Genomic DNA, 922,746 nt, shown 5'->3' on the forward strand with positions numbered 1-922,746 from the left:
CGCAGCGGTAAAACAGCCGAGCCTGTTTTAGGCAAACTGGTTTGTAGTTGTAATAATGTGGGTGCCGATAATATACGTAATAAAGTAGCCGGCGGCTGCACGCAACTGGCCGATGTTTGCAGCCAAACCGGAGCCGGAACTGGCTGCGGATCATGTAGGCCCGAAGTAAAACGCCTCTTGGAAGAAGTACTTGAGCAACAATTATTAAAAGCTTAAACCAATGGATAATAAGCAACTAATTAAGATAAATTTGCCCGGCGGTGTAGCCTCTGCCGGTGATTTTTACGAGATGCTCATCATCGCGCAAAATGCTGGTGCTAAAAAGGTCCGTTTTGGCAACCGGCAGCAATTGTATTTTGAAATTGAAGAAGCACAGTTGGAGGATCTGGAATTTGATATGCTTAGTGCCGGTATTGACCATGAAGTTAACCAGGATACTTATCCCAACATCACCAGTTCGTACATAGCTGATGGTATTTTTAACCAGGAGAACTGGCTCAAAGAAGGTGTTTATAAAGACATTTTCGACCTGTTTGATTATCAGCCCGAACTGAAAATAAACCTGGTTGACAGCAATCAAACTTTTGCTTCGTTTTTTACAGGTAACCTTAATTTTATTTCTTCGCCGGTAAGTAATTACTGGTACTTGTATATCAGGTTTCCTAAAACTAACATCTTGTATTGCTGGCCTGTTTTGGTTTATTCGGATGATATTCCCGCCATTGGCAAAGCAATACAACAGGTTATATTTGCCAACAAAAAGCTGTTTTACGATCAGGTTGAAATCAATCCCGATAAGCTTTATCAATTAGTTACTGCCGGTTACCAATTTGTAATCCAGGAAATTGATCAACCGCTTATTATTCCCGAATTTCAACTACCCTATTATGAAGGTTTTAACAAACAGGGTAATAAATACTGGCTGGGTATTTACAGGCGCCACGAGCTTTTTGATATTGAGTTTTTGAAAGAAATCTGCAACCTGTGTATGCAAACCAGGGTTGGACAATTGTATTTTAGCCCGTGGAAATCCTTACTCATTAAAAATATCGAGGCAAAGCACAGGCCGTTATGGGGTAACCTGTTTAATAAATACCGGGTAAACATCAGGCATGCTTCAAATGAGCTTAACTGGCAGGTTGAAGACCTTTGCAATCCCTGCCTCGAGCTTAAGCAGCAATTGGTAAGCGAATTTGAAGAGGCAGATTTGCGAACATATGGACTTAGCTTTGCCATAAAGCGGTCGCCTAAATCGGGGATTTATGGCTCAATTATGATCCGCGAGCGGATGCCCGATGAATTTGAAATTGTGCATACCCGCGATTTTAACCACAATACCCGCGAATTTGTGATTTACAAACAAGGTGTTGCCAAAGCAGATTTAAGCAGGCACCTGACAGCGCTTTGCGATATGTTTTATGAACAACAAATCAATAACCTATCACCATTGCCGGTAAGCAAAACCAATACTGAAATTAAATCACCCAATCAAAAAACGGTTCATCAATGTAAAAGCTGTTTCACTATTTATGACGAGTTGTATGGAGATATCTTTAATAATATAGAACCCGGAATGCCTTTTGAAAATTTAAGCGACTATGAATGCCCAACCTGCGGCGCCGAAAAGGAGAACTTTGCAGAACTGATGTATCAAGCCGATTAATCGTTTTTAAATAAATTAATTAAAAAAATCAGCCTGTTTGCTTATTGTAAACAGGCTGATTTTTTTAATAATATACCTTCGGTAATTTATTTTGCCGGAGTAATGATAATGTTTCTGTAATCGATAGGTCCGTGATCCCCCTGAATCAGCAGCGGCCCTGGTTCGCCTTCTTTACTGTCGATAGCCCCGCCGGTAATGCCCGGAATCTCCTGCTGGCATATCACCATGGTGCCATTGGCTACGATGGTAACTAAACGCCCTACCAGTGTAATATCATATGATTGCCATTCCCCGGCATTTTTTGCCATCATTTTATTAGGCGGCAGGAAACCGTAAATAGCGCTAAACTGGTTATTGATAGGTTCAGGCTCACCGGTTTTAGTGTCGATAACCTGTACCTCATAGCGCCCTCTCAGGTAAACGCCGCTGTTGCTGCCTTTTTGATAGCGAAATTCGATGTGTAATTTAAAATCGCTGAATTTTTGATCGGTAATAAGGTTTGCGCCGGAGTGCTTGCTTCTCAATATGCCCGATTCTACTACCCATTGGTTTTTGCCGTCAGTATGCCAGCCTTTGGTGTCTTTACCGTTGAACAGTTTAACAGGTTTGCCCCAAACAGGTGCCTTTGCCCTTGTCATTGATGGAGCTCTGACACCTGTAAAATGATAAGTAACCCCATCTGAATATACCATTGTTCCGGTTAATTCTTCGCCCTTAACCTCAAATTCAAAATCCATGTTCCGGTTTCCCTCTTCCCATTGCAGCGGGATAGAAAAGCTGTATTTGCCGTCATGTGGTTTTACTTCTGATATTGGTCGCGCACTTCCGAAAGCATAGGTAAAACGGCCAACCAGGGTATGTGTGCCTGATTTTTGAACTTCCAGCCAGGACGGAAGGCTTTTGCCACCTTTATCAATAGTTATATCCCATCGGCCGATAACGGCAGGATCCTTTGCCTGTTGAGCTTTGGCTCCCGAAATTATTAAAAGCAGCAATCCCGCGATAAGCTGTATGCGGATGAATCTGCTATTTGAGTTCTTTTTAATAGTAGTTTGGTTTCTCATAATTTTTAAATCTACAAACTATCATTCAATATTTTATTACACGGTTATTTTTTTGCAACAACCATGCAGCGATCATTTTCTTAAAGTTTAGTTAACATTAGTAATGTAGGTTTGTGATATCAAATGATAGAAATTGCCGATACTATTTTTGCTTTCACGAATCAGAGAGGACGATCATTCGGCTTTTGATCTGCTGTTTGAGCGTCACCTTTAACAGCATTAAACATAGTAAGGTTTGGGGCTGGATTACCCGCAACAACTACTGCCGACCAGGCATCATTGCGCGCTAAGCGAGTGGTACCTTGCCAAAACAGCGCTTTATGGACACCTTTTACACTCAACAAACGATTGGCAAAGATTAAGAAACCAACTATCCTGAAAAGGTGGTTGGTTTCATGTTTGTGAGATTATGGATTATTCTTTATCCATTTTTTCAAGCAATGCCAGGATCCTGTCAAGCTTGTCTACTTCAATGGCGTTTAAGCGCAGTTGTAATTCTTCAATTTCTTTTTTGCTTCCACATTGGTTCGGAAATCCTCATTGGCCTGGGCGCGGTCACGTTCATTTTGGCGGTTCTGTGCCATCATGATAATCGGGGCTGCGTATGCCGCCTGGGTTGAAAACAACAAGTTTAATAAAATGTATGGGTAGGGGTCCCAATGACCAATAAAGGCCACTACGTTTAGCGCCATCCACAACGCAACAATTAAGGTTTGAATGATGATGAACCGCCATGAACCCATGCCGGCCGCTACAGAGTCGGCCAATCGCTGCCCAAAGTTCATAGAATCGATATGCCTTTGATACCAGTTTTTTTATTGTTTGCCATTTTTTAGGAATTAAGCTTTGGGTAATAAATATATAAATTTAATTGCTGTGGCTGCTTATTGGGCTGAAGTCCTTAGGGTATGAGCAAGAAATTCATTTTGATTCGAATACTGCGTTAATCAAATATTTCTACCCATAGCCTTCAAATCTCTGTAACTTTAAGATACATGTCACTATGTTATATAGCTTTGAACATACCTCAACACCCCAATACTGGCTCAGCCGCTTTGTGATTCTTCGCCTGCTGGGTGCGGTTTACGCGGTGGCGTTCCTTGTGGCTATAACCCAGGTGCTGCCATTAATCGGCTCAAATGGCTTATTACCGGTTGATCATTATTTGCATCAGGTAAGTATAGCACTGGGTTCAAAAGGAGCAGGGTTTATGCGGCTGCCTTCAGTGTTTTGGTTTTGGCATTCAGATCAGGCATTACTGCTTGTTTCATGGACAGGTTTAATTTTATCCCTGATTGTTGTGGCCGGTTATGCCAACGCGTTTTTAATGGGGGTATTGTGGGTATTGTATCTATCATTGGTACATGTTGGGCAGGACTGGTATGGTTATGGCTGGGAAATCCAACTTACAGAAACGGGCTTTCTTGCTATATTTTTATGCCCTTTGCTGGATATGCGGCCTTTTCCCAAACGTCCGCCGCCTTTGCTGGTTATCATCCTGTTTCGCTGGCTCATCTTCCGGATCATGTTTGGTGCTGGAATGATCAAATATCGTGGCGATGCTGTGTGGCGCAATGGAACTGCATTGTATTATTATTTTGAAACCCAGCCAATACCGGGACCGTTTAGCCGCTGGTTTCACTTTCTGCCACATTCGTTATTGCGGCTTGGTGTTTGGTTCAATTGGCTGGCCGAACTATTGGCACCCTGGTTTGTTTTTGGCCCGCGGATATTCAGACACATCGCTGGTAGTGTTATTATTTTGTTTCAATTTGCAATCATCCTGAGCGGGAACCTTTCTTTTTTGAATTGGCTTACCATTGTGCCTGCGCTGGCTTGCCTTGATGATGGTTTTTGGGCTAAGCTTTTGCCGGGTGTACTTGTACGCAAAGCTGCGAAGGCCGAAGAGCAAGCTGAAGTTTCGCAGCCTATGCAGTACACCGCACTGATAGTAACTTGTATAGTAGGATTGCTAAGCTTCCAACCCGCGTTTAACCTCCTGTCGCCCAAACAAATTATGAATACCTCATTTGATCCACTGGAGCTTGTAAATACCTATGGTGCATTCGGCAGCGTGGGACAGGAACGTTTTAATGTAGTTTTTGAAGGAACAAGAGACCTCAATCCCGATAGTGCAAACTGGAAAGTTTATCCTTATAAAGGCTTGCCGGTAGCACCTGACCAGTCTCCCCGGCAGGTGGCGCCGTACCAATTAAGACTGGACTGGCAGATGTGGTTTGCCGCAATGTCCACAGCCGATCAGTACCCCTGGACATATCATCTGGCCTGGAAACTATTGCATAATGACCCGGGGGTAGTTGGTTTATTTGCCAGAAATCCCTTCCCGGGAAAACCACCGCGTTATATTCGTGCTGTTATTTACCGTTACCGTTTTTCCCGTCCCACGCCTGGTAGCGGCCCTTACTGGGAACGGGAAAAGTTAGGATTATGGTTACCCGTGCTTTCCGTGCAAAACCCGCAATTTGTTGCTTATCTGAAAGGTCAGGGCTGGCTATAAACTACGGTTAATCAGGCTCAATTTCAATTGAAATCAACCACCTGCGTCAATAACTGTTTTTAAATTTTATTTTCGCGAAAATATTTTCTTAATGAAAGAGCAATTGTCTGGTTTACTTACCGCCCTAAAAGAGGGTACGGTTACATTTAATGACGTCATTGAATTTATTAATAATTATTACGAGCATCAGCCAACTGCATTTAAAAATGGCAATATTTATAACGAAGCAGCACAGAACCAGGGCAGCGCCAGGGTTTTTGCTTTTGCTCAACTCAATAATCTAAGTGAGCCTGATACGCTTTATTTATTTGCGGAGCACTATAGGACCGTCCTTGCAAATCCAGATGGTACAGATCATCAGAATATCCGTCAGTTTAAGGCCTATGGCTGGCCGGGAATCAGGTTTGAAGGAGATGCACTTGTATTGAAGTCAGGACAGGTCTGAAGCGGACCTTAAGATTCCGTTATCGACATATTTAGCAATAATTTACGATATATCATTTAAGTATTGGTTGACCGGTACAGAGCGTATTATTAATTGTATTCTAAACAATCATTTATTCACTTACTTATTGATTATTTGAATAATAGATTGTTACTTTATGATTCCAATTATAATATTGCCTTGTTCAACAATTTGGGCTCATCCGATACAGGTGACGAAATATCAAATTCGCTGCACCAGCGTCTGTCATCGGGCGATGAGCTTGCTTTTAAGTTATTCTTCCAAAAAAACCAACCCCGGCTTTTCGCCTATATTTATAAAGTTGTCAAGTCTCGCGAAATTGCAGAAGAATTGGTGCTTGATATTTTTGTAAAGATCTGGTCGGCTAAAGAGATCTTAAGTGAAGTAGAAAATGTTGATGCTTTTCTTCACCGGATGGCTGTAAATAAATCACTCGACTTTTTACGTACGGCCGCCCGTGAAAAAAATACAGCAGCTCCTTAACCAACACATGCAGTATGAGCAGGCAACGGCAGCCTCAAATCACGATTTTAAAGAATATAACCAGCATGTGATTCATTGTTTGCAAATGCTTACTCAGCAGCAACAATTGATACTCAATTTAAGCCGGGAAGAAGGGCTTACGCATGAGCAAATTGCTGATAAGCTAAACCTGTCAAAAAACACCGTAAAAAATCACATTGTTACAGCTTTAAAAAAAATGCGCGAGTTTATAAAGCACGGTCAACTATCCATCTTGCTTACAATCTCGCTTTTTTTATTTTTTTCAGATCTGATTAGTCCTCTCTTCTCATTTTATCGTCATGTATATGAATTGGTTTTAACCAGCCAAGTGCAGCATGTCAACAGCCTCGGTTTTTCGCATAAAATACTTATTTCAAAAATACCTGGACAACTCGTGTACTACAGAAGAGTTTAACGAACTTTTTGAACTGATGGCCAAAGAGGAGAATCTGTCAGAAATTGAAGGTTTATTGGAGAAACTATGGGCCGACACTGAAATGAAACCTGATGCTGACGCAGAAGTCGTTCATCAGGAAGTTTTATACAATAAGTTGCTTGAGATTGTAAAAAAGGAAAAAAACGTTTACTCATTTCAAAAAAGAAGCTCCAAAACAATTATCCGTTCGGTTGCCGCTACCGTTGCATTGTTAATATGCGCAGGCCTGTACTTTTTACACACAAGGCCTAAACCAATGCCCATGCAGGCCCGGATAACACCATCAAACCCCGTCCGCCATGTGCACGAGATCAGGCTGGCCGACGGAAGCGTAGTGACATTAAATAAGAACAGTCATTTAGATTACCCGGCAAAATTCAACGGGAAAACCCGCGAAGTATATTTAACCGGCGAAGCCTATTTCGATGTAAGGCATGATCCGCTTCACCCTTTCCTTGTGCATACAGGGCAAATTACAACCCGCGTGTTAGGTACGGCATTTAATATTAAATCGGAAGGCAGTTTGATCCAGGTAACGGTAACCCGTGGAAAAGTTAAAGTATCCACCCCTAAAAAAACTTTAGGCATTGTATTGCCCAATCATCAGATAAGTTATAACGAAATCAATAATCAATCTTCCATAGATATATTGAATGCCAAAACAACGGTACTTTGGAAAGAGACCGATTTGGTGATGGATCATATGACATTGAAAGAAGCCGTGGCCATTTTAACAGAAAGATATGGTGTAAAAGTTATTCTTGATAATGAAAAGATAGGGAGCTGCCGTTTTAGCGCCACCTTCTTAAATACTACGGGGTTGGAACAGGTTGTCAAAGTATTATCGCACCTGAATAATTTGAGCTATAAATGGAGTAAGGAGGGTGATGTTACACTATCTGGTTCCGGCTGTGAATAATAACCAATTTTTTACCTCTTAAATAAAAAACCTATGAAACATTGATACTTTAAACCTTCCAGATAAAAAAAGCCCCGTTGCTTACGACTTCTCACATCATTCGGCGACAGGGCAAGTACTTAACCAATTATTATTAACCGATTAAAACCAATGCAAGTTATGAAAAAAACTCTTGCGTTTAAGCAATGGTGCACATTATCCGGTGCCTCTGCACGCCAATTTTTAAACACATTCCGAAAAGTTATGCGATTCAGTTTTATGATCCTGCTGGTATTACTGGTCTCCGGTCAATTGCTCTTAGCTTCCTCAAGCAAGGGGCAATCGCTTGATAAGATCAATGTCAGGCTGGAAGTGGGTAACGAAACGATAAAATCGGTGATCAAAAAAATTGAAAAGCAAACCAATTTGCGGTTTGCTTACAAAGACAATGTCCTGTCACCAAACACCCGCGTTACCGTTTCTTCCCTCGACAAATCGGTAAAGGATATCCTGGACGAGCTCTTTGCCAACCGGGGAATTGGGTATAGCCAGATAGACAACAATATTATTTTGTTTAATACCGCAACCGGAGGGCCTGCTTCGAGCAACAACAACGGGCAAATCGAAACAATACCTATAAATGGCAAAGTAACCGACGAAAAAGGTGAACCCCTGCCTGGTGTATCGGTAAGGATAAAAGACACTGATATCGGTGTAGCAACTAATGTTTCAGGCGATTTTACCATTACTGTTCCCAATGCCAATACCGTATTGGTATTTACTTTTTTAGGATTCAGACCGTTAGAACAGAGTGTTAATGGCAAAACCTTTTTAAAGGTGGCTTTAGTTCCTTTGAGCAAATCGCTCGAAGAGGTGATTATTGTGGGTTATGGTGCGGTAAAAAAGAGGGATCTTACCGGTTCGGTTGTTTCTGTTAAGGGTGATGAGATCACCAAAGTTGCGGCATCAAATCCTATGGAAGCGCTTCAGGGAAAGGTTTCGGGTGTAGATATCGTGCGTACAAGCGGTGCCGCAGGTGCAAATGTAAGCGTAACTGTTCGTGGTAACCGGTCTCTATCTGCAGGTAACGGCCCGCTTTATATAGTCGACGGGATTCAGTACAGCAATTATGAAGATATCAATCAAAACGACATTGCATCAATGGAGTTTTTAAAGGATGCTTCATCAACCGCTATTTATGGTTCGCGCGGAGCAAACGGTGTAATTATAATTACAACAAAAAGAGGCAACAGCGGGCAACCGAAAGTAGCTGCGGGTTCATATTATGGAATTTCGGATGTTGCAGGCTATCCAGTACCCATGACAGGGCCGCAATATGCAAACCTGAAACGTGAAAGCTTCAGAACTATAGGAACATGGAATTCTCCTGCCGACGATCCGAAAGTCTTTACCAGTGCAGGCGATCTGGCTGCGGTTCAAAGCGGCCTGTCATATTACTGGCCGGGGTTTTTACTGCATAAAGGCTCCCAACAGGATTACAACGCCAGCGTTTCCGGTGGTAGTGAAAAAACAAAAGCTTACTTTTCTTTTGATTATTTTAAGGAAAAAGGGTTATATGCTAATGATTACTCAAACAGGTATACCCTGCGGTTAAATATAGATCACCAGTTATTTAAGGCTTTTAAGGTGGGGCTGCAAAGTCAGCTTGCTTATTATGATCAAAACCTTCGAAACGATGGGGTATTATCCGTAGCCAATAAAATTATTCCCTATTTTAATCCGTATAATGCAGATGGTAGTATAGCTAAATTTCCAGGTAACGGTAACCAGGCCAATCCTCTTTTTGATGACGACGCATCCCAGTTTGTAAATAAGAACAAGATTACCCATTTGCTCTCAACCGCCTATGCAGAATGGAAGCCAATAAATGGCTTAACCATACGGTCAAATTTAGGTGTTACGCTGGCTGATTCACGAAACGGCCATTTTGAAAGTGCCAATACTATAAACCGGGCCTTATCTTCAGGGTCATTATCATCAGTAACCAATTCAAATGAGACTAATTTGCTTTGGGAAAATATTATTACCTGGCAAAAAACAATAGCAAGGCATAGCGTAGTTGTAACGGGTGTTACCAGTTATCAATCAAATGTTATGGACCAATCCGCGGCACAAGGCACCGGACAACTAATACCCGATCAATCCTTCTACGCGCTGCAAAACAATCCGTCTAACTTAAAAATATCGAGTAATTACGTTGGGCAACATTTAACTTCAGGAGCATTACGTTTAAATTATGCATTTAAAGACAGGTATTTACTAACCCTGACTGGGCGTGCTGATGGTTCATCTGTATTGTCGTCGGGAAATAAGTGGGCATTCTTCCCTTCGGCGGCCGCGGCCTGGCGTCTGGTTGATGAGGGATTTATGAAAACCCAAAACGTGTTTTCTGAGTTGAAATTACGTTTAAGCTATGGGGTTGCCGGCAATGCTGCTGTAAGCGCATACCAAACCCAAAGCAAGGCAGTGCTTATTCCATTTTCATGGAACGATATCACCGCATTAGCATATGGTCTTGACCCCAATATCGGAAACCCTCAATTAAAGTGGGAGTTAACAGGAACCTTAAACGCTGGTATAGATTTCGGAATTTATAAAGACAGGGTTTCGGGCACTATAGATTATTATGATTCGCACACAAGGGATTTGTTATTGCCACAGCAATTACCTGCCTCAACAGGAGCGCTAAGAACATTGGCCAATGTTGGCGAAAGTCGTAATACAGGTATTGAGATTGCACTGAAAACCATTAATATCCAGTCAGAAAGCTTTACTTGGACATCCAATATCACCTATACACGCAACAAGGAACGCATCACGTATTTACCAAATGGTGTAAACGACCTTGCCAATGGCTGGTTTATAGGCTACCCGGTTGTATCTTTTTACGATTATCAAAAAACAGGGATCTGGCAAACATCTGAAGCCGCCCAGGCTGCAACTTATGGGTACAAGCCAGGTGATATTAAGGTTGCTGATTTAGATAATGACGGAAAGTTTACCACAACATTTGACCGTAAAATACTTGGCTCAGCTGTCCCAAGGTATAGCTTTGGCTTTAGCAACGATTTTAAATATAAGGGCTTCGATTTAAATGTGCAGGTATTTGGACGTATCGGGCAGATGTTCGTATCTCAATACGCGTTGAAGTATGAGCCTAATGGAATTGAAAATGGCGCCAATGTAGACTATTGGACGCCGGAAAACCCCACAAACGCCTACCCAAGGCCAAGTGCCAATATCACAAAGGCATCCGAGCCATTTGCTTCAACCTTGGGCTACAAAGATGGTTCGTATGTTAAAATAAAGAACGCAACGCTTGGGTTTACCTTTCCTGCAAGTGTAACTAAACCCATTCACTTATCTAATTTGAGGATCTATGTGAGCGCCAAAAACTTTGCGACCTTCTCAAAGATAAAAGATTATGATCCTGAAGGCGGCGGTTCATTTGACAGGCCACTTACTAAATTGTTCCTGGCCGGTTTAAATCTTTCCTTTTAACCAATACTAATATCTAAAAAACATATTATGAAAAATTTACTAAAAAGTTGGGCGCTGCTGCTTATAGCCATTGCCACTTTATTTAGTGCCTGCAGCAAAAAGCTCGAAGAATATAACCCCAGCAATTTAACCGCTACAACAGTTTATACCAAAGCGGTAGGTTTTGAAACATTGGTTAATGCGGCCTATACCTATACCCGGTTTTGGTATGGAAAGGAAGAAGGGTACCTGGCCTCTGAAATGGGAACGGATATCTGGACGAGCGGTACCGGCGACCCATACCCAATGTTTACTCAATATATTAATTTACAAGGCACTGCAGACCCGCTGCCTTTATTGTGGAACAACTTGTATGCCGGTGTAAATTTATGTAATACGGGTATAGCCCAGATTGCTGCCGTTACAGATTATACGGCAGCCCAAAAATTGAACCGCGAAGCCGAGCTGCGTTTTTTAAGAGCATTTTATTACTGGCATATTGTTGAAACCTGGGGTGGTGTAAACTTTACCACCAAACCAACTGCAGGCGCCAATACAGAAGCTAATAAAACACCGGTAGAGACTTTTTACAAGCAGATATTTGAAGATCTTACATTTGCAGTAGCTAACCTGACTCCAACCACCACCGATTACGGACGGGCAACAGTGCCGGTAGCTAAAGCCTTTTTAGCACGGATGTACTTAACCCGGGGTATGAATGCCGACGCATTTAACATGGCCGATGATGTGATTAAAAACTATAGCTATGTATTGCAGCCTAAATATGCTGATCTGTGGAATATGGGGAACCTGAAAAATAAGGAAGTGATTTGGGCCATTGATTATTCAACCAACCTGGCCAATAACGATCTTACCTCGGCAACATATCCAAACGGGCACTATCGCGGTTCAAACAACGGGCACTTACTATACCTGATGGTTTATGACCAGGTAAATTCAAGCCTGCTCGTCCGTGATATTCCAAACGGAAGGCCGTTTAACAGATATATGCCCACTTTGGCTTATCTAAACATGTTTGATCAACAAAATGATTCACGCTATGCCGGCTCTTTTCAGAGTGTTTGGTATGCTAACAAAGCAGGTACTTATAATGGTAATGCTGTTAAAGTTGGCGATACGGTTTGTTATACCCCTAATGCAACTATACCTGCAGCATCGCAGAGCAGTAAATACGTTACTTATGACCTGTCCAAGGTATATAAATCAAATGGGGTACCTATTCAGCGTAAGTTTTATGTTTCTTTATCGAAATTTAAAGATTCAACACGTGCAAGTGTAGCTGAGGCCCAAAGTGCCCGTGATGTCTTTGTGATCAGGCTGGCCGAGATGTACCTGATTGCTGCCGAAGCAAAATTAAACCTCGGTGACCCGGGAACCGCGGCAACTTATATTAACGTACTCAGGACAAGGGCAGCAAAACCTGGTCATATAGCAGAAATGCAGATCACTCCTGCACAGGTTACGCTCGATTTTATTTTGGACGAAAGAGCACGTGAGTTGGGCGGCGAACAGTTACGCTGGTTTGATTTGAAGCGGACGGGTAAATTGGCAAGCCGGATCCAGGCTATGAACCCGGACGCCGCAGCCAATTTCAAGCCATATGAATTGGTACGACCCATACCTCAGGGACAAATTGATGCCGTAACCAATAAAGATGTATTTAAACAAAACCCGGGCTATAATTAATTTGAAACGGTATAAAAGGGATCTGATAAATGATCCCTTTTTATAATTTTTGAGTTTGCTATAAGTATGCAACCGGAGAAAAAAATTTTCTAAAAACAATATATGATGTACAGGAGCGGTAATATTAAAATTAAAGGCTTATCATTTATCTGCCTTTTAATGAGCGCGGTGTTGTTGATGTCTTTTCTGATTACTCCCGGCCATACCACCGTATACCTAGCGGGTGATTCAACAATGGCCAATAAGCAGCCAAAGGCATTTCCCGAGACAGGCTGGGGAATGCCTTTCAGCGCTTTTTTGATAGTACGGTAGTTGTTGACAACCGTGCGCAGAATGGCCGAAGCACTAAAACGTTTATTAGTGAAGGCTTATGGAGTTCTATTATCGGCAGTTTAAAGGAAGGCGATTATGTATTTATACAATTTGGCCATAATGATGAGGTACCCACTAAAAAGAGCTATATCAATGAGCAGGGGTTCCGGGATAACTTAGCAAGGTTCTGTCCGCGAAACCAGGGAAAAAAAGCAAACCCGGTATTGCTGACACCAGCAGCGCGAAGAAAGTTTGATACAACAGGAACCCTAGTTGGCACACATGAAGTGTATTCGGCCATAGTGCGTAAACTGGCAGCAGAACAAAAGGTCCCGCTGATTGACCTGGACAGGGAAAGCCAGGCTTTATTGCAAAAACTCGGGCCCGAGGGATCAAAAAAGTTGTTTAATTACCTTACTCCGGGAGAAAGTATTAATTATCCGGAAGGCCGGGCTGATGATACGCACTTTAATGAGTTGGGAGCCCTGAAAATGGCCGAAATAGTTTTAGCAGGCATCCGGTCGTTAAAGCTTGGACTTACCCCGCATATCGCGCATTCAAATGTTAAACCTTTATATGAAAAATAAATTACTGTTCGTTACGCTATTAATTATAAACGGACAGGTTCTTGCGCAACAAAAAAAGGACTATCCGTAACTGGTGCCAGTTATATCTCTAAAGTATGGGTGGCAGATCAGGGTAATGGCACCTATAAAAATCCGGTGATAAATGCCGATTATTCCGATCCTGACGCTATTCGCGTTGGCGATGATTTCTATCTTGTATCTTCAAGCTTTGAAGCAATTCCAGGTTTGCCTGTTTTGCATTCAAAAGATCTGGTTAACTGGAGCATCTTAGGTTACGCGTTATTGAAGCAGCCACCCTTTGATCATTTTGACGTACCGCGGCACGGCGATGGGGTTTGGGCCCCCGCCATCCGCTATAACCATAACGAATTTTATATTTATTATCCTGACCCTGATTTTGGCATTTACGTGGTAAAAGCTAAAAACCCTGCCGGTCCCTGGAGCAAACCCGTTATGGTAATGGAAGGCAAAGGTATAATAGATCCCTGCCCGCTGCTAGATAGCGACGGCAGCATGTACCTTGTGCACGGCTTTGCAGGCAGCCGGGCAGGTATAAAAAGCGTAATCGCTGTAAACAAATTAAATAATGACGGAACCAGGGTAGTTGACGATGGCGTGATTGTTTATGACGGGCATGAAATGGACCCTACCATAGAAGGCCCGAAGTTTTATAAGCGTAACGGGTTTTACTACATTTTTGCTCCGGCTGGGGGCGTTCCTACAGGCTGGCAACTGGCGCTGCGTTCAAAAAATATCTATGGGCCATATGAGCGGCGGGTAGTAATGGATCAGGGGAAAAGTAGCATCAATGGCCCGCATCAGGGTGCATGGGTGGATACACCAACCGGAGAAGACTGGTTTCTGCATTTTCAGGATAAGGGCGTTTATGGGCGCGTAGTGCATTTACAACCAATGATCTGGAGGGATAACTGGCCTGTTATTGGTGTGGATAAGGATGGTGATGGCAAAGGCGAACCGGTATTAACGTATAAAAAGCCCAATGTTGGTAAAATCTTTCCGGTGAGCACTCCGCAGGAAAGTGACGAATTTAATACCATATCTCCGGGCTTACAATGGCAATGGATGGCTAACGCGAAGTCCGTATGGATGTTTATGAACACCAATAAAGGCGCTTTGAGGCTTTATAGTTATCAACCCCCAAATGATGCCGCTAACCTGTGGTTTACGCCAAATGTGCTATTACAAAAGTTTCCGGCTGATGAATTTATGGCTACCGCCAAGATCACCTTTACGCCTAACTTAAAGCTGGAGGGTGAAAAAACGGGACTTACCATTATGGGTTTCAGCTACGCTAATATAGCCATGCAAAGTAGAAAGGATGGCATATACCTGGTATTTACTACTTGTACAGAAGCAGATAAGGGCAAAAAGGAGCTGGAGGAAGTGATTACGAAGCTATCGTCACCAACTGTTTACCTGCGTGTTAAAGTAACGAAGAACGCTGTATGTAACTTCAGCTACAGCACCGATGGAATAGATTATAAAAATACCGGCAGGCAATTTACGGCCGAGGCAGGCCGTTGGATTGGGGCCAAGATTGGCTTGTTTTGTACGCGTACAAGCCAGATCAATGATTCGGGTTATGCTGATGTAGACTGGTTTAGGGTAACGCCTAATAATTAACACGTTGTGTGGGTTATATTGGAACCGGTATCCATGATTTGTTAATCAGCAATAAATAAAAATAAACGAAGATGATCCGGTTAGTTTATCATCACCAAAATGAATTCGTATGAGAAGTAATCAGCTTATAAAAAGGTGTCTGCTTATTATTGCCATCCTTGCACAGTGTTCATTGATGTTACAGGCTCAAAACAAGCAGCCTTATTCGCAGCGCATGACACAAACGGTTATGACTATCTGGAAAGACAGCCTGACAACCGGCGACAAGTGGACTTATGACCAGGGCGTGATTTTGAAAGGCATAGAGGGCGTGTGGCAACAAACAGGCGACAAAAGATACTTCACCTATATACAGCGATGTATGGACAGATATGTTACGCCCGACGGCAATATCCGCACCTATCGGCAAGCTGATTATAATATAGATAACGTATTGTGCGGCCGTAATTTGTTGACGTTATATAAAGTGCTGGGTGCCCAAAAATACTATAAAGCGGCAACGTTGCTGCGTGAGCAACTGCGGAAACAACCGCGTGTACCTGAAGGAGGCTTTTGGCATAAAAACCGTTATCCAAACCAGATGTGGCTGGACGGTTTATATATGGGCGAGCCTTTTTATGCTGAATATGCTGCCGCTTTTCATGAAGATACGGCATTTAATGATATAGCCAGGCAATTTATCCTGATGGAAGAAAAGGCCCGCGACACAAAAACCGGGCTGTTGTATCATGGCTGGGACCAAAGTAAAAAAGAACGTTGGACTAACCCGAAAACCGGCCAGTCGCCTAATTTTTGGGGCCGGGCAATGGGTTGGTATGGGATGGCATTGGTTGATGTGCTTGATTATTTTCCGGCGCAGCATCCCAAACGCGTGGAGTTACTGGCAATACTTAACCGGTTTGCCGCGGCAATTGTTAAATATCAGGATGAAAATTCTGGCTTGTGGTACCAGGTACTTGACAAAGGTTACGCCAAAGGGAATTATCCGGAAGCATCAGCATCATGCATGTTTGTATACACCATGGCAAAAGCGGTGAGGCAGGGATACTTACAACCAACCTATTTACCCGCCATTCAAAAAGGCTATAACGGAATTATCAAAAAGTTTATTGAAACAGATGCAAATGGACAGTTAAATCTTAACGGCACCGTGAGTGTATCGGGGCTTGGAGGGAAACCATACCGGGATGGGAGTTACGAGTATTATTTAAGCGAAATGGTAATAACTAACGATGCTAAAGGTGTCGGCGCATTTATATTAGCCAGCGTTGAGGTAGAGCGCCTGCCCGATGTGTATAGCGGAATGATAAAACAATAATTCTGGTAGTCTAAAAAATCTTATGTATCATAATTATCACTAATTCCATTGCCGATTATAGGAATGGGGTCGCCACTAATATGCTTTAGATTTTTAACTTTGATCCGCTATGAAATGGATCACGCGTGCCCGTCCTAAAATTGACCGTATTGCCTGCCCGTGGCTCATCAAACGCTTCATTGATCCTGAAGGTGAAATTATCTACGTTCCGTACGAGGAAGTGCTGGTGAGGGCATCAGAGCTGGATGCTATCCCTTTTGATATTCCCAATGTAGAGTATACCCACTACGAAGATCAATGCACCTTTGATTATTTCCTTAAAAAACACCAGTTAAAAGATGCAGCTTTAAACCGGCTTGCCTCGATAATCAGGGGCGCGGATACCGACCGTCACGATTTTGCACCGCAATCAGCCGGGTTGGAAGCGGTATTTTCGGGGTTAAGACATGATATTGCCGATGATCAGCAACTCCTGGCATTAGGCATGGTGATCTACGATGGACTATACAACTGGGCCAAATACCTCCATAAACAAAAGCATACAGATGGACCTGTTGAACAGAGGCTTATAGAGGTTTACCACCAGTACCTCAAGACTAAAGGAGATAAAAAACCGCCGTCCTGGACAAAGGAACTTAAAGAGATGATCCAGGATCAAATCGATACCAATATGAGCCTGAGCCTGCAACAGGCGTCTGAAGAGCTGGAAATCAACCCTGCTTATTTATCCAGGGAGTTTTCCAAATATTTTGAGAATATGAGTTTTGGCGATTATATCCGGAAAATGCGGATTGAAAAAGCCATTAACCTTATGGGGACCACCACCCACAGCTTCACGGAGATTGCTTACCTGACCGGCTTTTCTGATCAGGGCCATTTTTCGAGGATTTTTAAACAGCATACGGGGCAAAGCCCTTCGGAGTATAAAAAAGCCTGGCCAAAAAGTAAAATCTGTCCAAATGGTAAATTTTATTCAAGCTTTTCCAGTAGATTGTTTATAGCGTTGCAACCATAAATTTATATATAGTGTATTCAAAAACCTATTCGAAATTTTATCAGGCTAAAACCTCAAAAATTATACTGTTGATGCTGGCCATCGGGTTATTTTGTCTGCAGCTTCATGCACAGCAATCCGGCAGCATTTACCTTGATTCCCTGCTCAGCACGGCGGCCCGTAATTATCCGCTGATTAAAGCCAAACGTTTGCAGACCCAGGGATTGCAATATGCCGTTAAATTACAGCAAAACGGCATCATTCCTTCTATAAATGCATCTTACCAGGTAGATTACGCTACTTACAACAATATTACGGGTATGATTTACCCGCAATACATTACACCTATCAGCGGCCCGCCAAGCAAATCAAATGATTATAAAGGCACGCCAGGAAGTGCCGCAGCTCTGAACCTGCAATGGGAGCCTTTTACCTTTGGGCAGCGTGGAGCAACCGTTGAATTGGCCAGGGGAAACTCAAAAACGGGCAAGCCGACAGAACGCTTACCATTTTTCAGCATAAGATATTTGTGATTAATGCCTGGCTCAATTACCTGCTTACGGCCGACCTGGTTAAAGTTTATCAAAGTAATATCAGCAGGGATGCTTATCACCTGAAACAATCGCAGGCTGTTGTATCAAGCGGGTTAAGGCCCGGAACGGATTCATCTACTTTTCACGCCGAACTGGCTAAAGCACAGATCCAACTCATAGCTTTTGAACGCCGAAGGGATTCATGCCTGATCGTTTTAAAAGAACTTACCGGTGGTAACTTACCCGGTACCCCGGTGGCAGATTCTGCGATGTTTAAGAGCCTGCCTGTTGTTCCACTCAATGCTGATGATACTGAACATCCCGAGCTTAGCTTGCAAAAAACCAATGTACTGACCAATGAGTTAACCCTTAAAACCTACAAAAGAAGCCTTTTGCCTAAACTAACTATCTGGAGCGTGGGTTATGGCCGCGGATCAGGCGTAGCCGCCGATGGGGCGGTTAATAATGGTGATGGATGGCGTTTTGAGCGGTATAATTATGGTATCGGCGCACAGCTTTCTTTTCCTATCATGGAAGTATTTCGACAGAAACCCTTATTCAAACAGCAGCAACTGAATATTGAGACCAGCCGGGAGCAGCTTAAACAAACCGAACTTCATTTGAATACTGAGCGGGAAATCGCAGATTCCGCTTTAACTAAGGCCATACAATCTGCCCGCCTGGCCCCGGAAGCATTGAAAGCGGCGCAGTACGCCTACCAGGCAATACACTCCCGCTATCAGTCGGGGCTCATCAGTTATTATGATGTGATCCAATCCCTGCAATTGCTCTACCAATCGGAAGCCTCGGTTAAGATCGCTTATTGGGGAGCCTGGAAATCTTTATTAACTAAGGCTGCTTACCAGGGCAATATAGATATCTTTTTAAATCAATACGGAAAATGAATATCATCCAGCTTTTATATGGTTCATTAAGAAAACCGGTAACGATCATTGTCGCGGTTATCGCCATCATTTTCTTTTCCGTAATTTCTATTCGCAATATGCCCGTAGATATTTTTCCAAAACTGGGCACCCCAACCATCTATGTAGCACAAACCTATGGCGGCTTGTCTGCCGAGCAATTGGAAGGTTATATCACTTCTTATTATGAATACCACTTTCTGTATGTTACCGGCATCAAATCGGTTGAAAGCAAGACAATACAAGGCGTAACCCTGCTAAAGCTGAACTTTCATGAGGGTACTGATATGGGCCAGGCCACCGGTGAAGTTGTGGCGATGGTGAACCGGGCCAGGGCATTTATGCCACCGGGTACTATATCTCCCTTTGTTACCCGTTTTGACGGCGGCAGTGTACCGGTAGGGCAACTGGTATTCAGCTCAACGCGCTCCCTGTCTGAAGTGCAGGACCTGGCCTTGTTTAAGGTAAGGCCCATGTTCTCAACCCTGCCGGGTGTTTCCGCTCCGCCGCCGTTTGGGGGTAACCAGAGAACCGTACTCATTAAAGCGGATCCTGATAAATTACGCAGTTATAACGTTACACCCCAGGATCTGGTAACCGCCATTGCCAAGGGGAATGTCATCACCCCCTCGGGTAATATTCGTGTAGGCGACCAAACGTTGATCACGCCGCAAAATACGGTTGTGGAAAATATCCAGGACCTGGCTAATATTCCCATTAAAACTGGCAGCGGCCCGACTGTTTTTGTACATGATGTGGCCGCGGTAGATAATGGGGCGGATATTACATCAGGTTATGCGCTCATTAACGACAAACGCTCAGTATATATTCCTGTAACCAAAAGGGCCGATGCTTCTACCTGGGATGTGGTTCAACGGGTTAAAGCGGCATTGCCGGATATGCAGGCTGCCATACCGCCGGATATCAAAGTGAGCTACGAGTTTGACCAGTCGGGCTATGTCATCAATTCGATAAAGAGTTTAACTACAGAAGGGATATTAGGTGCCGTACTCACTGGCCTCATGGTACTGTTATTTCTGCGCGATTGGAGGGGATCGCTCATTGTGGTACTTACTATTCCGCTGGCTTTGTTATCAGCAATTATTTGTTTGAAATTATTCGGGCAATCCATCAATGTCATGACTTTAGGCGGCCTGGCGCTGGCCGTTGGTATTTTGGTAGATGAAGCTACCGTTACTATAGAAAACATCCATCATCACCAGGAAAAAGGCGAACCCAAAGGCCGGGCGATACTAGAAGCTTCTAAAGAGATAGCATTACCCAAGCTGTTAATATTGCTATGTATCCTTGCGATATTTTTTCCGGCATTTTTTATGTCCGGTATTCCCAAAGCGATGTTTTTGCCTTTATCCTTAGCGGTAGGTCTGGCCATGATCGCGTCATTCCTGCTTTCACAATCCTTTGTCCCGGTCATGGCCAACTGGCTTTTTAAGGATCATTTGAGCGAAAAGGCGAAAGAGGGTGAAAAGACGAGTAAATTTAAAGACCGGCATGGCAAATGGCTGAAAAAAGCCGCCACCGCATCTACATTGATTGTTACGGTATACCTGTTGGTATCTGTGGTTGCCGCGGTTTTATTGTTCAATGTTTTAGGAAAAGAATTATTTCCTAAAGTTGATGCAGGCCAATTCCAGGTCAGGATTCGTTTAGCCGATGGCACCCGTCTCGAGCGAACTGAAACTAAAACCAAAGCATTGCTGGCCCTGATAGATAGTTTATCGGGCGGGCAAAAAATAGCCATTACTTCTGCCTTTATCGGCAACCAGGGTTCGTCATACCCTGTTAATGCCATCCACTTATGGACAAGCGGCCCTCAGGAAGCAGTTCTTAAAGTCAATTTCGTGGAGAATGCAGGCATAAATCTCGAAGATTTTAAGGAAACTTTGAGAAAAGAAGTGGCCCTGAAAATACCCGGCATGCAAATTTCCTTTGAGCCGTCGGACCTGGTAGACCAGGTGATGAGCCAGGGCACCAATACCCCTGTACAGATTAGGATATTGGGTAAAAATTTATTACAGGACAGGGATTTTGCGCAGCGGATCCTGGATCAACTACACAAATTGCCATACCTGCGGGATATTACCTATGGCGCACCTCAAAGTTACCCCGCCATGAAACTGGAGTTTGACCGGGTTAGGTTAGGACAATTAGGCTTAACGGTAGATGACGCAAGTAAATCACTGATCGCGGCCACGTCTTCCAGCAGGTTTACCCAGCCCAATTACTGGCTGGATAAAGCTAATGCCACTGCTTACCAGGTGCAGGTTCAGGTGCCGGAGTTTGTCATGAACGACCCTGGTAAAGTAGATAATATCCTGTTGGGTTCAAATGGCGGCAAACAGGTGTTTATGCGGGATGTGGCCAGTTGGAAGATGGGTAGGATAGAAGGGGAGTACGACCGTTTAAACCAAAAGCGTTTTATCACGCTTACAGCTAACCTGCATGGCAAATCGTTAGGCGCTGCCATCAGCGACATTGATAAGATTATTGCGGGCTTAGGCAAGTTGCCCGATGGTATGAAGATCCAGCAGCAGGGCCAGGCAGAAGTGTTTCAGCAAACATTTGATGAACTGCAAACAGGTGTCCTGCTGGCCATTGTCGTGATATTCCTGTTGCTGGCTGTTAATTTCCAATCATTCAGGATTTCGCTGATCGTGATCGGTATTATACCAGGCGTATTGACCGGGTGTTTTTTATTGCTGTGGCTAACGGGCAAAACCTTAAACATTCAATCTTACATGGGTTGTATTATGGCCATTGGCGTGGCGGTGGCCAATGCTATCCTGTTTATCATACAGGCAGAAAGCTATCGTAAACTAAGAACGGAAAATTCATTTCTGATCGGGATCAGGGATAGGACGCGGCCAATCCTGATGACCGGCCTTGCAATGATCGCAGGTATGGTCCCGATGGCATCGGGAATAGGTGAGGGCGGGGATCAGACCGCGCCTTTAGGCATAGCGGTAATAGGCGGGTTATTATTCGGGTTGCTCTTGAGCCTGTTAATTTTACCACTGATCTATCATGCCTTAGCCGGCGATCGCCCGGTTAAGTTAATCTCACTTGATCCCGACGATAAGGAAAGCAAATACTTTACCATTACAGAACCAAACGCATGAAAGCATTACATACATATTTAGGATTAGGCCTGTCGCTGGTACTTGGAGCTTGCGGCAGCAATGAAAATAAGACACCGGTAGCTACGGTGGCGCCGGCAAAACAACCTGTAGAGCTGATTGAACTTAAAGCCGGTAAAGTGAGCAATAAACTCAGCCTCACCGGGGAAATTATACCAAACGACCGCGCCAATATCTATGCCCGTACAGCCGGTTATGTAAAAGATGTAAAAGTGGACATTGGCAGCAAGGTGAGTAAAGGCCAGGTGCTTTGTATCCTGGACGCGCCGGAACTAAAAGCCGGCGAGGCGCAGAGCCGCAGTAACAGCCAGGGAGCTTATTCTAAGTTCCTGTCCAGTAAAAGCGTTTATTCGCGGTTGTTAAAAGCATCCAAAACACCCGGCGCCATATCAGATAACGAGCTGGATATTGCCCGCAACCAAATGAAAACGGATAGCTCCGCTTACGAAGCTTCTAAAGCTGCTACCCGGGCTAACCATGCATTAGAAGATTACCTGGTTATCCGGTCACCATTTAACGGAGTAGTTACCGCGCGTAATATTTTTAAAGGCGATTATGTGGATAATACCGGTAAAATCCTGCTTTTTACTGTAGAGGATAACTCGTTGTTAAGGATCCAGGTGTCGGTACCGGAGGCTTATAATGCTACTAAAATAGAAGATAACCAGGCCTCGTTTACCGTTTCTGCTTTGCCGGGTGTTGTATTTAAAGCCAATCTTGCCCGAAAATCGGAAGCGATCAGCTCAGATACCCGGAGCGAAACATGGGAGTTTAGTTTCCCCAATCAAAAAAAACAGCTTAAGCCCGGGATGTTTGCCCAGATCACCTTAAACGTTGATCGACCTGATCCTGGCTTTACGGTACCTTACAAGGCTGTTGTAACTACGCAGGAACGCAAGTTTGTCGTGAAACTCGTGGATGGCAGAGCGAAATGGGTAGATGTAAAAACAGGGTTTACAGGCAAAGAAAAAGTAGAAATTACTGGTGACCTGAAAGATGGCGATAAACTGGTTAAACAAGCCAATGAGGAGATGAAAGAGGGTGCAACTCTTCCTGTTAAGCAATAGTTGATCAATGTATCACACAGAGGTTATAAATTAATTCCGGGGTTCCAATCGAAACATTGACAGATACACAGGCAACAGTGCTATCAGGGCACAGGTGAGCTTTTCCATAGATCATTTGCCGCAATATGCAATGGCGATCCGTAAGCCTTGCCTTAGTCATATCAAAAAACGGTTTTAAAATTTCAATTTCATTGCTATCTTAACCTGATTTTTTGATAAGATTTGTACCTGAACCCATGCGTAAAGTAGTTCCCTTATTGCTAATAGCAATTATCCTTTGTACTGAACGTGTAAGCGCACAACGCGACACTATAATGGCTTACATGAAGAATTTTACTGTTGCCCCCTGGCTGGCACCGTCAGCGAAAATAACCAATAGTAAAGATAGTGCTGATTTTATCCGAATGGTAACCACACCAGATTCCAGTACCGATAACCAACTTTTCCCCGTCAATGATTATTATTTAAATGGGAAACCCAAACTTCAAGGTGTTTCGAATACAGGTTTAATAGAGGCACAATTACAAGGTGCCTGTATTGAATATTTTCCTAATGGTAAAAGGAAGCGTATTTGCAATTATGAAAAAGGCAGGCTTTCCGGCGATATAACCGAATACTATCCCAACGGCAAAATTTATTTGTCCGGAATTTACAAAAAGGATACATTAATCGTTGCCCAGTGCGCTGACTCAACAGGACGCGTATTAGCCGAAAACGGCAACGGTACTATAATTCTTTATTCTGATGATTTTAAAAACACAATCGGTACTGGTCCTATAAAAGACGGTTTAAAAGACAATGCCTGGAATGGAACCTTAAACGATACTTTACGCTATGAGGCGACTTATAAAAGCGGCAACCTGATTGCAGGGAACAGCTATGCGAAAAGCGGTAATAAATATTCTTTTAATAAGGAATATACTGCCCCTGAATTTATGGGAGGGCTAAACAAATTCGGAAGCTTCCTTGCGAAAAGTATAGTATACCCGCTTGAAGCACGTAATAATAATATACAGGGGCGGGCAATCTTAACCTTTAACGTTGATCGGCAGGGCATCTTACACGATATTCGCTCCATACAAGGGAACCTAATCCTGGCTCAAGAAGCTTTACGGGTGATGCGTTTATCCCCGCCCTGGAAACCCGCCACCAGTTATGGCATTACTGTTGATGTAATTTATTCTGTACCAATAAGTTTTTCATTGGCTTATGAACAACGCTAAGTTAATTTTAAACCAATCCCAACACTTTGCTCGTCCTTGCCCTGGTTTCATCGCTCAAAGCCTCGTTACTGGCCAATGACACGCCATATGAAGGGATCATTTGCCTGAATTTTTGCTGCCAGGCCTCTGTTTTGACGTGGTTTTTAAAACAACGTTCGATAAGCTGGATCATAATAGGTACCGAAGTAGATGCGCCCGGTGAGGCGCCTAACAAGGCTGAGATACTGCCATCAGCAGAGGTAACCACCTCTGTGCCAAATTCCAGCACACCAGTATGTTTGGCGTCCTTTTTAATAACCTGTACACGCTGGCCGGCTATATCCAGATCCCAGTCTTCGGCTTTGGCCGTTGGCATGTAATCCTTAAGTGCGTTAAGCCTGTCGGCAGGCGATTGCATAACCTGAGATATGAGGTATTTGGTTAAAGGCCAGTTATCGCGTCCCACAGCAAGCAGGGGAAGTATATTGTTTAACTTAATAGAACCAAAAAGATCAAGCAGAGATCCTTTCTTCAGGAAGCGGGTTGAAAAACCTGCATATGGACCGAAAAGTAAAGATCGTTTACCATCGATCATCCGGGTATCCAGGTGAGGAACCGACATTGGCGGCGAACCAACCGATGCCTTACCATAAACTTTGGCTTCATGTTGTTTTACCACATCGGGGTTGTTACATACCAGCCACTGGCCGCTTACCGGGAAGCCGCCAAAGCCCTTACTTTCCGGAATTCCTGATTTTTGCAACAAGGGCAAGGCACCACCACCGGCACCAACAAAAACAAATTTAGCATTCAGTTTTCTTTTATTGCCAGTGTTTTTATCTTTTACCGTAATTTTCCAGGTACCGTCGGCATTGCGTTTAATATCTCTTACATCATGATTAAGGCTTATGTTTACGCCTCCTTTTTGTTTAAGCTCATCTATAAGCGCACTGGTAAGGCTGCCAAAGTTTACGTCGGTGCCGATATCCATAAACGTTGCCGATACTTTTTCATCAGGGTCGCGGCCTTCCATCACCAGCGGGATCCATTTCTTTATCTGAGCTTTATCCTCCGAGTATTCCATCCCTTTAAAAAAATGATGCTTGGTAAGGGCCTGCTGACGTTTTTTTAGATATTCAACATTTTCTTCACCCCAAACAAAGCTCATATGCGGCACTTTACGGATAAAACTTTGCGGGTTATTTAAAAGGCCCTGTTCAATAAGATAAGCCCAAAACTCTTTACTGGTTTCAAACTGCTCGGCAATTTTAATAGCTTTTTTTATTTCAACGGTACCATCGGGAAGCTGAGGGGTGTAGTTTAATTCACAAAATGCTGAGTGACCGGTACCTGCATTGTTCATCGGGGCCGAACTTTCGGCAGCGATAACATCCAGGCGTTCAAAAATTTCAATCGTCAGATCGGGCTGCAGCTCTTTAAGCATTACACCAAGGGTGGCGCTCATAATACCTGCGCCAATTAAAACCACATCAACTGTTAAATTTGAACCTGTACCGCTATTAGTCATTTTATTATGATATCCTGCATATGCCGCAGTGTTATTTATAACAAGGTAAACCTCGTTTTTTTAAAATTGTTATGATGGTTTAAGTCCTGCCGCTAATTAACCGGCCCGGCAAAATAAATCAGGCAATTTTAAGAAATTTTTATAGAAAAACTGTCCTTTACCTGTCCATTAAATGCAATAAAATCTATGTTTAAATTGTTTAAACTCCATTTATAGATTAATACCGCATTTGGTATATCAAAACACGATAACACAAAACGGCTAAAATGATGTATATAAGTTAAGAGCTAATCTATAAACCATGATTCTGTTTAAACCATGTATTTGTTTTTGCGCCTTGGCGATGACCATATTTGCTTGCAAACAAAACAAACCGAAGCCTTTATCAAATGATATTTCAAAAACAATAGTTACCGTTGCAGGTAAAAAAAATAGCGTGATCAATAATCCGCGCAAAAAATATGGAGAGGCAACGGTGGGCGATCCATGCGTAAAATGTTTGCTTACAGTTATTCAGGATAGTAAAAGCTACAAAGAAAACACCAACGGTGTTTCGCCGCAAAACATAAATTATACCATTAACTGGGTAAAAGCGTCGGCCCCGGCATTAACACCAGACACGAGTAACAAAACCAACGGTATAAGAGTTGACGTAAAGAAAGATGAAGATGGTGAAGACGCGCGCTTATGCACATATATTTATAACAATACCAGCGGTACCATGTACCTGCTCAATAGCCAGAATAAATATCAGCATGAAGTGTCAAGCATAACACCCGCAATTCTTAAAAAAATCCGCCATAATTGTTACTGGGGTGTGGCATCAGAATAATTAGCTTTGCCTTCAACAGTTAAACATACTTGCCCTTTACATTCTTCATCATTTTGTAAGCGCCCTTTAAAACATTGATCAATGCTTCGGTTTTCATGGGCTTGGCAATATAATCGTCCATGCCTTCACTTATACACATATCCCGGTCGTCGGGGCCGGCATTAGCGGTCATAGCGATGATAAAAGGCTGCTTAAAAGCATATTGACGAGATATGCCGGGTTGCCTCAAAGCCATCCATCTCAGGCATTTGTACATCCATGAAAATTACATCAAAGGTTGGATTAGCCTTTAATTTATCGAGCGTTTGGTGCCCGTTATGGGCCAGTTCAAAACTATAGCCCAGCTTCTCCAACATGCGGCTAATCAGCTTTTGATTAACCGTGTTATCTTCAGCCACAAGTATGCTGAGGGGGTGATCTTTCGCAAAATTTACATCAAGCAGTTTGTCCGGCTTTGCTTCAGGAGCCGGCGCCTGTGTTTTTCCCTGGAACTCGGCCTGGAGGCTTTTACCTAATTGCGATTGTTTTACAGGTTTGGTTAAAATAGTTGAAAATAAGCCCGGATATTTTTTCTTTGAACCATCGCCTATAGAACTGAGCATAATTATCGGCAATTCTCCATAATTGCTTTTGATTTCCCGCGCCAATCCTACGCCATCCATCTCAGGCATTTCCATATCGGTTATAACCAAGTTAAATCCGTTATTGGCAGTAAGGATGTCAAGCGCCTGCCTGCCCGAGGCCGCCGCCACCGTTTGGATTCCCCATTGTTCGAGCTGCGTTTGCAGGATAAACCGGTTTGTTTTATTATCATCAATAATAAGCACCTTTTTGCCCTCAAGCTCTTCGGCATTAAAAACAATAGGTACATGTTTCGACTGTTTGTTGCTGATAGTGGCTTTTATGGTAAATACAAAAACAGAGCCTTCTCCATAAATACTTTCAGCCCATATTTCGCCCCCCATTAAGTTTACCAGACGCTGGCTGATCACGAGACCAAGGCCGGTGCCTCCATACTTTCGCGTTGTTGATGAATCAACCTGCGAAAACGCATTAAACAAAGTTGTCAATTTATCCTCCGGGATCCCTATACCGGTATCCATTACACTAAAACCGATTTCAATTTCCTTATCGCCAATACTTTTGGATAAAAACACTTTAATAAATACTTCGCCGCGTTCGGTAAACTTAAGTGCATTGCCAGTTAAATTAGTGAGCACCTGTTTTAATCTCAAACTATCACCAATTACCTGCTGGGGCAGGGCGGGGTCAATCTGGTAAACCAGCTCCAGTTCGCGTTTGGCTGCATTTTGCGAAAAGATATCCATTACCTCTTCAATACACTGGCGCAGGTCAAAATCTTCCTGCTCCATTTCCATCTTTCCTGATTCGATTTTGGAGAAATCAAGGATATCATTGATCACATTTACCAAACTATCACCGCAGGAAATAATGGTATCCGTATAATCGCGCTGCTCGGCATTCAGTTCAGTTTCGCCCAGGAGTGAGGCCATGCCAATAACACCGTTCATGGGCGTTCTGATCTCATGGCTCATGGTAGCTAAAAATATGCTTTTGGCCTGGTTAGCTTTATCAGCTTCTTCCCGGGCCTCACGTTCCTGTTCTTTTTGCAGTTGCAGCTCTTCCGATTGGGAAAGCAGTTCTTCGTTCAAAGCCTGTAACTCTTCGGACTGATTTTGGAGTTCAGCATTTAAGGTCTGCAGATTTTCGGATTGTGTTTTCAACTCTTCCGATTGTTGCATTACCTCGGCGGTACGTTCGCTAACCTGCTTTTCAAGCAGGTTTTTTTGTTTCACTATAGCATTTACTTTATAGCGATAAAATGCATAAATGGCCGTAACAATCAGCACGATCAGCAAACTGATAAACCACCAGGTAAGCCAGAAAGGCGGAAGCACAGTAACATTCAGGCTTACCTGCCGGATAGACCATTTGCCATCGGCGCTGCGGCTTTTTACCCTGAATACATAATTTCCGGCCGGCAGATTGGTATACGTGGCCGTGTTTTTATTGCCTACATAATTCCAGGTTTTATCAAAGCCTTCGAGTAAATAAGCATACGTTCCCTTATTGCTTAGGGCAAAGTCCATAGATACATATTCAAACGATATAACCGATTGATCATGCGTTAAGGTTATTGATTTTGTTTCGGAAATATCTTCTTTCAGGGGCGAAGGATCATCGCTGTTTTGAGCTACGCGGATAGATTTGTTATAAATCTGAAAATCGGTAAGTACCAGTGGAGGGTTATATATATTTTCATGGATATTTTCAGGATTAAACATATTAAACCCGTTAACCCCGCCAAAGTACATGGTGCCATCATGACTTTTTACAGCCGAGTGAGGTTTAAACTCGTCGGCCTGTAAACCATCCTCAATGGTAAAATTCCTGAATTGGTTAGTTTTAGGATTGTATTTGGAAATGCCTTTATTGGTACTGATCCATAAATTACCGCTGTTATCTTCTTCAACCGCGTACGCGTAATCATTGGGAAGGCCATCCTTTGCTTTAAAATTTGTAACCTTACCGGTAGCAGGATTTAAGCGATAGATACCGCCGTAAGTGCAGATCCAGATATTACCCAGGTGATCTTCAAAAAGGTCGAGCGCGGTGTTGTTGCCTACCGCACTGTTCAGTTTTTCGTATTGTACCGGTTTAAATGAATCAGTTGCAGCATCATACAGGTTTACGCCTCCATCATTAGTGCCCACCCAAAGGTTACCTTTCGAATCGCCAAGCAGCGAATTGATATTATCACTGCTTATGCTTTTGGGGTTGCCGGGATCGTGACGGTAATGAATAAACCTGTTGGCTTTAGGGTCAAATAAATCAAGCCCTGTCCCAAGCGTGCCAAACCATAGTTTTCCATCAAGTGTTTTAGTGATGGCATAAATGTTATTCCCGCCTATACTTGTACTATCGTCCGGATTATGTTTAAATGTCCTGAACCTGCGGGTTTGCGGGTTCATCATACTTACCCCATCGCCCCAGGTGCCAATCCATAGGTTATTTTTCGCATCTTCCTGTATAGCCAAAACATAGTTTCCGCAAACACTGGCATTGTCGTTTTTGTTGTTTTTATAAACCTTAAACTCACCCTTCTCCGGGTTGAAAAGATTGAGGCCGCCGCCATCTGTGCCTTGCCATATGTTGTTATTTTTGTCTTCGTAAATACTTAATACAAAGTTATTTGACAGACTATTTGGCTGGGCGCCGTGCTTGTAATGTATGAAGTTTTCGCTTGTTTTTTTATAAAAGTTAAGGCCTGATGCAAATGCAGCGATCCATATATTCCCGCTCTTATCTTTCAGGATTACATCTACCGAGTTATTAGCAATGCTGCTGTTATCTACATCATCCTCAAAATGGTTGTTAAATTTTCCTTCGGCATAATTAAAAATACTTAACCCGCCGTTTTCCGTACCTATCCACAAGTTATGATTACTGTCTTCTACCATGCATTGTACCGTGTTGTACGAAAGGGAATTATTATCGTGCGGATCATTCTTATAATGGGTAAAAGTTTGGGTTGCCGGATTAAACAAATTAAGGCCCCCATCACTTAGCCCAACCCATAAACGATGATCGCTATCTTCCAAGATAGCATTGACCTTGTTGGCTGATATAGAAGAAGAGATGCTTTCATCATGAACAAAGCGGGTAAAATCACCGCTTTGAGGCTTATAAAGATTTAGTCCGCCGTAGGTTGTACCCACCCATACCTTATTTTGACTGTCTACATAAACTGTACGGACATTGTTATCACTTAAACCGGTTGCATCGGCTGCATTATACCGGTAATGGGTAAACTTTTTTCGCGATATTAAACTGATCAAGACCTTCTTTTTGATTCGAGACCCACAGGTTGCCGCTTTTATCGAGCGCTATCTTAACTAAAAGATCGCTCGCAATTGAATTGGTATTGTTTCGGTTATGGCGATAATGGATAAAACGATCAAGTTTTCGGTCGTACATGTTTAACCCCCACCGCTGGTCGAGATCCACAGGTTTCCGTTTTTGTCCTCAATTACATCCTGAACAAAGCTGTTGCTGATACTGTTAGTATCGTTAACGATGTTTTTAAAAACTTTGAATTTGTTACCGTCATAACGGTTAAGACCGTCGCGCGTGCCCACCCATATAAAGCCGCGGCTGTCCTGCATAATGCAATTGATGTTTAACTCAGAAAGCCCCTCGCGACTGCCGATATGCTGAAAATGAATAGGACGGTTTTGCGAGAACACGCATAACGAAATAGCTTGCAACAATAAAACAAGATAACACTTATAGCTATTCATTAAAATATTTCTGGGCAAATTGAAGAAGTGGTTTAACCGTGCATGATTGGCTGCATTAAATTTAATAAAATTTACCGTTTATTAAATATCAGCTAATATCATTTACTATTTAAACGAGATGGTAACAAATTTTGTTATACCATTTTAACAAAACAAACATTTACTTTTGCCATATGCAGCAACAGCCCAATAACCCGTTACATGGCAAAACACTTGAGATGATCCTTAATGAATTGGTAGCTCACTTTGGCTGGAAAGAACTGGGCACACGGATCCGGATCAATTGTTTTAACGATGATCCAAGTATAAAATCAAGTCTCAAGTTTTTGAGAAAAACCGATTGGGCAAGGAAAAAGGTAGAAGAGTTGTATTTGGAGATAGTGTGATACTTATAAAAAGAAAGTCATGTTAACTTGTTTTAACACCTCACTCGCTAAGCAACCATGCTGAGCAAATTGGCTATCTGGCTTATGGGGTGCCGAAACAAGTTTTGAATGACATTGGGATATAACTACCCGTGTTTTTTCTTTTTATTCATTTTAGCCTTGGTACCGGCACTTAAATTATAAGTTTTAGCATTTGATGCTTTTTTTCGTGGAAAGCTTCACCAACACCTGCGGGTTTAACATCTTCCTTAGCATCCGCTTTTTTAGGCTTCGACTCGGTTACTATCACCAGGTCATCCGGCAGCTCGGCTACTGGGATTTTATTCCCTATCATCTGCTCAATCTTTTTTACCTGGCTCAACTCGATATCAGTAGCAAAGGTCATGGCCAGCGTTTCTTCCTTATCGTCCGGATTAGGATTTGCCACACGGCTAATAAACAGTTCATTATCTGTAGGCAAATCAAAATGGATCAGGAAGGGGATACCGCTCAGGTTAAGGTTTTCGTCATTTTCGTTAGTCACGATCAGGATTCTTGCACCCGCTTCGGCTTTAAACTCTTGAATGGTTTTGAACCCCTTTGAGTCGAAAAACTTAGGGTTTAAATATGCTACACCGGTACGTAAACGGCTTTTAAGGCTTTGAAAAAGCTTCTCAGCAGTTGTTTGGGTGTTTACGAATACAATGGTTTTAGTAAACAGTTCTTCATCGTACATGAATAAATTGAGCAGGTTTAGCTTGGTGCCAAAGTTTGGTACGTTATATAAAAGCTGCTCATGGGTTTCAATAGCCGTTTCGCCCAGTTCATCAACCTCAATTGTAGCCGGTTGCCTCATGAACGGATCAAGCATTTTTTCGAGTTTGGCGTGCATCACCTCGGTAAACACCAGGTGTTGGCCCTTGTCAATACTGTTAGCCAGTTCAACAACCGGCAATTGCAAATCTTTTTTACAATCTGGTCGGCATCATCTATCACCAGCAAATCAACCTTATTTAAATTTAAGGCCAGTTTAAGATAGATGGCCCTCGCCCTGTCGGGAGTGGCTACAACAATGTCGGCACCGTCGGCAAGCTCATCCATCTGGCTTTCAAAGCCAGGAGTGACGTACAGGCCAACTATGCGGATAGATTTATTTTTGTTAAGCCTGTCAAACTGTTCTATAACAGCAAACACCTGTTCTTTTTCGGGTACAAGCACCAATACACGCGGAACACCTTCGGGAGCATAGTTAAAGCGGTTTAATACACCTAATACATAAGTGGTGGTCTTCCCGCTGCCTTCGGGGCCTATGGCGATAATATCCTGCCCGCCAATTATGCGGTTGATTGTTTTAAGCTGAAGCTCTTTAGGGTTTGCAAAACCGGCTTCATTTACCGAACGCAATAATTGTTTGTTAAGCTTCAATTTATCAGACCACGCCATCAGGATACTTATTAAAAGTTAAAATGAGGGTGCAAAAGTACCAAATTAACGCGTCATATTTTTAAAAATCAGCAGATAAGGCAGGGGAACTGCATCTAAATATTTAGCGGCGACGACTTGTTATAAGATTGCTAACAAAATAAGGTTATGATGTTGGTGAGCAATCAGCATCAAATGATACTTGTTTTATGGCCTGATCGCGGTTAATGTTACTGGTTTCATCTGTACCCGCTTTTGCCGATAACCAGCACAAACATTCGGACATGTTTAAGAGCTCAAGAATATCAGTTTAGTGTAACCCTTGATTTTATTTAAGTATCTGAATATAAGTTATTTGAAAATGTAACTTTTAAAAAGTGTTAACCCTGTTAACCCCCATTTACATACGTTTGTCATGGCAAATAAATGTTATAGGGGGTACCAGTCTGTACTGTTGAGCAGTGAAAATGCCGACCGCGGTTCAAGATCAAGGTAACGATAAGTTACTTTTGAAAGATACAAGCCCTGGGGGTGTGCCGGAATAATGATTTTGGGTGTTTGTTTGTTGGCAATATAAAACTCAAATTCATCTGTGCTCATCTGTCCTTTGCCAATTTCAAGCAGGCGACCAACGGTGATCCTGATCATCTTATATAAAAAACGATTGGCGGTAATGTTAAATCTGAGCTTGCTTCCATTGCCGTCGATATAAAGCCCTGTAGATTTTACGTGGCAAATAGTGTGCTCAATCCTGTTGGGCGTTTTGCACAAGGCGCGGAAGTCGGTGTAATGAGGCAGGATGGAAACAGCCTTTTTCATTGCATCCAAATCAAGATCCTGATCCGGATAAAGTGAACTGAAATTACTAAGAAATGGGTCTTTATAATTATGGATGAAATAATCATAGGTACGGATCACGCCATCAAAACGGGCATGCGGATCGCCCTGCATCGGGATAATATCAAATACAGCAATATCATCCGGCAGCAGTTTGTTAAGGCGAAATAACAGGTCGAAATCTAAACTGTCAGGAATATCTGCGTGAAAAAAATACTGACTTGCATGTACCTTAGCATCTGTACGGCCGCAACCGTTAATGGCAACAGGTTGTTTTAGTATTTTAGAGAGGGCCGTTTCAATTACCTCCTGCACTGTAATTGCTTTAGAAAGTTTTTGCCAGCCCGAATATCTTGCGCCATGATAACCGATATGAAAAAAGTGCCGCTTTGTTGATTTAAGCATAGTTTTCAAAAATGCAGATTATTTTAAAAATCGTGTACAAAACAAAAGCCCAATGTAATTAAACACCGGGCTTTATGTATATTAAAACAATTGTTTACACTTTTTTGGGCGGAAGATCAAAGGCGATAGCGTTATGTTCAAAATGACCTTTGTGCGAACCATCGCAAAATGGTTTGTTTGCCGATAAGCCGCAACGGCAAATAGAAACTACAGTACGGCCCTGTAAACCGTAAGCGTTGCCCTGCATATCAACAATTTCAAAATCGCCTTCTATTTTAACCGAACCGTTATTATTAATGGTAAGTTTAGTTTTCTCCATGTGTTAAATTTTGGCCAAAGTTAAAACTTGACAAGCCGCCAAAATTGTTTATTTGTTATTTAGAAGTGTTCCTGATTGGATGAAACAACGGAGTGCGGATTAATTAGTTGAATGACTGGTTAAACGCTACGAGTACCTGCAAAAACACATCCCTGTCTAAGGCAAAGGAAGCAGGCTGCTCGGGTTTCAGAGGTTTTCCGTCTTTTATTTTAAGCGGGAATAAGGCAATAAAATCGCGAATGCTAATATCATATCTTAGCATAGGATCGCGGCGATGGATTTCTTCCAGCCTCATCTCAAAAATGGAAACGCTTAGCGGGTCTGCAATCATTACCCAAAACTAATATTTGTTTACCGCTCTGCAATGAAACATCAGCCATAAATGACAAAATGAAAGTATCGGCGATGTTTATTTTTCTGAATTAGGGCAGCTAACAGAAATTAACAATTTTCAACCCTTTAACAGCATTGAATTAAATGCGGGGTACCGACAATTTGTAGAGAATGTTCACACGGAAGCAGACCGCATAATGGCTTTTCATATACCTGAAAAATTAAAAGGCTTACTTTAAAAATATCCTATTTAGACGAAGATCGGCAATCACATAGTACCATTGTAAGGGTAGTAAATAATCAGGTAATTAATACAAAAGAGTAATTGCAACAGACTTTTTGAAAAAACGTATTGATTGGAACCAATTTGAGTTGTTTGTTGCTGAATTATATAAAGATAACGATGAAGTAATAGTAGATCATAACGTAGAAGAAATAGGTAAATCGAACGCGTTCCGGCAAATAGATGTACGAGTAATTCATAAGACGAAACTGCGTACCTATAAAACAATCATTGAATATAAAAGCTGGAAGCATAGGGTAGGCCGTGCCCGCATAGATGTGTTGGCTCCATCAATGGAGGATCTGAATGCCTCAAAGGGCGTATTTTTACAACTAAGGGCTTTCAGTAAGGTGCGGTAGAATAAGCGAATTATAAAAATATTGATATTTTAACTGTCCGTGATTTGACTGATAATGAATGGGGACAACTAGGAAGACACTACAGTTGATCAGGATACTTTTAAAAGGGTCAGGCGGACGAATTAGCCTTTGCACTAATCGTTGAAATTATATCACCAAGCCGAGAAATGTTGTACCCCAATCAAAAAAATTTACAACATTTAATATTTCAGAACAACTTAAAGATAATAGCGGTACCGCAAGAACCGATATTTTAGAAAATGGAGCAGTTGTCAAAATTATTTTGGAGCCTTACGTTTCCAATAGCCTTAAACCTGACACCACAATTAAACAAACTGAAAATTTGAAATTAAAGTTGAAATAATAATCACCTGCTTAATTACCTTCTCGACACCAGTTGCTTTTTTTAAGTTGGGTCATCGGACTACGATTTTCGAAAGAAAAGATTAAGACTATGGTCAATGTCATCACCGTATCATCAAAAGAAAAAGGCTGCTCCAAAGAAACAGCCTTATAAAAAAATAAACTCCTTCAGTAATTTAAGGTACTACTGAACTTTTTCTTTTCGCGGAGAGTTAGGGAACAATAACGTATTTAACTTCCGCTGTAAATCAATGCCTTGTGTTTTTTACAATTAGAGGTCACCTAATAGATCACCTTTAAATAATCAAATCGCTTGTGTGCACACATTATTCCATTTTTAATTGACGATTAAGGGATTTAGAACACCCTAAATTTGCCAGTGGTAGCCGAATAACACCTTTTTGCAGTAAAAACGTATTAATACGCGCTAAACTCAGTATAAATACGCTTGCGATTCGGATTATGCAGTGCCATATTTGAATAGGTTGCGATAAAATTATTTATGGATTTAACTATAGTTATATATGCTATGTTTATAAATTATTTAGACAAACCATCTGTTACTATTTATCAGCCAGTGCTTTAACATTACCCGCTATGATTAATCTCTTTATTTCATATTCGCACGAGGATGAAAGGCATCTCAAACAGCTAAGGACTTTTCTTTCAGACAGGAATTGCCCCAACATCAGAATATGGGACGATGGAAAAATAGAGCCTGGAGCAGAATGGGATGCCGAGATAAAAAACAGGCTTGATGAAGCACATATCGTGCTGCTTTTAATCACTCAAACTTTCTTAAACTCCAGGTATATTAATAACGTTGAGCTAAATACCGCATTGGAAAACCTGGATAAGAAAAAAACAAGGGTGGTGCCGATTTTTGTAAAAGATTGTTTTCTTGAGCCCTATCCTCAGATAACCAGGCTCCAGGGACTGCCAGACAATAAACGTTTTCTATCTACATTGGGCGATGCTGCAGACAGGGAATACGTTCAGATCGTAAAAAAATAAATGAAATTGCGGGCGAAATGCTTACAGATCTGCAGATTCGTAAGTCAATCGATCAGCAGGATGAACAAAGCCGGGCGGCAAAAGATATTGCGATGCTGAGCGATAACCGTAAGGTGTTTCTGTCCATTCCCGATTCTTTTAGCGGACGGGAAAAGCGGAAAGAGTTTCTTTATGTAGTTATGGGGCGCAAACAATATGAAAACTGGCCTTATGAAATTGTTCCCGGTATTAAAGATTGGGAAGCGATTGAAAAGTTACCAGAAACCGAAAGAAGCGACCGCATGCTTAAGCTGATAAAGGAATGTGCCTTTGCTATTCATATCATGATGACCGCCGATGAATTGGATGAAGGGTTTGATTTATTGCAATATAACCTTGCTATAACACACGAAAAGCAGGCCGCTTTTTTTAGCAATATCCTTTGGTTGCCCAACCCGCTTGTTAGCCAGGAACTGGATGAAAAGCTGTTGATGCACCCCACCGTACTTGGAAATAATTTTGAAACGATTTTTCGGATGATTGAAGATAAGAATGCCGAGAAGGAGGCCAGGATAAAAGCGATGCGACATGATTTTGCTCCGCACAAAAAGGTATACATGTTTTATGATTTTGAAAAAGACCATAACAGCATGCTGCGTATTAAACTTAAAAACATGATGGAAACCGACAAACGGATCCTCATTAATTTCAGCATACCAGGCATTCCATTTGAAAAAGATCGCGCGGAAGCACAAGAAAGCGAGGGGATTTGTTTGTATTACGGGCAGTCGAACCCGGAGTGGTTTGTTATAAGGCAGTCAATGCTTATAGACGCCAAAGGCAATCAACAGAAAATGCTGTGCATAGATGATCCTGATATTGATTTAAAATATGACCGGGATGTAAGCAAGAATGCTTTTAATCATATTATAAAAGGCAAAGACAGAATAGATTTTGAACTTGAAGGTTTTATCAACGGACTTTTTGCACCGAAGTAATGAACAACCCAAATCAATCACCAAAGGTATCAGCAGTAGATAACGGCGCGGGATTGTCTGGCATGTGTTATCAATTGGATGAATTTTACCTGGACTTGCAGGAAGATGGTAATCATATCCGATTACTGACCCCTGCCGAAATAAAGAAAAATCCTTTTCCCGGCCTGCGGCCTTACCGCACATCTGAATTTCAGCTTTTCAAAGGCAGGGGCGGGCAGGCCGAGGAACTGATCAGGCGGCTTCAAAACAATAAATTCCTTGCGGTTATTGGTAGTTCGGGTACGGGTAAATCATCTTTGGTGCGGGCCGGCCTCATTCCGCAACTCTTCGGTGGTTATCTGCATGGTACAAGCAACAGATGGGACGTAGCTATTTGCCGGCCCGGAGCTGATCCTATAGAAAACCTTGCTATCGCGTTGGCCAGTATACGAAGCAGTTCAAGGAGCAAAGAAGTGATCGAGCACGATTTCAGGGAGATCTACCCACAATTACTTAGATCCATTTATGGATTGTTGGATGTTGCCAGATTGCTTAATGAGGGCAAAAAAGAAGGAAAAAAACGAAACCTGCTTGTAATTATTGATCAATTTGAAGAATTATTTCGTTTTACAGCAAAAAGCGGGCTGATGGACGGGCATCAGACCCAGTTTGTAAACCTGTTGCTGAAAGCTGCCACAACTAAAGATGATCCTGTTTACGTAATTACCACCATGCGGTCGGAATTTCTTGGCGATTGTGTCCGTTTTCAGGGCTTACCTGAGGCTATTAACCGGAGCCAGTATCTTGTGCCGCAACTTGACCGGCCACAATTGAAGGAAGTAATAGAAGGTCCGCTTTTGCTGGCGGAAAAGAGCATAGCATCCGGGCTTATTGAATTACTGATCAACAAGATTGAAGAAAATAAGCTAAAAGATAACCTTGATCAACTGCCAATTTTGCAGCATGCGCTAATGCGAACGTATCGGCAATCATCTGATAGATCAATTAACGGAGAGATTGTATATGACGATTACAAGGCCGTTGGCGGAATGGAGGAATCTTTATCGCGCCATGCAAGCGATAAATTCCGGGAGTTAGGTGATAAAGACAACCAAGCAAAGCTTTCAAAAAAGCAGCAGATTGCTAAACTGATTTTCCAGGCCATTACTGACCAAAGTAAGGGCGGACAAAAAGGGGGCCGTCGGCCGCTTCCACTCGGTAAAATATATGACCTATGCAAACCGCTCCCTGCAAATGAGGAAGAAATAAATGCCGTAATTGCGTATTTCAGGGCAACAGATACTTCTTTTCTGATGCCGCCCCCTCTACGCCATTAAATCCGGAGCTTGTTATCGACATCTCACATGAAAGCCTGATGCGAAACTGGGTTGAACTCCGTACCTGGATCAACGAAGAAACCGCGAACGGAAAACTTTATACCAGGCTTAATGAAAGAAGAGAGCTTTATGAACACGATCCTTCGGATGTTATAAAGGGTGTATTACTACGTGAACTGAAAGAGCTGGTGGAGAAGATAAAAATTACGGCAGCATGGGCTTCACGTTACCATCAAACCCCGCAAGAAGGGGTGCTGAACCTGATCATGAGTTTCTTAAAGAAAAGAATCTTGCCTTCCTGGATTATAGCATAAGAAAGGAGGATCAGGAAACAGAGGAGCAAAAATTAGAGATTGAGGCAGAAGTCAGGAGGCAGGAACGGGAAAGGAACAGGAAGATTTTAATGTTTATACTTTCTTTCGGTTTAGTACTGACATTGATAGTCGCAGCATGGGCTATTCAGCAAAAGGCAGAGGCAAACCGGCAAAAGGCAGAGGCGAACAAAAACCTTGTAGAAGCGCAAAAAAGTGCCCGAATAGCTCAAAACGCAAAGATCAGGGCAGACAAATATTTGGAACAGACCACACTTGTTAACAACGAGCTCATAAAAAGCCAGGCTGGCCTTCAATTGCAACTAAAACATAATGATTCACTTACTAATTCGCTTCGCAAAGTTTCAAAAGAAGTGGCGAGTCAAAAAAAGCGATTGAACTACAACTAACCATCAACGCGCTTCAAAAGGAACATTTTTATAAGGTAAGTGGACTAAGTGACAAGCTCAAGGGCGATATGTTGGGTAATGTGTTAAAAGGAAAGCTGGAACGTTCTGGAACGGTAGATGTAGAAAAATATATTGACAATAATAAACTTCAACTTCTGAACAGGGCTGCGATAGCATTTGATACGATACCAGCCAATGCTATTTTGGGACTGAGAATGGCAGACACTTTGTGGAACATGCATTCAGAAAACATTTACCTGAGTCAAATCATCAGGACTATTTTCGAAACCAATCTTTTTCCCGATAATATCCTGAACGTGGGAGATGACGAAAATCTTAAAATTTCGCCCGCCGGAACCGATGGTTTTTATGCTATCGGCAGCGACTCCCTGTTCTCCCTTCGTTATGATCCGGTTGGCAAAATGATTGAGCTACGTCAGGCTTACCGGATCAAAGGGGGATCCCTTGGATGGAAAGCATACATTTCGATAAACAACAACGGGTTGCTTGCACTTGACCGGGGCAATTTGATTTATTGGGATAAAGGTCGTGAATCTTTATTAGATACTATTCCATCACCTGCATATGCAGTTTTTACTCCAGACGGAAAACAGCTTATTACTTCCCTGCGGGATTCGGTTACGCTCTGGAATCTGGATCAATTAAAAACGGGCCCCGGATTTGGCAGGATGAAGGGAAAATTCCTTACAGCTAAACAGAATATCAAAGGTTTAACAGTATCGCCCGATGGCTTAAAGTTGTTGATTCAAACCTCAGAGTATGACGAGGCATGGGATATTAATAATATGGTAAAGCTTACTTTAAGAAATAATTATTACCTCAAGGGGACAAACTATGTAAGTTTTACTCCGAACAGCGATAATTTATTAGTAGTATGGGGAAATAGCATATACCTGACAAAGTTTGATGGGAGAGTTTTAAATGTCGTTACCTGGCCTTTGCCCGGCAATGGTTTAGACCAGGGCTATAACAGCTCAAAAATTGATAAGATTATGCTTTCTGCCGATTGGAAAAAGGCTATAGTATTATCAAGAAGAGGCACTTTTTTGATTGAGTCGGCTGACGATTCCTTATTACATAATATGTCTGCAAACCAGATGACGCGTAGTTATGCAAGGAAAAAATCTATCCGGATATAAAAATGAAGAGGTTCAGCAATGGGAATACACCAATTAAAGACGCGAAATTTATTGATGATATAACTGCAGTGATGACCGACAACGACGGGCTTGTGAGTCTTTGGAATACACGTAACAATTCGAGGGCTGATATAAACGAAAGTTTTGGCCGATTAAAGGGCTTTCTTAAACAATCAGAGGAAGAAAAGCTTGAAAGTGGCCTGCTTTCTTATGATTACATCATGCATTCTAACAATGTTAGATTGATCAGAAAGTCGGTTATTTATTTTTTTCCGCATACACCGGATTCGTACAATGAGATGCCGATGGATACCCTTATCAAGGTCAAAGCTTTGTTAACGCATGCGTTACAAATAAACCACACCAGCCAACGGCGATATGAGCTATGGCAACTCGCCATGGTTAATAATCAAATGATTGCCGAGATGCCAGAAGTTGACCTTTCTGTTTACAGCGAAAAAGCTAAACTTTCAGCGGAGAATATAAAACTTTATAACGAATACCTGGCTCTCACTCCCAATGATGCAGAAGCGCAACGATTATTGTCTGTTTCATATGGTTCGCTTTCTTTCTACAAAATTTTTGAACGGGATTACACTGCTGCAATTGCTGCAGCAAAAAAGGGACTGGAGCTCGGTCCCGGTGAAACTTGGATCTACACTAACCTTGCGCTTGGCAATCTGCTACAGGGAAATTATACAGAGGCAGAACTATTATACCGGAATTATAAGGATGTTTTGTACCGGAGTCAGACAATTAAGGTGAGTTTCCTGGATGATTTTGAGAAAATGCAACAAACGAAAGTTATTACCGGAAAAGAACCCGCCGTATTGAAGATTAAAGAAATTTTAAACGCCAACCCATAGGCATAGTGCTTTTAAAAAAGCAAAAGCTTATGCCATTTATCTGCCATTATGGAACAGAATGATTTTCAAAAGTATGTTGAAGACAGGTATCGTCATCAAATGGAGTATTACAAGACAACCTCGGCTAAAAACCATCGTCTCTACAGGAATTTTCAGTGGACTCTGATAATTCTGTCGTTATTGACTCCGGTATTTACGGCGTTAAAATTAGGAGGTAACGCCGCCCCTGGCAGTGGACTGGGCGTTGATTGGACTATCCTGACATTGATTATATCGAGTGCGGTTGCCATTCTCACTACCGCATTAAAAACCTTCAATTATCAGGAACTTTGGGTAACAGCACGTACCACTTACGAACAGCTCAAACCGGAGATCCATTATTACAATTTTAACCTGGGGCCTTACGCCAAGCCCGATCAAAATAAGGAAGGTTTATTTGTTACGCGGGTTGAAGCAATACTAAGTTCAGAGCACGATTTATGGCCACCGGCGAAAATGCAAACCGAAAAAAATAGAATAGCTGCTTCATTGCTTCGCCGCTTACACTCTACTTCCTGGAAAATTCGCTCGAAAAATATGCTTACCGCGTGAGTATTGGCCCAGGGGTATTTATCGCATCCTGGATAGCGGCAATCGTGATCACCCTGTTCACTATCATTTTTCAGGCTATAAAAGCTGCGTTGACCAACCCAGAGAAAAGTTTGCGGAGTGAATGATTTATAGGATCCGCTGAAAACGCTTAAATCCGCAAACTGGGATCTGAGGCTTAATTGAACATTAGTAGGTGCGTTCCGTGGTGAGATACGTAACGCATTCTTAAACGTGTAAATCATGTTACAAAAGTGTTACAGTAACATTTCAGCGAAGGATCCTATTTCGCGTTTAGCGACAAAAAAAGGCCGTTTTTTGATATCAAAACGGCTTTTTTCAGAAATGCACCCTAATGGACTCGAACCTGTAAAAAAATAATAAACAACTATTATTAACTTTTTAGGTGTTCCTAAAATCGCTTATCAAATTGAATAACGTTATTTAATGAATGTGCGGTGGATTAAATCATCTTTTATTTCCTTGTAAAGGAATCCTAGACATTGTAGGCAAGTCTTCTTTGAGTTGGTTCGAACCAACTAAGTCAAGGAGTACAATTTTAGGCAAGTTGCCAATAAAGTTGACAACTTTTTTTATTAAGCGTCTGTTGGATATATAAATCAATATCAATTAAAAAATCTATCATTACAACGGTGCTTTTAGATTAAGGAATAGAGTCGTATCAACAGATAAATGTAAATTTGGATGTAATTAAGCAAAGATTCGCTTGAACCCATATACCTTTAATATCAGCCTTTATGACCTCGCCTCAACCGGAACCATATTTATCGGGTTGAATTTTTCGCTGCTTTTATGGTTTGGCAAGGGGATCAACAGAGTGGCTAACCGTTTGCTCGCCGTGGCCATGATAACCATTGTTTTGTGGATGGTTTGGGCGTTGTGTGCCGATATCGGGTTGGCAACCTATTTTCCCCGCTGGAATTGGTTACCACTGCAGTTTTCATTGGCTTTTGGCCCCTTGATTTATTTTTATGTTTTAAAGATAGTACGGCCGGATCGGGTATTTGGGTGGAAGGATCTGCTGCATTCCGGCCCCGTACTGGCAGAACAATTTATATTGCTGTTAGAAATAAAGGAGAGCTTAAGGACCAGTGAGCCCATTGATGATACTTTAACGTTTCAGCAAATGAGCCCGGTACTACACCTGGCAGCATTTATTTCGGTGATAGTGTACCTGGTCCTCTCTTTCAGATTAATTGAAAACTATTACCGGGGCTTAAAATTCAACAGATGGGGCGACAGGTATAGGTTGAGCTTGCGCTGGTTACACCGGTGGTTGAATATTTTTGGTGTGCTGTGGTTATTGTGGATACCTTTTACAGCAATCAATTACTTTTATTACCACAATGCACGGGGTATATACGCCTGCTACCCTTTATACCTGCTGCTTACAGTTGCAATGATACGGATAACAGCTGTTGCTTTCTTAAAACCGGAAAAAGAGGTGCCGGCCCATGTGCCGGTATTGCCAAAGTCAGGTCCATCTGCTGCGCTCAGGAAAAAGGAGTGTGGCTAAGGAAAGCCATGCTTGATGACCGGTTATATCATGATCCGGAACTAAGCCTGACCACACTGGCAGAAAAACTAAAGATACATCCCCATGAGCTGTCCCGGATTATAAACGGAACGTTCGGCAAAAACTTTAATGACTTTGTTAACGAATACCGTATCCAGGAAGTGACCCTGAAAATGCAGGACACCAATTACGACAGGTTAACGATGCTGGGCATTGCTTTCGATTCGGGTTTTAATTCAAAATCAACCTTTAATCGTACTTTTCGTGAAATCACGGGTAAAAGCCCGGCAGCATACAAAAATGACCTGAAAAAAGGTGGCCCAACTTATCATTTGAGCCCTTATTCCCGTTCGGCGGCAATAATTTCGTACCAGGAAGCCAAACCAAACTGGCCAACTGATAAAGTAAACCGGAATTATATGTTTAAGAATTATTTAAAAATAGGGTGGAGAAACCTGGTACGGCAAAGGCTTTACAGCTTCATTAATATTTCTGGCCTTGCTGTCGGGCTGGCCGTATGTATGCTCATCTCGCTTTATGTTGCCCATGAACATAGCTATGATCGGTTTCACAAAAATGCAGATCGCATATTCAGGCCTTTTGCCGAAACAAAAATAAACGGCAATACCATTAATATGGATCATATGAGTTATGCATCAGGCCCGATCATTAAACAAACGCAGCCTGTTGTGGAAGACTATATGCGTACGCTGCATTATTTTATGCCGTCGGTAGTTATTAACCCTTCAAAACCGGAGCTCAAATTCACTGAAAATAAACTGTTGTTTGCAGATCCTGGTTTTTTCAGTTTCTTTTCCTTTAAGCTATTGTCAGGGCAGGCATCGCAGGTTTTATCCTCACCTTTTTCGGTTGTGATATCACAGGCCATGGCTGCAAAATATTTCGGCAATGAAAACCCTGTAGGCAAACGCCTAACCATTAAAACGGATAGCGCCTATACTTACCAGGTAACCGGAGTGGCCGAAAATTGTCCGTCCAATTCTTCTATTGAGTATAATTTTGTTGCTTCCAACAGCGGTTTAATGAAAACCAGAATTTCTGACATGTTCATCGGTGCACCAGGAATAGGCGGGGGAGCTTTCGATGTTTATCTTCTTCTGAAACACCGTACGGATACAGCAGTGTTGAGGCGTGGCCTCCTGGCATTTGATGCGGGTAAAGAAAGGGATCCAAACATTAAATTCTCACTGTTCCCGTTCTTGGATCAACATTTGAAAAGGTCGCATGACAACTCTAATTTTAAATACCTTACCATATTCCCCCTGGTTGCTATATTGATCCTTTTGCTGGCCTTGTTCAATTATATGAGCCTGTCAACAGCGAGGGCTACGTTGCGGGCAAAAGAGATCGGTGTGCGTAAGGTTTCAGGTGCAAGCCGCAAAGGCATCGCCATGCAGTTTTATGTTGAATCAGCTGTTTTTTCTACTATATCATTTGGCATCGGCTGTTTGTTGTGTTTGTTGTGTTTGTTGTTCAAGCCGGTATTTTTTAATATTCTTCAACTGCAAATCGATTATACATTTCTGCTCAATCCGCTAACTTTATCTATTTTGTTTGGGTTGTTGGTGTTAACGATATTAATAGCCGGCAGTTATCCGTCATTAGTGTTGTCGGGCTTTAAGCCGGCCATTACTCTCAAGGGAAAAATGAGCAAACAATCGGGTGGTATCATCATCCGGAAGATATTTACCACCCTTCAGTTTTCGATATCTGTAGCACTGATTATTTGTGGTATTGTAATAGACCGGCAGCTTTATTTTTTCAGGCACACAGAAACTGGTGTCGACCGTGATAATGTTATCATGATACCGACTGGCAGCGGGCTTAAAAGTTATGCAGCATTTAAGCGGGATGTTATGTCATTGCCGGGCATAAGTAATGTAGCAACTTCCCGTTATGGAATGTTCGGGAGTTATGACATAATCGGTATAGGCGGTAATTCCAAAGAAGAAAGCATGATGCTGCGTGGTTTAAGAGTAGATAAAAACTTCATCTCTATTTTGGGATTGCAATGGAAATATCCCCCGATACAGGATAACCGCTTAGAAGCAGGATCGAAAGTGGTCATTAACGAATTGGCTATAGAGAAATTGCACTTACCCCTTAACCCTATAGGAACTATTATTGATTCGGGGCCCGAGAAACTTGAAGTAGCCGGAGTGGTGAAAAATTTCAATTTTGGCTCGTTAGAAGATGCAGTACAGCCGCTGGGACTTTTCATTACAGCCGATACGGCAAGGGACTGGACACTCGGCTCGGGCGGGCGCTACCTGTTTGCCAAAGTACAACCGCGTACCAACTTGCCTACGCTGATCGGTTCGATACAAAACATTTTCAAAAAATACGATAAGGATACCCTGTTCGATTACACTTTTATGGATGATGCTTTTAATGCCCAGTATAAAGCCGAAGATAAGCTGGCTGCAATTTTCAGTGTTTTTACCGTCATAACTATCATTTTAGCTGCGATGGGCTTGTTTGGACTGGCTGCATTTACCATAGAGCAACGCACCAAAGAAATTGGCATACGGAAAGTTTTGGGCGCGAGCATATCATCAATCAACAGCCTGCTCTCCATAGATTTTTTAAAGCTGATATTGTTGTCAATTTTGCTGTCGTCGCCGGTAGCGTGGTGGGCCATGCATAACTGGCTTCAAGGCTTTGCTAATCGCATTACAATACAATGGTGGATGTTTGGAGCTGCGGGGCTGCTGGCTATCATCGTGGCAGTGTTAACTGTAAGCTATCATGCAATAAGAGCAGCCGTTACCAACCCGGTGCAGAGCTTAAGAAGTGAGTGATCAGCTGAAACGCGTTAAATTAAACCTATTCCATGAATGTAACTCCTCTGGTTAAAAAAATAAAACCGATTTTCTACTCGTTCCTAATCCTTTTTTGTTTGATAGCTTGTAAACAAAGAGTCATAGTAAAACACAACGGCGAAAAAGACAGGATATCTTTTAAGCAGATATTTGGTATCAGTTATACCGAAGTGGCACGCAGGTTAGATAATGGCCTTTCGTTCAGCAAAGATGGTTACCAGTTGGAACCCGATTGGCAAATGGAATTTATTTCAAACGACTCTGTATGTATATATAGTCCTATAAAAAAAGAATACATCAATTTTCCTCTTACCTGTGGGTACGATTCAATCTTTAACACAGCAAGGACCTGGTTTAAGGCGAGGGAAATAACGCGAGACAGTTTATTGTTTCAGCTTATTGAAGCCCATGCAGATTCAATAGATACAAGGGGATCAAATGTATATATGACCTTTTACGCTGATAATTACATAAAAAATGTGATCCACAAAGATACTGCGACTGTAAAGGCACCCGGTAAACAGGATACTTTGTTTGTTAAATCCCTCGTGGATTCTGCAGAAAAAGATTATCATAAAGCATTTTCTGCACGTCAACCTCCAATTGTTGAGAGTAAAAGTAATCTGGTTAAAGTAACACGTCGGTACGCTCTTGGCGACATGTTAAACAACTTCGATACGTCCGATAATTATATGTATCCTACATACGATATTGCTATTAACCAGGCATATGCGAATTTTTATTATTCTTTTTCTGTTTTTGTTGACAACCGCGGAGATATTCATTATGATAAACCGTTGATTCCATTTACTGGAAAAGGATATGAAGAAAGTTATACCGCACTATCAAAAGCAGTAATGGAAAGGTATTTAAAAAATATTTAAGAATCCGGCCCGGTTCTACATTAGGTATGATCCATCCAAGTAGTATCAGTATCCATGTTGAAGGAAAAAAATCGTGCGAAGACGACTAGTTAAATAACATTTTTATTTCGTTAAGTGTCGGATTGAATTAATGGGTACCCGATTTGAGCTTTTTTAATTTCAAATAATAAATTTCTTTTGATAAAATGTGAATTGAGTCAATCCAGTTGGGTGTCCCTTGTTTGAACATTAATGCAGAGCCGGAACCGACGGGGAAAGATTTCTCCGCCCGTTTTTTATGATTATTTTCTCGACCCTTCATTTTGCCTGTTTAGGCTATTTATTTTTCCATATCAAACCTGCCATAAAATATTATTGGCGCAAGCTAACACAATTCGCTTTTTTACCTGATACTAACTTAGTTGGTGTCCGGTATGCATAATAGAATTCCTGTTTAGCTTATTTTTTAAACAGGAATTTTCGATGCGTAACTCCCCAGGCCGAAATAGCGGTAATTACCCCATTTAAAGTCTTACCATGTTCCGTTAAATCGTATTCCACGGTTATCAGTTTCGTGGGCATCACCGTACGGGCTACTATTTGATTTTGCTCCAATTCCTGCAATTCTTTCAAAAAGGGGCCGGAAAAATCAATATCTGCTCGAAGAAGGCGAGGTAAGTGATTTCGTCGCATTAGTCGTTAAGGGCAGTTTCTGTTTATTCCCCCATCGAAGATGACAAGGAGGAACATGTGATGCGGCTCGCCATTGAGAACTGGTGGGTCTCGGACTTCAGCAGCTTAATGTCCGGCCAGACCTCCAAGTGTTTTATAGAAGCATTGGAGGACAGTGAAATCATCCGCTTTTCAAAAGATAAATGGGATGAACTGCTCGCCGCTTCGCCAAGCTTCAGGCGGATCATCGAAGCGCTGACCACCAAAAATTTTGAGGCTGATCAGAACCGGATCTTCATCAACATCAGTGATCCGGCGGAGATACGTTATGCAACGTTCGTGCAGCACCATTCAACACGATACAACCGTATCTCCTTATACATGATGGCGTCTTTTCTGGGTCTTACCCGGGCATACCTCAGCCGTGTAAGGAGGCAGATTGTTAAGAGAGGCCATGCGGCTTCTTCGGCATGACCAGACAACGCACCTGACGATAGATACCATGGTTTCGGCTAAACCAAACATGGATTTGGATAAATCTTTCCCACTGTAACGGCGGTTCTTTGTATTAACAAAAAGAACCAATATGAAAGTATTCGTTACCGGAGCATCAGGCTTCGTAGGTACTGCCGTTGTGCAGGAATTATTAAAAGGCGGTCACCAGGTACTGGGGCTGGCGCGTTCGGAAGCATCAGCAGCCAAATTAAAAGCAGCCGGGGCCGAAGTGTTTTACGGCGATCTGGAAGATCTGGATAGCCTGCGTAAAGGCACCGCCGAAAGCGATGGGGTGATCCATTGCGGCTTTATCCACGACTTTACACGCTTTGCCGAAGTTTGCGCGGTGGATGAGCGGGCCATAGAAACCATAGCCAGTGTACTGGCCGGTTCAGACCGTCCACTGATCGTTACTTCAGGGACCGCCCTGGTAAATCCCGGTAGTCTGGCTGTCGAAGATATGCCATCACCATTCAACCCTGCCTGGCCGCGCGCCTCGGAGCGGGCAGCAGAAACTGCCGCAGCCGCCGGCGTCCGTGCCGCCATTGTGCGTTTGCCGCCTTCAGTGCATGGCGATGGGGACAAACACGGCTTTATCCCTATCCTGGTGAATCTGGCACGAGAAAAAGGGTTCTCTGCCTACATTGGCGAAGGACAGAACCGCTGGAACGCGGGACACCGGCTGGACGCTACGTTATTGTACCGTTTAGCATTGGAGCAGGCAACGCCCGGAGCGCGTTTCCATGCGAATACAGAAGAAGGCATAACCGTTAAAAGCATCGCCGAGGCCATTGGCGCTCAATTGAACCTACCGGTCAGATCGATTACCAGCGAAGAAGCAGCCGGGCATTTCGGCTGGTTTGCCCACATGGCGGCGATCGATTGCCCGACTTCGAGCACGTGGACCCAAGAACACTTAAACTGGCAGCCAACACATCCTTTCCTGTTAACCGATATAGAAAACGGCATTTACACCCAATAAGATGAAGTTAGTTGTAACCGGTTCTTTAGGGAACATTAGCCAACCGCTGACAGAAATATTGGTAACTCTGGAACACGAGGTTACTGTAATCAGCAGTGATGTAAAAAAACAAACAGCCATTGAAGCGCTGGGCGCTTCGGCTGCCATAGGCTCTATTGCCGATGTTGATTTCCTTACAGCAGCCTTTCAGGGGGCAGATGCGGTTTACGCCATGATTCCGCTCAGTTTTACGGAGCCGGACCTGGGCAAGTACCTGCGCCGGATAGCTAAAAACTACGTGCAAGCTTTAAACACAACGAAGGTCAAGCGCGTAGTCGTGATGAGCGGTTGGGTCGCCGACCTGATCAAAAGCGAAAACCTCGAGAACGAGTTTAACAGCCTGGAAGCTTCCGTGACTTTTATGCGCCCCGGATCATTTTATACGAACTTTTATCAGCATGTCGACATGATCAAAGGCAGGGGCCTGATGGGCAAACTACTCACACTGCGTTACTCCGGCTTTTGGGCATTGCTGACGGGGAAGACCGGCCTGTTGATGGGCAATTGTGGCGGTGACGACCGCATTATTTTCGTATCGCCCAAAGATATTGCCGTGGCAGTCGCGGAAGAGCTGGTGCTGATGACTGAGCAAAGCACCATTCGCTATGTAGGCAGTGAGGAGCTGACCTGCAACGAAGCGGCCAGGATCATCGGCACGGCGGTAGGCAAGCCCTGGCTGAAATGGGTGTTGCTGAGCGATAAAGCCATGCTGCAGGGATTGAAAATGGCTAAAGTACCCGAAAAACTCGCGGAAACTTTGGTAGAAATGCAGGCCGCTATGCACAGCGGTAAACCGCTGGAAAACTTTCATCGTAATCACCCGAAAATGGGCAACGTTAAGCTCACAAATTTTGCCCAGGAGTTTGCCCGGGTATACCATCAAAATTAAGTACCTTGTGTGATGAGCAATTCAACGCCTTTCCGTTTCAGCACCATCAGCGACTATCATCGTGCCGTGGGCTTGCCCAAACCAGCTCATCCGCTGATCAGTGTGGTCCGCATGGAAAATATTAACCTGCCGATCGCCGAGGTGCCATTTAGCCTGGTGGGGGACTTTTACTGGATCTCGATGAAGAAAATGCAGCATGTCAAGTTCCGCTATGGCCAGCAAAACAGCGACTTTGACGAGGGTGTGCTCTTCTTTATGTCGCCCGGTCAGTTGTTTGGCGTGGAAAGTGTGGAGCATACAACAAAAAAGCCTGAAGGCTGGATGGTCCTGATCCACCCGGACTTTCTGTGGAACACGGCGCTGGCCAAAAACATCAAACAGTATGAGTTCTTTAGCTATTCGGTGAACGAGGCGCTGTACCTGTCCGAAAAGGAAGAGACAATGCTCACCGCGATCGCGGGCCAGATAGAACAGGAATATAACACCGCTATCGACCGTTTCAGCCAAAGCGTCATCATTGCGCAACTGGAGTTATTGCTCACCTATTCGGAACGTTTTTACCAGCGTCAATTTATTACCCGTAAAAAATCCAGTCATGAACTATTGACTAGGCTGGAAGATCATCTGGACAGTTATTTTAACAGCGGAACCTTAGCGAAGCAGGGTCTGCCGAGCGTAACCCACATCGCCGAAATACTGAATATTTCCCCGGGGTATCTTAGCAGCCTGCTCAAAACACTGACCGGGCAAACCATGCAGCAGCACCTGCATCATAAGCTGATAGAGCTGGCCAAGGAAAAATTGTCCACGACCAACCTTACGGTCAGCGAGATCGCTTATGAACTCGGGTTCGAACACCTGCAGTCGTTCAGTAAACTGTTTAAGACCAAAACCAGCCTCTCGCCACTGGAATTCCGGCAATCTTTTAACTGATCGTTCTGTTAATTGTGGTTGATCCAATCCAACAAAACCGCCTCATGCAGGAAACCTGTTCTGAGCGATGCTTTCTTGTATGCCATTAAAAGAGTTGGTCGATGACCATTAAAGTACTGTTGTGATTTGATAAGGATCGCCTTGTTATGAAAAACTATGCTATCATTTCACTACCGGATCCCAGGTCCCCTGCTGTTCCGGCAGTGCGATCTGATTTCCCCAGTCATACATGGCTTTCAACACCGGAATAAGCGTTTTGCCCAGTTCACTGAGCTCATATTCTACCCGTGGCGGCTTTTCCATATAAGTATGACGGATGATCAGTCCATCCTCTTCCAGCTCCTTCAATTGCTGACTGAGTATTTTGCGTGAAATATCAGCCATTTGCACACAAAGCTTGCCAAACCGAACCTTTCCTCCGTTCAGCAAGCGCACCAGTATGATGGGTTTCCATTTGTTTCCGATATAACCCACCGTTCTTACAACAGCGCAGTTTTCGGGATTTTGCAGCATCTTTCTCATTTGTTAGTTACCAATAGGTTACTGCTATTTTGCTTTAGTTACCAGCTTGTAACCACTAATAGCAGTGTATCATCAAATATAGTTCATCTGCTTTAGTTTCTTTGTGAAACAAAAGTAAATAACATAGAAAAATGGAAATACAGCAGCAACTGATCAGGGATCTTGAAGGAAAAATAGCACTGGTAACAGGCGGCACCAAAGGCATAGGTAAAGCGGTAACCGCGAGATTATCACAGGCCGGCGCAACGGTCATCGTTACGGCACGAAACAAGCCGGATGAGCATAATAAGCCATATCACTTTATTGCCGCCGATCTGGCAAAGCGTGAGGATGTAGAAAAAGTCGCGGCAGAGATTAGCGAAAGGTATGGCGGGGTTGATATTCTGATCAATAATATGGGAGCGAACACCTTTCCCGGTGGCGGTTTCAGTACGCTTGCTGATGAGCATTGGTACCAGGCGCTGGAGATCAACCTGCTATCATCGGTACGTTTAGACCGGGCCTTATTGCCAAAAATGTTGGAAAGGAAAAGCGGCGTAATCATCCACATCTCTTCCACCAGCGGCCAGTACCCGATTTGGGAATCAACCATGGCTTATAGTGCGGCCAAAGCGGCGCTGACCTCTTACAGTAAATCACTCGCTGATGAAGCAGGCCCGTATGGCGTCCGTGTACTTACTGTTTCCCCCGGACTTAATAAAACGGAAGCAATGTCTGATTTTCTGGGTCAGCTGGCAGCCAAAGAAGGCATCACGTTTGATGAGATGACACAAAAGCTCTTTGACCGCGTTGGCGGGGTACCGCTGGGCAGGATGGCAGAACCGGAAGAAACGGCTGAACTTATCTACTTCCTGGCATCGCCAAAAGCATCTTATATCAGCGGAGCGAATTACTTCATTGACGGCGGTAATTTTCCGGTGGTAAAATAGCGGCTTATTGGGCGAAAAGTCAAACTACAGGCACCTGTGAGGTTGTAGATGCAAAAGATAAGATAACCTCTATTCTCCGGAAATCGCATCAGATATAGAACGGATAATGAAGAAAGTTCGATCATTATTGATCCAGTTCCATGTTCGCAGAGTTTATTTATTGAAAAGATTATTACCTGTTTTTGAAACCAGGAACCGAATCCATGTTCCATTCAAGCTACCATGACTTCTATGGATGCTTTTATTTATAGGAGTCTGACAAGCGAATGGAATATGGTTTTAGGTTGATCAATAAAAAACCGTTAAAATTATAGTGCAAACCAGCATTGAGAATAAAATTATTTTTGGAGATGATTAAATTACGTTTTCCGGTTACTTTCCTATTCGTCGCTCATAATTTACTATCATTCGCTCAAAAGTTACCGATTGATCGCAATTCATTAAGGGCATTTACCTCGAATACGCGTAGTGAGACCGGACTATCGGGCAAAGACTATTGGCAATGGCGGTTTTTTCGGGCGTGCTTTTATATTGGGCAACGGCAGGGATCAATGAAAATATTTTACCAAACAGGTAACGTAAAATAGCATTGGTGTCCTCGCCGCCAAGATTGGTCCCGCGGGGTTATTCCCGGCTCCAGCGCATTGACACATTGCCTCGGGTTTTCTCGTGCCAAAGCCATCGCCGCTATCGGGAAGATGAGTTGCCAACGTCTCCGTCAATGCAAAAGGGCCGAGATGATTGGTCGCATAAGTTAAATCCCATCCCTGGGCGCTTTTACGCGCCTTCCGCGACATGATGCCAGCGTTATTGAGCAAGCACATAGCTGGGCACATCATTGTGCAGGTAAGCCTGGGCATAAGGCTACAAGGCAATATCGGCATACCAGTTCGCCGTACTTCTGACGAAATATTCCTTCCTTACTTTCACGGCAAGTTTTCACTCGACTTATAACAATTTATTAATCCGACTATCATGCTGACGTCAGATTAATAAATTAATTTAATTATTTGAACGATGTTCAATAATTTTGACATGTTTAAAAAATATTAACCGGATAATCATGAAAAAAAGTATTGATCACAGGAGCGAGCGGCGGCATAGGGCTGGAAATAGCCAGACGCCTGGCTTCTCAAAATTACCAAGTATCACTGGTAGCCCGTAGCGAGGAAAAGTTAAATAAGGCAATAAAAGATCTGGATGGTACTGGCCATACCATTTTGGTTGCGGACCTAACGGATAAAGACAACCTGCAAAAAGTAGCGGAGCATTTGAAAACCGGGGAATACGATGTTCTGATCAACAATGCAGGTGCTGGTATTTACGGAAAGTTTATTGACATCCCATTGGACGAGCAACTGGCAACCATGCAGCTCAATATGAATGCCCTGGTAACCTTATCTTATGCGTTTTTGCAAAATGCCAGGCAGGGTGATGCTTTGGTAAATATTGGTTCCCTGCTTGCGCATTCTTCCCTTCCGGGCGGATCAGTTTATGCAGCTACCAAAGGTTTTGTCGCCAATTTCTCGGAATCACTATGGTATGAGTTCAAGAAAAAGGAATTTTTGTGATGGGTTTTAATCCCGGTGCTGCAGCCTCAGACTTTCATTCACATGCAGGTGGGCATACCAGTGATTTTCCAAAATTTGTAATGTCTTCTGTTGAGGATGTCGCCGAAGAACTGGTAAGGGCCCTGGAAAACAGGCGGAAGCCGAGAGTTGTACAGGGTTGGAAGAATAGGTTCATGCTATTTGGATTCAAATTATTGAGCCGAAAATCCGCTATAAATATTATGGGACAAATTAGCCCCGGCATGAAAAACTAAACGCCGAATCGTGGTGCGAAATTTCGCCACCTGGCCGGCGCTATTATATTTGTATATTATTATTAATAAAAATGGGCATAGCAGAACGAAAATTGGAAGAGAAACAGGAAATGCATAAACGCATTTTAAACGGAGCACGTAAAGTATTCCTTGAAAAAGGCTATGAACAAGCCAGCATGCGTAGTATTGCCAACGAGATCAACTACAGCCCAGGCTCTATTTATTTTTACTTTAAAGATAAAAGTGAGATTTTCCAGGAACTGCATAAGGAAGGGTTCGCGTTACTGCTCAACCAGTTCAAAGTTTTAGACAAGGTAGGTGATCCTTTTGAGCGTCTGAAAGCGATGGGCCGCATCTTTATCCAATTTGCACAGGAAAACAAGGATTATTATAACCTGATGTTCCTGGTGGAGGAACCGACAAAAATGTCCGAAAATGATGGTGGCTTTAAGATAGCACAGGAAGCAATTGACCGCCTGGCTTCTGTAATTAAGGACTGCCAGCAAAAGGGAAGATTCAAAGATTTGGATACAGAAGATCTAACTTTTATGATCCTTTCCGCAATGCACGGCATTTGTGCCCTCTTCTGCAGAGACCGTACTACAAGTTTTATAGGCAGAACGAATGAGGAACTGATGCAGAGCGGCTATGAGTGCTTTGTCGCGCTCCTTGAAAAAAGTTAACGCTTTTTTTGATATTTTATTGAACAATGTTTAAAATTATAACGGTGGTTTAAAAATGAAATCTAAAACACATATCCGATATGGTTTTGTCCTGGTGGCGGCAACCTTGATAGCCGCTACCTCGGCAAAAGCTCAAAGCCGGCTGGATGAATACATCCGCGAGGGGCTCAGCTCCAATCAGAGCATTAAGCAACAGGACTTTGTACTCGAAAAAAATGTATATGCATTGAAAGAAGCAAAAAGCATGTTCGGGCCCGAGGTTACTTTTTCAACCACCTATACTAAAGCCGACGGCGGACGGACGATAGACTTTCCAACAGGCGACCTGTTTAACGGGGTTTATTCCACGCTGAATAAACTGACCGGCAGCAATGCTTTTCCGCAGCTGCAAAATCAGCACATTCTGCTCAACCCGGATAATTTTTATGACGCCAAGTTTCGCACTTCACTTCCAATTTTGAATGCGGAGCTCATCTATAACAAAAGGATAAAGCAGCAGCAGGTTGATCTGCAAAAAGCCGAAGTACTTCTTTACAAACGCGAACTGGTCAAAGAGATCAAAACGGCTTATTATAATTACTCGAAAGCCATTTATGCTACCGGGATCTATGAATCCTCGCTCCGGCTGGTGGAAGAAAGCCAAAGAATCAATACCAAGCTGTATGACAACAGTAAAGTAAATCGCACAGTTGTGCTCAGAAGTCAGAACGAAGTATCCAGGATCAATGCCTCACTTACCGGCGCAAAGAAAATTGCGGAATCGGCCCGCTACTATTTTAACTTCCTGATCAATCGCTCGCTAACGGACAGCATCCTTTTGGATGATATTACCACGCTACCCGCAAGGGAGCAATTGTTGGGGAATAGCGTTAGCGCCAGGGAAGAATTATCCAAGCTCAGGATCGCTAAAGACATTAACGGCAACCTGAACGGGCTGGCCAAATCTTATATCATCCCCAAGTTGGGCACTTTTATTGACTTGGGCTCACAAGCTTTTGACTGGAAGTTCAACAGTCAGAGCCGATACTACTTATTTGGCGTTTCCCTGGAATGGAACCTGTTCTCCTCCGGGAAAAATAGTTACCGGGTAAAACAAACGATTGCAGACCGAGAGGCCCTGGCATCACAGACCGACTATGTACAGCAGCAACTCCTTACCGAGCTTAAAGTACGCCAGGCCGCCATGCAAAGCGCCATTGCACAATACGAGGCGGCACAATCCCAGTTGAAGACCAGCCAGACCTACTACAACGATATGGTCAAGCTATATAAGCAAGGAATGGCCATTTACATCGAACTGCTGGATGCCCAAAATCAGTGGATAGATGCGCAGCTTAATGCCAACATTGCCCTTTACGACACTTGGATAGCCTATACGGCTATCGAACGAGCTAATGCCAGTTTTACAATTCAACAATAAAAACATACAACAATGAAAAAACTTCAATTACTCAGCATAATAATGGCAGCCATATTCCTGCTAACCTCCTGCAAACAAAAACACCAGGAACAAAATGCAATGGGTGAACCGGATATCATCGCCGTTAAAACAGCATCGGTTCCCATATTAGGAGTTCCCGACCACATTAGTGCAACCGGCCTGGTGAGCACCGAAGATGAAGCCAAATATGCTTTTAAAATAGGTGGTGTGATCAGCCGGATCTTCGTACAGGAAGGGCAGTTCTTTAAAAAAGGCCAATTACTGGCTACGCTCAATTCAACCGAGATTTCAGCCGGTCTGGCTCAATCCAGCCTGGGTGTGGAAAAGGCACAACGTGATTACAGCCGTGCAATGAACCTTTACAAAGACAGCGTTTATACCTTAGAGCAGTTACAAAATACTAAAACTGCCCTTGACGTTGCGCAAAAGGCCCGGGAAGCGGTGGCGTTTAATGACCGCTATTCCAAAATATACGCAGCATCCGATGGTTTTGTGAGCAAGAAGATCGCCAATGAGGGGGAAGTGATTGCCGAAGGAATGCCAGTGTTGCTCATCAATTCCACCGAACAGCACAACAGTTATTCACTAAAGGTTGGGGTGACCGACCGCGAATGGGCCATCGTCAAACCGGGGCAAACAGCCAAAGTCACGCTCGATGGATACGCAGGCAGGCAATTTGATGCGGTGGTATTTCGCAAGTCGCAGGCTGCAGACCAGGCCCTTGGATCGTTCCAGGTAGAGCTGAAGCTGAATTTAAGTGGCATAAAACCTGCGGTTGGCATGTTTGGCAAGGCGGAAATAGCCACCCACCAGGATGAAATTGTGATGGTGATCCCCTATGGATCGCTGGTGGAGGCCGATGGCAATAAAGGTTTTGTGTTTACTACCGTTAGCGCGACCCGTGTAAAAAGAGTGCCGGTTACCATCCTGAAGTTCGATAACGACAATGTATATCTCAAGGATAAATTGGAAGGTATAGACCAGATCGTGGTTTCCAACAGCGCCTACCTCAACGAACAGTCCATTATTAAAATCATCAAGTAAGCTGCAGTTATGAAAATCACAAATTTCGCAGTTAAGAACTACCAGTTCACACTGATCATATTTTTGCTTGTCGCTGTAGTAGGCGTATTAACGTTGTTTACCATGCCACGGTCGGAAGACCCAACCACCCATCCGCCGCAATACCTAATCACTGTGATCTATCCAGGCACGAGTCCGAAAGATATGGAAGAGCAGGTGGTAAAACCCATTGAGAACAAAATTTACAGACTGGAAAACATCGAAAAGATCCTGACCACTGTGGAAGACGGTGTTGCGGTTATCCAGCCAAAGTTTAAATATGGCGTGGACGTAGACAACAAATACCAGGAGATATCGACAGAGATCAACGCTTTAAAAAATAGCGAGCTTCCAAAAGATATTTATCTGATCAAAACAGAAAAAATATCCTCATCTGATGTAAAGGTACTGCAAGTGGCGTTAGTTTCTGATAACGCTTCCGGAAAGTTATTAAGGGATGAAGCGGATATTTTGAAAACGCGCCTGGAGAAGATCACCAACCTGAAGGATGTTAAGTATTTTGGAATGCCAGAGCAGGAGATCCGTATCGACATGCAGCTGGATAAACTGGCACAGTTAAAAATACCGCTCAATGTGGTCATAGGCAGTTTACAAAGCGAGGCAGCGGATATCCCCGGCGGCGGCATCAACCTGGACAGCAAGATATTCAACGTAAAGACCAGCGGCAAGTTCAAGGCCGTTGATGATGTGGCCAATACCGTTATTTATAATGCCAATGGCAAGATCATTTACCTAAAGGATGTAGCCGATGTGAGTTACAAAGATGGCATTGCCGATCATATCACCCGGCTGAACGGGCACCGTTGTGTGCTGGTTACAGCGGGGATGAAAGACAATGTGAATATCGCCAGCGTACAGCAAGAGTTTTTACCGGTACTGGATGAATTCGGCAAAAGCCTGCCCGAGAATGTCCGGCTTGTTAAAAACTTTGACCAGGCTAACATGGTTTCCGAGCGCTTGGGCCACCTGGGTTTTGATTTTGGATTAGCCATCGTTTTAGTGATCATTACCTTGCTGCCATTAGGATTCAGGGCATCGCTTATCGTGATGATCTCTATCCCGCTTTCTTTGGCGCTGGGCCTCATTGCCATGAACTTATTGGGATATTCCTTAAATCAGCTTAGTATCGTAGGGCTTGTGGTGGCATTGGGGCTGCTGGTAGACGATAGTATTGTGGTGGTTGAGAACATCGAGCGCTGGCTTCGCGAGGGCCACTCCCGGAAGGATGCTATCCTGAAAGGTACGCAACAGATCGGGATAGCGGTTATAGGCTGTACGGCTACATTGGTTATCGCCTTTCTGCCACTTGCCTTTTTGCCCGATATGGCCGGTGAGTTTATCCGCAGCCTGCCGATGGCTGTGATGACCAGTGTACTGGCTTCTATGATCGTGGCCTTAACGCTTGTTCCCTTCCTGGGCAGCAGAATGTTAAAGACACATACCCATGGCGAGGGTAACTTCTTTTTAAAGCACCTGCAACGTTTCCTCACCATGTCTTATGCCCGGGTAATGCCGCTTGCCTTAAAGTGGCCCAAAACTACTATCGGGATCTCGTTGGCCTTAAGCGGGCTTGCTTTTTTCTTATTTACACAAACCGGGTTTAAGCTTTTCCCGACCTCTGAAAAGCCGATGTTCCTGATCAATATCAAACTGCCCCTGCAAGCTGATATTCCCGAAAGTGACCGGGTAACCAGGCTGGTAGAAAGTGAACTGAAGAAACACAAAGAGATCGTTTATTACACATCTAACGTGGGCAAAGGCAATCCACAGATCTATTACAACGTGCACCAGCAGGATGTAAAGCCTGACTTCGCCCAGGTATTCGTTCAACTGGACGAAGAGGCAAGTCCAAAATCGAAAACAGATCTGATCAAACAACTGCGAAAAAAATTCAACGATTTTCCTTATGCAAGGATAGAAGTTAAAGATTTTGAACAAGGTACTCCGATTGAAGCCAATATTGTGGTGAGGGTTTTTGGTGAGGATCAGGACACCTTACGGAAGCTTTCCTTTAAAGTGGAGGAGGTCCTGAAAAAAATCCGGGCACTTTTTATATCAACAACGAATTGAATACCTATAAGTCAGACGTTAAAATAAAAATTGACAAAGAGAAGGCCCGTACCTTAGGTGTGCTTACCAGTGACGTGGATAAAGTAGTAAGAATGGCTGTGGCGGGACTAAACGTGGGTGACTATATCGACGACAGGGGCGATTCGCGGAATGTGGTGATCACCCTGCCCAGGAATAAGTTCTCGAACCTGGACGCCCTGAAGAATCTGTACGTAAATAATATACAGGGCACCCCGGTGCTGGTTAACCAGATTGCTACTATCTCGTTTGAAACGTCGCCAACGGCGATCAACCATTTCAATAAATCGCGCTTTGTAAAAGTTACTTCCTTAACCAAAGAGCATGTCTTGGCCAATGATATCCTGAAAGAGGTTGTTCCTGAACTGAATAAATTAAAAATGCCGCCGGGCTATTATTACAAGTTATCCGGAGAAGCGGAATCGGAAGGCGATGCTTTGGGCGGCAACTTCCTGTCTGTGATCATACTGAGCACATTTCTCTTTGTCGGCGTGCTGCTGTTACAATTTAAAACATTTAAAGGGATCATTATCGTTCTGTCGATCATACCTTTAGGCATACTTGGTGGCGTGGTACTGTTACTGCTGACAGGCAACCCAATGTCAATGGTATCCATTATTGGTTTTATAGGTCTGTCAGGCATACAGGTTAAAAACTCACTTTTGTTGGTTGATTTTACCAACCAGCTACGTCTGGAAGGACACAGCATTGATGAGGCCATCAATTTGGCCGGCGAAACCCGTTTTCTTCCGGTGGTATTGACTTCGATCACCGCCATTTTCGGCTTACTTCCGATTGCGCTGAATCCTAATCCTTTGATAGCACCGTTAGCGATTGTATTAATTGGCGGGTTGATCAGTTCTACCATACTTTCAAGGATCGTAACGCCGGTGATGTATAAATTGATTCCGCCATATTTGGAAAGCGACACATCCAAAAACAATTGACTGAAACGAAAAAAACATCAAGATGAGAACTAATTAAACAAGAGGGGCTTTTTAGCATTAACTTTTCCATTAACAGCATTTTCAAATTTTAACAAAATGGCAGATAACAAAAGTTTTGACGTAATCATAGTTGGCGGAAGCTATGCAGGATTTTCAGTAGCAATGTCTTTGGGAAGAGCATTAAGAAATGTTTTAATCATTGACAGCGGTTTGCCTTGTAACCGACAAACGCCTCATTCACACAACTTCATTACGCAAGACGAAGAAAAACCCAGTGCTATTGCGGAAAAAGCAAAAAAACAAGTGTTGAAATACGACACAGTAAAATTCTTAACTGACCTTGCCGTTAGCAGAACAAAAACCGATAAAGGCTTTGAGATTTCAACTCAATCAGGGAAAATATTTTCAGCTAAAAAACTCGTTTTTGCAACAGGCTTAAAAGACATCATGCCAAACATTAAGGGATTTTCCGAATGTTGGGGAATTACAGTACTTCATTGTCCCTATTGCCACGGATATGAAGTAAAGAATCAAAAAACAGAGATTTTGGTAAGTGGATATGCTGCATTTCATTTGGCTCAACTCATTCGTAACTGGAAAAATGATTTAACCATATTTACCAATGGAAAGTCGGAATTGACACAAGAGCAAACCGATGAAATCAAAAGACACAATATTTCAATATTTGAAAAGGAAATTACCTCATTGAAACACAAAGACGGAGTAGTTGAAGAAATAATTTTTTCAGACAATTCCACTTTTCAATTAAAAGTTATCTATTCAAGAACTCCTTTTGAACAACATTGTAAAATTCCCGAATTATTGGGCTGTGAATTGACAGAACAGGGACTTATCAAAGTAGATGCATTTCAGAAAACAACAGTAGATAATATATTCGCTTGTGGAGACAATACCAATCCTCTTCGTGCTGTATCATATGCTATATCAACAGGGAATATAACAGAAGTATTATTAAATAATGCAATGATAGAAGAAGAATTTTTAAGATGGCAATAAAAGTTGCATTTAACATGCGGTTTGGCGTGTCCCAACACGGTAAGGTTAGTTATACGATAGAGGCTTGTGCCAAATCCGTTATTTTCCGGTCGGCGGCTTTGCGGCGAATTTTTTTATAAGATGAATGTTATCAGAACGGTAATTTCAGGAAGGTTATTCGTTAAGAAACTTTTAGCAAGGATAGTCTAAGTGTTTTTTATTTTGGCGCGAAATAGGTACGGATTGGATCAGTCCGTTAGTTGATTGGTTTATTTAAAAACAGAAATCTCCCTAAATGATTCATTTAAAGCGCCTTTTATCCTAATTGAATAATATTTGGCGGGGTGAATGCGGCAAAAGCTTCCAAAAATCCTTTTTTGGAAGCTGAACTAATATGGACAGGCGGTCCAGATCACCCAGAGGTTATAGTGACAAAAATCCGAAAGAGATGGACAATGGCCGGTTGGTTTATGTAATTGGAGTAGGCCAAAAGCCTGTAATTTTGGGGAAATAGGCTGGCGATTTTCATTGGCAATTAAAAATAATTCCAGCCACGTGGCCATAAATGACAAACTTATGATTTGCAAAAATCCCTGCCAGCAACCATTCCGCATAAATTTGTAATACAGGCTACCGCCTGCTACATCATAAAACATTAAACTATGGAATACAGACAATTAGGCGCATCCGGTTTAAGGGTGCCGGTATTAAGTTTCGGCACGGCCACATTTGGCGGTGGTAATGAGTTTTTTAAAGCATGGGGCAATACCCAGGTTGACGAGGCAAAGAAGCTAATAAATATTTGCCTTGATGCAGGTGTTAACTTATTTGATACCGCAAACGTTTATTCGCATGGCATTTCTGAAGAAATATTAGGTAAGGCCCTGGAAGGCATCCGCAATGAAGTGCTGATTTCAACCAAAGCCACGTTTACTATGGGGCAGGGCGTTAATGATTATGGTTCGTCTCGCTATCACCTGATCAAATCGGCCGAAGACAGTCTTCGTCGTTTAAATACCGATAGAATAGATATTTATCATATGCACGGCTTTGATGCGAACACCCCGGTTGAAGAAACATTAAGGGCACTTGATGATTTGGTTACCAGCGGTAAAGTGCGTTATATAGCCTGCTCCAATTTTTCGGGCTGGCATTTAATGAAATCACTGTCGGTGTCTGAAAGATATGGGTGGAGCCGTTATGTAGCCCATCAGGCATATTATTCGTTGCTTAACCGCGAGTTTGAATGGGAACTGATGCCATTAGGTATTGATCAGAAGGTAAGCACTATTGTTTGGAGCCCGCTATCATCCGGCCAGCTAAGCGGCAAATTCAGGAGGGGAGAGCCAATCCCCGAAAACTCGAGGACCGTGCAGGGCGGCGCCCATGGCCCGGCTACAAATTTTGATCATTTATACAATATTGTTGACGCGCTTGACGAAGTTGCTGAAGAAACCGGTAAATCTGTGGCACAGGTAGCATTGAACTGGTTACTGCAAAGGCCTACTATTGCCAACCTGGTAATTGGCGCACGTAACGAAGAGCAACTTAAGCAAAACCTCGGCGCAATAGGATGGAATTTGACAGTTGAGCAGGTAAAAAAATTGGATGCCGCCAGCGAGGTAGACCCAATATATCCATACTGGCACCAGCGCCAGAATTTAAAGCTGGTGCCGTTGCCGATACAATATTAAAAATCACTAACAGGAAAGCTTACGTAAAACTACGTAAGCTTTCCTGTTAAATCCCGTAACAGTACGCTGTTATAGTTGTAATGATTGCTTTAGCTTTGCTTTTGAAGGTAATGAAATATCCATTATTACGATATCTAAACCTTATCACTATTAAACCTTTCCTTTATGATCAAAAAACAATACCTCAAAGAAATAGCTATATCGGCTACCCAACAAAAAGGCGGTGCCTCAAACAATCAAAAAGAAGTAAGTAAAATTCAAAGCTGGCTTAACCTGTATGCGGTTACCAATCCTTCGGCAGGTACAGCAACAGGCATTGACGGTAGCTTTGGCCCGGGCACCGAAACAGCAGTTAAGAATTTCCAAAAAGCAAAAAACCTGCCGCAAACCGGCATTGTTGACAGCAATGTTTTCGGTGAGTTATGCCAACCCATGATAAAAGCATTTAAAAGCCCGGTAGCAGGTACCGGCTTAAGGGAATTGGTTGTGAATACAGCTATTCAACATTTAGGTAACGCACCATTTGAACTTACCATTAAGGGGCAAAGTAATTGCGGTCCCTGGGTGCGGGCCTATATGGATAATAATGAAGGAACAGAGTGGTTTTGGTGTATGGGGTTTGTACAAACCATCATTGACCAGGCCGCAAGCCAGTTAGGAAAAGATTTTCGTACACTTATGCCGCTAACCTATAGTTGCGATACTGTGGGTACTACCGGCATTAATAAAGGTTTGTTAAGCCGTGTTGCAACAGTAAGGGCTAATCCTGCTGTAGTAAGGCCCGGCGATATTTTCCTGGTTCAGAAAACACCCAACGACTGGGTACATACAGGTATTGTTATTGGCGTGCATGGCGATTTATTTGATACCATTGAGGGAAATACCAATACCGACGGAAGCAGCAACGGCAACGGTGTGTACAAACGTGTACGTAATTTTCAAACCTCAAAGCTCGATGTGTTTTCGATACAACCTCTCGTTTAAAGCATGTTTTGCAAATTAATACTCCCGGAGCCCCTGTAAAGGGGCTTTCTGCTTTAAAAGCTAAAGCTTAGGGCTGAAAGCCTAAAGCCAATTTGCTTGTCAAAATTATTTCACGTTAACGATCTTCGCTTTCAGCCTTAAGCTTTCCGTTCAATTAAGTAACAGTTAAATTACAATTGCTTCATAAAAAAATGGCCGGATAGCTTTAGCCCTTTCCAAAACTTAGCTAATTTGCGGGGCGGTCCGCCGGGGCGCGCTTATCAACCCAATTAACCTGTTTTGAATATGATCAATCGTAGAAAGTTTATTCAATCCACTGCCGTAGCTGGTACAAGTTTCCTGCTTGCGCCGCAACTATCAAAAGCCACCGGATTTTTTAAAGGATCGCCTAATGAAAAAGTAGTATTAGGCATGATGGGCACTAACAGCCGGGGCCTATACCTTGCTCAAAGCTTTGCCAAATTACCCAATATAGAGATCGGTTATATCTGCGATGTTGACGCAAACGTAGTTGCTAAAACGATTGATGCTATCTATAAGCAAACAGGCAAAAAGCCGCAGGGATTAACAGATATCCGCAAAATGCTGGAGATAAAGGATCTCGATGCAGTAGTGGTTGCACCGCCCGATCACTGGCATGCTCCAGCAACTATCATGGCCTGCCAGGCCGGCAAACATGTGTATGTAGAAAAGCCTTGCAGTCATAATCCGCACGAGGGAGAGATGGCTGTTGAAGCAGCAAATAAGTATAAACGACTGGTGCAAATGGGCAGCCAGCGTCGCTCATTCTCTAATGTGCAGGCCATGGTGAAGGAACTGCATGACGGGGTAATCGGTCGTGCTTATTATGCAAAGGGCTGGTACACCAATCATCGTGCAAGCATAGGCAAAGGCAAACAGGTGCCGGTGCCAGCCAATTTAAATTATGATTTATGGCAGGGCCCTGCGCCAAGAAGGCCTTACCAGGATAACCTGATCCATTATAACTGGCACTGGTTTTGGAACTGGGGCACGGGTGAGGCGCTGAATAATGGTACCCATGAGTTGGACGTGATCCGCTGGGGCCTTGGTGTTGATTATCCGAGTAAAGTGGTATCAACAGGCGGCCGCTTCCATTTTAATGACGACTGGCAAACACCCGACACACAAAATATCCTTTACAATTTCCCCAATAATACGGCCGCCGAATGGGAATGCCGCAGTTGCAACGGCTTTGATATTGAAAAATTAAGCAGGGGAGTAGTATTTTATGGCGATAAAGGCACGCTGTTTTATGATAGTGGCAACAGCTATCGGGTTTACGATGGTGATAATAAACTGGTAAAAGAGGTTAAAGACGACACCAAAGTCGACGGCACCAACAAAGTAAGCCCGACGGAGGCACTGGATGGCTTCCACATGAAAAACTTTGTCGATTCGGTAAGAGGAACAGATAAACTGAATTGCCCGATTGAGATCGGTTTCAAATCAACCCTATTGCCGCAATTAGGCAATATCTCATATCGCGTTGATCGTGTATTGCATATCGATCCAAATAATGGTCATATTTTAAATGACCCCGAAGCTCAAAAGCTCTGGCGCAGGGAGTATGAAAAGGGTTGGGAAGTGAAAGTGTAAGCCTCACCCAACCCTCTCCAGAGGAGAGGGCTTTAAAAACTTTTAAAATCTCCCCTTCTGGGGGAGATTTAGAGGGAGCTCATTGCTTCGTTCCTCGCAATGACATATTTTTAATCAAACAAGAAAATATCAAATATGAAAAAAATAATCTACCCTGCAATTATGCTTTTGGCGTCAACGGCATATAGCCCAGTAAGCGCGCAAACCAAACTGTTTGATGGTAAAACTCTTAAAGGCTGGAAAAAGCTTGCCGGCAATGCCGATTATAAAGTAGAAGACGGCGCTATAGTAGGCACTACTGTACTCAACTCGGGCAATTCATTTTTAGTTACCGAAAAGGAATACGGTAATTTTATATTAGAGTTGGATGCAAAAATTGAAAGTGAGTTGAGTAATTCGGGCGTGCAAACCCGCAGCCATTACGACCCGGCCGGTAATAAGGGCAAAGGAAAAGTTTATGGCAGGCAATTTGAAATAGACCCGTCCTCACGCAAATGGACTGGTGGTATTTATGACGAAGGCCGTCGCGATTGGCTTTATCCGCTTGATCTGAACCCTAAAGCCAAAGATGCATTTAAAGTAGGCGAATACAATCACATTAAAATTGAATGTATCGGCAACGAAATGAAGACATGGGTAAATGGTGTCCCTGCAAGCGATGTTGTTGATACTATCGATAGCAAAGGCTTTATAGGTTTACAGGTGCATGCGGTAAGTGAGGAAAAACAGGCAGGCAAAAAGGTATACTTTAAGAATATTAATCTAAAGACCAATAATTTAAAAGCCACCCCTTTTCCAAAGGATGTGTATGTTGTTAACCTTACACCAAACAGCTTAACAGCGGCCGAAAAAGCAAATGGCTGGAAGTTATTATATGATGGCAAAACCAATACCGGCTGGCGCGGTGCAACCCTCAAAGGTTTTCCTGAAAAAGGCTGGGAATATGCTAACGGCACTATGCACGTGCTGCCATCTGCAGGACAAGAAGAATCAGGCGGCGGCGATATCGTAACCAATGATAATTATAGCGCTTTTGACCTGTCGTTTGAGTTTAAGCTTACTCCGGGTGCTAATAGCGGTGTCAAATATTTTGTCACCCTGTCTGAAGTTACCAAAGGGTCGGCTATTGGCTTGGAGTACCAGGTACTTGATGATAAACTGCACCCCGATGCCAAACTTGGCCGCGATGGCGACCGTACATTAGCCTCGTTGTATGACCTTATCAAAGCCAATAAACAAGAACGTTTTGTACACCCGATAGGTGCCTGGAATACTGGTCGTGTGGTAGTATATCCAAACAACCATGTTGAGCACTACCTGAACGGTGTTAAAGTACTGGAATACGAACGCGGTTCAAAAACTTTCCGCGACCTGGTAGCAATCAGTAAGTACAAAATCTGGAAAAACTTTGGCGAAGCCGCTGAAGGGCATTTATTACTACAAGATCATGGCAATGAAGTGTTTTTCAGGAGTATTAAGGTTAAGGAGTTGAAGTAAACAGCACATAATATGCTAAAATCCAGACTTGCGAAGTTTTAAAACTTCGCAAGTCTTCAATCATCGTTACTTTTAAACTATCGTTCCCCCTTTAGGGGGTAGGGGGTTACAACGAGCTTCTCAATCGCACTGTAAACGGCACAGCGAAATGCTCGTGGCAGTTATTCAGCGCAAACTCGGCAGTTTTGCTGCCCATCAATTTAAAATCGGTTGAGATGGTAGTGATGCCGTCAAGAATGATCTCTTTAAGCGCCGTTTCGTTATAGGATATCACGCCAACGTCCTTAGCCACTTTTAAATCGGAGGCGATGATCTTTTTAATAAGTTCAACCAGGTCGTCCTCTGTAAGGCTGATATATACGGTATTTTTCTGTATAGTTTCTGTAGATAACGTTTCAACTATACCGTATTCAAAAGCATACTGCCTGCAAAAATTCAGGAAGCCCTTCATAATCTCTTTAGAGTGATAGGTTTTGCCGGGGAAAATCAGCTTGAGCGTATGGTATTTACTGAGGCTATCCAACATGCTCTTCAACGCCTCATAAACGTCGGTCGCAAAATTCTCATATATAGCAGCAAATTTACCGTTTACACCAGGTACAAGGTTGTCCAGTAAAATCAGCTTGTCTTTAGGGATGGTATTGATAATTTCATGAGCCTTGGTTTCATTATCTAAAAAATGTGGGATAATGATGTATTTGGCATAATCGCTCTGGATACTTTCGGCAATGATCTTTTTAAAAAAGTAAAAATCGTTGTTGTAGATATAAAAATCTATAGCAGCCTGCTCGTCGATAGTAGCAACAAAGGCATCATAAATAATTTTCTTGTGCGCGCTGAGTTTGTTGAACAGTAGGAAGATCTTAAGTGGCTTCTGAAAATCGGTATTGGAAATAAAAAAGCCTTTTCCCGGAACCGAGCTTACTATGCCTTTTTCCTTCAGTTCCTTATAAACGCGCTCAATGGTATTGCGGGAAGTATCCAGTGCATAGCTGAGATCATTGATTGAAGGGAGCATATCATCCTTTACAATCTGCCCGCTTTCAATGGCCCTGATAATAGCATTGGAGAGTTGCAGGTACTTAGGCGTAATGGAATATTCGTCGATTGACAGGATCTTTAAATAATTCTTCACAACACAAATGTAATATTTGACAGCACATCTCGTCTTTTAAACAAGACAGATAAAGACGGTTAAGCTTTGCAAATAAATATTATAATCAAATCAACGAAATCAGCGTGATCAAAAAAATCAACGGTCTTTCTTTTTAAACGCATAATACAAATAGCCCAGCGCCGGCAATATAAACAAGCTACCCACCAATAAACCAATCCCCAGGTCATCGATACTATTGCTATTGGCATGTTCGGTAAGTAAAGACATAGAACTGCCATCCTTAAAAATAACGAACCTCGGGAAGCGCGAAAACCCTACCGATATCAATATCATACACACCTGGAAGGCAGCAAGCACCCTGATCCATTGCCTGTTTCTGCGGTGTGATATAATCAGATAAAGCACTACCAATGAAATGGTTGCAGCAATTACCGAAACTAAGCTTACGGGGTTGCCAAAAATCCAGCTGGCCAGGTGAACGTGCTCAAAATGAGAAGCTAAGAACACCAATGCACCACATATCACGGCGGCTATGTTCATAATCTTTGCCTTACGGATGTAGCGTTTAATTTCGTCAACATCTTCCGTTTCACCAACTATATAAATAGCTGCAAGGAAACCGCATAGTGCCACGGTAAAAAAGCCAACAGATACTGAAAACCAGTTAAACCAGCTAAAGATGTAAGCGTGCAGAAAATCAGTGGCTTTAGGATCAATCTGCCCGGATAGGGCACTGCCTGCAATGATACCCAGGAACAATGGTGTAACAAAACTTGAATAAACGAATATATGCGTATAAAATGCCTGTGTTTTTTCGTCTTTAATGGCGTCATAATTACGGAACGAAAATGCGGTGCCCCGGGCTATTACTCCAAGCAGCATTACCAGTAAGGGAATATGCAGGTAAATGCACATTTCACTATAAATAACCGGAAATCCTACAAAAAGTACTACCACTGTAATGATCAGCCACATGTGATTGGCCTCCCAAATTGGGCCGATAGCCTGGTACATGATATTGCGGGTGCGGTGTTTATTGTCAGTTGATGTAAAAAGCTCGATAATGCCAGCACCGAAGTCAGCTCCGCCCAATAAAAAGTAGAGGGTGATAGCCGCAAAAAGAAAAAGAATTACAATATATAACATCATGGCTGGGCAGTTTTACGGTCATACAATTCAGGCACCATCTGGATTTGCCTTTTTAATAAAAATATAACAGCTACACTCAGCGAAAAATAAATAAAGCTGAACAGGTAAAACGAATATTGGATACCTGGCATTGGCGTAACTGCCTCGCTGGTACGCATAACACCTTGTATGATCCATGGCTGGCGGCCAACCTCGGTCACCGTCCATCCGGCTTCAAGGGCTATAAAACCAAGTGGTGTCGCCCAGATAAAAGTTTTCAGGAACCATGGTTTAGAGAGCAGGTCCTTCTTTTTCCAGAGCTCGTAAAAATAAATGCCCCCCATCAGCATCATCAAAACGCCTATACCCACCATAATCTGGAATGCGTAATGAGTAACAGCCACTGGCGGCTGGTTTTTAACAGGGATTTTATCCAACCCGTTTACCTGTGTTTTAAAATTGTCATGCACTAAAAAGCTTAACAGGCCGGGGATCTCTAAACCGTAATTCACTTTTTTGCAGCGGTATCAGGAATACCACCGATAACCAGCGGTGCGTATTCCTGGGTGTGGAAATAAGCTTCCATTGCGGCCAGTTTTGCAGGCTGGCGTTTAGCTGCGTTTTTGGCTGATAAGTCGCCGCTGAAAGGTTGTAAAATAGCTGCGGCTGCCCCAAAGATGATAGCTATTTTAAACGCCTTAGTATGGAAAGCGATATTCTTTTTACGGTAGATCATGAGCGCATGGATCCCGGCCACTGCAAAACCTGTTGCCGAAAAGGCGGCTATAATCATATGCAATGATTCTGAAAACCAGGCTTTATTGAACATTGCTTTTATGGGATCAATATTGATATACTGTCCGTTCACAAAATCGAAACCGGAAGGGCTGTTCATCCAGGAATTGGCTGACACTACGAGGATACCTGATGCAACGCCGCTTATACCGACAATAACCCCGGCTGTCCAATGTACCCAGTTATTTAATTTGTTCCAGCCATAAAGGAATAAGCCAAGTGCTATAGCTTCGATGAAAAAGGCGACGCCTTCTAACGAAAACGGCATCCCGAAGATCGGTCCGGCGTGTTTCATGAAGCCGGGCCAAAGTAAGCCGAGCTCAAAAGAGAGCATGGTGCCGGATACCGCGCCGGTGGCAAAAAATATGGCCACGCCTTTACTCCAGGCTACAGTGATGTTTTTATAAACCGGGTCCTGGGTTTTGATCCATTTATAATGTGATATCGCCATAAAAACCGGCATCACCATGCCGATACAGGAGTATATGATATGAAAACCTAACGATAAGGCCATTTGGGATCTGGCCGCTAAAAAATCATCCATATGTGTTACACTTAAATAATGGTTGAAATTAAAGCTTAATGTAACAAATCTGTAACTAAATGCTTATCGATATTGAATTTAAAATATGTTTTCTATCCGACGAGTGTTGTATTAATGAGGATAATTTAGTAAAAATTTACAAACACAGTGTTCACTGCTAGAGAGAAACGACAATGCTTTTTACTGGCGCAAGTATGGAGGGCCGACTATTAACGAAAACTATTTGTGCTGCTAAGCCGCGGCACAAGTAGCCTTCACTTTATGCTTGCCCTAGTTAGAGGGGTTAGAGCGAGCTGTTCTTTTTCGTCGATCCCCTTATAATCAACTCAGGCTTAATACTGATAATCTTGGGTTTAACCGAAACCTCGACGTTGGCAATCTCCTGGAAAAACAGGTTGCCAATGGTTTTGCCCATATAAACGCTAAACTGATCTATAGTGGTTATCGATGGACTGGTAATCTCTGTAAAAGCTTCATTAGAGTAACCGCAAATACCTAACTCTGAAGGTACCTTGATATTCATAACATTGGCTACCTCCAAAACACCTAAGGCCGAAAAATCAGACGTAGAGGCAAATATTGCATCCGGCGGGTGGGGGAGGTTAAGCAGCTTACGGGTAGCTTCGGCACCAAGCTCCTTTGTCCATGCATTTTCAACCACCAGTTCGTCAATCACTTTCACCTTATGCGTTTCTAATGCCCTTAGGTACCCGTTTTTTCGCTGGCGAAAAATGTTGAGATTTTGGGGGCCTTCAAGTAAAGCGATACGTTTATAGCCGTTTTCTATCAGGTGCGATACCGCTTCAAATGAAGCCTGTTCGTTGTCGTTGATCACTTTAAGCGTTTCCAGTTCTTCAGCAACACGGTCAAACTGGATCAGCTGAATGCCATGGTCGAGCACATTTTGCAGGTGCTGGTAATCATAGCTATCGGCCGATACCGAGATCACTATACAATCCACATGCTGATTAATGAGCGTATTTACACATTGAATTTCCTTATCATGCACCTCGCCCGACTGACATATGATGAGGTTATATCCTTTTTGATAGGTTGTTTCCTCAATGCCGGCTATCACGTTACTGAAAAAGTTCTGGTTTATCCGCGGCACCACTACGCCAATAGTTTTTGAATGTCCTTTGCGCAGGTTGGAGGCAAGGGTGTTGCGTTTATAATTGAGCTCATCGGCGGTTTTGATAATCAGCTCCCTGGTTTTTTCGTTCACCTGGCTACTGTTATTCAGCGCTCTTGATACGGAAGACGCGGTTATGCCGAGCTTTGCGGCAATGTCATAAATGGTGGTGCGTTTAACTTTCTTCATTATAGCGTGCAAATTGGAAAAAATATTTTACGCAATCGATTGCAATTTTTATTTATTTCTTTATTTTCGTTGCGTTAAGTTACCAATTAATAAATACAACCAAAAAATCATACAAAAATCTGAATAGGCTATGCTGTTATTAGGGATCGATATAGGTACTTCGTCGGTAAAAGTAAGTGTTGTTGACGCCGCAACGCAAAATACAATCGCTTCGGCACAATACCCTGACCAGGAGTCGCCAATTAAAGCCTTGCATCCCGGCTGGGCCGAACAATCTCCCTCAATGTGGTGGGAGCAGGCGCACAAAGCATTGGAGCGCTGTCATGCTAAGGGAGGTTACAACTCAAAAGATATAGCTGCCATTGGTATCGCTTACCAAATGCACGGCCTTGTACTTGTTGATAAAAATCAAAACGTACTTCGTGATAGTATTATATGGTGCGATAGCCGCGCCGTTGAAATTGGCGATAAAGCTTTTGCTACAATTGGCGAAGAACATTGCTTATCTCATCTACTCAATTCGCCGGGCAACTTTACGGCCTCAAAACTGGCCTGGGTAAAAGAGAACGAACCGGAGATCTACAGTAAAATAGATAAGATCATGCTGCCTGGTGATTATATCGCCATGAAGCTTACCGGCGAGATCACCACATCTGTATCGGCATTATCTGAAGGGGTGTTTTTTGATTTCAAAACCAATGGCATCTCCAAAGAGATCATCAATTATTTTGGTTTTGACGAAAGCCTGTTTCCGGTTATTAATCCTGTATTTTCATCGCACGGAAGTTTGCAGGCATCAGTCGCCGAAAAACTGAATTTAAAAGCAGGCATTCCTGTTACCTATAAATCAGGAGATCAGCCCAACAATGCCTTATCGTTAAATGTACTAAATCCCGGCGAAGTAGCTGCTACTGCTGGCACATCGGGCGTTATATATGGAGTAAACGATCAATTGGTTTATGATCAACAATCGCGCATTAACACCTTCGCACACGTTAATTATGCCACCGAACAGAAAAGACTTGGTGTGTTGCTTTGTATTAACGGAACCGGAAGCTTATATCGCTGGGTAAAAAACACGTTCGGTACGGGCTATAGCTATAACCAAATGAATGCCGAAGCTGAAAAAGCCCCTTTGGGCAGCGAAGGCCTACAGGTACTGCCTTTTGGCAATGGTGCCGAGCGTATGTTAAATAATAAGCAGGTAGGCGCGCATTTTCAAAATATCGACCTTAACCTGCATACACCGGCACATATTTTCAGGGCTGTGCAGGAGGGGATAGCCTCGTCGTTTCGTTATGGCTTTGACATTATGCGCGGCAATGGTATGAACCCTACTGTGATCCGTGCGGGCAAAAGCAACCTTTTCCTGAGCGATCTGTTTACCCAAACTTTTGTAAATGCCACAGGCGTTCCTGTCGAGCTCTATAATAACGACGGAAGTGTAGGCGCTGCCTTAGGCGCAGGTATAGGCGCAGGCATCTTCAAATCACCGGCCGAGGCATTCAGCAATATCAAAGCCATTAAACTGGTTGAACCAACAACCGACCAGTTTGAGCCCGTTTACCAGGAGTGGAAAGCCCTTTTAGAAGCGAAACTGAGGTGAAAGGGAAAAGGTTAAAGGCGAAAGGTGTTGCCCGTGTATCCAAATAAATAATTAAACAATTGCCCAATAAAAAAATCACTAATTCAATAACTCACTAATTCAATAATTAAAATGATAGTAACAGGCGAAAAAGAATTTTTCAAAGAAATAGGCCAGATAAAATTTGAAGGTCTTGAATCAGACAACCCGCTGGCGTTTCGCTGGTATGACGCGGACAGGGTGGTGGCAGGCAAAACAATGAAAGACCATTTACGTTTTGCAGGTGCTTACTGGCATTCGTTCTGCGGTAACGGTGCCGATCCGTTTGGCGGTGCTACGCACGTTTTCCCATGGGATGAAAAAGCTGACGCTGTTGAGCGCGCTAAAGACAAAATGGATGCAGCGTTTGAGTTCTTGACCAAAATGAACCTGCCTTACTACTGTTTCCACGACGTTGACGTGGTTGACTATGGCAATGATGTTGCCGAAAATGATCGTCGTTTGCAGGCTTTGGTTGATTATGCCAAACAAAAACAGGCTGCCAGCGGGGTAAAACTGCTTTGGGGTACTGCGAACCTGTTCAGCCACAAACGTTATATGAACGGAGCATCAACCAACCCCGATTTTCATGTATTGGCGCATGCCGGTGCGCAGGTTAAGGCTGCTATGGATGCAACTATTGCATTAGGTGGCGAAAACTATGTTTTCTGGGGTGGTCGCGAAGGTTACATGAGTCTGCTCAACACCAATATGAAACGCGAGCAGGAGCATTTAGCTCGGTTTTTACACGCGTCTAAAGATTACGCGCGCAAACAAGGCTTTAAAGGCACTTTCTTCATCGAGCCTAAACCATGTGAGCCAACCAAGCACCAGTATGATTATGATGCAGCAACCGTACTGGGCTTCTTGCAGAAATACGACCTGATCAATGATTTTAAACTGAACCTTGAAGTTAACCACGCTACTTTAGCAGGCCACACTTTCCAACATGAGCTTCAGGTAGCTGCCGATTCGGGTTTATTAGGTTCGATAGATGCTAACCGCGGTGATTCACAGAATGGCTGGGATACAGACCAGTTCCCGAATGATATCAATGAAGTGACAGAATGTATGCTGATTATTCTTGAAGCAGGCGGCTTCCAGGGTGGTGGTATTAACTTTGATGCCAAGATCCGCCGTAACTCTACTGATCCTGCTGATTTGTTTTATGCACACATTGGTGGTATGGACCTTTTTGCAAGGGCATTGGTAACAGCTGATAATATCCTGCAAAAATCAGAATACAAAAAATTACGTACCGACAGGTATGCGTCATTTGATGCCGGCACCGGGAAAGATTTTGAAGAGGGTAAGGTTTCTTTGGAAGATTTGCGTAACTATGCGATAGCTAACGGCGAACCTAAAGTGACAAGCGGTAAACAAGAATACATCGAAAATTTGATAAATCGATATATATAGTTTATAATTGTCAATCATACATATTAAACCCAAAGACAAACCAAAACAATGAACCTCAAAACCCTTTCAAATGGCGATTATGCTGTTTTCTTTATCTACTTTATAATTGTTGCCAGTTACGGCTGGTGGGTGTATAAGCGTAAACACAACGCCGATGCCACCTCAAAAGACTATTTTTTGGCCGAAGGGTCGTTAACCTGGTGGGCTATCGGAGCATCGCTCATCGCCTCAAATATCTCTGCCGAACAATTTATAGGTACAAGTGGGTCTGCGTTTAAAATGGGCTTAGCCATATCTACTTACGAGTGGATGGCCGCTATCACCCTCATCATTGTGGCGGTTTTCTTTATCCCGGTATATCTTAAAAATAAGATCTTTACCATGCCGCAGTTCCTGCATCAGCGGTATAACGGAACAGTAGCCATGATCATGGCCATATTTTGGCTGTTGCTGTACATTGTGGTTAACTTAATGTCAATCCTTTACCTCGGTGCATTAGCTGTCAGCGGTATTTCAGGTCTTGATATTCACTTGTGTATCTGGCTGTTGGCCATATTCTCGGCAGTTATTACACTGGGCGGTATGAAGGTTATCGGCTATACCGACGTAATCCAGGTAGCGGTATTGATATTGGGTGGTTTAATGGCATCTTACCTTGCACTTACTTTGTTAAGCGAAAAAGAAGGTACAACAGGCTTGCTCAATGGTTTCAAGATCCTGCATAGCGAAGCTACGGATCACTTCCATATGATCTTTAAAAAGGATAATCCAAATTACATGGATCTGCCTGGTTTATCTGTTCTGATAGGCGGCATGTGGATCACTAACCTTAACTATTGGGGCTGTAACCAGTATATTACCCAAAGAGCTTTGGGCGCAAACCTTAAAACCGCCCGTGGCGGTATCCTGTTTGCAGCTTTCCTTAAGTTGCTGATGCCTGTTATTGTGGTGCTGCCTGGTATTGCGGCATACCTTTTATATCAAAAAGGTATGTTCCACCAGGAAATGGCGAGTTCATCCGGAGTTTTGGATCCTAACAAAGCGTATCCATCATTATTAAACTTATTGCCAAGCGGCTTAAAAGGCCTTTCATTCGCTGCGTTAACGGCTGCTATTGTAGCGTCGTTAGCGGGTAAAGCAAACAGTATCGCTACCATCTTTACGTTGGATATTTACAAAAAAGCAATCAATCCTGAAGCTACCGATAAGAAACTGGTTAACCTGGGTAAAATCTCGGTGCTTGTTGCCTTATTGTTAGGTATCCTGTTATCTGAGCTTATTGGTAAAGCATTAATGGGCGAAGGTAAGCAGGGCTTCCAGTATATCCAGGAATATACGGGCTTCGTGTCTCCGGGTATCTTTGCCATGTTTATCCTTGGTTTCTTCTGGAAAAAAGCTACTTCAAATGCGGCTTTATTTGCAACTATTGGCGGTTTCATTTTCTCATGTTTCTTTAAACTTTGTCCAAAGTTTATTGACCTGAGCTTCCTGTCGCCGTATGGCTTCTCAAAATTAGCCTTGCAGGATGATAAAGTAACGAAGTTATATGAAATCCCTTTCCTTGACCGTATGGGTTTTGTATTTATCCTGTGCGTTATCGGTATGTACATTATTTCAAAAATTGACCAGGCCAGGGGCGTTACAACAAACGGCCTCGAAATTGATGGCTCAATGTTTAAAACTTCGAGAGGATTTTTAGCAGGCGCCTTAATTGTAACAGGTATTGTGGTTGCATTGTACTCGATTTTCTGGTAGCAGAAATTTCACCAATAGATAAAAAAGGCGATGGGGTGATAACCTCATCGCCTTTTTGCTTCATAGTAGTTGTTTTTACGTCTCAACGAAAACGTTTGCGTGGATTGTTTAGGCTTATTACTTCCAACTTGCCCGTATGATGTGTAATTTGCCGCTTACAAGTATAAACTACTATACCGCTAACTCCGGTATATATCTGTCAATAACCAATGAAGAATTTTTTAGATCAGGATTTTTTACTTCAAACAAAAACGGCGCAGCGCTTATATCATGAGTTCGCCAGCCATCAGCCCATTATTGATTATCATTGCCACCTGCCGCCAGATCAGATTGCTGATGATATCAATTTTAAAAACATAACCCAGATCTGGCTTTATGGCGATCATTACAAATGGCGCGCTATGCGGGCAAATGGTGTTAATGAAGCCTATATCACAGGTAATAAAACCGACGAAGAAAAGTTTATGCAATGGGCTGCTACGGTTCCTTACACTTTGAGAAACCCGCTATACCATTGGACACACCTTGAATTGCAGCGTTATTTTGGCATAAATGAATTGCTTTCGCCAGCGTCGGCACAAAAAATATATGCCCAGTGCAACGAAAAACTGCAATCGCCGGAGTTCAGCATCCGTAATATTTTAAAAAGTAAAAATGTAGAGGTTGTGGGTACTACTGATGATCCGTTGGATAACCTTAGCCATCATCAGAAACTGAAACAGGATGGATACAGCGTGAAAGTATTGCCGGCCTACCGCCCCGATAAAGCTATGAACGCCGATGACATTGCCGGGCTCAACAAATACATTGACCAACTGGAATCAGTGGCAAATGTATCCATATCTAACATTGATGAATATCTTTCGGCCTTAAAAGCAAGACACGATTACTTCGCCGAAAACGGCTGCAAATTATCAGATCACGGACTGGAGCAAATTTATGCCGAAGATTATACCGACGCAGAGATAGCTACCATCTTTACCAAAATAAGGAACAGCGAAGTGTTGTTGCCTTTGGAAATCCTGAAATTTAAATCGGCCATGTTGTATTACTTTGCCATTTGGGATCATGAAAAAGGCTGGGTACAACAATTCCACCTTGGTGCATTGCGTAATAACAATGCGCGTGCTTTAACCAATCTGGGGCCTGATACCGGCTGGGATTCTATAGGCGATTTTGCACAAGGCAGGGCATTATCCAAATTCCTGAACAGATTGGATACCACTAACCAGTTAGCCAAAACCATTATTTATAACCTTAACCCTGCCGATAACGAGTTGTTTGCTACTATGGTGGGCAACTATAACGACGGTTCGGTAGCCGGCAAAATGCAGTTTGGATCGGCCTGGTGGTTTTTGGATCAAAAAGATGGCATGATCAAGCAATTAAACGCTTTATCAAACATGGGCCTGCTGAGCCGTTTGGTTGGGATGCTTACCGATTCGAGGAGCTTTATGTCATTCCCGAGGCATGAGTATTTCCGCAGGTTGCTTTGTAACTTGTTGGGTGACGACATTGAAAACGGCGAATTACCAAACGATATTGAATGGACAGGAAAGATCGTGAGCGATATTTGCTATTTTAACGCCAAAAACTATTTCAATTTTTAAATGAGCAATATAGAAAATACAAAGGGAAGCATCCTGTCGTTCGGCGAATTATTATTACGCATGTGCCCGGACGGCGAAGGGCAATGGTTAAAAAGCAACAAGCTGCCATTTTTTATGGGTGGTGCCGAGCTTAACGTAGCCAATGCTTTAGCCCTTTGGGAGCAGCCAATAAAATATTTTACCGCTTTGCCTGATAATGCCTTATCCGAACAGATTATCAGTTACCTGGAAAGCAAAAGTATCGACACATCAGCAATACATCATAGTGGTAACAGAATAGGTCTTTATTATCTTACCCGTGGTAAGGATGTAAAGAACAATGCCATTGTATATGACCGTGCAGGCTCGTCCTTTGCCGACCTCAAACCGGGTATGGTTAACTGGGATGTTGTTTTGGAAGGTGTAAGCTGGTTTCATTTCAGTGCGATTTGTCCGGCCTTGAATCAGCTTGCAGCCGATGTTTGCGAAGAAGTTTTACAAGCAGCAAGCAAAAAACATATCACCATATCTGTCGATCTTAATTATCGCCCCAAATTATGGCAGTACGGTAAAAAGCCGGTAGAGATCATGCCGAAACTGGTACAATATGCCGATATCATTATGGGTAATGTTTGGGCCGAAGAAACCATGCTTGGTATTCCCGTTACGCCAGATATGCATGAATCGGGCCAGCAAAGTATTTACCTGAAAGAAGGGCTTTATTCGTCTGAAAGGATCATGGATGCCTACCCGCGCTGCCGGGCTGTTGCCAATACCTTCCGCTTTGATGCAGGCAAAGGCGTTGAATATTATACTTCGCTTTATACAGGTAACCGCTTTTATCACTCCCCAACCTATACTACCGAAACCGTGGTTGACAAAGTTGGCAGCGGCGATTGCTTTATGGCCGGGCTTATTTACGGCTTTTATAACAAGCAAGATCCGCAGCAATTGCTGGACTTTGCAACGGCAGCCGCATTCGAGAAGCTATTTATTGAAGGCGATGCGACCACCAAAAGAGTTGATCAAATTTATAACACAATGAAACAATGAGTAAAAAAGATATAGTACTTGACGCGATATTAAAGCAGGGTACATTACCGCTGTTCTTTTATAAAGACCCGGAAGTAAGCCTGCAAATAACCCGCACGCTTTATAAAGCTGGCATTAGGGTATTTGAATATACCAACCGCGGTGCAGCCGCCCTCGAAAACTTCAAGGTTTTAAAACAAGCCCTTGCAAACGGCGAAATGCCGGGCCTGGAATTAGGTATCGGTACCATCAAAAGTGTTCAGGAAGCTGAAGCTTTTATTGCTGCCGGAGCTGATTTTATCGTATCACCGATTGTTAATCCCGAGGTTGGCAAACTGGCAGCGCAGCACAACTTGTTATGGATTCCTGGCTGTATGACACCAACCGAAATTTACACAGCTCAACAAAACGCGGCTGCGCTGATAAAAATATTCCCGGCCAATATACTGGGGCCTGAGTTTGTATCCTCAATCAGGGATTTGTTTGCCGGTCAGTTGTTCATGCCAACAGGTGGGGTTGATTTGAACCATGACAGCATCAGTACCTGGTTTAAAGCAGGGGTATGCGCCGTGGGCATGGGCAGTAAACTAATCAGCAAAAGCGTACTGGAAAACCAGGAGTACGATAAACTGTATAACGATACCCTGAAGCTGCTTGAAATAGTACAAACCATTAAATAGCCAGTTAACCTAAATTATAATGAGAGAAGAAAAAGTTGGAAACTACCGCTGGGTGATCTGCTCGCTGGTGTTTTTCGCAACAACCGTTAATTACCTTGACCGGGCGGTAATCAGTTTGCTTAAATCAGACCTTACCAAGGAGTTTAAGTGGAATGATGGCGATTATGCCAATATTGAGATTGCTTTTAAAATAGCTTATTCAATAGGTTTGCTGGCTGCCGGACGGATCATCGATAAGATAGGCACCAAACTCGGCTATTTCCTTTCAACACTACTATGGAGTATTTCGGCGGTGTGCCACGCTTTTGTTGGCGGCACCTTTGGTTTCGGCGTAGTGCGTTCTGCATTGGGTCTTAGTGAAGCGGGAAATTTTCCTGCAGCCATTAAAACAGTGGCCGAGTGGTTTCCTAAAAAAGAACGTGCATTTGCTACGGGGATATTTAACTCTGGTGCAAATATAGGTGCTATAGTTGCCCCTTTAACGGTTCCGTTTATAGCAGCTGCCTGGGGATGGCGCTGGGCATTTATCATAACCGGCTCAATCGGTTTTATATGGCTTGTATTATGGCAGGTAATTTATCGCGCACCTTCAAAGCATAGCAAGGTATCAAAAGCCGAGCTTGATTACATCAACAGTGATCATGACAGTCAAACTGAAGCTTTACAGCCAGTTGAGCAAAAGAAAATATCTTGGGGCAAGCTGCTTTCGTTTAAGCAAACGTGGGCATTTGTTATAGGTAAATTCCTTACCGACCCTATATGGTGGTTTTACCTGTTCTGGCTCCCCGATTTTTTGGAAAGCCAGTATCATTTAAAGGGCACAGAAATAGCCATTCCCGTTGCGTTGGTTTATACCATGTCTACCTTTGGGAGTGTTGGCGGCGGTTGGTTGCCTATGAACCTTATTAAAAAGGATTGGCCTGTATTTAAAGCCCGTAAAACATCTATGTTTATCTACGCACTGGCGGTAATACCAATCATATTTGCGCAAATTCTGGGTGGTGTTAATATGTGGCTTGCTGTTATAGTGATAGGGATAGCAGCATCGGCGCACCAAGCATGGAGCGCTAATATATTCACCACAGTTTCGGATATGTTCCCAAAACGCACTATTGGTTCGGTAACGGGCTTAGGTGGCATGTTCGGTTCTATCGGTGGTGTATTCCTGTCGCTTGCCGTGCAAAAAAACCTGTTTGTGTATTACCGGTCAATCGGTAAAATTGAGATAGCCTATTATATTATGTTCTTTGTTTGCGGAAGCGCTTACATTTTAGCCTGGCTCATTATGCATTTCCTGGTGCCTAAAATGAAACCAATTGAATTGGATTAATCATATGAAATATAACGAAGGAAGCCGGGGCAAATGATCCGGCTTCCTTTTTTTATAAAGAGTGGCTTACTGCCTGTTCGGCCAGTTCATCAATCCAGCTCGAAAGGTAAGGCTCTGTACCATCAATCCTGATCCATTCGCCATCCTGGTCTTTGACAATTACTAAATGTAGTGTGCCATCTATCGATTTAAACTCATATGCATTGGCATAACCGGCCCAGGTCACCTGTTGCGCTGTACCTTCAATAATGCTATCGGTCCCCGTAAGCGTGGCATCAAATTGTTGTTTCATAGTGTTTATAGTTTACTAACCTAACATAGTTCTGGCAGTTTCTGTTTGCGCTGGTGTTAAGCCGAAGGCCATGTTATTTGTTTTAGACTGATAAAATTGTGTTTAAATTTAAGCAGCTAAAACTTTTAATACAAGAGTTACGTTTTGTTAATAATTATAAACCATGAACAGAAGGCTCAGTACAAAATATTTCCAGGTATCGCAAAGGGTATGGGGAACTAAACTATTATTTGTTAATGTTTACATGATCGCCAACCGTCCCGGTGCTGCCAAAGGCTGGGTTTTGGTTGATACGGGCTTAAAAGGTTCGGCAAAAAAATCATTGCCATGGCCGAAGAGCTTTTTGGCCCGGGAACCAGGCCTGCCGCTATTGTGCTCACACATGGACATGCCGACCACTCGGGAGGATTGGCAGAACTTTTGGAGATTTGGAATGTACCTGTTTATGCCCACGCACTTGAATTGCCTTACCTAACAGGCCTGTCATCATATCCGCCGGCTGATCCATCACTGACCGACGGGCTGATGAGCTTACTGTCGGTATTTTTCCCAACATCCCCCATTAACCTCGGTACTAAAGTAAAAACCATCGATATGGAGGAAGGGATTCCAGAACTGCCCGAATGGAAGATCATTCACACACCGGGACATACGCCGGGCCATATTTCGCTGTTTTTGCCAATAAATTCGACCTTAATAGCCGGGGATGCGTTTTCAACTACCAAGGCCGAATCAGCTTTCTATTCATTTAGTTCGCTTAAAAAGTTAACCGGCCCGCCGAGGTATTTCACTACCGACTGGGAAGCTGCTGCCCAATCAGTACGAAGGCTTGCCGCGCTTGAACCACGCACAGTAGCGGCAGGTCATGGCCCCGTAATGCGCGGCCGTGAGCTGCATGATCAATTACATGAACTGGCCGATAACTTTGAGCAGGTAGCAATACCTGTAAAAGGCCGCTATGTGGGGCATCCGGCTGTTGCCGATGAAATGGGCGTGACCTATATCCCGCCTTATATAAGCAGCAGTATTTTAAAAGCAACAGTTGGCGTCGCAGCTGCACTCGCAACATTTTTTATTATAAAAGGATTGCAGGAATAGGAGCAGAATCCCATCGGTTTGTGCTTACCTTTACCGCGTGGAAAATTTAAAGCCAGATCCAAAGATCCTCATTGATATTGTACAAACCAAAATGCCTTACGGTAAATATAAAGGCACTATTATAGCCGATATCCCGGTATCATACCTGGAATGGATGGCGGGCAAGGGTTTTAGTAAAGATAAAATGGGGATGTTGCTTTCAACCACATTTGAGATCAAAACAAATGGGCTGGGTGAGATCCTGTATATGGTAAAGAAACAAGTTCAAGCCGCCCGGCCCCGTAAAGGGGGTGCTTTGTAAGCTTGTTCAATAACTCCTTTTTTCTCCCCTTTAGGGGGCGGGGAGCTTATAGCCTGTTAAACCAACCCTTTTTCCAAAATACAAACACCTGTATTAAGGCTATCAAAAACATAAACACGATAGCATAAATGTAACCATGGTGCCAGTACAATTCGGGCATGTTATCCGGAAGGATATGGCCTTTATCATCCTGGCGCGAAAAATTCATGCCGTAAATGCCCGCAATAAAAGTAAGCGGAATGAAAATCACCGAAATAATGGTAAGCACCTTCATGATCTCGTTCATGCGGTTACTTACCATGGATAGGTACAGATCGATGATGCTTGATGTTACCTCCTTATAATTTTCAATGAGATCCATAGCCTGGATGCAATGGTCGTAAGCGTCGCGTAAAAACAATTTAACTTCCGACGTTATCAGCGGACTTTCAGACCTGATCATGTCATTGATCTTATCCCGCTCGGGCCAGCTGGCACGGCGTACAACAATGAGCGTACGTTTTAGCTGCTGGGCATTAAACATGATGGTTTTATCGGCGCTCAGGTAAAGCTTATCTTCAAGGGCATCCAAATGATCGCCAATTTCGGCAAGCAGCACAAAGTAGGTATCAATTATAGTGTCAGTAAGCGCATAACACATATATCCGGGTCCCGCGGTACGGATAGCACCCTTTCCTGCTTTCAAACGGGCTTTTACGGCGTCAAAGCGCTCGGTGTGATCCTCCTCAAAACTAATGATGATATTATCTTTTATGATAGCCGAAAACTGGCAGTTAATGATCTCGTTATCCTTGTTAAATTGAACGATGCGGCTGGTACAAAAGGCATAATCCTCGTATTCATCAAATTTGGGGCGCTGGTGCGTATTGGCAATATCCTCCAAAACCAGGGCATTTATACTGCAATGCTCACCAATTTGCTCAATCAGCGAGGCATCGCCTAACCCATTAATCTTGATCCAATGGGTATGATTGTCACATTTATTGAGCTGTTTTAATGCTGTTTTGATATCCTTTCCCTCACAGGTTACCAACTCATCTTTATTATATGAGTAAACGGATATAATGGGTTTCAGTGCATCATCGGCTACCCTGATAGTACCCGGTCTGTCACCTACATTTCCTGCGTGTTTGTGTTTTTTAAGGCGCAGGCGTTTAAAGTTGCCATTCATCTACAAATAGTTTATGGTTTGCGGGCCCTGGTTAAACAGCAGGTCAATAATACTCAGGTTTTTCATAAAGCCCCGTCGGTCTTCAAATACCTGGAAATATGGTTTCTGCTGCATTTCGCTTTCTTTTTAGGATGAATAGAAAACCGAAAATCGTGCAGGTTAGGATATTCGGCCTGGTATTCATCCGTATAATTTAGTTCTGTTTTTATTTTAGTAAGCTTGAGCAGCAGGTTCAAAAGCTCCTGATTATAATCAAACAAATAGGTGATTTGTTTTTCATAAAAAGGCGCTAAATCATCTTCATAAAATTCAAAATAAGCCGAACGGCGATAACAGGCCTGCAAGCTTTGCCAGTGCAGGCGCTGCCACATAAAATCGTAGCTGATTTTTACATCTTTAACTTTAGTATGGTTTTTTGAACCTTTTATTACCGGCACCACCAATGCCAGTACCCCATCGGGCGAGTAGATATTAGCCCGGTTGCGATAAGTTTGTTTGGGGAAATGCTCTTCTCTTTCTATCAGTATATCAGGCTTGTACATATTTAACTGTACAAAATAGTCGACCGGTGGAAGATAAAACATAGGTAACACAGCGCCTTTTTCAATCATATATTTTATGTTTGTGCTCAAAATTGGCTAAAATAATGATAAAAAAGGGCTTTACTAAGTTTGGCATATTAATTTTATACCTGATATCGCTGCTGCCCTTTTGGTTTTTATACATTTTATCTGATATTTCTTTCGTTATTATCTACCACATTGTTCATTATCGCCGCGATGTGGTGCAGCAAAACCTCCGCAATTCGTTTCCCGAAAAAACAGATCAGGAACGTCATGATATTGAACGAAAGTATTATCGCTACCTGGCCGACCTGATAGTGGAAACCATTAAAATGATCACCGTATCAGAAAAACAGATCCAGAAAAGGGTAGTGGCTACCAACTCCGATTTGGTGTTTGAATACTTTGCTAAAGGTAAAAGTATTATTGCAGTTGCCGGCCATTACTGCAACTGGGAAATGGCCGCCCTCAATTTCAACTTTGTTACCGATAAAAGGTTCATGATCATTTACAAAAACTTGTCTAACAAAACGTTTGATGATTTTTTCATCAAGATCCGTTCTAGGTTTGGTGGGCAGCCGGTTGCCATGAAGCAAACATTGCGTAAAATGATTGAATACCGTAAAGAACTTACTGTAAGTGTGCTCGTAGGCGATCAAACTCCCGTGATGCATGAGGTAAACTATTTCACCAATTTTTTAAACCAGCCTACTGCGGTATTTTTGGGTATCGAAAAAATTGCCAAAACAATTGACGCAGCTGTTGTTTTTTACGACATGAAAAGGGTAAAACGCGGATATTATGAATATACGCTAATCCCGCTTACCGAAACACCAAAAGAAACTGCCGAACACGAAATAACAGATATGCATGTTAAATATCTTGAGGGGATGATCAGGAGGGAACCGCAATATTGGCTATGGTCGCACCGGAGATGGAAATTTAAGCCGGAGGATTTACATAGATGACCCATACACCTAAAGTTGCTGTAGTTATTTTAAACTGGAACGGCGCAAAGTACCTTAAACAATTTCTTCCTTCGGTATTATCCTCAACGTATCCTAACCTGGATATCGTTATGGGGGATAACGCTTCTTCGGATGATTCAGTAGCGTTTATGCGCGCAAACTATCCATCGGTAAGGATTATCCAAAATGATAAAAACTACGGCTTTACAGGGGGTATAACCGGGTGCTGGCCCAGGTTGATGCCGATTATTATATCCTGCTTAACTCCGACGTTGAGGTTGTTCCAGGCTGGATTGAACCTGTTATCGAATTAATGGAAAGAGATAGTTTAATCGCTGCTGCTGCTCCCAAGATCCGGTCATACGCACAAAAAGAATATTTTGAACATGCCGGCGCTGCCGGTGGCTTTATTGATAAGCACGGCTATCCCTTTTGCCGCGGTAGAATCTTTTACGAGCTGGAAAAGGATAACGGTCAATATGAGCAATCAGGTGAGGTATTCTGGGCATCGGGAGCTTCTTTGTTTATCAAAAAAAGCATTTGGGATGAAGCCGGCGGCTTTGATGAAAGCTTTTTTGCCCATATGGAAGAGATTGACCTTTGCTGGCGCTTAAAAAACATGGGCTATAAAGTAATGTATTGCGCGCAATCAACCATATATCACGTTGGCGGCGGTACATTAAATGCCGAAAATCCGTTTAAGACTTATCTCAATTTCAGGAATAACCTGCTGCTTATAAAAAAGAACCTTCCATTTTGGCGGACGTTTTGGGTGATCAGCATCCGCTTTATAATGGATCTACTGGCCTTGTTCAGGTTTTTGATGGAAGGTAAACGCAAAGATGCCTGGGCAGTAAGCAGGGCACATCAAAGCTTTGTGTTAAGCCTCTTTAAGAAGGGTAAAGGCGAAAGGCAAAAGGCGAAAGGCAACGCGGTACAAAACACAAAAGGCATATACAGAGGCAGTATAGTTTGGGATTTCTTTGTGAAAAAGAAAACTCATTTTACTGATCTTGATCCTTCGGAGCTTTAGTATCGTTTGTATCCTGTTCTGTTTCTTCAGCTTCCCTTATTCCCGGCGCTTCTACTTTAATAGGTGGCAAACCCTTAGGCCATATCACCCGTACATCCTGCTGGCGGAACGGTATTTCGATACCTTCTTTAGCAAAAGCATCATAGATATCGGCAAGCACGCGGCTTTTCAATGAAAGCCATGTGGAGATATCTGCAGCCCAAAAGAATAGCCTGAAATCAACCGAGCTTTCGTTGAGGTTGTGCAGGAACACAGACGGCGCGGGTTGAGCCATGATATCATCATGGCTCATCAATAAGTTTAATAATATATTCTTAACTTTTTCGATATCAGATCCATATGCTACTCCTACTATTAGCTCTACGCGGCGATTGTTATTACTTAGCGTCCAATTAATTACATGGTGCGAAATCAGGTCACCGTTAGGAACGATTACCTCGGCGCCATCGGAAGTGGCTATTTTACTGGCCCGGATACCGATATCCATTATAGTGCCCGACCGGTTATCAACCTCAATGATATCACCAACCTGGATAGGTTTCTCGAAAGCCAGTATCAAACCCGATACCAGGTTGTTTACGATATTCTGTAAGCCAAAACCAATACCAATACCAAAGGCACTGATGATGATGGTAATCTTATCAATAGGCACACCCGAAGCAGCAACGGCCAGGAAAAAGCCTAAAGCAATTACGCCGATGCGGATAAGCAGGGTAGAGGTGCGGTTCTTTTTCTTGGCTACGTCGATATCGTTGGCGTGTTTGGCAGCAATATCATAAAGGTAACTGATGATCTTTGACGCGATGGATGACAGCCAGATCACGGCCACAAATATGATTACGCTTTGAAACGTGAACTGGGTATTGGTACCCCCGATGCTGCGGTTTTTGGTCAGAAAATCACCCAGGTAATCAAATACGGTATCTTCAACGTTCAGGTTTTGGGTAAGCATTACCAGCCACAACAAGGTAGCCAATATGCTCAGCACACTCCTGAACTTATTTTGCATCAATTTATAATCGATAAAAGAAGTAAGGTTATTGCTCTTTTTACCGGCTTCCAGTTGCAGGAACAAGGCTTCCATAATGATGTGCACCATATAATACAAAGCCAGGGCAAGCCAAAGGTTATACACCACACTTACACCAATGATCTTAGCCAAACTTACCCTGCCGAAAACATTGCATAAAAAAGATGCCCCTTGCAGAAATATGAAAACCTTCAATATAAAGCCGGTATAAGGCAGGTAATCAGCCGTGGCCTTGCGCACTTCTGATAAAAACCTGAAACTTATTACCGATGCAGCGAGGCCTAAAATCAAAATAACTACCCTGTCGATATTGGTAACCTGGATATAAAGATTGCTCAGGCTGTAAATAATAGTGATACAAAATAACTGCAGCATGTAACGGAACATGGTTGCAGGGCATGCCTTTTTTATGAGGTAAAGCAGGGCAATCATCAGCACCAATAAAAACATCTCCAATACAATTACCGGTGGGTGATCATAAACGTTTGGCAGCAACGTAAAAGTTAAAACAATTGAGGATACAAACGGATAATTCACAACGTAATTGGCCTGGCTAAACACACTTTCGGGCGTATCGTTATCACGCATGATCCTGCGGCGACTGGCGCGGACCCAGGCGAAAAATACTAATAACACCACTAAACCCCCGAGATGGATCAGAATATCCCTGCCAATGAAAAAGTTAAAAAGCTTAGCGTTCATATCGGCAGTAGCCTTTGTGGCTGTACCGAAATCATTGCCTTCATCAGCATTCATGTTCCATATGTTGCTATACTCCTGGGACATCGCCCTAATGCTGAAATCCCTGATCTTGGTATCAATCTGGTCTTTGAGGTCAAGTATCGAAATATAAACAGCTGAGGTGCGGTTTTGCAGCAGGCCTACTTTCACCATTACCTTTTTATTGGTAGTATCCAGGCGGTGATATTTGCTGTCGATTGCTATTTTTTGGATGAGATAGGTAGTAGCCAGTGAGCTATCAGCAGGCAGGATTTTTAAAACGCTATCGCGCGATATGGCGTCCAAATCGTTTTGATTTTGAACAAGTTTACTATTGATATCTGCAAGCTGTTCCTGCCAAAGGTCAAGTTGGTCATCACTGCGGGTAAGCACATCCCTGATGGTATAAAGGTACCTTAACGTGCTCGATTTATCATTATCAATAAGCGATTTGATGAGCGTAATCCGCCTTTCAAATGATGGTAGCTTAGTGCTGATCTCTGCCGTATCTAACTTTTTTGACAGGTTGCTTTTGATCTGGTTAAAGGCAGATGTATAATATTCAACCTTTTGCAGCAGGTTGTTTACCGATGTATCCGAGCGTTTGAGCGCGCGCATCATCGAATCGCGCGAAAGGATAGAGGCGCGGAGCGAGTCTCTTACCGATTTTGATCTTTTCTTTTTGGCTTGGGCAAATGCATCAACACTGAATAACAGCGTAACAAAAAGCAAACTTAGCGCGGCAACCCTGAATATTTTAAGCATCTGGAACAATAAGCTGAAAGCAATGTTTTAACGCTTTTACACCAAAAGCGTTTTATCAAAACGAAAAAATATTTTAATATTATTTAAACGACAGATTTTCAATGGCCAGGCGATAGCTATCCATCCCGAAACCTGCAATTACGCCACGACAACTGGCCGCTATCATTGATTTATGCCTGAACTCCTCGCGCTTGTGTACGTTGGAGATATGCACCTCTATAACCGGTGTGTTTATTGCAGCAATAGCATCGGCAATGGCAATAGAAGTGTGGGTATACGCCCCGGCATTCATCACAATACCATCGTAACTAAACCCAATTTCATGCAGTTTATTTATAATTTCGCCCTCAATGTTGCTTTGATAATAATCAATGGTGATGTTTGCATAGCGTTGGCGCAAAGTTTCAAGGTAGGTTTCAAAACTGGCATCGCCATAAATTGATTTTTCGCGAACGCCTAACAGGTTCAAATTGGGACCGTTTATAATTTGTATCTTCATTAGTTCAAACTTAGCTATAAATCATCAAAACTAAAATCAATTGGATTGGCGTTCGGCGATAAAAGGTTTCCAGGCATATTTAAAATTAGAGAAGTCGCTATCCGACAACTCCATCGAAGCTTACAGCAGAGATATAGAAAAGTTATATCAATATTCAGATTCACAGACAGCTAAATTAAAGCCAGAATTAATTACTTTAACTGATTTACGCGGGTTCATTAACTGGATAAATGAACTGGGGGTGATCCCGTCATCTCAAGCCAGGATCCTCTCGGGGATCAAAGCGTTTTTTAAATACCTGCTGATGGAGGATATCATTAAATCAGATCCGTCAGAACTGCTCGAATCGCCCAAGATCAGGCGTAAACTGCCGGATACATTGAGCTATGAAGAGATCAACAAAATTATAGCTGCCTTAGACCTTTCCAAACCTGAAGGCATGCGTAACAAAGCCATCCTGGAAACCCTGTACGGATCAGGCCTGCGTGTATCCGAGCTTACCGAACTGAAACTGTCTAACCTGTACCTTGACATTGAATTTATAAAGGTAACCGGTAAAGGCAACAAAGAGCGATTAGTGCCTATAGGCAGCGAAGCTATAAAAGCGCTGAAGATCTGGATAGAAAATGTAAGGGTACATAACCCAATAAAAAGAGGTGAGGAGGATTATGTTTTCCTGAACAGGCGCGGCACAAGGTTAAGCCGGCAGATTATTTTTTTAACCATCAAAGGGTTGGCTGAAATCATCGGATTGAAGAAAAAGATAAGTCCACATACCTTTCGGCATTCCTTTGCCACACACCTGGTTGAAGGTGGCGCCGATTTACGGGCAGTACAGGAGATGCTGGGACATGAAAGCATCACCACAACAGAGATCTATACCCATTTAGACAGGGAGTATTTAAAAAGCACCATCAGCCAATTCCATCCGCGCAGTTAAGGTCAGATCAGGTACTGATCAATTACATCCTGAGGGATCTTTGCACCGCGTCCGGTAGCCATGTCAATCATCACATAATCAAACCAACCATCGCAGCAGATCTTTTTAGTGGCTTTATTGGTGATGATAAACTTTACACGGCAGCCTTTGTCGTCAATACTTTCAATACCGGTTTTCACAATAAAGTAATCGCCCATGGTTAAAGCACGTTTATAATCCACATGGGCGGTACGTACCACCCAGCCGAAGCCGCGTTCCATAAATTTTTCCATCGCCATTCCATAGCAACGCTCCATCTGTTCGTAACGCGCAGCCAGTACATAATCAAAATATTTGCTGTTATGTACGTGCTGAAACATGTCGATATCATCGGGGCGTACGCGAAACTCAGATTCAAAAGTGGAAAGTTGGAGTGGTGTATCCATGCAGCAAATATAGTAAACCTATTTAAGCGAAAGGAAAGCCTCCAGTTTCTCATTAAAAGTGTTCCCGTGATCGCAATTGGTAAAAAATACATAGCCGGACTGCCGGGCCTTATCCATCATGAAAGCTGATTGAAAATTGCCATTATTGCCTGAGTGTAAGTAAATTGCACCTGATGGAATTTGCGCTATTGCTATGCCCAATCCCCAGGCTGAATAGCCTGCTTTGCGGAAATCTTCGGGAAGGGGCACGGTTAATTGCTGCCGGAACATTTCATGGATACTATTGGTACTTAGTCCTTGGTCATTCATCAGGGCTATGAGGAATGCGGCATAATCTAAAGCGTTGGTGTGCAGGGAAGCTGCAGGATTGAAAGTGTTTGAATCAATGCTGATGGATGGAATTATAGGCCAGTTTAATCCGTTAGCAGGATCTATGTGCCCATCGTGATGTCCTCTGACCTTATGTTTCAAAATATAGGGATTGGCAGTGTATGAACTATGGGGCATGTGTAGTGGGATAGCAACTTCACGTTCAAACAGTGGCTCCATATTTTGCAATGAACAGTTAAGCAAATGCGCTACCACTTTGCCCAGGTAAAGAAACCCCTCGCCCGAATAATTGAATGCTGTACCTGGCTTAAAATTCAAATAAAGGTCACCTTGTTTCACGTGTAAAGAGGAATCGGCAGTGAAGAAACGCCAGTTTGGAAAACCGGATTGGTGAGAAAGCACCATCCGGGCGGTGATTAGCTTATATCTCTCATCCTGTGCAATATCAGGATAGGGAAGATATTTATACAAAGGGGTATCCATATTTAATATGCCCCGGTCAACCAATTTCATAACCCAATAGGTAAATACAGGCTTGGAGAGCGAAGCCGCTTCAAAAATCGACTGTCTCGTCTATTGGGGTTTTTGTTTTAATATCTGTTACTCCTAAAGCACGGTGATAAACGATTTTGCCTTTACTGATAAATGCTATTGATAATCCGGGAAGCTGCAATGAGTCGATCTGTTTTTGCAGAAATGTGTCTATCATGGCATTGCTGATAAGTTTTCCTGCCGGAGTTACTATTTGGGCTTCTGAAATACCGCAGAACCCAAATGAAATTAAGCAGATGAGAATAAATAACTCAGTGTATTTATGGTATAAGTATTGTATGTGATTTTTCACTGTTAGGTAAAGTATGATGTGTGTTTTTATTGAGACGCAAGCATTAACTAGATGGTTACAGATTTTATCATACTTTCGCGGCCACCCAACTACTAGGGGAGTACTTTCGTAGAAGAAGGATAATTTATGAGCAAACACATTGTATTAATAGAAGACGAACCTGATATCCTTGAATCTACCACGCTGCTGCTCGAAAATGAGGGTTTTCGGGTGTCTGGATTTAAGGCTTTCACCACTTTGGAAGAAATGGTGGCCTTACAGCCTGATTGTTTTTTACTTGATGAAAACCTGCCGATTATTAGCGGCCATATAATTTGTATTTTATTTAAATCGAAGCCCGTAACCCGGGAAATTCCTGTTGTGTTGATTTCTGCCAACCCTGCAATTAAACAAAAAGCAGCAATTGGAGAAGCAGATGCCTATATTGGCAAGCCTTTCGAAATTCAGGAACTGGTGGATGTTTTGACAAGGGTTATGGCTTAATAACTTGTTGCAAAACTCCAAATGATTTAATTTACTCATGTAGTCAAAAACAAAAAACGGACGACCAGTAAAAATGATCGTCCGCTTTTAAACAGGCTTGCAGAATTATCTTATGACCACCATTTAAGCGGAAAAACTATTTTATCAACCGAGCTTGCTATCATATCAGGTTTAAAGGCATAATGGCTCAATTGATCTTTGCTGGAAATGCCTGATAGTACAAGGATAGTTTTATAGCCCATTTGTACACCTCCCTGAATATCAGTTTCCATAGTATCGCCAATAACAGTCGTTTCGGCCGTTTCAAGCCCAAGGAATTTTCTTGCCGAGCGCATCATTACCGGGCTTGGTTTGCCGGTTACAAAAGCTTTGCGGCCGGTAGCTTCCTCTATCATGGCTGTTGTAGCTGCGATACCTAAATTGTTCCAGCCCGGTTTTTTAGGAGATGGGTCCCTGTTTGTGGTTATAAACTTGGCGCCTGCCAGGATCATGTCGACCGCACGCTGCACCATTTCCAATGTAAAGTTGCGGCCTTCGCCTAAAACAACAAATTCCGGGTCGGAATCAACAAGTGTGATCCCGTTTTCGTGCAAACTGCTCAACAAACCACCCTCACCCAGCACAAAAGCGGTACCATTGGGGCTTTGATCGCCCAGGAATTTCCCGGTAGCCATGGCGCTTGTATAAATATGTTTTGTTTCTACAGTTATTCCCAATCTTTTAAGTTTCCGTACTACCTCCAGGCTGGTGCGCTGGCTGTTGTTGGTCATAAAAGCAAATGGTATATCATTATCAATAAGGTGTTTGATGAATTTATCAGCGCCCTGTATCAGTTCTTCGCCGCTGTAAATTACACCATCCATATCAATTAAAAGACCTTGTTTCATGCGTATAAATTATAAATGTTTTGTTTTATTAAAGAGGTGATGTTGAATACCCGACGTGTTAAGCTCCCTCAAAAAAGTCGATCAGGCCGCCAAAGTAACTCTCGTTCCAACCGTCAACAATATCATTATAATCATCATCGGGAATGTTAGTGTGCCTTAACTCGGCCGAAGTGCCTTGCTTATCAGCATGTAATTTGATGGTAACGATAGAATTATCGCTTTGTCCTTCAAAATACCATTGCTGAACCACCTTTTATTGGGTTCAAATTCGATGTTTTTACCTACGATACTACCATCCCACATAGAAAATTCCGTACCGGGCTCTGTCGACATTTCGGCGACTTCGCCAGTCCACAATTCAATGGTAACCGGGTTGGTGATGGCCATGTAAATCTCTTCGGGAGTGGCCGGTATGCTGTAATATTTTTTATAATCTTTCACCCGCGCAATTTAGCTCAAATAATTTAAACCTTCACCGGGCCAATCGGCAAAACGGTTTTTCCGTAAATCTCATTCAAAACATTAGCGATACCGGTGTAGATAGCCGATGCCCCACAAATAATACCTTCATAACCAGCCAGGTGTTTAATGCCTGCATTGCCGGTGACATCACCAGCCACTAACAGGAAAAATAATATAGTTAACGATGCAAAAACAAATTGCAGCGCACGGTTAAGCCTCAATGTTCCAAAAAACAACAGCAGGGTAAACACACCCCAGATGCTTAAGTATGCGATCATGGCGCCTTCAGATGGCGCAGCTCCCCAGCCAAACTTGGGCATTACCAACAGGCTCACTAATGAAAGCCAGAAAAATCCGTACGAAGTGAATGCTGTCAGCCCGAAGGTGTTGTTCTTTTTAGCTTCGATAACACCGGCGATAACTTGTGCAAGCCCACCGTAAAATATACCCATGGCTAAAATCATGGTGTTCATTTCAAAAAAGCCGGCGTTGTGGATGTTTAGCAAAACAGTAGTCATTCCGAAAGCACAAAGGCCAAGCGGTGCGGGATTGGCAATGCCATCTTTCACCGGTACTGGTGTAGTAGGGATCATAATAGGTTTTAGTTTATTTGGTTTGTACCGCAAGCTAATTGATTTATAAATATTAAGCAAGTTTTTCACAACCCTTAACCTACTTTTGCGTTAACTAAGTACCTATGCAAAAATTAGTACTAATACGCCACGGTGAGAGTATCTGGAACCAGGAAAACAGATTTACAGGCTGGGAAGATGTCGACCTGTCAGACAAAGGTTACGAACAGGCTCATCGCGCCGGAAAAATCCTTAATAAGAATGGCTATAATTTTGATATTGGCTTTACATCCTATTTAAAGCGATCAATCAAAACATTGCATTACATACTGGAGGAGCTCGACCACCTATGGATCCCCGTTGAAAAATCATGGCGGTTGAACGAACGCTTTTATGGTGCCTTACAAGGGTTAAATAAAGACGAAACCATTGCCCGGTACGGCGAAGAGCAGGTATTAAAATGGCGGCGCGACCCCAATGAACACCCGCCTGCTATAACCAAAGATGATGCGCGCTACCCGGGGCATGATCTTAGGTACAAAGATCTGACCGAGCGTGAGCTCCCGCTGACCGAAAACCTGAGCGAAACTATGGACAGGGTATTGCCTTTCTGGAACGAAAGAATTGTCAGGGCCTTGCGCCGCAATCAAAAGGTCATTGTAGTGGCACATGGTAACAGCCTGCGTTCGCTTATAAAATATATAGATAATTTAAATGATGAGGAAGTGACTGCGTTGGAAATCCCTACCGCCACCCCCTGGGTTTATGAACTTGATGGGGATTTAAACAGGATCAGGCATTATTACCTTGAATAATTTACCCTCCGGATCTTCATTTCTCTTTTTTATGTAGCACAATTGTTTATCTTGTAAGCCATAAACCAATTAATCCCTAATTAAGACGAATGAAAAAATCCGACATTTATGAAGTCGCCATTAAAGTACTGGGCATATACCTGCTGGTGGCCGATATCTCTAAACTTCCCGGCCTGATCACCTTTATCAGTAACCATGCGGGTTCCTCTCTCGAACAGCAGCCTGCCGATCAGGGAAACCTTTTGCTGGTAAATGGTTTAAACTTTATTTTCCTGATCGTATTAGCGGTGTTGTTAATTGCCGGTACAAAAAATCACCCGCTGGATCACCAACGAAAGTGACTATCAGGAAAACGCGAAACTTTTTGCAGAGCGCAAAGTCATCTACGAGATATCCCTGGTAATAATAGGAGGGTTATTGTTGGTTGGCACCATACCCGATTTTTTATACCACTTGTATACGCTTGCCAATGTTAATGAACAAAGCAGTGTAATATCGGCAGGGGCGAAAATATTTATCGGCATACTAACCGTAGCTTTTGCCAAAAGGATAGGAGCTTATTTTGCCAGGTAAAAGTTGAACAAATTTAATGTATTAAAAGAGCGACCTTTTTTGGACGCTTTTTTTATTTTCGAGCCATATGTTAGCCGTTCCACTTCTGAAAATGGAACACTTATATAAATGTAAGAAGCTTCAATAGGTTTACTTAACAATAAGTTAATGAAATAGCAATGATTACGAATTAACCTTTGTACGGTTTTACCGTATAATTTAACATTATTAACTTATACATTAAAACCTGAAAAATCATTATGCTAAAACTTACTAATCTACGTATGTGGGTATTGGCTGCTGCCGCTACAGGCATGTTGGCAAGCTGTCAAAAAAACGGCCAGATGCCTGCATTGAAAGCTGCCGACCAAACTGCAACCAGTACAAAAACAATTAAAACCTTAGCTGTATCCTTAACACAGGGTTTTGAAGTTGGCGCAACCAGTCCCAAAACTGCTTATGATGTATCGCCAACCGGTTCATCGAGCGGCGACAATGTTACCCTGTCTGGCAATTCATGGAATATGTATGATGCCCTGATCGGCAATCTCTCTGCCGACCAAAAAGCGGGCTCATGGAGTGCCCGGATCCGCAACACCGGTAAAATTACTATGCTGTTTGACGTTACCACGGGCATCAGCACGGTTACCATCAAAAGCGCTACCTACGGCGGCGATACTCCAAGCACATGGGGATTGTTTTATTCTGTTAACGGAGGTCTCGTCCTGGACACAATCCGGTTCGGCAATTACTACTACCACAACTCTTACTATATCAACTTTTACTGTTACACAAACCGGTAATGTACGTTTAGAGATCCGTAAATTATCTGGCGGCACCAACCGTATCAATATTGATGATATCACCGTTAATGATAACGGCGGCGGCGGTACAGGCGGGGGTACTGTACTTACAGGCAAAAAATTCCTGTTTGATGCAAGTCACCTTGAAAACGCGGGCAGTGCCGACTGGCAAATAGATGCCGATGGCACTGAACAGGTTGCTATTTACACAGGCGGAACCACTACCGAAACCAAAGCACAACGCGTTCCTACTCCTTCATACACAGGTATCACTTCATCTACTACCGAAACTTATTGGAAAGGCGCTCTTTCAGCATGGGCGGTAGAATTGGTAAAACGCGGCGAACTGGTTGAATCGTTACCTGTAGGTACTGCAATCACTTATGGTGGTGGTGGAGCCCAGGATTTGAGCAATTACGATGTATTTGTTGTTTGCGAACCTAACCGCTTATTTACTGCCGCCGAGAAAACTGCTTTGATGAACTTTGTAGCTAATGGTGGTGGTTTATTCATGATAGCAGACCATACCGCGGCCACAACTGCTGGTACTGATGCTAATGGCTACAATCCTTCAGACCGCGATGGTGATGGTTATGATTCGCCAAGGGTTTGGAATGACTTGATGACCAACAATGGCATCAATAACAACAACCCTTTCGGCTTTTTTGTAAATTATGTTGATATCAACGAAAGCCCGTCAACCAACGTTTATACCGGTTCCAATGCCGATGCGCAAAAAGTGCTGAATGGTGCGGCAGGTACTGCTTCAAAAATGGCTTTCTACGATGGTTCTACAGCAACCTTGTTCCCGGCCAACAACTCAACCGTACAGGGCTTATTCTGGCGTAACAGCGCTACCAATGGTGGCAATGCCAACGCTATGGCATTATTGGCAACCTATGGAAGCGGCCGTGTTGTTTGGATCGGCGACAGCTCGGACGCCGATGACGGCACAGGTGATACAGGCGATAACCTGTTTAATGGTTGGTCGGGTGATGCTCCGTCAGGATATACCTCGCATTCGTCATTTCATTTAAATGCTTCATTCTGGCTGGCCAAAGCTCAGTAAGCATAGAATAACCTTTCCCCGAACGGGAGAATTTTCATTTGTTAGCTTAAGTCCGGTTGCCCGTGGCAGCCGGACTTTTTATTACCCCGCTTCAAACAAGTTAGTTGCTTTTGCAGTTATATATTATATGAAGGTGATCAATGAACTCATCTTCTGTTTTACCTATACAAAAACATCACCATGAAAAATTATGAAACCTTAGTGGATGCCACTAATGACCTCATGAAGAGGGGATATACGGCCAACCTTAGCCTTGATGGCGATACTATTGATGATAAAGAAAAAGATATCAGGATGACTGCCGATGATTTTGAGATTGATGAGTTTTATCGCTTTGAAGGTCCAAGTAATCCATCGGATATGTCGATAGTATACGCTGTATCATCATCAAAATATAACTTAAAAGGAGTGCTGGTAAATGCTTATGGTACTTATGCCGATGATAGCTCATCCGCGTTAGCTGCCAAATTGCATCATGGCCAGGTGAGTCATAACCTGCACGGCGACGACAGGCCAACGGCGTATGTAAGTCGAAAGCCTTGAGTCAAAAATCTTAAGTTAAAAGTCGGTGACAAATATTTCTGTAGGGACAGCGGGATATTTGTTGGCGGCTTTTAGCTTTTAATACAATAGCAGACTTTAGAAGTCTTCCCTTCGGTGATTAGAGAGGCTTAGGTCTCAGTTCCTTCATCATTTTTTTCCTGCCGACTGGATAGCCGCGGTACCATTACGCATTAAAAATTCAAGCTGGGCCGGTAGCTCATCGGCCACCCAGGGGTAACGGTGCCGCAAATTAAACAAAGCCCAACCAGCAAATACTTTCACCGCTATTTTAACTTTTGGATCTATCATCCAGCCAAAAAGCTGCTCAACCGCTGGTTCAAGATCGATGCTGTTCAGTTTTTGTTTTACCGGCGATTGTTCTTTTTCCTCGGTGGCGTACATCAATATTTTAGCATAATGCCTTTGGCAGCCTGGATTGGTAACCTGTGGTAGCCGTTCAATCAAATATTCAAGATTATTGGTAAAAACCTCAGGGTCTTTTAAAAACATGTTTTCCAGGAGCCACGCCGCACGGAACCCGAGGGGTTTATCAGCATGAAAGGTAATCTCTATCAGGTCGCGCAAATCAAACTGTTGTTCAGTCAAAATACGGCTTAATTCAAGCACTTTGAGTTTGCCTATGGTATTCGCTATTTTTTGGGTAAGTTCGTCGCGGGTCATTGGTAGCCTAAAAGTAAAAAAATACCGGTGCCTAACCTAAAACACTTGTTCATTTTTGGCATTCACTTTCAATGTCATCAAAAGTTATACATTTGCTATCCGTATTAAAAATTTAAGAGATACATGGTTAAATTCAACCGATTCACACTTGACAATGGCCTTAGGGTTATTGTGCATGAAGATAATACAACGCCAATGGCGGTGCTTAACATTTTATATGATGTTGGTGCACGCGATGAAGATTCCGAACAAACCGGCTTTGCCCATTTGTTTGAGCACCTCATGTTTGGCGGATCAGTCAATATCCCTGTTTATGACGAACCACTGCAAAGGGTAGGAGGTGAAAATAATGCCTTTACCAGCAACGATATCACCAACTATTATATCACTCTGCCATCGGCTAACCTGGAAACCGCATTTTGGTTGGAGAGTGACCGGATGCTGAGCCTTGCTTTTAGCGAAAAAAGCCTTGAGGTGCAGCGTAACGTAGTTATAGAAGAGTTTAAACAGCGGTACTTAAATCAGCCTTACGGAGATGTTTGGTTAAAGCTTCGTCCGTTGGTTTACAAAAAACACCCTTATCGTTGGGCGACTATCGGCAAAACCATCAAACATATCGAGGATGCACAAATCGAAGACGTAAAAGCGTTCTTCAAAAAACATTATAACCCACAAAACGCCATTATGGTAGTAGGGGGTAACGTAACAACTGAACAGGTAAAAGAGCTCTCCGAAAAATGGTTTGCTCCGATCCCGGCCGGCGAAAGATATCACCGCAGCCTTCCCCAGGAACCTGAACAGCAGGAAGCCCGCCGCGAAACGGTTACCGCCAAAGTACCACTCAATGATGTGTATATCGCTTTTCAGATGGGGGCCCGCACAGATCAAGATTACTATGTGGTAGAGCTGCTTTCGGATATTCTTTCGCGCGGCAATCTCGTCACGGTTATATAAATCGCTGATTAAGGAAAAACAGATTTTTAGCGAGGTGCATGCCTATATTACCGGCAGTTTGGATAAAGGCATGTTTGTGTTAGAAGGCAAACCGCTCGATGGCATCAGCATTGAACAGGCGGAGACTGCATTATGGGAGGAACTGGAAAAAATAAAAGCTGAGGAAATCCCGGCAGATGAACTTACTAAAGTTCAGAACAAAACCGAGTCAACCATGATTTTTTCCGAAATGTCGCTATTGGATAAGGCCATGAACCTGGCCTCATTTGAATTGCTGGGTGATGCTGACCTGATCAACCATGAAACAGCAAAATATCTTGCTGTAAACGCTGCCCAGGTAAAAGCACAAGCCAATAAACTGTTCAGAAAAGATAATTCATCAACACTTATTTATTTGGCTGAGAAATAAAAGAAACCATGATTAAAAGGATTTTAGGATTGCCTTGATGTATGGACACCGTTTGAATCAGGAAATCTTTAAATCACACAAATCAAGGTCAAACAATATACATATGATCAACAGAAAATTAGCCCCCGAATTCAGGGCTATCGATAATATTAATCTGATTAGGCCAGAGCACAAGAAACTAAGCAATGGCTGCAACATTTTTTGCTTTAACTCCGGCGACCAGGAGCTTGTGCGCATTGAGTGGGTCTTTGGTAACCTGAGCTTTGATCCGGCGAAACCATTGCTTAACATGGCCGTAAACTCCATGCTTACTGATGGCACTACAACTTTAACTGCTGCACAGATTGCCGACAAAATTGACTTTTACGGCGCCTTTTTACAGGTTGACTATGGATACGAAAACTCGCAGGTAACACTGTATAGCTTAAATAAACACCTGCACCATACTTTACCGGTTATTGCCGATATCCTGAATAATTCCATTTTTCCGGAGAAGGAACTGGAAACCTTTAAGCGCAACCAACAACAAAAATTGCAGGTTAGTCTGCAAAAAAATGATGTGGTGGCCCGCAGAGCATTTAACAGGGCTGTTTATGGAACTACCATTTTTGGATATGCTGCTGAGATGACCGACTATCAAACCCTGCAGCATGATGATATGCTGGCACATTACAAAAAAATGTACCAGCCTTCCAATTGCACTATCGTTATAGCGGGTAAGATTGAGCCGGAAATGCTAACATTGCTTACCGATACATTTGATAAAGATTGGGAAAACAGCCCAATCCCGGCGGTTACAATTCAGCCCGATATTAAAGCCGCCGCCGACCTGTTTTATTTTACAGAGAAACCGGAAGCTTTGCAATCGGCTATCCGGATAGGTACGCCTATCATCAACCGTTCGCATGAAGACTTCCAGGCGTTACAGGTTTTAAATACAGTATTCGGTGGTTATTTTGGATCGCGGTTAATGGCTAATATCCGCGAGGATAAGGGGTATACCTATGGTATAGGATCGGGGCTGGCGTCATTTAAGCAGGGCGGATCATTCTTTATAGCGACAGAGGTTGGTGCAGATGTTTGTAAGTCGGCGGTTGCCGAGATTGAAAAAGAAATGAACCTGTTGAAAACCGAACTGGTACCGGAAGAGGAACTTTCCCTGGTGCGCAATTACATGTTAGGCTCATTATTAGGAAGTTTGGAAAATGTATTTTCGCATGCTGATAAGTTCAAAACCATCTATTTTGCAGGTTTGGATTACGATTATTATGACAGGTATACGGTGACCGTAAAAAACATAACTTCAGATAAGCTGATCCAACTGGCTAATACTTATTTCAACTTCGATCAGTTTTATAAAGTGATTGTAGGGAAATATTAATTTTTGATTTCGGAATTGGGATGTTCGATTTCGGATTACTTTGATTCGGAAATTCGCTTTTTGATTTGTTTAACGGCGAATCAGAAAGCGAGACTCCCAAATTCTTGAATGGATTTGAGTAGTAAAAATAAAATAAATCCGAAATCGAACATTCAAAATGCCAATCCCGAATTATCATCTTAAGGCAATTTTAAATAAATAGAAAAGCGAAATTCCGAATTCCGAAATATTTTATTACCTTTGCCCGGCAAATAATAACTCCAAAATAATTATTTGCTATGCAGTTAGACCCATCAAAATTTGTTGCCGAAGGATTAACTTACGACGACGTTTTACTACTCCCGGCTTATTCAGAAGTTTTACCACGCGAAGTGAATACCGGCACTTACTTAACTAAAAGCATCCGGTTAAACATTCCTATTATCTCGGCCGCCATGGATACGGTTACCGAGGCTGAGCTGGCTATAGCCATTGCGCAGGCAGGTGGTATAGGTATGTTACACAAAAACATGACCATACAGGCACAGGCCGACGAGGTACGCAAGGTTAAACGCTCAGAAAGCGGTATGATCCAAGACCCGGTAACTTTACTGGAAGACGCCCTGCTTGCAGATGCTTTCCAGATCATGAGGGAATTTAGCATTGGTGGTATCCCGGTTATCGATGCAGATCATAATCTGAAAGGCATTATCACCAATCGTGATCTTCGCTTCCAAAAAGATATGAGCGTTCCCGTGAGCGAAGTAATGACCAAAACCAACCTGATCACCGCACCTGCAGGTACCACCCTTGTGGATGCTGCTAACATACTGCAAAGCAATAAAATTGAGAAACTACCGGTTGTGAATAAAGATGGGAAACTGGTGGGCCTCATTACTTATAAAGATATTCAGAAAGTTAAAAACTTCCCGAACGCTTGTAAAGACAGAATACGGTCGTTTACGTGTTGGTGCAGCCGTTGGTGTAGCCGCCGATAACATTGACCGGGTAACCGCCCTGGTTAATGCCGGTGTTGACGTAATTACGGTTGATACAGCTCATGGCCATTCAAAAGGAGTTATTGATATGGTTAAGGCAGTTAAAAAACTCTATCCTAACCTGCAGGTAATTGCCGGTAACATTGCAACGGGCGATGCTGCTATCGCACTGGCTGATGCCGGGGCTGATGCGGTTAAAGTAGGTATTGGCCCAGGCTCGATTTGTACAACCCGTATCATTGCAGGTGTGGGTGTACCACAGTTATACGCGGTATATGAGTGCGCCAAGGCACTTGAAGGCCGTGGCGTTCCGGTAATTGCCGATGGCGGTATTAAACAAACCGGAGATATCGTTAAAGCTATTGCCGCCGGTGCAAGCTCAATCATGGCAGGTTCATTATTTGCAGGTGTTGAAGAGTCGCCCGGCGAAACTATTATCTATGAAGGCCGTAAATTTAAATCATACCGTGGTATGGGTTCGGTTGAGGCGATGGCCAAAGGCTCAAAAGACCGCTATTTTCAGGATGAAACCGATGTGGTTACAAAACTGGTACCGGAAGGAATTGTTGGTCGGGTGCCGTTTAAAGGCAGCATGGCCGAAGTGATTTTCCAGTACATCGGTGGTTTACGTGCCGGCATGCACTATTGCGGTGCTGCCAATATCGAAGACCTCCAACGTGCCAAATTTGTGAGGATCACCGCTGCTGGTATGCGCGAAAGTCATCCGCATGATATTACTATCACTAAAGAAGCGCCTAACTATACAAGCAGGTAATTCTTAATATAAACTGCATAAAATAAGGCGGCTGAAAGATCCTCTATCTTTCAGCCGCTTTTGTTTTTGATAATAACCTATTGGCCGGTCACTGATGATGATTTTGAAATTAAACCGTTCGCGGTGATGATCTTTAACGCCTGTTCGTAATTGAACCCCACTTTAACAAGTGCATCAAAATAATCTTTATTTAATTTAGCTATTTCGGCTATTTTGCCGGGCTGCTTAAAGTAAGCGAGTTGAGCGTCAAGCACTGATTTTGCCATCGATGCGTACATCGGTCCCATAGAATTCATCGCGTTTTGCATGTCATTAGAGGGGCTTCCATTAAATAGTCCTGTTGAGGCTGTATCCGTGGCTACAGGTGGTGGCGGAAGCAATACAACATCGGTTACCTTGACATGCTTGGTTGCAGCAGCTTGCTCAGTTAAACTAACATTATAAAAATTAAAATAGTTAATTCCCGACCTGCTTAACCCGGCATGCTCTATGATGTCAATGGATTTTGCAGCAGAAGGTATTTTTTAAAATATACCTTAAACTCAAGCTTATCACCAGCCTTTTTTAATACATTTTTATTGGGTACCATGGCTATGTTTTCCGACTTAACATACTCATAATGTGCGTTGCTTAAATCAGTTTGAATAAAGATCTCTTTATTGAGCTGTAGCCACGCATTATCCTGGTAGGCATAGTTTTCAAAGGTCACAATAGTATACTGACTATTGGTTTCTATTTTTTTGATGATTGTTGATTGATCGTCTTTTTGCTCAACATTAGGAGTTGTGATGTTTTGTGCGAATGCCTGCACTGCAACAATAAAAAACGTGATAATGGTTAAGATAGGTTTTTTCATGTGATAATTTTTCTAAATATATAAATATTGGATTACATACAATCAACAGGTAACAAAACCTTAATAGGCCATTGAACAAATTTTGCTATCATTGAGCATGAAATCTATCTGTGTATTCTGCGGTGCCAATTTCAATGGCGATCCTGCATTAAAACAAGCCATCGAATTATTGGCAGAGGTTATGGTAAGCCGTAACATTACACTTGTGTTTGGCGGCGGTAAAGTTGGCGTTATGGGTTTGATGGCCGATGCTGTGTTAAGCAGGGGAGGTAAAGCTATCGGTATAATCCCGCAGTTTTTGATGGATAAAGAAGTAGGACATACAGGTTTAACCGAGTTGCACATTGTAGAAAATATGCATCAGCGTAAACAAATGATGAACGATCTTAGTGAAGGCATCATTACGCTTCCGGGCGGATGGGGCACTCTTGAGGAGTTTTTGAGGTGCTAACCTGGCTGCAGTTGGGTTTGCATAACCATCCTATCGGCTTGCTCAACGTCAACGGCTTTTACGATCTGTTACTTAAACAAATGGATGTAATGGTTGAACAACGTTTTCTGAAGCCAACCAATCGCGAACTGATTCTTACCTCAGGCGATCCGATAGAGCTGGTAAACCTGATGGATAATTTCAACGCCAAACCAGATGATGTATGGTTTAAGGATAGAAACCTTACGTAAGTCTTAAGTCTGGAGTTCTGAGTCAAAGTCTTGATGTGTAGAAAGATTTAGTTGGCTGATTAAACGACCTGATGCGAACTTTTTACGGCAAACTGGTAAGGTTGCACCTCTTTGAAACAAAACCGTTTGCAATTTCCTTTTTTAGATAGGAAATTTTCTAAATTACCTGTCCTATCTAAAACCAATTATGAATATCGAATTCAATAAAAATGAAGATATTAATAAGCAGCTTGTTTATGAGCTAAACACCCGGCTTAACAAAGTACATCAGGGCGGTGGTGAAAAAGCCGCAGCCAAACAAAAAGAAAAAGGAAAAATGCTGGCCCGCGAGCGGGTGGCTTACCTCATTGATAAAGATAAACCATGGCTGGAGATCGGCGCTTTTGTGGCCGACGGCATGTATACTGAACATGGCGGCTGCCCATCCGGAGGAGTTATCTGCGGTATCGGATATATATCCGGTAGGCAATGTGTTGTTGTGGCTAATGACGCCACGGTAAAAGCAGGGGCCTGGTTCCCGATAACAGCAAAAAAGAACCTCCGTGCCCAGGAAATAGCCATCGAAAACAAGTTACCTATCATTTACCTCGTCGATTCGGCAGGAGTTTATCTGCCTTTGCAGGACGAGATCTTTCCGGATAAAGAACACTTTGGCCGCATTTTTCGCAATAATGCTATCATGAGCAGTATGGGAATTATCCAGATCGCCGCCATTATGGGTTCATGCGTGGCAGGAGGTGCATATTTGCCTATCATGAGCGATGAGGCCATGATCGTGGAAGGCACGGGTTCAGTTTTCCTGGCGGGGTCATATCTGGTAAAATCGGCCATTGGCGAGGATGTGGATAATGAAACACTTGGCGGTGCCACTACTCATTGCGAAATTTCAGGCGTTACCGATTATAAACAGCCTAATGATCAAGCCGCTCTTGATTCCATCCGCAATATCATGAGTATGACGGGCGATTATACCAAAGCCGGTTTCGACAGGATCCAGCCCTCAGCTCCAAAACTCAGTGAAAAAGAAATTTATGGAATACTGCCCGATAACCGGGAAAAAGCCTATGATATGAAGGAGATTCTTCTCCGTTTGTTGGATAACTCAGAATTTGAACCCTATAAAGATGGCTACGGACAATCTATCATTTGCAGCTTAGGCCGTATTGACGGATGGGCCGTAGGGATTGTAGCTAATCAGCGCAAGGTGATCAAATCAAAAAAAGGCGAAATGCAGTTTGGTGGGGTAATCTATTCCGATTCGGCAGATAAGGCTACCCGTTTTATCATGAATTGTAATCAAAAGAAAATTCCGCTGGTGTTTTTACAGGATGTTACCGGTTTTATGGTAGGCAGCCGGTCGGAGCAAGGGGAATAATCAAAGACGGAGCAAAAATGGTGAACGCAGTAGCAAATTCCGTTGTACCTAAATTCACCATAGTTGTAGGTAATAGCTACGGAGCAGGAAACTATGCCATGTGTGGCAAAGCCTACGATCCACGATTGATCTACGCCTGGCCGTCGGCCAAAATTGCGGTAATGGGCGGCGGACAAGCAGCCAAAACCTTGTTGCAGATCCAGGAAGCAAGTCTCAAAGCTAAAGGCGAAGAGATAGATGCTGCAAAAGAAGCCGAATTGTTGAAACAGATAACAGATAAATATAATTCTCAAACAACTCCATATTATGCCGCTGCCCGGCTTTGGGTGGACGGGATCATCGATCCGCTTGAAACCCGTAAAGTAATATCAATGGGGATTGAAGCCGCTAATCACGCACCAATAGAAAAGGCTTTTAATGTAGGGGTGATACAGACGTGATTTTAGTGATTAGAGGCTGGAGGTTAGAGATTAGTAAAAAGCGCCATGATGAACTGCTCATCACGGCGCTTTTAATGTTTTGACTTGTTTCGCCTTGCGCTCGTTTGTAACGCAAACTAAATTATCCTCTATGTCTTTTATGTTTTTTCTTAGACGATTTTGAAGAAGAAGATGAGCTTTGTTTATCCGAAGATTTTTTCTCATCAGTTTTAGCAGGCTGATTGTCCGGTTGCTTTACATCTGTCGAATCTTTGCTCAACTGCTTAACGGTAAATTCATTACCCCGTAAACCATACTCCAATTGGCGTTTTGCTCCTGATGGTTTGGCATCTTTGCCGGTTCCGTTAAATATCGAGAACTCCCGCATCAGCTTACCTTCCTTAATATAGAAATTATCATTACCACGGTAACCTTTGCGCTGCGAGCTGGTCAGCTTCGGAAAATCCAGCTTATTGGCCTTACTATTATTGTCGTTAAACTCAAAGGCGTAAATTGACGTGTAATTGGTTGTATCTTTCGATTTAGCCTGTATCAGGATTTCAGGATTGCCATCCACATCCATATCCGAATTGTAAACGTCAATAATAGCCCCATCCAAATCGCCGGTTGTCGTAGTGTATTTTATAGCCGACGAGATCTGAATGTAATATCATGAACGAACCGGCCTCTTCGGCGCCGCGCCCCCAGCTCAAAATGTCATAGCTTTGGCCCGGAGACACCTCTATCAGTTTGTGAAACCTGAAAGGCGCCATCAATTCCGGCTTTTTAGGTGCCGTAGGAGCGGCAGGCTTTTTTGTTTCCTGCCCGCCGCATCCAGCCATTAATGCACTTATCGCAAGCGCAAAAAGGTAAAACCTGTTAGTCATATTTTTTGGGTTCAACTTAGTTGTATAATGTATCTGGTGTTAGCTCGGCTTTTGCTTTACCAGGCGCAGTAATAAACACTTTTAACGATACAGGGCCAACTCCCTGGTCAAAATATTTTACCGTTACCTTATGGTAGCCTTTTAATAACGGCGCAGCTCCCATTTGTTCATTCATGGTGTGTTTTCCATCATTATCAACTACCGGTTGGTCATCAATTAACAAAACCGAACCACCTGCAGATGACGTTGCAAAGCCATAAACGCCATCGGTTTCAATATTAATAAATCCTGTATAAATCACACCATATTTACCTTTATTTTTTCGCAGATCAGTCGTATTAAAGGTTTTGGTTACGCCGCTGTCGGCAGGCATAACGCCAAGTTGGTTTGTACTGCTGTAAAGACCAGGAAAAACCTGATACTTTAGTCCCGATGCTGTACCTGTATAAGTAACGGCTGCCATTGGCGCTTTATTATAAACCAATGTACGGGTAACATTGCTCCGTTTGCCCGAAGGAGTGATCACAATAGTCTGTAGTTCGCGATATTGATCGGCGGGTATATCCAAATTAAGTGGGGTAGTATAAATCAAGTCTGTTTCGCGTGGGGTATAACCGTCAATAGTATAATGAACTTTTGCACCTTCAACAGATGGTTTCAATACAGCATTTAACTTGCTTCCTATCATCACTGTATCTTTTGCACCTATAGCTGTTGGCACGTGGTAATCAAAACCATTTTTATCCAGCCATGCCAAATGACCAGGTAAGCGTGTATCAGCAAAATCAACATAATTTTTATTAGCCAATGGCGACCAGGCAATTTCTGATAATGCAAGCAACCTCGGCAGCAGCATAAATTCCACTTTGGCATCTGTGGCCACATATTCCGTCCACAAATTGGCCTGCACACCTTTAATGTATTTTTGCTCATCAGGCGTTAATACAGCAGGAGTGGGGTTATAGCTGTAGATTTTTGAAAGCGGTTCGTTGCCACCGATGCTTAAAGGTTCCTGGCTTGGCCTACCCTGGCCATGGTCAATGTATAAACCGTTGCTTCCTGGCGTCATGATCACATCGTGTTTTTGCTGCGCTGCTGCTGTTCCGCCTTCCTCGCCGCGCCAGCTCATAACGGTAGCATTAGGAGCAAGGCCGCCTTCTAAGATCTCGTCCCAGCCAATGATGCTGCGACCTTTTGAGTTTAAAAACTTTTCAATGCGTTGTATAAAATAGCTTTGCAGTGCGTGCTCGTCTTTCAGTTTCAATTTTTTAATTAGCTGCTGGCAAAATGGCGAGCTTTTCCATGCATCTTTCGGGGCTTCGTCACCGCCAATGTGGATGTATTTACTCGGGAAAAGCGCCATCACTTCTGTTAAAACGTCCTGTAAAAAGGCAAAGGTATTTTCATTAGGGCAGTAAATATCGTTAAATACGCCCCACGTTTCGGCAGGTTGATACGTTTTTGACGGGTCACAGCTTAACTTGGGATAAGCAGCAAGCGCAGCTTTAGAGTGCCCCGGCATTTCAATTTCAGGCACTATGGTAACAAACCTGTCTGATGCATACTTTACTACCTGGCGTATTTGATCTTGTGTATAAAAGCCGCCGTACGGTGTCCCATCAAATTGTTGTGGCGTACGGTCGTGATAACCACCTATAAGCGTTTGTGCACGCATACTGCTTATTTGGGTAAGCTTAGGGTATTTCTTTATTTCAATCCGCCAGCCCTGATCTTCAGTAAGGTGCCAGTGAAAGGTATTCAGTTTATAAGCGGCCAAGAGGTCGATATATTTCTTAACCATTTCCACCCCAAAAAAGTGGCGACCAACATCAAGCATCGCGCCCCTATAACCAAAGCGTGGGTAATCTTCAATTTGCACGGCAGGCAGCTTTATGGTAGCCGAATGCTCTACGGGCATTAGCTGGAGCAGTGTTTGCACTCCATAAAAAAGCCCGGCTCCTTTACCTGCAACAATCACTTGTTGCGGAGTAATAGTTAAACGGTAACCTTCGGCAGGTAAACCATCAGTACCGGCAGCAGTAAGGGTTATAACGTTGTTGCTTTTGCTGCCTTTTACAACAATTGGTTTGTTGTATGCCTGGTTATTGGCAAGATAATCTTCAAAAAATACTACTGCTTTGTTTGAGGGCGTATCCGCCTGGATCGTGGTTTCCTGGCTCAAAATAAATTGACCGGAAGCTTTTTTCAATGAAACAGGTGCGGGGATAATGCCCAGGTTTGGATCAGCATCCTGCGCATTTGCAGTGGAGGTGTACACTGCAAGCACGGCGAGCAGTACTAAAGAAACCTTTTTATACATAATTTATCTAACAGGTTAGTGTGAGCCCGTAAGATAAAACTTTTTTAAAAAATTTAAAAAGTTTTAATATGTAAAAATCTTAGTTCAGTAAGTATTTGTCTGAACTCGAATTTATGGAATGAAACGAATTAACAGGATGCTAAGCAAATTCAAAAGAATCTTATTGTTTGCTAATTCGGGTTAGACCACGGTGTGCAGTGTAAACCGAAAAATCTCCCCAAACCCCGGTTCAGAAATGAAAAAAGCGATAGGGGATACCTGTCGCTTTTTATGATCGTAAGAAACCATCTAATCTCTTACCTCCAATCTCTAATCGCTTGATTAAGCTGTCACCACATGCTCTTTGGCAGCCAGGTAGCGCTCAGCATCGATAGCGGCCATACAGCCGGTACCGGCTGCTGTTACAGCCTGGCGATAAATATGGTCTTGTGCATCGCCGGCGCAAAATACACCCTCAACGTTGGTTTCAGTTGAACCGGGACGGGTGATGATATAACCGGTTTCATCCATATGTAACCAGCCTTTAAAAATATCGGTATTAGGGTGGTGACCAATTGCTACAAAGAATCCTGTAACATCAAGATCGGTTTCGGCGTTGGTTTGGTTATTGATCACTTTAACACCGGTAACACTTTGACCATCGCCTAAAATTTCTTTGGTTTCGGTATTATACAATATTTCAATGTTTGGTGTGTTCAGCACGCGGTGAACCATCGCTTTTGAAGCACGGAACTCGTCCCTGCGAACGATCATATATACCTTGCGGGCCAATTTGGCTAAGTAGGTAGCTTCTTCGGCTGCAGTATCACCGGCACCAACAATAGCTACGTCCTGGCCTTTAAAAAAGAAACCATCGCAAACGGCACAGGCAGAAACGCCAAAGCCGCTGTATTTTTGTTCAGACTCTAAACCAAGCCATTTGGCCGAAGCTCCGGTTGAAATAATCACGGTATCTGCTGTGATAGTTTTCACATCATCAACTACAACTTTATGTGGCAGGCTTGAAAAATCAACAGAACTAACATATCCGAAACGGATTTCGGTACCCAGGCGCTCAGCCTGTTTGCGGAAATCCTCCATCAGTTCAGGGCCCATAATGCCTTGCGGATAGCCTGGGAAATTTTCAACTTCGGTAGTTTGTGTAAGCTGGCCGCCTGCCAGTAAACCGGTATACATAACTGGCTTAAGATCAGCGCGGGAAGCATATATAGCTGCAGTATAACCTGCAGGACCTGACCCTATGATCAGGCATTTTACGTGTTCAGTTTCTTGAGACATTTTATTATAAATGAGTTGCGAATTTACGATTTTAAGCGCATAAGGCAAAGCGCATATCGTCAACAAAGTGACATCATTTACCTGTATTTGCGGCAAGCACCCGCATTACATTTCCACCTAATATTTTATCAATATCTTTTTGGCTGTAGCCTAATTTCAATAGTTCTCCGGTTATTTTTGGATAATCAGCAACGCTATCCAAACCAAGAGGGTATGATTCGGCTCCATCAAAATCCGACCCGATACCCACATAATCAACACCTATCAGCTTTACTATATAATCAATATGCTTAATTAGCAATTCAAGCGGTGGTCTGAGCTTGTCAGATTCAACTTTATACATGGCATTTATCCTGATATTGGCCAGATCGACGTCATGATAAACTTTGGTCAATGAATCGAGCTCTGTTTTATGCAGCGCCAAAAACTTAAGCACTTTGGGTGTATAGGTACTGTCTACAAAGCCACTATAAAAATTAATGCATACCACACCGCCGTTTTTTGCCAGCGCCTTTAGTTGGTCATCCTTTAAGTTGCGGCGAAATGGATCGATACTATAAGCACAGCTATGTGAAGCGATAACAGGCTTTGTGGTTGTTGCCAGCACATCATAAAAAGTACGCTCACCCACATGCGATACGTCAACCATAACACCAAGCTCATTCAGGTGCTTTACTATTTGTTTGCCATAATCGGTAAGTCCTAAATGCTTCAAACTATCCTTTTTAGTAACCTCGTCACGTGCCGAAGTTGCCCATGAAGTGCTGTTATTCCAGGTGAGGGTAAGATAGCGCATCCCTCGTTTAGCCAGACTGTCAATGTAATCCATCCTGTCTTCGATCATATGCCCGCCTTCAACACCAATCAATGCTGCCAGCTTTTTACCGGCCACAGCTTTTTTAAGTTCTTTGGTATTGCGCACTAAAGCTATTTTATCAGGATTACGTTTGATGAGCGCGTACAACGAATCTATCTCCCGGTTTGCAAAAGCAAAGGCAGCCCCTTTACCGTAACTTTCACCACACCAGATAGAAAAGATCTGTGCGTCAAGTCCGCCTTCTTTAGCGCGGACTAAATCAAAATTCCCTTCGCTCTGACGTTTGCCTAAATCAGCGCCGGTGATCAACTCGTTTGAAATAACATCGTTATGCGTATCAATTAAAATAGCTTTTTGATGGATCTGCTGGGCATTTTGAGCAGATAATCTTAATGCCAACATTAAAGGGAAGAGTAGCAACGATTTTTTCATAATGGAATATAGGAAAATCCTTGATCTTAATCTACAATCACCAAATCACTTAACTGGTTATTGATAAACTCCATTTCTTCTCCATTGATATGAATATTTATTGCTTTTGCATTTTCAACTGATTGTTCGGCATTACGGGCGCCAACCAGCGCTACGGTTATGCCTGGATGATTGATTGTCCAGCGGATAACCAATTGCCCTAAAGTTGCACCTTTTTCTGTCGGCCAATGGTTTTATTTTGGCAAGGAACGCATTGGTACGCTCAATGTTTTGATCTTTAAAATATTTAACGCCTGCACGATGATCGCCTTCGCCGAAATTTTGGCCGGGTTTCATTTTACCGGTCAATAAACCACGCTCAAGGGGACTATAAGCTAATATTGCTTTCCTGTTTTCGATGCAATAAGGGATTAACTCATCTTCAATAGCGCGGTTTACCATGCTAAACGGAACCTGGTTTGCCGCCAGCTTAATGGTTTTGGCAGCGATTTGCATTTGACTCAAATTATAATTACAAACACCTGCTTCGCGAATTTTACCCTGTTCTTGCAGACGTAAAATGGCCTCCATAGTTCTCGTCAATAGGCGTAGTTTTGTCCGACCAATGAATTTGGTACAGGTCGATATAATCGGTACCGAGACGTTTGAGACTATTTTCACACTCGGCTATAATGCTGTCTTTACCGGCATATCGATACACATCAATATCCTTTCCGCTGTTGTCTTTACTTTTGAAAAAGAACTCACCTTTTACAAGGTCCCAGCGCAAGCCATATTTAGTCAGGATCTGTACCTTATCCCGGGGTAGGCCTTTAATGGCCAGGCCCACCAGCTCTTCGCTTTTACCTTGTCCATAAACCGGGGCTGTATCAATTGATGTTATTCCAAGGTCGTAAGCCGCACGCATGGCATCAATAGCTTCCTGATCGTCATTGCCACCCCACATCCAGCCGCCTGCAGCCCATGCTCCAAAAGTTATTGCCGATACGCTTAGTTTACTTTCGCCTAATCTTCTGTATTCCATTTTTTAAGTAGATTGATGTATGCACCAAATATATTTATTTATACATGATTTGAAAGGGAAGACCGATATTAAGATAGTTAAAGAGACAAGGCCATATTGTTTTCTTGCAATTAGCCATTGAAAAGTTTATGGCGCGTTATCTCTTTGCCATTCCTTATCAAAAAAGCATGGTAAATAGTTGGGATGTCGTTTGTCCACTCTTTTATAATAAGTAGCATGCCTATTATTTCTATACGGGTAGCTATTCCCAGATAAAAACAAATATTAAATAGAATTACAGAAGAGCAACTTACTGTAACCTGAATCATAGTTGCGAGCAGTACAAGTGTCCAAAACTTTGAAGATATGGCGTGTGTGGCCACCTCTTTACCAAACCGGATATAGCTTATGGCATAACATCCTGCTTCCATGGCAACCAGCAAGCTTATCTTTAGCAGATTGTCTTTAAAAAACTGTGGACAGGTGATATAACATCCTGCCACAATACTCAACCAAAAAATTGATCGACACCTGAATCAAGCCGTCTGAGCATGGGGCTTGAAACGTTCAGCCGTCGGGCAATGATTCCATCAAAAATATCTGATAGTAAGCCGAGTATCATTAATATTATAATGATGTTTCGGAAATACAGGCATTGTATTAAGCTTAATGCAATAATTATGATACCAAATAAAACTCGCGATAAAATTAATAACAGGGGGATTTTTTTCATGTTCCGGTACTGCAAGATAACAGAAATTCAATTTAATTACCACATTTGTAAATAGCACAACCATCTATATAAAATATGTATTTTTTATATCCTGCTTTTTTATTCGCGTTGTTAAGTCTGGCCATCCCGGTTGTGATCCACCTATTTAATTTTCGTAAATACAAAAAGGTATATTTCAGTAATGTACAGTTTCTGAAAGAGGTGCAGGAACGGCAGGCCTCGCGTCGCAATTTGAAGGAGCGATTGATATTGGCGGCGCGTTTACTCACTTTGTTATTTCTGATACTGGCATTTGCCCGACCTTATATCCCCGGCGCGCAAAATGCTAATGCTGGTAAACAACAGGTGATAAGCGTTTTTGTGGATAATTCTTACTCCATGGAAACCCTTAACCGCGAGGGGTCGTTACTTGATGAAGCTAAACGCCGTGCTAAGGAAATTGCTTCGGCTTATAACATTAACGATCGCTTTCAATTACTTACGCAAGATTTTGAAGGTAAACATCAAAGACTGTTGAGCCGTGATGAATTTAATGATGCAGTTGATGCGGTTAAAGTAAGTTCACAAAGCAGGAGCTTACAACAGGTTATCAGCAGACAGGAAAACCTATTGCAAAATCAACCGGGAGCTGCTAGGTCGGTGTTTATTATTTCTGATTTTCAAAAAAACAGAAATGATAAACCAGTGAAAGTCGATAGTAATATTACCGTTAACCTTGTTCAGCTTAAAGCCGGAAACCTTCCAAATGTTGCTGTTGATTCGGTTTGGTTACTTAGTGCGGTACATCGCCCGGGTGAAAGTGAAAAACTGGTTGTACGCCTACATAATTACGCTACAGAAAAAGAAGAAAAGATTCCCCTCAAAATATTAATTAACGGTGAGCAAAAGGCGCTCGGTAGCTTCAGTATCAATGCCCGCCAGGTTCAAAATGATACCTTATCATTTTCGGGCTTAAAACCTGGATGGCAGAGCGGTGAAATTAAGTTGCAGGACAATCCGGTCACATTTGACAACCAGTTTTATTTTAGTTTTAATGTAAAGCAGCAAATGCCGGTTCTGCTGATAGATGGAGGCGCTCCAAATCCATATCTGAAAGCTGTTTTTGCATCTGACGCTTTCTTTGCTGCATCCCGTGTAACCGATGGTAACGTTGATTACACTGCACTTAATAGCTACCCTATAGTAATTATCAGCGACATTAAAACCATAGCTACCGGACTGGCACAGCAGTTGAGAACGTACGTGACAAAAGGAGGGACGCTGGTTGTATTTCCGTCGGCCGATGCCGATCTGGCTAATTATAAGTCATTTTTATTAGCCTTAAATACCGGATATCCTGAAAAGCTAATAACCCAGGATGTAAAAGTAGCTTCCCTTAACAGGCAGAGCCCTGTTTTTAAGAACGTGTTTGAAAGCTTTCCTCAAAACCCCGATTTACCATCCGTTAAAAAATACTATCAACTGAGTAAAAGCGGTGCTAAGCAGGAAAGCCTGATGAAGCTTGCTACCGGCGAAGCTTTTTGGGGGGTACTGGAGCGGAAGAGGAAATGTTTATGTATGTGCCGTGCCCCTTAACGAGGATTTTAGTAACCTGCAAAGGCATGCACTGTTTGTACCCATACTTTTTAGGATGGCATTATTAAGCGGGCATGACCAACCCTTATTTTACACCCTTGGCACCGACGAAAATTTTGAGGTACCACCTGTACAAACCACTGAAAAGCAATTGCTCAAACTCATCAAAGGCAATCAAAGCATTATCCCGGATGCAAGGCAGCGGGAGGGAAGTGCGTTGTTATATGTTTCTGACCAATTGAATGAACCCGGAATTTATTCGCTCCGGAAACAGGACAGCACGCTGGCGACGCTTGCAGTTAACGACGACCGTGCCGAATCTGACATGAGTTATTTTTCGGCAGCCGACCTGGAAAAATTGATACCAAATGCAAAGCCCTTATTAATAGCGGGAAACGGCTCATTAAAAAGTGTTGTTGCCGAATCAAATTTTGGCACACAATTATGGAAACTTTGTATAATTTTGGCGCTGATCTTCCTGCTTGCAGAAATATTGTTAATCAGATTTTATAAGCCTGATCAACAAGGTGTTATTCAGGCGGGATAGGTCCATACAAATCCACACATAAAGCAGTGCTAATGAATTTGCTTATCAAATCAGCCACTATTCTTGATCCCGGATCATCCTTTCATCAACAAGTTGCCGATATTTTAATTGAAAATGGTGTTATTACCCGCATAGCCGACGATATTGATGCCGATACCGAACTGTTTGATGCCGAAGGCAAATATGTTTCGCCCGGCTTTTTCGATCTTAACTGTAACGTAGGCGAGTTGGGCCTTGAAACCAAGGAAGACCTTCGCTCAGGTACAATGGCCGCGGCGGCAGGAGGTTTTACCGGCATAGCACTAATGCCCAATACCCAGCCGCCGGTGCATTCCAAGTCGGAAGTTGAATACCTGCTAAACCGCTCAAAAGGTAACCTGGTTAATGTTTATCCTCTGGGTACCATATCCCAGAAGCGTGAAGGGAAAGATCTTGCAGAAATGTACGATATGTACCAAAGCGGCGCAAAGGCTTTTACCGATGGCAGTCGCCCGGTACAGGATGCCGGTTTAATGGAAAGAGCTTTACTGTACGCACAGGGCTTTGATGCACTGGTTTTCTCTTATCCGGAAGATATAGCAATAGCAGGTAAAGCAAAAGTTAACGAAGGCGAGATCAGCACGCTGCTGGGTATGAAAGGCATCCCATCACTGGCCGAAGAACTGATGGTTGCCCGCGATCTTTATCTTGCGGAATACACAGTATCACGCATTCATTTTACAACTATATCAACAGCGCGTTCGGTCGAGTTGATCCGTGAAGCTAAGCGTAAAGGTATTGAGGTTACCTGCGATGTTGCTGCACATCATTTAGTTTTAACCGATGAATCCCTTTTGGGCTTCGATAGCTTATATAAAGTTAAACCGCCGTTGCGCACTGCCGATGATGTATCCGCACTGGTAACAGGCTTAAAAGACGGCACTATTGATGCTATTGTATCGCAGCATACCCCACACGAAATTGAATTTAAAGATGTGGAATTTGAAGTTGCCGAGTATGGTATTATCGGTTTACAAACAGCCTTCGCCCTGGCTTTAAAAGCGGGTTTACCGGTTGAACTTATAGTTGAAAAACTTGCTGTTAATCCCCGCGAGATACTTGGTGTTGAACTGCCGGTTATCGCTGAAGATGAAAAGGCAAACCTCGTGGTTTTTGACACCGATGCCGAATGGGAATACACTGCGGCTAACAACAAATCTAAATCTGCAAACTCGCCTTATATCGGGCAACGTTTAAAAGGTAAAGTATTGTTAACTTACAACAATAAACAAATCTTTAAATAACATACCTATGATCGATCCAAAAATAGAAACCGCCTTTATAGCAGCGCTTGAGGCTTTTTCAAAATACAACAGCTTTGATGCAACCCAGTTAACCGACGAGTTTGGCGACGTATTTGCATCTGACGAAGATTTTTTATCTAAAGTAGATGAGCTTGATGCGGTTTTTGATGAAAACCCACAAGTAGAAGAACTTCGTGAAATCTTCTTCGACTTGCTGATGATCAACTTCTTTAGCGCAGACGTTAAAAAACTGGAAGAAGATTATCTTGATACACCGGAGTGGGAAAGCATTGAAGAAGAAACACTCGACCGTGGTACTGAACTTCTTAATCTTTTACTATATCTAAACGAGTGTGAAGACGAAGATATTGAACCGGAACTTGAAGACTACCTGAAGGAGTTTTTATTGGTTGATGAAGATGAGTTCCAAGATGAATATCGCATTTATGAGCCGGTTATTGCCAATCAAATCCTGATTGAAAGCCCGGCATCTGAGATCAGTAAAGTAGCAACAACGCTTCCTGAGGATTCAGAGCTTAAAGAACTGTTTTACCCAATGATGTGCTTTTTCCAAAATATCGATCCATCTGATGAGGAGAAAAAGGAGATTGCCGATAATGCCATCAACAAGGAATTTGATATGGCTGTTTTAGAAATTTTAGTTAGTTTTCAATAACCCTCTTAAATGAGCGCACAATTAGAAAGAACCATAAAAATACGAGGACTTATCAAAGGATTGATTTTAGGTGCAGTATTGGCTGTTGTAAGTATTATTTATTTTTATTTTATGGTAAGTGTAGCATCGGCTGTCGCAATAACAGTTGGTGCAATACTTTTCACGTACATATTTCCGATAGCTATTGCTGCTTTGTTTTGCATAAATCTGAGGAGCAAAGTGGGCGGGTATTGGACAATGAGGCAGGCCGCCACCGGAATTTTCATTATGTTTTTCATTTCAAACCTGACCATATTTATACTACGTGATCAGATATTTGCAAACGCTATAGAACCGCAAATGGCTCAGAAAACTAAAACAGCTATGGTTACCGCTTTGAATAAACTGAAAGAAAGCACTGCTAAACCGGAAGAAAAGAAGGAAGCTGACGCCAAGATTCAGGAGATGGAGAAAAGCTTTCAAACCGGAAAAAGCGTTACCATAGGGCAGCAAATCCAGTCGTTAGGTATAAGCATTATATTTTTGTTTGTTTTATCGATAATTTTCGCAGCCTTCTTTAAACGGGAGCCAGCAGGATCCGTTTAAAGAATAAAACATTAATTGTATAACAAAACAGGCCTTTCAAATTTGAAAGGCCTGTTTTGTTATAGCAAATTTGAGGAGTTAAAACCAGGAAAAACGCATCTAAATGGGGTTAACACGGGTTAACACATTTTAAATATAACGAATGCAAATAATTGATAGTCAATATTTTGAATTTTTAATGAGTTAACACTAATTTATTTTTCGGAGTAATTAAGCACATCCGAATGGTTGTGCCTGTTGTAGGTACCGAGGCGGCTTGGGCGTTAACCTACTTCAGACCATAAAACAAGTATCTAATGGCTCATTTGCATAATAACCTTTTCCTTAAGCATATTTAACAACAAAATATCGGCGATAAATATTTGAAATACGTTTGTCTGGGTAAAAAAATAAACATATACATGATATAGGATAATTAGTTAATTTTAACCAAACACTAAATAACCTATATCATGGAAATAAAAAAGCGAGCCCGTCGCAACCAGCCCTGAAGTGGGCGTTAATTAACCTGGTAACCTCAATAGTTATAACTTACGCATTTCAGTTTCTGGACCTTGACCCCAACTCATCTCTTAAATACCTCAGCTTTTTGCCCTTCATCGCTTTCTTGCTGTTAACACAAAAAGAATACAAAGACCAGCTTGGCGGATATATTACCTATGGAGAAGGTTTCTTATCCGGGTTTTTATATGCGATTTTTACAGGAGTTTTCGTGGCGGTATTCACTTATGTGTATTATGCGATATTAAGTCCGGAAATGGTTAATAAGGCTCTAACTGCTTCGCGCGCACAAATGGAAGCAAAAGGAAACCTGTCGCAGGACCAAATAGACAATGCCTTAAGTATGGTGAGTAAATATTTTGCGGTTATAGCAACCGTAAGTGTGGTATTTATATACGCCATTTTCGGCGCTATAGTAAGTCTGATCTCAGCAGCGGTATTTAAAAATGAAAGATCACCTTTTGACAACATTTCCGATAATTACGAAAATCCGAAACCAACTGATCCTGCGGTATAAAAACAAGCTGAAAGCAGAATGCTCAAAGCTTAAAGCTAATTCTAATTTGTACAGCTATTCAATTGATTGATAAATTCATATAATACAAGAAAGGCCTTTCAGTGGTTGAAAGGCCTTCTTATTTCATATGCTTGGGAGGCAACTAATCTCTAACATCCAATCACTAATCTCTAAATCACTTCTTCATTACCAGCTTCACAATATCGTTACCAAAAACAAATACCATAAGGGTAACTAATATTACAAAGCCTACAATTTGCGCACGTTCAAGGAACTTATCGCTTAACGGTTTGCCTTTAATCATTTCAATGATCAGGAATACCGCGTGGCCTCCGTCAAGAGCTGGAATAGGCAAAAGGTTCATTAATGCCAATACCATCGAAAGGAAGCCTACCAGTGTCCAAAAGTGAACCCAATCAACAGTACCACCAAACAGGTTGGCTATAGCTACCGGTCCGCTTACTGCTTTGCCCGGGTTAACATCACCTCTGAAAATTTTGCCGATTCCTTTGGCATTATCTCTGAAGGTTCCCCATGCTCTTTGCGCCCCTATAGGGAAAGCCTCGAAGAAACCATATTTTATAGTTTTGATATCCGGGAAATCGCTTTTTGCACGGTAAAAGCCCAGCTTTCCTTCTGGTGTAACCTGTGCCTTAAGTGTAACCAATTCATGGTTACGTTTTATACCTAACTCGACCTGTTTGCCTTTGTTGGCCGATAGCTGAGCTTGTAATTCATCCCAAAATACAACCGCATGGTTATTCGCCATCACAATACTGTCACCCTTTTTTAAACCTGCTTTTACAGCGTTACTGCCTGGCTCCAACGAATCAACAATGAACTTAGCACGGGGCAGGCGACTGATAAAACCTTCAATGTCATGATCGTTCAAATCGTTTAGGATGGTACGCGGGATGCTGATCTGCAAAGTTTGGGTGCCGCGTAATACGGTAAATACAGTGTTATCCAATAGCACTTGCGGGCTTGTAAGGTCATCAAAACGCTCGAAAGGCTTACCGTTGATAGCGACAACCTTGTCGCCTATTTGAAGGCCTATTTTTTTACCTACTTCGCCAGGTACAATACCGTATTTTGCTGCCGAATTAGGTATATAACTATCACCAAAACGCATGGTTAACACCCAAAATATCAGGATCCCCAATATAACATTGACAGTAACACCGCCAAGCATCACAACAAGGCGTTGCCAGGCTGGTTTTGAACGAAATTCCCACGGCTGCGGTGGACCAGCCATTTGCTCTGTATCCATCGACTCATCAATCATACCGGCAATTTTAACATAGCCACCAAGCGGTAACCAGCCAATGCCATACTCAACGCCTTTATATGTAAATTTAAACAGGCTCACGTTCCATGCATCAAAAAACAGGTAGAATTTTTCTACCTTGATGCCAAAGGCACGTGCCGCCAGGAAATGCCCCAGTTCATGCAGGATTATCAAAATTGAAAGGCCCAGTATAAGCTGGCCCACCATGATCACTATACTCATTATTTATATTTATGTAATATTAAAACTGTAATGCCTTTGAGGGCAATTGCTGTATATAATTTTGCGCAAAGATGCGTGTTTCTTTGTCAGTATTCAAATAGTCTACTAAGGTAGGGTTTGCAACGAAATTTATTTTCTGCATGCACTCTTCAATGATACTGCTCATGGTTAAAAAGCCAATTTTACGATCAAGAAACCCTGCAACAGCTATTTCATTGGCGGCGTTAATGATGCAAGGCATATTACCGCCCTGCTTTAAAGCAGTATACGCTAAGCTTAGATTACGGAAAGTTTCCATGTCTGGTTTTTCGAAAGTAAGATTAGGGTAATCGCTAAAGCTGAAACGTTTAAAATTCGTTTCGATCCGGTTGGGATAGGTGAGGGCATACTGTATAGGCAGCTTCATATCGGGCAAACCCAATTGTGCCTTGATTGAGCCGTCCCTGAACTGCACCAGTGAGTGAATAATAGATTGCGGGTGAACTACAACTTCAATCTGATCTGCTTCAACATCAAACAGCCATTTAGCTTCAATTACTTCAAGCCCCTTGTTCATTAACGATGCTGAATCGATGGTGATTTTGGCGCCCATTACCCAGTTTGGATGTTTAAGCGCGTCTTCGCGGGTAACGTTAGCTAAGAAATCAAGACCGCGGCCGCGGAAAGGCCCGCCCGATGCGGTAATGATCAGTTTTTCTATCGACTTATACTCCTCACCAACGAGACTTTGGAATATTGCTGAGTGCTCCGAATCAACCGGTAGAATCTGAACTTCATTTTGTTTCGCCAATGCGGTTATGATATCGCCGGCAACAACCAATGTTTCTTTGTTGGCCAGGGCAATGTCTTTACCCGCTTTAATAGCTGCAATAGTTGGTTCAAGCCCTGCAAAGCCTACCATGGCAGTCAGCACAACCGCAATTTCGGGATGCGTTACTGTATCAATGATAGCCTGGTGACCGGCAAGTACCTTTATGGGCAAATGCGCTAAAGCCTCTTTAACTTCCTGGTATTTGCTTTGATTACAGATAATAGCATATTCCGGCACAAACTCAATAGCCTGGCTAATGAGCAAATCGGCATTGGAATGTGCTGTGAGCAAAAACGCCCTGAATAAATTGCTGTTCCACCTTATAACATCAAGTGTTTGTGTACCGATGCTGCCTGTTGAGCCAAGAATGGCAATGTTTTTTACCTGGTTACTCAATTATCTTTATTTTATAAAACTCTTTAATCCTTCGGCAATCTTCCTGTCGTTTGATAGCCTTGGTACTTTGTTTTGCCCGCCAAGCTTGCCTTCCGAACGCATATAATTTATAAAAGCATCTTTTTGCAGGCTTTGGATCACCAAAGGTTGCAAAATGTTACCTTCAATCAGGTCAAAATAGTAAATATTTTTATTCTGCAACGCTTTGTCCACTTTTATGGCGAAAGCCTGAAGATTGTCAGGGGCTGTACCAAACTCAATAAACCATTCATGGTAAGGTAATTGCCCCGCTGCCGGGTTAACCTGGGGTGCAACGGTAAATTCAACTACGTCAATGCCTTCTTCTTTAGCCACACTCATTAATGCATGCTCCACTTCTTCGCCTATAACATGTTCGCCAAAGGCCGATATATAGTGCTTGATACGGCCGGTTACGACAATACGATACGGATCTTTTGAAATAAATTTAATCGTATCGCCAATGCTATATCCCCATAAACCAGCGCTGGTGTTCATGATGAGCGCGTAGTTTCTATTCAACTCTACATCTTTAATATTAATGCGGGTTGGGCTTTCATTAAAATACTCATCGGATGGGATAAACTCGTAGAAGATCCCAGAATCAACTAATAATAAAAGGCCTTTTTCTTTTTGCGAATCCTGGAACGCGATAAAGCCTTCGGATGCCGGGTAGGTTTCTATCGAATCGATCTTGAAACCGATACTTTCCTCAATACGGGCGCGGTAAGGCTCATAGTTAACCCCTCCGTAAACATAAAGCTTAAAGTTTGGGAAAATGTCTTTTATCTTTTTACCACCTGCTTTAGCCGAAAGCCTGTCGAAATACATCTGGCACCAGGGAGGGATCCCGCTGATGAGGCGCATATCTTCATTAAAAGTTCTCGTCTACAATGGCATCAACTTTTTGTTCCCAGTCTTCTATGCAGTTGGTTTCATAGCTCGGCAGGCGATTTTTTTGCAGATAAGCCGGAACATGATGTGCAACTATGCCCGAAAGCCTGCCTGTTGAAATGCCATGCTTTTCGGCTAAAATGGGACTGCCCTGCAAAAATATCAATTTGCCATCAACAAAATCAGCGTTACCGGTTTCGTGGATATAGCTTAGCAAAGCATTACGTGCCGCTTTGATATGCTCTGGCATGCTTTCTTTAGAGATGGGGATATATTTTACACCGGATGTTGTACCGGATGTTTTGGCGAGATAAGCAGGTTTGCCGGGCCATAGCACATCCTCCTCGCCATTAACCACTCGGTCGATATAGGGGCGAAGGTCTTCATAGTCATGTACAGGCACCAATCGCTTAAAATCCTCGTAGTTGTTGATCTTTTCAAACTGATGATCTTTACCAAAACTGGTGTCTTTGGCCACATGCACCAGATCTGTAAATGCCTTTTGCTGAAATGCAACCGCGTTTTTACGGACCTTATTTAATTCCCGATTAACAAAGGCAGCAAATACTTTACTTAATGCAGATTTAAATCCCATTTTTAATTGGTTTCAGATAGGTCATCATCCACATCAAGGTGGCTATAAACCAGTTTGCGATAGGCTGCCATTAAAATTATGTTAGCAAATGGAATAGCTATTATTAACCCTACAACGGTAATTGCTGCAACCAGCATCAATATTTCGATTATAATGAAGATCAAGAAATATTTTAAAAAATTCCCCTTTATCAAATAAAAGCTTTGTTGTACTGATTCTATCGGCCCCGACGCGTCATCAACAATGAAACAGGTGCAAATAGGAAAATAGAACAGAAAAAAACTGAACGACAAGTCCGATAATAAATTTGAAAAAATCCTGGGCGAAACCCTCTTTTAAACCTTCAACCAGGTGGGTTGCAAAAACGGCTAATGTACTCACCAGTACTAGTAACGTAAGATAGCTTACCAGCATCCTGATTTTAGGAATGATCTCGCTAAAATCAAAATCATAGTATTCTTTGTCCATTAATCTGAATACCAGCTTTATAAATGCTAAGAATATGAAAGTTATTTCAACCAGTAACACAACAAAGCCAATAGAACTCACCATTGCATTATCATCAAAATAAAATACGGCAAAGCCTGATATGAACACAAATATCATGGCAACTACCGAATAGACCGAGATTATGGCAAAATTCTTCTTTAAAATATTCCATGCGGTTTTAATGGTCTCCGCTACAGAAAAGGGGTGGTACATATTGCTTATGATCTACTTAAAACTTTCCGCTTCCAAAAATCCTGTATAAATCCTAACCCGTAGGCAATAAGTTGTGTGAAGGCAGCTATAATGCTCAAAAATGCGATTTTTACCGATTTATTTTTCCACCAGGCATGGAAAAAAATTAACAAAGTGAAAATCAACAGTATAAAATTACCTACAGGTGCTAAAACAGAGCCAAATAGGTTTAGAATAATAGTAAGGATAACACCCACTGTAAAAGCAGCCGGAAAAAAATGTACCAGCTTTAACTCTTGAGGAAAAAACTTAGATATGTTGATGCGGGCCCTCCCAAAAAAGTGCAGTTGCTTATAAAACTGGTAAAAGTTAGTACGCCGTTTATGGTAAACAATAGCGTCGGGAATCAACCCAATTTTAAAGCCTAGTGAATGGATCCTGATACTGTATTCAATATCTTCACCAAGACGGGTAATAATAAAACCACCTGCTTTTTCCCAGGCCTGCCTTGAAACACCCATGTTAAAACTACGCGGGTGAAACTGCCCTATACCTTTTTTATTACCACGAATGCCTCCGGTAGTAAAAGGGGAGGTCATAGAATAGCTTATGGCTTTTTGTGTAGGAGTAAAAGATTCATGTGCACCATCGGGTCCGCCGTAGGCATCAAGGTAATTTGCCGCTAACGAATCATTAACAATTTGCAGGTAAGCAGGAGGGATCAGGCAGTCTGAATCAAAAATTACAAAGTAATCGCCTTTGGCACGCTCAAAACCAAAGTTACGTGCAAAACCCTGGCCTTCATTCTGTTTTTTAAAATAACGCAGGTTAAGTTTATCGGTAAAGGTATTTACTATGGCTTCAGCATCATTTACAGAACCATCTTCAATAACCAAAACCTCAAAATTGTGATAGGTTTGCAAGGTGAGGCTTTCCAGCAGTTCTTTTATTTCCTGCGGTCGGTTATATAAAGGAATGATGATGGAAAAAAACATGTTTTTAGAATAGATGTGAGATTTGAGATGTTAGATATGAGACAGGAGGCAAGTATTCAAAAAGTCTCAAATCTCATATCTAACATCTCAAATCTAATTAAATTGTTTCCTCAATTTGGTAATGATTGCGTTCGCTTGCGCTGCGCGATACAAGCTCGGCAACAAAGCCCGTTAAAAACAATTGCGAGCCCAATATAATGGCTACCAGTGCTATATAAAATAACGGGCTCGTGGTTACATCCCTGTATTTTAGATTGTGTGCTATATTGTAAAGCTTTTCCCAAATTATCCAGATGGCCATAACCAAACCCGTAAAAAAGCTTAATGTGCCCAGCGTACCAAAAAAGTGCATCGGACGCTTGCCAAATTTACCTACAAAGAATATCGAAAGCAGATCGAGAAAGCCATTGATAAACCGGCTTAAGCCAAACTTGGTTTTGCCATATTTGCGGGGGCGGTGCTCAACAACCTGTTCGCCAATTTTGGTAAAACCTGCCCACTTCGCCAGCACCGGGATATAACGGTGCATTTCGCCATAAATCTCAATGTTTTTAACTACAACATTACGATAGGCTTTTAAACCGCAATTAAAATCATGCAGGTTATGGATGCCACTCATACGGCGGGTTGCCGCGTTGAATAGTTTAGTAGGTATAGTTTTGCTCAGCGGATCGTGCCTTTTTGCTTTCCAACCCGAAACAAGGTCATATTTCTCTTCAATTATCCGGCGGTAAAGTTCTGGGATCTCATCCGGGCTATCCTGCAAATCGGCGTCCATGGTAATCACCACATTGCCTTTTGCAGCAATAAAACCTGTATTAAGGGCTGCAGATTTACCATAATTACGCCTGAATTTAATGCCTTTGATAAAGGGATTACCGGTTTGCAGTTTCCTGATCATTTCCCATGATCCGTCCTTGCTGCCATCGTCAACCAAAATTATCTCGTAAGTAAAACGGTTTTCGTCCATTACCCGGCTAATCCATGTGGTTAATTCGGGTAACGACTCTACTTCATCGTAAAGAGGTACTACAACTGATATATCCATTTATTAGGGCTGCGATCAACGACTGTATGTGCCGTAAATCATCCGCAAAAATATAAAAAATAGGGATTGATTTGCAACAATGTATCAACGGTCATTTTAGCAAAATAGTTTACTAGTAATTGTTATAAACAAATGAGCCTGATACTACGTAACCAAGCAATTACGTTTCAAGTCAAATATATTTTAATATCTTTCCCTCACAATTAAAACACAGTTAATGAAATTCTACAAAGCCGCGTTGTTATTGGTTTTAGGCATTTATGCCGGTGAAGTAAAAGCACAAAATGCAGATCAGGCAGCACCTAAGTATGATCAGCATAAAGTATTTAACCCTATATTTTACCCTGAAAGGGGCGGTGAGTTCAGGACGGCCAGTGGTGCTCCAGGTCCAAAATACTGGCAAAACCGGGCCGATTATAAGCTTGATGTTACGCTTGATACCGCTAAACACCGGATAGAGGGCAGTACTTTGATTACTTACACTAATAACAGCCCGGATGCGCTTGGCTTTTTATGGCTCCAGGTAGATCAGAATATCTATAAAGAGGATTCACGCGCCGAAGCTACAAGCAATGTTTCGGGTGGAAGGTTCGCAAATAAATCATATACAAAGGGTGCCGAAATAAAATCGGTTTATATCATTAATAAAGGCAAAACGCTGAAAGCCGATTACCTGATCACTGACACCCGTATGCAGATCAAGCTTAAAGATTCGTTACGCGCGGCAGGGAGCAAATTGCAGATCAAAATAGATTATGGTTTTGATATTCCCGAATATGGTACCGACAGAATGGGCCGTCAGCATACTAAAAATGGCTGGATCTATGAAATTGCGCAGTGGTACCCACGCATGGAAGTTTACGACGATGTAACCGGATGGAACACCATACCATATCTTGGTGCAAGCGAGTTTTACCTGGAGTACGGCAATTTTGATTATACTATTACCGCGCCTGCAAGTTTGGTTGTAGCAGGATCGGGCGAACTGCTTAACCCTGCTGAAGTATTATCACCTACCTCGATAAACCGCTTGGCCGAAGCCCGTAAGAGTGATAAAACAGTTATCATCAAAGATTCGACTGATATTTTACGTAATAACGATTACCCGAAAAAGCCGACGCTTACCTGGCATTTTATGTGTAAAAACGCCCGTGATGTGGCCTGGGCTGCGTCAAAAGCATTCATTTGGGATGCTGCGCGGATCAATTTGCCGAGTGGTAAAAAAGCTCTTGCACAATCAGTTTATCCAGTTGAGGCTAAAGGGAATAATTCGTACGGCCGCTCAACCGAATATGTTAAAGCCGCCATTGAATTGTATAGTGATAAATGGTTTGAATATACTTATCCTGTAGCTACTAATGTGGCCGGTATAGTAGGAGGGATGGAGTACCCGGGTATAGTATTTTGTGGCTCAAATAATCAAAACGGAGGTTTGTGGGAAGTTACCAATCATGAGTTTGGTCATAATTGGTTCCCGATGATTGTTGGATCAAATGAGCGTAAATACGCCTGGATGGACGAGGGTTTTAACACCTTTTTAAATAATGTTGATACCAAGGTATTTAACAAGGGTGAATACTATGAAAAGCCCGATCAGCAAAAAAGTGCCGCTTATTTATTTAGCCCAGGTGCTGAGGCTATTATGAACACGCCCGATGTGATACAGGAGGATTTTTTAGCAGTTGCTGCTTATGAAAAACCGGCGTTAGGATTAACTATTTTACGAGAACAGATCTTAGGTGAAGAACGTTTTGATTATGCATTTAAAACCTATATCAAACGATGGGCGTTTAAACACCCAACTCCTTGGGATTTTTTCCATACGATGGATAATGCCGCAGGTGAGGACCTGAGCTGGTTTTGGAACGAATGGTTTTTCACCACCTGGAAAGTTGATCAGGGTATAAAGGATATTTCATATCCTGATAATGATGCCACCAAAGGTGCTATGATCACCATTGTAAACCTGGAAGAAATGGCATTGCCGGTTACCATATCAATTAAAGAAGAGAACGGAAAAACCGGCATTGTAAAACTTCCGGCTGAGATCTGGCAGCGCGGCGATACCTGGACCTTCCCGTACAAATCGACCTCGAAAATTGCTTATGCAACCATCGATCCTGATCATAATTTACCTGATGTTAACCCCGAAAATAATTCATACAGCGGGCTTCCAATTCCACAAGGCACAACTGCAAGTACTGTGATCAAGGCGTATTTAGATGCCATTGGCGGTGCCGACAAACTCAAGAATATTCGCGATCTGCAAACATCGGCAGTTGGCAATATACAAGGCGCTGATGTGCAATTGGTAACCCGGTATAAAATGCCTGATAAGTACTACCAGGAAGCAATAGTACCCTCATATAATAACCTTGTTGTGTCGCATATAACACTTAATGGCGATAGCATAAAAGCAAGGCAGGTTAACAGGGATGTACAGCTTGATGATGCAGCTAAAAAAATGATCAAACTTAAAAGCCGCCCGTTTCCTGAACTTGATTATGAACGGATAAATCAAAACATAACGCTGCAGCCTATTTTAAGAGTGGTAAATAACGAGCTTGCCTACGAGGTTGATATCAATATAGGTACCGAGATTCATATCCATAATTATTACAGCCAAAAAACAGGACTGAAGCTTAAACAAACCATTGAAGGGGCAAATGACCTGACTGTTGAGTTTGGTAACTACGAAGGAATAAACGGAGGTATTAAAATTCCGTTCTCTGTAAAGGCCATCCTGGTTGGGCAACCAATTGAATTTAAGGTTAAAGAAACATCTGTTAATTCAAATCCGTCGAACGAGGCTTTTAAGTAGGCTCAATACATAAACTGATGGGGCATCTTCATTTTCAATTTATATGAAAATGAAGACGCCCCATTTTATTTTCTATGGTGTGAGTCTGAAAATCCCTATCAAACAAAAATTTGAAACTGCTTTGATGTTAAATGCTATTTAAAATTCTATTTTTGTACCCACAAAATGAGGGTCACTTTGTAGGTGACCGTTTAAACGTAATTTTATAAAACTTTAAATCATAGTTGTAGATGATTAACATTACACTTCCCGATGGATCCGTCTCGTCAGTATGACAAAGGGATCTCTTCCATGCAAATCGCCCAGTCGATTTCTGAAGGCTTAGCGCGTAACGTATTAGCAGCCGAAGTTGACGGCCAGGTTTGGGACGCAAGTCGCCCCATTGAGCAGGATGCCCATGTTAAATTATTAACCTGGAATGATGCCGATGGCAAGTCAACTTTCTGGCATTCATCGGCCCACTTAATGGCCGAAGCTTTGGAAGCCCTTTATCCGGGTACTAAATTTGGTATCGGTCCGGCTATTGAAACAGGTTTTTATTACGATGTTGACTTTGGCGACAAGGTTTTATCTTCTGACGAGTTTAAGCAGATAGAGGATAAAATGATTGAACTTGCTAAAACTAAAGAGGAGTACATCCGCAAACCGGTGAGCAAGGCTGATGCTATTGAGTATTTCACAGAAAAAGGCGATGAGTACAAGCTTGACCTGATCAAAGACCTGCCTGATGGCGCTATTACTTTTTATTCGCAAGGTAATTTTACCGACTTGTGCCGCGGGCCTCACATCCCTAACACAGGTTTTATAAAAGCGGTTAAGCTGATGAGCCTTGCCGGTGCATACTGGCGTGGTGATGAAACCCGTAAGCAGTTAACCCGTATTTACGGCGTTACTTTCCCTAAAGCCAGCGAGCTTACCGAATATCTGCACATGATCGAAGAAGCTAAAAAGCGCGATCACCGCAAACTGGGTAAGGAACTGGAGCTGTTCGCCTTTTCTGAAAAAGTAGGCATGGGCTTGCCATTGTGGTTACCTAAAGGAACTGCATTGCGCGAACGCCTTGTGAACTTTTTACAAAAAGCACAGGTAAAGGCAGGTTATGAGCAAGTGATCACTCCGCATATCGGTCATAAAAACCTGTATGTAACATCAGGTCACTACGAAAAATATGGTGCTGATTCATTTCAGCCGATAAAGACCCCGCAGGAAGGAGAGGAGTTTTTCTTAAAGCCGATGAACTGCCCTCACCACTGCGAGATCTATAAAACAAAACCGCGTTCATACAAAGATCTGCCGGTTCGTTTTGCTGAATTTGGTACTGTGTATCGTTATGAGCAAAGTGGTGAGTTGCATGGTTTAACCCGTGTGCGTGGCTTTACACAGGATGATGCCCACTTGTTTTGCCGTCCGGACCAGGTAAAGGATGAGTTTAAAAAAGTAATTGACCTTGTATTGTATGTATTTAAAGCTTTGGGCTTTGAAAACTACACTGCGCAGGTGTCGTTACGTGATCCTGAAAACAGGGCAAAATACATTGGCACAGATGAAAACTGGGCCCTGGCAGAAAGCGCTATCATTGAGGCTGCAGCCGAAAAAGGATTGACTACAGTTGTGGAATTAGGTGAGGCTGCGTTTTATGGCCCTAAGCTTGATTTTATGGTGAAGGATGCCCTTGGCCGTAAATGGCAATTGGGCACTATCCAGGTTGATTATAACCTGCCCGAGCGTTTTGAGCTGGAATACACTGGAAGCGATAACCAAAAACACCGCCCGGTAATGATCCACAGGGCTCCGTTTGGTTCGATGGAACGCTTTATAGCGGTATTAATTGAGCATTGCGCCGGTAATTTCCCGCTGTGGTTATCGCCCGAGCAGTTCATTATACTCCCCATATCAGAAAAATATGAAGAATATGCAAAAAAAGTTTCTGATATATTAAAAGATTCCGATATTTGCGGGCTAATCGACTTCAGGGACGAGAAAATAGGCAGAAAGATACGAGATGCTGAAGTCAAAAAAATCCCTTACATGCTGGTTGTGGGCGAAAAAGAAGCTGCCGAAGGCTTGGTTTCTGTACGTAAACACGGTACCGGTGATTTGGGAAGTATGAGCATAGAAGATTTTAAAGAACAAATAATTAAAGAAATAACAGTATAACTTGGCATTAAACAAACCTTTCAATAGAGGACCAAGGCTTCCTTTTAAGAAAAAAGAAGCCGAACATAACATAAACCAATTCATTAGGGCTCAGGAAGTTCGCCTTGTAGGTGATAACGTTGAGCAGGGAGTTTACTCATTAAGAGATGCCCTTGCAATAGCGCAGGAGCAGGAATTGGATTTGGTTGAAATATCTCCTAATGCCGTACCGCCGGTTTGTAAAGTAACTGATTACAATAAGTTTATTTACGAGCAAAAGAAAAAGCTTAAAGAGATAAAAAGCAATGCCAAGCAAACGGTTATCAAAGAAATCCGTTTCGGACCTAACACTGATGACCATGACTTTGAGTTTAAATTAAAGCATGCCATTAAGTTTTTGGAAGCTGGCGAAAAGGTAAGGGCTTACGTACACTTTAAAGGTCGTGCAATTGTTTACAAAGAACAAGGCGAGATCTTACTACTTCGCTTTGCCCAGGCATTAGAAGAAGTTGGTAAAGTGGAGCAGTTACCAAAGCTTGAAGGAAAAAGGATGTTTTTAACCCTTGCACCAAAGGCAGCTAAAAAGTAATTAAATAACCTCGGTCTCAAGATCGGGGTTTGAAAATAAAACGTTGAGAAACGTTAATATCTAACACAAATAAATAGAGTTATGCCAAAAATGAAAACCAATTCCAGTGCTAAAAAGCGCTTTAAGCTTACTGGAACAGGTAAAATCGCAAGAAAAAACGCATACAAAAGCCACATCTTAACTAAGATGTCGACAAAACGTAAGCGTGCCCTTGGTCAAACCAGCTTAGTATCTGATGCCGACATGGGTAACGTAAAACGTATGCTTTGTATCGGAAAGTAATTCACAAATTTTAAAACCAGGTATTAGAGTTTTAAGTCCGGCACACGAGATGCAGGCACTCACTACCAAAAAACACACAAGATGCCACGTTCAGTTAACGCAGTAGCGTCGAGAAGACGCAGGAAAAGGATCATGAACCTCGCCAAAGGTTATTGGGGTTCACGTAGCAAGGTATACACCATTGCAAAAAACACAGTTGAAAAAGGTTTACAATACGCTTATCGCGACCGTAAAACCAAAAAGAGAGAATTCAGGGCTTTATGGATCCAACGTATTAACGCAGGTGCCCGTCAGCACGGAATTTCTTACTCTCAGTTAATGGGTAAATTAGCCGCTAAAGAAATCGGTTTAAACCGTAAAGTATTGGCCGACTTAGCAATGAACAACCCAGACGCTTTCAAAGCAGTTGTTGATGCAGTAAAATAATATCGCATTGTAATGCATGAGAGAGGCCGCAATTTGCGGCCTTTTTTGTTTTAATTATTTGAGTATCTATTTTTACGGTATGACATCACACAAGGAGGGACAGCCTGTCTTATCCAGCTTATTGCGCAGTAACTATTATTACTCCTTAAATGGATTTCGCGGCATTTCAATTATCCTGGTTGTATTTTACCACCTTCAGTTATCTGATAATCATTTTTATACTACAATATTCAATGGTGGGTTGGGGGTAAACATTTTCTTTGTAATAAGTGGTTTTTTAATTACGAGCCTATGTTTAAAAGAAAAAGAAGTAACAGGTGGCTTATCGCTAAAAAAATTTTATATCAGGCGTTTTTTGCGAATATTTCCTTTAGCCTACTTATATATTGGAGTGGTGTTTTTATTAAACCATTTCTACAGTTTAAACATTTCCTGGATTCAATTTTTTGGCTCTGCATTATATCTAATGAATTTTAGCTATTTCCGCAGCCATGATTTCACTTATTACTTCAGTCACTATTGGTCATTATCGGTTGAAGAACAATTTTATCTCCTTTTTCCTTTTATTTTAAAGATCAACAGAACTGCATTTTATTATATCATTATCAGCATTGTATTCACATTGCCGCTATTGTGTACAGTGCAACAGTTTGTTCCCGTTTTGAATCGTGGCATTATTTACGGTTTTACTCACTATTTTATAAAGTTTCAATCAATTGGTGTCGGCTGTTTTTTTGCGTTGATGGCGTCCAAAGAAACTTTGAAGGTAATTTGGCTCAAACAAACAAAGGTAGCCGGCAATATTTTGGCTATAATATTAATGTTTGGATTACACTTTGACGAATTTTATACCTTAAAATCACTGTACGTAAACCTGGCGATTTCGGTAATTACTGGCTATTTAATTTTAAGCAATATCATACCCGCAAACGATTGGATTTTTAAGGTGTTAAACAATAAATTTCTGTCATTTATTGGTATTCTATCGTATGGCATATACATATGGCAGCAGTTATTTACTGGCCGGGATAGTAAAATGCTATTAAGCATATTTCCTTACAATGTATTGAGTTTGATTACTGTCCCTTTATTATCGTATTATCTTTATGAACGGCGTTTTCTAAAACTCAAATCAAAATTCACCCGTAAATGATGCTATTGTTGTGAGATATAAAGGCGCTCGCATTACCTGAGCGCCCTGGGGTAAAGGTGTTATTTTTTTATTTGACGACAATTACTTCAACAAACTCATCCGGATCGTTATTGATATCCATATACTGTTTAAAGTTCTGAATATCTTTATCAACCATATTTTTGAATACCGGGTTTAGTATTTTGGCTATGCCTGCGCCTACACCGCCTGCCGGGGGCTGATAACTGATCACCACATCAACAATGGTACCTTGTCCGTCAACCGTATCCTGAAAACGAATTTTACCCGCATTATTAATCATCGAATCAGACAGCGAACTCCAGCCGATCACTTCATTAGGTTCGTCATGGACAATTTCGGCATGCCAGCTGATTGTAGCTACATTTTTGGGAAGCTTCAAAACCCAGTGTGAATATTTAGAGTCGATGACCTCCACACTTTCCAGGTGTTTCATAAAAAGGGGCAGGTTATCCAGCTTGCGCCAAAATTCATAAACCTTTTGCCGGGGTTTATTCACAATAAACGACGAACGAATATTTACGTTTATGGGATTGGTGGATAGTTTACCAATACGTTTGTAAAGCTCACAATGCCCTGTGATGCCCCTGTTTAACAGGTAGCCACCTGCGCCTATCTTAACAATGCTTGCAAACGGGTTCTTGAAAATGTTTTTAAAGCCAGAAAAGCCGAGTTTCATGCCTCCCGCTATAGACGTAAAACGCTCGGGCCAATTCAGATTTATACGGTCGTCGCCGTAAAGCACGGGGTAGTTGTCGGTATATTTTACTATTGTAGTTGCCATAGGTTTTTAAATAGTTGTCGTTTTTAAAACACCCTTTGCGCTACTAAGTTTTCCCGAAGTGAATTTTATTGCTTTTGACTATAGTTAAATTTAAATTTAGTTAAATCGGGTAGATGCTTTTTGGGACGTTTTAACTCATATTGATATATTACCTGGCCAAGGTTTTTCAGGAAAGGCAGGCATACAGTGGCGTACTCATATTTATTATCATTCAGTACGCCATCTTCGTTTGACTGTACAACAGCACTGAGTATAAACTCTACCTTATTTTTGAAATCTACGATATAGGCATTATCAATATCATAACCATAACTGTCGCCAACTTTATTGAAAATCCTGATATTGGGGTTAATAGCCGCTGTACTATCCCCGCCATAAAACAAAAACTTACAATAAGCCGGGAAATATTCAGGGCGGTTATAGGTGGGTTTGGTGTTTTCGGTAGGGAAGGTGCTCATGTAACGGTAAATGAAGCGATAATCATCCGCAGTTAAATTGAAGCGTTGTTTTTGAGGAAAAGTTTCCGGAAATAACAATCTTTTAAGTACCATCTGCTGATCGGCGAGGGCATAAACGTTCTTTTCAGAAAAGTCAAGCGGTTTATTCACAAGCCGGTCGCTGCTATCTAAGTAGGCTTTGCCCTGAAGCATGTTTTCCAGGTTCATGGGATAGTTTGAAGCATCATATAGTGTAGGCTTGTGATAAACCAATTTATCGTCGTTGTAAAAATTGATAGGGTTGGTGTGCTGGGTACTTTCTCCCGCATCGCCAATAGCCAGCCTGCCTACAATACGAGTGTTATTAAGGTGATATTTTTTTAGTTTTTGATTGATCTCCGCCCGGCCAACAAATTCGTACAGGCGGTTGTACGCATCGTTATCGCTCACCAGTAAGATTTTTTTAATGTAGTTTTCAATAGATGGGAGACCTGTTGCAGATGATGTGTCCACACGTACCTTGGTTTGGCCGGCAAATGAACTATCTGTAATCATCACCGACTTGGGGTTTAAACCTTGCACCTTCAGCTCATTCAACTTTTCAAGGGCAAATATGGCTGCAGGGAGTTTTACTGTGCTTGCTGGATAAAAATAATGATGCGCATTAACGCGATAACTGTATGAGGTAAAGTGAGGAATATTGTTTCTATCCCTGTCTATCCGGGTGTATAGTATCTGTACTTCATTTTGTGTGGGGTGGTTTAGGATACCTGAAAATAATTCAGGATGTTCATGTAATAAGCCCTTCAGAAAAACGGTATCGGGTTGTTGGGCAAAACCGTTAAGTGTGCTCATGATCAGCAGTAAAATACAGAGATATTTCATCATGATAAATATAGTTATGTAATTTGAGGTTAACGGATACTTATTGTACTTTTGCAGCGCTTTAGGTTTCATTATTTGCTTAATGAATTAAAAGGGAATACGGTGTAAATCCGTAACTGTCCCGCAGCTGTAAGTTCCATAACCGTTGCCAAATCTATAAAGTCACTTTCTGTAAACAGGGGGAAGGCCAGGCAAAAGGGGAGCAAGTCAGAAGACCTGCCAAGGCGTTATATGTTATTCATAGCTTTCGGGGATTGAAGCTTGAATGTGAATGCTCTTCGTTTGGCGTGTTTTCATTTTATTCATTTCCGTGTATGCTATTAAGGCTGCATTATTATTTTACACATATCAATCATACATGGAAAAAAAGTACGCTAAAATTACTTTGGGATTCGGTTTGTTAGCTGTTGGTTTATCTACCTCAGCAGCATATGCACAGGATACCACACGCACACTCAATACGGTAGTAGTAACTGCAAGCCGTTCGCCTAAAAAACTGTCAGACATTGGCCGCGTTGTTACAATAATCTCTGCAGATAAAATCAATAAATCGCAGGGTAAATCATTACCTCAATTATTAAATACGGTTGCCGGTATAACTTTTTCAGGTGCAAATAATGCCCCCGGTATCAGCACATCGGTTTTCCTACGCGGAGCTTCAACTGGCAATACCCTTATCCTGGTTGATGGCTTCCCGGTAAATAACGCATCCGGTATAGACGGCAGCTATGATCTTAATGCCCTTTCGGTGGATTTGATAGATCATATCGAGATTTTGAAAGGAAGTGGTTCAACGCTTTATGGTTCTGATGCTGTAGCAGGCGTTATTAATATCATCACAAAAAAGCTAAACAACAGGGATTGACCGGTGGTTTGCAGTTAACAGGCGGCAGCTATAATACGTTTAAAGAGTCGGCCTCATTAATTGGACAGGTGAAAAATACAGGCATAGCCATTAACCTGTCAAATACCGATTCAAAAGGCTTTGCCGCGGCTACAGATACCACTGGCAAAGGCGATTTTAAGAAAGATGGTTTTCACCAACGTTCGGCCAGTGTGAACCTGAGCCAAAATGTCTCATCTAAATTTATTCTTAATGGAAACCTGCAGGTAAGCCACAACACCGGCGACCTGCCTTATGGTGCTTTTACTAATGATAACGATTACACGTATAAAAACACATTTTTATTTGGTGGCGTAGGTGCAAAACTGATTTTGCCTAAAGGTAACCTCAACGTGAACCTGTCGCAAAATACGGTTCAAAATGATTTCACCAACCTTCCGTCTGACAATGGCGGAACCCACCAGGTTACAAAAAATACAGGACGTATAACCAATGCCGAAGCTGTGTTTAATTATGAATTGAATAAGTATTTTGATATTACCAGCGGCGCGGCCTTTAAATACAGCAACACAAGCCAGTACAGCTTGTATGAGTCGACAGCTTATCCGGGTGTGCCAAGCATTATTAAAGCCGGCGATGCTGCTAATAACATCTTCAGCGCTTATACATCGTTGTTTTTTAAATACGATATCTTTCATATGGAGTTAGGCGGCAGGTACAATAACCATAGCAAATATGGCGATAAGTTTACCTACACCATCAATCCATCTTTATACCTTGCCGATCAGTTTAAAGTTTTCGGTACAATAGCTTCAGCGTTCAGGTCGCCTTCGCTATATCAGTTGTTTTCGCAATATGGCAATCCTAAATTAAATCCCGAGATTACCACATCATACGAAGCAGGTTTTGATTGGGAAATTGTTAAAAATACATTGTCATTCAATACGCAGTTTTTCAAGCGTAATACTAAAGATGTAATTTACTTTTTCTCTGAATCGCAGCCGCCGTACGCTTCTTTCTATAAAAACGGTCAAGAGCAAAAAGATAAAGGCTTTGAAACTGAGTTAAAATATCGCGACAGCAAAATACATGCATCTGCGTATTACGCTTATGTAACAGGTAAACTTACCGATGAAGCCGGAGTTCAAACCAGTAACCTTTACCGCAGGCCTAAGAGCACTTTTGGGGCCAATATCAGCTATGATGTTTTAAGTGATTTCGAGGTAGGCGTTAACTACAAATATACAGGTAGCCGTACCGATCAGGATTTTTCAACTTATCCTTCACGTGTGATCACGTTGAAACATTATAACCTGGTAGATTTGCATCTGGAATACAAGGCAACTAAAAATTTAAATGTTTTTGGTGACTTGAACAACGTTTTGGATACTAAGTACGTAGACTGGTTAGGATATAACACACGCGGTATCAACTTCATGCTTGGCGCCAGGTATCAAATTAAATAGCGTTTGCTTATTATTCGGATTATTAAGTAATTTTACGCCATATATAAAATCATGACCGCAAAAGATAACACCAACCGCAACCTGTTCCTGATCCTGATGATCCTGGTTGCTGCCGCATTCAGGCTTTTAGCATTTAAGTATAAAGAATTGAGTAATTTCAATCCGGTAGGTGCTATTGCATTATTTGGCGGTGCTTATTTTACCTCAAAGTGGAAAGGTTATGCAACAGTGTTGCTTACGCTGTTTTCAACCGATATCATAATCAATTACCTGTATACTTCAAAGTTAACTTTATGGTATGGTGGAGCAGTCTGGGTTTACCTATGCTTTGCATTCATGGTACTTGTTGGTACTATGCTTGAAAGGGTAAATGTTGTTAGTGTGCTTTTAGGCTCAATCGCTACAGTTTTGATTCACTGGTTAATTACTGATCTGCCATGGTTATATGGTACAGCTTATCCGCATACTTTGGCTGGGTATGGCGAGTCATTGGTCAAGGCAATTCCGTTTGAGAAAAATATGGCATTGGGTACATTAGTATTTAGTGCAATACTTTTTGGCGGCTTTGAGTTGGCGAAAAATAAGTACACTTTTTTGCAGGACAAAAAGCAATTGGCTTTATAATATAAAAGCATTTAAATTTAAAGCGGATTGTTGAAAAACGATCCGCTTTTTTTATGGCCTAACCAGCCTTTCTACTTAAATCAAAATGAAAAACATAGTAATATTGACCGGAGCTGGTATCAGTGCTGAAAGTGGCTTAAAAACATTCAGGGACAGCGATGGCCTTTGGGAGGGTTACAATATTGAAGATGTAGCCACACCCGAAGCCTGGGAACATAACCCGGTTAGGGTGCAGCAATTTTATAACGAGCGCCGTAAATCTGTATTGGAAGCAAAACCTAATGCGGCCCACTATGCACTTGCTGCGCTCGAAGAAAAGTATACGGTAACCATCATTACTCAAAATATAGATGACCTGCATGAAAGGGCTGGATCAACTAATGTGGTGCATTTGCACGGTATTATTACCCGTTCGCAATCAAGCGTAAAACCCGAGCTTACTTACCCTATTGACGGCTGGGAAATTAAAATGGGCGAGCTTTGTGAATTAGGCTCGCAATTGCGTGCACATGTAGTGTGGTTTGGCGAGCCTGTGCCAATGATAGAACATGCAGCTGCGATATGTGTAGGGGCTGATGTATTTATGCTTGTCGGTTCGTCCCTTGCTGTTTATCCGGCCGCAGGACTTATCGGCTATGTAGATCGTGAGGTGCCGAAATATATCATCGATCCCAATATCCCTTCGGTAAATGTTAAAGGGCCTGTAATTAAAATCCAGGAAAAAGCTACAGTTGGTGTGCCGGCCCTCGTAAATGAATTGCTGAAAGATTAAAATCATTAATTCATTAATTCTCTAATTCAATAATTAAATAATTAAATAATTAAATATGAAGTGTATCTTCAATTGGAGCGGCGGTAAAGACAGCGCCCTCGCTTTATATCATTGCCTGCAAAATCCGGATCTTGAAATCGCCTATCTTGTAACTACGATCAATGATGCAGCCGACAGGATTTCCATGCATGGTGTAAGGACGGAATTACTGACTAAACAAGCAGAAGCTATCGGCATTCCATTATATCAGATCCGCCTGCCCGAAATGCCGGGCATGCAGGAATATGACGATGTAATGCGATACCATTTAAACCGGTTTAAAAATGAAGGTGTAACCCATTCCGTTTTTGGAGATATATTTTTGCAGGACCTAAAAGATTACCGCGATGCACGGTTAAGCGAGGTTGGGCTCAGAGGTATTTACCCCTTATGGAAAAGGGATACCTCCGAATTGATAAATGAATTTTTGAACCTCGGTTTCGGAACTGTGATAGCCTGTACCCAGCAACGTTTGGAACGCATTGTTGGTAAAGAGATCAGCCGCGAGTTAATTGATGCGTTGCCTGACGATGTTGACGTTTGCGGCGAAAACGGGGAGTTCCACACCTTCACTTTTAAAGGGCCAATATTTAAAAACCCAATTGAATACAAAACAGGTGTGAAAATTTTTAAGGAATACGCCGCGCCGAAAAACGCCAATGATTCCTGCGTTTCTGCTACCGATACCAAACCTTCCGGTTTTTGGTATTGCGACCTGTTATTGGCTTGACCTTTCATTTATTCCATTAAAATCAACGCAGAATAAAATTTTGTTTTATATTATAAAATATTAATTATCAATATATTAAGTTTGTTTTATTAAATATATTATTTATATATGGTGTGAAATAAAGACAAGCATAATTTAAAAAGACTTTATTTTGCCAAATTAAATTCTGTTTAGAATAATACTTGTTTGTAAAAATCTGATTATCAACAGTATTAATGACCTTATTTCAATAGTTGTATCTAAAATAAGCGTCTTTATAATCGTTACGCATGTCGATAAATCGGGCAGCTATCTTTTTTAAAAACTCTTCATCAAGCAACTCAAAAACACTGTTAACCCCCTCGGTTAAATCCATTTCCGGGATCTTGTAACTCTGCTCAAGGGAACCCTGCTCTACCTTTACAATAAACTTATTGTTCATATTCAGGATAGAGATTTTAAAATCGGGATGGGGAAGTTCTGCAATAATTCTCATGTCTGTTTTATTTATTCAATAAACCGTTCAGCGGATCTTTTCCGTAAATGGTGCCAAAGCTCGCGATTGGTTTAAACCGCGCAAAAAGCTCTTCGCTATACCAGCCTTCGCTTCTTGTCTTTTTAATTACTTCGGCATGTTCGGGGCTTTTATATGCAAAAGCTTTGACGTGTTCCAGGCTTTCCCAAACAGAAAATGTAGCTTGTCTGTATACCGGAGCTTCGCCAACGCCAAATGAATTTATATATCCGGGAGCGGATGTCATTATGTTTGCAACGGTATCTACATTAGCCCAGAAATTCTTTAACCTGCTAAGTTTGATTGTTGCGCGTGTGAGTACGGCGACTGGGCCATTAATGTCGCTTGCATCGGGCTTGCCGAATGGCTCTTTTCCATCCCAACTCCCGTGGCTTTGCAGGGGCTGACAAATCATAGTCCAGCTTTCAGTACCTAACAGCTTCCACCAGGATGGGACGAACGACCTGTTATAAAATGCGTCAAAATTTTCCCTGCTATCCCAGCAAGCCAACAAGCCCCATTGTTGCCAGTCGGGTTCAAGGTCAAATGTTCCGTTTTTTCCAGAGCCAAGAAGTTTGTAAAAACTGCATCCTTTTTGCATCAATAGGGGAAGGCGATGAATAGCCATAGCCAACAGGGCAAAAGGAACAAACAGTTTGCGGTAGCGGATTATAGTAAGGCTAACTATCATGTAAATGCTAAATAAAAGATTAAATATGATATTTGCCTTATTTAGTTTCAACGTGGCATCCTTACTTTTACATCATGGCAGAAGATCTAACAATAAATACATCGACCGATAAAGCAGAGCAATACGCAACACTTGTCCCTCAAGTAGAAGCGTTACTTTATGGCGAACCTGACCTCGTTGCTAATATGGCAAACGTAGCGGCAGCCTTAAAAGAGCAGTTTAAATGGTTTTGGGTAGGTTTTTACCTGGTTAAAGAAAACGAATTGGTTTTAGGGCCATTTCAAGGGCCGGTTGCGTGTACCCGTATTGGCTTGGGGAAAGGTGTTTGCGGTACCGCTTGGCAGCAGGCTAAAACTTTGATTGTGCCGGATGTTGATGCATTTCCTGGGCATATTGCCTGTAGCTCACTTTCCCGCTCGGAAATTGTAGTGCCGGTATTTAAAGATAACGAAGTTGTAGCAGTGCTGGATGTGGATAGCGAATTACTTGATCAGTTTAATGAAACCGATGCGCAATATCTTGAACAAATAGTAAAGCTTATTAATTTTTAATGAGCAGGATCTATCTTATTGCCGGTCTCGGTGCTGATACGCGTGTTTACAACAATATTAACCTCAGTGATGAGCATGAGGTAATTACGGTAGACTGGATAGAACCGGCTTTTGTTGATACTTTAACTTCATACTCACAAAAGCTTATTTATCAATACAATATTAAATCAAACTCAGTACTGATCGGCAACTCCTTAGGCGGGATTGTCGCTGTTGAAATAGCGAAGCTCATCCCTGCCGAAAAGGTTATTTTGATTTCCAGTATTAAAACCAGTGATGAGGCGCCATGGTATTTTAAACTCTTTCACGCGCTGCCTGTTTACAAACTTGTCCCGCGAAAAGTATTTAATTTGATGGGTTTTATGATCAAACCTTTGTTTGGTCACATGAGTCAGGAGGATGCCTGGTTATTTAGCAATATGCTCAAAAGATCATCGCCGGTATTTATGAAATGGGCTATGTATGCCATTTTACACTGGAAGAACGAAGTTATCCCGCCAAACCTCTATCACATCACCGGTGATATGGATTTGGTGTTTGATTACAAAAGAATAAAAAACGCCACCATTGTTAAAGGAGGTACACATATCATGATCTTTGACAAGGCAAAAGAGATTAACAAATTATTGAAGGGGATCCTGAAAAAATGAAAATACCTGAAAGTTATTACCTGGGTAACGATGTTGTAAGTATCAGTAAAGATCTGTTAGGTAAGTATTTATTTACTTGCATTGATGGTATAACAACAGGAGGATATATTGTTGAAACAGAAGCTTATAACGGTGTAATAGATAAAGCTTCTCACGCTTTTGGTAATCGACTTACCCCCGGACTAAAACCATGTTCATGCAGGGGGATTGCATATGTTTATCTCTGTTATGGTATTCATGAAATGTTTAATATCGTTACCTCAAGCGATGGGCATCCGCAGGCAATTCTTATCCGGGCTATTCAGCCTACCGAAGGAATTGAAGCAATGCAGGTACGGCGCAACATGCCGGTTCTTAAGCCAACCATAACTGCCGGGCCCGGTTCGGTAGCCAGAGCTTTAGGCATTTCGCGCATTATCAATGCGTTTAGTTTGCAGGGCGATACGATCTGGCTTGAAGACCGAGGCCTTCACTTTCCGGATAATCAGATAAAAACCGGCCCACGAATAGGAGTGGCTTACGCTGCTGAAGATGCCTTGCTGCCTTATCGTTTCTATGTAAAAGGCAATATTTACGTGAGCAAGCCCAACAAATAAGCTTCCTATTTTGTATTATTGGCGAATGAACTATCAAAACGATCTGGCGTTTGCCCGGCGGCAGGATGAGCAGGATTCATTAAAAAATTTCCGAAGTCGTTTTTTAATTCCCCAGCACAATGGTGAAGACGCGGTTTACCTTTGCGGTAACTCGCTTGGCTTGCAACCGGTTTCCGCGCAACAATATTTAGCCGATCAATTAAACACCTGGAAAAACCTTGCTGTTGAAGGTTGGTTTCAGGGAGATGATCCCTGGCTTGATTATCACAAATCTATTACCGGCTCAATTGCCGGCCTTGTAGGCGCGCAGGAAAATGAAGTTACCATAATGAACTCACTTACAGTAAATCTTCATTTATTGATGGTAAGTTTTTATAAACCAGATAATAAGCGTTTTAAAATTCTCATGGAGGGAGGGGCTTTCCCTTCTGATCAATATGCAATGGAAAGCCAGGTGAGATTCCACGGTCTCGATCCTAAGGATACAATAATTGAGATTTTCCCGCGGGACGGGGAAGTTACATTACGTACCGAAGATATCCTCAAAACTATCGATGAAAATAAAGAAGAGCTTGCTTTAGTGTTGTTTGGTGGGATCAATTACTACACCGGGCAGTTTTTTGATCTGAAAGCAATTACGGATGCTACCCACGCCGCAGGCGCCTATGCCGGTTTTGACCTGGCCCATGCTGCGGGGAATGTTCCCTTGCAGTTGCACGATTGGGGCGCTGATTTTGCCTGCTGGTGTTCGTACAAATACATGAACTCCGGACCGGGCGGTATAAGCGGCATTTTTGTGCATGAAAAACATTTTGCCGATAAGGAATTGAACAGATTTGCGGGTTGGTGGGGATATCGTCGTGATAAGCAGTTTTTGATGGCCCCGGGCTTTGACCCGGAAGTTGGGGCAGCCGGCTGGCAGATAAGCACCAGTCCAATTCCGCTCCTCGCTTTATTTAAAGCTTCTATGGCTATTTTTGATGATGCGGGCGGGTTAGATACCCTTCGTCAAAAAAGCATTCATTTAACGGGATATTTGGAGTTTTTGATTCAGGGCATTAATAAAGAGCAGGGTGAAGTGATCTATAAGATCATCACACCCGCCGATCCAGTTGCCCGCGGCTGCCAGCTTTCGGTGGTATGTAAACGAAATGCCAAAGCTATTTTCAACTACCTTGCGCAAAATGGCGTAATAGGAGACTGGCGCGAACCGGACGTGATCCGCCTGAGCCCTGTACCGCTTTACAATACATTTGAGGATGTTTACCAAGCAGCCAGGTTGATGGCTGATGCATTAAAAGCTGTTTAAATTTTCAGAGTTATATGGTTTATTACAATCCCAAAGAGTGGTTTTCATTCATTTTTAAAATAAACAAGGCCGAAACGCTGCGCGAGTTATTTCCACTTATGCTTGCCGTAGGTGCATATGCAGGTGTTGTTACTTATTTCCTGATTGATTTCTGGCAGCTACCCGATACAAGCATACTTAAGAAGGTAATTTTTATTCATCAAACAATAGGTTTTGTATTCTCCTTATTACTGGCATTTCGTATCAACTCTGCTTATGACCGCTGGTGGGAAGGGCGTAAGATCTGGGGAAGCCTGGTTAACAATAGCCGCAATCTCGCTATTAAATTAAAACACCTTATTGGTGAAGATGAACTGGCTTTTTTCAATTACGCTATTCCCCGTTATGCAAGGGCCCTGAGAGATCATTTGCGAGATGAATATATTCCGGAGGAGCAGTCGTTCATCAGTGTCGATGCACAAAAACATGTACCCAACCAGGTAGCTTCTGAAATGATTAAAAACATTTACAGGTTAAATAAAGAAGGCGCTATCAACCCGGAGCAGTTGTTTAGCATAACAGCTGAAATTACTTCTTTTACAGATATTTGCGGTGCATGTGAACGAATTAAGAAAACGCCTATTCCGTTTTCGTATAATGTTTTTATCAAGAAATTTATTTTTACGTATATCATGACCCTGCCGTTTACCTGGGCCTTTGATCTCAAATATTTTATTATTCCGATAATCTGCTTTGTACTTTTTGTTTTTGCGAGTATTGAGTTATTAGCTGAAGAAATTGAGGATCCTTTTGGTCGGGATGCTAATGATTTACCGTTGGATAGCATTTGCGACAATATTCAAAAACATGTTGGAGAGTTGATAGGATAGAAGGTATGCTCAAAATAGCTTACGATCCGATATATGCCCATCCGCTGCCCGAAGGGCATCGCTTTCCTATGCTGAAGTATGAACTGATCCCGGGCCAGTTATTATATGAAGGCGTGATAGGCAGGAATAATCTGTTTTCGCCGGGGCTGCTGGAAGAAAATATCATTACCCGTACCCATGATGAAAATTACTGGCACCAGCTTCGAGACCTCACGCTTTCACCGAAGGAACAACGCCGCACGGGTTTTCCTTTATCGGCGCAATTGGTTGAACGGGAGATCAGGATAGCAAAAGGCACAATTGATGGCTGCCGGTACGCTTTTGACGATGGTGTCGCGTTCAATGTTGCAGGCGGTACACATCATGCAGGCAGTAACTGGGGCGAAGGTTTCTGCTTGTTAAATGACCAAGCTATTGCAGCTAATTATTTATTGGACAATAAATTAGCTACATCTATTTTAATAATTGATTTAGATGTGCATCAAGGCAACGGCACAGCTGAGATCTTTAAAAATGAGTTCAGGGTATTCACTTTCTCAATGCATGGGGCTAACAATTTCCCATACAGAAAGGAGTACTCTGATCTGGATATCCCTTTACAAGACGGCGTAAGTGATGGCGAGTTTCTCGACATACTTAAAACAACGCTGCCGCGATTGGTTGAGCAACATAAGCCCGATTTTATCTTTTACCTTTCCGGTGTTGATATTTTGGCTACTGATAAGCTGGGTAAGCTTGCATTAAGTAAAGACGCATGTAAAGCCCGCGATCAGTTTGTTTTTGAACAATGCATCAAACACAATGTCCCGGTGCAGGTAAGTATGGGAGGAGGGTATTCACCACAAATTAAAGATATTGTAGAAGCGCACTGTAATACGTTCAAGGCGGCTATCGACCTCTATTTTTAATCCTTTGCTATTACTGGTATTACCGGCTTTTGCTTACGGCTTTTGCTAAGCAGGTTAAACCGTGCAAATAAAAGTACCGAGGCAGTCCCGAGGCCCAGCACAAGGCCATACCAAACCCCATAAACCCCAAGGTTTAATTTAATACCAAGCAGGTAACCAACAGGCAAACCAATTATCCAGTACGCCAGAAAAGTAATAACGGTTGGGATATTTACATCGCCCATGCCCCTTAGTACACCAAGCCCAACAACCTGTGCGCCATCAAACAGCTGGAAAAATGCTGCAATTATAAGTAACTGTGATGCAATAGTTATTACTTCTTTATCCGAAGTAATAATCCATGGTAAAAGATGCCTGCCTAAAGCAAATACTACCGCTGTAAACGTCATGAAAAGCAATACAATGTGATAATTGGATATAGCCGCAAGCCTTAAATTACGATGATCGCTTACACCAAAATAGTTACCCGATTTAATTGCTGCAGCCGCACCAATGCCGCTTGCCATCATATAAGTCATGGATGCCATAGTTATAGTAACCTGGTGTGCAGCCTGCGCAACTACGCCGATGGTGCCAACCAATAATGCAGCGCCGCCAAAGGCGCTGATCTCAAATGTGTACTGCATTGCCACAGGCGCACCGATTTTCATGATCTGGATACCTCGAAGCCTATCGATATTCTTAATGGCAAAATCTGTTAAATAAGTTTTAAAATTTTTTGAACGGAAAACATAGATACCCATAACAGTTGCCATTAAGCAACGATCAATCAGTGTACTGTAGCCAACACTTCTGATACCCATTGGTTGGATGCCAAACAGGCCCTTAACAAAAATTATCCCGAACAAAATATTAATAAGGTTACCCCATATAGATATCATCATAGCTTGCTTGGTGAAACCCAACCCTTCTGCAAATTGCTTAAACGTATTAAAAATAAGCAGGGGTATTAGGGACAAGCTAAGCAAAAATAAATATGGCTTAGCCTCTTTTACAACCGCTGGCGACTGGTCAAGATGGCCGATAAGTAACATGGTGCCAAAGTAAATTCCGCAAAACAGGATAATTCCGCTCAGCATATTCAGGAATAAACTATTGGATAATAACAGACCGCATTCTTTATGATTTTTTCGGCCATTATTTTGGGCGATAAGTGGCGTTAAACCATAAGATATCCCCATACCAATCACCAGCGGAACCATGAACAGACTGTTTACGGTTGATACCGCGGCCAAAGAAACAGTGCCCGCAAAATGCCCCACAATGATGGTATCAGACATTTGAACGAGCGTATGCCCTACGTTTGATATAATTACCGGGATAGCCAACTTAAGGCTTTCAAGATAATAAGGTTTGTATTTTTGGTAAACGGCTCTCATAATTACTCAGACAACAGGAGCGTAAAAGTAACCATTCGGGTACACACAAAAGTCAGCAGGCTGTATAATATTCTTCCTTTTCGGTTGTGTTGATTTTGATCAGGCCTGATAATATCAGGTCAACAAGTACATTCTGAGCACGCCGGCGCCCAACTTTAAGCAGTTCACTGCATTCTTTTATGGTAATGCGGCCAGCTTTTTCCAAATGGCCAAGCAAGGTACTTTCGTTTTCAGAATACTCAATTAAAACACCCTGATCATTTGACGAACGTTTTAAAACTTCCAGCACAATTTTACTGGCTAATACGCTTTTATCTTTAACGCGTACGTAAGCCCACCATTTACCATCCTCGGCGAGAGCATAATGAGGCTTTAGCTCGCTTGAGGTTATCTCTACAACGAGTACCAGTTTATCATCAAAATATACCTCTTCAAAAACAGGTTCAAGCGCCGGCCTCGAAAAAAATGAGCTGCCTTTGTTATCATGTACCTTTCCTCATCGTCTGATTTTACACCTTTTATTGTGCCGTCATCAGTAACCCCAATAAGTAATTTACCACCTTTGTTGTTAGCGAATGATACCATTGTCCGGGCTATTTTTTCGCAACTGGTTATCGTTTTTTTAAAATCGACAGTAACGCCTTCACCTTCAAAAATCAGCTTCTTAACGTTTGTTTTGTTCATAGCCTTTCGATTATTATTGGGGCTTAATATATGGTGTAAAAATTTCCATCCAAGTTTCAGGGCGTGAGATGGGTGAAAAGCCAAACTGGCTGTATAAGTTGTGTGCGTCCTTTGTAGCTAAAGACCACCTTCTTAAGCCTTTCAGGTCGGGATGCTTGACAATGGTTTGTACCAGCCATTTGGAAAGGCCTATGCCTCGGTAGCCGGGTAAAATAAATACGTCGCAGATATAGGCAAACGTAGCATTATCAGAAACAACGCGCGCAAAACCCACCTGCTCATTCTTGAGATAGATACCAAAACACATGGAGTTTTCAATTGCCCTGGCTAATTTTTGACGCGGGATGCCTTTTGCCCAGTACGATTCATTATTCAGATAATCATAAATAACATCAACGTTAAGTAGGTTTTTATCGGTTGAGATTTTGAAGCCTTTTTTTCAAACGCTTCGTCATTCATAATTACAGTCATCAGTATAAGTTATATTGTAGTATCAGTAAAGTTTAAGTTTCGAACATATACCTCAATCATGAGGGATACGCATATTTCGCCATCTTTATTGTAAATGTCAATAGGGAACGAGCGAATAAATTTCCCAGCTGTATTTAAAACATGCTCTGCTTCGGCTATATCACTGTCTGATAGCTCGATATCAAAAAATAAATTTGTTGCTGCCGGCCTTGCGTATTTTACCGTTGCCGATTTCGACCAAACAGTAAGTTTATAACCTTTATGGCTAAATATTTGATAAAACAGGATAGGGTAAAAGGGATCTGCGGCCGAGAAAAGCGTGCCGCCAAAAATTGAGTTATTGTAGTTTTTATTAAGAAAACTCTTCCTGACTTTTACCTTTACACCGCGATAGCCTTTGCTGAATTTAACTACCCAGATACGCTGGAAAAGGAGAGGAGGGTAGAAGCGCATTACCCACTTTAATAATCCTTCGGATACCACCATAGCGCTTAAAGATCAGAAAAAATTAAACAATAAGTGGCAAATGTGAATCAAACAGGCGTATGTTTAAAAATAAAAAGATAATAAAATCCAGAATTACCGGTAAACAATACGGTTAAAGCTTCGTTAATAGTATGGTTCATCATAAATTGATCATTTAATCAAAAGCAAATAACTATGAAAAAGCAATTTTTAAGTTTTGCACTTGTCGCGGCAATGATCGGCGCTATTGCAACCAGCTGTAGCTCGGAAAAAAAGCAGGCGATGGCTCTGACAGTACAAAAATGGATTCAACAAGTCAAAGTGCACCTGCACCGGCGGCTACTGACACAGCTAAGACCGACACGAGCAAAAAAGACACTACAAAACATTAGAAATTTAAAACGCATAAAAAATCCCGGTCAGGCGTAATACCTGGCCGGGATTTTTTATGCGTTTTCCCTTAAGTTTTAGAATGCTGTTTTTATAACCCCGCCATCAGCGCGTAAAGTTGCGCCATTAGTTGCTGCCGATAGCGGACTGGCAATATAGGTAACCATGTTTGCAATTTCCTCTGTAGTAATAAAGCGTTTTATTAATGAAGTGCCACGCACATTAGTAAAAAAATCTTTTTCTACCTCAGTATTACTCAAACCCTGATCTTTCGCCAAAGCCTCAATAAAATCGCCCACACCTTCAGATAAAGTTGGCCCGGGCAAAACAGTATTTACAGTGACACCTGTGCTTTTAGTAAGTTCAGCCAAACCACGTGCAACTGCAATTTGAGCAGTTTTGGTTGTACCATAATGGATCATTTCTTCGGGGATCTGATATGCAGATTCACTGGAGATAAATATAATACGGCCCCAATTTTTACTGATCATTTTATCAAAATAGGCTCTTGACAACCTTACCCCGCTTAGTACATTGACCTCAAAAAACTTCAGCCAGTCGGCATCAGTAATTTCGGTAAATGGTTTAGGTTCAAAAATGCCTACGTTGTTTACCAAAATATCAACTTCCGGCAGTTGCGCTGTTAGCGCTCCAACTTGCGCAATATTTGAAAAATCAGCAGCAATGCCTTTAATTTTATGGTTACCGGTTTCGGTAATCAGCTTTTTTACAACTTCGTCAACCTTGGTTTGGTTTCGGCCATTTACATATACCGTGGCGCCCTCGTTGGCTAATGATTTTGCAATAGCATAGCCAATTCCGGCTGTTGATCCGGTTACAAGAGCTGTTTTATCATTAAGTTTAAGATCCATGATTTAAATTTTTGTTTTAATAACACAAGTGTAGCCTTGTTGTTAGTTTAAGGCAGATTTTAAAATCAAAGATTAAATAGCATTGACAATAGATGCCAAATTTTGAATTTAGCCCTGACCGGGCTGGTACATTCTTTTTTCAACAGGCTGATAATATTCGTTTAAGTTTTCCGGCACCCGGGATTTATAACCCAAAACTTGCCTCAGGTCATCACTTAATCCTTCGCCAAATTCATATCCCAAAAATCTTGGATAATCAAGCTGTTGTTTAAAAAAGGGCTTAGTAAAAGCCATGGTTAATGTCCGCCTTGTTGCATCAGTATAATTTTTACCAGCCGCATGCCACAAATTGGAGTCAAACAAGATAATGCTGCCTCTTTTTGTATTGGCACGATCTGCATTTTTGTAAAAGAAATCACTCTCCGGTTTTTCATCGCTTTTATGCGAGCCTGACAAAAAATAAGTTGACCCGTTTTCAAGAGTAAAATCATCTAATATTATCATCATTTGAATCATTACTTTAAAATCGCCGGTAAAACTTCTTATATCCCGATGGATGTTTTGAACATATGGTTTTTCATCTTTTAAATTAATGACCGCGCCCAGCGAATTTATAATGTAATTTCCTTTCAAGAAATGCATTATCTGATCTGCACAATATTTTCGTTCAAGAAACTTTAGTGAAAATCTTTCCCGTTCAACAAGGTGATGTAACGTTCCGTTCATGTTATCGCCTATGCCATTTGCAATTTGAATTTTACGCCTGATATCGTATGCAGGTATCAATGAATCTGTTATTTCATCAACGAATTTATCGTCCAGAGCATTTTCATATATAATCCATCCATATTCATCCATTACCCGGTCGAATACGGCAAGGTCAGCATCGGAATAGTTAAACTTATTTTTCATTTCTGTATTTAATTAAGGTTTTCAATTGTGGTGGTTTCTGGTTCGGAGGTAGTTGACTGTGTTTTTCTGTTAGGATGACGATATAATGGAAAGAATTTAATTTCAGGATTGGGATCCACACCCGATTTTAAAACAAGCTCGTTATATGCAAGCTCATCATTGATATAGCACCAGATCCGGTCTTTTACCTGTAAGTTGGAGAAAAGCTTTTTGAAATTAAAAAGTGAGTCTTCCTTTCCACCTACGCCACCCCCAAGGTGAAAGATCTTTTTTCCTAATCTTCTTCCAATCATGCTTATTTCATCTGTTAATAATTTACTCGGAGAGATACTCAGGTAATCTGGCGACGTGGCCGAAAGATGATTCCGAACAATGTTATCAGACAATAAAATGAGCGCTCCGCACATAAGGTTAGGCCCATTGTATATTAAAATAAGTTTGTTTTTCATGTACTCTTCATTAAGAAGGTTGATGAAATGCTGGACATCAAAATAGTAATTGGATGAAGCTTTCAACCGATCCATGTTTTTATAATACATTTCTGCAAAATGCTCAATTTCCTGAATTGTATCTGCCTCTTTAATAACAAAGCCCATTTTTCGCAGGCTTCTTATCTGCCGACCAAGTCTTTTGTCATAGCCATTCCGTTGTTCTTCTTCAGACATTGAAAGATCAACGTACAGCGTTGTGCCGTTATCTTTAATACCGCCAATATTCTCCAACAAATGATGCTGGTTGAGAAACGGATGTAATCTTGAAAAGATACAAATGGCCAATTCTTCTTTCATAAAACCTGTAAATGCAACCTTAAATTGTGTAGTTATTGCGGTTGGCAAGTTTTCAAGGGATATGTTGGATAAAGGCCCTGAATAGCCATACACACAAGTCATGTCGAAGTATTCGGAACCTTCAATTTTCCTCTTGATCACGGGTAATGCTATAAAAACTGCATCTTCTTCATAAACAAATAAAAGCGGTTCGCCTTCATTATTTAAAGAGTGATAATACCAGGTATGAAATCCCTCGTGCGCATATGACCGGTTTATATATCTCGTCCCAATCTTTTCTATTACGTATGGTGAAACTTCGATAGCTCATAAGTGGTTTTAATTACGTATTTAATTATTGATTATATGCCCGAGGGTAGGCATGGGGGTGCTTGTTAGTCAATAATACGAGGCAGTTTATGCCTCAAAAAAATGAAAATACTTATCCACGTACCTCGGTTGGGTGCAGGTTGATCATAATACAGCAGGAAGGAAAAACTGGAATAAAGTTTAAAGCAGGTATTTTACAGTATCAAAAGCTTTACGTAACCGAAACCGGCCCAATTCAAATGGCATATATCTTTTAAGATACAACAGCAGCAGCATTTTCTTTTGCATTCCGCGATAGCGAAAACGCCTGATGATGAGATTAAAATCACTGATAACCATTTCCATCCGGGCATCATTTCTTATCATGCTCCAAATGCCGCCAACATGATTGCGATAGCAACTCATAACCTCAGGCATTACATATATTTTGCGCCCGGTGTTGAATGTGGCAAAGATTTTAAAGAATTTATCGGCTGCATAGCAACTCGTATACCATGGCTCCTGAAACAATTCATGTACTTCAGGAATGTTATGATAAACAACAGTTGCTGTTTTAGTTTCTGCCTGCCGGCCAACTAATAAATCTTGATAAGTATACTCAAGCGGCACAGGATTTGGCTCGATATTCAGGGTATTATTGTTGATATCAATTACCCTTGTGTAGTGGCAGCAAATAATATAGTCCGGGTTATTTTCCAGGAAATTGACTTGCTTTTGCAACTTTTGAGGACTTGTCCAAAAGTCATCGCCGTCACAAAGAGCAATATATTTTCCTTCACATGCTTTTATGGTATTAATTGTATTTAAATGAGCACCGCGGTTTTTTTCCGGGTAAATTATCTTGATTTTATCCGGGTATTTTTCTTTGTATGATCTCAATATCTCAGTTGTGCCGTCGGTTGAACAATCATCGCCAACAACAATCTCGTACCTAAAATTAGTTTCCTGCATCAGGAAACTTTCGATAGCTTGACTGATAAAATCTTTATGATTATAAGTTGTACAGCAAACGCTAACCATCAAGTTCTGATCTGTTATCATATAAAGAGTAAAATTTATTTTTGGGGGTCGTGCAATGCTTCGCCATATGACTCACATTATTTAATCGAAAAAGTCTATTGTGTTAAATAGCTTTTAATTTTCAATTGAGTTCGATCAAAAAAATGAATAATTCCGAGCCGGCTAATACAGCATTTTTGCTATGTCAAATATATTTATTCCGCATCCAATAGCAACTTGCAGCGTTTTATTGACTCTCAAATTGTAAACTACTTTTCATTTAGTTTACATTCATGTGAATGGCTGTAAATATCAGGTGTGCATCCGTGCAATTCGGCATAAGTTTGGATACTACCGATATTAAAAATCGCTCTATAAATAATTCCTATAATTAACATTATGTTAAATAACAATATAAAAAGGAAAGGTCTTTTTCAAGACCCTTCCTTTTTATATTGTTTTATCTAATTATTGATTGGCTGGTAAAGCATCAATCTGGGCTTTTAATTTTGAGGCATTCGCATCATCTTTAACACCTAAATAATAGGTTCTTAAATTTTGTAATGCGTCAATCGATTTTGGCTGAAGTTCAACAGCTTTTACCAAATATGGTTTCGCTTGTTCAAACTGAGCTTTAGCTTTGGCAATAGCAGCATCGTATTCTTTTTGTTTGTTAGCAGGCAATTTATTAGCAGCATTATAAGCGTCAATGGCTGGGTTAAGTATTACATAGCCGTAGTTTAAATTAGCTTCAAAATAATTAGGATCAATTTCTAAAGCTTTCTTATACATTTCGCCAGCTTTAACATAAGCCTCTGCTTTTGAGGCTTGCAGTTTCGCTTTTGCAGCAGCATCTTTAGTTGCACCCGCTTCTTTTGCGTAATTATCGGCTGTTTGTGAATAAGTTAACCCTGCATAGTAATACAAAGTTTTGTTTTTAGGATCATTGGCTAAAGCTGCCTGGATCTTATCTGTAACTTCTTTTTCTTTTCCTGTTTGCAGGCTAATTTCGATTTCGCGTTTACGCAGGTCGCTGTTTGTAGGATATTTAGTTACACCCTCAGATACTGCTTTGAGAGCTCCTGCAGTATCTTTGCTGGCGAGATATAATGAAGAAAGATCAAGGTAAACCCCGGCATTTTTTGAATATTTTGTAGTTACCAGTTTACTGTAGTTTGAAATCGCCGCCGGATAATTTTTTCCGTTTGCAGCTGCAAGACCGGTGTAATAAATGGCATTGGTATCTTCAGGCAATACGGTACGGTAAAAATCAAATGATTTGTAAGCAAGGTCATATTTACCTGACAGAATATTCTTTTACACCTTTAGTCAATTGATATTGAGCCAGGTTTAAGTATGCCTCATCAATCATTTTTTTATTTTCGCCTTTGGTGTCAGCTTCTTTAGCTTTTTTCAAGGCTTCCTCGGCTGTGGTAAACAATGGTAATGAAGTAGCAGGTACAGTATCCTGAACAGCTAACGCTGAATAAATTGAACCTTTTACAGCGTAAGTAAGCGGCAAAGTAGCGGTTTTTTCATTGGCTGAAGCTTTGTCAATTGATTCTTTTGCGGTAGTGAGGCTTTTGCCTGCCATTGCTGCCATTGCCGGCTGGCCCCTTAAGCCCGAATATTTTTCATATTCTTCTTTTGCGGTATTTAACTCGCCTTTTTGTGCAAAAGCTGTTGCTGAAACCAAGCCTAACAGGCCCGCCATCAAAAGTTTGATTTTCATGATTATTATTGATTGGTTAACTGTTTTAGTTTATTGTTTATTTTGTCTAACTGATCCTGGTTATTGGTTTTTGCGTATGCCAACTGCAAAGCCTGCAGGCTGTTTACATTATTCGGTGATATTTCATTGGCCTTTTCAAGCCATTGAATAGCCCGCCCCAGGTCCTGGATGCTCCTCTCCCCTTTCGAAGTTGTGCTTTGCTTTAAATATAATAACCCCAAGTTAAATACCGGATCAAAATATGTTCCGCTTAGTTCAATGGCGTGTAAGTAAAGAGATTCTGCCTGATCAAATTTATCTAAATGATCGTAGCAATTAGCAGCAACAAATGCAATATCGGCGTTATTTGCATTAATATCAAGCAGAGGGCCAATTAGGGGCTCTAAGGCTTTGTAATTTTTTTTGTTGTTATAGATATTGGCTTCATCAAGTAATAAAAATCTGTCATTAGGTAAGATTTTCCTCCCTTTTTGAAGAATCTGTAAGGCCTTGGCCGTATCCCCCAATGATTTATAGATATTTGATGCTGTTTCAATATATTCAGTACGTGCACTGTCAACCCTTAGCATATTGCTATAATACACAGCGGCATCCTGCAAATTACCGGCTTTATTGTTTGCGAAAGCGATATAGGTATTGATCTGATTCATCGCCGGCGCATACTTTTTCGCGTTTTCAAACGAAGTTTTAGCATTGGTGAAATCTGAATTATTTACCGCATCAAACCCCTTCCGGATATAAACGTTTGCCAGGCAGCGCCTGGTATAATCAAGTTCTGACTGGTATTTGAAAATTTTGTTCATACCCGATAGCCGATCAACCAGTTTGGTTGTTTTGTCAAGCATATCTGCGGGCATCCCGAGTTTGTTTAACGAATCGATATACAGGATGCTTGAATTTACAATAGCCCGATAAAGGTTTTTTTCAATATCAGCCGTGTCCGACTTGGTAATGATCAAACTATCTGCAGATTTTTTGGCCGCGGCCAAATATTTCAGGTCGTTTTTCTGTTTATAAAAAGCCAGGTTATTTACTACAACTTTCAGAGCCTCTTTTTGTGCGAAGGCAAAAGTTGTAGTAAAGCTTGTAATTAAAACCGATAAAATGATCTTGCGGTAGTGCATATTTATTATTCTGTTTTATCGTCAGTCGATGGTTCTGCACCATTTTCAGCTGTATCACCGTCGCCTGTATTTTCGGCTGTGGTATCAGAGCCTTCTGCATTTTCATCACCTTCTTTTACTTCCTCGTCCTCATCATGCTCAATTTTGGCTACTGAAGCTATCTCATCATTGTTTTTAAGCGTTATCAGCCTTACTCCCTGTGTGGCGCGGCCCATCACTCTTAATTCGCTTACAGCTATGCGGATAATAATACCTGACTTGTTAATGATCATCAGGTCTTCCTTATCTGTAACACCTTTTATGGCAACAAGGTTTCCGGTTTTTTCAGTAATATTTAATGTTTTTACACCTTTACCACCACGGTTTGTAACACGATAGTCTTCAATGTCGGTACGTTTACCGTATCCCTTTTCTGATACCACCAATACTGTTGTTTCCGAGTCATCAATTGCAATCATGCCAACTACCTCATCGTTCTCGTCATCAAGCGTAATACCACGAACACCGGTAGCTGTACGTCCCATAGGCCTTACTGTCGACTCGTTGAAACGGATAGCACGGCCAGATTTAAGTGCCATCACAATTTCGCTGCTGCCACTTGTTAAACTTGCCTCAAGTAATGAATCGCCTTCGTTAATGTTGATGGCATTGATACCGTTTGAACGTGGACGTGAATAAGCCTCGAGTGAGGTTTTCTTGATGGTACCCTTCTTGGTACACATAATGATGAAGTTATTTTCAAGGTAGTTCTGATCTTTAAGCGAAATCAGTTTAATGTAGGCCTTGATATTCTCTTCTTTCGGAATATTGATAATATTCTGGATAGCGCGGCCTTTTGAGGTACGTGTGCCTTCCGGTATTTCAAACACCCGGAGCCAGAAACATTGTCCCGATTCGGTAAAGAAGAGCATATAGTTGTGGTTTGAGGCAATAAGCAGGTGCTCAATGAAATCCTCATCACGGCTGTTGCTGCCAATAGCGCCTTTACCTCCCCTGCTTTGCCTGCGGTATTCAGTCAGCGGGGTGCGTTTGATATAGCCTTCGCGCGAGATGGTTATTACTACATCCTCATCTTCGATAAAGTCTTCAGTTTGCATTTCTGCAGATGAATGAACCATCTCGGTACGGCGCTCATCGCCATATTTTTCCTTAACTTCCAATAACTCATCCTTAATGATCTGCATCCTTAAACCTTCGTCGCTCAGGATGTTTTTTAAGTGTTCAATGAGTTTCATTAAAGCAGCATATTCATCTTTGATCTTGTCACGCTCAAGTCCTGTTAACCTCCTTAAGGTCATGTCAAGGATAGCACGTGCCTGGATATCAGTTAAACCAAAGCTGCTCATCAAGCCTTCCCTTGCTTCATCAGGAGTTTGTGAAGCGCGGATCAGACGGATAACTTCATCAAGGTGATCTAAAGCGATCAATAAGCCTTCAAGGATGTGCGCGCGTTTTTCAGCCTCATTAAGCTCAAATTTGGTGCGGCGTACCACAACCTCATGACGGTGCTCAACAAAGTGATGGATCAGGTCTTTTAGGTTAAGCAGCATTGGCCGGCCATTAACCAGCGCGATGTTGTTTACACTAAACGATGTTTGGAGGGCCGTATATTTAAACAGGTTGTTTAATACAATAGCTGCATTGGCGTCACGTTTGATCTCATAAACGATGCGGATCCCTTCACGGCTAGATTCGTCACGAATAGCCGAAATACCTTCCAGTTTCTTTTCGTTAACCAGTTCGGCAGTACGCTCAATCATCAAAGCTTTATTTACCTGGTAAGGTATTTCGCTAACAATGATGCGTTCACGTTCGCCATTATAGGTTTCAATCTCCGCACGTGCGCGGATCACAACCCTGCCGCGGCCTGTTTCAAGCGCTTCGCGAGGGCCGTCGTACCCGTAAATAATACCGCCTGTAGGGAAATCTGGGCCTTTTACATATTTCATTAACTCGGCAACCTCGATCTGGCGGTTATCAATTAAAGCCATAGTTGCATCGATAACTTCCGATAGGTTGTGCGGCGCCATATTGGTAGCCATACCTACGGCAATACCCGAAGCGCCGTTAACCAGCAGATTGGGAAATTTGGATGGCAGTACGGTTGGTTCCTGTAGCGAGTCGTCAAAGTTTAATTGGAAATCAATGGTGTCTTTGTTGATATCAGCAAGCATCTCTTCCGCAAGCTTTTGTAAGCGTGCTTCTGTATAACGCATTGCCGCAGGTCTCGTCACCGTCAACCGAACCGTAGTTACCCTGGCCTTCAACCAGTAAGTAGCGTAAGCTCCACTCCTGAGCCATACGTACCATAGTGTCGTACACCGATTTATCACCGTGCGGGTGATACTTACCCATCACCTCACCCACAATACGGGCAGACTTTTTATAGGGTTTGTTATTGGTTAAACCCAGGTCAAGCATACCGTAAAGTACGCGCCTGTGTACCGGTTTCAGTCCATCGCGGACATCGGGCAGCGCCCTGGAAACAATCACCGACATTGAATAATCAATGTACGCCGATCGCATTTCCTCATCAATATTTATCGAAATTATCCTGTCTTCTGCGTGTGAATTATCGTTTTCTGTTCCTTCAGCCATTTTTAATTATTTGTAGAACCTTCTCTTATAATTGCGTGTTAAAATTGATTTTTCAACGACCTGCGAAGTTAAAAAAATACTTGGGATTGCGCCAACTTAGTAACAATAAACCGGGGGAACATATTGCCCCGGGTTAACAATTTTGTTACTTTAATACAGGTTTATTTTACCTTTACCCAGTAATCTTCAACCTTGTTGCCATTAGGTAAAACCGAAAGCAGTTTAAGTGTATCGTTACTGATTATGTAGTTGTATTTTATGGTTTTATTAAGCAGTTTTGACTCCTGCATACAATAGGTTTGGGTTTCAAAGCAGGTGTCAGCTTTTAACTGGTAATCGCCTTTTTCATATACCTGGGTGTTCTCCCCTTCTTCTATAACCCTCGCTTTGTAATGCTCGTTGTCGTAATCCCGTTGTAGTTTATAAGCTGTTGGGGCTGCATCAAGTTTGCCGTTAATTATACCGCCGCGATACTCCCATACACCTCTCAGTGGACTGTCATCAAAACGGAAAGCACATAACAGTAAAATACCGATTACCGGCACAATAGATCTTTTCATTGGTGATGTTATTAGCTAAAAGCCTATACCCAGTTAATGCCTTTTTTTAATAAAGATAGTGTTTTTTCCTCTTCGCTGCCAGTTACCGGATGATAGTCATAAACCCATTTGGCCGTAGGCGGCAGGCTCATTAATATTGATTCAATCCGGCCATTGGTTTCCAGCCCGAATTTGGTGCCGGCATCATAAACCAGGTTAAATTCTGCATAACGGCTGCGGCGCTGGTATTGGAAAAGCTGTTGCGCTTCGGTAAATGATTTATCGCGATTTCGGTTAACCAACTCAGTATATAAGGGTGCAAAAGAGCGGCCAACAGATTTTGAAAACTCAAAGATATCTTCCCAACTTAACTCATCATTAGCGGTAAGCCTGTCGTAAAATATGCCGCCTATTCCACGGGTTTCATTACGGTGTTTGATGAAAAAGTAATCATCAGCCCATTTTTTAAAACGGGGATAAAAATCGGCATAATATTGATCACACGCAGCTTTTAGTCCGCCATGGAAAAAACGGGCATCATCTTCGATGACGTAGTGAGGGGTTAAATCAATACCTCCGCCAAACCAGCGAACCGGTTTCTGGCTGTCGCCCATGGTTGATGGCATTTCAAAGTACCGGATATTCATGTGGATAATAGGTACCAGCGGGTGATTGGGGTGGATCACGATTGATACACCGGTAGCAAAAAAATCATCCTGCTCAACCTGCAGGGCCCGTTTCATGGTATCGGGCAAATGACCGTGAACCGCCGAAAAGTTAACCCCGCCCTTTTCAAGGATGTTGCCGTTCTGGATAACCCGGGTACGGCCCCCGCCCCCGCCTTCGCGCTCCCAAATCTCCTCCTCAAATTTTGCGGCGCCATCTAATTGCTCAAGTGCGGTGCAGATTTCATCCTGTATTTGTTTATAATCTTCGGCTATTTGTTCTTTGCTGATCATAGGCTGTAAAAGTAATGAATTTTGGGAATTGCAGCGGAACGCCTTTTTTCAATGCGGGCACTCATAGCTACCCGAATTTACAGCCAATAATGGAAAGTGTTCAACTTTTTTAGGTGTAAACGCCCGGTAAAAAGTAAACAACTTATAATCAACAGTTTATATGTTCATTATTTTACTGCTGAAAACATAAATAACTGATAGTCAATACTTGTGTTTTTAGCTTCAGGCTAAACGGAACATTTTTGAACACCCGTTTTTTAAAAATTGAACACCTGGCCGATTTTAGCTTATCTCTACGTAATTCAAATCCTTGCCGAAGGTTTCCTTTAACTGGCTTAAGGATAACAGGGCTACAGCAGTAAGTATCCCCATCATGATATATCCCGATTTGATATACCCATACTTTGCATTGAAAGCATTAAATGCTATAGTTATCGGGATCAGTGAGCCGCGCACAAAGTTGGGTACAGTAGTGGTAACTGTTGAACGGATGTTGGTGCCGAATTGCTCGGACGCAATGGTAACAAACGTTGCCCAATAACCTACTGTACAACCCATAAAAAAGCTTAATACAGCAAATTTTTCTGGAGTAATGTCGTAGCTGCTTAAATAAAAGTGTACACTAATTAATGATATAACCAGAAATACAGCCATCGTTAGTTTGCGCGATTTGGTAACCTGAGCCAATAAGCCGGCCACAATATCACCAATGGCGATGCCAATGTAGCTGTAAAAAATGCCGTCGCCCGGTTTGATCAGGGTTTTAGCCCCTAAAGCAGCACCAAACTTATCCGAAAAACTGATCAATACACCCACTACGTACCAGAGCGGCGCGCCTATCAGGATGCAAAACAGGTATTTTTTTAAACGTTCCCAGTTGGTAAACAACATGAGCATGTTGCCTTTGGATACATCGCTGTTCTCAACATTCTTAAACATGCCCGATTCAAAAGTACCAACACGAAGAAGCAATAATAAAATCCCTAAGCCGCCGCCTACAAAGTAAGCATTACGCCAGCCAAATTTAGCTACGGCATAAGCAGCGGTAGCGCCAAACAAGCCAATAACAGCTACCATCATAGTTCCGTAACCCCGGTTTTCCTTGCTTAATGTTTCGCTAACCAGGGTAATACCGGCACCAAGTTCTCCTGCAAGCCCCAAACCTGCGATAAACCTTACTATGGCATAAGTATTTACATCATGAACAAGGCCATTGGCAAAATTGGCTATCGAGTAAAGTAATATCGAACCAAAAAGCACCTTAATACGGCCCATTTTATCACCGACAATGCCCCATATGATACCGCCAAGCAACAGCCCAAACATCTGGATGCTAATAATGAACTGACCTTTATCAGTTATTTCCTGTGCATTTAAGCCGATATCTTTAAGGCTGGGGATGCGTACTATAGAAAAAACCAAAAGATCATATATATCAACAAAATAGCCCAGGGAAGCAACAAGTACTAAGAAAACAGCGTTCCTTGTGGCTTTGGCGTTGGTAACATCGGTCATAGCGTGTAAAAATTGGTTGGCTAATGTAGGTGATTTATGAAGATAAAAACAAAAAAATCGGCACAAAAAAACCCCTGTCATAACAGAGGTTTTGTAAGTAAGTTTTGCTCAATAATTTTATATATTTTATGCTTTTTTAACGTTTACTGCCTGTAATCCTTTTCTTCCTTCTTCCACATCGTACGTGACGCTGTCATTATCCTTAATTGCATTTACACCGCCTTGCACGTCTTTAAAGTGTACAAAAAGATCCTTACCTTCTTCGGTAATAATAAAGCCGTAGCCTTTTTGTGTGTTAAACCATTTTACTTTTCCAGTTTTCATAATTATAATAATCGTAATAAAAAATTCGTGTTAAGATCAACTAAAACCAAACTGAAAACAAATAGGCTTATTGGTTCAGAAGGAATAGATACCCTGCTTCCCTCAAATATATAAAATTATTAAATAAACCAAATAAAATTATTTATTTGGTTGTGGTGTCAGGCGCAAATAGGGCTTAACCAGGGTAAAACCCTTTGGAAATTTGGCAGAGATATCTTCAGTTTTAATTGCCGGCACTACCACCACGTCCTCCCCTTCTTTCCAGTCGGCAGGCGTTGCCACACTATAATTGGCGGTTAACTGCAATGAGTCAATAACCCTTAAAATTTCCTGGAAATTACGGCCGGTTGATGCGGGGTAAGTGATAATAAGCTTAACAGTTTTATCAGGGCCAATAATAAACAATGAACGCACTGTGGCATTTACTGAGGCATTGGGGTGGATCATGTCATAAGCTTCAGAAATTTTGCGGTCTTCATCGGCAATGATCGGAAAGTTAACTTCAACACCCTGTGTTTCGTTAATGTCCTGGATCCAGCCGTGGTGCGATTCAACCGAGTCAACACTAAGCGCCAATACTTTAACATTGCGTTTAGTGAACTCATCTTTTAACGCGGCAGTTTTGCCAAGTTCAGTGGTACATACAGGTGTATAATCGCCAGGGTGCGAGAATAGCACGCCCCAGCTATCCCCTAAATATTCGTAAAAGTCAATTTCGCCTTCTGATGTTTTTGCTTTGAAGTTTGGCGCTTTATCGCCCAGTCTTAAACTCATGATGATAGATTTTTGATGGTAATTTAATACGACTAAGTTACTATACATTCATAAACAAATGCAAACAAACTTTAAATAATCGCATTATTTACGCCAACATTACAAAGGCTGTGTTGTTGAAGTTTGAAATTAATAACAGCTATCTATGAGTAAACACACCTATGATACCGGTATAATTGGCAATTGCGCCTTTTTAGCCCATATTAATAAAAACACCAATGTCGACTGGCTGTGCTGGCCCCGGTTCGACAGTACCTTTATTTTTGGCGGCCTGCTTGATAAAGATAAGGGCGGCGAATTCTCGATCCGTCCGGAAGGGGAATACACTACCAATCAACATTACCTGGAAAATACCAATATTTTAATTACTGAAATATGCCCTGCAAGCGGCGGTAAATATCGCATAACCGATTTTGCACCAAGGTTTTACCAGCATCAGCGTTATTATAAACCATTAATGCTGATCAGGAAAATTGAGGTTATTGAGGGCTCACCGCGCATCATTGTAAAGTGCGCCCCAGTATCTGTATATGGTGCTGTTAAGTTGAGTGTAAACCGTGGTAGCAATCATATCCAATATCTGGGCGGCGAAGAAAACATCCGCCTTACCACCAATATCCCCATAAGTTATGTTTTTGATGGACAGGCTTTTGTACTCAATGAAGCCAAGTACCTGGCCATGACCTACGGCGAACCGCTTGAAGCGCCGCTCGTCAGCACAGCTGATCGGTTTTTGGCCGAAACCGTGCAATACTGGCGTACATGGATCAAACACTCGTCAATTGCTACTTATTTTCAGCCCTTTGTAATCCGCTCTGCTTTGGCCCTTAAAATACACCAGTATGAGGATACCGGTGCCATTATCGCCGCAAGCACCACAAGCCTGCCCGAATCGCCGGGAAGCGGCCGTAACTGGGATTATCGTTATTGCTGGCTGCGCGATACTTATTACGTAATAACCGCGCTAAACCACATTGGCCATTTTGAGGAGATGGAGAAGTATTTTGGCTATGTTACTGATATCACCTTTTCGGAAATGGAACGTTATCAGCCGCTTTATGGCATTACCGGTAAAAAAGACCTTGTAGAGCATATTTTAACTGATTTAGCAGGCTATATGGGCAACCAGCCGGTACGCATTGGTAACCAGGCATCTGAGCACATTCAGAATGACATCTACGGCCAGGTATTGATCTCCCTGCTCCCATTATACACCGATCACCGCTTTGTTTTTTCGGAACGAAAAGACTCCGTACACTGGGTGGAGTTTTTGTTAAGCAAAATAGAACATACTATCGACGAAAAAGATGCAGGGATCTGGGAGTTCAGGAATATGGCCAACATCCATTGTTACAGTAACCTGTTTCAATGGGCAGGTGCATCTGCTGCCGAAAAAATGGCGCGTACCATCCAAAACCAGGAATTGATAGATAAGGCCATTTCTCTTAAAGAACGTGCAGCCGCGCATATCGAGAGCTGCTATGATCCTGCGCGCAAGGTTTACACCAACTCGGCCGGGAGCAGTAACCTTGACGCCAGCACTTTGCAATTGATTATGATGAACTATCTTGACCCAAATTCGCAGAAAGCGAAGGATCATTTAGTTGCATTAGAAAAAGAGCTAAAGACTCCTAATGGATTATTTTACAGGTATTTATATACCGACGATTTTGGTAAGCCTAAAACTACTTTCCTGATCTGTGCATTTTGGTATGTAGAAGCGCTGGCTGCTGTTGGCCGTTTGGATGATGCCCAGCGCGAGTTTGGCAACCTGCTGCAATACTCCAATCACCTGTTGCTCTTTAGCGAGGATGTCGACGAGCGCGACGGAAGCCAGTGGGGTAATTTCCCCCAGGCATATAGCCATGTGGGTTTGATGAATGCAGCGTACCGGATTGCCATGAAATTGGACAGGCCGATATTTTTGTAGGATTAATCTTCTCTTGCATAAATTGGCAGCAGGTAAGACTTACGAAGTTTTTAGAAACTTCGTAAGTCTGGATTAACCAATTCGCTGTTCACCTAAATAATTACCTGATCTCCACCACCCCATCTACAACTTTTGGGAAAATCTCAAGCTGCTTGCCATCATGCCCGGGAATGATAAATTTAACATCGCTGGCAAGCGTTTTCATCCGTTTCATTGCCTTGACATAGCCCACCGGATCAAGCGTACCACCTTGCGAAGGTGGCACTAAATGCTCAAGGCTATAATAGATCCAGATATTATCAGATGCTAATACCACCCTGTTTTTCCCTTCTTATGCCGTTGTTGGTGTTGTCACCAACAACTTCTTCATCCACTCGCTTTTATAACCACTATTTACAATACAGCAAAAAAATTTGAGCATAAAATTGTTGGTGACAACACCAACAACGGCGAAAACTTCGTAAGTCTGGATTAAGTAATTCGCTATTCACCTAAATAATTACCTGATCTCCACTACCCCATCCGCAACTTTTGGAAAGAACTCTAACTGCCTGCCATCATGCCCCGGGATTATAAATTTAACATCACTGGCGAGCGTTTTCATTCGTTTCATTGCCTTTACATAGCCCTGGGGATCAAGCGTACCACCTTGCGAAGGTGGCACTAAATGCTCAAGGCTATAATAGATCCAGATATTATCAGATGCTAATACTACCCTGTTTTTCCCGGTTTGCACCAGTACATATTGCGAATTGCAGGTATGCTTTGAACCTGTATAAACTTTTATACCTTTAATGATCTCTTTATTGTCGCCGTCTATCAGTTTGAGCCTGCCTGCCAAATTTAAATTAACGGTATTGATAACATCGCGCTTAGCATAACCACCTGCCTCTCCTGCTTTTTGCCATGCTGCGCCTGCAAAAAACTCATAATCCAGCTTTTGCATCCAAACCTTAGCTTTCGGGAAAAGGCTTAAACCATCTATATGATCCCAGTGAGGGTGGCTTAAAATAATATCGGTTATATCCTGGGGCTTTACACCAAGCTTTAAAAGCGCCGAGTCAGGGCGTTGATAGGTTTTAAGTTTAAATTCTTTGGCATCTTCAATATCGCGCAAAAAGCCGGCATCAACCAAAATGTTTTTGCCGTTGCTACCTTTGATAAGCCATACCATAAAATCAATTTTAACGGGCTCATTTTTGGGGCCGTTCAATGCCCAATCGCTCACTTTAAATGGATATCCCGATTCGGCGAACTTTACCGCATAAATTTTGTAAACCGGGGTTTGCGCATAAATAATATGGCAACTAAGCATTAATGCAAAAACAAGCAGGCTGATTTTTTTCATAAAAGGTCACATTATCGCGAACCGAATATAAAAAATGCCCGCAGCTAAACCGCAGACATAATAAATTTTAAATTAAACTATTCAACCCTACTTGTCTGCCGGTTCCTCAACCGGCGTATACTTAGCAAAACTGGTCAGCAATTTCCTAACCTCCGATGGGTTTCGCAGGTAAAACTTAGCTGCCGAAAGATTACTGCCAACTTTAATGGTAATAGCACTTTCGGGCAGTGCTTTAAAGATATCTTCGTCGGTATAATCATCGCCGAAAGCTATAATGAAATCATAATCACGGCCTTCGGTAAGTGTTAAAGCGGCTTTACCCTTATTTATATCCATATTCTTCACTTCCAGCACCTTGTCCCCTGCCAGTAACTGTAACCCTTTATCGCTTGCAAGATATTTAAGATTATTCATCAACTCATTAGCCCTTAGTTCGCCAAGCCCTGCCTGGGCTTTACGGTAATGCCAAACTAATGAGTATGTTTTCTCTTCAATGAACGAGCCTGGTGTACGGTCAACATAGGTTTCCAATATCGGATAAATATCATGCTTCCATTGATCGGTTAGCCCGCTTATTTTATGCCATAAAGTGCCGGGTTGCTTAAACCATGAACCATGTTCGGCAATAAGATAGATGTCGTTTTCCTTAAACCATCCATCAAGGTTTTCATGTTTTCGCCCGCTTATCAAAACCAATTGATTTGCAGGATCTTCTGCGAGTTTATTGATAATATTGTATAACTCCTTATCGGGAGAGGCCTGATCGATATTTGATTTAAAATTCACCAGCGTGCCGTCATAATCCAAAAAGATAATCCGCTTTTTAGTTTTCACATAACGGTTAATAATGCTTTGTTCGGTAGTGTTACTTACGTGTCTGGCCTGCATGGAGCGCTGCATGAGTTTTACTTCTTTCAGCCTGTCCATAAAAATTTTAACCCAATGCGATGTATTGAACTTTGCTACAAGCTGCCTCATCGGGATCATGCGCCGGCGCTGTTCTTCAAGCGGCATATTGATAGCCTGTAAAATGGCCCGGCAAACTTCCCCGGTATTATTGGGGTTAACAATTATAGCGTCTATAAGTTCTTTAGATGATCCTGCCATTTCACTCATAATCAACACACCATCATTATTTATCCGACTGGCGACATACTCTTTACTTACCAGGTTCATGCCGTCGCGCATGGGTGTAACCAAACAAACATCGGCCGAATAATAAAGTGCCGACAAGGTTTCAATGGGGAATGAGCGATAGTAATAGTGCACCGGGCTCCAGTCCATAGTGCGATACAACGCATTGATCTTCCCTACTTTTTTATCTATTTCATCCCGAAGATGAGCGTATTGCGGTACCGTATCCCGGGATGGAACTACAATCATGTAAAGCGTAATGTGCTCAATACACTCCGGGCATTGTTCAAGCAGCAGCTGAAAAGCTTCCAGCCTTTGCAGAATCCCCTTGCTGTAATCAAGCCTGTCTATAGAAAGGATGAGCTTTTTGTTCTGGAAATTCTCTCTAATAAGCTCAATCTGCTGTTTTACATCCTCCTGCAGCGGTAACGACGAGATACCTTTTTTCATCGATACCCATTGGGAACGACTCGATAACAACCGAGCGCTCGCCATTGCTGATGATATTGGCACTGGATGTTACCGGCAGCAGACGTGTAGCCGCACCTAAAAAGTGGCGCACATCATCAAATGTATGTAAACCGATCAGATCGGCGCCAAGCATTCCATCCAGCAGTTCCGAACGCCACGGGATCAACCTGAACATTTCATTTGAAGGGAAAGGAATGTGCAGGAAAAAGCCGATGGAAACATCCGGCAGTTCCTGCCTAACCAAAGCGGGTAACAATAGCAACTGGTAATCGTGGATCCAGATCACGTCGCCGGGCCCGGCAATGCTCAGGATCATATCCCTGAACTTTTTGTTTACCGCTTTATAGTAATCCCAGTTTGATTGTTTGTATGCTGCATACGTTGATGCATAGTAATGAAAAACGGGCCATAAAACCTCGTTGCTGAAACCTTCGTAGTATTGGTTGATCTCTTCCTGATCTAAAAAAACAGGGATAAGGCTTAACTCTTTTAGTTCTTTTGTAACCTGGTCTTTATCTTCCTGCTCCGCAATTTCTATTCCGGGCCAGCCTATCCATACGTTATCGCCCTGTTTATATATTGAACCTAAACCGGTAGCTAATCCTCCCTCGCTTGGTGATGAATGGTATGCACCATCAGTTTTGGAAATTTTAACAGGCAAACGGTTTGATACAATTATTGTTTTCGACATATGAAGTAAATATTAATTAATATTTAAAAGACGAAAACACCCTTTTTGTTTTATGAAAAGACGCTTTATGACATAAAAGTGTGATTTATAATCATAAAAAAAGCCGTCCCGATATTCGGGACGGCTTTCCATTGTTATAATTTTTCGGAGTTATTTTACTTGTTGGAAAAACTCGATGTTAGCTTGTTGAGTAATCCTTACCAAAACTTCGTGTTTGTCGTTTTTCAAGTCAACAAAATATGAAGTTGGCTCGATGGCGTCATTGATTGAAGTGTTAGCCTGGTAAACGATAACTTCGCCTACTTCGTAACCTTTGTAATCGCTGTTGATTTGTTGAAGGGCTTTTGCAGGGATAGCTTTGTTGTCAACACGTTGAGTTGTACCTAAAAATTCACCTTGCAGGTTGTAGAAAGCAGTTTTTTGAACGCCATCAACAGTGAAAGTAGCTTTTTGAACGTTTTTGGTTACAGTCCAGTTAACGTTGGTAGCTTCAGCGAAGTCAGCAGTAAAGCCGTGTAATGCTACGTAAGAAACGTTGGTACCACCATCTGATTTTTTGCCACCATCAGCGAAAGCGTTAACGGTAAATAAGGCTGCAGTTGCTATTGTTAAAAATATCTTTTTCATGTTCGTTTAAATTTTAAATCCTGCAACAAAAATACGCTACACTTGTCAATATTTAAAATTTTCTTGAACTTTTATGAATATTTAATAATTATAGCCTTTTATAGTCATAAAATTTAAATTTTATCAATAACCTTAGTGTATATTTTACAATATCTAAAAGAAAAAACGCCAATTAATGGCGTTTTTTCTTTGCTAAACCGATTTATGTTGTCATGAAAATGTCATTTAGCCATTATCTGCAAAGCCCGGGTACAAAGTCATGCCCCCATCTGCAAAAATTGTGACCCCGGTAATGTAATCCGAATCATCTGAAGCCAGCCAAACTGCCAGTTTTCCGATGTCAGCCGGCTGGCCTATCCGGTTGTAAGGGATGAGCGTCAATAATTTATCCAGCGCTTCCGAGGTTTCCCAGGCTTCCTTATTAATAGGTGTTTGTATAGCACCCGGCCCTATCCCATTCACCCTGATCTTATGCGGAGCGAGTTCCTGTGCTATGCTTTTCATAAACATCATAATACCTCCTTTGCTGGCCGCATAGTTTACATGGCCCGCCCAGGGAATTACTTCGTGCACGCTGCTCATACAGATAATTTTGCCCGCAGCTTTGCTTCCGCCTTCAACAACACCGCGTTTTATAAACTCTTTAGCAGCCTCCCTGGCACAAAGAAACTGACCGGTTAAGTTAATGCTGATCACTTTATTCCAATCGTCGAGCGTCATATCAACAAATCTGGCATCTTTTTGCAAACCGGCATTGTTTACCAAAATGTCAATAGTGCCATATTGCTTAAATATTTCGGCAAACATGGTTTTTACTTCGTCCTCATGGCTTACATCGGCCTGAAATGCAAATGCCTCGCCGCCTGAGGCCTTGATTTGGCTTATAACATCATCAGCGGCTGCTTTATTATGGGCATAATTAATCAGTAATTTGGCTCCGGCAGCGGCCATAGCTAATGCGACACCTTTGCCAATGCCGCTATCGGCGCCGGTTACGAGGGCAGCTTGTCCTTTTAATAGTTGGGGAGTATTGCTCATAGATAAACGTTTTTGTGTTTAAGATAAGCAATGGAATTGAGAAGGGAATTGTTTTTGCCAGAACCGGGATTTATGTGATTATTGGATTACATAACCAAACAATTCTGATCCTGTAATCCTAAAAATCCACCCAAATCCAGGTTCAGAGATTACAACGCCTTTATATAATCATGAAACAGGTACAGGGCCTTCTTTTTATCCGCTGTTAAATCATAATCTATTTTAACCATCAGGTAGTCGACCAGGTCAAAGTCATCACGCATGGGTAGTTGTTTAAACAGATCTTCGCGATGATCAAGACCGTATTTTAGTGACTCATTAAACTCGTCCATAAAATCCTGAGGGATAGGTTTATTAGCTATCCAGGCTGCAAAGGTGAATGGCAGGCCGGTCATTTTTTGCCATTCTTCGGACAGGTCGTAAACATATTTGTATTGCTGCTTTTTACCGAAGGTACGGTCGCCTATTTGTACAAAGGCAGTTTTCTCATCTACAGATTGAGCATAATCCGGCGCATTACTTAACTGTTTGGGGTTTACCAACCAGTGGTTTTTCAGCAGCACGCGGGCAAGATTATTTGAGGAGCGCGACTGCGGATCGAGTTGAATAGTAGTTACGTCCTTAATATCACTATTGCTGAAAATAAAAACGGAGTTTACCGCGCCTACGGCACCAATGCAGTAATCAGAAACAATTTCCCATTGCGGCAAACTCAGTGCTGCAGCAACCGGGATCAGACCGATATCAACCACGTCGTCGATAAGCTTTTGGGCACAATCTGACGGGATATCAAGGCTCAGGTCGATTTTATTAATAATGTCGGTATGTTGAATGCCGTATAAAAAGGGTTTGGTATTAGTGTAGCTTACTGCTGATATTCTAATCTTGTTCACAAATTCGCTATTTCTATTCTTCGGAATGTTTGAGATGTTCGGCATTGTTAAAGTCGATAATTTCGAACCTTTCGCCATTGTAGGTTACCTTATATAATACCAGGTTTTGGTGCGGAAAGTTATCCATTTCGGATAAGGGTTTACCGGTAAGGATACAAAGCAAAAGGCGCAAAGCACGGCCATGCATACATATAAGCACCGTTTTTTCTTCGGGGTGGCTCATAATCACCTCCATGGCCTCACGCTGACGCACCTCAACCTCAAGCGGACTTTCGCCCCCTTCAAATTTACTGTCGAGCTTGCCATCCAGCCAATCACGCATAATCTGCAGGAAAGCGGCCTTATTATCGATAGTTGGCGACTGGCCTTCGTGAATGCCCCAGGCCAGCTCATCCAGTCCCGAAAGCTTTTCATAAGGTATCCCGAGGTCGATAAAAGGCTGAATGCTTTGTTGGGTACGTTTTAACGCCGATATGTAAATTTTATTAAACGGAACGGTTTTATAAGCCTCAAAAAACTGACAGGCCTGTTTACGACCTTCGTCATTTAAATCGGTATCCACACCGCGGCCCTGTATAATACCAAGTTTGTTATACTCAGTTTGGCCGTGGCGTACTATATATAAAGTTTTTTGTACCATTTTCTTGAGCCCAAAGCTGAAAGCCGAAGGCTTAAAGCTTTTTGCTTTTATCTATGCTAAATTTATTGCTTTGCTTTAAGCTTTCGGCTTTTGGCTTTCAGCTTAAAAAGCTTAATTAATTACCGGTAATTTGTAATACTGCGGTTTCGGTTCGTCGCCGAACACAAAGTTGGTATAATCCGTTACTACGTTATATAATGTGTCACGTTCAATAGGCTGGCGGCCCACATGTTTAATTAATTCTACTACTTGTTTGGTGCTCATGCCGGGATGCTGCTCTTCGGCGCCGGCCATTGAGTAGATTTTGGTGGTATCATCTAATGTTCCATCAATATCATCTACGCCAAAATTAAGCGAAAGTTGCGCGGTAGTACGGCTGATCATAGCCCAGTAAGCTTTAATATGATCAAAGTTATCCAGGTAGATGCGGGCTACGGCGTAGTTTCGCAAGTCTTCAATCACTGAAACCTCGGGCACGTGCGACATCTGGTTATCCTTATTACGGAACTTAAGCGGAATGAATGTCTGGAAACCGCCTGTTTTGTCCTGCAACTGGCGTAAACGCTCCATGTGGTCGACACGGTGTTTATATGCTTCAATATGCCCGTAAAGCATGGTAGCGTTTGAACGGCCGCCAAGCTTGTGCCATTCTTCATGAATAGCCAACCACTGATCGGCAGTACATTTATCTTTCGAGATCTGGTCCCTTATTTCGGGATCAAAAATTTCAGCGCCACCGCCGGGGATTGAATCCAGGCCTGCTTCCTGCATCAGGCGCATGCCTGTGGCGTAATCAATTTTGGCTTTTTTAAAGATGTAGTGATATTCAACCGGGGTTAATGCCTTAATATGCAATTCCGGGCGATGCGCGCGGATGCGGGCGAAAAGTTCCTGGTAAAAAGGCACATCATATTGCGGCAGCACACCACCTACAATGTGAACCTCGGTAACCGGTTCGCCATCATATTTGGTAACCATGTTGAACATTTCATCCATGGTGTACTCCCACCCTTCCGCCTTTTGTTTCAGCAGTCGCGAGTATGAACAAAATTTGCAGTCGTAAACGCAAAGGTTGGTGGGCTCAATATGAAAATTACGGTTGAAATAAGTTTTATCGCCGTGGCGTTCCTCGCGGATGTAATTAGCCAAAGTGCCAAGATAGCCAAGTTCGCCCTGCTCATAAAGCAAAACGCCTTCATCAAAAGTGATGCGTTGTTTGTCAAGAACTTTTTGAGCAATATGCTTTAAATCAGCAGATAAATTCGGATCGTTAAGTAAAAACTGTAAATTATCTGAATTATGCATCAATTAAAAATTTGGTCAAAGGTACTAAAAAGCACAAAAGTAATATGCGTTATGACACATATCGGCCAAATTTCACGGTAAATTACATTAAAGTTACAGAGCCTTGATCTCGCTTATGGAGATGCCTATCGCGCAATCATCCTGGCAACCATTAGGTACATAACTGGCTCCTGATATCATGCCATTATTATTGGTTTCAAAATAAATGGTATTCTTTTTCTTATCTGCAGATAGCCATTCGTTCTTTGCTTTCTGGTAAACTTGGTCGAGGGTTATTGATGCAGCACCTGAACTGTGCTGTTTTAACGAAGTTTTATCCTCATGCCATTGTTCCCTGATAGTTTTAACAGGGGGTATATTTGCAGTTTTATATTCCAAAACATACGATAAAAAATCCCTCGCTGTAACAACCCCATTTTGAACAGTAATCTCCGTTTCAGAACCATAACCGAAAACTGAACCGGCGTTAACAGTATAAGTGTATGAATTTTTGCTTTCGGCCTTAAAGTTTTGCCATGCTTTATAGCTTTTGTCATAAGCGGTATCATTAGCATCTTTTTTACAGGCAGATAGCCCAATAATAACAAACAGGAAGATAAGGCACTTTTTCATGCGGTTTGGCTTTTAAACCTATTCGGCAAAAAATATAAAAACGCTACAGCTAATAACAAATATTCTTGTTTATTTTGGGCGATAACACATTATGCCATGAAAATTGAAACTATAGCCATACACGCCGGTAACCATGTTGATGAAGCAACAAGGGCCGTTATACAACCCATTATTATGTCAACCACGTTTGAGCGCGGTGAGGATGGCGGTTTTCCGGCAGGTTATATTTACAGTCGCTCATCGAACCCCAATCGTCACGCATTGGAGCATGTGCTGGCCAAGTTAGAGGGAGGTGTTGAAGCAGCTTCCTTTTCATCAGGTAATGCGGCCGGGATGTCGGTATTTCAATCATTGGAGCCTGGCACGCACATTATCGCTCCTGATGATATGTATCATGGCTTACGTAATCAGCTTAAAACCCTTTTTGCCGGCATCCTTACCTTCGATTTTATTGATGTAAACGATACCGGGGTTTTACAACAGCACATCAAGCCCGAAACAGGTTTGATCTGGATAGAAACACCATCGAACCCCCTGCTTAAAATAACCGATATTAAAAGGGTGGTTGCTATTGCCAAAGCAAAAGGCATTAAAGTTTTGTGCGATAATACATTTGCCACCCCTATGTGCCAGCGACCAATTGAGCTGGGCGCGGATATGGTTATGCACTCAGCCACTAAATATTTTGGCGGACACAGCGACCTGATGGGCGGCGTTTTGATTACTGCAGAGAACAACGATTGGTGGATAAAAATTCGCCAGGTGCAGGAAATGGGCGGCGCTATCCCCTCGCCTATGGATTGTTATTACCTGGTACGCAGCATCAAAACCCTGCCATATCGCGTAAAGGGCCATGTACAAAACGCTCAATTACTTGCCGAATATCTTGAACAGCACCCTCATGTTGAACAGGTAATGTATCCCGGTTTACCATCGCATCCACAGCATGATATAGCTAAAGATCAGATGCTGGCTTTTGGCGGTATGTTATCCTTTACTATTAAAGGCGATGAGAATGACACGCATAACATTATTAATAAGCTTAAATTGTTCATCAAAGCTACCAGCCTTGGTGGTGTTGAAAGCCTAATAGAACACCGCGCTACTGTTGAAGGGCCGGATACCAAAACACCACGAAACCTGCTAAGGGTTTCCGTTGGATTGGAGCATATCGATGATTTAATAGCTGATATGGAGCAGGCCCTTGCTTAGGCCTTTTAAGGTAAATAAGGTAAAAGGATAAAGGTTAAAGGCGAAAGGTAGCTGCATTTGTCTAAGCTTAAAATTGTTCTCGAATGAACCTTTTGCCTTTGGCCTTTTACGTTTAACCTTAAAAAGAAATAAAATTTGGTATATTACCTCACAATCCCTTATATTCGCAACATTATTTGGTAGTGATACCAACGTCGATCAATCCTCCGCACATAGTTCGGGTGTTGATTTATAAAGAAGCGGCGAGAGATCAGGCTCAATGACCCGCTGGCAACCCTTCAATGTTGAAGAAGGTGCCAATTCCTGTCCCGGCAAATAACACCGGGGAATATAAATTTATAACCATGAAAAGTTTAATTAAATTTACGCAACGCAACACTTTTTACACCGCAAACGGTAACATACAACGTATTAGCTCCCCTATTGGCTGTATTTGTATGTGTTGCTGCTGTTGATGCTTAGCAAGCTCCTGTTTTTCATTCTCTGAAAAAAGCGTGTTTTTAAACCGGTTGTTTTTAAACCGGCTTTCCAAATTCATCTAAACATTCAAAATCTAAATTAAACACATTAAAAAATTACAACTATGTCTGCCTTAAAATTCGAAACCTTACAATTGCATGCCGGCCAGGAAGTTGATCCAACAACAGGTTCACGCGCTGTGCCCATTTATCAAACTACTTCATACGTATTCAACAGCGCCGAACATGGCGCAAATTTATTTGCATTAAAGGAGTTTGGTAATATCTATACCCGCATTATGAACCCTACTACCGATGTGTTTGAAAAACGCATCGCGGCGTTAGAGGGCGGTGTAGCTGCGCTGGCAACAGCCTCTGGCCAGGCATCCCAATTCCTTGCCCTTAATAATATTTTACAGGTTGGCGATAACTTTGTTACTTCACCTTTCCTATATGGCGGTACTTACAATCAGTTTAAAGTAGCTTTCAAACGCCTGGGTATCGAAGTACGCTTTGCCAAAGATGATACTGCGGCCAGTATCGAGGCGCTTATTGATGATAAAACAAAGGCCATTTTCCTGGAAACCATTGGTAACCCGGGCTTTACCATTGCCGATTTTGAAAAGGTGAGCGAAGTTGCCAAAAGACATGACCTGCCATTAATTGTTGATAATACTTTCGGTGCCGGTGGTTACCTCTTCCGCCCTATTGAACATGGCGCTGATGTGGTTGTTGAGTCAACAACCAAATGGATTGGCGGACATGGTACCAGTATTGGCGGCGTCATTATTGATGCAGGCAATTACAATTGGGGTAACGGTAAGTTTCCGCAATTCACTGAACCATCTGAGGGGTACCACGGGTTGATATTTAACGATGTATTTGGCATTGGAGGCCCGTTTGGCAATATCCAGTTTATTATCCGCGCCCGTGTTGAGGGATTAAGGGATTTCGGCCCGTCGCAAGCTCCGTTCAATTCATGGTTGAATATCCAGGGACTTGAAACACTTTCTCTGCGTGTGCAACGTCACGTTGATAATGCCCTGCAACTGGCCAAATGGCTGGAGCAGCACCCACAGGTGGCAAGTGTAAATTACCCGGGACTGGAATCATCGCCATATCATGAGCTGGCTAAAAAATATTTAAAGAATGGTTTCGGTGGCGTATTGTCATTCGAGATTAAGGGGAGTAAAGAGCAGGCTAGCAGATTGATCAACAACCTGAAACTGGTTAGTCATTTAGCCAATGTGGGCGATGCAAAAACGCTCATCATACAACCATCAGCAACAACACATCAGCAATTATCTGATGAAGAGCAATTATCGGCCGGTGTTACGCCAGCTTCATTGCGAGTGGCTGTTGGTATTGAGCATATTGACGATATCAAAGCTGATTTTGAGCAGGCTTTTGCAAAAATCAAGCAAGGTGAGGGTGAGTTAGTTTAATAATGTATAGTTTTTTTAAGTGATATAGTAAACGTTATTGCAGGTTGCAGCCGGAAATACCGGTTGCACCTGAAATAACAAAACAACAGAATGAACGCAGAGATATTTAAATACACTAATACTTTTGAATTTGAATCGGGCCGTACAATTGAAGGTTTAGAAATAGGTTTTCACACTTATGGCCGGTTAAATAAGGAGAAAAATAATGTTGTTTGGGTTTGCCATGCGCTTACTGCCAACAGCGATGTATTTGACTGGTGGAAAGGGCTTATTGGCGAGGGTTATTTTTTTAACCCGGAAGAGCATTTTATAGTTTGCGCCAATATTTTGGGTTCTCCTTACGGCACTACAAGTCCGTTGAGCATTAACCCGGTTACCGGCCAGCCATATTATCTTTCATATCCCCAGTTTACTACAAGGGATATGGTTAAAGCGCACCAGTTGCTTGCCCAGCATTTAAACATCAATAATATCAGTGTATTAATTGGAGGTTCGTTAGGTGGCCAACAGGCTATGGAATGGGCTATTATTGAGCCAGAGCGGATCAAAAATCTGATCCTGATAGCTACCAACGCCAAGCACTCGCCATGGGGCATCGCCTTTAACGAGTCGCAGCGTTTAGCTATCACAACCGACCGCACCTTTTACAGCAATACGCCCGAAGGCGGTCAGAAAGGCTTAAAAGCTGCGCGCAGTATCGCGCTTTTAAGTTATCGTACTTATAAAACTTACGGCATTACCCAACAGGAAGAAGCCGACGATGTGCAGGACAATTTCCGTTCTTCATCGTACCAAAATTACCAGGGGCAAAAGCTGGTGAACCGCTTTAACGCCTATAGTTATTGGTACCTGACCAAAGTGATGGACTCACACAATGTGGGCCGGGGCCGTCACGGTGTAGATAAAGCGTTAAGTCTCATCAAGGCAAAAACATTAGTTATTGGCATCTCGTCGGATGTTTTGTTCCCTGTTGAAGAACAGCAATACCTGTTCAGGCATATCCCAAAAGCTGCCTTTTCCGAGCTGGATTCGTTTTATGGGCACGATGGGTTTTTAATTGAAACAGAAGCATTAACAAAAATATTCACATCATTTTTTAAAACCGATGTGAAAGGAAAAATTATAGAACTGCAACGTACAGCGTAATGAGTAAAAAGTTAAATATCGGCCTCTTCGGATTTGGAGTTGTTGGCCAGGGGTTATATGATATCATCAAAACAAAGCATTTAAATATCGAGATAGTAAAATTTGCTATTAAAGACCCTAATAAAAAACGTTCTTTACCGGCACATTTATTTACTACCGACAAAGAAGAACTGCTTAATAACCCGGAGATCAATACCATTGTTGAACTGATCAATGATACCGAAGCTGCTTTTGAAATTGTTTCAAGGGCTTTAAAATCTGGAAAAAACGTAGTATCTGCCAGTAAAAAAATGATCGCCCTGCATCTGGACGAACTAATCGAAATCCAGCATCAATACGGCACATCATTATTATATGAAGGCGCTGTTTGCGGTAGTATCCCTATTATCCGCAATTTGGAAGAGTATTATGATAATGAACTACTGCATTCCATCAGCGGTATTTTCAATGGTTCATCAAACTATATCCTTTCAAAAGGCTTTATTGAAGGGCTCGATTATGATAGCGCATTGAAACAAGCCCAGGACCTGGGTTTTGCCGAAACCGACCCAACCAGTGATGTTGGTGGTTTTGACGCCAAATACAAGCTGGTTATTGCCGCAGCGCATGCTTATGGTGTAGTTGTACAGCCCGATGAGGTATTTAACCTGGGTATTCAGAACCTTGCAGCTGCCGATTTGCAATATGCCCGCGAAAAGAACCTCAAAATTAAACTGGTGCCGGTAGCCAAAGAACTTGACGACCGCAACGTTGCCCTGTTTGTATTACCTAAGTTTGTAAACGACAAAGAGTTTTTATACAACGTTGAGTATGAATATAACGGCGTAACCGTACAAGCCGCCTTTGCCGATCAGCAATTCTTTTTCGGAAAAGGCGCGGGCGGTCACCCTACCGGTTCGGCTGTACTGTCGGATATTGCCGCGTTGCGCTATAACTACCAGTATGAATACAAAAAAGCTAAAGAAAAAACAGACCTTAATTTTACCAATAACATTGAATTAACCATTTACCTGCGTTATGATGACGAGGAACTGGTTGAAGCGCTGAATTTTGAGCACATCAATGAGCGCTACTATTCAGGTAGTTATAAATTTGTGATAGGAAAAATCAATTTGCAAAATCTGATCGCTAATCAACATCGTATATTTGAGAGTAAGGCTTTCGTAGCCTTTGCCGATCAGCTTACGGGGGTCAGCTTAGCATCGGTAACTAAACAAACAGCTGAAGTTTTTTAATAGATTCTCGGTTGTTAATAAAAAAGGCTTCTCAAATTGGGAAGCCTTTTTACATTTAATTATTTTTCTACAGCTTATTTAGCTGGTTCCGTAGCTTCTTTAGCCGAGTTCAGGAACACGAACTGGTTATCAAACATATCTATTTTAATAACGCTGTCTTTATCAACTGTACCCGCCAGGATCTGTTTACTCAACTCGTTCAGGATCTTTTTCTGGATAACGCGTTTTAACGGACGTGCACCAAATTGAGGATCATAACCTAACTGGGCCAACCAATCTAAGGCTTCATCGGATGCTTCGATAGTTACACCCATTTCGGCAAGCGTTTGCTGTACCTGTTTAAACTGTAGCTTAACAATATCATGGATCTCATCACGGTTAAGTGGAGTAAACATAATAATCTCATCTATCCTGTTCAAAAACTCCGGACGGATAGTTGCCCTTAACAAATTGAACAGCTCATTCTTGGTTTTTGCTATCAGTTCATCGCGGTTTTCATCTTCCAGGTTTTGGAAGTTTTCCTGGATGATGTTGGAACCGATGTTGGAGGTCATGATGATGATGGTATTCTTAAAATTCACCACACGGCCTTTATTATCTGTTAAACGGCCATCATCCAGTACCTGCAACAAGATGTTAAATACATCAGGATGGGCTTTTTCAATTTCATCCAACAGTACCACGCTGTAAGGCTTGCGACAGAACGGCCTCGGTTAACTGCCCGCCTTCATCATACCCAACATAGCCCGGAGGCGCTCCTATCAGCCTTGAAACAGCATGGCGTTCCTGGTATTCACTCATATCTATCCTCACAAGCGCGCCTTCGTCATTAAACAGGTATTCGGCCAGGGCCTTAGCCAGCTCGGTTTTACCTACACCGGTTGTACCTAAAAATATGAACGAACCTATTGGCCTGCGTTTATCCTGCAAACCTGCGCGGCTGCGGCGGATGGCGTCACTTATTGCTTCAATAGCTTCTTCTTGTCCTGCCACACGTTTGTGCAATTCATCTTCAAGGTTGAGCAATTTCTCGCGCTCGCTCTGAATCATCTTGCTTACCGGGATTCCTGTCCAGCGGCTTACTACACCGGCAATATCATCGGCGGTAACCTCTTCTTTAAGCATACGGCTGTCGCTTTGATTTTCAAGCAGGGCAGCTTTCAGCTTTTCAACTTCGGCCTGGGCTTCAACTATAGTACCGTAGCGTAATTCGGCTACCTTACCGTAATCGCCCGCACGTTCGGCCTGTTCGGCTTCGAGCTTGTAATTTTCTATCAGCTCAACCTTAGTGTTAATGCCATCAACAAGATCTTTTTCACCTTTCCATTTGGCACGTAATGAATCGCGTTGTTGCGACAGGTTGGCTATTTCTTCACTTAGTTCGGCAACCTTACGGTCGTCCTTTTCTCGTTTGATAGCTTCACGCTCAATTTCAAGCTGCATGATGCGGCGTTCCAGTTCGTCAACCACTTCCGGTACCGAATCCATTTCCAGGCGAAGTTTTGATGCTGCCTCGTCCATCAGGTCGATAGCTTTATCCGGTAAAAACCTGTCGGAAATATAGCGTTGTGACATTTCGACAGAGGCGATGATCGCTTCGTCTTTGATCCTCACTTTGTGGTGGGTTTCATAACGTTCTTTCAGTCCACGTAAAATAGATATAGCATCAGCAGCATCAGGTTCTTCAACCATCACTTTCTGGAAACGGCGTTCCAAAGCTTTATCTTTTTCAAGATACTTCTGATATTCATTAAGGGTAGTAGCACCAATCGAACGAAGCTCGCCACGGGCCAGGGCCGGTTTCAGGATATTGGCCGCATCCATAGCGCCTTCTCCCCCGCCTGCACCTACAAGCGTATGGATCTCATCTATAAAAAGGATGATCTCTCCATCGCTTTGGGTAACCTCTTTTACAACAGCTTTCAACCGTTCTTCAAACTCTCCCTTATATTTGGCGCCCGCAATGAGTGCGCCCATATCCAACGAGTATACCACTTTGGTTTTAAGGCTCTCAGGTACATCACCTTTGATGATCCTGAAAGCGATTCCTTCGGCAATGGCAGTTTTACCAACGCCAGGCTCGCCAACCAAAATCGGGTTGTTTTTGGTACGGCGTGACAGAATCTGGATAACCCGGCGAATTTCATCGTCGCGGCCAATAACCGGATCCAGCTTGCCCGAACCCGCATATTCGTTCAAATTACGGGCATACTTGTTAAGGGCGTTATAGGTAGCTTCGGCGTTTTGATCAGTTACTTTGCTATCGCCGCGGAGTTCAACAATTGCTTTTTTTAGGTCTTTTTCATTAACACCCGAATCTTTTAGGATGCTACTTACCGCACCACCGGCGGCTAAAATGCCTAACAGCACATGCTCAACTGATACAAATTCGTCTTTAAATTCTTTTAAATATCCCGACGCTTTTTGCAAAGCCGAATTTGCTTCAGACGAGAAGGTATACGTTGCTGCCACTTACCTTGGGGAACGATGCAATTTGCGCATCTAACGTATCATTTAACCTGTTCAGGTTAACATTTAGTTTTTTTAGTAAGTAGGTAATTACGTTTTCATCAACCAGCAATAAGCCTTTAAGCAGATGCGCGGTCTCGATTGCTTGCTGTTGGTTACCAACAGCAATTTCAGATGCCTTTTGTACGGCTTCCTGAGCTTTTATGGTAAAGTTGTTAAAATTCATAGTACTCATGGTTAGTCAATTTATCGGCCATAGTATCCATAGTGAAAAATTGTCATTTTAAATTAAATCGCAATGACACTTTGCCATAATTAATAGCAATTTACGAATTACTATTAACAATAGTACGAGGCAATTTGTCGTTTAATACATTAAAACAATAATAAAAGTATGCGTCAAGTGAAGATGTTTAAAGACGCTAAATAAATCAGATGAGCTTAAAAAACACTTCACTAACAGACAGGCGTGGGCTTGCCTGTTAGTGAAATACTGCGTAATGGATAAAGATAATTGCGAGGGTGCAACTCTTGTTGTCTGTAAATGGAGGGCTATAATGTGATGAGTTTTAGTCAGTCAGCCGGTCGCGGGTTTAATTATCCAATTTATCAACTTTAACTAAATTGCAGGTCCAGGCAAGCCCTTTTCCGCCATTTCTTCCGTCAACCACACCACTTGTCTTCATCGTTTTTCTATCGCTGCTTAAAGTGTAATAATTGGCGTACTGCCTTCCTTTGAGATCATATGTGGCGTTGGGCCTCGCGTCTGTAATCGTCAATACATAAATACTGTCGGATAAGACTTTAAAAGTACCGCTGTGTGTAACAATCTGCACATTATTTTCTTTTGCAATGTTATAAAAGCTGCCGTCTGACATGAATACGACTTGAGATCCCGGATTGGTTGTATCCTTCCAGATGCCTACAAACGGTTTAATTTCTTTCTGATTAGCTCTTTCTACAGTTCTGCAGGAAAAAGTTGTTAATACAGTAATGACAATTGCGATAGATTTAAGAGATTTCATTAACATGTGACTTGGTTTTATGATGTGTAAATTATACTTATCCTTTTTTAAAAAACAATCAAGGTTCATCAAAATAGGCTTATATTTTCATTGACCGAATATTTCGTAAAAGGGTTAACTATACCTTGTCACATTTCTGTTACATTATTTGAAAATATTTTTATAATTTTGTTTAACCCATAAAATTTAATTGAACACCCATTTCTTTTTTAACAGTCTCCCGGTAAAATACCGGTCGCAATACCGTTTGCATTATACTTACCAAAACCTGGTGGCCATAAGGGGTGCCAGTATAGTATTTTTATTGCTTAATGTAATTATCCGGATCCTTTATCTTGTATTCCCCATTAGCTTAACGAAAGCTCAAAACTTTCCCGAGTTTAATTTCAGCAACTGGGTTTTCATTATTATAACTCCTGTTTTCCTGATAGCCAGTAACCTTTTTATCGTTAGTTTCAAAAGCCATAAAAAAGCTACAACAGGCATGTCATTGCTTGTATTTTTGTTTGCGCTTTATATTATTGTTTGCGGCATGTATTCCAGCTTTATAGCCACCTCTAATCCGAGTAATGCCCTCACCTTATACCTTGTTGCATTAAGCTTGATCAGCGTGATAATTGTTTTTGAATACTATGAAACCGTATTGCTGCTTATTGCTATTGAGCTTTTTTTACTTCCCTGCTATTTTACAGTGAAACGCCGGCTACGGATATGTTGTATAACCAGTTGATCTCAGCTATCTTACTTTCCGGCTTTTATTTTATATCAAGGTACTTTTTTCCTACAAAGCCAACTATTATTTTCAGCTGATAGAAATCCGCGAAAAAAACTCGGAAATTGAAAAAGCAAGCGAGTTTAAAAACCAGGTTTTGGGTATGGTTGCACATGACCTGCGTAACCCGATAGCTGCTGTTGAATCAATTGCCATGATGATGGAACTTGATGAGGTAGATGAGGAGACACAAGACAACATCAATATGATGAAGGCATCCTGCGTAAAAGCGCGGAGTATTATTGATGACTTACTGGAAGCAGCCCGAAACGAGAACATAGCGGTTATTGAAACTCAAGATATCGAGCTTAACCAATGGCTTAACAACATAGTGGGCGAATGGAAATTACAGCTGGGTAATAAAGTTAATGTACTTTTCAGCAGTTCGGTAAGTGTTGCCCATGCGCTCATAAATCACGAAAAATTTCACCGGGTTATTGATAACCTGATCAGCAATGCGGTGAAATTTTCTAAAGACCGGGATAATGTGGATGTGCGCCTGCTTAAACTAAATGATACGGTAGTTATTGAAGTTCAGGATTACGGCATGGGCATCCCTGCCAATATGCTGCCGGAAATTTTTAACCAATTTTCAAAAGCAGGCCGAGCCGGTTTACGCGGCGAAAAGTCGACCGGGCTTGGGTTGAGTATTGTACGCCAGATCATTGAAAAGCATAAAGGCACTATCAGCGTTACCAGCACCGAGGGACAGGGTTCAACATTCAGGATCACCTTGCCGGCAGTTAATTCGTTTTAGAATATTAAACAAGTCTTTGTTTATCCAAGGTAGTCTTCTCAAATGACCACTAAAAAGGGTGTCATACTGGGCCCGTCGAAGTATGGCGGACAGGGCCTCTGCGCACGAGTCTTCGACGGGCTCAGACTGACAGTCCCTCTTTGTCATCTAACCTTCATAGCCCATGGATTTTAATCACTCAGCATAACGGCGTAGATGCGTCATTTCACCTTCAAGCATTTATAATTTGCTATATTAAATAACCTCAATGGTCACGGTACTTCCCGCCTTAAGGGCCTCAAAAATCTTTGTGTTGAGTTTAGCTGTAGCCATTGTACTATGCAGAACAGCATCAACGCCTTTATCTTCACCAGGGAGAAGGCAGCCGTCGGTGTCCTTGGCAAAATTGCCAACATGGATCTCAATTCCGGCGAAACCGGGTACATTCTCTAATAATGGCAGGTTTTCGTTGTGTTTGGGGCTGAAAAATTTGACTACATTATAAGTTCCTGTAGGGATGGCTGTTTGCGTTTTAATTTTTATTGATGCAATTTGGGCAAGGCTCATACCGCTATTTAGCCCTCTATCTACGTCCTCCAGTATAAAACATTCGAAGGCGCCATTTATTGATAGTTCGCCAATGGTTGATTGTTTGGTTTTGATTTTTCTTTCGAGTTTTAAGTTTAGGTTCATGATACCGGTTTTTAATTGCTAATATTAACAATTAAAATACTAATTATCAATAGTTTGTATTGATAAAAGTAAATTTATCTTTGAAGATTATTCTTCCTTTAATTTATAAAACCTGCTATCAAAATTAACCAAAAATAATTCGGTGGTAGCTCGGGTGAGCGCGGTATAAAACCACCGCAGAAAATCCATATTGATCATTTCATCGGTTACATAGCCCTGATCGACAAAAACAGCATCCCATTGGCCGCCCTGGGCTTTATGGCAGGTAATGGCATAGGCAAATTTTATTTGCAAGGCATTGTAATAAGGATTGAGCTTTAGCTCATTGTGCATGGTCCTTTTATTAGGTAAATGTTCATAATCCTTCATTACTTCCTGGTAAAACCGTTTCTGATCGTCCTGACTTAACGCGGGCGAATCAGCATAAAGCGTATCAAGCAAAACCTTACAATCAAGGGTTGGGTCTTCGGCATAGTCAATAAATTCCAGCTGCACATCGGCAAAACGAAAACCATACATCTCTTCGGTGCGGCGTACTTTTACTATGCGGGCAATATCGCCGTTGGCAATAAACGCGGTACTATTTTCATCTTTATCCTGCAGCCAAAAGTAATTGTTCTTCACTATCATGATCTGATCGCCGCCGGTAAGCTCCTCCTCCCGGTATAAAATGCGGTTTCGAATTTGCCCGTTATACAAATTGGCATTTTTGTTTGAGCGGCAAATGATAAGTGTGCGGTCATAGCCGTATTTACGGTAAGCGTACTCCAACCCTTCGGGTAATCGCTCACCGGTCATCCTGAAAACATCTTTAAATCCCTTGGTTACAATTTTAGGGATCTCTATGATCTCCTCACGGATCAGATCGCGGATATTGGTGGCATTATATAAGATACCCGAATTCTTTTGCTGGCGCAAAACCTCGGTAAGCTCATAACTGAATATCGACAGGCCAAATTTATCGCCCATGAGCTGCACGTCAAGCGCAGGGCTATCGTCGGCTCCTACAGGCGGTAACTGTGCGGTATCACCTACCAGTATCAGCTTGCAGTTTTTATCATTATAAACATATCTTAGTAAATCAAATAATAATGACACGTGATTGCTGCCCATGGCCTCATCCGAGATCATGGAGGCCTCATCAACAATAAAAAGCGTATCGCTGGCCAGGTTATCAGCAAGGGCAAAACCATCATCGATTGTTAAAGCCGATTTTTTACGGTAGATGCGCTTATGAATTGTAAAAGCTTTGCGCCCGGAATAATTGGTAATGACCTTGGCGGCACGTCCGGTTGGGGCAAGCAGCACGGCTTTATAGTTATAATGCCTCAGTGCCTTTACCAGCGCACCTACTATAGTTGTTTTCCCGGTGCCGGCATAGCCTTTCAGAATAAAGCATTCGTCGCCTTCGGTGCTTTTTAAAAAGGCATGCAGCTTGCTAAAAAGTTCTGTTTGCTGACCTGTTGGCTCATGCGGGAATGACTGGCGGATATGATCGGGACTTGACACCCTGCAAAAATGATGATAAGTAATTTAATTCAGTAAGATTAGTTTTACATTTGACCCATGGAATTTGACGAAAACAAAGAGGAAGAAAAATACAGCGAAGACGATTATGTAGATATTTACTCCAAAAGGGCGATATTTTGGTTTTCGTTTTTTAACCTGATATTTGGCGGGGTGCTGCTGGTTATCAATTTATACAATGCAGGTTACAGAAAGGCGGTTCCGGTGGTGCTGGCCTTTGTATTATTTTTTTCCTATCTCTCCTACTTTGTTATCATGCATTCGGGCGTTGACCTGCAACAGGTTGTTGACGCCATGAACGTAACGGCTAAAGGTGGCCAGCCAACGGCCGCACAGGTTACAGCAATGCTTTCGGTAGCAGGCCTTAACATAGGTTTTGGCCTGATTGGTGCTTTAATTCTAAGCCAGTTTTTTTCAGGAGATATTTTCCGGATAATGATTATTATCCTAAGCCTGTAGGATTGCCGATTTTGATCTTTATCATCCTGATGATATTAACCCGCATTTTATAACAGCATACCAATTTGGGCTGCGGTAATTACTGTATCTGCCAAAAAATATTACTTTTGTTAAAACCGGTATGAACGAACACAATTATACTTACCACGATGATAACTTTAGTTTAGATAAAACTGAGGATTATACTTTATTAATACAGGTTGAAGACAAATCGTTTTCGTACGCCATAAGTAATAACGGCAAGCTAATAGCCTGGGCCGAAAATTATCCGTTTGACGAGCTAAGCGATCCGCAGGAATTGCTTGACCTGCTGTCGGCCAAGTACGGGCAAATGATTATCGGTTTACCTGCTCACAGTTTTACGCTGGTGCCGGCAGAATTGTTTAGCGGTGAGCGCCTGCCGAACCTGGCCCGTTTCCTGGATGTGAGAGCCGACAGCAAAGTTATAGCCCAGGTATTAGATAAGGAAAACATCATCATATACAATACCAGCGAAGCCATTGTGAGTACCGCAGAAGAATTTGGCATCCGTAATACCGTTTTTACATCAAAAGGCTGGTTAACTGCCATTGCCCAAAACAATCCCGGCAACGACTGCCTTTACCTCAATATTGAAAAAGAAAAGCTGGAGATAGCTCATTTTGCATCAGGCAAACTGCGTTTCTATAACTCATTTGATTTTAATGGCAATGATGAACTGGTTTACTTTACTGTACTGGTTGCTAATGAACTTAACCTCGAAGCTAAACATACCAGCTTATATGTAAGCGGTAACATTGATGCCGGCAGTAAAGGATTAAGCCGCCTGGCCGAATTTTTTAACGTGGCCGAAGTCAATAATTTACAGGTATTACAATTACCCGCGGAGGTTGTTGCTCACAGGGTGTTATCAATAGCGGCTCTTTCATTATGCGCATTATCGGAGGCAGTTTAAAAGGCTTAAGGCTTAATCCGCCAAAAAATCTTCCTGTTCGTCCTACAACCGATTTGGCAAAAGAAGCTTTATTTAATATCCTGCTTAACCAAATTGAGTTTGAATGCATTAAAGTACTTGACCTGTTTAGCGGAACCGGCAACATATCGCTTGAATTTGCTTCACGCGGCGCTTCGGAAGTTATATCTGTCGACAGGAGTATTCATTGCGTTAATTATCTTAAAGATACCTCGCGGCAGCATAAGCTTGCGCAAATAAAAACTTACCGCGAAGATGTATTCAAATACCTAAATGTTGAAACGGAACAATACGATCTGATATTCGCCGACCCGCCCTATGACCTAAACAGGATCCCCGATTTGCCAAAAGTTATTTTTGAAAAGAACCTGCTTAAACCTGATGGCCTGTTGATTGTTGAACACCAGTCCCTGCAAAATTTGAGCAATCATCCCGCTTTTATTGAACAAAGAAAATACGGGCATTCGTCATTTTCGTTTTTCAGACCGGTTTAGATACCTGCCTTTAAAATAACTACCCCGCTTTCTTTAAAGCCCTTTAACCGCTCAGGATCTGCATCGGTAATGATCGCGTTGATGATATCTAAGCCTGCAAAATTAAGGTAGGTTTCCTTGCTTATTTTGCTGGCATCACACAGAATATAGATAAACGCGCTGTTTGCGGCGAAAGCTGTTGTAATGGATGCTTCATATTCACTATTGGCAAACAATCCTGCTTCCGAAATACCGTCAACGCCCAAAAAAGCTTTGGTTGCCCTATACTTTTGAATATGCTCAATAGCTGTAGTTCCATGTACAGCCTGTCGCTCTTTATCCAGCTCCCCTCCTATTATATTAACACTCACAGCGCTATCCTGCAACTCATATACTACAGGTAATGAATTTGTTATCACCTTTATCTTCTTGTTTTTAATGAACTGGCATAACCTAAAAACAGTACTCCCGCAATCCATAAAAATAACATCCCCGTTATGGATTTGTGATGCGGCCCTGCGGCAAATGGCATCTTTAACAGTTGCGTTTTGAGCGCTTTTATTCACAAAGCTATGTGGCCTTTCGTGAGGATTAACTTTTGTTGCTCCTCCATGAGTACGGTAAAGCAATCCATCGGCTGCTAACTGGTTCAGGTCGCGCCGTGCTGTAATTTCTGAAATATTCAGTTCGGCAGCCAATTGCTTTATATCAACCTCTCCGCTTTGACTGAGCTGCTCAATTATTTTTTGTTTTCTTTTTGGAAAGTTCATTTTATTAATCCTATTTTCGTTCAAAAATAATCATTATCAATCATAAACGATCAAAAAAAATGATTCAGATCAAAATTCTTAATACCGATATTTTATCAGATAACTGGTACATCCTTAAAAAAGTAACTTACGAGGTTACGGAAAAAGACGGTAATACCGCTGTGCAAAGCCGTGAAGCTTATGACCGCGGCAACGGCGCAACCATTTTGCTTTATAATAAAGCACAATCATCTGTAATATTAACCAGGCAATTCAGGCTGCCCACCTATATCAACGGCAACCCCGATGGAATGCTGATTGAATGTTGTGCCGGCTTGCTTGATAAGGATAATCCGGAAGATTGCATCCGTAAGGAAACCGAGGAAGAAACCGGCTATAAAATAACGGATGTTAAAAAGGTTTTTGAAGCTTATATGTCGCCGGGTTCTGTTACCGAAATCCTTTACTTTTTTGTTGCCGAATATGCCAAAGAAATGAAAGTTAGCGATGGCGGTGGGCTCGCCCACGAAAATGAAAATATTGAAGTTTTAGAGCTGCCATTCAGCGAAGCCCTGCAAATGGTAAAAACCGGGGAAATAAAAGATGGCAAAACAATTATGCTTTTGCAGTATGCTCAGTTGGCTTCGCTGGTTTAGGGGGAGTGATCAAATGAATGGTTCAACTTGTCAGATATAAAGTCGCTAATTAAATAATGCCGATAAAAGGCAAAAAACAACTGTTCATTTAAAGAACCCAATCAACTATTCATTAATTTTACTGCATGAAGACAGCCCTTTTTCCAGGTTCATTTGATCCGCTTACTAAAGCTCACGTTGATATTGTGAAACGATCTGTTGAGCTTTTTGACAAGCTTTACATAGGTATCGGCGTAAACAGCAGCAAAAAGGGGTTGCTGAGTGTTGAACAGCGCGAACAAATGATCAGGGCGGTTTTTGAGCATGATGAACGGATCCACGTGATAGCCTATGAAGGCCTTACTGTCGATTTTTGCAAAAGCATAGGCGCCGCTTACATGATCAGGGGAATCCGTACGGTATCAGACTTTGAGTATGAAAAAGCGATTGCCCAGATGAACCATTCGCTGGCACCCGACATCGAAAGCATATTTATTGTAAGCAAACCAGGCTATTCATCCATCAGTTCAACCATTGTGCGCGAAATTATCCGCTATAATGGCGATGTAAGCCAGTTTATTCCGAAAGAGGCATTACCTTATTTGTAACCAGCTTTTCCTTATGCAACACATCCATAATAGATGGAAAGGTGTTTTCAATTATTGGTTCAATATGATGGTGTTCAAACCAGCGCACATCGGTAATACCCTCTTCTTTTTGAGGTTTTAGCTTTTCTTTACCCTTACTTGTCATGGCAAACCAATGCGTTTTCTTAAGCACTACCTCGCCGCGGTTAACATATACATGGTATGTTTTACAAATTTTTTCTCCTAGTTCGCTCACTTTTATACCGCACTCCTCCTCTACCTCACGCACTGCCGCTTCTTTCACTTTTTCCTCTTTTTCTATTTTGCCTTTGGGCAGGTCCCATTTATCATTACGATAAATGAATAAATATTGCCCCTTAGTGTTCATAACCAGGCCGCCTGCCGCTTCAATAAGTGTAATATTCTTTTTAATAGCTTTAAGATACACCTTAGCGTTTGCTGTTTTTATGTAGAACAATTTGTTAGGATTAGCGAGGATCCAGGTATATATAATTTTAAGGTCAAAGGTCTCTGCATCAAGCCTTTCAAAATTATCTGCATGCTTTGGTTCAGATTCTGTGAGCAGGATAACCTTTTCGTTAATATAAATTCTGTATTTTTGAGCCATGTTTACTAATAATGAGATCGAACAACAAGTAGCCGAATTCCTGCTGCAAATTAAAGCAATTAAATTACAACCCAATAATCCTTTTACATGGGCATCGGGCTGGAAATCTCCAATTTACTGCGATAACCGTGTTACACTTTCTCATCCAACTATCCGCACTTACATCAGGCAGCAATTAGTCGCAGCCATACAGGATAAATTCGGGTCGGTTGGCTGCATTGCGGGTGTGGCAACTGCAGGTATACCGCAAGGTGCATTAGTAGCCCAGGAATTAGGCCTTCCATTTATTTATGTACGTTCAAAACCTAAGGAGCATGGCACAGGTAGCATGATTGAGGGCGATGCCGCTACTACTTCAGGCAAGCGGGTTGTGGTTATCGAGGATCTGCTTTCAACCGGTAAAAGCAGTCTGCAGGCCGTTGAAGCGTTGCGTGCCGCAGGTTATGACGTTGCAGGCTTGGCAGCTATATTTACTTATGGCTTTGATATTGCCGACGAAAACTTTAAACAGGCCAACTGCCCATACGTAACCCTGTCAAACTATAACGCGCTTATTAAATACGCGGAAGAACATCAATTCATTAATGAAAAAGATGTAAACCTGCTCAGGCAGTGGCGCGAAAACCCATCAACCTGGGGCGAAATGGCTGCAAGTTAAGACCGTTGATTTTTTTGATTTCGATGATTGCGCTGATTTTTAGATTGTTCGTCAGCGTAATTTGTCTCAAATCTCAAATCTAATATCTCAAATCTATCCATGAATACATTCACCAGTACGATAAGTATTAACAAGCCTTTAACGGAGGTTTACGATTTCCTGGCCGATTTTAATAATCACCGGCAACTGATGCCTGATAATATCCAGGAATGGACATCCACCCGGGATGAAGCCCGTTTCAGTATCCAGAATATGGCCAAGCTTGCTTTGAAAATTGAGGAGCGTGTGCCCAACCAGATGGTAAGGATCATACCTGCTGAGAAACCACCATTTGACCTGGAACTAAAATGGTCGTTATCTTTTAATAACGACCATACTGATATTTTATTCACCATTGGCGCAGAGCTTAGCATGATGATGAAAATGCTGGCATCAGGTCCGCTTCAAAAATTGGCCGATCATGAAACGCAAAGCTTATTTAATATTTTAAACAAAGCTTAAAGCGTTGCCCTAAAGCTTATAATTAATATATTTTTAATATACTTTGCGCTTTTGTGTATTGTTGATGGCTATTACCACATTGATGATAATTAAACCTATAATTAATGCTCCCATGACCATTGTTAAATAATTTAAATAAATTGTTACACTGTATGTTAGTCAAAGGCTGTACCATTATATTATAACTGGTTAGATATAGCGATTAAACGTATTAAATATACTTTTAGTTTACACTACATTATCATTTCTGTGTAATTGTATACCCATGGATTTAATTTATGGGGAAAATTGCTGCTCAAAAAATCCCCATCCATAATATCAGCACCATATATCGTTAAAATGAAGATTTTACCGTACTTTTGCGCCAAATTAGAGGTGCAGCATGATCACGGTATCCAATCTTTCTTTACGTTACGGTAAGCGTACTTTGTTTGAAGACGTAAACCTGAAATTTACACAGGGCAACTGTTATGGTATTATTGGCGCCAATGGCGCGGGTAAGTCAACATTCCTGAAAATTCTTTCGGGCGATATTGACCCAACCAGCGGCTCGGTGAGCTTCACTCCCGGCGAACGCATGGCTGTTTTGAGCCAAAACCATTACGCTTTTGACGAATTCACAGTTATCGAAACGGTGATGATGGGCCATAAGGAAATGTACGCCGTAATGAAGGAGAAAGACGCTATTTATCTTAAAGAAGATTTTAGCGATGCCGATGGCGAACGCGCGGGTGAACTGGAAAACCTTTTTGCCGAAATGGACGGCTGGAATGCCGAAAGCAATGCCGCTACCCTGCTCAGCAACCTTGGCATTAAAGAAGAATTTCATTATCAACTGGTTAAAGACCTTGATAACACCCAAAAAGTACGTGTTTTATTAGCCCAGGCACTTTTTGGCAAGCCAGATATACTGCTGCTTGATGAGCCTACCAACGATTTGGACATCCACACCATTAGCTGGCTGGAAGATTTCCTTGCGTCATATGAAGCTATTGTACTGGTAGTATCGCACGACAGGCACTTCCTGGATACTGTATGTACCCACGTAGTAGATATTGATTTTGGCAAAATGACCATTTATACAGGTAACTATACCTTCTGGTACGAATCGAGCCAATTGGCCCTTAAACAACGTGCCGAACAAAATAAGAAAGCCGAAGATAAAGTTAAAGAGCTTCAGGAGTTTATCCGCAGGTTTAGTGCCAATGCGTCCAAATCAAAACAGGCAACCAGCCGTAAAAAAGCATTGGATAAAATCAACCTGGATGAAATTCAGCCATCAAACCGTAAATATCCGGGTATTATATTCAACAACCTGGGCCGTGAAGCCGGCGATCAGATCCTGACCGTTGAAAACCTGGGCAAAACCCTTAATGGTGAGGTGCTGTTCAATAATATCACCTTCACTGTAAACAAAGGCGATAAAATTTCTATCCTGTCGCAAAACAGTTTGGCAACTACCGCTTTCTATAATATTTTAACAGGCCGCGATAGAGATTTTACAGGCACCTTTAAATGGGGTGTGACAATTAACGCGGCTGATATCCCTAACGACAGCAGCGAATACTTCGATGGCAAAAGCGACAACCTGATTGATTGGCTGCGCGAATATTCGCCTGGCGAAAAAGACGATCAATTTATCCGCGGCTTCTTAGGCCGTATGCTATTTTCGGGTGAGGAAGTTATGAAAAAATGCAGTGTGCTATCGGGTGGCGAAAAAATGCGCTGCATGTTTAGCCGTATGATGCTGCAGCAAGCCAACCTGCTGATGTTTGATGAACCAACCAACCACCTCGACCTGGAATCGATTACAGCGCTTAATAATGGTATGAAAGATTTCCGCGGCACAATCCTGTTCACCTCACGGGATCATGAACTGGTTGAAACGGTAGCCAATCGGATTATTGAGTTAACACCAGGTGGTTACATTGATAAACTCATGACCTATGATGAATATATCAACAGCCCTGTAGTGCAAAAACAACAGGAAGATTTATACGCTGCTGTATAATAACTGGTAAGGGAATATATGAGGCCTGGTAGCATAATACTACCGGGCCTTTATATTTTATAACTTATAATAAGTTAAACCCGGAGGCCTGCGTTTCGAGCTGATTAATAGTAGATTCGTCGCTAAACAGATAAAAATGATCTTTAGTGTACGAATATTGAACATTTAAACCGTTTTGGGCAATAAAATCTTTAACAACGCTTTCATATAGGAGCTTGTTAATTTTAAGTAATTTTCTTTTTTTCATGAGAGATAGATATTAAGTTTTACAATTTAAGTAGCTTTTGTTAAAATTCCAACAAAAAAACTAACATTTTGTTAGGAAGTTGCTATAATTAACTTTTTTGGCCGAGCCGGGAATAAAATGAACACCAGGAAGATGAAAGCGGGTTATTACTCCAACCTTTAATTTTACAATAAGCAGATTAAAATAATTGTTAACTATGAGTAATTCCGCCTGCTGAAAAAGAAAATAATTTGCATATTTGCAACCCGGCAAAAGCTGGTACATATGACTCCGTAGCTCAGCTGGTAGAGCAAATGACTCTTAATCATTGGGTCGAGAGTTCGAATCTCTCCGGGGTCACTTTTTTAGGCAAGTTGTCAATTTTATTGGCAACTTTTTTTATGGCTTCAAATTCAATAAATTTAGTTCACCTGCTAACAAAATTGAATTTTGAAAAGCTTCTCCCCTTGTCTATCAGATTAAAGTAGAAGCTTCAAGGCGAAAGATCATAGTTTTTTATTTATTGTAAAAATGCGATGTTAACCTTGTTCGTTATATCTCTATAAATTCTATCTTTAATTGTCTAAACATTTTCACAATGATTCAAAAAAAGCGTATCGCTTCTTGCTTTTTCTTATTTTACAAAGTTGCACTCAAGCACAAACTTTCAATAAAGCCAAGTTAGACAGCTTTTTTGTAGCGCTGAATAAGAATGACCAAAGCATGGGCAATATCGCCATATCCGCGAATGGAGTGTTGGTTTATCAAAACGCTATCGGTTTTAGCCAAATAAACAAAGGGGCAAAAACACCTGCTACCATTGATACAAAATACCGGGTAGGCTCTATCACTAAGATGTTTACTGCTGTTATGATCTTTCAGTTGATAGATGAAGGTAAGCTTAGCTTTGAAACACCTTTGGCACGTTATTTCCCACAGCTTCCCAATGCAAGTAAGATCAATATAAGGGAAATGCTTGACCACCGTAGCGGGCTTCATAATTTTACGAGCGACTCACTTTATTCCACTTATATGGGCAGCCTAAGTCTGAAGCTGAAATGATTGCCATCTTTAGCAGACAAAAATCCGATTTTGAACCGGATTTAAAGGCCGAATACAGCAATACTAACTTTGTATTACTGGGTTATATTATTGAAAAATTGACAGGTAAAACGTATGGCGAAGAATTAAAGAAACGGGTCACTTCAAAAATAGGCTTGAAACAAACTTATTACGGCACTAAAGCCAATTCAACCAAAAACGAAGCATACTCCTACATTTACCAAGGACAGTGGACACAAATGCCGGAAACAGATATGAGTATTCCGGGCGGTGCCGGTGCTATTGTTTCTACGCCCGCCGATCTGGTTAAATTTATAAATGCACTTTTCGAAGGCAAACTTATTAGTGCCGCCAACTTAGAGCTAATGACAACGATGAGGGACAGTTATGGTATGGCCATGTTTGCTATGCCTTTTTATGATATAAAAGGCTATGGACATTCCGGAGGCATCGACGGGTTTTTAAGTTTGCTTTTATATTTACCGAAAGAGAAGATAGCAATAGCTTACACTTCCAATGGAACACGATACTCATATAATGATGTAGTCATGGGAGCATTGAATATATATTTTAATAAGTCGTTTACTATTCCAGAGTTCAAAACAATTACATTAAACTCAGCTGAACTTGATAAATATGTCGGGGAATATTCCAGTACACAAATACCCTTGAAAATTACTATAACAAAAAAAGACATCACGCTGTTTGCGCAAGCCTCGGGTCAAAGTGCATTTCCCATGGAAGCCAAAGGTGACAATAAATTTGTTTATGCTTCTGCCGACGCCACCTTTCAATTTGAACCGGATAAAAGACGTTTCACTTTAATACAAAAGGGGAATACCTATTTATTTAACAAAACTGACAAATAGAGGCAAATTGAGAATTGGTAGCTGATCTTGCATGACTAGCTTACCTAAATGCTTATAATTAAACTGGGATTTTTTCAATCAAAAAAGTGCTCCGGGTGTCAGCTACAGAGCGCCCTTATAGATAGGCAATCGATTAATCACCTTTTTTATTTGGCAACCCCTTACAACCGTTTTTATGAATATTAATAAAAGGTGTTAATTCTTTTAGTTTTGCGAACGGTACTCTAAAGGTGTCGTGCCAGTCTTCTGTTTGAATAACCTTGTAAAATGTTGCGGGTATCTAAAGCCTAGTTCGTAAGCGATCTCACTGACCGATTTATTTCGATCAAATATTTTTTCTTTTGCAAGGTCAATGACTTTTTCTTGTATAAAGTCGTGCGCGGATTTTCCCGTTTCCTTTTTGATGAGCTCTCCAAAATAGTTACTTGAAAGGTGGAGGCTATCAGCACAATAACCAACTGTCGGCAATCCCATATTCTGTAAATTGTCTGACCTGAAATAGTTGTAGAGTAACGTCTCAAATTTTTCCAGAATGCCTTTATGAATATCTTCCCGCGTAATAAACTGGCGGTCATAGAAGCGAACACAATAGTTCAGAAATAACTCTATGGTGCTGATCACTAACTTTCTACTATGCTTATCAATAGCGTGTTCGAGTTCATAGCGTATCTTACTGAAGCTATCTAATACAATTTGGCGCTCGCGCTGTGACAAATGCAAAGCTTCGTTGACGTTATAGCTAAAAAAGCCATAATCCTGGACATGACGACCGAGCGAAGTGCCGCGGATGAAATCCGGATGGAATACCAGCGCATGGCCGCTCGGTTGAAACAGTTCCTCTTTTCGGACTCCTGCTACCTGTCCCGGAGAAAAGAACACCAGTGTTCCTTCCTGATAGTCATAATTCGCCCTACCGTAAGTAAGATCGCCACAGTCGACATCCTTTAAAATAACTACATAGAGCCCAAAGTACATTTTGTAGCGATTGCGCGGTGACGCTTTTGAAAAGTCGATTACGCTCACCAATGGATGCAGCGTTTCTTCGTTATTGAAGTCATTATAGGACTTAACTGTCTCAAAACGAACTATATCTTCCATGTCTTTTTTCTTTTCTATGAACAAATGTAAAAAGCGAAAATCTTTTTATACCACCGTTAGTGCCCTATCGGTGAAATTGGTAAGCAATACCGTGTTTTGTATAAGTTAAGCTTAAAAAATAGGCTTGACCTTTGTACCATCATCTATTTAAACAAAATTATTTAATTATGGACAAAAGAATATTAGGGAAAGACTTAGAAGTTTCCACACTCGGTTTAGGCTGCATGGGTTTAAGTTACGGTTACGGCCCGGCAACAGAAAGAACAGAAGTGATCGGTTTGATCCGTCATGCGTTTGAAATTGGCGTAACCTTTTTTGATACCGCAGAAGCCTACGGCCCTTACCTTAACGAAGAAGTCGTTGGCGAAGCGCTTGAACCTTTCCGAAATGAGGTGGTAATTGCAACCAAATTTGGCTTTAAGAATGGTAAAACCAGTGATGGTCTTGACAGCCGACCTGAAAATATCCGTGCGCACACTGAAGCGGCATTGAAACGTCTGCGGACTGACCGGATCGATCTGTTGTACCAACACCGTGTTGACCCGAATGTACCTATGGAAGATGTTGCGGGCACTGTTAAAGACCTGATTGCCGAAGGCAAGGTTAAGCATTTCGGTATGTCTGAGGCCGGTGTCGAAAGTATTCGTAAAGCACATGCCGTTCTACCCGTTACGGCGTTGCAAAGCGAATACTCACTTTGGTGGCGTGAGCCTGAAAAAGAGATTTTACCGTTATTGGAAGAATTAAAAATCGGTTTTGTGCCTTTCAGTCCACTTGGTAAAGGGTTTTTGACCGGTGCGATTAATGAGAAGACGACCTTTGATAAGACCGATTTCCGCAATGTTGTACCCCGTTTCTCAGAAGAGAACCGGCAGGCGAACCAAGGCATTGTAGATGCTTTAGCGGAAATTGCAAAACAGAAAGGTGTAACGAATGCACAAGTAGCGATTGCCTGGCTACTTTCACAAAAACCATACATTGTGCCGATTCCTGGTACCACAAAGATCAACCGTTTGGAAGAAAATATGTCTGCTGCCAGTGTGAAATTGAGCCAACAGGACCTGAATGATATACAAATTGCACTTGGTAATATCGAAGTTATTGGTGCCCGTTACCCTCAACATTTGGCAGCAAGGCAAGGACGGTAATATGAAAAATTCAAAAAACGTAATCGTATTGACCGGGGCCGGTCAATTAGGTATGGCCATCGCCCGCAGAATGGGTTACGGTAATAAGATCTTTGTAGCGGACTGGAAAATAGAGAATGCTCAAGCAATTTCTAAAACGCTGACGGAGGCTGGTTTTGACGTAGTACCGTTTAAAGTGGACATCTCATCACGGGAATCTGTTCAGTCACTGATTAAAGCCGCCCGAAAGGAAGGTGAGATTGCTATCTTCATCAACGCAGCAGGAGTTTCACCAAGTCAGGCATCCATTGAGCAAATATTAAAGGTTGATTTATACGGAACCTCACTTTTATTGGAGGAGTTTGGCAAGGTGATCAAATACGGTGGTACGGCCGTTGTGATCTCCAGCCAGTCAGGTTACAGGATGCCCGCGTTAACCGCCGATGAGGACAGGTTGCTTGCAACAACACCTACAGAACAACTTTTGCAACTTGAATTGCTTAAGCCAGAAAATATCAAAGACACGCTTCACGCCTATCAGATGGCAAAACGTGCTAACGGCAAGCGAGTTATGGCGGAAGCTGTAAAATGGGGCGAACGTGGTGCTCGAGTTAATGCAATATCACCTGGCATTATCATTACGCCTCTTGCGCTTGATGAGATCAATGGCCCGAGAGGAGACTTTTATAGGAACATGTTTGCTAAAAGCCCGGCAGGACGTCCCGGAATTGCGGACGAAGTAGCAAATGTTGCGGAACTTTTATTGTCCAATGCTGGCGCTTTTATTACTGGTTCTGACTTTCTGATAGACGGTGGTGCAACGGCATCCTACTTCTACGGTCCACTTCAACCGGAAAATAGATAATAAGAACAGCAACGCGCGCAAGTGCAAAAAACAAGATTATGATAAAAAGAAAATTAGGAAATAGCGGCCTCGAAGTATCTGCGTTAGGTATGGGCTGTATGAATTTAAGTTTTGGTACCGGCCCGGCCGCCGATATCAATGATGGTCTGGCTACTATTCGTGCTGCTGTTGAGCGAGGTATCACTTTCTTTGATACAGCTGAAGGTTATGGGCCTTATACTAATGAGAAACTTGTGGGTGAAGCTTTAGAGCCATTCCGTAAAGATGTGACCATTGCCACAAAGTTCGGCTTCAAACTGGAAAATAACCAAATCACCGGATTAGACAGCCGCCCTGAAAACATCCGCGAGGTAGCCGAGGCATCACTCAAAAGATTAAGAACAGATTATATTGACCTGTTCTATCAGCATCGCGTTGACCCTTCCGTTCCAATTGAAGAAGTCGCCGGTACATTAAAAGACCTGATACAGGAAGGTAAGATCAGTTATTACGGACTTTCTGAAGTAAGCGCCAATACCATTCGCAAGGCTCATGCGATACATCCTGTAGCAGCTGTTCAAAATCAATACTCCATCTGGACGAGAGAACCGGAAGCAGATGTATTGCCTGTGTGCGAAGAATTGGGCATCGGCTTTGTGCCGTGGGGACCATTGGGTACAGGGTTTCTTACCGGCACTATCGATACTAGTTCAAAATTTGACGCCAGTACAGATCTTAGGGCCAATTTCCCCCGCTTCAGCCAAGAAAACATCAAAGCGAATATGCCTGTGGTAGATATGCTACGCAATATTGCAGCTAAGAAAAACTCGAACCCTGTTCAGATCGCTTTAGCCTGGCTTTTGGCGCAGAAGTCCTGGATCGTTCCGATACCTGGTATGGATAAAATCGCCTATATCGATGACAATATTAAATCAGTTGACCTGCTACTTACTACCGAAGATTTGAATGAGATCGACGAACAGCTGTCAAAGATCAATATACAGGGCGACCGCCTGGATGCGGGTTTGCTGTCTATGTCTGAATAAACATGAACCTTAAATTTATGAAACCGTTAATTTTAATCCTGTTAATTATAGTTTCGCTTGATTGTTCTGCTCAAACAGCTCAAGAAAAAACTTACTTTCCTTATCAGATCGCATTTTTGAGTGGGAAGTAGCCGGAAAAATCGATTCCCTTGAGCAAATATTTCACAAGAAATTTCAGGTTGTCGGATCGAGCGGCGAAGCACAATCGAAGGCAGCTTATATCGCCAGATTGCAAAGCGGAAATTTCGTTCACAATGCTATCATAGTAGACGAAAGTGTTGTGGCGATAACAGATAATACCGGAGCAGTGTTCGGCAAAGGCACCTTTACCGTAACCAGCAACGGCCACAAGGTTGTTTTGAAGCTTTCTTACATCGAAGTGTTTACCCGAACAGGTAAAAGCCATCCCTGGAAACTGCTGGCTATGCATGCCAGCAGTTTGCCTGAAAAGCGCTAATTAGCCAAACAATATCAATGAAAAATGTAATTATTTTCGGTGCAAGCGGAAGCCTTGCATCATATGTGATAGATGCGATTGAAGAGCTAGACGACGTGGAACTAACCCTTTTTGTTCGTAACAAAAACAGGTTACAGCAAGGTGCGAGAAACAAACACAGGGTTATCGAAGCCGATGCCACCAACTTTACATTGGTTAAAGACGCGATAGCCGGACAACATATTGTTTATGTGAATCTTGCGGGTGACCTTGAGTTAATGACTCAGAATATTGTGAAAGCAATGATTGAAACCGGTGTCAATCGAATTATCGCTGTAAGTTCAATCGGTATATACAATGTACCGCTTAGTTCAATGCTCGTCCCGTACAGAAAACTTGCCGATATTATAGAAGTGTCAACATTGGACTATACGATCTTACGACCAGATTGGTTTACGAACGGTAGCGAGATCGATTTTACAATTACCCAAAAAGGGGAGCCGGAATCCGGCGGGGCCATTTCCCGCAAGAGTATAGCTGCATTCGTAGCTCACCTCATCGGAAACCCGAATGAATATAATAAAGAGAATGTCGGCATAAGCACGCCTGATTGCCGTGAGTAAACAAAATAATCTATCATAATTTTAAAACCAGGCATCGCGCCGATCTGAAGTGAAGGTAACGGGCGTAGAAATGGCGCCAAATATCGGCTTAAATACCTGGGCCTCGTTTACCGGCACGATGGAGCAGGCACATATCGCAGGTGCTGTGGCGATGCCGGAAACGGAAGTAAATAGCGTGATCCGAACCCTCCGCGCTAACAATATTGAGGTGGTGGCAATACATTATCACATGTCGGGTGATGAGCAGCACATGATCTTTTTACATCACCTGGTTAAAGGCCCAGCTTCGGAGTTAGCGAAGTGCTTTAAAGCAGCGTCAGGGAATTTAGGCAAGAAAAGCGTCAGTAGGGGTAATAAGAAAATGCAATGTATTGTCAATGATATTGAACCGTAAGCCAGCCAATCTGGCTTACGGTTTTTCAGTTTTCCTACAGAATTTATTAGTTAATTTACGCTCATGCTCAAAAGGATCGCGGCTTTTTGGATGATCGGATATTTGCTCTTTGGCAGCATTGCTTTGCCATTGGGGGATTTCTCGCTGCTTAACGAATTGCCGCGCATGTACCAGGCTTATGAAAAGGTGGTCACACCGGATGAAAAAGGCGTGCTGGATTTCATCGGTGATTACCTGCTGAACGGCAAAGATCTGTTAAACCATAACCAGCATGACCAGCCATCAAAACCCGGTGCGCTGCAATTCCAGGGCACGCCATCCTTTGCGGCCATTATTCAACCGGTTAGCCCGTTTTTGGCTGAACCTGTATCATTAGACTCCGTTACCACAGCTTCGTTACATCATAGCTCCGGTGCTTTGAGCTATTACCACCCTTCTTTATTTCGTCCGCCTTTAGCGTAAGAAAACCCTCATTTTCTTAATCATCAATTCTTACGTTTTAAGCTATTTCATGCGCTATTTACTTTTATGCGCCGTGCTGCTGACTTCAGTGGCCACACGTGCACAGCATACTTTATCTATTCTGGTCAAAGATGACCAGACCAAACAGTCCATAGCCGGTGTTACGGCTTATATCAACGAATTAAAAAGAGGCGCTGCTGCGGACAGCAGCGGGCACATTCAGTTCAACCTGCCCACCGGAAAATACGAGATCAAATTCAGTATGGTGGGTTATCTGCCGCAGGAAAAAACTTTCGTGTTACCACTCAAAAATATTGAGCCCGTTATAGAAGTTTACCTGGAGCCGATGGCAGGTGAATTGGCGGAGGTGGTGGTGCAAACCAACCGCACCAATCAGAACCGCAGTGATGTGCCCACCCGTATCGAAGCATTGCCTGCTGAAGAACTGGACGAAAAAAGCACCATGCGCCCCGGCGATATCAAAATGCTGTTGGGGGAGATCACGGGTGTACACGTACAAGCGACTTCGGCGGTAAGCGGCACAGCAAGTTTTCGCATCCAGGGGCTGGATAGTCGTTATACGCAGCTATTGCAGGATGGATTGCCAATGTACGATGGCTTTTCGGGTGGGTTAAGCTTGGTGCAGGTTTCGCCGCTTAACCTGAAGCAGGCCGAGATTATTAAAGGTTCGGCATCAACACTTTACGGTGGTGGGGCTATTGGCGGTTTAGTTAACCTGATCACCAAAACGCCAGCGGCTAAACCCGAATTGACCTTATTGCTTAACCAGAATTCAGCCAAAGGCACCGATGCCAGCGGTTTTTACAGCCAGCAATGGACACTCATTGGAACAACAATTTTTAGTTCTTATAACTATAATGGTGCTTACGATCCGGGTAATACAGGGCTCTCCGCGGTGCCTAAAACCAATCGCTTCACGCTTGCGCCAAAAGTATTCTTAAAGCCAGGCAACCGCGATCAACTTTGGTTTGGTGTTAACTTCATGCACGAAGATCGTTTAGGTGGCGATATGCAGGTCATCAACGGCCATGCGGATAATCAGCACCAATATTTCGAGCGTAACCTAAGCGACCGTCTTTCCACGCAGTTTTCCTACACGCATAAGCTTGACTCTAACAACCAACTGAACTTTAAAAGTACGGTTGGCTATTTTTATAGGACAATCGCTGAGCCGCAGTTTCTATTTAAGGGCGATCAATTATCATCTTATACCGAAGCTAACTATGTCCGTAATGGCAAAATTGCAAGCTGGGTAGCCGGTGCGGATGTTTGGACAGATCATTTGCCGCAACGAGACAGAAGTGTAGATCTGAGCTATAGCCACAACACTTACGGAATTTTTGCTCAAAACACCTTCAAGCCCACAAAATGGTTAGCTGTAGAAAGTGGCATTCGGCTTGACGAAAACTCGCCGTCATCTGCAAGCTCAAACGGGTTATTCCTTTTACCACGCGTTAACACGCTGTTCACGCTCGGTAAACATTGGAGTAGCCGTGTCGGCGGCGGTCTGGGCTATAAGATGCCAGATATTTTTAATGACGATGCCGAAGAACAGGGCTACCGGTATTTGCAGCCATTAAATATTGGCGCAACCAAAGCCGAACGTTCGGCCGGTGCTAACGCAGATGTAAATTATAAGGGCGCAGTAGGCGATGCTTTTTTGCAGGTTAATCACCTATTCTTCCTCACCAAAGTGAATGACCCTTTGATATTACAAAACAATGCCTTTATAAACGCTCCGGGTTACCTGATCAGCAAAGGGGCCGAAACCAATGTTAAGCTGTTGATGGATGAGTTAGGGATTTACCTCGGTTATACCTATACAAATGTACAACGCCATTTTAACGGGTTAAGCAGTGCTCAGGCATTAACACCCAAACACCAGTTAAACGCAGACCTGACCTACGAAGTGGAAAACAGTTTCCGGGCAGGCGTTGAGGGATTTTATACAGGTTCACAATTATTGGATGGTGGCACAACAGGGCGTGATTATTGGACTTTCGGACTGCTTGTGCAAAAGATGTGGAAGCATTTTGTAATTTTCATTAATGCCGAGAATCTTACTGATCAACGACAAAATAAATGGGGAACGATTTATGCTGGCTCGATTTCTAATCCCGTGTTCAAAAATATTTATGCGCCGTTGGACGGTAGAGTTATTAATGCCGGAGTTATAATAAAGCTGCTTAACAATAAATAAAAGAAACGCCCCCTCGGTAAGTTGTCAATTTTATTGGCAACTTTTTTATGATTAAACACCACTACCTTACCTGGCTAATAACTTTACAATACCTGTTACGACAGCCCTAATACCATGCATACACCAGCCCTTTGGCAAATAATACTTGAATCCTCACTCTGTACTCAAACTCTTCACCGGTTTACTTATGGCCGCTTTAATCGCCTGAAAACACACGGTAAGCAATGCCACAACAATGATTGCCATGCAACCTATGCCAAAAAACCACCATTCAATAGTTATCCTGTATGCATAGGCCTGCAACCATTTGTTCATTAAGCACCACGTAATTGGAGTTGAAATGAATAAAGCTAATACAACAAGCCTTAAAAAATCTTTTGAAATAAGGCCGATGATAACTGAAACGGATGCCCCCAGCACTTTGCGGATGCCGATCTCTTTGGTGCGATTGGCAACTGCAAGCGCTGAAAGCCCCAGCAGGCCCAGGCATCCCAGGAAGATAGCGATTCCACCAATCCAGCTAATAATATTTCCCAACCTGGTTTCTGCTTTAAAGAACCGGTTTATATCTTCGTCAAGAAAATTATATTCTAAAGGGTAATCGGGTACAATCTTTTTCCAAGCCGATTGTACTGCTGCCAAAGCCTTCGACGGATTACCCGGCTGCAGGCGAACATAAAACAAATTAAGACCTCCAGAGTTTCTGGCGAACTGATGAAACAAGACCGGTGCTACACGATCTGTAAGAGGCTCATAATTAAAATCACGAACCACGCCTATCACCGTAGGGTTTTTAAAGCCAAGCTTCCCATAGCCTTCCAATTGGCGACCAGTACTGTTTTCAGGCTTCCATCCTAATTCCCTCATCATAGATTCATTAATGATCACTGCGTTCACAGTATCCGAAGTAATTGCCGGGTTAAAATTTCTTCCTGCAACCAGTTGCATTCCCAATGTAGGTATGTAGTTGGCGTCGACGTGAAATTGCTTTGTATTAATAGACTTACCCTGGTAACTAAAATCTGTAAAACCGGTCCCCTCATGTTCACCTAGGCCGTTGTCGGCGCTGGCTAAAACCGAAACACCGGGATGGCCGGAAACTTCCTGTTTAAAAAGCTGGAATAGATGTTTAGTATCCGGAACGCCGAATGTTTGCACAACAAGTACATTCTCTTTACTAAAACCAGGATTTCTTGATTCCATGTAGTGTAACTGCTGCATGATGATTATAGCAGAAACAATCAGCACTGCGGAAAGTACAAACTGAAAAGTGACTAATGCTTTTGTGAAAAAATTCGCGCCGCCTAACTTAATTTTAGCCTTCAACGCGTCCACCGTATTAAAGCCTGACAATATTAACGCCGGGTAGCATCCTGAGAGCAGGGGAACAATCAGTATTAAGCCGGCAATAAGGCCGGTCAACTGTGGAAATTGCTTAAAAGAGAAACTCAGCTCCCTGCCTGACAATTGGTTGAAGTATGGCAAAAGCAGGTATACAAGTGCGAGGCCTATCAGCGTCGAAAAGACAGCAAGCAAAAATGATTCTGTTAAAAACTGAACTACTAAAGCCTTTTTGGTGCCGCCAATAACTTTGCGGACGCCTACCTCTTTTGCGCGGTTTGCTGAACGGCCTATGGAAAGCGTTGTAAAATTAATACAGGCGATTAATAATACACCGGCAGCGATACTTAGTAATATCCAAATCGATTTTGGATCGACAGGCGGGACCTTAATACCCATCAACGCCGGGCTTGTATGCACATCCCTGATTGGCACCAGGTTATACCCGCCTGATCCTGCATCTGGAAAATGCCTGTGCCAGAAATTTGCCAGCAACTTGTTGTTATTCGCCAGTTTGCTTCCGGGCTTTAGCTGAACCACGGTGACAAATATATTCATCCACCAGTCATGTGCGCCCATTTTCCCTGATTTTGTGTTACCAAAACAATCAAAGTTGGCAAGCATGCTGTATTGGAAGGAAGAATTAGATGGCGGATTTGCTGCTATAGCCGTAACTGTAAAAGTTTCAAACACATCGCCAATCTTTACCTGGAATGATTGACCAATGGCATTTGTTTTACCAAATAACCTATTAGCGGTTTCTTCGGTTAAAACCATGCTGTGCAAACCACTGATAGCCGATTTGGCATTCCCGTATTTAAATTTAAACGAAAACACATTGAAGAACGAGGAATCGGCATAAGCAATATTCTCCCGTCTCGCGTCATTTTTTATTTTTATAAATGTTTCATAAGGCTGAATATAACGGACATAATTCTCTACTCCCGGCAGTTCCTGTTTCATGGCAGGCCCCAGGGGCATAGGAGTATAAATGACTCCTGCAAGTGCCTTTACGTTTTCTTTCCCATTTTTGTCTAAAACAAGGTAAGTGTTAGCAGCATTTTTGTGAAACCCATCAAAACTAAATTCATTGATAGCATAAAGCATGAATAGGTTGAAACAGGCTATTCCAACAGACAAGCCAAATATGTTAATGAACGATAATGTCTTTTGCTTGGCCAGCGTGCGAAGCGCTATTTTTAAATAGTTTTTAAACATATAATTGCGGTTTAATATTACAGAAGCCCAATTGGGTGGGCTTCCTGAACGCAATATTACCGGCTGTAAGTGTGAGAGAATGGCCAACTTATCATTTGGCAACTCTTTTTTAGGCTATTTTTATATTCCGCCGGGGTTTTGCCGGTCATCTCTTTGAAAACGCGGTTGAAGGTTCTCTGGGAGTTAAACCCCGACTCGTAGGCTATTCCCAGTAACGTGAGATGGGCGTGTGCGGGGTCCCTCATCTTCCGGGCAGTTTCACGAACCCTGAACTCATTAATAAAGTCGTTGAAGTTCTTGCCCATTCCCACATTAATGATCCGTGATAAATCGTGCGGATGGATATTCAACTTTATGGCCAGGGTGGTTAACGTTAATTCGGCATCCTCGTAAAAACGGTTTGAGGCTACAGCTTCCTTTAGTCTGCGGCTTTTTTCCCTTGCGATATATCTATCGGTTAGCGGCATGGCCATTTCTGTGCCATCATCTAATTTTAGCATCACTTCGGCCGCCACACCAATGAGTACAAAAGCAACGATAAAACTCAAAGCGTCGTTAAACAGCCATAACACGCAAAGCAACCCGAGCAAGTAAATGGTTTTTTCCAATGGGCGGAAGGTAAGCCGCGATCTATCCATTAGTGTTGGCTGCAAGCGTTTATAAAATTGCTGGATCAACCGGTGCGACATGTATAAATAAATAACAACAGATATTAGCACCAGCCATCCCGGTATCCAATATGTAACCAACATGGGGCAAAAATGAAGGAGATCATTTCGGTTAAATTTCAGGTTGGGAGATGTTAGTTGCCGTACATAAAGATACAACAACGGTCCCAGCGCCGGTAAAAAAACGGCGAAAGCCCGCCAGTCTTCAGTACAATTACAGTTAAAGCGACACTTAAAAACAGATTAGCTCTTTGGCCTTGTCTTTTTGCGAAAGCTAAAAGCAATGCAAGCGTAAAACCCGAAAACAGGGTTGCCATGGCAGCCACATGGGATAAGTTAACATGGAATATATCCGGATTCAAATTATTTGATAAGTGTAAGGAGTGTCCCAAATTTACAATATTGCCCCATACAAATCATGGGATCATAAAAATGTTTTCCTGTAAGATAAACGAAAAAAACAAGTTACTTTTGTGGTAGTAGCGTGATTTTGTTTCGTCGTTTATGGTATTATCACGGATGAATGACCTAATAAAAAAATCGCCTTACTTTCTAATGCGGCTTTATACCCCGTAATAGGGGCTGCCCCCTTTGGTAAGGATACCCTAACAAACTTAACTAACCGCATAAGAATTTACAGTGATAATAGAAATACCTTTGTAGTTTTCCATTAGACGGGCTACCCGTTAAAGTTCGGATATATTCCGGGTAATTAAAACGGCACGTAACCGCAATTGCTTAACAGAAACGATGTGGAATTCAGATCCCCTTCCACTCATAGCTTTTACTTTCCAGCCCTATTAAATCAATAACCCGGTTTACTACTGTCATAGCCAGCTCTTCTATAGTTTGGGGCTTGCTGTAATATGATGGAATCGCCGGACATATGATCCCACCTGCTTCCGTAACAGTTGCCATGTTACGGATATGGATCAGATTGAGCGGCGTGTCACGGGCTACCAATACCAGCTTACGGCGCTCTTTAAGGATCACGTCGGCCGCACGGGTGATCAAATCGTCAGAGATCCCTCCTGCTATCCTTCCAAGCGTCCCCATTGAGCATGGAACAATTATCATGGTATCAAACTTTGCCGAACCCGAAGCAAAGGGTGCCATGAAGTCATTTTTGGCGTAAAATTTAAAAGGGAACCGGCTGTATTCTTCGTTGCCGAGTTCAAACTTCCAAACATCTTTGGCATTATCTGACATAACAACGCCCACTTCGGCAATTTGATCCTGCAATTGAGTTAGTTTTTTTAGCAGCAGACTGGCATATATTGAGCCACTGGCGCCCGTAATAGCAACAACTATCTTTTTCTTCATAATTACTCCTTCAACAACCCAAACACACAAAAAGTTAGGGGCACAAAAAAGGGTCGAATAACTTGTACCCGACCCTACATCTACCTATGAAAAACATGCCCTTGAGAGGGCACTACAAATATAATAACACTTTTTAAATTATTAAACAATTTGTTAAAATAATTTTAACCTGTTTATTGAATATTTTTTTCTATTAAAGTTTGGATAATTCCGTCAACCATACCTACCCTGGGCACATATATGTTTTTAATGTTGGCATTTTTCATTACCGTAAGGTAAATTTCACAGGCAGGAATAATTACATCGGCCCTATCCTGGTTTAGGCCAAGTACGTTGATCCTGTCTTTTAATGAAAAAGAGCTCAGGTAGGTATATAGTGATCTTAGTTTAGCAAAAGTTAGCGGCATATCTTCTTTTTCTTCGGATAGCCTGAACAGTTTATTAATGTTGCCGCCGGTACCTATGCCTGATAATTGCTTAAAGTTACGGGTATTGTCGCGCACAAAATCCTTCATTTCGTTCCAGGTTTCTTCGGTGTCCTGGTTATCAAGAATGCGGATGGTGCCAATATTAAACGAACGCGAAACGATCAGCTCCCCTGCCGAAAACAGCGAAAGCTCTGTACTGCCGCCGCCTACGTCAATATAAAGGTAGTTTTTGCTTTTATCGATGTTTTGCTCGGCATGACTGGCATAAATGATACTGGCTTCTTTAGATCCATGTACAATTTCAATATCGATGTTAGCTTCATCCTTAATCAGCTTTACAACATCTTCTCCGTTTTTGGCTTCGCGCATGGCCGATGTTGCACAGGCTAAATAATCGGTAACCTTATATACATCCATCAGGTTACGAAAAGCAACCATTGATTTTACCAGCTCTGTCGTTTTTTCTCAGATATATGCTGCTGGATAAAAGCATCGTCTCCCAAACGCAACGGAACACGGATCAAGGTGTTTTTTTTGAACGACACCGATCCGGTGTTTTGAATTATGTCGGCAATTAACAGCCTCACGGCGTTTGAACCTATATCAATAGCGGCGTATCTCAATGTTATTTCGTTTTATTTTTTAAATAATTATATATTTCAATTTGCGCCCGGTGGCTTTCGGGCGAGTTTGTTTTGTGGTATTTGTTGGTGTTCTGGCTGTTGATTTCACGTGCTTTGGTATTATCTTCAAGCTGGATATCAATAATATCCCTTATCTCCTGTTGTAGTTTTTCATCATATATCGGGAAGCCAACTTCAACACGGTTGTCAATATTTCGGGTCATGAAATCGGCCGATGTAAGGTAGATGAGCTCCTTGCCGCCATTGCAATAAATATGCACCCGGGCGTGTTCAAGATATTTATCTACAATACTAATCACCTCTATATTTTCGCTATAACCCTTCACACCGGCAATTAAGCAGCACATCCCCCTGATGATCATTTTGATCTTTACGCCTGCATTACTGGCCTGGTATAACTTGCTAATGAGATCTTCATCAGCAAGGCTGTTCATCTTCAGGATCATATATGCCTGTTTGCCGGCTTTGGCGTTTTTGATCTCGTTATCTATTAGCCTGTAAATGGCAGGCCGCGAGTCAATTGGCGACACGATGAGGCTTTTGAGCCCCTTAGGCAATAATCCCTTATTAATTGCTTTAAAAACATTTACCAGGTCATCGGTGATTTTTTTATTAGCTGTAAACAAGGTGTGATCGGCATAGATCTGCGCTGTTTTTTCATTAAAATTACCGGTTGAAAGGCAGGCATAATAAGCCAGCTTACCTTTTTCGGTACGGCTAACCAAACATATTTTCGAGTGCACCTTATAACCGGGTACACCGTACAATACTGTTACACCCTCCTCTTCAAGCCTGTTACTCCAGTGAATATTGTTTTGCTCATCAAAGCGGGCCCTTAACTCTACAAGGCAGTTTACCTTTTTGCCGTTTTTAGCGGCATTTATTAAAGCATGGACCACTCTTGAGTTTTCGGCCAAACGATATACTGCAATGCTAATCTCTTTTACCTTAGGGTCTATTGCGGCCTCGCGCAAAAAATGGATCACGTAATCATACGATTGATAAGGTGTACTTACCAGGTAATCCTTTTTGGCGATGAGCCCTATAAGGCTTTTACCGAATGAAAGGTCGGCCACAGGGAGTGCTATATATTTGCTATACTCAAGCTCCGGCCCACCAACGTTGGGGAACGAAATAAAATTTTTGAAATTATGGTACCTGTTACCCGGGATAAGACTTTCGCCATGCAGGCCCATTTTGCCTACCAGGTATTTCAGCATATCCATAGGCATCTCTGAGTCATACAACAAACGCATCGGTTTACCTTTTTTGCGCTTTTGAAGGCTCTTGGCCAATGAATCTACAAATTTTTCGCTCACCTCTTTATCCAGGTCAAGCTCCGCGTCGCGGGTAAGCTGGATGGAGTAAGCCTCTATGCTATCATGTTCAAAAATGAAAAAGATATCCTCCAAACTGTACCTGATAATATCATCAAGCAAAATAATGAATTTCAGGTTATTGGTATCGGGCAGTTTAACAAAACGCGAAAGGTTATCCGGAAACTCAATAAGGGCAAACCTTGTTTTTTTATTGGTGGTAAGCTTTACAAAAAAGTAAACGGCCCTGTCCCTAAGCTCAGGCAGCGGTAAGGTGTCATTAAGCATAATAGGCACCAATGTAGCCAACAGCTTCTCCCTGAAATAATTTTTAACGAAAGTACCTCGGGTTACGTTAAGCTGTTTATCATTCAGGATGAAGATCTTTTCTTCGGCCAGCTGTTTAACAATGATGTTTTCGTACAGGTTGTTGAATTTGCGTTCCTGCCTTACTACAATATTCTTGATCTGGTTAAGTATCTTTTTAGGATTATAACCAAGTATCTCTTTCGATTTTTCATTAAGTGCAGCTAAACGGCTTAGTGTGGCAACCCTCACCCTGTAAAATTCTGTCGAGGTTAGATGAAAATATAGCTAAGAACCTAATCCGGTCTATCAGGGGAACGGTCGGGTCGGCCGCTTCCTGCAAAACCCTATCGTTAAAATATAGCCAGCTTATTTCTCTGTTAATTAAGGGAACCTGTTTATCCATAAAAATTTCTCGCTTTACAGCCAGATGTTACAAATCTGCTTATTTATTTGTTAACTTAATATTAACTCATGAGGAATTAACCTGTTTTCATTCATCATTATTTATTGCAGAAATTAAACAATTTGTTGCAATATTGCGCTGTATGTTTACAATACATTAGTTTTGCAAAACATTTATAACCAACACACTACTTATGCCTACATTTGATATAGTTAGTAAAATAGACGGGCAAACGCTTGATAACGCGATAAATACCGCCAAAAAAGAGATCCTGAACCGTTACGACTTTAACGATTCAAAAAGCACTATTGACCTTGATAAAAAAACAAACCAGGTTACCATAGTTACTGAAAACGATATGCGCCTTAAAGCCATACAAGACAGCATCATAAGCCGGATGGTTAAACAACATCTTGATCCCAAAGCGCTGGATTTTGGCAAAGAGCAATATGCATCGGGCAACATGATTCGCAAGGAAATCAAGATCAGGGAAGGCATAGATAAGGAAGCTGCTAAAAAAATAGTAAAGAAAATTAAAGATAGCGGCCTTAAAGTGCAAGCCTCTATCATGGACGATCAGGTGCGGGTGCAAGGAAAGAAGATTGACGACCTGCAATCTGTTATCAGCCTTTGCCGCGCGGAGGATTTTGGCCAGCCATTGCAATATATTAATATGAGAGACTAATAGAATCTCTGATATTAATGTAAAAGATCCTATTAAAACAAAAGGAGCCATGCATTTTGCTACGGCTCCTTTTGTTTTATCTGAAAGCGCTATTAGCCCGCAACTTCAACTTCTTCTTTATTAACTTCATTAGGCCGGCCATTTTTGAAAGCTTTACGCGGCGATAAACCAAGCAATTCAAACATAGCCATATCGGTATCAAATGATGGGTTTGGCGTGGTAAGCAGCTTTTCGCCGGCAAAAATTGAATTAGCTCCTGCCATAAAACAGAAAGCCTGTTCAACCGTACTCATCTCCGTACGACCGGCAGATAAACGCACTACGGTTTTAGGCATAATGATCCTTGTTGTGGCCACCATCCTAACCATATCCCAAACAGAAACACGGGGCTGATCGGCTAACGGAGTTCCTGCTACCGGCACTAAAGCATTAATAGGCACTGATTCGGGGTGTTTGGGCAGGTTCGACAATGTTTTGAGCATGGATACCCTGTCCTCTACCGTTTCACCCAAGCCAATGATGCCGCCGCTGCATACGGTGATCTTCGCTTTGCGCACATGTTCAAGCGTTTTAAGACGCTCATCATAGGTACGGGTGGTGATGATCCGTTTGTAATCTTCTTCGGATGTATCAAGGTTATGATTGTAGGCATATAAACCGGCATCGGCCAAACGTTGCGCCTGGCTTTCGGTAAGCATGCCAAGGGTACAGCACACTTCCATATCAAGGCTGTTCACCGCTTTAACCATATCAATTACCTTATCAAAATCGCGGTTATCACGAACCTCGCGCCAGGCCGCCCCCATACACAAACGTGATGCACCTCCGGCTTTTGCCTTTTCGGCAGCAGCAATTACTTCATCTTTCGGCATTATGGCATGTACATTTACACCCGTATTATAACGGGCAGCCTGCGGGCAGTAAGCACAATCTTCAGAACATCCGCCTGTTTTTATCGAGATCAAAGAACTGATTTGCACTTCTGCATAATCTTTATTCTCGCGGTGGATTGTAGCGGCCTTGTATACAAGATCAAGCAATGGTGTATGGTATATTTCGGCTATTTCTTCTTTAGTCCAGTTATGTCTAACTTCTGTCATCAGTTTCAGATTAAATTCGTCCCAACAATGTTATTGAGTTATTGTAAACACGCAAATATTCAAAGATTATTTATAAATATAACATTTTGACAGCCCTCAAAAAGAAACTGGCTATATAACAAGGTTTTAAATATTTGGCAGCTTAGTGCTTCCGGGGTTCGAAACTACGCTATCTCCTTATGAGTTGCTGTGGGGACAGGCATAACCGGCGGGATATATTACTTCAACAAAAGCTTGGTAGCCAACCAAAGCGGTAATAAAAACCCAATACAATCGGTAAAAGTAGTGATGATGATGGATGATGCTACTGCGGGGTCAATCCCTACCCTTTTCAATATCAACGGGATGGAAGCGCCTGTTAAGCCTGCTATGATCAGGTTGCCTGTCATGGCTAAGAACAATACCAGGCCAAGCAGCGGATTGGCATCGTAAAAGAACGCTACTATAAACACGATGAGCCCATTGGCGGCGCCGTTGATCAGGCCTACTAAAAACTCTTTTAATACGGTGTTATAGGCTTGTTTGTCGGAAAGATCGCTTAACGAAATACGCCTTACAGTTACCGCCAATGCCTGTGTGGCGGCATTGCCACCCATACCTGCTATAATGGTCATATAAGCCGAGATAATGGAAAGCTTGGCAACTGTCGAATCAAATGTTCGGATAATGGATGCAGCAAGGAATGCTGTGCCCAGGTTGATCACCAGCCATGGCAAACGGCTTTTTACTGCCTCCAGCCAGTTACCGCTCAATTCTTCATCTTCAGATACACCGGAGATCTTCAGGATGTCCTCGGTGTTTTCCTCTTCCATTACGTCTATAATATCATCCACCGTAACGCGTCCGAGCAGTTTCATGTGATCATCAACAACCGGGATACTAGTAAGGTTATATTGCTTGATGAGGCGGGCTACCTCTTCCTGGTCAAGCTCGGCTTTTACATAAACAAAATCGGTAGTTACCAAATCGCTGATGCGGGCATCGGCGCGGGCCTTGATAACTGTTTTAATGGAGAGAATCCCTTTCAGTATATCGTCATTATCAACTACGCAGATGGTATAAAACTCTTCCATCTCTTCCGATTGTCGGATGATCTCATCAAGCGCATCCTTTTTATCCAAGTTGATGTTTACCTTGATAATCTCGGAGTTCATCAAACCACCGGCAGTATCTTCGGCATAGGTCATCAATGCCCGGATGCTGCTGGCATCTTCATGATCGAGGTCTTCTAAGATCTCTTCCTGGTGTTCTTCATCCAACTGGGAAATGATGTCGGTAGCATCATCATAATCAAGCTCTTCAACTATCTCGGTACGTTTTTCAGGATCGAGGTTTACAAGCAATTCGGCAGGGCCATGCTCTTCGTCCATTTCGGATAAAACTTCCGAAGCGACGTCGGCCGGGAGGATATTGATGATCCTTTCTTTTTCTTCCTGCTGAAGTTTTTCAAATAGTATAGCAATCTCCGAGGCGTGATATTCCTTCAGAACATTCTCTAACTCAGCATCATCGGCTTCGAGCGCTGTTTTAATGCGGAGCAGGTCGGTTTTATCTAATTCAAAAGATTGCATACCCGACTAAATTAAAACAATTAGACCACAATTAAGGAATTAAATGGACACAAAAAGAGTGCCTAAAGTGGCTGTTGTAATGGAATAGTTAGATACTGTGGTTGTATTTAACCTGCGAACCGTTCACCTTGCTTAATTTAAAAAGCGCCTGCTCAACCTGCGTTTTTCGGATAGAAAGCTGGATACTGCAATCATTGTCAAATTGCTGATTAAGTACACCAAGGCCCTCTTCCTTAATGATCCGCATCACATCATTCATTTGCAAATAATCAAATGAGATAGTGTATACGTCATTTACCGTTTTTGAAATGATAACCGAGTGGTTTAATGCATCCTCTGTGGCTGCTTTATAAGCATTAATCAAACCCGGAACCCCTAATAAGGTGCCGCCGAAATATCGGACTACCACAACCAGGAGATTGGTAAGGTCTTTTGACAGCAGTGTATTCAGGATTGGTCGACCCGCAGTACCTGAAGGCTCACCGTCATCGTTAACCCTGAACACCGAACGGTCGATGGTTAAGCGCATAGCCCAGCAATGGTGATTGGCTTTGGGATGTTCTGATTTTAGTCGGGCAACTATTGCCTTGATATCATTTTCAGAACCGATGGGATAAGCATAGGCCAGGAACTTGCTGCCGCGGTCGCGAAAAACACCTTCGGCAGGGTTTTCTATGGTTTTATAAGTATCGTCAAAAAGCATTCAAAAATATTACAGGTGCAGGAAGCCCAATGTTTGCGGGAAATAAATAATGATAATAGCAAGCACCGCTATAGCTATGCCGATTTTATTAAGCAGGCTCAGTTTCTCTTTAAATACAAAGATGCCAACCAGCGTACCAACCACAATAACGCCAATATTTACCGACGAAAACACTGCCGAAGGGCTGTTCGCCAGCGCCTGGTGCGCCTTTAAGTAAAACAGGATATTGCCAAAGTTGGCTATCCCTAATACCCAGCCTATGAGGATATGCGGCAATGAAAATTTCATTTTTTTGCGGATACCTGGTAAATCAAACCAGCAAGGGTTAATATAAACGCAATAATAAAGATGACAAAAATGGCTGTGGTAAAAGGCACATTATTTACCTTGGTAAGCTGTTTTAGCAATACATCAATTACGCCAAAACCGAGGAAAACAATTAACAGGTAAATCCATGATCCCTTTTCAACTTTATTACCGGCAGATTTTTGCCAGGGTATAGAGCAAATGATAGCAATGAAGGCCAGTATAATGCCAATTGCTTTAATTGTGCCGGTGGCTTCGCCAAATAAAACAAATGCTGCCAGTATGGGGATAAACAGGGATAAGCGTTGCGCTACGTCTGTACGAACAATACCGGCCTTGCGCACCGAGTTTGCCATGATTACAAATATAGCGGGAAACAGGATGCCCAGGGCCACGTAATTATAAACAGGCCCGTTTTGGATAATGCTCAGCTGTGGTTTAAAAAAGAACCAGGTGAGCAGAACAGCCATAGAGTAATTCCAGGTAATGGCCTGGTAAACGTCCACATGGTAGCGTTTTGCCAGTTTCAGCAAAATGGAAACGATAACACTACAGCAAATACTTAAAAAAACGAACAGCATTTATATAACCGGCTTATTGTATAACAATTGGAGGCGATCGGCGCCTACAGGATATTCATCGGCAAGTATACCTGTTATTTGCGGTGCTTTTATGCCCTTGTTCAAAACTTTATCACCGGTAAATATCCGTGCCTCATCCCAAATGCCAGCCTCAATAAAAGCATCAAGTGTACGCGCGCCGCCTTCAATAATAACCGATTGGATATCCTGCAGGTATAACTGGTATAAAATATATTGAGGCACAAAGCGTTCAAAATCTTCCAGTGCTATATACCTGTTTTTGCCGTCAACATCAAACTTAAGCTCGTTAAATATTAACGTTTCGGCCGACTGATCAAATACATTCAACCCTTTATTTAGTTCCAGCCTTCGATCTATCACCACACGTTTGGGTGATGGGCCATCCCAGTAACGGGTATTTAATTGCGGGTTATCACTTAGTACCGTGTTTTTGCCTACCAGTATAGCATCTTCTTCACTACGCCACTTGTGCACTAGCTTGCGTGATTCGGGGCCGGTGATCCAGAACTGGCTGCCATCAGCCGGAGCAAAAAAGCCATCCTGTGTTTGTGCCCATTTTAATATAATATATGGCCTGTGCTTTTGTACCTTGGTAAAAAAGCGACGATTAAGCCATTGACATTCCTGTTCTAATACGCCGGTTACTACTTGAATGCCGGCAGCCTGCAATTTTTCAATACCTTTTCCGTCGACCTGAGCAAATGGGTCGCGGCAACCAACAATCACTTCAGGGATTTGATGTTTGATGATCAGATCGGCGCAGGGCGGCGTTTTACCATAGTGCGCACAAGGCTCTAATGAAACATATATAATCGAGTTTTTCAGCAGTTGGGCATAGTTATCAAACCTTTGCGTAACCTGTTCAATAGCGTTAACTTCGGCATGGGCCTGGCCGTATTTCTGATGATAGCCCTCTCCTATTATTTTGCCATCATGAACTACTACCGCGCCAACCATAGGGTTCGGACTAACGTATCCTGCACCCAATTGAGCAAGCTCCAAACAACGGCGCATATATTTTTCATGTTCAAGCATGCTGCAAAAGTAGCTTTTATGTTACTTTGTTGCATGATTACGATTAAGGATGTTTTTGAAGATTACAGGCAGCAGATAAATGGCATTTATGATACTAATGAAACCGAAGCTATTACGCTGTTTGTTATTGCCGAAGTTACCGGTTTATCAAGGGCATCTGTTAAGGCATTCCCCGAAAGAGCGTTAACTGCTGAACAGTCGGAACAGGCGAAAAACATCCTTGCCGAACTAAAAACAGGCAGACCCATTCAATACATTTTTGGTATCACCGAGTTTTTTGGCTTGCCATTTAAAGTAAACCCATATGTGCTGATCCCGCGCCCGGAAACTGAGGAACTGGTGGAATGGATTTTAGAAGGCGAAAGGTTAAAGGCAAAAGGTGAAAGGTTTTCTGTGCTGGATATCGGTACCGGTAGCGGGTGTATCGCCATCAGCCTGAAAAAGAATTTGGCAAATGCGGATGTTTCTGCGATAGATATATCCGAAGGAGCTTTGGAAACCGCCAAAGAAAATGCTTTATTAAATGAAGTTGAGGTTAATTTTATTCTGGCTGATATTTTAAATATTGAGCATAATAAAGAAGAGGCTCAATATAATATCATTGTAAGCAACCCTCCTTATGTTACGCTTGATGATAAAAAGCAGATGCATAGTAATGTTACAGATTTTGAGCCACATACTGCTTTGTTTGTACCAGAACATGATCCGCTGATATTTTACCGGGCCATAGCCGATTTTTCACTCAGTAATTTGATTGCCGGCGGCTTGCTTTTCTTCGAGATCAATGAAAATTTAGGCAATGAAACTGTTGAGCTATTAACTGGTAAAGGATTTAAAAACATTGAGTTAAGAAAAGATATGAGCGGCAGGGACAGGATGGTGAAAGCGCAGCTTTAAAAGGTTACAACTTATCGCTTGCCACGCCCTCAAACTTGTAATAGTTACTGTAAAACAGCCAGTAAGCAATACCAAAGTTTAAAGGAACCAGCACCCAAAGTAGCTTGAACATAATGATCCAGAACAATACAATAAATAACCCCAGGATCCATTGCAAGTACTTATCCATATTAAGGCCAAACCAGTAAAGCAGGCAATGAAACAGCATCGCGGTGCTTAAGCCAACAAACAGCAGTTCAATAGCCATTAGCAAGTTAAATCTGCTGAACAGCCAGATACTTTCGGGGATGAGTAGAATGAAATAGACGCCTATAAAATTTAGAAATAGCTGTGGCCTGCTATAAGGCAAATTGCGGGAAAAGCAAAGGCCGTTCTCTTCAAATTTCCTTTCCTCAAATATCAATACAATATGTGCCGTTATAACAGCAAGGATTGCTATACCGGCAACACGGACATCAGTTTTTACATCAGCAAACACGTAAAACACCCCAGTGATGATAAGCCAGGAAAGCGCCTTGGTAATGAGGTATGGAACCTTGCGCTTATCTAACAGGTGGTAAACGTAAAGGCTGAAATAAGGTTTACGCCATTTGCTGCTTAGTTTTAATAATATAGATTGATCATTGCCATCAACAAGTCCGTTAATTTGCTTTGTATAAATAACTGCACTTAAATAAGTTAAGGCGGTTAAATACAGTAAAATGCAAACCGGAAATAAATAATAATGATTGGAAAAACCCACCCCCACAGCGATAACTGCGTACAATATTACCGGCGATAATACAGCGGCCTGTACCCAAAACCAGCTTATTATTTGTTTCCCTTTGCTCAGGGCATTGCTGCTATAAAATAAAAAATGTTGACTGGGGGCAAAGATTTGCCCGGATACGTAATGCCAGCTTTTAACGGCATAAATAAACCAGCTTATAAACACCAGGATCATTACAACCGAACTGCTGTCCATAGCCAGCATCAGTGCTTTGTGATAGCCTATTAAATATTGGGGAGGCACTACGCCAACCATTGCCAAAAATATAAATAGCAAAATCCCGGCATGCACCCGGAAAAAACCGTTTGCAAAAATCTTTAACAATACATTGGTTAGCGATTTCATCAACTGATAAACTTTAACGTTTGATCTTCGACGAGAAGTTCACCTGATACGGGTAATGAGCCATTCTCAAGTATCTGGTGCGATGACAGTAAAAAGCCGGTTCCCTCCTGCTCGTACCTTTCCCTTATCCAACTATTTAATGTTGCTAACGAGGCCGTATCAATAGTGATCAAAGGTTCATCGAGCAGGATCAATTTGGGCTTGCCCAAAAAGGCAAGTAGCAGGGAAAGCTTTTTCATCATACCGCTGCTGTAAGTGCCAACCGGGCGGTCGACAAAACTTTGTATTCCCATACTTTTAATGTACCTATCTTCCTGTCCTGCCGGGGCGTCTTTAGCATCAGCAAACAGCCTGACCATTTCAGTACCTGTTAAAAAATCTGGAAACACCGGCTCGGCTTCAGCAAAATTAACCAGCTTACGGTAAGCCACCGGTTGTTTTTTTATGCTGATATTATCACCAAGCAATATGTCGCCATTAAACGCCAGGATGCCGGCAATGGATTTTAGCAGGGTGCTTTTGCCAGATCCGTTTACTCCTTTTATCCAGTAAATGCCGCCCTCCAATTGCAGGCTCTCAATTTTTAAAGCAGGGTAATTACCGTATGATTTTATAAAGTTTTGAAATTGCAGCATCGTTGCTTTGATAACAAAATGAATTTGTTGTTACACTAAAAGAGACGCATCAAAGGCGCCTCTTAAAATATGAATTCAAAATAAAATCCGAAATCGAAATCCTCAATTCCGAAATTATAACGTGGCTCCCTCAATAAGCGCGCTATAAAATTCGCCAACATCCATACCTGCAGCCCTCACCTGTTGCGGAATCAAACTGGCGGCAGACTGGCCTGGTGTGGTGTTGATCTCAATAAAATAAAAATCATTACTGCCTTCAAGCAAAATAAAGTCGATCCTGGCCATGCCGCGGCAGTTGAGGCGGGTATACACCTCGGTAACTATGCCAGCAATTTCTTTAACCTTTTCAGCCGAAAGGTCGGCCGGAGTTATTTCTTGTGTTACACCAGAAGTATATTTCGCCTCGTAATCAAAAAAATCTTTTGAGGTTATAATTTCTGTAGCAGGTAATACCTTTATTTTACCGTGCAGGCGTGCTATACCAATACTGAACTCGCGGCCTTTAATAAATTCTTCTACTAACACCTGAGCATCTTCCTGAAATGCCCTGTTCAATGCTTCTGGCAGGCCGGCTATGTTTTGAACCTTGCTCATACCCACGCTGCTGCCACCATTATTAGGTTTAACAAACAACGGAAATTTCAAATTAGCTGCTATGGTGGCAACGTCATGCACATCGCGCTCAAATAAACGCATGGAATGTGCGGTATGCAAGCCATGGATCCCGTTCACGATAGCTTTGGTATAAGCCTTGTTCATGGTAATGGCCGATGTTGTGGCATCGCAGGTATTATAAGGGATGCCAAGCATATCAAAATAGCCCTGCAGCTTTCCATCCTCGCCGGGGCTGCCATGAATGGTGATGAAGGCAAAGTCGAACTTTATTTTTTCCTGATTAAGGGTGATGGTAAAATCATTCTTGTCAACATCAACTGTTGCATCATCTGCTTCAAAAAACCATCTGTCGCGGGTAATTAATATAGTATAAACCTTATAGTTGCTGTTTGATGCCAGGTTAGCCGCAATATTTTTTGCACTGTTAAGGGATACTTCATATTCGCCGGTAAAGCCTCCGGCCAAAAGGGCAATATTTTTAAGACTCATTTTATTTCGGATTTCGGATGTTCGATTTCGAATTTATTTCCAGGAGCAACGAAAGCGACCTGATTTCGAAGTCGAAATTAGAATAAATATCATTGCAAATAATACTAAAGTTTAAATTTTGAGTCTAAAACTCCTGAAATTCTATAATAATTAATTCCGAAATCGAACATCCGAAATCCGACATCCTAACACCCATATCCAAAATAATTCCTATGTTTGATACTTAATTAAAAAGGATACCCTTACATATACTGATGAGCAAATTTGGGGCTTACTTAAAATCAAAATCATTCCGGAATAACTTATTAATGGCTATTGTAACCGTGATAGCCGTTGTTTTAATAGCTTTTTTTAGCCTTGGTTATTATACCCGTCATGGTTCGGGCATACCCGTACCAAAGCTTAAAGGTCTTTCCATTGATAAAGCTATGGATATTTTAAAAGAGCAGGGATTTGGCTATAAAATAGATTCTGTGTATGTACAGGACGTGGCCCCTGGTACTATCGTTGAACAAGACCCGGATCCCGGGACCAACGTTAAAGAAAGCCGGGTAATTTACCTTACCATGGTAACCCTGCAGGCACCAAATGTAGCTTTGCCCGATCTTGAACAAAGCAATTATCGCGAAGCTATAGCTACCATATCAAATTATGGCTTAAAACTGGGCGATACAACGTACCGTTCGGATATTGCCCGCGACCGGATCCTGGAGGTACGTTTTGGCGGACAAGTGATAAAACCAGGTACCAAGATCCCCAAAGGCTCAAGAATAGATTTGGTTTTGGGCGATGGTGAGGGTGCAAGCGAAGTGGAAATACCGGAACTTGTAAACCTTGACCTTGATGCCGCCCGATTTGCTATAAAAGGCGCCGGCTTAACCGTTGGGATCATTACTTACCAGGGGACTATTACCGATTCCACCAATGTGGTTGTTGTTTCGCAGTACCCGATGAAGACCGATTCGTTAAGCAAAACAAGTATTGGCACGCGTATAAATCTTACTGTTTCACAAGGCACCAAAACCGATGCAGCTCCACCGGCAAATTAAAGCTTCCGAACTGCTTGAGCGCTTAAGCAAGGGTGAAAGCCTTAACCTGCTCGACGTGCGCGAGGTTATTGAATTCCATACTTATAATATAGGTGGTGATAATATACCACTTTCAAATTTGGAGAATACGCTTAACAGTTTACCCTACAACAAAACAGATGAGATAATCGTTATGTGCAAAGTTGGTTTAAGGAGCGAAACTGCACAAAACATATTGGAGCGGCATGGCTATAACAACGTGCGTAATTTAAGCGGCGGATTAGTTGCCGTTCAAAAATTAAAATAAATACAACAAACACCATCTATTCAATATCATGACCGCGGAAAAACAAGGATCAGGCATGCTGAAAAAAATTATTATAGCGCTGGTAATCATTATCGTTGTGCTTTTAGGCTTTACAGGTTTCAATTATTACCTCAAATACTTTGGCCCCAACGTTACGGATAAACAGGAGTACTTATACATTCACACCGGCGCTACTTTTGGCGATGTTTTTAAAACCATACAAGATGAGGGCACAGTGAAAGATACTGCTTCATTTGGCTGGGCCGCCCGTAATATGAATTATATTACCCGTGTAAAACCAGGTAAATATCGCCTGCATGAAGGTATGGGGAACCGCAAGCTCATCAATATGCTGGCCTCAGGTACACAAGAGCCTGTTAGAGTTGAATTTCACGGATTGCGGCTTAAAGAACAGTTTGCGGGATTTATCTCGAAAAAGATTGAACCGGATTCAATGGCGATTATCCGGCTGCTTGATTCGGCGAGTTTTGTAAGTAAATATGGTTTTACTACCGATAACGTTTATACCGTGATCATGCCCGACTCATACCAGATGTACTGGAATACGAGCCCGGAAAAGTTCTTCAAACGAATGTACGACCACTATCAGGCTTTTTGGACACCTGAACGTAAACAACTGGCTGCTGCAATAAACTTAACCCCACAAGAAGTATCTGTCCTGGCATCAATAGTTGATGCTGAAGCGCTGCATGATGATGAAATGCCCGCCGTAGCAGGTTTATACCTTAATCGTCTTAAAAAAGGAATGAAACTGGAGGCCGACCCTACCGTGATCTTTGCACTGAACGACTTTACTATAAAACGCGTGCTTACCCGCTACCTTTCATATAACTCGCCATATAATACTTACCTGCATACAGGTTTGCCCCCAGGTCCTATCATGATGCCATCGGTTAACGCGGTGAAAGCAGTGTTAAACTATCAAAAGAGCGATTACATTTACATGTGTGCTAAAGCCGATTTTTCAGGCTATCATGCATTTGCAACTAACGTGGCCGACCACCTGGTGAACGCGCATAAATTTCAGCAAGCCCTTAACGAGCGTAACATCCGAAGGTAATGTTTGAGCACACTACTAAAATACGGGTGCGCTATGGCGAAACCGACCAGATGGGCTATATGTATTACGGTAACTATGCCGAATTTTATGAAGTAGGCCGTGTGGAGATGCTTCGCAGTCTTGGCCTTACTTATAAAGGCATGGAAGAATCGGGCATTATGATGCCTGTGCTCGAGCTTCAATGCAAATACCTAAAGCCTGCTTTATATGACGAGGAGATCAGCATCAGGGTGATCATGGATAAGCTGCCAGGCATCCGCATCCATTTCAGGTACGAACTTACAAACCCCAAAGGCGAACTTATTAATACCGGCGAAACGCTGCTCGTATTCATTAACATGAAAACCAATCGCCCATGCCTGCCACCACAGGATTTTACCGATAGATTAATGACCTTTTTTAAGTAAATTTGGTATAAATGAAATGGCTGCACCGCTTTTTAATCCGGTTTACGTTTTACAGGTACATCATCGAGTGGACGAAGTCTGTCATCATTCCGGGTTTCAGGCCGTTGCCACTATACACCGTTATTGATTTTTTTGTAAAGGAAATCACCAATAACTCGCTTATTAACCGGGCCTATGCACTAGCCTATAGTTTTATGCTCGCCGTTTTTCCGGCTACTATTTTTTTGTTCACGCTTATCCCCTACGTGCCCATAAAACATTTTAAAGGCAACCTGATGATGGTGCTGGCCTCTGTAATGCCTACAAATGCCTATATGGCGTTCAGAGAAACCCTTTTTGATATTGTAAGCAATCAAAACGGCAAGCTCCTTTCATTCGGTTTCCTAACAACCTTGTATTTTGCAACTAACGGGGTTATTAATCTTATGAAGGCCTTTAATAAATCCTCATTAATTGAGGATAAGCGGAGCTGGCTCAAAAGGCGCCTGGTAGCAACAGGAATCACCGTAGCTATAAGCTTCGCGTTATTACTAGCCATTTCCATACTCATCCTGGGGCAATCCATTATCCGGTTCATCCAGTCGCATGTGGCCTCCGAAAATCACTTCTGGGTTTACCCGGTGATGCTTTTCAGGTGGATAATTATTGTAGTAATTATTTTTGTGACCATAGGCTGTTTATACCGCTACGCTCCTGCACATAAAAAGAAATGGAATTTTATTAACCCTGGCTCCATACTGGCTACGGCACTGGCAGTTTTAACTTCACTGGGCTTTTCCTATTATATCAACAATTTCTCGTCGTACAATAAAGTTTACGGATCCATTGGTACGCTCATCGTTGTGATGATCTGGATGTATATAAACTCATTAATTTTGATAATCGGGTTCGAATTAAATGCGTCCGTAGAGCTTTCCAAGCGTACAATCCGTATTGTAAAACCCAGATTTAACACTTTTCGGGCAAAAAAGACCGACCAGTCAAAAAATTAACTTATTATTAATCAATAGATTATATAGATTATTTAATTAAATCAAAAAAAGTGAAATTGAAATTTGGCAATTCGCCCCGGATTTGTACTTTTGTCCCCGGAGAGTTGGCAGAGTGGTCGATTGCGGCAGTCTTGAAAACTGTTGAACTGTGAAAGGTTCCTGGGGTTCGAATCCCTAACTCTCCGCTGATTTTAATATCAAAGTATTTAGAAGCCTGCAAATCAAATGATTTGCAGGCTTTTTGTTTTTATATCAAATGCTCAAAATTACCATCGATTCAGGATCAAGCAGAAAAATTGTGGGGGAATAAAAAAATGGTTGCTTTGCAGGCAGAAATAAAAACGTCCACACTTGTCAGCTGCATACGAAACCCTTGTCCGTCTTATCTTGCCCGAAGGGCTTTTGGAATACTTTGAACTTACTGATGTCCTTTCCTCTGAGAACGGCCAATTGGACATTTACCTTGAGGAAAAGAATCTTCCGCCAGCAGGTTATGACAAGCAACAACTTGAGTCGAAAGGATTCTTACCGGAGACAGCTATCCAGGATTTTCCTATCCGGGGCCACAAAGTAGCTCTTTGCATTAAAAGGCGCAGATGGGAAGTTAAAGCAAGTGGTGAGATCATCACAAGGGACTGGAACTTAGTTAGAAAAGGAGCGCGAATGACAACGGAATTCGGCACTTTTTTAAAAGGTATATTTGGATAATAACCCGATCAGCTGTCATTTGTTAGGGCGGCTTTATACAGTTGATGGCAAACAGCTACAGCAGCAATACAAAGACTTTCTGAGCGATTTTCATAGCTGGGATCAAAAAGAACATGCAGATGAATGGATGCTGTTTGAACAAAATATAGGGTCATCGCTAAGCATAGACTAAACAACATTGAGCAATGGTGAACTCTATACCATTATCACCAATAAGGAAGCTAAAGGTGGCAAGAAGGCAATTGTAGCTATGCTAAGGGGCACACAAACGGAGCAGATCATAAAAGTTATCGAACGCATACCGCTGCGTAAAAGGAATAAAGTAAAAGAAGTGACGATGGATATGGCGGCAAACATGATCAAAGCTATCCGCAGGTGTTTTAGCAATGCGAGCCGTGTGATCGACAGGTTCCATGTGCAAAAATTAGCATATGATGCACTACAGGAAGCTCGTATAAAATATCGGTGGGAAGCGCTGGATGCAGAAAGCAGGGCAATTGAACAAGCCAGGCAAAACAAGCAATCTTATCAGCCTGAGCTATTCAGCAATGGCGATACACTAAAACAATTGCTTGCCAGAAGCCGCTACCTGTTGTTTAAGCATGAGTCCAGGTGGACTGCCGCACAAAAAGAAAGAGCCGATCTGCTTTTTCCACGATACCCGGAACTGCTCAAAGCTTATAAACTGGCTATAGGATTGGGTAATATATTCACCATCTGCAAAAGCAAGCAAATCGCCTTTAAAAGATTAGCGCTATGGTATAATCATGTGGAGGATGCCGCAATTGATGCATTTAAGACCGTCGCAAGATCTGTTCATCAACATTATGAATCTATCCTGAATTTCTTTGATAACAGGAGCACAAATGCCTCTGCCGAATCTTTTAATGCGAAAATAAAAGCTTTCAGAGCTACTTCAAGAGGTGTTAGGGATACTACTTTCTTCTTATTCAGATTAGCTAAAATCTATGCTTAACCTTTTAATCCCACAACTTTTCCTCATGACCCAAAAGAAGAGCGATAAGGTGAGGGATGACAAAAACCGATAATTTAAATTTATAGTACTATGTTATAAATAGTACTATAAATATTGTATATTGACCCTAATTATTCAGTAGGACATGAAAATATACTATATCCTTTTATTATCCGGAGTTTTTTTGCTGACAATGGTACGTTGCTCATTAGCCCAGGACAACAATTATCGTCAAAGCCCGGCGAGGGTAAATGATTTGGTCCATACCAAACTAGATGTACGCTTTGACTATAAAAAGCGCTATTTATATGGTAAAGAATGGGTTACTATAAAGCCTCATTTTTATCCAACGGATTCGTTGAGGCTCGATGCGAAAGGGATGGCTATCCACACCATAGGGATCCTGGCAGGTGGCAAGATAAGCCCGCTGAAGTTTACTTACGATAGCCTTAGCTTGGCGATCAGGCTCAACAGGACTTATAATAGTTCTGAGACCTATACCGTTTTTATTAATTACACCGCTAAACCTAATGAACGCAAAGGGCTTCGCAACAATGAGAAAGGATTATATTTTATTAACCCGGATGGTACCGAAAAGAATAAGCCGATTGAGATCTGGACCGAAGGGGAACCAGAAAGCTCCTCCGGCTGGTTTCCCACAATCGATAAGCCTAATCAAAAGACTACTTCCGAGATCAGCATGACCGTACAGGCTAAATATGTCACGCTATCCAACGGCAGGCTCGCCTCGCAAAAGAAAAACAACGACGGTACACGTACCGACACCTGGAAAATGGAATTGCCCAATTCCCCTTATTTGTTTATGATGGCAGTAGGTGATTTTAAAATTTACCATGATCATTGGCACGGTAAAGAAGTGAACTATTATATTGAACCGCAATATGCTTCTTATGCAAGGGATATGTTTGGAGATGTGCCGGAGGCCATAAGTTTCTTCTCAAAAATTACCGGCGTTGACTACCCCTGGAATAAATATGCCGCCATTGTGGTGCGCGATTACGTCAGCGGTGCCATGGAAAACACAACCGCCAATGTTTTCGGCAGTCAAAGCACCCGGCGCGAATTATTGGATCAATATTACAGTTCGGGTGTGGAGCATGAATTATTCCATCAATGGTTTGGTGACTATGTGACTTGCGAAAGCTGGAGCAATATAACTTTAAATGAATCATTTGCCGACCTCGGAGAGATTCTGTGGCTGGAACATAAATATGGGAAAGATGCCGCTGACGAACATTTACAAAACGGATTACAGGGCTATCTTAGCAATCCTGACAACGCTAAAATACCGCTGGTCAACTTTCATTACCAGGCTATACATGATGCCTTTAATGGGGTAACCTATCAAAAAGGTGGACGTATCCTCAACATGCTTCGTAATTACCTTGGCAATGAGGCTTTTTATAGGGGACTGAATATTTACCTGACATCAAACTCTTTTAAAAGTGCCGAAGCACAGCAGTTACGGCTGGCCATGGAACAGGCCTGCGGACTTGACCTGAACTGGTTTTTCAACCAATGGTACTATAATGCCGGGCACCCGGTTTTGGACATCAGCTACCACTGGGATGAATCCGCTAAAACAGAATATGTTTACATCGCTCAGAAACAAGATGGGCAAGTTTTTAAACTGCCAATAGCGATTGATATTTACATTAACGGCAAAACAGAACGCCATAAAATTTGGCTGAATGCAAAGGCTGATACCCTTTCCCTTAAATTGATTGCCAAACCAAACCTGGTCAATGTTGACGCGGATAAAGTACTGGTGGCTCAAAAAACTGATCACAAAACTTTGGAGCAATTTGTTTTCCAGTACTTCAACGCCCCTTTATATCTTGACCGGTACGAAGCCCTTGAAGTCTCTGGAAATAATCAAGGGGATAAAGGCGCTCAAAAAGTAATCTTTGCCGCATTAAACGACAAATTCTCTGGTTTACGCCTCAAAGCCCTGGAAACGTTGGCCAGCGATAAAAAAGACTTTATGACTCTGGATAAAGACCTAAAAGACATCACTCTGCCGCGAGTAATGGAACTGGCAAAAAATGATGACAACACTTTAGTGAAAACTTATGCATTAAGAATACTCGGCAGCTTAAAAAACCTTAAGTATATGGAGATTTTCAAAAAAGCCCTATCGAGTCCTTCCTACCAGGTTGACGCGGCGGGGCTTATTGGAATCAATGAGGTCGATCCCGTTGCCGCTCTGAAATTTGCGGCCAGATTTGAGGATGATAATATAGGCGACTTGACGCAAGCTATTGTCAGGGTGTATGCAGCAAGTGGAGGAGATGCCAAATGGCCTTATGTTTATCAGCGCTATGTTAACGGAACCTTGCAGGAACAAATTCATCTGACCGAAAAATTCTCCAGAATGATAGAAAGTTTGAAGAATCCGGAATATGTTCGACAAGGAATTGCCGAGCTCAAGTATATGGGAATAACCTACAAAAAAGACGGTGCAGCTCCATATATTATCAAATATTTAAAAGCGGTTAAAGAAGCACGGGATAAGACAAATGACATAACGGCTTCAAAGGATATTACAGAAGCAATGAAGCTGATCGAAAATGCTAAATAGGCTTTCAATTTCCTGCTCTGTACGGTTCATCTTCCGAACTAGATTTGGTTATCCGAAAGCAACGGTTCTGAATGAGTTAGCAAGATCTAAAGTAGGCCGAAAGAACCTGCAGCAATGCGAATGGACTCTTGTACGGATAATTAATTACCCTCTTTGCTGTCGTTAATGGCAGTTACTATAAATTGATTTACTGCGACGGCTGGTATCGTAATTGTGCTTGTTCTGCTCAATCTTGCTATATTAATGCCCAAAAACTTTCCGGTGATATCAAATACGGCCCCTCCGCACTCCCACGGTTTTATTCTTGCATCATGAACAAATACATTCCCAAACCCATCTTTTCGAATGCTTTTCCCCCTATGAAGTGGTCGGCCGGATGATTGGTAATTTTTTGGGTTGGATATTTTAGGGCGACTTTTTTTATTAACTTTTCTCCCTTATGATTGATTGTTATTAAAGTAGTATCTCCGGCGCGGAATTTTTGAAGGGCTTTAAACATATCCAGTTCGTCATTTACAGTTTTGTCATCAATTGCTAAAAGCTCATCGCCGGTTATTAGTCCGGCAGCCTCAGCCGCGCTGTTGGGCTGAATAAAAGTAAATAATAACGTCTGTCCCTTTTGCCGGGCAACAGCTCCCAAATAGCCGTAGCTGGTTTTTTTGGCAAGCTTACGCCAACGCTTCCCAAAACACTACTACAATACGGAGAATCAGCGCGAAGAGAAATCAAAAAACTACCCAAATCGTTATTACTAAGTGTATCTGCCAATAACATTCCAAGCCTGATACCTTCCTTCCCTAACTTTGAAACGGGCAATAATATCACAAGGTCATTAATTCTGTCTCGTCTGATAATATTTGCCTTAACAGTCTTGCCGCCCGATAATGTAATAAAAGGTTCCTCGCCAATCATTGAACTTTTAGTCAAAATGATATCTGAATTTTTGAAAGCGGTTTTTACATTGACATCATCTAAAGAAAAAATGGTCCCTGCTATAATCTGTTCCTTACCATCAATAACACTCTTAATATTTACACAAGTTGTTTTAAAACGCTTGTTCACACTTTTAAAATACTTATCTGGATTTTCAGCTGCCGGAAAATTATTGGCCGGCTGATTTTTTGAAACTACATTTGTATCCAAAGGCAGGGAAGTATAATTCTCTAAACGGGTTAGTGCTGTATAATATTTACGATAGGTATCTACGGGGATTTCATAATTAACATCCTCCGACTGCTCGATGCCGCTATGGATTCCGATCAAACGGCCAGACAGATCAAACAGGGGGCCGCCCGAATCTCCCGGCTCCATCACGCAAGTTGATTCCATAAAACCATACTTGTTATTTAAATTAGTGATATGTCCAAACCTTACATCAGGTTTGCGTTGTTCCATGCTTTCCGGGTAAGCAATGCTAATACATGGCTGGTTGATTTTGACATCCGAATACCAGCCCATTTCGACAAACGGCCAATCCCCTTTTTGGATTATTTTGAGCATGGCAGCATCCGGCAGCATAAATGTTGGTGCAATGGTAATACGGCCCAAACCACGGGCCAGGCACATTTTCCCATCGGGAAATATTACCTGATAGGTTTTGCCGGGCATTACCACATGTGCTGCGCTTAAGATCTCTCCTCCGTTGGAGACTACAACACCACTAAACTGCGCACTCATCCGGCTATACTGTAAAGTGTCATATTCCCACATCAATACACTGGCAGCATAACCTTTTTTTATCGCAGTTTTTATATTGTCATGTAGTTGCGTAGCTCCGGGCTTTTGTATCCGCTTATCAACATTTTGCGCGTTAGTAACCTGCAGGTTCCATAAGCACTGCAGGAAAAAAATAATAAAAACCGTTTTGTCATTATACATTATAATTGAACCGTAGCGTTGTCCAAACGCTGCTGTTTAGGGTATCTGCCGATGTAAAAAGAGCCGGTATCAAAACCGGCTCTCCGGAAATTAAACTAAAACTGATGGAAAACGTCCTACCGGGACTGTCTTTATGATAGCCAGTGCTATCCTTATAATTTCTTAATTGTTAAAGATCTTTTTGAGCTGTATATCGATATCAGAGGAAGTGGGATTTATTAAAATCACATTCCCCTCAGCATCAAGCACAATTGCAAAGGGTACCGACTGGATACCCAAAGCATTCATCATCACTGATGTATCTTTGCCATCCTCATATTTATCTATTCCCTGTTGCCAGGGCATTGCTTCTTTAAGCATGGCGTTTTTCCAGGCTTTATTGTTTTGATCAATTGAAATACTAACTATCTCGAATCCTTTAGCGTGGTATTGTTTATATAACTCCTTAAGGTGCGGAATAGCCGCCCTGCACGGCATACACCACGAGGCCCAAAAATCAAGCAGCACCACTTTACCCTTAACCAACGGTGATTTGATGAAGTTGCCATCGGCAGTTTGTAACGTAAAAGCCGGCAAAGGTTTTCCAGCTATTAAATTTTGACTTGCTGTAACAGTATCCTGCTTTTTTAATGATGAAGCATTTCCATCCGCCTTCCATCCGGTGCTTAGGGCAAGCGCTACGGGTGTTACCAACAGCAACCTTTTAAAGTTTATTTTCATTGGGCTTGATTATAAAACCTGTATTTCAATTATTTTTCTTTTAGGCGGAAAACATTTGTTGTTATCACAAACCTGGTAATAAAGCCCGCATTTAATTACAACGCCGGGTTTTAATGAGGCTGCGCTTATTTCCGTTTTAAATGTTGCAATGCCCTCCCAAACAAACATGCCTTCGCCACCGGTAAATGGTACCCCGGCCGATGCTTGCCACTCGCCGCTTGTTACACCTTCGGGCAACTCAATAATAGGTTGTGTAGTAATAAAAGGGCTGTCTTTAGGTACATAGGCGTAAATATGCCAGCCTTGCAAAATCTCAGCCTTAACAACTACCTGCTTTTTTCCGTTTGCTTCATTAATCAATGTTGCGCTCACCGTCACCGGATCGGTACGGGTTGGGATAGTTGCAGCATTGGCAGTTTTAATGTTGCCGGTTGATACGGGCACAATTGCCGCTGTTTCTGTTTTGTAGGTATTCACCATAAACTTAAACCCGCCGGCTTCTGTATAATAAAAGTTGGGCTTGTTTTTGGTTAGCCATTCACGCCATTCTTTGGCAGATGTGAATTTTTCGGTGGTATATCTTTCCAATACCCTTTGGGCCAGGGCAGGCTCCTCTCCTTTCTCAAGCATATTGATACATTTTTCAAGCAGCTCGATTTTGCGGTTAGAGATCCCCAGCTTCTTTGCATCCTCATCCACCTGTAACGAGTAAGCATCAACCGGATAAAAATACTCGAGGTTATCCCGATAGTACTTATGATAGGCCTCTACGTTAGTACCAAAAGCATCATACATGCCGCTGCCGGTCCAGCTTTTAAGATATTCATCAAAACTTTGTACATCATCGGATACGGGCATCTTTAAAAACGCCTCGTTACCTTTACCAATATCCTCGCCTTTGGCTTTACGATCTTTAAGTTCCTGCTGCATTTTTAGCAAGCGGGCGTTACCTTCTTTCCGGGCTATCAGCGTTTTTTGATATAACGCTTTATCGCTACGGTAAATCATTTCATTTACCCACTCACGGTTTTCAATTTGTACTTTTTTCATGATGGGCGCCTGGTGATCAAACTTTTTGATGTAGCAAACTGTGTTCACAAATACATCTTTAGCTTCATCGGTCATATGATTTGGCGAAGCAGAAAAGCCCCACATAAAATAATTACCCTGACGGCCTAACGCTACTGCTTCAGCATTTTTTAAGCAAACACCGCCACTTATAGCTTCGGCATCCGGCGAATCGTTAAATCCCTCGCCATGTGCCACCATGCCGATAATGTATTTATCCTTAGCTGCAGGATCCTCTTTGATCACCTTCCACATAGGCAGTTCCTTCGGGGTAGTTGCTCCCTGAAAGCCGTTAAAAAAAGAACCCGGCGTAGGCCTGTTAACTAAAGTTAACTTCACTTTTACAGGTGTATTAAATATGACATGACTGGTTTTGATGTTCAGCGCATCGTCTTCCAAACACTGACAATACCAATCAAACTTAAGTCCTATCGGCATGCCCACATCGGGAGCCAGCTGATGCATCAAAATAATAGGCCTGTCAAAATTGGCAGGTAATTTTATCGGCCCCGCATCGGCAATTGTTACGTCGACATTGGCAGACATCGAGGCATCGTAATCCCTCACATCCACAACTTCAACTTTGTCAAAGCGCGTTTCTAAAAAGTTTTAAAATCGGCCATACGGGTTTTCCAGGCCTCATCTACCGCGCCCGCGGCTGTGCTGTAGTAAGTAATATGTTCGGGCTTAGGTTTTGCGGGATCATATCCTACATATAAAACATGGAGTGCCATTTTGCCAACTCTATGTTTTATTACATCACCCCAAGAGGCTACGCTAAACATAACACAAAGCAGAAAAGCCAAAATGATCTTTTTCATACCTGCTTAATTAAAAAGTTCGGCAAGTTTCTTATTGAGGTCTTCCCCGCGCAGATTTGTGCTAATAAGTTTGCCGTCGCGGTCTACCAGGAATGTAGCAGGTATAGCCGAAACGCCATAAAGACGGGCAACGCTGTTGTTGTTGCCATTCAAGTCGCTAACCTGCGGCCATGTCATACCCTCCTGTTGCAGAGCTTTCAGCCATTTGTCACGGCTGTTGTCAAGCGATACCGAAAGGATTTCGAACCCTTTATCCTTGTACATTTTATACTGGCTTAACAGATTTGGGATTTCCTGACGACAAGGTGAACACCAACTTGCCCAAAAATCGACCAAAACGATTTTACCTTTATAATCGGCTAACGATAAGCGTTTGCCAGCAGGGTTGACCTGAGTAAAAACCGGCGCCGGGCCACCTATTTTTAAACGGTAATGTGCATCAATAAATTCTTTGATAGTTTTACCATTATCAGTTGCCTGGATTGCCGGACTGAAGGTTTTGAACACCTGTTCGGCTACTGTAACCGTTTTTTCATTAGATGCAGTGCCGAACAGCGCTACCGGTGCAAAGAACGAATCGGGGTGCGTTTTGGCAAAATCGAGATTTTTGCGCTGAAAATCGGCAATCATTTTATAGTGATGGCGGGCAACCGAATTGGTAAATGCGGTATCATTCACCAACTCGGGCGCTGCCGCAATTTCAGCATTAGAAATATGATCGATGTCCCATGGCATCGGTCCTACAGCTTTCACATAAGCCGAATATTCATCATATGTTTTGGATCCGCTCATCTGGGCGTTTGCCAGGGAATCTTTAGAAACTATATTAAGCGTTTCATTAGAAAAATTAAAGTAGAGAATATCGCCGCCATGGGTGGCAATCTCCCGGCCGGCGCCTTTATGATCAAGTGCAAGGCGTACAGAACTGTATGAGTTCATCCTACCTGTGAAATGAAAAGCGCCGTTAACTAATGTGGTCGAATCTTCATGCCCCTTGCCGTCTGTCATAAAGCTTAAATAAACTTTCTGACCGTTGAGATTGCCAATCTGCCCATTAATAGCGAACTGGTTAGTTTGGCCGGCGGCGTTCAACGCAGCCATGCTCAAAATTAAGTTTAGTAGTTTTTTCATTTCTTTATATGTTATACATCGAGTCGACAGGTTACGTTATACTTTTCAAGGATGAAACGCTCTTGTTAATGTCATGACTGCGGCCAAAAACACAAAAATCATTCATGCTGTTGGTTAATCTTTTATGTGGTTTTGATTAGTTAGTTTTTTATCTGCTCACAATGTCAACCGGTTCGCCCGGTATACCGGTTATTGTTTTGGTGATATTACCGGTTTTAGAAACACTTACGTCAAGTGTATAAACTGCCCCGTCTGCGCCAACAGTAAGGGTGTTGTCATCCAAACTGATCTTCATCATGGATACCTTTTTACCGCCAAAGTCTGCGTCGAGCTGTCTTATATCTTCATTAATTGGGTTATAGCGGTAAATTTTCCCTTTTGATGAAAAATAAAACACATTTAAGCTATTCACCACCCATTTGGTATTATCATCAATTAAGGCGCTGCCTTTAAATGTGCGTTTGCCCAGCCCTTTAAATGTCCGGTCATCGCCCATAGGGTAGCTAAAACTTAGTTCGGTTATGGTACCTGTCGCTGTTTTAAAGAAAGCATAGGAAGGGCCACCTTCTGTAGGTTTCATGAACAACAAATTATCGTATCCTACATTTTTAGGGTCAAAGCCAGTGCTTGCGGTATCAATCTGGTAATTGGTGCCAGAGTAAGTACCATCGGCCCCGAAGGTAATAAAGGCTTTTCCTTTAAGATTGTAACCGATAAAAAACGAGCTTCCATGTGTAAAATATTTAGACATGGTGTAATCACCGCCCTGTTCGTTGGCAAATTTGCCGTAGTCATCAGCAAAAGGAGCTGTTGAGGATACACCTACATATAGCTTACCATTGATAACCCCCGTTGGCACTGTTCCCATTTGTACGGGGCCTAAAAATGGTTCCAGATAACCCGCATTGATGACGGCCGGCGGCGAGAAGAACTGCGCTGCAAAATCCGTTCGTTTTAATAAAGTACTGGCATCAAGCACCACCCCGCTTTTATTAGGATCGTTGCTTAGCACCCAATATTCCTCTTTGGTATTGGGTTGATAAGGGAGTGGTTTTGAATAGTACAATTGAACCGGATTGATAGGCAAATCGCCTTTATTAAGTGATTTATAAATATCGCCCAACACCGTTTTATCGGGTTTTACAAATGATAGTTTGGTAACCCCATTATCGTTACTCAACACCAAAATACCTGCCGAAAACTGGGTCGTACCTGTAATTTTGAAAGGGAACGTATAAAATAATCCGTTCCGTTTGTCGGTAATTGTAAGCTTACATGCGCGGTCGCCGGGGCCTAAATTGTAGACCATTTTCAAAGGGTAGCCTTTGTAAACTGCTTCCCGGAGTTCTTCTTGTACGGTGATGTGCCATTCAAAATCAAGATCCTTTAAGGGATCCGCACCGGCCAAAGTAACCTTGGGGTTTATGGTGAGCGTATCGCCCAGCAGGGCTGCAAATGTGGCGTTATTAATGCCGGTAACTACCGGCTCGGAAGGTGGCGAGTATACATAATTGCCCAGGTCTTTTTTACATGAAGTATAAAATACCATTATGAGCGCCAATAGAGCTATCGATTTAAATTTCATGACCTAAGTGTTTAATTGATAATAACCTGCTGACCATTTTCATCAACAAAAAAGTACTTACCTGCCTGCGCATAATACTTGAGGTAAAACTTCTTACCGGGCGAAGAAGAACTATAAAAATCATAATCGTTGCTTCCATCGGCCCTTTTGGTAAGCACATAACCTTTTTCCGGGTATCTTGCTACCCATGCAAACGGATCATTAATAAAGGTCCTCACGTTATCTATATAATACAGTGTACGCGGAATCTGCAGATAAGCGTTCGGTTTTGACATATCAACCAGATCGGTAGTGCCCGAAGAGATCAGGAACAACTGGTGTTTTATCCTGCTATAAGGGCCCAGGTTACCCATCCAGTAAATCCACCATGCCGGCTGCTCCAAACGCGACGAATAGAGGATAGATCGTGTCCTTAATGCCACAGGCAATGACGAATTAAAATCCTGACCACCCGAAACAAGAATGGTAAGCATTACAGACTTATTTGCAAGTTCGGGGTCGCTGTTTTTAATGATCACCGGTACCTTTACAGTACCCGAATCAGCAGGCATAGCGTACGATGGCTTAAGCGCTTCATAATGCAAACCAGATTTGGCCGTGGTAGCCGTGTCAACTACGGTTATCGCAAACTTCCTTTCAGTTTTTGATCTTTGCCCCGAAATAATTATTGGCACCCAAATGGTATCCTGCGCCAGGGTAGGATTATAGGCGAAGGAATAGGTTAATATCGATGTATCCTGGCTGCCGTCTTTATTCTTATAATTCAGATAAATGTTATCCCTGGAGCCATACGTAAGTAATTGGTCTTTTTTGCAGCTAAAAAGAGCCGCTACGACCACTAAAACATAAAATATCTTTCTTTTCATTGTTATAAATGGTATGGGATCAATTATTGTAAGCCGCCTCGTCATCGGGGATCGGGAACACGTAAATGCTGTTTGATGCAGGATAGATCTGGCCGCTGGCCGCCACTATATCAAGATTTAACCGCTTATACATATAAAAGATCTGGCTCTCGCCGTAAAACTCTTTCCGGGCGTCTTTAACCAATTCATTGATAAAAGCTGTTTTGCCTAAAGTAGCGGGCAACAGATCAATAATGCCGCGGTGCGTACGGACGGTATTTAAGTACTCTATTGCCTTGGTCGGATTGCTATCATAAATAGCCTCAGCAGCAATGTAATATGCTTCTGTTAAACGAAAACCCGGGGCCATCAGCGGGTGCAGATTTTTTAACGGCGAACTGTTCACCAAATATTTAACCAGGTAGCTGCGGTTTGGGGTTACATCTGTGGCTGTAAAAAACCATTGCCTGTAGCGCCAGTCTTCGGCACCCACGGTATTCTTTTCATAAATGTTATCTAACTGCAGCGGTGTTGGCTGATATTGAGCAACGTTAGCCGCGCTGAACAGGGTAACCAGCGCATTATTTTCATTAGCCTGAGGCGCATACCAACCAAACACCAGTTCGTTGTAAAACACCCTGTCTTTTTGCTCAACATTGTTGTTAAAGGCATCGTCCTTTTGTGTCCAGGGAAATTTGTTGGCATTTATTACGTCGGTAGCGTTAGAGAGGGCATTTTGATAATCATTTTTATACAGGTAAACCCTTGCAAGTTCACCGCACACTGCATAATAATTAAGCCTGTGCCTACGGTTTTGCAAAAACAAGCTGCTAACCATTGTTTCCGTTTGCTTAGGGCCAACATAGCCGTCGGGATAGGTTTTATTAGGATATCCGACAATGTAAGCGGGTGAAAGAATTGGATCTGTACTACTCAGAAGTGCACGTGCATTACGCAGATCAACTATGGCGTTGTTAATTACCTCACCTACTGATGAAAACGGTGTACTTTTAATGCTTACTGTGGTTACATAAGGTATCCCTTTAGCATTTGGGTTAGATTTATACGAAGCCCCAAACATGCGTAAAAGATCAAAATGCAGGTACGCGCGCAGGGCAAGTGCCTCGCCTTTAATGATGGCATAGTTGTTACCCGAAAATACAGCCTTTTGCTTATCTATTACCTGCAGTATCTCATTGCAGTTGCCAATGGCATTGTATACCGACGACCAGATCTGGCTATTTTTATCCTTTAAAATGTTTTGGCTATACTGAAAAGAAGCGATCTTCTGAAAATCGGTATTGGAGAACGTATAGTTCTGCGCCATGATATCCAGGTTGCTGAACGTAAGGTTTCCTGCATACAGGTCTGCCTTTGTGCACCTGGAATAAACACCATTTAAAGTCTCTTCAAAACCATCTTCGGTATTAAACAACTGCTCTTTATCTACATCAGATTCCGGCTGTACATCCAAAAACTTTTTACATGATGTAAACATCAGCAAGGGGATTATAAAAATTAAATATCTTTTCATGGTTATGTGTTAAAATGAACCCAATAATGAAAATGTTAAGCTGCGGGCGAAGGGATAATAGATACCCCGTTCTGCCTGAATAGTTGAAGCCCTGAAAATATCGTTCGCTGTGGCTGCCAGCCTCAGATTTTGAAGTCCTAAACGGCGAATGGCATTTGGCTTAAAATCATATGACAGGTAAAGCGACTGCAGTTCGATCAGGTTATCTTTTTGTATAAACCGTGATGATACATAGGTATCGGTGAGGTCGGTAATGTTTTTGAAAAACGTGTGGTCGCCAGGTTGTTTCCACCTTTGCTCCAGTACGCGGCTATCTACGTTAAAGCGAGGGTCGGCATTTTCAACCCTGTCAATAAGGGTTTGGTTAAAGGCCTGCCCGCCAAAACGGTAATGGAAGCTAAAGCTTAGCATAAACCTTTTGTATGATACCGTGCTGCCAAAAAATCCTTCGGCTTTTGGCGTAGTATTACCTACATCCTGCACATCCTTAACATCCCATATATAAGTTAGGGTTCCATCTTTTTTCACCAGGATCTCTTTGCCGTTTTCAGGATCAATACCCAATGACTTAACTGCATAAATGGTATTCAATGATTTGCCTTCAACATACCGGGTTAGCGGCGTTGAAAAAGCGTTGTTGTCCTTGTTGGTTTGGAAGTTATCTATATTGCTGTTAAATGCCTTCAAGGCATCAGATATCCTTACTATTTTGTTAACGTTGTGAGCAAGGTTACCCGTCAGGTTTATATTCCAGTCCGATGCGTGAAAAACCTGTGCTACAAGGTAAAGCTCATAACCTTTGTTTGACATATCGCCAAGGTTATCTTTATAAGTGCTGAAGCCCGTTGATGGCGCAAGGTTGATATCGGTGATCAACCCTTTGGTAAGTTTGTAGTAGTATCTTGGCGAGATAACGATCCTGTCTTTAAACAAACCGATGTCCATACCTACATCGGTTGTGCGGGTTTTTTGCCACTCCAGGTTGCTGTTACCATAGCCTAATATAGTAGCGCCAATACCTGTTGAATACCAGTGTTGTGTATCATACAGGTAGATTGAACGCGATTGGTATGCCGGGAAGCTGATAGAACCAAGGGTAGCAATACTTCCTTTAAGGCGCAACTGGCTTATTACATTTGAACCCCGAAAGAAGCTTTCCTTATGAATGTTCCAGCCGATACCTAACGAGCCGAAAGGAGCATAACGCCTGTCGGCGCCAAAAGTCGATGAACCATCAACCCTTACGGATGCATCTAAGAGATATTTGTTTTGAAACGCGTAGTTACCCGAAAAGAAAGCGCCGGCCGTTCTTGACCTGGTTACATCGCCATAAGGGCCTGAGTTTTCTTTATAAATGCGGGCAAAACCTATATTGGTGAACCTGTCGTTTGAAAAACCCTGGGCCGAAAATGTTTTAACATCAGCCTTTGACGCTAAAATATTGGCACCTAACACAAGGTTGAAATAATGATCGCCCAGTTGCTTGTTATAGCCGATGGTTACGTTACCGTCGAGGTTAAGGCTGGCATTGGTACCATAATCGTAGGTTCCTTTGTTATTCGCCTGATCGGCGGCAAAATTGTAAAAAACACTGCTTAACGGTGACACGTATTTATCAGATGTTGTGCCGGTTTTATTTACGCTCATTAATGCCCTCAAACGCAAACTTTTTGATAATTTATAATCGACTGAAAACGACTCCAGGATCTCCGTATATGCCAATTTATCAAAGCTGCTCAGGCTGGCTTCATACAAGGGATTAAATACATTTTCGGTAATGTATTGATCTTTTCCCTCGCGAAAAGTATTTACACGCCAGTTGGCAAGCTCCTGCACCAATCTGCCTGTGCTGTCCCTTATCGGGAAATATGGGTTGGCGTTTACATATGTCGAAAAATCACCATATGGAGAATTGGCCTGATTAACCTGCGTAATGGTCAAATCATTCCTGATGATAAGTTTTGAGCTTGGATTATAGGTAAAATTTACACCGCCGCTGTACCGGGTATTATCCGAGCCTTTCATAACCCCAGGCTGTGTCTGGTAACGCAAATCGATACCATACCTGAATGACTGATCGCCGCCCTGCGCGTATACCGAATGTTTTTGCTGATAGGCATTTCGTAAAGGCTGCGACAACCAATAAGTATTAACACCGCTAGCTACATTTTTTAGCCGCGTGAACAACTGGGCATCAAGCTCGTCCTGTTTGGTATCACCACTGGTAGATGTCTTTGTATCATATAAACCAACAAGCTGCTCGTAAGCTACCTTTTGTTTTGCGTTAAGCACGTGATAGTCGGACAGATCGGGGCCATTGAAAGTAAGCTCATAATTGTATGATAACTGCAGCTTTCCTGCAACAGGCGCTTTGGTAGTGATCACCATTACACCGTTGGCTGCCCTTGAACCATAAACCGCGGTAGCTGCACCATCTTTCAATAAGGTAACCGATTCGATCCGGTTAATATCCAGGTCAACTACTTTTTGAAGCGATACTTCAAAGCCATCAAGGATAAAGGCCGGCAGGTTATAATTGCTTGAAAGATTGTTACGGTCAAGTATTTTATCATTGATGGAAGGGATAGCTGTGGCGCCCCTTACGTTGATCTTTGGCAGCTTGTTTGGATCCGAACCGATAAAGTTATTATCAAGTACTTTAAACGACGGATCAAACGAGGCTATGCTTTTGATCACGTTTTGCGGATTATTACGCTTCAGATCGGCACCACTTACTGTGATAGCATTACCGGTATAATTATCTTTTTTGATAACCTGGTAACCGGTTACCACAATGTCTTTAATGTTATTAATATCAGGCAAAAGCCTCACTACAATCGATTGGCCTGCTACCACCTTAACTTCCGCCGATTTGTAGCCCATAAATGAGAATATTAATGTTTGCCCTGCATCTGCCTGTACATTAAACTCCCCCTTATCATTGGTTTGGCCTATTACTCCCCTACCCCCTTAACGGCAATATTTACGCCCGGTAAGGTGGTTTTACTTACCGAATCCAACACACGGCCACTCACCGAAACCTTGTTGATAGTAACCGGTTCCGTCCTCGGTTCAGGTATTTTATTTTGGATTACGATGGTTTTAGATACAATAGTAAAACTCAGATCGAAGTTTTTAAGACAGGCGCTGAGCACGTCAACAAGCTGCGTGTCATGAAAATCGGCATCCACTGTTTTGCCTTTTATATTCACTTTTTCGCTGTAAAAAAACAAATAACCTGTTTGTTGTTTTATATCCTTAAAAACCGATTCAAGGCTCTTATTTTTACCGGATATGGTTACCGTTTGAGAATAACTTGCTGCGGATAAGTGCAACACGCCAACAAGCAACAGTATAGTGGTGAGTTTCAATACTAATAAGAATTTGCACTTTACCCCCGTATTGCGCATACGGCGTTGTAAAGAAAAGTTAATTTCATATTTTTGAATAAGATTGGGTTAATAAAATGCAGCCCAGGGCTTCGACATCTTGTGCTGCCTGACCTATTTTAAACCGGAAGCGGTGAGAGGCTTCCGGTTAATTTTTGGTCTGTTGATATGAGATTGATCTGAGATTTATCGTAGTTGTTTATCCATTAAGTTTTGTTTTAGTGATTAGCATTTAGTTTGTTTAGTTGTAAGTATAAAGTTTAAGTTAAATATCATTTACTGTAGGATACCTTCACTGTTTTGCCCTCAACCGCAAATTTCATGTTATTAAGCTCCAGTATCCTGAAAACATCGGCGAGGTTGCTGCTCCTTGAAATTTCACCGAAAAATTTCTCTGTTGGCATATCGCCATCATAAACCACATCAATATCATACCAGCGGCTTACCTGGCGCATAACCTCGCGGATATCCTCATCTGCAAATGAGAATATGCCGTTTTTCCAGGCTACTTCTTTGTCAAGGTTCACTTGTTGTTTACTTATCGTACCGTTACCAGTACGGCTTATTACAGCCTGCTCACCGGGAACAATAAGTATTGAGTTTGTTGCCGATGTTACCTTTACCGAACCCTCCAACAGGGTGGTTTTAACCAAAGCTTCATCGCCGTAAGCATTGATATTAAAATGCGTGCCGAGCACCTCAATAGTTTGCAATGCCGATTTTACCCTGAATGGCATTGCTTTATTTTTTGTTACTTCAAAGTAGCCTTCGCCATTGAGCGTTACCTCACGTTCCGCTCCCTTAAACACGGTTGGATAAGTTATTGACGATGCCGCGTTAAGCCACACGTTAGTGCCGTCGGGCAGGATGACCTTGTACTGCCCGCCGTTAGGGGTGGTAACCATATTTTGAACGGCTTGATTCTGTCCGGTCGCTTCGGCCTGGTAAACGATCTGCCCATCGGCCGTTTTGGTGATTTTAACCCCGGCTTGTTTAGCTATTTGTCCGTTGGCAGCATCATCAAGCGATATGGTTGTGCCGTTGGCCAAAGTAAGCGTAGCCTTGTTGGTACCAGGTACTATGCCTTTGTATGAGTTTGCGGCCAAATTATCGGCCTTATACCGGTTACGAATAAAAAAGTAAGCACCAACCGAAATAAACAACAGAATTGAGGCGGCCACGGCATATCTGGTCCAACCCGATCTTAAAGGCATGGTAACCGGCTTTTTTCGTATTGCGCTATCCTCTCATCAACCTTTGCTTTAATAGCATCTTTAAGATACAGGTAGTCGGCCTCATTTTCATCAGTAATGAGGTCATCGTTCAAATCAAACAGGTTATAGTACGATTCCAGGAATTTAATTTCTTCTTGGGTAGCCTCGCCACGTTTGTATTTTGCTAGTATTTGTATAAAATATTGCTTGTTCGCCTCGTCCATTTACATCCTTTATATATACATGAGTCGGCAAAATGAAAATAGCCCATGTTAATTGAAAATATTTTTAATGTTTTATTTAAAAATAATGCGCATTTAAAATCAAAATGATAAAATATCATCAACCAATCATCATAATTGATAAAAATAGCGCATCTTCATTAAAGAAAAAACGTTTTATCAACCTTGTTGATAAAAATAAAGCAATACATGGAGTAAGAAAAGTGATTTACGAAGTGTTGCAAGGGCCTTCCCCATTTGATTACGAACGGTTTTGGGGGATATTTCCAGTTGATCGGCGATTTGCTGGCTTGAGAGGCCTTCATTAAAGCGCAAGTTGAATATAATACGCTGCTGGGGCGGTAAAGTATCTATAAGCTCATTAAAAGCTTTCAAAAATCTCGTCATGAAGCACATTAGCATCGGCGCGACCAAGATGGCTTTCAATTTCATGGACTGTATCAGGCAAGGCTGCATAGCGCGATTCCTTTTCCATATATTTAAAAACGCCGTTGCGAGCGGCAACCAATAAATAAGCCGGAAGGTTCTCAATCGGCGACGTTGACGTGCGCACCCATAACTGCACAAATACGTCTTGAGCAATATCCTGAGCGCGTTCTATATCGTTAACCCGTTTGTATGCTGCATTATAAACCTGCTTCCAATATTTGGTATATAATACATCAAAGGCAGGTTTGCTGCCTTCGCTAATAAGTTTCAGAAGTTTGGCATCGTCGTCTGACAAGTCAAGAGGGGCCATGCGTTATTTTAATTTCCTATATTGATCAGGTTAATTACACAAACATCATGGTGTTTTAATGCTCATTGTATATGTGTCAAATCCAAATATAGAAATTATCTGGCAAAATAAAATCTTATAAACGGGTTTAACCCCGATGGCAGAGAATTATCAGCTTAGCATGGCAAGAATGCTCCGATTAACCTTTATCTGATGGCCGCTTTCTTAATTATTGTAATTTGCACGGTTATTCATTTGTACTTGAATGCCCCCTACAGAATAAGTGTAAGGTTTAAGGCTTAATGGCGTAACAGAATCCCGGTACAATATATCCTATAACATTTACTACATTTATACTTAAGACATCAAAATCTATGGATCTTATTATCAAAGTACTCATCGGCCTGGTAGCCTTTATCCATTGTTATATATTATGGTTGGAAATGTTTGCCTGGACAACCCGCGGCCCCAAGGCATTCAACAAATCATTGCAGGAACTGGAAAACAGCAAAGTTTTAGCGGCTAACCAAGGTTTATACAACGGATTTTTAGCAGCGGGTCTGATCTGGACATTCTTTATCAGCGACGCACAATGGCATAACTATGTGGCCCTGTTTTTCCTGAGTTGTGTTGCCGTAGCTGGTATTTACGGGGCACTTACAGTAACCAAAAAGATCTTCTATATACAGGCCGTACCTGCAATACTGGTCATTGTATTAATCATGATGAGGTGAGCGCATTTATCAACCTTACGCAATCTTTTATCCGGGTCGCAATGGAAAAAACTATGAAGGGATTGGTCTCGCTATAGCCGGTTACAACAAACAATTCACGGTTTCGATTACTGCCTGGATAAATACCAACAACGTGTCGACCTTACGACCAAACGTGGCATCAACCCCCAGGGCTTGTGATCCTATTGCTCAAAAGGTTGTGGGAAGCAGCGAATGGGCCCACATTAACAAATATTAGTACCGTTAGTATAAAGCTGTTTATAATACTCTTTTGCCATCCGGTTACTGTCAAAGTGAGGGAATATATCCTGCATGCTGTGCCTAATTATTTCAATCCATTTATCCGGATGATCGTAATACAGGGGAATGACTGTTCTTTGCAGCAAATTGTACAAGTTATGCGCATCGGTTTCATCCTGTTGAAATTTATGTTCACTAATTTCAGTATTGGGTATAACAAAACCGTTCACGCCATCCACAACAAATTCCGGAAACCAGCCATCAGGAATCGAAACATTAATACATCCGTTCATTGCAGCCGACATCCCGCTCGTACCTGAAGCTTCGTGGGTCAGCCGCGGCGTGTTGAGCCAGACATCTGCCCCTTGTTTAAGCAGTCGTGATAAACGCAATTCATACCCTACTAAAATCGCGCAGTTAGGGTAATACTTACATAAGTTTACGATCTTATCAAAACTGGCTATCGCATCATAATCCATTGGATAAGGCTTTCCTGCCCATATCATTTGGATCGGCATTTTATTGTTAGTTAGCAGTTGGTGAAAAAAGTCCATATCATGCAATAGCAATTCCGGCCTTTTGTACCCGGCAAACCTCTTCGCAAAAACAATGGTGAGCACTTCAGGATCGAGTAGAACGCCGCATTGGTCCGCTACCTCGTCAAAAAGTGCACGCTTACCTGCCTTTTTCTTTTCCACCAGCTTTTGAATCTGATTAGTTTCCAATGCCGCATACATTTCCTTGTCTGCCCAATAAGAATAGCTCTGGGCATTGGTTATAGAAGTAAGTTCACAAATGCCGTTATTTCCATTCCATATTCCCTGTAGTGTGTTTAAATGCATTTTTGACACAGCATTGGCTTTGCCGGAGAACCTAAACGCAGTTAAGGTATGATCCATAACGTCGCCCTGACAACCCGCTATTTCCTTTACCTCATCTATTGGAATATCCCCCCAAAAACCCATTTTATTAAGCAGAAACAAATCAGACCGTTGGTTGCCGCCAGGTTCGGGTGTATGGTTAGTGAAAACCAGTCTTCTTTTTACTTCCTCAACGGATTGATATTTTTTATATAAATAAAATGCGATGGGTAAGGCATGTGATTCGTTCAGGTGATAAATATCCGGTTGGAAATTGATTGCTTCTAATAAGCGTGCCCCACCTTCGCCCAGCAATATCGCAGCAGCAGTCCCCGTTTCAGGATTACTGTCATAAAGCTTATGTGAAATGGTTTTAGCCAGATAGTCATTCTCCGGCAGATCTGTTGTCAGGAAAAACATAGGAGCCGTTTTAAAAATTTCAGGCTTCAGGTAAAATGCTGTAACCCAAACATCATGGCCGGATACCTTGATAGTAAATTTAATGCCGGTATCAATGAGGAAGTGATATATTTTTTCCTGGAAGAGTACCTCCATGGTTTCATCGCCCTTTCTTCCCTGGTTATAATACCCATATTTCCACAAGATTCCGATACCTATAACGTTCTGCCTGAGTTCATAGGCGCTCCTCATTAAAGAGCCTGCAAGATAGCCGAGACCACCTGAGTAGGTTTTAAGGGGCTGATGGACGGCATATTCCATGCAAAGATAAGCGACCGGCGTTTTGTATTCCGGGTTTATTGGGTAAGGATGCTGAAAGGAGAAGTTCATATGATTTAAAAAAAGATCCGTAGCTATTTTAAAACTGACGAGTATATTAGTATTGTAGACTATTTTAATTTCTGTTTTTCACAAGTTCTGATGAATGTTTTTCAAATGTTGGTGTTTCTCTGCTAACCGGGAATGACACGGATCAGGGTATTATATGACAGTACGCACAAAATACTCAAATTCAAACGATGGATTAACAGCCAAATTTGAAACCTGCCCGCAATTGACTTTAATAACTGACCTCACTCCTACATCCTTTAAAACATACAGCCGCTGTTAATATTTCCGTTTACAACAATTCTTTCACAATGATACCCTTCCATGTCAGCACTTTTCGTCATTCCCCCATTTCCCAGTCTTGGGTTTTGGTTTCTTTAGGGTTTAAAATTCGTCAGCAAAGGCAGGAACATCAGGCATAAAAAAATGAAATCAGCTTTATTCAAACTCGATTCACCTCCGCAGCCAATGATTTGCCACCGATGATTTACATCAATCTCATAAATGAGCTAAGTCATTTATTTTGAGTCATTAAACCAGGAAATTTAAAAGCGTAAAAAGTGTAGTAATAAATCCACAAAAAATGAAATACTATTTCAACAAAAAAATAACCGGAAGTTTCGAAGAAGCAATTCAACGGGTTACGAGCGCCTTAAACAAAGAAGGGTTTGGCCTATTAACGGAGATTGACATAACGGCGACATTAAAGAAAAAGCTGGGTGTAGGTTTTTACAACTATAAAATATTGGGTGCATGTAACCCGTCATTTGCTTACAATGCCTTATTAGCCGAAGATAAGATCGGTACCATGCTGCCCTGTAATAATTGTACAGGAAAAAAACCTGGCAAAGTGGAAGTATCCGCCATAAACCCGGCAGCATCCATGAAGCTCATACTAAACAAAGATTTACATAGGATCGCAACTGAAGTAAAAGACAAACTAAAAAAGGTTATCAAGGAACTATGAATTATGCACCTTCAACACAGGGATATATCATTAATACACGTCATCATTAGGCATGCTTCGCAGGCAATCCCAATGACCGCTAAATGAGATATAATTCCCACGAGTGACAAAGAAATCGCCCGGTATGACAGTTATTTTTTTAGCGGGCTTCAGTATATGAAGAAATACAGCCTGGTATCGTATTGGAACCGAAGGCTGAATATGAAAAAAGGACCAAATGCGGCTGCGATGACCTCCGGACCTCATTTTGAGCCGATCGCGCATATTAATAAATGAATAAAACTTAATAATCATATGATCTGCGTCAAAAACGATTGTTTATTAATTGTTACTTTTGTATAGTTTTGAAAAAGTTCACGGCCATATTGCTTTTAACAACCTTCCTGTTCTCAACAACTGAACTCCACCAGTTGCTGAAATTGCCTGTGGTTTTTGAACACTTTGCCGAACACCGGAAGGAAAACAAGAGCATTTCATTCCTGCAATTTCTGGACATGCATTACATGCATGGCAACCCGAAGGATAAAGACTATAGGGAAGACATGAAGCTGCCTTTCAAAACAGCAGATAATTGCACAGCGACGATATCACCGGTGCTGGTTCCTCAATTATTCCAGCCACTCGTCCCTCCCCTGGCATTCTCAACGAAAACGAAATTACATGCCTTCGATCAGTGGTTTAACCACTCAACTTATTTATCCAGCATCTGGCAGCCGCCAAAATCCTAATTAGCGGTCGTTTTTATGTTGTTTGCAGCGCTTAGCCTGGCTATTCCTGCTATGCGCTGCTTTTTGAATTACTAATTTTCAAGATCTTATTTTATGTTAAATCATATTATCGCTTTTTCCGTAAGGAATAAGCTGATCATAGGGCTTTTTATTATCGCTCTTATTAGTTATGGCAGCTACCAGTTTACAAGGCTGCCTATTGACGCCGTACCCGATATTACCAACAACCAGGTACAGGTTATCACCATCGCCCCATCATTCGGAGCTACAGATATCGAACGTTTGGTTACCTATCCAATAGAGCAGGCGAACAGCAATATTTCGGGCTTAAAAGAGATCCGAAGCTTTTCCAGGTTTGGCCTGTCGCTGGTTACCATTGTTTTTGACGACGCTACAGATGTTTACTGGGCGAGGCAGCAGGTTGCCGAACGTTTGCAAAAAGTGCAAAGCCAGATACCTGCCGGTATTGGCACACCCGAGCTTGGCCCGGTAAGCACCGGGCTGGGCGAAATTTACCAATACGTAGTGCGCCCTAAAAAGGGCTATGCCGATAGGTATAACGAAACCGAACTCCGTACTATACAGGACTGGATAGTTCGCCGCCAGTTACTCGGTGTCAAAGGCGTAGCCGAAGTGAGCAGTTTTGGCGGGAAGCTTAAACAGTATTCTATTGAAGTTGATCCTAATAAACTACTTTCCCATAATATTACCATAACCGATGTTTTTAAGGCCCTGGAAAGTAACAACCAGAATACCGGCGGCGCCTATATTGAAAAAGGCCCAACGGTGGTGTATATCCGTAGCCAGGGACTGATTGGCAATATGGAAGATATCAATAATACGGTAATTAAAAATACTGCCGATGGCTCGCCGCTTTTTATTAAAGACGTGGCCGATGTTAAAATAGGCTATGCTACCCGTTATGGTGCGATGTGCTATAACGACGAAGGCGAAGTTGCGGGAGCGGTTGTCATGATGCTGAAAGGAGCCAACAGCAGCGAGGTGATTAAAAACGTAAAGGAACGTATAGCACAAATCCAGAAAACTATGCCAGAAGGCGTTGAGATTGAACCTTTCCTGGACCGTACCAAAATGGTGAACAACGCCATCGGTACTGTGGAGCGCAACCTGCTTGAGGGGGCACTCATTGTGGTATTTGTACTGGTATTATTCCTTGGCAATTTCAGGGCAGGTTTACTCGTTGCCTCTGTGATCCCGTTGTCGATGCTGTTTGCCATTATTATGATGAACCTTTTTGGTGTAAGCGGTAACCTAATGAGCCTTGGTGCGCTTGATTTCGGTTTGATCGTAGATGGGGCCGTAATTATTGTAGAAGCCGTAATGCATACCCTTAGCCATAGCAAACATTTTACATTAACTGACAAGATTGGGCAGAAAGAAATGGATCAGGAGGTGAACAGTTCTGCCAGCAAAATGATGAATAGCGCTGTTTTTGGCCAGATAATTATATTGGTAGTATATCTTCCGATCTTCACCTTGCAGGGAATCGAGGGTAAAATGTTTAAACCTATGGCGCAAACCGTAGCGTTTGCGCTGTTGGGCGCTTTTATTTTATCACTCACTTACATCCCTATGATGAGCGCCGTCTTCCTGAGTAAGAAGATCAAGCACAAGCCCAATTTTTCGGATAGGTTAATGGCGAAGGTTGAAAGAATATATCAAAAAACATTAAGCGGGGTAATTGCATTTCCCAAAGCTGCATTATTAACTATTATCGGTCTGTTTATATTTTCAGCCTATATTTTAACCACACTGGGCGGTGAGTTTATACCTGCACTGGAAGAAGGTGATTTTGCGGTTGATACGCGGGTGCTAACCGGCAGTAGCCTGAATACTACTATTACCAATACCCAAAAGGCCGCCCACATCTTAAAAAGCCAATTCCCCGAAGTTGAAAAGGTGGTGACCAAAATAGGCAGCGGCGAAGTGCCGACCGATCCTATGCCCATGGATGCAAGCGATATGATGGTGATACTAAAACCCAAGAACGAGTGGACATCGGCTAAAACCTTTAATGAATTGTCTGAAAAAATGGGTAAGGCCTTACAAGCGGTTCCGGGTGTTACCGCAGGCTTTCAGTACCCGGTTCAGATGCGTTTTAACGAACTGATGACCGGTGCACGTCAGGACGTGGTTTGTAAAATATTCGGCGAAGACCTGGATACCCTCGCTGCTTATGCGAATAAGCTGGGTAAAATAATCAATACCGTTGACGGCGCTAAAAACCTGTTTGTGGAAGCAGTTGCCGGCATGCCGCAGATTATCATTAATTATAACCGCAATGCCATAGCACAATACAACCTCAATATCGCCGATATTAACAAGGTGGTTAACACCGCACTCGCCGGACAAAGCACCGGAACCCTGTTTGAAGGTGAAAAGCGCTTTGAAGTAGTGGTCAGAATAAGCAGCGAGCAAAAAAAGACTTGAAGGATATTCAAAATTTACTCATCCCGACACCGCGGGGTACACAGATCCCTTTATATCAGCTGGCCGATGTACAAATCAAGGACGGCCCCAACCAAATACAGCGCGAGGATGCCAAACGCCGTATCGTAGTTGGCTTTAATGTGCGCGGCCGGGACGTACAAACAATCGTAAACGAGCTGCAGGCCAAGGTAGATAAACAACTTAAATTCCCGGCGGGGTATTATGTAACCTATGGTGGTGCCTTTGAAAACCTGAATGCTGCCAAACAGCGCCTGATGATAGCCGTGCCGGTTTCGTTACTGCTTATTTTCTTACTACTCTATTTTGCTTTCAACTCCATTAAGCACGGATTATTGATTTACTCCGCAATTCCATTGTCAGCTATCGGGGGCATCCTGTTCCTTGCTTTGCGCGGTATGCCTTTCAGCATCAGCGCAGGTGTTGGCTTTATCGCTCTGTTTGGCGTGGCCGTGCTCAACGGTATTGTATTGATATCGGAATTTAACCGGTTAAAAAAAGAAGGTATGACCAATTTGAAACGTATTGTGTTATCAGGCACCAAGGTAAGGCTAAGGCCGGTACTGATGACAGCATTTGTGGCTTCCCTGGGTTTCTTTCCCATGGCTATCAGTAACGGTGCCGGTGCCGAAGTACAAAGGCCGTTAGCTACGGTAGTAATAGGTGGCTTGCTGATCGCCACTTTCCTCACCTTGTTTGTATTGCCCGTTTTATATATCATGTTTGAAAAAGGCTTTAAAACAGTGCTATCGAAGAAAACGGGCACTGTACTTTCCATCACTTTGCTGACTGTAATAAGCCAAACCTCGGCGGCGCAAACACCCATTACCCTTAAAGCCGCTATAGATACTGCTTTAAAAAACAACTTACAAGTTAAACATGAACAGTTAAAGTCGAAGTATCAGCAGGTACTGATCGGCACATCAGCCAATATTTCGCAGGCTACGCTGTTTGGGGAGGTTGGACAAATCAACAGCAGCTACAACGATACCAAATTCGGTATTTCCCAGTCTTTCAACTTTCCGACTGTCTATAGCAGGCAGAAAGAACTTTTGCAAGAAGACTGGAAAAACAGCATACTGAATATCGCGGTAAATGAGGTGCTGTTAAAAAAGCAGGTTAGCCAGGTTTTTAACACCCTGGTATATCTGGAAAACAAGCGGATGTTACTACAGCATGCCGATAGCCTGTATTTGAGCTTTTATAAAAAAGCCGAGTTGCGGCTGGCCAAAGGCGAAGCCAATATACTGGAGAAAACAAGTGCTGAAACATTATTGGGACAAGTGCAGATGCAGCTAAACCAGTTAAAGGAAGATGTGGCCATCATACAACTGCAATTCCAGTTGTTGCTTAATTCTACAGAGCCCTTAACACCAGATAAATCCGACTATAAATTAGCCGTTACATTGGCCTCAGACACCTTGACCTTGAAAAACCACCCGGTAATAAAACTAATAGCTCAGCAGCAGCAAATTGCAGACGCTGCTATCCGCATGGAAAAGAGCAAGCTTTTGCCTGATCTGGCCATAGGATATAACAATACCAGCATCAAGGGTATTGGTGCCGATAATAAGCTTTATAATGGCTCAAACCGGTTTAATTCAGTGCAATTGGGTATCGGCATACCTATTTTTGCCGGGGCGCAAAAGGCGCGGATCAACAGCGCGAGAGTAAACAAACAGATAGCCGAAAGTAGTTATGCTATGGAACTTCAAAGCATGACAACAGCTTACCAATCTGCCGTTTTTCAATACCACAAATACCTGCAAACGGTTCAGTATTTTGAAAGCAAGCCGTTAAAAAATGCCGCTTTAATAACCGTTACCGCCAACCAGCAAATTGCCGCCGGAAACATCAACTACCTGGAATGGACACAACTGATTAACCAGGCCACTACTATTAAAAATGATTACCTGGATGCTGTTCGCAACCTTAACGAGGCCATCATTCAACTCAACTATTTTTCAAACAACTAAAAATATGATCATGAAACCCATTATATATTTATCAGTCATCATTATTCTGCTATCTGCCTGCGGCGAAAAAAACCGGCAACAGATAATACAGGTAAAGCAGAGAATACTAACATTGTAACCCTGACGGATGCGCAGCTAAAAAATGCATCGATACTTACAGGCAAGCTTGAGCAAAGGGAAATATCATCTGTGTTAAAACTCAATGGAAAAATCGATGTTCCGCCGCAAAATATGGTTTCCATTAGTGTCCCCCTTGGTGGGTATTTAAAATCAACCAAGTTGTTGCCGGGCATGCATGTGAATAAAGGTGAAGCCATAGCGATGATAGAGGACCAGCAATATATCCAGTTACAACAGGATTATCTTACAGCAAAGGCCCGGATAGGATACCTGGAAAATGAATATAACCGCCAAAAAGACCTTAACCAAAGCAAAGCGAGCAGTGACAAGGTTTTTCAGCAGGCCGAGGCCGAATACCGCAGCCAGCAAGTGTTAATTAGTTCATTAGCTGAGAAATTACAACTCATTGGTATCAACGTACGAACTATCAGCGCCTCAAAAATATCCAGGAGCGTCAATATATACTCTCCTATAACCGGCTTTGTATCTAAAGTAAATGTCAATATCGGCAAATATGTGTCCCCGACGGAGGTGCTGTTCGAGTTGGTCAACCCAACAGATATACACCTGGCGCTGAAAGTATATGAGAAGGATCTGGATAAATTATATATCGGTCAAAAACTGGTGGCCTATACCAACAACCAACCCGCAAAAAAACACGAAGCCGAGATATTACTGATTGGCCGGGATCTTTCTGCCGACAGGAACGCAGATGTGCATTGCCATTTTGAAACCTACGATAAAACACTGGTTCCGGGTACTTATATGAATGCAGAAGTACAAGTAAAAAATACTAAGGCATATGCCATAGCTAACGAAGCCATTGTTCAGTTTGAAGGTAAACAGTATATCTATAAAGTTATCGGGAACCGACAGTTTGAGATGGCCGAGGTTAACATAGGCGAAAGTGAAAACGGCTTTACCGAAATACTGTTGCCAACAAAGGATATGACCGCGAACGCTGTTTTTGTAACCAAAGGCGCGTATTCATTATTAATGATGATGAAGAATAAGGCGGAATAAAATTAAATAAAGTTTAAACTAAGGCCTGTCAAATATGAAAACTAATATCACGATGAAATTAGTCATCTCAGTAGTCACCATCACTATATTATCATCATGCGAAAAAGCTATTGTATATAATGGGAATGTTAATGTTATGGTACAATACAACCAACAACCTGTGCCAGATATTCCTGTTTATTACTATGCCGGGATGCCTGAAAAAGACAACTCAGGCAACATTACATATCAAGGAATGCAGCTTTCCGCTATTGATGGAAGTGTAACTTTTAGGCAATTACCCCCGGGCAATATCACTTTACAGCATCTGGTTTTTGAATCCTGCCCATAAAGCAGTGGGAGCGGACACTGATATTACTGTAAGAAAGCGATACCGGGACGAAAGTAACTATCAAATACTACTCCCCCTTCGTTAAATTAAGTCCGGAAACAGAAAATGCCTCTTGGCATTTTCTGTTTCACTCAGGCACGTTGTCGTAATGGGATAAATTGCTAAGCACTGCAGATTGCAGATCGATTTTTGCAGTTTGGCTTTTCTGGTGTAAAGAATTACATTATATCCTGATCTGCTTATTTATTTGATTCAAGGACCGCAGCCATTAACTGGTTATTATAGTGATTAGATTGAGCGCACGTGCACCTTCAACTGCTTCGGTGTACCGGACCAGCGATACAAGGGACATCGGCATGTTGCGTTATCTGAGTGAGAAAAACATCCGAAAGTAGCTTAGTGTCTGGCTTTTGCAAAATTTATGGCATCCAATATCCGTATATGGCTGCCCTTTCTTTCAATTAAGCCTTCTTCTTTAAAATCGCTAAGTGTACGGCTAACGGTTTCTGTGGCCATACCAGCCATAGCTGCTAATTCATCACGCGATATTTTAAAATCATTATGATCCGGAAATTGCGACTGGAGGCGCAATAACACTTGTAACATTCGGTTTCGCACAGAAGAGTATGCAAATTGCAGCAATTGCTCTTCTTTTTCACGAATATTATTACATAAAATTCTCATAAATTGCTGACTAATATCCGGATATTGTGAAATCAGATCCATGATCATATCCTTGGGCAGGAGGCACACCACCGAATCATCTATCGCCTCAGCGGTGTCGACATGTTTGTCTGTGAATAGCTCGTTAATCCCCACATATTCTTCCGCTTTGTAAAGCCCGGTCACTAATTCGCGACCATCTTCAACAAGCTTAAACGTCTTGACAAAACCCTCCAATACCAAATAAATGCCTTCTGGATTATCGCCTTCATAGTACAAAATATGTTTCTTTTTAAGCTGCCTCACTTTTCGTTCGGCAATCAATCTTTTTAACTCATCGCTACCAAGAACATGTTCGGAAGCCAGGCGTTGTAAACTTGTCAGAGAGCGACTATAAAATGTCTTGAGGTTTTCCTGCTTCTGAAGACGGCAGTTGATTGCGTGCAGTAGTTCTTTATCGTCAAACGGTTTGGTCAAATAATCGTCAGCCCCCATAGCCATCCCTTTTCGCAGATCTGGCTTTCCGGTTTTAGCTGTTAAAAATATAAAAGGAATAGTTGCCGTGTAAGGGCTTTTATTCAGAATGTTCAGTACACCATATCCGTCAAGTTCAGGCATCATGATATCGCAGAGTATCAGATCCGGTCGCTGCCTGATGGCTGTCTTAACGCCGCTTTTTCCATTTTCGGCCGTGATTACTTTGTAACCGCTCATCGCGAGAATTTCAGCAGTACTCTCCCGAATATCGCTATTATCTTCAATGACAAGGATTGTCTTCATAATATTATAATCAATTGAACAAATGATTTATTAAATATTCTAATGCTTTTTCCTGGATAAGTAAAGACGCCGTGATGATATTATGTGATCTTCAACTTATTTAAACAATAAACTATTTCCAATAAACAGAGAACATGCAAAGCAGGAAAAAGAAAATTCGTTGTGGCAACGTAATCTGCACCTGTTTTTTAACTGTGTCGATTTACCATTTTTAGCGCGGTACCGTCTATAGTTGCATTATGCTGCCGCTGCCGGCCAGCCCAGGCACCACTATTCCATTTCGTCCCTGATCGGTGCGGAGGCTGCCCGCTTATTCTATACTTGATTAATCTTTTTTCCTCTCAGTTTAATTTCAAATTATCTGCCTACTTTACCACCAATAAAGGCACTGGCATGTGGCCTGCAGATTGTTGGGTCCGACTTCCATGGAAAAGTTGGTCAAAAAAACCATGTTGATGATGAGCCATTGCGAGCAGGTTTATGTGGGCGTGAGCTATGAGCCAATTTAAACCATTGGCGACATGCTTACTGTTGACTGTTCTGACACTGACTTTTTCATAACCGTATTTGGTCATGATTCCGTCTTTTAAAGCATCAATCACCAATCTGTAATCCTGATCATCAACATCCCAATGGATATGCGCTAATATTAATTCTGCGCTTAAGGATCTTGCCAGCAACACCACATTCTTCAACGCGTCCAAATCGTTGTTGATATGTTTGAGGTCGGTGGCAAACCCTATCCTCATGATTGGCTGAAACTTCGCACCTATCGGAACCAGTAATAAGGGGCGTACAGCCGACTCTATCATTTTGCGGCTATGGTTACCAACCATCCAGGTCCCTAAATGGTCGTTACTGTGGGCACCAACGATAATCAGGTCTGCCTTATACCGATCAGCTTCCGTATTTACAACATCAGTAACGAAACCAGGGCCCTGAATACACAATATCTCTGGTTTATAGCTGTCAATGTTTCCTGTTACAATCATATCCTCTTTCATTTTGGAAAGTTGCAGCTTGCTATCGCGGTCTATATCGTCATAAACTGCCTCCGGCCAGGCAACAGTTCCGCTTTGTGGTACTTCTGCAGGTACATTTAAGGTATGGCAAAGTAATAACTTAGCCTCCAGGGCTTGTGCAAGCCGGTAAGCGTAATTTGCAACATGACTGGAATTAGCTGAAAAATCAGTCGCGATCATCAATGTCTTCATAATTGTCAATTTAATAAGGTAAATAGCTCCGTTTTTATTTGCTATGTGCTATAAATAACGGCAGGTCCAAAACTTCCATTAGTTTATTAGCCATACTATTGTTGAACATTCGAGAAACAGCTCCCCGGCTGTAAGCCCCCATAACCACAACAGCTCCCGGATCGGCTTTTTCAACCAGTCAAGCAATACATCTTCCGGATCACCTGTCAACTGCGTTGTTACTAGGTCATCGTAATGACATCGTACATATTCACCAATCAGGTTTCCATCGGGTAGTAAAGCCAAGGGGCGTTGGCTTACGCAAACAACCTCGGCGGGGTATTTTTTTGCCCATGGAAATAAAGAATTGAATGTTTTTAGCGCAAATACAGAGGACGGATGACCGTCGTACAAAATAATTATCCGTTTGACTGAATGGTAAACCGGCGGAACAACCAATACCGGGCTCTGAGCACTGGCCAGGAACTCTTTAATAAAGGGTGCAGGCCTTTCCTGATGATAGTGATTTAAAGTTTCGACAACGTTGATAACTGTAAGGTCGCTGTAAATACTTTCTTTGATCAGCTCGTTGATCGCAAAACTTTTGTCTTTATGCACTACATAACTAACCTGCTTTTCAGCGCATATCTTTTCAAATAGGGCGATAGTCCTATCACAGGTTGTCCGGTCTTTTCTAAGCAACCGGTTCAGCTTATCTCCTGAAACACCCTGACTTCCCACCATGTCAAAAATATCGAAGCTATGATAGAGAAAGTCCTCTAAAAAAACCCCGTTAATTACCATATGGTCGCGGCTTGCCAGTTCAATAGCGTAGTCAAGGGTTGCCTGCGAGAATTTCAGGCCGTCAAATGCTGCACTGATCTTTTTCATATTATTTCTATATGATATGTCAAATGTAATTTATTGAAGAGCAGTGCAATATGATGACAGTCAGCAGTCACAGTGATCTGCGTCATATCCGTTTTAGTTAAAATTCAAGCTGTACCGGCAAGAAAACCGGAGATAGGGATAGCGGGCGGTGATCTTTGGGTGTTTTTGATAATACCCAAGCAAATAAAACTAGCCAGTTCCAAACAGGCCGATACACCATTACACAAGCGAAGACCAACTTCGCCCGTTACAGCTCGCAATACGTAATGCGAGGCATTGCCATTGACGGTACCGATTAGTCCGCCCCGGTAATTGAAGCGAAAAAATAGACGATTAAACATGGTAGCCCCAAATTGCCCGTAAAAGCCTACTCCGGTCCCATAATCATAGTTACGGCCCTTAAAATGGTAAGGATCGGGCACGGCGGCCAGTATCACCGACCAGCCGCCTGCGCTCGCTGTGACTTGCAACTGCTTATTAAGTGTAAAAGCTGAAATCCAATTCAATTTGACACTTTGCGCGCTATTAAAACAGCCCCATTTTGAATATAGTCATAATTTGCGGATAAGGTAAGAAGTTGAGGATTATGCTCAACTTTGTTTAGCCACCATCAGTGCTAATATTTCGCTAAACTGCCGCTTAAAACCGCGCGTATGATTATTAACAATCTGGTTAGATAAACGGTAGGTCATTTCACCGAGGGCGATACCGCCGAAACAGGTATTGATAAAATCGTTCGGTGAAGGGTATTGTTTTTCGGCAGCGGCCTCCCAAATATAACTGCCGATTAGCGTTGGCGGTACCGACTGCCAGAATGTATAACCATTTGCACGGAACGCACTAAAATAAAGACTGCCATGGTAAGGATGCGCGAACTGATTTGTGCCGAAAGCGCCGTTATCCCAGGTCCAGCTCGACGGTTGCAGATTATGAGTCACAGTGCTGAAAGATATATAGGCGAAATCAACATTTCGCACATACCGGTCAACAGACCAGGGAATGAGCTAACCCAGCGCCAATTGAAACGCAGCGCGCTTAAAATGGGTTTGCGTGGCCGTATCTGCTACAGTAGTTCCGTTTCCGTTGGCCGGAAGCAACCGTACTGACAATCATCAGGCATAACAGTAAACAAACCGGGCGGCACATAGTTTAAACAACAAGTTGCGGCTACATGATTACTTGCATATCCTCTCAGATGTGTGACTGCAACATTAATTCAGGCTCTTCAACAATCAACTTACTGTCCAGGCTGGTAACTCCGGGCGCAGCCCACACGATATCTTCCGCCTCTTCCTTTTCGGCAAAAGAGCGCACTTTGCCGGTAAGTGTCGCTTTGTTCCCGCTTACAGAAACTGTAATCCTGGCGGCATCTATTGCGGCCCTGCGAAGAAAAGCTTCACTTATTTTCTTTGCCAAATCATCAGCGCTTACCTTTGGGCGTATGGTAATAGAATTATTTACGGCCTTTACACCGTGGAGGTGCTGTATAGCGGTGCTGGCACTGTTACGCTGAACGTCCCATTCCACCTCTCCTTCTAACATCACAATACCATTTTCCACTTTTACTTTAATACTATCTTCAGGAATCCCTGTATGCCATTTAAGGGCATGCAGCACGGCCTCGGCTATTACCCCATCGTTTGTGTTGTACGCAGGAGATACTCCAATCTGGATATTCTCAGCCAGCGCTTTCACGCCGGCTACCTTTCTGGCAGCGTTTTCAGCAGCTAATTTCCTGCCATATGTATCCACTTGCCCGCAAAGTGTTACTACACCTTTTTTACGCTTACTTTGATTTCTGCATCATGAAGGATAGGATGCCATTTAAGCTCGTCCATCACATCTTTCTGAATTTCAAGATCTGTTTTCATGTTTTTTTGAATAAATAACTTGTAATTGCTGAAGTAAATAAACCGTAAAGTAACGAGAGTTGACATGACCGGAATCACCTGGCGACCTGACCTTGATCAGCTTTGCAAAGTGTCCGCGGCGTAATATTTGATGCCCCTCAGGTAGCGAAATTAAAAGCCTTCCCCGGTTAAAAAACAATGAATAGCCAATCTGTCCTGTAAATACATGGCAAATCAAAATTTATTATTAAACTATTAGATCAGTTTTTTTCCTGACATAAGTTTTTCATTAAATGCCTCTAATAACTTAATGTATCTTCTCATCCAATAATAGATCGGATCATCCGGCTTTTCGCTACCTTCATCTAAACCGCCCAATGTTTGTATGTTGACGGCCCCTAACCTTTCAGGCAGTTCTTGAGGAAACTCTTTTGTAAAATCATAATTTAAGACGTATCCTATTTTGCAAACAATTTCAAAATCCAGATCCTCTGCTTCAAACCAATTGTAAAGCGTCCGGCGACTTACCTGCAGCGCCCTGGCAATATCGCTGATGCTCGCGGAATTCCGGCGTATGACGAGTTCAACAACACGACCACGATGCAGGCACCCCCTATTGTTGCCAGGGCTGTTGTTCCCAAATTCGCCAGACATTGATTTTTTTCACTGTTCATAAAGAATAAATTATCGCCCCGCCAGGCTTCCAAATCAAAAATTAATATTTAATAAAATATACTTATGCCAACTAAAGATTGCTTCAGAATATTGGGCAAGTTGTATCACCATATTTGTTCGGACCAAAAGATCAAGCAAATAACCTTCGTCAATTTAACGTCTCTCATACACACCGCACTTCCATAAATTAGTTCGGCCGCTTTTTCCAAACAAGTCATACTCAAGCTTGATTTATTTTCTATGAACAGTGCGCAGTAAAGGCCATGCATCGCCTTTGCTGCCTGCGACATTCCGGCTGTTATTATCCGCCGAAAGCTTAACAGGCAGCGATATTTGCCCGTTATCTCGCCAAATAACCAGGGTAATGCGATCTCCCGGAGTTCGTTCCGCCAGCATTTCTCTGCATTGGGCGGTATTTTCAAGCGTAATTTTATCGAGCATCAGCAGAATATCGTCTTTCCGAACACCTGCCAGATCCCCCGCTCCTCCCTTTATCACGCCTTTTACCAGCACGCCGTTTACATTCTTCGTCTTTAACCGGCCCGCCTGTCTGGCATCCATATCGCGGAGAACAATATCAAGTGATGCATGGTGAACCTCGCCAAAGGCAACCAAATCCAGCCATGCCTTTTTTACAATCCCCGAGGGAATGGCAAATGAATAGCCAGAGAATGAACCCGTAGGAGAAAGTATTGCAGCATTTATACCAATTAATTTCCCAGACACATCTACAAGTGCGCTACCACTCATGCCTTCATTACTGGCAGCGTCTGTTTGCAGGTATGAATTAACACCCGACGCAGCGCCCAGATCGTCAATTCCGCGGAAACGGGCACTCAAAATGCCGGCTGTAACCGTTGAGTTTAATTCCAGCGGATTTCCAACAGCGAGTACAGGGTCTCCGATGCGAACCAAGTTGGAATTTCCTATTTCCAAAAATGGTAAGCCATCAGCCTGTATTTTTAGTAATGCCAAATCCGCCGCAGCATCTATCCCGAGCACTGTTACGTGGAAAGCCCTGCGATCTTGTAATATAACAACCACGCTATCTCCTGCCGCTATTACATGGGCGTTTGTTATAATGTAGCCGTTAGTACTTAAAAGTACGCCTGAAGCATCACTAACAGGTGTATCATAAGCAGATCTGTCGAATCTTTGACCAATCTGCGCGGGCAATTGCGGGCGCCTGGATAATAAGCTGTCTGAAAGGTAAGAGGTAACCCTTACCACCGCGGGCAACGCTCTTGCGGCTGCCAGGCTTAAGTCGGTCACTGTAGCCTGGGCGCTTCCCCTTGCAGGTAACATCACTAACAAGTAGATAATAAGCCTCTTCATTTTATAGTTAATAAAATTAACAGCTGCACAATTCCGCTTTTGCTTTATCGGCAGCAACTCTGACTGTATTGGCGAATTCATTCTTTGAATTGATACGGGTTTTCATGGATAGCCAAGCGCGGTAATGCACTGTATTGATTATCTCACGAATTTCCGGGTTGGGCGTTGTAGCCATATTTGTCTCTTTCAAGCCCAAATTAAACATAGTTACAAACCGGTAACAATGACCCCCATCATCCAAATAGATAACTTTGCTCACATCATCATTGTGTTACGCTGAATATCATTTTTTTAATGCTGATCATCATTTATAATCAAACTGCGCGTAAATACATTTGATTGACTTAAAAAACCTGTCAACCAGGAGCGACCGCGCAGGTTACCTTTAATAATAACCGCCTGCGGTAAACTGCAGACGAAGCATAAAAAATGCGAAAACACATGTACAATCACAGCACTTAAATTAAGATTCAAATGAAAAAGCTACTGGTTCTCACGGATTTTTCACCGAACGCTGCACATGCGGAGGCTGCAGCATTAAGGTATTCGGCCAAGCTTGGCTGGGGCATTGTTTTGTATCATACCCTGCCGTTCATTCCGTTGATTCCCAGTGACACTGCGGGTCCTTATGTAACAGAAACCACGAGCATGCTGTTTGCCGATGCCAGGGAGAGATTAAGTCGCGAAGCCGATCATCTGAAAAAACTTGCCGGTAGTGTACCGCACTACCACCCGGATATTGAGTTAAAAAACGGCGAAGGTACCCTGAGCGATGTAATAGAAGAAATTTCCGGCCAACGTGAAATTGAAATGGTAATTATGGGCGGAAGGTCCGACAGCGCCCTGGAGCACTTATTGACGGGCAGCGATACAGCAGCGGTTATTCGCAAGGCTGTCAAACCTGTGCTGATTTTACCGACAGGCGCTGAACAGTATATACCTCAATACGTCGTTTTTGCAACCGATTTTAATACCGCTGATTTGCCGGCGATAGATTTTTTAATTGATTTATCTGAAACGCTCGGTTTTCATCTCGATGTTGTGCATGTTGTACAGTCCAATGAAGTGGCTGCCGATATTGTCCCGGAAGTTACCTTCAGTAAGTTTCTTGCCCAACGCGGACTCAGTTGTACCCAAATACCTGGCAAAAACGTACATAAGGGCTTGCATGAATATTGCCGGGCACATCACGCTAATGTATTAGCAATGACTCATGGTCACCATTCTTTAATTTCGAGACTTTTTAGCCAGAGTGAATCCTTAACCGCAATCACCGACAAACAATCGGCGGTTCTGGTTTTTCCGCCTGCTTTTAACAAGTCTGTCTGAAAGCTGTTGCTTCTGGCATCATTAGGTGTTAATTGATGATTAACTTTACTAACATTATTTGTCAGCCCATTGCATGCCCGCAAATCCAAACGATAAAGCCACCGATAAAGCATCTTAATCCACATCTATCTCGATATCTGTAAGATGGTTCAGCGGTCCATTCAAAGTACATTCAAGTTCATCGTTTTATTAAAATGTTTTTTAAAATGATTATGCTCACCCGATTTGATGTTCTAAAGCAGCATATCACGCATTACTTTTTATTATTTTAACCCTGCTATGGATACACTAACACATCTTACGATCGGCGCCTGCGTAGGCGAAGCGTTTGCCGGCCGCCGGCTGGGTAAACGTGCAATGTTATGGGGAGCAACAATCCATAGCTTGCCAGACATTGATTTCCTGACCACGTTCTGGTTCTCCACCCCAAGAGCTCTGTTGGCGCATCGCGGCTTCACCCATTCTTTTTTGTTTTGTGCGATGATCTGTCCCTTGCTGACGATTGCCGCCAACCGTCTGACACCGAGCTCAAATATATCCCGGCGGCAATGGTGTGTCTTCTTCGTGTCGCTTTTATTATTGCACGATGGGTTGGATGCACTCAATAATTACGGAGTTGGCTGGTTCGAACCGTTTAACGAAGCCCGTATAGCGTTCAATCTAATTTACGTCGCTGATCCCTTTTTTACTATTTGGCCACTCGTTGCATGCCTCGCATTGCTTTATTTAAAACAGGATTATAAGAGAAGAAAAATATGGTATACGGCAGGCTTGGGTATAAGTTGCTTTTACTTGTTATACTGTTACAAACACAAATTGGTGATGGACCTCTCGGTTAAGGCGCTGCTAAAAGAGCAAAACATCCGGTACACAAGGTATTTTACCACTCCGGCCCCCCTTCAAAATTGGCTATGGTACATTACCGCGGGGACAGATAGCGGTTATTATACCGGATACCGATCTGTATTTGATCGAAAACAACATTTAGCGTTAACTTATTTCCCACGTAATACGCATTTACTTAATAGCACTAAATATCAAAAAGATATAGGCAGGCTCGTGCAGTTTTCACAACAATTTTATACTGTGGAATTACGGAAGGACACAACTGTGTTCAATGATTTACGTTTTGGTCAAATTACAGGCTGGCAGAACCCTAATGCCGGTTTTGCATTTCATTATTTTATCCAATACCCTGAGCAGAACAAACTCGTTGTACAGCGCGGCAGATTTGCCGGCTGGAACTGGCAGGCTGCCAAATCACTATACAGGCGCATTAAGGGAGACTAAATCATGTAAAATCTATAACCATTATTGTTAGGAGACCTGCGTAGTGTTTTGTCGGGAAAACAAAAATTATTTGTCAACTGAATGTTTAAATTTATTGTGGGATACCTGTTAATTTATTTCATAACGACCGGTCTTGTTGATAATTCTAATTCTATACCATATAGCTTCACGTACAGCAGCAGCCTGTGCATGCTCAATTGCTCCATGAGCAGGCAAACTACGACGTTCTTCGAGGAGTGTCATTATTTTTTCTATTAGCAATTTTATAGCTTTTTCTCTTTCGTCTCCGTGAATCTCCTCAAAACGCCCCCAAATAACCACACTCCACCAAGTTGCAAGGTTTAGTATCTCATCAACCTGAAAGCAAACATCTGGATTTTTATTCATGATCGTCGTCTTCATACCTTCCTTTGAATGCGCATAGATAAATTCGCCATCATAAACATAGGTGACGGGTACAATATAGGTGACGCCATCAGCATGACAACCGATCCTTCCAACGATTTGTTCGCTTAACAATTGTGTTATTCTCTCTTCGTTTAGTTCTTTTGCCATATCATTTATTTTTGCGTTAAGGTTATGGTACAAAACCCGTTACGTGACTTATGGATAAAGACAAAATAATGGTTAACCATACTTGCAAATTTAATTTAAACCAAACATCCATTCAATGATTTCTGTCACGTTTGATATTTTACGTTTAATACCTCATTAATTTTTTTGGAAAAAACCAACTTAATATTTACATTAGTAAACGACCTTAGATCATACCTTAAAGCCCTTTAAACACAATAAGGCCCGATTTCATAAGTTTACATAAAGTGAGAAATCCTAACAACTCCATATATATATAACTATTTTTATAAATAAATCTGACCTCTGTTAAATATTATTTACAATGAATGATGAACAAGCCACCTTCATTCAATATTATGAGCAATTACCGGTAGCGGTTTATTTATGCGATCGAAACGATTTGCTCATAGCATATAATAAAGCTGCTGCGACCCTCTTTGAAATAGAACCGCTTAAAGGTAACGATGACTGGTATCCGACTTTAACCAAATACGACCAGGAAGGGCATCTTATTAATACAAATTATAAACCATTGACTACGGGACTTAGAGCCCGAAAGGATAGCGTCCGGCAAGAGATCCGGTTTCAGTTATCAAGCGGCGCCGACTGCTACATCCTTGTATCATCTATAGCTGTACGCGATAAAGATGGCAATTATGATGGCTCCATCCATACCCTCAGTGACATTACTACCCAGCGCAGGTATGAAAAACAACAGGCCCTGCTTGCCGCAATAGTAGGTTCATCCGAAGATGCTATCATCGCCAAGGACCTGTACGGGCAAATCACCAGTTGGAACCGTGGCGCTGAACGGATTTTTGGCTACAAACCTCATGAAGTAATCGGAAAACATGTCGGACTTATCATTCCAAACGACAAGCTGACTGAGGAAAAGAGAATCATCAGGGCGATAAGAAGCGGTAAGACGGTAGAACATTTTGAGACCTTGCGTAAAACAAATGCCGGTGTCATTATTCCAACTTCACTGACTATTTCTCCAATCCGTGACGCCCGGGACCGAATAATAGGCGCATCAACGATAGCCCGTGACATCAGCAGGCAAAAAAAGCGGAAGAACAGATAAAAAATTACACTTTACACCTCGAAGATATGGTTGCCCGGCGTACCGCAGAGCTTAACCTTTCCCTGCAAAAAGAAAAGGAGTTGGGGCTGTTGAAAAGTCGTTTTGTGTCAATGGCATCCCACGAATTCCGCACCCCCTTAAGCGCCGTAAAACTTTCGGCTTCCCTCATCGGCAAATATGCTGAAACCTATCACGACCTGAATATTATTAAACATACCGACAAGATCAAGAATGCTGTTAACGACCTTTCCGCCATCCTCGGCGATTTCCTTTCTCTGGAAAAACTGGAATCAGGAAAAATCAGCATTTCGGCATCTGAATTTAATCTCGCAGAATTTTGCCGGGAAATCATTTTAGAAATGCAGATGTTGGCCAAACCTGGTCAAAAACTTATTTATACGCATTCCGGAAGATTTGAAATGGTAACGCTCGACCAGCAATTGTTAAAAAACTGCCTCAATAACCTTTTGTCAAATGCAATCAAATATTCCGGTGAAGACACGCTGATCCGCCTTGACACAGAACTTAACTCAAAAGAATGCAGTTTATCAGTTACAGATCAGGGCATCGGAATTCCGGAAGCGGATAAGGCACATTTATTCAGTGCTTTCTTTCGAGCAAGTAACACCGGTACAACCCAGGGAACGGGCCTTGGCCTGAATATCGTAGCGCGGTATGTAGGCCTGATGAATGGAGCCATCAAATTTGAAAGCCAACCCGGATTAGGAACCATTTTCACACTTCGTTTTCCCCGGCTAAGCGTTAGCTAAAGCGGGGATTATGTATAAATGAAGGTACCACACAGATGAATGATATAGGTTAGCGCATTCACCCAATCAATACATGTCGTTGTCAAAAATTGGATCATTGATTATGATATGGTGCTTTTGAAACTTTTCCTATGCACCATCGCATTGCAGTTTTTAGGCTATCTGAACAAAACGGCTATGTCAACAGCTTTCAGGCGGATCCACTTACTGGCATAACCAACTGTTTTTAAAACTGGATCCTATATACTTTCAGATGATTGGACAGGTGTTGCACTTACTTGTTTGCGCTAATTGCAGCCTAGCTTGTAAGCAATAACCAGTAATCTTTACCACTGTTAGCGGGGTGCTTAATGGCTTATCTGCAGCACCCGCAAAGTTGATGAACATCATCGAAATCACTGATTTGAATCATGGCATATCACACTGTTTTACAAGTACTTTGAGGGACAATAAACAATTTCTTAACTTAATCATCAAGTCATGAAAACAGACAGTCAAATTCAAAAAGATGTAATGGATGAATTGAAATGGCAGCCATTTCTAAACTCATCTGCAATTGGTGTGGCCGTTAAAAATGGCATTGTAACCCTTTCGGGTACAGTGGATACATTTTCAAAAAAATAACTGCTGAAAGGGCGGCTAAAAAAGTTATCGGAGTTAAAGCTATAGCAGAAGACATCCAGATCGGCGTTTCGCCGGTATACCGTAAAACCGACACAGAGATAGCTGAAGCAGTGCTAAATGCGCTTAAATGGCATTCAGCTGTGCCTGATGACAAAATCAAAATCAAAGTAGAAGATGGCACCGTAACTATGGAGGGCGAACTGGAATGGGAATATCAGAGGGTTAGCGCGAAGACCGCGATTCAAGATCTCACCGGCGTGCGTTCGGTCATCAATCTTATAACCCTAAGGCCCAGGATATCTCCTGCCGAACTGGAACAAAAGATCAGTGCTGCTTTTCAGCGCAGCGCAAACATTGATGCAACTAAGGTACATGCCGGCATCAGCGGCAACACTGTTACTCTAACCGGTAGGGTACGTTCATTTGCCGAAAGTGAAGATGCGGCAGACGTGGCCTGGGCTGCTCCAGGCGTATTTCATGTGGTCAATAATCTTGACATTGAAGAACCAGAGCTTGCCTTTTAATCCCAGAAAGCGCCGCCTGTTAAGAGCGGCGCTTTACTACCCATAATCTCATAGATATGGAACAATCTCCGATGCTCCTGGTAGCGTATGGCTTTTCAAACATAATCGGACTGCTGATTCTTTGGTCATCTTTCCGAAAACCCTGGATAACGCGGCTGGCCCTTGCATTACTTTTTGCCTGGGCCGCCTGGACAAATTATACGGTTTGCAGGGCACATCCAAATACGTACCTTGGTTTTAGCAGGTATGCATTTAGTTATCTCGGTTTCATAAATGGTTGGTTCAGCTTACATATTATTCAAATGGTTACGGCAATTGCCATTGGCCAGGCCTTGATTGCCATTGGTTTGGCATATAAAGGAATTTGGGTAACGCTCGCCTGCGCCGGAGCTATTATTTTTTTGCTGGCAATTACGCCTTTAGGATTTGGTTCGGCATTTCCTTTTCCACTTTTAGTAGCCTTTGCCACGTGGAAAGTAATTGGCACAGACAAGGGCAAACTTTTATGGACACAACTTAAAGGTGAGTCACCCAAAAAAGAGTTTTAACCGGATATAAAGGTTCAGCTCCTGTGATCAAAGCGCCCTGGCGCCGGCCACTAATGTAACTTAAATAATGCCTTTTGCTTTGACCATAGCCTGCCTTATTTTTATACTGAAATATTTTAACAAAACAGGCCTTAAAACACAACAAGCATTATACTTTACATGCAATCCGCATGCTTAACGGAGCCGGCTTTTGGAAAACTTCATTGCTGTTTATCAATAAAAGTTGTTGCTTGCCGGTGAGCAAAGGCGTACAAAAAACCAAAGAACTATCAGAAGCCCAAACTATTTTTTCGGAAGTAACCACCTTTCAAGCTTTCCACCGCCAATTTTTAATTTCAGGCATATCCTCACCATTCATATTGATGTATTGTTTGTGCTCAACCAATTTGTCCATTAGGTTTTGTTTGAGATATAAGCCTTTACTACCCAAATGCGGCAATCGATCGATTACGTCCATTACGAGATGAAACCTATCCATTTCGTTAAGTACGGTCATGTCAAAAGATGTCGTTATTGTGCCTTCTTCTTTGTAACCTCTTACATGAATGTTGTTATTATTGGTCCGGTTGTAGGTAAGCCTGTGAATAAGCCATGGATAGCCATGAAAAGCGAAGATAACGGGTTTATCGACAGTAAAAAGTGCATCAAAATCATGGTCGTTCAAACCATGCGGGTGGCTGGATTGCCTTTCCAGCTTTAACAGGTCCACAACGTTTACAACCCTTATCTTTAAATCCGGAAAATGTTCACGTAATATAGATACAGCTGCCAATGTTTCTAATGTAGGCACATCACCGCAGCAAGCCATGACAATATCCGGATCGCAGTCCTGATCATTACTTGCCCAATCCCATACCCCAATGCCTCTTGAACAATGAACCACAGCCTCATCCATACTTAACCATTGAGGAGAAGGGTGCTTCCCTGCTACCATAACATTTACATAATGTTTGCTGCCCAGGCAATGAGCCATAACCGACAAAAGGCTGTTAGAATCCGGCGGCAAGTAAACCCTCACAATTTCTGATTTTTTATTGATGACGTGATCAATGAATCCCGGGTCCTGATGGGTAAAACCGTTATGGTCCTGGCGCCAAACAGTTGAAGTAAGCAGGATATTCAGGGATGCTATCTTTCTCCGCCATGGTATCTCCCGCGTCATTTTCAACCACTTGGCGTGTTGGTTAAACATCGAATCAACGATATGTATAAACGCCTCGTAACAATTGAATAGCCCGTGCCTGCCGGTTAGCAAATACCCTTCGAGCCAACCTTCGCACTGATGTTCGCTAAGCATCTCCATTACCCTCCCCTTCGGAGCAAGATATTCATCGTTTATATTAATATCAGCGTTCCACTGGCGGCTGGTAGTTTCAAAAATTGCCTCTAACTTGTTTGAGACAGTCTCGTCGGGGCCGAAAACCCTGAAATTTTGAGGATTAAGTAATGTTACGTCGCGCAAAAAGCGGCCGGTTACATGCACATCTCCTTCACCCATAATACCGGGGCAATTCACGTTAAATGCGTAGCGCTGAAAATCTGGAAGAATTAATTCTCTGAGCAAAAGCCCCCCATTTGTGTGAGCATTTGCTCCCATCCTTCGATTGCCTTTTGGTGCTATTTCCGCAATTTCTTTCTTTAAGCAACCATTAGTATCGAATAACTCTCCGGGCCGGTAACTCTTCATCCAGCTTTCGAGCATTTGCAAATGACTCTCCGGGCTTGACTCAGAAACAGTAAGCGGTATTTGATGAGAGCGAAATGTGCCCTCTATCTGCTTTCCATCAACAACCTTTGGCCCGGTCCATCCTTTTGGTGAATTTAATATGATCATTGGCCATTTTGGTCGCTCCTGCCCTGGATGCTCTATGGCATTATATTTTATTTGCTTTAGAAAGTGTACCGCTTGTTCTAAGGCCGCAGCCATGGCCTGGTGCATAATTGCGGGGTCCGAACCTTCGACAAATAAAGGAAAGTATCCATAACCATGAAATAATTGTTCGAGCTCGATGTGAGGAATACGGGCCAAAACCGTAGGATTTGAAATCTTATAGCCGTTCAAATGCAAAATTGGTAATACAGCGCCATCGGTAAGCGGGTTCAAGAACTTATTAGAATGCCAGGCAGTTGCCAGCGGACCTGTTTCGGCTTCTCCATCGCCTACAACACAAGCGGCAATGAGGTCCGGATTATCCAGCACAGCGCCAAATGCATGGCTTAACGAGTATCCAAGTTCGCCTCCTTCATGCATTGATCCTGGTGTTTGGGGTGAGGCATGACTGGATACACCACCTGGAAATGAAAACCGTTTAAATAAATTTTTCATCCCCGCGCGGTCCTGGCTAACTTCCGGATAAACTTCACTGTAGGTCCCTTCCAGGTATGTACCTGCTGCTACTGCAGGTCCGCCGTGCCCGGGTCCTGAAATATAAAGCATATTTAAATCATATCTGTTAATGATCCGGTTAAGGTGAGTATAAATAAAATTCTGCCCGGGGGTGGTACCCCAGTGGCCTAACTGCATTTTCTTGAGATGTTCTATTTTTAAGGGCTCTTCCAAAAGCGGATTATCGCAAAGATAAAGCTGGCCGACAGACAAATAATTAGCTGCGCGCCAATAAGCATCTAATTTTTCCAAACATTCACCGGTTAACGGCGCGTTATCGATTGATGTGATATCAGTTATCATTGTCATTTTAATTGCTTTAAATAATTTTAAATGTGGATTATTTCATTCACAATCTGCGCCATCATCAGTTCCTCATCAGTTGGTATAATATAGACATTTACCCTTGAATCATTTGCAGATATATTTTTATTTTGGTTAGTGTTTGCTTCAGCGTTAAGTTTAAGTCCCAAGAAATCAAGGCCAGTGCATATCCGCTCCCTTATCACAGGCGCGTTTTCACCTATGCCACCTGTAAAAACCAGGGTGTCAACTCCACCCAAGGCTGCCGTAAATGCGCCAATGGCCTTTTTTATATAATAGCAGAAAAGGTTTATTGCTTCCACAGCTTTAAAATCGGTTGCATCCCGCAAAAGAAGATCCTGCATATCGCCGCTGGAGCCTGAAACACCTAAAAGGCCCGATTCATGATTCATTATTTGAATAAACTGGTCGGCCGAGAGCCCTTCTTTTTTCATCAAATACCATGCTACACCAGGATCTATATCTCCGTACCGTGTGCTCATCGGCAAACCGGAGCCCGGTGTAAACCCCATGGTGGTATCTATGCAATTCCCGCCGTTTACAGCGGCTAAACTTGCACCGTTACCTAAATGCGCTATGATAGTCTTACCGTAACCCTTACCCTCCGAGTTTAACTTTTGCATAATATATTGATAAGAAAGGCCATGAAAACCAAAACGTCTTAATCCTGTAGCCCTAAACCGATCCGGCAACGGAAGTAGTTTCGCTACGGGTGCCATATTCTGGTGAAAGTAAGAGTCGAAACAAACGTATTGCTGTAACTGCGGATGACGATGACGGAATATTTCAATCAGTTTAATTTCATTTGGCAAATGTTCGGGATTGTCACCGGCAGCCTGTTTCAGTTCATTTAGTAAGTTTTCTGTAACCGGCGCGGGGGAACTATCTTCTATTCCGTGTACAACCCGATGTGCGATTATTTTCACCTGCGAAAACATGGGCTGGCATTCGATCCAGTTGGCGAGAAATTTTATGACTGATATAAAGTCAGTTACATCGCCAGGTATTGTTTCGATCTCGGTAAATTGCTGTCTTGTCAATATAAATGATGTTCCTGGCAAACCAATACGTGTTATTCGCCCTTCCCCAACTTTCTGAATGCCGGTTGACAGTCGAAAGAAAGAGAACTTGATGCTTGAAGAGCCGGCGTTGAAGACAAGTAAGGCAGCTGATTTTGAATTGTCAGGATTCATTATTCAGGGATTTAACATTATCAACAAATATCGAATGGCTGGGATCCTCAAAACATGACCGCCATCACTAATTCCGATGAGTAACAGCATTTAGTTAACTTTTGGATTTACCCGAAGAAAGACTGATGATATGCCTAACCTTAAAAGAAATAACCACTCTGAAAATACCTGCTCCCAAGAACGCCATTCCTGTCCATACGATCAGGTTCGCGATACCAAAAGCAGGATAAGCAAGAATGCCAACTGAAAAGAAAATGATAACCAAGCTATTAAACATGATCCAGCCCCAACTCTCGATACCGTAAGCACGCATATCAAGCGCGCTTCCTATACCCATTATGCCTCTTACAAGCAACCAAAATCCAACAATAATCGGAAGCAACATCATAGTTATTGTTGGGTAGGTAAACAAATAACTACCTATAGCTAAATCAATCAGTCCACTTGCCAGCAGCCATCCCCAGCGTTCAATATGCCGGATACTTATCATTGCAAAAACAGTTTCAAAAAGGCCGGTCATCATCATTCCTGCGGCAAACGTAATACTAAGTGAAAGATACGACTGCAGCGGCGATAAAATCACCCAAAAACCAAGAACACAAAGCAGGATACCAGATAACAGCATCAATATCCAATATCTGGACGGGACAATTACCCTGTTATAAACTACAGCTTCCATAGTTTGATATTTTTTGCGGCGTTTGATCAAAGAAGAAGTTGCACCTGTACAATCAAAGTACAGGCGCAACGCGGTTGATCAGTCAATGTTAATTTTCTTTTTCTCTGCAACAGCAGGGGTTGTTTTACGGATATCAATAGTCAGCAACCCGTTCTTGTAATTTGCTTTAATGTGTTCATCGTCCACATCTTCCGGTAAGTTGAAGCTTCGGGTAAAGGAACTGCTTGAAAATTCTTTGCGGGTGTAATTCTCTTTTTCCTCATTATGTTCCTCCCTGGTTTCGGCGCTGATAGTCAGCAAACCATTTTCAATACCAATATTGAAATCATCTTTCTTAAAACCCGGGGCGGCAACTTCAAGTTCATAGTTCTCTTTCTTATCACGGATGTTTACCGCCGGTAATAGCTCCCGATTGAAGAAAGGATGATTAAAGAAATTGTCGTTGTTCCAGAAATCCTCCATCATTGAACGCAATGAGGGAATGTTGTTTGATTTTACTAATGTTGACATAGCGTTGTATATTTAAGTTTATGGATCAAAATTCGGAATGGATTATTCAACCTCACATGACCTTGCTCACAAAGAGCTATGATTTTGAGCATTAAATGCAAGCTGCATTTAACCATTCATGTTTAAAGTCAAGCTCAGTCATGATCATGGTCATTTATAATGAGGAGCGAGATGTGAATATTTGTGTAATCAAATCAGTTACTTAAAAACTCAATTCATTATCATGAAAACTATCCTCGCACTCACCGATTTTTCCGATAATTCATCAAACGCTGTAAATTCGGCTGTACTACTGGCAGGTAAACTGCATGCCAACGTACTTTTGTATCATAACTATGAAACCATAGCGGTAGCGTCTACTTTTTCAGGAGGACCCTACGTAGAAGAAGAGTTTTTTTAGCCACTACCGAAACAAAGAAAAAACTTGATCATCAATTAAATACACTACAATACATTGCAGATGGGATTGATAAAACCGAACGAAAGCCAACGCTCAAAGGCTTAAGCGGTGACGGTAACCTGAAAGATAATCTCAAACAAATAATTGATGAAAACCAAATTATGTTTATAACGATGGGGGCTCCGTCAGGTACCTCTATCGAACACTTGTTTTTCGGCAGCGAAACAAATAAAATAATTCAACATACACAACGCCCGGTATTGGTTGTACCAGCCAATACCAGTGTTAACAATATTAAAAAGACAATATTCGCTACTACCTTCGATGAAGCGGATATCACGCCACTACATTTCTTAATTGGCCTGGGAAAAATCTTCAAGTTCAGTATTGAAGTAGTACATGTAAATCAGCCGGTAAAAGATAAGAAACAGCAAATTGAAAAGGAAGAAGCTTTCCAAAAACATATTGCCAAATTCGGGTATGACCATATTTCGTTCAAGAACCTCGGAGGCCGCGAAGTTGCGGACCGGCTACACCGTCATTGCGCTGAAGAAAAACCTGATCTCCTCGCGGTAGTTCATCACCAACATTCTTTTTTCAGGCGCTATTTTGAACATAGCACTACCAAAGAAGCTCTTAGCGACCTAAAATTGCCGCTGTTCATTTTCCCTACTATTATTTAAACCCGGTTCAGTTTATTAAAAGCGGTCCATTCAAAAATGGGTACAATCCATACTTTGAATGGACCATTGGTATCAATTACATGAAGCGGCTTATTGAGCCGGAAATTTCATTTCGAACACGGTGCCATTTCTCAGACTCGTATTAAAGCTTATTCTTCCGTTCATCAGCTCAACATATCGCTTCACAATGTTAAGCCCCAGGCCGGTCCCATCTATGTCAGTTGTATTACCGGCCCTGAAAAATGGCTGAAATATACTATCACAATCTTCGGTTGGAATTCCCATACCATTATCCTGTATACTAATGGTGCAGGCACCTTTTACAAGCTGGGCATTTATATGGATTATACCGTCCTCCCCGGAATATTTAATAGCATTAGAAATGAGATTAATAAGACAATGCCTGATCAATTGATTGTCAAGCAATACATCGATAGTGTCGATATCGTCATTAACAATAATTTGCTGATTGGCCTTTTTCAGCAATGACATCTCCGCAGCTATTTCTTTTATCAGAGCTCCCAGGTTAAAGATTACACGATGAATATTTACACTTCCGGATTCGATGCGTTCGATTGACAAAAAATCATTCAGGATACCGGTAAGATCTGTCACAGCTCCTTTAATTTTAGCAAGATGCTCGAATATTTTGCCCTTGTCCAGCCTTTCAAAATACCTTTCTATCAGCGATGCAGATAACTGAATGCGGCTAAGAGGGGTCCTGAATTCATGTGAAGCTATCGATACAAAACGGGTTTTCATTTTATTAACCTCTTTCTCTTTATTCAAAGAGGCGTTTACTTCTTCTTTTGCCTGTTCAAGCGTCTGGACGATATTCTTCAGGAAGGTTGTACGCTTTTCGACAATTGTCTCGAGCTCTGAAGTATATTGCCTTTGCTGTTCTTCAATTTCTTTTTCGAGGCTAAGGTCATGAATTACACCGGCGTACACCGCTTGCTGCTTAAATAAAACCTCACTTACTGAAAGTCTTGCAGGGAAGGAACTTCCGTCTTTTCGTAATGCTACAATCTCCCGGCCTTTGTTAATTATCTTCGCATAACCTGTTTCTTTATAAACATCTATACTGCGGTTGTGTGATATGCGTGCCTGTACGGGCATTAAATAGTCAACATTCAAACTGCACAGTTCACCCGACTGATATCCAAACAATCTCGTCAGCAGCTGGATTTGCATAAATGATCTGTCCGGTTTTATCAATTATAATAATACCATCTATCACATGCTGTATAACGGCTTTTAAGAAATTCAGATCATTCATATTGATAGCGATATTGATAATAAAACTATTAAATGTGTTCCAAAAGCCACTTTATAGGAGTGATTGGCTTTGCCGGCTTTAGCCCAAACGTTTTGATGCACTTTTCGGAAATTAAACTAACGGCTTCTGCTATGTCATCAGTTATCAGATACAACTTCATATCACCAGGCCCTATTGTTCCATTAGCCTTCATGAGATCGATATGTTCAACAAGTTTGCAATAGTATTCTTTACCGAAAATAATCACCGGGAAGTCTTTTATCTTGTGTGTTTGGATCAGGGTAAGCGCTTCAAAATATCTCGTCCATAGTACCGTATCCCCCAGGCATAACAACAAAGGCAAAAGAGTATTTGACCAATAACACCTTCCTTACAAAAAAATGTTTCATGTAAACCCATTTATCGAGGTATTGGTTAGGCTTCTGCTCTACAGGAAGCTGGATATTACAGGCAACAGACCGGCCACCAACATCCTTAGCTCCCCTATTAGCCGCTTCCATAAGTCCGGGCCCTCCCCTGTCATAATTGTAAAACCGAGTTTCGCAAATTCGGCAGCAGCTTTCCGGGTCAGTTCATAATAAGGATGGTCTTCCTTAAATCTGGCCGAACCAAATACCGTAATGCAGGGGCCAATAAAATGTAATGCACGGAATCCTTTTATAAATTCCCACATTGTTTCGACCGTAAAACGTAGCTCTTTAAATCGCGAATGGGGTCCCTCCAGGAATGCGATCTCAGATTTATTGCTCTCTTTAGACATCACTAATTATAATTAAAACAAAGCTTTATCTTTATTCCATTTAACCTGCCGCAACATTGAATATATGCCAACGCCCTCTCTCTGATAGCAATTGGCCTTAAACTCTTCAATTTGACCATTAGTGACGTTACATGTTAAATTAATCAGGTCATCAGGTTTATTAACGATTCCATATGTTTCGGTAGGCTTACAAATTGACAGAACAAACAATAGGCTTACCATATATTACCGGCCATTATTAATATGACTTCATATTGCTTTTTTAAGGCTGCAAACGCCTGTTAAGATGGGCGTGAGATTTTATAATATATCCCTGCTGCGTAAAAGTTTTCGATCCTAATTCACGGCCTAAAAACACTAAAAATGTACGGCAGATAATCCCTCAGGCAGCACCAGCAACGGAATCTCTATATGATGTGAAAGTTTTTGGGTATAACTGATGCCAAAAAGCTTTTCAAGCGAATTTACTTTACGGTGCACCGTAACAAGCATATCAACTGTGCCATGTTCGCTTAGCCAGTCGAGGCCATGCATTACATCTACACTTTTTATATGTCTGTAATAAACTTTAGCGTAATTGGCTTTGCAGGTCACCTCCTTCAAAAAATCATCTACTTTACGCTTATCATCTCCCTCTTCAATTTTATCATCGGTAATATGTGCTATTAATAATTCGGCATTAAAATAATAGGCAAGGCTTGCTACCGAATGAATTAGTTCAATGTCGTTATCGTTCAGATCTGTAGCGAAAGCGATTTTAAATATGGGATGAAAATGAGCATTTGCCGGGATCAGCAAAACCGGGAAGGAAGCTTTATTGATCACGTCCTGTGTATTGCTACCCAAGAAAAACCTGCTTATGGCCCCGGCTCCCGACATGCCCATAACCACCATAACGCATTTTTGCTCTTCTACCACGTTTCTGATTACATCCACCACATCACCTGTAGCACTACGCGTGTTTATAAACTCGCGATCGCCGACCGCTTCATCTGAGTGGATGTCATGCAATAATGCAGCCGACAAGCTTTGCAGTTCCTGCGTTGTCTCTTCTTTGAGGGAATTATAATCTTCGAGCGGCCAGGCCACCTGATTTGCCATCGGTGATCTCGTCAGGTACTTTTATAGCATGGCATAATATTACGCCTGCTCTGATAATTTGCGCAATATTTACAGCATAACTTGCCGCATTTTTTGCCTGCGCCGAAAAATCTGTTGGAACTAAAATCGTTTTCATAATTTTTCAAAATCATAATTAAAACCGCTCACTTTGTTTTATTGACGGGTTTAAGGCCATAAAGCTGATTTTCGACCTTACTGTCAAGGTTATATATATCTTCATATTTCACAATCTGGCCATCCACGATAGCAGTAGTGATATAAGTGATCCTGATTGGGACAGGCTTTTTAAGTTGAAAAACTTTAATTTCCCGATCCATCAGGGCTCGGTGCATGGATTTTATGTCAGTTTTATTTCCAGCTGTAGTTAATAACAATTTGGCAAGTTCTTCTCCCCGCTCAATTCTTATCGCCCCGTTACTCGTCGCTCTTTTTTGCTTCTTGAATAAATTCTTGTCAGATAAACCCAACAACTCTATACCGGCCTTATTGCCGGGCATGAAATAGATATAAGTACCATTTTTTTGATTGCCTGTTTTTTGTTTAAAAAACAGATTATACGGAATCATTTTGTCTCTCTGATTAGTTTTGGGATTTACAGCGCCTGTTCCGGTAGCAAAATCTGTAAGCGTACTTACCATTAAGGGTGTTGGTGTAGCAGGAGCCCCTACAACTATTTTGAAATTAAACGTTGTATCCGGCAGGACTAATTTTAATGTATAAGTTGGAATATTAATCTGGATATAAGTACTATCGTTTATTTCGGCCCACCGTAGCCGCTCCATATTCACAGCAATTTTTCTCACATCGGCTTCAGGCGTTTCATAGCAGTCTCCTTCATAAAGCCCTTTAATCAAATGCAACTGATGTTGAAATATTGCATACTCTTTGTTTAAAGGTTGCACTTTTACTACTGCATCCATAAAGGCAGGTAATTTGAGCGCATTAGTTAATATTTCTTCGCTGTTAAAGCCGTTAATGGTTGCCCTATCAATTTTTGCTGGCGGATAATACGGGTTCAGTTTGCCGAAATGCAGGTTATTCATAAAAGCGAGCATAGCGTCGGTGAGGAATATCTCAAACCGGGCCTTTTGCTTGTTGCTTACTTTACCGGGTTGTTCGAGTATAGTGTGCAAGGTGGTATACTGCAGCTCTTTAGGATGATAATCTTCGTGCCTTAAACCAAATTGCAACACACAATCAATCAGGAGCATGGCAGCCCATGTTTTATTTTGATCTTTTTGTTCAACTGTCCATACCGGAGCAAAAGCCCGTTTTTCGTAAAACCGCTTAGCTGAAACAGGAAAATACAAGCCATTATTCAATGCCTTATCATTCAGTTGCCCGGCGATCTGCGCTGTGATCGAAGTATCACTTGTATTGCAAATAATGGTTTTTCCTGGTGCATAGCTTTTTGACATGGCTCCTACCGGCATAAAAAACACACAAAACAAACAGCCAAATAAGGGTTTGTTTACTGGCGGCAAAGCTTATTTCAACTATTTTCATAATATCTTTTTTATGATGTAAAAATGCAATGCCTGGTAGGTTAAATTAGTGACGACGGTCATTTATCCAATTGATCCTGAACACTCAAAACAGTTTCAACTTTGTAAATCAATATGGAAAGACAAGCACCGGGATGCCTACTTGTACAGGAACAGAAGTATCGCTCCCCTCGGTTCTCAACTGCTCACAATGAAATCGGTGATGTACAACCGCCAGCAGATCGGCATGCATATTATGTATCATAACATCAACAGCCCGTGACATATCACGTTCTTTTGTATTACTAAAAAACAGCCTCTCATAGCCTATTTTTTTACTTATCTCGTCGCTAAAGAGTGTTAGCGCATAATTTTGTTCTATATGGGGCAAACCCTTTGCCGAAATATGAGCAAGTAACAGATCTGCCTGAAAGGCCTGGGCCAAAGAAGCAAGATGTTTCAAAACATTTAACCGGCAATATCGTAAATCAGCGGTGTAAACCAAGCGCTCAAAACCACCATCAAACTTCAGGGGAACAAGCATCACCGGGCAAGATATCCGGTTTAAAACCGCCTGCACCTTAACGTCCCGATTAAATGGTGCCGATTCCGGTAACCCTTTTATAACCATCCAAACGCAATTTTTATTGATGTAAGCAATCAATTGCGCTTCCGTATCGCTTGATACTTCAAGTTCTTCAATTAGCGGCATATGTTCACCTTCTTTTACGGAAAAATTGGCCGGTTGGCCCCGTAACGGACCGGGTATGTAACCATCTGCGGCAACGTGCCCCGCCAATTGCAATGCTTTAGAAAACGATGGTTGTTTTACCGGATATATCCGGGCCAAAACTAAATTAGCTCCAATGTGCTTTGCTATGTTGAAGGCAAGATGCGTGGCATTTGTAGCAGACGCAGAACCATCGTCAATTACCAGGATCGTTTTCATAGGCTGTGTTTTCAGGTTAATAATTGAAGTACAATAGCAAAATTAGGCATAGGCACATTTTATCCACTTGATGTAAATCAACGATTTACATGATTTTCCTCATACATTTTGCAGGCCTTATCCTCCACATTTATATCAAAAATGGCAATGAAAACAATAATTTCCCTCACTGATTTTTCTCCCTACGCAACGCATGCAGCGCATTATGCTTTAAAACTGTCACTTGGTTTAAAAGCTGATTTGGTATTATGTAATGCTTGCCTGTTGCCAATTGATATACCGAGCCCTTATACCATCACATGGCCGATTGAAGAATACGACATGTTAAGCAAGGAAAGTACCGATATGCTGGAATTGCTAAAAAGCCAGCTTGCAACCTGGTCAGAAACTTTGAACGTCGATAATAGATTCAATCCACGCATATCCATTAAGAGTTCTTTTGGAGACTTGAATAACATGATAGAGGCCCTATCCTCCACAAATGATATTGTCATGGTGGTTGCCGGCACTCATGACAAAGACGGCTTAAATACGCTTTTACAAGGGAACACGGTAAAAAACATGATGAACAGCTTTGATTTCCCGTTATTACTTGTTCCACCAACTGCAGGGTTTAATGACATAAAACGGATCGCGTTTGCCACCGATTTAACTTGTACCAAGGATGATATAATTGCTCTTGAATCTTTAAACAAATTGATAGAACCACTCACTGCGGAACTAATTTTAACATCAGTAAACAACCACCCGGACCGTACTGGCTTAAACGAACAATTTATAGAGCAAATACTTAATGCTATTGCCAATCAGGAAAAATGCTCTTTCTTGAGTAAAAGAATTATAAGAGCCGACAAAATCGAGACTGGGCTTTCAATGCTTTGCGCAAACGAACGTATAGATATACTGGCAATGGTACATCACCATTTTAACTTTATAAAAAGACTTTTTCATGGCAGCCATACCCTTGAAATGGCTAAAAACATTAATATTCCGTTGCTGATATTAAACGCGAAATAGAATTTAACATGCGCATTACCATACACGGGTACAATATCATCTTAAGATATGATAGCGATTTGCAGACAGCTATTACTATATACGTCGGACAAAGAGGTTACTTAATTTTTTTATAAAACCATCTCTTGGCAAGTTCAGCCGATAGAATATATGCAGTAACGGTTGCAAGCATCAACATATAGTATTTCCAGGACAGTGTTACGAAACCAAATATTGACGCCAATGGCGAATATGGAATCATTAACACCAATAGCAATATTGCGATGGTAGTTATCGATAAATATTTGCCAGGAAGGCTTTTAAAAAATGACAGTCGGGTACGTACTACCAAAACAATTAAAACTGCAGAAACCACCGATTCGGTGAACCACCCTGTTTGAAAAACTCTTTGATTAGCATGCAAAATAAAAATTAGCACGGCAAATGTCAAATAATCAAAAACGGAACTCAATAAACCGAAAACGATCATAAATCGTTTAATAAAACCGAGGTTCCACCGTTGCGGCGTTTTAAGATTGATATCATCAACCTTGTCTGAAGATATGGTCATTTCAGGAAAATCGGTCAACAGGTTGGTAAGCAATATCTGCTTTGGCAACAAAGGCAAAAAGGGCAAAAATAACGATGCACCGGCCATACTAAACATATTACCAAAATTTGCACTGGTGGCCATAAAAATATACTTCATGGTATTTGTAAATGTTTTACGGCCTTCTATAATCCCGTCACATAACACATTTAGGTCCTGATCCAATAAAACGATATCAGCTGCCTCTTTTGCAACGTCAACCGCCGAATTTACTGATATACCCACATCGGCTGTGTGCAGCGCTGGCGCATCGTTAATACCGTCTCCCATAAAACCAACCACGTTCCCTGCTTTTTTTAAAACACTTATGATACGTTCTTTCTGGCTGGGCTCAACCTCCGCAAAAATATGGGTCAGGGGCGCCTTATGACGCAATGCTGCACTACTCATATTACGTATTTCCTGACCGGTAAGGACCTGTGCGGATGAAAGCCCAAGCTGTTTAGCCAGGTTTCTTGCTACCGGTGCGTTATCCCCTGTAATAATCTTAAGTCTGACACCGAGATGTTGCAGCTTTTGAATAGTTTCAGACATACCGGCACGCGGCGGGTCAAACAATGTTATAAACCCAAGGAAAACCATATCATGCTCATTTTCCCTGGTGAAAATTTGATCAGGACCCACTTCCTTATATGACACTCCAAGCGTGCGCAATCCCGAATCACTTAAAAGCTGATATTGAGCTAAAATCGCTTCTTTATGGTCGCCTATATCCGCAAGAATACCTGCCGATGTTTCAATCCGATTGCAAATATCAAGAACCTGACGCACAGCACCTTTCGTGATGGCTATATTAGCTGCCGGGATTTTCACTTGTACTGTAAGCCGTTTACGTACAAAATCATATGGCACTTCTGTAATCGCCGAAAAATCCTTCGCTTCATTTCCCTCATAATGAACAGAACAGATGGCTTTATCGATCGGGTTGACAAACCCTTGCTGGCAGCTGGCATTAAGCCAGGCATATTTAAAAACTTTATCACTATGTACACCTTCAAAATCAAGTGTTTCTTTTAAAGTAACTTTACCTTCTGTAATTGTCCCTGTCTTATCAGAACACAAGATATTCATACTCCCAAAGTTTTCAATGGCGCTCAGCCTTTTTACAATCACCTTTTGGCTGGCCATGCTGCGGGCACCAACTGAAAGATTAACGCTAATGATGGCAGGCAACAATTGAGGTGTAAGCCCGACCGCCAACGCGAGTGAAAACAAAAACGAATCAAGCGCCGGCTTATGCAGCAACACATTAACGGCAAAGATCACCAACACTAACAAAAGCGTGATCTCCATTAACATATATCCAAATTTTCTTATCCCTTTTTCGAAATCAGTTTCAGGAATTCTTAATGACAGCTTATCTGATATTTTCCCAAATTCGGTTTGCTGGCCCGTTGTCACGATGAGTGCCTTTCCAATACCGCTTACCACGCTCGAACCCATAAACAGGCAATTGTTGCGCCTGGCTAAGGGGGCGTCAACACTTTCAACTCCTGGATTTTTTCTACCGGGTAAGATTCGCCGGTAAATGCCGCTTCATCAACAAACAAGGCCTCAGATTCTAAAACAAGGCCATCGGCAGGGATAATATCTCCCGCAGAAAGGCAAATCACATCTCCAGGTACAACGGCAGTTACCTCAAGCTCTGTCTTCCTGTTATCCCGTAGCACGGTGCAGTGTAGCTGAACCATCTTCAACAGTTCACTTACCGCACTTGCAGCACCTTTTTCCTGCCAGAAACCAAGAAGGCTGCTGATCAGGACGATGATCATAATGATTAATGTGTCGGCGGTATCTCCCAGGGCTGCGGAAAGTAAAGCAGCAGCTATAAGCAACAATGTTACCGGGCTTTTAAACTGAGAAAATAATATGATCAGGTTATTAAATTTATTAGCTTTTTTTAACGTATTGGCGCCATATTGCTTAAGCCTTTTAATAGCTTCGGCAGTGCCAATACCTGTTGCCTGAGTTTCAAGGAGTTTAAATGCATCATTAATAGAAAGTTGCCAAAAATTACTCAGTTGATCGTTAGTTTTGCTTTCCATCAGTTTGGGCTAAAAGAGGTTTAGAAAATTCTAAACAAATTGAGCCATTGCAAATTAAAAACCGAATGCTTCTGATCAGTCCGAAAAATGATTCAGGTCACTATTTGTTATCAGAACATTTTAATACACCTAAAATCTTCTGCCAATAATTATTTTGACAATGGCACGGTCCGAATTCGATGTAAATCCATAGCCAATTCCTCCGTTAAACTCCCATTTAGGGTCTGCATTGAGGTCCGTGGCTACAAACAACTGATGATCTTGTTGTTTAATTGGGTCGTAGTGAAAAAATGGCCCGGTACTACCATAATACTCGAGGCCAAGGGCAACCACTTTTGTTACATCGTAACTCCCTTTAACATTTGGTGAAAAGGTAAATCCACGGTTTTGATCGGGCCCCTTGAAACTCTTCTCGAGGGTAGGATTTAAGGAAACATATAACTTATTCCATTTTTTATCTACGATTGGCCTGATTTCCAGCGTGGAGGTATTTGCCGAGAACGCAGCTTTCTGAAAGCCAAATTCTGTAGATATACTTACCCCCACGGGCCAGTTCCAGCTTGAAGGAGCGGCAACCCTGGGCCTGATGTGAGAGCCGACGTAAGCCGTCCTGCCCGCATCTCCAATAGAGTTAAAGATATAAAAACCTGTTTCAAACCAGGTTGTCCAACCATGGGTGATCTCTACCGTTTCGTGTACAACATGATTGGTAGGAAGTTCCCAGGTTGTTACAGTTTTACTACCGTTTAACGTATAATTGCTATGCAATTCAAACATTGTTTTACCCTTTTCAACGGTTTCAGAACCGTAAACCTGAATCTCATAATTATCTTGCGCTTTAAGTTCCAGAGCGTAAAACACTAAGATCAGTAAACATAAATATTTCATCAATAGTCGGTTTTAACTTGTATACAAATAGTATAGCGTTAAAACTATCGGGACAATCTGAAGTAAAATTGGAGTTAAAGCTTATGTATAAGAAACGTGACAAACAGGCTATGAAATTAAAAGGTTATGACAAACGCATGCTTTCCCTCGTCATATTGGTATTGGATGCCATACCCGTAGTGCTGGCAAATATTTTTAACCAGTGTTAATCCCAGTCCGGCACCTTGTGAATCTTTGCTTTTGTGAAAACGTTCAAAAATTTGTTGCCCGTTCAGCGCATTTGCAATACCGGTATTTTTTATCGAAAGTTGGTATGGGTCAAGACCAATAAAAATTTCACCACCCGGCACATTATGGCGGATTGCATTACCAAACAAATTATTTAGTAAAATATCTATCAGGTATTTACTGGCCGATATCTGCTTCGGGTGCAGCTTATAACGGACAGTAAGGTTCTTATTTTGCATAAGTTCCTGAAATTGGAGCATTTTCCTTTCAAGTATTACATCGAGTTCAATCGATTCCTCTTCAACGATCAGCTTATTTTCCAGTTTAGCCAGCAGTAATAATGAGTGATTAAGCCGACTGGACTTGTTTACTGAGCTGTAAATATCTGCGATTTGTGCCAATTGCGCTGCATTCAATGTTTCGTCCTGTATTAGCGTATCCAATTTGGTGGTTACAACAGCCAGTGGTGTCATCATTTCATGTGATGCATTCTCTGTAAATTGTTTCAGGCTAAGATAATCCTGAGTTACCCTTAAAGACATTTCCCGTATGGCTTCATTAAGTTCTGTAAACTCGTCCACCTTACTTGGTTTACCTTTAAACTGATCAACGTCGGCGATATTGAACTGTTTGATCTCTTTTAGGGTGAGTTGAAAAGGCTTCCAAAGGCCATTTAGCAGATATTTATTGGTTATAAAGAGTACCGTCAATAAACCGGCAAGTAATGCAAGCGTGATAATAGAAATGAGTTCGATCAGATTTTTTTGCCCAACCCTCGAAATAGTAATTGTAACCTTGTAGTTGCTGTTTTTTAATTTTACGAGGTCTTCTACGGCCCTACCCGCTTCCCATCGCTGCTCTTTCGGTTTTAAATAAATAGTGTCAAAAAAACGCTTCTGTAACAGTTGCTTGTAAGTTTTAACAAATACAGCGTGATCGCGGTCAAGGTCATATTGCTGCGGATTGCCATTGTTGCTCCTGATATACTCTTCAGCCTCTGTTAATTGTTGTTGAAGCGCCCGATCAAGTTGCTGTGTGCCAATGTAACTTATAGCGAAGTAGTAAATCACTGCTCCTATCACTAACACAGCCAGGGTGATATAGAAACTCGTCCTGGTATAATGCTCTGACAGCCTCATCAATCAGTGAATTTATAGCCAAGTCCGTATATAGATGTTAAATAATCTCTTCCTCCCGCATCCAGAATTTTCCGCCGGAGGTTTTTAATATGGGTATAAATAAAATCGAAACTATCATACATGTCCATCTCGTCACCCCAAAGATGTTCCGCAATTGCATTTTTTGAAATTACTTTACCTTTATTGGCAATAAAGTACAGTAACATTTCATATTCTTTTCTGGTTAATATTATCGTATTTTTATTAACCTCGACAGTGCGCCCCTGTATATCAATTGAAATTTCATTAAAAACCAGCTTGCTGCTGGTATTTAGCGCTTTCCTGCGATAAACAGCCATCAGCCTGGCTTTAAGTTCGGCCAAATGGAAAGGCTTGGTCAAGTAATCGTCTGCGCCTATGTTGAGCCCCTTCAATTTATCATCGAGCGAGTTGCGGGCAGAAATAATCAGAACAGCTTCGCTTTTTTGTTGTGTGCTTAAGTATTCAAGTACACCAAACCCTTCGCCATCGGGTAAGCCAATGTCAAGCAAAACACAGTCATAATCATAATCAGATAGTTTTTGCAGTGCGGGGGTCAATGCATTACAACTTTCACAAATGTTACCATCTACATTCAAATAACTCGTGATGTTTTCGCGTAAACCTTGCTCGTCTTCTATTACCAGTATTTTCAAAGCTTTTTAATCAAATTTAAAAATTGAAACTGAAGAGAACCTGAAGTATTACCAACACTACAGACTTACTTCAAAATTATCAGGTAATTTACAAACATTTTAAATGAGGATACAAATAACCCGATTCCAGTTAAAACAACTATGGCAATAATCCAACCTGATAGTCGGCCTCTCACTCGCCGGGTATACTCAGCTCCCTTGCGTTTTTGGCATTGGGCAAACACAATAGTTATTAGTGGTTCATTAATTACTGTTTTGATCAATTCCACTATTACTGACAGAAGAACTTTAACAAAAATAATTAAAACGCAACTGAAAACCCAGGGCGCCACAATAACCGACGATCAATCTGGCTCGGTTGCTCATGCGCTTGGCGATAGTGTTTGGAGCATACATACCTGGTTTGGTTATGTATTAGCGGGATTATTACTGTTCAGGCTCATCCTTGAACTTTTTCAAGTAACCGATCAAAAATTCATCCGCCGGATAAAGGACCTTTATCGTCAGTTTCATTCCACAAGAAAAGAGCGTGAACTTGCCAAACATGAGCTCATTGTGAAAGCCGTTTATGCAGCATTCTATATCTTACTTATTATAATGGCATTAACGGGTTTATTTCTGGCATTTGAAGATCTGTTAGCGCCATTTAAGGCTATCAGGCATAGTGTTAAAGAAGTTCACGGCTTTTGTATGTACCTGATTATCGCGTTTATACTCGTTCATTTGACCGGCGTATTTTTGGCTGAGCGGAAAGATGACAAGGGTATAGTTTCAGACATGATCAACGGCGGTAATGATAAATAACCATTATTTACCGGTAATCAGCTTTGCCATAATAAACGCGGCCCCTGCGGCAAGAGCTCCAATAAATACCACTTTTAACGCGCCACTTAACGCAGGCTGGCCGGTCATTTTACTTTTGAAATAGCCAAAAATGAACAAGCAAATTATTGTTACCCCGCATGAGTAATAAAGTGCCTCTTGCGCCTCATGAATAATGATATAGGGTGAAAGCGGGATGATACCACCCACAATATAGGAAATGCCAATAGTGATGGCACTTTGGGTAGCGCGGTTTGCATTAGGTTCCTCCAGGCCCAATTCATAACGCATCATAAATTCAACCCATTGTTTCTTGTCTTTTGCCATCTCATCTGCAATCTCGTCCTGTAGATGATTTGAAAGTCCGAAATCTGCAAATACCTTCTTTACTTCTGCCTTTTCCTGCTCAGGTACACGTTCAACCTCATCATATTCCCGCTTCAACTCGGATTGATAGTGGTCAGCTTCTGTTCGACCGGCAAGATATCCGCCCAACCCCATGGCAATAGATCCGGCTACTATTTCGGCGATACCCGCGGTAACCACCAGGGTCGACGAACTTACTGCTCCGCTTAGCCCGGCTGCAAGTGCAAAAGGCACGGTTAAACCATCAGACATACCGATAACGATGAACTTGTTACATGATGTTCCCGATGCATAAGGCTTTATTTAAACTTCATTGCTAAAGTTACAATATTTGAATTTAAGCCCGTCGAGCGCATGTAATGCCCCGCCCTGATCTCCAGCGAATTGAAATGCTGCCATCCAAATACGCCGGTTGGCGGTGATAACCTGATATTGGCACCAACAAAGTTACTATGGAGTGTTGACAAATCGTAATCGCTGGTATAGTACACAGCGGTTGGATCATGTTGCCCATAAGGTGCAAAGTACCTTGTACCCTTCTGATTATTATACCGATAATATGGACTTACCGATACAAAAGAGGTAAGCTTTATGGGTATCTCCAATTCGGCTGTGTGCGCCCGGATCCCCCAATTGTCCATGTAGTACCTGTAAAACGTTCTAATCACAAAATGATCATCCAGAAAATAATTGAACCTTACTGCAATTGGCAATTTATAACGGCTACCCGGCAGGTTTTCAACCCTTTCGGATCCATCGGTAAAATAATCACGTTGATATTTTGTTGCCAGTAACCCATGCTGATAGGACGGTTCGATAATGAACAAAGCCTGTAAACGTGTGGTAAGCACCTGCGAAATTGAAAACGATGTACTAAATGAATTGCGGGGGCTATGGTCTACGTTACCCCGCCCGTCCCTCTCTGACCCTGACCCATATCCAGGGGGCCTTAATTCAACCGGCAATATAACCTTCCACGTATCAAGAAACACCTGTCCCTTAAAATCAAACTGCGTGTTTTTATCTTTTGATACCCTGGTTAGGTTGATACCCCCACCGAAAGACTGGTAATCAAACTCATGTGAATAAGACCCGGTTAAGCCAAATGCATTTCCCGTTTTATCATTAGATACTGTCCAATTTAGCGAGGGGTATACACGGGTGTCCTGTCTTGATGCGGAAGAAATACTATAGGGATCGATCTTATCTGAAGAAGCGGACGTATAATGGTCAACACCCAATTCAAAAGTAAAAGTGTGTTTATTTCCTCCTATTCCATATTTGGATAATTGCAGATCGAAGGTATTAGCAAAATCAGTTAGTTTTTCTGTGCCGATACCACCCGTAACTGCCGAGTTGTTACCATCCTGGTGGTAATAGGCAGATATGATGTTAATTTCATCAATTTTAAGCTTACGTGCCTGGTAATTGCTGCTATCTTTAACGGGCAAGGCTTTAGTTTGCGCATGCGAAGCAACTATTCCTAAATACAGAGCGGCAACGCATAAATATATTTTCCTCATTTCCGGTCGCCGTTTTAATTACATCCGCAGCCACCGCCGCTCTTTCCGCCATTTGCTCCTGAACCACCTTCACGGTACAATTGGAAACTTTGCTCAAACTTTTGCGATTTACGGGCTGATAGCTCCATCTCTGCATCATTAAGGCGATTTTTCTGATATGCTTTTACCGACATGCAAGATGTAAGGCCGAGCGCCGGTAAGCTACTTACCAGCATTAATTTAATCAGGGGTATTTTTTTCATGTACTAATTTTTAATATTAATATTACTGGAGGTGTAAAGGCGGTTATTGTCGTCGATGATCACACAGGCAAGTTGCTGTAGTTGATTTACCAGGTCCAATCCAACGCTGATCCCCATTACTGTTACGGGTGTGGCCATAGCGTCGGCAAACTCCGCGCTCGGACAAATAATGCTTACGCTTTTAATTCCGGTTACCGGCAAACCTGTTTTAGGATCGATGGTATGGGAATATTTTTTTCCATTTATCACAGCATACTTTTCATAGTTACCGGATGTGGCAATAGCCATATCACTGATATTGAGCGTTGAAAACGGCGTCATCTGCTTATTCGGATCTGCTATTGCTATAGTCCATGGCTTACCATTAGGTTGTGTTCCCCAGGTAATCAGGTCGCCGGCTGCATTTACTATCCCGCTGTTTACTCCATTTTGCTGTAAAATGGCTTTCGCCCTATCAGCTGCATACCCCTTTCCTATTCCTCCAAAACCTATACGCATACCTTTTTCTTTAAGCATCACAGTCATGTGATCAGAATCCATGATCACATTTTTATAATTGATCAGTCGTACAGCATTTCGCGCGGTTTCGGCATTAGGCAGACTTTTCATATTTACATCAAAATTCCATAGGCTTTTATCAATTGATCCGTAAGTAATATCAAATGCTCCCTGCGTAAGCTCTGATATCCTTAGCGAACGCTGAATAAGTTGAAAAACCTCATGATCTATTTTTACCGGCTTTATTCCGGCGGCGGCATTGATCTGGTTGGTTTGGCTATCGTCACTGAACGTAGTTAGTAATTTTTCTATGCGGCTTATCTCCGCTACAGCCTGATCAATACATTTTGCGGCCCATTGCCCGTCATCTCCTACAACGCTTATCTCAAAACGGTTACCCATCAGTTTCAGCACACGTTGATGTACGGTTGCCCCGCTGCCAATGGCTGTCATTGGACAAACGCCTTGATCTGGTCAATAAACTGTTCAGTGGACTCATTTGGATAGCCGTCCCACTCTTTTAGTACCTTACCATGTTCGTCAACAAGCAGCGTAAATGGGAACTTACCGTCAGGATTGTATTTATCTGCAAGCGCTTCATTTAATTGTACCTGCTCCTTGCTTAGTTGATTTTTCTTTTGGCGGGGAAAATCAGCCCTTACCAAAACAAGTTTATCTGCAGCGAAATCATTAAATTTTTCGGATTCCAAAATCTCTTTCCGCAGCCGGATGCAAGGGCCACACCAATCAGAGCCGGAAAAATTTATTACTATGAGCTTATGCGACGTTGCCGCTTCCGTCTGCGCTTTCTTAAAATCACCAAGCCATGTAACCGGCTTGCCTGTAAACAACAATAATGAGATGATCAGTAATTTCATTTTATTAACTGGTTAAGAGAATATCCGCAACGAGGTGCCGGTTAAAGTTGTTTGATATACGGTAAGGTTGCGGTTTGCAGGCGAATTTTTAACAACTCCGGCTTCCGTGAAAGCGGAACCATGATTATTGCAAAAAAACTGCTGTCCGCTGCTCTGATAAATAAGAGGATAGCTTTCATGGGTGCAAGATTGCTGAACAGCAATATAGCTGCCGGTTGTTGTTTTAGCCACTATTACACCTTTTGAGGCAAGATAGCCGCCGTTCACGAGTAAAGCCGAGTTTGCCGAAAGGCTGAGGTCAAGTGTAAAATCCACGCCGGTTGGCCCGGTGATACCTGCCGACGCATTGTCGGATTGTTTACTGCAGCCCATACAGTTAATCAGTGCGAATGACGCTGCCGTAATTCCGGCAATTGATAGAAATTCTTTTCTGTCCATAAATTTAAGATCGGGGTATATCAATAAATCTCAACTAACTTAAACAAGCCTCCTGAAGGTAAATCTCTGCGTAAAGCAATTCAGCTTCAGGTGCGTTTATTTAATTATTGCAATAGTATCTTTACATTCTGTAGTTTAGATGAAATCTCGGGTATTTAACAGATTTTAACAGATCGCGAATTTTAAAATATTAAAAAAGGGGCGAGAAAAAGAAAAAGACCTGGCGCTAAAAAAGGTACGCAGAAGATCACGGTAAAAATCAAATTTGCTACTGGAGTTAATTAAAGTCAACTATATTTCAAAACTATGTTGGCTTATTGTAAACACAATTATTGCCATTTAATGTACATAAAACGATCACCATTCAATATCCATTCAGATTGTCGGAATCACATTTCACGAAAAAACAGAGCAAATAATAAACTATAAGCCAACAACTTACAGATGGTATAATAATACTGCGGGGGAGAAAGATAGAGAATCCCTTTGGTTGATAATGAAGCCTGTTGCAATATTTAAAAAAAGCGGAACCGGTTTTTCCGGTTCCGCAACGACGTCGGACAATGGTTCAATCCCTGCCCGCGATCATTTACCGAAACAGGAATAAATTCCATCCATCGGTTGATACAAAGTTAATCCGACGCCCTAAGCCTGGCCAGGATAAAGATCAACTATAATGGTGACCTCATCATTCAAAATGATTTGCCCTTTGCAGACATGTCTAAAGGCCTTCAAGTGCAATACCATTGCAGATAAACCGCCCACATGTTTAATATACAAATAACGAGTCAATTACCTCTCATTTTTAAATAGTGATATATATCATTTATTTACCTGACGACCAGCATCATAAAAAAATAAAACAACAGCAATTTTGTGCTTAACATAAGCAGTTAAAGCAGAAAATATGAAAGCATTAGTTTATCACGGCCCAGGTCAGAAAGCCTGGGAAGAAAAGCCCAAACCGGTACTGCTATCAACAAGCGATGCCATTGTAAAAATCCTGAAAACAACGATTTGCGGTACAGATCTGCACATTATGAAAGGTGATGTTCCTGAAGTTGCCGATGGCAGGATCATAGGGCACGAAGGCGTGGGCGTGATCGAAGAAGTGGGGACCACTGTTAGTAATTTTAAGCCGGGCGACCACGTGATTATATCCTGTATCACATCTTGCGGTAAATGTAACTACTGTAAAAAGGGCATGTATTCTCACTGTACAGATGGCGGTTGGTTATTAGGACACCTGATTGATGGCACGCAGGCAGAATATGTTCGTATCCCCCATGCAGACAACAGCCTTTTTCTGGTACCCAGCGGTTCTGACGAAGAAGCATTGGTGATGTTAAGCGATATATTACCTACAGGCTTTGAATGCGGCGTGTTGAACGGAAAGGTACAACCTGGAGATACAATAGCCATAATAGGTGCCGGCCCTATCGGGATTGCCACTTTACTTACCGCTCAATTTTATACACCTGCGGAAATTATCATGATCGATCAGGATGATAACCGGCTCAATGTGGCCAGAAAATTCGGTGCAACACAGATTATTAATAGCCGCAATGAAAATACAATTGAAGCGGTAATGAAACTCACCAACCAAACCGGCGTTGATGTGGCGATAGAAGCTGTCGGCATTCCCGAGACATTCGAGCTATGTGAGGCGATTATTGCCCCTGGCGGCCGTATCGCCAACATTGGCGTTCATGGAAAAAGTGTCCGTTTACACCTGGAAGACCTGTGGTCGAAAAACATTACTATCACGACCAGGCTCGTGGACACAGTGACTTCACCAATGTTGTTAAAAACGATACAATCAAAGAAAATAGCGCCCGCCAAACTAATCACACATCGTTTCAGATTAGATCAGGTGGCAGAAGCATACGATACATTTGGCAATGCAGCCGAAGAGAAAGCGCTGAAAGTTATTTTAAGTTCTTAAACAACACGCATATACATGCCGAATAAAACAACATCACAACGGTTAAACCTCGAATAAATCATGGAAAAGATATTAGTTACAACAGATCAATCCGTTAATTCCAAAGCGGCTATCCGTTTTGCGATTAAACTGGCCAGTCAGCGTAAAGCGCAATTAACCATCCTTCACGTATACCATCTTTTAAAACCCTTCAAATGGACAGACCACGCTTTTGCGGCGTATACAACTGAATTCAGAAAAAAACGACAGACGAATTGTCATCATTTATTGCAGGCATTTATCATGATATCGATGAACGCGAAATTAACTACGAATTAGTTTTAGTATCCAATATCGATGTAGTTGATGGCATCACAGATTATGCCAGCAGGAACAGTTGTTCTTATATCTGCATCAGTACTCGTGGAGCGGGAACTATTGCAAAAATATTCGGCACGCATACCGCAAAATTGATCAGCTGTTCAACTGTCCCTGTTATATGCATACCAAGCGCATACCATTTAAAAGAACTGAAACACATCCTGTATGCTTCGGATATGACTGATTATGAAAACGAATTAAAAGAGGTTGTCGATTTTGCCAGGCCAATTGGTGCCAGTGTCGAGATGGTACATATCGCCTATCCTAATGAATTTGCTTTTGACAAAGAGTTGGCTGAAGCCACCTTACAGAAAAAAATAGTTATAAAATTAGCCTTTTAAACCTGCAAAGAGATGTCAACAATAATTTACTGGAAGATATAGATCACGCTGTTAAGATCAGCAAACCGTCCCTTTTGGTCTTATTCACCCATCAGTCCAGGCCTATGCTCGAAAAGCTATTTTTCCCTTCTAATGCCACAGAATATTCCTTTTATGGAAAGGTTCCTTTACTAACCTTTAAAAAAAGGATGGCAAATAATTTTGCCAAGGTCCCGTCCCTGAGTAGCGGTAAATAAAACCATTTTCAGCATGACCATGAAATACCCGATAGATCAGCCGTTTTCGTTAACAGTTGAAGAAGTTGCTAAATTGGTTCAAGCCGATACTGCTGAGGGGATTACTTATTATGAAGCAAAAAAACGCAGCCGTGTTTATGGCTTAAATAGCTATAAAACTCAAAAACAAAAAAGTCTCTGGTTAATTCTGCTATATCAATTCAAAAACCCCATCGTTTATCTCCTTATAGCCGGATCACTCGCTTCACTTTACTTTAAAGATATTTTGGAAACCACAGCCATCCTGGCCGTTATCTTAATTAATGCGCTGATCGGCTTTTTTATGGAGTTTCAGGCACGCAACTCTATGAATGCGCTAAAAAAATGGATATAGTAACGGCAAAGGTTATTCGTGGTGGTAAATCCAGATCGATCCCCTCCGAACAATTAGTACCAGGCGACCTGATTCCACTCGAAGCTGGAGATATTATACCTGCAGACGGTCGTTTAGTTGCTGTAAACCGTTTACAATGCGACGAGATCATCGCTCACCGGCGAGTCCCTTCCTACTGATAAAACTGTTGAAACATTAAAAAAAGACACCGTTGTTGGCGACCAGCATAACATGGTTTTTAAGGGTACCTCAGTTATTAATGGTAACGGTAAAATGGTAGTAACCGGTATAGCGGCAAATACACAGTTGGGCACAATAACTTCGCTTGTAGAAACTTCGGTGGATACAATCACCCCGCTGGATAAAAAGCTGAACAGGTTAAGTAGGAAATTGATTTGGGTTACACTGGTCATGACCGCAATATTTTCAATAACCGGATTTATCCAACGCAAAGCCATATTAACCATTATAGAAACATCAATTGCGCTGGCAGTGGCAGCTATACCGGAAGGCTTACCTATCGTTGCTACCGTCGCGTTATCCTATGGTATGCTATTGATGGCCAGGCGTAATGCAATTGTCAAGAAACTATCTGCCGTAGAGACGTTGGGAAGCACCGGGGTTATCCTGACTGATAAAACCGGGACCCTAACCGAAAACAAGATATTTACCGATACTTTGGCGTTTCCGGAAGAAACCGTAAAAGCACAAGTAGAAAACAACCTGCTGAAATTTCCTAACGGAGCAGTTAAAAGCGCCGAAAATCTGGACAAACTACTTTTAACCGGTATTTTATGCAATAATGCTACTATTGAAGAAAAATATCCTGAGCCGGATCAACTTTCCGGTGACCCTGTAGAAGTTGCCTTAATAAAAACGGCCATTGCAGCGGGTTTAGACAACCATTTGTTAAGCAAACAATTTGTACGTATTGCAGAAGTACCCTTTAGTTCGGAGATCATGATGATGGCAACTTTACATAAAACATCGTCAGGATACTTCACTGCTGCCAAAGGCTCGGTTGAAAGATTGCTGGATAAATGCAACTATTTACAGTCGGGTGCACACATCAAAATACTTGATAGCGCATCCCGTAAATCCATCCTGCTACAATCGGAGAAGATGGCGGCTGAAGGGTTGCGGGTGCTTGCATTTGCCTACCGGTCGGGTAACAACCTTGATACGCACAATTATTTAAATGACCTTATTTACATTGGAATGACCGGCTTTCTTGACCCACCCAGGGTAGATATTAAAGGTGCTATGCTTAGTTGCAGAAAAGCAGGCATCAGGGTAGTGATGATCACTGGCGACCACCCGAAAACTGCTTTAAACATTGCCCGGAAGGTAAGCTTAATTGATGAGGACGACAAAGAGGTAATTACCGGCACTGAGTTACCACGGGCCGAGCTATTGACAAATGATTGGCGGCAGCGTATTTTGGCTGCTGCTGTTTTTGCAAGGGTTTCACCCAAACAGAAACTGGAAATCGCTCATGTATTTCAACAAGCCGGATCAATAGTTGCAATGACAGGAGATGGTGTAAACGATGCCCCGGCATTAAAGAATGCAGATGTGGGTATTGCAATGGGTATCAGAGGCACCCAGGTAGCGAAAGAGACGGCGAGTATTGTTTTGAAAGATGACTCTTTTACATCAATCGTTCAGGCAGTGGCGCACGGGAGGGAGATTTTTCAAAATATTCAAAAGTTTGTGGTCTACCTGGTATCTTGCAACTTAAGCGAGATATTCATTGTTACCGTTTTAGGTATAATTATACCTGGTGCCACGTTATTGCCATTACAAATTCTGTTCCTGAATATGGTGACAGACATATTTCCTGCATTGGCGCTGGGCTTGGGCACAGGGGATAAGACTGTGATGTCCAGACCGCCAAGAGCACCAGGAAAGAATATCATCACCAACAAAAAGTGGCTGGCAATAGCACTACATTCGGCTTCAATCACCTCAACTGTGGTCATTGCGGTTGTTTATTGCAAAGTAGCGCTGCATAGTGATGATCAAACCTGCAATAATATCGCGTTTATCACTCTTACCCTTGCTCAACTATTTCACGTATTCAACATGTCTTCGGAAGGCTCCGGATTTATAAATAATGAAATTACCCGGAACAAATGGATATGGATTGCCATTTTGATTTGCAGCGGTCTTCTTTTACTGGTTTTTGCACTGCCCGGCCTGCGTTTAGTATTAGGGTTATCGCAGCTCTCATTTAAGTTGTGGCTGTCCGCTACAACAGCCAGCCTGTTACCATTAGTTATTTTTCAGGGCTACAAGGCTTTCCAGAAAATATATAGCCGAGAGAGTTAAACGTGCATCTGGCTCTTTACAGGCCGCTCATCGCCCAATAATACACCCCATTGCCTATAATTTTCGCTACGGTCAAACACGATCTTTAAAATGGATAGTACCGGCATCGCCAGGAACATGCCCGAAAGCCCCGCCATGCTTCCGCCAATAATAATACCAACGATGGAAACAAGCGGATTAATTTTTACCTGCGACCCTACGATACGCGGCATTAAAATATTGTTATCCAGAAATTGTACTACTGTAATAGCTCCCAATACAATCAGCACATCTGCAATACTATCTGACGAAGCGAGCGTTAACAGCACACCCAGAATATTGCCGATCAGGGCGCCCAGGTACGGGATCAGGTTCAGAAAAGCGAAGATAATACCAATGAGCAGTGCATTCTGAATATCGAAAAACCATAATAGGCCACCTAAAAGAATAATGATATAGGTAATCTGTATCAGCAGGCCCACAAGATAACTTTTAACCATTTTTTCAGTTTGCCTTACTGCTTCTTCTACATTTAGATACTGCTCTTTTTTAAACCACATCAGCAGAAATCTTAAAAAAGGTTTCTATATAGAATGATCAGGTAGATATAGATCGGCAATAACCCAATAAATATAACCATGCCAGACAAAGATCCAGCCGCGCCGCTTAAAACTCCGCCTAAGGAACTGAATAACTTTTTGCTTTGCACATTAATGAATTTCACTTGTTCTGCCGGGGAATATCCAAATGACTTGCTGATCCAGATACTTAGGTCATCCAGGTGTTTGGCCACGGTACGTTGAATCTGCGGAAAATCATCCAACAAAGCACCTATCTGACTGGAAAACAGCCAGATGATCAGCGCTACGACAATCGTCAATAACAATATTGGCAAAAAAACCGCAATAACCTCCGGTACTTTGAGCTTCCTGAAAAAACGAAAGACGGGTAAAAGTACCAGGCTGAAGAAGAACGCCATTAACAAAGGCATAATGATCGTATTACCAGCTATGATAATAGTTCCTAAAACAAACAGGCCAATTAGTTCTATGGCCCGCTTCACGGTCACCGGCATTTCTTTTACCATGGGGTGCAGTTTTACACTTTTGGAAGTGCGCTTTTTTTGATTACCCAATATAAGCCTTTTATATCAGTTTCCCATTTCGGAATAATAAGTACGAGTATTATCTCCTCTAACAAATCAAGAATGGTTAAAGCTGACACAAAGTAAAACAATATGTAAACCGGTTGGGGTAACCAATAGAAGAGCATAAGGAATACAGCCTGAAAAACCGCAACAAATTTGGCCAGGTAGGTATGGAAGCTACTAATCTTACGGTAGCGAAATAATGCTGCCGCGATCTGCGCGAAAAAGAGAAACACTTGAATTACAACTAATACAAGTTCCTGTCTAAGAAACGCAGGGTTCACCAAAACAATACCGATAATCGCTACCGCGATGGTAAGGTCGTCAGAGACAGAATCCAGAATTGAACCAAACGCACTGGTCACCTTGAATTTGCGCGCCAGATGGCCATCCACCGCATCTGTAAGAAAACTTACAATAAGCAACCATTTAAAAATTGAAAGCCGTTCATAAAATAATAATGTCAAAAGTAACGGAGCCGTCAATAACCTATAAAAGGTAATGGCATTTACTATATAATAACTCCGTTTATGCGCAAGGTTGACAAACATAATTCTATTCAATCATTATCCTTATCATTTTTCTCTTTTGATGTAGACATCGTATCAGTTCTGATTTCCGAATGCCTGATTTGCCCACCTAAATAGCCCGTCCTTGCAATCAGTCCAAAGCTTATCAAGGATACAGTGAGCGCTATTAAGGCTACACGCCTAACCTGTGATGTATTTTTCAATGTTGCAAAGAGCCCAATCAGAGAAACCCCACCTGTAAGTATTAAAGCGATCAAAGATACCAGGGCAGACTCCTCATGATCTTCAATGAGATATTTAGATATCCCTTTTAAATGTTCAATGGTTTCTTCAGCACCCTCGCCGGTTGCATAGGCTATACCGGCCCCAATTGCTGAGACAATCAAAACATTATAAGCAGCGATTAGTGTACCTTTGTTTCTTTTCCATATTCCATGGATCAGGACAAATGCACCCAAAGCCGTACCAACGATAGGCAGGTGCGTGATCAGCAGGTGGATGTGTGTTTGGTTCATGACTTTTTTATCAAAGGTGATCAACTAATAGCACTGTTTAAATAATAGTAATCAAGCCAATAAATGATCTTAATCATTTATTGGCGAATAATGAACGGATAGCTTTACAATCTAAAGAATTACACCATGAACATAATTCTAATGCTCACTGACTTTTCGGAAAATGCAAACCACGCCGCAAAAACCGCCGCAAAAGCTCTGAGGAATTTAAATGCAGATATATTGCTTTACAACACTTATTATGACCACCCTATACTTCCTACATATGCTGGTGGCCCCTGGGTGGTAGAAGAATTCGTTTTTCGTAAAGACGAAAGCGAGGTAAGGCTGGGCCAATTGGCTAGTCAACTAAGGCATATTATTGCAGATCTAACTATAGAAGGCGTTGAACCTAAAATTGATTATCAAATTGGTGAAGGTTCACTTGGTCGAAATACAGCGGCGGTTATTCAGGATAATAACATTGATCTTGTTGTAATCGGCAGTAGTACAGATAGCTCTTTAGACCACTTAATCTTCGGCAGAGATACGATGCAGGTGATAGATCATCTCGTCCCGCCCCGTATTGATCATCCCGCCAAAAGCGGATTTAGCCCAGCTTAAAAGAGTAACATTAGCCACGGCTTTCGAACTGGCCGATATCAATGCAATCAATTACTTAACCGGCTTACAAAAACAGTTACACTTTCACCTGGAAATTGTCCACGTATCCGCCATAGAAGAGGAAGGCGATACTGTAAAAGAAAAGGCTTTACTTAACCATATTGATGCAATCAAACAGGATAATATAACCTTTCAGGAAATAAGGGGAAAAGACGTGATTAAACGATTAAATAGGCTATGCAAAGATAACGGATCGGATATACTTACACTTGTTCATCATCAAAACTTTTTTTGTCGGGGCTGTTTGACAAGTCTACAACGGTGGCCGCTTTAGACAACCAGCATTTACCTCTGATGGTCATTCCGTCTGAAATGATCTGATCAGTTCGTAACTAACTATTAGCTGATTAGATAAATGGCAATAAATAATTTCAATATACATGGCCTGAGCGAACAGGAAGTACTTGCGGCGAGATCTAAATACGGAGCGAACAGCCTTTCGTTTAAGAAAGAAAACGGATTTGTTAATGCGTTGATAGGATTGACAAAAGAACCGATGGTAATCTTATTGTTAGTTACCTCATGTATTTATTTTATTAGCGGAAAGGCGGGCGACGGTATTTTTTTGGCTTCAGCAATTGTACTCGTGTCGGGCATATCTTTGTATCAGGACTCCAGAAGCCGGAACGCGCTCGAAAAATTGAAGGACTTTTCGCAACCTAAATGCAAAGTGATCAGGCACGGAGAAGTTTTAGAAGTAAAAAAAGAAGAACTTGTTATTGGCGACAGCCTGATAGTAGAGGAAGGCACTTTTATTACTGCTGATGGTGTTATTGAACATTCCAATGATTTTTCAATCAACGAAAGCATTCTCACAGGCGAATCCCTGGCTGTTTTTAAAGACAGCTCCTCAGCAGACAATCTGATTTTCAGTGGCACAACAGTAGCAAGCGGACTGGCCATTGCAACCGTAACGGCAATAGGTAACCAAACACGATTAGGTAAAATTGGCAGGAGCCTCGAATCTATAGCGGAAGAAAAAACACCCCTGGAAATACAGATCAGCAATTTCGTAAAGAAAATGGTGATCGTGGGGGTAATTGTGTTTCTGACGGTGTGGGGGATAAACTATTTTCATTCGGCAAATATCTTAGACAGTCTCCTTAAAGCGCTTACGCTGGCCATGAGTATCCTGCCCGAGGAAATCCCTGTTGCATTTACCACTTTTATGGCGCTGGGGGCCTGGCGGCTTATGAAAATTGGGGTCGTTGTCAAGCAAATGAAAACGGTGGAGACTTTGGGCAGCGCATCGGTAATATGCACTGATAAAACCGGCACACTAACCGAGAATAAGATGAGCCTGGCGAAAGCGTATGTCCTGAAGGAGGATTGCATTTACAATCTTAATGAAAAGCTATCGACCGGCGCAGCAACAGAGCTAATCGCGCTTGCCATGTGGGCCAGCGAACCGATCCCTTTTGATCCGATGGAAGTTGCCCTGCACAATGCCTACACCCACACAAATCGGGCAGATGAGCGTTCGGATTATAAAATGATCCACGAATATCCGCTGGGCGGCAAGCCGCCTATGATGACCCACCTTTTTGAAAATGGAAAAGGGAATCGCATTATCGCAGCCAAAGGTGCACCTGAAGCATTGATCGGCGTCAGCAACCTAAATCAAATCGAGAAAGAACACGTGACTGCTGCAATAGCGGCTTTGGCTATCGAAGGTTACCGGGTATTGGCCGTAGGCGAAGCAAATTTTGTGGGAAGTGATTTTCCTGCTACACAGCAGGAGTTTCATTTTGTATTCAAAGGGCTGGTTGCATTTTATGATCCGCCCAAGAAAAACATCACTGCTGTATTACAGGGCTTTTACAAAGCTGGCATTAAGGTTAAAATCATCACGGGCGATAATGCAGAAACCACCGGCGCTATCGCGAAGCAAATTGACTTCCATGGAGCAGACCAATGCATCAGCGGAGACATGCTGATGCAATTGTCAGAACAGGAACTTAGGGAGAAAGTGAAGAAAGCGAACATTTTTACACGTATGTTCCCGGATGCCAAGCTAAAGATCATCAATGCTTTAAAAGCCCAAAATGAGATAGTAGCTATGACCGGAGACGGAGTTAACGACGGCCCCGCACTGAAGGCGGCGCATATTGGCATTGCGATGGGAAAAAAGGGCACAGAGATAGCGAAGCAGGCTGCTTCATTAATTTTATTGGAGGATGACCTTTCGAAAATGGTTGATGCTGTAGCCATGGGCCGGCGTATCTACACTAACCTAAAAAAGGCCATACAGTATATTATTTCTATCCACATTCCCATCGTATTAACGGTATTTATACCACTGGCTTTAGGTTGGATTTATCCGAATATTTTTTCACCGGTGCATATTATTTTCCTGGAACTGATTATGGGGCCGACTTGTTCGATCATTTATGAAAACGAGCCCATAGAAAAGAATGCAATGTTGCAAAAGCCACGTCCGTTCAGCACCACGTTCTTTAATTGGAAAGAGTTGGCGACCAGCATAGTACAAGGGGCAGCCATCACAATCGGAACACTAACGGTCTACCAATATGCCATAAGCAAAGCAGCAGATGAACAAGTAACCCGTACCATGGTATTTACCACTCTGATATCGGCTAATATTTTGCTCACTTTAGTCAATCGTTCGTTTTACTACTCGCTGTTTACAACTATCAAATATAAAAATAACCTTGTGCTGCTGGTTATCGGGCTTACAATCTTTATATCATGTTCCCTGATATACATCCGCCCTTTGGCAGTTTTCTTCGGTTTCAACTCGCTAAATATGAGTGACCTGGTGATGAGTATAATTATAGGGTTTACCTCCGTTATTTGGTTCGAGCTTTATAAAGCATGGTTACGTAAGGACTCAGAAGTAAAAACCTCGTGATAGAAAGTACGTTGATAGTACATTAAGATTTTGAAACAAGCATTTTAGATGCATAATTAATCCTGATGACGCCCCTTATCAATTGATTAAGACATGATCTTCTTCGGTTTCATATTACCGGTTTTAGTTAGTATCGGTTAATATTTTTCAGAGGTTCTACAGCTTCATTGTGCCTCTTGTCACCACCTCGGGTTTTTCCGTGCTTAGCAACCTGTATATTCCCTACAATACTTACGCTTAAGAAATTTGGCATACTTCATAAAGAAACATTTGTTAATTCATTTTTTTGTCTAAATTTGAATTAATAAAACTTAGACAAAATGAATTATTCCATTTCTGATCTTGAGCAATTGTCAGGTGTTTCGGCCCATAATATCCGTATTTGGGAAAGGAGGTACCGGGCATTTACCCCTTCAAGAACAGCTGGGAATACGCGCTTTTATGATGATGACCAACTAAAGAAATTATTGAGCATAGCCGGACTTTACCACGCTGGCTACAAAATTTCTAAAGCCTGCGCATTAAGCCGGGAGGAAATGAACAAACTACTCAAGAATGAAATAGATAAAACGCGGCCCGCGCAACATCAGCATGAGTATTTCATTTCTCAGATCATCAGCAATGCATTAATTTTTCATGAGTATGCGGTAAATGAACTTATAACCAAATCGTTCGAGCAGAATGGAGTTTTAGGAACATATAAATTCGTGATATACCCCATGTTAGTCCGTGCCGGTTTAATGTGGCTAAACAATTCGCTTTGTCCATCACAGGAGCATTTTCTTTCGTCCATCATCAGGCAAAAGCTATTTTCAGCAATCAATGATTGTTTGGAGCAACAGCAAAATAGCAAACCGTTATGGCTGCTATTTTTACCGGAAGACGAAGATCATGATATTGGCCTGCTCCTTTCAAGCTATATGTTGCGGACTGCCGGCCATCGGGTGATTTATTTAGGTGCGCAGGTGCCCATATTGGCTTTAAACCATACGGTTGAAAGCACGCAACCTCACAACCTCCTTTTTTTATGACGCGTGTAAGGCCAATTGCTAATGCACAGGCATATATTGACCAGCTCGCGTCTACTTTCAAATCTGTTAAAATATACTTATCTGGCAACAAGCAAGTTATAAATAGCGTTCACTTTCCCAAAAACGTGTATTGGTTGGAAACGCTTCCGGATTTTGAACAAATAATCGCGCCGGTTATATGAGCAAAAAGGAACGAAAAGGGTACGCGATAACAGGCACTGACATTGCCGGATTAAGCGCCGCGGCGTACTTATTTTTGCAGGACACCCGAGCGTACCAGAACAAGGTGTTCCGCCTGCCGGCTTTTATGGCAATGTTTCAATACATCAATTATTAAACTATCTGAAAATCTAATCGATGAAAGAAAAATTTGACCGCCTTTCTGCGGAATGTAGTAAACTGGCAACACGCAGGTACAGTACCAGCTTTTTTCTGGGCATCAATTTTCTTGATAAAGAATTGCATAAGCCTATTTATGCCATCTATGGCTTTGTAAGGCTTACTGACGAAATCGTGGACAGCTTTCATAATTATGACAAGCGTGAATTACTAAATAAATTTAGAAAGGATTGCTTTGAAGCGATAGAACTGGGTATCAGCCTAAATCCCATTCTTAACGCTTTCCAGGAAACAGTCAATAAATACCGTATAGATCATCAATTGATTAACCAATTTCTGCATAGCATGGAAATGGACCTGGACGACCAGCTTTATGATCAACAAAAATTTGAGGAATATATCCTTGGATCTGCTGAAGTGGTTGGCCTGATGTGCTTATACGTGTTCACAAACGGCGATAAGGACAGTTACGAAACTCTTAAGCCGGGAGCCATGCGCTTAGGCGCGGCCTTTCAAAAGATTAATTTCCTGAGGGATATCGGCGCGGACTATCTTCAGCTCAACAGAAGCTACTTTCCGGGGATTGACCTTAAGCATTTTTCCGAAACAGATAAAAGAAATATAGAACAAGAGATTGAACAAGACTTCAATGAAGCGTTGAAGGACATCCGAAAGCTACCAAAATCTTCCCGCCGGGGCGTTTATCTGGCTTACCAGTATTATCGCGAGTTGTTTAAAAAGATTAAGCTTGCGAGCGCCTGCGTGGTTTTTTCGAAAAGGTTCAGAATTTCTAATCGCAGCAAACTTATATTGATATTTGATACTTTGCTTAAACACCAACTCAATTACCTTTAAAAACCGTTTTTCAGATATCCAATTTCTCAGAGATGTGCCTTATAACGTTATCAATATTGTCGCAGCAAATGAAAAGTGAAACCCATATTTGATCATAGGTTTGTTTTTTATAAAACTACGTTTCAAAACCGGAAAATAATCTGGAGTGCCTGCCTTTCTAAAGTATAAATAAATTGTCCCGAACTATCCTATTTATTTAACAGGAAAGATCATCGTAAAACAGGTTTCTTTATAGGGGGTGCTCCAAAATTGGAGTGTACCGTTCATTAACTGAACATACCGCTTCACAATATTAAGCCCTAATCCCGTTCCGGAAATATGCCCGGTATTATTGATTCGGTAAAATTTTGAAAACAGTTGCATTTGATCCTGTTTTGCAATCCCTATACCATTATCTCTCACACTGATTAACAAATTTTCGGCGGTCAAATTGGTAACCAGTTCGATATTTGTTTCATCACCCGCATACTTAATGGCATTGGATAAAAGACTATTGATTGATTTTGAGATCAGCATCCGGTCCAGGCAAACAACGGCATTTTCCTGAACCGGTTTGTAAGTTAATTCCTGGCCGGGCCGGGCCATTTGTTTCATAGCAGCCATAATCTCTTCACAAAGCGGTACCAAATCGAAAGATGAAAATTCGGCTTCAGTCAAACCTTCTTCCAGCCTTTCAACAGATAAAAAATCTTCAAGGATATCTTCAAGATTGTGAACTACCTGTTTGATCTTGGCAACATGTTTGACAATTGATGTTTTTTCATCTTTTTCCAGGTATTTAGCGATTAGGGTAGCTGACAGTAAAATAGAGCTTAACGGTGTACGAAATTCATGTGATGCCAAAGTCACAAACGTGCTTTTTAATTGGTTTAATTCAAACTCTTCCCTATATGCCCTGATACGGGCGTTTAATTCCTTCAGAATTAGATAAACTAAAAAAGATACAATAACCATTATCAAAACAGAACCGGCAACTATAACAACCCTGGTTTGTTTAGAGGATAGTTTATAACCGGCCTCTTGCGAAGACAGGAACATTTCTTCCAGGTGCTTAAAGCGGCGGATGGTTTCGTTAATTTTTTCAATTTGTAACCTGATGCTACCGCTTTCTGAAAAGGTCGTTCTCCGCAGCGTGTCTATTTGATGTTTCAAGTTAATAACCTGCGTTAATTGATTATCATCAATTACCAAAGCTTTTAAGGAATTAACTTTTGTATTAAGCCCGTCATACTGCTGCGCATTTAAGCCGAAACTATCTTTAGGCGCTAACGGCTTTGAATACGTTTGGTACACCATAGCCTGATTAAACAGCATGTTCAGCGAGTCAGTTTTTCTGAGCACCTGGTAGGTACGTTCTATCCGTTTTTCATTTCTTTCTTGTTGGATTAACGTATTATAAGAAACTGCCCCTGTTAATATAACAAGTATAATTGAAGCAGCACAACCGATGTAAAAATCGAACCGAAAGCTTTTGAGCGCGGTTGGGGCCAATTGTCTGGTTATACGTAATCCTCCCCTGATTAAAATATTCCTGCTTTCGCTTCCTTCAGGGATTTTCATTGATTATTTATTTATCAACAAAAATCGCTCCTCAGAATATTAGAACAAATGACCTTGGGCACGCTATTTTAAATAGTTTATCACATATTGATAACAAATATTTAGTTAAACCGACTCCTGCAGCGAATGCCTGATGGCTTGAAAAAGTTCTTCAGGGTCAAATGGCTTGCGGATGTAGCCGCTCGCCCCCATCTCCAGGCCGATCGCTACATCCTTTTTTTCAGCACTGGCCGTTAAAAATATAAATGGAATAGCCCTGGTCGCGGCATTGTCTTGCAAATATTTAAGAACCTCATAACCATTAGCCTCAGGCATCATAATATCGCAAAGTATTAAATCAGGCAGGTGTTCAATAGCTAATATTAATCCTGTTTTTCCATTCAATGCGGGGATGACGTTATAGCCTTCCAATTCCAACAATTCGCAGGTATTTTCGCGAATGTCGTTATTGTCTTCTACCAGTAAGATCGTTTTCATAGCCTTAGATTCATTGGAAATTCAATAATGAAAGTTATTCCGAGGTTAGCGTTGCTGATAAAACTGATGTGACCGTTCAATAACTCTACGTATTGTTTTACAAAAATAATTCTACCAATTGCCCTTCAAGCTCGGATTTATCATAGCCGAACAATTTTTATGCACATGGGTTAGATAACTCGATCCTCCCCCCTTCACTTATCACCAAAACCCCAACTGTAGTGTACTGAAATAAAGCTTTAAACCCCGCTTCATTTTCAAGAGATAAAGTATTTAACTCGTTCATAATACGAGAGATTTGGGTATAAGATATTTTGCGATTGTTTAATAAAGTTAAAAAAATTCCCAAAAGTTTTAAACAAAAACTAATAGTAAATAAGCATTAAAAAATTACGAACTTACAAATTAACAAAAGGTGCCGTTAATTGAATGTGTGCTTCTCATGGCCGATCGGCATTCGCCGATCGTTTTATCAATTTGTCAGGAAAAAAAGAGAAACACAGCCATTCCTATAATGATAAGTAATACAAATGAGAGCAAAAGAATAAGCGGCCAATTGCCGCGCAACCAGTTGGGCGACTTTTGGGCAATTTGAGTTAAATATTTTGTTTTCATGGTCATGGCTGTTATTTAGTTGAGGTTTTATCCGGATAGCTTTTCCACACTTTGGGTGTATAGCTTGTGTAGCAGCTTCAATTGCGTAAAGATAATTTACTCAACAGCTCACTTAAACTTTTTCAAACCAATCAACTTGTTTCGGCGTTACCAATGGGTAATAAATACAGGAAGATTATTCAATTTAATAATCAACTCTGCTGTACTATCTTTAAAAAATTTAGACAGCCAGTTACGCCCATACGCTCCCATAACCAGGCATGCATTGTTCTCTCTAAGGGAATAATCAAATAACTCATCCTTTGGTTTTCCCCGTAAATCTTTAAAGTTGATCAGCCTATAATGTACGCGTAGGTATTCATAAAGTTTTTCTTTTTGCTCTTCATTGAATACAGCATCTTCGTCAACCTGCATTACCACCAGCTCCGTGTCCTTCAACTCCGGAAACAGATAGGTGAACTGCTTGATTGCGAATAAAGCCGAAGCGCTGCCGTTAAAAGCAAAAAGGATCTTATTGATTGGATGGGTATGGTGTGGTGCTATAATTACCGGGCATTCTGACTTGGCCAGCAATGTTTTTACAAAGCCAGCCGGCATTTCGAGAGCGGACGAAGCGAACAATACAGGCCCTGAAACCAGGACATCCGCATATCGGCTTTCATTGATCAATTCTGTTTGCGGGACACCCTGATCACGATGGACCCTGCAATTGATACCCTGGGCTTCGCAGGCTTCTTTGAACACGCGTATGTTCAATTGAGCAGCTTTCTCCTTAAAAGCCTTTATTGGTTCTTCATCTGCATCTATGGTTTCTACATAAACACTGCCGTAGGCGAATTTAACACCAGCCTCGTGCGTAGGGGTCTGATCTTCCAAGAATATTCCGCAAAGCTGAGATCCTGTTAACCGGGCCAAATAAACACCGAATGCCACAGATTGTGGGTCCGGCTTTTCTGCGTTTAACGCGAGCATAATCTTTTTCATAACCGTTTGTTTAAAGGGAAGCTTCCGTCTTTGACTGCCAGAGCTTCCCTTATTGTGACAGGGATGCAAGGTATTGAGGTAAGTTACTTAGCGAAATTCTCCCTTTTCGTTGAGTTTTACTTTCATGCGTTTATCGCCGTTTTCCAGCAGGAGCTTGAAGGTTTTATCAGCCTTATCCTTATGATCAAAATAATTAACCTGGTAAACATCCTGCGAAATACGCCAGTTTGGAAAGCGTTGCGAAACAGCAGTCCTGATTGCCTCGGGCAATTTTGTATTTTTAAACTTTTCGGCTGTTCTAAGGAGTTTGCCATCTTTATCATAAGCCGCGAGTATTTTCCCGTCAGGTATATAAAATGAGATATAATACCCATCATAGTCATCATCATAAAATTCTGATTTTTTCACATCGTAACTGGCAGCTTTAAATTCGAGCATCCTAACTGGTTGCGACATTTCACGGTTATCCGTAGCATTTAAATATTTGTAAGTTGAAGCAACGATCCGCACTTCAGGTAAAATTACCTGAGCCGATGAGCATAGAGCAAAACCGACTATCAGCGCGGTTAGCATAAGCATGGATTTGAACGTTTTCATGTTGTTTTGTTTTTAATGAATTAATAGACAAATTCCGGTTCTTCAATAGTCAGCTTATTTTCTACATGGCGTACACCGGGAGCTTCCCACGCAACATCTTCGGCATCTTCACTTTCGGTAAGGGAACGTACCTTCCCGGTCAGGACAACTTTGTTTCCGATTGTATCCACAGTTACTTTGCTGGCGTCGACAGTTGCATTCCTGCGGAAAGCATCTGCAATCTTTTTTCCAACTCCAATGGGGTTAATTTCGGTTTAATGGTGATCCGGTTGAACACCGAACGTACTCCTGAAAGGTATTGAATCGCCGTCTGGGCATTAACACGCTGGTATTCCCACTCAAGTTCACCTTCCAGGGTAACGTCACCATCTTCTACCTTAATTTTTATCTTATCGTCAGGTACTACCGAGTGCCATTTAAGTGCATTTAGTACTGCCTCAGCAATTTCCGCGTCTGTTCTCCAGTAGGCTGGCGACACACCAATATGAATATCTTCAGCGATAGCCTTGACACCGGCAACTTTTTTGGCCGCCCGCTCGGCAGTTAGCTTTTTGGAAAAGGAATCTACATTGCCTGATAATGTCACAATGCCATTCTTTACAGCAACGCCAATTTCAGATGAATTTAGAAATGGCTGCCATTTCAATTCATCCATTACATCTTTTTGGATTTGATTGTCTGTTCTCATGATTTTTGAATGTAATTAACTACAACAAAGAACCGAATAGCCGGCAGCTATCACCATGATGGCGATCATGAACTGATATGATGTTCATCATCAATGAGATAAGCCCCCTAAACATTATCTTTCTGAGTTTCCTTAACCTGGCTACTATCAGGCCGCCGAAGTACCATCTATTAGCTGCTACCATGCCTCTGGTCATTTATTGACCAAAGAGTGCTGCCAAAATTTATCGTATGAAAAATCAAGAAAAGTGCGACCTGAAAAAGCCGGAGACATTTAGTAACTATCAACATCAGTTAAAAAAGAATATCCCATGTGCGAAAAAGACGAGCAGGCCCGGGCGATTGAGCTATTGAAAAAATAACAAGCCACGAAGCCGGGTTACTGTGCCAGATCTCCCCCGTTTATATTATAATATACTTCTGAAAAAAAGATGGTTATCTGAACTTAGCTAAAAGGATAGTTCAGCTATCCATCCCAGGCCAAGCGGAGCATGACGCCACCTGCGTTATATGCAACCTGTTCAAGTGGCCCTACCCATGAATAAACTCGGGGAGCAATACTGGTTTCTTTAATTTTCTTTTGCTCCAAACTATTGGAGTTTTGTCACACTTCATCACGACACAAGTCACATTTTCGGCAAACAACCGTCATTTCAGGTTTGTACGCTTCAACCCATCTTTATTTTATGAAAAAAGCGATGCCTCCAGCAAATAAAAACACTAAAAAAATATAAACCAACATTCAGTTGGGCTTGGGTATATGTGATCATTTTGCTGTATTTGATTCTTTCCCCATTCTTGTCTGGAGATAATGTCAAAGAGATCACGTGGCAGCAATTTTCAAAAGATATGCTAAGCCGAAAAGCTGTTGAAAAGTTAGAGGTGATCAATAAAGAGCATGTTAACGTATACATCAAAAGTTCATTTGCAGGCGATACCGCTTTCAAAGCCGCATTTAAACCAGTTGTTGGCAAGGGCCTGAACTACGGGCCACATTACACTTTTACAATAGGATCAGTTGAATCTTTTGAACTTAATCTCGATAAAGCGGAGCAAGGTTTTCCCTTAAGTGAAAGGGTTTCGGTAAGGTACATTAACAAAAGCAACTGGTTCGTTAATATCCTCGGTTGGACTGTACCTTTCATTCTGATGTTTCTTATTTGGAATTTCATCATGAGGCGTATGGCGGGTACCGGAGCGCCCGGGGGATCTTCGATTTTTAGCTTCGGAAAATCAAGGGCTACATTGATTGAAAAACAAAACAGCACTGTCACCTTCGCCGACGTTGCCGGGCTGGAAGAAGCCAAGGTAGAAGTAAGTGAAATTGTCGACTTTCTAAAGACGCCTGACGTATTCACCAAACTCGGGGCAAAGATACCTAAAGGTGTAATTTTAGTAGGCCCACCAGGAACAGGTAAAACAATGCTTGCAAAAGCAGTGGCCGGCGAAGCGCAGGTGCCGTTCTTTTCAATCTCCGGAGCTGCCTTTGTTGAAATGTTTGTTGGTGTTGGTGCTTCCCGGGTGCGCGATATGTTTCAACAAGCCAAAGAAAAGGCACCCTGTATCATTTTTATTGATGAAATTGACGCAATCGGGCGTTCAAGAGGCAAAGGTGCTTATTTAGGCGGTGTCAATGACGAGACGTGAAAGCACATTAAACCAGCTATTGACCGAGATGGATGGTTTTGCTACCAATGCTGGGGTTATTGTGTTGGCGGCAACCAACCGGGCTGATATGCTGGACCCAGCCTTAATTAGGGCAGGAAGATTTGATCGTCATATTTACCTTGAGTTACCCAATTTAACGGAACGAGTAGCTATCTTCAAAGTGCACACCAAGCGGTTAACCATGGCCGATACCATTGACATCCCTATGCTCGCGGCCCAAACGCCGGGCTTTTCAGGCGCAGATATTGCAAATATCTGTAATGAGGCAGCATTAATTGCTGCTCGGAGAAAAGCCGACAGTATACAAAATGCCGATTTTTCAGAAGCCATTTACCGTATAATTGCAGGGCTTGAAAAGAAAAGCAAAATCATTACGCCGGCCGAAAAGAAAGTAATCGCTTATCATGAGGCCGGCCATGCAGTTGCGAGTTGGTTGTTGGAAAATGTGGAACCATTGGTTAAGGTATCGATCATTCCCCGCGGGAAATCTTTAGGCGCGGCATTATACTTGCCAGAAGAGAGGCAACTGCGTAACAAAACTGCTTTCGTGGAACATCTATGTGCTACCCTGGCAGGCAGGGCGGCAGAAGAACTTACTTTTGGCGAAATATCGTCCGGGGCGTTGGATGATTTGGAAAAAGCGACCAAAGAAGCAAGATCAATGGTCATGTATTATGGTTTTGCCGAAAAGCTTGGAAACGTCAGTTATTACGATTCAACCGGTCAAACCGATCTGGCAATACAAAAACCCTTCAGCGAATCTACCAGCAAAATTATTGACGATGAAATAATAGGATTGCTGGCACAGGCCTATCAGAACGCGAAAGGAATTCTTGCCAAAAAGAAGCCTTTATTGGACCAGTTAGCAACCCTATTGTTAACTAAGGAAGAAATAGATAAAGGTGACCTCGAAAAGATTTTAGGCACACGGTCCGATTTTTTTCATTTACCCATACTTTAATAAGTGATTATAAGGAGCTTGGGATTGATTGTCGGTAATCAATTATTTTCACCAGAATTATAATGGGGATTATAGGTATTTAAAACTCAATTTACTTCGGGTATCTCAAATTCTTGTTCATAATAATAATTCATGCCATCATGTTCCCACTCAAGCATTGCCTTCCATTTACCGCTGCAGAGACCTGTTACCGAAATTTCAATTAAGCCCCCGTGCTGGTCATCAATTGGTACTACGCGTATTTCTGCCGGATAAAGTTTATTCAAAAGCCTGAGGAGACCTTTTACGGGATGACAAAAATTAAATGTGAGCTTTTCCATGATCCGCACTTAATAAGTTCGCGTAACATTGCAATTTAACAACCCTGCTTTAAATGGCTTAGAAAGTAACCAGTATCCAAATATTGATAAATACCGGCTAAAGAAAAATGACGCTTATCATTAAATTAACCAATACAGTCAATTTACAGCACCAGGCACCGATTAACAGTATTGTTGCATTCAAAACCAGGATATTACACAGTACCACGGATCACATTACAACTGTTGATTTAAAGTGAATAAAAGTTCCTTATGGTAAGGCTTCATAATCTTTACTGTTAGTTTCAACTCATCCTGGATCTTAACCCGAAGAGTGTCTTGTGCGCATGGTTCGCCGTGTACCAGGTAAACCTCGGATACCGAATTGTGAAACTGCTTTAACCAGGTAATCAATTCGGACTGATCGGCGTGAGCGGACAAACCTTCTATCTCCTGTACCTTCGCCACCACCGGGTAATATTGACCATGAATTTTCAATTCGTGGATATGGTTAAGCAACGCCCTTCCCCGTGTGCCCTCGGCCTGGAAACCAATCAGGAGTATAGTGTTACGCTCATCGCCCAGATAACGCTTCAAATATTCCAGCACACGGCCTCCGGTTAGCATTCCACTTGCCGCAAGAACGATCTTAGGCCCTGCCCTTTTAATGATCTTTTCGGTATCCTTATAATCCTTGTTGATAGTTACACTGTTAAACATGTCGGCACATTCTTTTTCATCAATAGTAAACCATTCGGGAAAGTGTACCAGGGTCTTTCCGGCAACTGCGGCCATCGGGCTATCAAGGTATACCGGAATGGATGACGGAATCAGATTATGTTGTTTTAAGCGATAAATCAGGTGCATCACTTCCAGGGCCCGGCCAACTGCAAAACATGGGATCAGTACATTCCCCTTATTAAAAACAGTATCATTAATAGCACCCGCTAAATCCTGTGAAGTATCATTTTTAGAGTGTAGGCGATCGCCGTAAGTAGACTCCATGACTACAAAATCGGCTTGCCCTAATAGCTCGGGGCCAGGTAATAGCTCTGACTGGTCACGCCCGATATCCCCGGAAAATACAATTGTCTTCTCAAAGCAACTTATTTTGACCGAACAAGCACCCGCGATGTGCCCACATGGGTACAAACTAAAACTTAGTTGTTTAGCCAGGCTGATTGTTTTGTGTATTTCACAAACTTCAAAATAGGGCAACGCAGCCTCAACATCTTTCACAGTGTACAGGGCCTTTGCCGGATGATGCCTGGAGTAACCGTATTTATTAGCCTTTTGGGCATCTTCTTCCTGTAGTTTGGCGCAGTCGCGCAAAATAAGCTCTACAAGGTCCCTGGTCGGCTGGCTCATGTAAATCTTGTTACGATACCCGTTCCGTACCAGTAAAGGGATATAGCCACAGTGATCGAGGTGTGCGTGGGTCAGTATCAGTGCACTAATATCAGCCAGGTTAACAGGCAGGCTTTCCCAGTTTTTTCCCGCAAAGCCTTTATCCCTTGAAACAGGCCGCAATCGATCATAACGTTCCCCCCGGGGGTAAGCAGCAGATGCTTGGATCCGGTTACAGTACCTGCTGCACCTAATGATTGCAGGTAAACATTTTGTATTGCAGGCCCGGTTTCTATTGCCGATTCCATGCCATTAAAAGATTCATTCATAGCTTATTACTTGTTACCATAAAGGTATTGCGATAAAGAAACCGCCAAACTGACATGAATCACACCAAAGCGTGACAGTGGTCATTATACTTAATGTCTCCCATGGCGAAATTTGGATAACCAATCATTCAACAAACAAATTTATGACAGCCTTAATAAAATCACATCGCGTTCCATCATGGAAATCAATGATGGAGAATTTTTGGAGTCCAGACCGTTTTTTTGATAAAACTTCCAGCGGCGGAGAATTTCTCCCGGCTGTAAATATCCGTGAAACCAAAAATCATTATAAGCTTGACGTCGCTGTTCCGGGCTTTAAAAAAAATGATTTCAAAATCATTACCGAAGACGGCTTACTGACCATCAGTGCGGAAACCAATAAAGAAGAAAAGGAAGAGATTGATAGTTATACACGTAAAGAATTTTCATTTGCTTCCTTCCGTCGCACATTTAAGCTGCCAGACAATGTTGAGGAAGACGGGGTGAATGCCAATTATCACAATGGCCTTTTGGAAATCGAACTTAAAAAAAGCGGCAGAAACCAGGCGGCAAAGAAAGAAATTAAAGTAGACTAAAAATTTTCTGTCGGCAACACCGGCGATTTTGACAACCGGACGCTCTTCGGCCGGCTTAATAACAGTAACATGGAACATTTTATCAGAAAGTTTAGTGAAATCACCATAGGTGATATTGGTGATGTTGGTGGAAAAACAGCTTCATTGGGGGAAATTTACAATCAACTAACCAACAATGGAATAAATACGCCAAACGGCTTCGCTGTAACTGTAGCAGCTTTTCGTTATTTCATCGGGTTCAACCGGCTCGAAAAAAGCTTATTGATTTGATGACCGGTTTAGACCGGCAGAACTTCTCTAACTTAACGATAAGCGGCGCCAGAGCCCGAAAACTGATCATGGACGCCGTTATGCCGAATGACCTGCAAATGGCAATCATAGACGCCTACGATTATATTTTTGAAAATGCAGAACCGACTGTGGCGGTGCGAAGCAGTGCCACAGCAGAAGATTTGCCAGGGGCAAGTTTTGCAGGACAGCACGAATCCTTCCTGAATATTAAAGGCCATAGTGCTTTATTAACTGCCGTAAAGCAATGCTTTGCATCACTTTATACAGATCGGGCTATTAAATATCGGGAAGATAAAAATTTTGATCATGAGAAAGTTTATCTTTCAGTTGCAGTCCAGAAAATGGTGCGATCTGATATGGGGTGTTCCGGTATCGGGTTTACTTTGGAACCAGAAAGTGGGTTCAAGGATATTATACATATTTCGGGTGTGTGGGGATTAGGGGAAAATATCGTACAAGGTACTGTTACGCCTGATGAATTCCTGGTGTTTAAACCAACTCTTAAAAAAATTTAAGGTGCATTATCCAAAAAAACCTTGGCAGCAAAAACAAAACCATGGTTTGCGCAACTACCGACGATGCAACCAATCCAACAATAAATCAGGATACGCCCTGGGAACTCCGGCAAAAATTTGTACTCAGCGATCAGGAAGTTGAAAAGCTTGCCAACTGGGCGTTGATCATCGAAGACCATTACCGTCAGCCTATGGATTTTGAATGGGCTAAGGACGGGTTCGATCACCAACTCCATATTATCCAGGCTCGTCCCGAAACTGTACATAATCAAGAAAAAAGATACAGGTAAAAAGTTTCAAAATTGCCGAAAAAGGAGAAGTTATAACCATGGGGGCTGCCATAGGCAATGGCATTACAGCCGGCAGGGCACGCGTGCTCAAAACTCCTGACCAGGCTAACCTGCTTAAAGAAGGCGAAATTCTGGTTACCGAAACAACCAGCCCGGATTGGGACCCCGTATTGAAAAAGGTAGCGGGAATTGTTACTAATAATGGCGGCCGCACTAGCCATGCCGCTATTATAGCCCGGGAACTCGGCGCGGTGGCTGTAGTTGGAACAACAAACGGAACCTATAACATTGAAGATGGTGAGATGATAACCATTTGCTGCGCCGAAGGAAAGACGGGGATGGTTTACAGGGGCAAACTGGAGTGGACTGAAACGGTCAGTGATGTAAGCAAAACCCACCTGCCGGTACACCCGAAAGCCCAACTAATCATAGCCGATCCCGGACAGGCCTTTAAATTATCGATGTTTCCCAACCACGGTGTTGGATTGATGCGAATTGAATTTATTATCGCGAACCAAATTGGGATACATCCAATGGCGCTCGTACACTTTAACCGGGTGTTGGACGAGCAGGAACGGGTAAAAATCGCTCACCTAACAGCTGGCTATGCCGATAAAAAAGCTTATTTTGTAGATAAACTTGTACAGGGTGTTGCCACGATAGCAGCGGCATTTTACCCGAAAGATGTGATCGTGAGGATGAGCGATTTTAAAACCAATGAATATGCCGGCCTCATTGGCGGAAGGTACTTTGAGCCAAAGGAAGAGAACCCGATGATTGGCTTCAGGGGGGCCTCCAGGTATTATGATGATCATTACCGCGACGGCTTCCTGCTTGAATGCGAGGCCATGAAAGTGGTTCGTGATGAAATGGGCTTCAATAATATTAAATTGATGATCCCTTTTTGCCGGACAGTTAAGGAGGGGCAAAAAGTCATCGATCTGATGTCGTCCTGCGGGCTTAAACGGGGCCTGAATGACCTTGAGATCTTCGTTATGGCAGAAATTCCCAGCAATGTATTACTTGCCGAGGAATTCGCGGAAGTATTTGACGGTTTCTCAATTGGTTCAAATGACCTTACACAATTAACATTAGGCATTGATCGGGATTCAGCACTCATAGCAGGCTTATTTGACGAACAGGACGCCGCGAGCAAACAACTGATCGTCATGATGATACAAAAGGCAAATAAACTGAAAAAAAGTAGGCCTGTGCGGCCAGGCGGCAAGCGATTCAGAAACGTTCACCAGGCTACTGGTTGAAACCGGCATCGACAGCATCGCTTTTAACGCGGACGCATTGATTAAAGGTATTGAAAATATTAATGATGCCTTGAAATCCTGCAAGAACAAGTCTCAACCAAGTGCGGTATAAGAAAGGGAACCATGAGCTATCTCTTGGATAAACACAAACCGGTTTTTGCCTATGACACACCTGTTAAAACCATCTTTTATATCCTGGTTAAACAGTTGTTCCGTCGGGCTTAAAAATGATTTGCGTCACTTATCAGTGGTATAGATATCAAAAAAAATGCTGTCCGATATCACAAATTTTTCTTCGGGCCCATATTAATTTTACCGTAGATCATTTTTTCAAATCAAGTTAAACAGATATAACGATGGCTTTCACTAAAAATATCAAAGCCTTTTTGAATGACACCGGGGATATCGCAGGATTTGCCGGCCAGTTTTTCTCTACCGGAATTAAACCGCGCTTTGAGGTCCGCGAATTATTAAACCAATGCTATATAATTGGATATAAATCGTTGCCGCTTATCGGCCTCACAGGTTTTATTATGGGCCTTGTTCTTACAATGCAGCTGCGGCCATCCCTGGTTGCCTATGGTGTTGAATCTCAACTTCCGGTGATGGTAGGCATTGCCATAGTTAGGGAGATAGGTCCGGTTATAACAGCGCTGATATTTGCAGGTAAAATAGCCAGCAGTATAGGAGCCGAACTTGGATCCATGAAAGTCACAGAGCAAATTGACGCAATGGAGGTAAGCGGAACCAATCCATTCAAGTACCTTGTCGCTACGCGTACCGTGGCAACTACATTAATGCTACCCGTGCTCACTGTCCTGGGCGACGCTATCGCCTTGTTCGGAGCATACATAGGCGTTAATATCAGGTCGGCCACCAGCTTTTATCTTTTTTTATTCAGGTGTTTAGAAGTCTCAGTTTCGGCGACGTACTTCCTGCATTTTTTAAAACATTTTTCTTTGGTTTTGCTGTTGGAATCGTTGGTTGTTATAAAGGTTACACATCAAGCAAAGGTACCAGAGGTGTTGGAAGTTCGGCAAACTCAGCTGTTGTATTATCATCTGTAGTAATCTTTTTCATCGACTTGCTGGCTGTGCAACTCACGGATCTGCTTGGTTTAAATTAAAGCATGAAAACACAAACAGCCACCGAAAACAACGTGATTGTGATAGAGAAACTTTGTAAGCATTTCGGCGATCATACCGTGCTGCAAGACTTTGCATTATCAGTCAAAAAAGAAGAGAATGTGGTAGTGCTTGGCAAATCCGGATCCGGCAAGTCAGTACTGATCAAATGCATTATCGGTTTATTGAAACCTGATAGCGGAAACATCAAAGTTTTTGGTCAAAATGTCCCTGATATGTCTCATGAAGTACTCGATCAGGTCCGCGCCCGCATTGGCTTTCTTTTCCAGGGCAACGCACTGTACGATTCCATGACCGTTCGTGAGAACCTGGAATTTCCTTTACGCCGTCACTGGATTGCTGCTTCGCAGAACGAGGTGGAAGCCCTGGTTATGGAGGCTTTGGAAAACGTAGGGCTGGCGCATACTGTTGATCTGATGCCGGAAGAATTATCCGGCGGCATGCTAAAACGTGTCGCTCTTGCCAGGACCATGATCCTTAAACCGGAAGTGATATTATATGATGAACCAACAACAGGGCTCGATCCGGTTACAGCCCGGGAAATCGATAAATTAATTTTGAAACTGCAGGATAAATACCATACATCATCCATTATCATCACACACGACATGAACTGTGTAAAAAACACCGCCGACCGGGTGGCTCTGCTGCTGGACGGTCGTTGTTATGCACAAGGTACATACACTGATTTCGAACATTCGACAGATCCAAATATTCATCAATTTTTCGAATAAATTATGGCAAACCAAACAGCAGGCAATATAAAACTTGGCGCATTCGTACTATCAGGCCTATTTGTGTTAATACTTGCCTTCTATCTTATCGGCAAAAATCATAACCTGTTTGGTAGCGATTTCAACATACGGGTGAGGTTTTCTAACCTCAATGGCCTCACCGTTGGCAATAACGTACAGTTCTCCGGAATTCAATCTGGTACGGTAAAAAAGATCAACATGATCAATGATACTACAATTGAGGTAACATTATCAATCGACAACAAGTTCACATCCTATATTCATAAAAATGCGGTCGCCTCAATTGGCACAGAAGGGCTGATGGGCAATAAAATAGTAAACATAGTTCCTTCAAACTTACCAAGCGCACAAGTTACTGAAGATGATCTTCTTATAGCGCAAAAAAATCAGTACCGATGAAATGTTGCAGACCTTGTCCAAAACCAATAATAACGTTGCAGTTATCTCAGAAGCGTTAAAGGGTACTGTCCTGAAGGTTAACGGCAGCACATTCATGGCCCTGCTGAACGATAAAAATGTCTCCGGCAACTTACTTGCCTCTTTGCAAAATTTAAACAAAGCGAGCGCAAATGCTATCAAAATTACCAATGGCATAGATGATCTGATTGTCGGGATAAAAAATGGAAAAGGAGCGGCGGGGGTCTTGCTCAGGGACACCATAGCTGCCGGCAACCTACAGGCGGCTATTTCGAGTATCAGGAAAGCAAGCGATAACGCCGATTCGTTAACCTGGCAGCTAAATAACCTGGCGCGTACCGTAAACGGCCATTTAAACAGCGGGAATGGCTCGCTGCCAATGATTTTAAAAGATTCAGCATTTGCCAAAGACTTAAGGGCAACTATGTATAACCTGCGCCAGGGCACAGATGGATTCAATAAAAACATGGAAGCGCTCAAGCACAATTTCCTTTTTAGGGGCTATTTCAAAAGCCAGGAAAAAGCGCAAAGAAAACAACAGGCTGTGCAATCTCAATAAGCATTTGGGCAATATATTTTAATATGCAAATTCATAAATAGCATATAGTGGCAAATGACTATTAACATGTTTAAAATTTTGTAATTCGCCTCTAATCACATTTTTTAATGACCGGAATCATTCTCTACATGTTGTTTACAAGTGATTTTTGTATATGTAAGTTAAACCAATTATGAAACAACTATCACAAAAAGTGGCCCTTGTAACCGGGGCCGGATCAGGGATTGGAAAAGCCATTGCAAAGCTTTTCGCCGAACAGGGCGCAAAAGTTATGCTTACCGATATCCATCAATCAAATATTGAAGCCGTCGCGGCTGAAATTCGCGCAAATGGCGGTATGGTAGCATGTATCGCTGCAGATATCTCCGTAAAGGGCGATGTGCAATTGGTGATGAAGCATGTTCACAACACTTTCGGCACACTTGATATTTTGGTAAATAATGCCGGCGTTATGGACAATTTTACTCCGGTGACCGATGTAACAGACAGAATTATGGGAGAAAGTAATAGGAACAAACCTGAACGGTTGTTTTTTTGCCTGCCGTGAAGCTATACCTCTTTTCCTGGAAAGCGGCTCCGGTACAGTTATTAATATTGCATCCATCAGCGGCTTCCAGGGAGGCCGGGCCGGTGCCGCTTATACAGCATCTAAGCATGCAATAATCGGTTTAACTAAAAACATAGGATATCAATATGCGGATAAAAATATCCGCTGCAACGCTATAGCACCGGGGGAGTAAATACCAATATCGTTTTTGGCATGGAACCCAATCCGTTTGGCTTTGAAAGGATGAACGCCGGAACAGGCAATGCACCAGGTGCTGCGGCTCCCGAAGCAATTGCTGAAGTTGCCCTTTTCCTTGCTTCGGTAAAATCAAGCTTTATTAATGGCTCCGTGCTAACAGCGGATGGAGGCTGGACAGCATATTAAGCTTTGTTCAAGAAACAATTCTGGCTTGTTTTTCTGGTTTAATTGCTGCCACCGGTTTTTACAGTGGCAGCAACAGGAAACATACCCCGGTAGTCACTATTCCTTAAATCAATTACAACCACTCCGCAGAAAACCGGTTAAACTCGTGGCGCAAATCGTTGAATATTTTTTCTTCGTTAAGATAGCGCTCATGAACTCTGGAATGTTCGGCAGCTATACTTTCAGAAACCATAGTACCGGAAAGCAAAAGATCTGCTTTTATGTCAAGGTCATTACGGTGAATGTCTTGTTTTAGCTCCGTAAGGCATTTTTCATGGATGATGAACTGATTCTGAAAATGTTCCACTTGTTCCTGTACTTCGCGGGCCGTATTGTCGCCGGCAATCTCCTGCAACCTTTCCTGTAAAATAGCCAACTCCTGTGTGTAGAACGCGATGCCCCTTAACACATCGTTGTTAAGGTTCTTAATGTGCTTAATGTTGATTTGATTTTTCATAACACAAGGTTACAACGCGCGTTATTCCGGATGAATGACATCCGGCAACCAGGATAATGATATTGGTCATGTTATTACTGATTGTTGCTGATTTTAAGACAAGTGACCACTATCATTTTCAAAGGCCGATAATATCATCTTTTTTTACTTGCCGAAAATCTATTTTTATGGTTGTTGGCGCGCCGGCAATGTAACGCATAGGTATGCCTCGCCGGAGGAAATGTTTTTCTCTAACCATCTACTGGCAACAGAGCCGGAGATCTGCGATATATCGGTTACTCTCAAATGGTATATTAATGAACAGGTAACTTTCTGAAACAGGATATTAAGATTATTGTAAAGTAATAAAAGATTAATATGAAACACACTGGTAACATGCAGGCAATGGTGCTTGAAAAAGCCGGCGGGCCACTGGTATATCGCCAGGTTCCCATTCCTCAGCCTTCTGACTATCAGGTACTGATCAAAATAATTGCATGTGGTATCTGTCGTACCGACCTCCATATATTAGATGGCGAACTGGATAAACCAAAGCTTCCGCTGATACCCGGCCACGAAATTATCGGAACCATCGTCAAAACAGGCAGTACAGTAACTGAACTTTCTTCCGGTCAGTTAGTGGGTGTTCCCTGGCTCGGTCATACCTGTGGGCGTTGTAAATTTTGCCTGTTGGGCATGGAGAACCTTTGTGATGCCCCCTTATTTACGGGATACACTATTGATGGCGGTTATTCCGAATATACGGTTGCCGACGCACGTTTTTGTTTTATATTAGACAAACGATATAATCAGCCGGCTTCAGCGCCCCTGCTCTGTGCAGGTTTGATCGGGTTTCGTTCCTATAGCATGATCGCACCATCGGCCAAAAATGTTGGTTTCTATGGATTTGGTGCTGCTGCTCATATCTTGATCCAGGTAGCTATAGCGCAGGGTAAACAAGTATTCGCGTTCACCAGAGATGGGGACGAGCGTGCGCAACGATTTGCAAAGACCATGGGTGCACACTGGGTTGGCGGAAGTTCCGACGTACCACCCGAAGTGTTGGATGCGGCCATAATTTTCGCTGCCGCAGGGGAACTTATTCCCAAAGCTTTAAAAGATGTAGACAAAGGAGGCCAGGTAATCTGTGGTGGTATCCATATGAGCAATGTACCCGAATTTTCATATAGCTTGCTCTGGGGCGAACGGTCTGTTAAGTCGGTAGCTAATTTAACCCGTCAGGATGGTTTGAATTTCTTTTCTATTTTAAAAAACATCGAAGTATTAACACAAACGAAGGTATTCCGCTTGTTTGAAGCCAATGAGGCGATAAATCAATTCAGATCAGGCCAAATTAGCGGAGCTGCTGTATTGGTTATGAACGATATGTAATTAACATTTCGCTAACTGGGCATACGTGTACATATTGGGATAAGCAGCTACTTTTATCGATAAATACCTCCTTTTACAAACCTTGCTTTATGCATACAAACCTATAAAAGTCAGTCATCAGCCATACGGTGAATATTTTCGATGAGCGGTTTGAGGTTGCTCCGCTCAAGATGATCAAACCCATTACGCATCACTGATTTCTTTTCAGGATCTTTTTCAATCCAGGCGCCCAATTTTAGCATAAGCCGGTCTTTCCACGATAGTCCGGAAACGACACACCTGCCGGGCAGGAAAAATATTTCGGCAACATCTTTGATCTTGGTACCAAGATTATTTTTTATTATCTCCAGTTGTTGCGTTATGTCATTAACTGCGAAGCTGCAAACAATGAAAATGAAAAGCTTTTTGTCCTTTAGCCTGATGTCATTTTCCTTTAACCAATCGCGTAGTACCAGCCGGCCGATATAAACTGAACTGCCTATAACAATGGTATCATAAAGGGCTAAAACTGCAGGTGTTACATTCTCCACTTTTGATACCGGCATCTGCAATGTTTCTCCAAGCCAATGCGCATACTGCCTGGTTGCACCATATTTGCCCTGATAAATAATAATTCCATTCATACCGGTAATTTGATTTGGTTATACAAGTTACTGAACCGGAGCTTATGCAAAAATGACAATGGTCATCCCTAAACCATCAATTACACCAAAGCCGACTATAGCGTCGGTCGATTCTTAACCCGAAACGAGATACATAAAGCTTTTATGAGTACCACTCCCCTGTTATTCATGACGAGAATCAATGATCTTGCTGACAGAAATCACAGCATACATCGCTGATATATAGTTTATTTACATATTAATTACTCATTAACAGGGAGCATGAGAACAGATCAAGAAAGTCACTTAGAAAAAGCATTCAATTATTTGAAGCTACCTGTGCAAGGTCTGGTGCAGGTTCCATCTTATCAATTACATACACTAACTCATTAGCTATGGTTACGAATCACAAAAACACTGCAATAACCTTTTGGATTGCTATCAGTTTGATAGCAATAATAGTACTGATGATGATTTTGTCTGGTATTAAAGTGTATGGTTATCCGTGGTAATTTTTAATTGGTAAAAACAGATAAATTCAGCGCAGAAATTCTGCGAATAGCGTCCCTATTGCACGCCTGTCTTTTTCGACAAATTCAGTTTTTCATTTTAACCAATCGCTGCAGATCAAGCACTGTTATCACACTTCCATTCTTTTCAATCAGGCCCTCGTTACGAAAATCCGACAGGGTACGGCTCACTGTTTCAGTAGCCATACCTGCAAGTGCAGCCAGGTCTTCACGCGAGATCCGGACGCCTTCATTTGGGGAATCGCTTTGGCGATAAAGCCTTAGAATCGCGTCCGCCATCTTTTTTCTGACAGAGTAATACGCAAGTTGTAGTAACCGCTCTTCGCTTTCCCTTATCTGGCCTGCCATCAATTTGATAAAACTATCCGTTACTTCAGGGTATAGGTTCAACATTTCCTGTAACTGCTCTTTTGGTATGAGGCACAATTGGCTATCCTCAAGGGCACTTGCGGTTTCTGAATATGCCTCGCCGGCAAGCAATGCCTGAATACCAAGGTACTGATCCGCTATATGTAAACCAGTAATCAATTCGCGCCCATCGTCTGCCAGTTTACTGGTCTTTATCTTTCCACTAAGAACAACGTATAGTCCATTTCCTCTGTCGCCTTCATAATAAATCACCTGGTTCTTTTTAAAAAACGGATCTTGCGTTCCCGGATAACACGCTTTAGTTCGTTCAACCCATCAGTCCTGGCAACTATATTGCTGAGTTCGTCCAACCCCTTACTGTAAAATTCCTTTTGTTGCTTTTTCTTTTTCAACCTGCTTTCAATTGCATTAAGTAATTCGACGTCATCAAAAGGTTTGGTCAGGTAATCGTCAGCACCCATTTCCATGGCTTTACGTAAATCGATCCGTTCGGCTTTGGCTGTAAGAAAAATGAAAGGGATATTAGCCGTGTCGGCCGATTTTCCGAGCATAAACAGCACACCATACCCATCCATTTCCGGCATCATGACATCGCAAAGTATTAAATCAGGTAACTGGACTTTAGCCAATTCCAATCCCATTTTACCATTACTTGCTGAAAATACGGTGTAGCCGGCCAGCCCCAGTATTTCAACTACACCCTCGCGAATATCCGCGGAATCTTCAATGATCAAGATTTTAAAACTCATATCGGTGAGCAGTATATTGTGTAATTTAAATCATTAAATTGAAGTGTCCAAATCCCGTGCTAATACAATGTATAACACAAAGCTATTGCAGCTGCCCCCATGGCAGCAAAACTGCTCCAAAGCAGCAATTTGGAAATAAACTTGCTATTGTACTCTCCCATGATTTTGGGGTTAGAGGAGATCCTGGCAATCAGGAACAATAGTGGTACCGCTGCTATCCCATTTAATACAGCCGCATAAACTAATGCCTTAACAGGATCGATGCCAATATAATTGATTAGTAATCCAATTAAAGTGGCAATGCATATGACGGCATAAAAAGAGCGCGCCTTTTTCAATTTTAAATTAAGCCCGGCCTTCCAGTTAAAAGCCTCACAAGCGGCATATCCTACCGAGCCTGAAAGTACCGGAATAGCCAATAAACCAAGGCCTATAATACCGATCGAAAAAATTAATTTGGCTAAAAATCCGGCGTTAGGAAAGGTATGCACCAACGGCTCTATTGCCCTTGCCGCATCAGACGCACTTTTTATGTCAGTTACACCGCTATTGTGCAAAACGGTTGCAGCAACCACTATAATACTCCAGGTTGTGAATTCTGAAAATATCATGCCGATAGTGTTATCAATACGCATTTTTTTAATTTGCATCCAACCGGGCCTGGGTTTATGCCGCGAAAGCCTTTCTTTTTCTTTCTGTTCTTCCACTTCCTGTGAGGCTTCCCAAAAAAACATATATGGAGAAATTGTGGTTCCCAATACCCCGGTTATGATAAATAGAAAATTAAAATTTAACTCAAAATGAGGGATAACAGTTGCTTTCAGGACGGTAAGCCATGGCTGATGTACAATAAACAAAGTTATGGGATACGCCAACAAAGTTACTGCAAGCCATTTTAGTATCCTGGCGTAAGAATGATAAGAAGTAAAAATCTCCAGAAGAAGGGTTAACAGTGTAAAAAACAATGTTAATGCAACAAATGAGGCTGGGATAAGTAATTGGGCCGCAGCTGCCATAGCTCCTATATCGGCCCCGATATTGATTGTATTGGCCACTAATACCAGGCCGACAACTGCATATAAAACAGTTTTGCTGTAATGTTCCTTAATTACAGCTGATAGGCCTTTACCTGCTACCATGCCAATACGTGCGCAAGCTTCCTGAACGGCAATCATAAAAGGTAACATATATAGCGCTGTCCACAGCTGATTGTAGCCAAACTGTGCGCCGGTTTGCGAATAAGTAGCAATGCCAGAGGGGTCATCATCAGCAGCACCAGTAGTAAGGCCCGGGCCTAAAATTGAAAAAAATCTCAAAAAGCGGTTCTTTTTTTCTTAACCTGTTGATTACCTTTCATGGTTTTGAATATCAGAAAATTATATTATTCCCATACACTAAATGATGAATTTTCTGATCACCTACTATGTTTTGACGCTGGTAGTAGTGGCCGCTTATAAGTTAAAGGTTCAAAATTTGATTTAACATTTTTTGCGCAAAACGAAGCTTATCTTATGCTCGTATTGCGTTGAAGCTTGCCGTAAATAGCCAATTCAAGGCTTGTGTCCATATTATAGATATCCTCAAACCTGATTAATTCACCTTTTTTTATGTCACATGTCAGGTAAGTGATTTTTATAGGAACAGGTTTATTAAGCACGAAATTATGTGTCTTTGATTTTTTAAGAATTTTAAACAATTTGTCGCCTTGGTCTGAAGCGTCATGTTTGAGCAATAACGCGGCGAGCCCGGCAGCATTATCTAACCAGATACAACCATTACTTAAATCACGTTTATCTTTTTCAAACAGCTTTTGATCAGCAATTTGGTTTAAGTATATGTTGTACACATTTTGAAAATGAAAAACCAGCGATCCCAAGGTGTTATCACAGCCGGGAGCCTGTTTAGCGTAATAGCCCTGGGGTGAAGCCAATATGCTCTTAAGTTGGGCGTTAGTGATATCTGTTAATTGACCAGCCTTATTATAAATGCTGATCTGAAGCCGATCAAGGAACAAACTATCAGCTATTGCTTTCGGGAGGATGTCGCGGATAAATATCCGGTCAGGAACAAGCCAGTCTGGAAAAGAAGTAAAATAGGTGATTTGGCTCTGCAAAGTCGGGCTGGGAGTTTGTGGCGTCCCGACAATAGCTTTAAATACCACCAATGTATCCGGCAAATGAAATGTCAGCTCGTAGGTAGGGATATTGATTTGTATATATTTTTCCCCGTCATCAACGTTTGCCCACCTGATTCTTTCCATGTTGACGGCGATTTTCATTACATCATTTCCTGGGGTTCCATAGCAATCATCCGGAGCTTGTCCTCTGATTATGTGCAGCATTTCCTGAAAAGCAGTATAGAGTTTTGCATTAGGTTGTACTTCCAAAACATCTTTCGCAAACTCCGGCGAATGTATAATGTCCTGCAGTTTAGCTTCTGCATGAAATGGTACATCCATTCCATGATCTACCCTGTCGGATCCGTAGTCAGGATTGAGCTTTCCATAATGCAAATAGTTTAGCATGGTAATGACAGCATCTGTAAGCAAAACATCAAACTGTGCCTTTAAGGAGTCACTAACCGAACCTGGATTTTCCAAAATATCGCGGAGCATATCAAACTGAAGCTCTTTAGGATGAAAATCATCATGCGATAATCCGTATTGTAACACACAATCTAAAAGCACCATTGCATTCCCGGTGTTTTGACGTGATTCCGGATTAGTCCATACCGGAAGGTAATTGTTTTGGCGATAAAACCGTGTAACGCTTTGTGGGTAATGTAATTGTTGCGACGTAGCAGCGCTTTTGAGCTGTTCGTTAATTGCGTAATTGGTAATCCCCTTCTTTTCCTGGGCAAATACATTAACCAGAAAAAACGAACTGAAAGTGAATAACAAAAGAACCGACTTTTTCATTGCAATATTTTGTGAGTATCCAAATCTTCTTCAGTGCAGCCCAAGGCTACCTTGATATTGTGTAAAGTTTTGAATAACACTCAGCAAAAAGAATGACACACATCAAATAGCTTGTTGATGCAGATCATAAAATCATGACTGCCACTAAATTGGTGTGATCACCGTCACTATTCATCCTGATATTTATCAAACTTAAAACACTTAAGAGTGATGACATTAGCAATATGAAAATTGTTAGGAGCTTTAGTATTACTGATAATATAACAAACCATCAAATAAATATTGTAAAAGCGATAATTACTGCATCCACGTTTCTGTTCAGCGTTTCCTGTCAATTAAAAGGCGATAAAATAAGGCCGGTAGTTGCTTCCATATCAGAGTCTGTATATGCGTCCGGCATAATTAAAAGCGAGGATCAATATCAAGCTTTTGCCTCAGTTAGCGGTATCATTCAGGAGCAATTTGTAACTGAAGGCCAATATGTTACTGCTGGCACCCCCTTAATATCTATTAAAAAAGAAAATCAAAAGCTAAATGTTGAAAACGCGATGATATCGGCTTCATTTGCCGACTTTAAGCTAAATAAAGATAAACTGGCCGCAGCGGCAATCGTGGTTGATCAGGCCCGGTACAGGATGCTTAACGACTCGGTAATGTTGGTCAGGCAAAAAGAACTGTGGGGGCAGCAGATCGGTACTAAAGTACAGCTTGAGGAAAGGGAATTAGCTGTAGTCAATTCAAAAACAGCCTTACAAACAGCGATAATTAATTTCACAGAATTGAAAAGGCAATTGCGTTATAACGCCGCGCAAAGCATAAACAATCTCAGCATTAACAAACAACAGGAAAGCGACTTTACTGTTAAAAGCAATATAGCCGGAATAGTATATAACCTTTACAAAAATCCGGGCGAAACTGTTGGCCCGCAAACGCCGCTGGCCCTCATTGGCAAAGCCGACAGTTTCTTGCTTGAATTACAAGTGGACGAATATGATATCGTTAAGGTAAATCCGGGGCTTACCGTTTTTGTCACGATGGACAGTTACAGAGGCAAGGTATTTGAAGCCAGAGTGACCAAAATATATCCGGAAATGAACGAACACACCAAAACATTTCGAGTTGAAGCTATTTTTACTACCCCGCCGCTAAAATTATATCCTAACACTACCTTGGAAGCAAATATAATTATCCAAACCCGAAAAAAGGCTTTGCTTATCCCCAGAAGCTACTTGCTCAATGATTCCGTTGTGATAAGAAGCGACGGTGAAAAACTTAAAATAAAAACAGGTCTTAGTGATTACCTGCAAGTAGAAGTAATTTCTGGTCTCCAGTTAAATGATGAACTAATAAAACCGATACCATGAATTTTAAGCTGACCTGGAACATCGCGGTAGCTTTATTATTAGCTCACTTAAGACAGACGATTGTTGCCGCAACCGGTGTAACTTTTAGCATAACAATGTTTATTGCCCTATTGAGTTTTATGGGTGGCTTAAACAAGCTTTTAGATGGGCTGGTAATAAACCGCACTCCCCATATCAGATTGTATAATGAAATTGCAGCTGCACGGCATCAACCAGTGGACCTTACCAACGCATATCGTCACAGTTACAACTTTGTAAGCTCCGTCAAGCCGCAGAACAAGCGCCTGGGCATTTACAATAGCAAGGCTATAATGGAGGCTATCGCACTCGATCCACGCGTGCAGGGACTTTCACCGCTAATTACCGCGCAAATATTCTACAATACCGGACAGGTTAATATCACCGGGCTTATTAACGGGATTGATCCGAATATGGAAAATGAACTTTTTTATTTGGGGATTATATTATAGCGGGCAAATTCATTGACCTGAAAAACACTCCCAACAGTATTATTTTAGGAAAAGGCATTGCAAAAAAATGATAGTCCATCTGGGGGACATCATTCACGTAACCCCGGCTAATGGCAACCAGGTGCCTTTAAAAGTAGTAGGAATTTATCAATCCGGTCTTGAAGAGATTGACAACAAGCAAAGTTATACCTCTATCGCAACAACTCAAAAATTACTTGACGAATCAAACAATTATATCACAGACATCCAGGTCAAATTAAAAAACATCACCGAAGCACCGAAAATTGCAGCTTATTACAGGCAGGTATTTAATATAGATGCGATGGATATCCAAACGGCCAATTCACAATTTGATACCGGTAGCTTTATCCGCTCGCTGATATCTTACACAGTTGGGGTAACTTTACTGATTGTAGCAGGTTTTGGGATATATAACATTCTAAATATGATGATTTATGAAAAGCTCGATTCAATCGCAATATTAAAAGCCACAGGATTTTCAGGCAAAGATGTAAGTCGCATATTTAGTACAATTGCATTAGGCATAGGTATTTTTGGCGGCCTGGCAGGGCTGATACTGGGTTTCATCTTATCTGTTATCATAAACCACATCCCATTTAATACAACCGCGCTTCCCACAATTAAAACCTATCCCATTGATTTCAACATAGGTTTTTATTTTATCGCTGGTCTGTTCTCTTTTCTAACCACCTATTTTGCGGGATATTTTCCCTCTAAAAAAGCAAGTAAAGTTGATCCTGTAATCATTATAAGAGGGAAATAACATGGACTCAATAATATTAGAAGCTTTAAACATCTCAAAAACCTTTTATGAACCCAAAGCGGTAAAAGTATTGAGGGATGTTAATTTTTCGCTTAATAAAGGCGAATTCGCCTCAATTATGGGAAAATCAGGCTGCGGCAAATCAACACTATTATATATCCTTTCAACCATGGACACTGATTATGAAGGAGACCTAAGGATTGATCATATCAGTATGAAACAAAAGAACGAACCGGAGCTGGCTTACGTAAGAAACGAAAAAATAGGCTTCGTATTTCAGTTCCATTACCTGTTAAATGAATTCTCTGTACTCCAAAATGTGATGCTCCCAGGCCTGAGACTTGGGAAATACAGCGCAGAAGAAACTGAACACCGGGCTTTTGAAAAATTGAAAGTATTAGGCATTGAAACGGAAGCAAAAAAAGCCGAATCAATTATCCGGCGGGCAAAAGCAAAGGGTAGCCATTGCACGGGCATTGATCAATGATCCGCTAATCATCATGGCTGATGAGCCAACCGGTAATTTGGATAAAAAAACACTGAAATCGTTTTTAATATTTTTAACGAATTGATTACCAATTATCAACAGACGATACTTGTAGTTACACATGACAGTGAATTTGCGCGTAAGACCCAAAGAATTATTGAAATGGAAGACGGAACCATCATAAACTAATTGAAAAAACAGCAACCGCATCGGCATGTAAGAATGCTTCTCAGCCGAGTCTCATCATCCAAGGTTTTCTTGCTTTTATCCGGGCTTTCCTGGTCTTGTCGAACGATCTGCCAAGTCATTTTCCCAATCAACGAATTGGGCCATCCTGAAATTATTTCACAGTTACAGCTATTATAATTATAGTGATCTATTGGCAAAAACGGGTTTAAATTAAGAGGCTGGATCAATTTATTTTGACACGGCCTCACAACCAGGCGGCAGCTGCTACCGGCAGATCTTTTATTGATCTGCCAGTAATAATACAACTCGCTGGTGTTGTGGCCGGATGCGGTATAAACTGCCATTGGCGCTTTTTTCCAGAGTGCCCTGCTGCATAGCAAGCCGGTAGGTATGCCCATCAAATTCATACAGGGCGCTATTGCCTGTCAATTGTTTAAACGGGGTTTTAGCGCCTTCCGCGATGCACAAGTCAAGGAACCAGTCGCCGGCCGGGTGGTTCTCAGCCGTGATGGTCAGGGATTTCTCGCTCATATTGATTTCGAAAGAACCTTTACCAACAGGCCATGAAGCATGGGCCGTCGTCGTATTCAGATTTGTGAACACAGGATCTCCTCCCTGAACCGGCACCTCCCCGCCCCCGTCGTTCATCATCAGGCGAAAGCCCTCGGGTTTGCCGCGCTTTCCCCATTGAAAACCATCTGCCAGCGGAAGCGTGTAAAAGAAACTTTGATTAACGGTAGTAACGTTATTCAGGTATTTATCCGGCACTGTTTCGTTAAACAGGTGGATATCGGTTATCCGCAACGTTCCATTTTCCCAAAGCAGGTTAGTCCTGTAAAACCTGCTGTTATACCAAACGGTTTTTTTATCGCTGTTTGCCAGGTCCCTGCTTACCGTAAAAGTAGTAGCCGGGGTTACCTTGTAGGTACGTTTAAACCATTCGCCCGACTGTGCCATGGTTTCTACGCGAACCTTACCCTGTTTGCGGAGACGGGCAATAACCGGCATCTGCCATTCCAGCCCTTTTTTCATGGCATCCCAGGTGAATGAATTTTCCTGCCCAGCCTGCGTATAATTGTAGCCGAGCGAGGAATCATCGGCAAAAGTTTGCAAAAACCAGTTGATCCACTGCTCATTTCCGCCCGCATAGGGGTAAACGGGCTCAAGCGTGGTTACCGAGCTGCCATCGGCATATTGCCGTATAGGGTCGCTGCCCAGCATCCTGAATACGGGCACGGGCAACTGCTTATCTGCATGCTGAGCAGGCATATAAGCATTCAAACGGCTGGGGTAATATGCCTGGTTCCAGTAACCGCCCCAAAGGGTGAAACCATCGGTACCTACCTGGTCTTTACAGTTGGCGGAGGCAACAATCTTATATTTATCATACATGTAATTCAGCGAATGCGCATCGATGACCCATGAAGCGATGGATTTGGGATAATACCCGAATATGCTTTTAAAATCAGCAAAATAAACGTCGATGATCTTTTCGCGTTCGGCAGGCGTGTAACCCACAGAAAAACCGATGTCTGAATGCCAGTCCCAGGCATATTTTCCCCGCCATTTGATCCCGGCTTTTTCAATCAGCGGTTGCGGCAGTTCCCACCATCCTCCAATCTCAAACTCGCCTTTCGGAAGTGTTTTCAGCAATTCCTGGTAACGTTTATCGATCAGGGCATCGTACTGTAACAAAAAAGTTCCGCCCAGGTGATATTGCTTCATCAGCGCAATCTGGTTCACCACGGTTTGGTACAGGACATCTTTGGTGATGTTCGCATCACGTGGTTCGATATCACGGATAAAATTGACAATATTAACGATTTTAGGCGCATTGCCTGGCTTTGTTTTTTGAGCGAATAAAGGCGTGGTAACGACCGCTGCCATTACCGCTAAAGTGAAGATCAAAAGAGTTTTAAATCTCATAAACGATAGTGCTTTTATTTTATTTTCCGGGCACAGGTATCGGTAGCTTTGCGCGCGGATGATCAAGTATTCCGTTTGGCTGGTTTATAGCGATTGCAACCGCTAAGTTATAATAATTCGATTTTTTCAAACAGCCTGCTAAGATATATAATGCGTATCCGTAACCGTCCCCAACTGTCTGTCGGAGCAAACCCCAGAAGTGTTCGGAAGATTTTTAATTCCCTCCACTGGGAGGGGTGCGGCTGGATTTCGTGGTGGCAGGGGGCGGTTTATACGTCATTTCGGGCGGATAAGTCTGTGAATGAAACCCTTCCCTACACCCTCCCAGGGGAGGGAATCGCACAATCCTCGCTTTTTTTATTTCTTCCGAACACTTTTAGAGCAAACCCGGTCGATCAACCGCTGTCTTGCCTTGCGTATCTCACGAAATAAAACGACAACTATCAAAAACTCCACAGATTTTGCCCCTCACTTGAACCGCGCAAAATAATACACTGTCCGGGTCAGTTGCTTTCGGTTTGTAGTATAGATAGATATAAGGCCGGCTAATTATTGAATCAGGCTTAAGCTTGACTTGATTGCTGTCAGTTCTCCTAAAAGGCGCGTTTCTTTTACCATATCTTCCATACCCAGCTCTTTGGCTATCCTTGCGATCTCCAGGTTGAGGGTGGCGATTTCCGTAGGACGATGTTCATTGATGTCCTGAAGGGTAGATATCAATTGTCCATCGGATGAACGGCTGATGGCAAGTAAGGTCTCGGTTACCTCTTCCTCCGGAAGGGATACTCCACAAGCGTTAGCCACCTGGATACACTCTTTAATTATTCGTTTTCCGATTGCCAGTGCTTCATTATTACGGTGAAAAATACCGTTATCAATGTTCAGCAAAGGGCTCACAGAGTTGAACACGCAGTTGACGATCACTTTTTTCCAGATCACTGCCTGGATGTCTGATTCTGGTTTAAAGGAAAATGCAGGGCTGTTTATTTCTGACACGACTGCTGCCAGACTTTCCTCATTGCCATTGATCACCCCTACCGGGCAGGTTGCTACCGGCTTGAACCGTACCACGTTATCGGCGGTAAACTGGCCCGTCACAAACAACACGCAACGATATAACTGCGTAAAAACAAGCATGATGAATGGCTTTTCCACATTCAAACCATTCTGCAAAAGGACGACAGGATAACGGACTCCCTTCAAAGCTAACTTCGCCGCTAACGAGCTATTAGCAAATGATTTGGCGGTGATGACAACAATACCATCAATCGTTTTTATTTGACTGAAAGTTTTTACATCAATGTTTTCACTTACTTCTGATCCGTCGGGCAAGTTAATCCTGATCCTTTCAGATGTGCCCGGCAAGCCATCAACAGTTCCACGGATCAACAGCACATTCTTACCGGCATGCTTTAATATAACCGCGAGTGTGCGGCCAATGACGCCCGCTCCGGCAATATATATCGTTTTCATATCTGTTGTGTTTCCAGGTTATCGTTTGCAATAAACCACGAGGGAAGCTTTAGCCAGGGCCGCTTTGTTAAGCAGGTATCCTGATAACGCAGCCGGCGTGCCAGTTACAATACCAAGTTTATCTGTATTCAACGCGTAAACCGTGATGATGTAGCGATGCAGTGCTTCTCCTTCACCAGGGCAGGGACCCTGGTAGCCGGCGGCGCCCGTGTCATTAATGCTTTGCAAACTACCGGCCGGCACCGCGCCGGCTTCGGGGTCACCTGCTCCACGTTTCAGTTCTGTAACAATCGGGGGATATTGACAATCACCCAATGCCAGAACCCGCTCCCGGTGGGTGCATCAGCGTCATACATGGTAACCGCGAAGCTTTTTGTACCTGCAGGTGCGTTTGACCACCCGAGCTGCGGCGAATGGTTCTGTCCGTTGCAGCCAAAATTGCCGGCCACAAATTCATTGGTAAACTGACCGCCAAGGTCTGCACTTTTAAGGGTGAATGTCTGTGCTGAAGAGCAGTAATAACTGATTGCAAAGACGCAAAAGAGGATAAACTTTTTCATGCCTCAAATATGCCTGCGCATTGCATAAGGTAATTGTTGCGGAAAGTTCAGAATATATTGAGATAAGCTCAAATTATGGCGTTTTGCGGTAATTCGCCGGAGTTACGCCATATTTCCTTTTGAAAGCCGTGTTGAAATTGGACACGTGCTGATAACCGTAGTCCAGGTAGAGCTCGCTGGCCGACTTGCCTTTTAGCAGTTCGGTACATGCCATTTCCAGTTTCCGCTCCCGGATGTATTTTTGAGGAGCTACCCCGTAATCTCTTTCGAAGTCACGCTTAAATGACGAGACACTCCGGTTACTCAGAAAGGCAAGTTCATCGAGTGTAAGACTGCCCAACAGGTTATTTTCAACAACAGTTTTAAGGGATATATCTGCAGGGGTACCGAACATGCCGCTCAAAAGTTCTGGCGCCAACTCGTGCAACGCGGTGAGCAATTCAGTAAGTTTGAGTAAGGCCATTTCATAAGAAAGGCTTTGCCTGCCGGCGATCAGGGATTTGATGTTGCGCACATACTCATTGATATAAGCATTGGTCTTGAAATAAATATACGGCATATCGCTGGCGCTGGCTCCCCCTTGCCGGGGCGGCTTACCGTGAATTCCTGCCCGATGCTGCGCGGAAAAAGACAATTACACTACCATAGGGCTCGGCATTATTGCTGTGCTCTGCAATAATTGAATTGCCCTCAGGTATCAACATGCCGTAACCCGGAGTAAGAATAGTGTTTTCGGCAGCGCGATAGATCTGTTTTTGACCGTTTTGTACAAAGCTGACTGCGCACCGGCTAAAAAAACGCGCGTACGGAAAGCGCTGCCCCTATCATGATAATCCACGAAAGTGATCTCACCAGCCGAAATGTGGGAATGGTGACGTGTAACTTCCGGTACCTGTATGATTTCCATGCTGTTTTTTGGAACAAATAAACCGCAAAATACGCTCAATCCAAAATGAGTGCGGATAAAAACCCGCGGTTCATGAACTAAAACCTTGACTTTTCGCTGATACCGAACCAGCGATTCATTCCTTAGATTTGTTGTTAGTATGAAGAAAATTGGCTTTTTATCATTCGGACACTGGTCCGACCACCCTGCATATAAGACGCGTACCGCGGCCGATACCTTGCTGCAATCTATTGACCTGGCGGTTGCTGCCGAAGAAATCGGCCTTGACGGCGCTTATTTCCGTGTCCATCATTTCGCATCTCAACTGGCATCTCCCTTTCCTTTGCTATCGGCTATCGGTGCAAAAACAAGCCGGATTGAGATCGGCACAGGCGTGATAGATATGCGGTATGAGAACCCGCTTTATATGGTTGAAGACGCAGGTGCGGCCGATCTGATCTCGGGCGGACGGTTACAGCTGGGCATCAGCCGCGGTTCTCCGGAACAGGTGATCGAGGGCTGGCGTTATTTTGGATATGAGCCTGCTGAGGACGAAAATGATGCGGATATGGGGCGTAAAAAAGCGATGGCTTTTTTGGATAAATTAAAAGGTGTTGGTTTCGCCGAGCCAAACCCCTACCCTATGTTTCCAAATCCACCGGGCTTGTTACGTTTGGAGCCCTACTCAAAAGGACTGCGGGAACGCATTTGGTGGGGCGCCGCTTCGAACGCCACGGCCGTTTGGGCAGCCGAACAGGGAATGCATCTGCAAAGTTCTACATTAAAGTTCGATGAAAGCGGCAAGCCTTTCCATGTACAGCAGGCCGAGCAAATCAGAGCGTATAAAGAGGCGTGGAAGAAGGCCGGTCATGATCGCGAGCCAAGGGTGTCAGTAAGCCGTTCTGTTTTTGCATTGGTAAACGACCAGGACAGGCTTTATTTTGGCCAGCAAGGGAAAGGAGCAGACAGCTTCGGTTATATCGAGGCAGACAAGCGGGCGGTCTTCGGCAGAAGTTACGCCGCCGAACCGGACCGGCTGATCGCCGAATTATCTAAAGATGAAGCCATCCAGGAAGCAGATACGGTGCTTTTGACAATACCTAACACCTTAGGTGTTGACTACAATGTGCATGTGCTGTCTTCGATCCTGGAGCATGTAGCTCCCGGGCTGGGTTGGCGTTAAAACACTTGATAAGCGCTTGCAGAATGCAGCCATCCTGATGGCAGGCGCCTATGATTCGCGCTTCGAATTGTATGCCCATGAAATCATGGCGGCGGCTTTCGGCACACCTGCAGATGTGATAGCTCTCCCCGCTGCCGGTGGCGGGCCATATGGTTTAACTGAACAAGTGCCTTCGCCAACAATGTCGCGAAGGCACTTGTTTACGGTCGGATCATTCCTGCCTCAATTATCCAAACCCTGCTACCTAAAACTGATAAATATCATCTTTATCATTGATTTCTTGCAGGTAAAGCGGCCTGTAATGGCGGATATATTTGCATGTGCCCACACAATATCCATTTTCAGCATTTCCCGCCCGTTCCGAAGAACAGCAGCAGCGCGCGACGACACTTTTTAAGAAAAAAATCCCAATGATTGTTTTTTCCGCAATGATGCGGAATTTGACTGGCTCTACCCGGAGCATTTGCAGTCGTTATCACAAAAACAATGGACGCCTATTGCCATCGCCAAAAAGGCCGCCGAATATTTAGCAGTAAAAGGCGCCAAAGTACTGGATGTTGGTAGCGGCATAGGAAAATTCTGCTTAACCGCGGCGCATTTTTATCCTGATTCTTTTTATTTCGGGGTTGAACAGCGGCATGAACTGGTGCATTACGCCCAAACCACACAAAGATACCTGGATATTAACAATGTCAGTTTCATACATGCCAATATCACTCAGGTTAACTTTCATCAATTTGACCATTTCTATTTCTATAATTCTTTCTTTGAAAATTTAGACCAGGAGAATGCTATTGATGATCATATAGAGACTTCTTACGGCCTCTACGCTTATTATTCACGGTATTTAAAATCGATGCTGAATGATAAACCTTCGGGTACCAGAGTAGTAACCTATCAGAGTTTCGGAGAAATTATTCCGATAGATTACAGCATGAAAGATCTCGCTTATGATTCCTTACTTCAGTTATGGGTCAAAGATTAATTAGGATTTAACTTAAACACATAAATAACATACAGTTCCCTTTTTATGTATAGCGATACAATAAGCATTTCTTATTTCCGCAAAGACGCGGCTTTCGATACTTTGTATCCGATACATATCCGGGAACTATCACAAATGCACTGGACAGGCCTGGACATTTCGCTCGAAGCCAGCAATTTCCTTGCAACCCCGGGGGCCAGAATCCTGGATATTGGCAGCGGTGTCGGTAAATTTTGTATCGCGTCTGGCGTTTATCATCCGGAAGCTACCTTTTATGGCATAGAGCAACGGGAAGCGTTGTTCAATTATGCAGAATCAGCCAAAGCGCAGATAGGTGTACCCAATGTGCAGTTTATGCATGGTAACCTTACTAACCTGGACTACGACCTGTTTGATCATTTTTACTTTTTCAATCCTTTTTATGAAAACATAGAACCAAGCATCAGGATCGATTATAACGTCAATACCTCGTTTGATCTGTACAATTACTATACTTTGTTCATTTACGAAATGCTGAACAAAAGACCGGCCGGTACCCGGTTGGTTACCTTCCATGCACCGGAAAAACAGATTCCGATTAGTTATCAATTAATGAACAATTCCTATAGCCCGGTGCTGAAAATGTGGATCAAGAAGTAAAAGAGCTGGTTCAGCCCTGCTATATAAAACATTCAGATCAGGCCTGATGAACGCGGCAATATTTATTAAATAATAATTGAACGATAAAAAATAAAATCATGAATTACCCCGAAAATTTATTTTACACCAAAGACCATGAATGGATCAGCTTCGAGCAAGACCATGCATTGATCGGTATTACCGATTTTGCACAAAAGGAATTAGGTGATATCGTTTACGTTGATATCCCATGCCTGAATAAGATCATTGCTAAAGAGGCCATATTTGGCACAGTTGAGGCGGTAAAAACAGTATCAGACCTTTTCATGCCGGTAAATGGCAAAGTAATAGCTGTAAATCCTTTGCTTGAAACCAACCCCGAGCTGGTGAACCAGGACCCTTATGGATGCTGGATGATAAAAGTGCTGGTAAGCTTATCAGACGACCGCGAATCGCTGTTGACAGCAGAGCAATACCTGGCACAGATCGGAAGCAACTAACCCTCCGCGGAAATACCTTTTTATCAACAAGAATGGAGCCTATCCCCCGGGTTGCGATTTGAGGACATTAAGCCGAATATTTAACCTTTCCGGTTAAAAAAAATAGAATCAAACACATCATTTATTTAACACAAAACACAATGGAAAAATTTAGAGCGGCAAAAGATTTGATAGATGCCATAGAGAAAGACATGTTCAGCTTTTACGAAAAAGGCAACAAAGCTGCAGGAACCAGGGTTAGAAATGCTATGCAGCAATTAAAAGTTATGGCAACAGATATCCGTAAAGAAATAACAGAAAAGAAAAACAATAAATAAATTAGTTTAAGAACTGTTTTGGGAAAATAACCAGGTCAAAGCTGACCTGGTTATTTTATCAGGAACAGCCAGATAAATCATTCTTTTCAATATATGATCGGATTTCCGCTACGTGTTACTTATCAGCAGCAAGATTTTATTTATTATATCATCGCTGCCCCGAGTAAAAAGAACCATACCCTTGAAATTCTTTTAGATGCTAAAAGTTACACCTTTATTCTGAGTTTAAATAAACTATGGATCGAAAAAGACCCGGATAAAGATCGTCCTCTTGATCAGGGGTTGGTGCTGGCCATAAGCAGAGCGGTGACCTTGCGTTACCCTATTTAATAACAGGATTATAACAGATCAAAGCCTTTATTAACCTGCATAGGATTTTTTGAGGGATCAGTGTCCGATAAAACTTCATCTGCTCGTTTTAATGCTTTTTCAAATGTGTCCCGGACATTACCTTTCCCGATTTGAAATAATAAACGCGTCTTTTTTAGTGCTCCAGTTACCTGTTCGCTGTTTGCCTCCGACAGGATAAGCTTAGTTCCTTTCTTTTTTATTTCCTGATGAACGTCCCTTAATACCCTAATACCGGTTGCATCAATGACGGGTACATTCCTCATCCGGATAATCAATACCCGGGCGGGTTTTTCCAGCACTTTCATCGTGTCTTTAAATTTATAGGCCGCACCAAAGAACAAAGGGCCATTGATCTCAAAAACGTCGACCCCTTTTGGGATAACTGATTGGTTAAATTCATCATCAGATAATTGATCCGGAGCCAAAATAGTATGCTGTACGGAACTGGACTGCATCATTTTGCGCATAAAAAGGAAAGCGGCGACAATTATCCCAATTTCAATAGCTACGGTCAGGTCTACTAAGATGGTGAGGCCGAAGGTGATCAACAAAACGGAAGCATCACTTTTTGAGCCTTTAAATACGTCTATAAAATTCCCAAGTTCGCTCATATTCCAGGCTACTACCACCAATATACCTGCAAGTGTTGCCATGGGGATCAACGCTGCCCATTGGCCTATAAAAAGCATAATAAGAAGTAAGGTAATGGCATGTATGATCCCAGCTACGGGTGTACTTCCGCCATTTTTAATATTGGTAGCCGTTCTTGCTATTGCGCCGGTGGCCGGAATTCCCCCTAAAACAGATGAACAGATATTGGCCACTCCCTGTGCAATGAGCTCCGTATTAGACCGGTGATTTCCGCCGGTCATGCCATCTGCCACAACAGCTGATAATAGAGACTCAATACTGCACAGCAAAGCGATGGTAAAAGCGGGCCTGATCAGCTGCCGGATGGTTTCCAGGCTTACATCTGGCATGACCGGGTGCGGTAAAGTAGCAGTGATCACTCCGAAACGGCTGCCAATAGTCTCTACCGAAAGATGGAAGTACCTGGCAACCAGTGTACTTATAACAATTGCGATCAGCGAACCAGGAACTTTCCGGGTTACCCTGGGCCACAGCAAAACAACCAGTAAGGTAAAAACCCCGATAAACAAGGCATAAAGGTTCAACGAAGACAGGTGCCGGCTATAGTCGATCCATTTACTGATAAAATCAGCAGGGACATTTCCCATTTTCAACCCTAAAAAGTCTTTAACTTCTGAAGAAAAATGATGACGGCGATGCCGGTAGTAAAACCAATGACCAGCGGATAGGGAATGTATTTAATAGTATTACCTAATTTAGCTACCCCCATAATGATCAAAATGATTCCGGCAATAAATGTGGCAATAACCAACCCGCTAACACCGAACTGCTGAACGATCCCATAAACCACAACGATAAATGCGCCTGTGGGTCCTCCTATCTGTACCTTGCTGCCTCCCAAAGCGGATATAATTACCCCCGCAATGATAGCCGTAAAAATTCCTTTTTCGGGGGACACGCCCGAAGCAATTGCAAAAGCTATCGCCAGGGGCAAAGCAACAACACCTACAATTATTCCGGCAACAACATCCTTATAAAATTGTGCAGGGGTGTAACCTTTAAGGGTGTCAATCAGCTTGGGCCTGAACAAATTCATCATCTTGTTCATTATTGAAACCATTTAAATTTATTCCCGTCCACCGGCATTTCAATATCAAGTTCGGGGTGATAATGTACCTTGGGAGATAACCAGTAAAGCAATATTACACGGGAATACCTGAAATTCAAAGGTGCAAGCAAGAACAAACCACCGAGAATGGTACTGAGATATAACCATGGCGAATCGTTATTTTGGGTTATCAGGAAAGTGGCGGCCCACAAGATGCCTCCCTCTGCTACATTCATAGCGTAGCTGATATACATCGCCGCATAAAAATAGCCGGGCTCGATCTCGAAGATCATCTGACAATGCGGGCAATTCAGGTTGATCTTGTTGGAACCAAAACGGTATGTTGCTCCTTCGAACATATTACCCCTGCGGCAGCGCGGGCATTTTGCATGGAGCATTGCCCATGATTTTGATGTTCTTACCATTAATACAAAGCTATAATTACTAATACAGGCTTGATATGGTATGACATCAGCAAACAAACTGATATTTATCAGTTTTAGACTTGCAAGCACGCGCCTGTACATGCTGTACGGGCTTTACCCGTCATACCGGGCATACCAGCCAATAACATCGGCTGCATTAAATTCATATATTTGTAATATGAGTTTATCCGGAATTTTTCCAATTGATAAGTGGGAATTCACAACACAATCTGTTCTTAATACACTTTCCGAAGAAGATTATAACTTTTTAATCTCCCGGCAAGGCGCGCAGAAATATCAAAAAGGAGAAATCATCTTCAAGGAAGGCATTGTACCTTCAGGTATCTATTTTATTCACCAGGGAAAAATAAAAAAATATAAGGTTGACCGGAATGGCCGGGAGCAGATCATATATGTAGCTAATAAAGGCGAATTAATAGGGTATCACGCGATTTTGGCGGAAGAGCGTTGCCCTGATTCTGCCGCTGCATTGGAAGACTGCCTGATCAGTTTTATCCCTAAAGAGGACTTTTTAACCATTCTGGACAGATCGCCGCTTTTCATGCGGCGCTTATTAAAATCATTGAGCCATGAATTTAGTGTATTGGCCAATAGTATTTCCGTGATCTCTCAGAGAACAGCATCTGAACGCCTCGCTATTTCGCTGATCATTTTGAGAGAAAAGTTTAAAGGGGACGGTTCAGGTGAAAAAGATGTTATTCTCAATATCTCAAGAATGGACCTGGCCGGCATGGCAGGGATCGCGCAGGAAAATGTGATCCGCTTGTTAAAAGAATTTAAAGAGGAAGGCGTACTGGAAACCGACGGCCGGAAGATATGGATCAAAGACATTAAACGCTTAGTTAAAAAATCGAACTACGGATTTGGGAACCCGTAGTTACGCAGGCGCAATTGCATCAGCGGGGAATTAATGACAATATTTTGTCAGTGTTCAATTTTTAAAAAACGGGTGTTCAATCAATTAAAATGCAATTTCACAACTAATTGACTATCAATAACAATCTGTTCAGATTGCGATTTGTTAGATTTTAATTAAATCTTAAATCATTGATTATCAATGGTGATTTATTTTGAAAAAATATCAACTGTTCACACTTTTAAAAGTTGAACACTCGTAAGTAAACAGTTACTTCAGCAACCCACAAGTTTTTGTAGCCCCCTTAATGATACCCCGGCGCCAAATGCCACCGGGGTAGTGAAGTGTAATTAATCAGGGATAATTTATTTATCCCAAAACACAGGGGTATCCAGGTCATCCGCACCCATGCTGGCCACCGCCGCCCTGTAGTTATCAGCATTAATGGCAGCTTCTGTTTGCGGGTAGGTGTACCTGCGTACAAAGTTGCCTTTGATTTGCCTGCCGGGATAGGTATTTGGCGCTAACACAGGGTACCCACTCCTCCTGAAATTAGCCCATGTTTCCGCGCCGTTTCCAAACGAAGTTATCCAGTATTGTGTATTGATCAGTTTCAGGGCATTGGCATCAGAATATGCAATTGCCGGGTTATTTAAATAGGCGTTTTGTGCATCGCTGCTGATTACAGCAGTAGCGTCGTAGCTGGTAAATTGATCCATGGCCGCCTTTACACCGTTATTATAATAGGTGCTTGCGGTTCCTGCTATATATCCCCTGAAAGCAGCCTCAGCCAGTAACAGCTGCGTTTGAGCATATGTTACAAAGAATTGCGGCGCGGTTATTTTACCAAATACGCTGTAATTAACCTGCGAATATTTAAACCCGGATCCGCTCACGCCGCGAAAGCCCGGTGCTGTTGGCAATGTACCGCTATCATAGCCTATCGGCAAACCAAACTGGTTGGCTGATGCAGTATCAGGTGCGAGGGACAATGCTTTTCCGGGGTCGGCGTACATAGCCGAGATGTACTTCAGCCTTGGATCACCCGTGGATTTTAATTGCGTTATAAAAGGCTCGGCCAAATAATAAGTATTGGTTAGCTGTTGAATTTGCTGGGTAACCAGGTTGGGGTACGTATTGTTATATTTCAGGTAACAGTTATCGGCGTTAGATTGCATTACCCCTCCGGTCACAGCTGCCTGAACAATAGTTTTTGCCTTGCCCGGGTCTAACTTAGAATAGCGCATCCCTATCCGAAGCAACAATGAATAGCCAAGCCGCTTCCATTGAGGAATATCTCCGCCAAAAAACACATCTCCCTTAACAAGATCCTTCGCAGGGTCTAACGCCGCGGTGGCTGCTGTCAGTTCGTTTACCAAGTCGGCATAAATATCCTGTTGTTTATCGTATTTAGGCAAAAAAGCAGAATTGAGGTAAGCCTGGCCGGCCTGGCTATATGGCACATCGCCGTAAGTGTCAACCAGCATCATGTAATTATAAGCCCGCCATATCCTGGTTTCGTTGTACAAGTTAGACCGGGAAGCGTTGCCTTTTAAATCCGGCAAAATGTGCTCAAGCAATTTTATGGTGTTTGGATAAGCGTTATTCCACCGCATCACTGTATAGGTTTGATTTAATACGTTGAAGTTAAACGCTGAGGTAACCCCACCAAAAGGATCAATAAACTGCTGAACAACCGTTGGTTCAGTTTCCATTAATGCTGCATATGTTAAAACTTCGGCGTTGGAAAACAAAAACACCGGGTCGAGACTGGTAGTGTTATTTGGATTGACATTTAACTCTCTAAATCCTTTATCGCAACCTGTTGCAGCAAACAGGCAGGCGGCCGACAATATGATCTTTATATATTTTTTCATGATCGTACTCTTTTAAAATTTGACGTTTAGGTTAAAACCATAAGTCCGCGTTGTAGGCAGCGAACTTTGCTCATAACCGGTTAAAATATCACCGCTTGATGAGATAGCCTCCGGATCGATATTAGGTGTGTATTTTTTAATGATAAGCACGTTGTGGCATACCGCTGAAAGCACAAGCCCTTTAATAAATTTGGTTTTCATCATTTTCGAAAAATCATAGCTAACTGAAAGGTTTCTCAACTTGATAAAGTCTGATTTATAAACAAAAGGGTCCAGGATACCCTGCGAGCGATAGTTGGCATAAAAGTCCTCGGCATTTACTGCTGTTGTGTTAGGTGTACCATCAGCATTCACCGCGTCAAACTTTACGCCTCCTTCCCTACCTACCAGCGACTCTTTTGACAAACCTTCTCTCAGGAAATTCAGGTTAGAACTTGACAATATTTTACCACCTTTTTTATAATCGATATGCGCAATCAGGGTAAACCTTTTGTAAGTAAATGTATTTACCCAACCACCTGTAGCTTTAGGCAATGCGCTGCCAAAAAGTGCAGGAGATGTACTTGCCACTGGTTTACCGCCTGATACGATGATCTTGCCATTAGAATCTCTGCGATAGGTTGAACCCTGGATCTGGTTTAACGGAAGACCAACCTGGTCAACAATAGAGCCGAAAAATTCGCCCGCGCCTAATGTCAGTTGTTTTTGACCATTTGCCAGCGCCAAAACTTTAGAGGTATTTATGGCCGTATTAAATGCCGAACGCCAGCTAAAGTTTGGTTTTCTGACGGGCACTAACTCCAGCAAAAACTCCATACCACGGTTTTGCAGCTCGCCAAGGTTTACAATGGTGCCAGTATAGCCCGACGCGTTGGAGATGGCAACGCTTAAGATTTGGTTAGTGGTATGCTTATCGTATGCGGCAATATCCAGGTTTACACGACTGCTGAACATACGCAGCTCAAGCCCAATTTCTTTTTCTTTTACGCTGTATGGCTTAATTGCCTGGTTTGGCGTAGTAACATTGCTGATACTCCCAAGCGGGACACCGTTGAACGCATTTTGTGAAAGCGTAAAGGTAAGTGAATTGCTGTAAGGGTTGATACCGTTGGCACTGCCCACGTTAGCGTAGGTCGCCCTGATTTTTCCGAAAGTTAGCCATGAGGGCGGGTTCTTTAAAAACTCCGAAAAAACAAAACTGCCGCTTACTGATGGATAAAAATAATGGTTATGTTCGGGGCTTAGCACCGAGAACCAGTCGTTACGGCCGGTTACATTTAAAAACAAATAGGATTTATAGCCAAACTCCGCGGTGCCATAAAGCGAGTTTACTGTTGATTTGGAAACCGCAAAGGCCGAGGTATTGGTTACGCCGTTGCCAAGGGTATAAAAATCCCTGACGTAGAAATTTGTAGCGGTAACAGTATATCCTTGTGATGAGGATGGGAATGTATTTCCTCCTACCGTGGCATCAAAAGAAAAAGGGCCCCATTTATGGCCACCGCCTAATAAGAAGTCGGCGTTAAGCGCACGGTAGGTATTATCATTTGAGTTATAACTACCATTATAAAGGCCAACGGGTGCAGCCGCGTTTGCTAAAGTACCTGTTGGCGAATTTTGTTCGTAGTAAGATGGACTATATTCCATATTTACACGGCCCTGCAAATAAAGCCAGTCAAAAAATTGGTATCGCAGGGTCGCAGTACCTAAAAGATGATCTTTAGTTTGCTTTGTAAATTGCTTTTGCATAATCCAATACGGATTGGTAAGCGTGGTGAAACGAGATGTAGGCGTTTCGTTGCCGTTGGCATCAATGGCGGCGGCTTTTAATACATCCAAACTAACCGAGTTACTATAACGGTACATGTAATTAGTAACCGATGAGCCCTGAATACCAATTACCGGAGGGTTATTATTATTCTCGTGGTCGTAATTCACATAAATTTGGGCAGACAACTTGGGGGTAAAATTGTAGTTTAACCCAAGATTGAATATCTTTTTGTGATAATCATTATTCGGTATTATGCCTTGTGCGTCCTGATTTGAATAAGAAAACCTGAAGCTCCCTTTATCGTTACCGCCCGAAAACGCGATAGTATTGGTCCATGCGTTGGCAAGTCTGAAAAATTTGCTTATACGATTTCTTTCTGGTGCATAAGGGCGTTGTACTCCATCAAACTGGTAGGTAGGTGCATTATCAAATTTTTCACCGAAACTCCACGCACCGGAACTTTGGGCCTGGCCCTGTGTTTTAGGGCGTACATTGTTTTCGCCCTGTCCGTACTCATACTGAAAATCGGTAAAATCCAGTGCCTTGTTTTGGGTAAAATTGGAGGTAAACTCAATACCGATCCCACCATTTTTATTACCGCTTTTGGTAGTGATGATCAACGCGCCGTTACTTGCCCTTGATCCGTAAAGCGCCGCGGCTGTAGCTCCTTTTAATACAGTCATCGACTCAATATCATCCGGGTTTATCTGCTGCATATTATCGCCCAAATCCACCGATTGGGTGTAACCGTTGGTGCTTGAGGGGCTTTGCGACAACGGAAGGCCGTTTAATACGATCAGCGGCGCATTATCACCCTGAAACGCGGATTGCCCCCGCAGCCTGATCTTGGTGCTGCCGCCGGGACCGCTTGCCGGTGGAGATATGTCTAAACCGGCAACTTTTCCCTCAAGGGAGTTAACAAAGTTTGTTGAACGGTTAGTTGTTATTTCGCCAACGCGTACGTTTTCTGCCGCATATCCCAATTTTTTAGACTCGCGCTTTATACCTAGCGCTGTTACTACAATCTCGCTGATAGCAGTTGATTTTGGTTCAAGCGTAACGTTCAGCGTAGTGCGCCCGTTGAGGGGCTCGTTTTTTGGATTGTAGCCTACGTAGCTGAATAACAATACCGCGTTATCGGCAGATACCTGGAGTTTGTAATTTCCGTTTGCGTCGGTCAAAACGCCGTTTTTTGTTCCTTTTTCGCTTACGCTAACGCCGATAAGCGGGCCGCCTTTTTCGTCGGTCACTTTACCGGTAACTATTTGTACCCCCACTTCGGGGCTGGTTCGGGCTGCGACGGCGCTTTCCGCCTGCACATTTCCTGCAATCATAAGTGTAAAAAGAACACTTATTGCAATGGACAGCATCATTCCTGATACTTTGATTTCTTTTTCCATAATTTTAGGGTTAATTCAAATTGGCAAATCTTACTTTAACTTCTTTCTCAAAATTGGTAATTGCGAAAGAGCGTGCTTCTCCGGGCGGTACTTTAAAAGCCGCTTTTCATTTTAGTATCATTTTTTCTTCATGTTATGCGGGGTTTTGGTTTAAAATTGGTTTATAGTACATGTACTGGTATAATCTATTTATAGTAAACAGTCTAACGACAAGACGCCGGCAAGCCCTATTACCGCTACCAGGCTTTCCATTACCGTCCATGAGCGGAGCGTTTCTTTTACTGATAACCCGAAATATTCTTTACATAGCCAAAAAGCGGTATCGTTTACATGCGATCCAAACAGGCTACCCGCTCCAATAGCCAGCACCAATAAATTGGTATTTACGCCCGCATGATGAGCTATAGGGAACAACACGCCTGCGGCAGTTACACCAGCCACAGTGGCCGAGCCGAGGCAAATTCGTAAACAAGCCGTTGCCAGCCACGCCAACAACAAGGGATGCATGGTGCTGCTGACCAGCATACCGGCAAGGGTATTACTTAAGTGGCTATCTGTAAAGACCTGCTTCAGTGCACCCGCACTGCCAATAATGAGTAATACCATGGCTATATCTTTTACTGCACCCATATAACTATCCATTATTTTTGCTAATGACCTGCCTCTACGCAAACCAAGCGTATACGTACTTACAGTTACGGTGACCAGCATCGCAATAATTGGTTCGGCGAGCCATTCAGATAAACTCTTTATCAAAGGATTATCCCTAAAAAGCACAGGCAGCAAATGGGCCCGGCAAATCAATACTACAGGTAAAAGAGATGACAGTATGCTGTTAACAATACCCGGTAGTTCATGAACAGGCAAGGCGGCCGAACTATGGGTAAATTGCAAGCCATTAGGTCCTATCTTTTTGAGGGTAGCCGAGAACATCGGTCCCGCAATTATTATCGCAGGAATAGCAATGATCAGCCCATAGCCAAATGTTTTTACAACATCGGCACGAAAAACGCTAATGAGTGTCATTGGCGAAGGATGCGGTGGTAAAAAGCCGTGCATTACTGATAACGCCGTGAGCATAGGCATACCTACATACAACAGCGGCAAACGATAACTGGAAGCAACCGAAAAAATGATAGGCACCAAGAGTATAAACCCGACATTATAATACAAAGGGATGCCCACAATAAAGCCTGTAAGGGCCATAGCATAGCTTACATATCTGGCACCAAACAAATCATGCATGAAATGGGCTATCCGCTGTGCGGCACCGCTTTCGGCAACCAATTTACCCAGCATAGCACCTAATACAATAATGATCGCTACCGAACCTAAGGTATCGCCCAGTCCTTTATTTATGGATACGATAACCGCTGTAAATGGCATGCCGAAAAAGCATCCCGCCAACAGTGCTACAATAATAAAGGCAAGAAAGGCATTCACCTTTGCCCATGTTATCAGCGCTACAAGCAGTAAAATGCAAAGGACCAGTACAAGTATTGTCATTCCAATCAGCTTTTTTAATGCGAATCACGGGTTACAACAGATCCTGAATTTCCAACCAGGAAATCCAGATCGGCTCCTTTATCCGCTTGCTGCACATGGCGCTGGTACATAGACACGTACCCCCTATCGGTATGATAAGCAGGTTTTTGCCATAACAATCGCCGTCTTTGCAGTTCAACTTCATCTACAAGCAGCTCTATTTTTTTGGCCGGTACGTCAAGGCATATCAGGTCCCCGTTTTCAACAAGTGCCAGGTTGCCGCCGATGGCAGACTCCGGTGAAACATGAAGTACAACTGTGCCGTATGCGGTGCCGCTCATCCTTCCGTCAGAGATCCTTACCATATCTGTAATACCTTTATCCAGCAGTTTTTTTGGCAGCACCATATTGCCAACCTCGGGCATGCCGGGATAACCTACCGGCCCGACATTTTTAAGCACCATCACACAGGTTTCGTCAATATCAAGTTGCGGGTCGTCAACCCTTGCGTGATAGTCTTCAATAGTTTCGAAAACCACTGCCCGACCAGTATGCTGCATCAGTGCTGGCGTTGCTGCCGAAGGCTTGATGACAGCACCATTTACGGCGAGGTTCCCTTTTAAAACGGCTATACCGGCCTCAGGGATAATTGGGGTATTATATGCTGCAATAACCTCATTATTATAGCAGATACCCTCGCCTTTGATGTTTTCCGCGTGCGATTTACCCGTTACGGTTATTGCACCCATATCCAGCTCATTGCTCAGTTCTTTCAAGATCACCGGTAACCCGCCTGCATAGTAGAAATCTTCCATCAGGTATTTTCCGGAAGGCATGAGGTTGAGTAACAAAGGTATTCTGCTGCCCAGCCTGTCAAAATCGTCGAGGCATAAGTCTACGCCAATACGTCCGGCAATTGCAGTAAGATGGATAATGAAATTGGTAGAGCCGCCTATTGCCGCATTTACTTTAATAGCGTTTTCGAAAGCGGCACGGGTAAGTATTTTGGATATCGTCAAACCTTCTTTTACCATTTCAACAATACGCCTGCCTGATAACTGCGCCAGCACTTTTTCCTTGAATCAACCGCCGGGGTGGCCGCGGCCTGTGAAAGGCACATGCCCAGCGACTCGACCATACAAGCCATTGTTGAGGCGGTACCCATTGTCATACAATGGCCTGCACTTCTCGACATGCAGCTTTCGGCAGCAAGGTATTCGTCATTGGTTATTTTACCGGTTTTGAGGTCATCAGTCAGCTTCCATACTGCTGTGCCCGACCCAATATCAGTGCCACGATATTTACCGTTCAACATCGGTCCGCCCGGAACTACGATAGTAGGCAGACCTACGCTGGCCGCTCCCATCATGGTAGATGGTGTAGTTTTGTCGCAGCCTGTCAACAGCACCACTCCGTCTATCGGGTTGCCGCGTATTGATTCTTCGGCATCCATACTGGCCAGGTTGCGGAAAAGCATAGCTGTAGGTTTAAGCAAAGTTTCGCCCAAACTCATGATAGGAAATTCCACAGGGAAACCGCCGGCTTCATACACCCCGCGTTTAACCGCTTCGGCCAGGTCTCGCAAATGTGCATTGCAAGGAGTTAGCTCCGACCATGTATTGCAGATACCAATAACAGGTCGGCCGTCGAAAAGGTCGGTTGGCATACCCTGGTTTTTCATCCAGCTCCTGTATAAAAACCCCATTTTACCTGTTTTTCCAAACCAATCAGCACTTCTGAACTGTGACATTTTATGTTCTTTTATATTTTAATTTATTGTTGCCTTGGTACAATTACTTGCCAACCTGGTTTGTAAGCGTACCTATGTTACTTATTGTGATAGCTATTACGTCGCCATAGTTAAGTGTGAAAGAATCTGACGGTACTATACCGGTACCGGTCATGAGGTATGCACCCGCAGGGAATGACATCTCCATAAAAAGGTAATTGGCAAGTTCCTGGTGTGTACGCTTCATTCTGCTGATCAATATAGCGTCAGTAAACACCTGGTCGTCACCCCTACTTATTTCGATTTGAATTTCGGTATCCGGCGAAATAGATGTGCCTGGCACGTAAAGACACGGGCCAATCGCCGCTGCGCCGTCATACGATTTAGCCTGAGGAAGATATAAGGGATTTTCTCCTTCGATATCTCTTGATGACATATCATTACCTATCAGATAGCCCTCAATAGTACCCGCGCTGCAAATAAACAACACCAACTCGGGCTCAGGAACGTTCCATTTCGAATCTTTCCGGATACGAACGCTCCCCCTGGGCCAACCGCACGGGACGCCGACGATTTAAAAAAGATTTCCGGGCGTTCGGCGCTGTAAACCCTTGCATAGAAATCACCTCCACCGGCATCTTTAGATTCTTCCATCCGGGCATCCATGCTGCGCAGATAAGTGACACCCGACGCCCAGATCTCCTGACCGGCAATGGGAGTACATAGTTGTTCCAGATTATGGGCCAGCAACGGGTTGGCTGAAATGTTTTGGAGATCTTTTAAAACTTCGCTGTGCAGCGTTTCACGGTTTATAAAACTGTCCCAGTTCCAATCCGGCGAATTGTATAACAGGCCGGCGTATTTTACAATAACTTTATCGTTGGTTTTAAATATATGCATAGCTATTTATTGCTGCCCGGCGTTTATGCGGCAGTTATTTCGTTATCAAAAAAATGTAACAAATCGGTTACTTGGTTATGTACAAAGAATGCTAAAGCAAATCGCTTAAGCTTCCAAAAAACACAGCGTTGATTTTTGCACAAAAAACTTAACGCCCCCTCCACCTCAGGCTTCAGCAGGATTTTGCGAAGTAGCCTTATGTGCGGGACCGGGCTTTCTTTTATGCCAGTAAGACGCCAGCAAAGAACCCGTAATATTCATGAAAGTTGAAAAGATGACCGGGGCAAGGCCCAACGTAGCGATTTTTCCCATCGCTTTGGCAAGCCCGGCGGCCATCCCCCGTTTTGCATCCCTACTTCTATAGCGATGGTTCGGCAGTCACGTTCTTCCATTCCAAATGCCTTTGCCGACCAAAAGCCAAGCAAATAGCCACCAATATTATGCATCAGTACCAATACAGCCAGCAACAAGCCAACTTTAAGCAAGCTTTCTCTTCCGGCAGCCGTTATAATGATAATGATACAGATAATGCCTCCCATTGATATGACGGGCATTATCCTTTTTAGCCAGCTGCTGCGTTTTTTGGCTATTGAAGAAAACAGCACACCCAAAGCAATAGGTATCATGACCATTTTAAAAATATCTGCCACCATTAACCAGGGGTCTATTTTAATAAGCGGACCGGCAAGTAAATTCATTAAAAATGGTGTCAATACCGGCGATAGCATGGTGGAAATGCTGGTTATAGTAACCGAGAGCGCCAGGTTTGCCCTGGCCAGGTAGGATACCACGTTAGATGCCATGCCATTAGGGCAGCAGCCTATCAATATAATGCCGGCTGCTATCTCGGCAGGCATTCCGGCTAATTTTACGCTAAACGTTGCGATGCTGAAGCCAAGTAAGGGCATAATAATGAAATGGCTCACTACTCCTATAATTATTCCCCCCGGCGATTTTAATACGCCGAGGAAATCTTGATAATGCATGGAAGTGCCCATACCGAACATGATGAGCTGTATTAGCGGAATAATAAGTGTGGCATATTTGAAACTACCATAGCTGATAAAGAAAGCAGGGTAATAAAGCGCCATGGCCGCTGCACCAAAAATCAGTACTGTATAAGCAAAGCTTTTGGTTTTTGGGGAACTGCAAAGGCTTACAGCAAGCAATACAAAAAATGTAAGTACATAAGGCCCTGTGTGCTCCAAACCTTTAGAAAGCATGATTAATACCGCAACCAATGCAGCGATGGTTAACGCGATGGTAACTTTGTAAAAAAATTTCATACACGGCATTGATCAAGCAAAGAAAGGTACTCCGGGCATCGCATACTTCTTCAACCCTTCCTCGTTGATCTCAACGCCCACTCCGGGCTTATCAGATAGCACCAGGAAACCTTTCTCAATAAAGGGTTTATCATATTGCACTATTTCCTTCCATTTGGGCTCAGTATCACTCAATGTCTGCCACTCCAGAATGTGAAAATTGGGTACCGAGGCACAAACATGCGCGGTTGCCATGGCCCCCAGGAAAGATCCTACCATGTGCGGTGAAAAAGGTACATAATATAAGTTGGCAAGGTTAGCTATCCGCTGCCCCTCGCCCAGCCCTCCGCATTTTTGAAGATCGGGCATTACAATATCAATTCCGGCTTCCGAAAGCAGCCTGGTATAACCGTAAGCCAGGTAAAAATTTTCCCCGGCACAAATTGGCGTGCTTGTTTCCTGGGTTATTGTTTTATACACATCAATATTATCTGCAGGTACTGGTTCTTCCAGCCACATTAAATTAAGAGGTTCCATCATTTTTGCAACCCTGCGGCCGGTTGTAGCATCGTAACGGCCATGCATATCTACACATATATCAATATTCGGCCCTACCTCTTTCCGCACGACGGCAATGGCATTATACATCCTGTCGAGTTCGGCGTTACTGGCAGTCCAGTTATAACGGTCAAACTTATTCGGGTCACGGGCATCGTCAATATCAAATTTCACGGCAGTATAACCGCGGTTAACCGCTCCGCGGGCAGCCTTTGCATAATCATCAGGCACCGGGTTTGTGGCTGTGTATAATTCCGTATCACAATAAACACGACATTTATCGCGGTATTTGCCGCCTAACAACTGGTAAACCGGTAAGCCCAAAGCTTTGCCTGTAAGGTCCCAAAGGGCTGCCTCAACCGCGATAAGCACCGCCACAAACATGCCGGATTGTGCACCGGAAAAAAGTTGGCTTTCCTGATCTCCTCGGCTATCCGGTTTGGGTTTAAGGGGCTCCTGCCTTTCAGCATCCATTCCAACCGTTTAACCAGGTAATAAGTTCCCGCTATGGCATCAACACCTTCGCCCGAGCCCCAGATACCCTGGTTGGTGTATATTTTTACAAAAAGCCCCCCGCCCGCGTAGGCGCACTTAACTTCTGTAATTTTAAGGTCGGATGGAGACGATGCCTGCGGGGTACGCTCTTTGGCGTCTATCAGCCCTTGCCCAAATGTTTTATTTAATGGTGCTGCCAGTACGGAGGCACCGGCTAATACAGTTTTTGAAAGAAAACTGCGCCTGTTTTGATAGTTTGACATATTTTATATTTAGGATAGATTTATTTACCAGGTCCGGCTTTTAAGGATATTTTGGATCTGCTCTTTCGGTACCGGCAGTTCGTTCATATGCTCGTTAAGCCACGCTGAAAAATCTTTTTCGATATCTGCGCTCCAGCGCGCGTCTATTTGCCCGGCTGTGTATTTACCTTCTTTTAACCGCAGGTGGCCAAACATATCCCTTAACCTAACCACTTCAGAAGTGGTTACCACTTTCTCGGCCAGGTGCGGCGGGATAAATATCACTATGCCATTCTCGCCCAAAACCACATCTCCGGGCATCACAGTGGCCTGGATCCTGGTGGGTTGATTGATGCCAACAATCATGGTATTCAGGTCTCCGGGCGGGTTATGATACGATGGGTCGTAACTTTCTACAAAGGAGGTAAAGCCGCCAATCTCTTTTAACCCGCGTAAATCCCTCACCGCACCATTATAAACTATGCCGTTGCCGGTTTTTGCGTAGATGGCATTGCCCACATTGTCGCCAATAGTAGGTCCGTTTTTGTGGGCGCCAAACTGATCGGCAACATATACATCTCCTTTTACCAGCAAGTCTACAGGCCAGGTGTTTTGCCCTTTTTTGCCCTGAGCTTTGCCCCTGTCATCAATCGCCTTCCATACATCGGGGCGGGCGGGCATGAAAACAGCAGTTACTGCGCGGCCAACCAAAACGCTATCCGGGTTTATTACCAGCCAGTTTTCTGTGAGTTGGTAGCCGTAGCCTGCGTTTTTTAAAACGGCCCAGGCTTCTTCAATACTAACGTGCTTCATCCGGGCCAAAATATTGTCGGATACCTTCGGACGCCCGTCGGCAAAGCGCTCACCTTTCCATTCCGGAGTAAGGAAAAATAACTCGTCCCTGGAAATTTGCTGCGCGAAGGCGTTATGAAAAAACAAACAGCATTGCAGCATTACAATACCCGCAATACGGCAAAGAAGAAAACATTTTCTCATCGTAATAAATTTAAAACGCACACTATTAAGGGGAATAGCGTCTTTGGCTTTGGTTGTAACTGGTTATAATACTTACAAAGTATCATAATATTTAACCCCGAAAATACCATTAAAAAACAGCGTTGGTTTTTATACAAATTTTAGTTTTGTAATGTGTAAACTTGCTTTCAATGGGTGCACACTATTGGATGCCCGATAACCGTTGCAGTACAGAGGTGGCAGCAACGTATACCAATTATTATACTGAATGAATCAATTGATACTTCAGCAGGGCATATCTCAAGAACTTATGCATTTTCCGCATATTCTGGAGTTTACCCACAAAAAGAACAATACTATCCAACTCAACTCCTTTAACAGTAACGTTACAGACTGTATTTGCATGTATTATATTTTAGAGGGAAAATTCAGTTGGATGATTGATTTACAACAACATACCTTATATCCTGGCGATTTTGCCGTTGTATTGCCCGGGCAACGCATTGGCGGCGAAAACGGAATATTAAATATCGGCGCTCTGTTTGGGTTAAAGATCTCCGCCGAAGATTGCGGGAAGATTTTGCTGGGCAAATGGAGCGGTCTTACTAAAAAGGAAAAACTATCCATCAACCAGATTTTGCTTGTAAATAAGCAACAGCTTGTTTTGAAACTGAAAGAAGCGCAGGTTTTAATGCATAATTTACAACTTGAATTGCAAAATGAGGAAGTAGGCTTTTACACACGTGTAAACCAGCTGCTTGACGAGCTTTTTGTGTTGGTGAGCAGGCAGTTGATCAGGCAAAACAGTTCCAGGAGAGATTTCCCTCAAACATTCCTGAAGCTGGAGCAAACATTACGGCAAAACCTTGCCCATCAATGGACGGTAGAAGAAATGGCTGCGCTAATAGGTATGGGAACTACAGCTTTTACCGAAAAAGTAAAAAACTATTCCGGTTTTTCACCACTGAATTACCTAATCAACATCAGGATAACCGAAGCTACCAAACTGCTTAAAAAAACGAGGTAAATGTTACCGACATAGCGCTGAGCACAGGATTTTATCTCGTCTCAGCATTTTTCTACAACCTTTAAAAAACTTACCGGGTACACCCCAAGCGAGTTCAGAAAAAATAAAACACCAGATCATCAGTTATACGTCATGAATTGTATTATCATCATAGAAATGGGCACAGACGCAGTAAAGGTCTTCGCCTTTGATCTTTCCGGTAACTTAATCAGTCTCGTCGAAGGGGCATTATCCTACCTTTCATGAGCAGCCCGACCATAGCGAACAGGACCCTGAGCAAATGTTTATTACCATGCTCTATATTTTAAAAAACCTGCTCATTGAGAAGATCTACCCAAAAAATATACTGTAACCTGTATTTGCTTTGGCTCGTCAATGCATAGTTTGCTGGCAGTAGATAAGGAAGGAATACCATTGGGCAATGCTATCACCTGGGCAGATAACCGGGGCAAAAAAGAAGCTGCCGACCTTAAACAAAGCAGCCTGGGCGAGGAGATTTACCGAGCTACCGGAACCCCTATCCATCCCATGTCATCGTTGATAAAAATTGCCTGGATGAAAAATCACGACCCTGAAAAATTCAGGCTGGCGAAGAAATTTATGCCTATAAAAACCTATATCATTCAGCAACTGACCGGCGCATGCGTGATAGACTATAGCATAGCCTCGGCAACCGGGCTAATGAACATCCACAATTTAACCTGGGATGAAGCCGCACTGGAATTTGCAGGGATCACACCAGAGGAGCTTCCGGATCTGCATCCGGTTTTTTACTCGGGCGTAACATTAAAAAAAGAATACCAAAGGGTTTTGAAACTGTCACCAACGGTTAAAATCCTGATCGGATCAAGCGATGGATGCCTGGCCACCCTGGGTGCCGGCGTCTGGGAAAACAGTATGGCAACGATTACCATTGAAGATAGCGGCGCGTTCCGGATCATTGGCGATAAAATAATAGAGGACCCCAAACAACAGATTTTCAATTACCTGCTTACCGAAAAACATATCATCACCGGCGGCCCTACAAGTAATGGCGGTGTGATATTCAATTGGTTTGCTAAACAATTCGGTGATTTTACCGAAGCTTTTGATATCGATCAATCAATGGAAATGTTGATAGAGGAAGCCGCCGGTGTTGAAGTGGGGTCTGGTGGGTTGATCTTCCTTCCTTTCCTGCATGGAGAACGGGCACCTATCTGGAACCCCAATTCCAGGGGGTGCTATTTTGGCGTTAATATCAGGCACGAGCGTAAACATTTTATACGGGCTACCATAGAGGGCATTTTATATGAGATGTACAGTATTGGTCGTACCCTGGAACCACATCGGCATATTGAAACTCTATCTATCAACGGCAGCTTTGCATCTATACCGTTTTGCGCTCAAATCATCGCAGATCTGTTCAACAAGCCTGTCAGCACAATTAGCCATGCAGACAGCATCGGCATGGGTGCTTTCCTGCTAAGCGCTACGGAAATGGGCATTTATCCCTCTTTAGAACAAGCCTCCAAAACTGTAACCATGCATCAGACCTATCTGCCAAACGCCGAAAATCATCAGGTCTACGCACAATATTTTAAAGTATTCGAAAGCCTGATAACAAAAGTCGCTGATGAATTTGACGCTATTTCTGATTTGCAACAACGGTATAGTCAATAAATTAACAAGATGGCCGGGGCCGGGCTGGGATTGACACAGTTTATTTTACAGCCCCGGTTTTAGCCCAACTTTAGGATATTTGAAACAGTTAGTTACCTTTTGTTTTTAACTCCAAAGTGGTTACCAGTGAATCGAGTTTTACTGTGGCTAAGTCAAGACTGATACCTGTTGAATCCTGATGAAATTTAACTTTTTTACCATGCAGTACCCTGCAATGTGTAATAGTTTGTTTAACAGGCGGTAATTTTATGATAGTATCTCCCGCCGGCATTTTCAGCACGTGGATATATATTTTATCCCCCTGCTTGTGGCCCCGTAAAAATCATCAACAGGTTGAAAAGGTCCCGGACGCGTTTGATATATGCTCTCGCCATTTTTTGCTAACCACTGCCCCACCTCTCTCAGGCGATCCACGTGAGCAGGAGGAATAACACCGTCCGGATCCGGCCCAACATTTAATAACATATTTCCACCGCGGTCAACGGTATTAACAAGCATGTTTATAATCTTTTTCAGCGGCATCAATCGCTGAGCCTTATTGTATCCCCAACTGGTTTCATTAAGGTTCAAGCATTTTTCCCATGGGAAGGGAATAATAGGCCCTTTAACATCCGCGCCACCTTCGTCGGTCTGGAAATCTCCCACCATCCCTGATCTTGGATTAATGACCACATCCGGGTTGTAGCTACGTACCATAGCATTAAGTTTTAATGGTTCCCAAAACCAGGCAGCGTCGGCATCTGTACCTTTATGCGCCAGCCAACCGCCATCGTACCACAAAATATCTATTTTGCCGTAATTCTTCATTAGCTCCTCTACCTGCCCATATGTTTGTTTTTTGAGCAAGGCAGCGTTGTCAGGAAGCCCCTTAGGGTCGAAATAACCAGGAAAACGCCAATCCAAAGGAGAATAATAAATGCCTACATAAAGGCCTGCTTTACGGCACGCATCAGTATACTCTTTTACAAAATCACGGTGAGCGGCAGTTTCCCAACTATCAAAATGCCGGTAACTTGAGGGGCTGTTCCAAAGGGCAAAGCCATCATGATGGCGGCTAACCATTACCATATATTTCATACCTGCCTCCTTGGCTACCTTAGCCCATTCTGTGGCGCTAAAATGTTTTGGGTTAAACTGATCGGCTAACCTGGCATATTCCTCTGCCGGTATCTTTTGATTGAACATGGTCCATTCACCCGTGGCTGGAATTGCATATAAGCCCCAATGTATGAACATCCCAAATTTCTGATCCTCCCACCATTGCATCTTTTCGGGCGGAAGATTAGAACCCGGGCCCGATACACCCTGCCCTGCACCCTTTAATGCGGGGTACACCTTACCTTTTTCCATTGATTTTCTTTCTGCGTCGCTCATTTGCTGGCTCTTTACCATAAAAGAATGGCTCAATAGTGTTAGCAGCAAACAAGCTGCCTTGATCGTGGTTTTTCGGTTAAACATAATTAGGGTTTTCAAACAGTAACAATTCAGGCAAATAGCGATGGTTTAAACCTTTTGTATTATAATAAACCCAACGTTTTTCAGTACGGTTTAATAATAAGGTATACGCCATGCTAAATTAATTAAAGCCGGCGACGCAGAATTACCTAAACCAGACTTAATTTTATACAAAAACGACTTTCTACCAGTGCCCCCTGCCTCTGCAAAACTCATCACCTCTTATATGTGAGCATTTTCGCCCGGCTACAAATCCAAAAACATTACCCTTCAGCGTAAGAAAATTTATATTGATATATGAGCCTTAGATTACATTACATTTATTAATTTGCCTGGCTACGATCTGTTCAATATGATTGCTATTATAAATATCATTTTCTGTCTTTCTTTCCTGGTTTTCGCCTACCTTAACCTGAACGATGTCGATCCATGGCTTTGGGTACCAATCTACCTTAGTGCGGCGGTATGTTGCGGGCTGGTAGTTTTTCACTTGGTTTATCCGAGGTTGTATCTATGCCTGATCGCGATTTACCTTGTTCACGCAAGCACCATTTATTTTTCTAAAGATGGTGTACGCGACTGGATAACGAAATATAACAGGCCAAGTTTGGTAGAAACGATGCAGGCAGACAAGCCTTATATAGAAAAAACGAGAGAGTTCTTTGGCCTGCTGATCATTGCCGGCGCATTGCTCATCAATTATATCGCGGCCTGAGCAACATGGCTCGGTCAACCCTGATGATTTGAAGATATGTTCACTTATGATATAGAAAAATTTAAGCCTCTGCTTACAGATCTCATTGCAAGACATGTAAGCCCGGATGCCAAAGACTGGCTGCTGACCCAGGCGAATCACGCTGCATCTGCCGCAGCATTTAACGCTGCCTTCGCCGCTTTGCCGCGTAAGACGGGAAAAGCGCCGGTCAATGCCGGTCCTGAAAATGAAGCCGATTTATCGGCTATCCGTAAAGATTTTTCGATCGCAGGATGGTCGGTTGACAGGCTTGCCAGGGTATGGCTGTTGTTAACGCTTGATACCACCGATAAGGAGCGTTATCAACGCCATATCGAAAACCTATTTTTGGCTGCTGAAATGAACGAATTGGTGGCTTTATATTCGGCTTTGCCTCTGCTTGCTTACTCCCCGATATGGGTACAACGCTGTGCGGAAGGTAACCGCAGTAATCTGGGCGTTGTGCTCGAAGCGATCATGTACCGCAACCCTTACCCTGCGGAAAACCTGCCCGAGCCGGCCTGGAACCAAATGGTGCTAAAGGCACTTTTCACCGAAAAAAGCTGGAACTGATCACGGGATTGGACCAGCGTACCAATGCCAGCCTTGCACATACATTGATCGATTACGCGCGAGAGCGCTGGTCAGCCGGCCGGAGTACAGATCCTATGCTATGGCGATTAGTAAGTCACTTTATGGATGAAGCGATACTGAAGGACATCAGGGAAGGATTACCGGGTTTAAGCGAACTTGAAAGGGAAGCGGTGGCATTAGCTATTGCCGAAAGTGGCTTTGAGCCAGCAAAAGAATTGTTGAAAGTTGATCCTTTAAAGATGGCGGCGGGCAGAAAAACGAGTTGGAACGAATTTATTAACGATACAAAAAATTAATTTTGGGATATGTGTTGCAGCAATTTTGAAAACAGAGAGCAAATACCTGGCGAAAAACCAGAGTCATTTGACATAACCGCCGTAAAAGGTATGCGTTTTTTTGACCCGCATGTACATATGACATCCCGTACTACTGATGACTACCAGGCTATGGCTGATGCGGGCGTGGTTGGGCTGATAGAACCAGCTTTCTGGCTGGGACAGCCCCGGACGGGCATTGACAGCTTTCGCGATTATTACAGCAGTCTGGTTGGCTGGGAAAGATTTCGCTCATCGCAGTTTGGCATTAAACATTATTGCACCATAGGGCTTAACTCCCGCGAGGCAAACAATGAAAGCCTTGCAGAACAGGTGATGGAAATACTTCCGCTGTTTGCTTATAAAGAGGGTGTTGTGGGTATCGGTGAAATAGGTTTCGACGATCAAACTGCGGCTGAAGAAAAATATTACCGCTTGCAACTGGAGCTGGCCAGGGAAGCCGGCCTGCCGGTACAAGTCCACACGCCGCACCGAGACAAGAAAAACGGCACACGCCGTAGTATGGACATCGCGATAGAACATGGCATCGATCCTTATAAGGTCATCATTGATCATAACAACGAAGAGACCGTTAAAGAGGTCCTTGACCGGGGTTTTTGGGCCGCATTCACGATTTATCCCTTCACCAAAATGGGTAATGAGCGCATGGTTGAAATCGCCAGGCAATATGGTCCGGAGCGGATCATGGTCAATTCGGCTGCTGATTGGGGCATCAGTGATCCCCTGGCTGTGCCAAAAACCGCTGCACTGATGAAAATACGCGGCATCAGTGACAAAGATATCCAATTGATCACCTACGGTAACGCGGTTACCGCTTTTGCCCAAAGCGGACAGCTCGATGAAACTGATTTCGCGGCGGTGAGGAACGTTGATCAAAGCGTAAAATTTGAAGGTAACAGTATATTGCGCGGCGGCCAGCAACCGAGAATCGATAAATCATCCATCATTATTAGCTAATCGTGATTTTGAGGAAACTGCACATTTATCTTCAGCTCATGCGGCCCGCAAATATTGTTACTTCGATCGCAGATATTCTGGCGGGGATCGCTATTGCCAGTGCCCCAGGTAGTTTAGTGGAAAGAATCTGGCCGGCCGCCCTCCTGCTTTGCCTTTCCACAGCTTGTCTCTACGGCGGCGGTATTGTTTTTAATGATATTTTCGATGTGGAGACTGATAAGATTGAACGGCCTGAAAGGGCCATACCCTCAGGCAGGGTTAGTTTACCGGAAGCTTCAATGCTCGGGACGTTGTTGTTAAGTGCAGGTATCCTATTGGCGTTTCTCGTTTCGGCGGCATCGGGTATGCTCGCGGCAGCTATCGCGCTCTGTGCACTGCTCTACGACAAGTTTGGCAAACATCATCCCTTTTTCGGGCCGCTTAATATGGGGATGTGCCGGGGATTAAACCTGCTGCTGGGAGTCAGCATAATACCGGATGCGCTCAACCATTGGTCAATGTTAGCATTAGTGCCTGTGGTTTACATATTCTCGATTACCCTGACCAGTCGTGGCGAAGTTCATGGGGGCAAAAAGAGCAACTTGTATATAGCGGCATTTTTGTATGCTGTGGTCATTGCCTTTATCAGTTACTTTTCGTACGTTAATAACCGGCTGCTATGGTCACTGCTGTTCATCTTACCCTTTACCTGGATGATATTCAAACCGCTGTTCACAGCCATAAGAGAACCAATCGGCAAAAATATTGGTAATGCCGTGAAGGCCGGGGTGATCTCCCTGATATTGATGGACGCTTCGTGGTCTGCCACATTCAGCTCACTTACATTCGCCCTGATGATCGCCTGTCTCTTACCGCTCTCGATGTGGCTGTCGAAAACCTTTGCAGTCACCTAATTAATTTCAATAACAATAAATCTTCCCCGATGGAACATTTGCAACAGAACTTCAGCGTAAAATATAGTTATAACGTCTTTTTTACTTCGGCTTTATTCGCAAAGGATAATTCCCTTCTGAACGGTTTTCTGACAAACGCTGCTACTTCAGGCGCGTTAAGGAAGATCCTTTTTGTGGTCGATCAGGGGGTTGCCGATGCCCATGGGCATTTATGCTCTGATATCAGTTCTTATTTTCAGGCGCATACTGCTGTTCATCTGGTGCCCGAGATCTTGCTGATACCCGGCGGCGAGTACGTAAAAAATGATGAACGCTATTTTGATATGATTCTCGATGCGGTAAATAATTACGGTATAGACCGGCATTCATACATCGCAGCAATTGGTGGCGGGGCCGTATTGGATATGGCAGGTTACGCCGCTGCTGTAGCCCACCGGGGAGTAAAACTTATCCGCATACCAACAACTGTGCTGTCTCAGAACGATTCAGGGATCGGGGTGAAGAACAGCATCAATTATTTCGGGAAAAAGAATTTCCTGGGCACATTCGCCCCCCTGCCGCTGTTTTTAATGATGACCAGTTTTTGACCACGCTGACCGACCGTGATTGGCGATCCGGAATATCCGAAGCTATCAAAGTTGCCTTGATCAAAGACCCTGTTTTTTTCAACTGGATAGAACAGAACGCACCCGCCCTCGTGAGCCGCGACGCGGCAGCAATGAATTACCTGATTTGGCGCTGCGCGCAGCTGCACATGCAGCACATTGCCGGCGCCGACCCCTTTGAAAGCGGCTCATCACGCCCTTTGGATTTCGGGCATTGGAGCGCGCACAAACTGGAATATCTTAGCGGTTTCGATATCCGACATGGTGAAGCAGTAGCCATGGGGATAGCCCTGGACACGGTTTATTCCTGCCTTTGCGGCCGTTTAACCGCTGCGGACAGTGAGCGCGTGGTAAGCCTGATCCAAAACTTAGGCTTTGAAATCAGCCACGGGCTCTTAAGGATCAGCGGAGATGACAGCCCGTTATTGCAGGGCCTGGAGGAGTTTCGTGAACATTTGGGCGGGGAGCTCACCATTACGTTACTCAATGCTATAGGCGAAGGTGCCGAGGTGAATGAAATTGATACCGAGCTTTTGAAACAAGCGAGTATTGAACTATACAACCGGCAATTCGAACTTCAGCAAACGCAAATTTAAACAATACAAACATCTGCCCTCATGAAAATAAATGCAGCGCACCTGACCTATTGTACCAATATCCATCCCGCGGAGAACTGGCCGGAAACTTTCGGGGCCCTGAAAAACCATTTCCCGGCAATCAGGGCTGCCCTTGCGGGGAAGGAACAAATGGGTATTGGCCTGCGCCTTTCTAATATGGCCAGCCTGGGTTTGCTGGCAGAGGAAGATAACTTAGCGGAGTTTAAACAATGGCTGTCTGATCATGATGCTTATGTTTTCACGATGAACGGTTTCCCCTATGGCGGTTTCCATAACACCGTAGTTAAGGACGAAGTGCATGCGCCGGATTGGACAACAGTTGAGCGCTTGGATTATACCTTACGCCTGTTTCATATATTGGGCGAATTACTTCCTGAAGGTTTGCAGGGAGGGATTTCAACCTCTCCCTTAAGCTATAAACCATGGCATGCGGCCGGTGAGGCCAGGAACAACGCAAGGGCAATCGCCACGGAGAATATTTTAACAGTGATGGCTGCACTTTTTAAAATACACCGCTCGGCCGGGGTCCTGATGCACCTGGATATCGAACCCGAGCCGGATGGGTTCCTGGAATCAGGCCGGGAGTTTATAGATTGGTTTGAAAACGACTTGTTGCCGCGTGGTATTTTAGTGCTGGGAGAACAGTTTGGCCTGTCTCCGGCTGATGCAGAAGAAGCTGTCAAACAACACATTAACCTATGCTATGACGTTTGCCATTTTGCTATCGGCTATGAGGAACATGAGTGCGTCATTGATGAACTGGCCGCGAAAGGTATCCAGGTAGGCAAGATACAAATCAGTGCTGCCTTGAAGGCCCATCTTCCGGTGGATTTGGCAATGAGGGACGAGGTGACCGACGCGCTTGCCAGATTCAACGAGCCAACCTATCTGCACCAGGTGATCGCGAAAACCGCAAATGGAGAATTGATCCGTTATCCGGATTTACCGGAAGCCCTGGCAGATGGTCGGAACCCGGCAGTCAATGAATGGCGCGCGCATTTCCATGTGCCTGTCTTTGTAGAGGATATGGGTGTTGTTCAGTCAACACAAAACGATATTGTCAGGGTGCTCAACAAATTCAGGAACGCTGCTTTTACACAACACCTGGAAGTGGAAACATATACCTGGAGTGTATTACCTGATGAGCTGAAGGCCCCCTAACACAATCGATCATCCGGGAATTAGATTGGGTTAAAGCGCAGATATCATAAGAAAGAAGACAATTATGAATAAAACGGTAGTTATCGATGTAGTGGGTTTATCCACGTCTCTGATCGGCGAGCATACGCCATTTCTTAAATCTTACATCAAAGACAGACATTTGACGCATATAACGCCTGTATTACCTGCTGTTACCACCGCCATGCAGTCCGCCTACGTCACCGGCAAATTTCCTGTTGACAATGGCATTGTAGGTAATGGGTGGTATGACCGCGCGGATTGTGAAGTAAAATTCTGGAAGCAGTCAAACAAACTCGTTGAAGGACAGAAAATATGGGAAAAGGCCAAGAGCGAAGATCCATCTTTCACGAGCTCGATAATGTTTTGGTGGTACAATATGTACTCCTCGGCGGATTACTCCGTGACGCCCAGGCCAAATTACCTTGCCGACGGACGAAAAATACCGGATTGTTACTCGGAGCCTGCCGACCTGCGTGACCACCTTCAGGCGAAGTTGGGGCAGTTTCCGCTTTTTCAGTTTTGGGGGCCCGGCGCCAATATCAAATCAAGCCGTTGGATAGCTGACGCTGCAATGGAAATAGATACGATGCATGACCCGACGCTAACACTGATATACCTGCCTCATCTGGACTATTGCCTGCAAAAATTCGGTCCGGATTTACCAATTATTGCCAAAGACCTGAATGATATTGATAAAATTATCGAAGATCTGGTTTCGTTTTACAGGAAAAAAGATGCCGAGATCATTATCCTTTCCGAATATGGTATCTCCCCGGTGGACCGCCCGGTTCATTTAAACCGGGTATTGAGGCAAAACGGCTTGTTAGGCATCAGGATTGAGCGTGGACTGGAGATACTTGACCCTGGCGCTTCAAAAGCCTTTTCGGTAGCTGATCACCAATTGGCACATGTCTACATCAACGATGCGAGCGTAACGGCAAAGGTCAAAGCGCTGCTTGAAGCCGTACCTGGTGTTGAAAGGGTGCTTACCCGGGAAGAGCAGGCCACGTATCACATCGATCATCCCCGGGCCGGAGACCTCGTCCTTATTGCTGATGAGAGAAGTTGGTTCACTTATTATTTTTGGCTGGATGATGCGCTTGCCCCGGATTACGCGCGCGTAGTTGACATCCACAAAAAACCGGGTTATGATCCTGTTGAGATGTTTATGAGTTCAAAGCTCCGCGCCGGCTACAAATTGCTTCGCAAAAAGGCGGGTTTCAGGTATGTAATGGATGTCATTCCACTGGATGCCGCCCTGATTAAAGGCTCTCATGGCCGGGTGGATGTACCGTCAGAATATCAGCCGGTGATCATTACCGATAACCCATTGGAAAAACAGGACCTGATAGCGACCGACATTCATGATATCATCTGGAGGCACCTGAAAAATTGATTAGCTAAGCTGGCCTTGTATACTGATTGCCGGTTGTTCAAATGATCATCCTGCCATAGTATATGATCCTTCTTATTAACTATTCAATATTACAAAAGCAGTTATTCAAAATTCCACCATGCAGACTGTTTGAGGGGATTGCCTAAAGTGTAAGGCTCCCCAATACGCGGAACGTTTAGTTCGACACCCAACTCCTTTGCTGCAGACACAAGCCTCTTTATCGGTTCGTTCCAGGGCTGGTTAGCTTCAATAAACTTAGCCCAGTGAATAGGCTGTAACAAACGGGCATGCAGGTCAGCAGCAGCCTGTGCGGGTTGCCCTAACCACAGGTGCGTCCATGGCCAATTGGGGCTATACTGCCCGCATTCCAAAAACGCCAGATCAAATGGCCCAAATTGCTGGCCTATTTGTTTAAAATGCGGACCGTACCCGCTATCGCCACTGTAAAACAGCCTATAATTGCCAATCTGAAAAACGTAAGAGGCCCATAATGTTTTATTCTCATTCTTATAAGTACGATTGCTGCGATGTTGGGCTGGGGTGGCGGTAATCCGAATACCACCGGACAACGTAATCGATTGGTTCCAATTAAGTTCGATGATCTTTTTGGGGTCAAACCCCCAGTATACCAGATCAGCGCCTACTCCCATCGGCACAACAGCCATTTTAATACGGTTCTTTAATTTTTTCAAAGTCCGATAATCCAGATGATCGTAGTGATCATGAGAAATGATCAGCGCATCTATTTGAGGCATATCATCGGCGTGATAATGCTTTGTACCCGGGAATGCGGTAATCAATCCGGGCACCGGTCCGGCATGATTGCTAAAAACCGGATCAATGAGCATATTAAACTGCCCGCTTTTTATTAGTAAAGATGAATGTCCAAACCAAACGATCGTAGGTGCAGGAGCAGCTAATGAATTCAGATCGGTTTTAATCCAAGGAAGTGCGTGAGAAGGCCTGATGGTTTCAGGACGTTTGCTGAGAAAAAGAAATTTACGTTTGACCGTCGAATCGGAAAGTTCAGCCAAATTTATAAAAGCTCCATTTTTATAATTTGGTAAAGAATCCAACCGGGTAAGTTCTTCGCCATCCGGATTTTTACCCAGAGATTTAACTACGCCGCAACCACCGACCGTCAATAATAACAGTGCAGCCAACACAATTCCCAAACACGCTCTTTTCATGCACTAAATGATGAATGTAACGGTAAAAAGCAACATTTATTTTATGAATGCGTTATCTGTCTTCCCGGCCACGGCCACAAAGGTGTATGGGTTGGATTCAGCGCAATTTGGTCAGAGAATCACATCCACAACTCATTTAGATCTATATTTGAAATATAATCCCCCTGGAAAATGATAACAAGGGCTCCCTGGCTGCCATATTCCCACAATTTGAGATGGCCGTTCCGAATTTTATTTCAAAAACACAGCAAAAAGAAGGATGTTAAGATCGGTAAGGTCCTGACGCGAGCCGGTCAATATATGCGAGCTACGTTGTTGGGCATCGACTGCATGGTGAAGTTTATAACGGGAGCACGGCAGACTCAGAAACGACTCCAATAAAACTTTACTCCACCTCAATCCAAACTAACCGGATCCCCAGGAACTTCTAATCTTCCCGATTTTTAATTACAAGGTTATCTACGCTGAGATTACCGACATGGAGGTTTCTGATTACAGCTTTTTTAACCATGATTCGGCTAATCACCAATGCGCCTATAGCAATCGCACCTATAGCCATAGATCCCAATGCTAACACAGCAATTGCTGATGCCCCGGTTGCAGAAGCTCCGGTTACCCCGACACAGTTTGTTTTGCCCGTTTCTTTTTCAAAAAGTTTCATATGATTTTCAATAAAGTCTATCAACTACGTAACACCACTTGCCTATAATCATTTGTAATTTCCAATTCACCGGACGGTTATTATTTAGTTGCGGAATAGCCAGACTATGCCATCCGCTACCGGATCATGTGAAAATATTTCTCCCTGTTTTCAAATAGCACCCAGATGAGCACCGCCCAAAGCACAAGCACCACCGGTATTCCCGAAGATAAAGAAATAACAGTTAACAATATGCCAACCATAACGGGAAAAATGATCACCGCGCCTAAAGCCCTGAAACGGGGAATAATCACCAGGATCCCCCCGATAATTTCGGCAATGCCGATGAGGGGCATCAGCCATTTAATCTGCATAATTGCACCAAACATGGCCATGGCATTTGGCGGCATGTCTTTAGGTACAGGCATGTAATTTAAAAACTTGTTCAGGCCAGCATTGATAAACATCAGCCCGAATAACAGGCATGCAATAAATAAGATTTTCTTTTTCATTATAGAATTATGTTGATAATGCTTGCAATCCAAAGACTTTTCATCGCCATGGCGGCATCACCCGCGCCGCGAAAAATTCCGTTGATCAGAAACAACAGGATAATAATAAGGATGCTGCCCAGCATGATCCGGGTAAAAATAGCTCCGTCCCTCACCACTTCTTCGCTTGCTCCCATTAGCTTTAAGATCTCAGGTGCATATAAAACACCAGCCATGCTTACTATTATAGTTGTAATCAGGCAAATTACCAGCGCCTGGGCTCCTGCATGTGCCGCGGCTTCCGGTTTCTTTTCACCAATCCTTCGCGCTACGATTGCCGTGGCCGCGGTGCTTAAGCCAATAGCGATGGAATAGACAATGGTGATCACCGACTCCGTTAAACCTACCGTGGCTATAGCGTTTTGCCCAAGTTTACCTACAAAGAACATATCTACCACCGCAAAAACGCTTTCCAGGCTTAATTCCAGAATCATTGGGATAGCCAGTAAAAAGATGGCTTTCGGGATACTCCCTTGCGTATAATCCTGTTGCTCGCCATTAAGGGAAAGCTTAATGGCGTTCCAGAGCTTTGAGCTTGTGATTTGTATTGTACTCATTGTTATTTGCTTGTTTAAAAATCCTGTACGGTTGCCGGTTTACTTTGTTGTTTTTCGTAACTCGATCCGTATTGATTATAAACTTAATCAACGATACAAAGATGGGATACACGCCGGTGTTTTGCAGTGTGCAAAAGCGACAATCCCGGGGGTAATTCGCGACAAGATTACTTCGGTTACACGACAGCCTCGCTTATAATTTCCACGTAACCTGCGGTTCCATGCACGCGTATGCGTTGACCGTCTTTAATCAGTTTGGTTGCATTTTCCACGCCAACAACCGCCGGCAAACCGTACTCACGGGCTATTACCGCGCCATGTGTCATTAGTCCGCCAACTTCTGTAACAAGTCCTTTGATGGCTAAGAATAAAGGCGTCCAGCTTGGGTCGGTAAAGGTTGTAACCAGGATATCGCCATCTTCCAGATCAGCACCTTCTACGTTCAGCACCATGCGTGCGCGCCCTTCAACTATGCCGGAAGAAACAGCGAGACCGGCCAGAGCCCCTACCGGGATATTCTCACGGCTGTAATGACCGGTTATCACCTCACCTTCAGAAGTAATAACTCGTGGCGGTGTCAGCTTTTCATAAAATTGATAATCCGTTTTGCGCTGGTCAATAAGCTGGTAATCTACTTTTCCGGTACGCACCACCTCATGCAACTCTTCAAAATAAAGATAATAGCTATCTTTTTCATCACGAAGCACACCGGCTTTTACGAGGCGTTCGGCTTCCTGAAGCAAAGTCTGCTTGTAGATAAAGTACCTGCTCACGATATCGTATTTCGGATATTCGCGGTAGCCGATAAAATTCCGCAACAGGTCAATCATCTGCTTCGTTTCCCGGGTTTTTTCTTCACCATCGTTCAATTGTTTCAGGCGCAACATTAAGTCTTGTTCTTTTTCTAAGGCTGCCTGCTTCCCCTGCTCAAATCTTCGGGTACTCTCTCCCAGTTCAAGGTTTTTGATATTGCTCAAGATCATCGGAACCAGCGCAGCTGGATTTTCCCTCCATCGTGTACGGGTAATATCGATCTCGCCGGCGCAACGCATGCCATATTTGTTAAAATAAGCAATGAAAGCGTCGTGTACTTGCGATCCGCCCTCCAACTGGCATAACCCATTCAATAAATTATTCTGTTTTGCCCCTTGCAGATAGGCGATGACCTCCGGATAGGGACAGAATCGCATCCGCCAGGTCCAAAAGTTCAAGGCCCATTTCTGAGGTAATGTTGTTTGGAACAGAAAGCGACAGAACATCTGCTGCGTTGATTTCACCAAGCCACTCTTTCATCTTGTCATTGATCCAGGCCGATGCATGGATGGCCGCCATGATCACGTTCAGATTTTTCTTTTCTAAAGACAGCTGCCTCCGTTGCTGCATATCGTCCAGGATGTAATCAAATACATCGGGTCCTGTTTTTGCCCGGATGTTATCTTTCAATGCTGATACCGACCTTTCGCTGCTGCTGATGAGATCGGCCACAATCCCGGCATCGGCTCCCGCTTCCGCAAGTATATCCGCCGCCGACATCCCGTGATGACCTTTAACCTGTCCGGGAATATTGGCTCCAGGGTCCTCTTTTACAAAGTTTCGATCGATTACAGTCATCAGGGCATCTTTTATGAGTGGATCTGAATGCCCCAATACATTTAAAAGATTCTCCCTGCCTGCCGGCGAAGCCAGCCCCTTCGAGATATCAACAAATAACCTTCCGCCAGCCATTTTGAATATCGCGCGGTTTCCGGTTAACATCCAAACGGATATGCCGAGTGGTTTAAATGCGTCAGTCATCATTTGTTGATGTCCTACAGATACATAAACCCGGTTCTCCAAGTCGTCTGCCGCTGGCACAGGATATAATGTGGTGATTGGCCGGCTTTGTACAACATAGAATTTATCGTCACTTAAACACCATTCAATATCCTGGGGATGGCCGAAATGTGCCTCGATCATCCTGCCGGTTTGTTCGAGTTGTAAAATTTGCTCGTCAGTTAGCGCTTGCTTATTTTGTTGCTCCGGCCCTATCTCTTTTTGCTCAGTACCGCCATTTTTAATGATCTCAATAGCAATCCTTTTCTCTGAAATCTTCTTTTCAATAATTCTTGAAGCACGGACCTGGTAATTATCGGCGTTAACCAAACCAGAAACCAGTGCTTCCCCAAGCCGAAGCTCGCATCTATCGAGCTCACTTTCCTGTTACCAGTAACAGGATGGGCCGTAAATAGCACGCCGGCTACCTTTGCAACTACCATTTGCTGTATAATAACAGCCAGGTAAACCTTGCGGTGGTCAAAGCCATTCTGAAGCCGGTAGATGATGGCACGTTCTGTAAAAAGAGATGCCCAACATTTGCTGATATGTTTTAAAATAGCGGTTTCGCCGATAACGTTCAGGTAGGTATCCTGTTGTCCGGCGAACGACGCGGTGGCTAAGTCCTCCGCTGTCGCACTTGAACGAACGGCGTAAGCATAATCACCACCATATTGGTCCATACGCGCAACGATCTGGCTTTTCAGTTCCAGAGAAAGAGCTATCGATTCTATCAGTGTTCTGATCTTTTTGCTTATTTCATGGATCTCGTTCCTTTGGTTTTCGGTTAGCAATGCTAACTGCTCCTGCAGTGAGTTAAACTCCTGATCGTTCCCAACAGTTTCTTTAAAAGCTTCTGTAGTTATACAAAAACCGTCAGGCACATTAAGCGCCTTAATCGTGTATAATTCTGCCAGATTTGCCCCCTTGCCCCCGCCGATTAACCTATTAAACGTTTTATCGGCCTTTTTTAAATCAACAATGTATAAACTTCTGTTTTTCATTATACTTTACTTGTCTTTAAACTGATTGACCGTTTCACTCATAATTGCAATCGATCCTTCCAAAAATTTTTCGATGATTTTTAAATCTTCTTCAGCGAAAGAACCGATCAATTGCTCCGAATGGCTGCGATAATCCTTGTAAAGCGGGGCCAGAAGCTGCATTATCTTTTCAGTATCCGGCACAACCAGTACTTTTCGCCTGTCCGTTTTCGCAAACTCTCTCTTGGCCAGGTCTTTTTCTCAAACCTGTCAATCAAACCTGTAACAGCGCCGCTGGTAAGCCCGGTTACTTCCATAAGCTCGCCGGCTGTCATGGCCCCTTTCACCAGGAAAAAGCCCAGGTATTTCTGATCGGTACCTGATAGCCCGGCTTTTCGCGCAATATTCTCATGCATTTGAATGGATGTATAAGCATACAACTGGCTTAGTTTCCTTATCCGGGTAATAGCTTCGCTTTTCACAATATCTTTGTAACTTTAATTATCTTAGTTACAAAGATAATTTCATTTTGTTACTTGAAAGAAGTAATTTAGAAATCGGTGAATATAATTACGTTGTTTCGCGTCCCGACTTTGACGAATATGTCAATGGTATACTGATCATTGAAAGCAAAACCCTCGGTGCTTATTTTATTTCGCCGCTTTATGCCAACGGCTGCCCTATAGTGGTGTTTCAAACGGCATTAGGAAAGCGTTATCCTAATTGCCTTTTTCGTGCGCCCACATATCATCCAAAGCTTATTTGGTGTAAGTACCTGTGAATTAACTGATCGCTATCTCGATTTAAGCGAGATCTCACATTTTCATCGCCATATTATTGATACTAAGTTTTTTTAATTGAACCAGGGTCACTTTCCCTTTTCCTTCCGTAATGTGGTAAAACTGATTTACTTTCAAATTACGAAATCGTTGAACGCTATGGCTGCCAGCCCATGTTATTTCAAGCTCTTCGATAAGCCCGGCATGCCCTACACCTATTTCCGCCTGTATGGGTGATGAACCAAAACTGCCACCCGAATTTAAGTCGCGGTAAACACTTTTTTAACACCATTGTCAACAAATGTTATTTTTAACCGACTGCCAATGGCAGCTTTATTACTTTTTATCCCTTCTGCCTTTATATTTATCCAGTTGTTATCATTTTGACCAGGGTTTACATACAAGGCGCTGGTATAGGCATCGCCGGCGTAAGCCCCGCCCATTTCAATGAATATATCCTGTAAGCCACGGTTCCTGAAATCTGCAAACGCTACACCGTGACCTTTTTGCAGGTTTCCCGTTCCGGAGACGCCTGTAACGTCCTCAAACCGCTGTCCGTCTACGTTCCTGAACATTTTATTGGGTATAATAGAGCCAAAATCGGGGTTGCCTGTGCCAAAATACAAGTCGGGAAAGCCGTCATTATCAATATCACCAAAGTTTGCGCCCATGCTGAACACTACTTTATCAAGGCCCGTTTGTTTGGTAACATCGGTGAAAGTGCCGTTATGGTTATTTTTATACAGGTAAATGTTTCCCGCATTGGGTATGGGTTTTCCGAGCGCTTCGGCAGCCGAATAATATCCCAGCGGAGCCTCGAATTTGTAATCTGCAATCAGGATATCCTGCCAGCCATCATTGTTGTAATCAAAAAACCAGGTAGTAAAAGTACTGTTGCTGTTTGCCAGGATCCCCGATTGCTTTGTAACGTCTTCAAAGTCGGGGGTATTTTCGCTGTTACCTTTATTTTTTAACAGATATTTGCGCCCGTCCATTGTCGAAATAAAAACATCCGGCCATCCGTCATGGTTAAAATCTGCCGATGTAACCCCTTTTACATACGACATTACATCGCAATGCGCTTTATGGCCAACTTCAGCAAAGCTACCGTTCCGGTTATTTATATAAAGCATGCTCCGGTGGATATTGACGCTGTCGCCGTTGTTAAAACCCTCCGCACCTATAAAAACATCGAGCCATCCATCATTGTTAAAATCAGCCCAGACTGCCGCCTGTGTAGGGTGATAAAAAAGTGACCCGGCGGGTATCGTCACATCCGTGAATGTGCCATCGCCATTGTTGCGCAGCAGTGAGGCAGGCTGGTTACCAAAACCGTTCTTTTTCCAGGCACCCCGCAGTACAAAAATGTCCATCTTCCCATCGTTGTTGTAATCAGTTTGCTGAATATTCAGCCCACCGGTAAACTTCCGCAACCCGCTTGTTTCAGACTTGTCAATAAATGTTCCGTCCTGGTTATTTTGAAAATAATGCATGTGATCATCAAGTTCCGTTCCCGAGGTTACTATATCAAGGTAACCGTCGTTATTGAAATCATCCGCTATAACGCCACCCGCCCTGCTTTTCAATTTAATACCAACATCGGTAGCCATATCGGTAAACGGCTTTATTTTTGTCGCGGATGTTTTATTGAGATCTGGAATTAAAAACGGCTTAGGCACACTATCGGGGTAATGCCCCAGTGTCATGTAAGCGATATTGAGCATCCAGCGGGATTCCAGGTCAGCCGGATGCTTCTTCAAAATGCTTTCATAAACTGCAATAGCATGTCGCGAACCGGTTTGATTTACATGAATCGCGTTATCCCTTATTGGGTAGGTACATGACATCCGGTTGTGGTTCAACATACAATTAGTTCGCTCGCCTAACCTCATGTAGGCCAGTGCCATATCCGGTTCAAATAAATCACGTTTTGAGCTATCGGTCCCCCTCACCATCTTTTCGTAGATGGCAACAGCCTGTGTTTCGTCACCGGTTTCCAATAAAAGCTTAGCCTTGGTATTTAAAAGATAAAAATCATTTTCCCTGCCCGGCAGTTTAAGTAAGCTATCGCACTGCGCCACTTTCGCTTCGGGACAAAACGGATTGCGGCTGTTGTAATCCTTTTGGTTCAGACCGGAAATGATCCGGATCATTTTACTCTCCGATGAATCGCGGCATGAGATAACAAATGACATGGCCGGTATCAAAAGCAAAAATTTTGCATAAATATTTAACGACGTTTTTCCACGGGCCAAATTCAAAGCAAAATTGATAATTACATTCTTCGGCATTCCTTCTGTAAAATTAGCTACGCATTATTTTCTCTTAAGATCCCGATCAATATTGAAGGTGTTACATTTTGAATACCACAAGCGGATTATTAAAGCTTAATTTCCCTACATCGGCCATCGTTAGATACAATCTTAACTTTCTGTACGTCCGGGCTTATTTTCAGAAACCTTGCCGATTGTGATAAAAAAGACGAGCCGTAATAAAACTCCTGCTTGGTAACCGAACCGTCTTTTGCAGATACTTCCGCATACGCGTCCTGCGGCTCAATTTTGATAGTTTTAGCCGGTATGTTAAGCTTTAATAACTTCAAACTGCCGTTATGCTCACTGGCAGCGAGGTAATACCGGTTATCTTTCCCCTTAAGTTTTACCAGGGCTTTTCCATCGCCGGGAAAACAGATCCCGCTTTGCAAAATCGTCAATGGCTTAAATCCTCCTTTGCCATCGCCTTTTAAAAGCAATCCGTTTAAGGCATCGTACCGGCCTACCGAAACATTTGTGCCGTAATAATTCCCGTTTATGGCTAAGTCTAAATTGCCATCACCGTCAAAGTCATCCACTACCATTCCGTTAATGGCAGAAACCTGCGCATAGTTTGGCAGAGGGTACATTTTAAATGTCCCGTTTCCTAAATTTTCGAGATAGCATGAAGTAAGCGTATTGGCTTTTAACCGCAAGGCATTTTTCAGTTGTTCGGGCGATAACAAATCCTGCAACGTTGCGTGTCCAAAAGAGCGGTAATTCACAAACTTTTTCGGAGACTGATCATTTGCTTGATAGCATCGTCACGAACAAAAGATGGAAATTCACGTTTCACCCCGTCAGTGTCGGGGAGGAATAGGGATGGAAAGGCATCGGTGGTTTTACGTTTATCAAAATCGCCTGCCGTGATATATACGGGCTCTTTATCGCTGGCCTTGAAAAAACTATTCTTTCCCAGGTTGCCAACAATATAGTCTATCTTACCGCAATGCCTGAAATCGCCGGCCGCGATGGAATTCCACCAGCCGATCTTATCAGCAATACCCGATGCCGCTGTGGAGTTAACGAATTTGCCTCCAACGTTTTTGATAAACGTAATGGGCATCCATTCACCCGCTATAACAAGATCCGGCCAACCGTCATTATCATAATCTGTAACCAGGGCATCACAGGTTAACCCGAGGTTTTTCAAACAAGGCGCAACTGATGCCGTTGCATCTGTAAATTGCAACTTTCCAGGTTTACTGTCGTTACGTAAGATAAAACAGGATACGGGGTTGGGATAATGCCATGGATCAACCCGGCCGGTTACCAGCAAATCGAGCTTGCCATCTTTATTATAATCAAATGCCCTGACACATAGCTTACTTGTAAAATTACCGGGCAAGGCACCTTTTTGTTCGCTGAACCGCCCGCGGCCATCGTTAAGGTAGATGCGGTCTGCATAATTTTTTGAACCCGGCGCGCTTTCATATCCCCCGCTGGACATATACAGATCTGGTTTCCCATCGCCATCGGCATCAAAGAACAATAAACTTTCATCCTTATAATTTGCACTGTCCGGTTTTACATCAATTAAATTTCGCTGATTAAATTTACCGTTAGCCTGCTGCAGGAAAACCTGAGCGGGAAATTTCTTGTTACCACCGATAGCAATATCATCAAGCCCGTTGCCATCAACATCTTCGGCTGCAAGCGCCGGAGCATACGCCGAAAATTTGTGAGGCAATAATTTCTGAATGGTAAAATCCGGAAAATCATCCTCCTTGTGCCTGTAACTAATACCTGCCGTGCCTGTAACTTCAGTAAACAGTGCCCCCTGTTTTTTTGGGGTATAACCCAACTATAAGCCTGACGCGCATCATTGATATTTACTTTCAGCGTTTGATTAGCGCTTACATTTTTTAATACCTGCTTATAATTATTCGGCCATCTCACTACTACAGAGTCGAGCTTATTGACTTTGCCGAGGCCAAAGTGCGCGACGTTTTGGATAGACGATAAATATCCACGATAAGGATTGTTCTCGTATACCTGGTGCTGCTTGCCTGCATAATAGATATCTACCCAGGCACCAATACCATCCCTGTTAAAGTTGTTGCCATTCAATTTTACCTGCAAGTAATTTGATGGTTTGGAGGTAAGTGCGCGGCTATTGTTTTTATAGATAAGAGCCTGGTCATTAATGTTATTGATCACCATATCCATTGCCCCGTCATTGTCCAGATCAGCATAAGCGGCACCGTTTGAAAAGGTCGGTAAATCCAATCCCCATTGGCTGGAAACATCACCAAAGTTTAGGTCGCCATTATTTTGAAAAGCATAATTATGGATCTTGACTGTAGGAATCTGGTCAATAACAGTTTTTTTGAGGCTGTGGAATAAGGATTGTTTCGGTAAACGATAAAGTCATGATCAGTAACATCTTTCGGAAATCCATTGGTTACAATGATATCGCGATAACCATCATTGTTGAAATCCGTTATCAAAGGCGTCCAGCTCCAGTCGGTCTCTGTAACTCCGCTCAAGAACCCGGTTTCACTGAATACGGGGTTCTTGATAGAATCATTCTGCCCCAATCCCGGCCCCTGGTTTATCTGCAAGGTGTTACGTGCATATTGATATTGGTATGCATAATGATTAAATAACTCATACGACTGGTAGCTTTCCGGCATCGACATCATTTTTTTCCGGTAATTATCCGGTGGTGACATGTCCAGTTCAAATACATCGGCCAAACCATCGTTATTTAAATCTTCGATGTCCTGCCCCATCGAGTTCATAGAGGTGTGCTTAAAGTATTCTTTAGATCTATTGGTGAATATACCATCACCATTATTGATGTAGAGGATATTGGGCGATATAAAATCGTTGGTAACATAAATATCTTTCCACCCGTCTTTATTTATATCCACAATAGTTGCCGCGTGCCCATAGCCTTCAATGGATATACCGGCTTTTTTGGATACATCGCTAAACACCGGGTGTTTAAGTTGGGCATCCCATTTGCTTTCATACAACCTCCCTGTACTCTTACCGCTGCCGTCCGCAATTATCGGGCGAAACTGGTTTGCATAATAGCCGTCCCCAGGCCTATTAACGGTAAGATACATATCCAGCTTGCCATCGTTATTGTAATCAAAAAGGTTGCCATAGTAGAATATGCGTGTATATTAAGGCCATATTCTTTGCCTTCTTCCTTAAAGTGCGGTATCCCCTTTTATCTGTCCCCTGGTTTATGTAAAGCAAATTTTGCCTTTTGACGCTATCCTGTAGCAGCGAATTGCATACATAAATATCCTGAAGGCCATCATTATTAATATCGATAACAGCAACCCCTCTGCCCCATTTTCCTAAACCATTAACTCCGGCTTTATCTGTAATATCATCAAACTTAAAGTCGCCGCGATTTAGGTACAGCTTGTTTGATACCATGTTACCCGAAAAGTAAATATCCTGTAAGCCATCGTTATTGAAATCGCCTATGCCAACTCCGCCGCCGTTATAAACATTGGCATTATCAATCGGGTTGATTGAATCGTTCTCGGTAATTAAATTATTGAAAGTAACGCCCGAATGTGAAGACGGTATCAATTCGAACAGTGCTGTTTTCTTTTTAGCGCATGAAAAAAGAACAACACCAACGAGCAATAAAGCCGGGTAAAATTTCTTCATTTATAAATTGGTTTATATGGAAAAGATAGGCTGCTATGCGCAACCTATCTCTTTTAACAAATCCGAACTTTATACTTTTTAACTGCTATATAAGCAAGTTAAGTATTAATAGCCAGGGTTTTGATGTCCGTTTACCTTAGGGTTATTATCCAGCTCGGCCTGAGGAATTGGCAATAATTCATCCCGGCCTTTCTTGAAATAAGGGAAGGGATCGGTTGTAAAGTATTGCTTTTTCCTCCAGCGAAGAATGTCGATATTTCTTATTTCTTCGCAACCCATTTCTACCATTTTTTCGTGCATAATTGCTTTTACAACATCAGCTTTTGAGCCAACCGGATATTGTGCGGTTGGATAAGGCGGCATTGCAACATCTGCACGGGCCCGTATCATATTAAGATAATTAACTGCGGCGGCAGTATTACCCAACTCATTTTCACATTCGGCCAGCATCAATAAAACCTCGGCATAACGGATAATGCGTTGATTATTGCCGCCCGGGTGGAAACCCGCTGCCGGCAAACCTTCCTTGTAGATGATCATGAACTTACGAAAACTGATCTTTTTGGTTACGCCGTTCATCACTGACGAGTTGCCGTTCTGGTCGCCGTCTGTTAGCACCGACGCACCTTTATTATAAGTGTCGCCCGATTGATAACAGGTGTAGTGAAAACGGGGATCAGATTTGGCAGCACCTGTAGCCGTATTTTCAAACTCATTAATTAATTTATTTGAAGGAATAAGGTTTCTCCAGGCAATTGGGTTATACTCCTGGTTACGCACGGTAGATTGTGCTTCAGTAGGGCTATCACCGCCCCAGTTAAACCCGCCGTCACCTTTATCAACAAATACAATTTCAAAGATGGATTCGCTGTTGAATTCGGTCTCTTCTTCAAAGTTATCAAGATATCTGCTGGTAAGCGTATAGCCGTTTACTCCGGTTGTAGGAATTTTTAAGAGCGCAGCCTTTGCACCTGCATAGTCGCCGTTTTGCATCAGTACGCGGCCCAGCATGGCATTTGCTGCAGAGGCAGTCGCCCGTCCCTTGTCAGTACCTGATTTTTCAGGTAGAACGGCGGCCGCATCCTGAAGGTCCTTTATGATTAGTGAATAAACTTCAGATTCAGACGCGCGGGGTTGAAAATCGCTGGCAGTTTTAACGGGTGTCGTAAGAAGCGGCACTCCTCCCCATTGCGAAACCAGGTCAAAGTAAGCCCATGCACGCAAAAATTTAGCTTCGCCAACCAGTCTGTCGCGCAACGGTCCATTATCGGTTACAACTGGTCCGTTTTGAATAACTACATTCGCTCTGAATATTGCTGTGTACCAGGCATTCCACACCGAGTTCAATACTGAGTTGGCAGGGTCTGCATTGCCATTAAGCATCTGGCCCCTGGGCGCTTCGAGCTGTCCGCCGCCGCTTGCAACCTCATCGCTTCTGAGATCGTGAATAAAGAACCATTCCCTTGATACCAGCCCCAGCGAATGAATAGCAACATATATAGCATTCACGCCTTTGGTTAGCTGGTCGCTGGTTTTATAGTACTGATTGGTTGTTACGTTATTAGGGTCGCTGGTGTTGAGAGATCCCTTTTTACAGGAATTAACCGTAGCCGTTACTATGATAGCTGTAAGGGCCGACCACACGAATATTTTTTTATTTTTCATCGCTGTATCTTTTTAAATTAATCATTAAAAGGTTGCCTGCAAACCCAACTGAACTACTCTTGGCTGCGGATACTGGCCATAATCAATACCGTTGGTGAGGGTGCCGTTACGTGAGCCTATTTCGGGATCGAGACCTTTGTATTTTGTAAACGTCAAAAGGTTGGTTGAAGCCACATAAATCCGGAGCCTGTTAAGCGCGTTATCTGTTTTTGCCCTTAACCATGACGTGGGGAAATTATAGCCAAGCTGCATGTTTTTAATGCGGAGGTATGAGCCACTTTCAATCCATCTTGTTGAAGGCCTTTTGTTTCCGTTCGGGTCGCCGGAAAAGGCACGCGGAATATTTGTACCGGTATTTGTAGGCGTCCACGCGTTTAAAACATTCGTGCCCGCGTTGAAAAGCCTTGGCATACCTTCCAGGATAATCCTTTCGGCGTTAAATATTTTATTGCCGTAAACACCCTGGAAAAATACCACCACGTCGAAATTTTTATATGATGCGCTGTAGTTTAATGAATAGGTAAATTTGGGCAGATAGCTACCTATAAAGGTACGATCGGCATCATTGATAACACCATCATGGTTTACGTCCCTGAATTTGATATCACCCGGAGCCGCCCCTGTTTGCGTGGGTGAATTAGAAACCTCGGCCGCGTTTTGAAAAATTCCGTCAACAATAAGGCCGTAAAATGACTGTACCGGTTGCCCGACCACCGTATTGGTTAGAGGGTTACCGCCACCATAATCCGCATCGCCACCGGCGGTAATTGAGGCATTTGCAGTATTAAGCGTTAAAACCTTGTTTCTGTTCAAGGCAAAGGTTCCGTTAATATCGTATTTAAACTCGCCACTTGTTTTATGATAACCTAAAGTAACTTCAAAGCCGCGGTTCCGCATCGAACCTACGTTTGCTAAAGTACCGGCCCCGCCAAAGCCATAGCTGGGCGGTGTAGGTACTGTCAATAAGAGGTTATCGGTTTGCCTGTTATAAACCTCGGCAGATAGGGTAAACGCTTCCTGGAATAAACCCAGATCCAAACCGATATTTGTTTGCTTGGTTGTCTCCCATGACAGATCGAGGTTACTTAAACCACTGTAAAATGATGCATTTCCAAGATCGGCCAATGAACCGTTGAACGGATAGGTAGCAATATTAGATGATATAGGCTGCAGATAAGGATAGTTGCCCAGTACGGTACCATTAATACCCGTTACACCATAACCCGCCCTAAGCTTTAATGAAGATATTGATTTGATTCCCTTCATGAAATTTTCCTGGTCTACCTTCCAGCCTAATGACGCCGCAGGAAAGCTTTCGTGCTTGTGTCCCGGTGCAAATACAGATAAACCATCCCGTCGGATAGAACCAGATATCAAATATTTACCTTCAAAGTCGTACCCTACACGGGCTACCTCCGATACGAGGAGATTTGTACCATAAGTGTAATTAGTGTAAAGATTAGTCGCGCCATTTAGTGTTCTTACCGTGTTGGTATTTTGATTACCAGAAGATACCTGGTTATCGCCGCGCGAGCTCTGGGCCTCGTAAACTAAAACGGCGTTAACATGGTGCTTGTTGCCGAATGTTTTATCGAAGGTAAGCTGTTGAGAATACAGTTGAGTTGTGCTGGTGCTCCTACCGTAGTTAATAACTGCTGTTGTGGATTTTGAAGTACCACCGTCATCGTAAATAGGCGTGTAAGTATTGTTTTGATTGGTATTGTAGTCAATACCATAAATTGATTTAAAGTTAAGCCATGGGGTAAACTTAAGCGTTGCATAAGCGTTACCATGGATAGTGAAGCCGTGGTTGGTATTATCGATAAGTTTGGCAGCTTCAATTGGATTGGTAGGATCCGATCCGTCGAAGCTATTTTGCGGCCCCATAAACCCTCCTGCGTTGTTGGGATTGTAAATAGGCAGATACGGCTGCATCCTCACCACATTGGTAATAGCGGTACGGTTACCCGCGTCAACGCCATAGCGCTGATGGTTTTCAATAACGTTGAATGTTTCGCCAAATGAAAGGAACTTACTGATGGTATGATCGGAATTAGCACGGAAAGCCTTGTGGTAGGCACTTAGTCCCTGGGCAATACCCTGCTGATCGAAGTAATTGGCCGAGGTGTAAAATCGGGATACCGCATTGCCGCCGCTCAACGCCACATTATGCTGCTGTATTGGCGCGTTGCTTCTAAAATAAGCATCCTGCCAGTTAGTATTGGTTTGGGCAAAGGTTTGAGAACTACCTGCGTAAATCGGCTTATTAAAGTTATCTGGCTGCAGGCGCGGCGGTAAAGCTATTCCAGCAGACCCGTTAAGGGCGCGCTCGTATTGCAAGTATTGCTGGGTGTTAAGCAGGTCATATTTCTTGATAACGTTTTGTATACCGTAATATGAGTCGATAGTAACCTCCGTACGGCTATTATTGTTACCTTTTTTAGTGGTGATGATGATAACACCGTTGGTACCGCGCGAACCATAGATCGCAGCGGCGCTGGCATCCTTCAACACGTCGATACTTTGAATGTCTTTAATATCAACGCCCGTGAGGCTGCCCGGGTAACCATCAACAATATATAAAGGGTCGGATCCGAAATTTACAGAACTGATGCCGCGCAACGATATAATAGCCCCGGTTCCCGGACCGCCATTATTGGTAACAGTAAGACCAGAGATACGGCCTTGTAGCGCTTCGATACCACCAACAGGTACAGAGGCCAGGGTTTTCCCGCTAACTGATGAAACCGCCCCGGTAACTTTGGCACGTTTTTGCGATCCGTATCCAACTACAACTACTTCCTCCAGGTTCTTGGTATCTTTTTTCATTTGCACTTTTAGCTCAGTACCGTTGGTAACCGTGATCTCTTGCTGGGCAAAACCGATTAACTTGAACACGAGCACCGCTGAATTGCCGGGCACTGCTATTTTAAAATTACCGCCGGCGTCAGTTGTTACGCCTTGGGTTGTGCCTTTTATGGAAACCGCGACGCCGGGCAGGGGTTGGTTATCATCATCAGTAACTTTGCCCGAAACGTTGAATGCAGGCTTCATTTTCAAAGCGCCATTTTCATTAATGGTAATACCGTTCAATGAACCTGCCGAACCACGGTTATGCGCAATTGACACCGATGGCATTGCGAGCGCACATCCGGTTAAGATGAGCGTTGCATAACGCCACTTGTTATTATAAATTTTTTGTAAAGAATACTTCATGTTATTAAGGTTTTAAATTTTCGATTCGATTGGGAAAACGTTGGCCTGATTTGCGCTCAGCACAACATTTACCTGCATCGTTTAAGCTCATATGCCTAAAATTATCCTGGTGTCACCTTATGGTAACTACCAGATTTAAATGAACGACGAAACCTATCTGTTAGCTGTTCCGTACTTATCCAGGACCCGAAAATCTCTTTTTTGTCTTTCCATAATTTTTCTTGTTAGTTAATTGATTGATAATTGGTATGTCGGTGTTATTAGTTTTCAATTTCAAACGGTATCCCACGCCGAACCGGGCAGCAAACAACAAATGCCACGAATGCTCCATTATTGGTCAACATGTTTATAATTGGTAATCTGTACGTTGTAATGCCAACAGTACTAATTGTTACAGCCGGCAAAAAGCAGGTTGTAATAACAGGGGTAAAATTATCTTTCGTGGTTGGGCAGGTAGCGCAGTATTTATCTTAATCTTACAACATTTGTTTAAGCAAGTTCCCTATAACAGGGTTTCCTTTCAATGTTAAAACATTTTTCCGGCATGATATATAGCACTTCCCAACGTCTGTTTTCGGGATTAATAAAAAAACAAATTATTGATTATCAAATACTTAAATACAAATAAAAACCAAAATAAGTTAAAGACAAGTGCTTTTTGTTAACAGAAACCGGCACCGGTTTGTTAATTTGCAAACAAAAACACCGTCAACAACAATCGATTGCGGAGCGTGCCCGAAATACGATATTTAGATATTGTTAAAACAATAAATTTTATTGATTTATAGCGATAGAAATAATAAATATTTACAGCATACACCAGCTTACAGGAAACAAATAAGGACAGCCTCGCGCTGTCCTTACAACCAATTTTAAAAAAGAAAAGTAATAAGGGTGAGGTATTATATCTTGTAAGTACACCGATAAAGTATTTGCGCATTAAGGCAAATGCTACAAATAATTGTTGATCATACCAGTAAACTTTGTTAAGGTTATGGAGTTCACGATTAGTACATCTCGAACAATCAAATGTATTAAAGGTTGTAAACTTTAAATGACACGCATGTTGAAAAGGTTAACACATTGGTTTACTAAACGCACAATCGCTCCCCCATTTCCAACTTATTGCTGTTCATTGTAGACTATTGCAAAATGCCCTAAACAACTGTTATAACAACTTCAACAATTGTTGTAATAGTATGACTATAGGTTGACCTATTTTTATCGGCAAGCCGGCCGCCAATTTTGACTGCCGCGAAACCTAAAAGAACATCAAATGAATCTAAGGATCTTTTCTCTTGCCCTGTTGGCAACCGTAGTATTATTTGTTGGTGATGCATCTGCCCAAAACAAAAAGTTTTATATTTTTTTGTGCTTCGGCCAATCAAATATGGAAGGTAACGCCCGCATACAGCCACAGGATACCGTAGTTGATCCGCGTTTACAAATACTGGAAACTGTGGACTGCCCTAACCTTAAACGGGCAAAGGGCAACTGGTACACCGCCGTACCACCATTGGCACGCTGCAATACCGGCCTCACCCCTGCCGACTACTTTGGCCGTACCCTGATAGCCGCTCTGCCTCCTGATGTAACAGTTGGTATTGTGAACGTATCGGTAGCTGGTTGTAAAATTGAATTGTTCCAGAAAGACAGTTATAAGGATTATGCAGCCACCGCACCTTCCTGGATGGTGAACATGATTAACGAATATGGAGGCAATCCCTATGTCCATTTGGTCGAGATGGCTAAACTGGCACAAAAATCCGGCGTGATTAAAGGCATCTTGCTGCACCAGGGCGAATCTAACGCAAATGATACACTTTGGACACTGAAAGTAAAAGGCATCTATGATATGCTATTGAAAGATCTTCACCTAAAGGCCAAAAAGTTCCTTTGCTGGCTGGCCAGCTTGTTGATGAAGACCAGGGCGGCAAGTGCGCTGCTATGAATCACATAATTGATAAGCTTCCTGAAGTTATCCCCAACGCATATGTGATCAATTCAATTGGCTGCCCGGCTGCATCAGATAAGCTGCACTTCACTGCTGATGGCTATCGAATTTTAGGCACACGATACGGATTACAAATGCTCAATCTGTTGGGTTACAAGGCACCGGCCACTACCAATCCTTTACCTATTCAAACAACAGGGAATACCGGCAGGTAATATCGATATTTTTCTATCCGATAAAATGAAAGCTTACTTAAGCCACACTTTTGACATCTATTTTTTTCACCCGGTACCCGGAAGGCAGAACATTATATTTTGCCTTGAATGATTTGGTAAAATAATGAGGCGTCGAAAAACCGATGGAGTATGCTATCTCTGCAATGGTCAAATCGGTTTTTTCGAGCAATATAGCTGCTTTGTCCAGTTTTATGGAGCGGATAAATTCTACAGGCGGCTCACCGGTTAGTTCGGTGATCTTACTATAAAATGATCCCCTGCTCATACTAAAATGATGGCTGATCTCCTCGACGGAAAACTTAGGGTTGTTGATGTTTTTCTCAATATACATCACCACATCTTTAATGAACCGTTCTGACGAGGATTCGATATCCATGTCTGCCGGGATAACTTTTATCTTCTTCTGATAGGTTTCTTTAAGCGACTTATTTAGATGAAGCAGGTTTTTAATTTTGATATTCAGGATATCGAAGTTGAAAGGTTTGGTCAGGTAATCGTTCACGCCCAACTCCAGCCCTGCGAGTTGCTCCTTCTGGCTGGTCATCGCCGTTAATAATATAATTGGGATATGGCTGGTCCTTTTATCAGCCCTAAGTTTACAACTTAGCTGGATCCCATCCATATAAGGCATGCTGATATCACTAACTATGAGGTCGGGATGTACGGCAAGTGCTTTATGCCACCCTTCACGGCCATTAGCTGCCTCCGAAACTTTGTAAGTTGCAGCCAGGCTTTCGGACAAGTATTGCCTCATTTCATCATTATCTTCAATAACCAGGACATGCAGCTGGTTAACACCAGTGGCAATCGCCGTCTTCGGTTTACTGTTCTTGTCATCGTCGATAACGATTGGGGCAGCCTCGGGCGTATTTTGCCCATGCATTGCTGTCTCTGAAAGATTAATTACAGGCAACGAAATTGATAAGGAGAAAATTGAGCCTTTGCCTAATTCACTTTTCACACCAATCTCGCCGCCATGCAACTGCACAAGCTCGCGTGTTATCGATAAGCCTATCCCGCTTCCCTGGTTAAGTATGGCAGGCTGGGCATCTGCCTGATAAAACCTGTCAAAAACATGCCTAACCTGCTCGGCTGCTATACCGGTACCTGTATCCGCAACCGAAATACCCAAGCGGTATGAATTGCCGTCTTCCGATATAACAGGGGCGGTAACTTCAACAGTAATTTGCCCGCCAGGCATCGTAAATTTAAATGCGTTGGATAGCAGGTTAAATAATATTCGCTCCACCTTATCATGATCAAATTTTACAAATAACCTTTCACCGGCAGTTTTAAATACTGTAACAATTTTTTTCTATTGGCCAGGTCATAAAACGAATCCACTACTTCGCGAACAAAAGAAATAAATTCCCCTTCAACCAAATTCAACTTAAGCTCATTCTCTTCAAGTTTCCTAAAATCGAGCAGTTGGTTAACCAGGTTAAGCAACCTGCGCGAGTTTCTTTTAATAACGCCTAATTGTTCGGTAACAGGCCCGCTGTTAGGCTGCTCCAAAAGCTTATCAACAGGCGCCATTATCAAAGATATCGGTGTCCGGAATTCATGGCTCAGGTTGGTTAAAAACTTAATTTTCATCTCATCCAGCTCATGACGGGCTTCAGCTGCTTTACGTTCCTGCTCATCGTGCAATTTCTTTTTAAGCTTTTTAACCCCCTGCCTGCGGATGAGCAACAACACGCCAAAGGCCAGCAAAACATAAAGCACATAAGCATATACAGTCCTCCAAAAAGGCGGCTTCACTATAATTTTCAAGGATGTACCGGTATCATTCCATTTTCCATCATTATTGGATGCCCGTACCCTGAATGTGTATTCTCCCGGATCAAGGTTGGTATAACTGGCCGTTGTGGATGTTCCTGCATTTTTCCAGGTATTGCTAAATCCCTCTAAAATGTACGAATACCGATTTTGCTGTGGAAGGGTATAATTAAGTGCCACAAAGTTTATGGAGATGTCTTGTTTATACTTTATGGTGATCTCTTTTGCCTCACTGATATTAACAGGCAAGGGGTTATCACGGTTGGGCGAAATACGTTTATTATCTATACTCAGCGTAGTAAACACAACCGGCGGCAGGTTTTTATTAAGCCTTACATCTGATCCCTTAAAATAATTGAACCCGTCTACCCCGCCAAAGTAAAGCGTGCCATCTGCGGCAATAATACCCGACCCGTTTAAAAAAACATTGTTTTGAAGCCCGTTATCGTTACAATAAACATAAAGTTTCTGATCAGCCGGGTCAATTCTTCCAATACCCTGGTTTGTACTGAACCATATATTATTGGTTTTATCCTGCAAAATTTTACAAATTACACCGTTTGGTAACTGGTTATTGTATTTAAACGGGGTTATTTTTTTAACCGATGATCATAAAAGAAAAGGCCATCGCCATTGGTACCTATCCACATATTGCCGTTAGTATCGCGTTTTAAAGACAACACCTCTGCTATAGGCAGACCTGTATTGATTGGATTAAGTGTGTCGAACACTTTGGTAGCCGGGTTATAAATAGCGATACCCGTACCATATGACCCGATCCACATCTTACCGTCGTTATCCTCTTCAAAAGCCCTGATGTAGCCATTTGATGGCATTTTATAGCCTTTTACGGACACTAAAGCGGGTTTAAACCGCCGGAAGCTATCAACCTTGGCGTCAAAAATATCGATACCTGCACCGTTAGTACCTATCCATACATTACCAAAGCGGTCTTCCTTAAAGCAGAAAATGTTATTTTGACTGATATTTAGCTTTCCGGTACCGCTGGTGAATTGTGTATAGCCATTGTTTGCGGTATTGAGTTTAAAAAGCCCGTGGCCGAATGTTCCTATCCAAAGTTGTTTTTTTGATCCAACAACATAGCCAAAACAGGCAGGCCTGCCGAATTTATTTTTTCCTTAGGCTGGATTGCGATATGAGTAAAACGGTTGGTTTTGTTGTTGAAAATACTAAGGCCGCCGCCGTCCGTTCCCACGTATAGTTCATTGTCATTTTTTTGCGCGAAAGATGATACGATTGGCGCGCGTAAACCATAAGGGTCTAACTCGGTTGGTTGCACATAATTAAACAATGTGAGGTTTTTGTCGTATTTATTGATGCCGCCCATATAGGTACCCACCCAATAAATGCCTTTAGGGTCGATATAAATGCTTCGGATAGATTTACTGTTAAGACTGTACGGATCTCGCGGATCATGACGGTAACGGATGGATTTACCGGTGTGGATATCCATAACATTCAAACCGCCTTCGGTACCAACCCAGATGTGGTCTTTATCATCAGCGGCAATGCTGTAAACTATGTCACCACATAACGATTGCTCATCTTTATCATTATAGCAGTAATTAACAAAGTGTTCACCATCCTTATCCAGGCGGCTTAAGCCATTAGCTGTACCTACCCACAAATTGCCCACTTTATCCTCCGAAACTGTCATTACAACATCCGAGGGTAAACTACGGGTATCGTTTTTTTGATGACGGAAGGCTTTAAAACCTTTATGCGTATCATCATATAAATACAAACCTAAATTGGTGCAAACCCACATCCTGCTGTAACTATCCTCAAAAATATAACCCATGCTTTTAACCGGTATCAGCCCTGGTTTGCCTGTCCCGGTTTCAAAATGGCTGATATGCTTACGATCGGGACTGATCACATCAAGGCCGTTTACCGTTCCCACCCAAATCTCATTTTTATCGTTTGCACAAACGGCGGTAATAACACCCTGGCTTAAACGCTGTCCTTTTAAGGGCGAACTAAAGCTTTTGAAATCATCCGCCACCTTATCGTAATAATATAAACCAAAACCGATAGTGCCTACCCATAGCGTACCGGCACGGTCTATACTGATACTGCTTATTTCGTAGGAACCTGGCTCTACCTGTCTTTTGGCACCCAATGTATAAACTTTAAACTTCCTTCCGTCATATCTGTTCAAGCTTTCGGAGGTGCCTACCCACATCATCCCGTTATTATCTTTTACGATGGCGTTTACGGCGTTACCCATCAACCCTTGCCTGGTGGTTAATGCGGTAAATTTCAGGTTAGGCGCTTGAGCATTTGCCAGGAAACTGAGGTTGGCCAAAACGACTAAGGTGAGTATAACGCGCACAGTGCCTGCCAGCACCGTATTGATCTTTTTGCGAATACACAAATCGGGTACAGAATGCATCATAACAAACATTGTTACTTTTTTTCCGGAGCGGGTAATCCGCAGAAAAAAATTGTTGATGAACTATGGTTTTAAAATTGGTGTGATTGATGTCTTCGAACAAACATCATTATCCAAATCTACATTTTATGATGATGAAACAGGCAAACATTTGTTCAAAGAAATAACACACTTGTTCAATTGAACCTGTAATTATTGTACAAAAGTACATATCGACCAATTTGCGGCAACGATATTGCCCGACCTGCTATCGACAAATGTTGTAAAATTATGCTAAAAACTGCGCGCCTTGTTTTTGACATAAAAATACTTTTATTATAAAAAAAGCCGCCTAAAACAACAGTATAGCTATTATAAATTATTTTTAAATATTTCACCCATGATCAACTTTTCATAAACAACGAAAACGGGCTCCGGTAAAAGTAAAACCAAAGCAACCACCAAAATATGTGTAATAAAAACAATTAACCATGATTTAATCCATTTATCGCATTCCGATGTTTTACCGGCTCAAGACAACCCCGGTGCTTCATTATATCCACAATTTATAAACCTCAATATTCTATTATGAAACCAAAATGTTTACTTGCCTTGTTGGCCGTTACATGTGCCTCCAGTCTCTGCATGGCACAAACAGCTTCAATTGCCGAAGATTTCAAACCATCAACTTTTAACCAGCCGGGACAAGAGTACCCACAGGTAAACTCGCAAGGCTACGCGCGCTTTCGTATTAAGGCTCCACAGTCCGACAGCATAAAAGTCAGCCTTGGCCTTGGCGGGCGCGGGGGCACCAAACTCACAAAAGGAGCTGATGGGTTCTGGACCGGCACTACAGAAGGCCCGATGGATGAAGGATTTCATTACTACCACTTAACCATCGATGGCGGGGTATTTAACGATCCGGGCACATTAAATTTTTATGGATCCACACGTTGGGAAAGCGGCATTGAGATCCCCGCACACGACCAGGATTTTTATGCGCTTAAAGATGTTCCGCATGGCAATGTACAGCAGATCCTTTTTCCTTCAAAAAGCACTAATACCCAGCGCAGGGCTTTTGTTTACACGCCACCAGGGTACGAAAAGGATAAATCAAAAAAATATCCGGTACTATATCTGCAGCATGGCTGGGGCGAAGATGAAACCGCGTGGAGCAACCAGGGCCATGCCAACCTGATTATGGATAACTTAATTGCAACCGGTAAAATACAGCCATTCATTATTGTAATGACTTACGGCATGACCAACGACGTGAAGCCCGGCCCTGGCGCATTTAAAAGTTTTAAGATTGATCACTTTCAAACAGTTTTAACTGACGAGCTTATCCCCTACGTTGATGCAAGCTTCCGCACACGTGCAGACAGGGCTCACCGTGCGATGGGGGGATTATCAATGGGCGGTATGGAAACGCATATGATAACACTAAACAAGCCCGAGCTTTTTGCCTATTATGCCCTGCTTAGCGGCGGAACTTATTCGCCGGATGAGCTTAAAGACAAAACCAAACCTAAACTGATATTCATAAGCTGCGGCAGCAAGGAACGGCCCGATGGCGTTAAAAATGCCGTGGTTGCCTTAAAAGGTGCGGGATATGACGCGGTATCTTACATTTCTGAAAACACCGCACATGAGTTCCTGACCTGGCGCCGTAGTCTTTACGAACTTGCGCCTTTGCTTTTTAAAGAGTAAATACCAATTACATTCACATGGCCATACACCAAGAAGCCCTGCCGGCAAAATGCCAGCAGGGCTTCTTGGTATAAACAGTCCTCTAAAAATAAAGTATTTAAGGTTGGTTATTTTGATATATCGAAATAACCAACCTTTTTTGCATAATTAACGTTATTATTACTAAACCGATGGCTGAACGATATCCAAGGACTGACAAAGACTTTTTAATCGAATCGATAGTAGGTTTAAAAGACGTTACAGATCGACACACTTTAGCAGGTTTTGCAGATATACCGAACGAAATCTTATACAGGCGTTTCTTTCAGCTAATTGATTTCTTGCAAAAAAAACAATTAACCAACGTCATTAAATACAATGGTCTGTCAGATATAACTATTAATAGTGAGCTAAAAAACTCTGATCTTAACGATGCTGGATTTTATTTTTTACAGTATGCATTAGGGAAATGGGAAAGTCGTTTCCATAAGGATCAAGGAGATACTAAAGAAAGTGAATTCATTGAAAAATGGTATAAGGTATTTGTTAAAAACAATCCTGATCTCTTTTTTTAAATTTACTTTTCTTAATGATCTTGTCTATGAAAAATTTAAACTTCATTTGGTGATTGTACTTAGGTTAAATCCACCTCCCCGATCCCTTTATTCGAAATCGGGGAAGTGATTGTTTAATTTGAAATAATGCTCCTTTAACTTGTTAATTATGCTGACCTAACTGATTAGCAGCTCCTGACAAAACAATGTACTGCGCACAGCCGGCTATTGTAACTTCATTCTCCCCCAGAAAAACGGCCAGTCTTCCTTATTCTCCGGAAAATCGGGTTTAAGCAGCAGGATACCGGGTACTACGCCACCGGCAATAAACCTGAAGTCAGCCCGGTTATTACCGTAGGTTACTTTTTTGAACGTACACCGACAGCCGATACAAACGAAAGATTGGAATAAGGATGGCACCCGAAGATATAATTCAAGCCTTTGTAAACATATTCCGGACCGATTATATTAGGGAAATACTTATTGGCGTAATAGTTGGTAATGGCGTAATTGATCACCTGCCCGCTACCACCCCAGCCACCTGGAGTAACCGGCACACCATAGGGATTTTGTTTATCGTACTCATCACATGAAGCCTTGTACTTTTGCATATAGGCTGCGATTTTATCCTGGTAATCTTTATCCATATAAGGGTAAGCGTGCAGCGCGCTTATCATAACAAAGCCGGGAAAGCGATCAAGCATCGGCATAATCAGCTTTTTGAAATGATCTGCATACTGTTGATCTTTGGTTGTGATATACAATTGGAGCGCGGCAAGCATTTCGTTACCGGCAAGGAACCTGTTACGTGCCCGGGCAGCCGAGTCCATGTGCATTTTGAGGCTGTCATCTTCGTGCCAGAGTTTCAAGGCACTTTGCAAACTTTTAGCAGACAGTGTATCATTGTACCCTTTTAACGCCCTGCTGGCAGCGGCAAGGGCGGCGGTAGTCTGGTAGTCCAGTGCTATATTCCTCGTAGTGAACGCCCATCTGTCATCCATGGTACCACTTGATTTACCGTCGGTTTGGTAGGGCTTGAGCGAGGCGTTATAAGGCAGGTTATCTGTTTCGTTAACGGCGTCGCCGAGGTGATGATACTGGTGCAAATTAGGCACTATGATTCCGCGCGCCGGGTGGCCAATGTTCACGACCTGTGCCACCAGGTTAAGCGTACCGTGTTCGATTTGCTGTAAAAGATCAGGCTTTCCGTCGGGGCGGTGTATATCTACATATCGGGTTGGGTAATCTACATATGTTTCGTCGCGATCGATTTTAAAATTCTCCCAGGCTTCAACAAAATTCAGCACAACGCTGCAGTGCGATGGCGTTTCAACATCAAAATCGCCGGCGTCAAACCAACCGCCAACATTAAGCCCGGGGATCCGTTCAAGCGGTTTATATTTGGTATCAGTAGTTGGCCCCATCTGGTACGTATCAAAATGCTGGTGGTTTGGAGGCGCCTGCAAGGCATCATCAAGGAAAGGCGCGCCATGCCATACGCGGTAGGCCTCGTTAACCATCATGTGATCCATCTGAACCGGGAACCAAACATCCATTGTAGGATGCCCTATATTTTCATAAACATTTGCATTGATGGGGAAGGCATTAGTTTTTTGGTCGCCGTAGGCTATCACATATAACCCGGCCTTTTTCACACTGCTGAAATCAAATTTCAAATAATTATAACGGGTAAATTGCCCCCAGCGCTGCACGGCTGTTTTAAGCCGCTCAATGTATTTCCCATCGGGAGTTACCTCAAAAAGTGTGGCGGTTTGTAATGGCGTGTCATTTTTATCCAGTTCTATTACTGCTGTCTTTTGCTGCTCGGGGCGGTAACCTACCTGCGAAAACTCAATTACGGGCGCACGCTTCCAACCAGGTACTGCATTTGGCTCAATATACCAGGTTAATACTTTGCCCGTTTTTCCTGCCGGCAATAAACTGCGCACAATAAACCATCCATTTTGCGCAAGGCTTCGGCCGTCAAACAACTTAAGGTCGGCATCAAACGATTGAATTTTAATGGTACGCTCAGGATCTTCGGGCGCCATCACCAGTGTTTTACCGGTAGCCAATGGCGCGGGCTCGATAAATTCGTTGCGGCCACGATCGTCAAATGTGCCGTGGCCGGCAAACTGCGGGATTTTTTGGCTTGAAGGAAGCATTTTTGTTAAACCTGCCGGGTACAGCGGAAACTCGCCCGGTTTTCCATCAATCAAAAATGTTTTCTCAAAGTAAGCAGATGGTATAATTTCCAGGTTGAAACCTGCCCTGCCTGCTAACTTTTCCGGTACCGGTTTATCAAGGAACAAGTTCAATTCAACGCCATTGCCTTTCGGCATAACGGTGATCCTGGAATCAAAATCATAATCGGCGTAACGCATGGTAACATCAATTTGATGGTTGATGCTATCAACCTTACGGTTAACCAGCGTGGGCACCAGGTCCCATTGCTCGGGTGTGTTTTGCAGCCGTACCGCGCCGCCTGTAATTGTACGCACGCCGTGGTGTATCAGCTCAACACCTGCTGTTTTTTCGTCCTGAAAGATCCCGTTATACTGGTTACTGAATACGAGGACATTTACGCCGGGCGTTTCGAAATAACCCAACTTGTTTAGTTTTAGTTTTTGAGCCGTGCCCCGGAGGGATGACAGGCAAAAAATTAATGCCATCACCATCATGACCGGCTTCGGTAAGTAAATTTTCAATTGCATGGTTTATAAGATTTATTAAAGAAGTTTATTAATCGGAATACCGATTACGGACCGTACGAAAGTATCCGTACAAAAAATGGTTTGCTACCACAATCCAATATTTTGATACCACGAATGTATCTGCATGGCTTCGTTCCAAAAAATGCTATATGATTGTTACAATCAGCCGCAACCAACCGCCGCCGCAAGCATTCCAGATATCCAAAACAAACTGGCCATCAATACAATTAACTATTCAAAAAGAAGAATAGCGGGCGTATTTTCCGGCTTCCTATCCACTTACACAAACCGGGTTGACGGTTCATTTTTCAGGTCTTAAACATTCGTGCTATCATTATCATGATTTGTGTTAACCGCGGCAAAGTGCTTGCCCTACTTTCGGGTATTCCTCAAACGAGCAAAAACTAACACAATTTAACCCGCTTTAGCGTCCTTAATCCGAAAGGCAATCAGTTTAGCGGATTAACTGACAACAAAATTATGAAGAAGATAGCCTACCTCACCGTCATCGGCATTTTGCCTGCCTTGCTGGCCCTTTCACAGCCAGCTCTTAAACATTCACCGGCCGGTTTCGACACTTATCGCGCTGGTATAGCACACGGAAAATTAGACACCGTTACCTACAACTCAAAAACAGTTGATTCCAAACGGCGCGCGGTAGTTTACCTGCCGCCTGGCTATACCGCTAAAAAAACATATCCTGTTTTGTACCTGCTACATGGTATTGGCGGCGATGAATTTGAATGGCTTAACCAGGGCACGCCCCAGGTGATATTGGATAACTTGTATGCCGATAAAAAACTGGAACCAATGATCGTTGTGTTGCCCAACGGCCGCGCCATGAAAGACGACCGTGCCACCGGCAATATAATGGCCCCGGATAAAGTTGCCGCGTTTGCAACTTTTGAGCATGACTTGCTGGATGACCTGATCCCATTTATTCAAAAAAATATCCAGTTTATACCGACCGCGAGCATCGGGCACTGGCCGGATTATCAATGGGCGGTGGTCAGTCACTTAATTTTGGGCTGGGCAACCTGGATAAATTTGCCTGGGTTGGAGGCTTTTCGTCGGCACCCAACACTAAAAAACCAGAAGAGCTGTTACCTGATCCCGATGCAGCTAAAAGCAAACTTAAGCTGCTTTGGATCTCCTGCGGCGATCACGACGGGTTAATGTCGTTCAGTAAACGTACCCACGATTACCTCGAACAAAAAAATGTGCCGCATATCTTCAATGTCGAGCCGGGAATCCACGACTTTAAAGTTTGGAAAAATGATATTTACCTGTTCTCGCAGTTCCTGTTCAAACCTGTGGATATCGATAAATATAACATGATGATCTCGGGCGGCCCTGCATCTACCAATATCAGAGGCTCAAAATATCCTTTTATCCAGCCCGACCACCGGGTGCTTTTCCGTGTCAAGGCGCCGGATGCTCAAAAAGTTCAGGTTGACCTTGGCAAGAAATATGACATGGTAAAAGACACGGCCGGTTATTGGACAGCTACAACAGATTCAATTGGTGAAGGCTTCCATTATTATTCGTTGATTATAGATGGCGTTGCTACAACCGATCCCTCCAGTCAAACTTTTTATGGCATGGGGCGCATGGCGAGCGGCATTGAAGTACCTTTTGACGGCGGCGATTATTATGCTATTAAAAATGTTCCCCATGGCGATATCCGCATCAAAACTTATTTTTCAACCGTCACCAAATCATGGCGAAGATTGTTCATTTACACTCCGCCCGGTTATGATGCAAGCCAGGTTAAGTATCCTGCATTATATATATTACATGGCGGCGGCGAGGACGAGAACCGGCTGGGCAACCCAAGGCAAAACCGATATGATCATGGATAACCTGATTGCGGCCGGGCAAGCGAAACCCATGTTAGTGGTAATGCCCGATGCCAATTTCGGCGGAGGTTTTGGTGAAGCCGGCCTCAAAACCTTTGCAAATGAAATAAAACAATGCATTATTCCCTTTATAGAAAAGAATTACCGGGTTAACCGTACCGCGCAGGGCCGTGCCCTGGCCGGGCTTTCTATGGGCGGGCTCAACACGCTATATACAGGTATCTACAATACTGATACATTCAGTTACCTCGGTGTATTCAGCTCGGGGTGGATTTTACCTGCACAAAACAGCATCGCTGACACGCAGTATGACTTTATGAAGAAAAATGCCGCCAAAATCAACAGCAACCTAAAAGCATTCTGGATTGCCATGGGCGGCAAGGAGGATATCGCGTATAAAAACTGCCAGGTTATGCTGGGCAAGCTGGACGAGATGAAGATAAAACATAGTTATTACGAGTACCCTGGCGGCCATACCTGGCCTGTTTGGCGAAATGATCTTTACAAATTTGCCCCCATCCTGTTTAAATAATTAATGATCAAAAAAATCAGATCAAAGACATTCCGTTCATGAAAAATATTAAGTTCTGGCTATTGCTATTCGGATCAGTACTGGGCTTCACCGGGCGATCCATGGCGCAAAATCCATTGATCAGGGACCAGTTTACGGCCGATCCCTCAGCCCGCGTTTTTGGCGACAGGGTATATGTTTATCCCTCGCATGATATTAAGGCAACACCCGGCCATGGCCGCCCTGGTTGGTTTTGCATGGAAGATTACCACGTTTTTTCATCAGCAAACCTCACCGACTGGACTGATCATGGCATGATCATCAGTCAAACAACAGTGCCCTGGGCCGACCCTGCTTCGTACAGCATGTGGGCTCCCGACTGCATTTTCCGCAACGGCAAATATTATATGTACTTCCCTACTACCATGAAAGGCAGCGAAAACGGTCGCGGCTTTACCATTGGTGTTGCCGTGGCCGATAAACCTTATGGACCGTTTATCCCACAGCCGGAACCTATAAAAGGGGTGCATGGCATCGATCCTAATGTATTTATTGATAAAGACGGACAAGCCTACTTGTATTGGGCACAGGGTAACCTGTATGCTGCAAAACTTAATGAAAATATGCTGGAACTTGCTTCAGAACCAATAATTTTAGCCCAACTGCCTGATAAAGGGCTGAAAGAAGGCCCTTACCTGTTTGAACGCAATGGCATTTATTACCTCACCTATCCGCATGTGGCCAATAAGATTGAGCGACTGGAATATGCTACCGGCAACAACCCGATGGGGCCTTTTAAATTTGCAGGCGTGATCATGGATGAGTCGGCTTCCGGCTGCTGGACCAATCATCAGTCAATCATCCAGTTTAAAAATCAGTGGTACTTGTTTTATCACAACGACGACCTATCGCCGAATTTCGACAAAAACAGATCGATAAGGTGCGACAGCCTGTTTTTTAACGCCGACGGAACGATCAAAAAAGTTATCCCAACCCTACGTGGCGTGGGGATCACCAAAGCCTCAGAAAAAATACAGATAGACAGGTATAGCGATAAGGACAGTACCGTTAAAATCTCCTTTCTTGATACCGCAAAAAGATTTGACGGCTGGAAAACTACGTTCAACAATGCAGGTAGTTGGATCCGTTACAATCGTGTTGACTTCGAAAGCAAAAAGTTTAAAGAATTGCAGATCCTGGCAAATGCAGCAAGTAAAGCAACTATAGAAGTGCGGCTTGGCGATCCCAATGGACGTATATTGGCTTCGGCAAACATTGCCGAAGGGAACGATTGGCAAGTTATACAAACCCGCCTCGCTTCTCTCCCATCTAAAACCGCCAACCTGGTAATAGTATTAAAAAGCGGCACCGGCGTTAATATCGACTGGATAAGTTTCAAATAAATTAAAATCACACCTGCAACTGATCCAACATGAAATTTATAACGATTACAACATTAAAATTTCCGATGTTACTAACGGGATTTGCCGCTCTGGTATCCTTTACGAACCGACAAGCACTACATCATAATACAGATTATGGCCGGACTGCAGTCTCATCACATAAGGCTGATAAAGGTTTGAAAGATTATTACCGAAAGTATTTTCCTATTGGCGTAGCTGTTAACATGGCCGCGATAAACGGACCTGAAGCAGAACTGATTGCAAAGGAGTTTAACAGTGTTACGCCGGAAAACGATATGAAAATGGGACCCATTCATCCGCGCGAAAATGAATATAACTGGAAAAACGCCGACGCCATTGTAGCATTTGCGCAAGAGCACCACATGAAAATCAGGGGCCATAATTTGCTTTGGCATGCGCAGGCACCTGCATGGATGTTTAAAGACAGCACGGGCAAGCAGGTAAGTAAAGATGTGTTACTGAAGCGGCTTAAGGATCATATTACCACGGTAGTCAATCATTTTAAGGGTAAAATATACGCGTGGGACGTAGTTAACGAAGCCATTGATGATAAACCCGACAACTATCTGCGTAACTCATTATGGTACCAGATCTGCGGCGAGGATTTTATTGCCAAAGCGTTTGAATATGCCCATGAAGCCGACCCGGAGGCCCAGCTTTTTTACAACGATTACAACAGTGAGGTTCCATCCAAACGGGATAAGATTTGTAAATTGCTCAGGAACCTTAAAGACGCCGGGGTGCCTGTAACAGGAGTAGGTTTGCAGGGCCACTGGAAATTAAATGACCCCAGTTTGCAACAAATAACTGAAGCTATGGATAAGTATGCAGCACTTGGATTAAAGCTGCAGATCACGGAGCTGGATGTTACGGTACGTACTGGCCCACCGCGTAAAGCAGGCGATCAAACGCTAACGGATTCCGCTTATACGGAAACTATGGCCGCTCAGCAAACCGAAAGGTATAAGGCCATTTTTGAAATATTCAGGAAATACAAAAAGGTAATAACCGGGGTTACATTTTGGAATGTGTCAGACCGGTACAGCTGGCTTGATTTCCGTGGTGGCGGTATTGCCGGAGGCGCAGCTGCGACCGAGGGCACAAGCCGCAAAGTTATCAAAGCCTACCCGCTGTTGTTTGATGAAAAACTTCAGCGAAAAAAGGCATATTGGGAAGTGGTTAACTTTTAACGTAAAATGAATGAAAACAAAAAATATCGCATTTCTTAAACTGACAGTTACCTGCCTTTTATGGCGACTGGCAATTATGCCTTTAAACGCGCAAACAGCACAAAATCCTATCATATATGCAGACGTTCCGGATGTATCGATGATCAGGGTTGGCGATACTTATTATGCAAGCAGCACCACAATGCATCTTAATCCGGGGCTGCCAATCATGAAATCAAAAGATTTGGTGAACTGGCATATCGTGAGTTACGCGTATAATACGCTTGATGGTGGGGATGCCCTTAACCTGGCAAACGGAGCAAACGCATATGGCAGGGGCTCATGGGCAAGCAGCTTGCGTTATCATAACGGTACTTTTTATGTTTCCACATTTTCGGGCACTACCAATAAAACCTATATCTACGCCACAAAAAACATTGAAGAAGGCCCATGGAAAGAAATGTCCTTTAAACCGGCATTACATGACCACTCGCTTTTTTTGATGATGACGGCAAAGCTTATATGATCTATGGGAGCGGCAAGATCATGCTGGCCGAACTGAATGATGACCTGTCTGGCGTCAATCCTGATAAAAAACTGCAAATCCTGATCGAGAATGCAAGCGCTGCTGCCGGTCCCAATATTGGTTTGCCTGCCGAAGGCTCACAACTGTTCAAAATTAAGGGGAAATATTACCTTTTCAATATCAGCTGGCCTAAAGGGGGAATGCGTACCGTTTTAATCCACCGGGCCGACAAGTTGACCGGTCCTTATGAAGGGCAGGTAGGGCTTCAGGATAAAGGCGTGGCCCAGGGCGGGCTTATCAATACCCCAAAAGGCGATTGGTATGCCTATTTATTTCGTGATTTTGGCGCCGTTGGCCGGGTGCCGTACCTGGTACCGGTTACCTGGACAGATGGATGGCCTGTATTGGGTATTGATCACAAAGCACCTGATACGCTGGATTTACCTGCAAATAAAAGCCTGATGCCGGGTATTGTATCCCCGGATGAATTTAGCCGTAAAAACGGCGAGCCAGTGCTGCCGTTGGTATGGCAATGGAACCACAATCCGGACGATCAGTTATGGTCGTTAAAAAAGCGGCCCGGCTACCTGAGATTGACCACCGGGCGACTGGACAGCACAGTACTATCGGCACGTAACACATTAACGCAGCGCACTATTGGCCCTCAATGTTCAGGAACAACTTTAATTGATGTCGCCAATATGAAAGATGGAGACTTTGCAGGTTTGGTTTTACTGCAAAAAAAGTACGGCTTCGTTGGTGTAAAATCAGATCATGGATCCAAACAAGTAGTTATGATCAGCGCACAATCCGGATCGGCTATTGAAGCGGCCAGTATACCTCTAAAGCAAACAACCATTTACCTTAAAGCAAGCTGCGATTTTACTAACCGGGCAGATAAAGCCTACTTTTTTTATAGTCTCGACGGGCGCAAATGGGAACCTATTGGCACACCGCTGCAAATGGTTTATACCCTCCCCCATTTTATGGGATATCGCTTTGGCCTGTTTAACTATGCAACCAGGCAATCGGGCGGTTATGTTGATTTTGATTTTTTCCACATCAGCAATGCACAATAAAACAATTATGCATCAGCCCGATCATTATTTCAGAATAATTAAGGAATACCAACAATGACAAAAAAGCTACTATTCTTATCTGCTTTATGTTTAAGTGCATTCAGCGGTTTACAGGCGCAAACCCGCCTCAACCTGGATCTTACCAAAGGGGTGAACGTAAGTCCGAAGCTTTACGGGCTTATGACCGAGGAGATCAATCATTCCTATGACGGAGGTTTATATGCCGAACTGATCCGTAACCGGGTTTTCAAGGATAACCCAAACCAGCCCGAAGGCTGGAGTGTTGTTCAGGATGGCGATAGCAAGGCATCGATACAGCTCATTGGTGCCGATCCGGCTAATGTGCCTTTTGATCAGGGGCGCAATGCTATTAACGCAGCGCTTACCACCTGCCTTAAGCTTACGGTTAGCCAGGCAAATGGTAACCGCACGGGCATTGCCAACAACGGCTTTTGGGGTATTCCGGTTACACCCTCAACTACTTATCGCTGCTCATTTTATATCAAAACCGGAACTGTCAATTTTCCGCGGGGTAACAGGCCTGATGCTGCTCCGCCTGCAACAGCAGTTACAGAAGATGGCCCCGGTATTATCAACATTAGTTTGGAAAGCACCGATGGCAAAACAATTTACGCAAGGGGCACAATCAACCTCGAAAAAAGCACGTACTGGAAAAAGCATGAGTTAACCATCACAACTGCTGCAAATATCAAACCTACTGCCGACGCGCGTTTTGTGATTTCATCTACCCGGACAGGCACTTACTATTTTAACCTCGTTTCCTTATTTCCCCCAACGTATAAAAACAGGCCAAATGGCAATCGCATTGATTTAATGCAGATGATGGCCGATATGAAACCTACCTTTCTACGCTTTCCGGGCGGCAACTTTTTAGAGGGGCCGTACCTGGGTGATGCCTTTCCATGGAAAACAACCTTAGGCCTGCTGGAACAGCGCCCCGGCCATACAGGCAGCTGGGGTTACCGTGCAAGCGACGGCATGGGTTTGCTGGAATTTTTAGAATGGTGTGAAGATTTAAAAATGGAACCGCTTTTAGCAGTTTTTGCCGGTTACTCGTTACGTGGTGACCACATAGATGCGGGGCCTTTATTGGAGCCATATATTAAAGACGCGCTGGATGAAATTGAATATTGTATCGGCGATACCAAAACTTACTGGGGTGCAAAACGGGCTGCCGACGGTCATCCCGCCCCTTTTAAACTCACAGATATAGAGATAGGCAATGAGGACTGGTTCGACAGGTCGCATAGCTACGATGGGCGCTTTAAACAATTTCAGGCTGCTATAAAAGCTAAATATCCCCAGTTACGCTGTATCTCAACCATTGAAAGTTATAAGCCCGACAAGGTAACCAGTGTTAAACCCGAAATGGTTGACGAGCATTATTACCAATCGGCCTGGCAGATGGAAGAAGACGCGGCGAAGTACGATAGCTATGACCGTGCAACCAGCCCTAAAATATTTGTAGGCGAATGGGCCACCCGCGAAGGCGCGCCTACCACTAACCTGAATGCAGCCCTCGGAGATGCTGCCTGGATGACCGGAATGGAACGCAACAGCGACCTGGTAGAGCGGTCATGCTATGCACCATTATTTGTGAACGTAAACCAGGCGGGCAATGGCCAGCCTAAAGCATGGCAATGGGACTCTGATCTGATTGGTTATACAGCCCTTAAAAGTTATGGCTCACCATCTTATTATGTACAAAAGATGTTCGGCAGCTACCTTGGTACCAAGGTGGTGCCAATAACAGCCGAAAATGCCCCCTTACGCAAACCGGCAGTTAAAGACACCGCCGGCATAAGCCATTGGCCGGCAAACGCGCGGCGCCCTAAGGCCGAGCGTCCGGCGTTATTTTTTGTTTGTACCCAGGATGCTAAAAACGTGTATCTGAAGGTGGTAAATACCGACGATATGGCCCGGGAAATCGACATCAGCCTAAAAGGCGGAGATGTGGCTGCAAATGGCACCCTGGTAGTACTAAAGGGCGATAAACCGGAAGATACCAATACAATTGACGAGCCGACGAAAATCGTCCCGGTTACGTCGACCATAACCGGGCTTGGCCGGTCATTCAAACACACCTTTCAGCCTTACTCTGTCAACGTCATCAGGCTGTCGAAGCGCAAATAGGTCATTGAGCTGAAGTTCAATTCAAATATATTATCAAATATGAAAAGCCGGCCTCCCGGCTTTTCGCATTTAATTTAAGTTTTCGGGCGAATGGGCTTGCCCTCTTCACCTGGCCTGAACCAATAGTTAATTTGCCCCCGCGATGCCATAAGGGAGGGTTTATCTTATATATCCATAGCACCAGAGGGGGTTAACAGGGTTAACACATTTCAGAAATATACTTACAAACGCCTGATAATCAATAAAATAAAATTAACCGGGGTTACACTATTTTCTTCATCAACAAGCAATTTACAAATAACACGTTGTTAATCAGTCACATACACAAAACTACAGAGTTAACACGATATATTTGCTAAAAATATTAGCAAATTCATAATAAATTCCCGATCTTTATTTAAAAGATTGCCGAACGTGATGGAACCTGAAAATACCTTATCAAATTTAACGCCTTCAAGAGAGAAGCTCGACCGTGTATTGGGTCTGCAAAAGATCACCTTAACAGATATTGAAGATTTGAACGATGCTGAGCGCAATTACATTGCCGAATTTAGTACCGAAATGCTTCAACGATTAACGGATGAAGAACGGGACAAGTTTATAGATAAAATAGCGGAGATCATGCTGCCATCAACAAATGAGCAGATCTGGGAACATAACCACTTAGTTATTAGCCGGGCAATCGAAAGGCTGATTGCCCAAAATGGCTCCATGCCCCCTAAATTTGTAATAGCCCGGGAGTGCGGCCTGAGCCGGCAAACTGTTGCCAAACACCTTACAGGCTATAAAACACACCCGCAATACCTTGCCGAAATGGAGCAGTTTAAATATATGGTCCCTAAAATACTGGCCAATGTTTGTAAGCTTGCCTGCAACGGCGATGTAAAGGCTGCCCGGCTTTATTTTGAAACGGTGGGCGCTATAAATAAACGCCGGCCCAACACCGTTATCAACGAACAAAACAACTACCTGCAAATAAACAAGACCATATTAAGCCAGGAAAATCTGAAACAGCTGAGCAAGGAGCAGCTGAATCAAATTGAGCTGATTGTTAGTGGGATTGGGGGAAGTGAGTTTTAGGTTTATGCCGGGGGGTGATGTATTGATTGCTTGATCCGGCTGGTGTTTTGTCACTTATATAGTTGAGACAGTCACGAGTACCCACCAAAACATCAAATGTTGCGTACTCCGCCGGTTAGCGAGAATTTAAAGTCATTAAACATCTACAATTTCAATTTTGACTATATCTTTGCATATAGCACTCTTTTTTATAAGATATTCTAATGTCCTTTTAAAATTCCTTATCTCGCGGTATTCCAACACCTGTTCGCGTGTATTCTTTCCTAAGTGTTCTTTAGCGGAATACAAATCGATAGCCATATTCAAAGCATTTAATGTATAAGGTATATCAACTAAGTGCATTTCGCCATGTTCGGCTTTGGAGATATCAACGGAGAAGTCATAATCTCGAATATCATCTTGTGGAGCAACTTGTAATTTCACCCATCCACTTTTCAATCTTTTGCCCGCAACCTTATTAAACATATCGTCACTAAGATCATCGGGTATAAGAATTGTAAATGTCAAAGCCTTGATGAAAAAGACATCTCCATTTTTTAAAGCAAACTCTTTTTTATCTCTCTTATCTTCTAATAAACGTTTGACTGTTTTCTCGACAAAATTTTTGAAGTAACCATAGGCTAAAGCTGTAGAAGGTAAAAAGCCGAGATCAAATGTATCCTCTTTCGATTTGATATGCTCTCGAATACTTTCAGCGCAGTTATCGACGGAAGCAATAAAATCAACATCTCCTTGACTCGATAAAAAAGGAAATGTTACCCCTAACAAATCTGTCGGGATCTTCGACCCTTTTTCAAGGATATATATAGCTCGTGATGCGCCCAAGCCGCCAGTAAATAATCCAAATTCAAATAAAACGTTATCTCTTGCGCCTTTGCTACTTTTCTTTCGTGAAACGATGGTATCGTCCGCAGTTGCAATAATCACGGCATAATCATATAATGCAATTTTAGAGGTTAAATTTGAGAAATTGCTTTTTACATTATCAAAAGCATTTGTCCATATCGTGATTTCTACCAAATCATTTAAACGTTCTTTTAACGCCTCAGCTATGTATAGCCCTTCCTTTGAAGAACCAATAAAAACATGTGGTTTGAAGTCCATAAATTATATTTTTTTGTGATCAACGTAAGGATGTAGCCATTTACCTTTTAGCAGATAAAGCTCGTAATAAAGATACCATTCATGTGTCCAAGGTATGATTGTATTATACAAATTAGACAAGCTGGTAAAGCTGTAATCTTTAGGATAATATAAACACAAGCTGTGATCACTACTGTACATATGAATATCATTATTATAGATAATTCGGGGCTCGCAGGTGAATACTTTTGGTCTCAAACCAGGCGTAAATCTTAATTTATACCGATAAATTGCTGAATACTCGCTTGGTTGACAAAAGCCTACTGCAAACAATGTATTGCCACGAATAGCCACATTCAAAAAATCATATGCTTTTTCAAGTAAATATTTTTCGTTAAATAATACCTTGATTGGGTTGATACCTTTAAAGGGTAAATACAATTTCTTAGCCCCCATAATTTCTGTGTGCTAAGTGTGCAACTCCTGTTGTAGAATTAATGTTCCCGCTCCTTCCTAAATAAGCCCCAGAGGTAACGATCCCAGCCGAAGCTAAAAGTGCAGATTGACGTTTCTCATCTTCCTTACTCAGGCCTTCTGGAAATCTATCGCCTAAATACTTACGCCATACTTTTGACGCCTCAAACTGATCTTCTTCGTCGACGGCTTTCTGTGCATCATCGCAAAACAATGTCAACTCTTCTAAAAAATTATCTTTTACTAAGTTTAGCAGTTAAATCATCGAACGGTTCGACTGGAGCATAACAACTAACTGAAAATTGTATTGCAGACTTAATGCCCTTTAATAAATTTAAAAAGCATTTATCATCACGCCCGTCTTCTATTGAAAAGTGTCTCGCTGCCCAAACTGCTAATGCAATCCCACTTGGCATTTTTCCTTGTGATTTACGTTTAGATGTCCAACCTTTTAAATACTTTATCATTCTTATAAATTGGCCGTCAGCATCTTTAAATTGAGTCAACCAAGTAATCATGTGCCATGGATCGTCTTTGAGCCAATCTTCTCCTTTTACCGCCATGTAAGCATAATCCTCGCCTTCAACCTCATAGTATGCAGGAAAATCAATATTGTATTCACATTGAAACAGCACACGGACACATTTTTTACGATGTTGTGCACCATCTTTCGTATGGTCTTTAACTGCATCATATATATAGCCTTGAACAGTCTCACCACTTACATTAGGTTTGCCGGGTAAATAAACACCCCTGTCAGAATCAAACGTACTATCTTCCTTAATTATAATAGTTTTGAATTTAGGTGCATCAGAGCCTTGTGTAAAAAAGGTAGGGTACACGCCAAGTTTATCGTAAAGCTTGTTAGATATTTTAGTCTCCAAAGATTTACGAGAGGTTTTCATTTTCTGACGCTGAATACTTGTCGGAGTGATAACTTTGTTGTAATCCAAAAATAAGTTGTTACAATCTGCCATAATTTTCAACTTTAAAAAAACGTTCTAATAATCAATTAATACCCAAAGCTAATTATAACATTTTTGTGATTTTGTGAAATTTTCACAAAATATACATTTAATTATCCACAATTAAACATATATATTTGATTCGAGTGAGAAATCACCGATAATGTGTTAATAACTAATACCATGCTTATTGAATTTTCAGTCGAAAATTACCTTTCTTTCAAAAACAACACCCGGTTCCGAATGGATGCCGGTACCATAAAAGAAAATCCGGGTAACATTTTTTACCCAATTTTTATGCGTGATTTAAAGCTTGTTAAATGTGGAATTGTCTATGGTGCCAACGCAACCGGAAAAAGCAATTTATTGAAAGCCTTTCAGTTCATGCAACAGTTCGTCTTAACTTCTTCCAAAGAAAGTTTGGCAAATCAAGAAATAGATACACAACCGTTTCGTTTAACCAAGAGTCGGCTTTCATACCCAAGTTCATTTGAAGTTATTTTTGTACTTAAAGAAATAAGATATAGATACGGTTTCATAATAAGCCGTAAAGAGATTCATCATGAATGGCTTTACATGACAGACAAACGAAAAGAGGAAGAGCTTTTTAAAAGACACGCCAACACCCTTAACGTGGATAAACGATTACTAAATGAACCAAAAAATAAAATCGATGTATTAAGGGAACTGGTTAGGTCAAACGCTCTGTTTATTTCGGTTTTGGCGCAATTCAACGTATCCATTGGCTTGAGTATATCGCAATGGTTTTCGAATTCTTTAGTGTTGTTTGACGGGGATAATGAACGATTGATTAACCACACGGGCAATCTCTTAAAGAACCCCGTTTATCGTGAACGCATACATGATATTATTTTAAAATCTGATTTGAATTTTTTAGGGATAGAGGCCGCAATAAAGGAAAAGGCATCAAAAATGGGAGTGTCTGAAAGTTTTGTTAACTTCATGTTTACGGCTGACGAGAGCTTTCATCTCAAGACTTCTCACAAAGTTTTTGACGATCAAAATAAACACACCGATACTACATTATTTGACCTGGTTAAAGATGAATCCCTGGGGACTCAAAAATATATTGCTTTGTTAGGGGTTATTCTTGAAGCACTTATTGAAAGGAAAATACTCTGGATTGACGAATTAGATTCGCGTTTTCACGAACATTTGCTTAAAATGATTATTGGCTTATTTAATTCTAATAATAACAATCCAAATGGAGCCCAGTTAATATGTACCTGTCACAACACCTCTCTATTAAAGAAGTTTATACGCCGTGATCAAATGGTATTTGCCGAACGTGATGAAACAGGCGCAACCAGTATTAGTAGTTTGTATTTTAAAGACCCATCTGTTAGAAACGATGCGTCATTTGATAAAGACTATACCAGCGGTAAATATGGTGCCATCCCTAAATTAGATCAATTAAATTTATTCAATTCATTAGATTCTGAATGATTCGTAGCCTCAAGAGCAGAAAGCCTACTTAACTTCATAAAGGGACAACGGAACTGCCCTGCCATAAAGCGAAGCCCCCGCTGCGGCAAGCGTACGCTTGTGGCCCGTGTTCAGGTAAATAAAGTTTTATTTAAACCAATTTTCTGGGTTGAGGAGATCACAACACAAGATGCAGAGCAAAACGATCAGCATGCTGGCTACGCACACCATTTATAAAAATGCACACCAAGGTTTTTTTAAAAACTAAAGATACTTCAAAAACACCCTTTAACCGGAGCTCCGGGCACTTTTTCGCATCGACCAATTAAATAAATGTTAAATAATTTTACGAAAAGTAAAATACATCAATAATTATAGTTATATTGCACACTTATTAATAACAATATAATGCAACAAGGAACAGTAAAATTTTTTAATGAAGCCAAAGGTTTCGGATTTATCACACCTAATAATGGTGGCAGCGAAATCTTCGTTCATTCAACAGGTCTGATTGACAATGTTCGTGAGAACAGCGCCGTTAGTTATGACGTTGAAGAAGGCCGTAAAGGTCCGAATGCAGTAAATGTAAAAATAGCTTAATCACTATATCATCATTTTAAAAGCATCCTCCCACCCGGGGGATGCTTTTTTGTTACACTTAATCAAAAACATGGGTAGATCCACCGAAACATTTAACAAGAAAGAGCGCGAAAAGAAAAAGCTCAAAAAACAACAGGACAAAAAAGAAAAGGCCGAAGATCGTAAAGCCAACGCTGTTAAAGGACAGGGCTTTGAAGATATGCTGGCTTATGTTGACGCAAACGGCAACATTACCTCCGTGCCCCAGGACCCCGGTAATCGGAAAAAGGTATTGGCGCAGGACATCCTCATTGGTACGCCAAAACAGGAGGAAGTTGAAGTAGAAATTGTAAGAAAAGGCACAGTAACATTCTTTAATGAATCTAAAGGGTTCGGTTTCATCAAAGATCTGCAAACCCAGGAAAGCATTTTTGTTCATGTCAACGCGGCTTCTTTTGCCATCAAAGAAAATGACAAAGTTACCTTTGAAATAGAACAGGGGCAAAAAGGGCCTACCGCTGTCAAAGTCGCTAAAGCGAACTAAGCCGTAATTAACCACTGCAACAACAAATGAGGTATATACTCATACAATAAATAGCAATGACCGACAAACAAACAGCACACTACAAAGCCAGCGAATATATTTATGACCTGGGAAATACCGCTCTGGAAAATGGTTTTAAACCCAATGAACATTGGGAGGTACAAATGGCTACCGCCGCTGAGAAAAAAGCTTTTGAGAAACAGTACTATCCTACAGTAGCGACAAGCGTACTGCCCGAACTGTTAAAAGCGACTTTTGCCCTGGTAAAAACGCAATTGAACCAGGTGATGAAGGCACAAACAGTGATACCGTCAGATCGTTTCGCCCCCGAGCCGGTGTACGAATACCTGGTTGCCTTTAATTTAAACCGCGTAAGGCGTTAACACTGATAGTTTCCCAAACTGGCGCGGGTATGCAGGGCTGGGTTGAGACGCGGCATACTCGTGAGTTTCAAAGTAAAAAAGTGATTTTCACCCATATTTTCGCACCTTAAATTGCAAACATCTACCTCAGCCTGATTATCTTACGGGATTATTTGAATTGACTGAATGACCCGTACACTTTTACTCTTTCTACTGGCCCTGTTACCCCTGGGCGGCTTTGCGCAGCAGTTTACGCTGATAGTTGTTAAAGAAAATGCCCAGCCCGCCGATGGCGCCACCATTAAACTGATCCAGGCTAATAAGCAGGTCAGTATGATCGTAACTAACGCCCGCGGCCAGGCCAGGTTTCAGAACATTACGCAGGGAGCATTCAGCTTCTCGGTAACTTATATGGGTTATCAGCCCCGAACCACCCGCAGCTATACCATTGCGGAGAATATCAAGCAGGATACCATCCGCATACAAGCCCTGAGTACTGTACTAAAAGAGGTGAACATCACCGCCAAAACGCCGCCGGTAGAAGTGAAGCAGGGAAAGGTGATCGTAAACGTTGATGCCTCGGTAACCAATGTGGGCGCCACGGTACTGGAGGTATTGGAGAAATCGCCGGGGGTAATGGTCGACCGTAATGGCGGCATTTCTTTACAAGGCAAGCCCGGGGTGCTGGTGATGATAGACGGCAAACCAACCTACCTCTCCGGCGCCGACCTCAACAACCTGCTCAGCAGCATGAGCTCCACCCAGGTAGCGCAGATTGAACTGATTGCCAATCCTACGGCCAGGTATGATGCCAGCGGCAATGCGGGGATCATCAACATTAAAACCAAAAAGAACCGGCAAAAGGGTTTCAACGGGTCCGTTACGGTCACGGCGGCGCAGGGTGTTTACTTCAAAACCAATAACACGCTCACGCTCAATTACCGCGCCGGGCGGGTCAGCACTTTCTTTAATTACAATATCAGCCGGCAGAAGTATCTTACCAACCTGTACGCGCTGCGTAAATACACCGGCGCCGACGGAGCGACCACCGCAACGCTGGACCAGCCATCACACTTCACCGGCACACTGCTGAACAATACGGCCAAAGCGGGGTTGGACTATGAAGTTTCGCCTAAAACAACGGTTGGCATTGTGCTTGGCGGAACCATGATCCACCGCGAGGGTAACAATACGGCTTCGGCGCGCTGGCTCAACTCCAGTGGCGCGGCAGATTCGGTCATCGCTACCGATAACGCCAACAACAGCCGGTTTAAAAACGGCCAGGTGAGCCTGAGCCTCCGCCATGCCATCAGCAAAACCCAGGACATCAGCGCTGATGCCGACTGGCTGCACTACAACATTACCAGCGATCAGAATTTTAACAACCGCCTGCAAACCACCGGCGGTTATAACGAGTCTACACGCGCCAACATCCCCACCGGCATCAACATACTCTCGGGCAAAGCCGACTATACGCTTAAAACCGACAGCGATGGCCAATTTCAGGCGGGCTGGAAATCGGCACACAGCAGTACCGATAATTCTGCCGGTTATCAAAACCTCAATGCGGGCCAATGGACTGACGACCTGACCCGCAGTAACCATTTCCTTTATAGTGAGAATATCCACGCCATATACACGCAATGGGAACGCAAGCATAAGGACATTTCCTACCAGTTAGGTTTGCGTTATGAGCATACCGATTATCACGCCCATCAACTGGGTAATGTGCTGCAAAAAGATTCGGCCTTTTCGCGCAACTACGGCAGCTTTTTTCCCAGCGGCTATTTCAGTTACCAGGCTGATACTGCCAATAGCTTTACTTTAACAGTAAGCCGCCGCATTGATCGCCCGGTTTACCAAACGCTTAATCCCTTCTATTTTATCATTAACAAGTACACCTATCAAACCGGCAACCCCTACATTTTGCCGCAATACAGCTGGAACCTGGAGCTGAGCCATCAATACAAAAACCTGCTCACCACCACCCTATCTTACAATAATATCAACAACTACTTTTCGCAGATCTTTTTGAGCGACCCTACCCTTGCGGGCATCTTGCTGTATACACAGGGCAACGTGGGGCGCACGTATATCATCGGCGTATCCGAAGCTGTCACGGCCTCCCCCACCAACTGGTGGACGCTAACCGCACAGGCACTGTACAATTACAAAAAGCTGAGCGGCTTTAACGGCAATCATTACACCTCAGATATTAACCAGCTTAACCTCAACGCCAGCAACCAGTTTACCATGGGCAAACGTTTTACAGGCGAGCTATCGGGCTTTTACACCACCCGCGCCCGCAACGATGTGCAGGAACGGCTATACCCTACCGGGCAACTATCGGCAGGGCTGGGCATGTCGGTACTTAAAAAGAAGGCCACCCTGAAGTTGAGCATGCGCGATATATTCTATACCAACGCCATGGAAGGCTTAACGCAGTTCCCTAACGCCACCGAGTATTTTAAGATTAAGCGTGATAGCCGCGTGGTGGTGCTTGCGTTCACCTATCGTTTCGGCAAAACCTTCAAAACGGCCAAGCGCGACAATGGTGCCACCGATGAAATGCAGCGTGTATGGAACGGGTAAAAACCCCACCCAAACCCTCCCCGGAAGGGAGGGCTTAAAAAAATTTAGATCAAAAAAGTCTCCCCTTCCGGGGGAGATTTAGGGAGGGCTTATTGCTTTAATCTTGCGCTCGTTTGCAACAAGCGCTGATATTGCTTTTATGTAGAGACGCATCACATGCGTCTCCTATAGGCCAGGCTGCTTTGCAGTTCATGAACATCAGGAATCTGTATGCGGAAGACGCATGTAATGCGTCTCTACATTAAACAGTTGATTTTGAAAAGGCTTTAAAGAAATGTAACCTGCTGGCCTGATTCGGCCCATGCATCAATCCCTCCTACTAAAGGCCGGATGCGCTTCAGGCCAACTTTACGCAATTTCTCTGCATATCTTGCAGCGGTTATTTCATTTGGGCACGAACAGTAAATAACAATCTCCTTATGCCCGGCATATCGGTCGGCAATATCATTAAAACTGTTTTCGTCTATGGGGACTGAGCCCGGTATAAATCCATTTCTTGTGCGCTGATCCATCGGACGCGCATCAAGTATTACAGGGTTCGATTCTCCGTCAATCAGCTCTATCAAATCGTTCACGGTTAACCTATCCGTTTCAAACTGCCTGATAAGGCGATACCGCCGAAGCCATTTGAACAAAAGGTATAAACCGAACAGAACGACGACAAATAAACCGCCCATCGTGCCATAATGACTTAATGCGGAGATCAAACCATCAACCTGGTGCCGAAAAACTGCACCCAACGTCACTGCCGCGCCGAGATAGATAAGTGCTGCGATGGATGAAAAAAACACAAATAATGTCACCCGCATTGCATAAACCCCGGCAACAACAGGTGCCAGTGTTGACAACCCCGGAATAAATTTAACAATAGTCAAAGCAGGGGCGCCGTAGCGTTCAAAAATATCGCCGGTGCTGCGAACACAGGTATCCGGTGACATAGAAATTTTACATAATTTCCCGAGGATTCCCGTTCCATATCTCTTCCCGGCAAAATATAATATGAGGTCGCCTGCTAAGGTACCCAGTGATCCGGTTAAAATGAGTATGATGATATTAGCTTCGGTTGCAGGTGTTACAGCGGTAGTTACAATCAATACTGCAAATGCAGGCAACGGTAATCCAACACTCTGTAAAAGAGTGATCAAAAATACCAGCCAGAGCCCATAGGTTTGTACTAAATCAACTAATGTGTTCATACTTCAGTTGCAGCTAAGATAAGACACTTATTTTTATTGACCGGCCCGATTTTGCCGATTAACAATTATTTGACATCAGGTTGAGAGTAGTTTATTATTTTATGGATTTTGGGTTAAGCTGACGATAATTTGCCTGGTGCTTTCAAATTATTTTCGCCAGTATTAACACAATTCAATCACTTGATCTTCAATACACTTACACGTTAAAACAAACTACCGTAAGTAGTAAGCAGACAGTCTTAACATAAAATTGATTTGGATTAATCAATTTTATTCCGTTAGCTTTACTGCAACTTTAGGGGTGTCCTGACGGACTGAGATAATACCCTTTGAACCTGATCCGGGTAATGCTGGCGAAGGGAAAAGTGACGACGACACTATTGGTGTTGTTTTTTCTTTCCTAATACGGGGACATTCCTACAGTTGAAATTTTAATGCAACGTAATGGAAGTAACCGTTAATCAACAAAATTTTATTGTGCCTGATAACTGCAATGTGCGGGCTTTGCTCGCTGATGTCTTGCAGCACCCCGACCGGGGGCTGGCCATTGCCATCAACGAAGCTATTGTTCCCAAAACCCAATGGGAAAACCACAAGCTCAATCGGGGCGATAAAATCATCATTATTAAAGCCACCCAGGGAGGATAAACACCCAATAGCCTTTTATGAAAACAGAAAAAACACCTACAGCACAAGCCATCACGCAAACACCGTTTCCGGCGTCGCGTAAGATTTACGTTAAAGGACAATTGCACGACATTGACGTGGCCATGCGCGAAATAAGCCTGAACGACACCAAACTACATGGCCGTTTTGGCGAAACCGAGCCCAACGCCCCGGTAACTGTTTACGATACCAGCGGCCCTTATACCGATCCAAACATAGCCATCGATGTTAAAAAAGGTTTACCCCGCCTGCGCGAAAAATGGATCACTTCGCGTGGTGATGTCGAGCTGCTGGATAGTATATCATCAGCATATGGCCGCGAACGTTTAAACAGTAAAGAGCTTGATCATTTACGTTTTGGCTACCAAAGTAAACCTTTCCGCGCCAAAGCAGGCATGAATGTATCGCAACTGCATTACGCCAAAAAGGGCATTATCACGCCTGAAATGGAATATATTGCCATACGCGAAAACCAACGCATCGATCTGCTGAAACAACAGTTGAACGGGCAATACGATGTAATGAGCCAACAGCATCAGGGCCATAGCTTTGGTGCCAACACACCTAAAGGTTACATTACGCCCGAATTTGTACGACAAGAGGTAGCCGCCGGTCGGGCTGTTATCCCATCAAATATCAATCACCCCGAAAGTGAACCGATGATCATTGGCCGTAATTTTTTGGTTAAGATCAATGCCAACATCGGCAACTCGGCAGTTACCTCGAGTATTGAAGAAGAAGTAGAAAAAGCCGTTTGGGCATGCCGCTGGGGCGCCGATACCATTATGGACCTGTCGACCGGTAAAAACATTCACGAAACCCGCGAATGGATCATCCGCAACACACCTGTACCTATAGGTACTGTGCCTATTTACCAGACGCTGGAAAAAGTGAACGGCAAAGCCGAAGACCTTACCTGGGAACTGTTTCGGGATACGCTGATAGAACAGGCAGAGCAGGGTGTTGATTATTTCACTATCCATGCGGGCGTGTTATTGCGCTATGTGCCTTTAACGGCCAAACGTATTACCGGCATTGTATCGCGCGGTGGTTCAATCATGGCCAAATGGTGCCTGGCCCATCATAAAGAGAATTTCCTTTACACGCACTTTGAAGAGATCTGCGAGATCATGAAAGCGTATGATGTCGCCTTTTCGCTGGGCGATGGCTTGCGCCCCGGCTGTATTGCCGATGCCAACGACGCCGCGCAGTTTGGCGAGCTGGAAACCCTGGGCGAACTGACTAAAATAGCCTGGAAGCACGATGTGCAAACCATTATTGAAGGCCCCGGCCACGTACCCATGCACCTCATCAAAGAGAACATGGAGAAGCAATTAAAGCATTGTTCTGAAGCGCCTTTTTACACTTTAGGGCCATTAACTACCGATATCGCTCCGGGTTATGATCACATTACTTCGGCCATTGGCGCTGCCATGATCGGTTGGTTCGGCACGGCTATGCTGTGCTATGTAACCCCTAAAGAACACCTGGGTTTACCCAATAAAAAAGATGTTAAAGATGGCGTGATCACGTACAAAATTGCTGCCCACGCTGCCGATTTAGCCAAAGGTCATCCCGGTGCGCAGTATCGCGACAATGCGCTGAGCAAAGCGCGGTTCGAATTCAGGTGGGAAGATCAGTTTAACCTGTCGTTAGATCCGGATACGGCTAAAGAATTTCATGATGAAACCCTGCCTGCCGAAGGAGCCAAGATCGCGCACTTTTGCTCGATGTGCGGGCCAAACTTCTGCTCGATGAAAATAACCCAGGATGTGCGCGACTTTGCCAAAGAGAATGGTGTTGAAGAAGCCGACGCGCTAACCAGGGGCATGGAACAAAAATCGAAGGAGTTTGCCGAAAAAGGCAGCGAAATATACTTGTAATGGAATTGATCGTGATATCGGCCCCGGATACTGTGACGGATGAAGCACAAATAATCAACCGCTTGTTCGGGGCCGGTTTACAGCGTTTCCACCTGCGCAAACCAGATTGGGATCTCGATCAATGTACCAATCTGATTACTCAGATTGACCAGGCCTATCATCATGCTATAGTTTGTCATCAGCATCATAGGCTGGCCAAAGTTTTTGAGATGCACTATTTACATTATCCCGAAAAGAATCGTATCAAAAGCGACCAGCTGAAGTTAAACATTCAGCTTAAAGAGGGCTACCGGTTGAGTACTTCGATACATGATGTCAGCGCCACATCTTCACTAAATCATTTTGAATACGCGTTTTTAAGCCCGGTGTTTAATAGCATATCCAAGCCAGGTTATCAAAGCATGCTGCCTGCCGGTTTTTGTTTAGACAGTAATAAGCCCGGACCAAAAGTAATAGCGCTTGGCGGCGTGGATGCATCCAATCTAAACCTGCTAAAAAAATGAATTTTGACGGGGCAGCAGTTTTGGGTGCTATCTGGCAAGATCCCAAGCAGGCTGTTTCCAATTTTATAAGCATTAAAAAACAAACCGAACAATTAAATCCATGATTGATAAACTGCATTATATCTCTCAACAGCCGCAAAACGGCACACATGCCGGCGCTATCAAAGCCGCTTTGGATGCCGGTTGTAAATGGGTACAGCTAAGGGTTAAAGATCAACCGGAAGATATCATTCTGCAATATGCCATCGAGGCCGTTAAACTTTGTGACGGGTACGGCGCCAGATTAATAGTGAACGACCATCCTGAAATTGCAAAAAAGGCGGGTGCCCATGGGCTGCACCTGGGTTTACAGGATATGCCCATACAACAGGCCCGTCAGATTGTTGGCCCTGATATGATCATAGGTGGTACGGCCAATACATTTGCGCATGTAAAACAGCGCGTTGCCGAGGGTGCCGACTATATCGGCCTTGGCCCCTACCGTTTTACAACTACCAAACAAAAGCTGAGCCCTATTTTGGGGATGGACGGTTATCGGGATATTATGGATCAGATGCGTCTTGTAAATATGAGTATCCCGGTAATTGCTATCGGCGGCATTTTGCCGGCCGATATACCGCTGATCATACAAAGCGGCATATATGGTGTTGCGCTGTCCGGCGCCATCACCCACGCCACTAACGCCAGGCAAGTGGTTTCGGAATTATACCATCATTTAAATCAACCTTCGTTTAACGAAGCTTAAAATCAACACTATGTTAACCATCGCTGATAAAACATTTCAGTCGCGCTTATTTACAGGCACCGGCAAATTTAACTCGCCTGCCATGATGGAGGAGGCTTTGCTGGCCTCAGGCTCTGAACTGGTAACCGTAGCCCTGAAGCGTGTTGATGTAAAAAACAACGACAATGACGATCTGTTGCTGCGTTTAAAATATCCGCATATTAACCTGCTGCCTAATACCTCGGGTGTGCGGAATGCTAAGGAGGCTGTGTTTGCCGCCCAGCTTGCCCGCGAGGCGCTGGAAACCAACTGGATAAAATTGGAGATCCATCCCGATCCTAAATACCTGATGCCCGACCCTATAGAAACCCTAAAAGCTACCGAAGAACTGGCGAAACTGGGTTTTATAGTATTGCCCTATATCCATGCCGACCCCGTATTATGTAAAAGGCTTGAAGAAGCCGGTACTGCGGCCGTGATGCCTTTAGGATCGCCGATAGGTAGTAATAAGGGGCTTAAAACCATCGATTTTTTAGAGATCATCATCAGCCAAAGTAGCGTACCCGTTATTGTTGATGCGGGTATAGGTGCTCCGTCTGATGCAGCCAAAGCGCTTGAAATAGGTGCCGAAGCCGTACTGGTAAATACAGCCATAGCGGTAGCAAGCAATCCTGTACAAATGGCCGAAGCATTTAAACTGGCCGTTGAAGCCGGCCGGATGGCTTTTGAAGCAAAACTGGCACAACCGGTATCACATGCTATGGCAAGTAGTCCACTAACTTCTTTTTAGATGAGTAGTTTTAACGACATTTTTGAAACCTATAACTGGGATGATACCAAGGCCAGTATCTACGCTAAAACCAGCGCGGATGTTGAACGCGCCCTGGCCGCCGATAAACGAACTTTGGAGGATTTTAAGGCCCTGGTATCGCCGGCTGCAGCCCCCTACCTGGAGCAAATGGCGCAGATCAGTCAGCGCCTGACCCTGAAACGTTTTGGTAAGGTGCTACAGATGTATGTACCGCTTTATCTATCCAACGAATGCAGTAATATCTGTACTTATTGCGGCTTTAGTTACGATAACAAGGTAAAACGCAAAACGCTTTCGCCAATGGAAATTATGCAGGAAGTGGCCGTTATTAAAGAGATGGGCTACGAGCATGTTTTACTGGTAACCGGCGAGGACAACGTGAATGTGCATGTTGATTATTTTAAAAAAGCGCTCGAATTGATCAGGCCTCATTTTGCCCATATCTCGATGGAGGTGCAACCGATGGACCTGGAAGACTATCAGCAGCTAACGCCTTATGGCCTTAACACCGTGCTGGTATACCAGGAAACTTATCATAAAGAGGATTACAAAAAGCACCACCCCAAAGGCAAAAAATCAAACTTTAAATACCGGGTGGAAACGCCCGACAGGTTGGGCCAGGCCGGGATCCATAAAATGGGACTGGGCGTTTTAATTGGTTTGGAAGACTGGCGCACTGATTGTTTTTTCACCGCGATGCACCTTAATTACCTCGAAAAAAATACTGGCAAACTAAATACAGCCTTTCGTTCCCGAGGTTGAGACCTTTTAGCGGCGGCCTCGAGCCAAAGGTGGAAATGAATGACCGCGAACTGGTACAACTGATCTGCGCTTATCGTTTGTTTAACGAAGAGGTTGAACTTTCGATATCTACACGCGAATCGGCTAACTTTCGTAATAATATCATCAAGTTGGGTATTACCTCTATAAGCGCCGGTTCAAAAACCAATCCGGGCGGGTACGCGGTAGAGCCTGAGTCGCTGGAGCAGTTCGAAATTTCCGACGAGCGCAGTCCTGCGGAAATTGCAGAGATCATTGCTCAACAGGGTTACGAGGCGGTTTGGAAAGATTGGGATAACTGTTTAACCTAAGGATATGCTGGAACGTGAAGAACTGAAAAGATACAACCGGCAAATGATATTGCCCGAGCTGGGCCTGCACGGACAAGAAAAACTAAAAGCAGCCCGGGTGTTGATGATAGGTGCCGGCGGCTTAGGTTGCCCGGTTTTGCAATACCTGGTTGCAGCCGGTGTGGGCACCATTGGTATTGTGGATGATGACATGGTTGATATCAGCAACCTGCACCGGCAAATATTATATGCTCCCGCTGATATTGACCAGCCAAAGGCTTTGATAGCCAAACAAAAACTAAACCAGCTTAACCCCTTTGTGGAGGTGATAGCTTATACCGAAAGGATTATTGCTGCCAATGCGCAACAACTGATAAGCAATTTTGATGTGGTGATAGATGGCTCTGATAACTTCACCACCCGCTACCTGGTGAATGATACTTGTACGGCGCTCAACAAACCGTTGGTATTTGGATCGATATTTAAATTTGAGGGACAGGTATCGGTGTTTAATCATCAGGGCGGCCCCGGCTATCGTGACCTATTTCCAGAAGCGCCACCAGAAAATGAAGTACCCAACTGTGCCGAAATTGGTGTTATTGGTGTGTTACCCGGTATAATAGGTACTTATATGGCCAACGAAGCCATTAAGTTGATTTGCGGTATTGGGGAGCTATTATCTGGCAAACTATTAACCCTGAATGCGCTTGACAACAGCGTCAGTGTTTTCAAAATTTCTGCCGCAACACCTTCACTCCCGGTTAGCACATCTCAGCCGGTTGAGAGTGATAGGGTTGCCAATGAAATCGACTCCGACACCTTCAAAAAATGGCACACGGAAACACCCGACGAAATTTACCTGGTTGATGTGCGTGAAACCTATGAATTTGACGATGAAAATATAGGAGGAATAAATATCCCGCTTTATGATTTGCAAGAACACGCTAATATTTTTCCAAGCGGTAAAAAGCTGGTATTTATTTGCCAAACCGGCCAACGCAGTAAAATAGCTGCTCAGCAAACCAGGTCTTTGTCGGGGATAGCGGCCTTCAGTTTAAAAGGGGGCATTAACGCTTTTAATTTTTAAAACGTGATTATGCAGTATTATCAGTATTGTTCGGTATTAACCATCGCCGGCTCCGATAGCGGCGGCGGTGCGGGCATTCAGGCAGACCTGAAGACCTTTGCCGCCCTGGGTTGTTACGGCACCTCAGCTATTACTGCCATTACCGCGCAAAATACCCTTGGCATATCAGACATTCACGTTGTGCCGCCGGCAATGGTACAAAATCAGATCAGCGCAGTAATGAGCGATATCCGGCCTTTGGCAGTGAAGATCGGGATGCTGCCAAATGCGGAAACTGTGCAGGCGGTAGCCGATGTTTTAAAAAACACGAACCGCTACCCATCATCCTCGACCCAGTTATCAGCTCAAGCAGCGGAAAACAACTGGCAGATAACGAAGCATTGCTTGCAATGAAGGAGCTACTTTTTCCAATGGTAACCCTGCTCACGCCAAACCTGAATGAAACAACTCAACTAACGGGCAAACATGCCGGCAATGTTGATGATATGATAAACGCGGCAGAAGCATTGTTAGATTTAGGTAGCCAGGCCGTTCTTGTAAAAGGCGGCCACTTAGATGGGCTTGAACTCTACAACCTATATGCTGATCGGCAAGGTGTAAGAAAAACTTTCGCTTACCCTTTTATAAACTCCTTAAACACACACGGAACAGGTTGCACACTGGCTTCAGCTATCGCAGCTTATATAGCACGAGGGCAATCCATAACCGAAGCCATTGCTTCGGCCGGGGTTTACGTTAACATAGCCATCAAAGAAGGGCAGAATGTAAAAACCGGCGAGGGATCCGGGCCTCTGAATCATTTTTTTAAGCCGCGTAAGTTGGCGAAGCTCGATTTCTGAAGGCGTATATATCAGATTGTTAAAGAATCGGCAATGGTCCGTAATTAAAAACTGCACTTTGCCTCCACGGTATTTCTAATTTTCATCAGCACGGGCTATTTACATCCCATTAGCTCAACCGATTTAAGAACCACATAAAAAGCATTGCTCCGTTTATGTGGTTGTTTCTGTTTCAGGATATACCTTTTCAATTCAGAAAGCTTTTATGGAGCATTAAAAATGAATTAGGTTTAATCTCCAAAAAACAGGTAGTAATAAAGTGTAATGGTACATTCCTTATTTCAATTGTTTTGCCTGAAAAAATGTATACTACATGGCCGAATGCAAATCTTTTAAAATTTTATCTTTGCCGATGAAAATCAAATACTACAAAAGATGAGTGAACTTGCCCCCTGCCCAATATGTAAATCTCCCTATGCTTATGAAATGGATAACCTGCTCATATGTCCGGAATGCGGCCACGAATGGAACCCGCAAGATAATCCTGTAAGTTCAGATCTGTTTGTGGTGAAGGATAGCAATGGAAATATTCTCCAGAACGGAGATACTGTTGTTACCATAAAGAACCTGCCGGTACGTGGTTCCTCTCAAAGTATAAAAGCCGGGACCAAGGTTAAAAACATCCGTTTGGTTGACAGCGATCATAACATCGATTGTAAAATTGATGGGTTTGGCGCTATGGCATTAAAATCAGAGTTTGTTAAGAAAGCATAATTTTTTAAACATTTAGCTCAAAGCGGGTAAACGTACTTATTTAATGGAAGGAGATCGGCTTTTACGGTATTCTTTGGGACCGTATCCCATAGTTCTGTTAAACAATCTTGAAAAATAAAGAGGGTCATCAATGCCAATGCGAAAAGCTATTTCACGTATCCTCAATTCCGTGAACTGCAAGTACTGACAGGCTTTTTGTATTTTAAGATGATTAAAATAATCAATAGGAGAAAATCCTGTGGTTTTCTTAAATAATGCAGAATAATGACTCACCGATAGGTTTACCGAGGCCGCGAGCTCAGCTAAACTTAGGGTCTTATCCAGATTCTTCTGCATGAATAAAATAGATCTGTCCTGCGGCTGGGAGTGTGTGTTTAAATTCGTTTTATAATATTTGTCCCTAAACAAAAAGGAACTTAAATACTGCAGCAGCAGTAAATTGACGTAAGTAAGATTTTCTGTACTGTAACCCTGTTCTAAAAATACGTAAAGCTTGTCAAAAAGGGCGATCCGATCACCGTCAAATTCGATGCTGTACCGGAAACTCTGGTCCCTTACATAAATTTGCTCTGTTATAGCATCCGCTTGCGGGCCTTTGAAGTGGCACCAGTAAATTGTCCAGGGGCTGGTTTCATTTGTTTCATAAAAATGCTTAACACCATGAGGAATAACAAAAAAGTCGCCGGGCTTGATCTCATAAGTATGAGTGCCTATCTTAACCATCCCTTTTCCGTCAACGCAATAAATCAGGATATTTTGCCCCGCACCTGTATATCGCTCCCTGCGATGGAATTTTGCCTTGGGATAGTATCCAATATCCGTTATAAATGCTCCTTGTATAGCCGCATTTCCCTCACAAAACCGCTGTAATATAGTTTTGGGTATCACGATCGCTCGCTGACCTTCAAAACCATCTTTTTTGTAACTTGCTGAATATGTATTCATTTGATTTATTTAAATCCTATCGCGGGTTACGCATGTTTGCGAATGCAGACATGCTGTGTTAAAAGGCGAATAGATACTGTTTTGCCACAGCCGTTATCAATGCCGGATACTGACATTAAAAGTAAAATTTCTGAACGGCTGAATTTCATAAATCCATTAAATTATTATCTTTTAAAATACTGCCCTACCCCATTTTTTAGGATATGGACAGGATTTGATATTCATTGATTTCAATCTGTAATTGTTAGTCGGTCAACATTGATATTCACAAAAATATTTAATAACAGGGCATTCTATATAGATGAAAAAATTAAAAACATGGACTATATAACTATCGCCGGACCGCTAAAACACTTTACGTTCATTGCGAAAATAAGGTCAGGCTTTTATAAGAAACAAGCTTGATGAGTACCTCTGGTTCGGCTATTTATGGCAAACTTTTGTGCTTTTTATCAAACAGGACCAACCGAAATCATTTAACATTTGTTTCATTCCCTTCAATTTTCTCCTTCCTATAATTTAATGCGCCACTACGCATTCATTTTAATCAGCAATGTCACATTCGAAAGGCTCTGACATACCCTATAATTAAATAGTAAAATTATCCATATAGAACAACCAACCTCATGAATGCCCGCCTTCCGTTTTTTTAACTAAAAGAATAAAATAACACCATATGGCTCCAAATGGCAGAAAAAAGACATAGGTTTTTATTATCCAATAAGCAGCAAAACGGCTAAATACAATAACAATCAGAATATTATCCATGTATTACATCATATCGTCTATACTCAACGATCCGATTGCCATTAGATTTGTCATCCTTAATAACCCAAAATAACCCAATTATGAGAACAAAATTTACACTAACATTAGTGTTATTGTTACCACTTTGCAGCCTGGTTTTCGCCCAAACCAAAGCCGTAAAAGGACGTGTAACAGATAACACGCATCAAACGCTTATTGGCGTAAGCATTTTGCTTAAGGGCACAAAAACCGGTTCTGTAACCGACGCAGCGGGTCAGTTCCAGATCAGAGCAAGCAAAGGTGACATACTGGTATTCTCTTACCTTGGTTTCCAAGCCAAAGAGGTTCCGGTGGATGACCGAGAAACTTATGAGGTAACACTTAACCCTGCCGACAATCAGCTTAATGAGGCTGTGGTAATTGGATACCAAACCATTACCCGCAAAAGCGTAACTACAGCGGTGTCTTCTGTCGGGACTAAAGACATTGCCCCAACCACCACCAGTAATGTTGCAGATGCTATTCAAGGTAAAGTCCCCGGCCTGCAGGTATTTCAGGGGGCGGCAATCCTGGCGCGCAACCGAAGCTGCTGATCAGGGGCTTCTCCACAATCACAGGGTCCAGCGATCCGCTCATTGTTGTTGACGGCGTGATCACCTCATTCGGCGGCCTTAATGACATCAACCCGTCAGATATTGATAAGATCGACGTGCTGAAAGATGCGGCAGCTACTGCTATTTATGGTTCCCGTGGCGGAGCCGGTGTTTTGTTGGTTACCACAAAAAGAGGGAAAGAGAAAACGCAGATCAATTTTAATGGAACTTCGGGCATGAATTATTGGGTAAACCCGAAACTTGCACAGACAGACGAGTTTGTAAGCCATTACCGCCAGATCTATGCCAATAACAACCAGACCCTTCCGGCCAATGGAGCGGTGACAGGTGTTAATACTGATTGGTGGAATGAGGCAACCAAAAAAGCTTACACACATAACTATAATGTCAGCGCATCCGGATCAAAAAACGGGCTCACCTTTTATGGAAGCGCCGGGTATTTTGATCAAACCAGCAACTTTGCCGCACAGCGTGGTACTGCTGACTATCAAAAAATCACCACCAGGTTTAACATCGATTACGAAATTTCAAAAGTATTCAAATTTGGTGTCAGCCTTGCACCGCGGATGGAGCGATATGGTGACGGTGGTGGTACCAGCCTGTTCAACATCATGTCTATTGCACCCAACGTAGCAGCAACCAGGTCTGCTGCCGAGACGCAAACGGCTGTTAACGCCTATGCAGCAACCAATCCCAGCTGGAGCTTCACTGCCTATAACCCGGTTTACAGCCAGTTTACGCGTTCCAATTTTAATAATATCAATAATCCCCTGGCTGCCATGGCCCGTGATTTTAACCAATCACGATTATTCGGCACACAGGGTTCCTCCTATCTTGAAATCAAACCAATTAAAGGCCTGACGTTGAGAAGCAGTATTTCCGGCTTTTATAACTCGATAAACCAGACTAATTACCAACCTAAATACTACATCGATCCGCAAGATCGCAGTGATATATCAGGCGCATCCCAAAACTCGGTGATCAACTACCGCTGGCAATTGGATAATACGATCAATTACATTGGTAGTATCAACAAGCATCATTACAATGTTTTGATAGGCCAGTCTGCCGATAACTATACATATAATAACACTTACGTGTACCGCCAGGATGTTCCTTATGATGCGGAGCCTTATCACTACATTTCTGCCGGCGCAACGCTTGCCGACGGATCCGGCTCTCATCAACCCGGCGCGGGCCCCTTCGGTAAAATGAGCTCTTACTTTGCCCGCGTATCTTATGATTTTAATGAAACCTATTTCATTGCCGGCTCTTTCCGGGCAGATGGTTCATCGATGTTATCACCCGCCAACCGCTGGGGTTATTTTCCAACCGTTTCGGGTGCTTATGTGATTTCAAACGAGTCATTTATGAAGAACATCAAATGGCTGAACTACCTCAAATTGCGCGGATCATTTGGCCGTGTGGGAGGCAATTTACCAGGCTCGCCAGGCGCATACGAAAGTACTCTGGGCTTATCAGATTATATCAATGGCGCAAACAGCCGGGTTTATGGCTATGTTCCCTCTAATGTACCAGACCCAAATATCAAATGGGAAACAACACAGGACGTGACCATCGGCTTTGATGCGGACTTCTTCAATAATAAATTATCCATAACTGCTGATAAATACTGGCGCTCGCCTAAAGATATGTTGCTTTACCTCCCGGTACAACCCTCGCTGGGCTATCCGCAGGGATATATCCCAACAGTTTATACTAACGTGGGTACCATGCGTACCAGCGGTTGGGAAGCAGCCATCAATTATAAAGACAAAATCGGTGATGTTTCTTTCGGTATCGGTCTTACAGTACAGCATTTCATTTCCAAAGCGGTTGACTTGAAGGGACAGATCCTGTATGACGAAATATCCAACGACGTGTTTCAGTCTACCCGGAGGACCAAAACCGCCGCCGGTGATATTTTAGGCGGCTATTACGGTTATAAGGTACTCGGTGTTTTCCAAACAGCCCAGGACGTACAGAATTATAAAAGCCCTAACGGCGCTGTATTGCAACCTAATGCAAGGCCCGGCGATTTTATGTACGCGAACGTTAACGGCGATAATACCATTGACTTAAATGACCGGACGTCGATCGGAAATCCATATCCTAAATTATCATCGGGCTTAAACCTTCAGGCTTCTTACCATGGTTTTGATTTCCGTATGGAATTTTATGGGTCCTTTGGCAATAAGGTAGCTGATGATTACCTGGTAAGGATGAACCCCATCTACGGGTATAACTTCATCAGCGGTAAAGAAAATAAATTTTGGACCGGTCCGGGCAGCACAAACAGTTATCCTGTGCTGAGTTTGAGTGATCCAAACGGCAATTTCTCTAAAAACTCCAGTTTCTTTATCAAAAATGGCACCTATGTACGCAATAAGTTATTGCAACTGGGTTACACCGTGCCTGAAAAAGCCTTGGGCGGCCGGGCCAAGGTCCGGATTTACGTATCTGCTCAAAACCTCTTCACCATTACGAAATATGACGGATTAAACCCTGAAGTACCATTTGCGGGTGTACTGAGGTATGGCATTGACAACGGACAGAACCCGATCCCCAAATTCTTCAATATCGGATTTAACGCGAATTTTTAAGACTTAGCAGTAAACAACAATGAAACACTTGAAATATATATTGCTCGTACTGGTTATTGCCGGCATGAGCGCTTGCAAAAAAACTTTCCTGGCTCAGGAACCTTATGGTAACGCTATACAGGCCAATACTTTCTATAATACAGTTGATGAAGCCAGTGGCGCAACGATTGCATGCTACAAATACATTGACTTTGACGACTGGTGGCAGACGCAATGGTGGAAGCAAGTAGGCGGCGAGGCCGCCTCCGACAATGAGTGGATCGGTATCAACGGTGGGCAAGGCACGGCAGTACAGGCTGCGCATTACACATTAAATGCCGAAAATGATCGTATTGAGGCACACTGGATCGAGATCTACAAAAGCATTTATATTTTCAATGCTACGATTGAAGGCATTCAGAAATCGCAGATTGATGACGCTACCAAACTGAAGCTTATCGCTGAGATCAAGTTTCTGCGGGCTTTCCAATATTTTGAGCTGGTAAGAAACTGGGGCGGGGTTCCGCTGATCACTAAGACACTGGGCCCTCAGGAAAATACCTACAGCAGGACCAGCGCCGCCGATGTGTACAATTTCATTAAACAAGATCTTAATAGTGCTATTGGCATTTTACCGAATAAATCACAGTATAGCGCCACAGATAAGTTCCGCGTATCAAAGGGAGCAGCGCAAGCACTGCTGGCCAAAATCGACTTGTATACCGAAGATTGGGCAGGAGCTCAAAATCTGACCAGCCGGATCATCAGCTCTGGTGAATACAACCTGGAAACGTTTTTTGGTAATATATGGCAAACAACTAATCATAACGGACCTGAGTCTATTTTTGAAATACAGTACCAGTATTCTACCCAATATCCAAACCTGGGCAACATTTTTCCTACAACCTCCATGCCTGGGACCGAAGGCGGATGGGGATATTTTACGCCAACCAGCGATCTTGAAAATGCCTTTAAATCTCAGGCAGACAGTGTAAGGTTAAACTGGACGATCATGCGCCAGGGCTTCCCGGTTGCCGGCGATCCGGCCAATACCTCATTCAATGCCAATCCTGCACAATGTAAATCTGCCAGGTACAACCGAAAAGTGTATGTACCTCGCGGTGAAAGAACACCGAACGGCCGCTTTTCAAAAGATCATATTTACCTGAGGCTGGCAGACGTTTACCTGATGAATGCTGAAGCTGCCGCTATGCAGCAGCAGTCGGCCCAGGCTTTACAGTCAATGCGTGCGGTTAGGAACCGCGTCGGCCTCACTACCGATATGACACTTACCGGCTGGAACCTCATCAACGCTGTGCGATTGGAGCGCAGGCTCGAAATGGCCCTGGAAGGAGATCGTTTGTATGACATCAGGCGATGGAAAGATCAAAGCGGACAACCGGTGATCAACAGCATTTTAGGGCCGAACGGAAGTTTTGTTAAATACAATACACAACAAAGCAAAGACCCATATGAAACTAAGAACCTGAACGAGCCTCAAAATAAGGGTGCTAATTTTATTGCAGGAACACATAATCTATGGCCTATTCCATCAAAGGAAATTATTGCCTCGAACGGAAAGATCACACAAAACCCGGGATATTAGCAGATAGCCGCCGGCATGCCGGCGGCTTTAAATAACTATTATGAAAATAAATTTGCGATCAGCACTGCTGTTCATGGTAATGCTGGGGGTATCAAACTCATTCAGCTGCGCTAAAAAAACAGGAATTAAAAAAGGAGACGACGGTTGCATCGTTAATGGCGTTAATATATGCAATACCGGCCCGGCCCGCATCACTATCAATTTGGGAAATGAGCAGCAAACGATGCAAAGCTTTGGTGCCTCTGATTGCTGGACAACCAAATTCATCGGAAAGTGGAATGATGTTACCAAAAAGAATCAGATTGCTGATTACCTGTTCAGCATGGAAGCCGACCAACAGGGCAATCCCAAAGGTATTGGCCTTACGCTTTGGCGCTTCAACATCGGCGCAGGGAGCTATGAACAAGGTGCGGATAGCGGAATACCGGATGAGTTTCGCCGGGAAGAATGCTTTTTGGATGCAAATAATAATTATAACTGGAACAAACAAGCAGGCCAGCAATGGTTCCTGTCGGCGGCGAAAGCACGTGGTGTAAAAAACTTCCTGGCATTTTCTGTTTCGCCACCGGTACAGTTCACGCAAAATAATAAAGCTTATGGTTTAGCTAACAATCATCTGAACCTGACAGAAAGCAAGAAAAATGCTTTTGCAGATTTTCTGGTTAGCGTTTTAAAGCATTTTGAATCAAGCAGTACCCCTTTTAGTTATCTCAGCCCCTTTAATGAACCTCAGTGGAACTGGGGAGAAAATCCATCGCAGGAAGGCACTGGTGCTACCAATGCTGAAATTGCAGACTTTATACGCCTGTTGGGCCCGAAGATGAAAGCTGCCGGCTTAGCAACTACGATATGTCTTGGTGAAGCCAATCAATGGAATTCGCTGGATGCTAACAACAGCGATGGTCGCGGCGATCAGCTCAACCAGTTCTTTAACAAAAGCTCCGCTAATTATATAGGCGATGTCCCCTCGATGGAGCACTTACTATCAGCACACAGTTATTTTACTACCTGTCCGGGCGCCGATTTGATCAGTTACCGGCAACACGCAGCAGATAAGCAAAAGGCTGTTGACCCAAGTCTTCATCTTTGGCAGTCAGAGTTTGGTATATTAGGCGATATTTGTGGTCAGTTAAATGGTTACCCGAAAAATACCGGTATTGATTACGGCTTGTATGTGGCCAAAGTTATTCATCATGACCTTACGGTGGCCAATGTAACTTCATGGCAGTGGTGGCTTGCCGTTGATACTTATAATTATAGTGACGGGCTTGTATACATTAACGACCCATCTGGTGGATATGACCTGAACAGCATGAAAACAAATGGCCTGGTTAGTGATTCAAAACAATTGTGGTGTTTGGGAAATTATTCACGGTTTATCAGACCGGGGATGATCCGCGTAAATGCAGCATTAAGTGATGTTACCGATGCTGTACTGGCAACAGGAACACAAATGGTTTCCGCATACAAAGATCCCGCTTCAAAACAATTGGTTATTGTGCTGATAAATATGAGTACCGAAAGCAAACAATACACGGTTGATCCGGGTGGTTCACAATTGGCCGGAAATACATTTGATATGTACACCACAACAGCTCTCAAAAATCTTAAAAAATCAACAACTCCCGTCGGGACAATAACACTTGAGCCCCGTTCTGTTACTACTTTAACCGCTCACTATCAATGATGCAGTATTCTTTAAAAAAAACATTTTTCTTGCTCACGGCGCTGGTAGCAAGTTCCACCATTTCGGCGCAGGTTAAACCAATCCCGGTTGCCGGCAAATGGCTGTACAGACTCGATTCGCTCGACAAAGGTTTGAATCAGAAATGGCAGCAACAGCAATTTACTAACAGCATATGGCTGCCTGGCACCTTAGATGACGCCGGTATCGGAGCGCCTGTAAAGGTGGATACAACTGTGCTGAGCAAGGACATCATGCTGCATCTGTCCAGAAAACACAGGTACACCGGTGCCGTTTGGTATCAGCGCAGCATAAATCTAACCAGCCGGATGGCCAACGCCCTGCTGTCGCTTGAACGGGTGATCTGGAAAACCGATTGTTGGATAGATGGCAAAACAGCCGGGACACAGGAAAGCCTGATTGCACCACAAGCTTTCAAATTAGGCCCTCTGGCAGCAGGCAAACATGTGATCACCATTCGTGTAGACAATCGCAAGCAGCATGATATCAGCGTAAATGACTTTGCCCATGCCTACACCGACGGTACACAGATCATTTGGAACGGCGTTATCGGAAAGATGCAGCTGATCGACATAGGCAAACAAGTTATTAACCAGATACAGGTATACTCCTCGCTGGCCAATCACAGCGTAAAGGCGGCTATCAGCCTGGGCGGTTCCCATAGTGGCGATACTTATCTGCGGGCTTTCCTCCTTTCCGGAAAAAAGATCGTTAAACAAACAAGCCCAACTGTTATTCAACATAATCAGGAGGAAATTAGCCTCCAGGTTCCGGAGGCGCAATCATGGGACGAATTTCATCCGCACCTATACAGTCTTCGCACGGAAGTAATTGACAGCAAGGGACAAGTTTTGGATGCCAGGACTCAAAGTTTTGGCTTCAGGGATATTAACGCGACCGGGAACGAGCTTCGTATCAATGGCCGTCCGCTTTTTCTGCGCGGTACGCTTGAATGCAATATTTTTCCGCTGGAAGGCCACCCGCCAATGAATACAGCCGGCTGGCTGAAGGTGTTTAAAACCGCTAAAGCTTACGGGCTGAACCATCTTCGCTTTCATTCATGGTGCCCGCCCGAAGCAGCATTTCAGGTGGCCGACTCGCTGGGTTTTTACCTGCATGTTGAGCTGCCGCTATGGGCACTAACTGTGGGCAAAGACCCAAAAACATTGACTTACCTGGAACAGGAAGCCGAAAATATTATCCGGAATTATGGTAACCACCCTTCATTTTGTTTTTGGAGCATGGGTAATGAACTGGAGGGGATTTTGGATGGCTGGAGAAAATGGTGCGTAAGTTAAAGCAGGAAGACAACCGGCATTTATACACCACAACCACCTTCAGTTTTCAAAAAGGGCATGGCAAAAATCCGGACCCTGCCGATGATTATTTTATTACCCAGTACACGGAAAAAGGATGGGTACGGGGACAGGGTATTTTCAACACTAATCCGCCCGATTTTAAGACAGATTACAGTAAAGCGCTGGAAGGGACAACGGTGCCCCTTATTATTCACGAAGTGGGCCAGTATTCTGTTTATCCGGATCTTGAAGAAATAAAAAAGTATACAGGGGTTCTGCGGCCATCTAACTTTGAGGCGGTACGGAACAACCTCCGCAAAAAAGGAATGCTTGGATTAGCCCCCGATTATCTTAAAGCCAGCGGAACACTGGCTGTTCAGCTTTACAAAGAAGAAATTGAACGCGCGTTGAAAACCAAAGGTGTTGGCGGGTTTCAATTGCTTGACCTTCATGATTTTCCGGGACAGGGAACAGCACTCGTTGGGATTTTAAATGCTTTCTGGGATAGTAAAGGATTGGTTTCTGTCGACTGATTTTAGCAAATTCTGTGGGCCAGTGGTGCCATTGATCCGTCTTGAAAAAGCTGCCTACAGCAATAATGAGCATTTTAATGCTGCTGCCGAAATTGCCAACTATAGCGACCGGCAAATAAATGGCGAAGTTCTCTGGTCAGCAATTTCATCAGATAAGCACTTCAATCTCCGTGGTTCGCTTGGCCGGCAGTCTATTGCCATTGGCAACGCTTCTGCGGGAAGTTTCTCGATAGATCTCAGCAAAATCGACCGGGCTTGTGAATTACAGATCACTGTGAGCATTGCCAATACCGGTTATACTAATCACTGGAAAATTTGGGTTTACCCAGATAAAAAGCCGGAATCTTTTAGTAACGTTATCTTTACTACATCCATCGACAGTGCCCTTAGTTATCTGCAAGCGGGGCGAAAAGTATTGCTTAATCCGGATACCGCCAACGTTAAAGGTATCGACGGCCGTTTCGCTCCTGTTTTCTGGAGCCCGGTCCACTTCCCCGATCAACCAGGCAGTATGGGCCTGCTCATCGACAAGAAAAGTAACGCCCTGGCTGATTTCCCTACAGACTTTTATACGGATTGGCAATGGTGGGACCTGGTGACCCGTTCCCGGTCGCTGATACTTGATAAATTAGGAACTCCTGCAACGCCGATAGTCCGGGTGATCGATAACTTTTTCAGGAACCGTAACCTGGCAACGCTGGTTGAATTCAAGGTTGGTTCGGGGAGCTTAATTATTTGTACAATGGATCTTCATAGCCAATTAACGGAACGGGCAGCGGCAAGGCAGCTCCGATACAGCCTGTTACATTATGCGGCCGGGAATACATTCCGGCCGGTACAGGAGATCAGTGCGGGCGATCTGCGCAGGTTATTAGATAACTAAAACCGAACCTGGAATACGGAAAGATTATCAACAAACAGGCGGCCCCCTCCGCCTGTTTGTATTCGTTAAATGCTCTTAGTTCCCCGAAGGCGCTCCCTGAACATCATCATTACTGATACCCTGTTTGTTTTTCTTAACCGCTTCTTTCAGCTTGCCGAAGCGGTAATTAAGGCTGGCATTCGCCAGGCTTGGTTAACCAAACCGGTAAACCGACCTTGTAATTATCCATCGTACTGGCTTGGCCGTGTAGATCTCGTTGTTGATTGGGATTGATTATAAAGCTGAGAATCCAACTAACATTTTGGGCTTAGCAGAAGCGATCACTTCTGTTTTATGCATAAAAACGCCCCCAAATAGCACCTAACTTTTTGGGGGCAGTAGATTTAAAACAGGCCTTCACCGGGCAGTTACTATTGTCTTTATGGTAATGAGAATACAGCAACCCGTAATGAAGGTGTTATTCCCCTTTCAAACTTTTCACCGGATTTGTTAATGCAGCCTTGATTGCCTGGTAGCTTACTGTCAAAACAGAAATCAGCAATGTCAGCGCGGCGGCGATTACAAATACCCAGATATTAATGGAAATCCGGTAACTGTATCCTTTCAACCATTGGAACATTAAATACCACGCTATTGGCGCAGCGATGCAAAATGAGATTATGACCAGCTTCAGAAAATCCCTGGAAAGCAATGTGGTCACGCTGGCAACAGATGCGCCAAGCACTTTTCTGATGCCGATTTCTTTGATACGGTTTTGCGCCATGTAAGCCGCCAGCCCAAAAAGTCCGAGACAGGATATAACGATTGTCAATCCGGCAAACAGGCTGGCCAAAGTCCCGATACGCTGCTCATCGCCAAACTTCTTGGCGTACTCCTGGTCAACAAAACTATATTCAAACGGGTAATCCGGGTTGTATTTCTTAAATATAGCTTCAGCGCGACGCAGGTTTTCTTTTGTCGAATTAGCGTTATTAAGCTTGTAGTGAATGATATTGAACCAGGAACTGGGGCCTTCAATCAGCATATGTTGTACAGGTTCATAAGGCGAGCTGATAATAAAGTCTTTGATAACTCCAACAATATGCCATGTTTTGATGTCTTTACCCTCGCCCTGGGTAACTAATTTACCAACCGGATCTTTCAGGTTCATGATCTTCACCGAAGCCTCATTCACCAGCATGGCGGTTGAATCTGTCGGGTAGTTTACCGGGTCGATATCCCTGCCTGCAACAAGCTTAAGGCCCATGGTTTTAATAAGGTTTCCGTCCGAAGTGTAAATAATAAAATCAACCTTGTTCTTGGGCTGTGAACCTGGCCAGTTAAAACCCCAGCTATCGCTGTATCGCTGGGTTATAGGCGAATTTGTTCTGGACACAGAAGTTGCAGCACCACTGGAAAGCAATTCATTTCTGATGGATTGATAGTGCTTCGAGATCTCGCCGGACATAAATGTGTAAACAAGGTTATCTTTCTTATACCCCGTATCCCTGTCCTGGGCGTATTGTAATTGCTGGCGGATAATGATGGTACAAATGATCAATACCACCGCAAAAGTAAACTGAATGACCACCAGCAATTTACGCGGTGTAACCAAAGCATTTGCCGCCTTAAAAGTACCTTTCAGTACAGCTACAGGCTTGAATGACGACAGGTACAATGCGGGATAACTTCCTGAAATTATACCGGTTACCAGTATAAATCCAATTGCGGTGAGCCAAAAGTAGGGATTACTATATGGTACATATAATTGCTTTTGGGTAAGCTGGTTGAAACCCGACATACTGATTTGTACGATGACGATGGCAAAAATGCCGGCAATAAGTGCGATCAAAACAGATTCACCTAAAAACTGCCAGATTAACGAGCCCCTTAATGCGCCTACAGTTTTACGGATGCCTACCTCCCTTGCACGCGTCTCGCTCCTGGCCGTACTTAAATTCATGAAATTTATACAAGCAATAACGAGGATCAGTACAGCGATCAGTGAAAATACCCTGACACGTTCAATTCTCCCACCAACTATCACCCCATCCTTAAACTGCGAATACAGGTGCCATTTGGTTGCGGGGTGCAAAAACTGCTGAATATCCTTGGTATCGGAATGGTTCCTGGTAAAGTTTAATACAGCGGCATCAGCATGAGCTTCCGTTACGCCGGGTTTTAAAAGAACAAACGTTTGGATGGAGTTATTGCCCCAGTATTCATCATCCTGCCCTATCTTTTTTAGATATGACCAGGGAATAAGGTATTCAAAATCAAACCGGGTATTATTCGGGAGGTCTTTCATCACCCCCGTCACTTTAAAATAAGCGTTACTATCTATTTTAACTGTTTTGCCGAGCGCATTTTCCTCTCCGAAAAGTTTCTTTGAAAACTTTTCAGTGATAACTATGCTATGAAGATCGTTCAAAGCGGTCTTGGGGTCTCCATTAATTAATGGAAAACTAAACATGGAAAGAAAATCCGGATCAGTAAAATCGCCTGTTGCAGTCAAACGTTTATCGCCAATGCTAAACAAAAAACTGGCATCAGTTACCCTGGCTACTTTTTCCAGTTGGGGCAACTCCGCTTTCATAACCTTACCCATGATTTTAGGCGTGGTTTCCCAGCTCCATAATTTACCGTCAAATTTAGAGCGGTTATATACAGAGTAAAGACGTTCCCGTTTTTCATGGAACTGATCATAGCTAACCTCATTCTGGATCCACAACAAAATCAGCGCTGCGCTGGCCATGCCTATTGTCAATCCGAGGATATTGATCAGGGAGAATGTTTTTTGACGTAAGAGGTTGCGCCAGGTAATCTTTAAGTAGTTTTTTAACATATGATCAGGCTTTAATAACCATAAGACGCCGGCATTAAGATTTTAGTTGCACTGTTTTTCTTTTTTCTGCTAAAAACAAAAATTGCGTTATCGCACAACGCGGTAATACACTGTTTATACTTTTACATCAGAAATTGTAAACCGGCCTATCTTTGATAAATAATACATCCCCATTAATTTTCCGATTAATTTAGGATCTTTACCACTACGCAATAATTAATGCCGGTAACGGATCGAACTATGTATTGATAAAAGTCCGATGTACCAATTACGTTTATTGTAAAAAACTAATACCAATGACAACTTTAACAGAATTTAAAGCATCATTAAATTTAGAACAACCTGTTAACGGACTCTCTGCACAGCTAAAAAGCCTTTGGTTTGATGGTAAAGGTGACTGGCATCAGGCTCATGCACAGGTTGATCATCTGACAGATCAGGCATCGGCTTGGGTACATGCCTATTTGCACCGTAAAGAAGGTGATATTGGAAATGCTGATTACTGGTATAGCAAAGCGCGGCAAGTACGCCCCAACCTTTCTTTGGAAGAGGAATGGGAGCAATTGGTATTGCAATTCCTTTGATCGGATAAACCTTACCATATCCCTTTTACAGGCATAGTAAGACAATTATAAACTGCCTTTCGAGTTTATTAAAAGCCTTATTAATGATACGCTCTTCATCAATGAAAATTCCTGCCCTTATGAAAAGCACTCTTATTGGGGATATTTCGCGGATCAGGTGAAGGCATCGAGGTTTCATCCCCCTGGACAAGCTCAGCAAAGAAGGCTGTTCATCAGGTACAGCCGTTAGTTTACCCAATAAAGAATTGAGATTATAACAGCGGCGTACCACCACATGGATCACTTCGCCCTCAACCTGTAAATGCCCATCTACCAGGAGCAGTTGCGACTGAACGATCTCTTTGCGGTATTTGTCAAAAAACTTACCCCAAACCACAAGATTGGCAAAGCCGGTTTCATCTTTGATGGTTACGAATACCACACCTTTGGCCGTCCCCGGCCGCTGCCGCACGGTGATCATCCCGGCAACACGAATTTTTTCGCCATTCTTCAACGATTGGATCCGGTTGAGTGGCATAACCTGCAGCCGGTTCAAATCTTCCCGCACAAAACTTACCGGGTGCGCTTTAATGGATAAACCGGTGGAAGCGAAATCCTGTACCACGTGCTCACCCGCGGTCATTAGTGGTAATTCAATTTGCTCACCTGCGCTGGCCGAAGGCAAGCTTTCCAGCAATGCCACGGGGCGATCACCTAAAGCAGCTACTTCCCAAAGCGCCTGCCTGCGGTCGAGGCCGATAGAGCGGAATGCATCCGCATCAGCCAGTTTCTCCAAAGCTGCCTGCGAAATCCCGACATTTGACAAATCGATAATATGTTGATAAGGTGCATTCTCAACCAGGATATTCATTTCTTCTTCTTTTAGCCCTTTCACCAACCGGAAACCTAAGCGTAATATCTTATATTTTCCGGCCTGTTCTTCCAGCGAATGATCCCAGGCCGAGTAGTTAATATCCACGCCACGAACAAAAACGCCATGCCCGCGCGCATCGTCCACGATCTCAGCGGGCTGATAAAAGCCCATCGGCTGGCTATTGAGCAAAGCAGCGGCAAAAGCATCCGGATAATAATACTTCAGCCAGGAAGATATATAAACCAGCAACGCAAAAGAAGCGGCATGGCTCTCGGGGAAACCATACCCCTCAAAACCTTGTAACTGCTTAAACACCCGCCTCGAAAAATCTTCCTCATAACCACGCGCCACCATACCCTCCACCAGTTTCTTTTCGTACAGGTATAACTTGCCATTCGCTTTAAAAGTCGCCATGCTCCGGCGCAGCTCATCAGCCTCGGCCGGTGTAAAGCCTGCGGCAACAATAGCGATCTCCATCGCTTGTTCCTGAAAAAGCGGAACACCTAAAGTCCGGCCTAAAATATCTTCCAGTTCCGTGGATGGATACACTACCTGTTCTTCGCCATTACGCCTGCGCAGGTAAGGATGCACCATATCACCCTGTATGGGGCCGGGCCGCACAATAGCCACCTCGATCACGAGGTCATAAAAACATTGGGGCATCAGTCTTGGCAGCATAGACATTTGCGCCCGGCTCTCAATCTGGAATACCCCAAGTGTATCCGCATGACCTATCATTTCATAAACTTTGGGGTCGTCCTGCGGGATATTGGCTAAGGTAAGTTTTCGGCCATAATGTTGTTTTATCAGGTCAAATGCTTTGCGGATCATGGTGAGCATACCCAATCCTAAAACATCCACTTTCAAAATGCCCAACGCTTCCAGGTCATCTTTGTTCCATTCCAGTTGGGTTCGGTTCTCCATGCGGGCATTGAGCACAGGGCACAGGTCGGATAGTTTGTTATCGGTAATAACAAAGCCACCGGTATGCTGACCCAATTGCCGCGGGAAACCCATCAGCAGTGTCGTCAACTCCAGTACTTTGTATATCAATGGATCGCCCGGGTTAAGCCCCTGTTCCTGTAAACGCTTTTCATCAAAACCTTCTTCACTGAAATCCCATATCGTACCACCGATACGTTTAATCGTATCTTCAGATAAGCCCATCGCCTTGCCCACATCACGAATTGCTCCTTTATGCCGCTCCTGCGTAACGGTAGCTACAATAGCCGCGTGTTCCCGGCCATAATCCTCATAAATATACTGGATGATTTCCTCGCGGCGTTCATGCTCGAAATCCACATCGATGTCAGGCCATTCCTCGCGTGCATCTGACATGAAACGGGAAAAAAGCAAACGTGACTTCATCGGGTCGACTGCCGTAATGCGCAAACAATAACATACCGTTGAATTGGCTGCAGAACCCCTGCCCTGGTGCAAGATTTCGAGCTCTTCTGCTTTCCGGGTGTATTTATATACGCGGAGAAAATAAGGCGCCAGCCTGCGCTTTTCGATAAAGGCCAGTTCAAAATCTATCTGCTTACCTATCTTAGGCGGTATATACTCACCATAACGTTCATGTGCACCTTCCCATGTGTATTTTTTTAACCTTTCCTGTGGCGTTAATCCGTCAAAGATCTTTTCTTCAGGCTCGATGTATTTTAATTCGTCCAGCGAAAAAGTACAGGCTTCGGCAATAGCAAGCGCATTTTCAATTGCTTCCGGATATTGCCTGAAGATCCGGTGTATTTCTTCAATAGGTTTCAGGTAGCGTTCCGCATTCTGATGCAGCCGGTACCCTGCGTTGTTGATAGTGCATTTCTCCCGGATACAGGTCAATACATCCTGTAGTTCCCTCCTGTTCGGTTCATGATAATGCACATCACCAGCAGCAGTCAAAGGTATACCCATGCCGGCTAACCTGTGCAGCCGTTTGGCATCATCGCCGCTGTAAGAACGTAGGGCAGCCATGTATAAGGCATTCCCGAAAGCTTGTTTATATTCTGCTACTGCTGTTTTAAACTCACCGGTAAAATCAAACCGCGCGTTGAGCTCATCGGGCGGAATGATGATAAACAGGATGCCTTCCCGGTGTTCATACACATCTGCTTTATATAAATGGCATTCACCTTTTTCAGCACGCAGATTACCCCTGGTGAGCAAGGCCGAAAGCCGGCCGTAAGCAGCAATGTCAGTAGGATAAGCCAGCAGGCCCGGCCCATCCAGCAAGTCCAGGCGACAAGCGGGAATAAATTGTACAGGTAGTTTTTTTGCGGCAATATGCGCCCGGACAATACCGGCCAGGCTATTCCGGTCGGTAACCGCTATGGCCGTATAACCATGAACCACAGCCTGCTCAACCAGTTCCTCCGGGTGAGATCCACCGCGCAGGAAGCTGAAATTGGAGGTACAATATAATTCCGCGTATTTCATCATCAGGCAAAAAATCCGTGTAAATACCATTGGGCACCTCCGCTATCATAATGCCCCGAACGGAACAGCCAATAACGGCCCCCATGCTCATCCTCCACCATATAATAGTCGCGGTGCTCACCTTTGTCCAGCCACCATTCCCGTTCAATACGTTCCGGGCCGTCTGCTTTGTCCACAACATGGCGCTTACCCTTATAGATAAATATTTTTGGCGGATAATCCGGCAATAAAGCCATAACTTCAATGGCTTCCGGTTTGCTGAGCAAGCGTATTGGTCTTGGCTTGTCAGCCCGCCAGCCGGCCAGCGAGATATCTTTGAGTGAAAGAGCGGGCCGGATGGAACGTTCGGGCCAGTAATGCTCGGCAGGCAGGTAACGCATAATCCTTTCGGGGCCGATCTTTCCGGCAATCCGGTCAAGCAGTTCGGCCAGTGCGGTATCCTGCAAGCCCGGATCCCCCAGCCATAGCTTTTCCTGCAAGGGGTCGATATCTTCTACTTTTTGTGCTTCCAGCAGAAACAGCTCAATACCCAAAGCAGGTTCAATCTTGCTGATCTGTAAACCAAAGAGCTTGAATAAATGGGAAACACTATGTGAGCCACGCGTGGTTGTTATCCCCGCTTGTACCATTTTACCATCAATCCGGAAACATTTCAGCACGACCTTACGCACACCTTTTCCTTCAGCTTGCAAGCGGCTACATAGGCCTTGCAATAGTTTTTCAATGCCAATTTCTATGGCTTTATCCGTTCGTACCGGCTCCAGGCAGGGCAGCCGCTCAACATAAGGCACGGGCGGGATAATCGGGGCCAGGTATTCATCAGTAGTACCCAAAGCCTGGGCAAGCCTTAACAAAAAGCCTTCACCAAAACGCCTACGCAGCACGGTACGTGGCATGGTCATAAAACTTTTAACATACCGGAAGCCGAGTTTATACAGTTTGTCCAGTATTGCCGGTTCCAACCTGAGGGCGGCCGGAGAAAGGCCGGCAATGGCTTCCGCCTGCCCACCGCTTTCAATGATGGGCCTGATTTTACCATACCGGGCAATAGCCCAGGCTGCGCCAACAGTATCGGCAATAGCAGCCCGTGCATCGTAGCCCATACCCCTTAATTTAAGTACAACGGTTTTTAAATATCCTTTTTCACCACCCCATAGATGTGCACAGCCGGAAATATCAAGGGTCAAACCATCGGGCAGGTCAATAGCCACAACCGGCGTATAGCGGATGCACCATAAACCCAAATGCCGGAGCAGCTTACTTTCCTGGCCCAACGGAAAATCAATAACCTGTAAATTAGTGGTAATCGCTTTGGCATCTGCTGCCGGCATCCCTGCACGAACACCTTGTGCTTCGGCTTCGGGATTAGCCGCCCTGACAATCATACGGTTATGTTCGGGCACAACCAGCACAAAGGGCTGATCTTTTAATTCCGGCTGCCGGAGTGTCAGCCAGTCTGTCACCAGGTGACGAAACCAAATAGCCATATACCTGTGCTGCATAACTCACCCCGCTTTCCGTTTAAATGGTTTAGCTGTTTGCTCTTTTTCCACCTGTTTGAATTTACCTTCTGCCCATTCTATGATCCAGGTACCCGGATGCCCGTTACGGACACGTAGTAGTTCTACCTCCCAGCGCGGAAAACCAAGACCAGGCAAATCGTCAACCGGCTCGCTCGGCAAAGATTTCACCTGCCACCGGGCAGCGCAAGCCGTTGAACCGATCTTTTTAACGGCATTACGCAGCACAAACCCGGTAACGTGACTTTGCTCAACAGCCAGCTGAAGCCTGCGCGATTGTTTAAAATCCAGTTCCCGCGCTTCTGCCACAACTGCGGCAAGCCCTGCGCATTTCAGCGCTTCTTCCATCACCCATAAGGCTTCCTGGTCTTTGGTCACCCGGATAAAGATCAAGCGGCTGGGTTCTATACCAAAGCCGCTTAACGCCGGTGGGAAGATGTTTCCGGTGAGGCTGATCCATAAACAGGCCCCGCCATTTTGCATAAACACCGAGAGCAGGCCGCTAATCAATCCGCTGGAAGCAGTAGCCTGTTCGGTGGTACTGCAAACCAGTTCATGCACTGTACCTAAAGGAAAAACGCCGTTGGGGAAAGCTGTTTCCACTGCCCCCAGGCCTACCAGCCCCTGTGTACCTGTAGGCGGTGGCCTATAGCCCTCCCATTGCAAAATATTCTTTTGCAGGCTGTTAATCAGTGTTTTTCGGTCATTTGCCGTTTCCATCGTGTTTGTACCAAATAGGGAGTACAAATTTAATGCTAAAAATATTAGTATTTTATATATCTTTGAGAAAAAATTTCAAATGCAGGAATTGTTGGTCAAAACGTATTTAAAAAGCGAGGTTAAAGCCTGGCTTAAATACCGCGATGGTTCACGGGAAGTGGTGAAAATTGTACCAAATACAGGGCAAAAGCACGCTGTACAATGCTATGAGATCTATACGGCTTATGATCAGCCGCCCGTTTACATGGGCCGTATTTTATTTGACGCGAAGGGTTACTGGATCTACGACGGCGATGTACTGCAACCAGGAGAACAGGAACAATTGGCCCATTTTATAACGACTTATGTGGAAAGGATTTAGTGATGGAACAATTGACATTATTTGCCGAAACCGGGCAAAGTAAAGGATTGCCTAAGGATTTGCTGGAATACCAGCCCGGTTTAATTGATCCGACAACGGGTGACTGGCTGTTAGAAAAACTGATCAGGGAAACACCCTGGAAACAAACAACACAAAAACTTTGGGATAAGGAATACCTGACACCAAGGCTCACCTGCTGGTATGGAGACAAACCAAATACGCTGTTGAAGGCTTATCCGAAGGCCTGGCGCTGGAACTCGCTCCCTTTAACATCAAGGTTACCGCCCGGGCACCCGGCCTGTTCCGCACACAGTTCCTGAATGCCCAGAGTTATTCTCTGACCAAAGAGTCGATCTCCGACTACCAGACTACCACGGCAGGCCAGATGAAGGCTGTACCGGAAGCACTGCACTGCACCAACCCGGCGACCCCGCCAAACTGGCGCAGGTGGTACTGGAACTGGCGAACACTGAAAATCCGCCGCTTCATTTACCGGTCGGAAAGGACTCCCTGCAAACTTACCGCAGCAACCGTGATAAAGTTAGCCAGGAAATCGAAGCCTGGGCCGGTAAATGCACACCTACTGAACTCACCGCCTGAATTGCCTGCCATAAAACGTAACCTCATCAACAAGGAACTATGGCTTTACGTTATCGCCACCCTTCGTTATCTGCCCAAAACTATTATTACGCTACAGGTAGACGGGCTATTGTTTTACAGCCCGCAAAAGCAGACGGAGATCCGGCGGCGGGTGCAAGGCCTGAGCCCGATCTGAACGGGTGTGGGGGACGATGGCTGCAACGCAGATGTTGCACCACCTCAACCTTTCGCTGGGCGGGGCATTGGGTTATTTCAGCCTTTGGGATGAGAGTTACGGGCTCAGTCGTACGATATTCAAATGGTTACTGGTGGACTTCTTTCCTGAGCAGTCGCGGGGACTGCGTATGCCCCTGAATTTTGTGATACCCCATTACGAGCAATTTTATTTTGAGCAGGAGCAAAAGCTGTTGTTGGATATCCTGGACAAAGCCTGGATCACGCCAACCGAAGCCTGGGGGCCGCATCCCCTGTTCGGCAGGCTGACTCGCAGACAATGGGGTAAATTGGTGCTGATCCATATTGATTATCATTTAACACAATATAGTGCCTGATCTTTTTTAAATTAGTCTTCATGAAACACTTCCGCTCACTAAGCGAGATGCACAGCGAGAATGGCCTGCCAGAACCGGAGCACCCCATGCTTAGCCTGCTGGAGATTACGCCCGGCCTGGTCCTGAACTTCCGGGAATTCACCTGTGATTTTTACATGATCGGCCTGAAAAATATCAAAGCCGGGCACTGGCTTTACGGGCGCACACGCTTCGATCACGAAAAAGGCTCGATGGTGTTCTGGAAACCCCGCCAGGTTATCGAAATAAATAACCTGGAGCTGGAAGAAGGCGGCTATATCCTGTTGTTCCATGAAGACTTTTTATTGGGCAGCGCCCTGCAGCGCGAGATCGGTCGGTATGCCTTTTTTGACTATGAAGCGGATGAAGCCTTACACCTGGCGCCCAAAGAAGAAAAAATCATCATGCGTCTCTTCGAATCGATCGATACAGAATACGATAATAACCAGGACGAGTTTAGCCGGAACATTATACTGGTCAATATCGATTCCTTATTGAAGTACGCTGAGCGTTTTTATAAACGGCAGTTTATCAACCGCCGGGAATTAAGCGGCAAAACGGTTTCGGCTTTCCAAAGGCTGCTGGACGATTTCATCCGCCAGGACAAATTGATGAAAGAGGGGCTGCCCTCAGTATCCGCACTCGCCGCCGAGCTGAACATGTCGCCACGTTACCTCAGTAATGCGCTGAAGTTGGAGACCGGGAAAACCGCGCAGGAACTGATCCATATTGCGCTCATCTCGGTCGCTAAAAACCGGTTGCGGGAATCTGACGACCATGTTTCAGAAATTGCCTATTCTCTCGGGTTTGAGAACATGTCTTACTTTTCCCGGCTGTTCAGGAAAGAGGTGGGCCAAACTCCGAAAGATTTTAAAAAGACGCTGTTGAATTAAAGCCAATTGCCTGAACTGCTTCAAGGCACTTTTTTAAACAGGATCTACAAGTTGGACGGCCGATTCGCCTCCGTATCAAACCTTATTCATCTACACGGCGCGCGCGCCAGAACATCAGGTCGCCCAGAACATAGATCATTTTTAAACCGAATATCACTACGCCGTATGCGATGGAAATATGGGCATGGTTGTAATTACGCACGAACTGTAGCAACTATTGTTATGGCCGACTACATCACCGACTTAGTTAGATATCTCTACACCTGCTATGATTGCGGGCACCAAAAAATCAATTTTAAAAGAATTTAGACCAGATGAATCTGGATATATCGCAGGCGGTACCTATAGGCCTGATATTAAACGAAGCTATCACCAATAGTATCAGATATACATTTAATAAAACCGGATGAGAAATACTTGTTAATGTGAAGCTGTCGGCACCAGAAACCATCGCCTTACTTATTAGTGATAACGGCAACGGACTGCCTCCTGATTTTAATTTAACCGAGACCTCATCATTAGGGATGGAGATGATGAAGGGCGCTTAGTAAGCAATTGGGAGGTAGTTTTTAAATAACAAGCAACCATGGCTATATGTTCTTGTTGCGTTTTTCTTTTAACTCATTGACCAATCCTTCTGTAAGCGATTTGCTGAACGTGTCGTACCCGTTAATCAGAGTGGCTTTAACACCATGATTGGTTGAAAATATAAAATATACGATCGCTTCATCAGATGGATCAGACATCATGGTATTCATTGTTTTTTATAAATATAGGTATTGTTAATGCTTAGTCCCAGTTGCCTGATAACGTAACATCCATGTCTTTATTTTTGACATCCATCTCTAACGGAAAGATGATTTTATAACTATCCATATTCATTTTTTGCGAACTAATCAAACCTGTAGAGTCGGCCCACAACTGCACTATACATGTTTGTTTATATAGCGCTTGTTTGAGGCTCGAAGTTATACCCAGCGTAACAGGCAATGGCAGGTTTGACGGATATGAAGCAGATTTACCGATAACTCGCTGCTGATCTGCGGCGTCAACAATCCTGACGTAAACATGCTGCAAGCCGGAGTTTTTGTTTGTGTAGGCGTTTATGGTAACCGTTTTTAATTTAAAGTTTTGGTTATCTTTTTGGCATGCAGTTATACTGACGATGATAATAGCCAACAGGGTTATATATTTCATTTGTTGTTTAATATTAAATAATTAGATTATGCAGGTACAAGCCGGCGCGAACGCAGGTAAACTGCTGTACGATTTAGATAAGGGAATAAAGCAATAAGCAGCAAGGTTGCGACCAACATCATTGACATCATCTCGTAATAATCCATAGCGAACCTGATTTGGATTTGCTGATTAACGGCGCCTACCAATTGCTTGTTTGCGCCTTTACTGGCTTGCTTTAACGAGAGACCCTTTGACAACAGTTCGGTCCCACGCGTGGCCAGCGCGTGCAATGCAAACCGGTCAACTTTTGTTAGATGGTCCTGAAATGCATTGTAATGCCGGCTTTTTTCGTAGAGCTCGCAAAAATTGATGATCGCAGCACTAACACAGAAGCCAACATACCCCATAGTTGAACATATCGAAGTTGCTGACGGGCCAATTGCAACAGGCACTGCAGAGATGGCATACACAATAGTGGGTACCATGATCATCCCCACGCCTATCCCCTGCATAAAAAGCGGAGCGTAAAAGTTCTTTTCATTTGCCTCTGTAGCAAACAAAAAGAACATAATGACGTGAAAAGCCAGCAATAATATAAAGCCCGGAAACCAGATAAACCTGATATTTTTTTCTGCAGGATCATAGCACCGGAAATTATAATACCAATTATGAGGCCGCCCAGGTTGCAACTGTTTATATAGCTTACGTGAATAGGATCAAGCTTAAGCACACCTGTAAAAAATGAATTGGTGATATTAACCGCAAACCGACATATATAAAGTATTAAGATGAGAAAGGCCGCGAACTTAAAATTGCGAAAGCGAAATATACCCAGATGCAGATATGGTCTTTTTAAACCTCTTTGGCGTACAATGTAAATCAGCGTGCTAACTATCATAGCGGCAACGCTATAGTAAATGCGGGCATCATCCAACCAATAATATTCCTGCCCATAAATACTAATATACCCCAGCAAAGTGAGCATGATGCTCCAAAACACAAAACTCTGCCAGTCGAGTTTGTATAAGTGAAAGCGGGCGTTCAACCTTACGTTATTCATACACAGCATGATAAGGCACAAGCATGGCAGGTAAGAGAACAATGCGCCCTTGTAAACCAGGTTAAAATTATAAGAGTCTATCAAATCGGCGGTAACCAAATTGGTAAAGGGCAGAATACATATCAGCATTCCGAAAAAACCGAGAAGCTTATTTCGCGGGCCCTTTCGCTGTGCAGGCGGGTAAACATGAGGGATAAAGACAGATTTACTGTACTGGAGAACAACATCCCCTGGAAAAAACGGATCGGGAATAATATATAAAGATCATTGGTTAAATAACATACCAGTGTTGTCAGCAACTCCAACATGGTAAAAATGATAAAATATTCTTTTGCTGCCAGGAAGTTAAAGAATCGCCGTTCAAGGCTGTAAAAGGCTATATACCCGGCATAAAACAAAGCTACCGCAAATTGTATATCTGCCGGTTCGCTGCCATAATAGCCTGCTGCCGCATTGATGTTTCCAAATGGCAGAAAAAAGCACCAGCGTGGGCAGGATAAGTGAAAACAGTATGATCTTAATAGCCCAGCCCGGAACCCAGCGTCTAAAAATTGGAATCCCCCTATCCATGGCGCTGCTGTTTTTTTGGAACGTAAACATTAACATTCATACCCACTCTAAGCATGGCCAGCTGCTTTTTTCAGCATCGACCCTGATACGTACCGGCACACGCTGAACAATTTTCACATAGTTACCGGTAGAGTTATCCGGAGGCAGCAACGAGAAGCTGGAACCGGTCGCGGGCGACAATGAAATGATAGTGCCCTTAAACTCCTGGTCCGGAAATGCGTCGGCAACAAATTTTACGGTATCACCTATATGCATGCCGGCAATCTGGGTTTCTTTGTAATTGGCTATCACCCATTTGTCAGTTTCGTTATCAACTATATAGGCCAGCACTTCGCCAGCATTAATCATTTGACCAACCTCTACCGTACGACGTCCCATTCTTCCATCATATGAAGCCCTGATAACGGTATATTCAACATCAAGCATGTTGCGGTCAAGCAAAGCTTTTAAACGTGCAATTTCTGCCCTTAATACCGTCTTTTCTGCTATAATATCGTCTATTTTTGATTCTGCGGCTCCGTAGTTTTCCTCTGCCGACTGGAAATCGCTATTGTTTACATCCAGGGTAGCCTGAACATTTTCAAGCTGTTGTTTAGTAGCTGACTCCTCTTTATAAAGGCGCAAATAACGTTCAAAGTCAAGCCGCTGTTTCCAAACTTTTGCAGCGCTTGCTTTAATTTGAGCTTTAGCAGAACCGGCAGTTTTTTGCGTGGTGTGTATGTTACTTTTTAATACCTCTAACTGTGCCTCGGCTTTTTGTATAGCTGCCCGGGTCTGCGCAACTTGTAAAGTGTACTCCCGGTTATCTATAATTAATAAGGTATCTCCCTTTTTTACCGGCTGGTTCTCTTCAAACTTTACGGCCACTATAAAACCTCCCGCACGCGATATAACAGGGTTTACGTACTCCTGTACCTGTGCGTCATTAGTTTGCTCATACTCACGATACTCCCAAAGAGTAAATACGGCCCAAATTGCCAGGGCTATAATGGTAAGGCCGGCTATCCAACCGGTTATCTTGGTAATAATTCGATCTGTTACTATATGCTTTTTTTCATATTAAAGTACGCCGGTGATGTTTTGAAGTAGATAATATTTGTTTTGAGCCACAATACGTGCGGTTGCCAGCTCAAAGCGCGTTTGCAGCACCTGCACATCGGCATCAAGCAAGTCTGTAATTAATGAAGTTTGATTGAAATATGTATTTTTAATAATGCGGGCATTTTCCTGTGCATGGGCCACATCAACCTCGGCCACACCAATTTGCACCAGCGATTCCTTATATCGTAAGTAAGCCTCTTTAACCTGTTGCCGTACTTTGTCCTCAATGTCTTTATGAGTGGTTTCTTCTTTATCAAGCTCCAGTTTAGCCGAGTTCACTTTATGCCTGTTTTGATAAAGTTGCGATAGCGGCATAGTAGCCCTGATACCGGCAACACCAAGCGAGTACCAGGCAGGATTGTAAGGAAATAGGAATATTTGCGGGTTAGCGTATGAAAAATCGCTGTAAAGCCCAACCTTTGGCTGGTAGTTGGCTTTTACCTGGCTAAGATGCAGTTTACTAACCTGCGTTTGCTTTTCAGAAATATGGTACGCAAAGGAATGTTCCATTGCGTCGACGAGGTATTTTTCATAAGGCAATTCTTGCACGTCAACTGAATCGAACTCTGTGGGGATGATCACACTTTCATCCGGTTCGCCCATAATGATGTTTAGTTTCTGTGTAGCGATAAGAATATCATTCTCTATGGTTACCAAAGCCATCTTACGCCTGGAAAGATCCAGTTCAACACGCAGCACATCGCTTTTTAAGACCACCCCATTTTTTTGAAGGGCTTTTATCTCCAACAATTGCTTTTCCTGATCGGCAATATCCTTAATGATCAGTTTCCTGAAGACCAAGGCCTTTTGAAGATCAAGATACAGCGCGGCCGTTTTATACCTGATGACAGAGATCGCTTCGTTATTATGGATAACCGCAATCTGGTACAATAGCTTATTCTCTTCAATTTTAAGGTTAAGCTTATTGCCATTATAAAGGTTCAGATAAAAATCGGCCCCCGCTTTGTATAAAGTGTGTATAATTTCGTGTTCCTGCGTGTGCGAAGAAAAAAGGCCATTTTCATAAATGGGCATATTGGTTGCCTTTTCAATGCTGCCAAGCAAACTTACTTCGGGCAACCGTTCCATTATTGCGTCTTTAATCTCCTCGTCAGCAATCAAATTGGCTTTTCTGGTAATCTCAATCTGCCTGCTGTTTTGTTCGGCTTTGCGCCAGGCCTCCGGCAATGTAAGGAAGGCAGTGTTTTTAGACTGGCTATATGCGCTATTGGCGGTTAACAAACCAGCAAATGCGATCAATATTTTACTGTAGTACATATTTGTTGCAAAAATATGCCTCTCACAACTGTTCGCTTTCGCCTAAGTTGCCAATATTTTCATCATTCCGGCCAATTTTTATTAACTTTGAATTGCGATGATATTCTAATGACGAAGATTGGATTAATAGCTTCCCTCCCCGAAATTGATAATAAGCCGGATTCGGTTTTTGTGATGCATGAAAGATCAGAGAAGTTAATCCCTTTTCATACCCATACCAAGGGCCAGTTAAGCTACGTTGAGGGCGGTCTGGCTTACATCACTACACAAAACAAAACCTATGTAGTGCCTGCAAGGCACTACTTCTGGATTCCGCAGGGCCTGATACATGAACTTCGGGTGGGTGTTTTCGCAACAGCTTTAAGGTCACTTTATTTTTATTCCACCAACGACGACGCGAACGAATTTTATGGCAAACTGGGTATTTATCCGGCTAGCGAGTTGCTGATCCAAATGATCAATTATACCGAGCGTTGGGACGAACTCCATATAGGCATTGGCGATCGTAATTTCGATTTCCTGGTAGCGCTGAAGAATATGCTGCCCGACTTAAACAAAAGGTCGTTGCCTATTATGTTGCCCAAAACTGAACATGAGCTAATGCAAAAGATCATGAATTATTTAGAAAGCCATATAAGCGAAAAATTAGTTATAGCTGATGTAAGCGGACATTTTGCCATGAGCGAGCGGTCGTTATCGCGCCTGTTTCAGTCGCAATTACGTATTTCTTTTTTACAATATGTTAAGAGCCTGCGTATGATAACGGCGATAGAGATGATTGTTAAAACACAAAAACCTATCGCTGATATTGCTTTTGAAGTGGGGTATGCCAGTGTTGCATCATTTAGCGATACATTTTATGCTTTCACCTCATCACGTCCGTCTGACTTGCGGAGGCGTTGATCTGAAAAGTCAGCGGAACGGTCAAGCTTTCCCGCTACCGCTTACCTATACACCCGTACGCTTTGCACCTCCATGGTAGAATATCCAATCTCTACCTGGCTGTCTTAAATCCACCTGTCATAAAATAGATATCATTAAACCCTTGTCTTCATTTAACCCCATACAAAGGTCTGGGGCGCTAGCCCCATCCGACGAAACCATTAAAACAATTAAGTTCTGGTGCAATTTGGTCAACCTTTTGAGCAACTCTTATTCTGAAATACTGTCGGACTTGCTTAGCATCCACGGCGAAAAAACCCAAGGCCAGCTCTGATCAGCCAGTATTTCGCTTACGCAAAAACCGTTCATGTAATTTTCCTTAACCCGGATACACCGTGACCGTTCAAATTTGCACAGGCAAAAGTAAATTCCTGCCCGCGCTTATGTATGGAAATTTTCGGTGATTTAGCTAATAGATAGTAAGTTTAATCAATTCAATGAAGATTTGAATTGAGCAGGCGACAGCTGCGTTTTGGTCTTAAAAAGGCGGCTAAACGATTGCGGATGCCCGAATCCCAATCGATAGGCGACCTGGCTAATGCTCAATGTAGATGTTGCAAGTAATTCTTTAGATCTCTCGATCAGTTGCTCCTGGATGTGCTGTTGTGCGCTAAGCCCGGTAAGCGAGCGCAACATATCACTCAGGTAATTTGGTGTGTAGTTTAATCGATCCGCCATGTGCTGAACGGTAGGCAACCCTCTTTTTGTTGGCATTTCTTTTTGGAAATAACTGTTGAGTGCCGCTTCGAACCGCTGAAGCAGGTCGCTGGTGGCGGCCTGTCTCGTCAGGAACTGACGTTTGTAAAAGCGTTTGGCGTACGTCAAAAGCAATTCGATCTGCGCAATCACCACCTCCTGGCTGAAATCGTCGATGCGGCTGTTCAACTCTTCTTCAATGATCTTAAAAATGGATGAAACGGTCTTTCTTTCCTGTTCAGAAAGGTGAAGCGCTTCGTTTGATGAATATGAGAAAAAACCATACTGCCTGATCTTGGCAGCTAAGGGAAAACCTTGCAAAAAATCCTGATGAAAGATCAACGAATAACCTTCATTTCCTTTATATACGGCTGTGCTGCCAACCACCTGGTTAGGTGCGGTGAATACCATACTGCCTTCGTCAAAATCATAATAGCCCTGCCCGTATCTAAACTTGCCGCCCAGCTTTTCAATAAAGGATATCTTGTACAGAGAGGTCACGTAACTGACCGGTAAGCAGCTTAAATTGATCCGTTCGTCGCGTGTATCAAACAAGGTGATCAACGGATGCTTAGGCCCTGGGAGATTCAGCATACGGTGAACCTCTTTAATCGATTCTACTTTAGCGATTTTAGGCTTTTCTATTTTCATAGCTAAAATTACTTAATATGACCGGCAACAGCCTCAGCCGCCGGTCATTTAAGCGTCAGGTAATAGCGATTAATCGAATTACCAGGGCAGTTTTCCTTCCGGGCCGGTAAATCCGCCTGTCGGGCCATCTGTTTCTAGTGCGACGCGTACTGGCTCACGCGAACCTACTTCCAGGCTATCTGTTCCCTGGAAATTATTGAGCGCAGTAGCTGTATAACCTGGGCTGGTCGCGTTTACCTTGATCCCCTCTTTCTCCAACTCTAAGGCAAAAGCCAGGGTTACCGCATTTAAAGCAGTCTTAGATGCAGCGTAGACGATGCCGAAATGTTCACGTGCCCAGCATTCCGGATCGGAGATCCAGGTAAGGGAGCCAAGGCCGCTGGATACGTTAACGATGCGTGCTGCTGCCGATTTTCGCAGTAAGGGCAACGCCTTCTGGGTTACAGCGATCACACCGAAAACGTTGGTTTCCCAAACAGCGCGTACCTCATCCAGCGATACGTTAACGGCACGGCCGGTGGCCATTAACTCTTCCGGGTTTTTGGGAGATGTTCCTGCGTGAGAGATACCTGCGTTATTCACCAGCAGGTCCAGGCGTCCATATTCACTGGTTATTTTAGCTACCGCCGCATTGATACTTTCCTGCTGTGTGACATCCAGTTGAACCGCTTTTGCATTATCGCCAATCTCGGCGGCTGCCTTTTCGCCGTTCTCCAGGCTACGGGAACCCAAATAAACAATATAGCCGTTAGCGGCAAGTGCTTTAGCAATTTCATTCCCTACACCCTGATTAGCGCCCGTTATCAGCGCGATCAGTTGATTATGATCTTGACTTTCCATTTGCTTAATTATATTAATAGAACAAAGGTCTGTATTACGATCTGCACCGTTTAAACCAAATCAAGGATATTCCTAACCAAATTATTCTTTTATTAAAAGGGCTACTTATCCTAAGACATTGCCCTGACGCCATTCCGATCAAACGGGAGATACAATCTACGGTCATCTCTTTGGATGGTCTTTATTTAATTTAACTACTAAGTCATTAGTTAAAATATCTTACAACTACAACTCGGTTATTTTGCAAAAAAAACCGCCCCATAACAGGGCGGCCTTCAAACCAAACTAACTACTTTATGAAAACAGTCTTTAATTATTTAACAGCTATTTCTCTTGTTTGAAATTTAGCTTCTTCTCTTTTTGCTACAGTAAGCTTCAGGATACCATCGGTATAATCGGCTTCAATTTTTGATTGATCGGCACTTTCAGGCAATGTGAATGACCTTACAAATGAATTGTAGCTATATTCACGTTTGCTGAATTTTTTACCTTCTTCAACATTTTCGGCTTTCTTTTCTGCAGCTACGCTTAATACATTTTTGTCAAGATTGATTTTAAAATCCTCTTTCTTTAAGCCAGGTACAGCCAGTTCAACATGAAACTCATTTTCGGTTTCTGCGATGTTAACTGCAGGCACACGGGCAATCAGTTTATCACTTAAAAATGAATCATTGATCAGTGAATCAAATACATCGCTAAAAAATGGGTTAGCTGAAGTGTTTTTAAGGCCGTTGTTAAATTTTACTAATGTCATTTTTATATCCTCCTAAAGTTTTGTTTTTTGTTAACTTCGTAACCTATTGATCAACTGCTGTACCAACAGCAAAACCGCCTATATCAAACGACAAAAAGTCACTATTAAATATTTTAGGCAGACAAAATGACCGAAAATGGCTGAAAAACTTACAGATTATAAATATAAAACCCTTATCCCTATCCGCTTTTCGGATATCGATTCATTTGGACATGTAAACAACGCCGTTTATCTTACCTATTTTGAAATAGCCCGGATTGGTTATTGGAAGGAAATTATCAACTGGGACTGGAGCAATACCGGCATTATTCTGGGCCGGTCGGAAATCAACTACCTTAAGCCTATTACTGTTCAGGATAATATTGCCTGCTATGTACGTACCATTCGTATAGGCAACAGCAGTTTTGATATGATGCATGTATTGGTAAAAATAACCCCCAATGGCGAAGAAATTGTAACAACCGGCAAAACGGTTTGTATCAGCTACGATTACTCGGCCAATAAATCTGTTTCTATCCCATCTCCCGAAAGGCACAGGATGATCAATTATGACGAGACCGAGGTTAATTCTGAATACGAATTAATGTATTGATGTGCAAATTTCAAATGTGCTGGTAAAGCTTGTATTGCGCAGATTTCAAATATGCAAATGGAGCTTACATATCTAATTCAAACATTTACGCACCTGAAATCTGCACATTTGCACATCCATAATCCGCACATTTGAAATCTAAAATATCTTCCCGGGGTTCAAAATTCCTTTAGGATCAAACACGTGCTTTATCCCTTTCCACAACGCAAAATGCATTTCCGAATATTTTATCGGCATAAACTCTTTTTGTACCAGGCCAATGCCGTGCTCACCAGACAAGGTGCCGCCAAGTGATACAGTTAATTCAAATATCTCCTGGATGCCGGATTTGAGCTTGTTATTCCAGTCGTCATCGCTCATGTTGGCTTTAATGATATTTACATGCAGGTTCCCATCGCCGGCATGGCCATAACAAACTGATTCGAAGCCATATTTAGCTCCGGTTTCTTTTATTCCCTTAATCAGCGGTGGCAGTGCGGCGCGGGGTACAACAGTATCTTCCTCTTTATAAACCGAGTTTGACTTTACCGATACCGCCATGGTACGCCTTAAACGCCAAAGCTCTTCCTTTTGAGCAGTCGAATCGGCAAACAACACATCGCGGCAGTCAAACTCTTCAAGCACTGCATTTATTTTTTCGCAATCGGTAAAAATCACGTCCTGGTTGGTACCATCTACTTCAATCAATAAGAACGCTTCAATACCATCCTGCAAATCAAAAGCAATATCATCATGCTCCTTAACCCACTCCACTCCTCTTCGCTCCATAAATTCCAGCGCCGACGGAATAATACCAGCTCTGAATATTGCTGAAACCGCCGCACAGGCAGCTTCATTGGTTGGGAATGAGGCCAGCATCAAAGCATCTAAAGTTGGAGCAGGAATAAGCTTCACCACAATTTTAGTGACAATGCCAAGAGTGCCCTCCGAACCAATCATCAATTGGGTTAAATTATAACCGGATGCATATTTAAGGGTATTTGCACCCGTCCATATGATCTCGCCCGATGTTAAAACCACCTGTAAGTTCAGCACATACTCCCTGATGGTTCCATATTTAACAACCCGTGGCCCGCCTGAACCATGCGATACGTTGCCTCCAATAAAGCAACTACCTTTACTGGCCGGATCAACGGGGTACAACAAGCCTCTTGCAGCCACCGCGTTCATGAACTCTTCAGTTATAACGCCGGGTTCAACGGTAGCTTGCAGGTTTTGTTCATCAATTTCAAGGATTTTATTAAAACGCTCCATGGCTATCAGCAAACCGCCATTAACCGGAAGGGCGCCACCGCTTAAGCCAGTACCCGCTCCGCGCGGCGTTACGGGGATCAGGTTTTCGTTACAGATTTTCAACAATGCAGCAACCTCTTCGGGTGTTTGCGGGCGCGCTACAACTTCCGGATAATAAACAAGATCTTCGGTTTCGTCATGGCTGTACTTTTCGAGGCTTTCTTGGCCGGTTAAAACATTACCGGTGCCAACAATTGCGGTTATGGCCTCTAATATTTGAGCCGATATTTTATTGAATTCCATGATCAGGATTTCTTGTAATTTATAATAACAGCCGAATGCGCTACCTTACCGCTTAAGGGCGGAGTAAGTTTTTTAATGGTAACCTCAATACTTTCAACAAACGGGTATTTCTTTTTTATACGATCAATAATTGCCTGACCAACGGTTTCAATCAATTTACGTGGTTGTTTCATCTCTTCGCATGTTATAATATACACACGTTCATAATCAACAGTTTTACTTAGATTATCTTCCAGCAAATCGCCGGGAGGCACAAAACCAACATTCACATCAACTAAAAAACGGCAACCTATTTTTTGTTCTTCGGGATAAAATCCGTGGTACGCGAAAAACTCCGCGCCCTGTAAGGCTATATTGATCATGGCCAAAAATAAAAAAAAGCCCTCTCTAAATCTCACTCTCTATAGAAAGACTTTTAAAAATATTTTTATTTCGGCTGATTTCCAGCAGCTCAAAAAATATTTTACAATCAAAAACATGTTTTAAACCGTTTAAACCTGCTTTTTATCATAAAGTGGCTTCGCATATCAAAAAACAGCGTTTTTGGCTTGCTTTTACCGGCGATAAATGCTTTATATTTGCCCACCAACTATAATTTTATGGCCAAAACAGATCTGTACGAAGCCCCCGATTACTATTTATTAGATGAGTTACTAACCGATGAGCATAAGTTGATCCGCTCATCAGTTCGTGATTGGGTGAAGAAGGAATTGAGCCCCATTATTGAAGAGTACGCTCAAAAAGCTGAGTTCCCTTCGCAACTGTTAAAAGGCCTTGCCGAAATAGGTGCTTTTGGGCCTACCATACCAGTAGAATATGGCGGAGCGGGCTTAGATTATACTGCTTACGGCATCATCATGCAGGAATTAGAGCGCGGCGATTCTGGCATCCGTTCAACAGCATCTGTTCAGGGTTCGCTGGTGATGTATCCCATTTATGCCTACGGCAGTGAAGAACAGCGTAAAAAATATCTTCCTAAGCTGGCGAGTGGTGAATTAATGGGATGCTTTGGCCTTACCGAGCCCGATCATGGCTCAAACCCTGGTGGCATGACGACCAACATTAAAGATGCCGGCGATCATTATATACTTAATGGCGCTAAAATGTGGATCTCCAATTCGCCTTTTGCTGATATTGCCGTTGTTTGGGCTAAGGATGAAGCTGGTAAAATTCGCGGGCTGATAGTTGAGCGCGGCATGGAAGGTTTCACCACACCTACAACCCATAATAAATGGTCGTTAAGGGCATCGGCAACCGGTGAGCTTGTTTTTGATCATGTTAAAGTCCCAAAAGAGAATCTGCTGCCCAACGTAGCGGGTATAAAAGGCCCGCTGGGTTGTTTAAACCAGGCCCGTTACGGTATTGCCTGGGGTGCATTAGGTGCTGCGATGGATTGTTACGACACAGCCCTCCGTTACACCAAAGAACGCGAGCAGTTTGGCCGGCCGATAGCTGGATTTCAGCTTCAGCAAAAAAACTGGCCGAAATGATTACTGAAATCACCAAAGGGCAGCTGTTAGTTTGGCGTCTTGGAGTACTTAAAAATGAGAACAGAGCTACGCCTGCCCAAATATCAATGGCTAAGCGAAACAGCGTTGAAACGGCCATTACTATAGCCCGTGAAGCCCGGCAAATGCTCGGCGGTATGGGTATTACCGGCGAGTACCCTATTATGCGCCACATGATGAACCTTGAATCGGTAATAACTTATGAAGGGACACATGACATTCACCTGCTTATTACCGGGATGGATGTTACCGGGCTCGACGCTTTTAAGTAATAGATAATCGATATACTTTAACTTTCAGCAGCGCCGGTGTTATTCATGCGCATAAATATTGTTCATTATAATTATGAGCGTTATATTTGTGGTGTAACCACTTAATGTTGTCAACCCCTGATAGCCCAGTTAGTTTAAACAAACTGCTGGTCAACCATTTAATTTGGCTGGCCCTGGCTTTTTTATTGATATTTAATTCCTGCGCAAACAGCGTTAATGATACAGGCGATTACTCCAGGCACTTTAAAACACTATTTGATACGGTAAACCTGTATAATGGGGAAAGATCCCAACCACAGAAGGGCATTCAATACCTTGACTCAGCCTACCGCACTATAAAACACCCGTTTGTAAGCGACAGGTTCCGTTTTTATGCCTTCCATTTTCTTTACAATTTAAAAGGGCTGCATGACCCTAAAAAAGCCATGCTTTATGCTGATACTATGCGAGCTGTGGCTACCGAAAGTGTTACCCCGGATCAGCATATTAAATTAGCTGCCGAAGCTGATTTCGCAACCGGGGATACCTATTCGGCCCTGGTAAGATACGATGAGGCTTACAGGTATTTTTACAAGGGCTACTCTATCGGCAAAAACGCCATTGACGATGCCATCCTGGCCGAATACACTTACCGAATGGGTATGATTATGTTTAAGCAGGGGCATTTTAGGGAAGCGGCCAATTATTTCAAGATCAGTCATAGGCAAAGCTATGCCTATGCTGATGATTTTCGTGCCTTTTATCAGCGGCAGGAGCTTTTGGATAATATTGGCGAGAGCTATAAAAACAGTGACGATATTGACAGCTCAAGCCTTTATTTAAATAAGGCGCTTGTTTATATCAATGAAAATAGTTCAAGGTTTGCCGAAAGGGCAAACCTGCTTGAAGTTGCAAGAGGCGTAGTATATGGCAACCAGGGAGATCTGGCCTTATTAACCCATAATTATAACCAGGCACACGAATTACTGAAAAAAGTATCGCCATTAATTTAAAACAAGGTTATGATAACCGCGATGCCGAACTAACCGAAATAAAACTTGCCCGACTATATTTAATAACCAATAAACCAAACGACCTTTTTGAACTACTGAAAAGACTCCGCGCCCAGCTCGATACTATCAAAAATGATGACGCTGAAACCAACTGGAATGGTTTGATGAGTAATTATTATCTGCAAAAAAAGATTACCAGAATAGCTTGTTGTATTTAAAAAACTATTCATCGTTAAAAGATTCGGCAACAAAAAGAACTTCATCATTAAAACGGACAGATATTAATCAGCAACAAGCCAATTTTGATAAAGAAAATCAGATAGAAGATCTTAAAAGTCATAATAAACTGCAGTTGATATACATCTATCTTGCTGTGCTTTTTTCAGTGATGGCAGTGATTATTATCTTCCTTGTTTTTCGTAACCTTAAAAGGTCAAAACGAGATATGGTAGCTATAAAAATGCTAAACGACCAAATTAAGTTGCAAAAAACCGAATTAGAAAACACACTTGAAGAAGTAAACCGGGGAAGCAGGGAAAAAGACCGAATTCTACGGGCTGTAGCACATGACCTCCGCAATCCGCTTGGAGGAATAGCATCGTTATCGGCCTCAATGGTTGATGATGCAACTGATGAAGAACAAACAGAGCTGATCAACCTCATAAAAGAAACTTCCTATAATTCCCTCGAACTCATCAATGAAATTTTAGAGGCGGCAAATACAGCCAACATGACTTTTAATAAAGAATGGGTTGAAATTAACAGCCTCATTAATAAAAGTGTTGATTTGTTGCGGTTTAAAGCAGCTGAAAAAGACCAGGATATCATGCTGAGCTTATTGGATGCTCCCACTGAAATACTAATAAACAGGGAAAAAATATGGCGGGTTATCAGCAACCTGGTTAGTAACGCCATAAAGTTTAGTCCCAAAGGTGCCGTTATTTATGTAATTGTAAACCAAAAACATCAAGGTGTTGAAATATGTGTTAAAGATTACGGTATAGGCATTCCTGATAAATTACAGCAACAAGTGTTTAATATGTTCACCGAAGCTAAACGGCCCGGTACCGACGGCGAAAAATCATTTGGCCTCGGGCTTTCCATCTGCCGTCAAATAGTTGAAAAACATAGCGGCAGGATTTGGCTAAAAAGCGAATCAAATAATGGTTCAAGTTTTTACGTCTATCTTCCGGCCCAGGCATCTTAACATATCGGTTATTCCAAACCAATTTATTTTGGACAGGTGATAGATAAATAAAAAAATATTGGTAAAACAACCCGGTCATTTTTATTTTTTTATAGATTACCTTTGTTTTACAATCAACTCTAAACCTCGCATAATTTAATATTGATGTTTATATACAAAAGCTTCAGGCAAATATGGCTATCCGGTAATATACAGGGTTGTTTGCTTTTTGTTTACTTTTTGTTGATAACCACTTCATGCGGGCAACAGTCAAAGGGCTTTCTTTCGTCTTCAGCATATAATAAGGCTGTTGACACTGCAACGATAATGTATGATAATGGGCATCACAAAGCAGCAGTAAATTATCTTGATTCGGCCTTCCGTCATTCAAGCAACCTTAGCTTCAAACAGGTTTATAACTACTATTATTTTATCTATAATTATGCTTCGCATATAAAGGCCGATCGAAAAATGGCTTTGCTTTACGCCGACAGTATGCTTAATATTTTCGATACGCCGGAGAAGAAACTAAAATTTACCAGTGAATATGGCCAGGCTCATCTTGCCAAGGGAGATGTGTTATTTGACGAGCATCGTTACAACGAAGCTTACAGTTATTTTTACGAAGGAAAAGTAATTGCCAATAATAACCTTGACGATTGTACCATGGGAGATTACAGCTACCGGATGGGCATGATCTTGTATAAGCAGGAACATTACAGCCGGGCTGCCGTATATTTTAAAAAAGCTTTGATGAAACCAGGTCATGCGAAGGAAACTTCAATTATTTTTATCGCAGGCAGGAACTATTGAATAATATAGGTTTAAGCTACAGTAAAATGTTGATGAATGATAGTGCCATGCATTTTTACAACAAAGCCCTCGATTACATTAATGATAACATTGCAAGGTTTAAAGACAGGCCCCAAATGGGGGAAGTATCCAAAGGGGTTGTATATGGCAATATGGCTGATATAAGTATCAGGGAAAAAGATTATAACAAGGCTAAAAGTCTTCTCAGAAAAAGTATAGCTATCAATCTGCGCAAAGGAAACGATAATAATGACGCTCAACACTCCGAATTAAAGCTTGCATCTATATATGATCAGCAAAACTTAAATGACTCTTTATTAAACCTCCTCAATATTATTAGCCTCCAGTTTGATAGTGTCCAAAGTAGGGAAACAAAACAAAAATGGCACTTATTGATGTCAAATTATTTCGAGAAGCAGAATGATCATCAGCAGGCTATGACGCACTATAAGCAATATGATGAACTTAAGGACATCATAGCAAATGAAAACAAAAAACTAAAAGAAGCCGACGTTGCAGAACAGGTTAAAAGCCTTGAAAAAGATAACGAGTTTAATAACCTTAAAAAAAACAATGAATTGCAGCATATTTATCTGAGGGTAACTGTTGTTTTTGCCCTGATGCTCATTATTATCATTTCCCTGGTATTTTTAAACTGGCAAAAATCAAAAAAGAACATTAAAACACTTGGAAGCCTTAACAGCCAGATAAACCATCAAAACCACCATCTTGAAAACGCCCTCCGTGATTTAAAACTCAATAACCAGGAAAAGGACCGGATTTTACGTACTGTTGCACATGATCTGCGCAACCCTATAGGCGGAATAGCTTCGCTTACCAGTGTAATGACAGAGGAAAATTATAGCGACGAACAAAAAGAGCTGTTAAATATTATCCGGGAGACTTCATTTAACTCCATTGAACTAATCAATGAAATTCTGGAAGCCACTGAATCCGCTTCGGCTATATTACATAAAGAAGCGGTTGAAGTTAATTCCTTATTGAGCAATAGTGTTGAGTTGATGCGTTTTAAGGCCGCTGAAAAGCAGCAGATTATCAATACTTTCCTGTTAAATTCACCACTCGAAATTTACATTAGTCGTGAAAAAATATGGCGGGTGATTAGCAATCTGATCAGTAATGCCATTAAATTCAGTCCGGAAGGATCTGCTATTTTAGTTATGGCTATTGATTTGGAAAACGAAATCCAGTTTTCTGTAAAAGATCGCGGTATAGGGATTCCCGAAAAGCTCAAAAACCAGGTATTTAACATGTTTACAGATGCTAAACGCCCCGGAACCGCTGGTGAAAAATCATTTGGCCTTGGTCTTTCCATCTGTAAGCAAATTATTGAAGATCATAACGGCCGGATCTGGTTTGAAAGTGATACCGAAAATGGCACGTCATTTAATTTCACGCTGCCAAAAAACTAACAGCTTATTTCAGAAATTCAGCGTACCATCTGCCAGATGTTTTAACCGTGCGCTGCTGGGTTGCATGATCAACATGAATCAGCCCAAAACGCGGATGATAACCTTCGGCCCATTCAAAATTGTCGGTGAGGGTCCACACAAAATAGCCATTAACTTTACAGCCTTCGTTTTTTGCCTTTAACACCTGTGCTATGTAATCCTTTAAGTATTTTAATCTTTTGGGGTCATTTACTTCACCATCAGTAACCTCATCGGGAAAAGCTGATCCGTTTTCCGTAACGATAATCTTTTTAACATTAGGATATGCATCATATTTTTTGATCATATGGTAAATAGAAGGCGGGTAAACCTCCCAGCGCATAGCTGTAAGGTCAACACCCCTCTTTTCGGCTTTGACCATACTTGCGTTGATATACGGCGTAAAAAACGAATATTTTACAATTTCGCGGGTGTAATTCTGTATGCCGATAAAATCAAAATCAAATCTCAGCTTATCCTCGTCACCGGAATAAAAATACTTTTTCAGATCTTTAAGTGCAGGCAGGTCTTTTATTGGGTAACCCATGCCCAACAAAGGTTCAATATATAGACGATTGATCAGCGCGTCGGCACGGACTGCGGCAGCTATATCCCTTGGCTTATCTGTGTAAGGCTCTATTTGCGAACACGAAAATGTGGTACCTATTTGCGCCGTTGAAGGCAGCAATTTTCGCAGGATCCTGCCACCTTCAGCAATACTCATGGTAACGTGATGTATGGCGGGCACAAAGTTTTTCATACCACTGCGTCCCGGCGCATGGATGCCGAAAAAATAGCCGGCTCCCGTAAAAACTACAGGCTCGTTCATTACCATCCAATGTTTTACCCTATCGCCAAAGTTTTGAGCACAAATAGTGATAAACTCACTAAACCAGTTTATTGCTTCACGATTTGTCCAGCCGCCTTTAACTTCAAGCACATGCGGAAGGTCCCAGTGATAAACAGTTAACCAGGGTTCAACGCCTTGCTTAATACAGTAGTTGATTACCCGGTTATAATAATCAATGCCGGCCTGGTTAATTTTCCCGGTGCCTTCGGGCAAAATACGGGTCCAGGATATAGAAAAACGAAAATTGGGGATATTAAGTTCTTTTATGAGGTCGATATCACGCTCATACAAATTGTAAAAATCGCAAGCGGTTTGTGCATGGTCGCCATTCAGGATCTTTCCTTTTTTTGTGGTAAAAACATCCCACACAGATAGTCCTTTTCCATCGGCATCATGAGATCCTTCTACCTGAAAAGCAGCAGTTGAAACGCCCCATTCAAAGTCGGCACCAAAAAGATCTTTGCTTAAATGTATTTCCCGGTCAGTAAGTTCCATTAATTTGAGCTACAAGCCCAAAAGTGCAATTATATTTATAAATGAAGAATTATAAGTGATAACTTAATGTATGAACGACGAACGCATACTTTTAAGCATCATCCACTGACGGAAATTAATCAGCAGTTTAGAGATATTGATAATGAATTTCATAACCTTTGTGTTTTAGCTATAAAATAAAGGTAACAAGCAGATGTTTGCTGAATGTGACAACTATGTTATTTAATTGTTAACCAGCATTTTCATAAATATACAAAATTGCTTTAATACTTTAGCCATTAATTTACAAACGCTATGAAAACACACTTTATAAAAATGTTTGGTTATAACCTGTTTGCCAATCAGCAGTTGATACAGACAATGGAAGCAAACGGTTCGCCGGAGGTAACGCTTAAACTGATGGGCCATCTGCTGGCCGCCGAACAGGTATGGCTCGAAAGATGCAAACTTATCCCTTCTTCTCTGCCTAACACATGGCCCGAAAATGTTACAATTGAGCAATGCAAAAAACAGGTACCGGAGCGTTATGAAGCATGGGTCACATTTTTAAACGAAATCGATGAGGAAGATCTGAATAGCATAATTCCGTATCATAGCTTTACCGGCGACTATTTTGAAAACCAACTTGGCGATATTATTACGCAGGTTCTTAACCATGGTACACATACCAGGGCCCAAATTGGGCAACAGCTAAAGTTTGCGGGTACAAAAACTTTACCTGTTACAGACTATAGTTATTATTTAAGGGTGTTAAACAGCTAAACATTTAGCATATTTGCCAAGTTTTATCACGCATCAAAAACCATGAAAAAACATCTATTCGCAGCTGCAGGCATTGCCTTGTTATTAGGTTGCACCGACACTAAAAAACAGGAAAAAGATCTTTTAAAACAGGTAATTGCCGTACATGATAAAGTAATGGCCAATGACGAGCAATTGATGAAAAATAAGATACTGCTGGATAGCCTGATAAAAAAGAACGCTCCCAATATCAATAAAGACAGCGCGCAGGTTTATTTAAAACTGGTTGATGATGCTGATAATGCGATGAGCGACTGGATGCATAAATTTGATGCGGAAAACAAAGGCAAATCCCATCAGGAAATTATGGACTATCTTGAAGCTCAAAAGAAGCTCATCAGCAAAATAGATACCCAAATAAATGTAGCTGTTACCGGCTCAACTAAATATATAACCCAAATACCGGCAAAAAAATGAGGAAATTGTGGATAGGCATTGTTATATTAATGCTTTTCAATGCCTGCAAATCAAATACTAAAACCGCCCTTCCAATATTGGGTTATAAAACTCCGGTAACTAAAACGGTTAATGGCAAAACAGTAACAGATACTGAGTACGCCACTATCCCACCCTTCAAGTTTGTAAACCAGTATGCTGATACTATAACTCAGAAAAACCTGGATGGAAAAATATATGTAGCCGACTTTTTTCACCACCTGCCCTTCTATTTGCCCGGTGATGCACCGAAATATGCTTAATGTATACAAGGAGTTTAAGGATGATGATAACTTCAGGATCATTTCGCATACCATCGATCCCAAATATGATACCGTGCCCGTATTAAAACGCTATGCGGATAAATTAGGGATTGCGGGCAATACCTGGTGGTTGTTGCATGGTGAAAAAGGCGATACTTATAAAATTGCCAAAAGCTACCTGCAAAGTGTATCCGAAAAAAATCCCAAAGGCGAATATATCCATGACGGCTTTTTTATTTTGATAGATAAACAAAAACGTATTCGCGGTACCTACGAAGGAACAGATCCGGCAGAAGTAACCAAGCTGATTGCCGATATCAAAACCCTGAAAGCCGACCCCGACCAAATTACTGCCAAATGAAGATAAAGGCAATAGGCGCTATAGCTATTTTGCTGATCATAATTGGTGCATCATGCCAAAGCGATGATCAAATTGAGTTTAAACGCTATTACTCTGGCGGAAGCCTTGTTTACCAGCAGCATTGTCAAAATTGCCATGGCGATAAAGGACAAGGCCTGTCATCGCTTATCCCGCCATTAACAGATTCAACGTATCTAAAACAGAACAAAGCTGTACTTGCCTGTTTTATCAAAAACGGCCTTAAAAGAAAAATAACTGTAGCCGGCAGAACATTTGACGATGACATGCAGGCGGATGATATTGCGCCCTTAGAAATTGCTAAAGTGCTTACTTATGTCTCCAATTCCTTTGGTAATAAGATGGGGACAGTTACTTTGCAGCAGGTTCAGGATGATCTTAGAAACTGCAAATAGTTTTTAGTTCATGGTTCATAGCAAAGACTTATTGGTCGGCTCCATTTTACCATGATCCATGAACTATCAGCCATGAACCACAAAATTTCCCTATCTTTATCCCCGCAAAACGTTCTATCGCTGCCAGCTTGTTTGGCGGAGGAAAGTCCGGGCAACACAGAGCATCCTGCTTCCTAACGGGAAGGCGCCGGCAGCCGGCGACAGCAAAGTGCCACAGAGAAAATACCGCCCGCTTAGGTGGGTAAGGGGTGAAAACGTGAGGTAAGAGCTCACGGCATAACCGGGCGACCGGCTATGACGGTAAACCTCAGGAGTTGAAAAACCAAATAGGTCCTGAAAGCGGAGTTGCTCGCTCCCGTATCTGCCGCAAGGTAGGTCGTTAGGATGGGTAGGTTGTTTAAACCTGTTAGTGATAACAGGGCCAGATAAATGATAGAAGTTGCCCTTTAAAAAGGCAAAACAGAACCCGGCTTATAGGTTTGCTGCTGTATAAACCCCTTGCTGTAAAGCGAGGGGTTTTTTTATTTGTATCTATTTATTTTTAATAAATTTTATAACCCTGCAAACATTTATCCGCCTTAAACCTTTATAGCACATTAAAAGTGTTTGTTTTTCTATACAAACCCATATATTAGCAAACAATTACATATCGGTACATAATTACAAAACATGGCTAAAATTTTAATAATTGATGATGAACGGTCTATTCGTAATACGCTTCGCGAGATTTTAGAGTATGAAGATTACGAGGTTGAAGATGTAGATAACGGGGTTGACGGCCTTCAGTTAATTGAAAAAAAGACTATGACCTGGTACTGTGCGACATTAAAATGAACCGCATGGATGGCATGGAAGTACTTACAGAAGGCCTTGCCATTAAACCCGATCTTCCTTTCATCATGATATCAGGCCACGGCACGGTTGAAACCGCTGTGGAAGCCAGCAAAAAAGGCGCATTTGACTTTATTTCGAAACCACCTGATCTGAATCGCCTGCTCATTACCGTTCGTAACGCGCTTGACAGGGGAAGTCTTGTTGTTGAGGCTAAGGTCCTTAAACGTAAAGTATCAAAGGTGCGCTCGATTTTAGGCGAATCGCAGGCTATCCTTAAAATAAAAGAAACTATTGACCGGGTGGCCCCCACCGATGCCCGCGTATTGGTTACGGGTGCCAATGGCAGTGGTAAAGAGCTGGTTGCGCGTTGGTTGCACGAAAAATCAAACCGCTCAAGTGCACCTATTATTGAGGTAAACTGTGCTGCCATTCCATCAGAGTTAATTGAAAGTGAACTATTCGGTCATGAAAAAGGTTCGTTTACATCAGCCATTAAACAACGCATCGGTAAATTTGAATCGGCAAATGGCGGCACTTTGTTTTTGGATGAGATAGGTGACATGAGCCAGTCGGCCCAGGCTAAGGTATTGCGTGCATTACAGGAAAATAAGATTACACGCGTAGGCGGCGAAAAGGAAATTGACGTTGATGTACGTGTAGTAGCGGCAACCAACAAGGACCTGCTGAAAGAAATTGAAGCCGGTAATTTCCGTATGGACTTGTACCACCGCCTAAGTGTAATATTGATCCACGTACCACCGCTTATTGAACGCAAAGACGATATCCCGTTGTTAACTCAAAGCTTTTTGGATGAGATCTGCAATGAATATGGCATGCCCGTTAAAAAAATCTCTGATGCTGCACTTGAGGCCCTTAAAGCCCTGCCATGGACCGGTAATATTCGTGAACTCCGCAACATGGTTGAGCGTTTGATCATCCTGAGTGATAAAGTTATTACAGATAACGATGTTAGAGCGTTTGCCAACCCATCTGCACCAACAGCAGTTGGCACTGGCAGCGCCGCCGCTCCTGCACCGCAAACGGATTTTGATCAATTCAATAACTTTCAGGAATATAAAGACTTTGCGGAGCGTGAATACATCAAATTCAAGCTGGAAAAAATAATTGGAACGTTTCAAAAACTGCTGATGATATCGATATTCAACGCAGTCATCTTTACAGTAAAATTGAAAAATTTGGCCTTAAACGCGGCGAATAACATAAACTTTTGAAATTATTTTAAAAAGCATCGGCAAATATGATAGCCGATGCTTTTTTTATGTTATTATTGTATATCAATAACCTTCATTAACACCATGAAAACCTATTACTTAGCATCTTTTTTATTGCTCGCGTTATGCTCATGCAGTAACCCGCCGAAGGCAACTACAGAAACAATCGAACCAGCCGGTAAGCTTGACGGGACCTGGCATCTGATATCAAGCAAAAGCATTATGAAGGGCGATACTACAGTAACCACCCCTCCCAAAGACCAGGAAATGTTTAAAATGTTTAACGCCACTAACTTCGCCTTCTTCACGCATGACCTGGTACACGGCAAAACAGCCAAACCGGTTTATTCGTCGGGCGCGGGCACTTATACACTATCCGGCGACGATTATACCGAGCATCTGGCTTATTGCGATGCCCGCGATTGGGAAAACAGGGATTTCAAATTTAAGCTCACAATGAAAAATGATACCCTAACTCAAAAAGGAATTGAGAAGATAGACAGCCTTAAAGTTGATCATGAGATCATTGAAACTTATGTAAGATTGAAATAAACCTAAAAACTTATATTTTAAGGCCCGGTGTGTCCGGGCTTTTTATTTGCACTGTTTATCTGAACCGACTGAACAACTTTCATCTTTACAATAGCAATAAATCGAAACCTGTGCGGTAAGCTATTCGTTAAAACCTAAATTATCCATGCTTATAATAACTCAAATTTTATTGAAAAGCCTTCACAAAAAGTTAGCCGATTGTTGTTTGTAAAACGATGAAATTCATTGAAGAAGTCTTGTTATCGGCCCGGATTTAATTATAGTTTACCCGCTAAAAACCACTCAAAGGATGAAGCTGTTAATTAACCATAAGATACTGTTAATGTTATCGTTATTTACTTTTTCATTTAATCGCTGCCGGCCGCAAAAAAGCTCAGAAGGCATTACAACTATTAAATCTATTCACACAATTTCAGCTACGAGTTCAAATATTCCGCTTAAAAACATGTTTGGCATAAACGCGTATGAATGGAATTTTTTGCAGGATCCCGCCAATCCGGAGCAAAAAGGAGCCATTTACGAAACCAACATGAACCTTATCAAGTCATTCAGTGCAGTAAGGCATTATTTAGGCTGGGCCCGGATGGAAAGCACTAAAGGCAGCTATACCTTCAACCCCACTCATAAAGACAACTGGAACTATGATCTCATTTATAGCCGTTGCAAGCAGGAAGGTATATTGGTTTTAGCAGATATAAAAAATTGTCCGCCATGGTTGGTTAATACTTATCCTAACAATATGCGGGATCTTGAAAATGCGCCGCTTATTTATGGCTTAAGTAAGGCTGATCCGGCAAGCTATATTGAGCAGGCGCACATGGCCTTTCAATTTGCCGCCAGGTATGGCTATAATACTAATATTAACAAGGCATTGATAAAAGTTGACACCAGCATGCGATGGGCAGATGACTCGCCTAACCAGGTAAAAGTGGGCATGGGCCTTATAACTTACGTAGAGTGTGATAATGAGCGCGATAAATGGTGGAAAGGATCGGCAACACAACAAACCGCTGAAGAGTATGCAGCTAATATGTCGGCCTTTTATGATGGCAACAAGGGGAAGTTAGGAAAAAATGCCGGTGTAAAAAATGCTGATCCTAATATGAAAGTGATAATGGGTGGATTAGCTACAGCCGACATAAATTTTGTAAAGAAAATGGTAGAGTGGTGCCGCATCAACCGTGGTTACAGAGCCAACGGCAGTATCAATCTGTGTTTTGATATTATTAACTACCACTATTACAACAATAACGGTAATATTTTAACACATCAGTCTGCCACGTTTGGCCTGCCGCCGGAATTGTCGATGGCGGGGCAAATTGCTGATTCGTTTGTTCAGTATGCAAATTCTTTTGTTAAACCAATCCCTGTTTGGGTAACCGAGTCTGGCTACGATATAAACAAGGGAAGCTATCAGAGAGCTTTAGATGTAGGGCAAAAGACATCGAAAAACACCCAGGCAGATTGGATTTTAAGAACTTCGCTTCTTTACATCAGGCATGGTATACAACGTGTATTTTATTACCAGCTTTTTGACGATGCCCCTAATGCTGCTGGTCAATATGCTACATCTGGTTTAGCCGAAAATGGCAAACGCAGACCTGCCGCCGATTTTATATTGCAAACATCAAAATTAATGGGTAACTATACCTATTCAGCCACCATTAATACCGACCCGTTGGTTGATAAGTATTCATTAGGTTTACAAAGCATGTACGTATTAACCATCCCTGATTATCGGGCACGTACAGGCACATACACACTCAACCTCGGCACAGCCAAAGCAAATGTTTACACACTAAAAACAGGTGCCGATAATGTTGTTAAAACAACCCTAAAAACAGTTAACGGGAAACTTATTGTTAAAGTAACCGAAACACCAATCTTTGTACAGGGCACAAACTAAATAAATGCCGAAAGGCTCCTCCTCACCTCCCTGGCGTACATACCGCCAAACAGGTTTACGTGAACCAGCAGCGGATAAAGGTTCCAAAGTTTAAGACGCTGTTGCCAGCCGGGCCGTAACGGAAATTCCTGGTTATAAGCCTCATAAAAAGCGCGGTCAAAACCACCGAAAAGCGTGGTCATCGCAATATCAAACTCGCGGTTACAATGACTAACCGCCGGATCGATCAGGTAAGGTTTGCCACTGGTATCAATCAAGTAATTGCCTCCCCAAAGGTCTCCGTGCAGTAATGCGGGTGGTTCTTCTGTAAATAAACCTGGAAGCTTTTTATAGAGCTGATCAAACTGGTGAATATCGGTTTGGGTAAGCTTTCTTTTATCTACAGCCATTTTAACCATCGGCTGCAACCTTTCTTCAATAAAAAACCGGGCCCAGCTATTGTGTCGATTGTTGCTTTGATGGAGCGAACCCATATAATTATCTGCTTCAAACCCAAATTGTGCAGCTGTGTCACGATGCATGAGAGCAAGTTGCCTGCCCAATTTTTGCGATGATATAGCATCGCCGTATCCTGCTTCAATCCATTGCAGCATAAGATAACTTTCGTCACCGGTATCGCCCTGTAAAACAACCTCAGGTACAGCTATTGTATTTGTTTTGCGGATAGCAGCTAAACCACTCACCTCGCTTTTAAACATGCCCGGAAATTTATGGAGGTTATTTATCTTAATAAAAAAATCACCTAACGTGGTTTGCAAGCAGTAGGCTTGATTAATATCTCCTCCGCTTACCCGGCTTACATTCTTAATCTGAGCGTTTAGCTTGCACTCAATATCACTTATTATGCTTGCCGATACAGCCATTTTGTTCGGATATTATTTAAATTAAACATTTCAAAATAGTTAATTTATTAGCCGATACAAATTATCGGTTTAAAAAGTTATTTTTGCGGTTCAATGGAGCACATTCGTAATTTTTGTATCATAGCACATATCGACCACGGCAAAAGCACACTTGCTGATAGGTTATTAGAGTATACTAACACCATAACGCAGCGCGAATCCCAGGCACAATTGCTTGACGATATGGATTTAGAACGCGAGCGCGGCATCACCATAAAAAGCCATGCCATACAAATGGATTATGTGCTTGACGGGCAAAAATACGTGCTCAACCTGATCGATACCCCCGGTCACGTGGATTTTTCATATGAAGTATCACGTTCCATAGCAGCGTGTGAAGGCGCTTTACTGATAGTTGATGCTGCGCAGGGTATCCAGGCGCAAACCATTTCAAACCTCTATCTGGCTTTAGAGAACGACCTGGAAATTATCCCGATCCTGAATAAAATGGACCTTCCCGGCGCTATGCCCGAGGAAGTTAAGGATCAAATAGTCGATCTTATAGGCTGCAAACGTGAGGAGATCCTTGCCGCATCGGGCAAAACCGGCATGGGTGTTCATGATATTTTACGCGCCATTGTTGAGCGTGTGCCCGCTCCGGTAGGTGATCCTAAAGCTCCGCTGCAAGCCCTGATCTTTGATTCGGTTTTCAACTCGTTCCGTGGTATTATAGCTTATTTTAAAGTTGTAAACGGCGAGATCCGAAAAGGCGATAAAGTAAAATTCGTCGCTACCGAAAAGCAATACCTTGCTGATGAAGTTGGCACGCTTAAATTGCGCCCGTTAGCTAAAGACGTAATCAAAACCGGCGACGTAGGTTATATCATATCAGGCATAAAAGAAGCAAAAGAGGTTAAAGTTGGTGACACCATTACCCACGTTGACCGTCCCTGCGAAGTAGGGATTCAGGGCTTTGAAGAAGTAAAGCCAATGGTATTTGCCGGTATTTACCCGGTTGATACCGAAGATTATGAAGAACTTCGTGAGTCAATGGCTAAATTACAGCTCAATGATGCATCGTTGGTTTTTGAACCGGAATCATCAGCGGCTTTAGGCTTTGGTTTCCGTTGCGGTTTCCTGGGCATGCTGCATATGGAGATCATCCAGGAGCGTTTGGAGCGCGAATTTAACATGACGGTGATCACTACCGTTCCCAACGTATCATATTTGGCTCACACCACCAAGGGCGATTCGTTTACGGTAAATAACCCGTCCGATCTACCTGATCCAAGTAAAATTGACTTTGTAGAAGAGCCTTATATTAAAGCTACTATCATCACCAAATCTGAATTTGTTGGCCCGGTAATGTCGCTTTGTATTCAAAAACGCGGTACCATCGTAAATCAGTCATATCTCACATCCGAGCGTGTTGAGCTGATCTTCGAGATGCCAATGGGCGAGATCGTATTTGATTTTTACGACAAGTTAAAAACCATTTCAAAAGGTTATGCTTCGTTTGATTATCATCAGATAGGTTATCGCCAGTCAGATCTGGTTAAACTCGATATCCGCTTAAACAGCGAACCTGTTGACGCACTTTCATCCCTGATCTTCCGCGGTAACTCATACGATTTTGGTAAAAAGATCTGTGAAAAATTAAAGGAACTTTTACCGCGTCAGCAGTTTGAGATTATTATCCAGGCTTCAATCGGCGCCAAGATCATAGCCCGCGAAACAGTAAAAGCTCTACGTAAAGACGTGACAGCCAAATGTTATGGTGGTGATATTTCCCGTAAGCGTAAACTGCTGGAAAAACAGAAACAAGGAAAAAAACGCATGCGTCAGGTAGGTAACGTAGAGATACCGCAGTCGGCATTTATGGCAGTTTTGAAGTTGGATTAACCCCTCAATTTCCTGAAGAATATTGAGGATAAATAAATTAATATATTCTGTACAGATTAGTTACATATTTTACGGTAACAGGGCTTGTTAAACATATTCATTTAGGGAACTTTGTTTATGGTAAATGGATTGTGTACGAGCGCGACGAGACCGAAATATTACATTGATGCTTTCAATAAAGCCGCTATTTCAAATAAAATTATATTTGAAATGCTCCTGAACAATAAAACAGAAACCATTGAAAGTATCATTAGCAAAATAAATCAAAATCACACATTAAAACTGTCCCTGGATAACAGGCCTTTTATAAGAATACGATTGAAATCAAAACAGGTGAGTTTAAATTTGCCCCCGTTACCCGATTACTTCGTAAAAAACATTTAACAATGCAGCTTTTAGACGGAAAATACGTTTCAGAAAAACTTAAGGTTGAAATAGCTGAAGAAGCAGCTAAAATATTAGAAAAAACCGGCAGGAAGCCTCACCTGGTGGCAGTGTTGGTTGGTCATGACGGCGGCAGCGAAACTTACGTTGCCAGCAAAATGAAGAACTGCGAAAAAGTTGGCTTCAAATCATCGCTGGTGCGTTATGAAGACGATGTTACTGAAGAAGAGCTGCTGAAAAAAGTTGAAGAGCTCAATGCTGATTCTGATATCGACGGTATTATCGTACAACTTCCGCTACCAAAACATATCGACCCCGAAAAAGTAACCGAGCGTATTGATCACCGTAAAGATGTTGATGGTTTTCACCCGGTTAATCTGGGCCGTATGCAGCGCAATCTGCCTTCGTTTATACCCGCAACTCCTTATGGTATTACTTTAATGCTTAAAGAATACGGCATTGACACAGCCGGCAAACATTGCGTGGTTGTTGGTCGCAGCAATATCGTTGGCTCACCAATGAGTATCCTGATGGCTCGCAATACAACTCCGGGCAACTGCACGGTAACCATATGCCACAGTCGCACACCTGATATTAAAAAATTCACACTTGATGCAGATATCCTGATCGTAGCTATCGGTAAAAAGAATTTCATTACTGCCGATATGGTTAAAGATGGTGTAGTAGTTGTTGATGTGGGTATGAACCGCGAAATCTCAACCACAACAAAATCGGGCTTTAAACTTTACGGCGATGTTGATTTTGAAAACGTAGCACCAAAATCATCATGGATTACCCCTGTACCGGGTGGCGTAGGCTTGATGACCATTGTCGGTTTGCTTAAAAACACATTGGCTTCAGCTAATAAAGAGGTTTATAAATAGTGAGTAGTTTATTGGGTTGATTAGGTGAGTGATTCCTTTTTTCCATTCACTTAATCAACCCCTCACTTAAATCCTCTCAACTTATCCCAAATAGAGGCTACGCCAACGTACACTCCATCCTCCTTTACTTCAACCGGGTAAGTTTCAATAAAATCGTTTTGCCCTTCGCCACCTTTTCCTGTTTCAAGATTATAAGTATAGCGATGATATGGACAAACGATCAGCTGCCTTACGCATAGGCCTTCGCTTAAATCGGCTCCGGCATGGGGACATTTTGCTGATACTGCATAAAGCTTACTTTCAAAATTTACGAGGCAAATACTTTTACTGCCAACCTTAACCTTTTTTATAAATATGCCTTCCATACAGACTAATCCCAAAACTTTATACCATTTCATTTATCGAATATATTAACAAAGGGATTTAAATCGGGATTGTCCAAATCAAAGCTGAATTTTTCATAAACTATGCGGGATAACAAGATCTTTACTGGCAGGGCTTCTTTAAACCCGTTCATATCATAATAATATACAAACTTATTTTCCGTTACATGCCATTTAAAGCCAAGATTTATTAAAGGATATCGAGATGGTATATCATCGTCATCAAAGTCTGTCGAATCAATAAAATTATTGTACTGTGAATCCAACTGATGGCTGATTTTTAAAAACTCTCCGAAAACTTCAAAATCAAGATTAAAATTTTCTTCCGCGCTCAGACACAACCTGAATTTTCTAATTCGCCTTTCATACAAATCGAACAATGCGTTGTCAATTACCTGGCTATCATTAAAATAAAGATCTGCTTGCTGCCGGTTTAATTTTTTAAGTTCATTTCTCGTTTCAACTCTTTGCTCTTTATCAAAAGCAGAACGTTCGCCATCTTCAAAAGAAGAGTCCATCCACCTAATCCATCTTTCAAGTAAACTCTTTTTAACGTAAAAAGGATCTTTAAAACGCTTTAATGCGCCAAGATGACTATCTAAACGCCAAAGGCCTTCCTGTTGATAATGGGCATATAAATAGTCATACTCAGCAAGGCTTTTCTTAATTGACACTTCAAGCGATTTCTTTTCACCTTCAAAATATTCGATAATTTGGTCAAGATCAGATTTCATGAGTACAAGTTATGCACTGCAAGTTTCAAAATCTAACATTACGCCAACATTTCTGAATCTTATTGAGCCAACCAATTTTAAAAATCAATTTTCAGATTCATCACATTTGGATTTTTAATTACCTCGTCCATGCTGGTAATAAGCGTCACTTCCCTCCTGTCGGCCGAGAGCATGGCTTTTGAATTGTTGATCTTCTTTACAGGGTGAGCAAACCTCAGGATCACTTTATAAGGCATATCGATCAGCATCGCCTTGGCCATCATGAAAGTGGCCTGAGTTTTCTTTAAAAAAGCGTTAAACTTAGCTTTATCAATGATGCGGTAAAATTTATGGGGAGTTATATCATACGAGTAGTAGTCCTGCCCTCCTACCATTTGCCGTGCATCGAATGGCTTATTCGTTTTATCGGTGGTGGTAATAGCGCTTATCTGGGTATTAAGTGCAATTTTTGATACATTTTGTAAGTAATATTGCAGGTCTGCTGCATTTTTGGCGGTATGATTAAGCGTTACTTTCATAACACTCTTTTTAAGATTCATATTCACCGTTAGCTCACTGCTTTTGGCCATTTCAATTTCTTCAGCTTTCAACTTCTGCTGCGCACTGTCGGGTATAGCACTATAAAAGTTAAGCGTAGTGTCCTTAACCAAACTAAATTGAGGCGTTTCCTTAACTGAATCAGACATGAGGTTAACTAATACAGATACTGCCCTGCTCATATCAAAAGCGTATGCTACTTTGCAGGTCCCGTCACTTTTAAAATCGTAATGCTCTTCAATATCTACACATGAACTAAAACAAAGCACTGCCATTAAAAATAAAGGAAGGTAAAGCTTTTTCATCTCCGGATATAAATTAAGCGTTAACGATACAGTTATTGCATTTTACGAAAAGGGATTTAATTGGTTATCTTAAAATTAAGGTAATTATAACAATTATAAATGAAAATAAAAAAAGGCAAAAGGATAAAGGTGAAAGGCAAAAGGTATTTTAGCGTGTACTTTTATTTTTTTATAATGTAATTTGATGATAAAGCCAATACCTTTCACCTTTGGCCTTTTACCTTTCGCCTTATTAAGGTACTTCCATATTAGTGTAACCTTTTGGCTTTCACCTTTTAGCTTTCGCCTATATTTCAGTACCTTTGCACCCTCAAATAACTATGGCACACCAAATACCAGACGACGGCACGCTGCTTCCTTTAATGGAAGAGTTTTATACGATACAGGGGGAAGGGTACAATACGGGCAAAGCCGCATATTTTATTCGCCTTGGCGGCTGTGATGTAGGTTGCCATTGGTGTGATGTTAAAGAAAGTTGGGATGCCGAGTTGCATCCCCTTACCGCGGCTGATACAATTGTGAGCAACGCCGACCTTCATCCTGCAAAAGCTGTTGTGGTTACCGGTGGCGAGCCGCTTATTTACAACCTTGATTATTTGACCCACAACCTGCACGAAAAGGGAATAAAAACATTTATTGAAACTTCAGGTGCGTATCCGCTTTCGGGCGATTGGGACTGGATTTGCCTTTCACCCAAAAAATTCAAAGCGCCTACGCCAAACGTGGCCGAATGTGCCCACGAGTTAAAAGTGATCGTTTTCAATAAATCCGATTTTGAATGGGCCGAATATCACGCCAAAATGGTATCGCCCGACTGTAAGCTTTACCTGCAGCCCGAATGGTCAAAATCCAAAGAAATGACCCCGCTGATTGTGGATTATGTAAAAGAAAACCCGCAGTGGGAAATTTCACTACAAACACATAAGTATCTGAATATTCCATAATCTTTGTAACTTACGGTATTAATTATCCTAAGTTACAAATGAAAATTGCAGTATTATTGGTGCTTGCATTGTGTTTACCTGCTTTGCTTGGCGCCCAGCAGCAAACCCGGTATTCGTCATCCAATAAAGAAGCTGTAAAATATTTTGCTACCGCTTATCAAAACCTTGATGAACATCTTTATGATGAGGCGATTCAAAACTCGCTTAAAGCTATTAGCGAAGATTCAAAGTTTATAGAAGCGCGGTTATTACTCGCCGATCTGTACCGAATGAAACGCATGTACAGGCCAGCTGTTGAGCAATACGCTAAAGTCATTTCACTTAGTCCGGAATTTAACAGGGGAGTGTATCTCAAAGCTGCTGAAATGGAAATCCATGATGCAAGCTATACACAGGCCCAGCAACACCTCGAAAAATACCTTACCTACCCTGATATCAACCCTCAAACCAATACCTACGCAAAAAAACTGCTTGCTGATGCCAAATTCAGCATCCAGTCGATGACACATCCGGTGCCATTTAAACCTATAAATATTGGCCCTGAAATAAACACTGTTAATGACGAGTACCTCCCGGTTGCTACAGCCGACGAAGGCACGTTGATATTTACCCGAAAGATCAATAACAACGAAGATTTTTATAAAAGCGAAATGATAAACGGCAAGTGGAATACTGCCACTTATTTAAGCAACCAAATTAATACTGAAAAATATAACGAAGGTGCGCAATCCATATCGCAGGATGGTAAATACCTGTTTTTCACGGGATGCAATCGCCCCGACGGTTTAGGCCGTTGTGATATTTATATCGCTCAAAAACGGGGAAATGACTGGGGGAAACCTGTTGACCTGAACCCACCGGTAAATACGTCGGGTTGGGAATCTCAACCCTCGATAAATGCCGATGGCCGCACGCTTTATTTTGTAAGCAACCGTAAAGGCGGTTATGGCGGCTATGACATTTGGAAAAGTAGGCTGGGTGAAAAAGGCTGGGGCGAACCTGAAAACCTGGGTCCCAATATTAATACCCCCTACAATGAATTATCACCGTTTATTCACCCTGATGACAGTACACTTTATTTTAGCAGCGATGGCTGGCCGGGTTTAGGTAGCAAGGACCTGTTTGTTAGCCGCATGGATAAAGACGGTAAATGGCAAAAACCCGAAAACCTTGGATATCCTATCAATACCAGTGGTGATGAGGGCGGCTTATCATTAACTGCCGCCGGAGATTATGCTTTCTTTTCATCGGATAATTTAAAGGGGTTGGGCGGTTATGATATTTATAAGTTCGAGCTGCCTGTAAAGTTGCGCCCCCATTTGGTAACGTATGTTAAAGGCTTTGTAAAAGACGTAAAGACGAAAGCCCCCTTGAAGCTGCAATTGAGATTATTGACCTGGAAAGTAATTTGCCGGTTTACCAGGATTACAGTGACGATGAACAGGGGGACTTTTTAGCCACACTAACGTCGGGCAAAAACTATGCGCTTAATATTTCAAAAAGCGGATATCTGTTTTATTCCGAAAACTTTTCGCTTAAAAATTATAAGATTAAAAGCCCGTTTAACATTGTAGCACTATTATCACCCATTGAAATTGGCAATAAGGTAATCCTTAAAAATATTTTCTTCGATACTAATAAGTTTGACCTTGAAAAGGAATCAAAAGCCGAACTTGCCAAGCTCATTGAATTTTTAGGGGTAAACTCAACTACCCGTATTGAGATCTCAGGCCATACAGATAATACAGGTAATCACCAGGGTAACCAAACCTTATCTGAAAACAGGGCAAAGTCTGTTTATCAATATCTCGTGTCGAAAGGAATTGCCCCTACCCGCCTTGTTTACAAAGGATACGGTGAAACGCAACCGATAGCATCCAATACAACAGAGGAAGACAGGGCAAAGAACAGGCGTACGGAATTTATGATCATAACTAAATAAAATTAAAGCCAACAGCAGTAATCAGGGGAAAAGCAAAAAGCCTTCAGAATTTAATCTAAAGGCTTTCTTTATCAGAACTTTTCAGCAACTAATTCCCCAACTCCGACATGAATTTGATACGCATTAACTGCACCTCTTCACGGGTGTAATCATCACTGCCCAGTTCGGCTAAGGCTTCATCAATAGAGTCAGCTTCTGCAGTGCGGAAATAATCAAATACTTCTTCCTGCTTATCTTCGTCAATCACCTCATCAATATAGTAGTTCAGATTGAGCTTGGTTCCTGAGTTAACTATAGTTTCAACTTCTTTCAGGATCTCCTCATAAGTAAGACCTTTTGAAGCAGCAATATCATCAAGGTTTAAATGCCTGTCGATATTTTGGATAATGAACACTTTAAGCGCCGATTTATTGGCAGCACTCTTAATCACCATATCAATTGGCCGGTCAATATCGTTATCCTCTACATATTTTTGGATCAAATCGGTAAAAGGTTTACCAAATTTCAGCGCCTTGCCTGCACCAACACCCGAAATTTGTTTAAGTTCTTCGGTGTTGATAGGATAATGAGTGCACATCTCTTCTAACGAAGGGTCCTGGAATATTACAAACGGTGGCAATCCTTTTTGTTTGGCCAGCTTTTTACGCAGCTCTTTAAGCATTTGCAGCAACTGGGTATCAAGTGCACCGCCGCTTTGTTTTGGTCCGTCGTCATCGTTGTCATCGTCAGCAGCCTCCATTACCTTATTCAAAACAAAACGGATACTGTGCGGGTTCTCAATAAAGCCTATGCCACTTTTAGTAAGCCTTAAAAGCCCGTATTGATCAATATCTTTTGAAATGTAATTATTTAGTAATGCCTGCCTTAAAAGCGAGTTCCAAAGATTTTTACCTAGTTCTTTGCCCGAACCATAATAGTCAAGCTGATCATGCTCATAATTTTTGATCTGAGCATTTTCCTCACCCATTAATATGCTGAGGATATGGTGGTCGTCAAACTTTTCGCCAATATGCTTAATCAAACTTAATGCCCTGTGCAGGTGCTCCTCCCCATCAAAATGTTCTTTATGGGTACAGCAATTATCGCACATGTTATTACAGCCTGCTTCATTAAAGTTTTCGCCAAAATAATGCAATAATTGTTTACGGCGACAAACCGACGACTCGCAATAATCGATAACCTCCTTTAGTATCTGAGTACCTATTTCGCGTTCCGAAACAGGCTTGTCTTTCATAAATTTCTGAAGCTTATCAATATCCTTTTCCGAATAAAAAGCCACACAAACACCTTCTCCTCCGTCACGTCCGGCCCTTCCTGTTTCCTGGTAGTAACCCTCCATACTTTTAGGCACATCATGGTGTATAACGTAGCGAACATCGGGTTTATCAATACCCATACCGAATGCAATCGTAGCGACAATAACATCAACATCTTCCATCAGGAATTTGTCCTGCGTTTCTGCACGCACTTTAGGATCAAGCCCTGCGTGATAGGGCAACGCCCTTACCCCGTTAAGGTTCAGCGCCTCGGCTACTTCCTCAACCTTTTTGCGGCTAAGGCAATACACAATTCCCGATTTGCCCTGATTTTGTTTTACAAATTTTACAATCTCTTTGATAACATTACGCTTGGCCCTAACTTCATAAAACAGGTTGCCCCGGTTAAATGACGATTTAAATACGGTAGCATTATTCATTTGCAGGTTTTTTTGAATATCCTGCTGAACTTTTGGGGTAGCCGTAGCTGTTAGAGCAATTATGGGAATATTTTCGCCTATGTTACTGATCACCTGGCGTATTTTACGATATTCGGGCCTGAAATCATGCCCCCACTCCGAAATACAATGCGCTTCATCTACCGCCACGAATGAAACGTGGTTAAGGCGTAAGAAATCAATATTTTCCTGCTTGGTTAACGATTCGGGGGCCACGTACAATAACTTGGTTTTCCCTGCCAGTACATCTTCCTTAACCTTGCCTATCTCTGATTTTGTAAGTGATGAATTTAAAAAATGGGCTATACTATCTGATCCTCCAAACGCCCTAAGCTGATCTACCTGATTTTTCATCAGGGCTATCAATGGTGAAATTACGATTGCCGTGCCATCGCTCATCAAAGCTGGTAACTGATAACACATCGATTTGCCGCCACCGGTAGGCATAATAACGAATGTATCATTACCGGCCAGGATGTTGGTTATTATCGCTTCCTGTTCTCCCTTAAAATTATCAAACCCGAAAAAATTCTGGAGATTGTCAAATAGCGATTTCTTTGTTTCTATCATTATTTTAACAAATTCTTAAATTGTATTTAAAAGTTTAAAGTAACAAAATTTTCTAAATAAACGATGGATTTACTTTTAAATTTTATGCAAAAATGATGATTAGATGAAAAACAATTTCATTGCTCGTTCATTTAAAGAACCAGACAAATTTGTGGTTATGCCCACCGTTAAATTATTTAGCTACACTTAATGGATAATTAACAAATTATTACACATTTTTACGGTCGATATACCAAATTAAAATTCTTTACTTGCTCATGAATAAAAACTATTATGCGATAATTATGGCTGGAGGGATTGGAAGCCGCTTTTGGCCGATAAGCCGTACATCGCACCCTAAACAGTTTATAGATATACTTGGTACCGGTAAAACCTTAATACAAAACACCTACGAACGTTTCCTGAAAGTTTGCCCCAAAGAAAATATTTACGTTGTTACTAACGAAAACTACACCAAACTGGTAAAACAACAATTGCCCGATATGGAGGATCAGCAGATTCTTACCGAACCGGTAATGCGTAATACGGCACCTTGTGTTGCCTATGGCTGTTTTAAAATTGAAAGTCTTAACCCCGATGCAGCTATTGTTGTAGCCCCTTCCGATCAGCAGATCCTGGATGAGGATGCTTTTGTTGCCGCTATCGAAAAATCATTGCAAACCGCCGCTTCAAATGATTATCTGATAACCCTGGGCATTAAACCATCAAGGCCCGATACCGGTTACGGATATATTCAATACACTGATAACGTTATCAATGATGAGTTTCATAAAGTAAAAACCTTTACCGAAAAACCCACTCTTGAAATAGCTAAAACCTTTATTCAAAGCGGCGACTTTTTATGGAATGCCGGCATCTTTGTTTGGTCGGCCAAAACTATTGTTAAGGCCTTTAATCAGTACCTGCCCGAAATGCATGAGATCTTTGCTGATGCAAAACCAGTTTATAACTCAGACGATGAAAAGTCTTATATACACAAGGCTTACCAGCAATGCGTTAATATCTCGATAGATTACGGCATTATGGAAAAAGCAGATAATGTGTATGTATTACCTTCGGATTTTGGATGGAGCGATCTGGGTACCTGGGCATCAATATATGACCTTGCCGAAAAGGATTATGTAGGTAATGCCGTTATCCCTGCAGAAAAAGTGATCATGTATGACTCTTCAAACTGCATGGTAAACGTGCCGGGCGAAAAACTGGTAATATTGCAGGGGCTGCATGATTATATCGTAGTAGAATCGAACAACTCCCTGCTCATTTGCCCCCGCGACCAGGAACAGAACATCAAACAGGTTGTGGCTGATGTAAAAAGTAAATTTGGAGCGAAGTATATTTAGCCCCCTCCGCCCCCTAAAGGGGGTACCTACTTACAATCACTCTTTAGCTGTAATGCTAAACAAGAAAAGCTTTGCCACGGCAAAGCTTTTCTTGTTTAAATACTTTTAAGTTTAATACGACAGATAAAAACCAGCCGTAAGTAAGCACCCCCTTTAGGGGGCGGGGGAGTTCTCTGCCTCACTGCCTCATACAAAATCACCCCGGTAGATACCGATACATTCAACGATTCAATTTCGCCGAACATAGGGATCTTGGCCAGGTGGTCGGAGATCCGGATGATCTCGTTACGAATGCCGTCTTCTTCCGATCCCATAACGATGGCAGTAGGTACGGTATAATCCGGAGTGTAAATATTATCCTGTGTTTTCTCGGTACAACAAACCAGTTGCAAGCCCGATTCCTGGAGGAAGCGTACAGTTTGCATAAAATTATCATGCCGGCAAACAGGAATTTTGTATAATGCGCCGGCCGATGTTTTAATGGCATCAGGATTTATCTGCGCCGAGCCTTTGGCTGGGATCACGATGGCATGCACACCGGCACATTCGGCAGTACGGGCAATCGCACCCATGTTCCTTACATCAGTAATGCTGTCTAAAACTAAAATTAACGGCGTTTCCCCCTTTTCAAATACTTCTGGAATGATGTTCTCTATCTTTTGATAAACAATAGGCGAAATCACAGCTATAACTCCCTGGTGATTTTTCTGGGTAATGCGGTTTAGTTTTTCAACCGGAACCTGCTGTGCGGTTATCTGATATTCGTTCATCAGTTCTTTAAGCTCCTGTATCAGGCCACCGCCTATGCCTCGCTGTATAAATAACGCCTCAATCTCTTTACCCGAGCGAATCGCTTCTACTACCGCCCTGATACCAAAAACCATCTGATTGCTTTCGCGCTGAGGCCTTGAATTAAATGCCATTTTATGATTTAAATTTTGGCAAAAGTAGCTATATTAATTGATTAAGCCGTTATTGAACTGATAACCCTTTTGGGTTTACCGGCGTTTGAGTGCAGATGCTATCAACACTTGAAAACTTTATTAACATTGACTCAATTAGCTGAAAATCAATCAGCCCAAATTCCCTTAAAAAGTTATCAACACTGAGGTGTTTATTAAAAACCTTAAAATTATCACCCTGTGTATGATTATTTTAAAATACCGATACACTATGTTAGGTGTTTACTTTGCCTGTCGAAGCGTTTTTTGTATATTTTTGTACCCTTATGAGTTTTGAGAATAACAACCAGTATAACAAGCCAAATACTTTTGAACGCCGCAGCCGGATCCCCAATCCTACCCCATTCATTGCAGGCGGCAAATTGCAGCCACAGGCTACGGACTTGGAGGAAGCAGTTTTAGGCGCCCTTATGCTGGAGAAAGATGCCCTTTCATCTGTTATAGATGTTTTAAAACCCGAAGTTTTTTATCAAACCAATCACCAAAAGATTTTTTCTGCAATAAAAATCTTGTTTGAAAAAACACAGCCTGTAGATATCCTTACCGTGACTGCCGAATTGCGCAGGCTTGGCGAGCTGGAAATGGTTGGCGGTGCTTACTATATCACTGAACTTACAAGCCGCGTTGCATCGGCCGCCAATATCGAATTCCATTCGCGCATCATCATTCAAAAATTTATTCAGCGCGAACTGATCCGCATTTCTACAGAGGTGATCAACAATGCATATGAGGATACTGCAGATGTATTCGACCTGCTGGATATGGCCGAAAAAATCTGTTTGAAATAGCCCAGAGCAATTTACGCCGGGATGCCCGTAATATGGACGATCTTGTTCATGAGGCCCTACGCGATATTGAAGCCCTGAAGGATAAAAAGGATGGCTTAACAGGTGTCGCCTCTGGCTTTACCAACCTTGACCGGATGACGTCAGGTTGGCAAAAATCAGATCTGGTGATCATTGCGGCACGTCCGGCGATGGGTAAAACAGCTTTTGTATTAAGCTGTGCCCGTAACGCAGCGGTTGATTTTGACAAGCCAGTTGTGGTGTTTTCGCTGGAGATGTCGTCTGTACAGTTAGTTAACCGTTTGATAGCTGGCGAGGCAGAAATTGAGCAGGAAAAAATCCGTAAAGGCACGCTTGAAGAATGGGAATGGCAGCAGGTACACTCTAAAATTGGCAGGCTTGAAAAAGCAACGTTCATCATTGATGATACACCTGCCCTAAACATCTTTGAGTTCAGGGCAAAATGCCGCCGCTTAAAATCACAGTATGATATCCAGTTAATCATTATCGACTACTTACAGCTGATGCATGGCAAAGCTGAAGGCAAAGGTGGCGGGGGCAACCGTGAGCAGGAAATCAGTAGCATTTCTCGTGCTTTAAAATCAGTTGCCAAGGAGCTCAGTGTGCCGGTAATTGCACTTTCGCAGTTAAGCCGTGCGGTTGAAAGCCGGCCGGGCAACTCAAAAAGACCAATGCTTTCAGACTTACGTGAATCGGGCGCTATTGAGCAGGACGCCGACATGGTATTATTCCTCTATCGTCCAGAATATTATGGTCTGACCGAAGATGAGGACGGTAATCCAACCCAGGGTGTGGGCGAGGTAATTATAGCCAAGCACCGTAACGGTGAAACAGGTACTGTTCGGCTTAAATTTGTGGGCAAATATGTTAAGTTCACAAATCTTGAAGAAGGTATGGATGGCTTCCCCCTCCCGCAGGTAACGCTTTCGCAGGCCTTGCCCCTTCGCAGGATTTTGAAAAGCAGAGTAACTTCATTATACGTCCTTCAAGAATGGACGACATAGATGATGAGCCTCCGTTTTAATCTCATTTCGAATGTGGGATTTTCGATTTGGGATTTATTTAAAGACAATATCCGAAATCAAAAATGCGAAATCGCAAATCAAAATATTATTCCTAAAACCACACCGATAATGATCACTATCGGTGTTTTTATTTTGGTAAAATGCAGCACCAGGAAGGTGCCGATCATTAAGGCATAGGCTGTCCAATTTAAGCCAAAAGGCCTTACCAGTAAAATCAGCGCAGTTGCCATAAAACCTACAGCTACTGCATTTATACCGCTCAGTGAGTTTTTTATACGTGTAATCTTCTTCAGATCCTCCCAAAACGGCACAATAAACAGGATAAGGATAAGGCCTGGTGTATTGATGCCAATAACAGCAACCAGGCTCCCAATTACCTGCCCCCAAATAGTGTATCCCTTGTTGCCAAGCGTTATGCCGCCCAAAAACGAAGTAAATGAAAATGTAGGCCCGGGCAAAGCCTGCTGCAAGGCATATCCCGACAAAAACTCCGACCGGCTTAAGTAATGCTTAACCTCAACAAATTCGGTATACATGAGTGGTACCAGCACCTGTCCTCCTCCAAAAATAAGAATGCCGTTGCGGTAAAAGTTTTCAAATAAACGGATTGGTAAACTTAATGGGGACGTTTGATTTACAACCGCACCTAAAGCAGCAAAAAAAGCAGAATACCTATAAAGTAAGCTACTTTATTAGGGTTTACATTTGAATACAGCTTTACCCTCAATTCGTTTTCATGCTGCTGAGTTTCCATGGCCGATGATATAATGCCGCCAAGCAATATCAGTATCGGAAAGGCATAAGCATTTTGAAGGATGAGTGTCACAATCAGTGAACCAATAGCCAGCATGGTGCTGATCCTGGTTTTTAAAAATTTGTTGGCAAATGTATAAGTGGCATAAGCAACTATGCCTACCGCTATAGGCTGTACATAACTGATTACATGAGCAAATTTGGCCTTATTAGCAACCATACTGTAACTGATAGCCGCCATACACATAATAGTGGCCGAGGGCAGTATCCAAATTAAAAATGTAATAATAGCCAGCCTAAGTCCACCCACTTTCCAGGCTATCCCAACCAGCGTTTGGGTTGACGAAGGGCCGGGCAATACCTGCGATAAGGCATTAAGCTCCATCAACTCATCTTCGGTAATATATTTTCGTTTTTCAACAAACTCGCGCAGTAAAACAGCAATGTGGGCCTGCGGCCCGCCAAAAGCGGTAAAAGTATAAATTAGCACATCCCGAAGGAATATAAGTTGCCGTTTTTTCATTCTTTAAAAAAGATCATAGTTGATGGTTCATAGTTTGTGGTGATGGCTCTTAAGACCATGCTTTATAGCCTAATATCAATTATTATAAGTAAACTCATTTAGTTTATAAAGCTAAAACCTAAAGGTCATTATTCAGTTGCCATGAACTATGAACCATCAACTATGAACCCTAAAGGCTAATAATCGTCATCGTCTTCTTCAAAACCTATTGCTTGCCGGTATACTGCCTGCAATTCAGAAAAAGCATGGTTATCGCGCTTTTCTTTTGTCATTTTCATGCCGGTTTCATAAGTTTTAATGGCGTCATCCTTTCGGTTTAACGCTTCATAAAGCTTACCCAAATGATAATAGGTACCTGTATAGCCGGGGTGGTTATTTACCAGGTCTTCATAATAGGCAAGTGCCTTATCTGTCTCATTCAGACGCAGATATTCAGTTGCCAGGGCATATTTCAGAAACTCATCATCCGGTTCATTTTTTATAAATTCCAACAGCTTATTCAATCTGCTTAACTCCATTTTAAACTCTATCTTTTTTAACTAAATTTGCAAAAACCTATTGATATGAAGATTCTGGTATGTGTAAGTAATGTTCCTGATACCACCACAAAAATAACTTTTACTGATAATAACACGCAATTTAATACAAACGGGGTTCAGTTTATACTTAACCCTTATGATGAAATTGCACTTGCCCGCGCCATTGAACTAACCGACGGCGGTAAAGGTACAGTAACTGTAATAAATATTGGGGAAGCCAATACAGAAGCCACTATACGTAAAGCCCTGGCCATTGGCGCTACCGACGCGGTACGAATAAGTGCTAAACCGCACGATGCCTGGTATGTAGCATATCAGATTGCGCAATATGTAAAATCAAATCCTTTTGATCTGATCCTGACAGGTCGTGAATCTATTGATTATAATGGATCAAAAGTTGCTGGTATGCTTGGCGAACTGCTTGATCTGCCATCGGTATCCATCATTAAAAAATTAGATGCCGCTGACACAGAGGCAACCGTTGAGCGCGAGATTGAAGGTGGTAAAGAGGTTTTAACTATTCCCTATCCTTTTGTAGCCGGTACGGCCGAAGGTGTGGCCGAACCCAAAATACCCAATATGCGCGGCATTATGTCTGCCCGAACCAAGCCACTTACAGTTGTTGAACCGGTTGAGATAAAAACATTTTCGGAGATCATTAGTTATGAAACACCTGCTCCACGCGGCCAGGTGAAGCTTATACCTGCTGATGATACTGCTAAACTGGTTGAGCTGCTGCATACCGAAGCGCGTGTTATATAAATTATGATCTAAATCATTAACAGATAAATATGTCAGTTTTAATATATGCGGAAAATACCGGGGGCAAATTCAAGAAATCAGTTTTTGAAGCCGTTTCTTATGCCCGCGCCATTGCCGATCAAAATAATACTTCCCTTACCGCTGTTTCAATAGGCAACGTTGACGCCACCGAATTAGCTTTATTAAGTAAATACGGTGTAAATAAAGTGCTTAATGTATCAGGAGATAAATTGAAGGAATTTGTAAACCAGGCCTACGCCTCTGTCATAGCCGAGGCGGCCAAAAAGAAGGTTCGGCGGTTGTGGTACTATCAAACACCTTTTCCGGCCGAGGTTTAGCGCCCCGTATAGGTATTAAACTGGAAGCCGGTGTTGCCGACGGAGCGGTTGCTTTACCTGAACAGACAGGCGGCTCGTTTAAAGTAAAAAAGACAGCATTTTCAGGTAAAGCTTTCGCAACTGTCGAGCTTACCTCCGCCATAAAAGTTATTGCGCTTGTACCCAACTCTTATAAAGTTGTTGAAACTGGCGGTACTGCCCAGGTTGAGGACTTTCGTGTTGAAACTAAAGCTTCAGACTTTAAGGCGATGATTAAAGAAATCGTTCGTTCAACGGATAAAGTTTCATTGCCTGATGCTGAAATCGTTGTTTCGGGCGGTCGCGGTTTAAAAGGCCCCGAAAACTGGGGCATGATAGAAGAACTTGCCGAACTTTTAGGCGCAGCTACTGCATGTTCAAAACCTGTATCAGATGCTGGCTGGAGGCCGCATAGCGAACACGTTGGACAAACCGGTATAGCTGTCAGTCCAAATTTGTATATTGCAGTCGGTATTTCAGGTGCAATTCAACACCTGGCCGGGGTAAGTTCATCAAAAGTTATTGTAGTCATAAACAAAGATCCGGAAGCACCGTTTTTTAAGGTGGCAGATTACGGAATTGTGGGCGACGCGTTTGAAGTACTCCCTAAATTAATAACAGCCGTTAAAGAATATAAAGCTTCAGCATAAATACAGGTGTGATGGGGAATAACATGAAAAAAATAAAGCTTGATATTGTCGGCTTATCATACAGTCAAACTCAATCGGGCGCCTATGCACTTGTTTTAGGCGAGGTTAGCGGCCGTCGTCGCTTGCCTATTATCATCGGAAGCTTTGAAGCTCAGGCTATCGCTATCGAAATAGAAAAAATGACCCCAAGCCGCCCGCTTACGCACGACCTGTTCAAAAGCTTCGCCCAGGCTTACCAGATTGAAGTTCAGGAAGTGATCATCTATAATTTGGTTGATGGGATATTTTATGCCAAACTGGTTTGCAGCGACGGAAAGCGTTCTGTAGAAATAGATGCCCGCACTTCTGACGCTATTGCAGTAGCTGTACGCTTTGACTGCCCTATCTTCACTTATGAATTTATTCTTTCAACTGCGGGCATTGTTATAGAGGGCAACGATTTTGTTTATCTGGAAAATATCAACGAAACGCCCGAAGAAAAATCGGTGAGTGCATCGGTGAGCGGTTATGCTTCCATCAGTACTGAAGAGCTCAAAACCAAACTTCAGGAAGCCCTCGCCGAAGAATCATACGAAAAAGCAGCGAAGATCCGCGATGAACTGAACAAGCGTAAAGCTTCCTGATTTCGGAGTTCGGATTTTCTATTTCGGATTTAGCCGAATGTACTTTTTCAAAGAATATAATTTAATCGTGAATGGACATAGAACAGAAACTCACCCCTGGGTTTCTGTTTAACAATCGTAATTTCTACACTTGTAGCTTTCTGATTTACATTTATTTCACTACTTTCCGCTTTTAATTTAACACTGACTAAAATTATTTAAACCCGGTACCGTATGAATATTAAGTTCCGCTTAATACTGATGAATTTTATGCAATTTTTTATCTGGGGTGCCTGGTTGCTTACAATAGGTACATACTGCTCGCTTACAAAAAATTGGTCATTCTCTCAATTTGGGGCTATATTTAGCACAATGGGGATTTCAGCCATCTTTATGCCGGCTCTCACTGGCATCATTGCTGACAGATTTATCAACGCGGAAAAACTATATGGCCTTATGCATATTCTCGGTGCCTGCACACTGTTTACCTTGCCGCAAACTACCAACCCATCAGCATTTTTTTGGGTGATGTTACTAAACATGGTCTTTTATATGCCGACCCTTTCGTTATCTATAACCGTGGCCTACTCAGCGTTAAAAAGCAACAATAAAGATGTCGTAAAAGACTATCCCCCTATTAGAATATGGGGAACAGTTGGCTTTATAGTTGCATTATGGACGGTAAGTATAACTCATAACGAAGCTTCTTCAAACCAATTTTATATTGCTTCAGCGGTAGCTTTAGCATTGGGAATTTATTCCTTTAGCCTTCCCAAATGTCCACCACTTTCGGAAAAAGCACCCAAAAAGTCATTGGTCGATTCGTTGGGTCTTAATGCTTTTGCGTTATTCAAAGACCCTAAATTTGCGATATTCTTTGCGTTTTCGCTTTTGCTTGGTGCCGCGCTCCAACTCACAAATGCTTATGGCGATCCATTCATTCATGATTTTTCAAAAATCCCTGCTTATAAAAGTTCATTCGGTGTAAAATATCCGGCCATTATTATGTCCATCTCCCAGTTTTCTGAAACCTTTTTTATTTTACTGATCCCGTTCTTTCTGCGCAAATTCGGTATTAAGTATGTAATGTTATTCAGTATGCTGGCCTGGGTGTTACGATTTGGCCTTTTTGCCTTTGGCGATCCGGCTGGCGGTTTATGGATGATCATTTTATCATGCATTGTTTATGGTATGGCCTTCGATTTCTTCAATATATCTGGCTCACTTTTCGTTGAAACACAGGCCACTCCAGATATCAGAGCGAGCGCACAGGGCTTGTTTATGATGATGGTAAATGGCTTCGGGGCTTTTTTCGGAAGCATAGCAAGCGGACTTATCATTGATAATTTCTTTTTGCTGCCGGGCGGTGGTAAAGACTGGCATGGCATCTGGCTTACCTTTGCAGGCTACGCACTGGCAATAGCCATTGTTTTCCCTTTCGTATTCAGATATAAGCACAATAAGGCACTTGTTGAAGCGATACAACATGCGTAATTCCTGAATCAGGATTTGGGGGATTAAAGGATTTTCTTACTTAAATAGAGAGGGCTCACGAATTATCGTGAGCCCTCTCTATTGCATGTTATCCGGGAAATCCAAAAATCTCCCCAAATCCCGGTTCAGACTACTTCTTCCAACCCATTGCATATTTGATACCACCTAACAGATGGTTCAAATATAATGGATCAGCATATGATTCATCAGTATGACCTAATTCGGTATAAAAAGCCCTGCCGCCATCGAAGTTATGATACCAGGCCATGGGGTGATTATCGCCGTTTTCGCCACCAGTGTAGCTTTTCTCATCTATCTTGATCAGTACGTGCAAATCATTACCAATCCATTTATAGTTATACCATCTCGTCCCATCGCTTCCAGGTTTCAGGCAGATGTTTAGTGGCAATAAAATTACGGTCGACCACATTTAACGTTGCTTCCTGTTGTTTTGGATGACTTTTAAAATAAGCCCCTACCAGTTTACCATACCATGGCCAATCATACTCGGTGTCTGTTGCGGAATGTACACCAACAAAACCGCCGCCGGCCTTAATATATTGCTCAAATGCAGTTTGTTGGGCATCATTTAAAACATCGCCGGTGGTGTTTAAAAATATCACCGCCTTATATTGTTTTAAATTATCGATGGTAAACCTCGTGGCATCAGTGGTACTATCTGTATCAAAATTATTTTCCTGACCAAGTTTAATTATTGCAGTTACGCCTACCGCTATTGATTTATGAGGGAATCCCGCGGTTTTGCAAAATATCAGTACTTTATCTTTAGCAAGTACCTGGCTTATTAGTGCGCCTATTAAAAGGCAAATGGTAAGTAGCTTTTTCATAGTTGGTGAGTGGTTGATATATTGATTAAGTGAGTATTGAGTTTTATGTTTAGTGAATGGTTGATCAAGTTAGTGGTTAATGAAACCTTGAGAATTGGAGCCAAACCATTCACCTAATCAACCGCTCACTAATCACCAAATTATAAATTTCCTTTCTTCAATTCATCTACTGCAAAATGAGCAGCGCGGGCCGTCATAGCCATATACGTTAATGATGGATTTTGACAAGCTGCCGAAGTCATAGCCGCACCATCGGTAACAAAAACGTTTTTGGCATCCCATACCTGATTATTACCATTAAGTACCGAAGTTTTAGGATCACGTCCCATCCTTGCAGTACCCATTTCGTGAATACCATCACCAACGTTATGACCGCGGTCGTGCGTTTCAACGTTCTTTACGCCGGCACTTTCAAGCATGGCTTTAGCTTCCTTCACAATATCAATACGCATTTTCTTTTCATTTTCTTTAATCTCGGCATCCATCGCCAAAATTGGCAATCCCCATTTGTCCTTGCGGGTTTTATCAAGGGTGATCTTATTTTCGTGGTAAGGCAACAGTTCGCCAAAGCCACCTATGCCAATTGTCCATGGACCTGGTTCGGTAAGCGCATCTTTATATTGAGCTCCAATATTGTATTCCGCAATTTCACGGCTCCATCCCATGCGGCTTGCCGCACCCTGATAACCGAAACCTCGCAGGTAATCGCGCTTATCGCCAAACAGGTTGGTAAAACGGGGTATGTAAATGCCATTAGCACGGCGGCCGTAGTAATATTTATCCTCAAACCCTTCAACCAGTCCGCTTGCACCCAGATTATAATGATGATCCATGATATTATGCCCAAGTTCGCCGCTGCTGCTGCCTAAACCATCCGGCCAAATATCTGTTGCCGAATTCATCAAAACCCACGCACTGTTTAAGGCCGAGGCATTAACAAAAACTATTTTTGAATAGTATTCATAGGTTTGATTGGTTTCGGCATCAAGCACCTCTACCCCTTTGGCCTTTTTGGTATCCTTATCGTATAATATTTTAGTAACGATGGAATATGGCCTTACTGTTAAATTTCCGGTAGCCAGCGCTGCAGGCAAAGTTGATGATTGCGTACTAAAGTAGCCACCAAACGGACAGCCCTCCCAGCACCTGTTCCTGAACTGGCATGCGGTACGCCCCGGAATAGCAGCTGTTAAGTTGGCTGTACGACCGATGATCATATGCCTTGTACCATTATAATTTTTCTTGATACGGGCAGCTACGTCTTTTTCTACCACGTTCATATCCATGGGTGGCAAATAATGCCCATCAGGTAATTGCGGTAACCCTTCAAGCGAACCACTGATGCCTGCAAATTTCTCCACATGATCATACCAGGGTGCAAGGTCCTTATATCGGATGGGCCAGTCAATAGCCCAGCCATCTTTAACGTTGGCTTCAAAATCAAAATCGCTCCAGCGATAACTTTGCCTTCCCCATAAAATAGAGCGGCCGCCAAGCTGGTATGATCGCCACCAATTAAAAGGTTTGATCTCGGTGTATGGTGCGGCCTGCTCATCGGTCCAGTAATCCATAATAGGTTCGGAAGCTCCCCAATTACGTGAAATTACGGGGCGTTGTTTACGTTGGGCTTGCGTTGGCTTTCCGGCATGATGTCGGTCCCAGGGGTCCTGATTAGCAGTTTTATAATCTTTAATATGCTCAAAGTTTCGGCCCCGTTCAAGCATAATGGTTTTCAAGCCAAGTTCGGATAACTCTTTTGCTGCCCAGCCACCGCTGATGCCTGACCCTATTACAATGGCATCATAGGTATTATTAGCCTTAGCCTTGCCGTTTATATTACTTAATGGCATAGTTTATAAATTGGTTTTGAAATTGGATAAAACAATTATATTAATTAAAAATCGATATAGCAATCGATTGTGAAGAAAAAGAACCATGTTTTTTTTGATTGAAGGATTGACTTGATGGAAAGTCTGGATTCAAACATCCTTTAATCTCCTAATCCCGAAAATCATGCCTCAGATTTCTTATTTTTACCACATGCTACAAGTAAGTGAATTATACATCTACCCTATCAAATCATTGGGCGGCGTTGCTGTGCAAAATGCGGAGGTTACCCGTCGTGGTTTACAACACGACAGGCGTTGGATGCTGGTTAATGACCACGGGCATTTTATAACGCAACGCGAGTTTCCGCAGATGGCCTTATTGAAGGCATCAATCCAATCGGATGGGATAACAGTACATCATCAGTCAAGTGGGTCATTATTAATTCCGTTTAATTGCGAAAGAAAACCTTTGCAACAGTTTGCAGTTTGGGAAGACACCTGTTTTGGACAATATGTAAGCGAAGAGTTCGACGAGATGGTTCAGCGCAGCACTTAATATGAAATGCCGCCTCATTTACATGCCCGATGACAGTGAACGCGAAGTTGACCAGCGCTACGCCAAACCCGGCATGATCACTTCCTTTGCAGATGCCTATCCTTTTCTGCTTATTGGGCAAGCTTCGCTTAATGACCTCAACAAACGTATGCCGTTGCCATTGCCAATCAACCGCTTTCGCCCCAATATAGTTTTTACAGGCGGCAAAGCTTATAGCGAAGACCTGATGAATGAGATTGAGATAGCAGGCATAACCTTTTACGGGGCAAAGCTTTGTGCACGCTGTGTGCTCACTACTATTGATCAGCAAACGGCTGTAAAAGCCAAAGAGCCTTTAAAAACCCTCGCCTCCTATCGTATGAAAAACAATAAGATCATGTTTGGGCAAAACCTGATACATGAAAATACCGGCATAATTTCGGTGGGTGATGAACTTAAGGTTTTAAGTACCCATACCGAAGAAAGATTTATTGTAGCAAAGAAACCAATCACAACTGCATGAAACCAACCATAACAATCGAATATTGCCCTAAATGCAACTGGATGATGCGTGCCGCTTACATGGCGCAGGAACTGCTTACAACCTTTACCGATGACGTAAATGGCGTTACCTTAAAACCAAGCGAAGTGAGCGGAAGATATACGATAAGCGTAGGTGAAGAAACACTATTTGACCGCAAACGTGATGGCCATTTTCCAGAAATCAAAGAGTTAAAACAGGCCGTTCGTGATAAAGTTAACCCGGGTAAAAGCCTCGGCCATTCAGACAGGCATACATTGTAACTTTTATATAACAATGTCTGTATAAAATATCCTTTCTATATAATCTATAATATTACTCGAAAAAATAGTTAATTTAGAGAATATCTTTATTTACCTTTGTGAGTTTTATTTTAGAAAATGCTTTCAAAAAAAACTAAGTATGCTATAAAGGCACTTGTGGTTCTTGGCAAGAACATGGACCAGCCGCCTATGCAAATTTCGAAGATTGCCGAGATTGAACGAATCCCTAAAAAGTTTCTTGAGCAGATACTGCTTGATTTGCGCAATGCAGGGTTTCTTTACAGCAAAAAAGGAGCAGGCGGTGGCTACAGTCTTAACCGCGATCCTAAAGAAATATTCCTGGTAAGCATTATGCGTATAACCGATGGGCCTATAGCCATGGTGCCCTGCGCCAGCTTAAATTTTTACCACAAATGTGATGAATGCCACCAGGAAAGCACTTGCGGCATAAGGGATGTATTTGTTGATGTAAGAGATGCCACACTTAAAATATTAAGCGAAACCAGCATCGCCGATATCATCAAACGCGAAACCACCCTCATCAGCGTTTAATTTTAAAACTTCATAAAACTGTCATAACGCAGTTTTTTTAAATTAAATGCTACTTTTTCCGTATACTATATATATATTTGGGAAATGAATCGTGAGAGCATTAATATTACTTGTCTTAACCAGCTGCCTTATTGCTATATGTGCAATGAGAAAACGAGGCTGTAAACGTAATATTTAACCATATATGCCTCTTTAGCCACAGCCAAAGGGGCTTTTTTATAAAAGATTAATACATAGAATATGCAGAGCTTCAGAACGGAACTGGAGAACCCTATTGTTGAGAAGGATATTATAGATCTTGAAAAAAAGATCCATGCTTTTCGTGAAGGTAAAATTCATGATGAAAAATTCAGAAGTTTACGTTTGGCGCGCGGTGTTTATGGCCAGCGTCAGCCAGGCGTGCAAATGGTACGCATTAAACTACCTTTTGGTAAAGTTAGCTTTAAGCAACTATTGAAGATTGCCGAGATTTCTGACGAGTTTGGGAGCAGTAATCTCCACCTTACCACCCGCCAGGACATCCAGATCCACTATGTAAGTCTTGACCGTACACCTCAGCTTTGGGCCAAGCTTGCACAGGATGATATCACTCTGCGCGAAGCATGCGGTAATACCGTGCGCAATGTTACAGCCTCTCCTACTGCAGGTGTCGACCCAAAAGAACCATTTGACGTTTCTCCTTATGCATATGCTACGTTTGATTATTTTCTGCGTAACCCGATATGCCAGGAAATGGGCCGCAAATTCAAAATCTCTTTCTCGTCAAGCGATGAGGACACAGCGTTTTCATACATTCATGATATCGGTGCTATACCTAAAATAAATGCCAATGGCGAACGTGGGTTTAAGATCATGCTTGGCGGCGGTTTAGGTGCACAGCCAATTTTAGCCAGTATTGTTGAAGAGTTTTTACCAGAAGATCAGCTGATCCCTTATATAGAATCAGTAATCCGTGTTTTTGACCGTTACGGCGAACGCAATAACCGCAACAAAGCCCGTATGAAATACCTTATCCAAAAATTAGGTTTAGACGAGGTATTGCGTTTAGCCAAAATTGAGCGTACGGCCAACAAAGTAAAATCATACCCTATCAACCGGGATGCTATTGATGCCCCGGCTTTACCACCAACTGATAGCTATCCTGAGGTAACCATCAGCAACCCGTTGCGCTATGAGCAATGGCTGGCTACCAACGTTTTTGAGCAAAAACAAAAAGGTTTTTACGGCGTGTATATTAAAGTGCCTGTAGGTGATATCTCATCAGATACTGCCCGTGCACTGGTTAAAACACTGGAGCCATTGGTTGGTCACGAGATCCGCATTACTCAAAACCAGGGTTTGCTTTTAAAATATGTTCAAAAGGAAGCATTGCCTGCTTTATATGAAGGCCTGGCTAAGCTTGAACTGGCTGCGCCGGGTTTTGATAGCATTGCTGATGTCACCACCTGCCCGGGTACAGACACCTGCAACCTTGGTATCTCCAACAGCATGACCATGGCCCGCGTATTGGAGGACCTGATCTATAACGAATACGAAGACTTTATTTATAACCGCGAAATCAAAATCAAAATAAGCGGTTGTATGAATTCATGTGGCCAGCATGGTTTGGCCCACATTGGGTTTCATGGCAGTTCGCTTAAAGCAGGCGCTAAAGTATTACCTTCTGTACAGGTGATGTTAGGCGGCGGTACCGTTGGCGACGGCGTTGGCCGCGCTGCCGAAAGGGTGATTAAAGTACCTACCAAACGTGCTACCGATGTGCTAAGGTGGTTATTGAACGACTATAAAGAGTTTTCACCGGAGGGTGAAACTTACCATGAATATTATGACAGGCAGGGTAAAGATTATTTTTACCGTTTGCTGAAACCACTTGCCGATTTAACTACTCTTACCGATGACGAATATATTGACTGGGGGCACCAGGAAACATTTGTTACCGCTATAGGCGTAGGTGAATGCGCCGGTGTGATCATCGACCTGGTAGCTACCCTCCTGTTTGAATCGGAAGAAAAATTAGGCTGGGCTAACGAAGCTTATGCTGATGGCCGCTGGGCTGACGCTATTTATCATGCCTATAATGTGTTTGTAAGCTCGGCGAAAGCGCTGTTGCTTGATAAAGCCGTTAACAGCAGTACGCAAATTGGCGTGATCCGCGAGTTTGATGCGCAATACGTTGAAAAAGGCGAGTTTGAATTGAACGGGAGCTTTAATGATCTGGTATTACAACTCAACCAAAATGAGCCGTCACAAGAATTTGCCACAACATATTTAGCACAGGCTACAGAATTTTTAAGCAGAAGCAAGGATAAGAGAGAGGCGCTTGTACAATAATGACTGAAACTAATAAAAATATAAAAGAACCACGCATCACACTGGTGGGTGCAGGCCCAGGCGATGCCGACCTGATAACCGTAAAAGCTATCAAAGCTTTAAAAACAGCCGATGTTGTTTTGTACGATGCTTTGGTTAATGAAGAGTTACTTGACTACGCTCCGAAAAACGCTACAAAAGTTTACGTAGGCAAACGTTCAGGCGATCACACCTTTTCGCAGGAAGCAATAAACAACCTCATGGTTGATTATGCCAAAAACTATGGTCACGTAGTCAGGTTAAAGGGTGGTGATCCGTTTGTATTCGGTCGTGGATATGAAGAGTTGATAATTGCCGCGGCACACAATATATCCGCTTCTGTTATTCCGGGCATTTCCAGCTCGATAGCCGTACCCGAATTGCAGCAGATCCCGGTTACTCACCGCGGTTTAAGTGAAAGTTTTTGGGTGGTTACCGGAACTACTGCAAATGGCAAGATCTCGAACGATCTTGTTGACGCGTCACGATCAAATGCTACCGTGGTTGTATTGATGGGCATTCATAAGCTGGCCGAGATCGCTGAAATATTCAAGTTACAAGGCAAGAACAAACTACCCGTAGCCGTTATTCAAAGCGGTTCTACTGCAGACGAGAAGATCGCTGTTGCGACGGTGGATACTATTGTTGATACCGTTGATGAAAGTGAGATTTCATCGCCTGCCATTATTGTTTTAGGCGAGGTGGTATCGCTTCATCCAAAATTCCAACTGATAAAAGAAGTTTATGACGTTGTTGCCCGGGGATAAGAGTTTAACCAACATTCAGGATAAAAAACAGGAAGGTAACCAGCTTTTTCCGGTATTTTTAAAACTGAATGATCTGCATACGGTGCTTATTGGCGGCGGTAATGTTGGTTTGGAAAAACTTACTGCTGTACTTAATAACAGCAACAGTGCAAGGGTTACCGTTATTTCGCGCGAGTTTTTGCCCGAGGTACATACACTTGCATTGCAATATCCGGGCATCCGCATTATACAAAAATCATTTACCGACGACGACCTGAACGACGCCGATATTGTTATCGCTGCTACTAATGATAGCGAACTTAACAGCTATGTTCGCAGCGCAGCACATGATCGTAAATTATTGATCAATGTAGCTGATAAGCCTGCGCTATGTGATTTTTACTTAGGATCGATAGTGCAAAAGGGCGACTTGAAACTGGCCATATCTACCAATGGAAAATCGCCTACTGTGGCTAAACGATTAAAAGAAGTATTGAATGAAAGCCTTCCTGCGGAGCTTGACATCACTTTGCAGCAAATGAGCGAACTAAGAAATACCCTTGAAGGCGATTTTGCCGACAAAGTAAAAAAACTAAATAGCGTAACCTCGGTATTGGTTGAACCAAAACCTGTTAACCGGAAAAATTTCATTTGGCTAATTTGGTCAACCATTATCATATCACTGGCCATTGGTATAACCGCACTTTATTTCAAAGAGCCTAACTTTAAGCACTTCGTAACCGGCATCGATCCTATCTTTTATTACTTTTTAGGAGCCGGGTTTGTATTTGCTATGATTGATGGCGCCATCGGCATGTCGTACGGTGTTACCTCAACCACATTCTCTCTTTCTATGGGTATCCCTCCGGCCTCAGCCAGTATGGGCGTACACCTTTCCGAGATCATGAGTTGCGGTATAGCCGGTTGGATGCATTATCGCATGGGCAACATCAACTGGAAACTATTTAAGTTATTAGTTATTCCCGGTATAATAGGAGCGGTAACAGGAGCTTATCTCCTATCTTCGCTTGAGCATTACAGCATGTATACCAAACCTGTTGTATCGGTTTATACCCTGATATTGGGTATAGTGATATTCAGGAAGGCATTCAATACACAAAAGAAAAAATCGGCCGATAAGGTAAAACGCATTTCGCTGCTGGGTTTAGGCGGTGGCTTTATCGATGCTGTTGGCGGCGGTGGCTGGGGATCAATCGTGTTATCAACCCTGATAGCCGGTGGCCGGAGCCCACGTTTTTCGTTAGGCACTGTTAAGCTTTCACGTTTTTTTGTGGCAATGATGGGCTCAATAACCTTCATAGCCATGGTAAGCAGCGATCACTGGCAGGCTGTCGGAGGGCTTATCTTAGGCAGTGCGCTTGCTTCGCCAATCGCAGCTAAGATTTCTAATAAGATCTCTGCGAAAACTATCATGGTGGCGGTATCAGTAATTGTTATCCTCATCAGTATCCGTTCTATTATCATGTTTATTACTAAGGTTATATAAAATGAGCACTGCATTACAACAAATACAAAGTGTAACCACCGGACTTGGCCCTGTGGAAGCCCTCACTAAATTGGCAGAGCTTTTCCCTGGTGAAGTTATATTTTCTACCAGCTTTGGTTGGGAAGACCAGGTGATCAGTCATATGATCTTTGCCAATAACCTGCCAATTAAAGTGTTTACGCTTGAAACCGGCAGGCTGTTCCGCGAAACTTATTCAGTTTGGGCGGCTACCATGAACAGGTATCAAAAACCTATACATGCCTACTATCCGAATAATGAACTATTGGAAGAAATGGTAAGCAAAAAAGGCCCAAACAGCTTTTACGAGTCGGTTGAAAACCGCAAAGAGTGCTGCGGGATCCGTAAAATAGAACCGCTCAAACGCGCTTTAAAAGGCAACAAAATTTGGATCACCGGCATCCGCGCCGAGCAATCGGTTAACCGTCATGATATGCATGACATGGAATGGGATGAGCAAAACCAACTGGTTAAGTTCCACCCTATTTTCAGCTGGACACTGGACGAAGTAAAAGCCTATATCAAACAATACAACATTCCATATAACTCACTGCATGATAAAGGTTTCCCAAGCATCGGCTGTATGCCATGTACCCGTGCCGTAGCCGAAGGTGAAGATTTTCGTGCAGGCCGCTGGTGGTGGGAAGATCAATCGAAAAAGGAATGTGGTTTGCATGAGGTAACCGCTAAATAAGTCAAAGACGCTTTTTTTATACGTAGGTCAATTGGTTGAAAAATCAGTTGGCCTTTTTTGTTTCCGTCATAATCCCCACTCACTGTCATTGCCACGAAGCAATCGCGAACTACAAAGGCTGGATTTGCTTAGCCCCATTGTATTTAGGGGATTGCTTCGTGCCTCGCAATGACGCTTTTATAATGACGATAGACAAAATAGAAAAGGGGACAAAGCTTATCACTCCATCCCCTTACAAACTATATAAAACCTTATAAAAGCTCTTACTTGTTGTTATTATTGCCTGCTAATAAGCCATCAAGCGTTACCGATACGTAATACAAGCCACCGATTGTCGGGCCGCCTGCATATTGATAATATCTTTTGTTAAAAATATCGGTAGCCCCTAACTTAAATGTTGCATAGTAAGAAGGCACGCGGTAAGTAACCTGTGCATCAACTGTTTTAATTGAAGGCACGGTACCGGTAACCAATGGGCTCTCCCACAGGTACGACTGCTGCCATTTGTAAACCACGTTGAAACCGAAGTTTTTAACCACCTCACGGTTACCGAACGATACATTGCCCGACCACTCCGGGGTATTGAAACCTGTAACAAAAATATCTGAAGCTGTTTGGGCTTTCAGCTTATTGAAGCTCACGTTACCCGATACCGTGTAGTGCTGGTAGAAATTGTAAGTGATACCCGCCGAAGAACCATAATTATGGTAAATATTCTTAGCATTGGTATAAACGCGGTACCTGCTTTGCCCCTGACTGGCTGCGTTACTTGATGTGCCTGTTGTGGGATCGCGGTTAATGTCAAGCATGGCTAATACAGCTGCGTCTGAACCTACGGTAACACCGTTTGGCACAAAAACTTGTACCTGGCCGAGGAAACCATCATAACGGTTGGTGTAAGCGTCAATATCAATGAACACTTTATTGTCGGCTACGATACCTTTATAACCTACCTCAAAAGAAGTAATTTGCTCCGGGCGGGCAGGTGGCAAGTCCGCTACTTTTAACAGGTTACGGTTAGCCAAAGCTGCCTGGTCTGAGCCGCCTGCAGCGTTTACTGCAGCATTGAATGCCACTACCGATGTTTGGGTATAGCTATTGCCAAGGTATCCTAAGCCTTCGTTAATGAATGGCAAACTACCCACACGTTTTACACGACCGTTATTTACGTATGATAAAGCTTCAAATAACGATGGAAAACGAAAACCGTTCTGGAATGTAAACCTGAAGTTATGATTTTGGTTAACGGTATAAACAGCGGCTAAACGCGGTGTAAATTTAGGATCGAAGTATGGGTTACGATCCCAGCGGATTGAGCCGAATAATTTCAACTTCTCATCAAAAAAGGTTTTGGTAACCTGGGTAAATGCACCGTATTTTTTATAGATAACGTCTTTACCGAAAGAGCCATCAGCCAATGGCGTGTTCCTGTCTGCAATAGGACGGCTGAAATCCACGAAGTTATTACCATCCGGCGTAATGCTGTAAACACGTACATCAGCGCCAACCAAAAGGTCAACAAATTTAACCTTCCTGCTCAGGTCCCACTGGGCCTCACCGTTGTACATATGACTTTTTTGCCATAACGCCGCACCGCCTGTTTCCGGGGCATTAGGGATCAGGCTTGATTTAATATCCCAGTTATTGATGCCGATAATGGTTTTCCTCAAAGCGTCAAACTCAGGAGTTCCCGGTTCAACACGGCCTTTATCAGCAGCTACACGGGCAGCTTGTTCGGCTGCAGCAAGATTTGCAGACGTTAATACACCGCCATTATAAGCTTTTAAAGCGTTACCATATAAAGTTGCCCATGCCGAATTGCTGGCGTGGTTAAGGTCAAGGTTATCGGCCAGTGGTTTTACATTAAACGAGTTGCCGGTATTTTCAATCGATTCGTAACCGCGCACCAGGAAGTCTTTCCCTTTTAACTCAATTTTATGGTTCTGAACTGTAGCCCCTTGTAACGAGATTTTATTACCCCGCTGAAACACGCCATCAAGTCTGCCATAGCGATAAGTATAAGATAAGATGGTATTTGGCGATAATTTATAAGCCAGCGTACCATCCAGTTTTAAGTTTTTCACATGCGGATCAACCAGATCAACTTCGTTATAGCCTGTACGGGCTACGGTAAGGTTTGGGCGGGCTTTACCATCAACCGTGATGCCTTTTATTGATACAGTGTTACTGCCTGCGAGTGCGTCGTCACCATACTTATTCCAGCCATCATAAGCTGCGTTGCTGGTACCTGTTAATTCAGGATAAGCAGGGTTGGCCGATTTAAGGTTGGTTGGATTTTGATCAAGACGGGTATCTGATTGCCAATCCTGTCCCTGCATATAACTAAAGTTCACTTTAACGGCAAATTTATTGTTAAATGCTTTGGCATATCTTAAAGCATCTTCGGTAAGCGAACTTGCCCCTAAGCGGTCTTTACCAACATGGTTTAAACCCTGGCGATGGTAAAAGCTTAAGCCCTGGTATTTAAATGGATCTTTAGTGAACAGGTTTGACAAGCCGTTAATAGCATTAGTACCGTAAAGCGCAGCAGCAGCACCCGGAGTAATTTCCACACTGGCAATATCTAATTCGGTTGGGCCAATAGCGTTTCCAAGCGGTACACCCAGTGTAGCCGACTGCATATCAACGCCATCAACCAGTTGCATAAACCTGAAGTTGTTGGGACTGTTGAAGCCACGGGTGTTAGGCACTTTGAGGGTGATACTGGTGGTTGTCATCTGCACGCCTTTCACGTTCTCCAAAGCATCATAAAAACTTGGGCCGGGCGATTGTTTTAACGCCGTGATACTCAATTTTTCGATAGCTACGGGCGAGCGAAGCAATTTTTCCTCCTTACGGGATGCTGTTACTACCACCTCATTAACCAACAATGATTGCGTAGTAAGCGTAATATTTACGGTACTATTGGCATTTTTAATGTAAAACTCCTGCGGCTGATAACCGATCGCGGTAAAAACAAGTGTATAGGGCAATTTGGCACTGGTAGTTAATGAAAACTTACCGGTAGTATCTGTTGATGTTTTATTGGTTGTGCCTTTAATAGATACGGTTGCCCCTATCAGCGGCTTACCCTGGTCGTCGTCAACTTTTCCGCTCAATATATATGAGCCGTTAAGCTGTGCATAACCTATACCCGGCAATAGTACCAGGAAGAGCGCAAGTATTCTAACTAAGTTTGTAAAAATTTTCATGAAGTAATTTGTGGCGGTGGTAATTAAAATTGTGATTTTGGGTCGTGTATTATCGTTGATGGAGGCTATGGCTCAACAACAACACATTGCAGTTAGGAGCTGCATTTTTAACTTGGACAGAACGGCAATTGCATTAAAATGATACATTGTCTATAGAATTAGTCGACAAAAATAAAAATTTAATACTGACTGTCAAGCTTTCCGGTCTGTTTTTTAAATTTTTGATGACTTCCGCGTCATTTCACTATAAAATCCATCACTTTACTGGATATTTCAAAATAAACAAAGCCTAATTTCTCCCAAATTTGTAATATTGAAGCCTCAACCTGTACTATACTAATGGCTTTCAATTATCAACGCATCGTTATCAAAATCGGCTCAAATGTTATTACCCAGGAAAACGGCCTCCCCGACCTGCCGCGAATAACCCATTTGGTTGACCAGATAGCTGCGATAAAAAAGCAAGGCATTGAAGTGATACTGGTTTCATCGGGCGCTGTCGCATCCGGTCGCAGTCTCATTACCGTTGCCGAAAAATCAGATGCTGTTGCGGCCCGGCAGGTTTTGGCCTCTATCGGGCAGGTAAAACTGATCAATACCTATTCACATTTGTTTGAGCAGTTTCAGATCCTGTGCTCGCAGGTTTTGGTTACCCGCGAGGATTTCAGGGACAGGATGCATTACCTCAATATGAAAAATTGCCTTGAGGCATTGCTGCAATATGAGGTGATCCCTGTTGTCAATGAAAACGACGTGGTATCAGTAACCGAGCTTATGTTTACCGATAATGATGAATTGGCAGGCCTCATAGCATCTATGCTAAACGCTAATGCGCTCATCATCCTCACCAACGTTGATGGCATTTACAATGGCGATCCTAAAGCAGCTGGTTCGGCAGTGATAGATGAGGTTAGCGGTAATGAACTTGATTTTTCAAGTTTTGTATCATCTGGCCGTTCGCAATTTGGCCGGGGTGGCATGATCACCAAATCAACCATGGCGCAAAAAACAGCCCAGCTTGGTATTTCAGTGCATATAGCCAATGGTAAACGTGATCAGATCTTAACAGATGTTTTGGAAAACCAGGTTACACATACCCGCTTCATTCCAAATAAAACAGCATCGGGTAAAAAGAAATGGATTGCCCATTCCGAAAAATCAGCGACTGGGAGTGTACTGATCAATGCCGGTGCAAAAGCCGCGCTCATCTCAAACAAGGCAACCAGCTTATTGCCGGTTGGCATAGTGGGGGTAATAACCGACTTTAAAAAAGGCGATATTATTAAACTGATAGATGATACCGATAAGCTGATTGGTTTAGGCATTGCCGAATATGGTGCCGATAAGGCCCGTGAACGCGTCGGCCAAAAAAACCAAAAAGCACTGGTACACTATGATTATCTTTACTTACAAGGCTAAATACAATGAACTATAACAGCTATTTTGATAAAGCACGTGAAGCAAGTCGAAAATCGCCTCTTGCCCCTACCGTAATCAACGGGATTTTGGAGGATGTTGCTGCCGAGGCTATAGCACAAACCGAATATATCCTGGCCGAGAACGAACGAGACCTTGACCGTATGGATCCGGCCGATCCAAAATACGACCGCCTTAAACTTACAGCCGACCGCATCAAAGGTATTGCAGGCGATATGCAAAGCGTAGCCCAACTGGATAGCCCGCTTGGCAAACAGCTTTCTGCTACAGAAATGTCCAACGGTTTATCGATATCAAAAATACGTGTCCCGCTTGGCGTTGTTGGCGTTATTTACGAAGCCAGGCCCAATGTTACCTTTGATGTTTTTGCGCTTTGCTTTAAAACAGGCAACATCAGCATATTAAAAGGCGGCAGTGATGCCGATTTCTCTAACCGGGCTATTATTTCGGTTATCCATAAAGTATTGGCAAAACATGGAGTTGATGTCAATGTGGTTACACTGCTCCCCGCCGAACGTGAGGCTACAACAGCTTTGCTGAATGCTATTGGTTATATTGATGTGCTTATCCCAAGAGGAAGCCAGTCGCTGATTGATTTTGTGCGGGATAACAGCAAGGTACCTGTTATTGAAACAGGTGCCGGTATTGTGCATACTTATTTTGATGAATCGGGCAACGTAGAGAAAGGTGCTGAAATTATTGCCAACGCAAAAACCCGCCGGGTAAGTGTTTGCAACGCCTTGGATTGTTTGATCATCCACTCCGCCCGCTTAAGCGACCTGCCGCAACTGGCACACATCCTAAACGAAAAAGAAGTAGAAATCTTTGCCGATGAACGGGCCTTTGAAGCGTTAAAAAGCAATTACCCCTCCAACCTTTTGCATAAAGCCAGTCCGGAACACTTTGGTACTGAATTTCTTTCGATGAAGATGGCTATTAAAACAGTAAGTTCATTTACTGAAGCGTTAGAATATATCGCTGTAAACAGTTCAAAACATAGTGAAGCCATTATCTCTGAAAATGCAGAAAACATTGCTAAATTTTTAAATGATGTGGATGCTGCAGCTGTTTATGCAAACGTATCAACAGCGTTCACTGATGGCGCCCAGTTTGGTCTTGGCGCCGAGATTGGCATCAGTACTCAAAAACTCCACGCCCGCGGTCCTATGGGCCTGGAAGAACTTACCAGTTACAAATGGATAGTTAAAGGCAACGGACAAACACGCAATCCGTAAAATATCCTGCAAAAAACATATCACATAAAAAAGGTGCTTACTCTGTATAGTAAGCACCTTAACGTGTTTATTCGTATTGTTAAGCGTTACTTTATTAAGTAGTTGGCTGCTGCAATAAAGCAAATAATCACTAAAATTACGCCCTGTAATTTTTGTTCTAAAGTTAATTGAGTTAACATTGTTTTATTAATTAGGATATAGCAAATTTATAATGTAATAGGTCCGTTACAATAGGCGGCATCACTTTTACGTTTTTTTAATAAATAATGTTGCTTGTTTTTATAATAGTCAACTCTACATTTATTATTTAAAATTTTAGCAACAAATGTCTTTTAATGTTGAAATTAGTGTATCACCTACACCTGTTACAAACACACTTTTTACAACGAAATGAACTCTCTGAGCGCCCGTTTAATTCCCTTTTTTAATCAGCCCTTTTTACACTAAGTAGATTAAATTTTTTTGCTTTATTATACAATATTAATATGGTGTTAAGAATATCGCTATCGGGGCATTTTAACTTATATTAAAGAAACAATGAAATTAACAGCGACGAAATCGGGATTTATAAACAACATTTACACTAATTTTGCCTCATATATCACCATCATCTTTACTTAATATAACTCATATAAGATCCTGAATAACAATATTAATTAACTATTAATTAACACAAAATAATGGTTATCTAAACACATTTTACCCTATACTGACTAAGCTTGTGTTAACATAAAAATCAAATAGGTATCTTTGCAGCATTATGAGTAAGCATGGCAGGATATTAGTGGCGATGAGCGGCGGGGTTGATAGTTCGGTGGCGGCAGTGATGCTGCATGAACAGGGCTATGAAGTTATTGGTTTAACCATGAAAACCTGGGACTATGCCTCATCGGGCGGCAGCTCAAAAGAAACCGGCTGTTGTAGTTTAGATAGCATCAATGATGCGCGTGCCCTTGCCGTTGGTTACGGTTTCCCTCATTATATATTAGATATCCGCAACGAGTTTGGCGATTTCGTGATCGATAACTTTGTTGATGAATACCTGGCTGGCCGTACCCCTAACCCATGCGTTTTGTGCAACACTCATATTAAATGGGAAGCGTTATTAAAACGTGCCGATAAACTCGATTGCGAATTTATAGCTACCGGTCACTATGCTAATATCCGTTTGCAGGACAATGGCCGTTACGTGATATCAAAAGGCAAGGATACCAATAAGGATCAATCGTACGTATTGTGGGGTGTATCTCAAAAAATCTTGCGCGTACTAAATTTCCATTGGGAAGTTTTTCAAAGCCAGAGATCAGGCAAATGGCACTTGATATGGGGCAAATAGAGCTTGCAGGTAAAAGTGAAAGCTATGAGATCTGCTTTGTACCTGATAATGATTACCGGTCATTTCTGCGCCATAAAGTTGAAGACCTTGATGAGCGAATTGGCCCGGGTAATTTCGTACTGACCAACGGCACAGTAGTAGGTAAGCATCAGGGCTATCCTTTTTATACCATTGGCCAGCGTAAGGGCTTGGGCGTGGCATTAGGACACCCTATGTTTGTTACGCGCATCGATCCTACCACTAATACAGTTGTTTTAGGCACCGCCGACGAGCTTGAACGCAAACAAGCCTGGGTAAAAAACCTCAACCTAATTAAATATGAAAATATAAATGAGCCGCTCGAAGCCATTACCAAAATCCGTTATAAAGATGCCGGAGCGCAAAGCACCATTCTTCAAATGGGCGAACATATGAAAGTTGATTTTCATCATAATGTATCAGGCATAGCACCGGGCCAATCAGCTGTATTTTATGAAGGAGATGACCTTGTTGGCGGCGGCTTTCTTATGTAAACACCCTATTTCCTGCATTTTTTAAGCTTGACAATGCGAGCTGCCGCATTTGCTTGTTATCATTTTGTTAAAATCAGATTGGTTATTTTGCAAGAATATAATTTCCAAAGGCATTTTCGCGCAAAAATCTCAACTTAAAACATAATTCGCCTTCAATTTTTACACCTTTTACCAAAAACTAATTGGTGTTTCGCTTACTTTATGTTTTATTTGCAAAAACTAAAACTGATTAAATGGCCAAAAACTTACTGATAGTTGAATCACCGGCAAAAGCTAAGACCATTGAGGGTTACCTTGGAAAGGACTTTACTGTAAAGTCCAGCTACGGGCATATCCGTGATCTGGTTAAGTCGGAAGATGCAATTGATATAGCTAATAACTTTAAACAAAAATACGAGGTACCCGCAGATAAAAAGCAGGTAGTTAGCGAATTAAAGAAGTTAGCTAAGGAAGCCGAAATGGTTTGGCTCGCGTCGGACGAGGACCGCGAGGGTGAGGCCATTTCCTGGCATTTGTTTGAAACATTGGATCTGAAGGACACGCACACCAAGCGTATTGTTTTTCATGAGATCACTAAACCGGCCATTTTAAAAGCAATAGATACACCACGTAAAATCGACTATAACCTTGTTAACGCCCAACAGGCGCGCCGTGTTTTAGACAGGTTGGTAGGCTTTGAGCTCTCCCCTGTTTTGTGGAAGAAGGTAAAACCATCACTTTCGGCAGGTCGTGTACAGTCAGTTGCAGTAAGGCTTATTGTAGACCGTGAACGTGAGATCAATAAATTTAAATCAGAAGCAGCATTTAAAATCGTAGCCATATTTGGCAAAGGCAAAGAAGCTTTCAAGGCCGAACTACCTGAACGTTTTTCTAAACAGGGAGATGCTGAAAAGTTTTTACAGGATTGTATTCCTGCCGACTTCGATGTAAAATCATTAGATACCAGACCAACAAAACGTTCACCAGCTGCACCGTTCACCACCTCAACCCTGCAACAGGAAGCAAGCCGCAAATTGGGCTATTCTGTAGCGCGCACTATGCAGGTTGCACAAAGGTTATATGAATCAGGTTATATTACCTATATGCGTACCGACTCGGTAAACCTGTCTGAACTGGCCTTAAATTCGGCGGCAAGCGAGATTGTATCTGCCTACGGCGAAAAATACCATCAGCAAAGAAGATATAAAACCAAAAATGCCAGTGCACAGGAAGCGCACGAAGCGATCAGGCCAACATATTTCAATAACCATTCTATCGATGGTGAATCCGCAGAAAAGCGCTTATATGAGCTGATCTGGAAACGTGCCATTGCTTCGCAAATGAGCGAGGCCCAGTTTGAGAAAACTACTGCAAAAATCAGTATCTCAACCCGTAATGAAGATTTAGTGGCAAACGGCGAGGTAATGAAATTTGATGGCTTCCTGAAAGTTTACCTTGAATCGCAGGATGATGAGGATGAACCACAGCAAGATGGTGAAAACGCAATGTTGCCTCCATTAACCAAAGGTCAGCGTTTAGCTATGCAGGAGATGTCGGCTACAGAACGTTTTTCACGTCCGGCGGCACGCTACACTGAGGCAAGCTTAGTGAAAAAGTTGGAAGAGCTTGGTATCGGGCGTCCGTCAACCTACGCTCCAACTATCTCAACCATTCAAAACCGTGGTTATGTGGTAAAGGAAGAACGCGAAGGTAAACAGCGTAATTTCCGGGTGTTAACATTGAAGGCGGGCAGCATCACCAAAGAGGAAAAAACAGAGAACACCGGAGCCGAACGTGGCAAACTGTTCCCTACTGATATTGGTGCAGTTGTTAACGACTTCCTGGTACAATACTTCAAGGATATCGTTGACTTTAACTTTACCGCCAGCGTTGAAAAGCAATTTGACGAAATAGCGCAGGGAATGAAAGAGTGGACTGCAATGCTCCACGATTTTTATAATCCGTTTCATAAGGAAGTTGAAAATACTATTGAAAAGGCTGATAAAGCAACCGGCGAGCGTGAATTAGGCATTCACCCTGAAAGTGGGAAGAAAGTTTCTGTGAGGATAGGTCGTTTCGGGCCATTTGTGCAGGTTGGAGAGAGCGCTACCGACGAAAACGAAGAGAAACCCCTTTATGCAAGTCTTCGCAGCGGGCAGAGTATCGAGACCATCAGCCTTGAAGAGGCACTTGAGCTATTCAAACTCCCCAAAGTTGTGGGCGAGTATGAAGGCAAGGTAATGAAAGTGGCCATCGGCCGTTTCGGACCTTACATTAGCCACAACAGCGCTTTTGTATCGTTACCTAAAGAAATCGACCCGCATGATGTTACTGAAGAACAAGCTATTGAGCTCATTAACCTGAAGCGCAAAAAGGATGCTGAAAAGCTGATCAAAGCTTTTGACGAAGATCCGGATGTAAAAGTATTGAACGGCCGTTGGGGACCATATATTGAATTTGGTAAACTAAATGTTAAGATCCCTAAAGATAAAGATCCTTTGACCCTGACTTACGAGGAATGCAAGGCACTCGCCGACGCAACTCCGAAGGATGCTAAAAAAGGGCGCTTTGGTAAAGCTGCTACCTCAGCCAAACCCGCTGCAACAAAAGCACCGGCTAAGAAAAAGGCGGCAACTAAGAAGAAGTAGTGAATGGTTGATTAGGTGAATGGTTTAGCATTGAAATTAGACCACTCACCTAATCAACCCAATCGACCAAAAGATGAAAAAAGACCTGCCCGAAAATAATGTAAAGGATATTGCTATTGCGGTAGCATTGGAGAGCGAGAGCGTGGAAAGTAAGGTATGGTATGTGTACCTCATTAACCTTAAAAACGAGCCGATCGAAAACGTGCTCATAACCTCAAAAGGCTATGGGGAAAAGGATGGTGAACAGGTAAAAACCTCTACCCTAAGGCATATGATCCCTGTTGTAGATAGCAAAGCATATAAGCTTATCGAGCCTATTGATGAGCAAACCTTCGGCCTTAATAACGAATATTGGCTAAGCTATTATATAGGCAAAGACATTTTCGACAAGAAATTTATATTCCTTCCTGAAAGTATTGTGGAGATGAATTTTATCAAGATCCCGGTTTTAAATAAGCCTGGAGTTATGATAAAATAATTCTCGCTTTAAATTATTTATTGTCATAAATTTCATAATTTACCTGATAATAAATAAACCTATTCATGGAAAACGGATACAATCAATTCCGCAAACGCCGAACCTTAATCACTGTTGTCACTACCATTGCTCTTGCATTACTCATCATATACCTGGTAGCTCATGGCCAAAAAAACAATAGTTGATCCTGCTTTCAGCAAGTATATCGAGTCGTATACAACTGGTGTTATTTCCAAACAGAGCCCCATTCGTATCAGGCTGGCCAGTGACGTGCAGGTAACGCACCAGCAAAATGAGGAAATAAACGAAGATCTTTTCAACTTTTCACCAGCTATAAAAGGAAAGGCTATCTGGACGGATGCACGAACCATCGAGTTCAGGCCCGATGAAAAGCTCGACCCCGGTAAAAACTATACTGCTGATTTTAAATTGAGCAAGCTTATTGAAGTGTCGGATCATTTTGAGCACTTTAAATTTAATTTCCAGGTTATTCAGCCCTACTTTACCGTGTCATTTATCGGCATGCAAACCGCCAGCAGTACTTCAAATACCGAAATGAAGCTTACAGGTGATATTCAAACAGCTGACGCAGAAGACCCATCGGCTGTTGATAAGCTTATTGTACCCAATTATGATTCGCCGGTTAAAATAAACTGGGAACACGACGCGGCCCATAAAAACCATCATTTTACCATAACCGGGTTAACACGTATAGCCGGCAAAGCCAATCCACTTACAATTAACTGGGATGGCAGCAGCATTGGCGTGGATAAAAAAGGCAACCAGAATTTTGAAGTGCCCGCCATTGGCGATTTTAAGGTACTGAATATCCGCGCTGTGCAGGACAATGATCAGTATGTTGAGGTACAGTTTTCGGATAACATTTTAGTTGGACAGGAACTTAACGGCCTTATCAGCATCAACAATATCACTGATCCGGCGTACAGCATCGACGGTAGCCTGGTAAAAGTTTACGCTCCTGATCGCCTCCAGGGGGATTACACCATATCTGTGAACGAAGGCATTAAAAACACGCTCCTGAAAAGGATCACGAAGGGCTATACTGCTAATTTATTCTTTGAAAACCGTTTGCCTGCAGTTGCCATACCCGGCAAGGGTGTGATCCTCCCCGACTCGGGCCGCATTATGATGCCTTTTGAAGCAATTAACCTGAACGCGGTTGATGTCATCATCATCAAGATCTACGAAAACAACGTACCGCAATACTTTCAAAGCAATGGTTTTGACGGCAGTGCAGAATTAAGGCAGGTTGGTAAGCCTATAGTGCAAAAAACTATTCGGTTAGATACTGATAAAGGTCTTAACCTGCACAAGAAGAACCGTTTTATGCTTGATCTTGACCAGATGATCCGAACTGAACCCGGCGCTATATATCGAGTGGTAATCGGTTTCAGGCGATCATATTCCTTGTTCAACTGCAAGGTTTATAGCGGTAAGGTTCAAAAAGACAATGGTGACGACGAAGAAGGCGGTTACTACGGCGGTGATTATAGCGATAATGCCTCAAAAGTAAGCGACGAGGACGACGACTTTTGGAAGCGCTATGATAATTACTATCCCGAAGGCTACAATTGGCAGGAACGCGACGATGCGTGCACAGATTCGTATTATAGTAAGCAACGCTGGGCTACCCGAAACATCATATCCTCAAACATTGGCCTTATTGCCAAACGTGGCAATGATAACAGTATGCTGATAGCTGTTACCGATATCCTAAGTGCCGAGCCTATGAGCAATGTAGATCTTGAGCTGCTCGACTATCAGAAACAAGTGATCTACAAAACCACTACCGACGGCGACGGTCTGGCTAAATTAAATCTTAAGAGGAAGCCATACTTATTAGTAGCCAAAAAAGGCGTGCAGCGCGGCTATCTTAAACTTGATGATGGCAGCTCTTTACCTTTATCAAGATTTAACGTGGGCGGTGAGGAAGTACAAAATGGCCTAAAAGGTTTTATTTACGGCGAACGCGGCGTTTGGCGTCCGGGAGACTCCATTTATACATCTTTTATTCTGGAGGATAAATTAAAAACCCTTCCGGCTGATCATCCTGTCGAATTTGAATTATATGACCCAAGCGATAAGCTTTACAGGCGCATCACCCAAACCAAAAGCTTAGATGGCTTTTACAGTTTCCATACCGCAACAGAAACTTCGTCCCCTACCGGCAACTGGACGGCTAAAGTTAAAGTTGGCGGCGCCAGGTTTGAGAAAAAATCAAGGTTGAAACCATCATGCCTAACCGGCTTAAGCTTAGTCTGTCGTTCGGCGGGGCATCCGAATTAACCAAGGGAAACAATGCCAATGGCAAGCTAAGTGCCCAATGGTTGTTTGGTGGCGCGGCGCAAAACTTAAAAGCTAAAGTTGATGCCTATCTGTCGGCACAAAACACCAGCTTTAAAAAGTATAAAGACTATGTTTTTGACGATCCTACACTGGCCTTTAATACGCAGGTTCAAACTGTTTTCGATGGCAAACTAAGCGAAACAGGTACGGCCGATGTTGACGCAAATGTAAATGTGGAGAAACAGGCCCCTGGTCAGCTTCGCGCAAATTTCCTGGTTAAGGTATTTGAGCCGGGCGGCAATTTCAGCATCAACCAGGTGAGCATGCCTTATAACGTTTACCCAGGCTACGTAGGGATCAAGACACCTGAAGGCAGTGACCTTTCGGGCATGTTGGTTACTGATAAGGACCATTTAGTTGACATAGCCGATGTTGATGTAAATGGAAACGCCCTGCCGGGCAGCCGTGATGTGCAGGTTGAATTGTACAAAGTGCAATGGCGCTGGTGGTGGGACCAAACCGGTAATGAAATGAGCAACTTTACCCAGGATAAATATAATAAGCTCATTAAAACCGAAATCGTAAATCTGACCAATGGCGCAGGCAAATGGAAGCTGCATATCAACAAAGCCGACTGGGGCCGCTACCTCATTAAAATTAAAGACGAACAAACAGGCCATTCAACAGGTAAGATCATTTATGTGGATTGGCCAAACTGGTCGGAAAGGTTACAATCCACCAATCCTACCGAAGCAGCGATGTTATCTTTCACTTCAGATAAACCTGCCTATAAAGTTGGCGATGAGGCAACTTTGACTATTCCAACAGGAGAAGCTGGTCGAGCACTGATTAGTTTTGAAAACGGCAGCAAAGTTTTAAAAACAGCCTGGATAGATACTAAGAAAGGACAAACCCGTTATACCTTTACGGTTGATGAAACAATGGCGCCAAACATTTTTGTAAATGTTACGCTACTGCAAAAACATTCGCAAACGGTTAATGACTTGCCTATCCGCATGTATGGTGCTATCCCGCTGCAGGTTGAAAACCCGGAAACCATCCTGAAACCAATCATCAGCATGCCCGATAAGATCAGGCCCGAAACACAATCGGCCATTACCGTATCGGAAGCATCGGGCAAGGAAATGACCTATACTATCGCTATTGTTGATGAAGGTTTATTAGATATCACCAATTACAAACTGCCCGATCCGCATGATACCTTTTATGCGCACGAAGCCTTAGGGGTAAAAACCTGGGACCTGTTCGACTATGTGATAGGTGCATTTGGCGGCGGCTTAGAGCGAATTTTAAGTATTGGTGGTGACGGGAACCTCGGCAATAACAAAAACGTGTCTGTAAACCGTTTTAAACCTGTTGTAAAATTCCTTGGCCCTTTCCACCTCGGTGCAGGCGAAAAGCAAACACAGCGCTTTATATTGCCGCAATACGTGGGTTCTGTTAAGGCTATGATAGTAGCCGGTCACAATGGTGCTTACGGCATTGCCGAAAAAGCCGTAGCGGTTAAAAAACCATTAATGATCCTGGCTACCCTGCCGCGTGTGCTTGGCCCTTCAGAAAGCATTCAATTGCCGGTAACAGTATTTGCTATGGAGAACAATATCAAAACCGTTAACATACAGGTGCAAAGTAATGCCTTCAGCAATTTGGGCGGTAATAATCAAAAGACTCTCACTTTTGACAAGCCCGGTGACCAAATGGTAACTTTTGATTTAAATGTTAAGGATTTTGTTGGCGTAGGTAAAGTAAAAATAATTGCCAAAAGCGCTTCGGAAACAGCTGCTTATGATGTTGATCTTAACGTTCGCAACCCTAATCCGCCGGTTACCCGCATTATTCAGAAAGAGCTTGCGCCGGGCGAAGTATGGAATACCGATTATCAGCCGGTTGGCATCAACGGTACTAATAAAGCCATGCTTGAAGTAGCTTACATCCCGCCATTGAACCTTTCAAAACGTTTGGATTACCTGATTGAATATCCGCATGGCTGTGTGGAACAAACCACATCATCGGCATTCCCCCAGTTATACCTGAACCAGTTGCTTGACCTTTCACCAAAACAAAGGGCCGAAACCGACCGGAATATTAAAGCCACCATTAACAGGCTCAATGGCTTCCAGGTACAGGGCGGTGGTTTAAGCTACTGGCCTTACGGCGGCGAAGCCGATGAGTGGGGAACCAATTATGCGGGGCATTTCATGTTAGCGGCACAGGCAAAAGGCTTCAGCATGCCGATAGGCTTTATTGACCGCTGGAAGAAATACCAGAAAGAAAAGGCCCTTAGCTGGGCGCCACGCAAGCAACCATATTATTACGATGATGACCTTACCCAAGCCTACCGCTTATATCTGCTGGCACTGGCCCGCTCGCCCGAAATGGGTGCAATGAACCGGCTGCGTGAGTTTGCGTTGCTGAGTGACGCAGCGGCCTGGCGACTTGCAGCGGCTTATAAGCTTGCGGGACAGCCCGAAGTTGGTTTAAGAATGATTGCGAGATTATCAACTACCGTTAAACCATACAATAGTCTTTATGGCACTTATGGATCCGATTTAAGGGATGAGGCAATGATACTGGAAACCCTTACCCTGTTAGGCCAAAAACAAAAAGCGGCCGGATTGGTGCACACCGTTGCTGCGCGTTTGTCACAGGATGATTGGTACAGCACCCAGACTACAGCATATTCGCTGATAGCATTGGCCCAGTTTTACGGGCAAAACAAACCTGCAGGCAAACTTGAATTTAACTATGCAGCAGGAAGCGCCAAAGCCACCATTAGTACAAGTTCATATTTATGGCAAGGGGCGCTGGCTGGCAATGGAGGTAAAGTATACCTTAAGAATAACAGCAATAATAAATTGTACATTAGGCTGATACAAAAAGGACAGCCATCATCAGGGCAGGATACCAAATCAATCCTTAACCCGGATGTATTACAGATGCGTGTCGGTTATTTCTCGCTTAAAGGTAAGCCTATTGACCCATCATCATTAAAACAAGGGACCGATTTTGTAGCACAGGTAAACATCAAAAACCCGGGTAAACGCGGTAGGTACGATAACCTGGCCCTCACCCAGATTTTTCCGTCGGGCTGGGAGATCCTGAATACCCGGCTACTTGGCGACGAAGCGTTTAAATCATCACCATCTGATTACCGCGACATCCGTGATGATAGGGTGAACACATATTTCAGTTTATACGAAGGGCAGGAATCAACCTATTATGTAATGCTTAATGCAGCATACACCGGTAAATATTATTTACCGGCTGTTTATTGCGAGGCGATGTATAATAACCAAATCAGCAGCTTATTGAAAGGACAATGGGTTGAGGTGGTGAAGTAACGATAAATTCAAACTTACGAAGTTTTAGAGACCTCGTAAGTTCTTAAAAAACAAAAAGCGCTTTTAATTAATTGGGGAAGCGCTTTCTTTTTACTGCGATAATAAAGTATTACAACCTGCAGGGTCTTGAAGGTTGACCTGTCGCAGATATATGCCTAATACTTTATTATCTTGTGGTCTGACTCGCTAACTTGTGTTGCAAAGCCTCTAACGCATTAGCCAGATAAGCCAGCGGGGCATTCCAGTTTATGGCTATTTCATTGGCGGCGTAAGCGTGCTCATCATCAATGTAGGCTTCATCGGGCACTTTTGATGGCACTTTGACACCATCCTGCATGCCAGGATTAGAGCCGCCAACAAGCAGGCCTGGTATTGGGTCAACTATAGCGTCAGTTGCAGAAGGCCTATGGTGCGGATGCATTGGTGTTTTAGTACCATACCCTGTTACAAAGGAATAACCAGTGCCGTTACGACCAAGCAAGTAGTCAAGATTTGCTAAAGCATAATCCAGGTATTTTTTATCGTTCGATAACTTGTAAGCCTGGATAAGCAGAACTCCTTCGTTTGCGGCCTCGGATGTACTGCCCCAGCCAAAATGCCTGGCGGATTTAGTCATCACTGTTTGATAAGCGTTTGAGTCAACCCCATTTACCATATCATCGGCAGTGTTGATAAGTCGCTTCCTGATTTCCGGTAACGCGGGCACAGTTTTCGCTGTTATATCATTTTTGATCAGCGTATAATACCCCAACAGCCTAACCTGCGACCATGTAGGTACCGGCATCCGGCCATCAGGCAAAAGATCAATATTTTTAAGATAGTCAACCTCACCGGTGCTGACTGCCAGCTCGGATGCCGCCCAGATAAACTCGTCGGTAAAGTTATTATCGCCATACCCCCTGTAGTGATCTTCGGTTCAAACTTTTTGTTCATCTCATCCTGCCGGTAGGTCACCATCGGATTTTTACCAGCCCAACCCCAGGCTTTTTGAGCAGCATTGATACATGAATCGGCTAAGCCTGGTAGCTCGTTAGGATATTGTTTAAAAATGCGGGAAGCTTGCGCCATAACAGCCGCAAAATCAAGCGTAGCCGCAGTAACTTTTTGTACCACATAACGTGGCGATGTGTCTTTATCGGGCATTTCAAACTTATCAAAAGCAGCATTAGTAAGCTTATGATATACGCCGCCATCGGCGGGATCTTGCATAGTCAGCATCCAACGCAGGTTCCAAAGCACCTCATCCAAAACATCCGGAATTTTATTGCTGCTTTCGGGGATATTAAGCTTAACTGTTTTCATGTAAGCGGGGAAATCCTCAAATAAAGAAAGCAGCGTACTTGTTGTAATACCACTGTTCACAATATACTTGTTATAGTCGCCGGCATCATACCAACCGCGCGGTGATGAGATTATTGAGCCAGCCTTCCGCCCTTCACTTTCGGCAGATGGATGGATCAGTACAACCGTATCAGGATGACCTGAGGCCCGGTGCCATTTGCCGGCATACTTTTCGGGTAAAGGTGTACCTGAGCGCATAAAATAATAGGCTTTGATAGCAGCGGCGGCCACAGCTTTATGAACCGAGGCCTTAACCTCAAAGGGATAGGAATAACCTGCAAAGGGGACATAAAGTATATATCTGCCGGGCTTGCCGAATGTACTAAAGTCGGCCAATTGAACAATATGACCGGCAAAGTTTGGTTTAAGTGATGGTTTAAGCTTACCGGTAAATACTGTTTGCTTTTGAAGGGTTTGGATAAAAAAGTCGCTTCCTCTGTCACTTAAAACAATGGCCTTTTTTATGGCACCAGGGTAAAAGCCTATTTGATTAAGTCGGATAAGCCTCGAAGTTGTATCCGTTTGAGCAGAAGCATTGCTCCCTATCAGCGATAGTGCAAACAAAATTTTGTAAAATGAGATTGAAAGGTATTTTTTCATCTGCCCTAAATTTTAGGATATGTCTGAAACCCGCGTTTAAACAGATAACCGACGCATAAATGGCACCTAAATATAGGTGTACATTGTAAAATAAGCATAATACTATTCTATCAAATAAAAGCTAAAATATAATACTAAATATACAATCGATTGCGTAACTTGAATAATAGGAAAGTTCACACTCCGATCTAACGCAAAAAAGACCCGCCGTTACCGGCAGGTCTTTCAGTATTTTTGAGGGACTGGGAGATTATAATGAGAACAATTTATAAGCAACAGCAAGGCTGAACAGGCTAACACGCGTGTGTGAATTATCGTTGCCATAAGCTATTTTATTTAAACCACCTTCGTAACGAAGATCGATAGACAGGCTACTGATATCAACACCTGCACCCACCTGTATTGCGTAGTTCGCATCTTTATACCTTAACGCTGTTGCATCATTAAATGCATCCCTATCTCTTCCGGTTGTAAATGAAAGCACCGGCCCACCATAAAACCTTCCACCTAAACCTAAAGCACCAACTTTAGCACCTACAAGTAATGGAACATCAAAACTTTTAAAGCTTTGTTTATTTGAAACACCTCCATTATTTACAGTAACGCTTTTATCAGTATAATAAAGCTCGGGTTGAAAAATTAAGCCTAAGCCGCCGATCCTTGCCCAAGCGCCAGCCTGATAACCAGCTTTATTATCGTTGTTAAAAACGCCGTTTGACGGAAAAGTTGAATAATTTAAACCGCCCTTAAGGCCGAAAGAAAAGCTGGGGATTACCTGGGCTTTTGATATGCCTATTGACAGCAAAAAAATAGATAAGGAAAGTAAAATTGCTTTTTTCATATTTATTAGGTGTTCGATGATGTATTAAGTTTATGAAAACGATATTGTTTGCAACAACTACCGCTAAAATAGAAATATCTGGTTAAACCCAACCGATAAGTTCGGTAAAAGTTAACCAGATATTTAACTAAAAATTGGGAATAAAAGTATAGGTTTTAAAAATCTTAAAGAGTTTATTAATTAAAGCGCCAAGTTTCCCTGGTAATAATCAAGGATTTTGGTACGGATAAAATAGTCATACCGGGCGTTGATCAGGTTGGTATTAGCCTGATCGAAGTTTGATTTTGCTATCACAAAATCTACCGAAGTAATAGCACCCGAATTAAATTTAACTTCAGCAATCCTGTACGATTCGCCATAGGCATCAACCTGGTCGCGCAGCAAGTGATAGCGCTCAAGGGCCGATGTCATATTGATATAAGCCTGATCAATATTTTGCTTCAACTGGATCCGGGTAAAGTCATTGTTATACTTTGCAGTTTGCAGGTCGATACGGGCCAGTGCCACTTTATTACGATTTTGGAAATAATTAAGGATAGGTATGCTTAAACCAACTCCAAAACCCGAACTGTAATTATTTTTTATTTGCGAATAATAACCGGTATTACCTGTACTTGAGTAATTGGATGCAAGCGATCCAAACGCAGTGATAGTAGGCCATAAAGCTCCTTTGGCTGATTTTACACCTTTTTCGGCACTTTTTAAACGCAAATCATAGGCTTTAACCAAGGCAAGGTCGTTAAGTGCCTTGGTGTAGATCTCATCTGCATTTTTATCATAATTTCCAGGCAATTGATCGGCAGATAAACGCACAAGTTTAACGCTCTTATCCAATGGCACATTCATGATCTGCAAAAGGTTAATCTTTGAGATCCCCATCGCTGCTTTGGTATTAACCGCGCCTATCTTACTGGTAGCCAATGTGCCCTTCAAATCGTATAACGTTGCAGGCGGTGTAGCGCCGTCTTTATTCAATATTGTCAATCTGTCAACCTGTTTCTGTGCCTGCTCAACCTGTATATCGGTTGCCTTTAGCAAATCCTCATTATCAAGTACCTGCAAATAAGCAGTAATAACGTTCAGGGTAACAAGGTCCTTAGCCTGTTGAAAATCCATTTTACCTGCCTGGTATGCCAGCGAGTAGCGTTTGATATTATTAATGAGGCTCATGCCATTAAACAATGTCAGGTTACTGTTTAAATTATACTGGGCGTAAGTAATTTGCTGTGTTACGTAGTTATAATTTGTAGGATCCTGGCTACGGCCATTACTGATGTTGTGGCTCACATTACCGTTAATTGATGGCAGCAGGTTTTCGCGGGCCTGGTTATAGGCAATTTCCTGTGTCTGCATTTGCAATTCACTCTTTTTTACATCGAGGTTGTTTTTGATTGCAAGATCGATACATTGCTGTAAAGTAAGCACAGAATCTACCGGGGCCTGGCTGTAAGCCTTTAAGTTTCCAAATACAACAAGACCGAGAAATAGTAATTTATAGTATCGCATTTTATTATTGAGTTCAGAGTTTTCTTGATGAATCGATCTTGCCGTCCAGCAGATCGATAATGCGCGAACCGTATTCGGCATTTTTTTCGGAGTGGGTAACCTGAATAATGGTTACACCATCTTCCTTATTCAGCTTGCGGAACAGCTCCATAATCTCCTCCCCTTGTTTTGAGTTGAGGTTACCGGTAGGTTCGTCGGCTAATAACAACTTGGGTTTAGCAATAAGCGCGCGGGCGATACCCACTAACTGCTGCTGTCCGCCCGATAACTGTGCCGGGAAAAGATCTTTTTTGCCAACAATGTTAAAGCGGTCAAGCATATCTGCAACCATGGCTTTACGCTCCGCACTTTTAAAATCCTGGTAAATAAGCGGGGTTTCAATGTTTTCATAAACGGTTAGCTCATCAATCAAGTGATAAGCCTGAAAAACGAAACCGATGTATTGCTTGTACAAAGCCGAACGTTGTTTTTCTTTAAGCTGATGTACTGCATGGCCTTCAAAATAATGATAACCGTCTGATGGTTCATCAAGCATACCGATGATATTCAGCAACGTTGATTTGCCCGAACCTGAAGGTCCCATGATAGAAATAAATTCGCCTTCGTCAATGTCAAGGCTCAGATCATTCAGAATGATATTTTTGTTGCCCCCTACCTGGAAATACTTTGAAATATGTTGCAGTGATAACATTTTTAATTATTGAATTAGTTTGTTAGTAAATAAATGAGTTAAACAATAATACTTATCATTTTGCGATTAACATATCAATAACATACCAAAGTTCTATCTTATTAACTATCAATAAATTACACCATCATACCAAAACTTCACTGTACGCTTATGTAACAGATTGCGTACGGTTATGATACAGTGTTTTTTGAGGTAAAAGGTAAAAGGCGAAAGGTTAAAGCTTTTTTCCATTGCCCAGATATGTACCGGCAGGTAGAGTATAATTACTTTTGATTCCTGTAACATGCTATAGCTTAATTAAACGGCGAAAGCTGAAAGAATTATTTAACACTGTATTTAATGTGTTATAAACCTTTCAGCTTTTGCCTTTTACCTTTCAGCTAAATAATCAATCTCCAGACCGCAAACTTTTAACCGGATTAGTAAGCGCTGCTTTAAGGGATTGAACGCTCACGGTAATAAAGGCGATAAGTATAGCTACTGCACCCGCGGCTATGAATACCCATATTTGTATGCTGATCTTATACGCAAAATCCAGCAGCCAACGATGCATGGCATACCAGGCTATCGGCGAAGCAATGATAACCGATATGATAACCAGTTTCAGGAAATCGCCTGAAACAAGCTTTACTATACTGAAAACGCTTGCGCCCAAAACTTTACGTACTCCAACTTCTTTCACTCTTTGCCTGGTTGAAAACACTGCCAATCCGAATAAACCCAGACAGGAGATGAAGATAGTGACCAAAGTAAACGCAGTTAATATTGAACCGGTACGTTGCTCGGCCTTATACATATCATCAAATTCCTGATCAAGAAAGTGATATTCAAAAGGTGTGGCAGGATTAAAAGCGCTCCATTTTTCTTTTACTGCAGATATGGTTTTGGCAATATTATTTCCTGAGGTTTTGATAAGCACTTTACCAAAATAATCTTCAGTAAACATTACAATTGGTGTAATTTCCTGGTGAAGGGATGCGAAATTAAAGTTTTGTACAACACCTCTTACTTCACCGGTACGTCCGTTAAGGCCAATATGTTTACCTATTGCTTCTTCGGCTGTCCAACCCAGTGCTTTGGCGGCTTTTTCGTTGATTATAAAACCGTAATAGCGCTTATTTTCATCAGCATCCGTAGAATGTTTCTCATCCGCATCTGTAAAATTAATGCCCTGCACCAGTTTAAGACCAAGCGTATTTAAAAAATTCTTTTCTACCGGCAAAGCGGTTACCGAAAGATTATAGTCGCTGTTTTTGCCGTCAGCGTGGTTAATGCTATATCCGCCGTGAACATCAACCGGCGAATCGTACGAAGCAGTTGCATAAAGCACCCCCGGTAATTGAGTTACCTCGTTGTTAAATGATTTAATATCTTTTAATGATTTGCCGCCAACATCAATCACCATCACCTGCGACCTGTTGATACCTATATTGAGGTGTTGGATATACCGCAGTTGGCTACCCGCGATAACCGTACAGATCATGAAGAATACGGATACCACAAATTGAAATATAACTAACGATTTGCGTAAAGCCCGACCGCCGGAGGTATTTGTGAGTTTCCCCTTTAAGGTAACAATAGGATTAAATGCTGACAGATATAATGACGGATAAGTTCCGGCCAAAAAAGTTACCGTTACAAATAAGGCAACCATGGCCATAATCAGCCATGATGTATTCCAGGTTTGAAAGCCCAACTGCTGCCCCGAAAAATCGCTGAACCATTTAAAGCTCACATCCGCCAAAAACAGGCCCGCCAACAGCGATACGAGGGTGATCATGGCAGATTCGATGATAAATTGTGTAAAAAGCTGCGAACGTGCAGCACCCATTACCTTTCTTACCCCTATTTCGTGGCCTCGTTCTATAGCTTTGGCTGTTACAAGGTTCAGGAAGTTGACACAAGCCAGCAACAATAAGATAATGGCAACTGCCCCTAAAACGTAAATGTATCTGATATTGCCGGATGGCGTTAGCGGATATGTAGCCTGCGATTTCAGGTGGACATCGGTCAAAGGTTCGAGTTTGAACCACATTTTATGCCCTTGCCTGAAATCATCCTTAAACATCTCTGCTACATAGTTGTTCATTTTCTGCTCAACCGAGTTTATATTAACGCCCGGCCTTAAAAGCAGGTAAGAATAATCGTTAGCCGAATCCCATTTGCGCGTTTTAGCATGTTCCGAACCTGCGGACGAACCAATAATGTCAAACTTGATCTGCGAATACTCGGGTACATCTTCCACCACCCCTGTAACCATCATGTTTAGTTTGTTATTAACCTTCAAAACCTTACCTATAGCATCCTCAGTACCAAAATATTTTTTTGCGGTAGACGCGGTGATCACCAAAGCCGAGGGATCTTTAAGTGCGGTAGCTGCGTTCCCCCTCAAAAACTTAAAGCTGAAGATCCTGAAAAATGGTTCATCGGCTAAAAAGAACCGTTTTTCATTGAATAGTTTATCCTGGTATTGCACCGGGTTATTATACCAGGAAATGCGCACACCATCCTCAATTTCCTGCAATTGCTGTTTAAATACGGGTACTGGTGCGGTTGGCGTTACTGCCACAGATTTTGCCTCCGCATCATCAGAGGATTTGTAGTTATAAGCCACGCGCATAATACGATTGGCATTAACGTGAAACCTATCATACCGCAGCTCATTTAATAAATAGGTAGCTAATAATATAAAGCAACCTATTCCAACTGCTAAACCCGCAACACTTATTAATGAAGTAACCTTGTTTATAACCAGGTTACGCCATGCTGTTTTTATATAATTTTTAATCATTTACCCCTCCTAACCTCCCCAAAGGGGAGGAATTGTTGTTTGCTCTTCGACTCTTAAAGCCCTCTCCTTTGTAGAGGGTTTGGGTGAGGTTATTCGCTCCTCAAACTTTTAACCGGATTAGCTACAGCCGCCTTAATGGCCTGGAAGCTTACAGTAGCAAAGGCTATAACCAGTGATGTAAAACCAGCTATACCGAATACCCACCAGCTAATATCAATGCGATAAGCAAAATCCTGCAGCCATTTACTCATGGCATAAAACGCTATCGGCCAGGCGATGACGTTGGCAATGAGCACCAGTTTTACAAAATGCCCCGAAAGCAGCATCACTATATTCTGCACAGATGCCCCAAGCACCTTGCGCACCCCTATTTCCTTGATCCGTTTTTCGGCTGAGTATGAAGCGAGGCCGAATAACCCCAAACAGGATATAATGATGATCAGTCCAGCTAAAATACTTACTACAGTGCTTACCTGATTGTCTACACTGTAAACTTCTTTAAAATGATCGTCAAGAAACTGGTATTCAAAGGGTATCCCGGGAAACTCCTTTTGCCAGGTTGATTGGATAAATGCAACAGCATCTTTAGCCCTGCCGCCGTTGATCTTAACCGACATTTGGTTGAACCCTTTACCGTTTACCAGGAACAGCGTTTCAATTTTATAATGCAGGGAATTGAAATTGAAATCTTTGGCTATTCCGGTAATCACACCCAACGAATCAAAACCAAACCTTTGTCCCAGTAATGATTCCATATTTTTTCCTTTATGATCTTTCAGCAATTCCTTAGCCAGGGCTTCATTGATGATGTATTGCTTCCAAACGGCCGAAGTATCGGTAGAAAAGTTTTTGCCCATCAGCAGCTTGATCTTATACAGATCGAGGTAATTATTATCAACCACCAGCAAGGTTGAGGTAAGCTGCCGCAATGGTGAATCACCAAGTTTAAATGAAATGCCGGTTTGGTCAAGGTGACTGCCTAAAATATCCTGCGACGCGGTAACTCCCTGTATTATCGAGTTGGAAAGCAACTCCTGTTTAAACAAATCATATTTGTTTTGTGGGATCAAACCTAAAGGAACATTAACAATCTGATCGCGGTTAAAGCCGGGATCTTTTTTCTGCATAAACTTAAGTTGCCTGATAACCAAAACTGTAGCTATCATTAAGATTACAGCACTCGTAAACTGGCCAACAACCAAAATATTACGCAATGGCACTTTATTGCCCCCCGCCGTTGCTAAAGCCCCCTTTAATACTTTAATCGGTTGAAACGACGACAAAAAAAGCGCAGGGTATATACCTGAAATAATACCAACAAGCACGGTGCTAATAAGAACCACTCCTATAAGCATGTTATTGTCATGCAGCGGTAAACTAATATCACGCTGGCTTAAACTGTTTATAAAAGGAATGGCAAGGCTTACAAAAATGCAGGCAAAAGCCAGGGCTATCAAGGATAATAACACGGTTTCGCCCAAAAACTGCATGGCCAGTTGAAAACGTCCGGCCCCGATAGATTTACGTACGCCAACCTCCTTAGCCCGCTCTGATGACCGCGCGGTTGAAAGGTTAATGAAATTAATACAGGCTATCACCAAAACAATGATCCCTATAACTGTAAACAGGTTGGTGATATGTTTATCAAATTTTTGATAATTGATATAATCCAGCCCTATATCAGCCGAGTTAGCGTGAACATCTTTCAGGGATAATAAGAATAGCTCGTAATTTTTAGGGCCATCTTTACCTTTATATTTTTGAAGATAGGCTGGAAACTTTTTTCAAGCGCCGCTATATTGGTACCAGGGGCCAGTTCAAGATAGGTATTTAACCAGTTGCCGCCCCAGTTGGTAAACATCCATTTCTTATAAATACTACTGAATGAAAACAGGCAATCAAACTGCAATTGTGAGTTTTTGGGCACATTAGCTAATATACCGGTAACCGAATAGGTTATAGTATCCTGCCCGTAATTGGTTACAGTTTTACCTATCGGGTCATCATTACCAAACATTCGTTTGGCTGCATCTTCTGTTAATAAAACGCTGCGGGGTTTTAACAAAGCGGTTGCCCGATCGCCCCTCAGCAGTTTAAAATCAAACATTTTCAAAAAAACCGAATCCACAAAGAATACCTGTGGCATGTACACTCGTTTAAGTCCGTTATTGAGCGGAAACTTTTGCTGCCAACGAACACGCGTAAAATTTTTTATTTCCGGGAAATCGGTTTTCAGAGTTGGCCCCATCGGAAACATGGATAACGCAACCTTTTGTGAGGCGCCCATTCCCTCAAACTTTTGCACCTCGTTTAAGCGGTAGATGTTTTTAGTATGCAGATTATCAAAGCTTTTTTCATAATAAACAAAAAGCGTGATCACAATGCAGGCCGCCATACCAACGGCCAACCCAAAAATGTTAATAGCCGAAAAAACCTTGTTTTTCCAGATATTGCGCCAGGCGGTTTTGAAATAATTTTTTATCATTAGTTTATCTCGTTTAGGTCATTTTGCCCCGCATTCCATTAATAAGATGAAAGCATGGCTTAATGACAATTATTCGGAACGTAAACTTTTAACCGGGTTGCTCAATGCTGCTTTTATTGCCTGAAAGCTAATGGTAGCTACTGCCACCAAAACGGCTAATACACCAGCCAGCACAAATACCCACCATTGAACATCTATACGATAGGCAAAATCTTTGAGCCATTGATGCATAAAATACCAACCTACCGGCATGGCTATTATGCAGGATATCAATATCAGCTTTAAAAAATCAAAGGATAGCAGGTTAACAATACCGGGTACCGACGCGCCAAGCACTTTGCGGATCCCTATTTCGCGGGTACGTTGCAGCGTGCTGTACGAAGCCAAACCAAGCAAGCCCAAACACGAAATGAATATGGCGAGAACGGCGAAGTTGAAAAATAGCTTACCGAAACGCTGTTCAGAGCGGTACTGCCTGTCAAAAAACTCATCTAAAAAATAAAATGAGTATGGCCTGTTAGGGATAAATTGTTTCCACTTACCTTCTATCTGCGCCAATGTGCTATTCAGATTTTTCGGGGAGACTTTTACAGTTATCAGATCAAGACTATGAAGCTCGATTCGCATGGTAAGCGGCTTGATTACCTCCTGTAACGAACGGAAATGAAAATCTTTCATTACACCTACTATTTTACCTTCGCGCCCCCATTGTTTAAACCGTCGGCCGATAGCATCTTTAGGAGAGCTATAGCCAAACAATTTAACAGCGGCTTCATTGATAAGCATCGCCTGGGCCGTATCAGTACCAAATTCACGTGAAAACGAACGACCCGCAACCATCTTTATCTTAAATTGGTTTACATAGTCATAATCAACAAAATACAGATCAAGGTTAGCTATCTGCAAATCGCCCATTTTATTTTCTATCTCGGAGTAAGCCCCGTTATTTCCACCTCCAGGGATACTTGAAGCAGATGCCGTTGATACTACGCCGGGAATTGAACTGATAGCATTTTTCAGGGATTCTTTAGCAGGATCGCTGTTGGTGTTGAGTACAAGCATTTGTTCTTTATTAAAACCAAGATCGCGGTTTTGCATAAAGCTCATTTGGTTATAAACTACTATAGTTCCAATAATAAGCGCTATGGAAATACTAAACTGAGCAACAACAAGCGTTTTGCGTAAAATTCCGCCCTTCCGGCTTCCGGAAAAACGGCCTTTCAAAACCATCACCGGTTTAAAGGACGATAGTACCAACGCAGGATATAAACCGGCAAGCAGGCCGATGCAAATAGACGTTACAAACAGAATAACTACATAGTACCAGTTTGAAAAGATGCCGGAACTAACAGTTTTACCAGCCAATTGATTAAATGCAGGCAACAATAAAGCAGCGATACCAAGCGTAAGTAAAAAAGCTATGATACAAAGTACCACCGATTCACCGATGAACTGGCCTGCAAGCTGGCTCTTTTCGGCGCCCACAACTTTACGAATCCCTACTTCTTTGGCGCGTTCAACCGAGCGGGCAGTAGTAAGGTTAACGAAGTTGATGCAAGCTATCAGCAAAATAAAAATCGCGACAATACTGAATATATACACATTGCTAATGCTTCCAACTTCCTGTCCGCCTCTTTTTGAGTAGAGGTAGGTATATTTTAAAGGCTCAAGCATGAGCCTATAGAACATCTGGCTTTTCTTCATTCCGTCCCCGTCACGATTTTGCAAAAAGGCAGGCATTTTAGCTTCAACAGCCTTTGGACTTGTACCCGGTTTTAACAAAAGATAAGTCGTAGCGCCGAAATTGCCCCACTGCCCGTCAATTCCTTTATTAAACTTTTGGGTTAACGATGTCATTGAGATGATCATATCGGCCTTGATTTGTGAGTTGCCAGGAAAATCCTTCATAACACCGGTAACCGTGGCAGGTACGGCATCGCCGGTAATTAATACGGTTTTGCCAATTGGGTCGGCACTGCCAAAATATTTTTTCGCGGTAGATTCGGTAAATACTATTGTAGCGGGCGCGGTGAGTACAGTCCTGGGATCGCCTTTAACTAATTTAAAATCAAAGACCTTAAAAAATGTCGAATCCGCGAACATGGAGTTTTCCTCCTGGAATTTTACATCTCCCCTGCGCACCAAAAACTGCCGCCGCTGGTGCGTACAAATGCTTCTACTTCGGGCAAGTCTGCCCTAATATTGGGTGCAAACGCCCATGATGTGCTACTGGTATTAATAGTTTCGCTCGGGGTTTTGATATCAGTTACCAAACGATAGATCCTATCGGCCTTTGTGTGAAAGTTATCGTAACTCAGCTCAAAGGCCACGTATATAAAAATGAAAAAACAGGCTGTTATCCCTATTGATAAGCCCGTAATATTAATAAACGAAAAGCCCCGGTGGCGCCAAAGGTTCCGGAGGGCTATTTTAATGTAATTTCTGATCATATTTTTTATTTTTTAATGTCATGGTCATATGGTCATTTATCTTACCCGTTATAACAACACAAAGCAAACTGATACAATTACCCATTATTCAGAACGTAAACTTTTAACCGGGTTGGCAATCGCGGCCTTAATAGCCTGAAAACTGATTGTCGTTAGTGTGATGACAATTGCTGCTGTCGCCGATATAATAAACACACCAGGGCCAACGGTTACCCGGTAATCGTATTTCTGCAACCACCCCTGCAAAAAGTAAAAGGCTACCGGCGAGGCTATTACACAACTAATAAGCACCAGCAACACAAAATCCTTCGACAGTAAAAACCATAACTGGCTTACAGTTGCACCTAATACCTTGCGTACGCCAATTTCTTTAGTTCGCTGCTCGGCGATGTATGCGGCTAATCCAAACAGGCCGAGGCATGAAATAAATATGGCCAGGCCCGCAAAAATGCCCGACAATTTCCCCACCAATACTTCCTGGCCAAACTTGCGGTTATAATCATCATCTACAAAGCGATATGTAAATGGATAAGCAGGACTATATTTTGAAAACACCTGCCCTATTTTATCAATGGCATCGTGCGGGTTTACTTCAGGCGAGAGGCGGTAGATCATGTTTTGATGCGGATCGTTATTATACAAAAACATGGTTGGGTCGGCTTGTGCAAATGGAGATAACATCAGCGCGTTTTTAACTACCCCAATTATCTTGCGTTGCTTGCCCCCATAAGTTATTACCTGGCTTATCGGGTCGCCTTTAAGGCGCAGGCGCTTAACCGCTGCTTCATTGAAAATAATATTCAATGAATCGGACACCACATTATTATAATCTCTCCCGGCAAGCATTTTCATGCCTACAGTCTTGAAATAATCATTAGCTACAGCTATTACGCCCATTTCAACGGTTTCGCCGGTAAATTTACCGGGCCATTGGTCAAGGTTGTTGTGCATGTTAATATCTGTAATGGTGCTTGACGCTGTGGAGATACTTTCAATCACGCCGCTTTGCAATAATTCATTTTTAAAAGCGGAATAGTGCTTACCCAAATCTTCGTTGGCATTAGTGGCTATTAACCTAGTAATATCGTATCCCGCCGGGCGGTTTTTTGCATACTGAATTTGCCTGTAAATAACAGCTGTACTTATGATCAACGCTATTGAGCAGCTAAACTGCATTACTACTAAAACTTTACGCGAATACGACGCTGAGCGGCCAACCTGAATTGTACCTTTTAATACCTTAACCGGATTAAATGACGAAAGATAAAACGCAGGGCGGCTACCGGCCACCAGGGCTGTAAGCAATACACACCCTATGACAATCAGCCAAAAGATTGCGCTGTTAAAGGGAATGGAAATAGTAGTCCCGGTAAGCGAGTTAAACGGCCCGAGCGCTATTTGAACAAAAAGTATTGAGCATATAAAGGAGATCAGTGTGATCAATGTAGATTCTGTCAAGAACTGGAATATCAGATGCTGACGTTGTGATCCGATAGCTTTACGGATACCGACCTCGCGCGCGCGTTTTTCAGACCGGGCAGTTGTGAGATTGATGAAATTCACGCAAGCTATCAGCAGCACCAGTAAACCAACAATACTAAAGGTGCGTACATAATCAATAAACCCACTTACTGCAACTCCATTTTTATAATCGGCAAAAAGGTGCCAATCGGTCATGGGCTGCATAATTACATCCGAGTTTTCGGCGTTAATATTTTTTTCGCCTTTTTCGATGTGAAGGATCTTTGGGGCCAGTTGTGCGTAAGTTACACCTGGTTTTAGCTTTGCAAATAGCTCGAAGCTATTGTTACCAAAGCTATCGTGGGCGTCTTTCATGTAAGGCTGTTGCTCCATCAAACTGAATGGAATAACATATTTAAATTGAAGCGACGAATTCAATGGTACATCCTGAATCACGCCGGTAACCTTTAAATTGTAGTTATTATCAACCTTAACAACCTTATTAATCACATTCCCGGTGCCAAATAAAGCGAGAGCAGTAGCTTTGGTCAATACAATTGAATATGGATCATTCAAAGCGGTTGTACGGCTCCCCTGTAAAAAATTGTATTGAAAAATTTTCAGGAAATCGCTACCTGCCTGCACGCCATCAATAGATAACTTTTTATCGCCTACCATTAACCCATGTGTGCCACCCCAATCTGTGGGTGCTACATATTCTATTTCGGGCATAGTTTTCAACACATCTGCCAGTTTTAGCGAGGTTGAACTAAACGTTAATTTTTCGCCATTACTGTTAAAATTACGGCGAACCTGGTATGCCCTATTGGCATCAGGCAAAAACCTGTCGTATGAGTACTCATTAGCAACCCAAAGTGCTATCATTAAGGCAACAGCCATCCCGGCTGCCAATCCCAAAACGTTTATAGCTGTATAAGCCTTATTGTTAGCGATGTTTCGCCAGGCTATTTTGATATAATTTCTAAGCATACTGTTGGTTCATTAGTTCAATTGTTCATTAGTTCATTGGTTTTATTCGCGAGTAAAAATTATTTGCACAACCTTGCCCGCGTTCGCTAATGAACTAATGAACAAGTGAACAAATGAACCCTACTCCGAACGCAAACTTTTAACCGGATTGGCAAGCGCAGCCATTGCAGCACGATAACCTACCGTAATCCACGCTATAATAAATGTGGATAGTATGGACATCACAAATATTTGTGGACCGATACTAATCCTGTATTGAAAATCCTTTAAGTAATTATGCATTGCCCACCAGGCCAGCGGAGAGGCTATTACAAATGCTATAAGCAGCAATATGCTGAACTCCTTGCCAAACAACCATAAGATGCTGCTGATATTTGCACCCAATACCTTACGAACCCCGATCTCCTTGGTTTTACGTACAGCCATAAATGACACCAGGCCATACAGGCCGAGACAACCTATAATGATTGCGATACCGGCAAACGCTTCAACCAGGATTAGTAATATATTATCCATCTGATAGAAACGGGCAATGGTATCATCCAAAAACTGGTAAGAATACAATTCTTCAGGGAAAGTTTGGTTCCAGATCTTATCAATATCCGCCAGTGTAGCTTTGGCATTACGCATATCTATCTTCACAGCAACGGTAGATAGTGATTGATAGTTAGGCATCACACATAATGGTGAAATCTCCGCATGGAAAGAGTAATTGTAAAAATCTTTCATTACGCCTACAATGGTACCTTTATAGTCGCGGCCATTAATTGCCATTTGTTTCCCTATTACATCCTGCGGTTTAAGGTGCAGTTTATTAACGAAGGTTTCGTTCACCAAAAACTCTTTAACCGAATCGCCTTTGAAGAAGTTTCTGCCGGCAATAAGTTTAATGCCGAAGGTTGAAATGTAATTTTCGTCGGCCTGTTTGGTGTTGATGCTCCAATGCTCGTCTTCGGCACGATTATCATATTGAATACCGGTATTACTATTTGAACGCGACGCCGGCGGGTTATAACAGTAAGATACATTTTCAACACCCTTAATTTCGCTGAGGCGATTACGCATCGTGCTCATTTTCATCTTATCGTTTTGAGGAAGCGGCACAAGCACTACGGCATTTTTATTAAAGCCCAGATCGGCAGTTTGTGAATAATGTAATTGCGATACTACGATGATAGTACCGATGATAAGTACCTGCGATATAGTGAACTGGGTAACTACCAGTACCCTGCGTAACGAAAAACCACCGACATCCTTTTGTGACAGTTTACTTTTAAGCGCTTTAATTGGCTGGAACCTCGCCAGTACCAAACCAGGGTATGAACCCGAAAGAAATACAACAACAAAAGTAATAACAACTATAAAAGCGCTTAATTCGGCCCAGTTAAAGGTCATCCTTGCATGGAAGAGATTGTTTAATGGCGTCAAAGCAATCTCGGATAAACCAATAGCAACTCCCACAGCAATAATGCTGATGATAGCTGTTTCGGCAATAAACTGCCAAAATAATTGAAAAGGCTGACTACCCAATACTTTACGGATGCCTACCTCTTTTGAGCGGTTTAGCGCCTGGGCCGTAGCCAGGTTTATAAAGTTTACCGAGGCCGTAATGATCAGGAACACGCCGATAAAGAACAGCGCCCATAAATAGCTTTTATCGGCATAACCGCCAAGTTCACGGTCAAAGTGCATTTCAGCAATAGGTTGTAATTTAAAGCGCCAAACCTGCAAATCCCTGCCGGTGTAATTCTTTTTAACCAATTGCAGCATGGCTGTTTCAACCTGTGCTTTGGTTACACCCGGTTTCAACTTGGTAAAACCCTGACAGCCGCTGTAAACACCGCCCCAGTTATTTTCACGGCCCTTACCTGCGTACACCTCCATACTTGCATACGAAATAAAGATCTGTTGCTTTTGGTCGGTGTTATTTGGCAAATCCTGCAGCACACCGGTTATAGTAACAGTTATATTATTATCCAGCTTAAAGGTTTTGCCTATTGGGTTATCATTACCAAAATATTTTTGGGCCATTTTTTCGGTAACCAACGCTTCATTCGGGTTAACAAGCATCGTTTTCTTATCGCCTTTAAGCAATGGAAAATTCAGGATATCGAAATACTCGGGCTCAACAAAGGCAACACCGTCATCCTCACCAAATTTTTTCACTTCATTTCCCTTGGTAATAGTGATCAGCGTTTTATTAAAGCTGATATATCTCGCCGTTTTTTCGCTAAAGGCAAAGTCATTTCGATAACCCTTGGCCATCGGTTGCGGAATAGCGCCTACCCGGTCTACACCCTGATCGTGAAACTCGGTATAAAAACGGTAGATCCTGTCTTTATCCTTATGAAAGGTATCAAAACTCAGGTGGTAAGTGATCAGCGTAAATATTAATACCCCACAGGCTATACCCAAAGCCAAACCAATAACACTGATGGTTGCGTAAGCCTTGTTACGCACCAAATTTCGCCATGCAATTTTTATGTAGTTTTTGATCATAAACCCCTCCTAACCTCCCCAAAGGGGAGGAATTGTACTTGTGATATATTTAGTTATTATTTATGTATTTTAATCTTCTTAAAGCCCTCTCCTTTGGAGAGGGTTTGGGTGAGGTTACTCACTTCTCAAACTCTTCACCGGATTGCTCAATGCAGCTTTTATAGCCTGGAAACTTATAGTCACCAACGTTATAATTATAGCGGCAACAGCCGAAAGCACAAATACCCCGGGCCCTATTGTTATCCTGTAATCATATTTTTGCAGCCAATCCTTCAAAAAGTAAAAAGCTACAGGTGTTGCTATTATGCAACTTAACATCACCAGCAAAATAAATTCTTTTGATAGCAGCAGCCATACCTGTGCTATTGAGGCACCCAATACTTTGCGAATGCCGATCTCTTTGGTACGTTGTTCGGCTACATAAGCAGCTAACCCAAACAAACCAAGGCATGAAATAAAAATAGCCAATCCTGCAAAAACACCTGCCAGCTTGCCAACTAATGCCTCGAGGCTAAATTTGCGATTGTATTCCTCATCAACATACTGATAGATATAAGGATACGCCGGGTTATAAGTATCAAAGATCTTCCCTATCTTCTTAATGGCATCCTGCATATTTACGTTAGGTGCCAGGCGATACATGATGTCGTTACCTCCTCTGCCATGATTAAATACAGCAGGCTGCACAGGTGTAAATGGCGATTCCATCAGAGCATCTTTAACCACCCCTATAATGTGAACCCGCCCCAAAAAGCTATAATTTATCACTTTGTTAATAGGATCTTTTAAGCCCATGCGTTTTACGGCAGCCTCATTGATGATCACATTTGTTGTATCAGCTGCCCATTCGGCCGAAAAGTCACGCCCTTCCTTCATGGTCATGCCCATTGTTTTGAAGTAATTAGGCGATACGGAGATAGCGCCAACGTTTATTCCTGTTTCGCCACCTGCTTTTCCGGGCCAGTTATCGATCCCGGTATGGCTATAGATATTGGTAACCGGGCTTGATGCCGACGCCACACTCTCTACCATTCCGCTTGCTATCAGATCGTTTTTTAATGCGCTGTAGTTTTTTTCAAGATCACCGCTCATATCGGTCATCATTAAACGGGTTGAACTATAACCGGTAGGCCTGTTTTTGGCGTATTGTATTTGCTGGTAAACAATAACAGTACTGATAATCAAAGCAACAGAACAGCTAAACTGCATTACTACCAACACCTTGCGCGGCAATGATGCCGAGCTGCCAACCTTAATGGTACCTTTTAATACCTGTACGGGATTAAATGACGACAAGTAAAATGCGGGGCGACTACCTGCCAATAAACCGGTAAATAACACATACCCTATCATCATCACCCAAAACCAAACATTGGTATAAGGAATATTAATGGCACTGCCTACGATAGCATTGAAAGACGGAATAGCCACCTCCACTATCACAATTGACAGCAAAAATGAAATGAAAGTGATCATTACCGACTCCGCGAGGAACTGGGCTATCAGATCGCTGCGTTGCGAGCCGATGGCTTTGCGAACACCTACTTCACGGGCGCGTTTTTCAGACCGGGCTGTAGAAAGGTTCATGAAATTAATACAAGCAATAAGCAGCACCAAAAAACCTATCACGCTAAACATGCGCACATAGTCAATGAAACCACCAACAGCTTTTCCGTTTTTGAAGTCATTATACAAGTGCCATTTTTTAAGCGGATGAATAATTACCTCTGGCTTTGCCGGGCGCATCTGCTCGCTGTGATCGTACACTATATTTTTAATTTTCGGTGCGATTTGCTCCATTGTTACACCGGGTTGCAACTCCAAAAACATATTGAATGAGTTATTAGTCCACATGGTGCGGGAACCTTTCATCCAATCTTCAGTGGCTTCTTTAAAAGCAAAGGGTATTAAAAAGCTAAACTGAATGGTAGCATTTTTCGGGATATCCTTTATAACACCGGTCACCTTCAAATTGTGGCTGTTATCGTAACGTATTACTTTATTTATCGGGTCTGCATCTCCAAAAAGTGCTTTAGCTGTCGATTGATTAATAATAATAGAATTTGGCTGTGCAAAAACGTCCTTAGCATTCCCTTCTATAAAAGGATATTTAAAGATCTGTAGAAAATCGGAATGAGCGGAGCCACCCGATACATAGAGCTTCTTATCCCCTACCAAAAGGTCGTGCCATTGCATGCCTACCCAATCGGCTTCGGCAACGCGTTTGATTCCGGGAATCTCTTTGCGCAATACTTCAGCCAGCGGCAACGAAACCGCGGTCTGTGTATGCTCACCATCATGCTGGGTAGTGAAATGTTGTTCAACCTGGTAAAGCTGCTCATAATTGGGCAAAAACCTGTCGTATGAATATTCATTGACTACCCAAAGACCAATCATCAGCGCAACCGCCATGCCTGCGGCAAGCCCCAATATATTAATTGCACTATAAACCTTGTTGTTAAGGATATTGCGCCAGGCGATTTTTAAATAGCTCTTTATCATGATTCAATTCATTAAGTCATTGGGTCATTATGTCATTTTTACCCGCGTTCAAATGAATAATGACGCGAAGCAAAATGACACAATGAAATTATTCCGACCTCATACTCTTCACCGGGTTGCTCAATGCAGCCTTAACAGCCTGAAAACTCACTGTTGCCAGCGCTATAACAATAGCGGCAATGCCGGCGGCGGCGAAAACCCACCATTGTACAGTTACCCGGTACTGATAACTTTGCAGCCAGTTATTGATTGCATACCAGGCAACCGGAAAGGCAATCAGGCACGAAACTGCAACCAGCTTTAAAAAATCAAGGGATAATAATCCGGTTAAACCGGCTACCGAAGCACCAAGTACCTTTCGGATGCCTATTTCTTTGATCCTTCTTTCGGCAGTATAGGCTGCTAACCCAAACAAACCAAGACACGAGATCACGATAGCCAGCGATGCAAATATGCCCGACAGCTTACCGGTAAGGGCCTCCGTTTTAAACAGCTCATCAAAATCAGCATCAACAAACTTGTATTCGAATGGATAACCGGGGTTGGCGCGTTTATAAACTTCGCCTGCTTTTGCCAGCGCCTCGGTTAAATTAACGCCCTGTTTAAAGCGGATAGTTAAAATGTTATTGTTTTGCGGACGGCTAAACAGCATCAGCGGCGCACCAGAAACATACATGTCATTATAAAGGAAATCTTTAATGATTCCCGCGATTTGGTAGGGTTTACTACCGCCATCCCTGATAATGCCACCTACGTGACCGGCCTTACCCATTTGTTTGGCAAAGGCTTCATTAATGATCACGTTACTGCTATCGAGCTTTGCATTGGCATAAAAATCCCTCCCGGTAAGCAGTTTCATATTCATGGTTGATACAAACTGAGGGCTTACGCTTTCGATAGTGATCAGTGGATTTTTTGAAACATCTTTTCCGTCCCATGAAAAATTATCAGTGTTACTCCAAATTTGTAAAATTGGATATTCACTCAATGAAGCGTCGGCTACAACCCCGGTTTGCTTTAATTCATTATTTACTGCAGCAAAATGATCAGTAAGTTTGCCTTTTGTATCGATATAAACAAGGTTATCTTTTTGATAACCCAGTTGTCTGTTTTTAACGTGCTGAATTTGTTGGTATATAATTACTGTTCCGATAATTAATATGATGGATACTGAAAACTGGATCACCACCAAACTTTGCCTAATAAAACCTGCGCCTGCTGCAGATGGTAACTTGATATTTTTTAATACGGTAATAGGATTAAATGATGACAAGTAAAACGCGGGATAGCTGCCAGCCAGCAAACCGGTAACCAAACCTATCGACAGTAAATAAAACAAATGGATTGGTTTTAAAAGATCGATAAAAAGCTCTTTTTGAACCATAGTATTGAACGATGGCAGAACTGTGTAAACTAAAAACACAGCGACTATTACCGCTATAAACGCCATGACCACCGCCTCAACTATAAACTGAGCTACAAGTTTACCTTTCGCGGCTCCCATCACTTTGCGTACCCCAACCTCCTTAGCCCTTTTCTCAGATCTTGCAGTTGACAAGTTCATGAAATTTATGCAAGCTATGATAAGTATAATACAGGCAATTACCGAAAACAGACGAGACATACTCAATACGACCGCCACTCATTTTACCATCAATAAATTTATCACGAAGGTTCCAGTCGTTCATTCCGAAAAGAAAGCAGACAGTTTTATTGCCCTCTTTTTTGGTACCGATGTAGTTGGCCAGCTTTTTATTAACGGCATTAACATCAGCTGTTGGTTCCAACTCTACATAAGTACGAGTCCAGTTGGCGCCCCAATCCTGTTGCCAGGGTTGCACATGGTCGATGTTTTTTAAAGGGGCCAACCAATGTATCTGAAAAGTTGAGTTTTTAGGCAGGTCGGTAAATACGCCGGTAATGGTAAAATCATGTTCATTATCCATTTTTAAAGCTTTGCCAATCGGGTTGGCACTGCCAAAAAACTTTTTAGCCATTGTTGTACTGATCACTACCGAATGCAGCTCCTGAAAAGCATTAGCTTCTTCACCCTTAACGAAAGATAATTTTAGCATCGGAAAAATCTCTGCATCAGCGTAAGTGCCATTTTCGTTAATCACTTTCTCTCCCAGGGCAAATACCATGTCATGGTCTCCACCCATGCGGGCAGCATTTTTCACACCAGGGATATCTGCTTTTAGTGCAGCGGCCATTGGCCCCGGTGTAGCACGAAATGTGGAGGTTTTACCATCATAGGTTTGATTTTCACGAACAGTGTACAGATTATCGCGCTTTACAAAGTTGTGATTAAAGGTAAGCTCATCCTGCACCCACAAGAATATCACGGATGCGCAAGCAACACCTATAGCCAAACCGGCAATATTCAAAAAGCTGTAAGCCCGGTTTTTCATCAGGCCTCGTACAGTGGTTTTAATGTAATTTCCTATCATGGTAGTTGTTCATTGGTTCATTAGTTCATTGGTAATTGTATAGTCCGTTAACTGCAAACTGCCACTGCCAACTGCTACTCACTTCTCAGGCTTTTAACCGGGTTAACAAGTGCGGCTTTAACAGCCTTATACCCTACTGTCAACCAGGCTATTATCAGCGATGATATTATTGCCAGTAAAAAGATCCAGGCACTCATCGAAATGCGGTATACAAAGTTTTGCAGCCAGCCGTTCATAATATACCATGCGGCGGGCATGGCTATCAGGAACGAGATACCTATAAGCACCATAAACTCTTTTGAAAACAGCAATACTATACTACTTACAGATGCTCCTAAAACCTTACGGATGCCAACCTCTTTTGTGCGCTGAACTGCCATGAACGAAACCAACCCGTACAAACCAAGGCATGATATAAAAATGGCTATCCCGGCAAAAATTTTGTACACCAAGGCCATTTTGTTCTCCTGCTCGTAAAATTTGGCAATATTATCATCCAGGAAATAACCGTTATAAGTATATTCGGGATAAGTATTCTCCCACAGTTTTTGCAGCTGCGATACAGTTTTGCTCAAATCAGCAGTTTGGATCTTGATACCTATTTGCCCCTCGAATTTCTTAGCAGGTGATATTACTATTGGTTTTATAGCCTCGCGAAGCGAGTTGGTTTTAAAGTCCTTAACTACCCCTACTATTGGCAGCCATTTGCCGCCGCCCAAGCGTAATGTTTTGCCAATGGCATCATTAGCATTTTGGATACCCAATTTATGGATAAAGGTTTCGTTAACCACGTACTGCCTGACCGTATCACTTACATCGTAGCCTTTGCCGGCAACAAATGTCAAACCATAAGTTTTGAAGTAATCTACGTCGCCAAATTTAAGGTAGGTATTAAAGCCTACGTCCTTGGTTGAGTTATTGAAATCGAAATTTGTACCCCAGTTATTTTCTGATGATGGTACATCCGAAGAGAAACTGATTGCTTTAACATTAGGATCCTGCAACACCTGTTGTTTAAACGATTCCATTTTACGGAGGCTTAAACTATCGGTATAACCAGGAATGATGAGCAAAGCATTTTTGTTAAAACCGAGATCGGCTTTATTTACAAAGTCCATCTGGTTTACCGCTACGATGGTACCAATAATGAGCAATTGTGATATGGCAAACTGTGCAATCACCAATCCCCGGCGAAGCGGGATCCCACCGATAGAAGCTGCCGTTATTTTATTTTTAAGTGCAAGCACCGGCTTAAAGCCTGATACTACCAATGCTGGGTAAATGCCCGATAATAATACAATAGTAATTGTACTGCCCGCTAAAAATAGCAAGCTACCCGTAGTAAATAAGCTGATACTATCGGGCACATTGGCTATATTTTTCAATTGCGGCATGGCCAGCCTCGCTACTGCCAAAGCAATCAGGGCCGAAGTAATAACAATGATTGTTGTTTCGCCAATTACCTGAAAAATCAATTGCGGACGGGTACTGCCCAGCACCTTACGGATGCCAACTTCTTTTGACCGGCCAACAGATTGTGCTGTTGAAAGGTTGATAAAATTGATAGAAGCCATAATAATGATGAGCAAAGCTATGAATGACAGGGTACGCAAGGTAGCCTTGCTGGTACTATGATCACCAAGCGGGTTACCTATCCGGGTATCAAAATGCATATCGGCAAGCGGCTGTGGTAACAGCGTAGTTTGTGCCGATCCCTTTTTAAAATGCTTGGTCGAAAATGCTTTTAACTGTGCGTCGATACTGCTTTTTGACATGCTTGCCGGGAACAACATAAATACCTCATGGCTGCTGCTGGTTGATCCCCATTCGGCGCTGTAGTTGTAATCTTTAGGATGCTGTTTCCAGGTATCGAATGATACCATTACTTTAAACGGAAAATCGCTGTTAACCGGAGCGTCTTCTACAATGCCAGATACTTTCAGCGTTAAAACATTATCCATTTTAAGAATTTTGCCTACAGCATTTGTCCAGTCGCCAAAATACTTAATGGCCGAACTTTTATCCAACACAACCATATCCGGACTGGCCAGTACAGCGGGACTACCAGCGAGCCATTTGTAGCTAAAAATGTCGAAGAATTGAGGCTGAATAAATAGCACGCCAATATTTTCAGTAAATTTCTTATCGCTGCTGTTACTTCCAGCGGCTTGCGGCACTGTAATCTGGCTGCCATAACTGCTGTTCAAAGCTGCCACTTTAGCCTGTGGTATATCCAAACGAAGGGCATCTGTAGCAGGAACAGCAACTCCGGGATTGGTGGTAGTTTCCGACTCGTGCTTTTCCTGGGTAACTATACGATAAATGCTTTTATAATTAGGATTGAAAGTATCAAAACTAAGCTCAAACTGAATAATCACAAAAATGAGCAGGCAGGCAGCCAGGCCAACTGTTAAACCCGCAACATTTATAGCAGAATAGCCTTTATGACGCACGATATTGCGCCAGGCTATTTTGAAGTAATTTTTAAGCATATCGTACAGCAATTTTCGAAATTGATGTAAAAGCTATACCAAAACCAAAAACAATTGAATATCAGATATTTAAGTCAGATAAAAAACATCAACTGTTCGTAAGTGTAACACTTTGTGTACGGTATTGATACAGTGGTTTGATTTCAGATTTGGGATGTTCGATTTAGGATTTGGAGATTTATTTCCTGGGCAACCTCAACGGGTGGAAAGTAAAAACGTCAGATGTTCGAAAAACATCTGACGTTTTCATAAATTGGTTGCTACCTTTTATCTTTCGTCTTTAACCTTTTACCTCAAAAAATCACTCGCTCCTTAAGCTATTTACCGGGTTGGCCAGTGCAGCTTTGATAGATTGGATGCTTACAGTTATTAACGCTATTAAAAGTGCTATGCACGCGGCAACGGCAAAGATCCACCATGTGATATTTGTGCGGTATGCGAAATCCTGCAGCCATTTGTTCATCATGTACCAGGCCACCGGGAAAGCAACGATGTTGGCTATGACAACTGTTTTTAAAAACTCGGCAGATAGCAGTCCTATTATATTTTGAACACTGGCGCCAAGCACTTTACGAATACCTATTTCTTTTACCCGCTGTTCGGCGGCAAAGGCTGCCAGGCCGAGTAAACCCATGGCCGATATTGCAATGGCTATAATGGCGAAAGCGGCTATCAATGTTGACGAACGCTGTTCAGCATGGTAAAGTTTATTGTACCCGTCATCAATAAAACTATAATCAAACGGCTGGTCGGGAACAAATTCATTCCATACATTTTGGGCTATCTTTATAGCTACCGCCGTATTACCTGGAGTTGTTTTAATATAAAAGCTCCTTGCCCAATCGGTATGATTATTAATAACCATAGGGCCTATCTTTTCATGAAGACTCCTGAAGTTAAAATCTTTCACCACGCCGGCTACTATGCCAGAGTCGCCGTTAAACTTAAACCGCTGCCCGATAACGGGTTTATGAATCCCGAGCTGTTTCACTGCGGTTTCATTCAAAATTACATTATGCTGATCCGAGCCATTTTTATCAAACCAATGCCCATCGGCCATTTTAAGGCTTAGTATATGTTGAAATTTTTCATCGGCCGATATGGTGGAAACCGAGGGTTTATAATCAAGTGGCCTGCCTTCCCAATCCATTGATCCTGAAACCTTGTTGCTATTATTAAAAAAGGCATCGTTGGCCGATTGAGAGACCTCAGCTATCGCGCTTTGCTGTGTTAATTCGCTGGCGATGCTTTTTAATTTCGACTCCCTTGTTTTATCGTCCAACCCAAGCACCTGCCATGGTATAGTCATTACAAAAACATGTTCGCGCTTATAACCTAAATCAGCATTTTTCATAAAATTAAGCTGGCGATAAATGATCATTGTGCTGATGATAAGCATCACAGAGATACCAAACTGCAAAACAACCAGCGTTTTACGGATGCCACCATCTTTAAACTTCAATAACGCCCTACCCTTAAACACACTTAATGGCTTAAATGACGATAATAATACAGCCGGATATAGGCCATTGAAAACAAAGCAAACTATCAGTGTACCCAACAATATCAACCATGTAATACTGGATGTTAGTGGTTGTACAAAATGCTTTTCGGTAACCTGGTTAAACCAGGGCAGGCAAATCTGGATAAATAAAATAGCAAATAATAACGATAAGAAACTAACAACCAATGATTCGGACATAAACTGGGCAAAAAGCTGCCTCCTGCCCGCTCCTACAATTTTACGTACGCTCACCTCTTTTGAACGCACACTTGCCCTTGCGGTAGTTAGGTTTACATAATTAATGCATGCTGTTGCCAAAAGTAAAAAAGCCAGGATCAGGAAAATGTTAACCAATTTGCGGTTGCCGCTTTCAAATGAGGTGCTTAGCAAACCACTTTCAAAATGGATATCTTTTAGGCCAATTACACTCATGGTTGTATTTTCGCTGCCCTTGTTATTTTTCCTGATAATTTGGGTTAGCTTTTTGCCTACCTCTTTAATATTTACGCCCGGCTGCAGCTTTAAAAATGTGAGGCCGCTGTAATTACCCCAATTGCTCGCCTGTTCTTTTTCATGTGCATTGCTTAGTTTAGCCTCTACCGGCATCAATATATCGTACTGAAAGCTTGAATTTGCAGGATTATCCTTAACTACTGCCTGTACCTGGTAGTTCATGGAGTCAACTTTCAGCATTTTGCCAACGGCTTCGCCATTACCAAAATATTTCTTTGCTGTTGATTCTGTCAGGATTAAACTAAATGGATTTTTCGAAAAGCTATCGGCGCTTCCAGCGATAAAATCGTAATGGAATACTTTGAACCAATTAGCATCTATATATGCATACTTTTTTTCCGATATCAGTTGGTTATTATGATGTACCGTCATCATATAACCCGGCCACAAAAACGTATAATTCTTTAAACCGGGTATTTCCTGCTTAGCAACGGGGCCTAACATATAAGGAGACGACTCCCAATCCCACACTTCGTCTTTCGTCAGGCTTAGTTTCGTTTTTACCCGGTAGATATTATCAACGTCCGGGTGATAATTGTCAAAACTAAACTCGTTTTGTACCCATAGCATAATAAACACCGCCGCGGTGATGCCGATGGTTAGCCCCGCAATATTAATCAAACTAATAGTGCGGTGCTTAGCTAAATTACGGAATGCTACTTTAAAATAATTTCTGAGCATATTAATTAGTCATTATTGCATAGTCATTAAGTCATTTTGCTTTTCTAAATCATCAATCAAAATGACTTAATGACGCGAAGCAACTGACTCAATGACCAATTATTCAGAACGTAAACTCTTTGTTGGATTAGCCAATGCCGCTTTGATTGTTTGAAAACTTGAAGTGATCAATGCAGTTAGCAACATTCCCGCGCCGCTTGCTGCAAAGATCCACCAACTGATGGTTGTGCGGTCTGCAAAGCTTTCCATCCATTTGTTCATGGCGTACCAGGCCAGTGGAGTTACCAAAACAAATGCCAGCACAATGAGCATCACCAACTCGGTTGAAAGCAGGGTGACTATCTGTGCTACCGTAGCGCCAAGTACTTTCCGTACACCTATTTCTTTGGTGCGTTGATTGGTATTATAAATGGCCAAACCTAATAAACCAAGGCAGCTGATAAAGATCGATAAACCGGTTGCCCAGGTTAGCAAAGTTGATGTATGTTGCTCAGCATCGTAAAATTTGGCGATGCTTTCATCAAAAAAGCTATATTCAAAATCGTCTTCAGGATAAATCTCTTTCCACGCCTTTTCCATTGATACGATAGCTTTTTTCCATTCGTTGCCTCCGGCAGTTTGCGGCTTAAGCGCTATATGAAAGGTACCGTTGTTGTAATAACTGTTACTGATATGAATGCAGGTAGGTTTAATTGCCGAATGCAATGATTCAGAATAAAAGTCGGCCACTACACCTATGATCTGCATTCTTTTATCGCCATTAAACTTATCAATATATTTACCTACAGCATCAGCAGGATTTTTAAACCCTATTAGTTTTGCGTAAGTATTATTAATTAAAAATGCCCTGGTACTGTCGCCATATTGTATATTACGTCCGGCCAAAAGTTTAAGCTTGTATACATTAATATAATTAGGGTCGCCGTACTTTTCGTACAATTCAATCTTTATTTCCTTTTTGCCATCTATGTACGTAGCTTCCGTTGAATTGGTGCTGGTTGATGACGGAGCGGCCTTACCCGCGCTTACCAGCTCAACCTGAGGTATCGCCTTTAATTTGTTCATAAATACCTGGTTCTTACTAAGCGTTCGATTTTTCCAGGGTGAATTAATGATTAGGATGGCGTCCTTTTTAAAACCCAGATCTTTTGTAAGTGCATAATGAATCTGTTTGCCTACCAGCACAGTAGCCATTATAAAAAACTGGGCGATAACAAATTGAGTTACGGTTAATGATTTACGTAACCACGCATTACGGGCTTTACTACTGTTTGATGATGCCTGGTTTTTAAGAACCAAAACAGGTTTATAGCCTGATAGCAAAGCTGCGGGGTAAAAGCCCGACAATAAGCTTACCACTATTATCAATAAAAAAAGGAACACAAAAAGATGGGGCTGGTGCAGCAGGTCAAGTTTAACACCTTCCGCTATAAAATCTTTAAACAGTTTTAATATTACAGGCGCCAGCGTCACCGAAATGATTACAGCCAAAAGAGTTATAATAAACGTTTCACTCAGAAACTGTGTTATAAGCTGGGCGCGGCTGCTTCCCATTGTTTTACGCACGCCAATTTCCTTGGCCCTTTGAGTGGCCTGTGCGGTAGTTAAATTAACAAAATTAATACAACCTAATAATAACAGGAAAGCAGCTATAACCAGTAAACCGTAAAGCGTTGTTTTGTTAGCCGGATTACCGGAATCAAATGTTCCGTATATACTATTAAAATGCAGATCGCTCAAAGGCTGCAATGTAAAATTACGTGTGTTGCCTTTATTTTCGGGTTTTGGCGGGTTGTTCTTTTTAAGAATAACGTTTAGTTGCTTTTCAAAATTAGCTGCAGTTGTATTAGGTGCCAGCTTAACAAAAAGAATAGATGAAGATGTAGTCCCCCCAGTTGGTAAGGCTTAGTTCGTCAGAGAGTGCTTTATTAGTTTTTGCGGTTGAGTAGGAAATAAAATCGTGAAACGTAAAATCGTTGTTGCCCTTTAATGGTTCAACAATACCGCTCACGGCCACACTAATCGTATCATAAGTAATTACCCTGCCCATCATCTGGCTATATGACAGTTGAGGGAAATATTTTTTTGCCTGATCTGAAGTGAGCACGGTTTGGTTTGGCGCATTCAAGGCAGTACTGGCCGATCCTGCAAGCCAGTTGTATTTAAACATGCTGAAATACCTGCCATCCGCAAGGATCACATTATCCTGTAGTTTAAACTTAACAGGAACGCCCGCTTTTCCGGGGATAAATACATTAGGCTGATCCAACAGGAAAAATGGCACGGTAAGTTCCACCCCACTCACACCATTTCTTACAGCTTCGGGCACCGGGCCTGATACGCCGCGGTTATGCGCTTCTTCGCCGGAAAAGGTATAGTTTGAAACTACCCTGTAAATCCGGTCGCCGTTATCAAAGTTTTGATTAAACGTAAAATCAAAATGGACTATCAGGTAAATCACCAGCGCCGAACTGATCCCTATAGACAAACCGATTACATTTATGAATGTAAAAAACTTATGCCTCCAAAAGTTACGTAGTGCGATTTTAAAATAGCTTTTAAACATATTGTCAGGTCATTATATCATTAGGCCATTAAGTCATTTTTGACTCGCGCTAATCAAAAAATGACTTAATGACGCGAAGCAAAATGACCTGATGACAATTTATTCAGAACGTAAACTTTTAACCGGGTTGGCCAATGCTGCTTTTATTGTATTTAAACTTACCACAATCAGCGTTAGCAATAATATCAACAAGCCAACCGCGCTAAACAGCCAAATGTTAATATTGATGTGGTAGGTGTATTTTTGGAGCCAGTTGTGCATAATCCACCAGGTTAAAGGCACGGCTATGACAAATGCTATGGCCACCAACTTTAAAAACTCTGTAGAGATAAGCACCAGTAACTGTTGCACGCTGGCCCCCAAAACCTTGCGGATGCCGATCTCTTTAAAGCGTTTTTCGATGGTAAATGAGGCCAGACCTGCCAGTCCCATGCAGCAAAGAAAAATAGCCAGACCCGCAAATATGTTGGTGATACGGCTGATCAGCTCTTCTGTGAAAAACTTTTTACCAAACTCCTGGTCAACAAAGTGATATTCGAAAATGTCGGCGGGACTGTATTTGGCATAAATATTTTGAAGTAACCGGATCCCATCCTGCGGTTTCACCCCCGCATTTAACCTTATATCCATGTAACCCGAGCTGTTATGATCAGCAAAAACCATCATCGGATCAACCGGAACATAGGGCGATGACATTACTACATTATCTGTAATGCCAATCACCGTAAACTTCTTCGAGCCATATTGCAACTGCATGCCAAGCGGCCTTTTAACCTGCATAGCCTCAACCGCGGCCTTGTTCAGTAACACGGCTGATGTATCCGAAGGCATACCGGTAAAATCAGTCCCCTGCAATACTTTAATGCCCATGGTTTTGATGTAATCAATATCCGCGGTCATATTGGAGAATATGATATCGGCATTGGCTGGTTTACCCGCCCAGTTTGGCGGGCCCGAACGCCATGAAATTTGGGTAACCATGGCCGATGTACGAGTAACACTGTTAATAATACCCGATTTAAGCAGATCGTTTTTTATCGCGTTGAAGCTTTTATCGGTATTGGCTGTAGAGGGAACCATGATCAGGTTATCGGAATTATAACCCATGTTACGGTTTTTCACATGCTCAATTTGCCGGTAAACAATAACGGTAGCCGAGATCAGCAATATCGAACCTATAAACTGGAATACCACTAAAATACGGCGAGGAGTAATAGCGCCCTTACCAGCCACAAATGTACCCTTTAATACTTTTACAGGGTTAAATGATGATAGATACAAGGCAGGATAACTACCGGAAACTAATCCTGTAAATAAAATTATAACTAACGCCCCCAGCCAAAATACAGGCTGGTTAAGGTTTAACTGCAACTGCTTTTCTATCAACAAATTAAATTGAGGTAATAACAGATAAACGCAAAACACAGCGCAAAGAAAAGCAGTAACAACCAGGGTCATCGATTCGAAAAAGAATTGCAGTACTAACTGCCCCTTACTTGAACCCAGCGTTTTTCGAACGCCTACCTCTCTGGCCTTTTTCTCTGACCGTGCGGTAGATAGGTTCATGAAATTGACACAAGCTATCAGTAGGATAATAATGGCAATGATGATAAAGAAGCGCACATATTCTATCATGCCGCCAACGTTTTTACCATCTTTAAAATCGCTGTACAAATGCCACTTACTCATCGGAAAAGTAAAGTATTTGCTTATTTTATCCGTATTGTGCTGAAACATTACGTCGGTAATATATTTATCAACCTGGGCTATATCCGCGTTATCGGTGGTTTGAACATAAACCTCCCATGATGATCCCTGCCAACGGTTAAGCGCATCCTTTACACCCGGATCATTAAGATTATAAGGTGCGATGAAGTCAAATTGTTGCGTGGTATTATTAGGCGGATCAGCCACTACAGCAGTTACTTTATACGATAAGGCGTTATCAACTTTTACCACTTTGTTAATCGGATCGGCATCTCCAAATAAAGCCTTCGCTGTTGAAGCCGTAAGCACCACCGATGTTGGATCAATTATCGCGGTAGCAGCATCACCCTTGATAAAATGCCAGGAAAACATATCGAAATACTTCCCGCTAACTTGATAGCCTTGTTTTTTTATTTTAACATCGCCAACGTTAAACTGGTGTTGCTCAAGGTGGGATGTCATTACCGCGTTTTTGATTTGCGGGTAGCCACTTTCAAGCGCTTTAGCCAGCGGAAATACCATGTTAGGATCGGTAAAGATGTTGTTCTTAAAATCGCGGTTGGCGTAAACCTGGTGTATGTTTTTATAACTTCTATGGATCTTGTCGTAAGCAAGCTCATTTTGCACCCATAAAAAAATAAAAATAGTGCAGGTAATACCAATAGTAAGCCCCAACAGGTTTGTGATGGAGAACGCACGGTTCCTGTTAAGGCTACGCCATGCTATTTTAACATAGTTTTTTATCATTGTTATTGGTCATTAGGTCACTGAATCATTACGTCATTTTTTTGCAAAGTCGTTAAGTCATTTTTGCTTTGCATCAATCAATGACTAATGACGCGAAGCAAATGACTCAATGATTATTCAGATCTAAGGCTTTTAACCGGGTTTGCCATTGCCGCTTTTATTGATTGATAGCTAATAGTTGCAAAAGCAATGATCAACGCTATAACTCCGGCCATTACAAATACCCACCATTGAATGCTTACCCTAAAGGCAAAATCAAGCAGCCATTTGCTCATCGCGTACCAGGCAATTGGTAAGGCAATAACCGATGCCACTATTACCAGCTTCAAAAAGTCTTTCGATAGTTCGGTAACAATTTGCGGGATGCTGGCGCCGAGTACCTTGCGTACGCCTATTTCTTTTACCCTTTGTGATATGGTGAAGGCCGAAAGCCCGAATAAGCCTAAACAGGCAATGAATATAGCCAGGCACGAGAATATAGTAAACAAATGGCTCTGCTGCTGCTCACTGTTATATAATCGTTGAAAGCGTTCGTCTAAAAAAGTATATCGAAAGGGTGTTTCTGGCTGATACTTTTTCCAGGTTTCCTGAAGTACCGCCAATGCCGAATTGGTATTATTCCCATCAATTTTAACCGAAACCCTGCTGTAATTATTATTCGCGAATGACGGCATTTCCATCAATAGCGGAACGATATTTTGATGCAACGATTCGAAATGAAAATCATTAACCACCCCAATTACCTTCCCTTTTACACCGCCATAGCTCATATCTCGCCCTATCGCGTTTTCGGGGGTTTTCCAACCCAACACCCGCACAGCCGATGTGTTGATTATGTAATTATTACTATCGGTAGCAAAATCGCGACTAAAATTCCTACCTGCAGCCATTTTTATACCATAGGTTGGGATAAAACCGTAATCGGTGTTGATACTTTTGATATCGGCCTTAACCGGTATCGATTTATCGCCATCAAAAACAGAAGCTCCCTGGTCGTCTAACAATCGTCCTGACGGAATACGCGACGAGCGGGCAATATCTTTTATAACGGGGTTTCGTAGCACATCAGCTTTAAAAACTTCAAACTGGTTAGCGGGGATACCGCCTATCGTTAATAAATGATCTTTATTAAAGCCCAGTGATTTAGTTTGGATATACCTTAACTGCTGAAAAACTATGGTAGTAGCAACAATAAGAATAATAGAAATTGAAAACTGAACAACCACTAATACTTTACGGAACGAGATATTGCCCGACCCAACTTTAAGAATGCCCTTTAAAACTTTTATTGGTTTAAATGACGACATAAAGATAGCCGGATAAATACCACTAATAAGCCCGATAACAAGCGGCAGCAATAATACCAACGCTAAAATTATTGGTTGATACAAACTATTGATCGATAATCCCAATTCAGAAAAGCTGTTGATGAGCGGCAGCAAAGCCCAGGTAATGATCAGTGCCAGTACCAGCGAAAAATAAGTCACCAATACCGACTCGCTTAAAAACTGGGTAATGATCTCTTTCTGCTGCGCACCTATCACCTTGCGAATGCCGATCTCTTTGGCTCTCAGGGTTGATCGGGCAGTTGAAAGGTTCATATAATTGATACAGGCTATCAGCAAAATAAACAGGGCAATGGCCGAAAAAATGTAAACCCTTGTGATATCTCCGTTCTGTTCTACCTCATCATCAAGGTGCGAATGCAGGTGGATATCCAGGAATTTTTGAATATGTAACTGCGTAAATTTCGATTGGCGAAAGTTAGCCGGCTGCCCCGGGAAACGCATGTATTTATCAATAAATGCCGGAAACTGCGAAACGATGTGATCCATATTATAATGATCGGGCATCAGCAGGTAGGTAAAAAATGAGTTATTTCCCCAATTGGTTTGCAAGGCGTTTCGGCCATAAACTTTATCGTCATTCAGGGTACTGAAGGACAGCAACATTTGCGGGTGCATTTGCGAGTTGGTAGGAAATGGCTTAAAAATACCTGTAACCTTAAAATTGGCCGTATTATCAAGCCTGATCTCCTTGTTTATCGGGTCTTCGTTTCCGAAGTACTTGTGTGCCATCTCTTCGGTCATCATTACTGTATAAGGCTCGCTAAGGCCGGTTTTAGGATCACCGGCCACAGTTTTCAGATCAAAGAATTTAAAAAGTTTTCGTCGGCAAAATATGATCCCATTTCGGTGAACAATTTTTCCTTATAGCGCAAAACCACATCACCATTAGGAAACAAGCGCGTAACCATTTTGATATCTGGAAACTCATTTTTAAGCAATGGGCCAAATGGCGGCGCTACTGCACCCAAATGCAGGTTAACAATACCATCGCCGGTATTGAAACTTCGGCTTACTCTGTAAATATTGGAGGCGTTATGATTAAACTTATCATAACTAAGCTCTTTAACTATATAAGTTAAAATGAGCAGGCAACAGGTTAACCCTATGGTTAAACCAAATATGTTGATGAACGAAATAAATTTGTGCCTGGCTATATTGCGAAAGGCACTTCGTAAATAATTCTTTATCATGGTTTATATCATTATTTCATTAGGTCACTAAATCATTTTTCTTTCGGTCATCGAATCATTGGTCATTAAGTCATTTTTTTGCCCGCGTTTCAATGACCTAATGACGCGAAGCAAATAACCCAATGACACGCTTTATTCAGAGCGTAAACTTTTAACCGGGTTAGCCAAAGCCGCTTTAACCGATTGAAAGCTTATAGTTATGGCGGCGACTACCAGCGCTATAGTTCCTGCCAATAAAAATACCCACCATTGGATGCTGATGCGATACGCAAAATCCTGCAGCCACTTGTTCATGGCAAACCATGTTACCGGGAACGATATGACGGACGCTATGACAATCAATCTCAAAAACTCCTTTGATAACATCACTGTAATACTACTGGTTGATGCGCCTAATACCTTGCGGATGCCAATTTCTTTAACCCTTAACCTGATCATAAACGCGGCTAAACCGAACAAGCCCAGACTTGCTATAATGAGGGCGATGCATGAAAACACGGTGAATATTTTACCTGTTTGCTGCTCGGAAGCATAAAGCGAAGCGTATTGTTCGTCAAGAAACGAGTAGCTGAAAGGCGCTTCCGGCCTGAAACTATCCCATTCGGTTTTGATGCCGGCAATAACCGATTTTACATCGGCAGTTTTAACCTTTAAAATTAATGTCCCTGTACTATGCCCCGATAACAGCATCAATGGCGCTATTTTTTGCCTGGCCGAAGCATAGTGAAAATCTTTAACCACACCTACAACTTTGTATTGGGTACGGGCTGAACGTACTATAGTTTTACCTATCGGATTAGTATTACCCCATCCCAAACCTTTTACTAAAGCTTCGTTAACCACAACCGACATCGAATCGGCGGGGAAGGATTGATAAAAATTGCGCCCGTTGATAACCTGTAAACCTAAAGTAGGCACATAACTTTCATCCACATGGTAAATATTGGTATGGATCTCGGCCTGACCACCCTTGTCATCAAATTCTTTAGCAGCAATTTGGGTACCATCAACACCGGCTAACATACCTGGCACACTGCTGGATATAGTAGCATTCAACACCTGCGGGTTGCGCAGAAGTTGATTTTTGAAAGCATCTACATTATGGCCTAAGGTATAGGCATCATTAATTACCAATACCTGGTCTTTATCATAACCCAACTTTTTGTTCTGCATATAGTGTAATTGCTGGTACACTACAAAAGTTGATATAATAAGTGCTGTAGATACCGCAAACTGGAAAATGATTAATCCGCTGCGTAAAATCCCTTTTCCTTCTGCTGTGGTAGCGCTGTTGCCTTTTAACACAGCGATGATCTGGAACGAGGACAAGAAGAATGCCGGATAAATACCTGCAAGAATTCCAACCCCAAAAGCTGTAAACAGTTCGATAAGCAAAGCCATAGGGCTCAGGAAAAACCTAAGTTCGATATGTTTTCCTGCCAAATTATTGAACAGCGGTAACAGCAGATATACAATACCTAATGCCAATAATAAAGCCCCAAAGGTTAGCATAACCGATTCGGTGAGGAACTGGGAAACCAGTCCGCTTTTTTCAGAGCCAAGCACCTTACGGATCCCCACTTCTTTTGAGCGTTTGGCCGAACTTGCCGTTGATAGGTTAGTAAAATTGATGCAGGCCAATATCAATATAAAAACAGCTAATGCGCCGAATATATATACATAGTGAATATCGCCATTGGGCTCAAGTTCATATTTGGTTGCCGAGTGCAGGTGAATGTCGCTTAATGGCTGCAGGTAAAACAGGAAGGTGTTAACCGATTTGCTTGCTGCGACTACGCTGGTACCCATATCATGTGCAATTTCGGGTACAACAAATTTCCTTACCATTTCGGGAAAAGAAGCTTCCAGCTTTTTAGGATTGGCGTTTTTATCCAAAACAACGTAGGTAAAAAAGCCAATATTGCTCCATGTTTGCTTTGCATTTTCAACAAAGGGTGCCAGGTTCAAAAACGCATCACCATGAAAGTGCGAATCATCAGGTACTTTGTCAATTACACCTGTTACCTTGTAAGGTTTACCATCAATGGCAACTGATTTACCAACGGCTTCCTGATTACCAAAATATTTGTTAGCCATGGCCCTGGTAACCACCATACTGTTAGGCTCTGTAAAACAGGCTTTATCATCACCATCAATCAAAGGTATCGAAAAGAGCTGCAGGAAATTGGCATCTATCATTTGTACATGCTCTTCTTTAAATTGCCTGTCATTATATTTTATAAAAACCGGACCACGACCGGTAAGTCTTGTGGTTTCAAGCACCTCGGGAAACATATTTTTAATTCCCTGTCCTACCGCTATATCAACCATCGGGTATTCGCTCACACCGTTATTTTCAATGGAGCGTAAACCAACGCGGTACATTTGTTTGGCTTGAGCCGGATATTGATCATAATTTAATTCACTATATACATAAGCACAAATAAGCATACAGCAAGCTAAGCCCACAGAAAGGCCAAACACATTAATAAAGGAGAATATTTTGTTCCGCCTTAAGTTTCGCCAGGCGGTTTTGATGTAGTTTTTGAACATGGGCGTACGATTAACCTTAATATAGGTTTAAAAGCCATACCAATAAATCAAATATCTAAATATCAATTAATTACGATTTATTTCATATAAAAACTGTACGAAGACGTAACACCATGTGTTCGGTTATGATACACCCCAGGCAACACAAAAGGCCTGTCACTATTTGAGCAACAGGCCTTTGTAATATTCCTTACACTGATATTAATTGACGGTAAGATTAACTCGCCCATTGCCACGTACTTCAACGAGGGATCCGCCGCCGTTAAGTTTGCCTTCTACCCTTTCTTTATCCTTGTTACCAGAGAAGTTATCTGCAAGGTTACTTTCTATTTTGTTGGCGCGCAAATCGAGGTTAAGGCCTTGTTTTGATGGTAACTGCAGATCGATATGGCCCGAGCTTACATCAATTTTAACAGATTTACCAACGCTTACAAATTGCGCATGAAAGCTGCCGGCACTTGTGGATGCATCAAGGCTGCAAGAAAGATCAGTAAGGTTAATACTGCCGCCTGATGTGCCTGTAATGAAATCGCCATCAATTTTATTGCCGCTGATACTGCCGCCGCTGGTGGTAGCTTTGATATCTCCCTTTAAACCATCGAGATGCAACGAACCGCCAGATGTTTCCAGCCTGATATGGCCCATACAATTGCGGGCTTCAATACTGCCACCTGATGTTTGTAGGTCAATGTCTTCTTTTGAATCGCTCACGTGGATACTGCCGCCTGATGTACGGCCTTTGATAGTGCCGGTAATTTTATCCAGGTGCAAGCTGCCACCACTGGTTTCAAACTGTTGTGTACCTGTTAGGTTATCAAGGTGAATACTGCCTCCGCTGGTATTTAGATTAGTTTCCACACTACCGGGTACATACACACGGAACGAAATACTTAATGATTTCTTCCAATCCCAGTTGCCATCGTGCTTGCTTTTAGCTTTGGCATGCAGCTCCCCGCCGTTAACATCAATGCTCAGGTCATAATTTTCGTCAAGACGCTTTTTGATCTCTTCTTTAGGAAGGTCATTATTACCATTATTACCTTGTATAAAAACCTCAACTCTCGGTTCTTCGCCCGATGCGCCACTAACGGTAATACTGCCTCCCGAAGTATTAACAAATACATTTTTCACGGCCTGTCCTGATAATGATTTGGTGAGGTATGGTGTTTTCTGATTATTTTGTGCAAAAGCGCTACCTGAACAGGCAACAAATAACACAAGTAAATACTTTTTCATAATAATGATCTTTGGTTTATATATAATAAGACCAGGAGTTTAGCAAATACGTTGCATGGTGCTGAAAATAAATTCAGGCTACCTAATAATTCAGAACATCATAAAAAAGCCCGTGGGGACACGGGCTCAGGGTATATTCTATTTCTTCAACTGCTACTGCAAATTGACACTGCTATCTGCAAACTGATCTCATTCGCTTCTCAAACTCCGGATAGGATTTGCAAGTGCCGCCTTTAACGATTGAAAGCTAATGGTAGCCACTGCTATAACAAATGTAAGCAAAGCCGCCAAAGCAAAGATCCACCAATGCAAAGGTGTTTTGTAAGCGAAACTTTGCAGCCATTTATCCATGCTGTAATAACCCAGCGGGATAGCAATCACTGTAGCTAATAACACCGGTTTCAGCAGATCTTTTGATATCAGGATAAGGATATTTTGTACCGATGAACCCAATACTTTACGGACCCCGATCTCCTTAGTACGTTTCGCCGCGGTAAATGAGGCTAAACCGAACAAGCCCAAACAGGCTATAAAGATTGCCAACCCTGAAAATATACTTAACATGGTCTGCTGCCTGATATCGTTGCGATAGGTAGTATCAAACTGCTGATCAAGGAAACTGTACTCAAACGGATAAACGGGCGCCACCTCGGCATAAGTATTTTTGATAGCTGTTAAACCAGCCTGGATATTTCCGGGTTTCAGTTTGATGACAGCTACACGCCTGTCTTCACTTGGCGATATAATGAGGGCATCCATATTTTCTTTGAGCGAAAGGAAGTTAAAATCCTCCACCACACCGATGATAATACGGCGGTTGTTGTCCCGCACAGTATTCTTAACCCATTTGCCGATAGCTTGCTGCGGGGTAAAGCCGAGATCCTTTGCAGCTGTACGGTTAATCAGTACCGAGTTAGTGGTATCAGTAGCAAACTGTGGTGAGAAATCCCTGCCGGCAATAATCTTAAGCCCAAATGTTTTTACATATTCAAAATCGGCATATTCAGTTCGTGATTTAAATGTTTGATGCTGACCTTCAACCTCAAAACCCTGCATATCGAAAAAGCCGCCCGGCTCGCCCGACATCAGGGATACCGACTTCACATAGTCCGAATTTTGCAGCTGGTGTTTAAATGTTTGCCTGTGATCATAGATGTCATTATTATCAATCTTCACAATAACCGTTTGCTCTTTGTCATAACCTAATGATTTGTTTTTCACATACCGCATCTGGTTAACGATCACGATAGTGCCAATAATGAGCAATACCGAAATACTGAACTGGAACACCACTAGTGATTGCCTAAAGAATGCACCACCCTTCCCAAGCTTCAGCTTGCCCTTCAAAGCTTCGATAGGCGAAAAGGCCGACATAAATATCGCTGGATAACTCCCAGCAAGGAAACCCACAAATAAGATAACACCCAGAAGGAAAAGGTAAATCGGTGCACTGTTCCAGGAAACGGTAAGCTGATAACCCAGCAGACTGTTGTATGCAGGCATTAATAGTAACAATAACCCAATGGAAAGCATACAAGAAATAAGCGCCAGCAACAACGACTCGCCAATAAACTGCCATACCAAATGGTTCCGTAATGCGCCTAAAACCTTGCGCATGCCAACCTCTCTTGAGCGTTCAACCGCACGGATGGTGGCCAGATTCATAAAATTGATACAGGCAATGATCATGATGAGCACAGCTATCGAAATAAAGATAAATACCACGGTTTTATCGCCATGCTTTACGTTATCAAACGATGACGCATTTTCAAAATAAATATCTTTGAAGGGTCTCAGGCTTAGGTTAAATTTAGTACCGAAGCGCTTCATATCTTCGCCCATGTACTTTTCCATAAACTGCGGAAAATGGCTTTCCAATGCAGCTGGGCTACTATGTTCATTCAGCAGCAGGTAAACAAACAAGCCATTGTTAATCCAAACATTAAAACCGGGATCGCGGGTATAGTTGGCAATCGGTACTACTAAATCAAAATCAAGGTGAGAGTTTGAAGGTACGTCTTTTGCAACACCCGTTACTTTTAACTGCAAACGTTTATCCATCTTCACCACTTTACCCATCGCATTTTCAACGCTGCCAAAATATTTTTTTGCTGTGGTTTCAGTGAGTACTACGCTACCCGGATTATTCAGTGCCGAAGCCGCATCCCCCTAAGCAACGGGAAGGTAAACAGGCTGAAAAAATTGGAATCAACTGCATAAACTTTCTTCTCGTTGAATGATTTTTCACCAAAAGAGATCAAATTATTTTGCGGCGAAACGCGTACAGCCATTTTTACATCCTGCGGAAAATCATTCAGCATAGCAGGCGCATAAGGTCCTGACAAGTATGAGGTAGGTGCTTTCGCTTTATCAAAACCACGCATCACCCTGTAAATGTTTTTGCCCTGCTTATGAAAATTATCCACACTAAACTCATTCATGATATACAAGAATATCATCAGGCAAACGGTTATCCCCATGGTTAACCCCAGGATATGGATCAGCGAAAATGCTTTATTACGATAAAGGTTCCGCCACGCTGTTTTTAAATAGTTTCGTATCATTAGTTCACTTGTTCATTAGTTCATTGGTACTTATCGCTTACTTTTATCTGCCTGCTGGACTGTATCTGCTACTGTAACCTGCTGCTATCTGCCAACTAATTTTATTCATTTTTCAAACTCCTAACCGGGTTGGCCAGTGCCGCCTTGATTGATTGAAAGCTGATGGTTACAAAAGCGATCAACACGGCCAAAACAGCAGCCAATACTACCACCCACCATTGTATGTTTTGCCGGTAGGCAAAGCCCTGCAACCATTGCTGCATGGTGACCCAGGCAACCGGAATGGCTATTACTATTGCTATCATTACCAGTTTGATAAAATCTTTTGACAGCATACCTACTATAGCGCCTACATTAGCGCCAAGTACTTTACGGATGCCTATCTCCTTAGTGCGCTGTTCGGCAGCATATGCCGCAAGGCCAAACAAACCTAAACAGGCTATCACAATTGTTAAACTTGTAAATATGATGAATATGGTGCCCATCCGCTGTTCCGCACGGTACGATGAATCAAAATCGTCATCCATAAACGAATATTCAAACTCCTTACCCGGTTTTATAGATTTCCATTTGTCGCTGATCATGGCCATAAGTGTGGTGATATTAGCGGTATTTACTTTTACACTCAAGGCGCCGGTATCCTGCCCATACATCAATATCACCGGGCTTACATTATTACGTAGCGAAGCGAAATTAAAATCCTTAATAACACCTACTATATGGTATTCTTTAAAAGTTTTGGCCATATTATCCATAGGCAAATACATAGGCTTATTAAGCGGATCGCGTACGCCCATGAGTTTGGCAGCAGTTTCGTTAACAATCATAGCTGCCGAATCGGTTGGCATCTGGCTTGAGAAATTACGCCCTTTGGTCAATTTGATACCCAGAGTTGGCAAGTAGTTGTCGTCAACTACCCAGGTTTGTGCAAGCACTGCTTTTTTGGGGTCGAGCCCGCGTTCCTGGAAAACACTGCTGCTGTTCCGGTAATCAGAAGTTGGCAAAAAGCCTGTCATGGTTACCCCCATTACGCCGGGCAATTGCTTTACCTCATCTCTTAACACCTTGCTCTTGTCGCCAAGGTCATACACGCCATGAATCACCAATACCTGGCTGCGGTTATAACCAAGGTCTTTATTCTGAATATATTTAAGCTGATTATAGATCACCAGCGTACCAATGATGAGCACTATCGATATAAAAAACTGGAACACCACCAATGAACTCCTTAACATGCCACCCTTAAAGCCAGAGGAAAGCTTTCCTTTTAAAACATCAATTGGCTGAAATGCGGAAAGAAAAAATGCAGGATACGAACCAGCCAGGAAGCCGATCGCCAAAACCATAACCAGCAAAGCGGGAATCAGCCAAATCAATGAACCCATATTAAGCTCCATGGTTTTACTCGCAATATTATTGAATACCGGCAACAGAAAATAGGCCGTCAGCATGGCTATCACCGTAGCGATAAACGTTACCATGATAGACTCTGAAAGGAACTGGGCAATGAGCGACTGACGCCTTGAACCAAGTACCTTGCGTACCCCTACCTCCCGGGCCCGGTTTGCAGAACGGGCGGTTGAAAGGTTCATGAAGTTTACACAGGCTATCAGTAAGATAAAAATCGCCACCGCGCCAAAAATGTACACATACTGGATATTCCCGTTATGGTCAAGCTCCGACACCAAGTTTGATTTAAGATGGATATCCTTCAATGGCATAAGGCTCAATTGGTATTTGTTGCCTGAACCTTCAAACGAATCAAAAGTGAGATGTAAGATACTTTGCAATTGCGGACCCGCATATTTGTGCATTAACGCAGGAAACTTGGCTTCAAACTTTTTGGCATCCACACCTGGTTTTAGCAGCACATAGGTATTGAAATTATTGCTGAACCATGCCGCATCTTTGCTTTCGGCATTTGATGCCATCGACAGGAAAAAATCATACCGAAAATGCGATTGCCTGGGCAGGTCTTTTATTACGCCGGTAACCTTATAAAGCAGCTTTTCATCAAACGTAAAGGTTTTACCCATTACCTGCGTATTGTTAAAATAACGTTTGGCCGTACTTTCAGTGATAACCACGGTATTTGGTTCAACCAGCGCCTTTTTGGGATCGCCGGCTATCATAGGCAGGGTAAATACATCAAATAGCGTTGAATCGGCCAACACCATACTGTTTTCGTGAATGGTTTGGTTGCCTTTTTTTACGTTATAACCGCCGCGTTGCAACAAACGGCAGGCACGTTCAACCTCGGGATAATCGTTTTGAAATACAGCAGCCAACGGCGACGGCGACGAAGCATAGCTTTGATCGATACCGCCAAATTTAATCTGCATATTGGCGCGATAGATCCTGTCGGCCTTAACATTGAACTTGTCATAGCTCAGCTCATCAACCACATAAAATATAATGAGTAAACATGTGGCCAGCCCAAGGGCCAAACCAAATACATTAATCGCGGTGAATCCCACATTTTTTTCAATGTGCGAAATGCAGTTTTAAGGTAATTTCTAAACATGGTTCATTGGTTCAATTGTTCATTAGTTCATTGGTATCCTCCTGTTACGTAACTGCTAACTGCCACTGCAAACGGCCTACTGCCTACTCATTTTTAAGGCTGTTAACCGGGTTTGCCAATGCTGCTTTTATAGATTGGAAACTTACTGTTACAATAGCTATTAACATGGCGCCTGCACCTGCCAGCACCAGCACCCACCATTGTATACTGATGCGGTAAGCGAAATCCTGCAGCCATTTGTTCATTAAATACCAGGCTAAAGGGGTTGTAATGGCTATGGAGATCAATACCAGCTTTATAAAATCTCTGGATAAGGTATTCACTATGGCGGATACACTTGCACCAAGTACTTTACGGATCCCGATTTCTTTGGTACGTTGCTCGGCGGCATACGCAGCTAAGCCAAACAAACCAAGGCTGGCAATAGAAATAGCCAGCACGGTAAATATGATAGATATGGTGCCCGTACGTTGCTCGGCGCGATAATTGGCATCAAAATCCTGATCCATAAACGAGTAGCTGAACTGGCTTTGGGTCATGCCCTGCCACTTGGTTTTTATCTGGTCGATAAGCGCAGGCAAATTGGTTGTGTTTACCCTGATACTCAGATTTCCACTGTCTTCGTCCATTAAAAAAATCATAGGACTGATATTTTCTCTCAGCGAATTGAAATTAAAATCCTTAACCACGCCTATGATGTGATAAGCTTTTACATGATCACGGGTGCCATCCATATTGCGGTACAGGGTTTTATTAACAGGATTGCTAAAGCCTAAAAATTTGGCCGCGGTTTCGTTGATAACCAATCCGGTAGAATCAGTTGGCATACTTGTAGAAAAATCTCGCCCGGCAGAGATCTTCATGCCCAGGGTGCTAATGTAATCGGCATCAACCCGCCAGCTTTGCGGAAACAAGGCTGTTTTCTGATCGCCCGCAGCCTCTTTATAAAAGATAGACGTTCCCCTGTTTTTACCTGTTGGCAAATAACCTGTCAACGTTGCGTTAACCACATCTTGTAACTGCTTCACCTCATTTTTGAAGGTTTTGGCATGACTGCCTAACTCAAATGCATTATTGATAACAAGCACCTGATTACGATTATATCCCAGGTTTTTGGTTTGAATATAATTGAGTTGATTATAAATAACGATGGTACCAATGATGAGGAATATCGAAATAGAAAACTGGAATACCACCAATACACTCCTAAGCATGCTACCTTTAAAACCGCCGGCCAGTTTACCGCTTAGCACATTAATGGGCTGAAATGCCGAAAGGAAAAAAGCGGGATACGATCCGGCAGCGAAACCTACAACCAGTACAATTAATAGTAAAGCAGGAAGCAACCAGGCTAAGGTTTGCGCACCAACAACCAACTCTTTGCCCGATACCTGATTAAACAACGGCAATAAAAGTAACACAGTAAAAAAAGCTATAACTGCCGCTGCCAAAGTCACCAACACAGATTCAGTTAAAAACTGGGCTATTAAATATTTACGCGGGGAACCTAAAACCTTGCGTACACCAACCTCCCTTGCCCTGCTGGCTGAACGTGCTGTTGAAAGGTTCATAAAGTTGATGCCCGCTATGAGTAATATAAATATGGCGATGGCCGAAAATATATAAACATATTGCGCCGAACTGTTGCTGCCCAACTCACCGGTACGGTTTGAGTGCAAATGTATATCGGTTACCGGAGTTAGGTTAAGCCTGAAATAACTGCCGCTTTTTTCAAAATCGGCAATATTTACGTGCAGCGCTGTTTGCATTTGGCTTTCGCTGTATTTTTTCAGAAGAGCAGTCAATTTTTTCTCAAAAAACTTGTAATCTGTACCAGGTTTCAACACCACGTAAGTGTTATAATCACTCCTCAACCATTCCGGAGAGCGGCTGTCAGGCCAACTCGCCATCGACATAAAAAAATCAAAATGAAAATGCGATTGCTTTGGCAAATCTTTGATAACCCCGGTAATTTTCAATAATTGGTTGTTATCAATGGCGAGCGTTTTACCAACAACATTGGTGCTGTTAAAGTATTTTTTAGCTGTAGTTTCGGTGATTACTACTGTATTTGGCTCCTTCAAAGCCGTAGCCGGGTTACCATTGATCATGGGCAACGTAAACACGTTAAAAACCGATGGGTCGGCAAAAACGGTACCGTACTCAAGGATGCTTTCATTACCTTTTTTAACATGAAACCCTCCCGCTGCTTTAAGCCTGGTTGCTTCATCCACTTCAGGGAGATCTGTTTTTAATGCCTGAGCTAACGGCGGCATTGCAACGGCATAAAGTACATTATTGTTGCCAAATTTAAGATCTTCATTAACCCGATACGTACGGCTGGCTTTCTCGTTAAACCGATCATAACTCAACTCATCAGCCACGTATAGCACAATCATAAGACAGGTGGCCAGCCCAAGGGCCAGCCCCAATATATTAATAACCGTAAACCCCACGTTTTTACGCAGGGTACGGAAAGCTGTTTTTAAGTAATTTTTAAACATAAACCCCTCCTAACCTCCCCAAGGGGAGGAATTTTAATTAATTATTTTATATCATAATCCACACTTTAAGCCCTCTCCTTTGGAGAGGGCTGGGTGAGGTTTATTCGTTTTTAAGGCTTTTAGCTGGATTAGCATTTGCTGCCCTTACCGATTGTACACTTACTGTTATGAAAGCGATGATCACAGCCAGAATACCCGCTACCGCGAAGATCCACCAGTTAATATCAACCCGGTAAGCGAAACTTTGTAGCCATTTGCTCATGCCATACCAGGCCAGCGGCGATGCTATTAGCGTGGCTATTAGCACCAGCTTCATTAAATCTTTTGACAACAGTGTAACTATAGAGGTTACACTTGCTCCCAAAACTTTCCTGATGCCAATTTCTTTTACGCGTTGCTCGGCAGTAAAAGTGACAAGGCCAAACAAGCCAAGGCAAGCTATACTGATAGCCAATATGGTGAATATGAGCAGGATGTTGCCCTGCTTTTGTTCGGATTGGTATTGTTTAGCGAAATTCTGATCAAGGAAATGGAACTCAACCTTGTTTTCGATATCAAACCGGTTGTAAACTTTACTTATATAGTCGAGTGTAGCAGGGATATTATTTTTGCCAATTCGGATATACATATTATCCTCGTCGTTGGCAGTAAAGGGCAGGTACAACATCATAGGTACAACTTTATGCTGTAACGAATAGGTGTTAAAATCTTTAACTACTCCAATTATTTTTCGGCTGATCACATTACCCTTATCATCTACTCCAACCCTTACAGAGCGGCCGATGGCATCCTTCCAGCCCATTTCATTAACAAGCGTTTGGTTTACAATAATGGATTCAAGTCTGTCGGTACTCATCTCCGATGAAAAATTGCGCCCTTTAGCCAGCTTCACCTGCAAGGTTGGTATAAAGTCATCATCAATTATAAGGTTCTCCACCATTTTTGATTCAGAATTGGCCTTTCCGTCGGCGCCGATATTGAAATTGCTTGAACCAATATCATTATTACCAATAGGATTGCCTGCAATACCTACGGCCTCAACAGCCGGATTTTGCAACAGCTGACTTTTAATAGCGGCTATTTTTGCACGGGCAGATTTATCGTTGATATGGAAAGTAAGCGTTTGGGCTTTATTAAAGCCAAGGTCTTTGTTCATTACATAATGCAGTTGCCTGTAAATGATGCATGAACCGGCTATCATAACAATGGTGATAACAAACTGAAATACTACCAATGATTTCCTGAACATGATAGTAGCAGCCTGGCTGCCCATTTGCCCCTTCATAGCAGCAATGGTACGGAAGCCAGACAGAAACAATGCAGGATATAAACCGCTTAAAATACCGGTAGCAAGCGCAAATAAACTGAATATAGCAACGGTTTTGCTTAAACCAAACTGCATTACTACAAGGTTTTTTCCCGAAAGCTGATTGAAATAAGGTAATAAGAACTGCACCATTACAGATGCTATTACAGCTGCAATCAAAGTAAACAAAACAGATTCGGCAAAAAACATGATGATCAGTTGTTTTTTACTGGAGCCGATTACTTTACGTACCCCTATCTCCCTGATCCTGATTGAGGAACGTGCTGTGGTAAGGTTTACATAATTAATAACGGCTATAGCCAATACCAGCAATGCAACAATACTAAATACGTATACGTAAGTGATATTACCGTTGCTGCCCAACTCATAATCAAGATTGGAGTTAAGATGGATAGATGTAAGTGGCTGCAGTTCCATACTGTATTGCATAGCACCAAGCGCTCCCTTCAAATATTTATTAAAAAATGCATCAGAGCCAGCCTGTACCTTTTTAAAATCATCATGACTTTTCAGCAATACATAAGTGTAGATATGCGAATTAGCCCAGCCATCGGTATATCCCTCAGGTAATGAGCGAAGGGCACTGAAACCGAAATGTGAATTTGCGGGTACATCATCAATTACACCGGTAACTGTACTTGGGTTATTTTCGATGAGTATTGTTTTATCCAGGGCATCCGCAGCGTTACCGAATAGTTTTTCGGCAAGGATTTTAGTAAGTACAATGCTTTGCGGCTTGGTTAAAGCAGTGTTGGGATCACCGGATAAAAAGTGATGGGTAAAAAGATTAAAGAAGCCTTTATCTGTAAACAACATCGCGCCCTCGTTAATCTGCTTTTCGCCATAAGTGATCCTGCCACCGCCTTCGGCATCAATGCGAATAGCGTCCTCTACTTCGGCATAGTCGTTTTTTAAAGCGGGGGCATACGGCGGCGAAGTAACTGCGAGATTGAATTTACCGCCATTCCATGTACCATGTTGAACAACACGAAAAATCCGGTCAGCTTTAAGGTTATAACGATCGTAACTCCATTCATCAACCACATAAAGGCTAATGAGCCAAAAAGCAGCAATACCCGCAGCTAAACCGAAGATATTGATAAACGAAAAAACCTTGTGTTTGATGAGGTTTCTCCAGGCTATTTTGATGTAATTACGTAACATGGCAAATGGTTTATACCACTATAATATTAAAACCTATACCAATTACACAATTAATTAAATATCAATCAATTAACAAAATACAATCAATATAAAACCGTTCGGTAATGGAACACTTACAGTGCGAATGTGAACGTTTGCTTAAGTCAGAAGTCTAAAGTAGAGAATCAAAAGTTATTCTTTACTTTAGACTTTATATTATTAAGTCATTAGTCAGCATTCAATGCTTAATGACTCAGTGACCCAATGCAGATTTATTCATTTTTTAGGCTCTTAACCGGATTGCTCAACGCCGCTTTGATAGCCTGCCAGCTTACCGTGAGCAGGCAAACTACCATACTAATCCCTATAGTGACAATAAATACCCAGGCGCTCATATCTGTACGGTAGGTATAATGCTGCAACCATTTACTCATGTTGTACCAGCTAAGGGCCGAACCAATAATAAATGAAATAACCACGAGTATTAAAAACTCTTTCGACAGGTTGAACCACAAACTACTGATGCTTGCGCCTAATACTTTACGGATACTGATCTCTTTTTTACGCTGCTCTGCCGAAAACGAAGCTAAGCCAAACAAGCCGAGGCAAGATATGATAATAGCCAACACCGTAAACGAACTCGACAACGTACCCAACAGCTTTTCATTCTCAAATTTGCCGCTGAAGTTTTCGTCAACAAACTTGTATTCAAATGGATATTCGGGGTTATATTTTTTGTAAATGTCGCCAATTGTAGCAAGGCTTTTTGATACAGGAGCATTCGGATTTAAACGAATACCAAGCTGACCTGCCCAACCTTTATCAAAACCAATAATGGCAGGCTTCACAGGTTCATATGGCGATCCCCAAACAAAATCTTTAACAATACCAACCACGGTGCAATTACGGCCCTGCCATTTCACTATCTGCCCAAGTGGGTCTTTTAAGCGCATTAGTTTAACAGCCGATTCGTTCATAATGAGCGACAATGAGTCGGCCATGCGACCTGGTATATAATCGCGCCCTTTTATCAATTCAAGCTTATAAGTTGAAATAAAATGAAATGAAGTAACAATCTGGTCGATAGGTATTTTATCCTCGCCAGGTAGCTGTCCGGGCCAGTTGATGCCCCAACTGCTGCTGCCGTTACTGGCTATACTGCCCGATGTTTCTGCAGCATCAACAGCGGCTCCCGCGTTAATTACATCCGTTCTGAAGTTTTCATATTCTTTATATAAATTGCCATCTAATGAGATCTCGATAAGTCCGTTTTGTGAATAACCTACCGGGCGTTCTTTAATGTAGTTGATCTGTTTATAAATCAGGATACTTGAAAGTATAAGACACGTAGCAAATACAAATTGTACAATAACCAATACCTGTCTTGAGTGCAGCGTTTTTCTACCCGTTTTGTTAGCGCCCTTTAAAACTTTTACCGGTTTAAACGACGATAAAAACAAAGCCGGGTAACTACCTGACAATAAACCAGTTATCAGCGTTACTAATATAGCGGCACCCCATGCCCACGCATTGTTATAAGGAATTGTCAGTTGCTTATGTATGATTTCGTTAAAATAACCTAGCGTTGATGCTATTATTACCAGTGCAACAACAAGCGAAATTATAGCGGTGAGGATTGATTCGCCTAAAAACTGCTGGACAATGGCTATTCTCCGCGCACCCACAACTTTACGGATCCCAACTTCACGGGAGCGGCGCTCAGACCGCGCAGTAGAAAGGTTCATAAAGTTGATACAGGCAATAAGCAAAATACCTATTGCCAGAAACAGGAATAAACGCACGTATTCGATTGCGCCACCTGTATTCACTCCATTTTTGAACTCGCTGTGCAGGTGCCATTTAGCAAATGGAAACAAAAACAGCTGATTTTCTTTATTATGATCGTCATAGCGACCAATTAAGTTTTTGATTTCCAGATTAAGCTTATCTACATTAACGCCGGGCTTAAGCATAACATAAGTTTTGAACGAATAATTACCCCAGCCGGATGTTTTCACCCAACCATTATCAGCTTCATAAAGTTTCCATGGAATTAGTGCATTAAACCTGAACGTAGAATTCCGGGGCAGATCTTTGTAAACACCACTCACTTTTACCAGCCGCGAACCATTTAACTTAACAGTTTTACCTATAGGATCGATATCGCCAAAAACGGCCTGTACTGCCGATTCGGACATGATAACTGACGACATATCCCTGAAAGCATCTTTTTTGTTACCCTTCACAAAATCAAGTGTAAACATATTCAGAAATGACTCGTCGGCAGCAATGGTATTAACTTTTAACGGTTTGTTGTTGTAATTAAACAGTTGATCATATGACCAGTTTGCACGGGCTGCATACTCAACCTCTGGATAGTCTTTTTGCAGCGCGGCAGCAATCTGTACGGGCGTGGCATCCCCTGTGTTTATTTCGCCATTTGAAGGCTGGTTACGCATTACCTTATACAGCCTATCCTTATTTTCATGAAATCCGTCATAAGTAAATTCATTATAAACATATAACAGCAACATAAAGCTCACTGCCATACCTACACCCAAACCTCCAATGTTAATGGCCGAATAAAGTTTGTTTTTAATCAAACTCCGCCATGCGATTTTTAAATAGTTCTTAAACATATCTTTAGTTCGTTAAAGTCATTGGGTCATTAAGTCATTGCCTGTCGCTTGCACAATTAGCCATTCAAAATGACCTAATGAAGCGCAACCTATGGCTTAATGATAATTATTCAGATCGTAAACTCTTCACCGGATTAGTCAACGTAGCCTTTACTGCCTGGCAACTGATGATAAAAAAAGCTATAATAACGGTAAGGCCGATGATATCTAAGGCGTTAAACCTTGGTGTTAACTCAGTTTCGCCGTGCGATTTTCAGGTAGTTTTTTAAACATAGGAATAGCTCTAAACAACAAAAATTCTCTAACATGCCCTTCTCCGCAAATGCGGGAGAAGAGCAGCAGAGGCAATTATTAACTTATCTATAAACTGATTTCGGGAGCGTTGGTCTAAGTCAAAAGTCGTTAGGTTTAAGCCGGAAGTTCTTTTCTTACCACGAGCTATAAAACTATCAACTATGAACTCAACAAACTATACCATGATATTTTCCATAACCGTTTGTCCGTCAAGCAGACGTATAATACGGTGACTGTACCGGGCGTCATGTTCAGAGTGGGTAACCATGATAATGGTAGTTCCCTGTTCATTTAAGTCGGTAAGTAGTTCCATCACATCATTACCATTGCTGCTATCCAGGTTACCGGTAGGCTCATCCGCAAGGATCAGTTTTGGTTTATTAACAACTGCGCGTGCAATAGCTACACGCTGTTGCTGACCACCTGATAACTGCTGCGGATAGTGGTTACGACGGTGCATGATCTGCATTTTGTCTAACACCTCTTCCACCCTTTTAACACGCTCTGAAGCAGCTACGCCGGTGTAGATCAATGGCAATTCAACGTTTTCAAATACGGTAAGCTCATCAATAAGGTTAAAGCTCTGGAAAACGAAGCCAATGTTGTGTTTACGCAGATCGGCGCGTTTACGCTCATTAAAATGCGCTACTTCAATTTCATTAAAAACATAGCTGCCGGCATCCGGGTCATCAAGCATTCCTAAAATATTAAGCAGGGTTGATTTACCGCAGCCCGATGGGCCCATAATGGCTACAAACTCGCCTGTAGCCACTTCCATCGACAGCTTGTTTAATGCGATGGTCTCTACCTCTTCGGTACGGTAGAATTTCTCAAGATTAGAAATTTTTATCATTGGTGCCTCCGTTGTTCATCCCGCCTTTATGGCGATATGATTTGATTTTTTGTTTATTTAAATTTATTAATTATCTCTGTTATATATTATAATGACGCTTAAACAGTGCCAGGCGTTGCAGCTTGGTTACGTTATTTTTTTAGCACAAGCTCCTGAATATCACCATAGGTTTCATAACTTGAGGTAATAACCTTATCGCCAGGATTTAAGCCTTCTGTTACCACGAAATAATCAGGGCTCTGGCGTCCAAGCTGGATGTTTACCCTGTATGCTTTTGAACCATCTTCACTTACCTTAAAGATCCAATTGCCGCCTGTTTGCTGGAAGAAACCGCCTTTAGGCACCAATACCGCCTGCATCTGATCGCTCAGTGCCAACCTCACCTGCAGTGTTTGGCCTTTACGGATCCCTGTAGGTACTTTACCAACAAATTGCATATCCACCTGGAAACTACCTGTTGTTTTAACCTGGGTATATACCTTTTTTATAACCAGATTATATGTTTGATCGGCAAACTGAAAATCACCTTTCAGGCCTGTGTAAATACGCGACAGATAGTGCTCATCAATATCAACCCTAACTTTAAAGCCCGATTGTACGTCTATCTGCCCCAAATGCTCGCCCTTATTTTTGCTCTGACCTACTTCGGCATCCATTGAGGTTAACTGGCCATCGGTAGGCGCCACCAATACTAAACCGGCCACTTTTTTCGCATCAGTTCAAGCGTAGTTTTCATGTGGGCGTATTGTTCCTGTGATTGTGAAGCCTGTTGCTTAACCAACGCTGTATCCTGCCTAAGAATCTGTTTAGCCAATTTGTAACGGTTCACCTGGTAATCATAAGTATTTTTGGCTGATTGATATTCCTGCAGGCCGATGGCTTTCTGATCATATAAATGTTTGTCTAACTTATAAATCCTTTCAGCCTCTTTATATGCATTCTCCACATCGGCCATAGTATTTAGCTTGCTGATGGTGTTTTGCTGTGCATTGTTATGGGAGATCTGCATTTGGGTTTGCTCGGCATAAACCGCGGTTTCCTGGTTAGCTAAAGTAAGCTCAAGATCGGTATTCGACATTCTCAGAATCCGGTCGCCTTTTTTAAGGTTAGCTCCGTCTTCAACGTATTTTTCTTCAACAACACCGCCTTCAGATGCATCAAGAAATATGGTAGTTAGCGGCATAACCACGCCGTTAACCGGTATAAACTCCTGGAAAGGACCTTTAGTAATAGTACTTATAGTTAAGCGTTCAGTATCAACATCAAGCTTGCTTTTACCCGATGTAAGATAAATACTGCCGCCTATTAGTAAAATAATGCCTGTAATACCTGCAATGGTAAGTATCTTTTTGCTGTTCCAGGTCTTTTTCTCAATTTTTCTGTCCACTGTATTTCTATAATATTTTGAATGTTATAACAAAAAGACATGCCATAAATTAAAATACTGTTTTTCAATAACTTAAACACAAAACAACATATTTGAGCGTACGCTTCTGTTACATCAGGTGTACGGTATTGATACAGTGTTTTTTCACGTATTAATAGCCTGTTATATGCAAATACAGGTTAGCACTTCATTGTGAAGCATTTATACGATATACTGCATAAAATGCGGGTATTTAGCACAAAAATTGTAACATGTGGTATAATTAGCGAGTCTTTAATTTATTGTTCATAGTTAAATTGTTTTAGCGTATAGTTCATAGTTGATGGCAACGATGCTAAAAGTTTATTTAGGTAGCTTCGGTAAAGAGATACAATTTAATTTAAATTTATAACTTTTATTAAATTGACATCGTCAATAAATAAGATGCTATTTTCATTTTGAACTTAAATTATCATGTGTCATCGTTTTGAAGACCACGAACTATTATCTATGAACTATTAACTAAAAATAAATGATACTTAAGAAAGCCACCGTTTTAATTGTTGATGACGATCCGGACGTACTAACCGCGGTTAAACTTTTGCTAAAACCCGAAGCCCGTGAAATCATCACCGAAAAGAACCCCGAAAACCTGAACTGGCTGCTGCAACGTAACGAGGTTGATCTGATTTTGCTTGACATGAACTTCAACAGCGCTATTAACACGGGCAATGAGGGGCTTTACTGGCTGCGCAAGGTAAAAGAATGGAAGCCTGATGTTTGCGTTATTATGATAACGGCTTATGGTGATATTGACCTTGCTGTCCGCTCGCTTAAAGAAGGGGCAAACGACTTTGTGGTAAAGCCATGGCACAACGAAAAGCTGATAAACACTATAAAAGATCTTTTGGATAAAAAAGAAGGTGGGACAAAAACCACCAAAACCCCTGTAAAAAGCACTGCGGGAGACACTTCTATCCTTGGTGAATCGGACGTGATGCAGGATATTTTTTATAAGGTTAACAAGATAGCCCCTACCGATGCCAATATCCTGATCCTTGGAGAGAACGGTACCGGTAAAGATCTTATGGCAAAGGCTATCCACGAACGCTCGCTCCGTGCTGATAAACCTTTTATTAAAGTAGATGTCGGCGCGTTAACAGATACCCTGTTTGAAAGTGAGCTCTTCGGCCACAAAAAAGGGGCCTTTACCGATGCCCGAGAGGACCGTATGGGGCGTTTTGAAGAGGCACAGGGCGGTACTTTATTTTTAGATGAAATTGGTAACATCAGTCTGCAGCAACAAGCCAAACTGCTTACCATTTTACAAAACCGCCAGGTAACCCGTTTGGGCACCAACAAACCAGTTGATGTGGATATCAGGCTCATTTGTGCTACCAATGTAGCTTTGAGCGAGCTGGCGAACGAAAACAAGTTCCGTAAGGATTTGATTTATCGTATCAATACTGTCGAGATCAATATGCCGCCACTGCGCCGCCGTAATGAGGATATTGTAATATTGGCCCGCCATTTTGCGAAATTGTACTCAAGTAAATATCTTAAACCATCAATGGACTTTGATACGGCAGCTATTAACAAGCTTAAATCATACAATTTTCCGGGCAATGTGCGTGAATTACAATATACTATTGAACGCGCAGTGATCATGGCCGATGATAATACCTTAAGACCCGACGATTTGATTTTTTCAATACTGGAAACATCGACAGAAAGCGTGGTTGATGCTGACAATATTCCGTTAAGCGCCCTTGAAAAGAACGCTATATTACGGGTTATTGAAAAGCATAATGGTAACATTACCCGCGCTGCCAAAGAACTTGGCCTCACCCGCACCGCCCTATACCGAAGACTAAGCAAATATGATATTTAACCGTTACGAGTGGCGGCTTTTGCTGCGTGTATTTTTATTGCTGATTGTACTTACCGTCACGGCTTTTGTCATAGTAAGCCTTAATCAGCTGTTGTATCTCGTGATCTTGTTGCCATTGGTTGCTTACTCGGTGGTGGATATGATCCGTTTTCAGAAAAAAGCACAGGACGAAGTAAATCAATTTGTAGAGTCGATCCATTATCGTGATTTTTCCCGCCATTTTGATGTACGGAAGGCCCCCAATGAACTTAAGCCCTTGCGTAAAGGCTTTAACGACATCAATACCACATTCAAACTAATAAGCCGCGAACGCGAAACACAATATCACTACCTGCAAAAGATTCTTGAACTGGTTGATACCGGTATTTTATCCTACGAAGAGGAAACCGGCGAAACCGGCTGGATCAATGAAGCTTTTAAAACCATTATAGGTGTACCTTATCTTAAGACTGTACACTCGCTCGAAAAACGAGAGCCATCATTGTATGCCGAACTGATTAAACTTAAGCCGGGCGATAGTAAGATCATCACTGTAACCCGTAACCAACAACAGGTTAAAATACTGGTGAACGCCAGCCTGATGCGCAGCGATGATAAACTATACAAACTCATCGCTTTTCAAAACGTAAACGAAGCTTTGGATGAAACGGAGTCGAAAGCGTGGTCGAAATTGCTTAATGTAATGACGCATGAGATCATGAACTCCGTAGCTCCTATTTCTTCTCTCGCGGATACGCTCAAGAACCGCCTGCAAAGCCCTGATATTGCCGAAAGCCTGCCTCATAGTGATTTGGAAGACATTGAGCTCGGTATCGATACCATCAAGCGCCGCAGCGAAGGCCTGCTTAAGTTTACCGAAAGCTACCGCAGCCTCAATAAGATTACCAAACTTGATCTGAACAAGATCATGGTGCGCAATATCTTTGAAAACCTCAACAGCTTGATGACGCCTACCCTGGAGAAAAAGAAGATAGAACTGGAGATCATTCTACGTGATCCGACACTTGCCATTGAAGCCGACATTAACTTGATTGAGCAGGTAATGATCAATCTGCTGGTTAACGCCATTGAAGCGGTGAAAGATCGGGAGGAACCACGCATCACACTCACAGCCGAAATTCAGGGCGGTAAAACTTTTGTAAAAGTTATCGATAACGGCTTAGGCATGCTGCCCGAACTGCTTGATAAAATTTTTATTCCTTTCTTCAGTACCCGCAAAACGGGCAGCGGTATCGGGTTGAGCCTGTGTAAACAGATCATGCTGCTTCATAAAGGCAATATCCAGGTACAATCAACCGAGGGTAAAGGATCAGCGTTTATCTTGTCGTTCGTTTAACCCCCCGGCCCCCTAAAGGGGGAGCTTTTGCTTTGCATATTTATGACTTTATCCAAACTTACAAAGTTTTAGAAACTTCGTAAGTTTGGTTCCACAACGTCCGCTTCCATGAATTATAAAGGCAATATTCTCGCTATTTCCGGTAGCTTAAGAACTGGCTCATCCAATCATAATATTCTCAAGTTTTTAGGTGAATTAGTTCCAGCCGATATCAATTACACTATATACGAAAGATTAGCCGAGATACCTCCATTTGATCCCGGACTTGACCACGAACATCCACCAGAATCAGTTTCAGAGTTGCGAAGCTTGATGAAAGATGCTTCAGGCATTATCATCTGCACACCAGAGTATGCGTTTGGGGTTCCTGGGCAGCTTAAGAATATGTTAGATTGGACAGTTTCGAAAGGTTCGCTGGTTGATAAACCTGTAGCTTTAGTTACTGCGTCATCAGTTGGCAGTCATGCGCATGCTGCATTGCTCCTGACACTTGGGGCGCTTTCGGCAAAAGTAACAGAGGGGGCAACTTTGCTTGTTCCTTTTATCAGGAGCAAAATAGATGTGCATGGGGATATTACAGATGAGCAAACGGCGAAGGCTTTGCGGGATGTAATGAAAGTATTTTTGAAAGAAATATAGCCATGAAAAAACTGCACCATATGCTGAATTTATTTCAGCACCCCACAGGACAGGTAGACGCCCAGATTAGCAGGCGGCTTAGCAAATGCGGTGTTGAAACAAATTCAACTTGACCATAATTTTTACTCCACTCCCAATTCCCTCATCAACCTGCCCACGGTTTCTTTCAATTCGGCAATTTCCTGTTCGGCTTTGGTTAAACGGGCCTCCATTGCTGATGAAGATGGGCGACCACTTGGCTCATCTGCAAAATCATCATCATTAATTTCGGGCGTTCCGCCTAATAGATGCGCGTATCTAACTTCCTTTTGGCCGGGGCGTTTGGGTAGCTGTACAATGTAAGGCGTCTCGCCGCCAGCCAGTTTATCCAGGATCTCCTGTACATCTTCTATCGAATCAAATTCGTACATGCGGCCGCTGTTGGTATTCAATTCACCTGGCGTTTGAGGCCCACGAAGGATCAAAAGGCAAATCAAAGCTACTTCCGAAGGTATTACCGGGAAAACTATGGCGAAATTATGTTTGTATTTAATATTACGAATAGAACCACCGGTAGCGGTAGAGATCAAACCGCGCCTTTTCAAGGAATTTAGGGCATTGATAACCGTATCATCATCATAATTAACAACAGGTTTGCGCGATGTTTTCTGGTTACAGGCGGCCACCAATCCGTTAAGGGTCATAGGATAATAATCGGGCGTGGTTTTGGCCTTTTCCATTAAAGTACCAAGCACACGTAGTTCTTCTGCATCAAGTACGGGTAAAGTTTGCGGTGAATCCATGGCTAAATATAAGCAGGTTTTTATAGCGTCAAAAAAATGCTGATTTTCTGAATGCTAAAATCATTAGGATTAAAATAATAACACCAAAATAGTTTACTTTGCATTGCAATGTCTTTATTCATTACATCATTAAATTCGGGAAGTAATGGCAATTGCTATTACGTAGGGAACGATCAGGAGGCTATATTGGTTGATGTGGGCATTTCATGCCGCGAGACTGAAAAACGCATGACCCGGCTGGGCTTGTCCATGCAAAAGGTGAAAGCCATTTTTGTATCGCATGAACATTCTGATCATATTCGTGGTATACCGGTATTAGCCAAAAAATATCAGCTGCCGGTTTACATCACCCCCGGCACGTTGATGCACCTTAGCGGTGTTGATCATTTTAAAGTCCATCATCTTAGCGCATTTCAAACAGTTGTTATTGGTGACCTCGAAGTAACATCCTTCCCCAAAATGCATGATGCGTCTGAGCCGCATAGCTTTATTGTAAGCTGTCGCAATGTTAAGGTAGGCGTGTTTACCGATCTGGGAATAGTGTGCGACCAACTCATCCGCTACTTTAGCCAGTGCCATGCTGCTTTTTTGGAAGCCAATTATGATGATGATATGCTGGATAAAGGCGGTTACCCTTATTATTTAAAACAACGCATCCGTGGGGGAAAAGGGCATTTATCAAACAAGCAGGCTTTGGGTTTATTCACTACGCACCGCCCGCCGCACATGACCCACTTGCTGCTTTCGCATCTTTCCAAAAACAACAACGACCCCAAGCTGGTAGAGGATTTGTTTACCAATTGTGCCGATGGGATCAATATTATTGTGGCGTCAAGACATGAAGAAACTCCGGTTTACTATATCAGCAGTACGGTTGTTCAACATGAGCCGTTAGGGCAGCTTGGCCTTAGCTTTTGATCAGGTAACATCATTATCATCCAGGTCCTGCAAGAAGATGGTGCTTAACATATCATAAAGTTCGGGATGTTTATGTTTCAACTCGTTCGGCTTTTGAAAAAAGTACTCGGCTACAACAGCTAAAAACTCAGCTTCGTTAGTGATGGCGTACGGATTGATATCAGAACGCCCGGCTTCAATTTTGTGAATCTCCTGGTGGATCATTTTGAGCCATGGCATAATATATTCATGAGCCAGCAGGATTTCCGGCACACCGTCGGTAGCCCCATCGGCCTTATCAAGCAGGTGTACAAACTCATGAATAGCCGTGTTCTCTTTCCCTGCCGATTTACTAAAACCTTTTGTCAACGCCGCTCTCGACAGGATCATTTGCCCGTTCATATATCCTGAGCCTACCATTCCTAAAATACTCCTATTTTCGCCTTCAAACTGAAACTCGCTATCAAATGTATCCGGGTAAAGAATCACATTGGTGAGGTTACGGTATTTCCAATCGTTAAAGCCAAATATCGGGATCACGGCACTAGCAGCTATCATTACTTTATCAGCATCGCTTACCGTTGTACCAACACCCTCGATATTAATATCCGCTAAAAGTCTGGCAACCTTTCTTTCAAACAACAGTTTTCGATCAGCATCAAGGTGCTGATAATATGGAATGTGCAATTCTAAAAGCGCTTTATAATTCAATGTGGCAGCAGGCGTTTCATTTACCACTTTCTTTTTATTGAGGAAAACGAACACCACCAACGCAACAACGATCAATATCAGGATAGGAACCATTTTTATTTACAGATTAAATTATAAAACAAAGTACAGCAACAGCATAAACAAAGCAGCTATCAGGGTATTTAAAAAATTAACGGTATCGTTGTTGATCAGATTTTTTCTTTCCAACACAGCCCCTAAAACGGAATCTGTTAGATTACCGAGTGTACCTGCAACAATAATCCAGATGAAATTTGTTGTCCAGTCCATTCCTATGGCATAAACAACAGCAATGATAACCGAGCCAATTACGCCAATTAAAGTACCCTCTAAGCTGATCACCCCATTAAGCCCGCGTAAATCCGGCTTTAGGGTTATAATATTGAAGAAACGTTTTCCGTAAACCGTCCCTAACTCTGATGACAATGTATCGGCTGTTGCCGAAGCGAAGATGGCGGCAATCATCAATTGTAAAACCTGAGTTTGGGCCGGAAAAACGAGGATCAAAATTCCGCATAAGGCAGCCGTACCGGCATTCGCCAAAACCTGCCCGGCTGTTCTCCCTCCTTTTTGATCTGCGTTTAAATCCTTCTTTGTTTTGCTTTGTACCGAGGTAGCTGCCGAACCTAAAATAAAAAAGGTAGTCATCATGGCTAAACCTGTGAAGCCGGCACCGGCAAATACCAGGATGGCAACTGCGGCACCGGTTAATGCTGCTATAACAGTTAGCTTACGGGCCGATATACTGTATGCTACACCAGCTACTAAAATAAGTGCCAGCAAACCATAACTTAACCACATAGTCGATCAAAGGGATTAATGTGGCGCTAAATTAAACTTTCAATTCATACTTTTGGGCACATGAAAGATATACTGGGCCAGGCCATACATGATCATTATCATAAATCAGCTAACCATAAACTTTGGATCAATAATCAATATGGACCTAAAGAGGAGATGCCCATTGATGTTTACTTCAGGGATGAGGATGACATGCCGGATATAGAATGGCTGGCCATGAACGAATGCCGCGGAAGCGTGCTGGATATTGGCGCAGGAGCGGGCAGTCATGCTTTAGTATTGCAGCAACGTGGCTTTGATTGCACCGCGCTTGATATTTCCCCGTTAGCCTGTGATGTAATGAAACTGCGCAAGGTAAACAAAGTAATCAAAGGTGACATTTTTGTTTATAACGAATGCAAATACGATACCCTGCTTTTGCTCATGAACGGGATTGGCCTCACCGGGACACTTGAAAACCTGAAGGTATTTTTACAACACATTAAACTGCTGCTCAATCCAGGGGGCAAATCGTATTTGATTCATCAGATATCACTTATTTATATGAAGATGGCCTGCCGGAAAAAGGTTATTACGGTGAGCTACTTTATCAATATGAATACAATCGCCAAAAAACCGACTGGTTCCGTTGGCTATATATTGATGAAAAAACACTTAAGCCCATCGTTGCAGAAGCTGGCTTTGATATGGAGGTATTACTGGAGGATGAATTTAAACAGTACTTAGTGCGGTTAACTCTGAGCAGGTAAAACCACAGTAATTTTCTTATTGGCTCGTTGTATTCCGTACGGAATAAGCTATTTTTATTCCGACAACATCTATCCAATGAAAAAAGCCATCATCCATGTCCTTGCCGGTCGTGAAAAGAAAATTACCGCCGAAGAAACCGTACGCCAGCCATTACCTCATAAAGATTTTCGGTTTGCAAACCCCTTTATTGTGTTACATCACATGGGACCGGAGGTAATAGAACCCGGCCAAACTTTGCGCATCCACCCACACCCGCATCGCGGCTTCAGCCCGTATACCATTATGCTACAGGGCGAAGGTTATCATAAAGATAATGCAGGTAACGATGAGATTATAAAAGCCGGCGATGTACAATGGATGTTTGCAGGCAAAGGCATTATGCACAGCGAAGGCCCTACCGCCGAATTGTTACAAAAAGGCGGCGTTCATGAACTTATCCAGCTTTGGATCAATGCGCCTAAAAGTAAAAAGTGGGACGAGCCTTTTTATCAGTCGGCCAAGGCAAACGAACAACCGAAAGTACTTATTGGTGAAGGCCTCGACTTCAGTTTGGCCAGCGGAGATTATGAAGGCAAAACCGGACCTATCAAAAACTTCACCCCGGTTATTTCTATAGTTGGAAAAATAGCCACGGGAAAAGAGGCAAACTTTGAAGCCATATCCGGCTACTGGGCATTACTTTATATTATAAATGGCAGCGTCAAAGTAAACGAACAAACTATCGGTCAACACAATCTCATTGTGTTTGAAAAAGATAATGAAGAGATCACAGTGACAGCTACCGAAGATTCGCAGGTGTTATTTCTATCTGCTAAACCTATTGACGAGACCCGTATCAGCTAAGGATAATTTTGTAATGAACACGCCCGAAGAAATTGAGCAGGCATTATCAGATTATCAAAACGGCGTATTCGGCACATTAAATTACTAAAACCCCATAATAACTTTTGGTTATCACAGATTGCGTATTATGATGAAAAACCGGCAGTAATTCCTCACACCTTTGTATCATTAAAACAAAGGAAAAATGAATACCCAACATCAATTAAACAATACCGGTGGCCTGTTATTAAACATCAATGAAAATGCCCGCAAAGTTATATTTGCAGTTTGCATAGTATTATGCCTGATGCCTTTTATGAGCCCGGCAGTAGCTTTACTATTAGGCTTGGTAGTAGCACAATGTTCTGGTCACCCATATTTGCACCTCAACCACAAAGCCACCCATATTTTATTACAGATATCAGTAGTTGGTTTAGGTTTTGGCATGAATGTACATAGCGCGTTACAGGCAGGCAAGGAAGGGATTTTGTTTACCATCGCCTCCATTACCGGAACACTGCTATTTGGCACGCTGATGGGGAGATGGTTAAACATCGAGAAAAAGACTTCATTTTTGATCTCATCAGGAACGGCTATTTGCGGCGGGAGCGCAATTGCAGCCATATCACCGGTTATCAAAGCTGAAGAAAAGCAGATCTCCGTAGCATTGGGCTGTGTATTTATCCTGAACTCAATTGCGCTATTTGTTTTTCCTGTGATTGGTCATTATTTGAATTTATCACAAACCCAGTTTGGGTTATGGTGTGCTATTGCTATACATGATACCAGTTCGGTAGTTGGTGCAGCAAGTAAATACGGAGCCCACGCGCTTGAAGTAGCGACAACAGTGAAATTAGCGCGGGCATTATGGATTATCCCGGTAGCATTCTTATCTACCTTCCTGTTTAAAAACAAATCAAAAAAAGTGAGTATCCCCTATTTTATCGGCTTATTTATACTGGCTATGATAGCCAACACCTACTTACCAGTTGTAAGGTTTATGAGCCCCTACATCATCATTACAGCAAAAGCAGGCTTAACCCTTACCTTATTTTTAATCGGTGCGGGCCTTTCACGCAAAGTGTTGGCATCTGTTGGCCTGAAGCCGCTTTTACAGGGTGTGGTACTTTGGATTGCTATATCAGGTGCTGCACTGTATGCGGTGGTTCATCTCGCATAAGGCATAACAATATTTAACGTAAAGTTCATAAAATATTCCCGTTTGCTCCAACTCGCTTCAAACGCTTTTTTACTGCTTACATTTGTATAAAACATCTTCACCATGAAACCAAACACACTTGATGCCAAAGCTATTGATACCCTCCGCGATTTACCGGATATGATCCCCGTATTGCGCGAATCTTTCGAAAACTGGACTATCAAGGTTTTTGACCGTAAGCATCATGAATGCCGCAACTACATGTCGCCCAACAGGCGCGATTTTTATAAAACACTGATGATAACCGAAGGTGCCGGAGTTTTTACCATGGGGCTTAACACTTATTACATTGAGTAACCTACCATCCTTTTCATCCATCCCAATGATATTATATCGTGGAAAAACCTTTCGGATAAATCGGGCGGATATTATGTACTTTTCAAAAGGAGCTTCATTAATGATCATCCTCAATTAAAAAACACCATTGATAAATATGGTTTGTTTACCGAAAAGGATAAAAGCGTTATCCGCTTAAATAATGCAGACATGCCTGTACTTAACAGCTTGTTTGAACGAATGACTATTGAAGAGTTATCCAACAATCATTTAAAAGATGATGCGCTGCAGGCTTACATTCAATTATTAATGGTTGAAAGCATGCGGGTAGCTCATTTTCCCAAACCTGATAGTGTATCCGACGAATACCATTACATCCACCAATTTTTTCATTTGCTGGAGAAGGAAACATCGGGCATTAACTATACATCGCCCATAAAAATGAAAACTGCCAAGGAGTTTGCCGCCAATCTTTCGGTACATCCGAACCACTTAAACGCGGTATTAAAAAAATACACCGGGCAAAATGTAAGCACTCATATCCGCAACCGCCTGCTCGAAGAGACCAAAGCATTACTGGTACAAACCGATTGGACCTTGCAGGATATTGCATACAGCATTGGCTTTGCCGAGCAGCCTAACTTTAGCTTCTTTTTTAAGAAAAACACTGGTATTACCCCTGCCGAATTCAGGAGATCATACCAGGCCACCGCATAAATTCGCCGTTTCTTTGATTTTCATAATAACCGCTTTGTTTTTGGTATAGAGCCTCCCTGCTTTTGTTGCCAACTTTGTACTGTAAACAAAAACAAATTAAAAGCAACATAAAATGAAAACTCAAAAAGTATGGTTTATAACCGGAGCCTCAAGAGGTTTTGGTTTAGAAATATCAAAAGCTGTTTTAGCATCTGGCGACAAATTAGTAGCTACTGTTCGTAAAAACCCTGAAACACTGGCTGCACAATTTGACAACAATCCCAACCTATTTGTTGTGCCCTTGGATATTACCAATGAAGAGCAGGCAAAAGAAGCGGCTGAAAAAGCTGTTGAACACTTTGGCAGGATTGATGTACTGGTAAACAATGCAGGTTTTGGATTGCTATCAGCAGTTGAAGAAGCCACTGCCGAAGAAGTAAAAAGGAATTACGAAACCAACGTATTTGGCTTACTGAACGTAACCCGTGCCATTTTACCCTATATGCGTAAAGAACACTCAGGCCATGTGATCAATATATCATCTGTAGGTGGTTTATCGGCCTATTTTGGCTGGGGTGTTTATGGCTCAACCAAGTTTGCCGTTGAAGGGCTTACCGAAGCCATGGCGCTTGAGCTTGCTCCGCTTGGCATTCATGCAACTGTTGTTGCTCCGGGCTTTTTCCGCACCAATTTCCTTGATGAAAGCTCGCTGACCCGCACATCAAATGAAATTGCTGATTACCAGGATACCGTGGGTAACATGCGGACTTTTGCTACCGAAGCAAATTATAAACAGCCTGGTGACCCGGAAAAATTAGCACAAGCTTTTATCAAGCTTGCTGCTTCAGAAAAACCTCCGGTACACTTACCGTTGGGAAGTGATACGCTGCAACGTTTCCGTGAAAAAACAGCCGCCTTTGAAAAGGAAATTGAAGAATGGTACGATGTAGTTGTGGGTACGGACCATGACTATGTAAAACAGTCCAAATAATTGTTATACCATAAATACTATTCAATAAAATGCCTGAAAGCGTTATTCGTTATCAGGCATTTTTATTAGCCAATCACCATATTATAACCCATTGTTTGTTAAACAAGCGGATCCACACTACTTCACCACTACTTTTTATCATCTTAAGCTTCGATTAAAAAGTTTAATTTATCATTGCGGCGATCTAAATCTTACTAATTATTCCAGCTCATGCTGCCCGATCGTTCTGTCTCAATCAAATTGAAAAAAATATTTTCTTAATTTTCCTGTGTTTCCTGCTTATGCATTACGGCAACGTAACAGCCCAGCAAAATACCAAACCTCGTTTTAAGGCAATTGCCCTCGCGGAAATTGGTGGCGGCCATGCCTCATTTGATACCACTGCTAAAATATGGCTTAACAAGCTTGCAATAGACAGTAATGTTACCATAGATTATATCAGCGATACCAAAAAAACCAATAAAGAGTTCCTTAAACAGTATCAGCTATTATTGTCCAGCACCCCACTACAATACCACTACAGCAATCCATTGCTGATTTAAAACATTTCTGACTGAAGCCATTTTACAATTTTGGGGTACATTTTACTCCCGGTATATGTAAAATGTTGATTAAATTACAGCTCTTAATCAGGCCGGCCTTTTGCCGGGTTGCCTATTATTAATGGGGTTTAAGCCCTCGCCAGGAAAACCGTTAATGAAAAAAACATCTTATTTATTCTCGTTCTCCGTGCTTTTATATGGACATCTTCCGCTCAAACTACGCTTGGTACTCCTGCTATCAAAAACTACACTCATAATGATTATAACGCCGGAACTGAGATCTGGGACATTAAACAGGACAAGAACGGAATTCTTTATTTTGCCAACGATGAGGGTCTGCTTACGTTCGACGGTAGTTATTGGAAAACCTATCCGCTGCCTAATAAAAGCCCTATAAAGTCTGTGGCTATTGATCGCATGGGCCGTATTTATGTTGGAGGGCAGGATGAAGTTGGTTATTTTTTCCAAATGAGTCGGGAATCCTCAAATATCATTCGCTTAAACAACGCCTGCCCAAAAAAGCAAGGCAGTTTGCCGATATCTGGGATATTGTTATCCATAATAATGAGGTATTTTTCAGAACCATTGAGTGCATCTTTGAGCTGAAAAACAACACCATGCACACATTTGATGCGCCCGGTGGCTGGATGCTGCTAAACCGGGCCGGCGGTAAATTGTTTGCTTATGATAAAGCTATCGGACTGGTTATTTTTAAAGATTCGCACTGGCAAGCCTTCGTTCAACAACCCACAACGGCGCTGAGTGTCACTGGCATCACTGAGTTTAATAAAGATACCTTACTGGTAAGTACCCGCAAAAATGGCCTCTTTATCATTGCTGGCTCGTCGCTGGTTAAAAAAACACGGCTATTGATGGAATCCTGCTTACTGATCTTATAAACTTCATTCAAAAAATTGGCATCGACAGATACGCCATCGGCACATCAGCAAAAGGGCTGATTATTATTGATGGTAAAGGCAAGCCAATAGACCAGTTCTCCAATAACCAGGGGTTACAAAATAATAATGTCCATGGTATATTGTTAGATAAAGATCATAATTTATGGCTTGGACTGGAAAATGGGCTCGATTTTATTAATTATAACACGTCTGTTAAAAATATTTATCCTAATCGCGAAAACCTGGTAAAAAGTAACTCGGTAAGCATTTTTAACAACAAGTTGTATATCGGAACATCAAACGGCTTATATACCGTATCGATAGGCTCGCAGCAAAAAGATATCAGCACGGCCACAGGTGCTTTTACAGAAGTGCCAAACACTAAAGGACAGGTTTTAAGCCTAACGCAAATTAACGGGCATTTATTGGCCGGTCATCAGGATGGTGTTTTACAGGTAGACGATAACCAGGCTAAACTGATTACTCCCGGCCCGGGGGCGTGGATGATGAAAGCTTTCCCTGCTTCGCAGGATGTGATAGCGGGGACTTATACCGGCTTTCAACTCTTAAAATACAATGGTGCCGGATTTAGCTTTGAAGGAAAAATAAATGGTATTTATGAATCATTAGGAAACCTCGCGGTAGATAAGAGCAATTTTGTGTGGGCAACGCACCCCTACAGGGGTATTTTTAAAGTGCAGCTATCCGCTGATAGAAAAAAGATAGTTAGTTATACGCAATATACCGAAAAAAGTGGTTTGCCATCTGCGCTGAATAATCATGTATATTTTATTAAAAACAAAGTAATAGCTGCTACCGAAAAAGGTGTTTATGAATACAATACAACTGAAGGAGACTTCACACGATCTGCATTTTACAAGCCGATATTTGGCAATTCAAAAATTGAGTTTCTTACCGAAGATGGCAAAGGTAATATCTGGTTTATCAGTAACCAACGCGTTGGCGTAATTGATTTTGGTAAACGATCTGGTAAGTTACCGTACAAGGTGATCTATTTCCCTGAATTGGCCGGGCAAACAGTAAAGGGGGCAGAGTATATTTATCCGCACGATATGGAGAACATCTTTATCGGCTCAAACAATGGTGTTTTCCATTTAAATTATCGCCAATACGTTTCATCGGAGAACAAACTCAATGTATTACTTACTACGGTAAAAGCCATAGCCGAAAAAGATAGCCTGATTTTCGGTGGATATTTTGTTAAAAACAACCGGATCGCATCAGCACAAAACACGCAACTTATTGCCTCGCTGTCCAACCACTGGAATTCCTTTCATTTTGAATATACCTCTACCCTGTTTGCACAAAAAAGCAACGAGGAGTTTAGCTATAAATTAATAGGTTTTGATAAAGATTGGTCGCAATGGTCGATTAAAACCGAGAAGGACTATACCAACCTTCCTTATGGCAAATACACATTTTCGGTAAAGGCCCGTAATAATTTAGGCACAGCGTCTGCTCCCGTCAGTTATAGTTTTATTGTTGAGTCGGCATGGTATCAAACTATTTGGGCCTACCCGGCTTATTTCCTGATCATTGCCTGCACTGTGTATATCGGTATAAAGGCGCAGCAAAAACGTTTCGCCTTGCATCAGCAACGCCATGAAGAGGAGCAAAAAAGGTTAAGCTACCTCCATAGCCTTGAACTTGACAGAAATGATAAAGAGATCATTGCCTTAAAAAACGAAAAGCTTGAAGCCGAGCTAAATTACAAGAACAAAGAACTGGCCACGCTAACAATGCAAATGGTTAACCGCAGTAAACTATTGCTCAATATAAAGGACGAGCTGATGGTATTAATAAAAAAACTTAACATTCCTGATGGATCGCACCAATTCAGGAGCGTGTTTAAATTATTGAGCGATACCGGGAAAAGTGACGATGACTGGGACAACTTTTCCATGTATTTTGACCAGGTGCATAATAACTTTTTAGCCACCATGAAAGCCAAGTTCCCCGGTTTAAGCTCAACCGATTTGAAACTGTGTGCTTACCTGCGGTTAAACCTGTCATCAAAGGAGATAGCGCAGCTGCTTAACATCTCGCTGAAAGGCGTGGAGATCAGCCGTTACCGCGTACGCAAAAAACTGCAATTAGCTACCGAAACCAATCTGTATGATTTTTTGATGGAGGTTACTAAACAATCCGGGTAAAACTGCTTCCAGTTTTTACTGCTTTCCAGCCATTATTAAACATCAAAGTGCTGCCATCCATAGGCATTTCTTGTTTTAAAAATGCTTTTACTCAATCCCGGCTACTTCGTATTTATTTTCCGGCGGCCCAGAATATAGCATTGCTGAAAAGCCTGGTATAATCCTTACTATCAAAAAGCACAGGCGAGTGTCCCATAAAGATGTAAATGTTACGGGCTTTTTTTCGGGGTTAATCCATACCACAGGATGGTCACCCATGGTAATGCCATCTTTGGGTTCATAAGTTGATTCATCTACCGAGGCCAGCACATGTACATTAGGCCTTGGATCTTGGTCATAAGTGTACCACTCTTCCTTCTGAACCAGGAAAGGTGGTGATACACCCTTCATTACCGGATGGCTTTGATCTTCAATATTGACAGTACCTTTGGCAAATGTAGCTATGTAGTTTTTATAGCGGATCCCCCCATAAAATTCCAGAACCAGTTCCACATCGCGTAACCATCAAACTCGCCCAGTAGGGTTGCGTGATGAAAGCCTATCCAGCCTCCCTTGCCTTCATCAATGTATTTTTCAAAGGCTTTTACGGCTTTTTCCTTCCAGGCATACGGCGGGTAGTCCAGCTGGATAAATAACTGATAATTAGATAAAAAAGCATCATTAATTCTATCAGTACTTTGAATATAATCGACAGAAAAATTACTGTCAGCAGCCAGCTTATCCAGCCATACTTTTGCCACTTTTGAATACTCAATATGATGCCCCCCGCTTTCATACAGGGCTATCACTTTAAAACGCGGGGCCTTTTGTGCCCACGCGCTGATAACGGTTAACAAGCAAAAATTGAAGATCAGGGCTATTTTTTTCATATCGATGATTTTTGCGTTGATGATTTATTTATAGATCCTGCCCATCGTCGGGTTATTCCAAATCGCTTTCTTAACTTCCTCCAGGTCAATAGCGCCCTGGTGGCTGTATACAACCTTCCCATCCGGGTCAATCAGCATGGTATAAGGTAAAGCTCCATCCCATTTAGGGTCTACTGCCTCTATCATCTTATATTTGTCATCGCCTGTGTAAATGTAGTTGATACCTGATGACTGCTTGCGTTGTAAAAACTTCAAAGCTTTATCTTTATTAGCCGGGTCATCAGCACTAATGCTTACAAATTCCAGGCTCCTGTCGCGGTAAAGCCTGTTTAGGGTAACCAGATCGTCAAACTCCGCAACGCAGGGACCGCACCAGGTAGCCCACAGGTTGATAAGCCTTAACCTGTCCGAATGATTTTTCACCACTGTTGCAATTCCGCTGGCGTTAATGGTATCAAGTTTTACCGGCTCCTTTGCCCATTGAATTTGCGCCTTATCTATCCAATCCTTTTTTCGGCCCATTTAACCGAGCAGCCAAAGGTTTTGGTAACCGGTACTGCTATTTCTTTGCCTCCAAGTATCGCATCAATAGCGTTCAGAGCATCCAAAGATTTAGGTGTTTTGGCTGGGTTTTCCATATCATCTATCCGGCCATTGTAACGCAGCTTCCTGTCTTTATCAAAAACAAAAATATGAGGGGTAGCAACCGGGCCATATTTATTGGAAGCTACTTCGGTTTCGCCATCATACAGGTACGGGAAATTAAAACCTTTATCTTTCGCCCGTATCTTCATTTCTTCAAATGAATCACCTAAATCACTGTAGCCCAATCTCGTCATAGCGCAACGAGGAAGGATTATTGGGATTGATTGCTACCACACCGACTCCCTTTGTCGCATAGTCGGTGGTCAGTTTGATCACCCTGCTTTCATAGGCCTGCGAGGTGGGGCAATGGTTGCACATAAAAACCACAACCAACACTTTAGCATCTCTGAACGATTGTAAAGTGTATGTTTTGCCATCAATACCTGGCAGACTAAAATCGGGCGCCTGCGCTCCTATCGCCAGTGTTTTATGTTCATCGAAGGCAAAAGAAAACATCGGCAAAACCAATAGCAGCCCGAAGATGAAACACAAACTGATCTTAAACTCCTTCATAATAGATATGGTTTACAATTAATCACTCGTTGATACTGCCAGCAGGTACCAGGCTGTATGCGGAAGCCATTGCTCGGCCCAGCGCCAGTCAGAATCTTTACCTGATACTGCATAAGGGATATTGAAATCAATATCATCCTCATTATCAAACCCTGAAGTAATACCATTTACAATACCGCCAGGTGCGTTGGTATATTCAAACGTGCCAAAAAAGCCATAAGCCGGATTATTATGCCCTGTACCCTGTAGCATACTGGCATCAAAGGGGTTCAGGCCCAGGATCCAGTTCAGCTGATCTATCGCAAAGCCGGAGAGCTGGTCATGGAAAGTCTTATCATCTTTAAACAGACTGGCAGCCATTCGTGCAGCGGTGGCCACAGAACCTAATCTCGCGTTTTCGCCCTGCCACCAGGGCGAAGCATCGCTGCCATGTGGAAAAAAGAAAGCGCTGTGCCGATTGCCCAATGTATCCTGCACCAGTTCGCGGCTGTAACCAAAGGGATTGTTTACTTCGTGGGTAATAGCCAATTCAAATTCCATTGACTTTTTTACTGCTGTTTTGATCTTTGCCTGCAAATCTGTGGACGCATAAGGATAGTAATACAGCAGACTTATCACAGGCAAGCCGCCATCTGATGGATGAAAAAAAGGCCTGTCCTTATCATCGGCGCGCCAAAAATTTTGGTACTTTTTCCACAAGCTTATGCGGTTAAGCAAGTTGTTAGCACGCATTTCGGCAGCAGCTTTATATATATCTTTGTGAGTTGCTTTGTATAATTCGGTAGCGGCACTCAGCGCACAATAGTCATCAAGGATATTCTCTTTTTTATCATAGTCCATTTGTGGATTTTCCTTTTCCAGAAAAGCAAATGCATTTTCGGCAGCTTTCAGGTAATCCGCATTACTAAACTCACCCGATGTTTGATAAGCCGAAGCTATAGCCAGCGCCGCAATAGCAATCCCCCCGCCCGATCGGTAACTGGCCTGGTAAGTACGCCAGTTTTTGCCTGAGGTGGTTTTGGTAAATGATTGGTCTTTGGTTTGTTTAATCCGATAATTACCCTCGTCTGCCTGGATTACTCTGTCCTTTGGCAATTTGCCGGGGCCAGGCGATGACACAGAGCGATAAAATGAACCGTTTTTAACCTGCATCCGCACTAAATAATCAGCGCCATACATGGCTTCATCCAAAATCCTGCGGTTAACCTGCCGAAAATCAGTCCCTGAGCGGGCGTTTAGCAGCTCATATGTTTTAAACAGGCTAAAGGCTGTTAAACAGATCTGCTGCGGGTTAAAATAATTGGAAAATGATAAATGCGACAAATGCTTGCCGTAATCGCCGGTGGCATCATACCAACCGCCGTGCGCGTCAATAGTATCCGTTGTGTCCGGTAATACCAGATGATGATCGGCCTTATCCAGCAGGCCCGAACTGCGCTGCCCTTTAAAATAATATACTACATCGGATATAGTGGCTTTTTCAAGCACATTTTTGCCAATGGTAAAAGGGTATGATGAAATTATTCCTTTAGGTGAAGCGAATTGAATTTTATAAGTCCCCGGCACGGTAAGACTGCTAAAATCAAGCGTCCAAAACTCAAAATTTTTCCATTTGCCAACCGGGCCGCTGTAAGAGATCTTTCCCGAAAATACAGCTTTACCCTTATCTGCATCAATGAGGTTAAATGATGTAAATGTAAGACGGCTGTCGGCAACTATAACGGCATGTTTTGCCTTGTTATCTTCATAACCAACGTGATTGGTTACCACTTTGATATTTTGTGCCTGTACAAAAAACGGCAAACCGAACCAAAACAAGGCAGTGGCCTTAAACAGGACATTGATGTGTTTTTTCAGACTCATATATAAAGTTAAGAAATTGCCCTGCGGTTTAAGCATGATGGTTTTGCAATATTGGTCAAAGCTAAAAGATTAAGTTTCGGCCGGATATTTTTGTGCCACTACATTAGCTCTACCGTGATTAAACACCTCAATTTGTTACAAAGTTACCTTAGCCGATTACCCGGCAAGTGCTAAGTGGGGTGTGAAAAGTCGTTTTTAAAATTCTGTGCTTAGAAACTACGACTTTGGGCTAATGACCACGTAGCACTTTATCGATAACATAATAGTAGTGGTATTGTAGTGGCTTCAAAATAGCAATTGAGTAAAGTTTGGCTGATAATTGCAGAATATAAAATTTCATCTCTTATATAAATCCAACATGAAATATATTCTACCGGACTGCCGTAAAGTTAAAATTGTTAAACAGGCTATTCCCGGCCGTGTAAGTACGGACATCCCTACATCATTAGTATAGCTGCAACGTGTTTGCGAGGTTTCGCCTGACGCCAATGCAGGTGCATTGACTGCCGATTATGCCAAAGAACGCAATTATAATTAGTAGCTTTTATTATAATCAACCTAAACCTAAAAGAGGCCGCTTGATTTCCGGGGGGCCTCTTTTGAAGATGCTTTTAAGGTTCTTTTAATCCAAGTGTCTGATAGCCGCATCGAGTAAGCGCTCATTTTTCCACCAACATCTTCCAGCATATTTCACCGCCAAGGTTACAATAATGATGAAATTGTTGCCATGACATTTTAGGTATGTATAATAATTAAATTTTTAAGCGCAATCTTTTCTTTTCAAGTAATCCAACAAATAAAACGATGATCACAGCCGTCAGAAAAGAGCGCAATAGTCCCGGAAATCCGTTATTGATAACGCCGGGATAGTTAATTTGGAACAGTTCCAGTGTAAACACCTGAAAATACGGGATCAGGTAGCAGGTTAGTGTGCTGGTACCTGCCGGTTTGATCCAGTTAAAAGCATTTATTTTTCCTTTAACGTCTACCACGTATATCAGCATCAAAAAAGCTAACGTGGTAATTCCGGAACAAATGAATACCCAGGCGGGTGTTGAACGGATCTTGGAAATACCTTCAGTATAAGGCCTTAAAGCAAAACCCGCTACCAGGAACAAGATACCGACGACAGTTAGTGTGGCCCAAATGCGTTGTGTTTTCCCTTGTTCAACCAATTTGGCATAAATACCTGATATCACCACGCCTCCCATGGTTAAAGTCATGGTCGATGCATCGTTGATTATCCAAAACGGTTTTAAAAAGATAATAGCATTACCGAGGAAACTGCCCGTAACATCTTTTCCTGCAATGGTTACCATCGTTTCTGTCGTGCAACACGTTTACCTTTAATATGGTGTGCGCCAAAATGTTAATGGCGGCAAGCGTTATCCATGCTACGATAAGGTTGTTCAATTTGCCTTTAACTGCGAAAAATATAAAAGCACAAACCAAATATGCCCATCCTATCAAACCCAATATTCCCCACCATGAAGGCTCCATACCCCGTACCTCGCCATCTTCGCCACCTTTATAAATCATCGCCATGCCAATCAGCATAGCAATTCCCAATATCTGCAAGGCATATCTTTTAGTCTTTGCCATAGATTCCGGATAGTCAAGCCAGATCAGGAAGAATGCTATAGTAATAACCAGTGCCCATGCAGCCTTCGGAATTAATGCCGCCGACGAATTATATTCTTCAAGGTTTACATGGTAAAAACCCATAATGAGCAGCGCCGCACTGCGTATCAGGATATAAAATAATACCTGTCTGGTACTATCACTCTTTTTGATCCTGTTATTAATAGCAAATGGTAACGACAAGCCCACAATGAACAAAAACGCCGGGAAAATAGTATCAGCAAAACCCATCCTGTCTTCAAGACCTTTGGCGTGGTCTATCCATTCGGGAATATGCTGTACACCGCCCGCATCGTTAACAAATATCATCAGGAGCATAGTAATCGCACGCAATACATCTATTGATAACAGGCGTTTGGGTAATTGCTGCATACTTTATTTAGGGCTTTTCTTTTAATTTTTACGGAAAATAGTGAATTATGGCTCGCGATAAATAAAATATTATCGCCGTACATACCAAATGCCAATCTCGTTTATAAGGCACTGCTATAAATCCAATGGATCATTAATGCACAAATCTATCCGATAGCATGATCAGATGCTTTTATTACAGCACTACATCACTACTACCATAGGTAACATTGTATATAAATAAAAAATTCAGCGAAGTGGGAAAGAAGGAGGTTTCGGAAGCGACGGAAAAAAGGGAGCGGATTGGTTAGCATTGAGTACGACCGGTCACAAATGGTATAAAAACGAAAATGGGCAACCAAAGGCCGCCCATTCATTAACTGGTTTTAATGTCCAATTATTTTGCAGTTTTTCTTGCAGGGATTAATGGAACGATAATAACAGCTAAGAAAAGGGCAACTTCTAATACGGTTAACATAACTTTAATTTTTTTAATGTTTTAATTACTGAACTAACAATGTTTTGAGGAAATACAATCGTTCCTACAGGCATGCTGTGGCAGGGATGCAAGAACAATTGTATCATTCCTGCCACCAGTTAGGCTAAAAACATGCCATTAAAAAACACGCCCTATAAATCAATACTTTAAGCCTAAAAACGTCATTTTCAAAATGGATTTTTTCTTTGAAACTACCTTCAAAAACTGGTGTTTATTAAATTTAACGCAGAGTTTTGCGCTTAACGAAAAAAAATGGGCTTAAACCGAGGCAAAAAAAGCCGAAAAATTGTTTTTTGCCGAATTATTTAAAAAAAAGCGGGCAAACAAGCACAAATTTATTTTTAGAGAAAATTATTTCGCTCATTAATTTCCTAGCCTGCTTTGCGGCTATAAAAACTCATCGCCAAACTTTTTTTTGTAAAAAAACTATTCCGTGATTTTTACATATTAGAGGTCTTAGCATTTTTAAAAAAATTAACCGACAATTTGTCACAGGCATGACAAACGCAAATTTTGGCAGAAAATCTCTAACTTAAAAGCATGACAGTAACTGCCAAAGCATGACATGATATTAACAAATTCATCCTATTATGGCGTTTAATCCCCTATGCCAAACTTTTAAACTTTTGGAAGGCATTTAAGAATGGCCTTTTTCCAGATATTTACTGCTTCATGCATTTCTTTTTGGTTTAATGAGGCAAACCCTATCCGTACAAAACTGTGTTTAAATGTTTTATCATAATAATAATCATGTCCCGCACCTATAGACAGCCCCAGTTCATTAGCTTTTTCTGAAACAACGGCAGTGTCCAGATCATGAAGGTATTTAACCCATATGGCAAAACCGCCACATGGTATTTTAAAGGAAATATAATCGCCCAATTGCTCCTGCAGTAATTTGCAAAGAATATCCCGCCGTTCGTGATACAGCTTATTGGCTTTTTTCAGGTGCCTGCTAATGTCACCGTTCTTTAATAAACTTGCCATAGCTTCTTCTAACAGGTGCTCCCCCTGGCGGTCAATCAGCCTGCGTAAGCGGGTGGCCTGTAATAAAAAATTAGCCGGGGCAACCATAAAGCCAATGCGAATGCCCGGCGCGATGGTTTTGCAAAATGAACCCACATATATTACATTGCCATAATAATCGGCACTGGCCAGCGGTAAAATAGGGCCGCTAGTATAATGAAAGTCAAAGTCGTAATCATCTTCAATAATGGCAAACTGGTATTTTGCTGCCAGTTCGAGTAAACGCATACGCCTCTCCGAACTCAGCGTTACTGTAGTAGGCTGATGATGATGCGGCACCACGTACAGCATACGTACCTTTTGTGCTTTACAAATAGTCTCAACGGAATTAATATCAATACCATGTTCATCTACAGGGACAAATTCCAACCTGGCGCCCGCTTGCTCAAACACCTCATTTGCACCACTGTAGCCTGGGTTACCTACAATTACAATATCATTTTTATTAATCAATACCTGTGCGCACAGGTAAAGTGCCATTTGAACGCCTTTGGTTATTAAAATATCGTTAGGTGTTACATGCAAGCCACGGGTTTCACCCAAAAAACGGGCAAGTTCGTTCCTTAAATTTTCGGAACCCTGCTCCAGCCCGTACATCAGGTATTTATGCGTAAAATGATAACCTGCCATCCGTCTGTATTCGCGCACCATCAGGTCGACAGGCGCAATGCGGGTATCGGGAAACCCTTCGGTAAATGTAATATTGCCATCAGGCATTTCCACAAACATGCGCTGAGGGTTGATCCTGTTGTCATCAACGTTGAACGATGTTTTATTTGCCAGGCTATGTTTCAGAACAGCTTTTTCGATAGGCCGGGGTGCAACATCGGGCAGGTTTTTAGCTATGTAAATCCCCTTACGCGCTATAACATCAACCCAGCTTTGAGCATAAAGTTCGTCATAAGCAGCTACTACTGTTTTACGATGTACGTTTAACGATGCTGCCAACACACGACTGGCAGGAAGTGCAGAGCCTGGTTTTAAGGTCCCCTGCCTGATATAATTGATAATGCCGTTGCTAATTTGCAAATACACGGGCACCTGGCTGCTTTTATCTACACTTAATAAACTTTCGATGAGCATCATTCTGGACTATCTTTAAACTACTTTCTGGACTACAAGTATAGTCCAAAAGCATGGTATTTTTGATCATCAAAAAATAAAACTTATGCAACTCAATCAAAAAATATCATCCATATACCTAAGGTTAGCCGTTGGACTAAGCTACCTGTGGGAAGTAGCCGACCGCCTCGGCTTATTTGGCCCAAACGGTCACGCACACGTTGGCTGGGGCGACTGGAAACATTTTATTGCCTATGCCAAACAGGTAATGAGTTTCCTACCCGATGGCATCATAAATCCGCTGGCAACTATTGCAACCATTGGCGAAGGCGGTTTTGGCTTATTACTCATCCTTGGCTTATTTACCCGCATGGCAGCTATCGGCAGCGGTATCCTTAGTTTATGTTTTGCTATCGCGATGGCAATTTCCTTCGGCGTCGAATCGCCTTTAGGTTATTCAGTGTTTACTTTGAGCGCCGCAAGCTTTCTGCTGGCCGGGATGTCCCAATATTCATGGAGCTTAGATAAATGGTTCGCCTCACGTATTGTGAACAAAAAGCTTACGGCTTACCAATCATTGCAAACCAATTAAAATCAGCAAACATCTTTAACCAATAAAATAATCATGGCAACTACAGCAAATACAAAAGCATCACACCTTTTAGTGATCATAGCCTTTGCTACCGTTTATATAGTATGGGGTTCAACCTATTTCTTTATACAAATGGCTATTCAGGGCTTCCCTCCTATGTTGATGGGTGCATTGCGTTTTTTCAGCGCGGGTATTTTATTACTTGGCTGGTGCTACATTAGGGGCGACAACATATTTGTTAAGCGCGATATCATCACCTCCGGTATCTGCGGGCTGCTTACCCTATTCATAGCTACAGGTATAGTGATCTGGGTCGAGCGCAATATCCCCAGTGCCATGGTTGCCATTATGGTTTCTGTGAACCCGATATGGTTCATCATATTAGATAAAGCTAACTGGCGGGTAAACCTAAAAAATAAATCGACCATATTCGGCCTCATCATCGGCTTTGCAGGAATCTTGCTCCTTTTTGGCGAAGCTTTCCTGAAATCGGTTACCGGTACTATGGACCATGCAAAATTAACAGGATTACTATTGTTACTGGCAGGCCCTGTTGCCTGGTCGTCAGGGTCATTATATTCAAAAAGAGAGGCGGTACAGCACCAGCAAGGGTAAATACATCCTGGCAAATGATCATTGCCGGTTTGACTTTTGTACCGGCTGCTATTATTCACCAGAAGTTTAACGGATTTAATCTCGCTACTGTTCCGGCTCAGTCATGGATGGCTATCGTTTACCTTATCATATTCGGATCAATTGGGGCATTCAGCGCTTATGTATGGCTGCTACAGGTAAGGCCTGCAACGCAGGTGAGCACCCATTCGTATGTAAATCCGGTTATCGCCGTATTACTTGGGGTTTGCTTTGCACATGAAAGTATTTCGTTAATGCAGTTTTTGGGGTTAATTGTGATCTTGCTCAGCGTATTGCTTGTAAATCTTTCAAAGTATGGGAAGCTTACGTTTAAAAAAACTGTGACAGAAACAGTTGAACAAGCAGGTAACTGCAACCACCTCAACCCTGCTTCCGATTTGGAACAGATCAAAGCATTGGCTAAAATAGCTTACCGGATCTAAAATCATCTCCCTAAATAACACTTTATAAAACGATGAATAAAACCATCATATGCAGCACATGCGGCACCCAGCTTTTAGCCGGGCCGGCAACACCCCAATTTTGTCCAATTTGTACCGATGATCGACAATACGTTCCGGAGAGTGGACAGCAATGGAATACGCCAGCCGAACTTAAGAACCGCACCATCAAAATAACACAGTTAAGTGAACATCTGTATGCACTCAAAATACAACCAGATTTTGCAATTGCCCAAAGGGCCCTGCTCCTTATCTCTCCGGGAGGTAACATTTTGTGGGATTGTATTCCGTACCTGGATGATGCTACAATTGAATTTATCCGGGCTAAAGGCGGATTAAAAGCTATCGCGTTTTCACATCCGCATTATTATAGTAATATGAATGAATGGGCCGCCGAATTTGGCTGCCCAATCTATATCCACCAACATGACACCGAATGGGTACCTTTTAATTCTCCGTATATCTACTTATGGGGTGGTAACACCACACAACTTTGGGACGGCATAAGCGTAGTACATATCGGCGGTCATTTTGCGGGCAGCTGCGTGTTGCACATTGCAGGCTTTACACCCAATGGAACTATGCTTTGTGGTGATACCTTTAATATAGCCAGAAGCAAACGGCATATGGCTATTATGTACAGCTATCCTAATATTATATTACTCGCCAAGGAAGAATTTGTCAAAGCATATCAAAAAGCATCCATGCTTAATTTTGATACTGTATATGGAGCATTTGAAAACCAGGATATTGAGGGTAATGCAATGGAAATATTTGAAACTTCTATGCAGCGGTATAAAGATAGCTATGGATTATGGTTACATTAAACTAACTACGTTTTTAGCTGAAATTTTTTAAAGTAAAAAGTATGATATAATTGTATTTGGTTAATTCATTGTGTTATATTTACACAATAGCTATTGCCATTGGATAAACATCCTCTCCAATTAATCGGTAATTAACTATCTTTCAATTCCGGAAGCCAGTTTCGGGTCGCGAAGTGTAAACCAATTTAACCAAATACAATTATGAAAAAAACAGTACCCTCATGCTGCTTTTACTCATTTGCTTTTTACCTGTAACGGCGTTTTGCCAAAGCAGCAACGAACCAGTTGTTGCCGGGAACGATGTAGCTGTAACATCAACCGAAAGCGGAAAAGTAAAAGGCTATCTTCACAATGGCATTTTTACATTTAAAGGTATCCCCTACGCCAAAGCCGACCGCTTTATGGCGCCCGAAAAACCTGCGCCATGGACAGATGTACGCAGTTCAAAAACTTACGGTCCGGTTTGTCCTACCGATCCAACTACAACTGTTAACGACAGAATTTGAATTTGCCTTTCAGCATGATCTGGGTTATTCAAATGAACACTGCCAGTCGCTCAATGTATGGACACAGAAACTGAACGATGGCAAAAAACGCCCAGTAATGGTTTGGCTGCATGGTGGCGGCTTTACAGCCGGTTCATCAATTGAACTTCCGTCATATGACGGTGAAAACCTGGCTAAAAAGGGAGATGTGGTACTGGTATCGGTAAATCACCGGTTAAACATTTTGGGCTTTCTTGATCTTTCAGCCTATGGTGATAAATATAAGGGCTCTGCAAACGCGGGCCTGCTTGATTTGAAATTGGCTCTGGAATGGGTAAAACAAAATATAACCCAGTTTGGCGGCGATCCTGATAATGTGACCATCTTTGGGCAGTCGGGTGGTGGCGGTAAGGTTACCTGTTTGATGAACGCGCCATCAGTAAAAGGTTTATTTAAAAATGCCATTGTTGAAAGCGGCAGCTACATCACCAATTTTAACGAAAAACCGGTTACCCAAAAAGTTGCCGCTGCATTATTGGAAGAACTTCACCTGCAGCCTTCGCAGGTTGATTCTCTTCAAAAACTGCCTTATGGTGTACTGAACGAAGCGGGTAAAAAAGCCATGAGCAAGGTCTCGGCCGAGTTGAAAAAGGAGGGCAAAACCATGAACGGCTGGGGCCCCGCTTTAGACGGCGATTTTCTTCCTTACCAACCATCAGATCCGGCAGCTAAAGAACTGTCGAAAAATGTTCCGCTGCTGGTAGGTACAACCAAAAACGAATTCGCTCCATTTATCCCCGGCCCTAAAAGCCAAACTATGGATGAATTAAAAACCAGTCTTCAAAAAAATATGGCGATAAAACCGATGCTTACATCGCCGCGGCGCAAAAAGCGTATCCAACAATTTCAAAACCATCAGAATTTACCGACATTGAATTTAACTTCCGCTCATTAGCCATTAAACAGGCAAATGAAAAGGCTGTTAGTGGCGCGGCCCCGGTGTATATGTACCTGTTTACCTGGCAATCGCCCGTAAATGGAGGTATGTATAAAGCCATGCACTGTATGGATATAGCTTTCCAGTTTAACAACATCGCACGCTGCCAGGAAATGACCGGCGGCGGTAAGGAAGCATATGCCCTTGCCGATAAAATAAGTAGCGCATGGATAAATTTTGCCAAAACCGGCAACCCCAATACATCGTCATTACCCAAATGGCCTGCATACACTGCCGAAAATGGTGCAACTATGATACTGGATAACCAATGCACAGTTAAAAATCACCCGGATGATGAATTATTAAAAATAGTAGCCGCAGTACCAAAACCATAAGTAAATGAGAAGAGTAGCTTTAATATTTGCCCTGCTGTTTAGCAGCATATGGGTTTTTGCAGCCAAAGTCGACACAGTACAAATCCCAAGCGTGGCAATGAACAAAACTTATAAAGCGGCTATTGCATTTCCTAAAGCATATGAAAAAAGCAAAGCCAATTTTCCGGTATTGTACCTGCTGCACGGGGGGTATGGCCATTTTGACGACTGGCTGCTAAAAACGCCGGATAAATCATTGGTAAAAGACCTTGCTGATCAATACAACATCATTATCGTAATGCCTGAAGGTGAAATCTTTAGTTATTATGTTGATAGCCCTATTGATCCTAACAGCAAGTTTGAAACTTATATTATTAAGGAAGTGATTCCTTTTATCGATAGCAAATACCGCACGGTTAACGATAAAAAAGGCAGACTTATCACCGGCCTATCTATGGGAGGATTTGGCGCGTTGTATCTTTCAACCAGGCATCCGGAACTTTTTGCAGCAGCAGGGAGTATGAGCGGAGCACTTGACCCAAACATGACCACCTGGAAGCTCCCCCCGATAGGTTTGAGATGCTTACCAAAATGCTTGATAAAATTTGGGGGCCTATGACGCCGGATACTTACCTGCAATATTCGGTTGTGAACATGGCAGATCAGATCCGTAAAAACGGGCTGCCATTGGTTATTAATATAGGAGTTGATGACTTTTTGCTTGAGCCCAACCGTGAATTACACCGCAGATTAGTTTATAACCATACTCCACATGATTATTCCGAACAACCAGGAGGCCATACCTGGGAGTTTTGGCAAAACGCCTTGCCAGGGCATTTGTTGTTTTTCAGCAAAGTTCTGAAAGCAAATGGTGTTTACGTTTTATAAACGGCCAAATTGAATATATAAGGGAAGATCGATCACAGTATCTTCCCTTTATATTTACGCTATTTTCAGCATGGAAAGATAAGCGCCGGTAGGTGGGCATGTTCTTCATTCTCCATATTCTCCCAATCCCATAACCCATTTAATTGCGAGCTGCGGTTGCTCAATACAAAAAAATCAACCCCCATTATATTGGCCAGTACATCAACGGTTTTCATGATATCCCGCTCCTTGATATTCACCAGGTTCAGCCTTGAACCCACGAACATTTGATTGAACACAGCATCAGCATAATCATTATACATATGCGGTAATCCCGATTCAGTTATATTAAAAAGCGAGGCCTTTACACCCATAGCTTCACTCATTTTACTTAAAAAATTTACAATATCCTTTTTGGCATAACGAAGATCGGCAAGGTATCCCATATTCGTAATATTGAATGAGGCACCTTCCGGAACGGCCAGTAAGGGGCAGCATGAATGATTTAAAACAGGCATAAGCTGTTCATTAATTTCTTTTGCAGTTCCGCCAACCCCTTTGATAATTAAACCTATATCATATTTAGCTATAATTGCGTGGAGCGACATCCCCAAAGTATCCAGATAGTTAAGGAAAACTATCTTTTCGATACCTTTATTTTGATCTTTAAAACTAAAATCCTCATCATCAAATATATCCTGGGTGGTAGTATCTGATTGCTGAACACTCATCGGCTCGGGTACCGTGTTCATAACAATTACTTTGGTTTTTAATTTATCACCTAAATTACCGGCGTAAGTAAGTGCATAATTGCTTTCTTTTTGAGATTGTGAACTACCAGGATTGCTTTCATAGCCAATTTATATAATAATGAGATGTATGATTTGAACAAGTGATAACAAGAGCTGTTTCTTAATTTGTAATTAAAAAAGTCATAAAAAAGTCAGTTTGATACGCTCATGAGTTGCTGGCGGTGTATAAACTTTAACCTTTAGCTTAAAAGTGGATATTATTCACCACCTGTTGCAATAAACGGTTATGTTAGGTAATCTTTAAAATGGCTTTGTTTTAATTTACACTGATATTAAATAACGTTGCTTATTGATGTCACGGATAAATAAAAACAGATCAATTTGCAATAAAAATGACCGCTCATGCTAAACACTTGATCACTGTTGACGATTTCCTGGTAGGCACCACCGTTACCCGCTCCTGCTACAGGAAATTAGACAGGATGATGGTATTGGCGAACTGATTAAAATCCTGCCTATTAAACAATCACCTGGTTTGGTTGCTAAATATAAAAGCAAAAAAGCCACTCAATTGAGCAGCTTTTTATTTATATAAGGTTTAACAACCTTTGTTAATACAAGGTAAATTCAACCCTGCGGTTAGCCTGACGGCCTGCAGCTGTTTTGTTTGTAGCTATTGGCTGTGTTTGACCATAGCCGGTTGCTTCAATACGCGATGGATTTGCACCTTTGCTTGCGAGGTATGATTTAACCGATTCAGCACGATCTTTTGATAAACGCATGTTTAAATCAGCCGAACCTGTGTTGTCAGTATGGCCAGCAAGTTTTAGGCTAAAGTTTTTATCAACCAATAACTGTGCTACCCTATCCAAACTTGGATATGAATGTGCACGAATGGTAGCTTTACCCAAATCAAACTCAAGATTTTTGATAGCGTCTTTAACCACTTTTTTATCTTCTTCAGTAACATAAACTACCGGTTTAGCCAAAGGACAACCTGAGCCATCAACTTTTTGGCCGGCCGGTGTGTTAGGGCATTTATCGTTTACGTCCACAACACCGTCACCGTCGCTGTCGGTAGTTAACTTGGCAAGATTGGCATTGGTTGTTGCAAGGTCGCTGGCCAGCTGTGCGTTTTTCGCTTTTTCAGCATCAATCTGTTGTTGTAATTCGGCACGGGTACGCTGGTTTTCCCATTGGTACTCTGTACGCATTGATGATACGGGATTATGGGTGGCCATCTGGTGTTTTTTCTTATTGCCAAGGGCAAATTCTAAACCAATATGTGCGTATGAAAACCTGTCATCACCCGCCCCATACTTGTATCCGTCAAGGTTATCGGCCTGTACAAAGTTAACCTGGTAACCTAAATCAAGGTTTATGCCCGGGGCAAGGTCAAATTTCAAACCTAAGCCAATGGGGATAAACAATTCGTTGATATGGCCATTATCGGTTTTCTTAAAGTTTTCCTGTTGCCCGCCAACCGGGGTAATCCTTGGTGTGTAGTTCAAATTACCAACGCCTGCGGTTAAATAAGGCTGAATAAATGGCTTTTCATGGCGCCAATTGATGTTAGCCAACGTAATATTAGCACTTAAAGCTGCCGACCAGTTTAATTTAGTAGAGTATGAATCATAGGGAGAAGTACCTGCTGCGTTAGGCTGACTGTTTGATGAAGTTAATTTACCACGAAGGAAGTCGGCCTGTAAGCCCAAGGATGGCAATATTTGTTTTTTAATGTACCCGCCGTAGCCAAACTGTTCGGTTGGGCTGGTAAAATCCTGCCTGTTGTTGCGTCCAAATATGGTAAAAGGGGTTAACAAACCACCATGTACACCTATCGACCAGGTACGTAATTCACCACCACCCGAAAAGGGCCTCACGTAATCTTTTGCTGTAGCTGAGGTATCTGTTGACTGAGCGAATAATTTACTGCCAATCATAACTCCTGTAAGAAGTAATGAGGCTTTTTTTAAATTTGTTTTCATATTTATATATTTAATTATACGTTTAACATTCAAGTAAAACGTACACTGGTTAATCCAATATTGATGCCATCAATATTGGATTAACCAGAGAGCCCATTGCCAAAAGGCAGGCTAATCAAACAAAAAAAGCATATGAAATTTGATATAAAATGCTGACTCACTAAGTCAAATGCTTTGGTTTTTATATCACCACTAAGATTGCATTAAACAGGCAATCACAACCAAATTCTTAACTTTTTGTACAAATTGGTTAATGAGTTAAAAAGAATACAGTTTTGTACAGTTAAAGAGTAATTAAACAAAATAGTTGTTAAGCCATCACGGCAACCATATTAAACAAGTTTTCGCCCAGGTTAATATTGCCGCTGATGTTAGACACCTCCAATGCTGTTTGTGGATCGATACCTTTGGTGAAAACCTTCCAGGCAATATCAGGCAATAAAGTTACTGTAGTATCCGGCACAGATCCGGCATTTTTGATGAGTGTCCAGCCCTCAGCCATTTTAAGCAGGTACCAGTTACCGCCAGCTTCGCCAGTTACAGTGATTTGAATTAGCGTACTGGTGTTTGCTTTAACCGTACGATATGTATGCGGAAGCCCGCACATAAAAGTATCGATACAAGGATAAAACAATTCAGCAGTTAGGATGCCTTGTTTACCAACCGCTTCGCGGATCTGTTGCTGGTGATGAAACTTTTCGGTGTATTCGCGGGCTATATGAAACCAGTTAACGGATTCATCTTCACCTGCCCAGGCTACTGAAAATGGTGCAGGTGCAAACAAATCAGCGGCAGCCATTACTTTGCTGTATTGTTTGCCTGTAGTTTCTAAAAGGTCGATAAGCAACTGCGGGCTTACACGCTTCATAGCGTTTACCCAGGTGGCGTTTAATCCATTCAAAAAATCAACTAAATCACTATAGTTATTGATGGGATTTGAAGGAGGATCGCCTGCAAATTGATGAGACGAAGAAATGACGCGTATGTTACCATCAAGCAAATGAGCGGCTATATCCTTTACTGCCCAAAGTTTTGCTAATGTAGGCCTGTTCCAGTCGTCCGCTGATAAAGACCTAAGCAGGTCTGTCAGCTTTTGATCCAAAAGGGGGAACAGGTGAACTGTTTTAATAGGGACTTCCTATTCCGCCATCTGGTATTTTCAATGAGTAATAACTATGTTATTGAGTAGGGTGAACAATCACCTTCCATTTAATTTCGGCACCGGCTTTTGCAAGTGTTGCAGCAACCGAGCAGTATTTGTTAATAGAAAGTTCGGCAGCACGCACAGCTTTATCTTCATCAACATTGCCGTAAATATGAAATTCAATATCCACATCTTCCCATAATGAAGGTTCTTTACCTGCTTCACGTTCGCCGTTAACCACCATTTTATAATCGGTTATTTCCTGGCGTTGTTTTTTCAGGATACTGATTACGTCAATTGCCGAACAACCAGCAAGGCCCATTAAAAGCATCTGCATTGGGCGGATGCCAAAATCCTGGCCGCCACTTTCCGGACTGCTGTCCATTTTTACGGTGTGCCCGTTGGCATCAACAGCCTCGAAGCCGAAATCGCCATGTACACGTTTTAATTCAATCTGAGCCATATTTTCAGGTATTATTGTGCTAAGTTATACAATTAAGCGCTTATGCTAAAACGCAGTGCCGTTTGTTTACCTGGTTTTAATCAAAAATGACCTATGCCACATATTTCCTGTTTTTAACATGTATCACCAGCTTTAAACCCGACCACACTTTATCAACCGCGCAAACCTTGATGTCAACCAAGCCTATTTGCAAAGCAAAGCTCCTGATCAAATCTTCCGTAATATCAGTAACTACTTTCGAAGCCTTTTTGGGCCAGGATATCCAGATCATGCCATCCTGCTTTATTTGCTTTATCAGTACAGGCAGTTTAACCCGGTATTCATCCGCACTTTTGCTAAAGAAATGGATCACATCAATTTCAAATGAAATATCATCTGTAAAATAAACATCAGGAGGCATGTCGCTAAACAGATCAAGGTAATGATCAGGTGCGTTAACAAGTAACAGCATCCCCCTTGCTTTTATGCCGAGCTTTTTTGCCAGGGGCGTAGCTGAATAACGTGCCATTACAAAATATTTTTAAGGTGATGGAGCATATGATCAACATAGTCTGCGGCAAGCCATTCAACAGTTTGCAGCTTTGGCTCCGTTTTACTGTTATCACAACGGGCGCTCCATCTGTCGGCAGGGTAATTCTCTAAAACCCGTACAATCTGCAGGTTCAGCAAGGCCCAAAGTTCAATCAATTCGTTAATGTCAGCATCCTGGTAACGTGCGGCAGCAACCCATTCTACCTGTTGGTAGGTAAGCCTGAAGTTTTCTTCATAGGTGCAACGCACAAAACGCTGCAGGTTAATTTGAGCACTGTCAATCAAATGGCCAACCACTTCTTTTTTGACCACTTAACAGGGGATGCGTTATAAGTCCAGTCAATATCACAGCTCTTAAGCCGCCTTAGGTTCTCTATTATTCCGGTGAGTTTGTTGGTTACCTCGTTCATTTATTGGTTTATCGGTAGTATAAAAGTATCAGTATTTCATATTAAACAGCAAAAGCACTAACTTCAAAGCCTTAAACATTACTATGGCGCTTAACTATATCTGGATAGCTTTTTTTGTAATTGCATTTGTAGTTTCACTCATAAAATTAGTTTTTTTGGCGATACAGAAGCTTTCAAATTATTGGTTGAAGGATTATTTAATTCGTCAAAATCGTCGGTAATGGATATCGCTTTGCCGCTGATTGGCTCTATGGCATTCTGGCTCGGCATTCTGAACATTGGCGAAAAAGCTGGAGCTATTAATTTTTTATCACGGATAGTAAGACCTTTCTTTAGCCGATTGTTTCCCGATGTACCTAAAGATCACCCCGCTACGGGCCAGATGATGATGAACTTTTCGGCCAATTTAATGGGCCTTGATAACGCAGCTACACCGCTTGGCTTAAAAGCGATGGGTAGCCTGCAGGAACTGAATCCAGATAAAGAAATAGCTTCAAATGCCCAGATCATGTTCCTGGTGCTGCATACATCCGGCTTGCAGTTATTACCCGTTACCATCATCGCACAAAGGGCCATCCTTAATTCAAAAGATCCGGCCGAAGTATTTTTACCTTGTATCATTGCTACCTATGTAGCCACGGTAGTTGGCTTAATAGCGGTGGCTATTAAGCAAAAAATCAATCTTTTTGACAGGGTTATTATTGGCTGGCTTGGCGGCGTTACCGCTTTCATTACATTGGTGGTATGGTACTTTACCACGCAGCTAACCAAAGAGCAGATCAGTACGGTATCATCAGTTATAAGCAATGTGATGTTGTTTACCATACCGGTAATATTTATCGTGGGCGGCCTTATAAAAAAGGTAAACGTATTTGAAGTTTTTGTAGAGGGCGCTAAAGGCGGCTTTGAAACCTCAGTAAAGATAATTCCCTATCTGGTAGCTATGCTGGTTGGGATCAGCGTGTTCAGGAATTGCGGCGCGTTGGATTATATGAATGAAGGCTTACGCTGGGTTTGTGTTCAGTTTAATTTGGATACACGCTTTGTAGATGCTATGCCCGTGGCTTACTTAAAACCACTTAGCGGTTCGGGCTCAAAAGGTATGATGATAACGGTAATGCAAAATTTTGGTGTCGATAAATTTGCGGGGCGGCTTGCCGGGATCTTTAACGGTTCGGCCGATACTACTTTTTACATCGTTGCTTTATACTTTGGTTCGGTGGGTATTAAAAAATCGCGTTATGCTATTCCGGCAGGACTTATTGCCGATTTGGCCGGCGTTATTGCGGCTATTTTTATTGCTTATTTGTTCTTCGGCCATCAGCCATAATTACCGCTTAACAAAGGGGTGTTTATTCATCAAATTAATTGCTAATTTTATCGCACCCTTTATAAACTAATGACTCAAACTTATCTTAAAGAAAAGCAGCTAAAAAAAGCGCGCTATGAAAGGCGTCTACGCCATTATCATCGCTGGTGTAGTATTTATTTTTATTATGGTAAAGTTTGCCATATCCGGTGATGTTACGGAGGTGCTTTCATTTAGCAAAATGCCTAATGCCGATGATGCTTATAAAATTGCGAAGGAATTTGTAATCCCAACCATACGTTCGGGAAATACCTCTTTTCCTGACGACAGATATCAATTTGGCAAAAAGGCCGACTCTGTTTTTATTATCAAATCGTATGTTCTTTCAACAGATAGCCAGGGTGAAACAAACCGTACCAATTTTGAAGTGATACTGAAATATAATGGCGGCCCCAAATTTCTGAAAAAGAACTGGAACCTGGTTGATATTAATGAAACACCCGAATAAAGAAAATTAAGTCGATAGTATTGAGTCGGAAGTCGCCAATCTGTTTTTTTGCTTTTCTATACTTAGAACTCATGCCTTAGGACTAAGCTTAATTTATTAATAACAATACTCTATTTAAACGCCTTATGGAAGAAACCGGAATTGAGTTGATAGAAACAGCTATTGCACTTATAGGACTCACTCAATATCAAACAGTAGTTAACAGTGGTGGGCATGGCCTTATAACCGATGAACCCCTTGAGGCTGAAGGCAGCAATACAGGCATGAACCCGTTTAGTTTGTTACTGGCGAGCCTCGCAAGCTGCACTGTGATCACCCTACGCATGTACATTAACCGTAAAATGTGGCCTATAGAAGAAATTAAAGCCAATGTTGAAATGTTTAAGACTTTAAGTGGTACACGCATTGAAACTAAAATTAGCTTTAAAGGTGAAGTAAATGACAGAACAAAGAGATCGGTTATTGAAAATAGCAAATGCATGTCCGGTACATAAAATATTGACCGGCAATATTGCTATCCGTACAAATATCAACCCATAAAAAAAGCCCGCACGGCAAAAAGCTATGCAGGCTAAATCACTCTAAAACAATCACCTCTTAAAAAAGAAGTATTTTATAAATAACTAAACAGGGAGGTAATTACCTGGCTATTAAATTATTTGTAAGTACAAATGTACCTATAAATAATAGCCATACTATTTAACAGCCAATTCATTTGACGGCTAACTGACAGTGTGGAGTATTTATACTTTAAGATGACTTTAGTACATCAATCCTTTGATAAAAATATCAAGCAGGAGTAGTTTTTTATGATGAATTTCTTCCAGGTGTTCCTTGCGCGGAAAGTTGGTTTTCTTTTGAGATATCGCCCCCACCCTGATGCCGTGCAAAGCGTCCATCAATACATCAACAACTTCGTCAGGATTTTCTACAGGCTTAATGGCTCCTTTTTCAACTTCCGATTTAATAGCATTGCTTAACAGGTTTAGCTCGGCACTGTGAACTTCGCTAACTATTTGCCAAATGGTTTCGGGGAGGTTTTGTTCGTTAAGCCTGAAAAAATCAAAAAAGTTATAATTGTTTACTATAAACTCGTGATGGGTATTTACCTGGAAGGTAAAAGCTTCTTTTAAATTGGTAAATGTATTTAGCCTGTTTTCAAGTGTTTTAAGATAATCAGTGGCAAGTTTACGCATTACAGCAATGTATAACTGGCTTTTATCCGGAAAATAATAATAAAGCAGGGCCTTTGACATGGAGAGGTCGCCGGCTATTTCGTTCATGGTAGTTTTTGAATAACCGTAATGTAAAAAGCGCTGGTGCGAGGCCTCTAAAATTTTTTCTCTTTTAATATCCTGCTGGTCATTCACTGCTGCCATGTGCTCGTTAAGTTTTATTTAAACAGGTAAACAAAAAGTTAAGACAATCGATTTCCTGACTTTTTTAACAAAACTATCAAAAATTCATTAAACATGTGTAACAACACCCGGTACGGCGCCGTTTGCTAAAACAATTTTACATTCCAACTATTTTACTGTAGAAAACATTTGCCTTGCTATGAATATTGAAAACAGCTTATCCCCCGACCTGCTCACATTTTCACAGCGCATACCATCATTTGTCTGGAACCTGATCATCGCGCTGGTAGCCATACTTGTTGGCCTGAGTATAAAATTCATAATAACCCGGCCGTTTAAATTTTATGCAAAAAAAGCAGATACATCCTACTCAATCTTAAGATCGATATTGGTTAACCTTGGGCCGGCTGTGGCTTATTTCATCCCACTGTTTCTATTCAATATTCTTTCGCCATTAATGCGAATGAATCCGGTTTATTACAAACCTCTTGACAAAACTTTTGAGATTTTACTTACCATATCTTTCGCGGGCCTGCTTGTACGTTCGGTAAGGATCCTGGAAGATTATATCTATCACACTTACGACCTTAATAAAGTGGATAACCTGAAGGAACGTAAAATACGTACCCAGATCCAGTTTATACGTAAGATCATTGTGGTGACTATTATCTTTTTGACGATTGCCATTATATTGCTCAGTTTTGAAAGCATGCGTAAAATAGGTACCGGTTTACTTACCGGTGTTGGTATAGGTGGTATTATAGTTGGTTTTGCAGCACAGAGCTCATTAGGTAATTTGCTGGCCGGCTTCCAGATAGCGTTTACTCAGCCTATTCGTATTGATGATGTTTTGGTTGTAGAGGGAGAATGGGGACGCGTGGAGGAGATCACGCTTACTTATGTGGTTTTAAAAATCTGGGACGAACGTAGGCTGATCCTCCCCATCAATTACTTTATTCAAAAACCCTTTCAGAACTGGACAAGGACATCTGCCGACATTTTGGGCACCGTATTTTTATACATGGACCATACCGCCCCTATTGATGCTATACGTGAAGAATTTGAACGCCTGATAGTTAAATCGAACCTCTGGGACAAGCGGGTTAAAGTAGTGCAGGTAACTGACGTTAAAGAACATACCATAGAGATCAGGGTGTTAATGAGTTCCCGAACCTCATCAGATGCATTTGACCTCCGCTGCTATATCCGCGAAAACCTGATAAGCTTTATTCAAAAGAATTATCCCGACAGCCTGCCCCGTTCGCGCAATGAGATCAGCAACCTGGGTGAGCTTGAAAAATATGTTCAGCCTGCAACCGGGGCATAGGTTAGCTTGCTTAAGCCAAAGCCCGATCCTATTACCAAAGCATCTTCAATTGCGCCAATTATCGGGTCGGCGATATGATTTGCCTTAACCGTATTTTTGCGTAAAAAGTAACTGGCATAGGTTGCAGATATTGCCGCCACCCCTCCTATCAAGGCTCCGGTTAATGCTTTGCCCCCCACCGCTTTATAAATACTGGCGCCGGCCAGGGCGCCGGATAAACACCTTGCCGCTACCCCTGCGGGCTCTATACGGTTTGGAGTGGAGGGCAATTTATCCGCAATGAGTTCAGTAACGGATACGATCTTTAAAACAGCAGCCACCGTTGTTGATTGCATGAACCTTAACGGTGATGTTTCCAGTTGCTTTGATGGATGATGACTTAATACATGCGTAGTTACAACAGGGGCAGATAAGGTACGCATACCGGCTAACGTACCAAGGCCTATTACCGGCCAAAGCGGTTTTGTTATTTTAAGTTTCATGGCTGTGATAAACGTTTGCATAGAGAACCATAAATACATCATTATGTTTTATTTAAAAACTGTCAAAAAACAAAACAGCCGCAATCTTTAGACTGCCGCTGTTTGTGTTATTAATGGCTCTTTATTTTAAACAGCTTCTGTTTCTAATACTTCAACATGTTTAGCTTCAACCGATTTTTTGCCGAACAACCTTGCTTTCAGATTATAACGGATCAGGTATAAACATGGTACAAGGATCAATGTAATAATGGTGGCGAAACCTAAACCGAAGATCATTGTCCAGGCCAGCGGCCCCCAGAAAGCAACGTTATCGCCACCAAAGTGGATATGCGGTTCAAAATGGGTAAACAAGCCAACGAAATCGATATTGAAACCAACTGCCAAAGGTATCAGACCCAAAATAGCTGCAGTTGCTGTCAATAATACCGGTGTCATACGGGTATGACCGGCTTCAACTACAGCATCATGAATACTCACGCCCTGTTCAAGCAACATATCGGTGAACTCAACCAATAAGATCCCGTTACGAACAACCACACCGGCGAGTGCAATGATACCAATCCCCGTCATTACGATAGACATGGTCATGCCGAACACACTAACGCCCAGCAATACACCAATAATACTAAAGAGGATCTCGCTGATAATAATAAGCGTTTTGCCAATAGAGTTAAACTGGATCATTAAAATAACCAGGATAAGCCCGAATGACACACCAAGGGCAGAAAGCAGGAATGTCATGGCTTCCATTTGGTCTTCCTGACCGCCGCCCTGGCGTATGATCACATTATCAGGTTTTTTAAAGTTATTTATCGCTTTTAAAATATTAGCGTTAACCTCGTTAGGATTATATGGCTTAATAACATTTGAACCAAGCGTTAATACCCTGCGTTGTTGCTTGCGTTTTATGTTACTGTAAGTAGTTGTGTAACGCACATCAGTAAAAGCAGAAATAGGTACCTGGCGAATTGCTCCCCCCATTGCCAAATCACGGTATGTTATCTTGAGGTTTTTAATCTCATCAATATTACTTCGCTGGCTTGGCAGTGTCCTCACCATAATTTTGTAATCATCTTCACGGGTATTGCGGAAATCAGCCGCCTTCCAGCCATAAATGGCGGTAAATAGATTTTGATTTATTTGTTGAGAAGATACGCCCTCGCGGTTAGCACGCTCGCGATCTACATCAAACACAATTTCTGGTTTATCGCTTTGTACATCCGCAATAAGGTTTTCAATACCAGCTATATTTTGTTTGGCAAGATAGCTTTTAAGCCTGTTACCCGTAGCAACAAGGGAATCAAGGTTATCGCCGGCAATTTCAATACTGATATCCTTTTGTACCGGCGGGCCGCTGTTTTCCTGGGCTACGGCTATCTTTGCACCTGGAATACCCTGTACCGCTGCGCGGATATTTGCCAATACTTTTTTGGTATCCTTACCATTACGCTTGCCGAACTCAACAAAAGCAACGGTAACCTTGCCTTTATTTTCATAATCGCCCTGATCTTCATCAGTAGGATCTGTTACACCTTTAGTTACGTTTGATATTACAGACGATACGATATCCTTATCAGGTTCAACAACCTGGGCAACACGTTTTTCTATCTGTTGGGTAACCTGGTTTGTATAAGCCTGGTCGGTACCTATAGGCAGGGTAATATATACATAAGCAAAGTTAGGGTCGCCGGATGGGAAAAACTCAGGTGTTTTGCCGCGTACAGCCATCAGGAAAATAGCAAAAATGAATAAGCCTATGGTGCCAAGCAAAACGGTAACCGGCCTGTGTACCGCACGCTCAAGCCATTTTGCATACCAGTTTTGAAATTTAGGCCAGGCATTTTTCTGAAACCTGTCAATAACCCGCAACAGGAAAAAGTGGTTGAGCAGGTATAACACCATGATCAGCACCATCAGGTTACCAACACCTACGTTTATCAGGTAACCGATAACTGCTGCTATAGCTAAAAATATCATCGCCCTTTTTGTCGGCCTGTCAAATTTAGGGTTGTCATGCTCTCCGTCATGATGAGGCCTCATAAAGTCAACCGCAAATACCGGATTAAAGATATATGCTACTACCAGCGAGGCCAGCAGGGTAATGATCAGGGTAATAGGCAGAAAGAACATGAAATGCCCTATCAAACTATTCCAGAAAGCCAATGGTATAAACGGGGCCAAAGTAGTCATAGTGCCTGAAAATACAGGTAGGAACACTTCGCCTGCGGCCATTTTTGCAGCTTCCTTAATAGGTACTTTTCCGTTAGCAAAAATACGATGGGTGTTTTCAATAACCACAATGGCGTCATCCACCACAATACCCAACGCCAGCAGGAACGAGAATAACACGATCATATTGAGCGTGAACCCAATTGCCGGCATCACCAAAAAGGCGATAAAACACGATAAAGGCACAGATAGCGCAACAAAAATAGCGTTGGTTGTGCCCATGAAAAACATCAGGATAACGGTAACCAACAGGAAGCCAATAACGATTGTATTGATCAGGTCATTAAGCGTTGTACGCGTTTTGTCTGACTGATCACCGGTTACAACAATATCCAATCCTTTAGGGAAAACTGTTTTCTGCTTTAATTTGATCAATTCGTTGATCTTATCCGATGCCTCAATCAGGTTTTCACCAGCCCTTTTACTTACGTTAAGGGTAATTACATTTTTAAAGTTAGGGTTATCGTTAGTTTTTAACCTTGCATAACTTTCCTGCTCCAAGAACGAATCTTTTACTTCGGCAATATCTCTCAGGTAAACAGCCTGTCCCTTGGGGTTACGGATCACCATTGCCGCAACCTCATCGGCATTTTTAAAGTCTTGCTTAATATCAATAGTCCTGCGAACACCATCAGTTTTAACCGTACCGGTCGATGATAATATATTCTCGTAACCAACAGCATTGCTGATATCCGGTAGGCTCAGCTGCGCCGCAGCCATCTTATTCATATCAACATTTATCTGAATTTCTGGTGTTAAAGCACCTACTTCATCAACTTTTGAGATCTCTTTGTAGCTTTCAATTTCATCTTTTAATATATCGGCATATTCCTTTAGCTTTTTCAGATCATAATTACCTGAAATATTGATATATAAAATGGGCAGGTCGGCAACATTGATATCAGATACAGCAGGATCGGTATAATTATTATCATTTTGGGGAAGATCCTTTTTTGCCTTATCTATAGCATCCTTCACATCGATTTTTGCATCCTTAATATCAACGTTCGCCTGAAATTCGGCCGTGATAATGGAAACATTCTGTACCGAGTTTGACGTCACCTTTTTTAAGCCCTTTAACGACTTCAATTGCTTTTCAATCTGGCGGGTCACCAGGTTCTCAATATTTTGTGGAGACTGACCAGCAAAGGTTGTTGTTATAAACACCTTTGATTGTGCTATATCCGGAAAGTTTTCCTTAGGCAAGCGGTTATAACTTATCAGGCCAAGTGCGGTGATCAGGAACATGAGCACATAAATGGCCGTTTTGTTATCTATGGCCCAGCTTGAAGGGCCAAATTCTTTTTTACATCTTTCATAATGAACAGATCAATTGGTTAATAACTAATTGGCCGACTGAACAATTTTAATCTTATCGCCATCCTCTATTTCAGTTGCCCCTTCAACAACCAGCTGGTCGCCGGCTTTTAAGCCTGATAATATCTCTGTTTGGCCACCATAAGTAACACCCGATTTTACATTTACCTGTTTGGCAATACCATTCTGATTTACAAAGACATGGTCGCCGTTCTCTGATTTCTGTATAGCTTTAACTGGTACAGCTATCGTATTTGTTTTTGAATAATCAGCAATTTTTAAAATAGCGGTCATATTAGGGCGAAGTGTGCTGCGTTGAGGCAATTTGATCTCCACGCCAAAACTGCGAGATGTAGGGTCGATAGCTTTAGCTGCAAAAGTCACCTTGGTAACTAATGAATCCTTAGCATCCGGGATCAATATTTTAACATCGTTACCGGTGTTTACGCTGCTTGCGTATGATTCAGGAACATCGGCCTTAACTTTTAAAACATCGGCATTGACAATACGGATGCCGGTTTGACCCGGTGCTGCACCCTGACCAAGTTTCAGGTCCATTTGATCTACAGTGCCATTAATGGGCGATATGATACGATACAAAGCTGATTGCTTTTTTAATGAAGCCAAAGCTTTCTGACTGCTTTGTAAGGTGGTTTGAGCCTGTAGATATTGTACTTCGGTGCCAATTTTTTGATCCCAAAGGTTTTTCTGACGATCAAACAACTGTTGGTTCAAGCTCACCTGAGCTTCACTTTGCGCTATATTTTGCTGCATAACACTATTATCCAATTGTGCTAATACCTGGCCCTTACTTACATGCTGACCTGGTTTTACGTAAATAGCCGTAATAACAGCTGATGCCTGCGGATAAGCGGTAACGTTATCCTGTGCATCAATCTTACCCTGCACCTGAACATAATTAGTAAAATTACCATTCTTTATTTCAGTAACGCTTACATCAGTGCTCTTGGCCGAATCAGTAGTGCCCATTTCAGACTGCAACTTCTCAATTTTTGAATTGAGATCTGATTGCTGCTTTTTCAGATCCGCCAGCTCGGCTTTCTTATCTTTGGGTTTACTTGAGCAGGCAGCCAGTAAAACCAGGAACGGTATGTATATAAATTTTTTCATTTTCATTGTTATATAGTGAGTTTAGTGTTGTTGTTATTTAATTCGTCCGTAAGCTTTATCAAGGTCAACTTTACTAACCAATGCGTCATAAAGGCCTTGTATATATTTATTATCTGCATCTTCAAGTGATGTTTGTGCTTGGGTAACTTCAATGCTTGAGCCAACTCCCTGCTGATATTTCACCTTTGATACATGTAACACTTCCTGCGCAAGCGTTTGATTACGCTTTTGGTTATTAAGCGACTGCAAACCATTTACATAAGTAATATGAGCCTGGTTAGCCTGCAGTTTTAATCCGTTTTTGGCGTTCTCCAAATCATTTTGTGATTTCAATACAGCAATTTTGTACTGTTTTATCTGATTAACCCGCTGAAGGCCACTAAATATTGGTATGTTTAAAGATAACCCCACATAACTTGATGGAAAACTCATTTTATAAAGGTTACTAAAATTATTGTTCTGGTATGATGAAGTATAAGCCGCATTAGCTTTAAGCGTAGGCAGAGAAAGCGATTTTTGACGTTTCAGGTCCAGTTGTTTAAGATCTACAGCTGTCTCGGCCAAATTATATTCAATTCGGTTATGATAAAACGAGGTATCGGCCGCAAGATCAGCGGTATTGTCTTCAAGCTTAATATCTTCAAGTTTATCTTTCAGGCTAAGTGCATATTCTATCGGCATACCCATCTGAAATTTAAGCACCTGATAATTCAATGCCAGTAAACGGATAGTATTTTCACGGCTTGTAACCAAATTATTGTACTGAACAGCAATCCGATCTACGTCAATTTTTTCTACAAAGCCCTGTTTATTTTGCTGTACCGTTTCATCCATCTGTTGTTTAAGCTGAGCAATATTGGCATTTAACAACCTTAACTGCTCGTTGCTTACCAAAACCTGGTAATAAGCCTTTGTGACATTAACATTTGCCTCAATTTTTGAACGGATATGACTACGTATAGAAAGCTCCTTATAAGTTTTTGACGCCTTTAAGCCAACAAGGTAGCTACCGTCAAACAAGATCTGGTCGGCATTGACCCCAAAACTTGATTGGTATTTAACGCCAAACTGAACGGGAATAAAGGTACCGGCGGGCTGTCCGAAAATTTCTCCTGGCAGTAAAGTAGTCGGGATTTTCAAGTAGTCTTGAAAAGATGCCGTTCCGCTTACCTGTGGCAAGCCGATACCGGTTGTTTCCCTAACTTTATATTCGGCGCTCTTAATATCAAGTTTGGCATTTACTACCGAATCCTGATGCTCATATGCATAATTAACACAATCCTGAACCGTAAAGTTAAAGGTTTGTCCATTTGGCGTTGCCTCCTGCCCGTATCCTTTAAAGGCTATAGCGCAAAACACAGTTGCCGTAAAAAATAAATACTTCATTATATATGTTGTGGTTGAGTGATTTGATTTCATTTAAACTGATACAAATTTCATGCAGTTAATGACAACTGTGTGTCAGCATGTTATTCATTATTAATATTCTTATACTCGTTAAGCAGTTTATACCCTTCAAGTGTACAGATGCCGTAATTAAAATGATCTAAAAACTGAACCTGCACCTTCCACGGACTAAACTCAGATACCGGGAATATGGAGGTGTTGAAGCCCAGTTCAACCTGGTTTACCCGCATCCGTGCTATTATCCTTACATCAATATCTTTACGGATATAACCCTGTTCCATCCCTTTGATCAACAGCTCTTCCATTTTCTGGATCAATATTTCGGCCTTAAACTTTTGAAAATCGTTCCAGGCTTCGGGATGATACTTTTGCAGATCATGAATAACAATCGGGTTGATCCTCGAAAAGATCTCTTCCGAACACTTGGTCATGTTAATCATCTCTTCAATTACATTATTTGATTTGCTGATGATATCGTTCATTTGATCCTCATCTTCTTTCAACTTCTGTTTTGTAAGGGCTACTACCAGTTCGTTTTTATCCTTAAAAAACTGGTAGATCGTTTTTTTGACATACCAAGGTGCCTGGCAATATCATCCATGGTGATACTTTTAATCCCTGCAGTTAAAAACAGGTCTTCGGCGCCTTTTATAATTCTTTCTGTTTGACTCATTGACTTTCCGGGTCAAAACTAAGGAAACATTTTTTGAATAAAAAGTTTCCATTCATTTTTACTTTCTTATTACAAATACCTGTTCATTTTTAAAATCCATTTAATTAATGCTTATTATTCTGTGGTTTAATTGCGAAGCTTTTAATCTGCTATTGGCACCTCAAAAATGATTACCTTTGCAAAAAATTATCACCCACTCTCTTTTTAATATATGACGCTTACTTCACTTTCAGCGATCTCGCCTATTGATGGCCGTTATAGAAACACCACCGCCGAACTTGCCGCATACTTTTCAGAATATGCCCTTATCAAGTACCGGGTATTTGTTGAAATAGAATATTTCATAGCACTTGCCGAATATCCACTACCTCAGTTACAGTCATTTGATAAAAATCTATCAGAAAAGTTACGCGACATTTACAGGATTTTTTCGGAAGATGACGCTGAGAGTATCAAAGTGATTGAAAAAACGACAAATCACGATGTAAAAGCGGTTGAATATTTCATTAAAAAGGAGTTTGATAAATTAGGTCTGGAACCATACAAAGAGTTTATTCACTTTGGCCTTACCTCACAGGATATCAATAACACTGCCATCCCGTACACTTTTAAACTGGCATTAAATAACAGCTACTACCCTGCTATTAATGATCTGGTTAGTATCCTGAAAACCTTCGCTGCCGATTGGGAAAATATTCCTCTGTTAGCGCATACCCATGGTCAGCCGGCTTCGCCAACCCGTTTGGGTAAAGAGATCCTGGTTTTTGTTGAGCGTTTGGAAGCGCAGCTTGAACTGCTTAAACCTATTCCAAACTCAGCTAAGTTTGGCGGCGCTACCGGTAACTTTAACGCGCATAATATCGCCTACCCTGCTATCGACTGGAAAGCATTCGGCAATAATTTCGTAAATAACACCTTAGGGTTAAAGCGCTCGCAGTTTACTACCCAGATTGAGCATTACGATAATTTTGCGGCTCAATGCGATGCTTTGAAACGCGTAAACAATATCCTGATCGATCTTGACCGCGATATGTGGACTTACATATCCATGAACTATTTCAAGCAAAAAATCAAAGCCGGCGAAGTGGGCTCATCGGCCATGCCGCATAAGGTTAACCCTATCGACTTTGAAAACTCGGAAGGCAACCTGGGTATCGCGAATGCTTTATTTGAACACCTTGCGGCTAAATTACCAATATCAAGATTACAGCGCGACCTTACTGACTCTACCGTATTTAGGAATATCGGTGTGCCTTTTGCACATACATTGATAGCCATTAAATCAACCGTTAGGGGATTAAACAAACTGTTATTAAACACCGACGCCATCAATGCCGATTTGGAAGCTAACTGGCCGGTTGTTGCAGAAGCTATTCAAACCATATTAAGGCGCGAAGCTTATCCTAATCCTTACGAAGCCCTGAAAGACCTTACCCGTACCAATCAGCAGATCAATGCTAACACAATAGCAGAGTTTGTTGATACGTTAAATGTAAGTGATGCTATTAAGGACGAGATTAAAAAGATAACGCCGTTGAATTATACTGGCATTTGATTGGATATTTGCCTGTGTGCAAAAAAATCATCCGCATGTCATAACAAAGTAAGTGGTAGCTTTTAATGAAAAAGGTAACTAAATTTGTTAATTAAGATTTTAAAACACGAAACGATGAACATCAACGTATATACCGAATTAACGCCTAACCCGGCAACTATGAAATTCATAGTTAACAAACTGCTTATTAACGGCAGTGTTGACTTCCCTACCAAGGAAAGTGCCGAACATTCACCTTTTGCAAAAGAACTATATAAGTTTTCGTTTGTAAATGGCGTTTTCTTTGCCAGTAATTTTGTGACTATTACCAAAACTGAAGGCAGCGAATGGGCAGATGTTGAACCGATAATGAAAGAGTTTGTTAAAGGTGCTATCGAATCTGAATTGAAGATCCAGTTGGAGGAAGAAGCAGAAGCCGGAAATTTTGAAGGTACAGAGACCGAAGTTAAAATTCAGCAGATCCTGCATGATTACGTTCGCCCGGCTGTTGAGCAGGACGGCGGCGCTATCTCTTACCGCTCATTTAACGAAGGCGTAGTAACTGTTGAACTTCGCGGTTCATGCAGCGGCTGCCCGTCATCAACCGTAACCCTTAAAGCCGGTATCGAAAACTTGCTTAAACGTATGGTACCGGAAGTTACTGAAGTGGTTTCTGAAGCATTATAATAATAAAGATTTTGGGGTTCGAGCCCCATCATTTACCCAAAAGCCTTTCATGAAAATGAGAGGCTTTTGATTTTTTACCCCTAATCCTGTTTATAATTAAATGAGGTTATCTGTCTATAAGTTTCTATTTTAGCCACCCAATCGTTAAACTTTATCACAATGCCAAATTTGATTGATATTTCAAACCTCCACATTCTAATTTCAGTTGATGATACTTTATTTACTCCAACTTTCTAAACTATGGAAGTTAATGAATTACTAAATTGTAAGAATTGCGGTGCAATATTAACTGCAAGCGCAAATCAAACAATTAAATGCGACTATTGCGGAACAATTTATCACTCAAAACCGCAGACAGATCATACAATATCGTCTACAGAAGTTACAACGGAAGGAGTACAACACCAACTGGAAAACGTGGAAAATGGTGATGCCAATGAAACACTCCAGTCAGATGATTTTCCTACCGATAAGCAAAATACAAATCTTGGATGTAGTATCGCTCTGATAGCTTCGGTCGCCATCATGGTGGTAATAGTCATAGCTAAAATCATTGGATCGGAGCAGAAGACTACTTATAGTGGTAGCATAGCTATTGACACCTCAATGTTAAACACACAACCCCAGCCTGTTGAACTGTCAGAAACAGCGCAAGCGAGTCTCAAAAAATTAGCCGCAATCAATGTGGATAAGAAACTCTTTAAAAAGTTAATTAAAGATTCAAGCAATATCACAAGAGAGTCTGCGGTTCAGGCAACGTATTTCAGAGATAAAAATTCAATAGTCGGTAAGCCAGTCACCGGTTTATACGCCTATATAAATTGTTATGACATAACAGGCTGCAACATTTATTTTGGTTGTCAACATATAAATAAAAAACCTTTAGGATTACAAAGTTTGACATTTGTTATAAATGGTAAACGTCTCCGGTACAAACCCGATTTTGCAACAGACTCTTTACAGCATTGGATAAACGAATACAGCGAGGAGACGATTTACGACGACAAAATCTTAATATTATTAAAACTTGTAACAGCAGATAAGGTCATTGTTCGTTTTAACGGTAACAAAGGCCACGATCAAATAATATTACCAAAAGATCAGCAAGATGCGCTTAAGAGGCAATTGCAACTTTATAAAGGATTGCTTTTGGGATATGCTAAGGAATAAAGGTGTAAAAGTATTACCTGAAATACTTCTGTATCGCCTCCAGCATCTCCCCCGTGATCTTCCCATTGGTAGCCAATAATTCACGGGTATCCAGCACTTCCGAGCCGCCTTTAAAGTTCACTACTTCGCCCCCGGCTTGTTTTACAATTACAATACCGGCGGCAACATCCCAGGCATTAAGGTTATACTCGTAAAAAGCATCAAAACGACCACAAGCGGTGTAAGCCAAGTCAACGGCTGCAGAACCTAAACGACGCAAGCCATGACTGCTGCGCATCAGTTCGGTAAATAATTCGATATAGGCTGCCTGCTTGGTAAAATCGTAATATGGGAACCCTGTTGCCAGTAAGCTGGTACCGACTGTGCTGTTATTGCTTACGCTGATCTCTTTACCGTTCAGGTATGCGGGAGCATCTTTCCAGGCGTAAAAGCATTCGTCAAGGTTTATTTCATATATCACACCGGCTATCAGTTCATCGTATTCTTTCAAAGCAATACTTACTGAAAAAGCGGGTAAACCATGAATAAAATTGGTAGTACCATCCAGCGGATCGATGATCCAGTTGTAGCGTTCGCCTATTTTAGTGGTTGTTTTTTCTTCGGTAATGAAACCGGCTTCAGGCAAAATTTTGCTCAGGCCCTTTACAATAGCTTCTTCGGCGGTTTTATCAACGTAGGAAACCATATCGTTAAGGCCTTTATATTCTATCCTATCCGGGTCAAATGCTTTACGCTCCTGCCTGATGAAGTCACCTGCCTGTTTTGAAACTTCAATTACCTGGTGTATGATGTTCGCTGTTTGCATGGTTACGTTTTAATGATAGGCTAAATGAAAAAACTTTATGGATAAAAAAGCTCGCGAAGAACAAGCTCAGCGCTGCTGAAATCCGCGCTACTGTTGGGTTAAAGCTGCAAGCCTGGATGAGTATTTTTACAACCGATAGATTGGCAAAGAAACCGATGATAGCTACTGTCACAAAACGGAAAAACTGCTTGCGCGGTGCCGATTTTGATTCGTTGAATACCATATAGCGGGTGATTAAAAAATTAACCAATACCCCCATAAAAAATGATAATGCCAACGAAACCGTATAGTTACGAACTGTAAGCCCGAAAATATGATAAGTATGTTGAGTGAGCAGGTTATGGTAAAAAAGATAAAATGCTGAAACATCTACCAAAAAACCAGCCCCGGCCGAAAGTACAAATCTGAATACCTGGTTATTAATTAATTTGCCTTTTGATTTGTTATCAGCCATTTGTTGTGCCCGGTGCTTTCTTTTCTTTGTTTAATCCTGTTACAATAAGTGTAATACCACCTAAAATCATAATCACCGAAATCATCTCGGCCTGGGTGAATGAAACACCTGCAACAACATATTTGGTATTAACCCTGATGAGTTCGATAATGAAACGCTCAACGCCGGCTAATATCATATATACACCAAACAAAACGCCGGGAGCTTTAAAATTGTGCCTTATTTTCCATAAAACAAAGAACAGTAATAAACAAATTACAGACTCATAAAACGAGGTTGGATAAACCGGGTACGGTAACTCATGGCAAAATTTCCCTACGCAGTCAACCATCTGCACACCTTCGTCATTTACGTTGTGCGGAAACTTAAAGCTCCACATCCAATTGGGAGCCCAGCTTAACCAGTGTGGTTTAGGTGCCAGGTTAACTATACCCCAATCGCCGTCGCCGCTCATTTGGCAGCCAATGCGGCCCAACGCGTAAGCCAACATCACACCAGGGCCACCAATATCAAGCATATTCAAAGGTTTAATACCATTTTTGTTAGCAACATACAATACAGCTGCACCACCACAGATCAAACCACCATAAAATGTTAACCCGCTAAAACCTATAAGCATGCCAACCGGGTCTTTCATAAAGTCGCCCCAGTTTTCTAATGCGTTGAACAGCTTAGCGCCCGCAAAGCCAAACACTGCTGCCCACAATAATATACTGCCCATCAATTCATTGGGGTGCACATCAACATCTTTAGTTATCGCCTTGTCGAGCTTTTGTTTTTGTGCTTCATACCAAGCCCAGTAAGCAAACGCTGCTGCACCGAGTATACCGCCTATCCAGTTGCCTCTTAAGGATATCAGAAAATCCTGCGGACTATCAATGAGAGCCTGGTAATTGAGAATACTGTCCACAATTTTATAGCCTAATATGAAGCCAAAAACACCATTTCCCGCAAGCTCGGCATTTGAAGCCGGCAACCCAATGGTAACCCGTTTTTTAAAAGTATGGATTACGCCCAACGCTTCTTTACGTTTAAACTCCTGGCCAAATGCCCAGTAAGCGCCAACAAAAGCTATCGCCACAAAAAAGCCGAAGGTTTGTATAGGCAAAGGAAGATTAAAACCAAAAAGGTATTTCAGTAACGATGTAAGCGTTGGAAACATAGGTTATATTTTAAGGCGAATATAGAATTTAATGCACAAATATTTCTTCGCCTTCTGTTATTTCAACATCACCATCAGGTGAAATATTTGTTAGATTTACCGTTTTCAATTCGTTAACCAGTACAGGATCATACTTGGTACGTACTTTCACATAGTTACGGGTAAAACCGTGCATAAAGCTATCTTTGATATCACCCTCAAACAAAACTTCCTGGTTTTTACCGAGTTGGCTTTCATAAAAAGCACGGCGCTTTTTATCCGACAGGATATGTAGCATTTTACTCCTCTCGCCACGTGCCGAGCCGGGTACCGCGCCCGTCATCTGAGCGGCCAAAGTATTTTCCCTTTCCGAATAAGTAAATACGTGCAGGTACGATATATTAAGTTCGTTGAGGAAGTTATAGGTATCGATAAAATCCTCCCTTGTTTCGCCGGGGAAACCAACAATAACATCCACGCCAATGCAGCAATCGGGCATCAGCTCTTTTATTTTGGCAACACGGTTAACATAGAGGTCGCGCTTGTACCGGCGGCGCATCAACCCCAAAATCTTATCCGAACCTGATTGCAGCGGGATATGAAAATGCGGTACGAAACGTTTTGAAGCAGCCACAAAAGCGATGATCTCGTCGGTAAGCAGGTTAGGTTCTATAGATGAGATCCTGAAACGGTCGATACCTTCTACCTCATCAAGGGCCTTAACCAAATCAAAAAACTTGTCTTCGCGTTTACCGTTCCGGATCCCGAAATCGCCAAGGTTTACACCGGTAAGCACAATTTCTTTTACGCCCGACTCAGCTATTTGCTTTGCCTGCGCTACAACATTTTCAATGGTATCACTCCTGCTTGCGCCGCGGGCCAGTGGAATGGTACAAAACGTACAGGAGTAATCGCAGCCATCCTGCACTTTCAGAAAAGTGCGGGTACGGTCGCCAAAAGAATATGCGGGTACAAACTCATTAGCTTCAGACACGGGCTGATTAAGCACCAATGCCTTGGGTCTTTTAGTTAGGTCGGTAATGTGGTCAACAATCTGAAATTTTTCGGCAGCGCCAAGTACCATATCTACGCCGGGGATTTCGGCAATTTCCTGCGGTTTTAGCTGCGCGTAGCATCCTACTATGGTTACGTAGGCATTAGGTGAAATTTTAAGCGCCTCTTTAACAATCTTCTTACACTTTTTATCGGCATTGTCAGTTACCGAGCAGGTATTGATCACAAAAACATCCGGTGTTTCGGTAAAATTTACCGTATCATAACCGGCCTGGTTAAATAGCCGACCAATGGATGAGGTCTCTGAATAATTCAGCTTGCAGCCTAAAGTGTAAAAAGCGACTTTCTTGTTCATTTTAATCGGCAAAGATAATGTTTTTTAAAGAAATGCCTATTTCAGCAATTTCACTTCAAGGTAAAAAGTAATTGTAAAATTATGGGTGTCCCAAAATCGCCATTCCCCAAATAAAATTGGTTTGGCTTTCGCCGCGTTTTTAAAATGTTCCATTTTTTGAGAGTGAAACGCAAAACATGATTTTTATAAAACATATTGATAATCAAAGCTTTAATATTTTACCTGAAACACCAATAAATATTTGATTATCAACTACTAAAACTTTAAGGAATATAATCTCATCGCTTAAGAACGTACTTCTATTTTCGGCCTTTTTTAGCGTTTTTTTGAGTTTTTTTGAACCTGCATAGCGTCTTGCCAATACCCACTAACAAAACAGTGCCACCATCGTTGCTTTAGTTTTTCTATAAACAAGAGCCTCTTTATAAGCTCGGTATTTTCATAATCCTGGTAATTTGCCTATTTTCAGTGCGGATAAACGTAAACCCTAAACCACCCATACCATGATCATATACGGCATCAAAGCGAAACTATTAAAAGCTGAAATAACAAGCGACACCTGCCCAAACTGCAATACCGGCAACAGTATACAAATGAATGTATTTCAACGCTGGGCACATATTTTCTGGATCCCGTTTTTCCCGATAGGTAAAACAGGCGTATCCCAATGCCTAAATTGCAGGCAGGTTTTGAAGCTTAAGGAAATGTCCGCCTCGCTTAAATTAAGCTATGATAATATAAAATCTCAAACTACAATACCTGTGTGGACATTTGCAGGCTGTTTCCTTATCGTTATCGGTTCGATATTTTTTTATATCAGCGAAAAGCAGAAAGCAAAAAAAGTAAACCAATGGGTTTTATCGCCACAAAAGAACGATATATTTCATATCAAACTTAAAAACGAACACTATACCCTTTACAGGGTAAATAAGGTTTCCGGCGATTCTGTTTACCTGGCCTTAAACAAATATGAATCGGACCGTGAAGAGGGCCTTGATGATATCGCGGCAAAGGGTGATACCGCCTATGATAACGCCCAGCAAGGTATTGCCAAACCATTTCTTGTAGAGATGGCGAGAGAAGGATCTATCCTAGATATTGAGCAGAAGTAAAATAGTATCTTTTGGGACACTATCAAAAAATATTTATTGCCGTTGGTTTTAACCGACGGTAAAAAAGCTAAGAAGTCTTGGCTTTAGCCCAATTGTATTAGCGGATTTGGGCTGAAGCCCTCTTATCGCTACTCATTATCCCGTTGGTTAAAACCAACGGCAATGAAGCATTATCTATCTGTAAACGATATTCGTCAATTTTAAACGATGTCTAAATACGATTGATAAAAAACCTAACTACACATTCCCCCAGCCCAAAGCCAAAACATCGGCAATGTGCAGGGTTTGAATAGGTAAATTATTTTTATCAATATACCCCTGCATATGCATTAAGCATGAAGTATCTGTTGAGATAATGTACTCGGCACCGGCATCAAGGGCGTTATTTACTTTTTGCTGCGCCATGGCGGTTGAAATGCCATCAAACTTAACGGCAAATGTACCGCCGAAACCGCAGCAGGTCTCGCCATCCTTGAGGTCTAACAATTCGAGGCCGAGTACTTTAGAGAGCAGTTGGCGCGGCTCATCCTTTATTTTGCACTCGCGCAGACCGGCACAGCTATCATGATAAACGGCCTTGCCATCAAGTTCGGCGCCGAAATAATCAAACTCCAGGATATTCACCAAAAAGTCTGATAGCTCGTAGATATTCCCTTGAACAGCCCTGCATTTATTGTGAACAGCCGTATTGGTAAACAGATCGTTATAGTAATTCTTCACCATTCCGGTGCATGAGGCCGAAGGCGAAACAATAACACTGTCTTCCGAAAAATCGCTTAAAAACTTGCTTCCCACCTCTTTGGCATCATCCCAAAAACCAGCATTAAAAGCCGGCTGACCGCAGCAGGTTTGTGCCGGGTTATAACTAACCTTGCAGCCTGCTTTCTCCAACAATTTTACAGTATTAAAAGCAGTTGCCGGAAACAACTGATCTATGAAACACGGTATAAACAATTCAACCTTCATCGGCACAAATTAGTTAACGGGCGCTAAAATCCAAATTTTTATTGACGTTTCGTTCAGCCCTCAGCAAAGAAAACAACAAAACTAAGCCAACAATGAAAAATACACCCAATACCAAAACCGAATTTCGCGGACTACCGGTTATTTCTTCAAAAAAACCAAAGCTAAATACCCCGCCTACTATGGCCAGTTTTTCGGTAACATCATAAAAACTGAAGAAAGATGCCGTATCGGGGATATTTTCGGGCAGATATTTTGAATACGTTGAGCGCGACATGGACTGGATACCGCCCATCACCAAACCAACCACCACTGCTATGATGTAAAACTGTGTTTGTGTATAGGTAAAGTAAGCAGCTATACAAACCGCGATCCACAGGATCACCACACTAATTAAAACCCTTACGTTACCGTATTTACCCGACAGGCGCGACATAAGCGTAGCACCCAAAATAGCAACCAATTGAATAATTAAAATGATAGTGATGAGCTGCGGAGTTTCCATTTTAAGCTCTTTGGCAGCAAAACCGGTTGCCACCAGCATAATGGTTTGTACCCCCATGGAATAGAAAAAGAACGAGGGCAAAAACCTTTTTAGCAGTGGCATCCCCTTAACCTTTTTCCAAACATGGCCCAGCTCAATAAAACCACCTTTTATGATATTATGGCTATGACTTACTGCGTTGGGGCTGCCCTTAGGTAATACACTAAACGGGATCATGGCAAAGCCTATCCACCATAAACCTACCAGCAAAAATGATAAGCGCGGAGCAAAGGTTTTATCGACTATGCCAAACCATTCGCCCTTTAATACAAACAAAAAGCAGATAAGCTGCAACAACACACTGCCGATATAACCATAAGTAAAACCTTTGGCGCTCACCTTATCCTGCATATCAACTGTGGCAATTTCGGGCAGGTATGAGTTATAAAACACAAAACCGCCGCTATAACCGATAGCCGCCAGCGCAAAGCAAATGATACCCATCTCCAGGTGGTCTTTATCAAAGTTGAACAAAGCGCAACAAGCCGCCGAACCCAGCAGCGTAAAAAACAGCATGAAGATCTTTTTATTGCCTTTATAATCGGCAATGGACGATAATATGGGTAGCAGCAACACCATTACCAGGTAGGCGGCAGATAAGGCATAATCGGAAAGTGCAGTATTTACAAAGCTTTTCCCGAAAAAGTTAACCCTATCGCCATTGGCATGATTGGTAGTTATAGCTACATAGTATGCAGGAAAAATTGTTGAAGTGATGACAAGGTTATACGCCGAGTTGGCCCAATCAAAGAAAGCCCAGGCGCGTATGGTTTTTTTGTTGTTTTTATTTTCCATTTGCTCACTAAATGTATGCAAATTTTAGAAACTGCAAAAAACACCAATTAAATACAACACCTATCTTTCGCCAAGCATCTTTTTAATAGCCGCGGGTAAATCTGTTTTGTTATCGGCAACCAGCATAGCCCCTGCCCTTTCAGGTATCGATTTTTGCTTGTTGCCGGATACTTCGGCAGTTGGCCCATTTATACCACCGAAATACTTACCCATATCCCAGTTTATTTTAAAATCAATTTTCCTCGTATTATTAGTACCTTCTACCGAACAGGTTAAAACGTCATAGGCCGATCCTTTTTTGTTGGCAAGGCTTTGCCCTGCTACCTGTAAGTTACGATCATTTACCCGCAAGTTTCTTACAATCAAATACTCTTCATCCACGTTATTTACAACGTATTCATCGCGTGGGTCAATAGACGAATATTGAGGATCAAATTCATTATTTTTAGTGTAATATGCCCAAAGACAGGCATCCTTTAAACCTGACTGCAGTTCCTGCGAATTAGGGAATAGTTTATAAGCGTCCCAAGCGGAGGCAAAAGCATTTTCATAGTCCTGTTTACTGATATAAGCTGCGATTAAGCGCGAATAGCTGTACTCTGCGGTATGGTTAACATTTCTGGTATTTAATTCAACTGCTTTTTTTAAATACCAGATGGCTGAATCGGGCTTATGATCATTTAAATAGATAACTCCCAAAAAATGATACGAGCCGTGAAACGCAGGGTATTTTGCTACCGCAGCCAGGAAATTCAGTTTGGCGGCCGGCATATCTGTATTGATTTGTTTCAGGCCGTTTAAAAATTCTCCGGACGGGGGCCTGACAAAATGCCTTTATTGTACTTAAAACAAAAAATACAGCAATAATGAAATTTCTGCTATTCATGATGGGCTTAGATTTGTTGCTGCTAATATCAGTAAATAAGTTAAAAGACTTTACCTCAAAAAATAAAAACGGTCGTTATCTTACCCATGGGCAGCTAACGGCCGATTTAATGCCCGCGCGGTGCATAAACAATGATACAAGCACCTGTCAATGCAATCAAAGCGCCGATAATATCATAACGGTCGGGCTTAAATCCATCCACCTTCCAGGCCCAGATCAATGCCAGTACAATAAAAATACCGCCATAAGCCGCATACACCCTGCCGAAATTGGCGGTTTGCCACGTTGCTACGATACCATAAAGCGCCAGGATCACCCCGCCCGCTATACCAAACCAAAGCGGTTTACCTTCTTTTAACCAAAGCCAAACCAAATAGCCGCCGCCTATCTCAAATAAACCGGCCAGCAAAAAAAGGGCAAATGAACGAATAATTGCCATTATTAAAATTTGAAAGGAACCACTTCGCTAAAGATATAAAAACGCAAACATTGGCCCGGGACAATCATAAAAAAAGGCCTCCCTTTCGGGAAGCCTTGATTATTTTTTATAAAACGGGCTTAGCTCCTGTCATAAAACGCGGGTGGTTCAATACCCAAAGTGCGAAGGTAAACATAGCCCTGGCCGCGGTGATGGATCTCGTTATCAATAACGTACTGTAAAATATAATTGACCAATCCTTCATATTGGCCAAATGCCAGTACTGTTTCCTGGAAACGCTCGGGCGTAATCTGCGGCCAATAGGTTTCAATCTCTTCAGTGGCCTCATCCCAAAGTTGCAGCAGTTCTGCCTTTGTAGTTGCTGCTATTTTACCTGTATGGTGATCCAAACCTGCAATTGGTGTCCAGTTATCTGTTACAACGCCTCTTACACAAGGCCCGCCCATACTAATAAACTCTTTAACCATATCGGCAAAGGGGCGCATACCACCTATCGAATAATTAAATAAGGCATCCTCCGGAAAAGCGTCTATAACCCTGCGGGTTACCCGGCGCTGGCCAAGCCAGCTTTGTAAAAGTTGATCGGGTGTATAAACAGATGCTGCTGCGGTTTCTGTTGATTGCTGATTTGTGTTAGTTTCCATTGCTTTGATGTTTTGTTTTTGATTACAATACAAAGTAACCAAACCATGGTGACAGCCCTATGTCAGCAGGAAAAAAGAAAAACTAACTAATTTGTGTTTTGGATAAACTCTACCACCTGTTGCTGCTCATTATTCGATAAAGTGCCTTCCGAATAATGCCATTTAGAAGTAACATCACCCTCAAAGCGGATCTGTCCTAAATATTCCGGATTTTTGTTATCATCCAGCAGCGGCTTGCTTTCACCAATTTCGGGAGCTATCTCCTGAATTTCAAAAAGCGTAGCTTCCCCATCGGCCCCACCTTTATAAAGTTTGTACAAGCCGGTGGCATTTAATTCATGATTTGTTGATTGATGCAGTACCGGCTCAATAATGATATTTCTTTGTGTGCCGTTATCGCCGGTAACGTTGTGGTTAACTGTGTGGATCATGGCTTATGATTTTATTTATTGATAGTACAAGCCTGCCGCCAAATTGTTTAAGCCTCCACTTCAACCCGCTGTTTGCTAAGTTTATTTTCTTTAAACATCAGCACGATGAGCATAATAAGCCCCAACACAAAAAAGCCGTCAAGGGCAAGTGTCGAGTCGCGCATCTCATTAGTCACAGCTTCCACAAAGCCAAAACAAAACAGGCCTACCACAATCGACAGCTTTTCGGTAACGTCATAAAAACTGAAATATGAAGCCGTATCCGGGATGTTTTCGGGCAAATATTTGGAATAGGTTGAGCGCGACAAGGATTGTACCCCTCCCATTACAATGCCAATGATCACCGCGGCAACATAAAACTGGGTAGAATTGGTGATAAAGTAAGCATACAAACAAATGGCCGACCAGATAGCCACCAAACCTACCAGCGTGCGTACATTACCGAATTTCTCCGACGATTTGGAGGCGATCAATGCACCGGGCACGGCAACCACCTGGATGATGAGCACAATAGAGATCAGGGCAGCATCGGGCATGTGCAATTCTTTGGCAGCAAAGTTAGCCGCAGCCAGCATAATGGTTTGTACACCAACCGAGTAAAGGAAAAACGACACCAGGAAGCGTTTGAGCAGCGGCATTTTGCGCACTTTGCCAAAAACCTTTGCCAGTTCTTTAAAGCCGCCGGTAAGCACGTTATAACTATGCTTGCCCGCATTGGGCTGCCCTTTCGGCAACATGCGGAACGGGATAATGGAAAAACCTATCCACCATACAAAAACCATCAGGAACGAGATCCGGGCAGGCAGCCAGTCGTCGGTAATGCCAAACCAATTAGGTTCAAGCACTACGATAAAGCATAATACCTGCACTACAATACTGCCTACATAACCATAAATAAACCCTTTGGCGCTCACAGCATCCTGCTTATCGGGCGTGGCTATTTGAGGGAGATAAGAATTATAAAACACAAAACCACCGCAATAACCTATAGAAGCAAGACCAAAGCAAAGCATCGGGATTTCCAACCCTGTGCCGGGCTTAAAGAAAAACAAACCCGCACAGGCCAGGCTACCCAACCAGGTAAACAATTGCAGGTATGATTTTTTATTGCCCCGGTAATCGGCTATGGAAGTAAGGATTGGCAAAATAGCCGCAACTATAAGGTAAGATAAACCGAGAATATAGTTTGATAAAACCGTATTAACATACCTGTGCCCCAAAAAAGTTACCATCTGGGTATTCTTCGAGTTAAACTTGGTAACCTCTACAAAATACGCCGGGAAAATAGTAGAGGTGATAACGATATTATATGACTGATTGGCCCAGTCAAACATGCACCAGGCCCAAATGGTTTTCTTGTTATTTTTTGCTTCCATTACGGGCTTAAAAGTAGGGAAATTTAGAGGAAGCCCGATTTACTGAAGAAAAATAAATTGCTTTATATCATCAACGACTGGAATTTATTTTAGGATGGTTCATATCATACTTTAGCCTGTAGTATATTAAAACAAAAATTACTATAAGCGTGAGGATTATAACGAAAACGCTCATGTTAAACTGTTTCTTTTTTTCAGGGGTATCTACCGATATTTTGTATTCCCATTCGATGCCATATTTATCCTTTAACCGGTTTGCAATATATTCAGTAAGCTTATAACATCCTGTTTTACGAAGGTCATTTACTTGTTCAAACGCCCGAAAACTGCAAAGCAAACAGATTTCTTCTGCATTTTTAACATAGATTTCAGAACAGGTGTTAATTCCCCTGGGCGAACCTTGATCAATTGTTATAAAAACCAGACTATCTGAACGAATATCAACTATATTGGTCTTTAGATGATCATTATGGATGATTGCTTTTGAATTTAAATGGATCGTTTTTTCGAAGGATAACATTGGGTTTTCATAAGAAACAATCAAGATATCATCATTTTCTTCCCTCAAAAACAAACCTGGAGCAAACTGCATTATCATCATGTAACGAAAGTAAAAAACATAATGTAGCTTTATTTTGATTTGTTGTAATTTTGATGAATCAAATAAGAAACGGCCAAATGTTCACCTATCTCCATTTTACAAACCAATTCGGCTCCTATCTTTATGATGATAATTTCCAGGCATTTTTAGCGGATACATTTACTGATCTTAGCTCATACAATATTTTAAAAAGTGATTACATGCGATCTGAAATATTGGGTATCGATTTGGGGTTCACCAATGAGGATGCTGTTATTGACGAAGATGAACTGATCGTTTTAGAACCCGGCCGGCCAATATTCTCCCATCTGAATATTTACCCTAACCCGGATCTGCAATATGCGCCCCCATTTGAGATTTCATTTGACGATACCCGTGAAGAGGTCTTCAAAAAAGCAGGTGAGCCAACACAAACCAAACACGGAGATTCGCCGATACTGGATAAACCCTTCCTGGTAGACCATTACAAAATAGATAACCTTGTTTTAAGTATCGATTACGATCCGGCTGATGAGCATATTAATTTTATACAGATCAGGGACAATAACATTGTTGCGCATTTGAAATTGTAAGTCAACACTTTTTATTCATATATACCGCCTTGAAACCTTATCCTTTCTTCAACATCAAAACCCGTCCCCAGCACATATTCGCGATTGTGGCATTGTTATCAATTATACTTTCATTTTTTACGACTGCCGCAACAATAGATATCAATCTTCATGATACTTATTTCGTAGTATCAGCGGTTCATTTATGCCGCTTAATAGGCCTAATATTTTTTATCTTATGGGTTATTTATATAATAACCGAACCGATATTGCCTGTAGTTTGGTTAAAATGGGGACACGTGCTGGTTACATTGATTGCGTTAATTATAATTTCTTATTTTTCCGCACAGCTATCCATCCGCGGTCCGCATAAATACTATACCGATGGCCAGATCCGGGAAGCAGTCAACATTAACACTATAATTACTATTGCAACAACCGTATTGCTGACTGCGCAATTGCTTTTTGTAGCTAACCTTATGACGGGTATTGTCAAAAAGGCTTTCCTATCAAGTCATCGATATAAAAACCGGAAGATATAAACAGCATACATCTCCCGGTTATACGTATTGCCACCATTAATCAAATATTTCGGGCAGATGCTTGTAGTTACCTTTTACGGTAGCCAAAACCTCATCAAATTTACCGCCAAGCATCATTTTGGTCATGGAGACGGCCATTCCTTTAACCATTTTAAGTTCGATATGCGGCGGCATGGCAAGGGCAGTTCCGTCGGTATAAACATTTACTAAAACTGGTCCTGTGTGTGCAAAAGCTTCGGCTATGCCCTGCTCAAGGTCCTGCGGGTCGTTTATGGTGATCCCCTTTATGCCCATTGACTCCGCGACCATGGTAAAATCAGGATTGTGCATGTCCACTTCAAAATCGGGCAGGCCCATTACTTCCATTTCCAGCTTTACCATGCCAAGGCTCCTGTTATTAAATACAATGATCTTTATAGGCAGATCATATTGTTTAATAGTGGCTAAATCGCCTAACAACATGGAAATGCCGCCATCACCACACATGGCCACAACCTGCCTGTCGGGACAGGCCAGCGCCGCGCCGATAGCATGCGGCATAGCATTAGCCATAGATCCATGAACAAACGACCCGATCATCGAACGCCTCCCATTAGCGCTGATATGCCTGGCACTCCAAACATTACACATCCCGGTATCGCAGGTAAAAATGGCATCAACAGAAGCATATTCGTCTACAATAGCGGCTAAAGCTTCGGGATGAATAGCATCATGTTCACCAAAATCCTTAATATAGGCTTGCTGTTGCTCTTTTACTTTAGCATGTACATGCAATTGCGCATCTAAAAAGCTGTTGTCGGTTTTTTCTTTAATTAAAGGGATCAATGCTTTAATTGTAGATTTTATATCACCATAAAGCCCCATCGTTAATTTTGCCCGGCGACCAAGATTTTCAGGCTTGATGTCAATCTGCACTATCTTTTTGTCCTGGGGATAAAAGGGTGTGTAAGGAAAATCGGTGCCAAGCAGGATAACCAGATCACTTTCGTGCATACTATGATAGGCAGCAGGCAAGCCAAGCAGGCCGGTCATGCCTACCTCGTAGGGGTTATCATGCTCCAAAAACATTTTACCACGGAACGAATAACCAACCGGCGCTTTGATCAGTGCCGCCAGTTCAACCACTTCATCATGAGCACCGGCACAGCCTATCCCGCCAAAAATGCAAACTTTGGGGTATCGGTTAATCAGGTCGGCCAGCTGCACCAATTCTTCCCATACCGGGGTAATGTTGGCTTTGCAAAAAAGTTATTTACCGACGAATCGATTTCAACAGCATCCTCCCCTGCCACATCGCCCGGTAAACCCAATACGCCAACCCCTTTGCGCTGAATAGCGGTTTGGATAGCCGCCTGTGCCATACGGGGTACTTGCTTGTTGTTGGCAGCCACCTGGTTATAGTAACTGCAGTCATCAAAAAGCTTGATAACATTGGTTTCCTGGAAGTAGTTACTGCCAAACTCTTTAGTAGCACAGGTAGATGCTATGGCTAAAACAGGTGCTCCTGACCGGTGAGCATCATAAAGGCCATTCACCAGGTGCACATGCCCGGGACCACTGCTTCCTGCACAACAGGCAAGCCCGCTCAGTTGCGCATCGGCCGAAGCTGCAAAAGCGCCTGCTTCTTCATTGCGTACGTGGATCCATTTTAATTCGGGCGTTCTGCGTACGGCATCATTAAGTTCGTTTAAACTATCGCCGGTAATGGCGTAAATACGTTTGATGCCGGCCTGTATCAGCATTTCTACAAGTTGCTCGGCTACTTTTTTTGACATGTTTGGGTTGTTTAGCGTTAGTGATGTGGTAATTTACTATCCATAACACCAAACACGTGCCATTTGTTAAGCAATTAACAGTCAAATATTTGTAATTAACATATTTTTTTAAGCTTTTTGATATACCGTGATTTCACGATAATGAATGATATATCGCAATCTAACCGGATTCGCAACGGATGTTTTTTTCATGATCATAGTTTTGAAACAGAATGACTGATACCTAATGAAAAGGTGCGCGGAGGGGCCGCCGTATAAGTATCCCCATAGCTATTTCCAGTAACAGTAGTTGCATATAGCTTATTGGTCAGGTTCATTACATTAAACCAAACTTCCAGCCCCTTCGCGCTGCCGCTGCTGATGCGATAGGCAGTGCGTAAATTAAAAAGATCATAACCACTGTAGGTTTTGGTATTAGCTGCATTTGTAAAATATTTACCCAAATGTTGCCATTCAACACCGGTTCTGAAGCCAGCGATAAAAGCGGGCTTCCAGGTAATCTCCGAATTAGCAATCCATTTTGGCGCATTGGTCATTTGATGACCGTCATAGCCGATGGATTTTCCGGCACTAATTTCACTATATTTATTAAAGGTATGGGACGCAAACGTTCCACCGATGCGAAAGGCAAGGCTTTTTACGGAGCCAACCAGGAGGTTATACTCTAAGCCTTTGTGGGTAGTAGCAGCAGCGTTGGCATATTGTGTAGTATTGTCTGCCTGGAGCAAGCTGATGATCTCATCTTTCCCTTGCAAGTAATAAGCAGTTAGCTCAAACCTGATCTTTTGAGAGAATAATGATGTCCAGCCGCCCAGTTCATAATTGTTATAAGTGGCCTGTTTAAGCGGTGTTAATTGCCTGGAATTGTAAAGGGTATTAGTTTCAGGCGGCTGAAAGCCCATACTGAAATTGGCATAAACGCCGCGCCCCTTCTGCAGGTCATAAGTTACGCCAAGCTTGGGCGCCAACACATCATATCGATTATGCTCCTGTTGTTTGTACTTGGTTTTTAAAGGAGGAAGCTGGTTGTCAAAATTGTAAACGAGCAGGTCATAACGCAGTCCGGCAGTAATTTTTATCCGCTTAACCGGCTCTGCCATATACTGTACATAGGATGCGGCATTAAACAGGTGAATCTTATAATTATCAATCAGCGAATCAGTGTTGATATAACCGGTATAATATTGAGCAGCAATATCTTTTTTAATATTCAGGAAGTTAGCATAAAACGAACTTGGGCTATTATCCAGGTAAATGCCTGCGATCAATTGTGAGTGCATAAAATTTAACTTTACCGTATGCTGGGCAAGCAAGCCAAAGCTGTAAAAACTCAGCTCATTTATTTGACCTGTTGACTTTAAGTATTGGCCCTTATTGTTGCGGACATCAGAAATGTAATAGCTGGGTAATTGCCCGGTGGAATTGTTTCTGTAAAAAAGCGTTAGAAAGGTGTGATTATCATCATTCCAATTATGATCAAGACGACTGCTGGCCCGGAATGCGTTCACCCTGCGGTAGGCAAAACGCTGATTACTACTGTAAGATCGGTTATAGAAACGTGCACTGTCAAGGTTTCCGGGTGTTTGTGTGTTAAGATAATTATAGGTACCGTATACTGTTAGCTTACTGTCGGCCCCCAGCGGATAGCTAACTTTAGCAGAAAGCGAATACTTATCAAAATCAGTATAATCCTGCCAGCCTTTTTCCTGGTGTGTGGCATATCCTGCCATATAAAACCCAACCTTTCCTGCCGTGAGCCCTCCCTGAATACCAGCCCGCAGGTAATGGTATTTATCTCCCTGTACATTGATTTGCCCTGCCGGGGTTACGGACTCTTTTGCCGTATTGAAGTTAACAGCCGCACCTATTGAGTTACTGCCATATAAAGACGAAGCTGGCCCCTTAATCACCTCAATATCCCGGATACCATCGGTATTGATCTCGTACAAAGCGTTATGATTGAATATGCCCGTCGGTCGGATCGGGATACCATCTTCCATGTAAAGATAAAGCGCGTTGTAAGTAATCGGTTGGCGGATAGCCATGGTATGCTGCTCATTACCGAGGTTCACCATATATACCCCCGCAACTTTATTCAACAATTGATAAGGAGCGGTTGCATGCGCTTCGCGGATGGTATTTGAACTTATCTTGCTGATTGCAGCCGGTATATCCTTGCGGGGCTGCTCCTGGCGGCCCGCAGTTACCACCACTTCCTCCAGGCCGGCAATCACCGGTTTTAGTTGAACTGTGAGCGAGCTATCGCACCTGATACAGCAAGTACCATAACCGGTACAGCTAACCATTAGGGAATCAGTTTTATTTTTATGCGCCAATATAAATTTGCCTGATAAATCAGTTGAGGTACCCAGCTTGCTTCCTTTGACACGGATACTGGCACCGACAACGGGTGCCTGGGTTTGGGCATCGACAACAACACCCCGTATTTTTTGCGCTGATGCCTGTAAAGTAAAGGCAATAGCAAAGCAGAACACGATAAAGTATTTCATTTTTAAACATCTTCTTGTTAAACCAAAATTGAATTTGCTCAGGAGAGCATGTAGCGGTGAACTGAAGATGCAGCGGGCGGCCGAAAGATAGCTCCGAGCGGGCGAAGCAGCAGGGCGAAGCTTACCAGGGAGGTAAAAATGGCCAGCAGTTTGATGTGTACAGTAAATTGATTAACGCCGTGATAATAAGCCTCAAAAATAATTTCTTTAACGGTTCGGTTTTCGTTGCTTTTCTCTTCACTATTAGCCTTTTTAAGCTGTTTGCTCAGGAAACACCTGCCGTTGCAGTGTAGCATGGGCCTTGACTTATTGGCGCAAAGTTTTGCCGCAATATAATCCTGGTTGAGCCGGAACCCCGCATAAAGCCATAGCGAGTTCAGGTTCATAACCAGTACCGAGAATAGGAGTAATATGGCGGTGAAACGGCGAAACATCTTACAGATCTTTTTTGGAGAAAATTTTAAGCGCCAGTAGTACGGGTAAAACAGACCAGATAAATAGCATCGAAACACTGAAGGCAATGCCTGTACCGCTTCCGAAAAACTGTCGGTAAAGCGCGCCGGTGTAACCCATCAGAGCAGAAATATCCAGTTTTAACAAGATCATGATCCTTGCCAGGTCTACGGGATTTAAAGCCGTGAGCACAATCATGGCTTTTTCCAACGGATAATCGCTAAAGGTGAACAGGAACAACAGCACCAGGGCATCATAAATAATGGCCGCATAGAACCAAATCATTAGCGCAAGCCCAATCCCCTTTGATTTATCCCTGGTTTTAGTGGAAGCCCAGAAAGCGAGCGAAGTAAAACTTAAGGTTACCAAACCTCCGGCAACCATTAGGGTGATGCCCGTAGCTGAGAGTGCAAACAAAGCAACCGGCAGGCAAACTCCGAGCACAAAAGCGCCGAGGATAGAGCTACTGATGCCGAGGTATTCTCCCAATAAAATATCCCTGCGTTTGATAGGCTGGGAAACAAGCAATTCGGTAAACTCCGCGGCGTTGAAATAATAGGTGGTTGCATAGATAATACTGACCAGCGGCACAATGATCATCACAATTGTTGTAATACTTACCAGTCCTTTAATCACATCGCTGTCTGACAGGAAGATGACCGTACAAATGGTAGCGAGCAACAACGTGTAGGCAATGAGTACCTTACTGCGTATGATGTCGAGAATAATATATTTGGCTATCTTAAACATGTTCTTCAGTTAATAATCGGGTCAATATTTTACCCAGTTTCTGCTCACCTGTCTCCATTTGCAGCGCAGCCAGCGGCTCATAAAATTTGATCTTGCCTTCATAAAGGTACATCACGGTATCAGCTAACTCCTCCGACTCTGAAAGGATATGCGAGGTGATGATCACAAGCCTGTTATTTGCTTTTTCGGCGAGGATCTTTTGTTTTAAAATCTCGGTGGCAAAGGGATCAAGACCAGCTGTGGGTTCGTCGAGTATCAGTACGTCAGGATTAAACATAAAAGCAAGGGCGGCGCTCACTTTCTGCCTGGTACCTCCGGAAAGTGTCCTCATAGGCTTATGGTACATACTTTTGAGCCGGTAAGCCTCAATCAGGTCTGTATCAGGTATTTTATTGCAGTTACGAATATCAAGCATCATGTCAAACAACTGGCCAATCTTCATATTATCCGGGTAACGCCCGATCTGCGGCATATAGCCGATATATTTTTTATAATCAAAAGTCTTGTTGACTCTGGCTCCGCAAAACCGGATGTCGCCTTCGTCGGGTATAACCATACCGAGTATACTTTTGATCATGGTTGTTTTTCCGGAGGCGTTCGGCCCCAAAACAGACACAATGTTGCCGCTTTCAAAATGACAACTAATATCTTTTAGCACCTGCAATTTGCCGAATGTCTTTTTAATGTGGCTTAGTTCAATTAACGTGTCCATGGTTTCATTTTAGGGTTTATATCTTTAACAGATTCAGGGGTAAGAGATGGGATAGCCCGTTCAACCTTGTCTAAAAGATTGACCATAAAACTCCGCATCAACATCACGCTTTGCGGAATTTGCTCCATTATCTGCGCATAGAGGCTAACCGGCCGGTAGGGTACATCACCGGTGCCATCTTTATTCAAATCATAACCTTCATACTTGTCCCAGTAGTTCTGATCAAATTTATTAAGGTTGAGTAACCCGTTGGTTGTCACATCAAAAGAGTTCGACTCGAAATTATTCCGCTCAAACGTGCCGTTTTCACAATTAGCCAGTATACGCATAGCCCAACCGTTATTGATAAAGGTATTATTGTTAGCCGTCATGAGGTTGCAACCCTCCATGTAAATACCCGTCGTATTCCTAACGAAACGGTTGCCAACAATTTGAGACCGGGTAATATCTTTCAGCAGCAAACCATAAATGGAGCTTCCCCAGTTTTCAATAAACAAATTATCAAACATTCGTATCCGTTTGGAATACATCACCGCGACACCTGATCCGTTATTGCGAAAAGTGTTTTTTTGATACAGATCATCGTCCGAAAACATGAAGTGCAGCCCATACCTAAAGTTCCGTTCACTGGTATTACTGATGATCCTGCTCTTTTTCACAAATTCAAAGTAGATACCGTCGCGGTGGCGGGTAGAATAATTATTCATAATGATAACATCATGACATTGCCAGGCATGAATGCCGTTACCGGCCGTAAGCTCGGTACCAGTGCCACTGGTTGTATTACCAATAACAGACACATGATCGCAATCGGACAGGTAAATCCCAAAAAAGTTATTGATTAACCTGTTATTACTGATCGTAACATTGTGTACCTTATGCAGGCGGATACCGGCATAGTCGCGCATCGAACCGGTTTTAGAGTTTTTGAGCACAAAGCCGCTGAACGTAACACCATTCGTCAGGATAGTCACTACCTCTTCTTTATAATTTGCGTCCAGCACAGGATACCCATCGCCAATGATGGTCAGTCTTTTGGTGATAAGTGTATTGTACGAATAATAATACCCCTTCTTCACCTTGATCGTATCACCATCGGCAGCCTCAGCAACAGCTGCCTTTAAATCAGGCAGGGCAGTATCCACGGCCACTACAAGTGTACGTGCATGCGAAGCAACAGTTACCGCCACGGCAAAAAGACAAATGAGCGAGATCCTTTTCATGCGATCTTTTATTTAACAAGTTCATTCCAGGTCAGCAGTTTCCCGTTTCCGTTGCCAAGAAAGATTTTCGCCTCTTGTTCGGAAGCAAGGGCCGCGAGGTTACCGCCCATCGGAGAACTGATCTTTTGGTCATGTATATAGGTGCATTTGCGGGCATCCATAAGTGTACCGCCTGACTTGTAGTTTACGACAAGGTAAGTATCTGCATCGCCAAACTGCCCGCGTTTTTCGCTGATGTAACCCAGCATACACTCTGCAGAATCGAACTTATAAACCTTGCCTTTGGAAGTTACGATCTCTGCACCGAACTTACGGTCCATAATTGTCATCATACAGTGTACGCAGGCATCTTTTCCATATTGCAGGGCCTCAGGCTTTTGACTGCAGGCGGTGATCCAAAGCGCCAGCAGCACGATCATTCCTCTCTTTTTCATTTCTTTTACCATTTCTTATTTCGATGTATAATGTAGCAGCGGTAATTATTCCGGCCAGGCCGATCAGCATCCCCCCGTAGCCGGAAAAGACCCTGCCAGGAAGTTCAGAAGTTGTTTATACCCAATCAGCGGAGGTTGATAATACATGCCTTCAACTTTAATGGCTGCATGAGGATCAAGATTGTGCCCATAGTTGTATTCCCATAGGTAAAAATCAATAAATCCGGCGGCGGCAAAAACGATCATCAGCGCCAGCAAGCCAATCAGCAGTTTTCTGCTGCCTTTTACTGAAACAACCGACCCGATCAGGATCAGTAACCCGAACACATAGGGGGCAATCTTAAATTCGGCAAAGTTCTGCGGGTCGATATGCTGCATGCCGATATAGTGGTTAAGCCCATTGATCTGCAGCACGTTTCCTGTGATACCATTCAGCCATATATCCATACTCAGGCCCTCGGGGTATTGTGGTGCGGACAAGGTAATCTCCCATAAAGGAAGAAAATACGCTGTTAGCAGCAGCACCATGGCTGTAGCTATTGCTATTCTTGAACCGGTTTTCATATTATTGGTATTAATGGGAGGACACAGGGCCCTCCCGTTGAATAAAAGATCTATTACCTTGCCGCGAGGTTTTCTCCCAGGTGGAAAGTAAGTGGTACGTTTGAGCCTTTAGGCGATACCCTAAAGTAACCAGACATCTCCTGGTGCAATGCAGAGCAGAAGTCAGTACAATAGAATGGGAAAATACCAGTCCGGTCAGGTGTCCATTTCAGTGTGGCGGTCTCGCCCGGCATGATCAATAATTCTGAATTATTGGAACCTTTGATGGCAAAGCCGTGCGGAACGTCCCAGTCCTGCTCCAGGTTGGTCACATGCACATACACATCATCACCCTGATTTATGCCTTCTATATTGTCCGGGGCCAGGTGAGACCGGATAGCAGTCATGTATACATCCACCCGGTTGCCTTTTCTTACTACGCGGGCTTCTTTCTCTGATTTGGCAGCATATGGGTTATCATTCTCTTCCAGTTTAAAAAACTTCACAGAATTTTTCTCTATTTTCTCCGCCGGTATGGTCTGCGCGTAGTGCGGCTCACCAATGGTCGGGAAGTCAAGCAATAGTTTCATCTTGTTGCCGGTAATGTCAATCAACTGGGCAGATTGCGTTAGCTCAGGACCGGTGGGCAGATAACGGTCTTTGGTGATCTTGTTCAGCGCAATCACATATTTACCATATGGATGCCTGGAATCGCCGCCCGGTACAGAAAGGTGGCCGATAGAATAATAAGTTGGAATACGATCGATGATCTCACGTGTGTCCACTTTCCATTTTACAATCTCTGAAGACACGAACATGGACGTATAAGCATAACCTTTACCGTCAAATTCGGTATGCAGCGGACCTAAACCCGGTTTTTGCACTTCACCTTCCAATACAGTATTATATTTCAATACCGGAATACCGTCAAAGTCCCCTTCAAATTGTTTTTGGTCAATAGCACCAAGCATCTTCTTAAACGAAAATACAGGAATCACCGCGGCCAGTTTACCGCTGGCTACAAAGTATTCGCCGTTGGGCTCCACGTCAACACCGTGAGGTGATTTTGGGCATGGAATATAATAGATTAGTCCCGGATAATCTTTTACATCCAGCATGGTCACGTCGTTTTCCATGGCTGAAGTAGCTGAATGGGTGCGCTCGTTATAGAGGTTATGCGCGTATTTAGCAGGCACTTTACGCCCCTTGCCCTGGGCCACCAACTCTTCTGCTTTTTTCCAGTTCACCGCCATGATAAAATCCTTATCGCGTTGACTGGCATTAACTTCAAGTAAGGTATTGGCTTGCTCTGTATTATAACAGGTAAAGAAAATCCAATCATGTGAGGGGCCTTTGCCAGCATGTGCCAGGTCATAGTTAAAGCCAGGAACAATCAATTGAAAGGCAATGTTCATGCGGCCCGTGTTCTTATCTACTTTGATAAAAGTTGCGGCACCTTTGAACTTCTTTTTGAAATCACCTATCGATACATCCTTATCTCCATCAAGTGGTACGCTAAAACGAGTATTACCTACTATATACTCGGTATTTTCTGTACAAAATGGAGAGGCATGGTTACCGGCAACGTTTGGTAATTCCAGAATTTCTTCCGTTTTGAAAGTTGCCAGGTTGAGACGGGCAATGCGTGGCGTGTTATTACCGTTAATGAAAAGCCAGCGGCCATCATCTTCGCCATTGGTTTTGGAAAGTTCAGGATGGTGCGTGTCGTCCCAGGGCACAAATCCGTGCGAGGTGTTGAGCATTGGTTTGGTCTCTTCTGAGTAGCCATAACCATTTTCCGGGTTCTGGGAAAACACAGGTATCACTTTAAGCAACCTGCCGGAAGGAATACCATACGCTGCAATCTGGCCGCTGAAGCCACCGGAAGCGAACATGTACAATTCATCATGCTTGCCGGGCGCTACGTATACTTTTTTGGCAGCATCTTCATCGGTGGCCGCCTGCCCCGTTTTACCTGCTTTACAACCGCTGGCGATGGCAATCGCCCCCAGTCCCGCTAACAACAGGGTAGTTTGTGAAATTCGTTTCATGGTTTAAACATATAAAGAGGTTATTGATCGTTTTTTCTCAAATACTCAAGTATCTGTCGGGTTTCATCGTCACTTACATTCTGAAAACTCATCTGAGTCAGATATTTTGCTAAAAGCGCTTTACCCACGGGGTCTTTTTGTTCCATTTCTACCGGATTGGTGATTTGGTTCATGATCCATTCCGGCGTACGGCGTTTGGTTACCCCTTTCAGGCCGGGCCCAACTACCTTCTGATCTGTGATCTGGTGACAGGCGGAGCACTTGGCAGTAAAAACTCCTTTGCCTTTGTCGGCCATTGCATTGTCGATTGCGCCGATCTCCACGCTTGTGAATTTACCTACGCCCTTGCTTTCACTTTTGGCGGCTGGGTCAACGTCTGCTGAAGATGCGGCCGAACTATTTTCGGCATTGGCAGCCGGAGCAGATTCCGTCGCCTGTTTATCACCCCCATTGGAAGGGCCGCAAGCGGCCAAAAGAGCCATACCTCCTATAAAGGCGGCCCGGATAAAGCTGGTTGAAATTTTCATTATTTTCATATTTATAATACTTCGAAATTGCTTTATTAATTTTGACTATTTCATGATTTAAATCATGTTTTTTTAGTGATACATCTCATTTAAATAGCATTTTATATGATATATAATATACTTATAGATTCCGCCTCAAAGCCACTCTTTATAAATAAAGATATTTTTATCTTTTATTATTTTAAACTTGTCCCCTCCTGTTTGTTGAATAAAAATTTGCTTATTTTAAAACGTACTTATTTTGCTGGTAATCGCTTACCAGGTCTCGAAGGGATTTTTTGTTAAATTCGAGGAGCAGTTGTGTCCGTACCGTCTTAATTTCGTCGTGCACCGAACAAGGCTTCGTGTCGGAACAGTTTTTAAGTCCAAGTATGCAGGCATTGAATAGCCCGTCCCCTTCAATAGCCCGGATAATATCAATCAGGTAAACCTTGGCGGAGTTTTCAATATAAAAACCTCCGTGCGGACCTTTACTGGAGGAAATGACGCGCTTTCGGGATAACCCCTGCAGGATCCTGGCAGTGAAATGTACAGGTGCACCTATCGCTTCAGCGACCTCTGAGATGCCGGTCTTTTCTTTGTTCAAGGTCTTATAACCAACATATACTGCCGCCCTGATGGCATATTCACATGATTTAGATAATAACACTACTATCCTTTCAACTTAAAACTTATAATTGAGAATTATCTTTTAACTGCTGTTCGAGTTGAACCGACTTTGGAAACAAAATATTATTCTCGAGGTGTACATGTGTGTGCAGGTCACTTTCAAACTCCTGCAACTTTTGGAAAAGGATACGATACGAGGTACAGGCATCTTCCGGAAGCGTATAGCTATTTGTCATTTGCCTGATCTCTTCGAGTTCTTCTCCCGCTCCTTCGTGCTCCATCTCCATCATTTGAATGGGATTCATAACCCCTCCAAACGGTGCCGGCAACACAGCGGTACCTAATTCCCGGGCTGTCACCATATCCCTGATATAAGGAAAAAGGATGCGCTCCTCTTTAATCATGTGCATGCTCAGTTCCTGTGCCACCGTAGCGAATACGTTAGCCACCACAATCAATTCGGGGTGTTTGTCCCCATGTACACGCGCCACTTTTGTTGCAAGTTCACCAATAAAGGGAATATTGTCACGTACATATTTATGATGGACATTTACTACGTAGTCACTTAAAAAATCAAGAGCCCAGTCCTGAAAATTATGCGCATTTACATATTCTCCGTTATCCGCCGACTGCAGTGCGAGCTTCACTTCTTCAACGGCAAGCCCTTTTTTCACGCAGGCTTCTGTTAATGTTTTTTTGCCGCCGCAGCAGAAATCAATGCCGAGTTTTTTGAAAACCATCGCCTTCCTATAGTCTTTAGCAACAATCTCACCAATTGTCTCTTCCTGGTTATGCGGGTTCTTTTTACCAATCAGAACCCTCCAAACCTCCGGGCCGCTCATCAGATATTCCCAGTTAAAGATCTGTCCGCGCTCTGCCAGCAACTGATAATAAAGCGGTTTGGGGTCATGATCATTGTGAATGATCAATTCCTCACCGCCGGTCAGTTCATCGAATCTCTTAAAAATAGTGGGATGTTTTAGTTTTGGTTCAATGACCGTTACATCCAAAATTTGTGTTTCCATTTGTTATTAATTTAATAGAAGACAAATTTATCCTTTATTATTGTTCTTGTATATTTTAGGCTGTTCTTTTTTCGTAAATGTGATAACAATCAATTTTTAAAGCGCAAAAGTGACCGCGCTCATTAGCTCCGGCTGAAACTTTGAAAAGCCTTGCCGTAATTTCAGTAAAAAATAGTCATGGCACGTTAACCCGATATTTGAGGCAAATTACCGGGCGTTCAACCGAAGGGAAATCAGATTATGTCCAGGCACTTCCGGATACAGTTGATAAGTTCAGCTTCGTCATATGGTTTAATGAGATAGTTTTGTATTCCCATCACTTTTGCTATGTCCTGGTCCCTCTTTTCGGAAAGTGCGGTAGTAAAGATAAAGGGGATGTTTTTTTTAAGGGAATCCTCTTGAAGCTGATTGAACACATCGTATCCGCTAATACCCGGCATAACTACATCCGAAATAATCAAGTCCGGGTGTAAATCAGTCAGGTACAATCCTGCCTCGCCGCAGTCGGCAACCAGCACTTCGAAACCGTAAAGCTCCAGCAGCTCTGCTGCGTTTTCCCGAATGTCCTGGTTGTCTTCGATTAGGAGAACTTTGTTTTTCATATCCGGCGTGTTACTCCAAAAATAATTATTTGAATCTGATTTTACATGCTACCTGCCTGGCTTTTTTTGAACTACCTAAAATTAGCAGCCCAAAATAGCCGACCCCGGATAGCAGCAACAGTATGGATAGCAACAATAATTGGGGCTCAACATCCTGAACTGTTATTCCGACAAGTTTTAAGGCGGGTTCAACAAATAATATCACGAGATATGCGAAAGTCAACACTATATAACTTCCGTTTATGATCTGCAATTTTTTCCGGCGCCGAAAAAGCCGGCTTGCTTAAACTGATCAAGTAAGACTGGTGTCACGATGCCCAATGTCAGCAAATGAATATAGCCAATGATGATATTACGGTCACTGAAAGCCCATCTGCCAATGACGGGAATACATACCAGGGTTTGAAAAACGGTTTTTAAGGTGATGGCCAAAAATGCAACTTTTAACAGCAAAGGCAGTTTCAGCAGCCTCGTTTTCCGACCCCGGCATATCATAAACCACGCAGTAAGATTACCCACAGCCGCAATTCCGGCTATCAGAAAAACCCAACCGGCAGGGTTGCTCCACAAGGTAAAAATTAGATACAGCGGCAGGTTCGACCAAATTAATAGTTGATATACCCAACGCTGCGGATTGGTTGGGCACATATTAAAATAGGTGATTTCAACCAACGCAATGGCCGCCAACTGCATCCAGCCATTCAACTGAAAATGCAGGTAAACATAAATTGCATCCTGGTACACTGCCGTGCCTTTTAATCCCATAACCATAAGCGGCCCCAGGGCTAAGGGGCCGAGTGAGGAAAAGCAGAGAAAAAACAAAGCGCCAAGGGCCAATTGGCGCGCGCCCTTTGAAAGTTGCCGGGTTTCCTTTAAACTTTTCAGGAACTGCAGGGTAAAATAATAAGTACTTAAAATAAAAAACGTCGAAAAAATAATAGAGACTGTTTTGTAGCCCTGAAAGGAGAAACTAACCAGCATGCCATATGCACTTACTAGTGTTGCATTAAGGGCATACAGGAACTTCCGGCGTCTTTGAACAGGCGAAACCCGTCCGGCCAATAGCATGGCCAATCCAAGAAAAGCCCACCCGGCAAAAGCGAAATGCGAGTGAGCATGCAGTAAAAAAATATAGTTTAAATGAGGCACAAAGGCAATATGCATCAGCCTGAGCAACACGCCAAAAACAGCAAGCACCACAAAGCTGCCTCCTGCCCAATAATGATACCTGCCTTTACTTATCCAGTCCATTATCCCCACAACTGTTTTTTGCCTTCTTCGGTAATATTATCAAAACCCCATACTGGCTCCCAGGTGAGTTGCACATCTGTCTTGTAGTCCGCAAATCTGGCTTCGAGGCAATTGGCCACCCCCTGCAAAATAGCTTCACCCACCGGGCAACTGGGTGACGATAAGGTCATTACCACCACCAGCATCCTCACTGTGCTATTTGCCCTGATAGTATAAACAAGTCCCAAATCAACGATATTGACATGAAGTTCAGGGTCAATAATGGATCGTAAGCGCTCCCATGCTTCCATTTCTATGTAAGTATTAGGATCGGTAATGTCAAAGCTATGCATGGCCGGTTGTTTTTTTGTGGGTAAGGACCCTGGTTAAATTTAAAAGATAGCAAAGCGCCGTTAACAGCAGGCAACCTGAGGCAATACGCGCAGGCGTAGCCAGGCCGGATAACGCCATAGTGATCATGGATAATATAAAACCGGTAAAGGCAATACCCTGGATGATCAGTAATTTTTGACTGTATAGATCCGAAGGTAAAGGTGTAGGTTCTTTGCCAGTGCCTGGTCCATAAATTTTTAGCCAAACCAGAAAAGGCAAAGTTTTAAACGCCTGCCCCTGGATCAGTAAAGAAAGCCAGCCCATTAGCACCAATAACCCGTATAGTTTAGTAAGTGCAATGCCTTGTGTGGTATTTTGAACATGCGCGTTAATAATAAGCGGCTGTATCAGCAATGCAGCCAGCAGCAATATAAAAGACAACATGGTGTACATCATGGGCAAATCCAACTTTCTTTTCATTCGTGACCGGTAACATTGGATTAAATAAATGAAATATATGATAAACGCTGCAGCTGGAAGCAGTGCGATGAGATAGGTCCGGTTATTGATACCTTCCAGGTATGTATCAATCACAAATGCAAGCAGGCCGCCATTCAGCAGATAATAAACCCAATCAAGCAGCTGCAAATTCTGGTTGCGGGACACCAGGAACATTGGCACCAATTTACTGCTTACCCCTATCACTAACAATAAAAACCAGCCTCCCATTCCCATGTGCGCATGGAGCCTTAAAAACTGAAGGTGATCCTGTGGCAGAAAGGCGTAACGGAGGTTGAATACCAGCAGAACCCCAAGAACACCGGTGGCCAGCAACCAGATAAAGGAAGTATTGATCATTTCCTGATGAATGTTCTCCTTTTTGTTTTTTAATCTTTTTCCTGTTAGAAAAATGACAATGGTAAAGCCAAGCATGCCGGTTAGCAGCAGCAGTGCCCCTCCCTGCATACATAAACCTGGTTCAAAACGCCAGAAAGAACAAACCAACAGGACAAGCCCGCTCAAAAAAGCGACGAATGATAGCCAGGGCAAACGATAGCCTGACAACCCTGTTTCAAGTATGACCGGTACCAGTTGATACGCTGCGCCGAAAATAACCATAGTAACCCAGCCCAACGCGGCAAGATGGGTAATGGCTAATAATTTCGGCTGAAAATAGTGCCCGGCAAAATCTGCCGACGCAAAGAAAAACAAGACACCGATAAGCACAAAACAAACCGCTGAAGCCAGGTAGTGAGCCCTTACAATAGGGTATAATTCGGGATGCTGTTTAGTGATCATATTCATGGCCTATAGATAAACAGGATAACTGCTTCCGCTGTTTCCATGATGCGAAAGTCAAAACCTCTTTCTTTTAATACCGGGAGCAGATGAACGGGGACTTTTCGATGCCGGACATACAAGGCTTCAGTGGTTTTCAGCGTTTCCAGCTTGTCCAGGATCATAGTCATAGGCTTGGGCATTTGGAAAGGCCTGACGTCCATAATGTGCAATTGGTAGGCTTTCATAAGTTCCGTGAGCCCATCTGCTTCAACCGATAATTCCGATATATTCATTATAAGCTCATCAGGTTCGGCCTCATTCTTTAGGAAATAAGTATTCACAAGTTCCGGTCCCGCGATGTCCATAAACGAACGGTATCCCTTATTTTCCAGAAGACTGATTAACGGCACAGGTTCAAAAGTATTGATCACTTTAAGCACCTCGCCATTTTTAAGCCCGGCCGCCGCTGTAAGGATGATTTTTAAAGGGTCATTTCCTGCCGCCAAAATCGGTCTGACATCAAGATCAATAATTTTAGTAAAAGAAGCGGCAAGGGGAAGCGGTAACCTGTCAACTTCAACAGCTTCGTGCGCCGCTTTAAATCCAAGCGGTCTAAGGACGTCAAAAAATTCATTCAACGAGCAGCCAGCTATCCTGCAAGCCTGAGCAACGGATACCCGTTTGGCTAAAACCTTTCTGAGCACAGGGTTTTTCAGCCGGTTAAAATTTTTATTGAGTCCGGTAAGTTTTTGGATTATCAGCTCTTCGTTATACTTCAGCAGATCACTGATTAGGCTATTAGCATTCAATACAATGTGTATTTCTGACGGTTCCATTTTTTTATGAGTTGATGGACAAATGTAAATAATAAAAGATAAAATTATCTTTTATTATTCAGAAAGGTGACGCAAAGATTACGTTTACCCGGCTACGATATTTTTTTACGTCGTTCACCCATCGATCAAATGGCTGCCAACAATTGGTTTCCTGTTCTCTCTCTGCCCACATTACCTACGCTATTTTTAAAAAGCCCCTATCTCCTAAAATAAACTTTTCAAAATGGTCCGATGCTATGGCAGTTGATCTTCTCCCTGATTTCCTTCTGGTTTCCCTGCACTTGTTAGTAATTGTGATCATTTTTTAAGCTGATCAACGTCATGTTGAAGTTTAAAGCCATTCTTGATCTTTGTTTTTAAGAAACCACCGATAAAAAAGCAGAACAGGTCGCGCTGTTTAACTGAGCTATTTATGGTACAAAGGGTCTTCTACTTTTACGAGCCCGTATTTAATGGTTTTATGAATATTAACAAAACAACCAGTCACCCATATGAAAACTATAATTGCTGCAACAGACTATTCGCCGGCTGCTGAAAACGCGGTAACCTATGCCGCCGCTTTGGCCAAACATTTCAACTACCGGCTCCTGCTTTTTAATGCCTTCAGCTTGTCCCTGCACGAATCGAATACGCTCCTGCCAGCTTCAACTGTAAGCGACCTGGAGGCAAAAATCAAGACCGGCTTGCACAACAAGCAGCAATAACTGCACTGATTCACGACATCACTGTCAGTTATGAAACCAGTTATACGCCGGTTACAGATGAATTACAAAACCTGGTAAAAAAGCACAATGCTTCGCTGGTAGTGCTTGGCATGGCCCCGGAAAGTCAGGATCAATGGGTTTTAGGCAATACAACTACAACTGCCATCAAAAATTTGGCTTTCCCTGTGCTGGTCGTCCCCATTGGCGCCCGGTTCAAAGGGCTAAAGAAAATCATGCTGGCATGTGATGTGGCTAATGACCAGCCCGTACAGTTACTTTCCATGATTCGGAATGAAGTTATTGCTTTCGAATCGCCGGTGGAGATTTTTATGTTAATAAAGAAGCAGCTGAAATAAAACCTGTTCAGGGCACAGTACCGCATAATTTCCAGGCAGCTGGTATTGATTGTGTTTATAGAGAAACTAATTCAAATAAAATCGTTGCCGAATTAAAAAAAGAGCTTATTACTTGTGGCGCCGAGTTGTTGATCATGATCCCCAAAAAGCACGGCTTCTGGTCTTCACTTCTTCACCGAAGTAAAACCCGCCAAATGGCTACCGGGCTGAACATACCGTTACTTGCTGTTCCGATGAGTTCATGAACTTAAGTAATGATCCCCAGAATTATAAAATATTTGCCTGGGGATCAGTTTACCGCCCGGTGGTTTCACCGAGCAATTGCCTACACTGCCGGGCAATTTCCAATTCTTCGTTGGTGGGCACCACCAATATTCTGGCACGGGAAGCCGGTGCACTAAGATCACGAATCCCATTGCCTTTTTCTGAATTTTTTGCGTTATCCAGCTTAATGCCTAAAAAATCCATATTCCGGCAAACGAGGTCGCGGGCCAGGGCATCATTTTCACCAACCCCAGCCGTAAACACAATTGCATCAAGCCCGTTCATTGCAGCGGCATAAGCGCCAATAAATTTTTTAATCCGGTAGGCATACATCTCATAAGCAAGCTCCGCCCGGGCATTCCCATTATTATAAAGCGCGCTGATATCCCGCATATCGTTATGACCGGTAAGCCCCTGCATGCCGCTTTGTTTGTTTAACAACGTAGTAAGTTGTTCTGTACTGTAATTTTCTTGTTCTGAAAGGTATAATAATACCGAGGCATCAATGCTTCCGCTTCTTGTTCCCATGATCAACCCATCAAGCGGGGTAAGCCCCATACTTGTATCCACGCTCTTTCCGCCGTTAACAGCGGCCATGCTGCAGCCATTACCAAGGTGAATGGTAATGAGTTTTGCTTCTGTATGATTAAGATATTTCATTGCTTCACCACTAACGTACTGATGACTTATGCCATGAAAGCCATAAACACGAATGCCGTGGTTTTTATAAAAAGAGTCGGGTATAGCATACCTAAAAGCTTTTTCGGGTAGCGATGTATGAAACGCGGTATCAAATACAGCAATCTGTACAGCCTGGGGGAAAATCTTTTCTGACACTTCGATACCCTTTATATGCCCCGGATTATGCAAAGGCGCCAGTGGGTACAGTGCTTTGATCTTGTCTTTTACCCCGGGCGTAACGACTGTGGTACCGGTAAGTTTTTCGCCGCCATGAACTACACGATGACCAACCGCGCCCACTTGTCCCGAATCGCGGATCACCGCGATACCATCCCTGGTGAGCAGTTCGCCCACAACCTGCATGCCGGCTTCGTGATCGGGTACCTGTTGTTGAATGTACAACACTTTTTCCTCGTCATGCTGCCTGTATTTATGAGTGATCAGCGCATCTGGCTGACCGATGCGTTCAACCAGGCCACTGCAAAGCGGGCTGCTTGAATCCTGAGAAAATAACTGGTATTTGATAGAGCTGCTGCCCGAATTGATAACAAATATTTCCATATGTAAAATTATAATGAGGCCGGGCTATCCTGACTTTGTATAGCAGTGATAATAACGGTATTAAAAACATCATCAACAGTGCAACCGCGGCTAAGGTCATTAACCGGTTTATTCAACCCCTGCAGCATCGGCCCAATGGCCAGGGCTCCCGTTTCCCGCTGTACCGCTTTATAAGTGTTATTCCCAGTATTCAGATCAGGGAAGATCAATACGCTTGCTTTGCCGGCAACTTCTGAACCGGGCATTTTCTGGCTGCCAACTACCGGATCTACAGCGGCATCATATTGTATAGGCCCTTCTACTTTAATATCGGGCCGTCTGTCACGCACCAATTGGGTAGCTCGCCTAACCTTTTCCACATCGGCACCTGAACCTGATGTACCCGATGAATATGAAAGCATTGCAACACGCGGTTCAATGCCAAAACGCAGGCTGTTATCTGCCGACGAGATAGCTATCTCGGCCAGTTCTTCGGCAGTAGGGTCGGGATTTACCGCACAATCGCCAAATACAGAAATACGGTCGGCCAGGCACATAAAAAAAACAGATGACACCGTAGAGATGCCGGGCTTTGTTTTAATAAACTGCAGGGCTGGGCGTATAGTATGCTGAGTAGTATGAACAGCCCCGGAAACCATTCCGTCGGCGTGCCCTTTATAAACCATCATCGTTCCGAAATAAGATACATCCGTCATGAGGTCCCTCGCCATTTCGAGGGTTACGTTTTTACTTTTACGCAGCTCATACAGTGTTTGAACATAATCTTCGTAATGAGGCGAACTGGCCGGGGGTATAACGGTTACCTTATTGAGATCAAGGTCAATACCCAACCGCTTTACCGAAGCGGCTATTTCTGCAGGATCGCCAAGCAGGATAATGTTAACCAACTGCTGGGCAATCAGCCTTGCGCTCGCCTGCAGGATGCGGTCGTCATTCCCTTCGGGCAGCACAATTGTTTTGCGTTCCCGCTTAGCCCATTGAGTGAGCTGGTATTGAAACATGTGCGGCGTCATCACATTGGAATGATATGTTACCAGCATTTTATCAAGGGCGGCGATATCTATATAACGGTTAAATGTTTCTATAGCAAGCCGGATTTTTTAGTATTATCCGCTGTAATACGGGCTTTAACCGCTGCCACCTGGTTAGTTGTTTCAAAAGTGCCTGACCCGACAGCGAGGATAGGGACAACGTTCTGCAATCCTTCAATCAACCTCATCACTGGTTCTTCCGGAATTGCGCCTGCCGTAAGTATAATGCCGGCCACGCGGGGATAACTGGCAGATTGATTGGCTTGCAACGAGCTGATGACAATATCTCCCCTGTCGCCAGGTGTAACGATCAAAACATTCTCCTTCAGATAATTCAAAAATTGGGTACCTGCATGGCGCCGGTCACAAAGTTATCAACCTGGTTTCCGAGGTGTTCACTACCAAACAGCAACCTGCCGTCCAACTTTTCAAAAATATCGTGAACAGTTGGGTTTTCCAGGCCCGGATCAGCGGGTATAACCGCGATAAGTATATTTTCAGACAATTGCGCACGCAGCAATTGTTGTACATCTGCAGCCTGATCGGCCTGTACCCTGTTGACAACAACCGCTAATACCTGAATATCCTGCGCCTGGTAAGCCTGCTTGAAATTCAGCGCATCCTGAACAATTCCGGCAGTGGTTTTCCCCACGCCCGATACAAGGAGTAAGACGGGGGAGTTCAGATTTTTGGCGATGAGCCGGTTAGTTTCAAACTCAAATGCCGTTCCCTGCCCTTCAAAATCACTCCCTTCAACTACAGTAAAATCGCAAGTCGATTCTAAGGCCTTAAACCGTGCGATAATCGCGTCGATCATGTCGCCCTGGTGCTGATCTTTGATCTGCTGCATAGCCCCCTGCCGGCTAAATACATAGGTATCCCGATAAGTTTGCGGTAGTTGAAAATGTGCCAAAACCGTTTCAATATGGGTATCTGGCTGCTCTTCCGGGCCAAACGGTATAATGGGTTTCAAATAACCTATCTTTTGTGCCCGGCCAAGCAGCATAGCCACCAGGCCCAATACAATAACTGATTTGCCGCTATAGGGTTCGGCCGAAGTGATATAAATACTTTTTGTCAAAACCTTTATAAATTAAGTTTTCTTGTGGAACTAAGCAGCCCGCCTTATGCCTGTAAACGCCAATTTAAGGTCCTTCATTGCCAATAAAGCGTCCCCTACCCTGATCTGTAAACTGATAAAGTCATCTATCAGCGATAACCCGATCACAGCTCCCGGAACAACGATCAACTGTTCTATTTTGTTTATAAAATGAAGAATATCTTTATGCAGGTCATGTTGCTCAAGCATAGCCGAGTGCAGCCCTTCTTCAATATGCCTGGCCGCGTTTTTTTCGCCAGCCAGCAGTTTTGTTAAAAAGGCGTGCTCATTATCCAGGAAGGCAAGATCTGCCAGCCATTGTTTACCGGTGAGGTAAATTTCCTGAAGTTCAAATTCCAGTTCGGTGTCTTCAATAAGTGCTTCCATCGTTTGAATATTTTATAGTACAAATATCGTTGCCGGATAAAATCTTATAAGGGTAAACGATCAAAAACAAAAATGATCTCCGTCATATTTAACTACGGCCTGAGCAGGATAGTGGGGATACATCCCTGGCTAAAAACAACAACTATATGGATAAACAGACCTTACCACACCAGCAAACACCCTGCATCAGAAAAACTGCATCGGGCAGATGCTTAATTGTCTTTCGCGTGATGAGATTTACCCCCGCGATGCACGCTTTTGTTTGCGCAAATGCAGGTGCACTATTCCAAATAATGTAGCTTTAATAGACAAAATAGCAGTGATTAGTTTTTTCACGGTTGTTTGTTAGCCAAAGCAACGGCATTCGAAATAGCAAACAACTGACAATCAGCACAAAAAAAACAACAATAGTCATTTATTGCAAGGATGAATTATCCTATGTCTGAAAGATAATCCATCCCAAAAAACATAAAAAGAAAAGGAAATTCTATAAACAACACTTTACTAATTTGCTGATATTTGTACCGTGATCAAGAAAATGTTCGTAACTTTTTTAGCTGTGCTGTACCTCGGGGTTTCTTCGGGTGCAACATTGCATTATCAGTACTGCATGGGCAGACTGGTCAAGGTTGCGTTGTGGCATGATGAGCAGGGCAAAAAATGCAATACTTGCGGTATGAACTACCATGGCAAGGCTGCAAAAAAATGCTGTACAGATAAACACCAGCAACTGAAATCGGAAAAGAGCAGCTCACTTACGTACAGCCAGATTGGCCTGGGCACAAGCCCCGCATTGTTGGTTATACCGCTTTTCGGGTTAGTGCCTTACAATTACCTGCCGCTGAAAATTAGTCATCCGGTTGGCCAGTCACCGCCGCTTGTCACTACCCTACCTGTTTTTTTACGCAACTGCACCTTCCGCATTTGATTTTCCTTTTGCTTCAATCCGAAGCCTGGTAGCTTTCTTATGGCTATCCTGCAACCCTAAAACTTCTTTAATTCATAGTTTCCTGCTACGGCGGGAAATGATATTCATTACTTAATCATTTCTATATCATGAAAAAGATTCAAATTTTCGTTTTCGCCATCATCATGCTATTTGCTTTTAACCAGGTTAAAGCACAAAACACTTCATCCAAAGCGGATGTACTTTCGGCCTATTATGGCGTAAAAAACGCCCTGATCAGCGGCGACGCGTCTGCAACCAATGCCAAAGCCAAAATGTTGCTGGCTGCAATCAGTTCATTTCCGGTCGACAAGCTTTCAGCAGCCGATAAAACTACCTGGACAAAATATGCGGATAAGTTGCAGTTCGATGCCCGCCATATTTCGGAAAGCGATGATATCACGCATCAGCGTGAACATTTTGCCAGCCTTTCAGAAAACATGTTCGCCACCGTACAGGCAATCAAACTGAACAATGCCCCTGTTTACCGCGACTATTGTCCGATGAAAAAATCATATTGGTTAAGTGAAACTGCCGCTATTCAAAATCCCTACTACGGCAATCAAATGTTAACCTGTGGCGCTGTAAAAGAAACTTTACCTGCAGCTAAGTAATTAAAGGGCCGGGGTATATACTCCGGCCTTATATTTTAATACTATGAAGAAGTTTATTTTATTGTTCCTTTTTTTGCTGCCTGTTGTCAGTTCCATTGCCCAACATTCGGGGATGAAAATGGAGTCTGCCGGTCAGAGCAAGCATCTTCCGTTTTTCACCAAAACAGGTAACCGGGAGATTTACCACTTATATATCAATGATACCACCGTTAACTATACCGGCAAACAGCGGCCGGCTATGGCTATAAATGGCAGTATCCCTGCACCCGAACTGGAATTTATCGAAGGCGATACTGCCGAGATCTATGTGCACAATGAAATGATGATGGAAACCTCTATCCACTGGCACGGGCTGATCCTGCCCAACCGGTATGATGGTGTTTCCTATCTAACTACCACGCCCATCAAGGCTGGTGAAACGCACCTGTTCAAATTTCCGCTGGTGCAGCACGGAACCTACTGGTACCACTCCCATACGATGACGCAGGAACAAAGCGGGCTGTACGGGGCATTTATCATTCATAAAAAACAGGCATCCCCTTTAAAGGAATATACCCTGCTGCTAAGCGACTGGACCGATGAAAACCCGGAACAGGTACAGCGCCGCCTCCATAATGCCACAGACTGGTACGCCATCCGTAAAGGCAGTACCCAGAATTATTTGCAGGCGATACAAACCGGACATTTCAAAACAAAGCTGGCCAATGAATGGAAACGCATGACTGCCATGGATGTAAGCGATGTTTACTACGACCGTTTTTTCAGCAATGGCAAGGCCGAAAACCAAGCTCCCGAATTTAAAGCCGGCGACAAGGTGAAACTGCGGGTAATTAACGGAAGTTCTTCTACCTATTTCTGGCTTGGCTGGGCGGGCGGCAAACTGAAAGTTTTTGCCAATGACGGCGAAGATGTTCAGCCGGTTGAGGTGGACCGGATGATCGTAGGCGTTGCCGAGACTTATGACCTGATGGTTACTATTCCCGCTGATGGCAGTTATGAGTTCCTGGCGACACCCGAAGATCGTACCAAATATACGTCGCTTTGGCTGGGCAGCGGTGCTAAACACGCCGCTAAAAAGCTGCCTAAGCTGAAATATTTTGACGGCATGAAAATGATGAATGATATGATGGATATGCACGGTAACATGAAGGAAATGGAAGGAATGAAGATGACTACCCAGGTAATGGACATGAACACCGTGATGTATCCCGAACTTGACAAAGGCAAGCCGCCGGTTACCCTGAACTATGGTATGCTGAAAGCCCTTCAACCGACAACGCTTCCAACCGGCCCTACCAAAGTGTTCAATTTTGAATTAACCGGTAACATGAACCGCTATATCTGGACGATCAACAACAAAACCGTTTCGGAATCTGACAAGATCCTGATTAAGCGGGGAGAGAATGTTCGTATCATTCTCTATAACAATACCATGATGCGTCATCCTATGCACCTTCACGGGCATTATTTCAGGGTATTAAACGGACAGGGAGAATACTCGCCGCTGAAGAACACCCTGGATATTATGCCGATGGAAAGGGACACCATCGAATTCCGTGCCAGCGAAAGTGGCGACTGGTTTTTCCATTGTCATATCCTATACCATATGATGAGCGGTATGGGGCGGATCTTCAGTTACGAAAACTCGCCGCCTAACCCCGAAGTGCCCGACCCCGCAGCTGGCTTTAAGAAAGTAGCTGCCGACGATCGTAAATATTATGCATCGGCCAAACTGGGGCTGGAAACAAACGGCAGCGATGGCAACGCGGCTTTAGCAAATACCCGCTGGAAATTTTCTACCATGTGGCACCTTGGAATAAACAATACCAAGGGATATGAGAGTGAAACCATGTTTGGAAGGTACTTTGGCCGTATGCAATGGCTGTATGCTTATGCAGGATTTGATTATCATTATAAAAAAACAAACGAACAGGAAAAAAACCTGTTCGGTCAGCTCAGCAATAAAAACAACCGGCATACGGTAGTTGCAGGTTTGGCCTACACTTTGCCATTACTGTTTGTGGCCGATGCCCGTATTGATGGCAATGGCAAACTCAGGTTTCAACTTGGCCGGGAGGATATTGCATTGACCAGCAGGCTCCGGTTTTCTATTACAGGCAATACCGATAAAGAATATAGTACCGGATTGCGCTATATCGTTAATAAGAATTTTTCTTTCTCCAGCCACTATGACAGCGATATGGGCTTAGGCGCCGGATTAACATTAACCTATTAGTAGTTATCAGTAAGTAAAGCTAATTAATACAAACGACTATGGAACATCAGCATCATGAACACCAGCACGAAATGCCTGAAATGAAAGGTCACGATCATCCACAACATCAGGAAAGGAATGGTATGGGGCATGGAGACATGGGCCACGCCGGGTATGATCACGGAGCCATGATCGCTGATTTCCGTAAGCGTTTTTACGTGGTGCTGGCATTCACCCTACCCATATTGGCCCTGTCGCCAATGATCCAGCACTGGCTGCACCTGCAAATTGGTTTCCCGGGCGACCGGTATATACTTTTTGCGCTGTCGACGGCAGTTTTTCTTTATGGCGGCCGGCCGTTTCTGACCGGGTGGCTTTCGGAACTAAAGGCGAAAAACCCTGGTATGATGACCCTGATTGGTTTTGCCATATCCGTTGCTTACCTGTACAGTGCGGCTACCGTATTCGGGCTTAAGGGCATGGATTTCTTCTGGGAACTGGACACGCTTATTCTCATTATGCTGTTGGGACACTGGATCGAAATGAAATCGATAGCAGGTGCCTCGCGCGAGCTCGAATTGCTGGTCCAGCTCATGCCTTCAGCCGCGCACGTGCTTAAAGGAGACGTTACAGAGGACGTAAAAACGGAAAGCCTGAAAGAAAATGACCTGATCTTAATTAAACCAGGCGAAAAGGTACCCGCCGACGGTATGGTGGAAGATGGCGAGAGTTACCTGAATGAGTCCATGCTGACAGGGGAATCTGCCCCGGTGCAAAAAACAAAAGGCCAGCAAGTGATTGCCGGATCGGTGAACGGTAACGGTTCATTAAAAGTTCGTGTTACACATAGCGGTAAAGATTCCTATTTGTTCAAAGTCATCGATCTTGTCCGCGATGCGCAAAACGCTAAATCAAACACGCAGTTGTTAGCAGATAAAGCGGCCCGTTGGCTAACTATCATTGCGCTCTTAGCCGGTATAACTACGTTCGTGGTATGGATTAGCCTGGGGCACGACCTGGCCTTTGCCATGGAGCGGATGGTGACCGTTATTGTGATCTGTTGCCCGCATGCGCTTGGCCTGGCTGTTCCCCTCGTGGTAGCTAAATCAACATCCTTATCGGCGCAACATGGCCTGCTGATCAAAAACAGGACTGCTTTTGAAAATGCACGAAAGATCACGTCTATAGTTTTTGATAAAACCGGCACCTTAACTAAAGGAAAATTTGAGGTATCCAGGATGGTGTTTACCGAAGGAGTGCTGAAAAGCGAAAATGAATTACTTAAGCTGGCGGGGGCATTGGAAAGCAATTCAGAACATCCGATAGCCACAGGCATTTTAAGTGAAGTTAAAAAAGAAAACTAACCCTTCCAGAAGCCGCACAATTTAAAGCCATCACAGGTAAAGGCGTTGAAGCGGTTGCAGAGCAAAAGCACATCAAAGTGGTCAGTCCCGGTTATCTGAAAGAAAATAGCATCAGCCTTCCGGTAAATTTCAAGGTGGCCAGTAACGAAACTGTGGTATTTGTATTGATCGGTGAAAAACTTGCCGGGTTTGTTGCCCTTGCCGATGCCATCAGAGAGGAATCAAAGGGAGCGATAGCAACCCTCCACGAAAACGGCATTAAGTCGATACTCCTGACGGGCGATAATAAGCAGGTTGCCGAAAGTGTTAGCACACAGCTGAAAATGGATGGCTTTTTTGCCGAAGTACTGCCGCATGAAAAACTGGAAAAGATCAAAGAATTACAGCAACAGGGCGAGTTTGTAGCAATGACAGGTGATGGTGTAAACGACGCCCCCGCACTTGCCCAGGCCGACGTTGGCATTGCTGTTGGCTCGGGCAGCGACGTTGCTGCCGAAACCGCCGGCATTGTGCTGGTAAACAGCAATCCTAAAGACATCGTTAACCTGATCCTGTTTGGTAAAGCCACCTACCGTAAAATGACACAGAACCTGGCCTGGGCAACTGGTTACAATGTGATAACCCTGCCACTGGCAGCAGGCGTTCTGTACAACCAGGGTATTATGGTAAGCCCGGCAATTGGCGCGGTACTCATGACAGTGAGCACGGTAGTGGTGGCCATTAATGCCAGCCTGTTATCGATAGGTAACAAAAAATAGTTGGCAATTTGCAGTTAGGTGCCTGGCGTGAACCGGGCCAGCTCATAAATGCCTAAAGACTTTTCAATACCGGCCACTTTCTCAACCATCCCTTCAAACCCGTTTTTGCCAAACAGTTTATGTTCGTTATTTTCAAATTCCTCACCCAGCGCGTCATATTCATGATGGGATACGATCTTGCGGAAGGCGGGGAATAAAATGGTATCCTCGCGCGCTTCATGCGGGCGGTACATCCTGTTGAAATTATTCAACAAGGTAATAAGCTGCTGTTTTTCCGTATCGGTCAGGTTTTGAGACTTAGTTAATTGCATGAGCTCATCCGTGATAGTACGCCCAGCCTTATGCTGCGCCAGCAACGTTTGTACAAGATCAGTTAACTGGTTGGCCTTTTGAAAACGTGGGAACAGGTAGTTTTCTTCCTGCTTTTCATGGTAATCCTCAACAAAGGTGCGAATAATGCCAGCTGAGTTTAACAATGCTTCCATCGGGAAACCCTGCTTATCTATTAGGAGGCCTTTGCAATGGTCATAAATGAGCAGCACCCGGTTCAGTAAACCGTGCTCCTGCATAAGATCCTCGGGTGGCGATACTTTTTGATCCTCCTCATCATCGTTGTCATTACAAGCTGATAACAATGTCAGCCCGGTTAGTGACCCAATGGCGGCTGTCTTAATAAAATCCCTGCGGTGTTGATTTGCGGTTTCCATAGCGAAGTCAGATAAGATGATGATCAATGACTAACAAAAATCGTACTGTATCAGGCAATACTGCAAAATATGTTTAGTAATAAAGGTACTATGATATTTTGAACGCTGGAAATCCTCTTTTTCTTATTCGCTATTTAATAATCCCTTTCATGCCCCGGTTATATTCAGGCAAAATTGATATTACTTCTGTTTATCCGATACCTCAAACATCTGCCTTGGCTGTCTATTGTTATTTATATTAACGTTCGCTCAGGATTTAATATGTTGGTTGGTAAACCTGGGGGCGACATAAATTCATTTAAAGCCTCCAGGTAATGGCAGCCGGCTTTGTTAACGCCTTTCATTTTTCCTGCTGTTCCGTTTAATATTTGCTGTATTCTTTGCTCATCCGTAGAAGACACAAAGCCCGCAACACAGCCGGCGGATTTGGATTGGCTTAAACAAATGGAGGTTAACTGTTTTTTAATGGCATTCACCACTATGCAGCTTTTTCGCAGTTCGCACCATTCAACAAACCTGTTGATGAAATGGTTGTTGATCTCTCGCGCGGCAATAACCTGACTTTGCCTTTTCTGAATAGTTTCACTGTTAACAAGCGAGAGTCTCGTCAATATTAACCAGTTTAATGTGCGGTAATTCTGATGCTGCGGGTTCAACATTGTTGGGTATTGCCAAATCTATAATCAGTTTTTCACTGCAATGTTCAAGATCGGATTTAAGAATTACAGGTGTAGCGGAAGCGGTGGCAACGATGATAACATCTGCATGGGAAATGAGTATTGGCAAATCTGCTATATGGCCATAACTAATATCCATTTCTTCGGCAAGCCGCTCTGCCTTATCAACAGTCCTGTTAACCAAAGTAATACGAACCTTTTGTCCCAGGTAATCTTTAATGTTTTTACATGCACGCTGCCCCATTTTACCTGCCCCTACAATCAAAATATTTGTGGCATCAGCATGATATTGCTTAATGGATTGCAGAGCTGCAAATGATACGGAAGTAGTTCCTTTGCTGAGGCCCGTTTGATTTTTGATCTGCTTTGAAGCTTGCAAAACAGTGTTATATAGCTTTTCCAAAAAGGTATTGATAAAACCACGGTCCTTCGCAAACCTTACAGCCTGTTTAAACTGCCCGATAATTTCATAGTCTCCAAGTATCTGCGAATCTAAACCAGCTGCAACGTTAAACATATGTTCAACCGCGCCAAGGCCTTCCTTTTTATAGCAGTGACCCTTAAATTCTTTTATTTCGCCATTGGTAACACTGCATAACAGGTTAACCAGTTCATTTGGCGTATTGGTTACTCCGTAGATTTCGGTACGGTTACATGTCGACAAGATAAATAATGAGCTAACGCCATAATTACCGGCCTCTTTCAATATGGCTTCATATTGCTCGTTTGAAATTGCAAAACGGCCTCTAAGCCGGGCGTCCGATTTTTTATAATTAATTCCGACCGCGTAAAAATTTTCGATCCCAGTTATGCTGCTCTTATTATTCACGCTTTTAAAACTTTAAATTGTATAACAGGGAAATGACCGTTCGTTTACTGGGGGCATAGCTTACCTCAACTACTTTCATAACATTATTTTTATGAGGTAAAGTTGCGATGTTCGGCAGGTTAAAATAGTGACGGCCGTCACTTATACAATTGATTGTACACCCGAAACCGGTTCAATTGATTAATAAAGCAACATAAAAAACAATCACAGGGATATTTACCTGTGATTGCGATGATGTACAACAGCCGGCAGATCGGGATGCATAGCATGTATCACAACATCAACAGCTCGAGGGATACTGACACAAATGTGACGGCGATCATGCCCTTAACTGACCGGCAGCATTTTGTTTAAACAGTGATGAGCTTAGCTTTGGTCAATTAATATTCGCCGTTATGTTAGGAAAATTGGAACAACCGGAAATTGAAGCGTTGCTTAGCCGGCAGGTAATCGGCCGTTTAGGGTGTCATGCCCAGGGCACCACGTATATCGTACCCGTTAACTATGTATACAAGAACGGCGTAATCTATGCGCATTCCGGTCCGGGAAAGAAAATTGAAATGATGCGAAAAAACCCTAAAGTTTGTTTTGAAGTTGATGATATAAAAAACATCTTTAGCTGGAAAAGTGTCATAGCCTGGGGTACATTTGAAGAAATTACAGACATAGCGGAACAAGAGCAGACAATGCAGTTACTGATCCACCGGGTTATGCCACTGGTGGAACATGCTACAGACCATCCCTCCCATGGTATAACCGCAAATGAGTATGATATTGGCGACAAGATCGACCTGATCGTCTATAAGATCAGGATAGACAAGGTCACCGGCAGGTTTGAACATCATTGAGCTGCATAAATAATATTAATAATCAACACATTAAACTTTGGGCCTTGTGCATTCTGTTTTTAGCTTTTATATAAAGTACGGAATTATACAGTTAAAAGCTTTTGGAATGGGTCAAACTCAAACTAAAGGAATGAGCCCGATAAATACTGGGCTCATCACATGATTAATTAAGACTGTTGTCCAGATTTTGGCATGCGCTTCATTGACAGGCCGCCTCTGGTTTTTAAGATCCGGTTGTTATTTGTAATCCGGATTTTGTATAAGTACGCCTCCGCTCTTGTCAATTTCTGTTTGAGGCAGCGGCCAATGGTAAAACTTATCCTCAAAATGATAATTGATAAGGCTGGTTTTTACCGCGTTAAGTACCGGGCTGGCAATATGCCATCTTAACAGATCATAGTGACGCAAGCCTTCGAAAGCAAGCTCAACACGGCGTTCGTGCCTGATGCGTTCACGCATCTGATCTTTGGTATACCCGGCCGGGTAAGCCGGCATATTTACCCTTGCGCGCAAATCGGCCATAGCTTTATAAACTGTTGCATCAGGGCCGGCAATTTCATTTTGAGCTTCTGCATACATCAGCATCACCTCACCTAAACGCAGTATAACCGCATCCTGCTGGCTAAGGGTTGAAAAGCCGTAAGGGATATTATTGGGTTCAAGGAATTTGATAATTCCGTAGCCTGTAGGCCTCAGGTTTGAAGGATGGTGAACTTTGCCAGGGCCAAAATAAACCGAATCGGCGTATACTGTTTCGGCCAGCCTCGGATCGCGGTTTTTGAATTGATTTTTGGTATCGGTCAATGGCGAAGTGCCATATGGTTGTCCATCAGTACACTCGTAGGCATCTACCATATTTTGCATAGGCGCACAGGCATCCCAGTCGCCGTAATACATGTCCCACGGAGCTGTGTTGTTTGGCGCAAGGAAGTTAACCGAAAACATGATCTCGGTATTATTTTTCTGAGTTGCATCCCTGAAAACATCCTCAAAGTTGGTACTCAGTTTATATTGTGCCATCAAATCAAGACATAGGTTTTTAACCTGTGTAAGCATGGCGGCATCAGGCGTACCAGTGCTGCCAAATGCTGCAAATAACAAAACCCTTGCCTTTAATGCCTTTGCAGATGAAGCTGCAGCGTGGCCGCCGTTAGCATAATAAGCTGCAGCGTTCAAATTGGCAATACCATAATCCAGGTCGGCAATGATCTGGGCAAGCACCTGCGCCGCAGGTACTTTAGGTTGCTTTTGATTGCTGAGGTTAAGCGGTTCCACAACCAATGGTACATCACCATATATGCTATATAACTGGAAGTATAGAAAAGCCCGGATAAACCTTACTTCGCCTTCATACACCTTACGCTGGCTATCAGATATATCTGAACCTTTATAAGTACCTAAATTTTGCAAAAACAGGTTTACCCTTGTAATACCTATATAACTATCGTTATAAATGGCAGTTTCATAACCACCTGTAGTGGGGTTAAAGTTGCCTTGCACAAAATCCTTGGCAGCACCCGAATTAAACTGATTGTAGCCGTTATCAGTAAAGCCATCCCTGAAGCCCATGCCATAGGAAAATTCTTCTGGCTGAAGGGAAGCGTAAACCGCTGCCAAAGCCGCGTCAAAGTCTGCTTTCGTTTTATAGAAAGTTGAAGTGGCTATCTGATCATTGGGGTTTAGATCAAGAGCCTTTTTACATGCGCCTAAAAACAGCGATGTAATTAATATGATGGTTATTATAATTCGATTTTTCATGTGGGCTAATTAAAAGGAAACGTTCAAACCAAAAGAGTAGATTTTATTTTGCGGGTACTGCACCTGGTCTCCGCTGCCATAACGCTCAGGATCAAGGCCTTTAAAATTGGTTATGGTTAACAGGTTATCGCCCGCGAAATAAACCCTTAACCTATTGATACCTACTTTTTTAGTAAGCTGTGACGGCAGGGTATAACCAAACACCAGGTTTTTAAGCCTCAAATACGATGCATCCTGCAGGAAATATGATGACCTGCGGCCTATTTTATCCGGTGCACTTTGCCCGAAATAAAGACGCGGCATAGTGGCTGAAGGATGTTCAGGAGTCCAGGCGTTCAACCAATCGGTAGTTGGTGAAGATCCCTGTACAAATGGTATTGTGCCCCAACCTGATACATAAGATTTAACACCGTAAACGCCTTGCATCATGGCTGATAAGTCAAAGCCTTTAAAGCTGGCCGATAAGTTAAATGAGTAGTTTAATTTTGGATAAACACCACCGATTATTGTACGGTCATTTTGATCAATTTTACCATCGCCGTTTACGTCTTTATATTTTAAGTCGCCCGGTAAGGTAGAATCAGAAAACTGTTTGGGGGAATTAGCTACCTCTGTTGCCGACTGGAAGATCCCGATAACCTGCAGCATGTAGAATGAGTTCCACGGCTGCCCGTTTTGGTTGATGGTATAATCTCCAATTTCCGTTTGACCAAATTTCACCAGTTTGTTACGGTTATGATCAACGTTTGCGCCTACATTAAAGGCTAAGCCCTTTAAAGCGCCATCAGTTATTACATTATTGTACGATATACCAAGCTCAATACCCCTGTTATTTACCGATCCGTCATTAATGGTAGGTGCACTTAAGCCCACAGCTGCGGTAACCTGTGCCTGCCTCAAAATATCAGATGTTGTTTTATTATACCAATCGGCGGTTAAATTAAAGTTTTTGAAAATGGTAACATCCAAACCAATATCGGTCATAGTAGTGGTTTCCCATTTAATGGCCGGATTGTTGAGGTTTTGCTGAGCTACGCCAGTTAACAGTGTCGAATTATCAAAAGAATAATTGCCGGTAAAGTTTAATAAAGCCTGATATGGATAGTTGGCACCATAGCCGTTCATTACTATATTTTGATTACCCAGTTGTCCCCATGAACCTCTTAATTTGAAATTATCCAGCCAGGTTAAATTCATGGCTTTTACAAAAGGCTCTTCAGTAACCCTCCAGCCGGCTGAAAACGATGGGAATACCCCCCATTTGTTTTTACCGGCGAATTTTGAACTTCCGTCATCACGAATATTGCCCTCTAAAAGGTAACGCCCTTTATAGTCGTAATTTACACGACCGAAATAAGACATTAAGGCCCATTGGTTACTGGTTCCATTTGCGTTTTGAATATCAGAACCACCTGCGTTTAACTCCTGCAGGTCCAGATCGGCAAAGTTTTTACGGTAACCTGATAAGTACTGATATTTACTTTGCTCAATACTATAACCAAATTGTGCTTTAATATTATGCCCATGAAAATTGTGTGCATAGTTCAGGTAACTGAACAGGTTGGTATATACGGTTTGCTCGTCCTGATCTGTTAAACCTTTACCCAGGTCAAGAGATGTTGCCAGTTGATTAGTGCGGAAATTATACTCATCCAACGTGGCTTTAAAGTCCTTGTACTTATCCATGTTAAAGTTCACAGCACCTTTAGTATACCAGGAAATATCTTTAGTAAACTGCACCTCAAACCAGCCCTGAGCGTTTACAGCGTAATCATTGGTGATCCTTCTGAAGTTTTGATCAAGTACAGCTATCGGGTTTTTATTGTTATACTCAAAGTCATAAGCTTTGTAGGTGTACCGCCCGCTACCATCAGCTAAATATGGACCATAAGTAGGTGCCTGCGACATGGCCGAAAGGAAAAGGTCCATAGATGAACCATCCCACTGACTTGGTGATGAAGGGTTACCGGCTACAGCACCCCTGGTGCCTGATTTTAACAATACATTAGTGCCGAATTTTATATGATCATTGATCTTTGAAGTCAGATTGATCCGTGCGCTATATCGCTTATAATCAAAGCCCCTTTCAATACCGTCCTGGTTAACATATCCCAATGACACGTTATAAGTAGTTTTTTCACTGCCACCGTTAAATGTCAGGTTATGGTTTTGTGTTACAGCAGTCCTGAATATCAGGCTCAGCCAATCGGTATTAGGATAGCGTGCCCTATCTGTAGCGTTACGATACAGATCGATCTGGTCCTGCGGATAAAGTGAGTTAGGATCTGTTGTGCCGCTGTTGATGCGTGCCTGGTTAAACATCTCCATATATTGGGCAGAATTGGTCACCAGTTTAAACATTTTGGTAGGACTGTTGTATCCTAAGTTACCATCGTAATTAACAGACATTTGTCCGGCCTTACCTTGCTTGGTGGTTACAAGCACCACGCCGTTGGCGGCCCTTGAACCGTATATTGACGCAGATGCAGCGTCTTTCAAAACAGATACATTGTCGACATCGGTTGGGTTAAGATCGCTAAAGTTACCGGGAACACCATCAATCAATACCAACGGATCAGAACCGGCGCCACTGAATGTGCTGTTACCGCGGATCCGGATAGATACAGCCTCATTTCCAGGCTCGCCTGAGCCTGTGTTAATCTGCACGCCTGGTGCAAGACCTTCAAGCATAGACGCAGTGTTAACAACAGGACGTTTATTCAATGTCTCGCCGGATACCGATGATACAGCACCTGTAAGGTTTGCTTTCTTTTGTGTACCGTAACCAACCACTACAATTTCGTTTAGTGCCGATGTTTGCTCTTTAAGCGTTACATCAATTTTGGTTTGATTGCCTACAGATACCTCCTGGGTAACAAAACCCACAAAGCTGAATACCAACACTGCGCTATTGTCATTCACAGTAACAGTATAATTGCCATCAATATTGGTTTGTACACCCGTGTTGGTACCTTTAACCTTTAATGTAACACCCGGTAAAGACACGCCTTTCTGATCTTTTACCGTACCGGTAATCGTTATAACCTGTACCGGTTTCTTTTCGGCGGGTTTGGGGGTAACTACAATGGTGGTATTGTTAATTACATAACTAAAAGGCTGATCACGGAAACATTGCTGCAAAGCTTCTTCCAATCCCGCATCTTTAAGGTCGACGTTTACAGGAAGTGCTTTTTTTAGCATTTTGGAATTGTAGAGCACACTATATCCGCTTTGCCTGTGGATGTCTTTAAGCGTTTCAACAAGCGAAGCGTTATTTTTACTAAGACTTATCCTTTGCGCAAACGTGGTTGAGGCACTTACCTGAAGTATCGAAACCAGACACAAGAAGAACGACAATTTCATGATCAGAAATAATTTGGATACGGCACGGGGTATCTGCCCGCGCTTTAATGCAGTAGAATTTTTGTACATTTGAATGTTAGGTTAAATAACTGGTTGTGAGAAAAAATGATCGTTAACTGACCTGATTGCTATCCGTAGCATTGAGCCAGGGGCGGTGCGAACGCTCCTGGTTACTTTCTTTTGGGATAGCATTATGGAAGTATTAGGTTACTTCATAATGATAACCCTCCTTCCTTCAATTTTATAGTGAATACTACCGGTAAGCTTGATATTATCAAGCAATTCTTTAATGTCTTTATATTTTGAGATGGTACCGCCAAATTCATTTTCCTGAACCTGGGCATCCTGATATTCAACATCTACATCATACCAGCGGCTTATCTGCTTCATGATATTTATAATGCTTTGATCATGAAATATAAAAAAGCCGTTAATCCAGGCCATATTAGCTTCAACATCGGCCTTTTGTACTTTTATTGATGAACCATTTTGGTTTACAGTTCCCTGTTGGCCAGGCAAAAGCATTACTGCTGCCGAGCCTTTGCTCATCTTAACCGAGCCTTCAAGCAGAGTAGTTGTTATATCCTGATTATCGCTATAAGCATTAATATTAAAATGGGTACCAAATACCTGCACCTGCGTACCGTTGGCCTTAACTATAAATGGATGAGCTTTATCCCTTGCTACCTCAAAATAGGCTTCACCGTTTAATTCAATTTCCCGGTTGGCCCCGGTAAAATACTCCGGGAATTTGATTGACGATGCTGCATTAAGCTGCACCTTGGTGCCGTCTTCCAATACTACCTGGTATTGGCCGCCACGCGGCGTGGTGATGGTATTGATTTGTGGGATGCCTGCCTGCCCTTGTTCGTTTGGCTTTCTGTCAAATTTATAAACCACTAAACCGTTGGCTGCTTTGCTTACTTTTACACCAGCCCCTGCCGCCAGCTGCCCATTTTTGGCGTCATCAAGTAATATTTTATTGCCATTGGCCAAAGTGAGATATGCTTTGTTGCTCCCAGGGAGTATGGTTGTTATAGTATTCTTAACTATTGTACCTGTGATATTATCCTTTTTAACAGGCATAAACAGCAAGCCAGCCAATACAGCTATAGCAACTAATGAAGCAGCCGCCCATAGCCATTTGTAGCTCGTTTGTTTAAGAGGTTTTATGACAATAGCCTTTTGTCTGCTTTCAGTTAATTTTTTCCAAATCCGCGCATGTACATCTGCTTCACTTACCTCTTCATCATCCCAAACCTCGTCGGCTAACTGCATTTCATCGCAATATGCATCCAATAGCTGTTTTTCAGCATCGGTGCATTGGCCGCTCATGTATTTTTCATACAGCGCAAGGAACTCGTTCTTAGTTATCATCAGGTTGCAATTGCAGGTTTATATGGTGTTAGTGTAAATTTTATACCGGCACACACATACATTTTTATTTTTTTCACGCCCAGGCTTAAAGGTTAAATAATTTTGATCGGCTTTTCCTAATTTTATCCAACCAATTGTATGTACAATTCTCATATTAGTGATCAGGACCTGTGGCTTGCCGTACGTAATAACGATGAGCACGCGTTCGCCGTACTTTTTGACCGTTATTGGGTAAGATTATATAAGACTGCCTTCCGGTACCTGAAAGACCGTCAAAATAGTGAAGAAGCAGTACATGATGTTTTCCTGAATATCTGGGATCGCCGGCGTCAACTGGACATAGAATCTGTTCCCAATTTTCTGCTCTCGGCCATCCGCTACCAGGTTTATAATCGCATGCGCGCGGTAAAACGCCCGGTAATTGTGGAGTTAGATAATCTGGAAGCAGGCCTTTTCCCCGACTACAACCAGGGTGATTTCCGGATCAAAAATCAGGAGTTGTTACAGGAACTGAGTTATTACCTGGAGAAGTTGCCCAGACGCTGCCAGGAAATATTTTATATGAGCCGCATGGAAAACCTAAGTAACCAGGAAATTGCCGCCCGCTTAGGAATATCCAAACGAACGGTTGAAAACCAGATAACCGTGGCGTTGAAACACCTAAGGGGCTGTTTCAAGCAAGTTTCAACGATGCTTTGCCTGTATTATTTGTTGTTTAAATAATACCGGGGAGGTGGCGCACGGCTTTGCGAAGCCTAACATCATTTTAGGTATGAAGAGCTGCTGCGACTCCTCAGCTTTGATTAATAATTATGATTGAATGCTGATGTTAAATACATCTTTTAAAGCGCGTTTGGCGGAATGGTAGCCGCACATACCATGTACCCCTCCTCCCGGCGGTGTGGATGAAGAACAGATATAAATCCCCTTTGCCGATGTGCGGTATGGTGAGCGGCGCAATACCGGCCGGGTAAACAACTGGCCAATGTCAATTACCCCGCCGTTAATATCACCTCCGATATAATTGGGATTATAGTTTTCCAGTTGCTCTGTGTTAAAAGTATGCCTGCCTATGATGCGTTCGCGGAAACCAGGGGCAAAACGCTCCACTTGTTTTTCGATAAAATCGGTCATGTTTTTGTTTGATCCGTTGGGAACGTGGCAATATGCCCAGGCGGTATGCTTGCCCTGGGGTGCACGGGTATTGTCAAAAAGGCTTTGCTGGGCCAGCAGTACAAATGGTTTTTCGGGGTGCAAACCGTCCCAGATTTGCTGTTCACACGCAGCAATTTCCTTCAGCGTACCCCCAATATGTACCGTTCCTGCTTGTCGGGCCTCTCCTGCTTTAAACGGAATAACATCATCAAGAGCCCAGTCAACTTTAAAAACACCCATTCCGTAACGATAACGTTCCAGTTGCCATTTATACAATGATGAAAATTTATGTCCGGCAATTTGCAACAGTTGTTTTGGCGTAACATCAAACAAAATTGTCTTTGCCGATGGCAGCTGATCAAAATTATTGATGTAGGTATTGGTTTCTATCCTGCCCCCTATAGATGTAAAGTATGACGCCAATGCCTCCGCTATTTTTACCGAGCCACCTTTAGGCACCGGCCAGCCTTTTAGATGCCCGTTAACCATCAACACTAAAGCAATTGCCGATGTGGTAAGATTTGTTAATGGTAGAATGCCATGAGCAGCCATCCCGGCTAAAAGCCCTTTGGCTTCCTCAGTTTTGAAGCGCTTGGCCAAATAGTTTACTGAAGTTAAAGCAGCCAGCCCAAAAGCAGCCAGGTCGACAGGATGTTTGGGAAAAGTAAGCGGACCTAAAACATCAGGCGCCAAACCGGGCCACGAAGTTACCAGGGGCGCCATCAGTTTAATGTAGGTATCCTTGTCGGCACTTAACAGATTGGCAGTTTCAACAACGGATTTTTTAAGTACCGCAGCCGTTCCATTATCAAAGGGATGCGCTGCAGATATTGTGGGATAAATATATTCAAGGCCATGCTCATGCAGTGGCAGTGTTTCAAAAAATGGCGAACCAACTGCCAGCGGATGAATAGCTGAGCAAACATCATGCTTATAACCAGGCAGGGTTAGTTCTTCAGTACGTAAACCGCCGCCAATAGTACTTTTTCCTTCAAGCAGTAATACCGAAAGTCCGTTTTGTTGCAACAATATCGCCGCAGCAAGGCCATTTGGCCCCGAGCCTACTATTATTGCATCATAATCATGTTTTTCCGGTTTCACAGGTATCTGTATTTTTGTATTTGCCCGCGCCTAATTTGCCGTTGGTAAAACGCGCACTGACGATTTAAGCTATCAGGCACAATATACACATCATTTCTTGCCGTCTTACCTTTACGTTCGATAAATTCGGGTAATTTATCCTGCAAATGGCCCCCAATCATGCCGGCGGTAAGGTGTATCTGCTAACCCATGGCCTCCTCCTGTTAATTCCTGGTCTACATATAAACAATTAATTATACTTTCCGTATACAGTCAATATTTACATGATTTTTTGAATATTCGCAACATGAACCAAAACCTGCAGTCGGAATTTCTTTTTATTCAAAAACTAAGAGTTTTATATATAACTACAAAAATATCGTTTGCTTTTTTAAATGAACCGAATTACTATTTATGAGATGTCCTCTTTTACGATTAATTATTAGCTGTCTGATACTTTGTCTCTTCTCTTTATCTTGTAATCGATCACAGCCTCGTAATGTCAATAAAGATGGAGTTTACATCAAAAATGAGAATGGCAAATATTCACTGTACCGTAATGGTGAGCCTTTTTTCATAAAAGGAGCTTCCGGTTTTACCAATTTAAAACGATTAAACGAGGCAGGAGGCAATACGATAAGGGTTTGGGATACCTTAAATTTAGGAAGTATTTTGGATTCGGCGCAGGCACATCATTTAGCTGTAATAGCAGGGTTGCCAATGCCTCCAAGCGAAAGTATAGATGACTTTTATAAAACCTCGAAGGCCAGTGCCCATGTGAGCAAGATTGCCGGGATTGTTAATAGATTTAAGCATCACCCCGCGCTTCTGAGCTGGTGTGTGGGCAATGAGCTTGCATTCCCTTACAAGCCGAAATACAATCAGTTTTATACCATATTTAATGCTGTAGTCAACATGATCCACCAGGACGATCCGCAGCACCCGGTTACTACAACCATTATGTCCTTTCAAAAGAAAAACATTGTCAATATTAAGCTACGGACCAAGATTGACTTCATCTCGTTCAATATTTTTGGTTCGATCCAAACTTTAAATGAAGATCTTCAGAAATTCAATTGGTTTTGGGATGGCCCGTTCTTAATAACAGAATGGGGAATTGAAGGTCCCTGGACCGCCGACAGTCAAAATGCATGGGGGGCTTATATTGAAAATACCAGTACAAAAAAGGCAGAGCAATATCTTTCAACCTATGAAAAGTATATGCCGGTTAATAATTCCAGGTTTCTGGGGTCGATGGTATTTTATTGGGGGCAAAAACAGGAACTAACCCCAACCTGGTTCAGTATGTTTGATGAAAATGGCGCTGAAACCGAGGCCGTTCAGGTGATGCATTATATCTGGACGGGGCAAAAAGCGCCTAAGAAGGCCCCTGTCTTGAAATACATGTTGGTAGATGGAAAAGGAGCCAGGGACAATATCTTATTTAAGCCTGGCATAACAATAAACAGCAAAGTGTATATCGAAGATCCGGACACCACCGGCTTAACATTTAAATGGGAAATATTTGCGGAGGATTGGTTCAAACCCAATGGCGCTTTTAACCAAAAGAAACCAAAAGAGATTAAAAATTTAATAATCGGGCAAAGCGGGCCGGACTTGAAGTTTAAAGTACCCGCCACAGAAGGCCCTTACCGCTTATTGGTTTATGTATATGATCAAAAGGGCTCTTTTGCTACCTCAAACACTCCCTTTTATGTATTAAAGAATCCATGAACAATACTATAAAACCACCTTCCAAACGGCAATTATTTTATTTAAGGCTGATGATTATCATCGGTTTGCTTTGTATGTTTTTTTATACATAGCCTGCTCAGACAATCAGTTATTGGTTATCGGCCACTATATTGGCTATTAATATCAACCTTTGTTTATACCTTTTTTAAGGTAATATATGAGTGGTATCATTATTGGTCAATAAGCGTTCCGCCTGCTTTACCCATAACGAAACAATATACGGTAGACATATTTACCACGTTTTGCGCCGGTGAACCATATGAAATGATTGTTGAAACACTTACTGCAATTCAGGCTATACATTATCCTCATGAAACCTTTTTGTGTGACGAGGCCGATGACCCTTACCTGAAATCAGTTTGTAAAGAACTGGGCGTTCATCACATAACAAGAACTAAAAAAATCAACGCCAAAGCTGGCAATATTAATAACGCATTAGCCCAGTCATCAGGCGAACTATGTGTAATTCTTGATCCCGACCATATACCCGTACCCGAATTTCTGGATCCGATAATAGCTCATTTTGATAACCCGGAAATTGGTTATGTGCAAATTGTGCAGGCCTATTACAATCATGACATTGGATGGATAGCTAAAGGCGCGGCACAACAAACCTATCAGTTTTACGGCCCGATGATGATGTGCATGAACAGTTATGGCACTGTGCAGGCTATAGGCGCCAATTGTACTTTCAGGCGAACAGCTTTGGAATCCATTGGCGGACATGCGGCCGGGCTGGCTGAAGATATGCATACGGCAATGCAGCTCCATGCACGCAATTGGAAATCCGTTTATGTACCCGCTGTACTGACCCGGGGCCTGGTTCCGGCTACTTTGTCAGCTTATTATAAGCAACAATTGAAATGGTCGCGGGGTGTTTTTGAGCTTCTTGTGACTTCCTACGTTAAACTTTTCAGAAAATTCAACTGGCGGCAGAAACTTCATTACGGTCTTTTACCTCTATTTTACTTATCTGGTTTTGTATTTCTTATTAATTTCTCAATTCCGGTTATATCCCTGTTCACAGATGCTTTTCCGTTAAGGATGGACTTTTCTGAGTTTTTAGTTATCAGTGTTCCTTTTATAACTTCAGTAGTTCTGATCAGGCATTTTGTTCAGCAATGGGTAATGGAGGATAATGAGCGGGGGTTTCATGTGGTGGGAGGATTACTGCTCATAGGTACATGGTGGGTTTTTATATTAGGTTTTGTCTATACTATTATCAGGAAGAACGTTCCTTACATAGCAACCCCCAAGGATATCAAAGATGAAAAAAATTTAAAAAACAACTTACCCAATATTGTAGTGTTGGCTGTATCCATCGCAGCTATTATTTACGGCCTTTACAACGACTGGAATCCCTATACACTTTTTATGTCCGGCATCGTTGGCCTGAATTGTATGTTCATGATATTTATGCTTATCGCAAGTTCAGAACTCAAGTTTCAGGCCTACCTGGATAAACATGCCACATTATTTACGGTCGTTTCAAAAATACAGCATGTTAAAATATTTTTTTGGCTGTTAAGAAGAAAGATATATTTCGGTGTAAGGAAAGTTAGCCTGATACTTAGCATATTAGTGGTTGGCATCTGCATATATGCTTCTCAGGAATCGGATGAAGATGCAAACTTTAATGTTGCGCGTGGTTTCGATGCTAACAATGATAATAGCAAAAAGTCTTTTGCAGAGTTCATCTCTTCATCAGACACCACCGGGTTATCGCAATTGATCAGGCAATCGCGACTTTACAATAGCACTTCGCGAGCGTCTTCAGATACTTCGATAAATATTATTGAACAAGATCCAGTCACCGGTCAAAAACGTTTATCAGTAAACCCTCCATTCTTTTCTTCAGTAAAAGGCGTAATCTACTCTAAAGGAAACTACTGGTACAAGAACATAGCTCCGCTAACCAAAAAAATGATAGTTAATGATTTTGAAGACATTCGAAAAGCGGGGATAAATACAATAAAAATATATGGACCTAATATTTACGACCACTCAATTTTTGAAGCAGCCGCACAAAAGGGCTTAAAAATTAATTATAGCTTCTGGGTGCCTGCCCCATCAAGCTTCATTAATGACACCACCTACCTGCACGAGCAATTCAATATCATCCTTAACACCATAAATAAAAATAAATCAAACCCTAACATCAGTGCCTGGAACTTAGGCAATAGTACCTACCAGCAACTATCCCAATTTTATCATGGGCCACAGTTGTACCAGGCCCAACAGCATTATATCAATTTGTTAAAACGTTTGGTAAATGAAATTAAACATGAAGACCCAACAAGGCCATTAACCATCGACCTTTTATCCTCACCCACACTCAACCCTGCTATGCAAATATTAAAGGAGCAAATACCGGCAATTGATGCTTTCGGAGTAATTGTTGATAATAAACAGTCATTGAAATATGTTAGCCTTGATTTTAAAATACCTTATTTTTTCAGTTGCACTGATCCCGGCGCACTCGAAGGTGTACAGCATTCCGGCGGAATTTTTTACGCTAACTGGCAGGATCAACAAAGCGGCACTGCTGTCACGTTTGACGGTTTAAAAGACGTATGGGGCAGAAATAAACGTTACCTTTATAAAATAAGCAAGAACTGGAATGGCAATACACCTATCTATAATTTGCCCGATATTAAAATACTGAAACCTGCATTAACAACTACTCCGGGGGCATCCCTGCGCTATAACGCCCTGGTATTTTCCTACGGCCACTGGAACATCGCTGCCTATTTAAAAACCGGATTGAAATTTGAATGGTATCTTGTCAAAACAGATAATTGGGGCAATGCAACCGGCATGAAAAAGGTAGGAAGCAGTCCGGATGTATACGTTACAATCCCCAAAAATGACGACAGATACAGGCTGTACCTTGTTGCAACCGATGGCGATAATGTAACTGTTGACTACGCAACATTAAATACCCCTTTTCAAAATTAATCGTCAATGAAAAAAAGTCCGTAAAGATTTATTTAGCGATCAGTTTAGGTATAATCCTCGTTATATCCTTTTGGGGCATTAAAATTTTCCGCAGTGATTATTTTACAAACAACTACTACCGCAGCAACGAACAAGTGGTTGGCATATTTAACCGCAGGAATTTAAGTGATACCTTACCGGCCAAACCTATTATTTGTTACACGGCAGTGTTTAAAAATACGGCTATAAGGTCAAGCCGGGGCAATGTGGATACAGCTTTGGCTAACAATGATGTACTAATCACCGTGGAAACCTGGCTTAAAGGTGTAGATTATAAAAACAACGTTTTAACTGAAGTGCTCAATGGTAGTTTTGATAAGCAGATTCATGAACTGGCTGTTTTGGCGGCAAAAAGTCACCATCAGGTTTTTATCCGCTGGAATCCTGACATGGAAGTACCGGCCAGCGTATTTCCATGGCAATATAAATCGCCTAAAGACTATATTACTTCATTTAATTATTTTTCAAAAAATTTAAAATGATTGCCCCAAAGGCACAAATCATATGGGGTCCGTCTGGTTATCCCGGCGATACCGAATACTGGCCCGGAAATAAGACCGTTGATTATGTAAGTATAACACTTGGAAGCCAATCAGAAAATACCACCCACTTTTATCCAAAAGACAGTACGGTTTCTGATATGTTAAAACATAAGCTTCATCGCTTAAGGTTTATAGACAAACCGGTATTGATCATAGACAATAATACCGGAAAAACACCTTTTAAATACAGTTGGCTAAACGAACAAAAAGACTATTTTATAAAATACCGGAATACCGTATACAGTGCCGACAACTACGCGGATAGTGCCGCTAAAAAGCCGGTAAGGGCCTCGCTCAAGATTGGGGTATTTGACCCAAATAAAAAACTGCTCAATCAACCAAGAATTAGTGTAGAACATCTTTTTACAGATTGGGGCGAAGTTGAAAGAGGCGATTTTGAAAAAAATTTTCGGAGGTCATTAACCGTCACCATGAAGTTATTGTAACTATGGAGCCATGGCGTGACACCAGCGGAATACCGGATACTGCTGTTATGGAAAGTATATTAAACGGCCGTTATAACAAACAGATTAAAAAATTATTTAATATAATTTCTGCCACACAAAACATCGTTTATCTCAGATGGATGCATGAAATGGAGATCCCTATCCACCGGTACAAGTGGCAAAGCCAGGACCCTGTTACTTATATCAATGCCTTCAGATATTTTATGCAGTTTGACGGAGGACCGGGCAAAAATGTCAGAAAGGTTTGGGGACCTGCCGGCGACCGGGGCTCGGCGGATTTTTGGCCCGGAAGCGATGTAGTAGATTATATCAGTATAGCCATTTACGGTTTGCCGGATAAAAACATTACCGATCAGGATAAGCAGGAAGCCTTCAGCACCATATTTAACCGAAAATATTTTCGGATGAGATTTCTTGATAAGCCTTTGTTCATAACCGAATTCGGTGTAAAGGGATCAGAAAGCTTCCAGGACAAATGGCTTGCCGATGCCGCTGAAACAATAAATGCGAACCCTCATGTTTTTGGCGTTTGCTACTTTAATTTATATGACAACCCCAAAGCCTGGGGTGATATTAAAGCACCTAACTGGAGCATTACTCCGCAGTCGATGCTCAAATTTTGCAGTTTATTGAAACAGTAATCATATTAATGATTGGTAAAATAGATCACTTTTATTTCATATTAAAAAAATTTATTAAATTATAAAACATAAAACACTACCCTTGGTTGTATCATAACACTATCTACCAAAATCAAATGTTATGTTTCACCATGTAAAAGAACTACAATTTAACGCGCGCGTATCGCGCCCCGATCCCCGGTTTGCCAATTTATTGCTGGAACAGTTTGGCGGAGAGAACGGCGAACTGGCCGCAGCCATGCAATACTTCACGCAGGCCTTTGGTGCCAAGGTGCCGTACCCCGACAAATATGATATGCTGATGGATATCGCCACAGAGGAATTCAGTCACCTTGAAATCGTGGGCGCCACTATTCAAATGCTCCTCAAAGGCGTTAATGGCGAACTTAAGAATGCTGCCGACAGTTCCGAGATCATGCAGGTTTTGAATGGTAAAGCTGCCAAAGAAGATATTATTCACCAGGCAGTATTCGCCAATCCACAGTTTGGCGTTATTACAGGCGGCGGTGTTACGCCCCGCAACAGCCAGGGCATACCATGGTGTGCAAGTTATATCCATTCAAATGGCGACCTGACCGTCGATCTTCGCAGTAACCTTGCCTCAGAGTCACGCGCCAAGCTGGTTTATGAACACCTGATGAAATTCACCAATGATCCTTACATTCACGAAACACTGTCTTTCCTGATGACCCGTGAAGTGGCGCATTACAAGATGTTTGAAGCGGCTTTAAACGATATCCAGCCGAACTTTCCACCAGGGGTACTGGCAGCCGATCCACGCTTTACCCAGCAGTATTTCAATATGTCTAATGGTGCCGACGTTCACGGCCCGTGGAACGAAGGCGAAATGCCCGATTTGGAAAAAGAATTTATTTACATAGCTGACCCGGTAAAGCACGTCAGGGAAACACAGGGCCTCACCCAACTGGAAGACGATAAGGCGAGGGAACTTAAACAGGCCGAAAAGCTGAATAAGCAAATGAGCCAGGAAAAAAGCACCGAAGTAAAGGACTCTGAGCCCGAAGGCGTGGCGCAATGGAGTATTTATCCTGATAATAATAAAACGGCCTGAAATACTTAAAAAAACTACCGGCCGTCATCCTGCTGATGACGGCTTTTATTAAACAGTTGCCCAGGCATTTTTAATGCCGCTAACTCCCCCTTTTCGAAAGCTTTAGAGCTAACGATTTTTTAAGAAAGTTTAAACAACTTTCAATAAGCGTCTGTGTTCCGGCTTTCGTTAGTCAACTCAACAACAACACTTTTTTAAAAGAATCTATGATAACCAAAGAAGAAACACCGCAAAAGCAGGATAGGCAGCCAGGTATTGAAGCAAAGATGCATCCGGCTCCGGAATACATTAAAGACAACTATAAAGCTGCCGGAAAGTTGCAAGGAAAAATAGCCCTCATTACCGGGGGCGATAGTGGAATTGGCCGCGCGGTAAGCGTACATTTTGCGCAGGAAGGTGCTAATGTGGCCATCGTTTACCTGGAGGAGGACGAAGATGCCGAAATCACAAAGGACCTGGTTGAATTAACAGGCCAGCAATGCTTGCTTATTAAAGGGGACGTAAAAGACCCGGCCTTTTGCAAACACGCGGTACAACAAACCATACAAGAATTTGGTAAACTCAATATCCTGGTGAACAATGCAGGTATGCAATTCCCGCAAAAAGACGTCAGGGCAATTGATCCCGGACAACTGGATGTTACCTTCCGCACCAATATATTTGCCTATTTTTATTTTGCAGAAGCTGCATTAGATCACATGCATGCAGGCGATTGCATTATCAATACCACTTCGGTAACCGCCTATCGTTCTTCGCCTTCGCTTATTGATTACTCATCAACCAAAGGCGCTATCACTACCTTTACGCGATCACTGGCTACCAACCTGACAGAAAAAGGGATCCGGGTTAACGCCGTAGCGCCCGGACCGGTCTGGACCCCACTTATTGTATCCACCTTCGACGAAGAAAAGATCAAAAAGTTTGGCTGTGAAACGGCTATGAAACGTGCCGGACAGCCTTCTGAGCTTGGTCCCGCCTATGTTTTCCTGGCTTCAGACGACTCTTCCTTTATTACAGGTCAGGTAATCCATGTAAACGGCGGCGAAGTAGTAAACGGATAAGACGACACCTGTTAAAAGTAAACCCAAGCACAACGTCAGTTATCTTCCTCCGGGCAGAGCCCGGCTTCGCAGTAAAAGAAAATCACCTTTTTTTGTGATAATAACATCACCATGAAAACAACAAATTGATAATTGCAGTTCCTCTACCTCACCACCGGCTGTAATCCTGCTTATCGAAATAAAAAAATAGACGGCTCACCGATAGCAGCAGTGTAAACAGGGGCGGCGGGCCATCGTTATTTCATTGGTTTGTGGATGGGCATTAACGGTACTATGTGGAACTGAGCTAAAACATTGGCATTGGTAAAAGCGGGAATACACAAACTTAAAGCCAGTCTATACTTTTTAATTATTCACCTTTCGCTTTTGCTAACTTATCAAACTCCACAACACCAGCACGGGCGGCCCAGTCGCTATACATTGCTTCAAGTTCAGCTACTTTTTGAGGGTATTGGACACTCAGGTCATTTAGCTCGGAGCGGTCCGTGCTGATATTATAGAGTTCCCATTTATTTTCGGGGCGTTGCGATACCAGTTTCCAGTCGCCCTTCCTTACAGCACGATTGCCCTCGTGTTCAAAAAACAGCCCGTTATGTCCTTGCCACTTCTGGCCTTTAAATACCGGGACAAGACTTATACCCTCCGTGGGTGTAATGCTATTGCCATGATAAACTTTGGGATAAGTTGCTCCGGCCAGATCAAGGCAGGTAGCCATCAGATCGATAATGTGGGCAGGTTTATTGACTATTGCCCCCGGCTTAATCACATCGGGGAAATAAGCTATAAAAGGGGTAGCTGTGCCGCCCTCATATTCCCAGTGCTTAAACAAGCGAAAAGGCGTATCGCTCACATTGGCACCTAATGACCCGTACGATGTAAAAGATGTTGGATCACTTGCAGGCTTACTGTTTGCAGCCAGTACCTCGGAGGTAAAACCCGGTCCGGCAATAGTTTCATTACTGGCCCCATTGTCTGACAGGAACATGATCACCGTATTTTTATCCTCGCCCAGCTCTTTAAGTTTTTTCCTGATGCGGCCTATATTCTGATCCATCCGGTCAACCATCGCAGCGTATACGGCCATTTTAGTATCAAACTGCTCTTTTTCTTCAGGAGTAAGGCTATCCCATTCCGGTACGCTCTTATCCCTTGGCGAAAGCTTTTCATCTTTGCGAATGATACCTAATTGCTTTTGACGTTCAAGCCGTTCCTGCCTGAGTTTATCCCAACCTTTCAGGTACTTGCCTTTGTATTTGGCAATATCCTCAGGCAGCGCCTGAATTGGCCAGTGCGGACTGGTAAAAGCCATGTACAAAAAGAATGGCTTGCCTGTACCTTTATTACCCTCAATAAATTTAAGGGCATAATCGGCATAAGCATTGGTTGAATACCAGTTTGGTCCCGGTGTATATTCCTTATCATCTAAAGCAATGGTAAGCTTTTGATTAGGGCGGTACGGCATGGTTGGAGTAAAATAGCTGCTTGCACCGTCTATCAAACCAAAGTAATGATCAAAACCGCGTTTAACCGGCCAGCGCGAGGGGTCTGTACCCACATGCCATTTGCCTGCCATCAGCGTATTATAGCCACCTTCTTTAAGCGCTTCGGCTATGGTTACGCAGTTTTGGTTCAGGTAGCCCTGGTAAGCCGGTACATCGCGGTGGTTTACCATATCGCCTACCCCGGCCTGATGCTGATAAAGCCCAGTAAGTAACGACGCGCGGGTTGGGCAGCAGCGCGATGCGTTGTAAAACTGGGTCATGCGCAAACCACCTTTCGCCATCGCATCAAGATTGGGCGTTTGCGTGTCGGAGCCGAAACAGCCTATATCCGAGTAGCCCATATCATCGGCCAAAATAATAATGATGTTTGGCCGCTTAGCTGGTTGCTTATCCTGGGCAAATATTGGATTGCTTGCTACTGCAAAAAGAAAGATGGTTTGAAGGAACTTTTTCATAGGAGACGATTATCGCAATCTATTTAAAATTAAGGGTAATATCATCCCTGTTACTATTGGATGTTTTTATCCAAAGCAAATGATTGATTTTATCATAATACCAGCCAGCTGTTTTGTCTAATGCTTCAACATGATCAGCCGCTTTCAATGTTTCATTATTTTCTATTATTGAAGATGGAGCATTATCATAAGCCCAATGTATTTTTGTCAAATAAGTATGCTGCGCCGGGGTAAAGTTACCTGTGGGCTTTTTAATTTGCAGTTGCCAGCCATCGGCAGTATTGGTCACAGCAATTTGGGTGATCGCCTTGTCGCCCTGTTTATATTTTAAACTGATGCCATCATCTTCATACAACTTAAACTCAGATGCCTGGCCCAAAAACACGTCCAGCGTTATCACATCTACCGGTTTTTCATCCATGTATTTCATGGCCAGTTGCATTGGGATAATGCCTCCTGCTTTTACAAAAATGGGTAGATGATCTGGAGGGGTCAGGATATGGATATATTGCTTTCCGGTATATTTTATGCCCGTCCAATAGTCAAACCAAATTCCTTTTGGTAAATAAACAGTACGCGTTTGTGCGCCCTTTACAGTTACCGGGCAAACCATCATGTTGTCACCAAACAGGTATTGATCGGCTATATTGTAGGTATTGGGATCGTCCTGGTATTCCAGCACCAAAGCGCGCATAAGCGGCATACCGGTTTGATATTGCGTGTACGCATTGCTATAGATATAGGGAATCATCCTGTAACGCAGATCGTCGTACTTTTTAAAGTTAGCCAAAGCCTCAGCCCCATAATTCCAGGGTTCTTTATAGCCCGGATGGTCCATACCAAAAACCATAGCTACCGGACTAAACATACCAAACTGTACCCAACGCATGTATAATTCCGGATCGGCCGCGTGTTCAAAACCGCCCATGCAATGTGCCCAATATCCAACGCCCGACAGGCCAATATTTAACCCGGCTTTTATAACCGGAGCAAAGTATTGCCATTCGCTTGGCCAATCACCGGCAAAAATGAAGGGATAACGTTGGATCCCTGAATAACCTTCCCGGGTTTGATTTAATCCGCGAATGCCATTATATTCCTGAAATTTTAAATACGGAGCTTTAGCATAAGCGATGGGAAATACATTATGAAGTTGTGCCACTTCTCTACCAGTAGGCCCAACTTTTTCACTTTCATTGGCTAATGAACCAAAGGCACTGCCTTCATCTGTTTTCAGGAATTTAGCACCAATTGAGGCTACTTTCATCACGCCGTTATACCACCACCAGTTTGCAGCCCGCTGATCAAAAAAGTTCACAAACTCGCCTGGTTTGCCATTTTCGGGATAGGTAAAACCTTTGGCCTGTGCCTCATCAAGCAGGTTCAGATTTTTGGCGTTATCAAACCTTGGGCGGATATGCAGGCCCACCATTTTAAAGTTCATGGCATACAGGCTATCAAACATGGCTTTGGGATCCTTAAATGTTTCGCGCCATTCAAAGGAGGTAGCTCCTTTGCCCCCATTTTACCAAACAAGCGCCAGGTTGAATCGAGGAAAAGGATATCAACCGGGATCCCCATCTCGCGCATTTTGCGGGCCAGTTCTATTACATATCTGTCCGAAGTAAGTTCCTCATGTCCCCAGGTGCCGCCGCTATAAGTGCCCATATGCAAACCGAAGGCAAACCTCGGCAACAATGGCGATTTACCTGTGATGCTTAAATAACTGCTTAAAATAACCGGGAACGTTGGACCGTAAATAAAGTAGTAATCCAATTCGCCATCATTCGCTTTAAAGCTGTATTCATCATCAGTTTTGCTACCCATATCCCATTCGGTAGCTGATGAATTATGCAGATAGATGCCATAGCCCTTAGTGCTCATAAAAAATGGCACCGGGCAGTAGTTAGCTTCGTTGATATTATAAGCGCCAAGCAAATTATTTTTGCTTTTTCCCCGGCCCACGTTCAGCTTTACCAGTTTGTTACGCTGTTCGGTAAAATCCATGCGCTCACCAAAGCCAAAGAAATGCTCATCGGGAAGCAAGTCTTTAGTACACATAACCATATCACCTATGTGATGCAAACCTCCATTTTGTTTACTATCAGGCACGTACTCTGATGATAACATCACGCCCTTGCTGTCTGCGACATTAATTATAAACGGTGATTTAATTACCGTGATAATCAAGGCCGACGTTTGGATTATGTATGCCGATTTAGCATCAGTTATTTTATAATCAACAGCGGGCCACGTATAATTTTCCTGCATTAAGTGCTCATCCGGTGCAAATTTGCGGCTCCAACTGGCCCTTACCCGAAACATGGATGCTGAGCACAACTCAATTTTAACATCTCCGTTGGCGTTACTGAATAACAAGGTGTTGCCATCTTTTTTGTATCCGGATTTATTGCTGCCAATACCCGTTTGCGCAAAGGCAGTCACCCCGATTAAAACAAAAGCTAAAAACAAGGATACCTTTTTCATTATTTGCTCAGTTTATAAACTTCGCTGCCGGCCAACAGGAAACACCCCAAACCATAATCTTCAAAATCGGGCACATTATTGTACCCTACCGGCTGTCCGTCTTTTGGCTCTTTGCCTGTTCCCTGTACAAAACCCAGCATGCCATCCGGATGCAGGCACTCTTTTGCAATGGCATTCCATGCTTTGAAAACTATTGGCAGATAGGTTTTCTTTTTAAGGATCCCATGATTGATCCCCCAGGCCATACCGTAAGTAAACAAAGCCGTGCCCGATAGTTCCTTACCGCCAAAATTGGTCGAGTCCTTCAGGCTCACATTCCAATAGCCATCAGCACGTTGCAGAGGCACCAAAGCCTCAATCATTTCTTTATAAACCGATAAGTATTCATTGCGATGAGGTGCATTTTTAGACATAACTTCTAACACGCGCAGCATGGCAGCCACTACCCAACCGTTCCCGCGCGACCAGTAGCAATCCGCTCCGTTAGGCTCTTTATATGGGGGTACAAAGTCTTTATCACGCCACCAAAGATGATCGACCGTGTTATACAATCCTTTGCCACCGTGAACGGTTTTTGAGTAATTGTAGATGTCGAACATCTTTTCATAATACTTATTGTCGTTATACACCGCACCGAGCCTGGCATATACCGGCATAGCCATTTGCAGCGCATCTATCCAGTTCCAGTCATCCTTTTTTCGCTGTTCACCATCAGGTCGATGCTTTGCTTTATTTTTTCAATGCGTTCTGGCTTTTTATCTACCAGGTAAAGATCGATATAGGTTTGCCCGCAGCATTGATTGTCGGCATTACGGGTATCAACAGCGCCACGAGGGCTCCACTGATGTTTTTCGCCCCAATCAACTGCATAATCATAGTACCTTTTTTGAGGATCGATTTTATACATCGCCATCAGCCCTTCGTAATAAACAGCCCTCGTCCACAAATTGCTGGTACGGGTGACATTTTTTACGGTAACAGACGTTCCCGGATCCGGCCATTTCTGCATAAAATAATTATTGGCCAGGGCCATACCGGCCAACACCTCTGTTTTTGCAGGCAGTTGGGCAAATGCACTACCTATCATACCCATAACAGCGCATGCGCTTAATACCGTTTTTATTGTAAGCAATAATTTATTCATATCGTAGATTTTATATATCCATTCTAAAAAGACACGTTAAACATTAAGGCATTTTCCTGAGCCCTTCCCACCTTACTTTCCACTTCCCATCTTTTGGGAAACCGGGATTTACAGTGGTTGAGCCATCCCAGCCGGCACACATCATGGCTACAGCGGCCAGTAAACCACCGTTGCCAGGCAGGTACATGCGTAATCGCCCGTCCTGGTAATTGTGGCCGTTGGCTAAGTAAGTATTGGTTTTTATGGGCATAAACAAAGCATCGACAGCTTTATCAGGCATATTTAAACGGGCTGCTGTCATGGCAGTCATTGGGAAATCCCAGCCCCAGGTATCCTTCCAATCCCATACATCCCAAACCAGGTTAAAGGTTTCCTTCATTACCACGGTATCCAGTTTATCATTATAGGGCAGCATACCATAAGCAGCCAATACTGCCGGGTGGTCTGTTTTTAATTTAGGATTAGTATAGGCATCGGGCGAGCTTTCAGCAGCGAGGTAAACGCCATCCTTTTGGGGTAACCGGGCCAATTTATCCAGGATTTGGGCATACTTTTTATCCGGCTGCAAGCCCAGGCGTTTGAGCCATTGCTGGGCGGTATTTAAAGCCCAGCGCCAGTATTGCAACTCATAGGTTGGATTATATGTTTCTTCGGGCTTGTAACGTTCCTGCGCCAGGATAATTCCTTTGCCTAAATTATACCGGTCATGCTCCTTATCATAAGTGGGAAACGAGGCCATAAAATCTGCATCGGCCAGTACAAGGTCTTTATATTTGTCGAGGGTTTCCTTATTTGGGTGCGCGCGGTAGTCCAGCTCAGCAAAATAAATAAAATGCGGTTGCTGCCAGATCAGGAATGCCCCTACCGATGATGGGCTTTCATTGCCATCGGGATCGGTCATTTTTTGCCAGCGGATGCCATCATATCCTTGTCTTTTGGCGATAGCCCTGGCATTGGCTTTTACGTGATGGTACCAGTCCAAACTGTTTTCGAGCAATTTCTCTCTGCCCCATAGTGCAAAATGGATCCCGTGCCACCAGTGCATCTCGAGGTGCGGTTTACCATACCAGCTGTTATACGTTAAGCCGGTTTCCTGCGGGGGCTGATGACCAGAACATTGTATTTTGGTAAGATATTGAGACAGCACCACCCTGCGTTCCAGTTCCTTTGCGCGGGGATCGGTACTGCCACTGAAATCGACCGCACCTCCGCTTTGCCAAAAGGCTTTCCATTGCTGTATGCTGTTGGCTTGCGTTTGGGCAAAACCAGGTAAAGCCGCAGTGGATTTCTTTGGATTAAACGAACAGGTAAACGTCAGTTCAGCGGCTTTATCCAGAGGCGTTAACACAAACTGATGGGCAGCAGTATGCTTAACCGAAGCTACACCGTTCCAGGCGAGGCGAACAAAATATTGGCTGGTATCCAAACGATGAATGATGGTAGCCTCGCTGGCACCGGAACCAACAATTGCCGAATAGTGTTTTTGCGGATTTTTCCAGTTATCGCCATAGTCGGCAAACTGATTGGTGGGGAAAGGGAAACATAGCCTTACCTTAAGTCTCCCCTGCGCTAACAATGGCGATTGTACTTTCACAGCTATCAGATCCTGCCCCTGGTGCGCATAGGTTTCAACTTTTACCTGTTCGCCGTCAAAAGTAAATGAGCTGCTGATGCACCCTGTCCACAAATTAAGTTCCTGCCGGATATTTTGAATATCGGTTATCTGTGCCTCGCTCACATCCTTATGCAATAACAGGAAACCAAGGTTACCCAATTGCAGGCGATGTACATTTTCCCTGAACCAATTGGCAGCATTCCTGTTACGGCCGGGCTGGTTCCATTGTATCGAATAACTTACGTTACGGCCATTGAGCGTATAGGTTTTTAAAGTTTCATCAAACTTGTAGCCTGCTGTATCTTTAAAGCTGTGCCAGCCCCACTCTGATTGTGTTCCTAAGGGAATGCCCTTATCGTAATGTTCAGGAAAAGTTTGCAAGCCGGTAGCATCAACCGTAAAAGCAAATCGACCATTACCAACCGAGAGAGGAGAAAGCGTATCCGTGCCACTATTTATGACATTGTGCCTTTGCACCAAAGCCTTACGGTCAATTTTATTTTGCGCCCTCAATAAAACCGGCCAAACAACAACAAATAATGCAAAATATACGGGCAGTATTTTCTTCATGTTGAGGATGCTATGATTCTATTTTAAATATGAATGGCGATGCTGTCATGTATTTACCGCCCTGCGATGTAGTAAACATGTAAGTGGGTTTACCATTTTGAAATAAAAGCTGAGGCCTTTCAAACCTGCCGTATTTATTCAAATATTTCGGTGGCGGTGGTTGATTGATATGGTAATAATCGGCGTTAAAATAGCCAATCTCCGGTTCGCCCCATTTTTTACCGGTTTTTGATTCCATGTATAAACCATACTGGTGATTAAATACCCCCATGTCCCGGGCAAGCATTCTAAAGCGTCCCCTGTCAAGCCAAACAAAAGCATCCTCCAACTGGGCATTATTGCCTCGTCCCGAAAAATCTATAACCGGGTTGCCATCATACTTGATATAAGGGCCTTCCAGCTTATCGGCAATAGCTAAACCATATTTACGGTTCCCCTTTACCAATGGGTCGGTTGATGTTTCATATTCTTTGGTGTTCCATGATTTATAAAACAGCCAATATTGCCCGTTGGGATGTTTAACAAACGCGGGGTTTGTAGTACAATGATCGTCCCATGCACCTTCGGGACCGGGCAGCAACAGTGGTTCATCCGGACGGGTCCAGGGGCCGTCAAGCGAATCGGCTGTAGCCAGGCCTATTCGTTTTGTATTGGTTTTACCGTTGGAGTTGCCCATAAAAAACAGGCAATATTTACCATCAACTACTTTTATCGACGGGTTATGACAGGTAGTAGCATCCCAATAACCCGGACCACGCGGGGCGAGGATTGTTTCTAAAAACTTATACTCGCTTTCCGGCGTATCTGCCACAGCATGGCATATTTCAGATCCGTTGATCCATCCGCCCATTTTTTTGAAGCAATCCATCTTGAAAAAAATACGTGGATCCTGCCATCAGGTCCCTCTATCGGGCTATTGCACCAAACGTAATAACCCTCCATTTCCAGCTTACGGCCAACAGGCTTCAGTTTTTTAGCGAATGCCGAAACATGATCATTTGGATTACCAAAAGCCAAACCCGGCAATAACGCCATTGCCGAAGCCATACTTAACTGTTCAATAAAATCTCTTCTTTTCATCATCCGGACACAATCAATTACAGAACCTGTTACTTCAGATATTTATTGAGCGCCAACTGATTGAACGATCGGATGCCCTGAATAACCATGCTGGCATTTAGCTGCGCACCCGGCTCAAGTGTATGCGTGGCATCAGTACCGAAGTAAGTTGATTTAACTTTTGCTTCGCCCTCCTGGTCATAATCATCGGCAATCAGTTTGTTTAGGTCGATGAAAAACGCCCCGGTTTGTTCGCCCAACTCACGTGCCCATTGCCCATAGCTGTTTTCATTATTGCGGCCTGCAGATTTGCCATCTTTCCACACATTACGGGGTATAGGCGAACAAATAATAGGCGTTGCGCCCTTCGCTTTAATATCCGCAATAAATTTGCGCATATACCAGCCGTAGGTATGTACCACCTCTTTTACTTTCCGTATCGGGTTGTATATTTCCTGCTGTTCGCCGCCAATACCTTTGATAGTTCCGCGGGCCCGGGCTGTGTCATCAAGCGCGCCGCTATCATTATGGCCAAACTGCATGATCACAAAGTCGCCGGGTTTGATTTTAACCAATACCTTGTCCCACAAACCCATAGTTTGGAAGGTGCGGCTGCTGGTGCCCCCAAGCGCGTCATTTTCGACCGTTATTTTTGTTGTATCAAAATAAGGGGCTATGTAATTCCCCCATCCCCATAAACCACCATCGCCTTTGCCTTTACCATTTTTTACAGTCGAATCGCCTATCAGGTAAAAGGTTGGCTTATCGGCAGGTTTCATCAACATAAAAGAAGATAACAGCATAACCAGGACAAGCAATAAGCCTAAGCCGGCATTTGTACGGATCATATTTTTCATAGCAGCCCGAAATTTTAGTTTTTAAGGTATTTATTCAGAGAGTTTACGGGATTGGCCCGGATGCCATCAACTACTGATTCTGCATTTATAGTAGCGCCCATCTTGTTAGTATGGGTATGATCTCCGGGGAAAAATTTCTTAACCGAATCAGCTCCCCATTGATCATATTTATCGGCAGTGATATGGTTCATATCAATAAAGATGGCACCTTCCTGCTGTGCCACTTCTTGTGCCCATTTACCATAATCATTATCGGCACGAATAACTTTGCCATCACGAAATTCATTACGAGGGATCATGGACAGTACTATAGGTGTTGCACCTTTAGCTTTGGTATCCCTTATAAATTTGTGAAAATACCAGCCATAGGTATGTACTGTTTCTTTGGTACCATTAGGCCAGGTAAGCTCTACCGTTTCATTACCTGTACCCTTTAATACACCCCGATAACCGGCTTTTGTGGTATCGGGCTTACTGCCTTCATTATGACCAAATACCATCATCACATAATCGCCCGGTTTTAATAATGAATCAACCTTGTTCCAGCGGCCTTCCTTTATAAAAGTGCGCGTGCTGCGACCAGCCATGGCATGGTTTTCAATATTGATCTTTGCCAGATCGAAATAGTATGGGATAATGCTTCCCCAGCCCCATGTTTCTTTATCGTTGTTATGCGTGGTAGAATCGCCAATTAAATAAATGGTTGGCTTTTGCTGATTGATAAAAGACAGGCCGGCAAAGGCCATTATTAATAAAGCTAAAACTGGTTTCAATACTTTCATATTACTTTTTTATGTTTTTAGGCTTCAGTTCGTCAGGTGCGCCGTTGGTATAGGACACAAACACCTCTTTTGAAGCAGTTTTGAAAAGATCATCAACAGTTTCCATCGAAATGCTGTCAGCAGGTTTAAACTGCGGTGACGACATATATTTTAAAATGCTGTAATATAATTGCTTTGCCGCCGGCCTGTCTTCGCCGGTTGTTGGCGAAAGATCGGCACTGCTCACCATCAGGCTCCCCTTACCCACCCTGACTTCAAAGAGCAATGCCAAACGGCGGTTCATGAACCAGGTATCAATAGGCTGAATAACCGGGCGGAATGTTGCCGGAAAATCTTCCAGGTGCATTACCTGCACATTCGAGAGGATATCCCACCATTGTATTTCACTATAGGATGATGTCGGGAAATCATTAAACGCAGGATGCTTAGGATCGCACACAAAACCAAGCGTATGCGGAGGGCGCATTTTAAACCAGGAGGTATTCCAGAAAACAGGAGTAAATGATTGTATAATTTCCTTGCCCTTTATTACCTTACCCGAGGCATTCAGAAATACTTTGCCGCCATTATTGAGTACCTCTTTGGCCTTATCATCCAGCGAAGTAGTATAATACACATCGGTTTTCACAGCAGGCAAGTTTGCGGGATACACCCAAAAATCCCAGTCGTTTACATATTGAGTGTTAGGCACGGCTACTTCAAGGTTCAGTTTTACCGGCGATTTTATTTTTGATAAAGCCACACTAATCACTCCTGCCTGCTGGCAGTTACCCATTACATAGCTTTTTTTATCAAGCACACCTTCGCTAATCACTTTATGTTGCGCATCGGTTAATTTCCAGTTCATCGCGGTTGTCATAGGCTTGCTATAGTTAAACAGCTCAACCTGCGCTTTTAGCGTTTCGTTGTTTTGATATACAAACTTTTCGGTACGGATAAGCGGCACTGTTGCATTGCAAAACCGGGCAAACTGCCTTGCTGTAATATAGCCCTTACTATCCCAAAAGGCATTGAGTACACCAACCAGGGCAGTACCCTGTCCCGGATAGTCATTTAACGAAAGCAACTGAAAGCCCGAATAGCCGGGTGTACGCATGGCTTTTTCAATTTCGTGCTTATAACATAAAGCCTGTAATTTTCCCGAAGCCATCAGGAATTTTTCGGCCTCATCGGCCATTCCATGATCTTGGAGGTCTTCCTGAAAAAGTTCAAAGTTTTTGGCTTTATATATCCCCGTATATTTCCTGATTTCCTTAAAATCGGGGAAAGCACAATATTGCCCCATCTCATGGGCCACAAAGGGCACATTAAACTGAGCTATCTGTTTGCTGTAATCAGAGTAACTTTCGGGCCGCTGGTTCCAGGCCAAACCACGCGCACCCGCACGGGCCATATATTCGTTATTGAGGATTACCGGCCAACTACCGCCTACCGCCGCTCCTGTGTAAAGCCTGCGCGGATCTTTAGCTTTCCAGTAATCAACAAATTTAGTAAGGTATTCTACCTGTTTACCGCTTGGCTCATTACCATAAGCCATCATACAAAACGAAGGATGATTACCGTACCACTTAACCATGCGGTTTGTTTCGTCATAAATATATTGGTCGATAGGCCGCCCCACACCCAAACCACTGCCATGATTTGCCCATGACGGCCCTTCCACATGCAAGTAGAAGCCGGCTTTATCAGCTGCATCGAAAGCAGCCTCAGGCGGGCACCAGGAGTGAAACCGCATGTGGTTAAGCCCGTGTTCCCTGCAAATCTTAAAGATCCGGTCCCATTCTGCTTCGGTAGTAGGCGGATAACCGGTAAGCGGGAACTCACAGTTATTCACCGTACCACGCAGAAAAACGGGTTTGCCATTTATGGTAAATGTTTTTCCATCGGCCTTAAACTCATGCATGCCAAAATCCACCTGCCTTGTATCTGTTGATCCATCCGCAGTGTGCAGCGTTGCTGTAAGCCGGTATAAAACCGGATTAAATTCATCCCATGTCTGCATTTTTACGCCCATCGGCAAGTCAATCGTTAACTCTGCTACACTATCCTTGATATCAACAGGCTTACTTACAACTGGTATTAGCTGTAAAACCGGGCTATTAAATGCTTTGGCCGAAACTGTGATTTTACCGTTAGCAGTTCCCCTTTCGGTTTTAATCAGTATTTTGATATGGGCTGTTTTTTGTTTCAGATCAGGGTATACCTGGATCTCATCCAGCCAGGTCTGGTCTCCGGCTCTCAGCTCCATTTTGCCGATCACGCCATTCCAGTTGCCCTGTGTATGATCAGTAATACTATGTGAATCGGGTCCTACGTTGATCGCTTTAACGCGGTTATCAATACAAAGTGTAATTTGATGTTTTCCGGGCGATAGTTTGTTTCCCAGATCAAATTGATGCGGGGCTACCAGGCTGTTTTGCATCCCAATTTCGGTATCATCAACCCATAACCTGGTTTCGGTATGAGCCCGTTCGAGAAAAAGCACAAGGTGTTTGTTTTTCCAATCTGCAGGGATAATTACTTCTTTTTTATACCATGCAGCTCCTGTATAGTGTTTCGGCGGTGTAAGCCAGAAAGGTATTTTGAGGTTGCCAGGCACCCGGTACTTAGCTAAACGCGGGTTATAAAACCATGAACTGTCATAAATACTTCCTGTCCATTTTGTTTTAAGGCTGATGTCATCTCCTTTTAAGTTTTGGATCATGGAGCCTGGCAAATGGATAGTATCCGTAAGCGGTCTCAAGAACCATTTCTCTTCAATCCCCTTATCGGCCGAATCCATCTGAAACTGCCACCGGCCTGCCAGCGAAATAACACTACCTCTCTTTTGTGCCGAAGGAACTGACCAGGCACTAAAAAGCAATGCCAAACCTGCTCCCACGCAAACAAGAATTCTCTTTAAAAACTTGTATTTATTATTGACCTGCGCCGGCATCATTTAAATTAAGTTTTGTGTTATCCTGAGTATTGATCTGTGAGTTTTTCCACTCCCATGCCTGTGCAAACTGCACATCACCTGCAGTACCCGCCTCAATATTAACTCTATCAAAATGAAAATTTTGCATAGTTGATTCTTTAAGCCCAATAGCATTAATGGCCTTTTTAGCGCCGGTAACTTTAATATTTGAAATATAAACATCCTTAAAGTGCGGGATCCCTTTTTCCGCGGGATCCACTTTATGCAGGATCTTTTTCCAATGATCGGGCAGCGTTGCTTCATTGTAACCATCGGGTAATTTAGAATAGCTGTAGCTTGGGTTCCAGTTCATAGTGATTTGAAAAGCCGTGCCTACGCCATTCATGGTTATGTTTGTAAAGTGGATATCCTCAACCGTGCCGCCGCGCGTAATTGCAGATTTAATGTTTAACCCATTACTGGTTCCGTTACCTGTAAGGTCGGTGGCAAGCACATGCCTGATCCCGCCCGAAGTTTCGCTGCCGCAGGTAAGCAATCCTGCCCCCGCCCTTGATACACATTTGCGGATCACCACATATTCGGTCGGTTTATTTACCCGCAACCCATCCCAATCCCTGCCGGCTTTAAGGCAAAAATCATCGTCGTTACAATCAATATCGCAGTTTTGCACAAGGATCCAGCTGGACGAATCTATATCTATGCCATCTGTCGATGGCCCATGCCCATCAACGTTATTGCGGATGGTGATGCCATCAACAGTTACATGATCTGAGTAAAGCAACTGCACCGTCCAGAACCCCGCCTGTTGCAACGTAACATTTTTAATGGTAACATCTGCCGAGTTGGAAACCAGCAACGTACGCGGACGCTTGGCGTCGTAGTCAACTATCCAGCGTAAACCTTTAGGGTCATATTCGGCCCGCATTTTCCGGTAGAGGTCCCAAAATGGTTTACCCTGTGCGTTTACCAGTCCTTTCCCGGTAATTGCCACATTGGCTTGCCCGGCTATGTTGATCAAAGCGGCAGGCCATTTCATTTCAATACCGGCAACGCGGGTATCAATTTCGGGGTAATCTTTCAGGTCCTGGCTACCCAACAACGTTACTCCCTCATCAATATTGAGGCAAACATTATTCTTTAAAAAAATGGAACCTGTCAAATATTTACCGGGTTTAAATGAGACTATACCACCTCCTTTTGCCGAGCATTGGTCAATAGTTTTTTGTATCGCTACTGTATTTACGGTGTTGCCATCGTTAGCCGCACCATTGTCATTAACATACCACACTACTGTTTTTTGCGGCGCATGCCTGGCCCCAACCTTTTTTGCCCAGTCCAGGTTAGTTTGCCCGTTTACTGCATTCGCGGCAATAACTATCAGGAAAACAGAATAACGTAATAATTTCATAGGTAAGCTTATTCTTTAAATGGTTTATCCCCCCAAGCAGGCATAGCCGTCAACCTAAGGTATAAAAAGCGGGGGAACGTGCGATTCCCCTCTTGAGAGGAGCTGAGGGGTGTGTCTCTGCTTTGATAAACCTACTGCAGAAACACACCCCTGCTACCACTCTCCCTCCGCGCCCCCTCTCAAGAGTAATAGCCCATCAAGAGGCAGTAGCCATTTTGTTAATTAAAAAGTTAAACACCTGGTTATTGCCTCTATTGTTATATTTAAATGTGAACTCATTCAGGTATGATTGCAAATGTCTGAGCGATACTTTATGGTATTGACCATATATCCCCCGTTTTAACAATGTCCAAAAGCCCTCAATCGTATTGGTGTGATACTCTCCCCGGGCATACTCTTCTTTTTCCTTGTTTAATACCTGATGTTCACGGAATATTTTATTTAAACCGGCATATCCACCAAAGCCGTCCGTTACAATAGTAGCATCTGTGCTCACTGATTGTTCAACAATGGGTTTGAGCGTTTTCCCATGTGCCTTATCTATGACCTGAAGCTTTAGACGGCCATCCCGCTCCAATAACCCAATCACGGGCTGTTTATCCTGCATGCCGGTGACCTGCAAATTATTATCGCGCCTTTCCTGCCGCTTTTTCTTTGAGTGATTGGCTTTTTTACCACCTAAATAAGTCTCATCTACCTCAACAATACCCTTAAACAAACCGCCATCCCCGCCGTCCCGCATGGCTTCCCGTATCCGCATCTGCAAATACCAGCCTGTCTTACGATTGCATCCCAGATCCCTGCTTAACTGACGTGCAGATAACCCCTTTTTCGCATTCAGCATTAATGAAATAGCCAAAAACCATTGCGGCAAAGGAAGTTTGGTGCCCTCGAAAACAGTGCCGACCAAAACGCTATAGCTGCGGTTACAGCTATTGCAAATATGCCGTTGGCTTTCCTGGCGCTTGCTGCTCCGTTTGCTGTTGCAATACGGGCATTCTGGCAATCCTTGCCATCTTAATCCTTCAAGATAGTCTATGCAACTGGACTGATCTGGAAAACGCTTAATCGTCTCTATGATATTCATTATCATAAATATACAAATTATTCCTGCCTTTTCATGGGCTATTACTCTCTCAAGAGGGAATTTCCAAATCTTCTATTCAATCCCCACATAAATTGACGGCTATACCCAAGCAGGGGATAAACCATTTTTATGATGATCAAAATCGTTTGTTCATCATTCCCCCGGATCAATATCCGGGATTTTGTGAGTATAACCCAGGTGCCGCATCCAGTTGTGTTTGCGGTACAGGGTAGATAACATAATTAGCAATAACCGGCTTGATAGCTTTCTGGGCATCTTCTTTGGCGATCCAGCTATTCATAATGGTTAAGAGGTTGCCGCTTCTTTGCAGATCGAACCAGCGTGAGCCTTCATCTGCAAATTCTCTGCGGCGTTCATCAAACAGTTGAGCAAGCGTTACACCTGCCACGGATGGCAACCCGGCACGTGTGCGCACCTGGTTAACAATAGCATCCACATCAGCCTGCGAGCCTCCGGTTGCACCGTTCAATATACACTCGGCCTTAAGCATCAAAACATCAGTGTACCTGATAGCGATAAAGTTGATGCCCCAGTCAAACCTACTGGCAGTTGGAATCTTTGTTATATCAAGCCATTTTTTAAAGAACGGGCGGTTTTCTGTACTTCCAGCATTTGTATAGCCTGCGGTGTAGATACTAAAAGCCTTGCGTGTATCGGCAGCGTCATAGCTGTTTGCCAGATCATTTGATACCGGGATAATCTCCAGGCTTCCGTTTGATTTGGTATCCTTGATAGATAAAAAATAAGCGCTTGGTGCAAGCGTCCATGGGTATGAGGCGCCGTAAAGATCACTTGTACCGCTGATACCGCTGGTATACATCACATCAAAAATGGCCTCTTTATTAACTGCAGGGCTTTGATTAGCATATGAAAATATATTGCTGTAAGTAGACTCAAAAGCGAACTTACCACTACTGATAATATCCTGCAACAAAGGCAAAGCTAAATTCCATTCGTTTGATCCGGTTCCCGGCCCTTCAATACCATAATTTGGCGCGGATTTAGCCATATACACCTGTGCCAGCAAGGCTTCCGCTGCATATTTGGTAGCGCGACCTACGTCTACCCCGGTATACGTGGTAGGTAAGTTAGCTATGGCCGATTGCAGATCGGCTATAATCAGTTTGTAAACATCAGCTACAGAACTGCGGCCGATAGAATTAGCTTCAGGCGCAGTAACCGGGTGGTCAATGATTGGAAGCTTGCCGAAATACCTAAGCAGATCGAAGTAATAAAATGCCCGCAGAAACTTAGCTTCGGCCTGTAACCTGGTTGCTAATGAAGCCGAACCTACGTAGCTGCCATTTTTGGCAATCTGGTCAAGCAGGGTATTAGCCCTGAAAATACCGTTAAAGTCGGTGCCCCAGGCTTCGGTAACGTAAGCGTTTGCTGCTAATGAGGGAGAAAAATCATTTACCGGGTCCCAGTCACGTACGGTAACTGAAACACCGTAAATATTATCCGAACGGATTTCAGACATGTTGGCTAACCGTACCGGGTAATTGTGCAGATCGGCATAAATAGCGTTTGTTGCTTGCAAAAAATCGCTTGGCGATTTATAAAAAGTTGCTGTTGTTGAGCTGGATATTGGTACCTGGTTTAAATCCTTATTACAGGAAGCCATTAAAATAACAGCTGATATGGTTGATAGAAAAAATATCTTTTTCATTTTAATTGGTTGAAATAATTAAAAAGTAACATTTAAGCCGAAAATCAATGATTTAGCCAGCGGCAAGCCTCCGTAATCCCCTGCTTCGGGATAGTTACTGTCCGAACTGATGGCTGTGTTTTGCGCCTCCGGGTTGAAACCTCCATAATATTTGTCATGCCCGAAGAAGTTTTCGGCCGTAACATACAAGCGAGCTGCTCCTAAAACTTTGGTTTTAAAGATATTTTTAAGATCGTACCCTAATGTGATATTTCTAACCCTCACATAATCTGAAGAGTATAACCAATCGGTATTGGCTACGAAACCGAATGTAGAGTAAGCTTTACTAACCCTACCCGCTCCCTGATTTTCGGGCGATCTCCAGCGGTTATCATAAAACGCAGGAGCATTATCGGTAAAGCCCTGGCCGGTACGAGTTATAGCCCTGCCCAGCAGTGAATAAACAGATCCGCCATTTTGGCCCTGAACTAAAACAGTAAAGTCGAAACCTTTCCAGCGCACGGTATTGGTAATACCCCAGGTGTAATTAGGGCTGGGGTGGCCAACAATTTGTTTATCGGCTTCGGTTATCACACCATCGCCGTTCAGGTCCTGATATTTCGGGTCACCAACGGTTTCACCCGTGCCGTAGGTTGCCACGTGGTTATCAATATCGGCCTGTGTAAGGAAACCTATCTGCCTTACTACATAGATACTGTTTATTGGCTGGCCTACGCGCAAAATAGCGTCTGAAACATCAAAGGAGTTTGGAATAATAATTTGTTTCTGATTACCGTAAAGGCTTACGATTTTATTTTTGTAATGACTGATATTAATTGATGTGCTCCATTGAACTTTGCCAACCAAATTACGACTTGTCAATTCCAGCTCCTGACCAATGTTACGCACTGAACCTGCATTGCGCAGCTGGCTGCTGAAACCGGTAGATTGCAGGATAGGTACATTCAGCAACAAGTCGGTATTTAGTTTGTTATAGTAATCAAATGAACCGGTTAAACGATTGCTGAAAAACCCGAAGTCGAGGCCCACATCATAAGTTTGTGATTTTTCCCATTTGATATCTGGGTTTGGTAAGTTACTTGGTGCCTGCCCGATGGCTAAAGCCTGAGGTGAACCCAAAACATATCCATATGAACCTATTTGCGAAATACTTCCATAATCGGCAATGCTGTTATTACCATTTACGCCATAACTAAAGCGTAGTTTCAAGTCGCTTACCGCAGACAGTCTTTTCATAAAATCTTCCTGTATGATACGCCAGCCTACAGATGCTGAGGGGAAAATACCGTATTTGGTATTGCCGCCAAATCTTGAGGAACCGTCTTCACGCAAGCTTGCGGATAACAGATACTTGTTCTTATATGCATATTGCGCGCGGCTAAAGTAGGATACCAACACACTTTTGGTGCTGGAGGTACTGCCTGTTACCGCTGCGGCAGCATTTAAAGTTTGGATAACGCTGCTGGTATAACCGCCAACTGATGATAATGAAGACTGATCTAAACGATCGGTATTGTAAGACTGGCCTAACAATATACTCAGACTGTGATTTGCGTGAATAGTGGTATTATAAGTCAGCGTGTTTTCATTAACAAAGGTTTGCCTTTTAAAGGTGCTGTATGATCCTGAAGTATTAGCTGTTAAATTAGGATTTTTAGCAGCATCAAACGTTCTGGAAGCAAGATTACCGGCTATGGTATACGGTGTGTAGCTATTAGTGGCATTGTCAACATTATCAAGATTCAATGAGCTTCTTAACGTCAACCCTTTTATAATTTCGTATTCGGCAAATATGCTGCCCAGTGTGCGGTATTTTTTGGTTTGCCCTACCTTGTTCTCCAATTTAGCTATGGGGCTGTTTGGTGAATTACCCCAGGTGTATTGTCCGTTCTTAAACGCGTTGGGATATAAACCTACCGTATCTTCCTGAATAGGACTATAGCTTATGGCCTGGTGAAAAATATTGTCTTTCCCTTCTACACCAGGGTCCTGCGAAATTGAATAAGTGGGTGCAATGTTTAAACCTAATTTCAGGTTTTTGGCAATACGAGCTTCCACATTGGCCCTGGCCGAGTAGGCTTTATAACCCAGGCCTTTCACAAAACCATCCTGGTTGGCGTAGTTGCCCGAAATAAAATAATTTACAAATTCATTGCCACCGCTTGCGCTCAATGCCTGGTTTTGCATAGCTCCTTTCTGCTCAATCGCTTTCTGCCAGTCTATATACTGCAGCCCGGGATGGCCCGGCATGGCCCATCTAGGATCGAGCATATAGGCTGAGCTAAAGGCACCGCCATTCATCGCCTGGCGTGTTGCATTATCGTCACTGGCAGTTGCTCCTTTTGCGCCATATTTGAGCACATAGGCAGCATTGATCATTTCGGTAGCCCTGTCAATCCATTGGTCGCCGTTAAGCATGGGCAAATATTTGGCGGCAGCATTGTAACCGTAGTAAGCACTATAGCTAATTTTAGCCTTGCCCGATTTTCCTTTTTTAGTGGTGATCAATACAACGCCGTTTGACGCCCTTGAGCCGTAGATAGCCGCCGCTGCTGCATCCTTTAAAACCTGGATATCTTCAATATCATTTGGGTTGATATTATCAAGCGGATTTCCTGAGCCAAAGCTACCACCGCTGCCTATTGCCGATACAGACAAAGGAAAGCCATCTATTACATACAAAGGCTCATTACCGGCACTTATGGAGCCGCTGCCGCGCACGTTAACACTAAATGCTTTACCCGGCACACCCGTTGTTTGCTTAACAGTTACACCTGCCATTTGGCCTACCAAGGCCTGGTCAACACGGGTTATAGCCCGCTCGTTCAGGTTATCGGCCTTGAAGGTAGCCTGAGATCCGGTAACATTAGCCCGTTTTTGAGCGCCGTAGCCGATTACTACCACTTCGTTCAATTGCGATTCAGTTTCCGTTAAACTAACATTGATGGTATTGTTTGTGCCTACGGTAACTTCTTTAGCATCAAAACCGATTGATTTAAATATTAAAACCTGCCCTGCGGAAGCCTTAATGGAGTATTTTCCGTCAATATCAGACGTGGTACCTGATTTCGTGCCTTTTATTTGCACGGAAGCAGCCGAAACCGGCTGGTGCTTACTATCTGTAATAGTACCCGTAATGCTAAGCTTTTGTGCCAACGCACTGTTTGCCCCTGCCACATTAAAGAGCAGCAACAGCAATAGCATTTTACAAGAATAAATAAAAATTCTTTTCATAAAATCAAATTAAGGGGTTTACTGTTTGGTACAGTTTGGGTTATAATTGTATAAACGAACATAAAAGTTAATTTCAATAATACCATCCTGTAGTATCCTGCTCCGATACATCAAAAACACAAAAAAAGGTAGCCAACATGACCACCTTTTTGAAATTAACCCTTAAATAATTACCTAACAAACAACGGCTTAACCGGTTCAAGTGTTACCGGCCCAATCAAACCGGAAGGCTTTGGTTCCCAGTTTATCGTGGTAAAAAGCCCATCAGGCCCTTTAGAACCAGGACTATGTGATTGAAAATTGGTATTATAAAATATCCGGTAAGGCATATGCTTCTTATCCATATCAATGATCCGGTTAACCATGAGGTTAGCTACCCTCACTTGCAACTGATTAACTGTCCTTAACTGTGCTGAAGGTATAGTAACCACATACTGCGGACCAATAAGTGTTGCCAGTTTTCTACCATTTAAATAAACCTCGGCACTTTCATTAACTTTTCCCAGGTCAAGCTTCCAAACAGCGGCATTTTGTACCGGCTTTTTAAAGATGATATTATAACTACCTGTTCCGGAAAAAGCTTTAAGGTCATCACCACCTAAATCTGTCCATGATTTGAGCGCTGCGGTTTTTATTGGCTGAGGTAATGTCGGACCACCTTCGGTAAAGCTCAGTGTCCACGTACCGTTAACAGGCACCTTGTTACCTGCAACCTGATAATAGAGATACGCTGCTATTTGAGTTTTTACAGGCAGGGTTTGTAAAATACAGCTTTGCCCCGGCGATAATTGCAGATAAACGCCGGTTTTACCATCGGCCTGCTTCCGGCTTTTTGCGAGTCCGTAGTTTTTTGTCATCGGATCAAATACTACTACTGATGCAGCACTAACAGATAGATCAACCCAACCATTAACCTGGTTACCGCCGCTATTTGTTATAAAGTAGCTGTTGCCATTTTCATAAGTACGGCGTACAAATTGCAGCCCTTTATCGGTCATTTGTTCCCTGTTTATTCCCGCCGCGTCCAGCAACGGAGCAATATCATCTGCTATTAAAAAACGGCCTTTGCCAACTTTGGCAATTTTAACACCATTATTTTCAGCAGTAAAATTAAGCCCGGCAAGCAGTGTTTTAAATGCTTTTTCGCGTTCCTGCAACCCGGAATATCCCGGAACACCCGATGGAAGATTTTTATACACCACAATTGTTGCCCCGGTCTTTGCCAGATCCACCATTTTATTAAAGGTTTCGAGCGGGATATATTTATTATCAGGCAAAAGGATAGTCTTATAATTAAGACCGCCGGTAAGCAAATGACTACCGGAGGTTTGTAAATCCATTATTTGCTTATCTGATATAAAATCAAACGTGTAGCCCTTTTTAAGCATTTCTTCGGCAGAGGATTCAAAGCCTGTCCCCTTAAAATCGGGTTTCATGGCATCATAATGCTTAAGCAAGCCCCTATCCCCCGGCTCGGAAAAGCTATCAAATAACGGGTAATAAACCAATATATCATTATTGGGCTTTCCTTGCTGCAAAAACGACTGACAATTAGTTATGTATTGATTTAAAGTTGAGAAATCATTCCAGAACGGGTTAGTTTGATTAAAGTGAACTGCAGCATAAAATAACCATCCCGGCCATTGGGCATTTTGAGGCGAGTAACTGATGCCGTGATAGAAAATATGGTTTACGCCTCCTACAAAATATTTATCGATAGCCTGTTTCACATCTCCCAGCGACGATAGAAAATGATCATTAAGCCATGTTGCCGACTCGGACGATGCAAGAGGTTTTCCCATTACATGTGCTGCCGATGTGGCAAATTTAAACCGCAACACATCATCGCCCTCTGTTTCGGGAATATCAATAGCAGCATACAGATCCAGTATATTTGATGGGGAACCGTGTGATTGATTGCGGATTAAAGCGCCCCTGGTTTTGGCCCAGTCATGCCATGGTTTGGTAAAATCATCAAGCAACAGGTCGGATATGGTTTGGCGATAGTCGCATAGTATGCGGCTATTATTTTCCTTATTATCATTACCTAATAAAGCCGGCAAGTGATCGCGCAGATCGTACCCGCGGCGTTTAATAAATTCGTCAAAAAACAGCGGGGTAAAGTTCGATTGCCCGCGGGCATCATCCACTTCGTACGAGTCATTAAAATATGCCCTGATCCCGCTTAAATCCTGCCCTTTAAATGCCTGATCAAACCGGGCAAGGTAATGATTAAGTGCCGGCTTGGAAAAATGATCGATAACATAACCCTCACCTCCGGGAGCCGCACGCTCAACCATCTTACCATGCCAACCCTGGAAAAGTGCGTACAGCTTCCATTCGCCGGCGGGTGCTGTCCAGTTAAGTTTGCCGGCTGCATCAACTTTATCGGTAAGGTTCAATACCTGCCCCTTGTCATCATAACCCATTAAAACCGTTAAAGGAATCCGTTTCTCAAACCTTACCTGGTCAAGGGCCATTAACTGGAGGTTTTTATTGCTGCTAATGGGTTCAACCAAATCTGTAATCTTCGGAGCCTGGCCGTCGGCCCTCACCAGGGGCTGCTGTACGAATACCACAGGTTCACTCAGTTTTTCGCCACCTTTAACATCGTAATTTTTCCAAAATAGTTCTTTACTGGCATCTTCGTTGCTAACCCAGGGACCGCCAAAAGGCCAACCTGTAGCATTGGCCAAATCAATACCCATATTTAGCCTTTTTGCCTCGGTTAGCGTGTACTTTAACATATCCACCCATTGCGGCGACAGGTATTGAATAAACTCATCTTCATGCCCTTTCACTCCATAAATCGGCGTTACCTCCAATCCACCCAAACCGGCATTATGGTAGCTTTCCATGTTCCAGGTAAGGTCTTTTTTATTTACAGCGCTGCCTTCCCACCACCAGCGGGCCCAGGGTTTGGTTTGTTCGGTGGTTGCAGGCCAGCCAATTTGTGCAGATGCGGTTTGAGTACCTGCTAACAGTGCAAATACAAGGGCTATTTTTATATTATTTTTAATGAATGACATCTGTTTAAAATTATTGATGTTTGGCAATTTCCACGGCGTAAACACCTTCGTGACCTTCAAAGTTGGCCCTGAAGATAACCCATTTTTCATCGGGCGAAAAATGCACATTAGGCTCCAGGTGATAATTATGATGTTTCATATTTACCAGTTTTTCTGATTTAAAATGATCGCCGTTAGGCTTAAACAAATAGATCCACATACCATCGGGTGCTTTGGCTACCTGTCCGGAATTGCCTCCGTCGCCGGCAAATGTTTGCTCGTCTTTAGTTACATTAAAGTGGATCGACCATTCGTTCCTGTCCATTTGATAAACGCGGTCTTCTTTTCCTGTTTTCATATTAATGCCTGCCAGAAAAAATGTTTGCCCCTTGGGTTTCTGCAAATCAAACCACTCGGTATTACCCAGCGGTGAAAAAACTCGTGGCCTGCTATTTCATTTACCATGGTACGTTTATGCAACAGCTTGTTTTCGCCGGTTTTTATATTGATGTTCCAGATCCGGTCCACCTTCTCCCAGGGGCCTTCATGGCAATAGGAAAGGTTATCAGGATCTGTAGGCGAAAAAAGCAGGTGATTTGTCCATTCGTTTTCCTGGTGTATTTGTTTCAATGTTTTATGTTTAACATCGAGCACGTATAAGGTATGTTGGATATGGGCATCATAGATCCTGTTAAAGAAATCATGCTTTTCGGGATATTTTGCAAGTATTTCACGCTCCTGCTCACCGGTAGCTTTAACAGAGGCCATATAGGTTCCATCGGCATTTACAGTACCTACCCTTCCTTTAAAGTCGGGAAAAAAGGCGTAAATGAACCTTGTTTTATGGGTGTTAACATTTACGGCGAATATACTGTCGGCACTTTGGTAAAACGCTTCACGGGTTTTGGCGCAAACCATCTCGCCGGATACTTTCGACCTGTTTGTTAACTGCTCTATTTTCTGAGTTTTTAAATTAACCGTAAATAGCTGCTCCCCCTTGTCCGTTTTACCATAAAATACCATTAGGTCGCCTTCATTCTTTATTTGAGGAACAAAAGGTGTATTGTTGAAGTAAAAACTACCATTGTCATTTTCGCGGTTCACCAGGCGGATTACCTTATGACTTGTTTCACTATCAATCCACTGTGCGGGCATAGGTTTGGCGCCACCTGTTTCCATTACCTTCTGGGCTTTTACAGCGGTCATGCCTGCTTGTAAAACAACAAGCGTTAATACAGCCAGTTTTTTACTCATTATCATTTTTATTAAAATTTATATGCTCCGACGTTCATACCGCCAATTAATTTCCATCAGGTTTTACAGTGCTGTTTTTAGGACTCGCTGGCAAGCTGAATGTTTCTGCCGGATCAGGATGAGCGGAATCAAAAGGCGACGCATCAATAATATACTGCTCAATACCCAAATGATTGCTCCTGATGCCTTCTATAATGCATTTTGCAAGTTCATAAGCACCATAACTGTTAAAATGCGTGTTATCAGCCAAATCTTTCGGCTGGTTTGGGAACGAGTTTGCAGGATACCAAACAAAGGCTTTTTTGACCCTTCGTTACCTAATGCCTCATAAAATTTAGCAGACATCGCATTAAGATCAATCAAAGGCACATGCAGTTCTGTAGCAACTTTTCTGGCTGCATCGGGATAATCGCCAAGGGTATTTACCACTTTATTGCTGTCATTAAAAGCCCGGCGACTGGTAGAGGTTATGATTACCGGAATGGCTTTTTTCTGGCGAGCTTTATTGATAAACAGCTTAAAACGTTCTGTATATGATTTATAGGCGCCATCCTCCGGCCCTTTTTCTTTTTGATCGTTATGGCCGAACTCTATAAACAGATAATCGCCCGGCTTAATTACACTCAGCACTTTATCTAAACGATGACTATTTAAAAAACTACCCAAACTAAGTCCTGATTCGGCATGATCGGCAATGGCCACACCCGGTTTGAAAAACCGGGGGATCATTTGGCCCCAGGAACACCATGGCTCATCATCCTGATCAACTACGGTTGAATTTCCGGCCAGATAAAGGGTTACCTGGTCATCTACCTTTTCTATCTCCAGCGCATCAACACAGGGCCTTGTACCGTTAAATTCAAGACTAAGCTTATTGTCCCAATCGTATTTACCCAACTCGCGGGGCTTAAGCGCTACTTTACCGCCCGTACTTATTTCCGGCTTACGGATGTTTACGATGAAGCTTAACTTTTTAACCGAATTATTGGTCGTTACTTTTTCCAGCATCAACCTCCGCGATTCAGCTCGTACCGTAATATCACCACTACCTTTGACGTCGCCAACCGTTAAGGTAACCTTATAATTACCCTCAGGCACATTTACTGAGAGATAAAAAGGCTTATCAGCGGTTATATAATCATCTGTAAGTTTATTCCCCTCGCCGCGCGTTATTGCCTTTACTTCCTGGCCAAAATCAAATCCATAGCCTTTAAGCTCGCTAAAGATATCATCAGGACTTACTTTTTGATAACCCGCTGCAGCTTTTCCATTACCAAAGTCAAACTTAAAGCTGGTTTTAACCGCCTGTGCAAAAAGTGGCGCAGGCAAAATAAGCCGAAGCGAGACGCCAATAGCGCAAAACAAGATCTTGTAAGGCAGCTTGATCATTATGGATAGTATTTATCTGGTTATTTGCAGGCTAACACGAGCCCTGGTTTATAATAGATAAAGTTATGGCATGTTCATACCAACAGCGTCCTGCACCATCCTGATTGAAGGCCCTCTTATTGTAACAAATTCATCACTTTATTTATTTTGGCTGCTTATTAAGCTTCCCCGGCTTACACACGCAAAAGGTGGGAGTCTTATCAAACCTAATTTGATTAACTTTAAGTTTTTGCCAGTAGCCAGTTCAATAGTTATGAAGTCTTCACGATTTTTAGAATACATTTATATTGATTATTATTCATCTACCCCTAAATACATCCAGTTAGCTAACTCGATCATCAAAAGTGTTCGTGAAGGGAAATTAATCATTAACGAAACGCTGCCATCCATTAATGAGTTAAACTGCAACTTTGAAATATCACGTGACACCGCCGAAAAGGCTTATAAACACCTGAAATCAATCGGCCTGCTTGGCTCGGTACCTGGCAAGGGGTATTACATCAAAAACACCGAGGCGGGGCAGCAATTTAAAGTTTTTTTAATATTTAATAAACTAAGCACCCATAAAAAGCTGGTTTATGATGCCATAGTTGATGGTCTTGGGCATGAAGCCGCTATCGACTTTTATATATACAATAACGACTTCGAATTTTTTAAAAAACTACTTCAAAATAATAGCAACGATTATACTCATTATGTGATCCTGCCGCACTTTATGCACGGCGGCGAAAACGTTCACGATATTATCAATACCCTGCCCAAAGAGAAACTGATCATACTTGATAAATTAGTGCCAGGGATAAAAGGCGATTTTGCTGCCGTGTACGAGAATTTTGAAAAAGACATTTTCCAGGCCCTGGAGGAAGCCCTGCCGCAATTAAGAAAGTATCACACCCTAAAGATTATATTTCCTGAATACACTTATTTTCCAGGCGAGATTTTGAAAGGCTTTTTCAGTTTCTGTATCCAATATGCATTTACCTACAAAGTAGTTCATGACATACAAGGCGAACCCATACATGAAGGAGATGTATTCATTAACCTGATGGAAAACGACCTTGTGGTTTTGATTGAAAGGATCCTGGCTACGGAGTTAAAAATAGGTAAAGATGTTGGCGTGATATCATACAATGAAACCCCGTTAAAAAAAATCATCCTCAATGGCTTAACCACTATATCCACAGATTTTGAACAAATGGGAAAAATGACCGCGGAGATTATTAAAAATGGTTCTACCGGCCGTTACGAGGTGCCTTTTTACCTTACACTCAGAGCATCGTTATAGCGATTTTCGGATAATTATTTTAAAAGCGTTTTTAATAACCGCGGCTTTGTTTTGCAACATTAGCTCAGCTGCTTTTCTGCCCATTTCTTCAAAATCACTGGTAATAACGGTAATATCCAATAATTCTTTAAACACGGTTTCATTAAAAGATATGATCCCTATATCTTTCCCTAATTCATATCCACTTGCTCTGGCGCCTTTAATCAGATCGGCCAGGTCATTTTCGGTCAATGCAATATAAAGGGTGCTTTTTTTGAGATCGTCTGTTTTAAAAGCGTCTATTACTTCAAACTTTTTGTTTTTCTCTTCACAAAACTGCATTATTCCATCTTTAATTTCGGGCGGATGGTGGCGGTCTACAGGATATATGATAATTAATTTTTTGTATTTGGCAATCAGATCGGTGACTACATTTAATGCCCCGTAGATATCGTTGCGAAAATCCTGGAATACAGCCGACTGCCTGGTTAATTTGGGCAAATCTTTATCCAGCAATATCAACTGATCAACCGGGATCTTCTTTAAAATGGTTAAATATTCCTGCTCGTTACTATAATCAAAAAAATGCGGCATTACCACATAATAATGATAATTGCCCAAATTTGAATCTATACTTTCCTCGAGCAAAGCGGGATTATAATGATGAATATGAAGATCGACCCTGGCTTTATCACCCAGGGTGCGTACGATGGTATCATAAACCGTTTTCTTATAAGAGCTTAACTTATTAAACAACAAAAGTACCTTGATCCGCACATCGGGCTTACCGACTACAAAATAACCCTTTCCGGAAACCGAACGGATATAGCCATTGCTCTTAAGTATCGTGTAAGCCTTTTCAATGGTGTCCCTTGCTACACCGTGTTGCTTGCTGTATGTATTTATTGATAGCAGCTTTTCATTTTTCCGGTAAACACCTTTGTCAATATTCTTACTGATTGATCCGACAATTTGCTGTACGAGGGATTTCACCCCGTAATTAGCTCTTTGCTTTGTTTGCATTATGCTTGTTTAATTGGTTTACAACGGCCGTTAAACATAGTTTAAATTTATCAAAGCCGTTATAAGCAATGAAAATATAAAATATGTTATTAAATTAAAATATTGGGGTTATAGGCAGCATCGGTATTTTTTATCAGCTACTTTAAGGCTCCACCTCTAATAAAATAAATCTATGTTTAATATGACCATTTAATAATTTAAGCGTCGCACAAAAACGATAAAACTACCTAACAGGCACAAAAAGCACTGCATCAGCCACAATTACGCCATCTGCGTTTTTATTCGAAATTTCTACATATACCTTATTTTCTTCTGAAAAGTTATATAGCCCCAGTGGAAGCCACTCACCTGAAGTTTGGCCTTCTACCTGCAAATCAGACTGGTTGATTATCTTTTCTGTGGCCTTCTCACCATCGTAAATAGTAATGTAAGTTTTTGCTGCCGGATTCATAACCTTGGGGAAATAGGTATAAACATGGTAAGCACCTTTTTTTAATTTTTCCGGAATAAATCTTACCGATTTCGCAGTTTCTGCTTTTGAGTTATCAGTGAGATAGGTTGGCCCATAACCGCCTGATTTTTCAGTTTTCCAATTGCCTGTTATGTGACTGTCCTCATTGTCAACCAGTACTTCGGGCATACTTCCGTCTGCAAGAGGGTCTGTCCTGAGCAAGCTTTGTACTTCTTTTACATTAACCTGCTGTATTGCTATTTTTTTATCAATAGCCTGGCATGCCGCCACAGCCGAAGATTGGCCTAATACCATGAATACCGGCTCCATCCTGATTGATCCGTAAGCTATATGACTTGCAGATAAGCATACCGGGACAAATAAATTAGCGGCTTCCTTTTGCTTTGGGACTATTGCCCTGTACGAAACAGCGTATGGCGCAAAACCATGTACCTGAACATCCCCCTCATTTTTCACCACGCCATTCACTACCAGCCTTTCGCAATTATGCGAATCCATACCATATGCGGCCATTCCTACTCCATCTTCTACCTGTTCTTTTCCCTGGCAATGATGCTGGGTCATAACCAGTTCACCAATCATTCGGCGGGCTTCCCTGATATAAAGCTGCGGTGTCCAGTTCCCGTTATCCGTATATTCATCTTTAGGGTAGCCCCATTGTTTCATTTCGTCCCTGATATTTCCGGGTATGCGGGTGTCATTGCCGATAAAATAAAAGAAGCCTTTGGTATAATCTTCATGCTCCTTCCAAATTTTTGTCCTCGTATTATAATCAGCCTCCGGATATTCCCAGTTCATCCCGATCATATCCGTCGAGAAACCTCCGTTATTATTGATATCCGTTTTGCCATTAGGCATTTTACTTATAAAAAAACATCGGAGCATGATTTCCAGGGTTGTTTCTCCTTTAAACGCAGCAGTAACTCATACTTTTTGGGATCATAATTTTCGGGTTTTGAAATTGGGATCCGGTTTTCGGGCACATTGGTTAACGTGATACGAAAATTGTATGCCTGCACTTTTTTATCTCCTGCACCATTTGCTTGTAATACTTCCTTACTTATACCCCACAACAAACCGCTTTTCGCGTCGCCCGGCACTTTATAGGGATCAATATTATCCGGAAACTGGTGTTTATCCAGCAACTCCACTCCGTTTATAGTTTCATCATACTGGCTGTTAGCTTCTCTTCCTACAGTATAAGAAACACCCGAGCGGGCCATCAGGTCCCCTTCATAAGTACAATCAATAAATACCTTAGCTCGAATAGTCTTATTGGTAGCAGTCGAGGGCTTATAGCTGTCCTCTACTATAATTTCCTTTAGCTGATTTTCTTCCTTTTTCACTTTTATAAGCCTGTTCCGGAATAAAACAGGAAAGCCAGCTCTTTTTACATAATCGTTAAAAATGCCCTCCGCTACCTTTGGCTCAAATATCCATTGTTCAAATTTCCCATAATGCGTACCTATACGGCGGTAAAAATCCCGTGCTAAACCTGTCACCACATATTTGTTCCCAATATCCGTATAGCCAAGACCTCCCGAACTCATACCACCCAAATGCTTTCCCGGCTCTATCAAAATCACCGTTTTCCCAATCTTTTTTGCCGTATACGCAGCAATTACGCCTGCGGAGGTTCCGCCATATACACAAATATCAGCCGTAATTAATTTGCTGCTTTGCGCATTTACCGAAACCCCGGCCATAAAACAGGTAGTTATGATTGCAAGGATGATCACTTTAATATTTTTCATGATTGCTTATTAAACATTACATTTTTAGAAAAAGATATGCCAGTAAATCTTAAGGGATAGGTAGTTAAGACTTGTAAATTTTAATTATTTAATTTTAAGCCTAATATCTGACAATTAAAAAAAATATATAAATGTTTTCAGATTACGCCGGGGAGCTTAAATGATGGCGTATAGGTTTCGGAAGTTTGCTGTGATGAGTTGCCAATTCCTGCGCCGGTTAACTCAGTTGAACTGGTAGTGTATATAAATACTTTTCGCGTATTTATTGATCACCCAATAGTCAGGGTCATCAAGGGTATTTGCTAAACAGGCTGGTATCATGCCTGTAATGGAAAAGCCTTAGCAATGCTTTGGCAAATAATAAAACAAGTACGGGAATGCTGAATGCAATTACCCTAAACCATCCTATTTTTTTGCTGGAGAGTTACTGAGGCTTTAAATATTTATTTGGTAGCGGCATTTACTTCGGGAAACCAAACGGTCATTTCGCCTTTACCACGGTTTGCCCATGAATAATAAGGGATGGCCGTAAGCTCTACCTTTTTAGCAGCTTCGCCTTTTGTTTTACTCAGGATCTCTCCTTTTAAAACAGTTATGCCATTTAACAGGTTGGGTTCGGTTACAGGTTTAAAAGCTGCGTTTGCAGGGATTGCTAAATTGCTCACCGTTCCGCCGTTATCTTTCCACTCGGCGCAGTATATAATCGGGCCGCGTTGAAGGGCTGTTTTACCTTTATCATCAACCAATGCTTTATTGGCAATAACCTTTTTAACTTCCATCGGCAGGTTTAATTGGATGTTATCACCTTTTTTCCATTGCCTGTTAATTACAGCGTAGCCATTTTCAACTTTATAAGCAACAGCTTTGCCGTTTAGTTTCAGGCTGATTTTTGCGGCTGATTTATTTTGGAAAGCATACAGATCAGACGGGATCGCCTCTACCCTTGCCCAGCCCGGGATCCGGATGTGCATGGCAAAATTAGTTGGAGTTTCCGGTGTCACAGCAAACGACAGTGCACCATTCCACGGGTAATTATTGCTTTGAACAATGCTCACTTTTTTATTACCTATCTCCATATTGGCTGTGCCGGCAATAAACAGGTTTACAAATACATTATTATCCTTTTGGGCATACATATAGCCTGACAATGAGGGCAGGAAACGCGCCATATTGGTTGGGCAGCATGAGCACTCAAACCAGCCGGAACGCTCGGGCTCAAGTTCATGATGTGTAACCCCATTGGTTACCTGCATGGCGTTGGTGTAGAAGAATGTCTTACCATCCAGCCCAACACCCGAAATTAACCCGTTGTACAAAACTTTTTCCATCACATCAATATATTTCGACTCGCCGTGCAGCAGAAACATCCTCTGGTTCCAGAACACATCACCTATTGCCGCACAGGTTTCATTATAAGCGGTAGTATTTGGCAGCTCATAATCGGCTCCGAAACGTTCACCGCCCGGTACAGCTCCGATGCCGCCCTGCACATAGATTTTTTTCCAACCATGTTGTTCCAGATCTTATCAATGGCGGCAATGTATTCCTTATCGCCGGTTAAAGCGGCAACATCGGCCATGCCCGAGTACAGGTACATTGCCCTTACGGCGTGGCCCTCAGCATCTTCCTGGGCTATAACAGGTTCATTATCCTGCCAGTACATCCCGTTCTTCCATTCGTCGGTACTGGTTTTATCATAGGTGCGATGCCCTCTTTCGTCAATAAAAAATTTAGCAAGATCGAGATATTCTTTTTTGCCGGTGATGCGGTACAGGCGTACCAGGCCCATTTCCACAATTTCGTGGCCGGGCGCTACATGCCTTTTACCCGGCCCGAAGGTTTTAATCAGCAGATCGGCATTTTTAAGCGCAATATCTAAAAAGTTGCGCTTGTTGGTAGCCAGGTAATGTGCGGCCGCGGCCTCAAACATGTGTCCGGAGTTATACAGCTCGTGGCTCAGCTCGTTCTCTTTTACCCAACGCTCCGGGCCCGACCATGCGTGCGGATGCAATGGGTCAATAGTACGGGCGGTATAAAGATATCCGTCCGGCTCCTGCGCTTTTCCTACTATCGTGATCAATGAATCGACATAAGCATCCAACTTTGTATCAGGATGAACGGCCATCGAGTAAGATGCCCCTTCAATGGTTTTATAAATATCCGTATCATCAAAAGGAAACTTAGTACAAAACTTACCGCTGCGGGCGGCGGCCATTTCAAAATTTTTAACCCTGCCGGTATTCTCGCACCGGGCAAATGATGCCGGGATGGTGACCGTACGATTGGTTTCAATACGCGAGGTCCAAAACTTATCGTTAAGCTTTACATTGGTAAATGATACCGGCTTAATGGGATAATCCTTGGTTTGCGCATAAGCAATGCCGCAATAAAATGATAATGCAATAAGTAATCTTTTTTCATCCTGATGATATGTTAGTTCAAAAAAACAATGCAGGTCAACCCACCATCCCGCGCTTTATTTATTTTTATTAGTAACCTACGAGCTTTAGCTAATACCAGTTGTAGATTTCTTTAAACGCATCAATATCTCCAGGTTCAAAGAGCCCGGTCAATTGAACATCCGTATGATCATAAAAACTTTTCATTTAATATAAAATCATTCTTACCGGCATTCCGTACGCACATGATTATAAGCGTACTAAATACATTTAATTGAGCGAGATAAAATTAACCAATTCAGATTATTGTTTACGTTTATAACATCCAAAGCAGCAATTTTGCCATGGAGTAACAATTTTAGGCTATAACGACGACAAGATAAGAAATAATTTATATTGAAAAACAGAAATAAAAAAATTAATTGTATTTACAACACTAATAAACACATACAGCTTGGCGATCCAATAAGGCGTTCGTACAGGGCAAGTTTAAGCTACCAAGAGCTTTGATTAAGTGAGAAGCTGTTTCAATAACTGGAGATTTTCCAGCGCTGCCCCGGCGGTATTGTTGAAGTAAACGTAAACTGTTTTACCCTCCTGCTGCCATTCATTGATGTACGAAGCATATTCAGAAAGGAAACTTTCACTATAACTTCCTTTATAATTGCCAGATGGGCCATGAAAGCGCAGGTAAACCAGTTCATCGGCGGTGATTTCCATGGGCGTGGCCGATTTGGGCATATCCTGCAGTACCATTGCTGCCTGGTACCAGTTTAAAAGTTCAAAAACTTCATCCCTGTACCAGGACGGGTGACGAAATTCGACGGCCATGGACCAGGAATAAGGTTTAAGGGCCTCCAGCAATTCCGTTAACTGAGGAAGAGCTCCCGCCTGCAGGCTTGGCGGAAACTGAACAAGCAGACAACCCCGCTCAGTTTCCGGCAAATGGATAGCCTGCATAAAACGGGTAACCTCTTCCTCATTAAAAAACAAACTTTTCTGGTGCGTGATCCCCTGCCACAGCTTGAAAGTGAAACGAAACCCCTCGGTTACTTCCGTTGCCCACCGGGCTATGGTTTTTGCCTGCGGGATTTTATAAAAAGAGCTGTTGATCTCTATACTGTTCTCCTGCAAAGCATAATAACCCAGCCGCGACAAATGGCTGTATTCAGGGGGAAAATCCCGCCTGGGCCTGTCGATTTGTAAGCCACTGGTACCTCCAAAAAATAGTCCTTTCATAGGTCAAGTATAATATACCAATGATTGTCATCGTCAAGGGCATAAGCCAGGCCGTCACTCATTTCCAAAACGTCACGGCCATGTTTTTGACTAAAGTAGATTTTCTCATCACGGATAATAGTACCGTTGTTTTCCACCCGAAGAAAAAAAGCAGCGCGCCTATATTCGGTGCAACATCTTTAAGGTGCCTGGCCTCCCCCTCTTTTACAAATGCCGAACTCATGCCTGTTTAAGTTTGGCTTCCATGCTTTGGGTAGTGTGCGGCACCGCAAGCAGGCGTTCCCTTGGTATCAGTTTACCGGTAGAACGGCAAATGCCATAAGTCCTGTTTTCAATACGCATCAGCGCGGCTTCAAGCTGCTCGATAAATTTTTTCTGGCGGGCAGCCAACTGATTGATCTGTTCCTTTTCAAAAGTTGCCGATCCATCTTCAAGCGTCTTGCCCGCAATTGCGGCATCGTCTCCGTTGGTATTTGAAGCGCTGAGGGTACCCACCAGTTCCTGCAGCTCTTCGCGTGCCATGCCGATCTTTTCTTTGATCAACGTTTTGAATTCATTTAATTCGATATCAGTGTACCGTGTTTTAGTAGTTTCGTGTTGCATGATTGGCTTAACAAACATATGCATAAATGGTTGGCATAAATGTGATATGCTATATAAACCTATTCAAACCGTTAGTCCCCAACCCTTTGAATTAACCCTAACAGCACTTCCCCCGCGGGAGTCGACTATATCAGCTACACCCTCTTCTAATTTAATTAAATAATTAAAAATATTCTTCAAAAGAAACCATTACGCATTTGCACTGTATTTAATGGTACAAAATCTATGCAATGATATTAATCAATCTTAAACGAGATGGTACCAGGAATAGCCCCTGGCAGTCTCTGAGCAGTTCGGCAGCCAGGGTTAGGCCCGAAGATAAAATATATGATTGCCTCATTGTTGGCGCCGGAATCACTGGTATGACGGCGGCGCTGCTATTACAAAAAGCAGGCAAGGCTACCATTATTACAGAAGCGCATAATATCGGTTTTGGCACAACCGGCGGCACCAGCGCGCATATCAATACTTTTGCTGATACTACTTACAGCGAAGCTGAAAGTGCTTTTGGCGAGGAAGGCGCACAGGGTTTTGCAGACGCGATCAATGAGGGGTTCGAACTGATTAAGACCAATATCGATATCTATGGCATCAAGTGCGATTATGAACCGAAAACCGGTTACCTGTATGCCGAAAATGAAGATGAAGTGAAAATGCTGGATGACATATACCAGGGTGCTACCAAAGTTGGCGTTCCTGTAAAATATACTGACGAAGTACCGACACCTGTTCCTTTTCAAAAAGCTTTGGCTTTCGATGGCCAGGCACAATTTCATCCCATAAAATATTTAAAAGGATTACTAAAAGCTTATTTGGAAGCCGGCGGCACCTTATTAGAAAATACGCTTGTTGAAAAAATAGTCACTGAAGATGAAATACATAATGTGCAGGCCGGTGAAAATAAGATCCGTGCAAAAAATGTAATCTATGCCACCCACATGCCGCCGAATATCAATGTACTCAATTTCGAATGCGCACCTTACCGCAGTTACGTATTGGCCGTTAAACTCCATAGCGGAAAATATCCTGACGGACTAATTTATGACTGCCAGGAACCATATCATTATGTGCGGACACATGTAATAGACGGACAGGAATTATTATTGATTGGCGGGCTGGATCATAAGACGGGGCACGAAAAGCCGGAGAAAGCTTTTGACGACCTTGAAAAATATGCACGTAAGTATTATAATGTATCATCGGTGAAATACCGGTGGTCAAGCCAGTATTACGTACCTGTCGACGGCCTTCCTTACATCGGCCGGATGCCTTTGGCTGCCAATGGTATTTATTGCGCAACCGGTTATAATGGCAACGGCATGATGCTCGGAAGCATTGCCGCCCAAATCCTTGCCGACCTAGTAAGTGGCAAGGGCAGCAAATATGAAAAACTGTTTAATCCGGGCAGAATAAAACCTATAGACGGGTTTAGCGAATTTGTAAAAGAAAACGCCGATGTAGCCTACCACTTTGTGGCTGACCGCCTGAATATTAAAAGTACCGATTCGCTGAACAGGTTAAAGCCTGGCACCGGCAAAGTGGTTGAAGTAGACGGAAACAAAATCGCCGTTTACCGCGATGACGACGGCACCATACATGCCTTAAGTCCCGTTTGCACTCACGCCGCCTGCATTGTTAGCTGGAACAGCGAAGAAAAGAGTTGGGACTGCCCTTGCCATGGCGCGCGCTACGATATTGATGGCAATGTATTAACCGGGCCAGCAACCAAAGGCCTTACGAGAATAATCGATGATGAAAACTAAAGAAATTTTAATTTCGGGAGTCACCGGCACTACCTTCATGACGCTGTTCAGCTATCTTGTATCGCTGGCCGATGGCGAAAACTTTAGCGAACCAGAGCGACTGGGGCAGCTAACCGGCCGCCTGATCCCTAAATTAGATAAACAGCAAAGCCAAGCGTTAGGCTGGCTGGGGCATTACGGCGTAGGCCTGCTGTTTACGCTCGTTTATGTAGAACTATGGCACCGCGGTAAATTAAAACCCGACCTTAAAACAAATCTTTGGCTGGGTGGCCTAAGCGGGCTGTTAGCTGTAGCTGTTTGGAAAACGACCTTTAAAATGCACCCATTGCCCCCATCCCTCAACTTTAAAAAATACTATCTGCAACTGATACCAGCACATATTGTGTTCGCAGTTTTTGCCGGCATTGGTTATCACATCTCACAAAAAACAACAAGCTATGCTACAAATAATTAATAATCTCCCGCAGCACGTGATAGGGATTTATGCCAGCGGCGAAGTAACCCGCAACGATATGGAGACCATACTGATACCCAAGATACAAGAGCTGAAAAACCGCCAGGGTGAAATCAACTATTTGCTGGTATTGGGAACAGGTGTGGAGAATTTTACGCTGGCGGCCTGGTGGGACGACCTCAAACTTGGGCTAACCAACTTTACAAACTGGCACCGTATTGCAGTAGTAACCGACCAGAAAGGTGTGGAATGGTTTACAGACCTCTTCCGGTTTATGATACCCGGCAAGTCGCGCGGTTTTTCACCCGATCAACTGGAGGAGGCCAAAGCCTGGGTTAGCGGGGAAGAAATATGAAAGACCTGGCACAACGCTTTCACGAAAACCCTTTGCTGCTGCCAAAAGATCTTGCTCCCAGTCGCGAGGGTTTACAAATTATCAGCCTGCTTAATCCCGGCGTTTTTAGGTATGGCGGTAAAACCTGGCTTATTGTAAGGGTAGCCGAAGGGGTTATGCAGGAGGAAGGAGTTTTATTTTTTCCTGCCCTGGATGCCATGGGCAATACCGAGATCATCAAAGTGCCGCTTAACGACCCCGAGCTTATCGCTACCGATGCCCGGGTCATTAACTACAAGGGGTTGGATTATCTCACCACAGTTTCGCATTTACGTTTACTGGCCAGTGACGACGGCGTTCGTTTTACCGAACAGGAAGATTATCCGCCTTTGTTCGGAAAGGGGTACCTGGAACGTTTTGGTATAGAGGATTGCCGGGTTGCGCAGATAAATGACACTTATTACCTCACCTATACCGCCGTATCAGACAGCGGCGTAGGTGTAGGCCTGCTAACAACCACCAATTGGCAGCACTTTGAAAGCGGCGGAATGATCCTGCCTCCGCATAATAAGGATTGCGCAATTTTTGAGGAAAAGATCGGCGGAAAATATTACTGTTTGCACCGGCCAAGCAGCAAAGAGATCGGCGGCAATTATATCTGGCTGGCAGAGTCATCAGACAGCCGGCAATGGGGCAATCACCAATGCCTGATAAAAACCCGGCCCGGAATGTGGGACAGCGGCCGCGTTGGTGCCGGTGCGGCACCTATCCGTACGGAACATGGCTGGCTGGAGATATATCATGGTGCAAATGCCGAACATCGTTATTGCCTCGGGGCTTTTTTAATGGACATTAACAATCCATCAAAGGTTATCGCCCGAAGTGGTGACCCGATCATGGTGCCAACCGAAGCTTATGAGCTTAGCGGCTTTTTCGGTTACGTTGTTTTCACTAATGGCCATATTGCCAATGGCGACCGTTTAACCATCTATTATGGTGCAGCCGATGAGTTTGTTTGCGGTGCACATTTTTCTATCAGTGCCATTCTCCAAACTTTAACTTATTATTAAAATAATAAATTACAAAAAAAACAAAACCATATTCCTGAGGTTTTTATAGTTCTTGTAAACCTACGAGCCTGGACCAATTAATCATGGCAGAAAATAAGATTAGAGAGTGTAGTAAACTGATAGCTCAACAGGGTATGACAATTGCTTTTGCCGAAAGCGCTACGGCGGGCTGGCTTTGTTCGGAGTTTGCACTTACCGACGAATCCGGCCAGGTGCTTAAGGGCGGGATCGCCTGCTATGATGCCGATCTCAAAGTATCCCTGTTAGGGGTGCCGAAGGGATTGATTGATCAGTTTACGCCAGAGTCGATGGAGGTGACGAGGGAAATGGCATACCGCCTGGCACATCTTATCCCTTCCGATATACAGGTAACCGTTACCGGGCTGACTACACCCGGTGGCAGCGAAACCCCGGAAAAACCGGTTGGAACTATGTTTGTATATGCGCTGATCCATGACAGGCACCTCAGCTTTCGAAAAGTATTTCAGGGATCATGCGAAGAAATTATTCAGCAAACCGTCCAGGCTACCGCGGAGATGCTGATCAGGGAGCTAACTCAATTTAATCATCATCAACATATATCTACTGGTGCTTAACCGAAAATTGCAGCAGGGACTTTGCGTTGGGAATAGCTGCCACGGCCGCGTCATTGTTAAAATAACACCATGCTTCCCGGACTTCAGGTTTTGAATTGATCTCATCGGCAAATTTCCTTAATTGAGCATCACTATAAGATGAGCGGTATAAATCCGGAACACCGTGAAAACGATAATATGCCACCGGACCGGTTACAATAGGCTCATCCGGCAGTTCGGGATGGCTCATACCGCAAAAAGAAACACCACGCTCCCTAAGCCTTGAATAAACGTCTTCCTGCCACCAGCCCGGATGCCTGAATTCCAATACATTACTAAAGCTGGGATCCAATTGCGCCAACACGCGTGTCAAACGTTCTTCATCATAATGAAAACGCGGCGGAAACTGGAACAATACCGGCCCTAACTTTTCCTGTAAACCATTGCGGATGGTATCATAAAAACTCGTAATCATATCCACGGTTCCGTGAAACTGCTTAAAATGGGTAATAGCCTTGGGGGCTTTTACCGCAAAGCGAAACTCTGCCGGCGCTTTTTCATATCAGGTACGCAGCATGGATAATTGTGGAAAACGGTAAAAGGTCACGTTTAATTCCAAGGTACGGAATTGCCCGGCGTAAAACTCAAACCAGCGCTTTTGCGCCAGCCCCTCCGGGTAAAAAGTATTTTTCCAGTGACGATAGTAAAACCCTGAACATCCAATATGCCATTCCATAGGTATCATTTTTTAATGGCGCTGATATCGCCATTCCTTTCCATATACACCTTGTGTATCTTTTCTAAGTCTTCGGTAAGTGCAGATTTGCGAACGCCCTGCATCACATCTTCACGGCAAACCAGCGCCCGTTTCATCCGCTCTTCATCAAACCGGCCGCCACGAAAAAGCGGGATCTTCTCTCCTTCTACCCAACTAACCAAAGGACTGTTACGTGCAATAAGCCAGCCCAGCAGCCGGTGCAGCAGAACCATCACAAAGCAGCAAACAATAACCGGCACAAAAGCCGATGCGCCAACCACCGCCCTGCTCATAACAGCCCCAAGCGAAATGCTGACGATATTATCAAGCGGGGTACGTAACCCAAAAGAGCGACGTCCTGAAATGCGGATCAGTATAAGCGCTATAAAAAAGATAACAACGCCGCGGCTGCTCATTTGCAGCGCATTCAGGTCCTTCCCCTCTCCAAAAACAGTGATCAATAACTTTTCCATAACTCAATTTTTTAAAGGTCCGCTGCAAACAACTACGGGCTTGACGTTTTGGGCCGAACGATACCTTACCGCCAGCCAAATGCCTGCTGCAACAAACCCGATGATGATCAAAAATCTTATTTTGCTTATCATAAACTCAATAACTGACGCGCCACCGGCGCTTCCAGGAATCCGGTTACTCTGACCTCTTATTACTCCTGGTATAACGTTTTGATTTATTTTGTTGATTTACCTTCGCTGCATCAATAGAATGTGTTTTGGTAAGGTCACTCTCCTTTTGCGCCAGTTCTGATAAACGGATATAAAATTTGTACAGGTGATCCAGCTCCTCTTCAGTCAGGTCCTCAATATTTACCATCCTGTTACTGGTACCTTCGTGAGAGGCCAGCAATTCATTCAGTTTTAAATGGACAGCTTTCGAATCCTTATTCTGAGCTTTCTGGATAAGGAAGACCATTAAAAAAGTAACGATGGTTGTACCGGTATTGATAATAAGTTGCCAGGTCTCTGAGTAGTGAAATACCGGCCCGGTAACAGCCCATATCACTATGGTGGACGCAGCGATAATAAAAGCGGCCGAACTGCCGGTTGCCGCAGTAGCCCAGTTAGAGAACCGCTCAAAGTAATTGATTTTCTTTTTCATGTTATTTCCAGCTAATAGTGATTTCGGCATTGCCGGGTATTAAATATTCAAAGTGGCCGCCTTTGCTTTTTTTGCCGTGGATAGGCTTATGATTAATGTGCACTTCTACCCCTGGTAATTTACCAGGACCGGTCTTAACCACCATCAGGCGGCAGTCGATGCGATTATCGCCCGCCATGCGGACATGAAGATAATCTTGCTTCCTGGTTGAAAATCGATAGAGAGGATAATCAGTGAAGACCATGAAAGGCTGATCGGGTATACGGATATAGTGGCGTGGCAGGATCCCGAAAGCGTTGCCTGCCCCATATACTTCCTGGCCTACCTGCCCTGATTTTTCCCAGCCGTCATGTAAATCCTCAAGCGCGATCCACAGGTTCGGATCAACCTCTCCTATTTTGGGCTTTTCCTGGAGCATTTCTTTTGGAAGCATTGTTGGGTAGTAATAAGCAGCACGGTCTACAAGGTAACGGACATATTCGGTTATCAGGAGGCGTACCGATGGTAAAATCTCAATATCTTGGGCGTTGCGGAGATAGTCATGCAGCGCGCAAAACACTTCCTGCTCTTCGTATACTGCCGTATAAGGAGCATCATTAAGCGGAAACAGCGCAAAAAATGTCGGGAAGTTCTTCCCATAGCCATAATCACAGTCCCAAAGCTTCACGTTGTTAAATACACCGGCCAGGCACAGATAACTAAGCTGGCGGTAAATTTCTTTTTTGGTGATTTTATATAAGCGCAGCATTGCACCAGCTGAAAAGGCTGTATTATTGGCCTGGTAAAACAGGTCGAAACCCTGGCCACGCAAATGCATAGCGGCTTTTTCCGCTTCGGTTAAATAGCGTTTTTCGCCCGTAAGCTCCCAGGCCTGCAGCATGACATGGGCATATAAACCCGGCACATCCTTTTCACCTCCTTTGCCTGGCTGCGTTTCGGCTTTCACTACCTCAAGGGTATCTACTTTATAAAAAACCGGCCATTTGTAATTAAAATGGTGCGCCACCCGTATCGAAAATTCCAAAGAATCCAAAAAGAGTTTCCTGGCAACCTTATCGCCTTTCAGCGCAAGACGCGACAGGTTTAACAAAGGGTGGTGCAGGTACCAGGAATCCATAACCAGCGGTTGTTTTTGCTCCTCCTCACCTTCCAGCGTATCGGCTGCTTTTGGGTGCCAGCGCATTATGGTGCCGTATTTTTCACTATAGAATGATGGCAGGCCAGCTTTAACTTTTTCATTACTTCCAGTTCCGCGCCGCTCCATTCCACATAATCAAGTAAAGGAAGCAGTACCGCCAGTTGCACCATGATCTCGGGAGGAGTGATATAGTCTGATACATAGGCGTTAAAATAATGATGACCATCGAGTTGTACCCAGCAACCCGGGCTATCTATTAGATCCTTTAATCCTTTATCAAGGATGTCGGGCCAATGGATATAATTAGTTGCCGGCTTAGGTAAAGCCAGGTAAACTTCTGCCAGCAGGTTGAGGTATTGCCGAACCATAGCCGCCTCATCAGCAGGCACTTCTTCCGAAAAAACAATAAAGGCATCACTCAAAGTATAGCTTTTACCTACTGCCAGCGGTTTATTTTTAATGGTGGGCGGCAGGGCAAAGCCGATTTCGGGCCATTCGCCCCCTACACTATCTCCTGCGGAGGTTTCGGTTTGCTGGTTGTAACCGGCCAACGCGGTTAGATTTTGCAGGTATAATACCGAACCCGCTTTTGGCCGGCTCATACTAAAATAGAGCTGTCCCGAACGCGTACCAACCTGCCGGGTATGTATTTGTCCTTCGGCCATGCTTTCACTTTCCCCGGAACCAAGCGGCACAATGTCGCGCGGCCAGTAAGGGAACAATAAGGTGGAGGCCGGCGTTAACCTGGTGGTGTAATGAAGTACGGGCCGGTTTTCTGTGGGTAGCGTCAAAACAACTTCGTAGTCGCCCAGCAACGAGCCAATCTTCAACCGCACATCGTTTTTCCTTTCTTTTAGTGTGATTTGTAACCGGTCGTTAGGTGAGTAAGCCAGCCGGAAAGCAATCTGGTTGCCATCCGGCCATCGAGCCACCAGCCAGCAACTGTCGCCAAGGTCATATATTTTAAAATCATAATTGCCTGCTGTGGTTTTATATACCGGAATAAGGTCAGGCAAGTTCATGGCGGCTTTGGTATTCCAAAACCAGGGTGATGCGTTCATTGGTTTAATCGATTAACAATTAAAAAAATCGTTGAAAAAATATCTTTTAAATGATAATTAAAACATCGCTTACTGTTTTAAGTTTTAAGTATAAAAATATCAGTCTATGAAAAAGTTAATTACACCACTATTCTTAAGCCTTTTCCTGTTATTGAGCAGCTGTGATGCCATTGTCGGTATTTTTAAAGCGGGTGCTGCCGTGGGCATTTTCGCGGTAATCGTCGTTATCGCGGTCATCATCTGGGTTATCTCATTGTTTCGCGGCCGCAGCAGTTAACAGGTATATCATGAAAAAAGAGCTGCAGAATTTTAAGATTGCCCGCTTCGCGCTTAATGCCCGTTATGATGACATCGGTTAAACCTCCATCGAATAACTGAAACGCCATTTGCTTGATGCTTCGGGGTCGCTGATCCACGCTGGTAACAAACCTGCCATCCCCAAATTATTGAGGCAATTGCAGGTTATGGGCGAACGCGGCAAATGGAAGGTAACGCTTATTGAAAGTAAGTACAGGTTTCCCGCTTCATCAACCGCTGATAGAGGCCGGTATCCTTGATCCTTATACCGTTGCTTATCCCGATAAAATGAAAACTAAGGTGAAGATCAGCCTAAAAAACGGTCAAACCCTAATTAGGTAACAGGGAGATTATCATGTTTTTTTACCCGTTCGTTTACGTGGAATGATACGATTGAAAAATTTCGGCGGCTCAGCAACAATATTTTTCCGCAGAGATTCAGAACCAACTGATAGGCACCGTTCGTACCGTCGAAAATCTTCCCGAAATTCCAACCTTAATTAACCTGCTGGCAGCTATATAAAGAAATTATTTGAGCCACTACTGCAACTGCCATTGCAAAACCGGAGATTTACAGCATGGCACCCATCAGGCGGCAAAACGCCGGACATGGTTAATGAGCTCATTGACATCAAAAGGCTTGGCCAGATAATCATTGGCGCCGCATTGTTTCTCGTGCATCGTATGCAACCCGTGACTTGCCGAAACAATGATTATAGGTATATCCTGCATACCCGGGTCATTCTTCAAATGTTTACAAATGTCACGGCCATCCATATCGCCCAGCATAACATCCAGCAGCACAACATCCGGTCGTAAGACTTGTATTGCTTCAAGGACGCCATGACCATTATCCAGTTCGGTTACCGCATATCCCTCCATTTCCAGGATCAGGTGCATTAATTCACGAATGTCCTTATCATCATCAACAACCAGGACTCTCTTCTGATAAGAGGCAATCATTATAGTTCTAAAAGCTACGTTTTAACATAACTCTTTTCACACAAACATCATGCCCTGATATCGGAGGATTATTGAAAAATAGGTAGACGCCCCATCTTCGGACCTGTTTAAAGCCCCTTAAACAGCAACCAACTCTTCGTTTTCTATTGGCACAGTAAAATAGAACGTACTTCCGATCCTTGCCTTACTTTCAAACCGTATGGTGCCATTGTTTCTTTCTACAAACTCTTTACATAATAACAGCTCAAGACCACTTCCCTTTTCACTGGCTGTACCAAAAGTAGCATATGAGGTATATTTGTTGAATATTTTTGATTGCGCTTCTTCAGGGATACCTTTCCCGTTGTCCCGGAGGTGAAGCCATGTGTTTATTTTTTTAATAAAGATGCCGGGGGTACGGTATAGCTGCGTATTAACCCAAAGGTGAGTGCCGGTACTGCTATAGCAAATATACAGAGTGTATTTAAACGTTTTAATCCCGAGCAACCCTTTCAATATACTTTTATCGACGGAGCCTACGCTCAAAAATTTGGTAACGAGCAGCGCATCGGCAGGCTGGCCGCATTCTTTGCCGGGCTGGCAATCTTTATCAGTTGCCTGGGATTGTTTGGCATGGCTTCCTTTATGGCCGAACAACGTGTAAAAGAAATCGGCGTTCGTAAGATGTTGGGGGCAACAGTTTTCAACCTTTGGCGGTTATTATCTGCAGATTTCATTAGCCTGGTCATGCTTTCATTACTATTGGCTACACCTATAGCATTTTACCTGATGTACAACTGGCTTCAGCATTTTGATTACCGGACGGGTATATCGGTGGATATTTATCGTTACCGGTTTTACTACCCTGGTCATCACACTGCTTACTGTTAGCTTACAGACGATAAAAGCAGCGTTAACCAGCCCCGTAAAGAGCCTGAAAAGCGAATAGCCGGAACAATTCCGGCTACGGTATATTGGAGTATAATACTAAAAAAACCTGTCGTACTTTATTCAGGCAGGCTTTCGCTAAGGCACCGTGATGTGAAGTTTTTACTAAGTTTTAATGTTAACCATTAAATTACCTGTTTAAAGGTCGCGCGCAATTTGCATGACTTTTTCCGCTTCAATGCGACGGTGGATCTCATGCACCATGCTGTCCATTTCCGCGGCGCATTCGCGGAGTTTTGAAAAGATTTCTTTTCGCTCGCTCTCATCTTCAGTCATATCCAGCAGGTTTACCAATCCGAGCATAGTTGCCACGGGCCGCCTTATCTCATGTGAGCTTATCCACGCAACCTCACGGAGTAAACGGTTCTGCCTGTTAATCTCTTCTTCTTTTTCTTTACGGTAGGTTATATCCTGACAAACGATGATGTAACCCTGAAAAGCGTTATCTTCATCATATGCCGGGGTTAACTGGGCTGATACCCAAACCGGGGTTCTGTTTTTGGTATAAATGATTGTATCTATACCAAAAGCTTCCCTGGCCTGTTGCTTTCTTATTAACGTTTGGATCACCGGGTCATCGGGGTCTGTCAAAAAATCACCCGGCATTTTATTTACTACCTCTTCCATAGCGTAACCGGTCAGCTCTACAAAGGCATTATTTACCCATTGTACCCTTCGCAGGTCATCTGTAATAAGCACCATGTTATTTACCTGTTTGATGATGCGCGCCAGCCGCTTATTTTCCTGGGTGCTGCGTTTAAGGGCATCAATATCTCTTACCGCCCCTATCAGTCGTATCGGCTGCTTTTGTTCGTTATATATAAAATACCCCTGGTCCATCACGTATTTATATTCGCCTTTACCGCAATTGAGCCGGTATTCGCATTCCCAGTTGGTTAAACCCGCGCGGCTAATCTTTTCCTGGCTGCTCACTACTTCTTCCATATCATCCGGATGAATCAGTGACCGCCACCATTCCAGCTCATAACTAATTTCATCGAGCGGTATTTGCACCAAATGCGTAAGGCTTGTATTGTATACCAGTTTGTTTTCAACAATATTAAGGTCATAAACAACATCCCTCGTCGCCTGGGCCACCAGTTCGTAACGTTCAACTGCTTCTTTTAACCGTTCATCTTTAAGCCTGTCTTCGGTAATGTCGGCGAAGTATACAGCAACGCCTTCATCAGTAGGATATGCAGCCATTCTCAGCCAGCGCTGCAGGACAACCGAGTAATCTTCGTGCCTTACAATAATCCTTTCTTCAAGCGCTTTCTGGTAAACATGATAAAACTTATTTTCGGCTTTAGGAAAAAACTCAAAAACACTTGCACCAATAATCCGACTTCTGTCTGTTTTAACCATCTCCCGAAAAATATCGTTTATCCGGGTTATTTTCATTTGGTGGTCGAGCTCGAAAAAACAATCGGTGATACTGTTCAGCGTATGCTCAAAGCTATACTGGTACCGGTTACGCTCCATTTCCAATAGCTTGAGCTCAGTAATATCCTGTAGCGAACCTGCTATTTTAAGTTCCTGCTCCCCGCTGCTTTCTACGCGGGCAAGCTGCCGGATGTAACGGGTTGTGCCGTCCAGCGCAGTAATGCGGTGCGTTATATCGAGTTGTTTACCGGTACTGATCAGGTCATGCAAAGCGTTGATCATCAGCGGCCGGTCTTCCGGAAAAATATGCTGTACATAAATATCGAAAGCTTCGCGCCCATCTCGTTTCAAGCCCGCAATGCGATAAACTTCGTCTGACCATATCAACTTGTTTTCGCGAGGGTAGAATTCCCATCCGGCCACCCGCGACAACAACTGGGTTTCACTGAGCTTGTGTTTTTCTTCTAAAAGCTCCTGGTTTACTTTTTCAAGAGCCCGCTCAAATGCCACCCGTTCGGTCATATCACGTATCATAACCATGATATGAGGCTTTTTATTGAACCAGATTTTATGGGAGGTAATATTTACATAAACCAGTTGCCCGTCCTTTTTAATGTGACGCCAGGTACCGCTATCATTGAGCTTACTGTTCACCCGCTCTGATGAAGAAATCACATTTTCCCGGTCTTCCAAAGGCCTGATATCCAGAATTGTCCGCTGCCTGAACTCTTCCGCACTGTAGCCATAAACAGCAATGGCGGCATCATTTACCGAAATGAACCGGAGTGTCCCCGGCTCGTAAATCCACATCGGGTTTGGATTGGATTCATACATGCTCCGGTATTGCTTTTCGCTCTGCTTCAACCTTTGGTCTTCTGACCTGATCAAAGCGTAAAGAGCAATTGCTGTAACCACCACAAACAAGCACCCTTTTCCTAAACTCAGCCACAGGTATTGGTTGGGGCTAAGTATTCCTTCGAAATAAAACAATAGCCGGTCACTGAACATGATCCACAACAGGCTAATCAACAAATAAGCAAAGGCAATTCCAAACGCCCCTTTTCTCATATATAGTTAGTAAATCAATAAAGTTGTTAAACGTTATTGTTAATTAGTAAGTTACCAATTAAAAAAATTAAGCCCCTTAGTTAAAGTTAAACCTTTGTATAAATAGCAGGCATAAAATTGTAACATCTATGTTACCTTCAGCATTTATTACCGGCAACGCCAAACCATCTCCGTGTTTTTTTCGTAAAATCATAAATTATTGCATACCCCTTAAAAACATTGTTACCCGGTATCTCTATGCGACTGAACTTTACCCGCAATTTGCAGCTCGGCTACGGGTTTTCAATATTGATCCTGTTGATCGTAGGATTGTTTTCTTACGCTACGATTAATAATTTGCTAAACAGCAATAAAGCTGTTGGGCACAGCACGCTGGTGATCCAGAAGCTTGAACAAGCTATTTCATCAATGAAAGATGCAGAAACAGGACAGCGTGGCTTTCTACTCACAGGCAAGGCCATCTTCTTAGGTCCTTATAAGGGTGCATATCTCAAAACACAGAGCCTGATTAGCGAGGTAAGTGCCTTAACCGCCGGTAACGCCCTGCAGGAGGCCAACATGGCAGGCATCCGTGTAATACTAACCCATCGAATGGCTATCCTGGAGCAACTTGTTTCAAAAAACAACATCAACAGCTTGTTTCCACTGCCGATCTGGAAGAAGGAAGATCTGCCATGGATGAATTACGACATGCCATTGACCATGCAGAAGATACCGAACGCAAACTATTGGATGAACGCCGGGCAGTTTTGGAGCGTTATACCTTTGTTGCTCCTGCAGCCATAATCGTAGTGCTCATACTCGCCGTTGTGATCGCCTCACTATCATATATCAGTGCAATTCGCGATGTGAAGGTCAAAGACCGTCTGCAGCGGGAACTGGAGGTCAAAGAACAGGAGACCGCGGCTTTTAATGAGGAACTTACCGCGGCTAACGAAGAGATCAGCACAGCAAACGAAGAACTCATCTCTATCAATGGTGAGCTTTTGGAGGCACAACAAGCACTTTCACGGATGAACGGATCGCTGGAGGAACTGGTAGCCGCACGCACTAAATCCCTTGCAGAAAGCGAAGAGGAAACACAAGCCCTTAATGAAGAACTTACAGCTATTAACGAAGAACTTGCGGCATCAAACGAAGAAATGCTGGCAAGTAATGAGGAACTGCAAAGAAGCAGGGAAGAAATACAAAAGAAGGAGCAGTTATTCCGTTCTATAGCCGTCAATATTCCCCGCTCGCTGATCCTCGTTATTGACAGGGAGTATAACCTGATAACGATGGAAGGTGACCTGATGCAAAAATTAGGTTACAACGAAGATAGTTATGCAGGTTTACACATGGCCGAACTTAACTCTCCGGAGCGATATGCCATAACCAGGGAGTACCATGAGCTGATGTTGAACGGTGAGCAGATAAGGACCGAACTTAAAAGCACCGGCGGTCATGATCTGCAGGTAGATTTTGTACCATTAACAGATGAACGGGGAATGGTTTATGCCGGACTGGTGATCGCGCTTGACATATCCGATCAGAAAAAAGCAGAGGAACGCAGTGCCAAACTGGCCGCCATCGTAGAATCATCAGATGATGCGATAATAGGCAAATCGCTGGATGGGACGATCACCAGCTGGAACAAATCTGCAGAAAGGATCTTTGGTTATCCAGCCTCAGAAATGATAGGACAATCTATTCTTAAACTGGTTCCGGAAGACCGGCAGGATGAGGAACCGCAGATAATAGCCCGCTTGAAAAACGGGGAGCGCATGGAACATTTTGAGACAAAAAGACTGGCGAATGGTGGTCGTGTCCTGGACGTATCCCTAACCATTTCGCCTATACGTGACAAACACGGAAAGATCACCGGGGTTTCCAAGATCGCCAGGGATATTTCAGAACAGAAACAGGACGAGCTGCGAAAAAATGATTTTATAGGCATGGTGAGCCATGAACTTAAAACCCCGTTAACCTCGTTGATGGCGCTGATCCAGGTAGCTAACCTCAAGTTGAAAAATAATCCTGATAATTTTCTCGCGGGTGCTATGGAAAAAGCGGATATCCAAGCGAAGAGGATGAGCAGCATGATTAACGGGTTCCTGAATATATCGCGCCTGGAATCGGGCAAAATCGCGATCAATAAAGAATTATTTGATCTGGACCTGCTGATCAGGGAAGTTGTTGAGGAATACGGGCTCACTGTTTCCACTCATATTATTGACATTGATATCAGTAATCATGTGCAGGTTAACGCCGACAGGGAAAAGATCGGCTCGGTAATTTCCAACCTGATTAGCAACGCCGTTAAATACTCGCCCAAACGCAGGAAGATTGAAGTGAAATGCGCTCCGGTCAATGGCTTTGCACAGGTTAGCATAAAAGATGAGGGAATGGGGGTTAATGCACAGGACCTGCCGAGGATCTTTGACCGTTATTACCGGGTTGAAAGCAACCAAACCCGTCATATTTCAGGTTTCGGTATAGGACTTTATTTAAGTGCCGAGATCGTCCGCCGGCACGAAGGACAGATCTGGGCAGAAAGCGAAAGCGGTACAGGATCTGTTTTTCACTTCAGTTTACCGTTGGCTTAAACCGAGCATCCTTACGGGTATTACGGGTAACCGGAGATTTTTTATTAATTTACCTATCGCACCCGTTAAAGTTTAAAGTAGCATACGATGCCCGAAAAAAAGGCATTTTATTTACATTACATCACCTGGGCAATAGTGAACGGGCTTGGGGATGTGCTGCGGAATGGGGAGTTGTGGCACCTGTTTGATACAAATTACCGGCCATAACTCAGCAATAAAAATAAATGTACTGAGCTGCAGCATCCTGATCAATGACGATCTATCAAATACGGATATATTTATACCGGAGAAAATATATTAAAAGATCCTGTGAATGCTGATATAGCCTTGCTAATGTTTTTAATTCTATTTCTTTTTCGATGTTGCTAATCATTTCTTTCAACAAAGCTTTAAAATAACTGAATACTAATAAATTACATCACACCAGGATAGCTTTTAAATTAGCAGATGTAGTTGAATATACCTAAATTTAAAAAAAGATTGATGCATACAGGCTCCCAACCAAAGATGAAACGAGCTGAAACGATACCAAAATGCAAACTGATTATCCTGTGCTTTCTTTTGGCCATTTCAGCAAACGCGCAGGAAATTACCAGGCACCATGTTGATTCTTTGCTTTCGCAAAAAAGCTTCCCTGGTTCTTCCGCCGACCGCATCCATGTTGCGCTGCAACTGGCGGAGTTTTTCACCCATCTGCGCCACCCTTCCACTGCACAGTTGGATAGTGCTTCTCATTTTATTAACCAGGCCGAACAGCTTAATTACCGCTCTCCGCAGGCTGAAACCAGCTTTCGCATTGCATTGATCCGTTCGGCTTTTTACAAGTCGAAAGGCCAATCCAAAAACGGCCGCGCATTGCTTGAACAAACCATACAGGAAATTAAGCAGGCACATAACTGGGTGCTGCTTGGTAAAGCTTATTTTGAGTTATCTGAATATTACAGCCAGGATTTTTTACAGCAAAGCATGATTTCCCGGATTGATTACCTGAACCAGGCCATCGGTGCTTTTGAACGTACAAACCACCTGGTTGAACTTGCCCGGTGTTACCGGTTACTAGCCGACCTTCACCAGATGATGAATGATTATACCCTTGCTTTTGCCGAAACTAAAAAAGCATTAGCCTATTATGACCAGGCCCATTACACGGAAACCCAGGGGCTGTACGCGTTATTAGGAAGGCTGTATTATACCCAGGGCGACTATAAAACAGCAATCAGCTATGAACTGAGGGCCCTGAAAATTGCCACCACAAGCCACGCGGATAATGTGAGGTTAATATGCCAGATCAACAATAACCTGGGCTATAATTTTGTAAAGCTTGGCGACAATCAAAAGGCCATCAATTATTTTTCACGTGCTTTGGAAATTGCCAAATCAGAGAAAGATAATGCAACCATATACCTGCTGGCAGGCAATATAGTTGATGTTTACCTCCGGATGCATAAGCCCCAAAAAGCCCAAGCTTTTTTAACACAGGTAACTCGAAAATTCATACAGCCCTCCGGAGAATTATATGAAGGAGGCGATGAGGTAAGTCAAACCTATCTTAAAGTTTACCTGGCATTAAAACAGTATGATACGGCCAAACTTTACTGCGACAAACTGATACAGCAAACTAACAATTCCAACCTCAACTTATATGCCCGGACCAGCTATTATGAACTAATCATTAAGTTTTACACCGCAACCTCCAGGTTTGCCGAAGCGTTAAAATACCTCAAAATGAATCAGGATCTATTGAGGAAGATTGGCAATAACAATGACCTTGGCACCAATGAAACTCTTTGGTTTGGCCTTGATACCAGCCGGAGGCAGTATCAGTCGGCTATTCATCATCTTATATCAGCCAATACCATCAAAGACTCGATATTTAATACCACCAAAAGCAAACAGATTGAGCAGTTGCAAATTGAGTATGAAACCCGGCAAAAAGAAGCACAAATTACACTTTTAAACCAAAAGAGCAAGCTTGAGCAGGCTAATTTACAGCAGGCCAACCTGGTTAAAAACCTTACTATCGGCGCCATATTTTTATTACTGGTCATAGCGGCTTTATTATTCAGGCAAAACGTACATAAGCAAAAAAGCAACGAAGTGATCACTTCCAAAAACGTTCTTCTGGAAGATTTGCTGCTGCAAAAGGAATGGTTATTGAAAGAAGTACATCACCGGGTAAAAAACAACCTGCAAATTGTAATGAGCATTCTGAACACCCAGTCGGCTTATTTACAAAATGATATCGCGCTTGAAGCAATTCGCGGCAGCCAGCACCGGGTAAACGCTATCGCGCTTTTACACCAGAAACTCTACAGCAGTACAACAACTGCCCTCGTATCTATGCCCGCTTATATTGGTGAATTGATCGATTACCTGAGCGATTCGTTCGATACAGGTTACAGGCAGATCAAAATAAACCAGGTATTAAATCCTCTTAACCTTGATCCGGCCCTGGCGGTACCCATCGGCTTAATATTAAACGAAGCTATCACCAATGCTATAAAATATGCTTTTGATCATAAGGGCGGCGAGATCAAGGTGAGCCTGTCAACATCAGACGATGAAAACGCTATTTTAAAGGTCTCTGACACAGGGCGCGGCCTCCCTCCCGACTTTGACTTTAGTGAAGCTAATTCCCTTGGGATGGAAATGATGAAGGCGCTTGGCAAGCAGTTAAAGGGGAAATTTGTAATTGAAAATGGCCATGGCGTTACCTTAACGATAACCTTTCCTATTGAACAAAACCGGGAAGAAGTTTTTGTAGAAAAGGACTATTTATAGTGCACCTTAATTGATAACCTTTCGGCCCGGCAAAATCTTAGCTTATACATAAATATTTAACGTATCACAATGAAAAATAAACTTCTTTTAATCAAAAGCTTGTTCCGTTGATCGTTGTTTTTTTACAGCGCAGTCCTTTTATTACCGTTAGCTTTCGTCTTCTAAAAACTTGAAGTAAAGCACAATATTCACTAACTCTTTTCAACCAATGATTGAAAGAACTAAAAAACTTATTTATTTATACCAGGCGGGTGGCATGGTGCGTGGGTATTTGATCCAATAACAACGCGAATGAAATCGTATGAAAAAGATTGTTTTTCTTTAACATTACCCGGACTCGAGCAAAAAGCCGTTAGCCAAGACAAGATCATTAATTTGACAACTCATATTCAATTTGTCATTGATTTTATTGTTGAAAAGAAATTGACCGATGTGATCTTATGCGGGCATAGCTATGCTGGAATGGTTATTACAGGTGTAGCTGATATTATTCCTGAAAATATTTTCGGGCTTGTATACATAGATGCCTATATTCCCAAAGACGGGGATTCATGTTGGAAGCTAACTAGTGATCAATATCGCGAGCTTTTTGCAGCTGGCGCCGCGGCGGATGGATTTAATGTAGTTAGCAGACCAGGTTCTGATAGTAGAAGGCGCCCACACCCTTTGGCTACCTTTATGCAAAGTCTACAATTAATTGGTAACTACAAGCAAATTCGAAACCTTACTTTTATCTATCTCAGCGGCTGGGAAAGTACTCCTTTCCGGCAACTATATGAATTACATAAAAATTCTCCGGAATGGCGAGTGGAGGTGATTGATTGTGAACATAATGTTATGGAGCATCGCCCCGATGAATTGACTGAAATTTTACTGAGTATAGATAAATAGGCAATTTACCTAGTCTTGACCCATAATATTTGAATGATGCGATACGGCAAATCAGTCAACAAACGAGGAAACTCTCAAAAGTAATTTTCTTCTTCAGTCTGAAAATACAGCCATTCAACCGAGCGATAGCTCAAATGCCAAACAGGTTCATGATTGTATTGATTTTTTACGAGTTGTTAGGTCGAAAAAGAAAGTGAAGACTATCTAAATGCTATTTAAGGCAAAAACATATTTTCACAGAAATGGTTAATTAATCATGCGTTTGCGTCTTTATTTTTTGATATGCTTTTCAATATCAGGCTTATGGGCCGCAGCGCAGACGTTAGTAACAGGGCAAGTGGTAGATGCGTCTAGCGGTGAGCCCCTTGCATCAGTTTCAGTGACTTTTGCAGGTAGTAATATTGGCACACAGTCAGATTCGCTGGGGCGGTTTCGGCTGGCCGGAGCAGTAACGTTTACACAGGTAGCATTTTCGCATGTTGGTTATTTACCCGCCGTCAAAGTAATTGTACCCGGGCAAGCGAATAAATTACAAGTATTGCTTGAACGGGATGCCAATGAGCTGGCAAATGTAACGATAACCTCTGTGAGAGGGCAGCGTTATCGCAACAAAGGAAATCCGGCAGTCGCGCTCATTCAGCAAGTGATCGATCATAAGCAGGAGAACCGGGCAGAGGCTGCAGCTTATTTGCAATACGAGCAGTATGAACGAATGGGACTATCTTTTTTTAATTTACCGCAGAAAGTGGTTGAGAGTAAATTTTTTAGCCAATATAAGTTTATGTTGGATACGGTGCAGGGGCAAACTTTTTTGCCGGTATTGCTGGAAGAAAAGCTGTCGGACATTTATTTTCGAAAGGAGCCGGAGAAGAAAATACAGATACAGAGAGCCTATAAAGGCGTTAATATATTGCAGTTTATTGACACCGCGGGGGTTAAACTTTATGTAAACCAATTGTACGGTCATCAGGTGGATATTTATGAGAATAACCTGTTCATTATAGCTAACCAGTTTTTGAGCCCTATAGCGGATCATGCGCCAAATTATTATAAGTTTTTTATTACAGATACCATTAGCACAGCTATGGGTAAACAAGTAGAGCTCGCTTTTACGCCGCGCGCAAAAGGGGATCTGTTATTTGAGGGCAAGTTGGTTGTAACGTTGGACGGGCGTTTTTCAGTAACAGCTTGTGAATTAAGGCTAAATGGGAAGATCAATGTAAATTTTGTAAGAAGCTTTGATGTACTGTTAGATTTTGCCCGGCAAACTGGCGGTCGGTATGAACTGGCCAGCAGTAGGGTTAAGGCTGATTTTGGGCTGACTAAAAAAGGCTGGGGTGTATTTGGTGAGCGTAAGGTGATATATCGTAACTACAAAATCGGCGCGTCGCAGACTGCGGCATTTTACCAGGGTGAGACTTTACAGGTGGCTACGGGCAAAGCTGGTTTTGATACGCTTAGCAAAGGCCAGGCACAGGTTTACGAAAAGTTGTACAAACTGGAACAGATGCCGTCTTACAAAAGAACAATGTGGTGGCTGTCCACACTTACAGCGGGCTATGCCGATACCGGCCCGGTGCAAATCGGACCTATTGCACATTTTTTATCTTTTAATAGCCAGGAAGGCTTGCATTTGGAATTGGGCGGACGAACTACTCCATTGCTGGATAGCACCTTTTATTTTGAGGGATACGTTGCTTATGGCACTAAAGATCATCGGGTAAAAGGGAGTGCAATCGCTTATCTTTCATTAAATAAAACAGCGCCCTACCGTTTTCCTAATAATTATTTTAAGGTAAGCTATTTATATGATGTAGATGTACCTGGTCATACTTTTTCGGTAACCAACCGTGCTACAGCATTCTCATCTTTTCAAACCGGAAAAACCAACTATTGGCTATATAGTAGAATATTTGAGCTACAATATTTTCGTGATTTCGAAAATCATTTCTCGTATATTCTGGGTTATAAAAACTGGCAGCAAACACCGGCTGCAGCACTGGTTTATCAAAAGAATGATGATGGCAGTTTGGTGAACAATTTAACTACCAGCGAGCTAAATCTTCACTTACGCTATGCACCGCACGAAGAGCTTATTCAGGGCAGCCGCACGCGGCATAGTATCCATAACCCTTATCCTATTTATGACCTTCTTATTAACCGTAGCCTTGGTGGCAAGTATGCCTATACCGACTTTGGCATTAACATTTATAAGCGCTTTTATCTCTCTCAGGCGGGCTTTACCGATGTTACCCTGCTCGGCGGCTATGTGCTGGGCAAAGTGCCTTTTCCCTTGCTCAATATCAGCCCCGCCAATCAATCGCTCGCCTATAAGCGAGATGCTTATAATGCCTTGAACTATCTTGAATTTGTGAGCGATCACTACCTTGGCCTTAACCTTACGCACACCTTTAACGGCTTCCTGCTAAACAAAGTCCCGCTAATCAAGCATCTAAAATGGCGGGAATTCATCTCTGCTAAAATATTGTACGGTGGCTTGCGTGCCGAAAACGATCCGACGCAAAGCACAGGCCTTTATCGCTTACCTGCTGCAACCAAAAGCTCCAACGGCACTTACACCCTTGGCAGCGCACCGTATGTTGAAGTCGGGGCCGGTATAGCCAATATTTTCAAATTTTTGCGGATCGACCTTATTCGCCGTTGCAATTATCTTGACCAACCCGGCGCACGCGTATTCAGCATCAAATTCAGTTTCCAACCTGAATTTTAAAACCAATGAAACTTGATTTGAAGCGGGGTTAAAAACTTTGAAGGAAAATAACACCGAACATTTAGATAATGCCAAAATTATAGACATAGCATCGTTGCGGCTAAATATGCTGTTTAAAGCGTATAGAAAGGCTAAAATTGACGAAAAAAGGCCGATTATTGGTTCGATATTTCCAGAAAAATAGAAGATTTTAGAAAAAGCTGTAAGAACCAATCAAATTAACTTGACTGCATTTTTAATTCACCACACTAACAATAAGTTAGGAAGAAAAAAGCCGGGATAAAAACTTCGAAAAGCTTCATCCCGACTCGGTACTCCTTGACTTAGTTGGTTCGAACCAATTCAAAGAAGACTTGCAAATATTGTCCAAAATCCCTTTACAGGGGAAATAAAACATGACTTAACAATTTCCCATTAAATTGAAAACATTATTCAATTTAATGACTGCTTTGAGAAGCACCGAAAGAGTACTATTGGTTGTTTAATGTTTTTATACAGGTTCGAGCCCATTTTGGTGCACCTTCCGTGCGCCAAAATGGGCAACTTACGCACCACTTTTTAGATGATATGCGGCTTCTTGCTAATTTGTAAAAGGATTTTGATGAACCCTAATGGGTAATATCTGCACCATTTTTACAAATTGGTGCAATATTTTTTAGAAAATGAAATTTGTCAACCTTACCTTACTACTTATTTTATTGCTTGCCAAAATTCAAGCCCAAGATAAAAGTGTCCGCCCCACTTATAACTACGATGGCTATCTACAAATTTCAAATGATAAAAAATTGCCTATTAAGCTTAACTTTCTGGTGCTGTTGGATTCCTCGATTGTTGGATCCTATAATTATAATCCCCAAAATGGCCGACTGAAGCTTGCTGGCATTTTTAATACTGACTATTCTATAACTTTTTTTGAATGGGACATCAAAGGCCATAACACTGGACGATTTGATGGACAAGTGTCAAAGGACAGACATACAATCACGGGTATCTGGAAATCAGGCGATAAAAAGCATGAATTTCCATTGTGACTTACTTTAGTTATGGGCATGAAATCTTATTGGGATTATATTAAAAAATACAGATCGCTCAAAGAATATCACAATATCGATTCTGCGATCAAGCATAAAGATGATGTTGTAAGCATTGATGCTGCAAATCAACAACTTACCAAACTACCTCGACAACTTTTTAACTTGCATAATGTTATTTCTACAAACATTTTGGGTAATCGATTTACGACTTTTCCTATCGTAATAACAAAATTAAGTCAACTTGAGGAAATATCCTTTGCTTCCAACGATATGCGTTATGTTGGCCCCGAAATTGGCAAACTTAAAAACTTAAAGATTTTAATACTTGACTTCAATTCGTTCTCAAAGTTACCGGTACAAATAGGTGAACTAAGTAATTTACTTTACCTGGATGTTAGTATGAATAAGAATCTAAAATCATTACCATCATCCATTGCTAATTTAAAGCAATTACAGGAATTGCATATTGAAAGAACCTCTATCAATAAACGAGATATAAATCTCATCAAAGCGTTGCTTCCTAACTGCGTGGTTATTACTGACTGAATGAGTGGAAATAAAAAACTTGCGGAGAAAAATCTTTCCCCGCCGGTTATGGCTTTGCACTAAATGTCAAACCTTGTACACTCAAACCCGTCGGCCACACGAACCAATTCATAGATGACCTTAAAAGGTTCGCGCCTTTATTTGATGATTAAGGCCGATTTCGGAATATCTAACCCGTTTTTGATTGAACCAGAGAAAGGATTGCACTTAAAAAATTTCTGTTTTTAATTTCTGTCGGTTCGAAGCCTGAAGTGGCACTTAAAAGAAAAGCCTTGATAATTATTTATGCTTTTTGGTATTTGAACCAAGTGATTATTCATTTCTTAAACTCTTAACCGGGTTGGTCAACGCAGCTTTCAGTGTCTGGTGGGGTGTGATGGTTTATCCGGACAGTTGATCTGTCATGATTTATAAAAGTAAAAATAAATAACTTGTTGTTTGTTTGTGGTGTTGAAATGTGGGAAACTCGGAGAGTTTTCCATATTTCAACACGTTTTTCTTTTTTGCTTCTTTTTTCTTTTTATCGGGCCTCCGCTTTTTGTGGATAACTTGCCTTTCGCTCAAACGCCATCGGGCTGATATAGCCTAAGGCTGAATGTCTTCGGATAGGGTTATAGTACATTTCAATATATTCAAATATCTCGCTGCGGGCATTTTCTATATTTTCAAAAGAGCCGTCCTGCAATAGCTCGGCTTTAAACCGGGAGAAGTACGATTCCATAAAAGCATTGTCATACGGATTGTCCGCATCGCTCATGCTTTGTAGTACATGACACCTGGCAAGCCATCGGCGGAATATATTCCCTGCATATTGTCCGCCACGATCTGAATGAACGATCAACCCCTTATCAGCTTTACGATTGCTATAGGCCTTCTGAAACGCCTCCAGTACAAGGGCCTCTTTCATGTGGTGCAACAACTGCCACCCGATCACTCTGCGGGAAAACAGATCCATCCATACCGCCAGATAGCACCAGGATCCTTCTCTTAGCGGGATATAGGTGATATCGCCAACCCATATCTGGTCTATCCCTGATGGCGGTAACCTGTCTTTCAACCGGTTGGGGCTGATTGGATATGGATGTCGGCTATCTGTTGTCCGGGGCACAAATGATCTGGGTTGAATCGCTTTCAATCCATTTTGATGTAAGATACGCCGTACCCGGTAATGACCTATCTTTAATCCCTGGTCTGACAACTCCGGGACTAACCTACGGATACCATAACGGTGTTTATGTAACCGGAAGGCTTCAACTACCTGCGCTTCGATCTTCTTTTGAACTGAGCATTCAGCCTGCTCATCCTGCTTACGATAGGCATAGTAACAGCTCCTGCTCACCGATAATACATCACACATCCTTATCACCGGAAAAAACAGCTCCTGTGATAAAATAAAAGCGTACACCTGCTTTAAGTTGTCCGGCTGAAAATGCCCAATGCTTTTTTTAAGATATCCCTTTCCTGCTCCACTTCTCGCAGACGTACCTTCATTCGTTCATATTCTTCTACCGATACAATCGGCGTTTCTGACCCTGGCGATTTCAGCGCCGATGATCCCGTTGTTTCTTTATAACGGCTTTTCCATTTGTGGATCAAATTCTCCCTGATCCCCAACGAAGCGGCCACGTCCACAACCGAACGACCACTAAAAACCATCTTCAATACATCCGACCTAAAATCCGCATCGTAAACACGGCGGCTTGACTTTTTCTTGTCCATTGATTTGCTAAGTTAAGCATCTCGACTGTCCGGCTTTACCGATGCATCTCAGGGAAGCTAACAGTTAGCAAGGCAATGACGATTGCAGCCAATCCTGATAATAAGAAAACCCATAAATTTATGTTAATGCGGTAGGCGAAATCCTGTAACCAATTATGCATTAAATAAAAGGCAATCGGCGAGGCCACTAACAATGAAATAATAATCAATCCTAAAACCTCTTTACTCAACATCGATACAATGCTTACAGCAGTTGCTCCAAGCACCTTCCGGATGCCTATTTCTTTTACGCGCTGCTGTGCGGTAAAAGTTGCAAGGCCAAACAGCCCCATACATGAAATAAATATCGCAATCAGCATGGCCGTATTCATCAATTGCGAAGTTTTCTGTTCCTTGTTATAGAAATTAGCGATGGTCTGGTCGAAAAAAGTATATTCGAATTTTTCATTTGGATACACTTCCTTCCACGCTTTGTTAATTTGGTCTATAGTTGTTTTAAAATCATTGATTCCTTTCCCGGTTGATAATTTGATACTAACAGTCCTTTCACTTTTTGTAACCGAGGCCATAAAGAAAGGGGTAACCGTTTCATGCAACGATTTTGAATTGAAGTCTTTTACGACCCCAACTATTTGCCTTGTAGAATTGGGCATGCCTATCCCGACAAATTTCCCTACAGCATCCTCCGGTTTTTTAAACCCAAGGGCTTTAGCACATGTCTCATTTATCAAATACTCCTTAATAGTATCCGAATGGATAAGATTGCGACCCGCTACAATCTTTAAGCCGAATAACGACACATAATTTTCTGTCGCAAAAATCAAATGAAGCTTCGGTCTTTGAGTTTTCCGCCCCCTTGTTAAAAATGATTGTTCCGCCGTGCCGCTCTGCCGCGGGTGTCGTACGGTGGCGGCTTACTACTTGAACTCCCGGTATTTCTTTAACTTTATTGCAAAAAACATTTAGTTGATCGATGCTATTATTCCATTCTGTATGCATCGTTATAATTGCATCTTTGTTAAAACCCAGATCCTTATTTAATATAAAATTGATTTGCTTACCAACGATAAGCGTACCGATAATAAACACCAGTGATACAGTAAACTGGAATACGATCAATGTTTTCCTGAGATAACTCTTATTATTAAATTGTGTGGCCCCCTGTCCTTTCAGGCTTAATACGGGCAGATAAGATGATAACAGTCTTGCAGGGTAGAAACCGGCAAGTATGGAAGTTACGATAAGGATTAAAACCAAAAACAAAGACAATGCCGGGCTGAATAAACTCAAGTTTGCCCCCGGTGGAATAAAGGGATGAAATAAGAAGATTACCAGGTGTATGGCGAACAACGCAATAACTACAGCGATGAGGGTTAGTATAAAGGTTTCCACCATGAATTGCACCGTTAGGCTTGTTTTACTCCCGCCCAATACTTTATGTACACCCACCTCCCTGGCTCTTGCCAGGGATTGGGCAGTAGAAAGGTTTATAAAGTTGATAACCGCTATGAGTAAAATAAAAACCGCTATGGCTATCAGGGCATATAACGTTGGCAAATGTGTTTGCCTGGAATAGACATCGTGGTAGCGATTGTTAAAGTGAATATCAGCCAGGGGCTGCAGCAATAACCGCGGTGGCTTACCATACCCCGTTATATGAGCTTTTACAAAACCCGGAAATTGTTTTTCGATCTGTGCAGGCGTAACTCCTTTCGCAAGTTTCACATATCCCTGCGAATTAAATTCCCACATCCCCCAGTTATGCAGGTCGATATCGTGCTTTAAAAAGCTGTGTTCAACCGTTGCAAACGAAATAAAATCTTTAAAAGCGAGATCAGAGTTCTTAGTCCAGTCTTCCACTATCCCGGAAACTGTAAGACGTAATGAATCATTGTAAATAACCTGTTTACCTATAATAGCTGCTAATGGCACGGTGCCAAAATACCTCAATGCTTCGCTTCTGGACAATACTACCTTAAACGGCTCTTTTAAAGCTGTAGCAGAATTACCTTGTAGCCACTGGTATTTAAAAATATTGAAGTACTGTGGTTCGGTCACAATAAACGATTTGACTGATATAGATACATTGGTGCATTTGCTTAAATACGATACAGCCCACAGCCGTTTTCCTGGTGAGGTTAGCGCTGATGGCGACTACATGGTTGTTAACAGAAACCGAATTAAACTATTGAGCGAAAGAGATCCTGAAAAACTGCCTTGGGGTAAGTTAGGAATTGAACGGGTGATTGAGTCGACCGGAAGATTTACAGATAAAATATCTGTCGAAGCTCATATCCGTGCAGAAGCCAAAAAAGTGTTGATCACGGCACCTGCTACAGGCGGCATCAAGACCGTTGTACATGGTGTAAATAATGAATTAATTAGTGATGACGAGATTTACTCTACAGCCTCATGTACCACAGGCAGTATCGCACCGATGCTGCACATATTAGAAAAAGAATACGGAATAGAATCAGGCTTTATGGTTACGGTTCACGCATTTACAGCTGACCAAAACTTACAGGATGCGCCGCATAAAGATCTTCGCCGGGCTCGTGCCGCCGCTTATAATATTATTCCAACAACTACCGGCGCGGCAAAGGCTATAGGCGATGTTTTACCGAATCTTAAAGGTAAGTTGGACGGTTACTCATACCGTGTTCCGGTAATTGACGGTTCAATTGTCGACCTGTCGATCAACCTGAAAAACGAGGTATCAGTTGCTGAACTCAATGAGGTATTAAAGCGCTATTCAGACACCACATTAAAAGGAATTATGCAATATACTGAGGAGGCTTTTGTATCGTCCGATATTTTGGGTAATACACACTCTTCAATTGTAGATGGCACTATGACCAAGGCTATCGGAAAATTGGTTAAAGTGGTAGCCTGGTATGATAACGAAGTTGGCATATCTAACCGGATCTCAGAACTGATCAGCTCAATATAAATGAGATAGTCACGATTTAATCTGACAGTTACGATAAATTAAAGAACGTAACTGTCAGATTAAATCGTGACTATCTCAGAGAAAAACATGCACTTGTCAGATTAAATCGTGACTATCTCACATTATTTATTCCTATTACATCATTTGAGAGATAAACTTTACTGCTTTCATTTATTATTATTTTATTATACAAATCAGTAATTTATAATCAAAGTCTGCGTTTGTTTTGAAAATATCTATAGACGCTAGCTTCGGTAGAATATTTTTCACAAGCTAATTTCTTGAAGGTAAACTCTTCAAAACCCAGTTAAAAAATTAGATATACTGCCTTTTTCAGCATTGACCGCCCTGATACAGTACTTTGCGGATCTCCTAAATATAAAATTTCATTGATAGAATGCTCGGCCTCTACGTTCGTGTTATATTAAAATTTAACTTTTGAGCCGGTCACCAATTGTTGGTCAGCCAATTAAGGTATTGTATTGTTTTAAATCGCTTGGTATAAATTTCATTCAGCTTTTCCTGTGTATCCAGCACTTTTTGTTCCCGCGAATTCACCAGGAACAAAGAACTTTCGCCCATCTTAAATTTCGTCTCCTCGCCTGTCAATAAAGTCCTGTTGTTGTTTTGTATCGCATTATTGATCAGAATCTGCTTTTCGAGGTTCATAAATTCGTTACGGTAATTATTCCACTTTACAGTTATTAGGTTTTGCTTGTCTAAAAGGTAATATTCCGCTTCCTTTATCTTTATTTTACTTAAACTGTAGGCGGCCCGTTGTTTGGTGAACGTCAACGGCATCGCAATAGTGAAACCAAATTTCTGGTTGTTTTGCAACCAATTTGAATTCAGGTTATTAAACAACGCGCCGCCCGAGTTCAGGACACCGATATTTACGTTGAATATTGGTTTGACCTCTTCTAATTTCAGTTTCCTTTCAATATTTAACTGATCTATTTTAAACATATATGCTTTTACATCCGGATTTTGGGCATACACCGCAGCCGGTTCTTTTAAAAGCAGGCTATCGGATACAGCCATTTTAAGAAGGCTGGTATCTGGTTTAATTTTTAATTTTTTCGGGTCTGCAGGTTTTAAATTATCCAACCATAAATAGGCAGCCAGTTCATTCTTTTTGTTTAAAACCAAATTCTGATATTCGGTTAGCTTTTGCTGCCTGCTTTGAAGAAGCGTCAGCGCCTCTAAGGTGTCAATTGCCGGTCTGTCCCCATTTTTATAAAGCAGATTTACACCCTCAAGCCTTACTAAGGCCAGATCAACTGCTCTTTCGTAAACCTTTGTATTTAACCAGGCATTTAGCCATTCTGCATAGGTATGTGTAGCATTCACAAACAGATCGTTCAGCATTTGCCGCTGTTCGTTGGCTGCGATGTTTTGGTAGATCGCAGCCCGCTTCAGCGCAGCTCTGCGTTCATCAATCAATAATCCGCGGCCCAATGATAAGCTTACTCCTAAGTAACTTAGTCCTTCTTTGGGTACCTTATTTTCGGAATTTACGTAATAACCGTCATAGTTTGTATAACTTCCTTTCAAATCGATGCCATACCAAAGCGGCAATTTAATCTCCGGTGTCACGTAATCGTAGTAACTGATTCCTCCAAACACTTTTTGCTCCCGGTTAACTTCCAGCTTTGGGTCAAAACCACCAATCGCTTCCCTGCGCGTGTACCGGGCTTTATCTGTATTTAATCCCGCCTGCAAAGCAATAGGATGATAACGCTTAATTGCTGCCAGGTATTCATTTAGCGTTAATAACTCATCTTGCCCTAGCGCATGTAAACAAACCATACACAGGGCAAAGGCTAACGGTATTCGTTTCATTTCTTGTTAGTAGTTTTACCTTTATCTGTAATAGTTGATGTATAAAAATTGGGCGGAAAACCGTTGAGCTGGCGCCACAGTTCATACCATACCGGCACATTATTGAGCAAGGCGATAACCTGGCAGCCGGTGCCATAACGTACTCCAGCAGGCCATTTCTTGCCTCCTTCATCCGGCTGTATCCATACTTTAAATTTGCCAGATGCGTCGATACTGTTATCGATGGCGGCAACACGGCCGGTAAATAAACCGTAGGATGCCTGCGGCCAGCCCGAAAAAACAATGGCCGGGAAACCGTCAAATTGAACACGGACCAGCTGTCCGTTACTTATTAGTGGCATATCGTTAGGTTCAACCGCTATCTCGATAGCTTTTTGAAAATGCAGGGGCACTATGGTGAGCAGTTGTTCGCCATCCTTAACAGTTTCGCCTATACCCGCCTTGATGCTTTGTAAGACCTGGCCATTTTGCGGGGCGATAATGTAATGGAAATTACTCCGGGCATTATAATTGAATAATTGGTTCTTGAGCTTTGAGATCTCACCTTCGCCGGTTGCTGCCTGAGAGAGTGCGGTAAAACGATCTCCTGACACTTTAGATATCTTCTCTGTGTAATCCTGAGACGTGGCCGAAAGTTCCAGCTTAATATTTAGCAGTTCATTTTTGCTGTTGTAAAATTTATTTTCGGTACCTGTTCTTTTAGCTAAAGCATCCTGATAATATTGCTGCCGCTGCTCATACTCGGTCAGCGATTTTAAACCTGCCTGATAAAGTTCCTTTTGCCTTTTTAATTGAAGATCTGCTATATTTAGCTGGTTGGCAGCGGAGACCATAGCTATACTGTCTGATTGTACCTGTAGCCCATATTGCTTAAGCTTATTTTGTAATTGACGTATTTTTAGCTGCAGGCTCTGCTGCAGGGCAGAAATCTGGCTATCAGCTGTTTCTACTTTACTTTTATAAAACTCAGTCGCATCGTTTTTAGCACGAAGTTGTTCGGAAGTCCGCTGGATAAGTTCCGGATCCAGGTATCTCGTCTTTAGTTTCGGTAATTTGCAGCAAAGTATCCCCTTGCTTTACCATGGCGCCATCACGTACATACCATTTGGCTATTCGCCCTGCTATCATGGTATTTACCTGTTGGGGGCGCTGTTGCGGTTCAAGGGTGGATACATTTCCTTTTGAACGGACATTTTGCGTCCAGGGCAGTAGCAATGCTACTAGCATGATGATGAGCATAGCAGCCATCCATTTCACCTTGGGTGTGTCAGGGCTGGCATCCACCGCTTTTTTGAATGAACGGTAACCCAGAAAGCGGCTGGTATTTGTATTTTTTTCCAAAAACATCTATTTATCAGTTTATGTATTCAGTGTAATTAGCTTATCACATACGCCGGAGAACTCTTCCGAGTCAGATATGGCGATCAGACTAAAACTTTTATCATTGATGAGTTTATCAATTATCAGCCTTCGGTTTTCGGTTTCTATCCCCTGCAAGCCGTTTTCCATAACGAGAATTGCCGGTTTTAATAGAAAGCATCTTGCCAATAATATTTTTTGTATTACGCTGTAAGAAAGCTTTTGACCCTGCGGGTGAAGCACTGTTTGATAGCCATTTGCGTTCGCGTCGATAAAAAGTTGTAAGCCTACTAGCTGACAAATATCTGCGACAAACGTAAAGTCTGATTGCTCGTTACCCAGGGTAAGATTATCCCAAAGCGTGCCGCTGAATAATTCTTCCCTTGCAAAAAATATCGCCACACGGGAGCGCCAAACTTCGGCAGGTATGTTTTGAAGTGGCAGGCCGTTGATCAAAATTTGTCCGCTGTAACCGCTGTATAACCCGGCGATTATCCGCAGCAGGGTGGTTTTGCCGGAACCTTCTTTCCCGTTGATGCAAATTTTCTCTCCTGGTTTAACTTCAAAAGTCAGCTGATCAATAACAGGTTTGCGATGGTTAAAAGAAAAGCTTAGGTTTTGAACAGCGATCGTTAAAGGCTGATTAAGATCGATATTTCCGGCAGTTGCGGTGCTTAATTCAATATCGTGCGGTTTTTGCAAAACCTTGTCCAACTTTTCAATCGAAGTAAGCACATCATACAGCGTTTCCAGGCTGATAATCAATTTCTCTACCGAGTTGAGTACGGCAATAATAATGATCTCCGAAGCTATGAACTGGCCAAGGTTAATCTGCTGTTTCAGGAACAGCAGCGTGCCAATTATTAACATGGCGGCTGTGATGATGACTTTGAACGCTATTAACGCCCGGTATTGAAATACAAGTACCTTAAAGTGCGCGCTACGTGCATCAAGATACCCGACCGTAAGTCTCGTCGGTTCTTTTGATGTGCAACTGATGCTTCTGTGAATACTTGAAGGTCTTGATGGCCCGTGAGATCTCTTCCAGCCAGTGGCCAACCTCATACTTGTACTCGCTTTCTTCCATACTGGTGGTAAAGCCTTTATGGCTGCTAAAATAAAATATCATGCAAACTATGGCCAGCAACATCAGGCCTAATATGATGAAAACCGGGTGGTAGAAACTTAACAGAACCAGACCGAACAATATCTGAATAGAAGCTGCGGGGATATCAAGCAACAGTTTAGAAAGCCCTTTCTGCAAACTTGCTGTATCAAAAAAGCGGTTTACGAGTTCGGGAAGATAATAGCTGTCAACGCTCAAAAGATCGATACGGGGTATGCGATATGCATAAGCGAAGGTTAGGCGTGTGAAAATACGCTGCTGGATACTTTCTGTTACCCGCATTTGCAACACTTGTATCATGCCGTTTAGCAGCACACCTCCTACGACAAACGAAATGAGCACTACTAATGATGCAGATAATACACCGCCAAAAAGCATACCGATTATTGCTTGTATACCTAAGGGTAGCGAAAGCTGAATCATTCCGGTTAGGGTCGCAAAAAAGTATATCTGCCCAACTTCCTTTCTTTCCAGGTTGATAAGTTGAAAAAGCTTTTTCCTGCACTTCTTATAGATGCCTGGGAATTGTCAGACATAGGACTAAGAATTTAAATCAATTTCGATATATCCCATCACTTCTACCTGATGGTCGCCTTCAATGCCATCTGTTAAAAGTTTTCTTATTTCTTCCCGGGTGTTTTGCAAGCTTTTTAATTTTTGTTCAATGGCGCTAACGGAACTGTCATTATGTTCCATGGCACCTAGAAGCTGAATATTATGGTAATTTATTTTATGATTATAAAAACTCATAATGATAGACAAGGCCTCATTGGAGTTGAATTTGCCTGAAATAAGCGGATAACTTTTTTTGCCGTACATGATTTAATTTTTTAATTGATATGTTTAATAGTTATTTATATTTTCTTCATGTATGATTGAATTTATTGGAAATTTACAGGATATTCTCCCGATAATATGCCGGATATCAACGAGTCATTGTGTAACTACAGTCGCCTGTATAGATACATTCCCCGAAGTATTTCCTGATAAATATACTTGCTCACCCACCGATACCTCTTGGATTTCGATTTTTGCACCTGCTGCCAGAGTGATGGATAAAGTGGCGTCCATGATCTCGGGGCCTATTCCGTCACCTTTAGCTACAGTAATTGTTGTCATACGCTTTTAATTTATTTCAACAAAATTCGGGATTGCAAATCATAAATTTTCATTTATATTTGTAATTTTATGTATTAATATTTTTTATAAGTTAACTTGAAGAAGATATGTCCAGTTTCGTTCATCACTTAAAAAATATCAATTTTAACCAAGCAGCAGTTTTGTGTTAATGGTTCTTATTCATTTTTTCTTACTTCTATAATCAATTATGCAATATACCCTGCACCAGTTACAAATATTTTTGAAGATCACACAGACGATGAGTATCACCAAGGCTGCTGAAGAACTTCATCTGACACAGCCCGCCGTATCCATCCAGCTGAAGAATCTGCAGGACCAGTTTGAGATACCGCTTACTGAGGTCATTGGAAGACAGTTATACGTGACGGATTTTGGTGCGGAGATCGCTGTAGCGGCTGAAAAGATCCTCGCTGAGGTTCACGCGATCAACTATAAGACCCAAGCCTACAAAGGCCAGCTTACCGGCAGGCTAAAGTTGTCGGTAGTCTCGACCGGAAAATACGTTATTCCTTATTTCCTTTCTGATTTTTTAAAGCAACACCAGGGCATCGAATTGGTGCTGGACGTAACCAATAAAGCACGTGTGATCGAAAGCCTGGAAAAAAATGAAGTCGATTTTTCGCTGGTATCGGTATTGCCCGATAAGCTGATGGTAGACGCCACAGAGCTGATGCAGAATAAATTGTATCTGGTAGGCGGAAAAGATACGGAATCATCAAAAGGCAGTACGCATCATATATTGGAACAACTTCCGATCATTTACCGTGAAGAGGGCTCAGGCACCCGGCACACCATGGAAAGATACCTTTCCGCTCATAACCTTAAGGTCAGAAAAAAATGGAGCTGACATCTAATGAAGCGGTAAAGCAGGCGGTCATCGCGGGCCTTGGCTATGCGATCATGCCGCTGATCGGCATCAAGAACGAACTTATCAATGGTGAAGTTAAGATCATTCCGGTCAAAGGGCTTCCGCTGAATTCGGTCTGGAAAATGATATGGCTTAAAAGCAAAGCCTTTTCTCCTGTAGCAGCAGCTTTTCTGCTGCACCTGCAGAAAGAAAAGACCAGGATCATCCATGAGAAATTTTCCTGGTTCGAGCAGTATGTAGCGCAGCTGGAGGCCTGAATACTATCGGACCTTTTTTAAAAACAAGGCGCATCTTTGCACTATGGTCAAACTTTCTGTTATGAAAAGCCAGCCTGCCGTTTATCCAGGTATGGCTTACTCGTGCTTTGAAAGGTTCTGTCCTACAAAGACGTCCAGCTGCACTTGTAATAGAACGGATCCTGCTGTAACTGTGGCCGGCAAATCCGGGCCTGCCAGTACGAGATCTGCGTAATATCACTCCCGGATATACGCCCGGTCCAGAATTCGGTAAACTTCAGCAACATGATGGCTTTTCTTCTTTACGATTTCCGTCAGTCTGATTTTCCCCTGGTGATATAGTTCCATCATCATCTGCAGCGCATGCCGTACAAGCGCCCTCCGCTTTTCCATCCAGGTAGCTGCCTTGTTTTTCCGCCGGCAGGTGCGGCGCATGATCGGTCGCGATCATGCCCAGGTGACCGGCTAACACTTTTTGACCGCCGGGTTCCACTTTTTGATGTTCCCCGGTCGATCATAATCCTGATCTGAGAAATATAAATGGGGCAGTCAGGCCTCCGCAGTGATATGCTTTTCACGTACATGCTTGTTGTCCAAAAGCAGCGCCTCCTCCAAAGTGGAAGTGTGCAGCAAATGTAACCGGTCAGCATTTTTTCCGGCAGCGGCAAGTGCCCTCTTTGTCGCTCCTATGCACGACTCTGCGCTACAGGTTCTCGCATGTTACCGGCAGGGGGCTTTTCCGTCGTCTATCAAAGGATGTTTTTTCAAAAACCAGGGTCAAAGGTCCGGGCCAGAATGCTTCCGTCAGGTACGTCGCAAGCTGAGGGACTTCAACCGCGACATCGGCCGGCTTTGCAGACGACGCGATAGGAACGATCAGGGGGAAGCCAGCCTTCGTTTCAGCTCAAATATTTCAGCTACTGCTTTTTCATTCAGGCCATACACTGTTTCAGTGGGAATAGCGATGACACTGCCGCTATTTGAGATTTCAATGCCCCTGGCCATTGCCGGAGAGAGGGGTATATGCTTCATGTTGAAATTGATTAATTGTTTAGGTGTGTCTTTACATGATGATCAGGGATTGCAATAGTCGCAATACTGCGGGTCTTCAGTTTCTTCTCCAAAGGGATAAAGCTTTAAAACGCTATGCAGGCATTTTTTGCATTGGTAACGGTGGGACAGCGTTTTTTTGTCGGCAGGCCGCATTGACTGCATTGCAGACCTGGTTTGACCTCGATGACGTCAAATCCGGGAAACTGGCACCGGGGGCAGGTCCGTAATATGATTTCAACCAACTTTGCCGCGACCTCAGCAATAACCTGCATGCGCGTTGGGTTGTACATCGCACGCATATCGGTCTCCAGGAATACTTCTCCGTAATTTTTCAGATGGGTTTCAAAATTTGTTTCAAGAATCTCCCAGCTCTGGATTCCTTTCAGCGTATCGGATCGCTGCGGACCTCTCAGGATCAGACCATGGGCAGGAAAACCCGCGATATGGGCAAACTTAACAGCATCCGGCCAGTCTGCGAATTTGCTTCCGCCGAAATTTGTTTTAGGGCTTACTACTCTTGCCCTGACATAGATGTCATTTTCAAGGTCCATAAATACCATGATCTCGTCATCGGCTGGTATGAAAAAGATTGTGGGATGCGCACCGAAAGATCCTTCACTCGCCACCGCCAGTGTACAGCCCGTCATCCTACAGGCGTCCAAGCACTTTGTCCTGGCGGTTTCCAGCGGGTCTTTTTCCCGTTCGATCTCGCCGGAAAATGTACCGTACCGGTCAGTATTGAACCCTTCGGGCAGTAAGGCTTCTACACCCAGCGCCTTTTCCAGTAATGGGGCAATGACTTTTTCTTTACCATGCATAGTCGCTATAACCAGTTTCCTCCCCTTGAACAGCGCGGCTGATCGTTTGTTCATGATGTGATGATTATGCAAGCAAATCCGACCATTCCTCAGTATTGATGACGGTCCAGCTGCAGTCATACTGATATAAACTGATTTGGTTACCGTACAAAGGATCCATGACCATCAGGTAGATCCACTTGTTGTCGACCAGGTTCTTTATATGATCATTTCTTAACAGTATCTCCGCTATCCGCGAGACCGGCGCTTGAATAAGCACCGACAATCGCAGAGGATGGTGATAAATAATATTATCGGAACTATTGACGGACTGCAGGGGCAGACCGGATTTCAGATCTCCGCCGTTTCCCTGTACGACACCGAAATTCCCTGTGACATTATGGGTAATTTTTGATCCCCCGCCAAAGCGTTCGTTATCAACGGTGGAAAAATAGTAATGGTTGTTGATCCATTGAGTGACCACCATCGGGCCCTGCATGATCATCTCCAGGAACAATCCCTGTTCATCGGCTTCCCAATCGTAGGAATGCAGAAAGCACTTGCCTTCAAGGTTCATGCCCCTGGTCAGGTCGCGCGGTGCCACGATAAATCCTGCATTGCCGGCAAGTCCCCATTCGGGCCTGGTTTCTGCCCAGTTACTCGCTTTTTTACGAGCCGCATCAAGTCCGTTCAATGATCCCAGCCGTTCGCTTGTCGCAATTCGCTGGACATCGGCAAGATCTTGCTTTATCTGTTTTAGCATCGATAGATGAGATGCCGGTGCTTCGGAATCGAAAATAACAAGTTCATCGGTTGCTGTATTGTGTTCGGCACCAACAAAAAAAGTGCCGGCGGGAATGGAGATCCCGCAGTCACTCTTTAAGAAAGTTCTTACATCGGCTTGATTGGCCAGTTCAGCCAGCATACGGGCATTATGACGTCCCGGACTCGCCGCACAGGCACCGCAGTCGAGGCTCGATTTAAACGGGTTATTAGCTGATTGACCAGCGTGGCCGGCAAAGATAACCAGTGGTGCAAATTCCTTCCAGCCAAGCAGGTCAAAAGCTGTCTTAACAATTAAAGCCCTTTCTTTCAGCTTTATCCCGTCCTCGGTGTAATCTCCCTGATTTTTCTTTAACTGCGGTACGCAACTATTTTCATATTGATCCGCTGATTTGTCTGTACGTGATTTTGCGACAGATGGGAAAAACGTCCTTCGAATCAGGCTAAAACCATAAAAAAGACCTGTTCCCTCTACATAACCGAAAGCCGAAGGCAGCATGTTTTTCAGGCGCTGGCTAAGGAAGCTGATGAAACCCTGGTAGTTCTTCTGCTGCTGATATTGTGCCAGCTCAGCTGATTTTTCCTTTAGCGCCGATTCTGTGATCATGTACGCGGAGTCCAGGATCGGCGGGCATGACTTGCGGATCAGTCCGCTGGCCGGGTCGCAGTAATTGGTGGCAATGCCAAAAAAGCCGGCATAACCGAAGGTTTCGTATTGTCCTTTGGCTTCAATATGCCTCCTGATTGGCTCCGACCTGGTGTCGATGCAAAATACCATTTGCGCCAAAGTGCTTTTACTTAGTTTACTCACAGATTTAAGGCTCATCAGATTTTCCTGAAGCCTGCCGGCCAGCCTTTTCTGCCAGCTGCTTTCCCAGGCTGCGAGCCAGATCAGCTGCAATTCGGAAACTGCCTGTCTCGTCTTCCGCAATTTTTTCTTCAGATCGAATTCCCCCGTTGATCTGTTCCGCTAGCCAAAGACGGACAGCCAGGTAATCTTCCAGCGTAACTGGGTTCTGCTGCTGCCATGGCGGGCACTCGCTCATACGGTACTTGATATAGCCGGTCCAGCCCGGCAGCGCCGACAAATGATATTTGAAGATAGCTGTTTGTTCCTCCGCACTGCATCCCTTCAAGATAACGCGGAGCGTTTCAACCGCGGTGTGGGGCATCGTATGAATTGAAAAATTACGCAACTCACTGTCATGAAGCGCGATTCTCCGCCAGGCTGTAAAAAAGCCCGCTGATCTGCCCGGCATTTCCCATTCCGCCATACCTTCATCCATAAATACGCTGAGCCATTTGGCGGTGATCCTGTCGAGCTCATGGGTCTCGTTGGTCCGGTGCGGACAACTGGTTACATCCATTTCTTCCAGGTAGTACTCGGGTTTCTGGTAACGACCACTTTCTGCCAGCTTTTCAGCAAGGATTTGGTAATCAATTTCTCCGGACATAAAAGCTTGGCGAAACATGGCCGCACCGGGTAGAGCTAATACCTGCAATGTTCTTTTAGCCTCCATAACAGCCTCTCCAAACGGCAGGTGTTCATAGCCGGACAGCGGGTTAGCGGTCACAAAGCCGTATAAAGGCCAGGTTTTGTCAACCACGGCGGAGGCCTCTTTTATTGCGGCCGTAAATTCAGATCTGATCATAGGGATTGGTTTTTTGATAGTAAGATGGTTTTTTTGTAGGGCTGTGAATCGTTCAATAATTTTACGTAAAGCCAGGACCATTTTTTATATATGCCTAACTTCATGACAAAAAAGCCCGACAGGAAAATTAAACCAAACAGTATATGTAGGGGCGATAACGCAGTCGGGCTTTCAACATCCGGCATATCGCTCATGACCCTGCTCAGACCATTATAGATTAGGGCATAACTGCCCATACCGGCAGAGTATAGCAGCACCGGCAGGTAAATTTTACGCCCGACCGAAAGCGACTGCTGCTTAACGATATTATAAGTTGCCTGTCCTACGGTTATAGCCACGATAAGCGTTAAAAAAATACCGCTATTGATAATGATGCCTTTTCCAGTTAGTATAGCGAAACAGCCGGCTCCAAGGATGCCGGCAATTAACACAGCCACTGCATGTTGGGGACTGATTTTTATCGCCAACGGTTTGCCAGGTGCGGAAACCTGTACCTGTTCTCCAGAGGAAAGAAATAGATAAGCCTTATAAAAGCCGTGCAGGATCAGGTGGGTCACCGCAGCATTAAAAAAACCAAGTCCGCATTGCATAATCATAAACCCCATTTGGGCGATAGTGGAACAGGCCAGTTTTTGCTTGATACTGGTCTGCAGTAATTTGCTGAACTGGGCTGCGATCGCAGTTATCCCGCCTGTGACAAAAAGAATTGAAAGTGCGTCCGCTTTTAAAAGCACGGGGGCAAACAGGGTGAGCAGAATACCTGAGCCGTTAACAAAACCGGCGTGCATCAGTGCTGAAGCCGGTGTTGGTGCGGTCATCGCCGAAAGCAGCCAGCGGTGAAAGGGATAAATAGCGGATTGTATCAGGGCGGCAGTGATGATCAAAATGGAAGAGGAAAGCCAAACAGCTTTTGGAAGGCTGTTTAGTGTCGCTGTAATACCGCTTAACGTAAAATTGTTTGTTGCAAAACCAAGTATTAACACCCCTGCAGTCAGCGCTGCGCCAGAGCACAAAAAATACTTTTGTGCAAACCCGGCTGCCTGCCTGGCTTCGGGCCATCCGTTGATTATACCGATCAGCCTTGCCATAAAAAAACCCATCGTAAACCAGGCGAGCGACAATGCAATGATATGATCACAAGTGACAAATATCATTACTGACAACGTAAATCCCAGGCACAGGCCCGTAAAGCGGGAATGATACTTAAAGCCCTTGAGGTATGTGGAGCTGTAAACACTGATAATGGCACTGAAAAAACTAACAACCGACCATATCAAGAGCGTGAATGCTTTGATCTTAAATATTCCAAAGTAACACCAGGGTAGATTCTTATTGGTAGTTGTGGCCAACAATACGATTGAGAACAGGCACAAAACCGACAAGAAAATATTTATTAGCTGGTTGAATAAATTGGCGGGTGATTTTTTAAGATTTTTTAAATTAATTGGCTGGGCATTTGTTTTCGATTGCATTTCGTTCTTGTTTTGATGAATACGCTGCAAAACTGAAAAGAAATATTTATTAATTTTTATTTATATATTAAATGAATCATATAAAATTATTTTATGATAATAAATGAAGTACAATTGCTTACTGTACGCCGGCACATAGGCTATATTCTTAATTGGACATATTAACTAAAACAACTGATTTTCAATTGACTATACAATTTCAACTACACGATAGCAAGAGGAAAGAATCCGTTAATATATACCTTACCCAACAGCTTTCCAAGGTTCAGCCGTGGCCCGTGAAAGATAAAAAGCAACAATCAGCGTCATTAAAGCTGAAACTGTAAATGCAGGCCCGGCCCCGAACCGGAACCATAACCAACCGGTAAGTGTGCTGGCCAACATTGTGCAGATGCTTTGGAATCCTGTATAAGTTCCAATGGCGGTTGCTGTATCGTTCTTTTCAGTGATATTGCTTATCCAAGCCTTAGATATACCTTCAGTCGCGGCCGCATACAGGCCATACATAAAGAATAGGAGGCCATACCAGTACCAAACCCCGGTTACCGTCATGCCGCTATACACCACCACAAAAAGTAGTAGTCCGGTAATAAATACTTTCTTCAGGCCTATCCTGTCTGCCAGTATACCAAGCGGAAAAGCTGCAATAGCGTACACTATATTGTAAAAAATATACATCCCTATTGTGGCCGTGTCACTTAGTCCGGCCTGCTTTATCCTCAACAGAAGGAATACATCAGAACTGTTGAACAAAGTAAACATCAATAATCCGCCAACCAGCTTTCGGTAACTGGCGGGGCTGGTTTTCCAGTATTGTAAAAAAGAGAAAAATGAAACTGTAGCCTCATTCTCTTTTGGCTTTGCTTTGCTGTCTTTTAAAAAAAATGACAAGCCTATAGCCAATACTCCGGGAATAAATGCCAGCAGGAACAAAGGGCTATAACTGGTAGGATAAACATATAAATACAATAATGCCAGCGAAGGGCCGGCCACAGCTCCTATTGTGTCCATCGAACGATGAAAGCCAAATACACGCCCCTTTGTATCTGGCGTGGCTTCATCAGACAACAGGGCATCTCGTGCACCGGTTCTTATTCCTTTTCCCAGGCGGTCAACAGTGCGGGCAAGAAAGATCCATACCGGAAAAATAGTTACGGCCATCAAGGGTTTTGACAAAGCGCTTAACGTATAGCCCAGGCGGATGAATGGGGCACGTCTTCCGCTACTGTCAGACACCTTTCCAAAATAACCCTTGCTCAATCCTGCGGTAGCCTCGGCAATCCCCTCTAATATGCCAATTAATAATACAGAAAAGCCTATACTCTTCAGATAAATGGGCATAATAGGATAAAGCATCTCACTGGCAACATCCGTCAGCAAACTTATAAAAGAGAGAATCCAGACAGTCCGCGTTAAAAATTTCATGTAGGTCTATTATCCGGGATATATAAATAACACTTCCATTGGGTAGATGCCGGTTGCACAGCTGTTAATTCAATGTACCCTTCAGGCTATCGGCCCAGGTAATAAGCCTTTGCTTTTCGACCTGTGAAAGAACGGCATTGCGATGAATTACTGTATAAATGCTCATTGGCATTTCTCCCTCCTTCACCTCTTTGGAAAGATCGCTTAACTTATGCCGTTTTTGGGAAAGGCTATAGTTGTTAAATTCGTCGAAATTAATTTCCTCCTTACCTTCATTAACGTCATGTGCAAGCAGCCAGGCCACCGGCTGGATGTTATTGTACCAGGGATAATAGGTATTGTTTGAATGGCAATCGTAACAGCTCCGCTTTAGCACAGCCTGAACATCCTTAGGCACGGTATAGTGTTTATCTATGCCATTGGCATAGGGCCCGGAAGAAATATTTTTCTTTGGGTGGATGAATTGGATTGCGACCAGTATCACCAATAGCGCAAGGAGTATTTTTTTATTGCTTTCATAATGTATGCCTAAATTTTCACACCAAATAAATAACCGACTATTGCAGATAGTCCCATCGCCAGTGTTCCCCATATCGTGATGCGTAAAATTGCTTTACCAATGTTTGAACCTCCGGTTCTTGCTGCTATGGCACCCAATATGATTAGGAAAATAATCGTGAACCCATACAGGTAATATTCCATTTGTTTGACCGGAGAAAGCAGGATCACCAGCAGTGGCAGCACACCGCCTGCTGTAAAAGACGCCCCGGACGCTAATGCAGCTTGTATTGGTTTGGCCTGGCTGATCTCATTAATTCCAAGTTCATCACGGATGTGCGTGCCTAGTGCGTCTGCTTCCGTCAATTCCTTTGCCACCTGCATGGCAGTTTCTTTTTCAGTCCCCGTTTCTCATAAATCTGCGCCAGTATCCTGAGCTCATCTTCCGGCATCTCCCGGAGTTCCATCTCCTCGCGTTTTATGTCCGCCTTTTCTGTGTCCGTCTGCGAACTAACGGAAACGTATTCGCCTGCGGCCATGGACAACGCACCTGCAACCAGGCCGGCAACTGTAGCCAAAACAATAGGCTCTCTGGTACTACTTGCTGCCGCAACGCCGATCGCAAGACTCGAGATGGAGATGATCCCGTCGTTGGCACCTAAAACTGCAGCCCGCAGCCAGTTACTCCTATGGATATAATGGGATTCCAGGTAATTATCTATCGTTAACATAAATGATGATTAAAGTGTTACGAATTAACGGAAACTATATCGCATTTTTCATGACCAATATTTGTACAATAAATGACAGTTAACAGCTTGCGGAGTAATTTACCCAGATAGTTATCAACGTGATTGAAAGAAAAGCAACAAAATCAAATACCTTTTATGAGCAATATCATTTTTTACAACGTTGGCAGTCATACTTTTAACGATGGGTGGTTGCTTTCTTTGTAAAAAACTCTCATCATGAAAAAGCTAAAACACCTACTCACCGTTGCGGCAATTATAGTGTTTGCGGCGGGTGCATTTGCTCAAAAAGCAAAAGATTCAACCAAGTATAATTTTATCACCATTGATGGCAAAGGCGGTATACATAACCACGCCGGTACAAAACTTGGTTACATCACCAAAGACAACATTGTTAATGACAACCAGGGCCACAAATTGTATTTTATCGACCGCGACGGCAACGTTATAGATGCCAAAGGCAACAAGCTCGGCAAGGCTGCAAAAAACGGCAATTATTACAACAATAATGGCGAAGAAATATTGCAGTTAAAGAACGTTGACGAAGCAAAATGTGAGATACTTGACCCCAAAGGTCATAGCTGGGGCTATGCTCACCGAAACTATAAGCTTCACGCTTGCGCTGCACATTGTTTTTTCCTGGAAAAGAAAAAGTTGGAAGAAGCGAAAAGAGATTCGTTGGCTAAGAAAGGTAAAAGCTAATTAAATCCCATTTCAAGGTGAAAAGAGTTTATCCACGACATCCATAGCCCCGTTACCGCCCTAAACTGAACCTATACGCCTTGAACCACCACTGCAAGAATCATCCCCAACGTGTCAGCTATGATATGCCTTTTTATCCCTTTTATCCTTTCTTTGCATCAAAACCTTTGCTTTCACACTTACAATGTAACCCGCCCTTAGTTCGGACTGGTGTTTGTAGACTTATTGATTCAAAAATATAATTATCATTGTTGTTGTAACCGTTGAGATATTGGAAACCTGATCGAGTTTCCAATATCTCAACGGTTTAGCAGCTTGTACAGGTCAGGAGTTATGTGTCACAGTGCTTCATGCGGCCTACGGTAATTGTAATCTTCCATCCATTTATCGGTTAAAACTGTACCCGATGAATATCTTTAAATAGGTAAGCATTCCAAGATGTTTCCCCTAAAGTTTCTGTTAAAGCGTTCGATATGGCCGTTCTGCATTAGCTTGCCTGGCTGGGTAAATTGAACTGTAAAATCTTTACTCTCGCACCAATCCTTGAACCCTTTGCTGTTGAATTCGGGCCCTTTATCTACCCTGATACATTTTGGTTTGCCTTGCTCACGAATAGTTTGCTCCAAGATTTGTGTTACTCTTATCGTTTACTGCTGTTCCCTCAATGGTGCTTCCGCATGAAGGTGATGTGTTTTTTGGATCAGAACGTGCGCTTCGGTCCTGTTATGCCCCGGGGGCGCTAAAAGTAAACTTGTTTTGGATAAACCCGACCACAAAGTTTGATTTTGAAACGCGATTGTACAGCCGCCGCGCCTCCTTTGCGAAATCATGCGGTTGATATCGCCAACACAAATCCAGGGGTCATGCAATGTGACTCCCCATTTGGCATGGTCATGTGTTTCGGGCCAGGCCCAGTGTGCGCCCATGAAACCTAAATTGATATACTTGATATCAAAAGTTTTATGAATACCATCGCTATCAGCGATAGGAGGAATAGGACCGCGGATCCAGGTTTCAATGTCTAAATCATCGTTTAGGATAGGCCCTACCAATTCGTTCCAAAAATCTTTATTCCATTCACGGTTCTTGGCTATAACTTTGAATGACATACCGCCAATAGACTTTAAATCAATGGAGTCGCCCAGAGCAATCGGGTGGCTCGCCAAAGGCTGTGTCAGCGAATGCAACTCGGCAGTTGCGGGCAGATTAGCGGTATTATGAAGATAGATTTGCGGCTCCTGGTGGTTCAGCATCTGTTTGGCAATAAGATTAGCGGTATCCAAATCCAATGAAATGCACAAATAGGTTTGCCCGTATTTGGGAGTAGGATCTTTGATGGCACCAGGGTCTGCAAATTTCGGCCATGAGTGAAGTAACCAAAATGCAGTTTTAGATTCGGTATCAAATGCCAATACTCCCTTAGTATGCCCTTTGGTGCCATCATCATGTTTATTGGCACTTTCGGGCATCTCGTCATTATAAAGAACCCATCCGGTACTCGGAGCCGGTGATTTAATGTTTTTGAACACGGAGTCCATAGTCAGGTTGAGTGCTCCTTTATCGCCATTCAAAACATTGGGAGACTTGGTAATCGTCCTTTTTCGGGCGTCGGTATTGGCATCGATAGTTGAGTCGTAATAAACATATTCGTACCCTGTAGCTTTGTCATTACCCACACCTCCGTCAAGTTGAGGAACTTTGTAGATAAACCACCAGTCGACTGGTGCGCCGTTCTCATCAAGCGCAGAAATTTTCATAACTTTTTTGGTTAGGTTGAAAAATTAATTGATTAATTGTTTGCAGGCGTTGACGAGGTTTGCAATAAAGATAAAGTAATATCGTGCATAAATGACCACGTAATTTCACGGAATTTTCAGAAGAGTTTCCCGTATTTTTACGCATAAAACAATTAATCGATCAATAGAAATTTAAGCCAATCAGGTATAAAAAAACTCGCTATCTGGTTAAGAAAGCGAGCTCTAAGCATCCATATAATATGATACAGATAACCTGTGGAAGAGAGATTAAACCTAGCTATTTTCCCGATCAATCATCATCGTCTTCATCTTTGCCGGCCAGTTTAGCAGGATAAACTTTTTTGCCTTTGGCTGCAAACCATAGTATCCTGTTCATCACATCGTCATTACCACCGTCAATATGGTCATATTCGGGCCTCGATGATAACTGTGCAAAATGCAAAGCCGAGCCTTTTAGCGCAGAAAAAGGCTGGTTGATTTTATTAATCGGCACCCTGTTTTTTAAACTGGTATAAGTGTATAGTGATGGTTTACCGGTAAAACATTCAAACATAGGTAATGCAGTAGCATCGATGATATTCATTGGTGGTAAACCCAATATTTGCTCAATAGAACGTACTACACAGGTTTGATTATAGTTTTTACTCACCTTGTGCTGCAACCTGCTATAAGGACTGATCACAAACCCTGTAGTACGATAAGCGGACACATGGTCCCACCCAGCCTGTGAATCATCTTCGGTGACAAATATTACCGTATTTTTCCAGAAACGGCTTTTTGAAATCGCCTCAACAATCCGGCCAAGCGCCAGGTCGTTATCAGCTACCATAGCATCAGGTGTCGGGTAGCCTGGCCGGGTGCCTACCGTATGATCGGCCGATAGGGCCATGATCATCAGTTGCGGTAACTGGTCGCCGGGCTTTTGCTCATATTCATGTAGCTCTTTAATAAAAGCGGTGGCCCTTAACTGTTCATTGATCTTATGCTCGTCGGATCCCGGGAAATTTTGTGACAGCATTGGCCTCACCCGAGAAATAGTGCTGGTATTTTTAAAAGCGAATGGTTTACCTGCTGTGTAATTGTTATAAATATCGCTCCAGCTTAACTTATCATCAAAATGTACAGCGCAGGCTTCACCGTAAATTCTGACCGTTTTGCCGTGATCGGCGGCATTATTCCAGATAAAACCGTTCCCGTCATAAACCAAAGCATCCTCCTGCACATGCGGATAACTCCTAAACCAGGAGCGTACGCTTTTTTCAACATAATCGGTAACCATCGCTGCGTCAGTCCACTGGTGCCCTTCGGCAGAGCATTTTCCAGAGGCATAATAATTATCAAGCAATAAAAAGTTGCGCGCCAAATTATGTTGATTGGGGGTAACACTATCACCATAAATACAAAGCGATTTATTGCCGTCACCTTCAGGCATATCGCCCAAAACCTGGTCGTAGGTTCGGTTTTCTTTGATAATATAAAGTACATGATTAAAAACCGAAGGCTCGCCAATACGCTCAGGTATGGGTTTAGGCGCAATGTTTTTACGGGGCAGCAGCTGCGCTATCTGCTGGCGGAAACTGAGATTTAGGTTTTGGACTTTTTGAGTATACTTTTTAAGCAAAGCATCATCGGGAATGGCTATCATTGATACCGTAGCCTTTGAATGATGCGAGTTGTAAGCTGTAACGTCTGATCCCAAGGGTAAATCACCTTTTAAATTGCTTTTACCTATCTCATCGGCACTTACCCTCGAGCCTTCTCCTTCCAGGTTGGTTACAAATAAATTATTGCCGTCAACAGCCAGGCCGCCGGGGTATGCTTCGGTTGGAATAAAGCCTTTCACTTCGTTATTGCCGGTTCCTTTAAGAGATGTTTTACTACCCAATTTAACAACGGCAACAGCATTATCTAAACCATTTGCTACATAAAGTATTGTGCCATCGTTATTTATAGCTAACGCATTGGGCGTATCACCTATATAACTTTTTTACCGGGATTTAATTTAACATCAATCGCTGCTACATTTTGTAATGAACTTGTCGAGATTACCGATACCATGTCACTATTGCCATTCGCCACATAAACAAAAGCTTCATCAGCGCTATTGATAATGGCATTAGGATGCAGCCCCACAGGAATTTCTTTGATCACATCTCCCTTAGCCAAATCCATAACCATTACTGTACCCTGCACTGTTGCCCCGGTTTTGGGATCGACATAAGCCTTACCATAGGGTACGCCCGCTGTTTCACGCTTCAATGTATCAATAGCTTGCGGGCCGGCCCAATTGGTTAAAAATATCTTATTCTTTGCAATCGTCAGTCCATAGGGTGCAACACCGGTTGATCTTATCCAAACGGTTTTATTATCAGTTAAATTGATCTTTGCCAGTTGGTTATTTCCGTTTAAAACTACATATAAATAATTTATGCCATTTTCTTTATTGATGGCTAAATCGTTAGGTAATGCCAATGGCGATTCACCTTCAGCTTTAAAATTGAAAGTGTTTTGTATGCTGATGTTGCCATCTTTCCAGATGGCCTGGAAAACGTATGATTTTGAATCCTTACCCTTGCCTGCCGCGGCGCTCCAATATATTTGAGTTTGATTGTCAATATTCACAACTTTTAAGCCGGAGTAAGTGCTTGTAAGTTCGCGGTAGCGGGTATCTTGTTTATAGGTCCAGCGGGTGGTTACTTTCTTAGCTACAGTATCGATTATAGTAAGCCCATACCGGTCTTCGACAGCGATAAACCTGGTGCCGGGGATCAGCCTTACATCCATGCTATGATTTTCATCAGCAGCGTCACCAAATGAGATCACTGTTCCTGCCGGATCAATAATACGGTTGTAAGGCATTAAAACCGGTAGTATATGGCGGTTTAGTGTGCTGTCATCATAAGCGCTATGCATATTAACCTGTTCATTATCGGAGGTTTGTTTGTTGCCAGAAACGGTATGGCAGGCATAAAGGGAAAAAGAAATTGCTAATATGGATAGATGCAATAAGAATTTTGGATACTTCATAGTACTGAACTAAGTGGCTAAATTAAGGCAGATAGGTTTACTAAAGGTAAATATTTGATAAAGAATATAATTGTTACATAGTTCACGAAAATGCGTTGGTAATTATCTTCTTTTATATAATTGTTATGATATTTACCGGGTAACACATCAATGTACGAGTGATCAGGATAATCAGCTATCAGGAAGGTGAAAGCAACCATAATGTCATCATCAAAGGCGCAACCATAACCGACCTTAGTGAAAGTGTTATTGCCGCTCATGCAGCCGTCAGCATTTATTTTGATAAACAAAGCTACAGGCAAATACTGGCCAAACATTTGGAAACTAACCATGGGGCTTTTACTAACCAATCGGGCACAGTAGCTTTTCCTGAGGTAGTTGTCACCAGCCACGAAGGGCAGCTGGCACTTTCCTGCGGATGCCATGCAACAGGTAATAAGCTTTGCGAACACCAGGCCCAGGTACTCTCTGCTATAACACAGCGTGATGAGTTTAGGGTGTTTTTTGATGATGAACTACGGCATACAAAACTAAAAAAAGCAGCGGTCGATTACGGGCTTGAAGAAGAGCCTGATCTCGACAGGTTTTTCGAGGTAAGATCACTGTCGAAAAATTTCGAGATAGTTCCCCGCTCCGCCGCGTTAACAGCCATTACCAAAGAGAGCCTTGCCAATTTGCAAAGCATTATAGTTAATGACATTTCTGAACCGGTTGGGCAGCCCGGCGAGGACACTGATAAAACAACCTGTATCGTACTAAAGCAGCATAAATACTATAAATATTTATTTGTTGAACTATACACCGCACAAAGCACCAAAGATGGAAAAATCAAGAACCCCCTTGTGCCTATAGCTCCTTTAGACCTGATCTGGGAAACGAATGACGCACAACAGCTCAAATTTTTTACCGGGGTACACAAGTTTCAAAATCATATTAACACACAAAGAACTGCTGCGGGTATCGCAGCACTAAAAGCCATTGTTAAAAACCCATTGGCCTACAGTTTTTACGCGCATGACAACACTGTTTCGGATAAAGTAACAGCTGGCTCGATAAACCCTGTATTGGTTAAAAATTTAAAAAGTGACCTGGAGCTAAAAGTAAATACCTGGGATGAGTTTTATGAAATAAGCGGTATTTTTAATATAGATGGTTTGCTGTATGATATTAAAGATCTTGATATCAGGTATACCTATTTTATCGGCATAGGCAATGTGCTTTATCTTATTGAAAGCCTGCAGGTATTGAATATCATTGATTTGCTGAAAAAGAAACAGGGTAGCCTGCAGGTGCATAAGAGTAAGTTTGCAGAATTAAAATCACACTTGCTTAATAAGCTGGAAAGCAAACTCCGCATTGATTACACTTACATTAAGCCTGCAACACACGAACAGATAATAAAAGAGGGCTTTGATCAACCTGCCGAAAAGATCATTTATTTGTCGGATTTTGGCGCTCATGTAATGATCATCCCCGTGCTGCGTTATGGCGAGGCCGAGATTCCTATCCGCACGCAAAAGCAGATCTACGGAACCGACGAAAAAGGCAACCAATTTTTAGTTAAACGGCGCGATGATGAGGAAATAGCCTTTACAGCTCTGCTTGTAAAACAACATCCTTATTTTAATGAACAACTGGATAACGGCCTCGACTACTTCTACCTGCATAAAAGGCACTTTTTAGATGAAGAATGGTTTTTAAATGTATTTGACGAATGGCATAACCACAATATCGAAATACTTGGCTTTAACGAACTGGAAGGCAACAAGCTGAACCCTCATAAAGTAAAGATAACCATCAACGTAGTGAGCGGGATTAACTGGTTCAATACAGTTATCGATATAAAATTTGGCAAAAGAAGAGCTTCGTTAAAACAGGTTCACCAGGCTGTAAAAAATAAAAGCAAGTATGTACGCCTTGATGATGGAACCCGGGGAATTTTACCCACCGAATGGATAGAGAAATTCACCGATTATTTTAATTCGGGGGAGATTGCTGATGATGATACACTGCACACCTCAAAAAGTAATTATACAGCTATACAGCAATATTACGACGAGGAAATGCTTGACGAGGATGTGCGAAACGAACTTGCGATATACAACAAAAAACTTACCGGTACAGAAACCATTGATGAAGTACCGGTTCCTCCCGGATTAAACGGAACGCTTCGCGCTTATCAGCACCAGGGATTAAACTGGTTAAACTTTTTGGATAATTTTAATTTAGGTGGTTGCCTTGCCGATGATATGGGTCTGGGCAAAAGTCTCCAGGTGATTGCCTTTATCCTTTTACAGCGCAGCAAAACCGAAAACAATACCAACCTTGTTGTAGTGCCAACCTCGCTCCTGTTTAACTGGCAGCAGGAGGTACAAAAATTTGCGCCTTCTATAAGCATCCATACCATTTACGGTGCTGAACGGCTTAAGCATACTAAACACCTGCACCAGTATGAGATAGTGCTTACCTCCTACGGCACGTTACTGTCAGACATTAATTTTTTAAAGGATTTCAATTTCAACTATATTTTTCTCGATGAATCGCAGAATATAAAAAATCCCGAATCGCAGCGTTACAAGGCTGTAAGGCTCCTGAAATCGCGCAATAAAATTACGATAACGGGCACTCCGATAGAAAATAATACGTTCGATTTGTATGGCCAGCTATCATTTGCCTGCCCCGGTCTATTGGGGAGCAAGCAATATTTTAAGGATATTTATGCTGTTCCTATCGATAAATTCAAAGGCAGCAAACGCGCGGCCGAACTACAGGAAAAAGTAAGGCCTTTTATACTTCGGCGTACTAAACAGCAGGTTGCAACAGAACTGCCCGAAAAAACCGAAATGGTGCTGTATTGCGAAATGAAGCAGGAGCAGCGTCATATTTACGACTCATACGAAAAAGAATTTAGAGAGTACATTTCGGCCACAACAAATGAGGAGCTAAAAAAAGCCCGATGAACGTATTAAAAGGGTTAAACAAATTGAGACAGATCTGCGATTCGCCGATGCTCATAAAAGGCGAAAAAATGCCCGGTGATGCATCGGCCAAATTGGAAACGCTGATTGAGGAAATAGAAAGCAAAAAGCATCAGCATAAGATCCTCATATTTTCGCAGTTTGTTTCCATGCTTGATCTTATCCGCACGGAATTGATACCCCGTGAGATTCGCTTCTCATACCTCACCGGTCAAACCCGCAAACGGGAGCAAGTAGTTAATGAGTTTCAAAACGATCCCGGCATCAGGGTGTTCCTGATTAGCCTAAAAGCTGGTGGTACCGGTCTTAATTTAACAGAAGCAGATTATGTTTACCTCGTCGACCCGTGGTGGAACCCGGCTGTCGAAAACCAGGCCATAGATCGTTGTCACCGCATAGGCCAGGATAAAAAAATTGTGGCGGTAAGGCTTATTTGCCCCGGCACTATCGAAGAGAAGATCATGGTGATGCAGCAATCAAAAAAGGATATCGCCAAAACCCTGATCAAGCCCGACAGCGCTGTTGCAGGTTCATTGTCAAAAGATGACCTACTTGATTTATTGAATTAGTTACAAAGCTTAATAATAATTAAGCTGCTTAGGCCTTCCCATGCTATAAGTTATTATTAGCTTTTAGATTTCCGTAATAATGGAAGCACTAAAAAAGTAACAACAGCATGAGCAATCAACGATAGGCCAAAAGTAAACAGCACGATATACGATCTCCTCATCCAGGTATTAAAATAATCAAGGAAGGTTGACTGGTTTGTACCACTATACAGGGCAGCTAAAGCAAACACAGATAAGCCGGTAAGCCAAAGCGTTAGATGCGAGTAAAAGTAGCGTGAGGGAATAATGCCGGCATTTGAAAACGAAGTAAATAACAAAATAACGTGGGCAATAAAAAGAATAATTGCCACTGAGATTAAGATATAAAGCATGATAAAGATTTTTACTATGAAGATAAAACTTTAGCCGTCACAACCAAAAGTTTTACGTTGCATTTTGATCTTCAACAATAAACAAATGTCAAATACTATTCAACCGGATCAGGAGGCGCCGGTTTAGATGGATCATATACAGCCACAGCTACCCGTGAATCGGCACAGCCATAGTAAAGGAACCACTTCTTTTTAAAATAAACCATCCCTTCAATAAACACTGTTCCGTTAATATACTGACCACTTTTCTCGAAAGGTTCCATTGGTCTTAAGAAAGGAAAATCAAGGCGTGTTTTGAATTTAGAAGGATCTTTTGCATCAAACAAGGCCTGTCCTGCACAGTATGAATTGGCGTTAAACCGGGTGTCTCTGCCTTCGGCGGGTTTGTTTTTGCCGTTGTAAAATAGGATTACACCGTTTTTGGTCATCAAAGCAGGCGGGCCGCACTCAGTTAAGTCACTGTCGAAATAACCATCACGCGGCGACATCAGCTCTTTCAACTCTCCTTTATTATCAACCACCGGAGCCCAGTCCACCAGGTTTGTTGATGTTGCCGCGTATACATGATGCTCGCCCCAATACAACCAATATTTTCCATTTGTTTTAATAATCACTTGTTTACCGTTGATCACCCGGGTTAATATGGACGCCGATTTACTGGCGATATTGAAAAATTTGCCCTGATAAGCTGTTTCAAATATCGGCCCGTGTTTTTTCCAATGGATGAGGTCTTTTGATGTGGCCACACCTAATCTTGGCAAATCGCGGTTCCATTCGGTGTAAAAAACAACATAGGTGCCGCCGGGCGTAACGGCTACGCGGGGGTCTTCACAGCCTCCGGGCCATTCGTACTTTTTAGCAATATCATTATCGGGATACAGCACCGGGGTTTTCCTTCTGCTAAACTGAATACCATCAGCACTTTCGGCATACCCAACCCGTGAAGTACGGAAGCCAATACCGATACCGTACAAGTCCTCAGCCCGGTATAGTACTACTATTTTATTATTTTTTATGGTCGCGGCAGGGTTAAAAGTATCATTGGCTTCCCATTGAACCTGCTTTCTACTCATCGGATCAAGGAACCGGGAAACCGTATCTGGTGAGATGATAGGATTGATATTTGCCGGCCGGACAAAGCCGCCAAAGGCCCAGGAAGGCAGGGTATTAACCCGCGACTGCCCATAGCATAACTGGGCAAGTAATAATGAAAATATAATACTTCCCTTCCGTAAAAAGTTTATCATAATAAATGGCTTATGTGTTTGTTTTTAATTGGCCCATACCTTGATATCAATTATTTCCCCGCGATAATATCGCACAAAAACCCCTTAAAACAAATCAGATACCGGTTATATTCGTTCCAAAAATAGTAAATTTATAACCTGTTATAAACCAATTACCCATTCTGCAACGGGGTATAATTTTAGGCTGATGAGAAAACTTTTTTTACTCGCATTTTTATTCTTTGTACTTAACGCAAAATCGCAAACGCCTACACCCCGGCAACAATTCCCGGGATTGTTTGAGGCGGTTCAAACTTCAACTATTTTCCCGGATAACAAAACTTTTGTCGACGCTGTGCCCAAACAGGATCCAGCGCTGATCATGAAGGCTTATAACGAACAGAAAGATCAGCCAGGGTTTAACCTGCAGGCATTTGTATTGGCCAATTTTAACGTACCTGTATCGCACAACAATTTTCAAACAGATATATCTTCCGGTATCCGCAAACATATTGATACTTTGTGGCAGGTGTTACAACGCCGTCCGGATGAAGCAAAACCTTTTTCTTCAACCCTGGCGCTGCCTAACCCTTACATTGTACCAGGCGGCAGGTTCAGAGAAATTTACTATTGGGATTCGTATTTTACGATGTTGGGTCTACAGGAAAGCCATCAGGTTAAAGTGATCCGCAACATGGTCGAAAACTTTGCCTACCTCATTGATAAATACGGCTTTATCCCCAACGGCAACCGAAGTTATTATCTTACCCGTTCGCAACCGCCATTTTTTGCTATGATGGTAAATCTGTTGGCAAAAATTGAGGGAGAGAAAGTATTGGTACATTTCAGTCCGCAATTGATCAAAGAATATGAATATTGGATGCATGGATGGGAGGCCGTACAAGCCAACCAGGCTACACACCGGGTTGTACGAATGCCGGATGGGCAGATATTGAACCGTTATTGGGACGAAAGTGATGAACCCCGCGAAGAATCATATATAAAAGATGTAGATGCCGCCAAAGAAAGCAAACAACCGACAGCACAATTTTACCGCAACGTGCGGGCAGCGGCGGCTTCGGGTTGGGATTTTAGCACGCGCTGGTTTGATCTCGTCGGGCAAGTTGCCAACTATACAAACCACCGACATTATACCGATTGATTTGAATTGCTTATTATATAACCTGGAAATGACTATTGCACGCAGTCTGAACCAGCTCTCAAATGCAAAGCTGGCCAAAATGTATAGGTATCGGGCAAATAGTCGAAAAAATGCGATCCTGAAATATTGCTGGAACCAGAAAACAGGCTGGTTTGATGATTATAACTGGAGGCTGAATCAACTATCAAGTGTGGAAACACTTGCAGGGGAGTTCCCGCTCGAATTTAAAATTGCCAGTGATGAGCAAGCCCGCCTTGTGGCCGATGGGCTCAAAAATAATTTCCTGAAACCCGGCGGACTGGTTACTACACTCAACTTTTCCGGCCAGCAGTGGGATGCACCCAATGGCTGGGCCCCACTGCAATACATAGCTATTGACGGGCTCGAAAAATACAATTACAATACGCTGGCCAAAGAAATTGCCACCCGCTGGCTTAAACTTAACATCCGGGTGTTTAAACAGACCGGTAAATTACTTGAAAAGTATAATGTGGTTGATACCCAATTAACTGCCGGCGGTGGTGAATACCCCCTACAAGATGGTTTCGGCTGGACAGAATGGGGTACTGCTGCATTTAGTTAACAGGTATCATATCGATACCCAGCAGTTAGAAAAGGCACCTGCAGAAGTTCAGAACTAACTACCTGGTAAAGCAAGTTTCAGAATCCAGACTTACGAAGTTTTTGAAACTTCGTAAGTCTTCCAATCGCCAGTTCGTTCTCTCTGTCAAACGCAGGAGATTTTAAAGGGGCATAATGTATAAAGTTATAAAGCAGTTACTTTATTGTATAAGTAGCCCTATTCATCCCTACGCCGGTAATTTTTAATGATTTCCAGTTAGCAGGCAACTTGCTTTTAACTTGTACTATGCCGGTTAGTGTAATATCCAAACCGCCAAAACCCATCAATAAACTTTGAATAATGCCACCTGCACCTGTAGCAAAATACGGATTGGTCCCGCCTTTTGTTTCGGCAATTACCCGGAACGGCGGGTTGAGATTAGGTTCATAAGCATCCTTAAAAAAGTGAAATGCCTTTTCGCCATTACCCAACCGCGAGTATAATAAAGCAAAAACGGCCTGGGTCATGGCAGGTGTACCTTCGTTAGGTACACGGGTTTCGTAGTATTCAAGATCTTTTTTTATTTGTGCCGGATCGGTTATTGTTTTAAGCGGGTAAGCCAACAGGTTAACATCAGCCTGTTTAATTCCTTCACCTTTGTAAGAAGCGTGTTCGCTGGTAACGCCATTATCCAGCTTCAGGATCGGGATGTTTTGAGCAACATTTACCCAATCGGCATCAGCCTTTTCACCCAGGATTTTGGCAGCAGCGGTAGCATTTAGCAAGTTAGCTTTCGCTGCGGCATTGGTGAAAGCATTGTTGTCAATGTTTTCGGCCCATTCATCTGCAGCAACTACGTTTTTAATATCGTAATGACCGGGCCCATTGCGTTCAACTCTGCTTGCCCAAAAATCGGCAGTGGCTGAAAGTATCGGCCAGCCTTTTTCTTTCAACCATTGTTTGTCCTGGGTTACACAATAGTAATTCCACGCGGCCAGCGCTACATCCGCAGTAATGTGGTGCTCAAACGGACCGCTCAATGCCCAAACCGGTGTTTCCTCTACCCCGCTGTCAGCGCTTTCCCAGGGGAACATCGCTCCTTTATAACCATGCGAAAAAGCATTTTTACGCGCGGCATCCAATCGTTCAAACCGGTATTCAACCATTGATTTGGCAATGTCGGGGTGTAAAACCAGCATAGCCGGATACATCCAAACATCACAATCCCAAAAAACGTGGCCATTGTAACCCAACCCTGAAAGTCCCATAGGCGAAGGTGAGTATGCTGTACCAGCCCTCGAGAATGAATATAAATGATATAACATGCTGTGAATATCCTGCTGTGACTGGTCATCACCCTCAATTTGGATATCACTTGTCCACAGCTCATCCCAAGCTTTGTTATGAAATTTAATTAGCCTGTCCCGACCTTCCAGTTTGGCAAAAATGGTAAGTCGTTCAGCTTCGTTCAGCGGGTCGGCATGGTGGGCTGAAGTTATGGACGAGACCAGTTACCGCATAATTATAAGTTTGCCCGGCAGCTATCGCTTTGCTAAACTTCATAAGGTGCATATTATTGTCCCACATTTCATGAATAATCCGCGGCTCATGTCCATGCGGTTCGCTGAATAAGAACGAAGTAGATGCACATAACTGCATTTTACCTGTAGGGCTCTTTGCCATTGAGGTAAGCAAACTAATGGTTACATGCGGTCTGTCGATTTCGTTATAATAGTTCTGCACTTCTTTAAGCGCATCGGGCGCCTCCATTACACTGGCCGAAGTAATGTTGATAGCCTGTTTTGCTGTTACCGAAACATCCATCAAAACAGTAAAAGGCAATTGCCGCAGCGAGTAATAGGTATATTTTATAGTTGCTTTATCAGCATAATCAAAAGTAATGGTGAACGCAGCATGCTGCATATCCAGTTCCTGCCTAAAATTGCTGATACTTTTGGCATCGATCCGCCTGCCATCTATTTCAAGGTACATATTAAGCAGGTTAAAGCTGTTCAGGAAATTGCTTACCCGTCCCCTGCCGTACAGATCATAGGCGCCGGCCAGTACTACATTTTTAACCTTGAAAGGCTCCGGCGCTGATACTATCCCGATCATCCCGTTGGCCACCGTAATTCCGTAATAGTTTGCTGGATCAATTTTGTCGGCTTTAATTTTCCACGGATCGATGCTTTGCGCCCCCGACACAGCCGGTACCAGCAAAGCGAAAAACAAACCGAATTTAAATATCTTATTCAAAATCAACTATCTAAGTAAATAATTAAAATACTACTTAATCTTTAATTGTAGCTTTTTCACCACCAGTTGCCCAATCTCGGCGCCTTGTTTATTGCCCACAATACAGGCATTTTTAAAATGGATCCCTCCCATTACCCTTGACATCCCTGCCGATTTCGCGGCCGCCCGGAATGATTTAAAAGAAAGCGGATCGATCCCAAACTCCATTTCTGATGAATCTGTATATGCAAAATTATCACCAATCCTATTGGTAAGCACCTCGGCTGCGGCTGCCGAAATTACGGCATGGCCGCTACTATACTCCGGAAATGGAGGTGTTTGAATATATGGGCGCCATTCGGCATCCATATATTTAGTAATTATCGTTTCGGGGCGAACGTAATTTGAGCGGTATTTAAGGTACCAGCAATTAATAAAGCCGTCAAACAGCGCAATAGCAGTCTCGGTATAAACGCTTACTGTGGTTCCAAAATCAAACTTTTTACTTCTTGTACCGATTGCAGTAATATTCATCCAGTGCCCCCGGGGGAAAATTTCTTGGTCGCGAACGATGCATGGCCAACTACATTGAGTTTAAAAGCATTATCGTCCCAAAAATCTGCCTGGTGTTTCTCTTCTTTGGTTAAGCTGTCAACCATTTGTTTTACCTCAAGCGCTTGTTTGTAAAAGGGACTATTATGGTCTTTAACATTGAAGGCCGGCGGATCGGGCGGAATAAATTGGGCTGTGGAATCCAGCACCATGGGCCTGATCTCACCCCAATGGGCCTCAAGGGCCTGCGCGTACATGGGCGGCGTGGGGATCCAACGACCATCCTGCTGTTTTACCGTGTATTTACTTGCCGACCGGGTTTGTGCATAGTGATCTCCTTTGCTCCACTTCAATATAAATTTAGCGACTTTATCAGCGTAGTTTACGGAACCTTCAAACAAAACCGACGGCATACCTGCATCTTTGGCCTTCTTTTTAAGCTCATCAACATATTGATCCATACTACCTTCCGGAAACGTTACCGCATTGCCGACTGTGCAAAAGGCAAGCAACGAAGCAAATTGGTAATCAACAGCAGTATCTTTTGACGCTTTGGGTACAGCCGGTAAGTGCTTAATTTGCCCGGCTAATGATCTAAAATGCTCAGGATCGCCGGAAGCTATAACTTCATAAGCGGCTATATTGGCATATACATAATTACGGGAAGCTGTAACCGGCGGAAAGTTATTTTCCAGTACAATATCATTAAGTTTTTTAACGGTTATACGATAAAGTTCGGGATCGTGGAGTACTTTTTCATAGTAGGGCTTTTTACAGGATGTGAATAAAAATAATACACCGGCAAGACAAAATAAAAAGGATCTCATAAGTTATAAAATAGGTTAAAAACCGGGCAGATACACAAGGAGAAAATCTGTTGGTTTTTTTGATTGATCAACAGCCAATATAGGCTTTTTTCAGTACGCTACAGCATATTTACATTAGTTTTTTAACCCGATCAGGCATTTTTTTTATTTAATCAAAAGGCAACATATTTTATAACAATATACACATGTTAATCCACCCGATATTATTAAATTTATCACCCCGGGTATCCGTCTTTTATAAACTAAATGAAGAAGATCTTTTTTATTGTACTTACCGTTATTATAATTATTGCGGCAGCTTATATTTTGCTCCCCGAAAAACCTGTTATAGCACAGGACCTGTCAATTGATACCTCCGATGTTATTGCCGGAAAATTCCTGACCACAGAAGGTGGATGGGATAAATGGTGGCCCGGTACCAAAACCGGGGACGGGCAATACAATTTTAAAGGTACAAAGATCAGCATCGATAAAATGACCAATAGCAGTACCTATCTTAAATTGAAAAAAGATAACCTGACTTTTGATGGCGAAATAAGTTATTTTGCCGACGCCGAAGGTTCTGTCAAATTTAAATGGGATGCTGTTGATGAGAATAACACCCAATTTTTTTCACGGATAACTAATTATTTCAAAACCAAAGATGCGGAAAAACTGGTTGGCGAAATTTTACTAAGCCTTAAACACTTCCTTGAGGACGAAAGAAACGCATACGGTTATAGGATCTACTTAAATCATGCTAAAGACACAGTTTTGCTCGTTTCAGCTAACACCTATCCGATATATCCTTCATTACAGGTAATTTACAACACCGTTACAACCCTGCAACAACACGCTGGCAGCCAGGGGGCCAAACAAACAAACTTCCCTATGCTTAATGTTACCCAAACAGATGAGCACGAATACCAGGTTAATGTCGCCTTACCGATTGACAAAAGGATAATTCCTTTTCAAAAAACAAGTTTAAATAACATACCAAAGGGGGCAATTTATTGGTGGCTGACGTACGTGGCGGCCAAAACACGGTCAATAATGCATTGTTGCAAATGAAAAGATACATGAAAGATCACAGGCTGGTATCACCTGCCATGCCTTTTCAATCGCTTGTAACCGATCGGCTGGCACAAAAGGATACTTCAAAATGGATCACCAAAATATATTATCCAATATTGTGATATTACGCTACTTGCTTAATAACATTAATCGGCCATCATAGGTAACCGCGAGATAAGTATTCAAGTTAGCTGCTGTTTTCACTGGCACCAGATAATTGATTTCCTGTGAGTTGATTGCACCGTTAACATAGTATGTCGGCGCATCAAATTGCTTTTGCTGTTTGTTGTAGTGTAAACCAGCCAGGCCGAGTGCATCGTACTTTCCTTCATAAGGCACAACACCCCAAAAGTTTCCGTTCAGTAATATATCTCCATTGTTATATTTTAGCATCGATTTAATTGGAGCCTGCTGATAAAGAAATGGCAGTGCAGTAATCGAAGAAGAATGCAATACGTCGCTCACAAAAATACTATTGAACTGGTTTACACTTAAACGATCATTGTCATCCAGTTTGTCCTTAAATACCTCAGTGGTGGTTTTGTCAGCCATTTTTTGATAACTAAGCCATTCTTTTTTGAGATATGGAAGTTCCTGCTCCAAATCATTTTTGGGACGAAAAGGGAAATAAAGGCCTTTATAAAAATATGATAATATCAAATCGTTTTTACCATCCTTGTCCAAATCGGTATTATAGGCATACAGCGGCTGATCAGCAGTAACATTATATTTGTTATTCAATCCCCAATTACCGGCAATAAGGTCGGCCTTGCCGTCGCCATCCATATCGCTTATTATAGCCGACTGCCACCAGCCCTTTTCCTTATCCAAAACCGATGATGAAAAACGACTTAATTTTTTTCCATCATTCAGGAAAATGTAAATGGGCTGCCACTCGGCCGTAATCAGCAGATCAGACTTGCCATTGTGGTCGATATCGACAGTTGTTATACTGGTGACATATTGCAGGTTCATGATTTGATCGTAAGCTTTGTCATGACTTATTTCAAACTTTCCATTGCCTTTATTAATGAGTATTGAGGAAGGGATAGTAGCTGTATAATCCTTAAATGAAACAGCGCTGGTAAATAAAATATCGTTCACTCCATCTCCGTTAAAATCAAACAACGTAATTTTTGAAGCCTGGTAATTGAGCTTTGGTAAATGTTGATCTTCAAACTGGAAATTGCCTTTATTGATATATAACCGAGGCTGTATCAATTTCTCGGTTTCCTGAAAAGGATGGTTAGCGCTGATCACGATCAAATCGGGCTTGCCATCGTTATTTACATCAGCCCATGTAGCCTGCTCGTCCGCAATATATTTATCCCGGTCAAATAATGACACTTTAACTTTGGTAAATCCACCCGATTTATTACCTGCAAGTATGTATTTTTCTTCGTCGGCTATGCCTCCTACGTAAATATCATCAATGCCATCATTATTGGCATCAGCTACAGCAATTGCGGGAGTGTGCTGCAAATAAGTGTGCGGTAAAAGCGAATAATAATTAAAGTCGGGAGTGTCAAAAGTTTTAACGTTGGCCAAAAGCTTTGCTTGTATAGATTTGCTGTCAAACTGTTTTTTATCGCTGATGAAAGCTTCGATAACCTCAGCTATAGGTTTACTATTTTCAACTGCTTGAGGGTTATATCTTAAAGTAGTTTTCTGACCGGGCCTGAAATCCTTCACCACTTCGTAGCTATTGTCAGGCCAAACCACTAACAGCGATTCTGGTTTATCGTCAGGGGCAAATGTAAAAAGCAGCTCGTTATTCAAATTACTTTCGTACGCGTTGCTGGTTTGTATTTCCTGGTGATCGAGATGATGATTTGACTTAAGGAAAAATTTAGTACCTATGCCATCACGGTTCAAAAGGTTATATTTTACAGTGTATTTAAGATAGCCCGGCTTGCTTTCTTTGCGGCCTTCCATTGTGGTATTATTATAGATATATGCCGGCTCATCCATATTGTTGGTCACAATATCCAAATCACCATCATTATCTAAATCAACGGCAACAGATCCTGCCGATATAGATGCCCGCTGCATATCGTTGCCGTTAGAAACATCTGTAAATTTCAATTTATCCTCACCGTGATAAAAGTAATTATGTACGCCGCCTTCAGGCATTCTGTTGATCTTGTCCTTGTCAAAAACGCGATTTTGTTTATATGCCTGCATAACCATAGGGTCACCAAGGTATTTCAGGTAATCCATATCATTGAGACGGCGTTTGATACCGTTAGAGAAGAACATATCTTTCTTTCCGTCCATATCAAAATCCTGCACCAGTGGCGACCATGTCCAATCTGTAGCAGAATTCCCGCTATACAAGCTCAGGTCGACAAACTTATTGCCGTTGCCCACGTTCAATTGCATGCAATTTTTTGAATATTGATAGTAATACCCGGCATTAACTTCCTGGTTATAAATATCCAAGGGTTCATCGTTGATGGTTGATCGTAACACCTTCATTTCTTCCGGAAGCATGTCGGTGCTAAGCACATCTAAATGGCCGTCCTGATTGACATCACTGATAGTATTCCCCATTGAAAAAAGGCTGGTATGTCCGAACGCATTTTTCAACTCTTCCTTAAATGTGCCGTTATGCTGGTTGACATAGTAATAGTCCTGCTCAAAAAAGTCGTTACTTACATAAAGATCATCCCAGCCATCGTTATTCAAATCACCTACGCTTACACCTAAGCCGTAACCGATCGGTGCCGAATAAATACCTGAACCCGCCGTTACATCTGTAAAGTGCCCATTGTCATTCCTGAAAAGATGATCGCCGGCATCATGGCTGTATTTAAACCTTTGAGTTGAGTCACCATAGGTATCATTGCTATGAACTGATGAAGTAAGCAGGAACATATCCAGGTCACCATCCTTATCATAATCAAAAAAGAAGCCTGGGTAGAAAGTCCTGCAAAATCGAGCCCGTATTTGGCCGCGCTTTCGGTAAAAGTTAAATTACCGTTATTGATATAAAGCTGATTTTTACCTTTAAAGGTTTTATAACCTGAAACCACGCTTACGTAGATATCTTTAAATCCATCGCCATTGATATCAATTACAGTTACACCGGTTTTCCAATTCCCGGTACCTGCAACACCCGCTTTATCGGTGATGTCTTCAAACTTCATCCCTCCTTTATTAAGGTAAAGTTTGTTAGAACCCTGGTTTGATACGAAATAAAGATCGGGCAAGCCGTCGTTATTAAAATCAGCGGTAGCTACGCCGGCACCGTTGTAGAAATACAAATAATCTAATACATTAACTGAATCGGATACTACGTTCCTGTTTTCGAAGCTTAGTCCCGTTTCATTAGCTGGGAGTAATTTAAATACACCTTCTCCTGTTTTTTGGGGTTTACAAGAAGACAAGCCGACCACACCAATACCAAGAAGGAGAATGAAATATCTAAGAATATATTTGGCAAACAGCATTAAATTGATGTTAACGTAGTTCATAAGCTTTAAGCGGTTCATCATTAATGCCAAACAGATAATAATTTTTACCGGCTGCATTTCTTATACCTAACGATGAGCGTACCTGTCCGTTTAAATTGAGGCCCGTTTTGGAAGCTGGAAAATAAGTAAATCCATTTTTTGTATATTGATAAACAAGCCCCCGATTAGCATCAAGCCGCCCGACTTCAGGTTTAAAGCCGTAAAAGTTGCCCCCTAAGATGATCTTCACAGCTCCGGTATTATCAAAATCTGCACACAAAATAGTATTTATCATAGATAACTGTGCATCGGCAGGCAGTGGTTTACAAATAAATTTTCCGCCTTTATTAAAAAATACCGCCGAAGCCAGGAAATTCATCTGGTGCTTTTCAGCGCCATCAAGCATCTCAGCAGGAAATACCTCGTCAAATGGTTTGCCCGCATAGTCAATATAGCGCAGAAAACGTTTTTTGAAGATTGGCATCTGGCCCACTAAATCAGGCTTCATATGAAAAACATAGTTTACTCCATCACTTTTATACATGGAAGTTACACATTCTTTTGTACCATTATTATCAAAATCCTTTACAAAAATTTCCATGGGCCGCTCAAACGAAGCCCTGAATTTTGAGTTAAGCCCGATGTTACCGCCAATAATATCAAGGGTGCCGTCGCCATCCACATCAGCAATTTCGAGACTGCTCCACCAGCCTTTGTAATTAGCCAATTGTTTATCTTCCGCAAATTTCCCTTTGTTGTTTTTGAAGATCTTAATCCCCATCCAATCACCTGCAATTATCAAATCTGGCGAACCGTTATGATCAATATCAGCCCATTTGGCTGCCGTTACCATACCAATCTTTGTATCCGTGCCCAATACTAATTTTGATACATCGGTAAAATGCCCGTCGCCTTCATTATGAAAAACAAATGATTGCGGCGAACATCCGTAAAGCCCGGGCACACTTCTGCCCCCAACAAAAAGGTCGGGCTTGCCATCGCCATCATAATCGGCCGAAATAATCACCGAGGCATTAACAGCCGCATGTAGTGTTCTCTCAGGGTCCCTATGAAAATTCCCCTTGCCATCATTCACAAAAAAACGAGGATTGTACACTGGTGTTTCGGCTTCATCGGCGTTACCTCCTACTCCTATTATCAGGTCCTGGTCGCCATCGCCATCAAAATCTCCAAAAACAGCCCCGGCATTTTCCAGGTATTCCTGCTTTTTAAAATCTTCAGGAATGGTTTGTTTAAACTTACCGTTCTTTTGTTGGATATAGATGCTGGCAAAACTGTTTTTTGAACTTCCGAAATAAAAATCAGTCAGCCCGTCGCCATTAACGTCACCGGTAACCACATAAGGGTTTTCTGTCGATAACATCTGGAGCATCAGGCGCTCGTTGTCGAAATCGATAAAATCGTCCTCCTTATGCTTAGGAATGCTGTCAAATATTGATTTGGTAACATCGGCAAATAGTGTTTTAACAGCAGGCTTTGTCCAGTTATATTTCAAGACGGCATCGGTTTGCTTAACCGTGTAAACTTTATCTGCGTTTACGTTTTTTAACAACTGATAAGTATTACCCGGCCAAATCACCTGGATCGAATCAATAGATTTGTATTTACCTATACCTATTGTAAGTAAATTGGGCGATGTGCAACTTTGAAAACCACGTGTTGGCTGATTATAATAAATTAGCGAACTGCCCTTCATAAACACTTTTACCGTAGTACCTATTCCAAAAGTATTCAGGCCTGTTCCCTTTAATTTTATCTGGATGTGGTGGTTCCCATTTTTTTCGGCATTGTTTTTAAAGATAGAAACGGGGGCATTTTCATTATTTATAATCAGGTCATTATCCCCATCATTATCCAGATCTGCATATGACGAGCCATTACTAAACCCAGGCCTATCCAAACCAAAATCAGTTGATTTATTGGTGAAAGTAAGGTTGCGATTGTTCAGATAGGCATAGTTAGACAAAGGCGATGAAGCCATTTTATCGGTAAAATCTTTATAATCAAATTTTTTCCGGCCTTCGGCTATTTTGGCCATGTTATCGCGATTACCCAAAAACTCAATATAATCTTGATCGGTAAGGTCTTTATAGATGCCGTTCGACACAAAAATGTCTTTCCATCCGTCATTATCCATATCAAACATCAGCGCGCCCCAGCTCCAGTCGGTTGCTGCTACGCCCGAATAGAAGGCAGTTTCGGAGAACGTACCGTCGCTATTACGCACCTGCAGGCAGTTTTGCATGTATTGGTTATAATAACCATCGCGCTGCTTAGCTTTGATCACATCGTACGATTCAAACGAGGTCATTTTTTTTAAACGCCGATCGCCTTCGGGCAGCATCTCCGTAGTAAAAATATCATACTGCCCATCGTTATTAATATCGGCAATATCCGATCCCATTGAAGCCAGGCTCAGGTGGCCGGTTTCATTTTGAATATCCTCTTTAAAAGTTCCGTTTTTTTGGTTGATATAAAGATAATCGCGTTCAAAAAAATCATTGGAGACATAGATATCAGGATATCCATCCTGGTTGATATCGGCTACAGAAACGCCTAAACCAAAACCTATATCACTTGAATATATGCCCGCTTCTTTGGTTACGTTGGTAAAATGGCCGCCATCATTACGATAAAGACGGGCACCACCCAACTCATCAACAACAGCGCGCAGGTTTTTACTAAAATCAAACGACTCTATAGGCCTGAAAGAATTATTTAGTACAAAGCAGTCCAGATCGCCGTCATTATCGTAGTCGAAAAAAATGGCCTGGGTGGATAACCCATTATCTACCAGGCCATACTTTTGAGCTTCTTCTTTAAACGTACCATCGTGCTGATTAATAAATAGTTCATTACCCTTTTCGTTGCCCCGGGCATTACCGCTGTGACAAACGTAAATATCAAGCCAGCCATCGCCATTGATATCAACCATAGTAGCCCCGGTGCTCCAGTATTTAGTACCCCTAACCCCTGCCTTATCGGTTATATTTTCAAATTTCCAATTTCCCTTATTAATATAAAGTTGATTGCCGCCCATGTTTGATGTCAGATAAACATCATTGAGGCCATCATTATTGACATCGCCAATGGCAACCCCGCCTCCATTGTAATAATTACGAAAGGTGAACACATTGGTACGGTCCTGGTCATTGAGCTGATTAGCGAAATTGATGCCGATGGTTTCATTATTCTGCTCGGTAAACAGGGTTTGTTTATCCCCCCATTACAGGCGCAAAAAACAGTTGGGATCAAGATAAGCAGAAACAGGAGTATTTTTGGTTGCATATACTTTGCGAAAAAACAAACGTAGCGGAAAATTCCGCTACGTTCCTTTCAATCAAATAAATCTCAATTATTAATAACCTGGGTTTTGTTTAAGATTAGGATTTGTATCCACCGCACGCTGAGGAATTGGATAAATTGTTTTGCTTTTATCTGTTTTGGCCGGGCGCTGATCAACCGGATCATTAAATTTCTCAAAACGGATCAGGTCATTCCTTCTCCAACCTTCCCAGTAAAGTTCACGGCCCCTTTCAGCAAGCATAGCAGCCAAATCAACAGAAGTTAAGGCTGTGGCACCGCGAGGTACGCGGATTGAATTTACAAGCTGCAACGCTGTTTGTCCCATAGGGTCAGTACCACCACGTAAAATAGCTTCCGCTTTTTCAAGCACCACGTCGGCGTAACGCAAAATCACATAGTCATTAGATGTATTATCATCGTTAACTGTGTTATCAGCTTTTGGTTGAGGGAAATATTTAAATACCCTGATGCCTTGAGCTTCGGTTGAAAAGTTAAGGTTAACATCCGGTGTAAAAATCAGAGGCTTGCCACTACGTTGTGTTAAAGCTTTGTGACCAGGGCCATATTGTTGCCCCACAGCAAAACCTGCCCTTAAACCAACTTTATCAGTTAATCCCGGATAATCTACACCACGGCGTTCGTCGGTAGCTTCAAATGAGTTATAAAAATCGGCCAGTGTGGTAAAACCGTTCCAACCATCCGGAGTTTGGTTATAATGAAGGCCCATCCTCCAGCGGTTTTTGGCAGGCGCAGGAGAAGATGTGGCGGTGTTGTAGAAGCCAAATATGTTTCCGTGTGATTGTTCTGAGTTGTCCCATGCAAAATCCTGGAAATATTTGCCGGCAGGCTCCAAAGTATATCCTGCCGCGGTAACCTTGTTGGCATATTCTATCACTTTATCCATATCTGCCTTAGCAAATGTAAACGGACCACCAACTGTGGTTGCGGCATAAACCGCCCTATTTAAATAAACTTTTGCCAACAGTGCCTGAGCTGCTGCTTTATTAGCAACACCAATATTTGCGGTAGTGGCTGCCAGGTTAGCTTCCGCAAATTCCAAATCTTTGATTATGAAATCAGTTGCTTCCGCCCGTTTCATAACTGTAGGAATAGATGAGGTTGGCGCATCAGGATCACGCATAGGTTGCTGTCCGTACAAATCAACCACCTGGAACATAAAGTAGGCCCGTAAAAAGCTTGCCTGTGCTTTGATATTGTTATCGGTTGCCTTTGAGATTACCTGTGTTGCACGGAATACACCAATATTTAGCTGGTCCCAGGTATCATTTACCTGGTTGTGGGTAGGTGTCCAGGTATGGGTGTGCAATTTACGCCATGTACCAAAATCGCCCCAGTCAGTACCGCGGGTAGGACCCATCATTTCATCCGTTGGATGTTCCTGTAGGGCATATGTATTGGCCTGATCGGTTTGTCCATATAATTGTGTGTAAACACCATTCAGTTCGGCCGATCCGGCATTGTTACCATATAACGATTTCGATCCGTAAAGTTTTTCATCCAGTTTTGCACAACCGGCTGCGGTTATCAGAACTAAGCTACAAAGAGCTGCTCGTGATGTTATATTTTTCATTTTCATGTTATTAAAAGCCTGCGTTTAAACCTAAAGTAAATATACGGGCCTTGGGGTAAGAGGTATAGTCGATACCCTTTGAAGCCACGTCATTACGTTGTTTATCTGTGTTAATTTCCGGATCCAAACCAGAGTAACCGGTGATCAGGAATAAATTCTGCCCTGTAAATGACACCCTTAAAGTTTTTATCGCCTTAGATTTAAGCGAGAAGGTATACCCTAAGGTGGCATTGCTTAATCTTAAAAAATCACCTTTTTCAAGAAAACGGGTTGATACCTCACCAGAGTTAAGCGGGTTTTCATTGGTTGCTGCTACTTCTTTTGTTACGTTACGACCACTAACAAGGTTGCCTTTGTAAAAGAACGCGTTTGCAGTGTTGTTGTAAATATAGAAGCCTGTAGCAGCATTTAGGAAGAAGCTTAAACTCCAGTTTTTATAATTAAAGTTATTGGTTAAGCTGGCAGTGAATTTAGGATTAGGGCTTCCTTGTAGTGAAGAAACATCGACACCCTGAGGATAGATACTAAAGCCATTTGCGTCAAGCCCTTTATAATTCGGAACGTTGAAGGTATATAGCGGCACGCCGTTGGTAATTAATTGCGAATAAGCGCCAGAAAGGCCTTGTCCGTCGATATTACCCGTAACAATATAATTTTTGAAGTTTTTAAGCGTGTTGCTTATAAAAGTCATGTTGTAAGCAACATCCCAATTAAAGTCCTTGCTCTGTATAGCAGCAAGGTTCAATCCTACTTCGACACCTTTATTGATTACGTCACCATCCAGGTTTTTATAAATTCTCGAAGAAAACGTTGGCTGCGCAATATCCTGGAAGAAAAGCAAATCTTTAATTGATTTGTTGAAATAATCAACCGAACCCGTTAACCGTCCCTTTATGATCGAGAAATCGAGGCCTGCACCATAGGTGGTGTTAGTTTGCCATTTCAAATCGGGATTAGCCTGGTATAACGGAGCAACTGAATTACCTGGAAAATCCTGTAATTGCTGCACAGGTAATGAAGCGTACGCCGGAATTTCCTGGTTACCGGTTTTACCATAGTTTAACCTAAGGCTCAGATCATCAAATAAACCATCTTTAGGCATGAAGCTTTCATTGGTTATACGCCATTTTACAGCCAAAGCCGGGAAGTTACCATATTTATGGTTAGCCCCAAAGCGCGATGAACCGTCCCTTCTGATTGTACCAGTAATAATGTAACGATCTTTATAAGAGTAATTTACACGAGCAAAGTATGATTGTAATTTATAGCTCGAGCTATCGCCAACCGGATAAGGAAGATGCGTTTTAAAATCATCATAATTTTTAACTAATACACCGGCAGTTGATGTGCCGAAACCAAATTCATTACGGTTAAAGTTTTTGAAAGTCTGGTATGAATAACCGGCCAAAGCTGTAAGCGAGCTTCCATCCTTCCACTTCTTGTCATAGTTTAAGGTATGTTCGGTTGTGTAATTTGTTAACTCGTTATGTGTAAGGATAGCAGTACCATTACCTGTTGGCGACGGGAAGTTTATCTGCCTGATACCGATAGCATCTGTATAGCCAACAATTTTAGGATCATAAAAAGTCTTTCTTAATCCCCTTGATATATCAGCTCCAAAATTGCCCTTGTATGAAAGACCTTCAAATAACTTCAAGGTAAGTGTAAGGTTATTCAAAAACCTGTTTATATTATCCCTGTCATCTATCTGATTTAATAACGATACCGGGTTCCTGAAACTGTTACCGTTAGGGTAACCAGCATCGTTATAGCCGTTAAGGTTAAAATATCTTCCTTGTGAGTCAAATACCGGGGCTGTTGGGTTTAGCTGTATAGCTGCACCCACTAAACTTCCGTTAAAACCGGCATTATTAGTAATTGGGGCATACTGGTTTTTAACATTTGAATAGGTTGACTGGAGATCTAATTTGATCCTATCGTTTAAAAATGATTTGGAAGCATTAATACGTCCGTTTAAACGTTTTAGGCCTGAATTTTTCACGATGCCCTGCTGGTCGTCATAGCCAAAGGAGGCACGGTAACTTGCAGTATTATCTTTGCTTGCGCCACCCAGGCTTAAGTTATAGTTCTGCGATATCGGACTGCGGAAGATCTGTTTTTGCCAGTCGGTATTGGCACCATAATCAATACCTCCATCAGCTACCGGACCCGCATTAGCACCAACTGCAGCTACTGCTTTCAAAAACGCATCCCTACCAAGTACGTCATAACGCTTTGCAGTACTTGAAACACTTGTATTTGATGAAAATTGGATACCCTGACCTTTACGCCCTTTACGAGTGGTTATTAAAATTACACCATTAGCACCACGTGAACCATAAATAGCAGCCGAAGACGCATCTTTTAACACAGAAATGTTTTCAATATCAGCAGGGTTCAAGAAAGCCAGCGGGTTGCGTGCAGATGAGCTACCTGCTCCAACACCATAACCACCGCTTGTACCTCCACCGTTATCCAATGGAACACCATCAACTACATAAAGCGGGCCATCGCCTGAACGAATAGAACCAGCACCACGTATTGCGATTGTAGCCCCAGCACCCGGTTCACCGCTTGATGGCGTAACCTGTACGCCCGAAATACGGCCCTGAAGTAATTGATCAGGAGTTGAAATAACGCCTTTGTTAAAATCTTTTGTGCTCAATGAGGCTACCGAACCAGTTGCATCCTTAACTTTCTGTGTACCGTAACCGATCACTACAACTTCATTCAGCGCACGATTCGCTTCTTCCATCTGCACATCAACAGAAGTCCGACCGTTTAATGGAATAGTTGCGTTCAGGAAACCAACATAAGTAAAAGTAAGACTTGGGGTATTTGCCGGGACCGAAATTTTGTACGATCCGTCTGTTGCTGTTATGGCGCCACCCTGGGCACCTACAGCTGTTACTACCGATACTCCTATTAAAGGGGAGCCATCTTTTTTGTCGGTTACTTTACCTGTTATTATCTTATTTTGGGCCATAGCAGGCTCCATCAAAAAGAGAAAAACAGCAAAGAAACATACGTTGAGTAAATGTTTAATTTGCATAAAACTTGAGATTTAGTTGAAATTGGTTGTTGTTTGGGTTTAGTTTTCAAACCGTAAAAGAGATCCCCAACATTTATACGAAATCATGCTAATATGGTTTCGGGTTATCATAATAAATAATACCCGAAGTATACGCATAATGGCCATGCAAACATCGCCCGTACCGATAGGTTAGCAGGTGAGTACAGGAAAAGGTTAACAATGACCGATCGTTTAAAAATGTAATGGTTTACAATTATTACAGGTTAAATTCTGATGCAATTTACTTATAAATAAACTCAGAAAAAGACTTATCCGTTGCGGTAAACGCGAAAAAGGCTTATTTTAATAATTTTATAATTTTTTTCAATGTTTTTTAAATTTAAAACATTGAAAAACAGATATTTATATAAAAAATGGCGACAAAAAATATAATGTTTTTTTAATCATTTATAATACTTTTTTGCTAAAAACCCTGTAAGGTTTGGCTACTTTACAGGGTTTTTAGCATGTATCTTCAAAAAAATCACTCGTAATCAAAAGCCTTAATATCCATAATCCGTTGTTCGAATTGATCAGGGTGCAACGATTTGGCTTTGATCCTCATTTTGTAAACATAGATTGTATTGACAGAATATTCCAATATTTTGGCAATAGTTTCATTATCAGCAATACCCATCCTTATAAGCGCGAATATGCGAAGATCAGTATTTAATACTTCGTCCTCATCAGGCCAGATCTGATCTTTCTCGGCAAACAAGCTATTGAACACCGTAATAAAGTTAGGGAAGATCTTTAAAAAATATGATCAAAGCTATAATATAAGCTCTCCCTTTCTTTTTTAATATCAATATTATTTACAAAAGTATGAATGGCGTCATACTTCTTCATCGAGAGCTTGGCATCAATAGAGATTTTCAAATTTTCGAGCTTAACGATATATCCCGAAATGGCCTTAAAAAACTGCCCGATATATTCCTCTTTAATTTTTGCATCTTCAATTAGTTTCGCGTTTATGTGGTTTAATTGCACATTTTTCCCTTCAATTATTGCTTCTTTAACCTTCAACTTTTTTAATTGGTTAATGATCATCACCAGGAAAAAGACAACCAGCAATGCAAGCGCAGTAATAATTAACAGGAACACCAGGAAGCGGTTTTTTTGATGCTCGGTATTATTAAGCTCGGCTGCCGCTATTAATGGTAAAATTGAAGCAATTTGTATTTTACGCTGCCGGGCTCCGTAAAAGTCGGCATCAGTTTTTGCCAATTGAATAAAACTGTAAGCATCTTTGATGTTCCCCTGCTTATACAATAATTCGGCCAGCGTATAAAGCGCAACCGTTTCACGCGTTGATGATTTGATATCGGCTATTGCAGCCCTCATCATCAAATTAAGACCCTCCTGCCTTTCGTTATCTTCAAGGTAGATTGATCCCAATGAGCATGACACCATTGCACGCAGGTGCATGGAAATTGGCATGTCCTTTTCCAGTAATTTTTTAAAGCGTATGCGCCCTTCTACGTAATTCTTTTCCTGATAATCCTTCAAACCAAGTAAATAAGTATGCATTATATGGTCGTTGCCGCAAAACGAGACCGCTGAATCAATGTATTTATTACCGGTCTTAATATAATCGGGGCTAAAATATTTGTCATTACTGTAATTCGCCAGGTCATAATTGCACCTGGCTAAAAAGAAATAGTAATCAACTTTATCGGCATTACTTAGGGCTTTTACATTTACTTTTCGCAAATAGTCAAAGGTCTCGTTAAACATCCCCGACGAAAGAAGAATAAAAGCCATCCTTACGTAACTATAATACTCCTTTGGTTTATTACCGGTTACCTTGCTTAGTGATATCATTTTATCGACATAAACATACGCCGAATCAAACTGATATGATTTGTATTCGATGTAAAGCTTGTCCCAGGTATCAAACCGCGCATCATAATTGGTTTGCGAAAGGGTTGATTGATATGCCTTTAATTTTCGGATCCTTGCTTCTTTACTGCTATCATATATATTTTTTTGCGATTTCAGTTTTTAATTCTTCGAGTAAGGTATTAGGATCAGTGAATGCATTTGCCGAAAGAATAATTAATGAAAAAAGCAAACAGAAGATATATTTCATTTTTGTTATAAAGGTTTTTAATAACGCACCGATCCGATTAATCAAACACACAATTTCTGCAAATCAAATACGGCAATAAATTAATTAAACTGCAACCAACTAAGGCTATCATTTTAGAAGATAAATTGCACACCTATCCCCGGTTTATATTCTCAAATATATGGATTTACAGTATTGCTAATGCGTTTTAGTTTTGTTTTTTGATCCACAGAAATTACACTGTCCGAACCTGAAAAAGATTGAGTCATGCCACCTAAACGACGAGTTTTATTTTTAATCTATTCCGGCCCGTGAGCTTATCTGTTTAGATATTGATGCTAAACACAATGCAGACAATTGTATTCGTTATCAATATAAAGACAGCGGCCATTGATACAGGGAGATAGTTTGTTATTAGATGCAATAGGTTTCCGCGTTTACAAAAACAAAATAGTGAACATTTATCTTTTTTTAGGTGGCTGACGCCTATAAAATACTGGACTATTTCTTAAAAGCATTTGGGCCATTTACCGGGCGTCCGAACGCTTATGCCGATATTTATAACTGGGATACAACCGCACTGAATTTGTCATTGAGATACCAGGTAAAAACCGAGATGGGGGTAGCTGTATTTAGCAATAAAAACCTTGAAAACGCAATTGCAGCCAACGGGCCTTCAGTACTTCTTAAAGATGTATACCAGTCGTTCTCTGTTTTGTATTGATGACGTTCTATTATTAAGAGTCACAAAATGCCATTTTTTGACCATTACTGACTTGAAAACAACGAATTATTAAATAAACTTTGGTTTTAACGCGAAAACATCCTTTATTTAAAAAAATCAAACGAAATTTGTGTACGGTGGTTATCTATCATCTTAATCTCAATTTATAAATGGTCAAATTATTTGTAGGCGGCTTTCCTCTGGAAATGACAGAGCTGGAACTTGTTAAAATGATAGGTCCACATGGCGATGTGGAAACGATTAAAATTGTACGCGACAAAAAAACAAGAATATGTAAGGGGTATGCGTTTCTTGAAATGAAGGACCGCACCGGGGCAGAAAACGCGGTGATCGCCTTAGACGGTACGCCTATTGCCGATCGGGTATTAAGTGTAAAAATAAACGACGACTTTATAAAGAAAACTCCTCCACCACGTAAGTCATTTGGATACGGCAATAACAGAGGCGGCGGGGATAGAACTAACAATACCCGAAGCTATAATAGCCAAAGCAATTACCGGAGCAATAATGATCAGTCGCCCGGAAGTGACAGACCAAGGCGCCCCAGAAAAACGATGTAACGAACGACTGATAAATCATACATAAAAAATCCCGGCCGATTGAGATCTGGCCGGGATTTTTTCAAACATCATTATCCATAGTTAAACACCGAGATCCTGCATAATTGAGGCAATCTTAGCGTCAAGGTTTTTATCTGTTTCACTATATGTCTCTTTACTTTCAAGTTTACCGTTCACACTGCAATAAAACTTAATTTTAGGCTCCGTGCCTGACGGGCGGGCCGAAATGATACTACCGTCCTCTGTAATGAATTGCAAAACATCAGATACAGGCAATTCAATTGGTTTGCTTGTATTGGTTGCTAAATCAGTTTCAATACGTTTTTCATAATCCTTAAGTGTGCTTACTTTTGAGCCGCCTAAGGTAGCCGGAGGATTGGTACGGAATTTCTCCATCATTTCCTTAATTTCTTCGGCACCGGTTTTACCTTTTTTAGTCAGGGAGATCAGCTTTTCTTTGTAAAAACCATATTGCACATAAGTGTCGATTAATGCTTCAAAAAGGCTGCTTCCTTTGTCTTTGTAATAAGCAGTCATTTCTGCAATGAATGCGCTTGAAACTACAGCATCCTTATCCCTAACCAGTTCGCCTATCAAATAACCATAGCTTTCTTCACCGCCACCTATAAAGGTTTGTTTACCCTCAAAATGGGTCATTAACTCGCCGATATATTTAAAGCCGGTAAGCGTGTTATAGTAAGTAACATTCTTGGCTTCGGCTATGCGTTCGATTAGATTTGTGGTAACAATGGTTTTAACGATGTATTCTTTACCGGTAAGCTTGCCTTTTTCTTCCCATGCGGTTAATAAATAATTGATCAACATAGCGCCGGTTTGGTTACCATTGAGCAGGATAAACTCGCCATCGGTATTTTTCACAGCAATACCCACACGATCTGCATCCGGATCTGTAGCCAATACCAGGTCGGCGTCAGTTTCCTTTGCTTTTTTAAGGGCAAGTGTAAGCGCTTCCTTTTCTTCGGGGTTAGGGTAAACTACTGTTGGGAAATTTCCATCGGGAGTTATTTGCTCATCAACCAAGATCACATTTTCAAAACCAAACCGTTTCAAGGCTTGGGGTACCAATGTGATACCGGTACCATGGATTGGCGAATAAACTATTTTAAGATCTTTTTGACGTGCAATAGCATCAGGCGAAACAGAAAGCTCAGTGATCTTGCTCAGGTAAAGCTCGTCAATGTCCTCCCCTATTTCTTCAATATTAGCATCAACGCGGTTAAATTTGATGTCATCAATGCTGCTGATTGCAGCAACCTCGTCCATCACGGCTTTATCGTGCGGAGAAACAAACTGCCCACCATCGGCCCCATAAGCTTTGTACCCGTTATACTCTTTGGGGTTGTGTGATGCTGTAAGCATTACACCGCTTTTGCAGCCTAAATGGCGTACCGCAAACGAAAGCTCGGGCGTAGGACGTAATGCCTTAAAAAAATAAACATAAATGTCATTAGCTGAAAAAACTTCGGCCGTAATAGTCGAAAAGAAATCGGCGTTGTTACGGCTGTCATGAGCAATAGCTACTTTGATTTTTTCGCCGGGGTAGGTTTTTTCAGATAATTAGCTAATCCCTGTGTGGCGGCGCCTATAGTATACTTATTGATACGGTTTGAACCCGGCCCCATAATACCGCGAAGGCCACCGGTACCAAACTCCAGATCACGATAAAATGAATCCGTCAGTTCGGTATATGCCTTATCGTCAATTAATTTTTGAATTTCCTGCTTTACATCAGCATCATAATTTCCTTGAAGCCATGAGTTTGCTTTTTGAAGAATGGTGGGGTCTAATTCCTGCATAAGTGGTTGTATATTTTCAATTTATCAGATTCGGTTTTGTTTTAAATATGATAATAAATAATCAAAACAGAACGCCTTAAAGTTAAATCATCTTTTTAATTATGCCAGCCCAATATGCAATAACTTTTAAATATAATGCACGGCAAGAGCGGCAGTCGCCGAACCGTTATCTGAACAAGATACTCCAGTAAAAGTTTTATCAATTTCAAGCTATAAATGGCGCTGCCATCCTTCGCCCTCCATTTATCGTTGGCCGACGAACCGTTAATCAAATCTATTAACGTCCTTTAGTAAACAAGTTGAGTATCGGTATATCAACTAAAACCCCAACCGACCAACGTGTATATAACTTATTATCGCCGTAAGTGTTAGTTATCACATCTTTATTGGCTCCTGTTAAACTAACGCTACGCAAATTTGGCGCAACCTGGAAACCACCCGAAATTGAGATTGGTGTAGATGGTATACCTATAGATAAAAACAAACCGGGGCTTATGATATTCTTCAGCTCAATTTTGGGCACCTGCGCTACAGTGGCGCTGGTATCTTTTGCTACTGGGGTACTTCCGGATGTAAAACGGTATGAAGCAAGTGCGCCGATATCAATTAAAGAAACAAAAACAGAAGTCGACCATTTTTTATCGCCCGTAGGAACAAATAATAAACGGTGCCCCCAGCTAAATGAAATTCCTACCGGTGCTGAGAGCCCGTATGTACCTTTATACTTTTCATCAATGCCATGCACTTTTTCTTTACCTACATAAGGGCCAACATAGGCGTTTAGAGCAACATTAAAAATAGCCTCGCGTTTAACGGTTGAACTGCCTACCGGTAAAGCAATTGCTTCAATAGCATTTTTTACTTCGTCACTGTTTTTCGCTTTTGATACCTCAGCGGCAAAATTGGCATATTTAATAAACATTTTATTTATTGCCGGCCACTCGGTGAACGCTGCAATTTTCGCTTCAAGTTCATTTATTTCTTTCTTTATGGCAGTTTTGGCGACTGCATCCTGCAGTTTATTATATTCTGCTTTTTTTCAGCAAGTTTTGTAACCAAATCCTGTTTTATTGGGTTGGTAACGACTTTATTAATAAACAAGTTATCGTAAACGTCGCTAAGCTCAACTATGGCCGATGGGTACTGCTTTTCGTAAACATCAATGTAAACGTTGCCAAGACTCCTGGCTGATGACAGGTACTGATCAATCTTCGGATCGTTCCTGTCAATCATTGGTATAGTGATATTGGTCGGATTGATATTTAAAAGCACCGGTGATTTCAATAATTGCTCAAAAAGATTAAGTGATGAATTATAAAGCGCGTAATAATCCTGGTAATTAAAAGTATTTTCACCTTTTTGCTGAAGTTGCTTTAAATTAATGAAATACCTGTTTACTATTGTTGCTTTTTGGATAAATTCAATGTTATAACTCTGATAAATTTCCTCAAATTTTAAAAAGTCACCACTACGATCTTTGAGAAATTGCCTCATTGAACCCTCTTTGAAATTAATGTCTTTTTTTCCAATTGCTGATAAAGTAAACCAAGGTAGATTTGGAAAGTTACAGGGTTACTAAACAGCATCTTCGCCGAATCGGCATCGACCCAGTATTTATCTCTCTGATTTGACCGTAATGATTGTGAAAAAAGATCAAAAGCTTGCAATGCCGGATATACATTTTCATTTACAAGCTTTAAGGTGCCATTGCCTGCTTTATTAACCAGATAGGTATGAAAAATATCCCCGGGATGGGAACCCTCATGAAACTCGTTGGCTATATACAAGGCATCGATGAAGATTATCCTGACGTGGGGCATGGCAGCAAACAATTGATCCATGCACGGGTCGTCAATCAAATTGGAAACATTGGGAAGTAATAGTGCCAGGTCTTTCTGAAATGACTCCCGCAGCAAATCCGTATAGGCGGCGTAATTATAGATCTCAACATCTATAGCTGTAAGTGATTTGTAAGTAACCGGGAATAATAACTGCAACTGCCTGGTACTGTCCAGCTCCTTTTTAAACCGTGAAAAAAGGCAGTGGAAAGTTCCTGCTTTGTTCGTTCCACTAAAAACTTTGCAAGACCGTCGGCAAGATTGGTAACATCAAGTGAGCCTATGGATTGTAGTAATCCGGATGGGCTGGGTATTGTCCCTCCGCTTGCACCGCCAGCTTCATAAATCCCGTTCAGGCTAAAAAAGGGTTTTTCTTGATAACAGTATCTACATTAGTGGTGTTCTTGAGATTAAAATAATAAGCAAACAACGGCTTGTTTTGTGGGCTGATCCTTATTTTTCCGTCTTTGTCGTAAAGACTTTTTAAATATAACACATCATAAAAAACGCGCCTTTCGGGTTGTTGCGCAAACATTTTGCAGGACAGAAGCAAGAACAAAAAAGGGAGGCATATTTATATTTCATACAATATCGTTAAAAAAATTCAATAGAAGTTCGGGTTTTAGCAGTGGAAGATCGAAGGATGCTGGCGGGTTTCCATCTTCGGTTATAATGAAGGTTGTTTTCTGCGTCATAGCCGCCAATTTTTCAGTGATCATAGCAAATGAATAACTAAAATTCATTTTTTGAATCATCAGCGCAATTATGCCCGATGTAATAGCCGTCGCAAAACTACTCCCGCTATCAGCTATCAATTCGTTATTCTGATCATATGATTTTATTTGCGAGCCATTGATCACCAGCGACAGGAACTCATTTATACAAGGATAGCCATTCTCCTTATCCGGAACCATGCCGACCCCGATTGTATTTTTCAAACAGGCCGGATAATATTTTCTTGTATCTCCAAATACTATCGAATTTCCGATAGAACAAACAATTATTTTATTGTTAGCTACGGCATTGTTTATAGCCTCCTGAATTAAACTTAGAGTAGCAGCATTGCTTATACCCGACGACCAACTTATTGAAACTATATGAATATCAGGATTTTTTGCACACCAATTAATCGCGTCAGCATATCTTTGGGCATCTCTCTCCGTGTTTTCAAATGTTCTTTTTTCGGATATTTTACAAGCGAATAAATTACAGCCCGGAGCCACACCGACATAGTTGCCGCTGGTATTCCGTAGCCCAACAAGGGAAGCACAAAATGTACCATGACCGGCATTGTCTTTTATCTCAACATTATCTCCATAAACATAATACTTACTCTGATTATAAAACAGGTCTGTTATGCCTGGCGCAATACCGGTGTCCACCACAGCAACACCAACGCCTGTACCTGCATACCGGCCCCAAATCTCCGGGAGGTTCAAGTCAATCATCCATTGCTGATAATTGCCACCGGCACTATCTATTTGTTCGGCCCCGCCGCTCCAATAATGACTATTAGCATCGTCGCTCGCTTTATACCAGGTGTTGTTTCCGTCAAGTTCCTCTCCCTGCACAGTGCCCGTTACTTCTATCTCGTCACCCGGCTCTCTTATAGCACCGGTTTGATAGGTTGTATGAGCGCCTCCTACCCTGGTATTAAGCAGCTTGGTTACTTTAATGCGCATTAGCCTACTGGTTTTACGGTTACGGTGGTATTTTTAGTTGGTGTGGTTGCTTCTTCTTCAGGCTTTTTGCCTGCCGCACGTAAACTTACAATTTTGTTGATCAAATCGAACCAAAAAGGAGCGCCTAACATTAAAGCTATAGCTGTTAATAATAAACCGGTTATCTTGATTAAAAGCGACAAAAGGCTTTGGCAGAATGTTTTACCCTTCAAATCTGGAGTGTTTTGTGCCGTCCAACCCACAGGGATACCAGAGCTTACTAGAAACGTACTAACTGTGCTGATTTGCTGGGCGACTTTTTTCGCGTTAGGTGCGTTTTTACTTGTATCGGCAGGTATGTTTTTAATAACCGTTACTTTGCTGGCTTCAAACTTTATCGTATCAGTTTTAGGATTATATCCTTTTTCATTTACTTGTTTAACTACGGTTTGTAAATTGTCGGCTGTATGTTTCAATGCTTCCTGGTTACCCCAAAGCTTGTTTACAATATTTATGGTGTCAACATTTAAAGAGGCGCAGATTACCACCGAAATAATAAACACAATAAGCTGAGATGATCGTTTATAAACTCCCGAGGCCCTGTCCATAGCCGAATTATAAAATGTTTCGATCTGTTTTTGAAAACTCTGAAGATCGCCCTGGGCGCGCTCATAAAAATTAAGAAGAAGTTTCCTGATCCCGGCAGAGATGCCAACCTGTGCTGCTATGCCGTCATCTGTTAAAACATCCCGGATCTTATTCATATCAAGGATAATATTTTTATCACCTTTAAACTGATCCATTAAAGCTGCAGCGAAGTTGCCCGCCGGGATATATGATGGCAAGCTGCTTGTATCTTTTTTAAAGATGTAATGTTCGGATTGTTATAAAGCTTCTCTGCTATTTTTTTCCAGTCCTGGTCAAATAGTAAACATTCGATAGCATTTTTCAGATACTCTCCCCGCTTGTTGAGCAGGGCAGACAGATACTCGTGAACTGTACTAACAGTTAGGCTGAGCGAAAAATAGGTAAACGACAGCGTGAGCGCAAGATCGATAATTGGGGAATTAAACATAAGGTTGCGGGTTTAGCAGGCATAAAAATATTCCCCAATTTACAAAGCAATCGGCCAAATATCAATCCGTTAAAATACGGTATTTTCATACGTATTTTTGCGCAAAAATCAGATGTTCCCTCGTTTTAAATTGGCTCAAAACAGCGAAGGCGTAAATTTTTATGAGTTGCCGAAAAACTAAGATATTACGACGATGAGTTTTGAGGATCATCATTTACCGCACGCGGAATAGTCAATAGTACCTCATTTTTTATGGCCTGCGGAATAACCAGCATCGGCTGAGAAATGATCTCACTTTTACCATCCGGCGAAAGGCAGCTTGCAACTAAAACCAAACATCCCTTTTCAGCTTCAAAGGTCACTGTTATTTTTAATTGCTTCAGGCACTCAAGGTCTTGGTAGGCTGTACGGGTACTGATATGAAAATGTGATTTTAGCAGGTCGATAGAAACCACATCCCTGGTTTGCAGCAGCACCAATACCTTGAGCAACCTGTCGGCTCTGTTCATAACGGATCACGTTTTTACATACAAAGGTGTAATGCGCTATTGACAACAGTGTGTCAGCAGTAAAGATGCCTTTTTAAACCGGTCGGTTTAATGCTGCTACCTAAGTTAATTGTGGGATTGATAAACCATCAATATAACACCCGATGAAAAAACTTTCTTTAAAACCAGTTTTAAAAGCAAGTGGCTTTTTACCCCGTTGAAAAGTGCTTTACCATTGCCTAAAATTACCGGGTGGATCCAAAACTGGTACTCATCAACTAAATTCGCGGCCACCAGCTTTTTGACCACACTGATGCTTCCGTAAGTAAGGATGTCACGGCCCTGCTGCTTTTTTAAATGCTTAACAACCTGCTTTAGATTTCCTTTGACCAGTAATGAATTGTTCCACAACGCGGAGGTCATTGTTGACGACATAACCACTTTTTGGTAGTTGTTCATCATATCTGCATAAGCAATATCCGTACGCGGAAAATTCATGCACTTGGCCTGAAAGGGCCAATAGGCAGCCATAGCCCGATATGTGTTTTTGCCCAATAAAATAGTATCGGCCCGGCTAAGCAATTCTGTTATTGTCTCGGCTATTTCATCCGTCCAGTATTGATAATGCCAATCCAGGCCTTCGTCCTCCGCCGCTACAAAACCATCCAGCGTAATGTTTAAGGATACGATCAGTTTGCGCATGGTAATAAATAAGCAAACCGGATTTGACAAACCCGGGATTTATAATAAAATTGAAAACACTAAGCCAGTTCAGTATTTCCGGCAAGTTTAGTGTTGGTTAAGCCCAGTTCCTTTACCTGCTCATACCTTTTCCATAAATAGTAGGTGAAGAACATAACAAGCAGCATAACTACCGGCGGAATGAGCATGGCAGCCCCGGCTCCAATAGCAAGCCACGATAAAAATGCACCGATAAAGCTAATGGTGAAGCCAGAATAAGCCCATTCTTTAATAACCAGGTACCTGGTTTGCGCTATGGCCAGTACACCTGCTATTTTTGCCCACCCCATAATAACCATGAGGTAAAAGGGATAACCAAGTTTAGCTAATGAATCTTTGCCAGCCCGCTGCATAGTGATTCCCCCGTAAGCATCGCCCAGCATAGCCAATAAAAAAAGGGCGGTAAAGATCCAGTACAGGGTTTTAATTGTTTTTGGTTTCATGATGATATTTGGTTTGCGTGATTATATGTTTGTTAACGATACAAAGTTATTTGGTGCGATAAAGTTGTGTAGCACGTAAAAAGGACTTGTTAAGGGGTTGTTTGCGACTTTAGTGTTCATTATCTTTATCCCAGATAACCAGTTATACAATAACAAAATGAAACATGTTGCCATCCTGATACCCAATGAAGCGGTTTTAGCCAGCATAGTTGACGCCAGAACCATTTTCACAGGCGCCAACGATTTTTTACAATCGATGGGGAGGCAACCTGTTTTTGACGTACAGATGGTTGGGCTTTCCAAAGAAGTTAAGGTGCATGGCGGCATGTTTTCGGTTCATACGGATATTTTATTAAGTGATCTGCAAAAAAGCGATATGGTGATCATCCCTGCCATAAGTGGCGATCTTCAAAACGCGGTAAACGTAAACCGGGATTTTGTACCGTGGATCATCAACCAGTACAATAATGGTGCAGAAATAGCAAGTCTTTGTATCGGCTCATTTATATTGGCCTCGACAGGGTTATTGAATGGTAAAGAGTGTTCCAGCCATTGGATAACAGCCGATGCGTTCAGAAATATGTTCCCGGAAGTGAAGCTGGTTGACGGGCGTATTGTTACCGAACAGCAGGGTTTATATTCAAGTGGCGGCGCTACTTCATACTGGAGTTTGTTACTATTACTGATTGAAAAGTATGCCGGGCGGGATATAGCCATCATGGCCGCTAAGATCTATGCCCTGGAGATCGACCGAAAAAGTCAGTCTCCATTTGCGATGTTCACGGGGCAAAAAAAACACGAGGACAATCCTATAAAGCAAGCTCAGGAATATATAGAAAATAACGTAACCGAAAAAATCTCAGTTGAAGACCTGTCATCAATGTATGCTATTGGCCGCAGGCATTTTGAACGACGGTTTAAAAAAGCCACCAATAATACTCCGGTTGAATATATACAGCGCGTAAAAATTGAGGCAGCCAAAAAACAATTGGAAAGTACCCCCAAAAACATCAATGAGGTAATGTATGATGTTGGGTATACCGATGCCAAGGCATTTCGTACAGTTTTTAAAAAGATCACCGGGCTCTCGCCAATTGATTACCGTAATAAATATAACAAAGAAGCGGCTGTAGCATAGGTATGTTTATCAAAATTTTAGGCGCTTGCTACCCCTTCCCGGATCACCTATGTTGTAGCTTGGTTATTATCGAAAATATCTATTGATTATCAGCCGCAACACACTGTATTGCAGGAGGTAATGGCTAATCTGGCTTCTACGGCAAAAACATTACATTCTGTCAATAAAATTAATCCTAACAAATAGCCAAATATTCCGTTTAAAAATTACATTTTTGCCCAAAATTTTTAAGGATGCAGAGTTATCAGGAATTTCTTGACTTAAGTGTAGGCTTTCCACAGGATGGTTTTGAGATCATCGACGATGAACTATACTTTCAGGACCTAAATTTGATGGAGATGATTGAAACGTACGGTACTCCCCTACGCTTTACTTATCTGCCTATGATATCCAAAAAGATCCAGCAAGCTAAACTGCTGTTTCAACAGGCCATCATCAAAAACAACTATCGCGGTAGTTATAAATATTGCTATTGCACCAAGAGCTCGCATTTCAAGCACATTGTTGAAGAAGCCCTGAAAAACGAGATTCACCTGGAAACATCATCGGCGTTTGATATGCCTATGATTGACGCGCTGGAGAAAAAAGGTACTGTAACAAAGGAAATAACCGTAATATGTAACGGCTTTAAAACCTTCCAGTACAAAACATATATTATTGATATGTTACATGATGGCTTTAAAAACATCATTCCGGTATTGGATAATAAAGAAGAATTTAACCTTTACGACGACGAAATTGAGATGGACACTCCTTGTAACCTGGGCATCCGGATTGCAGCTGAAGAGCAGCCTGATTCTCAGTTTTATACTTCACGTTTGGGTGTGCGTATGGAAGATGTTATTGATTTTTATCATAACAAAATTGAGGATAACCCTAACTTCCAGGTTAAGCTATTACATTTCTTCATTAACTCGGGTATTTCCGATACACCATACTACTGGAATGAACTTGAAAAATATGTAACTCTTTACTGTAAATTCAAAAAAGTAAATCCACATCTGGATACGCTTGATATTGGCGGTGGTATGCCATTTAAAGATTCACTGGTTTTCGATTTTGATTATGAATACATGATCAACGAAATAGTAAGCCGGATCAAAGAGATATGTGCCGAGCATGACACGATGGAACCGGATATCATTACCGAATTTGGTAAGTATACTGTAGCCGAAGCTTCTGGTATCCTGTACAAGGTATTAGGCCGTAAACAACAAAACGACCGCGAACGCTGGCTGATGCTTGATGGCTCGTTCATTACCAATCTGCCAGACGTTTGGGCGCTGAACCAAAAGTACATCCTGTTGCCGGTTAACAACTGGGATTCGGAATACGAACGTGTAAACCTTGGGGGTATCACCTGCGACGGGCAGGATTATTACAACCAGGAAGCGCATATGAACAGCGTATTTATGCCTAAAACCCGTAAGGTGCAATATTTAGGTTTCTTTAATACCGGCGCCTACCAGGAAGTATTAAGTGGCTACGGCGGTATCCACCACTGCCTGCTGCCATCACCCAAGCATGTGATCATTCGCCGTAACAGGGACGAAACGTTTAACTTTGAGGTGTTTGGAGAAGAGCAAAACAGCAAGCAAGTATTGAAAATTCTGGGTTATACCACGTAATTTTATATCTAATCATAACAGCAAAAAAAGGTGGCCATTTCGGTCACCTTTTTTGCTTAACGGCCTATGGTGCCATCTCCGACACCTGCTCCTTCAACATTTGGATCCGGAAGATCAGCCAGGCTCCCATCCTCATGTAAAACTTTAAAGTGTTTTCTTTGAGGACCTTTTGTTTCAAGACAGGGATTGTTTCGGGCAGCATAGTTATAGCTGTCTTTAATGTTACTTTCCCTGGTCTCCTTAATATTACCCTGCCGGGAAGCAGGATAGTTATTTTTATAATCATTCATGATTATACCCTCCTTTTACTAAATTCCTTCAGTTCCTGGTTCATGACCAACCATCCTGCCGGTGGTGCGTCCTTGCGGGCGGCTCTCAAAATCAGTTTTAGCGGGGCCTACCGACGGAAATTCCTTTTTATTCGGCGGTGTTACATCTGTTTGCTCACTAAATGAAGTATCGGCACTTCTGTTGGGTTGATCAATCTCCGATTGGCTATGGGTACCCACCTGTCTCGTCTTCGGTTTTTTCTACCTCAGGCTGTTCATCATAGTCTACTATATCATTTACCTCATCCAAATCATCATCATTTTCAAGATCACGGTTTGGATCGGTTTCATCACCATTCACAGAAAATGAGTTGGTGTTGTTTTCAAAATCATTACGATCATTATCCTGGTTTCCCCAGTTTTCATTATTGGTATTCATAGGTTTTAATTTTAGTTGTTATTTAATAAACCTACGAAACAATTGTATTGTTTTATTTTTTATCCTTTTAAGAAATTAAATATCGCAAATTAAAACTATTATAGTTGTAATTATTAGGAAGCTTCAAAATAGTTTATAAATGTTATGCAGCATGGCATAATTGCGCCTTCGCGAGCCGAACCAGATTACAGAGCTTGATTCGGACTAATCTCGAACGATACGGTAGTTTATCCGCCAGTATATTAAAAACGCTTTTTAAAATTAAAAAGTATGCTGAGGGCAAGTTACTTTATATCGATTATTAAGCAGGATGCCTAACACAATTTCATGCGAACCATGACTAACCGTATTCAGGGCAGATGTTGTAAAATCGTATGAGTAGCCAACATTAATAAGCGAACTTAGGTTAAATCCAACCAATGCGGCATATGAATCATTGCGGCGGTATGAACCACCAATCCAGAACCTGTCTTTGAATGACATTTTCATGTTCACATCAAAAGTTACCGGAACCGGTGCTATAAATTTCAACAAGGCCGAAGGCATAAGCGTAATATCATCAGATACAAAAAGCTTAACGCCACCAGTCACAAAATAATGCGGTACCGTTTTGTTTTGTACAGCAGTTGTCGAAGTAGTTACATATAAATTTTGCGGAAGGATTTGCTGTACCGACGCGCCAAAAAAATAATTAGATGAATAAGCCCATACACCTACTCCCAAATCAGGTTTCCACTGCGCCCCCGCGATGCTATTAATGGTTGGGTCATTTTGATCAACATAGGTAAGTTTACTTTTATCTATAATATTATGACTTACCCCAGCAGACACCCCTACCGCTAAATTCAATGTTTCGGTAAGGCCGAGGTGATAAGCGTAGGTAGCGTCAATATTGGTTTGTGTTATCGGGCCTGTTTTATCAGACACCACCATTAATCCCACGCCATGATGCGGCTCGGCAGCCATGTAATTTTGTGTATATGACCTGCTTGATGGGTTTAAACCTCCACCCGCAGGAAATGCAGTGGCATCGCCCTGCAAAAACCGGTTACCTATAGGCGCGTTTACTGAAAAATAGGACGTTACCGGTGCACCTTCAAGCCCTGTCCATTGGCTGCGATAACCCAGTTTTACATCGGTATAGTTTTCAATACCGCTTAACGCAGGGTTTAAAAGGTAATTATTGAATACGTATTGAGTGTACTGCGGCCGTTGCTGTGCTTTTGCTAATTGAATTGTTACGGCAATAATAAGTAGAGTATATAAAATTCGCTTCATTTTATTTGATAATGGTCACATTACCTGCAATAACCTCCCGGCCATTTTTCGGATCAATAATATAATAATAAGTCCCGGGAGGCAAATATGAGCCTTTGTATTTCCCATCCCAGGGTACACTATAACCAATTGACGAGATATACCTTTTCTCCGAATCGGTTGTATACGTCAACCTTATTATTTGGATAACTTTCTAAATATTTAACATTCCAAATGTCATTTACCCCATCTCCATTAGGCGTAAACACATTGGGAACGACTAAAAATTTTAAAACCTTTACCGATACGCTGGCCATAGCCTGGCATCCATGTGCCGATGTAACCACTACCTGATAGGTAATATCCTGCGACGGACTTGCAACAGGATTAGCCACATCATCATGATCAAGGCCTGTTGCCGGTGTCCATTTATAACTTAAGTTATTATCGTTTACTATGGGTTTTAAAACGCGCTTTGTGCCTTCAAGCATAGTAAAATCCGGCCCCAACGTTACAACAGGCGATACATCTACCTTAACCTGCTGCATAACTGTATCAGCGCACGCGTCCCGGGTGGTATAAATGTACATGATATCAAATTCGCCGACGCCCGAAACAGCAGGGTTAAACACACCATCTGTACTAATACCAGTTCCTGAAAATACGCCCGAACCGGCAGGGGCTTTAATTTGGGGAATCAATTTTTTGGGCTCCGATTCGATACAAAAAACAGGCGCCTGATCAAAGGTGACTACAGGCGAAGCTTTTAAATTAACCGGAATTTCTGCGACATCAGAGCATGATGTACCCGAATATGCAATTACTCGCAAGATAGCCTGCCGCGATCCTGATGTGAACAAAGGATATTTATGCCTGAGTTGCCTACCATATGCCGGATGGTCATAAACTACCGTAGTTGATGGGTCGTTGATGTCATAAGTAACCTCCAGCCGGGTAATCTCGCCGAAATTAACCGAGGATTGGTTTTCAAAAAACACTTCCTGAGCGCTGCACAAACCTGCCGGATCCTTAATAATTACTTTAGCTTTTGGCTTACTACCGTTAATTGTTAATGACTTTGAAGCCGATGTAAAAGAGCATCCATTTTTTGAAGTAACCCTAAGTGTAACCTGGTAATTGCCGGCTAAAAACTTGTGCTTCGGGTTTTTACCGTGGGAAATATTCGGGTTAGCTGGTGCTGCATTAGGGTCACCAAAATTCCATTCGTAGGTAAAGTCAGCTTCTGTGGCATCAGCAATTGTACTTTGATCAGTAAACTGAACAAAGTCATCTTCACAGGCATCGGGCAACAAAAAATCAACTACCGGCACAGGATAAACTTTGACAGGCAGCGGGGCTATATTACTTGTACAACCATTATCATTTGTAACGGTTAGCTTAACCAAATAATCTCCCGGTCCACTAAACGTATGATTAAATGGGTTCTTGCTTTTAAGGGTTTCAACCGGTGTGCCATCACCAAAGTCCCATTGCCAGCTAATGATACTTCCTTCGGCAGATGTGGAGTTATCCGTAAATGTAACATCCTGACCTGTACAGCTTGGCGACGAATAGCTAAAAGATGCAAGAGGTGGTTTTGATATATGTATTTTTATTGGATCAGATGCAGCGCCGCATCCATTTTCATTGGTAACAAAAAGTTTAACCAGGTAATAACCGGGTTGGGCGTATTTGTGTACAGGGTTTTGCACAACATCAGTTAACCCATCGCCAAAGTCCCATCGCCATGTTTTAATTTGCCGTGTACCTGAGGTTGACTGATCGGTGAATTGAACATCGCTACCAAAACAGGTATTTGCAAAACTAAACTTTACAACCGGCGGCACCGAGATATTAAAATCAAACTCTATGTCTTCATTCGATCCGCATTCGTCTGCAATAGGGTTAAATACAGTCGCCACCACACTATAATCGCCGTCGGTATAGGTTTTATCTACCGGGCATTCATAAGTATAAAGCACCTTCGAATCCTTTATGATGGAACCGGTTGGTATTGGGTTGTCTACAACAACAGCAGCACTGCCATCCTTAAAGTCCCAGCTTATTTTATTGGTTTGAAATGGCAGCGTAAGCTGCAGTTTATAATGAGTATCAGTACAGCCATTGGCCTGCACCGTCTTGTCCGCAGGATTTAATAATACAATAAACTCATTCAGGTTTTTAAGGTTGGTGCCCGCAGCATAACCATATGATTCCGTTTTGCCAAACCCATAAGCAATTGCGTTGAACCCGTCGGATGCTTTGATATTATGTACACCTGCATTTACGCTGATTTGTGCATAAGAATAAATACTGTTCGGCACAGGAGAAAACTGAGTATAAGGTTCTCCATCGAGCGAAAACGTTGGCACCGCAGCTGCTTTAATAATAACATTAATAAAATTATTCAGGATCCGATAGTTTCCGGTTGAGTTTAACGTAACGTGATCGAGTGTTTGTTCAATCGGGGTCAGATAGATCATTTCAGGATCACCTGTATCACCTTGAATAAACTGGCAATTTAAACCTTCGCCCTGGGTTACTGCATATTGCACTACCTGGATTGGTTTATCGGCAGTGATAACATTAGTTGTAGTTGATGTAAACTCGTAATACAAACCATTGTTCAGCCCTCCCGTTGGCGCGGCACCGTTTACAGTAACCTTTGTATCGGGCGAACTAAGCACTATTCTTAAGATATCATAATAGCGCCCTTTTAAAGGTGCGGTTACATAGTTCTTACCCCAAACTGCTAAAGGATAAACCTGCTGAAAGAGGTTATCTGATGATCCCTTATCGCCCTGACATCCTATGCTTATTTTTGAGCTGCCCGAAAAAACAGCGATTTTTTTACAGGCCCCGGCAGCGCTCACAATTGAGCGAATGCGGCTGCCGGTAAGGTCAGTAGCTGATAAGGCCTGGTATACTTCGCCTTTTTTCAAATTAACGGTAAATGGTTGGTTTGCAGGGATCCCGTTTAGCAGTGGCTGCGAGGGGGTTATTTCAACAGTGGTATTATCTTCTGTAGCTATTACCGCAAAGGTTGAATATGAGGGTACTTCTTCAGTATTTTTTGTGCCGTTGTTTGAGTTTGATATTTGTTTATAGTTAATGGAGAGGTAATCTTTACCGAGCGTATTAACGGGCAGCAGAAGCGTTGCGCCGGATACGTTCTCTGCAAAAATATGCGCGTAAACTGCAATAGGTTTTAACGACGTGATATGAATCCCCTTTAAAAACTGCCCCTGGTTTCCGATAAAGGCTTCGGGTGGGATAGCTACCGTCAATATATCCTTTGCGTTAACCTGATAGGTACTTGAAAAGCTGCCATCTGCAACTTTAACTGTTACAGTGGTATTTACGTCGGCAGTTATGTAAAGGTCCATCTGACTACCCCTGCCCAACGCGGTAGGACTGCCTGCTGCACCATCAACGTGGTCAATATATGCGGTATAAAACTCCGTACCCTGGTTTGAACCTTGCGCGTTAGTGCAAATAGCAATGCATATGAAAATAAAAGAGAGGCTTAACGACCGCAAAAAAATTATCTTGCTCAAAGGTGTACAGTTGGATTTGGTTTTGTAGTATTAAACTAACCCTTTAAAAATACAAAAACCTTTAATTTATACGGTATGATTATATAAAATAACCAGCCGTTTAATTGCCCGGTCAATTTCATAATTAGCTACGTTTAATTTATAACTAAGCTCAAGTCGCTTTTCCGCAGATCATAAACTTCAAGAGCATTTTAAATGATGTATTTCAGATCGTCACGTTATCATGATGTAGTAATGGTTTTGTTAATCCCCGCGATAACGGTGTCAGAAAAAATATGGCTATTTAAAAACCCGGTCAGCAGGTTCAGGTGGTAATTAAAAAACATGTTAAAACAGGAAACACGCAGCTAACCGGGGTTAACACGACTTAACACATTTTAAATATAACACATACAAATATCTAATAATGAATTATCTATCTTTTTACAGGGTTGACACTAAACATATTTTCTAAGTAATCACATACATCCGAATGTTGCGCCTGTTATTAGTAAAAACATGCTGATAAGACCGGGTGCGTTTAACCCGCATCAAGCTATAAAACAAGTATTATTTGATGCTAATAGCTAACCGACATCATTTCGTCAGCTATATAAACAACAAGGCGTTGTCACTAAAATATTAAAACGCATTTGTCGTGCATGTCAAAAAAACTTATCAGGGTTGGGCACCAGATTCAGGAACTTTTCAAAATTTTCCTCGTAATGTGACTGATCAAGCTTGTAATAAAATGCACCTTTTTTTGATGAGAGCTTATCTTTTTCAGGAAGCTTTACAAGCAAACCTGTTGAAAGCAGCTTACGGCTAAAGTTCCTGTCATCAAACTTGGTTTGATAAACTCCTTCATAAAGGGCTTGTAATTGCGGAATGGTGAACTTTTCCGGAAGCAATTGAAATAAAATCGGGTGAAGCGCGGCTTTATAACGCAGTTGTCTTTTAGCCAGTCGCACCATTTCATTATGGTCAAAGATCAGATCGGGCATCTCATCCAGTAAAAACCATTCGGGGTGATATTCTTCACTTAGTTGGGCTTCATATTTATGAATGTCGATAAGCGCGAAATAAGCAACGGAAAGGGTCCTTTCTACCGGGTCACGTTCCGGTTTACCGAATACCTGGAACTGCTCCATATACACATTCTTAAGCCCGGTGCGCAATTCAAGCACACGGTTTGCAGCATCTTCGGGTGATTCGGTTGGTTTTATAAAACCACCTATCAGGCTCCACTTGTGTTTTTCGGGCTCAAGGCCACGCTGAACAAGCAATAACTTAATATTTGCCCCGTCGAATCCAAATATGATACAATCTGTTGCAACTAAAATGCGCGTTTCGCCGCTGTACTTATGCATAACTTAGGTTAAGTTTATATGCAATTGTAAAAATAATTTAGCAATTATTTAGTGTTGATCGGACAACTATTTTATATACCGGCAATTTATCTCCAAAAATTTAAAACGATTTATCAAATCCGGATAAAAAACAAGGCAAAACCGTGATACCGCATATCCATATCCCAAGAAAGATCAGCTTACCCTCTTTCCTTGCAACAATAAATCCATAGCGTCATCAAATGATCCAGCCCTGATCACCTCGCCCGAATTAACAAAAAAGATCTCATCAGCATTTTCAATCGTATTTAAACGGTGTGCTATGATTACCCTTGTGGTGGTTTTAGGCAGGTTATCCAAAATGTCGCTCAGCAGTTTTTCGGTAATGGTATCAATGTTAGCCGTAGCTTCATCCAATATCAAAATCTCCGGGTTGCGTAAAACCGCCCGCATAAATGCAATAAGCTGCTTCTGGCCCAAGCTAATGCTGTCGCCGCCCGATAGAACTTTGGTGTCCAATCCCTCCTCAAAAATTGCCAGCAGGCTCCCCAGGTTAGCATCCCTGATCACCTGTTCCATTTCTTCGTTGGTATGATCTTTAAAAAGCTCGTTGCCATAAAGTATATTATCTCTTACCGTGCCTGTAAACAGGAACGGCTCTTGTAAAATAAAGCCTATTTTTCGGCTGCGTTCCTCGGCCGTAAAACTCCTGATATCTTTCCCGCCAAGTAACACCAGTCCTTTAGTAGGGTCATACAAACGTGCTATTAATGAAGCTGTTGTTGTTTTACCGCCTCCGGTTGGGCCAACCAAGGCATAGGTTTTGCCGCGCTCTAATTTAAAGCAGATATTATGGAGGATCTCCCGGCTTTCATCATAACTAAAGTGCACATGTCTGAACTCCAATAAAGCAGCATTAGGTTCGTTAATGCCTGCCTGCAGCACGGGCAAATCGGTTTCAAGGGATAAGATCTGCGAGATCCTGTCCCAGCCCGCCATCGCCAGCTGAAAGTTTGTCCACAAGGCAGCTAGTTGCCTTAACGGGTTATAAAAATTGGTAGCATATGATAAGTAGCTCACCAGCAATCCTATAGAGAACATACCTTTACTGATCAGGTAGATACCAAAGCATAGTACGGTAAGCTGGGCCATACTGGCAAGTAAACCATATACCGGCACAAAGACGTTGTTAGCCAGGCCCGATCCAATAGCTGTTTTATAGTTTTGATTGTTAGCTATCTCAAAACGCTTCCTGAAATAATCGCGCCGGTTAAAAGCGATGATCACTTTAAAATTATTAATACTCTCCTGGATCTCACCGCTCAATGCACCTGTACTTTTCAAATTTGCTGCATTTTTCCTTTTTATCCATGGTGATAATACCAGCGTTAAAAACAGGATGACCAAGGCCGGAGATAAAGCAGCTGCTCCCAGCTCAATATTGATAGCCAGCAAAAAAATACCGGCGCCAATCATAATAGAGATATTGCCGATAAACTGCATCAGTGACTGGGAGAAGAATTGATTAAGCTTATCGGTATCGTTGTTAACCCTCGATATCAGGTCGCCGGCCTTGTTCTGATTAAAAAAGGCTACCGGCAACTGCTGTAACTTATTAAAGATAGAATTGCGTAGGGTAAATAACATCCTTTGCCCTACCCCTCCCATCAGCGTGGTTTGCTTATAGCTGGTAAATAAAGCTACCAGGTACATACAAAATAAAATAGCCGCATTATGTAAGACCCCGCTGAAATCCTTGTGCTGCACATATTTGTCAATAGTATGACCAATAATGAGCGGTCCGAGCAGGTTAAGTGTAGAGTTAACAAGGATGGCGAAAAAAGCAATGATGAGTGTACGCTTTTCATGGGCTATCAGCTGGAGCAGCTTTTTTAACCCGGCCAGCGTAGAAGTTTTTGGCTGATTTTTACCTAATTGGTTAAGATCGTAGTTCATTGTAATCAATATTTTTTCAGTCGTTAACTTCATGTTTAATGGTTAACACCCTGTTCGTAATTGCTGGTGCTTTGCTGTGAATTAAAGATCTGTACATAATCCGGACTCGTTTTCATCAGCTCATCATGCACGCCGCTGGCTACTATTTCGCCTTGCATCAGCAAAATGATCTGGTCGTAATGTTCAACAGAGGCAATCTTTTGGGTCACCGATATCAGTGTTAAACCCGGATAGTTCTTTTGAATATTTGCCAGGATCTTCCTTTCGGTATTGTTATCAACCCTAGCAGTAAAATCATCAAGCAGCAAAACCTTTGGATTAACTGCAAGTGCCCGGGCAAGCATAATGCGTTGCTTTTGTCCGCCCGAAAGGCTTGAGCCCCGTTCAGAAACAATGGTGCTCAATTTATCGGGCAGGTTATCGATAAACGTACTTAACTCGGCCGTTTCAATAGCTTTTTGAAGCGATTCATCAGTTACCGTATCGCTGAAAGCTATATTTTCACGGATGCTCATGTTAAAGATGATGCTATCCTGAAAAACAAAGCCAACCTGCCGGTGAAAGGTTTCGCTGTCATATTCGGCAAGATCTTTACCATCAAACAACACTTCTCCCTCGGTAGCGTTGATCAAACCTGTAAGCAGGTACAACAATTGTGTTTTACCGGCAGATGTAGGCCCGATGATGGCGATCTTTGAACCCGCATTTACTTTAAATGAGACGTTTTTCAGCGCCGATTTTTGGCCGTAGCTTATTGTAACGTTCCTCAGTTCCACATCGCCGCGCAAAGTATCCTTCAACGGGCCACCGTCGGTAACATCCGGCGCATTCAAAACCATGCTGATCCTCGTAAATGAAGCGGTAGCCTGGGCTATCAGGTTGCTCATGAAACCTAAAATGAATATCGGGAATATCAATAACGACAGGTAGCTGTTGAAAGCCGCGAAACTACCCAGGGTCATGCTGCCGCTGATTACAAAATGCCCGCCCATTACCAAAATAGTAAATGCTGCCATGTTAGCGGTAAACGTTACAATGGGAATGAGCCCGGCAAAAAAACCAAGGATCTTTAAGCCGTAATCCTTTGCTTCGGTATTGGCAGCAAGGAATTTATTGTATTCCAACTGCTGCGAGTTGATTACCCTGATGAGTGCTGCGCCAAGTATGCTCTCATTAATTACCTTATTAAGCTGATCGATAACACCGCGGCTTTTCATAAACAGAGCACGTACGTTTTTCAAAACATAAAAAAAGTACCGCCAATGATGGGAATAATAGTGATCACAACCAACGCAAGTTTCCAGTTAATGGTTAGCAGCATAACACTGCAGCCAATAATGATAAACAGCGACGATACAATAGAAACCAAAGCCTGCGATACGAATAGTTTGATCGAATCGATATCCGAAGTAAGGTTGGTTAACAGTTTTGAAGGATTTGCCTGTTCGATAAAAGCATGGGTTTGGCGGGATATTTTATTAGCCAGTTGCTGCCTGAGATCACGCGCTACTTTTTCAGATGCATATATTTGCACAATTGCCTGTAAGCCTGCAAACAAAAATACCACAATTGTCGCCGTCAGAAATTTGGCCATAACCTCGTTTATCACAAAATGATGATTGGAGTAGGCATCAATACCGTTAGCTATAATTTTAGGCAGCCAAAGGTTCATGGCATTGCCCAGTAAAGCAAATAACAGTAACAGCGCCACAAGCCCTTTATATGGTTTCAGCAAACTAAATACGCCGGGAGGTTTACTGTTTGTTTTTTTGTAGGATCAGGTTGCATAGTGATCTTTGATTTATAATTCTCTTCTGCGGGTATCAAATCGCGCTTTTATTATAGTTGACGACTCAGCCTGCAAAACATTTTTATTTCAATCTAAAATTATCGAAATAAATCAGAACAGAACGGCAAGCCATTCTCATTTTCCATATATTTCTATTTCGATATAGTTTGGCAAATATATTTCTATTTAGGAACAATTAAAACATTTTAGAAATAAATTTATAATTTTACACCCAAACCGTAACAAAATGAAACCAATAGTGCAATTAGTTGATGAATGGGCTGCTTTTGAAGAAGTAAGTGAACAACCTACTGTAGAAGCGTTTTGCAGATATTATCTGCAAAAGCAACGCCCAAAACCTAAACAAGCCGGCAAAAAAGGTGAGCGCATCATGAACGGCGCATACCTGCTTAAAACCCTCGGCCGCATCCTGAGCGCTTATTCGCTTTATTTCCGGTCGGCAGTTAACCACATCGGCATCCCTCCTGCCGAAAGTTTCTATTACCTGAATGGTTTACTTCACCTTGGTGAGGTAAGAAAAAGCGACCTGATCAACTATATGTTTGCCGAAACAACAACCGGCATGGAAGTCATTAACCGGCTCATCCGGGAAAACAAGATAGATGAACGAACCTCCCCCGATGACAAACGGGCTAAGCTGATCAAAATAACCGAGAAGGGTATTACGGCTCTTGACAGAATATTATAAGATCTCTGGAAAAGTGGTGGAAATGACTTTTAAAGGTATCGATGATGATATTTTAACCGATTGCTATGAAATGCTAAAATATTGTGAGCAGCGGAACTCCGCTGTTGCCATCGAACTAAAAAATAAACCTTTTGACCAGATGTATGAGCTTGCAATGGCAGATAAAGCTTAACTTCAATCCCGGTTACGTCGTTATTATTCAGATAAAAGCCAACCTCAAAACTCAATGTCAGCTAAAAGTAAAGATGGCATAATACTTGGGTGTTTAATGGCCGGGCGTAGTAACAACCCCGGCTTTTTTGTATCTATACCAAAAAAACATCTGTGGACAATATCCTCAATATCTCTGATTTAAGTAAAACATACCAAAGTGCAGGTCGTACACTCACCGTGCTCGATCAAATAAATTTCTCAGTCGCAGTAGGTTCAACCAATGCTATAGTCGGGCCATCAGGCAGCGGAAAAACCACCCTGCTTGGCCTTTGTGCCGGGCTTGACCGCTCAACTTCAGGCACCGTTGAACTCAATGGCATTAACCTTAACAAGCTTACTGAAGATCAGCGTGCACAAGTGCGGAATCAGCATGTAGGTTTCATATTTCAGAATTTCCAGTTGCTACCGACACTAACTGCACTCGAAAACGTCATGGTGCCACTTGAGCTTAGGGGCGAAAAAAACATCAAAGCAAGGGCTTTGGATCTTTTAGATAAAGTAGGCTTATCAGAGCGCAGCCATCATTACCCGCTCCAGCTTTCGGGCGGCGAGCAGCAGCGTGTATCACTTGCACGCGCATTTTCAAATGCTCCCCGGATCCTGTTTGCCGATGAACCCACGGGGAACCTGGATGCAGAAACCAGCGATAAGGTGATCAAACTTATTTTCGACCTGAATAAGGAAGCGGGCACTACCCTCGTGGTTGTAACACATGACCCTGAGCTGGCAGCCAAAACACAGCGCATTATCAGGATTAAGGGCGGCAAACTGATTGCCGACGAAAAAACCATTAACGGATAAGCTAATGGACAATACCGCAATTGATTTTAAAAGAAAGATAAATATCCCCTGGCTATTCCGGATGGCCTGGCGCGATAGCCGGCGCAACCGTTCAAGGCTCTTCCTTTTTATATCCGCCATTGTGTTTGGGATAGCTGCACTGGTAGCCATTTATTCGTTTAAGTACAATGTACAAAATGATGTGAACGATCAGGCAGCCACTCTCATAGGTGCAGATCTCGCCATATCCGGAAACAAACCTGTTGATGATAAATTGAAGCATATGCTCGATTCATTAGGCGACGAGCGCTCACAGGAACGAAGCTTTGCGTCCATGCTTTATTTTCCGCGCACAAATGGTACCCGGTTGGTGCAGATCAGGGCTTTACAGGGAGGTTTCCCCTACTACGGCACTTTAGAAACTACACCCGAGGTAGCCGGACTCACCTTTAAAAAAGGCAGAATGGCGCTGGTTGATAAAACCCTGATGCTGCAATTCGATGCCAAAGTGGGCGATTCGGTAAAAGTTGGCAATCTCAATTTTCAGATTGCCGGCATTCTGAATAAAGCACCCGGTCAAAGCGGCGTAATGGCGGGTATTGCCCCGGTGGTTTATATCCCCATGCAATACCTGGAACAAACCGGGCTTGTAAAAATTGGCAGCCGGGTTAATTACAGTTTTTATTACAAGTTCAATTCATCCGTAAATGTAGATAAGCTCAGCAAAAAAATTGACCCAATACTCGACAGGGCCGGAATGCGCTTTGAAACCATCGAAACCAAGAAAGACAATACCGGCCGAGCCTTTGGCGACCTGAGCCGTTTTTTATCATTGGTTGGTTTTGTAGCCCTATTGCTGGGCTGTGTTGGTGTAGCCAGTGCAATCCATATTTATGTAAAAGAAAAAATTGCATCGATAGCTATTATGCGTTGTCTTGGTGTTAAATCATCCGAAGCATTTTTGATTTACCTGATACAAATTGTAGGCATCGGGATTATCGGTTCTGTTACCGGGGCTATATTTGGTACCGCTGTTCAACATTTACTCCCCATTGTATTTAAGGACTTTTTACCGTTTACCATTTCCGTACAAATATCGTGGATGGCTATTGGCCAGGGTATTTTACTTGGGGTCATTATCTCCATATTATTTGCTTTACTCCCTTTAATCTCTGTTCGAAAAATTTCGCCGCTTAACACGCTCCGAATTTCAGTTGATGAGAGCGTGAACAGACGGGATCCTTTGCGTTGGCTGGTTTACCTGTTGATACTGATCTTTATAATAGCTTTTACTTATTTACAGTTAGACAGCGTGATAGGCAGTATCCTGTTTACACTTGGGATCTTAATTGCATTCATGATCCTTACCGCTACGGCCTGGCTGTTAATGCGCATCACTAAAGCAATAGTAAAAGGTTCATGGAGTTACCTGTGGCGACAAGGTTTTGCTAATTTATACCGTCCCAATAATCAAACAATTATTCTTATCGTATCAATCGGCTTAAGCACAATGTTTATCTGCACACTTTATTTTGTGCAGACGTTATTGGTACAGCAGGTTAATCTTTCATCCAGCGGTAATCAATCAAACATGATCTTGTTTGATATCCAAAGCAATCAGGAAAAAGGTGTTGTTCAGTTAACAAAACAACAGGGGCTTCCGGTACTGCAACGAGTACCAATAGTTACTATGCGTATTGAACAAATTAATGGCAAAACCGCTGCCGATCTTACGAAGGACACTACCATCAAAATACAGCATGGTGTTTTTGCCTGGGAATACCGGGTAACCTTCAGGGATTCATTAACATCTTCAGAAAAATTACTGGATGGCAAATGGATCGGTAAAGCTGATCCTTCAAAAGAAATCCCGGTATCCGTTGAAGAAAACCTCTCCAAACGGGGAAATCTTAAAATTGGCGACAAAATAGTATTTAATGTGCAGGGCGTACAAATGCCGGCATATGTTGCCAGTATCCGCAAGGTTAACTGGGGTAAGGTACAAACCAATTTTCAGGTGGTTTTTCCGAAGGGAATACTTGAGGGTGCACCGCAATTTCATGTGTTGATGACACACGTGCCATCAAACAAGGTATCAGCAGCTTTTCAGCAGGTTGTAGTAAGGGCTTATCCTAACGTTTCGATAATTGATCTGGGGCTAATTTTAAGTGTTGTTGATGAGCTGTTAAGTAAAATCAGCTACGTTATACGTTTCATGAGCGCGTTCAGTATTATAACAGGTATTGTGGTGCTGATAGCATCTGTGCGGATCAGCAAATACCAGCGCATCCAGGAAAGTGTTTTATTACGTACGCTTGGTGCAAGCCGTAAACAAATATTCACTATAACAGCGTTGGAGTATTGGTTTTTGGGCAGCCTGTCGGCCTTAACCGGAATCCTGATAGCTTTTGCGGGCACTTATTTCCTGGCAAAATATAGTTTTGAAATACCGTACAGTGTGAACATGTTACCGGCACTTGTACTATTTTTAATAGTAAGTTTGTTGACTGTTGTTATTGGCTTACTAAACAGCCGCGGAGTGCTAAACAAGCCGCCGCTTGAGATTTTAAGAACAAACGCCTGAGCGCATTGTATTTATTTTATATGAACAAAGTTACATTAAGCGGTATCTTGCTTGCGGCCCTTACAATGGCGGGTTGCGGTGACGGTGCTAAATCATCAAACAATGATCAGACGCAAGCTGCCACAGAAACTGCTAAAACTGATTCGGCTTCAAAAAAAATAGTTTTATTTTTTGGCGATAGCCTCACTGCCGGTTATGGTCTTGATGACCCTGCCGATGCATTTCCGGGTGTAATCAGTCGCCGGGTTGATTCATTAAAATTACCGTATAAAGTAATAAATGCCGGATTAAGCGGCGAAACTACTGCAGGCGGCAATGGCCGCATAGACTGGCTGTTAAAGCAAAAAGTAGACGTTTTTGTATTGGAGCTGGGGGCTAACGACGGCCTTCGCGGGATTCCGGTAAACGAAACCGCCAAAAATCTTCAGTCCATAGTAGATAAGGTAAAAGCCAAATATCCTGATGCTAAACTTGTTTTGCTGGGCATGCAAGTACCGCCGAACATGGGCGCCGATTATACCGGTAAGTTTAAAAACGTTTTCCCCCATCTGGCTAAAAAAAACAATATGGCCCTTGTCCCCTTTTTATTGCAAGGCGTTGGAGGCGTACCATCACTTAACCAGGGCGATGGCATCCACCCTACTGCTCAGGGTGCGAAGATTGTAGCCAATAATGTTTGGGCAGTTTTGCAAGATGAATTGAAATGATCAATCGTTCAAGACCTGGTACACCATCACCCCGAATTCATCCTGCAAAATAGTTCATTAGTTTGATGAATCCCTGATAATTAGTTCGGTTGCTAATGTTATGTGTTGATTTTTTCTTCAGGGACAGTAGCGTTAAGCCTTTCCATCAGCAGCTTGATCACGTTGTCGGCTATTTCGTCAATTGGCTGAGCTATAGCGGTAACAGCCGGGGTATACAATTCAAAAAGTTCGTAATCGTCAAACGCGATCAAAGCAATATCACCCGGTATATTTTTACCTGCCTTACGGATGGCCTTCAAACCGCATTTACCCAAATGATTATTGGCGAACAGAATAGCATCGACATCCTTATTTTTTTCCAGGAAGTTTGTCATTAACTTAAGCATCTCCTGAACGGTAGTGTGAAAATCGACCTCGGTTATATTGGGTTTTAATTTGCTTTGGTGCATGGCTTTTTCATAACCCTCAAGCCTTTCTATCATTTGAGTTTGGATAGAGCTATAAGTTATAAAAGCAATATTTTTATGTCCCTTATCAATAAGATATTGTGTGGCGTTGAAGGTGCTGAACAGGTTATCAACCACTACATAGTCGGTAGCTACTTTAGGCAGGTAGCGGTCAAAAAGCACCACCGGGAAACCATCTTTGATCAAGTCGCTGATATCCTCTTCAATATTATCGGGCGGGGTAATAATGTAGCCGTCAACATGCCTGTCGCGAAACATAGCTATCAGTTCGCGCGTTTTTTGCGTATCGTTATCTGTACTGCTGTAAATGATCTTATACCCATTTTGGTAAGCGAGATCCTCTATGCGGCGTGCTATTGTGGCAAAAAAATGATTGGAAATATCCTGCACCAGCAAGCCAATGATATTTGATTTGCCGGTGCGTAAACTTTTGGCTAACGAATTGGGTTTATAACCAACCTCTTTTACATATTGAAGTACTCGCTTCACCAGCTCGTCGCTGATGCGTTTTTCCTGTGCGCGACCATTAAGGATAAAAGATACGGTAGTTTTAGATATATTCAGACTATTGGCAATGTCAACTATAGATAATTTCTTCTTCAAGGATTTAGTATTTTAAAACCAAATATATAATATAAATGGTAATGCTAAACAGGTTTAGTAGATAATAAATGGTTTATATTACTTATTAATTAATGCATGCAACATAACTCAAAAATGCACAACAACATATAAAACAAAAAAGATCGCCCATACCAGGCGACCTTTCAGTTAATATATAGGGAGTTAGAATATTAAAACCTGCGCATGCCGCGGCCGTAATTTCCATTTTGAGAAAAACGCTCGCCACCATTGCCCCTGTCATAACCGCCGCCGTTCGATGGTCGGCCACCCCAGTTGCCGCGATTGTCATGACCGCCATGGTTATCATTGTTGCCATTGTTAGGCTGTCCGTTACCCCATCCGCCATGATTACCATGGTTGTTATTGTCAGACTGGTTTCCATTACCCCAGTTACCACGGTCATGATTACCGTTGCTCCAGTTATGATCATCCCTGCCACTTCCCCAGTTACCACGGTTATCATATGGATTAGGCCTTCTGCCCCAGTTTCCACGATCACCACCCCAACCCGGGCGATAAGCATAGCCACCTGCAGGCCTTCTGTCAAAGCGGTGCCCCCAGTTACCGTGGTCGCCCATGTAACCGCCCCACCTTTGCCTGTAAAAATCGTGACGCAAGTATGGTCGTGGAGCTCTTACTTCGTAACGCACAGCGGTACGCCAGTTATAGTCCCGGTAAGCGCCTGGCAGGTAAGCACAGCTTACCCAGCGGCTTCCGTCATTGTAGTAGTAGCATCCGGCTCCTACATTATAGTAAGCTTCTACTTCCGGTAAATAGTAATAATCATCGTCGTCACTAACATTTACATTATCATCATAAACAGGCTCTTCTTCAACTACTGGCGGAGGAGGGGCAGGTACGTAAACGCGATGAGCGGGGATATTGATACCAAATTGTATAGATACCTGTGCGTTGGCTTTACTGATAAATAAGCTTCCGGCTGCTATTGCTGATAATATGGCTAACTTTTTCATAATTGTAAATTTTATATAGTTAGGACGATATCTATCAGCAATGGTTTAATCAAACACAGCATTATATGTCACAACATTAGTTGATTGATACTATGTTTTACCCGCAAGTCTTTTAACCAAATTTTATTTCAAACAATTAAGGCCGCAATCTATTGTTGCCAAATTTTATTAATTGATATGCTTAAAAAAATCAACAATGTTACTCGATTACTACAAAAGAGATTTTAGGATTATCGGTATATTTACTTAATTTAATAACCATTAATTTTCACCATGAAAAACCGCAAATTATTACGTTCCATACTGCCTGTAGTTGCTATGGGAGGTATTATGTTTATTACAGCCTGCAAAAGTAATAGCGACTCAAAGAAAACTGCTGATAGCACTTCTACTCCTGCTCCATCAACAGAAAACGCGGGTATTAAAACTCCTGAAGGCTTTAGCGCCAGTATTATTGCTGAAAAACTTGGTGGCACCCGCCATATTGCCATTACACCGCAAGGCGACATCTATGTAAAGCTTACAAATGTTAAAAACAACAAGGGGATATTAATGCTTCACGAAGATGGCGGCAAGGCAACCGTAAAGAACAGCTTTGGCGCTTATAGCGGCACAGGCATGTCGATTAAAAACGGGTACCTGTATGCATCGTCGGATGAAGAGGTTTTTCGTTATAAACTGAACGATAAGGGCGAGGTAATCAATGCTGACCAGCCCGAAAAAATTGTTACCGGCCTTATTAGCCGTCATGAGCATGAAGCTAAGGCCATAACGCTTGATAACGATGGCAACATTTACGTAAACATTGGCGCTTACTCAAATGCCTGCCAGGTTGAAGACCGAAAAAAGGTTCCCCGGGCCAAAAGGGCTGCCCTATTTTAGATTCGGCCGGCGGCATCTGGCAGTTTAAAGCAGATAAATTGAACCAGCATTATGGCGATGGTATACGTTATGCCACCGGTCTGCGTAATGTTGTAGGTATCACCTGGAACCAGCAAAACAACCAGCTTTTTGTAATGCAGCACGGCCGCGACCAGCTTTTTGAATTCTATCCACAATATTTCACCGCTAAACAATCGGCCATATTACCTGCCGAGTGTATGTATGCGCTTAAAAAAGGAGATAATGCAGGCTGGCCTTATATGTATTACGACCAGGAACAACATAAAAAAATGCTGATGCCTGAATATGGCGGCGACGGCAAGATTGAAGGCGGAAAAAATGCTATCGACCCTGCAGCTGCTTATCCGGGCCACCTTGCCCCTAACGGCCTGTTATTTTACACCGGCGATCAGTTCCCCGCGAAATATAAAAATGGTGCATTCATAGCTTTTCATGGTTCATGGAACCGCGCACCTGAACCGCAGGCTGGTTACTTCGTGGTATTTCAACCGTTTAAAGATGGCAAGCCTAATGGTCAGTGGGAAGTTTTTGCCGACGGCTTTTCTGGCTCTGCTGCTAATACTGCTTCGGGCGCTGCGGCCCACCGTCCATGCGGCTTGGCGCAAGCCCCCGATGGCTCACTTTACGTTACCGATGATGTAGCTGGAAATATTTATAAAATCACCTATAAAAAACAATAACGGACTAAAAAAAGCCCTCATTTTATCATTGATAATCTTACTTACAAGTATTGCCTCACAGGTAAAAATAAGACATAAAAACCGGCGACAAGGTAACCTGTCGTCGGTTTTTTTAATTTAATGGCCTTTGGCAATAAGGCAAATGAGGTAACTGCTGCATAGGCAAAGGTAGCAAGGGCTGCCAATAAAAAGTGGTAACACGTAAATCAGCCTGCGAAGTTTTTAAAACTTCGCAGGCTTAATATCAACCTCACTTCTTTTTGATAACAGCCGTCGCTTTTATCTCAATTAAAATATCATCTCTGAAAAGCTTGCTTACCTGCACCAGTGTACTTACCGGTGGTTGCTTTGTATCCACATATCTATCCCTTATATTACGAACTACCTGTACCTGCGATGCGTCTATGATATAGTAGTTCAACTCAACCAAATCATTCATGGTGCCGCCTGCAGCCTCAACAATGTTTTTGATATTAGTAAAAACCTGTTCAGTTTGGCTCGCCAGATCACCTTTGCCGGCAAGCTTACCGGCCTGATCCAAACCAACCTGGCCCGACATGATCACCATTTTATTTTTACCCAGGTCAACAATTACAGCGTGAGAATAGCCAAATGGCTTACCGACTGTGGATGGGTTTAAAAAAGTCACGTCTTTATTAGCCTCCTGGGCAAAACAAGCCGACGATGTGCAGAACAAAATGAGGTAAAGGATTTTTTTCATCAGGTGATTATTGGTTTGCACAAATTTGACCATATTAAAGCACACTTACAATATCGTGATACCGGCCGACCAACCGATCCAACCTTTTGTGCGGTTACCCCAATCAATCAAACCGGGTTTGTTTTTTATGATCTGCTGAATATCGCCGTCACCGGGATGATGGCCATAGTTTGTGTAAACGTTAAATGACGGCCCTGCAAAGAAGCTAACTTTTGAACCTGCCCTGAAATTGAGCAACGCGCTTACCCGGTTTATCTGATTTTGGTTTTTCCATCCTTTTGCCAATAGTAAGTGAGTCGAACCTTCAGCTGACAGTGACATATTGTTATTGAAGATAAAATCGTGACCTAAGCCAAAACCTGTGCTATAATAAACATGCTTATCTGTAAAATTAACGCCGCCTGATATGATGGAATACAGTTTAGCATTCCCCGATTTAAAGGCGATGTTTGTTGTAGTGATCTCGTTACTGTACACTTCAATTTTAGCATATCCATTACGCGAAATATTCAATAAGCCGATGCCATAACCATCAAGCGTATCGGCAATATTTACCATAGCAAATGACACACCTTTTATTACCCGGGCTTTATTAAAAATTCCTGCCATCTGCATTCCACTTGCGTCGTTGCCTGTAACATTGGCTATCCCTGCAATACTAAAACCTTTGTTGTTTTTCCGGGTGTAATTGTAAATACCTGCCGCCTGGATACCTTTGCTATTTCTCACGTGGTTAAAGATCCCGGCAAGCTGAACACCCTTAAGACTGTCTTTTACCATATTATATATGCCCGCCGCCTGGATACCTTCTATGTTTTTCTGGTCGTTATTATTAATGCCGGCCAGTTGAACGCCTTTGCTGTTACCCCCAACAATATTAAAGAGCCCGGCCGCCTGTACATATTTAACTTCCTGTTTGTTGATATTAAACAGTCCCCCAAGTTCAACGCCATTAACGCCACCGTTATACCCCCTAAAATATTGAGCGAAAAGTTATTGACAATTTGCCCGCTCATCATACCATGGCTTCCTAAACTTGGTAAAAGCGAGGTTTGTACCGGAACCGTTGAAAGGTAACCGCCTAAATTAAGGTTCTGTATTTTCTGGCCTGATGAAAGGAACATTCTGCCCAGCCAGCTCCTGTCTGATTTTGAATTTGCGGCATCGGCGCTGTAATAATATTCGCGTGATTTTATGGATACGTTTACATTATTTAAAAAATTGATACTGGTATCACGATATAGCTCCTTACTTACATTAAGAGTAATCATACCATTGGCTTTTATCTTGAGCTGGAAGTAACCGTTCTGATCGGTAAGGGTTGATTCCAGCGAATTTTTTCATAAACACTGGCATTGTAAAGTTTTTTGCCGGTGAAATCATCATACACGTAACCGCTGATGTAATAAACATTGCCTGGCCCGGCCAGGGTATCAGGCACAAGGGTTAACCTGTATGGGGTAGGCCGGAGTATAATATATCCCGGCGACTCCTTATAATCAACCCTGCCATGAAACAGCTCATCAAGCAGGCTTTTAATTGTTTGCCCGGATGATACTATGCTCACCACACTATCAGTTTTAATGACATCATTGCTGTATGAGAAATAAAACTTACCTTTTTCACCGATAATGGTCAGTATCTCGGCTATCTTTTTTTGTTTAACACTGAGCGTTACAGTACGGCTCAGGTTATCCTGTGCCAGCGCGTTGGTAATGAGCAGGCAGCCCGCCAATACGAGCATTATATAAAATAATATATTTAGTTTCTTTTCCATCAGTTTTTGATTATGATGAGATGAGGCTTTTTGATCACTTTAACATCGCCAAGGGTTTTGCTTATGACCTCTAATATCCCATCAAGTGAACCTGCTTTAAATGTGGTTGTTATAGTCCTATTAGCCAGCTTTTTATTATCTATCACAATATTTGCGTGATAGGCCTCGTTGAGTACGTCCACAAGCCGCCATAGTGGTGTTTTATTAGCTACGAACTTTTGGGTACGATAATAATTATATAGCTCATCCTGGCTGCTACCTTTTTGCAGGCGACCACCTTGTACTGATGCTTTTTCCTTCGGCTTTAGCTTTACGGTGATCTCCTGCTGAATTACCTGCACTACGCCGGTTTCAACAATAACCTCGGTATTAGGGCCAATAGCTTTGATATTGAATGATGTGCCAACCACCTTTACAACCACATCATTTACGTGGATCATAAATGGTTTTGATTTGTCATGAGCCACATCAAAAAAAGCTTCTCCTTTTAACGATATCTCCCTGGTATCGCCGGTAAATCTGTCCGGGTAATTCAACACCGAGTTTTTATTCATGGTGATCAATGATCCATCTGATAAGGTAACCTTGCGTACTATATTACCACTTTGCAGTGCAAGCATATTAACTTTGACCGGCTTGAGCAGGGTGTATAAGGTACCGGCAGTGCCTAATATCACCAGCCACATAGCAGCCATTTTAAGCCAGCGGTTTACCGGCTTTAAAGATTTAATTTTAGCCGGTGCTTCACCCCTGTTTTGTGCCAACTGTTTAAATTCGACCCATGAAGTATCGGGATCAAGCTTACTTTCTATTTTAAGTTCGCGGCTGGTATCCCAGATCAGTTTAAAATGATCAAAATATTTCCGGTTATCATCATTTTCGCCAAGCCAGCGGTTGATGGTTTCATTCTCAACCGGCGTGGTCTCGTTCAGCATGTATTTGGTTAATAAATCGTCCATCATGTTAAATAATATTAAAAGCCCGGCTTATAAGCCAAATGATCAACGGCAGGTAGTCAACTAATTTGAGCCGTAATGTTTTCAGCGCCTTGCCCATCTGGTTTTCTACTGTTTTTATGGAGATGCCTAATTCATCAGCAATTTCCTGGTATTTTAAATCCTCAAACCTGCTCAACTGAAACACTGTACGGCATTTTTCGGGCAGGTCATTTAATGCCTGTTGTAATTTTTCTTTGAGGTCAAGCAGTTCCATACCGGCGGCCCCATCAACTTTATCCTTTGTCATATACAGTACGTGCTGCTGGTGATTAACCTTTACTTTCTGGTGCCTAAGGTTATTAAGGCATTCGTTATAAACCGCGCCATACAAGTAGGCCTTTATCGAGCCGGTAAAATTCAGCCGTTCCTTTCGTTCCCACAGCCGCATAAAAACGTTTTGTACCATCCCCTTCGCGGTATCTTCATCTCTTAAAATAGAGATAGCATACACATGCAGCGGCCTGATGAAGTGCTTATATACCTTTTCAAAGGTTGCTTCATCGCCCGAGAGCAGCAGCGGGATCAATTGTTCGCTATTTATATCCAAAATATGATCAGTTTGGGTTAACATTCAATTAAATCTTAATGCGGTAATTAATGGTTGCAAGGATGTTTATCCATTTATTTTCCTCCATTATCCGCCTGGCCCAATTATTATCGGGAGGGTAAATAAAAGTAATAAGAAGTAATAAGGAAGCTAATCTGTTCATTTTAGTAAAATTTATCCTGAAACACGCCAGGATCATTTTACCCCTATGAGTGAATGAAATTTTTATTCAGAAAATAAACAGGAAGTTTGATTCAGGAACATCTTACACATGCTCCTGCTTAAAAACGTAGTGCAATACTTTACTATGTAGTTCATCGGGTAAAAAAGGCTTCATCACAATGTCATCAAAACCTGTTTTATAAGCTTCGTCCTCTACATCTTTGGGAAGATTGGCGGTAAGCGCTATAATGGGGATGTTTATGCCGTTCAATCTCATTCTCTTTGTAGATTCATACCCATCCATCACAGGCATTTGCAAATCCATCAACACGAGACGATGTTTTGACGTATCCAGTTTGTCAAGCGCTTCCTGCCCGTTGGTTGCCACGTCGGTAGTAGCCCCCCAGCGTTTTAAATAAGTTTGCGCTACCAGCACATTCATCGGGTTATCATCAACCAGCAAGATAGAGATCCCGCTCAGGAGCTTATCATTTGCATCGGGTTTAAGGTTAACATTAACCGTCTCCGATATTTTACCAGCTTTTTCAAAGGTTTTAATAAAATAAAATACCGAGCCTACTCCTTCCTCACTAATTAACTGCAAGGACGATTCCTGTAACTCCAATATTTTTTTACTGATTGCAAGACCTAAACCTGTCCCACCAAAACTGCGTGATATGGACGAATCGGCTTGGGTAAAGCGCTCAAATATGAGTTTCTGTTTGCCGCGGGGAATGCCGATACCAGTATCTTTAACAAACACCATTAATGTAGCCGTAGTTTCGGTTTGCTCTTTCACCTCAATTCCTAAAACTACCTCGCCGCTTGGAGTAAATTTTATGGCATTATGAACGAGGTTGGTAATTACCTGCGATAAGCGGGTAGGGTCGCCAAGCAGTTTATGCTGCAATTTCTTATCAAAATCAAGGCGTAGGTTTATATCCTTATCGTGTGCTACTGTTTGCAAACCACCTACTACATTACGGGCAAGTGCAGCCAGGTCTATTTCAATACTTTCAAAAGTTATCTTCCCGGCTTCTATCTTGTTATAATCCAATACATCATTCACTATTGCCAAAAGGTTATTAGCCGAAAAAAGCATGACGTTGAGATGTTCGATCTGATCCTTGCGAGGCTCGTTCTTAAGCAGCAGATGGCTCATCCCTATTACCGAATTAAGCGGTGTCCGGATTTCATGGCTCATCGTGCTCAAAAATTCACTTTTAACCTTTAAACCCTGTTCGGCTTCAGCCCTCGCCTTTTTCAATACAAATGATACCCGGTGCGCTAACACCAGCGACTGCAAAAAGAAAAAAGCGATATATCCTAAAAAACTAATCAGCTGCAGCGGAGATATTAATGCCCAGTAATGAAAAAGCGATATCGCAAATACCGACATTAAAGCAAATGCGCTCATTAAAGCATAAACAGATCCGGGCCTGTTATTGCGCCAGGCTTTTGAGTATACATATGGAATATAAACGAGGCAAAACAGCATCACTGCTAAAAATGGGTTCACGAGCTGGGTAAAAATCCACGGAGGACTAAATAATGTCATTAAAGTGAACGAAAAGCAAATGCCATTAATAATATTTACAACCCGCCGATTTACATCTGCCGGATATAAGTATAACGTGTAAAGGCCAAACAAACCTATCCCTGAAAATAAGCTCATATATTCCAACCGGGCCGTTATGTACCAGTTAATATTAGGCAATAAGGTGTGCAGCACATAGTTATCTGTACCTATGATCCGGTAACTATAAACTATCGAGAACAGGGCAAAAAGTAAAATGGCTTTATCACGGCTGCCCAGCAGGTATAAACCAAGAAAAAATAATCCCCCCATCAGTAAACAGCCCGTCAGCATCAGATCAATACCTTCGGCGCGATGCCGGGCCAGGTCAATTCTTTCCGCAGGCCCTATGAAGATGGGTTTACTGATCCCTCCTTTACTGTGTATAAAATTGGAAACTTGTAATGTGATATTGATGGTATCGCTGCTGGGCAGGTCAACAGCATGATATTCCCAATGTCCTTCAAATCCCTTTCGGGAAGTAGTTACTTTCCCGTTCGACGATACTAACTTTTTGTTAATATAAAGCCTGTACGCGCTGTAAACATCAGGCATGGCCAGCTTTAATTCGCCGTGTTTTTGGGGAAGTAAAATTTTAAGCCGGTAAGTACCATAGCCAAACGCAGGTAGCTTTTTGCCCCGCCAGGTATAGCCACTCCATTTAAATGGGAACTCAACCAAAAGCCTGTCTTTAATAGCAGTGGTGTCAGTGGGATTTATTAATTGGTTCCAATAAAACAGCCAGTTTCCCGTCAGTTCAATTTTATCGTTGATAGGCTGATTACGAAGATCGAGCACGCCGTGTACCGCGGCTACATAGGTTTTTTGTGCAGATACCCTTGCTTTGGTTCCGATCAATAATATAAATATAACATATAGAACCTTACTGATCTTCATCGATTTACGGCACCTATTATCAAACCAAAAGCTTGCAAATTGTTTCGTTCAGAAATATGAAACAGGATTTATTTTCCTTAATCTAACTTAAGAATTTCATAATTAAGCGTGAATATAACAACCCGTACGAATATTTAGAACTATTATTAAGGCTTATCTATTGATATAAACGATAGGTTAAATTACCCCTTATGTTTAAATAGTAATAGTTAAATATTAAAATCCAACCCTGTTGAATAACAGCCATAAAAAAGACGCCAAGATAATTTCCTGCCGTCATTCCTTAAGTTAAATTATATTATTTACTCACCGGGCCATCTAATACCGGCATGGTTACCGTAACGATCTCCGTTTGATGGATATCATTCAACTGATCAAGTACAACGATACTGTTTGTACCTTTTTTAAGCCAGCAGCCTGGCAAATAAAGCGTTTGCTGCGGGCCAATTTTCCAATAGCGACCAATGTTGATCCCGTTTACAAATACTATACCCTTTCCCCAATTCTTCATGTCTAAAAAGGTATCCCCCACTTTATTCAGGTCAAATGTTCCCTGGTAAAGTGCTGGATGGCCGGTTGTGTTTGTTGTGCCTGCCCCGAGCGCCGGTGCTTTATCCATAGGTAGCTCATACATTTGCCAGTTACCTGTAATTTCATGATCGTCGTCCTTCACCGGGCTAATGATTCCTTTAAGATTGTGAATGATCTCGCCACCATAATTGATCCTGCCAAGGTTTTCAACCAAAATATCCAAACGCGCGTTAAAAGGAATATTTATAGGACAGCTGAATTTATTACTTTGTCTGTTAAGCTCCGCAACTTTTTCGCCATTTATATATATGGTTGCATAATCCCGCAGGCCTTCCAGGTTTAAAGTGCCGCTGACAGGCTGGGTAAATTTACGGCTGTATAATACATAACCATAGCCCTGATTAAGCGCTTCAAATGTTTGTGGGGTATCGCTTTCTACTGCCTGCTGGGCTTTCGCCATCTCCAGCAAATCGGCCGTTTTGGTAAGCTTAATAGCCGGAATCTGTATCACAGGGATCTGCGTAGGCACTTCAGGAATAGCATAGGCCGCATACTTTTTCATCAGGTTGCGGATAGCTGTAAACTTGGGAGTTATCCATCCTGCCTCACTAATAGGGGCGTCGTAATCATAGCTGGTGATATCCGGCTGAATTTGATGTTCCTTGTCATAATTAGCACCGCTTGTGAAACCAAAATTGGTGCCACCATGTGCCATGTATATATTAAATGATACGGTATCTTTCAGGTACTTCTCCAGGTCTTTGATTACCGAGGTTTCTGATACTTTTTCAAATTTCTCGCCCCAATGGTCAAGCCAGCCAGGATAATATTCGGCCACCATATAAGGGCCTTTTCCTCCGTTATATTGGTTAATGAGCTTCTTCAAATTTTTGGTATCACCTTCGCCATTGGCAGTTGGCAATGCCCCTTTAATTACGCCGCCTTCAAACAACCAGTCGCCATCAGAAGTAAACAATGGCACATCAACGCCCGCTTTTAAAAGCAGATCTTTTATAGCTGCGCTGTAAATTTTATGATCGGCAAGCGGCACATCCTTACGCTGGGCTACATATGATCCAAATTCATTTTCGGCCTGAACCATAATTATTGGCCCGCCATGGGTTATTTGCAAATCTTTAACCTGCCCCATCAACTGGTTGATGTAAGTTTTGCACGAATCAAGGAAGCGGTCGTTTTTACTGCGGATAACCAATTGTTTATCATTTTGGAGCCACCAAGGATAGCCGCCAAATTCCCATTCGGCACAAGCATAAGGCCCCGGCCTTAATATTACCATTAAGCCCTCCTGCTGTGCGGTTTTTACAAACTCGCGGATATCGCGGTTATCCGTTTTAAAATCCCATACACCCGGACTAACCTCATGATGGTTCCAGAAAACGTAAGTGGCAACCGCATTCATACCCATTGCCCTGAGCATTTGCAGGCGCTGCTTCCAGTAAGCTTTAGGGATTCTTGCAAAATGCATTTCGCCCGAGTGGATTTGGATAGGTTTTCCATCATAAATAAAATTGCCTTCAGCAATTTTAAAACTATGTTTCGCCTGGCTAAAAACCTGTGAAATTATGAGGGTTAGCAATAATAAAGAGAGGAGTGTTTTTTTCATTTGCATTTGTAGGGTTAAACATGATTGACCGTGTGTTAAGTGTACCGACCATGATGTTTTCAAGTTCCTAAATTATAAAGGTTAAATAGGAATGCCTAATTTCCTGCAATCTTAATTTAGCGCAAACGTTTGCTTAATCCAGCGGATGCAAGATAAATAGTTCAGCAGCTCATTTTAATCGCAAATTAGCCCTGAATAATGGACTGGTGAAGTTAATGCAGGATAAAGTATCGAAAGAAATTAAGACGCAGAAAAAATAAAATCCCTACCTGCTTATTTTAAATTTCAAGCTTTTTCAAATTAGCACTTTCCCTAAGCTTGTCAATAGCCCGGTTTCGTAGCTGCCTCACCCTTTCTGCGCTAATACCAAGCCGGTTACCGATTTCGGGAGCCGAGAGTTCACTGTGCCCGTCCAGACCATAATGATAAAACACAACAGATCGTTCAGCATCGTTTAGCTTATTAAGCAAATCATCAAGCTGCTGTTTAAGTTGGTAAGCTTCCAAAAGGCCTTCTATTCCGGGTTCATCTGTATGTAAACGATCAAGCAGGCTGTATCCGTCATTGCCGGGTGTATTGGCTTTATCATACGAATGTGTAAAAGGCGCCGCATGCAAAGCTTCTTTCACTTTCCATTCAGCAGTTTCCAGGAATGCCGCTATTTCATCCTGAACGGGCAGTCGCTCAAGTCGTTGTTCCAGAACCCCTGTAGCCCTGTTAACATGAACAATCATATCCACCTGGTTGGCAGGCAGGCGGATCATCCGCGTTTTATCTAACAGTGCTTCCATGATTCGCTGCCTGATCCACCAAACTGCATAAGATATAAACTTGAAGCCGCGGGTTCTCGTCAAACCGTTTCGCGGCTTCAAGCAAACCCAAATTACCTTCGCTTATCAGGTCGCCCATGGGCATGCCCTGGTGCTGATACTTTTTTGCCACGGAAACCACAAAACGCAGATTGGCCTTTACCAACCTATGCAAAGCCGACAGATCTCCCTGCCGGATCTTCCCAGCCAACAGAACTTCTTCTTCCGCATTGATAGTTGGCTCGCGGGTAATATCACTAAAATACTTCTCCAGCGAAGCAGCATCCCGGGCTGTGATCGATTGGGTAATATTCAGGTCTCTCATCAACCCCTTATTTAACTCACTGTTGCAATGTTGTTGTTTTTATAAACAGGTGTAAGATGATCAAGCATATCTGCAGTCATAGCGACAAGATCATATTCAGGGTGCCAGTTCCAGTCGCGCCTTGCTTCAGCATCATCAACACTGGCCGGCCATGAGTTTGCAATGGACTGGCGCTTGTCGATGCTATAACTGATGGTAAAATCGGGCAGGTGTTTGTTCAGTTCTGTGGCAAGCTCGGCAGGTGTAAAACTTAAAGCACCGATATTATATGCTCCGCGTTCTTTGAGTGCTTCCACGCGCGCGTTCATCAGTTGAAGTGTAGCCCTTACCGCGTCATCCATATACATCATAGGTAATGCAGTGTTGGGGCTTAGGTAGCATTCGTAACGTCCATTCTTCAAAGCTTCGTGAAATACAGCTACCGCATAGTCCGTAGTCCCCCCGCCAGCCGGGGCGCTGTAGCTGATCAATCCTGGATAACGCAGGCTGCGTACATCCACCCCATAATGCTCCCTGTAATAGGCGCACCATTGTTCACCAGCTTCCTTGCTGATACCATAGACAGTTTGCGGATCAAGCAAAGCATTCTGGGGACTGATCTTACGTGCTGTTGAAGGCCCGAATACAGCGATACTGCTCGGCCAAAACACTTTATCCAATTTATGATCTTTGGCTGCTTCCAATATATTGAGCAGGCTTTGCATGTTCAGGTGCCATGCTTTTAGCGGGGTCTCTTCTCCTTTGGCAGATAAGGTAGCTGCAAGATGATAAATTTGAGTTACTCCATAGGTAGCAACCAGGTTTTCCAGTTCATCTTTGTCTAATACATTTAACTGATGATATGGCCCTTCTAAATCCACGATTGTCGTAGCATCGTGTAAGTCGGTGGCAATTACTTGTTCCCTGCCATAAATATTTCTTAAAGCGGCAACCAGTTCGGTACCGATCTGCCCCCGGGCGCCCGTAACAAGGATTACCGGCGATAGTTGTTTTTTGTCGTGCTTCATAGTATTACGATGTAAAATTGTATATTCACAATCTCATAATCCACACAGCACTTAAAATTTGGTTTTTAAGACTAAAAATATTCTTAAAAACAGGTTTTAAAACTTTTGATAAATATTTAAAGCTTATATTTTAGTTTTTATAACTCTCATGCTCAACCAACTCGATGAAACAGATATCCGCATACTCCAGCTTTTACAGGAAAATGCGCGCCTTACCGGCCAGGAGATAGGCCTTAAGCTTAACAAAACCACTACTCCTATCAATAACAGGATCCGTTCGCTCCAGGAGCGAGGTTATATTAAAAAATATGTTGCGGTGCTTGATCATGAAAAGCTCGAGCTGGATTTCATGACCTTTACGCATGTGCAACTGAAGGACCACAGCCAGCACAGTTTAAGTCATTTTGAAAGTGAGATCATTAAACTTCCGGAAGTACTGGAATGCTATCACCTCACCGGCGATTTTGACTTTATACTTAAGGTAACCGTAAAAGACCGCAAAGAGTACTATGATTTTTTGATGAACCGGCTTTTCGCGGTTGTTGCCATTGGCAAGGTAGAAACCAAACTCGTAATGAAAGCTGCGAAAACAGAAACGGCTTTACCAATCGGCAAACAGTAGTTTTAGTGCATTAAAAATAGGTCTCCGTAGACGCCACAAGCGAAAGCAGCTCAAGCTTGGGTTCGACTTCTAAATCACTGGCCTCGAGTCTCGTCAGCAAACTTATGGAACGAAGCCAGCCCTTGTAATACAAGGTGGGCTTCTTCATTTTCGAGCTGATCAAAATGCATGAATGTTTTACCGTCGGGCAATAGCCATGCTGTATATTTAATACCGGGATGATTTAAAGTTTTCAACTCTTCAACAATGGCAGCGATGTTCCGCTGATTGGTGGCCGCAAACTCCGCGCGCGTGGTGTATTGTACTCTTACTACTTTCATACCATAAAATTAAGATCAGCACGATCACTATTAAACAGGCAAATGTGCCAACAAACGGGTGTGTTTGTGACAAAATGAAACATCGGAGAAGCATCTCTCTCCCATAAGGCTTGCCCATATATCCTTTTATTGTCATTTATGCGTGTTAAATACATAGAAACATTTCTATATGTTAATATTATTTTACCTTTACACTATAACGTTGAATACATATATAATTGACGGCAAAAAATGGACAACAAAAAAATAGAGAAAATATCCAAGGCGCTGAGTGATGCGAACCGGATAGCTATTTTACAACAGTTTAAAAAAAGGAAAGATTGCCTTTACTGTGCGGAGGTAAATGATCTGCTTGACCTTACGCAGCCTTCCGTATCACACCACCTTAAACAACTGGTTGATGCCGATTTATTACTATCACAAAAAGAAGGTCGGAACCTTAAATATGTATTGAACCAACAGGTACTTAACGACTACATTGCCTGCCTGAACGAACTGAAAAGCTAAGTACTGACATCTTCTGATTTGACTGGTTACTTCAACATAAAACATCGAAACATTCAAATATTCAAATACATCTACTCATGAATAAATTAATCTACATTATGGCCCTTGGTGCCTTCGGCATCATAACCACGGAGTTCGGAGTTATCGGTATCCTTCCTGACCTGGTGAAAGAATTTCATATTTCCATTGATACGGCAGGTTGGCTGCTTAGTGCTTTCGCGTTAACTGTGGCCCTTGCGGGACCGTTTACCAATATGCTAACAGCACGTCTTAACCGCAAATTTGTGATGTGCCTGGTATTAGGGATATTTGTTATTTCCAACCTGTTATCGGCAATAGCGCCGAACTTCACCGTGCTTATGATTGCCCGTATATTACCGGCGTTTTTACACCCGGTGTTTTGGGCTGTATCCATGACTGCAGCTGCAAAACAAGCAGGGCCAAAAGACGCGCCCAAAGCCATCTCTATAGTAATGGCCGGACTTAGCGTTGCCACCGTGTTGGGCGTACCCTTAACCACCTATATGGCAGATCTCTTTAGTTGGAGGGCATCTTTTATCTTATCGGCCATCATTAACTTATTAGCCTTTGGCGCATTGACGCTATTTGCACCTTCAATGCCGGTTAATGAAGAACAGCCAAGCCCCAAAAGCCAGGTAAAGCTGCTGCGGAGTGCACACTTATGGATTAAGCTACTGGCTTCAACCATTATCCTGGCAGGCATGTTTGCCACCTATGGTTATCTTGCCGAATACCTGGATAAAGTTTCGCGTATGAGCGGGGCTCAGATTAGCATCATGTTGCTGGTATTTGGAGGAACAGGGATAGCGGGCAACTGGCTTATGGGTGTAGCGCTTAGTAAAAATGTAACGCTTACAACGCGGCTGTTTTTGCTGTCTTTAGTTGCAACCCATGTATTGGCCTATATGTTTGGCGGACATTTTATTCCAATGGTTATTATTCTTTCAGTTTGGGGATTTATACACACCGGAGGATTTTTGGCGGCAAATATACAGCTTACCCATGGCATTCAGGAACCAGCGCTTGACTTTGTAAACAGCCTGCTTCCCTCCTTCTTTAACGCCGGTATTACATTGGGCACTTTACTGGGTGGTTTTGTGATTGCTCATTATGGTATCCATCAGGTAATCTGGATGACAGTACCCCTGCTTTTACTTGCATTTGGCATGAGTTTTATTAACTCAAATGCTACAAAAAAATCGATATCAGCTCAAATTGACGAAATACCAGAGGGCGAACCTGTACAAGTGGCCATTTATGAATAAGCTCAATTGTAAACGATAGCTATATTAAAGTAAAAAGCCCCCGGCTAACACCAGGGACTTTTTATCACTTTTAATTTTTAAACAGTTTAATATTAAACACCGTAAAATAATTGCCCGGATTTCCATTACCGACCAGATTACCCAGAAATCCTATGGACACCACCTGCGGTGAAGAGATTGTAAAGGTGAAGGTTTTTACGTCTCTTGAACTCGGACTGGTTGTACCTACATTTGCACCGTTATACATCTTTACAGATCCCAGCGCTGTTGAAAGGTTTGCGAGTATCGGGATGCCGTTCCCTCCGGCAGCTGCCACACAATAAACCGATGAATTTGATTGCACCTCCGAATAGGCATCAAATGACACAGTATAACTTCCTGCCGATAGCTGCGAAGAAGTAACCTGATATACGATACCGTTTACTACCGGGGTATTATTCCATGTTTCCCAGTTAATGGTACCACCGCCATCAGAACTATAGCCCCCATTGGTACCGCCATCTTTATTTTTGGCCGCCGCATTGGTTATCCAGGGCGCAGCGAGGGTTCCCCAACGGCCATCAAAGGTGTTTCTTTGAAAAGGCCCTGTGTTTAAGAGGTAAGCATTAGTTACATCGATTACCTTCTGATCTACGTAATCTGCATAAAAAGTATCAATGGCCGTTTTATTGGGTTTAAAACCTGTGCGGTAACTAAGCGTTTTTCCAGCATTAAATTTAGGCAGAGATGTGCTTAAACCAGTTGGCTGCGATACAATTACTGTATCGCGTTGTTTGTTGGCGGCGTCTGTGTATTTTAGTTCCATTGAAACCAATCCGTCATCAGCATTCACGTCAGCCCAGTTAATTAACGCTGAGCCATCTGTTTGTAATTTGACCGCGATTATACCTCTGTTGATAAGTGAACTTTGGTAAAGATTACCATATACATTGGCAGCCAACGTAACCGGAACGGAAATATGCCCCCCGTTATCAAAAGTGCGGACCTCGAAGGTCATTGTACCTTCAGGTAAATTGGGTATGAACAATTTAGCCGTATCAACCCCGGATGTACGGGTTACCGGCGTTTCTATCGAATCCTGTTTACTGTTCCAGTATACCCGGTATTTCACAATTTTAGGGTCAGATGTAAACAGACCGGTTAGCAAAACACGGTTCCTGCCAGAGAACACCTGAACGGAATCCAGTTTGCCTGGATATATTATTGCCCCATTGGGCTCATATTTCTTTTTATAATCATCCATTTTTGTACAGGCGCTCATAGTGAAAGCGGCCAGCACTAAAAGATAGCATGATGTTATTTTATATAGTTTCATAATTGTAATTAAATTGATAAATGCATCGGCCTTGTTACTTTCCAAACATGGTAAATTCACTGATACTCATAAAGTACGATCCTGTCCAGTTACGCAAGCTCCTGATCCTGATGTACCTGTAAGCACTTAATCCGGCAGGGAAATCAAAACCCCATCCGTCATGTGCATATTTGTAATCAGCAGCTGTTTCCGTACCTGAAGGGGAACCAGATGGTTTTACTATGTTACAGGTTAACAATTTCGTCCATGAAGCATCCAGCGCGCCATTCACATTTGGCGAATTTGACCCCCATATTTCAAAATCACGCAAATTACCCCTTACATAATATACATTACCGATCTCGATGAATGGATTGAGAATAAAGCGGCTGAATACCCTTTGTTTACCAAGATCGATTGTTACCATTTGCGGGCTTCCGGCACTTTCAACCGTGAAGAGGCAATTTGGCCAACCGCCGGTAAAGTTTCCGTCAAAAATTTTGGTTACATCGGTATATGAATACAAGTTGGTTGCGTCGCCTGGCAGCTTGTAAACCGACCAATCCGATTTTGAAAACTGCTCCTCATAAAAAGGCGTAAGATTTAAAAATAAAGTGTCGGATTTATTTAAAAATCTATCCCTTACAAAGAATGCGTACTTACGCTCAATAGCCGGCTGACCTCTTACAGCAGCTTTTATTGAGATGCTGTTACTGTAAACATTATCCATACCCTTTGGCTGCACATATAAACTATTGTTAGCTGTATCAACCATTGGTACTATAACCAGGTTATCCTGGGTAAGGTTATCACAAGCAATGTTAAAACCACCGAAAGTAGCAGTTATTTTAAGTGATCGGTAAGCAAGGAGATACGGTGGCGTTAAAGGGTTTGCTGTGACACTAACAGGTGCCGAAACCTTTTCGCTTGAATTTACTGCGTAAAGCTTTATCACATGTGCCAGAGTATCGCCAAAGCCATCAACAGTTAATGTATTGGTGTAGCGTGATGCAATTACCTCGCGTGTTTTACCCGGAGAGGTTTCGTAAACTGCTTTTACGTAAAACAGATCATTATCTCCGGGTAACGTATAAGTTAAACTGGCTTTACCGTTTTCGTTTTGTACCTGCACGTTGGTAACAACTCCAGGCGGGTTGTTATTAGTTATAGTAGGTTTATTAAGTGTTTCCTGCTTACAGCCCGTTATTATTATTGCTAACAACCCGATCCAGAAAGCAGCCCGTAATTTCATTGTTTCCATGTGAATGTTTTTATTGTTAAACATATTGTCGCTATATCTACCAGTTAGGGTTTTGAACCAGGTTTTGGTTAACCAGTAAATCGCTTTCTTTTATCGGCCATAAGTAATCGCGCGGAATCACAAAATGCCGCGAAAAAATCAACCGTTCGCGATAATACAACTGAGGTGAATTTTCGCTTATTGTCCATCCTGTTACGTTTCCATTAAGTTCAACACCGGCTGTTTTCCAGCGTAAAAGGTCCCAAAACCGGTGGCCTTCAAAACAAAGTTCAAGGCTGCGTTCCCGCTGTATAATCGACCGCATTCCTTCTTTCGTAGTATATTTGGTTGGATTAATACTGTAATTAGTCCAGGCATCCTGAACCGTAGGCAGGCCGGCCCGCGCCCTTACGCGGTTTACGTAGGTATATACATCAGCTACAGGCCCCTGAGCTTCATTTAATGCCTCTGAATAAAGCAAATACAGATCAGACAAACGCATTTCGGGCCAAGGGTAATTGATATAGGTAACCGTTGCCCATTCGTAGTGCCAGTTAAGGGCTTTTTTCATATAAAAACCAGCAATTGGTATAGGTGAAGATTGGCCTACTTCAGCACCACGAGCCTTCATCCACCAGGTATCTTCATCGGTTTTAGTTGGGCTGTTGGCCATATACCAAACACCGCGGTCAAATCCCAGATCGGCATAGTAGCGCGGTTCCCTGTCAAAATTAAGCCTTGCAGTTGTTTCCCCTTCTTTGATGTTAAAACGCTCATCATGAGTACCAACTCTTAACTGGGCTACATCACTAAAATCAAGAGTTTTATCTTCGTTAATCGGCACCCCGTTTTTAGTGTAGAACATCTTAGCCATTTTTAAGGTAGGGCCAAGTAACGGGCGATTGGCTGACTTTGCTGCATCGGCATTGTTAAAATCATATTGCCCGGCGCACATCGACTGGAAGAATGAATTATAGTTGATGTTATTATTGGCAGTTAGCCCCCATATCAGTTCTTCATTCCACTTTTCGCTCATCGCGTTTCTGATACCCATTTGAGTCATAGTAGTTTGACTAAGTGGATTAGTAGGTGTAGGAAACGTATAAAGGCGTATATTTTGGGATTCGCAAAAATCAATGGCTGCTTTGCAGGCATCGGCAGCGCGCTGCCATTTTTCGACACTAAAAGTAGGGTTAAACAACTGCTCGCCATCCTTATTCTTGAATGAATTATAATCCGGGTTGCCATTAAACAACGGGCTTGCCGCCGTTACCAGCAATTTGGCTTTCATACTCAAAGCAGCCGCCTTGGTAACACGCCCCAGTTCACTTCCTTCATTCCTGATTGTTAAAGGTAGTTTTGCAGCAGCCTGATCATATAATCCGGCTATATAATTTACTACTTCATCAACCGGCCTGCGTTTTACCCGTATATCGTCGATGGACGCGTCAATGGGCAGATTTTTATCGATAATGGGTATTGGCCCATAAGCCCTGAAAAGTTGAAAATGATAAAAAGCCTTTAAAAATTGGGCTTCCGCTATCCAACGCTCACGTGTGTCAATATCCAAATCCAGCACCTTGCTTTTGTCGCTTACATTTTCAATAAAAACATTACAATCCCGTATAGCCTTATAATTCGCAGCCGCGTCCCTGGTACCATTCATATAATTGGCTATAGGGTCAGACGAGTTTTGGAATCCTCTGGGCAGTTGCAGTACGTTTGTTGACCGTATGTGATTTGCAGGGTCTTCCACCCAAACTTCATCACCGGCGGTAAGCCCAACGTTATAAGTAGGATCTGTTTCCGTTGGCAGGTATGAGTAGCAGGTAAATAAATACTTTTCGGCCTCGGTTTGTGAAACAAAGGCGTTGGCTATTGTTGATACGTTATCAGGGACAACATCCAAAAATGATTTTTTACAGGATGTTACCGGCACAATCATTATCAAGATCATTATTACCATGGAGATATTCCTCTTTGGTGTTTGACTTAATACCGATTGCTTAATTTTTTGTATAAAATTACTTTTCATATAATTAATTTGAAAGCTTTTAAAATTCTACCCGCAGGCCCACGTTAAATACTTTTTGAATCGGGTAACCCAATCCTGAGGTTCCCATTTCGGGATCCCAAAGCTTGAAGCTGCTGAAGGTTAACAGGTTTAAGCCGTTTAGATAGATACGTGCGCTATTCAAATGGATAAACTTGAGTTGACTCTTATTGAAATTGTATCCAAGTTCTGCCGACTTCAGGCGCAGGAACGAACCATTTCTTAACCACCATGTTGATGTTGGAGAATTTGGGGTTGCGCTGTTGTTGGCTTGTATGGTATTACTTAAGCGTGGCCAAAACGCGTAAGGGTTACGATTATCTTCAGACCAGTGATCATCGGCAATTGATTTTAACAAGCCGCTTTGGTTACCGGTGTTAAGACCGTTATCCTGCCTGCCGCTCACTAAATAAAAAGGAGAAATATCTGCTGAATTGATGACGAAAGAAGATCTTGCCGAGCCCTGGAAAAACGCGCTGATATCGAAGTTTTTATACCCAACAGAAAAACCGAAACCGTAGATGATTTCCGGCACTTGCGGATACCCTATCGGCACTATATCTGAACTGGTTATTTTTCCATCGCCATTCATGTCGCGGTATTTAATATCGCCGGCTTTATAGTCGCCAAAGCTTTGGACGGGCGAGTTGGCTACCTCTACATTATCAATAAATAACCGCTCGGCTATAAGTCCATATATCTGGCTTAAGGAATTACCTACTTTGCTCAGGTATTGAAGGTTATTTGGGTAAACAGGTTCTTCATTTTTCAACAGCTTGCTCTTAGCATAAGTAAGCGTACCGCGCGATTGGATCCAGAAAGAGTTGTTAAAGTTTTTCTTGTAATCCATAGCAATGTCCACCCCTTTACTGGATGATTTACCTGCGTTTGAAGATATATCAGCCTGTAAACCCATAGAGGTTGGGATGGTGCTGCGTACCATTAAAATATTATCACGTTTTTGTTGGTAGGCATCAACTGTTAATGTGAAGTTTTTGGCCACAGTTAAATCCATACCGATGTTAGTTTGCCTTGATTGCTCCCAGGTGATATTTTGATTTTCATAACGATTGGTAACCACGCCCGGCCTGCTATACAGGTAGTTGGTACCAAACTGGCCATAGGCGCCATTATTTAAGTTAACATCAGACAGGTAGAAAAAACGATCTTCCGGCTTTCCTATCTGATCGTTACCCACTAAACCATAGGTAACCCTGAATTTAAGGTTATCGATAGTTGAAAGCAATGGCTCAAAAAACTTCTCGTTAGATACTACCCAACCTGCACCCACAGACGGGAAAAAACCAAAACGGTGATTACTTGCAAAACGCTCAGACCCATTGTAACCAAAGTTAAACTCAAATAGGTAGCGGTTATCATAACCATAGGTAAACCTGCCCGACACCCCTTGATTACGTGACGGCAATGATAATTGTAATGTTTTGGCATTACCTGTAAGATAGTTACGCATAGTCCCGATCAGTAACCCGCTAACAGCGTGTTTTTGGGCAAAGGTGCGGTTATAGGTTACCGCCGTTTCAATGTAAGCTATGGAATTAGAAACATTTAACGCCGGATCTTGATTATAAGTCAAATATTCGGTTGGCGTATTGCCAACGCTGCTGCCTGCCAATCCGTTATTAAGTAGCGTTAACCCATTAAAAGTTCCGTTAACTACATCCGATTGGTAATAATAAGGGCTATACTGACGCGAAACGGTGAAGTATGAATAACGCGTAGTATACGCCATTGCCCTTGCCGATAAACCCTGCGTTATAAAATCAAGCTTTTGACTTAAGCTTAATTGCGCTGTCAGTGTGCTGGTATTTGAGCTTTGGAAACCAGACAGGGATTGCGCATATGGATTCATATACAAACCGCCACCGGGTATAATGGCATTACCGAAAAGCGGGTGGTTTACATATGGCAGCAAATTACCCGGATAAATTGCCGGAAAAGCTACAGGATTACTCCAAAGGGCATTTAAAAAAGTGTAACCGCCGCCGCCGATAGGGCCATGATAACTATCAAACTGACCTTTTAAGCTCACCACCGCCTCTGTGGTTTTAGTAAGGTTTAAAGTTGTATTTGATAAAAGAGAATATGATTGCAGCTTAATGTTGTTGCTGAAATTGTTAAGGCTGTTCTCGGCCAGGTTGCCATTATCAATATTATAGGTCATGGCCAGATAGTACTTAGCTTTTTCTGACCCGCCGCTGGCGTTCATATTAAACCGTTGGTTATTGGTTTTGGTTTTGATCAACTGCTTGATCCAATTATTACTGGGATATAACAGCGGGTCATCGCCTTTTGCAGTATGATCTATTTTATTTTGAGAATAAGGCAAGATGCCCAGCGGATTACGGGTAAGTACCGCTTCATTAGCCAATGTCATGTAACTAATATTATCGGCCAGATCAATATTCTTGACGTTTGATGATGTTGAATTTTCACCCCGGATATTGAATTTTACAGCCCCTGTTTCACCACGCTTAGTGGTTACCAATATTACACCGTTTGCCCCCTTGCGCCATATAGTGATGAGGCTGTAGCGTCCTTCAGTACCGAAAAGCCCGATATGTCATCCGGCTGAAGCCTTGCCAGATCGGTTGTGCCCATTTCAATGCCATCGATCAATATCAGCGGATCAACCTTACCAGCTCCAAACGTACCCACGCCCCTGATAAAGAACTGGGCATTATCAGCACCCGGTTCACCACTTCTTTGATAAGAGATCATCCCCGGTACCACGCCTGCCAGCATGGTGGTAAGGTTACTTGAAGGTCCTTTTAGTTGCTTAGGGTTTACAGTTGTAATGGAACTAACAAGACTTGTCTTTTTTTGCGTACCGTAGGCAACAACTGCAACCTCCTCAAGCGCATTTTTATCAGCCCCCATTTGCACGTTTATTTTATAAACGCCGGCTGCCGACGGGGAATAGTTTGCAAGATCAAACTCCTGCGATTTTGATCCCACAAATGAAAATATAATAACTGAACTTCCGCCTTCCTTTAAATTGAGAGTGTACTTTCCATCCATGTCTGACTGTGTGCCGTTCATGGTTCCCTTAACCTTAACACTTACACCTGGTAAAGTAAGCCCCTTGTCATCAGAAACAACTCCCTGCACTTTTTTAGGAACGACGGCTCCTGCAGGTTCTTTTTTGGGAGGGTTTACAATGGGCGCGGGTTCACTCTTTTCAATAACAATGAGTTGGTCGCGCACTACATAAGTCAGGTTTTTTCCTTTTAAAAGAACGCCGAACACTTCTTTCAGTTCAGCGTTTTTAAAATCTACAGTAACCAATTCTTTGTCATTCAAAAGAGTGTTACTGTAAAAAACGGTTAGGCCCGTTTGCTTTTTGATTGATTTAAATACATCGGCCAAACTGATGTTAGCCTTTTTAAGTGTTATTGGTCCGGTACCCTGCGCTTGTACAGCGCTATACCGGGTTACCAATAAAAGAAAAATAAAGGGCAGTATAAGCCGCCGGCTGAATAGAATTCTCTCCATATTTATTGGGTTTACGATTTGGTTTTCTCTAAGACCTGTTCCTGCTAAAACGGGTGAACGGAAATAAGAAAAATTGTATTTTTTATTAAAATGAAAAACCAACATTGTTAATCAACACTATTTCAATACATTACTAATGCTATCCGTTTGACAAACAAGGGCAAATGATTCCCATGGCGCATAACGGCCAGGCATTAAATAACCAGGAAACAGGTTGTGGTTTAACCGTGGCGTTTTCTTACCTGATGTGTAAAACCCCTTCCTTTAAAAGGGCCGAAACTCCTGCAGATGCTTTAATATTTTGAATGAAAACTTCAATTGGTTTGTTTTTTTGAATAGCGCCACTAAATGCTTCATCAGCTTTCGCAGGATCGTCAAAAACTACTTTTACATCAAACCAGCGGAGCAGTACATCGCTTATATCGTGAAGTTTAGTGTTATGGAAATAATAAATATCATTCATCCAGGCCAGTTCAACGCCAGGATCAAATGGCTGAGCCCGGAACCCGGAACCCGATGTATAAACAGCCTGGTAGCCTGGTTGTAAAAGCATTTTTTGCTTATCCCCCCGCTTGTTGATACCGAGCCTTCAACCAACGAAGTTACTATTTCATCAGCATGATAAGTATTTACATTAAACTCCGTACCTAAAACTTTCACATCAGTTTGGCCCGTATGAACTATAAAAGGGTGAGCAGCATTTTTTGCAACTTTAAAAAAAGCTTCGCCTGTTAAGTACACTTCCCTGGTTTTGCCTAAAAATGAAAACGGGAAGCGCAGGCTCGATACCGAATTTAACCAAACCTGTGTACCGTCTGAAAGTACTATCCGGTAGTTTAATTTTGAAGGAATAAGGAGCGTGCTCCACTCCTCATTTTTACTATTATCTACCTGGTAACTTAAACCGTTAACACCTTTCTTTAAATGAGCAAACGACATATTAATCACCTTTTTGCTGGTATCAGACAGGTTGATATGCTCACCGTTTGCCAGCCGTAACTCAATGGACGGCGTTTTAAGATTTTTTTGCAGCAACAAGATTATTAACAGGTATTTGCCGCCAATAATATCCGGCAGTAAAAGCGACACATAATAAAGCCGCTATAGAAAGCCATTTTATTGCGCCTGCCCAGCCATGCCTGATCGATCGTACCGGCTTTATTTCGGGCTGGATTGTATTCCAGGCTTTATTTTCATCAATATTATTAAAGAAGGTTTGAGCTTTATCTGAAGTAAGTACCTGTTGCATTTCATCCCACAGTTGTTTAATCCGGGGATCATTTTGTATAGCCTGTTCAAGCAAATGACTGTCTTCCTCACTTATTACGCCTGCAATTTGCTCAATTATCAGTTCCTGAAAATACGCTTTATTGTATGTCATTATATATAAGACCTCATTATGGATAAAAGGGTGAACTTATTTGGCACTTTTTAACCCTTCTTTTAAAGTTTTTATTGCCAGTTTCAAATGAGTTTTCAAAGAATTTATACTAATACCCATTTCAAGGGCCGCATCTTTATACTTTTTATGCTCATAATGCACCAGGGTAAAAGCCTGCATCCGCTGTATCGACAAATCAGCCAGCACTTTTTCAGGATAAATTTCTGGTACAGGTGTTTCTTCCTCCTCTATTTCGGTAAGTGTATATTTATAATCTACCAATTTTTTTGCGTTCGTGTTTCGCTTTCAACTTTTTTGAGGCATCTGTTACGGATTGCTGTAGTTAAATAAGCTTTTAATGACGAATTAATATTGGTATATAATTGTCTTTCCCAAAGATCGACAAAAAAACCCTGAACGGTATCTTCTGCTTCCATTTCATCCCGTAAAATATAAAAGGCCGATACATTAAGCAGCTTATAGTATTTTTTAAATACTGCTTCAAAGGCCTCCTTGTTCCCCAATTTTAATTGCTCAATAATATAAGCATCGTTCAAAATCTCCATGAATTGGTCTTAACTGGTTTATAACTAAATAGGTTGGGCTACTATAGAAAGCTAAATGTAAAAACTTTTATTGTCAAAACAACAATTATTAAAAAAATATTAAAAATTGTCACTTTACTCAAAAACAGGATCTGTAACAAGCCTTTTTTACTAAACGGGCCATTTAATTATAGCGGAGACATTCTTGATACATCGTAAGAAACGGGATATACCTTTGTTTTAAAAAATGTTCAAAAGCAATCGATTTCATTCAGTAATTAATGTAATAAAAACAATTAAAAAATAAAAATAAGGCATTCCCTTTTAATTCTTTTTAACTTAGAATATCCAGTTCAGCATCAAAAATTCATCCGGCTCTTTTTTTACAAAATGAGCACAAACACTCGTTCTATTTCGCATTTCATTTAATCCAGCTTTGTTTTTAATTTTGTTTTGATGATAAACAGCTTGCAAATTAAACTTCACAAAGGGCAGCTCGATGAGTTAAAGGATGAACCTGCCAGCTTATTGAATTTTTTGAATATAATATTTGAGCCTCTTTCAGCAAACTACGAACAGCTTAAGTATGCCCTTGAGCGTGAATTCAGACCTGAGGGCTCGCCGGAAGTGGTCAGCTTAAATTTTGACCGGATCAAATTTGATCAGAACACAGGCCAGGGAAGTTTCCGAATAGTATTAGATATAGATTATGCGTTCGGCTGCGAAGACCTGGTTACCCATAAAAAAATCAAACATCAGAATGGACTTTCATAGTTGATTACAAGCTTTTAATTATAAATCTTTATAGTTCTCCATTTACAGACAGTCGCACAACGTTTGATGAATTTTAATTGCGCTATCACCAATATTGACAGGTATTAAATCTTTAACTAAGTAATTGTATTTTTTTAACCGGCTCGATGTTTTTCATCTCAAGCTTTTTTCTGCCACATAACTTGTGGTTAAAATAAAAGCTTCCATTTCCACAACACCCACAACATTTAACCCAGGCGAAAGTTACCTGATAAATTATAAGTTACATGTTTAACCCTGCCTTAAAAAAACCTGACAATCAATGGTAGCAATCGCTGAATGATTCTATTATTTTTATAGTTACCTGATAAATTATAAGCTACATGTTTAACCCTGCCTTAAAAAAACCTGACAATCAATGGTAGCAATCGCTGAATGATTCTATTATTTTTATCATTATCATTGTTCTTCAAAACCATTGGGAACGTCGGAATCGATTTTAAATTAATAAAGTCCGGCATACTGATGAAAATAAATATATGAACGTTTTATCAAGGAAAATCCTGCTTGCTTTTTTAGCATTTACAATAATTTTAGTCATCGCCGCCCTTTTCGTGAGGGACAAGATCACCGAAAGATTGGCGCATACGGCCCGGGTGTCGCACCTTATGGATCTTAACAACTCCAGGCCGCAGCAGGCGTTATTATTACTCCACGAGGCCGAAGATCTGTTTCAGTCATCGCTTGTAGATGCCAGTACCGCCAAAGCTCAGGCCTATCAGGATAAACTTTCAATGGCTTTTGCCGAAATTGACACGCTGCTTAATATGCAGCATGATACAACCAGGCTTAACACAGCACAACGTGCGCAGCTCCACACATGGCACACTCAAAAAGTAAAGTTATCCGCCGAACTCTTCTCCGCCCGGCGCGACTTTGACTCCCTGTTAACCACTTATTCAGACCTCAATACGGCAACAGCTCAAAATAGGTTAGCAGTTAAAAGCAGCCGAACGGTGCAAAGCAGCAGCGACACTTTAACTCAACCAGGAAACGTAAAAAAGAAAGGTTTTTTTGCAAGGATCAAAGAGGCTATAAAAAATAAAAATGCCTATGCAACCGGCACCGGTAATGTTGTCATTAATCATCAAACACGCGTTTACATAGATTCGGTTACTCAAAAGCTCCGAACTAAAGATAAATACGCCTATCTCAACAAACTCAAACAGCTAGAACAGAGCAACTTAAAATTACAGGAAACACAACGGCAGCTCATTATGCTTAATATGCGTATTACTCATAAAATGGAGCAACTAATTGCGGCTATTAAAGATATCAACTACAGCATGACCGACGCCTTTAAGGGTTTGGCTTTTAATAGCTATCTTGAAACTACAAGCTTACTGAATAAACTTTACCTGATTACACTATTGCTGCTTTTGGCTTTTGCCATATTGCTGATCGTGTTTGTTATTAAACTGGGGAAATCTGAAGAACTTTTACTTAAGGAGAACGAGCGCGCAGTAATGATAGCCCGGCAAAAAATGGACTTGCTGCTGCATATGAGCCATGAAATCCGCAATCCGCTTACATCAATAAATGGTTTTCTATACATTTTCAGCAGAACGACACTCACACCCAAACAGGCGGAAATGTTGGGTACTGTGAGAGCATCATCCGACCTGTTGTTACAAACACTCAACGATACACTTGATGCTGCCAAAATGGAAAGCAGTGAACTAAAAATCCATCGAGACCCCTTTTGCCCTGATAAAACATTGAAAGAGGTTATCGAAAGTATGGCATTCAGCGCCGATAAAAAACAACTGGGGTTAAACTATCATTTTGAAGGCGACCCTGACGCTGAAGTTTTGGGCGACAGCTTCAGGCTTAAACAGATCATGGTGAACCTCATTAGTAATGCCATTAAATATACAGATACCGGCAGCATAAAGATCATTGCAACCCTTAAATTTGCGGATAGTAAAGGCGAATTAACAATTGATATTACTGATACAGGGGCAGGTATCAGCCAGGAGCAGCAGGTTAACCTGTTCTCCAAGTATTATCAAACCAATTCGGCCAAAGGCAATACTGGTACCGGGCTTGGTTTGTACATCTGCAAGCAGTTGCTCGAGTTGCAAAAAGGAAAAATCAGTGTGAAAAGTGATGCAGGTAAAGGAAGCACTTTTAGCTTTGAGATCCCTTACGAAAAGTATGAAATAGACTAACTGCCGACGTTTTACTTAAAATTTGATTAAATACCCAAAATCTTAAAAAGCTGTTCATTCTCCAGCTAATTATAAGTTACACCAGTACGTCCATTTTAACGTTAACTGCCTGTTTTTTACTGTATACGGTGATGGCGTGGTATTATCGCCATAAACAATAAACAGGTCGGAAGCAGGCTTATAGCGCCATTGCAGGCGGGTATTAATGTTGATATTATCCACCTGCTCATTATATTGTATATAGGTGGTAAAATACAAGCTATTGGTGAAGGTAACATCAATTTTTGGCCCTACCAGCCAGAACGTATTATGGCCAAATGGCTGCGGCAACCTTAAATCATTGAAGGAGGTATTGATAGCAATATTTACATAAGGTTGAAAACGATAGCCTATTAAACTTGTAACGCTATTGCGTACGCCCTTATCATAATACCCACCGTGCGATGCTTCCAGCAAATAGGTAAACACATTTTGCGGCTTCGATACAAACTGCACATCAATAGTGTTCCAGTTATGCTCAGAGCCGGTAGGTAATAAACCTTTACCGATATTAGTTGGATCATAAGGCCTCAGAAGGCGCACATAATCATTTATACCGGACACCGACAGTGTTGCCCGGTTACGGAATGTGATCAAATATGACAGGATACTTTCATTATCAGTACGGTGAAACGACTCATCGAAGAAATAATTAGAGGTAAGCTGGATGCCATGGCTTAGAATATTACCCTGCTTAGGAAAAAAATTACGGAGTAACAGCGGGCTTAACTTCACATAACCAACACGGGGAACATAGCCTACTTCGGCATTGTAATTTTTACCTACGTACTCCTCCTGCATATAAAGCGTCCAGTATTTGCTCAGGTATTGGAAATGATCGGATACCACGTAATCATGCCCGCTCACGCCGGGCGTAAATGATTTAAGGGCCAGTACTTTGCCTGTCCAGATATTACTGCGCGAGGCAAGGTTAAACTCAGCGCCTATATTACGGTTATAAGCAGTTGATCCGGTGGTGCCGGGAATATTGGCAGTAGCGTCCTTATTTACAAATAGGAAAGCGATATTTGAGCGATCAAGGATCCGTCTTTGCAGGGTAATGATGCCATAGTTTTCAGGAGCCTGCTGGGCGCTGCCCGAGCCGCCTGTTTGAATATCCATAGCGCCAATACGCCAGTCCTTATCTAATTTACCGGTCAATCTTGCTCCAAAATCAATCGGTACGTTGAGGCCTATCCGCCTTGAAAAAAAGGGCGAATATCAGAATAACCAAAGTTGGCAAACAGGTCACCATTTTCTAAAAAAACTGTCGTTTTTCGGGGAAGAAAAGTTCGTATCTGTTGAGGTTGATCACCTGTTGATCAACATCAACCTGCGAAAAATCGGGATTGACTGTTAAATCGAGGTTAAGGGCTGGTGTAACGGAGATCTTGGCGTCCCCTCCTATTTCATGTTTATATTCGGTTTTGGTATTATGCTGATAATCTTTAGATAAACCCGTAAGCGCGTATGGAATTATAGATACGTTGCTGCTGGCTGTTGGGGGCGCTTCGTCCCAAACAAGTGTGCCGGTATAAGCCAATGAAGCTGTAGGGAATTGCCGTGGGATGGGTGTCCAGCTTGATTTTTCGGCAGTCTTGAGATCATTACGGCTAAAGTTGATCCCCCATTCCTTTATGCCTTTTTTATAACGGATACTCTTAAATGGAATAGATGCTTCCCAAACCCATTTATCAGGATAATTTTTTACTGCCGAATACCAGCGGTTATCCCAGCTCAGGTCAACCTTGCCGCCTTCATACATGCTGCCGTCCCACTGCCCTCCCGCCGCGTTGGCACCAAAACTAAAGCCATCGGTGCGGGCATCAAATGGGTCCATGAAAATCAGGAAGTTATCATTTTTTACAAAACTGAAATCACGTTTTAACGATTCAACCATGTAAGGCCCCGGTACCGAATTATAATTGATAGCTATGATGTACAGGTTTTTATCATCGTAGGTCATCCGCACCTCGGTTTTAACAGTAGCCTTGCTGGTATCCATCGGCAGCACCATGAAAAAATCTCCCGCCGAATCAGCTTGCATCCAGGCCTGCTCATTCATCACTCCGTCTATATTAATAGCCGAAGCAGCCCTGCGGATATGGTACTTATACCCCGCGTTCTTTTTTGAGCCGATGCATAAAAGGAGGTTATACAGCATAAGATGATGAGCAAGAATGTTTTTGCCGAAAGGCGGCAATAGCGTTTTAAGGGCATTAAGATAAGGGTATATAAACTTATTGGTTCACGAATTTTAAAACTACATTTTTTTAGTAAAAGTAAATGCCTTGTATCATATAATTTACCGCTCGGTTTCTCCATGCAATTAGCTATACACCTACTAATCAGTAAAATATGCTCAACTCAGGTAAATTAAGTTTATTCTTATAATGAAACAGCCCGCTTAACCAATCGGTTAAGCGGGCTGTTGGTTACCCGTTATCATAGGTTTGAAATCCTGCGGACTTTGAAAGGCAATGACAAAGCCAGAGAAGAAAGACTTACGAAGTTTGAAAAGTTCTTAAGTCTGGCTTCTACAACGTGTCATGGGTAAATTTTTATTTTGACAATGTTAATTAATACTCTCCAGCATCTTAATGTACAACTCAATGCCCTCCCTGATCTCATCTACATAAACAAACTCATCGGCAGTATGTGAACGTGCGGAATCGCCGGGGCCAACTTTTATGGAAGGGATATCCAGCAATGATTGATCTGATGTTGTTGGTGAGCCATAGGTGGTACGGCCAAGCGCTATACCAGCCTGAACTATGGGATGTTCTTTAGGGATAGATGATGGTTTTAACCTGATAGAACGCGGTTTTACATCGCTGGCAACATGCTCACGGATAATCTCCAGCACTTCCTCATTACGGTAAGCATCAGTTACACGCACGTCAACGGTATACACGCAGCTGGCAGGCACAACGTTGTGTTGTGAGCCAGCATTAATAATAGTCACCGACATTTTTATCGGCCCAAAAACTTCTGATTCTTTCGGAAATTTAAAAGTACGGAACCATTCAATATCTGTTAACGCTTTGTAGATAGCGTTCTCCCCTTCTTCGCGGGCGGCATGTCCGGCACGGCCATGAGCAGTGCAATCTAACACCATTAAACCCCGTTCGGCAATTGCCAACTGCATCAGGGTTGGCTCACCTACTATACCAAAAGATAGTTGCCCCAAATCGGGAATGATCAGTTCCAGACCATTTACGCCTGAAATTTCTTCTTCGGCGGTAGTCGCCAGACAGAAATTATATTTCAGGTTTTCCTTATCATGAAAATAAAGAAATACCGCTATAAGTGAAACCAGGCAGCCCCCGGCATCATTACTACCAAGGCCATATAATTTACCATCTTCAATTTTGGCATCGTAAGGATCGCGTGTATAGCCCGAATTGGGCTTTACGGTATCATGATGTGAGTTAAGGAGGATAGTTTCTTTAGCCGGGTCGAAATGTTTATTCCAGGCCCAGATATTGTTAAGCTTACGATGAGTGGTTACCCCATGCGACTGCAGGAATTCGTTGATCAGATCGGCGGTGCGGTCTTCCTCTTTACTAAACGATGGAATGGATATTAGTTGTTGCAGTAATGTTACCGCCAGTTGAAATAAATTGCTTGTGTCAGTCATAAATTTAAGGGTTATCCCTTGTAATGAACGGGCAAAATTAACACTTTTTATTTATGTGGATGAAATACATTTCCTGAACATTAAGTCACTTTAATAGATTTACAAGTAACTTAATATTCACCTAACGCAAACATTACATATCATTTGTAATCTGCACATTTTCAAATCTGCTCATCTTCCATTTTTGAATGTTTGCGGGTATCATTCATGGTGATATATAAAACCAACGATAGCCCGATACAAACAGTTACATACCAATAAAACCATTGCGCATGATGTTCATTTTTGAACCACAGGGCAATATATTCGGCAGTGCCGCCAAACAGGGATACGGCTATTGCATAAGGAAAACCTACGCCCAGGGCGCGCACATTGGCCGGAAAAAGTTCGGCCTTAACAACAGCATTGATTGAGGTATAGCCGCTTACAATGACCAGCGCGCAAAGGATCAGCGCGAATGCAACCCATACATCTTTAGTATGGCTTAGCAATGTCATGATAGGAATTGTACAAAGCGTACCCAATATGCCGAAACCAATTAGTAATGGCTTCCGGCCAACTTTATCCGACAGTAAGCCAAATAAAGGTTGTATCACCATAAATACAGCTAATGTTAAGGTTGAGATGAGCGTAGCGGCGCTCTTACTGAAGCCGGACGTATTAACCAAAAACTTTTGCATATAGGTGGTAAAGGTGTAAAACGCCAGTGTGCCGCCAATGGTTAATCCAATTACCGTAAAAACAGCATTAGGATGCTCTGTTAAAGCTTTTATAGTGCCATTCAAGGCATCAGCTTTTTTACTTTCTTTATCAAACGATGCTGATTCCTGTAAGCTTCGCCTTAAATACATAGTGGTGACAGCCAGTATTGCCCCGATTCCAAATGGAATGCGCCAACCCCAGTCATGCAATTGTTTTTCAGATAAAAACGCTCTTTGCAGCAAAACCAAAACACCCAATGCCAGTAATTGCCCCATAATGAGCGTTACATATTGAAAGCTTGAGTAAAAACCACGGTGCTTTTTTGTAGCCATTTCACTCAGGTAAGTGGCGCTGGTTCCATACTCCCCTCCTACGCTCAGGCCCTGGATAATGCGGGCCAACACCAGCAGTATAGGCGCAGCAACACCGATGGTTTTGTAGCCAGGTGTTATAGCAATGATCAATGAACCAACGCTCATAAGCAATACAGAAAATGTAAGCGCAGTTTTACGGCCGCGCTTATCCGCAAAGGTCCCCATTACCCAACCGCCTATAGGGCGCATTAAAAAGCCGATGGCAAAAATACCGGCTGTGTTTAAAAGCTGTACGGTTTGATTATCTGAAGGAAAAAAGCATCTGAAAAATAAAGGGAAAAGGCAGTGTAAGCATACCAGTCATACCATTCAACCAAATTTCCCAGCGATCCGCCGATGATGGACTTGATGCGTCCGCCCGTGGTTTGGGGTATTGGTGATTTTATTCCATTCATAGGTTTGGCAGATATTGTTGGTTTCCGTAATATTAGGAGTTTTAAAATAGAGGCGCAATACCAATATAATAACCGGCATATTTGCTTTAATAAAAACTTATTCACACAATAACGCTATCAACCATTCAGCCAAACCACAACCATGCTTTTCACCGAAGATTTTTTGCATTACATCTGGAAATTCAGGCTTTTTGAGCGCGAAAACCTTCAAACTGTAGATGGAGAGGAACTGGAAATCTTTTCGGCCGGGCTGCACAATTCAGATTCAGGTCCAGATTTTCATAATGCGGGGATCCGTATTGGCGAGACTGTTTGGGCAGGTAATGTAGAAGTGCATCTTTCCGCGTCCGACTGGCAAAAGCATGGCCATACTAATGATGGCGCTTATGATAATGTGATATTACATGTAGTTTATCGTAACGATGCGCAGTTGTTTTTACCAAATGGGCGCAAAGTTCCAACGCTTGAACTGCAAAGCCGTATTAGTGAAGCGCTTTACAACAAATATCATAAACTGGTTTTCGGTAACCAGAGTTTTATACCCTGCGAAAACGGCATCGCTACAGTGGATGCCCTCACCATGCAAAACTGGCTTACCCGCGTGCTGGTTGAGCGGATGGAAAAACGATCGGCAAATGTGGCAGCGGCTCTGGCACTTAATAAAGGCGATTGGGAGGAAACTTTTTACCAGTTTTTAGCGGCAAACTTTGGTTTTAAAGTAAACGCCCTGCCGTTTGAGCTGATGGCTAAATCGCTGCCTCAGCTTATCCTCGCCAAAAACAAAAACAGCCCGATGCAAATTGAAGCTTTGATATTTGGGCAGGCAGGCTTTTTAGAGGGTGAATTTAAAGATGATTATCCCCTCAAACTTCAAAAGGAGTATGAATATCTGCGTAAAAAATACAACCTTAAACCTATAGAAAGCCACCTGTGGAAGTTTATGCGGCTAAGGCCCCAAAACTTTCCAACCATCAGGCTGGCGCAATTTGCCGCACTTATCGTACAGTCAAACCACCTGTTATCTAAAATATTAGAGATTAAAGAGGTAAAAGCACTGCGTAGTTTATTTACAGAGATCAAAGTAAACGATTACTGGGAGGACCATTACCGGTTTGATGTACAATCCAAGCCGTCATCGAAAAATATGGGCGATGGTTCTGTTGATATTTTGCTGCTCAATGCAGTGGCCTTGTTCCTGTTTAGTTACGGCAAGCAGCATCAGCAGCAATATTATATTAGCCGTAGTCTTAAATTGTTAGAAAATTTACCGGCCGAAAAAAACAATATTATTGCTGATTTTGTTAACTTAGGAGTGAAAATTGAAACTGCGTTTGAATCACAGGCATTGCTTGAGTTAAAAAATAATTACTGCAACTATAAGAAATGCCTGCAATGCGGCGTTGGTAATAAGATACTAAAACTGGCTTGACACCATGCTACAGCGGATACTTACTTTTTTTGAACGGTACTCTTTTGGTGTATGCACCTACCTTGGCGAACGCTTTAATATCTCGATCTCCAAGATCAGGCTTTTCTTTATCTACTCCTCATTCCTGGCGGTAGGCTTCCCGCTTATATTTTATTTTTTTGCAGGTATTGTGTTGGATATCCGCAACTTCATTAAACGCAAGCATACCGGGGTTACTGATCTTTAACCGCTGATCGTTTCTGATTACGTTGATTTCGCTGATTTATATTAGGAGATCTCACCGACTATTTCCTGATTTCACCGATTTTGATTAGTGAAAGCACATCTTACATTAAACCAATTTGCCAGTTTTTACAGCATCTTGTAAGTTGCGCACCTTAAATTTGGGAGTATAGCAATATTGGGCCAGTTGTTTAACCCATGTAGTATTGTAGCCAAACATCAGTTTAATAACTTTTACCCGGGTTGAGCCTTTGGGATAGCCATATTTATACCAACTGAATTTAGATGGATCTATATTGAACTGTTCGGCAAAATCGGCAAGAAAAAGGTCTATCTCAATGTCAAAAATATCCAGATCAAGATCAATACTAGTATCGAGGTTCAGGCTATGCGGATCAACCTTATGTATCTTATACCTGTTGCAATAATCAACTATAAATTCTTTTAAGGGTGGCAGTATCTCTTCCATTTAAACGAATGTTAATTTGACCATTTAAGTTATGAGACGTAGCTTTTGAAATAAGGTTGCATACAAATTTACTTTATTTTTAAATCGTTTAAATTGAACCTGATAGTTCATAAATGTTAAATATTTATTGCTGTACAATGGAGCTTTATGCTACTAAAATCAACCCGATGTATTATTATTGCACCAGGTAAACCAGATACTTCAAATGAACCTAAAAGTAATTGCCTTTGATGCCGACGACACCCTTTGGGTAAATGAACCTTACTTTCAAGCTACCGAAGAAAGGTTTTGCAGCCTGCTCGAAAATTTTTCGCCACAGCACACCATTTCCAAAGAGCTTTTTAAAGTTGAGGTTGATAACCTCCCACTTTATGGCTACGGGATAAAAGGCTATATCCTCAGCATGATAGAGGCAGCATTGAGCATTTCTGAAAAAAATATTAGCGTTGATGTAGTGGAAACCATATTACAATATGGTAAGGATATGCTTAATCAACCGATAGAGTTACTGAACGAGGTAGAACATGTTTTATCCTCATTAAAAGATCATTACAGGCTGGTGGTAGCCACCAAAGGCGATCTGCTTGACCAGGAGCGGAAGCTCAAAAAATCAGGGCTGGCACATTACTTTCACCATATCGAAATTATGAGTGATAAAAAGGAGGATGATTATATCAAGCTGATCAAACACCTTGACATCAATCCCGATGAGTTTATGATGATCGGCAATTCCTTAAAATCAGATGTAATGCCCGTGATCAACATTGGCGGGCATGCTGTTCACGTACCCTATCATACAACATGGGCGCACGAACATGTAGAAACCGTTTTAACACACAAAAACTTCAAACATGTGCATAAGATCAGTGAAGTATTGGAATTTGTGAAGTTCTAAGTCTTGAGTCCTAAGTCGATTATACCAATTTAACTTTTGACTCAAGACTTAGAACTTAAAACTTAGGACTTAAACGCTCTTCTCCATTACAATCAGCTCAATATGCTGTTTGGCATCCCCAAAACGGCCATGTGCATGAAAAGGCTGAATTTCGCCGGTTGGTTTGTAGCCGCGGCGCTCATACCAGCTTATCAGTTCGGAGCGGATGCTAATTACTGTCATAGTTAAAGTATTGCAGTTATACTTACGCGCGTAAACTTCAGCTTCTTCTATCAGTGCGCGGCCCACTCCTTTATTCTGCAATAATGGCGATACACTAAACATGCCAACATACAACTTTGGAGTTCTGACTTCAAGATAAACAGTACCTGTAATATTGCCCTCCTCATCAGTATGCTTTAAAATGATGATATTTTCATCATTCATATACCCCGTCAGAGTTTGTTCATCAATGCGGGAGCCGCCAATTAAGTCGGCCTCAGTTGTCCAACCCCGTTTTGAGCTTTCACCACGGTAAGCGCTGTTTACTAAAACATTAAGTTCGGGTACGTCGGTAAGGGTAGCTTGGGTTATTACAGGCATATGATTAATTTAAGGATGCCAAAGGTAGTATTTGCGAATTTTAAATAAAAGCTATAACCCATAATTTTAAAGTCCGCGCACTTATATCAAATGACATTAAAAAAGCCATAAGTTTTAAAACCAAGCTGTATATTTAGTAGTTAATAACACATCTGTTTATATTAAATCCCGCCATGGCTTTTATAGATTATTACAAAGTATTAGAGCTCGACAAAAATGCATCCGAAAAGGATATTAAAAATGCTTACCGTAAACTGGCCCGCAAATATCACCCCGATCTTAACCCTAATGACGAAGATGCCCACAAAAAATTCCAGCAGCTAAACGAAGCAAATGAAGTATTAAGTGACCCGGAAAAGCGAAAGAAATACGATAAATATGGCGAGAACTGGCAGCACGGCGAAGCATACGAACAACAAGCGCGCCAACAAGCCGGTGCACAAGGAGGTTTTGGTGGTTATGGCGGCTTTACCGGAGCCGAAGGATTTGGCAGTGCCGAAGGGTTTGGAAGTGACGAGTTTTCAGATTTCTTTCAATCGATGTTTGGCGGCGCAGGAGGCGCGCGTAGCGGCAGGCAGGCAAAATATCGCGGGCAGGACTATAATGCCTCGTTAAGTTTAAACCTTCGAGACGTTCTTGAAACACATAAGCAAACGTTGACTGTCAATGGCAAAAATATCCGGATAACCATACCCGCAGGTATTGAAAACGGACAAACTATCAAAATAGCCGGGCATGGCGCCCCGGGTGTAAACGGCGGCCCCGCCGGAGATCTGTATATTCAGTTTAGTGTTGCACCTGATGCAAATTTCAAGCGTGATGGTAACAATTTGTACACCACGTTGAAACTTGACCTGTACACTGCAGTTTTAGGTGGCGAAATAACTGCCGATACATTAAACGGCAAAGTTAAAGTGAAAGTAAAACCTGAAACTCAAAATGGCATTAAAGTAAAGCTCAAAGGCAAAGGTATGCCCGTTTACAAAAAAGAAAATGAATTTGGCGATCTGTACCTGACCTATGATATTCAAACCCCTACCAACCTCACCGAAAAGCAGAAACAATTATTTGAAGAACTGGCAAAATCCTCAGCCTAAATTTAAAACATTATGAAAACAGCAGAATTAATAGCAGCAAACGATTTTTGTGTATATCATAATGTTGAATACACGTTCATTACATCTTTACATGAAGCGGGACTGGTTGAAGTAACCATCATTAATGAAACTGTCTTCATCCCTCAAACTGAGCTTCAAAAGCTGGAAAAACTGGTGAGCTTGTACGAATTGGATATTAACGTAGCCGGCATTGAAGCTATCTCTCACCTGCTTAACCGGGTTGAAAAATTACAGGAAGATATGCGGTATTTAAAAAACAGGTTGAGCTTATATGAATAAGAAAGCTTTCTTTTTAGGAATGCTTAAACCAAATATTTATTCATCATTCGCTCGCTTACAATATTGGCTTCATCGATAACACGTTCTGGATATCCCATGGATTTGAGTATGGCGATTCCGTTAGTGTTTTCAAGCAGGCCCTGCTTCAGGATATAGTCAAATACCAGGATGCGCCCGTCTTTTGATTCTGAAAAGGAATATACAACAAAATCCTCGTCGAGCAGCTGGGCCAGCTCAAGGTCGTGGGTTGATACAAAAACAAAATTTTGGTTAGCGGTAATGTACGAAAGCACAGACTTTGCTGCGGCTATACGTTCGATGGTATTGGTACCTCTGAAAATCTCATCAATGATCACCATGCTTTTTATATCCTCTTTCTGAGAACTGTTATCAATGATATCTAAAATAGCTAAGGCCTGTGCCTGAAAATAACTCTTGTGTTCATCAATGTTATCGCTGGTTTTGATGCTGGTTTGTATTTTGAGAAAAGGAGCCTTGTAGGCCTTTGCACAACTTGTAAATATAGTTTGCGATAGCAGCGTATTTAATGCCAGCGCTTTAATAAATGTAGTTTTGCCAGACATGTTTGACCCTGTGATCAATGCCCCCTGTCTGCATTAGTTGTATAAAGGGAATTAGTTACACAATTAGCTACCAATGGGTGAAAAAGTTCGGTAATCTCTATTTTGCCATCAACACCCATAAACGCGGGTTTTGAATAAAAAGGCATACCGTCACGTATTGATTGTATAGCTATCAGCGTATCGGCCCTGCCAATAAATTTATACACTTCTTTAATATCCTCGCGGTATTTACTGACTTGTTTTAATGATGATGTATAAGTATTGGGCTCAATCACAAAAAGCAGTTTAAACAAATGGAAGGCTGCGTAAGCAATATCACTTTTACCATTCACGAAGCCGCTTTCTATGTTTACAAACTTAAGCGCTCGTTTTAAACCTCTTAGGCTGGAAAGGGAACACTTTACGTCGTGTACCTGACCAAATTTCCCGCTTTTAGCTAACGCCATTGCAACTTTATACATAACCAGCAATTGCGGTAACGATTTGGTATATCCTGAAATAGCCTTGCGGTTGCTGAAGTAAATAACAATGTTGTACGCAAACAACAATAGCAAAAAGATAAAGCTGAAAATGTTAGGAATAACAATCAGCGATAATAACGCAGCCAGGATCAGAAAAGGTGAAACCTTTATATAAAAATTAATTACCGATGCAAATACCGGTTCATGTGCCCTGAGAAAAAGATCGGCTATAAAGTAAGCATCGGGGTGGTTAAGTTTTGACAATTCCACTTCAAGCAATTCGCGGCCGGGTATATCCATGTTAAGATCCTCAATATCATTGTCGAGGTCATGCAAAACATCAAGCTCGGTTGTAGGGCAATGTAATAAATTAAACAAGTATTGTTTACCAGGGTTACTGTTTGTTCTGTCGATATAATTGAAAACACTTATCAGGTCAAGATCGTCGGCTGTTTGAGCCGAAAGCTTGTTTTTACTGTCTTCCGAATCCAGGTAAATCTTTATTAAGTCAAAGTTTCGGCGGGCGTTAATCGGTTTGCCCCACTTCTCCTGAATTTTTATCAGCTGCTTTTTTGTCCAGCGTAATTTATCATAATACGACTTAATATAAAGCACTCCAATTACGATAAAGACAACTATCGCAGAAAAAACAAAGTAATACATATCTAAAAATATAAAAATTTAATTAAACCAACTTATCCATCGCCAGTCATAATTATGTATTACAATTCAGGTATTAACTAAAATTTATGACCATGAAATTTATGCGATTTTCAATAATAGCTTTTGTGATGATGTTTTCATTTCAATTTGCAAAAGCTCAAAGTATAAGTATAAGCGCACATTTTGGCCGTCCTTATCATAGGGTAGTTTACACAAGCGGATATTACGGAACACCTGTTTACTATGGCAGGGACGTCTACTATGACCAGCCTGTCTATTATGGTCGTCCACGCTATTACGCAACAGGATATTATGACGCGCCGGTATACTATCAAAGGCATTATCGTGTTCATCGTTACTGCAGGCACTGGTAAAAACAAAAAGCCTCCGGATTTCCGGGGGCTTTCTTACAATAAGCAACTATGCCAGTATAAAACGGTCATATAATTAACCAATACTATTTAGATATACACAAAATTAGCCCCATTAAAAATGAGAAGTATCAAGGGTTGTGTTAAAATACAGGCAGTTTATTACTCAAATGTTACTTGGATTTATCCTTAAAAAAGAATGTAATGCCCGTTGCGTAAATTCCGATAAAACCAATTCACCGCTTATAGCCGCACGTTGTTTAAGCAAATCATCCCAATCAGCAGTGCCTTCCCAAAGTACCTGTTTTAATCCGGTAAGTGCTGCCGGGTTATATAAAGCTAATTTTCGAGTAAGCTCATATACAGCCGCATCAAGGCTTGGAGTATCTTCATAAACCTCATTATACAAGCCGTTTTGCTTTGCCCATTGGGCAGTTTGAAAATCTGAAGCCCTGATAGTGACCTGGGAAAATGCTGATAACCCTATTTTACGGATCACAGCGGGGGCTATCACAAAGGGGCCAATACCTATAGCAAGCTCGCTTAACTTTATTGATGCCGCCTCGCTGGCCAGGCAATAATCGGCAGCGGCGGCAAGGCCAACCCCTCCTCCAACTGCTTTCCCCTGTACCCTCGCAATTATTATTTTGGGGCATTTGCGGCAGGCACTAATCACATTGGAAAACCCTTCAAAAAATAACGCGCCGGTTTCCCTATCCTTAATTTGCAACAGCTCGTCAAAGCTTGCACCCGCGCAAAAAGTACGATCTCCCGCGCTCTTTAAAACAATGACTTTTGTTTCCGGGTTATTACCGGCACTGAATATCGCATCGGCAAGTTGTTTTAATAGCGCCGAGGGCAGGGAGTTTTGTGCCGGATGATAAAAACAAATGGTGGTTACACCGTCAGGCTCATATGTAACGGATATATTTTCGTTTTCGGCAGACATATTTTATGTTTTATATCAGGTGGTTTTCCAACCAATATCAGAAGTATTTATGTCAACTGCAATTTTGAACCGAAATAAACAATGCTTACTTTTCAAGCAAGGGCAACTCAAAATAAAAGGTAGCGCCTGCACCAAGCTCACTTTCGACCCCTATATCGCCGCTATGATTATTAATGATCTCAGCTGAGATATAAAGCCCCATACCAAGGCCGCTCGTCATAAATTTTTTATCCTCAACACGATAAAACCGCTCAAAAATATGCTCGATCTGCGCGGCCGACAATCCGATGCCAAAGTCCGTTACTGATACACGTACCTTTCCGTTTATATTACCGGTTTCAATAATGATATTTTTATTTTCGGTTGAGTATTTTACAGAATTGTTAATGAAATTTATCAGTACCTGTTCCAGTCGCCCGGCATTTCCATCTATAAAAAAATCAGTTTCCGATTTATTGATAAAATTAAATTCAGGGTATAGGTGGATAGCGTTTTCTAAAGTTGACGCTACCAGGTCGCGAAGATTTATTTTCGCCCTGGCATATTCAAGCCCTCCCGCATGAATTTTACTTACATCAAGCAAATCGTTAACCAAACGCTGAAGCTTATTTAAAGCAGTGCCGGCCTTTTCAATATATTGTTTTACTATTGAGGGAACTTCCTCCTTTTTATAAGCCAAAATAAGCTGTAAATAACCTTTCAGGCTGGTTAAAGGTGTTTTAAGTTCATGGCTGGCCACACCAATAAACTCATCCTTTAAATCAAGCTGCTTTTTCTGTTCTTCGATATCTGTTGCGGTCCCTACCCAAAAAGAATTTCTCCATTATCATCTCTTAACGGCACTGCGCGGTTAAGGTGCCAGCGATAAGTATTATCCCAGCGGAGGTATCTGTTTTCAAGTTCATAAACACTCCCGCTTTGCAAAGATTCGAGGTAAGCACTCATTGTTTTTTGCAGATCATCTGGGTGTACGATCTGTTGCCAGCCCCAGCCTGCTGTTTCACCATATCGCCTGCCCGTATAATCAAACCAGCGCTGATTATAAAAATCGACTTCGCCACCGGGCAAATTCGTCCAGGTCATTTGAGTAATGTTATTAGCCAGCAACTTAAAATGTTCCCTACTGATAAGCAAATCATTGGTACGCTCCCTCACAGTATCTTCCAGATCATTATTCAGCCTCTCGGCAATATTCTGAGCTTCTTCAAGCTGATCATTTTTAATTTTCAGCTCCCATTCGGTTTCCTTTTGAGCAGTCAAATCGGTCAGGATCAAACTCAATGCCGTTCCTTCATCAAGATCAAGTGTGGTAGATGATAATAAACAGGGAGTCAGTTTACCATCCCGATTTGATAACAAAACCTCGCCCTTACAATCGGCATTCCAGCCATCCCTAATTATCTGCTTATATTTTTCCACCGAAACTTCGGCAACAAAAGCGTTAAAATCCAGCCCGATCACTTTTTCTAACGGTTCATTAACCATAGCCGCAAAACTCGAATTGCTATATAATATAGTACCGTCGCCATTCAACGTAACCGCTCCTTCGTTCATTTTTTCAATAAAAACGCGGTAGGTTTGGTCGGCCGTTTTCAACGTATAAAGCTGGTGGCCTTCATCATCTTTAACTATAAAGGCATCAACCTGGCCATTACGAATAGCAGAAATGACGTCGGTAGCTTCTTCTAATTGATATCGAAGCTTATTGTTTTCCGCAAGCAACTGCTCATATGTAAGTTTGTCCGGCTCCATAATTAGCTTTCTGTAAATATTCCCAGCCCTTTTAAAACTTTGTCTGTATTTGACATATCTCCGATAAGCTTGCGTTCAACGCCGGGAGATTTTTTAATAAGTAAAGGCAATGCTATGATCTGTTCTTCCCGTGCGATGAGCGGTTGCTGGTAAACATCAATTATCTCGAGCTCGTAATTAGGCTTAAGGTACCGCTCACAAATAATTTTTAAGTTGGCTATTGCCCTGACAGAATTGGGCGATGCTCCAATTACAAATAAACGCAATCGAAAAAACTGGTTTTCTCCTTGATCTAAAGGCAATTGGTTTTGCTCGGTCATCTAACTATTTACTTACTGGTATTATATTCAATCCAACCAAAACTTTTTCCTCGTTGCTCAAGTCGCCTATTATTTTGCGAATCGGTTCAGGTACTTTTCTTACCAACGTGGGGATTGCAAATATTTGATCCCCTTCGGCCAGTTGAGGCTGCTGCAGCAAGTCAATTACTTCAATAACATACTGACCTTTCAAATGTTCTTCACAATATTTTTTAAGGTTGGTGAGCGCGGTAACTGATTTAGCAGTTTTGCCCGCTATATACAGCCTTAACTCATATTTTATAACTTCATCCAGTTCCATTATTTTTTTCTTTTTGATTTACTTTTAAGCGTATCCGCATTTCCCCGGCGAATGTCGGTTATCTCTTGCCGGTTTCTTTCTATAATATCCTGTTTCAACTCTTCTTCCAGGTATATTTTGTTCAATTCCTCCTCTGTCGACTCAAATTCGGCCTGCAAGCTTGCAATTTTTGATTCAAGCATCATACGCCGGCGCAATATCTCTTTATCTTTACGAGTTATAGCAAACTCCCTTAGTGCCACGCCTGTTTTTTCCCTTAATTTTTGTGCTTCCCTTGCCGATCCTGTGAGCACTCCATCGGGGCCAAGATAAACGTCAACCAGGCTCAGCCCCTTATCGGTAATTGTAAACTCGCGTACCTGGTTTGAATGGCTCATACCGCGCGACTTCATGATGTATAACCCCCTGTTACGCTCTCCGTTCGATTCGATATCTCTTACAAGCAGCCAGGTGTCAACTAATGATGATACACCTTCGTCGGTTTGTTCACTTACCACCGTATTTAAACTGAGAGCAGTAAACATAACCGTGATCTGTTCGTCCTGTAAAAAATCTATCAGCCTTATCAGCATCGATTTTACTTCACTTACCGAACCCACCGTAATGAGGTTTGTAATCGGGTCGAGGATCACCGCTGCGGGCTTAAATCTTTTAATGATCTTGTAAATAGCGACGAGGTGCATTTCAATACCGTAAAGCGTAGGACGCGAGGCATGAAACTCGAGCAAGCCATTGTCGATGTGTTTTTGCAGGTCGAGATTGATTGATTTCATGTTGCGAAGGATCTGCTTAGGCGCCTCCTCGAAAGCAAAATAAAGGCACCTCTTTTTGTTGCCGCAAACTTCATTGGCAAAGCTGGCCGCAATACTTGTTTTACCGGTACCGGCCGTGCCCGAAACGAGGATACTGCTGCCCTGAAAAAAACCCTTGCCTCCAAACATGCTGTCAAGAGAGGGTATCCCTGATGAAATTCTTTCGGATGACACTTCTTTTTCCAATCTTAAAGATGTTACCGGAAGTACAGAAATGCCATCTTCATCAATTAAAAATGGATATTCGTTGGTACCATGCTGTGTACCGCGATATTTTACCACGCGCAAACGACGGGTTGAGATCTGATTTATAACCCTGTGATCAAGCAGGATCACACAATCTGAAACATATTCTTCAAGCCCCTGCCGTGTTAATGAAGAGCCGTCACCTTTTTCGCCGGTTATTATAGCAGTTACACCTTTTTCCTTTAAAAAAGTAAAAAGTCTTCTAAGCTCGGCCCTCAATATAATTTGGTTTGATAAACCCGAAAAAAGATTTTCAAGAGTATCCAGTACTACTCTTTTTGCCCCGATGCTGTCAATAGCAAAGCCTAAGCGAATAAACAAACCTTCCAGGTCATATTCGCCTGTCTCCTCAATCTCGCTTCGGTCTATATGCACATGATCAAGTCTTAATTTTTTATCATCCTGGAGTTTAATTAAATCAAAGCCCAGCGATGCTACGTTCGAAGCCAATTCATCTGCCTTTTCTTCAAAAGCCATAAATACACCGGGCTCGTTAAATTCGGTAGCACCCCTCACGATAAACTCAAGCGACATAAGTGTTTTACCGCAACCCGCTTCACCACATATCAGCGTTGGTCTTCCATTAGGTAAACCACCGCCCGTTATTTCATCTAAACCGGTAATACCGGTAGGAGTTTTGGGCAATTGCTCAAACGTTATAAGCTGCTGTTTTTTATGCAATTTGGTCATAATAAATCCAATCTGTTTAACTACCCGCATACCACAACCATCAAGTATACAGGATTTTGTTTTATTGGTATGGTAATAGTAATACCTATGAAATTGTTTTGATATAATTGATTTTATGGAGTAAAAAAACAAAAAACATGGTAAAATTACCGTACTATTAATACAAATAATTCTCCTGATTTTACAAACCTTTAAAATCTCATACCATCAAATTCTCTAAAAACAGAATTTAAACATTTATACAGGTATACTGTTTAGAAAATACAAGGTATACGCTTCTGTAACCCGTTTTTATCAATAATTGCAGCTATATTAATATAACAGGCATACTCACTAATTGAAATATTATGATGTATGAATTGAGATTTTGATCTTAATTATTATAGCCTATATTTATACATATTATTTATATAATGAATAACAACGCCGGCCTTCATCAACAATTAAACGAAGATATTTTCCGTATTCTGTTCAGGGAATCTCCTACCCCTATAGCATTATATGTTGGCAAAACAATGGAGATCAGGATTGCCAATAAGGCCATGACAGATATATGGGGAAAGGGAGATGATGTTATTGGGCATAATTACTTTGACCTGCTGCCCGAATTCGAAGAGCCGGGCTTTCATGCAATATTATCAAATGTATACGATAACGGTACGGCTTATAAGTGGAAAGAGCAAAGGGTTGATCTTATGGTTAACGATAAGCTTGAAGAATTTTACTTCAACTTTATTTTTAAACCGTTACATAACGACGATGGTAAAGTTTGGGGCGTGTTGAATACAGCTACAGATGTTACCGAACTGGTTAACACCCGTAAAAAGCTGGTTGAAAGTGAACAACGTGCTCAATTTGCCCTGCAAGCTGCCGAACTGGGAACCTGGGATTTAAACCCCAGATTACAAACCGCAACATGGGACGACCGCTGTAAAGAGCTCTGCGGTTTTCGAAAAGATGATGAGATAAAGTATGATGATCTGTTGAAATTTGTCCACCCGGAAGATGAGCAACGCTTGCGAACAGCAGTAATGCAGGCTTATGATCCTGTAAGCAATGGAAATTATGATATAATCGTCCGCACCGTTGATGACACAGGGCACCTGAAATATTGGATCCACCTGAAAGGTAGGGCTTACTTTAACGATAATCATGAGCCTATCCGCTTTGCAGGTACCGTACAGGATATAACCCGCGAAATATTAGATAAACAAGAACAACAAAAACTGATTGCACTGATTGATAAAACAGCCGACGTGGTTGCAGTAGGCAGCATGGATGGTTCTGTAACCTATATCAATAAAACAGCCTACACTATATTAGGTATTGGGAGTACAAAAGAAGCTTTAAAACCCGGCGTTGAATATTTTGCAGATCATGAAGCAGACAAAGTAAATAATGAGATAAACCCCGCGGTACAGCAGTATGGTAAGTGGGAAGGTGAAATGCACTACCGGCATTTTAAGACAGGAGAAAATATTCCGGTTTACGTTAACTGTTTCAGAATCGATGATCCGTTAAATGGCTTGCCTATTGGTATGGCATCCGTAGCCCGAGACCTGCGCCCTGAAAAAGCGGCAAGAAATGAACAGTATAAATTATTGTCGCTTATTAACCATACCTCAGATTTTGTAAGCCTATCCAACCTTGATGGTAATGTAACTTACGTAAATACCGCCGGGCGAAAAATGTTGGGTATCAAAGGCGCCAACGAGCACAGGAGGCACAACAGCGAATATTTAATGCCTGATGAGCTTGATAAGCTGAGGGACAAAGTAAATCCAATTTTAATGAAGCATGGTAAATGGAGCGGTGAAGTACTTTACCGTCATTTCCAAACCGGCGAAGCCATACCTGTGTACGGCACCACCATGCTGGTTTATGACGCTGTAACCGGCTTGCCACAGGGCAGGGCTTCAATTGCAAGGGATCTGCGAAGGGAAATTGCCGATAAAAAAGCCCTTACTGATAGTGAAAGATTGCTTAAAAACATCACTAATGCATCGCCAACAGTACTTTGGATGGCCGATGCTCAAGGTAATATTACTTACGTAAATCAAACCTGGGTTGATTGGACTGGTATTAAATATGAGGATAATATGGGCGCAGGGTGGATCAACGCACTTTTAGAAGAAGACAGAACCAGGGCCGGTGAAAAGTTCTTAGCCGATTTAAATGCCCGCCGGTTCTATGAAGTTGATTTTAGGATCACACGCCGGGATGGTGAAATAAGATGGTGTATAGCCACCGGCAATCCGCAATATAATGAGCAGGGGGAATTTACCGGGTACATAGGTGCCTGTACCGATGTCACCGATAAAACACTTGCCGAAAGCGAAGTGAAATTACGTAACAGGGAATTGAATAACCAGATCAGGCAGTTTGAGTTTGTTACTGGTTTTATGCCGGTGCAACTTTGGACGGCCCGCACGGATGGCCAGGTCGACTACTTTAATCAACGTGCTGTAGATTATTTTGGTGCCCAGGCAAATGAAATAGCAGCATCCTGGCTCAATGCTATTCATCCCGATGATAGGGATGCTTGTGTTGAGGCTTGGAATTATGCAGTGAACACGGGTAATGTTTACCAATGTGAATTTAGATTAAAAGACAAAGATCAAAATTACAAGTGGCATTTGTCCAGGGCTTTACCTTTCATAATTGACGGAAAAATCATTAAATGGTTTGGTACCAATACAGACATTGATGAGCAAAAACAATTACAACGACAAAAAGATGATTTTTTAGGTATCGCAAGTCACGAATTAAAAACCCCGGTTACGAGCATAAAAGCATATGCCCAGGTATTGGGTGCTATGCTTACCAAAGAAGGCGAACAAAAAAAGGCCGAAATGGTGCTTAGGATGGATGCCCAGATTAACCGTCTTACAAACCTCATAGGCGATCTCCTTGATGTTACCAAGATTAACTCGGGCAGGCTACAGTTCAATAAAATATGGTTCGATTTTAATGAAACCCTACAGGAAACTGTTGAAGACCTGCAGCACACTACACAAAAACATAAACTTATCCAAAACTTTACACCAACAGGCCGTATCTATTCAGACAAAGATCGGGTAAGCCAGGTTATTACCAACCTCATTACGAATGCTATCAAATATTCGCCTCATACCGATACCATCATCATCAACACTCGCCGCGAAAACAATGAGGTGATTGTTTGTGTACAGGATTTTGGCATCGGGATACCCGAAGACAAGAAGGACCGGGTGTTTGAGCAATTTTACCGCGTAAGTGGGAACAAGCAGCATACATTCCCCGGTTTGGGGTTAGGATTATACATCTCATCAGAAATTATTAAGCGAGAAGGCGGCAGAATGTGGGTAAACAGCATTGAAGGCAAAGGGTCTACTTTTTGCTTTGCATTACCTGTAGACGATACCAACAGTTATTCACCTGTTGGATAGTTCACAATAAGGTAAATTTATCACAGCTAATTTCAGAGGGTTTAACCAAGCCTTTACGCCTAAAATGAATACAAAGAACAAGAAAATCATGATTGCAGATGATGACCCGGGCATTGTTGATGCTATGGAAATGCTGCTTGAATTTGAAGGCTACGAGGTAACATCAACCGTAGATGGTACAACAGTGCTTGATATGAAAGACGAACTCCCCGACTTGCTACTGTTAGATATCTGGATGAGCGGCGAAGACGGTCGGGATATCTGCAAGAAGCTAAAACAAGACGAGCTAACCAAAGATATACCTGTTATCATGATATCGGCAAGTCGCGATATACGTGATTCTGCAATGATGGCCGGCGCCGACGACTTTTTGGCCAAGCCTTTTGACATGAATGAGTTACTAAAAAAAGTGGCCCATTTTGTTCAAAAAACTTAATAATAGACAAGCAACATCAATCAACTAAATAACAATTACCCCTCTTCGGAAAGAACCTTATAGCGGCCGTCTCACCCGGCCGCCGGTTCTTCCAGTTGCTTAAGTTATCCCTTTAAATTAATATAAACGTGACATGCTAAATGCTATTACGCCCCCGGAATGCCCCCGGCGATGTCTGTTTTATCCGGCTGCCGATTCAGCCAGTTGCATTTATGGCATGTAGTTAAACTGGTCATTTCACTGGTCAACACCTAACTAAAATATAAAAACATTAACCCATATGGTATGTTATTTATTAAAACAAAACAACAACGCCATGGGAATTTTACAGCACGTACAACATCAGATCTCAGCACTGAACGATCTGATCAAAATAAATAACGACAGGATAACCGGATATCACAAAGCTACCGAAGCAACAGATGAAGTCGGATTGAATTTACTTTTTAATGAATATATTGATCAAAGCAAAAACTACGTTAGTGAAATACGCGATTACATTCATGTATTAGGAGGAGATCCTACAGACGGTACTACCCTTGCGGGGAAATTTTATCACGCCTGGATGGATGTAAAATCGGTTTTTGTCAGTAAAGACAGTCACTCGATACTTTCGGATTGCGAATATGGCGAGGATGTAGCAAAAAAGCTTATCGCGCCGCGCTTGACGATAAGGAGCTGATATGGGAAGATGAGCAGGTTGTAACCATGCTTAATAACCATTTAGAAGGTTTAAAAAAACGCATGACACCATTAAATCGTTAAGAGATGCGGTTAATGCCTGATCATAATTTTGTTATATTGAGCAGATGAGCAATTCAAATCAATCATTTTTTTCGGCATGCGGCATGCCTGATCAATTCGCTAAGGTTACCTGCACACAGGATAAGGTGATTTATACGCTTTCGCAATTAAAGCAAGCCACAGTAGCTGATATTGCATTGAAGCTAAAGGAATACGAACCTGCGGTAAATACTTTTACACACGAGAAAAACACGATTGAAGTACTTAATTATCTTTTTGACCGGGGATTGGTAAAGATCACCAAACAAAACGGCGAGTTAAACTACAACCTGGTCAACGCTTAAGCAGGTTGTAGTTTAATGTATTTTATTACATACCAGGCGCAAGTGGTTTGGCCGAAACTACGCTATCAACCACAAAAACGCTTACTCCCCGCCATGGCAGCGTATGCAGGTATTCTTTATAGTGAAGTTCTAAAAATGAGCCTGCGTTACTGCTCAGTTTTTTTGCCACTTTTTCATCGGTTACAGAAAACATAAATTCATTTGAGCCAATTGTACCCCCTGTTACCTGCGTACGGATTCCGCTTTGAATTAACCTACCTTCATAAGTTTTAAATACGTAACCTTTCTTTACAAAATAGTTCATGGTACCGGCTTTAGTTCCCTCGCCAAAAACAAAATAATATCGATAGTAAAAAAGCCTACTATAATCAGTAGTAATATAAGGGTGATAATAACCTTGGTTTTTGTTTTCATCGGAGATTTTATTTGCTAACTAAGCTACAAAAACTTAGCAGGTAAGCAAACATTTATATCATGACAATGGCCTGTTTAGTTTGCCGGCTTCTCTCCTTCTTTAATTTTCGTGAGGTTTACTTTTTTAAAAGACTCCACTAAAAAGGTAACCAAACCAGTTAGGTTAAAAGGTGGATCATTTGTAGTTAGCGTAAGTTTGTCCTTATTGTTTTCAAAATCGATATCCAGGTAATAATTAGGTGCATCTGTAACCTGGCTACCCTGTTTCCAATCGTACATCTTTTTTAATTCACTCCGTTTTAGCCAATAGTTCAGGCTATCGAGCTGTAGCCTGGTAAGCTTTCCGGCATAATCACCTTTGTAGGGGTCAGCAAATTCGCCCCCTTTTAAACGATACGTACCATCTGCCCAAATATTAATCAGTAATTGAGGGCAATTGCCATAACAGGTTGAGGATAGGAAACGAAGTTTTGAAAATTTGATCCCATTATCAAAACTGGATTTATAGTTTTTAAACTGCAAGGGAGGGCGACCGGCTAATTTTACAGCATTATCATTAACAGCTTTAATAGTTAATTTCTTGCCATCGAAATAATTGATGATAAACTTAAAAACGTCAATATGCTGTTGTTTAAAATTATCTGCACTGGTAGTATATGTATCAATTATTTTAAGCGTATCATGCTCTATTTGGTATTTGTTTTCGTGTTTCTTATATCCATCCAAATTAAAATAAACCTTGCCGCTATTAAAATAAAGATAACCGAGATCTTCGGTTATCCACTGTTCTGATTCAACAGTAGCATGCTGGCCCATTACCGGGCCGCACAGGACAGTGAGAAATAAGATAAGCAGTGATACGCTTTTCATGTAAACTAAACTTACAAACTCAAATAATATTGGGTAAGGGATTCAAAATCGTCAAACTTATTATCATAGTCATCGGTATTGCCAAAACCGTAACTAACAAACACAAATGGTATACCGGCAAGGCGCGTTTGTTCAGCATCGCCATTAGTATCGCCTATGTAAATCGGGTTCTGCAAATTGTGTTTATTCATGAGCAGATGCATATTATGGTTTTTAGGCATCTGGTTGGTGCCATAAGCCATGCTATCTGTAATAACCTCATTAATGCCTGCCCACGTTAAAAACAGCGGTATGATACCTACCGCGCAATTGCTTAAAACAAAAAGTTTGTATTTGCTTGCCAATTGTTTTAAACCCTCTGTAACCCCACCGTACATAATACCACCGCTGGTTGGCAATATTTCGCGTCTTACCTGGTTTACAGCATTGTAGATCTCCATCCCCTTTTCCTCATCAAATTCGGGCAGCATTACCCGGGTAAGTTTTTTACCATCCATACCTATCACGTGCAGCAGTTCATCTCGTTTAATAGTCCTTTGAATGTCAAGCTTTTGAAATATCAGGTTCCATGATTCGGCGTAGGTGTCAACGGCATCCCAAAGGGTTCCGTCCATATCAAAAATGAGGCTATCGGGTTTCTGCATTAGCTAAAAGTATGTTTTTCGCTAAGATGAAAAATTAACGGCAATTAATGTTCATGTTTTCTTCATTATTAATCCTCACCTTAGCATTGTGATAAGGTTAACGCGGGTCGGCTTAGCAGGAGGCTGAGCCCGCAAAGAACCCCGCCTCTCGGCGGGGGTTTCTTTTTATACAGGGTTATATTTTTATGGTCTCAGGTTCTCAGTTATGGTTATCTCGCTAAGACTTCCCACTTAGAAGCTGTTTAAAAACGATTCAAGATTTTTTCAGGTAGAGACGCATAATTGCGTCTCCGGTAGGACAATCGCTTTTGCAGGCCATCTTACCACCGTAAATTGCATGCGGGAGACGCAATTATGCGTCTCTAAAATTAAAAACAACCACATTTAAACAGTTCTTGGAACTTAAGGCTTCTTATTAAAGACTTATCCCATCCCCTACTTTATAAATTTCATGAAACTTGATTCCTTGATTGTCAAAATGTTTTTTGTACGCGGCATAACGCTGAAGTATGAAAAAATCTTTAGCAAACCCGTCGTGCACAGGCAAAATTTGCTTAGGATGCAGCTCATCGGCAAAGGCCGAAATTGTTGGTTCATTGGCAAATGGAGCCATCGAAACCATGATCAGCAACTCGATACCTTTAAAATTCAAAAGCTTCTCTTCCATCGAATCAACGGGGTGCAATACTTTGTTATTGATTAGGAAGCCGGTCATTTGCGGTAGTGGATTATCCATGATAAGTTCGTGCCTCACCGGGAAAGCCTGGAGTTTAAATGGCCCGGCCCGATGGGTGCCTTCTTCAAGAATTATATATTTTAAATTGATCTTATCTAATTCCCTTCCTACCTGCGAATTAGTGACAACTACTGCGCCGCTTAACTCTACAATAATTTTTAAGATATCTATATCGAAATGATCGGGGTGGATATGGGTGATCACAATAGTTCTTACATCAACAAACAATTGCGGTGTAACCAAACCTTCGGCAAATGAAAACTTTCCGGGGTCAAACAAGAGCTGATAACCGTCTAATTCAAAAAGCAGGCATGAATGAAGGTATTTTGATATTTTCATAAGCGCGTAGGTTTATTTCCTAAAGATACACAGGAAAGACTTATGAAGTTTTAAAAAGTTAATCCTGATTGAAAAGCGGATATCACGCTCAGTGTTTGGACTCCAGGAATTTAGGGAGCGAATTATATATAAAAGCGTAAAGCCTTACGAGGTTTTAAAACTAAGTAAGGCTGATTTTTACAACAACTCCGTAGCCAAATTGGCCAGTTCGCTCCTCTCCCCTTTTTGCAGGGTGATGTGAGCATAAAGCGGATGCCCTTTTGCTTTATCTATTAAATACGACAGTCCGTTACTTTCGGCATCGAGATATGGGGTATCTATCTGGTAAATGTCACCTGTAAATACAAATTTGCTGTTCTCTCCGGCCCTGGATATGATAGTTTTCACCTCGTGCGGGGTGAGGTTTTGCGCTTCATCAACAATAAAGAATATCTTACTGAGCGTGCGCCCGCGAATAAAAGCCAGTGGAGCTATCGAGATTTTATCATTATTGACTAACTCATCAATTTTGGCCTGCATTTTTTCGTCGTCACCGAACTGATCCTTTATAAATTTTAGGTTATCCCATATCGGGGCCATATAAGGATCAATCTTTGATTTAATATCGCCAGGCAAAAAGCCTATGTCTTTATTGCTTAAAGGAACAATAGGGCGGGTAACAAAGATTTGACGATAATATTTACGTTGCTCGAGCGCGCTGGCCAAAGCTAATAGCGTTTTACCCGTGCCGGCGTTTCCTTGTATAGTTACTAATTTTATATCCGGGTGCAATAACGCATGAATAGCAAAAGACTGCTCGATATTACGAGGGTGAATATTTAAAACAGGCTGCTCGGTAACTTTTTCAAGCTGCTTAGTTTGTGAATTGTAAAAACCTACAGTATCGCCTTTTTTCCTTTTAATACATAAAAGTGATTGTTGGTATACGAACCTATCTTTAAATTTTCGGCCGGTAAATTTTCATTTTTATTCAGAGTGGTGATCAGTTTTTCCGTCACCTTATCTACATCCGTTTTACCCGTATAAAGTTCCTCCAGGTTTTTGATCTTGCCCGTTTCATAATCTTCGGCATGCAGGTTAAGGGCTTTGGCTTTGAGGCGAAGGCAAATATCTTTTGATACCAACACTACCTTTTTGCCAGGATTTTCTTCCTGTAAGCCAAGGGCCGCGTTGAGGATACGGTGATCAGTTTTATCTGAACCAAAAATCTGCTCGGCATCCTGGCCGGTAGTTTTAGTATCCATGGCAACTTTAAAGCTGCCTTTGGTTTTACCATTAAGCGGGATCCATTCGTTGATCAGTCCATTGTGCGACAGGTCATCCATCAACCGGATAAAGCTTCGGGCTTCAAAGTTGCGGGTATCATTACCGTTCTTTTTATTATCGAGCTCTTCCAATACCTGGATGGGTATGGCAACATCGTGCTCCTGAAAGTTTTGAAATGCGTTGTGATCATACAGGATCACAGAAGTATCTAAAACAAATATTTTCTTCTGGTTACGCTGACCGTCCTTCATATCCGCCTAAAATAACGATTTTAAGGTTTGAAGAAAAATTTCTCCTCAAACAAAAAACCTGTAAAAGCGAAAACGGGAGTCATCTCTTGCGATTTGAACTCCCGTTTCCAAACTGTTGTTTAACCGTAGTTGCCCAACAGCATCAAGTTTTGTGTATCTCTTACCGACATGATCTTCGTCCGTTGCTCTCACGAGCGGTCGACTATTTTCAATGTCACCGGTTTCTGTTGTTTCCCTCCGTGGAGTTCTTCTTCTTAATTCCGGTACCTCCTTTAATTGCTTTCTTTTTTCAAAAGACTTTCGCCTTTTTCATTTTTTCTTGCAACTCAGGGACTTCCCTTGATCTTTAGTTCCCCCGAAGGTTCACCCGATTCAATTTCTGTTTTCCTGAAAGGCTGTCAAAGTACGTCGTTCTTGATGATTACAATATCGGGACATTACCGTGATTTGGCAAATATTTTTGATTATTTTTATTAACAGTTTATTAACAACAAATCAACACTTATCAACATTGAATTTCAGTCCTTCTCAAGTATAAATTAGGGTAATTAACTGAAATACAGACTACATTATTAACATCAACCTTTATTAACAAAATGCATGAAAAACCATTTGTATCGAAAAAGAAAAAATGCTCAAAATCTTAAAAACGTTAAATTTTCTCTGTTAAATGCCGCCAATATCGCCTGGGAATATGACGCACATGAAGCCTGGTATTTTTGCGTGAAGCGATGTTTATACTATTAAAATAATTCTTCCAAAGGTTTTGATAGACACCTTCGTCCTCACTATAAGCCGCAATTACATTAACCGGTTTACTTAACTCATCAAAATTCATTTCGATGAATTGCGTGTCATGAAGATCGTAGTACAGCCCATAATTTCTTTTAGTATCATAGATCATCCATTTTTGATCGGTATAGCGGCTTTTGAAATGCTTAATCAACAATGGCAATACATTAAAATCAGGCTCAATGGCAGCATAAAAAGTTCCGTCATTCAGTTTTTGAAACCTAACAAAAGCTTCCATCCTGTGTTTTTCGCGCCGCACCATTTTTAAAATTTCCGACAGGCGCATTACATATTTATTGCCATAATCTTCTTCAATATTTTGGTCGCTGTCAAAAACATGACGGATAAAACCAAGCACGTTGCAGTCTTCGCCGGCAATTTCGGCCATGTGACTAATGTAAAGGCGCTGCACCCCGGCAGCTGAAAGTTTTTTCCGCAATCCCTTTAATACCCGGCCGGCGCGCGCCTCGTCAGTAACAATAGGAATTATCTCTTCAAACAACGCACCGCTGCGCCACTCCCCTTTCAATAACTTTACAGGATACAGTTTGCGTTCGTAAATCTCGAATACAGCTGTAAGCAGCCCCTCAAACGTTCCGTCATAAACCAGCGTGTTCATATTAAAACAGGTTAAGTTGGGTTTGTGTATTTTTAATGTACTTGCTTTGCGATTGGGCCATAATAAATTGCTTAATGTTTTGCCCCGTTAAATCGCGCCGTTCAAATTCATTGCTTTTGCAGGTAATAAAGTATCGCGCCCGGTTAATGGCCACTCCTATTTTTTTTAGCTGTTCCCAGCCCAGCCCGGCAAATTTACGTGCAGCCAAAATTTTTTGTGCCGATAACAAACCGATACCCGGCACCCGGAGGATCAGTTGCAAATCGGCCTTATTGATATCAATAGGAAAAGCCTGCATATTGCGGATTGCCCAACTGAGTTTGGGATCAATATCCAGATCAAGTAACGGGTTTTGATTATTGACGATCTCGTTTACATGGAAACCATAAAAACGCATGAGCCAGTCGGCCTGATAAAGACGATTTTCGCGCACCAGCGGCACCGCGGTATTAAGGGCAGGAAGCCGCTTATCGGCCAGCACAGGTACATAACCCGAATAATATACCCGTTTTAAGTTAAAATTTTTATAGAAATAATTAGCCGATTGCAGCACCTGCTGATCGCTTTCGGGTGTGGCACCAACAATTACCTGGGTACTTTGCCCTGCAGGTGCAAACATGGGGGCGTTTTTGAAAAGCTTTTTCTCTTCTGTGTTTCGGATGATCTCCTGATTCAAAAAATGCATCGGGTCAATCATGTCCTGCCGGTTTTTATCAGGTGCAAGCAGTTTCAATCCGGCTTCTGTAGGCATTTCTAAATTCACACTGAGCCTGTCGGCATATAACCCGGCCTCCTGCATTAGCTCCGCACTTGCACCCGGAATGGATTTTAAGTGGATGTATCCGTTAAAGTTATGCTCAGTTCGGAGTTTTTTTGCTACGTGCACTAATCGCTCCATGGTATAATCAGCATTTTTAAAAATACCAGAGCTTAAAAACAAGCCTTCAATGTAATTGCGGCGATAAAAGTTAATGGTAAGGTCAACTACTTCCTGTACCGTGAACGCGGCCCGTTTGATATCATTATTCTTCCGAGACACACAATATGCGCAATCAAAAATACAATGATTGGTAAGCAGGATCTTCAATAACGAAACACAACGCCCATCTTCCGTATAACTATGGCAAATTCCGTTACTGGCATTTCCCAAACCCTTGTCCTTATTTTTCCTGTTACTTCCGCTCGATGCACATGAAACATCATATTTAGCCGCGTCGGCCAAAATATTAAGCTTTTCCGTTATCCTGTCTACATTCATACCAACCAAAAATACTAATATTTTTAGCAATCAACCAAATTGCGGGATAAATAAAAGGGAAGCCATTTTGTTTTTTTCGCTGTATGCCTCAACAACTTTTTCCTTCACGACATTGATACCGCTTTTTAGCACTATTACTCATATTTACTTCCAGCACCGCGTGAGCATCTATAGCGAAAAATGGAACCACCTGCCCACCGTTGCGGAATTCAATATTTTTTGAAAAAAGCTCCGCAGCTACATAGATTAAGCCAGATCAAGCGTTTTTTGAGTCAATCAACGCAACAAACTCTAATGTATTTGCAACAAGCGCGAAAGTAAAACTGATTTAAATGCCGTTTTTTTTAATTCCTTTACTAATCATAAAATCCGCAATGCAAAAAATCTATTCGGTCCACATTTGCCTATATCCCACTTGGGACACCTATTGCCGTTGGTAAAGTGAAAAGCCTTAAATGTGTCTTGTATACAAAACAAATAGAAAAATCCAAGTGGGCGCTTTTCGAATCAGTTAACCACTTGATAGAATCAATGCATTTTTCATCAAGCATTTAAGAAGATTTACGCGGTTCGAGAATTTGAAAAAGGCTACTTGGTGGAGATTGCAGCATACCTGACCACGTTATTTCGCGTTCATCAGATAAACAGTTGTGTCGATAATACCTAAATTTAAATATGTAATTCAGAAAGATAGTATGTAAAAGTGTTACAGAATGCAATGATCCCTTCTCCGGAACACATTGATCAATGGCTCCTGGATATCCACTAAGACACGACAATCGCCGATGGAGTTTAGGCTTCATTCAAGTAATCAACGGTTAGGTGATCAGACGTTGAGCAAATGTGTCGCCGCAGCCTTGTTGAGTTTCGCCGTGTCTTTCCGACCGGTCGCCTGTGCTACCACCATTGCTCCCAGGATGAGACTAAGTAACTGTGGTAGTAGGGTTTTGGCCTGAGCAGGTTCAACCAATTGACTTAAACGTTCCTGAATAAACGCTGATGCTTTTTCCAGGTGCCGGTCTACCTTTGCCCGAAGCGGCTTTTCTTCGTCTGTGCTAAAATCACTCAAGCCACGCGTAAAAACACAGCCATTGAAATCCGGGTCCGCGATCCAGTCATCCACCGCGTCAAAAGCAGCCAACAACTCCGCTTTAGGCTCATTACTTGCTGCCCCCACCCGTTTTTCCAGAATATCAAACCGGAAAGCGTCCCAAAACTCCAGGTAAGCTGCGGTCAGATCAGATTTTGAAGGGAAATAACTGTAAAAAGTTCTTTTAGATACCTGGCTCTCCGCAATGATCCGGTCAATGCCGATCGTGTGTACATCATGTTCATTAAAAAGACGAATCGCGGTCTTTAGTATCCGTTCGCGTGGTTTCAGTTCTTCGATCTTCTCAGTCCGCAAATCCCTGAAGGAGCTAAGTGTATCTGCCATATTCAAAATTAAAAATTTTAAGTGCATGGATTATCAGCGGAATGTAAAAGTAGACAGTTCTGTTTACTTTTAATTGCAAAAGTATACAGATCTGTTTACTTTTGATCCAACAAAATTCACAGACATGACAAATCTTAGTCAATTCGAATTCAGGAAGCAACCCTGGTTCGACCAAGAACATTTCGAAGGCTTTAATCAAGCCATTCCCATGAAAACCATAGTCATTCATTGCTTCGACCCCCGCGCTTCGGAAATACCGCAAGCGGTGGCCAACTACTTCGGAGACGAAGTGTACCCGGGCGAAAACATCCTTGACGCCGACGGTAACCGGGTGGGTAATACCCGCACGATGTTCACGGTATCCAATGCCGGCGGCCGCGCCTTCTCTGCGCTGCAATCCGTCGCTACTATGGACTATCTCTTTCATTTTGAGAAGGTAGTTGTGGTTCACCACTCGTTCTGTGGCGCTACCGCCTTTGAGCCGGAACATCTCATTCATTCGTTTCATGAGCATCACCATGCCGACATCGCAACACTGATCGATCATGACAGCATGGCCATACTTGACTTCGAGCAATCCGTTAAACACGACCTGGAACTGCTGCGCAACAGTCCGCTGGTGCCCAAAAATATCAAATTGTATGGTTTCTTTTATGAGATCAACAGCGGTCAGCTCACCGAGATCGCCCGTGATATCCCGGGCGAAAATCAATAACCTGCAAGCAGGCGAGCCTTGTTCGGCGACCCGCCTGTTCATTTTAATCTTTAGTTCATGAATTCAATAATTTTAAAACCGGATACACCACCGGTCCGCGCGGCGGAAGCTTATGCACGCAGCGTCTCCAGCCCGATGCTGTTCAACCACGTTATGCGCTGTTATCATTTTGCCGACCTGTTCGCCAAAAAGCACCAGGTAGCGGCAGACCAGGAGCTTCTGTTTCTTTCCGCTGTTCTGCATGATCTCGGTTTTACATCATCCGTGCCCGGCCAAAACCGCTTCGAGATCGAAGGCGCCGAAGCCGCAAGGCAATTCCTGCTTGAACACGGCGTGAGCGACGAGCGCGCCTGGAAAGTATGGCACAACATCGCGCTGCACGTTGGCGACCTTAACCTGTTTAAAGATGATGCGACGCGCATGCTGCAATACGGCATCCTTTATGATATTACCGGGCTGCCGGCTGGGTTCGAACTGGATGCCCAGGCAGTAGACGATGTCGTACAGCATTATCCACGGCTGGGTTTCAAACAAGGCTTCCTCGAACTGTTCGAGAACGAGTTCGAACGTAAGCAGCCCTACCCGCACCGTTTCCATATGTGCGCCTGCATCGAGCATCACCGGACCGGCCAGCTCAACATCCCAGTTCCGCAGGCCTTTTTTAATAGCGCCCCTTTTGCCGACTAATGAAAAACTACCAACGATGGATCTGGGCGCTGGCCCTGGCGATCAACGGATTGATCGCCCTCTCGGCTTTTTTACCCAAAGCAGCACTACCTGGCGGCATAAAAATTATGCTACTGCCACAGATCAATGCCATTTTAAATGGCCTTACCTTTGTGGCCTTACTGGCCGCACTGATAGCCATTCGGCGTAAACGCCGCGACTGGCACCGGCGTTTCATAGGAATCGCCTTTACCGCGACCAGCCTGTTCCTAATCAGCTACCTGGCCTATCATTTTACCACACCATCTACCAGATACGGAGGCAAAGGCACCCTGCAATATGTGTATTATTTTATCCTTACCACGCATATCCTCCTGGCCATCATCATCGTACCGCTGGCGATATACACCATAGCGCTGGCCCTCAAAGACGAGATCAACCGTCATCATAAAGTGGCCCGCTGGACAATGCCCATCTGGCTTTACGTCAGCCTTACGGGTGTTATCGTTTACCTGATGATCTCACCATATTACGCGCATTAATGACACCAGCCCTGTACTGCAGGGCTGGTTAGCCAATAGTTGATTTACTTACCAAACAATAATGCCTCCTTAAAGCCCCGACAATCTGTGTCAGTAATTCAGCATTCCGGGTTAGCAGCCCCCGCCAGGTCCGGGCTATCTTTGATCATTCAATATAAAACAAATGGAAAAGCAAATCAAAGTACTCATCACCGGCGCGACCGGCAAGAGTGGTGGCGCCGCCATCGATGAACTATTAAAAATGGGCTATCCAGTGCGGGCGCTCGTCCATCAACCGGATGAACGTTCGGCGCGACTGGCTGCCAAAGGCGTTGAGGTGGTAGCCGGTGACCTGTTGAACCTCGACGACATCACTGCAGCCATGCAGGGCATCGACACCGCATACTTGTGTTACCCCGTTTTGGTGCCCGGCGTATTACAGGCTACCGCTTATTTTGCCATAGCCGCTAAGGAGAATGGACTGAAAGGCATCGTCAATATGTCGCAGATATCCGCCAGGCGAGAAGCCAAAAGCAACGCAGCCCAGGATCATTGGGCAGGAGAGCAATTGCTCAACGCTACCGGCATTCCCAGCGTTCATTTAAGGCCTACCTTTTTTGACGATTGGTTCTTGTATATCCGCGACCTAATCCGGGAAAACAACGAAATCGCATTGCCTTTCGGCAACGGACGTTGGGCACCGGTTGATTCTGCGGACCTGGGGCGCGTAGTCGCCAAAGTAGCCACCAATATAACCCCCTATGCCGGGCAGATCCTTCGGCTTTACGGCCCGCAGGAATACAGCCTGGCAGAAATGGCTGCGGTCATATCCGGCGAACTGGGAAGAACGATCCGGTACCAACCCGTGACCATAGCTCAATTTTTTGAATGTAATGCCAAAAGACCGGCCAGCGAACATTTCATCCAGCACGTGACCCACGTCGCGGAAGATTGTGTAAACGGCGTTTTCGCCGGGACAAACGACCTAATTGAAACCATCACCGGCCAGCAGCCGGAGACACTGTCCCATTTTTTCAGAAAGAACAAAGCGGTGTTCAGCTAAACGGTAAATCTGTGCCAGTATTCGTGCGATCCGGGTTAGCAGCACTGGCCGGCACCGGGCTACCTTTGGTGCATAAGAAATCGGTAAATCATTTAAAATCAAAACCATGAAACAGAAAATTCGGCTAATCACAGGTGCCAGCAAAGGCTTAGGCCTGTAAATCGTTAAAACCGTTCTTGCAGCGGGCGACAAGGTCATTGCTACCGTCCGTAATGATGCCGCCGGCCTAAAGGTTGCCCTGGGCAACCCGGCAGACCTGTTGGTTGTGATTCTGGATGTCACCAAAGAGGCCGAAGTAAAACAAGGGGGCAGCAAGGCCCTCGAGCAGTTCGGGCAGATCGATGTCCTCCTCAATAATGCCGGTTTCGGCATCGTTGGCGCCATTGAAGAAGCTTCGAATGAAGAAGTGAGGCGACAGTATTACACCAATGTGTTCGGTGTGCCGAACCTGGTCCGCGCGGTGTTGCCAGGTATGCGGGGAAGAAAGTCAGGGCACATCATCACCGGCTGGTGATAGTTTAGTGAAAGCAACTTAGCATAAGTGTTGATAATTGACGGATTAAGTTATGCTACTACACTTTATACGATCGAATACCTAAGGAATAAGCCCGGATACTACACTCCCGGGCCTTATTCCTTAAAACTGTTGACCATGCGAATGAACTTACGTAACATCAGATCGAACATTCCATGGATCGTTGTTACAAATAACCAATTTTATGGCTGCTTTTTATTAACCGTCCACTCAGCCATCTGGAAGTCACGACTGCCATTATTGGTCTTAATGCTTATCCTATAAAATTTATAGGCAACATTATTATTAAAATGATATAAGATCCGTTGAAAGCGGTTGGCAAAAACTTCGTTGTTCTTGCTGTGCAGGTTTATCCAGCGTATTCCGTCCTCAGAACCCTGGAGGATCCATCCTTTCGGGTCACGGTCAGGAGAGTCATTTGCCGATGTCATGGTATATGCTCCTGCAACGGCAGGTGTTTTAAGCTCATATTTCATCACCAGGTCGCCTGAGAACCCTGATTGAAAAAACTTGGTATTCGGATCGCCGTCAACCACTTTTAGTGACCCCTCATTTGCATTTGGGCCGCCGCCATTGTCGCGTGATACAGTCAATGTACCGCCTATGGTAGCAAAATAACTTTCACCAACCTTGGTGCGGTCAAAATTAGGGTCGGCAACGTTCAATATTATTTCCCGGGCAGCTGAGTATCCCTGTGAATTTCTGGCCGTTAATGTCACGTGATATAAGCCATCAAAGGCATATCTGTGCTTCGGTGCTTTTTCTGCCGATGTGCTATCGTCGCCAAATTGCCACAGGATATCTTTATAATTGATGGATGTACTGGTAAACTGATAGCTTAAAAAATCAACGCTATCTGTCCGGGCCACTGTGAAACCTGCGATGGGTTTGGGCTCATCTGGTTCGGGTTGGGGCGCTGGCTTATCTTTTTTACACCCGGCAAACAACAGGGCTACCGTTGAAAATACCGAGATAATATGCAATGTTTTTTTCATGTCCTTAATTTTCATTGATCAATTAGCGTAGCTGGCTTAAGGGGCGGGGAATAATTGGCTTTGTGGTACTATTCTTCTACCGTTGATGCCGGCCGACGGAACTTCAAAAGTTAAACGTGCACGCTGGCCACCCACGTTTTCGCGATGATCGGCTTCTATTTTATAGCGTTTACCGCGTTCCAGAAATATTTTGGCGGTACGGCTATCCTTATCCCACTCGGTAGTGAAATCATTAATAATGGCCTTGCCATCTATATATAATCTTGATCCGTCGTCCCATTCGTTCTGCCAGAACACGTATTCACCCCGAACGGGTGCAAGGAACTCGCCAGTCCACCTGGTCGAGAAATTATCATGACTTATACTTGGTATGGCGGCTTGCCAAACCCCGTCATTAGGCCAATCAATAGTGGGTTCTATTTGTACCAGATCGGGCTTTCTGCCATCAAAATCAAGCAGTTGGTTGTTTGAAAAGTACTCCGCTTTTAAGCCTGTTCCGTTTCCGGTGATGTAAGAGTTATTATCAAGGTTAACCTCTGGCTCCACCAAAACGATCAACTTGCTTTTTATTGGATGCAATATATGTTTTGACGGATTAACCAAACTCACCACAAAACCAAAACGTTTATTGGCAACTATATTGGCATCAAAAACAGGCCATCCTATTGATAAGCGTACCACCGCTGTACTGGCGTTGGAATTTACCCTAATCAGGGTATCAATAGAAAATTGATCGGGGTTAAGTGCGATAGTGTTATCAGGCAGCACTTTTTTACTTACCAAAGTTGTAATGGTATCCATGTTTAATTTCACATGAACATTAAACGCACCGGCCGGTACACCTGCCAGGTTTACAGTTAACGGAATAGTGATACCTGCAGGCGACGTAGTGTAGTTTTTCTGATAGTCAACATCCATAATGCCACCGCCATTCAAAAGCGACACATAATGAATATCACTCTCTTTAATAAGCTTTTTGGTATCAAGCACCACCAGGATATTTGATTGCGATCCTTTAATTTGGTTGCCTTTACCCGGATTCGTAAGCTTAAATGCAAAAGCTATGTTTTTGCCATAGTTAGCTTCTATGGCCGATAACCTGACGCTGGCAACGGCAGTTGCTGTATCTGACCCAAATGCTACATTGATTACGCCGGGATAATCAATTGCACCCGCAGGTAATACCACTGTATTTTTAAGTGTACCATTTGCTATCAGTTTGGTTACCGTATCATTATTAAATGTTATACCTACCTGGAATGCTTTGGTTGCCGGTCCTGATAAGGATATTTTAAATGGAACTTTAACTATTTCGTTACCAGCAGTTGCATCACCAGTATTGGCTCCTGCGCCGGAAACGTTTCTGTCGGTATTTTGAATTGGCTTCAGCTCATCAAGATCATTTTGCTTGCAGGCTCCCGCTATCAGGGCAATTAACCCGATAAACAAGATATATCTGTATTTTTTCATCATCAAATATTTTAGTTTGTAATGGTTAAATTTACTGATCAAGCCAAACGCGGCCGTCAAGCCCCCAGGCCTGCCTGTTAGGTATTCTGAACCAGTTTATTATTTGTGCCGGAATATCTGCCGTTTGCGGAACAAATATGGCCAGTGCCCCTGCCGGCGGCGGACAAATCAGATCATTAAAATCTTCCCATTGATAAGGGCCTTTTAATTGAAAGTCGCGGGCCTGCGGGCCAACATCCCTGATCTTGTCGCCCTGGCCATCTGTGCCCGGCCAATATGCTGCCAAAAAGGTATAATAAGGATGACCTTCGCTAATGGATGTTTCGCAGGCATAATTTCCAATCACGGCATCGGGTACGTCGACCTTGAAAAATCTGATGTCGGTTACATACACATCAGGTGTACCATGCCCGGTACCATTTAAATAGCCTAACTTTAAAGGGCTACTGTTACTAAAACTTCCTGATGAGGTTACATCCAGCTCATTATTAAAAACCCCGTCGGTATACGTTCTGATATATCGTCTGCCCGCGCGTATTTCACATTTAACCGACAGGTTTTGCCATCTGCCCTTTTGTAAATCGCCGCCACGGCATTGATGATAATCGTTATCCTTAGTCCCCCGGTATTCAAAATACCAGTAAGCATCTTCCAGATAAATCACCCAGCCAACACCCGGATGACCTGCCGACCATTGCGCTCTTTTCCCGAGAATACTTGGCCAAAAGAATTTATCCTCATTCTTCTTAACTTTTAGCTCGATGGTGAACTTGGTAGTATCATCGATGTTAAAGATATCAGCTGTATCTATCTCGGCTCTCACTCCCGTATCTTTCAAACGTACTGTGCGCCCCAAATACCTGTTGCCGGTAAATGGTTTACCTATTATTCTTTGTTTATATTTTGGATTGTAATAGATAGTAAATGTATTGGCGGCGGTGTTACTGAAAACTGTATTATCGTTCTCGGTAACCGGGATATTGAATTTACCACCACCGCTCGACGCAATCACTACCAGCCAATCTTCATTGGCATAATTTTTCCTTTTTTCAGGGCATTAATAATCTCACCTACGTAACCGTCAAATTTTTCGATAGAAGCTTTGTATTGCGACGATGAATTGTCGAATCCATATTTGACACCTGCTTCTTTAATATCATTAAAATGGCCAACTATCAATTGTGCCGTGTCGGTATTCAGGTCATTAACTACAGCTGTTTTAATTTGCTCATCAGTACTATACAACTCGCTTACGGCAGCACCCTGTGTTAACTTATTTTTAAAAATAGCCGAGGAGGAAAAAGAAACGATTTTGGCATTTGGTCTTTCTTCTTTTATCCTTTCAAAAAACACAGGATAAGTTGCCAGGTTGTTGCCGGCAAAATCATCCGACAAGATCTTGTGCTTTTCTTTTTTACGCCGGTTAGCATATTGGCCCAGTTGCTTACATCGCGGGTCGAGTCCGGATCGCTCAATGCAACCCAACTGTAAATTGAACTGGGCAGTAATGCTTTAATATTAGGCACATTGGCACTATTTACTGATGAGCCCCGTGCCCCGTCAACAATCAGGTACAAAACCTTACGTTCGCCGGATGTTGCTTTGGCGGTATCAGTATAATTTTTATCGGGCAGCGTGCGCACAAAATCCTTATTACATGATATTGTAGCAACAGCCAATGCACAAATAATTGAAAAAATGATCTGTTTGTATTTTTTCCTGTTCTGCATTTCTTTATAGATTATAAGTTCAATTAAAATTTATTCGATGGTAACGCGTATAATATTGCTAACCTGAATATTATCAAAATGGTCAAAACCACCAATCAGCAATAACGCCCGCTTTCCATCAGTCGATTTGGTTTCAATGATATCAGACAATGTACCTGAAAATGGTCCTGTAGTATTGTAATTCCCGGCAAGTTCACCTTTGGTATTTAGTACCATAAAACCATTGCGGGTAACGTTATTATACTTTTTAAAGCTGCCACTAACTACTACCAGTCCATCATTAAGCTGCCGGGCAAAACCAGGATAGCCTCCCTCAAATGTTTTAGCTACGAAAGTTTGATCAAGACTACCATCCAAATTAATCAGCGCCATGCTGATGGCCGGTTTGCCATCGTATGTTCTGAATATCCCTGTTATCAGGTATTTTTTGGTTACCGGGTTGTACGTTAAAGATGAAATGCTATTATCGGTACCTGTCCCGGTTTTAAATGAGTCGTCTATGTTTCCATCGGCACTTAAGCGAATTAAACGGCCTGCGTTTTTTTGATCAAACGTGGTAAAACTTCCAAACAGCACCAGTTTTTCCAGCTGATCAGCGTCGGTATGCATGTACGAGTCAACAGGGCCGTTTGCCGAAGGCAAGCCTTTGTTTGTCGCTATGTTAAAACGATAGGTTTTGTCAAGTGTCCCATCCAGGTTAAAACGGGCTATCTGCCGGATCTCCGTACTGTCAAGAATCACCGTGTCACGGGTAAAATCATGATTATGTTCGGTATAAACCCGTCTTACATAATATCTGAAACTCCCTGTTGCCAGTATTTTGTTCTGATGCTTGTATATTTTAGATATATAGTCGTTAGTACCGCCATTAAACTTCGGAAAATATTTGGTTGTATCTGTTTGGGACGGGCGCCTGTAGGTTTTTACGCCAATGGTATCAATACTGCCATCAACATTTAAAGTGGTAATATTACTAATGTTTTCTGTGCGCTGATTGTAGCCGCTAAATCCTCCGGCTATCACATATTTTCCACCGAGTTCTATTACTCTCGATAATGATCCGTTTGCTGCCTTACCCGTGCGGAAAGTGCGGTCAAACTCGCCATCTGCCGATGTTCTTACAATGCGGTTAAGCGGGGTGATAATCCCTTTATTATCATAATTGGTAAACCAACCCAGCACCAGGTTCCGGCCATCGGCAAGAGGATACACCTGGTTTACATTGCCATTTGCTCCGGCAGTTGCCCTGAAAGAAGGATCGATATTAATCAATCCGGATACCTTAAATACCGGCCCGAGCACTAACTGATCGTCAATTGCTATTGACGTAATACCTGTGCTGCCAAATGGTGGAACTTTTACCTTAATAGTTGATTCAGTTACTTCGGTAACCTGGCCGGGTTCGCCGTTAAACATGAACTTTATTTTGCCTTTGTAAGGAATAAGTCCGGTGGCTTTGAATGTTACCTCGGTACCCACCGTCCCATTTGCCGGTGCAGGTATTGCATCGCGGCTAAGGATGACGCCCAATGGTGGCTTTCCCTCCCCATAGGGGTCAGAATAAACTGTCTTATCCTTTTTGCAAGCTTCTATTATGAGCACCAGCAGGATAAACGTGATGATATAGTTAAGTCTTCTCATATTCAATTTATTATCATTGAAAGAATATTGTTAATAATGTTTTACTCAGAATGATGAAGGCCTGCAAAGTATATTTCCTCATAAAAGTCGTACCGGTTAAACCCAAAATAGGCTCCGTCATATTGCAGGGTATGTACTATCCCGTTCGTAGGTTTGATATCAGATGACGAGAACCTTATTACCGAAAACCACGTTTTGCGCATTATTAATGTCATAGATATAACTGATTATCAATGTACGCGGACCAATGTATTTGATGTTGTTCGCGTCGTCATATATCACACCAATATTCACCACATCGCCGCTGTATGAATAATAAAGCGCTCCGGGATACTGATTTTGCAGGTTAAAATCTATTTGCGGATAATCTTTAAGCCGGTTGATCCCCTTGAACATATACCGTTGCAGATATTTTTTCCATATGGCAGAGTCGATGTCCGACAGCTTTTTCACGGTATCACGACCGGCCTCGTACAAAAATTGATTTAAAGAGCCCCTGGTTTTGTAGTCACCTATGGTTCTTTTTATAACATCATCGTCTGGTGCAAAAAAGGTAAAATCACTTTTGCGGAATGTTTCTTCCATACCAGCCAGTTTTACGATCTGGGCAATGGTATCAAACGGTACTGCTTTATCCTGCAGGTATTGAAGCATATCGGCAGGGTAATCAGCCTTAGCTTTACCTCCGTCTTTATAATACTCATCGCGTTTACAGCCGGTAAGCACCAGTAAAAACCCGGCAAAAACAATAATTATATTTTTCATATTTCTTATCATTACTTTTTAGGAATAGGTTAATTACCTCCGTTAACCCAATACATATTTAATGTCATGAAGGGGTTATTGGCCAGGGCGTTATTGCTGATTGGCCATGTCCAGGCACCACGGTTAAATTTGTCCAGCGTCAATACGTTATATGACCATTCACTGTTCATAATTCTGCGGGTACGTACCAGGTCAAAGTAATGGTGCCCCTCGCCCATCAGTTCCCGCGATCTCTCCAGGAAAATAAAATCCTTAAGGTCTTGGCCCCCGCCTCCGGTATAGCGCGAAGCTTCTGCCCGGTCCCTTACTTTATTCAGCAAAGCAATAGCCTGATCGTCCTGACCGAGTTCCGCCAGCGCTTCTGCACAGAGCAGTATTTCACCTGCGTACCTGAATATCATAAAGGTGTTGTCAGGATTGGCGTCCTCCTCCCCGGTTGCAAATGAATTTTGAGCAAATTTCAGCATCATGAACTTTCCGTTATCGGCGTAGATGTCTGAGTTAAACCAGATTGTAGCGCGCTTGTCAGCCGTACCTGAGTATAGTTTTTGCATATACTCGGCCCTGAAATAGGCAAAGCTTATACGGTGCGTATATTCCGGCCTTTTATATGGATAATGCAGAAACATATCGCCAATAGGGGCAACATTGGTGTTCTGATCGCCATAGTTTATACTGCGATAAAACTCAAACAAACTCTCGTCCGACCGGCCTTTGATAACCGTGGCCCATTCATTGATGGGTAACAGCCTGTAAGCATTGCTCTTAATCAATTCCTGCCCAAGGTCTGCAGTCTCCTGGTAGTACTTGGTTGCATTGGGTTTGTCGAAACCGGCATTCCACATGTTCATGTTCATGATAAGCGCGATAACGCTGCCCCTGCTTGCACGTACCCCTTTTAAAGCAGGATCAGAATAAGTCCAAGGCAAACCGTCCTTATATTTTTTAAGGTCGGCGATGTTTTTGTTTAAAACAGATACCATGTTTTCGCGCGGTAAAGCTGTTGAATGGTAAGCATCGGTATAATAAGGTACGTCGCCATAAAGCCTTACCATAAAGAAGTATGCAAGCCCGCGTATAAAAGCCGCTTCGCCCTCAAACTGCTTTTTTCGCTGTCTGATACGCCGGGCACGCCTGCTTCCAGTTTCGAGATGAGGATGTTGGCACTTTGTATTACCTGGTAATAGCCTGTCCAGTCGGTAATGCGATAAAAGTTGTAAAAATTCCAGGGCGGATTGCCGTTGATAAGCCCAAGCAGGTCATTCCGGCCTAATACCTCTACATATGCACGTGCGGGCCCATTATCTGCCTGAGGTTCAGATAAAACCTCTCCCGAACGATATTCGCCCGTAGCACCAATAAAATGCGTCTCGTTGATCTTGCCAAAAAATGTTCTTGACATATCATAAATATTGGCCACCACATCATCTTTCGATTGGTAAAAATTATTCCCTGTTAGTTTATCAATGGGTTGTACGTTCAGAAACTTTTTACAGGCTGGTAAACACAAGCTTGCTGCCGCTGCTAAAATGTATATAACACTTTTTTTCATGATCTTGAGTTTTATTTACTTGTATTGAGTTCAATATTTAAACCTAAATTATATGTGCGCGGTACCGGGTACCCACTTGATATATCCCGGCCCAGAGAAGTTACGTTTTCGGGGTTGGGGCCATTATATCCCGAAAATGTGACCAGGTTATTGGTTGAGAAATAAACCCTAACGTTATTGAACCCGAACCTTCGTACAAACTTTTTGTCGAACATGTAGGATAGTGTAACCGTGTTGATCTTTAGGTATGAACCTTCTTCCTGCCACAAATTTTGATCGGAACGAAGTGGCCTGATCTGATTGAACCTCGAAAACGAATAGGGATTAGGATACTTGGATTGATCACCCGGTTTTCGCCATATATCCAGATCGTCCAATGGAACTGCTGCCAGCAGGGCGTAAGGATCTCTCATGATCGACAACCTGTCTGATAACGCGTTATTTAATATTGTTCTCTTGGCGGTATAGGAGGCATAAATATTTAATCCAAAATTTTTGTAGTTGATATTTGTCGATATACCACCGGTAATTAAAGGTTGTGAGTTACCGGTTATTTCATAATCCCGGTCATCGAGGATGTAATCGCCGTTAACATCTTTAAACCTCGGGTCGCCGCCTTTAAAGGCAAGCCCGCTGGTTTGGTATTTTTTACCGGTTACAGGGTCTACCGGTACATCACCATCGGTTGAATAAACACCCTGGTTAACCAGCAGGTAATTTGACAATGTATTTTTACCTACCCTGAAAACAATGTGCTGATAGTTATTATAATCAAATTTGATGTATTGTCCGTTGTATTCGGCGGGTAACCTCAATAGGTAATCGCGGTTAATAGCGCCATTGAATGATACCGTCCAGTTAAAATCCTTGCCGGTTAAAGGCCTTAACGTTAGCATCAGCTCATACCCATAATCGGCAATGGATACGTCATTGCTGGATTTTTTCTGAAAACCTGTACTATTAGGTAAAAATCGGTCAAAAAGTAAGTTATCAACCTTTTTGTAATAAGTGTCAAAAGTCAGGTCGACTTTACCCTGCAAAATCGTCATGTCAAACCCAAGGTTGTACTGCGTAGTGGTAGTAGGCTTTAATGCCGGGTTAGGCACAAATTCATAATTAATACCAATGGTTGGATTATTGTTGAAATTGCCATTAAGGTTATACAAGCCATAAATGCTTTGCAAACTGCCAGTTGGTACGATATTTTGACCCCAAGTTAACCTTAAACCTCCTGAAGTGAGCCAATCCCAATTTTTAAACCAGTTTTCCTTGTAGTAATTCCACCTGAAACCGGCTGCAGGATTTTTGGAATACGGATTCTCTAAGCCATTTGAGGATGTACCATCTAAGCGGTATGATAACTCCAGTACATACTTCTTTTTATAATCGTAGTTAAAGGAGCCTGCAAATGAGGCGATGGTTGCATTTTTAAAGTTCGACAATACACCTCCGCCTCTTGAGTTATATGGGTCCGACCCTACTGGCCCCTGCAATTGATCATTAGGTATACGGTTTTGCCTGATGATACCGCTTTGGCCACCTTGTTTATATATTTCATTAAACGTATTAATGAATATCGTATGGTCGGCGCTGAATGTTTTGGCATAAGTAAGTGCATTACGGTTATATAATGTGAAATTACGGCCCTCATAATCATATACCTGCGCAAACTGAGCATTTGCAGCTGCGGGAGTGAAGGTTGATTCTGCATCTGAGGTATAATCATAACTGATGCTTGAGGATAGTGCCAGCCCCGGTATAAACTCATAACGACCATCAATATTGGTACGGATATTTCTTGTGCTGTTACTGTTTTGGGTTTGTAAAGCAGATGTTACGCCATCTGGTGAGAGATAAAATGAAGGAGGCGGCAGCAGTGTAGATGCCTGACCGTTCGAGGCCACTCCTTGTTGCAGTAAGCCCACACCATTGCCCTTAGCCTGGCTTCCCAACGAGCCGAACAATGAACCAAAGAACCTGAATTTATCATTTGGCTTAAACTCCATGTTCATATTCAGGTTATACCTGTCGAAACCGGTGTTTTTGATCACGCCTTTTTCCGAATAAAGCCCCATGTTCACTTTGTAGTTAAAACGGTCGTTGCCTCCGTCTAAGGCTACGTTATGGCTTTGGTTATGCGTTGTACCATAAAAAATAGACTGCCAGTTTGTTGAGTTGTTCCAATATGCGTTCAAACTATCAGCCAGGAACCCGGTTTGCCCTAATTTCCTTAACTCATCAATAATTGTTGCATTGGATAATATCTGCTGAATTTTTGCCCGGCGTTCGGAATTACCACCCAGTGTTGCACGCAGCTGTGGGACGGCGTTAACGAAGAAGTTGCCGGTATACCTTACCCGGGGTACTTTAGAATTTCCACGCTTGGTAGTTATGATGATTACGCCATAAGCCCCCTTGATCCATACATGGAAGTTGCCTGCGCATCCTTCATGATCTGTATGCTTTGGATATCCTCTATCGGGATCAATGATAACGGGCTTACCCCCGGCCCCTGCGTTTGAAAACCAAATTCAGCAGCCTTATCCGCATCTAAAGGTACCCCATCAATAATATACAGGGGGGATGTAGGTTGCAAGAACGATTCACTACCGCTACCGGATACACTCAGGGCTGATAAACCACGCACCTGAACGGAACCCCTGAAACCTGGAGCACCAGTATTGTTCTGAACGTTTAAACCAGCTACTTTTCCCTGTAGCAGGTTTTCGACGTTTGATGCCGGCACATCCTGGATGTCCTTTTGGGTTAAGGTAACCGCAGCGCCTGGTGATGATTCTTTATTCCTGTTTTGGTAGGCCACAATAATTACTTCATTAAGGCCCTTTTTGTCTTCAGTCAGCGTTACAGTTATGTTTTTTTGGCCGGGCTCAAGTTTTACTTTTTCCGTAACAAAACCTACAAACGTAAAAGTAAGTGTGCTGTTAGCCGGTACAGAAACGGTAAACTTTCCCTTATAATCAGTTTGTGTCAGGCCTTTACTGCCCATATATATATTTACACCGGGTAAAATTTTATTGGTAGCTTTTTCAACCACCGTACCGGTAACCGTTATATTTTGTGCTTGTGCATGAACATCTGCGCAGAATAAGATCGTGCAAACAGCAAGCACTATATAAAATAGTATGTGTTTTCTCATGGTGATAAGTTTTAATTCGGTTATTCGTCTTCAAACTTTGGATTGTCCTTCAAAAAATGGAACACTATCTCCCAGTCGCCTTTTTTGTATATAGCGAAATCTATCCCGAAGCTTGCCACTACCCTACTGCCGCCAAAACCAATTCGCGAATATTTAAATTCGGCATGGTCCCTGGTTCCTCCGGGAGCATATACAGTTGGTATTTCAACTAAAGGAATAGGATATGCAACATCGTATTGTACATATGTTGTAGTTTTTTGCATGTTGAAGCCATGCACTATTTTATCCCAGGTAGTTTCGTTAAACAGGGCCGGATTCATCTCTACTGAGTCTTTGTTCAGAAACTTAAACCTTAACGAATTTCCCGTACCGCCGGTAAACGGGCGGATATAAACCACCACATCCTTTTTATCGTCATTACTCTGCAGCGGGATGTCGGTTACCTGGCCTATTACCCCGTTTAAAAATGGCCTGATGTAGTTTCGGCTGGCCGGATTATATGGCGTTTTGGGATGAGGCGCAGGCATGCCGGAGTAAATGTTAAAGTCATCAGAAGGCTCATAAGGACGCTCGCGGAATGGGCGTACCTGCAGGTCGCGAATTATAGTACTGCCACCCGTGTTGGTTATTTTTATGTCAAAATAGCGCGTATCCTGCGGAAAATTGGTACTATCAGACGGCCTGGGCTTGATCAGCTCATTATTGGAAGAAGCCCACATAATGAACTCGCCCGACGAGCGCACTTCAAATAAAGGGTGATCTTCCAGCTTGCGTTTTGCCTCTATCTCGGCCAGGCTCTTTTCAAGCCCGTTGTAGGGCGCTGTCCATACATATGTTGGCCTTTTTTGAAAAAGATCTGTTACAGGCTTACCGTCACCAAAACGCGCGTTGATGATCTCAAACTTTAATGGCTGGGTTGAGTTATCTCCATTAAACCCGCCCATTAAAGTGGTTCGGCCTAAAATCGGTTCAAAAACTTTATTGCTGTAGTTTACATTCGAACTCAGATAATCTTTTTCATCGGGAATGCCATACATCTTCTTGCAACTACTGAGCGCGACTGCAGCAAATAGTAGAGCTACAGATCCCATTTTTATGAATGTTTGCATCTCTTTTCGTTTTTTTAATGTATTGATATTTTGATCTTCCATGCCTTATTTTACTTTATTGATGGTCCATTCGGCCAGTTGGAAAAGGCCCCCGTCACGCAGCTCGGAAATATCCACCCGGTAGAATTTATAAGCGGTGGCGTTAGGGCACCTGAAAACTTTGGTCTGGTATCGTTCTTCGAAGAAGAAGTTACTCCGGCGATCTAATTCCGTCCAGGTTTTGCCGTCATTTGAGCCTTCATAAGTCCAGGCCCTGGGGTCTCGTTCAGGTGCATCATTGGCAGATGTGAGCGTATACACCCCTGATACGGCAGGCTCATTTAGCTCAAACTGCATCCATAACCGTCCCTGAAGTTCGGCCAGGAACTTGGTATGATCGTCGCCGTCAATTACTTTTTTAGAGCCTTCGCCATTATCCGGACCGCCATTGTTATCTCTCAAAACGGTAAGCTTGCCACCTATCAGGGTCATCAGGTTTGGCGGTGGCGGAACAAAGGTTAATCGGGATACAAATTCATCAAAACCGAAAATGTGATCGGGACTTACCACATGAACAATACCATTTTTGGTGCTGATATTATTGGAGCCGGTGGTAGTGGTTGACCAGTTTCTGATAAACTTGCTGCGTTTGGTATTGCTAAACTCAATAAGATCCGGGCCGCCACCGGTAAGGCCGGAAGCTGATATTTTGGAAACCTTGCCATGCATAGGATATCCGAAACGTACGCTGAAAAGATCAAGCCCGTCCTGCAGCAGCAGGGAATCAGTTGTACGTTTACCCCTGATAATATAATATGAAACCATGGTGTCCAACTGCACGCCATCAATTTTTGCCAAAAACAGCGGATCTTTGTCGCTTTGCCTTCTTAATGTATTCAGGTTATTAATTGCCAGCTGAAAACTTGGATTAGTAACCGCAAAAAGGGTAACATTGCTGTCCATGAGCGTTTGCTGCAGTCCCATCCGGTTGACTACCGCCAGTAATGAATCATATACACCGGGCTTGCTTTTTAAATACTCATAAGTATTACCCGCAAATTTTGAGTTGGTGCCTGTAGCGTCATGGTAGCCGCCATCCTTTTTGCAGGCAGTTTGCAACAGGGCTGCAATCAACACCGGCGTTAAGGCACTCATATATTTTTTTAACTTTTTCATATATGGTCAGTTTATTTCCAGAATGGGTTTTGGGTTAACAGATTGTTTTGAGCGATGAGCTTACGCGAAACAGGCCAGTATATCCCCTGCGAATTGATGAGTTTCATGAATGCCGGGTTGTTTTGCTTGATTTTATTATAGCGTACCAGGTCATACCAGCGATGTCCCTCTCCCATCAATTCGCGATGGCGCTCCTTAAATATCAAATCAATAATGTCCTGGTCGCTGTCTATCGTAAGATCTCCCATCCCCCGGCGGGTCATGATATTAAAAACTTCATTTTCGGCCCCGTTCACATCCCCTAAAACAGCCAATGCCTCGGCCCGGAGTAATACGATATCCTCTATCCTTGTAAAGATCAAAGCACTGGTGAAGTATCGGAAGTTAGGATCAGAAACGCCCCCCAGTATCACTTTTATTTTGCTAAAAATGGGGTACTTGCCATTGATATTGGTGAAGTACCTTTCGGTACGGGGCTGACCAAGCGTATCTATACTAAAGCGCTCATCCTTTGGCAAGTCAAATATTTTCAGGATAGTATCTTTAGGCATGTAGATATCCGGCACTTTTTTATTCACCACGGGTTCGGCCAGGGTTAACTCTTCCAGGTGGCCTGTTACCGACCCGTCAATATGCCCCCAGTCAGAGTTAAAACCAAACATCTGGCTGGTGTTTTTATTGAAAAAGAACCCGTTTGATTTGGTCAGATCTTCAGTGCTTTGAAAATTGATGCCGCTTTTACCATAATTATCTTCAACAAACTTGGTATAGGTAGCTACATCGGTATAATTACCTTGCCAGGCCGCCAAATGAGCCAGGACCGCATAAGCTGAGTTCTTTGTAGCTAAAGCACCTCCCCAGCGGGTAGCATCTTCATTATAGTAATTGCCGGGCTGCTGCACATCGTTGTTACTGTATACAAATGGCAGATCAGCTGCGGCTTTAAGCATTTCCTGCTGCGCCCATACTAATATTTTGCTGCCGCTTTCGCGGGGCTGATTTTCAAACTTGCCATCGTGGGATGAGGTAATGAATGGTACATCTCCCCAAATCCTTACCATATAGAAATAGGTAAAGGCCCTTAAAAAACGTACCTGGGCAACATCAACTATCAAATAGTTTTCTGTATAGCGCTTATCGGCGGCTTTTACATCGCCAATACGTTCAAGGAAAATATTCGCAGCATTAATTATGGCGTAAAATCTCGTCCAGTCGCTCAAGGCGTCAACAGTTGGGTATGAGGCGTTGAGCTGATTACTTGCAATTACTTTCAGGTCCTGCCGGTTCGGACTAATAAATTCGCCTGTACGTACATCGCCATAAAGCCAGTGACCATCGTTGTCAGATAAGGCTGCACGGGTAAGTGCATACACTCCTAATAAGCCCGCACGTGCATCTTCAAGCTTATTCCACATGTTTTTTTCGCCCACAACCCTTGTTGAATCAATATCCAGGGTTTTATTACAGCTTGTTATTGCCGCAGTAAACAGGGCCAGGACGATACATAATGTCTTTTTCATTTTTACAACATGATTTTTGTGATCGTTTTTCATATCATAATTCCATTTTTACACCCAGGGTATATGTTCGTGGTATAGGCAGGCCGTAACCGGTATCATAGCCATCATAATTCACCAATTCAGGATCCTGACCGGTATAAGGGGTTATAGTAAACACATTATTTGCGGTGGCATATACATAAAACCTGGTTAGCTTGATTTTCTTTAAGCGCATTGCTTTGGTTAGGTCATACCCAATGGAAACGGTTCTTAATTTCAGGAATGAAGCATTTTCAAGAAAAAGGTCCTGATCAACGCGATATGGGATAACAGTACTCCATGGGTTATACAGTGGGTATTTGCTATAGTCTCCGCGTTTTTCCCAAAATGTGATCTCTTTAACAGAGTTTACATCGCTGTTACCTTCCCGGTTAATAAAATCAAACCGGTTGGCCATTTCCTGGTGTATAAGGTCGCGCCCCAGGTTGAAATAGAGATTGACATTTAAATTCCAGTTGCCGTATCTGAAATTATTATCATAACCACCTGAAATTTTTGGTAAAGAATGTCCCTTTAATACCTTATCGTTATTATCGATTACATTGTCGCCATTGATATCACGCCATCTGGGATCGCCGGCATGCAGGGCGATGCCATTGTACTTAAGTGGCTGCCCATTTACAACGGGTACTTCGCTTTCCGCTTTATAAATGCCATCATTTACCAGTAACCAATACTGATCAACCGGGCTCCCTACCTTTAAAAGCCTGTTATCAATAATGATCTGATTTAAGCCCCTTGGCAATGCTTTGAGCTTATTGACATTATGATTTAGATTCAATGAAGATGTCCATCCAAATTTTGTGTTCCGGATGATATTGGCAGATACAGATACATCTATACCGGTATTGTTTACAGCCATACCGCTCTCAATTGACTGCTTATACCCATACTCCGCAAAAGCGGGAATACCTATCAGCAAATTCTTTTCCTGTTTCAGGTACCAATCAACCGAAAGGTGCAAACGATTATTAAGAAAACCGGCATCTGTGCCTATATTAAGCTGATTAGAATATGACCATGGTATGCCATAACCAATCCAACCGGTAGAGTAAGGCCTGGTAAGCACACCAAAAGCGTTATAGCCAGGTACGGTTAAGTTACCTGTATACCCTACCGATGCTGTATACTGAGGCCCCTGCGCATAGTTGTCAAAGGCATTAAGACGGCCGATCCTCCCTGCGCTTGCACGCAAAATAAGGTCGTTTATAATAGTGCTATTATCTAATACCTCCTTCTTAATGTTCCAGGCTGCAGATAATACCGGCGAATAGAACCACCGGCTGGTAGGCTGAGCATTTGACGATCCATCAGCACGTACCGTTGCGGACAGAAAGTATTTTTCTTTGAATGAATAATCCGTTTTTGCATAAAACGAAACCAGGTTATGCTTGATCTTATCCAGAAAACGATAGGTCAATTCGCGGGGGAAGGCTGTTGAATTGAGATAGTTAGGGTTATCAGACCCGTCCGGGTTTTTCGGGTTTGAATCCAGGAGGTTTATCTTAATATAGTCATTCACTCCTTTGTATGCATAGGCGTTGCTGTACTTATAAATGTCCCATTGCGTTGATTGCCCCAGTTCAAAATGGAAATCGTTCACTTTATTTACTGTCAGATCATAGGTTGCCCTGTTATCAGCCATTATCCTTTGGCTAAAGCCAAAATAATTGGAAGCATAGCTGTTGCCCTGCAAAAGCGTGCGCGCATAAAACACATCGCGGTAGCCTTCATTATAATCTAAATTGAAGGTGGTTACGAATTTAAATTTTCCGAGATCGATACCTATTTTGGCATAGCCGTCAACAATATTTGTTTTGTTGTTATCGAAGCCTTTTTTGTACTGCGCCAGGTAGTCGGCATAAAATTCTTTGTTTGGTGGTAGCGGGGCGCTGAGATCTGGGAAATAGTTGATTTGGGCAAATCTGTCGCGGAGATACCTGTTTCGTTGCCGCTCAATCCGGTTGGCATTTACCATAGCCGAAAAAAGTAGCCATTTGATAGGTTTCATATTAATGTTGAACATAGCGCTATATCGGTTTAGCACTGTTCCATCAGCAACACCATTATTCTTCAGATCCCCCAATGAGAAACGGAAGTTAGCACGATCTGTGCCCCCGGAAATTCCAAAATTAATACCATAAACTGCAGCATTACGATAGTAAAGATCGCTCCAGTCTGATTTCCCGCTATAAACATTGTTTAATGAATCGCTCAGGTAGATGGGATAGTTCTCATCATCAGAGTATCTGCCATTGGTAGTATAAAGGTCGTAAAAACGCTGTCTGAAAGCATTTTCATACTTACCGTTTATAGTGGTTACATGCGGCCGCTGTGCCAAACCTATATACGAATCAAAGGTGATGCTTTTAGCGGCAATAGGGGTTTTAGAGGTTAAAACGATAACACCATTAACAGCACGAGGCCCATAAACCGCCGTGGCCGACAGATCTTTTAACACTTCAACCGAGGCTATATTATTCATATCAATACCAGCAAATGGGTTGGTGGCTGTTCCCATCCTGTTATAGTTATATAGCTGTATATCATATGCAAATGGGTGTTCTGTTACAAGCGGAATACCATCCAGTACAACCAGTGGCTGCGATTGGTAAACATCCCTTGGAGAAAGAAGCGGCATGGGCGCCCCTCTCATAAACATATTTTGAACGGTACCGGGTTCGCCCGAAGGTTCCTGTATATACAGCCCTGCAAATTGCCCTTTTAACAATTGCTGCAGGGAAACAGCCGGGAATTTGGATAGATCATAAGGCTTTTTGGTAACACTATCTGCCAGCTTATTATAAAGGGTATGCTTTATAATAATATTCATGCTGTCTTTTAATAATGAATCTTTTGCCGTTGTATCCCGACGGACGTAAGGCTTACTATAAAAAGGACGTTTTACTTTGCTTTTTCTGCCCTCATTCCCCTTAGCTAAGCCTGTAAGTGCATTTGTGGCAATTGCTGCGAAAACCACAAAGCACAGCCATAAGTATCGCATAATGAATGGATCTTTTAGATTGTAAAATAATTTTTGATTTAACGGGCCATGTGCTTTTATGCCTGCAAACGAGTTATGCAGATGACATGCACCTTTAGATTAAGTAGAATGTAATTCTTTTTCCATAGCGCTGATTTACAAGCGAAAAGAACAGAAATCAAAAATAACCGGCAGGAATATTTTTGATAGCGGCGCATAGCTATACACCCCCAGGTTTGCCATCAAAAATGACCATACCCAAGCGTTCTTTTCACTTTTGGTGATTAGGTTAATTAATAAAATTCTTGATACCTAAAATCTCAGCAAGAGATTTTTCCGAAGGATCAACCCCGTCAGATGATAGGCTTCTGAAAGATGAGGTACAGGTAAATAATGTTTTTCATGTCAGTGATATTGGTTAATTTAATAATTACATAAATCTCAAAACAAGCAGTTCAGGTAGCTTAAACGATTAAGTAATAAAGTATTTTTCACAATTGGTTTTAACAAATATAATTAAGAAAAACGTTTTACCAAGTAATATCAAAAAAATAATAAACTTTTATTATTTCAAGTAGCAACAATCGATCTCCATTGAAAAAATGACAAAAAAATCAACAAAAACTTTAGGTTTTTTCACAAAATATCAATAGTGCAGCCAGTAAAATCCTGATAAAATGTTAAAAAATCATGTTCCAACCAATTAAAATCAGCCATAAAATGTAAGAATTACATTTTTAGTTAAGTACTGCAACCTGCACTTCATATTCTTGCCCCGGCAATAGGTCTTTTCCGTTCTTTGTTTTCGATATTGCTTGCTCACTTTCTGCGAATTAAGTCCATCGGTTATAACTGCACACCGCTTCCCGGCGTGACCATCATTCACCTTTGGAAATATCAAAATGCGGGGATATTAGGCCGGACAGACGGACATCCACCGGTAAACCAATCATGTATATATTAAGATTGAAAAATTTATAGCCGCCGGAATAGCATACCGAAAAATTAAATAAAAACCGGGCAAAGATAAAATTATTGTAATGGGGTTATATCATCTTATTTTGTTACTCTTGGGCCCGAAGGCAAAAAATACAACCAGCCAAAACCGATTAGGAAAAGAATTGATGAGGCGATAAAAGATGGGAAGGCTATATCTGTATTTTTTTCTAACGCGTTATTTAGCGCGGTGTACAATAGCCATACCTGGATACTCACATTTAATATCAGGATCATGATCAATGCCAGCATGAGTGTGTTGGTTTTATTAGGATGTGCCTGATTTTGGGCTTCGCGGAAATTACTCATAACTTAATTATAATGTTTGTAAAGGCTAATGACCTTATGATCTGGATTGACGATTCGGATCCGGTTTGTCGTTATCGGGTTTAAAATCTTTGACGTATACTTCTTCCCCTTTAATCACTACAGTTAAACGGGGTAACGGTCGGGGCGGTGGGCCGGCAAGCACTTCGCCGGTAAAAGCGTCGAACAAGCCATTATGACAAGGACATTCAATTTTTCCGCTGCCGGGTTTATAAAAAACCGCGCAGGATAAATGGGTACATTTTTGTTCATAAGCCCTAAACTCATCATTCTCCATGCGAATAAGAATATAAGGAATAGTACTGCCATTGATCACAAACGAGCGGGTCCCTCCTACCGGAAGTTCGTGCTTCTTACAAACAAAGTGTTCACCCACGATTTTATCCGGCGGAAAAAATTAGCTTTTATGGCAACATACCCGCTTCCAACGGCCAACCCACCAGATACGAGGCATAAAAATTTTGCAAAATCACGTCGGCTTACCTGGGTAGATTCAAGCTGATAGACCGGAAAATCTTCTTTCCAGTGATTATCCTTTTTATCTGTGGCCATAAATAATGTCAGTCTATAATTAATGAAGTACTTCCTTTGGGCATCATGATGTTTACTTTGGTGCTCACACTTTCTTTTCCGAAAATAAAATTGTTAACAGGCGTGCTATTCGGGCGCATCTTTGCAATTTCTTCCCTTGTACCATAATACAGTGCCTGTGTTGGGCAAACGGTGGCACACATCGGTTTTTTGCCCGCGCTGGTTCTGTCGTAACACATATTACATTTCATCATCAGGTCATAGGCCCCATCTTTTTTAGGGACGCCGAAAGGGCATGCCATTACGCAGTTTGAACAGCCTATACACCGTGCTGTATTGGCAGTGTGTACTACGCCAAACTCATCTTTCGTTATAGCATCTGCCGGACAAACGTTAGCGCAAACAGGATCGTCACAATGCATACAAACCTGCACGGTGGTTTGTACGGTAACGGCGCGATCAATATAATTGACATGGATCATAGATTCGTGGCCGTTTGTTTCACACTCTGAACAAGCCATTTCACAGGCTTTGCATCCAATACATCTTTGCATATCTACAAAGAATTCCTGTTCTGTTCTGTAATTGGTTACGGGCATATCTTATAATTTCGGGTTACAATTTATTAAATACTCGCATACGCGCCTGACGCCGTTGACGGCGGCGATATAACGCCCAAAGGCTTCAGGTTACAGGCGCAAACTTTAAACTCCGGGATTTTTGATACCGGATCAAGCGTTGCCGGTGTAAACTGATTTGCCGACTTTTTGCCAGGCCAATGGTAAGGCAAAAAAACAGTGTCGGTGCGGATAGTCTCTACAATATTGGCAGGAAACTCATCTGTACCTCGACGGGTAGATACCTGCACCAGTTCATTTTGTTTAATTCCATATTTCCGGGCAAGTTCCGGGTGTATTTCTAATTTGGGTTCAGGATACAAATCAACCAGTTTACCTATCCTGCGGGTTTGTGTTCCGCTCAGGTATTGTGATACAACCCTGCCGGTTGTTAATATTACCGGGTATTCTTCATCTGTAATTTCACCGGGATCCCGGTAAGTCACCGGGTTAAAGTGGGCTTTACCGTCGGGAGTCGCAAATTTTTTATCTTCCCATAAGCGCGGCGTACCCGGATGATCCAAAGTAGGGCAAGGCCAGAAAACGCCCATTGTGTCTTCAATTTTTTGGTAAGTAATACCATAATAATCCGCAGTGCCGCCTTTTGAAGCAACCCTTAACTCATTGAATAACTCTTCGCTGTTACGATAAGTGAATTTATCTTCGGCACCAAGTCTTTTTGCCAATTCCAATATGATGGATGTATCGCTGCGTGCATGTCCCGGCGGGTTCACGGCTTTGCGGATCCGAACTACACGGCCTTCGGCGGTAGTAACCGTTCCTTCCTCTTCTTCCTGTAATGATCCGGCCAGAATAATATCAGCATGACGGGCGGTTTCATTCATAAAAAAATCAATACAAACATAAAACTCGAGTTTCTCCAGTGCTTCGCGCACATAATTATTATTAGGCAGAGAAACCAACGGATTAAAACAAATGGATAGCAGCCCTTTTACTTCACCCCGGTGAATGGCCTCAATAAGTTCATAGGCGGTGTAACCTTTGCCGGGCATATCTTTTTCATCAATTCCCCAAACCCCGGCTATATACTTTCGGTGTTCAGGATTGGTAATATCACGATTTCCCGGCAGCTGATCACATTTGTGGCCATGCTCTCTCCCCCTGTCCGTTTCCCTGGCCTGTAATAGTACCATAGCCGCAATATGGCTTACCAATACGGCCGGTTGCCAGGACAATATTGATACAGCCAAGCACATTATCTACACCTTTTGAATGATGTTCAATACCTCTGGCGTGTAACAAAAAGCTTGTTTTTGCTTTGCCCCACCATTGTGCTGCCAGTTCAATTTTCGCTTTTTCAATACCGGTAATTTCTTCGGCCCATTCCAGCGTGTAATCCTTAACAGCTGCCAATGCCTTATCAAAATCTGTGGTATGGTTGTCAATAAAATCATGATCGAGCATATCATGATCGGCCAGGTATTTAAGTATTGCGCCGTACAAAGCGGAGTCGGTTCCGGGCCTGACCGGTAAATGCAGATCGGCGGTCCTGGCCAGTGGAATAACCCTGGGGTCAACCACGATTAATTTTGCCCCATGGTCCCGCGCACGCCAAACCCAGTGTGTTAAAGTCGGAAAGGTTTCGCTGATGTTAGCGCCCGCTACAATAATCACTTCCGCCTTCTCCAGGTCGGCATACGTATTTGAGGTGCGGTCGAGTCCGAAAGCTTTTTTATTGCCGGCTCCCGCGCTAACCATACATAAACGACCATTATAATCTAAATTGGCGGTTTTCAATGCTACCCGCGCAAACTTGCCCATCAGGTAGCTTTTTTCATTGGTAAGCGAAACTCCCGACAGCACAGAAAAAGCGTTCTTTCCGTATTTTTCCTGTATCCGTTTTATTTCGGCCACGGTTTTATCCATCGCTTCATCCCACGAAACCGGAGTAAAGCCTACGCCTTCCTTGCGTTGTAAGGGCTGTAAAATCCTGTCTGGATGATTGTTCTGCATATATCGTTGTACGCCTTTTGGGCATAAACGTCCCTGGTTAAAAGGAAACTCCTCCCAGGGGTCAAATCCAACAACTTTATCATTTTTAACCAGTAGCTTTATACCACACTGCATTCCGCAGAAACAGCAATGCGTTTTTACCGCTTTATCCGGCTCATCACGGCCGGCAAAACCTTCGCGGGGAGGATAATTCAAATGCGGGCCAAACTGTTCTATTAGCTTTTCGGGCGAAACTGGTAAATGGGCCATAAATTTGTATTCTATGTTAAATTACTACTGCGTCAATTAACCGAAAAGGTTACCTCCATTTTGCTGCCTGGCTTTAAGATGAGCCATTGCCAATCTTGAGCGCTTCCCTTCTGGGCTCAGATCAAGGTGCGATGTACCATCCTCAAGTGTAAAGTCAAAGCCTAATTCTTTGGTTACAATTTTCAAGTCGTTTATATGCAACTGGGTAGCAAATTCCTGGTGGGTATGAGGGCATACCGCCATCCCCCTTTTTATACCTTCCTTTTTGTAAATATGAGCGCCTATCTGGGCCGGCCGTTGTATAATATGAAAAAACTTGCCAAACGGGATCCAGATAAGAAACATAATAACTGTTATAGCATGGGTTACGGCCATATAATCATATGCAATGCCTTTCATATATTCATAACCATAGCTCAAGCCAAGACCGGTAACAGCAATAGCTAAAAGCAGGATTAACGGCAGCAAATCACCCTCAAAAGTTTGCGTAGCAACTAAACCGGCATTAGTGAGGCGACGACGCATAAATATCAATACGCCGGCAATAACTAACCACGAGCACCAGTAAAGGGCCTTAAAAATCACAAAAGCCACAAATGAACCAAGTGCAAATTCAAACATTTTGAATCCGAAGAAATGGGCTTCATACATGTGCACTCTCGAGGGGTTTATACTGGTTGCGGGGTTCATGGTAAAATTTATCCAGCCAAAGGTTAAAGGAAAAGTAACACAGAAAGCCATTGTGCAACCTGTTGCCATTAAAAAATGGCCTATCCACCGGCTCCGTCCGCGGGGATAAATAAACTTTTGGAAGCCAATATTTTGTATAAACTCTTTTGCAAATGAAATAACATGCAAAAATATCTTCCCGGTAAAAAAAACTGAAAGGTGCGCTTAAAATACATCCAGGTAGGTGGCCTTTGCAACCATACGGTATAACGGTAAACTATTCCGAAAAAAGCGAACACAGTTCCGAATAAATAAATAATTAATGCGGGGTCGAAATTTTGAAGCTTACGTGAGCCATAAAAAACGAACGAGATTAACAATAAGGAAACTCCTGTAGCTATAAATAGGGCCTTTTTATTAAGAGACATATCCATCTGCTAATTGTATTAAGAAGTATGATAATTGCCGGTTTCAATAAGCCGGATTAGATTTTCACCAAAAATATACAACTATTTCTGATGCGGGTTTTCCTGGTTTCTGTTTATTATTATAATATGCCGTGGCTATTATAAAACATTTAAAAATACAAAAAAAACAGTTTCTTGTATCGGTTTTAATTACATTAGACTATATTCTTCAATAATTACCTTTTATTAATGCCTCTTTATTTCCTGTTATCATAAACTTATTACGAAAATATGGAAGCTCAGCATACAGCACTACCACCTAAACCAGGCGAACCGATTACGGGCCACTCACTCCAAACTTTCTTCCCTGGTTACTTTGCTTTGGTAATGGCAACCGGGATAGTTTCGGTTGGTGCCTTTTTATATAATATGAAACAGGTTGCCAACATCTTGTTATGTGCTAACGTTATTTTTTATATTGTGCTTTGGGCTGTGCTCATATTCAGGGCAATTAAATACCCTACAGATGTATGGAAAGATATAAGCAGTCTCGTCGCGTGGAGTCACTTTTTTAACCATCGTTGCCGCGAATAATGTTTTAGGGAACCAGTTTGCTTTAATGACCTCCTATAAAGATGTAGCCATTTTTTTATGGGAATTTGGCATCGTACTCTGGGTGATGATTACTTACACCTTTTTTATTGTGATCACCGCCAAAGAACCTAAACAAGGAGTGGAAGCGAGTTTAAGCGGTGCCTGGCTGCTCATTGTCGTAGCCACCGAATCTGTAGCGGTGCTGGGGGCTATTATTGCCGGTGAAATGGTTCATAAGGATGTTACTATTTTTATATCGTTTTGCGCTTTCCTCATTGGAGCAATGCACTATATGGTATTTATATCGTTAATTATATACCGCTGGCTTTTTATAAGCATGAAAGCGGAGTTGTTAACCCCTCCTTATTGGATAAATATGGGTGCCGTAGCCATTACCACGCTGGCGGGTTCACGTTTATTGATGTACTCACACAATCATGAATGGATAAGCGGCATTAGCTATTTTTTACCCGGGCTCACGGTTTTTTTCTGGGCGTTTGCAACCTGGTGGATCCCTATCCTGTTTTTATTACCTGTATGGCGGCATATCATACAAAAAGTTCCCGTGAAATATGATCCGCAATATTGGTCGCTCGTTTTTCCGGCCGGTATGTACGCCGTAGCTACCTTTAATTTTTCCAAAGCGCTTGATCTCCCGTTTATCCTGCCCATTTCCAATATCTTTATTTATTTTTCAATTACAGCATGGGTGATTGTTTTTGCCGGAATGTTAAGAGAGTTCATCCGTTTTTTGCATTCAGAAAAGAGCCTTTAAATATTTCAAAAACTTAAGTATAAAGGCATTGCTTTATTCTAACCTCAAAAGCAACAGAAAGGGAGAACAATCAATAATAGTTAAAATCTGTTTTGGAAAAAGCGGCTAAGATTGTCCGGAGTTTTTTATTTAAAGGTCATTGTAATGTTTTGGCATAATTAACCGTATTGGTAATCAAATTGTATTTTTTTATTAAACCCAAAAAAAGGTTTTGAAATTTCAAAAAAAAGCCGATAATTGCCACCGAAATATCAGAAAACTCGAGCTATTGATTAAAGATTCGCATCTGGATACGATGCACCGGTCAATATCAACAGAAAGATATTTTAATATTACCATTTGGTTAATTTATTAGTTTCCTAAACCTTTCTTTTTGATGAGCATCCGTATAACTATCCGATCCTTATATGTTTTAATTTTACTATCCTTCACTGCTGCGTTAAAAGGCTATAGTCAAACCATACCAGTTGGAAGCTATGCTGAGGAGCTATTACGCAGGGATCAGGTAGCAGGAAATACAGGCAATACGTCATCGCTTGTTATCAGGCCTTTAGCTTCAACGGTTGCTGATCCTGCGTTTCAGCCATTGATTTCGAGCCATGAGTATTTAAAATTCAATTTCATGGGCATGCCATCGGGTTTACGCATCCTTCCGTTTAACTGGTTAAATGAATACAACGTGAACCGTCCCTTTGGCTACAATAATTCCTCCTTGTATCCCAATGCAGGCTATCAAAGCATGCTTAGCGGCGGTTTCTTGTTAAAAGCCGGAATTCTCAACGTACAGATAAAACCTGAGCTGGTTTACGCACAAAATAAAAGCTTTTCAACTTTTGCAGATGTACAGGCCCGAAACAATTCGCCGGCACTTATGGGTGCTTATTTTGGCCAAATCAATGGAATTGATGCACCCGAACGATTTGGTACATCTTCTTTAAAACATCTTTATCCCGGGCAATCAAAAATCACTTTGACGTATAAAAGCATTGAAGCCGGCGTATCTACAGAAAACTTGTGGTGGGGACCAGGAATAAGAAATTCAATCATGATGAGCAATTCGGCCCCTGGCTTTTTCCATTGGACCTTCAATTCAACCAAACCGGTTAAAACACTGGTTGGCTCATTTGAGTGGCAGATCATAGGAGGCAATCTAAAACAATCGGGTTTTGCACCAGACGATGTAAGCAAACTTATATACGGCAGCAATTTATATAGCCCCAAACCTAAAGTTACAAGGTATATTTCGGCCTACAGTGTCAACTGGCAGCCTAAATGGCTAAAGGGCTTATACCTTGGCCTTTCTGCTTATGACTATCTTGACAAAGACTCTCTTTATCATAATAAAAACATTATCCGTAAAGTAATTCCGGTTATTACCGGCTCTTCACTAAAGGCGAATGACATCAACAACGGACAAAACGGCGACCAACAGGATTTTGCGTACGCGCTCAACATCAGACAACTGCTACCTTTATACAAAGCTGAAATTTACTTTGAATGGGCTCGTAATGACCGCACCGGAAGTATTTCTGACTTTTTACAGGAACCCGAGCATTCATCAGCATATACCTTTGGCGGACGCAAATTGTTTGAACTTAGCCGGGGCGGCTTTATACAAATTAAATCGGAAATAACACAGTTGCAAAGAGCGCCAACCTATTTGCTGCGTGACGAGACCTTCATGGTATATCCATTCGCAAAGCCCGAGAGACGGTTATACCAATTATGGCAGATACATAGGTGCTGGAATCGGACCAGGTGGTAACAGCTTTATCTTTGATATAAGTTACCTCAAAAATTACAACTCTTATGGCCTTATGCTGGAAAGGCAGTTACATAACAATGATCTGTATTACCAGGCTTTTACTGAAGCCAGAGTAAGCAATCTTCACTGGGTAGATATTGCGGGTACATTTTATGCTAATCATAAATTTAAAAACTACCTGCTCTCGGCAGAAGCTACCCCTGTTTACACGTTGAATTATGAATACAAAAATGGCTCGACTTTCAATTTACATGCCAGGATTAACTTTACTTATTTTTTTAATTAATGAACAATTTTAGCCCCGATTTTTAGTTTATCGATCAACACACCATTTATACTAGAAATTAAAAAAATCACTTTAACCCCTAAAATGGGAAATTGGTTTACTTTTGCAGAAAATATTATCATTTATTGGAGTGTTATTTTATACTCTGATGACTTTCACATATGAACAGACTTCGCTTTCTTATATTTTTAATTGCTGTACTCAGTTTCGGAGCAGTTACTAATATTACCGCCCAAACCAACTTACAAAACATTTCCTCAATTAATGTCGACGATATTTCAGATCAGCAACTGATTCAGCTGCTACAGCAAGCTCAAAAATCAGGATTAACCGACGCTGAGTTGCTACAGCAAGCTCAAAGCCGGGGAATGTCAGCCGCACAGGTTCAAAAGTTAGAACTTCGTATAAAAAAATTAAGGACCAAAAACAACGAATCATCCAATACCCAACCCGATTCGACACTTACACGGCAAGGCAGGCAACTTAATTATAAACCAGATACTACTGATACCCTTTACACCAATAAAGATTTATTTGAAAGCTTAAAGCCAAAAATTTTTGGCGCCGATATTTTTAAAAATAAAAACAGTTCATTTGAACCCAATCTTAAACTGGCTACCCCGTTAAATTATATTGTTGGGCCTAATGATCAGCTTAACATAAGTGTTTACGGCAGCTCTTTGGTAAACTGGAAACTGGAAGTATCCCCCGAAGGAAATATAAACATTCCGGGGGTTGGCATTTTAAATGTTGGCAGTAAAACTATTGAACAAGCCACAGCTTTGATAAAAAGTAGGCTTGCAGCGAATAATTATGCGGTTGGCCGCGGTACAAGCGTACAGGTTACCCTTGGAAATATCCGTAGTATTCAGGTAATTATTATAGGGCAGGTAGCTAAACCGGGCACTTATACCCTACCCTCGCTCGCTACCGTTTTTAATGCATTATATATGGCAGGCGGCCCAAATGATAATGGTAGCTTAAGGCAGATAGAGGTTATCAGGAATAACCACATTATCAGGCACCTGGATGTTTATGATTTTTTGTTAAAAGGCGATCAGAAAAACAACATTACCCTGCAGGATCAGGACATTGTACGCGTACCAACGTACCGGACCAGGGTGCAGCTTGTTGGTGAGATTAAAATACCTGCCTTGTTTGAAGTTTTGCCGGGTGAAAGCCTGGATAACATTATAACTTATGCCGGAGGTTTTACTGATAGTGCATATACTGCCAGGATCAAAGTATCGCAGGTAAGTGATCAGCAGCGCAAAATAACGGATGTGTTGGAAGCCGATTATAAAAACTACATTCCGTTAAGGGGCGATAAGTATACTATTGAACCTATTATATACAGGTTTGAAAACAGGGTAGTAATAAAAGGAGCAGTTTTCCGGCCTGGCGATTATGAACTGCAAAGTGGGCTAACACTGCTGCAATTAATTGACAAAGCCGCGGGATTAAAAGAAGACGCTTTTACCGAACGCGGTACAATTACCCGCCTAAAGCCGGATAACAGTACCGAAATAATAGGGTTTAATGTTAAGGACGTTATCAATAAATCTGTAAATATCCCCTTACAGCGTGAAGATATTGTTAACATCTCGTCCATATTTGATTTAAGAGATAAATACACCGTTACTATTAATGGTAATGTAAGGAAACCGGGGAAGTTTGCTTTTTCAGAAAATATGAAAGTAGAAGACCTGATTTTAAAAGCCGGCGGTTTTGCAGAAGGCGCAAGTACAAACCGTATTGAAGTAGCCCGGAGGATAACCGATGCCGATCCTTCATCTAAAAACAGTTCAGTATCGCAGGTTTTTAGCGTTAATATTGACGGTAAGCTGAAACCGGCAGACGCTAACTTTGTGCTTACGCCCTTTGATATTGTTTCGGTATATAGCCTGCCCGGATATGAAAAGCAAAAAACAGTAAAGGTTGAGGGCGAAGTTTTATACCCCGGCTCCTACACCATCAAAAGTAAAAACGAAAAAATATCCGACCTGATTGCCAGGGCTGGCGGGCTTACCGCCTCGGCCGATGCAGCGGGCGGTTCGCTAAAACGCGATAATTTTGCAATACTGGGTATAGATAAAAACAAAGCAGATACGGCATCAGTAAATGCTGAACGCTCGGCCCGGATAAACAGGTTAAAACAATCATACAAAGATTCGACGAAAACCACTACCGATACCGTACAACAAAGAAATAATTATGTTGGTATTGAGTTGGATAAAATTTTAAAGTCTCCCGGATCAAAAACAGATTTGCTTTTGGAAAATGGCGATGTTATCAGGGTGCCAAAGCAACAGCAGATTGTTCGTGTTAACGGCCAGGTACTTTACCCAAGCGCCGTGGTATTTGACAAATCAAAATCATTTAATGATTTTGTTTCCAATGCCGGCGGTTACGGGCCGGATGCACTGAGGCGCGGCGCATATGTGGTTTACCCTAACGGAACGGTAAAAGGCACACGGAAGTTTCTTTTCTTTAATAATCATCCATCTGTTAAACCTGGTAGTGAAATATATGTACCTAAAAAATCAGAAAGTAAGGGTAATACTGCCCAAACTATATTAGGGTTTACTACCGGACTGGCTTCTTTGGGAGCAATTATTTTAGGGATATTAAGTTTGAATAAATAGCAGCTAAAAATCACCAAACTTTATTCATGACTCAAACTATAAAACATAGCCCCGACGAAATTTCAATAACAGATTTTGTAAAAAAATTCGGTCGGTGTCTTCATATCTCAAAAGCAAATGGCTCATAATATTAATTACCAGCATAGCAGGTGGAGGATTAGGGTTAGCATATGCGATACTAAAAAAACCGTTTACACGGCCTCTTCTACTTTTGTATTAGATGATGGAAATAAATCCGGTGGTTTAAATCAATATGCAAGTTTGGCCTCCATGGCTGGTATAGATATTGGCGGAGGAAGCGCCGGTGGAATATTTCAAAACGATAATATTCTTGAACTATACAGATCACGTTTAATGATTGAAAAAACATTGTTAAGCGAAGCAACCTTTAACGGCAAAAAGCAACAATTAATTGAAAGGTACATTGACTTTAACCATCTTAGAGACGTTTGGAAACAAGAAGATAATAACGGTGATATTTCATTTACCGGCAGTTCAGATAATTTTAGCCGTAAACAAGACAGCATTATTTCTAAGCTTGTTGAAGTACTCAATAAGCAATCGCTTACAGTTAGTAAACCGGATAAAAAACTGAGCATTATAAGAGTAGATGTTACAAACAAAGATGAATTGTTTGCAAAGGAATTTAATTTGAAACTTGTTGCAAATGTTAACGACTTTTACAAAACAACAAGGACCAAAAAGAGCAACCAAAACATACAAACACTTCAATTCCAAGCAGACAGCGTTAAGAGGGTTCTAAATAATTCAATTAATGGAGTTGCATCAGCAATAGATGCTTCACCTAACGCAAATCCCAGCCTGCAGATATTAAGGGCCCCGTCTCAGCGAAAACAAATAGATGTACAGGCAAGTACCGCTATTTATGGGGAGATTGTAAAGAACCTTGAACTTTCAAAAATGTCATTGAGACAGGAGACACCATTAATTCAATTAATTGACAGTCCCATACTGCCTCTCGAAAAAACTAAACTTAACAAACTTGTAGGATTTTTTGTGGGGATGTTATTAGCATCTTTGTCAATAGTATTAATACTATTATTATTCAGACAATCCAAATTGGTTCCTAAAGCTTAACTAATACATGAAGATCAGCATTATACTACCTCATGTAATTCGAAGACCAGGAGGGGGCACAAAAATCATGTATGAGTTTGCTAATCAGCTAAGTGATTTAGGTCACGAGGTTGTGGTATATAATTGCATACAAACGTCTTTTTTTGAATTATCGGGGCTAAAACTATTAGTAAAAAGATTGTACCTGTTTTTTAATAAACACCCGGCATGGTACAAATTCAATAAAAGCATAAAATCAACTATCATTAAACAGGTAAGCAATATCTTGATTGATGATGCTGAAGCAATTTTTTTACAGGATGGTCATTAGCGTATGACCTCCAAAAACTCAGTCAAACTAAAGGAAAAAAATTTAATCTGATTCAAGATCTTGAATTTTGGACAGGCGAAAAAGAAACTATTATTGATTCGTATTTATTCAAGAACATAATTAAGCTAACTTATTCAAATCACATACAAAACTATATAACACAGTTAGGCGAACAGGTTCATAAAGTTTCAATTAGTGTTGATACGAACTTTTTTAAAATAGCATCGCCCATTGAGAAACGGGTTGAACGCACTATTTGTATGATGTATTCAACAGAGGAAAGAAAAGGGTCGAAGTTTGGTCTTGAGGCCTTGCTTAGGCTTAAAGAGCAAAACAACGATCTAAAGGTTCATTTATTTGGGACTTCCGCCGGACCTTTAAATTTGCCGGAGGGATTTCAATATCACCAAACGCCTAAAAACCTGCCGCAGCTAATGAATAGCTGCTCTATATTTTTAACCCCGAGTTTATGGGAGGGGTACGGAATACCGGGTATTGAAGCTATGCATTGCGGGTGCGCAGTAGTTTGCTCGGACGCTGAAGGACATATGATGTATGCTAAAAATAATGACACTGCCATTGTTTTTAAAGCTGGGGATACCAATAATATTGTTCATGCACTATCAATGCTGCTTAATGACGATAAGGAGCGGATAAGAATAGCAAAAAATGGGAATAAATTTATTTTAGGTCAAAAGTCATGGGCGGATTGCGCGATCGAACTGACCGATATTTTTGAAAAAAATAAATAGTACTTCAGAAAAAGTTCTTTGGTATATACGTCTAAAACCTAAACCATTTTACAGATTAATACTTTTTTAAAGTCAAAGCACGTTGAAATTTAAGTCAAAACTAAATCAGTATTTTAAAAAATCCAGTATTGCAATAACTATCGGCTTGGGAGGGCTTAAGCTCATAAAGGCAGTATTAACATTAGTTATAATTATACTTTCCGCTAAGTACTTTGGCGCTTCATCTGATAGGGATGCCTGGCTTGTAGGGGTATCGATAATTACGGTATTTATACAACTCTTATTTGGCCCAATCAACGAAACTTTTATTACAAAATATATTCACATCCGTGAAGAAGAATCGGAACAAAGCGTAAACGATGCTACAAACTCATTAGTATCAACTATAATTATCTTATCTCTTATTATCAGTGCAGGTATATTTTGTTTTGCGGATAGTCTTGCAAACTTATTTGCACCGGGCTTTACCGAGGACCAAAGAAAGGTACTGGTTTTGATGATCGATATTTTGATTCCTTCATTGATTATGCTGGAAATTGTTAATATCTGGAGTTCTATTTTAAATGCTTACAAATCATATTTTATTCCCGATCTATTTTCATTTGTTTCGCTTACGCTCAATATCATATTGATTATCATACTATCGCCGTCAATAGGCATATACTCATTAATTGTGTCAGCATATATAGGCTCAATACTTCTGCTCATTATACTGTATCGGGAACTTAAGTATAAATTTAATTATAGTTTCAAATTTATAATTCCAAATTTCCAACAGGTAAAACCCTTCTTCCTCTTCGCGTTACCTTTATATGTTAATTACTTGTTCTCACAGGCCGATACTATTATTGAACGCAATATAACAACCACAAAAGGCACCGGTAGTGTGTCAATGTTAGATTATGCCAGGAAATTTACTGAGCTGCCTACAGGTTTGATGATTGCAGTTGTAACAACGGTATTAACTCCTCTGTTATCGCTTTATGCAGTTAAAAACACAGCGAAAGAGTTAATGGAAGAAACTCAGAAGTATTTTAGGTTTACCATATTGCTGATTTTGCCTATTTCCATTATGTTGATTATTGCACCTCGAGAGATTATTGAAGTGGTTTTAGTTCGGGGTAAATTTGTAGAACAATATGTTAACCCTACAAGTCTGTTGCTTAGGTGGTATGGGCTTGGGTTATTTGCGGTTATATTTTATGTAGTTTATACCCAACTTTTAATTGCCCAAAAAAAAGTATATTTTTTTCTAAGGTTGTGATATTAACCTATGTGGTTAAAATAGGCTTCAATATTTTTTTAACAATTATTTTGAATTAAATACATTTCCCATATCATCAATGCTATCCAACTTTATAATGGGGTTAATACTTATGTATTTTGGACTGAAAGAATTTAGGAAAAAGATGCTTACTGATGCCTTTTTCATGCTCTTGATATTTTCTTTATTAGCAACAGGCGGGCTTTTTTTCATGATTATTTAAAACCGTATTTAAAAAACAACCTGTTAGTAATATTTATCTCTTTCGCGTTCATCTTTAGTTTTGAGCTTATTTTAATTTTGATTTTGAGAATCGATGAAGCGAAGATAATTAGCAGGTTCTTCAGTTCATCATATAAGCGAGTTTTTTTAAATGGAAAAAAGATTAAAATTATTGAATGCGCAGATCAACTGGGCTTAGGCGGCACCGAATATGCACTCCAATTATATTGTAAATATTTAGATAAGGAAAAATTTGATGTTACTGCGGTTGGCCTCTACAAAGGCGGGGAAAGAGAGCAATTAATTAAGGGCCTCGGTATTAAAGTGGTGGTATTAAATGGAGACTTTAACGAATTCGAAAAGATTATTGAAGGAACAGATGTTTTTCATTGGCATGGATATGGTCAGGTGGACGAAAAATTATTTGCTTCTTTAAACAAAAACAAACCCCGATTAATAATTCAAACTAACGTTTTCGGCCACTTTGAGAAATCGCCATTTTATGATCTTATTGACTTTGATCTGTATATCTCAAAAATGATATTGGTGCGGCGAATGGCACTTGACGGCTCATATGCAGAGCAATTTGTGGGTAAGCGAAAGGTATTGCCGTATCCGGTTGACATAGATTTTTTAAAAGATGAAAATATAGAACCTCCCTTGGCAGATGTTGAACAATTTAAAATTAAGCATAACATTAATGACTGCTTTGTGGTAGGTCGGGTAGGCCGCGCCGACGATCATAAATTTGATATGATAACACTTACCGCTTTTGCTGAATATCTCAACTATAACAATAATGCTAAATTTTTATTGGTGGGTGCCACGAAAAGGATGCTTGCGTTGATCAAAAAACTAAAAATAACTAACAGCGTAATAATATTAGATAACACAACTCATATGAAACAGCTTCTTACTTACTATAAAGCAATGGATGTTTTCTTAGCAGCAAGTAATATAGGCGAAAGTTTTGGAATGGTGATGGCTGAGGCAATGAGTATGGGAGTACCGGTGGTAACCATTAGCACCCCCGCTAAAGACAATGCACAGGTTGAAGTTGTAGATAATGGGGATACCGGCTTTGTGACATATCGATTAAAAGAGACGATAGCCGCTGCAATTAATCAGATTTGTTGTAATCCGGAACAGGCAAAACTA

At 42.4% G+C, this 922,746-nt stretch carries 864 protein-coding genes, 2 tRNA genes, 1 other RNA gene, 40 pseudogenes and 3 riboswitches (2 of these 910 cut by a window edge); of the genes and pseudogenes, 399 read left to right on the forward strand and 508 right to left on the reverse strand.

The annotated features are described in order from the left end of the window. Window positions 1-216: the 3' end of an FAD-dependent oxidoreductase gene (locus ACQ86K_RS13085; RefSeq protein ID WP_431200507.1), read on the forward strand. Its footprint begins 1,857 nt before the window's first position; 216 of the gene's 2,073 nt are visible here — the last part of the coding sequence; its start codon lies off the left edge, out of view; its stop codon occupies window positions 214-216. 4 nt (window positions 217-220) lie between these two features. Beyond that, window positions 221-1,663, forward strand: a complete 1,443-nt coding sequence (locus ACQ86K_RS13090) for a rubredoxin (RefSeq protein WP_256337480.1) — start codon at window positions 221-223, stop codon at window positions 1,661-1,663. An 86-nt stretch (window positions 1,664-1,749) separates the two neighbouring features. Here ACQ86K_RS13090 and ACQ86K_RS13095 read toward each other — a convergent pair whose 3' ends face one another. After that, window positions 1,750-2,727, reverse strand: a complete 978-nt coding sequence (locus ACQ86K_RS13095; RefSeq protein ID WP_091170833.1) for a 3-keto-disaccharide hydrolase — start codon at window positions 2,725-2,727, stop codon at window positions 1,750-1,752. Between the two features lie 479 nt (window positions 2,728-3,206). Further along, window positions 3,207-3,512, reverse strand: coding sequence for a DUF1003 domain-containing protein (locus ACQ86K_RS13100; RefSeq protein WP_431200508.1), 306 nt, complete (start codon window positions 3,510-3,512; stop codon window positions 3,207-3,209). A gap of 218 nt (window positions 3,513-3,730) precedes the next feature. Here ACQ86K_RS13100 and ACQ86K_RS13105 point away from each other — a divergent pair, with 218 nt between their 5' ends. From ACQ86K_RS13105 to ACQ86K_RS13180, 16 genes are all read left to right on the forward strand, one after another. Continuing rightward, entirely contained in the window at window positions 3,731-5,245 is a 1,515-nt protein-coding gene (locus ACQ86K_RS13105) for a lipase maturation factor family protein (RefSeq protein ID WP_091170843.1), read from the forward strand. A gap of 91 nt (window positions 5,246-5,336) precedes the next feature. Continuing rightward, window positions 5,337-5,690: a HopJ type III effector protein gene (locus ACQ86K_RS13110; RefSeq protein ID WP_091170845.1), complete on the forward strand. Its 354-nt coding sequence runs from the start codon at window positions 5,337-5,339 to the stop codon at window positions 5,688-5,690. Window positions 5,691-5,825: 135 nt separating this feature from the next. After that, complete coding sequence (locus ACQ86K_RS13115; RefSeq protein ID WP_431200509.1) at window positions 5,826-6,194, forward strand: RNA polymerase sigma factor; 369 nt, start codon at window positions 5,826-5,828, stop codon at window positions 6,192-6,194. Next, on the forward strand, window positions 6,169-6,630 hold the full coding sequence (locus ACQ86K_RS13120; protein ID WP_431200510.1) for a sigma factor-like helix-turn-helix DNA-binding protein: 462 nt from the start codon (window positions 6,169-6,171) through the stop codon (window positions 6,628-6,630). Before ACQ86K_RS13115 ends, ACQ86K_RS13120 begins: the two co-directional genes overlap by 26 nt. Beyond that, a complete protein-coding gene (locus ACQ86K_RS13125; RefSeq protein ID WP_091170854.1) occupies window positions 6,551-7,570 on the forward strand; it encodes a FecR family protein in 1,020 nt (339 codons plus the stop codon). Before ACQ86K_RS13120 ends, ACQ86K_RS13125 begins: the two co-directional genes overlap by 80 nt. 243 nt (window positions 7,571-7,813) lie before the next feature. Then, window positions 7,814-11,071 carry a SusC/RagA family TonB-linked outer membrane protein gene (locus ACQ86K_RS13130; RefSeq protein WP_256337481.1) on the forward strand — a complete coding sequence of 1,086 codons (3,258 nt, stop codon included), beginning with the start codon at window positions 7,814-7,816 and terminating at the stop codon, window positions 11,069-11,071. A gap of 27 nt (window positions 11,072-11,098) precedes the next feature. Further along, window positions 11,099-12,757 carry a RagB/SusD family nutrient uptake outer membrane protein gene (locus tag ACQ86K_RS13135; protein ID WP_091170862.1) on the forward strand — a complete coding sequence of 553 codons (1,659 nt, stop codon included), beginning with the start codon at window positions 11,099-11,101 and terminating at the stop codon, window positions 12,755-12,757. A 272-nt stretch (window positions 12,758-13,029) separates the two neighbouring features. Next, the gene (locus ACQ86K_RS13140) at window positions 13,030-13,656 is read left to right on the forward strand and encodes a rhamnogalacturonan acetylesterase (protein WP_431200847.1); all 627 of its coding nucleotides are present in this window, start codon (window positions 13,030-13,032) and stop codon (window positions 13,654-13,656) included. 99 nt (window positions 13,657-13,755) lie between these two features. Next, window positions 13,756-15,300, forward strand: a complete 1,545-nt coding sequence (locus ACQ86K_RS13145) for a glycoside hydrolase family 43 protein (RefSeq protein ID WP_431200511.1) — start codon at window positions 13,756-13,758, stop codon at window positions 15,298-15,300. Window positions 15,301-15,409: 109 nt separating this feature from the next. Continuing rightward, window positions 15,410-16,618, forward strand: coding sequence for a glycoside hydrolase family 88/105 protein (locus ACQ86K_RS13150; protein WP_218134469.1), 1,209 nt, complete (start codon window positions 15,410-15,412; stop codon window positions 16,616-16,618). 109 nt (window positions 16,619-16,727) lie between these two features. Next, window positions 16,728-17,633, forward strand: a complete 906-nt coding sequence (locus tag ACQ86K_RS13155) for a chromate resistance protein ChrB domain-containing protein (protein WP_431200512.1) — start codon at window positions 16,728-16,730, stop codon at window positions 17,631-17,633. 11 nt (window positions 17,634-17,644) lie between these two features. Continuing rightward, on the forward strand, window positions 17,645-18,145 hold the full coding sequence (locus tag ACQ86K_RS13160; protein ID WP_431200513.1) for a TolC family protein: 501 nt from the start codon (window positions 17,645-17,647) through the stop codon (window positions 18,143-18,145). Then, window positions 18,142-19,050, forward strand: coding sequence for a TolC family protein (locus ACQ86K_RS13165; RefSeq protein ID WP_431200514.1), 909 nt, complete (start codon window positions 18,142-18,144; stop codon window positions 19,048-19,050). The genes ACQ86K_RS13160 and ACQ86K_RS13165 overlap by 4 nt, the downstream gene beginning before the upstream one ends. Further along, window positions 19,047-22,208: an efflux RND transporter permease subunit gene (locus ACQ86K_RS13170; protein WP_091170871.1), complete on the forward strand. Its 3,162-nt coding sequence runs from the start codon at window positions 19,047-19,049 to the stop codon at window positions 22,206-22,208. The genes ACQ86K_RS13165 and ACQ86K_RS13170 overlap by 4 nt, the downstream gene beginning before the upstream one ends. Continuing rightward, complete coding sequence (locus tag ACQ86K_RS13175) at window positions 22,205-23,293, forward strand: efflux RND transporter periplasmic adaptor subunit (protein WP_091170874.1); 1,089 nt, start codon at window positions 22,205-22,207, stop codon at window positions 23,291-23,293. Before ACQ86K_RS13170 ends, ACQ86K_RS13175 begins: the two co-directional genes overlap by 4 nt. A gap of 236 nt (window positions 23,294-23,529) precedes the next feature. Then, window positions 23,530-24,516, forward strand: a complete 987-nt coding sequence (locus ACQ86K_RS13180; RefSeq protein WP_091170876.1) for an energy transducer TonB — start codon at window positions 23,530-23,532, stop codon at window positions 24,514-24,516. A gap of 7 nt (window positions 24,517-24,523) precedes the next feature. On the opposite strand, the gene ACQ86K_RS13185 is transcribed toward ACQ86K_RS13180, so the two are convergent. After that, window positions 24,524-26,023 (reverse strand): malate:quinone oxidoreductase, encoded by a 1,500-nt coding sequence (locus ACQ86K_RS13185; RefSeq protein WP_091170879.1) that lies wholly within the window; start codon window positions 26,021-26,023, stop codon window positions 24,524-24,526. 343 nt (window positions 26,024-26,366) lie between these two features. Here ACQ86K_RS13185 and ACQ86K_RS13190 point away from each other — a divergent pair, with 343 nt between their 5' ends. Further along, window positions 26,367-26,855: a hypothetical protein gene (locus tag ACQ86K_RS13190; RefSeq protein WP_091170883.1), complete on the forward strand. Its 489-nt coding sequence runs from the start codon at window positions 26,367-26,369 to the stop codon at window positions 26,853-26,855. Window positions 26,856-26,874: 19 nt separating this feature from the next. On the opposite strand, the gene ACQ86K_RS13195 is transcribed toward ACQ86K_RS13190, so the two are convergent. Genes ACQ86K_RS13195 through ACQ86K_RS13210 form a run of 4 tightly spaced genes read right to left on the reverse strand, consistent with a single transcriptional unit; the run spans window position 26,875 to window position 31,177 of the window. Beyond that, window positions 26,875-27,027 carry a hypothetical protein gene (locus ACQ86K_RS13195; protein ID WP_431200515.1) on the reverse strand — a complete coding sequence of 51 codons (153 nt, stop codon included), beginning with the start codon at window positions 27,025-27,027 and terminating at the stop codon, window positions 26,875-26,877. A gap of 19 nt (window positions 27,028-27,046) precedes the next feature. Continuing rightward, complete coding sequence (locus tag ACQ86K_RS13200; protein ID WP_431200516.1) at window positions 27,047-30,715, reverse strand: two-component regulator propeller domain-containing protein; 3,669 nt, start codon at window positions 30,713-30,715, stop codon at window positions 27,047-27,049. Next, window positions 30,669-30,854, reverse strand: coding sequence for a hypothetical protein (locus ACQ86K_RS13205; protein ID WP_431200517.1), 186 nt, complete (start codon window positions 30,852-30,854; stop codon window positions 30,669-30,671). Before ACQ86K_RS13205 ends, ACQ86K_RS13200 begins: the two co-directional genes overlap by 47 nt. 2 nt (window positions 30,855-30,856) lie before the next feature. Next, window positions 30,857-31,177: a ligand-binding sensor domain-containing protein gene (locus tag ACQ86K_RS13210; RefSeq protein ID WP_431200518.1), complete on the reverse strand. Its 321-nt coding sequence runs from the start codon at window positions 31,175-31,177 to the stop codon at window positions 30,857-30,859. 173 nt (window positions 31,178-31,350) lie between these two features. Here ACQ86K_RS13210 and ACQ86K_RS13215 point away from each other — a divergent pair, with 173 nt between their 5' ends. Continuing rightward, window positions 31,351-31,563 carry a VF530 family DNA-binding protein gene (locus ACQ86K_RS13215; protein WP_091170888.1) on the forward strand — a complete coding sequence of 71 codons (213 nt, stop codon included), beginning with the start codon at window positions 31,351-31,353 and terminating at the stop codon, window positions 31,561-31,563. Between the two features lie 172 nt (window positions 31,564-31,735). Here the strand turns inward: ACQ86K_RS13215 and ACQ86K_RS13220 are convergent, their stop codons facing one another. The 5 genes from ACQ86K_RS13220 to ACQ86K_RS13240 form a co-directional block, all read right to left on the reverse strand. Beyond that, complete coding sequence (locus tag ACQ86K_RS13220; protein WP_431200519.1) at window positions 31,736-32,497, reverse strand: helicase-related protein; 762 nt, start codon at window positions 32,495-32,497, stop codon at window positions 31,736-31,738. Beyond that, a complete protein-coding gene (locus tag ACQ86K_RS13225; RefSeq protein WP_431200520.1) occupies window positions 32,434-32,985 on the reverse strand; it encodes a DEAD/DEAH box helicase in 552 nt (183 codons plus the stop codon). The genes ACQ86K_RS13220 and ACQ86K_RS13225 overlap by 64 nt, the downstream gene beginning before the upstream one ends. A 408-nt stretch (window positions 32,986-33,393) precedes the next feature. Next, complete coding sequence (locus tag ACQ86K_RS13230; RefSeq protein WP_091170893.1) at window positions 33,394-34,206, reverse strand: tRNA pseudouridine synthase A; 813 nt, start codon at window positions 34,204-34,206, stop codon at window positions 33,394-33,396. Window positions 34,207-34,300: 94 nt separating this feature from the next. Next, entirely contained in the window at window positions 34,301-34,525 is a 225-nt protein-coding gene (locus tag ACQ86K_RS13235) for a CDGSH iron-sulfur domain-containing protein (protein ID WP_090525766.1), read from the reverse strand. 103 nt (window positions 34,526-34,628) lie between these two features. Continuing rightward, complete coding sequence (locus ACQ86K_RS13240) at window positions 34,629-34,856, reverse strand: hypothetical protein (RefSeq protein WP_091170896.1); 228 nt, start codon at window positions 34,854-34,856, stop codon at window positions 34,629-34,631. Window positions 34,857-35,197: 341 nt separating this feature from the next. Between ACQ86K_RS13240 and ACQ86K_RS13245 the strand changes: the two genes are divergently transcribed. The 12 genes from ACQ86K_RS13245 (at window position 35,198) to ACQ86K_RS13300 (ending at window position 47,769) form a co-directional block, all read left to right on the forward strand. Beyond that, window positions 35,198-35,500, forward strand: a complete 303-nt coding sequence (locus tag ACQ86K_RS13245) for a restriction endonuclease (protein ID WP_176844508.1) — start codon at window positions 35,198-35,200, stop codon at window positions 35,498-35,500. 960 nt (window positions 35,501-36,460) lie between these two features. Further along, on the forward strand, window positions 36,461-36,877 hold the full coding sequence (locus ACQ86K_RS13250) for a toll/interleukin-1 receptor domain-containing protein (RefSeq protein ID WP_431200521.1): 417 nt from the start codon (window positions 36,461-36,463) through the stop codon (window positions 36,875-36,877). A 17-nt stretch (window positions 36,878-36,894) separates the two neighbouring features. After that, on the forward strand, window positions 36,895-37,854 hold the full coding sequence (locus ACQ86K_RS13255; protein WP_431200522.1) for a hypothetical protein: 960 nt from the start codon (window positions 36,895-36,897) through the stop codon (window positions 37,852-37,854). Beyond that, window positions 37,854-39,170, forward strand: coding sequence for a hypothetical protein (locus tag ACQ86K_RS13260; RefSeq protein WP_431200523.1), 1,317 nt, complete (start codon window positions 37,854-37,856; stop codon window positions 39,168-39,170). The genes ACQ86K_RS13255 and ACQ86K_RS13260 overlap by 1 nt, the downstream gene beginning before the upstream one ends. 20 nt (window positions 39,171-39,190) lie before the next feature. Further along, window positions 39,191-39,484: a hypothetical protein gene (locus tag ACQ86K_RS13265; protein ID WP_431200848.1), complete on the forward strand. Its 294-nt coding sequence runs from the start codon at window positions 39,191-39,193 to the stop codon at window positions 39,482-39,484. 89 nt (window positions 39,485-39,573) lie between these two features. Next, complete coding sequence (locus ACQ86K_RS13270; protein WP_431200524.1) at window positions 39,574-39,891, forward strand: hypothetical protein; 318 nt, start codon at window positions 39,574-39,576, stop codon at window positions 39,889-39,891. A gap of 68 nt (window positions 39,892-39,959) precedes the next feature. Next, window positions 39,960-41,051 (forward strand): hypothetical protein, encoded by a 1,092-nt coding sequence (locus ACQ86K_RS13275; protein ID WP_431200525.1) that lies wholly within the window; start codon window positions 39,960-39,962, stop codon window positions 41,049-41,051. Between the two features lie 2 nt (window positions 41,052-41,053). Further along, entirely contained in the window at window positions 41,054-41,917 is an 864-nt protein-coding gene (locus ACQ86K_RS13280) for a tetratricopeptide repeat protein (RefSeq protein ID WP_431200526.1), read from the forward strand. Window positions 41,918-41,965: 48 nt separating this feature from the next. Further along, window positions 41,966-42,508 (forward strand): DUF4231 domain-containing protein, encoded by a 543-nt coding sequence (locus tag ACQ86K_RS13285; protein WP_431200527.1) that lies wholly within the window; start codon window positions 41,966-41,968, stop codon window positions 42,506-42,508. A gap of 724 nt (window positions 42,509-43,232) precedes the next feature. Next, window positions 43,233-44,042 carry a hypothetical protein gene (locus ACQ86K_RS13290; RefSeq protein WP_431200528.1) on the forward strand — a complete coding sequence of 270 codons (810 nt, stop codon included), beginning with the start codon at window positions 43,233-43,235 and terminating at the stop codon, window positions 44,040-44,042. Next, complete coding sequence (locus ACQ86K_RS13295) at window positions 44,033-46,864, forward strand: ABC transporter permease (protein ID WP_431200529.1); 2,832 nt, start codon at window positions 44,033-44,035, stop codon at window positions 46,862-46,864. Before ACQ86K_RS13290 ends, ACQ86K_RS13295 begins: the two co-directional genes overlap by 10 nt. Window positions 46,865-46,962: 98 nt before the next feature. Beyond that, window positions 46,963-47,769, forward strand: a complete 807-nt coding sequence (locus ACQ86K_RS13300) for a hypothetical protein (protein WP_431200530.1) — start codon at window positions 46,963-46,965, stop codon at window positions 47,767-47,769. Between the two features lie 438 nt (window positions 47,770-48,207). Here the strand turns inward: ACQ86K_RS13300 and ACQ86K_RS13305 are convergent, their stop codons facing one another. After that, complete coding sequence (locus ACQ86K_RS13305) at window positions 48,208-48,381, reverse strand: winged helix-turn-helix transcriptional regulator (protein ID WP_176844509.1); 174 nt, start codon at window positions 48,379-48,381, stop codon at window positions 48,208-48,210. Between the two features lie 120 nt (window positions 48,382-48,501). On the opposite strand from ACQ86K_RS13305, the gene ACQ86K_RS13310 reads away from it, so the two are divergent. The 4 genes from ACQ86K_RS13310 to ACQ86K_RS13325 all read left to right on the forward strand — a co-directional run bounded on the left by ACQ86K_RS13310 (window position 48,502) and on the right by ACQ86K_RS13325 (window position 51,758). Continuing rightward, the gene (locus ACQ86K_RS13310; RefSeq protein WP_091170922.1) at window positions 48,502-48,894 is read left to right on the forward strand and encodes a Crp/Fnr family transcriptional regulator; all 393 of its coding nucleotides are present in this window, start codon (window positions 48,502-48,504) and stop codon (window positions 48,892-48,894) included. 112 nt (window positions 48,895-49,006) lie between these two features. Next, the gene (locus ACQ86K_RS13315) at window positions 49,007-49,897 is read left to right on the forward strand and encodes an SDR family oxidoreductase (RefSeq protein WP_091170926.1); all 891 of its coding nucleotides are present in this window, start codon (window positions 49,007-49,009) and stop codon (window positions 49,895-49,897) included. A gap of 1 nt (window position 49,898) precedes the next feature. Then, on the forward strand, window positions 49,899-50,825 hold the full coding sequence (locus ACQ86K_RS13320) for an NAD(P)H-binding protein (protein WP_091170930.1): 927 nt from the start codon (window positions 49,899-49,901) through the stop codon (window positions 50,823-50,825). A gap of 12 nt (window positions 50,826-50,837) precedes the next feature. Continuing rightward, window positions 50,838-51,758, forward strand: coding sequence for a helix-turn-helix domain-containing protein (locus ACQ86K_RS13325; RefSeq protein WP_091170933.1), 921 nt, complete (start codon window positions 50,838-50,840; stop codon window positions 51,756-51,758). A gap of 162 nt (window positions 51,759-51,920) precedes the next feature. Here ACQ86K_RS13325 and ACQ86K_RS13330 read toward each other — a convergent pair whose 3' ends face one another. Then, window positions 51,921-52,280, reverse strand: coding sequence for a winged helix-turn-helix transcriptional regulator (locus ACQ86K_RS13330; protein ID WP_091170936.1), 360 nt, complete (start codon window positions 52,278-52,280; stop codon window positions 51,921-51,923). Between the two features lie 131 nt (window positions 52,281-52,411). Between ACQ86K_RS13330 and ACQ86K_RS13335 the strand changes: the two genes are divergently transcribed. The 12 genes and pseudogenes from ACQ86K_RS13335 (at window position 52,412) to ACQ86K_RS13390 (ending at window position 68,064) form a co-directional block, all read left to right on the forward strand. Next, window positions 52,412-53,209 (forward strand): SDR family oxidoreductase, encoded by a 798-nt coding sequence (locus ACQ86K_RS13335; RefSeq protein WP_091170939.1) that lies wholly within the window; start codon window positions 52,412-52,414, stop codon window positions 53,207-53,209. Window positions 53,210-54,004: 795 nt separating this feature from the next. Further along, on the forward strand, window positions 54,005-54,163 hold the full coding sequence (locus ACQ86K_RS13340) for a hypothetical protein (RefSeq protein WP_176844510.1): 159 nt from the start codon (window positions 54,005-54,007) through the stop codon (window positions 54,161-54,163). A gap of 122 nt (window positions 54,164-54,285) precedes the next feature. Further along, window positions 54,286-54,780, forward strand: a complete 495-nt coding sequence (locus ACQ86K_RS13345; RefSeq protein ID WP_431200531.1) for an SDR family NAD(P)-dependent oxidoreductase — start codon at window positions 54,286-54,288, stop codon at window positions 54,778-54,780. A gap of 325 nt (window positions 54,781-55,105) precedes the next feature. Beyond that, the gene (locus tag ACQ86K_RS13350; protein ID WP_431200532.1) at window positions 55,106-55,717 is read left to right on the forward strand and encodes a TetR/AcrR family transcriptional regulator; all 612 of its coding nucleotides are present in this window, start codon (window positions 55,106-55,108) and stop codon (window positions 55,715-55,717) included. A gap of 55 nt (window positions 55,718-55,772) precedes the next feature. After that, a complete protein-coding gene (locus ACQ86K_RS13355) occupies window positions 55,773-57,137 on the forward strand; it encodes a TolC family protein (protein ID WP_431200533.1) in 1,365 nt (454 codons plus the stop codon). A gap of 12 nt (window positions 57,138-57,149) precedes the next feature. Further along, entirely contained in the window at window positions 57,150-58,202 is a 1,053-nt protein-coding gene (locus ACQ86K_RS13360) for an efflux RND transporter periplasmic adaptor subunit (protein ID WP_431200534.1), read from the forward strand. Between the two features lie 9 nt (window positions 58,203-58,211). Further along, window positions 58,212-61,276, forward strand: a pseudogene (locus tag ACQ86K_RS13365) (efflux RND transporter permease subunit). Window positions 61,277-61,372: 96 nt separating this feature from the next. Next, the gene (locus ACQ86K_RS13370; protein WP_431200535.1) at window positions 61,373-62,293 is read left to right on the forward strand and encodes an NAD(P)/FAD-dependent oxidoreductase; all 921 of its coding nucleotides are present in this window, start codon (window positions 61,373-61,375) and stop codon (window positions 62,291-62,293) included. 641 nt (window positions 62,294-62,934) lie between these two features. After that, entirely contained in the window at window positions 62,935-63,966 is a 1,032-nt protein-coding gene (locus ACQ86K_RS13375) for an aldo/keto reductase (RefSeq protein WP_091164884.1), read from the forward strand. 165 nt (window positions 63,967-64,131) lie between these two features. Next, entirely contained in the window at window positions 64,132-64,950 is an 819-nt protein-coding gene (locus ACQ86K_RS13380) for a peptidoglycan-binding domain-containing protein (RefSeq protein WP_091164883.1), read from the forward strand. A 285-nt stretch (window positions 64,951-65,235) separates the two neighbouring features. Continuing rightward, window positions 65,236-66,567 (forward strand): Gfo/Idh/MocA family protein, encoded by a 1,332-nt coding sequence (locus tag ACQ86K_RS13385; protein ID WP_091164881.1) that lies wholly within the window; start codon window positions 65,236-65,238, stop codon window positions 66,565-66,567. 135 nt (window positions 66,568-66,702) lie between these two features. Then, window positions 66,703-68,064, forward strand: coding sequence for a 3-keto-disaccharide hydrolase (locus ACQ86K_RS13390; RefSeq protein WP_091164879.1), 1,362 nt, complete (start codon window positions 66,703-66,705; stop codon window positions 68,062-68,064). A 106-nt stretch (window positions 68,065-68,170) separates the two neighbouring features. Here the strand turns inward: ACQ86K_RS13390 and ACQ86K_RS13395 are convergent, their stop codons facing one another. From ACQ86K_RS13395 to ACQ86K_RS13410, 4 genes and pseudogenes are all read right to left on the reverse strand, one after another. Further along, entirely contained in the window at window positions 68,171-69,199 is a 1,029-nt protein-coding gene (locus ACQ86K_RS13395; RefSeq protein WP_091164877.1) for a GntR family transcriptional regulator, read from the reverse strand. A 117-nt stretch (window positions 69,200-69,316) separates the two neighbouring features. Continuing rightward, window positions 69,317-70,330: a cytochrome d ubiquinol oxidase subunit II gene (locus ACQ86K_RS13400; RefSeq protein WP_369596622.1), complete on the reverse strand. Its 1,014-nt coding sequence runs from the start codon at window positions 70,328-70,330 to the stop codon at window positions 69,317-69,319. Next, window positions 70,327-71,648: pseudogene (locus ACQ86K_RS13405) on the reverse strand (cytochrome ubiquinol oxidase subunit I). Before ACQ86K_RS13405 ends, ACQ86K_RS13400 begins: the two are co-directional and overlap by 4 nt. A gap of 283 nt (window positions 71,649-71,931) precedes the next feature. Then, window positions 71,932-72,969, reverse strand: coding sequence for a LacI family DNA-binding transcriptional regulator (locus tag ACQ86K_RS13410; RefSeq protein WP_091164875.1), 1,038 nt, complete (start codon window positions 72,967-72,969; stop codon window positions 71,932-71,934). Between the two features lie 130 nt (window positions 72,970-73,099). Here ACQ86K_RS13410 and ACQ86K_RS13415 point away from each other — a divergent pair, with 130 nt between their 5' ends. From ACQ86K_RS13415 to ACQ86K_RS13445, 7 genes are all read left to right on the forward strand, one after another. Then, window positions 73,100-74,575 carry a xylulokinase gene (locus ACQ86K_RS13415; protein ID WP_091164861.1) on the forward strand — a complete coding sequence of 492 codons (1,476 nt, stop codon included), beginning with the start codon at window positions 73,100-73,102 and terminating at the stop codon, window positions 74,573-74,575. A gap of 111 nt (window positions 74,576-74,686) precedes the next feature. Further along, window positions 74,687-76,012, forward strand: coding sequence for a xylose isomerase (xylA, locus tag ACQ86K_RS13420; RefSeq protein ID WP_091164857.1), 1,326 nt, complete (start codon window positions 74,687-74,689; stop codon window positions 76,010-76,012). Window positions 76,013-76,060: 48 nt separating this feature from the next. After that, the gene (locus tag ACQ86K_RS13425) at window positions 76,061-77,767 is read left to right on the forward strand and encodes a sodium/sugar symporter (RefSeq protein ID WP_091164853.1); all 1,707 of its coding nucleotides are present in this window, start codon (window positions 76,061-76,063) and stop codon (window positions 77,765-77,767) included. Window positions 77,768-77,976: 209 nt separating this feature from the next. Further along, window positions 77,977-79,377, forward strand: a complete 1,401-nt coding sequence (gene uxaC, locus ACQ86K_RS13430) for a glucuronate isomerase (protein WP_091164850.1) — start codon at window positions 77,977-77,979, stop codon at window positions 79,375-79,377. Then, window positions 79,378-80,409 carry a sugar kinase gene (locus ACQ86K_RS13435; RefSeq protein WP_091164849.1) on the forward strand — a complete coding sequence of 344 codons (1,032 nt, stop codon included), beginning with the start codon at window positions 79,378-79,380 and terminating at the stop codon, window positions 80,407-80,409. It begins immediately after the preceding gene. Continuing rightward, window positions 80,406-81,068 carry a bifunctional 4-hydroxy-2-oxoglutarate aldolase/2-dehydro-3-deoxy-phosphogluconate aldolase gene (locus ACQ86K_RS13440; protein WP_091164848.1) on the forward strand — a complete coding sequence of 221 codons (663 nt, stop codon included), beginning with the start codon at window positions 80,406-80,408 and terminating at the stop codon, window positions 81,066-81,068. The genes ACQ86K_RS13435 and ACQ86K_RS13440 overlap by 4 nt, the downstream gene beginning before the upstream one ends. A gap of 19 nt (window positions 81,069-81,087) precedes the next feature. Then, complete coding sequence (locus ACQ86K_RS13445) at window positions 81,088-82,398, forward strand: MFS transporter (RefSeq protein WP_091164847.1); 1,311 nt, start codon at window positions 81,088-81,090, stop codon at window positions 82,396-82,398. A gap of 52 nt (window positions 82,399-82,450) precedes the next feature. Here ACQ86K_RS13445 and ACQ86K_RS13450 read toward each other — a convergent pair whose 3' ends face one another. Next, window positions 82,451-82,690: a hypothetical protein gene (locus ACQ86K_RS13450; protein WP_091164845.1), complete on the reverse strand. Its 240-nt coding sequence runs from the start codon at window positions 82,688-82,690 to the stop codon at window positions 82,451-82,453. Between the two features lie 327 nt (window positions 82,691-83,017). On the opposite strand from ACQ86K_RS13450, the gene ACQ86K_RS13455 reads away from it, so the two are divergent. Together ACQ86K_RS13455 and ACQ86K_RS13460 are read left to right on the forward strand one after the other, a co-directional pair. Continuing rightward, window positions 83,018-83,788, forward strand: coding sequence for an MBL fold metallo-hydrolase (locus tag ACQ86K_RS13455; protein ID WP_431200536.1), 771 nt, complete (start codon window positions 83,018-83,020; stop codon window positions 83,786-83,788). Between the two features lie 37 nt (window positions 83,789-83,825). Then, a complete protein-coding gene (locus ACQ86K_RS13460) occupies window positions 83,826-84,089 on the forward strand; it encodes a DUF3820 family protein (protein ID WP_091164837.1) in 264 nt (87 codons plus the stop codon). Between the two features lie 46 nt (window positions 84,090-84,135). Here ACQ86K_RS13460 and corA read toward each other — a convergent pair whose 3' ends face one another. Genes corA through ACQ86K_RS13475 form a run of 3 tightly spaced genes read right to left on the reverse strand, consistent with a single transcriptional unit; the run spans window position 84,136 to window position 85,892 of the window. Continuing rightward, window positions 84,136-85,260, reverse strand: a complete 1,125-nt coding sequence (gene corA, locus ACQ86K_RS13465) for a magnesium/cobalt transporter CorA (RefSeq protein ID WP_091164835.1) — start codon at window positions 85,258-85,260, stop codon at window positions 84,136-84,138. Beyond that, window positions 85,261-85,374, reverse strand: coding sequence for a WbqC family protein (locus ACQ86K_RS13470; protein ID WP_431200537.1), 114 nt, complete (start codon window positions 85,372-85,374; stop codon window positions 85,261-85,263). It lies immediately after the preceding gene. Beyond that, on the reverse strand, window positions 85,323-85,892 hold the full coding sequence (locus ACQ86K_RS13475) for a WbqC family protein (RefSeq protein WP_431200538.1): 570 nt from the start codon (window positions 85,890-85,892) through the stop codon (window positions 85,323-85,325). Before ACQ86K_RS13475 ends, ACQ86K_RS13470 begins: the two co-directional genes overlap by 52 nt. Window positions 85,893-85,906: 14 nt before the next feature. Here ACQ86K_RS13475 and ACQ86K_RS13480 point away from each other — a divergent pair, with 14 nt between their 5' ends. After that, window positions 85,907-86,791 carry a lysophospholipid acyltransferase family protein gene (locus ACQ86K_RS13480; RefSeq protein ID WP_091164833.1) on the forward strand — a complete coding sequence of 295 codons (885 nt, stop codon included), beginning with the start codon at window positions 85,907-85,909 and terminating at the stop codon, window positions 86,789-86,791. Further along, a pseudogene (locus tag ACQ86K_RS13485) lies at window positions 86,788-87,824 on the forward strand (glycosyltransferase family 2 protein). Before ACQ86K_RS13480 ends, ACQ86K_RS13485 begins: the two are co-directional and overlap by 4 nt. Here the strand turns inward: ACQ86K_RS13485 and ACQ86K_RS13490 are convergent. Continuing rightward, the gene (locus ACQ86K_RS13490; protein ID WP_091164827.1) at window positions 87,796-90,339 is read right to left on the reverse strand and encodes a mechanosensitive ion channel family protein; all 2,544 of its coding nucleotides are present in this window, start codon (window positions 90,337-90,339) and stop codon (window positions 87,796-87,798) included. The pseudogene ACQ86K_RS13485 and the gene ACQ86K_RS13490 sit on opposite strands and share 29 nt — an antisense overlap. Before the next feature lie 79 nt (window positions 90,340-90,418). Next, window positions 90,419-90,838: a type II 3-dehydroquinate dehydratase gene (gene aroQ, locus ACQ86K_RS13495; protein WP_091164826.1), complete on the reverse strand. Its 420-nt coding sequence runs from the start codon at window positions 90,836-90,838 to the stop codon at window positions 90,419-90,421. Between the two features lie 40 nt (window positions 90,839-90,878). On the opposite strand from aroQ, the gene xerD reads away from it, so the two are divergent. After that, on the forward strand, window positions 90,879-91,778 hold the full coding sequence (gene xerD / locus ACQ86K_RS13500; RefSeq protein ID WP_091164825.1) for a site-specific tyrosine recombinase XerD: 900 nt from the start codon (window positions 90,879-90,881) through the stop codon (window positions 91,776-91,778). A 2-nt stretch (window positions 91,779-91,780) separates the two neighbouring features. Here the strand turns inward: xerD and ACQ86K_RS13505 are convergent, their stop codons facing one another. The 3 genes from ACQ86K_RS13505 to ACQ86K_RS13515 are packed head-to-tail and all read right to left on the reverse strand — an operon-like array spanning window position 91,781 to window position 93,377. Continuing rightward, on the reverse strand, window positions 91,781-92,203 hold the full coding sequence (locus ACQ86K_RS13505; protein ID WP_091164824.1) for an acyl-CoA thioesterase: 423 nt from the start codon (window positions 92,201-92,203) through the stop codon (window positions 91,781-91,783). Window positions 92,204-92,221: 18 nt separating this feature from the next. After that, entirely contained in the window at window positions 92,222-93,046 is an 825-nt protein-coding gene (locus tag ACQ86K_RS13510; protein ID WP_431200539.1) for a serine hydrolase domain-containing protein, read from the reverse strand. 40 nt (window positions 93,047-93,086) lie between these two features. Then, a complete protein-coding gene (locus tag ACQ86K_RS13515; protein ID WP_431200540.1) occupies window positions 93,087-93,377 on the reverse strand; it encodes a hypothetical protein in 291 nt (96 codons plus the stop codon). Window positions 93,378-93,503: 126 nt separating this feature from the next. On the opposite strand from ACQ86K_RS13515, the gene ACQ86K_RS13520 reads away from it, so the two are divergent. Beyond that, window positions 93,504-93,860, forward strand: a complete 357-nt coding sequence (locus tag ACQ86K_RS13520; RefSeq protein WP_091164818.1) for a response regulator — start codon at window positions 93,504-93,506, stop codon at window positions 93,858-93,860. Window positions 93,861-93,970: 110 nt separating this feature from the next. Here the strand turns inward: ACQ86K_RS13520 and ACQ86K_RS13525 are convergent, their stop codons facing one another. From ACQ86K_RS13525 to ACQ86K_RS13540, 4 genes are read right to left on the reverse strand one after another with little or no spacing between them, the layout of a single operon-like run. Next, window positions 93,971-94,747 (reverse strand): HAD-IIA family hydrolase, encoded by a 777-nt coding sequence (locus ACQ86K_RS13525; protein ID WP_091164815.1) that lies wholly within the window; start codon window positions 94,745-94,747, stop codon window positions 93,971-93,973. Between the two features lie 58 nt (window positions 94,748-94,805). Then, window positions 94,806-94,955, reverse strand: a complete 150-nt coding sequence (locus tag ACQ86K_RS13530; protein ID WP_431200849.1) for a hypothetical protein — start codon at window positions 94,953-94,955, stop codon at window positions 94,806-94,808. Next, window positions 94,904-95,188 carry an SRPBCC domain-containing protein gene (locus ACQ86K_RS13535; protein ID WP_431200541.1) on the reverse strand — a complete coding sequence of 95 codons (285 nt, stop codon included), beginning with the start codon at window positions 95,186-95,188 and terminating at the stop codon, window positions 94,904-94,906. The genes ACQ86K_RS13530 and ACQ86K_RS13535 overlap by 52 nt, the downstream gene beginning before the upstream one ends. A 23-nt stretch (window positions 95,189-95,211) precedes the next feature. Continuing rightward, window positions 95,212-95,802 (reverse strand): acetate uptake transporter, encoded by a 591-nt coding sequence (locus tag ACQ86K_RS13540; protein ID WP_091164801.1) that lies wholly within the window; start codon window positions 95,800-95,802, stop codon window positions 95,212-95,214. A 104-nt stretch (window positions 95,803-95,906) separates the two neighbouring features. Between ACQ86K_RS13540 and gpmA the strand changes: the two genes are divergently transcribed. The 5 genes from gpmA to ACQ86K_RS13565 all read left to right on the forward strand — a co-directional run bounded on the left by gpmA (window position 95,907) and on the right by ACQ86K_RS13565 (window position 99,563). Further along, window positions 95,907-96,596: a 2,3-diphosphoglycerate-dependent phosphoglycerate mutase gene (gene gpmA / locus ACQ86K_RS13545; RefSeq protein ID WP_091164799.1), complete on the forward strand. Its 690-nt coding sequence runs from the start codon at window positions 95,907-95,909 to the stop codon at window positions 96,594-96,596. 89 nt (window positions 96,597-96,685) lie between these two features. Continuing rightward, window positions 96,686-96,937, forward strand: a complete 252-nt coding sequence (locus ACQ86K_RS13550) for a hypothetical protein (RefSeq protein ID WP_431200542.1) — start codon at window positions 96,686-96,688, stop codon at window positions 96,935-96,937. Continuing rightward, complete coding sequence (locus ACQ86K_RS13555) at window positions 96,894-97,169, forward strand: hypothetical protein (protein ID WP_431200543.1); 276 nt, start codon at window positions 96,894-96,896, stop codon at window positions 97,167-97,169. Before ACQ86K_RS13550 ends, ACQ86K_RS13555 begins: the two co-directional genes overlap by 44 nt. A gap of 597 nt (window positions 97,170-97,766) precedes the next feature. Then, entirely contained in the window at window positions 97,767-99,020 is a 1,254-nt protein-coding gene (locus ACQ86K_RS13560; RefSeq protein WP_431200544.1) for a hypothetical protein, read from the forward strand. A 180-nt stretch (window positions 99,021-99,200) separates the two neighbouring features. Further along, a complete protein-coding gene (locus ACQ86K_RS13565; RefSeq protein WP_218134381.1) occupies window positions 99,201-99,563 on the forward strand; it encodes a phosphoribosylpyrophosphate synthetase in 363 nt (120 codons plus the stop codon). A gap of 147 nt (window positions 99,564-99,710) precedes the next feature. On the opposite strand, the gene ACQ86K_RS13570 is transcribed toward ACQ86K_RS13565, so the two are convergent. Then, complete coding sequence (locus ACQ86K_RS13570) at window positions 99,711-100,244, reverse strand: hypothetical protein (protein WP_431200545.1); 534 nt, start codon at window positions 100,242-100,244, stop codon at window positions 99,711-99,713. A 123-nt stretch (window positions 100,245-100,367) separates the two neighbouring features. On the opposite strand from ACQ86K_RS13570, the pseudogene ACQ86K_RS13575 reads away from it, so the two are divergent. The 3 genes and pseudogenes from ACQ86K_RS13575 (at window position 100,368) to guaB (ending at window position 104,740) form a co-directional block, all read left to right on the forward strand. Continuing rightward, a pseudogene (locus ACQ86K_RS13575) lies at window positions 100,368-101,607 on the forward strand (M16 family metallopeptidase). Window positions 101,608-101,710: 103 nt separating this feature from the next. Continuing rightward, window positions 101,711-102,988: a M16 family metallopeptidase gene (locus tag ACQ86K_RS13580; protein ID WP_091164785.1), complete on the forward strand. Its 1,278-nt coding sequence runs from the start codon at window positions 101,711-101,713 to the stop codon at window positions 102,986-102,988. A gap of 278 nt (window positions 102,989-103,266) precedes the next feature. Beyond that, window positions 103,267-104,740, forward strand: a pseudogene (gene guaB, locus ACQ86K_RS13585) (IMP dehydrogenase). A gap of 77 nt (window positions 104,741-104,817) precedes the next feature. On the opposite strand, the gene ACQ86K_RS13590 reads toward guaB, so the two are convergent. Both ACQ86K_RS13590 and ACQ86K_RS13595 read right to left on the reverse strand, forming a co-directional pair. Then, window positions 104,818-105,006, reverse strand: a complete 189-nt coding sequence (locus ACQ86K_RS13590; protein ID WP_431200546.1) for a hypothetical protein — start codon at window positions 105,004-105,006, stop codon at window positions 104,818-104,820. Window positions 105,007-105,227: 221 nt separating this feature from the next. Then, window positions 105,228-105,596: a hypothetical protein gene (locus tag ACQ86K_RS13595; protein WP_431200547.1), complete on the reverse strand. Its 369-nt coding sequence runs from the start codon at window positions 105,594-105,596 to the stop codon at window positions 105,228-105,230. 97 nt (window positions 105,597-105,693) lie between these two features. Between ACQ86K_RS13595 and ACQ86K_RS13600 the strand changes: the two are divergent. Continuing rightward, window positions 105,694-106,277 (forward strand): annotated as a pseudogene (locus ACQ86K_RS13600) (TIGR00730 family Rossman fold protein). 187 nt (window positions 106,278-106,464) lie between these two features. Next, window positions 106,465-108,092, forward strand: a pseudogene (locus tag ACQ86K_RS13605) (acyl-CoA carboxylase subunit beta). A 121-nt stretch (window positions 108,093-108,213) separates the two neighbouring features. Here the strand turns inward: ACQ86K_RS13605 and ACQ86K_RS13610 are convergent. The 10 genes from ACQ86K_RS13610 to ACQ86K_RS13655 form a co-directional block, all read right to left on the reverse strand. Continuing rightward, window positions 108,214-108,690: a hypothetical protein gene (locus tag ACQ86K_RS13610; protein ID WP_431200548.1), complete on the reverse strand. Its 477-nt coding sequence runs from the start codon at window positions 108,688-108,690 to the stop codon at window positions 108,214-108,216. Beyond that, entirely contained in the window at window positions 108,671-108,958 is a 288-nt protein-coding gene (locus ACQ86K_RS13615; RefSeq protein WP_431200549.1) for a hypothetical protein, read from the reverse strand. Before ACQ86K_RS13615 ends, ACQ86K_RS13610 begins: the two co-directional genes overlap by 20 nt. A gap of 16 nt (window positions 108,959-108,974) precedes the next feature. Beyond that, window positions 108,975-111,278: a family 20 glycosylhydrolase gene (locus ACQ86K_RS13620; protein ID WP_091164770.1), complete on the reverse strand. Its 2,304-nt coding sequence runs from the start codon at window positions 111,276-111,278 to the stop codon at window positions 108,975-108,977. 321 nt (window positions 111,279-111,599) lie between these two features. Further along, a complete protein-coding gene (gene trxB / locus ACQ86K_RS13625) occupies window positions 111,600-112,556 on the reverse strand; it encodes a thioredoxin-disulfide reductase (RefSeq protein WP_090526227.1) in 957 nt (318 codons plus the stop codon). A gap of 73 nt (window positions 112,557-112,629) precedes the next feature. Next, window positions 112,630-113,805, reverse strand: coding sequence for a dipeptidase (locus ACQ86K_RS13630; protein ID WP_091164769.1), 1,176 nt, complete (start codon window positions 113,803-113,805; stop codon window positions 112,630-112,632). Between the two features lie 26 nt (window positions 113,806-113,831). After that, entirely contained in the window at window positions 113,832-113,999 is a 168-nt protein-coding gene (locus tag ACQ86K_RS13635) for a hypothetical protein (RefSeq protein ID WP_431200550.1), read from the reverse strand. Beyond that, window positions 113,938-114,375: an aldo/keto reductase gene (locus ACQ86K_RS13640; RefSeq protein WP_431200551.1), complete on the reverse strand. Its 438-nt coding sequence runs from the start codon at window positions 114,373-114,375 to the stop codon at window positions 113,938-113,940. The genes ACQ86K_RS13635 and ACQ86K_RS13640 overlap by 62 nt, the downstream gene beginning before the upstream one ends. Next, window positions 114,341-114,829 carry an aldo/keto reductase gene (locus tag ACQ86K_RS13645; protein ID WP_431200552.1) on the reverse strand — a complete coding sequence of 163 codons (489 nt, stop codon included), beginning with the start codon at window positions 114,827-114,829 and terminating at the stop codon, window positions 114,341-114,343. The genes ACQ86K_RS13640 and ACQ86K_RS13645 overlap by 35 nt, the downstream gene beginning before the upstream one ends. Before the next feature lie 110 nt (window positions 114,830-114,939). Then, the gene (locus ACQ86K_RS13650) at window positions 114,940-115,311 is read right to left on the reverse strand and encodes a hypothetical protein (protein WP_431200553.1); all 372 of its coding nucleotides are present in this window, start codon (window positions 115,309-115,311) and stop codon (window positions 114,940-114,942) included. A 5-nt stretch (window positions 115,312-115,316) separates the two neighbouring features. Beyond that, window positions 115,317-115,541, reverse strand: a complete 225-nt coding sequence (locus ACQ86K_RS13655) for a CDP-alcohol phosphatidyltransferase family protein (RefSeq protein WP_431200554.1) — start codon at window positions 115,539-115,541, stop codon at window positions 115,317-115,319. 75 nt (window positions 115,542-115,616) lie between these two features. Between ACQ86K_RS13655 and ACQ86K_RS13660 the strand changes: the two genes are divergently transcribed. The 6 genes from ACQ86K_RS13660 (at window position 115,617) to ACQ86K_RS13685 (ending at window position 121,225) form a co-directional block, all read left to right on the forward strand. Further along, complete coding sequence (locus ACQ86K_RS13660) at window positions 115,617-117,116, forward strand: BatA domain-containing protein (RefSeq protein WP_431200555.1); 1,500 nt, start codon at window positions 115,617-115,619, stop codon at window positions 117,114-117,116. 55 nt (window positions 117,117-117,171) lie between these two features. Continuing rightward, on the forward strand, window positions 117,172-117,663 hold the full coding sequence (locus tag ACQ86K_RS13665) for a hypothetical protein (RefSeq protein ID WP_431200556.1): 492 nt from the start codon (window positions 117,172-117,174) through the stop codon (window positions 117,661-117,663). A gap of 32 nt (window positions 117,664-117,695) precedes the next feature. After that, window positions 117,696-118,946, forward strand: a complete 1,251-nt coding sequence (locus tag ACQ86K_RS13670) for a dihydroorotase (protein ID WP_091164761.1) — start codon at window positions 117,696-117,698, stop codon at window positions 118,944-118,946. Between the two features lie 7 nt (window positions 118,947-118,953). Next, window positions 118,954-119,622, forward strand: coding sequence for a hypothetical protein (locus tag ACQ86K_RS13675; RefSeq protein WP_091164758.1), 669 nt, complete (start codon window positions 118,954-118,956; stop codon window positions 119,620-119,622). A 9-nt stretch (window positions 119,623-119,631) separates the two neighbouring features. After that, the gene (locus ACQ86K_RS13680; protein ID WP_091164756.1) at window positions 119,632-120,207 is read left to right on the forward strand and encodes a DUF4199 domain-containing protein; all 576 of its coding nucleotides are present in this window, start codon (window positions 119,632-119,634) and stop codon (window positions 120,205-120,207) included. Between the two features lie 502 nt (window positions 120,208-120,709). Further along, window positions 120,710-121,225, forward strand: a complete 516-nt coding sequence (locus ACQ86K_RS13685) for a DUF4199 domain-containing protein (RefSeq protein WP_431200850.1) — start codon at window positions 120,710-120,712, stop codon at window positions 121,223-121,225. A gap of 175 nt (window positions 121,226-121,400) precedes the next feature. On the opposite strand, the gene rseP is transcribed toward ACQ86K_RS13685, so the two are convergent. From rseP to ACQ86K_RS13720, 7 genes and pseudogenes are all read right to left on the reverse strand, one after another. Then, complete coding sequence (gene rseP, locus ACQ86K_RS13690) at window positions 121,401-122,735, reverse strand: RIP metalloprotease RseP (RefSeq protein ID WP_431200557.1); 1,335 nt, start codon at window positions 122,733-122,735, stop codon at window positions 121,401-121,403. Between the two features lie 19 nt (window positions 122,736-122,754). Further along, on the reverse strand, window positions 122,755-123,942 hold the full coding sequence (locus tag ACQ86K_RS13695; protein WP_091164735.1) for a 1-deoxy-D-xylulose-5-phosphate reductoisomerase: 1,188 nt from the start codon (window positions 123,940-123,942) through the stop codon (window positions 122,755-122,757). Between the two features lie 6 nt (window positions 123,943-123,948). Then, window positions 123,949-125,449: pseudogene (locus ACQ86K_RS13700) on the reverse strand (GH3 auxin-responsive promoter family protein). 2 nt (window positions 125,450-125,451) lie between these two features. Next, on the reverse strand, window positions 125,452-125,613 hold the full coding sequence (locus ACQ86K_RS13705) for a hypothetical protein (protein WP_431200558.1): 162 nt from the start codon (window positions 125,611-125,613) through the stop codon (window positions 125,452-125,454). A gap of 73 nt (window positions 125,614-125,686) precedes the next feature. Next, window positions 125,687-126,151, reverse strand: a complete 465-nt coding sequence (locus tag ACQ86K_RS13710) for a hypothetical protein (protein WP_431200559.1) — start codon at window positions 126,149-126,151, stop codon at window positions 125,687-125,689. Between the two features lie 5 nt (window positions 126,152-126,156). Beyond that, the gene (locus tag ACQ86K_RS13715; protein WP_091164724.1) at window positions 126,157-127,125 is read right to left on the reverse strand and encodes a glycosyltransferase; all 969 of its coding nucleotides are present in this window, start codon (window positions 127,123-127,125) and stop codon (window positions 126,157-126,159) included. Between the two features lie 97 nt (window positions 127,126-127,222). After that, window positions 127,223-128,173, reverse strand: coding sequence for a glycosyltransferase family 2 protein (locus ACQ86K_RS13720; protein WP_091164720.1), 951 nt, complete (start codon window positions 128,171-128,173; stop codon window positions 127,223-127,225). A gap of 217 nt (window positions 128,174-128,390) precedes the next feature. Between ACQ86K_RS13720 and ACQ86K_RS13725 the strand changes: the two genes are divergently transcribed. From ACQ86K_RS13725 to ACQ86K_RS13750, 6 genes and pseudogenes are all read left to right on the forward strand, one after another. Next, window positions 128,391-130,994, forward strand: a complete 2,604-nt coding sequence (locus ACQ86K_RS13725) for a M1 family metallopeptidase (RefSeq protein ID WP_176844411.1) — start codon at window positions 128,391-128,393, stop codon at window positions 130,992-130,994. A 230-nt stretch (window positions 130,995-131,224) separates the two neighbouring features. Next, window positions 131,225-133,151: pseudogene (gene thrS / locus ACQ86K_RS13730) on the forward strand (threonine--tRNA ligase). 1 nt (window position 133,152) lies between these two features. Then, entirely contained in the window at window positions 133,153-133,719 is a 567-nt protein-coding gene (gene infC / locus ACQ86K_RS13735; protein WP_090525629.1) for a translation initiation factor IF-3, read from the forward strand. Window positions 133,720-133,800: 81 nt separating this feature from the next. Then, window positions 133,801-134,001: a 50S ribosomal protein L35 gene (rpmI, locus tag ACQ86K_RS13740; RefSeq protein ID WP_090525627.1), complete on the forward strand. Its 201-nt coding sequence runs from the start codon at window positions 133,801-133,803 to the stop codon at window positions 133,999-134,001. 81 nt (window positions 134,002-134,082) lie between these two features. Next, complete coding sequence (rplT, locus tag ACQ86K_RS13745) at window positions 134,083-134,427, forward strand: 50S ribosomal protein L20 (protein ID WP_022829871.1); 345 nt, start codon at window positions 134,083-134,085, stop codon at window positions 134,425-134,427. 58 nt (window positions 134,428-134,485) lie between these two features. Further along, a complete protein-coding gene (locus ACQ86K_RS13750; RefSeq protein WP_176844410.1) occupies window positions 134,486-135,580 on the forward strand; it encodes an acyltransferase family protein in 1,095 nt (364 codons plus the stop codon). A 67-nt stretch (window positions 135,581-135,647) separates the two neighbouring features. Here ACQ86K_RS13750 and ACQ86K_RS13755 read toward each other — a convergent pair whose 3' ends face one another. Continuing rightward, window positions 135,648-136,382 carry an SRPBCC family protein gene (locus ACQ86K_RS13755; RefSeq protein WP_091164707.1) on the reverse strand — a complete coding sequence of 245 codons (735 nt, stop codon included), beginning with the start codon at window positions 136,380-136,382 and terminating at the stop codon, window positions 135,648-135,650. Window positions 136,383-136,447: 65 nt separating this feature from the next. Beyond that, complete coding sequence (locus ACQ86K_RS13760) at window positions 136,448-137,707, reverse strand: class A beta-lactamase-related serine hydrolase (RefSeq protein ID WP_256337378.1); 1,260 nt, start codon at window positions 137,705-137,707, stop codon at window positions 136,448-136,450. Between the two features lie 42 nt (window positions 137,708-137,749). Next, window positions 137,750-137,942: riboswitch (cobalamin riboswitch) on the forward strand. A 120-nt stretch (window positions 137,943-138,062) separates the two neighbouring features. On the opposite strand from ACQ86K_RS13760, the gene ACQ86K_RS13765 reads away from it, so the two are divergent. From ACQ86K_RS13765 to ACQ86K_RS13785, 5 genes are all read left to right on the forward strand, one after another. Continuing rightward, window positions 138,063-138,569, forward strand: coding sequence for a TonB-dependent receptor (locus tag ACQ86K_RS13765; RefSeq protein WP_431200560.1), 507 nt, complete (start codon window positions 138,063-138,065; stop codon window positions 138,567-138,569). Next, on the forward strand, window positions 138,566-140,014 hold the full coding sequence (locus ACQ86K_RS13770) for a TonB-dependent receptor plug domain-containing protein (RefSeq protein WP_431200561.1): 1,449 nt from the start codon (window positions 138,566-138,568) through the stop codon (window positions 140,012-140,014). Before ACQ86K_RS13765 ends, ACQ86K_RS13770 begins: the two co-directional genes overlap by 4 nt. Before the next feature lie 51 nt (window positions 140,015-140,065). Continuing rightward, window positions 140,066-140,638: a DUF6580 family putative transport protein gene (locus ACQ86K_RS13775; RefSeq protein ID WP_091164698.1), complete on the forward strand. Its 573-nt coding sequence runs from the start codon at window positions 140,066-140,068 to the stop codon at window positions 140,636-140,638. 85 nt (window positions 140,639-140,723) lie between these two features. Then, window positions 140,724-141,410, forward strand: coding sequence for an SIR2 family NAD-dependent protein deacylase (locus ACQ86K_RS13780; RefSeq protein ID WP_091164694.1), 687 nt, complete (start codon window positions 140,724-140,726; stop codon window positions 141,408-141,410). Between the two features lie 55 nt (window positions 141,411-141,465). Beyond that, complete coding sequence (locus ACQ86K_RS13785) at window positions 141,466-142,179, forward strand: diphthine--ammonia ligase (protein WP_091164690.1); 714 nt, start codon at window positions 141,466-141,468, stop codon at window positions 142,177-142,179. A gap of 226 nt (window positions 142,180-142,405) precedes the next feature. Here ACQ86K_RS13785 and ACQ86K_RS13790 read toward each other — a convergent pair whose 3' ends face one another. Then, window positions 142,406-142,654 (reverse strand): hypothetical protein, encoded by a 249-nt coding sequence (locus tag ACQ86K_RS13790; protein WP_091164687.1) that lies wholly within the window; start codon window positions 142,652-142,654, stop codon window positions 142,406-142,408. A gap of 7 nt (window positions 142,655-142,661) precedes the next feature. Further along, window positions 142,662-143,363, reverse strand: a complete 702-nt coding sequence (locus tag ACQ86K_RS13795) for a DUF3291 domain-containing protein (RefSeq protein ID WP_091164683.1) — start codon at window positions 143,361-143,363, stop codon at window positions 142,662-142,664. A 74-nt stretch (window positions 143,364-143,437) separates the two neighbouring features. Here ACQ86K_RS13795 and ACQ86K_RS13800 point away from each other — a divergent pair, with 74 nt between their 5' ends. The 6 genes from ACQ86K_RS13800 to ACQ86K_RS13825 are packed head-to-tail and all read left to right on the forward strand — an operon-like array spanning window position 143,438 to window position 148,246. After that, window positions 143,438-143,914, forward strand: coding sequence for a GAF domain-containing protein (locus ACQ86K_RS13800; RefSeq protein ID WP_091164677.1), 477 nt, complete (start codon window positions 143,438-143,440; stop codon window positions 143,912-143,914). Continuing rightward, complete coding sequence (locus tag ACQ86K_RS13805) at window positions 143,914-144,564, forward strand: alpha/beta hydrolase (protein WP_091164673.1); 651 nt, start codon at window positions 143,914-143,916, stop codon at window positions 144,562-144,564. The genes ACQ86K_RS13800 and ACQ86K_RS13805 overlap by 1 nt, the downstream gene beginning before the upstream one ends. Further along, complete coding sequence (locus ACQ86K_RS13810) at window positions 144,561-145,160, forward strand: DNA-3-methyladenine glycosylase (protein ID WP_431200562.1); 600 nt, start codon at window positions 144,561-144,563, stop codon at window positions 145,158-145,160. The genes ACQ86K_RS13805 and ACQ86K_RS13810 overlap by 4 nt, the downstream gene beginning before the upstream one ends. Window positions 145,161-145,185: 25 nt before the next feature. Beyond that, window positions 145,186-146,469: a kynureninase gene (gene kynU / locus ACQ86K_RS13815; RefSeq protein WP_091164662.1), complete on the forward strand. Its 1,284-nt coding sequence runs from the start codon at window positions 145,186-145,188 to the stop codon at window positions 146,467-146,469. A 14-nt stretch (window positions 146,470-146,483) separates the two neighbouring features. Then, window positions 146,484-147,338 (forward strand): bestrophin family protein, encoded by an 855-nt coding sequence (locus ACQ86K_RS13820; RefSeq protein WP_091164659.1) that lies wholly within the window; start codon window positions 146,484-146,486, stop codon window positions 147,336-147,338. Window positions 147,339-147,343: 5 nt separating this feature from the next. Next, window positions 147,344-148,246, forward strand: coding sequence for a histone deacetylase family protein (locus ACQ86K_RS13825; RefSeq protein WP_091164656.1), 903 nt, complete (start codon window positions 147,344-147,346; stop codon window positions 148,244-148,246). On the opposite strand, the gene ACQ86K_RS13830 is transcribed toward ACQ86K_RS13825, so the two are convergent. The 5 genes from ACQ86K_RS13830 to ACQ86K_RS13850 form a co-directional block, all read right to left on the reverse strand. Then, on the reverse strand, window positions 148,243-149,625 hold the full coding sequence (locus ACQ86K_RS13830; protein WP_091164653.1) for an MATE family efflux transporter: 1,383 nt from the start codon (window positions 149,623-149,625) through the stop codon (window positions 148,243-148,245). The two genes, ACQ86K_RS13825 and ACQ86K_RS13830, sit on opposite strands and share 4 nt — an antisense overlap. 52 nt (window positions 149,626-149,677) lie before the next feature. Then, a complete protein-coding gene (locus ACQ86K_RS13835) occupies window positions 149,678-149,914 on the reverse strand; it encodes a hypothetical protein (RefSeq protein WP_431200563.1) in 237 nt (78 codons plus the stop codon). Between the two features lie 104 nt (window positions 149,915-150,018). Next, window positions 150,019-150,309: an AlbA family DNA-binding domain-containing protein gene (locus ACQ86K_RS13840; protein WP_431200564.1), complete on the reverse strand. Its 291-nt coding sequence runs from the start codon at window positions 150,307-150,309 to the stop codon at window positions 150,019-150,021. Window positions 150,310-150,322: 13 nt separating this feature from the next. Further along, entirely contained in the window at window positions 150,323-150,733 is a 411-nt protein-coding gene (locus tag ACQ86K_RS13845; protein WP_431200851.1) for a GNAT family N-acetyltransferase, read from the reverse strand. A 56-nt stretch (window positions 150,734-150,789) separates the two neighbouring features. Then, window positions 150,790-151,266, reverse strand: a complete 477-nt coding sequence (locus ACQ86K_RS13850) for a DUF4442 domain-containing protein (protein ID WP_091164644.1) — start codon at window positions 151,264-151,266, stop codon at window positions 150,790-150,792. A gap of 174 nt (window positions 151,267-151,440) precedes the next feature. Between ACQ86K_RS13850 and ACQ86K_RS13855 the strand changes: the two genes are divergently transcribed. After that, on the forward strand, window positions 151,441-151,674 hold the full coding sequence (locus ACQ86K_RS13855) for a hypothetical protein (RefSeq protein ID WP_431200565.1): 234 nt from the start codon (window positions 151,441-151,443) through the stop codon (window positions 151,672-151,674). A gap of 38 nt (window positions 151,675-151,712) precedes the next feature. Here ACQ86K_RS13855 and ACQ86K_RS13860 read toward each other — a convergent pair whose 3' ends face one another. The 13 genes and pseudogenes from ACQ86K_RS13860 to ACQ86K_RS13920 all read right to left on the reverse strand — a co-directional run bounded on the left by ACQ86K_RS13860 (window position 151,713) and on the right by ACQ86K_RS13920 (window position 165,080). Beyond that, on the reverse strand, window positions 151,713-152,507 hold the full coding sequence (locus ACQ86K_RS13860; protein ID WP_091164639.1) for an SDR family NAD(P)-dependent oxidoreductase: 795 nt from the start codon (window positions 152,505-152,507) through the stop codon (window positions 151,713-151,715). A 108-nt stretch (window positions 152,508-152,615) separates the two neighbouring features. After that, window positions 152,616-153,365 carry a phytanoyl-CoA dioxygenase family protein gene (locus ACQ86K_RS13865; protein WP_431200566.1) on the reverse strand — a complete coding sequence of 250 codons (750 nt, stop codon included), beginning with the start codon at window positions 153,363-153,365 and terminating at the stop codon, window positions 152,616-152,618. Between the two features lie 62 nt (window positions 153,366-153,427). Continuing rightward, window positions 153,428-154,348 (reverse strand): GNAT family N-acetyltransferase, encoded by a 921-nt coding sequence (locus ACQ86K_RS13870; RefSeq protein ID WP_431200567.1) that lies wholly within the window; start codon window positions 154,346-154,348, stop codon window positions 153,428-153,430. Between the two features lie 348 nt (window positions 154,349-154,696). After that, window positions 154,697-155,557 carry a glycosyltransferase family 2 protein gene (locus ACQ86K_RS13875; protein WP_431200568.1) on the reverse strand — a complete coding sequence of 287 codons (861 nt, stop codon included), beginning with the start codon at window positions 155,555-155,557 and terminating at the stop codon, window positions 154,697-154,699. Window positions 155,558-155,983: 426 nt separating this feature from the next. Next, complete coding sequence (locus tag ACQ86K_RS13880) at window positions 155,984-156,769, reverse strand: tetratricopeptide repeat protein (protein WP_431200569.1); 786 nt, start codon at window positions 156,767-156,769, stop codon at window positions 155,984-155,986. A 43-nt stretch (window positions 156,770-156,812) separates the two neighbouring features. Then, window positions 156,813-157,247 carry a hypothetical protein gene (locus ACQ86K_RS13885; protein WP_431200570.1) on the reverse strand — a complete coding sequence of 145 codons (435 nt, stop codon included), beginning with the start codon at window positions 157,245-157,247 and terminating at the stop codon, window positions 156,813-156,815. Between the two features lie 5 nt (window positions 157,248-157,252). Continuing rightward, window positions 157,253-158,371 carry a tetratricopeptide repeat protein gene (locus ACQ86K_RS13890; protein ID WP_091164626.1) on the reverse strand — a complete coding sequence of 373 codons (1,119 nt, stop codon included), beginning with the start codon at window positions 158,369-158,371 and terminating at the stop codon, window positions 157,253-157,255. Between the two features lie 5 nt (window positions 158,372-158,376). Then, a pseudogene (gene gyrA, locus ACQ86K_RS13895) lies at window positions 158,377-160,969 on the reverse strand (DNA gyrase subunit A). A 161-nt stretch (window positions 160,970-161,130) separates the two neighbouring features. Next, window positions 161,131-161,529, reverse strand: a complete 399-nt coding sequence (locus ACQ86K_RS13900) for a hypothetical protein (RefSeq protein WP_091164618.1) — start codon at window positions 161,527-161,529, stop codon at window positions 161,131-161,133. 23 nt (window positions 161,530-161,552) lie between these two features. Beyond that, the gene (gene hemF / locus ACQ86K_RS13905; protein WP_091164615.1) at window positions 161,553-162,467 is read right to left on the reverse strand and encodes an oxygen-dependent coproporphyrinogen oxidase; all 915 of its coding nucleotides are present in this window, start codon (window positions 162,465-162,467) and stop codon (window positions 161,553-161,555) included. Between the two features lie 282 nt (window positions 162,468-162,749). Then, complete coding sequence (locus ACQ86K_RS13910; RefSeq protein WP_091164614.1) at window positions 162,750-163,982, reverse strand: MFS transporter; 1,233 nt, start codon at window positions 163,980-163,982, stop codon at window positions 162,750-162,752. A 126-nt stretch (window positions 163,983-164,108) separates the two neighbouring features. Continuing rightward, on the reverse strand, window positions 164,109-164,306 hold the full coding sequence (locus ACQ86K_RS13915; protein WP_090525558.1) for a cold-shock protein: 198 nt from the start codon (window positions 164,304-164,306) through the stop codon (window positions 164,109-164,111). Between the two features lie 138 nt (window positions 164,307-164,444). Then, complete coding sequence (locus ACQ86K_RS13920; RefSeq protein WP_091164988.1) at window positions 164,445-165,080, reverse strand: peroxiredoxin; 636 nt, start codon at window positions 165,078-165,080, stop codon at window positions 164,445-164,447. A gap of 145 nt (window positions 165,081-165,225) precedes the next feature. Between ACQ86K_RS13920 and ACQ86K_RS13925 the strand changes: the two genes are divergently transcribed. Further along, window positions 165,226-167,010 carry a glycoside hydrolase family 15 protein gene (locus ACQ86K_RS13925; RefSeq protein WP_091164610.1) on the forward strand — a complete coding sequence of 595 codons (1,785 nt, stop codon included), beginning with the start codon at window positions 165,226-165,228 and terminating at the stop codon, window positions 167,008-167,010. Between the two features lie 100 nt (window positions 167,011-167,110). Here the strand turns inward: ACQ86K_RS13925 and ACQ86K_RS13930 are convergent, their stop codons facing one another. The 10 genes from ACQ86K_RS13930 to ACQ86K_RS13975 form a co-directional block, all read right to left on the reverse strand. Continuing rightward, on the reverse strand, window positions 167,111-167,326 hold the full coding sequence (locus tag ACQ86K_RS13930; protein ID WP_091164606.1) for a hypothetical protein: 216 nt from the start codon (window positions 167,324-167,326) through the stop codon (window positions 167,111-167,113). A gap of 183 nt (window positions 167,327-167,509) precedes the next feature. Next, window positions 167,510-168,358 (reverse strand): N-acyl homoserine lactonase family protein, encoded by an 849-nt coding sequence (locus ACQ86K_RS13935; protein ID WP_091164603.1) that lies wholly within the window; start codon window positions 168,356-168,358, stop codon window positions 167,510-167,512. A gap of 87 nt (window positions 168,359-168,445) precedes the next feature. Further along, complete coding sequence (otsB, locus tag ACQ86K_RS13940) at window positions 168,446-169,942, reverse strand: trehalose-phosphatase (protein ID WP_431200571.1); 1,497 nt, start codon at window positions 169,940-169,942, stop codon at window positions 168,446-168,448. Then, window positions 169,887-170,654: a trehalose-6-phosphate synthase gene (locus tag ACQ86K_RS13945; RefSeq protein WP_431200572.1), complete on the reverse strand. Its 768-nt coding sequence runs from the start codon at window positions 170,652-170,654 to the stop codon at window positions 169,887-169,889. Before ACQ86K_RS13945 ends, otsB begins: the two co-directional genes overlap by 56 nt. A 150-nt stretch (window positions 170,655-170,804) precedes the next feature. After that, the gene (locus tag ACQ86K_RS13950; RefSeq protein ID WP_091164597.1) at window positions 170,805-171,281 is read right to left on the reverse strand and encodes a hypothetical protein; all 477 of its coding nucleotides are present in this window, start codon (window positions 171,279-171,281) and stop codon (window positions 170,805-170,807) included. Window positions 171,282-171,506: 225 nt separating this feature from the next. After that, window positions 171,507-172,319 (reverse strand): SDR family oxidoreductase, encoded by an 813-nt coding sequence (locus ACQ86K_RS13955; RefSeq protein WP_091164595.1) that lies wholly within the window; start codon window positions 172,317-172,319, stop codon window positions 171,507-171,509. 149 nt (window positions 172,320-172,468) lie between these two features. Beyond that, complete coding sequence (locus ACQ86K_RS13960; protein WP_091164984.1) at window positions 172,469-173,212, reverse strand: menaquinone biosynthetic enzyme MqnA/MqnD family protein; 744 nt, start codon at window positions 173,210-173,212, stop codon at window positions 172,469-172,471. A 13-nt stretch (window positions 173,213-173,225) separates the two neighbouring features. Then, a complete protein-coding gene (locus tag ACQ86K_RS13965) occupies window positions 173,226-173,852 on the reverse strand; it encodes a histidine phosphatase family protein (protein WP_091164592.1) in 627 nt (208 codons plus the stop codon). A gap of 111 nt (window positions 173,853-173,963) precedes the next feature. Continuing rightward, window positions 173,964-175,157 carry an aminofutalosine synthase MqnE gene (mqnE, locus tag ACQ86K_RS13970; protein WP_091164589.1) on the reverse strand — a complete coding sequence of 398 codons (1,194 nt, stop codon included), beginning with the start codon at window positions 175,155-175,157 and terminating at the stop codon, window positions 173,964-173,966. A 93-nt stretch (window positions 175,158-175,250) separates the two neighbouring features. After that, a complete protein-coding gene (locus tag ACQ86K_RS13975; RefSeq protein WP_091164585.1) occupies window positions 175,251-175,769 on the reverse strand; it encodes a hypothetical protein in 519 nt (172 codons plus the stop codon). Between the two features lie 96 nt (window positions 175,770-175,865). Here ACQ86K_RS13975 and ACQ86K_RS13980 point away from each other — a divergent pair, with 96 nt between their 5' ends. From ACQ86K_RS13980 to ACQ86K_RS13995, 4 genes are all read left to right on the forward strand, one after another. Beyond that, window positions 175,866-176,981, forward strand: a complete 1,116-nt coding sequence (locus tag ACQ86K_RS13980) for a trans-sulfuration enzyme family protein (protein WP_091164582.1) — start codon at window positions 175,866-175,868, stop codon at window positions 176,979-176,981. A gap of 226 nt (window positions 176,982-177,207) precedes the next feature. Further along, window positions 177,208-177,318: riboswitch (SAM riboswitch) on the forward strand. Between the two features lie 246 nt (window positions 177,319-177,564). Continuing rightward, window positions 177,565-178,884, forward strand: coding sequence for an O-acetylhomoserine aminocarboxypropyltransferase/cysteine synthase family protein (locus ACQ86K_RS13985; protein WP_091164579.1), 1,320 nt, complete (start codon window positions 177,565-177,567; stop codon window positions 178,882-178,884). 90 nt (window positions 178,885-178,974) lie between these two features. Further along, window positions 178,975-180,030: a homoserine O-acetyltransferase family protein gene (locus ACQ86K_RS13990; protein WP_091164575.1), complete on the forward strand. Its 1,056-nt coding sequence runs from the start codon at window positions 178,975-178,977 to the stop codon at window positions 180,028-180,030. Then, complete coding sequence (locus tag ACQ86K_RS13995) at window positions 180,030-181,265, forward strand: homoserine dehydrogenase (RefSeq protein ID WP_091164571.1); 1,236 nt, start codon at window positions 180,030-180,032, stop codon at window positions 181,263-181,265. The genes ACQ86K_RS13990 and ACQ86K_RS13995 overlap by 1 nt, the downstream gene beginning before the upstream one ends. Before the next feature lie 74 nt (window positions 181,266-181,339). On the opposite strand, the pseudogene clpB reads toward ACQ86K_RS13995, so the two are convergent. Further along, a pseudogene (gene clpB / locus ACQ86K_RS14000) lies at window positions 181,340-183,960 on the reverse strand (ATP-dependent chaperone ClpB). Window positions 183,961-184,327: 367 nt separating this feature from the next. Beyond that, window positions 184,328-184,759, reverse strand: coding sequence for a hypothetical protein (locus ACQ86K_RS14005; protein WP_143020716.1), 432 nt, complete (start codon window positions 184,757-184,759; stop codon window positions 184,328-184,330). A 190-nt stretch (window positions 184,760-184,949) separates the two neighbouring features. On the opposite strand from ACQ86K_RS14005, the gene ACQ86K_RS14010 reads away from it, so the two are divergent. Both ACQ86K_RS14010 and ACQ86K_RS14015 read left to right on the forward strand, forming a co-directional pair. Continuing rightward, window positions 184,950-185,489, forward strand: coding sequence for a hypothetical protein (locus ACQ86K_RS14010; protein WP_431200573.1), 540 nt, complete (start codon window positions 184,950-184,952; stop codon window positions 185,487-185,489). A 139-nt stretch (window positions 185,490-185,628) separates the two neighbouring features. After that, on the forward strand, window positions 185,629-186,288 hold the full coding sequence (locus tag ACQ86K_RS14015) for a sensor histidine kinase (RefSeq protein ID WP_431200574.1): 660 nt from the start codon (window positions 185,629-185,631) through the stop codon (window positions 186,286-186,288). A gap of 234 nt (window positions 186,289-186,522) precedes the next feature. Here the strand turns inward: ACQ86K_RS14015 and ACQ86K_RS14020 are convergent, their stop codons facing one another. Both ACQ86K_RS14020 and ACQ86K_RS14025 read right to left on the reverse strand, forming a co-directional pair. Further along, on the reverse strand, window positions 186,523-186,960 hold the full coding sequence (locus ACQ86K_RS14020; protein WP_091164557.1) for a DUF5675 family protein: 438 nt from the start codon (window positions 186,958-186,960) through the stop codon (window positions 186,523-186,525). An 87-nt stretch (window positions 186,961-187,047) separates the two neighbouring features. Beyond that, the gene (locus ACQ86K_RS14025) at window positions 187,048-188,469 is read right to left on the reverse strand and encodes an ATP-dependent DNA helicase (protein WP_091164553.1); all 1,422 of its coding nucleotides are present in this window, start codon (window positions 188,467-188,469) and stop codon (window positions 187,048-187,050) included. Window positions 188,470-188,526: 57 nt separating this feature from the next. On the opposite strand from ACQ86K_RS14025, the gene ACQ86K_RS14030 reads away from it, so the two are divergent. The 3 genes from ACQ86K_RS14030 (at window position 188,527) to rsmD (ending at window position 190,392) form a co-directional block, all read left to right on the forward strand. Continuing rightward, the gene (locus ACQ86K_RS14030; protein WP_431200575.1) at window positions 188,527-188,946 is read left to right on the forward strand and encodes a hypothetical protein; all 420 of its coding nucleotides are present in this window, start codon (window positions 188,527-188,529) and stop codon (window positions 188,944-188,946) included. A gap of 121 nt (window positions 188,947-189,067) precedes the next feature. Next, window positions 189,068-189,880 (forward strand): DUF3822 family protein, encoded by an 813-nt coding sequence (locus tag ACQ86K_RS14035; RefSeq protein ID WP_091164544.1) that lies wholly within the window; start codon window positions 189,068-189,070, stop codon window positions 189,878-189,880. Continuing rightward, a complete protein-coding gene (gene rsmD, locus ACQ86K_RS14040; RefSeq protein WP_091164540.1) occupies window positions 189,856-190,392 on the forward strand; it encodes a 16S rRNA (guanine(966)-N(2))-methyltransferase RsmD in 537 nt (178 codons plus the stop codon). The genes ACQ86K_RS14035 and rsmD overlap by 25 nt, the downstream gene beginning before the upstream one ends. On the opposite strand, the gene ACQ86K_RS14045 is transcribed toward rsmD, so the two are convergent. After that, window positions 190,389-191,141 carry a DeoR/GlpR family DNA-binding transcription regulator gene (locus tag ACQ86K_RS14045; RefSeq protein WP_091164536.1) on the reverse strand — a complete coding sequence of 251 codons (753 nt, stop codon included), beginning with the start codon at window positions 191,139-191,141 and terminating at the stop codon, window positions 190,389-190,391. The two genes, rsmD and ACQ86K_RS14045, sit on opposite strands and share 4 nt — an antisense overlap. Before the next feature lie 59 nt (window positions 191,142-191,200). Between ACQ86K_RS14045 and nudK the strand changes: the two genes are divergently transcribed. After that, window positions 191,201-191,776, forward strand: a complete 576-nt coding sequence (gene nudK, locus ACQ86K_RS14050) for a GDP-mannose pyrophosphatase NudK (RefSeq protein ID WP_091164533.1) — start codon at window positions 191,201-191,203, stop codon at window positions 191,774-191,776. 125 nt (window positions 191,777-191,901) lie between these two features. Continuing rightward, window positions 191,902-192,363 carry a pantetheine-phosphate adenylyltransferase gene (gene coaD, locus ACQ86K_RS14055; RefSeq protein WP_091164529.1) on the forward strand — a complete coding sequence of 154 codons (462 nt, stop codon included), beginning with the start codon at window positions 191,902-191,904 and terminating at the stop codon, window positions 192,361-192,363. On the opposite strand, the gene ACQ86K_RS14060 is transcribed toward coaD, so the two are convergent. Beyond that, window positions 192,332-192,970, reverse strand: a complete 639-nt coding sequence (locus ACQ86K_RS14060; protein WP_091164526.1) for an NUDIX domain-containing protein — start codon at window positions 192,968-192,970, stop codon at window positions 192,332-192,334. The two genes, coaD and ACQ86K_RS14060, sit on opposite strands and share 32 nt — an antisense overlap. Here ACQ86K_RS14060 and pyrE point away from each other — a divergent pair. The 3 genes from pyrE to ACQ86K_RS14075 all read left to right on the forward strand — a co-directional run bounded on the left by pyrE (window position 192,969) and on the right by ACQ86K_RS14075 (window position 196,140). Further along, window positions 192,969-193,628: an orotate phosphoribosyltransferase gene (gene pyrE / locus ACQ86K_RS14065; RefSeq protein WP_091164523.1), complete on the forward strand. Its 660-nt coding sequence runs from the start codon at window positions 192,969-192,971 to the stop codon at window positions 193,626-193,628. The genes ACQ86K_RS14060 and pyrE overlap by 2 nt on opposite strands. A gap of 99 nt (window positions 193,629-193,727) precedes the next feature. Next, entirely contained in the window at window positions 193,728-194,129 is a 402-nt protein-coding gene (locus ACQ86K_RS14070) for an orotate phosphoribosyltransferase (protein ID WP_091164520.1), read from the forward strand. Window positions 194,130-194,511: 382 nt separating this feature from the next. After that, complete coding sequence (locus ACQ86K_RS14075) at window positions 194,512-196,140, forward strand: ABC-F family ATP-binding cassette domain-containing protein (RefSeq protein ID WP_091164517.1); 1,629 nt, start codon at window positions 194,512-194,514, stop codon at window positions 196,138-196,140. Between the two features lie 64 nt (window positions 196,141-196,204). Here the strand turns inward: ACQ86K_RS14075 and ACQ86K_RS14080 are convergent, their stop codons facing one another. Then, complete coding sequence (locus ACQ86K_RS14080) at window positions 196,205-196,387, reverse strand: hypothetical protein (protein WP_091164514.1); 183 nt, start codon at window positions 196,385-196,387, stop codon at window positions 196,205-196,207. A gap of 266 nt (window positions 196,388-196,653) precedes the next feature. On the opposite strand from ACQ86K_RS14080, the gene ACQ86K_RS14085 reads away from it, so the two are divergent. The 3 genes from ACQ86K_RS14085 (at window position 196,654) to ACQ86K_RS14095 (ending at window position 198,297) form a co-directional block, all read left to right on the forward strand. Then, window positions 196,654-196,726 (forward strand) — tRNA-Lys (locus ACQ86K_RS14085). Window positions 196,727-197,089: 363 nt separating this feature from the next. Next, on the forward strand, window positions 197,090-197,428 hold the full coding sequence (locus tag ACQ86K_RS14090) for a serine hydrolase domain-containing protein (RefSeq protein ID WP_431200576.1): 339 nt from the start codon (window positions 197,090-197,092) through the stop codon (window positions 197,426-197,428). Further along, window positions 197,425-198,297 (forward strand): serine hydrolase domain-containing protein, encoded by an 873-nt coding sequence (locus tag ACQ86K_RS14095; protein WP_091164503.1) that lies wholly within the window; start codon window positions 197,425-197,427, stop codon window positions 198,295-198,297. The genes ACQ86K_RS14090 and ACQ86K_RS14095 overlap by 4 nt, the downstream gene beginning before the upstream one ends. A 204-nt stretch (window positions 198,298-198,501) precedes the next feature. On the opposite strand, the gene ACQ86K_RS14100 is transcribed toward ACQ86K_RS14095, so the two are convergent. Continuing rightward, window positions 198,502-199,395, reverse strand: a complete 894-nt coding sequence (locus tag ACQ86K_RS14100) for a helix-turn-helix domain-containing protein (RefSeq protein ID WP_091164500.1) — start codon at window positions 199,393-199,395, stop codon at window positions 198,502-198,504. 167 nt (window positions 199,396-199,562) lie between these two features. Between ACQ86K_RS14100 and ACQ86K_RS14105 the strand changes: the two genes are divergently transcribed. The 8 genes from ACQ86K_RS14105 (at window position 199,563) to ACQ86K_RS14140 (ending at window position 206,548) form a co-directional block, all read left to right on the forward strand. Further along, complete coding sequence (locus tag ACQ86K_RS14105; RefSeq protein ID WP_091164497.1) at window positions 199,563-200,543, forward strand: aldo/keto reductase; 981 nt, start codon at window positions 199,563-199,565, stop codon at window positions 200,541-200,543. A 1-nt stretch (window position 200,544) separates the two neighbouring features. Beyond that, window positions 200,545-201,387: an SDR family oxidoreductase gene (locus ACQ86K_RS14110; RefSeq protein WP_091164494.1), complete on the forward strand. Its 843-nt coding sequence runs from the start codon at window positions 200,545-200,547 to the stop codon at window positions 201,385-201,387. Between the two features lie 38 nt (window positions 201,388-201,425). After that, window positions 201,426-202,412: an aldo/keto reductase gene (locus ACQ86K_RS14115; RefSeq protein WP_091164490.1), complete on the forward strand. Its 987-nt coding sequence runs from the start codon at window positions 201,426-201,428 to the stop codon at window positions 202,410-202,412. A gap of 61 nt (window positions 202,413-202,473) precedes the next feature. Further along, window positions 202,474-202,869 carry a nuclear transport factor 2 family protein gene (locus ACQ86K_RS14120; RefSeq protein ID WP_431200577.1) on the forward strand — a complete coding sequence of 132 codons (396 nt, stop codon included), beginning with the start codon at window positions 202,474-202,476 and terminating at the stop codon, window positions 202,867-202,869. 17 nt (window positions 202,870-202,886) lie between these two features. Then, window positions 202,887-203,471 carry an NAD(P)H-binding protein gene (locus tag ACQ86K_RS14125; protein WP_091164483.1) on the forward strand — a complete coding sequence of 195 codons (585 nt, stop codon included), beginning with the start codon at window positions 202,887-202,889 and terminating at the stop codon, window positions 203,469-203,471. A 49-nt stretch (window positions 203,472-203,520) separates the two neighbouring features. Next, entirely contained in the window at window positions 203,521-203,865 is a 345-nt protein-coding gene (locus tag ACQ86K_RS14130; RefSeq protein WP_256337377.1) for a DUF1259 domain-containing protein, read from the forward strand. A 63-nt stretch (window positions 203,866-203,928) separates the two neighbouring features. Further along, window positions 203,929-204,327 carry a hypothetical protein gene (locus ACQ86K_RS14135; protein ID WP_091164479.1) on the forward strand — a complete coding sequence of 133 codons (399 nt, stop codon included), beginning with the start codon at window positions 203,929-203,931 and terminating at the stop codon, window positions 204,325-204,327. A gap of 73 nt (window positions 204,328-204,400) precedes the next feature. Next, a complete protein-coding gene (locus tag ACQ86K_RS14140; protein ID WP_431200578.1) occupies window positions 204,401-206,548 on the forward strand; it encodes a TonB-dependent receptor in 2,148 nt (715 codons plus the stop codon). A 153-nt stretch (window positions 206,549-206,701) separates the two neighbouring features. Here ACQ86K_RS14140 and ACQ86K_RS14145 read toward each other — a convergent pair whose 3' ends face one another. From ACQ86K_RS14145 to ppk1, 5 genes and pseudogenes are all read right to left on the reverse strand, one after another. Beyond that, entirely contained in the window at window positions 206,702-209,107 is a 2,406-nt protein-coding gene (locus tag ACQ86K_RS14145; RefSeq protein ID WP_431200579.1) for an ABC transporter permease, read from the reverse strand. A 56-nt stretch (window positions 209,108-209,163) separates the two neighbouring features. After that, a complete protein-coding gene (locus ACQ86K_RS14150) occupies window positions 209,164-209,859 on the reverse strand; it encodes a helix-turn-helix domain-containing protein (RefSeq protein ID WP_431200580.1) in 696 nt (231 codons plus the stop codon). Window positions 209,860-210,534: 675 nt separating this feature from the next. Further along, complete coding sequence (locus ACQ86K_RS14155; protein WP_176844406.1) at window positions 210,535-211,098, reverse strand: UbiX family flavin prenyltransferase; 564 nt, start codon at window positions 211,096-211,098, stop codon at window positions 210,535-210,537. A gap of 173 nt (window positions 211,099-211,271) precedes the next feature. Next, window positions 211,272-212,149, reverse strand: a pseudogene (locus ACQ86K_RS14160) (exopolyphosphatase). Between the two features lie 2 nt (window positions 212,150-212,151). Further along, a pseudogene (ppk1, locus tag ACQ86K_RS14165) lies at window positions 212,152-214,198 on the reverse strand (polyphosphate kinase 1). A 193-nt stretch (window positions 214,199-214,391) separates the two neighbouring features. Between ppk1 and ACQ86K_RS14170 the strand changes: the two are divergent. Next, window positions 214,392-214,883 (forward strand): YajQ family cyclic di-GMP-binding protein, encoded by a 492-nt coding sequence (locus ACQ86K_RS14170; protein ID WP_090525909.1) that lies wholly within the window; start codon window positions 214,392-214,394, stop codon window positions 214,881-214,883. A gap of 92 nt (window positions 214,884-214,975) precedes the next feature. Here ACQ86K_RS14170 and bioB read toward each other — a convergent pair whose 3' ends face one another. The 6 genes from bioB to ribD form a co-directional block, all read right to left on the reverse strand. Continuing rightward, window positions 214,976-215,983, reverse strand: a complete 1,008-nt coding sequence (bioB, locus tag ACQ86K_RS14175; protein WP_090525910.1) for a biotin synthase BioB — start codon at window positions 215,981-215,983, stop codon at window positions 214,976-214,978. 218 nt (window positions 215,984-216,201) lie between these two features. Beyond that, complete coding sequence (gene mgtE, locus ACQ86K_RS14180) at window positions 216,202-217,554, reverse strand: magnesium transporter (protein ID WP_090525911.1); 1,353 nt, start codon at window positions 217,552-217,554, stop codon at window positions 216,202-216,204. 88 nt (window positions 217,555-217,642) lie between these two features. Then, entirely contained in the window at window positions 217,643-218,257 is a 615-nt protein-coding gene (locus ACQ86K_RS14185; RefSeq protein ID WP_091164463.1) for an IMPACT family protein, read from the reverse strand. A 9-nt stretch (window positions 218,258-218,266) separates the two neighbouring features. Next, window positions 218,267-218,545, reverse strand: coding sequence for a hypothetical protein (locus ACQ86K_RS14190; protein WP_431200581.1), 279 nt, complete (start codon window positions 218,543-218,545; stop codon window positions 218,267-218,269). Then, window positions 218,542-219,144, reverse strand: a complete 603-nt coding sequence (locus ACQ86K_RS14195; protein ID WP_431200582.1) for a hypothetical protein — start codon at window positions 219,142-219,144, stop codon at window positions 218,542-218,544. The genes ACQ86K_RS14190 and ACQ86K_RS14195 overlap by 4 nt, the downstream gene beginning before the upstream one ends. Beyond that, window positions 219,145-220,200 (reverse strand): bifunctional diaminohydroxyphosphoribosylaminopyrimidine deaminase/5-amino-6-(5-phosphoribosylamino)uracil reductase RibD, encoded by a 1,056-nt coding sequence (ribD, locus tag ACQ86K_RS14200; protein ID WP_431200583.1) that lies wholly within the window; start codon window positions 220,198-220,200, stop codon window positions 219,145-219,147. It lies immediately after the preceding gene. A 33-nt stretch (window positions 220,201-220,233) separates the two neighbouring features. On the opposite strand from ribD, the gene prmC reads away from it, so the two are divergent. After that, window positions 220,234-221,097, forward strand: coding sequence for a peptide chain release factor N(5)-glutamine methyltransferase (prmC, locus tag ACQ86K_RS14205; RefSeq protein WP_176844405.1), 864 nt, complete (start codon window positions 220,234-220,236; stop codon window positions 221,095-221,097). Between the two features lie 4 nt (window positions 221,098-221,101). Here the strand turns inward: prmC and ACQ86K_RS14210 are convergent, their stop codons facing one another. From ACQ86K_RS14210 to ACQ86K_RS14220, 3 genes are all read right to left on the reverse strand, one after another. Continuing rightward, window positions 221,102-222,211, reverse strand: a complete 1,110-nt coding sequence (locus ACQ86K_RS14210; protein WP_091164448.1) for a hypothetical protein — start codon at window positions 222,209-222,211, stop codon at window positions 221,102-221,104. Continuing rightward, window positions 222,211-222,846 (reverse strand): ABC transporter ATP-binding protein, encoded by a 636-nt coding sequence (locus ACQ86K_RS14215; RefSeq protein WP_091164444.1) that lies wholly within the window; start codon window positions 222,844-222,846, stop codon window positions 222,211-222,213. The genes ACQ86K_RS14210 and ACQ86K_RS14215 overlap by 1 nt, the downstream gene beginning before the upstream one ends. 114 nt (window positions 222,847-222,960) lie before the next feature. Continuing rightward, the gene (locus tag ACQ86K_RS14220) at window positions 222,961-223,950 is read right to left on the reverse strand and encodes a D-alanine--D-alanine ligase (RefSeq protein ID WP_091164440.1); all 990 of its coding nucleotides are present in this window, start codon (window positions 223,948-223,950) and stop codon (window positions 222,961-222,963) included. Window positions 223,951-224,204: 254 nt separating this feature from the next. Here ACQ86K_RS14220 and ACQ86K_RS14225 point away from each other — a divergent pair, with 254 nt between their 5' ends. The 10 genes from ACQ86K_RS14225 (at window position 224,205) to ACQ86K_RS14270 (ending at window position 232,051) form a co-directional block, all read left to right on the forward strand. Then, the gene (locus ACQ86K_RS14225) at window positions 224,205-224,999 is read left to right on the forward strand and encodes a PASTA domain-containing protein (RefSeq protein WP_090525919.1); all 795 of its coding nucleotides are present in this window, start codon (window positions 224,205-224,207) and stop codon (window positions 224,997-224,999) included. Further along, entirely contained in the window at window positions 224,977-225,285 is a 309-nt protein-coding gene (locus tag ACQ86K_RS14230) for a rhodanese-like domain-containing protein (protein WP_091164434.1), read from the forward strand. Before ACQ86K_RS14225 ends, ACQ86K_RS14230 begins: the two co-directional genes overlap by 23 nt. 28 nt (window positions 225,286-225,313) lie before the next feature. Continuing rightward, window positions 225,314-226,366: an endolytic transglycosylase MltG gene (gene mltG / locus ACQ86K_RS14235; RefSeq protein ID WP_091164431.1), complete on the forward strand. Its 1,053-nt coding sequence runs from the start codon at window positions 225,314-225,316 to the stop codon at window positions 226,364-226,366. Further along, window positions 226,366-226,773 (forward strand): acyl-CoA thioesterase, encoded by a 408-nt coding sequence (locus ACQ86K_RS14240; protein ID WP_091164427.1) that lies wholly within the window; start codon window positions 226,366-226,368, stop codon window positions 226,771-226,773. Before mltG ends, ACQ86K_RS14240 begins: the two co-directional genes overlap by 1 nt. A gap of 11 nt (window positions 226,774-226,784) precedes the next feature. After that, complete coding sequence (locus ACQ86K_RS14245; RefSeq protein WP_091164424.1) at window positions 226,785-227,765, forward strand: YihY/virulence factor BrkB family protein; 981 nt, start codon at window positions 226,785-226,787, stop codon at window positions 227,763-227,765. A 98-nt stretch (window positions 227,766-227,863) separates the two neighbouring features. Further along, window positions 227,864-227,950, forward strand: a tRNA-Ser gene (locus tag ACQ86K_RS14250). Window positions 227,951-228,116: 166 nt separating this feature from the next. Then, a complete protein-coding gene (locus ACQ86K_RS14255; protein ID WP_091164422.1) occupies window positions 228,117-228,473 on the forward strand; it encodes an ISAon1 family transposase N-terminal region protein in 357 nt (118 codons plus the stop codon). Next, window positions 228,466-228,645, forward strand: a complete 180-nt coding sequence (locus tag ACQ86K_RS14260; protein WP_256337375.1) for a hypothetical protein — start codon at window positions 228,466-228,468, stop codon at window positions 228,643-228,645. The genes ACQ86K_RS14255 and ACQ86K_RS14260 overlap by 8 nt, the downstream gene beginning before the upstream one ends. Before the next feature lie 6 nt (window positions 228,646-228,651). Then, entirely contained in the window at window positions 228,652-229,449 is a 798-nt protein-coding gene (locus ACQ86K_RS14265; RefSeq protein WP_256337374.1) for an ISAon1 family transposase, read from the forward strand. A gap of 145 nt (window positions 229,450-229,594) precedes the next feature. Continuing rightward, window positions 229,595-232,051 carry a M1 family metallopeptidase gene (locus ACQ86K_RS14270; RefSeq protein WP_218134380.1) on the forward strand — a complete coding sequence of 819 codons (2,457 nt, stop codon included), beginning with the start codon at window positions 229,595-229,597 and terminating at the stop codon, window positions 232,049-232,051. A 298-nt stretch (window positions 232,052-232,349) separates the two neighbouring features. Here ACQ86K_RS14270 and ACQ86K_RS14275 read toward each other — a convergent pair whose 3' ends face one another. The 15 genes from ACQ86K_RS14275 to ACQ86K_RS14345 all read right to left on the reverse strand — a co-directional run bounded on the left by ACQ86K_RS14275 (window position 232,350) and on the right by ACQ86K_RS14345 (window position 247,217). Beyond that, entirely contained in the window at window positions 232,350-232,691 is a 342-nt protein-coding gene (locus ACQ86K_RS14275; RefSeq protein ID WP_431200584.1) for a PDZ domain-containing protein, read from the reverse strand. Further along, on the reverse strand, window positions 232,607-233,929 hold the full coding sequence (locus ACQ86K_RS14280; protein ID WP_431200585.1) for a S1 family peptidase: 1,323 nt from the start codon (window positions 233,927-233,929) through the stop codon (window positions 232,607-232,609). The genes ACQ86K_RS14275 and ACQ86K_RS14280 overlap by 85 nt, the downstream gene beginning before the upstream one ends. Before the next feature lie 162 nt (window positions 233,930-234,091). Beyond that, window positions 234,092-234,649: a TlpA family protein disulfide reductase gene (locus ACQ86K_RS14285; RefSeq protein ID WP_091164417.1), complete on the reverse strand. Its 558-nt coding sequence runs from the start codon at window positions 234,647-234,649 to the stop codon at window positions 234,092-234,094. Window positions 234,650-234,658: 9 nt separating this feature from the next. Next, window positions 234,659-236,284, reverse strand: coding sequence for a protein-disulfide reductase DsbD domain-containing protein (locus ACQ86K_RS14290; RefSeq protein ID WP_431200586.1), 1,626 nt, complete (start codon window positions 236,282-236,284; stop codon window positions 234,659-234,661). A 32-nt stretch (window positions 236,285-236,316) separates the two neighbouring features. Then, window positions 236,317-236,538, reverse strand: a complete 222-nt coding sequence (locus tag ACQ86K_RS14295; protein ID WP_431200587.1) for a hypothetical protein — start codon at window positions 236,536-236,538, stop codon at window positions 236,317-236,319. 6 nt (window positions 236,539-236,544) lie between these two features. Beyond that, window positions 236,545-237,669, reverse strand: a complete 1,125-nt coding sequence (locus ACQ86K_RS14300; RefSeq protein ID WP_091164411.1) for a TlpA disulfide reductase family protein — start codon at window positions 237,667-237,669, stop codon at window positions 236,545-236,547. Between the two features lie 148 nt (window positions 237,670-237,817). Next, window positions 237,818-239,254, reverse strand: a complete 1,437-nt coding sequence (locus ACQ86K_RS14305; RefSeq protein ID WP_091164408.1) for a PKD-like family lipoprotein — start codon at window positions 239,252-239,254, stop codon at window positions 237,818-237,820. A gap of 11 nt (window positions 239,255-239,265) precedes the next feature. Next, complete coding sequence (locus ACQ86K_RS14310; RefSeq protein WP_176844404.1) at window positions 239,266-240,120, reverse strand: DUF4843 domain-containing protein; 855 nt, start codon at window positions 240,118-240,120, stop codon at window positions 239,266-239,268. A gap of 19 nt (window positions 240,121-240,139) precedes the next feature. Continuing rightward, complete coding sequence (locus tag ACQ86K_RS14315; RefSeq protein ID WP_091164398.1) at window positions 240,140-241,633, reverse strand: RagB/SusD family nutrient uptake outer membrane protein; 1,494 nt, start codon at window positions 241,631-241,633, stop codon at window positions 240,140-240,142. A gap of 9 nt (window positions 241,634-241,642) precedes the next feature. Continuing rightward, on the reverse strand, window positions 241,643-244,588 hold the full coding sequence (locus ACQ86K_RS14320) for a SusC/RagA family TonB-linked outer membrane protein (RefSeq protein WP_431200852.1): 2,946 nt from the start codon (window positions 244,586-244,588) through the stop codon (window positions 241,643-241,645). Further along, window positions 244,588-245,004, reverse strand: coding sequence for a hypothetical protein (locus tag ACQ86K_RS14325; protein WP_431200588.1), 417 nt, complete (start codon window positions 245,002-245,004; stop codon window positions 244,588-244,590). The genes ACQ86K_RS14320 and ACQ86K_RS14325 overlap by 1 nt, the downstream gene beginning before the upstream one ends. Window positions 245,005-245,294: 290 nt before the next feature. Continuing rightward, on the reverse strand, window positions 245,295-246,203 hold the full coding sequence (locus tag ACQ86K_RS14330) for a FecR family protein (protein ID WP_431200589.1): 909 nt from the start codon (window positions 246,201-246,203) through the stop codon (window positions 245,295-245,297). 23 nt (window positions 246,204-246,226) lie between these two features. Further along, window positions 246,227-246,460 (reverse strand): hypothetical protein, encoded by a 234-nt coding sequence (locus tag ACQ86K_RS14335; RefSeq protein WP_431200590.1) that lies wholly within the window; start codon window positions 246,458-246,460, stop codon window positions 246,227-246,229. A 177-nt stretch (window positions 246,461-246,637) separates the two neighbouring features. Beyond that, entirely contained in the window at window positions 246,638-246,934 is a 297-nt protein-coding gene (locus ACQ86K_RS14340) for a sigma-70 family RNA polymerase sigma factor (protein WP_431200591.1), read from the reverse strand. Next, the gene (locus ACQ86K_RS14345) at window positions 246,840-247,217 is read right to left on the reverse strand and encodes an RNA polymerase sigma factor (protein ID WP_431200592.1); all 378 of its coding nucleotides are present in this window, start codon (window positions 247,215-247,217) and stop codon (window positions 246,840-246,842) included. The genes ACQ86K_RS14340 and ACQ86K_RS14345 overlap by 95 nt, the downstream gene beginning before the upstream one ends. 353 nt (window positions 247,218-247,570) lie before the next feature. Here ACQ86K_RS14345 and ACQ86K_RS14350 point away from each other — a divergent pair, with 353 nt between their 5' ends. Next, complete coding sequence (locus tag ACQ86K_RS14350) at window positions 247,571-247,930, forward strand: DUF1304 domain-containing protein (protein ID WP_091164385.1); 360 nt, start codon at window positions 247,571-247,573, stop codon at window positions 247,928-247,930. A 224-nt stretch (window positions 247,931-248,154) separates the two neighbouring features. Here ACQ86K_RS14350 and glgP read toward each other — a convergent pair whose 3' ends face one another. Next, the gene (glgP, locus tag ACQ86K_RS14355) at window positions 248,155-249,819 is read right to left on the reverse strand and encodes an alpha-glucan family phosphorylase (protein WP_091164382.1); all 1,665 of its coding nucleotides are present in this window, start codon (window positions 249,817-249,819) and stop codon (window positions 248,155-248,157) included. A gap of 580 nt (window positions 249,820-250,399) precedes the next feature. On the opposite strand from glgP, the gene ACQ86K_RS14360 reads away from it, so the two are divergent. The 6 genes and pseudogenes from ACQ86K_RS14360 to ACQ86K_RS14385 all read left to right on the forward strand — a co-directional run bounded on the left by ACQ86K_RS14360 (window position 250,400) and on the right by ACQ86K_RS14385 (window position 257,430). Continuing rightward, window positions 250,400-250,783, forward strand: a complete 384-nt coding sequence (locus tag ACQ86K_RS14360) for a DUF302 domain-containing protein (RefSeq protein ID WP_431200593.1) — start codon at window positions 250,400-250,402, stop codon at window positions 250,781-250,783. A 344-nt stretch (window positions 250,784-251,127) separates the two neighbouring features. Continuing rightward, a complete protein-coding gene (locus ACQ86K_RS14365) occupies window positions 251,128-251,511 on the forward strand; it encodes a hypothetical protein (RefSeq protein WP_091164379.1) in 384 nt (127 codons plus the stop codon). A 93-nt stretch (window positions 251,512-251,604) separates the two neighbouring features. Next, window positions 251,605-254,645, forward strand: a pseudogene (locus tag ACQ86K_RS14370) (efflux RND transporter permease subunit); the annotation flags it as partial. Between the two features lie 54 nt (window positions 254,646-254,699). After that, window positions 254,700-255,956, forward strand: coding sequence for a TolC family protein (locus tag ACQ86K_RS14375; RefSeq protein ID WP_431200853.1), 1,257 nt, complete (start codon window positions 254,700-254,702; stop codon window positions 255,954-255,956). A 180-nt stretch (window positions 255,957-256,136) separates the two neighbouring features. After that, window positions 256,137-257,099, forward strand: a complete 963-nt coding sequence (locus ACQ86K_RS14380; RefSeq protein WP_431200854.1) for an efflux RND transporter periplasmic adaptor subunit — start codon at window positions 256,137-256,139, stop codon at window positions 257,097-257,099. Between the two features lie 34 nt (window positions 257,100-257,133). Then, window positions 257,134-257,430, forward strand: coding sequence for a hypothetical protein (locus ACQ86K_RS14385; protein WP_431200594.1), 297 nt, complete (start codon window positions 257,134-257,136; stop codon window positions 257,428-257,430). Window positions 257,431-257,826: 396 nt separating this feature from the next. On the opposite strand, the gene ACQ86K_RS14390 is transcribed toward ACQ86K_RS14385, so the two are convergent. From ACQ86K_RS14390 to ACQ86K_RS14425, 8 genes are all read right to left on the reverse strand, one after another. Beyond that, entirely contained in the window at window positions 257,827-258,873 is a 1,047-nt protein-coding gene (locus ACQ86K_RS14390; RefSeq protein WP_091164371.1) for a response regulator, read from the reverse strand. Between the two features lie 365 nt (window positions 258,874-259,238). Next, on the reverse strand, window positions 259,239-260,087 hold the full coding sequence (locus tag ACQ86K_RS14395) for a universal stress protein (RefSeq protein ID WP_091164367.1): 849 nt from the start codon (window positions 260,085-260,087) through the stop codon (window positions 259,239-259,241). Between the two features lie 78 nt (window positions 260,088-260,165). Continuing rightward, window positions 260,166-260,957, reverse strand: a complete 792-nt coding sequence (locus ACQ86K_RS14400) for a universal stress protein (protein WP_431200595.1) — start codon at window positions 260,955-260,957, stop codon at window positions 260,166-260,168. 104 nt (window positions 260,958-261,061) lie between these two features. After that, complete coding sequence (locus tag ACQ86K_RS14405) at window positions 261,062-261,427, reverse strand: hypothetical protein (protein ID WP_176844403.1); 366 nt, start codon at window positions 261,425-261,427, stop codon at window positions 261,062-261,064. 120 nt (window positions 261,428-261,547) lie between these two features. Then, complete coding sequence (locus ACQ86K_RS14410) at window positions 261,548-261,895, reverse strand: DUF3943 domain-containing protein (protein ID WP_176844402.1); 348 nt, start codon at window positions 261,893-261,895, stop codon at window positions 261,548-261,550. Window positions 261,896-262,148: 253 nt separating this feature from the next. Next, complete coding sequence (locus ACQ86K_RS14415) at window positions 262,149-262,709, reverse strand: BON domain-containing protein (protein ID WP_431200596.1); 561 nt, start codon at window positions 262,707-262,709, stop codon at window positions 262,149-262,151. Between the two features lie 353 nt (window positions 262,710-263,062). Beyond that, window positions 263,063-263,461, reverse strand: a complete 399-nt coding sequence (locus ACQ86K_RS14420) for a helix-turn-helix domain-containing protein (RefSeq protein WP_431200597.1) — start codon at window positions 263,459-263,461, stop codon at window positions 263,063-263,065. Window positions 263,462-263,713: 252 nt separating this feature from the next. Beyond that, on the reverse strand, window positions 263,714-264,817 hold the full coding sequence (locus ACQ86K_RS14425) for a S1C family serine protease (RefSeq protein WP_176844401.1): 1,104 nt from the start codon (window positions 264,815-264,817) through the stop codon (window positions 263,714-263,716). A gap of 474 nt (window positions 264,818-265,291) precedes the next feature. On the opposite strand from ACQ86K_RS14425, the gene ACQ86K_RS14430 reads away from it, so the two are divergent. Together ACQ86K_RS14430 and ACQ86K_RS14435 are read left to right on the forward strand one after the other, a co-directional pair. Beyond that, complete coding sequence (locus tag ACQ86K_RS14430; protein WP_091164286.1) at window positions 265,292-266,146, forward strand: universal stress protein; 855 nt, start codon at window positions 265,292-265,294, stop codon at window positions 266,144-266,146. Window positions 266,147-266,425: 279 nt separating this feature from the next. After that, complete coding sequence (locus tag ACQ86K_RS14435; RefSeq protein WP_091164283.1) at window positions 266,426-267,436, forward strand: metal-dependent hydrolase; 1,011 nt, start codon at window positions 266,426-266,428, stop codon at window positions 267,434-267,436. Between the two features lie 108 nt (window positions 267,437-267,544). On the opposite strand, the gene ACQ86K_RS14440 is transcribed toward ACQ86K_RS14435, so the two are convergent. Continuing rightward, window positions 267,545-267,991: a pyridoxamine 5'-phosphate oxidase family protein gene (locus ACQ86K_RS14440; RefSeq protein ID WP_091164280.1), complete on the reverse strand. Its 447-nt coding sequence runs from the start codon at window positions 267,989-267,991 to the stop codon at window positions 267,545-267,547. Window positions 267,992-268,334: 343 nt separating this feature from the next. On the opposite strand from ACQ86K_RS14440, the gene ACQ86K_RS14445 reads away from it, so the two are divergent. The 5 genes from ACQ86K_RS14445 to ACQ86K_RS14465 all read left to right on the forward strand — a co-directional run bounded on the left by ACQ86K_RS14445 (window position 268,335) and on the right by ACQ86K_RS14465 (window position 271,562). Further along, window positions 268,335-269,096 (forward strand): PAS domain S-box protein, encoded by a 762-nt coding sequence (locus ACQ86K_RS14445; protein ID WP_431200598.1) that lies wholly within the window; start codon window positions 268,335-268,337, stop codon window positions 269,094-269,096. 26 nt (window positions 269,097-269,122) lie between these two features. After that, on the forward strand, window positions 269,123-269,866 hold the full coding sequence (locus ACQ86K_RS14450) for a sensor histidine kinase (RefSeq protein WP_431200599.1): 744 nt from the start codon (window positions 269,123-269,125) through the stop codon (window positions 269,864-269,866). Window positions 269,867-270,346: 480 nt separating this feature from the next. Further along, on the forward strand, window positions 270,347-270,490 hold the full coding sequence (locus tag ACQ86K_RS14455; protein WP_431200600.1) for a BON domain-containing protein: 144 nt from the start codon (window positions 270,347-270,349) through the stop codon (window positions 270,488-270,490). A 140-nt stretch (window positions 270,491-270,630) separates the two neighbouring features. Beyond that, entirely contained in the window at window positions 270,631-271,014 is a 384-nt protein-coding gene (locus ACQ86K_RS14460; RefSeq protein ID WP_431200601.1) for a BON domain-containing protein, read from the forward strand. A gap of 56 nt (window positions 271,015-271,070) precedes the next feature. Further along, window positions 271,071-271,562 (forward strand): hypothetical protein, encoded by a 492-nt coding sequence (locus tag ACQ86K_RS14465; RefSeq protein ID WP_143020714.1) that lies wholly within the window; start codon window positions 271,071-271,073, stop codon window positions 271,560-271,562. A 307-nt stretch (window positions 271,563-271,869) separates the two neighbouring features. Here the strand turns inward: ACQ86K_RS14465 and ACQ86K_RS14470 are convergent, their stop codons facing one another. From ACQ86K_RS14470 to ACQ86K_RS14485, 4 genes are all read right to left on the reverse strand, one after another. Next, window positions 271,870-274,251, reverse strand: coding sequence for a phosphoketolase family protein (locus ACQ86K_RS14470; RefSeq protein ID WP_091164272.1), 2,382 nt, complete (start codon window positions 274,249-274,251; stop codon window positions 271,870-271,872). 26 nt (window positions 274,252-274,277) lie between these two features. Next, window positions 274,278-275,465, reverse strand: a complete 1,188-nt coding sequence (locus ACQ86K_RS14475; RefSeq protein WP_091164270.1) for an acetate/propionate family kinase — start codon at window positions 275,463-275,465, stop codon at window positions 274,278-274,280. Window positions 275,466-275,559: 94 nt separating this feature from the next. Beyond that, window positions 275,560-276,144, reverse strand: a complete 585-nt coding sequence (locus ACQ86K_RS14480) for an HdeD family acid-resistance protein (protein WP_143020713.1) — start codon at window positions 276,142-276,144, stop codon at window positions 275,560-275,562. Between the two features lie 78 nt (window positions 276,145-276,222). Further along, window positions 276,223-276,654 carry an Hsp20/alpha crystallin family protein gene (locus ACQ86K_RS14485; RefSeq protein ID WP_091164265.1) on the reverse strand — a complete coding sequence of 144 codons (432 nt, stop codon included), beginning with the start codon at window positions 276,652-276,654 and terminating at the stop codon, window positions 276,223-276,225. 223 nt (window positions 276,655-276,877) lie between these two features. Between ACQ86K_RS14485 and ACQ86K_RS14490 the strand changes: the two genes are divergently transcribed. Continuing rightward, a complete protein-coding gene (locus tag ACQ86K_RS14490; protein WP_431200602.1) occupies window positions 276,878-277,054 on the forward strand; it encodes a hypothetical protein in 177 nt (58 codons plus the stop codon). A 65-nt stretch (window positions 277,055-277,119) separates the two neighbouring features. Next, window positions 277,120-277,737, forward strand: a complete 618-nt coding sequence (locus ACQ86K_RS14495; protein ID WP_431200855.1) for a universal stress protein — start codon at window positions 277,120-277,122, stop codon at window positions 277,735-277,737. Window positions 277,738-277,827: 90 nt separating this feature from the next. On the opposite strand, the gene ACQ86K_RS14500 is transcribed toward ACQ86K_RS14495, so the two are convergent. From ACQ86K_RS14500 to ACQ86K_RS14535, 8 genes are all read right to left on the reverse strand, one after another. Then, a complete protein-coding gene (locus tag ACQ86K_RS14500) occupies window positions 277,828-278,931 on the reverse strand; it encodes an ATP-binding protein (RefSeq protein WP_431200603.1) in 1,104 nt (367 codons plus the stop codon). Beyond that, entirely contained in the window at window positions 278,885-279,016 is a 132-nt protein-coding gene (locus ACQ86K_RS14505; protein WP_431200604.1) for a PAS domain-containing protein, read from the reverse strand. Before ACQ86K_RS14505 ends, ACQ86K_RS14500 begins: the two co-directional genes overlap by 47 nt. A 28-nt stretch (window positions 279,017-279,044) precedes the next feature. Then, window positions 279,045-279,359 (reverse strand): LOG family protein, encoded by a 315-nt coding sequence (locus tag ACQ86K_RS14510; RefSeq protein WP_431200605.1) that lies wholly within the window; start codon window positions 279,357-279,359, stop codon window positions 279,045-279,047. Beyond that, on the reverse strand, window positions 279,307-279,516 hold the full coding sequence (locus tag ACQ86K_RS14515) for an LOG family protein (RefSeq protein WP_431200606.1): 210 nt from the start codon (window positions 279,514-279,516) through the stop codon (window positions 279,307-279,309). Before ACQ86K_RS14515 ends, ACQ86K_RS14510 begins: the two co-directional genes overlap by 53 nt. 617 nt (window positions 279,517-280,133) lie before the next feature. Beyond that, window positions 280,134-280,877, reverse strand: a complete 744-nt coding sequence (locus ACQ86K_RS14520) for a universal stress protein (protein ID WP_431200607.1) — start codon at window positions 280,875-280,877, stop codon at window positions 280,134-280,136. After that, window positions 280,840-281,013: a universal stress protein gene (locus tag ACQ86K_RS14525; RefSeq protein WP_431200608.1), complete on the reverse strand. Its 174-nt coding sequence runs from the start codon at window positions 281,011-281,013 to the stop codon at window positions 280,840-280,842. Before ACQ86K_RS14525 ends, ACQ86K_RS14520 begins: the two co-directional genes overlap by 38 nt. A 28-nt stretch (window positions 281,014-281,041) precedes the next feature. Continuing rightward, window positions 281,042-282,316: a hypothetical protein gene (locus ACQ86K_RS14530; protein ID WP_431200609.1), complete on the reverse strand. Its 1,275-nt coding sequence runs from the start codon at window positions 282,314-282,316 to the stop codon at window positions 281,042-281,044. Window positions 282,317-282,512: 196 nt separating this feature from the next. Further along, entirely contained in the window at window positions 282,513-283,331 is an 819-nt protein-coding gene (locus ACQ86K_RS14535; RefSeq protein WP_091164247.1) for a universal stress protein, read from the reverse strand. A gap of 147 nt (window positions 283,332-283,478) precedes the next feature. On the opposite strand from ACQ86K_RS14535, the gene ACQ86K_RS14540 reads away from it, so the two are divergent. After that, entirely contained in the window at window positions 283,479-284,348 is an 870-nt protein-coding gene (locus ACQ86K_RS14540) for a universal stress protein (RefSeq protein ID WP_176844400.1), read from the forward strand. Window positions 284,349-284,445: 97 nt separating this feature from the next. Here ACQ86K_RS14540 and mgtA read toward each other — a convergent pair whose 3' ends face one another. From mgtA to ACQ86K_RS14565, 5 genes are all read right to left on the reverse strand, one after another. Further along, complete coding sequence (gene mgtA, locus ACQ86K_RS14545; RefSeq protein ID WP_431200610.1) at window positions 284,446-286,380, reverse strand: magnesium-translocating P-type ATPase; 1,935 nt, start codon at window positions 286,378-286,380, stop codon at window positions 284,446-284,448. A 23-nt stretch (window positions 286,381-286,403) separates the two neighbouring features. Further along, window positions 286,404-286,982, reverse strand: coding sequence for an HAD-IC family P-type ATPase (locus ACQ86K_RS14550; protein WP_431200611.1), 579 nt, complete (start codon window positions 286,980-286,982; stop codon window positions 286,404-286,406). A gap of 129 nt (window positions 286,983-287,111) precedes the next feature. After that, entirely contained in the window at window positions 287,112-287,870 is a 759-nt protein-coding gene (locus tag ACQ86K_RS14555; RefSeq protein ID WP_091164241.1) for a hypothetical protein, read from the reverse strand. A 116-nt stretch (window positions 287,871-287,986) separates the two neighbouring features. Then, complete coding sequence (locus tag ACQ86K_RS14560; protein WP_129570051.1) at window positions 287,987-289,237, reverse strand: sensor histidine kinase; 1,251 nt, start codon at window positions 289,235-289,237, stop codon at window positions 287,987-287,989. Further along, window positions 289,237-289,911, reverse strand: a complete 675-nt coding sequence (locus ACQ86K_RS14565) for a response regulator transcription factor (RefSeq protein WP_091164237.1) — start codon at window positions 289,909-289,911, stop codon at window positions 289,237-289,239. Before ACQ86K_RS14565 ends, ACQ86K_RS14560 begins: the two co-directional genes overlap by 1 nt. Before the next feature lie 141 nt (window positions 289,912-290,052). On the opposite strand from ACQ86K_RS14565, the gene ACQ86K_RS14570 reads away from it, so the two are divergent. Next, window positions 290,053-290,715, forward strand: coding sequence for a cytochrome b/b6 domain-containing protein (locus ACQ86K_RS14570; RefSeq protein ID WP_091164233.1), 663 nt, complete (start codon window positions 290,053-290,055; stop codon window positions 290,713-290,715). A gap of 3 nt (window positions 290,716-290,718) precedes the next feature. Here the strand turns inward: ACQ86K_RS14570 and ACQ86K_RS14575 are convergent, their stop codons facing one another. From ACQ86K_RS14575 to ACQ86K_RS14600, 6 genes are read right to left on the reverse strand one after another with little or no spacing between them, the layout of a single operon-like run. Continuing rightward, window positions 290,719-291,351 carry a VIT1/CCC1 transporter family protein gene (locus ACQ86K_RS14575; RefSeq protein ID WP_431200612.1) on the reverse strand — a complete coding sequence of 211 codons (633 nt, stop codon included), beginning with the start codon at window positions 291,349-291,351 and terminating at the stop codon, window positions 290,719-290,721. Between the two features lie 47 nt (window positions 291,352-291,398). Further along, window positions 291,399-292,622 (reverse strand): DUF3570 domain-containing protein, encoded by a 1,224-nt coding sequence (locus ACQ86K_RS14580; RefSeq protein WP_091164228.1) that lies wholly within the window; start codon window positions 292,620-292,622, stop codon window positions 291,399-291,401. Window positions 292,623-292,636: 14 nt separating this feature from the next. Continuing rightward, window positions 292,637-292,864, reverse strand: a complete 228-nt coding sequence (locus ACQ86K_RS14585) for a DUF4266 domain-containing protein (protein ID WP_090526062.1) — start codon at window positions 292,862-292,864, stop codon at window positions 292,637-292,639. 3 nt (window positions 292,865-292,867) lie between these two features. Then, window positions 292,868-293,815 carry an FAD:protein FMN transferase gene (locus tag ACQ86K_RS14590; RefSeq protein ID WP_243770778.1) on the reverse strand — a complete coding sequence of 316 codons (948 nt, stop codon included), beginning with the start codon at window positions 293,813-293,815 and terminating at the stop codon, window positions 292,868-292,870. After that, window positions 293,812-294,240 carry a thioredoxin family protein gene (locus tag ACQ86K_RS14595; protein ID WP_091164223.1) on the reverse strand — a complete coding sequence of 143 codons (429 nt, stop codon included), beginning with the start codon at window positions 294,238-294,240 and terminating at the stop codon, window positions 293,812-293,814. The genes ACQ86K_RS14590 and ACQ86K_RS14595 overlap by 4 nt, the downstream gene beginning before the upstream one ends. 12 nt (window positions 294,241-294,252) lie before the next feature. Then, on the reverse strand, window positions 294,253-294,678 hold the full coding sequence (locus ACQ86K_RS14600) for a ubiquinol-cytochrome c reductase iron-sulfur subunit (protein WP_091164221.1): 426 nt from the start codon (window positions 294,676-294,678) through the stop codon (window positions 294,253-294,255). 907 nt (window positions 294,679-295,585) lie between these two features. On the opposite strand from ACQ86K_RS14600, the gene ACQ86K_RS14605 reads away from it, so the two are divergent. From ACQ86K_RS14605 to ACQ86K_RS14630, 6 genes and pseudogenes are all read left to right on the forward strand, one after another. After that, window positions 295,586-296,623, forward strand: a complete 1,038-nt coding sequence (locus ACQ86K_RS14605; protein ID WP_091164219.1) for a zinc-dependent alcohol dehydrogenase family protein — start codon at window positions 295,586-295,588, stop codon at window positions 296,621-296,623. 60 nt (window positions 296,624-296,683) lie between these two features. Next, window positions 296,684-296,941, forward strand: a complete 258-nt coding sequence (locus ACQ86K_RS14610; RefSeq protein ID WP_431200613.1) for a universal stress protein — start codon at window positions 296,684-296,686, stop codon at window positions 296,939-296,941. Continuing rightward, the gene (locus tag ACQ86K_RS14615) at window positions 296,878-297,324 is read left to right on the forward strand and encodes a hypothetical protein (RefSeq protein WP_431200614.1); all 447 of its coding nucleotides are present in this window, start codon (window positions 296,878-296,880) and stop codon (window positions 297,322-297,324) included. Before ACQ86K_RS14610 ends, ACQ86K_RS14615 begins: the two co-directional genes overlap by 64 nt. Window positions 297,325-297,579: 255 nt before the next feature. Next, a complete protein-coding gene (locus tag ACQ86K_RS14620) occupies window positions 297,580-297,933 on the forward strand; it encodes a cation-transporting P-type ATPase (RefSeq protein WP_431200615.1) in 354 nt (117 codons plus the stop codon). Further along, a complete protein-coding gene (locus tag ACQ86K_RS14625; RefSeq protein WP_431200616.1) occupies window positions 297,924-298,112 on the forward strand; it encodes a hypothetical protein in 189 nt (62 codons plus the stop codon). The genes ACQ86K_RS14620 and ACQ86K_RS14625 overlap by 10 nt, the downstream gene beginning before the upstream one ends. Continuing rightward, window positions 298,090-300,264 (forward strand): annotated as a pseudogene (locus tag ACQ86K_RS14630) (cation-translocating P-type ATPase); the annotation flags it as partial. The gene ACQ86K_RS14625 and the pseudogene ACQ86K_RS14630, both read left to right, overlap by 23 nt. On the opposite strand, the gene ACQ86K_RS14635 reads toward ACQ86K_RS14630, so the two are convergent. Genes ACQ86K_RS14635 through ACQ86K_RS14650 form a run of 4 tightly spaced genes read right to left on the reverse strand, consistent with a single transcriptional unit; the run spans window position 300,261 to window position 302,435 of the window. Next, window positions 300,261-300,803: an AI-2E family transporter gene (locus ACQ86K_RS14635; RefSeq protein ID WP_431200617.1), complete on the reverse strand. Its 543-nt coding sequence runs from the start codon at window positions 300,801-300,803 to the stop codon at window positions 300,261-300,263. The pseudogene ACQ86K_RS14630 and the gene ACQ86K_RS14635 sit on opposite strands and share 4 nt — an antisense overlap. Before the next feature lie 11 nt (window positions 300,804-300,814). Then, entirely contained in the window at window positions 300,815-301,330 is a 516-nt protein-coding gene (locus tag ACQ86K_RS14640; protein ID WP_431200618.1) for an AI-2E family transporter, read from the reverse strand. A gap of 11 nt (window positions 301,331-301,341) precedes the next feature. Beyond that, on the reverse strand, window positions 301,342-301,941 hold the full coding sequence (locus ACQ86K_RS14645) for a CDP-alcohol phosphatidyltransferase family protein (protein WP_091164212.1): 600 nt from the start codon (window positions 301,939-301,941) through the stop codon (window positions 301,342-301,344). A gap of 8 nt (window positions 301,942-301,949) precedes the next feature. After that, window positions 301,950-302,435 carry a hypothetical protein gene (locus tag ACQ86K_RS14650; protein WP_091164210.1) on the reverse strand — a complete coding sequence of 162 codons (486 nt, stop codon included), beginning with the start codon at window positions 302,433-302,435 and terminating at the stop codon, window positions 301,950-301,952. Between the two features lie 126 nt (window positions 302,436-302,561). Between ACQ86K_RS14650 and ACQ86K_RS14655 the strand changes: the two genes are divergently transcribed. The 4 genes from ACQ86K_RS14655 (at window position 302,562) to ACQ86K_RS14670 (ending at window position 308,195) form a co-directional block, all read left to right on the forward strand. Beyond that, the gene (locus tag ACQ86K_RS14655; RefSeq protein ID WP_431200619.1) at window positions 302,562-303,038 is read left to right on the forward strand and encodes a universal stress protein; all 477 of its coding nucleotides are present in this window, start codon (window positions 302,562-302,564) and stop codon (window positions 303,036-303,038) included. A gap of 415 nt (window positions 303,039-303,453) precedes the next feature. Continuing rightward, complete coding sequence (locus tag ACQ86K_RS14660) at window positions 303,454-305,970, forward strand: cation-translocating P-type ATPase (RefSeq protein ID WP_091164206.1); 2,517 nt, start codon at window positions 303,454-303,456, stop codon at window positions 305,968-305,970. A gap of 320 nt (window positions 305,971-306,290) precedes the next feature. Further along, a complete protein-coding gene (locus ACQ86K_RS14665) occupies window positions 306,291-307,001 on the forward strand; it encodes a MerR family transcriptional regulator (RefSeq protein ID WP_431200620.1) in 711 nt (236 codons plus the stop codon). A 357-nt stretch (window positions 307,002-307,358) separates the two neighbouring features. Then, a complete protein-coding gene (locus ACQ86K_RS14670) occupies window positions 307,359-308,195 on the forward strand; it encodes a phytoene/squalene synthase family protein (RefSeq protein ID WP_091164202.1) in 837 nt (278 codons plus the stop codon). Window positions 308,196-308,387: 192 nt separating this feature from the next. Here ACQ86K_RS14670 and ACQ86K_RS14675 read toward each other — a convergent pair whose 3' ends face one another. The 6 genes from ACQ86K_RS14675 to ACQ86K_RS14700 all read right to left on the reverse strand — a co-directional run bounded on the left by ACQ86K_RS14675 (window position 308,388) and on the right by ACQ86K_RS14700 (window position 313,116). Then, window positions 308,388-309,755 carry a sensor histidine kinase gene (locus ACQ86K_RS14675; RefSeq protein ID WP_091164199.1) on the reverse strand — a complete coding sequence of 456 codons (1,368 nt, stop codon included), beginning with the start codon at window positions 309,753-309,755 and terminating at the stop codon, window positions 308,388-308,390. 105 nt (window positions 309,756-309,860) lie between these two features. Continuing rightward, window positions 309,861-310,232: a response regulator gene (locus tag ACQ86K_RS14680; RefSeq protein WP_091164195.1), complete on the reverse strand. Its 372-nt coding sequence runs from the start codon at window positions 310,230-310,232 to the stop codon at window positions 309,861-309,863. 762 nt (window positions 310,233-310,994) lie between these two features. Then, complete coding sequence (locus tag ACQ86K_RS14685) at window positions 310,995-311,831, reverse strand: universal stress protein (RefSeq protein WP_091164192.1); 837 nt, start codon at window positions 311,829-311,831, stop codon at window positions 310,995-310,997. Between the two features lie 87 nt (window positions 311,832-311,918). Next, on the reverse strand, window positions 311,919-312,428 hold the full coding sequence (locus ACQ86K_RS14690) for a nicotinate-nucleotide adenylyltransferase (protein ID WP_091164189.1): 510 nt from the start codon (window positions 312,426-312,428) through the stop codon (window positions 311,919-311,921). A 20-nt stretch (window positions 312,429-312,448) separates the two neighbouring features. Beyond that, window positions 312,449-312,598, reverse strand: a complete 150-nt coding sequence (locus tag ACQ86K_RS14695) for a BON domain-containing protein (RefSeq protein ID WP_431200621.1) — start codon at window positions 312,596-312,598, stop codon at window positions 312,449-312,451. A gap of 2 nt (window positions 312,599-312,600) precedes the next feature. Then, window positions 312,601-313,116, reverse strand: a complete 516-nt coding sequence (locus ACQ86K_RS14700) for a BON domain-containing protein (protein WP_431200622.1) — start codon at window positions 313,114-313,116, stop codon at window positions 312,601-312,603. A gap of 710 nt (window positions 313,117-313,826) precedes the next feature. Between ACQ86K_RS14700 and ACQ86K_RS14705 the strand changes: the two genes are divergently transcribed. Both ACQ86K_RS14705 and ACQ86K_RS14710 read left to right on the forward strand, forming a co-directional pair. Continuing rightward, a complete protein-coding gene (locus ACQ86K_RS14705) occupies window positions 313,827-314,762 on the forward strand; it encodes an ATP-dependent metallopeptidase FtsH/Yme1/Tma family protein (protein WP_431200856.1) in 936 nt (311 codons plus the stop codon). Then, on the forward strand, window positions 314,749-315,744 hold the full coding sequence (locus ACQ86K_RS14710; protein ID WP_431200623.1) for an AAA family ATPase: 996 nt from the start codon (window positions 314,749-314,751) through the stop codon (window positions 315,742-315,744). The genes ACQ86K_RS14705 and ACQ86K_RS14710 overlap by 14 nt, the downstream gene beginning before the upstream one ends. 86 nt (window positions 315,745-315,830) lie before the next feature. Here ACQ86K_RS14710 and ACQ86K_RS14715 read toward each other — a convergent pair whose 3' ends face one another. The 3 genes from ACQ86K_RS14715 to ACQ86K_RS14725 all read right to left on the reverse strand — a co-directional run bounded on the left by ACQ86K_RS14715 (window position 315,831) and on the right by ACQ86K_RS14725 (window position 317,719). Then, a complete protein-coding gene (locus ACQ86K_RS14715) occupies window positions 315,831-316,064 on the reverse strand; it encodes a hypothetical protein (protein WP_091164184.1) in 234 nt (77 codons plus the stop codon). A 216-nt stretch (window positions 316,065-316,280) separates the two neighbouring features. Further along, window positions 316,281-317,573 (reverse strand): MBL fold metallo-hydrolase RNA specificity domain-containing protein, encoded by a 1,293-nt coding sequence (locus ACQ86K_RS14720; RefSeq protein WP_431200624.1) that lies wholly within the window; start codon window positions 317,571-317,573, stop codon window positions 316,281-316,283. Further along, window positions 317,489-317,719, reverse strand: a complete 231-nt coding sequence (locus tag ACQ86K_RS14725; protein ID WP_431200993.1) for a hypothetical protein — start codon at window positions 317,717-317,719, stop codon at window positions 317,489-317,491. The genes ACQ86K_RS14720 and ACQ86K_RS14725 overlap by 85 nt, the downstream gene beginning before the upstream one ends. 77 nt (window positions 317,720-317,796) lie before the next feature. Here ACQ86K_RS14725 and ACQ86K_RS14730 point away from each other — a divergent pair, with 77 nt between their 5' ends. From ACQ86K_RS14730 to ACQ86K_RS14780, 11 genes and pseudogenes are all read left to right on the forward strand, one after another. Further along, complete coding sequence (locus tag ACQ86K_RS14730; RefSeq protein ID WP_431200625.1) at window positions 317,797-318,294, forward strand: Hsp20/alpha crystallin family protein; 498 nt, start codon at window positions 317,797-317,799, stop codon at window positions 318,292-318,294. 69 nt (window positions 318,295-318,363) lie between these two features. After that, window positions 318,364-319,100, forward strand: a pseudogene (locus tag ACQ86K_RS14735) (PEP/pyruvate-binding domain-containing protein). Between the two features lie 41 nt (window positions 319,101-319,141). Further along, a complete protein-coding gene (locus ACQ86K_RS14740; protein WP_431200626.1) occupies window positions 319,142-319,390 on the forward strand; it encodes a PEP/pyruvate-binding domain-containing protein in 249 nt (82 codons plus the stop codon). A gap of 38 nt (window positions 319,391-319,428) precedes the next feature. After that, window positions 319,429-320,652: a putative PEP-binding protein gene (locus tag ACQ86K_RS14745; RefSeq protein ID WP_431200627.1), complete on the forward strand. Its 1,224-nt coding sequence runs from the start codon at window positions 319,429-319,431 to the stop codon at window positions 320,650-320,652. 356 nt (window positions 320,653-321,008) lie between these two features. Then, window positions 321,009-321,778 (forward strand): annotated as a pseudogene (locus ACQ86K_RS14750) (MlaE family ABC transporter permease). 3 nt (window positions 321,779-321,781) lie between these two features. Next, window positions 321,782-322,531 (forward strand): ABC transporter ATP-binding protein, encoded by a 750-nt coding sequence (locus ACQ86K_RS14755; protein WP_091164175.1) that lies wholly within the window; start codon window positions 321,782-321,784, stop codon window positions 322,529-322,531. A 3-nt stretch (window positions 322,532-322,534) separates the two neighbouring features. Then, window positions 322,535-322,951 (forward strand): MlaD family protein, encoded by a 417-nt coding sequence (locus ACQ86K_RS14760; RefSeq protein WP_431200628.1) that lies wholly within the window; start codon window positions 322,535-322,537, stop codon window positions 322,949-322,951. A 1-nt stretch (window position 322,952) separates the two neighbouring features. Beyond that, on the forward strand, window positions 322,953-323,528 hold the full coding sequence (locus ACQ86K_RS14765; RefSeq protein WP_431200629.1) for a hypothetical protein: 576 nt from the start codon (window positions 322,953-322,955) through the stop codon (window positions 323,526-323,528). A 172-nt stretch (window positions 323,529-323,700) separates the two neighbouring features. Then, window positions 323,701-324,075, forward strand: a complete 375-nt coding sequence (locus tag ACQ86K_RS14770; protein ID WP_431200630.1) for an SDR family NAD(P)-dependent oxidoreductase — start codon at window positions 323,701-323,703, stop codon at window positions 324,073-324,075. Continuing rightward, window positions 324,047-324,268: an SDR family NAD(P)-dependent oxidoreductase gene (locus ACQ86K_RS14775; protein WP_431200857.1), complete on the forward strand. Its 222-nt coding sequence runs from the start codon at window positions 324,047-324,049 to the stop codon at window positions 324,266-324,268. The genes ACQ86K_RS14770 and ACQ86K_RS14775 overlap by 29 nt, the downstream gene beginning before the upstream one ends. 20 nt (window positions 324,269-324,288) lie before the next feature. Beyond that, a complete protein-coding gene (locus tag ACQ86K_RS14780; protein WP_431200631.1) occupies window positions 324,289-324,459 on the forward strand; it encodes an SDR family oxidoreductase in 171 nt (56 codons plus the stop codon). Between the two features lie 112 nt (window positions 324,460-324,571). Here the strand turns inward: ACQ86K_RS14780 and ACQ86K_RS14785 are convergent, their stop codons facing one another. Further along, a complete protein-coding gene (locus ACQ86K_RS14785; RefSeq protein ID WP_112653711.1) occupies window positions 324,572-324,955 on the reverse strand; it encodes a hypothetical protein in 384 nt (127 codons plus the stop codon). Between the two features lie 357 nt (window positions 324,956-325,312). Here ACQ86K_RS14785 and ACQ86K_RS14790 point away from each other — a divergent pair, with 357 nt between their 5' ends. Then, entirely contained in the window at window positions 325,313-326,326 is a 1,014-nt protein-coding gene (locus ACQ86K_RS14790) for a zinc-dependent alcohol dehydrogenase family protein (protein WP_208102480.1), read from the forward strand. A gap of 110 nt (window positions 326,327-326,436) precedes the next feature. Here ACQ86K_RS14790 and ACQ86K_RS14795 read toward each other — a convergent pair whose 3' ends face one another. The 5 genes from ACQ86K_RS14795 to ACQ86K_RS14815 all read right to left on the reverse strand — a co-directional run bounded on the left by ACQ86K_RS14795 (window position 326,437) and on the right by ACQ86K_RS14815 (window position 331,493). Beyond that, entirely contained in the window at window positions 326,437-326,949 is a 513-nt protein-coding gene (locus ACQ86K_RS14795; protein ID WP_091164168.1) for a flavodoxin domain-containing protein, read from the reverse strand. Window positions 326,950-327,524: 575 nt separating this feature from the next. Further along, a complete protein-coding gene (locus tag ACQ86K_RS14800; RefSeq protein WP_431200632.1) occupies window positions 327,525-328,079 on the reverse strand; it encodes a Crp/Fnr family transcriptional regulator in 555 nt (184 codons plus the stop codon). Further along, complete coding sequence (locus ACQ86K_RS14805) at window positions 328,076-328,576, reverse strand: response regulator transcription factor (RefSeq protein ID WP_431200633.1); 501 nt, start codon at window positions 328,574-328,576, stop codon at window positions 328,076-328,078. Before ACQ86K_RS14805 ends, ACQ86K_RS14800 begins: the two co-directional genes overlap by 4 nt. 59 nt (window positions 328,577-328,635) lie before the next feature. Continuing rightward, the gene (locus tag ACQ86K_RS14810; RefSeq protein WP_431200634.1) at window positions 328,636-329,892 is read right to left on the reverse strand and encodes an NRAMP family divalent metal transporter; all 1,257 of its coding nucleotides are present in this window, start codon (window positions 329,890-329,892) and stop codon (window positions 328,636-328,638) included. Between the two features lie 188 nt (window positions 329,893-330,080). Continuing rightward, entirely contained in the window at window positions 330,081-331,493 is a 1,413-nt protein-coding gene (locus tag ACQ86K_RS14815; RefSeq protein WP_091164161.1) for a L,D-transpeptidase family protein, read from the reverse strand. A 224-nt stretch (window positions 331,494-331,717) separates the two neighbouring features. Between ACQ86K_RS14815 and ACQ86K_RS14820 the strand changes: the two genes are divergently transcribed. The 5 genes and pseudogenes from ACQ86K_RS14820 (at window position 331,718) to ACQ86K_RS14840 (ending at window position 334,683) form a co-directional block, all read left to right on the forward strand. After that, complete coding sequence (locus ACQ86K_RS14820; protein WP_091164158.1) at window positions 331,718-332,857, forward strand: efflux RND transporter periplasmic adaptor subunit; 1,140 nt, start codon at window positions 331,718-331,720, stop codon at window positions 332,855-332,857. Continuing rightward, complete coding sequence (locus tag ACQ86K_RS14825; protein ID WP_431200635.1) at window positions 332,854-333,327, forward strand: hypothetical protein; 474 nt, start codon at window positions 332,854-332,856, stop codon at window positions 333,325-333,327. The genes ACQ86K_RS14820 and ACQ86K_RS14825 overlap by 4 nt, the downstream gene beginning before the upstream one ends. A gap of 67 nt (window positions 333,328-333,394) precedes the next feature. Beyond that, on the forward strand, window positions 333,395-334,111 hold the full coding sequence (locus tag ACQ86K_RS14830; RefSeq protein WP_431200636.1) for an ABC transporter permease: 717 nt from the start codon (window positions 333,395-333,397) through the stop codon (window positions 334,109-334,111). Window position 334,112: 1 nt separating this feature from the next. Next, window positions 334,113-334,511: pseudogene (locus tag ACQ86K_RS14835) on the forward strand (ATP-binding cassette domain-containing protein); the annotation flags it as partial. A 4-nt stretch (window positions 334,512-334,515) separates the two neighbouring features. Beyond that, a complete protein-coding gene (locus ACQ86K_RS14840; RefSeq protein WP_431200637.1) occupies window positions 334,516-334,683 on the forward strand; it encodes an ATP-binding cassette domain-containing protein in 168 nt (55 codons plus the stop codon). A 383-nt stretch (window positions 334,684-335,066) separates the two neighbouring features. Here ACQ86K_RS14840 and ACQ86K_RS14845 read toward each other — a convergent pair whose 3' ends face one another. The 4 genes and pseudogenes from ACQ86K_RS14845 to ACQ86K_RS14860 form a co-directional block, all read right to left on the reverse strand. Continuing rightward, window positions 335,067-336,713, reverse strand: coding sequence for a hypothetical protein (locus ACQ86K_RS14845; protein WP_143020712.1), 1,647 nt, complete (start codon window positions 336,711-336,713; stop codon window positions 335,067-335,069). A 549-nt stretch (window positions 336,714-337,262) separates the two neighbouring features. Next, a complete protein-coding gene (locus ACQ86K_RS14850) occupies window positions 337,263-338,186 on the reverse strand; it encodes a ketopantoate reductase family protein (RefSeq protein WP_091164147.1) in 924 nt (307 codons plus the stop codon). Between the two features lie 18 nt (window positions 338,187-338,204). After that, window positions 338,205-338,746: pseudogene (locus ACQ86K_RS14855) on the reverse strand (YbhB/YbcL family Raf kinase inhibitor-like protein). Window positions 338,747-338,819: 73 nt separating this feature from the next. After that, window positions 338,820-339,305, reverse strand: a complete 486-nt coding sequence (locus ACQ86K_RS14860) for a helix-turn-helix domain-containing protein (RefSeq protein ID WP_431200638.1) — start codon at window positions 339,303-339,305, stop codon at window positions 338,820-338,822. A 487-nt stretch (window positions 339,306-339,792) separates the two neighbouring features. Between ACQ86K_RS14860 and ACQ86K_RS14865 the strand changes: the two genes are divergently transcribed. From ACQ86K_RS14865 to ACQ86K_RS14895, 7 genes are all read left to right on the forward strand, one after another. Then, entirely contained in the window at window positions 339,793-340,815 is a 1,023-nt protein-coding gene (locus ACQ86K_RS14865; protein WP_091164142.1) for an LLM class flavin-dependent oxidoreductase, read from the forward strand. 16 nt (window positions 340,816-340,831) lie between these two features. Further along, entirely contained in the window at window positions 340,832-341,212 is a 381-nt protein-coding gene (locus ACQ86K_RS14870) for a hypothetical protein (protein WP_129570022.1), read from the forward strand. A gap of 66 nt (window positions 341,213-341,278) precedes the next feature. Next, on the forward strand, window positions 341,279-341,800 hold the full coding sequence (locus ACQ86K_RS14875) for a class I SAM-dependent methyltransferase (RefSeq protein WP_176844399.1): 522 nt from the start codon (window positions 341,279-341,281) through the stop codon (window positions 341,798-341,800). Window positions 341,801-341,845: 45 nt separating this feature from the next. Then, window positions 341,846-342,439: a class I SAM-dependent methyltransferase gene (locus ACQ86K_RS14880; RefSeq protein ID WP_091164138.1), complete on the forward strand. Its 594-nt coding sequence runs from the start codon at window positions 341,846-341,848 to the stop codon at window positions 342,437-342,439. Window positions 342,440-342,537: 98 nt separating this feature from the next. Beyond that, on the forward strand, window positions 342,538-342,918 hold the full coding sequence (gcvH, locus tag ACQ86K_RS14885) for a glycine cleavage system protein GcvH (RefSeq protein ID WP_091164137.1): 381 nt from the start codon (window positions 342,538-342,540) through the stop codon (window positions 342,916-342,918). Window positions 342,919-343,058: 140 nt separating this feature from the next. Further along, complete coding sequence (locus tag ACQ86K_RS14890) at window positions 343,059-343,235, forward strand: histone H1 (protein WP_091164135.1); 177 nt, start codon at window positions 343,059-343,061, stop codon at window positions 343,233-343,235. Window positions 343,236-343,328: 93 nt separating this feature from the next. Beyond that, a complete protein-coding gene (locus tag ACQ86K_RS14895; RefSeq protein ID WP_091164133.1) occupies window positions 343,329-343,565 on the forward strand; it encodes a hypothetical protein in 237 nt (78 codons plus the stop codon). Window positions 343,566-343,573: 8 nt separating this feature from the next. On the opposite strand, the gene ACQ86K_RS14900 is transcribed toward ACQ86K_RS14895, so the two are convergent. The 3 genes and pseudogenes from ACQ86K_RS14900 to ACQ86K_RS14910 form a co-directional block, all read right to left on the reverse strand. After that, window positions 343,574-344,197 (reverse strand): STAS domain-containing protein, encoded by a 624-nt coding sequence (locus tag ACQ86K_RS14900; protein WP_431200858.1) that lies wholly within the window; start codon window positions 344,195-344,197, stop codon window positions 343,574-343,576. Then, window positions 344,186-345,297: pseudogene (locus tag ACQ86K_RS14905) on the reverse strand (SulP family inorganic anion transporter); the annotation flags it as partial. The pseudogene ACQ86K_RS14905 and the gene ACQ86K_RS14900, both read right to left, overlap by 12 nt. After that, window positions 345,285-345,710 carry a DUF983 domain-containing protein gene (locus tag ACQ86K_RS14910; RefSeq protein WP_091164131.1) on the reverse strand — a complete coding sequence of 142 codons (426 nt, stop codon included), beginning with the start codon at window positions 345,708-345,710 and terminating at the stop codon, window positions 345,285-345,287. The gene ACQ86K_RS14910 and the pseudogene ACQ86K_RS14905, both read right to left, overlap by 13 nt. A 178-nt stretch (window positions 345,711-345,888) precedes the next feature. Here ACQ86K_RS14910 and ACQ86K_RS14915 point away from each other — a divergent pair, with 178 nt between their 5' ends. Next, a complete protein-coding gene (locus tag ACQ86K_RS14915) occupies window positions 345,889-346,608 on the forward strand; it encodes a Crp/Fnr family transcriptional regulator (RefSeq protein WP_090526098.1) in 720 nt (239 codons plus the stop codon). A gap of 344 nt (window positions 346,609-346,952) precedes the next feature. Here ACQ86K_RS14915 and ACQ86K_RS14920 read toward each other — a convergent pair whose 3' ends face one another. The 10 genes and pseudogenes from ACQ86K_RS14920 to ACQ86K_RS14965 form a co-directional block, all read right to left on the reverse strand. Then, entirely contained in the window at window positions 346,953-348,464 is a 1,512-nt protein-coding gene (locus ACQ86K_RS14920; protein ID WP_091164129.1) for a SusD/RagB family nutrient-binding outer membrane lipoprotein, read from the reverse strand. Between the two features lie 12 nt (window positions 348,465-348,476). Then, a complete protein-coding gene (locus tag ACQ86K_RS14925; protein WP_091164127.1) occupies window positions 348,477-351,635 on the reverse strand; it encodes a SusC/RagA family TonB-linked outer membrane protein in 3,159 nt (1,052 codons plus the stop codon). A gap of 189 nt (window positions 351,636-351,824) precedes the next feature. Next, complete coding sequence (locus ACQ86K_RS14930) at window positions 351,825-353,141, reverse strand: gluconate:H+ symporter (RefSeq protein WP_091164125.1); 1,317 nt, start codon at window positions 353,139-353,141, stop codon at window positions 351,825-351,827. Window positions 353,142-353,155: 14 nt separating this feature from the next. Continuing rightward, window positions 353,156-354,870, reverse strand: a pseudogene (locus ACQ86K_RS14935) (IlvD/Edd family dehydratase). A gap of 43 nt (window positions 354,871-354,913) precedes the next feature. After that, window positions 354,914-355,285, reverse strand: a complete 372-nt coding sequence (locus tag ACQ86K_RS14940; protein ID WP_431200639.1) for a fumarylacetoacetate hydrolase family protein — start codon at window positions 355,283-355,285, stop codon at window positions 354,914-354,916. A gap of 11 nt (window positions 355,286-355,296) precedes the next feature. Beyond that, a complete protein-coding gene (locus ACQ86K_RS14945) occupies window positions 355,297-355,749 on the reverse strand; it encodes a hypothetical protein (protein ID WP_431200640.1) in 453 nt (150 codons plus the stop codon). A 257-nt stretch (window positions 355,750-356,006) separates the two neighbouring features. Continuing rightward, entirely contained in the window at window positions 356,007-357,035 is a 1,029-nt protein-coding gene (locus ACQ86K_RS14950; protein WP_431200641.1) for a bile acid:sodium symporter family protein, read from the reverse strand. A 12-nt stretch (window positions 357,036-357,047) separates the two neighbouring features. Beyond that, window positions 357,048-357,950 carry a mandelate racemase/muconate lactonizing enzyme family protein gene (locus ACQ86K_RS14955; protein ID WP_431200642.1) on the reverse strand — a complete coding sequence of 301 codons (903 nt, stop codon included), beginning with the start codon at window positions 357,948-357,950 and terminating at the stop codon, window positions 357,048-357,050. Beyond that, on the reverse strand, window positions 357,869-358,330 hold the full coding sequence (locus ACQ86K_RS14960) for a hypothetical protein (protein ID WP_431200643.1): 462 nt from the start codon (window positions 358,328-358,330) through the stop codon (window positions 357,869-357,871). The genes ACQ86K_RS14955 and ACQ86K_RS14960 overlap by 82 nt, the downstream gene beginning before the upstream one ends. Before the next feature lie 24 nt (window positions 358,331-358,354). Beyond that, entirely contained in the window at window positions 358,355-359,305 is a 951-nt protein-coding gene (locus ACQ86K_RS14965; protein ID WP_256337369.1) for an RraA family protein, read from the reverse strand. A gap of 247 nt (window positions 359,306-359,552) precedes the next feature. Here ACQ86K_RS14965 and ACQ86K_RS14970 point away from each other — a divergent pair, with 247 nt between their 5' ends. From ACQ86K_RS14970 to ACQ86K_RS14980, 3 genes are all read left to right on the forward strand, one after another. After that, window positions 359,553-360,311 carry a hypothetical protein gene (locus ACQ86K_RS14970; protein ID WP_431200644.1) on the forward strand — a complete coding sequence of 253 codons (759 nt, stop codon included), beginning with the start codon at window positions 359,553-359,555 and terminating at the stop codon, window positions 360,309-360,311. A 33-nt stretch (window positions 360,312-360,344) separates the two neighbouring features. Continuing rightward, on the forward strand, window positions 360,345-360,557 hold the full coding sequence (locus ACQ86K_RS14975) for an AraC family transcriptional regulator (RefSeq protein WP_431200859.1): 213 nt from the start codon (window positions 360,345-360,347) through the stop codon (window positions 360,555-360,557). A gap of 111 nt (window positions 360,558-360,668) precedes the next feature. Beyond that, window positions 360,669-361,970, forward strand: a complete 1,302-nt coding sequence (locus tag ACQ86K_RS14980) for a gluconokinase (RefSeq protein WP_431200860.1) — start codon at window positions 360,669-360,671, stop codon at window positions 361,968-361,970. Window positions 361,971-362,058: 88 nt separating this feature from the next. On the opposite strand, the gene ACQ86K_RS14985 is transcribed toward ACQ86K_RS14980, so the two are convergent. Both ACQ86K_RS14985 and ACQ86K_RS14990 read right to left on the reverse strand, forming a co-directional pair. Then, window positions 362,059-362,241, reverse strand: coding sequence for a hypothetical protein (locus ACQ86K_RS14985; RefSeq protein ID WP_431200645.1), 183 nt, complete (start codon window positions 362,239-362,241; stop codon window positions 362,059-362,061). A 2-nt stretch (window positions 362,242-362,243) separates the two neighbouring features. Further along, on the reverse strand, window positions 362,244-363,344 hold the full coding sequence (locus ACQ86K_RS14990) for an alpha-L-fucosidase (protein ID WP_176844398.1): 1,101 nt from the start codon (window positions 363,342-363,344) through the stop codon (window positions 362,244-362,246). A 433-nt stretch (window positions 363,345-363,777) separates the two neighbouring features. On the opposite strand from ACQ86K_RS14990, the gene ACQ86K_RS14995 reads away from it, so the two are divergent. The 9 genes from ACQ86K_RS14995 (at window position 363,778) to ACQ86K_RS15035 (ending at window position 370,737) form a co-directional block, all read left to right on the forward strand. After that, on the forward strand, window positions 363,778-364,140 hold the full coding sequence (locus ACQ86K_RS14995; protein WP_091164103.1) for a transmembrane 220 family protein: 363 nt from the start codon (window positions 363,778-363,780) through the stop codon (window positions 364,138-364,140). A gap of 36 nt (window positions 364,141-364,176) precedes the next feature. After that, window positions 364,177-364,731, forward strand: a complete 555-nt coding sequence (locus ACQ86K_RS15000) for an EboA domain-containing protein (protein ID WP_431200646.1) — start codon at window positions 364,177-364,179, stop codon at window positions 364,729-364,731. Window positions 364,732-364,739: 8 nt separating this feature from the next. Next, window positions 364,740-365,048 carry a hypothetical protein gene (locus ACQ86K_RS15005; RefSeq protein WP_431200647.1) on the forward strand — a complete coding sequence of 103 codons (309 nt, stop codon included), beginning with the start codon at window positions 364,740-364,742 and terminating at the stop codon, window positions 365,046-365,048. Between the two features lie 9 nt (window positions 365,049-365,057). Then, on the forward strand, window positions 365,058-366,044 hold the full coding sequence (locus tag ACQ86K_RS15010; protein ID WP_091164100.1) for a TatD family hydrolase: 987 nt from the start codon (window positions 365,058-365,060) through the stop codon (window positions 366,042-366,044). Window positions 366,045-366,046: 2 nt separating this feature from the next. Further along, window positions 366,047-366,937: a UbiA-like protein EboC gene (gene eboC / locus ACQ86K_RS15015; RefSeq protein WP_431200648.1), complete on the forward strand. Its 891-nt coding sequence runs from the start codon at window positions 366,047-366,049 to the stop codon at window positions 366,935-366,937. Window positions 366,938-366,966: 29 nt separating this feature from the next. Then, on the forward strand, window positions 366,967-367,524 hold the full coding sequence (locus ACQ86K_RS15020) for a hypothetical protein (protein ID WP_431200649.1): 558 nt from the start codon (window positions 366,967-366,969) through the stop codon (window positions 367,522-367,524). Beyond that, window positions 367,521-368,138: a 3-dehydroquinate synthase family protein gene (locus ACQ86K_RS15025; RefSeq protein WP_431200650.1), complete on the forward strand. Its 618-nt coding sequence runs from the start codon at window positions 367,521-367,523 to the stop codon at window positions 368,136-368,138. The genes ACQ86K_RS15020 and ACQ86K_RS15025 overlap by 4 nt, the downstream gene beginning before the upstream one ends. 21 nt (window positions 368,139-368,159) lie before the next feature. Continuing rightward, window positions 368,160-369,320, forward strand: a complete 1,161-nt coding sequence (gene eboE, locus ACQ86K_RS15030) for a metabolite traffic protein EboE (RefSeq protein ID WP_431200651.1) — start codon at window positions 368,160-368,162, stop codon at window positions 369,318-369,320. A gap of 64 nt (window positions 369,321-369,384) precedes the next feature. Next, window positions 369,385-370,737: an alkaline phosphatase family protein gene (locus tag ACQ86K_RS15035; RefSeq protein ID WP_091164089.1), complete on the forward strand. Its 1,353-nt coding sequence runs from the start codon at window positions 369,385-369,387 to the stop codon at window positions 370,735-370,737. A 101-nt stretch (window positions 370,738-370,838) separates the two neighbouring features. Here the strand turns inward: ACQ86K_RS15035 and ACQ86K_RS15040 are convergent, their stop codons facing one another. From ACQ86K_RS15040 to ACQ86K_RS15075, 8 genes and pseudogenes are all read right to left on the reverse strand, one after another. Then, window positions 370,839-371,927, reverse strand: coding sequence for an MBL fold metallo-hydrolase (locus ACQ86K_RS15040; RefSeq protein ID WP_091164087.1), 1,089 nt, complete (start codon window positions 371,925-371,927; stop codon window positions 370,839-370,841). A 427-nt stretch (window positions 371,928-372,354) separates the two neighbouring features. After that, entirely contained in the window at window positions 372,355-372,588 is a 234-nt protein-coding gene (locus ACQ86K_RS15045; RefSeq protein ID WP_090526116.1) for a hypothetical protein, read from the reverse strand. A gap of 116 nt (window positions 372,589-372,704) precedes the next feature. After that, window positions 372,705-373,079, reverse strand: coding sequence for a DoxX family membrane protein (locus ACQ86K_RS15050; RefSeq protein WP_091164081.1), 375 nt, complete (start codon window positions 373,077-373,079; stop codon window positions 372,705-372,707). Continuing rightward, window positions 373,079-373,675 carry an MATE family efflux transporter gene (locus ACQ86K_RS15055; protein ID WP_431200652.1) on the reverse strand — a complete coding sequence of 199 codons (597 nt, stop codon included), beginning with the start codon at window positions 373,673-373,675 and terminating at the stop codon, window positions 373,079-373,081. The genes ACQ86K_RS15050 and ACQ86K_RS15055 overlap by 1 nt, the downstream gene beginning before the upstream one ends. 176 nt (window positions 373,676-373,851) lie before the next feature. Then, entirely contained in the window at window positions 373,852-374,865 is a 1,014-nt protein-coding gene (locus ACQ86K_RS15060; protein ID WP_431200653.1) for a PEP-utilizing enzyme, read from the reverse strand. Continuing rightward, window positions 374,807-376,491, reverse strand: a pseudogene (locus tag ACQ86K_RS15065) (PEP/pyruvate-binding domain-containing protein). Before ACQ86K_RS15065 ends, ACQ86K_RS15060 begins: the two are co-directional and overlap by 59 nt. Window positions 376,492-376,497: 6 nt before the next feature. After that, complete coding sequence (locus ACQ86K_RS15070; RefSeq protein ID WP_431200654.1) at window positions 376,498-376,653, reverse strand: hypothetical protein; 156 nt, start codon at window positions 376,651-376,653, stop codon at window positions 376,498-376,500. Beyond that, window positions 376,653-376,952, reverse strand: coding sequence for a hypothetical protein (locus ACQ86K_RS15075; protein WP_431200655.1), 300 nt, complete (start codon window positions 376,950-376,952; stop codon window positions 376,653-376,655). The genes ACQ86K_RS15070 and ACQ86K_RS15075 overlap by 1 nt, the downstream gene beginning before the upstream one ends. A 47-nt stretch (window positions 376,953-376,999) precedes the next feature. On the opposite strand from ACQ86K_RS15075, the gene ACQ86K_RS15080 reads away from it, so the two are divergent. Next, window positions 377,000-377,251: a hypothetical protein gene (locus ACQ86K_RS15080; RefSeq protein WP_091164073.1), complete on the forward strand. Its 252-nt coding sequence runs from the start codon at window positions 377,000-377,002 to the stop codon at window positions 377,249-377,251. A gap of 34 nt (window positions 377,252-377,285) precedes the next feature. Here ACQ86K_RS15080 and ACQ86K_RS15085 read toward each other — a convergent pair whose 3' ends face one another. The 9 genes from ACQ86K_RS15085 to ACQ86K_RS15125 form a co-directional block, all read right to left on the reverse strand. After that, complete coding sequence (locus tag ACQ86K_RS15085; protein WP_431200861.1) at window positions 377,286-377,480, reverse strand: hypothetical protein; 195 nt, start codon at window positions 377,478-377,480, stop codon at window positions 377,286-377,288. Window positions 377,481-377,509: 29 nt separating this feature from the next. Then, window positions 377,510-379,540 carry an FG-GAP-like repeat-containing protein gene (locus tag ACQ86K_RS15090; RefSeq protein ID WP_431200656.1) on the reverse strand — a complete coding sequence of 677 codons (2,031 nt, stop codon included), beginning with the start codon at window positions 379,538-379,540 and terminating at the stop codon, window positions 377,510-377,512. Between the two features lie 89 nt (window positions 379,541-379,629). Then, window positions 379,630-380,286: an FG-GAP repeat domain-containing protein gene (locus ACQ86K_RS15095; RefSeq protein WP_431200657.1), complete on the reverse strand. Its 657-nt coding sequence runs from the start codon at window positions 380,284-380,286 to the stop codon at window positions 379,630-379,632. Further along, on the reverse strand, window positions 380,283-381,179 hold the full coding sequence (locus ACQ86K_RS15100; RefSeq protein WP_431200862.1) for an FG-GAP repeat domain-containing protein: 897 nt from the start codon (window positions 381,177-381,179) through the stop codon (window positions 380,283-380,285). Before ACQ86K_RS15100 ends, ACQ86K_RS15095 begins: the two co-directional genes overlap by 4 nt. Then, window positions 381,098-381,790 (reverse strand): ASPIC/UnbV domain-containing protein, encoded by a 693-nt coding sequence (locus ACQ86K_RS15105; RefSeq protein ID WP_431200658.1) that lies wholly within the window; start codon window positions 381,788-381,790, stop codon window positions 381,098-381,100. Before ACQ86K_RS15105 ends, ACQ86K_RS15100 begins: the two co-directional genes overlap by 82 nt. Window positions 381,791-381,819: 29 nt before the next feature. After that, window positions 381,820-382,635 carry an FG-GAP repeat domain-containing protein gene (locus ACQ86K_RS15110; protein WP_431200659.1) on the reverse strand — a complete coding sequence of 272 codons (816 nt, stop codon included), beginning with the start codon at window positions 382,633-382,635 and terminating at the stop codon, window positions 381,820-381,822. A gap of 25 nt (window positions 382,636-382,660) precedes the next feature. Beyond that, entirely contained in the window at window positions 382,661-383,197 is a 537-nt protein-coding gene (locus ACQ86K_RS15115; protein ID WP_431200660.1) for an FG-GAP repeat domain-containing protein, read from the reverse strand. A gap of 105 nt (window positions 383,198-383,302) precedes the next feature. Beyond that, complete coding sequence (locus ACQ86K_RS15120) at window positions 383,303-384,862, reverse strand: RagB/SusD family nutrient uptake outer membrane protein (RefSeq protein ID WP_091164065.1); 1,560 nt, start codon at window positions 384,860-384,862, stop codon at window positions 383,303-383,305. 24 nt (window positions 384,863-384,886) lie between these two features. Further along, window positions 384,887-388,078 carry a SusC/RagA family TonB-linked outer membrane protein gene (locus ACQ86K_RS15125; protein ID WP_256337367.1) on the reverse strand — a complete coding sequence of 1,064 codons (3,192 nt, stop codon included), beginning with the start codon at window positions 388,076-388,078 and terminating at the stop codon, window positions 384,887-384,889. A gap of 1,276 nt (window positions 388,079-389,354) precedes the next feature. On the opposite strand from ACQ86K_RS15125, the gene ACQ86K_RS15130 reads away from it, so the two are divergent. Together ACQ86K_RS15130 and ACQ86K_RS15135 are read left to right on the forward strand one after the other, a co-directional pair. Next, window positions 389,355-390,029 carry a sialate O-acetylesterase gene (locus ACQ86K_RS15130; protein WP_431200661.1) on the forward strand — a complete coding sequence of 225 codons (675 nt, stop codon included), beginning with the start codon at window positions 389,355-389,357 and terminating at the stop codon, window positions 390,027-390,029. Further along, the gene (locus ACQ86K_RS15135; protein ID WP_431200662.1) at window positions 389,975-390,247 is read left to right on the forward strand and encodes a hypothetical protein; all 273 of its coding nucleotides are present in this window, start codon (window positions 389,975-389,977) and stop codon (window positions 390,245-390,247) included. Before ACQ86K_RS15130 ends, ACQ86K_RS15135 begins: the two co-directional genes overlap by 55 nt. A 37-nt stretch (window positions 390,248-390,284) precedes the next feature. Here the strand turns inward: ACQ86K_RS15135 and ACQ86K_RS15140 are convergent, their stop codons facing one another. The 5 genes and pseudogenes from ACQ86K_RS15140 to ACQ86K_RS15160 all read right to left on the reverse strand — a co-directional run bounded on the left by ACQ86K_RS15140 (window position 390,285) and on the right by ACQ86K_RS15160 (window position 394,466). Beyond that, window positions 390,285-391,517, reverse strand: a complete 1,233-nt coding sequence (locus ACQ86K_RS15140) for an ATP-binding protein (RefSeq protein ID WP_431200663.1) — start codon at window positions 391,515-391,517, stop codon at window positions 390,285-390,287. A gap of 17 nt (window positions 391,518-391,534) precedes the next feature. Continuing rightward, window positions 391,535-392,641 (reverse strand): triple tyrosine motif-containing protein, encoded by a 1,107-nt coding sequence (locus ACQ86K_RS15145; RefSeq protein WP_431200863.1) that lies wholly within the window; start codon window positions 392,639-392,641, stop codon window positions 391,535-391,537. Continuing rightward, window positions 392,638-392,904: a two-component regulator propeller domain-containing protein gene (locus tag ACQ86K_RS15150; protein ID WP_431200664.1), complete on the reverse strand. Its 267-nt coding sequence runs from the start codon at window positions 392,902-392,904 to the stop codon at window positions 392,638-392,640. The genes ACQ86K_RS15145 and ACQ86K_RS15150 overlap by 4 nt, the downstream gene beginning before the upstream one ends. A gap of 66 nt (window positions 392,905-392,970) precedes the next feature. Continuing rightward, window positions 392,971-393,120, reverse strand: a pseudogene (locus tag ACQ86K_RS15155) (two-component regulator propeller domain-containing protein); the annotation flags it as partial. Then, entirely contained in the window at window positions 393,117-394,466 is a 1,350-nt protein-coding gene (locus ACQ86K_RS15160; RefSeq protein WP_431200665.1) for a ligand-binding sensor domain-containing protein, read from the reverse strand. The pseudogene ACQ86K_RS15155 and the gene ACQ86K_RS15160, both read right to left, overlap by 4 nt. Before the next feature lie 564 nt (window positions 394,467-395,030). Between ACQ86K_RS15160 and ACQ86K_RS15165 the strand changes: the two genes are divergently transcribed. After that, entirely contained in the window at window positions 395,031-396,152 is a 1,122-nt protein-coding gene (locus ACQ86K_RS15165; RefSeq protein ID WP_091164058.1) for an alpha/beta hydrolase-fold protein, read from the forward strand. 170 nt (window positions 396,153-396,322) lie between these two features. Continuing rightward, window positions 396,323-396,706, forward strand: a complete 384-nt coding sequence (locus ACQ86K_RS15170; RefSeq protein WP_091164055.1) for a hypothetical protein — start codon at window positions 396,323-396,325, stop codon at window positions 396,704-396,706. A 338-nt stretch (window positions 396,707-397,044) separates the two neighbouring features. Here the strand turns inward: ACQ86K_RS15170 and ACQ86K_RS15175 are convergent, their stop codons facing one another. Beyond that, entirely contained in the window at window positions 397,045-399,393 is a 2,349-nt protein-coding gene (locus tag ACQ86K_RS15175) for a glycoside hydrolase family 9 protein (RefSeq protein WP_431200666.1), read from the reverse strand. Window positions 399,394-399,879: 486 nt separating this feature from the next. On the opposite strand from ACQ86K_RS15175, the pseudogene ACQ86K_RS15180 reads away from it, so the two are divergent. The 8 genes and pseudogenes from ACQ86K_RS15180 to ACQ86K_RS15215 all read left to right on the forward strand — a co-directional run bounded on the left by ACQ86K_RS15180 (window position 399,880) and on the right by ACQ86K_RS15215 (window position 409,201). Next, window positions 399,880-401,261: pseudogene (locus ACQ86K_RS15180) on the forward strand (alpha/beta hydrolase-fold protein). Continuing rightward, a complete protein-coding gene (locus ACQ86K_RS15185) occupies window positions 401,197-401,790 on the forward strand; it encodes an alpha/beta hydrolase (RefSeq protein ID WP_431200667.1) in 594 nt (197 codons plus the stop codon). The pseudogene ACQ86K_RS15180 and the gene ACQ86K_RS15185 overlap by 65 nt, the downstream one beginning before the upstream one ends. 38 nt (window positions 401,791-401,828) lie before the next feature. Further along, window positions 401,829-403,172 (forward strand): family 43 glycosylhydrolase, encoded by a 1,344-nt coding sequence (locus ACQ86K_RS15190; RefSeq protein ID WP_091164047.1) that lies wholly within the window; start codon window positions 401,829-401,831, stop codon window positions 403,170-403,172. A gap of 176 nt (window positions 403,173-403,348) precedes the next feature. Then, complete coding sequence (locus ACQ86K_RS15195; RefSeq protein WP_256337366.1) at window positions 403,349-404,383, forward strand: endo-1,4-beta-xylanase; 1,035 nt, start codon at window positions 403,349-403,351, stop codon at window positions 404,381-404,383. A gap of 10 nt (window positions 404,384-404,393) precedes the next feature. Continuing rightward, window positions 404,394-404,888, forward strand: a complete 495-nt coding sequence (locus ACQ86K_RS15200; protein WP_431200668.1) for a family 43 glycosylhydrolase — start codon at window positions 404,394-404,396, stop codon at window positions 404,886-404,888. Continuing rightward, the gene (locus ACQ86K_RS15205; protein WP_431200669.1) at window positions 404,885-405,967 is read left to right on the forward strand and encodes a family 43 glycosylhydrolase; all 1,083 of its coding nucleotides are present in this window, start codon (window positions 404,885-404,887) and stop codon (window positions 405,965-405,967) included. Before ACQ86K_RS15200 ends, ACQ86K_RS15205 begins: the two co-directional genes overlap by 4 nt. Window positions 405,968-406,021: 54 nt before the next feature. Next, window positions 406,022-408,121 carry an alpha-L-arabinofuranosidase C-terminal domain-containing protein gene (locus tag ACQ86K_RS15210; protein WP_091164043.1) on the forward strand — a complete coding sequence of 700 codons (2,100 nt, stop codon included), beginning with the start codon at window positions 406,022-406,024 and terminating at the stop codon, window positions 408,119-408,121. A 417-nt stretch (window positions 408,122-408,538) separates the two neighbouring features. Beyond that, a complete protein-coding gene (locus ACQ86K_RS15215; RefSeq protein ID WP_431200670.1) occupies window positions 408,539-409,201 on the forward strand; it encodes a hypothetical protein in 663 nt (220 codons plus the stop codon). Window positions 409,202-409,336: 135 nt separating this feature from the next. Here ACQ86K_RS15215 and ACQ86K_RS15220 read toward each other — a convergent pair whose 3' ends face one another. The 3 genes from ACQ86K_RS15220 to ACQ86K_RS15230 form a co-directional block, all read right to left on the reverse strand. Next, window positions 409,337-410,305 carry an STING domain-containing protein gene (locus tag ACQ86K_RS15220; protein ID WP_091164037.1) on the reverse strand — a complete coding sequence of 323 codons (969 nt, stop codon included), beginning with the start codon at window positions 410,303-410,305 and terminating at the stop codon, window positions 409,337-409,339. A gap of 3 nt (window positions 410,306-410,308) precedes the next feature. Beyond that, on the reverse strand, window positions 410,309-410,740 hold the full coding sequence (locus tag ACQ86K_RS15225) for a hypothetical protein (protein ID WP_091164034.1): 432 nt from the start codon (window positions 410,738-410,740) through the stop codon (window positions 410,309-410,311). 251 nt (window positions 410,741-410,991) lie between these two features. Next, entirely contained in the window at window positions 410,992-411,735 is a 744-nt protein-coding gene (locus ACQ86K_RS15230) for a cyclic GMP-AMP synthase DncV-like nucleotidyltransferase (RefSeq protein ID WP_091164029.1), read from the reverse strand. 231 nt (window positions 411,736-411,966) lie between these two features. Here ACQ86K_RS15230 and ACQ86K_RS15235 point away from each other — a divergent pair, with 231 nt between their 5' ends. From ACQ86K_RS15235 to ACQ86K_RS15255, 5 genes are all read left to right on the forward strand, one after another. Next, window positions 411,967-413,190 carry an AAA family ATPase gene (locus ACQ86K_RS15235; RefSeq protein ID WP_431200671.1) on the forward strand — a complete coding sequence of 408 codons (1,224 nt, stop codon included), beginning with the start codon at window positions 411,967-411,969 and terminating at the stop codon, window positions 413,188-413,190. 387 nt (window positions 413,191-413,577) lie between these two features. Then, on the forward strand, window positions 413,578-413,769 hold the full coding sequence (locus ACQ86K_RS15240; RefSeq protein WP_090527544.1) for a cold-shock protein: 192 nt from the start codon (window positions 413,578-413,580) through the stop codon (window positions 413,767-413,769). A 70-nt stretch (window positions 413,770-413,839) separates the two neighbouring features. Further along, window positions 413,840-414,292, forward strand: coding sequence for a cold-shock protein (locus ACQ86K_RS15245; protein ID WP_091164023.1), 453 nt, complete (start codon window positions 413,840-413,842; stop codon window positions 414,290-414,292). A 56-nt stretch (window positions 414,293-414,348) separates the two neighbouring features. Beyond that, on the forward strand, window positions 414,349-414,675 hold the full coding sequence (locus ACQ86K_RS15250) for a hypothetical protein (protein ID WP_091164020.1): 327 nt from the start codon (window positions 414,349-414,351) through the stop codon (window positions 414,673-414,675). 165 nt (window positions 414,676-414,840) lie between these two features. Then, the gene (locus ACQ86K_RS15255; protein WP_091164018.1) at window positions 414,841-417,246 is read left to right on the forward strand and encodes an outer membrane beta-barrel protein; all 2,406 of its coding nucleotides are present in this window, start codon (window positions 414,841-414,843) and stop codon (window positions 417,244-417,246) included. A gap of 266 nt (window positions 417,247-417,512) precedes the next feature. On the opposite strand, the gene ACQ86K_RS15260 is transcribed toward ACQ86K_RS15255, so the two are convergent. Beyond that, window positions 417,513-418,442 (reverse strand): DedA family protein/thiosulfate sulfurtransferase GlpE, encoded by a 930-nt coding sequence (locus ACQ86K_RS15260; RefSeq protein WP_091164015.1) that lies wholly within the window; start codon window positions 418,440-418,442, stop codon window positions 417,513-417,515. Between the two features lie 287 nt (window positions 418,443-418,729). Continuing rightward, window positions 418,730-418,821: riboswitch (TPP riboswitch) on the forward strand. 65 nt (window positions 418,822-418,886) lie between these two features. Between ACQ86K_RS15260 and thiS the strand changes: the two genes are divergently transcribed. The 9 genes and pseudogenes from thiS to ACQ86K_RS15305 all read left to right on the forward strand — a co-directional run bounded on the left by thiS (window position 418,887) and on the right by ACQ86K_RS15305 (window position 426,739). Further along, window positions 418,887-419,090 (forward strand): sulfur carrier protein ThiS, encoded by a 204-nt coding sequence (thiS, locus tag ACQ86K_RS15265; protein ID WP_090527528.1) that lies wholly within the window; start codon window positions 418,887-418,889, stop codon window positions 419,088-419,090. Between the two features lie 17 nt (window positions 419,091-419,107). Next, the gene (gene thiC, locus ACQ86K_RS15270; protein ID WP_091164013.1) at window positions 419,108-420,991 is read left to right on the forward strand and encodes a phosphomethylpyrimidine synthase ThiC; all 1,884 of its coding nucleotides are present in this window, start codon (window positions 419,108-419,110) and stop codon (window positions 420,989-420,991) included. Further along, complete coding sequence (locus tag ACQ86K_RS15275) at window positions 420,991-421,494, forward strand: thiamine phosphate synthase (protein ID WP_431200672.1); 504 nt, start codon at window positions 420,991-420,993, stop codon at window positions 421,492-421,494. Before thiC ends, ACQ86K_RS15275 begins: the two co-directional genes overlap by 1 nt. Window positions 421,495-421,594: 100 nt before the next feature. Then, window positions 421,595-422,239: a thiamine phosphate synthase gene (locus ACQ86K_RS15280; RefSeq protein ID WP_091164009.1), complete on the forward strand. Its 645-nt coding sequence runs from the start codon at window positions 421,595-421,597 to the stop codon at window positions 422,237-422,239. A gap of 10 nt (window positions 422,240-422,249) precedes the next feature. Continuing rightward, window positions 422,250-423,008, forward strand: a complete 759-nt coding sequence (locus ACQ86K_RS15285) for a thiazole synthase (RefSeq protein WP_431200673.1) — start codon at window positions 422,250-422,252, stop codon at window positions 423,006-423,008. Further along, window positions 423,009-424,120 (forward strand): annotated as a pseudogene (thiH, locus tag ACQ86K_RS15290) (2-iminoacetate synthase ThiH). It begins immediately after the preceding gene. A 4-nt stretch (window positions 424,121-424,124) separates the two neighbouring features. Next, on the forward strand, window positions 424,125-425,186 hold the full coding sequence (moeB, locus tag ACQ86K_RS15295) for a HesA/MoeB/ThiF family protein (RefSeq protein ID WP_091164003.1): 1,062 nt from the start codon (window positions 424,125-424,127) through the stop codon (window positions 425,184-425,186). A 9-nt stretch (window positions 425,187-425,195) separates the two neighbouring features. Continuing rightward, window positions 425,196-426,025: pseudogene (gene thiD / locus ACQ86K_RS15300) on the forward strand (bifunctional hydroxymethylpyrimidine kinase/phosphomethylpyrimidine kinase). A gap of 375 nt (window positions 426,026-426,400) precedes the next feature. Next, window positions 426,401-426,739, forward strand: coding sequence for a zinc ribbon domain-containing protein YjdM (locus ACQ86K_RS15305; RefSeq protein WP_090527498.1), 339 nt, complete (start codon window positions 426,401-426,403; stop codon window positions 426,737-426,739). A gap of 36 nt (window positions 426,740-426,775) precedes the next feature. On the opposite strand, the gene ACQ86K_RS15310 is transcribed toward ACQ86K_RS15305, so the two are convergent. Continuing rightward, window positions 426,776-427,684, reverse strand: a complete 909-nt coding sequence (locus tag ACQ86K_RS15310; RefSeq protein ID WP_090527495.1) for an AraC family transcriptional regulator — start codon at window positions 427,682-427,684, stop codon at window positions 426,776-426,778. An 848-nt stretch (window positions 427,685-428,532) separates the two neighbouring features. Here ACQ86K_RS15310 and ACQ86K_RS15315 point away from each other — a divergent pair. The 8 genes from ACQ86K_RS15315 (at window position 428,533) to ACQ86K_RS15350 (ending at window position 437,925) form a co-directional block, all read left to right on the forward strand. Then, window positions 428,533-429,024 (forward strand): carboxypeptidase-like regulatory domain-containing protein, encoded by a 492-nt coding sequence (locus ACQ86K_RS15315; RefSeq protein WP_431200674.1) that lies wholly within the window; start codon window positions 428,533-428,535, stop codon window positions 429,022-429,024. Then, on the forward strand, window positions 429,024-431,648 hold the full coding sequence (locus ACQ86K_RS15320) for a SusC/RagA family TonB-linked outer membrane protein (RefSeq protein WP_431200864.1): 2,625 nt from the start codon (window positions 429,024-429,026) through the stop codon (window positions 431,646-431,648). The genes ACQ86K_RS15315 and ACQ86K_RS15320 overlap by 1 nt, the downstream gene beginning before the upstream one ends. 19 nt (window positions 431,649-431,667) lie before the next feature. Next, the gene (locus ACQ86K_RS15325) at window positions 431,668-433,233 is read left to right on the forward strand and encodes a RagB/SusD family nutrient uptake outer membrane protein (RefSeq protein ID WP_431200675.1); all 1,566 of its coding nucleotides are present in this window, start codon (window positions 431,668-431,670) and stop codon (window positions 433,231-433,233) included. A gap of 40 nt (window positions 433,234-433,273) precedes the next feature. Continuing rightward, complete coding sequence (locus ACQ86K_RS15330; protein WP_431200676.1) at window positions 433,274-434,920, forward strand: glycoside hydrolase; 1,647 nt, start codon at window positions 433,274-433,276, stop codon at window positions 434,918-434,920. Further along, window positions 434,917-436,236, forward strand: coding sequence for a sugar-binding domain-containing protein (locus ACQ86K_RS15335; RefSeq protein WP_431200677.1), 1,320 nt, complete (start codon window positions 434,917-434,919; stop codon window positions 436,234-436,236). Before ACQ86K_RS15330 ends, ACQ86K_RS15335 begins: the two co-directional genes overlap by 4 nt. Continuing rightward, window positions 436,221-436,769 (forward strand): hypothetical protein, encoded by a 549-nt coding sequence (locus ACQ86K_RS15340; protein WP_431200678.1) that lies wholly within the window; start codon window positions 436,221-436,223, stop codon window positions 436,767-436,769. The genes ACQ86K_RS15335 and ACQ86K_RS15340 overlap by 16 nt, the downstream gene beginning before the upstream one ends. Continuing rightward, window positions 436,729-437,652 carry a hypothetical protein gene (locus ACQ86K_RS15345; RefSeq protein WP_431200679.1) on the forward strand — a complete coding sequence of 308 codons (924 nt, stop codon included), beginning with the start codon at window positions 436,729-436,731 and terminating at the stop codon, window positions 437,650-437,652. Before ACQ86K_RS15340 ends, ACQ86K_RS15345 begins: the two co-directional genes overlap by 41 nt. 69 nt (window positions 437,653-437,721) lie before the next feature. Next, window positions 437,722-437,925: a hypothetical protein gene (locus ACQ86K_RS15350; protein WP_431200680.1), complete on the forward strand. Its 204-nt coding sequence runs from the start codon at window positions 437,722-437,724 to the stop codon at window positions 437,923-437,925. Between the two features lie 184 nt (window positions 437,926-438,109). On the opposite strand, the gene ACQ86K_RS15355 is transcribed toward ACQ86K_RS15350, so the two are convergent. Continuing rightward, complete coding sequence (locus tag ACQ86K_RS15355; RefSeq protein ID WP_091163994.1) at window positions 438,110-440,476, reverse strand: ABC transporter permease; 2,367 nt, start codon at window positions 440,474-440,476, stop codon at window positions 438,110-438,112. Window positions 440,477-440,772: 296 nt separating this feature from the next. On the opposite strand from ACQ86K_RS15355, the gene ACQ86K_RS15360 reads away from it, so the two are divergent. Further along, complete coding sequence (locus ACQ86K_RS15360) at window positions 440,773-441,060, forward strand: hypothetical protein (protein WP_090527483.1); 288 nt, start codon at window positions 440,773-440,775, stop codon at window positions 441,058-441,060. A 25-nt stretch (window positions 441,061-441,085) separates the two neighbouring features. On the opposite strand, the gene ACQ86K_RS15365 is transcribed toward ACQ86K_RS15360, so the two are convergent. Genes ACQ86K_RS15365 through ACQ86K_RS15375 form a run of 3 tightly spaced genes read right to left on the reverse strand, consistent with a single transcriptional unit; the run spans window position 441,086 to window position 446,586 of the window. Further along, window positions 441,086-444,349 carry an error-prone DNA polymerase gene (locus ACQ86K_RS15365; protein WP_431200681.1) on the reverse strand — a complete coding sequence of 1,088 codons (3,264 nt, stop codon included), beginning with the start codon at window positions 444,347-444,349 and terminating at the stop codon, window positions 441,086-441,088. Then, window positions 444,349-445,833 carry a Y-family DNA polymerase gene (locus tag ACQ86K_RS15370; RefSeq protein ID WP_256337363.1) on the reverse strand — a complete coding sequence of 495 codons (1,485 nt, stop codon included), beginning with the start codon at window positions 445,831-445,833 and terminating at the stop codon, window positions 444,349-444,351. Before ACQ86K_RS15370 ends, ACQ86K_RS15365 begins: the two co-directional genes overlap by 1 nt. Before the next feature lie 18 nt (window positions 445,834-445,851). Then, window positions 445,852-446,586 (reverse strand): ImuA family protein, encoded by a 735-nt coding sequence (locus ACQ86K_RS15375; RefSeq protein ID WP_091163986.1) that lies wholly within the window; start codon window positions 446,584-446,586, stop codon window positions 445,852-445,854. 79 nt (window positions 446,587-446,665) lie between these two features. Here ACQ86K_RS15375 and ACQ86K_RS15380 point away from each other — a divergent pair, with 79 nt between their 5' ends. From ACQ86K_RS15380 to ACQ86K_RS15405, 6 genes are all read left to right on the forward strand, one after another. Further along, window positions 446,666-446,947, forward strand: a complete 282-nt coding sequence (locus ACQ86K_RS15380) for a hypothetical protein (RefSeq protein WP_143020710.1) — start codon at window positions 446,666-446,668, stop codon at window positions 446,945-446,947. A 2-nt stretch (window positions 446,948-446,949) separates the two neighbouring features. After that, entirely contained in the window at window positions 446,950-447,267 is a 318-nt protein-coding gene (locus ACQ86K_RS15385; RefSeq protein WP_091163981.1) for a hypothetical protein, read from the forward strand. 65 nt (window positions 447,268-447,332) lie between these two features. Beyond that, window positions 447,333-447,722 carry a hypothetical protein gene (locus ACQ86K_RS15390; RefSeq protein WP_091163979.1) on the forward strand — a complete coding sequence of 130 codons (390 nt, stop codon included), beginning with the start codon at window positions 447,333-447,335 and terminating at the stop codon, window positions 447,720-447,722. 16 nt (window positions 447,723-447,738) lie between these two features. Beyond that, the gene (locus ACQ86K_RS15395; protein ID WP_091163976.1) at window positions 447,739-448,098 is read left to right on the forward strand and encodes a DUF1569 domain-containing protein; all 360 of its coding nucleotides are present in this window, start codon (window positions 447,739-447,741) and stop codon (window positions 448,096-448,098) included. A gap of 20 nt (window positions 448,099-448,118) precedes the next feature. After that, the gene (locus ACQ86K_RS15400; RefSeq protein WP_091163972.1) at window positions 448,119-449,009 is read left to right on the forward strand and encodes a helix-turn-helix domain-containing protein; all 891 of its coding nucleotides are present in this window, start codon (window positions 448,119-448,121) and stop codon (window positions 449,007-449,009) included. Window positions 449,010-449,434: 425 nt separating this feature from the next. Next, window positions 449,435-449,557, forward strand: a complete 123-nt coding sequence (locus ACQ86K_RS15405; protein WP_431200682.1) for a hypothetical protein — start codon at window positions 449,435-449,437, stop codon at window positions 449,555-449,557. A 42-nt stretch (window positions 449,558-449,599) separates the two neighbouring features. On the opposite strand, the gene ACQ86K_RS15410 is transcribed toward ACQ86K_RS15405, so the two are convergent. The 3 genes from ACQ86K_RS15410 to ACQ86K_RS15420 are packed head-to-tail and all read right to left on the reverse strand — an operon-like array spanning window position 449,600 to window position 450,877. Beyond that, on the reverse strand, window positions 449,600-449,767 hold the full coding sequence (locus tag ACQ86K_RS15410; RefSeq protein WP_176844394.1) for a hypothetical protein: 168 nt from the start codon (window positions 449,765-449,767) through the stop codon (window positions 449,600-449,602). Between the two features lie 31 nt (window positions 449,768-449,798). Next, window positions 449,799-450,206 carry a hypothetical protein gene (locus ACQ86K_RS15415; protein WP_091163970.1) on the reverse strand — a complete coding sequence of 136 codons (408 nt, stop codon included), beginning with the start codon at window positions 450,204-450,206 and terminating at the stop codon, window positions 449,799-449,801. 26 nt (window positions 450,207-450,232) lie between these two features. After that, window positions 450,233-450,877, reverse strand: coding sequence for a hypothetical protein (locus ACQ86K_RS15420; RefSeq protein ID WP_431200683.1), 645 nt, complete (start codon window positions 450,875-450,877; stop codon window positions 450,233-450,235). A 338-nt stretch (window positions 450,878-451,215) separates the two neighbouring features. Here ACQ86K_RS15420 and ACQ86K_RS15425 point away from each other — a divergent pair, with 338 nt between their 5' ends. After that, window positions 451,216-451,509: a hypothetical protein gene (locus ACQ86K_RS15425; RefSeq protein ID WP_431200684.1), complete on the forward strand. Its 294-nt coding sequence runs from the start codon at window positions 451,216-451,218 to the stop codon at window positions 451,507-451,509. Between the two features lie 345 nt (window positions 451,510-451,854). Here the strand turns inward: ACQ86K_RS15425 and ACQ86K_RS15430 are convergent, their stop codons facing one another. After that, a complete protein-coding gene (locus ACQ86K_RS15430) occupies window positions 451,855-452,862 on the reverse strand; it encodes an HlyD family secretion protein (RefSeq protein ID WP_431200865.1) in 1,008 nt (335 codons plus the stop codon). Window positions 452,863-452,877: 15 nt separating this feature from the next. Further along, a complete protein-coding gene (locus ACQ86K_RS15435; protein WP_091163964.1) occupies window positions 452,878-454,197 on the reverse strand; it encodes a TolC family protein in 1,320 nt (439 codons plus the stop codon). Between the two features lie 108 nt (window positions 454,198-454,305). Here ACQ86K_RS15435 and ACQ86K_RS15440 point away from each other — a divergent pair, with 108 nt between their 5' ends. Then, the gene (locus tag ACQ86K_RS15440) at window positions 454,306-455,100 is read left to right on the forward strand and encodes an AraC family transcriptional regulator (protein WP_208057843.1); all 795 of its coding nucleotides are present in this window, start codon (window positions 454,306-454,308) and stop codon (window positions 455,098-455,100) included. 468 nt (window positions 455,101-455,568) lie between these two features. Here the strand turns inward: ACQ86K_RS15440 and ACQ86K_RS15445 are convergent, their stop codons facing one another. The 3 genes from ACQ86K_RS15445 to ACQ86K_RS15455 all read right to left on the reverse strand — a co-directional run bounded on the left by ACQ86K_RS15445 (window position 455,569) and on the right by ACQ86K_RS15455 (window position 458,080). Beyond that, window positions 455,569-456,486 carry a helix-turn-helix domain-containing protein gene (locus ACQ86K_RS15445; RefSeq protein ID WP_091163962.1) on the reverse strand — a complete coding sequence of 306 codons (918 nt, stop codon included), beginning with the start codon at window positions 456,484-456,486 and terminating at the stop codon, window positions 455,569-455,571. A gap of 78 nt (window positions 456,487-456,564) precedes the next feature. Continuing rightward, window positions 456,565-457,326: an SDR family NAD(P)-dependent oxidoreductase gene (locus ACQ86K_RS15450; protein WP_091163960.1), complete on the reverse strand. Its 762-nt coding sequence runs from the start codon at window positions 457,324-457,326 to the stop codon at window positions 456,565-456,567. 313 nt (window positions 457,327-457,639) lie between these two features. After that, window positions 457,640-458,080 (reverse strand): Hsp20/alpha crystallin family protein, encoded by a 441-nt coding sequence (locus tag ACQ86K_RS15455; protein WP_090525968.1) that lies wholly within the window; start codon window positions 458,078-458,080, stop codon window positions 457,640-457,642. 136 nt (window positions 458,081-458,216) lie between these two features. Between ACQ86K_RS15455 and ACQ86K_RS15460 the strand changes: the two genes are divergently transcribed. After that, window positions 458,217-458,672, forward strand: a complete 456-nt coding sequence (locus tag ACQ86K_RS15460) for an acyl-CoA thioesterase (protein ID WP_431200685.1) — start codon at window positions 458,217-458,219, stop codon at window positions 458,670-458,672. 138 nt (window positions 458,673-458,810) lie between these two features. On the opposite strand, the gene ACQ86K_RS15465 is transcribed toward ACQ86K_RS15460, so the two are convergent. Then, window positions 458,811-460,208 (reverse strand): FAD-binding oxidoreductase, encoded by a 1,398-nt coding sequence (locus ACQ86K_RS15465; protein WP_091163958.1) that lies wholly within the window; start codon window positions 460,206-460,208, stop codon window positions 458,811-458,813. Window positions 460,209-460,210: 2 nt separating this feature from the next. After that, window positions 460,211-460,570: a dihydroneopterin aldolase gene (folB, locus tag ACQ86K_RS15470; protein ID WP_090526249.1), complete on the reverse strand. Its 360-nt coding sequence runs from the start codon at window positions 460,568-460,570 to the stop codon at window positions 460,211-460,213. A gap of 237 nt (window positions 460,571-460,807) precedes the next feature. Here folB and ACQ86K_RS15475 point away from each other — a divergent pair. The 5 genes and pseudogenes from ACQ86K_RS15475 to ACQ86K_RS15495 all read left to right on the forward strand — a co-directional run bounded on the left by ACQ86K_RS15475 (window position 460,808) and on the right by ACQ86K_RS15495 (window position 466,412). Beyond that, window positions 460,808-461,988, forward strand: a pseudogene (locus ACQ86K_RS15475) (acyl-CoA dehydrogenase family protein). A 104-nt stretch (window positions 461,989-462,092) separates the two neighbouring features. Then, window positions 462,093-462,980, forward strand: a complete 888-nt coding sequence (locus ACQ86K_RS15480; protein ID WP_431200686.1) for a tetratricopeptide repeat protein — start codon at window positions 462,093-462,095, stop codon at window positions 462,978-462,980. 205 nt (window positions 462,981-463,185) lie between these two features. Then, window positions 463,186-464,187, forward strand: a complete 1,002-nt coding sequence (locus tag ACQ86K_RS15485) for a sensor histidine kinase (RefSeq protein WP_431200687.1) — start codon at window positions 463,186-463,188, stop codon at window positions 464,185-464,187. A 306-nt stretch (window positions 464,188-464,493) separates the two neighbouring features. Then, window positions 464,494-464,979 carry a tetratricopeptide repeat protein gene (locus ACQ86K_RS15490; RefSeq protein WP_431200688.1) on the forward strand — a complete coding sequence of 162 codons (486 nt, stop codon included), beginning with the start codon at window positions 464,494-464,496 and terminating at the stop codon, window positions 464,977-464,979. Continuing rightward, entirely contained in the window at window positions 464,976-466,412 is a 1,437-nt protein-coding gene (locus ACQ86K_RS15495; RefSeq protein ID WP_431200689.1) for a sensor histidine kinase, read from the forward strand. Before ACQ86K_RS15490 ends, ACQ86K_RS15495 begins: the two co-directional genes overlap by 4 nt. A 4-nt stretch (window positions 466,413-466,416) precedes the next feature. Here the strand turns inward: ACQ86K_RS15495 and ACQ86K_RS15500 are convergent, their stop codons facing one another. Continuing rightward, window positions 466,417-467,775: a GH1 family beta-glucosidase gene (locus ACQ86K_RS15500; protein WP_091163951.1), complete on the reverse strand. Its 1,359-nt coding sequence runs from the start codon at window positions 467,773-467,775 to the stop codon at window positions 466,417-466,419. 294 nt (window positions 467,776-468,069) lie between these two features. On the opposite strand from ACQ86K_RS15500, the gene ACQ86K_RS15505 reads away from it, so the two are divergent. The 9 genes and pseudogenes from ACQ86K_RS15505 (at window position 468,070) to ACQ86K_RS15545 (ending at window position 474,572) form a co-directional block, all read left to right on the forward strand. Next, window positions 468,070-468,537, forward strand: a complete 468-nt coding sequence (locus tag ACQ86K_RS15505) for a DinB family protein (protein WP_091163949.1) — start codon at window positions 468,070-468,072, stop codon at window positions 468,535-468,537. Window positions 468,538-468,579: 42 nt separating this feature from the next. Then, complete coding sequence (locus tag ACQ86K_RS15510; RefSeq protein WP_091163947.1) at window positions 468,580-468,993, forward strand: hypothetical protein; 414 nt, start codon at window positions 468,580-468,582, stop codon at window positions 468,991-468,993. Next, window positions 468,990-469,274, forward strand: coding sequence for a hypothetical protein (locus ACQ86K_RS15515; protein ID WP_431200690.1), 285 nt, complete (start codon window positions 468,990-468,992; stop codon window positions 469,272-469,274). Before ACQ86K_RS15510 ends, ACQ86K_RS15515 begins: the two co-directional genes overlap by 4 nt. Then, entirely contained in the window at window positions 469,267-469,635 is a 369-nt protein-coding gene (locus tag ACQ86K_RS15520) for an SCO family protein (protein ID WP_431200691.1), read from the forward strand. Before ACQ86K_RS15515 ends, ACQ86K_RS15520 begins: the two co-directional genes overlap by 8 nt. Continuing rightward, entirely contained in the window at window positions 469,632-470,048 is a 417-nt protein-coding gene (locus tag ACQ86K_RS15525) for a c-type cytochrome (RefSeq protein WP_091163943.1), read from the forward strand. Before ACQ86K_RS15520 ends, ACQ86K_RS15525 begins: the two co-directional genes overlap by 4 nt. Before the next feature lie 101 nt (window positions 470,049-470,149). Continuing rightward, window positions 470,150-470,538, forward strand: an RNA gene (gene rnpB, locus ACQ86K_RS15530) — RNase P RNA component class A. A gap of 179 nt (window positions 470,539-470,717) precedes the next feature. Next, window positions 470,718-472,101 (forward strand): annotated as a pseudogene (locus tag ACQ86K_RS15535) (sigma-54-dependent transcriptional regulator). A gap of 97 nt (window positions 472,102-472,198) precedes the next feature. Further along, a complete protein-coding gene (locus ACQ86K_RS15540; protein WP_091164930.1) occupies window positions 472,199-472,666 on the forward strand; it encodes a hypothetical protein in 468 nt (155 codons plus the stop codon). A 445-nt stretch (window positions 472,667-473,111) separates the two neighbouring features. After that, window positions 473,112-474,572 carry a hypothetical protein gene (locus ACQ86K_RS15545; protein ID WP_143020709.1) on the forward strand — a complete coding sequence of 487 codons (1,461 nt, stop codon included), beginning with the start codon at window positions 473,112-473,114 and terminating at the stop codon, window positions 474,570-474,572. On the opposite strand, the gene ACQ86K_RS15550 is transcribed toward ACQ86K_RS15545, so the two are convergent. Then, window positions 474,569-475,435: a fructosamine kinase family protein gene (locus ACQ86K_RS15550; protein ID WP_091163936.1), complete on the reverse strand. Its 867-nt coding sequence runs from the start codon at window positions 475,433-475,435 to the stop codon at window positions 474,569-474,571. The genes ACQ86K_RS15545 and ACQ86K_RS15550 overlap by 4 nt on opposite strands. 93 nt (window positions 475,436-475,528) lie before the next feature. On the opposite strand from ACQ86K_RS15550, the gene lepA reads away from it, so the two are divergent. Both lepA and ACQ86K_RS15560 read left to right on the forward strand, forming a co-directional pair. Beyond that, window positions 475,529-477,316 carry a translation elongation factor 4 gene (gene lepA, locus ACQ86K_RS15555; protein WP_091163934.1) on the forward strand — a complete coding sequence of 596 codons (1,788 nt, stop codon included), beginning with the start codon at window positions 475,529-475,531 and terminating at the stop codon, window positions 477,314-477,316. Window positions 477,317-477,702: 386 nt separating this feature from the next. Beyond that, window positions 477,703-478,584: a bifunctional 5,10-methylenetetrahydrofolate dehydrogenase/5,10-methenyltetrahydrofolate cyclohydrolase gene (locus tag ACQ86K_RS15560; RefSeq protein WP_091163929.1), complete on the forward strand. Its 882-nt coding sequence runs from the start codon at window positions 477,703-477,705 to the stop codon at window positions 478,582-478,584. Between the two features lie 62 nt (window positions 478,585-478,646). Here the strand turns inward: ACQ86K_RS15560 and ACQ86K_RS15565 are convergent, their stop codons facing one another. From ACQ86K_RS15565 to ACQ86K_RS15575, 3 genes are all read right to left on the reverse strand, one after another. Then, window positions 478,647-478,982 carry a Rieske (2Fe-2S) protein gene (locus tag ACQ86K_RS15565; protein ID WP_091163926.1) on the reverse strand — a complete coding sequence of 112 codons (336 nt, stop codon included), beginning with the start codon at window positions 478,980-478,982 and terminating at the stop codon, window positions 478,647-478,649. Further along, complete coding sequence (locus ACQ86K_RS15570; protein WP_091163924.1) at window positions 478,979-479,701, reverse strand: hypothetical protein; 723 nt, start codon at window positions 479,699-479,701, stop codon at window positions 478,979-478,981. The genes ACQ86K_RS15565 and ACQ86K_RS15570 overlap by 4 nt, the downstream gene beginning before the upstream one ends. Window positions 479,702-479,778: 77 nt before the next feature. Continuing rightward, window positions 479,779-480,543 (reverse strand): hypothetical protein, encoded by a 765-nt coding sequence (locus tag ACQ86K_RS15575; RefSeq protein ID WP_091163922.1) that lies wholly within the window; start codon window positions 480,541-480,543, stop codon window positions 479,779-479,781. 320 nt (window positions 480,544-480,863) lie between these two features. On the opposite strand from ACQ86K_RS15575, the gene ACQ86K_RS15580 reads away from it, so the two are divergent. The 3 genes from ACQ86K_RS15580 to ACQ86K_RS15590 are packed head-to-tail and all read left to right on the forward strand — an operon-like array spanning window position 480,864 to window position 483,429. After that, a complete protein-coding gene (locus tag ACQ86K_RS15580) occupies window positions 480,864-481,487 on the forward strand; it encodes a 7-carboxy-7-deazaguanine synthase QueE (protein WP_091163920.1) in 624 nt (207 codons plus the stop codon). 38 nt (window positions 481,488-481,525) lie between these two features. Then, window positions 481,526-482,944: an OmpA family protein gene (locus ACQ86K_RS15585; protein ID WP_431200692.1), complete on the forward strand. Its 1,419-nt coding sequence runs from the start codon at window positions 481,526-481,528 to the stop codon at window positions 482,942-482,944. Next, on the forward strand, window positions 482,896-483,429 hold the full coding sequence (locus tag ACQ86K_RS15590; protein WP_431200693.1) for an OmpA family protein: 534 nt from the start codon (window positions 482,896-482,898) through the stop codon (window positions 483,427-483,429). The genes ACQ86K_RS15585 and ACQ86K_RS15590 overlap by 49 nt, the downstream gene beginning before the upstream one ends. A gap of 88 nt (window positions 483,430-483,517) precedes the next feature. Here ACQ86K_RS15590 and recQ read toward each other — a convergent pair whose 3' ends face one another. Continuing rightward, complete coding sequence (recQ, locus tag ACQ86K_RS15595) at window positions 483,518-485,710, reverse strand: DNA helicase RecQ (protein ID WP_091164924.1); 2,193 nt, start codon at window positions 485,708-485,710, stop codon at window positions 483,518-483,520. A 260-nt stretch (window positions 485,711-485,970) separates the two neighbouring features. Between recQ and ACQ86K_RS15600 the strand changes: the two genes are divergently transcribed. Further along, window positions 485,971-487,056 (forward strand): mannose-1-phosphate guanylyltransferase, encoded by a 1,086-nt coding sequence (locus ACQ86K_RS15600; RefSeq protein ID WP_090525993.1) that lies wholly within the window; start codon window positions 485,971-485,973, stop codon window positions 487,054-487,056. Between the two features lie 95 nt (window positions 487,057-487,151). Here the strand turns inward: ACQ86K_RS15600 and rlmB are convergent, their stop codons facing one another. Continuing rightward, window positions 487,152-487,979, reverse strand: coding sequence for a 23S rRNA (guanosine(2251)-2'-O)-methyltransferase RlmB (gene rlmB / locus ACQ86K_RS15605; RefSeq protein ID WP_431200694.1), 828 nt, complete (start codon window positions 487,977-487,979; stop codon window positions 487,152-487,154). A gap of 305 nt (window positions 487,980-488,284) precedes the next feature. Here rlmB and dnaB point away from each other — a divergent pair. Beyond that, window positions 488,285-489,848 (forward strand): annotated as a pseudogene (gene dnaB, locus ACQ86K_RS15610) (replicative DNA helicase). 78 nt (window positions 489,849-489,926) lie between these two features. Here dnaB and ACQ86K_RS15615 read toward each other — a convergent pair. The 3 genes from ACQ86K_RS15615 to ACQ86K_RS15625 all read right to left on the reverse strand — a co-directional run bounded on the left by ACQ86K_RS15615 (window position 489,927) and on the right by ACQ86K_RS15625 (window position 491,643). After that, window positions 489,927-490,400 (reverse strand): chromate transporter, encoded by a 474-nt coding sequence (locus ACQ86K_RS15615; RefSeq protein WP_431200695.1) that lies wholly within the window; start codon window positions 490,398-490,400, stop codon window positions 489,927-489,929. Window positions 490,401-490,495: 95 nt separating this feature from the next. Next, window positions 490,496-491,125, reverse strand: a complete 630-nt coding sequence (locus ACQ86K_RS15620; protein WP_431200696.1) for a chromate transporter — start codon at window positions 491,123-491,125, stop codon at window positions 490,496-490,498. A gap of 176 nt (window positions 491,126-491,301) precedes the next feature. Beyond that, window positions 491,302-491,643 carry a tetratricopeptide repeat protein gene (locus tag ACQ86K_RS15625; protein ID WP_091163911.1) on the reverse strand — a complete coding sequence of 114 codons (342 nt, stop codon included), beginning with the start codon at window positions 491,641-491,643 and terminating at the stop codon, window positions 491,302-491,304. Window positions 491,644-491,688: 45 nt separating this feature from the next. Here ACQ86K_RS15625 and ACQ86K_RS15630 point away from each other — a divergent pair, with 45 nt between their 5' ends. The 4 genes and pseudogenes from ACQ86K_RS15630 to ACQ86K_RS15645 all read left to right on the forward strand — a co-directional run bounded on the left by ACQ86K_RS15630 (window position 491,689) and on the right by ACQ86K_RS15645 (window position 495,528). Beyond that, window positions 491,689-492,426, forward strand: coding sequence for an electron transfer flavoprotein subunit beta/FixA family protein (locus ACQ86K_RS15630; RefSeq protein WP_091163908.1), 738 nt, complete (start codon window positions 491,689-491,691; stop codon window positions 492,424-492,426). Window positions 492,427-492,455: 29 nt separating this feature from the next. Beyond that, window positions 492,456-493,432 (forward strand): annotated as a pseudogene (locus ACQ86K_RS15635) (electron transfer flavoprotein subunit alpha/FixB family protein). Between the two features lie 23 nt (window positions 493,433-493,455). Further along, the gene (locus ACQ86K_RS15640) at window positions 493,456-494,055 is read left to right on the forward strand and encodes a bifunctional nuclease family protein (RefSeq protein WP_091164922.1); all 600 of its coding nucleotides are present in this window, start codon (window positions 493,456-493,458) and stop codon (window positions 494,053-494,055) included. 213 nt (window positions 494,056-494,268) lie between these two features. Further along, complete coding sequence (locus ACQ86K_RS15645) at window positions 494,269-495,528, forward strand: nucleoside permease (RefSeq protein WP_091163903.1); 1,260 nt, start codon at window positions 494,269-494,271, stop codon at window positions 495,526-495,528. A 130-nt stretch (window positions 495,529-495,658) separates the two neighbouring features. Here the strand turns inward: ACQ86K_RS15645 and ACQ86K_RS15650 are convergent, their stop codons facing one another. The 3 genes from ACQ86K_RS15650 to ACQ86K_RS15660 all read right to left on the reverse strand — a co-directional run bounded on the left by ACQ86K_RS15650 (window position 495,659) and on the right by ACQ86K_RS15660 (window position 498,226). Beyond that, window positions 495,659-495,862: a ThuA domain-containing protein gene (locus tag ACQ86K_RS15650; protein WP_431200697.1), complete on the reverse strand. Its 204-nt coding sequence runs from the start codon at window positions 495,860-495,862 to the stop codon at window positions 495,659-495,661. 22 nt (window positions 495,863-495,884) lie between these two features. Further along, the gene (locus ACQ86K_RS15655) at window positions 495,885-496,376 is read right to left on the reverse strand and encodes a ThuA domain-containing protein (RefSeq protein WP_431200698.1); all 492 of its coding nucleotides are present in this window, start codon (window positions 496,374-496,376) and stop codon (window positions 495,885-495,887) included. A gap of 140 nt (window positions 496,377-496,516) precedes the next feature. Further along, entirely contained in the window at window positions 496,517-498,226 is a 1,710-nt protein-coding gene (locus tag ACQ86K_RS15660; RefSeq protein ID WP_091163897.1) for a GMC oxidoreductase, read from the reverse strand. A 163-nt stretch (window positions 498,227-498,389) separates the two neighbouring features. Here ACQ86K_RS15660 and ACQ86K_RS15665 point away from each other — a divergent pair, with 163 nt between their 5' ends. The 8 genes from ACQ86K_RS15665 to ACQ86K_RS15700 all read left to right on the forward strand — a co-directional run bounded on the left by ACQ86K_RS15665 (window position 498,390) and on the right by ACQ86K_RS15700 (window position 505,410). After that, complete coding sequence (locus tag ACQ86K_RS15665) at window positions 498,390-498,761, forward strand: MOSC N-terminal beta barrel domain-containing protein (protein WP_431200699.1); 372 nt, start codon at window positions 498,390-498,392, stop codon at window positions 498,759-498,761. 1 nt (window position 498,762) lies between these two features. Next, window positions 498,763-499,263, forward strand: coding sequence for an MOSC domain-containing protein (locus tag ACQ86K_RS15670; protein WP_431200700.1), 501 nt, complete (start codon window positions 498,763-498,765; stop codon window positions 499,261-499,263). Continuing rightward, on the forward strand, window positions 499,260-499,544 hold the full coding sequence (locus ACQ86K_RS15675) for a SelT/SelW/SelH family protein (RefSeq protein WP_091163894.1): 285 nt from the start codon (window positions 499,260-499,262) through the stop codon (window positions 499,542-499,544). The genes ACQ86K_RS15670 and ACQ86K_RS15675 overlap by 4 nt, the downstream gene beginning before the upstream one ends. A gap of 117 nt (window positions 499,545-499,661) precedes the next feature. Next, the gene (locus ACQ86K_RS15680; RefSeq protein ID WP_090525408.1) at window positions 499,662-500,096 is read left to right on the forward strand and encodes an RrF2 family transcriptional regulator; all 435 of its coding nucleotides are present in this window, start codon (window positions 499,662-499,664) and stop codon (window positions 500,094-500,096) included. Window positions 500,097-500,336: 240 nt separating this feature from the next. Further along, window positions 500,337-502,427: a HEPN domain-containing protein gene (locus ACQ86K_RS15685; protein WP_091163890.1), complete on the forward strand. Its 2,091-nt coding sequence runs from the start codon at window positions 500,337-500,339 to the stop codon at window positions 502,425-502,427. Then, window positions 502,427-503,212: a uroporphyrinogen-III C-methyltransferase gene (gene cobA / locus ACQ86K_RS15690; RefSeq protein ID WP_091163888.1), complete on the forward strand. Its 786-nt coding sequence runs from the start codon at window positions 502,427-502,429 to the stop codon at window positions 503,210-503,212. The genes ACQ86K_RS15685 and cobA overlap by 1 nt, the downstream gene beginning before the upstream one ends. After that, window positions 503,190-504,698, forward strand: a complete 1,509-nt coding sequence (locus ACQ86K_RS15695; RefSeq protein ID WP_091163885.1) for a TSUP family transporter — start codon at window positions 503,190-503,192, stop codon at window positions 504,696-504,698. The genes cobA and ACQ86K_RS15695 overlap by 23 nt, the downstream gene beginning before the upstream one ends. A 1-nt stretch (window position 504,699) precedes the next feature. After that, a complete protein-coding gene (locus tag ACQ86K_RS15700) occupies window positions 504,700-505,410 on the forward strand; it encodes a phosphoadenylyl-sulfate reductase (RefSeq protein WP_091163883.1) in 711 nt (236 codons plus the stop codon). Between the two features lie 263 nt (window positions 505,411-505,673). On the opposite strand, the gene ACQ86K_RS15705 is transcribed toward ACQ86K_RS15700, so the two are convergent. Beyond that, window positions 505,674-508,622, reverse strand: coding sequence for a TonB-dependent receptor (locus ACQ86K_RS15705; protein ID WP_091163881.1), 2,949 nt, complete (start codon window positions 508,620-508,622; stop codon window positions 505,674-505,676). Window positions 508,623-508,961: 339 nt separating this feature from the next. Here ACQ86K_RS15705 and proB point away from each other — a divergent pair, with 339 nt between their 5' ends. The 7 genes and pseudogenes from proB to ACQ86K_RS15740 all read left to right on the forward strand — a co-directional run bounded on the left by proB (window position 508,962) and on the right by ACQ86K_RS15740 (window position 521,916). Beyond that, window positions 508,962-510,041 carry a glutamate 5-kinase gene (proB, locus tag ACQ86K_RS15710; protein WP_090525396.1) on the forward strand — a complete coding sequence of 360 codons (1,080 nt, stop codon included), beginning with the start codon at window positions 508,962-508,964 and terminating at the stop codon, window positions 510,039-510,041. Between the two features lie 5 nt (window positions 510,042-510,046). Next, entirely contained in the window at window positions 510,047-511,294 is a 1,248-nt protein-coding gene (locus ACQ86K_RS15715; RefSeq protein ID WP_091163879.1) for a glutamate-5-semialdehyde dehydrogenase, read from the forward strand. A gap of 760 nt (window positions 511,295-512,054) precedes the next feature. After that, window positions 512,055-513,142 (forward strand): annotated as a pseudogene (gene mnmA, locus ACQ86K_RS15720) (tRNA 2-thiouridine(34) synthase MnmA). A gap of 233 nt (window positions 513,143-513,375) precedes the next feature. After that, window positions 513,376-515,769: a type I DNA topoisomerase gene (topA, locus tag ACQ86K_RS15725; RefSeq protein WP_091163876.1), complete on the forward strand. Its 2,394-nt coding sequence runs from the start codon at window positions 513,376-513,378 to the stop codon at window positions 515,767-515,769. 73 nt (window positions 515,770-515,842) lie between these two features. Next, complete coding sequence (locus ACQ86K_RS15730; RefSeq protein WP_090525388.1) at window positions 515,843-516,247, forward strand: hypothetical protein; 405 nt, start codon at window positions 515,843-515,845, stop codon at window positions 516,245-516,247. Between the two features lie 162 nt (window positions 516,248-516,409). Further along, the gene (locus ACQ86K_RS15735) at window positions 516,410-518,554 is read left to right on the forward strand and encodes an MG2 domain-containing protein (protein WP_431200701.1); all 2,145 of its coding nucleotides are present in this window, start codon (window positions 516,410-516,412) and stop codon (window positions 518,552-518,554) included. Next, window positions 518,503-521,916, forward strand: coding sequence for an alpha-2-macroglobulin family protein (locus ACQ86K_RS15740; RefSeq protein WP_431200702.1), 3,414 nt, complete (start codon window positions 518,503-518,505; stop codon window positions 521,914-521,916). Before ACQ86K_RS15735 ends, ACQ86K_RS15740 begins: the two co-directional genes overlap by 52 nt. A gap of 166 nt (window positions 521,917-522,082) precedes the next feature. Here the strand turns inward: ACQ86K_RS15740 and ACQ86K_RS15745 are convergent, their stop codons facing one another. The 31 genes from ACQ86K_RS15745 to ACQ86K_RS15895 all read right to left on the reverse strand — a co-directional run bounded on the left by ACQ86K_RS15745 (window position 522,083) and on the right by ACQ86K_RS15895 (window position 573,762). Next, the gene (locus ACQ86K_RS15745; RefSeq protein ID WP_431200866.1) at window positions 522,083-522,763 is read right to left on the reverse strand and encodes a glycoside hydrolase family 9 protein; all 681 of its coding nucleotides are present in this window, start codon (window positions 522,761-522,763) and stop codon (window positions 522,083-522,085) included. Further along, window positions 522,649-523,857, reverse strand: a complete 1,209-nt coding sequence (locus tag ACQ86K_RS15750) for a glycoside hydrolase family 9 protein (protein ID WP_431200703.1) — start codon at window positions 523,855-523,857, stop codon at window positions 522,649-522,651. The genes ACQ86K_RS15745 and ACQ86K_RS15750 overlap by 115 nt, the downstream gene beginning before the upstream one ends. Before the next feature lie 250 nt (window positions 523,858-524,107). After that, window positions 524,108-524,698, reverse strand: coding sequence for a porin family protein (locus ACQ86K_RS15755; RefSeq protein ID WP_091163868.1), 591 nt, complete (start codon window positions 524,696-524,698; stop codon window positions 524,108-524,110). Window positions 524,699-524,878: 180 nt separating this feature from the next. Beyond that, window positions 524,879-526,204: a TolC family protein gene (locus tag ACQ86K_RS15760; RefSeq protein ID WP_091163865.1), complete on the reverse strand. Its 1,326-nt coding sequence runs from the start codon at window positions 526,202-526,204 to the stop codon at window positions 524,879-524,881. A gap of 13 nt (window positions 526,205-526,217) precedes the next feature. Continuing rightward, the gene (locus tag ACQ86K_RS15765; RefSeq protein ID WP_091163863.1) at window positions 526,218-526,895 is read right to left on the reverse strand and encodes an ABC transporter ATP-binding protein; all 678 of its coding nucleotides are present in this window, start codon (window positions 526,893-526,895) and stop codon (window positions 526,218-526,220) included. A 108-nt stretch (window positions 526,896-527,003) separates the two neighbouring features. After that, complete coding sequence (locus ACQ86K_RS15770) at window positions 527,004-527,180, reverse strand: hypothetical protein (RefSeq protein ID WP_176844393.1); 177 nt, start codon at window positions 527,178-527,180, stop codon at window positions 527,004-527,006. A gap of 103 nt (window positions 527,181-527,283) precedes the next feature. Further along, window positions 527,284-529,686, reverse strand: a complete 2,403-nt coding sequence (locus ACQ86K_RS15775) for an ABC transporter permease (protein WP_091163861.1) — start codon at window positions 529,684-529,686, stop codon at window positions 527,284-527,286. Between the two features lie 89 nt (window positions 529,687-529,775). Then, window positions 529,776-531,284, reverse strand: coding sequence for an FtsX-like permease family protein (locus ACQ86K_RS15780; protein ID WP_431200704.1), 1,509 nt, complete (start codon window positions 531,282-531,284; stop codon window positions 529,776-529,778). 107 nt (window positions 531,285-531,391) lie between these two features. Further along, window positions 531,392-532,171 carry an ABC transporter permease gene (locus ACQ86K_RS15785; RefSeq protein WP_431200705.1) on the reverse strand — a complete coding sequence of 260 codons (780 nt, stop codon included), beginning with the start codon at window positions 532,169-532,171 and terminating at the stop codon, window positions 531,392-531,394. Between the two features lie 69 nt (window positions 532,172-532,240). Next, window positions 532,241-534,313 carry an FtsX-like permease family protein gene (locus tag ACQ86K_RS15790; RefSeq protein WP_431200867.1) on the reverse strand — a complete coding sequence of 691 codons (2,073 nt, stop codon included), beginning with the start codon at window positions 534,311-534,313 and terminating at the stop codon, window positions 532,241-532,243. Then, window positions 534,295-534,621: an ABC transporter permease gene (locus tag ACQ86K_RS15795; RefSeq protein ID WP_431200706.1), complete on the reverse strand. Its 327-nt coding sequence runs from the start codon at window positions 534,619-534,621 to the stop codon at window positions 534,295-534,297. Before ACQ86K_RS15795 ends, ACQ86K_RS15790 begins: the two co-directional genes overlap by 19 nt. An 84-nt stretch (window positions 534,622-534,705) precedes the next feature. Further along, window positions 534,706-537,072, reverse strand: a complete 2,367-nt coding sequence (locus ACQ86K_RS15800) for an ABC transporter permease (protein ID WP_091163853.1) — start codon at window positions 537,070-537,072, stop codon at window positions 534,706-534,708. Window positions 537,073-537,192: 120 nt separating this feature from the next. Further along, on the reverse strand, window positions 537,193-539,571 hold the full coding sequence (locus tag ACQ86K_RS15805) for an ABC transporter permease (RefSeq protein ID WP_091163848.1): 2,379 nt from the start codon (window positions 539,569-539,571) through the stop codon (window positions 537,193-537,195). Window positions 539,572-539,685: 114 nt separating this feature from the next. Then, window positions 539,686-542,073 carry an ABC transporter permease gene (locus ACQ86K_RS15810; protein ID WP_091163846.1) on the reverse strand — a complete coding sequence of 796 codons (2,388 nt, stop codon included), beginning with the start codon at window positions 542,071-542,073 and terminating at the stop codon, window positions 539,686-539,688. Between the two features lie 88 nt (window positions 542,074-542,161). Further along, window positions 542,162-543,631, reverse strand: a complete 1,470-nt coding sequence (locus ACQ86K_RS15815) for an FtsX-like permease family protein (RefSeq protein WP_431200707.1) — start codon at window positions 543,629-543,631, stop codon at window positions 542,162-542,164. Then, on the reverse strand, window positions 543,612-544,523 hold the full coding sequence (locus ACQ86K_RS15820) for an ABC transporter permease (RefSeq protein ID WP_431200708.1): 912 nt from the start codon (window positions 544,521-544,523) through the stop codon (window positions 543,612-543,614). The genes ACQ86K_RS15815 and ACQ86K_RS15820 overlap by 20 nt, the downstream gene beginning before the upstream one ends. 74 nt (window positions 544,524-544,597) lie before the next feature. Continuing rightward, complete coding sequence (locus ACQ86K_RS15825; RefSeq protein ID WP_091163842.1) at window positions 544,598-547,015, reverse strand: ABC transporter permease; 2,418 nt, start codon at window positions 547,013-547,015, stop codon at window positions 544,598-544,600. Between the two features lie 301 nt (window positions 547,016-547,316). Continuing rightward, window positions 547,317-549,713, reverse strand: a complete 2,397-nt coding sequence (locus ACQ86K_RS15830) for an ABC transporter permease (RefSeq protein WP_091163840.1) — start codon at window positions 549,711-549,713, stop codon at window positions 547,317-547,319. 99 nt (window positions 549,714-549,812) lie between these two features. Continuing rightward, window positions 549,813-551,453 (reverse strand): ABC transporter permease, encoded by a 1,641-nt coding sequence (locus tag ACQ86K_RS15835; protein WP_431200709.1) that lies wholly within the window; start codon window positions 551,451-551,453, stop codon window positions 549,813-549,815. Window positions 551,454-551,571: 118 nt separating this feature from the next. Further along, window positions 551,572-552,279, reverse strand: a complete 708-nt coding sequence (locus ACQ86K_RS15840; protein ID WP_431200710.1) for an ABC transporter permease — start codon at window positions 552,277-552,279, stop codon at window positions 551,572-551,574. 99 nt (window positions 552,280-552,378) lie between these two features. Continuing rightward, window positions 552,379-554,733, reverse strand: coding sequence for an ABC transporter permease (locus tag ACQ86K_RS15845; protein WP_091163836.1), 2,355 nt, complete (start codon window positions 554,731-554,733; stop codon window positions 552,379-552,381). Window positions 554,734-554,846: 113 nt separating this feature from the next. Further along, complete coding sequence (locus ACQ86K_RS15850; protein ID WP_431200711.1) at window positions 554,847-556,871, reverse strand: ABC transporter permease; 2,025 nt, start codon at window positions 556,869-556,871, stop codon at window positions 554,847-554,849. A 5-nt stretch (window positions 556,872-556,876) separates the two neighbouring features. Beyond that, window positions 556,877-557,272, reverse strand: a complete 396-nt coding sequence (locus ACQ86K_RS15855; protein WP_431200712.1) for an ABC transporter permease — start codon at window positions 557,270-557,272, stop codon at window positions 556,877-556,879. A 132-nt stretch (window positions 557,273-557,404) separates the two neighbouring features. Next, window positions 557,405-559,825 carry an ABC transporter permease gene (locus ACQ86K_RS15860; RefSeq protein ID WP_091163832.1) on the reverse strand — a complete coding sequence of 807 codons (2,421 nt, stop codon included), beginning with the start codon at window positions 559,823-559,825 and terminating at the stop codon, window positions 557,405-557,407. 201 nt (window positions 559,826-560,026) lie between these two features. Next, on the reverse strand, window positions 560,027-561,061 hold the full coding sequence (locus tag ACQ86K_RS15865; RefSeq protein ID WP_091163830.1) for a DUF4097 family beta strand repeat-containing protein: 1,035 nt from the start codon (window positions 561,059-561,061) through the stop codon (window positions 560,027-560,029). Window positions 561,062-561,250: 189 nt separating this feature from the next. After that, on the reverse strand, window positions 561,251-563,212 hold the full coding sequence (locus tag ACQ86K_RS15870; protein WP_431200868.1) for an FtsX-like permease family protein: 1,962 nt from the start codon (window positions 563,210-563,212) through the stop codon (window positions 561,251-561,253). Continuing rightward, on the reverse strand, window positions 563,209-563,625 hold the full coding sequence (locus tag ACQ86K_RS15875; RefSeq protein ID WP_431200713.1) for an ABC transporter permease: 417 nt from the start codon (window positions 563,623-563,625) through the stop codon (window positions 563,209-563,211). The genes ACQ86K_RS15870 and ACQ86K_RS15875 overlap by 4 nt, the downstream gene beginning before the upstream one ends. Window positions 563,626-563,726: 101 nt before the next feature. Beyond that, entirely contained in the window at window positions 563,727-566,102 is a 2,376-nt protein-coding gene (locus tag ACQ86K_RS15880; protein ID WP_431200714.1) for an ABC transporter permease, read from the reverse strand. A gap of 130 nt (window positions 566,103-566,232) precedes the next feature. Next, complete coding sequence (locus tag ACQ86K_RS15885) at window positions 566,233-568,653, reverse strand: ABC transporter permease (protein ID WP_091163822.1); 2,421 nt, start codon at window positions 568,651-568,653, stop codon at window positions 566,233-566,235. A gap of 100 nt (window positions 568,654-568,753) precedes the next feature. Beyond that, on the reverse strand, window positions 568,754-571,144 hold the full coding sequence (locus tag ACQ86K_RS15890) for an ABC transporter permease (protein WP_091163819.1): 2,391 nt from the start codon (window positions 571,142-571,144) through the stop codon (window positions 568,754-568,756). Window positions 571,145-571,395: 251 nt separating this feature from the next. Next, on the reverse strand, window positions 571,396-573,762 hold the full coding sequence (locus tag ACQ86K_RS15895; RefSeq protein ID WP_091163818.1) for an ABC transporter permease: 2,367 nt from the start codon (window positions 573,760-573,762) through the stop codon (window positions 571,396-571,398). Window positions 573,763-573,839: 77 nt separating this feature from the next. Here ACQ86K_RS15895 and ACQ86K_RS15900 point away from each other — a divergent pair, with 77 nt between their 5' ends. Then, complete coding sequence (locus tag ACQ86K_RS15900; RefSeq protein ID WP_091163817.1) at window positions 573,840-574,031, forward strand: hypothetical protein; 192 nt, start codon at window positions 573,840-573,842, stop codon at window positions 574,029-574,031. A 200-nt stretch (window positions 574,032-574,231) separates the two neighbouring features. On the opposite strand, the gene ACQ86K_RS15905 is transcribed toward ACQ86K_RS15900, so the two are convergent. From ACQ86K_RS15905 to ACQ86K_RS15915, 3 genes are all read right to left on the reverse strand, one after another. Further along, window positions 574,232-574,909: an ABC transporter ATP-binding protein gene (locus ACQ86K_RS15905; RefSeq protein ID WP_090525339.1), complete on the reverse strand. Its 678-nt coding sequence runs from the start codon at window positions 574,907-574,909 to the stop codon at window positions 574,232-574,234. A gap of 131 nt (window positions 574,910-575,040) precedes the next feature. Beyond that, window positions 575,041-575,613: an efflux RND transporter periplasmic adaptor subunit gene (locus tag ACQ86K_RS15910; protein ID WP_431200715.1), complete on the reverse strand. Its 573-nt coding sequence runs from the start codon at window positions 575,611-575,613 to the stop codon at window positions 575,041-575,043. Next, complete coding sequence (locus ACQ86K_RS15915) at window positions 575,601-576,296, reverse strand: hypothetical protein (protein WP_431200716.1); 696 nt, start codon at window positions 576,294-576,296, stop codon at window positions 575,601-575,603. The genes ACQ86K_RS15910 and ACQ86K_RS15915 overlap by 13 nt, the downstream gene beginning before the upstream one ends. A 511-nt stretch (window positions 576,297-576,807) precedes the next feature. Here ACQ86K_RS15915 and ACQ86K_RS15920 point away from each other — a divergent pair. From ACQ86K_RS15920 to ACQ86K_RS15930, 3 genes are all read left to right on the forward strand, one after another. After that, entirely contained in the window at window positions 576,808-578,166 is a 1,359-nt protein-coding gene (locus ACQ86K_RS15920) for a sigma-54-dependent transcriptional regulator (protein WP_091163811.1), read from the forward strand. Next, complete coding sequence (locus ACQ86K_RS15925) at window positions 578,156-579,502, forward strand: sensor histidine kinase (RefSeq protein ID WP_091163809.1); 1,347 nt, start codon at window positions 578,156-578,158, stop codon at window positions 579,500-579,502. Before ACQ86K_RS15920 ends, ACQ86K_RS15925 begins: the two co-directional genes overlap by 11 nt. A 108-nt stretch (window positions 579,503-579,610) precedes the next feature. Continuing rightward, the gene (locus ACQ86K_RS15930) at window positions 579,611-580,141 is read left to right on the forward strand and encodes an NADPH-dependent FMN reductase (protein WP_091163807.1); all 531 of its coding nucleotides are present in this window, start codon (window positions 579,611-579,613) and stop codon (window positions 580,139-580,141) included. A 122-nt stretch (window positions 580,142-580,263) separates the two neighbouring features. Here the strand turns inward: ACQ86K_RS15930 and ACQ86K_RS15935 are convergent, their stop codons facing one another. Then, window positions 580,264-580,923 (reverse strand): YceH family protein, encoded by a 660-nt coding sequence (locus ACQ86K_RS15935; RefSeq protein ID WP_091164916.1) that lies wholly within the window; start codon window positions 580,921-580,923, stop codon window positions 580,264-580,266. A gap of 108 nt (window positions 580,924-581,031) precedes the next feature. On the opposite strand from ACQ86K_RS15935, the gene ACQ86K_RS15940 reads away from it, so the two are divergent. Then, on the forward strand, window positions 581,032-581,841 hold the full coding sequence (locus tag ACQ86K_RS15940; RefSeq protein WP_091163804.1) for an MBL fold metallo-hydrolase: 810 nt from the start codon (window positions 581,032-581,034) through the stop codon (window positions 581,839-581,841). Here the strand turns inward: ACQ86K_RS15940 and ACQ86K_RS15945 are convergent, their stop codons facing one another. Together ACQ86K_RS15945 and ACQ86K_RS15950 are read right to left on the reverse strand one after the other, a co-directional pair. After that, window positions 581,842-582,624: a zinc-dependent peptidase gene (locus ACQ86K_RS15945; RefSeq protein ID WP_091163801.1), complete on the reverse strand. Its 783-nt coding sequence runs from the start codon at window positions 582,622-582,624 to the stop codon at window positions 581,842-581,844. Window positions 582,625-582,642: 18 nt separating this feature from the next. After that, entirely contained in the window at window positions 582,643-583,350 is a 708-nt protein-coding gene (locus ACQ86K_RS15950) for a DUF92 domain-containing protein (RefSeq protein WP_091163798.1), read from the reverse strand. Between the two features lie 60 nt (window positions 583,351-583,410). Between ACQ86K_RS15950 and ACQ86K_RS15955 the strand changes: the two genes are divergently transcribed. The 10 genes from ACQ86K_RS15955 to ACQ86K_RS16000 all read left to right on the forward strand — a co-directional run bounded on the left by ACQ86K_RS15955 (window position 583,411) and on the right by ACQ86K_RS16000 (window position 591,719). After that, entirely contained in the window at window positions 583,411-584,076 is a 666-nt protein-coding gene (locus ACQ86K_RS15955) for a class I SAM-dependent methyltransferase (RefSeq protein WP_431200717.1), read from the forward strand. 99 nt (window positions 584,077-584,175) lie between these two features. Continuing rightward, a complete protein-coding gene (locus ACQ86K_RS15960; RefSeq protein WP_431200718.1) occupies window positions 584,176-584,943 on the forward strand; it encodes a pirin family protein in 768 nt (255 codons plus the stop codon). After that, entirely contained in the window at window positions 584,921-585,031 is a 111-nt protein-coding gene (locus ACQ86K_RS15965) for a pirin-like C-terminal cupin domain-containing protein (protein WP_431200719.1), read from the forward strand. Before ACQ86K_RS15960 ends, ACQ86K_RS15965 begins: the two co-directional genes overlap by 23 nt. Before the next feature lie 96 nt (window positions 585,032-585,127). Beyond that, a complete protein-coding gene (locus ACQ86K_RS15970; protein ID WP_091163791.1) occupies window positions 585,128-586,102 on the forward strand; it encodes a YeiH family protein in 975 nt (324 codons plus the stop codon). A gap of 102 nt (window positions 586,103-586,204) precedes the next feature. Then, window positions 586,205-586,438 (forward strand): hypothetical protein, encoded by a 234-nt coding sequence (locus tag ACQ86K_RS15975; RefSeq protein WP_218134372.1) that lies wholly within the window; start codon window positions 586,205-586,207, stop codon window positions 586,436-586,438. Window positions 586,439-586,579: 141 nt separating this feature from the next. Continuing rightward, window positions 586,580-587,134, forward strand: a complete 555-nt coding sequence (locus ACQ86K_RS15980) for a helix-turn-helix domain-containing protein (protein WP_431200720.1) — start codon at window positions 586,580-586,582, stop codon at window positions 587,132-587,134. 112 nt (window positions 587,135-587,246) lie between these two features. Further along, entirely contained in the window at window positions 587,247-588,104 is an 858-nt protein-coding gene (locus ACQ86K_RS15985) for an oxidoreductase (RefSeq protein WP_091163789.1), read from the forward strand. Between the two features lie 281 nt (window positions 588,105-588,385). Further along, a complete protein-coding gene (locus ACQ86K_RS15990; protein WP_431200721.1) occupies window positions 588,386-588,646 on the forward strand; it encodes a hypothetical protein in 261 nt (86 codons plus the stop codon). Window positions 588,647-589,263: 617 nt separating this feature from the next. After that, window positions 589,264-589,545 (forward strand): hypothetical protein, encoded by a 282-nt coding sequence (locus tag ACQ86K_RS15995; RefSeq protein WP_431200722.1) that lies wholly within the window; start codon window positions 589,264-589,266, stop codon window positions 589,543-589,545. 86 nt (window positions 589,546-589,631) lie between these two features. Then, window positions 589,632-591,719, forward strand: a complete 2,088-nt coding sequence (locus tag ACQ86K_RS16000; protein WP_431200869.1) for a triple tyrosine motif-containing protein — start codon at window positions 589,632-589,634, stop codon at window positions 591,717-591,719. Window positions 591,720-591,806: 87 nt separating this feature from the next. On the opposite strand, the gene ACQ86K_RS16005 is transcribed toward ACQ86K_RS16000, so the two are convergent. The 9 genes from ACQ86K_RS16005 to ACQ86K_RS16045 form a co-directional block, all read right to left on the reverse strand. After that, window positions 591,807-592,211 carry a ThuA domain-containing protein gene (locus ACQ86K_RS16005; RefSeq protein ID WP_431200723.1) on the reverse strand — a complete coding sequence of 135 codons (405 nt, stop codon included), beginning with the start codon at window positions 592,209-592,211 and terminating at the stop codon, window positions 591,807-591,809. Next, entirely contained in the window at window positions 592,160-592,588 is a 429-nt protein-coding gene (locus ACQ86K_RS16010) for a ThuA domain-containing protein (RefSeq protein ID WP_431200724.1), read from the reverse strand. Before ACQ86K_RS16010 ends, ACQ86K_RS16005 begins: the two co-directional genes overlap by 52 nt. Before the next feature lie 24 nt (window positions 592,589-592,612). Then, window positions 592,613-593,110 carry a TlpA family protein disulfide reductase gene (locus ACQ86K_RS16015; RefSeq protein ID WP_431200725.1) on the reverse strand — a complete coding sequence of 166 codons (498 nt, stop codon included), beginning with the start codon at window positions 593,108-593,110 and terminating at the stop codon, window positions 592,613-592,615. Next, window positions 593,086-593,427: a hypothetical protein gene (locus ACQ86K_RS16020; protein WP_431200726.1), complete on the reverse strand. Its 342-nt coding sequence runs from the start codon at window positions 593,425-593,427 to the stop codon at window positions 593,086-593,088. The genes ACQ86K_RS16015 and ACQ86K_RS16020 overlap by 25 nt, the downstream gene beginning before the upstream one ends. After that, the gene (locus ACQ86K_RS16025) at window positions 593,405-593,746 is read right to left on the reverse strand and encodes a redoxin family protein (RefSeq protein ID WP_431200727.1); all 342 of its coding nucleotides are present in this window, start codon (window positions 593,744-593,746) and stop codon (window positions 593,405-593,407) included. The genes ACQ86K_RS16020 and ACQ86K_RS16025 overlap by 23 nt, the downstream gene beginning before the upstream one ends. 18 nt (window positions 593,747-593,764) lie before the next feature. Next, window positions 593,765-595,609: a glycoside hydrolase family 9 protein gene (locus ACQ86K_RS16030; protein WP_091164914.1), complete on the reverse strand. Its 1,845-nt coding sequence runs from the start codon at window positions 595,607-595,609 to the stop codon at window positions 593,765-593,767. 752 nt (window positions 595,610-596,361) lie between these two features. Next, window positions 596,362-596,928 carry a hypothetical protein gene (locus ACQ86K_RS16035; RefSeq protein WP_431200728.1) on the reverse strand — a complete coding sequence of 189 codons (567 nt, stop codon included), beginning with the start codon at window positions 596,926-596,928 and terminating at the stop codon, window positions 596,362-596,364. Then, entirely contained in the window at window positions 596,882-597,622 is a 741-nt protein-coding gene (locus ACQ86K_RS16040) for a DUF5009 domain-containing protein (protein WP_431200729.1), read from the reverse strand. Before ACQ86K_RS16040 ends, ACQ86K_RS16035 begins: the two co-directional genes overlap by 47 nt. Before the next feature lie 1,096 nt (window positions 597,623-598,718). Then, window positions 598,719-600,212 carry a PLP-dependent aminotransferase family protein gene (locus tag ACQ86K_RS16045; protein WP_091163767.1) on the reverse strand — a complete coding sequence of 498 codons (1,494 nt, stop codon included), beginning with the start codon at window positions 600,210-600,212 and terminating at the stop codon, window positions 598,719-598,721. Between the two features lie 82 nt (window positions 600,213-600,294). Between ACQ86K_RS16045 and ACQ86K_RS16050 the strand changes: the two genes are divergently transcribed. The 9 genes from ACQ86K_RS16050 (at window position 600,295) to ACQ86K_RS16090 (ending at window position 605,385) form a co-directional block, all read left to right on the forward strand. Then, window positions 600,295-600,780, forward strand: coding sequence for a TQO small subunit DoxD (locus ACQ86K_RS16050; protein ID WP_091163764.1), 486 nt, complete (start codon window positions 600,295-600,297; stop codon window positions 600,778-600,780). A gap of 33 nt (window positions 600,781-600,813) precedes the next feature. Beyond that, the gene (locus ACQ86K_RS16055; protein ID WP_431200730.1) at window positions 600,814-601,395 is read left to right on the forward strand and encodes an EamA family transporter; all 582 of its coding nucleotides are present in this window, start codon (window positions 600,814-600,816) and stop codon (window positions 601,393-601,395) included. 14 nt (window positions 601,396-601,409) lie between these two features. Beyond that, window positions 601,410-601,856, forward strand: a complete 447-nt coding sequence (locus ACQ86K_RS16060) for an EamA family transporter (RefSeq protein ID WP_431200731.1) — start codon at window positions 601,410-601,412, stop codon at window positions 601,854-601,856. Between the two features lie 32 nt (window positions 601,857-601,888). Continuing rightward, complete coding sequence (locus ACQ86K_RS16065; RefSeq protein ID WP_091163759.1) at window positions 601,889-602,701, forward strand: hypothetical protein; 813 nt, start codon at window positions 601,889-601,891, stop codon at window positions 602,699-602,701. Window positions 602,702-602,922: 221 nt separating this feature from the next. Continuing rightward, window positions 602,923-603,207, forward strand: a complete 285-nt coding sequence (locus ACQ86K_RS16070; protein ID WP_431200732.1) for a carboxylesterase family protein — start codon at window positions 602,923-602,925, stop codon at window positions 603,205-603,207. Beyond that, a complete protein-coding gene (locus ACQ86K_RS16075) occupies window positions 603,134-604,141 on the forward strand; it encodes a carboxylesterase family protein (RefSeq protein ID WP_431200733.1) in 1,008 nt (335 codons plus the stop codon). The genes ACQ86K_RS16070 and ACQ86K_RS16075 overlap by 74 nt, the downstream gene beginning before the upstream one ends. Before the next feature lie 2 nt (window positions 604,142-604,143). Next, window positions 604,144-604,518: a carboxylesterase family protein gene (locus ACQ86K_RS16080; protein ID WP_431200870.1), complete on the forward strand. Its 375-nt coding sequence runs from the start codon at window positions 604,144-604,146 to the stop codon at window positions 604,516-604,518. Window positions 604,519-604,522: 4 nt separating this feature from the next. After that, complete coding sequence (locus ACQ86K_RS16085; RefSeq protein WP_431200734.1) at window positions 604,523-605,116, forward strand: alpha/beta hydrolase; 594 nt, start codon at window positions 604,523-604,525, stop codon at window positions 605,114-605,116. Further along, window positions 605,089-605,385, forward strand: a complete 297-nt coding sequence (locus tag ACQ86K_RS16090; RefSeq protein WP_431200735.1) for an alpha/beta hydrolase-fold protein — start codon at window positions 605,089-605,091, stop codon at window positions 605,383-605,385. The genes ACQ86K_RS16085 and ACQ86K_RS16090 overlap by 28 nt, the downstream gene beginning before the upstream one ends. A gap of 65 nt (window positions 605,386-605,450) precedes the next feature. Here the strand turns inward: ACQ86K_RS16090 and ACQ86K_RS16095 are convergent, their stop codons facing one another. From ACQ86K_RS16095 to ACQ86K_RS16120, 6 genes are all read right to left on the reverse strand, one after another. Continuing rightward, on the reverse strand, window positions 605,451-606,116 hold the full coding sequence (locus tag ACQ86K_RS16095; RefSeq protein ID WP_431200736.1) for a hypothetical protein: 666 nt from the start codon (window positions 606,114-606,116) through the stop codon (window positions 605,451-605,453). A 611-nt stretch (window positions 606,117-606,727) separates the two neighbouring features. Further along, window positions 606,728-608,104 carry an OmpA family protein gene (locus ACQ86K_RS16100; RefSeq protein WP_091163750.1) on the reverse strand — a complete coding sequence of 459 codons (1,377 nt, stop codon included), beginning with the start codon at window positions 608,102-608,104 and terminating at the stop codon, window positions 606,728-606,730. Between the two features lie 310 nt (window positions 608,105-608,414). Continuing rightward, window positions 608,415-609,206 carry a maleylpyruvate isomerase N-terminal domain-containing protein gene (locus ACQ86K_RS16105; RefSeq protein WP_256337361.1) on the reverse strand — a complete coding sequence of 264 codons (792 nt, stop codon included), beginning with the start codon at window positions 609,204-609,206 and terminating at the stop codon, window positions 608,415-608,417. A gap of 76 nt (window positions 609,207-609,282) precedes the next feature. After that, window positions 609,283-609,711 carry an OsmC family protein gene (locus ACQ86K_RS16110; RefSeq protein WP_091163745.1) on the reverse strand — a complete coding sequence of 143 codons (429 nt, stop codon included), beginning with the start codon at window positions 609,709-609,711 and terminating at the stop codon, window positions 609,283-609,285. Between the two features lie 91 nt (window positions 609,712-609,802). Next, the gene (locus tag ACQ86K_RS16115) at window positions 609,803-610,219 is read right to left on the reverse strand and encodes a DUF3052 domain-containing protein (RefSeq protein ID WP_431200737.1); all 417 of its coding nucleotides are present in this window, start codon (window positions 610,217-610,219) and stop codon (window positions 609,803-609,805) included. Further along, window positions 610,219-610,554 (reverse strand): DinB family protein, encoded by a 336-nt coding sequence (locus ACQ86K_RS16120; protein ID WP_431200738.1) that lies wholly within the window; start codon window positions 610,552-610,554, stop codon window positions 610,219-610,221. The genes ACQ86K_RS16115 and ACQ86K_RS16120 overlap by 1 nt, the downstream gene beginning before the upstream one ends. A 279-nt stretch (window positions 610,555-610,833) precedes the next feature. On the opposite strand from ACQ86K_RS16120, the gene ACQ86K_RS16125 reads away from it, so the two are divergent. From ACQ86K_RS16125 to ACQ86K_RS16135, 3 genes are all read left to right on the forward strand, one after another. After that, window positions 610,834-611,982, forward strand: a complete 1,149-nt coding sequence (locus ACQ86K_RS16125) for a nucleoside recognition domain-containing protein (RefSeq protein WP_431200739.1) — start codon at window positions 610,834-610,836, stop codon at window positions 611,980-611,982. Between the two features lie 115 nt (window positions 611,983-612,097). Then, window positions 612,098-612,469, forward strand: a complete 372-nt coding sequence (locus ACQ86K_RS16130; protein ID WP_431200740.1) for a hypothetical protein — start codon at window positions 612,098-612,100, stop codon at window positions 612,467-612,469. 125 nt (window positions 612,470-612,594) lie between these two features. After that, on the forward strand, window positions 612,595-612,963 hold the full coding sequence (locus ACQ86K_RS16135) for an OsmC family protein (RefSeq protein WP_431200741.1): 369 nt from the start codon (window positions 612,595-612,597) through the stop codon (window positions 612,961-612,963). A gap of 267 nt (window positions 612,964-613,230) precedes the next feature. Here ACQ86K_RS16135 and ACQ86K_RS16140 read toward each other — a convergent pair whose 3' ends face one another. After that, the gene (locus ACQ86K_RS16140) at window positions 613,231-613,848 is read right to left on the reverse strand and encodes a TetR/AcrR family transcriptional regulator (RefSeq protein ID WP_091163733.1); all 618 of its coding nucleotides are present in this window, start codon (window positions 613,846-613,848) and stop codon (window positions 613,231-613,233) included. A 178-nt stretch (window positions 613,849-614,026) separates the two neighbouring features. Between ACQ86K_RS16140 and ACQ86K_RS16145 the strand changes: the two genes are divergently transcribed. Continuing rightward, window positions 614,027-615,154 (forward strand): mechanosensitive ion channel family protein, encoded by a 1,128-nt coding sequence (locus ACQ86K_RS16145; RefSeq protein WP_091163731.1) that lies wholly within the window; start codon window positions 614,027-614,029, stop codon window positions 615,152-615,154. Here ACQ86K_RS16145 and ACQ86K_RS16150 read toward each other — a convergent pair. The 6 genes from ACQ86K_RS16150 to ACQ86K_RS16175 all read right to left on the reverse strand — a co-directional run bounded on the left by ACQ86K_RS16150 (window position 615,133) and on the right by ACQ86K_RS16175 (window position 622,393). Then, entirely contained in the window at window positions 615,133-615,636 is a 504-nt protein-coding gene (locus ACQ86K_RS16150) for a DUF4126 family protein (protein ID WP_176844390.1), read from the reverse strand. The genes ACQ86K_RS16145 and ACQ86K_RS16150 overlap by 22 nt on opposite strands. 126 nt (window positions 615,637-615,762) lie before the next feature. Next, the gene (locus ACQ86K_RS16155) at window positions 615,763-619,113 is read right to left on the reverse strand and encodes an efflux RND transporter permease subunit (protein ID WP_431200742.1); all 3,351 of its coding nucleotides are present in this window, start codon (window positions 619,111-619,113) and stop codon (window positions 615,763-615,765) included. A gap of 96 nt (window positions 619,114-619,209) precedes the next feature. After that, the gene (locus ACQ86K_RS16160) at window positions 619,210-620,313 is read right to left on the reverse strand and encodes an efflux RND transporter periplasmic adaptor subunit (protein WP_091164911.1); all 1,104 of its coding nucleotides are present in this window, start codon (window positions 620,311-620,313) and stop codon (window positions 619,210-619,212) included. Between the two features lie 33 nt (window positions 620,314-620,346). Further along, a complete protein-coding gene (locus tag ACQ86K_RS16165) occupies window positions 620,347-621,699 on the reverse strand; it encodes a TolC family protein (RefSeq protein WP_091163723.1) in 1,353 nt (450 codons plus the stop codon). A gap of 83 nt (window positions 621,700-621,782) precedes the next feature. Then, window positions 621,783-622,223 carry a hypothetical protein gene (locus tag ACQ86K_RS16170; RefSeq protein WP_431200743.1) on the reverse strand — a complete coding sequence of 147 codons (441 nt, stop codon included), beginning with the start codon at window positions 622,221-622,223 and terminating at the stop codon, window positions 621,783-621,785. Between the two features lie 20 nt (window positions 622,224-622,243). Further along, window positions 622,244-622,393, reverse strand: a complete 150-nt coding sequence (locus tag ACQ86K_RS16175; protein ID WP_431200744.1) for a TetR/AcrR family transcriptional regulator — start codon at window positions 622,391-622,393, stop codon at window positions 622,244-622,246. A gap of 211 nt (window positions 622,394-622,604) precedes the next feature. Here ACQ86K_RS16175 and purB point away from each other — a divergent pair, with 211 nt between their 5' ends. The 3 genes from purB (at window position 622,605) to ACQ86K_RS16190 (ending at window position 625,784) form a co-directional block, all read left to right on the forward strand. Continuing rightward, window positions 622,605-623,948: an adenylosuccinate lyase gene (purB, locus tag ACQ86K_RS16180; protein WP_091163717.1), complete on the forward strand. Its 1,344-nt coding sequence runs from the start codon at window positions 622,605-622,607 to the stop codon at window positions 623,946-623,948. 114 nt (window positions 623,949-624,062) lie between these two features. Further along, a complete protein-coding gene (locus ACQ86K_RS16185; protein ID WP_090525267.1) occupies window positions 624,063-624,614 on the forward strand; it encodes a NifU family protein in 552 nt (183 codons plus the stop codon). Between the two features lie 240 nt (window positions 624,615-624,854). Beyond that, window positions 624,855-625,784: a hypothetical protein gene (locus ACQ86K_RS16190; RefSeq protein ID WP_091163714.1), complete on the forward strand. Its 930-nt coding sequence runs from the start codon at window positions 624,855-624,857 to the stop codon at window positions 625,782-625,784. Window positions 625,785-625,797: 13 nt separating this feature from the next. Here ACQ86K_RS16190 and ACQ86K_RS16195 read toward each other — a convergent pair whose 3' ends face one another. From ACQ86K_RS16195 to mtaB, 4 genes are read right to left on the reverse strand one after another with little or no spacing between them, the layout of a single operon-like run. Beyond that, window positions 625,798-626,589 carry an inositol monophosphatase family protein gene (locus ACQ86K_RS16195; RefSeq protein WP_091163711.1) on the reverse strand — a complete coding sequence of 264 codons (792 nt, stop codon included), beginning with the start codon at window positions 626,587-626,589 and terminating at the stop codon, window positions 625,798-625,800. Next, window positions 626,555-627,043, reverse strand: a complete 489-nt coding sequence (locus ACQ86K_RS16200) for a GtrA family protein (protein WP_091163709.1) — start codon at window positions 627,041-627,043, stop codon at window positions 626,555-626,557. Before ACQ86K_RS16200 ends, ACQ86K_RS16195 begins: the two co-directional genes overlap by 35 nt. Beyond that, entirely contained in the window at window positions 627,036-628,205 is a 1,170-nt protein-coding gene (locus tag ACQ86K_RS16205) for a prolipoprotein diacylglyceryl transferase (RefSeq protein ID WP_091163706.1), read from the reverse strand. Before ACQ86K_RS16205 ends, ACQ86K_RS16200 begins: the two co-directional genes overlap by 8 nt. Window positions 628,206-628,233: 28 nt before the next feature. Then, window positions 628,234-629,553, reverse strand: a complete 1,320-nt coding sequence (gene mtaB, locus ACQ86K_RS16210) for a tRNA (N(6)-L-threonylcarbamoyladenosine(37)-C(2))-methylthiotransferase MtaB (RefSeq protein WP_091163703.1) — start codon at window positions 629,551-629,553, stop codon at window positions 628,234-628,236. A gap of 503 nt (window positions 629,554-630,056) precedes the next feature. Between mtaB and ACQ86K_RS16215 the strand changes: the two genes are divergently transcribed. Next, window positions 630,057-630,665, forward strand: coding sequence for a hypothetical protein (locus ACQ86K_RS16215; protein ID WP_091163701.1), 609 nt, complete (start codon window positions 630,057-630,059; stop codon window positions 630,663-630,665). Window positions 630,666-630,902: 237 nt separating this feature from the next. Here ACQ86K_RS16215 and ACQ86K_RS16220 read toward each other — a convergent pair whose 3' ends face one another. The 8 genes from ACQ86K_RS16220 to ACQ86K_RS16255 all read right to left on the reverse strand — a co-directional run bounded on the left by ACQ86K_RS16220 (window position 630,903) and on the right by ACQ86K_RS16255 (window position 637,344). After that, window positions 630,903-631,631 (reverse strand): (Fe-S)-binding protein, encoded by a 729-nt coding sequence (locus ACQ86K_RS16220; RefSeq protein ID WP_091163699.1) that lies wholly within the window; start codon window positions 631,629-631,631, stop codon window positions 630,903-630,905. Between the two features lie 13 nt (window positions 631,632-631,644). Next, window positions 631,645-632,967 carry an MFS transporter gene (locus ACQ86K_RS16225; protein ID WP_091163697.1) on the reverse strand — a complete coding sequence of 441 codons (1,323 nt, stop codon included), beginning with the start codon at window positions 632,965-632,967 and terminating at the stop codon, window positions 631,645-631,647. Between the two features lie 60 nt (window positions 632,968-633,027). Beyond that, entirely contained in the window at window positions 633,028-633,738 is a 711-nt protein-coding gene (locus tag ACQ86K_RS16230; RefSeq protein ID WP_091163695.1) for a tetratricopeptide repeat protein, read from the reverse strand. 221 nt (window positions 633,739-633,959) lie between these two features. Continuing rightward, a complete protein-coding gene (locus ACQ86K_RS16235; protein WP_176844389.1) occupies window positions 633,960-634,292 on the reverse strand; it encodes a YnfA family protein in 333 nt (110 codons plus the stop codon). A gap of 119 nt (window positions 634,293-634,411) precedes the next feature. Next, window positions 634,412-634,936, reverse strand: a complete 525-nt coding sequence (locus ACQ86K_RS16240) for a DinB family protein (RefSeq protein WP_091163691.1) — start codon at window positions 634,934-634,936, stop codon at window positions 634,412-634,414. A gap of 86 nt (window positions 634,937-635,022) precedes the next feature. Further along, window positions 635,023-635,367, reverse strand: a complete 345-nt coding sequence (locus ACQ86K_RS16245) for a hypothetical protein (RefSeq protein WP_091163688.1) — start codon at window positions 635,365-635,367, stop codon at window positions 635,023-635,025. A gap of 47 nt (window positions 635,368-635,414) precedes the next feature. Further along, window positions 635,415-636,743, reverse strand: coding sequence for an MFS transporter (locus tag ACQ86K_RS16250; RefSeq protein WP_091163685.1), 1,329 nt, complete (start codon window positions 636,741-636,743; stop codon window positions 635,415-635,417). Between the two features lie 70 nt (window positions 636,744-636,813). Beyond that, window positions 636,814-637,344 carry a hypothetical protein gene (locus tag ACQ86K_RS16255; protein WP_091163683.1) on the reverse strand — a complete coding sequence of 177 codons (531 nt, stop codon included), beginning with the start codon at window positions 637,342-637,344 and terminating at the stop codon, window positions 636,814-636,816. Between the two features lie 77 nt (window positions 637,345-637,421). Here ACQ86K_RS16255 and ACQ86K_RS16260 point away from each other — a divergent pair, with 77 nt between their 5' ends. After that, a complete protein-coding gene (locus ACQ86K_RS16260; RefSeq protein WP_431200745.1) occupies window positions 637,422-637,916 on the forward strand; it encodes a hypothetical protein in 495 nt (164 codons plus the stop codon). 29 nt (window positions 637,917-637,945) lie between these two features. Further along, the gene (locus tag ACQ86K_RS16265; protein ID WP_091163678.1) at window positions 637,946-638,437 is read left to right on the forward strand and encodes a hypothetical protein; all 492 of its coding nucleotides are present in this window, start codon (window positions 637,946-637,948) and stop codon (window positions 638,435-638,437) included. 36 nt (window positions 638,438-638,473) lie between these two features. On the opposite strand, the gene ACQ86K_RS16270 is transcribed toward ACQ86K_RS16265, so the two are convergent. The 18 genes from ACQ86K_RS16270 to ACQ86K_RS16355 form a co-directional block, all read right to left on the reverse strand. After that, a complete protein-coding gene (locus ACQ86K_RS16270; protein WP_431200746.1) occupies window positions 638,474-639,643 on the reverse strand; it encodes a thiamine pyrophosphate-dependent enzyme in 1,170 nt (389 codons plus the stop codon). Further along, window positions 639,625-640,212, reverse strand: coding sequence for a thiamine pyrophosphate-binding protein (locus ACQ86K_RS16275; protein WP_431200747.1), 588 nt, complete (start codon window positions 640,210-640,212; stop codon window positions 639,625-639,627). The genes ACQ86K_RS16270 and ACQ86K_RS16275 overlap by 19 nt, the downstream gene beginning before the upstream one ends. Window positions 640,213-640,406: 194 nt before the next feature. Further along, a complete protein-coding gene (locus ACQ86K_RS16280; RefSeq protein WP_091163673.1) occupies window positions 640,407-642,722 on the reverse strand; it encodes a TonB-dependent receptor domain-containing protein in 2,316 nt (771 codons plus the stop codon). Between the two features lie 38 nt (window positions 642,723-642,760). Next, a complete protein-coding gene (locus ACQ86K_RS16285; RefSeq protein WP_091163670.1) occupies window positions 642,761-643,156 on the reverse strand; it encodes a hypothetical protein in 396 nt (131 codons plus the stop codon). Between the two features lies 1 nt (window position 643,157). Continuing rightward, window positions 643,158-643,925 carry an ABC transporter permease subunit gene (locus ACQ86K_RS16290; protein ID WP_090525226.1) on the reverse strand — a complete coding sequence of 256 codons (768 nt, stop codon included), beginning with the start codon at window positions 643,923-643,925 and terminating at the stop codon, window positions 643,158-643,160. Next, window positions 643,918-644,637 carry an ABC transporter ATP-binding protein gene (locus ACQ86K_RS16295; RefSeq protein WP_091163667.1) on the reverse strand — a complete coding sequence of 240 codons (720 nt, stop codon included), beginning with the start codon at window positions 644,635-644,637 and terminating at the stop codon, window positions 643,918-643,920. The genes ACQ86K_RS16290 and ACQ86K_RS16295 overlap by 8 nt, the downstream gene beginning before the upstream one ends. Then, window positions 644,625-645,860 (reverse strand): nitrous oxide reductase family maturation protein NosD, encoded by a 1,236-nt coding sequence (locus ACQ86K_RS16300; protein WP_091163664.1) that lies wholly within the window; start codon window positions 645,858-645,860, stop codon window positions 644,625-644,627. Before ACQ86K_RS16300 ends, ACQ86K_RS16295 begins: the two co-directional genes overlap by 13 nt. An 8-nt stretch (window positions 645,861-645,868) precedes the next feature. Further along, the gene (locus ACQ86K_RS16305; protein WP_176844387.1) at window positions 645,869-646,294 is read right to left on the reverse strand and encodes a nitrous oxide reductase accessory protein NosL; all 426 of its coding nucleotides are present in this window, start codon (window positions 646,292-646,294) and stop codon (window positions 645,869-645,871) included. Window positions 646,295-646,357: 63 nt separating this feature from the next. Next, window positions 646,358-646,858, reverse strand: coding sequence for a hypothetical protein (locus ACQ86K_RS16310; protein WP_431200748.1), 501 nt, complete (start codon window positions 646,856-646,858; stop codon window positions 646,358-646,360). A gap of 53 nt (window positions 646,859-646,911) precedes the next feature. After that, window positions 646,912-648,888 carry a Sec-dependent nitrous-oxide reductase gene (nosZ, locus tag ACQ86K_RS16315; RefSeq protein ID WP_431200749.1) on the reverse strand — a complete coding sequence of 659 codons (1,977 nt, stop codon included), beginning with the start codon at window positions 648,886-648,888 and terminating at the stop codon, window positions 646,912-646,914. 20 nt (window positions 648,889-648,908) lie between these two features. Then, entirely contained in the window at window positions 648,909-649,415 is a 507-nt protein-coding gene (locus ACQ86K_RS16320; protein WP_431200750.1) for a c-type cytochrome, read from the reverse strand. Between the two features lie 220 nt (window positions 649,416-649,635). After that, window positions 649,636-650,064 (reverse strand): RrF2 family transcriptional regulator, encoded by a 429-nt coding sequence (locus tag ACQ86K_RS16325; RefSeq protein WP_091163655.1) that lies wholly within the window; start codon window positions 650,062-650,064, stop codon window positions 649,636-649,638. Window positions 650,065-650,086: 22 nt separating this feature from the next. Further along, complete coding sequence (gene ric / locus ACQ86K_RS16330) at window positions 650,087-651,049, reverse strand: iron-sulfur cluster repair di-iron protein (RefSeq protein WP_431200751.1); 963 nt, start codon at window positions 651,047-651,049, stop codon at window positions 650,087-650,089. A gap of 233 nt (window positions 651,050-651,282) precedes the next feature. Continuing rightward, window positions 651,283-651,651, reverse strand: coding sequence for a response regulator (locus ACQ86K_RS16335; protein WP_354482462.1), 369 nt, complete (start codon window positions 651,649-651,651; stop codon window positions 651,283-651,285). Window positions 651,652-651,891: 240 nt separating this feature from the next. Beyond that, the gene (locus ACQ86K_RS16340; RefSeq protein ID WP_431200752.1) at window positions 651,892-652,902 is read right to left on the reverse strand and encodes a hypothetical protein; all 1,011 of its coding nucleotides are present in this window, start codon (window positions 652,900-652,902) and stop codon (window positions 651,892-651,894) included. After that, window positions 652,902-653,234, reverse strand: coding sequence for a metal-sulfur cluster assembly factor (locus ACQ86K_RS16345; RefSeq protein ID WP_431200753.1), 333 nt, complete (start codon window positions 653,232-653,234; stop codon window positions 652,902-652,904). Before ACQ86K_RS16345 ends, ACQ86K_RS16340 begins: the two co-directional genes overlap by 1 nt. Next, window positions 653,227-654,513 carry a hypothetical protein gene (locus tag ACQ86K_RS16350; protein ID WP_431200754.1) on the reverse strand — a complete coding sequence of 429 codons (1,287 nt, stop codon included), beginning with the start codon at window positions 654,511-654,513 and terminating at the stop codon, window positions 653,227-653,229. Before ACQ86K_RS16350 ends, ACQ86K_RS16345 begins: the two co-directional genes overlap by 8 nt. A gap of 2 nt (window positions 654,514-654,515) precedes the next feature. Then, window positions 654,516-655,331: a DUF2249 domain-containing protein gene (locus ACQ86K_RS16355; protein WP_431200755.1), complete on the reverse strand. Its 816-nt coding sequence runs from the start codon at window positions 655,329-655,331 to the stop codon at window positions 654,516-654,518. 491 nt (window positions 655,332-655,822) lie between these two features. Between ACQ86K_RS16355 and ACQ86K_RS16360 the strand changes: the two genes are divergently transcribed. Further along, window positions 655,823-656,035: a universal stress protein gene (locus ACQ86K_RS16360; protein ID WP_431200756.1), complete on the forward strand. Its 213-nt coding sequence runs from the start codon at window positions 655,823-655,825 to the stop codon at window positions 656,033-656,035. A gap of 17 nt (window positions 656,036-656,052) precedes the next feature. After that, window positions 656,053-656,391 carry a universal stress protein gene (locus ACQ86K_RS16365; RefSeq protein WP_431200871.1) on the forward strand — a complete coding sequence of 113 codons (339 nt, stop codon included), beginning with the start codon at window positions 656,053-656,055 and terminating at the stop codon, window positions 656,389-656,391. A 294-nt stretch (window positions 656,392-656,685) separates the two neighbouring features. Here the strand turns inward: ACQ86K_RS16365 and ACQ86K_RS16370 are convergent, their stop codons facing one another. From ACQ86K_RS16370 to ACQ86K_RS16390, 5 genes are read right to left on the reverse strand one after another with little or no spacing between them, the layout of a single operon-like run. Next, window positions 656,686-657,897, reverse strand: coding sequence for an acetate/propionate family kinase (locus ACQ86K_RS16370; RefSeq protein ID WP_431200757.1), 1,212 nt, complete (start codon window positions 657,895-657,897; stop codon window positions 656,686-656,688). A gap of 8 nt (window positions 657,898-657,905) precedes the next feature. Next, window positions 657,906-658,937, reverse strand: a complete 1,032-nt coding sequence (gene pta, locus ACQ86K_RS16375; RefSeq protein WP_431200758.1) for a phosphate acetyltransferase — start codon at window positions 658,935-658,937, stop codon at window positions 657,906-657,908. A gap of 41 nt (window positions 658,938-658,978) precedes the next feature. After that, a complete protein-coding gene (locus tag ACQ86K_RS16380; protein ID WP_431200759.1) occupies window positions 658,979-659,242 on the reverse strand; it encodes a DRTGG domain-containing protein in 264 nt (87 codons plus the stop codon). Window positions 659,243-659,262: 20 nt separating this feature from the next. Further along, window positions 659,263-660,009, reverse strand: a complete 747-nt coding sequence (locus ACQ86K_RS16385) for an AAA family ATPase (protein ID WP_431200760.1) — start codon at window positions 660,007-660,009, stop codon at window positions 659,263-659,265. 30 nt (window positions 660,010-660,039) lie between these two features. Beyond that, entirely contained in the window at window positions 660,040-660,414 is a 375-nt protein-coding gene (locus tag ACQ86K_RS16390) for a hypothetical protein (protein WP_431200761.1), read from the reverse strand. A gap of 538 nt (window positions 660,415-660,952) precedes the next feature. Between ACQ86K_RS16390 and ACQ86K_RS16395 the strand changes: the two genes are divergently transcribed. The 5 genes from ACQ86K_RS16395 to ACQ86K_RS16415 all read left to right on the forward strand — a co-directional run bounded on the left by ACQ86K_RS16395 (window position 660,953) and on the right by ACQ86K_RS16415 (window position 666,311). Next, entirely contained in the window at window positions 660,953-661,342 is a 390-nt protein-coding gene (locus ACQ86K_RS16395; RefSeq protein ID WP_091163624.1) for an HYC_CC_PP family protein, read from the forward strand. 128 nt (window positions 661,343-661,470) lie between these two features. Further along, entirely contained in the window at window positions 661,471-661,974 is a 504-nt protein-coding gene (locus ACQ86K_RS16400; protein WP_091163622.1) for a DUF3347 domain-containing protein, read from the forward strand. A 43-nt stretch (window positions 661,975-662,017) separates the two neighbouring features. Further along, window positions 662,018-664,210, forward strand: a complete 2,193-nt coding sequence (locus ACQ86K_RS16405) for a multicopper oxidase domain-containing protein (protein ID WP_091163620.1) — start codon at window positions 662,018-662,020, stop codon at window positions 664,208-664,210. A gap of 38 nt (window positions 664,211-664,248) precedes the next feature. Beyond that, window positions 664,249-665,553, forward strand: a complete 1,305-nt coding sequence (locus ACQ86K_RS16410) for an HAD-IC family P-type ATPase (protein WP_431198337.1) — start codon at window positions 664,249-664,251, stop codon at window positions 665,551-665,553. Window positions 665,554-665,630: 77 nt separating this feature from the next. Then, window positions 665,631-666,311 carry an HAD-IC family P-type ATPase gene (locus ACQ86K_RS16415; protein WP_431198338.1) on the forward strand — a complete coding sequence of 227 codons (681 nt, stop codon included), beginning with the start codon at window positions 665,631-665,633 and terminating at the stop codon, window positions 666,309-666,311. Window positions 666,312-666,325: 14 nt separating this feature from the next. Here ACQ86K_RS16415 and ACQ86K_RS16420 read toward each other — a convergent pair whose 3' ends face one another. The 3 genes from ACQ86K_RS16420 to hemA form a co-directional block, all read right to left on the reverse strand. Then, a complete protein-coding gene (locus ACQ86K_RS16420) occupies window positions 666,326-667,018 on the reverse strand; it encodes a hemerythrin domain-containing protein (RefSeq protein WP_091163614.1) in 693 nt (230 codons plus the stop codon). Between the two features lie 233 nt (window positions 667,019-667,251). Beyond that, window positions 667,252-667,629, reverse strand: a complete 378-nt coding sequence (locus tag ACQ86K_RS16425) for a hypothetical protein (protein WP_431198339.1) — start codon at window positions 667,627-667,629, stop codon at window positions 667,252-667,254. Next, window positions 667,607-668,524 carry a glutamyl-tRNA reductase gene (gene hemA / locus ACQ86K_RS16430; RefSeq protein WP_431198340.1) on the reverse strand — a complete coding sequence of 306 codons (918 nt, stop codon included), beginning with the start codon at window positions 668,522-668,524 and terminating at the stop codon, window positions 667,607-667,609. Before hemA ends, ACQ86K_RS16425 begins: the two co-directional genes overlap by 23 nt. Before the next feature lie 395 nt (window positions 668,525-668,919). Between hemA and ACQ86K_RS16435 the strand changes: the two genes are divergently transcribed. Beyond that, window positions 668,920-669,372 (forward strand): pyridoxamine 5'-phosphate oxidase family protein, encoded by a 453-nt coding sequence (locus ACQ86K_RS16435; protein WP_090525181.1) that lies wholly within the window; start codon window positions 668,920-668,922, stop codon window positions 669,370-669,372. A 237-nt stretch (window positions 669,373-669,609) separates the two neighbouring features. Here ACQ86K_RS16435 and ACQ86K_RS16440 read toward each other — a convergent pair whose 3' ends face one another. The 3 genes from ACQ86K_RS16440 to ACQ86K_RS16450 form a co-directional block, all read right to left on the reverse strand. Next, window positions 669,610-671,130, reverse strand: a complete 1,521-nt coding sequence (locus ACQ86K_RS16440) for a RagB/SusD family nutrient uptake outer membrane protein (protein WP_091163611.1) — start codon at window positions 671,128-671,130, stop codon at window positions 669,610-669,612. Between the two features lie 9 nt (window positions 671,131-671,139). After that, window positions 671,140-674,562, reverse strand: coding sequence for a TonB-dependent receptor (locus ACQ86K_RS16445; protein WP_143020705.1), 3,423 nt, complete (start codon window positions 674,560-674,562; stop codon window positions 671,140-671,142). Window positions 674,563-674,700: 138 nt separating this feature from the next. Beyond that, window positions 674,701-675,870, reverse strand: coding sequence for a FecR family protein (locus ACQ86K_RS16450; RefSeq protein WP_091163608.1), 1,170 nt, complete (start codon window positions 675,868-675,870; stop codon window positions 674,701-674,703). 138 nt (window positions 675,871-676,008) lie between these two features. Here ACQ86K_RS16450 and ACQ86K_RS16455 point away from each other — a divergent pair, with 138 nt between their 5' ends. Then, on the forward strand, window positions 676,009-676,593 hold the full coding sequence (locus ACQ86K_RS16455) for an RNA polymerase sigma factor (protein WP_091163605.1): 585 nt from the start codon (window positions 676,009-676,011) through the stop codon (window positions 676,591-676,593). A gap of 87 nt (window positions 676,594-676,680) precedes the next feature. Here the strand turns inward: ACQ86K_RS16455 and ACQ86K_RS16460 are convergent, their stop codons facing one another. After that, window positions 676,681-678,126, reverse strand: a complete 1,446-nt coding sequence (locus ACQ86K_RS16460) for a phytoene desaturase family protein (protein WP_091163602.1) — start codon at window positions 678,124-678,126, stop codon at window positions 676,681-676,683. A gap of 699 nt (window positions 678,127-678,825) precedes the next feature. Here ACQ86K_RS16460 and ACQ86K_RS16465 point away from each other — a divergent pair. From ACQ86K_RS16465 to ACQ86K_RS16495, 7 genes are all read left to right on the forward strand, one after another. Beyond that, the gene (locus tag ACQ86K_RS16465; protein ID WP_091163599.1) at window positions 678,826-679,839 is read left to right on the forward strand and encodes a glycoside hydrolase family 2 TIM barrel-domain containing protein; all 1,014 of its coding nucleotides are present in this window, start codon (window positions 678,826-678,828) and stop codon (window positions 679,837-679,839) included. Window positions 679,840-680,124: 285 nt separating this feature from the next. After that, complete coding sequence (locus tag ACQ86K_RS16470; protein ID WP_218134366.1) at window positions 680,125-682,818, forward strand: glycosyltransferase family 2 protein; 2,694 nt, start codon at window positions 680,125-680,127, stop codon at window positions 682,816-682,818. A 134-nt stretch (window positions 682,819-682,952) separates the two neighbouring features. Continuing rightward, window positions 682,953-683,339 carry a hypothetical protein gene (locus tag ACQ86K_RS16475; protein ID WP_431198341.1) on the forward strand — a complete coding sequence of 129 codons (387 nt, stop codon included), beginning with the start codon at window positions 682,953-682,955 and terminating at the stop codon, window positions 683,337-683,339. Beyond that, a complete protein-coding gene (locus tag ACQ86K_RS16480) occupies window positions 683,336-683,845 on the forward strand; it encodes a hypothetical protein (protein WP_431198342.1) in 510 nt (169 codons plus the stop codon). The genes ACQ86K_RS16475 and ACQ86K_RS16480 overlap by 4 nt, the downstream gene beginning before the upstream one ends. Window positions 683,846-683,892: 47 nt before the next feature. After that, the gene (locus ACQ86K_RS16485) at window positions 683,893-684,507 is read left to right on the forward strand and encodes a hypothetical protein (protein WP_431198343.1); all 615 of its coding nucleotides are present in this window, start codon (window positions 683,893-683,895) and stop codon (window positions 684,505-684,507) included. Between the two features lie 121 nt (window positions 684,508-684,628). Continuing rightward, complete coding sequence (locus ACQ86K_RS16490; protein ID WP_091163592.1) at window positions 684,629-685,579, forward strand: manganese catalase family protein; 951 nt, start codon at window positions 684,629-684,631, stop codon at window positions 685,577-685,579. Between the two features lie 206 nt (window positions 685,580-685,785). Beyond that, on the forward strand, window positions 685,786-686,640 hold the full coding sequence (locus ACQ86K_RS16495) for an SDR family oxidoreductase (RefSeq protein WP_091163589.1): 855 nt from the start codon (window positions 685,786-685,788) through the stop codon (window positions 686,638-686,640). Window positions 686,641-686,989: 349 nt separating this feature from the next. Here ACQ86K_RS16495 and ACQ86K_RS16500 read toward each other — a convergent pair whose 3' ends face one another. The 18 genes and pseudogenes from ACQ86K_RS16500 to ACQ86K_RS16585 all read right to left on the reverse strand — a co-directional run bounded on the left by ACQ86K_RS16500 (window position 686,990) and on the right by ACQ86K_RS16585 (window position 713,098). Further along, window positions 686,990-688,597: an arylsulfatase gene (locus ACQ86K_RS16500; protein ID WP_431198344.1), complete on the reverse strand. Its 1,608-nt coding sequence runs from the start codon at window positions 688,595-688,597 to the stop codon at window positions 686,990-686,992. 19 nt (window positions 688,598-688,616) lie between these two features. Continuing rightward, window positions 688,617-690,062, reverse strand: a complete 1,446-nt coding sequence (locus ACQ86K_RS16505; protein WP_431198345.1) for a TIM-barrel domain-containing protein — start codon at window positions 690,060-690,062, stop codon at window positions 688,617-688,619. After that, window positions 690,038-691,084 carry a hypothetical protein gene (locus ACQ86K_RS16510; protein ID WP_431198346.1) on the reverse strand — a complete coding sequence of 349 codons (1,047 nt, stop codon included), beginning with the start codon at window positions 691,082-691,084 and terminating at the stop codon, window positions 690,038-690,040. The genes ACQ86K_RS16505 and ACQ86K_RS16510 overlap by 25 nt, the downstream gene beginning before the upstream one ends. Beyond that, window positions 691,084-692,228, reverse strand: a pseudogene (locus ACQ86K_RS16515) (glycoside hydrolase family 88/105 protein). Before ACQ86K_RS16515 ends, ACQ86K_RS16510 begins: the two are co-directional and overlap by 1 nt. Window positions 692,229-692,271: 43 nt before the next feature. After that, entirely contained in the window at window positions 692,272-694,413 is a 2,142-nt protein-coding gene (locus tag ACQ86K_RS16520; RefSeq protein ID WP_091163579.1) for a hypothetical protein, read from the reverse strand. 10 nt (window positions 694,414-694,423) lie between these two features. Beyond that, a complete protein-coding gene (locus ACQ86K_RS16525; RefSeq protein WP_431198347.1) occupies window positions 694,424-695,224 on the reverse strand; it encodes a glycoside hydrolase family protein in 801 nt (266 codons plus the stop codon). Next, a complete protein-coding gene (locus ACQ86K_RS16530; RefSeq protein ID WP_431198348.1) occupies window positions 695,188-695,496 on the reverse strand; it encodes a hypothetical protein in 309 nt (102 codons plus the stop codon). Before ACQ86K_RS16530 ends, ACQ86K_RS16525 begins: the two co-directional genes overlap by 37 nt. A gap of 26 nt (window positions 695,497-695,522) precedes the next feature. After that, entirely contained in the window at window positions 695,523-696,329 is an 807-nt protein-coding gene (locus ACQ86K_RS16535) for a rhamnogalacturonan acetylesterase (protein ID WP_091163574.1), read from the reverse strand. Window positions 696,330-696,343: 14 nt separating this feature from the next. Then, window positions 696,344-697,111 (reverse strand): rhamnogalacturonan acetylesterase, encoded by a 768-nt coding sequence (locus tag ACQ86K_RS16540; protein ID WP_091163571.1) that lies wholly within the window; start codon window positions 697,109-697,111, stop codon window positions 696,344-696,346. Between the two features lies 1 nt (window position 697,112). Then, window positions 697,113-700,049 (reverse strand): exo-beta-1,4-galactosidase, encoded by a 2,937-nt coding sequence (locus ACQ86K_RS16545; protein WP_256337359.1) that lies wholly within the window; start codon window positions 700,047-700,049, stop codon window positions 697,113-697,115. Further along, window positions 700,027-701,436 carry a glycoside hydrolase family 28 protein gene (locus tag ACQ86K_RS16550; protein WP_091163566.1) on the reverse strand — a complete coding sequence of 470 codons (1,410 nt, stop codon included), beginning with the start codon at window positions 701,434-701,436 and terminating at the stop codon, window positions 700,027-700,029. Before ACQ86K_RS16550 ends, ACQ86K_RS16545 begins: the two co-directional genes overlap by 23 nt. Window positions 701,437-701,632: 196 nt before the next feature. Continuing rightward, window positions 701,633-702,523 carry an IS1595 family transposase gene (locus tag ACQ86K_RS16555; protein ID WP_189549506.1) on the reverse strand — a complete coding sequence of 297 codons (891 nt, stop codon included), beginning with the start codon at window positions 702,521-702,523 and terminating at the stop codon, window positions 701,633-701,635. Window positions 702,524-702,689: 166 nt separating this feature from the next. Then, window positions 702,690-704,213 carry a RagB/SusD family nutrient uptake outer membrane protein gene (locus ACQ86K_RS16560; RefSeq protein ID WP_091176216.1) on the reverse strand — a complete coding sequence of 508 codons (1,524 nt, stop codon included), beginning with the start codon at window positions 704,211-704,213 and terminating at the stop codon, window positions 702,690-702,692. Between the two features lie 18 nt (window positions 704,214-704,231). Next, on the reverse strand, window positions 704,232-707,447 hold the full coding sequence (locus tag ACQ86K_RS16565) for a SusC/RagA family TonB-linked outer membrane protein (RefSeq protein ID WP_091176213.1): 3,216 nt from the start codon (window positions 707,445-707,447) through the stop codon (window positions 704,232-704,234). A 170-nt stretch (window positions 707,448-707,617) separates the two neighbouring features. Next, complete coding sequence (locus ACQ86K_RS16570; RefSeq protein WP_091176228.1) at window positions 707,618-710,476, reverse strand: glycosyl hydrolase; 2,859 nt, start codon at window positions 710,474-710,476, stop codon at window positions 707,618-707,620. Window positions 710,477-710,486: 10 nt separating this feature from the next. Next, window positions 710,487-710,813 (reverse strand): hypothetical protein, encoded by a 327-nt coding sequence (locus ACQ86K_RS16575; RefSeq protein WP_431198349.1) that lies wholly within the window; start codon window positions 710,811-710,813, stop codon window positions 710,487-710,489. Further along, the gene (locus ACQ86K_RS16580; RefSeq protein ID WP_431198350.1) at window positions 710,810-711,709 is read right to left on the reverse strand and encodes an oligogalacturonate lyase family protein; all 900 of its coding nucleotides are present in this window, start codon (window positions 711,707-711,709) and stop codon (window positions 710,810-710,812) included. Before ACQ86K_RS16580 ends, ACQ86K_RS16575 begins: the two co-directional genes overlap by 4 nt. A gap of 189 nt (window positions 711,710-711,898) precedes the next feature. Next, the gene (locus ACQ86K_RS16585) at window positions 711,899-713,098 is read right to left on the reverse strand and encodes a rhamnogalacturonan acetylesterase (RefSeq protein WP_431198351.1); all 1,200 of its coding nucleotides are present in this window, start codon (window positions 713,096-713,098) and stop codon (window positions 711,899-711,901) included. A 253-nt stretch (window positions 713,099-713,351) separates the two neighbouring features. Between ACQ86K_RS16585 and ACQ86K_RS16590 the strand changes: the two genes are divergently transcribed. After that, window positions 713,352-714,383 (forward strand): GntR family transcriptional regulator, encoded by a 1,032-nt coding sequence (locus ACQ86K_RS16590; RefSeq protein WP_091176226.1) that lies wholly within the window; start codon window positions 713,352-713,354, stop codon window positions 714,381-714,383. On the opposite strand, the gene ACQ86K_RS16595 is transcribed toward ACQ86K_RS16590, so the two are convergent. The 8 genes and pseudogenes from ACQ86K_RS16595 to ACQ86K_RS16630 all read right to left on the reverse strand — a co-directional run bounded on the left by ACQ86K_RS16595 (window position 714,378) and on the right by ACQ86K_RS16630 (window position 721,852). Beyond that, complete coding sequence (locus tag ACQ86K_RS16595; protein ID WP_091176206.1) at window positions 714,378-715,385, reverse strand: GntR family transcriptional regulator; 1,008 nt, start codon at window positions 715,383-715,385, stop codon at window positions 714,378-714,380. The two genes, ACQ86K_RS16590 and ACQ86K_RS16595, sit on opposite strands and share 6 nt — an antisense overlap. Before the next feature lie 223 nt (window positions 715,386-715,608). Further along, window positions 715,609-716,715: an FAD-dependent oxidoreductase gene (locus tag ACQ86K_RS16600; RefSeq protein ID WP_431198352.1), complete on the reverse strand. Its 1,107-nt coding sequence runs from the start codon at window positions 716,713-716,715 to the stop codon at window positions 715,609-715,611. A 5-nt stretch (window positions 716,716-716,720) separates the two neighbouring features. Then, a complete protein-coding gene (locus ACQ86K_RS16605; RefSeq protein WP_431198353.1) occupies window positions 716,721-717,611 on the reverse strand; it encodes an FAD-dependent oxidoreductase in 891 nt (296 codons plus the stop codon). A gap of 443 nt (window positions 717,612-718,054) precedes the next feature. Further along, window positions 718,055-718,780, reverse strand: a complete 726-nt coding sequence (locus ACQ86K_RS16610) for a hypothetical protein (RefSeq protein ID WP_431200872.1) — start codon at window positions 718,778-718,780, stop codon at window positions 718,055-718,057. 33 nt (window positions 718,781-718,813) lie between these two features. After that, window positions 718,814-720,066 (reverse strand): annotated as a pseudogene (locus ACQ86K_RS16615) (glycoside hydrolase family 127 protein); the annotation flags it as partial. 454 nt (window positions 720,067-720,520) lie between these two features. Continuing rightward, window positions 720,521-721,249 carry a DUF72 domain-containing protein gene (locus ACQ86K_RS16620; RefSeq protein WP_431198354.1) on the reverse strand — a complete coding sequence of 243 codons (729 nt, stop codon included), beginning with the start codon at window positions 721,247-721,249 and terminating at the stop codon, window positions 720,521-720,523. Beyond that, a complete protein-coding gene (locus ACQ86K_RS16625; protein ID WP_431198355.1) occupies window positions 721,246-721,386 on the reverse strand; it encodes a hypothetical protein in 141 nt (46 codons plus the stop codon). Before ACQ86K_RS16625 ends, ACQ86K_RS16620 begins: the two co-directional genes overlap by 4 nt. 82 nt (window positions 721,387-721,468) lie before the next feature. Next, window positions 721,469-721,852: a TraR/DksA family transcriptional regulator gene (locus ACQ86K_RS16630; RefSeq protein ID WP_431198356.1), complete on the reverse strand. Its 384-nt coding sequence runs from the start codon at window positions 721,850-721,852 to the stop codon at window positions 721,469-721,471. A gap of 230 nt (window positions 721,853-722,082) precedes the next feature. Between ACQ86K_RS16630 and ACQ86K_RS16635 the strand changes: the two genes are divergently transcribed. The 5 genes from ACQ86K_RS16635 (at window position 722,083) to ACQ86K_RS16655 (ending at window position 726,069) form a co-directional block, all read left to right on the forward strand. After that, complete coding sequence (locus ACQ86K_RS16635; RefSeq protein WP_431198357.1) at window positions 722,083-723,615, forward strand: FAD-dependent oxidoreductase; 1,533 nt, start codon at window positions 722,083-722,085, stop codon at window positions 723,613-723,615. Then, window positions 723,602-724,069 (forward strand): hypothetical protein, encoded by a 468-nt coding sequence (locus ACQ86K_RS16640; protein WP_090525120.1) that lies wholly within the window; start codon window positions 723,602-723,604, stop codon window positions 724,067-724,069. Before ACQ86K_RS16635 ends, ACQ86K_RS16640 begins: the two co-directional genes overlap by 14 nt. Then, window positions 724,053-724,424, forward strand: a complete 372-nt coding sequence (locus tag ACQ86K_RS16645; RefSeq protein WP_431198358.1) for an STAS/SEC14 domain-containing protein — start codon at window positions 724,053-724,055, stop codon at window positions 724,422-724,424. The genes ACQ86K_RS16640 and ACQ86K_RS16645 overlap by 17 nt, the downstream gene beginning before the upstream one ends. Further along, window positions 724,421-725,473 (forward strand): glycoside hydrolase family 130 protein, encoded by a 1,053-nt coding sequence (locus ACQ86K_RS16650; protein ID WP_431198359.1) that lies wholly within the window; start codon window positions 724,421-724,423, stop codon window positions 725,471-725,473. The genes ACQ86K_RS16645 and ACQ86K_RS16650 overlap by 4 nt, the downstream gene beginning before the upstream one ends. 83 nt (window positions 725,474-725,556) lie before the next feature. Then, window positions 725,557-726,069 carry a CinA family protein gene (locus ACQ86K_RS16655; protein ID WP_431198360.1) on the forward strand — a complete coding sequence of 171 codons (513 nt, stop codon included), beginning with the start codon at window positions 725,557-725,559 and terminating at the stop codon, window positions 726,067-726,069. Here the strand turns inward: ACQ86K_RS16655 and ACQ86K_RS16660 are convergent. From ACQ86K_RS16660 to ACQ86K_RS16680, 5 genes and pseudogenes are all read right to left on the reverse strand, one after another. Next, window positions 726,056-726,793: pseudogene (locus ACQ86K_RS16660) on the reverse strand (DUF72 domain-containing protein). The gene ACQ86K_RS16655 and the pseudogene ACQ86K_RS16660 overlap by 14 nt on opposite strands. Beyond that, window positions 726,790-727,278, reverse strand: a complete 489-nt coding sequence (locus ACQ86K_RS16665; RefSeq protein ID WP_091176196.1) for a DUF421 domain-containing protein — start codon at window positions 727,276-727,278, stop codon at window positions 726,790-726,792. Before ACQ86K_RS16665 ends, ACQ86K_RS16660 begins: the two are co-directional and overlap by 4 nt. A gap of 175 nt (window positions 727,279-727,453) precedes the next feature. Continuing rightward, window positions 727,454-727,921: a low affinity iron permease family protein gene (locus tag ACQ86K_RS16670; RefSeq protein ID WP_431198361.1), complete on the reverse strand. Its 468-nt coding sequence runs from the start codon at window positions 727,919-727,921 to the stop codon at window positions 727,454-727,456. Window position 727,922: 1 nt separating this feature from the next. Beyond that, entirely contained in the window at window positions 727,923-729,185 is a 1,263-nt protein-coding gene (locus ACQ86K_RS16675) for a hypothetical protein (RefSeq protein ID WP_431198362.1), read from the reverse strand. Continuing rightward, on the reverse strand, window positions 729,104-730,120 hold the full coding sequence (locus ACQ86K_RS16680) for a hypothetical protein (RefSeq protein WP_431198363.1): 1,017 nt from the start codon (window positions 730,118-730,120) through the stop codon (window positions 729,104-729,106). The genes ACQ86K_RS16675 and ACQ86K_RS16680 overlap by 82 nt, the downstream gene beginning before the upstream one ends. 106 nt (window positions 730,121-730,226) lie before the next feature. On the opposite strand from ACQ86K_RS16680, the gene ACQ86K_RS16685 reads away from it, so the two are divergent. Together ACQ86K_RS16685 and ACQ86K_RS16690 are read left to right on the forward strand one after the other, a co-directional pair. After that, window positions 730,227-730,397, forward strand: coding sequence for a hypothetical protein (locus ACQ86K_RS16685; RefSeq protein ID WP_189549021.1), 171 nt, complete (start codon window positions 730,227-730,229; stop codon window positions 730,395-730,397). A 109-nt stretch (window positions 730,398-730,506) separates the two neighbouring features. Further along, window positions 730,507-730,677, forward strand: coding sequence for a hypothetical protein (locus ACQ86K_RS16690; protein WP_431198364.1), 171 nt, complete (start codon window positions 730,507-730,509; stop codon window positions 730,675-730,677). A gap of 328 nt (window positions 730,678-731,005) precedes the next feature. Here ACQ86K_RS16690 and ACQ86K_RS16695 read toward each other — a convergent pair whose 3' ends face one another. After that, entirely contained in the window at window positions 731,006-731,380 is a 375-nt protein-coding gene (locus tag ACQ86K_RS16695) for a response regulator (RefSeq protein WP_112655010.1), read from the reverse strand. A gap of 117 nt (window positions 731,381-731,497) precedes the next feature. Next, window positions 731,498-732,016 (reverse strand): sensor histidine kinase, encoded by a 519-nt coding sequence (locus tag ACQ86K_RS16700; protein WP_431198365.1) that lies wholly within the window; start codon window positions 732,014-732,016, stop codon window positions 731,498-731,500. Here ACQ86K_RS16700 and ACQ86K_RS16705 point away from each other — a divergent pair. Next, window positions 732,005-732,250 (forward strand): ABC transporter permease, encoded by a 246-nt coding sequence (locus ACQ86K_RS16705; RefSeq protein WP_431198366.1) that lies wholly within the window; start codon window positions 732,005-732,007, stop codon window positions 732,248-732,250. The two genes, ACQ86K_RS16700 and ACQ86K_RS16705, sit on opposite strands and share 12 nt — an antisense overlap. Window positions 732,251-732,445: 195 nt before the next feature. Here ACQ86K_RS16705 and ACQ86K_RS16710 read toward each other — a convergent pair whose 3' ends face one another. After that, window positions 732,446-734,758, reverse strand: a complete 2,313-nt coding sequence (locus ACQ86K_RS16710; RefSeq protein WP_091176188.1) for a PAS domain S-box protein — start codon at window positions 734,756-734,758, stop codon at window positions 732,446-732,448. Between the two features lie 237 nt (window positions 734,759-734,995). Here ACQ86K_RS16710 and ACQ86K_RS16715 point away from each other — a divergent pair, with 237 nt between their 5' ends. The 7 genes from ACQ86K_RS16715 to ACQ86K_RS16745 all read left to right on the forward strand — a co-directional run bounded on the left by ACQ86K_RS16715 (window position 734,996) and on the right by ACQ86K_RS16745 (window position 745,326). Continuing rightward, entirely contained in the window at window positions 734,996-735,544 is a 549-nt protein-coding gene (locus ACQ86K_RS16715) for a CHASE3 domain-containing protein (RefSeq protein ID WP_431198367.1), read from the forward strand. Continuing rightward, window positions 735,433-737,343: a PAS domain S-box protein gene (locus ACQ86K_RS16720; protein ID WP_431198368.1), complete on the forward strand. Its 1,911-nt coding sequence runs from the start codon at window positions 735,433-735,435 to the stop codon at window positions 737,341-737,343. Before ACQ86K_RS16715 ends, ACQ86K_RS16720 begins: the two co-directional genes overlap by 112 nt. A gap of 507 nt (window positions 737,344-737,850) precedes the next feature. Continuing rightward, the gene (locus ACQ86K_RS16725) at window positions 737,851-740,124 is read left to right on the forward strand and encodes a tetratricopeptide repeat-containing sensor histidine kinase (protein WP_176844599.1); all 2,274 of its coding nucleotides are present in this window, start codon (window positions 737,851-737,853) and stop codon (window positions 740,122-740,124) included. Between the two features lie 240 nt (window positions 740,125-740,364). Then, on the forward strand, window positions 740,365-741,015 hold the full coding sequence (locus ACQ86K_RS16730; protein WP_431200873.1) for an alpha/beta fold hydrolase: 651 nt from the start codon (window positions 740,365-740,367) through the stop codon (window positions 741,013-741,015). A gap of 337 nt (window positions 741,016-741,352) precedes the next feature. Then, window positions 741,353-743,746 (forward strand): DUF5686 family protein, encoded by a 2,394-nt coding sequence (locus ACQ86K_RS16735; protein WP_176844598.1) that lies wholly within the window; start codon window positions 741,353-741,355, stop codon window positions 743,744-743,746. Window positions 743,747-744,408: 662 nt separating this feature from the next. Continuing rightward, window positions 744,409-744,777 carry a hypothetical protein gene (locus ACQ86K_RS16740; RefSeq protein ID WP_091176175.1) on the forward strand — a complete coding sequence of 123 codons (369 nt, stop codon included), beginning with the start codon at window positions 744,409-744,411 and terminating at the stop codon, window positions 744,775-744,777. A gap of 18 nt (window positions 744,778-744,795) precedes the next feature. Further along, window positions 744,796-745,326: a leucine-rich repeat domain-containing protein gene (locus ACQ86K_RS16745; RefSeq protein WP_176844597.1), complete on the forward strand. Its 531-nt coding sequence runs from the start codon at window positions 744,796-744,798 to the stop codon at window positions 745,324-745,326. 520 nt (window positions 745,327-745,846) lie between these two features. Here ACQ86K_RS16745 and ACQ86K_RS16750 read toward each other — a convergent pair. The 4 genes from ACQ86K_RS16750 to ACQ86K_RS16765 are packed head-to-tail and all read right to left on the reverse strand — an operon-like array spanning window position 745,847 to window position 749,103. After that, the gene (locus tag ACQ86K_RS16750) at window positions 745,847-746,731 is read right to left on the reverse strand and encodes an IS3 family transposase (protein ID WP_431198369.1); all 885 of its coding nucleotides are present in this window, start codon (window positions 746,729-746,731) and stop codon (window positions 745,847-745,849) included. A gap of 5 nt (window positions 746,732-746,736) precedes the next feature. Next, window positions 746,737-747,045, reverse strand: a complete 309-nt coding sequence (locus tag ACQ86K_RS16755) for a transposase (protein ID WP_143020740.1) — start codon at window positions 747,043-747,045, stop codon at window positions 746,737-746,739. A gap of 35 nt (window positions 747,046-747,080) precedes the next feature. Continuing rightward, the gene (locus ACQ86K_RS16760; RefSeq protein WP_431198370.1) at window positions 747,081-747,869 is read right to left on the reverse strand and encodes an ABC transporter permease; all 789 of its coding nucleotides are present in this window, start codon (window positions 747,867-747,869) and stop codon (window positions 747,081-747,083) included. Further along, window positions 747,784-749,103 carry an FtsX-like permease family protein gene (locus ACQ86K_RS16765; RefSeq protein WP_431198371.1) on the reverse strand — a complete coding sequence of 440 codons (1,320 nt, stop codon included), beginning with the start codon at window positions 749,101-749,103 and terminating at the stop codon, window positions 747,784-747,786. Before ACQ86K_RS16765 ends, ACQ86K_RS16760 begins: the two co-directional genes overlap by 86 nt. A 10-nt stretch (window positions 749,104-749,113) precedes the next feature. Here ACQ86K_RS16765 and ACQ86K_RS16770 point away from each other — a divergent pair, with 10 nt between their 5' ends. Then, the gene (locus ACQ86K_RS16770; RefSeq protein WP_218134337.1) at window positions 749,114-749,995 is read left to right on the forward strand and encodes a type I glyceraldehyde-3-phosphate dehydrogenase; all 882 of its coding nucleotides are present in this window, start codon (window positions 749,114-749,116) and stop codon (window positions 749,993-749,995) included. Between the two features lie 447 nt (window positions 749,996-750,442). Here ACQ86K_RS16770 and ACQ86K_RS16775 read toward each other — a convergent pair whose 3' ends face one another. From ACQ86K_RS16775 to ACQ86K_RS16805, 7 genes are all read right to left on the reverse strand, one after another. After that, window positions 750,443-751,837, reverse strand: a complete 1,395-nt coding sequence (locus ACQ86K_RS16775) for a TolC family protein (protein WP_091162894.1) — start codon at window positions 751,835-751,837, stop codon at window positions 750,443-750,445. Further along, window positions 751,834-752,904, reverse strand: coding sequence for an HlyD family secretion protein (locus tag ACQ86K_RS16780; RefSeq protein WP_431200874.1), 1,071 nt, complete (start codon window positions 752,902-752,904; stop codon window positions 751,834-751,836). The genes ACQ86K_RS16775 and ACQ86K_RS16780 overlap by 4 nt, the downstream gene beginning before the upstream one ends. After that, window positions 752,819-753,178 carry a biotin/lipoyl-binding protein gene (locus tag ACQ86K_RS16785; RefSeq protein WP_431198372.1) on the reverse strand — a complete coding sequence of 120 codons (360 nt, stop codon included), beginning with the start codon at window positions 753,176-753,178 and terminating at the stop codon, window positions 752,819-752,821. The genes ACQ86K_RS16780 and ACQ86K_RS16785 overlap by 86 nt, the downstream gene beginning before the upstream one ends. 18 nt (window positions 753,179-753,196) lie before the next feature. Continuing rightward, entirely contained in the window at window positions 753,197-754,066 is an 870-nt protein-coding gene (locus tag ACQ86K_RS16790; RefSeq protein ID WP_431198373.1) for an ATP-binding cassette domain-containing protein, read from the reverse strand. 79 nt (window positions 754,067-754,145) lie between these two features. Then, window positions 754,146-754,838, reverse strand: coding sequence for an ABC transporter transmembrane domain-containing protein (locus tag ACQ86K_RS16795; RefSeq protein ID WP_431200875.1), 693 nt, complete (start codon window positions 754,836-754,838; stop codon window positions 754,146-754,148). Between the two features lie 24 nt (window positions 754,839-754,862). Continuing rightward, window positions 754,863-755,141, reverse strand: a complete 279-nt coding sequence (locus ACQ86K_RS16800; RefSeq protein WP_091162891.1) for a hypothetical protein — start codon at window positions 755,139-755,141, stop codon at window positions 754,863-754,865. Between the two features lie 114 nt (window positions 755,142-755,255). After that, complete coding sequence (locus ACQ86K_RS16805; protein ID WP_091162890.1) at window positions 755,256-755,441, reverse strand: isocitrate/isopropylmalate family dehydrogenase; 186 nt, start codon at window positions 755,439-755,441, stop codon at window positions 755,256-755,258. A gap of 259 nt (window positions 755,442-755,700) precedes the next feature. Between ACQ86K_RS16805 and ACQ86K_RS16810 the strand changes: the two are divergent. Continuing rightward, a pseudogene (locus ACQ86K_RS16810) lies at window positions 755,701-756,587 on the forward strand (LysR family transcriptional regulator). Window positions 756,588-756,843: 256 nt separating this feature from the next. Here ACQ86K_RS16810 and ACQ86K_RS16815 read toward each other — a convergent pair. The 10 genes and pseudogenes from ACQ86K_RS16815 to ACQ86K_RS16860 all read right to left on the reverse strand — a co-directional run bounded on the left by ACQ86K_RS16815 (window position 756,844) and on the right by ACQ86K_RS16860 (window position 764,977). Then, entirely contained in the window at window positions 756,844-757,059 is a 216-nt protein-coding gene (locus ACQ86K_RS16815; protein WP_091162888.1) for a hypothetical protein, read from the reverse strand. Between the two features lie 210 nt (window positions 757,060-757,269). Continuing rightward, complete coding sequence (locus ACQ86K_RS16820) at window positions 757,270-757,446, reverse strand: Sua5/YciO/YrdC/YwlC family protein (RefSeq protein ID WP_143020686.1); 177 nt, start codon at window positions 757,444-757,446, stop codon at window positions 757,270-757,272. Next, window positions 757,443-757,598 (reverse strand): Sua5/YciO/YrdC/YwlC family protein, encoded by a 156-nt coding sequence (locus tag ACQ86K_RS16825; protein ID WP_143020683.1) that lies wholly within the window; start codon window positions 757,596-757,598, stop codon window positions 757,443-757,445. Before ACQ86K_RS16825 ends, ACQ86K_RS16820 begins: the two co-directional genes overlap by 4 nt. 42 nt (window positions 757,599-757,640) lie before the next feature. Next, a pseudogene (locus ACQ86K_RS16830) lies at window positions 757,641-758,557 on the reverse strand (DUF6671 family protein). Next, window positions 758,502-760,130: a putative inorganic carbon transporter subunit DabA gene (locus tag ACQ86K_RS16835; protein WP_431198374.1), complete on the reverse strand. Its 1,629-nt coding sequence runs from the start codon at window positions 760,128-760,130 to the stop codon at window positions 758,502-758,504. Before ACQ86K_RS16835 ends, ACQ86K_RS16830 begins: the two are co-directional and overlap by 56 nt. Next, window positions 760,015-760,851, reverse strand: a complete 837-nt coding sequence (locus ACQ86K_RS16840) for a putative inorganic carbon transporter subunit DabA (protein ID WP_431198375.1) — start codon at window positions 760,849-760,851, stop codon at window positions 760,015-760,017. The genes ACQ86K_RS16835 and ACQ86K_RS16840 overlap by 116 nt, the downstream gene beginning before the upstream one ends. Next, window positions 760,848-762,323 (reverse strand): proton-conducting transporter membrane subunit, encoded by a 1,476-nt coding sequence (locus ACQ86K_RS16845; protein WP_091162887.1) that lies wholly within the window; start codon window positions 762,321-762,323, stop codon window positions 760,848-760,850. The genes ACQ86K_RS16840 and ACQ86K_RS16845 overlap by 4 nt, the downstream gene beginning before the upstream one ends. A gap of 243 nt (window positions 762,324-762,566) precedes the next feature. Next, window positions 762,567-763,748, reverse strand: coding sequence for an MFS transporter (locus tag ACQ86K_RS16850; protein ID WP_091162886.1), 1,182 nt, complete (start codon window positions 763,746-763,748; stop codon window positions 762,567-762,569). Between the two features lie 64 nt (window positions 763,749-763,812). Further along, a complete protein-coding gene (locus ACQ86K_RS16855; protein ID WP_431200876.1) occupies window positions 763,813-764,232 on the reverse strand; it encodes a heme-binding domain-containing protein in 420 nt (139 codons plus the stop codon). Window positions 764,233-764,276: 44 nt separating this feature from the next. Next, window positions 764,277-764,977 (reverse strand): annotated as a pseudogene (locus tag ACQ86K_RS16860) (VIT1/CCC1 transporter family protein). Between the two features lie 237 nt (window positions 764,978-765,214). On the opposite strand from ACQ86K_RS16860, the gene ACQ86K_RS16865 reads away from it, so the two are divergent. Beyond that, the gene (locus ACQ86K_RS16865) at window positions 765,215-765,697 is read left to right on the forward strand and encodes a 5-fold beta-flower protein (protein ID WP_091162883.1); all 483 of its coding nucleotides are present in this window, start codon (window positions 765,215-765,217) and stop codon (window positions 765,695-765,697) included. A 416-nt stretch (window positions 765,698-766,113) separates the two neighbouring features. Here the strand turns inward: ACQ86K_RS16865 and ACQ86K_RS16870 are convergent, their stop codons facing one another. The 4 genes from ACQ86K_RS16870 to ACQ86K_RS16885 all read right to left on the reverse strand — a co-directional run bounded on the left by ACQ86K_RS16870 (window position 766,114) and on the right by ACQ86K_RS16885 (window position 770,481). Further along, entirely contained in the window at window positions 766,114-766,323 is a 210-nt protein-coding gene (locus ACQ86K_RS16870; RefSeq protein ID WP_176844356.1) for an integrase core domain-containing protein, read from the reverse strand. Window positions 766,324-766,344: 21 nt separating this feature from the next. Continuing rightward, the gene (locus tag ACQ86K_RS16875; RefSeq protein ID WP_091162881.1) at window positions 766,345-767,454 is read right to left on the reverse strand and encodes a deoxyribonuclease II family protein; all 1,110 of its coding nucleotides are present in this window, start codon (window positions 767,452-767,454) and stop codon (window positions 766,345-766,347) included. A gap of 289 nt (window positions 767,455-767,743) precedes the next feature. Beyond that, window positions 767,744-769,339, reverse strand: a complete 1,596-nt coding sequence (locus tag ACQ86K_RS16880; RefSeq protein ID WP_431198376.1) for an alkaline phosphatase family protein — start codon at window positions 769,337-769,339, stop codon at window positions 767,744-767,746. 89 nt (window positions 769,340-769,428) lie between these two features. After that, window positions 769,429-770,481 (reverse strand): YncE family protein, encoded by a 1,053-nt coding sequence (locus ACQ86K_RS16885; protein WP_431198377.1) that lies wholly within the window; start codon window positions 770,479-770,481, stop codon window positions 769,429-769,431. A gap of 158 nt (window positions 770,482-770,639) precedes the next feature. On the opposite strand from ACQ86K_RS16885, the gene ACQ86K_RS16890 reads away from it, so the two are divergent. Then, window positions 770,640-773,441 (forward strand): DEAD/DEAH box helicase, encoded by a 2,802-nt coding sequence (locus tag ACQ86K_RS16890; RefSeq protein ID WP_431198378.1) that lies wholly within the window; start codon window positions 770,640-770,642, stop codon window positions 773,439-773,441. After that, a complete protein-coding gene (locus tag ACQ86K_RS16895; RefSeq protein WP_431198379.1) occupies window positions 773,438-774,028 on the forward strand; it encodes a DEAD/DEAH box helicase in 591 nt (196 codons plus the stop codon). Before ACQ86K_RS16890 ends, ACQ86K_RS16895 begins: the two co-directional genes overlap by 4 nt. A 56-nt stretch (window positions 774,029-774,084) precedes the next feature. Here ACQ86K_RS16895 and ACQ86K_RS16900 read toward each other — a convergent pair whose 3' ends face one another. After that, window positions 774,085-774,399 carry a hypothetical protein gene (locus ACQ86K_RS16900; protein ID WP_091162878.1) on the reverse strand — a complete coding sequence of 105 codons (315 nt, stop codon included), beginning with the start codon at window positions 774,397-774,399 and terminating at the stop codon, window positions 774,085-774,087. Between the two features lie 95 nt (window positions 774,400-774,494). Next, entirely contained in the window at window positions 774,495-775,646 is a 1,152-nt protein-coding gene (locus tag ACQ86K_RS16905; RefSeq protein WP_091162877.1) for a glycoside hydrolase family 130 protein, read from the reverse strand. Window positions 775,647-776,007: 361 nt separating this feature from the next. Between ACQ86K_RS16905 and treF the strand changes: the two are divergent. Then, window positions 776,008-777,370 (forward strand): annotated as a pseudogene (treF, locus tag ACQ86K_RS16910) (alpha,alpha-trehalase TreF). Window positions 777,371-777,564: 194 nt separating this feature from the next. On the opposite strand, the gene ACQ86K_RS16915 reads toward treF, so the two are convergent. The 4 genes from ACQ86K_RS16915 to ACQ86K_RS16930 form a co-directional block, all read right to left on the reverse strand. Continuing rightward, complete coding sequence (locus tag ACQ86K_RS16915) at window positions 777,565-778,674, reverse strand: hypothetical protein (protein ID WP_431198380.1); 1,110 nt, start codon at window positions 778,672-778,674, stop codon at window positions 777,565-777,567. Between the two features lie 133 nt (window positions 778,675-778,807). Then, window positions 778,808-779,605 carry a hypothetical protein gene (locus ACQ86K_RS16920; RefSeq protein WP_431198381.1) on the reverse strand — a complete coding sequence of 266 codons (798 nt, stop codon included), beginning with the start codon at window positions 779,603-779,605 and terminating at the stop codon, window positions 778,808-778,810. Window positions 779,606-779,635: 30 nt separating this feature from the next. Beyond that, window positions 779,636-780,118, reverse strand: a complete 483-nt coding sequence (locus tag ACQ86K_RS16925; protein ID WP_431198382.1) for a vanadium-dependent haloperoxidase — start codon at window positions 780,116-780,118, stop codon at window positions 779,636-779,638. Further along, a complete protein-coding gene (locus ACQ86K_RS16930; RefSeq protein WP_431198383.1) occupies window positions 780,115-780,963 on the reverse strand; it encodes a hypothetical protein in 849 nt (282 codons plus the stop codon). The genes ACQ86K_RS16925 and ACQ86K_RS16930 overlap by 4 nt, the downstream gene beginning before the upstream one ends. Before the next feature lie 246 nt (window positions 780,964-781,209). Between ACQ86K_RS16930 and ACQ86K_RS16935 the strand changes: the two genes are divergently transcribed. Further along, the gene (locus ACQ86K_RS16935; RefSeq protein WP_431198384.1) at window positions 781,210-782,013 is read left to right on the forward strand and encodes a hypothetical protein; all 804 of its coding nucleotides are present in this window, start codon (window positions 781,210-781,212) and stop codon (window positions 782,011-782,013) included. A 132-nt stretch (window positions 782,014-782,145) separates the two neighbouring features. On the opposite strand, the gene ACQ86K_RS16940 is transcribed toward ACQ86K_RS16935, so the two are convergent. The 6 genes and pseudogenes from ACQ86K_RS16940 to ACQ86K_RS16965 form a co-directional block, all read right to left on the reverse strand. Next, window positions 782,146-784,752, reverse strand: coding sequence for an FG-GAP repeat domain-containing protein (locus ACQ86K_RS16940; RefSeq protein ID WP_431200877.1), 2,607 nt, complete (start codon window positions 784,750-784,752; stop codon window positions 782,146-782,148). A 14-nt stretch (window positions 784,753-784,766) separates the two neighbouring features. Then, window positions 784,767-785,492, reverse strand: a complete 726-nt coding sequence (locus ACQ86K_RS16945) for an FG-GAP repeat domain-containing protein (RefSeq protein WP_431198385.1) — start codon at window positions 785,490-785,492, stop codon at window positions 784,767-784,769. Continuing rightward, the gene (locus ACQ86K_RS16950) at window positions 785,479-788,625 is read right to left on the reverse strand and encodes a VCBS repeat-containing protein (RefSeq protein WP_431198386.1); all 3,147 of its coding nucleotides are present in this window, start codon (window positions 788,623-788,625) and stop codon (window positions 785,479-785,481) included. The genes ACQ86K_RS16945 and ACQ86K_RS16950 overlap by 14 nt, the downstream gene beginning before the upstream one ends. A 225-nt stretch (window positions 788,626-788,850) precedes the next feature. Next, window positions 788,851-790,389, reverse strand: a complete 1,539-nt coding sequence (locus ACQ86K_RS16955) for a RagB/SusD family nutrient uptake outer membrane protein (protein ID WP_218134335.1) — start codon at window positions 790,387-790,389, stop codon at window positions 788,851-788,853. Window positions 790,390-790,399: 10 nt separating this feature from the next. Further along, window positions 790,400-793,441, reverse strand: a complete 3,042-nt coding sequence (locus ACQ86K_RS16960) for a SusC/RagA family TonB-linked outer membrane protein (RefSeq protein WP_091162870.1) — start codon at window positions 793,439-793,441, stop codon at window positions 790,400-790,402. Window positions 793,442-793,946: 505 nt separating this feature from the next. Beyond that, window positions 793,947-795,286 (reverse strand): annotated as a pseudogene (locus tag ACQ86K_RS16965) (DUF6377 domain-containing protein). A 722-nt stretch (window positions 795,287-796,008) separates the two neighbouring features. Here ACQ86K_RS16965 and ACQ86K_RS16970 point away from each other — a divergent pair. Together ACQ86K_RS16970 and ACQ86K_RS16975 are read left to right on the forward strand one after the other, a co-directional pair. Beyond that, on the forward strand, window positions 796,009-796,257 hold the full coding sequence (locus tag ACQ86K_RS16970; RefSeq protein ID WP_091162868.1) for a hypothetical protein: 249 nt from the start codon (window positions 796,009-796,011) through the stop codon (window positions 796,255-796,257). A gap of 170 nt (window positions 796,258-796,427) precedes the next feature. Beyond that, a complete protein-coding gene (locus tag ACQ86K_RS16975; RefSeq protein ID WP_091162867.1) occupies window positions 796,428-796,838 on the forward strand; it encodes an RNA recognition motif domain-containing protein in 411 nt (136 codons plus the stop codon). 81 nt (window positions 796,839-796,919) lie between these two features. Here ACQ86K_RS16975 and ACQ86K_RS16980 read toward each other — a convergent pair. The 10 genes and pseudogenes from ACQ86K_RS16980 to ACQ86K_RS17025 form a co-directional block, all read right to left on the reverse strand. Continuing rightward, window positions 796,920-798,655, reverse strand: a pseudogene (locus ACQ86K_RS16980) (phospho-sugar mutase). A gap of 277 nt (window positions 798,656-798,932) precedes the next feature. Further along, a complete protein-coding gene (locus tag ACQ86K_RS16985) occupies window positions 798,933-799,577 on the reverse strand; it encodes a hypothetical protein (RefSeq protein WP_431198387.1) in 645 nt (214 codons plus the stop codon). Between the two features lie 65 nt (window positions 799,578-799,642). Continuing rightward, the gene (locus ACQ86K_RS16990) at window positions 799,643-800,149 is read right to left on the reverse strand and encodes a hypothetical protein (RefSeq protein WP_431198388.1); all 507 of its coding nucleotides are present in this window, start codon (window positions 800,147-800,149) and stop codon (window positions 799,643-799,645) included. Continuing rightward, window positions 800,146-800,652, reverse strand: coding sequence for a hypothetical protein (locus ACQ86K_RS16995; protein WP_431198389.1), 507 nt, complete (start codon window positions 800,650-800,652; stop codon window positions 800,146-800,148). The genes ACQ86K_RS16990 and ACQ86K_RS16995 overlap by 4 nt, the downstream gene beginning before the upstream one ends. A 422-nt stretch (window positions 800,653-801,074) precedes the next feature. Beyond that, on the reverse strand, window positions 801,075-802,175 hold the full coding sequence (locus ACQ86K_RS17000) for a S8 family peptidase (protein ID WP_091162864.1): 1,101 nt from the start codon (window positions 802,173-802,175) through the stop codon (window positions 801,075-801,077). Further along, complete coding sequence (locus ACQ86K_RS17005) at window positions 802,175-802,957, reverse strand: hypothetical protein (protein WP_431198390.1); 783 nt, start codon at window positions 802,955-802,957, stop codon at window positions 802,175-802,177. Before ACQ86K_RS17005 ends, ACQ86K_RS17000 begins: the two co-directional genes overlap by 1 nt. Next, window positions 802,957-803,229 carry a hypothetical protein gene (locus tag ACQ86K_RS17010; protein ID WP_431198391.1) on the reverse strand — a complete coding sequence of 91 codons (273 nt, stop codon included), beginning with the start codon at window positions 803,227-803,229 and terminating at the stop codon, window positions 802,957-802,959. Before ACQ86K_RS17010 ends, ACQ86K_RS17005 begins: the two co-directional genes overlap by 1 nt. A gap of 185 nt (window positions 803,230-803,414) precedes the next feature. Further along, the gene (locus tag ACQ86K_RS17015) at window positions 803,415-803,738 is read right to left on the reverse strand and encodes an HTH domain-containing protein (RefSeq protein ID WP_091162862.1); all 324 of its coding nucleotides are present in this window, start codon (window positions 803,736-803,738) and stop codon (window positions 803,415-803,417) included. Window positions 803,739-803,843: 105 nt separating this feature from the next. Beyond that, window positions 803,844-804,419 carry a dihydrofolate reductase family protein gene (locus tag ACQ86K_RS17020; RefSeq protein ID WP_091162861.1) on the reverse strand — a complete coding sequence of 192 codons (576 nt, stop codon included), beginning with the start codon at window positions 804,417-804,419 and terminating at the stop codon, window positions 803,844-803,846. 59 nt (window positions 804,420-804,478) lie between these two features. Further along, window positions 804,479-804,901: a DoxX family protein gene (locus ACQ86K_RS17025; RefSeq protein ID WP_091162860.1), complete on the reverse strand. Its 423-nt coding sequence runs from the start codon at window positions 804,899-804,901 to the stop codon at window positions 804,479-804,481. 157 nt (window positions 804,902-805,058) lie between these two features. Between ACQ86K_RS17025 and ACQ86K_RS17030 the strand changes: the two genes are divergently transcribed. Together ACQ86K_RS17030 and ACQ86K_RS17035 are read left to right on the forward strand one after the other, a co-directional pair. After that, complete coding sequence (locus tag ACQ86K_RS17030; protein WP_090525495.1) at window positions 805,059-806,039, forward strand: GlxA family transcriptional regulator; 981 nt, start codon at window positions 805,059-805,061, stop codon at window positions 806,037-806,039. Window positions 806,040-806,272: 233 nt separating this feature from the next. Then, entirely contained in the window at window positions 806,273-807,667 is a 1,395-nt protein-coding gene (locus tag ACQ86K_RS17035) for an arginine decarboxylase (protein ID WP_091162859.1), read from the forward strand. A 56-nt stretch (window positions 807,668-807,723) separates the two neighbouring features. On the opposite strand, the gene ACQ86K_RS17040 is transcribed toward ACQ86K_RS17035, so the two are convergent. The 9 genes from ACQ86K_RS17040 to ACQ86K_RS17080 all read right to left on the reverse strand — a co-directional run bounded on the left by ACQ86K_RS17040 (window position 807,724) and on the right by ACQ86K_RS17080 (window position 818,184). After that, the gene (locus ACQ86K_RS17040) at window positions 807,724-807,957 is read right to left on the reverse strand and encodes a hypothetical protein (protein WP_091162858.1); all 234 of its coding nucleotides are present in this window, start codon (window positions 807,955-807,957) and stop codon (window positions 807,724-807,726) included. Window positions 807,958-807,975: 18 nt separating this feature from the next. Continuing rightward, window positions 807,976-808,176, reverse strand: coding sequence for a hypothetical protein (locus ACQ86K_RS17045; protein WP_431198392.1), 201 nt, complete (start codon window positions 808,174-808,176; stop codon window positions 807,976-807,978). After that, complete coding sequence (locus tag ACQ86K_RS17050) at window positions 808,163-808,375, reverse strand: hypothetical protein (RefSeq protein WP_431198393.1); 213 nt, start codon at window positions 808,373-808,375, stop codon at window positions 808,163-808,165. The genes ACQ86K_RS17045 and ACQ86K_RS17050 overlap by 14 nt, the downstream gene beginning before the upstream one ends. A gap of 261 nt (window positions 808,376-808,636) precedes the next feature. Continuing rightward, window positions 808,637-809,653: a PorP/SprF family type IX secretion system membrane protein gene (locus ACQ86K_RS17055; RefSeq protein ID WP_090525486.1), complete on the reverse strand. Its 1,017-nt coding sequence runs from the start codon at window positions 809,651-809,653 to the stop codon at window positions 808,637-808,639. Window positions 809,654-809,772: 119 nt separating this feature from the next. Further along, window positions 809,773-813,189 carry a PKD domain-containing protein gene (locus ACQ86K_RS17060; RefSeq protein ID WP_431198394.1) on the reverse strand — a complete coding sequence of 1,139 codons (3,417 nt, stop codon included), beginning with the start codon at window positions 813,187-813,189 and terminating at the stop codon, window positions 809,773-809,775. Window positions 813,190-813,833: 644 nt separating this feature from the next. Beyond that, window positions 813,834-814,538: an NUDIX hydrolase gene (locus ACQ86K_RS17065; RefSeq protein WP_090525482.1), complete on the reverse strand. Its 705-nt coding sequence runs from the start codon at window positions 814,536-814,538 to the stop codon at window positions 813,834-813,836. Between the two features lie 174 nt (window positions 814,539-814,712). Beyond that, the gene (locus tag ACQ86K_RS17070; RefSeq protein WP_091162943.1) at window positions 814,713-816,473 is read right to left on the reverse strand and encodes an ABC transporter ATP-binding protein; all 1,761 of its coding nucleotides are present in this window, start codon (window positions 816,471-816,473) and stop codon (window positions 814,713-814,715) included. 35 nt (window positions 816,474-816,508) lie between these two features. Next, window positions 816,509-817,690 carry an ABC transporter ATP-binding protein gene (locus ACQ86K_RS17075; protein ID WP_431198395.1) on the reverse strand — a complete coding sequence of 394 codons (1,182 nt, stop codon included), beginning with the start codon at window positions 817,688-817,690 and terminating at the stop codon, window positions 816,509-816,511. Between the two features lie 20 nt (window positions 817,691-817,710). Further along, window positions 817,711-818,184 carry an ABC transporter transmembrane domain-containing protein gene (locus tag ACQ86K_RS17080; protein ID WP_431198396.1) on the reverse strand — a complete coding sequence of 158 codons (474 nt, stop codon included), beginning with the start codon at window positions 818,182-818,184 and terminating at the stop codon, window positions 817,711-817,713. A 325-nt stretch (window positions 818,185-818,509) separates the two neighbouring features. On the opposite strand from ACQ86K_RS17080, the gene ACQ86K_RS17085 reads away from it, so the two are divergent. From ACQ86K_RS17085 to ACQ86K_RS17105, 5 genes are all read left to right on the forward strand, one after another. Continuing rightward, window positions 818,510-818,971 carry a MarR family winged helix-turn-helix transcriptional regulator gene (locus ACQ86K_RS17085; RefSeq protein ID WP_431198397.1) on the forward strand — a complete coding sequence of 154 codons (462 nt, stop codon included), beginning with the start codon at window positions 818,510-818,512 and terminating at the stop codon, window positions 818,969-818,971. Continuing rightward, window positions 818,955-819,143, forward strand: coding sequence for a hypothetical protein (locus tag ACQ86K_RS17090; RefSeq protein WP_431198398.1), 189 nt, complete (start codon window positions 818,955-818,957; stop codon window positions 819,141-819,143). The genes ACQ86K_RS17085 and ACQ86K_RS17090 overlap by 17 nt, the downstream gene beginning before the upstream one ends. Before the next feature lie 152 nt (window positions 819,144-819,295). After that, on the forward strand, window positions 819,296-819,985 hold the full coding sequence (locus ACQ86K_RS17095) for an ABC transporter ATP-binding protein (RefSeq protein WP_091162853.1): 690 nt from the start codon (window positions 819,296-819,298) through the stop codon (window positions 819,983-819,985). 4 nt (window positions 819,986-819,989) lie between these two features. Further along, window positions 819,990-822,548, forward strand: coding sequence for an ABC transporter permease (locus tag ACQ86K_RS17100; RefSeq protein ID WP_218134334.1), 2,559 nt, complete (start codon window positions 819,990-819,992; stop codon window positions 822,546-822,548). Between the two features lie 20 nt (window positions 822,549-822,568). Continuing rightward, entirely contained in the window at window positions 822,569-823,255 is a 687-nt protein-coding gene (locus ACQ86K_RS17105) for an arylesterase (RefSeq protein ID WP_091162852.1), read from the forward strand. 98 nt (window positions 823,256-823,353) lie between these two features. On the opposite strand, the gene ACQ86K_RS17110 is transcribed toward ACQ86K_RS17105, so the two are convergent. Beyond that, the gene (locus tag ACQ86K_RS17110) at window positions 823,354-824,325 is read right to left on the reverse strand and encodes a substrate-binding domain-containing protein (protein WP_431198399.1); all 972 of its coding nucleotides are present in this window, start codon (window positions 824,323-824,325) and stop codon (window positions 823,354-823,356) included. 191 nt (window positions 824,326-824,516) lie between these two features. Continuing rightward, window positions 824,517-825,320 (reverse strand): hypothetical protein, encoded by an 804-nt coding sequence (locus tag ACQ86K_RS17115; protein WP_091162850.1) that lies wholly within the window; start codon window positions 825,318-825,320, stop codon window positions 824,517-824,519. 273 nt (window positions 825,321-825,593) lie between these two features. Between ACQ86K_RS17115 and ACQ86K_RS17120 the strand changes: the two genes are divergently transcribed. Together ACQ86K_RS17120 and ACQ86K_RS17125 are read left to right on the forward strand one after the other, a co-directional pair. Further along, window positions 825,594-826,202: a hypothetical protein gene (locus tag ACQ86K_RS17120; protein ID WP_431198400.1), complete on the forward strand. Its 609-nt coding sequence runs from the start codon at window positions 825,594-825,596 to the stop codon at window positions 826,200-826,202. Window positions 826,203-826,240: 38 nt separating this feature from the next. After that, a complete protein-coding gene (locus ACQ86K_RS17125; protein WP_431198401.1) occupies window positions 826,241-826,903 on the forward strand; it encodes a PQQ-dependent sugar dehydrogenase in 663 nt (220 codons plus the stop codon). A gap of 250 nt (window positions 826,904-827,153) precedes the next feature. Here the strand turns inward: ACQ86K_RS17125 and ACQ86K_RS17130 are convergent, their stop codons facing one another. From ACQ86K_RS17130 to ACQ86K_RS17180, 11 genes are all read right to left on the reverse strand, one after another. Further along, the gene (locus tag ACQ86K_RS17130) at window positions 827,154-827,624 is read right to left on the reverse strand and encodes a RidA family protein (protein ID WP_091162940.1); all 471 of its coding nucleotides are present in this window, start codon (window positions 827,622-827,624) and stop codon (window positions 827,154-827,156) included. Window positions 827,625-827,669: 45 nt separating this feature from the next. Next, entirely contained in the window at window positions 827,670-828,404 is a 735-nt protein-coding gene (locus ACQ86K_RS17135) for a hypothetical protein (protein ID WP_431198402.1), read from the reverse strand. 29 nt (window positions 828,405-828,433) lie between these two features. Further along, window positions 828,434-828,895, reverse strand: a complete 462-nt coding sequence (locus ACQ86K_RS17140; protein WP_431198403.1) for a hypothetical protein — start codon at window positions 828,893-828,895, stop codon at window positions 828,434-828,436. 11 nt (window positions 828,896-828,906) lie between these two features. Then, the gene (locus ACQ86K_RS17145) at window positions 828,907-829,401 is read right to left on the reverse strand and encodes a hypothetical protein (protein WP_431198404.1); all 495 of its coding nucleotides are present in this window, start codon (window positions 829,399-829,401) and stop codon (window positions 828,907-828,909) included. Continuing rightward, window positions 829,401-830,363 (reverse strand): FecR family protein, encoded by a 963-nt coding sequence (locus ACQ86K_RS17150; RefSeq protein WP_091162848.1) that lies wholly within the window; start codon window positions 830,361-830,363, stop codon window positions 829,401-829,403. Before ACQ86K_RS17150 ends, ACQ86K_RS17145 begins: the two co-directional genes overlap by 1 nt. 1 nt (window position 830,364) lies before the next feature. Then, window positions 830,365-830,946, reverse strand: a complete 582-nt coding sequence (locus tag ACQ86K_RS17155) for an RNA polymerase sigma-70 factor (protein ID WP_431198405.1) — start codon at window positions 830,944-830,946, stop codon at window positions 830,365-830,367. A gap of 265 nt (window positions 830,947-831,211) precedes the next feature. Further along, a complete protein-coding gene (locus tag ACQ86K_RS17160; protein WP_091162846.1) occupies window positions 831,212-833,581 on the reverse strand; it encodes a response regulator in 2,370 nt (789 codons plus the stop codon). A gap of 298 nt (window positions 833,582-833,879) precedes the next feature. Then, a complete protein-coding gene (locus tag ACQ86K_RS17165) occupies window positions 833,880-835,736 on the reverse strand; it encodes a beta-galactosidase (RefSeq protein WP_091162845.1) in 1,857 nt (618 codons plus the stop codon). Window positions 835,737-836,014: 278 nt separating this feature from the next. Next, window positions 836,015-836,527 (reverse strand): sigma-70 family RNA polymerase sigma factor, encoded by a 513-nt coding sequence (locus ACQ86K_RS17170; protein ID WP_431198406.1) that lies wholly within the window; start codon window positions 836,525-836,527, stop codon window positions 836,015-836,017. Then, window positions 836,508-836,870 carry a sigma factor gene (locus ACQ86K_RS17175; protein ID WP_431198407.1) on the reverse strand — a complete coding sequence of 121 codons (363 nt, stop codon included), beginning with the start codon at window positions 836,868-836,870 and terminating at the stop codon, window positions 836,508-836,510. The genes ACQ86K_RS17170 and ACQ86K_RS17175 overlap by 20 nt, the downstream gene beginning before the upstream one ends. An 11-nt stretch (window positions 836,871-836,881) precedes the next feature. Further along, complete coding sequence (locus ACQ86K_RS17180) at window positions 836,882-837,877, reverse strand: NAD-dependent epimerase/dehydratase family protein (RefSeq protein ID WP_091162843.1); 996 nt, start codon at window positions 837,875-837,877, stop codon at window positions 836,882-836,884. A gap of 148 nt (window positions 837,878-838,025) precedes the next feature. Here ACQ86K_RS17180 and ACQ86K_RS17185 point away from each other — a divergent pair, with 148 nt between their 5' ends. Beyond that, entirely contained in the window at window positions 838,026-838,499 is a 474-nt protein-coding gene (locus ACQ86K_RS17185) for an Lrp/AsnC family transcriptional regulator (protein WP_090525447.1), read from the forward strand. A gap of 74 nt (window positions 838,500-838,573) precedes the next feature. Here the strand turns inward: ACQ86K_RS17185 and ACQ86K_RS17190 are convergent, their stop codons facing one another. Next, window positions 838,574-838,819, reverse strand: coding sequence for a hypothetical protein (locus ACQ86K_RS17190; protein ID WP_431198408.1), 246 nt, complete (start codon window positions 838,817-838,819; stop codon window positions 838,574-838,576). A gap of 231 nt (window positions 838,820-839,050) precedes the next feature. Between ACQ86K_RS17190 and ACQ86K_RS17195 the strand changes: the two genes are divergently transcribed. Both ACQ86K_RS17195 and ACQ86K_RS17200 read left to right on the forward strand, forming a co-directional pair. Continuing rightward, entirely contained in the window at window positions 839,051-839,326 is a 276-nt protein-coding gene (locus ACQ86K_RS17195) for an ArsR/SmtB family transcription factor (protein ID WP_091162841.1), read from the forward strand. A gap of 77 nt (window positions 839,327-839,403) precedes the next feature. After that, entirely contained in the window at window positions 839,404-840,612 is a 1,209-nt protein-coding gene (locus tag ACQ86K_RS17200; RefSeq protein WP_091162840.1) for an MFS transporter, read from the forward strand. 70 nt (window positions 840,613-840,682) lie between these two features. Here ACQ86K_RS17200 and ACQ86K_RS17205 read toward each other — a convergent pair whose 3' ends face one another. From ACQ86K_RS17205 to ACQ86K_RS17250, 10 genes are all read right to left on the reverse strand, one after another. After that, a complete protein-coding gene (locus ACQ86K_RS17205; protein WP_091162939.1) occupies window positions 840,683-841,927 on the reverse strand; it encodes a DUF4998 domain-containing protein in 1,245 nt (414 codons plus the stop codon). Between the two features lie 34 nt (window positions 841,928-841,961). Then, window positions 841,962-843,167 carry a DUF5000 domain-containing lipoprotein gene (locus ACQ86K_RS17210; RefSeq protein ID WP_091162839.1) on the reverse strand — a complete coding sequence of 402 codons (1,206 nt, stop codon included), beginning with the start codon at window positions 843,165-843,167 and terminating at the stop codon, window positions 841,962-841,964. Between the two features lie 37 nt (window positions 843,168-843,204). After that, window positions 843,205-845,181, reverse strand: a complete 1,977-nt coding sequence (locus ACQ86K_RS17215) for a RagB/SusD family nutrient uptake outer membrane protein (protein WP_091162838.1) — start codon at window positions 845,179-845,181, stop codon at window positions 843,205-843,207. 19 nt (window positions 845,182-845,200) lie between these two features. After that, on the reverse strand, window positions 845,201-847,705 hold the full coding sequence (locus tag ACQ86K_RS17220) for a SusC/RagA family TonB-linked outer membrane protein (protein WP_244311285.1): 2,505 nt from the start codon (window positions 847,703-847,705) through the stop codon (window positions 845,201-845,203). 2 nt (window positions 847,706-847,707) lie between these two features. Continuing rightward, window positions 847,708-848,712, reverse strand: a complete 1,005-nt coding sequence (locus ACQ86K_RS17225; RefSeq protein WP_431198409.1) for a TonB-dependent receptor plug domain-containing protein — start codon at window positions 848,710-848,712, stop codon at window positions 847,708-847,710. 238 nt (window positions 848,713-848,950) lie between these two features. Next, the gene (locus ACQ86K_RS17230) at window positions 848,951-849,175 is read right to left on the reverse strand and encodes a DUF4974 domain-containing protein (protein ID WP_431198410.1); all 225 of its coding nucleotides are present in this window, start codon (window positions 849,173-849,175) and stop codon (window positions 848,951-848,953) included. After that, window positions 849,172-849,750, reverse strand: coding sequence for a FecR family protein (locus ACQ86K_RS17235; RefSeq protein ID WP_431198411.1), 579 nt, complete (start codon window positions 849,748-849,750; stop codon window positions 849,172-849,174). Before ACQ86K_RS17235 ends, ACQ86K_RS17230 begins: the two co-directional genes overlap by 4 nt. Continuing rightward, entirely contained in the window at window positions 849,728-850,093 is a 366-nt protein-coding gene (locus ACQ86K_RS17240; protein WP_431198412.1) for a hypothetical protein, read from the reverse strand. Before ACQ86K_RS17240 ends, ACQ86K_RS17235 begins: the two co-directional genes overlap by 23 nt. Window positions 850,094-850,129: 36 nt before the next feature. After that, entirely contained in the window at window positions 850,130-850,375 is a 246-nt protein-coding gene (locus tag ACQ86K_RS17245; protein ID WP_431198413.1) for an RNA polymerase sigma factor, read from the reverse strand. Further along, window positions 850,369-850,659 carry a sigma factor gene (locus ACQ86K_RS17250; RefSeq protein WP_431198414.1) on the reverse strand — a complete coding sequence of 97 codons (291 nt, stop codon included), beginning with the start codon at window positions 850,657-850,659 and terminating at the stop codon, window positions 850,369-850,371. Before ACQ86K_RS17250 ends, ACQ86K_RS17245 begins: the two co-directional genes overlap by 7 nt. A gap of 447 nt (window positions 850,660-851,106) precedes the next feature. On the opposite strand from ACQ86K_RS17250, the gene ACQ86K_RS17255 reads away from it, so the two are divergent. Both ACQ86K_RS17255 and ACQ86K_RS17260 read left to right on the forward strand, forming a co-directional pair. Further along, a complete protein-coding gene (locus tag ACQ86K_RS17255; RefSeq protein ID WP_431198415.1) occupies window positions 851,107-851,412 on the forward strand; it encodes a hypothetical protein in 306 nt (101 codons plus the stop codon). Between the two features lie 518 nt (window positions 851,413-851,930). Continuing rightward, window positions 851,931-853,622: a sensor histidine kinase gene (locus ACQ86K_RS17260; protein ID WP_091162834.1), complete on the forward strand. Its 1,692-nt coding sequence runs from the start codon at window positions 851,931-851,933 to the stop codon at window positions 853,620-853,622. Window positions 853,623-853,691: 69 nt separating this feature from the next. On the opposite strand, the gene ACQ86K_RS17265 is transcribed toward ACQ86K_RS17260, so the two are convergent. From ACQ86K_RS17265 to ACQ86K_RS17285, 5 genes are all read right to left on the reverse strand, one after another. Beyond that, complete coding sequence (locus tag ACQ86K_RS17265; protein WP_431198416.1) at window positions 853,692-854,822, reverse strand: hypothetical protein; 1,131 nt, start codon at window positions 854,820-854,822, stop codon at window positions 853,692-853,694. A 97-nt stretch (window positions 854,823-854,919) separates the two neighbouring features. After that, window positions 854,920-855,825 carry a DUF5916 domain-containing protein gene (locus tag ACQ86K_RS17270; protein ID WP_431198417.1) on the reverse strand — a complete coding sequence of 302 codons (906 nt, stop codon included), beginning with the start codon at window positions 855,823-855,825 and terminating at the stop codon, window positions 854,920-854,922. Window positions 855,826-856,236: 411 nt separating this feature from the next. Next, complete coding sequence (locus ACQ86K_RS17275; RefSeq protein ID WP_091162833.1) at window positions 856,237-857,301, reverse strand: M20 family metallo-hydrolase; 1,065 nt, start codon at window positions 857,299-857,301, stop codon at window positions 856,237-856,239. 161 nt (window positions 857,302-857,462) lie between these two features. Beyond that, on the reverse strand, window positions 857,463-858,677 hold the full coding sequence (locus ACQ86K_RS17280; protein WP_431200878.1) for an MFS transporter: 1,215 nt from the start codon (window positions 858,675-858,677) through the stop codon (window positions 857,463-857,465). Beyond that, window positions 858,599-858,772, reverse strand: a complete 174-nt coding sequence (locus ACQ86K_RS17285; RefSeq protein WP_431198418.1) for a hypothetical protein — start codon at window positions 858,770-858,772, stop codon at window positions 858,599-858,601. The genes ACQ86K_RS17280 and ACQ86K_RS17285 overlap by 79 nt, the downstream gene beginning before the upstream one ends. A gap of 142 nt (window positions 858,773-858,914) precedes the next feature. Between ACQ86K_RS17285 and ACQ86K_RS17290 the strand changes: the two genes are divergently transcribed. Together ACQ86K_RS17290 and ACQ86K_RS17295 are read left to right on the forward strand one after the other, a co-directional pair. Further along, window positions 858,915-860,201 carry a DUF2851 family protein gene (locus ACQ86K_RS17290; protein WP_091162831.1) on the forward strand — a complete coding sequence of 429 codons (1,287 nt, stop codon included), beginning with the start codon at window positions 858,915-858,917 and terminating at the stop codon, window positions 860,199-860,201. Between the two features lie 4 nt (window positions 860,202-860,205). Beyond that, window positions 860,206-860,427, forward strand: coding sequence for a PspC domain-containing protein (locus ACQ86K_RS17295; protein ID WP_022830549.1), 222 nt, complete (start codon window positions 860,206-860,208; stop codon window positions 860,425-860,427). Between the two features lie 105 nt (window positions 860,428-860,532). Here ACQ86K_RS17295 and ACQ86K_RS17300 read toward each other — a convergent pair whose 3' ends face one another. Next, window positions 860,533-860,892: a DUF1493 family protein gene (locus ACQ86K_RS17300; protein ID WP_090526004.1), complete on the reverse strand. Its 360-nt coding sequence runs from the start codon at window positions 860,890-860,892 to the stop codon at window positions 860,533-860,535. A 205-nt stretch (window positions 860,893-861,097) separates the two neighbouring features. On the opposite strand from ACQ86K_RS17300, the gene ACQ86K_RS17305 reads away from it, so the two are divergent. Beyond that, window positions 861,098-861,787, forward strand: coding sequence for an HAD family hydrolase (locus ACQ86K_RS17305; RefSeq protein WP_091162830.1), 690 nt, complete (start codon window positions 861,098-861,100; stop codon window positions 861,785-861,787). Window positions 861,788-861,856: 69 nt separating this feature from the next. Here the strand turns inward: ACQ86K_RS17305 and ACQ86K_RS17310 are convergent, their stop codons facing one another. Continuing rightward, window positions 861,857-862,369 (reverse strand): GNAT family N-acetyltransferase, encoded by a 513-nt coding sequence (locus tag ACQ86K_RS17310; protein WP_091162829.1) that lies wholly within the window; start codon window positions 862,367-862,369, stop codon window positions 861,857-861,859. A 173-nt stretch (window positions 862,370-862,542) separates the two neighbouring features. On the opposite strand from ACQ86K_RS17310, the gene ACQ86K_RS17315 reads away from it, so the two are divergent. Then, window positions 862,543-863,466 carry a DnaJ C-terminal domain-containing protein gene (locus ACQ86K_RS17315; RefSeq protein ID WP_091162828.1) on the forward strand — a complete coding sequence of 308 codons (924 nt, stop codon included), beginning with the start codon at window positions 862,543-862,545 and terminating at the stop codon, window positions 863,464-863,466. A gap of 12 nt (window positions 863,467-863,478) precedes the next feature. Further along, a complete protein-coding gene (locus tag ACQ86K_RS17320; RefSeq protein WP_091162827.1) occupies window positions 863,479-863,766 on the forward strand; it encodes a chaperone modulator CbpM in 288 nt (95 codons plus the stop codon). A 23-nt stretch (window positions 863,767-863,789) separates the two neighbouring features. On the opposite strand, the gene ACQ86K_RS17325 is transcribed toward ACQ86K_RS17320, so the two are convergent. Both ACQ86K_RS17325 and ACQ86K_RS17330 read right to left on the reverse strand, forming a co-directional pair. Beyond that, complete coding sequence (locus tag ACQ86K_RS17325; RefSeq protein ID WP_431198419.1) at window positions 863,790-864,350, reverse strand: MutS-related protein; 561 nt, start codon at window positions 864,348-864,350, stop codon at window positions 863,790-863,792. Window positions 864,351-864,364: 14 nt separating this feature from the next. Continuing rightward, the gene (locus ACQ86K_RS17330) at window positions 864,365-865,426 is read right to left on the reverse strand and encodes a hypothetical protein (RefSeq protein WP_431198420.1); all 1,062 of its coding nucleotides are present in this window, start codon (window positions 865,424-865,426) and stop codon (window positions 864,365-864,367) included. 291 nt (window positions 865,427-865,717) lie between these two features. Between ACQ86K_RS17330 and ACQ86K_RS17335 the strand changes: the two genes are divergently transcribed. Next, window positions 865,718-865,921: a hypothetical protein gene (locus ACQ86K_RS17335; RefSeq protein WP_091162825.1), complete on the forward strand. Its 204-nt coding sequence runs from the start codon at window positions 865,718-865,720 to the stop codon at window positions 865,919-865,921. 90 nt (window positions 865,922-866,011) lie between these two features. On the opposite strand, the gene ACQ86K_RS17340 is transcribed toward ACQ86K_RS17335, so the two are convergent. The 6 genes from ACQ86K_RS17340 to kaiC all read right to left on the reverse strand — a co-directional run bounded on the left by ACQ86K_RS17340 (window position 866,012) and on the right by kaiC (window position 870,915). After that, a complete protein-coding gene (locus tag ACQ86K_RS17340) occupies window positions 866,012-866,794 on the reverse strand; it encodes an enoyl-CoA hydratase/isomerase family protein (RefSeq protein ID WP_431198421.1) in 783 nt (260 codons plus the stop codon). Between the two features lie 85 nt (window positions 866,795-866,879). Then, window positions 866,880-867,581: a sensor histidine kinase gene (locus ACQ86K_RS17345; protein ID WP_431200879.1), complete on the reverse strand. Its 702-nt coding sequence runs from the start codon at window positions 867,579-867,581 to the stop codon at window positions 866,880-866,882. 14 nt (window positions 867,582-867,595) lie between these two features. Beyond that, window positions 867,596-868,546, reverse strand: a complete 951-nt coding sequence (locus tag ACQ86K_RS17350) for a PAS domain-containing protein (protein ID WP_431198422.1) — start codon at window positions 868,544-868,546, stop codon at window positions 867,596-867,598. Window positions 868,547-868,548: 2 nt separating this feature from the next. Then, window positions 868,549-868,866 (reverse strand): circadian clock KaiB family protein, encoded by a 318-nt coding sequence (locus ACQ86K_RS17355; RefSeq protein WP_091162822.1) that lies wholly within the window; start codon window positions 868,864-868,866, stop codon window positions 868,549-868,551. 4 nt (window positions 868,867-868,870) lie between these two features. Then, a complete protein-coding gene (locus ACQ86K_RS17360) occupies window positions 868,871-869,167 on the reverse strand; it encodes a circadian clock KaiB family protein (RefSeq protein WP_091162821.1) in 297 nt (98 codons plus the stop codon). Next, window positions 869,167-870,915: a circadian clock protein KaiC gene (gene kaiC, locus ACQ86K_RS17365; RefSeq protein WP_091162820.1), complete on the reverse strand. Its 1,749-nt coding sequence runs from the start codon at window positions 870,913-870,915 to the stop codon at window positions 869,167-869,169. Before kaiC ends, ACQ86K_RS17360 begins: the two co-directional genes overlap by 1 nt. Before the next feature lie 413 nt (window positions 870,916-871,328). On the opposite strand from kaiC, the gene ACQ86K_RS17370 reads away from it, so the two are divergent. From ACQ86K_RS17370 to ACQ86K_RS17385, 4 genes are all read left to right on the forward strand, one after another. After that, the gene (locus ACQ86K_RS17370; RefSeq protein WP_091162819.1) at window positions 871,329-874,343 is read left to right on the forward strand and encodes a PAS domain S-box protein; all 3,015 of its coding nucleotides are present in this window, start codon (window positions 871,329-871,331) and stop codon (window positions 874,341-874,343) included. A gap of 64 nt (window positions 874,344-874,407) precedes the next feature. After that, entirely contained in the window at window positions 874,408-874,779 is a 372-nt protein-coding gene (locus ACQ86K_RS17375) for a response regulator (RefSeq protein ID WP_091162818.1), read from the forward strand. 316 nt (window positions 874,780-875,095) lie between these two features. Beyond that, on the forward strand, window positions 875,096-875,461 hold the full coding sequence (locus tag ACQ86K_RS17380; RefSeq protein WP_431198423.1) for a ferritin-like domain-containing protein: 366 nt from the start codon (window positions 875,096-875,098) through the stop codon (window positions 875,459-875,461). Between the two features lie 166 nt (window positions 875,462-875,627). Continuing rightward, window positions 875,628-875,867: a hypothetical protein gene (locus tag ACQ86K_RS17385; RefSeq protein WP_143020681.1), complete on the forward strand. Its 240-nt coding sequence runs from the start codon at window positions 875,628-875,630 to the stop codon at window positions 875,865-875,867. Window positions 875,868-875,892: 25 nt separating this feature from the next. Here ACQ86K_RS17385 and ACQ86K_RS17390 read toward each other — a convergent pair whose 3' ends face one another. The 9 genes from ACQ86K_RS17390 to ACQ86K_RS17430 form a co-directional block, all read right to left on the reverse strand. Then, the gene (locus ACQ86K_RS17390; protein WP_431198424.1) at window positions 875,893-876,171 is read right to left on the reverse strand and encodes a hypothetical protein; all 279 of its coding nucleotides are present in this window, start codon (window positions 876,169-876,171) and stop codon (window positions 875,893-875,895) included. Between the two features lie 185 nt (window positions 876,172-876,356). Beyond that, window positions 876,357-877,151, reverse strand: a complete 795-nt coding sequence (locus ACQ86K_RS17395; protein WP_091162814.1) for a DUF6438 domain-containing protein — start codon at window positions 877,149-877,151, stop codon at window positions 876,357-876,359. Between the two features lie 11 nt (window positions 877,152-877,162). After that, window positions 877,163-877,795 carry an HAD family hydrolase gene (locus tag ACQ86K_RS17400; protein WP_091162813.1) on the reverse strand — a complete coding sequence of 211 codons (633 nt, stop codon included), beginning with the start codon at window positions 877,793-877,795 and terminating at the stop codon, window positions 877,163-877,165. Window positions 877,796-878,210: 415 nt separating this feature from the next. Continuing rightward, on the reverse strand, window positions 878,211-878,870 hold the full coding sequence (locus ACQ86K_RS17405; protein ID WP_091162812.1) for an MBL fold metallo-hydrolase: 660 nt from the start codon (window positions 878,868-878,870) through the stop codon (window positions 878,211-878,213). A gap of 177 nt (window positions 878,871-879,047) precedes the next feature. Further along, on the reverse strand, window positions 879,048-879,641 hold the full coding sequence (locus ACQ86K_RS17410; RefSeq protein WP_431198425.1) for a PhoH family protein: 594 nt from the start codon (window positions 879,639-879,641) through the stop codon (window positions 879,048-879,050). 104 nt (window positions 879,642-879,745) lie between these two features. Continuing rightward, window positions 879,746-880,387 (reverse strand): PIN domain-containing protein, encoded by a 642-nt coding sequence (locus ACQ86K_RS17415; RefSeq protein WP_431198426.1) that lies wholly within the window; start codon window positions 880,385-880,387, stop codon window positions 879,746-879,748. Between the two features lie 652 nt (window positions 880,388-881,039). Further along, on the reverse strand, window positions 881,040-881,798 hold the full coding sequence (locus ACQ86K_RS17420; protein WP_091162811.1) for a TIGR03915 family putative DNA repair protein: 759 nt from the start codon (window positions 881,796-881,798) through the stop codon (window positions 881,040-881,042). A 1-nt stretch (window position 881,799) separates the two neighbouring features. After that, the gene (locus ACQ86K_RS17425; RefSeq protein ID WP_091162810.1) at window positions 881,800-883,056 is read right to left on the reverse strand and encodes a putative DNA modification/repair radical SAM protein; all 1,257 of its coding nucleotides are present in this window, start codon (window positions 883,054-883,056) and stop codon (window positions 881,800-881,802) included. 826 nt (window positions 883,057-883,882) lie between these two features. Further along, on the reverse strand, window positions 883,883-884,491 hold the full coding sequence (locus ACQ86K_RS17430) for a TetR/AcrR family transcriptional regulator (protein ID WP_091162936.1): 609 nt from the start codon (window positions 884,489-884,491) through the stop codon (window positions 883,883-883,885). A gap of 124 nt (window positions 884,492-884,615) precedes the next feature. Here ACQ86K_RS17430 and ACQ86K_RS17435 point away from each other — a divergent pair, with 124 nt between their 5' ends. The 5 genes from ACQ86K_RS17435 to ACQ86K_RS17455 all read left to right on the forward strand — a co-directional run bounded on the left by ACQ86K_RS17435 (window position 884,616) and on the right by ACQ86K_RS17455 (window position 887,970). Continuing rightward, window positions 884,616-885,206 (forward strand): carbonic anhydrase, encoded by a 591-nt coding sequence (locus tag ACQ86K_RS17435; protein ID WP_091162809.1) that lies wholly within the window; start codon window positions 884,616-884,618, stop codon window positions 885,204-885,206. 57 nt (window positions 885,207-885,263) lie between these two features. Next, complete coding sequence (locus tag ACQ86K_RS17440) at window positions 885,264-885,893, forward strand: HD domain-containing protein (protein ID WP_091162808.1); 630 nt, start codon at window positions 885,264-885,266, stop codon at window positions 885,891-885,893. After that, window positions 885,893-886,414 carry a DUF420 domain-containing protein gene (locus tag ACQ86K_RS17445; RefSeq protein WP_091162807.1) on the forward strand — a complete coding sequence of 174 codons (522 nt, stop codon included), beginning with the start codon at window positions 885,893-885,895 and terminating at the stop codon, window positions 886,412-886,414. The genes ACQ86K_RS17440 and ACQ86K_RS17445 overlap by 1 nt, the downstream gene beginning before the upstream one ends. Before the next feature lie 163 nt (window positions 886,415-886,577). Beyond that, window positions 886,578-887,456, forward strand: a complete 879-nt coding sequence (locus ACQ86K_RS17450; RefSeq protein ID WP_091162806.1) for an NmrA family NAD(P)-binding protein — start codon at window positions 886,578-886,580, stop codon at window positions 887,454-887,456. Between the two features lie 160 nt (window positions 887,457-887,616). Continuing rightward, window positions 887,617-887,970: an SDR family NAD(P)-dependent oxidoreductase gene (locus ACQ86K_RS17455; protein WP_431200880.1), complete on the forward strand. Its 354-nt coding sequence runs from the start codon at window positions 887,617-887,619 to the stop codon at window positions 887,968-887,970. A 203-nt stretch (window positions 887,971-888,173) separates the two neighbouring features. Here the strand turns inward: ACQ86K_RS17455 and ACQ86K_RS17460 are convergent, their stop codons facing one another. The 21 genes from ACQ86K_RS17460 to ACQ86K_RS17560 all read right to left on the reverse strand — a co-directional run bounded on the left by ACQ86K_RS17460 (window position 888,174) and on the right by ACQ86K_RS17560 (window position 911,542). Then, window positions 888,174-888,986 (reverse strand): PKD domain-containing protein, encoded by an 813-nt coding sequence (locus ACQ86K_RS17460; RefSeq protein WP_176844351.1) that lies wholly within the window; start codon window positions 888,984-888,986, stop codon window positions 888,174-888,176. A gap of 36 nt (window positions 888,987-889,022) precedes the next feature. After that, window positions 889,023-890,456 carry a PA14 domain-containing protein gene (locus tag ACQ86K_RS17465; RefSeq protein ID WP_176844350.1) on the reverse strand — a complete coding sequence of 478 codons (1,434 nt, stop codon included), beginning with the start codon at window positions 890,454-890,456 and terminating at the stop codon, window positions 889,023-889,025. Window positions 890,457-890,487: 31 nt separating this feature from the next. After that, the gene (locus tag ACQ86K_RS17470; RefSeq protein WP_431198427.1) at window positions 890,488-891,468 is read right to left on the reverse strand and encodes a DUF4983 domain-containing protein; all 981 of its coding nucleotides are present in this window, start codon (window positions 891,466-891,468) and stop codon (window positions 890,488-890,490) included. Continuing rightward, a complete protein-coding gene (locus ACQ86K_RS17475; RefSeq protein ID WP_431198428.1) occupies window positions 891,468-891,809 on the reverse strand; it encodes an alkaline phosphatase family protein in 342 nt (113 codons plus the stop codon). Before ACQ86K_RS17475 ends, ACQ86K_RS17470 begins: the two co-directional genes overlap by 1 nt. Next, complete coding sequence (locus ACQ86K_RS17480; protein ID WP_431198429.1) at window positions 891,791-892,186, reverse strand: hypothetical protein; 396 nt, start codon at window positions 892,184-892,186, stop codon at window positions 891,791-891,793. Before ACQ86K_RS17480 ends, ACQ86K_RS17475 begins: the two co-directional genes overlap by 19 nt. 30 nt (window positions 892,187-892,216) lie before the next feature. After that, window positions 892,217-893,827 carry a DUF5008 domain-containing protein gene (locus ACQ86K_RS17485; protein WP_091162802.1) on the reverse strand — a complete coding sequence of 537 codons (1,611 nt, stop codon included), beginning with the start codon at window positions 893,825-893,827 and terminating at the stop codon, window positions 892,217-892,219. A 159-nt stretch (window positions 893,828-893,986) separates the two neighbouring features. Then, window positions 893,987-894,592, reverse strand: a complete 606-nt coding sequence (locus ACQ86K_RS17490; RefSeq protein ID WP_431198430.1) for a hypothetical protein — start codon at window positions 894,590-894,592, stop codon at window positions 893,987-893,989. Window positions 894,593-894,621: 29 nt separating this feature from the next. Then, window positions 894,622-895,713 (reverse strand): RagB/SusD family nutrient uptake outer membrane protein, encoded by a 1,092-nt coding sequence (locus ACQ86K_RS17495; protein WP_431200881.1) that lies wholly within the window; start codon window positions 895,711-895,713, stop codon window positions 894,622-894,624. After that, window positions 895,641-896,144 (reverse strand): hypothetical protein, encoded by a 504-nt coding sequence (locus tag ACQ86K_RS17500; RefSeq protein ID WP_431198431.1) that lies wholly within the window; start codon window positions 896,142-896,144, stop codon window positions 895,641-895,643. Before ACQ86K_RS17500 ends, ACQ86K_RS17495 begins: the two co-directional genes overlap by 73 nt. Window positions 896,145-896,155: 11 nt before the next feature. Beyond that, the gene (locus tag ACQ86K_RS17505; protein ID WP_431200882.1) at window positions 896,156-898,636 is read right to left on the reverse strand and encodes a SusC/RagA family TonB-linked outer membrane protein; all 2,481 of its coding nucleotides are present in this window, start codon (window positions 898,634-898,636) and stop codon (window positions 896,156-896,158) included. Then, window positions 898,543-899,301: a TonB-dependent receptor plug domain-containing protein gene (locus ACQ86K_RS17510; RefSeq protein ID WP_431198432.1), complete on the reverse strand. Its 759-nt coding sequence runs from the start codon at window positions 899,299-899,301 to the stop codon at window positions 898,543-898,545. The genes ACQ86K_RS17505 and ACQ86K_RS17510 overlap by 94 nt, the downstream gene beginning before the upstream one ends. A 20-nt stretch (window positions 899,302-899,321) precedes the next feature. Then, entirely contained in the window at window positions 899,322-900,452 is a 1,131-nt protein-coding gene (locus ACQ86K_RS17515; protein ID WP_243771468.1) for a DUF5007 domain-containing protein, read from the reverse strand. Window positions 900,453-900,455: 3 nt separating this feature from the next. Beyond that, window positions 900,456-901,565, reverse strand: a complete 1,110-nt coding sequence (locus tag ACQ86K_RS17520; protein WP_091162798.1) for a discoidin domain-containing protein — start codon at window positions 901,563-901,565, stop codon at window positions 900,456-900,458. 11 nt (window positions 901,566-901,576) lie between these two features. After that, complete coding sequence (locus tag ACQ86K_RS17525) at window positions 901,577-903,085, reverse strand: RagB/SusD family nutrient uptake outer membrane protein (protein ID WP_431198433.1); 1,509 nt, start codon at window positions 903,083-903,085, stop codon at window positions 901,577-901,579. Window positions 903,086-903,119: 34 nt separating this feature from the next. Beyond that, window positions 903,120-906,128 (reverse strand): SusC/RagA family TonB-linked outer membrane protein, encoded by a 3,009-nt coding sequence (locus ACQ86K_RS17530; protein ID WP_223266250.1) that lies wholly within the window; start codon window positions 906,126-906,128, stop codon window positions 903,120-903,122. 1,035 nt (window positions 906,129-907,163) lie between these two features. After that, the gene (locus ACQ86K_RS17535) at window positions 907,164-907,412 is read right to left on the reverse strand and encodes a DUF6755 family protein (RefSeq protein WP_090527418.1); all 249 of its coding nucleotides are present in this window, start codon (window positions 907,410-907,412) and stop codon (window positions 907,164-907,166) included. A gap of 34 nt (window positions 907,413-907,446) precedes the next feature. Beyond that, a complete protein-coding gene (locus ACQ86K_RS17540) occupies window positions 907,447-907,806 on the reverse strand; it encodes a Rieske (2Fe-2S) protein (protein WP_431198434.1) in 360 nt (119 codons plus the stop codon). Between the two features lie 184 nt (window positions 907,807-907,990). Beyond that, the gene (locus tag ACQ86K_RS17545; RefSeq protein WP_431198435.1) at window positions 907,991-908,482 is read right to left on the reverse strand and encodes a 4Fe-4S dicluster domain-containing protein; all 492 of its coding nucleotides are present in this window, start codon (window positions 908,480-908,482) and stop codon (window positions 907,991-907,993) included. A 104-nt stretch (window positions 908,483-908,586) separates the two neighbouring features. Then, on the reverse strand, window positions 908,587-909,732 hold the full coding sequence (locus ACQ86K_RS17550; protein WP_431198436.1) for a molybdopterin oxidoreductase family protein: 1,146 nt from the start codon (window positions 909,730-909,732) through the stop codon (window positions 908,587-908,589). Further along, window positions 909,674-910,801, reverse strand: coding sequence for a molybdopterin oxidoreductase family protein (locus ACQ86K_RS17555; RefSeq protein ID WP_431198437.1), 1,128 nt, complete (start codon window positions 910,799-910,801; stop codon window positions 909,674-909,676). The genes ACQ86K_RS17550 and ACQ86K_RS17555 overlap by 59 nt, the downstream gene beginning before the upstream one ends. Before the next feature lie 36 nt (window positions 910,802-910,837). Beyond that, window positions 910,838-911,542, reverse strand: a complete 705-nt coding sequence (locus ACQ86K_RS17560; RefSeq protein WP_431198438.1) for a hypothetical protein — start codon at window positions 911,540-911,542, stop codon at window positions 910,838-910,840. Window positions 911,543-912,168: 626 nt separating this feature from the next. Between ACQ86K_RS17560 and ACQ86K_RS17565 the strand changes: the two genes are divergently transcribed. The 9 genes from ACQ86K_RS17565 (at window position 912,169) to ACQ86K_RS17605 (ending at window position 921,366) form a co-directional block, all read left to right on the forward strand. Next, a complete protein-coding gene (locus tag ACQ86K_RS17565; protein ID WP_431198439.1) occupies window positions 912,169-912,471 on the forward strand; it encodes a hypothetical protein in 303 nt (100 codons plus the stop codon). A gap of 25 nt (window positions 912,472-912,496) precedes the next feature. Then, entirely contained in the window at window positions 912,497-913,246 is a 750-nt protein-coding gene (locus tag ACQ86K_RS17570) for a tellurite resistance/C4-dicarboxylate transporter family protein (RefSeq protein ID WP_431198440.1), read from the forward strand. A 376-nt stretch (window positions 913,247-913,622) separates the two neighbouring features. Beyond that, on the forward strand, window positions 913,623-915,011 hold the full coding sequence (locus ACQ86K_RS17575) for a hypothetical protein (protein ID WP_431198441.1): 1,389 nt from the start codon (window positions 913,623-913,625) through the stop codon (window positions 915,009-915,011). Between the two features lie 52 nt (window positions 915,012-915,063). After that, a complete protein-coding gene (locus tag ACQ86K_RS17580; RefSeq protein ID WP_431198442.1) occupies window positions 915,064-915,297 on the forward strand; it encodes a hypothetical protein in 234 nt (77 codons plus the stop codon). Window positions 915,298-915,458: 161 nt separating this feature from the next. Continuing rightward, window positions 915,459-917,942, forward strand: coding sequence for an SLBB domain-containing protein (locus ACQ86K_RS17585; protein WP_091162793.1), 2,484 nt, complete (start codon window positions 915,459-915,461; stop codon window positions 917,940-917,942). A gap of 117 nt (window positions 917,943-918,059) precedes the next feature. Beyond that, window positions 918,060-919,040, forward strand: coding sequence for a lipopolysaccharide biosynthesis protein (locus ACQ86K_RS17590; protein ID WP_431198443.1), 981 nt, complete (start codon window positions 918,060-918,062; stop codon window positions 919,038-919,040). 7 nt (window positions 919,041-919,047) lie between these two features. Continuing rightward, window positions 919,048-919,350 (forward strand): hypothetical protein, encoded by a 303-nt coding sequence (locus ACQ86K_RS17595; RefSeq protein ID WP_431198444.1) that lies wholly within the window; start codon window positions 919,048-919,050, stop codon window positions 919,348-919,350. Window positions 919,351-919,604: 254 nt separating this feature from the next. Further along, window positions 919,605-920,102 (forward strand): glycosyltransferase family 4 protein, encoded by a 498-nt coding sequence (locus ACQ86K_RS17600; protein WP_431200883.1) that lies wholly within the window; start codon window positions 919,605-919,607, stop codon window positions 920,100-920,102. Between the two features lie 82 nt (window positions 920,103-920,184). Continuing rightward, entirely contained in the window at window positions 920,185-921,366 is a 1,182-nt protein-coding gene (locus ACQ86K_RS17605; RefSeq protein WP_431198445.1) for a lipid II flippase MurJ, read from the forward strand. A 45-nt stretch (window positions 921,367-921,411) separates the two neighbouring features. Here the strand turns inward: ACQ86K_RS17605 and ACQ86K_RS17610 are convergent, their stop codons facing one another. Further along, window positions 921,412-921,579 carry a hypothetical protein gene (locus tag ACQ86K_RS17610; RefSeq protein ID WP_431198446.1) on the reverse strand — a complete coding sequence of 56 codons (168 nt, stop codon included), beginning with the start codon at window positions 921,577-921,579 and terminating at the stop codon, window positions 921,412-921,414. Window positions 921,580-921,672: 93 nt separating this feature from the next. Between ACQ86K_RS17610 and ACQ86K_RS17615 the strand changes: the two genes are divergently transcribed. Continuing rightward, window positions 921,673-922,746, forward strand: the 5' portion of a protein-coding gene (locus tag ACQ86K_RS17615) for a glycosyltransferase family 4 protein (protein ID WP_431198447.1). 282 nt of this gene lie beyond the right edge of the window; the window shows 1,074 of its 1,356 coding nt (coding positions 1-1,074); it begins with the start codon at window positions 921,673-921,675; its stop codon lies off the right edge, out of view.

This window comes from Mucilaginibacter sp. P19 (assembly GCF_050632265.1).
In the GTDB taxonomy this organism is placed as follows: domain Bacteria; phylum Bacteroidota; class Bacteroidia; order Sphingobacteriales; family Sphingobacteriaceae; genus Mucilaginibacter; species Mucilaginibacter gossypii.

Excerpts from the sequence above, each read along its gene's own strand:
- ACQ86K_RS16100 (WP_091163750.1), bottom strand. The coding sequence starts at position 608,104 with ATGAAAACAAATTTAAAAAAAGCCTCATTACTTCTTACAGGAGTTATG.
- ACQ86K_RS17490 (WP_431198430.1), bottom strand. The coding sequence starts at position 894,592 with ATGAAAAATATAATTATTGTTTTTGCCGGGTTTTTACTGGTGCTTACC.
- ACQ86K_RS13450 (WP_091164845.1), bottom strand. The coding sequence starts at position 82,690 with ATGAAACAACAATTTGATGCCACGCTTACGGGGACCGATAGCATTATT.
- ACQ86K_RS16565 (WP_091176213.1), bottom strand. The coding sequence starts at position 707,447 with ATGAAAAGAATTTTTATTTATTCTTGTAAAATGCTATTGCTGTTGCTG.
- ACQ86K_RS17530 (WP_223266250.1), bottom strand. The coding sequence starts at position 906,128 with ATGCGATACTTATGGCTGTGCTTTGTGGTTTTCGCAGCAATTGCCACA.
- ACQ86K_RS14395 (WP_091164367.1), bottom strand. The coding sequence starts at position 260,087 with ATGAAGACATTGATGATCGCGACTGATTTTTCAGCTAATTCCAGTCAT.
- ACQ86K_RS14675 (WP_091164199.1), bottom strand. The coding sequence starts at position 309,755 with ATGAAAATCCCTGAAGGAAGCGAAAGCAGGAATATTTTAATCAGGGGA.
- ACQ86K_RS15550 (WP_091163936.1), bottom strand. The coding sequence starts at position 475,435 with ATGGCTGTATCGGCAAGCATAATAAGTGATATTGAGTGCAAGCTAAAC.
- ACQ86K_RS15685 (WP_091163890.1), top strand. The coding sequence starts at position 500,337 with ATGCAGAGCTTCAGAACGGAACTGGAGAACCCTATTGTTGAGAAGGAT.
- ACQ86K_RS17180 (WP_091162843.1), bottom strand. The coding sequence starts at position 837,877 with ATGAAGCACGACAAAAAACAACTATCGCCGGTAATCCTTGTTACGGGC.
- ACQ86K_RS15455 (WP_090525968.1), bottom strand. The coding sequence starts at position 458,080 with ATGACATTAGTAAAATTTAACAACGGCCTTAAAAACACTTCAGCTAAC.
- ACQ86K_RS13255 (WP_431200522.1), top strand. The coding sequence starts at position 36,895 with ATGCTTACAGATCTGCAGATTCGTAAGTCAATCGATCAGCAGGATGAA.
- ACQ86K_RS16130 (WP_431200740.1), top strand. The coding sequence starts at position 612,098 with ATGAAAGGCGTCTACGCCATTATCATCGCTGGTGTAGTATTTATTTTT.
- ACQ86K_RS14340 (WP_431200591.1), bottom strand. The coding sequence starts at position 246,934 with ATGCAGCCTTGCCTGATACAGTCCATGAAATTGAAAGCCATCTTGGTC.
- ACQ86K_RS17510 (WP_431198432.1), bottom strand. The coding sequence starts at position 899,301 with ATGAGAAAACACATACTATTTTATATAGTGCTTGCTGTTTGCACGATC.
- ACQ86K_RS16465 (WP_091163599.1), top strand. The coding sequence starts at position 678,826 with ATGCCTCCAAGCGAAAGTATAGATGACTTTTATAAAACCTCGAAGGCC.
- ACQ86K_RS14710 (WP_431200623.1), top strand. The coding sequence starts at position 314,749 with ATGACGAGACGTGAAAGCACATTAAACCAGCTATTGACCGAGATGGAT.
- ACQ86K_RS15330 (WP_431200676.1), top strand. The coding sequence starts at position 433,274 with ATGAAAATAAATTTGCGATCAGCACTGCTGTTCATGGTAATGCTGGGG.
- ACQ86K_RS15785 (WP_431200705.1), bottom strand. The coding sequence starts at position 532,171 with ATGATAAAAAATTATTTCAAAACCGCCTGGCGCAATATCTGGAAAAAC.
- ACQ86K_RS15345 (WP_431200679.1), top strand. The coding sequence starts at position 436,729 with ATGCTTTCTGGGATAGTAAAGGATTGGTTTCTGTCGACTGATTTTAGC.
- ACQ86K_RS16610 (WP_431200872.1), bottom strand. The coding sequence starts at position 718,780 with ATGGCGCGTTTCCTGCCCTCATTGTCAGGCTATATGTATGCCCAAAAG.
- ACQ86K_RS14110 (WP_091164494.1), top strand. The coding sequence starts at position 200,545 with ATGAAAAATTCAAAAAACGTAATCGTATTGACCGGGGCCGGTCAATTA.
- thiC (WP_091164013.1), top strand. The coding sequence starts at position 419,108 with ATGAAAACAGAAAAAACACCTACAGCACAAGCCATCACGCAAACACCG.
- ACQ86K_RS17595 (WP_431198444.1), top strand. The coding sequence starts at position 919,048 with ATGAAGATCAGCATTATACTACCTCATGTAATTCGAAGACCAGGAGGG.
- ACQ86K_RS14570 (WP_091164233.1), top strand. The coding sequence starts at position 290,053 with ATGGCAATAATCCAACCTGATAGTCGGCCTCTCACTCGCCGGGTATAC.
- ACQ86K_RS14475 (WP_091164270.1), bottom strand. The coding sequence starts at position 275,465 with ATGAATCCTGACAATTCAAAATCAGCTGCCTTACTTGTCTTCAACGCC.
- ACQ86K_RS13425 (WP_091164853.1), top strand. The coding sequence starts at position 76,061 with ATGAACCTCAAAACCCTTTCAAATGGCGATTATGCTGTTTTCTTTATC.
- ACQ86K_RS15600 (WP_090525993.1), top strand. The coding sequence starts at position 485,971 with ATGAATAAAAACTATTATGCGATAATTATGGCTGGAGGGATTGGAAGC.
- ACQ86K_RS16390 (WP_431200761.1), bottom strand. The coding sequence starts at position 660,414 with ATGGAAGCACTTATTGAAGACACCGAACTGGAATTTGAACTTCAGGAA.
- ACQ86K_RS14230 (WP_091164434.1), top strand. The coding sequence starts at position 224,977 with ATGCAGCTCCACCGGCAAATTAAAGCTTCCGAACTGCTTGAGCGCTTA.
- ACQ86K_RS15390 (WP_091163979.1), top strand. The coding sequence starts at position 447,333 with ATGAAGGCTGTACCGGAAGCACTGCACTGCACCAACCCGGCGACCCCG.
- ACQ86K_RS15920 (WP_091163811.1), top strand. The coding sequence starts at position 576,808 with ATGATACTTAAGAAAGCCACCGTTTTAATTGTTGATGACGATCCGGAC.
- ACQ86K_RS16250 (WP_091163685.1), bottom strand. The coding sequence starts at position 636,743 with ATGGAAGCAAAAAATAACAAGAAAACCATTTGGGCCTGGTGCATGTTT.
- ACQ86K_RS14845 (WP_143020712.1), bottom strand. The coding sequence starts at position 336,713 with ATGAGATTTAAAACTCTTTTGATCTTCACTTTAGCGGTAATGGCAGCG.
- ACQ86K_RS14640 (WP_431200618.1), bottom strand. The coding sequence starts at position 301,330 with ATGGTAAAAGAAATGCCGGTGACCGTGAAGCGGGCCATAGAACTAATT.
- ACQ86K_RS17135 (WP_431198402.1), bottom strand. The coding sequence starts at position 828,404 with ATGGTAAAAGACAGTCTTAAGGGTGTTCAGCTTGCCGGGATCTTTAAC.
- ACQ86K_RS13615 (WP_431200549.1), bottom strand. The coding sequence starts at position 108,958 with ATGACTAACAGGTTTTACCTTTTTGCGCTTGCGATAAGTGCATTAATG.
- ACQ86K_RS15365 (WP_431200681.1), bottom strand. The coding sequence starts at position 444,349 with ATGATGAAATACGCGGAATTATATTGTACCTCCAATTTCAGCTTCCTG.
- ACQ86K_RS15185 (WP_431200667.1), top strand. The coding sequence starts at position 401,197 with ATGGCGGCGGCGAGGACGAGAACCGGCTGGGCAACCCAAGGCAAAACC.
- topA (WP_091163876.1), top strand. The coding sequence starts at position 513,376 with ATGGCCAAAAACTTACTGATAGTTGAATCACCGGCAAAAGCTAAGACC.
- ACQ86K_RS17105 (WP_091162852.1), top strand. The coding sequence starts at position 822,569 with ATGAACAAAGTTACATTAAGCGGTATCTTGCTTGCGGCCCTTACAATG.
- ACQ86K_RS17250 (WP_431198414.1), bottom strand. The coding sequence starts at position 850,659 with ATGGAGATTTTGAACGATGCTTATATTATTGAGCAATTAAAATTGGGG.
- ACQ86K_RS13320 (WP_091170930.1), top strand. The coding sequence starts at position 49,899 with ATGAAGTTAGTTGTAACCGGTTCTTTAGGGAACATTAGCCAACCGCTG.
- ACQ86K_RS13205 (WP_431200517.1), bottom strand. The coding sequence starts at position 30,854 with ATGTACGACCGAAAACTTGATCGTTTTATCCATTATCGCCATAACCGA.
- ACQ86K_RS15380 (WP_143020710.1), top strand. The coding sequence starts at position 446,666 with ATGCAGGAATTGTTGGTCAAAACGTATTTAAAAAGCGAGGTTAAAGCC.
- ACQ86K_RS13670 (WP_091164761.1), top strand. The coding sequence starts at position 117,696 with ATGAATTTGCTTATCAAATCAGCCACTATTCTTGATCCCGGATCATCC.
- mtaB (WP_091163703.1), bottom strand. The coding sequence starts at position 629,553 with ATGAACAAGAAAGTCGCTTTTTACACTTTAGGCTGCAAGCTGAATTAT.
- ACQ86K_RS13935 (WP_091164603.1), bottom strand. The coding sequence starts at position 168,358 with ATGAAAAAAATCAGCCTGCTTGTTTTTGCATTAATGCTTAGTTGCCAT.
- ACQ86K_RS17200 (WP_091162840.1), top strand. The coding sequence starts at position 839,404 with ATGAATAAATTAATCTACATTATGGCCCTTGGTGCCTTCGGCATCATA.
- ACQ86K_RS16095 (WP_431200736.1), bottom strand. The coding sequence starts at position 606,116 with ATGAACACGGTACCCGAGCCGATGAGTGTTCAGCAATCAGATACTACC.
- ACQ86K_RS14930 (WP_091164125.1), bottom strand. The coding sequence starts at position 353,141 with ATGACAATACTTGTACTGGTCCTTTGCATTTTACTGCTTGTAGCGCTG.
- ACQ86K_RS17485 (WP_091162802.1), bottom strand. The coding sequence starts at position 893,827 with ATGAGAAGACTTAACTATATCATCACGTTTATCCTGCTGGTGCTCATA.
- ACQ86K_RS13620 (WP_091164770.1), bottom strand. The coding sequence starts at position 111,278 with ATGTATAAAAAGGTTTCTTTAGTACTGCTCGCCGTGCTTGCAGTGTAC.
- trxB (WP_090526227.1), bottom strand. The coding sequence starts at position 112,556 with ATGTCTCAAGAAACTGAACACGTAAAATGCCTGATCATAGGGTCAGGT.
- ACQ86K_RS17175 (WP_431198407.1), bottom strand. The coding sequence starts at position 836,870 with ATGAGAGACCTGAATATTACCCAATCGATCACAGCCCGGGATGCTGCT.
- ACQ86K_RS16715 (WP_431198367.1), top strand. The coding sequence starts at position 734,996 with ATGCGACTGAACTTTACCCGCAATTTGCAGCTCGGCTACGGGTTTTCA.
- ACQ86K_RS16595 (WP_091176206.1), bottom strand. The coding sequence starts at position 715,385 with ATGCAAACAAAGCAAAGAGCTAATTACGGGGTGAAATCCCTCGTACAG.
- ACQ86K_RS13175 (WP_091170874.1), top strand. The coding sequence starts at position 22,205 with ATGAAAGCATTACATACATATTTAGGATTAGGCCTGTCGCTGGTACTT.
- ACQ86K_RS13415 (WP_091164861.1), top strand. The coding sequence starts at position 73,100 with ATGCTGTTATTAGGGATCGATATAGGTACTTCGTCGGTAAAAGTAAGT.
- ACQ86K_RS14285 (WP_091164417.1), bottom strand. The coding sequence starts at position 234,649 with ATGAAAATAAACTTTAAAAGGTTGCTGTTGGTAACACCCGTAGCGCTT.
- ACQ86K_RS13795 (WP_091164683.1), bottom strand. The coding sequence starts at position 143,363 with ATGATAGTTAGCCTTACTATAATCCGCTACCGCAAACTGTTTGTTCCT.
- ACQ86K_RS15260 (WP_091164015.1), bottom strand. The coding sequence starts at position 418,442 with ATGAACACATTAGTTGATTTAGTACAAACCTATGGGCTCTGGCTGGTA.
- ACQ86K_RS15800 (WP_091163853.1), bottom strand. The coding sequence starts at position 537,072 with ATGCTTAGAAATTATATCAAAATAGCCTGGCGAAACATCGCTAACAAT.
- ACQ86K_RS13330 (WP_091170936.1), bottom strand. The coding sequence starts at position 52,280 with ATGAGAAAGATGCTGCAAAATCCCGAAAACTGCGCTGTTGTAAGAACG.
- ACQ86K_RS16930 (WP_431198383.1), bottom strand. The coding sequence starts at position 780,963 with ATGAGATCCTTTTTATTTTGTCTTGCCGGTGTATTATTTTTATTCACA.
- ACQ86K_RS14485 (WP_091164265.1), bottom strand. The coding sequence starts at position 276,654 with ATGTCAACATTAGTAAAATCAAACAACATTCCCTCATTGCGTTCAATG.
- ACQ86K_RS17450 (WP_091162806.1), top strand. The coding sequence starts at position 886,578 with ATGGAAAAGCAAATCAAAGTACTCATCACCGGCGCGACCGGCAAGAGT.
- ACQ86K_RS13980 (WP_091164582.1), top strand. The coding sequence starts at position 175,866 with ATGAAAATTGAAACTATAGCCATACACGCCGGTAACCATGTTGATGAA.
- ACQ86K_RS14030 (WP_431200575.1), top strand. The coding sequence starts at position 188,527 with ATGGAATTTGACGAAAACAAAGAGGAAGAAAAATACAGCGAAGACGAT.
- ACQ86K_RS13125 (WP_091170854.1), top strand. The coding sequence starts at position 6,551 with ATGTCAACAGCCTCGGTTTTTCGCATAAAATACTTATTTCAAAAATAC.
- ACQ86K_RS16945 (WP_431198385.1), bottom strand. The coding sequence starts at position 785,492 with ATGAACTACGTTAACATCAATTTAATGCTGTTTGCCAAATATATTCTT.
- ACQ86K_RS13675 (WP_091164758.1), top strand. The coding sequence starts at position 118,954 with ATGATCGATCCAAAAATAGAAACCGCCTTTATAGCAGCGCTTGAGGCT.
- ACQ86K_RS16865 (WP_091162883.1), top strand. The coding sequence starts at position 765,215 with ATGAAAAAGCTAAAACACCTACTCACCGTTGCGGCAATTATAGTGTTT.
- ACQ86K_RS13280 (WP_431200526.1), top strand. The coding sequence starts at position 41,054 with ATGAAGAGGTTCAGCAATGGGAATACACCAATTAAAGACGCGAAATTT.
- ACQ86K_RS14295 (WP_431200587.1), bottom strand. The coding sequence starts at position 236,538 with ATGAAAAAGATCATTTTGGCTTTTCTGCTTTGTGTTATGTTTAGCGTA.
- thiS (WP_090527528.1), top strand. The coding sequence starts at position 418,887 with ATGGAAGTAACCGTTAATCAACAAAATTTTATTGTGCCTGATAACTGC.
- ACQ86K_RS17430 (WP_091162936.1), bottom strand. The coding sequence starts at position 884,491 with ATGGCAGATACACTTAGCTCCTTCAGGGATTTGCGGACTGAGAAGATC.
- ACQ86K_RS14600 (WP_091164221.1), bottom strand. The coding sequence starts at position 294,678 with ATGGACAGAAAAGAATTTCTATCAATTGCCGGAATTACGGCAGCGTCA.
- gpmA (WP_091164799.1), top strand. The coding sequence starts at position 95,907 with ATGCAAAAATTAGTACTAATACGCCACGGTGAGAGTATCTGGAACCAG.
- ACQ86K_RS14990 (WP_176844398.1), bottom strand. The coding sequence starts at position 363,344 with ATGAGCGACGCAGAAAGAAAATCAATGGAAAAAGGTAAGGTGTACCCC.
- ACQ86K_RS17340 (WP_431198421.1), bottom strand. The coding sequence starts at position 866,794 with ATGTCTGCCGAAAACGAAAATATATCCGTTACATATGAGCCTGACGGT.
- ACQ86K_RS16570 (WP_091176228.1), bottom strand. The coding sequence starts at position 710,476 with ATGTCATTCATTAAAAATAATATAAAAATAGCCCTTGTATTTGCACTG.
- ACQ86K_RS13765 (WP_431200560.1), top strand. The coding sequence starts at position 138,063 with ATGGAAAAAAAGTACGCTAAAATTACTTTGGGATTCGGTTTGTTAGCT.
- ACQ86K_RS14865 (WP_091164142.1), top strand. The coding sequence starts at position 339,793 with ATGAAGAAAATTGGCTTTTTATCATTCGGACACTGGTCCGACCACCCT.
- ACQ86K_RS17195 (WP_091162841.1), top strand. The coding sequence starts at position 839,051 with ATGGACAACAAAAAAATAGAGAAAATATCCAAGGCGCTGAGTGATGCG.
- ACQ86K_RS15305 (WP_090527498.1), top strand. The coding sequence starts at position 426,401 with ATGAGTGAACTTGCCCCCTGCCCAATATGTAAATCTCCCTATGCTTAT.
- ACQ86K_RS17425 (WP_091162810.1), bottom strand. The coding sequence starts at position 883,056 with ATGAATGTAGACAGGATAACGGAAAAGCTTAATATTTTGGCCGACGCG.
- ACQ86K_RS13230 (WP_091170893.1), bottom strand. The coding sequence starts at position 34,206 with ATGCTTAAATCAACAAAGCGGCACTTTTTTCATATCGGTTATCATGGC.
- ACQ86K_RS15585 (WP_431200692.1), top strand. The coding sequence starts at position 481,526 with ATGAAAATTGCAGTATTATTGGTGCTTGCATTGTGTTTACCTGCTTTG.
- ACQ86K_RS15240 (WP_090527544.1), top strand. The coding sequence starts at position 413,578 with ATGCAACAAGGAACAGTAAAATTTTTTAATGAAGCCAAAGGTTTCGGA.
- ACQ86K_RS14590 (WP_243770778.1), bottom strand. The coding sequence starts at position 293,815 with ATGACAGCCATTGGCAGCGGGGCAACCGTACATCAACGTGTGCTGAAA.
- ACQ86K_RS17555 (WP_431198437.1), bottom strand. The coding sequence starts at position 910,801 with ATGGCCCATTTACCAGTTTCGCCCGAAAAGCTAATAGAACAGTTTGGC.
- ACQ86K_RS16290 (WP_090525226.1), bottom strand. The coding sequence starts at position 643,925 with ATGTTTAAGATAGCCAAATATATTATTCTCGACATCATACGCAGTAAG.
- ACQ86K_RS16695 (WP_112655010.1), bottom strand. The coding sequence starts at position 731,380 with ATGATTGCCTCTTATCAGAAGAGAGTCCTGGTTGTTGATGATGATAAG.
- ACQ86K_RS17580 (WP_431198442.1), top strand. The coding sequence starts at position 915,064 with ATGCTGGAAAGGCAGTTACATAACAATGATCTGTATTACCAGGCTTTT.
- ACQ86K_RS16850 (WP_091162886.1), bottom strand. The coding sequence starts at position 763,748 with ATGAAATTTTTAACGCGGACTGTCTGGATTCTCTCTTTTATAAGTTTG.
- ACQ86K_RS15250 (WP_091164020.1), top strand. The coding sequence starts at position 414,349 with ATGACCGACAAACAAACAGCACACTACAAAGCCAGCGAATATATTTAT.
- nosZ (WP_431200749.1), bottom strand. The coding sequence starts at position 648,888 with ATGAAACGAATTTCACAAACTACCCTGTTGTTAGCGGGACTGGGGGCG.
- ACQ86K_RS16675 (WP_431198362.1), bottom strand. The coding sequence starts at position 729,185 with ATGGAGCGGCGCGGAACTGGAAGTAATGAAAAAGTTAAAGCTGGCCTG.
- ACQ86K_RS14215 (WP_091164444.1), bottom strand. The coding sequence starts at position 222,846 with ATGCTGCAATTTCAAAACTTTATAAAATCATACGGTAATTACCCTGCT.
- moeB (WP_091164003.1), top strand. The coding sequence starts at position 424,125 with ATGCTGGAACGTGAAGAACTGAAAAGATACAACCGGCAAATGATATTG.
- ACQ86K_RS16575 (WP_431198349.1), bottom strand. The coding sequence starts at position 710,813 with ATGAAAACAGGAAAAGAAGACCGCGTTTATCAAATGGACAGGAACGAA.
- ACQ86K_RS17215 (WP_091162838.1), bottom strand. The coding sequence starts at position 845,181 with ATGAAAAGTAATTTTATACAAAAAATTAAGCAATCGGTATTAAGTCAA.
- ACQ86K_RS14210 (WP_091164448.1), bottom strand. The coding sequence starts at position 222,211 with ATGAAATCGCTAACCAATGTATTGTTAAAGATTTTTGCAAACGGTTTT.
- ACQ86K_RS14535 (WP_091164247.1), bottom strand. The coding sequence starts at position 283,331 with ATGAAAACGATCCTGGTAATTGACGATGGTTCTGCGTCTGCTACAAAT.
- ACQ86K_RS16345 (WP_431200753.1), bottom strand. The coding sequence starts at position 653,234 with ATGCATAGCTTTGACATTACCGATCCTAATACTTACATAGAAATGGAA.
- ACQ86K_RS14305 (WP_091164408.1), bottom strand. The coding sequence starts at position 239,254 with ATGAAATTTAAATCGATAGCTCTATTGGCGCTCATAATGGTATTTTAT.
- ACQ86K_RS14070 (WP_091164520.1), top strand. The coding sequence starts at position 193,728 with ATGAATACATTCACCAGTACGATAAGTATTAACAAGCCTTTAACGGAG.
- ACQ86K_RS17405 (WP_091162812.1), bottom strand. The coding sequence starts at position 878,870 with ATGAAAATATCAAAATACCTTCATTCATGCCTGCTTTTTGAATTAGAC.
- pta (WP_431200758.1), bottom strand. The coding sequence starts at position 658,937 with ATGCTGGTAACATATCATTCCAATGTGATGACGCCGCACATGTTTCAA.
- ACQ86K_RS15825 (WP_091163842.1), bottom strand. The coding sequence starts at position 547,015 with ATGCTTAAAAATTACTTCAAAATAGCCTGGCGCAATATCGTGCGTCAT.
- ACQ86K_RS16255 (WP_091163683.1), bottom strand. The coding sequence starts at position 637,344 with ATGATGATAATGCAGTTTGCTCCAGGTTTGTTTTTGAGGGAAGAAAAT.
- ACQ86K_RS16555 (WP_189549506.1), bottom strand. The coding sequence starts at position 702,523 with ATGAATATCATAGAGACGATTAAGCGTTTTCCAGATCAGTCCAGTTGC.
- ACQ86K_RS17295 (WP_022830549.1), top strand. The coding sequence starts at position 860,206 with ATGCTACAGCGGATACTTACTTTTTTTGAACGGTACTCTTTTGGTGTA.
- ACQ86K_RS16925 (WP_431198382.1), bottom strand. The coding sequence starts at position 780,118 with ATGAATATTACTGCAATCGGTACAAGAAGTAAAAAGTTTGATTTTGGA.
- ACQ86K_RS13195 (WP_431200515.1), bottom strand. The coding sequence starts at position 27,027 with ATGACCGCTAATGCCGGCCCCGACGACCGGGATATGTGTATAAGTGAA.
- ACQ86K_RS17325 (WP_431198419.1), bottom strand. The coding sequence starts at position 864,350 with ATGTCTGGCAAAACTACATTTATTAAAGCGCTGGCATTAAATACGCTG.
- ACQ86K_RS13355 (WP_431200533.1), top strand. The coding sequence starts at position 55,773 with ATGAAATCTAAAACACATATCCGATATGGTTTTGTCCTGGTGGCGGCA.
- ACQ86K_RS16875 (WP_091162881.1), bottom strand. The coding sequence starts at position 767,454 with ATGAAAATTTCTGCGCTTGATGAGAACGGCGCACCAGTCGACTGGTGG.
- ACQ86K_RS14080 (WP_091164514.1), bottom strand. The coding sequence starts at position 196,387 with ATGAAAAAAAGAAAATTACTTAAAATTAACAAGCTCCTATATGAAAGC.
- ACQ86K_RS16350 (WP_431200754.1), bottom strand. The coding sequence starts at position 654,513 with ATGATCACTAAACAGCATCCCGAATTATACCCTATTGTAAGGGCTCAC.
- ACQ86K_RS13710 (WP_431200559.1), bottom strand. The coding sequence starts at position 126,151 with ATGTACCACCCCTTTTCTGTAGCGGAGACCATTAAAACCGCATGGAAT.
- ACQ86K_RS14400 (WP_431200595.1), bottom strand. The coding sequence starts at position 260,957 with ATGAAAAAGATCAGTGCAGCATTTGACGGCCTGAAATTCTCGCAGGCA.
- ACQ86K_RS15220 (WP_091164037.1), bottom strand. The coding sequence starts at position 410,305 with ATGGACTTCAAACCACATGTTTTTATTGGTTCTTCAAAGGAAGGGCTA.
- ACQ86K_RS15160 (WP_431200665.1), bottom strand. The coding sequence starts at position 394,466 with ATGATGCATTCTGTACCCGATTTGTGTATTCGCAAAAAGATCAATACG.
- ACQ86K_RS13780 (WP_091164694.1), top strand. The coding sequence starts at position 140,724 with ATGAAAAACATAGTAATATTGACCGGAGCTGGTATCAGTGCTGAAAGT.
- ACQ86K_RS17375 (WP_091162818.1), top strand. The coding sequence starts at position 874,408 with ATGAATACAAAGAACAAGAAAATCATGATTGCAGATGATGACCCGGGC.
- ACQ86K_RS17160 (WP_091162846.1), bottom strand. The coding sequence starts at position 833,581 with ATGAAGATCAGTAAGGTTCTATATGTTATATTTATATTATTGATCGGA.
- ACQ86K_RS14860 (WP_431200638.1), bottom strand. The coding sequence starts at position 339,305 with ATGCCGTATATTTATTTCAAGACCAATGCTTATATCAATGAGTATGTG.
- ACQ86K_RS13155 (WP_431200512.1), top strand. The coding sequence starts at position 16,728 with ATGAAATGGATCACGCGTGCCCGTCCTAAAATTGACCGTATTGCCTGC.
- ACQ86K_RS13310 (WP_091170922.1), top strand. The coding sequence starts at position 48,502 with ATGCGGCTCGCCATTGAGAACTGGTGGGTCTCGGACTTCAGCAGCTTA.
- ACQ86K_RS15415 (WP_091163970.1), bottom strand. The coding sequence starts at position 450,206 with ATGAAATATATAACCCTGTTGGCTATTATCATCGTCAGTATAACTGCA.
- ACQ86K_RS14765 (WP_431200629.1), top strand. The coding sequence starts at position 322,953 with ATGTTGCAGACCTTGTCCAAAACCAATAATAACGTTGCAGTTATCTCA.
- ACQ86K_RS15115 (WP_431200660.1), bottom strand. The coding sequence starts at position 383,197 with ATGAAGAAATTTTACCCGGCTTTATTGCTCGTTGGTGTTGTTCTTTTT.
- ACQ86K_RS13755 (WP_091164707.1), bottom strand. The coding sequence starts at position 136,382 with ATGGCAACTACAATAGTAAAATATACCGACAACTACCCCGTGCTTTAC.
- ACQ86K_RS15070 (WP_431200654.1), bottom strand. The coding sequence starts at position 376,653 with ATGCAGCTTCTGGCCCCGCTTTACAAGGATTATCGCAGCCATTCGGAG.
- ACQ86K_RS14890 (WP_091164135.1), top strand. The coding sequence starts at position 343,059 with ATGGAAAAATTTAGAGCGGCAAAAGATTTGATAGATGCCATAGAGAAA.
- ACQ86K_RS15640 (WP_091164922.1), top strand. The coding sequence starts at position 493,456 with ATGAAAAAAATAAAGCTTGATATTGTCGGCTTATCATACAGTCAAACT.
- ACQ86K_RS17010 (WP_431198391.1), bottom strand. The coding sequence starts at position 803,229 with ATGTTTAATTCCCCAATTATCGATCTTGCGCTCACGCTGTCGTTTACC.
- ACQ86K_RS16915 (WP_431198380.1), bottom strand. The coding sequence starts at position 778,674 with ATGTTATATCATTTATATTCATTCTCGAGGGCTGGTACAGCATACTCA.
- ACQ86K_RS13130 (WP_256337481.1), top strand. The coding sequence starts at position 7,814 with ATGCGATTCAGTTTTATGATCCTGCTGGTATTACTGGTCTCCGGTCAA.
- ACQ86K_RS13480 (WP_091164833.1), top strand. The coding sequence starts at position 85,907 with ATGATAAAAAAGGGCTTTACTAAGTTTGGCATATTAATTTTATACCTG.
- ACQ86K_RS16085 (WP_431200734.1), top strand. The coding sequence starts at position 604,523 with ATGAGAAGAGTAGCTTTAATATTTGCCCTGCTGTTTAGCAGCATATGG.
- ACQ86K_RS14520 (WP_431200607.1), bottom strand. The coding sequence starts at position 280,877 with ATGGCAAATCAGGTGGCCTGGCCGCTCGAAGATTATAATTCCCTCAAA.
- ACQ86K_RS14045 (WP_091164536.1), bottom strand. The coding sequence starts at position 191,141 with ATGAACTTTCCAAAAAGAAAACAAAAAATAATTGAGCAGCTCAGTCAA.
- ACQ86K_RS17120 (WP_431198400.1), top strand. The coding sequence starts at position 825,594 with ATGAAAAACCGCAAATTATTACGTTCCATACTGCCTGTAGTTGCTATG.
- ACQ86K_RS15940 (WP_091163804.1), top strand. The coding sequence starts at position 581,032 with ATGTCTTTATTCATTACATCATTAAATTCGGGAAGTAATGGCAATTGC.
- ACQ86K_RS13850 (WP_091164644.1), bottom strand. The coding sequence starts at position 151,266 with ATGGTGGTATCCGAAGGATTATTAAAGTGGGTAATGCGCTTCTACCCT.
- ACQ86K_RS13840 (WP_431200564.1), bottom strand. The coding sequence starts at position 150,309 with ATGAACAAAACAAACGTTAAGAAGCTGATTTTTGAAGGTGAAGGCGTT.
- ACQ86K_RS13875 (WP_431200568.1), bottom strand. The coding sequence starts at position 155,557 with ATGATAACAGATCAGAACTTGATGGTTAGCGTTTGCTGTACAACTTAT.
- ACQ86K_RS14605 (WP_091164219.1), top strand. The coding sequence starts at position 295,586 with ATGAAAGCATTAGTTTATCACGGCCCAGGTCAGAAAGCCTGGGAAGAA.
- ACQ86K_RS14245 (WP_091164424.1), top strand. The coding sequence starts at position 226,785 with ATGAAATGGCTGCACCGCTTTTTAATCCGGTTTACGTTTTACAGGTAC.
- ACQ86K_RS15675 (WP_091163894.1), top strand. The coding sequence starts at position 499,260 with ATGAAACCAACCATAACAATCGAATATTGCCCTAAATGCAACTGGATG.
- ACQ86K_RS16600 (WP_431198352.1), bottom strand. The coding sequence starts at position 716,715 with ATGCCTAATGGCAAAACGGATATCAATAATAACGGAGGTTTCTCGACG.
- ACQ86K_RS16320 (WP_431200750.1), bottom strand. The coding sequence starts at position 649,415 with ATGAAAATTTCAACCAGCTTTATCCGGGCCGCCTTTATAGGAGGTATG.
- ACQ86K_RS14580 (WP_091164228.1), bottom strand. The coding sequence starts at position 292,622 with ATGAGGAAAATATATTTATGCGTTGCCGCTCTGTATTTAGGAATAGTT.
- ACQ86K_RS16395 (WP_091163624.1), top strand. The coding sequence starts at position 660,953 with ATGTTCGTAACTTTTTTAGCTGTGCTGTACCTCGGGGTTTCTTCGGGT.
- ACQ86K_RS16015 (WP_431200725.1), bottom strand. The coding sequence starts at position 593,110 with ATGGGCCGAAAAAAGGATTGGATAGATAAGGCGCAAATTCAATGGGCA.
- ACQ86K_RS17395 (WP_091162814.1), bottom strand. The coding sequence starts at position 877,151 with ATGAAAAGCGTATCACTGCTTATCTTATTTCTCACTGTCCTGTGCGGC.
- ACQ86K_RS16260 (WP_431200745.1), top strand. The coding sequence starts at position 637,422 with ATGTTCACCTATCTCCATTTTACAAACCAATTCGGCTCCTATCTTTAT.
- otsB (WP_431200571.1), bottom strand. The coding sequence starts at position 169,942 with ATGAAAAAAGGTATCTCGTCGTTACCGCTGCAGGAGGATGTAAAACAG.
- nudK (WP_091164533.1), top strand. The coding sequence starts at position 191,201 with ATGATTCAGATCAAAATTCTTAATACCGATATTTTATCAGATAACTGG.
- ACQ86K_RS14665 (WP_431200620.1), top strand. The coding sequence starts at position 306,291 with ATGAATTATTCCATTTCTGATCTTGAGCAATTGTCAGGTGTTTCGGCC.
- ACQ86K_RS16655 (WP_431198360.1), top strand. The coding sequence starts at position 725,557 with ATGGCAGAAAATAAGATTAGAGAGTGTAGTAAACTGATAGCTCAACAG.
- ACQ86K_RS16235 (WP_176844389.1), bottom strand. The coding sequence starts at position 634,292 with ATGGCAATTATTCGTTCATTTGCCCTTTTTTTGCTGGCCGGTTTATTT.
- ACQ86K_RS15945 (WP_091163801.1), bottom strand. The coding sequence starts at position 582,624 with ATGGTTCCTATCCTGATATTGATCGTTGTTGCGTTGGTGGTGTTCGTT.
- ACQ86K_RS16025 (WP_431200727.1), bottom strand. The coding sequence starts at position 593,746 with ATGAAGGAGTTTAAGATCAGTTTGTGTTTCATCTTCGGGCTGCTATTG.
- ACQ86K_RS13645 (WP_431200552.1), bottom strand. The coding sequence starts at position 114,829 with ATGGAATACAGAAGATTAGGCGAAAGTAAACTAAGCGTATCGGCAATA.
- ACQ86K_RS16710 (WP_091176188.1), bottom strand. The coding sequence starts at position 734,758 with ATGAGAAAAGGGGCGTTTGGAATTGCCTTTGCTTATTTGTTGATTAGC.
- ACQ86K_RS15750 (WP_431200703.1), bottom strand. The coding sequence starts at position 523,857 with ATGAAAAAATACCTTTCAATCTCATTTTACAAAATTTTGTTTGCACTA.
- ACQ86K_RS14685 (WP_091164192.1), bottom strand. The coding sequence starts at position 311,831 with ATGAAAAAGATTATGCTCGCGTTAAACGCAGAAAAGCCGGACCCACAA.
- ACQ86K_RS14655 (WP_431200619.1), top strand. The coding sequence starts at position 302,562 with ATGAACATAATTCTAATGCTCACTGACTTTTCGGAAAATGCAAACCAC.
- ACQ86K_RS15395 (WP_091163976.1), top strand. The coding sequence starts at position 447,739 with ATGGCTGCAACGCAGATGTTGCACCACCTCAACCTTTCGCTGGGCGGG.
- aroQ (WP_091164826.1), bottom strand. The coding sequence starts at position 90,838 with ATGAAGATACAAATTATAAACGGTCCCAATTTGAACCTGTTAGGCGTT.
- ACQ86K_RS16680 (WP_431198363.1), bottom strand. The coding sequence starts at position 730,120 with ATGAACGCATCACCCTGGTTTTGGAATACCAAAGCCGCCATGAACTTG.
- ACQ86K_RS13760 (WP_256337378.1), bottom strand. The coding sequence starts at position 137,707 with ATGATGAAATATCTCTGTATTTTACTGCTGATCATGAGCACACTTAAC.
- ACQ86K_RS17230 (WP_431198410.1), bottom strand. The coding sequence starts at position 849,175 with ATGAATGATATTTATTATTTCCATAACACTAAACTTCACGATATAAGC.
- ACQ86K_RS15890 (WP_091163819.1), bottom strand. The coding sequence starts at position 571,144 with ATGTTACGTAATTACATCAAAATAGCCTGGAGAAACCTCATCAAACAC.
- ribD (WP_431200583.1), bottom strand. The coding sequence starts at position 220,200 with ATGCTTGAACATGAAAAATATATGCGCCGTTGTTTGGAGCTTGCTCAA.
- ACQ86K_RS13150 (WP_218134469.1), top strand. The coding sequence starts at position 15,410 with ATGAGAAGTAATCAGCTTATAAAAAGGTGTCTGCTTATTATTGCCATC.
- ACQ86K_RS13995 (WP_091164571.1), top strand. The coding sequence starts at position 180,030 with ATGAGTAAAAAGTTAAATATCGGCCTCTTCGGATTTGGAGTTGTTGGC.
- ACQ86K_RS15440 (WP_208057843.1), top strand. The coding sequence starts at position 454,306 with ATGACGAAGATTGGATTAATAGCTTCCCTCCCCGAAATTGATAATAAG.
- ACQ86K_RS15170 (WP_091164055.1), top strand. The coding sequence starts at position 396,323 with ATGGCTGAACGATATCCAAGGACTGACAAAGACTTTTTAATCGAATCG.
- ACQ86K_RS13275 (WP_431200525.1), top strand. The coding sequence starts at position 39,960 with ATGTTGGGTAATGTGTTAAAAGGAAAGCTGGAACGTTCTGGAACGGTA.
- ACQ86K_RS17525 (WP_431198433.1), bottom strand. The coding sequence starts at position 903,085 with ATGAAAAAGACATTATGTATCGTCCTGGCCCTGTTTACTGCGGCAATA.
- ACQ86K_RS13095 (WP_091170833.1), bottom strand. The coding sequence starts at position 2,727 with ATGAGAAACCAAACTACTATTAAAAAGAACTCAAATAGCAGATTCATC.
- ACQ86K_RS16900 (WP_091162878.1), bottom strand. The coding sequence starts at position 774,399 with ATGCTTTATATCTTAATCTCAGTGGCAATTATTCTTTTTATTGCCCAC.
- ACQ86K_RS17385 (WP_143020681.1), top strand. The coding sequence starts at position 875,628 with ATGCCTGATCAATTCGCTAAGGTTACCTGCACACAGGATAAGGTGATT.
- ACQ86K_RS15935 (WP_091164916.1), bottom strand. The coding sequence starts at position 580,923 with ATGGATTCACCGCAAACTTTACCCGTACTTGATGCAGAAGAACTACGT.
- ACQ86K_RS14825 (WP_431200635.1), top strand. The coding sequence starts at position 332,854 with ATGAATTTTAAGCTGACCTGGAACATCGCGGTAGCTTTATTATTAGCT.
- ACQ86K_RS16745 (WP_176844597.1), top strand. The coding sequence starts at position 744,796 with ATGAAATCTTATTGGGATTATATTAAAAAATACAGATCGCTCAAAGAA.
- ACQ86K_RS14760 (WP_431200628.1), top strand. The coding sequence starts at position 322,535 with ATGGCAAACCAAACAGCAGGCAATATAAAACTTGGCGCATTCGTACTA.
- ACQ86K_RS14315 (WP_091164398.1), bottom strand. The coding sequence starts at position 241,633 with ATGAAAAGATATTTAATTTTTATAATCCCCTTGCTGATGTTTACATCA.
- ACQ86K_RS14440 (WP_091164280.1), bottom strand. The coding sequence starts at position 267,991 with ATGGCAAAAGAACTAAACGAAGAGAGAATAACACAATTGTTAAGCGAA.
- glgP (WP_091164382.1), bottom strand. The coding sequence starts at position 249,819 with ATGAACTTCTCCTTTCAGCATCCTTACCCAATAAACCCGGAATACAAA.
- ACQ86K_RS16985 (WP_431198387.1), bottom strand. The coding sequence starts at position 799,577 with ATGTTTATTAAATATGCCAATTTTGCCGCTGAGGTATCAAAAGCGAAA.
- ACQ86K_RS15205 (WP_431200669.1), top strand. The coding sequence starts at position 404,885 with ATGATCTATGGGAGCGGCAAGATCATGCTGGCCGAACTGAATGATGAC.
- ACQ86K_RS15385 (WP_091163981.1), top strand. The coding sequence starts at position 446,950 with ATGGAACAATTGACATTATTTGCCGAAACCGGGCAAAGTAAAGGATTG.
- ACQ86K_RS16505 (WP_431198345.1), bottom strand. The coding sequence starts at position 690,062 with ATGTTTGATAGCCTGTATGCCATGAACTTTAAAATGGTGGGCCTGCAT.
- ACQ86K_RS16205 (WP_091163706.1), bottom strand. The coding sequence starts at position 628,205 with ATGTTTCCAACGCTTACATCGTTACTGAAATACCTTTTTGGTTTTAAT.
- ACQ86K_RS16055 (WP_431200730.1), top strand. The coding sequence starts at position 600,814 with ATGGCAACTACAGCAAATACAAAAGCATCACACCTTTTAGTGATCATA.
- ACQ86K_RS17030 (WP_090525495.1), top strand. The coding sequence starts at position 805,059 with ATGAAACATGTTGCCATCCTGATACCCAATGAAGCGGTTTTAGCCAGC.
- ric (WP_431200751.1), bottom strand. The coding sequence starts at position 651,049 with ATGGAAACACAAATTTTGGATGTAACGGTCATTGAACCAAAACTAAAA.
- ACQ86K_RS14700 (WP_431200622.1), bottom strand. The coding sequence starts at position 313,116 with ATGAGAACAGACAATCAAATCCAAAAAGATGTAATGGATGAATTGAAA.
- ACQ86K_RS17535 (WP_090527418.1), bottom strand. The coding sequence starts at position 907,412 with ATGAGTAATTTCCGCGAAGCCCAAAATCAGGCACATCCTAATAAAACC.
- ACQ86K_RS16215 (WP_091163701.1), top strand. The coding sequence starts at position 630,057 with ATGATCATATACGGCATCAAAGCGAAACTATTAAAAGCTGAAATAACA.
- ACQ86K_RS14690 (WP_091164189.1), bottom strand. The coding sequence starts at position 312,428 with ATGAAAACGTTCAAATCCATGCTTATGCTAACCGCGCTGATAGTCGGT.
- ACQ86K_RS15210 (WP_091164043.1), top strand. The coding sequence starts at position 406,022 with ATGACAAAAAAGCTACTATTCTTATCTGCTTTATGTTTAAGTGCATTC.
- ACQ86K_RS14435 (WP_091164283.1), top strand. The coding sequence starts at position 266,426 with ATGGATACACTAACACATCTTACGATCGGCGCCTGCGTAGGCGAAGCG.
- ACQ86K_RS13820 (WP_091164659.1), top strand. The coding sequence starts at position 146,484 with ATGGTTTATTACAATCCCAAAGAGTGGTTTTCATTCATTTTTAAAATA.
- ACQ86K_RS14035 (WP_091164544.1), top strand. The coding sequence starts at position 189,068 with ATGAACGAACACAATTATACTTACCACGATGATAACTTTAGTTTAGAT.
- ACQ86K_RS14725 (WP_431200993.1), bottom strand. The coding sequence starts at position 317,719 with ATGAATGAATCTTTTAATGGCATGGAATCGGCAATAGAAACCGGGCCT.
- ACQ86K_RS16420 (WP_091163614.1), bottom strand. The coding sequence starts at position 667,018 with ATGGAAACCGCAAATCAACACCGCAGGGATTTTATTAAGACAGCCGCC.
- ACQ86K_RS13715 (WP_091164724.1), bottom strand. The coding sequence starts at position 127,125 with ATGTTTTTTTCCATCATCATTCCTTTATATAACCGACCGCAGGAAATA.
- ACQ86K_RS17435 (WP_091162809.1), top strand. The coding sequence starts at position 884,616 with ATGACAAATCTTAGTCAATTCGAATTCAGGAAGCAACCCTGGTTCGAC.
- ACQ86K_RS16310 (WP_431200748.1), bottom strand. The coding sequence starts at position 646,858 with ATGAAAACCGGTTCAAGAATAGCAATAGCTACAGCCATGGTGCTGCTG.
- cobA (WP_091163888.1), top strand. The coding sequence starts at position 502,427 with ATGACTGAAACTAATAAAAATATAAAAGAACCACGCATCACACTGGTG.
- ACQ86K_RS13270 (WP_431200524.1), top strand. The coding sequence starts at position 39,574 with ATGTTTATACTTTCTTTCGGTTTAGTACTGACATTGATAGTCGCAGCA.
- ACQ86K_RS17575 (WP_431198441.1), top strand. The coding sequence starts at position 913,623 with ATGAGCATCCGTATAACTATCCGATCCTTATATGTTTTAATTTTACTA.
- ACQ86K_RS13865 (WP_431200566.1), bottom strand. The coding sequence starts at position 153,365 with ATGGATGAATATGGATGGATTATATATGAAAATGCTCTGGACGATAAA.
- ACQ86K_RS16960 (WP_091162870.1), bottom strand. The coding sequence starts at position 793,441 with ATGCAAATTAAACATTTACTCAACGTATGTTTCTTTGCTGTTTTTCTC.
- eboE (WP_431200651.1), top strand. The coding sequence starts at position 368,160 with ATGAAAATAAATGCAGCGCACCTGACCTATTGTACCAATATCCATCCC.
- ACQ86K_RS17415 (WP_431198426.1), bottom strand. The coding sequence starts at position 880,387 with ATGAAGGACGGTCAGCGTAACCAGAAGAAAATATTTGTTTTAGATACT.
- ACQ86K_RS13595 (WP_431200547.1), bottom strand. The coding sequence starts at position 105,596 with ATGAAAAAACCTATCTTAACCATTATCACGTTTTTTATTGTTGCAGTG.
- ACQ86K_RS15775 (WP_091163861.1), bottom strand. The coding sequence starts at position 529,686 with ATGATTAAAAATTATATAAAAACAGCATGGCGTAACCTGGTTATAAAC.
- ACQ86K_RS17310 (WP_091162829.1), bottom strand. The coding sequence starts at position 862,369 with ATGCCTGTAATAACCCAAGCTACCCTTACCGACGTACCCGAACTTAAT.
- ACQ86K_RS13235 (WP_090525766.1), bottom strand. The coding sequence starts at position 34,525 with ATGGAGAAAACTAAACTTACCATTAATAATAACGGTTCGGTTAAAATA.
- ACQ86K_RS13540 (WP_091164801.1), bottom strand. The coding sequence starts at position 95,802 with ATGATCCCTACTACACCAGTACCGGTGAAAGATGGCATTGCCAATCCC.
- ACQ86K_RS14075 (WP_091164517.1), top strand. The coding sequence starts at position 194,512 with ATGATCACGGTATCCAATCTTTCTTTACGTTACGGTAAGCGTACTTTG.
- ACQ86K_RS16725 (WP_176844599.1), top strand. The coding sequence starts at position 737,851 with ATGAAACGAGCTGAAACGATACCAAAATGCAAACTGATTATCCTGTGC.
- ACQ86K_RS15400 (WP_091163972.1), top strand. The coding sequence starts at position 448,119 with ATGAAACACTTCCGCTCACTAAGCGAGATGCACAGCGAGAATGGCCTG.
- ACQ86K_RS17560 (WP_431198438.1), bottom strand. The coding sequence starts at position 911,542 with ATGGCTTTCTGTGTTACTTTTCCTTTAACCTTTGGCTGGATAAATTTT.
- ACQ86K_RS14715 (WP_091164184.1), bottom strand. The coding sequence starts at position 316,064 with ATGGAAAAGCTCACATTTAATTTTTGTCATCCCGTAAAAGGTCTCCTC.
- ACQ86K_RS17320 (WP_091162827.1), top strand. The coding sequence starts at position 863,479 with ATGAAAACAGCAGAATTAATAGCAGCAAACGATTTTTGTGTATATCAT.
- ACQ86K_RS14515 (WP_431200606.1), bottom strand. The coding sequence starts at position 279,516 with ATGGAAGCGGCTAATAGGGGAGCTAAGGATGTTGGTGGCCGGTCTGTT.
- ACQ86K_RS17480 (WP_431198429.1), bottom strand. The coding sequence starts at position 892,186 with ATGCAGAACAGGAAAAAATACAAACAGATCATTTTTTCAATTATTTGT.
- ACQ86K_RS16305 (WP_176844387.1), bottom strand. The coding sequence starts at position 646,294 with ATGAAAAAGAGAGGAATGATCGTGCTGCTGGCGCTTTGGATCACCGCC.
- ACQ86K_RS16060 (WP_431200731.1), top strand. The coding sequence starts at position 601,410 with ATGATCATTGCCGGTTTGACTTTTGTACCGGCTGCTATTATTCACCAG.
- ACQ86K_RS13350 (WP_431200532.1), top strand. The coding sequence starts at position 55,106 with ATGGGCATAGCAGAACGAAAATTGGAAGAGAAACAGGAAATGCATAAA.
- ACQ86K_RS14145 (WP_431200579.1), bottom strand. The coding sequence starts at position 209,107 with ATGTTTAAAAACTATTTAAAAATAGCGCTTCGCACGCTGGCCAAGCAA.
- ACQ86K_RS16825 (WP_143020683.1), bottom strand. The coding sequence starts at position 757,598 with ATGAAGCATATACCCCTCTCTCCGGCAATGGCCAGGGGCATTGAAATC.
- ACQ86K_RS14525 (WP_431200608.1), bottom strand. The coding sequence starts at position 281,013 with ATGAAAACGATTTTAGTTCCAACAGATTTTTCGGCGCAGGCAAAAAAT.
- ACQ86K_RS13340 (WP_176844510.1), top strand. The coding sequence starts at position 54,005 with ATGATGCCAGCGTTATTGAGCAAGCACATAGCTGGGCACATCATTGTG.
- ACQ86K_RS16065 (WP_091163759.1), top strand. The coding sequence starts at position 601,889 with ATGAATAAAACCATCATATGCAGCACATGCGGCACCCAGCTTTTAGCC.
- ACQ86K_RS13110 (WP_091170845.1), top strand. The coding sequence starts at position 5,337 with ATGAAAGAGCAATTGTCTGGTTTACTTACCGCCCTAAAAGAGGGTACG.
- ACQ86K_RS16805 (WP_091162890.1), bottom strand. The coding sequence starts at position 755,441 with ATGACAACAATTACTGTAGCTAAAGGTGACGGAATAGGCCCCGAGATC.
- ACQ86K_RS15680 (WP_090525408.1), top strand. The coding sequence starts at position 499,662 with ATGCTTTCAAAAAAAACTAAGTATGCTATAAAGGCACTTGTGGTTCTT.
- ACQ86K_RS14195 (WP_431200582.1), bottom strand. The coding sequence starts at position 219,144 with ATGCTGTTCGTTTTTTTAAGTATTTGCTGTAGTGTTATCGTTTCCATT.
- ACQ86K_RS17000 (WP_091162864.1), bottom strand. The coding sequence starts at position 802,175 with ATGCGCATTAAAGTAACCAAGCTGCTTAATACCAGGGTAGGAGGCGCT.
- ACQ86K_RS15805 (WP_091163848.1), bottom strand. The coding sequence starts at position 539,571 with ATGATCAAAAACTACATAAAAATTGCATGGCGAAATTTGGTGCGTAAC.
- ACQ86K_RS15275 (WP_431200672.1), top strand. The coding sequence starts at position 420,991 with ATGGAATTGATCGTGATATCGGCCCCGGATACTGTGACGGATGAAGCA.
- ACQ86K_RS17205 (WP_091162939.1), bottom strand. The coding sequence starts at position 841,927 with ATGAAACTATATAAAATAACATCATGCTATCTTTTAGTGCTGGCCGCT.
- ACQ86K_RS16355 (WP_431200755.1), bottom strand. The coding sequence starts at position 655,331 with ATGGAACCGTCAGAAATACACATTGTATTGAATGCTAATAGCCTAATC.
- ACQ86K_RS17165 (WP_091162845.1), bottom strand. The coding sequence starts at position 835,736 with ATGAAAAAAACACTCCTCTCTTTATTATTGCTAACCCTCATAATTTCA.
- ACQ86K_RS16480 (WP_431198342.1), top strand. The coding sequence starts at position 683,336 with ATGATTGCCCCAAAGGCACAAATCATATGGGGTCCGTCTGGTTATCCC.
- ACQ86K_RS13360 (WP_431200534.1), top strand. The coding sequence starts at position 57,150 with ATGAAAAAACTTCAATTACTCAGCATAATAATGGCAGCCATATTCCTG.
- ACQ86K_RS15520 (WP_431200691.1), top strand. The coding sequence starts at position 469,267 with ATGCTTAATGTATACAAGGAGTTTAAGGATGATGATAACTTCAGGATC.
- ACQ86K_RS13790 (WP_091164687.1), bottom strand. The coding sequence starts at position 142,654 with ATGAGAATTATTGCAGAACTTCCCCATCCCGATTTTAAAATCTCTATC.
- ACQ86K_RS13180 (WP_091170876.1), top strand. The coding sequence starts at position 23,530 with ATGCGTAAAGTAGTTCCCTTATTGCTAATAGCAATTATCCTTTGTACT.
- ACQ86K_RS15500 (WP_091163951.1), bottom strand. The coding sequence starts at position 467,775 with ATGGAACTTACTGACCGGGAAATACATTTAAGCAAAGATCTTTTTGGT.
- ACQ86K_RS14280 (WP_431200585.1), bottom strand. The coding sequence starts at position 233,929 with ATGTATAATGACAAAACGGTTTTTATTATTTTTTTCCTGCAGTGCTTA.
- hemF (WP_091164615.1), bottom strand. The coding sequence starts at position 162,467 with ATGATCAGCAAAGAACAAATAGCCGAAGATTATAAACAAATACAGGAT.
- ACQ86K_RS13860 (WP_091164639.1), bottom strand. The coding sequence starts at position 152,507 with ATGGATCTTAAACTTAATGATAAAACAGCTCTTGTAACCGGATCAACA.
- ACQ86K_RS15445 (WP_091163962.1), bottom strand. The coding sequence starts at position 456,486 with ATGAAAATAGAAAAGCCTAAAATCGCTAAAGTAGAATCGATTAAAGAG.
- ACQ86K_RS17170 (WP_431198406.1), bottom strand. The coding sequence starts at position 836,527 with ATGGAAGCACTGTTAGATAAAACGCGGATGATCCGCCTGCCTGCCAAC.
- ACQ86K_RS14310 (WP_176844404.1), bottom strand. The coding sequence starts at position 240,120 with ATGAAAAGAAAGATATTTTATGTTTTAGTGGTCGTAGCGGCTCTTTTT.
- ACQ86K_RS17070 (WP_091162943.1), bottom strand. The coding sequence starts at position 816,473 with ATGAACTACGATCTTAACCAATTAGGTAAAAATCAGCCAAAAACTTCT.
- ACQ86K_RS14950 (WP_431200641.1), bottom strand. The coding sequence starts at position 357,035 with ATGAAATTTTTTTACAAAGTTACCATCGCGTTAACCATCGCTGCATTG.
- ACQ86K_RS16520 (WP_091163579.1), bottom strand. The coding sequence starts at position 694,413 with ATGAAGAAAATACTGCCCGTATATTTTGCATTATTTGTTGTTGTTTGG.
- ACQ86K_RS16445 (WP_143020705.1), bottom strand. The coding sequence starts at position 674,562 with ATGTACAAAAATTCTACTGCATTAAAGCGCGGGCAGATACCCCGTGCC.
- ACQ86K_RS16075 (WP_431200733.1), top strand. The coding sequence starts at position 603,134 with ATGTACGCAGTTCAAAAACTTACGGTCCGGTTTGTCCTACCGATCCAA.
- ACQ86K_RS17570 (WP_431198440.1), top strand. The coding sequence starts at position 912,497 with ATGACCTCCTATAAAGATGTAGCCATTTTTTTATGGGAATTTGGCATC.
- ACQ86K_RS17460 (WP_176844351.1), bottom strand. The coding sequence starts at position 888,986 with ATGAAAAAAACATTGCATATTATCTCGGTATTTTCAACGGTAGCCCTG.
- ACQ86K_RS14540 (WP_176844400.1), top strand. The coding sequence starts at position 283,479 with ATGAAAACAATAATTTCCCTCACTGATTTTTCTCCCTACGCAACGCAT.
- ACQ86K_RS15525 (WP_091163943.1), top strand. The coding sequence starts at position 469,632 with ATGAAGATAAAGGCAATAGGCGCTATAGCTATTTTGCTGATCATAATT.
- ACQ86K_RS14455 (WP_431200600.1), top strand. The coding sequence starts at position 270,347 with ATGAAAACAGACAGTCAAATTCAAAAAGATGTAATGGATGAATTGAAA.
- mgtE (WP_090525911.1), bottom strand. The coding sequence starts at position 217,554 with ATGCAATCTTTTGAATTAGATAAAACCGACCTGCTCCGCATTAAAACA.
- ACQ86K_RS14755 (WP_091164175.1), top strand. The coding sequence starts at position 321,782 with ATGAAAACACAAACAGCCACCGAAAACAACGTGATTGTGATAGAGAAA.
- ACQ86K_RS13520 (WP_091164818.1), top strand. The coding sequence starts at position 93,504 with ATGAGCAAACACATTGTATTAATAGAAGACGAACCTGATATCCTTGAA.
- ACQ86K_RS15995 (WP_431200722.1), top strand. The coding sequence starts at position 589,264 with ATGCACACATTTGATGCGCCCGGTGGCTGGATGCTGCTAAACCGGGCC.
- purB (WP_091163717.1), top strand. The coding sequence starts at position 622,605 with ATGACGCTTACTTCACTTTCAGCGATCTCGCCTATTGATGGCCGTTAT.
- ACQ86K_RS15035 (WP_091164089.1), top strand. The coding sequence starts at position 369,385 with ATGAATAAAACGGTAGTTATCGATGTAGTGGGTTTATCCACGTCTCTG.
- ACQ86K_RS13925 (WP_091164610.1), top strand. The coding sequence starts at position 165,226 with ATGAGTAAACACACCTATGATACCGGTATAATTGGCAATTGCGCCTTT.
- ACQ86K_RS13285 (WP_431200527.1), top strand. The coding sequence starts at position 41,966 with ATGGAACAGAATGATTTTCAAAAGTATGTTGAAGACAGGTATCGTCAT.
- ACQ86K_RS13900 (WP_091164618.1), bottom strand. The coding sequence starts at position 161,529 with ATGAAAAGATCTATTGTGCCGGTAATCGGTATTTTACTGTTATGTGCT.
- ACQ86K_RS15795 (WP_431200706.1), bottom strand. The coding sequence starts at position 534,621 with ATGATCAGAAATTACATTAAAATAGCCCTCCGGAACCTTTGGCGCCAC.
- ACQ86K_RS17390 (WP_431198424.1), bottom strand. The coding sequence starts at position 876,171 with ATGAACTATTTTGTAAAGAAAGGTTACGTATTTAAAACTTATGAAGGT.
- ACQ86K_RS14820 (WP_091164158.1), top strand. The coding sequence starts at position 331,718 with ATGAAAATTGTTAGGAGCTTTAGTATTACTGATAATATAACAAACCAT.
- ACQ86K_RS15165 (WP_091164058.1), top strand. The coding sequence starts at position 395,031 with ATGAAACCAAAATGTTTACTTGCCTTGTTGGCCGTTACATGTGCCTCC.
- ACQ86K_RS15665 (WP_431200699.1), top strand. The coding sequence starts at position 498,390 with ATGCCTCAGATTTCTTATTTTTACCACATGCTACAAGTAAGTGAATTA.
- ACQ86K_RS13910 (WP_091164614.1), bottom strand. The coding sequence starts at position 163,982 with ATGACCGATGTTACCAACGCCAAAGCCACAAGGAACGCTGTTTTCTTA.
- ACQ86K_RS17305 (WP_091162830.1), top strand. The coding sequence starts at position 861,098 with ATGAACCTAAAAGTAATTGCCTTTGATGCCGACGACACCCTTTGGGTA.
- ACQ86K_RS13100 (WP_431200508.1), bottom strand. The coding sequence starts at position 3,512 with ATGAACTTTGGGCAGCGATTGGCCGACTCTGTAGCGGCCGGCATGGGT.
- ACQ86K_RS13885 (WP_431200570.1), bottom strand. The coding sequence starts at position 157,247 with ATGAAAATCAAACTTTTGATGGCGGGCCTGTTAGGCTTGGTTTCAGCA.
- ACQ86K_RS14910 (WP_091164131.1), bottom strand. The coding sequence starts at position 345,710 with ATGGTAAGAACATCAAAATCATGGGCAATGCTCCATGCAAAATGCCCG.
- ACQ86K_RS14465 (WP_143020714.1), top strand. The coding sequence starts at position 271,071 with ATGGAACAATCTCCGATGCTCCTGGTAGCGTATGGCTTTTCAAACATA.
- ACQ86K_RS14815 (WP_091164161.1), bottom strand. The coding sequence starts at position 331,493 with ATGAAAAAGTCGGTTCTTTTGTTATTCACTTTCAGTTCGTTTTTTCTG.
- ACQ86K_RS13510 (WP_431200539.1), bottom strand. The coding sequence starts at position 93,046 with ATGAAATTGGTTGACCGGGGCATATTAAATATGGATACCCCTTTGTAT.
- ACQ86K_RS14830 (WP_431200636.1), top strand. The coding sequence starts at position 333,395 with ATGATAGTCCATCTGGGGGACATCATTCACGTAACCCCGGCTAATGGC.
- ACQ86K_RS14880 (WP_091164138.1), top strand. The coding sequence starts at position 341,846 with ATGTATAGCGATACAATAAGCATTTCTTATTTCCGCAAAGACGCGGCT.
- ACQ86K_RS14225 (WP_090525919.1), top strand. The coding sequence starts at position 224,205 with ATGAGCAAATTTGGGGCTTACTTAAAATCAAAATCATTCCGGAATAAC.
- ACQ86K_RS13680 (WP_091164756.1), top strand. The coding sequence starts at position 119,632 with ATGAGCGCACAATTAGAAAGAACCATAAAAATACGAGGACTTATCAAA.
- ACQ86K_RS16220 (WP_091163699.1), bottom strand. The coding sequence starts at position 631,631 with ATGAAGGTTGAATTGTTTATACCGTGTTTCATAGATCAGTTGTTTCCG.
- ACQ86K_RS14785 (WP_112653711.1), bottom strand. The coding sequence starts at position 324,955 with ATGAAAAATCAAATCAACATTAAGCACATTAAGAACCTTAACAACGAT.
- ACQ86K_RS15845 (WP_091163836.1), bottom strand. The coding sequence starts at position 554,733 with ATGATAAAAAACTATGTTAAAATAGCATGGCGTAGCCTTAACAGGAAC.
- ACQ86K_RS14900 (WP_431200858.1), bottom strand. The coding sequence starts at position 344,197 with ATGAGCGAACTTGGGAATTTTATAGACGTATTTAAAGGCTCAAAAAGT.
- ACQ86K_RS15540 (WP_091164930.1), top strand. The coding sequence starts at position 472,199 with ATGAAAACCTATTACTTAGCATCTTTTTTATTGCTCGCGTTATGCTCA.
- ACQ86K_RS16490 (WP_091163592.1), top strand. The coding sequence starts at position 684,629 with ATGTTTCACCATGTAAAAGAACTACAATTTAACGCGCGCGTATCGCGC.
- ACQ86K_RS14115 (WP_091164490.1), top strand. The coding sequence starts at position 201,426 with ATGATAAAAAGAAAATTAGGAAATAGCGGCCTCGAAGTATCTGCGTTA.
- ACQ86K_RS16645 (WP_431198358.1), top strand. The coding sequence starts at position 724,053 with ATGCTACAAATAATTAATAATCTCCCGCAGCACGTGATAGGGATTTAT.
- ACQ86K_RS15410 (WP_176844394.1), bottom strand. The coding sequence starts at position 449,767 with ATGAATACCATGATGTCTGATCCATCTGATGAAGCGATCGTATATTTT.
- ACQ86K_RS13380 (WP_091164883.1), top strand. The coding sequence starts at position 64,132 with ATGATCAAAAAACAATACCTCAAAGAAATAGCTATATCGGCTACCCAA.
- xylA (WP_091164857.1), top strand. The coding sequence starts at position 74,687 with ATGATAGTAACAGGCGAAAAAGAATTTTTCAAAGAAATAGGCCAGATA.
- ACQ86K_RS16145 (WP_091163731.1), top strand. The coding sequence starts at position 614,027 with ATGAATATTGAAAACAGCTTATCCCCCGACCTGCTCACATTTTCACAG.
- ACQ86K_RS15010 (WP_091164100.1), top strand. The coding sequence starts at position 365,058 with ATGTGTTGCAGCAATTTTGAAAACAGAGAGCAAATACCTGGCGAAAAA.
- ACQ86K_RS17100 (WP_218134334.1), top strand. The coding sequence starts at position 819,990 with ATGGACAATACCGCAATTGATTTTAAAAGAAAGATAAATATCCCCTGG.
- ACQ86K_RS16275 (WP_431200747.1), bottom strand. The coding sequence starts at position 640,212 with ATGTCAAAAAAAGTAGCCGAGCAACTTGTAGAAATGCTGATACAGGCC.
- ACQ86K_RS17590 (WP_431198443.1), top strand. The coding sequence starts at position 918,060 with ATGGCTCATAATATTAATTACCAGCATAGCAGGTGGAGGATTAGGGTT.
- ACQ86K_RS17005 (WP_431198390.1), bottom strand. The coding sequence starts at position 802,957 with ATGGATCAGTTTAAAGGTGATAAAAATATTATCCTTGATATGAATAAG.
- ACQ86K_RS13550 (WP_431200542.1), top strand. The coding sequence starts at position 96,686 with ATGAAAAAATCCGACATTTATGAAGTCGCCATTAAAGTACTGGGCATA.
- ACQ86K_RS16240 (WP_091163691.1), bottom strand. The coding sequence starts at position 634,936 with ATGGAAACTAACACAAATCAGCAATCAACAGAAACCGCAGCAGCATCT.
- lepA (WP_091163934.1), top strand. The coding sequence starts at position 475,529 with ATGGAGCACATTCGTAATTTTTGTATCATAGCACATATCGACCACGGC.
- ACQ86K_RS15895 (WP_091163818.1), bottom strand. The coding sequence starts at position 573,762 with ATGTTTAAGAACTATTTAAAAATCGCATGGCGGAGTTTGATTAAAAAC.
- ACQ86K_RS15630 (WP_091163908.1), top strand. The coding sequence starts at position 491,689 with ATGAAGATTCTGGTATGTGTAAGTAATGTTCCTGATACCACCACAAAA.
- ACQ86K_RS15715 (WP_091163879.1), top strand. The coding sequence starts at position 510,047 with ATGAACTATAACAGCTATTTTGATAAAGCACGTGAAGCAAGTCGAAAA.
- ACQ86K_RS15110 (WP_431200659.1), bottom strand. The coding sequence starts at position 382,635 with ATGTATCTTACCGTTAATAGGCCTGGGGACGGCTATTATGCAAACCAG.
- ACQ86K_RS15925 (WP_091163809.1), top strand. The coding sequence starts at position 578,156 with ATGATATTTAACCGTTACGAGTGGCGGCTTTTGCTGCGTGTATTTTTA.
- ACQ86K_RS14805 (WP_431200633.1), bottom strand. The coding sequence starts at position 328,576 with ATGAGTTTTAAAATCTTGATCATTGAAGATTCCGCGGATATTCGCGAG.
- ACQ86K_RS13335 (WP_091170939.1), top strand. The coding sequence starts at position 52,412 with ATGGAAATACAGCAGCAACTGATCAGGGATCTTGAAGGAAAAATAGCA.
- ACQ86K_RS14970 (WP_431200644.1), top strand. The coding sequence starts at position 359,553 with ATGAATCAATTGATACTTCAGCAGGGCATATCTCAAGAACTTATGCAT.
- ACQ86K_RS13985 (WP_091164579.1), top strand. The coding sequence starts at position 177,565 with ATGTCTGCCTTAAAATTCGAAACCTTACAATTGCATGCCGGCCAGGAA.
- ACQ86K_RS15360 (WP_090527483.1), top strand. The coding sequence starts at position 440,773 with ATGACAACTTTAACAGAATTTAAAGCATCATTAAATTTAGAACAACCT.
- ACQ86K_RS16905 (WP_091162877.1), bottom strand. The coding sequence starts at position 775,646 with ATGATAAACTTTTTACGGAAGGGAAGTATTATATTTTCATTATTACTT.
- ACQ86K_RS13965 (WP_091164592.1), bottom strand. The coding sequence starts at position 173,852 with ATGGTACAAAAAACTTTATATATAGTACGCCACGGCCAAACTGAGTAT.
- ACQ86K_RS14125 (WP_091164483.1), top strand. The coding sequence starts at position 202,887 with ATGAAAAATGTAATTATTTTCGGTGCAAGCGGAAGCCTTGCATCATAT.
- gcvH (WP_091164137.1), top strand. The coding sequence starts at position 342,538 with ATGAATTACCCCGAAAATTTATTTTACACCAAAGACCATGAATGGATC.
- ACQ86K_RS15450 (WP_091163960.1), bottom strand. The coding sequence starts at position 457,326 with ATGGAAAGTCAAGATCATAATCAACTGATCGCGCTGATAACGGGCGCT.
- ACQ86K_RS14965 (WP_256337369.1), bottom strand. The coding sequence starts at position 359,305 with ATGAGAAAATGTTTTCTTCTTTGCCGTATTGCGGGTATTGTAATGCTG.
- ACQ86K_RS15515 (WP_431200690.1), top strand. The coding sequence starts at position 468,990 with ATGAGGAAATTGTGGATAGGCATTGTTATATTAATGCTTTTCAATGCC.
- ACQ86K_RS16705 (WP_431198366.1), top strand. The coding sequence starts at position 732,005 with ATGGCCGAACAACGTGTAAAAGAAATCGGCGTTCGTAAGATGTTGGGG.
- ACQ86K_RS17335 (WP_091162825.1), top strand. The coding sequence starts at position 865,718 with ATGGCAGGGACGTCTACTATGACCAGCCTGTCTATTATGGTCGTCCAC.
- ACQ86K_RS16535 (WP_091163574.1), bottom strand. The coding sequence starts at position 696,329 with ATGAAAAATATGATCCGTACAAATGCCGGCTTAGGCTTATTGCTTGTC.
- ACQ86K_RS16115 (WP_431200737.1), bottom strand. The coding sequence starts at position 610,219 with ATGGCACGTTATTCAGCTACGCCCCTGGCAAAAAAGCTCGGCATAAAA.
- ACQ86K_RS14490 (WP_431200602.1), top strand. The coding sequence starts at position 276,878 with ATGAAAACTATCCTCGCACTCACCGATTTTTCCGATAATTCATCAAAC.
- ACQ86K_RS16360 (WP_431200756.1), top strand. The coding sequence starts at position 655,823 with ATGAAAACTATAATTGCTGCAACAGACTATTCGCCGGCTGCTGAAAAC.
- ACQ86K_RS16010 (WP_431200724.1), bottom strand. The coding sequence starts at position 592,588 with ATGAAAAAAATAGCCCTGATCTTCAATTTTTGCTTGTTAACCGTTATC.
- ACQ86K_RS16840 (WP_431198375.1), bottom strand. The coding sequence starts at position 760,851 with ATGATCAGATCTGAATTTACGGCCGCAATAAAAGAGGCCTCCGCCGTG.
- ACQ86K_RS15215 (WP_431200670.1), top strand. The coding sequence starts at position 408,539 with ATGGAACCTGAAAATACCTTATCAAATTTAACGCCTTCAAGAGAGAAG.
- ACQ86K_RS16190 (WP_091163714.1), top strand. The coding sequence starts at position 624,855 with ATGGAAGTTAATGAATTACTAAATTGTAAGAATTGCGGTGCAATATTA.
- ACQ86K_RS17050 (WP_431198393.1), bottom strand. The coding sequence starts at position 808,375 with ATGAATACCAATAATGAAAACTGGGGAAACCAGGATAATGATCGTAAT.
- ACQ86K_RS14850 (WP_091164147.1), bottom strand. The coding sequence starts at position 338,186 with ATGAAAACGATATATATTGCCGGAGCGGGCGTCATTGGCCGCACACTC.
- ACQ86K_RS15325 (WP_431200675.1), top strand. The coding sequence starts at position 431,668 with ATGAAACACTTGAAATATATATTGCTCGTACTGGTTATTGCCGGCATG.
- ACQ86K_RS14915 (WP_090526098.1), top strand. The coding sequence starts at position 345,889 with ATGAGTTTATCCGGAATTTTTCCAATTGATAAGTGGGAATTCACAACA.
- mltG (WP_091164431.1), top strand. The coding sequence starts at position 225,314 with ATGACCGCGGAAAAACAAGGATCAGGCATGCTGAAAAAAATTATTATA.
- ACQ86K_RS16800 (WP_091162891.1), bottom strand. The coding sequence starts at position 755,141 with ATGTACGGCAAAAAAAGTTATCCGCTTATTTCAGGCAAATTCAACTCC.
- ACQ86K_RS14660 (WP_091164206.1), top strand. The coding sequence starts at position 303,454 with ATGGCAATAAATAATTTCAATATACATGGCCTGAGCGAACAGGAAGTA.
- ACQ86K_RS15930 (WP_091163807.1), top strand. The coding sequence starts at position 579,611 with ATGAATTATAAAGGCAATATTCTCGCTATTTCCGGTAGCTTAAGAACT.
- ACQ86K_RS16540 (WP_091163571.1), bottom strand. The coding sequence starts at position 697,111 with ATGAAAGTATTGAAACCAGTTTTAGCTTTATTAATAATGGCCTTTGCC.
- ACQ86K_RS15875 (WP_431200713.1), bottom strand. The coding sequence starts at position 563,625 with ATGATACGAAACTATTTAAAAACAGCGTGGCGGAACCTTTATCGTAAT.
- ACQ86K_RS13315 (WP_091170926.1), top strand. The coding sequence starts at position 49,007 with ATGAAAGTATTCGTTACCGGAGCATCAGGCTTCGTAGGTACTGCCGTT.
- ACQ86K_RS14450 (WP_431200599.1), top strand. The coding sequence starts at position 269,123 with ATGGTTGCCCGGCGTACCGCAGAGCTTAACCTTTCCCTGCAAAAAGAA.
- ACQ86K_RS13390 (WP_091164879.1), top strand. The coding sequence starts at position 66,703 with ATGAAAAAAATAATCTACCCTGCAATTATGCTTTTGGCGTCAACGGCA.
- ACQ86K_RS14790 (WP_208102480.1), top strand. The coding sequence starts at position 325,313 with ATGAAACACACTGGTAACATGCAGGCAATGGTGCTTGAAAAAGCCGGC.
- ACQ86K_RS16030 (WP_091164914.1), bottom strand. The coding sequence starts at position 595,609 with ATGAGTCTGAAAAAACACATCAATGTCCTGTTTAAGGCCACTGCCTTG.
- ACQ86K_RS14470 (WP_091164272.1), bottom strand. The coding sequence starts at position 274,251 with ATGATAACTGATATCACATCAATCGATAACGCGCCGTTAACCGGTGAA.
- folB (WP_090526249.1), bottom strand. The coding sequence starts at position 460,570 with ATGATCAATATAGCCTTACAGGGCGCGGAGTTTTTCGCGTACCACGGA.
- ACQ86K_RS15840 (WP_431200710.1), bottom strand. The coding sequence starts at position 552,279 with ATGTTTAAAAGCTATTTTAAAATCGCACTACGTAACTTTTGGAGGCAT.
- ACQ86K_RS16160 (WP_091164911.1), bottom strand. The coding sequence starts at position 620,313 with ATGAAAAAATTTATATACATACCGTTCCTGGTTTTACTGGCTGCCTGC.
- ACQ86K_RS15545 (WP_143020709.1), top strand. The coding sequence starts at position 473,112 with ATGTTTGGCATAAACGCGTATGAATGGAATTTTTTGCAGGATCCCGCC.
- ACQ86K_RS17225 (WP_431198409.1), bottom strand. The coding sequence starts at position 848,712 with ATGGAGAGAATTCTATTCAGCCGGCGGCTTATACTGCCCTTTATTTTT.
- ACQ86K_RS15765 (WP_091163863.1), bottom strand. The coding sequence starts at position 526,895 with ATGTTATCACTGCAACATATTTCAAAGTATTTCCAGGTAGGGGGCAAC.
- ACQ86K_RS17400 (WP_091162813.1), bottom strand. The coding sequence starts at position 877,795 with ATGCAGAAACCCGATAGCCTCATTTTTGATATGGACGGAACCCTTTGG.
- ACQ86K_RS14345 (WP_431200592.1), bottom strand. The coding sequence starts at position 247,217 with ATGGCCCCTCTTGACTTGTCAGACGACGATGCCAAACTTCTGAAACTT.
- ACQ86K_RS14190 (WP_431200581.1), bottom strand. The coding sequence starts at position 218,545 with ATGAAATTTTCATTGCCGCATATCCTCATAGGCTGGGTATTAGGGATA.
- ACQ86K_RS17420 (WP_091162811.1), bottom strand. The coding sequence starts at position 881,798 with ATGAACACGCTGGTTTATGACGGAACGTTTGAGGGGCTGCTTACAGCT.
- ACQ86K_RS13775 (WP_091164698.1), top strand. The coding sequence starts at position 140,066 with ATGACCGCAAAAGATAACACCAACCGCAACCTGTTCCTGATCCTGATG.
- ACQ86K_RS16470 (WP_218134366.1), top strand. The coding sequence starts at position 680,125 with ATGATTGTTGAAACACTTACTGCAATTCAGGCTATACATTATCCTCAT.
- ACQ86K_RS14650 (WP_091164210.1), bottom strand. The coding sequence starts at position 302,435 with ATGAACCAAACACACATCCACCTGCTGATCACGCACCTGCCTATCGTT.
- ACQ86K_RS17500 (WP_431198431.1), bottom strand. The coding sequence starts at position 896,144 with ATGAAAAAAAGTGTTATATACATTTTAGCAGCGGCAGCAAGCTTGTGT.
- ACQ86K_RS15285 (WP_431200673.1), top strand. The coding sequence starts at position 422,250 with ATGTTAACCATCGCTGATAAAACATTTCAGTCGCGCTTATTTACAGGC.
- rseP (WP_431200557.1), bottom strand. The coding sequence starts at position 122,735 with ATGAGTATAGTGATCATGGTGGGCCAGCTTATACTGGGCCTTTCAATT.
- ACQ86K_RS16200 (WP_091163709.1), bottom strand. The coding sequence starts at position 627,043 with ATGGCTGATAACAAATCAAAAGGCAAATTAATTAATAACCAGGTATTC.
- ACQ86K_RS17065 (WP_090525482.1), bottom strand. The coding sequence starts at position 814,538 with ATGCATAAGTACAGCGGCGAAACGCGCATTTTAGTTGCAACAGATTGT.
- ACQ86K_RS15705 (WP_091163881.1), bottom strand. The coding sequence starts at position 508,622 with ATGAAAATTTTTACAAACTTAGTTAGAATACTTGCGCTCTTCCTGGTA.
- ACQ86K_RS13920 (WP_091164988.1), bottom strand. The coding sequence starts at position 165,080 with ATGAGTTTAAGACTGGGCGATAAAGCGCCAAACTTCAAAGCAAAAACA.
- ACQ86K_RS17240 (WP_431198412.1), bottom strand. The coding sequence starts at position 850,093 with ATGACATACAATAAAGCGTATTTTCAGGAACTGATAATTGAGCAAATT.
- ACQ86K_RS15770 (WP_176844393.1), bottom strand. The coding sequence starts at position 527,180 with ATGTTACAGGAATCAAAAGTAATTATACTCTACCTGCCGGTACATATC.
- ACQ86K_RS13490 (WP_091164827.1), bottom strand. The coding sequence starts at position 90,339 with ATGCTTAAAATATTCAGGGTTGCCGCGCTAAGTTTGCTTTTTGTTACG.
- ACQ86K_RS16665 (WP_091176196.1), bottom strand. The coding sequence starts at position 727,278 with ATGGAAAAGTTATTGATCACTGTTTTTGGAGAGGGGAAGGACCTGAAT.
- ACQ86K_RS14105 (WP_091164497.1), top strand. The coding sequence starts at position 199,563 with ATGGACAAAAGAATATTAGGGAAAGACTTAGAAGTTTCCACACTCGGT.
- ACQ86K_RS17565 (WP_431198439.1), top strand. The coding sequence starts at position 912,169 with ATGGAAGCTCAGCATACAGCACTACCACCTAAACCAGGCGAACCGATT.
- ACQ86K_RS14220 (WP_091164440.1), bottom strand. The coding sequence starts at position 223,950 with ATGAGTCTTAAAAATATTGCCCTTTTGGCCGGAGGCTTTACCGGCGAA.
- ACQ86K_RS16140 (WP_091163733.1), bottom strand. The coding sequence starts at position 613,848 with ATGGCAGCAGTGAATGACCAGCAGGATATTAAAAGAGAAAAAATTTTA.
- rplT (WP_022829871.1), top strand. The coding sequence starts at position 134,083 with ATGCCACGTTCAGTTAACGCAGTAGCGTCGAGAAGACGCAGGAAAAGG.
- ACQ86K_RS16035 (WP_431200728.1), bottom strand. The coding sequence starts at position 596,928 with ATGGTAACCATTGCAGGAAAAGATGTTACGGGCAGTTTCCTCGGTAAT.
- ACQ86K_RS15125 (WP_256337367.1), bottom strand. The coding sequence starts at position 388,078 with ATGAAGTATTCTTTACAAAAAATTTATAATAACAAGTGGCGTTATGCA.
- ACQ86K_RS14170 (WP_090525909.1), top strand. The coding sequence starts at position 214,392 with ATGCCTACATTTGATATAGTTAGTAAAATAGACGGGCAAACGCTTGAT.
- corA (WP_091164835.1), bottom strand. The coding sequence starts at position 85,260 with ATGAATGGCAACTTTAAACGCCTGCGCCTTAAAAAACACAAACACGCA.
- ACQ86K_RS13890 (WP_091164626.1), bottom strand. The coding sequence starts at position 158,371 with ATGCACTACCGCAAGATCATTTTATCGGTTTTAATTACAAGCTTTACT.
- ACQ86K_RS15465 (WP_091163958.1), bottom strand. The coding sequence starts at position 460,208 with ATGGAATTCAATAAAATATCGGCTCAAATATTAGAGGCCATAACCGCA.
- ACQ86K_RS15860 (WP_091163832.1), bottom strand. The coding sequence starts at position 559,825 with ATGTTCAAAAACTACATCAAAACCGCCTGGCGAAACTTAAGGCGGAAC.
- ACQ86K_RS14500 (WP_431200603.1), bottom strand. The coding sequence starts at position 278,931 with ATGCAAATCCAGCTGCTGACGAGATTGTTTGGATATCAGTCGGGTGAA.
- ACQ86K_RS14350 (WP_091164385.1), top strand. The coding sequence starts at position 247,571 with ATGGATCTTATTATCAAAGTACTCATCGGCCTGGTAGCCTTTATCCAT.
- ACQ86K_RS14425 (WP_176844401.1), bottom strand. The coding sequence starts at position 264,817 with ATGAAGAGGCTTATTATCTACTTGTTAGTGATGTTACCTGCAAGGGGA.
- ACQ86K_RS15620 (WP_431200696.1), bottom strand. The coding sequence starts at position 491,125 with ATGAAAAAACGGCAACTTATATTCCTTCGGGATGTGCTAATTTATACT.
- ACQ86K_RS16185 (WP_090525267.1), top strand. The coding sequence starts at position 624,063 with ATGAACATCAACGTATATACCGAATTAACGCCTAACCCGGCAACTATG.
- ACQ86K_RS13210 (WP_431200518.1), bottom strand. The coding sequence starts at position 31,177 with ATGAATAGCTATAAGTGTTATCTTGTTTTATTGTTGCAAGCTATTTCG.
- ACQ86K_RS16500 (WP_431198344.1), bottom strand. The coding sequence starts at position 688,597 with ATGAAAAAGTTCCTTCAAACCATCTTTCTTTTTGCAGTAGCAAGCAAT.
- ACQ86K_RS17515 (WP_243771468.1), bottom strand. The coding sequence starts at position 900,452 with ATGGAAGATCAAAATATCAATACATTAAAAAAACGAAAAGAGATGCAA.
- ACQ86K_RS17015 (WP_091162862.1), bottom strand. The coding sequence starts at position 803,738 with ATGAACAGAGCCGACAGGTTGCTCAAGGTATTGGTGCTGCTGCAAACC.
- proB (WP_090525396.1), top strand. The coding sequence starts at position 508,962 with ATGGCTTTCAATTATCAACGCATCGTTATCAAAATCGGCTCAAATGTT.
- ACQ86K_RS16720 (WP_431198368.1), top strand. The coding sequence starts at position 735,433 with ATGGATGAATTACGACATGCCATTGACCATGCAGAAGATACCGAACGC.
- ACQ86K_RS16045 (WP_091163767.1), bottom strand. The coding sequence starts at position 600,212 with ATGATGCTCATCGAAAGTTTATTAAGTGTAGATAAAAGCAGCCAGGTG.
- ACQ86K_RS17380 (WP_431198423.1), top strand. The coding sequence starts at position 875,096 with ATGGGAATTTTACAGCACGTACAACATCAGATCTCAGCACTGAACGAT.
- ACQ86K_RS16935 (WP_431198384.1), top strand. The coding sequence starts at position 781,210 with ATGAAGAAGATCTTTTTTATTGTACTTACCGTTATTATAATTATTGCG.
- ACQ86K_RS15655 (WP_431200698.1), bottom strand. The coding sequence starts at position 496,376 with ATGAAAAAGCTACTTACCATTTGCCTTTTAATAGGCGCACTAATAAGC.
- ACQ86K_RS13240 (WP_091170896.1), bottom strand. The coding sequence starts at position 34,856 with ATGATTGCAGACCCGCTAAGCGTTTCCATTTTTGAGATGAGGCTGGAA.
- ACQ86K_RS16040 (WP_431200729.1), bottom strand. The coding sequence starts at position 597,622 with ATGCAGCAATTACCCAAACGCCTGTTATCAATAGATGTATTGCGTGCG.
- ACQ86K_RS16585 (WP_431198351.1), bottom strand. The coding sequence starts at position 713,098 with ATGATCAAGCTGCCTTACAAGATCTTGTTTTGCGCTATTGGCGTCTCG.
- ACQ86K_RS13830 (WP_091164653.1), bottom strand. The coding sequence starts at position 149,625 with ATGAGAGCCGTTTACCAAAAATACAAACCTTATTATCTTGAAAGCCTT.
- ACQ86K_RS13565 (WP_218134381.1), top strand. The coding sequence starts at position 99,201 with ATGAAAAATTATGAAACCTTAGTGGATGCCACTAATGACCTCATGAAG.
- ACQ86K_RS14745 (WP_431200627.1), top strand. The coding sequence starts at position 319,429 with ATGGGGGCTGCCATAGGCAATGGCATTACAGCCGGCAGGGCACGCGTG.
- ACQ86K_RS13955 (WP_091164595.1), bottom strand. The coding sequence starts at position 172,319 with ATGAGCAATACTCCCCAACTATTAAAAGGACAAGCTGCCCTCGTAACC.
- ACQ86K_RS16050 (WP_091163764.1), top strand. The coding sequence starts at position 600,295 with ATGCAACTCAATCAAAAAATATCATCCATATACCTAAGGTTAGCCGTT.
- ACQ86K_RS14550 (WP_431200611.1), bottom strand. The coding sequence starts at position 286,982 with ATGGAAAGCAAAACTAACGATCAACTGAGTAATTTTTGGCAACTTTCT.
- ACQ86K_RS13410 (WP_091164875.1), bottom strand. The coding sequence starts at position 72,969 with ATGAAGAAAGTTAAACGCACCACCATTTATGACATTGCCGCAAAGCTC.
- ACQ86K_RS15510 (WP_091163947.1), top strand. The coding sequence starts at position 468,580 with ATGAAAAAACATCTATTCGCAGCTGCAGGCATTGCCTTGTTATTAGGT.
- ACQ86K_RS15370 (WP_256337363.1), bottom strand. The coding sequence starts at position 445,833 with ATGGCTATTTGGTTTCGTCACCTGGTGACAGACTGGCTGACACTCCGG.
- ACQ86K_RS15255 (WP_091164018.1), top strand. The coding sequence starts at position 414,841 with ATGACCCGTACACTTTTACTCTTTCTACTGGCCCTGTTACCCCTGGGC.
- ACQ86K_RS15580 (WP_091163920.1), top strand. The coding sequence starts at position 480,864 with ATGGCACACCAAATACCAGACGACGGCACGCTGCTTCCTTTAATGGAA.
- ACQ86K_RS17210 (WP_091162839.1), bottom strand. The coding sequence starts at position 843,167 with ATGGAAACAATGAAATTACGGGCTGCTTTCTGGATCGGGTTGTTAGCA.
- ACQ86K_RS14020 (WP_091164557.1), bottom strand. The coding sequence starts at position 186,960 with ATGAACCTAAACTTAAAACTCGAAAGAAAAATCAAAACCAAACAATCA.
- ACQ86K_RS14795 (WP_091164168.1), bottom strand. The coding sequence starts at position 326,949 with ATGAATGGAATTATTATTTATCAGGGCAAATATGGTGCAACCAGGCAG.
- ACQ86K_RS15230 (WP_091164029.1), bottom strand. The coding sequence starts at position 411,735 with ATGGCAGATTGTAACAACTTATTTTTGGATTACAACAAAGTTATCACT.
- ACQ86K_RS16775 (WP_091162894.1), bottom strand. The coding sequence starts at position 751,837 with ATGAAACGAATACCGTTAGCCTTTGCCCTGTGTATGGTTTGTTTACAT.
- ACQ86K_RS15200 (WP_431200668.1), top strand. The coding sequence starts at position 404,394 with ATGAAAACAAAAAATATCGCATTTCTTAAACTGACAGTTACCTGCCTT.
- ACQ86K_RS17585 (WP_091162793.1), top strand. The coding sequence starts at position 915,459 with ATGAACAGACTTCGCTTTCTTATATTTTTAATTGCTGTACTCAGTTTC.
- ACQ86K_RS13325 (WP_091170933.1), top strand. The coding sequence starts at position 50,838 with ATGAGCAATTCAACGCCTTTCCGTTTCAGCACCATCAGCGACTATCAT.
- ACQ86K_RS15740 (WP_431200702.1), top strand. The coding sequence starts at position 518,503 with ATGCCTAACCGGCTTAAGCTTAGTCTGTCGTTCGGCGGGGCATCCGAA.
- ACQ86K_RS16070 (WP_431200732.1), top strand. The coding sequence starts at position 602,923 with ATGCTGCTTTTACTCATTTGCTTTTTACCTGTAACGGCGTTTTGCCAA.
- ACQ86K_RS16455 (WP_091163605.1), top strand. The coding sequence starts at position 676,009 with ATGTACAATTCTCATATTAGTGATCAGGACCTGTGGCTTGCCGTACGT.
- ACQ86K_RS17140 (WP_431198403.1), bottom strand. The coding sequence starts at position 828,895 with ATGATTACTCTTAATGTAAGTAAGGAGCTATATCGTGATACCAGTATC.
- ACQ86K_RS17035 (WP_091162859.1), top strand. The coding sequence starts at position 806,273 with ATGCAGAGTTATCAGGAATTTCTTGACTTAAGTGTAGGCTTTCCACAG.
- ACQ86K_RS16280 (WP_091163673.1), bottom strand. The coding sequence starts at position 642,722 with ATGAAATACTTTATCGTGTTCTGCTTTGCTATTGCCTTTACTTTACAG.
- ACQ86K_RS16400 (WP_091163622.1), top strand. The coding sequence starts at position 661,471 with ATGAAAAAGATTCAAATTTTCGTTTTCGCCATCATCATGCTATTTGCT.
- mgtA (WP_431200610.1), bottom strand. The coding sequence starts at position 286,380 with ATGGGTTCGAGCGTGGTAAGCGGTATTGGAAAGGCACTCATCGTGACA.
- ACQ86K_RS17055 (WP_090525486.1), bottom strand. The coding sequence starts at position 809,653 with ATGAAGCGAATTTTATATACTCTACTTATTATTGCCGTAACAATTCAA.
- ACQ86K_RS16435 (WP_090525181.1), top strand. The coding sequence starts at position 668,920 with ATGTTAGGAAAATTGGAACAACCGGAAATTGAAGCGTTGCTTAGCCGG.
- ACQ86K_RS15335 (WP_431200677.1), top strand. The coding sequence starts at position 434,917 with ATGATGCAGTATTCTTTAAAAAAAACATTTTTCTTGCTCACGGCGCTG.
- ACQ86K_RS15375 (WP_091163986.1), bottom strand. The coding sequence starts at position 446,586 with ATGGAAACGGCAAATGACCGAAAAACACTGATTAACAGCCTGCAAAAG.
- ACQ86K_RS15505 (WP_091163949.1), top strand. The coding sequence starts at position 468,070 with ATGAAAACACACTTTATAAAAATGTTTGGTTATAACCTGTTTGCCAAT.
- ACQ86K_RS17300 (WP_090526004.1), bottom strand. The coding sequence starts at position 860,892 with ATGGAAGAGATACTGCCACCCTTAAAAGAATTTATAGTTGATTATTGC.
- ACQ86K_RS13260 (WP_431200523.1), top strand. The coding sequence starts at position 37,854 with ATGAACAACCCAAATCAATCACCAAAGGTATCAGCAGTAGATAACGGC.
- ACQ86K_RS13440 (WP_091164848.1), top strand. The coding sequence starts at position 80,406 with ATGAGTAAAAAAGATATAGTACTTGACGCGATATTAAAGCAGGGTACA.
- ACQ86K_RS14960 (WP_431200643.1), bottom strand. The coding sequence starts at position 358,330 with ATGTCAAACTATCAAAACAGGCGCAGTTTTCTTTCAAAAACTGTATTA.
- ACQ86K_RS15120 (WP_091164065.1), bottom strand. The coding sequence starts at position 384,862 with ATGAAAAATAAAAAAATATTCGTGTGGTCGGCCCTTACAGCTATCATA.
- ACQ86K_RS15955 (WP_431200717.1), top strand. The coding sequence starts at position 583,411 with ATGAAAGATATACTGGGCCAGGCCATACATGATCATTATCATAAATCA.
- ACQ86K_RS14575 (WP_431200612.1), bottom strand. The coding sequence starts at position 291,351 with ATGTCTGATGGTTTAACCGTGCCTTTTGCACTTGCAGCCGGGCTAAGC.
- ACQ86K_RS16090 (WP_431200735.1), top strand. The coding sequence starts at position 605,089 with ATGCTTGATAAAATTTGGGGGCCTATGACGCCGGATACTTACCTGCAA.
- ACQ86K_RS14560 (WP_129570051.1), bottom strand. The coding sequence starts at position 289,237 with ATGAGGCTGTCAGAGCATTATACCAGGACGAGTTTCTATATCACCCTG.
- ACQ86K_RS14995 (WP_091164103.1), top strand. The coding sequence starts at position 363,778 with ATGATTGCTATTATAAATATCATTTTCTGTCTTTCTTTCCTGGTTTTC.
- ACQ86K_RS16175 (WP_431200744.1), bottom strand. The coding sequence starts at position 622,393 with ATGAGTCAAACAGAAAGAATTATAAAAGGCGCCGAAGACCTGTTTTTA.
- ACQ86K_RS17550 (WP_431198436.1), bottom strand. The coding sequence starts at position 909,732 with ATGGTACTATTACAGGCCAGGGAAACGGACAGGGGGAGAGAGCATGGC.
- ACQ86K_RS16740 (WP_091176175.1), top strand. The coding sequence starts at position 744,409 with ATGAAATTTGTCAACCTTACCTTACTACTTATTTTATTGCTTGCCAAA.
- ACQ86K_RS13090 (WP_256337480.1), top strand. The coding sequence starts at position 221 with ATGGATAATAAGCAACTAATTAAGATAAATTTGCCCGGCGGTGTAGCC.
- ACQ86K_RS16550 (WP_091163566.1), bottom strand. The coding sequence starts at position 701,436 with ATGAAATTATTACGTTATTCTGTTTTCCTGATAGTTATTGCCGCGAAT.
- ACQ86K_RS13105 (WP_091170843.1), top strand. The coding sequence starts at position 3,731 with ATGTTATATAGCTTTGAACATACCTCAACACCCCAATACTGGCTCAGC.
- ACQ86K_RS13990 (WP_091164575.1), top strand. The coding sequence starts at position 178,975 with ATGAACGCAGAGATATTTAAATACACTAATACTTTTGAATTTGAATCG.
- ACQ86K_RS17545 (WP_431198435.1), bottom strand. The coding sequence starts at position 908,482 with ATGGCTTGTTCAGAGTGTGAAACAAACGGCCACGAATCTATGATCCAT.
- ACQ86K_RS13385 (WP_091164881.1), top strand. The coding sequence starts at position 65,236 with ATGATCAATCGTAGAAAGTTTATTCAATCCACTGCCGTAGCTGGTACA.
- ACQ86K_RS17275 (WP_091162833.1), bottom strand. The coding sequence starts at position 857,301 with ATGACTGACACAAGCAATTTATTTCAACTGGCGGTAACATTACTGCAA.
- ACQ86K_RS14620 (WP_431200615.1), top strand. The coding sequence starts at position 297,580 with ATGAAATACCCGATAGATCAGCCGTTTTCGTTAACAGTTGAAGAAGTT.
- ACQ86K_RS17130 (WP_091162940.1), bottom strand. The coding sequence starts at position 827,624 with ATGAAAAAAATCCTTTACCTCATTTTGTTCTGCACATCGTCGGCTTGT.
- ACQ86K_RS17440 (WP_091162808.1), top strand. The coding sequence starts at position 885,264 with ATGAATTCAATAATTTTAAAACCGGATACACCACCGGTCCGCGCGGCG.
- ACQ86K_RS15565 (WP_091163926.1), bottom strand. The coding sequence starts at position 478,982 with ATGAAATGGTATAAAGTTTTGGGATTAGTCTGTATGGAAGGCATATTT.
- ACQ86K_RS17445 (WP_091162807.1), top strand. The coding sequence starts at position 885,893 with ATGAAAAACTACCAACGATGGATCTGGGCGCTGGCCCTGGCGATCAAC.
- ACQ86K_RS13570 (WP_431200545.1), bottom strand. The coding sequence starts at position 100,244 with ATGACCCGCGACGAACTTACCCAAAAAATAGCGAATACCATAGGCAAA.
- ACQ86K_RS14780 (WP_431200631.1), top strand. The coding sequence starts at position 324,289 with ATGGAACCCAATCCGTTTGGCTTTGAAAGGATGAACGCCGGAACAGGC.
- ACQ86K_RS15865 (WP_091163830.1), bottom strand. The coding sequence starts at position 561,061 with ATGAAAAAGTATTTACTTGTGTTATTTGTTGCCTGTTCAGGTAGCGCT.
- ACQ86K_RS14100 (WP_091164500.1), bottom strand. The coding sequence starts at position 199,395 with ATGGAAGATATAGTTCGTTTTGAGACAGTTAAGTCCTATAATGACTTC.
- ACQ86K_RS16560 (WP_091176216.1), bottom strand. The coding sequence starts at position 704,213 with ATGAAAAAGATATTTTTTCTATCAACCATATCAGCTGTTATTTTAATG.
- ACQ86K_RS15985 (WP_091163789.1), top strand. The coding sequence starts at position 587,247 with ATGAAAACTCAAAAAGTATGGTTTATAACCGGAGCCTCAAGAGGTTTT.
- ACQ86K_RS14645 (WP_091164212.1), bottom strand. The coding sequence starts at position 301,941 with ATGTTTGTCAACCTTGCGCATAAACGGAGTTATTATATAGTAAATGCC.
- ACQ86K_RS15970 (WP_091163791.1), top strand. The coding sequence starts at position 585,128 with ATGAATACCCAACATCAATTAAACAATACCGGTGGCCTGTTATTAAAC.
- ACQ86K_RS15820 (WP_431200708.1), bottom strand. The coding sequence starts at position 544,523 with ATGATAGGAAATTACATTAAAACCACTGTACGAGGCCTGATGAAAAAC.
- ACQ86K_RS13375 (WP_091164884.1), top strand. The coding sequence starts at position 62,935 with ATGGAATACAGACAATTAGGCGCATCCGGTTTAAGGGTGCCGGTATTA.
- ACQ86K_RS15885 (WP_091163822.1), bottom strand. The coding sequence starts at position 568,653 with ATGTTTAAAAATTACTTAAAAACAGCTTTCCGTACCCTGCGTAAAAAC.
- ACQ86K_RS14625 (WP_431200616.1), top strand. The coding sequence starts at position 297,924 with ATGGATATAGTAACGGCAAAGGTTATTCGTGGTGGTAAATCCAGATCG.
- ACQ86K_RS16590 (WP_091176226.1), top strand. The coding sequence starts at position 713,352 with ATGAAGTCTTCACGATTTTTAGAATACATTTATATTGATTATTATTCA.
- ACQ86K_RS14530 (WP_431200609.1), bottom strand. The coding sequence starts at position 282,316 with ATGTCAAAAAGCTATGCACCAGGAAAAACCATTATTTGCAATACAAGT.
- ACQ86K_RS15695 (WP_091163885.1), top strand. The coding sequence starts at position 503,190 with ATGACGTTGTTGCCCGGGGATAAGAGTTTAACCAACATTCAGGATAAA.
- ACQ86K_RS15975 (WP_218134372.1), top strand. The coding sequence starts at position 586,205 with ATGAAACCAAACACACTTGATGCCAAAGCTATTGATACCCTCCGCGAT.
- ACQ86K_RS15310 (WP_090527495.1), bottom strand. The coding sequence starts at position 427,684 with ATGAATACATATTCAGCAAGTTACAAAAAAGATGGTTTTGAAGGTCAG.
- ACQ86K_RS13810 (WP_431200562.1), top strand. The coding sequence starts at position 144,561 with ATGAAAATACCTGAAAGTTATTACCTGGGTAACGATGTTGTAAGTATC.
- ACQ86K_RS13975 (WP_091164585.1), bottom strand. The coding sequence starts at position 175,769 with ATGAAAAAGTGCCTTATCTTCCTGTTTGTTATTATTGGGCTATCTGCC.
- ACQ86K_RS16155 (WP_431200742.1), bottom strand. The coding sequence starts at position 619,113 with ATGTTCCTGATCACCGCACTTGGCCTGATAAGTTATAACCGCTTGCCT.
- ACQ86K_RS14595 (WP_091164223.1), bottom strand. The coding sequence starts at position 294,240 with ATGAAATTACTGATCATCTCATTATTGTTGTTTACAGGCAAGCCGGTT.
- ACQ86K_RS14670 (WP_091164202.1), top strand. The coding sequence starts at position 307,359 with ATGAAAGAAAAATTTGACCGCCTTTCTGCGGAATGTAGTAAACTGGCA.
- ACQ86K_RS15810 (WP_091163846.1), bottom strand. The coding sequence starts at position 542,073 with ATGATAAAGAGCTATTTAAAAATCGCCTGGCGCAATATCCTTAACAAC.
- ACQ86K_RS13725 (WP_176844411.1), top strand. The coding sequence starts at position 128,391 with ATGAAATTCTACAAAGCCGCGTTGTTATTGGTTTTAGGCATTTATGCC.
- ACQ86K_RS13945 (WP_431200572.1), bottom strand. The coding sequence starts at position 170,654 with ATGTCGAAAACAATAATTGTATCAAACCGTTTGCCTGTTAAAATTTCC.
- ACQ86K_RS16790 (WP_431198373.1), bottom strand. The coding sequence starts at position 754,066 with ATGTTAATAATTGGCACGCTGCTGTTCCTGAAACAGCAGATTAACCTT.
- ACQ86K_RS14135 (WP_091164479.1), top strand. The coding sequence starts at position 203,929 with ATGCTCAAAAGGATCGCGGCTTTTTGGATGATCGGATATTTGCTCTTT.
- ACQ86K_RS16630 (WP_431198356.1), bottom strand. The coding sequence starts at position 721,852 with ATGCAACACGAAACTACTAAAACACGGTACACTGATATCGAATTAAAT.
- ACQ86K_RS15480 (WP_431200686.1), top strand. The coding sequence starts at position 462,093 with ATGTTGTCAACCCCTGATAGCCCAGTTAGTTTAAACAAACTGCTGGTC.
- ACQ86K_RS14635 (WP_431200617.1), bottom strand. The coding sequence starts at position 300,803 with ATGTGGTTTAAAAAAGAGCAGTATCTAAATGTAGAAGAAGCAGTAAGG.
- ACQ86K_RS14240 (WP_091164427.1), top strand. The coding sequence starts at position 226,366 with ATGTTTGAGCACACTACTAAAATACGGGTGCGCTATGGCGAAACCGAC.
- ACQ86K_RS15435 (WP_091163964.1), bottom strand. The coding sequence starts at position 454,197 with ATGTACTACAGTAAAATATTGATCGCATTTGCTGGTTTGTTAACCGCC.
- ACQ86K_RS13855 (WP_431200565.1), top strand. The coding sequence starts at position 151,441 with ATGAAAAAGCAATTTTTAAGTTTTGCACTTGTCGCGGCAATGATCGGC.
- rpmI (WP_090525627.1), top strand. The coding sequence starts at position 133,801 with ATGCCAAAAATGAAAACCAATTCCAGTGCTAAAAAGCGCTTTAAGCTT.
- ACQ86K_RS16685 (WP_189549021.1), top strand. The coding sequence starts at position 730,227 with ATGAAAAAGTTAATTACACCACTATTCTTAAGCCTTTTCCTGTTATTG.
- ACQ86K_RS17190 (WP_431198408.1), bottom strand. The coding sequence starts at position 838,819 with ATGAAAGTAGTAAGAGTACAATACACCACGCGCGCGGAGTTTGCGGCC.
- ACQ86K_RS16955 (WP_218134335.1), bottom strand. The coding sequence starts at position 790,389 with ATGAAAAATATAACATCACGAGCAGCTCTTTGTAGCTTAGTTCTGATA.
- ACQ86K_RS17290 (WP_091162831.1), top strand. The coding sequence starts at position 858,915 with ATGCTTTTCACCGAAGATTTTTTGCATTACATCTGGAAATTCAGGCTT.
- ACQ86K_RS13455 (WP_431200536.1), top strand. The coding sequence starts at position 83,018 with ATGGCCGAAGAGCTTTTTGGCCCGGGAACCAGGCCTGCCGCTATTGTG.
- ACQ86K_RS17270 (WP_431198417.1), bottom strand. The coding sequence starts at position 855,825 with ATGCTGTATAACCTCCTTTTATGCATCGGCTCAAAAAAGAACGCGGGG.
- ACQ86K_RS15355 (WP_091163994.1), bottom strand. The coding sequence starts at position 440,476 with ATGTTAAAAAACTACTTAAAGATTACCTGGCGCAACCTCTTACGTCAA.
- ACQ86K_RS15000 (WP_431200646.1), top strand. The coding sequence starts at position 364,177 with ATGTTCACTTATGATATAGAAAAATTTAAGCCTCTGCTTACAGATCTC.
- ACQ86K_RS13250 (WP_431200521.1), top strand. The coding sequence starts at position 36,461 with ATGATTAATCTCTTTATTTCATATTCGCACGAGGATGAAAGGCATCTC.
- ACQ86K_RS16245 (WP_091163688.1), bottom strand. The coding sequence starts at position 635,367 with ATGATCCACACAGTTAACCACAACGTTACCGGCGATAACGGCACACAA.
- ACQ86K_RS16650 (WP_431198359.1), top strand. The coding sequence starts at position 724,421 with ATGAAAGACCTGGCACAACGCTTTCACGAAAACCCTTTGCTGCTGCCA.
- ACQ86K_RS15350 (WP_431200680.1), top strand. The coding sequence starts at position 437,722 with ATGCTCTTAGTTCCCCGAAGGCGCTCCCTGAACATCATCATTACTGAT.
- ACQ86K_RS16485 (WP_431198343.1), top strand. The coding sequence starts at position 683,893 with ATGGAAAGTATATTAAACGGCCGTTATAACAAACAGATTAAAAAATTA.
- ACQ86K_RS13215 (WP_091170888.1), top strand. The coding sequence starts at position 31,351 with ATGCAGCAACAGCCCAATAACCCGTTACATGGCAAAACACTTGAGATG.
- ACQ86K_RS13805 (WP_091164673.1), top strand. The coding sequence starts at position 143,914 with ATGAGCAGGATCTATCTTATTGCCGGTCTCGGTGCTGATACGCGTGTT.
- ACQ86K_RS15755 (WP_091163868.1), bottom strand. The coding sequence starts at position 524,698 with ATGAAAAAAGCAATTTTACTTTCCTTATCTATTTTTTTGCTGTCAATA.
- ACQ86K_RS17360 (WP_091162821.1), bottom strand. The coding sequence starts at position 869,167 with ATGGAACTGGATGAAGTTATAAAATATGAGTTAAGGCTGTATATAGCG.
- ACQ86K_RS14375 (WP_431200853.1), top strand. The coding sequence starts at position 254,700 with ATGTTTGAAAAAGGCTTTAAAACAGTGCTATCGAAGAAAACGGGCACT.
- ACQ86K_RS15020 (WP_431200649.1), top strand. The coding sequence starts at position 366,967 with ATGGAACATTTGCAACAGAACTTCAGCGTAAAATATAGTTATAACGTC.
- ACQ86K_RS17040 (WP_091162858.1), bottom strand. The coding sequence starts at position 807,957 with ATGAATGATTATAAAAATAACTATCCTGCTTCCCGGCAGGGTAATATT.
- ACQ86K_RS16605 (WP_431198353.1), bottom strand. The coding sequence starts at position 717,611 with ATGAAAAATATTAAAGTGATCATCCTTGCAATCATAACTACCTGTTTT.
- ACQ86K_RS15990 (WP_431200721.1), top strand. The coding sequence starts at position 588,386 with ATGCATTACGGCAACGTAACAGCCCAGCAAAATACCAAACCTCGTTTT.
- ACQ86K_RS16510 (WP_431198346.1), bottom strand. The coding sequence starts at position 691,084 with ATGAAAAAGGTATCCTTGTTTTTAGCTTTTGTTTTAATCGGGGTGACT.
- ACQ86K_RS14060 (WP_091164526.1), bottom strand. The coding sequence starts at position 192,970 with ATGGCTCAAAAATACAGAATTTATATTAACGAAAAGGTTATCCTGCTC.
- ACQ86K_RS16285 (WP_091163670.1), bottom strand. The coding sequence starts at position 643,156 with ATGTTTCGCCGTTTCACCGCCATATTACTCCTATTCTCGGTACTGGTT.
- ACQ86K_RS15905 (WP_090525339.1), bottom strand. The coding sequence starts at position 574,909 with ATGATAAAAATTTCTAATCTTGAGAAATTCTACCGTACCGAAGAGGTA.
- ACQ86K_RS15040 (WP_091164087.1), bottom strand. The coding sequence starts at position 371,927 with ATGAAAAGAGCGTGTTTGGGAATTGTGTTGGCTGCACTGTTATTATTG.
- pyrE (WP_091164523.1), top strand. The coding sequence starts at position 192,969 with ATGTTTACTAATAATGAGATCGAACAACAAGTAGCCGAATTCCTGCTG.
- ACQ86K_RS16340 (WP_431200752.1), bottom strand. The coding sequence starts at position 652,902 with ATGGACTGGATAAGTAAAGGCAGGTATCATTATTGGGCAGGAGGCAGC.
- ACQ86K_RS14505 (WP_431200604.1), bottom strand. The coding sequence starts at position 279,016 with ATGAATGATCTGAATTTCTTAAAAGCCGTTATACAGCATGTGATAGAT.
- ACQ86K_RS17020 (WP_091162861.1), bottom strand. The coding sequence starts at position 804,419 with ATGCGCAAACTGATCGTATCCTTAAACATTACGCTGGATGGTTTTGTA.
- ACQ86K_RS14610 (WP_431200613.1), top strand. The coding sequence starts at position 296,684 with ATGGAAAAGATATTAGTTACAACAGATCAATCCGTTAATTCCAAAGCG.
- ACQ86K_RS13190 (WP_091170883.1), top strand. The coding sequence starts at position 26,367 with ATGACCATATTTGCTTGCAAACAAAACAAACCGAAGCCTTTATCAAAT.
- ACQ86K_RS17260 (WP_091162834.1), top strand. The coding sequence starts at position 851,931 with ATGAACGTTTTATCAAGGAAAATCCTGCTTGCTTTTTTAGCATTTACA.
- ACQ86K_RS13655 (WP_431200554.1), bottom strand. The coding sequence starts at position 115,541 with ATGAAAAAAATCCCCCTGTTATTAATTTTATCGCGAGTTTTATTTGGT.
- ACQ86K_RS15830 (WP_091163840.1), bottom strand. The coding sequence starts at position 549,713 with ATGCTCAGAAATTATTTTAAAGTAGCATTCCGTAATTTAGCTAAGCAC.
- mqnE (WP_091164589.1), bottom strand. The coding sequence starts at position 175,157 with ATGCATAATTCAGATAATTTACAGTTTTTACTTAACGATCCGAATTTA.
- ACQ86K_RS17520 (WP_091162798.1), bottom strand. The coding sequence starts at position 901,565 with ATGAAAAAGTTAAAAAAATATATGAGTGCCTTAACGCCGGTGTTGATT.
- ACQ86K_RS15960 (WP_431200718.1), top strand. The coding sequence starts at position 584,176 with ATGAAAAAAGCCATCATCCATGTCCTTGCCGGTCGTGAAAAGAAAATT.
- ACQ86K_RS15340 (WP_431200678.1), top strand. The coding sequence starts at position 436,221 with ATGGTGCGTAAGTTAAAGCAGGAAGACAACCGGCATTTATACACCACA.
- ACQ86K_RS15460 (WP_431200685.1), top strand. The coding sequence starts at position 458,217 with ATGGCTGAAAAACTTACAGATTATAAATATAAAACCCTTATCCCTATC.
- ACQ86K_RS16635 (WP_431198357.1), top strand. The coding sequence starts at position 722,083 with ATGATATTAATCAATCTTAAACGAGATGGTACCAGGAATAGCCCCTGG.
- ACQ86K_RS16410 (WP_431198337.1), top strand. The coding sequence starts at position 664,249 with ATGGAACATCAGCATCATGAACACCAGCACGAAATGCCTGAAATGAAA.
- ACQ86K_RS17085 (WP_431198397.1), top strand. The coding sequence starts at position 818,510 with ATGAAACCAATAGTGCAATTAGTTGATGAATGGGCTGCTTTTGAAGAA.
- ACQ86K_RS17610 (WP_431198446.1), bottom strand. The coding sequence starts at position 921,579 with ATGAAAAAAAGCCCGCCTGTTGCTAATAAAGAAAATATCAAGAGCATG.
- ACQ86K_RS16110 (WP_091163745.1), bottom strand. The coding sequence starts at position 609,711 with ATGGCTCAGATTGAATTAAAACGTGTACATGGCGATTTCGGCTTCGAG.
- ACQ86K_RS13950 (WP_091164597.1), bottom strand. The coding sequence starts at position 171,281 with ATGAAAAAGATATTTTTAACAATAGCAACTGCAGCCTTATTTACCGTT.
- rsmD (WP_091164540.1), top strand. The coding sequence starts at position 189,856 with ATGCGCATTATCGGAGGCAGTTTAAAAGGCTTAAGGCTTAATCCGCCA.
- ACQ86K_RS15855 (WP_431200712.1), bottom strand. The coding sequence starts at position 557,272 with ATGATAAAGAATTATTTACGAAGTGCCTTTCGCAATATAGCCAGGCAC.
- ACQ86K_RS13445 (WP_091164847.1), top strand. The coding sequence starts at position 81,088 with ATGAGAGAAGAAAAAGTTGGAAACTACCGCTGGGTGATCTGCTCGCTG.
- ACQ86K_RS17465 (WP_176844350.1), bottom strand. The coding sequence starts at position 890,456 with ATGAAAAAATACAGATATATCTTGTTTATCGGGTTAATTGCCCTGATA.
- ACQ86K_RS16580 (WP_431198350.1), bottom strand. The coding sequence starts at position 711,709 with ATGAGTAAAAAACTGGCTGTATTAACGCTTGTTGTTTTACAAGCAGGC.
- ACQ86K_RS14155 (WP_176844406.1), bottom strand. The coding sequence starts at position 211,098 with ATGAAGAAAAAGATAGTTGTTGCTATTACGGGCGCCAGTGGCTCAATA.
- ACQ86K_RS15625 (WP_091163911.1), bottom strand. The coding sequence starts at position 491,643 with ATGGAGTTAAGCAGATTGAATAAGCTGTTGGAATTTATAAAAAATGAA.
- ACQ86K_RS16975 (WP_091162867.1), top strand. The coding sequence starts at position 796,428 with ATGGTCAAATTATTTGTAGGCGGCTTTCCTCTGGAAATGACAGAGCTG.
- ACQ86K_RS16225 (WP_091163697.1), bottom strand. The coding sequence starts at position 632,967 with ATGGAAAATAAAAACAACAAAAAAACCATACGCGCCTGGGCTTTCTTT.
- ACQ86K_RS15245 (WP_091164023.1), top strand. The coding sequence starts at position 413,840 with ATGGGTAGATCCACCGAAACATTTAACAAGAAAGAGCGCGAAAAGAAA.
- ACQ86K_RS15950 (WP_091163798.1), bottom strand. The coding sequence starts at position 583,350 with ATGTGGTTAAGTTATGGTTTGCTGGCACTTATTTTAGTAGCTGGTGTA.
- ACQ86K_RS15730 (WP_090525388.1), top strand. The coding sequence starts at position 515,843 with ATGAAAAAAGACCTGCCCGAAAATAATGTAAAGGATATTGCTATTGCG.
- ACQ86K_RS17150 (WP_091162848.1), bottom strand. The coding sequence starts at position 830,363 with ATGATGGACGATTTATTAACCAAATACATGCTGAACGAGACCACGCCG.
- ACQ86K_RS15090 (WP_431200656.1), bottom strand. The coding sequence starts at position 379,540 with ATGCCGAAGAATGTAATTATCAATTTTGCTTTGAATTTGGCCCGTGGA.
- ACQ86K_RS13435 (WP_091164849.1), top strand. The coding sequence starts at position 79,378 with ATGAGCAATATAGAAAATACAAAGGGAAGCATCCTGTCGTTCGGCGAA.
- ACQ86K_RS14385 (WP_431200594.1), top strand. The coding sequence starts at position 257,134 with ATGAAAACTAATATCACGATGAAATTAGTCATCTCAGTAGTCACCATC.
- ACQ86K_RS16620 (WP_431198354.1), bottom strand. The coding sequence starts at position 721,249 with ATGAAAGGACTATTTTTTGGAGGTACCAGTGGCTTACAAATCGACAGG.
- ACQ86K_RS14445 (WP_431200598.1), top strand. The coding sequence starts at position 268,335 with ATGAATGATGAACAAGCCACCTTCATTCAATATTATGAGCAATTACCG.
- ACQ86K_RS16370 (WP_431200757.1), bottom strand. The coding sequence starts at position 657,897 with ATGGAAATATTTGTTATCAATTCGGGCAGCAGCTCTATCAAATACCAG.
- ACQ86K_RS17025 (WP_091162860.1), bottom strand. The coding sequence starts at position 804,901 with ATGAAACCAAAAACAATTAAAACCCTGTACTGGATCTTTACCGCCCTT.
- ACQ86K_RS16450 (WP_091163608.1), bottom strand. The coding sequence starts at position 675,870 with ATGATAACTAAGAACGAGTTCCTTGCGCTGTATGAAAAATACATGAGC.
- ACQ86K_RS14430 (WP_091164286.1), top strand. The coding sequence starts at position 265,292 with ATGAAAAAGCTACTGGTTCTCACGGATTTTTCACCGAACGCTGCACAT.
- coaD (WP_091164529.1), top strand. The coding sequence starts at position 191,902 with ATGAAGACAGCCCTTTTTCCAGGTTCATTTGATCCGCTTACTAAAGCT.
- ACQ86K_RS14480 (WP_143020713.1), bottom strand. The coding sequence starts at position 276,144 with ATGGAAGCTGTAGTTTATAACAGGGTAATTGTCCCGTCCAGATATTGG.
- kynU (WP_091164662.1), top strand. The coding sequence starts at position 145,186 with ATGAACTATCAAAACGATCTGGCGTTTGCCCGGCGGCAGGATGAGCAG.
- ACQ86K_RS17355 (WP_091162822.1), bottom strand. The coding sequence starts at position 868,866 with ATGACCGAGCAAAACCAATTGCCTTTAGATCAAGGAGAAAACCAGTTT.
- ACQ86K_RS13370 (WP_431200535.1), top strand. The coding sequence starts at position 61,373 with ATGGCAGATAACAAAAGTTTTGACGTAATCATAGTTGGCGGAAGCTAT.
- ACQ86K_RS17115 (WP_091162850.1), bottom strand. The coding sequence starts at position 825,320 with ATGAAAAAGTTAGCCATATTATCAGCAATAGCAGCCGGAAGCTTATTT.
- ACQ86K_RS15570 (WP_091163924.1), bottom strand. The coding sequence starts at position 479,701 with ATGAAATCTGATCTTGACCAAATTATCGAATATTTTGAAGGTGAAAAG.
- ACQ86K_RS17185 (WP_090525447.1), top strand. The coding sequence starts at position 838,026 with ATGCTCAACCAACTCGATGAAACAGATATCCGCATACTCCAGCTTTTA.
- ACQ86K_RS15190 (WP_091164047.1), top strand. The coding sequence starts at position 401,829 with ATGAAAAATATTAAGTTCTGGCTATTGCTATTCGGATCAGTACTGGGC.
- ACQ86K_RS13785 (WP_091164690.1), top strand. The coding sequence starts at position 141,466 with ATGAAGTGTATCTTCAATTGGAGCGGCGGTAAAGACAGCGCCCTCGCT.
- ACQ86K_RS16495 (WP_091163589.1), top strand. The coding sequence starts at position 685,786 with ATGATAACCAAAGAAGAAACACCGCAAAAGCAGGATAGGCAGCCAGGT.
- ACQ86K_RS13825 (WP_091164656.1), top strand. The coding sequence starts at position 147,344 with ATGCTCAAAATAGCTTACGATCCGATATATGCCCATCCGCTGCCCGAA.
- ACQ86K_RS15560 (WP_091163929.1), top strand. The coding sequence starts at position 477,703 with ATGCAGCTTTTAGACGGAAAATACGTTTCAGAAAAACTTAAGGTTGAA.
- ACQ86K_RS16295 (WP_091163667.1), bottom strand. The coding sequence starts at position 644,637 with ATGGACACGTTAATTGAACTAAGCCACATTAAAAAGACATTCGGCAAA.
- ACQ86K_RS14555 (WP_091164241.1), bottom strand. The coding sequence starts at position 287,870 with ATGAAATATTTATGTTTACTGATCTTAGTGTTTTACGCTCTGGAACTT.
- ACQ86K_RS15235 (WP_431200671.1), top strand. The coding sequence starts at position 411,967 with ATGGATGCCGGTACCATAAAAGAAAATCCGGGTAACATTTTTTACCCA.
- ACQ86K_RS16545 (WP_256337359.1), bottom strand. The coding sequence starts at position 700,049 with ATGATGCCGGCGCAGGTCAATAATAAATACAAGTTTTTAAAGAGAATT.
- ACQ86K_RS13630 (WP_091164769.1), bottom strand. The coding sequence starts at position 113,805 with ATGAAAAAATCGTTGCTACTCTTCCCTTTAATGTTGGCATTAAGATTA.
- ACQ86K_RS15760 (WP_091163865.1), bottom strand. The coding sequence starts at position 526,204 with ATGCGATACTATAAATTACTATTTCTCGGTCTTGTTGTATTTGGAAAC.
- ACQ86K_RS16755 (WP_143020740.1), bottom strand. The coding sequence starts at position 747,045 with ATGGACAAGAAAAAGTCAAGCCGCCGTGTTTACGATGCGGATTTTAGG.
- ACQ86K_RS13525 (WP_091164815.1), bottom strand. The coding sequence starts at position 94,747 with ATGAAACAAGGTCTTTTAATTGATATGGATGGTGTAATTTACAGCGGC.
- ACQ86K_RS15645 (WP_091163903.1), top strand. The coding sequence starts at position 494,269 with ATGAATATTAAGTTCCGCTTAATACTGATGAATTTTATGCAATTTTTT.
- ACQ86K_RS13915 (WP_090525558.1), bottom strand. The coding sequence starts at position 164,306 with ATGAAAACTGGAAAAGTAAAATGGTTTAACACACAAAAAGGCTACGGC.
- ACQ86K_RS13225 (WP_431200520.1), bottom strand. The coding sequence starts at position 32,985 with ATGGCGTGGTCTGATAAATTGAAGCTTAACAAACAATTATTGCGTTCG.
- ACQ86K_RS13170 (WP_091170871.1), top strand. The coding sequence starts at position 19,047 with ATGAATATCATCCAGCTTTTATATGGTTCATTAAGAAAACCGGTAACG.
- ACQ86K_RS17145 (WP_431198404.1), bottom strand. The coding sequence starts at position 829,401 with ATGGAAAAGAAACTAAATATATTATTTTATATAATGCTCGTATTGGCG.
- ACQ86K_RS14005 (WP_143020716.1), bottom strand. The coding sequence starts at position 184,759 with ATGAAATCTCTTAAATCTATCGCAATTGTCATTACTGTATTAACAACT.
- ACQ86K_RS17285 (WP_431198418.1), bottom strand. The coding sequence starts at position 858,772 with ATGAATGGAATAAAATCACCAATACCCCAAACCACGGGCGGACGCATC.
- ACQ86K_RS13505 (WP_091164824.1), bottom strand. The coding sequence starts at position 92,203 with ATGGATACACCACTCCAACTTTCCACTTTTGAATCTGAGTTTCGCGTA.
- ACQ86K_RS15315 (WP_431200674.1), top strand. The coding sequence starts at position 428,533 with ATGAGAACAAAATTTACACTAACATTAGTGTTATTGTTACCACTTTGC.
- ACQ86K_RS17370 (WP_091162819.1), top strand. The coding sequence starts at position 871,329 with ATGAATAACAACGCCGGCCTTCATCAACAATTAAACGAAGATATTTTC.
- ACQ86K_RS15900 (WP_091163817.1), top strand. The coding sequence starts at position 573,840 with ATGAAGCGCAACCTATGGCTTAATGATAATTATTCAGATCGTAAACTC.
- ACQ86K_RS15660 (WP_091163897.1), bottom strand. The coding sequence starts at position 498,226 with ATGCCATTAAGTAATATAAACGGCAAGGCTAAGGCTAATAATACCTAT.
- ACQ86K_RS16165 (WP_091163723.1), bottom strand. The coding sequence starts at position 621,699 with ATGAAGTATTTATTTTTTACGGCAACTGTGTTTTGCGCTATAGCCTTT.
- ACQ86K_RS14770 (WP_431200630.1), top strand. The coding sequence starts at position 323,701 with ATGAAACAACTATCACAAAAAGTGGCCCTTGTAACCGGGGCCGGATCA.
- ACQ86K_RS13660 (WP_431200555.1), top strand. The coding sequence starts at position 115,617 with ATGTATTTTTTATATCCTGCTTTTTTATTCGCGTTGTTAAGTCTGGCC.
- ACQ86K_RS16230 (WP_091163695.1), bottom strand. The coding sequence starts at position 633,738 with ATGCCGGCCGCCAAACTGAATTTCCTGGCTGCGGTAGCAAAATACCCT.
- ACQ86K_RS16895 (WP_431198379.1), top strand. The coding sequence starts at position 773,438 with ATGAACGTATTAAAAGGGTTAAACAAATTGAGACAGATCTGCGATTCG.
- ACQ86K_RS15050 (WP_091164081.1), bottom strand. The coding sequence starts at position 373,079 with ATGAAAAAGAAAATCTTATTTATTGCATGCCTGTTATTCGGGCTGATG.
- prmC (WP_176844405.1), top strand. The coding sequence starts at position 220,234 with ATGATTACGATTAAGGATGTTTTTGAAGATTACAGGCAGCAGATAAAT.
- ACQ86K_RS16530 (WP_431198348.1), bottom strand. The coding sequence starts at position 695,496 with ATGATGAAAAGAAGAGATTTTATTGAACAGTTAAGTATGGCTTCGGCA.
- ACQ86K_RS14680 (WP_091164195.1), bottom strand. The coding sequence starts at position 310,232 with ATGAAAACGATCTTACTGGTAGAAGACAATAACGACATTCGCGAAAAT.
- ACQ86K_RS15130 (WP_431200661.1), top strand. The coding sequence starts at position 389,355 with ATGAATCTAAGGATCTTTTCTCTTGCCCTGTTGGCAACCGTAGTATTA.
- kaiC (WP_091162820.1), bottom strand. The coding sequence starts at position 870,915 with ATGACCAAATTGCATAAAAAACAGCAGCTTATAACGTTTGAGCAATTG.
- ACQ86K_RS13665 (WP_431200556.1), top strand. The coding sequence starts at position 117,172 with ATGGCATTATTAAGCGGGCATGACCAACCCTTATTTTACACCCTTGGC.
- ACQ86K_RS14390 (WP_091164371.1), bottom strand. The coding sequence starts at position 258,873 with ATGAAGACAATCCTTGTCATTGAAGATAATAGCGATATTCGGGAGAGT.
- ACQ86K_RS13400 (WP_369596622.1), bottom strand. The coding sequence starts at position 70,330 with ATGATGTTATATATTGTAATTCTTTTTCTTTTTGCGGCTATCACCCTC.
- ACQ86K_RS16150 (WP_176844390.1), bottom strand. The coding sequence starts at position 615,636 with ATGAAACTTAAAATAACAAAACCGCTTTGGCCGGTAATAGGCCTTGGT.
- ACQ86K_RS14150 (WP_431200580.1), bottom strand. The coding sequence starts at position 209,859 with ATGTTGGTTACATATTGGATACCGGGATGGCTGGTGCTAATATCTGTT.
- ACQ86K_RS14335 (WP_431200590.1), bottom strand. The coding sequence starts at position 246,460 with ATGGACGAGGCGAACAAGCAATATTTTATACAAATACTAGCAAAATAC.
- bioB (WP_090525910.1), bottom strand. The coding sequence starts at position 215,983 with ATGACAGAAGTTAGACATAACTGGACTAAAGAAGAAATAGCCGAAATA.
- ACQ86K_RS15060 (WP_431200653.1), bottom strand. The coding sequence starts at position 374,865 with ATGCGATTCTGTCCCTATCCGGAGGTCATCGCCTATCTGCAAGGGGCA.
- ACQ86K_RS14985 (WP_431200645.1), bottom strand. The coding sequence starts at position 362,241 with ATGCCGGCGGGAGATACTATCATAAAATTACCGCCTGTTAAACAAACT.
- ACQ86K_RS15700 (WP_091163883.1), top strand. The coding sequence starts at position 504,700 with ATGAGCACTGCATTACAACAAATACAAAGTGTAACCACCGGACTTGGC.
- ACQ86K_RS14920 (WP_091164129.1), bottom strand. The coding sequence starts at position 348,464 with ATGAAAAAATATATAAAGATCATATTGTCGGCCGCCTGCCTGTTTGCT.
- ACQ86K_RS17350 (WP_431198422.1), bottom strand. The coding sequence starts at position 868,546 with ATGGAGCCGGACAAACTTACATATGAGCAGTTGCTTGCGGAAAACAAT.
- ACQ86K_RS16335 (WP_354482462.1), bottom strand. The coding sequence starts at position 651,651 with ATGAAAAACAAAGTTCTCCTAATCGAAGACAACCAGGACATTCGGGAA.
- ACQ86K_RS14925 (WP_091164127.1), bottom strand. The coding sequence starts at position 351,635 with ATGGAAAAAGAAATCAAAGTATCAGGAATGATGCTGTCCATTGCAATA.
- ACQ86K_RS15280 (WP_091164009.1), top strand. The coding sequence starts at position 421,595 with ATGATTGATAAACTGCATTATATCTCTCAACAGCCGCAAAACGGCACA.
- ACQ86K_RS13580 (WP_091164785.1), top strand. The coding sequence starts at position 101,711 with ATGATCAACAGAAAATTAGCCCCCGAATTCAGGGCTATCGATAATATT.
- ACQ86K_RS13470 (WP_431200537.1), bottom strand. The coding sequence starts at position 85,374 with ATGCAGCAGAAACCATATTTCCAGGTATTTGAAGACCGACGGGGCTTT.
- ACQ86K_RS14300 (WP_091164411.1), bottom strand. The coding sequence starts at position 237,669 with ATGAAAAAACTACTAAACTTAATTTTGAGCATGGCTGCGTTGAACGCC.
- ACQ86K_RS14940 (WP_431200639.1), bottom strand. The coding sequence starts at position 355,285 with ATGTCATCAAGAGATATCGAAGGAGAAAATCCCTTATATCTTCCTCAG.
- ACQ86K_RS13185 (WP_091170879.1), bottom strand. The coding sequence starts at position 26,023 with ATGACTAATAGCGGTACAGGTTCAAATTTAACAGTTGATGTGGTTTTA.
- ACQ86K_RS14945 (WP_431200640.1), bottom strand. The coding sequence starts at position 355,749 with ATGCATATATTTAAAACCAACGATAAAGTTATTGTAAAATACGCCGGC.
- ACQ86K_RS16845 (WP_091162887.1), bottom strand. The coding sequence starts at position 762,323 with ATGCAATCGAAAACAAATGCCCAGCCAATTAATTTAAAAAATCTTAAA.
- ACQ86K_RS16135 (WP_431200741.1), top strand. The coding sequence starts at position 612,595 with ATGGAAGAAACCGGAATTGAGTTGATAGAAACAGCTATTGCACTTATA.
- ACQ86K_RS16640 (WP_090525120.1), top strand. The coding sequence starts at position 723,602 with ATGATGAAAACTAAAGAAATTTTAATTTCGGGAGTCACCGGCACTACC.
- ACQ86K_RS13800 (WP_091164677.1), top strand. The coding sequence starts at position 143,438 with ATGGCAGAAGATCTAACAATAAATACATCGACCGATAAAGCAGAGCAA.
- uxaC (WP_091164850.1), top strand. The coding sequence starts at position 77,977 with ATGAAGAATTTTTTAGATCAGGATTTTTTACTTCAAACAAAAACGGCG.
- ACQ86K_RS14185 (WP_091164463.1), bottom strand. The coding sequence starts at position 218,257 with ATGCTTTTTGACGATACTTATAAAACCATAGAAAACCCTGCCGAAGGT.
- ACQ86K_RS14420 (WP_431200597.1), bottom strand. The coding sequence starts at position 263,461 with ATGTCTGGCGAATTTGGGAACAACAGCCCTGGCAACAATAGGGGGTGC.
- ACQ86K_RS14095 (WP_091164503.1), top strand. The coding sequence starts at position 197,425 with ATGATTGCCATCTTTAGCAGACAAAAATCCGATTTTGAACCGGATTTA.
- ACQ86K_RS15575 (WP_091163922.1), bottom strand. The coding sequence starts at position 480,543 with ATGAAAAAGCTTTACCTTCCTTTATTTTTAATGGCAGTGCTTTGTTTT.
- ACQ86K_RS13590 (WP_431200546.1), bottom strand. The coding sequence starts at position 105,006 with ATGGCAAAATCAGTGCTTGACGCTCAACTCGCTTACTTTAAGCAGCCC.
- ACQ86K_RS17315 (WP_091162828.1), top strand. The coding sequence starts at position 862,543 with ATGGCTTTTATAGATTATTACAAAGTATTAGAGCTCGACAAAAATGCA.
- rlmB (WP_431200694.1), bottom strand. The coding sequence starts at position 487,979 with ATGGCATTTAATTCAAGGCCTCAGCGCGAAAGCAATCAGATGGTTTTT.
- ACQ86K_RS13135 (WP_091170862.1), top strand. The coding sequence starts at position 11,099 with ATGAAAAATTTACTAAAAAGTTGGGCGCTGCTGCTTATAGCCATTGCC.
- ACQ86K_RS16885 (WP_431198377.1), bottom strand. The coding sequence starts at position 770,481 with ATGAAGTATCCAAAATTCTTATTGCATCTATCCATATTAGCAATTTCT.
- ACQ86K_RS13640 (WP_431200551.1), bottom strand. The coding sequence starts at position 114,375 with ATGGAGGCCATTTTACGTCTGCAAGAACAGGGTAAAATTCGCGAAGCA.
- ACQ86K_RS14270 (WP_218134380.1), top strand. The coding sequence starts at position 229,595 with ATGAAAATATACTATATCCTTTTATTATCCGGAGTTTTTTTGCTGACA.
- ACQ86K_RS14360 (WP_431200593.1), top strand. The coding sequence starts at position 250,400 with ATGAAATACTATTTCAACAAAAAAATAACCGGAAGTTTCGAAGAAGCA.
- ACQ86K_RS16020 (WP_431200726.1), bottom strand. The coding sequence starts at position 593,427 with ATGACGAGATTGGGCTACAGTGATTTAGGTGATTCATTTGAAGAAATG.
- ACQ86K_RS15670 (WP_431200700.1), top strand. The coding sequence starts at position 498,763 with ATGAAATGCCGCCTCATTTACATGCCCGATGACAGTGAACGCGAAGTT.
- ACQ86K_RS13720 (WP_091164720.1), bottom strand. The coding sequence starts at position 128,173 with ATGGATATATCAGTTGTAGTACCTCTTTACGATGAAGTAGAGTCGTTA.
- ACQ86K_RS16405 (WP_091163620.1), top strand. The coding sequence starts at position 662,018 with ATGAAGAAGTTTATTTTATTGTTCCTTTTTTTGCTGCCTGTTGTCAGT.
- ACQ86K_RS16670 (WP_431198361.1), bottom strand. The coding sequence starts at position 727,921 with ATGAAAAAGAAAATCAATTACTTTGAGCGGTTCTCTAACTGGGCTACT.
- ACQ86K_RS16195 (WP_091163711.1), bottom strand. The coding sequence starts at position 626,589 with ATGCAAACAGCGAACATCATACACCAGGTAATTGAAGTTTCAAAACAG.
- ACQ86K_RS15735 (WP_431200701.1), top strand. The coding sequence starts at position 516,410 with ATGGCCAAAAAAACAATAGTTGATCCTGCTTTCAGCAAGTATATCGAG.
- ACQ86K_RS15055 (WP_431200652.1), bottom strand. The coding sequence starts at position 373,675 with ATGAGTACAATACAAATCACAAGCTCAAAGCTCTGGAACGCCATTAAG.
- ACQ86K_RS15225 (WP_091164034.1), bottom strand. The coding sequence starts at position 410,740 with ATGGGGGCTAAGAAATTGTATTTACCCTTTAAAGGTATCAACCCAATC.
- ACQ86K_RS14090 (WP_431200576.1), top strand. The coding sequence starts at position 197,090 with ATGGGCAATATCGCCATATCCGCGAATGGAGTGTTGGTTTATCAAAAC.
- ACQ86K_RS16300 (WP_091163664.1), bottom strand. The coding sequence starts at position 645,860 with ATGAAAAGGATCTCGCTCATTTGTCTTTTTGCCGTGGCGGTAACTGTT.
- ACQ86K_RS15045 (WP_090526116.1), bottom strand. The coding sequence starts at position 372,588 with ATGAAACTTTTTGAAAAAGAAACGGGCAAAACAAACTGTGTCGGGGTA.
- ACQ86K_RS15490 (WP_431200688.1), top strand. The coding sequence starts at position 464,494 with ATGTATGATAATGGGCATCACAAAGCAGCAGTAAATTATCTTGATTCG.
- ACQ86K_RS17075 (WP_431198395.1), bottom strand. The coding sequence starts at position 817,690 with ATGAAAAGCCGCGGTGTTATCGATCAGCTTAATAAGGTAATTAATGAG.
- ACQ86K_RS14585 (WP_090526062.1), bottom strand. The coding sequence starts at position 292,864 with ATGAAAAAAATACCCCTGATTAAATTAATGCTGGTAAGTAGCTTACCG.
- ACQ86K_RS16440 (WP_091163611.1), bottom strand. The coding sequence starts at position 671,130 with ATGAAAAATCGAATTATAATAACCATCATATTAATTACATCGCTGTTT.
- ACQ86K_RS14895 (WP_091164133.1), top strand. The coding sequence starts at position 343,329 with ATGATCGGATTTCCGCTACGTGTTACTTATCAGCAGCAAGATTTTATT.
- ACQ86K_RS16990 (WP_431198388.1), bottom strand. The coding sequence starts at position 800,149 with ATGAGGCAATTTCTCAAAGATCGTAGTGGTGACTTTTTAAAATTTGAG.
- ACQ86K_RS14740 (WP_431200626.1), top strand. The coding sequence starts at position 319,142 with ATGGTTTGCGCAACTACCGACGATGCAACCAATCCAACAATAAATCAG.